The organism is Shewanella cutis (assembly GCF_022410515.1).
Classification (GTDB): Bacteria; Pseudomonadota; Gammaproteobacteria; order Enterobacterales; family Shewanellaceae; genus Shewanella; species Shewanella cutis.
Genome location: NZ_JACSDI010000001.1, coordinates 457,889 through 1,185,539, shown reverse-complemented (window position 1 = coordinate 1,185,539; position 727,651 = coordinate 457,889). Strand labels below are relative to the sequence as shown.

The 727,651-nt window shown below is 46.2% G+C and carries 598 protein-coding genes, 16 tRNA genes, 5 pseudogenes and 2 riboswitches (1 of these 621 only partly in view); of the genes and pseudogenes, 361 read left to right on the top strand and 258 right to left on the bottom strand.

The features are described 5' to 3' along the window. Positions 1-41: 41 nt before the first annotated feature. The 3 genes from H9J30_RS05275 to H9J30_RS05265 form a co-directional block, all read right to left on the bottom strand. Positions 42-314: an HU family DNA-binding protein gene (locus H9J30_RS05275; RefSeq protein WP_011070888.1), complete on the bottom strand. Its 273-nt coding sequence runs from the start codon at positions 312-314 to the stop codon at positions 42-44. Between the two features lie 146 nt (positions 315-460). Then, positions 461-1,258, bottom strand: coding sequence for a response regulator (locus H9J30_RS05270; RefSeq protein ID WP_240130031.1), 798 nt, complete (start codon positions 1,256-1,258; stop codon positions 461-463). Between the two features lie 73 nt (positions 1,259-1,331). After that, positions 1,332-1,715 (bottom strand): hypothetical protein, encoded by a 384-nt coding sequence (locus tag H9J30_RS05265; RefSeq protein WP_240130030.1) that lies wholly within the window; start codon positions 1,713-1,715, stop codon positions 1,332-1,334. 125 nt (positions 1,716-1,840) lie between these two features. On the opposite strand from H9J30_RS05265, the gene H9J30_RS05260 reads away from it, so the two are divergent. Beyond that, the gene (locus tag H9J30_RS05260; RefSeq protein ID WP_240130029.1) at positions 1,841-2,350 is read left to right on the top strand and encodes a DUF4240 domain-containing protein; all 510 of its coding nucleotides are present in this window, start codon (positions 1,841-1,843) and stop codon (positions 2,348-2,350) included. Between the two features lie 6 nt (positions 2,351-2,356). Here H9J30_RS05260 and H9J30_RS05255 read toward each other — a convergent pair whose 3' ends face one another. Then, complete coding sequence (locus tag H9J30_RS05255; RefSeq protein WP_240130028.1) at positions 2,357-2,671, bottom strand: hypothetical protein; 315 nt, start codon at positions 2,669-2,671, stop codon at positions 2,357-2,359. A 151-nt stretch (positions 2,672-2,822) separates the two neighbouring features. Then, positions 2,823-3,131 (bottom strand): hypothetical protein, encoded by a 309-nt coding sequence (locus tag H9J30_RS05250; protein ID WP_240130027.1) that lies wholly within the window; start codon positions 3,129-3,131, stop codon positions 2,823-2,825. Positions 3,132-3,399: 268 nt separating this feature from the next. On the opposite strand from H9J30_RS05250, the gene H9J30_RS05245 reads away from it, so the two are divergent. Further along, on the top strand, positions 3,400-3,924 hold the full coding sequence (locus tag H9J30_RS05245) for a DUF3016 domain-containing protein (RefSeq protein ID WP_240130026.1): 525 nt from the start codon (positions 3,400-3,402) through the stop codon (positions 3,922-3,924). Positions 3,925-3,932: 8 nt separating this feature from the next. Here H9J30_RS05245 and H9J30_RS05240 read toward each other — a convergent pair whose 3' ends face one another. Both H9J30_RS05240 and H9J30_RS05235 read right to left on the bottom strand, forming a co-directional pair. Continuing rightward, positions 3,933-5,687 carry a GGDEF domain-containing protein gene (locus H9J30_RS05240; RefSeq protein ID WP_240130025.1) on the bottom strand — a complete coding sequence of 585 codons (1,755 nt, stop codon included), beginning with the start codon at positions 5,685-5,687 and terminating at the stop codon, positions 3,933-3,935. A gap of 139 nt (positions 5,688-5,826) precedes the next feature. Next, positions 5,827-6,135 (bottom strand): hypothetical protein, encoded by a 309-nt coding sequence (locus H9J30_RS05235; RefSeq protein WP_011070896.1) that lies wholly within the window; start codon positions 6,133-6,135, stop codon positions 5,827-5,829. Between the two features lie 48 nt (positions 6,136-6,183). On the opposite strand from H9J30_RS05235, the gene H9J30_RS05230 reads away from it, so the two are divergent. Beyond that, positions 6,184-7,080: a TraB/GumN family protein gene (locus tag H9J30_RS05230; RefSeq protein ID WP_240130024.1), complete on the top strand. Its 897-nt coding sequence runs from the start codon at positions 6,184-6,186 to the stop codon at positions 7,078-7,080. Between the two features lie 151 nt (positions 7,081-7,231). Here the strand turns inward: H9J30_RS05230 and H9J30_RS05225 are convergent, their stop codons facing one another. Next, positions 7,232-8,014, bottom strand: a complete 783-nt coding sequence (locus tag H9J30_RS05225; RefSeq protein WP_240130023.1) for a methyltransferase domain-containing protein — start codon at positions 8,012-8,014, stop codon at positions 7,232-7,234. Between the two features lie 395 nt (positions 8,015-8,409). On the opposite strand from H9J30_RS05225, the gene H9J30_RS05220 reads away from it, so the two are divergent. Together H9J30_RS05220 and H9J30_RS05215 are read left to right on the top strand one after the other, a co-directional pair. Next, entirely contained in the window at positions 8,410-9,240 is an 831-nt protein-coding gene (locus tag H9J30_RS05220) for a MaoC/PaaZ C-terminal domain-containing protein (protein ID WP_240130077.1), read from the top strand. 427 nt (positions 9,241-9,667) lie between these two features. Next, positions 9,668-11,380, top strand: coding sequence for a formate--tetrahydrofolate ligase (locus H9J30_RS05215; protein WP_240130022.1), 1,713 nt, complete (start codon positions 9,668-9,670; stop codon positions 11,378-11,380). A gap of 72 nt (positions 11,381-11,452) precedes the next feature. Here H9J30_RS05215 and H9J30_RS05210 read toward each other — a convergent pair whose 3' ends face one another. Continuing rightward, complete coding sequence (locus tag H9J30_RS05210; RefSeq protein ID WP_240130021.1) at positions 11,453-13,105, bottom strand: mechanosensitive ion channel family protein; 1,653 nt, start codon at positions 13,103-13,105, stop codon at positions 11,453-11,455. A gap of 221 nt (positions 13,106-13,326) precedes the next feature. On the opposite strand from H9J30_RS05210, the gene H9J30_RS05205 reads away from it, so the two are divergent. From H9J30_RS05205 to rraB, 7 genes are all read left to right on the top strand, one after another. After that, the gene (locus H9J30_RS05205; protein WP_011070901.1) at positions 13,327-13,656 is read left to right on the top strand and encodes a membrane protein; all 330 of its coding nucleotides are present in this window, start codon (positions 13,327-13,329) and stop codon (positions 13,654-13,656) included. 483 nt (positions 13,657-14,139) lie between these two features. Then, positions 14,140-14,430 (top strand): ABC-type zinc uptake system zinc chaperone, encoded by a 291-nt coding sequence (locus H9J30_RS05200; RefSeq protein ID WP_240130020.1) that lies wholly within the window; start codon positions 14,140-14,142, stop codon positions 14,428-14,430. An 80-nt stretch (positions 14,431-14,510) separates the two neighbouring features. Beyond that, complete coding sequence (locus tag H9J30_RS05195) at positions 14,511-15,692, top strand: hypothetical protein (protein WP_240130019.1); 1,182 nt, start codon at positions 14,511-14,513, stop codon at positions 15,690-15,692. Continuing rightward, positions 15,676-16,584 carry a metal ABC transporter solute-binding protein, Zn/Mn family gene (locus H9J30_RS05190; RefSeq protein ID WP_240130018.1) on the top strand — a complete coding sequence of 303 codons (909 nt, stop codon included), beginning with the start codon at positions 15,676-15,678 and terminating at the stop codon, positions 16,582-16,584. The genes H9J30_RS05195 and H9J30_RS05190 overlap by 17 nt, the downstream gene beginning before the upstream one ends. Before the next feature lie 4 nt (positions 16,585-16,588). Next, positions 16,589-17,368: a metal ABC transporter permease gene (locus H9J30_RS05185; protein ID WP_240130017.1), complete on the top strand. Its 780-nt coding sequence runs from the start codon at positions 16,589-16,591 to the stop codon at positions 17,366-17,368. Between the two features lie 182 nt (positions 17,369-17,550). Further along, entirely contained in the window at positions 17,551-18,294 is a 744-nt protein-coding gene (locus H9J30_RS05180) for a 1-acylglycerol-3-phosphate O-acyltransferase (protein WP_240130016.1), read from the top strand. A gap of 42 nt (positions 18,295-18,336) precedes the next feature. Next, the gene (rraB, locus tag H9J30_RS05175; protein WP_011070908.1) at positions 18,337-18,741 is read left to right on the top strand and encodes a ribonuclease E inhibitor RraB; all 405 of its coding nucleotides are present in this window, start codon (positions 18,337-18,339) and stop codon (positions 18,739-18,741) included. A gap of 56 nt (positions 18,742-18,797) precedes the next feature. Here the strand turns inward: rraB and H9J30_RS05170 are convergent, their stop codons facing one another. After that, a complete protein-coding gene (locus H9J30_RS05170) occupies positions 18,798-19,772 on the bottom strand; it encodes a GGDEF domain-containing protein (RefSeq protein WP_011070909.1) in 975 nt (324 codons plus the stop codon). A gap of 18 nt (positions 19,773-19,790) precedes the next feature. Beyond that, positions 19,791-20,786, bottom strand: coding sequence for a response regulator (locus tag H9J30_RS05165; RefSeq protein WP_011070910.1), 996 nt, complete (start codon positions 20,784-20,786; stop codon positions 19,791-19,793). A gap of 573 nt (positions 20,787-21,359) precedes the next feature. On the opposite strand from H9J30_RS05165, the gene H9J30_RS05160 reads away from it, so the two are divergent. Then, the gene (locus tag H9J30_RS05160) at positions 21,360-22,166 is read left to right on the top strand and encodes a crotonase/enoyl-CoA hydratase family protein (RefSeq protein ID WP_240130015.1); all 807 of its coding nucleotides are present in this window, start codon (positions 21,360-21,362) and stop codon (positions 22,164-22,166) included. 123 nt (positions 22,167-22,289) lie between these two features. On the opposite strand, the gene H9J30_RS05155 is transcribed toward H9J30_RS05160, so the two are convergent. Then, the gene (locus H9J30_RS05155; RefSeq protein ID WP_240130014.1) at positions 22,290-23,219 is read right to left on the bottom strand and encodes a DUF3530 family protein; all 930 of its coding nucleotides are present in this window, start codon (positions 23,217-23,219) and stop codon (positions 22,290-22,292) included. A gap of 229 nt (positions 23,220-23,448) precedes the next feature. After that, positions 23,449-26,355 (bottom strand): RNA polymerase-associated protein RapA, encoded by a 2,907-nt coding sequence (rapA, locus tag H9J30_RS05150; RefSeq protein WP_240130013.1) that lies wholly within the window; start codon positions 26,353-26,355, stop codon positions 23,449-23,451. A gap of 388 nt (positions 26,356-26,743) precedes the next feature. On the opposite strand from rapA, the gene H9J30_RS05145 reads away from it, so the two are divergent. The 3 genes from H9J30_RS05145 (at position 26,744) to H9J30_RS05135 (ending at position 34,643) form a co-directional block, all read left to right on the top strand. After that, positions 26,744-28,138, top strand: coding sequence for a PhoH family protein (locus H9J30_RS05145; protein WP_240130012.1), 1,395 nt, complete (start codon positions 26,744-26,746; stop codon positions 28,136-28,138). 265 nt (positions 28,139-28,403) lie between these two features. Further along, positions 28,404-32,114, top strand: a complete 3,711-nt coding sequence (locus tag H9J30_RS05140) for a response regulator (protein WP_240130011.1) — start codon at positions 28,404-28,406, stop codon at positions 32,112-32,114. 129 nt (positions 32,115-32,243) lie between these two features. Further along, positions 32,244-34,643, top strand: a complete 2,400-nt coding sequence (locus H9J30_RS05135) for a zinc-dependent metalloprotease (RefSeq protein ID WP_240130010.1) — start codon at positions 32,244-32,246, stop codon at positions 34,641-34,643. Between the two features lie 45 nt (positions 34,644-34,688). Here H9J30_RS05135 and H9J30_RS05130 read toward each other — a convergent pair whose 3' ends face one another. Beyond that, the gene (locus tag H9J30_RS05130) at positions 34,689-36,497 is read right to left on the bottom strand and encodes a protein kinase domain-containing protein (protein ID WP_240130009.1); all 1,809 of its coding nucleotides are present in this window, start codon (positions 36,495-36,497) and stop codon (positions 34,689-34,691) included. 240 nt (positions 36,498-36,737) lie between these two features. Here H9J30_RS05130 and H9J30_RS05125 point away from each other — a divergent pair, with 240 nt between their 5' ends. Together H9J30_RS05125 and H9J30_RS05120 are read left to right on the top strand one after the other, a co-directional pair. Next, positions 36,738-37,076 (top strand): hypothetical protein, encoded by a 339-nt coding sequence (locus H9J30_RS05125; RefSeq protein WP_240130008.1) that lies wholly within the window; start codon positions 36,738-36,740, stop codon positions 37,074-37,076. Positions 37,077-37,183: 107 nt separating this feature from the next. Continuing rightward, positions 37,184-37,840, top strand: coding sequence for a thiopurine S-methyltransferase (locus tag H9J30_RS05120; protein ID WP_240130007.1), 657 nt, complete (start codon positions 37,184-37,186; stop codon positions 37,838-37,840). 222 nt (positions 37,841-38,062) lie between these two features. Here H9J30_RS05120 and H9J30_RS05115 read toward each other — a convergent pair whose 3' ends face one another. Further along, positions 38,063-38,254 carry a bacterioferritin-associated ferredoxin gene (locus tag H9J30_RS05115; protein ID WP_240130006.1) on the bottom strand — a complete coding sequence of 64 codons (192 nt, stop codon included), beginning with the start codon at positions 38,252-38,254 and terminating at the stop codon, positions 38,063-38,065. Positions 38,255-38,485: 231 nt separating this feature from the next. Here H9J30_RS05115 and H9J30_RS05110 point away from each other — a divergent pair, with 231 nt between their 5' ends. Next, on the top strand, positions 38,486-40,060 hold the full coding sequence (locus H9J30_RS05110; RefSeq protein WP_240130005.1) for a methyl-accepting chemotaxis protein: 1,575 nt from the start codon (positions 38,486-38,488) through the stop codon (positions 40,058-40,060). A gap of 142 nt (positions 40,061-40,202) precedes the next feature. On the opposite strand, the gene H9J30_RS05105 is transcribed toward H9J30_RS05110, so the two are convergent. Further along, positions 40,203-41,138 carry a D-2-hydroxyacid dehydrogenase gene (locus H9J30_RS05105; protein WP_240130004.1) on the bottom strand — a complete coding sequence of 312 codons (936 nt, stop codon included), beginning with the start codon at positions 41,136-41,138 and terminating at the stop codon, positions 40,203-40,205. An 89-nt stretch (positions 41,139-41,227) separates the two neighbouring features. Between H9J30_RS05105 and H9J30_RS05100 the strand changes: the two genes are divergently transcribed. Next, positions 41,228-41,563 carry a DUF3392 domain-containing protein gene (locus H9J30_RS05100; RefSeq protein WP_240130003.1) on the top strand — a complete coding sequence of 112 codons (336 nt, stop codon included), beginning with the start codon at positions 41,228-41,230 and terminating at the stop codon, positions 41,561-41,563. 23 nt (positions 41,564-41,586) lie between these two features. Here H9J30_RS05100 and H9J30_RS05095 read toward each other — a convergent pair whose 3' ends face one another. From H9J30_RS05095 to rsgA, 5 genes are all read right to left on the bottom strand, one after another. Next, entirely contained in the window at positions 41,587-42,309 is a 723-nt protein-coding gene (locus tag H9J30_RS05095; RefSeq protein WP_240130002.1) for a glycerophosphodiester phosphodiesterase, read from the bottom strand. A 15-nt stretch (positions 42,310-42,324) separates the two neighbouring features. After that, entirely contained in the window at positions 42,325-45,528 is a 3,204-nt protein-coding gene (locus H9J30_RS05090; protein WP_240130076.1) for a mechanosensitive ion channel domain-containing protein, read from the bottom strand. A 68-nt stretch (positions 45,529-45,596) separates the two neighbouring features. Continuing rightward, positions 45,597-46,481 carry a DMT family transporter gene (locus H9J30_RS05085; RefSeq protein ID WP_275679495.1) on the bottom strand — a complete coding sequence of 295 codons (885 nt, stop codon included), beginning with the start codon at positions 46,479-46,481 and terminating at the stop codon, positions 45,597-45,599. A gap of 17 nt (positions 46,482-46,498) precedes the next feature. After that, positions 46,499-47,377, bottom strand: a complete 879-nt coding sequence (gene asd / locus H9J30_RS05080) for an archaetidylserine decarboxylase (RefSeq protein ID WP_240130001.1) — start codon at positions 47,375-47,377, stop codon at positions 46,499-46,501. A 72-nt stretch (positions 47,378-47,449) separates the two neighbouring features. Beyond that, on the bottom strand, positions 47,450-48,514 hold the full coding sequence (gene rsgA / locus H9J30_RS05075; RefSeq protein WP_240130000.1) for a small ribosomal subunit biogenesis GTPase RsgA: 1,065 nt from the start codon (positions 48,512-48,514) through the stop codon (positions 47,450-47,452). A gap of 112 nt (positions 48,515-48,626) precedes the next feature. On the opposite strand from rsgA, the gene orn reads away from it, so the two are divergent. The 28 genes from orn to H9J30_RS04935 all read left to right on the top strand — a co-directional run bounded on the left by orn (position 48,627) and on the right by H9J30_RS04935 (position 75,722). Then, entirely contained in the window at positions 48,627-49,172 is a 546-nt protein-coding gene (gene orn, locus H9J30_RS05070; RefSeq protein WP_240129999.1) for an oligoribonuclease, read from the top strand. Positions 49,173-49,281: 109 nt separating this feature from the next. Further along, positions 49,282-49,357 (top strand) — tRNA-Gly (locus H9J30_RS05065). Positions 49,358-49,401: 44 nt separating this feature from the next. Further along, positions 49,402-49,477, top strand: a tRNA-Gly gene (locus H9J30_RS05060). A 44-nt stretch (positions 49,478-49,521) separates the two neighbouring features. Then, positions 49,522-49,597 (top strand) — tRNA-Gly (locus H9J30_RS05055). Positions 49,598-49,629: 32 nt separating this feature from the next. Continuing rightward, a tRNA-Gly gene (locus H9J30_RS05050) sits at positions 49,630-49,705 on the top strand. 436 nt (positions 49,706-50,141) lie between these two features. Next, positions 50,142-50,597 carry a ferritin family protein gene (locus H9J30_RS05045; protein ID WP_240129998.1) on the top strand — a complete coding sequence of 152 codons (456 nt, stop codon included), beginning with the start codon at positions 50,142-50,144 and terminating at the stop codon, positions 50,595-50,597. A gap of 263 nt (positions 50,598-50,860) precedes the next feature. Further along, positions 50,861-52,360: an NAD(P)H-hydrate dehydratase gene (locus H9J30_RS05040; protein WP_240129997.1), complete on the top strand. Its 1,500-nt coding sequence runs from the start codon at positions 50,861-50,863 to the stop codon at positions 52,358-52,360. An 80-nt stretch (positions 52,361-52,440) separates the two neighbouring features. Further along, a complete protein-coding gene (gene tsaE / locus H9J30_RS05035) occupies positions 52,441-52,899 on the top strand; it encodes a tRNA (adenosine(37)-N6)-threonylcarbamoyltransferase complex ATPase subunit type 1 TsaE (protein ID WP_240129996.1) in 459 nt (152 codons plus the stop codon). Between the two features lie 8 nt (positions 52,900-52,907). Further along, on the top strand, positions 52,908-54,299 hold the full coding sequence (locus H9J30_RS05030; RefSeq protein WP_240129995.1) for an N-acetylmuramoyl-L-alanine amidase: 1,392 nt from the start codon (positions 52,908-52,910) through the stop codon (positions 54,297-54,299). Between the two features lie 4 nt (positions 54,300-54,303). After that, a complete protein-coding gene (gene mutL / locus H9J30_RS05025; RefSeq protein ID WP_427915894.1) occupies positions 54,304-56,208 on the top strand; it encodes a DNA mismatch repair endonuclease MutL in 1,905 nt (634 codons plus the stop codon). Further along, entirely contained in the window at positions 56,201-57,127 is a 927-nt protein-coding gene (gene miaA, locus H9J30_RS05020) for a tRNA (adenosine(37)-N6)-dimethylallyltransferase MiaA (RefSeq protein ID WP_240129993.1), read from the top strand. Before mutL ends, miaA begins: the two co-directional genes overlap by 8 nt. Before the next feature lie 92 nt (positions 57,128-57,219). Then, positions 57,220-57,492, top strand: a complete 273-nt coding sequence (gene hfq / locus H9J30_RS05015) for an RNA chaperone Hfq (RefSeq protein ID WP_011070934.1) — start codon at positions 57,220-57,222, stop codon at positions 57,490-57,492. 23 nt (positions 57,493-57,515) lie between these two features. Next, positions 57,516-58,823, top strand: coding sequence for a ribosome rescue GTPase HflX (gene hflX, locus H9J30_RS05010; protein ID WP_240129992.1), 1,308 nt, complete (start codon positions 57,516-57,518; stop codon positions 58,821-58,823). 36 nt (positions 58,824-58,859) lie between these two features. Further along, positions 58,860-60,005, top strand: a complete 1,146-nt coding sequence (gene hflK, locus H9J30_RS05005) for an FtsH protease activity modulator HflK (protein WP_240129991.1) — start codon at positions 58,860-58,862, stop codon at positions 60,003-60,005. Between the two features lie 3 nt (positions 60,006-60,008). After that, positions 60,009-60,902, top strand: coding sequence for a protease modulator HflC (hflC, locus tag H9J30_RS05000; protein WP_240129990.1), 894 nt, complete (start codon positions 60,009-60,011; stop codon positions 60,900-60,902). Between the two features lie 361 nt (positions 60,903-61,263). Continuing rightward, on the top strand, positions 61,264-61,854 hold the full coding sequence (gene petA / locus H9J30_RS04995; protein WP_011070938.1) for a ubiquinol-cytochrome c reductase iron-sulfur subunit: 591 nt from the start codon (positions 61,264-61,266) through the stop codon (positions 61,852-61,854). Next, positions 61,854-63,068, top strand: coding sequence for a cytochrome b (locus H9J30_RS04990; protein WP_011070939.1), 1,215 nt, complete (start codon positions 61,854-61,856; stop codon positions 63,066-63,068). Before petA ends, H9J30_RS04990 begins: the two co-directional genes overlap by 1 nt. Continuing rightward, the gene (locus H9J30_RS04985; protein ID WP_240129989.1) at positions 63,068-63,763 is read left to right on the top strand and encodes a cytochrome c1; all 696 of its coding nucleotides are present in this window, start codon (positions 63,068-63,070) and stop codon (positions 63,761-63,763) included. The genes H9J30_RS04990 and H9J30_RS04985 overlap by 1 nt, the downstream gene beginning before the upstream one ends. A 96-nt stretch (positions 63,764-63,859) precedes the next feature. Beyond that, positions 63,860-64,489 (top strand): stringent starvation protein SspA, encoded by a 630-nt coding sequence (gene sspA / locus H9J30_RS04980; RefSeq protein WP_240129988.1) that lies wholly within the window; start codon positions 63,860-63,862, stop codon positions 64,487-64,489. Beyond that, positions 64,489-64,926: a ClpXP protease specificity-enhancing factor gene (locus tag H9J30_RS04975; RefSeq protein ID WP_240129987.1), complete on the top strand. Its 438-nt coding sequence runs from the start codon at positions 64,489-64,491 to the stop codon at positions 64,924-64,926. Before sspA ends, H9J30_RS04975 begins: the two co-directional genes overlap by 1 nt. A 154-nt stretch (positions 64,927-65,080) precedes the next feature. Beyond that, the gene (locus H9J30_RS04970; protein WP_240129986.1) at positions 65,081-65,656 is read left to right on the top strand and encodes an anthranilate synthase component II; all 576 of its coding nucleotides are present in this window, start codon (positions 65,081-65,083) and stop codon (positions 65,654-65,656) included. A 172-nt stretch (positions 65,657-65,828) separates the two neighbouring features. Continuing rightward, positions 65,829-68,309 carry a S9 family peptidase gene (locus H9J30_RS04965; protein ID WP_240129985.1) on the top strand — a complete coding sequence of 827 codons (2,481 nt, stop codon included), beginning with the start codon at positions 65,829-65,831 and terminating at the stop codon, positions 68,307-68,309. Positions 68,310-68,496: 187 nt separating this feature from the next. After that, positions 68,497-69,642, top strand: coding sequence for an HDOD domain-containing protein (locus tag H9J30_RS04960; RefSeq protein ID WP_240129984.1), 1,146 nt, complete (start codon positions 68,497-68,499; stop codon positions 69,640-69,642). 55 nt (positions 69,643-69,697) lie between these two features. Then, on the top strand, positions 69,698-70,609 hold the full coding sequence (locus H9J30_RS04955) for an alpha/beta hydrolase (RefSeq protein WP_240129983.1): 912 nt from the start codon (positions 69,698-69,700) through the stop codon (positions 70,607-70,609). A 308-nt stretch (positions 70,610-70,917) separates the two neighbouring features. Beyond that, the gene (locus H9J30_RS04950) at positions 70,918-72,135 is read left to right on the top strand and encodes an aspartate aminotransferase family protein (RefSeq protein ID WP_240129982.1); all 1,218 of its coding nucleotides are present in this window, start codon (positions 70,918-70,920) and stop codon (positions 72,133-72,135) included. Positions 72,136-72,261: 126 nt separating this feature from the next. Continuing rightward, positions 72,262-73,281, top strand: coding sequence for an arginine N-succinyltransferase (astA, locus tag H9J30_RS04945; RefSeq protein WP_240129981.1), 1,020 nt, complete (start codon positions 72,262-72,264; stop codon positions 73,279-73,281). Between the two features lie 9 nt (positions 73,282-73,290). After that, positions 73,291-74,754: a succinylglutamate-semialdehyde dehydrogenase gene (astD, locus tag H9J30_RS04940; RefSeq protein ID WP_240129980.1), complete on the top strand. Its 1,464-nt coding sequence runs from the start codon at positions 73,291-73,293 to the stop codon at positions 74,752-74,754. Positions 74,755-74,918: 164 nt separating this feature from the next. Then, entirely contained in the window at positions 74,919-75,722 is an 804-nt protein-coding gene (locus H9J30_RS04935; RefSeq protein WP_240129979.1) for a DUF1338 domain-containing protein, read from the top strand. Between the two features lie 89 nt (positions 75,723-75,811). Here H9J30_RS04935 and H9J30_RS04930 read toward each other — a convergent pair whose 3' ends face one another. The 4 genes from H9J30_RS04930 to crp form a co-directional block, all read right to left on the bottom strand. Continuing rightward, entirely contained in the window at positions 75,812-77,140 is a 1,329-nt protein-coding gene (locus tag H9J30_RS04930; RefSeq protein ID WP_240129978.1) for an ATP-binding protein, read from the bottom strand. After that, entirely contained in the window at positions 77,137-77,811 is a 675-nt protein-coding gene (locus H9J30_RS04925) for a response regulator transcription factor (RefSeq protein WP_240129977.1), read from the bottom strand. Before H9J30_RS04925 ends, H9J30_RS04930 begins: the two co-directional genes overlap by 4 nt. Further along, positions 77,792-78,139 carry a PepSY domain-containing protein gene (locus tag H9J30_RS04920; RefSeq protein WP_011070953.1) on the bottom strand — a complete coding sequence of 116 codons (348 nt, stop codon included), beginning with the start codon at positions 78,137-78,139 and terminating at the stop codon, positions 77,792-77,794. Before H9J30_RS04920 ends, H9J30_RS04925 begins: the two co-directional genes overlap by 20 nt. Positions 78,140-78,221: 82 nt before the next feature. Next, positions 78,222-78,857, bottom strand: coding sequence for a cAMP-activated global transcriptional regulator CRP (gene crp / locus H9J30_RS04915; RefSeq protein WP_011070954.1), 636 nt, complete (start codon positions 78,855-78,857; stop codon positions 78,222-78,224). Between the two features lie 419 nt (positions 78,858-79,276). Between crp and H9J30_RS04910 the strand changes: the two genes are divergently transcribed. Then, on the top strand, positions 79,277-80,056 hold the full coding sequence (locus H9J30_RS04910) for a tetratricopeptide repeat protein (RefSeq protein ID WP_240129976.1): 780 nt from the start codon (positions 79,277-79,279) through the stop codon (positions 80,054-80,056). A gap of 158 nt (positions 80,057-80,214) precedes the next feature. Here H9J30_RS04910 and thpR read toward each other — a convergent pair whose 3' ends face one another. Next, positions 80,215-80,769, bottom strand: a complete 555-nt coding sequence (thpR, locus tag H9J30_RS04905; protein WP_240129975.1) for an RNA 2',3'-cyclic phosphodiesterase — start codon at positions 80,767-80,769, stop codon at positions 80,215-80,217. 171 nt (positions 80,770-80,940) lie between these two features. On the opposite strand from thpR, the gene H9J30_RS04900 reads away from it, so the two are divergent. The 8 genes and pseudogenes from H9J30_RS04900 to H9J30_RS04865 all read left to right on the top strand — a co-directional run. Then, positions 80,941-83,127: a putative bifunctional diguanylate cyclase/phosphodiesterase gene (locus H9J30_RS04900; protein ID WP_240129974.1), complete on the top strand. Its 2,187-nt coding sequence runs from the start codon at positions 80,941-80,943 to the stop codon at positions 83,125-83,127. 206 nt (positions 83,128-83,333) lie between these two features. Continuing rightward, the gene (locus H9J30_RS04895; protein WP_240129973.1) at positions 83,334-85,340 is read left to right on the top strand and encodes a TonB-dependent copper receptor; all 2,007 of its coding nucleotides are present in this window, start codon (positions 83,334-83,336) and stop codon (positions 85,338-85,340) included. 127 nt (positions 85,341-85,467) lie between these two features. After that, positions 85,468-88,017, top strand: coding sequence for an ATP-dependent helicase HrpB (gene hrpB, locus H9J30_RS04890; protein ID WP_240129972.1), 2,550 nt, complete (start codon positions 85,468-85,470; stop codon positions 88,015-88,017). Between the two features lie 77 nt (positions 88,018-88,094). Continuing rightward, entirely contained in the window at positions 88,095-90,401 is a 2,307-nt protein-coding gene (gene mrcB, locus H9J30_RS04885; protein ID WP_240129971.1) for a penicillin-binding protein 1B, read from the top strand. 77 nt (positions 90,402-90,478) lie between these two features. Beyond that, positions 90,479-90,757, top strand: coding sequence for a peptidylprolyl isomerase (locus tag H9J30_RS04880; protein WP_011070961.1), 279 nt, complete (start codon positions 90,479-90,481; stop codon positions 90,755-90,757). 661 nt (positions 90,758-91,418) lie between these two features. Then, positions 91,419-91,700 carry a hypothetical protein gene (locus H9J30_RS04875; protein WP_240129970.1) on the top strand — a complete coding sequence of 94 codons (282 nt, stop codon included), beginning with the start codon at positions 91,419-91,421 and terminating at the stop codon, positions 91,698-91,700. A 242-nt stretch (positions 91,701-91,942) separates the two neighbouring features. After that, positions 91,943-92,920 carry a transposase gene (locus H9J30_RS04870; RefSeq protein ID WP_240129969.1) on the top strand — a complete coding sequence of 326 codons (978 nt, stop codon included), beginning with the start codon at positions 91,943-91,945 and terminating at the stop codon, positions 92,918-92,920. Positions 92,921-93,152: 232 nt separating this feature from the next. After that, positions 93,153-93,320, top strand: a pseudogene (locus H9J30_RS04865) (transposase); the annotation flags it as partial. A gap of 1,610 nt (positions 93,321-94,930) precedes the next feature. On the opposite strand, the gene H9J30_RS04860 reads toward H9J30_RS04865, so the two are convergent. After that, a complete protein-coding gene (locus H9J30_RS04860) occupies positions 94,931-98,044 on the bottom strand; it encodes a M9 family metallopeptidase (protein WP_240129968.1) in 3,114 nt (1,037 codons plus the stop codon). Positions 98,045-98,495: 451 nt separating this feature from the next. Between H9J30_RS04860 and H9J30_RS04855 the strand changes: the two genes are divergently transcribed. Beyond that, positions 98,496-99,494, top strand: a complete 999-nt coding sequence (locus H9J30_RS04855; RefSeq protein ID WP_240129967.1) for an NAD(P)H-quinone oxidoreductase — start codon at positions 98,496-98,498, stop codon at positions 99,492-99,494. 320 nt (positions 99,495-99,814) lie between these two features. Further along, positions 99,815-100,219: a hypothetical protein gene (locus tag H9J30_RS04850; RefSeq protein WP_240129966.1), complete on the top strand. Its 405-nt coding sequence runs from the start codon at positions 99,815-99,817 to the stop codon at positions 100,217-100,219. Between the two features lie 100 nt (positions 100,220-100,319). Here the strand turns inward: H9J30_RS04850 and H9J30_RS04845 are convergent, their stop codons facing one another. The 5 genes from H9J30_RS04845 to cutA form a co-directional block, all read right to left on the bottom strand. Next, positions 100,320-101,351 (bottom strand): aldose epimerase family protein, encoded by a 1,032-nt coding sequence (locus H9J30_RS04845; protein WP_240129965.1) that lies wholly within the window; start codon positions 101,349-101,351, stop codon positions 100,320-100,322. A gap of 122 nt (positions 101,352-101,473) precedes the next feature. Next, positions 101,474-102,619, bottom strand: a complete 1,146-nt coding sequence (gene galK, locus H9J30_RS04840; RefSeq protein ID WP_240129964.1) for a galactokinase — start codon at positions 102,617-102,619, stop codon at positions 101,474-101,476. A 338-nt stretch (positions 102,620-102,957) separates the two neighbouring features. Then, on the bottom strand, positions 102,958-104,559 hold the full coding sequence (locus H9J30_RS04835) for a cation:proton antiporter family protein (RefSeq protein ID WP_240129963.1): 1,602 nt from the start codon (positions 104,557-104,559) through the stop codon (positions 102,958-102,960). Between the two features lie 152 nt (positions 104,560-104,711). Further along, complete coding sequence (locus tag H9J30_RS04830; RefSeq protein ID WP_240129962.1) at positions 104,712-106,553, bottom strand: protein-disulfide reductase DsbD; 1,842 nt, start codon at positions 106,551-106,553, stop codon at positions 104,712-104,714. Then, on the bottom strand, positions 106,550-106,873 hold the full coding sequence (gene cutA, locus H9J30_RS04825; RefSeq protein ID WP_240129961.1) for a divalent-cation tolerance protein CutA: 324 nt from the start codon (positions 106,871-106,873) through the stop codon (positions 106,550-106,552). Before cutA ends, H9J30_RS04830 begins: the two co-directional genes overlap by 4 nt. 222 nt (positions 106,874-107,095) lie before the next feature. On the opposite strand from cutA, the gene H9J30_RS04820 reads away from it, so the two are divergent. Both H9J30_RS04820 and H9J30_RS04815 read left to right on the top strand, forming a co-directional pair. Next, complete coding sequence (locus tag H9J30_RS04820; RefSeq protein ID WP_240129960.1) at positions 107,096-107,686, top strand: FxsA family protein; 591 nt, start codon at positions 107,096-107,098, stop codon at positions 107,684-107,686. Between the two features lie 317 nt (positions 107,687-108,003). Beyond that, positions 108,004-108,993 (top strand): LysR family transcriptional regulator, encoded by a 990-nt coding sequence (locus H9J30_RS04815; RefSeq protein ID WP_240129959.1) that lies wholly within the window; start codon positions 108,004-108,006, stop codon positions 108,991-108,993. Here the strand turns inward: H9J30_RS04815 and H9J30_RS04810 are convergent. Further along, positions 108,990-110,348 (bottom strand): MATE family efflux transporter, encoded by a 1,359-nt coding sequence (locus tag H9J30_RS04810; protein ID WP_240129958.1) that lies wholly within the window; start codon positions 110,346-110,348, stop codon positions 108,990-108,992. The two genes, H9J30_RS04815 and H9J30_RS04810, sit on opposite strands and share 4 nt — an antisense overlap. Before the next feature lie 227 nt (positions 110,349-110,575). Between H9J30_RS04810 and H9J30_RS04805 the strand changes: the two genes are divergently transcribed. The 4 genes from H9J30_RS04805 to hipA all read left to right on the top strand — a co-directional run bounded on the left by H9J30_RS04805 (position 110,576) and on the right by hipA (position 114,531). Beyond that, on the top strand, positions 110,576-110,866 hold the full coding sequence (locus H9J30_RS04805; protein WP_011071021.1) for a co-chaperone GroES: 291 nt from the start codon (positions 110,576-110,578) through the stop codon (positions 110,864-110,866). A gap of 58 nt (positions 110,867-110,924) precedes the next feature. Next, a complete protein-coding gene (gene groL, locus H9J30_RS04800) occupies positions 110,925-112,562 on the top strand; it encodes a chaperonin GroEL (protein WP_037414230.1) in 1,638 nt (545 codons plus the stop codon). A gap of 427 nt (positions 112,563-112,989) precedes the next feature. Beyond that, positions 112,990-113,226 (top strand): type II toxin-antitoxin system antitoxin HipB, encoded by a 237-nt coding sequence (gene hipB / locus H9J30_RS04795; RefSeq protein WP_105253052.1) that lies wholly within the window; start codon positions 112,990-112,992, stop codon positions 113,224-113,226. 3 nt (positions 113,227-113,229) lie between these two features. Continuing rightward, a complete protein-coding gene (gene hipA / locus H9J30_RS04790; protein WP_240129957.1) occupies positions 113,230-114,531 on the top strand; it encodes a type II toxin-antitoxin system toxin serine/threonine-protein kinase HipA in 1,302 nt (433 codons plus the stop codon). Positions 114,532-114,960: 429 nt separating this feature from the next. On the opposite strand, the gene H9J30_RS04785 is transcribed toward hipA, so the two are convergent. The 4 genes from H9J30_RS04785 to H9J30_RS04770 all read right to left on the bottom strand — a co-directional run bounded on the left by H9J30_RS04785 (position 114,961) and on the right by H9J30_RS04770 (position 120,418). Then, a complete protein-coding gene (locus H9J30_RS04785) occupies positions 114,961-115,254 on the bottom strand; it encodes a type II toxin-antitoxin system HicB family antitoxin (protein WP_240129956.1) in 294 nt (97 codons plus the stop codon). Between the two features lie 73 nt (positions 115,255-115,327). After that, positions 115,328-117,151 (bottom strand): ATP-dependent nuclease, encoded by a 1,824-nt coding sequence (locus H9J30_RS04780; RefSeq protein WP_240129955.1) that lies wholly within the window; start codon positions 117,149-117,151, stop codon positions 115,328-115,330. 332 nt (positions 117,152-117,483) lie between these two features. Then, complete coding sequence (locus H9J30_RS04775) at positions 117,484-118,290, bottom strand: NYN domain-containing protein (RefSeq protein WP_240129954.1); 807 nt, start codon at positions 118,288-118,290, stop codon at positions 117,484-117,486. Positions 118,291-119,314: 1,024 nt separating this feature from the next. Further along, on the bottom strand, positions 119,315-120,418 hold the full coding sequence (locus H9J30_RS04770) for a phosphoribosylaminoimidazolesuccinocarboxamide synthase (protein WP_240129953.1): 1,104 nt from the start codon (positions 120,416-120,418) through the stop codon (positions 119,315-119,317). Between the two features lie 618 nt (positions 120,419-121,036). On the opposite strand from H9J30_RS04770, the gene H9J30_RS04765 reads away from it, so the two are divergent. From H9J30_RS04765 to nrfD (H9J30_RS04750), 4 genes are all read left to right on the top strand, one after another. Beyond that, positions 121,037-121,693 (top strand): pentapeptide repeat-containing protein, encoded by a 657-nt coding sequence (locus H9J30_RS04765; RefSeq protein ID WP_240129952.1) that lies wholly within the window; start codon positions 121,037-121,039, stop codon positions 121,691-121,693. A gap of 502 nt (positions 121,694-122,195) precedes the next feature. Then, positions 122,196-124,478 (top strand): thiosulfate reductase PhsA, encoded by a 2,283-nt coding sequence (gene phsA / locus H9J30_RS04760; protein WP_240129951.1) that lies wholly within the window; start codon positions 122,196-122,198, stop codon positions 124,476-124,478. A 12-nt stretch (positions 124,479-124,490) separates the two neighbouring features. Next, positions 124,491-125,057 carry a 4Fe-4S dicluster domain-containing protein gene (locus H9J30_RS04755; protein WP_011073773.1) on the top strand — a complete coding sequence of 189 codons (567 nt, stop codon included), beginning with the start codon at positions 124,491-124,493 and terminating at the stop codon, positions 125,055-125,057. 2 nt (positions 125,058-125,059) lie between these two features. After that, a complete protein-coding gene (nrfD, locus tag H9J30_RS04750) occupies positions 125,060-126,004 on the top strand; it encodes an NrfD/PsrC family molybdoenzyme membrane anchor subunit (protein WP_188869326.1) in 945 nt (314 codons plus the stop codon). Between the two features lie 131 nt (positions 126,005-126,135). Here nrfD (H9J30_RS04750) and H9J30_RS04745 read toward each other — a convergent pair whose 3' ends face one another. Further along, on the bottom strand, positions 126,136-126,879 hold the full coding sequence (locus tag H9J30_RS04745; protein WP_240129950.1) for a sulfite exporter TauE/SafE family protein: 744 nt from the start codon (positions 126,877-126,879) through the stop codon (positions 126,136-126,138). 107 nt (positions 126,880-126,986) lie between these two features. Then, positions 126,987-127,301 (bottom strand): met regulon transcriptional regulator MetJ, encoded by a 315-nt coding sequence (gene metJ, locus H9J30_RS04740; RefSeq protein ID WP_011073770.1) that lies wholly within the window; start codon positions 127,299-127,301, stop codon positions 126,987-126,989. 222 nt (positions 127,302-127,523) lie between these two features. Between metJ and metB the strand changes: the two genes are divergently transcribed. The 3 genes from metB to metF all read left to right on the top strand — a co-directional run bounded on the left by metB (position 127,524) and on the right by metF (position 132,276). Next, entirely contained in the window at positions 127,524-128,687 is a 1,164-nt protein-coding gene (metB, locus tag H9J30_RS04735; RefSeq protein WP_240130074.1) for a cystathionine gamma-synthase, read from the top strand. Between the two features lie 11 nt (positions 128,688-128,698). Beyond that, positions 128,699-131,092, top strand: coding sequence for a bifunctional aspartate kinase/homoserine dehydrogenase II (locus tag H9J30_RS04730; RefSeq protein WP_240129949.1), 2,394 nt, complete (start codon positions 128,699-128,701; stop codon positions 131,090-131,092). A 290-nt stretch (positions 131,093-131,382) separates the two neighbouring features. After that, positions 131,383-132,276, top strand: a complete 894-nt coding sequence (metF, locus tag H9J30_RS04725; RefSeq protein ID WP_037422525.1) for a methylenetetrahydrofolate reductase — start codon at positions 131,383-131,385, stop codon at positions 132,274-132,276. A gap of 69 nt (positions 132,277-132,345) precedes the next feature. Here metF and H9J30_RS04720 read toward each other — a convergent pair whose 3' ends face one another. Beyond that, a complete protein-coding gene (locus tag H9J30_RS04720) occupies positions 132,346-134,250 on the bottom strand; it encodes a methyl-accepting chemotaxis protein (protein WP_240129948.1) in 1,905 nt (634 codons plus the stop codon). A 219-nt stretch (positions 134,251-134,469) separates the two neighbouring features. Between H9J30_RS04720 and slyA the strand changes: the two genes are divergently transcribed. The 8 genes from slyA to H9J30_RS04680 all read left to right on the top strand — a co-directional run bounded on the left by slyA (position 134,470) and on the right by H9J30_RS04680 (position 141,991). Beyond that, positions 134,470-134,943 carry a transcriptional regulator SlyA gene (gene slyA / locus H9J30_RS04715; RefSeq protein ID WP_240129947.1) on the top strand — a complete coding sequence of 158 codons (474 nt, stop codon included), beginning with the start codon at positions 134,470-134,472 and terminating at the stop codon, positions 134,941-134,943. Between the two features lie 8 nt (positions 134,944-134,951). Then, positions 134,952-136,025 carry an HlyD family secretion protein gene (locus H9J30_RS04710; RefSeq protein WP_037422534.1) on the top strand — a complete coding sequence of 358 codons (1,074 nt, stop codon included), beginning with the start codon at positions 134,952-134,954 and terminating at the stop codon, positions 136,023-136,025. 16 nt (positions 136,026-136,041) lie between these two features. Next, positions 136,042-137,070, top strand: a complete 1,029-nt coding sequence (locus tag H9J30_RS04705) for a DUF2955 domain-containing protein (protein WP_240129946.1) — start codon at positions 136,042-136,044, stop codon at positions 137,068-137,070. Positions 137,071-137,260: 190 nt separating this feature from the next. Beyond that, positions 137,261-137,887: a c-type cytochrome gene (locus H9J30_RS04700; RefSeq protein WP_240129945.1), complete on the top strand. Its 627-nt coding sequence runs from the start codon at positions 137,261-137,263 to the stop codon at positions 137,885-137,887. Between the two features lie 10 nt (positions 137,888-137,897). Beyond that, positions 137,898-138,953 carry a c-type cytochrome gene (locus H9J30_RS04695; protein WP_240129944.1) on the top strand — a complete coding sequence of 352 codons (1,056 nt, stop codon included), beginning with the start codon at positions 137,898-137,900 and terminating at the stop codon, positions 138,951-138,953. Positions 138,954-140,196: 1,243 nt separating this feature from the next. After that, positions 140,197-140,685, top strand: a complete 489-nt coding sequence (locus tag H9J30_RS04690) for a hypothetical protein (RefSeq protein ID WP_032481653.1) — start codon at positions 140,197-140,199, stop codon at positions 140,683-140,685. A gap of 146 nt (positions 140,686-140,831) precedes the next feature. After that, positions 140,832-141,032 (top strand): toll/interleukin-1 receptor domain-containing protein, encoded by a 201-nt coding sequence (locus H9J30_RS04685; RefSeq protein ID WP_240129943.1) that lies wholly within the window; start codon positions 140,832-140,834, stop codon positions 141,030-141,032. Positions 141,033-141,631: 599 nt separating this feature from the next. Continuing rightward, the gene (locus H9J30_RS04680; protein ID WP_240129942.1) at positions 141,632-141,991 is read left to right on the top strand and encodes a cysteine-rich CWC family protein; all 360 of its coding nucleotides are present in this window, start codon (positions 141,632-141,634) and stop codon (positions 141,989-141,991) included. A 4-nt stretch (positions 141,992-141,995) separates the two neighbouring features. Here the strand turns inward: H9J30_RS04680 and H9J30_RS04675 are convergent, their stop codons facing one another. After that, a complete protein-coding gene (locus H9J30_RS04675) occupies positions 141,996-143,111 on the bottom strand; it encodes an energy transducer TonB (protein WP_240129941.1) in 1,116 nt (371 codons plus the stop codon). A gap of 424 nt (positions 143,112-143,535) precedes the next feature. Beyond that, on the bottom strand, positions 143,536-144,360 hold the full coding sequence (locus tag H9J30_RS04670; protein WP_240129940.1) for a hydratase: 825 nt from the start codon (positions 144,358-144,360) through the stop codon (positions 143,536-143,538). A 319-nt stretch (positions 144,361-144,679) separates the two neighbouring features. Here H9J30_RS04670 and H9J30_RS04665 point away from each other — a divergent pair, with 319 nt between their 5' ends. Both H9J30_RS04665 and H9J30_RS04660 read left to right on the top strand, forming a co-directional pair. Beyond that, positions 144,680-145,654 carry a DMT family transporter gene (locus H9J30_RS04665; RefSeq protein ID WP_240130073.1) on the top strand — a complete coding sequence of 325 codons (975 nt, stop codon included), beginning with the start codon at positions 144,680-144,682 and terminating at the stop codon, positions 145,652-145,654. Positions 145,655-145,677: 23 nt separating this feature from the next. Continuing rightward, positions 145,678-146,286, top strand: a complete 609-nt coding sequence (locus H9J30_RS04660; RefSeq protein ID WP_240129939.1) for an HAD family hydrolase — start codon at positions 145,678-145,680, stop codon at positions 146,284-146,286. Between the two features lie 56 nt (positions 146,287-146,342). Here H9J30_RS04660 and H9J30_RS04655 read toward each other — a convergent pair whose 3' ends face one another. From H9J30_RS04655 to uvrA, 6 genes are all read right to left on the bottom strand, one after another. Further along, positions 146,343-146,867, bottom strand: a complete 525-nt coding sequence (locus H9J30_RS04655) for a hypothetical protein (RefSeq protein WP_240129938.1) — start codon at positions 146,865-146,867, stop codon at positions 146,343-146,345. 129 nt (positions 146,868-146,996) lie between these two features. Further along, the gene (locus H9J30_RS04650) at positions 146,997-147,365 is read right to left on the bottom strand and encodes a hypothetical protein (RefSeq protein ID WP_240129937.1); all 369 of its coding nucleotides are present in this window, start codon (positions 147,363-147,365) and stop codon (positions 146,997-146,999) included. Between the two features lie 199 nt (positions 147,366-147,564). Further along, positions 147,565-149,415, bottom strand: coding sequence for a DEAD/DEAH box helicase (locus tag H9J30_RS04645; RefSeq protein ID WP_240129936.1), 1,851 nt, complete (start codon positions 149,413-149,415; stop codon positions 147,565-147,567). Positions 149,416-149,611: 196 nt separating this feature from the next. Further along, a complete protein-coding gene (locus tag H9J30_RS04640) occupies positions 149,612-150,655 on the bottom strand; it encodes a M28 family peptidase (protein ID WP_240129935.1) in 1,044 nt (347 codons plus the stop codon). Positions 150,656-150,728: 73 nt separating this feature from the next. Further along, positions 150,729-151,070, bottom strand: a complete 342-nt coding sequence (locus H9J30_RS04635) for a hypothetical protein (protein ID WP_240129934.1) — start codon at positions 151,068-151,070, stop codon at positions 150,729-150,731. Between the two features lie 75 nt (positions 151,071-151,145). Continuing rightward, on the bottom strand, positions 151,146-153,998 hold the full coding sequence (gene uvrA / locus H9J30_RS04630) for an excinuclease ABC subunit UvrA (protein WP_240129933.1): 2,853 nt from the start codon (positions 153,996-153,998) through the stop codon (positions 151,146-151,148). 391 nt (positions 153,999-154,389) lie between these two features. Here uvrA and H9J30_RS04625 point away from each other — a divergent pair, with 391 nt between their 5' ends. Both H9J30_RS04625 and ssb read left to right on the top strand, forming a co-directional pair. After that, positions 154,390-155,757 (top strand): MFS transporter, encoded by a 1,368-nt coding sequence (locus H9J30_RS04625; protein WP_240129932.1) that lies wholly within the window; start codon positions 154,390-154,392, stop codon positions 155,755-155,757. A 108-nt stretch (positions 155,758-155,865) separates the two neighbouring features. Continuing rightward, complete coding sequence (ssb, locus tag H9J30_RS04620) at positions 155,866-156,570, top strand: single-stranded DNA-binding protein (RefSeq protein WP_240129931.1); 705 nt, start codon at positions 155,866-155,868, stop codon at positions 156,568-156,570. Here the strand turns inward: ssb and H9J30_RS04615 are convergent. Beyond that, positions 156,567-156,798, bottom strand: a pseudogene (locus H9J30_RS04615) (hypothetical protein). The gene ssb and the pseudogene H9J30_RS04615 overlap by 4 nt on opposite strands. Positions 156,799-156,966: 168 nt before the next feature. Here H9J30_RS04615 and H9J30_RS04610 point away from each other — a divergent pair. Continuing rightward, on the top strand, positions 156,967-157,206 hold the full coding sequence (locus H9J30_RS04610; protein ID WP_240129930.1) for a hypothetical protein: 240 nt from the start codon (positions 156,967-156,969) through the stop codon (positions 157,204-157,206). Between the two features lie 12 nt (positions 157,207-157,218). Continuing rightward, positions 157,219-157,506, top strand: a complete 288-nt coding sequence (locus H9J30_RS21735; RefSeq protein WP_427915898.1) for a hypothetical protein — start codon at positions 157,219-157,221, stop codon at positions 157,504-157,506. A 59-nt stretch (positions 157,507-157,565) separates the two neighbouring features. Here the strand turns inward: H9J30_RS21735 and H9J30_RS04605 are convergent, their stop codons facing one another. Beyond that, a complete protein-coding gene (locus H9J30_RS04605) occupies positions 157,566-162,014 on the bottom strand; it encodes a thrombospondin type 3 repeat-containing protein (protein WP_240129929.1) in 4,449 nt (1,482 codons plus the stop codon). Between the two features lie 1,003 nt (positions 162,015-163,017). On the opposite strand from H9J30_RS04605, the pseudogene H9J30_RS04600 reads away from it, so the two are divergent. The 5 genes and pseudogenes from H9J30_RS04600 to H9J30_RS04580 form a co-directional block, all read left to right on the top strand. Further along, positions 163,018-163,293: pseudogene (locus H9J30_RS04600) on the top strand (hypothetical protein); the annotation flags it as partial. Positions 163,294-163,493: 200 nt separating this feature from the next. Continuing rightward, a complete protein-coding gene (locus tag H9J30_RS04595; RefSeq protein WP_240129928.1) occupies positions 163,494-164,684 on the top strand; it encodes an MFS transporter in 1,191 nt (396 codons plus the stop codon). Continuing rightward, positions 164,659-165,624, top strand: coding sequence for an HTH-type transcriptional regulator YidZ (yidZ, locus tag H9J30_RS04590; RefSeq protein ID WP_240129927.1), 966 nt, complete (start codon positions 164,659-164,661; stop codon positions 165,622-165,624). Before H9J30_RS04595 ends, yidZ begins: the two co-directional genes overlap by 26 nt. A gap of 246 nt (positions 165,625-165,870) precedes the next feature. After that, positions 165,871-166,314: a hypothetical protein gene (locus H9J30_RS04585; RefSeq protein WP_240129926.1), complete on the top strand. Its 444-nt coding sequence runs from the start codon at positions 165,871-165,873 to the stop codon at positions 166,312-166,314. Between the two features lie 57 nt (positions 166,315-166,371). Continuing rightward, positions 166,372-166,713: an immunity protein Imm33 domain-containing protein gene (locus H9J30_RS04580; RefSeq protein ID WP_240129925.1), complete on the top strand. Its 342-nt coding sequence runs from the start codon at positions 166,372-166,374 to the stop codon at positions 166,711-166,713. Positions 166,714-166,759: 46 nt separating this feature from the next. Here the strand turns inward: H9J30_RS04580 and H9J30_RS04575 are convergent, their stop codons facing one another. Beyond that, the gene (locus H9J30_RS04575) at positions 166,760-169,495 is read right to left on the bottom strand and encodes a DEAD/DEAH box helicase (RefSeq protein ID WP_240129924.1); all 2,736 of its coding nucleotides are present in this window, start codon (positions 169,493-169,495) and stop codon (positions 166,760-166,762) included. Positions 169,496-169,865: 370 nt separating this feature from the next. Here H9J30_RS04575 and H9J30_RS04570 point away from each other — a divergent pair, with 370 nt between their 5' ends. Next, positions 169,866-171,236, top strand: a complete 1,371-nt coding sequence (locus H9J30_RS04570) for a DUF4397 domain-containing protein (RefSeq protein WP_240129923.1) — start codon at positions 169,866-169,868, stop codon at positions 171,234-171,236. Positions 171,237-171,477: 241 nt separating this feature from the next. On the opposite strand, the gene H9J30_RS04565 is transcribed toward H9J30_RS04570, so the two are convergent. Next, the gene (locus H9J30_RS04565) at positions 171,478-172,911 is read right to left on the bottom strand and encodes a LysM peptidoglycan-binding domain-containing protein (RefSeq protein ID WP_240129922.1); all 1,434 of its coding nucleotides are present in this window, start codon (positions 172,909-172,911) and stop codon (positions 171,478-171,480) included. A 347-nt stretch (positions 172,912-173,258) separates the two neighbouring features. Here H9J30_RS04565 and H9J30_RS04560 point away from each other — a divergent pair, with 347 nt between their 5' ends. From H9J30_RS04560 to H9J30_RS04540, 5 genes are all read left to right on the top strand, one after another. Beyond that, positions 173,259-174,611 carry a protein kinase gene (locus H9J30_RS04560; protein WP_240129921.1) on the top strand — a complete coding sequence of 451 codons (1,353 nt, stop codon included), beginning with the start codon at positions 173,259-173,261 and terminating at the stop codon, positions 174,609-174,611. Positions 174,612-174,882: 271 nt separating this feature from the next. Then, positions 174,883-176,190, top strand: coding sequence for an efflux RND transporter periplasmic adaptor subunit (locus tag H9J30_RS04555; protein WP_240129920.1), 1,308 nt, complete (start codon positions 174,883-174,885; stop codon positions 176,188-176,190). After that, entirely contained in the window at positions 176,190-179,261 is a 3,072-nt protein-coding gene (locus H9J30_RS04550; RefSeq protein ID WP_240129919.1) for an efflux RND transporter permease subunit, read from the top strand. The genes H9J30_RS04555 and H9J30_RS04550 overlap by 1 nt, the downstream gene beginning before the upstream one ends. A gap of 165 nt (positions 179,262-179,426) precedes the next feature. Then, positions 179,427-181,190 carry a tetratricopeptide repeat protein gene (locus H9J30_RS04545; protein ID WP_240129918.1) on the top strand — a complete coding sequence of 588 codons (1,764 nt, stop codon included), beginning with the start codon at positions 179,427-179,429 and terminating at the stop codon, positions 181,188-181,190. Positions 181,191-181,308: 118 nt separating this feature from the next. Continuing rightward, entirely contained in the window at positions 181,309-181,539 is a 231-nt protein-coding gene (locus H9J30_RS04540; RefSeq protein WP_240129916.1) for a hypothetical protein, read from the top strand. A 78-nt stretch (positions 181,540-181,617) separates the two neighbouring features. Here the strand turns inward: H9J30_RS04540 and H9J30_RS04535 are convergent, their stop codons facing one another. Beyond that, positions 181,618-183,801: a TonB-dependent receptor family protein gene (locus tag H9J30_RS04535; RefSeq protein WP_240129914.1), complete on the bottom strand. Its 2,184-nt coding sequence runs from the start codon at positions 183,799-183,801 to the stop codon at positions 181,618-181,620. Between the two features lie 246 nt (positions 183,802-184,047). Here H9J30_RS04535 and H9J30_RS04530 point away from each other — a divergent pair, with 246 nt between their 5' ends. After that, positions 184,048-184,749, top strand: a complete 702-nt coding sequence (locus H9J30_RS04530; RefSeq protein ID WP_240129912.1) for a DUF3581 domain-containing protein — start codon at positions 184,048-184,050, stop codon at positions 184,747-184,749. A gap of 85 nt (positions 184,750-184,834) precedes the next feature. Here H9J30_RS04530 and H9J30_RS21580 read toward each other — a convergent pair whose 3' ends face one another. The 4 genes from H9J30_RS21580 to dsrO all read right to left on the bottom strand — a co-directional run bounded on the left by H9J30_RS21580 (position 184,835) and on the right by dsrO (position 191,405). Then, positions 184,835-186,145: a methyl-accepting chemotaxis protein gene (locus H9J30_RS21580; protein WP_345795733.1), complete on the bottom strand. Its 1,311-nt coding sequence runs from the start codon at positions 186,143-186,145 to the stop codon at positions 184,835-184,837. Between the two features lie 237 nt (positions 186,146-186,382). Further along, positions 186,383-189,490, bottom strand: a complete 3,108-nt coding sequence (locus H9J30_RS04515; RefSeq protein WP_240129911.1) for a tetrathionate reductase subunit A — start codon at positions 189,488-189,490, stop codon at positions 186,383-186,385. Positions 189,491-189,538: 48 nt separating this feature from the next. Continuing rightward, positions 189,539-190,633: an NrfD/PsrC family molybdoenzyme membrane anchor subunit gene (gene nrfD / locus H9J30_RS04510; protein ID WP_240129909.1), complete on the bottom strand. Its 1,095-nt coding sequence runs from the start codon at positions 190,631-190,633 to the stop codon at positions 189,539-189,541. Further along, positions 190,623-191,405: a sulfate reduction electron transfer complex DsrMKJOP subunit DsrO gene (gene dsrO / locus H9J30_RS04505; protein WP_240129908.1), complete on the bottom strand. Its 783-nt coding sequence runs from the start codon at positions 191,403-191,405 to the stop codon at positions 190,623-190,625. The genes nrfD (H9J30_RS04510) and dsrO overlap by 11 nt, the downstream gene beginning before the upstream one ends. A 254-nt stretch (positions 191,406-191,659) precedes the next feature. On the opposite strand from dsrO, the gene H9J30_RS04500 reads away from it, so the two are divergent. From H9J30_RS04500 to H9J30_RS04470, 7 genes are all read left to right on the top strand, one after another. Then, positions 191,660-193,648, top strand: coding sequence for a sensor histidine kinase (locus tag H9J30_RS04500; protein ID WP_240130071.1), 1,989 nt, complete (start codon positions 191,660-191,662; stop codon positions 193,646-193,648). Continuing rightward, the gene (locus tag H9J30_RS04495; protein WP_240129906.1) at positions 193,645-194,256 is read left to right on the top strand and encodes a response regulator transcription factor; all 612 of its coding nucleotides are present in this window, start codon (positions 193,645-193,647) and stop codon (positions 194,254-194,256) included. The genes H9J30_RS04500 and H9J30_RS04495 overlap by 4 nt, the downstream gene beginning before the upstream one ends. Before the next feature lie 226 nt (positions 194,257-194,482). Beyond that, complete coding sequence (locus H9J30_RS04490) at positions 194,483-198,154, top strand: ATP-binding protein (protein WP_240129904.1); 3,672 nt, start codon at positions 194,483-194,485, stop codon at positions 198,152-198,154. An 8-nt stretch (positions 198,155-198,162) separates the two neighbouring features. Next, positions 198,163-198,816: a condensin complex protein MksE gene (locus H9J30_RS04485; protein WP_037422308.1), complete on the top strand. Its 654-nt coding sequence runs from the start codon at positions 198,163-198,165 to the stop codon at positions 198,814-198,816. A 42-nt stretch (positions 198,817-198,858) separates the two neighbouring features. Next, complete coding sequence (locus tag H9J30_RS04480) at positions 198,859-200,079, top strand: hypothetical protein (RefSeq protein WP_011073729.1); 1,221 nt, start codon at positions 198,859-198,861, stop codon at positions 200,077-200,079. Beyond that, positions 200,067-200,966 (top strand): DUF7281 domain-containing protein, encoded by a 900-nt coding sequence (locus H9J30_RS04475; protein WP_240129903.1) that lies wholly within the window; start codon positions 200,067-200,069, stop codon positions 200,964-200,966. The genes H9J30_RS04480 and H9J30_RS04475 overlap by 13 nt, the downstream gene beginning before the upstream one ends. Before the next feature lie 362 nt (positions 200,967-201,328). Then, positions 201,329-202,555, top strand: coding sequence for a dicarboxylate/amino acid:cation symporter (locus H9J30_RS04470; protein WP_240129901.1), 1,227 nt, complete (start codon positions 201,329-201,331; stop codon positions 202,553-202,555). Between the two features lie 134 nt (positions 202,556-202,689). Here the strand turns inward: H9J30_RS04470 and H9J30_RS04465 are convergent, their stop codons facing one another. Then, positions 202,690-203,763 carry an HD domain-containing phosphohydrolase gene (locus tag H9J30_RS04465; protein ID WP_240129900.1) on the bottom strand — a complete coding sequence of 358 codons (1,074 nt, stop codon included), beginning with the start codon at positions 203,761-203,763 and terminating at the stop codon, positions 202,690-202,692. Positions 203,764-204,237: 474 nt separating this feature from the next. Here H9J30_RS04465 and H9J30_RS04460 point away from each other — a divergent pair, with 474 nt between their 5' ends. Further along, on the top strand, positions 204,238-209,046 hold the full coding sequence (locus H9J30_RS04460; RefSeq protein ID WP_240129899.1) for an ATP-binding protein: 4,809 nt from the start codon (positions 204,238-204,240) through the stop codon (positions 209,044-209,046). Between the two features lie 3 nt (positions 209,047-209,049). Next, positions 209,050-210,609, top strand: coding sequence for an ATP-binding response regulator (locus H9J30_RS04455; RefSeq protein WP_240129895.1), 1,560 nt, complete (start codon positions 209,050-209,052; stop codon positions 210,607-210,609). A gap of 130 nt (positions 210,610-210,739) precedes the next feature. Here H9J30_RS04455 and H9J30_RS04450 read toward each other — a convergent pair whose 3' ends face one another. Continuing rightward, positions 210,740-211,228, bottom strand: coding sequence for a TIGR00645 family protein (locus tag H9J30_RS04450; protein WP_188869379.1), 489 nt, complete (start codon positions 211,226-211,228; stop codon positions 210,740-210,742). Between the two features lie 707 nt (positions 211,229-211,935). Between H9J30_RS04450 and H9J30_RS04445 the strand changes: the two genes are divergently transcribed. Continuing rightward, a complete protein-coding gene (locus tag H9J30_RS04445) occupies positions 211,936-212,505 on the top strand; it encodes a DUF7010 family protein (protein ID WP_240129894.1) in 570 nt (189 codons plus the stop codon). Positions 212,506-213,132: 627 nt separating this feature from the next. Further along, positions 213,133-214,878 carry a caspase family protein gene (locus H9J30_RS04440; RefSeq protein WP_240129892.1) on the top strand — a complete coding sequence of 582 codons (1,746 nt, stop codon included), beginning with the start codon at positions 213,133-213,135 and terminating at the stop codon, positions 214,876-214,878. A 504-nt stretch (positions 214,879-215,382) separates the two neighbouring features. On the opposite strand, the gene H9J30_RS04435 is transcribed toward H9J30_RS04440, so the two are convergent. After that, the gene (locus H9J30_RS04435) at positions 215,383-216,360 is read right to left on the bottom strand and encodes a class 1 fructose-bisphosphatase (protein ID WP_240129890.1); all 978 of its coding nucleotides are present in this window, start codon (positions 216,358-216,360) and stop codon (positions 215,383-215,385) included. Between the two features lie 297 nt (positions 216,361-216,657). Here H9J30_RS04435 and H9J30_RS04430 point away from each other — a divergent pair, with 297 nt between their 5' ends. After that, on the top strand, positions 216,658-218,949 hold the full coding sequence (locus tag H9J30_RS04430; protein ID WP_240129889.1) for a S9 family peptidase: 2,292 nt from the start codon (positions 216,658-216,660) through the stop codon (positions 218,947-218,949). A 595-nt stretch (positions 218,950-219,544) separates the two neighbouring features. Here H9J30_RS04430 and arcA read toward each other — a convergent pair. Next, the gene (arcA, locus tag H9J30_RS04425) at positions 219,545-220,261 is read right to left on the bottom strand and encodes a two-component system response regulator ArcA (protein WP_007644695.1); all 717 of its coding nucleotides are present in this window, start codon (positions 220,259-220,261) and stop codon (positions 219,545-219,547) included. Between the two features lie 582 nt (positions 220,262-220,843). Here arcA and H9J30_RS04420 point away from each other — a divergent pair. From H9J30_RS04420 to H9J30_RS04410, 3 genes are all read left to right on the top strand, one after another. Further along, positions 220,844-221,278 carry a DUF3293 domain-containing protein gene (locus H9J30_RS04420; RefSeq protein ID WP_240129888.1) on the top strand — a complete coding sequence of 145 codons (435 nt, stop codon included), beginning with the start codon at positions 220,844-220,846 and terminating at the stop codon, positions 221,276-221,278. Positions 221,279-221,526: 248 nt separating this feature from the next. Next, positions 221,527-221,701, top strand: a riboswitch (Lysine riboswitch). A 143-nt stretch (positions 221,702-221,844) separates the two neighbouring features. Further along, complete coding sequence (gene lysC / locus H9J30_RS04415) at positions 221,845-223,200, top strand: lysine-sensitive aspartokinase 3 (RefSeq protein WP_240129887.1); 1,356 nt, start codon at positions 221,845-221,847, stop codon at positions 223,198-223,200. A gap of 1 nt (position 223,201) precedes the next feature. Beyond that, positions 223,202-224,317: a succinylglutamate desuccinylase/aspartoacylase family protein gene (locus H9J30_RS04410; protein WP_240129886.1), complete on the top strand. Its 1,116-nt coding sequence runs from the start codon at positions 223,202-223,204 to the stop codon at positions 224,315-224,317. 54 nt (positions 224,318-224,371) lie between these two features. Here the strand turns inward: H9J30_RS04410 and H9J30_RS04405 are convergent, their stop codons facing one another. Beyond that, on the bottom strand, positions 224,372-225,337 hold the full coding sequence (locus tag H9J30_RS04405; protein ID WP_240129884.1) for a zinc transporter ZntB: 966 nt from the start codon (positions 225,335-225,337) through the stop codon (positions 224,372-224,374). Between the two features lie 181 nt (positions 225,338-225,518). Here H9J30_RS04405 and H9J30_RS04400 point away from each other — a divergent pair, with 181 nt between their 5' ends. Then, positions 225,519-225,893 (top strand): YacL family protein, encoded by a 375-nt coding sequence (locus H9J30_RS04400; protein WP_240129882.1) that lies wholly within the window; start codon positions 225,519-225,521, stop codon positions 225,891-225,893. Between the two features lie 90 nt (positions 225,894-225,983). Here the strand turns inward: H9J30_RS04400 and H9J30_RS04395 are convergent, their stop codons facing one another. Further along, positions 225,984-226,613 carry a response regulator gene (locus H9J30_RS04395; protein ID WP_240129880.1) on the bottom strand — a complete coding sequence of 210 codons (630 nt, stop codon included), beginning with the start codon at positions 226,611-226,613 and terminating at the stop codon, positions 225,984-225,986. Beyond that, positions 226,606-228,402 carry a nitrate/nitrite two-component system sensor histidine kinase NarQ gene (gene narQ, locus H9J30_RS04390; RefSeq protein WP_240129878.1) on the bottom strand — a complete coding sequence of 599 codons (1,797 nt, stop codon included), beginning with the start codon at positions 228,400-228,402 and terminating at the stop codon, positions 226,606-226,608. The genes H9J30_RS04395 and narQ overlap by 8 nt, the downstream gene beginning before the upstream one ends. A gap of 238 nt (positions 228,403-228,640) precedes the next feature. Here narQ and nrfA point away from each other — a divergent pair, with 238 nt between their 5' ends. After that, positions 228,641-230,044 (top strand): ammonia-forming nitrite reductase cytochrome c552 subunit, encoded by a 1,404-nt coding sequence (nrfA, locus tag H9J30_RS04385; protein ID WP_240129876.1) that lies wholly within the window; start codon positions 228,641-228,643, stop codon positions 230,042-230,044. A gap of 334 nt (positions 230,045-230,378) precedes the next feature. Continuing rightward, positions 230,379-230,753, top strand: a pseudogene (locus H9J30_RS04380) (phosphatase PAP2 family protein); the annotation flags it as partial. A 29-nt stretch (positions 230,754-230,782) separates the two neighbouring features. Here the strand turns inward: H9J30_RS04380 and H9J30_RS04375 are convergent. After that, the gene (locus H9J30_RS04375; protein ID WP_240129874.1) at positions 230,783-231,331 is read right to left on the bottom strand and encodes a DUF2799 domain-containing protein; all 549 of its coding nucleotides are present in this window, start codon (positions 231,329-231,331) and stop codon (positions 230,783-230,785) included. 487 nt (positions 231,332-231,818) lie between these two features. Between H9J30_RS04375 and H9J30_RS04370 the strand changes: the two genes are divergently transcribed. Continuing rightward, positions 231,819-232,676 (top strand): PA4780 family RIO1-like protein kinase, encoded by an 858-nt coding sequence (locus tag H9J30_RS04370; RefSeq protein WP_240129873.1) that lies wholly within the window; start codon positions 231,819-231,821, stop codon positions 232,674-232,676. Between the two features lie 914 nt (positions 232,677-233,590). On the opposite strand, the gene H9J30_RS04365 is transcribed toward H9J30_RS04370, so the two are convergent. Next, on the bottom strand, positions 233,591-233,824 hold the full coding sequence (locus tag H9J30_RS04365; RefSeq protein WP_011073707.1) for a transposase: 234 nt from the start codon (positions 233,822-233,824) through the stop codon (positions 233,591-233,593). A 663-nt stretch (positions 233,825-234,487) separates the two neighbouring features. Here H9J30_RS04365 and H9J30_RS04360 point away from each other — a divergent pair. Then, positions 234,488-235,174: a YiaD family glycine zipper/OmpA-like lipoprotein gene (locus tag H9J30_RS04360; RefSeq protein WP_240129872.1), complete on the top strand. Its 687-nt coding sequence runs from the start codon at positions 234,488-234,490 to the stop codon at positions 235,172-235,174. 340 nt (positions 235,175-235,514) lie between these two features. Then, on the top strand, positions 235,515-236,345 hold the full coding sequence (locus H9J30_RS04355) for a molybdate ABC transporter substrate-binding protein (RefSeq protein WP_240129870.1): 831 nt from the start codon (positions 235,515-235,517) through the stop codon (positions 236,343-236,345). Positions 236,346-236,414: 69 nt separating this feature from the next. On the opposite strand, the gene mgtE (H9J30_RS04350) is transcribed toward H9J30_RS04355, so the two are convergent. The 11 genes from mgtE (H9J30_RS04350) to H9J30_RS04300 all read right to left on the bottom strand — a co-directional run bounded on the left by mgtE (H9J30_RS04350) (position 236,415) and on the right by H9J30_RS04300 (position 244,788). Beyond that, positions 236,415-237,779: a magnesium transporter gene (mgtE, locus tag H9J30_RS04350; RefSeq protein ID WP_240129868.1), complete on the bottom strand. Its 1,365-nt coding sequence runs from the start codon at positions 237,777-237,779 to the stop codon at positions 236,415-236,417. A 200-nt stretch (positions 237,780-237,979) separates the two neighbouring features. Next, complete coding sequence (locus H9J30_RS04345; RefSeq protein WP_011627201.1) at positions 237,980-238,255, bottom strand: HPr family phosphocarrier protein; 276 nt, start codon at positions 238,253-238,255, stop codon at positions 237,980-237,982. Further along, the gene (rapZ, locus tag H9J30_RS04340; RefSeq protein WP_023268683.1) at positions 238,242-239,096 is read right to left on the bottom strand and encodes an RNase adapter RapZ; all 855 of its coding nucleotides are present in this window, start codon (positions 239,094-239,096) and stop codon (positions 238,242-238,244) included. The genes H9J30_RS04345 and rapZ overlap by 14 nt, the downstream gene beginning before the upstream one ends. Beyond that, a complete protein-coding gene (gene ptsN, locus H9J30_RS04335) occupies positions 239,093-239,536 on the bottom strand; it encodes a PTS IIA-like nitrogen regulatory protein PtsN (RefSeq protein ID WP_240129867.1) in 444 nt (147 codons plus the stop codon). Before ptsN ends, rapZ begins: the two co-directional genes overlap by 4 nt. Before the next feature lie 2 nt (positions 239,537-239,538). Then, positions 239,539-239,826 carry a ribosome hibernation promoting factor gene (gene hpf, locus H9J30_RS04330; RefSeq protein WP_011073700.1) on the bottom strand — a complete coding sequence of 96 codons (288 nt, stop codon included), beginning with the start codon at positions 239,824-239,826 and terminating at the stop codon, positions 239,539-239,541. Between the two features lie 28 nt (positions 239,827-239,854). Then, positions 239,855-241,330, bottom strand: coding sequence for an RNA polymerase factor sigma-54 (locus tag H9J30_RS04325; RefSeq protein WP_240129866.1), 1,476 nt, complete (start codon positions 241,328-241,330; stop codon positions 239,855-239,857). Between the two features lie 106 nt (positions 241,331-241,436). After that, on the bottom strand, positions 241,437-242,168 hold the full coding sequence (gene lptB / locus H9J30_RS04320; RefSeq protein WP_240129865.1) for an LPS export ABC transporter ATP-binding protein: 732 nt from the start codon (positions 242,166-242,168) through the stop codon (positions 241,437-241,439). Continuing rightward, entirely contained in the window at positions 242,165-242,716 is a 552-nt protein-coding gene (gene lptA / locus H9J30_RS04315; protein WP_240129863.1) for a lipopolysaccharide transport periplasmic protein LptA, read from the bottom strand. The genes lptB and lptA overlap by 4 nt, the downstream gene beginning before the upstream one ends. Next, on the bottom strand, positions 242,703-243,263 hold the full coding sequence (gene lptC, locus H9J30_RS04310) for an LPS export ABC transporter periplasmic protein LptC (RefSeq protein WP_240129862.1): 561 nt from the start codon (positions 243,261-243,263) through the stop codon (positions 242,703-242,705). Before lptC ends, lptA begins: the two co-directional genes overlap by 14 nt. Then, positions 243,260-243,811 (bottom strand): 3-deoxy-manno-octulosonate-8-phosphatase KdsC, encoded by a 552-nt coding sequence (gene kdsC, locus H9J30_RS04305; RefSeq protein WP_240129860.1) that lies wholly within the window; start codon positions 243,809-243,811, stop codon positions 243,260-243,262. Before kdsC ends, lptC begins: the two co-directional genes overlap by 4 nt. Further along, a complete protein-coding gene (locus tag H9J30_RS04300) occupies positions 243,811-244,788 on the bottom strand; it encodes a KpsF/GutQ family sugar-phosphate isomerase (protein WP_240129858.1) in 978 nt (325 codons plus the stop codon). Before H9J30_RS04300 ends, kdsC begins: the two co-directional genes overlap by 1 nt. A gap of 581 nt (positions 244,789-245,369) precedes the next feature. Between H9J30_RS04300 and mlaF the strand changes: the two genes are divergently transcribed. From mlaF to H9J30_RS21575, 8 genes are all read left to right on the top strand, one after another. Continuing rightward, the gene (mlaF, locus tag H9J30_RS04295) at positions 245,370-246,188 is read left to right on the top strand and encodes a phospholipid ABC transporter ATP-binding protein MlaF (RefSeq protein WP_240129857.1); all 819 of its coding nucleotides are present in this window, start codon (positions 245,370-245,372) and stop codon (positions 246,186-246,188) included. Continuing rightward, positions 246,185-246,970 (top strand): lipid asymmetry maintenance ABC transporter permease subunit MlaE, encoded by a 786-nt coding sequence (gene mlaE / locus H9J30_RS04290; RefSeq protein ID WP_240129856.1) that lies wholly within the window; start codon positions 246,185-246,187, stop codon positions 246,968-246,970. The genes mlaF and mlaE overlap by 4 nt, the downstream gene beginning before the upstream one ends. A 56-nt stretch (positions 246,971-247,026) precedes the next feature. After that, positions 247,027-247,500, top strand: a complete 474-nt coding sequence (mlaD, locus tag H9J30_RS04285) for an outer membrane lipid asymmetry maintenance protein MlaD (RefSeq protein ID WP_011073691.1) — start codon at positions 247,027-247,029, stop codon at positions 247,498-247,500. Between the two features lie 11 nt (positions 247,501-247,511). Further along, positions 247,512-248,165, top strand: a complete 654-nt coding sequence (locus H9J30_RS04280) for an MlaC/ttg2D family ABC transporter substrate-binding protein (RefSeq protein WP_240129855.1) — start codon at positions 247,512-247,514, stop codon at positions 248,163-248,165. 5 nt (positions 248,166-248,170) lie between these two features. After that, positions 248,171-248,455, top strand: a complete 285-nt coding sequence (locus tag H9J30_RS04275; RefSeq protein ID WP_240129853.1) for an STAS domain-containing protein — start codon at positions 248,171-248,173, stop codon at positions 248,453-248,455. A gap of 16 nt (positions 248,456-248,471) precedes the next feature. Further along, positions 248,472-248,723, top strand: a complete 252-nt coding sequence (locus H9J30_RS04270) for a BolA family protein (protein ID WP_011621481.1) — start codon at positions 248,472-248,474, stop codon at positions 248,721-248,723. 12 nt (positions 248,724-248,735) lie between these two features. After that, positions 248,736-249,995, top strand: coding sequence for a UDP-N-acetylglucosamine 1-carboxyvinyltransferase (gene murA / locus H9J30_RS04265; protein WP_037422055.1), 1,260 nt, complete (start codon positions 248,736-248,738; stop codon positions 249,993-249,995). Positions 249,996-250,104: 109 nt separating this feature from the next. Further along, on the top strand, positions 250,105-250,233 hold the full coding sequence (locus tag H9J30_RS21575) for a hypothetical protein (protein ID WP_275679491.1): 129 nt from the start codon (positions 250,105-250,107) through the stop codon (positions 250,231-250,233). A 165-nt stretch (positions 250,234-250,398) separates the two neighbouring features. On the opposite strand, the gene H9J30_RS04260 is transcribed toward H9J30_RS21575, so the two are convergent. From H9J30_RS04260 to degQ, 5 genes are all read right to left on the bottom strand, one after another. Beyond that, positions 250,399-250,860, bottom strand: coding sequence for a hypothetical protein (locus H9J30_RS04260; RefSeq protein ID WP_240129851.1), 462 nt, complete (start codon positions 250,858-250,860; stop codon positions 250,399-250,401). Positions 250,861-250,884: 24 nt separating this feature from the next. After that, positions 250,885-251,505, bottom strand: a complete 621-nt coding sequence (locus tag H9J30_RS04255) for a hypothetical protein (protein ID WP_240129849.1) — start codon at positions 251,503-251,505, stop codon at positions 250,885-250,887. Between the two features lie 108 nt (positions 251,506-251,613). After that, positions 251,614-251,838, bottom strand: a complete 225-nt coding sequence (locus H9J30_RS04250; protein WP_240129848.1) for a hypothetical protein — start codon at positions 251,836-251,838, stop codon at positions 251,614-251,616. Between the two features lie 788 nt (positions 251,839-252,626). Next, entirely contained in the window at positions 252,627-253,709 is a 1,083-nt protein-coding gene (gene degS, locus H9J30_RS04245) for an outer membrane-stress sensor serine endopeptidase DegS (RefSeq protein ID WP_240129847.1), read from the bottom strand. Between the two features lie 125 nt (positions 253,710-253,834). Then, positions 253,835-255,187, bottom strand: a complete 1,353-nt coding sequence (gene degQ / locus H9J30_RS04240) for a Do family serine endopeptidase DegQ (protein WP_240129846.1) — start codon at positions 255,185-255,187, stop codon at positions 253,835-253,837. 448 nt (positions 255,188-255,635) lie between these two features. Between degQ and zapE (H9J30_RS04235) the strand changes: the two genes are divergently transcribed. From zapE (H9J30_RS04235) to rlmB, 8 genes are all read left to right on the top strand, one after another. Continuing rightward, a complete protein-coding gene (gene zapE, locus H9J30_RS04235) occupies positions 255,636-256,748 on the top strand; it encodes a cell division protein ZapE (RefSeq protein ID WP_240129845.1) in 1,113 nt (370 codons plus the stop codon). Between the two features lie 296 nt (positions 256,749-257,044). Then, positions 257,045-257,473: a 50S ribosomal protein L13 gene (gene rplM, locus H9J30_RS04230; protein WP_011073682.1), complete on the top strand. Its 429-nt coding sequence runs from the start codon at positions 257,045-257,047 to the stop codon at positions 257,471-257,473. Between the two features lie 14 nt (positions 257,474-257,487). Then, on the top strand, positions 257,488-257,880 hold the full coding sequence (gene rpsI, locus H9J30_RS04225) for a 30S ribosomal protein S9 (RefSeq protein ID WP_006083052.1): 393 nt from the start codon (positions 257,488-257,490) through the stop codon (positions 257,878-257,880). A 112-nt stretch (positions 257,881-257,992) separates the two neighbouring features. Beyond that, positions 257,993-258,181 (top strand): DUF2065 domain-containing protein, encoded by a 189-nt coding sequence (locus H9J30_RS04220; RefSeq protein WP_240129844.1) that lies wholly within the window; start codon positions 257,993-257,995, stop codon positions 258,179-258,181. 66 nt (positions 258,182-258,247) lie between these two features. After that, positions 258,248-259,543: an adenylosuccinate synthase gene (locus H9J30_RS04215; RefSeq protein ID WP_240129842.1), complete on the top strand. Its 1,296-nt coding sequence runs from the start codon at positions 258,248-258,250 to the stop codon at positions 259,541-259,543. A gap of 107 nt (positions 259,544-259,650) precedes the next feature. Then, positions 259,651-260,307 (top strand): tetratricopeptide repeat protein, encoded by a 657-nt coding sequence (motX, locus tag H9J30_RS04210; protein ID WP_240129841.1) that lies wholly within the window; start codon positions 259,651-259,653, stop codon positions 260,305-260,307. Positions 260,308-260,347: 40 nt separating this feature from the next. Further along, positions 260,348-262,774, top strand: coding sequence for a ribonuclease R (gene rnr, locus H9J30_RS04205; protein WP_240129836.1), 2,427 nt, complete (start codon positions 260,348-260,350; stop codon positions 262,772-262,774). Continuing rightward, a complete protein-coding gene (rlmB, locus tag H9J30_RS04200; protein WP_240129835.1) occupies positions 262,775-263,515 on the top strand; it encodes a 23S rRNA (guanosine(2251)-2'-O)-methyltransferase RlmB in 741 nt (246 codons plus the stop codon). Positions 263,516-263,586: 71 nt separating this feature from the next. On the opposite strand, the gene H9J30_RS04195 is transcribed toward rlmB, so the two are convergent. Continuing rightward, a complete protein-coding gene (locus H9J30_RS04195; protein ID WP_240129834.1) occupies positions 263,587-265,011 on the bottom strand; it encodes an MFS transporter in 1,425 nt (474 codons plus the stop codon). Between the two features lie 210 nt (positions 265,012-265,221). Continuing rightward, on the bottom strand, positions 265,222-265,965 hold the full coding sequence (locus H9J30_RS04190) for a DUF481 domain-containing protein (protein WP_240129832.1): 744 nt from the start codon (positions 265,963-265,965) through the stop codon (positions 265,222-265,224). Between the two features lie 212 nt (positions 265,966-266,177). Between H9J30_RS04190 and rpsF the strand changes: the two genes are divergently transcribed. From rpsF to rplI, 4 genes are read left to right on the top strand one after another with little or no spacing between them, the layout of a single operon-like run. Continuing rightward, positions 266,178-266,573 (top strand): 30S ribosomal protein S6, encoded by a 396-nt coding sequence (gene rpsF, locus H9J30_RS04185; RefSeq protein WP_011073674.1) that lies wholly within the window; start codon positions 266,178-266,180, stop codon positions 266,571-266,573. An 8-nt stretch (positions 266,574-266,581) separates the two neighbouring features. Further along, the gene (priB, locus tag H9J30_RS04180) at positions 266,582-266,887 is read left to right on the top strand and encodes a primosomal replication protein N (protein WP_011073673.1); all 306 of its coding nucleotides are present in this window, start codon (positions 266,582-266,584) and stop codon (positions 266,885-266,887) included. A gap of 11 nt (positions 266,888-266,898) precedes the next feature. Further along, positions 266,899-267,126: a 30S ribosomal protein S18 gene (gene rpsR, locus H9J30_RS04175; RefSeq protein WP_006083042.1), complete on the top strand. Its 228-nt coding sequence runs from the start codon at positions 266,899-266,901 to the stop codon at positions 267,124-267,126. A gap of 36 nt (positions 267,127-267,162) precedes the next feature. Further along, entirely contained in the window at positions 267,163-267,615 is a 453-nt protein-coding gene (gene rplI / locus H9J30_RS04170) for a 50S ribosomal protein L9 (RefSeq protein ID WP_037422085.1), read from the top strand. Between the two features lie 70 nt (positions 267,616-267,685). Here rplI and hydF read toward each other — a convergent pair whose 3' ends face one another. From hydF to H9J30_RS04130, 8 genes are all read right to left on the bottom strand, one after another. Beyond that, complete coding sequence (hydF, locus tag H9J30_RS04165; protein ID WP_240129831.1) at positions 267,686-268,921, bottom strand: [FeFe] hydrogenase H-cluster maturation GTPase HydF; 1,236 nt, start codon at positions 268,919-268,921, stop codon at positions 267,686-267,688. Continuing rightward, the gene (gene hydE / locus H9J30_RS04160) at positions 268,905-269,987 is read right to left on the bottom strand and encodes a [FeFe] hydrogenase H-cluster radical SAM maturase HydE (RefSeq protein ID WP_240129830.1); all 1,083 of its coding nucleotides are present in this window, start codon (positions 269,985-269,987) and stop codon (positions 268,905-268,907) included. Before hydE ends, hydF begins: the two co-directional genes overlap by 17 nt. Then, positions 269,984-270,625 (bottom strand): hypothetical protein, encoded by a 642-nt coding sequence (locus H9J30_RS04155; protein ID WP_240129829.1) that lies wholly within the window; start codon positions 270,623-270,625, stop codon positions 269,984-269,986. The genes hydE and H9J30_RS04155 overlap by 4 nt, the downstream gene beginning before the upstream one ends. After that, a complete protein-coding gene (gene hydG, locus H9J30_RS04150) occupies positions 270,626-272,065 on the bottom strand; it encodes a [FeFe] hydrogenase H-cluster radical SAM maturase HydG (protein ID WP_240129828.1) in 1,440 nt (479 codons plus the stop codon). A gap of 69 nt (positions 272,066-272,134) precedes the next feature. After that, a complete protein-coding gene (locus H9J30_RS04145; protein ID WP_240129826.1) occupies positions 272,135-272,818 on the bottom strand; it encodes a cytochrome b/b6 domain-containing protein in 684 nt (227 codons plus the stop codon). 13 nt (positions 272,819-272,831) lie between these two features. Then, a complete protein-coding gene (gene hydB / locus H9J30_RS04140) occupies positions 272,832-273,152 on the bottom strand; it encodes an iron hydrogenase small subunit HydB (protein WP_240129824.1) in 321 nt (106 codons plus the stop codon). Positions 273,153-273,164: 12 nt separating this feature from the next. Continuing rightward, positions 273,165-274,397 (bottom strand): iron hydrogenase large subunit HydA, encoded by a 1,233-nt coding sequence (gene hydA / locus H9J30_RS04135; protein WP_240129822.1) that lies wholly within the window; start codon positions 274,395-274,397, stop codon positions 273,165-273,167. A 639-nt stretch (positions 274,398-275,036) separates the two neighbouring features. Beyond that, complete coding sequence (locus H9J30_RS04130) at positions 275,037-277,235, bottom strand: S46 family peptidase (protein ID WP_240129818.1); 2,199 nt, start codon at positions 277,233-277,235, stop codon at positions 275,037-275,039. Between the two features lie 124 nt (positions 277,236-277,359). On the opposite strand from H9J30_RS04130, the gene dnaB reads away from it, so the two are divergent. Further along, a complete protein-coding gene (gene dnaB, locus H9J30_RS04125; RefSeq protein ID WP_011073663.1) occupies positions 277,360-278,766 on the top strand; it encodes a replicative DNA helicase in 1,407 nt (468 codons plus the stop codon). A gap of 76 nt (positions 278,767-278,842) precedes the next feature. Then, positions 278,843-279,919, top strand: coding sequence for an alanine racemase (alr, locus tag H9J30_RS04120; protein WP_240129817.1), 1,077 nt, complete (start codon positions 278,843-278,845; stop codon positions 279,917-279,919). A gap of 177 nt (positions 279,920-280,096) precedes the next feature. On the opposite strand, the gene H9J30_RS04115 is transcribed toward alr, so the two are convergent. Further along, the gene (locus H9J30_RS04115) at positions 280,097-280,561 is read right to left on the bottom strand and encodes a chemotaxis protein CheX (RefSeq protein ID WP_240129816.1); all 465 of its coding nucleotides are present in this window, start codon (positions 280,559-280,561) and stop codon (positions 280,097-280,099) included. A gap of 559 nt (positions 280,562-281,120) precedes the next feature. On the opposite strand from H9J30_RS04115, the gene H9J30_RS04110 reads away from it, so the two are divergent. From H9J30_RS04110 to H9J30_RS04090, 5 genes are all read left to right on the top strand, one after another. Next, entirely contained in the window at positions 281,121-283,313 is a 2,193-nt protein-coding gene (locus H9J30_RS04110; RefSeq protein WP_240129814.1) for a TonB-dependent receptor, read from the top strand. Positions 283,314-283,388: 75 nt separating this feature from the next. Further along, on the top strand, positions 283,389-284,063 hold the full coding sequence (locus tag H9J30_RS04105) for a Fe2+-dependent dioxygenase (RefSeq protein WP_240129812.1): 675 nt from the start codon (positions 283,389-283,391) through the stop codon (positions 284,061-284,063). A 228-nt stretch (positions 284,064-284,291) separates the two neighbouring features. Continuing rightward, positions 284,292-285,299, top strand: coding sequence for a tRNA dihydrouridine(20/20a) synthase DusA (dusA, locus tag H9J30_RS04100; protein WP_345795721.1), 1,008 nt, complete (start codon positions 284,292-284,294; stop codon positions 285,297-285,299). A 209-nt stretch (positions 285,300-285,508) separates the two neighbouring features. After that, positions 285,509-285,802 (top strand): hypothetical protein, encoded by a 294-nt coding sequence (locus H9J30_RS04095; protein ID WP_240129811.1) that lies wholly within the window; start codon positions 285,509-285,511, stop codon positions 285,800-285,802. A gap of 145 nt (positions 285,803-285,947) precedes the next feature. Next, the gene (locus H9J30_RS04090; protein ID WP_011623980.1) at positions 285,948-286,148 is read left to right on the top strand and encodes a PspC domain-containing protein; all 201 of its coding nucleotides are present in this window, start codon (positions 285,948-285,950) and stop codon (positions 286,146-286,148) included. Positions 286,149-286,285: 137 nt separating this feature from the next. Here H9J30_RS04090 and H9J30_RS04085 read toward each other — a convergent pair whose 3' ends face one another. Next, entirely contained in the window at positions 286,286-287,023 is a 738-nt protein-coding gene (locus H9J30_RS04085; RefSeq protein ID WP_011073654.1) for an enoyl-CoA hydratase, read from the bottom strand. 34 nt (positions 287,024-287,057) lie between these two features. Between H9J30_RS04085 and H9J30_RS04080 the strand changes: the two genes are divergently transcribed. From H9J30_RS04080 to H9J30_RS04070, 3 genes are read left to right on the top strand one after another with little or no spacing between them, the layout of a single operon-like run. Continuing rightward, positions 287,058-287,540 (top strand): copper chaperone PCu(A)C, encoded by a 483-nt coding sequence (locus H9J30_RS04080; RefSeq protein WP_011073653.1) that lies wholly within the window; start codon positions 287,058-287,060, stop codon positions 287,538-287,540. Between the two features lie 11 nt (positions 287,541-287,551). After that, on the top strand, positions 287,552-288,520 hold the full coding sequence (locus H9J30_RS04075) for a DUF2333 family protein (protein ID WP_240129809.1): 969 nt from the start codon (positions 287,552-287,554) through the stop codon (positions 288,518-288,520). A 2-nt stretch (positions 288,521-288,522) separates the two neighbouring features. After that, a complete protein-coding gene (locus tag H9J30_RS04070) occupies positions 288,523-289,260 on the top strand; it encodes a TIGR04219 family outer membrane beta-barrel protein (protein ID WP_240129807.1) in 738 nt (245 codons plus the stop codon). An 83-nt stretch (positions 289,261-289,343) separates the two neighbouring features. On the opposite strand, the gene tolC is transcribed toward H9J30_RS04070, so the two are convergent. Next, the gene (gene tolC, locus H9J30_RS04065; RefSeq protein ID WP_240129806.1) at positions 289,344-290,651 is read right to left on the bottom strand and encodes an outer membrane channel protein TolC; all 1,308 of its coding nucleotides are present in this window, start codon (positions 290,649-290,651) and stop codon (positions 289,344-289,346) included. Positions 290,652-290,892: 241 nt separating this feature from the next. Here tolC and nudF point away from each other — a divergent pair, with 241 nt between their 5' ends. Genes nudF through parC form a run of 7 tightly spaced genes read left to right on the top strand, consistent with a single transcriptional unit; the run spans position 290,893 to position 298,843 of the window. Next, positions 290,893-291,495 (top strand): ADP-ribose diphosphatase, encoded by a 603-nt coding sequence (gene nudF, locus H9J30_RS04060; protein ID WP_240129805.1) that lies wholly within the window; start codon positions 290,893-290,895, stop codon positions 291,493-291,495. 13 nt (positions 291,496-291,508) lie between these two features. Beyond that, positions 291,509-291,949: a DUF1249 domain-containing protein gene (locus tag H9J30_RS04055; RefSeq protein WP_240129804.1), complete on the top strand. Its 441-nt coding sequence runs from the start codon at positions 291,509-291,511 to the stop codon at positions 291,947-291,949. A gap of 15 nt (positions 291,950-291,964) precedes the next feature. Further along, entirely contained in the window at positions 291,965-292,801 is an 837-nt protein-coding gene (gene cpdA, locus H9J30_RS04050; RefSeq protein ID WP_240129803.1) for a 3',5'-cyclic-AMP phosphodiesterase, read from the top strand. A 26-nt stretch (positions 292,802-292,827) separates the two neighbouring features. Next, a complete protein-coding gene (locus H9J30_RS04045; protein ID WP_240129802.1) occupies positions 292,828-293,403 on the top strand; it encodes a YqiA/YcfP family alpha/beta fold hydrolase in 576 nt (191 codons plus the stop codon). 56 nt (positions 293,404-293,459) lie between these two features. Continuing rightward, a complete protein-coding gene (gene parE, locus H9J30_RS04040; protein WP_240129801.1) occupies positions 293,460-295,346 on the top strand; it encodes a DNA topoisomerase IV subunit B in 1,887 nt (628 codons plus the stop codon). A gap of 52 nt (positions 295,347-295,398) precedes the next feature. Further along, a complete protein-coding gene (locus H9J30_RS04035) occupies positions 295,399-296,574 on the top strand; it encodes a PQQ-dependent sugar dehydrogenase (RefSeq protein ID WP_240129800.1) in 1,176 nt (391 codons plus the stop codon). Next, positions 296,567-298,843 carry a DNA topoisomerase IV subunit A gene (gene parC, locus H9J30_RS04030; RefSeq protein ID WP_240129799.1) on the top strand — a complete coding sequence of 759 codons (2,277 nt, stop codon included), beginning with the start codon at positions 296,567-296,569 and terminating at the stop codon, positions 298,841-298,843. Before H9J30_RS04035 ends, parC begins: the two co-directional genes overlap by 8 nt. A 197-nt stretch (positions 298,844-299,040) precedes the next feature. On the opposite strand, the gene H9J30_RS04025 is transcribed toward parC, so the two are convergent. Then, positions 299,041-300,111 carry a porin gene (locus tag H9J30_RS04025; protein WP_240129798.1) on the bottom strand — a complete coding sequence of 357 codons (1,071 nt, stop codon included), beginning with the start codon at positions 300,109-300,111 and terminating at the stop codon, positions 299,041-299,043. A 1,047-nt stretch (positions 300,112-301,158) separates the two neighbouring features. On the opposite strand from H9J30_RS04025, the gene tcdA reads away from it, so the two are divergent. Continuing rightward, positions 301,159-301,962: a tRNA cyclic N6-threonylcarbamoyladenosine(37) synthase TcdA gene (tcdA, locus tag H9J30_RS04020; RefSeq protein WP_240129797.1), complete on the top strand. Its 804-nt coding sequence runs from the start codon at positions 301,159-301,161 to the stop codon at positions 301,960-301,962. 88 nt (positions 301,963-302,050) lie between these two features. Here tcdA and H9J30_RS04015 read toward each other — a convergent pair whose 3' ends face one another. Next, a complete protein-coding gene (locus tag H9J30_RS04015) occupies positions 302,051-303,682 on the bottom strand; it encodes an ATP-binding protein (protein WP_240129796.1) in 1,632 nt (543 codons plus the stop codon). Positions 303,683-303,851: 169 nt separating this feature from the next. Here H9J30_RS04015 and H9J30_RS04010 point away from each other — a divergent pair, with 169 nt between their 5' ends. After that, positions 303,852-304,463, top strand: coding sequence for a superinfection exclusion B family protein (locus H9J30_RS04010; RefSeq protein WP_240129795.1), 612 nt, complete (start codon positions 303,852-303,854; stop codon positions 304,461-304,463). Positions 304,464-304,582: 119 nt separating this feature from the next. Here H9J30_RS04010 and H9J30_RS04005 read toward each other — a convergent pair whose 3' ends face one another. Continuing rightward, a complete protein-coding gene (locus tag H9J30_RS04005) occupies positions 304,583-304,714 on the bottom strand; it encodes a DUF3149 domain-containing protein (protein ID WP_240129794.1) in 132 nt (43 codons plus the stop codon). 314 nt (positions 304,715-305,028) lie between these two features. Between H9J30_RS04005 and H9J30_RS04000 the strand changes: the two genes are divergently transcribed. Then, a complete protein-coding gene (locus H9J30_RS04000; RefSeq protein ID WP_240129792.1) occupies positions 305,029-306,618 on the top strand; it encodes a bacteriohemerythrin in 1,590 nt (529 codons plus the stop codon). Positions 306,619-306,809: 191 nt separating this feature from the next. Continuing rightward, positions 306,810-306,896 (top strand) — tRNA-Leu (locus H9J30_RS03995). Positions 306,897-307,050: 154 nt separating this feature from the next. Here the strand turns inward: H9J30_RS03995 and modC are convergent. From modC to modA, 3 genes are read right to left on the bottom strand one after another with little or no spacing between them, the layout of a single operon-like run. After that, positions 307,051-308,136, bottom strand: a complete 1,086-nt coding sequence (gene modC / locus H9J30_RS03990; protein ID WP_240129791.1) for a molybdenum ABC transporter ATP-binding protein ModC — start codon at positions 308,134-308,136, stop codon at positions 307,051-307,053. Beyond that, on the bottom strand, positions 308,130-308,867 hold the full coding sequence (gene modB / locus H9J30_RS03985; protein WP_240129790.1) for a molybdate ABC transporter permease subunit: 738 nt from the start codon (positions 308,865-308,867) through the stop codon (positions 308,130-308,132). The genes modC and modB overlap by 7 nt, the downstream gene beginning before the upstream one ends. Beyond that, a complete protein-coding gene (modA, locus tag H9J30_RS03980; RefSeq protein WP_240129785.1) occupies positions 308,867-309,652 on the bottom strand; it encodes a molybdate ABC transporter substrate-binding protein in 786 nt (261 codons plus the stop codon). Before modA ends, modB begins: the two co-directional genes overlap by 1 nt. A 202-nt stretch (positions 309,653-309,854) precedes the next feature. On the opposite strand from modA, the gene H9J30_RS03975 reads away from it, so the two are divergent. Continuing rightward, positions 309,855-310,634, top strand: coding sequence for a TOBE domain-containing protein (locus tag H9J30_RS03975; protein ID WP_240129784.1), 780 nt, complete (start codon positions 309,855-309,857; stop codon positions 310,632-310,634). A 17-nt stretch (positions 310,635-310,651) separates the two neighbouring features. On the opposite strand, the gene queG is transcribed toward H9J30_RS03975, so the two are convergent. After that, a complete protein-coding gene (gene queG, locus H9J30_RS03970; protein ID WP_240129783.1) occupies positions 310,652-311,833 on the bottom strand; it encodes a tRNA epoxyqueuosine(34) reductase QueG in 1,182 nt (393 codons plus the stop codon). A gap of 161 nt (positions 311,834-311,994) precedes the next feature. Between queG and H9J30_RS03965 the strand changes: the two genes are divergently transcribed. Beyond that, a complete protein-coding gene (locus H9J30_RS03965) occupies positions 311,995-312,795 on the top strand; it encodes a substrate-binding periplasmic protein (RefSeq protein ID WP_275679490.1) in 801 nt (266 codons plus the stop codon). Here H9J30_RS03965 and H9J30_RS03960 read toward each other — a convergent pair. Continuing rightward, positions 312,792-314,729 (bottom strand): GGDEF domain-containing protein, encoded by a 1,938-nt coding sequence (locus tag H9J30_RS03960; protein ID WP_240129782.1) that lies wholly within the window; start codon positions 314,727-314,729, stop codon positions 312,792-312,794. The two genes, H9J30_RS03965 and H9J30_RS03960, sit on opposite strands and share 4 nt — an antisense overlap. Before the next feature lie 114 nt (positions 314,730-314,843). On the opposite strand from H9J30_RS03960, the gene H9J30_RS03955 reads away from it, so the two are divergent. Beyond that, complete coding sequence (locus tag H9J30_RS03955; protein WP_240129781.1) at positions 314,844-315,371, top strand: phosphatase PAP2 family protein; 528 nt, start codon at positions 314,844-314,846, stop codon at positions 315,369-315,371. A gap of 23 nt (positions 315,372-315,394) precedes the next feature. Next, positions 315,395-315,829 (top strand): DUF3069 domain-containing protein, encoded by a 435-nt coding sequence (locus tag H9J30_RS03950; protein ID WP_240129780.1) that lies wholly within the window; start codon positions 315,395-315,397, stop codon positions 315,827-315,829. A gap of 72 nt (positions 315,830-315,901) precedes the next feature. Here H9J30_RS03950 and H9J30_RS03945 read toward each other — a convergent pair whose 3' ends face one another. Both H9J30_RS03945 and H9J30_RS03940 read right to left on the bottom strand, forming a co-directional pair. Then, the gene (locus H9J30_RS03945; RefSeq protein WP_023268525.1) at positions 315,902-317,590 is read right to left on the bottom strand and encodes an NAD-dependent malic enzyme; all 1,689 of its coding nucleotides are present in this window, start codon (positions 317,588-317,590) and stop codon (positions 315,902-315,904) included. A gap of 248 nt (positions 317,591-317,838) precedes the next feature. Then, on the bottom strand, positions 317,839-319,395 hold the full coding sequence (locus tag H9J30_RS03940) for a cyanophycinase (RefSeq protein WP_240129779.1): 1,557 nt from the start codon (positions 319,393-319,395) through the stop codon (positions 317,839-317,841). Between the two features lie 538 nt (positions 319,396-319,933). Between H9J30_RS03940 and H9J30_RS03935 the strand changes: the two genes are divergently transcribed. The 3 genes from H9J30_RS03935 (at position 319,934) to iadA (ending at position 325,224) form a co-directional block, all read left to right on the top strand. Then, positions 319,934-322,540, top strand: coding sequence for a TonB-dependent receptor (locus H9J30_RS03935; protein WP_240129777.1), 2,607 nt, complete (start codon positions 319,934-319,936; stop codon positions 322,538-322,540). Between the two features lie 69 nt (positions 322,541-322,609). Beyond that, positions 322,610-324,055 carry a putative basic amino acid antiporter YfcC gene (gene yfcC, locus H9J30_RS03930; protein ID WP_240129776.1) on the top strand — a complete coding sequence of 482 codons (1,446 nt, stop codon included), beginning with the start codon at positions 322,610-322,612 and terminating at the stop codon, positions 324,053-324,055. Beyond that, positions 324,055-325,224, top strand: a complete 1,170-nt coding sequence (gene iadA / locus H9J30_RS03925) for a beta-aspartyl-peptidase (RefSeq protein WP_240129774.1) — start codon at positions 324,055-324,057, stop codon at positions 325,222-325,224. Before yfcC ends, iadA begins: the two co-directional genes overlap by 1 nt. Positions 325,225-325,628: 404 nt before the next feature. Here iadA and H9J30_RS03920 read toward each other — a convergent pair whose 3' ends face one another. The 7 genes from H9J30_RS03920 to H9J30_RS03890 form a co-directional block, all read right to left on the bottom strand. After that, positions 325,629-326,093 carry a YehS family protein gene (locus H9J30_RS03920; RefSeq protein ID WP_037422212.1) on the bottom strand — a complete coding sequence of 155 codons (465 nt, stop codon included), beginning with the start codon at positions 326,091-326,093 and terminating at the stop codon, positions 325,629-325,631. A gap of 130 nt (positions 326,094-326,223) precedes the next feature. Continuing rightward, positions 326,224-327,507, bottom strand: a complete 1,284-nt coding sequence (locus tag H9J30_RS03915) for an Nramp family divalent metal transporter (protein ID WP_240129772.1) — start codon at positions 327,505-327,507, stop codon at positions 326,224-326,226. Positions 327,508-327,589: 82 nt separating this feature from the next. Continuing rightward, positions 327,590-328,132: a PH domain-containing protein gene (locus H9J30_RS03910; protein WP_240129771.1), complete on the bottom strand. Its 543-nt coding sequence runs from the start codon at positions 328,130-328,132 to the stop codon at positions 327,590-327,592. Between the two features lie 351 nt (positions 328,133-328,483). After that, positions 328,484-328,984, bottom strand: coding sequence for a DUF4447 family protein (locus tag H9J30_RS03905; protein WP_240129769.1), 501 nt, complete (start codon positions 328,982-328,984; stop codon positions 328,484-328,486). A gap of 30 nt (positions 328,985-329,014) precedes the next feature. Next, a complete protein-coding gene (locus tag H9J30_RS03900; RefSeq protein WP_011623923.1) occupies positions 329,015-329,422 on the bottom strand; it encodes an SMI1/KNR4 family protein in 408 nt (135 codons plus the stop codon). Positions 329,423-329,627: 205 nt separating this feature from the next. Further along, a complete protein-coding gene (locus tag H9J30_RS03895) occupies positions 329,628-330,413 on the bottom strand; it encodes a RelA/SpoT domain-containing protein (protein WP_240129768.1) in 786 nt (261 codons plus the stop codon). A gap of 476 nt (positions 330,414-330,889) precedes the next feature. Then, entirely contained in the window at positions 330,890-332,974 is a 2,085-nt protein-coding gene (locus H9J30_RS03890; protein ID WP_240129767.1) for a M13 family metallopeptidase, read from the bottom strand. Between the two features lie 345 nt (positions 332,975-333,319). Between H9J30_RS03890 and rsuA the strand changes: the two genes are divergently transcribed. Continuing rightward, on the top strand, positions 333,320-334,009 hold the full coding sequence (rsuA, locus tag H9J30_RS03885; protein ID WP_240129766.1) for a 16S rRNA pseudouridine(516) synthase RsuA: 690 nt from the start codon (positions 333,320-333,322) through the stop codon (positions 334,007-334,009). A gap of 71 nt (positions 334,010-334,080) precedes the next feature. Here the strand turns inward: rsuA and H9J30_RS03880 are convergent, their stop codons facing one another. Genes H9J30_RS03880 through H9J30_RS03870 form a run of 3 tightly spaced genes read right to left on the bottom strand, consistent with a single transcriptional unit; the run spans position 334,081 to position 336,151 of the window. Continuing rightward, on the bottom strand, positions 334,081-335,037 hold the full coding sequence (locus tag H9J30_RS03880; RefSeq protein WP_240129765.1) for a DUF4097 family beta strand repeat-containing protein: 957 nt from the start codon (positions 335,035-335,037) through the stop codon (positions 334,081-334,083). Beyond that, entirely contained in the window at positions 335,034-335,618 is a 585-nt protein-coding gene (locus H9J30_RS03875; RefSeq protein WP_240129764.1) for an anti-sigma factor, read from the bottom strand. The genes H9J30_RS03880 and H9J30_RS03875 overlap by 4 nt, the downstream gene beginning before the upstream one ends. After that, the gene (locus H9J30_RS03870; RefSeq protein WP_240129763.1) at positions 335,618-336,151 is read right to left on the bottom strand and encodes an RNA polymerase sigma factor; all 534 of its coding nucleotides are present in this window, start codon (positions 336,149-336,151) and stop codon (positions 335,618-335,620) included. The genes H9J30_RS03875 and H9J30_RS03870 overlap by 1 nt, the downstream gene beginning before the upstream one ends. Before the next feature lie 402 nt (positions 336,152-336,553). Between H9J30_RS03870 and H9J30_RS03865 the strand changes: the two genes are divergently transcribed. Then, positions 336,554-338,416, top strand: a complete 1,863-nt coding sequence (locus H9J30_RS03865; protein ID WP_240129762.1) for a methyl-accepting chemotaxis protein — start codon at positions 336,554-336,556, stop codon at positions 338,414-338,416. A gap of 72 nt (positions 338,417-338,488) precedes the next feature. Here the strand turns inward: H9J30_RS03865 and H9J30_RS03860 are convergent, their stop codons facing one another. The 3 genes from H9J30_RS03860 to lolB form a co-directional block, all read right to left on the bottom strand. After that, positions 338,489-339,436 carry a ribose-phosphate pyrophosphokinase gene (locus H9J30_RS03860; protein WP_240129761.1) on the bottom strand — a complete coding sequence of 316 codons (948 nt, stop codon included), beginning with the start codon at positions 339,434-339,436 and terminating at the stop codon, positions 338,489-338,491. Positions 339,437-339,548: 112 nt separating this feature from the next. Continuing rightward, entirely contained in the window at positions 339,549-340,403 is an 855-nt protein-coding gene (ispE, locus tag H9J30_RS03855) for a 4-(cytidine 5'-diphospho)-2-C-methyl-D-erythritol kinase (RefSeq protein ID WP_240129760.1), read from the bottom strand. Position 340,404: 1 nt separating this feature from the next. Continuing rightward, complete coding sequence (gene lolB / locus H9J30_RS03850) at positions 340,405-341,049, bottom strand: lipoprotein insertase outer membrane protein LolB (protein ID WP_240129759.1); 645 nt, start codon at positions 341,047-341,049, stop codon at positions 340,405-340,407. A gap of 255 nt (positions 341,050-341,304) precedes the next feature. Between lolB and hemA the strand changes: the two genes are divergently transcribed. The 3 genes from hemA to prmC are packed head-to-tail and all read left to right on the top strand — an operon-like array spanning position 341,305 to position 344,524. Continuing rightward, positions 341,305-342,555: a glutamyl-tRNA reductase gene (gene hemA, locus H9J30_RS03845; protein WP_011073598.1), complete on the top strand. Its 1,251-nt coding sequence runs from the start codon at positions 341,305-341,307 to the stop codon at positions 342,553-342,555. 14 nt (positions 342,556-342,569) lie between these two features. Further along, a complete protein-coding gene (gene prfA / locus H9J30_RS03840) occupies positions 342,570-343,661 on the top strand; it encodes a peptide chain release factor 1 (RefSeq protein ID WP_109287930.1) in 1,092 nt (363 codons plus the stop codon). A 2-nt stretch (positions 343,662-343,663) separates the two neighbouring features. After that, entirely contained in the window at positions 343,664-344,524 is an 861-nt protein-coding gene (prmC, locus tag H9J30_RS03835) for a peptide chain release factor N(5)-glutamine methyltransferase (protein ID WP_240129758.1), read from the top strand. Between the two features lie 144 nt (positions 344,525-344,668). On the opposite strand, the gene H9J30_RS03830 is transcribed toward prmC, so the two are convergent. Beyond that, positions 344,669-345,082 carry a GNAT family N-acetyltransferase gene (locus tag H9J30_RS03830; protein ID WP_240129757.1) on the bottom strand — a complete coding sequence of 138 codons (414 nt, stop codon included), beginning with the start codon at positions 345,080-345,082 and terminating at the stop codon, positions 344,669-344,671. Positions 345,083-345,200: 118 nt separating this feature from the next. Here H9J30_RS03830 and H9J30_RS03825 point away from each other — a divergent pair, with 118 nt between their 5' ends. The 4 genes from H9J30_RS03825 (at position 345,201) to kdsA (ending at position 348,686) form a co-directional block, all read left to right on the top strand. Then, complete coding sequence (locus H9J30_RS03825) at positions 345,201-345,596, top strand: SirB2 family protein (RefSeq protein ID WP_240129756.1); 396 nt, start codon at positions 345,201-345,203, stop codon at positions 345,594-345,596. Then, a complete protein-coding gene (locus tag H9J30_RS03820; RefSeq protein ID WP_240129754.1) occupies positions 345,596-346,384 on the top strand; it encodes a transglutaminase family protein in 789 nt (262 codons plus the stop codon). The genes H9J30_RS03825 and H9J30_RS03820 overlap by 1 nt, the downstream gene beginning before the upstream one ends. Positions 346,385-346,525: 141 nt before the next feature. Continuing rightward, on the top strand, positions 346,526-347,773 hold the full coding sequence (locus H9J30_RS03815) for a DUF819 family protein (protein WP_240129752.1): 1,248 nt from the start codon (positions 346,526-346,528) through the stop codon (positions 347,771-347,773). Between the two features lie 64 nt (positions 347,774-347,837). Next, positions 347,838-348,686 (top strand): 3-deoxy-8-phosphooctulonate synthase, encoded by an 849-nt coding sequence (gene kdsA, locus H9J30_RS03810; protein ID WP_240129750.1) that lies wholly within the window; start codon positions 347,838-347,840, stop codon positions 348,684-348,686. A gap of 253 nt (positions 348,687-348,939) precedes the next feature. On the opposite strand, the gene H9J30_RS03805 is transcribed toward kdsA, so the two are convergent. Beyond that, positions 348,940-350,709, bottom strand: a complete 1,770-nt coding sequence (locus tag H9J30_RS03805) for a flavocytochrome c (protein WP_240129748.1) — start codon at positions 350,707-350,709, stop codon at positions 348,940-348,942. A 228-nt stretch (positions 350,710-350,937) separates the two neighbouring features. Here H9J30_RS03805 and H9J30_RS03800 point away from each other — a divergent pair, with 228 nt between their 5' ends. The 5 genes from H9J30_RS03800 (at position 350,938) to H9J30_RS03780 (ending at position 356,906) form a co-directional block, all read left to right on the top strand. Further along, complete coding sequence (locus H9J30_RS03800) at positions 350,938-351,966, top strand: porin (protein WP_240129747.1); 1,029 nt, start codon at positions 350,938-350,940, stop codon at positions 351,964-351,966. A gap of 114 nt (positions 351,967-352,080) precedes the next feature. Then, positions 352,081-352,965 carry a LysR family transcriptional regulator gene (locus tag H9J30_RS03795; protein WP_240129745.1) on the top strand — a complete coding sequence of 295 codons (885 nt, stop codon included), beginning with the start codon at positions 352,081-352,083 and terminating at the stop codon, positions 352,963-352,965. Positions 352,966-352,981: 16 nt separating this feature from the next. Then, positions 352,982-354,205 carry a DUF819 family protein gene (locus H9J30_RS03790; protein ID WP_240129743.1) on the top strand — a complete coding sequence of 408 codons (1,224 nt, stop codon included), beginning with the start codon at positions 352,982-352,984 and terminating at the stop codon, positions 354,203-354,205. Positions 354,206-354,393: 188 nt separating this feature from the next. Next, complete coding sequence (locus H9J30_RS03785; protein ID WP_240129741.1) at positions 354,394-355,266, top strand: DMT family transporter; 873 nt, start codon at positions 354,394-354,396, stop codon at positions 355,264-355,266. A gap of 95 nt (positions 355,267-355,361) precedes the next feature. Continuing rightward, complete coding sequence (locus H9J30_RS03780) at positions 355,362-356,906, top strand: EAL domain-containing protein (protein WP_240129740.1); 1,545 nt, start codon at positions 355,362-355,364, stop codon at positions 356,904-356,906. 336 nt (positions 356,907-357,242) lie between these two features. Here H9J30_RS03780 and H9J30_RS03775 read toward each other — a convergent pair whose 3' ends face one another. From H9J30_RS03775 to H9J30_RS03760, 4 genes are all read right to left on the bottom strand, one after another. Next, the gene (locus H9J30_RS03775) at positions 357,243-358,559 is read right to left on the bottom strand and encodes an ammonium transporter (RefSeq protein WP_240129738.1); all 1,317 of its coding nucleotides are present in this window, start codon (positions 358,557-358,559) and stop codon (positions 357,243-357,245) included. Then, entirely contained in the window at positions 358,556-358,894 is a 339-nt protein-coding gene (locus tag H9J30_RS03770; protein WP_240129737.1) for a P-II family nitrogen regulator, read from the bottom strand. Before H9J30_RS03770 ends, H9J30_RS03775 begins: the two co-directional genes overlap by 4 nt. A 291-nt stretch (positions 358,895-359,185) precedes the next feature. Beyond that, a complete protein-coding gene (locus H9J30_RS03765; RefSeq protein WP_240129736.1) occupies positions 359,186-360,172 on the bottom strand; it encodes a ketopantoate reductase family protein in 987 nt (328 codons plus the stop codon). After that, complete coding sequence (locus H9J30_RS03760; protein ID WP_240129735.1) at positions 360,172-360,534, bottom strand: VanZ family protein; 363 nt, start codon at positions 360,532-360,534, stop codon at positions 360,172-360,174. The genes H9J30_RS03765 and H9J30_RS03760 overlap by 1 nt, the downstream gene beginning before the upstream one ends. A 162-nt stretch (positions 360,535-360,696) precedes the next feature. On the opposite strand from H9J30_RS03760, the gene H9J30_RS03755 reads away from it, so the two are divergent. After that, positions 360,697-361,182: a YajQ family cyclic di-GMP-binding protein gene (locus tag H9J30_RS03755; RefSeq protein WP_011073585.1), complete on the top strand. Its 486-nt coding sequence runs from the start codon at positions 360,697-360,699 to the stop codon at positions 361,180-361,182. A gap of 269 nt (positions 361,183-361,451) precedes the next feature. Here the strand turns inward: H9J30_RS03755 and H9J30_RS03750 are convergent, their stop codons facing one another. From H9J30_RS03750 to H9J30_RS03735, 4 genes are all read right to left on the bottom strand, one after another. Then, complete coding sequence (locus H9J30_RS03750) at positions 361,452-362,837, bottom strand: AmpG family muropeptide MFS transporter (RefSeq protein ID WP_240129734.1); 1,386 nt, start codon at positions 362,835-362,837, stop codon at positions 361,452-361,454. Positions 362,838-362,992: 155 nt separating this feature from the next. Further along, a complete protein-coding gene (locus tag H9J30_RS03745) occupies positions 362,993-363,313 on the bottom strand; it encodes a hypothetical protein (protein ID WP_240129733.1) in 321 nt (106 codons plus the stop codon). A gap of 66 nt (positions 363,314-363,379) precedes the next feature. After that, a complete protein-coding gene (locus tag H9J30_RS03740; protein WP_188869459.1) occupies positions 363,380-363,967 on the bottom strand; it encodes a peptidylprolyl isomerase in 588 nt (195 codons plus the stop codon). Between the two features lie 33 nt (positions 363,968-364,000). After that, positions 364,001-364,567: a YajG family lipoprotein gene (locus H9J30_RS03735; RefSeq protein ID WP_240129732.1), complete on the bottom strand. Its 567-nt coding sequence runs from the start codon at positions 364,565-364,567 to the stop codon at positions 364,001-364,003. Between the two features lie 136 nt (positions 364,568-364,703). Between H9J30_RS03735 and H9J30_RS03730 the strand changes: the two genes are divergently transcribed. From H9J30_RS03730 to H9J30_RS03695, 8 genes are all read left to right on the top strand, one after another. Beyond that, positions 364,704-365,267, top strand: a complete 564-nt coding sequence (locus H9J30_RS03730; RefSeq protein ID WP_240129731.1) for a porin family protein — start codon at positions 364,704-364,706, stop codon at positions 365,265-365,267. Between the two features lie 246 nt (positions 365,268-365,513). After that, positions 365,514-366,545 carry a DUF2804 domain-containing protein gene (locus H9J30_RS03725; RefSeq protein WP_240129730.1) on the top strand — a complete coding sequence of 344 codons (1,032 nt, stop codon included), beginning with the start codon at positions 365,514-365,516 and terminating at the stop codon, positions 366,543-366,545. Positions 366,546-366,599: 54 nt separating this feature from the next. After that, a complete protein-coding gene (locus tag H9J30_RS03720; RefSeq protein WP_240129728.1) occupies positions 366,600-367,463 on the top strand; it encodes a sterol desaturase family protein in 864 nt (287 codons plus the stop codon). Between the two features lie 310 nt (positions 367,464-367,773). After that, positions 367,774-369,171, top strand: coding sequence for a UDP-N-acetylmuramate:L-alanyl-gamma-D-glutamyl-meso-diaminopimelate ligase (gene mpl, locus H9J30_RS03715; protein ID WP_240129726.1), 1,398 nt, complete (start codon positions 367,774-367,776; stop codon positions 369,169-369,171). A gap of 1 nt (position 369,172) precedes the next feature. Next, the gene (locus H9J30_RS03710) at positions 369,173-369,832 is read left to right on the top strand and encodes a flavin prenyltransferase UbiX (RefSeq protein WP_240129724.1); all 660 of its coding nucleotides are present in this window, start codon (positions 369,173-369,175) and stop codon (positions 369,830-369,832) included. Between the two features lie 7 nt (positions 369,833-369,839). After that, complete coding sequence (gene hpt / locus H9J30_RS03705) at positions 369,840-370,370, top strand: hypoxanthine phosphoribosyltransferase (protein ID WP_240129722.1); 531 nt, start codon at positions 369,840-369,842, stop codon at positions 370,368-370,370. 244 nt (positions 370,371-370,614) lie between these two features. Further along, entirely contained in the window at positions 370,615-371,553 is a 939-nt protein-coding gene (locus H9J30_RS03700; RefSeq protein ID WP_240129721.1) for an ABC transporter ATP-binding protein, read from the top strand. Then, the gene (locus H9J30_RS03695) at positions 371,550-372,320 is read left to right on the top strand and encodes an ABC transporter permease (protein ID WP_240129720.1); all 771 of its coding nucleotides are present in this window, start codon (positions 371,550-371,552) and stop codon (positions 372,318-372,320) included. Before H9J30_RS03700 ends, H9J30_RS03695 begins: the two co-directional genes overlap by 4 nt. 105 nt (positions 372,321-372,425) lie before the next feature. On the opposite strand, the gene H9J30_RS03690 is transcribed toward H9J30_RS03695, so the two are convergent. The 3 genes from H9J30_RS03690 to rluA all read right to left on the bottom strand — a co-directional run bounded on the left by H9J30_RS03690 (position 372,426) and on the right by rluA (position 377,518). Beyond that, on the bottom strand, positions 372,426-376,076 hold the full coding sequence (locus tag H9J30_RS03690; protein ID WP_240129719.1) for a S8 family serine peptidase: 3,651 nt from the start codon (positions 376,074-376,076) through the stop codon (positions 372,426-372,428). A 207-nt stretch (positions 376,077-376,283) separates the two neighbouring features. Then, entirely contained in the window at positions 376,284-376,745 is a 462-nt protein-coding gene (asnC, locus tag H9J30_RS03685) for a transcriptional regulator AsnC (RefSeq protein ID WP_011073571.1), read from the bottom strand. 95 nt (positions 376,746-376,840) lie between these two features. Beyond that, complete coding sequence (gene rluA, locus H9J30_RS03680; protein WP_240129718.1) at positions 376,841-377,518, bottom strand: bifunctional tRNA pseudouridine(32) synthase/23S rRNA pseudouridine(746) synthase RluA; 678 nt, start codon at positions 377,516-377,518, stop codon at positions 376,841-376,843. 187 nt (positions 377,519-377,705) lie between these two features. Here rluA and H9J30_RS03675 point away from each other — a divergent pair, with 187 nt between their 5' ends. Beyond that, a complete protein-coding gene (locus H9J30_RS03675) occupies positions 377,706-379,622 on the top strand; it encodes a peptidase U32 family protein (protein WP_240129717.1) in 1,917 nt (638 codons plus the stop codon). A 142-nt stretch (positions 379,623-379,764) separates the two neighbouring features. Then, entirely contained in the window at positions 379,765-380,139 is a 375-nt protein-coding gene (locus tag H9J30_RS03670) for a PH domain-containing protein (RefSeq protein ID WP_240129716.1), read from the top strand. Positions 380,140-380,201: 62 nt separating this feature from the next. Here the strand turns inward: H9J30_RS03670 and H9J30_RS03665 are convergent, their stop codons facing one another. After that, complete coding sequence (locus tag H9J30_RS03665) at positions 380,202-382,472, bottom strand: toxin-antitoxin system YwqK family antitoxin (RefSeq protein WP_240129715.1); 2,271 nt, start codon at positions 382,470-382,472, stop codon at positions 380,202-380,204. 144 nt (positions 382,473-382,616) lie between these two features. Here H9J30_RS03665 and H9J30_RS03660 point away from each other — a divergent pair, with 144 nt between their 5' ends. Then, complete coding sequence (locus H9J30_RS03660) at positions 382,617-382,943, top strand: cupin domain-containing protein (protein ID WP_240129714.1); 327 nt, start codon at positions 382,617-382,619, stop codon at positions 382,941-382,943. Positions 382,944-382,987: 44 nt separating this feature from the next. Here H9J30_RS03660 and H9J30_RS03655 read toward each other — a convergent pair whose 3' ends face one another. The 3 genes from H9J30_RS03655 to H9J30_RS03645 all read right to left on the bottom strand — a co-directional run bounded on the left by H9J30_RS03655 (position 382,988) and on the right by H9J30_RS03645 (position 386,030). After that, positions 382,988-384,178, bottom strand: coding sequence for a membrane dipeptidase (locus H9J30_RS03655; protein ID WP_240129713.1), 1,191 nt, complete (start codon positions 384,176-384,178; stop codon positions 382,988-382,990). 109 nt (positions 384,179-384,287) lie between these two features. Continuing rightward, entirely contained in the window at positions 384,288-384,731 is a 444-nt protein-coding gene (locus tag H9J30_RS03650) for a SufE family protein (RefSeq protein WP_240129712.1), read from the bottom strand. A 51-nt stretch (positions 384,732-384,782) separates the two neighbouring features. Continuing rightward, positions 384,783-386,030, bottom strand: coding sequence for a cysteine desulfurase (locus H9J30_RS03645; protein ID WP_240129711.1), 1,248 nt, complete (start codon positions 386,028-386,030; stop codon positions 384,783-384,785). A 287-nt stretch (positions 386,031-386,317) separates the two neighbouring features. Here H9J30_RS03645 and H9J30_RS03640 point away from each other — a divergent pair, with 287 nt between their 5' ends. Then, positions 386,318-388,018 carry a methyl-accepting chemotaxis protein gene (locus H9J30_RS03640; protein ID WP_240129710.1) on the top strand — a complete coding sequence of 567 codons (1,701 nt, stop codon included), beginning with the start codon at positions 386,318-386,320 and terminating at the stop codon, positions 388,016-388,018. Between the two features lie 128 nt (positions 388,019-388,146). On the opposite strand, the gene H9J30_RS03635 is transcribed toward H9J30_RS03640, so the two are convergent. Next, entirely contained in the window at positions 388,147-389,733 is a 1,587-nt protein-coding gene (locus H9J30_RS03635) for a DEAD/DEAH box helicase (protein ID WP_240129709.1), read from the bottom strand. A 407-nt stretch (positions 389,734-390,140) separates the two neighbouring features. Between H9J30_RS03635 and H9J30_RS03630 the strand changes: the two genes are divergently transcribed. Further along, on the top strand, positions 390,141-391,190 hold the full coding sequence (locus tag H9J30_RS03630) for a DUF3626 domain-containing protein (RefSeq protein WP_240129708.1): 1,050 nt from the start codon (positions 390,141-390,143) through the stop codon (positions 391,188-391,190). 83 nt (positions 391,191-391,273) lie between these two features. Here H9J30_RS03630 and H9J30_RS03625 read toward each other — a convergent pair whose 3' ends face one another. Beyond that, complete coding sequence (locus H9J30_RS03625; protein WP_240129707.1) at positions 391,274-391,792, bottom strand: type II secretion system protein; 519 nt, start codon at positions 391,790-391,792, stop codon at positions 391,274-391,276. A 390-nt stretch (positions 391,793-392,182) separates the two neighbouring features. Here H9J30_RS03625 and cydD point away from each other — a divergent pair, with 390 nt between their 5' ends. From cydD to cyaB, 3 genes are read left to right on the top strand one after another with little or no spacing between them, the layout of a single operon-like run. Next, on the top strand, positions 392,183-394,123 hold the full coding sequence (gene cydD / locus H9J30_RS03620) for a heme ABC transporter permease/ATP-binding protein CydD (protein ID WP_240129706.1): 1,941 nt from the start codon (positions 392,183-392,185) through the stop codon (positions 394,121-394,123). After that, positions 394,120-395,871: a heme ABC transporter ATP-binding protein/permease CydC gene (gene cydC / locus H9J30_RS03615; RefSeq protein WP_240129705.1), complete on the top strand. Its 1,752-nt coding sequence runs from the start codon at positions 394,120-394,122 to the stop codon at positions 395,869-395,871. The genes cydD and cydC overlap by 4 nt, the downstream gene beginning before the upstream one ends. Before the next feature lie 29 nt (positions 395,872-395,900). Continuing rightward, on the top strand, positions 395,901-396,485 hold the full coding sequence (gene cyaB, locus H9J30_RS03610) for a class IV adenylate cyclase (RefSeq protein WP_240130068.1): 585 nt from the start codon (positions 395,901-395,903) through the stop codon (positions 396,483-396,485). Between the two features lie 66 nt (positions 396,486-396,551). Here cyaB and H9J30_RS03605 read toward each other — a convergent pair whose 3' ends face one another. From H9J30_RS03605 to H9J30_RS03575, 7 genes are all read right to left on the bottom strand, one after another. Beyond that, positions 396,552-396,731: a helix-turn-helix domain-containing protein gene (locus tag H9J30_RS03605; RefSeq protein WP_023268461.1), complete on the bottom strand. Its 180-nt coding sequence runs from the start codon at positions 396,729-396,731 to the stop codon at positions 396,552-396,554. A gap of 88 nt (positions 396,732-396,819) precedes the next feature. Continuing rightward, complete coding sequence (locus H9J30_RS03600) at positions 396,820-397,560, bottom strand: DUF599 domain-containing protein (protein ID WP_240129704.1); 741 nt, start codon at positions 397,558-397,560, stop codon at positions 396,820-396,822. 658 nt (positions 397,561-398,218) lie between these two features. After that, complete coding sequence (locus H9J30_RS03595) at positions 398,219-400,072, bottom strand: ATP-dependent nuclease (RefSeq protein WP_240129703.1); 1,854 nt, start codon at positions 400,070-400,072, stop codon at positions 398,219-398,221. 546 nt (positions 400,073-400,618) lie between these two features. Continuing rightward, entirely contained in the window at positions 400,619-403,813 is a 3,195-nt protein-coding gene (gene putA / locus H9J30_RS03590; RefSeq protein WP_240129702.1) for a bifunctional proline dehydrogenase/L-glutamate gamma-semialdehyde dehydrogenase PutA, read from the bottom strand. Between the two features lie 523 nt (positions 403,814-404,336). Then, the gene (locus H9J30_RS03585) at positions 404,337-404,885 is read right to left on the bottom strand and encodes a TIGR04211 family SH3 domain-containing protein (protein ID WP_240130067.1); all 549 of its coding nucleotides are present in this window, start codon (positions 404,883-404,885) and stop codon (positions 404,337-404,339) included. Between the two features lie 196 nt (positions 404,886-405,081). Beyond that, positions 405,082-406,371: an inorganic phosphate transporter gene (locus tag H9J30_RS03580; protein WP_240129701.1), complete on the bottom strand. Its 1,290-nt coding sequence runs from the start codon at positions 406,369-406,371 to the stop codon at positions 405,082-405,084. Between the two features lie 25 nt (positions 406,372-406,396). Further along, the gene (locus H9J30_RS03575; RefSeq protein ID WP_240129700.1) at positions 406,397-407,077 is read right to left on the bottom strand and encodes a TIGR00153 family protein; all 681 of its coding nucleotides are present in this window, start codon (positions 407,075-407,077) and stop codon (positions 406,397-406,399) included. A 232-nt stretch (positions 407,078-407,309) separates the two neighbouring features. On the opposite strand from H9J30_RS03575, the gene H9J30_RS03570 reads away from it, so the two are divergent. Beyond that, complete coding sequence (locus H9J30_RS03570) at positions 407,310-408,821, top strand: CYTH domain-containing protein (RefSeq protein ID WP_240129699.1); 1,512 nt, start codon at positions 407,310-407,312, stop codon at positions 408,819-408,821. Between the two features lie 37 nt (positions 408,822-408,858). Here H9J30_RS03570 and H9J30_RS03565 read toward each other — a convergent pair whose 3' ends face one another. The 8 genes from H9J30_RS03565 to H9J30_RS03530 all read right to left on the bottom strand — a co-directional run bounded on the left by H9J30_RS03565 (position 408,859) and on the right by H9J30_RS03530 (position 415,895). Continuing rightward, positions 408,859-409,683: an ion transporter gene (locus H9J30_RS03565; RefSeq protein ID WP_240129698.1), complete on the bottom strand. Its 825-nt coding sequence runs from the start codon at positions 409,681-409,683 to the stop codon at positions 408,859-408,861. A 147-nt stretch (positions 409,684-409,830) separates the two neighbouring features. Then, positions 409,831-410,160, bottom strand: a complete 330-nt coding sequence (locus tag H9J30_RS03560) for a hypothetical protein (protein ID WP_240129697.1) — start codon at positions 410,158-410,160, stop codon at positions 409,831-409,833. A 107-nt stretch (positions 410,161-410,267) separates the two neighbouring features. Continuing rightward, positions 410,268-410,921, bottom strand: a complete 654-nt coding sequence (locus H9J30_RS03555; RefSeq protein ID WP_240129696.1) for a DUF4178 domain-containing protein — start codon at positions 410,919-410,921, stop codon at positions 410,268-410,270. 147 nt (positions 410,922-411,068) lie between these two features. Beyond that, positions 411,069-411,758, bottom strand: coding sequence for a PspA/IM30 family protein (locus H9J30_RS03550; protein ID WP_240129695.1), 690 nt, complete (start codon positions 411,756-411,758; stop codon positions 411,069-411,071). 11 nt (positions 411,759-411,769) lie between these two features. Beyond that, the gene (locus tag H9J30_RS03545; protein ID WP_007645549.1) at positions 411,770-412,183 is read right to left on the bottom strand and encodes a YjfI family protein; all 414 of its coding nucleotides are present in this window, start codon (positions 412,181-412,183) and stop codon (positions 411,770-411,772) included. Between the two features lie 78 nt (positions 412,184-412,261). Continuing rightward, on the bottom strand, positions 412,262-413,986 hold the full coding sequence (locus H9J30_RS03540; protein ID WP_240129694.1) for a polyamine aminopropyltransferase: 1,725 nt from the start codon (positions 413,984-413,986) through the stop codon (positions 412,262-412,264). Between the two features lie 4 nt (positions 413,987-413,990). Then, positions 413,991-414,890, bottom strand: a complete 900-nt coding sequence (locus H9J30_RS03535) for a DUF350 domain-containing protein (RefSeq protein ID WP_218738038.1) — start codon at positions 414,888-414,890, stop codon at positions 413,991-413,993. Positions 414,891-414,905: 15 nt separating this feature from the next. After that, positions 414,906-415,895 carry a hypothetical protein gene (locus H9J30_RS03530; RefSeq protein WP_240129693.1) on the bottom strand — a complete coding sequence of 330 codons (990 nt, stop codon included), beginning with the start codon at positions 415,893-415,895 and terminating at the stop codon, positions 414,906-414,908. A 255-nt stretch (positions 415,896-416,150) separates the two neighbouring features. Between H9J30_RS03530 and glnE the strand changes: the two genes are divergently transcribed. Continuing rightward, positions 416,151-419,015: a bifunctional [glutamate--ammonia ligase]-adenylyl-L-tyrosine phosphorylase/[glutamate--ammonia-ligase] adenylyltransferase gene (glnE, locus tag H9J30_RS03525; protein WP_240129692.1), complete on the top strand. Its 2,865-nt coding sequence runs from the start codon at positions 416,151-416,153 to the stop codon at positions 419,013-419,015. A 60-nt stretch (positions 419,016-419,075) separates the two neighbouring features. Continuing rightward, a complete protein-coding gene (locus tag H9J30_RS03520) occupies positions 419,076-420,050 on the top strand; it encodes a GGDEF domain-containing protein (protein ID WP_240129691.1) in 975 nt (324 codons plus the stop codon). Positions 420,051-420,094: 44 nt separating this feature from the next. Here H9J30_RS03520 and H9J30_RS03515 read toward each other — a convergent pair whose 3' ends face one another. Further along, positions 420,095-421,054, bottom strand: a complete 960-nt coding sequence (locus H9J30_RS03515; protein ID WP_240129690.1) for a sodium-dependent bicarbonate transport family permease — start codon at positions 421,052-421,054, stop codon at positions 420,095-420,097. A gap of 136 nt (positions 421,055-421,190) precedes the next feature. On the opposite strand from H9J30_RS03515, the gene H9J30_RS03510 reads away from it, so the two are divergent. Further along, positions 421,191-422,183, top strand: coding sequence for a LysR family transcriptional regulator (locus H9J30_RS03510; RefSeq protein WP_240129689.1), 993 nt, complete (start codon positions 421,191-421,193; stop codon positions 422,181-422,183). Between the two features lie 51 nt (positions 422,184-422,234). Here H9J30_RS03510 and zapE (H9J30_RS03505) read toward each other — a convergent pair whose 3' ends face one another. The 3 genes from zapE (H9J30_RS03505) to H9J30_RS03495 all read right to left on the bottom strand — a co-directional run bounded on the left by zapE (H9J30_RS03505) (position 422,235) and on the right by H9J30_RS03495 (position 426,683). Further along, entirely contained in the window at positions 422,235-423,428 is a 1,194-nt protein-coding gene (gene zapE, locus H9J30_RS03505) for a cell division protein ZapE (RefSeq protein WP_240129688.1), read from the bottom strand. A gap of 334 nt (positions 423,429-423,762) precedes the next feature. Continuing rightward, entirely contained in the window at positions 423,763-425,271 is a 1,509-nt protein-coding gene (locus H9J30_RS03500) for a M16 family metallopeptidase (protein ID WP_427915893.1), read from the bottom strand. After that, positions 425,268-426,683, bottom strand: a complete 1,416-nt coding sequence (locus H9J30_RS03495; RefSeq protein ID WP_240129686.1) for a M16 family metallopeptidase — start codon at positions 426,681-426,683, stop codon at positions 425,268-425,270. Before H9J30_RS03495 ends, H9J30_RS03500 begins: the two co-directional genes overlap by 4 nt. 190 nt (positions 426,684-426,873) lie before the next feature. On the opposite strand from H9J30_RS03495, the gene H9J30_RS03490 reads away from it, so the two are divergent. Further along, the gene (locus H9J30_RS03490) at positions 426,874-427,701 is read left to right on the top strand and encodes an N-acetyl-ornithine deacetylase (protein ID WP_011073531.1); all 828 of its coding nucleotides are present in this window, start codon (positions 426,874-426,876) and stop codon (positions 427,699-427,701) included. Between the two features lie 88 nt (positions 427,702-427,789). Here the strand turns inward: H9J30_RS03490 and H9J30_RS03485 are convergent, their stop codons facing one another. Next, complete coding sequence (locus tag H9J30_RS03485) at positions 427,790-428,704, bottom strand: L,D-transpeptidase family protein (RefSeq protein ID WP_240129685.1); 915 nt, start codon at positions 428,702-428,704, stop codon at positions 427,790-427,792. Positions 428,705-429,475: 771 nt separating this feature from the next. Between H9J30_RS03485 and H9J30_RS03480 the strand changes: the two genes are divergently transcribed. Beyond that, complete coding sequence (locus H9J30_RS03480; RefSeq protein WP_240129684.1) at positions 429,476-431,200, top strand: potassium/proton antiporter; 1,725 nt, start codon at positions 429,476-429,478, stop codon at positions 431,198-431,200. A 174-nt stretch (positions 431,201-431,374) separates the two neighbouring features. Here the strand turns inward: H9J30_RS03480 and H9J30_RS03475 are convergent, their stop codons facing one another. Further along, positions 431,375-432,301, bottom strand: a complete 927-nt coding sequence (locus tag H9J30_RS03475; RefSeq protein ID WP_240129683.1) for an LpxL/LpxP family Kdo(2)-lipid IV(A) lauroyl/palmitoleoyl acyltransferase — start codon at positions 432,299-432,301, stop codon at positions 431,375-431,377. 102 nt (positions 432,302-432,403) lie between these two features. On the opposite strand from H9J30_RS03475, the gene hldE reads away from it, so the two are divergent. The 3 genes from hldE to H9J30_RS03460 all read left to right on the top strand — a co-directional run bounded on the left by hldE (position 432,404) and on the right by H9J30_RS03460 (position 435,291). Then, on the top strand, positions 432,404-433,834 hold the full coding sequence (gene hldE / locus H9J30_RS03470) for a bifunctional D-glycero-beta-D-manno-heptose-7-phosphate kinase/D-glycero-beta-D-manno-heptose 1-phosphate adenylyltransferase HldE (protein ID WP_240129682.1): 1,431 nt from the start codon (positions 432,404-432,406) through the stop codon (positions 433,832-433,834). Beyond that, the gene (locus H9J30_RS03465; RefSeq protein WP_240129681.1) at positions 433,831-434,658 is read left to right on the top strand and encodes a hypothetical protein; all 828 of its coding nucleotides are present in this window, start codon (positions 433,831-433,833) and stop codon (positions 434,656-434,658) included. Before hldE ends, H9J30_RS03465 begins: the two co-directional genes overlap by 4 nt. Positions 434,659-434,811: 153 nt before the next feature. Then, positions 434,812-435,291 carry a TetR family transcriptional regulator gene (locus H9J30_RS03460; protein WP_011073525.1) on the top strand — a complete coding sequence of 160 codons (480 nt, stop codon included), beginning with the start codon at positions 434,812-434,814 and terminating at the stop codon, positions 435,289-435,291. A 78-nt stretch (positions 435,292-435,369) separates the two neighbouring features. On the opposite strand, the gene H9J30_RS03455 is transcribed toward H9J30_RS03460, so the two are convergent. From H9J30_RS03455 to H9J30_RS03445, 3 genes are all read right to left on the bottom strand, one after another. Then, positions 435,370-435,759 (bottom strand): hypothetical protein, encoded by a 390-nt coding sequence (locus tag H9J30_RS03455; RefSeq protein ID WP_240129680.1) that lies wholly within the window; start codon positions 435,757-435,759, stop codon positions 435,370-435,372. 156 nt (positions 435,760-435,915) lie between these two features. Further along, the gene (pntB, locus tag H9J30_RS03450; RefSeq protein ID WP_240129679.1) at positions 435,916-437,400 is read right to left on the bottom strand and encodes a Re/Si-specific NAD(P)(+) transhydrogenase subunit beta; all 1,485 of its coding nucleotides are present in this window, start codon (positions 437,398-437,400) and stop codon (positions 435,916-435,918) included. Positions 437,401-437,411: 11 nt separating this feature from the next. Next, a complete protein-coding gene (locus H9J30_RS03445) occupies positions 437,412-438,938 on the bottom strand; it encodes a Re/Si-specific NAD(P)(+) transhydrogenase subunit alpha (RefSeq protein WP_240129678.1) in 1,527 nt (508 codons plus the stop codon). A 416-nt stretch (positions 438,939-439,354) separates the two neighbouring features. Between H9J30_RS03445 and H9J30_RS03440 the strand changes: the two genes are divergently transcribed. From H9J30_RS03440 to H9J30_RS03415, 6 genes are all read left to right on the top strand, one after another. Further along, the gene (locus H9J30_RS03440; protein WP_240129677.1) at positions 439,355-441,178 is read left to right on the top strand and encodes an assimilatory sulfite reductase (NADPH) flavoprotein subunit; all 1,824 of its coding nucleotides are present in this window, start codon (positions 439,355-439,357) and stop codon (positions 441,176-441,178) included. Between the two features lie 77 nt (positions 441,179-441,255). Continuing rightward, on the top strand, positions 441,256-442,953 hold the full coding sequence (cysI, locus tag H9J30_RS03435) for an assimilatory sulfite reductase (NADPH) hemoprotein subunit (protein WP_240129676.1): 1,698 nt from the start codon (positions 441,256-441,258) through the stop codon (positions 442,951-442,953). Further along, on the top strand, positions 442,946-443,743 hold the full coding sequence (locus tag H9J30_RS03430) for a phosphoadenylyl-sulfate reductase (protein WP_240129675.1): 798 nt from the start codon (positions 442,946-442,948) through the stop codon (positions 443,741-443,743). Before cysI ends, H9J30_RS03430 begins: the two co-directional genes overlap by 8 nt. 672 nt (positions 443,744-444,415) lie before the next feature. Continuing rightward, positions 444,416-445,192, top strand: a complete 777-nt coding sequence (gene mtgA, locus H9J30_RS03425; RefSeq protein ID WP_140906480.1) for a monofunctional biosynthetic peptidoglycan transglycosylase — start codon at positions 444,416-444,418, stop codon at positions 445,190-445,192. Positions 445,193-445,285: 93 nt separating this feature from the next. After that, positions 445,286-446,002, top strand: a complete 717-nt coding sequence (locus H9J30_RS03420) for a 2OG-Fe(II) oxygenase family protein (protein WP_240129674.1) — start codon at positions 445,286-445,288, stop codon at positions 446,000-446,002. A gap of 257 nt (positions 446,003-446,259) precedes the next feature. After that, positions 446,260-447,996: a hypothetical protein gene (locus H9J30_RS03415; protein WP_240129673.1), complete on the top strand. Its 1,737-nt coding sequence runs from the start codon at positions 446,260-446,262 to the stop codon at positions 447,994-447,996. A 48-nt stretch (positions 447,997-448,044) separates the two neighbouring features. On the opposite strand, the gene H9J30_RS03410 is transcribed toward H9J30_RS03415, so the two are convergent. Both H9J30_RS03410 and H9J30_RS03405 read right to left on the bottom strand, forming a co-directional pair. Then, on the bottom strand, positions 448,045-449,592 hold the full coding sequence (locus tag H9J30_RS03410; RefSeq protein WP_240129672.1) for a S41 family peptidase: 1,548 nt from the start codon (positions 449,590-449,592) through the stop codon (positions 448,045-448,047). 174 nt (positions 449,593-449,766) lie between these two features. Further along, positions 449,767-450,651, bottom strand: a complete 885-nt coding sequence (locus H9J30_RS03405; RefSeq protein ID WP_240129671.1) for a phospholipase A — start codon at positions 450,649-450,651, stop codon at positions 449,767-449,769. 619 nt (positions 450,652-451,270) lie between these two features. Here H9J30_RS03405 and cobA point away from each other — a divergent pair. From cobA to cysC, 5 genes are all read left to right on the top strand, one after another. Beyond that, a complete protein-coding gene (gene cobA / locus H9J30_RS03400) occupies positions 451,271-452,101 on the top strand; it encodes a uroporphyrinogen-III C-methyltransferase (protein ID WP_240129670.1) in 831 nt (276 codons plus the stop codon). A gap of 80 nt (positions 452,102-452,181) precedes the next feature. Continuing rightward, positions 452,182-453,090, top strand: coding sequence for a sulfate adenylyltransferase subunit CysD (gene cysD, locus H9J30_RS03395; RefSeq protein WP_240129669.1), 909 nt, complete (start codon positions 452,182-452,184; stop codon positions 453,088-453,090). 136 nt (positions 453,091-453,226) lie between these two features. Then, positions 453,227-454,669, top strand: a complete 1,443-nt coding sequence (cysN, locus tag H9J30_RS03390) for a sulfate adenylyltransferase subunit CysN (protein WP_240130066.1) — start codon at positions 453,227-453,229, stop codon at positions 454,667-454,669. A gap of 3 nt (positions 454,670-454,672) precedes the next feature. Further along, on the top strand, positions 454,673-456,397 hold the full coding sequence (locus tag H9J30_RS03385) for an SLC13 family permease (RefSeq protein WP_240129668.1): 1,725 nt from the start codon (positions 454,673-454,675) through the stop codon (positions 456,395-456,397). 44 nt (positions 456,398-456,441) lie between these two features. Next, positions 456,442-457,059 carry an adenylyl-sulfate kinase gene (gene cysC / locus H9J30_RS03380; RefSeq protein WP_240129667.1) on the top strand — a complete coding sequence of 206 codons (618 nt, stop codon included), beginning with the start codon at positions 456,442-456,444 and terminating at the stop codon, positions 457,057-457,059. Positions 457,060-457,079: 20 nt separating this feature from the next. On the opposite strand, the gene H9J30_RS03375 is transcribed toward cysC, so the two are convergent. Together H9J30_RS03375 and H9J30_RS03370 are read right to left on the bottom strand one after the other, a co-directional pair. Next, positions 457,080-457,919, bottom strand: coding sequence for a TIGR03899 family protein (locus H9J30_RS03375; RefSeq protein WP_240129666.1), 840 nt, complete (start codon positions 457,917-457,919; stop codon positions 457,080-457,082). Between the two features lie 144 nt (positions 457,920-458,063). Next, complete coding sequence (locus H9J30_RS03370; protein ID WP_240129665.1) at positions 458,064-459,269, bottom strand: MFS transporter; 1,206 nt, start codon at positions 459,267-459,269, stop codon at positions 458,064-458,066. A gap of 440 nt (positions 459,270-459,709) precedes the next feature. On the opposite strand from H9J30_RS03370, the gene hemG reads away from it, so the two are divergent. Beyond that, positions 459,710-460,231: a menaquinone-dependent protoporphyrinogen IX dehydrogenase gene (gene hemG, locus H9J30_RS03365; protein ID WP_011073509.1), complete on the top strand. Its 522-nt coding sequence runs from the start codon at positions 459,710-459,712 to the stop codon at positions 460,229-460,231. Positions 460,232-460,275: 44 nt separating this feature from the next. Then, positions 460,276-460,803 (top strand): cytochrome b/b6 domain-containing protein, encoded by a 528-nt coding sequence (locus tag H9J30_RS03360; RefSeq protein WP_240130065.1) that lies wholly within the window; start codon positions 460,276-460,278, stop codon positions 460,801-460,803. Positions 460,804-460,964: 161 nt separating this feature from the next. Here H9J30_RS03360 and H9J30_RS03355 read toward each other — a convergent pair whose 3' ends face one another. From H9J30_RS03355 to nfsB, 3 genes are all read right to left on the bottom strand, one after another. Continuing rightward, positions 460,965-461,717, bottom strand: a complete 753-nt coding sequence (locus H9J30_RS03355) for a thiol:disulfide interchange protein DsbA/DsbL (protein WP_240129664.1) — start codon at positions 461,715-461,717, stop codon at positions 460,965-460,967. A 251-nt stretch (positions 461,718-461,968) separates the two neighbouring features. Beyond that, entirely contained in the window at positions 461,969-462,613 is a 645-nt protein-coding gene (locus tag H9J30_RS03350; protein WP_240129663.1) for a DNA-J related domain-containing protein, read from the bottom strand. Positions 462,614-462,921: 308 nt separating this feature from the next. Then, complete coding sequence (gene nfsB, locus H9J30_RS03345; RefSeq protein ID WP_240129662.1) at positions 462,922-463,575, bottom strand: oxygen-insensitive NAD(P)H nitroreductase; 654 nt, start codon at positions 463,573-463,575, stop codon at positions 462,922-462,924. Between the two features lie 411 nt (positions 463,576-463,986). Between nfsB and H9J30_RS03340 the strand changes: the two are divergent. The 5 genes and pseudogenes from H9J30_RS03340 (at position 463,987) to H9J30_RS03320 (ending at position 467,694) form a co-directional block, all read left to right on the top strand. Beyond that, a pseudogene (locus tag H9J30_RS03340) lies at positions 463,987-464,996 on the top strand (sugar-binding protein). Positions 464,997-465,834: 838 nt separating this feature from the next. Then, the gene (locus H9J30_RS03335; RefSeq protein ID WP_240129661.1) at positions 465,835-466,344 is read left to right on the top strand and encodes a hypothetical protein; all 510 of its coding nucleotides are present in this window, start codon (positions 465,835-465,837) and stop codon (positions 466,342-466,344) included. A 90-nt stretch (positions 466,345-466,434) separates the two neighbouring features. Continuing rightward, positions 466,435-466,782, top strand: coding sequence for a hypothetical protein (locus tag H9J30_RS03330; RefSeq protein WP_240129660.1), 348 nt, complete (start codon positions 466,435-466,437; stop codon positions 466,780-466,782). A 113-nt stretch (positions 466,783-466,895) separates the two neighbouring features. Further along, on the top strand, positions 466,896-467,240 hold the full coding sequence (locus tag H9J30_RS03325) for a hypothetical protein (RefSeq protein ID WP_240129659.1): 345 nt from the start codon (positions 466,896-466,898) through the stop codon (positions 467,238-467,240). A 106-nt stretch (positions 467,241-467,346) separates the two neighbouring features. Beyond that, the gene (locus H9J30_RS03320) at positions 467,347-467,694 is read left to right on the top strand and encodes a hypothetical protein (RefSeq protein ID WP_240129658.1); all 348 of its coding nucleotides are present in this window, start codon (positions 467,347-467,349) and stop codon (positions 467,692-467,694) included. Between the two features lie 179 nt (positions 467,695-467,873). On the opposite strand, the gene H9J30_RS21570 is transcribed toward H9J30_RS03320, so the two are convergent. From H9J30_RS21570 to H9J30_RS03305, 4 genes are all read right to left on the bottom strand, one after another. After that, positions 467,874-468,005 carry a hypothetical protein gene (locus tag H9J30_RS21570; RefSeq protein WP_275679487.1) on the bottom strand — a complete coding sequence of 44 codons (132 nt, stop codon included), beginning with the start codon at positions 468,003-468,005 and terminating at the stop codon, positions 467,874-467,876. Positions 468,006-468,116: 111 nt separating this feature from the next. Continuing rightward, a complete protein-coding gene (locus H9J30_RS03315) occupies positions 468,117-468,842 on the bottom strand; it encodes an amino acid ABC transporter ATP-binding protein (protein ID WP_086902106.1) in 726 nt (241 codons plus the stop codon). Next, positions 468,835-469,515 (bottom strand): amino acid ABC transporter permease, encoded by a 681-nt coding sequence (locus H9J30_RS03310; protein WP_011625362.1) that lies wholly within the window; start codon positions 469,513-469,515, stop codon positions 468,835-468,837. Before H9J30_RS03310 ends, H9J30_RS03315 begins: the two co-directional genes overlap by 8 nt. A 5-nt stretch (positions 469,516-469,520) precedes the next feature. Continuing rightward, the gene (locus tag H9J30_RS03305; RefSeq protein WP_240129657.1) at positions 469,521-470,255 is read right to left on the bottom strand and encodes a basic amino acid ABC transporter substrate-binding protein; all 735 of its coding nucleotides are present in this window, start codon (positions 470,253-470,255) and stop codon (positions 469,521-469,523) included. A 368-nt stretch (positions 470,256-470,623) separates the two neighbouring features. Here H9J30_RS03305 and H9J30_RS03300 point away from each other — a divergent pair, with 368 nt between their 5' ends. Next, entirely contained in the window at positions 470,624-471,448 is an 825-nt protein-coding gene (locus tag H9J30_RS03300) for a hypothetical protein (protein ID WP_240129656.1), read from the top strand. 4 nt (positions 471,449-471,452) lie between these two features. Here the strand turns inward: H9J30_RS03300 and H9J30_RS03295 are convergent, their stop codons facing one another. Then, positions 471,453-472,343 carry a LysR family transcriptional regulator gene (locus H9J30_RS03295; protein WP_240129655.1) on the bottom strand — a complete coding sequence of 297 codons (891 nt, stop codon included), beginning with the start codon at positions 472,341-472,343 and terminating at the stop codon, positions 471,453-471,455. 121 nt (positions 472,344-472,464) lie between these two features. Between H9J30_RS03295 and H9J30_RS03290 the strand changes: the two genes are divergently transcribed. From H9J30_RS03290 to H9J30_RS03270, 5 genes are all read left to right on the top strand, one after another. Next, positions 472,465-472,899 (top strand): CidA/LrgA family protein, encoded by a 435-nt coding sequence (locus H9J30_RS03290; protein ID WP_240129654.1) that lies wholly within the window; start codon positions 472,465-472,467, stop codon positions 472,897-472,899. After that, positions 472,899-473,633 carry an LrgB family protein gene (locus H9J30_RS03285; RefSeq protein ID WP_240129653.1) on the top strand — a complete coding sequence of 245 codons (735 nt, stop codon included), beginning with the start codon at positions 472,899-472,901 and terminating at the stop codon, positions 473,631-473,633. The genes H9J30_RS03290 and H9J30_RS03285 overlap by 1 nt, the downstream gene beginning before the upstream one ends. A 345-nt stretch (positions 473,634-473,978) precedes the next feature. Next, positions 473,979-474,437, top strand: coding sequence for a GNAT family N-acetyltransferase (locus tag H9J30_RS03280; RefSeq protein WP_240129652.1), 459 nt, complete (start codon positions 473,979-473,981; stop codon positions 474,435-474,437). A gap of 564 nt (positions 474,438-475,001) precedes the next feature. Next, positions 475,002-476,678, top strand: coding sequence for an OpgD/OpgG family glucan biosynthesis protein (locus tag H9J30_RS03275; RefSeq protein WP_240129651.1), 1,677 nt, complete (start codon positions 475,002-475,004; stop codon positions 476,676-476,678). A 188-nt stretch (positions 476,679-476,866) separates the two neighbouring features. Then, positions 476,867-478,336 (top strand): inorganic phosphate transporter, encoded by a 1,470-nt coding sequence (locus tag H9J30_RS03270; RefSeq protein WP_240129650.1) that lies wholly within the window; start codon positions 476,867-476,869, stop codon positions 478,334-478,336. 24 nt (positions 478,337-478,360) lie between these two features. Here the strand turns inward: H9J30_RS03270 and H9J30_RS03265 are convergent, their stop codons facing one another. Then, entirely contained in the window at positions 478,361-479,314 is a 954-nt protein-coding gene (locus tag H9J30_RS03265) for a DUF72 domain-containing protein (protein WP_427915892.1), read from the bottom strand. Between the two features lie 350 nt (positions 479,315-479,664). On the opposite strand from H9J30_RS03265, the gene H9J30_RS03260 reads away from it, so the two are divergent. Then, a complete protein-coding gene (locus H9J30_RS03260; protein WP_240129649.1) occupies positions 479,665-481,053 on the top strand; it encodes a sensor domain-containing protein in 1,389 nt (462 codons plus the stop codon). A gap of 76 nt (positions 481,054-481,129) precedes the next feature. Here H9J30_RS03260 and H9J30_RS03255 read toward each other — a convergent pair whose 3' ends face one another. The 7 genes from H9J30_RS03255 to H9J30_RS03225 form a co-directional block, all read right to left on the bottom strand. Beyond that, positions 481,130-483,022, bottom strand: coding sequence for a methyl-accepting chemotaxis protein (locus H9J30_RS03255; protein WP_240129648.1), 1,893 nt, complete (start codon positions 483,020-483,022; stop codon positions 481,130-481,132). Positions 483,023-483,540: 518 nt separating this feature from the next. Further along, positions 483,541-486,174, bottom strand: coding sequence for an aminopeptidase N (pepN, locus tag H9J30_RS03250; RefSeq protein WP_240129647.1), 2,634 nt, complete (start codon positions 486,172-486,174; stop codon positions 483,541-483,543). A 241-nt stretch (positions 486,175-486,415) separates the two neighbouring features. After that, on the bottom strand, positions 486,416-487,009 hold the full coding sequence (lpoB, locus tag H9J30_RS03245; protein WP_240129646.1) for a penicillin-binding protein activator LpoB: 594 nt from the start codon (positions 487,007-487,009) through the stop codon (positions 486,416-486,418). A 67-nt stretch (positions 487,010-487,076) separates the two neighbouring features. Next, positions 487,077-488,477: a COG3014 family protein gene (locus tag H9J30_RS03240; RefSeq protein ID WP_240129645.1), complete on the bottom strand. Its 1,401-nt coding sequence runs from the start codon at positions 488,475-488,477 to the stop codon at positions 487,077-487,079. Then, positions 488,474-489,019, bottom strand: a complete 546-nt coding sequence (gene def / locus H9J30_RS03235) for a peptide deformylase (RefSeq protein WP_240129644.1) — start codon at positions 489,017-489,019, stop codon at positions 488,474-488,476. The genes H9J30_RS03240 and def overlap by 4 nt, the downstream gene beginning before the upstream one ends. Before the next feature lie 57 nt (positions 489,020-489,076). Further along, entirely contained in the window at positions 489,077-489,289 is a 213-nt protein-coding gene (locus tag H9J30_RS03230) for a SlyX family protein (protein ID WP_011071317.1), read from the bottom strand. A 9-nt stretch (positions 489,290-489,298) separates the two neighbouring features. Continuing rightward, positions 489,299-490,249 carry a WD40 repeat domain-containing protein gene (locus H9J30_RS03225; RefSeq protein ID WP_240129643.1) on the bottom strand — a complete coding sequence of 317 codons (951 nt, stop codon included), beginning with the start codon at positions 490,247-490,249 and terminating at the stop codon, positions 489,299-489,301. A 153-nt stretch (positions 490,250-490,402) separates the two neighbouring features. On the opposite strand from H9J30_RS03225, the gene fkpA reads away from it, so the two are divergent. The 6 genes from fkpA (at position 490,403) to katB (ending at position 497,654) form a co-directional block, all read left to right on the top strand. Further along, positions 490,403-491,170: an FKBP-type peptidyl-prolyl cis-trans isomerase gene (fkpA, locus tag H9J30_RS03220; protein WP_240129642.1), complete on the top strand. Its 768-nt coding sequence runs from the start codon at positions 490,403-490,405 to the stop codon at positions 491,168-491,170. A gap of 564 nt (positions 491,171-491,734) precedes the next feature. Beyond that, complete coding sequence (gene exeM, locus H9J30_RS03215) at positions 491,735-494,347, top strand: extracellular exonuclease ExeM (RefSeq protein WP_240129641.1); 2,613 nt, start codon at positions 491,735-491,737, stop codon at positions 494,345-494,347. A gap of 137 nt (positions 494,348-494,484) precedes the next feature. After that, entirely contained in the window at positions 494,485-494,940 is a 456-nt protein-coding gene (locus H9J30_RS03210; RefSeq protein ID WP_240129640.1) for a hypothetical protein, read from the top strand. A 108-nt stretch (positions 494,941-495,048) separates the two neighbouring features. Next, positions 495,049-495,486, top strand: a complete 438-nt coding sequence (locus H9J30_RS03205; RefSeq protein ID WP_240129639.1) for a PaaI family thioesterase — start codon at positions 495,049-495,051, stop codon at positions 495,484-495,486. Positions 495,487-495,539: 53 nt separating this feature from the next. After that, positions 495,540-495,776, top strand: coding sequence for a hypothetical protein (locus tag H9J30_RS03200; RefSeq protein WP_240129638.1), 237 nt, complete (start codon positions 495,540-495,542; stop codon positions 495,774-495,776). A gap of 417 nt (positions 495,777-496,193) precedes the next feature. After that, entirely contained in the window at positions 496,194-497,654 is a 1,461-nt protein-coding gene (gene katB, locus H9J30_RS03195; protein ID WP_240129637.1) for a catalase KatB, read from the top strand. 79 nt (positions 497,655-497,733) lie between these two features. Here the strand turns inward: katB and H9J30_RS03190 are convergent, their stop codons facing one another. Continuing rightward, complete coding sequence (locus H9J30_RS03190) at positions 497,734-498,288, bottom strand: TMEM165/GDT1 family protein (RefSeq protein ID WP_240129636.1); 555 nt, start codon at positions 498,286-498,288, stop codon at positions 497,734-497,736. 405 nt (positions 498,289-498,693) lie between these two features. After that, positions 498,694-498,787: riboswitch (cyclic di-GMP riboswitch) on the top strand. A gap of 127 nt (positions 498,788-498,914) precedes the next feature. On the opposite strand from H9J30_RS03190, the gene gbpA reads away from it, so the two are divergent. The 3 genes from gbpA to H9J30_RS03175 all read left to right on the top strand — a co-directional run bounded on the left by gbpA (position 498,915) and on the right by H9J30_RS03175 (position 504,719). After that, positions 498,915-500,390, top strand: a complete 1,476-nt coding sequence (gene gbpA, locus H9J30_RS03185) for an N-acetylglucosamine-binding protein GbpA (RefSeq protein ID WP_240129635.1) — start codon at positions 498,915-498,917, stop codon at positions 500,388-500,390. 778 nt (positions 500,391-501,168) lie between these two features. Beyond that, positions 501,169-502,344, top strand: a complete 1,176-nt coding sequence (locus tag H9J30_RS03180; protein ID WP_240130063.1) for an aromatic amino acid transport family protein — start codon at positions 501,169-501,171, stop codon at positions 502,342-502,344. A 218-nt stretch (positions 502,345-502,562) separates the two neighbouring features. After that, positions 502,563-504,719, top strand: coding sequence for a S46 family peptidase (locus H9J30_RS03175; protein ID WP_240129634.1), 2,157 nt, complete (start codon positions 502,563-502,565; stop codon positions 504,717-504,719). A 147-nt stretch (positions 504,720-504,866) separates the two neighbouring features. Here H9J30_RS03175 and H9J30_RS03170 read toward each other — a convergent pair whose 3' ends face one another. The 5 genes from H9J30_RS03170 to H9J30_RS03150 all read right to left on the bottom strand — a co-directional run bounded on the left by H9J30_RS03170 (position 504,867) and on the right by H9J30_RS03150 (position 510,900). Continuing rightward, positions 504,867-506,465: a methyl-accepting chemotaxis protein gene (locus tag H9J30_RS03170; protein WP_240129633.1), complete on the bottom strand. Its 1,599-nt coding sequence runs from the start codon at positions 506,463-506,465 to the stop codon at positions 504,867-504,869. A 73-nt stretch (positions 506,466-506,538) separates the two neighbouring features. After that, complete coding sequence (locus tag H9J30_RS03165) at positions 506,539-507,645, bottom strand: carbohydrate porin (RefSeq protein WP_240129632.1); 1,107 nt, start codon at positions 507,643-507,645, stop codon at positions 506,539-506,541. A gap of 264 nt (positions 507,646-507,909) precedes the next feature. Then, positions 507,910-508,653 (bottom strand): 23S rRNA pseudouridine(2604) synthase RluF, encoded by a 744-nt coding sequence (locus tag H9J30_RS03160; RefSeq protein ID WP_240129631.1) that lies wholly within the window; start codon positions 508,651-508,653, stop codon positions 507,910-507,912. A gap of 11 nt (positions 508,654-508,664) precedes the next feature. Further along, complete coding sequence (locus H9J30_RS03155) at positions 508,665-509,360, bottom strand: hypothetical protein (RefSeq protein WP_240129630.1); 696 nt, start codon at positions 509,358-509,360, stop codon at positions 508,665-508,667. Between the two features lie 202 nt (positions 509,361-509,562). Next, a complete protein-coding gene (locus tag H9J30_RS03150; RefSeq protein ID WP_240129629.1) occupies positions 509,563-510,900 on the bottom strand; it encodes a Na+/H+ antiporter NhaC family protein in 1,338 nt (445 codons plus the stop codon). An 807-nt stretch (positions 510,901-511,707) separates the two neighbouring features. Between H9J30_RS03150 and H9J30_RS03145 the strand changes: the two genes are divergently transcribed. Then, positions 511,708-512,547 (top strand): FAD:protein FMN transferase, encoded by an 840-nt coding sequence (locus H9J30_RS03145; RefSeq protein ID WP_240129628.1) that lies wholly within the window; start codon positions 511,708-511,710, stop codon positions 512,545-512,547. Between the two features lie 378 nt (positions 512,548-512,925). Here H9J30_RS03145 and H9J30_RS03140 read toward each other — a convergent pair whose 3' ends face one another. Further along, positions 512,926-513,816, bottom strand: coding sequence for a DMT family transporter (locus H9J30_RS03140; RefSeq protein WP_240129627.1), 891 nt, complete (start codon positions 513,814-513,816; stop codon positions 512,926-512,928). Positions 513,817-514,006: 190 nt separating this feature from the next. Here H9J30_RS03140 and H9J30_RS03135 point away from each other — a divergent pair, with 190 nt between their 5' ends. After that, entirely contained in the window at positions 514,007-514,786 is a 780-nt protein-coding gene (locus tag H9J30_RS03135) for an AraC family transcriptional regulator (RefSeq protein WP_240129626.1), read from the top strand. A gap of 551 nt (positions 514,787-515,337) precedes the next feature. On the opposite strand, the gene H9J30_RS03130 is transcribed toward H9J30_RS03135, so the two are convergent. Beyond that, a complete protein-coding gene (locus H9J30_RS03130; RefSeq protein WP_240129625.1) occupies positions 515,338-515,724 on the bottom strand; it encodes a GreA/GreB family elongation factor in 387 nt (128 codons plus the stop codon). A 587-nt stretch (positions 515,725-516,311) separates the two neighbouring features. Here H9J30_RS03130 and H9J30_RS03125 point away from each other — a divergent pair. Next, on the top strand, positions 516,312-517,604 hold the full coding sequence (locus tag H9J30_RS03125; RefSeq protein WP_240129624.1) for an O-acetylhomoserine aminocarboxypropyltransferase/cysteine synthase family protein: 1,293 nt from the start codon (positions 516,312-516,314) through the stop codon (positions 517,602-517,604). 86 nt (positions 517,605-517,690) lie between these two features. Here H9J30_RS03125 and H9J30_RS03120 read toward each other — a convergent pair whose 3' ends face one another. Beyond that, entirely contained in the window at positions 517,691-520,828 is a 3,138-nt protein-coding gene (locus H9J30_RS03120) for a DUF2339 domain-containing protein (protein ID WP_240129623.1), read from the bottom strand. Positions 520,829-521,038: 210 nt separating this feature from the next. Then, positions 521,039-522,172, bottom strand: coding sequence for a methyltransferase (locus tag H9J30_RS03115; RefSeq protein WP_240130062.1), 1,134 nt, complete (start codon positions 522,170-522,172; stop codon positions 521,039-521,041). A 262-nt stretch (positions 522,173-522,434) separates the two neighbouring features. Here H9J30_RS03115 and H9J30_RS03110 point away from each other — a divergent pair, with 262 nt between their 5' ends. From H9J30_RS03110 to dinB, 17 genes are all read left to right on the top strand, one after another. After that, the gene (locus H9J30_RS03110) at positions 522,435-523,088 is read left to right on the top strand and encodes an alpha-ketoglutarate-dependent dioxygenase AlkB family protein (protein ID WP_240129622.1); all 654 of its coding nucleotides are present in this window, start codon (positions 522,435-522,437) and stop codon (positions 523,086-523,088) included. Positions 523,089-523,222: 134 nt separating this feature from the next. After that, the gene (locus H9J30_RS03105; RefSeq protein ID WP_240129621.1) at positions 523,223-523,543 is read left to right on the top strand and encodes a BolA family protein; all 321 of its coding nucleotides are present in this window, start codon (positions 523,223-523,225) and stop codon (positions 523,541-523,543) included. Positions 523,544-523,757: 214 nt separating this feature from the next. Beyond that, entirely contained in the window at positions 523,758-524,873 is a 1,116-nt protein-coding gene (locus tag H9J30_RS03100) for a TRAP transporter substrate-binding protein (protein WP_240130061.1), read from the top strand. A gap of 164 nt (positions 524,874-525,037) precedes the next feature. Continuing rightward, on the top strand, positions 525,038-525,547 hold the full coding sequence (gene luxS, locus H9J30_RS03095; RefSeq protein WP_011071345.1) for an S-ribosylhomocysteine lyase: 510 nt from the start codon (positions 525,038-525,040) through the stop codon (positions 525,545-525,547). A 132-nt stretch (positions 525,548-525,679) separates the two neighbouring features. After that, positions 525,680-527,731 (top strand): TonB-dependent receptor domain-containing protein, encoded by a 2,052-nt coding sequence (locus tag H9J30_RS03090; RefSeq protein WP_240129620.1) that lies wholly within the window; start codon positions 525,680-525,682, stop codon positions 527,729-527,731. A 399-nt stretch (positions 527,732-528,130) separates the two neighbouring features. Next, positions 528,131-529,465, top strand: a complete 1,335-nt coding sequence (locus H9J30_RS03085) for a Na(+)-translocating NADH-quinone reductase subunit A (protein ID WP_240130060.1) — start codon at positions 528,131-528,133, stop codon at positions 529,463-529,465. After that, on the top strand, positions 529,465-530,664 hold the full coding sequence (locus H9J30_RS03080; RefSeq protein ID WP_240129619.1) for an NADH:ubiquinone reductase (Na(+)-transporting) subunit B: 1,200 nt from the start codon (positions 529,465-529,467) through the stop codon (positions 530,662-530,664). The genes H9J30_RS03085 and H9J30_RS03080 overlap by 1 nt, the downstream gene beginning before the upstream one ends. Beyond that, positions 530,657-531,445: a Na(+)-translocating NADH-quinone reductase subunit C gene (locus H9J30_RS03075; protein ID WP_240129618.1), complete on the top strand. Its 789-nt coding sequence runs from the start codon at positions 530,657-530,659 to the stop codon at positions 531,443-531,445. The genes H9J30_RS03080 and H9J30_RS03075 overlap by 8 nt, the downstream gene beginning before the upstream one ends. Further along, on the top strand, positions 531,445-532,077 hold the full coding sequence (locus H9J30_RS03070) for an NADH:ubiquinone reductase (Na(+)-transporting) subunit D (RefSeq protein ID WP_011071350.1): 633 nt from the start codon (positions 531,445-531,447) through the stop codon (positions 532,075-532,077). Before H9J30_RS03075 ends, H9J30_RS03070 begins: the two co-directional genes overlap by 1 nt. Before the next feature lie 5 nt (positions 532,078-532,082). Further along, on the top strand, positions 532,083-532,691 hold the full coding sequence (gene nqrE / locus H9J30_RS03065; RefSeq protein WP_011071351.1) for an NADH:ubiquinone reductase (Na(+)-transporting) subunit E: 609 nt from the start codon (positions 532,083-532,085) through the stop codon (positions 532,689-532,691). Between the two features lie 46 nt (positions 532,692-532,737). Beyond that, positions 532,738-533,994, top strand: a complete 1,257-nt coding sequence (gene nqrF, locus H9J30_RS03060) for an NADH:ubiquinone reductase (Na(+)-transporting) subunit F (RefSeq protein ID WP_240129617.1) — start codon at positions 532,738-532,740, stop codon at positions 533,992-533,994. A 99-nt stretch (positions 533,995-534,093) separates the two neighbouring features. After that, positions 534,094-535,137, top strand: coding sequence for an FAD:protein FMN transferase (locus H9J30_RS03055; protein WP_240130059.1), 1,044 nt, complete (start codon positions 534,094-534,096; stop codon positions 535,135-535,137). Positions 535,138-535,148: 11 nt separating this feature from the next. Next, the gene (gene nqrM / locus H9J30_RS03050) at positions 535,149-535,373 is read left to right on the top strand and encodes a (Na+)-NQR maturation NqrM (protein ID WP_011071354.1); all 225 of its coding nucleotides are present in this window, start codon (positions 535,149-535,151) and stop codon (positions 535,371-535,373) included. A gap of 238 nt (positions 535,374-535,611) precedes the next feature. Then, entirely contained in the window at positions 535,612-536,085 is a 474-nt protein-coding gene (gene bfr, locus H9J30_RS03045) for a bacterioferritin (protein ID WP_240129616.1), read from the top strand. Between the two features lie 9 nt (positions 536,086-536,094). Then, positions 536,095-536,562, top strand: coding sequence for a bacterioferritin (bfr, locus tag H9J30_RS03040; RefSeq protein ID WP_240129615.1), 468 nt, complete (start codon positions 536,095-536,097; stop codon positions 536,560-536,562). Positions 536,563-536,871: 309 nt separating this feature from the next. After that, complete coding sequence (locus tag H9J30_RS03035; protein ID WP_240130058.1) at positions 536,872-538,875, top strand: methyl-accepting chemotaxis protein; 2,004 nt, start codon at positions 536,872-536,874, stop codon at positions 538,873-538,875. A gap of 173 nt (positions 538,876-539,048) precedes the next feature. Further along, positions 539,049-540,122, top strand: coding sequence for a DNA polymerase IV (gene dinB, locus H9J30_RS03030; RefSeq protein WP_240129614.1), 1,074 nt, complete (start codon positions 539,049-539,051; stop codon positions 540,120-540,122). 96 nt (positions 540,123-540,218) lie between these two features. Here dinB and H9J30_RS03025 read toward each other — a convergent pair whose 3' ends face one another. Further along, positions 540,219-541,679 (bottom strand): aminoacyl-histidine dipeptidase, encoded by a 1,461-nt coding sequence (locus H9J30_RS03025; RefSeq protein WP_240129613.1) that lies wholly within the window; start codon positions 541,677-541,679, stop codon positions 540,219-540,221. A gap of 218 nt (positions 541,680-541,897) precedes the next feature. Between H9J30_RS03025 and H9J30_RS03020 the strand changes: the two genes are divergently transcribed. The 4 genes from H9J30_RS03020 (at position 541,898) to H9J30_RS03005 (ending at position 548,337) form a co-directional block, all read left to right on the top strand. Then, a complete protein-coding gene (locus H9J30_RS03020) occupies positions 541,898-543,451 on the top strand; it encodes a M17 family metallopeptidase (protein WP_240129612.1) in 1,554 nt (517 codons plus the stop codon). 1,011 nt (positions 543,452-544,462) lie between these two features. Then, complete coding sequence (locus H9J30_RS03015; RefSeq protein ID WP_240129611.1) at positions 544,463-545,752, top strand: NCS2 family permease; 1,290 nt, start codon at positions 544,463-544,465, stop codon at positions 545,750-545,752. Positions 545,753-545,928: 176 nt separating this feature from the next. Beyond that, positions 545,929-547,047 carry a glutamate 5-kinase gene (proB, locus tag H9J30_RS03010; protein WP_240129610.1) on the top strand — a complete coding sequence of 373 codons (1,119 nt, stop codon included), beginning with the start codon at positions 545,929-545,931 and terminating at the stop codon, positions 547,045-547,047. A gap of 12 nt (positions 547,048-547,059) precedes the next feature. Further along, a complete protein-coding gene (locus H9J30_RS03005; RefSeq protein ID WP_240129609.1) occupies positions 547,060-548,337 on the top strand; it encodes a glutamate-5-semialdehyde dehydrogenase in 1,278 nt (425 codons plus the stop codon). Between the two features lie 62 nt (positions 548,338-548,399). On the opposite strand, the gene H9J30_RS03000 is transcribed toward H9J30_RS03005, so the two are convergent. From H9J30_RS03000 to H9J30_RS02990, 3 genes are all read right to left on the bottom strand, one after another. Further along, positions 548,400-548,702 carry a hypothetical protein gene (locus H9J30_RS03000; RefSeq protein ID WP_240129608.1) on the bottom strand — a complete coding sequence of 101 codons (303 nt, stop codon included), beginning with the start codon at positions 548,700-548,702 and terminating at the stop codon, positions 548,400-548,402. Between the two features lie 110 nt (positions 548,703-548,812). Then, positions 548,813-549,289 carry a Cys-tRNA(Pro) deacylase gene (ybaK, locus tag H9J30_RS02995; protein WP_240129607.1) on the bottom strand — a complete coding sequence of 159 codons (477 nt, stop codon included), beginning with the start codon at positions 549,287-549,289 and terminating at the stop codon, positions 548,813-548,815. Between the two features lie 141 nt (positions 549,290-549,430). Beyond that, on the bottom strand, positions 549,431-550,351 hold the full coding sequence (locus tag H9J30_RS02990) for a DMT family transporter (RefSeq protein ID WP_240129606.1): 921 nt from the start codon (positions 550,349-550,351) through the stop codon (positions 549,431-549,433). 308 nt (positions 550,352-550,659) lie between these two features. Here H9J30_RS02990 and dnaK point away from each other — a divergent pair, with 308 nt between their 5' ends. From dnaK to carB, 9 genes are all read left to right on the top strand, one after another. Beyond that, positions 550,660-552,579: a molecular chaperone DnaK gene (gene dnaK, locus H9J30_RS02985; RefSeq protein WP_037414974.1), complete on the top strand. Its 1,920-nt coding sequence runs from the start codon at positions 550,660-550,662 to the stop codon at positions 552,577-552,579. Positions 552,580-552,689: 110 nt separating this feature from the next. Continuing rightward, the gene (gene dnaJ / locus H9J30_RS02980; protein ID WP_240129605.1) at positions 552,690-553,820 is read left to right on the top strand and encodes a molecular chaperone DnaJ; all 1,131 of its coding nucleotides are present in this window, start codon (positions 552,690-552,692) and stop codon (positions 553,818-553,820) included. 1,006 nt (positions 553,821-554,826) lie between these two features. Further along, positions 554,827-555,507: a DNA-methyltransferase gene (locus H9J30_RS02975; protein WP_240129604.1), complete on the top strand. Its 681-nt coding sequence runs from the start codon at positions 554,827-554,829 to the stop codon at positions 555,505-555,507. 566 nt (positions 555,508-556,073) lie between these two features. Further along, positions 556,074-557,414: a DEAD/DEAH box helicase gene (locus H9J30_RS02970; protein ID WP_240129603.1), complete on the top strand. Its 1,341-nt coding sequence runs from the start codon at positions 556,074-556,076 to the stop codon at positions 557,412-557,414. A gap of 201 nt (positions 557,415-557,615) precedes the next feature. Then, positions 557,616-558,425: a M48 family metallopeptidase gene (locus tag H9J30_RS02965; protein WP_240129602.1), complete on the top strand. Its 810-nt coding sequence runs from the start codon at positions 557,616-557,618 to the stop codon at positions 558,423-558,425. A gap of 177 nt (positions 558,426-558,602) precedes the next feature. Then, on the top strand, positions 558,603-559,220 hold the full coding sequence (bamJ, locus tag H9J30_RS02960) for a BamJ family beta-barrel-assembly machinery protein (RefSeq protein ID WP_240129601.1): 618 nt from the start codon (positions 558,603-558,605) through the stop codon (positions 559,218-559,220). 72 nt (positions 559,221-559,292) lie between these two features. Continuing rightward, a complete protein-coding gene (gene dapB / locus H9J30_RS02955; RefSeq protein ID WP_240129600.1) occupies positions 559,293-560,105 on the top strand; it encodes a 4-hydroxy-tetrahydrodipicolinate reductase in 813 nt (270 codons plus the stop codon). Between the two features lie 167 nt (positions 560,106-560,272). Then, positions 560,273-561,433, top strand: coding sequence for a glutamine-hydrolyzing carbamoyl-phosphate synthase small subunit (gene carA, locus H9J30_RS02950; RefSeq protein ID WP_240129599.1), 1,161 nt, complete (start codon positions 560,273-560,275; stop codon positions 561,431-561,433). Between the two features lie 27 nt (positions 561,434-561,460). Continuing rightward, entirely contained in the window at positions 561,461-564,685 is a 3,225-nt protein-coding gene (carB, locus tag H9J30_RS02945; RefSeq protein WP_240129598.1) for a carbamoyl-phosphate synthase large subunit, read from the top strand. Positions 564,686-564,767: 82 nt separating this feature from the next. Here the strand turns inward: carB and H9J30_RS02940 are convergent, their stop codons facing one another. From H9J30_RS02940 to H9J30_RS02925, 4 genes are all read right to left on the bottom strand, one after another. Beyond that, positions 564,768-565,535 carry a substrate-binding periplasmic protein gene (locus H9J30_RS02940; RefSeq protein ID WP_240129597.1) on the bottom strand — a complete coding sequence of 256 codons (768 nt, stop codon included), beginning with the start codon at positions 565,533-565,535 and terminating at the stop codon, positions 564,768-564,770. 297 nt (positions 565,536-565,832) lie between these two features. After that, on the bottom strand, positions 565,833-566,918 hold the full coding sequence (locus H9J30_RS02935) for a methyl-accepting chemotaxis protein (protein WP_240129596.1): 1,086 nt from the start codon (positions 566,916-566,918) through the stop codon (positions 565,833-565,835). Between the two features lie 603 nt (positions 566,919-567,521). After that, positions 567,522-568,892: a magnesium transporter gene (mgtE, locus tag H9J30_RS02930; protein WP_240129595.1), complete on the bottom strand. Its 1,371-nt coding sequence runs from the start codon at positions 568,890-568,892 to the stop codon at positions 567,522-567,524. Positions 568,893-568,914: 22 nt separating this feature from the next. Next, positions 568,915-569,637 carry a hypothetical protein gene (locus tag H9J30_RS02925; RefSeq protein ID WP_240129594.1) on the bottom strand — a complete coding sequence of 241 codons (723 nt, stop codon included), beginning with the start codon at positions 569,635-569,637 and terminating at the stop codon, positions 568,915-568,917. Between the two features lie 617 nt (positions 569,638-570,254). Between H9J30_RS02925 and H9J30_RS02920 the strand changes: the two genes are divergently transcribed. After that, positions 570,255-571,388, top strand: coding sequence for an endonuclease/exonuclease/phosphatase family protein (locus H9J30_RS02920; RefSeq protein WP_240129593.1), 1,134 nt, complete (start codon positions 570,255-570,257; stop codon positions 571,386-571,388). A gap of 320 nt (positions 571,389-571,708) precedes the next feature. After that, the gene (locus tag H9J30_RS02915; protein ID WP_240129592.1) at positions 571,709-572,899 is read left to right on the top strand and encodes a class I SAM-dependent rRNA methyltransferase; all 1,191 of its coding nucleotides are present in this window, start codon (positions 571,709-571,711) and stop codon (positions 572,897-572,899) included. An 85-nt stretch (positions 572,900-572,984) separates the two neighbouring features. On the opposite strand, the gene rpiA is transcribed toward H9J30_RS02915, so the two are convergent. Further along, positions 572,985-573,644 (bottom strand): ribose-5-phosphate isomerase RpiA, encoded by a 660-nt coding sequence (gene rpiA / locus H9J30_RS02910; protein WP_011071382.1) that lies wholly within the window; start codon positions 573,642-573,644, stop codon positions 572,985-572,987. A 267-nt stretch (positions 573,645-573,911) separates the two neighbouring features. Here rpiA and H9J30_RS02905 point away from each other — a divergent pair, with 267 nt between their 5' ends. The 7 genes from H9J30_RS02905 (at position 573,912) to H9J30_RS02875 (ending at position 581,088) form a co-directional block, all read left to right on the top strand. Then, complete coding sequence (locus tag H9J30_RS02905) at positions 573,912-574,838, top strand: DUF808 domain-containing protein (protein ID WP_240129591.1); 927 nt, start codon at positions 573,912-573,914, stop codon at positions 574,836-574,838. Positions 574,839-574,944: 106 nt separating this feature from the next. Next, positions 574,945-575,820: a 3'-5' exonuclease gene (locus H9J30_RS02900; protein WP_240129590.1), complete on the top strand. Its 876-nt coding sequence runs from the start codon at positions 574,945-574,947 to the stop codon at positions 575,818-575,820. A gap of 44 nt (positions 575,821-575,864) precedes the next feature. After that, the gene (locus tag H9J30_RS02895; protein WP_240129589.1) at positions 575,865-576,833 is read left to right on the top strand and encodes a hypothetical protein; all 969 of its coding nucleotides are present in this window, start codon (positions 575,865-575,867) and stop codon (positions 576,831-576,833) included. A gap of 297 nt (positions 576,834-577,130) precedes the next feature. Beyond that, a tRNA-Trp gene (locus H9J30_RS02890) sits at positions 577,131-577,207 on the top strand. A 162-nt stretch (positions 577,208-577,369) separates the two neighbouring features. Then, positions 577,370-577,660, top strand: coding sequence for a DUF2946 domain-containing protein (locus H9J30_RS02885; protein ID WP_240129588.1), 291 nt, complete (start codon positions 577,370-577,372; stop codon positions 577,658-577,660). 85 nt (positions 577,661-577,745) lie between these two features. Next, positions 577,746-579,893, top strand: a complete 2,148-nt coding sequence (locus tag H9J30_RS02880) for a TonB-dependent siderophore receptor (protein WP_240129587.1) — start codon at positions 577,746-577,748, stop codon at positions 579,891-579,893. Continuing rightward, positions 579,883-581,088: an acetyltransferase domain-containing protein gene (locus tag H9J30_RS02875; RefSeq protein WP_240129586.1), complete on the top strand. Its 1,206-nt coding sequence runs from the start codon at positions 579,883-579,885 to the stop codon at positions 581,086-581,088. The genes H9J30_RS02880 and H9J30_RS02875 overlap by 11 nt, the downstream gene beginning before the upstream one ends. A gap of 59 nt (positions 581,089-581,147) precedes the next feature. Here the strand turns inward: H9J30_RS02875 and dpsA are convergent, their stop codons facing one another. Then, positions 581,148-581,615, bottom strand: coding sequence for a Dps family protein (dpsA, locus tag H9J30_RS02870; RefSeq protein WP_240129585.1), 468 nt, complete (start codon positions 581,613-581,615; stop codon positions 581,148-581,150). A gap of 216 nt (positions 581,616-581,831) precedes the next feature. On the opposite strand from dpsA, the gene H9J30_RS02865 reads away from it, so the two are divergent. Next, positions 581,832-582,182 (top strand): DNA polymerase III subunit psi, encoded by a 351-nt coding sequence (locus tag H9J30_RS02865; RefSeq protein WP_240129584.1) that lies wholly within the window; start codon positions 581,832-581,834, stop codon positions 582,180-582,182. A 70-nt stretch (positions 582,183-582,252) separates the two neighbouring features. Then, positions 582,253-582,705 (top strand): ribosomal protein S18-alanine N-acetyltransferase, encoded by a 453-nt coding sequence (rimI, locus tag H9J30_RS02860; protein WP_427915897.1) that lies wholly within the window; start codon positions 582,253-582,255, stop codon positions 582,703-582,705. A 70-nt stretch (positions 582,706-582,775) separates the two neighbouring features. Here rimI and lipA read toward each other — a convergent pair whose 3' ends face one another. The 14 genes from lipA to leuS form a co-directional block, all read right to left on the bottom strand. After that, on the bottom strand, positions 582,776-583,741 hold the full coding sequence (gene lipA, locus H9J30_RS02855; RefSeq protein WP_240129583.1) for a lipoyl synthase: 966 nt from the start codon (positions 583,739-583,741) through the stop codon (positions 582,776-582,778). After that, positions 583,738-584,391, bottom strand: a complete 654-nt coding sequence (gene lipB / locus H9J30_RS02850; RefSeq protein WP_240129582.1) for a lipoyl(octanoyl) transferase LipB — start codon at positions 584,389-584,391, stop codon at positions 583,738-583,740. The genes lipA and lipB overlap by 4 nt, the downstream gene beginning before the upstream one ends. 92 nt (positions 584,392-584,483) lie before the next feature. Further along, the gene (ybeD, locus tag H9J30_RS02845; RefSeq protein ID WP_011071394.1) at positions 584,484-584,750 is read right to left on the bottom strand and encodes a DUF493 family protein YbeD; all 267 of its coding nucleotides are present in this window, start codon (positions 584,748-584,750) and stop codon (positions 584,484-584,486) included. A 121-nt stretch (positions 584,751-584,871) separates the two neighbouring features. Next, complete coding sequence (locus tag H9J30_RS02840) at positions 584,872-586,047, bottom strand: serine hydrolase (RefSeq protein WP_011071395.1); 1,176 nt, start codon at positions 586,045-586,047, stop codon at positions 584,872-584,874. A gap of 141 nt (positions 586,048-586,188) precedes the next feature. After that, positions 586,189-587,040, bottom strand: a complete 852-nt coding sequence (locus tag H9J30_RS02835) for a septal ring lytic transglycosylase RlpA family protein (protein ID WP_240129581.1) — start codon at positions 587,038-587,040, stop codon at positions 586,189-586,191. After that, on the bottom strand, positions 587,024-588,088 hold the full coding sequence (gene mltB, locus H9J30_RS02830) for a lytic murein transglycosylase B (RefSeq protein WP_240129580.1): 1,065 nt from the start codon (positions 588,086-588,088) through the stop codon (positions 587,024-587,026). The genes H9J30_RS02835 and mltB overlap by 17 nt, the downstream gene beginning before the upstream one ends. Positions 588,089-588,104: 16 nt before the next feature. Continuing rightward, on the bottom strand, positions 588,105-589,208 hold the full coding sequence (gene rodA, locus H9J30_RS02825; RefSeq protein ID WP_240129579.1) for a rod shape-determining protein RodA: 1,104 nt from the start codon (positions 589,206-589,208) through the stop codon (positions 588,105-588,107). Then, positions 589,205-591,061 (bottom strand): penicillin-binding protein 2, encoded by a 1,857-nt coding sequence (gene mrdA / locus H9J30_RS02820; RefSeq protein WP_240129578.1) that lies wholly within the window; start codon positions 591,059-591,061, stop codon positions 589,205-589,207. The genes rodA and mrdA overlap by 4 nt, the downstream gene beginning before the upstream one ends. Before the next feature lie 60 nt (positions 591,062-591,121). Then, positions 591,122-591,592, bottom strand: coding sequence for a 23S rRNA (pseudouridine(1915)-N(3))-methyltransferase RlmH (gene rlmH, locus H9J30_RS02815; protein ID WP_240129577.1), 471 nt, complete (start codon positions 591,590-591,592; stop codon positions 591,122-591,124). After that, positions 591,592-591,921: a ribosome silencing factor gene (gene rsfS / locus H9J30_RS02810; RefSeq protein WP_011071401.1), complete on the bottom strand. Its 330-nt coding sequence runs from the start codon at positions 591,919-591,921 to the stop codon at positions 591,592-591,594. Before rsfS ends, rlmH begins: the two co-directional genes overlap by 1 nt. 117 nt (positions 591,922-592,038) lie before the next feature. Continuing rightward, complete coding sequence (gene nadD, locus H9J30_RS02805; RefSeq protein WP_240129576.1) at positions 592,039-592,677, bottom strand: nicotinate-nucleotide adenylyltransferase; 639 nt, start codon at positions 592,675-592,677, stop codon at positions 592,039-592,041. A 12-nt stretch (positions 592,678-592,689) separates the two neighbouring features. Then, a complete protein-coding gene (gene holA, locus H9J30_RS02800) occupies positions 592,690-593,721 on the bottom strand; it encodes a DNA polymerase III subunit delta (protein ID WP_240129575.1) in 1,032 nt (343 codons plus the stop codon). Positions 593,722-593,773: 52 nt separating this feature from the next. Next, positions 593,774-594,268, bottom strand: coding sequence for an LPS-assembly lipoprotein LptE (locus tag H9J30_RS02795; protein WP_011621788.1), 495 nt, complete (start codon positions 594,266-594,268; stop codon positions 593,774-593,776). Positions 594,269-594,327: 59 nt separating this feature from the next. After that, a complete protein-coding gene (gene leuS, locus H9J30_RS02790; RefSeq protein WP_240129574.1) occupies positions 594,328-596,907 on the bottom strand; it encodes a leucine--tRNA ligase in 2,580 nt (859 codons plus the stop codon). 121 nt (positions 596,908-597,028) lie between these two features. Here leuS and H9J30_RS02785 point away from each other — a divergent pair, with 121 nt between their 5' ends. Beyond that, positions 597,029-597,529, top strand: a complete 501-nt coding sequence (locus H9J30_RS02785; protein WP_011071406.1) for a zinc ribbon-containing protein — start codon at positions 597,029-597,031, stop codon at positions 597,527-597,529. A 57-nt stretch (positions 597,530-597,586) separates the two neighbouring features. Here H9J30_RS02785 and H9J30_RS02780 read toward each other — a convergent pair whose 3' ends face one another. From H9J30_RS02780 to H9J30_RS02750, 7 genes are all read right to left on the bottom strand, one after another. Continuing rightward, positions 597,587-598,078 carry a type II secretion system protein gene (locus H9J30_RS02780; protein WP_240129573.1) on the bottom strand — a complete coding sequence of 164 codons (492 nt, stop codon included), beginning with the start codon at positions 598,076-598,078 and terminating at the stop codon, positions 597,587-597,589. Between the two features lie 11 nt (positions 598,079-598,089). Next, on the bottom strand, positions 598,090-599,646 hold the full coding sequence (gene lnt / locus H9J30_RS02775; RefSeq protein WP_240129572.1) for an apolipoprotein N-acyltransferase: 1,557 nt from the start codon (positions 599,644-599,646) through the stop codon (positions 598,090-598,092). Between the two features lie 42 nt (positions 599,647-599,688). Beyond that, on the bottom strand, positions 599,689-600,564 hold the full coding sequence (corC, locus tag H9J30_RS02770; protein ID WP_240129571.1) for a CNNM family magnesium/cobalt transport protein CorC: 876 nt from the start codon (positions 600,562-600,564) through the stop codon (positions 599,689-599,691). 39 nt (positions 600,565-600,603) lie between these two features. Further along, complete coding sequence (gene ybeY / locus H9J30_RS02765) at positions 600,604-601,065, bottom strand: rRNA maturation RNase YbeY (RefSeq protein WP_240129570.1); 462 nt, start codon at positions 601,063-601,065, stop codon at positions 600,604-600,606. Beyond that, positions 601,055-602,143, bottom strand: a complete 1,089-nt coding sequence (locus H9J30_RS02760; RefSeq protein ID WP_240129569.1) for a PhoH family protein — start codon at positions 602,141-602,143, stop codon at positions 601,055-601,057. Before H9J30_RS02760 ends, ybeY begins: the two co-directional genes overlap by 11 nt. Before the next feature lie 245 nt (positions 602,144-602,388). Then, on the bottom strand, positions 602,389-603,813 hold the full coding sequence (miaB, locus tag H9J30_RS02755) for a tRNA (N6-isopentenyl adenosine(37)-C2)-methylthiotransferase MiaB (RefSeq protein ID WP_240129568.1): 1,425 nt from the start codon (positions 603,811-603,813) through the stop codon (positions 602,389-602,391). Between the two features lie 139 nt (positions 603,814-603,952). Continuing rightward, on the bottom strand, positions 603,953-604,273 hold the full coding sequence (locus tag H9J30_RS02750; RefSeq protein WP_240129567.1) for a hypothetical protein: 321 nt from the start codon (positions 604,271-604,273) through the stop codon (positions 603,953-603,955). Positions 604,274-604,612: 339 nt separating this feature from the next. On the opposite strand from H9J30_RS02750, the gene H9J30_RS02745 reads away from it, so the two are divergent. The 10 genes from H9J30_RS02745 to H9J30_RS02700 all read left to right on the top strand — a co-directional run bounded on the left by H9J30_RS02745 (position 604,613) and on the right by H9J30_RS02700 (position 608,835). After that, complete coding sequence (locus H9J30_RS02745) at positions 604,613-605,839, top strand: FAD-dependent monooxygenase (RefSeq protein WP_240129566.1); 1,227 nt, start codon at positions 604,613-604,615, stop codon at positions 605,837-605,839. Between the two features lie 167 nt (positions 605,840-606,006). Beyond that, entirely contained in the window at positions 606,007-606,594 is a 588-nt protein-coding gene (gene pth / locus H9J30_RS02740; protein WP_240129565.1) for an aminoacyl-tRNA hydrolase, read from the top strand. A gap of 154 nt (positions 606,595-606,748) precedes the next feature. Beyond that, the gene (gene ychF, locus H9J30_RS02735) at positions 606,749-607,840 is read left to right on the top strand and encodes a redox-regulated ATPase YchF (RefSeq protein ID WP_240129564.1); all 1,092 of its coding nucleotides are present in this window, start codon (positions 606,749-606,751) and stop codon (positions 607,838-607,840) included. Positions 607,841-608,046: 206 nt separating this feature from the next. Beyond that, a tRNA-Met gene (locus tag H9J30_RS02730) sits at positions 608,047-608,123 on the top strand. A 54-nt stretch (positions 608,124-608,177) separates the two neighbouring features. Then, positions 608,178-608,262 (top strand) — tRNA-Leu (locus H9J30_RS02725). Between the two features lie 46 nt (positions 608,263-608,308). Continuing rightward, a tRNA-Gln gene (locus H9J30_RS02720) sits at positions 608,309-608,383 on the top strand. Between the two features lie 22 nt (positions 608,384-608,405). Further along, a tRNA-Gln gene (locus tag H9J30_RS02715) sits at positions 608,406-608,480 on the top strand. Position 608,481: 1 nt separating this feature from the next. Then, positions 608,482-608,558 (top strand) — tRNA-Met (locus H9J30_RS02710). 81 nt (positions 608,559-608,639) lie between these two features. After that, positions 608,640-608,724: transfer RNA gene (locus H9J30_RS02705), tRNA-Leu, on the top strand. 36 nt (positions 608,725-608,760) lie between these two features. Continuing rightward, positions 608,761-608,835 (top strand) — tRNA-Gln (locus H9J30_RS02700). Between the two features lie 534 nt (positions 608,836-609,369). On the opposite strand, the gene H9J30_RS02695 is transcribed toward H9J30_RS02700, so the two are convergent. Continuing rightward, positions 609,370-610,005, bottom strand: a complete 636-nt coding sequence (locus tag H9J30_RS02695) for a hypothetical protein (RefSeq protein WP_240130056.1) — start codon at positions 610,003-610,005, stop codon at positions 609,370-609,372. A gap of 410 nt (positions 610,006-610,415) precedes the next feature. Here H9J30_RS02695 and H9J30_RS02690 point away from each other — a divergent pair, with 410 nt between their 5' ends. From H9J30_RS02690 to secF, 7 genes are all read left to right on the top strand, one after another. After that, positions 610,416-611,012 (top strand): PepSY-associated TM helix domain-containing protein, encoded by a 597-nt coding sequence (locus tag H9J30_RS02690; protein ID WP_240129563.1) that lies wholly within the window; start codon positions 610,416-610,418, stop codon positions 611,010-611,012. A 16-nt stretch (positions 611,013-611,028) separates the two neighbouring features. Beyond that, positions 611,029-611,541, top strand: coding sequence for a DUF2271 domain-containing protein (locus tag H9J30_RS02685; protein WP_240130055.1), 513 nt, complete (start codon positions 611,029-611,031; stop codon positions 611,539-611,541). Between the two features lie 29 nt (positions 611,542-611,570). Continuing rightward, positions 611,571-612,389: a DUF4198 domain-containing protein gene (locus H9J30_RS02680; protein ID WP_240129562.1), complete on the top strand. Its 819-nt coding sequence runs from the start codon at positions 611,571-611,573 to the stop codon at positions 612,387-612,389. 264 nt (positions 612,390-612,653) lie between these two features. Beyond that, complete coding sequence (gene greA / locus H9J30_RS02675; protein WP_011071421.1) at positions 612,654-613,130, top strand: transcription elongation factor GreA; 477 nt, start codon at positions 612,654-612,656, stop codon at positions 613,128-613,130. 304 nt (positions 613,131-613,434) lie between these two features. Then, positions 613,435-614,007, top strand: a complete 573-nt coding sequence (locus H9J30_RS02670) for a hypothetical protein (RefSeq protein ID WP_427915891.1) — start codon at positions 613,435-613,437, stop codon at positions 614,005-614,007. A gap of 308 nt (positions 614,008-614,315) precedes the next feature. Then, entirely contained in the window at positions 614,316-616,172 is a 1,857-nt protein-coding gene (gene secD / locus H9J30_RS02665; protein ID WP_240129561.1) for a protein translocase subunit SecD, read from the top strand. Between the two features lie 2 nt (positions 616,173-616,174). Further along, entirely contained in the window at positions 616,175-617,059 is an 885-nt protein-coding gene (gene secF, locus H9J30_RS02660; RefSeq protein WP_240129560.1) for a protein translocase subunit SecF, read from the top strand. A gap of 57 nt (positions 617,060-617,116) precedes the next feature. Here the strand turns inward: secF and yhbY are convergent, their stop codons facing one another. Next, positions 617,117-617,416 (bottom strand): ribosome assembly RNA-binding protein YhbY, encoded by a 300-nt coding sequence (yhbY, locus tag H9J30_RS02655; RefSeq protein ID WP_011071425.1) that lies wholly within the window; start codon positions 617,414-617,416, stop codon positions 617,117-617,119. 90 nt (positions 617,417-617,506) lie between these two features. Between yhbY and rlmE the strand changes: the two genes are divergently transcribed. From rlmE to rpsO, 14 genes are all read left to right on the top strand, one after another. After that, positions 617,507-618,136, top strand: a complete 630-nt coding sequence (gene rlmE, locus H9J30_RS02650; protein ID WP_011071426.1) for a 23S rRNA (uridine(2552)-2'-O)-methyltransferase RlmE — start codon at positions 617,507-617,509, stop codon at positions 618,134-618,136. A 29-nt stretch (positions 618,137-618,165) separates the two neighbouring features. After that, complete coding sequence (ftsH, locus tag H9J30_RS02645) at positions 618,166-620,139, top strand: ATP-dependent zinc metalloprotease FtsH (RefSeq protein WP_240129559.1); 1,974 nt, start codon at positions 618,166-618,168, stop codon at positions 620,137-620,139. A 159-nt stretch (positions 620,140-620,298) separates the two neighbouring features. Beyond that, positions 620,299-621,132 (top strand): dihydropteroate synthase, encoded by an 834-nt coding sequence (gene folP / locus H9J30_RS02640; RefSeq protein ID WP_240129558.1) that lies wholly within the window; start codon positions 620,299-620,301, stop codon positions 621,130-621,132. A 71-nt stretch (positions 621,133-621,203) separates the two neighbouring features. Then, positions 621,204-622,541 (top strand): phosphoglucosamine mutase, encoded by a 1,338-nt coding sequence (gene glmM / locus H9J30_RS02635; RefSeq protein WP_240129557.1) that lies wholly within the window; start codon positions 621,204-621,206, stop codon positions 622,539-622,541. 193 nt (positions 622,542-622,734) lie between these two features. After that, positions 622,735-623,517 (top strand): triose-phosphate isomerase, encoded by a 783-nt coding sequence (gene tpiA, locus H9J30_RS02630; protein WP_011071430.1) that lies wholly within the window; start codon positions 622,735-622,737, stop codon positions 623,515-623,517. A gap of 1 nt (position 623,518) precedes the next feature. Beyond that, on the top strand, positions 623,519-623,854 hold the full coding sequence (gene secG / locus H9J30_RS02625) for a preprotein translocase subunit SecG (RefSeq protein WP_011071431.1): 336 nt from the start codon (positions 623,519-623,521) through the stop codon (positions 623,852-623,854). A gap of 9 nt (positions 623,855-623,863) precedes the next feature. Further along, positions 623,864-623,950 (top strand) — tRNA-Leu (locus H9J30_RS02620). Between the two features lie 83 nt (positions 623,951-624,033). After that, positions 624,034-624,110: transfer RNA gene (locus H9J30_RS02615), tRNA-Met, on the top strand. A gap of 168 nt (positions 624,111-624,278) precedes the next feature. Continuing rightward, on the top strand, positions 624,279-624,734 hold the full coding sequence (gene rimP / locus H9J30_RS02610) for a ribosome maturation factor RimP (RefSeq protein ID WP_011071432.1): 456 nt from the start codon (positions 624,279-624,281) through the stop codon (positions 624,732-624,734). Between the two features lie 29 nt (positions 624,735-624,763). After that, positions 624,764-626,263 carry a transcription termination factor NusA gene (gene nusA / locus H9J30_RS02605; RefSeq protein ID WP_240129556.1) on the top strand — a complete coding sequence of 500 codons (1,500 nt, stop codon included), beginning with the start codon at positions 624,764-624,766 and terminating at the stop codon, positions 626,261-626,263. Positions 626,264-626,288: 25 nt separating this feature from the next. Further along, positions 626,289-628,946 (top strand): translation initiation factor IF-2, encoded by a 2,658-nt coding sequence (gene infB, locus H9J30_RS02600; RefSeq protein ID WP_240129555.1) that lies wholly within the window; start codon positions 626,289-626,291, stop codon positions 628,944-628,946. A 63-nt stretch (positions 628,947-629,009) separates the two neighbouring features. After that, positions 629,010-629,453: a 30S ribosome-binding factor RbfA gene (gene rbfA, locus H9J30_RS02595; protein WP_240129554.1), complete on the top strand. Its 444-nt coding sequence runs from the start codon at positions 629,010-629,012 to the stop codon at positions 629,451-629,453. Then, entirely contained in the window at positions 629,453-630,406 is a 954-nt protein-coding gene (gene truB / locus H9J30_RS02590) for a tRNA pseudouridine(55) synthase TruB (RefSeq protein WP_240129553.1), read from the top strand. Before rbfA ends, truB begins: the two co-directional genes overlap by 1 nt. A gap of 127 nt (positions 630,407-630,533) precedes the next feature. Beyond that, positions 630,534-630,803 (top strand): 30S ribosomal protein S15, encoded by a 270-nt coding sequence (rpsO, locus tag H9J30_RS02585; RefSeq protein WP_011621820.1) that lies wholly within the window; start codon positions 630,534-630,536, stop codon positions 630,801-630,803. Between the two features lie 92 nt (positions 630,804-630,895). On the opposite strand, the gene H9J30_RS02580 is transcribed toward rpsO, so the two are convergent. After that, a complete protein-coding gene (locus tag H9J30_RS02580; protein WP_240129552.1) occupies positions 630,896-632,950 on the bottom strand; it encodes a putative bifunctional diguanylate cyclase/phosphodiesterase in 2,055 nt (684 codons plus the stop codon). A gap of 194 nt (positions 632,951-633,144) precedes the next feature. Between H9J30_RS02580 and pnp the strand changes: the two genes are divergently transcribed. The 11 genes from pnp to deoD all read left to right on the top strand — a co-directional run bounded on the left by pnp (position 633,145) and on the right by deoD (position 646,376). Then, on the top strand, positions 633,145-635,244 hold the full coding sequence (gene pnp, locus H9J30_RS02575) for a polyribonucleotide nucleotidyltransferase (protein ID WP_240129551.1): 2,100 nt from the start codon (positions 633,145-633,147) through the stop codon (positions 635,242-635,244). Positions 635,245-635,436: 192 nt separating this feature from the next. After that, a complete protein-coding gene (nlpI, locus tag H9J30_RS02570; protein ID WP_240129550.1) occupies positions 635,437-636,339 on the top strand; it encodes a lipoprotein NlpI in 903 nt (300 codons plus the stop codon). 99 nt (positions 636,340-636,438) lie between these two features. Beyond that, on the top strand, positions 636,439-638,019 hold the full coding sequence (gene prfC / locus H9J30_RS02565) for a peptide chain release factor 3 (RefSeq protein ID WP_240129549.1): 1,581 nt from the start codon (positions 636,439-636,441) through the stop codon (positions 638,017-638,019). Between the two features lie 75 nt (positions 638,020-638,094). Further along, on the top strand, positions 638,095-638,271 hold the full coding sequence (locus H9J30_RS02560) for a DUF5363 domain-containing protein (protein WP_240129548.1): 177 nt from the start codon (positions 638,095-638,097) through the stop codon (positions 638,269-638,271). Positions 638,272-638,280: 9 nt separating this feature from the next. Next, entirely contained in the window at positions 638,281-639,045 is a 765-nt protein-coding gene (locus tag H9J30_RS02555; RefSeq protein ID WP_240130053.1) for a TatD family hydrolase, read from the top strand. Between the two features lie 176 nt (positions 639,046-639,221). Continuing rightward, complete coding sequence (locus H9J30_RS02550) at positions 639,222-640,481, top strand: NupC/NupG family nucleoside CNT transporter (RefSeq protein WP_240129547.1); 1,260 nt, start codon at positions 639,222-639,224, stop codon at positions 640,479-640,481. Between the two features lie 350 nt (positions 640,482-640,831). Beyond that, positions 640,832-641,683, top strand: coding sequence for a nucleoside-specific channel-forming Tsx family protein (locus H9J30_RS02545; RefSeq protein ID WP_240130052.1), 852 nt, complete (start codon positions 640,832-640,834; stop codon positions 641,681-641,683). A 410-nt stretch (positions 641,684-642,093) separates the two neighbouring features. Further along, positions 642,094-642,864 (top strand): deoxyribose-phosphate aldolase, encoded by a 771-nt coding sequence (gene deoC, locus H9J30_RS02540; protein ID WP_240129546.1) that lies wholly within the window; start codon positions 642,094-642,096, stop codon positions 642,862-642,864. A 154-nt stretch (positions 642,865-643,018) separates the two neighbouring features. Further along, positions 643,019-644,350, top strand: coding sequence for a thymidine phosphorylase (deoA, locus tag H9J30_RS02535; protein ID WP_240129545.1), 1,332 nt, complete (start codon positions 643,019-643,021; stop codon positions 644,348-644,350). 9 nt (positions 644,351-644,359) lie between these two features. Further along, a complete protein-coding gene (locus H9J30_RS02530) occupies positions 644,360-645,574 on the top strand; it encodes a phosphopentomutase (protein ID WP_240129544.1) in 1,215 nt (404 codons plus the stop codon). Between the two features lie 91 nt (positions 645,575-645,665). Then, on the top strand, positions 645,666-646,376 hold the full coding sequence (gene deoD / locus H9J30_RS02525; RefSeq protein ID WP_240129543.1) for a purine-nucleoside phosphorylase: 711 nt from the start codon (positions 645,666-645,668) through the stop codon (positions 646,374-646,376). Between the two features lie 141 nt (positions 646,377-646,517). Here the strand turns inward: deoD and H9J30_RS02520 are convergent, their stop codons facing one another. Continuing rightward, a complete protein-coding gene (locus H9J30_RS02520; protein WP_345795749.1) occupies positions 646,518-647,678 on the bottom strand; it encodes a YtjB family periplasmic protein in 1,161 nt (386 codons plus the stop codon). A gap of 79 nt (positions 647,679-647,757) precedes the next feature. On the opposite strand from H9J30_RS02520, the gene serB reads away from it, so the two are divergent. Beyond that, positions 647,758-648,750 carry a phosphoserine phosphatase SerB gene (gene serB, locus H9J30_RS02515; protein WP_240129541.1) on the top strand — a complete coding sequence of 331 codons (993 nt, stop codon included), beginning with the start codon at positions 647,758-647,760 and terminating at the stop codon, positions 648,748-648,750. A gap of 82 nt (positions 648,751-648,832) precedes the next feature. Next, positions 648,833-649,834, top strand: a complete 1,002-nt coding sequence (locus H9J30_RS02510; protein ID WP_240129540.1) for an alpha/beta fold hydrolase — start codon at positions 648,833-648,835, stop codon at positions 649,832-649,834. Positions 649,835-649,846: 12 nt separating this feature from the next. On the opposite strand, the gene H9J30_RS02505 is transcribed toward H9J30_RS02510, so the two are convergent. Continuing rightward, positions 649,847-652,225, bottom strand: coding sequence for a PilZ domain-containing protein (locus H9J30_RS02505; protein WP_240129539.1), 2,379 nt, complete (start codon positions 652,223-652,225; stop codon positions 649,847-649,849). Positions 652,226-652,372: 147 nt separating this feature from the next. Here H9J30_RS02505 and radA point away from each other — a divergent pair, with 147 nt between their 5' ends. Continuing rightward, positions 652,373-653,737: a DNA repair protein RadA gene (gene radA / locus H9J30_RS02500; RefSeq protein ID WP_240129538.1), complete on the top strand. Its 1,365-nt coding sequence runs from the start codon at positions 652,373-652,375 to the stop codon at positions 653,735-653,737. 77 nt (positions 653,738-653,814) lie between these two features. Here the strand turns inward: radA and H9J30_RS02495 are convergent, their stop codons facing one another. Then, positions 653,815-654,186 (bottom strand): PilZ domain-containing protein, encoded by a 372-nt coding sequence (locus H9J30_RS02495; protein ID WP_240130051.1) that lies wholly within the window; start codon positions 654,184-654,186, stop codon positions 653,815-653,817. A 200-nt stretch (positions 654,187-654,386) separates the two neighbouring features. Between H9J30_RS02495 and torR the strand changes: the two genes are divergently transcribed. Further along, on the top strand, positions 654,387-655,097 hold the full coding sequence (gene torR / locus H9J30_RS02490) for a two-component system response regulator TorR (RefSeq protein WP_240129537.1): 711 nt from the start codon (positions 654,387-654,389) through the stop codon (positions 655,095-655,097). Here the strand turns inward: torR and torT are convergent. Further along, complete coding sequence (gene torT / locus H9J30_RS02485) at positions 655,094-656,173, bottom strand: TMAO reductase system periplasmic protein TorT (protein WP_240129536.1); 1,080 nt, start codon at positions 656,171-656,173, stop codon at positions 655,094-655,096. The two genes, torR and torT, sit on opposite strands and share 4 nt — an antisense overlap. A gap of 59 nt (positions 656,174-656,232) precedes the next feature. Between torT and torS the strand changes: the two genes are divergently transcribed. Further along, positions 656,233-659,235, top strand: a complete 3,003-nt coding sequence (torS, locus tag H9J30_RS02480; RefSeq protein WP_240129535.1) for a TMAO reductase system sensor histidine kinase/response regulator TorS — start codon at positions 656,233-656,235, stop codon at positions 659,233-659,235. Between the two features lie 470 nt (positions 659,236-659,705). On the opposite strand, the gene torD is transcribed toward torS, so the two are convergent. The 4 genes from torD to torE form a co-directional block, all read right to left on the bottom strand. After that, the gene (gene torD / locus H9J30_RS02475; protein ID WP_240129534.1) at positions 659,706-660,335 is read right to left on the bottom strand and encodes a molecular chaperone TorD; all 630 of its coding nucleotides are present in this window, start codon (positions 660,333-660,335) and stop codon (positions 659,706-659,708) included. Between the two features lie 93 nt (positions 660,336-660,428). Beyond that, positions 660,429-662,918 (bottom strand): trimethylamine-N-oxide reductase TorA, encoded by a 2,490-nt coding sequence (torA, locus tag H9J30_RS02470; protein ID WP_240129533.1) that lies wholly within the window; start codon positions 662,916-662,918, stop codon positions 660,429-660,431. A gap of 15 nt (positions 662,919-662,933) precedes the next feature. After that, positions 662,934-664,112, bottom strand: a complete 1,179-nt coding sequence (gene torC, locus H9J30_RS02465; RefSeq protein ID WP_240129532.1) for a pentaheme c-type cytochrome TorC — start codon at positions 664,110-664,112, stop codon at positions 662,934-662,936. A 27-nt stretch (positions 664,113-664,139) separates the two neighbouring features. Continuing rightward, positions 664,140-664,310, bottom strand: a complete 171-nt coding sequence (gene torE, locus H9J30_RS02460) for a trimethylamine N-oxide reductase system protein TorE (RefSeq protein WP_240129531.1) — start codon at positions 664,308-664,310, stop codon at positions 664,140-664,142. Positions 664,311-664,827: 517 nt separating this feature from the next. Here torE and H9J30_RS02455 point away from each other — a divergent pair. Then, complete coding sequence (locus H9J30_RS02455) at positions 664,828-666,180, top strand: NCS2 family permease (protein WP_240129530.1); 1,353 nt, start codon at positions 664,828-664,830, stop codon at positions 666,178-666,180. A 30-nt stretch (positions 666,181-666,210) separates the two neighbouring features. On the opposite strand, the gene H9J30_RS02450 is transcribed toward H9J30_RS02455, so the two are convergent. The 3 genes from H9J30_RS02450 to H9J30_RS02440 all read right to left on the bottom strand — a co-directional run bounded on the left by H9J30_RS02450 (position 666,211) and on the right by H9J30_RS02440 (position 669,704). Beyond that, positions 666,211-666,642 carry a CBS domain-containing protein gene (locus H9J30_RS02450; RefSeq protein ID WP_240129529.1) on the bottom strand — a complete coding sequence of 144 codons (432 nt, stop codon included), beginning with the start codon at positions 666,640-666,642 and terminating at the stop codon, positions 666,211-666,213. Between the two features lie 99 nt (positions 666,643-666,741). Further along, complete coding sequence (gene olsF, locus H9J30_RS02445; RefSeq protein WP_486669437.1) at positions 666,742-668,514, bottom strand: bifunctional ornithine lipid synthase OlsF; 1,773 nt, start codon at positions 668,512-668,514, stop codon at positions 666,742-666,744. A gap of 119 nt (positions 668,515-668,633) precedes the next feature. Further along, positions 668,634-669,704, bottom strand: a complete 1,071-nt coding sequence (locus tag H9J30_RS02440) for a UDP-2,3-diacylglucosamine diphosphatase (RefSeq protein WP_240129528.1) — start codon at positions 669,702-669,704, stop codon at positions 668,634-668,636. A gap of 362 nt (positions 669,705-670,066) precedes the next feature. Between H9J30_RS02440 and H9J30_RS02435 the strand changes: the two genes are divergently transcribed. Together H9J30_RS02435 and H9J30_RS02430 are read left to right on the top strand one after the other, a co-directional pair. After that, complete coding sequence (locus tag H9J30_RS02435) at positions 670,067-671,044, top strand: transposase (protein WP_240129527.1); 978 nt, start codon at positions 670,067-670,069, stop codon at positions 671,042-671,044. A gap of 894 nt (positions 671,045-671,938) precedes the next feature. Next, positions 671,939-672,400, top strand: a complete 462-nt coding sequence (locus tag H9J30_RS02430) for a DUF2947 family protein (protein ID WP_240129526.1) — start codon at positions 671,939-671,941, stop codon at positions 672,398-672,400. 610 nt (positions 672,401-673,010) lie between these two features. Here H9J30_RS02430 and H9J30_RS02425 read toward each other — a convergent pair. Then, positions 673,011-674,369 (bottom strand): YjiH family protein, encoded by a 1,359-nt coding sequence (locus H9J30_RS02425; RefSeq protein ID WP_240129525.1) that lies wholly within the window; start codon positions 674,367-674,369, stop codon positions 673,011-673,013. A 702-nt stretch (positions 674,370-675,071) separates the two neighbouring features. Here H9J30_RS02425 and H9J30_RS02420 point away from each other — a divergent pair. Next, complete coding sequence (locus H9J30_RS02420) at positions 675,072-675,779, top strand: DUF998 domain-containing protein (protein WP_240129524.1); 708 nt, start codon at positions 675,072-675,074, stop codon at positions 675,777-675,779. A gap of 33 nt (positions 675,780-675,812) precedes the next feature. Here the strand turns inward: H9J30_RS02420 and H9J30_RS02415 are convergent, their stop codons facing one another. Together H9J30_RS02415 and ubiU are read right to left on the bottom strand one after the other, a co-directional pair. Continuing rightward, on the bottom strand, positions 675,813-676,682 hold the full coding sequence (locus H9J30_RS02415) for a U32 family peptidase (protein ID WP_240129523.1): 870 nt from the start codon (positions 676,680-676,682) through the stop codon (positions 675,813-675,815). Positions 676,683-676,715: 33 nt separating this feature from the next. Continuing rightward, entirely contained in the window at positions 676,716-677,717 is a 1,002-nt protein-coding gene (gene ubiU, locus H9J30_RS02410) for a ubiquinone anaerobic biosynthesis protein UbiU (protein ID WP_240129522.1), read from the bottom strand. A 138-nt stretch (positions 677,718-677,855) separates the two neighbouring features. Here ubiU and ubiT point away from each other — a divergent pair, with 138 nt between their 5' ends. Next, a complete protein-coding gene (ubiT, locus tag H9J30_RS02405) occupies positions 677,856-678,386 on the top strand; it encodes a ubiquinone anaerobic biosynthesis accessory factor UbiT (protein ID WP_240129521.1) in 531 nt (176 codons plus the stop codon). A gap of 97 nt (positions 678,387-678,483) precedes the next feature. Here ubiT and H9J30_RS02400 read toward each other — a convergent pair whose 3' ends face one another. Together H9J30_RS02400 and trhP are read right to left on the bottom strand one after the other, a co-directional pair. After that, a complete protein-coding gene (locus H9J30_RS02400) occupies positions 678,484-678,738 on the bottom strand; it encodes a YfhL family 4Fe-4S dicluster ferredoxin (RefSeq protein WP_240129520.1) in 255 nt (84 codons plus the stop codon). A 3-nt stretch (positions 678,739-678,741) separates the two neighbouring features. Then, entirely contained in the window at positions 678,742-680,106 is a 1,365-nt protein-coding gene (gene trhP / locus H9J30_RS02395; protein WP_240129519.1) for a prephenate-dependent tRNA uridine(34) hydroxylase TrhP, read from the bottom strand. Between the two features lie 384 nt (positions 680,107-680,490). Between trhP and H9J30_RS02390 the strand changes: the two genes are divergently transcribed. Together H9J30_RS02390 and H9J30_RS02385 are read left to right on the top strand one after the other, a co-directional pair. Next, on the top strand, positions 680,491-681,330 hold the full coding sequence (locus tag H9J30_RS02390; RefSeq protein WP_240129518.1) for an HDOD domain-containing protein: 840 nt from the start codon (positions 680,491-680,493) through the stop codon (positions 681,328-681,330). 81 nt (positions 681,331-681,411) lie between these two features. Then, complete coding sequence (locus H9J30_RS02385; protein ID WP_240129517.1) at positions 681,412-682,941, top strand: putative bifunctional diguanylate cyclase/phosphodiesterase; 1,530 nt, start codon at positions 681,412-681,414, stop codon at positions 682,939-682,941. On the opposite strand, the gene H9J30_RS02380 is transcribed toward H9J30_RS02385, so the two are convergent. Further along, entirely contained in the window at positions 682,930-683,343 is a 414-nt protein-coding gene (locus tag H9J30_RS02380; RefSeq protein WP_240129516.1) for a thioesterase family protein, read from the bottom strand. The genes H9J30_RS02385 and H9J30_RS02380 overlap by 12 nt on opposite strands. A 440-nt stretch (positions 683,344-683,783) precedes the next feature. After that, a complete protein-coding gene (locus H9J30_RS02375) occupies positions 683,784-685,040 on the bottom strand; it encodes an adenylosuccinate synthase (RefSeq protein WP_240129515.1) in 1,257 nt (418 codons plus the stop codon). 135 nt (positions 685,041-685,175) lie between these two features. On the opposite strand from H9J30_RS02375, the gene H9J30_RS02370 reads away from it, so the two are divergent. Further along, positions 685,176-686,081 carry a LysR family transcriptional regulator gene (locus H9J30_RS02370; protein ID WP_240130049.1) on the top strand — a complete coding sequence of 302 codons (906 nt, stop codon included), beginning with the start codon at positions 685,176-685,178 and terminating at the stop codon, positions 686,079-686,081. Positions 686,082-686,101: 20 nt separating this feature from the next. Here H9J30_RS02370 and H9J30_RS02365 read toward each other — a convergent pair whose 3' ends face one another. Then, positions 686,102-686,923, bottom strand: a complete 822-nt coding sequence (locus tag H9J30_RS02365) for a substrate-binding periplasmic protein (RefSeq protein ID WP_240129514.1) — start codon at positions 686,921-686,923, stop codon at positions 686,102-686,104. A gap of 487 nt (positions 686,924-687,410) precedes the next feature. Here H9J30_RS02365 and H9J30_RS02360 point away from each other — a divergent pair, with 487 nt between their 5' ends. Both H9J30_RS02360 and H9J30_RS02355 read left to right on the top strand, forming a co-directional pair. After that, positions 687,411-688,268 (top strand): sulfurtransferase, encoded by an 858-nt coding sequence (locus H9J30_RS02360; RefSeq protein ID WP_240129513.1) that lies wholly within the window; start codon positions 687,411-687,413, stop codon positions 688,266-688,268. A 92-nt stretch (positions 688,269-688,360) separates the two neighbouring features. Further along, the gene (locus H9J30_RS02355) at positions 688,361-688,873 is read left to right on the top strand and encodes a DUF2937 family protein (protein WP_240129512.1); all 513 of its coding nucleotides are present in this window, start codon (positions 688,361-688,363) and stop codon (positions 688,871-688,873) included. Between the two features lie 70 nt (positions 688,874-688,943). Here the strand turns inward: H9J30_RS02355 and H9J30_RS02350 are convergent, their stop codons facing one another. Continuing rightward, the gene (locus tag H9J30_RS02350; protein WP_240129511.1) at positions 688,944-690,251 is read right to left on the bottom strand and encodes an NAD(P)/FAD-dependent oxidoreductase; all 1,308 of its coding nucleotides are present in this window, start codon (positions 690,249-690,251) and stop codon (positions 688,944-688,946) included. A gap of 234 nt (positions 690,252-690,485) precedes the next feature. On the opposite strand from H9J30_RS02350, the gene H9J30_RS02345 reads away from it, so the two are divergent. The 10 genes from H9J30_RS02345 (at position 690,486) to gabT (ending at position 702,654) form a co-directional block, all read left to right on the top strand. Then, the gene (locus H9J30_RS02345; protein WP_240129510.1) at positions 690,486-691,034 is read left to right on the top strand and encodes a cupin domain-containing protein; all 549 of its coding nucleotides are present in this window, start codon (positions 690,486-690,488) and stop codon (positions 691,032-691,034) included. 400 nt (positions 691,035-691,434) lie between these two features. Then, on the top strand, positions 691,435-692,196 hold the full coding sequence (locus H9J30_RS02340; protein ID WP_240129509.1) for a gamma-glutamyl-gamma-aminobutyrate hydrolase family protein: 762 nt from the start codon (positions 691,435-691,437) through the stop codon (positions 692,194-692,196). A gap of 1 nt (position 692,197) precedes the next feature. Beyond that, the gene (locus H9J30_RS02335) at positions 692,198-693,553 is read left to right on the top strand and encodes a glutamine synthetase family protein (protein ID WP_240129508.1); all 1,356 of its coding nucleotides are present in this window, start codon (positions 692,198-692,200) and stop codon (positions 693,551-693,553) included. Between the two features lie 621 nt (positions 693,554-694,174). Beyond that, entirely contained in the window at positions 694,175-695,278 is a 1,104-nt protein-coding gene (locus tag H9J30_RS02330; protein ID WP_240129507.1) for a polyamine ABC transporter substrate-binding protein, read from the top strand. Between the two features lie 159 nt (positions 695,279-695,437). Next, on the top strand, positions 695,438-696,574 hold the full coding sequence (gene potA / locus H9J30_RS02325) for a polyamine ABC transporter ATP-binding protein (protein ID WP_011071490.1): 1,137 nt from the start codon (positions 695,438-695,440) through the stop codon (positions 696,572-696,574). Further along, positions 696,571-697,476, top strand: a complete 906-nt coding sequence (locus tag H9J30_RS02320) for an ABC transporter permease subunit (protein ID WP_240129506.1) — start codon at positions 696,571-696,573, stop codon at positions 697,474-697,476. The genes potA and H9J30_RS02320 overlap by 4 nt, the downstream gene beginning before the upstream one ends. Then, positions 697,473-698,288, top strand: coding sequence for an ABC transporter permease subunit (locus H9J30_RS02315; protein ID WP_011071492.1), 816 nt, complete (start codon positions 697,473-697,475; stop codon positions 698,286-698,288). The genes H9J30_RS02320 and H9J30_RS02315 overlap by 4 nt, the downstream gene beginning before the upstream one ends. Positions 698,289-698,520: 232 nt before the next feature. After that, positions 698,521-699,807, top strand: a complete 1,287-nt coding sequence (locus tag H9J30_RS02310; RefSeq protein WP_240129505.1) for an NAD(P)/FAD-dependent oxidoreductase — start codon at positions 698,521-698,523, stop codon at positions 699,805-699,807. Positions 699,808-699,864: 57 nt separating this feature from the next. Then, on the top strand, positions 699,865-701,313 hold the full coding sequence (gabD, locus tag H9J30_RS02305) for an NADP-dependent succinate-semialdehyde dehydrogenase (RefSeq protein WP_240129504.1): 1,449 nt from the start codon (positions 699,865-699,867) through the stop codon (positions 701,311-701,313). A 63-nt stretch (positions 701,314-701,376) separates the two neighbouring features. Then, positions 701,377-702,654, top strand: a complete 1,278-nt coding sequence (gabT, locus tag H9J30_RS02300; protein WP_240129503.1) for a 4-aminobutyrate--2-oxoglutarate transaminase — start codon at positions 701,377-701,379, stop codon at positions 702,652-702,654. An 85-nt stretch (positions 702,655-702,739) separates the two neighbouring features. Here the strand turns inward: gabT and H9J30_RS02295 are convergent, their stop codons facing one another. Further along, positions 702,740-704,290, bottom strand: coding sequence for a peptide MFS transporter (locus H9J30_RS02295; RefSeq protein ID WP_240129502.1), 1,551 nt, complete (start codon positions 704,288-704,290; stop codon positions 702,740-702,742). Positions 704,291-704,759: 469 nt separating this feature from the next. Here H9J30_RS02295 and H9J30_RS02290 point away from each other — a divergent pair, with 469 nt between their 5' ends. Then, on the top strand, positions 704,760-706,880 hold the full coding sequence (locus H9J30_RS02290; RefSeq protein WP_240129501.1) for a methyl-accepting chemotaxis protein: 2,121 nt from the start codon (positions 704,760-704,762) through the stop codon (positions 706,878-706,880). 340 nt (positions 706,881-707,220) lie between these two features. On the opposite strand, the gene H9J30_RS02285 is transcribed toward H9J30_RS02290, so the two are convergent. The 5 genes from H9J30_RS02285 to rpsU all read right to left on the bottom strand — a co-directional run bounded on the left by H9J30_RS02285 (position 707,221) and on the right by rpsU (position 712,328). Continuing rightward, positions 707,221-707,297, bottom strand: a tRNA-Ile gene (locus H9J30_RS02285). Positions 707,298-707,868: 571 nt separating this feature from the next. After that, a complete protein-coding gene (gene rpoD / locus H9J30_RS02280) occupies positions 707,869-709,719 on the bottom strand; it encodes an RNA polymerase sigma factor RpoD (protein ID WP_240129500.1) in 1,851 nt (616 codons plus the stop codon). Between the two features lie 135 nt (positions 709,720-709,854). Continuing rightward, positions 709,855-711,579, bottom strand: a complete 1,725-nt coding sequence (gene dnaG, locus H9J30_RS02275) for a DNA primase (protein ID WP_240129499.1) — start codon at positions 711,577-711,579, stop codon at positions 709,855-709,857. A gap of 83 nt (positions 711,580-711,662) precedes the next feature. Beyond that, positions 711,663-712,106 (bottom strand): GatB/YqeY domain-containing protein, encoded by a 444-nt coding sequence (locus H9J30_RS02270; protein WP_011071501.1) that lies wholly within the window; start codon positions 712,104-712,106, stop codon positions 711,663-711,665. A gap of 6 nt (positions 712,107-712,112) precedes the next feature. Then, entirely contained in the window at positions 712,113-712,328 is a 216-nt protein-coding gene (gene rpsU / locus H9J30_RS02265) for a 30S ribosomal protein S21 (protein WP_006080725.1), read from the bottom strand. Between the two features lie 214 nt (positions 712,329-712,542). Between rpsU and tsaD the strand changes: the two genes are divergently transcribed. Next, positions 712,543-713,559, top strand: coding sequence for a tRNA (adenosine(37)-N6)-threonylcarbamoyltransferase complex transferase subunit TsaD (tsaD, locus tag H9J30_RS02260; protein ID WP_240129498.1), 1,017 nt, complete (start codon positions 712,543-712,545; stop codon positions 713,557-713,559). 78 nt (positions 713,560-713,637) lie between these two features. Here tsaD and plsY read toward each other — a convergent pair whose 3' ends face one another. Further along, a complete protein-coding gene (plsY, locus tag H9J30_RS02255) occupies positions 713,638-714,249 on the bottom strand; it encodes a glycerol-3-phosphate 1-O-acyltransferase PlsY (RefSeq protein WP_240129497.1) in 612 nt (203 codons plus the stop codon). Between the two features lie 261 nt (positions 714,250-714,510). Here plsY and folB point away from each other — a divergent pair, with 261 nt between their 5' ends. The 4 genes from folB to H9J30_RS02235 all read left to right on the top strand — a co-directional run bounded on the left by folB (position 714,511) and on the right by H9J30_RS02235 (position 717,138). Beyond that, entirely contained in the window at positions 714,511-714,861 is a 351-nt protein-coding gene (folB, locus tag H9J30_RS02250) for a dihydroneopterin aldolase (protein WP_240129496.1), read from the top strand. A gap of 42 nt (positions 714,862-714,903) precedes the next feature. Beyond that, positions 714,904-715,407, top strand: coding sequence for a 2-amino-4-hydroxy-6-hydroxymethyldihydropteridine diphosphokinase (folK, locus tag H9J30_RS02245; RefSeq protein ID WP_240129495.1), 504 nt, complete (start codon positions 714,904-714,906; stop codon positions 715,405-715,407). Between the two features lie 18 nt (positions 715,408-715,425). Beyond that, the gene (locus H9J30_RS02240) at positions 715,426-716,226 is read left to right on the top strand and encodes an undecaprenyl-diphosphate phosphatase (protein ID WP_240129494.1); all 801 of its coding nucleotides are present in this window, start codon (positions 715,426-715,428) and stop codon (positions 716,224-716,226) included. Positions 716,227-716,310: 84 nt separating this feature from the next. Next, on the top strand, positions 716,311-717,138 hold the full coding sequence (locus H9J30_RS02235; RefSeq protein WP_240129493.1) for a class I SAM-dependent methyltransferase: 828 nt from the start codon (positions 716,311-716,313) through the stop codon (positions 717,136-717,138). 360 nt (positions 717,139-717,498) lie between these two features. Here the strand turns inward: H9J30_RS02235 and H9J30_RS02230 are convergent, their stop codons facing one another. Then, entirely contained in the window at positions 717,499-717,765 is a 267-nt protein-coding gene (locus H9J30_RS02230) for an Lpp/OprI family alanine-zipper lipoprotein (protein ID WP_011071508.1), read from the bottom strand. 234 nt (positions 717,766-717,999) lie between these two features. After that, positions 718,000-719,250, bottom strand: coding sequence for a multifunctional CCA addition/repair protein (locus H9J30_RS02225; RefSeq protein WP_240129492.1), 1,251 nt, complete (start codon positions 719,248-719,250; stop codon positions 718,000-718,002). Positions 719,251-719,424: 174 nt separating this feature from the next. On the opposite strand from H9J30_RS02225, the gene H9J30_RS02220 reads away from it, so the two are divergent. Together H9J30_RS02220 and H9J30_RS02215 are read left to right on the top strand one after the other, a co-directional pair. Further along, positions 719,425-721,089: an ExeA family protein gene (locus H9J30_RS02220; protein ID WP_240129491.1), complete on the top strand. Its 1,665-nt coding sequence runs from the start codon at positions 719,425-719,427 to the stop codon at positions 721,087-721,089. Continuing rightward, positions 721,089-722,189 (top strand): general secretion pathway protein GspB, encoded by a 1,101-nt coding sequence (locus tag H9J30_RS02215; RefSeq protein ID WP_240129490.1) that lies wholly within the window; start codon positions 721,089-721,091, stop codon positions 722,187-722,189. Before H9J30_RS02220 ends, H9J30_RS02215 begins: the two co-directional genes overlap by 1 nt. Before the next feature lie 56 nt (positions 722,190-722,245). Here the strand turns inward: H9J30_RS02215 and nhaD are convergent, their stop codons facing one another. From nhaD to H9J30_RS02195, 4 genes are all read right to left on the bottom strand, one after another. After that, positions 722,246-723,493, bottom strand: a complete 1,248-nt coding sequence (nhaD, locus tag H9J30_RS02210; RefSeq protein WP_240129489.1) for a sodium:proton antiporter NhaD — start codon at positions 723,491-723,493, stop codon at positions 722,246-722,248. Positions 723,494-724,296: 803 nt separating this feature from the next. Beyond that, the gene (hemL, locus tag H9J30_RS02205) at positions 724,297-725,589 is read right to left on the bottom strand and encodes a glutamate-1-semialdehyde 2,1-aminomutase (protein WP_240129488.1); all 1,293 of its coding nucleotides are present in this window, start codon (positions 725,587-725,589) and stop codon (positions 724,297-724,299) included. 26 nt (positions 725,590-725,615) lie between these two features. Continuing rightward, complete coding sequence (locus H9J30_RS02200) at positions 725,616-726,635, bottom strand: aspartate carbamoyltransferase (protein WP_011717911.1); 1,020 nt, start codon at positions 726,633-726,635, stop codon at positions 725,616-725,618. A gap of 191 nt (positions 726,636-726,826) precedes the next feature. Beyond that, a protein-coding gene (locus H9J30_RS02195) for a chloride channel protein (protein WP_240129487.1) crosses the window boundary here: on the bottom strand, positions 726,827-727,651 show its 3' portion. Its footprint extends 900 nt past the window's final position; the window shows 825 of its 1,725 coding nt (coding positions 901-1,725); its start codon lies beyond the right edge, outside the window; it ends in the stop codon at positions 726,827-726,829.

Sequence of the window (727,651 nt, the reverse complement as noted above, 5' to 3'; positions counted from 1 at the left end):
TCACATAGGAGGCGTTTTCATTACAAAAGTGTTGAGCTGAATTAGTTCACACTGTCACGCAGGGTTTTGCCTGCTTTAAACTTAGGAACCGTCGCTTCCGCAATTTGAATTTCTTTACCCGTTTGCGGGTTACGGCCTGTACGCGCTGCACGAGTCGTTGTTTCAAAAGAGCCAAATCCGACGATAGAGATTTTGTCACCGTTTTTCATTGATTCAGTAATCGCCGCTTCGAAAGATTTCAATGCGCGAGTTGCTTGAGCTTTGGTGATATCGGCATTTTCGGCAATTTTGGCGATAAGTTCTGTTTTGTTCATTTTTATTGTCTCTTCTTTCCGTAGATTGATTAAGTCGGCGAGCCTAACATGCCACAAGGTTAAGGCGTTGGAAAGCCCTTTGCTGTGGGCTTGTATCATCTAAGTAACAAAATTAAAGGGTATTTGTTCTATTCGTGACTTAGGCTTTATTCTTCGAGCAGTTGATATAAGAGTTGCTTAACCAATTTGGGTTCGAAGGGCTTGTCGCATAGGGCATTCACCCCAGCTTGAGATACATTACTTAAATGTGCATCGTTAGCCTCAGACGATACCATTAAAATTGGCACATGTGATTGCTGGCTTTCACTACGGATAAATTGTGTTAATGCCAGTCCATCAACGCTGGGCATATTGTAATCGGTGATAATTAAATCAAACATATTATGACGCATTAACTCAATAGCTTGCGCACCATCTTCAGCTTCGGTAATCAGTTTTATCCCCAAATTACCAATCGTTCGTTTGATCACATTGCGTGCCATGCGGCTGTCATCAACCACAAGCACTCGTACATCGTGTACATCGAAGTGGCTTAAGTCGAGCTCATCGTGACTGAGTAAATCGATAGTTGCATTGAGTGCTTTGCCTAAATGCTCGACATTAAAGGGTTTTGGCAGGATAGCAACTACCCCCGATTGACGAAAACTCTCCAGTTGCTCGCGGCGACACTCACTCGAGACCAGCATAAATTGAATATCTTTATATTCGCTTTTACTGCGTAGGTAGCTTAAAAACTCCGTCGCGGTACCGTCCTCAAAGTGCATTGCGCTGGTGATGAGATCCGGTTTGTGCCGAGCAATGAGTCCCTTGGCTTCTGCAATATTGGCAGCATGTTCGATGCTAACAATGCCTTCTTGCTGTAAGCATTTGATGATAATTCGGCGCTGGGTTTCCGATGGTTCAACAATGAGCATCGATAATTCGCTAGGCGATAAGTGAGTCATAGTCACAAGCTATATGGTCTTTTTAGAAAGGTGCTAACTTAGGCGAGAAATAACTTCTTCGCAATCAATACACTCAAGCTTTTATTTTTGCGGTTAAATAATCATGGGTTACCCGTGAAAACGCGATCCAATACTGCACGAATAGCAGGGCAATGATGGATAACACCAGCGGTAACATGGGAATGTTATGGCCTTCGATCACCACTTTAACGTCTTGAGGTGTAATCTGGTAGGCAATAATGGCGGTAATACCCAGTGCCGATAGGCCTAAGGTTTGTAATCCAAGGTAAATTTTGAGCACTAAGCTTGACCAAGGCGCTTGGGTCAGTATGCCAACCAGCACGGGTAACACGCCTAAGGTGAACAAATCGAAGGAGGCCGTTGCGACTGCGCGTAACAGGGCGACAATGGCAAGCAGTGTATAAAGGGCTATCAATAGGATAAGGCGTTTCGGCATAGAATTGGGGTTGTTGGCTAATATGAAGTGGAGCAAGTGTAGGAAAAGCCCCGAACTGAGTCCAGCATAACCGTATTATCATGTAGAATACGCCTTTGCTTGGGCATTCAATATTAGGTTAAGTGATGACAGAAGTAGAATTTTGGGACTTAGTGACCCGCAGTGAAGCCGTGCAATCCCAGGAGTCATTGGCTGAGGCATTAAAGCAAAAATTGAGCAAACTGACTGATGAAGAGTTAAAAGCCTTCGATAAGCTCTTTGGCCAACAGATGCGCCGCAGTTATTTATGGTCTGTGTGGGGCGCGGCTTATATCATTACAGGCTGTGATTCTGATTATGCCTTTGCTGAATTTCGCGCTTTTCTGATTTCACTCGGGCAAGCACGTTATGAGGCAGTGATTGCTAACCCTGACACGTTAGCGCAGCTAACCGCATGGCCAGAAAAAGATGGCTATGCCTATCCTTTTATTGAAGATTACGATCTTATCGCAGGACAATTGTACGAAGATAGAACGGGTAAAGAGCTACCTTTTATGCCCTCTGGTAAAGCGACCCCTGTTGGGAAAAAATTTAGCACTAAACCCAAAGACTTAAGAAATCAATATCCTGAGCTTAGTGCACGTTTTCCGTTTTAATTTGCCCTAAGAGCGCAAACAAGCATTCTTGCTAATATCGAATGTCATGCCGTATTTGGGGCAAGTTTGGCGCATAAGTTGATGCTCTTCTTGCGCTAATTGGCGGGTAAACTCTTGATCGAGTTGCTCAGTCAGACGTTGCTCTGCAACTTGGTGTGACTGGGCAAGCTTATCAAAGTGTGATTTTACCACCCGTTGCTGTTCTGCCGTGAGTGTCGCAGCCTGGCTGGGGACGCTGATGACTGTGCCTAAGGTGAGTAATGTTAATAAGGCGAATTTCGTCATTGCAGTATGGGGGATATGTGCAGTTTTTAGGTTCATAGATAAACTCCAAATTTAAATTACCGGAACTTGGTAGGTCTTTAAATCCTCGTTTGGCTTTAAATCGTGCATCCATGACAAACAAAACCAAAGGTGTTGTTTAGAAATTAAGCATACCGAAGAAATCTTGAACATTTGCTGAACCGCAGAGTTATTGCTCGTTACGCATCTCTTGGCATTGAAATCCCTGTTTACGGGAGTCGAAACCACATTTTAGCCCACATTCCCAAGGCACGTTATCGTAGAAAGACGATTGCTCTTTGGCAAAGTCTCGACAGGCTTCATAGCTATCAAAATTATCTGTTTTCTTATACTTACCAGAGTCATAACCATGGGTGTAAATAAAGGATGTCCAGGTTTCTGGGCGCGAGTCTTTCTCCCCTGCAGAGATGCACCAAATCGCGCTGGCAAAGCAAGAAAGCAGAATTAACACAAATACAGGTACAACGGGGAATTTCATTTTTGATTCGTGGTCATAAAAGTGTGTGCGAAGGATAATACTTTTCAAAGTAATATGCGCGTTAAAAAATCACAAATTAATAACTTTATTCCTTATTAGGTATTTGATACAAAAAGATACGAGTACGCCTGAAGTTTTTTATTATATTTACTAATTAATACAGTAGGTTGCTAATTATATGCTGTTTATGGGTTATTTGTATTAAGCTTGAGTTCAGGTTAGATTTTGTACGGTATAACGCAGAAACAATTAGGCCGAGGAGGCAAATATGAAAGTCCAATTCCTATTACTCGCCAGTGTGTTGAATTGCAGTGCAGTATGGGCCGCCGACGAGGCGAAAACCGACCCAGTGACTGAAGACGGGGTGGTGAAGATTGTTTGGCAAAATCCAAAAGATTTCCGTGATATTAAATCCTCGGGCGAAATTCAATCCCGTTATGAAAAACGTTTATTCGATACCTTGACCACGAATATTAATAAAGAAGCGGCAAAAGTATTAAAACCAAACCAAAAGTTGGAAATGACGGTCACTGATGTCGACCTAGCGGGTGATATGCGTCCAACCTTTGGGGCAACAGCTGATGATTTACGGGTGGTAAAAGATCTTTATCCACCACGTATGAGTTTTAGTTATCAAGTGCTTGAAAATGATAAAGTGATTATTGCTGGGGATGAAAAACTCGCTGACATGGGCTTTATGTCAGGCATTCAATCCGTAAATGAAAAGCCATTTATGTATGAAACAAAAATGCTGAGCGATTGGTTGAAAAAGACTGTCGCGCCTAAGCTGTAAAAGCGAATCTAAGCACTCAATGCTTGCGGACTGATGTCCCTCTCTTCTAACAGGCAAAATCCGTTACTCGCGGATTTTGCCTGTTTTTTTGCTCTTGCACTTAAGGTAGACAAACTATGCTCATTGCAGTTGAAGGTATGTACTGGAGTGAGCACGCCGACACTTAGGCTGATCAATTTGTGATAACAAGCTTGTCCTTGCCTGTCGTCTGCGAGCATTTCTTGGGCTTGCCAATGCTCAGCACTATAGAAGAGCGGTTTATTGGCTTCAAACTCTGCCAATATATGTTGGCAACGATCAATGAGTCGCTCACAGGTACTGATTACTACAAAGTCATCGCCGCCCACATGGCCGATAAAGCAATTATCGGTTTTGTATTTCACTAACAGATCCGCGACTTCGCAGATCACTTCGTCACCACGGCAGAAACCATAGATATCGTTGTAGGGTTTAAAGTGACACAGGTCAAAATAGGCCAAATAGAACGGTTTTTGCTGGGTTCTGAGGCGCTTAAGCTCTTCTTGAATCGGCACATTACCCGGTAAATCCGTTAAGGGGTTAGCATGCCTGGCCATTTTTATTCTGTGTTCGGTGATCCGCTGTAACAAATCCTTAGTGTGGCCAATCCCGAGTAATTTCCCCCTGCGCAGGATGATAAATTGCTGAGCGACCGTATTGGCACTTTCTGATGTTAATAATTGGCTCACAATGGAGAGTGGCTCGTTGGCTTCAATCTGCAGCACTTGGGGATCCATCACTTCACTCACTGCATGATTTTCATGTAGCGCCCGACCATAGGGGGTGCTGAAGAGTTCGAGCAGAGTCGCTCGGCTAATGATCCCTAATGGGAGCTGGTCTTGCACCACAACCACGGCCTGTAAGGCTGGCTGGGAGCTAAAAGTATCGCTTAGGTGTTTAAGTTTGAGTGTGGGGACAACTGTTATGGCACTGGTACAGAGGCTTTCGGCGGATTCACTGTATCTGGGCTGAATTTGAGTATTGTTAGGGACTAAGGTCGCTTTCATGGCGCGACTCGGTTGCGCCTCGGGGCGACCAAGCAAATAACCTTGGCAATAAACGATTCCGAGCTGTTTAAGTACGGCAAGTTCTTCTTGGGTTTCAATCCCTTCGGCAATCACTTTACAGGTAAGGCTTTGACACAGTTCGACAATCGAGCGTACAAATTCTTGCTTTACTGGGGTTGAATCGATTTGATGGATAAAGTGCCTGTCGATTTTTACATAGTCAGGGGATAACTCTGACCAAAGCCTTAAACCCGAATAACCCGCACCTAAGTCATCGATGGCGGTCATAAACCCTTGGCTACGATAGTGATTCAGGCAAGACTTGAGTAAATCAATATCATCGGCTGGATATTGCTCCGATAACTCAATGACCACCTGTGAGGGAGAAATGCCGAGCTGTTGTAACAGTTGCAGTGTCATTCCTTTCGGATGGGTCGGATCGAGCAGGGCTTTAGGGGAAATATTGATAAACAATCGCCCTTGAAACTGGCGTAGCTTAAATTGTTCCAGTGAAATACGGCGGCACAGGGTTTCAAGTTCACTCAGCTTGCCGTGATATTCAGCGGTTTTAAATAAAGGAACCGGTGAATAGAGCGGGCTATGTTCTGGCCCACGACTGAGCGCCTCAAACCCGTGGATCTTATGTTCCAATATATTGAAAATGGGCTGAAAAAGCGGGCTGATTGCCCCCTTTATGATTATCTTATCAAGCTCTTTTGCCAGATCTAAACTCGTCATTACTTCAGCCCCCACGACAATGTTTGCGGAGTCTATGACTTAGAAATGACAAAATGATGACAGTTTTATTGGCTAAAAATGTGCCCTGTGGAAAATAAGGGGAAACGCTGAACTAAATGATATTTCAGCGTTTATTGAATTAGCTCTGCTTTTTAAAGGCGTGCAGTGTTTGTAACAGTGTCGCCAGTTGGCGCACTAAGGTTTCGAGTGCCACCGGATCAAGGCGAGTGTGTTGCTGCAGCTTAGTTAGGTCATCCACCAGTTCTTGCACATAGGGCAAAAAGCGATTGCTTGAAACCACAAATCCTTGCTCGGCGGTGAAGATATGAGTGAATTTCCCATGGCCTGCTTTTTTCAATTCATCTAACTTAGCGTCAGCATCGATGGCTTGGCGATAGGCGATTTGAAGATTTTCTTTCAGTTGCTCTATAACCTTTGTCTGTGGCATAACAGCGTCTCATTGCAAAATTTGCAGGAATTATAAGGGGCAAAGGATATGGCAACAAGTCGATGGCGACTATTACTGGCACTCTTAAGTGTCACTTTGTTTGCAAGTGGGACAACTTTAGCTGCACCTTCGGATAAACCGCCGTTTTATCGCGTGCAATGGCAGGATAAATCCGCTTATCTGTTGGGCTCTATCCATATTGGTCGTGCCGATTTTTATCCTATGCCCGCGCAAGTCGAAGCGGCGTTTACCCAATCCAAAGGGCTTGTCGTTGAAATCGATATGAATAAAGTCGATAGTCGTGCCTTACTGCAAAAATACGGCGGGGCAAATTCAGCACAAGGGCTTGATTGGCAAAGTAGAGATACACAAACGGTGGCGACAATGAGCCAATATTGTGAGGGTAAAGCGAGTTTATGTCAGTCGATTCAAGCCTTTGCACCTTGGTTGCAGGCCGCTCAACTTAATCTATTACGCTACAATGGTTTAGGTTTTAGCACTGACTATGGTGTCGATATGCAGTTGCTTAGCCGCGGGGGTAAACCGGTTTATGAGTTAGAGACGGCCGAGTCGCAGTTTAAATTGCTCGCTTCTTTCGACAGTCAAGTTCAGTGGGCTATGGTGCGCGAAGCCATTGAAGCATCGGATGCTGAATTACTCTCACTGGTTGATGCGTGGCGCTCTGGTAATGAAGCCGCACTAGATACCCTGATGCAAGAACAACTGGGTGGTGAGGGGGATCTCCTGATGCTGGATAAAATTCTGTGGCAGCGTAATAAAGTGATGGCCGATGGCATGATAAAGCTTATGGGGTCAGAAACCGCTAACGAGCCTTTATTTGTGGTGGTGGGGGCTGGCCATGTGGTTGGCGATAAGAGTGTGGTGCAACTCCTCAAGCAGCAGGGCGCGACAGTGACCGCTTGTTGGCAGACGCGCTGTGATTGAGTTTAAGGGCTAGTTTCAAGGCTTAGGTCCAGTTTGTGACTTAAATGTCTATTATTTCAATGGGTTATTTTTTTGCGTGCAGGGTTAAATGTAAAGGACGCTCGAGGGCGTCCTTTATTGATTGTTCATTATTGATTGCGAAGATAGGCGTTTATTCAGAGGGCGTTGCGGTATTTTGTCCCAGAAAATGCACATAACGGCCGAGTGAAATATAGGGCTCGCGTTGTGAATATTCGAGTTCCATACTGAGCAGTTTTTGATAGTCAAAATCCGCCGCTTGCTGTTTCTTCAAGTAATCGTGGATCACCCGTACACCTGATTCTCTCAGCAAAGCCATTTGCCACTGGGCAAACCACAGCTTAACTTCATGAATATACAGCGGATGTGTAGGTGTCAGTCGCACTTTTTTCTTCACTTTGAGATCTGCGGCAACATAGTCGAAATTACCCGACACTAAGGCATGGAACCGCATCGCTTCTTTATTGTAAAACATCAGCGAAAACAGCCCATTAGGTTTTAGCATTGTCAATAAGCCTTCCATAGTGGTTTTGGCATCGGCTAGCCATTCAACCACGGCATGGCAGAGGATGAGATCGAACATACCGTGCTCAGTAATCGATAGGGCTTGGATAGGCGCATGGACTAAGCGGATTGCTAATGGCATATCGCTGGCATCGATTTGCTCTTTCGCTTGGGCGAGCATCTCGGCAGAAATATCGCAGAGTACGACCTCATGGCCAAGACGTGCTAGCTTTTGGCTGAAGTAACCAAAACCGCCGCCGGCATCTAAAATCCGTAGCTTTTTATCGCCAAATTGTGCCAATGCGGGAGCCAGATCGCGCCAGAGTACGGCGGCACGGATTTCACCTTTAGGGGTGCCATAAATGTTCTTCGCAAATTTTTGCGCGAGTTTATCGAAATTTTTATCTTGCACGGGCTAACTAAGTTAAAGACTGGGGGCAATAGTGTGGCACAGGCGTCATATTTTCGCACTTTTCGCGTGTCAGTCATCATGGTTGCTGCCGATGATTTTTTAACGTATTGATTTTTAAAGATGTCAGAGAGCCAGCATTACTTAGGGATATCCAGAACTCAATCCTCTGGGGTATAATCGAGCTGTTTTCGATAAACCTGATTCTTTAGTTGTCCATTCGGAGAGTCAGCATCAGCCCTTTTTAGGCGCAGTTTTGCCTGTTTTACACTCGTGAGTTTTTTGATTTTCAAGATGTTATACATCTGTACGGGGTATTTCTGGTTATCCGTGCATAGGGATAGTTAATTAAAAGGTACTCAGACTTGAATAATGCATATTGTGTTGAATTGAACGCGATGCCGTCGCTGTTTTCTCTTTATCGCAAGATTTTCTTTGGTCATAAACCCGGTTGGGATCAACAGCCGCTGCCTTATATCAAGGTGACGGCGCCTAATGTGAAAGTGTCCGAGGCAAATGTTAGCCAATATGCTCAAGTGTGTGGCTTTGATTTCGATGGTAAATTGTTGCCGCCAACTTACCTGTATGTGATGGCGTTTCGCTTACATGCGGTGATTTTTACCCACGATGGTATTACTTTCCCACTGCTTGGAATGATCCATTTAAAGAACCGGATTCAAGTCTATCGTCCCGCAGCGGTGGATGAAGTTTTTTCCCTCGAATGTGCGTTAACCACCAGCCGTGAAACTGACTCTGGCTTAGAGTTTGAATTTGTTTCTAAAGCCTTTGTGGGTGAAGAGCTGGTGTGGGAGTCGCTCTCAACTTATTTGTATCGTATCGAAACCGCTGGCCGCCGAGTGCGTCCCCCGAAAGCACTCGAAATGGCGTGGGATTCACCGCAATCTTGGGAATTGGGAGAGGATTTAGGCCGTCGTTATGCTAAAGCATCTGGTGACTATAACCTGATCCACTTGCATCCTATGCTGTCGAAACGCTTCGGCTTTGACCGTGTGCTTGCCCATGGCATGTGGTCCAAAGCGCGCTGCTTAGCGGAATTAATGCCAGAAATTGGTGAGCGCCCATTTGTGGTTGATGTGGCTTTTAAGTTGCCGCTGCTAATGCCTGCAGAAGTGGGATTTGGTTATGAAAAAACCGAAGATAAATGGGTGTTTGAGCTTAGAGACAGCAAAGGCCGTAGACCGCATCTTAGCGGTGAAGTGCAGCTTTAAACTTTGATGACAAATAACGGCGCCTTAGGCGCCGTTATTGTTTGTGGGCTTTAGATTTGCAGTTCACTGTTAATGCGGACAAATATCAAACTATTGCAGTTTATCTTGTCGATGAGTTAAGAGGCGCTTGCTTTAAGCTTGTTGAAAGCGTTTAAGAAGCAAAAGGGCAATGCTGTTTCTCTTTAAGGAATCTGTATTCTTTTTTAGAAGATGTCCTTGACCGATTTATTTGATACAGATTAAGGAACCGCTCATTAACCTTTTTGATGGGTATATATCTTAAAGCGAATCACCTAATATCCGCCATATTCAATCAGTCATCGCTGATGCTAACTGTTTTCGTGAACCTGTTCCGTATACTCATTTCGTAAATCAACGTTTGTATACCAAAGCTCGTAAGCCAAAGAACCCGAGGGAGATATTACCCATGCTAACCGATATGGAGATTTCAAGCCGCGCGCCTCTAAAAGATATCGCACAACTTGGCGTCGAGTTTGGGTTGTTGCCCGAAGAGATGCAGCTATTTGGTAATACCAAGGCGAAGGTGGAGCTGCAAGTACAGCAGCGCTTAGCCGCGCAACCAAAGGGCAAATTGATTATTGTCACCGCTGTTACGCCAACGCCTCATGGTGAAGGTAAAACCGTGACGACCATTGGGTTAACGCAATCTCTCAAGGCGCTCGGCAATAAAGTGTGTGCTTGTATTCGCCAACCCAGTATGGGACCTGTATTTGGGGTAAAAGGTGGGGCTGCTGGGGGCGGTTATGCCCAAGTTGTGCCTATGCAGGAGCTGAATTTGCATCTAACGGGTGATATTCATGCTGTCAGTAGCGCTCATAATCTCGGGGCCGCGGCGATTGCATCTCGGCTTTACCATGAAATGCGTTTAGGCAAGGCTGAATTTGAGCGTCAATCTGGCTTAAGCTACTTAGATATCGATCCCAAGGGTATTCGCTGGCACCGGGTAGTTGATCATAACGATCGTTGTTTACGGGAGATAGAGGTGGGGCTGGGGGAAAACAATGGCCCTGCTTATACCTCAAAATTTGATATTACCGCCGCCTCTGAGTTAATGGCCATTTTGGCACTAAGCCGTAATCTGATGGATATGCGCGTACGTATTGGCAAGCTAGTGTTAGCCCTTAATCGGCAGGGGGAGGCGGTTAGCGCCGATGAACTCGGTGTAGCTGGAGCCATGACAGCGATTATGGCGGATGCGGTAAAACCTACGTTGATGCAAACCTTAAACGGCGCGCCTTGTCTTATCCATGCGGGACCCTTTGCGAATATCGCCCATGGTAACTCGTCAGTCATTGCCGATGATATCGCCTTAAAACTGGCCGATTTTGTGGTGACCGAAGGTGGGTTCGGCTCCGATATGGGTTTTGAAAAGTTCTGTAATATCAAAGCGCGGCAGTCGGGGTTAATTCCAAGTGCTGCAGTATTGGTGACGACCTTAAAGGCGCTTAAGGCCAATAGCGGTTTAGCGTCGGATGCAGATATTAATGCGCCTGACCAAGCACGTCTTGAAGCCGGTTTTGCCAATTTAAATTGGCATATCAAAAATGTGGCCCAATATGGTCTACCAGTTGTTGTTGCTATCAATCGCTTTGCCACCGATACGGACGCCGAGCTTAACTGGTTAATGGAAGCCGTGCGTGGTACAGCGGCATTTGGCTGCGAACTCAGTGAAGCTTTTAGTCAAGGTGAAGATGGAGCGATGGCTTTGGCGCAAACTGTAATACGCGCCTGTGAACAACCAAGTGAGTTTAAGTTGCTGTATCCCGATAATATGGGGTTGGAAGCTAAATTATCGACCTTAGCAGAATTAGGCTATGGCGCAGCAGGTATAAGTTTATCTGCTGTGGCAAAATTGCAATTACAGGAGCTGAGTGCGCTCGGTTATGCGCATTTACCCGTGTGTATGGCAAAGACCCCTTTATCGATCAGTCACGACCCCCAGCTTAAAGGTGTCCCTCAAGGTTTTATCGTGCCAGTGCGTGAATTAGTGTTAAATGCGGGCGCTGGATTTATCACGGCACTTGTGGGCAATGTGATGACAATGCCTGGGCTTGGATTAACCCCTGGCTATTTAAAAATAGATATCGATGTCGATGGTGAGATTATTGGACTCGGTTAACTTTATAGTTCATTGAAAAATGACAAAAGGCGCAATCTTGGATTACGCCTTTTGGTTTAGGCAAGCTTAGCGCTATTTGCTTGCTTGATAAATATGCACATCGCGCTGCGGGAAGGGAATGCTGATACCTTCGGCATCGAAGCGCATTTTTACCTCGCGGGTGATATCCCAATATACATCCCAGTAGTCTTCAGGTTTTGCCCAAGGACGGACGATAAAGTCGACCGAGGAGTCTCCTAACACGTGCAACTTAATGAGTGGAGCTGGCACTTTTTGCACTTTAGGGTGCGCCTCAACAATTGATGTCAGTACGGCTTCGGCCTGCTCAATATTATCGCCATAACCGATACTAAACGTCATATCGACTCGGCGTTGATGCTCAGCGGTAATATTGTTAATGGTGTCGCCCCAAATCTTATTGTTTGGAATGATAAGCCTTTGATTGTCTAGTGTTTTAATGGTGGTGGAGACTAAGCTCATATGACTAACGCGCCCCGACACGCCCGCCGCATTAATCAAATCGCCGACATCGTAGGGGCGATAGATTAAAATCATCATGCCTGAAGCAAAGTTGGAAAGGGTGTCTTGCAGGGCAAAACCGATGATCACACCGGCAATACCAAAACCTGCCAGCAGGGGGCCTAGTTCGATACCAAGCTGGGATAAAGCAATCAGCAAACCGATAGTAAATACAGCCTTACCCGAGAGTGATGTAAAAAAGTCTTGCAGTAACTTACTGAAATTTAACTTAGAATTGCTAACTGTATTACTCACTATCTTTTTCACCAGTTTACCCACAAGGTTAGCGACAAATAGGAGCAGACAGAAGATAAATAATTTAAAGACTAAGGTAGGTCCGTGGTTAATAGCTTGATCTTTAGCGGTATTTAGCCATTGCTCGATTAAGCTCGATGCCACATCAATGCTTAACACATCCTGCGTAATATCACCGGAGATGCTAAACAAGGTCTTTTTCAGCAGGGCGGTGTTTTGCCCTAGTGCATCAAGTAGCTCGATATCTATGCTGAGGCTAAGGCTGTTTTGCGCTAAACGGTCTTTTAGTTGTAGCACACGACTGGTTTGCGCTGAGGTAACATCTTTCCCCGCATTTGTGGCGTCATTCACCGCATTTTGTAATTGTTGCTGGGTATAAGTGACAAAGCTATCAAAGTTATCTGCACGGCTAAGCAGGATTTGGGTGAGCTGTGTTTTTTCTGCCGTCACATCTTGGCCAAGTTGACTCAGCCAGTCTAGGGTCTCAAGTCGTTGCTTGTAATTATTGTCTTTGTCGAGTTCACGCTTTGAGATCTCAAGTAAGGTTGCCTCATCATCCGGTGTACCGAGTTTCTTGGATAATTTGCTGACGATATCATTAAAGTAGTCGTTAATTTTCTGATTAAAAAGCAATTGCTCTTGAACGAGGGGCAATATTAAGGCTTTGTCGTAACTGTCATTGTCTAAAAGTGTTTTAATCTTATTGCGTAACTGTAAGGACTTATTTTGAATGCGATATTCAGCAATCGTGCGCAATTCACCTTGGTAGTGAGCTAAGCGCGCAATATCTTCTTTAATGGCAGTTTGTAGCGTCGTTAATTCAGCTTCAGTTTCGTTTGAAACCGAAGTGGTTTGAGTGGTCGTGACGGGGGCTGGATCTGCAGCGAATACTTTGGCATTTATCAGCAGTGGGAAGCTTAGGGCGAGTAGTAATATCAGTGAGCGGCGCATAGGCATTACCTTCAATTAAAAGAGGTAGTTATATGATAGGAGCCGAGCTAAACCCTGTAAAATATCAATCGTATAATAATCCATTTAAGTTTAAAGTTTGTGTGCTAGTTTGCAGCTTTAGGCCATAGACTCAGATTTTTAAACCGCAGGGCTAATTAGTTCGACTGAATGAGATTTGGATCTGATAGACTTAGCGCCCCATAGTTAGGAATGTACTTGAAATGCTGTGCTCCCATTGCCACCAGTCGATTAAAATTGCTGAAATTACCCAACAGCGCGGAAAAGGTTTTCACGCGCAAGTGCAATGTCCCCATTGTTTTGCTTGGCTAGGTCACAGTCCTAAATTATTGAAGTTAAAATTATTTGGCTTTTATGCGAGTGTGCTAACCGGGCTATACAGTTATTTCGATGCCTCAACGCGACATTTTTTGATCCCAGTGATGATCTTTTGTGTGATCTTGTTACTGGTAAGCCATTTTATGGATCAGCTACAGACGATTGAAGCGCCAGAGAAGGTGGATGATAGCGATCAAAGGCAAAAGTATCGCTAATGGAAAGAGATTGTGAGGTTGTAAGGCATGTCGAGCCACATTGGTTTGAACCTTGGTGATTTTAACCATTCTAGGCTCAACATGTTTATACAAGGGCTCGTGTTACTGAATGACCTGTTCTTGGCTCTCTAATGAGTGCTCAACGTAATATATACCGCCCAAAACTACTGCGCCGAAAATCACTATCCCTAAGATTAATCCAAAGTTTTCACGAAAGAATGCTAGCATTTTGGTTGCCTTTTGCTGGATTGAATAGATTAAATATTTGGCTTGGATAACACTGTGCATATCATAGTTTTACTGACTTAAGCTAATCTTAAATAACTCATTTTGGAATGTAGAGCCTACATTTAAAGGTACAAACTGTCCGAAGAGCGTTGCAATAGTAAATATCTTGTAACGCCTTGCTAAGGCATTACCTTATTGCAACTTACTAGTGGACTGACTTAAACTTGTGCCATTTTCAACGCTGAGGACGACTGAGTGAGACTGCATAGTCACATAAGACGCACAATTTCGATATGGCTTGCAGCCGTATTGGTATTGCTGTCTCTTGCTGCCTCAGCCCATAGTGTGACTCACCTTGATGATGGGGCAAAGACGCACTGTACTCTCTGCTTCCATCAACACCAGCTTAATAAAATTCTGTTAACCCATCCGCTTACGCTCAACTTAGCGATACAGCGGTTTGATGTTTGCGACTTTCCCTTACCTGTAATCTTGGTTAAACACGTTAGTGTTTACCTTAGCCGCGCTCCTCCTGCACAACTCTAAGTCAACTTTTACATTTTAACTTATTGTATTTCTTGATGACTTTATTTTTCATCGAGAGCTAGTTGTATTTTGGAGATATCATGACTGTTTTTAACAACCGAATTTCTTTGGTGGCTTTGGCGTGCGCATTTGCTTTACCGACCGTGTTTGCGGCCGATTCAAGTTTAACTAACCCGACGATCAGCGCAGTGCTTAATGGCTATTATCAAACGGCTGAACGTCCATTGGCTGAAACCGCTGAAGGGTTTGGCTTAGGTGAAACTGAACTTGCCATGAGCGCCAATATTGACGATATGTTTTACGGCAAATTAACCGCAGTTGTTGAGATGCATGACGGCGAAACCGAGCTTAATCTTGAAGAAGCGTTTATCCAAACCATGGCGATGCCAGCGGGTTTCTCCATCCGTGGTGGGCGCTTTCTATCTGACATTGGTTATTTGAATAACCAACATTTACACACGGATTCATTTACCGATCGCCCAATTGCTTATAGAGCGTTTTTCGGTGGCCACTACTTTGACGACGGTGTGCGCTTAAACTTTGTGGCTCCAACGGATTTGTATTGGACCATTGGTGCGGAAGCCTTTAAGGGCGATAGTATGCGGGCCGCTGATGAAGACGGTGAGCGTGAGTTTAAAAACGTGGGTGTGTACACCTTATATTCAAAAATTGGTGGCGATATTGGTGATAATAGTTCATGGCAGGCGGGATTAAGTTACTTACGTAACGAAAACGGCCAAGTAACTGCCCATGAAGAAGGTGAGGAGCACACTGACGAAGTTGCCGAGGAAGGGCATGACCATAGTCATGCAGCATCTTACACAGGGAAAAATACCTATAGTGTTGATTTTGTTTACAAATGGGCGCCTGATGGCAACTACAAATACCAAAATCTCACCTTGACCGGCGAGTACTACCGCGTGACAGACTTTGTGCCTGCGGATTTACATCCTGAGGATGCCCCGAGCAAGGATTATCATCAAGGTTGGTATTTAAGCAGTGTATATCAATTTACACCGAGTTGGTCCGCAGGTTTGCGTTACGGTGAAGTCGATACCCAAGAGCTCCATGGCGATCATTTCCATGGGCAGAAGTTAAAGGAATCTGAGGTGAGTCTAGCGTGGCACTCGAGCCATTTCTCGACGGTTCGTTTCCAGTACACCAATCAGAAGGGTACTAACTTCGATGGAATCGAAGACGACAATGTTTTCACTATTCAATACATTATGTCTCTGGGGGCTCACGGTGCGCATCAATTCTAATGTTATAAAAGTGACCGCTGCGGTTCTGTCGTTTGCTTGTTCAGGTTTTGCTCACGCTGAGCTCAATGTGTTTGCCTGCGAGCCTGAATATGCTGCATTGGTAAAAGAGTTAGCACCTAACGCCAGCATTTATTCAGCCACTACGGCCTTACAAGATCCGCATCAAGTGCAGGCCCGCCCAAGCTTGATCGCGAAAATGCGTCAAGCGGATCTGGTGGTCTGTGCGGGTGCCGATTTAGAAATCGGCTGGCTACCTATGCTACAGATGAAGTCCGCTAACGCTAAGGTGCATTCGACCGAGCAAGGCTTGTTTTTTGCCGCCGAGCAAATCGATACCTTAGACAAATTGGCGAGCGTAGATCGCAGTATGGGTGATGTGCATGCTAAGGGAAATCCACACATTCATTTCGATCCTAATCGGGTGTTAGCAGTGGCTAAAGCCTTAACTGCTAAGATGAGCCAGTTGGATCCGAGTGAAGCGGCTAATTATCAAAAGTCATTAGCGGACTTTACCTCACGTTGGCAAGCAGCCATCCCCCGTTGGGAAGAACAAGCCAAAGCGTTAAAAGGTAAAAAAGTGATCGCCTATCACACCAGTTTTAGATACCTATTTAACTGGTTGGGTATAGAACAAGTGGCTGATCTTGAACCTAAACCTGGTTTAGCACCCACCAGTGGCCATTTGGCGAGTTTGCTAAGCCGCGCCGAGCAAGGTGATATTTTTGCTGTAGTGGTGGCTTCTTATCAAGATGAGCGTGGTGCTAAGTGGTTGGGTGAAAAGGCGAATCTTCCCGTCGTGATGTTACCTATGTCTGTCGGCGGAAATGATAATAGTCAAGATCTCTTTAGCCTCTATGACAGTGCGATTTCCCTCTTAAATGGGGTGAAATAGTCCTATGTTTGATCTAGAACTGATGTCGATCCTGCTGCCTGCGCTGGCAGCGGGGATTTTGGTGTTATCTACGCATATTGTACTAGGTAAACAAGTGCTTAAGCGTGGGATCATCTTTATCGACTTAGCGATTGCTCAGGTGGCGGCATTGGGAGCCATTGTGGCGCATATGGATCACAGATTAGAAGAGATGCCATTTTCTCATGTGTTGATGCCAGCCTTATTTGCCCTTGCAGGGGCCGGATTTATCGCTTGGTTATCTAAGCGAATGGCGGGTGAGTTAGAAGCCATGATAGGCTGCTTTTACGTGCTATCGGCCGTGGCTGCCATGCTATTGTTGGCAAACGATCCCCATGGTGCCGAGTTGCTAAAGCAATTGATGTCAGGTCAGATCCTTTGGGTTAGTTGGTCACAATTAGTGTTACCCACAGTGGTGTATGCTCTGGTGTTAGCGGTGATTTTTGTACGACCACAGATATTAAATGGTGCGGGATTCTATCTCCTGTTTGCCCTAGTTATCACCTTATCTGTTGAGTTGGTGGGCGTCTATTTAGTGTTTAGTACATTGATTCTGCCAGCACTTGCCCTAAACAAGTACCAAGGTAAAAACGGCTTGTTTTACGCTTATCTTGTAGGCTTGATGGGCTACTTGCTCGGACTCGTATTATCGGCAACCATGGATTTGCCTAGTGGAGCGGCGATTGTCGCGACATTAGCCATTAGTGCGCTGGTATTCCGTTTAGGCTTAAGTAAAGCGGCAAGGGTGAGCCATAGCCAAAGCTAGGTCTTTAGCACAGGTTTTATGCTTAGATATTGATTTTAAAGCCCATCGATACGCTTGATTGCGAGAGTATCGATGGGCTTTTGTTTGGATTGTTAGCAACTCAGCTTACAGATGTAAACAATATATTGAGTCCCTAAGGATGGGTGGCTATACTGTCGCCACTTTCACCCTTGGAGTATGTCGTGCTATTAATTGTCAGATCTGTGTTGTTGGCGGTGTCATTGTTACTTGCATTTATTTTTGGTGGTCTGGTGTGCTTATTACGACCTCGTCACCGTGACAATGTACATATGTTCGCCAAGATCTTTTCATCCGCAGCCCCGATTTTAGGGCTTAAAGTTATAGTTCGTCGGCCTAAAGAGGTGCAGGATGGCCCCTACATTTTCCTAGGTAATCATCAAAATAACTTCGATCTGTTCACTCATACTAAAGCAGTACCTAAAGGCACGGTGAGTTTAGGGAAAAAGAGCTTAGTGTGGATCCCCTTGTTTGGCCAGATCTATTGGTTATCGGGCAATATTCTTATCGATAGAAAAAATCGCAATAGCGCTTTTGATACCATGGCGAAAACGGCTGAAAAAATTAAGCAGAATCGTCTTTCTGTGTGGATTTTCCCAGAGGGTACCCGTTCTCGGGGACGTGGGCTGTTACCCTTCAAAGCAGGGGCTTTTCACACCGCGATTGCCGCAGGCGTGCCAGTCGTACCTGTGTTGACTTCATGTCAAAGCCATATCAATTTGAACCGCTGGGATAATGGAGTAGTAATTATCGAGATGATGGCGCCGATCCCGACTGAAGGTTTAGATAAAGCTGATGCGAAAGCCTTTTCTGCACAGGTGCACGATATTATGTCTGCAAAATTTAACGAGATAAATCGCGAAGCGGCAACATTAATGGGTAAAACTATCCCAGCTGATGACGTATAATAACGCCAATTTGAGCCAGTTTTATCTTAACGGAGACACTCCATGTCTATTGAAAGTCAGTTAAAAGCCCAATTCGCCGAGAATCGCGACATAGTGCAAGCCCTGCTCGACGATGGCTCAGAGCCTGATGCTGAATACACCATTGAACACCATTTTTCATCGAGCAATTTTGAGCGCTTAGAGAAGGCAGCGGTTGATGCATTCAAACTTGGATTTGAAGTCAATGATGCCGAAGAAATGGAATTGGAAGATGGTTCGGTGATTTTCTGTTTCGACGCGATTGCTTACCACAAATTAGAAGTTCCATTATTAGATAAAGCCACCGAGCAGTTATTGCAACTCGCGGCCAAGCAAAAAGTGGATTACGACGGCTGGGGAACCTACTTTGTTGGCGATGAAATCGACGATGAAGAAGACGACGAACAAGACGACGGCTTCCCACATTAATGCGTTGTCATTGATTCGAATAAAGCAAAAAGCCCATCATTGATGGGCTTTTTGCTTTATTCTGCAGAGGTTGGTGCGCAATGCAGGACGGTACAGTTTCGACCCTTTTGTTTCGCCTCGTACAGAGCTTTGTCTGAGCAGGAAATCCAGCTTGAGCTACTGCTGATGTGTTTGCCTAGTTCACACACACCAAGGCTGACGGTCACTTTTATCTTTAGTCCCTCGTAAACGACGGTTGAACTTGCAATTTTTTCCCTCAAACGTTCGGTAAAGTTTAAGGCATCGGCGCCGCAGGTACTGGGCATGACTACTGCAAACTCTTCACCGCCATAACGACCTGCGCAGTCTGTTTCCCGTAAGGAATGGCTCAAGATATGAGCGATATGCTGGATCACCTTATCACCTGCGAGGTGGCCGTAGGTGTCATTGATATTTTTGAAATGATCGATATCGATCATCACCAAGCTCGCTATCCCCGAATAGCGGGCATAGAGATCATACTCATGCTCCAAGCATTGTTGCCAATGGCGACGATTATGCAGTTGCGTCAATCCATCGGTCTGACTGAGGCGCTCTAACTGCTCGTTGGCGGCCTTGAGCTGCAACTTATTTACCGCGATATCAGTGACATCATAAACAATCACACTGATATGGGTGATTTTACCGGTTAATGAGGCCAGTGGTAACAAGGTCACATTTTGGTACATAAAATCGGCGCGCCCAGTGATAGGGCGGTAGTTTTTAAATTGAAAAACGTAAGGTCTTTGTTCCCAGCTAATGAAAGCTCGATTTTTAAGCATAAAAACCGATTCCATTTTTTGTTTCAACCAAGTGGCTGGCAAATCAGGGAAGCGGCTAAACAGGTTTTGACCTTTAATGGAATTGGGCGAGACGCCGCTATGGTTTTCCATAAAGCCGTTCCACAGTTGGATATTATAATCGCGATCTAATACCACGAGACCCACTTCTATGGTTTGTACCATATCGATAAGCCAATGGAGTTCGTTCATTGCGCTTTGATCGTTTGACATAAGGTAAAGTCCAACTGATTAATCGAGTAAATAACCGAGTTTATAGCTCAGTGTCGGAATAGAGTCTTCGGTAAATAACAATAATAAATCGCATTGAATATTATGATTTTCAATACGATAGTTTATTTCCATGGCTAATGTTCTGTGCCATTTTTCCGAATTATCATGGATAAGATCATTCACTGTGCAGTGACGGCCTAACACCACAGGATGGGCTTGGCTGAATTTCATATCGAGTTGCTCTGATATCCCATTCAGGAATGCACCGATTAATACGTTTCCGGTGTCTATCAGTACTTCAATCTCGGTTTGCTTATCCTCTGGATTTGCAACGCCCATGAGTTTAGCCATATCTTGGAAGCTTGAATCATGGAATAGTAAGAGCGCTTCCCCCGCAACGCCAGCACCAATAAACCCTTGGCACAGTGCTGAAACTGTTGAGCTTTCCTCAGTTGCTTTCAGTGCCATTGTCAGCTCGCTGACTTCTAGCACATTGACATTTGGGATAGGCAAGAGGACGAATACATCGAGTAATTTGGCGAGCAAATCGGCAGCTCGCCCCATGGCAACGTTGGCGATCTCTTGGCAGGCATCCCGCATATCGACTTTGATCATAGGTGTGTCTTCAACCTGATCTTTCTGCGTTAGGGTGAGAATGCCGTACTCTTGGAGGATATTACTGATGGCGTCAGCACTGACGGGTTTTTGGATAAAGTCCAATGCACCCAATGCCTTAACTCGTTCGTGAGCTTTTATCTGTATATCACCCGACACTACAATGATAAGGGCGGGGAGATCGTTTTGTTGAACGGTTTGTAGTACTTCATAACCATCCATTACGGGCATGTTGAGATCGAGGAAGACCACTTCGCCTTTACCTGCGCGAATGGCATCTAATCCTTCGGCACCATTGGTCGCGTAGGTTATCTCGACATCCCATTCTTTGGGAAGGGTGCGAGCCATTTGTTTGCGCGCCATGGCGGAATCGTCACAGATGAGTACAGAGATTGTCATGCTGACTACTGATCCTTATTTGCCCATTTATTGAAGATAACACTAATTCTGAATGTTTGAATGACGAATTATGTGCTTCGGGCAAGTTTGATTTATATCATCTAAATGTAACTTATAGATTTTATTAGCTAATTTAATTATCTTTCCGTTAAATTCTAAGGGCTGAATGCGATTAAAATCTTGGATAGCTAAGTCAATTTTATTATTTATCGCAAAAAATACGTCGATCTTGCGAATATCTATATGCTTAATCCATCAAAAGATGCCTACAGTATCGATCCTCTATCATGCACAGATATACATGCTGTAGGTAAGCGGAGTTGCCAGAGATGCATTTTGTTCAAAATAGATGCTGATATGGGTGTTATCAGCATCCCTAATTAATTCTAACAGCTTCATAAATCGGCATTTGTTAGAGTTTAGATTGCAGCCTAACATAATCACACACTAATACTTAATGACGGCTGACAATATTTTGACTCAAGTCAAAATTTGTTCTCATGTTACATGCTTTGGTCAATCATTCCAAATATGTTAACATTTAATCTGAACTGACCAGTAACGGGATATTTCATGGGTGAGCGTTGTGTGCAAGTCACGGTTGAGAATGGCATCGCAAATGTCGTGCTTAATCGTCCAGAAAAGTTCAATGCAATTAATTATTTGATGTTTAGTGAGCTTGATAAAGCCATCAAAAGGATTAAATCAGATCCGCGTATTCGACTGGTTATTTTATCTGGGGCTGGAGGTCACTTTAGTTCTGGCTTGGATGTCAAAAGCGTAATGTCGGCGCCGATGCAGGCAGTTAAATTGCTGTTTAAAGGGTTGCCTGGTAATGCCAATTTGGCTCAACGGGTGTCTATTGGCTGGCAGCGTTTACCTGTACCCGTTATCGCGGTGTTAGAAGGCTGCTGTTATGGTGGTGGAATGCAAATCGCTTTAGGAGCGGATTTTAGGATTGCGAGCCCTGACAGTAAGTTATCCATTATGGAGGCCAAATGGGGGCTTGTGCCGGATATGGCAGGCTTAGTGGCATTGCGGCAAATTATGCCAAAGGATCAAGCGATGTTATTGAGTCTGACGGCAAAAGTGCTCTCAGGCGAAGAGGCTAAAGCCTTAGGATTAGTCACTCAGTTAAGTGATAACCCTATGTTAAGCGCGCAGCAATTGGCGGAAGAACTCCTCAATACCTCCCCAGATGCCGCAGCGGCAATTAAGTTGAGTATTAACCGTAGTTGGACTGCATCGGTCCGTTCTTTGCTTTGCCGCGAGTCATGGAGCCAAGTGAGATTGCTGCTAGGCAAAAATCGCACTATTGCGGCAGTTCGCCAGCTAAAAGATCCCACTAAACCTTACAAGGATCGCCAGTCTGGTTGGTAACTTGGCTGATGTACTTGCTAGAAAACTATGGCACAGACTTCCTTAATGTAGAGGTTGTATTGATGTGTCGAGATGGTATGTTGCTCTAGCAAGCTTTCTCGCGAAGGCATGAGTACTAAAACCTCAATGTGCGCCGCTCATTCGGGCGGCGAATCCTCTAATGGCCGTTAAACAATTCTGCCAAGCGCTCTCGTTATCCAGATTCAATACCAGCGTTGTTTGCCGATAATTGGGTGTCTCTAAGGTTACGGCCAGCGTTTTACGTTGTGCAGCTGTTTCTAACGAGGCAGGGTGACCATCGGGTGATTGAATATCGAGTATCGGCATGGTGAGTTTAGCGAGCTTCTCGGCAATGGCTTGATTGCGCGTTTCGTCTTCACTGTAGGGATTGATGACGATCAATACATCCGGATCGGCAATTTTCTTTTGACTTAATAGGCTTATCAATAATCCAGCACTTTGATCGGCGGTGATCAGCACTCGTTTGCCGGGAAAGTCTGCCCCTACGCTGTCGAGCTGTGACATGCTTTTAACGAGAAAGTCTTCTTGTTCAATAAGATGCTTATTACTGTCTTCAGGCTTTACCTTTTGGCTCGGTTTATTAGACGGGCTACTGAGCTGCGCAGACCCAGCGGTAGTCACCTCGGTCGCAGGGGTGGCAAAATTGGGGGCTGGCGGTTCTGTCGGCGGTGTGAGACTTAAACTCGCCCAACCTGCGGCATTAATATTACGTCTGACAAAGGCCATTAATCCGGGCGCATCGGCGGTGCCATTGGTGGCGGGTAAGATAATGGCTGCACCGAGTTTTTTCCGGCCTTCCCATGAGCGGACTAAGAGTTCAAGGGGCTGGTTATCAATGGTGATTTGTTTGATCTCATTGGCGGGTAAATAGCTGCTGGTGCGTTGGGGTTGTATGGGCGCGCTCGCCTGCGAGTCTGCTGGTGTGAGTTGGGGGCTTGTTTCTGGCGCTTGGGTGCTGGTGTCGGCAGCCCATAAGGTCAGGCTGGCTAGAGCAAACACGAGACTCAATACCGAAGGGAATAGACGCGCCATAGAATTGATAACCACCTGTGTAGTCTTATAAATTCAATTGGCTAGAGTATAACCTGAAGCGGGCTGGCTGAAACAATATTTGCGTGCCGCCGTGATAGCCATTACGTACTGATGCGCGCTGAGAAAACGGTGCCGAATCGACAAATAAAAACGCCCAGTAATTTTACTGGGCGTTTTTATTGTTAGCTTAACCGAGTCTTGTGTTGTTTCGTCTTTACTCGATCAAGGGTTATACATGGCTAACCAGCACCATACGAATCGCATCAAGCTGCAACTGACTTGCATCGAGGTAAGTGGTTAGCTCTTGCATTTGGTTGCGCAGGTATTCTAACTCTTCCTCACGGATATTGGGGTTAACCGCCTTGAGGGATTCTAAACGTTCGAGTTCGCCTGTGAGCTGGCTGGTCATTTTCTCGCGCGCCTGCGCCACTAACTCATTGACGGCCACTTGGGCATATTCTTCACCCTTAGCAAATAACGGATGCAGAATTGGCTGTGATGCGGTGACTAGCTTGCTACCAATATGGCGATTAACTGCGCTTAACTGTTTGTCAAAGCTGGTGTAATCCACCTTAGCTGACAAATCGTTGCCGTTTTTATCCAGCAGTACGCGGATAGGCGTCGGTGGCAGATAACGATATAACTGACTCGATTTAGGTGCAGAGGCATCCGCCATATAGATCAGTTCTAAAAACAGGGTGCCCGCAGGTAATGCTTTGTTTTTCAATATCGCAACACTTGTGGTGCCGGTATCAGAGCCAGTGATCAAATCGAGCCCGGTTTGCACCAGTGGATGCTCTTGGGTGATCAGGGCTATATCATCACGGGAGAGTGCGGTATCACGGTCGAAGGTGACGGTCACGCCATCCTCATGCAGGCCAGGATAAGTCGGGAACATCATATGTTCGCTCGGACGTAGGATGATCGAATTCTCGCCTTTATCTTCTTGATCAACACCGATAATGTCCCACAAACGGATCACTGAACCAATCAGCTTAGTGTCCTGATCGCTTTGGGCCAAACGCTCGACAATTGCTTTGGCCTTATCGCCGCCATGGGAGTTGATCTCTAGCAGCTTATCGCGGCCTTGTTCCATGGCGTGTTTCAGTTCTTTATAGCGGCTCTGGGTGTGATTGAGCAGATTGGTTAGCTCATCTTCATCACCGCCCACAAGGACATTTAACAATTCTTCGGCAAATTCACTGTAAAGTATATGGCCGCCAGGGCAGGTCAGCTCGAAGGCATTTAGACCTTGGTGGTACCATTGGAGTAAACGTTCCTGCGCCGTATCTTGCAGATAAGGCAAGTGAATTTGGATATCGTTCTTCTGCCCAATTCGGTCTAAACGGCCGATACGCTGCTCTAGTAAATCCGGATTTAATGGCAGATCGAACAGCACTAAGTGGCTGGCAAACTGGAAGTTACGACCTTCAGAACCGATTTCTGAACAGATTAACGCCTGAGCGCCGCCTTCTTCTTGGGCAAAGTAAGCACCCGCTTTATCGCGCTCGATGATCGACATGCCTTCGTGGAATACGGTCGCTTGAATGCCTTCGCGGGTGCGCAGGGCTTCTTCTAAGCTCAAGGCGGTATCGGCGCCACTGGCGATAATCAGCACTTTTTTGCTGCGGTGCGATTTTAGGAATTCGATTAACCAATCCACACGTGGATCGAATTTCCACCAACTTGCGCTGTTATCTTCAAATTCTTGATAGAGCTTTTCAGGGCTTAAGGCTTGTGCCGCTTTCGCTTCTAAGGTTTTACGGCCACCCATCATGTCGTTTACACGAGCCGCCGTGAGGTATTGCTCAGGCATCGCGTGGGGGTAAGCGTTGAAAATACGTTTCGGAAAACCTTTTACCGAGGCGCGGCTGTTACGGTAAAGCACGCGGCCAGTGCCGTGGCGATCGAGCAGTTCTTGCAGTAATTCGCTGCGCGCCGCTTGTTGTAACTCACTGTCGATCCCTTCGGCTTGAATTAACCGAATGCTCGGCGCTATGTCTTTTTCGCTGAGTAATTCGGTTAAGCTGTTGATAGCATCATCGGATAATTTGCTTTCGCCCGCTAAAGCTTCGGCGGCAATGGCGACGTCTTTGTAGCTATTTTCTTCAGCAAGGAAGGCGTCGTAGTCATAGAAACGATCTGGGTCGAGCAAACGCAGGCGCGCAAAATGACTCTGGTGACCGAGTTGATCCGGTGTTGCGGTCAGTAATAATACGCCAGGTACGACTTCGCTTAAGGCTTCAACCACTTGATAGGCGCGGCTTGGGGTTTCTTCGGTCCACTCTAAATGGTGTGCTTCATCAACCACTAACAGATCCCAATCGGCATCGAGTGCTTGATCGAGACGTTTCTTTTTACGCAGTAATTCGAGTGAACAAATCACTAACTGTTCGGTATAGAAAGGATTGTCATGGTCGGCAAAGGCTTCAACGCAGCGGTCCTCATCAAACACGGAGAAGCGCAGGTTAAAGCGGCGCAGCATCTCTACTAACCACTGGTGACGCAGGGTGTCAGGCACAATAATCAATACCCGCTCGGCACGGCCTGTCAGCAGTTGTTGGTGGATAATCAGACCCGCTTCGATGGTTTTACCTAAACCCACTTCGTCAGCCAGCAACACCCGCGGCGCATAACGGCGACCTACTTCATGGGCGATCCACATTTGATGGGGGATAAGGCCAACGCGCGGTCCTTGTAACCCCAGTAAATCCGAGGTGGCTAGTTGATGGCGCAGTAACTGGCATTGATAACGAATACCAAAGCGATCGAGGCGGTCAATCTGACCGGCAAATAGGCGATCCTGCGGCTTGTTAAAGCGAATATTGTGGTTTAATAGCGTCTCGCGCAGGCTGACTTTTTCGCCTGTCTCGCTGTGGATGCCGTGGTAGACGACGAGGCCGTCTTTTTCGGTTAGCTCTTCTACCGAGAGGCTCCAGCCTTCGTGGCTTTCAACCGTATCGCCTGGGTTGTATATGACGCGAGTCAGCGGGGCTTCGTTGCGAGAGAACATACGGTTCTCACCAGTCGCAGGGAATAACACTGTGACCATGCGGCCTTCAACTTGTACGACTGTTCCTAAACCAAGCTCTGACTCGGTATCACTTATCCAACGTTGTCCTAAGGCAAACGGCATCTTAAATTCTCATCTCTGGCGGACTCTAACAAAGGGCGCGTATGTTATATCAATACTAGGGATATTTGAATCGCCCTCGCACCCGTTAGAGACTAATTCTCCACACAGCAGATTACAAATTGAACAGTGAAGAAAATTCTCTGTTACCGCTCGAGGTTTTGTCATGCTTCTGTCATATCTAGGGACTTACACTGCTTTTGAGTCTCTGACTTTTGGTTGGCATTCAGTCAGAATGATGCCAATATTAGTGTAAGCCGCTAGCAACCTTTGTGAAGTAGAGGCTTGAACTTAAAGGTCATTCTTAACCTAACGCCAATCAGCTAAGGAGCCATATCCACTCACTGGAAACGAGAAGTAGCATAAAATAATCGAGCACTCTGGAGGCGCCATGGAACAAGACGACAGAAAGTTGTTTGTACTGGATACCAATGTGTTACTACATGAACCTTTGGCGATCTATTCGTTTAAAGAGCACGATGTAGTCATTCCTATGACTGTGCTAGAAGAGCTAGACCAGATTAAAGATCGAAAAAGTGATGTAAGTCGCGATGCGAGAGTTGCCATTCGGGCATTGGAAGATACCCTCGGCGGCGATACAACACCGGAACAAATTATTAATGGCGTCCCTTTGCCAAGTCGAGAAGGGCATGCTGATGCGATAGGCTCCCTTTCTATCTTCCCTGATCATCTTGTCGATTTTACCTTAGGCGCCCTGCCGGGGGATGGCAACGATAACCGCATTATCAATACCGCACTGCATCTACAAAACCTCCATCATCCGCGAACCGTAGTATTAGTCACTAAAGATATCAATATGCGCCTTAAGGCTAAAGGTGCGGGTATTCAATTGGTTGAGGATTATCGAACCGATCAATTGATCGATGATATTCGTTTCCTCAGTAAGGGGTTTTACCAATTTCAGGGTAACTTTTGGGAGCATTTAAACAAGGTGTCTACCGAGCGCCACGGTCGGCATACGATTCATGAAGTCCCTCTGAAAGATTTAGACAACGAACCCTTCTACATTAACCAGTATCTGATTGACACCGAATCTGATTTTTGTGGTCGCGTCACCGAGCGTAGCGATACTCATCTGCATATTTTGGATTTGGGCCGCGAGCGGTTAAAAAACCTCGAGGCGTGGGGCGTTAAACCTAAGAATGTTTATCAAGGCATGGCGCTGCAAGCCTTGCTCGATCCCGATATTGATCTGGTGATCTTAACGGGGCCAGCGGGTTGCGGTAAAACCTTACTGGCAATGGCGGCTGCGCTTGAACTGGTAGTTGAGCGCAATCGCTACGATAAGGTAATTGTGACCCGTAATACGCCAGAAATTGCCGAATCGATAGGTTTTTTACCTGGCACCGAAGAAGAAAAGATGATGCCATGGCTGGCGGCCATTACCGATACCTTAGAAGTGCTGCACAAGAATGATGTCAATCCGACCGGCAGTTTGAACTACATCATGGAGAAGGCGAATATCCAATTTAAGTCGATCAACTTTATGCGCGGCCGCTCGATCCAAAACTCCATTGTGCTTTTGGATGAATGTCAAAACTTAACGGCGTCGCAGATCAAAACCATGATCACTCGGATGGGAGAAGGTACAAAATTGATTTGTTGCGGTAACTTAGCGCAGATCGATTCGAATTATCTCACCGCAGTGACCTCGGGGTTAACCTATATCGTTGAGCGTTTTAAAGATTTCGAAGGCAGTGCAAACCTGTATCTGAATGGCGTTGTTCGTTCACGCTTGGCCGAATACGCCGAAGAACATCTATAGTGATAAGTGAATGCCTACGTTTCGAGATTAGATATTCGTTCTGCCGCAGTTAACTTTATTGTTACAAAAGGTCTCACTCGTGGGGCCTTTGTTTTTACGCATTTCTATGATTTTTCAATCAACTAATCATAGATTTTGACAACCATCATAAGGCAATTATTTGATGTGACACGGTGTTTCTTCCTGCTAGTATATGACCCATGTATGAATCCCGTAACTTTTGCCATCGATGGCTAAAATCAGGCGCTGCAATCAAGGGTAGTGGATGAAATCGACTGAGCCGGATCTCCAGCTAAAATCGCCGATCCAAAAGAATTATAACCGTGCCGTTTTTTATACCTACATCGGCGTGATTATCATGTCGTTGCTGACGGCCTGGATGTTTTTTGACCGCCAGAAAACCCAGCAGATGGAGCAGCGCGAAGAGCAAGTCGAGCGTCACGTACTGCAAATTGACTTATTACTGGAGTCGAGCATCCGCGCAGTGAAGAGTTTGCGAGATGTGGCTGTGGATCACCTGCGTTTAGGTGAGTTAGTGCGTAAGGATCGTTTACCACAGTACGGCAAATTTAACGAAAGTGGTCAGTACTTTACCTTAGAGCCTAATTACGCCAAGGGTGGCAAGCCGTTCACTAATATGGGGCGTATTACGGGCGCGGGTTCCCTCGATGGTCGCAGCGATAAGTTTTATCAAGAACTTGAAATGCTGTTCGAGCTATCACTGTCTTTCCCTGTCGCCAAAGAAGCCGCACCCAAAGCCTCGGCTATTTATTATTTGTCACGCCAGCGGATGATGTCCTATTTTCCTTGGACCAATAGCGATGAGCGCTTTAGGGATGAATTGCTCAACAAAAAACAATTCCAATACGCCACGCCGGCAATGAATCCACAACGCAGCGTGTTTTGGAGCGAAGCCTACGTCGACTCAACGGGTAAGGGATTACTGACGACCTTAGGTGTGCCCGTCTATCTCGACGATGAGTTTATGGGCTCGATTAACCTCGATATGACCTTGGCTTCACTGGCGCGGCAAATTCGGGTGTATTTTAAAATGCCGGGGACGGTGATCCTGCTCGATCAACAGAACAATATTTTGTCCCATAGTGATTTCGATGGCTCCGATATCAATCGGGTTTACCATATCAGCCAGCGTATTCCCTCAGAGCTGCATTCATTGCCCGAGTCTGAGTTGTTCGATGCCCACGAAGGGATTATTCGTAACGGTTACTATATCCACTCGGTCGCGCTGCATAATGCGCCTTGGCGCTTGTTGTATCTGCAAAATGAGGACGATCTGTTCCAAGATTCGGTCGAAAAACTGCAGCTGACTTTTATCTTGGTGGTTATTGCCCTGTCGGTATTGGTGACCATAGTGCACTGGCAAACGCGTCGCTCCTTCGTTAGCCCTGCATCACGTTTGTTATCGCATTTAGAGGGTTGTTCCCAAGAGCCGCGTAAACCGCCGGAAAAGATTACTCCTGGTTGGGAGCCTTGGTTCCTGCTGGTGAGCCGAATTTTTGAGGAAAACAAGCAATATACCCATCATCTGGCCGAGCAAAATAAGCGACTCGATAAACTGGTGGCGCGTCGCACTGAGCGGCTAAAAGATGCCACTGAGCGCCGCGAGCGTGAATATGCGCTATTGCGATCTCTGCTTGACTCCATTCCTGAAGCCATTGTCTTTAAAGATAAAGAAGGTAATTACCTCGGTTGTAACAAGGCTGCTGAGCGGATGCTGGGTTACACCGAAAGCGAAATGATCGGTCTTTCGTCAGAGGATTTAACCTCGCCAGAGATGGGCATTCGTATTCGTGCCGAAGATGCGCAGATTTTAAAAGATCGCACGCCGCTTCGTTATCAAGAAAAGGTCGAATTAGCGGGCAAGCCGGTGCTGCTCGATACCCTTAAATTGCCTTTCTATAATCGCCGTGGCGAGTTGCAAGGCTTGATTGCCGTATGGCGTGATGTGACGCGAGAGTACGAGTCTGCCGAGCAGTTACGCCTGTCGGAAGAGCGTTACCACTTAGCTATGGATGCGGTAGAGGACGGTCTATGGGATTGGTATCTGGATTCGGAGCATATTATTTGCAACCCGTCTTACTATTCGATGTTGGGTTATAAACCCAATGAGTTTCCTGCATTAGTGTCGGCGATCGACCAACTCACTCACCCTGACGATAGAATTCGGGTCGAAGAGTACCGTAATCAGTATCTTGAAAACCCAGTCGATGCTTACGAAATCGAGTTCCGAATCTTGGGCAAAAACGGCAGTTATCATTGGGTGCTTTCCCGTGGCCGTGTGGTTGAGTTTACCGCCGATGGTCAGCCTAAGCGTATGGTGGGTACCCATAAGGATATTACCCGTCATAAGAGTAACGAAGTGGCGCTGTTGGAGGCAAAACAGGACGCTGAACTGGCAAACCTGTACAAGAGTGAATTCTTGGCGAATATGAGCCATGAAATCCGCACGCCGATGAACGCTATTATCGGTATGTTGCAGTTAGCACAACGCACTTCATTGACGGCGCAGCAAAAGGATTACCTCGAGAAAGCCGGTTTCTCGGCGCAGTCATTGCTGCGAATTATTAACGATATTCTCGACTTCTCTAAGATTGAGGCCGGTAAATTGGAGCTGGAACGCGTACCGTTCCCGCTGGATAAGGTGCTCGATCATGCCCTCGATCTCAATGCGCTTAAGGCGCAGGAGCAAGGTGTTGAATTATTGCTATATGCGCCTGTAACTGCGGGATTAATTCTTAAGGGCGACCCGCTGCGTCTAGGGCAAGTGCTGATCAATCTGTTATCGAACGCGGTTAAGTTTACTCAATCCGGCGAGATTGAATTGGGCTGCGAAGATGTCGGCGAGCGAGATCATCGGATTACTTTAAAATTCTGGGTGCGTGATACCGGCATTGGGATCAGTAAAGATCAGCAGGAAAAGTTATTCGATGCCTTTGCCCAAGCCGATGGTTCAACCACCCGTAAATACGGCGGCACGGGATTAGGTTTATCGATCAGTAAGCATTTGGTCTCCATGATGGGTGGCAAGATGCAAGTGCAGAGTGAGTTAGGTGTGGGAAGTACCTTTAGCTTTACTATCAGCTTCGAAATTGCTGAAGAGGCGAAGGTTGAGCCTTTAATCGTACCCGAGAAACTCAATAACTTACGCACCTTAGTGGTGGATGATAACCCGACGGCACTGCAAATATATTCGGCACTGATGCGCGACTTCCACTTTGAGGTGGATACCGCAGCGAGTGGTGCTGAGGCATTGTACAAGTTGTCGCGGGATCCAATCGATTTATTATTACTCGATTGGATGATGCCTGAGATGGATGGTAGTGATGTGATCTGTGCCATCGATACTATGGTTGCAGAAGGTCGGATCGCGAAACGGCCGATCATTATTATGATGACAGCCTATGCGGCAGAGCCTTTGCTGCATGAAGTGGATAGCGCCAATGTATTTGCGGTATTACAAAAACCCTTTAAAGCTTCGAGCCTGTTCGATGAGATTATTGCTGCCTTTGCCGACGAACCAAGGCTCAATGTCGTACAGCCTATCGCTGAAGTGGCGGTAGAAGAAGGTGAGCACACAGGCTTAGTGCTCTTGGTGGAGGATAACTTTATTAACCAGCAAGTGGCGACTGAACTGCTAAAGAGTGCGGGCTACGAAGTGGTCGTGGCGGGGAATGGTCAAATTGCCCTCGATATTGTCGACTCGCGGCCTTTCGATGCGGTATTAATGGATATTCAGATGCCAGTGATGGACGGCTTAACCGCGGCGCGCGCACTGCGTGAACGTTATAGCGCCGATGTCTTGCCGATTATCGCCATGACGGCCCATGCGATGTCAGGTGATCGGGAAAAGAGTCTCGCCGCGGGGATGAATGCTCATATTACTAAGCCGATAGTGTTAACAGAGCTATTTGAAACCTTAACTCATTGGATTAAACACAAGCATAATCACCATTAATTGTTCGCCCGGGGCCAATGATGGCCCCGCGTGGTCATTTTTTAGATGAACACGTATACCCAACAATCTTAAGATGCTGAAACTTCTGTCTTAATGTTGCGAGGGTATATCGCCATTTCAGGAGGAAAGATGAAACCCCACAGTCTAGCACTCGCTATCCTGCTCTTAGGTTTGCCCACCCTTAGCGTTGCTGCTCTGCCGAGCACTCAAATAGTCAAACAGAGCCAAGTGGCAAAGGGATTTTTTAATTTTTACTATGAGCCAAGCGAAGGCGAGTTATACCTTGAGGTGAGCCGACTGAATCAGCCTTTTTTGTTGGTGACAAGCTTGCCAGAAGGTGTGGGTTCCAATGATATTGGCCTAGATCGTGGGCAATTAGGTCAAACCCGCATGGTGCAATTTGAGCGGCAAGGCCCTTATATCCAGCTTAAGCAGTTGAATACTCAGTATCGTGCTAATACCCAAGATGCCGCTGAAAAACGGGCAGTAGAGGAGGCTTTTGCCGATTCGGTATTGTGGCAGGGCAAAGTGCTTGAAGGTAAGCCGGATATGGTGGCGATCAGCGAGCTGGTGCTTAATGATTTACACGGTGTCTCAAACGTGTTGCAACAAACAGGGCAGGGCAATTATCGCCTTGATTTCACGCGTTCAGCCATCTTACCCGCTGGGGTGAAATCCTTTGAAAAAAACAGTGATGTGGATGTTCAGCTCACCTTTAAGGGCGATGTCGCGGGTGAGCAAGTCGCTAAGGTGACGCCTGACGGTACATTCATGTCGGTGCGGATGCGTTATTCTTTTGTCGAGCTGCCAGAGGATGGGTATCAACCTCGTGCTTATCATCCTATGAGCGGCTATCTATCCGATGAGTACCGCGACTATGCAACGAATTTTTCTGAGCCTCTAGTGCAGCGGTTTATTTTGCGCCATCGTCTACAAAAGGTGAACCCAGGCCCTGCCCCCAGTGAAGTGGTTAAACCTATCATCTATTACCTCGACCCTGGTGTACCTGAGCCCATTCGCTCGGCGTTGCTTGATGGAGCGCGCTGGTGGGAAAGTGCTTTTACCCAAGCTGGATTTATCAATGGCTTTAAGGTTGAATTGTTGCCGCCCGACGCCGATCCGCAGGATATCCGTTACAACATGATCCAGTGGGTCCACCGTGCGACGCGGGGCTGGTCCTATGGTGCTGCGCTCACCGATCCGCGTACTGGCGAAATCATAAAGGGTCAGGTCACCTTAGGGAGCTTGCGGGTGCGCCAAGATTATTTGATTGCCAAAGGACTCACTGCTGGGTGGCAGGATAGAGTCGCCGCAGAGAAGGCGGCTAATGAGCTGGCTTTAGCACGCATCCGCCAACTCGCTGCCCACGAGGTTGGCCATACCTTAGGGTTAGATCATAACTTTGCTGCCTCGACTAATCAGGATGCCTCTGTGATGGATTATCCCCATCCTAAAATCCTGCTTAAAGGTAAAGATATTGATATTTCTGCACCTTATGGCATTGGTGTCGGGCCGTGGGATAACTTTGTCATCGCCTACGGTTATAGCGATGAAGGAGACGTGACGGCTCAGCAGGCACTGCAAAATCAATTGCTGGCCGAAGTCGCGCGCAAGGGGCTACGTTACATCGGTGAAACCGACTCGCGTCAAAAGGATGCCAGCCAAGCCTATGCAAGCCTGTGGGATGGTGGTGATGATCCTATCGCACAATTGGTTGAACTCAATAAAATTCGCCTTAAGGCCATCGAAGGCTTTAGCCGAACAGCTTTGTTGCCAGGTGAGCCGCTCGGGGAATTGGCCGATGCTTTTGTGCCTATCTACTTACTCAACCGTTATCAAATCGAGGCTGTAGCCAAATTTATTGGTGGTACCGACTATAACTATCAGTCTATCGGTGACGGAAGTCGCTGGAGCTACATCGCGCCGCCATTACAATTGTCGGGACTCAATGCCCTATTAAGCACCTTAGATGCGGCCAGCTTAACGGTTCCGCCTGCATTATTGGAGACTTTAGTGCCTAAGGCGGGTAATTATCAGTTAACTCGGGAGTCCTTTGAGTCGGGGCTTGGCGTGGTTAACGATCCCCTCGGTATGGCAGAAGTGTCAGCTCGCCACACTGTAAGTTTACTGTTGATGCCAAAACGCTTAAATCGTGTGAGCCAAGCGTCGATGGTTGATAACGAGCAATTGTCGGTCGAGACGTTACTGAATAAGTTGTTTGCCGCGACGCTATATCAGGAAGATAAGCTTGGTTTGGTCGAAGGTGTATGGATGCGCGTCAATGCCGTGGTGATTGATGAACTGTTGTCGACCTATCATGATCCGCAGACCTCAGCGGAGGTGAAGGCTGCGCTCTTGGAGCGTGCTCAATTTGTGATAAAGCAGCTCAAAGCCAAAGCCAACCGCGCCAATGCTAAAGTGGCTGCCCACTATAATTGGCTGGAGCTGGGACTCAGTGTGGGGCTCTTGGATGCCAATAAAAAGCTTATCCCTAAGCCCTTAAGCTTACCGCCAGGCTCACCTATCTAGTCTAGGTTGGGCCGTCAGCATAATAGGCGCTAGCGAATAGAATCGTTAAGCGCCTATTTCTTTGGGATTTTTAGGATAAAAATACTCGGGCTTACGTTCAATATGGGTAAAGCGGCGGGTATTTTTATAGGGCAGTTTCATAAAGCCTGAAACGCCGTGCCCTTGAATTTTGCCAACATAATGCAGAATGCGGTCGAGGCTGGCACGAAATGCCGCCTGTTTACGCGGATTGAGCAATTTTAAGTAACTATGGATTTTTAAGTGGTTCGGCAAGGCTTCAAAAATGATGCAACCCGTATGGTGGATTTGGTTAATGCGCGCCAATTCCTCCATGATTTCACTCGGTAATTCAAGGTTTTCATCCGGGTCTTTGCCGTCTTCGAAGTAGGAGTGTAGCCGTGATTTATCCTCGAGTGTGGGCACATCGCCCACTTCAAAGGGCAGCTGTAAATCGGCACTAGCGACAAAAAGTTCGTGAATGTTTTCACGCTCGATATGTAGTGTGTCTCTGGCGTTAAAAAAGCAGGCTTTAAAGACGCCGATTCGTTTAATTCCCCGTGCTAGGGTCACCATATTATTGACGGCAATGATAAGGGCGCTTTTTTGTTTGGCGTCGTAAATGGCAAGATTGGAATCAATAAACACGCCAGTTTCTTGCCAATGGATTGCAAGCCCCCCAACTATGGGGTATTGACCGAGGCGACCCACGGCGGCGATAAAGCCTTTCTCGGTATCGCCCATTCCCGCTAAAAAGTTTCGGTAGTACTTTTCGAGTTGAATATCGTCCATCTTAGCGATGGGATCTTGGGCATTATGTTCTTTTAAGAATGATTTTCGCGAACTGTAACTGACGGTTTCGACATCTTTTTCACGGGATTGGACCCAGACGGGGATGTCCCCCATCAGCTCAGCTTTTGGCAATTCAGGTAAGTGCAATCTATGGCTGTGGCGCATGCTTTTTAAAAAATAATCCCCGGCCAGATTGCGCTGCACTGCATCGCTACTGAGCATTCCCTCTAGGGTGCGAGCTAATTCCATCGGTAAGCCGATGCTGGTGGGCGGGATCACCTGCGCGCCGAAACGACTCGCTTGCCCTGAGGCTAAGGCATATAAGGTCGCAGCGACGCCTTGCTCGTCAAAGCGAGGGCTTGATAGTGCGCCGTTTAACTGCTCTTCTCCAATAAAATACACATCTCCCATGCGGGCGTTGGTATGCTGTTGATCGCTCGACATCAGCGTCATGACATTATCTTCAACGGCCTTATTGTGCTCATTGCGTTGTGCAAACACGGCTGAGCCCCAGTCGATTAAGGATAAATGTTGGCTTTCAATATCATAAACAAGATTAGAGGGTTTAATATCGCCATGAACCAAGGGTTTACCAGTACGCAGATAGTAGAGAATATCGGCTAACTGGCGCGCAATACTCATCACCATGGCGGGGGGTAAGGCACCTAAGCGGCGGCAAAGCTGCTCCAGATCTTCGCCTTTGGCGCGCTCCATGACTAAAATCCCTTGCTTGCCGACCCGCTCAAATTTAATCGCCCCGGGGATATTGGGATGCTTGAGTAAGGAGAGCATAAAGGCTTCTTCTTCTAAGCGATCTTGAATGTGTTGCGGTAGATTAATTCTTGAAAATTTAAAAACATGGGCTTCATCGGCTTGGTTTATGCCCGCAAACACAAAGCCGTATGCGCCTTTACCAATAAACTCAATCTCTCGGTAGCCCAACTTACTTAGCTGTTGTTTACATAAGCGGATCCACGCCTTGTGCTTACGGGCATCGTTAGCTTTGAGCAAGTAAATCGATTGCTCTTCGGAAATGTAAAAATGTTGTAGTTGGGGTGTTTGCAATGCGAGGCTCCTTGTTTGGGTTATTTAAACAGCAAGCGGGTAAGTTAAGCAAATCGGAGCAGTGATTTATTTTATGGGGATAAAATGTGCGATGTTTGCGGCTTACCTATCCCATCATTTCGTCGCTGACTTTGATTTATATCAAGTTAAATCGTATCGAGTCTAGGTAATCTTAAGCACATTGGATTGGGATATATTTTGTTAAATTTCCCGTGGACAAAGTGGATTTAAGGATGGCATATGCCCGCCCCAGATAAGGCTTTATTGATCGAGCTATTAGAGTTTCCGCGTAAGCGAATTTTGCAGTCAATGGAAGTAACTCATTGTCCCCACGCGGTATTTTTTAATGATAGTGATGAGCAATGTCTCACTTGCCACCAAGGCATGGAATGTATCTGGATGAACCAGAATGATGAGCTGGTGGCTGTCGAACAAAAATCCGTCCCCGAACTAAAGCAGCAATTGCTGATTGCCGTCGATTTTATTGATTCTTCACTCAGCCCGCATCATCTCTCCCGTCGGCAATGCCAATGTGATAATTGTGTTTGGCTGCGCCGAGTGCAAGAAGCACTGTCTTAGTCATTAAGTGTTTACATCTCTATGATTAACTTGCGGTATCTAAGATTTTGCATCCACCCGTGAATGCCATTAGAGTAAGGATAACTTTAGTCTTTTGAGATATACCTATGGAACCTGGTTTTTGGCATGAGAAGTGGCAGCAACAACAGATTGGTTTTCACCAGCAAGAAATCAATCCCTTTCTCGTAATGTATTGGCATCAATTGGCACTTCCCGCTGATGCCAAGATCTTTGTGCCCTTGTGTGGTAAGTCTCTAGATATGTGCTTTTTAGCTGAGCAGGGGCATCAAGTGATTGGTTGCGAGTTAAATGAACTCGCCGTGCAGCAATTTTTTAGCGATAACCAACTACCGATGCAGCAAAGTGCAGAGGGGGAGCACCAGCATTACCAGACTGAGCAGATAAGTTTATATCAAGGGGATATCTTCACGTTACCTCACGCGATTACCGCTGAGGTGAGTGGTTTTTATGACCGCGCCGCCTTGATTGCTTGGCCTGAAAGCATGCGGGTGCAGTATGCAAAACAGTTAGCGTATTTATTACCGCAGGGCAGTGTCGGCTTGTTAGTGACACTCGATTACCCACAGGAGGCCTTAAGTGGTCCTCCTTTTGCGGTATCACCTACTTGGGTTGAGACACACTTAACTGAAGATTTTGAAATCCAGTCCTTGGCTTGCCAAGATGTATTGGCTGATAACCCGAGGTTTGTAAAAAAAGCAGTGCCTTGGCTCAATGAGGCTGTGTATTTATTAAAACGGCGATAATCACGACCGAATAACAGTATCAAAAAGCTGAGTGTTAGCGTTACATCCCATTGAACTCAAAGTGTTTATGATATTTGGGTTGCGTGGGATGTGTCATTAGGGAGTCATGTATTTGTCGTAAGATAGGCCTTGGGGTTGTTGCGGCAAACCTTATCGCTGTAAATGCATGTTAATCATGCACATTGGGTTGGAGTAAAAGTTAACAGGAGATGGGGCGAGACGTTAAGCGACTTCGTAGTATTTAGGTTCAATTTCCAGTTGATTCTGGATGATTTGTACAGCCATTCTCGCGCATTTACCGCATTGATTGGCAACGCCTAAACGCTTTTTAACGTCAGCAAGACTCGTGTCGCCTTGGCTTACCGCGTTTTTGATTTGCGTATCAGTGATGGCGTGACAAAGGCAAACATACATTTTTGAGAACTCCAACATAAGTTGGATTAATTCTAAATGAAAACGCTTATCAAATGCAATATTGTTGGTGGTCTTGTTTATTTAATTTTGTTATCTGTGGCACGTTTTTTGAGCTAATCTCAAAGTGTGTAAAGCAGGGCTAAGTGGTTACATGAAAATGGATGATCGGTATCTAGGAGGGGTAACTCATGGATGGCTGAATAGCATTCATCATAAAATCCAGGGGTTATTATGAGAAAAAATCTGCCAGTAACACAACGTGAATATGACTATCCTGCAGACTGGATTTTGCTGTCCACTACAGACACCCAAAGTCATATTACCTACGCGAATCAATCCTTCTGTACGGTTGCGGGATATACGCTTAATGACATGTTGGGGCAACCTCACAATATGGTGCGTCACCCCGATATGCCTCCTCAAGCGTTTGAAGACCTTTGGAAAACTATCCGTAAAGGTGAGCCTTGGAAAGGCATTGTTAAAAACCGTTGCGCCAATGGTGACCATTATTGGGTTGATGCCTATGTCTCCCCCATTATGATTAATGGCCAAGTGGCTGAGTTTCAATCTGTGCGAACCAAACCGAGCAGAGAGCAGGTTAGCAGGGCAGAAACCGCCTACGCCGAATTAAATAAAAGCGGCCAAGTAAAGGCATTAAAACGCAATTTTGATATGCCGACTAAGTTGGCTCTACTGGCCTTAATTGCGTTGCTGCCCATGTTGTATTTGGCGTTGCAGATGGGAGTTGTGGGATTTGTGGCGCTAGCCATCAGTGCTCTCGCGCTGTTTATCGGAGGCAATCTGATTTTAGGCCGCTATCGTGTTCTGGTGGCCAAGGCGAAGAAAATCTACAACAACCCTTTAATGGCGCATATCTATGCCGGGCAGTCAGATGATCTTGGCGCGATAGATCTTGCACTACAAATGCAAAACTCAGAGTTAAAATCTGTGTTAGGCCGCGCCCGTGATTCCTGCGATAAGGTGGCTCAAGAAGCTAAAATGTCAGCGGCAAAAGGCGAAGAAATTCAAAACACAAGCCAGTCACAGCTTTCTGAAATCGAGCAAGTGGCAACCGCAATGCAACAAATGACGGCAACGCTTGGGGATATGTCAGCTAATTGTGCCGATGCTGCGAGTGCTTCGCAGATGGCATCGGAGCAAACAATCAACGGCGATAAAACTGTAGTGAGTACTATTAAATCGATTCAGGCCATGTCGCAGCAGTTGCATGAAACATCGCAAGTGATCACTGAATTAGAAGGGCATAGCAGAGATATCGGCAGAGTGCTGGATGTCATTCAAAGCATTGCCGAGCAAACAAACTTATTGGCGTTGAATGCCGCCATTGAAGCGGCACGGGCGGGTGAGCAGGGGCGGGGCTTTGCGGTTGTTGCCGATGAGGTGCGGGCCCTCGCGAAACGCACTCACGATGCCACCAAAGAAATTCACAGTATGATTAATTTGTTACAGCAGGGCACGAATAAAGCCGTGCGCAGTATGCATGAAGGGGTTGAAGCTGCCTCTGAATGCATTACAACGGCAGATTTAGCCGGCGCGGCCCTGCGCACCATACGCGAGGCCATAGAGACTATTACCGATATGAACCATCATATTGCCAGTGCGGTAGAAGAACAATCCAGTGTGGCTAACGAGATGAACCGTAGTGTGGTGAATGTGTCGCAATTTACCCATGCTAGCCATCAACTCGGTTGTGAGATGGTCGGCCTTAATGATGGTGTGGTTGGTGAAATGGATTCCCATACTGTGTTAGTCGGACAGTTTTTAAAGCGCAGTTTTAAAGTTTAGTCTTGTCGTTATCCAACATATTGAATCAAAAGGCAATCAATCTTTGATTGCCTTTTCTTTTTGGCTTGAGAGTTTGAGCCTCGTTTCGCGAGCACGTGCTTGCCAGAACGAACAAAATCTAATCTCGAAATGTCAACACGCCCTAATAGCCCTGAGTAAAATCAACCTGATTTTGTAGCGGCTGTGCCGCGATATAGCGACGATAGTTATCACTAAAAATACGGACGATTTGCTCTGGGTGGCTTGGTGCCGAGATGTGGGGCGTGATGATGGCATTGTTTCTTTCCCAAATCGGATGAGTCGCAGGGAGCGGCTCCTGCATGAACACGTCAAGAATTGCCTGCTGCGCAGGATGGGCAATCAGCTGGGCGTTGAGGGCATCGAGATCGAGTACATCACCGCGGCCAACATTTACCAAAATAGCATCGGCTTTGAGCTTAGCGAGCATTGACTCATTCAACAGCTGGCGCGTTTCTGGTGTGCTTGGTAGTAAGTTAGTGACGACATCACTTTGGCCTAAGGCTAGGGCTAATTGCGACAGCGGCAAAATCACATCAAAGCCTTCGACCTCTCGGGCACCGCGGTTTACTCCAGTGACATGCATGCCAAAATGTTTAGCCGTCTTGGCAACATGTTGTGCGATGGAACCCGTCCCTAAGATCAAAAGCCACATTCCTTGTAAACTGGAATGGCGCATCGTACCTTGTACTTGCCAAGATTTTTGCTGTTGTTGCTGCTGGTAAAAATGATGCCCTCGCACATGGGCGAGCAGATAACCAAACAGATACTCACTCATTAAGGGGCCGAAAATCCCTTTGATGTTGGTGAGTTGATAATCTTTCCTCGCCCTTGGCCCCATGAGGGCATCAATCCCTGCAAAACTCGATTGCAGCCATTGCAGTTGCTTTGCATGGGGCAATAGTGGCGCGGCAAGTTTGGGCTCAGCAAGCCAGATATCGGCTTGACTAATATTGGCGGGGTTATCATCAAGCAACTCAAGCCCTGGCAGCTGCTGCGCCTCAATGAGTTGGCGATACTGCTCATTTACCTTCGTCAGTAAGAGTAACTTGTGCCCCATGTCGTCTCCCTTTATGCTTGGTTGTCTTTATTTTTCAATATGCTGCTGTCGTTTTTGGATTTTTGCAGCGCTATTTAGGTTGAGTTATTATGTTTGATGAGTTAGTCGCCATTATTAGCCATTTAGGCAATATGCTGCGCCCTTGGGCTTTCGACATCGCTACGGCCATGGTGGTGTGTTTGATTTTAGTGTTTTCAGCCGATGTGAATCGTATCATCAGGCGGCATTTACTTGGACACTCATTTATGCTGCGAACCTTGGTTTTTATTATTGTTAATGCCTTTGGCTACGGGCTGCTGATCGTTAAAGCCACGCCTTGGGTGGCAAGGCAAATCGTCGCCATGCCATCCCATTGGATGTTTTTGCTGATAGTGAGCATGTTTATTTTTATTGGCTATTGGGCGCAGCGAAATAGCCAAGCTTAAGGCGCTAAGTTCCTGCGATGTGGTTATTCGAAATAGCCCTGATAATCCGTATTGGTCGGTTGTGCTAGTGCCTGCATCGCACGGTCGGGGTAGTTGCTGAAGATGCCATCAACGCCGAGCTGCTGCAGAGCATGAATATCATCGCTGTGATCTACCGTATAAACATAGACCTTAGCGCCCCTTTGATGAGCATCGTCCACTAGGGCTTTGCTGATAAAACTCACATCTAAATGCAAAGAATATGCGTTTAGCTCGCTCACGACCGCCGCGCCATCGAGGGGAATACTGGCGAGCAAGGGCGCCACGAATGCCTGTGGCAGAGCCTGTTTGACTTGCTGTAAATAAGGGTGATTGAAGGAGGAAATCAGTAATTGCTCAGCACTGAACCCCAGCTCTGCAATAGCTTTGGGGTAAAGTTGGAGGAGTGGCGCTACTGTATTTACGCCTTTAAGTTCAATGTTTACCGTGGCGCGGCCAGCAACAAGCTCAAGCACTTGCCAAAGTGTGGGGATGGGTTCGCCTTTGACGGTGACATTGGCAAGATAGCCTTTGCTGACTAATTGGATTATTCCTGTGCCTGAGCTTTTACTGTCGAGTCTGCGGTCATGAAATACCACTAACTCACCTTCGACATTGTGCACATCCAGTTCAATGGCTTTGGCGCCTAATTCAATCGCTTTTGCCATAGCGGCTAAGGTATTTTCGGCTACATAACCGCTGGCACCGCGGTGAGCAAAAATAAGCATTTGTTTATCGTCCTATTAACTGCGAATTATGCCGACCTGATCGCGATTCTGGCCATTTTTAAGATGGATTTCCATTTGCGGATAGGCGAGTTCTAAGTTGTTTTCTTTGAGTTTTCGGGTAATACGTTTATGTAAGTCGTGGCGAAGTGGCCAACGCGCCGACATATCTTTGGCGTAGGCGCGGACTTCATAGTCTTGGGTATGTTTGCCAAAGCCTGCAAACCACACTTCAGGCTCTGGATTAGGCAACGCATCCTCGCATTCTTGCACCGCTTGATAAAGCGTGGCTTCTACTTTGGCGGGATCTGAATCACGGGCGACTGACACATGGACGATCACCCGAGTGATAGGATCCGACAGTGACCAGTTAATTAACTGCTCGGTAATAAAGGCCTTGTTTGGGATGATAATTTCCTTTCTATCCCAGTCGATAATCGTGGTGGCGCGGATCTGGATTTTACTGACAGTCCCCGTGAGATCGCGAATGGTGACGGTGTCGCCAATACGCACGGGTTTCTCGAACAGAATAATCAGACCCGAAATAAAGTTGGCAAAAATCTCCTGCAAACCAAAACCGAGACCCAGTGACAGCGCGGCAATCAGCCATTGTAGTTTTGACCATTCCATCCCAAGGTTCGAAAAGCCAATCAATAGACCTAAAAACACCACCAAATAACGGCTTACGGTTGTGATGGCAAAGCCAGTGCCGGGTGTTAGGTCGAGTCTTTGCAAGATCATCAGCTCAAGCAAACCGGGTAAATTGGTGGCGATCATCAGCGAAAAGCCAACGATGATTAAGCCAAATAACAGCGATTTCATCGTAATCGGAAGCTGCTGCTCAACCCCATTGATGCTGGTATTGGTGGTCCATAGGGTAATGCCATCAAGGAAGGAAAACAGCGCCGTATGGGTTTGCGTCCACAGGCCAATCAAACTGGCTAAAAAAGCTAACAGCAGTAAAGAGCGCACTAACCCGAGGGATTGACTCGAAATAGTTTCGAGATCGACCACAGGCTCTTCATAGGTGTCTAGGCCATCGTTTGAGGCATGGTGTGTTTCGCCTTTTTCACGTTGGGCTAAACGCTCTGCCCGTTTCGCTTTCGCCCGATCGAAGGCAATGCGGCGGCGCTCAATCAACATCCACCGCTTAATTAATTGATAGAGAAGTAAAAAACTTAACCCCAATACAATAGATAACTGTAGTTGCAGCAACATTTGGAAGGCGGTGAAGTAGTAGCCTCTAAACGCTAGCACCGCGCTCAGTAATGGGACTGAAATCAATAAGGCCCAAAGCATTTTTTGGATTAATCGCTTGTTTTTGCCGTCTTTTTTAGTATCGGTATTTTGCCGGCTCAGGAGCAAAATATCCTTGTATAACAAGAATAAAACGACACAAAAACAGATAAATGCACCGCGGCCAATGCTGTTACGGATAAGGGATGCATCGAGGATTTCAGTAAATCCCATAATGCCAAGTAAGGGGCTCGCGACAAAGACAAAGTGTTTTAGTCGCAGTTGACCCGCTTGGATAAGTTTTGAGGGGCGCTTGAAGTGGCCGACCAAGACGCCTTTATCGAGGGCAAGAATAAAAATTAAGCGATACAATAGGTAAACCAATCCTATTGCTAAAATTCCCATGCCAACGGCCTGCACAAAGTTACGCTCAGATTGATAAAATATCCATCCAGCCGCCACAATCGGTAACGGTTTGATTAAGGCGTAACCTAGGCTTAAGGCTAAGGATTTGAAGGTATAGATAAATTTATCCTGAGTAACATTCCCAACATAGGTGGCATAGTGACCAAGTAACCGATTGAATTTAGGTTTAATTAAATCTTGGATCACTAAACAAAGCACCAACAGAATGATCCACCATGACCAATAGTCGTTTTGCTCTTGCCAAGCTTTGCCAAGTTGCCCCCACTGTGCCTCTTGGATAAGCCACAGGGCGCTACGTTGAACGTCAGTTAGCCAAAGTTTGTTAATGCTCGCGGCATTAGGTACCCAAAAAAGATGCTCATTAAGCGTATTTTTTAGCGTGAGATGTTGTTGGCTAAGTTGCTGATAACTAACTTTTAGTTTGCCTAGTTCACTCAGATATTGGTCATAACTTTGCATTAACTGTGTGAGCAATGCTTGTTGTGAGAGCAGTAGCTTAATTTGCACCTCGCTGTAGCGATTGGTCTGCTCGAGTTCTTGTTCGTTTAGCGCCTGCTGTTGCTCTAGGTGATATCTATCTAGGCGAGCATCAGCGATCAGGGTTTGCAGTTTTTCATGGTTTGGTGGTTTGGGTAACGATTGCAACATTTGCAAGAAACGTTCACCAAAGGCGGAGTTCATTTTGACCCAAGTGATTTGCTCTTGAATATTGGCCAACTGCTTAGCTTGGGATTGATATTGCAGTTCAGCCTGTTCCTGTTGCTCAACCACATTATTGATTTGCAAGGTTAAGGTTTGGAGTTTTTGGCCATAGATCTGATTGGTGTCGGCGATATTGCGCGTAACTGGGTCGACGACTTTTGCAGTATCGACGAGATTTTTGGCCAAGGTTGCATCGGTTTGTCGCTGCCGCTGCTTATTTATCGCCTTATTGATGGTTTCAATAAAGGCTTCCTGTTGGCTCAGTTGTTGGCGCACCAGTTGTAACTGTAGTTGGGTGAGTTCGATGCGCTTTTGGCTGCTGGCGAGTTCAGCCTCATGGGTGGCAAGGCTTTGCTCGAAGAAAATCCGCTGCGTTTGCTGCAATTCACCCGTAGGGGTGTCGATAGGCGCCAATTCCGTTTTCTTATTTTGCAGCACATTTTGCCTAGCATTGGCAATGACGGAGGGCAGCAGGTTATGGCGCTGCAATAGCTCGTTGACTTGGTTACCAAGGGCGGTCTCGCTCTCTTTTAACTCAGACAAGCGCAAATAAGCCATTGAGGCTTGCTGGTTAAGAGCTGTGCCTTTATCCAGTTTAAGTTGGACTGCAGCCTCTTTGAGTCCTTGATTAATGACCTTTTTATTTTTTTCAAAATCAAGTTGAGCCTGCTGAAAGCTACTCGCATTCGCCGCCAGCCTATCAATGTTATTTTTAAGCTCAGTAATTTGATCGTCAATGCTGATATTTTGTTGCTGATTTTGGTTGTTTAAACCAAGGCGCTTATCCAACTGCAAGGGCGAATTGGCATGGAGAGAAAAAGAGAAAAAAGCAATAACGAACAATAAAATACGTGGCATATAGGCAAAAGCAATTAGGGGCGAAAGACGCACTCATCTTAGCCAACTTAGGCCAAGATTGGTATGTTTTAAACGTTCTTTTTTCGCCGCTGGGATTGGTGGGATTGATGGGTTTCAAAGATAGCGGTAGCAACGATGATAGTTCCGCCTATGAGGGTATTGAGATTTAGTGCTTCACCTAAGATCAATAATGCCAACATCGCACCGTAAAAGGGTTGTAGGCAGGACACTAATCCAACAGTTTTAGCGCTTAATTGCCTTAGGGCTGAGGTAAATAATGCATGGGGTGCAGCGGTAAACACCACCCCGAGCAACAGGATTAATCCCCAGGTTTCGCGGGAGATAGTGTGTAACTCTGTTTGATGCCAAGGCATAAGAAATACCGCTGCCACTAAGGTTTGGTAAAACATGGCGTGTGGGCCACTATATTGCGAAAAATAGCGTTTTTGCAGCAGGTTGCGAGCGGTAAATAACATCGCCGATAGGATACCGATTGCAATACCTAAGGTAGTGTCGTTACCGAGATTGGCTTCGGGGATTAATAGCACTACGCCTATCAGTACCAAGATACCGCTGATAATATCCATCAGCTTGATTTTATTGCCTGTTAATAACGGCTCGGCAATTACTGTCATGACGGGATAAGTAAAAAAGGCGATCATACCGATGGCAACCGAGGAGAGTTGCATCGCGGCAAAATACGTGACCCAATGCAAACTGACGATGACACCTAAACCGATAGCGACTAAGTAATCTTTTTTGCTCCCAAGACTTAAGTATTTACCACGAAATTTGACCAGCAGAGCCAGTACAAATGCGGCAACTACACATCTGAGGAATGTGATATCGAGTGCGCTTAAGGGAATTAACTTTGAGAACAAGGCCGTGCCACCAAACATCAGCACAGCCAAATGTAATTCGAGTAATCCCGAGGGTTTCGCCGTCTGGCTCAAATCAACCGCCCAAGCGCTTAGTCAGCAGATGGCAGGTCTTTGAGATTGGCAAAGGCTTGACCCATTCGCGTCACGGCTTCAGGTTCAACACCTTCCGCAAAGGTATCGATAGCCTCTTTTGCAAACAGCATCACAACGGTACTGCCAAGTTTAAAGCGGCCCATTTCTTCACCTTTATCTAAGGTGATGGCATCTGGCCCGACTGTTGGATAGTCCCAAGTGAACACTTGCTTACCCGTTGGCGGCGTCACTGTACCTGCCCAAACGGTTTCGATACTGGCTACTATAGTTGCACCGACTAATACCATGGCTAGCGGGCCTCGCTCGGTTTCAAAAATCGCCACTACACGTTCGTTACGAGCAAATAGTCCTGGGACGTGACGTGCGGTTAACGGGTTAACCGAAAACAACTCGCCCGGCACATAGGTCATCTTAGATAGAGTGCCCTTAATCGGCATATGGATGCGGTGATAATCCTTAGGAGCCAGATAAATAGTTGCAAAATCCCCCCCTTCGAAACGTTTGGCATCTTCAGCTTGATCGCCAAGCAGGGTGAGTGAAGAGTAGTGATGACCTTTTGCTTGGAAAATACGGCCATCCTTGATGGGGCCTAGCTGGCTCACTGCGCCATCAACCGGATGCACCATGATATTGGCCACGCTATTGATGGGGCGAATACCTGGCTTAAGTGCGCGGGTAAAAAAGTCGTTGAAGCTTTTATAAGCCTCAGGTTCGCTCTGAGCCGCTTCGCTCATATCAATTTTATATTGCTTGATAAACCATTTAATCGCGGCAGTCGTTAATGCGCCAGCTTCAGAAGCGGCAAGTTTACCGACTAAGCGAGATAACAGGTGCTTTGGCAGCATGTACTGCAGCGCAATTTTCACTTTATCCAATTTATGTTCCTTTCCGTTTGCGGCTCAACTTAGGTTGAGACTTATTTTAGGTTGATTTATTCGCTGTTCCGCTTATTCATCGCTTTGGGCGCGGAATTGCCGAGCGTGACGCTGTTCATCAAGGCTTGCGATAATACGATGGTAGTTATTAAAGCGATCTTCGCTAATCTTACCCGCATCGACGGCGGCTTTTAAGGCGCAGCCAGGATCGTCACCGTGCTTGCAGTCGCGGAATTTACAGCCACCTAAAAAGTCGCGAAATTCAATAAAACACCAACCAACACGCTGCGCAGGCAAATGCCAAAGGGCAAATTCGCGTACGCCGGGGGAATCAATTAAATCACCGCCACTGGGTAAATGCAGTAATTTAGCGGTAGTGGTGGTGTGTTGCCCAAGCCCGGAGTTGCCTGAGACATCACCGACGAGCAGTTCGGCTTCCGGCAGTAAGGCGTTGACCAGTGAAGACTTCCCCACACCTGACTGACCCGCAAACACACTCACTTTATCCTTGAGCAGGGCTTTGATGGTTTCCAGACCTTCGCCTAATTTACTGCTGACCTTATACACCGGATAGCCAATATCTTGATAACGCTTTAAGGCTTCCTCTATGGCGGGCGCATCTTCAGGTGTCAGCAAATCGATTTTATTCAAAATAATAATCGGCGGAATATCGGTGTCTTCAGCGGCGACTAAGTAACGGTCAATAATTTGGGTGGTAAAGCTAGGTAACACCGACGACACAATCAAAATTTGGTCGATATTCGAGGCGATAATTTTCACGCCATCATATAAATCGGGGCGTGAGAGTGAAGAGCGTCTTGGATGTACTGCTTCCACAATGCCTGCTATGCCACTATTAGCTTGGCTTTCAATGGCTAAGCGTACAATCACTTTATCGCCAGTGACTAAACTGCTAATGGTGCGGCGAATATTACAGCGCACAATCTGGCCGTCTTCAGTTTCAATATCGGCATGTTGGCCAAAGCGAGATATGACAGTACCGCTCAGTTCTGGGCCGAGTGAGCTATCCTGTAACTCAGGCGTATTTTTATCACCACTGTCACGATTGAGGCGTTTCTCGTGATTGGCGCGCATACGGCGTAATTGGCCTTGGCTTAGGGGTTTCTTTTTACTCACTGATTTATCTTCGTCAATTAGGTGATTTTTTGTGTTTCAAAAAAGCAGTATGATACACACTCTTGAATAAAAAAGCCTGAATTTAGGCTAACAGACATGATAAGGCGCAATTATGGCGGCAGACGCGAATAATCTCATTTGGATCGATCTCGAAATGACAGGGTTAGAACCCGATGTGGATAGAGTCATTGAAATTGCTACCTTAGTCACTGACCAAGAACTCAATATTATCGGTCAGGGACCTGTGATTGCGATTCACCAATCGGATGAAGTATTAGCGGCTATGGATGATTGGAACCAAAAACACCATGGTGAATCGGGACTGATTGAGAGAGTCCGCGCCAGCCAAGTAAACGAAGCAGAGGCTGTTGCTCAAACCATCGCATTTTTAGAGCAATACGTACCTAAGGGCGCCTCACCAATGTGCGGTAACAGCGTGGGCCAAGACCGTCGCTTTTTAAACCGCTACATGCGCGAGCTGGAGGATTACTTCCATTACCGCAACCTCGATGTAAGCACGGTTAAAGAGTTAGTGAAACGTTGGAGCCCTGAAACCATGTCGGGTTTCAAAAAGCAAAACACTCACCAAGCTTTGCAAGATATCCAAGAGTCGATAGCGGAATTGCAGTATTACCGTAGCAAAGTATTTAAAATTTGACCGATCAGCAGATAAATCTGCAAGAAGGGGTTGCAGCCGCATAAATTTTTCATATAATGCGGCCTCAACTTTTTGATGCGGGCATGATTGTCTAGTCAAATAAATAAAGGCGACATTAGCTCAGTTGGTAGAGCGATACCTTGCCAAGGTATAGGTCATCGGTTCGAACCCGATATGTCGCTCCAAATTACAAATTTAGTGATTTACCAAGTCATTAAATGCAGGATATGCGACATTAGCTCAGTTGGTAGAGCGATACCTTGCCAAGGTATAGGTCATCGGTTCGAACCCGATATGTCGCTCCAAATACAAATTTAGTGATTCACCAAGTCATTAAATACAAAATTATGCGACATTAGCTCAGTTGGTAGAGCGATACCTTGCCAAGGTATAGGTCATCGGTTCGAACCCGATATGTCGCTCCAATTTCAGACGGTTACAGTCTTAAAATGTAAATGCGACATTAGCTCAGTTGGTAGAGCGATACCTTGCCAAGGTATAGGTCATCGGTTCGAACCCGATATGTCGCTCCAATTTTTCTCAAAATTCCCCCATAAGCTTTCTTCATTTGAAACAGATAGTTTACAACTGAAATGGCGCAATTTTGCTCTTTTGTATGCTTAGCATGTTTGTTCCGTTGTTGATTGTTCCAAGCACTTTTTAGTACTTTCATAGCCGCAGCTTATTAACCTTTGTTTTCAAGGTTATTTTTAATGCTAATGCGGTTCAGTGCGGACAGTATTCATTGGCTCTGCGGCTGTTGCCGATGATGTTTTCTATTTTGTAAAAAATAAAACAGCAAGGTTAATGCGTGATCTGGGCCTTGCTTCTTTAAGATTTCCTAAATTAGATGGCACCATGAAGGGCAAATTATGATCTTGCTCAACTATTCACAACGTTTTTGCTTACATAATGAATCCAGACAAAAAAATAGCGCCAAGTTGTTGGCTTAACATTGGAGTGCATTATATGCGTATTCAACAATTACGTGATTTACTTGAGTATGTGGCGAACTGCCGCTTAGATATGGCGCAACTCTATGGCCGACTAAACAATCAGGCCGACTCAGCCCGCGTGAAGATGATGCTGGAGTATTTTGAATCTCATCAAAAACATGTCGCTGAAAAATTGCGTGATTATATGGATGAGGCACCCGTAAGAGTATTAGATACTTGGTATAAAGACTTTGTATTTGAAGATTTTACTAAGCGTTGTCAAGACACTATGTTGCCAGCGAACATGAGTGAAGATGATGTGTTGAATCTACACCTCGACTTAGAAAATCGTTTGATTGGGTTACTAGAAAAAACCGTTAACTCAACCACCGCAGAAGATGCACGCACAGCTTTAGAGGGGTTAATTCGCGTTGAGAAAATCCAGCAGCAACGTTTAGTGCACAGCACCATTCGGATGGATGATATCTAATTTATCGACATTTTAGTTGTGTTAGTGTGAATTATCCCAAAGCCAGCAACTCGCTGGCTTTGTTGTTTTTATGCATTGTCAACATTATCCAATTTTGCTGCTTTTTGCATGGCATCTGATTTACGTCATAACTTTTGTAGGTGGTTTTTGCTACTTTCTTGATCTCATTGGTTGATTTGGCCTTGAAACGTTTAGTGCTTTCCCATGTACATGCTGTCTTGGGTGGCAGCCCTTTTGTTATTTTGTCGCGCAGGAGATCCTCTATGGCACAAGATTTATCGAGTTTACCCACAGCGCTTTTTACTCAGGAGCAGGTGAGAGCAGCCGAACTGCTTGCAGTTTCAGAAGGTAAAACTACATTATATCAATTGGTTGAATGTGCTGGGCGTGCTGCGTTTGACTGTTTAACTACGCAGATAGCGCGTCAGCCTAGGCTTGAGTCTATGCCATTACTGGTACTCGCAGGCAGTGGAAATAATGGTGCCGATGCCTTAGTTTGTGCACGCCTTGCCTTAGAGGCCGGGCATAAGGTCATGGTTTTCTTACTCAAGACCAAAGGAACGCCTGAATTTGAACAAGCACTTTCGGCCTATCTAAATCAAGGCGGTATAGCCGACTCTCCCAATATCGATGCGATCTTGCAGGCGCCAATGCTTATCGATGGGTTGCTCGGGACGGGTGTTCATGGTGATGTGCGTGAGGAGGTTGCCGCACTTATCCAAGCGATTAATCAGAGCGATGCTTGGGTGCTTAGTTTAGATCTTCCCTCAGGGATCGTTGCCGATACAGGTGTTGTTGCTCAAGTTGCAGTGATGGCTGATCTGACCTTGTGCTTTGGCGGTTTGAAACAAGGCCTGCTGACCAGTAAGGCAAGGCATTATTGCGGTCATCTTGCCTTTGCCGATCTGGGATTGACGCCATTTTTTAAGACGCCAAATGCGACTCGAGTGGGCGGTGAGATTTTAAAAAGCTATTTTGCCGCCAGAGCAAGGGATAGCCACAAAGGTCAATCGGGTAAAGTGACGCTGATTGGTGGTGATTTTGGGATGGCAGGAGCGATTCGCCTTGCTAGTGAGGCGTGTTTGCGTGCGGGTGCTGGATTAGTCACAGTGATCAGCAGGCCAGAGCATCAACTTACCGTAAATGTGTCTCGCCCTGAGTTAATGTTTTGGGGCTGCGAGCTGGTCGATATGGAGGTGTATCTGCGCCTTGGTTGGGCTCAGGTGGTCGTGCTTGGCCCTGGTTTAGGTAAACATGATTGGGGCTATAACTTGTTTAAAGCTGCGGGGTTAAGTGATAAACCCTGCGTACTCGATGCTGATGCTTTGAATTTACTCAGCAATGAACCTCGCAGACAAACCAACTGGGTGCTTACGCCCCACCCTGGTGAAGCCGCGCGGCTGTTAGGATGCAATGTGGCCGAGATTGAACAGGACAGATTTGCTGCAGTACGTGCCTTACAGCAAAAATACGGTGGAGTAGTACTGCTTAAAGGCGCTGGCACAGTCATTTTTGATGGTAAGCAGATGGTCGTGGCGCCAGTTGGCAACCCCGGACTTGCGAGTGGTGGGTGCGGTGATGTGTTATCTGGTATTATAGGCGCACTGATGGCTCAGGGGATGGATAACATGCAGGCGACTGTGGTTGGAGTCGTTGTTCATGGTTGTGCTGCGGATCTTGCTGCGGTACAAGGTGAACGGGGGATGTTAGCCAGCGATTTGATGCCTTTTATTCGCCAATTAGTAAATAGTGATTTACTCTAGGCGCTGTGAGACTTAAGTGCGGCGATACTACCCCGCTTAAGTTGCTTCCTCCATCAATAACAGCAGTGATATAAGCGGAAATGACAGAGTTAACCTTTCAATTAAATAACGAAGACGAGACTATTGCAGTTGGGCAAAAATTGGCCCGCCATATTCAAGCGCCTTTGACTCTGTATTTGACGGGGGATTTAGGGGCAGGTAAAACCACTCTAAGTCGAGGGTTAATTCAAGGATTAGGGCATAAAGGTGCAGTAAAAAGTCCAACTTACACGCTAGTTGAACCTTATGAACTCGATGGTGTCCAAGTTTATCATTTTGATTTGTATCGGTTAAACGATCCAGAAGAACTTGAATTTATGGGGATTCGTGATTACTTCACCAACAGTAGCCTGTGCATCGTAGAATGGCCCGACAAAGGTGAAGGGTTGTTACCCGATGCCGATATTCACCTGCATTTAAATTATGTTTATCAAGGACGTGAAATCCACATTCGAGCCTTAACTGATTCAGGTAAAACGCTATTAGCCGCGATAAAATAAAAACAAAGATGACTAAAAATAAGCATTACTTTCAAGGTATTATTCTTTTACTGTGCACATTTTTTGCAGTGGTAGCCCAAGCGGCAAACCAGCTCGAAAGTGTGCGCATTTGGGCAGCTCCCGAGTCGACGCGAATCGTGTTCGATTTGAGCGAAGTACCCAATTACAGCTACTTTACCCTCGATGGACCTAATCGTTTAGTGGTCGACCTAAAAAAGGCATCGACGAAACTGAATCTGAAAAATGTTGATAACAACAGTAAGTTAGTTAAAGGGATTCGGGTCAGTAAATCCCCTACGAAAGGGGATTTGCGACTGGTTATCGATTTGGTTAAGCCATTAAATCCAAATTTGTTTTCGCTGCCCGTGACGGCACCCTATGGCAATCGTCTAGTGGTCGACTTAGAGGATAAAAGCGTCACAGCAGAGCTATCGGCCGTGAGTTCAACTCCAGTCAAAAAAAATGTCACTCAAAGCGTTCAAGCTTCTCGAGATATTGTGATTGCAATTGATGCTGGACATGGTGGTGACGATCCGGGGTCGATTGGGCCATCCGGTCTTTATGAGAAAAAAGTCGTATTTGAAATTTCAAAGCGCCTTGCCAGTAAAATTAACGACACCCCAGGAATGCGTGCCGTGATGATCCGCAGTGGTGACTACTTTGTTAATTTAAATCGGCGCTCTGAGCTTGCCCGCAATAGTAAGGCCGACCTACTGATTTCTATCCATGCGGATGCTTTCACATCGCCCAATCCTCGCGGGGCGTCCGTGTGGGTATTGTCGATGCGCCGTGCAAACAGTGAAATTGGTCGTTGGTTAGAGCAAAAAGAGAAACACTCAGAATTGCTGGGGGGTGCCGGGGAAATTATTCAAAATACTGATAATGAACAGTATCTTGCAATGACCTTACTCGATATGTCGATGAACAGCTCTATGGCCATTGGTCACTCGGTTGCTGGGGATATTTTAAAAGATTTAGGTGCTGTGACTGAGCTGCATAAGAGCCGCCCAGAATCGGCCAGTTTTGCCGTATTGAAATCCCCTGACATTCCTTCAATTTTAGTGGAAACAGGGTTTATCTCGAATCCGAAGGAAGAGCGTTTGCTGAGCAGTAGCCGTCATCAAGAAAGCATTGCCACTGCAATTTATAAGGGGGTTAATCGTTATTTCCAAAATAATCCGCCAGCAGATACACTTTTAGCGAAGAAAAACACTTCTGGTTCAACTGTTAAATCCAGCAGTAAATCAGCTGGTACCGTTAAACATAAGGTGAGCCGCGGTGAGTCGCTTTCTGCAATAGCCCAGCGTTATAAAGTCCCTATGGCCAGTATTATTCGCGCCAATGGCATGAAGACCGATGTTGTTCAGCTTGGGCAAACACTCGTGATTCCTGAGAGCTAATAGGATGAAGTCTATGGGGATCCAAATCCTTCCGCCGCAATTAGCGAACCAAATCGCCGCCGGTGAAGTTGTCGAAAGACCCGCCTCTGTGGTGAAAGAGCTCGTGGAGAACAGCTTAGATGCTGGAGCCAGCCGTATCGATATTGAAATCGATAAGGGCGGCAGTAAGCTGATTAAGATCCGTGACAATGGTTCAGGTATCTCCAAGGAGGAATTAGCATTAGCCTTGTCGCGCCATGCCACCTCGAAACTGCATTCCCTTGATGATCTTGAAGCCATCCTCAGTTTTGGTTTCCGCGGCGAGGCATTAGCGAGTATCAGCTCTGTCTCCCGTTTAACCTTGACATCACGCACAGCTGAGCAAAGCGAAGCTTGGCAAGCCTACGCTGAAGGCGTCGAGATGGCGGTTAAAGTCATGCCTGCGGCGCATCCGGTGGGATCAACCATTGAAGTCGTCGATCTATTTTTTAATACGCCAGCCCGCAGGCGTTTTTTAAAAAGCGATAAAACCGAATTTACCCATATCGATGAATGGTTAAAACGAATTGCTTTGGTTCGAGGGGATATCCATTTTACCCTTACACACAACGGCAAAACCGTGCGCAACTATCGCCCGGCGATGAATGAGTCGCAATATTTACAGCGATTGACTCAAGTCGCTGGTCGGCCGTTTGCAGATGAGGCGCTGCGGGTTGAATGCCAACACGATGATTTACGTTTGAGTGGTTATTTGCAATCGCCCTGGTCAACAGTGTTAACCGATACCCATTACTTTTATGTCAATGGCCGTTTAGTGCGCGATCGTTTAGTCAATCATGCGGTGCGCCAAGCATTTGCGCAAAAAGCCGAAGTAGAACAACCCGGCTATGTGCTGATGCTGGATATCGATCCCCACCAGGTGGATGTGAACGTGCATCCGGCGAAACATGAAGTGCGATTCCATCAAAGTCGTTATGTACATGATTATATTTTACAGGCGCTGCAATCCGCGTTAGAGGAAGCGGGTGAGCTCCGTTTTGAGCCACATTCACCACAGATTGATGACTCATCTCCTTATGTAAGGTCCGCGACAGAGTCTGCTGCTTTTGAACTTCAATCCACGGGATCTGACGCTAATTATCTAGGGACCGATACCACTGGAGAGCGTCAGGCTGAGGCGCGTGTTGTCGAATATCGCTCTAGCGACATGCCTAAAATGCGCACAGGTACTGCGGTTCAAAGCAACGCCTTTGGTAGTATGAGTGTGCCAAGGGAAACGCGCAGTGGTTCCGCAGGGGAGTCTCGTCAACGTACTGAATTACCTTCAAAGACTGCGATTGCCAGTTACGGCGCTTTACTGCAAACCCCATCTTACAGCGTACAGGACAAGGCTTATCAACCCGCTTTACCTATGCCATCGATACTCGATGGACAATTTTGGGTATTTACTGATGGGCCAAAATTAAGTTTATTACGTATTGAGTCGGTGGCATTAGCAACCCGCAGCCATGAAATTGAAACGAAACTGGCTACAGGGTTGATTGGGCAGCCTTTATTGATGCCAGTATCGGTAGCGGCTGATACTGATTGGTCATCGTTGCTTGACGAACATGCAACACTTATCCGCCAACTAGGATTAGAGCTAACAATTCGCTATCAGCAGTTGATTATTAAAAAAGTGCCCCCATATCTGAGGGACTGCCAGTTAGCGAGGGTAATACCTGAGTGGTTACAATCGCTACGTTTTGAAGCTCCTGCACCTAATGCTCTGGCAATATGGTTGGCTGAACAGAGTTTAACTGGATTTATCTCGGCCCCCGATATTTGGGTGGCCTATTGCCAGTTAACAGAAGAGAAAAGACAGCAAATAGCCAGTAAAGCAGTATCCTTACCTTGGCAATCGTGGCTAGAAGAGCAAGCAATTGAATAAAGAATTACAACCTAAAGTGGTTTTTTTGATGGGGCCAACGGCGTCAGGAAAAACGGCTTTAGCTCTCGAATTAGCCGAAAAGCATAATTGCGAAATTATTTCGGTTGATTCAGCATTAATCTATCGTGGTATGGATATCGGCAGTGCTAAGCCCTCGGCAGAGGAATTAGCTAGAGGTCCACACCGCCTGATTGATATTCGCGATCCAAGCGAAAGTTATTCGGCTGCCGATTTTAGAGCTGATGCGCTGCGCGAGATTGAACAGATTATCAGCATGGGAAAGACCCCTTTATTAGTGGGCGGAACCATGATGTATTTTAAGGCTCTGTTGGAGGGATTATCTCCGCTACCAAGTGCTGATGAGGCTATCCGCGCCGATATTCAAGCCGAGGCGGATGCAAACGGATGGGAAGCACTGCACGATCAATTAAGGGAGATAGATCCTGTATCGGCAGAAAGAATTCATCCTAATGATCCACAAAGGCTTTCAAGAGCGTTAGAAGTCTATAGAATAAGCGGTAAGAGCCTGACTGAGTTAACAATGACCAAGTCGGCTCCTTTACCCTATAATGTGGTGCAATTTGCCATTGCCCCCCGTGAGCGTAAAGTGCTGCATGAGTTAATCGGACAGCGCTTTCGCATAATGTTAGAGCAAGGCTTTATTGATGAGGTAGCCCAGCTTAAAGCGAGAGATGACTTACATTTAGATTTACCCTCAATGCGTTGCGTGGGATATCGACAATGTTGGCAATATCTCGATGGTGAATTTGACCATGATACTATGGTCGAAAAAGCCGTTGCCGCTACTAGGCAATTAGCTAAGCGTCAATTAACATGGTTGCGTAGTTGGCCAGAGTTGAATTGGCTGGAAAGTGGTGCTGAGGGGAATTTAGTTACACTTATGCGTCAATGCCGCTAGCTTATTAGCCCTTGCTGTATAATACTAAAACTAAACAAAAAACTTCACTGGTATCGATTTATTTTTATATAAATTAAAAAGGAAATAATAAAATGGCTAAGGGGCAATCTTTACAAGACCCATTTTTGAACGCACTACGTCGCGAGCGCGTTCCTGTATCAATTTACTTGGTAAACGGCATTAAACTCCAAGGACAGGTAGAGTCGTTTGATCAGTTTGTCATTCTGTTGAAAAACACTGTGAGCCAAATGGTTTACAAACACGCTATCTCTACTGTTGTTCCTGCTCGCCCATTTAACGTTGCTGGTCACCAAAATGCTCAGGGCGGATATGGTGCGCAAGACGATATGCCAAGTGGCGAATAAGGTTTAGTTAAGGAGTCTGCTTCTTGTTTGATCGTTATGAGGCGGGAGAAACAGCGGTTCTTGTCCATATCGACTTTTCCGATGAGGAACGCCGAGAAGACTTAGTCGAGTTACAGCTATTAGTCGAATCAGCTGGAGCGCGCTCAGTCGGGGTCATTACTGGAAGTCGACGTTCACCAGACCGTAAGTTTTTCATTGGTTCTGGTAAAGCCGAAGAGTTAGCCGCTTTAGTGGCTGCCACCGAGGCGAATGTGGTTATTTTCAATCACGCCTTGAGTCCCGCTCAGGAGCGAAACCTTGAACTGGTGTGTCAGTGCCGAGTATTGGACAGGACCTCTCTGATTTTGGATATTTTCGCCCAACGAGCTCGGACCCATGAAGGTAAGTTACAGGTGGAGCTAGCGCAATTGCGCCACATGTCGACTCGCCTAGTGCGTGGTTGGACTCACCTTGAGCGCCAAAAGGGTGGTATTGGTTTACGTGGTCCAGGGGAAACCCAGCTCGAAACCGATAGACGTTTGCTCAGGGGGCGCATTAAAAATATCAATAAGCGTTTAGAGCGTGTTGATAAACAACGTGAGCAGAGTCGCCGCGCCCGTAAGCGTAGTGATATGCCAACCGTCTCATTAGTGGGTTATACCAATGCCGGCAAGTCAACGCTGTTTAATGCCTTAACCTCATCAGATGTTTATGCAGCCGACCAGCTATTTGCCACACTTGATCCCACATTGAGAAAGTTAGATCTGCCCGACGGTGCCGTGATATTAGCGGACACTGTAGGTTTTATCCGCCATTTGCCGCATGATCTTGTCGCCGCATTTAAAGCGACATTACAAGAAACGCGTCAAGCAGAGTTGTTACTGCATATTGTTGATTGTGCAGATGAAAATATGGCGGATAATTTTGAGCAAGTGCAATCAGTGCTGAAAGACATCGATGCCGATGAAGTGATGCAACTGATTGTTTGTAATAAAATTGACTTGCTTGAAGATGTAACGCCGCGTATCGAATATGATGACCGCGGTAAGCCTGTACGAGTCTGGGTTTCGGCACATAAGCGTTTGGGATTTGATCTGCTCCTGAAGGCGATCACCGAGCTAATTGGTGAAGTTATTCATGAGTTTACACTTAGAATTCCGGCAACTGCTGGACATTATCTTGGCCAGTTTTATCGACTGGATGCGATACAGCAGAAAGAGTACGACGATCTGGGGAACTGTATTTTGTCTGTTCGTTTATCGGATGCCGATTGGCGCCGATTAGCTAAACAGAGTCAGGGTGAGTTAGAAACCTTTATCTTCGATCCGTCGATAGAAAAGGCTGTTTGTTAATAATCTAATTTATTTCATCCACTTATGGAGTGCTAAATGGCTTGGAACGAGCCCGGTAACAAGGGTAATGATCCTTGGGGAAATAAAGGTGGTAACGACAAAGGACCACCGGACCTTGATGAGGTTTTTCGTAATCTTTCAAAACGCTTTGGCGGCAACGGTAATGGCTCTTCAGGCCAGAACTTGAGTTCCTTTAGCTTAATCATCATTCTTGCCATCGCTTTTGTTGTTTGGGGACTTTCGGGTTTGTACACCATTAAAGAAGCTGAACGTGGCGTAGCGTTGCGTTTTGGTCAACATAATGGTGAGGTGGGACCGGGTCTTCACTGGAAACCAACGTTTATCGATGAAATTTATCCTGTTGACGTGCAATCAGTTCGCTCTGTGCCATCGTCTGGCAGCATGTTAACTTCCGATGAAAACGTCGTGAAGGTTGAGCTAGACGTGCAATATCGTATTTCTGATGCGTATGCCTATCTTTTTAGTGCGGTAGACGCCAATGCCAGTTTACGTGAAGCCACTGACAGTGCGCTGCGCTATGTCATTGGTCACAACAAGATGGACGATATTCTGACCACAGGCCGTGATGCTATTCGTCGCGATACTTGGAAAGAATTAGAACGCATTCTTGAGCCGTACAAGTTGGGCTTGGCTATTGTTGACGTTAACTTCTTGCCAGCGCGTCCGCCTGAAGAAGTGAAAGATGCATTCGACGATGCCATTTCAGCGCAAGAAGACGAACAACGCTTTATTCGTGAGGCTGAAGCCTATGCCCGTGAGATTGAACCGAAAGCACGTGGTGAGGTCGAGCGCATGGCGCAACAAGCTAATGCTTATAAAGAACGTGAAATTTTAGAGGCGCGCGGTAAAGTGGCTCGTTTCGAGTTGCTCTTACCTGAATACCAAGCTGCACCTGAAGTGACCCGTAAGCGTTTGTATCTCGATGCAATGCAACAGGTGATGACTGACACTAACAAAGTCATTATCGATGCTAAAAACAACGGCAATTTAATGTATTTGCCACTAGACAAGTTAATGAAAGAGAAGCCTGCGACTATGCCAGACGTTGAGCCTAAACCTCAACAGAATGTCAATTCTTCATCTATTTCAACGACACGCATTGGTGAGCCTTTGAGTGAACGCCCATCTCGCGAGGAACGTGCTCGCCAGGGGAGGGAGTAATTCATGGGTAGATTAAGTATTGTTCTGATCGCCGTTATATTAGGCATTGGTTTGTCATCTGTGATGGTGGTTAACGAAGGCGAACGTGCGATTGTGGCGCGCTTTGGCGAAATCGTTAAAGATAAAGTTGATGGCAAACAAGTAACACGTGTTTTCGGCCCAGGTTTACACTTTAAAGTACCTGTGATCGATAAAGTGAAGTTGCTTGATGCGCGTATCCAAACCTTAGATGGTGCTGCAGATCGTTTCGTCACCTCTGAGAAAAAAGACTTAATGGTCGACTCCTATGTGAAGTGGCGTATTTTTGATTTCGAAAAATACTACCTCTCTACTAATGGAGGGATTAAATCGAATGCTGAGACCTTGCTGCAACGTAAGATCAACAACGATTTACGTACCGAGTTTGGTCGTCGTACGATCAAAGAGATCGTTTCTGGGCAGCGTGATGAGTTACAAAATAACGCGTTAGCGAATGCTGCTGAGAGTGCTAAAGATTTAGGTATTGAAGTTGTTGACGTGCGTGTTAAGCAGATCAACCTACCCGCAAACGTGAGTAACAGTATTTACCAACGTATGCGCGCTGAGCGTCAAGCGGTGGCTAAAGAGCACCGTGCTCAAGGTAAAGAGCAATCTGAAATTATTCGCGCTACGATTGATGCCAATGTTACTGTTAAAATTGCGGAAGCAGAGCGTAAAGCCTTAACCATTCGTGGTGAAGGTGATGCATTAGCTGCAAAAATTTATTCGGATGCTTATAACAAAGATCCTGAATTTTTTAGCTTTTTGCGTAGTTTAGATGCTTATCGTGCGAGCTTCTCCGGAAGTTCAGACGTTATGGTGTTAGAGCCAGATAGCGAATTCTTCAAATACATGAAGAGCAGCGCTGCGAAAAAATAAGCGACTCGAAATCGCTCAGAATGGGTTCCTATAATAGGAACCCATTTTTTTATCCAAACAAAAAAACAGCAAGTGACAAAGTTAACGCTAAACTTATATTAGCAATACATGGTTTATGCGTATCTGACCGTCAATATGCTCCCAAAACAGATAAAATTGCTTAATAGCTGTGCTTTTTTTATCCACTTCTTAAAAAACACGCAATCTCCCTAACTTACTTGCGTGTTTTCACTATGATCTGCTTCTAATTTTTAGCTATAATGAGCCCCGCTTCAAACTTCGATTTTTGTCCATGGTGATAACTAAAGGGCAAAAAGTCTTTGAAATATAAAAATTCCAACACCCTCTGGGAGATAAGTGGATGAGCAATGCGCCAGTCGATACCGGACGTCGCAGATTCCTGACAGCCGCAACCGCCGTAGTAGGTGGTGCTGGTGCCGTCGCTGTAGCGGTTCCTTTCATCAAGTCGTGGAATCCGAGTGCCAAGGCGAAAGCTGCAGGTGCACCGGTCGAAGTAAATATCAGTAAAGTAGAGCCAGGTCAGCTGATCCGTGTTGAGTGGCGAGGAAAACCTGTATGGGTTGTTCGTCGCACTGAAGCCGTGATCAATGAACTGCCAACACACGATGCTCAATTAAGAGATCCAGCTTCTGCTGAAATGCAGCAGCCTGAATATGCAACTAATCCTCTGCGCTCAATTAAGCCAGAGTATTTTATTGCCGTCGGTATTTGTACCCACCTAGGATGTTCACCCACTTATTTGCCAGATTCATTTGCTGAGCAAGTTCAAGGTGTGACTTCTGGTTTCTTCTGCCCATGTCATGGTTCTAAGTTCGATATGGCGGGCCGCGTGTTCCAAGGCGTTCCAGCTCCATTGAACCTAGTTATCCCTCCACATCAATATGTTGATGATGGCACCGTTATCATCGGTGTAGATAAAGGAGTGGCGTAATGGTTAAGAATTTAATTAATTGGATCGATGCTCGCATCCCAATGACGGCGACTTATAACCGTCACGTGGGTCAGTATGCTACGCCAACTAACTTTAACTTTTGGTACTTTTTCGGTTCGCTAGCAATGTTGGTATTGGTTAACCAATTGCTGACAGGTATTTGGCTAACCATGAACTATGTACCAACAGCAGAAGGCGCTTTTGCTTCTGTTGAATACATCATGCGTGACGTAGAGTACGGCTGGTTGTTGCGTTATATGCACTCCACCGGCGCTTCTGCTTTCTTCGTGGTGATCTACTTACATATGTTCCGTGGTCTGATTTACGGTTCATATCAAAAGCCTAGAGAACTGCTGTGGTTATTCGGTATGTTGATTTTCCTCGTACTGATGGCTGAAGCCTTTATGGGCTACTTGCTGCCATGGGGACAAATGTCTTACTGGGGCGCACAGGTAATTATTTCTCTGTTCGGTGCAATCCCTGTTATTGGTGATGACTTAACCCTGTGGATCCGTGGTGACTACGTGATCTCTGGCGCAACGCTGAACCGTTTCTTTGCATTGCATGTTATCGCATTGCCATTAGTGTTAGTGGTATTAGTGTTCTTACACTTAATTGCTCTGCACGAAGTGGGTTCAAACAACCCAGACGGTATCGAAATCAAGAAGAACAAAGACGAAAATGGTTGGCCAGTTGATGGCATTCCATTCCACCCATATTACACCGTTAAAGATATTATGGGCGTTGCGGGCTTCCTGATTGTGTTCTGTTACGTACTGTTCTTCATCCCTGAAGGCGGTGGTTACTTCCTTGAGAAGCCAAACTTTGAAGCGGCTAACCCAATGAAGACACCAGAGCATATTGCGCCAGTATGGTACTTCACTCCTTTCTACGCCATCTTACGTGCTGTTCCGGATAAATTGGGTGGCGTAATTATGATGGGGCTGTCGATTGGCGTACTGTTTGTGTTGCCTTGGCTCGATCGCTGTAAAGTGAAGTCAGTTCGTTACCGTAGTACGCTGCATAAGTTAAATATTGCTCAATTTGCAGTGTCTTTCATTGTGTTAGGTTACTTAGGTGTCGTTCCTGCTTCACCAACACTGACGATAGTTGCGCAGGTATTTACTTTCACTTACTTTGGTTTCTTTGTGGCGCTGTGGGTATACAGCAAAAATGAGAAAACTAAACCTGTTCCAGCGAGGTTGACACACTAATGAAAAAATTATTCATTGCATTAGTTGCCTTGTTGCCGACCTTGGCAATTGCTGCTGGCGGACATGTCCATTTGGAAGATGCCAATGTTGATCTGCATGATAAGGCTTCTTTAGAACGTGGTTTGGATATGTTCCAACACTATTGTTCTGGTTGTCATAGCACGCAGTATCAACGCTATGAGCGAGTGGCGAATGATCTCGGTATTTCTGCCGATGATATGCGTAGCAAGTATATGTTCACCGATGCAAAAATTGGTGAATTGATGCAAAACGCAATCCCACCAAAAGATGCGGCTAAGTGGTTTGGTGCAACACCACCAGACTTAACCTTAGTCGCACGTGTTCGTGGCGAAGATTGGGTGTATTCATACCTAAAAGGCTTCTACAAAGACCCAAGCCGTCCATTCGGCGTAAACAATACTGTATTCCCATCTGTGGGTATGCCACACGTTCTTGAAGAACTGCAAGGCACACCTGTTAAGCAAGAAGATGGCACTATTGTGGTCTCTGGTGGTAAGTTAAATGCAGAAGAGTACGACCAAGCAGTTCGTGATATCACGGGCTTCTTAGTCTATTCGGCAGAACCCGTTAAGTTAGAGCGTCAAGCTTTAGGTTGGTGGGTGCTCGGATTCTTGTTTATCTTCTTTATTGTGGCCTACCTCTTGAAGAAAGAGTACTGGAAAGATGTACACTAGGCACCAATAACGGGTAAAATATAGTATCCGCATAGTGTAAACGGGGGGCTTTGCCCCTCGTTTACTTTTGTTTTATTTCGACTCTGGAGGGTATCAATGGCTGTTGCTGCCAACAAACGCTCTGTCATGACACTGTTTTCAGGTGCTGATGATCTTTATAGCCATCAAGTCCGTATCGTGTTAGCTGAGAAAGGGGTTACTGTTGATGTTTTACAGGTCGACCCAAATGAAATGCCTGAGGATTTACTCGAAGTAAATCCCTATAACTCAGTGCCTACCTTATTAGATCGTGAGCTCGTACTTTATGAGTCACGCATCATTATGGAATACTTGGATGAGCGTTTCCCTCATCCACCGCTGATGCCTGTTTACCCAGTATCTCGCGGTCAAAGCCGTTTGATGATGCATCGCATTGATACTGATTGGTATTCACTGGTTGCGCGTATTCGTAAAGGTGACCGCGTTGAAGCCGCCCGTAAAGAACTGACTGAAAGCTTACTGTCAATCGCGCCTGTATTTGGTGAAATGCCGTACTTTATGAGCGAAGAATTCGGTTTAGCGGATTGTTACCTCGGCCCACTATTATGGCGTTTACCTGTATTAGGTATCGAGTTAGACAGCCGTGTAGCGAAAGACATCAAAGCCTACATGACACGTATTTTCGAACGTGAATCATTTAAAGCTTCGTTGACTGAAGCTGAACGCGAAATGCGCATGGGAATGTAATGAAAGCGTTGACTCCAAATCGTCCTTATTTACTCAGGGCTTACTACGATTGGTTGATGGACAACCAATTAACGCCTCACGTTGTCGTTGATGCCTTTGTCAAAGGTACTCAAGTTCCACAGCAGTACGTGAAGGATGGCCAGATCGTATTAAATATCGCGGCCAGCGCAGTGGGCAATTTGCAAATTAGTAATGAATTTGTTGAGTTCAATGCGCGTTTTGGTGGTGTACCCCAGCAGGTATTATTGCCAATGGCCTCGATAGTGGCCATTTACGCCCGTGAAAATGGGGCAGGAACTGTCTTCGACATTGAAGATGCGTACTTAGTGGAAGAGGAAGCGGAATCGGCCTTGTCTGTTATCGAGACTGCCGAGAAGCCAACTGATCCCAAGGACGAGCCTCCAAAGCGTCGTAGCCATTTAACCTTAGTCAAATAAGTTATTTGAGCTCTGTTCGATACTATCAAAAGCCAGTCAATCGACTGGCTTTTTGTTTTTTTAATGCTTAATCACAAGCAAGTGCTGTGGTAGCATTTGCGCCGCATTTCATCCTGAATTGCACTGACCTACCCTTTGGGCCCATGGATTTTGTATGTTGCTGATGATCGACAATTACGACTCTTTTACCTTTAACCTAGTGCAGTATTTTCAGCAGTTAGGACAAGAGATTGTGGTTAAACGCAATGATGAAATCAGCCTTGAGGAGATCGAAGCGTTAGCGCCGAGTCATTTAGTCATCTCTCCAGGCCCTTGCTCGCCCAATGAAGCGGGTATTTCTCTTGCGGCCATTGAACATTTCGCCACGCGTTTACCGATTTTAGGTGTGTGTTTGGGGCATCAAGCTATGGCGCAGGTTTTTGGTGCTAAAGTGGTGCGAGCGCAGCGTGTGATGCATGGCAAAGTCAGTGCGATTAGCCATACGGGCGAGCGTCTGTTTAAAGGGTTAAATCAGCCATTAACCGTTACCCGTTACCATTCGCTGCTTGTCGATACTGTACCTGACGATTTTGTGCTGGACGCTTGGTTTGACGATCCGACCCATGGGCTCGAAATCATGGCCATGAGTCATAAGCAGTTGCCGCTCTTTGGTGTGCAATTTCACCCTGAGTCGATTTTGACTGAGCAAGGTCATGAATTATTAGCGAACTTTTTATCCCAATCGACTTAGATTGAATCCAAAAGAGCAATTCAGCTCTAATCTTTGTTACAAGATTTCTCCTCCTTTTAAGCAAATATGTCGCCTAACTGTGATATAACTGCCGCAAAACAACGCCCGTCTGCGAGTCTACAGGGGAGCCCTTGTACTCGTGCGGTTGCGATAACAATAAAAGGAAGGATTAATGAACAGCGTAATGCGACATTTGGGTTTAAGTGCGTTAGCCATTGCGGTATTAACGAGTTGCGCCGCCACCTCAACTGAAACGGCGACTCCCGCTGCGACTCTAACGGCTTATCAAGTCCCTTTGGCTCAACCTCCCCAAGTTTCACAACAACTTACCTTGAACCAAATCATGGCCAACCCCGATTGGATGGGGATTTTCGCCAAGGAAGCTTACTGGAGCGATGACAGCCAAAGTGTGTTTTTCGCTCGCCAACCCAGTGCATCAGCACTACGGAATTACTATCAGCAGGGGATTAATGACAGCCGCGCCGTTGAACTGGCTATCGATAAATTACACGCCGCCGATCAACAGTTTGGTGTATTAGATACCACTAAGACCAACAAGGCTTATCTCTACCAAGGAAACATTTTTGTAAAGCATTTAAGCTCGGGCAAAATTACCCAGCTTACTCGTCAGCGCAACGCCATCAGTGGTCTGCGTTACCTTAACAATGGCGATATCGCCTATTGGCAAGGGGATAATGTTTTCCAAATCCACCAAGACAGTGGATTAGTGGAGCAGTTGGCAGAAATTAAAATGGCTAAAGCGCCCGAAGGCGTTAAAGATCCAAGCAGTTATTTAGCCAAGCAACAACACCGACTCATCCAGTATGTGGCGTTGCAGCAAGAAAATGCTAAAGCCAAAGAACAGTTTAAGAATGATCTACAAAAGAGCGACCCAACCCTTGCTGCCAGTACTTGGTATTTAGGGGATGCCGAAGTCGTGTCGGAGATTAGCGTATCGCCAGATGGTCGCTATGTGTTTGTCGCTTTAACCGATAAGAATTACACCGGAAGCAGTGAGCACGACATCATGCCAAACTACCTCGGTAGCGAAGGCTATATCGACCCTGTGCCCGTGCGTGCCCGTGTAGCTGAAGATACACCACCAGGCCAACGTTTTGTGGTGCTCGATTTAAATACGCATAAACAGATCGATGTGACTATCGAAGGCTTAACCGGCTTCGATGAAGACGTTTTAGCTAAGGTTAAGAGTGAAAACGCTAAAGCAAAAGGTGAGTCATATCAAAGTACTAAGGCTCCACGTAAAATCCAGCTGATGCAGGATTGGGGCTGGACTCAAAGCGCGATTCAATGGCATGAGTCTGAGAACAAATTGGCGGTGATGGTCGAAGCGACCGATAACAAAGATCGCTGGATTGCCAGTGTCGATCTGGCAAAGGGCAAGTTTATCACCGAGCATCGCCTGCATGATGATGCTTGGGTGAACTACGACTATAACCAATTTGGTTGGTTACCCGGTACGGACAGTCTGTACTATCTCTCTGAAGAAACAGGCTATTCCCAGCTTTATCTTAAAGCCAGTGGCGAAAAGCCCCGCGCTTTGACTCAAGGTCAGTTTGTGGTGAGTGATATCACTTTATCGCCTGATGCTAATTATATTTACTACAAAGCAAACCAGAGCCGTCCGGGGATTTATAATGTTCACCGCGTGAATCTCACCTCTGGCAAGAACGAACAACTCACCCAATGGGACGGTAATTTAGATTACAGCTTGAGCCCTGATGGCGCTAAATTGCTGCTGAATGCTTCTCGTCGCACGCAACCGAATGAACTTTATATTCAGCCGATTGGCGGTGAGTTAAAACAACTGACTTCCTATACCAGCGATGCCTTTAAGCAATATCCATGGCAGGCGCCCGAAGTGATCGCTGTACCTTCAAACCATGGTGCCGGTCAGATTTATGCGCGTGTTTATTTGCCGCAGGGTTATGACAAATCCCGCGCCGAAAAATATCCCGCGGTTATCTTTAACCATGGTGCCGGTTACTTACAAAATGCCGATTATGGCTTTAGTGGCTACTTCCGTGAGTTTATGTTCCACAACCTATTGACTCAACAAGGTTATGTGGTGATGGATATGGATTACCGTGGTTCTAAAGGCTATGGCCGCGATTGGCGCACGGCGATTTATCGCAATATGGGGCATCCTGAAGTCGAAGACTTAAAAGATGGTGTGACGTGGATGGGCCAAAATGCCAATGTCGATATTAAGCGTGTCGGTACCTATGGCGGTTCTTACGGTGGCTTCTTAACCTTTATGTCTTTGTTTACAGAGCCTGAATTATTTCAAGCAGGTGCTGCACTGCGTCCGGTTGCGGATTGGGCACACTACAATGCGCCTTACACTTCAAATATTTTGAATACACCAGATGTTGATCCTATCGCCTATGAGCGCAGCTCGCCCATCGAGCACGCCCAAGGTCTGACTAAGCCATTGCTTATTATGAGTGGCGTGATGGATGATAACGTGTTCTTCCAAGATAGCGTGCGTCTGGTGCAGCGTTTAATTGAACTGGAAAAGCCGATGTTCGAAACGGCTATTTATCCAGTTGAGCCCCACGGTTTCCGCCAACCATCGAGTTGGTTGGACGAATATCGCCGTATTTACAAGTTGTTTGAACAAGAGCTTAAGTAAGTTAACTCTCAATATTAAGGCCTCGAATGAGGCCTTTTTGTTATCCTAAATTTGCTATGACTTTGCTAAATCTGCATGCGGTGTTTGCTTGTTGCGAAGATTTAACGTATATGCTGAAATTACAGTGATTTTAATGATATCTGCGTTTAAGCGCCACTTGGCAAGGGCGATATAGGAAAGATAGAGAGTGGCGATTTCGATAGCGGGTGGCGTTAGACCCGGTAAAATTTTAGAGATAGAACAGCGGCTCTATCAGCAACTTATCCTCGGTAAGCAAAAGGCCAGTCCTACACTATTGGATGATTTAGACCGAGAGCTTGAAGCCGATGCCAATAAACTCGACGTGGAGCGCGAGGCGGTATTGTCGCGTCTGCTCAAACAAATCAAAGCTCGAGAAGTATTTGAGGCGATTTCAAAGCAGCTTATTGATACCGTGAATAATGCTATTGAGCACCAATTAGCTTCACCTGAATTAGTGCTGGCAAAATCGGATATTAACGAATCACAAATCCTGTTACTTGAATTGCTACTGGCGAAAAATCTCGATGCCACAAGACTACGGCCTTTAATCAGTAATTTGGGCTGGTTATGCCGCGATTTAACTAATATGGTCAACAGTCCGGCATTTCGGGCGCGCCGCCCCCAAAGTTCTGATGTGCGTGTTACTGATATCAAATTAGTGATGAATTACATTGGAATCGAAAATCTACGCACCATCATTCCATATTTTTGCCTGCGTAATTGGTTACCTAGTGGTAATGCTAAGTTACTCTGGACCACGCGCAAACTTTGGCGTTATAGCATAGTGAGCGGGATCGCCGCCAATGCGTTGACGCAGCTTCATCATACTGACTCAGCCCTCGTCTACAGTGGTGCATTGTTGAATCAGTTGGGCACTTCAGTCGTGCTGAGCCTGAGTGCGAGTTTATTTGATAAAACCTGGGGAAACTGGATCCGCGAAGCGAGTTCTAGTCGGGATAAAGAAGTGTACGACGCAGTGATTGCCACCGAGTTTCCGGCCAAAGCCGTATTTGAACAAGTGCTCAGTCATGGGCACGTGCTCAATTGGCAATTACTCGAGCTACTTAAATTTGAAAATAGCCCATTAACCTTATTGTTAAAAGAGTTAGATCAAACCTTAACCTATCGGGAATTATCCCCTCCAGCAGCTTTAGTGGCACGGGCTAATTGTTATGCGAAGGTGCTGTTACTCGAAGAAATGCGTCAGATCGAGCCGCAGGAAAAGCGTTTGATGTTTGATTATTACGAGCTAACAGAACAAGAAGTGTTGCGCCTTAAAGCGCAAAACTATCGAAAGCTAGATTTGCTGTAATCCACGAGCCGCTCACATCGGCGTTGTGATACGGCACTGATGTGGAGGGCGTGAAATGCCAAGCTGGCAAGCTTCTGTATTAAATACCATTTTATCTTATGTCGCGCGGCCATCCTTAAGCCGTGGTAAGGCAAAGTTACCTTTGGCCCAAATGCGACAACGTTTATTAGCGCTCGATAAACGCTGGTTGCCGTGGCCAAACACACTCGTTAGCACCACGATTCCATTACAACATGCCAGCCTATTGCACTATGTTTTGTTAAATGATTCCCCGCGTTTGGGAAATTTGTTTTATATCCGCGGTGGTGGCTTTTGCTTTAAAACACCTCATGCCCATGCAAGGCTGATTGCTGATATTAGCGCGCGTTGTCAGCTTGATACTTTTATTCCCGATTACCGTTTAGCGCCAGAACACCCATTCCCTGCGCCCTGTGATGATGTACTTGAAGCTTATTTGCACTTAATTGAGCTTAAGGGCGACGATAATCTGATACTGATGGGCGATTCGGCGGGGGGAAACTTAGCCTTAAGCTTATTGCTTGAATTGAAAAGATTAAATCTGCCTTCCCCTAAGGCTTGTGTGCTGTTGTCACCAGCACTCGATTTAGCGATTACCGGTGATACTGAGCTAATTTTAGCGGCCGATGATCCCTTTTTTACCCTTGAATCCTTATTGCGATTGCGCGGGGCTTATCTTGCAGGGGTAAATCCTATGTCTGAAAGAGTTTCTCCTTTGCAAGGGAACTTGGCTGGCTTGCCACCGCTCTTAGTGATTGCCGGTACGCGCGAGTTGCTTTTGCAGGACTCAGAACGACTGGTTATGCAGGTAAATGCCTGTGGTGGCGAGGTTGAATCACGTTTTTATCGCAATATGCCCCATGTTTTTCCGTTGTTTGACCTATTGCCTGAAGCGATAGAAGCAAGGCAACAAATCGCGCATTTTGTACTTTCAAAGCTGATTCGTTAAAATTGTGTAGTTATTCATATTCAGTGAATAGCTAGCAAAAATAGGGGTAAATAACTTTTTTTCTGACTAAATATGCTAAATGCCTCTGGCTTAAGCGCTTGTATAGTTCTTAAACTGCAATCTTTATGCACTTTGACCTTAAGCATGGCGATTGTTGTTTGTGAAAAACTGGTATTTTGATCACAATTTCGCTAATAATGGCTATTAACAGACACAAGCACTCCCTGTATCACTAACTCAAGATAAAGATACGTAGGGGACTCAGACGGCTCCCGATGCCGTTACTTTTAAACAAAGGATGAAGAATAATGAGCGTTGATATGAAGTTGGATCGTGCCCAGTTTGATGTAGTAATGGTGCCTAACTATGCGCCTGCAGCAGTGATCCCTGTGCGTGGTGAAGGAAGCCGAGTATGGGATCAAGAGGGTAACGAATTTATCGATTTTGCTGGCGGTATTGCGGTAAATTGCTTAGGTCACTGTCATCCTGCCTTAGTAAATGCCTTAAAAACCCAAGGCGAAAAATTATGGCACCTCTCTAACGTAATGACCAACGAGCCAGCACTCGAACTGGCCACTAAGTTAGTCAATAGCACATTTGCTGAGCGTGTCTATTTTGCCAACTCTGGCGCCGAAGCCAACGAAGCTGCCCTCAAATTAGCCCGTCGCTACGCCTTAGAAAAGCATGGCGTTGAGAAAGATGAAATCATCGCCTTCGATAAAGCCTTCCACGGTCGTACATTCTTTACCGTGAGCGTTGGCGGTCAAGCTGCTTATTCAGATGGTTTTGGTCCAAAACCACAAAGCATTACTCACTTACCGTTTAACGATGTCGCGGCATTAGAAGCCGCCGTATCGGATAAAACCTGTGCAATTATGCTGGAGCCGCTGCAAGGTGAGGGCGGTATTATCGATGCAGATCCTACGTTCCTCAAAGCCGTGCGTGAACTGGCTAACAAGCACAATGCGCTGGTGATTTTCGATGAGGTGCAAACTGGTGTTGGCCGTACTGGTGAGCTCTACGCCTACATGGGAACCGACATTGTGCCGGATATTCTGACGACAGCTAAAGCGCTTGGCGGTGGTTTCCCGATTGCTGCTATGCTCACTACTACAGAAATTGCAGAGCATTTGAAAGTCGGTACTCACGGTTCAACCTATGGTGGTAATCCGCTGGCCTGCGCTATCGGTAATGCGGTATTAGACGTCGTCAACACCCCAGATGTGTTAAATGGTGTGAAGCATCGCGAGCAATTATTACGTGATGGCTTGAACAAGATTAATGAAAAATATCATGTTTTCTCTGAAATCCGCGGTAAAGGCTTGCTGTTAGGCGCTGTGCTTAATGAACAGTACCAAGGTCGTTCACGTGACTTTTTAGTGGCTTCTGTGGCTGAAGGTTTAATGAGCCTTATGGCGGGGGCGAATGTGGTACGTTTTGCGCCTTCACTGGTGATCCCTGAGGCAGATATCGCAGAGGGCCTAGCACGTTTTGAGCGTGCTGTGGCGAGTATCGCCGCTGCCTAAGCGACCAAAGGAGTGCTGAATTTCATTCGCACTCCTTTTTTGTCAGGGAATTCTTGCAGGCATGATACCTGTCTTTTGAAGATGGGCGCCTTGCTGTGCTGCAAGCTTAAGTGAGGAGACACTAAGATGTTAATCATACGTCCCATTCGGGCAGGCGATTTTGAATCTCTATACCAAATTGCCGAAGAGTCAGGCCATGGCTTTACCTCATTGCCAGTCAATGCCGATTTACTTCGGCATAAAATTGCCCGTGCCGAAGCCTCTTTTGTCAAAGTTGTCGATAAGCCCTTCGATGAAGGCTATTTGATGGTGCTTGAAGATACCGAAACCCGCGAAGTTGTTGGCACCTGCGCCATTGAGGCGGCTGTCGGTATGGAGGATGCCTTCTACCATTATCGCCTTGGCACCGAAGTGTACTATTCCGAACAAATTGAAGTGCGTAATGAGGTTGAAACCTTAACCCTTTGTCACGATTACACAGGTGCCGCTGAGCTTTGTACCCTGTTTTTACGGGAACCTTATCGTAAGGGGAATAATGGCCGCATGTTGTCCCGCAGCCGTTTTCTGTTTTTAGCTCAACATGCAAAGCGTTTTGGCGAGACTGTGATTGCTGAAATGCGTGGTGTGAGCGATGCCGATGGTCATTCCCCCTTCTATGGTTGGCTGCAAAAAAACTTCTTAGGTATTGATTTTGTTCAGGCGGACTACCTTTCTGGCTTAGGTAAAAAAGCCTTTATGGCGGAGATGATGCCCCGTAACCCTGTGTATGTTTGCCTGCTGCCAGAAGAAGCGCAAAAAGTGATCGGTGAAGTACACACTAATACGCGTCCGGCCCTAAGTTTGCTGCAGGCCGAAGGTTTTAGATGCCGCGGTTATGTGGATATTTTCGATGGTGGCCCAACGGTCGAATGCCGTTTAACCGATATTCGCGCCGTGCGTGAAAGCCGTCTACTGAGGGTCGAAATTGGTGATATGCCTGAATCCGATAAGCAATTTATTGTCTCTAACACTCAATTAGCCAATTACAGGGCGACTTCAGCTTATCTCTGCGTTGATGATAAAGCAGAGCAGGTGGTAATTAGCCCAGAACTCGCCGAAGGTTTGTTACTCGTAAAAGGCGATCAAATCCGTATTTTGGCAATGTAGGAATAGCAAATGACACATTTTATTAAAGGCCAGTGGCACGCTGGCAAGGGTCATGATGTGGCCTCGAGTAACCCTGCCAATGGCGAAATCATTTGGCGTGGCCAAACGGCGACAGCTGATCAAGTTAACGCCGCAGTCGATGCCGCCCGTGAGGCACAATTTGATTGGTTTATGTTGGGTTTTGATGCGCGTTTAAAGATTGTTGAAGCCTATCGTAGTCAACTCGAAGCCAATAAAGCTGAATTAGCCGAAACGATTGCGCAAGAAACCGGTAAACCCCAATGGGAAACGGCCACTGAAGTGGCTGCCATGATCGGTAAGATTGGATTATCTGCTAGTGCTTACAATAAGCGCACCGGCACTGAAGCCAATGATACTCCGGCTGGGCGCGCCGTGCTGCGCCATAAACCCCATGGCGTAGTTGCCGTGTTTGGGCCTTATAACTTCCCAGGGCATTTACCCAATGGCCATATCGTCCCTGCATTGCTTGCGGGCAATACTGTGGTGTTTAAACCCTCTGAATTAACGCCTAACGTGGCCGAATTGATGGTCTCCCTCTGGGAAAAAGCGGGTCTGCCCGCTGGCGTACTTAACCTAGTCCAGGGTGAGGTTGACACGGGTAAAGCGCTGGCGTCCCATTCACAACTTGACGGTCTTTTCTTTACTGGTAGCTCTCGCACGGGTCACCTGTTGCATCAGCAATATGCGGGTCATCCGGGTAAGATCCTCGCCTTAGAAATGGGCGGTAATAACCCGCTGATTATTAAAGGCGTCGCCGATATTAAAGCCGCGGTGCACGATATTTTGCAATCGGCTTATATTTCGTCTGGCCAACGTTGCACCTGCGCCCGCAGGCTCTATGTTGAGCAAGGCGAGCAGGGCGATGCCTTAGTTGCTAAGTTGGTTGAAGCGGTTAAGCAGATTAAAGTTGGACCTTGGAATGCACAGCCGCAGCCTTTTATGGGCTCAATGATTTCCGAAGCGGCAGCGAAAGGCATGGTGGCGGCGCAGGCTAACTTGCTCAGCTTAGGCGGTGTACCTTTAGTTGAGCTGACGTATTTACAAGCGGGAACAGGCTTAGTGTCGCCCGGGCTTATCGATGTGACAGCAGTTAGCGAGTTGCCCGATGAAGAATACTTCGGTCCACTGCTACAACTGGTGCGCTACAGTGATTTTGACCAGGCGATTAAGCTCGCTAATCAAACTCGCTATGGCCTATCGGCAGGTATTTTGGCCGATAGTCGTGAAGATTATGAGTATTTTCTCGCCCGTATTCGTGCTGGCATTGTTAACTGGAATAAGCAGATCACAGGTGCCTCGGGGGCCGCGCCCTTTGGTGGCGTAGGCGCTTCAGGTAACCACAGAGCGAGTGCGTTTTATGCCGCCGATTATTGTGCATATCCCGTTGCCTCCGTTGAGGCTGATGCGGTGAGTTTACCCGCAAGCTTAAGCCCAGGGTTAAGTTTAGAGTGACATCATTGAGGAAGAGCCTAGGTTCTTCCTTTTTCATAACAAGCAGTAACGTTACTTGGGCTGCTACTGAGCGCCGTTGTGCAGCAAGTGGCTAGGGTCGTTACATTGAGTGCGAGCGGCAAAACAATACGCACTATAGTCGCAGCACAATAAAAGGAGTTTTTATGCACACAGATATCAATGCGTTATTTGCCGCTTTGTGGCAAGACTATATTCAAATGACCCCATCTGCGGCCAAGGTGCACGAGCTGCTTGGGCACGGTAAGCCGATTATCAACGACCATATCGCCCTGCGTACTTTTAACATCGCTAAGGTTAATTTAGCCGTGTTAGCAGAGCATTTTACCTCTTTAGGTTATGTAGCCTGTGGTGATTATAAGTTTGAGCAGAAAAAACTGATTGCTAAGCATTTTGAACATCCAGATGCGACTCAGCCTAAGGTGTTTATTTCTGAGCTATTGGTCGAAGAGTTTAGCCCAGCACTGCAAAGCACTATCCAAGGTTTGATCGCTCAAGTGGATGAGCAAGCGACTAAAGCGGATAACTTTATCTATTCGGGTCGTCATTGGTCACTGGATGCTAAGACCTATGAAGCGCTGCTCGAAGAGAGCGAATATGCGGCTTGGGTTGCGGCCTTTGGTTACCGCGCCAATCATTTTACGGTATCTATCAACCACCTCGAGGGTTTTGATACCTTAGAGTCGGTAAACGATGCACTCAAGCAAGCGGGCTTTGTGCTCAACAGCTCAGGCGGTGAAATCAAAGGTTCGCCTGAGGTGTTATTGGAGCAATCATCCACCATGGCAGATAAAATCGCCGTAGAATTTAGCGATGCGACGGTTGAAATCCCAAGCTGCTTCTATGAGTTCGCCCTGCGTTATCCTAAGGCGAATGGTGAACTGTACACTGGCTTTGTGGCCGCATCAGCCGATAAGATTTTTGAGAGCACCAACGCGAAAAAAGCCTAATGAATTAAGTTTGTTGCTGAATTAATCTCAAATAAATGCGCCATCGATTGATGGCGTTTTTATTGGCGTAAATTAGCATTAAACACTCGTTAGCTAAATGCTAGTTCAATACTGAGGCCAGATAATTGGCTGCTGTGGGTAAACTTAAGCTCAATCCCATATTGCTCGGCGATTTCCTTCACTATCGATAAACCTAGGCCGTGGCCCATGACGGATTCATCGAGTCGAGTTCCCCTTTGGGTGAGTTTATCCAGTTCATCATCGGCAACGCCTGGGCCATCATCGTCTATGCTGAGGCAGAGTTTATTTTGCGCCTTCCAAAGTTTGACTGTGACTTGGCTATCCGCCCATTTAAAGGCGTTATCTAATAGATTACCTAAAAGCTCCATGCCATCTTCCCTATGGATGGGTAGACGCTGGATACTCGGGTCAAGCTCAAAGTTGCAGTTGATGTTTTTGCTTCTATGCACTTTGTTTAGGGTATTGGCGAGGCTGTGGAGATCCCTTGGCACCACTAACTGGGCGGCAGGTAACATATCGCCAGTGATCCGCGCTGCGGCGAGCTTACGTTCGACCATTTTATGGATCGCATCGAGCTGTTGTTGCAGCGCCATGGCGGTTTCGGGATCTTTAAGGCCTAAGGCTTCCACCTGTTGCTGCATAACGGCCAGTGGGGTTTTTAGGCCGTGGCTTAAATTGCCTAAGTTATTACGGCTGCGCTCAATTTGCTTGGCGGTGTATTCCAGTAATTCGTTATAGGTCTTGGCCAGCGGCTGAACTTCCGGCGGGATGTTACTTAACTCCAAGGCCCTAATCTCGCCTTCTTGTAGGCGTGATAGCGCATGTTGGATTTGTTTCACGGGCTTAAAGGATTGGCGCAGGATTAAGAAGATCCCCGCGATCATCGCCACTAACATTGCTAGGTTAATCCCAAGCTTAGTGCCGTAGACTTCACTAAATACCCGTCGACCGATACTCAAGTCCTGCGCCACGGTGAGTGTCGCGGTCACATTCGCGCTGCTGGAATTTAATCCTAGGGATAATAACTGCATGTCATTGTTTTTTGGTCCCTTTGCCTGCCAAACTCGGGTTTGACTTGGTGCTAAAGGCTCGATATCGAGCTGCATATCCCAAAGGGAGCGGGAGCGGATCACTTCATTGGGGAGGTTGAGCTGGAAATAACGCCCCGAATAGGCGGGGCGGTAAAAGCTCGAAAGTTGGCTTTGATCGATATGGATCTCCCCATTATTGAAATGGGTCGCCAGCATAATATGCTCTAAATCTTCTTCTAAGCGATTGATAATCGAGTCATGAAACGCTTGGCGCAGCATGGACTCAAATAAAATGAGTCCAATCACTGTGCCTAACACCAATAAGCCCGTTAACCATAAACTGAGCTTAGTGCGAATAGAGATCATGCAGCCACGCCGTGGAAGATATAACCTTGGCCGCGGCGGGTTTCTATTGCGGTTTTGCCAAGTTTTTTGCGCAGATGAGTCACGTAAACCTCAACCACATTACTCTCTTTTTCGTCATCAAACTGATAGAGCTTATCGGTTAATTGCGCCTTAGATAACAACTTCTTAGGTGACATGAGGAAGATTTTTAACAGTCTAAACTCCATTGCAGTCAATTCATATAACTGCTCGCCAACGCTGACGGTTTGCTCGGCTTCATCTAAGGTGACACCGCCATAGCTAAGTTGCTTGCTGGGATTATTTAACCGGCCGTGTGCGCGGTGGATAAGTGCCTGAATTCGTGCTAGCAATTCCTGCGCGTGGAAGGGCTTGCCTAAATAATCATCGGCGCCAGCATTAAAGCCTTCGACTTTTTCATGCCATTGGCTGCGGGCGGTTAGCATAATAACCGGTGTACTAATACCTTGATTTCGCCAGCCTTCGAGTAATTCCAGTCCATTACCATCGGGAAGGCCAATATCTAAAATCACACAGTCGTATTGGGTTTCTTTTACTAGGTAATCGGCTTCAAGAGCTTTGTCTGTAATATCAGTAACATAGCCAGCCTGTTTGAGTTGCTTCTCCAATTCGGAGACCAGCATGGGGTTATCTTCAACGAGTAGCAGTTTCATGTTTTCGACATTCGCTCGGTAGTGCGGTGGAGTGTTCAAGTTGACCATTGGTGGCATCAATACTCAGATTCACAATTTGGCCGCGTTGCACTTTGATTTGCAAATCATAGCGCCATTTATGATCTTCTTGATAGAGATGTGCGTCAATTAGTTCACCTTGGCAGAATTGATTGACCACGGCAAGGGTGCCATTGAGTGATAGAATTTGCCCAGAGTTGACTAACGCCTTGGCTTGATAATGTTCTAATTCAATCGGTTCGGCGTTAATTATTGTTGGATGCACCAGCGTAAACAGACTGAAAAAACCGATAAATAACAGCCGTTTCATTTATGCTCCCCCAATAAAAATGGCCTAGTTTTTATGCTAGGCCACTTTAATGATTCAGGCTTAAATCAAGCTGAAGTCTAACTTAACGGGTACCATATACCACAATGGTTTTACCGTGTGCTTGAATGAGATTTTGTTCTTCAAGCATCTTTAAGATACGACCCACAGTTTCGCGGGAACAACCGACGATCTGACCAATTTCTTGGCGAGTGATCTTAATTTGCATACCGTCTGGGTGTGTCATTGCATCGGGTTGTTTGGCTAAATGCAACAATGTTTGCGCAATACGGCCTGCCACATCGAGGAATGCTAAATTACCCACTTTCTGGCTAGTGCTCTGCAGGCGGTAGGCCATTTGAGCCGATAGCTTCATCAAAATTTCAGGGTTTACTTGGATTAATTGCTTGAACTTCTTATAAGAGATTTCCGCAATTTCACATGCTTGTTTTGCGCGAACCCAAGCGGTACGTTCAGCTTGTTCTTCGAACAGGCCTAACTCACCGATAAAGTCGCCTTGATTAAGATAAGATAGGATCATTTCCTTACCTTCTTCATCTTTAATCAATACCGCAACAGAACCTTTTACGATGTAATAAAGGGTGTCTGAGTCTTCACCAGCATGGATCAAGGTGCTTTTAGCGGGATACTTATGAATGTGACAGTGTGATAAAAACCATTCCAAAGTTGGGTCCGGTTTTGGCTTACCAATCAGAGCCATGTCGATGTTCCTCGATTGATTAAAACGAAAGTAAGAATATTCTAAATAAGCATTTTACGTCAATAACACCCATAAAAACGAGATGAATATCTTAGTTTAGAATGAGTGAATAAATGCAATTAACAACCTAAAATTAGAGCTTATTTTGCTACTTTAGTGATATTAGTCAACTAAATCGGTGTCAAACTCACTGGATTCACTTAACTCTGTAGAGTTAATCACATCTTGTATAACGTTTTAAGGTTTTTTGGCGAGGAAAATAATAGTAAACCTTAGTGACCTGATGTGAAGAGTAGATAAATTTAAAAATCAGCGGTGATATTTCCCTTTATTAAGGGCAATTAAGCCGATTTACACTCGACTTATGGGCGTATTTCAGGCTAACTTGAGGCGCGGTTGTTTTTCGAAGAGGTTACCAGGTGAAATACAGGCAATGGGTTTTAGGTGCAGGATTCACTTTATCCGTAGGATTAAGTCCTGTTGCACACGCATTTTCTATCCCGCAGCCAGCAAATGAAATTGCGGCGAGTAAATTTGTGCATATTCAAGTTCAGGCAGAGCAAGGTGATGCCGATGCGCAATTTTTACTAGGACTCATGTTTCTCTCTGGGCGTTATGTGCAGCAAGAGGTGCCATCTGGACTCCACTGGATAACCCTCGCTGCCGAGCAGCAACACGAAAAAGCGCAGCAAACCTTGGCGGATCTGTCTTTTGAAGGCCAGTTGATTAAACGTGACTTAGCCATTGCCGAGCGTTGGTATAAAGATATGGGTGAACGTGGCAACCGTTGGGCGCAGTTCCGTTTAGGTTTTATTTACGCTTCGGGTGGTGACGGTGTTAAGCGCAACTGTGGCAAAGCGGTCGAGCAATTTACCCGTGTTGGCGATGATATAGCCCTTGGCAATGTAGCTTGGATTCTCGCAACCTGTCCAGAAGCCGAATATCGTGATGGTAATAAAGCGCTTGAGTTATCTCTGCAACTCCTAAAGGTCAACGAAAACGATCCCACTAATCTCGACAACTTAGCTGCAGCTTATGCGGAAGTGGGTGATTTTGGCGCTGCGGTTTCGACACAGCAAAAAGCGATTGCTGCTTTGAAGATGACAGCTGAAACGACTAAAACCGATGAGTTTAAACAGCGTTTACACAGCTATGAGCAAAAACGGGCCTATCGTGAGACGCTGCGTTTACTTGAGTAGCCTACTTGTTTGCTGAAGTCTTAGTATCAGCCCGAGCCATGCTCGGGCTGATTATTTTGGGGCAAATTATTGCAGTGCTGATGATTTGGCTAAGTGCGTTGGGATAAGTCGCTGTTTTAATGGTGTTGCCTCATGCTGTTTTAGGCGCATTTCGGTTATTAGAGTGGCCAAGAATGTAAGATGTGATATTCCACACCGCTATCACTGCTTGAAGAAAGGTACAAATGAAGCTGTTCGGGAGCGAGCGTTAGTTCAGTTATCGTTGTATTCGCTAGATCTTTGAGGAGAAGTTCGTTATCAAAGGTGCTCAAAGACTTGGCTTTTCTAAACAAGCTGATATGCGGTCGAAATGGATGTTCGCTCTGATGCAATTGCAACTGCTGCGCTAAATCTTGCGCCTGCGATGCCAATAACGCCAACGCCGTGCTAACCCTATCTCCCTTTAAGCAGCATACCTGCGCCTTGGGCCACAGAGCGAGCTTATCCAGTTGTACAGTAAATCGTGGTCGATGCAGTTTATCAACAGATTCAATCAGTTGTGTCTTTTGAGTCTGATTAGCTAAGCCTAAAAACGCGAGGGTGAGATGAAAATTTGCCTTGCTCACGGGTTTAGCATGGAGCGTTAACTGCGGTGTCACGGATTGCTGCAACTGCAAAAGCTGCTGGCGCTGGGTGTCATTGGGGGCAAATCCAAGAAATAGTCGTTGTAACACTCTTTATCTCCGCTACCTGCTCTAACGCCAAACATGAGCTATGCTTTTGTTTGGAAATACAGAAAGTCCCGTTGTCGTTATTCATCATCGGTTTTCGGTGGTTTGAATTTATTTCTGGGAATTGCAGCAATAATACCTTAAATGGAATTGTAGGTAAGGAAATCCCTTTTCATGTCAGATGGTTTAGCAAATTCACTCCAACAGGCATTAGTGACGATTTTTAGCGAAACGCCGCTAGAAACCCTAGAGCAAAATGTTGATAGAGCCTTAGAAGCGATTACGCTCCAACTGCACTGTGATGGGGTGTTTGTGCTAACGGGGAGTTTATCCCTCGATCATTTACGCACCCGTAATCTTTACTTAAAACCACAATTTACCCAAGGCCAGCAGATCCGTGTGTGGCCACTTGCGCGTATGCCTTTTTTTCGCTCCCTTGTGAGAAGTCCAAAGCTACTGAATCTGCCCGATGTTAATACGTTACCGCCAGAAGCTCAGGCGGAACGAGCGCTGCTTCGGGACTGGGATGTTAAAAGTTTACTGGTATTGCCTCCAGTGGTGTTTGGGGAAACCCGTATTGCCCTTGGTGCGGTTAATTGCTCTGAATGTTGTGAGTGGAGCGAAGCGTTTATTCAAGAGTTTCAACATGCGGCGGTGATGATAGGTTCGGCGATGGAGCTGACCCGCATCGCCCACGATATGTTAGCGAGTGAAAACAAATACCGCGAAGTCTTTAACCAATTACCCTTGGCTTGCGCTCTGCTCGATAAACAAAATCAGCTGATGATGCTGAACAAAATCGCGCTGCAAACCTTACCTGTACAACATGGATACGATTTATTTAGCATGGTACGTGAAGAGGAGTATGCCATGCTTACCGATACGCTGCATATGGTGCGTGAAGGTGTATTGGGGCAAGCTTGGTGCGAATTACCGCTAAAATCTCAGTATCACTTAGATTGGCTTCGGCTCAGCTTTAGCCAGATCCACGGTGACAAAGATACGCTAGTGATGATTGCTGAAGATGTGAGTGAAAAATATCGACTCGCCGATGAACTCTCTTTTCAGGCCAATTATGATGCCTTGACCGGATTACCGAATCGGCTGCACTTTGAGGCCTTACTCGAAAATCTGCTGCATGCTAAGGATGATATTCCCACCTGTGTAGCCTTTATCGATGTCGATCAGTTTCAGGTGATCAATAACATCAGCGGCCATCAAGCGGGAGACAAGCTATTGTGCCAGTTGGCTTTACGGCTTAAACAACTGGTGCGTAAGGGCGATATCGTTGCTCGTCTAGGTGGCGATGAATTTGGTATTTTAATGCATTACTGCAATGTGGATTCGGCCCAGCATATCGCAAAACGGATTTGTACTCAGTTAGCAACCCATGAGTTTATTTGGGAAAATCGCTGCCATAACGTCAGTGTGAGCATGGGGATTGCTAAGTTCAATCGGTCGGCCTCCGACATTTATACCGTGATGAGTCATGCCGATGCCGCCTGCCGTCTCGCTAAGGACAAGGGGCGTAATGGCTGGCATTTATACAGTACAAAAGATCCTAAGATGACCCGCCTTTATACTGAAATGATGGCCTCGGTGGATATTGTTAGCGCCCTTGCGTTAAATCAATTTGAGCTTTATTTTCAAACGATTGCGCCATTAAATTGCGACGAGCCCGGATTGCATTTAGAGGTGCTACTTCGCATGGTGCAACCCAATGGCACCATCGTTTCGCCAGCCATCTTTCTGCCCGCCGCTGAGCGTTATAATTTGGCTGCTAAGATCGATTTATGGGTTATTGATAATCTGCTTAAATGGGGCAGTAATCATTTAGCCATATGGCAGCAATTAGGGCTGGTTTCAGTCAATCTTTCTGCGACGTCTTTGGGCGATAGCGAGTTTATGAATTGGCTCGAAATGCGGCTAATGACCGAACCAGAGTTGGTGGATAAACTTTGTATTGAGATCACAGAAACCGCCGCCGTAAGCCAATTAGATCAAGCCACTAAATTGATTGAGGTGCTTAGACCATTAAATTGCCAGCTCGCGCTGGATGACTTTGGGGCGGGATTTTCAAGCTTTGCTTACCTGAAACGTTTAAATGTGGATTACGTCAAAATCGATGGTCAGTTTGTCACTAATCTGTGTGAGGATGGCGCGGATCAAGCGATCGTCAAAGCCATTTGTCAGTTAGGGCAAGATATGGGCTTTGATGTTGTGGCTGAATTTGTTGAATCGACAGAAATCGGTTTGAAGTTAAAGAGTTTAGGTGTCGATTATGCCCAAGGCTATGCGATTAACAAACCAACCCCCTTGCTTACATTAACTTCGGGATTGGCCGAATCTTGGCTGCTGTAACGGCGGTTATTCAGTGATGGTGATTTTATAAATCTGCAACATTTAATTTATAAGTGATTAATTTATCAATATTTACCATATTGTGAACCCACGCTGTTTTAGCTGCGACAGATTGTCGCGCCAAGCAGAGTTTTGATTGCGCTTCCTTCTCTAGTCATAACAATACCCCCACAAAAATCATTAAAAACAATTTGTAGGGGAAATTCATGCCATATCAACCGATCAAATTAGCGCTTATGTTAGCAAGTATTTTAGGTACCACTGCACCTCAATTGGGGTGGTCCGCAGAGGCGACCGACTGTGGTGAAGACCAAAAATGTAAAGATTATCTGCTAGTTACCGCCGATGTAATGCGTCAACCCGTACACTTAGTTAGCGATCCCAAACAAAATCGTCTGCCATTACCCGCCTATGATGGTTCGGGATTTTTGCGCTCGATCCCAGGATTTAACATTACTCGCAAAGGCGGCTCCGGCGGCGATCCTATGTTTAGGGGATTGGGTGGCTCACGCTTAAACATAGTCGATGATGGCCAGCATGTTTACGGTGCCTGTGGTGGACGTATGGATCCGCCAACCAATTATATTTATCCCGAAACCTACGATCAGATAACGGTTATCAAAGGGCCGCAGACGGTGAAATACGGCCCTGTCGGCACCGCGGGCACAATTCTGTTTGAGAAAAATCGCCATCGCTTTAATCAAGCGGATCTCGAAGGGCGCGCCAGTGCAACCGGTGGCAGTTTCGATAGACGAGATGCCATGGTGGAGTTGAATGCAGGCGATAAAAATTACTACCTAGATTTTGATATTAATCAATCGAGTAGTGATCATTATCAGGACGGCAATGGCAATAAGGTGCAATCCAGTTATGACCGCCAAAACGCCAATCTTGCACTAGGTTGGACGCCAACTGAGCGCACCGTTGTGGAGTTAGCCTACGGTGAGTCGAGCGGTGAGGCTGAGTATGCCGACAGATTAAATAAGGCTCGCCAAATTGATAACCGTGATGCGGCGCTACTGATCCAACATGAGTTTGAGTCGAGCTGGTTGGCCGCAGTCGAGTTACAGGCCTTTAGTAACAAAAACGACCATATAATGGACCGATTTGATGAAGGGGTAAATTCTGGCTCGAATGTGCGCCGGATGACCGACGGTGGTCATCTTTGGTTTGATTTAACCCCGCTCGATGGCCTCGAATTAACACTGGGGCTGGATTATATGTCGAGTGTGCATGATGGCCGCAGTATGGCAACGGGGGATGTTGGCTTAGACGACTTACTCAATAAGCCGTTTAAGGAAGATATGCGCTATAAAAACTACGCGCTGTTTGCCGAATCCAGCTATGGCTTTGAACACCAAGGTTTAGGCAATAGTAGCTTGCACGCTGGATTGAGGGTCGATCGCTGGGATGGCGAATTGTTAATCGCCCAGCAGGGTGAGAGGGAGGATACCCTCTACAGCGGTTATGTGCGTTATGAATATCAACTCGATGCTCACCAATATTATGCAGGATTTGGCTCGGCGCAGCGCATGCCAGATTATTGGGAGATCATGAAGGCCAGTGCCGATAATCCTGCACAAAAAGCCTTTGATCTTAAGGCTGAAACGACCAATCAATTTGATATAGGCTGGATTTACCAAGGTCCGGTAGAAGCGTCAGTGTCACTCTTTTATGGTGAGATCAATGACTATATTCTGATTGATTCGACCAGCAACACCACGGTGGCGCGTAATATCGATGCCAGCTTATTTGGTGGCGAAGCAAGCCTAGACTATGCGTTTAATGAGCAGTGGTCGACTCAACTTACCTTAAGTTATACCCAGGGTGAAAACGATACCGACAAGGTCGCACTCGGGCAAATATCGCCGTTAGAGGCAAGATTAACCGTTAACTATCAATGGCAAGCTTGGACAATGGCGGCGCAGTGGCGGCTGGTTGCATCGCAGGATCGCTATACCTTAGGTCACGGCAATATTGTGGGCCAAGACTTAGGCCCAAGTAGCGGCTTTGGTACGCTGGCACTGAATGCATCTTGGTCATACAGCAAGGATTTATCCTTTATCTTTGGTGTCGAAAACCTGTTTGATGCGACCTACGCTGAGCATGTGAGTAAGGCCGGTACGGGTAATGATCTGCCGGGCAGTGAGGCCATGTTTAGGGTTAATGAGCCGGGGCGTAATCTCTGGGCTAAGCTGACTTACCAGTTCTAACTCTGCATCCTTGTTGAATTTGTCGCCCTAATAGCGAGTCTGGCTATTGGGGTGTGTTATTTTTAGCAAGCCAATGCCAAACTTCGACGTATCAAAGCCGAGGCTGCTGGGACACTGCCTAAGGCCTATGTTAAACTGCCGCATCATTTTCCCTGTTGACCCTGTAGCATTGAACAATCTACCTATTCATTCCTTACTGCCATCCCTGCGTGATGCCTTTGCAACGCACGCTCAAGTGATCCTCGAGGCACCCACAGGCGCGGGTAAATCCACCGCCTTGCCTTTAGCCATGTTGGATTGGGCTGAGATTTCTGGGCGGATTTTAATGCTGGAACCTCGGCGCGTAGCTGCCCGCAGTGTGGCGCAATTTATTGCCAGTTGTCGGCAACAGGCGGTGGGGCAAGAGGTGGGTTTTAGGGTGCGTGGCGAATCCAAAGTAAGTCGTGATACTCGGCTTGAGATCGTTACCGAAGGGATATTAACCCGAATGATCCAGCAAGATCCTGAATTGACCGGGATCGAGATGATCATTTTCGATGAGATCCACGAGCGGCATTTGACCACAGATCTTGGTTTAGCCCTCGCTCTCGAAGTGCAAAGCTCACTGCGGGATGACTTAAAAATCCTCGCCATGTCGGCAACCTTATCTGGCCTTGCGCTCAGCGAGTTAATGCCAAACGCAGCCCTGCTCAAGAGTGAGGGGCGCAGTTTTCCGGTTGAAATCATCTACCGTGCAGTCGCGGGCCAGCAGCATTGGCTCGATCATTTGAGCCGCGTTGTGCTCGATGCCGCGACATCCGAAGGTGATAACGGCCCGCAGGATATACTGGTGTTTTTACCCGGCAAGGTGGAAATCCTCAGGGTGGCGCAGTATTTGGCGGAGCGCCTCGATGGCAGCCGTGTGGCGATTTGCCCACTCTATGGCGAGTTGTCTGCGCAGGAACAGGATAGGGCGATTAAGGCAGACGATAGTGGCAGGCGCAAAATAGTGCTCTCCACCAACGTAGCCGAGTCGAGTCTCACCATTGAAGGCATTGGGCTGGTTATCGATAGTGGCTATAAACGCCAAGCGAGTTTTAACCCTAAAACGGGGGTTACGCGCTTAAGCCTTAAACGTATTAGCCAAGCCTCGGCAACCCAACGTGCTGGCCGTGCTGGCCGTTTAGCGGCGGGCGTGTGTATTCGATTATGGGGTCAAGAAGAGCATCAACGTTTGCTCAAGGCCGATGAGCCCGAAATCAGTCAAGCTGATTTGGTCTCAATGGCCCATGACTGCGCCTACTGGGGGGCTAAATCCTGCAGCGATTTGATGTTATTGACAGCGCCGCCGACGGTAAATGAGGCATTAGCTTGGCAATTACTGCAGCGTTTAGGCGTGGTCGATGGGCAAAACAAACTCACTGCGCATGGTAAAGCCGCCTATGAGCTGGGCTGTCATCCGCGCCTTGCGCATATGTTATTAGCCGCCAAATCCCATTCTACTGAACTTGCGGCCTTGGCCTGCCTGCTCGCGGGCATTTTAGAGGCGCGGGGATTACCGCGCAAAGGCGCTGATATCATGAATTACTTACACTTTGCCACCCAAGGCAGTGCGGGGCAGCAGGCAAAACAATGGCTGAGAAAGCTCGCCCTTGATAGCAAGTTCACCCAAGCTGATTTAGGCGCCATCGCCTCCCATGCGCATCATCAAGATGTCGGTTTGCTGTTGGCGCTGGCTTATCCCGATCGCATTGCCAAATCCCGCGGTGTCGAGGGCTATCAATTGGCCAATGGCACGGGCGTGGTGCTCAGCGCTGAAGATGCCTTAGCGCAAACCCCTTGGTTGGTGGTGGCTGATTTTCAAGAAACCGAAGGTAAAACTGCTGGGCGGGTCTATTTAGCTTGTCCGTTGCAACCGAGCCTATTTGATCATGAGTTGGCCGACTTAGTTGATACTCATGAGCAGTGCGGCTGGGATGAAACTAAAGGTCGCGCTGTTGCTGAGCGGCAAGCAAAAGTCGGGCAGATATTGCTGAAATCCGAGACGATTGCTAACCCCAATCGAGCGCAAATTTTGGCGGCATTGTTGAGTTACATTCGTCAGCAAGGGTTACAAATTCTTAATTGGAACGCTAACTTAGCGCAGTTTCAAGCGCGATTGCATTTAGCGCGAAGCTTAGATCCGGCTGCTGATTGGCCGGATATGACTGATACCGCGCTGCTGGCCGATCTTGAAACTTGGCTGGCGCCTTACCTTGAAAATGTGAATAATCTGCCGCAATTACAAAAACTCGATTGCTTTAGCTTAGTGATGAATCAATTGAGTTGGTCGCAGCAGCAGGCGCTCGATGCACTGTTGCCGACCTCATGGCCTTTGGCCACGGGTACCTTTGCGCCCATAGTGTACGAAACCTCGGGTCGCGCCTTACTGCGGGTTCGCTTGCAGGAAACCTTTGGCATGGCTGACAGCCCGCTATTGGCCCAAGGTAAGCTGAAGGTGACGATGGAGCTGCTGTCTCCAGCGCAGCGCCCTTTGGCACTGACGGCGGATCTCGCCAGTTTTTGGCAAGGCCCCTATGTTGAAGTGAAAAAAGAAATGCGTGGGCGTTACCCTAAACACCTGTGGCCGGACGACCCTGCTAATACGCTACCCACAAAATTTACCAAGAAGAAAACCTTAGGTTTATCTCAGTCATAGCCTTTAGACTGCTTTGATTTACAACCTCGTGTTGTGCCTATGACTGATGCCGTTAACGCATAAATGATGAAGTAGATATGACAACTCATACGACAAAAAAAGCGCCAGCCCAACGTAAAGCGAAGCGAAGCCGTGGCCTGTTTGGGCACATTTGGTCGCTCACTTGGAAGCTCGCCTTAATCGGCCTCGCCGTTGTGACCTTCTACGGTATTTACCTCGACCAAATTATCGCCCGTAAGTTTGAAGGGCAAAAATGGCATTTGCCTGCTCAAGTTTTTAGCCGCTCCATGGCGTTATACCCAGGAGCTGCGGTGAGTCATCCACAGTTGATGGCCGAGTTAAAGCTACTTGGCTATCGCAAAGTGGCGAACCCACGCGAGGTTGGCGAGTTTTCGGCATCGAGCACCAAAATCGAATTATGGCGTCGACCCTTTTTACATCCCGAAGGCGATCAGGTCGAACAGCGAGTGATGATCACCTTCGATAGCGAAGGCGTGAGCTCGATTGCGCGCATGGAAGATAAGCGACAGTTAGCGGTATTCCATTTAGAACCCGTCTTGCTCGACCGCATGATCACCGGTGACGGCGAAGACAGGCTCTTTGTCTCTACCGAAGATATGCCTAAACATATTGTGCAAGCGCTATTGCTGGTGGAAGACCGCAGTTTTTACGATCACCACGGGGTGAACCCGTTCGCGATTCTGCGTGCGGCTTTTGTAAATATCAGTGCGGGGCGTACCGTGCAGGGCGGCTCGACACTGACCCAGCAGTTGGCGAAAAACTTTTTCCTCTCGAGCGAGCGCTCATTGTTGCGTAAAGTTCGCGAAGCCTTAATGGCGGTAATTATCGATTTTCGTTACAGCAAGGAAGAAATTCTCGAAGCTTACCTTAACGAAGTGTATATGGGGCAAGATAAATCCCGTGCCGTGCATGGGATGGGCTTGGCTTCGCAATTCTATTTTGGTCGTCCCATCGGCGAGTTAACCACGGCGCAGCAAGCGTTTTTAGTAGCGGCGATTAAGGGGCCTTCCTATTACAACCCATGGCGTTACCCAGAGCGCAGCTTAGAGCGCCGCGATTTAGTGCTGCGGCTATTGATGGAGTCTGGCGATCTGAGCACAGCGCAATATAAGGTCGCGGTGGAATCGCCCTTAGGTTTGCGTAATGCCAATAAGCCAGTGCATCAAAAATTACCTTCGTTTTATGCCTTGGTAAAACAAGAGGTTAACGAACGCTACGGCGATGCGTTATTAAAACAATCTGGGGTGAAGATTTATACCACTCTTGATCCTATGGCGCAGGAAGCCGCCGAAATCGCCGTGACTCAAACCTTTAAAAGCTTAGATAAAGGCAATAAGTCGTTGCAGATAGGTATGGTGGTCACTGACAAATACACCGGCGGTATCGCGGCTATGGTGGGTGATAAAACGCCGGGCTTTGACGGTTATAACCGCGCAGTGGAGATCCGCAGACCGATAGGCTCGCTTATCAAGCCATTTGTGTATGCGACCGCCTTGGCGCCAAATAGTAAATTTACCTTGGCATCGCCACTAAAAGATCAGCCGATTACCCTAAAGAATGAACAGGGCAAAACCTGGTCACCGCAGAACTTTGACAAGACCTTTAGCGGCCAAGTTTCCTTGTTAACGGCGCTGAAAAAATCGATGAACGTGCCGACGGTAAATCTTGGGATTGCCGTTGGGGTCGATGCGGTGGTGACGACGTTAGCCAAATCGGGTTGGGAAGAACCGCTTAACGAATATCCGTCGATGCTACTGGGCGCGGTGAATGGTTCGCCCTTAATGGTGGCGCAGGTTTATCAAACCCTCGCCGATAGCGGCGCTTACCGTAAACTCACCACAGTCACCGCAGTGCTCGATAGTGATAATCAGCCTTTGCCCGTAACGCGTTCAGCCAAAGAGCAAGCGATTACGCCAGATACCGACTTTTTGGTGCAATATGCCATGCAGCAAGTCGTGCGCTCCGGTACGGCAACGCGCTTAGGCAATGCCTTCCCCGGTGTGGCGCTGGCGGGTAAAACTGGTACCAGTAACGATAGCCGCGATTCTTGGTTCGCCGGTTTTGATGAGCGTAACGTGGCGGCGATTTGGGTAGGACGCGATGATAACGGTAAGACCAGCCTCTACGGTAGCAGTGGCGCCATGGCGGTATATCAAGCCTTCTTGAAGGAACGACCACCCATTGGGCTGCGCTCGATTCCACCCAGTGGCGTGATCAAAGGTTATTTTGACCGTGACACCGGTGAAGCCAAGGAAGCGGGATGCAGCAATACCGAGGCATTACCCGCACTGAGAGGCACCTATAATCCAGCTAAAAACTGCGGCGAGCCGTTGCAGTGGTGGCAGAAGATTTTGGGTCAGTAATACTTATTTTTCATAGGCAAAGATATAACGGCGGTGCAACTTAATTGCACCGCTATTTTTGATAAAGAGAGTACAAGATGTTTAAAACCGCAGCCGCAGTGCATATCCTTGTTAAACACAAAGAGCAGGCGGAAGATATTATTAAGCAATTGAATAATGGTGCGAATTTTGGTGCCTTAGCCAAGCGCTATTCCTCATGCCCCTCAGCGAAAAAGGGCGGCGATCTCGGTGAGTTTAAGCGTGGGCAAATGGTACCGCAGTTCGATAAAGTCGCCTTTTCTGGTGAGTTATTAGTGCCGCATTTAGTGAAAACCAAATTTGGCTGGCATGTAGTTAAAGTGCTGTATCGCACTTAACTATTGAGCACACTTAGCTATTGATCGCACTTAACTATTGGCTACCGAGTGGCCGACCGAGCTTGGCAAGTTATTTTATGATCCAGTGGGAACCTGCAAGAGCTAATCGATTACTGCGAACATCTAGAAAGCTACAACGGACATTGCGTCAAGCTGCCGCGCAATTAAGAGTAGTTGTCCATGTTTTATCATTATTCTTGACCTTGCTAAACCCGAGGTGACCATATATGTCCATGTTTTATTCGGTCGATAAACTATCGCATTCGAGCATAGGCTTGTTAGGTTGCTTGCTCAGCGACACGCAGCAAGTCCATCCGTGGATGCTCGGCCGCCCGTCCATGAGGCGGACGGTCGCCTCGCCAATCACCCTAACTTGCCTTGTGATCAATAGTGTTGACTGTTGAGTTAAAGCTCACCGAGTATTAACAATGGGTAGCTCGATTTACTAATAATCAGTCGAAAGTGAGCGTAACAGAATAAAAAAGGCAAAACGATATCAAGTGATTACTCATCAAACAGTATAAAAAACCGCTACCGCAAAAAAGCAAATTCCTATAGCATCATTTATACCAATTGATATGGATGTGGCAACGGCCAGTCCAACAAGCGATTTATGCCCTGCAAACAGTGCAGCGCATAAATACTAAGACGTTAGGCCTTCATGTATAGATTCATCTTAGCCTGTTATGGAGTTCCTAAATCTTCCGGCGCTGAGGCAGCAATTGATATCACCACAGAATTCGTGGAGCACCATCCGTGGCACAGCAATGTCACCTGCATTTGGGACGGAGAGCGGCTCATACTTCAAGCCGACAATGACTTTGACTCTGATGGCCTTGCTCTAATAGATGAGTTTTCAGACAGCATTTCAGCATATATTGCAGAGCTGTTTGATGGAGATATCAAAATAGAATCAATAACAAATGTGCCAACGGAGGCCTAACAATGCGCTCAACTGTCGCTCACTTCGTTTGCTGGACTCGCAAAAGCTACGCTTTTGCTCACCCGTTAGCTTAATCGTTAGCTTATCAAGTAGCAAATCTGGACACCCATTCTTAATCGGGCAAAACTTGGACACCCAGCCTTAAGGACAAAACTAGCGACAAAACTAGGACACCCAGCCTTAATGGCGACGTAGCTAACCTCCGACTATGCTTTGGTTAAGCATTAAACATGGAGGTTTGTATGCCCCGTCCTCGCCGAACTCAAATAAGTCTTGAAGACACTCCCTATTACCATTGCTGTAGTCGCGTAGTGCGGCGTGCTTTTTTATGTGGTGATGATGCCTATTCGGGTAAAAACTATGACCATCGCCGTGGTTGGGTAGAATCGCTACTGTTTGAACTTGAAGCTGTTTTTGCTATTGATATCGCGGCCTTTGCGGTGATGTCGAATCATCTGCATGTGGTGCTGCGAGTCGATATCGACAGTGCCAATCGCTGGACTGACCGCGAAGTACTTGAGCAGTGGCATAGGTTGTTTAAAGGCGATGAATTAACGCAAAAATTCGCTAAAGGTGAGTTGGTTGAAGCGCATGAGGTGAGCAGATTAAAGCATTCAATTGCCATTTATCGCAGTCGTTTGTGTGATATTTCATGGTTTATGCGCTGTTTAAATGAACCGATTGCAAGACAAGCAAATCAAGAAGATAACTGCACTGGCAGGTTCTGGGAAGGCCGCTTTAAGTCACAGGCTCTACTCGATGAAGCCGCTGTGCTAGCTTGTATGACTTACGTCGATTTGAATCCCATCAGAGCGCAACTCGCTGATACACCAGAACAATCCGACCATACCAGTATTCAACTACGCATTCGGGCAGCATTAAAAGGTGAGCAGACCAGCAATCTCCTGCCTTTTATTGGTAACGAGTGCGACAAGCAACCCAAGGGCATTGCGTTTTCCTTAACGGATTACCTTCAATTGGTGGAAGATACCGGCCAAATTATTCGCAATGATAAACGGGGAGCCATCAGTGAAAATAGTGGTAAGTTACTGAGCAGATTAAATATCCCCCATGACAATTGGCTCAAGCTGACCACCGAGTTTGGCAAGCTATTTCATGGTCCCGTGGGAACCTTGCAAGAACTGACCGATTACTGCGAACATCTTGAAAAGCGACGAAGGCACTTTGCGTCAAGTTGCCAGCACTTTAACAGTAACTGACAACTGCTTATATCACTTCAAAAGCCCCCCTTCCAGAACATCTCCCAAGCAGTAAGGGACAATATACCTCGCCTGAAATACACCCTTTTTTAATGAATTAGCTCAATCTATTGCCTCAGATGTTGTCCCTGCGACTTTTGATGGCTCTTTTTTAAACAATGTTAACTTTTACAAGTTGTAGGTAAACGTAAAGTGCATTATGTTGTTGATCTAAAATGGATGGCCAGATTTTTCCCGATTAAATATCCCCCATGACAATTGGCTCAAGCTGACCACCGAGTTTGGCAAGCTATTTCATGGTCCCGTGGGAACCTTGCAAGAACTGACCGATTACTGCGAACATCTTGAAAAGCGACGAAGGCACTTTGCGTCAAGTTGCCAGCACTTTAACAGTAACTGACAACTGCTTATATCACTTCAAAAGCCCCCCTTCCAGAACATCTCCCAAGCAGTAAGGGACAATATACCTCGCCTGAAATACACCCTTTTTTAATGAATTAGCTCAATCTATTGCCTCAGATGTTGTCCCTGCGACTTTTGATGGCTCTTTTTTAAACAATGTTAACTTTTACAAGTTGTAGGTAAACGTAAAGTGCATTATGTTGTTGATCTAAAATGGATGGCCAGATTTTTGTAATGTTTTATTCCGAAAAGTGACGACGGCACTTTGCATCAAGCTGCCAGCACTTGCGCTGCAACTGACAACGACTTATATAACTTCGAAAATAACCCTTGCTGAGTATCTCCTAAGAGCTGGGATGATTTACCTCGTCTGAAATGCCCCATTTTTTAAGGGATTAGCGCAATTTATTGCCTCAGATGCTGTCCCTATGACTTTTGATGGTTCTTTTTTTAACAATGTTCACTTTTACAAGTTGTAGGCAAACTGAAAGTGCATTATGTTGTTGATTTAAAAATGGGTGGCCAGATTTATGTTTTCTGCAACTGACAACGACTTATATAACTTCGAAAATAATCACCGCCTAATATCTCTCAATCACTATGGGATGGCTTGCCATGCCTGAAATGCACCATTTTTGAAAGAATTAACTCAATTTATTGCCTCAGATACTGCCCCTGTGACTTTTGCTCTCTCTCATTTAGGCAATTTTCAGATCTTACAAGTTGTAGACAAACGTAAAGTACATTATGTTGTTGATTAAAAATGGGTGGCCAGATTTATGCTTAGATTTATGCTTTCCGCGCTAAATTTGGGCGTTATGACTACTGAGACCTGAAAAATGAATTGTCCATCGTGCTCAAAAAAAATCCATTGGAGTAGAATTACATTTTCTGCAATACCTGTGTGGATTACTTGTAAATCATGCAGCGCTAAGCTGGTTGGAAATAAACTTATAAAAATTCAGACTATCGCTGCAACAATCCTAGCATTATTTCTGGGCATAGGTGTTGCAAGCATGAGCATTGACCTAACTTACAAATACTTATTACTCACAATCGGCATTATTGTAATAGTAGTGCCAAATGTCATATTGACTGTAATTAAAGGGAAATATTACGTCAGGCCGTCATAATAAGCTGCTCAAATCGCTCACTTTATTCACGGAACGAGCAAGACCGCTCATTGCCTCGAGGGTCGTGCACGACGAACCAGTCATAACAACTGGTTCAATTCGCTCGCTGGGACGGGCTAAAGCTCGCCACTTAACCAAACGTTAGAGCCTTTGATGGGTGCACTTGAATATTCACAAGCAGCTTTGCGGATCTGCGGGGATGATTTGATACCTGAAGACATTTCAAACTTGCTTGGCGCTAAACCGACGAGCAAATCTGGACACCCACACTTAATGGCGTTGCCGTGGCTGTGTCAGATTACCCTCTGCTTTTAATCGCGGTTAACAATAGCTAGTTTACTCAGCAATTGGCCACGTAGCGCGTGAGTTTGAGGCAAGGCTAAAGCTGCCTTTGTGTGCTAACCGATTGAAATAATAAAAATCCCTGCCTAGCAGGGATTTTTGCTTTTAGCTTATACCGCTATAGTGCGGCTGATTAGCGTAAATCTACTTGAAGAGCTACACCTGCACTTTGGCCTTCACTTTGGAGCGTAATGTAATACCAGCCAGCACTGGGATTATTGACCTTGATTTGCTCCGTAGTGCTGCCAGCATTTGTTGAGGCGGCTTCATATTGCTGGGCATTGGCCCAGCTGCGACCCGAGTAAAGGCTGACATCTCCAGTTCCGTGGGCCGAGCGTACTTCTAGTTGGCTTGTTCCTTCGGGAACCCAAAGGTAATAGTCATTACGGCCATTGGCGCTACAGACGGCATCACCCGGCGTGAGTTGGGTATAGCTCACGGGTGATTTAGTCGCACAGGCATTGGCAATTTGATTAGGAACGCTACTGCCACCACCGGCTTTAAGGTTGAAGCTCACGCCACTAAATTCACTCGTAGTATCAACAGTGATATATCGCCAGCCACTGTTTGCCGTAAAGCTAAAGGACTCTTTGTTGCCTGGATTTACGCTGCTGACTTGGGCATTGCTCGCGCTTGCCCAAGTATTGGCATTAAAGTAAATATTGGCATCGCCTGTTCCCCCGGTTGTGCTAACACTAAATTGGCTGTTGTCAGCATCGACCCAGAAATAAAAGCTATTACGGCCACCGCTAAGGCATTCATCTTTTCCGAGGGTTAACTTGCCGTAATTGATGGTTGCGGCACCGCAATTGCTGGGTACTTCACCGCCAGTATCGCCGCCATCACCTAAGTCGGGATCGGTATCAGCAACTAACTCAGTGGTGCTGACCAGCATATCAACACCACCAAAATCCCCTTCTAGGGTGATATAGTGCCAATACTCATTCGGGTTTAGGCTCACTTTGATTACTTGGTAATTACCATTGCCGATGCCATAGCCCTGATTTTTTTCAGCACTTGCCCATCCCCTTGAATCGTAATAAATATCGGCATCACCCCAACCACCGCCAATTTTGATCCAAATATCCTGAGCCGAGCGGTCAGTATTGGCAAAGCTAAAGCTGGCTCGGCCTTGTTTGGCGTCAATACACTCCATGGGAACCTCAAGACTGAGGCTGGCAGACTCGCTGTAGCGGTATGCTTCGTTACTGACTTGGCAGGGCGAGTAATCCTTGCTGATGGTGCCAGTCGGGCCTTCCCAATTGCCTTCGCGACCACTGGCATTAGCCTGTTCATCACTTGGGCCTTTATCGACAATACCATTGTTGGTAGTGCTTAAACCGCTGGTGAGCCAGCCGCGCCATTCGTTGTCATAGCGGGTGCCAATGGAGTCCATAAATGCTTGATATTCAGCATATTGGTTATTACGCAGGAAGGTTAGGATCTGGCGAACATCATCACGGTGATTTTCAAACATGAAGCGTACGGCGAGGTAACCCCAACGGTAGATGCGGTCTTGGCCCGAGTCATAGGTGTTTTTAAAGATGGTTGAGAGCATAAACTCTCCGGTTTCACCCATGGCGATGGCAGCGGGGTTGGCATCTCGGTATGAAATATATTCCGCTAATCCTTCAATCCACCAAATTGTGTTGGCGGATACGCTGCGGCTGAAGTCGCCAAACAAGTTATAGCGGCCATCGAGGTAATGCACGTATTCATGCTGTAAGTTCCACACATGAAAATCTGGGCGACGCCATTCGGCCTCATAGGCTATAAAGCGCGCTTGGTTTTTAAGTCCTGCGGGAGAGCCTTCTAAATACATGCCGCCATTGTTGGTATTGATCCCAAAAATGCTGTTGGCAAGGGATTGATATTCTGACGAGCTGCCAAAAATCACCAGCTCTAAATCATCATTGTTATCCTGTGCGACCGCCTGCATTCCCGTTTCGAGTATCGTGTGGAAATGGCTTTCTTGCTGACTTAATACTCCGCATGCCCATTTGGCTTGATCTTGGTAAAGATCTTGGGCGCGGATCTTGAGACTGTCGGAGCATTTCCAATTGAACGGTAAGCTATCGGCGGCCAATTGCGCCTTGAAACCGCAGATCTGATAAGCATTACAATTGCTGCGATCGTAGTAATCTGCCATCTCGGCGGCTGCAAACCACAGCACTTTACTGGGATCATTTTTGCTGGTGCTGTTTAAGATATTTTTGACCAATTGGGTGACTTTTGGGCGCATAGCATCAATGTAGTAAAGTCTAGATAACTCTCTAACAGCATTGACTAAAACATATTCAGCATTGGTGCCGAGCAAGTCCCTATGGTTAAGTTGGAACTGGTTGAGCGCATCCAAAATGGCATGATCTCGGGCAAATAGTGCCTGCATGTCAGGATTCCACTGGGCGCGGAATAAGGTGGTAAACACGGTATTGGCGGCCGCATTCAGCGCAAAGCTGGCTTGCCATGTGCTGTTGTAGTCATTAAGCACTTTGAGGGTGACAAAGTTAAAATCAGCCCCCAGTTCAGCCGAATCAATCAGGATCAGTGCTTCTTTGAGCACGCTGGCATTGGCATCGGAGAGTGTCCAAATCGCGTTATTGGCAAAGAGAGCATTAAGCGCTGATTTTAAATTGTTTTTTACCGCGCTGCTGTAGGCGGGTACATCGCTAGGGTTGTAAAACTGCACATAAAGCGCGGCGCGCACAAAGTAAATATGTGACTCAATACCTTGGTTATCCACGCCAGTGTATTGGGGCGCCTTGGCCGCAATCGCATTAGCAACTGTGGATACATTCGCTTCACTAAATACGCTGCTTGCGTCACTTCCCTTGAGATTAAATAGCTTACCGACACACTGCGGTGTGGACTGCGTTAGCTCATCTAACAGGGCTTGGCCCGATTTACCAACAAAGTTACTACAGTCGGCATTGGCGGCAAAGCGGCTGGCTTTTGATCTCGGAGAGTTCTCGAGCAATGCTTGCTGTTGTGAAGAATGTGCATCGAGGTACTCAGAGTGTGTCGGCTCGTTAGGGGAGGCTATCAAGCTGTTACTGGGTAATAACGGCCGATGGCTGGCATCAAAATTGAGTGGCGCTGACGGTGAAGCTAACGGTGCTAGTGTACTCGGGATTGCTGTGTTTTTCGCTTCTACTGAATGGTTTGGGTCTTGTTGTGAATGGTTATGGGCGAGCGAGGGGGTTGCAATGGCTAAGCTAATAGCCGCGAAAAGTAGAGTCTGTTTCATGGTGTTTCCATAGTTATTGTTATCTGCAAAGCAGATCTTCCTTGGGCGTTATCCGATGTATTACAGCAATTAACCTCGGACCTCATTGGTCCAACTGAATTTAATGCTTGTCTAATTCAGTTAGCGCCGAAATATCATGAAATAAATTGCATAAAATATCCAATATAAATCGATAAAAATTTACAAATATTTTACATTGTTTTTATGGTTATGTTTTTGTTGTATTTTTTATTGAGTTTTCGTGCGGTTAATAAAAATTGGTAATCTAGACGGCAATTGTTTTAATGTGGCATCGTTTCATTCAAGTTGCTGGCGTCCCTTTGTTATCTCGCAAACGGTCAACAAAGTTCATTCCAACATTGTTTGGGTTGATGTGCTTTAACCTGAGCTATGGTGCCGTTATGCTTGCAGCGATAAGCCAAAAATCCCCAAGTTGTACAAGGAGTTAGCTATGTCAGATTTACCCAATGATTATGCCCATATTCATATTGAACAGCCCGGTGCGCCAGAGGTGATGCAACTTTCCCGCTCTCCCTTACCGGTTGTTGGGGCTGGACAAGTTCTTATCCGTGTAAGTGCGGCTGGGGTGAATGGGCCGGATCTTAAGCAAAGGGCGGGAGCCTACCCGCCACCGCCTGGAGCATCGTTAATTTTAGGGCTTGAAGTGGCTGGTGAGATTTGCGCCTTAGGTGAGGGAGTAACCCAATGGCAATTGGGGGATAAAGTCTGTGCTTTAGTCCCAGGTGGCGGTTATGGCGAATACACCTTGACCTATGCAGCTCATTGTTTGCCGATCCCAAAGGGATTTTCGATGGTGCAAGCAGCCGCGTTACCTGAAACCTTTTTTACCGTTTGGGGTAACTTATTTATGCGCGTCGGACTAAAGGCGGGCGAAACCGTTTTGATACACGGTGGCTCAGGTGGCATTGGCAGTACGGCGATTGCGCTTGCTAATCGTCTCGGTGCTAAGGTGATTGCGACTACAGGGCAAGATGAAAAGCGTGACTATTGCCTAGGGTTAGGCGCTGATTTGGTGGTGAACTACAACACCCAGAATTTTGTTGAAGAAGTGATGCTCTTTACCCAAGGTAAGGGTGTGAATGTGGTATTCGATATTGCAGGCGGCGATTTTATTAACCTCAACTTGCAAGCGCTCGCGTTGGATGGGCGTATGGTGTCGGTTTCGACCCAGCGTAGTCCTAAAGCCGAGGTGAATATTCTCCAATTGATGGCGAAGCGAATTGTCTGGACAGGCTCGACTCTCAGGCCTCAAATTGTTGAAGCAAAAGCTGAAATCGCAAGGCAATTACATGAACGTGTGTGGCCATTACTTGATAGCCAGCAAATTGTGCCACATATTTTTGCAACGTACCCATTGATCGATGCACCTAAGGCCCATAGATTAATGCAGTCGGGCGAACATCGGGGTAAAGTCGTATTAACATTGTGAGCTAACTAAGTTACATGCGGTAAACTCTATCGTCTCAATCATTTAATGGCGATGGTTACAGAATTAAAACTTGCCGTGATGTTTTTTTAGACTAAAGTCGTTAGTGACAAAATTTTTTAGAGACTTTGGCCGAAATTAATGCGTAATAAGTGAAAATTTCATGGTATGAGGCATTGATTATCGGAAATATTCTGTAAAAATACCCAGTTGAAAACGTCAGAGACTTTCCGGCGCTATTCGTGGATCAAAGCAAGCGACGCTTCGCTTATTCAGACTAAAAAACTCATAGTGTATGTGTTGATTTAAGGGTATTGGCATATATGTATAACACAGCAAAGAAACAGGTTTGGTATGGTGAGCTGAGAACATCGAAGGGCAACGCGATTGTCGTCCATGACAACCAGCTGCCAGAGGCTTCCCCTGGACGAATTTACCTCTACAATACCGACCGTGATACCATTGTTGAGTACGTAGAAGACATAGTTAAAGTAAACCTACATGATTTAGATGATGCAGCACTAAAAGCGGCTGAAGCTAAATATAGCGGTGCATGGAAAGCGGCTCGCGCTCAATTTATGAGTAAGCATCAAGCCCGTATTGACCTGAACAACGTTAAGGATTCTGGTCCTGTTCGTAAGGCTAAGCCTGAGGTTGAGCCTGAAATCGAAACAGATGCAATTGGTGCTGATTTCGATGAAGATTGGGGCGATGATTTCGACGATTAATATCCAATTGCTTCGGCAACATTGGATAAAGGTAAGGAATGAAACGACTTTATTCCTTACCAGCCTTTCTTTTTAATTCCTACAGATGCTCATTTCAATTTTAGTCAACAATATCAAATTGATATCGACTAATATGATGATAGATTTTCCCTGGTACTAACCAGGCATCATCACCCAATTGCGTTTGATTGGGCGAATCAGGCAGCTTTTGCGGTTCAATACACACGCCCTGATGTTGGTGCAAACTTTGTTGGTTTCGTCCAACGGTTCCCGCTAAAAAGTTAGCGCAGTAGAGTTGTACGCCAGGCTGATTGGTAAATACCGTCATGGCACGGCCGCTCACAGGACTGCTTAAACAACCAAAGCGGCGTAGTGAGCCATCGAGATTATCCATCAGATAACAATGATCATATCCTCGGGTGCTTGCTAATGTGGGGTCATGGAGTTTTTCGCCAAGGGTAACACCTTGAGTTAAATCGAAAATGCTGTCTTTAACCTCGGCAATTCCCGTAGGAATACCGACTTCGTTCATCGTCAAATAGTGTGTCGCATCGATTTGCATCTGGTGCTGATGATTATTGTGAGAGCCATCCAGATTAAAATAGCTGTGCTGAGTCAGGCTCACCGGACAAGGTTTATCGACACTGGCCAATATTTCCACATAGAGATTATTGGCGGCAAGGCGGTAGTCTAATTGCACAGTGCAATTACCGGGGAAGCCCATATCACCATCAGGGCTCACTAAAGATAATCTTACCCCATCGGGAAGTTGGCCTAAGTGCCAGTTCTTTCTGTTAAAACCTTCGCGGCCACCATGTAAGCAGTTGCTCGCTTGATTGATATCCAGTTGATAGGTTTGTCCTTGATATTGCAGCTTGCCAAGGGCGATACGATTAGCAAAGCGGCCTGCAATGGCGCCAAGGTGCGCATTTTGAGTTAGATAATCTTCGGCACTGTCGCAGCCTAGAACGATATTGGCGCGCTCACCCTGTTTATCGGGCGTCCAAAGCGCGCGAATAATGCCGCCTAAACTGAGCACTTCCAAGGCGATGATGCCATTGTCTATCCGCACGCGTTCAATTTCGCTGCCGCGGGGATCGGTCCAAGGATCTAATACACTGAAACGCACCATTTAGTTTCCCTCATGTGTCATTTAACCGTTTGATTTTGCCTCTTAAAAATGACAAATACCACACAATTCATGGTTGAATTCGTATGGTATTAGTGGCGGAGTTAGCTGGTGCGATTAAGTGTTTAGCTGTCGATACGGCCCGCGCCAGCACTCGCTGAACAGAGATAAACGGTTGCGTCTATCCCTGTTTGCTCAAAAAACGCCTGTTCGACCGCAGAAACTACCGCATCGGTAAGCTCATGATCGACTAATGCGACCACACAGCCATCGGTCATGCGTATGCCACCACGCTCGCCAATGACTTGGCTAACAATATCCACCAAAGTGTCAAATTCGGGCAGCGTTACCTCAAAATCATCCCGTAGCGATTGATGGGATTGAGCCATTAATAGACTGAATTTAGAAATATTATTTTGCTCTAGTGCCCGAGCAGCACTCTGAGTGCGTTTATTCTCGGTGACGACGTGTTTGGCGCGGCGATAAAGGGTTTCATCCAATTTATCCTTGGCACTTTCAAGCTGGCGCAAATCAAGGTGGCGCAGTGCATCTAAGCCAAAAAACTCGGCAGCTTGAGCGCATTCTTCACGTCGCTGCTGGCTAATCGTGGCCAATCGTTGTTTTTCAATATGGGCATCAATAATGATCAGGCTGAGGTTTTCAGGGATCGCAATCGCTTCGCTATCAAGGTCAAGGCAGTCGATGAGTAGCGCATGATCTGGCTCGCCCATCGCGCAAACCATATGATCCATAATGCTGCAAGCCGATGCGACATATCGATATTCGCCACGTTGGGCCAATTGTGCCACTGCCATCGGTGATAGATGCAATTGGCTGCTGTCACTAATGGCTGTGCCAAAGGCGACGACCAAGGCGCCAGAGGAAGATAATCCTGCGGCGAGCGGCACATCGCCCACCACGGCTAAATCTAAGCCCTTGGCAATAAGCCCGGTGTTGGCCATTGCTGCTGTGAAACCTTTTAAATAATTTACCCAACCATCTTCGGGATGGATTTCGGTTTCTTTGCCGAAGGTCCATTCTTTAATTTGCCCAGGAAAGGCGTCAGCAACGGCGCGAAACTTATTGTCTTCACGGCGTTTAACGGCAATAACCGTATGAAAATTAATGGCGGCAGGCAATACAAAGCCGTCGTTGTAATCCGTGTATTCGCCGATCAGATTCACTCGGCCAGGGGCTTGATATAAATCATCGGCTTTAGTGCCAAAGGTTTGGACAAATAACTTGGTGGCGCGCTGCGCAGGGTTCGACATGCTGAGAATACTTCCAAAAAAACTGGGCTAATTTTGTTCTTGTTTTCGATTTATATCACGACTAAGTCGGCGATGTAACTGAGATTTTCTATGGCAAAGACGATAAGCTTGTCAGGCAAAATCGATACTGAAGAATGTCGCAATGTTCGTGCGTATGTAAGTGAATTAAGGCGATTGATTTTTAGTGGTTTTGACAGATTTTGTCGGGTGAGAGAATGACTCAGGTAAATCCCTTTCCTGAGTCATTTATAGCCTAAATAGGATGAGTTTTATTCATGACAACACAATTTATCTGGCCTTAAACTATGGTCGAATTTTGTGTTGTCGACTTAGCTTGCTTAGGCGGCTGTCTTAGTTTCAGAGTCGGGTAATAACTCATGAACAACATGGTCGACAAAACCCGCACCCGCGGCTTCGTAGAGGTTGTAAACGCTATGCACGCCAGAGTTTCTTAGGGATGCGCCATCCTCACCGTATTGCACAATTGCGCTCAGTTTTCCTTGATAATTCAGCTTTTTAAGTTGTTCTACAGCGAATAAATTCCCCGCATGGTGTGGCATTGCCAGCAGCACTAACTCAAGATTGGGCGCCTTATCAAGTTTTTCCCAAAAGTCGGTATCGGAAGCGTCTCCTTGCACCACGTTGCGGCCTTTGGCACGGTGTAAATCGACCAGATCTTGTTTATGCTCAATTCCGAGGATTTCACCGTCGAATCGGGCGCGCAGCTCATCGTAGGCTCCACTACCAATACGACCCATACCCAAGATCAAAAAGCGTGGATTACCAATGGATATTGGCCTATCTTCAGGGTGCAGTGGGCGTTTTTCCAGTCTGACCAAACGTTGTTGGAAGCGTTGGTAAATACTTCCGACGGTGGCATTGAGCGGCGCCGCTAATAAAAAGCTAAAGCTTAAGGCCACGGCAATAATGACTAGCCAATGCGACGGTAACCAGCCTTTACTGGTGGCAACTGCCGCAACAATTAGACCAAACTCTGAGAAGTTACCTAGGTTAAAGGATCCTAACATTGAGGTGCGAGAACGTAATTTAAAGCGAGTTAAGATATAGACAAACAATAGAATTTTTAGCGGTACTAACAGTACTAATAATGCGGCAAGCACAATATCCGAAACTGTTGGTAAGCCATTGAGACCAATGGTTAAGAAGAAGGCGACAAGGAATAGTTCTTTAAAATAGAACAATGATTTCGCCAGTTCAGAGGCCTTTTTATGCCCTGCGAGCAAAATACCAATAACCAGTGCGCCGAGATCCGGTTTCAGGCCGAGGGATTCAAATAACCAAGCGCCGACAACCAGCGCCATGACTAATCCGAATAGCACTAATAATTCACCGTGGCCAACACGGTCAAAGGCTTTATAAATTAGCGGTTTTGCCAGTGGCAATAACAATAGTGCAAATGCCCACACCGAAGGCACATCGCCCTTTGAAATGGTTAAAAAGAGTACGGCAAAAATATCCTGCATAATCAGGATACCGATGGCTACACGGCCATACAGGGATTGCATATCCCCTTTATCTTCTAATACTTTTACGGCAAAAACGGTACTCGAGAAGCTTAATGCAAACGCCAGTAATGTTAACTGCTCAATCCCAAGACTGGTGAGCTGTGATAATCCTAATAATCCTAATATCTTGAGGACTGGGACAAATATCAGAATCGATAGCATCAAATGCACACTCGACCCTGCCCACACCTCGGCCTTAAATAGGCTGCGAATATCGAGTTTTAGACCAATCGCAAACAGCAGTAGCGTGACCCCTAGATTGGCGAGCTCTTGTAACAGTGGCATGCTTTCTTTTTCGATACCCATTACAAACAGTACAAAGCCCGCCACTAAGTAGCCTATGAGAGGGGGGAGTCCTATACGGCTAACGAGCATGCCGCAAATAAGGGTGATAATAAGGATGGCTGGTTCCATAATGCTCCAATTTAAAAAGTCCACGTTAAACAAGGATTGTATAAGAAATCGATGACAGTGCGATAAAAAAGCGGACTTTTAATGAAAAAAGTCCGCTTTTTGTTGGTTTTACGCTAAAACTCCCCGGAGGGAAATTGACGATTAAACTGAGATTATTTCACCAGATGATCTAAATGGGCGGCAAATTCCTTTGGTCCCATAAAGCCAGTTACCCTTAAATCTTCCCGCGGTTCCCCTTGCTCGTTAAACATTAGCAAAGTGGGTAAACCGAGGACATGGTATTTTTCCAGTAGCGCTACATCCACAGCATCACTCTTAGTGACATCCGCTTGCAGCAGCACAATTTTGTTCATGCGTGCTAATACCTCGGCATCTTTAAAGGTAATGGCTTCAAACTCTTTACAGGCCACACACCAGTCGGCGTAGAGATCTAACATCACTGGTTTACCTGCAGCCGTGGCAGCGGCGAGTTCACGGTCTAAATCTTCAATGGATTTGATGCGTTTAAAGCCATGTTCTGCTTCGGCTGTAGCTGTATTTCCTACTGGCGAATGGTTAAAGCCAAAGTGACCCATCACGGCTTGGAAACCGTAGGAGAAGCTTGCCAGCAGGGTTAACATCAGCAGCACGGAGCGTACGGTTTGTTTCCAGTTAAAGGCGCTGAGTTTATTTTGATGCATCAGGTAACCAGTGAAACTAATGCCCCAGAGCGACCAAAGCACATCGGAAACTACGCCCGTCCAAATACGCCCAAGCATCACAATCGAAACCGCAATCAGCAGGAAGCCAAACACGGTTTTAATGATATTCATCCAAGCGCCAGCGCGAGGCAGTAACTTACCACCCGAGGTGCCAATGATAAGTAGTGGCACGCCCATCCCCATACTGAGCACATACAGCGCGAGGAAGCCTTGTAATAAATCCCCGGTTTGCGCCACATACACTAAGGCGCCAGAAAGTGGAGCCGTGGTGCAAGGTGAGGCGACCAATCCTGAGATTACCCCCATCAAAAACACGCCAACTAAATTGCCGCCCTTTTGATTATTTGAAATAGAGTTCATCTTCTCCTGCCAGCTTGAAGGCAGCTTGAGATCGTATAAGCCAAACATAGATAAACTAAGTACAAAGAAGAGGATAGCTAATACCACGAGCACAGCAGGATGTTGCAGCGCCGCTTGGTATTTCATCCCCGCAGAGGCGACGACTAACCCTAAAATCGAATAGGTGATCGCCATCCCTTGCACATAAGCCATCGACAGGGTGAAGGCTTTGGCGGTAGACAGTTTTTGGCCTTGACCAACAATAATGCCCGATAAAATCGGATACATGGGGAATACGCAAGGGGTGAGCGCTAAACCAATCCCTAAGCCGAAGAAGATCACTAAGGTCCAGAGTAAACTGTCGTTAGACAACATCTGGCTTAGGCTATCCTGCTGAGTAATCGGCTTGGCAGGGGCGCTGCTTGCTTTGGCATCTGTGTCAGTGGCGGCAGGCTGGGTATTTTCGCCGCTGTCTGCGCTAGAGGCGATTTGTCCATCATTGGCGGCAACCGCTTTTAAGCTGACATCCCGCTTGGTCGGCGGATAACAGAGTTTACCCTCGGCGCAGCCCATAAAGGTGACGCTTAAGGTGCTGTTGTCATCCGCTTGCTTTAAGCCAACGGGAATGTCGATATAGGTGTAATAAACCTCTTGTTCACCGAAATACTCGTCGTTATGGGGCTTGCCCTTTGGTAGGTCGATGGTACCCAGTTCTGCGCCATTGACGCTAAATTTGAGTTTATCACGGTACATATAGTAGCCGTCGGCTATCACCCAATTGAGGGTAACCTTATTGCCTTCTTGTTTAAAATCGAAGGCAAAGGCTTGATCGACGGGCATTAGCTCTGGTTCGCTTTTTAGAAAACCAAAGTTATTCGCAAAGGCGTTGCCACTTAGGGTGAGAGGCGCGAGAAGCAATAATGCAGTGAAGGTAAGGCTAAGTAGTTTTTTCATGGCTGAGTGTTATCTTTTATCCAATCTAAGTAGGCTGGTAGCCCGTGAGTGACGGGTACGGCAATAATTTCAGGCACTTGATAAGGGTGAAGTTTAAGCACAAGCTGCTCTAACTCTGCATAGCGAGTTTGTAAACATTTAATGTGTAAGCTAATTTCTTGCTCTTCACAGATTTTTCCTTCCCATGCATACACGGAGCGGATGGGCGCCGAAATATGCACGCAAGCCGCGATACGCGCTTCCACTAACGCATGGGCGATGCGATTTGCATGAACGTCGTCAGGACAGCTAGTGCTGACCACTAAATACTGAGGTTGCATAGTGTGGGTATCGTCCCCTAACAATCTTAAACTTCGCTTAAGCCTATTAGGCTAAGCTACTTTACGTGTTTTTATGGTCTCATACATTAACGGCTTAACGAAAGAGTGAGCTAACTATCAGAAGTTTCACCGCTTTAGCGCAGTCTGCGCCCTAATGACTTGAATTAAGACCGGATTGCCCCCATTTAGTTTTCAAACGAGCGAGATAAATCTGAGGTCGGTATGTTTTTAATCCTATTTTTAATCTTTGTGCTGATCCCAGTTGTTGAGCTATCAGTGTTAATCCGCGTGGGCGAAATCCTCGGAACCTGGACCACCATTGGCTTAGTATTATTTACCGCTGTTTTGGGCGTATCCTTAGTGCGTAGCCAAGGGCTGAGTACGCTCATGCAAGTGCAACAAAAACTCGCCCGAGGCGAAGCGCCGGGGCAAGAAATTGTCGAAGGCATGATGTTAGCGATGGCGGGGGTATTGCTGGTTATCCCAGGCTTTGTGACAGATTTTATTGGTTTATTGTTGCTCACTCCTTTAACGCGTCGGCCGATAGCTGCGCTGGTTTTTAAGCGCATGCAATTGCGAGTGGTTTCGGGATTACAAGGCGGTATGCATGGTGGGTTTGGTGCGGGTCCCTTTGGTCCGCATTCGGGTTCGCAGTCAAATCCTTTTGGACAACCTCCCTTTGAGCAAGGTAAACATGGTGAAGGTAATGTTTACGAAGGTGACTTTGAACATAAGGCCGAGCCTAACGATAAACGTCTTGAGGGTCATCCGTTAGCCGATAAAGACGACCACCCCAAAGATCCAAGGGCGTAATCCGCTTTTCTGATCGACTTTCTCCCTTCTCTGCGAAACCTACGTTATCAGGTTTAGCCGCTATTCTTTGACATCCCAATTTAACAAGGCCGATCGATGCGCATTAACAGCATCGATCGGCCACGCCGGGAAGCGTTTAGGTGAGTGACGCGCGAGTTGTTACAGCGCCCGACACAGCATTTGGTTTCAATGTTGAGCTTAATATTGAAGTTAAAGGCGAGTTTTAGAGGCGCGAAGATAGCAGCTAAATTTGTTGCAATAAACGGGATACTTTGGGATTATCAATCCCACATAATGAGATCAAAATTAAGTTAGAGATGAAAACAGAGGACCTTGCGTTATTTCACCGAATCGCCGAAACCGGCAGTTTGATTGAAGCGGCTGATTTGCTTAACGTACCTAAATCGACCGTCAGTCGGCGTTTACAGGCATTGGAAGATGAGCTGAATATCAAGCTATTCCATCGCCAGAGTCGCTCGATGACGCTCACCTCCGCCGGAAGCCACTTTTACCAACGCTCACAGAACATCTTAGCGCAGCTCGATGAAACCCTGTTCGAAATGACCAATGATGATGCTGAGATCAGTGGCCATTTGCGCATTCAAATGTTTCCTATCCACAGTATGAATGTACTCATGCAAGCCATTTTCCGTTTTATGGATCTGCACCCAAAACTAACGGTAGAAGTGATTAGTAGCGCTGAATCTGTTGATATGGTTAAGAATAACCTCGATGTAGCCTTTGTGGTCGAACCCGCATTAGATACCTTAGATCTCGTGGTGCGGCCGATATTCACCACGGATCTGCGCTTTTATGCCAGCCCAACATATTTGGCCAAATACGGCACACCAAACACGCCAAAAGAGATTGAGTCCCATAATGTGTCGTTATTTCGACTCTCAAATGGCAAAATTTTCAATGAGTTATGGATAGGAGCTGAGCAGGAAGTCCGTGTACGTGGGAATTTTTGCTCCAACAGTATCGAAGTCGCTGTGGAATTTGCCCTACAAGGGCGCGGAATTGTCTATGCACCCGCAGAAGTCGTGACTGATCTTGTTGCATCAGGGCAGTTAATTACCCTGTTGCCCGATATCGCCCCCCATCCAGGTGAATGCTATTTGGCTTATCCCTCAAGACGCTATGTGAGTTTGGCCTGTAGACGCTTTATCGACTTTATCATCCAAGAACTCGCGCCTAATGGCGTGCCAACCAACCTCAATACCTTAGGTGCGCGCCGAGTCTGTAAAGCATCGGAGGAGCCATTCCCGCCTAATGATGTACGTTTTCGGTTGAAAAATACGCCTTAGGCTGCCTTAGCGGTGGTCGCTTTTACGGGTTCACAAATCCGCTGGGCTAGATAATAACAGGCAATCCCCATCAAGAGGTTAGTGATGGGGAGCGCGAGCAATAGGCCTTTCACGCCATCAATATAAGATCCCAGTGCCGCCAGTGGCAGCATCAATAGCACTAAGCGGCACAGGTTAATCACTAACGAGCTTATCGGCCTATGGTAAGCATTGAGCGCAGTGGCAAAGATAATCACTATCCCCAGCGGGCCATAGGCGCAGGGTAGCACCAGAATATAAAAGCTTAACCACTCTAGCACTTGTGGATCGGTACTGAATAAACTCGCGAGTGGCTGGGCAAAAAATGCCAGCGGAATATAGAGTAAGGTTTGGAATACTAAGATAAATTTAAGCGATAGCAGCAAAGCCTGCTTCGCCCTTTGGGGTTGGCCAGCACCGAGATTTTGCGCAATAAACGGCATGAGGCTTGATGATAATGCCATGACCACAATTAACAGCACCGATTCTAAGCGCGTACCCGCACCAAACGCTGCCACCGCGCTGTGATCTATATGCGCCAGCATCGCCATGATCACCGCATTCGCCAGTGGATTAATTAAATTCATCAAAGCCGCAGGCTGGGCAATATGGGCAAGTTTACTCCAGTTAGCACGCATTCTGTCGATATCAAATGCCGCCCGCTCAAGCATCCGCCGCTTAATAATCAGCAAATAACCCGAGAGCGACAACGCGACCAGCCAAGAGAACAGGGTGGCAATGGCCGCGCCTTGGATCTCTAAACGGGGAAAAGGTCCAATGCCGAAGATAAGTAAAGGATCGAGGATTAAGTTAATGATCGCCGCCAGCGTCATAATCATCGCCGGGGAGCGGGTGTCCCCCGTCGAGCGTAAACCTTGGTTGCCCACCATCAATAACACCAACAGCGGCGCGCCCACATACCAATACATCATATAGTCATGAATGAGCGGCAAACTGGTTTCATTGGCGCCAAGCAAACTAAACAGTGGCTCGATAAAAATACTGCCAAGGGCGGATAAACTGGCGATAAGGATAAAAGTGAGCAGCAGCGCATCGTGCAAAAACACCTTTGCCTGCGGGGCGTTACCTGAGCCAATCAGTCGTCCAAGATTGGTCGATACCCCAGCACCCACGCCAATGGCAATACTGGAAATAATCAAGGTTACCGGAAAGGTAAAACTGATCGCCGCTAAGGCTTCTGTCCCTAACTGGCTGATAAAAAAAGTGTCAGCAAGGCTAAACCCGAGAATGGTCATAATGCCAATCAAGTTGGGGAGGCTCATGTTGAGCAGTACACGACCAATTGGCGCGCTAAGCAGCCCGTGTCTGTCTTTCATGGGGAAAATAGTGCCTTGTTTGCGAGCGGAGGCCGAATTCTAGCAGGATTGTGCCCACTTGAAAAAACCGACATCAAAAATTTGAATTTTTTTTTGTAAAGGCACTTGGATCTGGCAGGGGTTAACCCCATATCACACACATCAAAGGGGAAGCTGGAAATGCCTCCTCTTTTTCATCACAAAATCGCCTCGATTGTTGGGCATTAAATCATTAGGAGAGTTCATAGATGAATATTCGTCCATTACATGACCGCGTAATCGTTAAGCGTTTAGAAGTTGAATCAACTTCTGCGGGTGGCATCGTATTAACCGGTAGCGCCGCCGAAAAATCGACTCGCGGAGAAGTGCTTGCAGTAGGTAACGGCCGTATTTTAGAAAACGGCACTGTAAGACCTCTGGATGTGAAAGTGGGTGATGTAGTGATCTTCAATGAAGGTTACGGTGTTAAGAAAGAAAAAATCGACGGTCAAGAAGTCTTGATCCTGTCAGAAGCTGACCTGATGGCCATCGTAGGTTAATCCACGGCATCAATTCGACATTCCAATTAATCATTAAAAATGTAAAGGATACTCAATTATGGCAGCTAAAGAAGTTGTATTTGGTAACGACGCACGCGTAAAAATGCTGGCTGGTGTAAACATTCTGGCGAACGCAGTTAAAGTGACCTTAGGCCCTAAAGGCCGTAACGTGGTATTAGACAAGAGCTTTGGCTCACCACTGATCACTAAAGACGGTGTGTCTGTTGCAAAAGAAATTGAATTAGAAGACAAATTCGAAAACATGGGCGCGCAAATGGTGAAAGAAGTTGCTTCTAAAGCCAACGACGCCGCCGGTGACGGTACCACTACTGCAACTGTTCTGGCACAAGCCATTGTCACTGAAGGCTTAAAAGCCGTTGCAGCGGGTATGAACCCAATGGACTTAAAGCGCGGTATCGATAAAGCCGTGATTGCCGCCGTTGCTGAACTGAAAAACCTTTCTCAAGATTGCGCTGACTCAAAAGCGATCGCTCAAGTTGGTACTATCTCTGCAAACTCTGACGAGTCAATCGGCCAAATCATTGCCACTGCAATGGAAAAAGTCGGTAAAGAAGGCGTGATCACCGTTGAAGAAGGTCAAGCACTGGAAAACGAACTGGACGTAGTAGAAGGTATGCAGTTCGACCGTGGTTACCTGTCTCCATACTTCATCAACAAGCCAGAAACCGGCAGCGTTGAATTAGATCACCCATTCGTACTGTTAGTAGACAAGAAAATCTCTAACATCCGCGAACTGTTACCAATCCTTGAAGGTCTGGCAAAAACCGGTAAGCCATTACTGATCGTTGCTGAAGATGTTGAAGGCGAAGCCTTAGCAACCTTAGTTGTGAACAACATGCGCGGTATCGTGAAAGTGGCTGCGGTTAAAGCTCCAGGCTTTGGTGACCGTCGTAAAGCCATGCTGCAAGACGTAGCGATTTTAACTGGCGGTACTGTAATCGCTGAAGAAATCGGCCTAGAGCTTGAAAAAGCAACCCTAGAAGATTTAGGTACTGCTAAGCGTGTTGTGATCACTAAAGACAACACCACCATCATCGATGGTAACGGTGAACAAGCGCAAATCGAAGCGCGCGTTAGCCAAATCAAGCAACAAATCGAAGAATCAACTTCAGACTACGACAAAGAAAAACTGCAAGAGCGTATGGCTAAATTAGCTGGCGGTGTTGCGGTAATTAAAGTCGGTGCAGCGACCGAAGTTGAAATGAAAGAGAAAAAAGCACGCGTAGAAGACGCACTGCACGCAACCCGTGCTGCGGTTGAAGAAGGCGTGGTACCTGGCGGCGGTGTAGCGCTGGTACGTGTTGCCTCTAAGATTGCTGACGTTGAAGTAGCTAACGAAGACCAAAAACACGGTGTGGTTATCGCCCTACGTGCAATGGAAGCGCCACTGCGTCAAATCGCAACCAACGCAGGCGAAGAAGCCTCTGTTGTAGCTAACAACGTGAAAAACGGCAGCGGTAACTACGGTTACAACGCGGGCAACGACACCTACGGTGACATGTTAGAAATGGGTATCCTTGACCCAACTAAAGTGACCCGTAGCGCACTGCAATTCGCAGCGTCTATTGCAGGCCTGATGATCACCACCGAAGCAATGGTAGCTGAGCTGCCAAAAGCTGATGCGCCAGATATGGGCGGTATGGGTGGTATGGGCGGAATGGGCGGCATGATGTAATTTTTGCTGGTCTAAATCGGTGATTACGGCGTTGCTGCTCGCTCACATACAAACAACGTATGCTACGCTCACAGCGCCTTGTACTAACACGATTTATCCTGCGCAAAAAGCATCTGTGGTCTTTAGCTTAATCGCTTAAAACCCAACTTCTTGTAAGAGAAAAATGAAAACCCCGACTCAGGTAACTGAGTCGGGGTTTTGTTTTTTTGATCTGGTAATTTGGGGAAGTGGCGATTTTCAAGTTAGGTGTACTTATCTACACTTTTTGGGAGTTAAGCACTAAAAATTGCTTTGAAAGTGTAACATTGTACACTTTTAGTTGGTTTATCATTATCAACAATCAAAAAGTGTACTTATATACACTTTTTGATTGAATGGGACTGATATAAAGACTAAAGTGTATGAAGTTACACTTTTGGAGACGATAATGGCATCACCGCTAAATCAACAATCCCTCGGCTTGTTAATTAAAGAACGCAGGAAAAGTGCTGCTCTTACTCAAGACGTGGCGGCCATGCTGTGCGGCGTAACCAAAAAAACGCTGATCCGAGTTGAAAAGGGTGAAGATGTTTATATCTCAACCGTATTCAAAATCCTTGATGGTCTTGGGATTGATATCGTTTCGGTTCAAACCAGCGACACCGAAACTAACGGCTGGTATTAACCCATGAGTACAGCTAAAACGCTTATGCTAGAGATGCACCTCGGTGATTTAATGATCGGGGAATTATCCTTTGATGCCACGACCGACACCTTTGCGGTGCATTACACCAAAGATTGGCAGCAAAGTGGATTTCCACTTTCACCAACGATTCCTTTAGATGGCACAGGAACGAGCAATCAAATATCAATGTTTTTGGTCAACTTATTGCCAGAAAACAAAGGATTAGATTATCTGATTGAATCGCTTAGCGTCTCTAAGGGGAATACCTTTGCCTTGATCCGCGCCATTGGTCTTGATACCGCAGGTGCCATCGCTTTTGTTCCTAAAGGGGCTTTACTGCCTGAAACACAATTGCGGCCAATTAAGGCTGAAGAAGTGATTCAACGCATTGAAGATCCCACAATGTGGCCGATGGAAATCTGGGACGGCAAACCAAGACTATCGGTAGCGGGTGTTCAACCTAAATTAAACCTGTTTTATAACGGGAAAGAATTTGCCTTTGCCGAAGGTACGCTGTCATCGACCCATATAGTTAAATTCGAAAAATATCATCATTTAGTGATCAATGAATTTATAACGATGCGCTTAGCCAAAGTGCTTGGGATGAATGTGGCGAATGTCGATATTGTTCATTTTGGCAGTTACAAAGCCCTTTGTGTTGAACGCTTTGACAGACGTTATATACCAAGCGAGCAAAGAGTGTTAAGAAGGCACATTGTTGATAGCTGCCAAGCACTAGGTTTTAGTGTAAGCAAAAAATATGAACGTAATTTTGGTTCGGGGCGCGATGTTAAGGATATTCGTGAAGGGGTAAGTTTTAACAGGCTATTTAGTCTTGCCGCAAAATGCCGCAATCCCGTGGCAGCTAAGCAGGATATGCTGCAATGGGCGCTATTCAATTTACTGACCGGCAATGCCGATGCACACGGTAAAAACTACTCATTTTTTATGACGCCAAGTGGAATGGAGCCAACTCCTTGGTACGATTTGGTCAGCGTGGCTATGTATGAGGATTTTGAACAACAGCTTGCGATGGCTATTGATGACGAATTTGATCCAAATAGCATTTACGCCTATCAATTAGCCGCATTTATGGATGGTTTGGGTTTACCAAGAAATTTATTAATCAGTAACTTAGCGAGAATGGCGCGAAGAATGCCGCAGGCAATAGCGGAGGTGATTTTAATGCTCCCGCCCCTTGATGAAGATGAAGCATCATTTGTGGCTCATTACAAAATCCAGTTACTGGCGAGATGTGAACGTTACCTTAGTTTTGCTGACGAGGTCAGGGATGTGGAAGTGTAGAACTCGCAACACGTTATCCCCTGCAACTTCGCAGAGGAGGGAGAGCTTCTCTAGCCTAAGCGTTGGCGGTTAAATTCAAAAGAGTTGTGGATGTCCCATCTTTCGACTGGTGGCTGTGGTTAGCCAGTCCTATCCTTCCGGATTGCTTCTAAAAGCAAAATCAAAGTCGTGGGTCTTCAACCCACACCCGACCAAAAGGGGAAAAGCGCCTGTTCCCCTTTTGGATATCCCCCGGCGTCCCCAACGGAGTTGAAAGCCCCTTGGGCATTTAGCGTCCTTATGCTATCGCGTCAGACGCTCGTCCCTGATTCGACTGACGCTATCTCGGCATCCATGCCTCGCTCACGCAACGAACGCAAATGCCCTGCGGCAACTCCGAGGGGGGGTGAACTTCTGTAGCCTTGGTGCCGGCTGTTAAACTCAAAAGAGTTATGCCTGTCCCATTTTTCGCTTGTGTAAGTAGGGCTCCAAGTCAACGTCGATGATCTCCCAAGCCCAGCCTTGGTACTCTTTATTCTTTTGCAAGGTAGCCAGATCACTAGCCTTTGGTGGTAACTCCTCACGCTCGGCCAATTCTTCTAAGTACATTTCAACGGCTTCCTTTGCGTTTGATAACGCCTCTTCTAAAGTATCGCCTGCCGAAAAACAGTTAGGTATATCAGGAAACACCACTCCGTAAGCGTGTTTACTGTCGCCAGTCTCAATTGCAATTGGATATAACATTCTTATCACCTTCATTGTGGGTAAGTGATTGTAAAAAGAGTTATGGATGTCCCATCTTTCGTTCATTTTTCTTTTAAGTTGGGATAACAGGTATTACTTCAGGATTCGCTCTCGCAAATGTGTCAAATCTGTCTGAAATTAGTTCAAGCCGCTCCCACTTAATAACATTTTCTGGCAGTGTTGCTTCATTGCCATCTATTATGGATAGCAGTAGATTTTTGACAATCAAATAAATTTCTGGATTTTTTAACATATTGATGGCATTTTCTGGTTTACCACCGTCAATACCATGGTCAAAATAAGCGGTTTCAAAGTTTATGACGGAACCGTAAACAGTACTGTACTCACTCATTTGTTCTAAAATTTTTGAGTTGTTTGTCCAAGCTGGATTAGTTTCTATTTTGAGTACTTTTTCTTTTTTTCCTTCTATATTTTTAATCCATCTGTTTTTTAATATTTGTTTACAATCTATATCATGGAGAACGTAATAATGTTTCTTAAAGTGATTTAGAATTTTCATAAACATCGATACTTGGACTTTACCACCACAACGTACAATTAATAGGTCGTTTAATGATTTACATTCTTCTTTTTTAAGATCTCTTAAAATTTTACCAAATGCTGTATATTCAGTATCACCTTCAACTAATAAAACTCGACCGCCAAAGAAAAACTCCATAGAGTCTGGATTTAGCAAGTTTAATAGTTTTAATGATTCAATTTCATCATCACTAAATTTAACATCGTTAGGCTTAAATATTGTTGTGGCTATTATATTGTCCCCTTGGTTTTCAACTCTAATAATTTTTGTATGATCTCTAGTTAAGTCAATAAAACAAGGCGAATGAGTTGTTATCATTATCTGCCAATTATCATTCTTCTCTGCAACATCATATAGCATATCGCGAGTCTCCCTACATGCACTTGGATGCAAGCTCAATTCTGGTTCATCCAAAAGAAGCAAATGAGCTTTTATATCTCCAAGCTTTTTGAATTTTCCTTTATCTAGAGATTCAAAACCTAGGTCTGCAATTTTTTTAAGGACAGCCCATAAAAGTGTTCTTCTTGCCCCGCTACCATGATTTGATACCGGAAACATGTATTCACCTTTACCAAAATTGATATCAATTTCTTTTGCATCAAATAGTTTTAGGTTTGTATCTTCAATATCTACTTCCGATAGAGTAATTTCAAATTTATGTTCAGGTACAATTTTTGATGCGTATTCGGAAATTTCATTTGCGATAGTTGATATCTCATCTTTTGTAGATACCATAAACTCTCTTTTTAATTCATTAAATTGCTCATGTAATGTAGTAAAATTTGAAACTCTTTCTGATGGGACGAAACTTCTAATTTTTTCTTCAAGTAAAACGTCAACTAAGATTTTTTTTATTGAATCATTTTGGTGATCTGGATTGTCAAATGTGCCAATTAGGTGCGCTTTAGGTCTTTTTTTCCTTGACGCATTGTCACTGGCCCAAGGTCTGTGCGGAGCTGGATCCCTCTCAGGATCTGGATATTTATTGAGGTCCACTCTAAATCCTAGTCTCTTAGGTTGCTTATTAACTTCCTCCCATATGTATTGTTCTTTTACTCTGCATACTTCCCCATCAATGATTTCTCGAAAGTTTTCACTAGGTCGATCCACTCCATCACAAACCATATGTAACTCAATTGTTGGTCTTGCGTTAGGGTTGTTTATATCTTTATTGTGAAAATCATCAATAGTCATTTTTTCATTGTTTACAGCTTTATAGTAAGCATTCAATATAGTACTTTTACCGAAGTTATTACCACCTACTAGAATAACTATATCATCAAGGTCTATGGTGATAGGTTTTGCCCCGATGGAACGAAAGTTAGATATTACTAATTTTTCCAGTCTTACTGACATTGCTAATTCCTTTAAAAATATTACAATAATAAATTTTGTAAGTAATTAAATTTTATAGTTATCGTTAACTTATGATTTTTACTAATTGTTGTTTTTTGTTGTTGGATAATAATTTATTCTTATTAATATTTTAATTAGAGAATAAATAAATTTAACTAAATAGCCGTTCCGAATAGTAGGCTATTTCACTCGTAAAGCTTCTACGTCGGATACGTAGTACATTGTCACTTCAGGCTTTGCGCCATATGGATTTCGGAAAGATGTTGCACTATTAGGAGCAGTTATTTAGGAGCAGTTATTTAGGAGCAGTTATTTAAATTAAGGATATAAGTCTACCTCCCATTCTTCTTTGCGCGTTTGATATCTCTTACCCATAGGACTGAGCCGTGGGTTTTACGCATTTCGAAGAGATCGATTGCGGCAAAGAGATCGCTGAGTTTTTTAAATCCGTAGTTTCGTTGATCGAATGAGCTGTGATTTGAAATATGCGAACCGATGTGACCAAGTGGAGACCAGCCATCTTCCTCTTCGGTTGCTTCTATGGCTTGACGCAACATATTGAGTAGTTTGTTGTCACTTTTTAAATTACATTTTTGTGGTGTCGCGGTTTTGGGCTGAACTTGCTTGGTTTTACTGACTGAGTCTGGTGCCGTTGGTGGAGGCTGAGTGACTTCTGATATCACTTCAATTTCTTCTGCGACGACTACAGGTTCAGCGTCGAGGTAGAGGAAGCGAGAGCAGCTATTCACGAAAGCGGCTGGTGCTTTACGTTCACCGAAACCAAAAACGGTTTTACCGTCGGCTAAGGCTCTGGTTACAAGGGGAGTAAAGTCGCAATCCGAAGAAATTAAGCAAATGATGTCTATATCCTTTGTGTAAAGAATATCCATAACATCAATCACTAAAGCGATATCACTGGCATTTTTACCCTTAGTTAAATCGAATTGTTGAATAGGCTGAATGGCATATTCATGGAGGATATCTTCCCATGGCTTTAGGTTCGGGCTTTTCCAGTTACCATAGGCCTTTCGAATACTGATTAATCCGTGTTTTGCAAGCTCAGCGAGTACCACATCAAACTTTCTAGCTGGCGCATTATCGGCATCAATAAACACCGCAATTTTTTCTTTATTCTGCATGTGGGTTCCAACGAATGTGGTTGTTTTACTCATTCATAAGCACGCTACCGCCCATGGCACTTGCTACCAGACAGCACATAGATGATAAATTTTAATAAAAACAATAATAAAGCTATCAGCTTGTGGTTGGTGAAACCTTAAACTGAATCACAATTGGTACTGAGGGGGAGCATCTTTAAGGAGAGGTGTAGAGTGCTTGTCCTTGCCTTGTTCGCTTTGTCGAGCGGATCTTCCCTGACTCATTTTATCGCCATTTTAATCAACGAATTTATCGTTAACACTAAACCGGCATTGATTAAGTAACAGCTTAAGCATTGTTTATTAATCAAAATTTCACTTAGCGTACAGCATATGATGAACAGCGGCAATAGTGCTGCGTTGCCAAGGAAAAGTTATTTCTTTTGAAATTAACTGTTAACACTAAAGCGACGGATGTTTATCCATCCCTAGCTATAAAGGTGAGATATGTATATCTTTTTCAGTCAATCGCAGGCAACACCAATGCTACAGAAGTTCACCTCCCCTCGGAGTTGCCACAGGGCATTTGCGGTCTTTGCGTGAGCGAGGCATCGGTAAAGATGGGACATGCATATCTTTTTCAGTAGACCGCAGACAACACCAAAGCCTCAGAAGTACACCTTCCCCTGCGAAGTTGCCGCGGGGCGTTGGAATAAATTGCGTGAGTCCGGTCATGGATGACCGGCTAGCTTTCGCAGGTGCAGGGACGCATCCTTCGGAAGCGATAGCAATTTATCCATAAGACCAAGGCCAGTCTCTAATGCATGTAACTTCGCTAGGGGCGGCAAGGGAGATCCAAGAGGGAATTGCTGTTGATCCCCTCTTGGTCGGGTGTGGGGTGAAGCCCCACGACTTTGACTTTGTTTTTCCTCAGATTTACATTTCAGAATTGAGTCAAATTGACTCATACAAATAAATCCAAACCCAAGTTTGAAAAACAAAAAGGCGCCTAAGCGCCTTTTTTACAGTTCAGTGATGGGCAAACTACCCAAAACCTCTGATTTGATTACACAATCAAATCATACTCTTCCCTGAGGATCTTAATAATATCTGCCTTAGGATTGGCTGGTAGCGGAATTGCCGCGCCAGTCACCTTCTCGGCGATGCCGGTGTAAGTGCGCGACACATTCATCATCGCCTCAAGTGGCAGGGCGTTATCGCGGGCGAGGGCTTCGCGCTCTGGCATTCTGTCTTTGTTAAGCAGAATATCCGGATCAGGGAAGTGGTTCAGCAGGAACTGACGGAAGCCTTCCTTAGAGTTTTCAAGGATCTTACCATCGCGGTAGGCGGCGCCGTCCCAAATGCGGGAGGAATCTGGCGTACCCACTTCATCCATGTAAATCAGCTTTGAGTTGCCGTTTTGATCGGTCACATAGCCAAACTCGAACTTGGTATCCACAAACACTTGGTCAAGGTCGGCCAGTGCCTTTGAAATCACCTTAAAGCCATCTTTTAACAGCTTTTCGTACAGGTCGATATCTTCTACCTTTTCAAAACCAAAGGCTTGGTAGTTGGCTTCGATATCGGCTCTGCTGATGTTCACATCATCCTGCGCGGGCACACCTGGGATACCAGTTAAAATACCTTTGGTTGAAGGGGTGATCAGTAACTCTGGCAGTTTTTGATCTTTCTCTAAGCCTTCTGGCAGGGTGATACCACAGAATACGCGCTCGCCCTTGGAGTAGGCGCGCCACATTGAGCCAGTAATGTATTGGCGGCAAATGGCTTCGACTTTAATTGGGCGGGCTTTTTGGACTATCCAAACGAAGGGATGCGGAATATCTAAAATGTGGCTGTCGGCTAAACCGTTTTCGGCAAATAGCTTAAACCAATGATTAGAAATGGCATTTAATGCCGCGCCTTTACCTGGAATGCCTTTTAAGCCGCCTTCACCGTGGAAGATGCAGTCGAAAGCAGAGATACGATCGCTAATCACCATAATGGCAAGTGGCGTATCTTCGGGCACATTGTAGCCCTTGGTCTTGATTAAACGGCGGCTGTCGGCGTCGGTTAGCCAGTAAACGCTACGTACCTTGCCGCTATGGACTGATTTGTCGGTGCGGATGGGTAAATCGTTGTTCACGGCTAATACGGAATCAGCAAGACTCATGACGAGTATTCCTTTGGATAAAGAGTGTAGGGACGAGTTTTTTATGTATTGCGGTGTGCTTAAGCGTGAGATGCTTAGTCACCTTTTTATTATTAACCAATAGCTTAGTGCTAAGTTTGCGTAAAGCTTTGGTGAAGGTTAAGCGTAAAGCGAATAATGGATTTTCGGGCGATGGGGAGAATAAAGCTTGTCGAGATAAGCGGGGAAAATGAAACGCAGAGCAAGGTTGGCGCCAGAGTAATACTGGTCTGCTCAAGCGGGGAAACCCCGTGCCATTTTGCTCGAAAAGGCTAACCATTAATCCCAGAGAACCTTGTTAGACAGCCGCGAAAAAGTGGCGACATTCTACCTTTTTTGACGAAATTTACCATGGCTATTTATTTCTATGTTGGTGATTTCTGTTCTGGTGCTGTGTAGGGTCACATTATTTTGCAATCCGTGTGGTTAGTGGTTTCATCTCCTTAAGAGTCAAGCCAAATCGCATGTGGGGCTGTGGTAACAGTATCCATTACAAGAGTGGGTTGCCAGTTTCTAGGTTTATTGAATATCCTTTGGGTTTAACCATACAGCAAGCCCATCACACCTTAACTCAAGGTTTGTGGGAGATATCGAGGACGTATGACGACCGACGCTAACACCAGTGCGGCTAACATCACAGCGCAAACCACCATAGCGCAACGGGTATCGTTGCAGGGACGGCATTTTTTTGCTCAGCAATTTATTGGCTTAGATGAAACGCAGGCACATTGGCAAGATCTCGAATTTGAAGAATGTGAGTTCCATGATTGTCAGTTTAGCGATAGCACATTTCGCCAATGTAAGTTTATCGATTGTCGCTTTGTGGGCTGTAATTTAAGTCTGGTTAAGGTGTCCTTAAGCCATTTTAATGGCGTCAGTTTTGAAGAATGTAAACTCGTGGGCGTTGATTGGACCCGTGCCTCATGGCCCCGCGTAGCCTTTGCGGCCCCTTTTACCTTTAAGGCGTGCATTTTGAACGACAGCTCGTTTATGGGGCTTAAGCTCGATGAAATGGTGCTCGAAGCCTGCAAAGTCCATGATGTGGATTTTCGGGAGGGGAGTTTTAATCGGGCTAACTTTACGTTTAGCGATTTTCGCCACAGCTTATTTGGTCGTACCGAGTTGTTGGAGGCGGATTTCTCCGAGGCAACCGATTACGATATTGATATTTTTAACAACAAAATTAAAGGCGCTAAGTTTAGTCGCGATGAAGCGATTCGGTTGTTAAATAGCTTAGATATTACCTTGGTAGACTAACCTCACACCAACCTCATGCTGACCTCATATCAGCACCTGTTCGAATAGGTGTTGATGAGGCGAGTATTAACCTCCTTTCAAGTCAGTGCTGCTTCAAATTATCCTATCGACGGCCACCTCGCTAACTTCTTAGTTTTGCGAGTGCTTTTAGGTTTTTTGATAACTTTTTAGCGTGATTCATACTATAAAAATACCTCAAGCGGTCGCTTAAATCCGCCGAACCGTTCTGTTGATCCTATTCACGATTTTTTAGAAAAATTTTAACTTTTAGTTGCCGCAGATCACACTCAACTTGCCTATGTGGTTTACCACAATATCCGCCTACCCCTTTAGGGATAACAATGACTTTGGAACAGCAAAATGCCAGCGCGTCTAAGGGCATTGGCATTAATAACTAAAAACCTGTGAGCAAATTTAGTGTTTCACCGCAGTGGTGACCCAAAGCCTAAGTTTGCGTGTGCCAATTGGTGCATAAGGGTGGATGAGTGTGATGGAGGTAACCATGATTGAGCTTAATAGGCGAACCTTTTTAAAGGGCGCAGGGGCCAGCGGTGCAACGTGTGCATTAGCCAGCTTATTGCCGGGCAGCTTAGCGGCATTAGAGAGCAAGCAGCTAAAGGGCATGGGCAAAGAAATTGCCAGTATCTGTGAGATGTGTTCAACCCGTTGCCCGATTTCAGCGCGGGTGATTGAAGGCAAAAACGTCTTTATCAGCGGTAACAAGGCAGCTAAATCCTTTGGCGGTAAAGTCTGTGCCCGCGGCGGTGCTGGCCATAGTTTGCTGTACGATCCACAGCGGATTGTGAAACCCCTTAAGCGGGTTGGTGAGCGCGGCGAGGGTAAGTGGGCGGAGATCTCTTGGGATGAAGCCTATCAACTAATTGCCGATAACCTCAATAAAATCAAGCAAGCTCACGGCCCAGAGGCGGTGGCGTTTTCCTCTAAATCTGGTTCGCAAGAAAAACACTTATTCCATCTCGCCACAGCGTTTGGTAGCCCAAATACTTTTACCCATGCGTCTACTTGCCCAGGTGGTTATGAAATTGCCGCCAAGGCCATGTTTGGCACTAAGGTAAAGCGCGATTTAAGTAACTCAAAATACATCATTAACTTCGGCCATAACCTGTACGAAGGCATCAACATGTCCGAAACCCGTGGCATGATGGCGGCGCAAATGGATAAAGGCGCTAAGCTGGTGGTGTTTGAACCAAGATTCTCTATCGTCGCCGATAAAGCCGATGAATGGTACGCGATTCGTCCCGGTACCGACGTGGCCGTGGCTTTAGCGTTATGCCATGTATTGATTGAAGAAAACCTTTACGACAAGGCCTTTGTTGAGCGTTATGTTGAAGGCTTTGACGCCTTCGCCGCCGAAGTAAAAGCCTATACCCCAGAGTGGGCCGAAACCATCTCCGATGTGCCCGCCAAAGATATTCGCCGTATTGCCCGCGAATATGCGGCTAAAGCACCCCATGCTGTGGTGGATTTTGGTCACCGAGCCACCTTTACCACCGAAGAGTTTGAAATGCGCCGTGCCTTGTACGCTGCCAACATCTTGATTGGTAATATCGAGCGTAAGGGCGGTATCTACCTTGGTCAAAAGCCTGGTGATTATAACAAGCTTGCGGGTGAAGATGTGGCTCCTGTGCTGGGTAAGCCCGGCGTAAAAGATATGCCAAAGCCTGCGGCAAAACGTATCGACCAAGTGGAAGAGCAGTACGCCATGATGTGGTCATCGGGCGGGATTTATCAAACTATCCTCGATGCGACCTTAAGCGCGGTGCCTTATCAGTTACATGGCTGGGTGATGTCCCGCACTAACCCTATGCAAACCATGACCGATAGAGCGCGCGTGGTTGAAGCTTTGAAAAAGCTCGACTTTGTGGCGGTGTGCGATGTGTATATCAGTGAAACCGCGGCCTATGCCGACGTGATTTTACCTGAGTCTACCTACCTTGAGCGCGATGAGGAAATCGCTGACAAGTCTGGTAAAAACCCTGCCTACTATGTGCGCCAACGGGTAGTCGAAACCTTAGGTGATACTCGTCCTTCATGGCAAATCTTTAAAGATATCGGCCATAAGCTAGGGTTGAGTGAATTCTATCCATGGGAAAACATGGAGACCCTGCAACTGTTGCAGGTAAACCGCGACACAGAGCTGCTGCGCCGGATCAAAGACGAAGGTTTTGTCAGCTTCGGTAAGCCGATTATGTTGCGTGAACCTAAAATGGTCGCCGAATTTACCAAGGCCTATGCCAATGCCAAACCCGTGGATGAAGACGGCACCTACGGCAGTTTACTCAGCTTTAAAACCCCAAGCGGCAAGATTGAATTGACCTCCGCCAAGGTTGAAGCCATGGCGCCAGGACGTGGGGTGATTAAGTTCCGCGAAGTGCAGCTTAAAAAGCCAAATGAACTCTACTTTATCCAAGGTAAAGTTGCGGTGCATACCAATGGCGCGACCCACAATGTGCCCATGCTGGCGAATTTGATGTCGGATAACGCCGTGTGGGTGCATCCCGTCACTGCAGGCAAATTAGGCATCAGCAATGGCGATCCTATCCGCTTAACCAGCAGTGTTGGTACAGAGGAAGGTCACGCGTTAGTCACCCCGGGCATTCGCCCCGATACCGTGTTTGCCTATATGGGCTTTGGTTCTAAAAACAAAGAGTTGGTTAGAGCGACAGGCAAAGGTATCCACTGCGGCAACTTACTGCCCCACGTTACCGCACCTGTGTGTGGCATGACGGTACACACCACTGGCGTCACGCTGGCAAAACGCTAATTGGAGGCTCAAATGACGAAAAGATATGTGATGGTGCACGATGAGAACAAGTGCATCGGCTGCCAAGCCTGTAACGTGGCTTGCCGCAGTGAAAACGGCGTACCAGAAGGGGTGACCCGTTTGCAGGTGAGAGTCGAAGGGCCTTATGGCGAAATGCCCAATCTGCACTTTAAGTACCACAGGGTGTCTTGCCAGCAGTGTGAAGATGCGCCTTGTGTGAAGGTGTGTCCAACGGGCGCGGCCTACGTGGGCGAAGATGGCATTGTCTCCATCCACGGCGACAAGTGTGTGGGTTGTATGTACTGCGTGGCGGCGTGTCCCTACAAAGTGCGTTTTATGAATCCCGAAACCAAAGTGGCTGACAAGTGTAATTTCTGTAAAGACACGCGTTTGGCCCGGGGTGAAGAGCCTGCCTGTGTGACTGTATGTCCGACCGATGCCTTGGTGTTTGGCGATGCTAACGATCCACAAAGTGAAGTGGCCACACTGCTCAACACTAAGATCACTTACCAAGATAAGACCCATTTAGGCACTAAACCTAGGGTATATCGCGTTCCTACCAAAAGAGGAGGGATTTGATTATGAACAATACTTGGGGCGATATGGCGCAATATGATCCCGTCACTTGGCACTGGGTCATCGCCGTGTATCTGTTTATGGCGGGTTTATCCGCCGGAAGTTTGCTGATTGGCATTGGTTTGCGTTGGTTCAATCAAGAACAAACACAAGTTGAGAGCAATATCCTCAAGGCCGCGGCGATTATTGGCCCTGTGGCCATCAGCTTAGGCTTGGCTTGTTTAGTGTTTGATTTAACTAAGCCTTTCCACTTCTGGTTGATTTTAATTAACTACAACTTCCAATCCGTTATGGCGATTGGGGTATTAGCGCTGCTGGCTTACTCACCCTTGGCATTTGCCTACGCGATTTTAGTACTGCGTGACGATTTGCCAAAGTGGGGCTTAGGTTTCTTAGTGCCTATCGCTAAGCTGCTGATGCCCTTTAGAAAGCTGATTGAAGTGCTGTTGTTTGTCCTTGCCATTGGTGTGGGTGCTTACACTGGCTTCTTAATCTCGGCGATGAATGCCTATCCGATGCTAAACACTGCGGTATTGCCTGCACTGTTTTTGGTATCTGGTTTATCAGCGGGTGCGGCGGCCAATGCGGTGCTGGCGCTGGTGATGTTCAAAACCGATAGTCACGACAAGACCTTAGCCAAAATGCATGGCTTAGAGCTGCCAGTGATGGCAATCGAAATCATGTTCCTGTTTATGTTGTTCTGCGCCTTGTACTTTAAGGGCGGTGCGGCTGCTGCTGCGCTGGCATCACTTACCTCTGGCGTGTGGGCAAGCGTATTCTGGATTGGTGTCGTGGGGATTGGCTTTGGTGTGCCATTGCTGTTTATGCTGCTACCCGCTGCGACTCGCCACACTAAGGGCGCAATGATTATGGTGGCCTGTGCCAGCTTAACCGGTGTGCTCGCGCTAAGACACTTTATTGTGTATGCGGGCCAAAGTTACTTAAGCTAACGTATTGATGCTAGAGCAATAAGCATCACTTAAATGCGATTAAGTGATGCTCGAGTGGATGACAACTCGTATCCACAGCAACAAAAAGCACCGTTAAACGGTGCTTTTTTATGGCTGCGATTGGAAGGGGGTTATTGCGGTAATAACTCAATCACTGATTTAACCGTGAGCACTAAGGCGCTGATAGCGCAGAGGGCTAAGGTCGCCATCTTGGTTTTATGTTTATCCACATTCCCCACCAGTTTGCCCGCCACGAGATAGCCTAAAAAGACCGAGGGCAATAGCATTAGCGACAGCCATAAGTGCTTGATTTCGAGTAGGCCCGTCACCCCAAGAATCGCCAAGGCAATGGTCGAACTAAAAATAAAGAAGGCCGACAGCGCCGCGCGAAACTGCGAAGCATCCTTACCCGCCAATAAAATCGCCATCGGTGGGCCACCAATGGCGGCGATATTGCCAAAGATCCCCGAGATAACGCCAGCCCCAAAGAGCGTGGTTTTGTTCACGGGCAAGCTAAATTTGTACAAACTGAGCACTACGGCAATCGTCACAATCGCAGCAATCGCTAGGCCTAGAACAGGCTGCGGCGCAAACAGTAATAGGCTGGCACCGATAAAGCCACCGGGTACTCGACCAATAAGCGCATATTGCAAGCCATTGAATTCTAAATGGCCGCGTTCACGCAATAGGGTGAGTAGCGCGATGGAAAATCCCATCACAATCACCGGGGCAGGCACTAATTGGGGATCGACGATATACAGTAGCGGACTGGCGACCACGGCTAAGCCAAACCCAATCAGACTCTGGGTGAGGGCACCTAAAAACACAATCACAGACGCAATGGCGAGTGTTTGTGGATCGATCAAGGAGAACATAGGATTCCATCAAAACAAAATAGGGATCGTTACTTTAGCCCACCACGCCGGATGAGCATTAACGATCCCTAATAATTAGTTACGGCAGGATTATGGACGCGTAAGCGTTATTCCATGTCTTCCCACTCGATCCCCATTTCGTCCATCAACCGCTTGGCTTCGGCGGGGATGCTATCTGGGCACTCTTTTGACAGATCGGCATCATCAGGCAGAGGCTGGCCGGTGTAGGCATGCAAAAATGCTTCGCACAACAGTTCGCTATTGGTCGCATGGCGCAGGTTGTTGACCTGACGACGCGTGCGTTCATCCGTGAGGACTTTTAGCACTTTGAGCGGAATAGACACAGTAATTTTCTTTACTTGTTCATTCTTCTTGCCATGTTCAGCATAGGGGCTGATGTATTCCCCATTCCATTCAGTCATTGACTCACCTGTTATAACGCTAAATTCGGGGCAGATTTTAAACCCTTACAGATTACAGTCAAATTATTGCTACTATTTCTGAGCGATTGCAAACAGATTTCTTTATGTTTAGACGTCTAAACGTCTTAACGCCTATTGACGATACCACTGGGCTTAGGTACATTTAGACGTCCAGACATCTCTTTGCGAACTTAGGAGTTCCCGATGACCGCAGGCAAATTAGTGACCGAACGTCAATTAGCCACATTGGCAGTGCGTCAGGGTATCGAAAGCGATACTCAATATGGCGCCGTGGTGCCGCCAATTTACCTGTCGACGAATTACGCCTTCGATGGTCATAAAAATCCGCGCGAATTTGATTACAGCCGTTCCGGCAATCCTACCCGCAGCATCTTAGGCGATGCCTTAGCTAAGCTGGAAAAGGGCGCAACCGGTGTGGTGACCTGCACTGGCATGGCCGCCATTACCTTAGTCACCACGTTGCTTGGTCCAGATGATTTACTGGTGGTGCCCCACGACTGTTATGGCGGTTCTTACCGTTTATTCACTAACTTGGCTAAAAAGGGCCAATTTAAACTGCTGGTGGTCGATCAAACCGACAGCCAAGCACTTGCGCAGGCCATCGCTCAGCAACCTAAAATGGTGTGGATTGAAACCCCATCCAACCCATTACTGCGGGTGGTTGATATTGAGGCTATCGCCAAGGCGAGCCACGGTGTGGGTGCGTTAGTGGTAGTGGACAACACTTTCCTATCGCCGATTTTGCAGCAACCGCTATTGCTTGGCGCCGATATCGTTATCCACTCCACCACGAAATACATTAATGGCCATAGCGATGTGGTGGGCGGCGCGGTGATCGCCAAAGATCCCCAAATTGGTGAGACCTTACATTGGTGGTCGAACACCTTAGGCTTAACCGGTAGCGCGTTTGATAGTTATCAAACCCTGCGCGGCCTGCGTACTTTAGCCGTGCGCATTCGCGAGCACCAAAACAATGCCCAGCGTATTGTGGACGTACTGACTAGCAGCCCAGTGGTGAGCAAAGTGTATTACCCAGGCCTTGTGGATCATCCCGGCCATGCCATTGCCGCCAAGCAACAAAAAGGCTTTGGCGCTATGCTGAGTTTTGAGCTTAAGGGCGGCGAGGCCGAAGTGGTCGCCTTTTTAGATGCCTTAAGTTTATTCAGCGTGGCTGAGAGTTTAGGCGGCGTCGAGAGTCTCGTAGCCGTGCCTGCAACCATGACTCACAGGGCGATGGAGCCGCAGGCGCGTTTTGAAGCTGGCATTAAAGACACCCTATTACGTTTGTCGGTTGGTATTGAAGATGCCGACGACTTAGTTGCAGATATTCAAGCAGGATTGGCCGCCGTAGCGGCTTGTCAGTAGAGGAATAATAGATGGCACGTTGTCACTTACATAAATTTGGTGGTTCCAGCTTAGCCGATGCCGATTGTTACCGCCGAGTCGCCCATATTCTGTTAACCCATGGCCACAGTGATGATCTGGTGGTGGTGTCTGCCGCGGGTAAAACCACTAACTTTTTATATAAGTTGTTGTCGCTGCGCGATAGCAACCAATTATGGCAAGAAGAATTACAAGTCCTCATCAGCTATCAGCAAGGCTTGATTGAGCAGCTGTTATCTAACGAGCAAGCGCGGGATTTACGTGAGCGTTTAACGACGGATAAAGCCCAGTTAATCAGTTTGTTATCTTTAGATTCCCGTAACGATTATCAAATTAGCCATGTAGTGAGCTTTGGTGAGCGTTGGTCAGCGCGCCTGATGGCGGCGCTGCTGCGCGAATCGGGCGTGGCCGCAAGCCATGTGGATGCCTGCTCGATTCTTGTGGCCGACGAGGCCGCCGTGCCACAAATCCGTGTGCAAGAATCTCGCGCCAAAGTACAAGCCTTACTGGCCGCACATCCTAACGAGCGTTTAGTGATCACCGGTTTTATCTGCGCCAACGAGCGCGGCGATACCTTGCTATTGGGTCGAAATGGTTCTGACTTTAGCGCTAGCTTGATAGCAAGCCTTGCCGACATTGAGCGTGTGACCATTTGGACCGACGTTGAAGGGGTATTTAACGCTGATCCGAATAAGATCAACGATGCGAAATTACTCAAGAGCATGTCCCTCGCCGAAGCCGATCGCTTGGCGCGTTTAGGCTCGCCCGTGTTGCATTCACGCACTTTGCAGCCGCTGTTTAACACTGAGGTGAGCTTGGCTGTGCGTTCAAGCTACGCCTCCCACACCGACTTTACCCTGATTGCACCGCACAGCTCCTCAGCGAGCGCGCCTGTGGTGACCAATCTAAATGCCGTGGTGTTATTTGGCTTTAAGATCGCGGGTGATGTGGCCAGTCTGCTTGAGCAATTAGGCGAAGCAGGATTAACGCCGCTGGCGCATTGGGTATCGGCGCATCAACGGCTTGAGCTTGCCTATACCGCTGAAAATCAAAAACAAGTACAGAAATTATTGGATGCGCAGGCTGAAGCCCTCGGCATTAAAGATCTGCAAATTAATACCGAACTCGGTTTAGTGGCGCTGGTGAGTGCCGATGCCGAGCATTATCGCCGCAGCTTTGCCCGCTTATTGAGCCGCGATGCTAAGCCCTTGTTCAGTGGTGATTTAAGTCTGGTGACCTTAGTGCCACAATCGCAGGTTAATCTGCTGACCCAAAAAGTGCATCGCCGCTGTGCGGGCCCGCGTAAACGCATTGGCGTATTGCTGCTGGGTGTTGGCAATATTGGCGAGGCGTGGGTAAAGCTGTTTAAGTCAGTTTCTCCCTCGTTAAATCAAGAGCTTGAAGCGCAAGTCGAGTTAGTCGGTCTGGTTACTTCCAGTAAAGCCCTGATTAAGTCCACGGGGGTGGATCTACAAAGCTGGCAGCAAGAATTCGATAACGAAGCCACTCCTTGGCAGTACGAGCATCTATTTGAACAATTAGAACAACTTAACTGTGATGAACTGATTGCATTAGATATCAGTGCCAGCGCCAGCTTAACCCTACAATACCCAGAGTTTTTCGAGCGCGGCATCCATATGGTCAGCGCGAACAAACTGGCGGGTTCTGGCCCGCTGCCTTTTTATCGGGAATTGAAGGAACAACTCGGTTATCGCCGTTTATTCTGGCGCTATAACGCCAGCTGCGGCGCGGGTTTACCTATTCAGCATGCCTTAAACGATCTGCGTAACAGTGGTGATAGTGTTGAGGCCGTGGGTGGGATTTTCTCTGGCACCCTGTGTTGGTTATTTGAGAAATACGATACCAGCAAACCCTTCTCGGAATTAGTGATTGAAGCGCGTGGTTTAGGGATTACCGAACCCGATCCTCGCGACGATCTTTCTGGCCGCGATATGCAGCGCAAGTTGCTGATTTTAGCCCGTGAAATCGGCCTAGAAATCGAGCTTGAGGATATTGAGCTGCGCTCCCTAGTGCCCGCCCATTTAGCGGATATTCCGTTGGAGCAATTCCTTGCCCGCATCGGTGAGTTAGATGATGAATTATTGCAACAATATGGCGCGGCGGCGGAACAAAACAAGGTGCTGAGATATGTCGCTTCCTTGGATAATAGCGGCGCAGTCCTCAAAGCCGAGGTGGGATTACAGTGGATTGATGCGAGCCACCCCTACGCCAATTTAACGCCTGGGGACAATGTGTTTGTGATCCGCTCAGCCTTCTATCAAGGTAATCCTTTGATCATTCGTGGGCCGGGTGCGGGCCGCGAAGTGACCGCGGCAGCTGTACAATCGGATCTAACACAGATCTGCCGCGATCTGCTGCAAGAGTAGTCATAAACCCAGACACTTGAAGAGACTAAACCCCGTATCTTCAAGTTGATTTTGCCTATATTCATAAACTTAAAGGACTCATTCGAGTCCTTTTTTATTGTCTAGAATAAATAGACTCATCTATGGGGCAGAAATTACCACAAATGGGGATTTTTTGGCTTGACTTAACCGTCAGTTTCTCTAGTATATGGACATATAGACGTCCAAACGTCCATATGGATTAAATTACTGCATTTATAAGTCGTACCAGTCGCGATAAGTGTCGCACTCGGGCGGTTGAGGAAATACACATGGCTTTTCATCACGCACAACATTCACATTCGCTAAACCAAAGTTTGTCTGAACTTAATGGCGATATTAATGTTTCTTTTGAGTTTTTCCCGCCATCAACCCCCGAAATGGAACAGATCCTGTGGAACTCTATCCGCCGTTTAGAGCCGCTGAATCCTAAATTTGTGTCTGTGACCTATGGGGCAAACTCGGGTGTGCGTGACCGTACCCACGGCGTGATTGAGCGTATTCAACAAGAAACCAACCTAGTCGCTGCGCCGCACTTAACCTTAGTGGATGCCAGTGATGAAGAGCTGTTAGATCTGGCAAAGCATTACTGGAAATCGGGTATTCGCGACATAGTGGCGCTGCGTGGCGACTTGCCTGCGGGTAGCCCAAAACCGACTCGCTTTGCGGTGGATTTAGTGCGCCTGCTGCGCTCAGTGGCCGACTTTGATATTTCGGTCGCCGCTTACCCAGAAGTGCACCCAGATGCGGCTAACGCTCAGGCGGATTTGATTAACCTCAAGCGTAAAATCGATGCCGGTGCGAGCCGTGCAATTACCCAGTTTTTCTTTGATGTGGAATCTTACCTGCGTTTCCGTGACCGCTGCGTTGCGGCGGGGATTGATGTCGAAATCGTTCCCGGCATTCTGCCCGTGACTAATTTTACCCAGTTAAAGCGTTTTGCGGGTATGACCAATGTGAGCTTACCAAGCTGGTTACATAAGCAGTTTGATGGCCTTGAAAATGATGCCGGAACCCGTCAGCTGGTGGGCGCAAACGTGGCGATCGATATGGTGAAAGTGTTGTCCCGCGAAGGGGTAAAGGATTTCCACTTCTACACCTTAAACCGTGCGGAATTGACCTATGCGATTTGCCATACCTTAGGGGTGCGCCCAAAGGCGGTATAACGTTAACAGTATAAAAAACGCCGCTAGTTTAGCGGCGTTTTGTTTTGCTTAAATCCTAAATCCTAAATCCTAAATCCTAAACTGAGCGAGAAGTGTGGTTAAGCGCATCGACAACTGTGCTAACTCGTCTCCTGCCCGCGCCGTTTGCTCGGCACTCTCGGTGGCATTGGTCGTAATATCATTAATATTATTGACGTTTTTATTGATTTCCGCCGACACAGCACATTGCTCGTTGGCAGCGCTAGCTATTTGAATGTTCATTTGACTAATGGTGGATACGGCTTGGGTAATGGCTTCGAGCGCTTCCCCCGCCTCGTGCACCAACGAAACACAGTTTTGCGTGGTGGCGGTACTGGTATTCATGGTACTGACGGTGGATTTGGCACTCTGTTGCAAGGCTTCAATCATCTGCTGAATTTCGCTGGTTGAAGCTTGAGTACGGCTGGCGAGCGTACGTACTTCATCTGCCACCACCGCAAAACCACGGCCTTGTTCACCCGCACGGGCGGCCTCAATGGCGGCATTGAGGGCGAGCAAATTGGTTTGATCGGCAATATTACGGATAACGACTAATACCGAGTCAATCTGCGCGGTATTACGCTCAAGTTCGTTGATGGCCGTGGCGGCATGGGCTATTTCATCCGCCAGCAGACTTATAGTCGAAATGACCTTTTCAACCAGCAACTTGCCATGCTCAGTTGACTCGCTGGCGTGGGTTGCTGCGTCGGCGGCATCAGTCGCATTGTGGGCAACTTCTTGTACTGTTGCCGCCATTTCATTCATGGCGGTGGCGACTTGTTCGGTCTCGAGGTGTTGCCGTTTTGCCATTTGCTGAGTTTCATGGGTAATGGCAGACATTTCTTCGGCCGATGTCGCCAGTAAGCTGGTAGAGTCAGAGACTTGAGCAACAGTCGCGTGGATCTTCTCAGCAAAGCGGTTAAAGGCGAGTGCAAGCTGCGCAATTTCGTCTTTACTCTTCACTTCAATCCGGCGGGTTAAATCGCCTTCACCCTCGGCAATGTCATTGAGCGCATTGGTTGTTTCGGCAATTGGGCGGGTAATGCTCTTGGCGATAAACCAGGCAATCGCGGTGCCAATTAGGAAGGCGATAAAGCCTATCATGATGAGTTTAAAGCGAATATCGGACATCGCTTGCTCAGAATGGCTTCTGTCCAGTGCAATATCGAGCACACCAAAGGTTTTGCCAGAGTAGTCTTTCATCCCATGGCGATACAGGGCGTAACTCTTGCCGTCTAAATCGATGGTGCGAATCACTTCAGTACCTTGCATTACCTTGTTGAGTTCGCTGGAGGCGCTGGTGTCGGTGGTAAAGGTGCCACCAAAGGGGACAAAGTTGCCATCCTTAGGCAGCAAAAGAGTTATCTCTGCTTGGTAGGCATTTTTAAAATTGTCGAAGAAGGGCTGGCCAAATGACATACCAAACTCCACCGAGCCCGTATGTTGTCCTTGGTAATTCATCGGCACGAGACCGCGGATACCTAAGCCTTCAACTCCGTATTCTAAGCCGCTGAGGGGCTGCTTTTGAGTGTTGGTTTCGACAATGGTTTTACGGATTGCGGTGAGGTCATCACCAAATTTTTCAGGGCGATGCAGGCGTAAAAACGAGGTCGCGGGTGGGGTGTGAAACTGAAATTGCTGCACGGCAAAATCTTGTTTAAGGCGCGTAAATAGCGGTTGGGTGCGTTGAAGTAGTGCTTCACGGTCGCGCTCGGCAAAGTTACTTTGGATCTCAGGTGTGAGTGAGATTAAGGTTGCCATCGCCTGCGCTCTTTGTCCCGATGAGACGATATTTGCCACCGCGGTTTCGTATAACTTATGTAATTCCCGTTGCTCAGACTCCCTTATTTGGCGACTGAATTCCGATAGCACCAGCGGCATGATAAAGCTCATCACCGCAAATAGCAGTAGGCTGATGCCTAACACTATCCGAGTGCTAATGTTTAAATTCTTCACAGTAAACCTCCCAGTATTCGTATGCCTGTCTAAATATCTTTTTGAATATTATAGAGATACTGCTTTTTATATTTGCGAGCGGGTGAACCTTTTTCAGTTGTTTTTCGGTTTTTTGCGGATTTCGTGGCTGCGTGCACAGATCTTTTCTGAGCAGAAAATATTTACTTAGCCTGCTAACTAAGTATAATGCTTAGCAGGCTAAGTAAATGGGTAAGCATCATGTATAAAGAACTCGAGCGCTTAAAGGAGTTATCCCTCGCGGAACATTTAGGTCGCCTGCACCGCTTATGGCGTACCGTGGCGGATGTGGAATTAGCACCACTTGGGTTAACCCATCCTCGTTGGACCGCATTGTGGAAGTTATTGCGTCTAGGTGACAACATGAGCCAAAAGGTGTTGGCGGATGCGCTAGAAATTGAATTGGCTTCATTAATGCGTACCTTAGGGCAGCTTGAGGAGCAAGGTTTAGTCGAGCGTCATTGCTGCACTAAAGATAAGCGCGCCCGAATCGTGTCGCTAACACCCGCTGGTAAAGACGTATTAAAGCAAGTAGAAGCGCGGATTATCCATGTGCGCGGTGAATTATTAGCGGGCATTAGCGCCGCTGAGCTTGGCGAGTTTGAACGCATCATTAGCCTAATTAGTGAAAACGCCTTAGCCAAGTTGGCTAAGAGCACAGATATTCTTGAGTGAGAAATAAGATGACACCGGATCAACAATTTGCCCGTCTTGTCAAAATCGCTATGCTCGGTTTTGTGGCCGTGTTTGGCTATTTTATGTTTGCCGACACTATGATGCCATTAACCCCACAGGCTATGGCAACCCGTGTAGTGACTAAGGTGACTCCACAGATCAGCGGCAAGATTCAAACGATTAATGTGAAAAATAACCAAGTGGTCGCCAAAGGCGATTTACTGTTTCAAGTCGATCCTGCACCCTTTGAGTTGGCTGTGTCACATGCCAAATTGGCCCTAGAACAAGTGCGTCAGGATAATGCCGAACTTGATGCTGCACTCTTAGCCGCTAAAGCAGAAGTGAATGCGAGTGCGACGACTGCACAACAAAAACGCCGCGAGGCCAAACGTTTAGATGCACTTTATGCGACCCATGGGGTTTCGCAGCAGTTGCGTGATCAAGCCGATAGTGATGCGGCGGCCGCCGAGGCGAATGTGTTAGCCGCTAATGCTCGCCTCGATAAACTCAAAGTGAGCCGTGGTCTCTATGGCGAAGATAACCTTAGAGTTCGCCAAGCGATGAATGCGTTAGAGCAAGCTGAGCTGAATCTGTCTTACACCCAAATCCGTGCCGACCAAGATGGGGTGGTGACCAACCTGCAACTTGAAGTGGGCAGTTTTGCCGCTGTGGGCCAACCACTACTCGCCTTAGTCTCTGATAAATTGGATATTATTGCCGATTTTCGCGAAAAAACCTTACGAGGTGTGAATGCTGCTTATCCCGCATTAATTGCCTTTGACGGTGAGCCTGGTCGTTTGTATCACGCCCAAGTGAGCAGTGTCGATGCAGGGGTGAGTGCGGGGCAGTTTGATGCCAATGGTCGTTTAGCCGCGCCGCAGGAGTCAGACCGTTGGGTGCGTGATGCGCAGCGCTTAAGACTGCATTTAGTCTTAGATGACAGTGTGTCAGACAACAGTGCAATGAATAACCTACCCGCAGGGGCGCGCGCCACAGTGCAATTGCTGCCCGACAATACGCTATTTAGCCTGCTAGCCAAGGTGCAGATTAAGGTCATTAGCCTGCTCCATTACATCTATTAATATCAAGGCAATTTGCATGTTGTTACGCCACAGCCCATTAACCGCCAATGATTTACGCCAGTGCTTGCGCATTGCCACTGGCGGTACCATTGGTTTTACCCTGTGTAAGCTCTTTGGTTGGAGTAATGGGGTGTTTTTTACTGTAACCCCAATGTTATTACTGGGTTTAGTCCCTGTGATAAGTGGCCATGCGGTAAGGCAATTATTGGCATCATCTGCCATTGCGGGGCTTGAAGTCGGCCTGCTCGGAGGCTTCTTCGGTAGCCACCCAGGCATGATGACACCGATTGTCTTTCTGCTGTTTTTGTATCGTTTTGCGGCGATGTCCCGCGGTAGCCTGTTTCTGTTTGGTGCCAATGGCGTGCTGAGTTTAAGCATTATGCTGCACTTTGCTAGCTATCCGGGCACAGATCTGAATGATCTGATTTTTAGTAACTTTTGGGCGACAGGGCTATCAGTCATCATCGCCTATTTAATGACTGCACTTTGGCCGGATGTTGAACCTCGCGCCGCCTATCAACCCGGCCCTAAGGCGCCGCATCGGATGCGCCATGAGGCGTTGCTCGGTGCCAGCATTGCCACGCTCTCTTTCTTAGTGTTTCAGATTTTCGATCTGCGTGATTCGATGTCGGCGCAGGCAACCACCTTGCTACTTTTATTCCCCATGCATTGGAACGGGGCGTTGGATTATGCCCGTAAACGTGCCATTGGCACCTTGCTTGGGGTGTCTTTTGGGGTGATGGTGCAACTCTTTCTCTACGATTGGTCAGGATTGTTGATCCTGATTGTGCCGCTGCTGTGGCTTGGCTTAATGTTGTTTGCGCAGGCCCATGTAAAAGAGGCGAGCGGCTCAGGTGTGGGGTTTGGTGCTATGACGACGTTAGGGATTTTGTTTGGCCAATACTTAACCCCAGGTAACGACTTAATTTTTAGTGCCCTGTATCGGGTGAGCAGCATTTTTGTGGCGATAGTGGCGACCTTATTCCTCTGTTATCTGCTGCATAAGTTATTGAATAGCTTTGAAGCGACCCGATTTGGTTACTAAAGTGTTAATATTAGATTTTTTTAATGCTTGTTCCGCTTCCGTGCAAGGAGTATGGTGTTTTGATGCGTTTAGTGTGGGCTAAACGTAGAACGCACCACTCAATTATCTCTTTTTTAACGACCTTGTTTTAGCCGTTAACGCGGTTTTTCAAGCGTTTTCGTGTGACTCAAGGTTTGTTCAAGGATAGAAAATGAATAATAAAATTAAAACATTAGCAAAAGGCATCGCGCTCATTAGCGGCTGTGCCTTGACCTCTGTCGCCATCGCTAACACGGCAACAATCCAGCCAGCGGGACAAATCTGCGTGACCTGCCACGGCGTCGAAGGTGAGGGCATTGAGCCACTTGGCCCTCGCTTGGCCGGACTCTCTAAAGAATATATCACCACCCAATTACAACATTTTCAGGCAGGTGTGCGCCAAAATGCGACCATGATGCCGATGGCGATGACACTGCAAGGTGATGGCATTGAGCAAGTGGCGAGTTATTTCTCCGCCAAATCTCCTAAGACTGAGGTTAAACCAGTGATCCGTGGTGAGCAGGTGACCTTTAGCGACGATACTGCGCGCTTAGCCTATCAAGGTGATTGGTCTCGCGGCTTACCAGCCTGTGTCACATGCCATGGCCCCTCTGGATTAGGTGGCGGTTTGTTCCCGCGTTTAGCGGGTCAGCAGGCCAGCTATATCAAGACGCAACTGTTGGCGTGGCAAGCTGGCACACGTAAGGGAGATGTGGACGGCATGATGGCCAATGTGGCTAACAAGCTGACCGCCGCCGAGGTGGATGCCTTAGCGAACTACTTTGCGAATTTGAAATAAGGAGCCGGCCATGAAATCTTCTGCCATCTTACTATTGGCCGCCATGGGCGTGCTGACAACTCAAGTGCAAGCGGCGCAAGAGTTACCTGATAAACAGGCGCCATTGCCCTCAGTCCCTAAAAATCCTGATCAAACCTATCTTACGCCTAGACCCTTAAGCGCGATTCCCGAAGGTGCCTTTGGCGATAAAGTACGCTTGGGTTATCAGTTATTTGTGAATACCCAGCAGTTAAGAGATAAGTATGTGGGTAACGAACTTAACTGCGCCAACTGCCATATGGATGCGGGCCGTAAGGCGAATGCGTCACCGGTATGGGGCGCCTATTTTGCCTATCCCGCGTATCGTAAAAAAGACGATAAAGTAAATACCTTTCAAGAGCGGATACAAGGCTGCTTTAACTATTCGATGAATGGTAAAGCCCCCGCTGCGGGCAGCCCCGAACTGGTTGCGCTATCGGCCTATGCCTACTGGTTAGGGATGAGTGGTTTAATGGATGCGGCGAACCTCGATGGTCCAGTGCCAGAACTTAGCGATGCCGAATTGGTAAAAGGCGCCAAACGTGAGGATTTCTCGCTGCCAGACGCCCTAGCCAAAGCCATGACAGTGGAGCAACGCGCGAATTTACCAGGTCGTGGTTATCCTGAGATCCCAAAACCAGAACTTGCGTTCTCACCCGAGCGCGGCAAAGCCGTGTATACCGCCCACTGCCAAGCGTGCCATGGCGCCGATGGTCAAGGCCAAGCAATTGCTGGTGTTTACTCTCTGCCACCATTATGGGGCCCAATGAGTTACAACTGGGGCGCGGGGATGCACAGGGTCAATACTGCTGCATTTTTCATTTATGAAAATATGCCTTTCGGTAAGAGTATGCAGTTGACTAACCAACAAGCTTGGGACGTTGCCGCTTACATCAACTCCCATGAACGGCCACAGGACCCCCGCAATAAGGGCGATGTGAAACAAGCGCAGGAAAAATACCATAACGACAATGATTACTACGGTGTCGACATCGATGGCAAAGTGCTTGGCACCGCCTCTTATCCAGTGTTTCCGAAAAAGTCTTAGTTGAGTCGCTCTCATTCAGTGCTCGCGTTATTAAGTAAGGTGAGTAACTGGCTGGGAGGCTTATTAAATCGCCTTTTGGTGTTTGAATTGCCAATGTTATCGCTGTGAATATGTGAGTCATAGCGGCCTTACGGCCGAAGTGAATCAAAGTCGTGGGGCTTCACCCCACACCCGACCAAGGAGGACTGCTCGTCCTATCCTCCTTGGATTCTCCAAGACGCCCCTAGCGAAGTTACATGCATTGATTACTAGCCTTGGTCTTATGGATAAATTGCTATCGCTTCCGAAGGCAACGTCCCTGTACCTACGAAAGCTAGCCGGACATCCATGTCCGGAGTCACGCAATTTATTCCAACGCCCCGCGGCAACTTCGCAGGGGATGGTGAACTTCTGTTGCCTTGGTGCTAGCTGTTAGTCCTAAAGATTTGTGCCTGTCCCATCTTTCCTGCCCCATATTTCTAAATTGGCAAGGTTATCGCTGTAGGTATATGAGTTATTGCGGCCTAACGACCGAAGTGGATCAAAGTCGTGGGGCTTCACCCCCTGATTTTTTAATAAAGAGTCGACCAAGGAGGACTGCTCGTCCTATCAAAAACGTCCATGTTAAACTGCCAGCTCGATATCCCTATCTCGCGCTCAAAACGGCCGCTGGCCTTCGCCCTTGGATTCTCCAAGACGCCCCTAGCGAAGTTACATGCATTGATTACTAGCCTTGGTCTTATGGATAAATTGCTATCGCTTCCGAAGGCTCGCTTTACATCCATGTAAAGCACTCCAGTTCGGCAGTCCCTGCCTCTCGCTCATAAGCTCGAAAATCACCGACTTTCATTCGCCCCTGTACCTACGAAAGCTAGCCGGACATCCATGTCCGGACTCACGCAATTTATTCCAACGCCCCGCGGCAACTTCGCAGGGGAAGGTGAACTTCTGTTGCCTTAGTGTTAGCTGTTAGTCCTAAAGATTTGTGCCTGTCCCATCTTTCATATTTGCTTGGATGTTTATGCAATTAACTGAAATTATTACTCTTTCACTTTGCCTAATACTATTTACCGCGCCAAAATGCTTCTCGGTAAATAAGGTCGCGATTTTTTTGGATGAAAAATGTTGATAGCCCACTGAAACTGATGCTAACTTATTGTCATAATTAACTTATTTACTCGTTTATTCCCATGTCTAACCCTATTCGTGTTGGGGTTTATTAGAAGAGCAGGTAATACACTGTTATGTTTCATTAGGAGTGATCATGAGTTCTCATACTACAGTTATTGTTGATTGGCGTGGCCCCTTTTCTTATGAAGAGATAGAAAGTAATCCTGACTGGGAAAACGGCCTTTATCTTGCTACAGGGAAATTGAAATATGAACGAGAAGCAACGATTCAATATTGCGGTATTACTGAGGGAACTTTCATTGGTAGGTTGAAAAATCACCACAAAGTTCATGAAATTAACCGAGACAAGGAGTTTTGGATTGGAGAGGTTAAATATCCTGATGAAGTTTCTAGATATTTTTTAGAAATGGCAGAATCCATAATAATTTACTTCTGGCAGCCAGAATTAAATGAGAGAAAAAAATTATCTTTACCAAAGCCAATAACCTTAATTAATAGATGGTATAAGAAAGATTATTCTCCTCGTTACCGTCAGCACCCTATGTGTAAATATCTCGATGATGTACTTTCTTGGGACGGTGAGTTATGGCGTAGTGGTAACTTACAAGTTTGGGAAGATTGAAACATAACAAACGCCTCAAGAGGGACTGTCAACGCGTTGTGTTTCCAGTCCCAATGAGCCGCGGTGGTTACGGTTGTCGCGTTTGAGTTTAATGGTAATGCGTTGCCAGCCCCTTAGGCGGGCGTTAGACAGTAAGGAAAAAAATCATGCAACCAAGTGTATTCCTAAGTCACAATCATAAAGACAAAGCTTTCGTTAGAAAGCTCGCCAGGGATATAGATGCTCACGGTATCAAAGTCTGGATAGACGAAGCGGAAATGAAAATCGGTGATTCTTTAGTCCAGAAAATCAGTGGAAAAGTCGGGACAGGCACAGATTTTTGGGTGAGAAAGATCGGACAGGAATAACTCTTTCCGGGTTTACTGCCAGCACAGCAGTAATAGGAGTTCACCATCCCCTCGGAGTTGCCGCAGGGCATTTGCGTTCGTTGCGTGAGCGAGGCATGGATGCCGAGATAGCGTCAGTCGAATCAGGGACGAGCGTCTGACGCGATAGCATAAGGACGCTTAATGCCCAAGGGGCTTTCAACTCCGTTAGGGGCGTCTTGGCTGATGTGAAAACAATAGGCAAGGAGGATAGGACGAGCAGTCCTCCTTGGTCGGGTGTGGGTTGAAGACCCACGACTTTGACTTATCTCGACCAAAGGCCGCAATGATTCACATACTTACAGCGATAACCTTGCCAATTAAAACGCTAAACAAACCAGCATTATTATCGGGTGTGGGGTAAAGCCCCACGACTTTGATTCACCTCGGCCGTAAGGCCGCAATCAATATTGCATTGTGCTAAACAGCATCGATATTGAAGCCCTACGACTTTTCAACTAAAGCATTCAAACGTAGTTTGGAAAGCTATAAAGTCTAACCTTGGTGCAAATCAACTCAGCTTGAGTTGCAAAAAACCATTATTATTTCTGCGTTATCACTCCGATGCCATAAGGATTACCGTGCCTCAGCCCTTACCCGAACCTCAGTTCAATGCCGCGCAGCTTTGCCCTTTATGCCAAGGGGCGAATCAGTGTGCCATGACTCTTGGGGCAGATATCAGTGACTGTTGGTGTGCTAAGCAGGCGTTTCCTAAGCTGACTCAATTACTATCTGGCGATTTGGTGGTGGGGTTATCGACAGGCGATGCAGTAGGGCTAAGTGCTGATAAGTTAGCGCAACTATTATCGCAACCAGCGACGGCTTGTATATGTGAAGCTTGTTTAAGCCGGATAAAGCGCGAGCTAACTGCTTCAGTTGCTTCAGAAGATAAAAACAGCCCATCGGGATTAGGCGATGGGCTGGGATATGAGGTGAAGTAACTGATTAAGACTTATCAGTGAAATAGTCTATACGCACAGTCGTTTGTGCTGCCACGGGCTTGCCATGTTCAAACTTAGGGGCATAGCGCCATTCTTCGATCATTTTCAGTGTGGATTTTTCAAATAGCACACCGCCTTTGGATTCGAGCACTTCAGGATTTTTCACAAATCCCATCTCATCAACAGTGAAGTTAAGGGTCACATAGCCGCTTTTACGTTGTATGAGGTAGGACTTAGGATATTTGGGTTCCGTACGAAACAGCGGTTGCTGTTCCTGTGTGTCGGCCCAAGGGCGCATTTTGCCGATGGCGATACAGTGGGCGGTGGACTCGTCACGCTTTCCTTGGCGCTCATACAGTTCGACTAGATAAGCATGGGCGCTTAAGGCATAGGGATGGCTAAAGTTAAGGGCATCAAATTGCTTAACCACTTCTAAAAGCAACGGAATCGCGTTGTCATCATGCTTTTCGGCATATTCAACTGCACCCACTACATAGGTGGCTTTGACTCTGTCGAGGGCATTTTCGGGCAGGATTTCTTTGTAAGTTTCATAGGCCTCGAAGGCATAGTCTCTTACCTTAGCAGTGTACAATTCTGTGTTGCTGAGGCGAGCAAAGGCTGCCATTTTTATATTCGCCAACAGCTTTTTATTTGCTGTTTTTTCAGCAATTTCAATAGCATCTTCAAAAAGCCCTTTCGCCACAGCCAGCTTAGGCGCGGTTTCTGCTGCGCCGAGTAGCGGGTCGATAAGCTCAGCTGCATGTTCGCCGTAATGCTTTTTATAATTGCTTAATGCGAGTTGATATAACTCATTCGCCTTAGCTGTTTTTGGCAAATTCTTTTCTTCAAATGGGTAAGGGGCGACTTGCTTCTCTATTGCACCAGCCCAGTTCATGGCGAGGTTCGCTAAGTCGACACTGTCCTTGGCATATTTAGCTTCACCTAGTTCGAAGGCCCTTTTGGCACTGGCTTCTATTTGGGCGTTATCACCTTGTTTGAGTGCGGCTTGGTAGTCACTGTAGGCTTGGGAAAAGCTGTTTTCCGAGGCATTTAAGGGTAACGATGTGCTTAAAGTTAAGGCCAATAGACTGGCTAGAGGTAATATTTTTCCATATAACATCTTGTATATCCTTATATTTAGTTCTCTTGGATAGTACAAATGTTTCCGCCATGATACAAGTTTGTTTTCGGCTATGGCTCACTTGGCTGGTGTTATACCAATCGTATTAAATATCTGTTCATTCAGCGGGAGTTAAACGGGCTTTAGACAAGGCGAAGGCTTGAAGGCATAGTGGCGCTCTGTCGAAAGCCTTAAACGCAGTATAAAGCACGTTCAATCCCGCCCTTCGGGAGCCTCACAGGCATCTCACTCCCGTGTTACATTGACTTAAAAGGAATAACCATTTCTTCGTCAATGCGCCTTGGATTGAGATGCCTGTGAGGCTCTGAACTGATTAGATATTTAATGTGATTGGTATTAGAGATAAGCCAAGAGAGGCTTATCTCTAAGCCGTCGATTGATTTAACAGGATTTATTGCGCGACTTATTTCATTACTTTCTCTACAAACCGCAAACCAAATTGGCCTAGCTCGCCGTAGTGGAACTGGCAGTGCTGATTGAGCGGCAGATCTAATACCCCAGCATAGGAGCCTGTGATCACATATTGTCCTCGGCTTAAGCCAATCCCTTGGGCGGATAAAAAGTTGACTAACCAGTAGAGTCCAGCCTTAGCGAAACCATTTGGATGAACCGCCGCTTTTTGCAGTGCTTCACCCTGTTGCTGGTCGTTATGGGCAATTGCAACGCTTAGGGCAAAATGGCTTGTTTCTATCTCGGCTGTTGCAAGCAGTTCGGGCCCTAACCATAAACCTTGATTGACCAAACCATCGGCGAGGGCGTCCAAATGATTAGCTTCGCTGGGGTTTTGGTAGCGACTTTTGATCAGTTCTAAGGCGAGGCGGGTTTTACCTAGGGCGGCGTCGATTTCGGCTTCTGAATAGGGTGTGGCTCGTGGCGGTAAATCGTTGCCGATTTCAAAGGCGAGCTCGGGTTCGACACGGGCAAGTCCTTTGCTTGAAGGATAAAGCGGACACTCGGCGGTTTGCAGATACACATCTTGTTGATAGATAGGGGCTACCACGGTTTTTTCTGCCGTGGGGAGAAGGCACTTCCAACCCGCAATCGGGTTGCCTTGGGCGCTAAACTGCTGGGCAATGGCTTGTTGTATGGCAAAGGCCTGAGGGAAATCCTTGGGCCTTAACGCTTCTTCTAACAGGGCGTCCGCTTCACCCTTGGCGCGACGTTGCGCGAGTGCTTGTGCCGCAGCGTTAATGGACTCAAGCTGTGCTTTAGTATCTATTGGTGACATTTTTTATCCTAACTGACTTATTTTTAAAGACTTATACAGAGTGGTTTATGCCGCAATAAATGTGCACATAAGGTATCAATTGACTCTATAAATCCAATCTGGGCCAAAAGAGAAATTGTGCTCAATATACCTTTTTGTATTTACAAAGGCTTGATAAAACTTGTCTCCAAAAACTTTACCTGTATCGCGGATGTGAACTCAGGCTTGTCAGCGAAAGTATCCAATCCAACTCAGGGTTAAATCGTTGCTTACGCTAGATCTTGGCGCGGTGCGGTGCCAGAATGGCTCTCCTTTCCTGCTGTATTACTGGAACTTACCCGTGAATCAAAGCCATTCAGGCCCCTTGGCAAATAACCATGCTCAATTGGGGTTATTGTTTATTTCTGTTGCCGTGCTGTTTTGGGGGATTTTACCTATAGCACTTAAGCTATCGGGGAGTTTTATCGACCCGGTGACGTTGACTTGGTTCCGGTTTTTGGTGGCGCTCATCGTCAGTATTTTGGTGCAGTGGAGCGCGGGCAGTTTAAAGCAGTTTACGGCGCTCGATGCCAAGGTTTGGCTCAGGCTTATCCTCGCCGGACTGTTTTTAATGCTTAACTATGTGTCATTCGTTTATTCCCTCGACTATTTAGCCCCGGGCGCGGCGCAGCTTAATTTTCAAACCTCGCCATTTTTCCTCGCCTTTGGTGGCGTGTTGTTTTTTAAAGAGCGCCTCAATGCGGTGCAGCTCAGTTGTTTTGCTAGCTTAGCTTTAGGGATGTTGATGTTTTTCCATCCCTATTTAGATTTTTCTGCCACCGATAACCATGAGATCTGGCTTGGGGTGATGATAGTGCAGTTTTCGGCATTGTCATGGACCACCTACGCACTGCTGCAAAAGTCACTGTTGAACCGTTTGTCCCCCGCCAACGTACTCTTGGTTATATATGCCTTAGGTATTTTGGCGATGGCGCCCTTTAGCGACTTTAGCCAATTTGCGCAAATGGATAGCTTTGACTGGCAAGTGGCGCTGTTTTGTGCCGCCAATACCTTGATTGCCTATGGCTGTTTTGGGCAATCGATGAAGTATTGGCCGACGGCGCAGGTGAGCGCCATGTTGGCGTTAACGCCAGTATTTAGCTTTAGCGCAACGGCGTTAGTGGTGAGTATCGGTTGGTGGCCTGACGTGTTTAAGGCCGATGAGTTAGATGCTTTATCGCTCTTTGGCATAGGTGTGATTATTGTCTCTGTGATGGTGGTGCAGTTGCTGCCCCTGTATCGCCAGCGCCGCGCGAGACGTTTACAACCCATTTAACTGGCAGCTGAATAGGTATCCTAGTGATCACACGCCTGACCGATATTGAATTAGAACAGATCCGCGGGGTTATCTTCGATCTCGACGGTACGCTTGCCCATTCAAACCCTGACTTTAAAGGCTTAAGAGCGGCATTAGGTATTGGATCGGGTACCGATATTCTCGAGCATATCCATAGCCTTGAGACCACTATGGCCAAGATGCAGGCGCTGGAAATTGTCCATGACTACGAGCTTGCCAGCTCGCGCCAAGCGAGCTGGATTGAAGGTGCGCAGGCGCTGATTGCGTTTTTAAAGGCAAGACAACTGCCGCTGGCGATTTTGACCCGCAATATGCCCGAGGCGGCCAAAATCACCATCGAAAAACTCGGTATTGATATCCCTTTAGTGCTGACCCGTTACGATGCCGAGCCTAAACCTCACCCGCAGGGGATCCACTTGATTTGCGAGCAATGGCAGTTGAATCCGGCAGATATCTTGTATGTGGGGGATTATCTATTCGATCTGCAAACCGCGCAAAATGCCGGTAGTCGCTGCGCCCTCTACTGCCCAGAAGAGGTGCCCGACTATGCCCAAGCGGCGGATTTACTGGTCTCTTGCTACCACAGCCTGATTAAGGCATGGCCTAAATAATTTATGCCTTGGCGGTTAACCTGTTTAGCCGCCTATATCTCAATTAATTCAAGTGACTATTTAGGTAATTGCTTACAAAGGTCATCAAATAGGGCAAAACTTTCTGTTAGCACCGTCTGTAATTGATCTTCGTTATAGCACCATGGCTGGTGTTGTGTACGCCAGTCGTTATCCCAGTCAATCTCTTCACCTCGTGCTAACCGCTCCGCCACGGCAATCTGTTGATAGGAGCCACCACCGATGCGCTTATCTTCACGCCATAGGTTAAAGTTAAACACTACCCACTGCAGCATCTCCATCATAAGCCTCATATGTGGGTAGGCGAACTTTTTCGCATTTAGCTTGTAATATCCCCCCTCACTTGTGTAAAAGCGGATCGGGTAAGGGAACTGGGCAACCAGCGCCTGTTGACGCTCGGACGGCACCTTAGGATTAAAATCGCCAGGGAGCTTAGGAAAGCGCGCTAACATGGAGGCATAGCGCTCGGCAAAATTAACCTCGCGGGCAATAGCAATCACGGGTTGTGACACTTCACTTAGGATAAAATTGTGTTGTTGCTCAGTTAACATATTATCACTCATCTTGACTGTTTATGGTGTTATTACCGCAGCCGTTAAAAGCGAATATCCAATATTTCAATTGATTAAAAATGTTCGGTCAATATCAACGTCGCTTTTATCGCTACGGCCTCGCTAAGAGTCAGAAGATATTTAGCGGTTGCTGTGTGTGTCCAGCTTATCTTGCTTATCTTGTTTAAGCCCAAGCCGAATACTGTCGGCTAATGCCACTAACCAGCAGAGTAAAAAGCCATAGAGCAGCTCATTGGCATTGGCAATTGTGGTCTGGGTTTGTTGGGTGATTTCGGCAGAAATCACGGCGATATCAAGCGGTAAGGTGCCGTTTTGAATATCTAAGGCGATCACTTGCGCCACTTGATAGATTTGCATGAGTAGCAGCACAAGGCTCACGACCGCTAAGCTAAAAAACACCAGTGCAGTACGTTTATGTTTTAGGTAAAAATGGCCGCTGCCAGGGGCGACAAAGGCGGATAACAGGCCAGCATTAAAGGCTTTTTTCATCGAAATATACTAATTGCATTGCTAAAGATTACGCCGACACTAATAGACATACTGGCTTAAGTGCAAGTTAATTTGGGCCAAGTATGAGTTAATTTGGAAAATATTGGATAACAAAAAAGGAGCCGAGGCTCCTTTTTTAATGAGATTGTTTTAATGCGATTGTTTTAATGCGCTTGACCTAAGGGTTTAGGTTTGCGGATTACTCTTCGCGTGGTTTGCGTGGTCTACGCTCGCCTGCAGGCTTGTCTGAACGTGGTTTGCGGTCAGCAAACGGCTTGTCACCAGACGCTGCACGTGGCTTGCGATCACCCACTGGGCGGTCGCTACGTGGACGACGGTCGCTACGGGCGCCACGGCCAGAGTCAACAAAGACTTGGTCGCCAGCTTCACGGATATTCAATGGCTTACCACACACGCGCACTTTCTTCAGGTGTTGTAGTACATCTTTTGGCATGCCGTCTGGCAGGTCAACAGTGGTCACTGAATCATAAAGTTGGATTGCACCGATATAACGGCTGTCGATATTGGCTTCGTTTGCGATAGCGCCAACGATATTGCCTACACCTACGCCATTTTCACGACCTACGTCAATCACATAACGGCACATTTTCAGGTCTGGATTGTCTTTTAACGCTTCAGCGCTGCCCAAGCTTGCTGGCATTGGACGTGATTCACGGCTACGGCGTTCACCACGGTCAGCGCCACGGTCGCTGCGCTCATCGCGAACACGCTCTTGAATCGCAGGTAATTGCAGTGGACGCTCTTGCTGTACTTGGTGCAGCAGGGCTGCGGCCAGCAGATCCGTATCTACTTCCAGTTGTTGGCATAACTGAGCAACTGCTTCGCGCATAAACTCGAGATCGTTGTTCATGGTTTGAGCGAGCTGCTCGCCTAAGCGTGACAAACGACGTTCTGCAACCGTCTCTGGGCTTGGCACTTTCATTGGTGAAATACGGCTGTTGGTTGCGCGCTCGATGGTGCGCAGCATGCGCATTTCACGGCTGGTGACGAACAGAATCGCCATACCAGTACGGCCAGCACGGCCAGTTCGACCAATACGGTGTACGTAAGCTTCAGTATCGTAAGGGATATCGTAGTTAACTACGTGGCCGATACGCTCAACGTCCAGACCACGGGCCGCAACGTCGGTCGCGATCAGAATGTCTAGCTTGCCGTTTTTCAGTTGTTCAACCGCGCGCTCACGGGCTTGCTGGTTCATATCACCGTGTAGTGGTGATGAGGCATAGCCACGGGCTTCAAGTTTTTCAGCTAATTCAACGCATGAGTTACGGGTACGAACGAAGATGATAATACCTTCAGTATTTTCAACTTCTAATACGCGTACTAAGGCTTCTAATTTATTGTGCTGTGACACCTGCACAAAACGTTGCTCGATTGAGTCAACGGTGGTGTGGCTTGCAGCGATGCTGATGTTAGTCGCATCTTTTAAATGCTTGTTAGCAACGCGCTTAATTTGCTCTGGCATGGTTGCCGAGAACAAAGCAAGTTGGCGTTGTGGTGGAGTGTGTTCCAGAATCCATTCGATATCATCGATAAAGCCCATTTTTAACATTTCGTCGGCTTCATCGAGAACGAGGGCTTGCAAGGTTTCCAGTTTCAGAGTGCCACGGCGCATATGGTCCATAACACGACCCGGTGTACCCACGATCACTTGCGGGCCACGCTTAAGGGCATTCAACTGTTGTTGCATGCTTTGACCGCCGTAAATTGGCAGTACATGGAAATTCTTCATAAATTTGGCATAGCTACTGAATGCTTCAGCAACCTGAACCGCTAGTTCACGCGTTGGTGCGAGTACTAAGATTTGCGGTGTTGTTTGGCTGGTGACTTTGTTTAGTAGCGGCAGCGCGAAGGCGCCAGTTTTACCTGTACCTGTTTGCGCTTGACCTAAAATATCTTTGCCAGCCATAAGTGGATCAATACTGGCTGATTGAATTGGCGTTGGTTTTTCGTAACCTAGCTCGTCAAGAGCACGCAACAAATTCTCGGATAGGCCGAGTTCACGGAAAGTTCTTTCATCGGATGACATTGGGTTGTAGCCTTGTGGATGCGCCCGGATTGGCGCTTAAGTTTCACAGACAGAAAATCAACCCCGTGTCGATTTCCCGCGCCGAAAACGCCAGATTATAACAGCATTTGAGCCACTTTACCAATCTGGATAAGGATAAATCCTCTGTTTTACGTGCATTTTTTGCCAAAACTGAGCAAGAAACGCGCCACTTCGGCTAGTTTTTCAAAAAGTTGCTATTGAGTTTAATGAGTTCAAAGGCAGATTCTGTTACCGCGGCGAGAAAAACATAGTCCAAGGTTTCTGGCGTATCCTCTGGCGTATGATATTGCGGATGGGTGGGGACGCCAAAATAAAGCCAAGGGATCTTAGCCTTATGGAAGGCGTAATGATCAGATGCTCTGAGCCAATCTGTGCGCTGGATGCTTCTGCCCACGGGTTTGGGGTGGCTGAGTTTAATACAAAGGCCATTGTGTTGGTTTAGCATTGGCCTAAATTGGGGAAATTGATAAAAGTAGCGGCTGCCCTCAAGGTAAATGGCGTAAGGGCGGTTTGGATGCCCGACCATATCCAGATTGAGCATCAGTTCAAATTCCGCTTCAGGCATTCGCTGCTTGAGTTGCTCCACTAAGGCTGTGCTGCCAAACAGTCCAGGCTCTTCGGCATCGGTCGCGACAAACATTAAGTTGATATTGGGGAGCGAGTTTGGGGCGGCAATTTGTTGTTCTTGCCAGTGGTTGGCGAGGGCGAGTAATGCAGCAACGCCGGAGGCATTGTCATCGGCGCCGAGGTAAATCTTGCTACCCGTCATACCGAGGTGATCATAGTGAGCGACTACAATGCGCCATTGATTACTTGGGGTGCGCGCAGGCGCTAGGGCGACCATATTGATCCCCGCTTCTTGGGTTAATAAGGTGGAATATTCGAAGGGAACCTCGAAGGTTGTTCCCCAAGGTTTAAGCCCAAGTTGCTGAAACTGGTGGTTCAAATAATCGCGCGCCTTGGCAGCCCCTTCCGTTTGGGTTTTACGCCCCATCAATTCTGCCGAGCTAAGTGTTTGTACTGTTTGCTCAAGTTCTGCTGGCGCGGCCCAATTCAGTCGAATCGACTCAGAAGAGCAAGTGTATTCAGCTTGTTGAGTGGCACAGGCCGTGAGTCCCACGCACATGCCCATCGCTAAAATGCGCAATAAGCTCCTGTGTATGCTTTGATAAACAGCTGTGACGAGCTGATGGGGAGGCGCTAGCGCTACATTGTCCATGGCTATCCTTAAGGCTGGCAGAAGGAATGATCAATCCTAAGCCTAACAGGGATTTAGCTTGGGCGCATAGGCCCTAATCTAAGATGTGGATCTCGGGGGAGAGCGTCGCCTCTTGATGGGGGCTTAAATTGAAATGCTCCAATCCCGAGACTAAATGCGTGCGCGAGCATATGGTTACCTGAGTATTTTTGGTGAGTCCACCTTGGTCAAGCGTAGTGACTCGGCCATCGGGTAATGCCAGTAGGCTATTTTCTGCCGTGCTATCTAACACGGTAACTTGTAAACGAGTGGGCTGACCGATAATTGGATCAATAGCCGCGATAGCGAGGGCTAATAGCATCAGTCCTAAACTGGTGATCAGCATAACATTGGTTCGGCTTAAGCTGGTTAAGTTGGGGTGATGTTTTGACAACATATCCTCCTCGATGGAGTGCGCCTTGGCTGTGTTTTTCCAAGGCGCTATTTTAGGTTGCGAGCCTTATCTTGTTCGCTACTGCAGTTTGGTTAGCTGTGCATCACGCTCCAGCAGCGGCTTTAAGAAGCGCGCGGTATGGGACGTCGGATGCTGCGCTACTTCTTCTGGCGTACCTGTGGCGAGGATAGTTCCGCCGCCACCGCCGCCCTCTGGGCCTAAGTCGATAATCCAGTCTGCGGTTTTAATCACGTCCAGATTATGCTCAATTACCACAATCGTGTTGCCGTGGGATTTGAGTCGATGCAGTACATCCAGTAGCAATTGGATATCGGCAAAGTGCAGGCCCGTGGTCGGTTCATCCAAGATATACAAGGTTTTACCTGTATCGCGTTTGGAGAGTTCCTTCGCCAGTTTTACCCTTTGCGCCTCACCGCCCGACAGCGTCGTCGCGCTCTGACCTAAACGCACGTAAGACAAACCCACATCCATCAGGGTTTGCAGTTTACGGGCAATCGCAGGTACGGCATCGAAAAATTCGCGCGCATCTTCCACCGTCATTTGCAGGACTTCGTGGATATTCTTGCCTTTATAACGCACTTCTAAGGTTTCGCGGTTATAACGTTTACCCTTACAGGCATCGCAGGGCACATACACATCGGGCAGGAAGTGCATTTCGACTTTAATTAAACCATCGCCTTGGCAGGCCTCGCAGCGGCCACCTTTGACGTTAAAGGAGAAGCGCCCGACCTGATAACCGCGAGTACGGGATTCCTGCGTTCCGGCAAAAATCTCCCGGATTGGGGTAAAGATGCCAGTATAGGTCGCGGGGTTAGAGCGCGGTGTGCGGCCAATCGGACTTTGGTCAATATCAACGACTTTATCGCATTGTTCCATGCCGACAATACGATCATAGGGTGCAGGTTCGTCAACGGTGGCACCGTTAAGTAGCTTATGGGCAATTCTAAAGAAGGTGTCGTTAATCAGGGTCGATTTGCCTGAGCCCGATACCCCAGTCACGCAGGTGAATAATCCCACTGGGATGGTTAAATCCACATTGCGTAGGTTATTACCACGGGCGCCATAGAGCTCAATCACCTGTTTGGGATCGAACGGCGTGCGTGGAGTGCTGATATGAATGTTGCGTTTACCCGAAATGTACTGCCCAGTGACGGACTCGTCACAGGCGATGATTTTCTCAATTGGGCCGTCACAAATCACTTCGCCGCCGTGCACGCCAGCGCCAGGGCCGATATCGATAATATGATCCGCCATGCGAATCGCATCTTCATCGTGCTCTACCACAATCACAGTGTTGCCCAAATCCCGCAGGTGGATCAGGGTTTGCAATAGCCGCTCGTTATCCCGCTGGTGCAAACCGATGGATGGCTCATCGAGTACATACATCACGCCGACAAGCCCAGCACCGATTTGACTGGCTAAGCGAATCCGCTGCGCTTCACCGCCCGAGAGGGTCTCGGCCGAGCGCGATAGGCTTAAATAGTTAAGGCCAACATTGACGAGGAAACCTAAACGGTCGCGCACTTCCTTGAGGATTTTTTCGGCAATTTGGGCTTTTTGGCCAGTGAACTCGAGTTTGTCAAAATAATCGAGGGCTTCACCAATCGACCAAACAGTCAGTTTCGGCAGGTTAAGATCGCCTATAAACACGTGGCGGGCTTCTTCTCGTAGACGCGAGCCGCCACAGCTTTGGCAAGCTTGGGTGTTGATAAACTTGGCTAACTCATCGCGCACCGCGTTACTTTCGGTCTCACGATAACGCCTGTCCATATTATTTAAGATGCCTTCAAAGGGATGATTGCGCACCACCACATCACCACGGTCATTAATGTATTTGAAGGCAATGCTGTCTTTGCCTGAACCGTAGAGGACGATTTTTCTGACTTTATCCGATAGCTGTTCGAAGGGGACTTCGACGTCGAACTTATAGTGGTCGGCCAGCGAACTTAACATCTGGAAGTAATAGAAGTTACGTCTATCCCAGCCGCGAATCGCGCCGCCAGCAAGGGATAACTCAGGGTTGGTGATCACTCTGTCGGGGTCGAAAAACTGTTGTACCCCTAAACCATCACAGGTTGGGCAAGCACCGGCTGGATTGTTAAAGGAGAAAATCCGTGGCTCAAGCTCGGCCATTGAGTAACCGCAGTGCGGGCAGGCGAAGTTGGCCGAGAAGATTAATTCTTCCGTTGCGCCTTCATCCATACTGGCGACCACGGCTATCCCGCCGGAGAGCTCGAGCGCGGTTTCAAAGGATTCGGCGAGGCGCTGCTGGATATCGCTGCGGACTTTAAAGCGATCGACCACCACTTCGATGGTGTGTTTAACGTGTAAATCGAGGGTTGGCGGATCAGTTAAGTCGCAGACTTCGCCGTCGATACGGGCGCGGATATAACCTTGAGCCGATAAGCCTTCGAGTAATTTAACGTGTTCACCCTTACGTCCGTTAACTACGGGGGCCAGAAGCATTAAGCGGCTATCTTCGGGCATTTCTAATACTTTATCGACCATCTGGCTTACGGTTTGAGCCGCTAAAGGCTGGCCGTGAGTAGGGCAGCGGGGTTCACCCACACGGGCAAACAGTAGTCGTAAATAGTCGTAAATCTCAGTGATTGTGCCCACGGTCGAGCGCGGGTTATGTGAAGTCGATTTTTGTTCGATGGAAATCGCAGGGCTTAAGCCTTCGATATGGTCGACATCAGGTTTTTCCATCAAGCTTAAGAATTGGCGGGCGTAAGCAGAAAGAGACTCAACATAACGTCGCTGGCCTTCGGCATATAAGGTATCAAATGCTAAGGAGGATTTGCCTGATCCCGATAATCCTGTGATAACGATTAACTTATCCCTTGGGATAGTCAGGTTGATATTTTTGAGATTGTGGGTTCGTGCACCGCGTATTTCAATCTTATCCATCTATCGCTCAAGTCTTATGCTTAAAAAAATGAGCCTCAGTATCGCATAGTTCGGCGGCTGAGTTTAGTCGATTCTGTGATCTCCGTTTCTCCGCCCGTGTACCTATCACTGTGACGGGGGGGAGCGTTGTGGATTAACTAAGATTAATCCGTGGAAGGGGAATCGCGTGGCTGAACCTGTAAGGTTCAAGTTAACTGTTTGTTGCTAATCGACTTTTAGATAAGTCTTTAAAACAAAGCCCTAAGGGTATTACAACGGCATTTTAACCGCGCTGCGATGGGGGAGTACCGCCAATTTAACATGAGTGCTTAGGGCGGTTTTTCCTTTTGAGCAAATGCTTTTGGGTGTGTTAACATGCGCCCCTTAAAAGACTTCAATCCAAGGCAAAATCATGGGTAACAACGGACTTTCAAGCACCGAGAAAAAAGTCGCGTTTTCTTTAGCCAGTGTATTTGGTTTACGCATGATGGGCTTGTTTATGATCATGCCCGTCTTTGCTCTTTATGGTCAGCATCTAGAAGGTTTTTCACCCCTTTGGGTGGGTATCGCCATCGGTGCCTATGGCTTAACTCAGGCCGTTTTGCAGATCCCCATGGGGATTTTATCCGATAAATATGGCCGTAAACCTGTCATTCTCGCGGGGTTAGTGGTGTTTGCCATCGGCAGTGTCATCGCCGCCAATGCTGAAACTATCTATGGAGTTGTATTTGGCCGAGCTGTACAAGGAATGGGCGCGATTGCCGCTGCTGTATTGGCCCTTGCCGCGGACTTAACGCGGGATGAGCAGCGTACCAAAGTCATGGCGATTATTGGCATGTGTATCGGGCTTTCTTTTGCTCTCTCATTGTTAATCGGACCTATTGTCGCGCAGCATCTTGGGCTGGCTGGGTTATTTTGGTTAACTGCGCTATTGGCAATTTTGGGAATGTTGCTGATCCAGTTTTTAGTGCCTAATCCAATTACCCAGGCACCCAAAGGGGATACTTTAGCGATTCCAGCTAAGCTCAAACGTATGTTTTTTGAGCCGCAATTATTTAGGCTTAATGCAGGCATTTTTATTCTGCACTTAGTGTTAACCGCAGTGTTTGTGGCCTTGCCACTCGATTTAGTCGATGCGGGCCTAGTTAAAGAAAAACACTGGATGCTGTATTTCCCCGCCTTTGTGGGCGCTTTCTTTTTGATGGTGCCGTTAATCATTATTGGGGTGAAGCGTAAAAACACTAAGGCGATGTTCCAAATTGCCTTAGTCATTATGATGTTTGCCCTTGCGGCGATGGCGATTTTTGCCAGTAACCTGTGGGTATTGAGTGCGGCCGTACTGCTATTTTTTACCGGTTTTAACTACCTTGAGGCCTCATTACCAAGCTTAATTGCCAAATTTTGCCCTGTCGGTGAAAAGGGCTCGGCAATGGGCGTTTATTCGACTAGCCAATTTTTAGGGGCTTTTTGTGGCGGCATGCTCGGTGGTGGTGCATTCCAATTAGTCGGTGCCGTTGGGGTGTTTATTGTCGCGCTGGTACTGATGGGCATTTGGTTATTGCTCACCTTAGGGATGAAAAATCCTGTACTGCTTAAGAGTTACACCCTTGAAGCGGCGGTAAAAGATAAAAACCAAGCCCGTGATATGGCGGCGCAATTGTCGCAATTAATGGGCGTGGTCGAAGCGATTGTCGTGTTGGACGAGAAAGTCGCTTATCTCAAGGTTGACGAGCATTTCGATTTAAGAGAAGCCCGAGCTGTGTTAGGCTCTGCTCAATAATAGGTGAGATTGCCTGTAGCATTTGGGGAAGCCGCTTTTCCCTTGCGGCAACAATTATAAACAACATACTGAATTAATAGATTATTTAAAGAATCGCAGGAGATTTCAATGGCCAGTCGTGGTGTTAACAAGGTAATTTTGGTTGGCAATTTGGGACAAGATCCAGAAGTACGTTACATGCCAAACGGTAACGCAGTCGCTAACATCACAGTGGCGACCAGCGAATCGTGGAAGGACCAACAAGGTCAACAGCAAGAACGTACTGAATGGCACCGTGTGGTTCTGTTTGGCAAATTGGCTGAAATTACGGGTGAGTATCTGCGTAAAGGTTCGCAGGTTTACCTCGAAGGTAAATTGCAAACCCGTAAGTGGAAAGACCAAAGTGGCCAAGACCGTTACTCAACGGAAGTGGTGATTGATCAAAGCGGTAGCATGCAAATGCTGGGCAGCCGTAACCAAGGTCAAGGCCAAGGTGCTCCTATGGGCGGAATGCCACAAAACATGGGTTACCAATCAGCCCCACAACAAGCTGCACCTGCGCAAAACCAATACGCGCCAGCACCGCAAGCAGCTCCGGCTTACCAAGCACCAGCGCCACAACCTCAATCTGGCTACAATCAGCAGCCAGCTCAACAAAGCTATGGTCAGCAACCGGCGCAGCCTCACGCTCAGCCACAGGGCGGTTATGCGCCTAAGCCAGCAGCTCCAGCGTATCAAGCGCCAGCGGCTCCTGCGCAGCGTCCAGCACCGCAGCCACAGCAAAACTTCACCCCAGATTTGGATGATGGTTGGGACGACGATATCCCGTTTTAATTCACTTTAGAATCAATTTGAGATTCAAAAACACAGCCCCGTTTACGGGGCTTTGTTTTTGACTCACTTTTTAAGGGCAACATAGTTGATTTAGGTGGACTTATACCAATCGTATTAAATATCTGTTCATTCAGCGGGAATTCAACGCGCTTTAGACAAGGCGAAGGCTTGAAGGCATAGTGGTGCTCTGTCAGAAAGCCTTAAACGCAGTATAAAGCGCGTTGCCATACAGTGAACATCAGCCGCCCTTTGGGAACCACACAGGCATCCCACTCCGGTGTTGCATTGACTTAAAAGGGAATAACCATTTCTGCGTCAATGCGCCTTGGATTGAAATGCCTGTGAGGCTCTGAACTGATTAGATATTTAATGTGATTGGTATTACAGGATGTAAAGATGGAACGATTTTACAAATTGCAGAGTTTTTACCATCGAGATGTGTATTTTGTGTATGGCGAGCGAAATGTACAGTCCTATGCTGATGCCTTGACTCAACCCTCGAATGGCGTTGGCACCTTTTACTATGAAGTAGATGTTCTTGATGATGAGATAACGCAATACGACATTTTACCCACCCTTGGACCTGAGCTGGTGAGTGCAGCATTTGTTGAGCAATTTCAAGATGTTATAGGTTAAGCGGTTCAATTTATTCCCGCCGAAATTTGTGATGCACAGGGGAATATCAATCGGCAGTTTTATGGGATGCAAGTGCTTAATCGTTATGCCTGTATGGATTTAACTCGATCGCAGATAAGCCATCGCACCAATGGACAACACCGCTTTTTGGCGATCCATTCCTTGGTGATTGATGCCAGTCAAGTGATAGAACCATCGATATTTTCCTTACAGGAAAAGTTGGGCTATATCCTAGTGAACCAAGCTCGATATCACTTGTGTCAGTCGCTGCGGGGCGTGGAGTGTGTTCCGTTGGGGTAGGAATCAATAAAAAAGCCCAGCAATAGTCAAATTGCTGGGCTTACATGAGTTAGCTTAATTTAAAAATCAAAGCCCACGGATAAAGCAACTACATCGGTATGATAACCATCCAAGCGGTAGCTGCGCAGTGCGAGGCCGATGGCCCAGTGTTCAGCGGGGAGATAATCAAGTCCCATACCGACATACAAATCGGTACCGTTTTGGCTTTGGTGTTGATAGCTAAAGGCACCCTCTTTGATTTTGAGTAGTGTGCTGTAATCACCTTCCCAAAAGAATGCACCCGCTCGGCCACTGAGTACTAACTTATCCATGAGTGGATAGAAGTAACTCGCACCAATACTGGCACCCGATGCACTATCAGGATGACTGAGGCTCACTTTATCCAAGTAAGATTCTACTTCGAGTTGATCGACTTGGCCTGTAAAACTCACCGAGACATTGCCAAGGTCGACATAGCCCAGCTCAATCCCCCAGTTAGGATGGATTTTGTAGCCTAGTTCGAACCAGTAACTCTTTGATGTGTCATCAAAGTCGGTCACCTTGATGGTATCAGAGATCTTGGTGAGTTCTGCTGCAATATCACTACGCTCGACACTGGAATGGCCTTGTCCGGCACCTAGCTGCAGATACAGGTTGTCAGCATTAAACTCTACCGCGTTAGCGCCAAAACTGAGTCCCAGTAATGCAAGTAAGCCAGTGATACGACGACCAAAGCGTCTTATGCCAGCCATGAATCCCATTAACAACACCATACCTAAGCCCATGCTACCACTGCCATTTGTTGTCACTTCAACCTCATGCATTATGGGTTGTCCAATACCACCTGGATCTTTGACCGTACCGTTCACTTTGCTATCGCTATCGTTCGGTCCACCATCTTTGATGGTGAGTTGTACGCACCAGTCACCTTCTTTTAAGCCTGGTTTAAAGGCGTCAGATCCTGGTGCCGGGCAGTAACCTGGTTCTCCTTTCGCGGAGCTTAAATGGTTATTGGTGTCTTCAACAAAGTTAAACCAACCTTTGCCTTCGACATATTTACGGTAAACCGCACGGCTTGGAATGGCTTCTCGCTGAGGCAGAACCACATTTACCGATTGACCCATTTCTGGAAGGTTACTGACGATAAAATCAAAATATCCTCCCTTATTCGGCACGTCATCCACAGTCAATTTTGAGATTTTAAAGTCATTTGGCGTGACTTCAGCACCGTCAAAGGCGCTGCTCATCGAGACTTGACCTAGGGTAAGTTTTACGCCGGCGTCAGCTTCAATGATATAGGCATTGGTGGATAAGCCACGCTCCGGCAGCAGATGGGTTTCGTCGATGTTATCCAAATAGTCTGGAATACCATCCTGATCCGTATCCGTTAAGCCTTCTTCGCGATCGCTTAAGCCATCACTGTCGGTATCGCGTTCCGCTAATTCGGGTGTTGTTGCTAACACCTTGAGCAGGATATTGATCTCAGCAGTTTGGGCGGGTGTGCCATTATCGGTCACTGTGGCAGACAGGCTAAGCATGTTTGTCTTTATCTGTGAAGGATCGAAGCTTAGCAGTTGTTTAGTTTCACTAATGTCCGCGGTGATGCCTTCTGGTAACAGCCAGCGAATATCGTGCTTGCTATTATCATCAAGGATGCCCAGTGCCAGTTCGACGAGGCCGGCATCTTTTGCAATACTGGTGACTTGCTGATGATTTTGCTTCGCGATAAGCGTCAGTTCTGGCGCAACATTGGTTTCGACGATGCGGGTCTTGTGGGTGTTTTTAACCCCCCAGTTTTGTTCACCGACAAAGCTCAGTTCTATTAGCTCTTCAGCTTCTTTTACCTGATCTGCCAGAATGCTAAAGGGCACCTGTGCTTCCACGCCAGACTCGATAATGACCGAACCACTGCTTAAATTGTGATCTTCACTATCAGCACTGCCGCCTACCGTGTAGTCAACGATAACCGGATAAGTGGGTGAATCGCCATTGAGCACTACCTTAAAGCGGCTGTCTCGACCTTCTGATACCGTGGCATCTTTACCGAACGAAATGGTGGGGTAAATATCCACAATTTGTTCAGCGCTACCTATGTTTCCTGCGGCATCCTGTGCTTTCCAAGTGATAATGTGACGTCCCGGACGTAGCATTAACCCCTCTTCAACCATGCCTACCGCGGTGACGGCACAACAAGCTTCATTGCCTGCATCGCTTGCAGTGACCTTTCCTTGAGTCTGTAACAGCTGAGCATCCACTTTGGTAAACAAGGTGCTGGCATTGATACTGACGTTAGCAGGGATATTCACTACTGGAGCGACATCGTCCTTTTGAGGATTGGTGTTTTGTAAAAACTCATCAAGGTTAGAACGGCCGTCTTGATCAAGATCCTTGTTCGCATCGGTTGCATCTAGAGGATTCAGGCCGTTTTCAAGCTCCCAAGCATCTGGCATACCATCATTATCATCATCGGCGTCGGCATTGTTACCGATACCGTCTTTGTCGGTATCAACAGACTCGTTAGGGTCAAGTGGGAAGGCATCCTGCGCATCATTGACACTATCACCGTCATCATCTGGATCAGCATTGTTACCGATACCATCTTTGTCAGTGTCGACCGTTTCATTTGGATCGAGTGGGAAGGCATCCTGTGCATCATTGACGCCGTCATTGTCATCATCAGGATCGGCATTGTTGCCGATACCGTCTTTGTCGGTATCAACAGATTCAGCCGGATCAAACGGGAAGGCATCCTGCGCATCATTGACACTATCACCGTCATCATCTGGATCGCCATTGTTACCGATACCGTCATTGTCAGTATCTACCCATTCAGTTGGGTCGAGTGGGAAGGTATCCTGTGCATCATTAAAGCCGTCATTGTCATCATCTGGATCAGCATTGTTACCGATACCGTCTTTGTCGGTATCAATAGATTCTGCTGGATCCAGTGGGAAGGCATCTTGTGCATCTTTGACGCCGTCATTGTCATCGTCAGGATCGGCATTATTACCGATGCCGTCGTTGTCTGTATCTACCCATTCAGTTGGATCGAGTGGGAAGATGTCCTGTGCATCATTGACACTATCTCCGTCATCATCAGGATCGGCATTGTTACCGATACCGTCTTTGTCGGTATCAACTGACTCGTTAGGGTCTAATGGGAAGGCATCTTGTGTGTCAATCACACCGTCGTTGTCATCGTCGGTGTCGGCATTATTACCGATGCCGTCGTTGTCTGTATCTACCCATTCACTTGGGTCGAGTGGGAACACATCCTGTGCATCATTGACACCATCACCATCGTCATCAGGGTCGACGTTGTTACCAATACCGTCGTTATCTGTATCCTCTTCAACGGTAATGTCCATAGAGGAAGGGGCATTGATGTAAGCATTGCCCACAAAGGCTTGCCAGCTAAAGCGGTCTTGGCCGAAGAAATCTGCATTAGGGGTATAGATTAAATTGTCAAAATCAGCACTGATAATTTCTTGGTTGACTGTGACTGCTGTGCCATTCAGCGTTAAGCTGCCATTTGTGGGCAATGATTCTATTTTTATTTTAGCAAGGGTAGTGCCATTAATGTCTACAAAATCAATATTTTGAAGCTGAATTGTGTTATTTTCTACTGTGATTTTGGTGATAGCAGCCGCTTGAGCAACATTTTTCGCTATATTGGCTAATTCAGAGGTTTTACCTGCGGCATAGTGCCAGGTGAAACTTTCACTCTGCCCAGGTCGTAGATCTGCCATTCGTACATAAAACGCGTAGGAGCCATCATTCGTTGCGTCGATTGCAGAAGTCGCAGGATTTTGATTGATTACATTTCCAAATTGACAACAGCCTTGTTGTACTACGTTTGCCTTTGTTGACGGGGAGAAAAACAACACTCCACTATTGCCGCCAATAATTTGCAGCGCCTTGCCTTTTTCAGAGGTGGTTGCTAATTGGGTAAAAACGCCATTGACTAAGTTACCGCGGGTTTTTGTTGGATTATCCAGAATCCCAACATAGTCATCCCGTGTACCAACCCACATACGTAGGTTGGTGGCATTCACCGATGAGCGGTTGGTGATTTGGGTGGTGATATTAATAAAGGCGGAATTTTGTGGCAGGGTATAGCTGGTTTTATATTCTAGCTCCAGCCCATCGATGCTAAATGTACCAACTGAGACAATCGTACCGTAACCCTTATCACCGTTATATTTAGTAAAGCCTGAGTAATCAAGCGTTTGGTTGGTTAAGGTTGGATTAGTTACTATGGTTCCAGCATTGTTCCATTCGTTTGTGCCGTCACCGCCGACGCCAATAGCGCTATCTAATGGATAGTTTGAAAACGTAAGTTTATACCATTGATTTGCGCTTTGATCGAAGTAGAAGGGTTGTTGTAGGTTACCATTAGTATTGACGGAGTTTTCAGCTCCAGTACCAAAACGGATTTGGCCGCTATCTAGCACTTCTGCGGCATAAATAGCAGGGGCTCCCAACACACAGCATCCTGCTATCGTTAAAGAAAGAAATTTATAACTCATTTATTGTCCTATTTACTTGATTTTCTGTTTGATCTTTGTTGCATAACACCCACCAAGTTCGTTTAAGTTAAACTGAAAATAACCTCCAAAATATTTATAAAAACTTTTCTATCTAGGCATCGTTTTAGTTAATGCTAAAAAACAACCCAAATTCAGATTAAAAATCTAAAATAGTGTAAATTTGCTATTTTCAGTGTTTTTTTAGCCAAAGTTGTTTTTGTAAGCCGTTTCAATTGCTGGCATTAAGTATTAAAGGTAATTTAATTGTCTATGATGTTAAATATATTAATCTTTTAATGTATAGGTAGATATGGTGATCTGATTTATTTTTTTTGCATTTATATGAAAATTTAGATGGTTTTTGTTGGTTTTTATTGGTATTGACTGTTGTTAAATTGGCTAATAATTGATTAGCAGTGTTTTTCGTATAAAAATGACAGTTTTTAAAATAAAATTAATAAAAAACAACTTATTAAATTAATTTTTTAAGTCTTATGCCATCATTTCATGAAGAAACTGCAATAGGTCGTTTTTTGAGGGGGATGGTTCAATTGTGGCTCCCTAGATTGCAGTCAACTGTCCGCAAATACACTCTCCCCCTCCCTTCTGCCATCCCCATTACTGGAAACCTTAGGTTTTATGCAAACCAAGCTATCTGTGCTTGTGTTAGTCGAGCTGACGGAGGAGTTTTCTCCCCTTGGGTTAATGCTTCTTACTCGATAAAAAAGTGATTGCCGTTGTTAAATTTTTTCTAAAGATATTTGCTAAATATCAAAGTGACAATTGCTTTTGGTGCGGTGTAAGGTATTGATTTTGTGGCTTAAAACATTTTAGTGGCTATAGTGAAAAGTCAATTTATCAATATTGAGGTAAGCATTTTCTCCGGTTTACGAACTGAATTTGGGGGAGAAAATAAACTTTTATGAATAATTTCAAACAAATCCTGTTTAAACGCCTGTGGCTATGGCTGCTCTTCATCAGTGTGGCATTACCCCTAAGGGCGGTTGAAGTGCCTTCGGGGATCAGTGAGGATTTGCTCAATCGTGCCCGCCAGCCAGTGCTGGAGTGGATGCAGATGGCGCCGCAAAGTAATAACTTCTGGTTAGATTTGGCCTCAACCGCCCAAAGCCAACCAGAGCGTTTTGCGACCTTTAACCAACGCTTGGCGTTGGTACAGCAGATCACGCCCGCCGAGTTAAGCCAATTGGCGCAGAAATACCTCAAGGATGATACGAGGTTAACTATCGAAACCTTACCCGCACCCGTCACGGCTCCGTGAGCCATTAAACCGCAATTTATCTGAAGACCTTCCTCCAGTGATACTTGTGTCACAGGAGGTTTGGTTTTTATTGGTGATTGAAATATTTGTCGGTCGCAATTGGAAATAACCGTTGTCGAAAATGCCACTCACGCTTAAGCGAAACCCGCATTAGGCTAAGCGCCATATTCTTGTAGAGTGGTGATATGAGTGGTGATGTGATGTTTCGATATCTTCTATGTAGTTTTGGCTTGGTCCTAATGTACCCGACGGGGATCGATATGTACTTAGTCGGGTTGCCGCAAATTGCGAGTCAACTTGGGGCGAGTGAGGCGCAGCTGCACATTGCTTTTTCTGTGTATCTTGCTGGCATGGCGACGACTATGCTGTTTGCGGGCAGTTTAGCCGATAGGATTGGGCGTAAACCCATTACACTTTTTGGCGCCTTACTGTTTGCACTAGCCTCCTACTTTGCAGCGGGCTCGCAGACCAGTGATCTGTTTTTAATCGCGCGCTTTGCGCAAGGTATTGGTGCGGGATGTTGTTATGTTGTCGCGTTTGCGATTTTGCGTGATGTCTTAGACGATAAACGCCGAGCCAAAGTGCTCTCAATGGTGAATGGCGTGACTTGTATAATCCCTGTGATCGCGCCTGTGATTGGCCATTTAATCATGCTTAAGTTTCCATGGCCTAGCTTGTTTTACACTATGGCGGCGATGGGATTACTGGTATTTGCTCTTTGTCTATTGGTATTGCGTGAAACCCATTCTAAAGCAGCATTTCACACGCAAGCTTTGCAAGGGGGACGTAGGGAGTCCTTTAGACAAGGCTTTTTTATCAGTCGCGTGGTCATAACGACCTTAGGTGTGACCACGATTTTAAGCTATGTGAATGTGTCTCCCATGCTGATTATGGGGCAGATGGGGTTTGACCGTGGCCAGTATTCCAATACCATGGCAATGATGGCATTGGTGAGTATGTTAGCCTCATTTTCGACGCCTTTTTTGCTTAACCAGTTTAAAGAAAAATCATTAATTTTGTTCTCCCAAGGGTTATTCATTGCGGCCGCCTTAGTGTTTATCTTGACTCAACTGGGCGGGGTTAGTCATTCATTTAACCTGTTAGGTTTTGCTTTTGTTTGTTCCGGTTTTTCAATTGGATTTGGAGTGACCATGAGTCAGGCGCTTAGCCCATTTGTGGCTCGGGCAGGAGTGGCCAGCTCATTACTGGGGATTGCCCAAGTGTGTACTTCAGCTTTGTATATTTGGGTGATGGGTCTGCTCGACGTGAGCGCGATTAATATATTATTAGCTATCCTCAGCGTTGGTGCGCTGGTAAGCATCACGCTAATGTTAGCGGTGCCTAAAATGTCGGAAATGGTAGTTAATGAGCAAATCCCTGAGTCGGCTTGACCTCAATCTGTTGTTTACTTTTCAACTGCTATCGCAGGAGCGAAGCGTGTCTAAGGCCGCCAAAAAGCTCAATGTGACGCCATCGACCGTGAGTAAATCCTTGGCGAAATTGCGCGATTGGTTTGACGACCCACTATTCATTAAAACGCCCCAGGGATTGCAGCTTACGCCATTAGCCCAAAGCATGGAGCATGACTTAGCCGATTGGTTGCAAATGGGCAAACAGCTTATGGGAAAGCGCGGGGACGATACGGCGAAAGGGCTCAGTTTTGAGCTGATGCTTGAGTCACCTTTGTCGCTCATTATGCTTAATCAATTAACGCAGGCGATTTACCAACACTACCCTGATGCAAAAGTGAAGGTGCGAAATTGGGATTATGATTCACTAGAGGCCATTATTCGCGGTGAGGCAGACATAGGTTTTACTGGCCGAGAAAGTCATCCTCGCTCCAAGGAGTCCCTTGATTTACTGCCGTATTTTATCGATTTTGAGGTTTTATTTACCGATCTTCCTCAGGTGTATTTACGCCGCGATCATCCCGCCTTGCAGGAGGAGTGGAATATAGACACCTTTCTTAAATATCCGCATATCAATATCTTGTGGGAAAAGAGCGAAACCTGGGCCTTAGATGATGTGCTTATTGAGCTTGGCCTGAGTCGTAATATTGTGCTGACCTTGGCCAGTTTTGAGCAGTCACTGTTTGTCGCGGCAGAGCCTCACCACAGTATGATGGCAATAGCACCGCAATATTGTGAGCAATATGCCCGCCAATTACACCCTGACTTAGTCACTCGCCCGATCCCGATAAGTGGCGAATATCTTAATAAACTCGCCATTCCTTTTACCTTGATTTGGCATAAGAGAAACAGCCACAACCCCAAAATCACTTGGCTGCGAAGCAAGATCAAAGCGATTTATCAGCCGCATGCGCATGATTAAGGCTGTTAACCATCATTGCCATACAACTACTTATCTATGCTCTGCTTTCAGTTACTCATACGAGTGGCTAGAACCGGATCGTTATACCCTAGTATTCAATCTTGCGTGATTTCCCGCATGGTGTATTTGATAAAAAGCTGATAAGTTTCTTTTATTACAAGTAATTAACTATGCTCGTTTTTGCTGGTCCAATAAGATAAACGAGCTGTACATAAATATTAAGACGTTAGCCGCTAAGGAAAGGGTGTGCAAAGTCCAATCTCAATCGGTTGTGAATGTGGTGGCCCAGAAGATGGCGGCATATCCCGTCTGAAAGTGGAGCTCTTCCACGCGTTAGAAAAGCATGTCACCTCTACGCATTGCGATTCGGTAGATCAGTACGCGTTGGTGCTGAGGGTAGATGGAGAATTTGCCAAATATGGTCTTGAGGGGGTTCATCGGGTACGCTTTGCCAAGAAAAGTCGATACCTTACTGCTGACATCCAAATTCCAGAGTCAGTTTGGCGTTTGGCGCGTGAGGAAGATCTCCGGCTATATCTTGGGTCTTCACTTCGCTCAGCCATAGAGATATTGGTTGCTAGGCTTAAGAAGGCAGGAATTGCGGTTGTAGAGATAAGTCTCTACACCGAGATGAATGTGGCGATCACAGAGTTCACACAACGCGCGTCGGCGGCTAACTATTCGCTGTAGGCGCGACGGCCCTGACTGGCCGCGGCGCGAGCTCAAACTTTATGCATCCGGAACATTATGATAATACAGCGCAAACAAACAATCTGTGAATGGGCGGGTGTTGAGCCGCAAAAGCCAGAGGCAGGAACAAAATTGGGTATCGCGCTTGGTACATTGGGCTGCGGACTAATTAATGGGCTCCGGCATATGCCCAAAAATGGAACGAACGGTTGGTATATCTGGTGTGGGGAATCCATGTCACAAGAGGATGAGTTCTTCTCACCACTTCACGTCGAGCACATCCAAGAATACTTGCCTGAGGTAAAAAAGTATCTCGATCTGCCTCCTGGTTACCGTTTTCTAATTGATGACAATAACTACGAAGATATCTGGTTTGAGGCTGAGCTACTAAATGCATAACAATCGCAGGCACAGCAACGGCTTTTCCGTTGCGGCTTCACCTTCACTAAAGAGCCGCGCGTGCTGCGGGCGTTATTCCCAATTGCTGGCAAATATATTGGATGCACAGTTCTCGCTGTTGGCACCATAGCCCGTAGCTGACGGGGATAAGTTTAATCCCCGCGCGCTGTAACAGTTTATACAGTTCAATCTCGAAAAAGTCCGCCCAAGGCCCTGGGTAACCGATTAAATCTATTGCTAAATATTGGTTACCATAGCGGCACAATATATCCAGTTCTAACCCCGCCATATGGTAGGCGCGCCACACTGTTATGCCTTTTGCTTCAATCGCCTGTGCCACCGACTGGCCGAAGCTATCGAGGACATCGATATAATTGTGCGCCGCTTGAAATTGGCCCGCCGATGCTAAGTAAGTTGCCAGTAAATTATTGTTGGGGAGCTCATGTGCTTGTACCGATAAAAATAGCCACTGCATTTGTTTAGCGCGGGTGATGGCGACATTGAACATATCGGCGCGATTTAAATACACGGCGGCGCGACTGTCGTTGGCCGTAATGCTAAACGACAGCAGCATTATATCGCGCTCTTCCCCTTGAAAACCAAAGGGAGTGGCAATCCGTAATTGGTGACGCTCTAGTTGTTGTGCGCTAAAGCGCGCGAGGATTTGCTGGGATAAATACTCCGTCTGATTACGAAAACAGGAGAGTACACCAATGCTGGCGGGCACTAATGCATTCTCTTGTTCATCAATCAGTTGAGACAGTTTTTGAATTAATGCCTCCGCTTCTATGGCGTTAATCCCCTTGCTATCACGGCTGCCAGTCACATGGATTCGGTGTAAGTGCCCAGAGCTTGTGCAGGGTCTGTGCTGCATAATCTTCAGCATACCTTGATAAAACTGCTGATTACTAAATTGGATTAGCTCAGGTTTACTCCGAAAATGCTCATTTAAAAACACCACTTGGGATTGGCTCGCGAGGGATTGCGATACTAAGTCGAGCATACTGGCATCACGGTAGCTCATTAGGCCGCGGCAATCCGCAGCAAGTCCGAGTTGCGTTTGGATTTGGATTTGCTTTGCGCGGGATAAAAACGAGAAATGGCGCAGCTGTTTGCTATCGCCCACCACCAGTGCCGCCTTTGCCCGCTGCAAGGCCGGTAAACAGGCGGCAATATTAGCTTGAGTAGCTTCATCAATAATGACTAAATCAAACATTTGCTGCTCCATGGGCAGCACTTTATGCAAGCTGGCAAGGCTAGATAACCAAATGGGAAAGGTTTGTTTTAAGGCATCAAAATCTGTCTTGTAGAAACCATCGAGTTGCTTAGCGGATTGCCGAGCGCGAAGTGCACTGGCAAAACTCACCAGCGTACTGCGCTTATGTTTGAGCAATTGGTTTAATCGATAGTGAGTGGCCAATTGTAAGTATTTGAGGCTTAAGTCTTCTTTTTGGGCGATGAGGGCCGTTAATTTATCGAGTTCATGCCATTGCTGAGCAAACTGTTTGATCCCGGCACGGTAAGCCCAGTTGTAAAATCCTAAGCGCCAGCGTGATTGTCCTTGTTGTAAGGTCGCCAGTTTTTGGCCGCGACGTATGGCGTGGCGGCAATGATGTATAAAGCCCGCTTCCATTTTGGTTTGCTGACGAGTAACAGTATTAAGTTGCTGTTTTGCATTGAGTAGCAACCTATCCGAGACGGCTTCATCAGATGCTGGGTGCTGACCATGGAGCATTTCATCTATCTGGTTTTTCAGAACTTTTATAAACTGCGGCGAGCCAGCTCGAATAAGGCTGCTCCCTAGTTGGAATTGCTGCTGTAACTTATCGGCAATCACATCAACAGCGACATCGGTATGGGCGACGATAAGTACCGATTTGCCCCTTAATACCTGCTCCGCCGCCACGGTGGCTATGGTGTAACTTTTACCCGTTCCCGGTGGGCCCGATATCTGCCCCAAAGTTTGATTGGCCGCAATCGTTAAGGCTTGAATTTGCGCGCGGCTTAATAGCCCAGGAAGATAAGCCTCTTGTGTCTCTACACTGGCGCTAATGTTATTGATGCCGGTTGGAGGCGTGTCCGCAAAGAGTGCTTGAAGCGGCGCTGAGAAGTCGAGGGTAGTGCTGAGTTTGTCCAGTTCGTGCAAAATGCCACGGCTCGCAATCGAACGCTCTGCAAGAATAATTTGGCTGCGACTAACCATAAACTGTCCACGTTTACGGCATAGCTGAGCAAATTCAGCCTCATCAATCAGCTTGGGAAAATGCAATAAATGACTGGTATCAACATTGGCTTGGCCTGCCCGCAGCCAAGCTATCCAGCCACTGATATCCGTTGGATTATCGCGTAGCTCTTGACTTAAGCTGTGTCCTTCAACGACTAATTTTTCTAATAGAGCTTCGTTGATGGTGAATGGTCCGCCGCCAGAGAAGCTGTGATTAGATTCGAGGTAAATGTTATCGCCATCGGCCTGTAACTGGCATTCACGGTACAGCAGTGGCGTGACGACTTTACGTTTTTCGCCATTAAGCTCGACAGTGCCACAGAAAAACAGGCAACAGTGCAATAATACTTTTTCACGCAGATACAAGGCACTACGTGCCATTAATGCTGAGGCGGGGGCAAATGGCACGGGTAAACGGGGGAGAAAGCCACTGCTTAACTCGTCATCACCTTGGAGTAATAGCTGATCTTGCTCAGCAAGCTGATGGCTAGCCCAGAGGTTAATTTCAGCGCTGTCCTGTTGAAAACAGAGTTTGTAGTAGTTAAGAATCCCTTGCAAATCCTATCCATCCCAGAGGTTTCATTGGCGATGCGAGAGTAACCTAATCGCATAAGGTGAACAAGGTTTGTACCGCATGAGGGTAATCTATCCATTGCGAGTAAAGCCTGAAAACTGCCGTTTAAAGTCCCAGCTTTTTTCACTGCTATAGAAAGCTTTGAATTGTAAGTAAACGTATCTTAAAAGGTATTTGTATCAATTCATCGCCCCCAAAATGTGATTTGTATCAATATTGACTTGGTTGCTGAAATGTTTGTTAAGTGTTTGAGTTTGTAAAATATTTGTTTTTGTTTTAGGTGGGAATTGCCGTTGTTGTCATTGTATAACTGCGTAGACTGAACTGAAATTTTGCCTGCAAATGAGGGATACAATGCTTAACAATAAACTCAAAGGATTCGCGGTGATGACTTTCGCCTGTTTAGGCGTTACCGCTTGTGGTGGTTCTGATAATAAAGATGAGGATACCTCTAAAACCGATACTTATGTGCAATTCTACAATGCCACCGCAGGCAGCACTGCTACCGCGCTGAAGATTGGCGATAAAACCTATGAAAGTGTGAGCTTCGCCGATGCGATGCCACGATTTACGTCGACTCCCGGTGTGAGTGCGGTAGAAGTGATGGGTAAGGATGCGGCAAATAAAGATATTTCGCTCTACAAAGAGAATATCGATTTAAAAACGGCAACCGACCATTTCTTTGTCTTGCATGGGGATTTTGCCTCACCAGCACTGCTCAATATCAATTACTCGCGCACCGAGCTTGATAAACAAAACGCCGAAGCAGACAAGAGCAAAATGCAGTTGTTGATTGCACATACAGCGACCAAGGCACCAGCTTACGATGCGTATATTGCCAAAGCGGATAAAGGCTTTGCCGATGCGGTGATGCTTGGTAGCGTTTCCTATGGCGAGGTTTCAACACCACAGATTTTGGATACCGGCGACTATAAAATTTATTTGACCGCGGCGGGTACGACCAATATCAGCTACACCACGGCGAGCATTAACTTTAAAACCAAGGTGCCCTATAAGTTGATTTTAAGGGAAAGCTTTGGCGCATCAGCGGCCAAAATCAGTTTAGACAGCGTCGACTCAACCACCAATGTGCGTAACCATGTCGCCCTCGAGAGCAGTGTTGATTTCAGGGTATTCAATGGTTTGGCTACACATAATGTTGATGTGAAAGTCGTGAGTAATAAACAAGAAGCGCTATTTAGCAATGTGGCTCCCTTTGGTGTAACGGCCTATAAAGGTGCTGAGTTTAATGATTTTGGTGTGAGCGTATTTGATCATACTAGCCAAGCTAAATTGCTCGATAATGTGCTGATCACCCTTAATCAAGATGATATTAAAACCATCTTTATCTACGAGCAGACCACAGCTCAGGGCAGCCAAGTGAAGGCGATGGAGATGAAACAAACTCAAACGCCAAGCCCCTACAGCTTTAAGTTCGATATCGTGAGTTTTGCCGATAAGAGTAACCTTACCTTGTACTTCTTAAAGGCGAACGACACTATTGATACGGCAACCTATAAAATCAGTGCGGTTAATCCAACGGTGCCGCAATCGTTAGTGGTGCCCAAAGGTGAGTATTCCATCAAGGTGATCGCGGTAGAAAATGGCTCTAAAACAGTGGTTTATGCATCTGATGTGATTGATTTTAATAATCAAGATAACGTCACTATGGTGCTGAACAAGGACGATTCAACCAGTTTTGGCTACAACTTGGTTAAGATCTAACTGTTAAGATGAGTGTCTCTAATACCACAGCGCTACTTAGGTAGCGCTTTTTTTGCTTGTCGTTGTGAGGTTCAAGTGGGCTAATTGGGAAAAATAGAGCCAGTAATTGCCACTTCGTTGTGATGTTGAGCGCCGTTAGCCGCAAGCAATACTTCACAAGCAAGGCGGGGATAAATTAAAGCCCAACATAGCGTTTTAAATTCGCGCTATGTTGGGCTTTTGGCTGTTCAAACGGCAAGCGTTATTCGCTGATTTTCAGTTCTTGACCCGGCTTGATGATGCTCTTGGCATTTAGCTGGTTCCACTTCATTAAATCGGCGAGCTTCACTTTATTTTTACGCGCAATTTTATCCAGTGAATCCCCTGATTTTACTTTGTAGGTTTTGGCTTTTGCCACTGGCTTATCGGTCGATTTTGAGGTGGCAGCTTTAGTGCTACTCGGATTCGCTTTGGTCGATGATTTGTCGGTATTAGCCTTGGCCTTTACAGGTTCTGGCTCATTATCATTGGCCGCCATTGGGGTTAACAGCGTAAGTTCTTGGCCGATTTTAAGGCGATCAGAGGTTAGATTATTTGCCTGTTTTAACTCTTTGACTGATAAATCAAATCTAGCTGCGATCGAACCTAAGCTATCACCGGATTTCACGATATAAGTTTGGCTGTCGTAACGTTTTTGAGCATAGAGCTTGTGCTGGTTTTCTTGATAGTGGCCAATGTTTTCAATCGGCAGGGCAATTTGGTATTTGCCTTTACTGGGGATCACGCTTTGGCGGTATCCTGGGTTATAGGTTTTGAACTCTGCTTTAGTGAGTCCCGCAGCATTGGCGATTTGGCTTATTTCAACGCCATTGGGAGCGGGTAAGCGTTCCAAAAATGGGCGATTGGCAATCGGCATTACTTTGAGATTGTAATGGCTTGGGGCGCGGATAATTTGGATAAACGCCAGCCACTTAGGCACGGTTTGTACTTGGCGAGCAGGAATATTAAGCGACCAGAAATCCGTAGGTTTGCCTTTAGCTTTGTTTCTATCGATAGCAGCTTTGATCACCAGTTCGCCACTGTTGTAACCCGCTACGGCGTTAATCCAGTCGTTACCTAAGGTGTCGTGTAAGTGCTGCAAATAGTCGAGTACCGCATCGGTTGAGGCCAGCGCATCTTTGCGACCATCGTAGGCTGAGTTGATGGTTAGGCCAAAGTTACGCCCAGTCGCGGGGATCATTTGCCAAAGCCCTGCGGGACCGTTTGCCTGAGCGAGCGGATTGTAACCACTCTCTACAATTGGCAGGAGTGCCAGTTCAAGCGGCATATTGCGAGCCTCAAGTTGGCTGACAATATAATATAAAAATGGCTCAGCGCGTTGGGTCACCTGAGTCATAAATTTTTGTTTATCATCGAAAAAGTTACGCTGTTTGCGTACTTCGGCATCGTCATGCACATCAATAGTGCGGGCGTGTTGGATTTTCTCCCACACATCGGCATAACGCTCGTCGATAACTTCTGCTTCAACTGATTGAGGCTCTGCTGATTCGCTATGATCTTCGGCTTCTGGCAAACCAGCACCCAATTCCGTGGGTGATGTTTGCGCTGAGGTTGTCGCACAGCCACTTAGCTGAACCGTCAACAAGGTGATAACCAGCGCAGCTAATACATGGGGTTGACGAAAGGTTTTCCGCATGATTGTCCTGTAATTTTTGATGACTTGGCGTTTTACCCAAACAAGCTAACTAGATGCAGGATCCTGCGTTAAGTCCACCGAAACGGCGTATTTGGGTACTACATTTACGTCTTGCAGCAATTCAAAATGTAGTCGACATTTCTCATTGATGCGCCTTAAACGAGAGCACTTTAGGTGCTCTGAAACCTACATTCTTAGGTTACTTGGGTAGAGATAATGTTGCACATGCTAATCTGTTTTGCGGTTTCTGGATAGCTTTGCTGATAATTTGACCGCCTAGGTCACATTTAGATTTACCCCTAAATAGGCTAACATAGCGGCGATTTTTCATCGTAGTGGGTTACAGAGTGCAGACGTTAGCGCAGTTAAAAGCAGGACAATTACAAGGGATTACCCGTTTACAATTGGTTGAAAACCTGACCGAATTTCCACGGGAGATCTTCGATTTAGCCGATACGCTCGAGATCCTCGATTTATCCAATAACCAGTTAAGCTCGTTGCCCGAAGATTTGCATCGCTTAACCCATTTGAAGATTTTGTTTGCGTCTAATAACCGTTTTGAAACCTTGCCAGAGGTGCTAGGTCAGTGCCCTAAACTGGAGATGATTGGGTTTAAGGCCAATCAAATTCGCACTGTGCCAGCGGCATCCTTGCCCGAGCAAACCCGTTGGTTGATTTTAACGGACAACCAAATCACTACCTTACCCGAGCGTATGGGGCAGTTGCAGCGTTTGCAAAAACTCGCATTAGCGGGCAACCGTTTAACGGCGTTGCCAGCGTCGATGGCCCATTGCCGCAATTTAGAATTAGTTCGTCTGTCGGCCAATCAGCTGCAAGCACTGCCAAGTTGGTTACTTCAACTACCTAAACTCACTTGGCTGGCTTTTGCGGGCAATCCTTTTAGCCATACCTTGGTTGATCCCCACGCCGATGTAGCCAGTGTGCCAAATGTGACATTAGCGGACATTGAACTGGGTAAAAAACTGGGTGAAGGGGCTTCTGGCATTATTTACCAAGGTCGTTGGTTAAATCCTGCAATGGTGGTTGCCACAGGGAGCGAGCATATTGCGGTTAAGTTATTTAAAGGTGAGGTGACCAGTGATGGTTATCCTGCTGACGAGTTAGATTGTTGCCTGACAACGGGCGATCACCCCAATCTTATTAAGGTGTTAGCGCATATCAGCCAAAAGGATCAACTTGGATTAGTGATGGCGTTAATTCCCGCTGGCTTTACTAACTTAGGCTTACCGCCATCCCTCGATACCTGTACCCGCGATACCTTTAAGCCTGGGACGCAGTTTAGCCTTGAGCAAGTCGCCACTATTGCCCATCAGTTAGCGGACACTCTGGCGCATATGCACGCTAAGCAGGTGAGCCACGGCGATGTTTATGCCCACAATATGATGGTTAATCAGCAGATGAATTTATTGTTTGGTGATTTTGGGGCGGCATCCAATTTAGGCAATCTCTCGACGCTTGAGCAATTGGCAATGGAGGCGATTGAGGTGCGCGCACTTGGCTGCTTGATTGAGGATTTGTTGGCCTATGTGGATGAATCGGTTAACGCTGAGCATTATGCCCAGTTGAGTGCGATTAAAGCGGCGTGCATGCAGTCGGATGTGGCTCTACGCCCTCGTTTGGTTGAAGTAAACCGGGCGATTGTGAGCCTGTTAATGATGCTTTGCTCAGCAGATGCCTGATGTTGGTTGCTTACTTGTTGCACTTTTATCCTGCATGTGTGATTTGAGAGTAACCTGTGGAATAGAGTGTTAACCCATTGTTTTGTTTAAATCTGCAACTGGATTTTTACTGGTGCAAACAGGGATTATGCCTATAGGCTGTATCTCCAAATAGCCTCAAATTGTTGAAACAGCATTTGAGGCGACTTAGGGATTCATCTTGGGTTCAATCCGGTTTGCTGTTGTCGGATAGGATGTCCGTTGAGTAGTAAAGACGATAGGTTTGCATACTATGTTTAAACAAAGAGTGACTAAACAAGCACGCAGCGCATGCGATATTTCATTTACAAGCCACCACTCTCATTTCTCCAAGGCGCCTTTATTCGCGCCTTTGCCATTTTTATGGGTGAGTCTTCTCGCGTTTACTGCTTTCTCTACGTTGGCGGCAGATAAGGTCGACATTATCCCTGTCACGGTGGAGGCCGTTAAAGAAGCCTCCTTTGCCGATGTTGTTAAAGAGGTCGGTAAAATTAACGCCATTGACTCGGCGATACTGAGTTTTAATGCCAGCGAAAAAATTAGCGCCATTCATTTTAGTAACGGCGACAAAGTGACCAAAGGCCAAGTGATTGCCGAACAAGACAACACTAAAGCCAAGGCCGATTTAGACAAGGCAAAAAGTACCTTAGCACTGGCGAAAACCAAGCTGGAGCGTATCGAAGACTTACTGATTAAAGAGCCGTTTGCTCTGGCTAAGCAAGATGTGGATGAGCTACGGGAAAATGTGAATCTGGCCGATGCCGATTTGCGTCAAAAACAAGCCACCATGAACGATTATCTGATCAAGGCGCCCTTTGATGGCCAGTTAACTAGCTTTAGTCAGTCTATCGGCAGTCAAATTGCAGCGGGTACGGCCTTAGTGACCCTCTATAGTTTAAATCCGGTTGAAGTCCGTTATGCCATCAGTCAAAACGATTTTGGTAAGGCACAAAAGGGCCAAGGGGTGAATGTTGCCGTTGAGGCTTACGCTAATAAGGTGTTTAAAGGGACAGTTAATTATGTGGCCCCAGCGGTGGATGAAAGCTCGGGTAGGGTTGAGGTACACGCCGCCCTCGACAACCCTGAGTTTAAGCTGGCTCCCGGAATGTTTGCCAACATCAAACAGTTTTATAGCCAAGGGGTTGCATGTTTAGTGGTGCCGCAAAATTCGATTATTGCCAATAACGATGAGCGTTTTGTCTGGTTAGTGCGCGGTAATCATGCCGTAAAACAAGTCATTAAACTCGCGCAAAACACCAACGACGGTTATACGGTGGTGACCGAAGGTTTAGCCAAGGGCGATCTTGTGGTTAAGACGGGCATGCAAAATCTTAAGTCCGATAGCCAAATTAACGTCATTTACGACAAAAGTACGCAGGATAAGCCTGTCACTTCAAACGCTGGCGCAAGTACCGACTCAAGCTCAGCGCCAAGCACCGATTCAACTTCATCGCCAAGCACTGACTCAAGTTCAGCGCCAAACACTGACTCAAGTTCAGCGCCAAACACTGATCAAAGCTCTTCGCCAAACTCTGCACCAAACGCCAAGGGAGCCCAATAATGCGCTTACCCGAAGTCTGTATTCGACATCCTATCTTTGCCTGCGTCCTTAGCATTATGGCTGTGTTACTGGGGTTGATTGCCTTTCAAAAACTCGATATCCAATATTTTCCTGAGCATACGACTCACTCGGCCTCAGTCAATGCGTCGATTGCAGGGGCGAGCGCGGACTTTATGTCGAGTAATGTGGCCGATAAGTTGATTGCGGCGGCTTCGGGCATAGATAAAGTCGATACCATGTCGACCGACTGTAGCGAGGGGCGCTGCTCATTAACGATTAAGTTCAATGACGACACCAGCGATATTGAATACACCAACTTAATGAACAAGTTGCGCAGTAGCATTGAAGGAATCAACGACTTTCCCCAGAGCATGATAGATAAGCCCACCGTGACCGATGATACCTCCGCTACCGATTCGGCCAGTAATATCATCACCTTTGTGAACACGGGCGGCATGGAAAAGCAGGCCATGTATGACTACATTAGCCAGCAGTTGGTGCCGCAACTCAAACAAGTGCAAGGCGTTGGTGCGGTTTGGGGGCCCTATGGCGGCTCACAAAAGGCGGTTAGAGTCTGGCTTAATCCTGAACAAATGAAGGCGTTAAATATTAAGGCCGCCGATGTGGTAGGGACGTTAGGTTCCTACAATGCCAGTTTTACCTCGGGGGCGATTAAAGGTAAATCACGGGACTTTTCGATTAATCCTTTGAATCAAGTTGAAACCCTTGAGGATGTGAAGGATCTGGTGATTAAGGTCAGCGAGGGCAAAATCATCCGCATCGCTGATGTTACTGAGGTGGTCATGGGTGAGGAAAGCCTATCACCCAGCATGTTGTCTATCGGTGGACATAGCGCAATGTCATTGCAGATTTTGCCACTCAGTAACGCCAATCCGGTGAAAGTGGCTTCAAACATTAAAGCCGAAATTGCGCGCATGCAAAAACACTTACCCCAAGGCTTAGAAATGCACTTGGCCTACAATCAGGCAGATTTTGTTGAAGCGGCCATCGATGAAGGATTTGCGGCCTTGATTGAGGCGGTGATCTTGGTCTCGTTGATTGTGGTGTTGTTTTTAGGGAGTTTGCGGGCGGCATCTATTCCCATTATCACCATTCCCGTGTGCGTGATTGGGGTGTTTGCTGTGATGTCGGCGCTCGGTTTTAGTATCAATGTGCTTACCATCTTGGCGATTATTTTGGCTATTGGACTAGTGGTCGACGATGCCATTGTGGTGGTCGAAAACTGCTATCGCCATATTGAAAACGGTGAAACCCCATTTAATGCGGCGATTAAGGGCTGTCAGGAGATCATCTTCCCGATTATTGCCATGACCTTAACGCTCGCCGCCGTTTATTTGCCTATTGGCTTAATGTCGGGCTTAACCGCCGATCTGTTTCGGCAATTCTCCTTTACCTTAGCTGCAGCCGTGATGATCTCCGGTGTGGTGGCGTTGACCTTATCGCCGATGATGAGTGCGTATCTTATCAATACCACAGAACAACATTCTCGCTGGTTTAGCCGAGTAGAGGCGCAACTTCAGCAGCTAAATCATTTGTATATTAATGAGCTGAATAAATGGTTTGTGCGTAAACGTTTGATGTTTGGCGTGGCAGTTGTGCTGATTTGCCTTGCAGGGATTGCCTATTGGCAGTTGCCGAAAATACTTTTGCCTGCGGAGGATTCTGGCTTTATCGATGTGACGGCCAATGGCCCAACGGGCGTGGGGCGGCAGTATCATTTGGACCATAATCGCGAGCTAAATAGTGTGATTGATGGCCATCCTGCGGTTGGGGCCAATCTATCTTATATCGAGGGAGAGCCAATCAACCATGTGCTGCTCAAGCCTTGGGGCGAGCGAAGTGAGGGAATTAATGAGGTGATTGAAGATTTGATCGCTAAATCGAAGCGGAGCGTCTCTGCTTATAATATGTCCTTTAGTATTCGATCAGCTGATAACCTTAATATTGCCAATAACTTACGTATAGAACTGACCACCTTAGATCGCAATAAGGATGAGCTGAGCCAAACTGCGGCTAAAGTGCAAAAATTACTCGAGGATTATCCCGGCCTGAGCAATGTGGGTAACTCAGTGCTGAGGGACCAACTGCGCTACGATCTGTCTATCGATCGCAATGCCATTATCCTTTCAGGTGTGAGTTATGGTGATGTGACTAATGCCCTGTCGACCTTCCTTGGTTCAGTGAAAGCGGCTGACTTACATGCTACCGATGGCTTTACTTATCCGATTCAAGTGCAGGTAAACTTAGATAAGCTCAGTGATTTTAGGGTAATGGATAAACTCTATGTTACCTCCGAATCTGGTCAGGCTCTGCCGTTATCGCAATTTGTGTCGATAAAGCAGACCACCGCCGAATCTAACATTAAGACCTTTATGGGGCTTGATAGCGCGGAGCTAACGGCAGATCTAATGCCCGGTTATTCCACCGATGAAATCAAAGCCTACCTAGACGAGCAACTGCCTAGCCTGTTAAATGATGCCCAAGGCTTTAAATATAATGGCGTGGTCAAAGAGTTAATGGATTCGCAGGCGGGTACTCAAGCATTATTTTTGCTGGCGTTGGTATTTATCTATTTGATTTTAGCCGCGCAGTTTGAAAGTTTTGTTGATCCCCTCATCATCTTACTCACCGTACCTTTGTGTATTGTTGGCGCACTGCTGACCTTAGCGGTATTTGGGCAAAGTATAAATATCTACTCCCAGATCGGCTTATTAACCTTAGTGGGGCTAGTGACTAAGCACGGTATCTTGCTGGTGGAGTTTGCCAATAAGCAGCAGGCTCAGGGGGTGAGTGCGATTGAGGCGGCGCTGAGTAGTGCCAAATCGCGGTTAAGACCGATCCTTATGACATCTTTGACCATGATTTTAAGTGCCATTCCGTTAGCGCTAGCGACTGGACCAGGCTCGTTAGGCTTAGCCAATATTGGTTTAGTGTTAGTCGGCGGTTTGCTCGTTGGCACCTTTTTTTCGTTATTTGTGGTACCAGTTGCCTATGTGGCAATGGCCGAGTTAAAGGCAAGGGATGTCGTCGCGCATTTGCGCTTGGCGTGATTGCAGTAGGGGCGTTTGCGGCCTTGTTTTGAATTGAGTCTGCACTTGTGTAGACTCCGCTAACTGTATGGCGTGAATCGCGCAAAGACTCATCAGCAAGGGAAGACTGGTTTTATGGGTGTCAGATTAGTACTTAGATTAGTACCCAGATTAGTAACGAGATTTATGCCACTAGGCTTGGGTATGGTAGCTCTTGGGTGCGCCTTAGTGGCGAGCTTTTATTCTCCTCGGTCCTTTGCCTCTATTTGGGATTTATTGACCAATAAGCGAGGAGTGAGCCAGGCAAGCGCCCCTAAGGACAGCCCTCGTATTGAGCTCGTTGGTACGCTTCCCGCGGATACTGAGCTAGAGCTTATCGGTTTTTATTATTCTTCGATTTGCACCGAAAAAGAGATGTATTTCCCAAGCGGAGATATTGCCAATCCCCAGTGGCGCACCAAGGGTACGACCTCTCAATTACGGCAAGTAGTCAACAGTTTGCACAATGCCGGTCATTTTACCCAATCCGTTGCGTTGCAGGGCGGAGGGGCATGTGAGTGGCAGCTGACTAACATTCAATTGAATATGTCACTTCTGCCGAGTCATCGCCTGTGGCAGGAAGCGCAATCCTTGAAAAAGCAATATTTGGCTGAGTTACCTGTCGCCAAGGTGAAAGATGAAGCCCTTGACAAAGATGCTTTTAAGCAGTCTTTTGACTTGATACCCACCGCAAAGGAGGCTGACGCGGATAGCAATGACGCCACTATTTCCTTTTCACCGATTTATTATCCTATTTACACTTATGCCCCTGAGGATAAGCAGCCCTTTGATGTGGGGCTGAAAAGTAGTTTGCAGCGCGAGGTTTCTGACCAATGGAGTTTACAACACTCGAGGCGTATCCATTTAGCCGATGAACGGGTAACACGGGTGAATTTTATCCCTCAGATTGCTGAAGATTATGCTGTGAATATCCATATCTTGGACAAAAAATCCAAGGTAAGTTATCCCGATGGCACCGAGTTTACCTACATTAAGGCTGGTTTACGGCTTTATCCTTACGGTTCTGCACAATCCCGCTTCAACAGCTTACAGCGCAGTGCGCGTCTTGAAGATAAAAGACAGTTAGCCAAGATTTACGATTCAGGCATTGAGCAGGTGTTTGAAGGGGATAAAGCCAAGGCTGAAGTCCTGTATCGCGAGTTGGGTGAGGCAGGGGATATGGAATCAATCAACTGGCTGCGAGAGCGGGCTAGTTGGGGCTACATTAAAGATGGGCAGTACTGGTTAGAGCGCGCTGCCAAGCTTGGCGATATCCAAGCCCAACTGGAGTTAATTAATCAACCCTTATCCGTCATTCCTATGGGTAAAGTGAATACTGGCCAAGCAAAAATCCGTGAGCAGCAAGCATGGCAAACGTTAACCGAACTAACCAAGCAGGGAATCCCTCAAGCCGTCAGCACCATGGCGTATTATCAAGTGTTTTCTTGCTCGCCCTATTTTGATACCACCGCAGCGCTGGATAATTATCGTAAAAGTGTTAAAGCTCAACCTGATTTAGCGCGAGATGCTGCCGAAACCTATTACTATTTTAAAGAGGATCTCGCCCAAGCTAGGGAGTTTTTTGAGATTGCAGCCGAGCGCGAGATAGATGTCGCCGCCGAATATGCGGGCATTTTATTGGCGGCTGAGCAGCGTGATCCTAAGCGGGCTCGATATTGGCTCGAAAAAGTCGTCACCGCCGGAGACAAACAATACATTCAGCGAGATGTACTTGGCTATGCGTATTTTCACTTAGCAAGCTTGCTTGATGCGGGTGAGGGAGGCGATGCCGATCCAAAGCGTGCTATCACCCTATACCAGCAAAGTATTGAATTGGGTGAGGGGTTTTCAAATGATTACCAAGCGAAGGCCAAGGAAAGACTGCAATCCCTACAGGAGCGTCATCTGTAGTCATACACTGGAGCGGTGAATCGATTGCCGCTTTCGAGATCATGACTTTTGTCACTGGTGGATTTAGGCTATGTTGCTCATACTGGAACCCAATAGATCGATTATAAAAGGACGCATTATGAATAGCTCAACGCTTGCTCTACTCATCCCCATCATTGCCATTGTGGGTGGATACACTCTCGCCATTATGAAAATGCGCCAGAAAAATTATTCGACCAGTAATGCTCAGCAGGCCGAAAATCAAGCGTTGCGGGCAGAGTTAGATAACCTGCGCAACAGGGTTGAAGTGCTTGAGCAGTTGGTCACCGATGATAGTTTTCAGTTAAAACGTGAATTTAAGCGGGTGTAATGACGGTCATTTGGTTAATATTTATGTTGGTTTACAAAAAGGGCAAACGGGGTTTGCCCTTTTTGTATTTGGTAGGGATTAGAACTTATAGCTGTAACCTAAGGTGACTGTCTGTGGTTTTCCGGCAAATATAGAGCCATGTACCCTAGTTGTCATATAGGTTTCATCGAAGAGATTATCGACATTCAGGTAAACCTCTTGGCTGTTGGTTAAGAAGTAACGCGCCGAAAGATCTACTAAGGTTTTTGCCTCGATCACTTCATTTGCCGGAATGGCTCCCGCGCCCGCTTTCGTTCTCATCTCATCGGTATAACGTGCTGCCGCAGTCACTTGCCAGCGCTGCGATTGGATACCCACTGAAATATAAACTTGGTTTTCAGGAAGGTAGGTCAATTTGTCACCTGCTGCGACTTTTTCCCAAGTTTCAAACTCAGATTCGAAACTATTGCCAAACTCGGCATCTGTATAGGTGTAGGCGAGTTTGACTGGGAAACTGATAGCCCCCTCATTGTTAAACGCGTGGGCTAGGCTAAGTTCAATGCCTTTTACCTCCACTTCGCCAGCGTTGTACTGATTGTCTAGTTTTGTGTCATCACACCCCTGCGCTGCCGTGCAGTTGCCGTGCATATTACTGTAATCACTGTAGAAGCCTATTAACTCTGAACTAAATGCGCCTTCGTTGAAGCGGACACCAGCTTCATAGTTCCAGCTTTGTTCTTCTTGCCCATCAGCATTGCCAGGTGCGGCAGGAGAGAAACCTTTTTGCACTCCAGCAAGAATTAAAATTTGCTCGTTAATCTGGTAAGTTGCCGATAAGGAAGGAAGTAAAGCACTGAATTGGCTTTCAACCTGTTTCTCTGGGCTACCATCACGGTTGGGATTCTTCTTACCCCAATCGCTGCGCTCGGTCTCGACATCTTCCCAGCGAAGACCAGCGGTAATGGTCAGTGCGTCTAGGCTGATTTTATCCTGCACATAGGCTGCGAGCGCAGTGGCACTATCGACACGATTAGAGTCTGTTCCGGGGACGCCGCTCTTAGTGCGCAACATGATACTGTTGGCGTCCATCGTATAGTTGTCAGCCCATTGGTATCTGTCCATTTCATCTTCATGGTAGCGTAAACCAAAGGAGAGGTCATGAGCGCCCAGTAACCAATTAAGTTCAGTCTGGACCCCTTGGGAGAGGTAGCTGCGATTATTCGCTTTTACATTCACGTCAAGGCTGGTTAATAAGCCCGCGTCAAAATCGGCCGCATTTTGGATCCCTTTACCGCTTAATGACTCGCCGCCGACTTTATCGGCTTTGTACCAATTACGATGAAAATCATTGTAATAACCAATGCTGCTAAGGCTGAGGGTGTCACTAAAATCGATAATATGGTTGAGTTGTATCTGCTTATGCTCAGTGGTCATCAAGTCTTTTTGCGAGGCAGAATAACGGCTTTGCGGGGATTTTTGGTAATCCGCATCGGTAAGCCCCATGTAGGTTTCATTGGAGGTCTCATCGGCAAACTTAAGCTTGAGCTCAAGAGCTTGCTGATAATTCGCCGTTTTGTCGGTGTTAATTCTCACCTTAGCTAATGCATCATTTTTAGTGAAACCAGTGTCGCCGCCGACGGTATTGATCTCTCTAAAACCATCAGCTTGATAGCGATAAACTTCGGCGACAGCACCAATGCGTTCACCCTGTCCACCCGCATAAGTGTGTAATTTGCCAAAGCCATCCTGTCCTAAAGCAAGATCAATTTTGCCCGCTAATGCCTCCTGTGGGATCTGGCGAGACAGCATGTTAATCACGCCACCAGTGGTACGCGGGCCATATTTTACCGTTGAGCTTCCCTTAAGGATTTCAACAGATTGCATTCTGCCTGAAGTGGGGAAGTAGTAGGCCGCAGGGGATGCATAGGGGGCGGGAGCTGCTAGGACGCCATCTTCCATCACGGTAATTTTTTCAGAACGATTTTGCCCTGTGCCACGCATACCTATATTTGGGCGCAGACCATAACCATCTTCTTCTTGAATATAAACGCCGGGCACGGAGGCTAAAGTGCGCATAATATCCGAATATTTAAAGGTTTCTAATTCGGCTTCAGTAATTTGATGGGCGCTACCTGGGGTGGTATCAAGGGGATTTTTACTACCAAAAATACTGATCTGCTCCATCTGCGCTGTTGCTTGAGTTTGCGAACTGGCTTGGGCATTGAAAACAGTGGCTAATGCGCAGGCTAATAAACTAAGGCGCATTGGACTAAGCTGGGTCATTACATTCTCCGAATTGACAAGGTGCTGTCTTTTTCAAACGGGAATTGTTCTCGTTTGCGGTCTCGGAGATTAGGTTTGTTAACTTAAAGGTAACTTAAATTTCTCAGTCTTTACAAATGTGACTGTAATGTTACTGTGTTTATCACCTAAAGGATAAGTCATCGGGTGAGTGAAATACCTAAACTAAGGTAAACTCGTGACACATTTGTTATTCGCCCTATCTGAGCCATTAAAGAACGAGTTAATATGTTTCTATCGCCTTATTTTTTTAAGCAAAATCAATCAATTTCTGTTTCTGCACAACAAGCTAGTGACTTCGCTAAAAAAATCGCTCAAGACTTTAATCCAATTCACGATGTTGGCGCGAAACGCTTCTGTGTACCTGGCGATTTGTTATTTGCCTTAGTCTTAACCCAGTATGGGCTAAGCCAAAGCATGAAGTTTAGCTTTGCGGGTATGGTAGGTGATGGGGTTGAGCTGCAATTTCCTGAGCAAGTGAACGACAGTTTTTCAATTTGTGATAACCGTGATAAAACCTATTTAAACGTGAGTCGTCGAGGCGATATTAGCCGCTGCGATGCGCAAACTGAATCCTTTATTCGCAATTATGTGGCATTCTCTGGTCATAATTTTATCGATATCTTGATGCCCTTGATGAAGCAACATCAAGTGATGATCAATCCCGAGCGTCCCTTAGTGATCTACGAAAGCATGTCATTCGACTTAACTACACTCAACTTTGTTGAAGTGAAGCTTTCTCTTGTAGAACAGGAGCTTAAGATTGATGGTAAACGCGGTGATGTGACACTGCATTTTGAGCTACACAGTGGTGATACCTTGGTGGGCACAGGGATTAAGACCCTCGTCATGAGTGGACTGCGCACCTATGATGAAGAGCAAGCGATGCAAATGTGTGCAACCTACGAAGGGCGAAAAACTGATTTTTAAATTAGGATTCGTTTAGGGCGTTAACAGCATGAGTGGGATAACGATTGTATCAGCTTGAGCAATCGTTACCCCAAATCCGATTCTGTTAAGAATGCTGCTCATCGATCGATAGCTGGGACACGGTATTGGCGACATTTTCCGCACCAGTACGGATGTTGCTCATCACAGTTGTCACTTCAATTAGTTGCTGTTTACCTTGTTCAGCGATTCGCTCCACCTCGTTCATCATGCTGGTGGCACTGGCGGTGAGCTGGCTATTTTTATCAACAACGGTGGCAATTTCACTGGTGGATTTGCTGGTTCTGGCGGCGAGCTGACGCACCTCATCGGCCACTACGGCAAAGCCTCGTCCTTGTTCACCTGCTCTGGCAGCTTCGATCGCGGCATTAAGTGCGAGTAGGTTTGTCTGGTCGGCAATGGAGCTAATTGTTGCGACAATCGCTTGAATACTTTGGGATTGCTCATTAAGTTGAGTGATTGATTTGGTCGTTTTTAATGTCTGCTCCGCGATGGAGTTTGAGGTATTTACCGTCGCATCGAGGAGTTTAACGCCTTGAATGGCTTGTTCTACCGTGAGTTGCGATGTCTCAAGTGCGATATCCGCCGCTTGTCGCACGGCTTTGCTTTGCTCAATTCTTTTGGTGATATTACTAGCAAATTTAATGACTTTAACTACTTTGCCATTTTCATTCAACACAGGGTTATAAACGGCTTCTAACCAAACGGAATCTCCATAGGCATTCTTGCGTTCGAATAGCCCTTGTTTATACCTGCCGTGTTTTAGCTCATCCCAAAAGTGCGGATTTTGCTGGTAAAAGGCATCGAAACAGAATATTCGATGATGTTTTCCCACGATTTGCGCTGCTTGATAGCCCATGGTTTTAAGGAATTTTTCATTTACCTGCAAAATAGTGCCATCGGGTTTAAATTCAATGACAGCTTGAGCACGATCTAACGCAGTAAAAATCGCGATTTGATCATCAAGTTTATGTTTATCTTGAGTGATGTCCGAGGCGATTTTCATAATCTTAATGACCTTGCTATCCTTCTTGATAGGAAAGTAGGTTGCCCTTAACCAGACCTCTTCGCCATCTTTACGAATTCGTCGAAAATTACCTTCTTTAGGTTGCCCTGATTTTAAGCTTGACCAAAATTGTTGATAGCTTGGTGAATTGGCTAATTCTGCGGAGCAGAATATTCTATGGTGTTTGCCGACAATCTCATGCAGTGAATAGCCCACTTCTGTTAAAAAAATCGGATTGGCGTCGATGATTATTCCTTCAGGCGAGAATTCGATGGTCGCAATACAGTCTTTTATTGAGTCAATAGTGGCTTGCGCTTCTTGGCGTTTAGTTTCACTGATCTCGAGGCTTTTACGTAATGAAGAATTAAACACTGAAGTACTCCTAATGAGTTTTGGCAAACTCAAAAACGGCTATGTTGTGTCATGCCCAAGAATATGAGCAACAATATAGTGTTAAATATAGCGGTGATTTTTGTTGTTGATCGATCTAAAGGGGATTTTTAATAAGTTAAATACTAAAAATCCGCTAGGCGAGATCATTTTTCAGTGAAAACGTTGCAGAATAATATTGAGACCTAAGGTAACCTCCTTGTTACCTTGGCCTAGGGGTTAACCGATTTTCTCTATTTTGGCTGGGAGTCCTTGCCGCGCCGAGGCGCCGCTGGCCCAGTCGACCAACGGATAGCGACCATGTCGGCTTGGATCAAACAAGTTTAAGTCGTTCATATTGATCCCAACGCGGATCAGTGGATTGGCGGCGATCTTCACTTTATCTATCACGATTTCCCGCGCACCTAATTCTTTGTGGCCATATCCATGTTCGATAGCAATGCAGTCGGGATGTACGCCCGCCACACATTCCACTAAAGCCACTACGCTGCCATTGGGCGTACTGATTTTGACTGTGTCGCCAGTATTAATACCTAAGCGCGTGGCAGTTTGCTCATTGATGCGCACCGGATTATTAGGATGCACTTGGCGTAAACGGTCCGAACCAATACTCATTGAACTCATGGTATGCGACTTATAACTGCTGATGAGCAGTGGCCACTGCGATTTATCAAATGCCTGTTTTAATGGCGTACCGTCAGCGAGTGATGGTTGATAAAGGCGTGGGCAGCCACTCATGTATTCACCGCTCAAGCTGTTTCGGCGACTGCCGACCTCAGGGTTCCATAGCATTAAGGGTTTTGGCCAAACCTTGCAGGGGTTACCCGCTTCGTCACGGCCTGCTCTGATATTTTCAAAGCGGCCGCCACGGGCAAATAAGTAACTGACTTTTTTGACTTCTTCGGGTTTGAGTCTGGCATTGAGTTCCGCTTGAATGCGTCCAACACCACTGAAGTACATATCTTCGGCATTGATATCGGCCACAGGTTTACCTAGGTAAGCCACGTTTGCCGCGCCATAGAGCGAAAAGTCAGCCGCGCGAGTCAGCGGGTGTAGACTGCCATCGGCCGCCTTGACCGCATTGTCACCAAAGCCGGGCAGATTGAGCTTAATTGCCACTTGACTGAGGAAAGACTCCATACAAATCACATCGCCATTGGCGGTTTTGGCAACCCTTGGTTCAACAATTGGCCAACGTCCCGTGGCTTCTTTGGTGAGCGTGCCATGCCAAGCGGCACTCCAGCCCCAAGACTCATAGGTTAAGGTGTCGGGAATGATATAATCCGACAGTGCCGAGGTCTCATTGATAAAGCTGTCGATGCTGATAAATAGCGGTAATACTTTGGGATCTTTTAACTGTTCACCAATGGCTTCACCTAGCCCCGCCTGACCATAAATGGGGTTGCCCATATGGTTAATCCACGCCTTGAGTCGATAGGGATAACCATGCACCGCTGCGGTTAAATGCTCACCGAGTAGGGGCGATGAGATCGGGTACCAAGGTTCCTTCGAAGGATAGGGCGACTCACCCGCCTCGACTTTACGACGATACTCCGAGGTTTTCTCGTAGGGGAACTTAGAGCGGGAAAGAAATACCCCCTTGGGTTCGACCATGCCGTCAAAGTCTTGCAGATTGTACCTTGGACCTGCACCAAAGGCGGGAAACGTGCCGCCTTTAGCAATGGCGCCGCCCTTAAGATTAAGGTTACCTATCATGGCGTTAAGCATCATGATCGCCCATGCACTGTAAAAACCGTTAGCACTCATGGTGCCGCCGTGGGAAATCACCGCCGCCTTTGTGCCATGGCTAGTAAACTTGTGGGCGAGGGCGGCAATTTGCGCTTCGCTGATATCGCACTCCTTGGCGTAGTCTGCCATCTCGACGCTGCGAGCGGCTTCACTGAGCAGTTGAAAGCTGGATTTCACGCTCAGCTTACCCTTGGGCGTATTCACGCTTTGCTCAACCTCAAGTTGCGCCTTGGCGCATTGTCCAGCCGGTAGAATCTGCCCTGTAGCGGCATCGACAACCAGTGGCGAGTCTTGCTCACCATAGGCTTTGCCTTCGAAGGGCAGACCGAGATCGCTGGCATACAGATATTGGCCGTATCTGGGGTGATGAGGCGTGTTGATGATTAAGAAGCTGGCATTGCTAAAACCTCGGAATCCCGCTGCTTTCGCCGCCTCTGCATTGGGCGCAGTCAAAAACGCACTGGCGTAACGTTTATTATCAATAATCCAGCGCAGCATACCCATGGCGAGTGCAGAGTCGGTTGCTGGGCGGATTGGCAGCCAAGTATTGTTGCCTGCACAGGGTTGGTTTGAGGTATTGGGCAGCATGGGCGACACCACCACATAACTGAATTCCCGCCCATCGACCCGAGCGTTAGCCAGTTGTCTTGATTGACGCTTAAAGGGATTTCCCGACTGCTGTGGCGAGGTGCCGATAAACAGCAGAAACTCGCTATTGTCCCAGTCGGGCTTAAGGTGGGCGTATTTCTTTAAGTCGTCCAATAGGGCACCCGCACCAGCGCGATAGGTAAAGCCACAATAGGCACCATGGTTGGCAAAGTTGCGCGTGCCGAAACTATTGAAGGTAAAGCGTTTAATGATGACATCGCGGCCTTCATCCGAGGCGTTTGATACTAATAACTGGTTCGCTTTGGGGCCGTATTCAGGGTTATTGGCATCAAGCGGGGTGCTGATGTCGCGGATCGCTCTTAACCCTTCGACCTCGCCTTCACCAAATAAATCACCGCCATCGACGACCTCGGTCAGCAGTTGCTCGAAACTAATGCTTTGCCATTGCCCACTGCCGCGCGGCCCAACACGTTTAAGGCATTGAGTGACGCGGTGTGGACTATCTAATTGCTCTAACATGGCATTACCACGGGCACAGGCGGTGGAGCGCCCTTGTAAGCCCTGTTCTTGATAGGCGCTTAAGCCGACTAAGGCCGTTTTGATGGGCGTATCGAAGTCGATATGCTCCCGTGCCGAGAGTGGGTGATAGGGATTACCGCTGATGCGGATAATCTTATCTGTCTTTTGATCGATGCGTGCACGTACGCCACACTTGGTCCAACAGCCGAGGCACATGGTATTGGCGATGCGTTGCTCATCGTTGCCAATTAGCTGGCCTGTTTGTAAATCCACTTTATATTCAGGGGCTAATGAATTGCCATGGATTGGATCTTGGGTGATCTTGCCTGAACTGCCATTGACCACACCTTTGCCTATTTGTCCTAGGGTGTGGCTGTATCCAGCGGCAAATAATCCTACGCCACCCGTCACTGCAGCGCCTTTGATAAAACGACGTTTACTTTTATCCATTACGGACTCCTTAATGCGGTAACTTCTTTATATGGAAGGTGCTGTGGCTCACAAGGCCTCACGGGCTGAGTGAGGTTGATGGCGGATTAATTCGGACACTAACACCATCAGTGCGATCCAGAGACCAAAGGTGCCCGCAATACCCAATAGGCCCTCTGGCCCCCAGGGCAGTTGATAGAAATAGGTACCTGCGCCGTATTTAGGGTCGGTTTGCGCTTGGATAAGTACAATCCAGCGAAATCCCCATGCAAGATGCACCGCGGTGAGGCTAACGAGGATCACCAGCGTTTGTGGTAAATTGCGTAGAGCCAATACCAATGCCAGCAGGGCGAGGGTGACTAAAACCCAAATGGCGGCCAGTTGCCAGCTCGGGCTGGTGTCTAATAGCAGCGCCGCTTCAGTCGCCGAGCCATTGTCAAATAAGGCCCAACCGATAAGGCATAGGGCAAATAAACTAAAACTGGCTCGAATCCACAGCAGCAGGTTGTCTTGGGTGTATTGCTCATAGCCTTTTAGCAGGCGATTAAGCACGGCTAGGGTGCCACAGGCGGCAAGCAGGGCGCTTGTGGCCATCAGCGGTGGTAGCCAATAGGTGTGCCAAAGTGGCCGCGCCTTAATAGCCATGGTTTCCATCCCGGTATAAAGCGCAATACTGCAGGCGCTTAGGCTGGCAATCAGTGCGATTGGCTTGATCCATTTATCGCTATCCCAGTCTCCTAGGCGGATAAGTTGGGCAATACGACTCACCCAATCTAGGGGCGATTCACTTTGGGCTGAGGCTTTTGTTGGCAAGTATTGGCGCAGTAACAGCCAAGCAAAAAGAGCACTCGCACCGGAAAAGATTGGTAATAACAAGGCGCCAAACCACATCCAAGAATCGGGGCGGATCTGAGCGTAAAAATGCCATGCTCTAAGGGGTTGGTGTAAGTCAGCCATAAGCGCGATAGGGGCGACAATCCCCGCAGTTAGCATTAAAAACGCGCAGAGTTTTAATAGTCTTTCATCTCGTTTGCCGTGACTAAACAAATGGATTGTCGCCACCCAAATGCTGGCATAGGCCAAACCCATCATAAAAAAGTATTGCACCGCCCATGGCAGCCAAGTGATAGCGATATCGGGGGTAAAGATTTCTTTAATGACCATGGTGGATTTCCTCGCCGGTGTCAGTCAGTAGGGTGCGCACAGGAGCTTGGCCGTTGATCCGATCTTCAAAGGCGCGGTTCATGCCGATATAAAATACTCTGGGAGCAGTATTCGCATCAGGTTTGAGTACCTTGATATCTGCTTGATTGGCCTTGAGCAACTGGCTGATTTGACTGTTAGGATCGTTAAGATCGCCTATCACCCTTGCTTCGCCAACGCAGGTTTCGACACAGGCTGGCAGTAGTCCAGCTTCTAGCCTATGGGCGCAGAAGGTGCATTTATCTGCACTCTTGGTCTCATGGTTGATAAAACGCGCATCGTAGGGGCAGGCATGTACGCAGTAGCCACAACCCACACACCATTCGTTATTCACCACCACAATGCCATCCTTGCGTTGGAAGGTGGCACCCGTGGGACAAATCGAAATGCATGGTGGATTTTCGCAGTGATTACAAAGCCTTGGTAACATTAAAAACGCGGGTGGCGTGCTGGCATCCTGCTGCGACACTTCGTACTGTTGTACCGTGGTACGAAATTGTCCAAGGGGCGGTTGATTTTCAATGGTGCATGCGACCGTGCAGGCTTGGCAGCCAACGCAGCGGCGCAAATCGATGACCATACCGTAGCGCTTGCCCGCTTGGCCATCGCTGACATTGTTGCTGGTGTTGCCTAGGGATTGTCCTTGGGCAGACACTTGCACTACAGGGATCAGTGCCGCGCCAACGCTCACACTGGCCATTTTGCCGAGAAACTGACGTTTACTCTTGTCCATAGGGATTTCCTTCACTCTTACAGAAAGCTCACTTCATGCCCATAGATATCAGCGGCTAAGACTAAGGGCAGGGTTTAAGGGCATTCTGGTAAAGTGAAGGGGGGATAACTATAGTGGTTTTCCACATAGCGGCAGAGGGTTTGATCTAGCGCAACAATTATTCGCTACAATAGCGCATTCTGCTGTGAGTGTTTTTCGTAGGTTGTGGGGGAAAAGTATTGTACAGGACGTTATTTAGCATACTCCAAACAGCGATGAGCGTTGGCTTTTGTGCCGCTCTATGGCGTACTAACACGCCTATCATCTTATTGATATTATTAGTGTGTAGCCCTGCTGCCATGTCAAGCACGGGGGGAAATCCGGCCGCAGTTAACGTGCTTGGGGAGCAAGTGTCCACCACAGAATCACCCGCATCGCTCACCTTAGCCGCCCTCGATGCAAATAATGCCTCGATTAACGAGCGTCTTTCATCTTTGTCTCCCGAGGCGGGTTATCAAGTGGTCGATGTGGGCGTATTGGCGATTCGGGGATATAGGGCGACTATTAACCGTTGGCAGCCTTTGATGGGCTGGCTTGAGTCGCAAATCCCTAACAGTTACTTTAGGTTGCATCCCCTGAGCCTAGAAGAATTGGCCAAAGGCGTTGAAACCGAAGCATTGGACTTTGTCGTCACTAACCCTGGTCAGTCGGTAATGTTGGCGCGGCAATTTTCCCTTTCTTGGATAGCCACTCTTCGAAGCCCAATCAATAATGGCGCCGCGATGCAGGTGGGGTCTGCGCTGGTGGTCAGAGCCGATTCGCCCTATCGCACCTTAAGGGATCTTAAAGATCGGCGCCTTGGAATTGTCTCTAAAAATGCCTTCGGCGGTTATCTTACTTTGGTCTACGAGGCACAACTTCAGGGCATAGATTTACCTGATTTTGTGGGGGAGATTATCCCCTTAGGCTTTCCCCTCGATAATTTGCTGTACCAGCTCGGCAGTGCCGACACGCCCTCCGTGAGCGGTGCAAGTTTAGACGCTGCGGTCGTGCCCGTATGTCAGCTTGAGCAAATGCAGGCCGAAGGTTTGATCAAGCTGAAAGATTATCGTGTGTTAGATAACCAGGCGCCAGCGGGGTTCCAGTGTCAAGTGTCGACCCGCCTCTACCCAAACTGGTCGATGGCAAAAACGAGTCGGGCCACTCAATCGATGGCAAAAAGCGTCACTTTGGCGCTACTGGACTTACCCGAGGATCATCCTGCCGCTAAGGCTGCTGATTCTGCGGGGTGGACAACCGCTGTTAGCCAATTAGCGATAGATCAACTCCTTAAAGATCTCGATATGCACCCCCTGCAAGCCCCTTGGTGGCAGCGGGCATGGCAATGGATCCAGCATCATCAACAGTGGGCATGGTTTGCGTTAACCATATTGGTATTGCTCAATGTGTACCACTTCTGGCTGGAATATCGCTTTAGCCGCCGTGGTCGTGAGCTAATCAATACCCAAAGGCAGCTCAATGAAAACCGCGCTCTATTGGAGCATGCCCAACGTATTGCGATTGCCGGAGAGTTAGGGGCGAGTTTATCCCATGAACTCAATCAACCTTTGGCGGCGATTGGCCATTATTGCCATGGCGCTGAGGTACGTTTGCAGCGTGGGACGAGTCCCGAGGAGTTGCAATCGGTACTAAACCTTATCCAGCAGGAGGTCAGTCGTGCCGATAGCATTATTAGTCGTTTGCGCAACTTATTGAAAAAGCGCCCTGTGTCTAAGCAGCCTCTCTATTTGCACCAGCTAGTGAATGACACCGCGCCGCTGCTCGCCTATGAGCTTGAACAACACCATATCCAGCTTTCGACCAATATCAGCGGCGAACCCTATCAATTGCCTTTAGATGAAGTGGGCGTGCAGCAACTATTGCTCAACCTTTTGAAAAATGCCGCCGATGCCTGTGTGCAACGCCAGCAGAGCGAGGTCGATGCATCGAAACCCTATCAGCCCACGATTGATATCGACCTGCGTTACCAAGAACACAAACTACTACTTACAGTCACTGACAATGGCACCGGGCTGACTGAAGATGCCAATCTGCTGATGCAAGCCTTTTATTCGACTAAGTCTGAAGGATTAGGGCTAGGACTGGTGATTTGTCGTGATATTGTCGAGAGTCATGGTGGCCGCTTTAACTTAGAAACCGCCCTAAGTGGCGGCTGCCAAGCGCAGGTGTCCTTACCCCGTAAGTTTGATGGAGCACAAGCATGAGCCATAAATTGCCGGTATATTTAATCGATGACGATGAGTCGGTGCGCCGCTCGCTGCGGTTTATGCTCGAAAGCTATGGCCTGAATATCCGCGACTTTGATAGCGCCGAGGCATTTTTTGCCGCTATCGATTTAAGCCAGCCGGGCTGCGCCTTAGTTGATGTGCGTATGCCGGGCCTTAGTGGTCCGCAGTTGCATACACAATTACTGCAGCACAATAGTCCGCTGGCGGTGATTTATTTGACTGGCCATGGTGATGTGCCCATGGCGGTGGAGGCGCTAAAACGCGGGGCGGTGGATTTTTTCCAAAAGCCCGCTGATGGCGCTAAGCTCGCGGATGCCGTGGTAAAAGCCTTGGCGAGTGCTAAGGAACATTATCAAAATAATCAATATCTTCAGACTTATCAGTCGCTCACACCGCGGGAGCGGGAAATCCTCACTCTGATCGCCAAAGGCTATAAAAATCAGGAGATCGCCGATACGCTGTGCATCGCCATGCGCACGGTCGAAATTCACCGTGCGAACTTAATGAAGGGCATGCAGGTCGGCTCGCTCGCCGAGATGATGTTAATCTACGGCCGGATTGCCGATCGCCTTCCCCCCGCATAAAACTCCCCTTTGTTGGGGCGAATTGGCGTATCCTTGGTCGTTTGATGTGAGCTAACGCATTCAGCCCTTGGTGCTTAATTGCCAAGGCTCGACGATTGCCTTATTTTAGGGGCTTACTTTTAAGGCCAAGACTTTTAACATCACGTTTTTTGAAGTCGAATGCCGCTTTGGGATGACCTTGTTGTTTGTTTTTACAGAAGGAGCTCCCGTTTGGATAAGGAAAGAAATGCCAAGCTTGATTCGTATTGTGCTGATTGATACGCACCTACCGGGCGTTGTGGAACTCGCCCTCAATGGCCATACCAATATTTGTGGTACTAACGCTTCGGGTAAAACCACGCTGCAACGTTTAGTGCCAGTATTTTATGGCGAATATCCTAGCCGCGTGGTGCCTTCAACCCGCGATAGTTTCGAGCGTTGGTACTTGCCACACGATTCAAGCTACATCATTTACGAATACCAAAAGGCCGATGGCTTGCTCTATCAGGCCGTGCTCGCCTCGGCGGGCGATGGCAAAGGCGTGAACTACCGCTTTATCGCCAAAGGTTTTGAGTTAAGTGATTATATTAAATCGCAAAATGGCGATACTATTCTCTGCCACACCATGGCGGAACTGGGCCGCGATTTAAAACGTCAAGGTATTGCCACCACCAACTTGCTCAACACCCGCGAATACCGCGCCATTATCCAAAACGATCGCACCCTGTTAAGCACCGGCAGCAACCGCAGCGAACTGCGAGCTTATGCGCGCCAATTTGCCCTGTGTGAAGGTGAGCATTCACTGCGCCATATCGAAAAACTCGCTAAAGCGGTGCACTCCAAAGAAGGCAAAATGGAAACGGTCAAATCCATGATCGCCGCCATTTTGGAAGAAGACGGGGTGAATCCACCTAGCTCCCGCTTAAACCCACAGCGCGTTGAGGCGTGGATCCGCGAAAGCCAGTTAATCCAAGGCTTTGAAGTCATTCGTCCCGAGTTTGAAAAGCTCGAGCAGGAATTTAACCAACTGCTCAGCGCCGAGATGCGTCTCTCGAGCCTGTCCCGTGGCTATCGCAATGACGAAACCTTAGAGGCCGACCGTTTAGAGATCCAACAAACTCTATCTAAGGAGCTGAATTTAAAGCTTCGAATGTTGGACGACGAATGGAAAGAAGTGCGCGATGAGTTAAACCTCGACCTATCCGCCGCCAAGGGTGACGTGGCTAAGTGCGAGTATGAGTTAGATGCCATTGAAGATCAGCACGGCGCCTTTTTAGATGCCAATATCGAGCAAGCCAAGGCCGACTTGGACATGCTGCCAAATTGGCGCGCTGACATGGAAAACCTAAGCGAGCGCCATAAGTTACAAACCGAAAAACACCAAGATATCGAAGCGGCTTACAATGCTCGCCGCAGCAAAATTGGCGAGCAGTTAAACCGCGAGCTTGAAGGTTTGCACGCCGAACAGGACAAGCAACGCGAAGCGCGCGACAAGCAGCGTGAAGTGGCTAGAGCCGATCTCGATGCCCTCGAAGCCCAATGGCGCAGCCAAATGGATGCAGGCAAGGCGAGCTTTAGTGAGCAGGAATACCAATTCAAACTCAATGCCGCCGAGCTTAAGTTACGTGTCGATGGCGTAACTTACACCGAGGAAGAAAAGTTAAGCCTTGCGATTTTCGACGAGCGGATTCACCGCGCCGACGAAGAGCAAGAAAGCTGCAATGCCAAGGTTGAGCGCTTAACGGGCGAGGAGCGTAAGCTGCGCGCCAAACGCGACCAAGCCAACGAAGCGCTGCGTATCGCCAGCCTGCGGGTTAACGAGCGGCAAACCGCGCTCGATGAACTGCACCATATGTTGTTCCCACAATCCCATACCTTGCTCGAGTTCCTGCGTAAGGAAGCCCAAGGCTGGGAGCAGAGTCTGGGTAAAGTGATTGCCCCCGAGTTGCTGCATCGCACCGATTTACACCCAACGGTCACGGGCGAGAGCGACACTGTGTTTGGGGTGCATTTAGATCTTAAAGCCATTGATGTACCTGAATATGCCGCTTCCGAGCAGGAGCTACGTATTCGCTTGAGCAAGGCCGAAGAAGCGCTGCAAAGCGCGCAGGAATTACAGGCCGAGGCCGAATCACAGCTGGTGGCGATTAACGGTGAGCTGGATAAACTCAGCCGCGAACTCACCTTTGCCCGCACAGCTTACAAGAATAGTCGCGATGATTTACGTCGTCTGTTCGATGAAAAACGCAGTGAGCAGGACAAGATCAACAAGGCGCTGGCCGAGCGTAAAGCCTTTGCCCAGCAGCGCTTAACTCAACTCGATGGCGAGCTAAAGCAGCTTAAGCATCAACATCAGCTCTGGCTCGAAGAGCAAAAAGAGCAGGCGCTCGAAGCGCGGATGGAAAAACAAGCCTACTGGCAGGAAGTGATTGGCGCGCTCGACAATCAACTCGGGCAAATCAAGGCGACTATCGATGCCCGCCGCGAAAGTGCTAAGGCCGAGCAAAAAGCCTGTGAAACCTGGTACAAAAACGAGCTTAAATCCCGTGGTGTGGATGAGGATAATATCCTTAAACTCAAGCAACAAATCCGCGAACTTGAAACCAAGATCAGTCGCGCCGAACAGCGTCGCAGCGAGGTATTGCGCTTTGACGATTGGTATCAACACACTTGGCTTATCCGTAAGCCCAAGCTGCAAACCCAGTTAAGTGACGTTAAACGCGCCGCCTCGGAAATCGATCAGCAGCTTAAAGCCAAGACTCAAGAAGTGAAGACTCGCCGCCAACAACTCGAGACCGAGCGTAAGGCCTCGGATGCGGCCCAGATTGAAGCCTCTGAAAACTTAACTAAATTGCGCGCTGTGATGCGTAAGTTGGCCGAGCTGAAACTGCCCGCCAACAATGAAGAAGCCCAAGGTAGCCTCGGCGAGCGTTTGCGTCAGGGCGAAGATTTACTGCTAAAACGCGATTATTTGATGGGCTCGGTTAAGCAATATGTGGAGCATTTCGACTCTGTGATTGCCAGCAAGTCAGGTTCAGGCTTAGCCGAAACTTGGGAGCGTGCCCGCGAAGAATCGAGCTTTATCAACGACAAAGGTATTCGCCTGCTGGATTACCGCAAGCTTGTACCGCAGCTTGAACAGCTACTCAATGTAATTGTGCCGCAATCGATTATGGCACTGCGTGAGCAGGGGCGGATCTTCGGTGTCGACTTAACCGCCTTCTACGATGTGCTGGCCGATATCGACCGTCGCATCGCCTCGCAGAGTGCGCGCATTACCCGCGAAGTGGGCGAGGAGTTATTCCTCGATGGCGTATCGGAATCTGCGGTCCGCATTCGCTCTAAGATCAGCGAATTAGAGTTTTGGCCCGAGCTTGAGCAGTTTGTTAAAGCCTTCAAAAATTGGAAAGCCGACGGCTTTAATGGCCTGCCCGATGAGGAATACACCAACAGCATGCGCCGCGCCTTGGATATTATTGGCCGCGCGGCCTTAACTGGCGGCATTTCAAAGCTGCTCGAAATTGAGCTGCGCCTCAAAGAGGGCAATAGCGATTTGATTATTCGCACCGACAGACAGCTGAACGAATCCTCCAGCCACGGTATGGCTTACCTGATTTTATGTAAGTTCCTGTTGGCATTCACGCGCTTGCTACGTGGCCGCGCCGACGTCACCATTCACTGGCCGATTGACGAGCTGGGCACGCTGCACCACACCAACGTGAAGAAGATTTTCGATGCCTGTGGTAACAACAATATCAGCGTGTTAGGCGCCTTCCCGAACCCAGAGTCAGAAGTGCTGAACCTGTTTGAGCACCGTTACATTATTAATAAACAAACTAAGAAGTTGCAGGTAGTGAAGCCCAAAGCCAATCCGATTGCCGATTTGTTGAGTAAACGCCTGAGCAAGGAGGCCATTTAATGAGTGCCATGAACGAATCTAACCAAACCGTCTTAGTTGGCACGGGCGCCATTATCGAACTCTTGCTCAAGGGCGAATTTATTTGCCGCACCACCAATGAAGATGGCTGGCGTGCATTGAAAAATAACAGCACTCGCGAGCGGGTTGAAGCCTATCTGAACCAAATCAACCGCACCGTGGCCTCGGCCGCCGAGGGTGATGTGTTTTTCTGCGGTTATTTGCAGTTAGGCGAGAGCGAGCGCAAGGTGATTTCATCGCAGTTTAAGGATATTTGTCAGGCACTTATCCCTATGGTGGAGTGGCTGGTATTAGTGCAGGAAGCCAGCGGCCAAGATGCGCCCTTAAGCGAAGGTGCGCCAGTACGGTTAACCGAGCTGCAAAGCCGAATTGAAGATACCCCTGCGTTTCGTGAGCAGTTAGCCAAACTCAGCCAATATCGTTTATTTGGCTCAACCAGTACCAATAGTGATGCGCAAATTAAGTTAGTGTTCAAACGCTTAGTAGAGCTTGGTTATCTGGTGCGCCCCAACGTTGAAAAGCAAATTTATATCGCGACGGGCAAGCTGGATTATCTGTACGAAGTGATCCGTTTTATTGACGAAACCGAAGGCTTAAGCCTTGAGGCGCAGGCGGAAACGGCGACCCAGCGGGATTTACTATGATGCTTTGGACAATCATCCGCGGTGTAAACCAAGGAGGCCTTGATGAGCAGTAACTTACATCAGGCTGGGGTTAAGCTACTCAAGCAGTTAGGTCGCCATGCTGACATCATTATGGACGCTTATTTAGCGGGCTCACTCAATGAAGATGCCCATGATCCCGCCGTGGTTGAAAAACTCAAACAGGCGGGGATTTTATGGCGCCCAGAGCCAGATCAAGAGCTGCGCCTTAAACGCTCGGTACGCGCCTTGCTCGAAGAAGGCTTAAGTGATGAGCGCAATCGCCAAATTGACTCCAACGTCGGCTCGGCGCTCGCCACCATTAAAACCTTGGCGGACCATTATAAAGAGGCGCGCCATAGCTCAGACTACAGTGCTGCCGAGGCGTATCTGTCTGATTTAAGTGAGCATGTGTATAGCTTTGCCGACAGTTTGCGCTATTCCATCCGCGTGTTGTGGGGGCGGATCAATAACGAGTTCGGTTATGTCGGCACCATTAACGCTAAGATCCGCGAAAACGAATTAGCTCAAAGCCAAGTATCTGAATTGCTGAATGGTTTGGAGATGTTCCAGTTTAGCGAATTAGGCGAAATCGCCGGTGATATCCGTGAGCTGCGTAAGCTGCTAGTGACCACCTTGCAGGAAACCATGAGCGAGTGCGCCCAGGAACTCAGTGTGGTGCAGGGTAGGTTGCTGGAACTCCTTGGCCGCTTTAGGCAAATTCGCGGTCGTACGCGCTTGCTTAAGGGCTGGTTGCTATACACCGACTTGCATCCGGATTATCGCCCTGCGGACCATGTGTCCCACAAGGAAATCCCAAGCCTTTTCAATCGCGCTGAAGTGCTGTTAGCGCCAGCTTCTGTGGATGTGCATAACGCCAGCCAAGAGCTTGAGCTGATGAATATTGTCGCCCATATCAAGGCGATTAGTCGTCAGGGCGTGATAGAAACTGTGCGTGAGCAGGATGTGAGCGTGTCGCTTACTCAGAGTGAAGACTTTGATATTCCTGATAATCCACTCAAGCAAGCCGTAGATGCCTATTTTGTTGATGTGATTGAGTCTGGCTTACGTCAGTCGGCGCTCGACTACTTAGCCGAAAAAGCGCTGCCATGGGATGCTGAAAGCTGGATTTATCAAGTGATTGGCGGCTATGACGGCTTACCCGATGAGCATAAAGCCTACTTCGAGTTAGAACCTTTAGGCGAACCCCATCCCATCTACAGCGGTAACTTTATTATCCGCGATGTGGAATTATGGCTCGCCTAGGTCGGCAGCAGTTGCAACTCTTGGAGGGCGTTTACCTTAATCGCTCTCCAAGGGTAAAACTCAATGCTAACTGGCGAACGATTTACCGCGAGTTAGAAGTGGGCGAGCTTGATGGTGCAGAAAAATATTTGTGTTTTGCGCCACGGGATTTTGAGTTGCTGCGCCAAGGCGTATTGGCAAAAGAGGGCGTCGATTTACAGGCGCTGGATTTTAATCTAGACCGTATCGCCATGTCTGCCCAAAGCCAGAATGAAAAGCTGGCGAGTATTCGCCCCGAAGCTGAGTATGTTTTGTTGAAGTATCTCGGGTTTGAATCACCCCCCATGGGGATGTCTACGCGTTCTTCGTTACGTATTCCCTTAGATGAAGCAGAGCAGCTTTGCCATGAGCTTAAAGTTAACGCCATCTTAGTGGTTGAAAACCTAGATATATTCGATGCAATCACTCAAGCGCGCTTACCTGAAGAACTTAGCCGCATTATGGTGATTTACCGAGGTAGCGGCCACCATTCCCCCATTGGTGTGCGGCAGTTTTTGAAGGCGATGGCGGGTAAAATGCCGATCATTGCCTTTACCGATCTCGACCCCGCAGGGCTGCAAATTGCCCATACCTTAACGGGCATGACCCATTGTATCGTACCGCAGTTAGCGCTTTTTGCGCCCAACGAGTTACTCGTTATCCCACAAATTAATTCCGCTGATGATTTTGCCAAACAAGCGTCTCAGACTAAATATTTACAGTCAGCCGATTTAAAAAATTGGCGGCAATTAAGCCTTTGGTTAACTCAGCAACGAATTAGCATTAAACAGCAGCACCTGCTGGCGCATCGACTTGAATTAGTGCTACTGGCATATGATGAGTCGTCATCCTTATTTATCTCTCTTTAAATGCTGCGGCGTGTAGTTTTAAATTCTGATTAAAATGTTTATTTAGTTTTAAAATCTGGCCTTATTCAGCCTTACTCGATAATTTGTATTTATTTTGTTTAATTACTGTTTGGGTTTTGATTTTTTAACTTGTGCGTTAGTAGAGTGATTATTGATCGATGATTTTATTTTTAATAAAAATCAGTTGAATACAGAATTTTTGTGATGTGCTTAGCTTAATTGAAAATCAAATAAGCAAATTTATTCATTGAATTTGCAGCCAGCATGTTTCACTATCCCCGCCTAAATCAAAAGGGAATGCCGAAGTTGCTCATTACGGAAGATGAATAACAAAAGATGAGTTATTTGGGGAAACCACAAGCATGATGAAATCACTTTCGACACGGATCTTTATCGGTCTATTTGCGGGACTTATTCTTGGCACCTTAGTGCAGTATTTTTTAAACGATATAGGCTTCTTTTCTGGCAATTTAGTCGAACTGGCTGGCGGTGTCGGCACTATGTTCGTCAATATGATTATGATGTTGGTCGTACCGCTGGTGTTTGTCAGTATCGTTTGCGGCGTGTGTGAGCTGCAGGACTTAAAAAGCTTTGGGCGCCTTGGCGGCAAAACCTTCGGCTTTTACATAGTGAATACCGTAGTGGCTATTTCTACCGCTCTGTTAGTGGTGCTATTGCTCGACCCTGGTAAAGGTGTCGATATGAGTAGCACCGATGGTGTCGCCATTACCGCGACTGAACTCCCCAGCTTAATGGCGCTGCTGATTGATATAGTGCCGCGCAACCCAGTAGCGGCATTTATGTCGGGCAATATGCTGCAAGTGATCTTTATGGCACTGATGCTCGGTGGAGTGATGAAATCCCTCGGTGAGCACGTGGCTGGTGCGGTTCAGGGCTTTCAAACCGCGAATAAAATCATGATGAAACTGATTTCTGTGGTCATGAGTCTCGCGCCTTACGGGGTGTTTGCGCTGATGTTTAAGTTGGGTGCAACCTTAGATGCAGCGGTATTTATGAGTGTGCTCGAATACCTAGTGCTGATTTTAGCGTTGTTATTACTGTGGATTTTTGTGGTGTATCCGTTGGCCGTTGGTATGTTTACACCGATTTCAGCCAAGACCTTTCGGGCGAAGACGCAGGAGCAAGTGCTGTTTTCACTGTCTACCGCCAGCTCCAATGCCACGATTCCTGTGACTATGCGTACGCTAACCGAAAAGCTCGGGGTTAACTGCTCTGTGGCTGGCTTTGGTGTGCCGCTCGGGGCGACCATGAATATGGGTGGCGTGGCGATTTATATCACCATTGCGATTTTCTTTGTCGCCAATGCCTTTGGTATGCCAATCACCAGCGAGCAATTGCCTTCGCTGCTATTTAGTATCTTTTTATTATCGGTTGGCGCCGGTGGTGTGCCCGGTGGCGGTATGGTGATGATTGGCGTATTAATCCATCAAATGGGCTTGCCGATTGAAGCCTTTGCGATAGTGGCCGCGCTGGATCGCATCATCGATATGGTGCTGACCTCTTGCAACGTGGTGGGTGACACCGCGGTATTGACCATCGTCGATCAAACCGAAAAGGCGATTAAATAGCCTGATGGCGCGATAATAGACTCTGACCTAACAGCCTGAAGGAGCACAAACTGCTCTCTTTAGGTTGTTTGGCGATAATCAATGCGATCCCAGATCTTTGATGGTTCGAGTATGAGAGTGACTCACTAACTAAATCAATCAGTTAATTCGACTTCCACAACTGTAGAATGCTCTGACGTTGGTTCTGCGAATTGGGTGCAAATATCGGTAATTTCCGCTTTGCATTCGAGGAATGCACTAACCAGAAATGGATCAAACTGCGAGCCTGCGCCATCGCGCAAATAGTTAAATGCATCGTCGATACTCCAAGCGGCTTTATAAGGGCGTGAAGTCGTTAAGGCATCAAACACATCTGCGATCGTGGCGATACGGGCACAAAGTGGGATTTGCTTTTGACTGAGCTTACAAGGGTAGCCTGTGCCATCCCAGCGTTCATGGTGATAAAGCGCAATCTCTTTGGCCATATGCAATAGTGGATCGTCATCTTCGCCTATTATTTCAGCACCGATTTCCGGGTGTTTTTGAATTATTTGATATTCTTCAAGGGTTAACTTTCCGGGTTTTAGTAAAATTGCATCGGGTATACCGATTTTTCCGATATCATGCATTGGCGCTGCATTTAGCAGTAATTGGCACCAATAGGCAGGTTGTCCAATTTGTTGTGCTAACAAAAAACTATACTGGCTCATTCTGATAATATGTAAGCCAGTTTCATTATCCCTAAATTCAGCGGCACGGCCGAGTTTGTTGATAATTTTTTGCCTTGCAGATTCAAGCTCTAGAGTGCGTTGTTGTACAAGGTCTTCGAGCAGGTTAGTTCTCGACGCTAATTTTAAATGTGTCTGTATTCGAGCTTCCAGAATGGCAGGATTTATGGGCTTAGAAATATAGTCGACAGCACCTAATTCAAAACCTGTGCGCTCATCTAGGGTGTCTGTTTTTGCTGTGACAAAGATAATTGGAATGTGGCGAGTGACAGGATTTAATTTTAGGCGGCTACAGGATTGGAATCCATCCATCTCAGGCATCATCACGTCTAATAGAATGAGATCCGGAATAGGGTCAAGACTGGCTAAGGCGAGGGCTTTCGCGCCGGATGTGGCTGCGCGAATACTATATTTATCACACAGTAAGCCATTCATAATTTGAATATTATCCGCTGAATCATCAACGATTAAAATGATGGGTTTAGCCGGCATCTGCGTCATAATAGTCCCTTATTTATCCTATGCATTACATCTCCTCCACATCGTCAATGTGTGAGTAGTCCGTAAATCACTCTGTGCTATGTTAGCATGTAGCTTTCAATTTTTACCATGTTTAAGAGTCTGTTGAGTTGATTGAATGTGCGTGGTGCGGTGTGTCACCTTATCTTGTTTAGGAATAAAAAATCTATGATACAAGGCACGAATGGAAATAAATTTGCGCTATACGATAGCTTAAGTTATCGGTTCAGCTGGTTGGCGATATTGAGTGTCATTTGTAAGTCTGCAAGCACATTAAAACAATCGTTTTTAATCTTACTTTCCTATGGTCGTGCGTCATTGCGCTTATATTGCCTGTTGTTCGCTGGTCTCTTTATTTGTCTGAATGTAAGTGCCGCACCATCTCAATCAATTTCTAATGCTGTTGAGTTTGCTCAAGAGCCATTTTCCTCTTTACATGTCAGCATGATTTTGTCCATGGATACGCCTTTTAATCGACAAGTTGGCTTGATGGCGCAAGCTGCTGCTGCGGATTTAAATATTCGCTTAACTGTATCCTACAGCGATGGCACGCAAGACAGTCTGATGGCGTTAGGGCGCGAGGCGCTCAATTTGGGGACTGATGGTCTGATATTTGTTCCCATCGCTGATTTTGGTCGGGAATTAATCCTTGAGTCGCTAAAGCATCATACAGCCGTTGTGACATTAAGGTCTGAGCTCGACATGCTCAGTCCTACTACCTTAGCTGAACTGCCCAATTTGATTGCCAGTGTGAATCTCAATGATCACAAATCTGGCCAGCTATTGATGCACAATTTATTAGCGATAAATCGGCTTAACCATGATCAACCAGCCGTATTGTTAATTGCAGGCCCTCAGGGTAATTCGAATGTTGAACGAGGAGTTGAAGATGTACAGCATTTTATGAATTCTTTGCCAACCAAGGGAACGCTGAAAGTCGCATATACCGATTGGAGTATCGAGCAAGCCTTGGCAGAATTTGACAGTGCTATCGCTGCGCAACCAGCATTAACTACCATAGTCACTATGAATGCGGCTGCAGCCGTTGCTATAGCAGAAAAAGTCCACCAACCCGAGGGCGAAAATGTGCCAGCTATAGGCTCAATGCTATGGTCAAAGACGTTGGGGCAGGCGATGGCACAAGATAAAATTCAGGCTGCAATTGCGGGAAGTGAGTTTTCAGGGGCTATTGCTTTATCGATTTTATTTGATCATTTAACTGCTAGCGGTAGGGCGTGGAGTAAAGGCAGTTTTGTTTCTCCCTTGGTGGTTATTACCCCGAATAATTATTACGACTATAAATCAATACTGGATTTTGACCCCTTGTATCTCGATTTTAAGCGCATAACTCGCAATTTTAATCCTGCACTCTCATTCAACGAGTTACGCCTTGCTGACCTATTACCTACTCAGACTCAGGTGCAGTTTTTAAATACATTAACGCCACCAGAGCGGGAATTTTTACGGCAACATCCATTAATCCGCGTGGGGATTGAGCCCGATGGTGCACCGTTAGATTACTTTGACCAAGCAGGCAAGCATGCGGGGCTAATGGCTAGCTATTTATCCGAGCTAGCTAAATTGCTCCCTATTAATTTAGAGGTTCAACCCACTGCATCTTGGCAGCAAACCATGGCGGATTTTGATGTAGGCAAACTTGATATGATTTCGCTCATTTCAGTTAGCCAAAAACGCCAAGATCGTTTTCTGTACACCGATGATATCGGCAATTTCCCCGCAGTAATTGTGATGCGAAAAGACGCCGCAGTCGTTAAGGGTATAAAAGGATTATTCGGTAAAAAAGTGGCAGTTACCCGCAGTGATATCACTGATGAATATTTAACCGAACATTACCCGCAATTAAACCTATTTCGATTCAATCGATTAGAAGATGTGTTGGCCGCAACGTTAACGGCAGAGGTGGATGCTGCGATTGTTTTATTACCCAAGGCGGTAAAATCGCTCAAATCTCCAGAATATAAACAGTTAGAGCTGGTTACCCCGCTGGATTATGAGTTTAAAAATGCCATCGGAGTTCGCCAGGATTGGCCAGAATTTCAGAGTATTTTAAATAAAGCGTTGGCCGCAATCCCTGTAAATACGCGTGCCGAGTTAGATGACCGTTGGTTTAAGGTATTGTATACAAAAGGTATTGATCCCCAGGTGATTAAGCGTTGGGTGAGTGTGTCTGTTGCGGTGCTATTAGTGTTATTTATGGTGTTTATGATATGGCGCCATATGCTCAAGCGCGAGATGATGTTACGTCAAGCCTATGCGCTAGAGCTTAAATCCAGCTTACAAAAGTTCCACGCGTTATTTGATTCTGTTGATAGTGCCTGTGTGATTATCGACAATCAAGGAACGATTAAGGAGTGTAATGCGGCACTGCAAAGCTTGCTGCAGGTTGAAGATAAGGCATTGTTAGTTGGCACTTCACTAACACAATTTCATCTTGCAGATACCTTTATGGGCTCGGTTTCTCAAATAGCGCAGAGTGTTGAAGAGGTACTCAAACAAGGGGGGCTTAAATTTGAGGCGGAGATTACCAACCGTCTTGGGCAAGCGATTTCCGTTGAGGTGACGCTTAAATTTATTGAGTTAAATGCTGAGCCGTTTGTGCTCGCTACTTACCACAATTTGGCCGAGCGCCGCTTGGTGGACAGCCTTATTCGCCATGAGCGTAATCTGCTCAAAAACGTGCTGGGGATGAGCCCGATTGGAGTCTGGGTTTGCGTTAATGGTATTTGCCGTTATGTGAATGCGCAAATGACACAGATGACTGGACTAGACGTTGAGCATGCTGTGGCTGATATTTTTCTCCAACCTAAGGATTATCAGCATTACATTCGTGGACTTGCGCCCGAGCAGGAATATGTCGTATTTGAGTCTAAGCTCAAGGGGACTCATGGCCAGTTACTTGATGTATCGTTTACCGCCTATCCCACATTCCATGATGGCCAGCATGCTAATTTATGTTGGGCCTTAGATATTACTCAAGATAAGGCCATTCAAGCTGAGCTGGCGAGCGCTAAGGTGCAGGCGGATGCGGCCAATCGCGCAAAGTCAGACTTTTTAGCGAATATGTCCCACGAAATACGCACACCAATGAATGCCATTATCGGTATGTCTTATCTGGCATTGCAAACGGATTTAGCCGAAAAAAGAAAGGATTATATTGCTAAGGTGCATCAGGCCGCTGGCTCATTGCTCAATATCATTAACGATATTTTGGATTTTTCAAAAATCGAAGCCAATAAACTCACGGTAGAGCACATCGAGTTTGACCTTGATGAGGTGTTGACTCAGTTGAGCAATGTGATTGGTTTTAAGGTTGAAGAAAATAGCATGCGCTTGATTTACGACATCGCTACCGATTGTCCACGCTATTTTCTTGGTGATCCGCTGCGCCTAGGGCAGATTTTACTGAACTACTGCAACAATGCGGTGAAATTCTCTCCCAAGGGCAGTGATATTTTACTCAGTTGCCAAGCTGAGCTTGATAAGCAAGGCGCTACGCTGACTTTTTGTGTGGCAGATGATGGCATCGGTATTCCCTTAGATAAACAGGCACGACTATTCCACTCGTTTGAACAAGTCGATACATCGACTTCCCGCAAATACGGTGGAACGGGTTTAGGGTTAGCAATCTGTAAACGCCTGAGTGAATTAATGCAAGGGGAGGTATGGTGTGAAAGTGAGTTAGGGCAAGGATCGCGTTTTTATTTGCGTCTGCATTTGCCCTTGGTCAAGCCCTATGATTTGTCGACACAATTTGCCGCGCTTCAAGGACAAAGCCTTTCAATCGTTGGATTTGCGCCAGATTTGAGCGCGATGTATAGCCGCTTTGCTGCTCGCATCGGTATGCAGGTGCGCACGCTAGAGATGCATATGGCGTTGACCGAGTTAAGCGCCTGTACAAGTCAGCATCTGATTATGTGTGACACTAGCGCATTTGAGCCAGAATTATTGAGTGTGGTACTAGCCAACGACAAGCTTGGTTTATTGTTAATCGGTAATGGTTGTGAGCCTGTGACCATATCATCTCTAGTGGACAAGCACCCACAAATCATTGTGAAACAGCATCCGCTATTGCTGCGCGCCATAGGCGAATCGTTATTATTGTTGCTCAACAGGGATAGCTCTCCTTTTGGGCAACACCTTGAGCATCAATCTATTGCAAGCTTAAAAAATCAATTAGCGGGCGTAGAATTGTTGCTCGTTGAAGATAATTATCTGAATCAAGAATTAGCCGTTGAGTTATTGCGTCAAGCTGGAGCGCGAGTCACCGTCGCCCAGCACGGTCAAGAAGCGTTAGCACTGCTGGCTCAGCAATCCTTCGATTGTGTGTTGATGGATGGACAAATGCCCGTAATGGATGGTTATGAAGCAACACGGCTTATTCGTGCGCAGCCACAGTTTGCCGATTTGCCCATTATAGCCATGACAGCCAATGCGATGGACTCTGATAGGGAAAGAGCCTTGGCGGCAGGTATGAATGCCCAGATTAATAAACCTTTCCAAGTGCAAGAATTGTATTCCATCATTGCACAGCATGTATCGGTGTATAGTGTGCAAGCCTTAGCTCTAACTCCCGAGGTCCATGATCTTGATAAGGCACAGCTTAAACAGGGTTTACCCTTGGTTGAAGAGCTTGATATTGATGTTGGGTTGGCGCTGTGTAACTACAACGCTGATTTGTATCGGCATTTATTAACTTTATTTGTGCAGACTGGCGCTAAACTTCTGCAGAATCAGCAAGATGAATTTTCACAGGATAATCTTTCAGGCTTGAGATTAAGTCTACATACTCTCAAAGGAGTGGCGGGCAATATTGGTGCCGTGTCGCTCAAAGATGACTCGGGCCGATTAGAAGCAAGTCTTAACGATATCAGCAGCCTGCAGCAGCTTGATGCAGATACCCAGAAAACCGTGAGCCATGCTATCCACTTGCTGCATGCCAAGCTCCAGCAGCTATTAGCCTTATTGACCGAGTGGCAGGCGGTAAATCAACCCGATGAGGCGTCGCAGTCTATTTCTACGACAGAATTGATGCAGTTATTTGCCCAATTAACTCAAAACCTTAAAGAATATAATACCGACGCATTACCTTTAGTTGAACGGTTAAGTCAATTAACGGTATTGCAGCCACAACGACAACTCATTGCCGAATTAAAGCAAGCCACGGGACAATTCGATTTTTCCCTAGGGCTTGAGCTCGCGATTCAACTCCAAGAGTGGGCGCAGCAGCAGTTGGCGAAGGAATAACCTATGTTATTAAGACAGCAACAGGCTCTTATCGTTGAAGACATGGACGTTATGCGCAAAATTTTAGTCGAGCAATTGCGCAAAATGGGTTTTGGCCAAGTTTATCAAGCAGAAAATGGTCGCCGCGCCCTCGAGTTGTTAGAAGAGGTGTCTATCGATATTGTGCTGATGGACTGGAGTATGCCCCATGGCGGCGGTGCCGATTTACTCAAGGCCATACGTTTGCAGGCAAAATGGCAATATTTGCCAGTGATACTAGTGACCGCCAACACCCACAGAAACATGATCCAAGAAGCCATCAAGTATGGTGTTGTCGACATTATTGCCAAACCCTTCACCACTAAAACCTTGCAAGACCGAGTGTTACAAGCGTTGCAGGTCGAACCGCAAATTGAAAGCTTCGCAACCCTAGAATCGCCAACCGCAACCAGTATGACTGAACTGAGTATTGAGGCGTCCAATGAGCCCATCAAAAACACGGTATTAATTGTTGATGACGCTGTAGATAATTTAGCGGTGATGGTGGGTTTGTTGAAAGACACTTATAAAATATTAGTGGCAAAGGATGGCCAAACGGCGCTTAATCTCTGTCAGTCAGCCAATGCGCCAGATATAGTGCTACTCGACATTATGATGCCAGAGATGGATGGCTACCAAGTACTCAATGCACTGCGGGAGCATCCGCAGTCGCAGTCAATACCGGTTATTTTTGTCAGCGCATTACATGAAACCGCAAATCAGATCCAAGGCCTGCAGGGTGGGGCCATTGATTATTTAGTCAAACCCGTACAGCCTGATATTTTAAAACTTCGGCTGGCTAACCTATTGGCAACGGTCAATTTACAACGCGATTTACAAGCTAACTATGACAATATGTTAGCGCTATCGCGCTTAAGAGACAGTGTCGATGAATTAATTCACCATGATCTGAAAAGCCCCTTGGCGGCGATCAGCGCGATGCTAAAGCGTTTGTCACAGGATAAAAGTTGTCCTAAAGATTGGCGTGCAAAGCTAATGGCAATTGATGATCTCACCATGCAATCGATTAACACAGTCAACTTGTCCTCGGAGATATTTAAAATTGAAACGGGGCGATTTATCCTCAAACCTGCGCGATTTTCTGCCCACGGACTGGTCAAGCAAGTATTGCACTCGATGCATGTGACCTTTCATCACAAACAATTGATTGCCTTTCAATTTCCGGATGAAGATCCCAATGGTCAGTTTGATGTGTTAGCGGATGCAACCTTAACTTATTCATTACTGCTAAACCTAATTAAAAATGCCTTCGAAGCCTCAACCCTGCGCACTAAAGTGGCGATCCATTTATCGATCGAGCAAGGCAATGTAGTGATCCAGATAGAGAATTCGGGTGTGGTGCCGGAACAGATTCGTCCGCGGTTTTGGGATAAATATGTGACGAGTCAAAAAGTGGAGGGCGTGGGTTTAGGGACGTATTCTGCACGCTTATTAGCTAAGGCCCAGGGCGGTATGACTCAATTACAAGTTGATGATTTACAAAATAAAACTATAGTCACAGTGTCTTTGCCCGCAGCAAATTAAGCCCGTGAGCTTAGCGGTTTAGATGCGGAACGCTCTCGTTTTAGGTGTGTCAGTGTGAAGCCAGCAGTATGACTGCTGGCAAGTGGCAAATCGAGTTGTTGATTTGCAATAGTTATTGCAGGCCTAGTGATTATTTGCGGGTCATTTTATCTAAATAGCCCATGGCAAAGGCGGATAACACAAAGGTGATGTGAATTAACAGATACCACATGATTTTGTCGTTATCGATATTCTTCACATCCATAAAGATTTTCAGTAAATGAATAGACGAAATCGCCACAATCGAGGCGGCCACTTTGTTTTTCAGTGAGCCTGAATCTAATTTACCCAACCAGCTGAGCTTTTCACTGTCTTCGCCCACATCCAGCTGCGAGACAAAATTCTCATAGCCAGAAAACATCACCATCACAATCAAGCCACCGACAAGGGTGATATCAATCAAGGACAGGGTGACCAGCACTAAATCCACTTCACTCATCTCAAAAATGATCGGCAGAATATGGAAGATTTCTTGGAAGAATTTAATGCCTAAGCCCAATAGCACTAGACTCAGCCCCAAGTAGATGGGCGCCATAATCCAGCGCGATGCATACATGAGTCTTTCAAATATTTTTTCCATTTGGAGTAAACCCTTAGTGGTTAAAGCACAAAAATCGAATCTATGATGCTAAAACAATAACATACTGAGTTAAAGCGGCGCTATCGGTGGGTTGTTTTTCAATTCCATTATGCGATGTAAGTCTTTATGCGGCCTTACGGCCGAGGTGGGTTAAAGTCGTGGGGCTTCACCCCACACCCGACCAAGGAGGACTGCTCGTCCTATCCTCCTTGCCTATTGCTTTCACATCAGCCAAGACGCCCCTAGCGAAGTTACATGCATTGGTTACTAGCCTCGGTCTTATGGATAAATTGCTATCGCTTCCGAAGGCTCCACTTTACATCCATGTAAAGCCCTCCAGTTCGGCAGTCCCTGCCTCTCGCTCATAAGCGCGAAAATCACCGATTTTCATTCGCCCCTGTACCTGCGAAAGCTAGCCGGTCATCTGATAGGCAGGATGCCTGAATGTCGTGAAGTGCATGGATGCACGAGAACGACCATGTCCGGACTCACGCAATTTATTCCAACGCCCTGCGGCAACTTCGCAGGGGAGGGTGAACTTCTTTTGCCTTGGTGTTAGCTGTTAGTCCTAAAGAGTTATGCCTGCCCATCTTTCCCCTCTCCTGTTTTTTGAATGACATTTGTCATCCGTAATTGCTGACAACTCACACTGCCGTGATTTAGCGGATGCAGGGATACTTAAGCCATACTAACAAGGAGGCTTAATCATGCAACATCAATCACTTGATCAACAACTTATCGAATACCGCCAAAAACGTGCTTTAGCTATGCCTGTATCAGGCATGATGGTATGGACGCTATTGTTTATCTTGAGTTTTATTTTGCCAGCATCGCAAATGGTGATGGCAACATTTATCGGCGCGGGTTCTATTGTCTATCTTGCTATGGGAGTCTCGCGTCTTACCGGTGAAAATATCTCCTTCAAGAAAAGCACTGATCGTAATTGGTTTGAGACTGTGTTTTTGGCTGCGATGGGGATGAGTTTTTTAACCTTTAGCATCAGTATTCCCTTTTTTATGGAAAACTATTTAGCCTTGCCCTTCGCCCTTGCCGTGCAAACAGGATTAATGTGGTTGGTTTTCGGCGTGTTAGCGGCGCAAAAGGTGGCGATTGTACATGCGATTGTGCGCACAGTGGCTTGCGTGGCTGCCTTTATGTTGTGGCCTGAGTTGAGTTTTCAGCTTCAACCTTTGATTGTGGTGGTATGTTATGGGTTTTCGATTCCACTCATGGAACGTCGTTGGAAGATTCAGCAAAATCTTTGTGTTGCAAGTTAGTCTTGCGGCCTTACGGCCGAGGTAGGTCAAAGTTGTGGGGGAAATCCCACACTTGTTTATGTGGATGTAAAGTCATTGCGGCCTTACGGCCGAGGTAAATCAAAGTCGTGGGGCTTCACCCCACACCCGACCAAGGAGGACTGCTCGTCCTATCCTCCTTGGATTCTCCAAGACGCCCCTAGCGAAGTTACATGCATTAGTTAGTGGCTTCGTGCTTATTCGAAAATCGCTAACGCTTCCGATGGTACATCCTGTACCCCGAAAGCTAGCGAGGCATCCATGCCTCGCTCACGCGATTTTCTTCAACGCCCTTCAGCAACTTCGCAGGGGAAGGTGAACTTCTGTTGCCTTGGTGTTAGCCGTTAGTCTTAAAGAGTTGCACCTGTCCGATCTTTCCCTCTTTCCGGCAACCATCAGAGAATTAAGGCGTTTTTGGTGTATTTGAGGGCATTGTTTTTTGAGTAAATCGTGTAATATGCCAATATCACGCATGATGTTGGAACTAGTAGATTTTTGGCGAAATTGAATAGGTCAACAGTATCATACGTGTCTACTTATTTGAATCTCATCGAATTTATCTGGGGATTCACTAGAAGCGGGCGTTGGAGCACAAAAGGAATAAATTCAGTGCGTGATTTGAAATTTATACTTCAGCAGAAGTATGAGACCAGCAGAGCATTGGTCATAGGGATAAACCGATACGCAAATGCTTCGCCCTTAGAGTATGCAGTGAGTGATGCTCATGAAGTGCGAAACATACTAATAAATGAGCTTGGTTTTGAAGAGCAGGATGTTTCGTACCTTGCCGATCAAGATGCGACAAAATCTAATATCCTCAAATCATTTCTACGCTTTACCAATGACGACGTTAAAGTAGATGACCGTTTATTTGTCTTCTTTGCTGGTCACGGCCATACAAAATCAGGAATAAAAGGCGATGTCGGCTATCTAGTTCCTTATGATGCAGACATGAGTGACTACTCGACTTTCATCCGTTGGGACGAGCTAACACGAAACGCTGAATTGATTAGAGCCAAGCATATACTTTTTGTAATGGACGCTTGTTATGGAGGGCTTGCTGTTCATCGAGACCTAAGACCAGGTAGCAGTAGATTTCTTAGAGACATGTACCAAAGGTTTTCTAGGCAAGTAATTACCGCTGGTAAGGCTAACGAAGTCGTAGCAGATGCAGGTGGCCCTTTGCCTCATCATTCCATTTTTACCGGTCACTTTATTGAAGGGCTCAGGGGAAAGGCTGCGAATGAATATGGAGTTATCACTGCTAGTGGTTTAATGAGTTATGTTTACTCAAAAGTAGCGAATGACATTAATTCTGAGCAAACACCACATTATGGTCAGTTTGATGGTGATGGTGACTTTATCGTATCAATACCTGTTAACAAAAATGCACAAGATGATACTAAGAATACAGATGAACTTATTACAATACCCTATGTAGATGAAATAAGGACTTCAAAAACAACAGATGAAAAAGTCGAATATACCAAGGAATTGATATCTTCAAATAACTCTCAGATTAAACTTCATGATTTTGCGATCGAAGAAGTTCGCCGATTCCTATCTGCAACAAGCGAAGATAGCTTTGCTACCAGTGGAAATTTTTCTAATGAGGAGTTGCTTGAGCGTATTTCATCATATGAACTTTACACAAAAGATCTTTCAATGATTGTGGCGTGCTTGTCTTATTGGGCAAGTGAAGAACAGTTGGGTTCACTTACGAAGATCATCTCAAGGTCTTGTGATCGCTTGATTGAGAATCGCGGCGGATTAGTCGTATGGGTAAACCTTAGATGGTACCCCCTTCTTTTAGTGATGTACCATGCGGGAATCGCGGCTTTAGAAGGAAAAAACTATAAGAGTCTTGCGTCAATTTTTTACACTAAACTGGGCTCCTCTGATTACGATAACGGCGATCCATTTTTCGCTCTTAGAGTTGCTAACGCTGTAAGTGAATTAGTTAACGTTTTCAAAAGAATTCCTGACCACGAACGAAATTACACGCCAATTAGTGAGTATCTATATAAGCTGATTCAACCAGAACTGGATGACTTACTTTTTCTTGGCAAGGGGTACGAGGAGCTCTTTGATGAGTTCGAAATATTGTTTGCGTTAGCTGTGGCTGATCTTAATAAGCAAGCAGATAAACGCTTATGGGGACCCGTAGGGCGATTTGGATGGAAAAATCGTAGGCATGGAACCTCTCCATTTGAAAAATTGAGAAAAGAGGCTGCTCATAGCAAAAACAATTGGGGGCCAATTCAAGCAGGTATGTTCGGCGGGAAGTATGAAAGATTCGAAGAAGTAGCCGAACAATATCAAAACGAAATATTGGCGCAATTGCGTTGGTTCTAAGTTCTAACGGATTACCTAACGGATTTCACTTGCCACCCATTGTTAAATTTTCTAAAGGAGATGGTAGGTATTGCTTTGGTTGTTTTTCATGGCGTGCAGACAACTCCAAAGCCTCAGGAGTTCTCCTTCCCCTGCGAAGTTGCCGCAGGGCGTTGGAATAAATTGCGTGAGTCCGGTCATGGATGACCGGCTAGCTTTCGCAGGTGCAGGGACGCATCCTTCGGAAGCGACAGCAATTTATCCATAAGGCCTAGGCCAGTCTCTAATGCATGTAACTTCGCTAGGGGCGTCTTGGAGCATCCAAGGAGGATAGGACGAGCAGTCCTCCTTGGTCGGGTGTGGGTTGAAGACCCACGACTTTGATTCACTTCGGCCGTTAGGCCGCATTTTAAAATGAATGTCGCATTCCGCGACAACAAAAAAGCCACTGTGGTCAGTGGCTTTTATCATAAAAATCAAAATCTAAGCGATTCGGCTTAGTCTAAATCAGGTTCTTCGCGCTCTTTATTTACGAGAATCCAAACCATGGTAGCTTAGGCAAGCGTCCACTTCATTGGCGCTACCAAGGATAACCGCAACGCGTTGGTGAATTTGTGTTGGTTGAATATCCAGAATGGTTTCATAACCAGTAGAGGCCTTACCGCCAGCTTGCTCGACTAACAAGGCCATTGGGTTGGCTTCGTACATTAAACGCAGCTTGTATGGCTTTTTCGGATCTTTATTGTCGGTTGGGTAAGTAAAAATACCGCCGCGAGAAAGTACGCGGTGCACGTCGCCCACCATGGCGGCAATCCAGCGCATGTTGAAGGATTTTTCGCGCGGGCCAATTTTACCGAGCAGTAAATCGGCTATATAGGTCTGCATTGGCGCTTCCCAAAAACGTTGGTTCGACATGTTAATGGCGAACTCTTGGGTGTCTGGGCTGATGCTCATGGCTGCGTTGGTCAGTAAAAATTCGTTGGTTTCTGGGTGCAGGGTAAAGAGTTGCACGCCTTGGCCTGTGGTGAGCGCGAGCATAGTTGATGGGCCGTAGAGCACATAACCTGCGGCTAACTGATTGCGGCCCGATTGTAAAAAGCTCGTTTCAGTTAGCTCGCCAGCAGGGGCGGGCAGGACAGAGAAAATCGTGCCGACCAGCGAGTTGATATCGATATTCGATGAACCATCTAAAGGGTCGAAACACACTAGATATTGACCATTGGCGCTGACTTCCACTACATGATCTTCTTCCTCAGAGGCGAGGCCGCGCACTGTTCCGTCGGCTTTTAATGCATCTTTGAGCATATCGTTGGTGATGATATCCAGTTTCTTCTGGGTTTCACCTTGCACGTTTTCCTGTTCGGTCGCGCCTAACACGCCAGCTAAGGCACCGTGGCGTACGGCATGGCTGATGGCTTTTGAGGTGTCGGCTAAGGTCAAAATCAGTTGCGCGAGGGATTCGTTCAGTGCCTTTGAGGTTAAGTGTTGGGCAAGAGTCTGCATGTTAGGTCCTTTAGGGGTTCAACATTGAGGTCAATTTCATTATTTGCCGCGAATAATAACTCAGTTAGTCGACAATTTCAGCGATGTTGCTGTGGGTTTTAATCAATTTAAGCCAAGAGGGCTATCCCTTTGTGTCAGGCTGAGTGGGTTACCTTGAAAATTAAGCTAAGTAATGGAGTTTGCCAGCTAATTTGTATCTGTATATTGCCTGTGCTTTTTATTTAGGCTTGGCCTCTGGCACAATGGCGGCAGTTTTTTAATCGCCACCTAAGGCGAATATGCTTCCAAGGAATAATAATGACTAAAAATGGGTTAGCTTCTTCCCTGCGCGCCGTGAAGTTGGGCGCTTCATCCCTATTGATTGCGAGTCAACTGGCCATGATTTCTAGCCTTACCACAGCTTCTGCCTATGCGCTTGAGGGCGGCATGACGCCACTCACTATCGAGCGGATGAATGCTTCACCCGCCTTGGCGGGCACCAGTCCCCGTGGATTAAAGTTATCCCCCGATGGCCAAAGGGTGACCTATCTTGCGGGTCGTAAAGATAACCAAAACTTTTACGATCTCTGGCAAATGGATGTTAAAACAGGAAAATCGAGCCTGTTGCTGAATGCCGATAAGTTGGCGAGCAATGAATTGTCCGATGAAGAAAAGGCCCGCCGCGAACGCCAACGGATTTATGGCGAAGGCATTATGGAATATTTCTGGGCCGACGATAGTAAGGCACTGTTGATCCCCGCCGCGGGCAATTTGTATTACTTCTCCTTGGCGGATAACAGCGTTAGCTTACTGCCGATTGGCGAAGGCTTTGCTACCGATGCTCGTCTATCGCCCAAGGGCAACTTTGTATCTTTCGTGCGTGATCAAAATCTGTATGTATTAGATCTGGCGACTAAAAAGCTTGAGGCCATGACCACAGATGGTGGCGGTGCGATTAAAAATGCCATGGCAGAATTTGTGGCGCAGGAAGAAATGGATCGTATGACGGGTTACTGGTGGGCGCCCGATGAGTCGGCCATTGCCTTTACCCGCATCGATGAATCGGGCGTTGAGTTAGTCACCCGCAATGAAATCTATGCCGATGGCATTAAGCTTACCGAGCAGCGTTATCCGGCCGCGGGTAAAAACAATGTCGAGATCCAACTCGGTGTAGTAACGCTTAATAATAAAGCCATCAATTGGGTAACCTTAAGCGATGATAAAAATAAGGATATTTACCTGCCACGGGTTGATTGGTTGCCGGATAGCAAGCATTTATCCTTCCAGTGGCAGAGCCGCGATCAGCAAAAATTAGACTTACAACTGGTGGCACTCGATGCGCTGACCAAGCCGAAAACCTTAGTCAAAGAGCGCAGCGAGGCTTGGGTGAATCTTAACAATGACTTGCACTTCTTAAAGCAACAATCGGCTTTTATTTGGGCCTCGGAGCGTGATGGCTTTAATCATCTCTATCTTTTTGACCTAAAAGGTAAGCTTAAGGCGCAATTGACCGAGGGCAATTGGGCGGTCGATCAGCTGGAATATATTGATGAAACCGCAGGTTGGGTGTATTTCACCGGCCGCAAAGATACCCCAATCGAAAAACACCTTTACCGTGTGCCGTTAGCGGGCGGCAAGGTTGAGCGCGTGAGCAGCGAGGCGGGGATGCACGATCCGGTATTTGCCGATAATCAAAGCGTGTATCTAGATTATTTCAATAGCTTATCTCAGCCCCCACAGATCAGTTTACACGGCGATAAGGGCCAGCATTTGGCCTGGGTTGAGCAAAACCAAGTCAAGGCCGGTCATCCTTTGTATGACTATGCTGGCCTTTGGCAACAGCCTGAGTTTAAAGAACTTAAGGCGGAAGATGGGCAAGTCTTGCAAACGCGTCTCTTTAAACCTGTGCCCTTCGATGCGAACAAAAAATACCCCGTAGTCGTGCGCGTGTATGGCGGCCCACATGCGCAGTTGGTGACCAATAGTTGGAGTGAGCAGGATTACTTTACCCAATACTTAGTTCAGCAAGGTTATGTGGTATTTCAACTGGATAACCGCGGCAGTGCCCACAGAGGCACTCAGTTTGAGCAAGTGATTTATCGTCACTTGGGCGAAGCGGAAGTCAATGACCAAAAGGTTGGCGTCGATTATCTGCGCAGCTTGCCCTTTGTCGATAGCAATAATGTGGCTATCTATGGCCACAGCTACGGCGGTTATATGGCTTTGATGAGTTTATTTAAGGCGCCGGATTACTTTAAAGCGGCGATTTCGGGCGCGCCCGTCACCGATTGGCGCTTGTACGACACCCATTACACCGAGCGTTATTTAGCCCATCCCGCAAGCAATGAGCAAGGTTACGAAGCCAGTAGCGTGTTCCCCTATGTGAAAAACTATCAGTCGGGGCTATTGATGTACCATGGCATGGCCGATGATAACGTGTTGTTTGAAAACAGTACTCGCGTCTATAAGGCGTTGCAGGACGAAGGCAAGTTGTTTCAAATGATTGATTATCCAGGTTCTAAGCATTCAATGCGTGGCGAAAAGGTGCGTAACCACTTATATCGCTCGCTGGCGGATTTCCTCGATAGACAGCTTAAAAACGGCAAATAACATCGCGTTAGGTTGGCATTTATATAGACTGGTATTTATACCAATCACATTAAATATCTAATCAGTTCAGAGCCTCACAGGCATCTCAATCCAAGGCGCATTGACGAAGAAATGGTGATTCCCTTTTAAGTCAATGTAACACGGGAGTGAGATGCCTGTGAGGCTCCCGAAGGGCGGGATTGAACGTGCTTTATACTGCGTTTAAGGCTTTCGACAGAGCGCCACTATGCCTTCAAGCCTTCACCTTGTCTAAAGCCCGTTTAACTCCCGCTGAATGAACAGATATTTAATACGATTGGTATTGTAAAGGGTGATGTTTTTAAAGGAGTGGGGCAACGTTCTCACTCTTTTTATTTTGGATGGTTTTTTTAGTTAAGCGCACTTATTTAACCGCACTTTTTAACCGTATTCATTAAACCGTACAGAGTTAAGTTAATTGCTAAACACTCGAGATTTATCTGACACACGATATCTAGCGGTAATTTGAGTTTTCAAGTTTGCTTTATTTAGCGGTGATAAAACCTATTTAGCAGAGATAAAAAAACCAGATCCTAGGATCTGGTTTTTTTATAACGTTCAAACAGTAAGTTGAAGATTAGTCTTCTAAGTTACCGCAGAAACGGTAGCCTTCACCGTGAATGGTGGCGATGATTTCTGGCGTATCTGGCAAGCTTTCGAAGTGCTTACGAATACGACGGATAGTCACGTCAACAGTACGGTCGTGTGGCTTTAACTCACGGCCAGTCATCTTCATCAGTAGATCGGCACGAGTTAAGATTTTGCCTGGGTTTTCAACAAAGTGCAGCATAGCGCGGAATTCGCTACGTGGCAGTTTGTAAGATTCACCCTGTGGGCTCACCAGAGAACGGCTGTTGATCTCTAAGCTCCAATCGTTGAAACGATAGTATTCGACAGAGCTCTTTTCTTCGACTTCGTTACCAGCGCTATTCACACGAGTCAGAAGGTTGCGAGCACGAATCGTCAATTCACGTGGGTTGAACGGCTTGGTAATATAATCGTCCGCGCCAATTTCAAGTCCAAGGATTTTGTCGACTTCGTTGTCACGGCCTGTCAGGAAGATCAGACCGATGTTGTTGATTTCACGTAATTCACGTGCCAACAACAGACCGTTTTTACCTGGTAGGTTAATGTCCATAACCACGAGGTTAATTTTGTTTTCCTGCATAGCCTTATGCATTTCTGCGCCATCATTGGCCTCAGTTACCACATACCCTTCTGCCTCGAAAATACTTCTTAGCGTGTTACGGGTAACGGCTTCATCTTCAACGATCAGAATGTGCGGATTTTGCATATTAATTACCTAAATTTTAACCAATATTCTAACCATAAGAATCACTTACATCGGATTCTTATATTCATAAAATGTTGATACTTCCACTCACTGCTCAGTGCTTCAAAGGGAAGATCTTCACGGCTACACGTCAGGATGTATATAAGTGAACGTTTAAAGTGTAATACGATAAAACGTAACCAGTATCAACTTCGATAAGCAATAGTTAAAAATAGTTCCTTAACTATTGTTTTTTTTAAAATGTTTAAATGATAAATCAAATGTAGAACACATTTTAAAAGATGTCCGGCCAGCATAAGGTGATTTCGCCGAGGAATCTAACAAACCCTTGTCAAGATTAAGCAAACTTAATGTTATCTGCTTAACTGGCCAATGACGACATTGTACTCGTTTTAGGCATTTGTTAACAAATGAAATGTTAACAAATTTCTGGCCTAGGTGTGGATTTTCCATGATATTTACTTTAGTTATTGATTAGTATAACTAATGTATTTCTAATTCTTGTGAGCGAGTTCACGCCTCTTTGGATTTTTGAGATGCTCTGCTAAACTACGTCGGGTTCATTTTTCGACTAGACAACCAATGGACAACATGACTCAAGATTTGTGGCAGCATTATCAAACGCCGTTGTTTTTGCTTACTCAAGCATTATCCTGTAATTTTTCTTTTGCTGTAATTACCGCCCATAATCCCGCTTCAACCCTCCTTAGTTCCAGCCAAAACCGTTTACTCGACCGTCAACTACTTCGTGAAATTGAATTATTAGGCTGTCCCTATCGCGCACTTATCGGTGCATCGCCTGATTTATCCCATATGGAGAAGAGTTGGGCCGTTTTTATTGACAGAAACATGGCATTACAATTAGGGAAAAAGTTTAATCAATATGCCATCTACATGGTGGAAAAGGGCGAGGTGAGTTTAGTGCCTTGCACTTTAGCCGGATATAACGAAGTGTGTTTAGGCAGATTTAACGATTATGTCCGCTTAGTTTATGAGCTGCCAGACTTGGTCACCTAACTTCAGCTTACTCTTTTTTAGCTATTTTTTCTGACTAGGCTTTGCTCCCTCACAGCAAGGCTTGGTGAGTTTTTTTCAATCTATTGCATTCCACATCAAGCCTATACTGTTTCCTCGTTTCTTTTTGCTTTTGTCCATAAATCCCCATTGTTTTTAAAAGCGTTTATTGAATTTGTTTATCAGGTGTGAAATTAGCATTGACTTCATTAGGGGTTTATTGCTACTTTTTTCGTCCCTTTCCGGCGGAAAGGAACAGAAGAGGAGCGTTAACTAGGTAGTCAATCAGAGGAGCACAAACTCCAGCGATGATTGATGAGGGAGATTAACGCCGAGGCATAGATGTGGTTGCTGCATGTTTATGTCGGTCGCTTAGGCTGAATCCTAACGATTGTCACCTGTAATTGGTGGAGAGCTTCTGGTGACGATTGCTGTTTCCCTTCTTTTGGGGTGCGTATCATTGAGCACCAGGCTCTTCGAACGAAGTTAGTTCGGAGCGTAATCATGTTAGTTAATCAATCTGTTATTCAAGTTTGTGCCGTATCTCTTGCTTTTGCGGAGGTGCGTTAATGTCTCTTGTTGTCGCTAAATTTGGTGGAACCTCAGTTGCCGATTACGGCGCAATGAATCGCTGTGCCGATATCGTACTGGGTAATCCCGATTGCCGTTTAGTGGTGGTTAGCGCCTCCAGTGGCGTGACTAACCTTTTGGTTGAGCTCACCCAAGAGTCGATTAACGACGATGGTCGTTTGCAGCGCTTAAAACAAATCGCGCAAATTCAATACGCAATCTTAGATAAACTCGGTCGCCCCAACGATGTTGCCGCGGCATTAGATAAGCTGTTAAGCCGTATGGCGGTATTGAGCGAAGCGCTGGCATCTCAGCGCAGCAAGGCTACCATGGATGAGTTATTGTCCCTTGGGGAGCAGTGTTCGTCGGCATTATTTGCGGCGGTATTACGGGAAAAAGGCGCTAATTCAAGTGCCTTCGATGTACGCAGAGTGCTTCGCACCGACAGCCATTTTGGCCGCGCCGAGCCACAGGTTGAGCAAATTGCCATTCTCTCACGTGAGCATTTACTGCCGCTGTTATCAGAACAAGTGATTGTGACTCAAGGCTTTATTGGTTCGGATGAGGCTGGACAAACCACCACGCTTGGCCGTGGCGGTAGCGACTATTCTGCGGCACTGTTAGCCGAAGCCTTAACAGCCTCCGCGGTTGAGATTTGGACCGATGTGGCGGGGATTTACACGACTGATCCACGGCTTGCACCAAACGCCCATCCAATTGCCGAAATCAGCTTTAACGAAGCAGCTGAAATGGCAACCTTTGGTGCTAAAGTGCTGCATCCTGCGACGATTCTTCCTGCAGTGCGTCAACAAATTCAAGTGTTTGTGGGGTCAAGCAAGGAGCCAGAAAAAGGCGGGACTTGGATCCGCCATCAGGTTGAAGATGCGCCAGTGTTTCGTGCGGTTGCACTGCGCCGTGATCAAACCCTGCTGAATTTACACAGCCTGCAAATGTTGCATGCACAGGGCTTTTTGGCCGAGACCTTTGCGACCTTAGCAAGACATAAGATCAGTGTGGATTTAATTACCACCTCCGAAGTTAACGTATCCCTGACCCTAGATAAAACTGGCTCTGATTCGAGCGGCCAAGGGTTGTTGAGCGAAGCGCTGCTGCAAGAATTATCACAACATTGCCGTGTACGTGTTGAAGATGGTTTAGCACTGGTTGCCATTATCGGTAACCGCATAGCCACCACTGCTGGCATTTGTCGCCGAGTGTTTGAAGTGCTCGAACCCCACAATGTGCGCATGATCTGCCAAGGCGCTAGCCCGCATAACTTGTGCGTATTAGTGGCCGAATCCGAAGCCGCGCAAGTGGTTAAAGCGTTGCACGAAAATCTGTTTGAAGGCGTTTAGTATGTTGCCGACAACATCGTCTCTGCAAATTGGGGAGCTTGCCGCTGGGCAAGCACTCACCCTGCCGATTTACCACTTTAAGCCAAATGGTCATGCCTCTGGACCTAAAGTGTATATTCAAGCCAATGTCCATGGCGCTGAGGTGCAAGGTAATGCGGTGATCTATCAATTGATGAAGCAGCTTGAGCGCTGTGGCATCTTAGGGGAAATCACCTTAGTGCCCTTAGCGAATCCGCTGGGGATTAATCAAAAGAGTGGCGAGTTTACGCTAGGGCGTTTTGACCCTATTACAGGGGCAAACTGGAACCGCGAGTACTTAAATCACGCGATAGATTTACCCGCTTGGTACCGTGAGCATGCTGAGCTGAGCGATAGCGAACTTATTCAAGCTTATCGCAGCACCCTAGTCGAGGCGTGTCAGCAGCGTTTACGCAATGAGTGGGGCGTGACCACGGGTCACAGATTAGCGGTTAACCTGCAGGCCATGGCCCACGAGGCGGATATAGTATTGGATCTGCATACCGGGCCTAAATCCTGTAAACATTTGTATTGCCCAGAATATGAAATTGCGGCGGCGCAGTTTTTCTCGATTCCTTACACCTTAGTGATCCCCAATAGTTTTGGCGGGGCTATGGATGAAGCGGCATTTTGTCCTTGGTGGCAATTGAGTGAAGTGGCGAAAGCGCAGGGGCGAGAGCTCGAGATTGCCGTTTCGGCCTTTACCTTAGAACTTGCGAGTCAAGAACGCATTTGCCTTGAGGATGCTTTAGTCGATGCCATGGGGATTTTGGCCTACTTGAGTCATCGTGGGGTGATCGCCGAGCGAGTCGCGCCCGCAAAGATGCCGCGTTTTGGCTGTTATCTTAAGGACTATAAAAAGTACCATGCGCCGATGGCGGGCTTGGTGGAATATGTGGCGCCCGTGGGAGAGCCACTGGCGGCGGGTGAGACCTTAGTCAATCTGCTGCGGCTTGATTTATATGGCAGTGAACAGGAGCTAACGGTGCTAAGTTTGCCGCAGGACTGTGTACCTATTTTGCACTTTGCCTCGGCGTCGGTACATCAAGGTACTGAGTTATATAAAGTCATGACCAATCTGTTTGAGTTGCCACAGTAATGGCAATGGGTAAAACAAAACGCCAATGATGAGATTGGCGTTTTTTATTCCAGTCTATAACCACTTAAAGCGATAGAAGAGTGCCATTTGCAGGGCGACCAGCGAGATAAGAATGCCGCAAAAGGTGGCAAAGGCCCAAGTGTTATCCGCACCGGGAATGCCACCAATATTCACCCCAAGTAGGCCGGTTAAAAAGCTCAGCGGCAAGAAAATGGCCGAGACTAAGGATAAGAAATACAAGCGCTTGTTTAGCTGCTCCGATTGTTGGCTGAGTAATTCTTCCTGGGTCACATTGGCCCTATCGCGCAGGGCGTCTAAGTCTTCAATGGTGCGAATCAGCTTATCCGTGGTTTCGCGCATCTTCAGTCTTTCTGGCTCGTTAAAGAGCACAAATTGCTCCGACAGCATCTTAGCGAATGCTTCTTTTTGTGGCCCTAAATAGCGGCGTAGCGCCACGGTTTGTCTGCGTAGCTCGGCGATATCTGTGCGTAAATCTTTCACATTGCCAGAGACAACTTGTTCTTCTAATTCTAAAAGCTGTTCCTCAAGTGTATCGATAAAATCCACTTTGCGGGTGGTTAGCCTTTCGCAAACTGCAAGGATAAAGTCCCCTGTGGTGGTGGGACCTGCACCTTCCATAATGAGTTCGGCAACATCTTTGACTGAGAGCAGTTCACGATCGCAGGTGGAGATGATTCGCTGGTTATCTGCATAAATACGGACGGCCACCATGTCTTCTGGGGCTGAATTGGGGTTTAAGTTCACCCCGCGCAGGGCCAGCAAAACACCTTCGCCAGCCAGCACGGCCCGCGGGCGAGTATCCTGAGCGAGTAGGGCATCGATTTCGACTTTATTCAAGCCGCTGTTTAGCACCCAGTGGCGGGCTTTTTTATGGCGATAACGTAGGTGAATCCAGAGCAGTCCATCTTTAGGAACCCAGTTTTCAAGTTCTTCTGGGGTTAAGGTTGACCCTGCGCGCGCGCCGCTAAGTACTAAGCTGTAGATAAATCCATCGTGCATTAGGCATTCCATATCTTACTAAATCATGGGGTCAAGCTAACTGATTTTGTTGTTAAAATGAAGTCTAGACGATGCTTGTGTTGATAATAGCTACTGAGGGTTGAGGGTAAATTGCTGGCCAAGCGAGTTAGGATGAAATACATTAAAATTAGGCTTAGTTGTCATGTATTGAGAAGAAAAAATGGAATACGAATTTCGGCGTAACAGTTTGACGGGCACGTATTTAGCCAGCTTTAGTATGGACCATGAAGTGCTGGGCCAATGGTTTTCAGAAGAGTTAGGTCCAGAGTTAGCCAAAATTCAACAAGTGCTCGATATTATCAAAGAAATTCAATCGGGTAAGCGTGATTCTTGGCGGTTAATTGGCGGCGATCTCTCCCTTGACCTGGATGAAGAACAGGCACGTATTTATGCCAATGCTTTAGGGTTTGAGCAAGAGTATGAACTCGAGGAATCGATGTCCCTCTACGATGCGGAATCGGAAGCCTATTGTGGCCTAGAGGATTTAGAGGAAGCCCTGTTAAGTTGGTATCAATTTGTGCAAACGGGGCGATAGCTCTGCTTTCAATTTCGGTAGTTAATAAAGGCAATCGATTGATTGCCTTTATTCTTTGGATCTTAGTGCTGAATCACTAAATTTGAAGCGTTAGTTGTTCAGATACCTGACCGCCATTTCGGTTCTCGACTTGGCATTGGCCTTACGCAGCAGGTTTTTGACATGCACTTTCACTGTGCCTTCACTGATGTGTAAGTGTTCTGAAATCATTCGATTGCTTAAGCCTTCTGCCAGTTGTTGCAGGATTTGCAACTCCCTTGGTGTCAAGCTTGAAACCCATTCTTGCTCATCGGCGGTATTTTTAAGCTCGTACAGATACTCTTCGACTTCTTCGCTGATCACCCTGTGGCCTGACATGGCATTTTTGAGTTTATCAAGAAGGAGATCCGGTTCGGTATCTTTAAGTAAATAACCGTCGGCTCCTGCACGTAAAAGGCGAATAACATCTTGTTTTGCATCCGAAACTGTAAGGATGACAATCCGTGAAGTCACGCCTTCTTGACGCATGGCATTGAGGGTATCGAGGCCCGTCATTCCCTTCATATTCAGATCGAGTAACACGATGTCTGGCTCGTCGGTTGCAACGCTGCTTAAGGCATCTAAACCGTTGCCTACTTCACCGAAGAGGCTAAAGTCGGGGTCTGAGGTGATTAGTTGGCAAATACCTTTACGAAGGAGTGGGTGGTCATCCACCACCAGAACTGAATAAGGTTTACCCATGTGTATGCTCCTGTTGGGAAGGGAAGATTAAAGTGACTATGGTTCCCTGTGATAAATTTGCTGTGTTGTGGGACTCAAGGGGCGAGTCTGGATTTTCTTGATGATGCAGTGCAGTCGTGGCAGTGCTATTAGTGTGAGTATCATTGCTACTAAATACAACCTCACCGTCTAATTTGCTGGCACGTTCATGCATGATGCCGATACCAAAGTGTTGATCCCGCTCTTTAATATGACCAATGCCGACACCATTATCACTCACGCTGATATTAACCATGCCACTGTCATCCTTGTAACAGCGGATATTGATATGGCTTGCATTGGCATGCTTGATGGCATTGAGGGTTGCTTCACGGGTGATCTGCAAAATATGGATATGCTGTTTTGCCTCAAGCCATTGTGGAGATAGCTTATAATCGAGATGGATCTTGATATCAGTATTTGCCCTAAGTTGCTCAAGCATTGCTTCCATCGCATGCTTCAGATTGGGTTCCTTGATGGTTAATCTAAAGGTGGATAACAACTCCCTCAGCTGTACATAGGCGGTGCTGACACCTTCATTGATTTCGGTGAGTTGCACCTCAACCGCAGGGCTGCGGCAACTATCATCTAAGTTTTTGCGCAATAAACTAATTTGAATTTTGAGGAAGGAAAGTACTTGTCCGAGCGAGTCATGTAATTCCCTTGCGATGACGCCACGCTCTTCCATTAGGGCTAACTGCTGTCTTTGCTCGGTGGCGTTATGGATCACGATGGAGCGAGTTAACATGATGGCAAAGTTCTTAAACAGCGGAGTATTGATATCCAGCGCAGAGATAAGTTCTAAATAACCTAAATCAGCCTGTTCAAATTGCAGCGGAAAACGTGTGCTGTTGTCAGGGCTTTCTGGCCAGCCACCATTAGCCTCAATCATTTCGAGTTCCTGTTCTGGATACTGGATAATCAGCCTTAAATAGTCGATAGACTCATAATCTTTCAGCTGATTTAACGCCGCTTTGAGTGCTTTATAGTCCAACTTCTTGGCATTGAGTGTTAACAAGGTATCGTATAAAAATGCTAACTCATTATTGGCCCGAGTTAGTGCTAAGGTTTTTTCAGCCACTTGGGATTCTAAGTTGCCATAGAGTGTGGCGAGTTCACGCGCCGTTTTTTGCAGCGCATCGGTCAGTGCGGTGAGTTCTATGTATTCGGTTTCGGGCATTTCGATCTCAAAGTTGCCCTTAGAAATCGTATTGGCAGACTCCATTAATTGTTGCAAGGGCACAACCACTTTACGTTTGGTAAAGCGTACCGCTAAAAAGGCAATGGCGAGCATAAGCCCAAGCCCAAAAATTTGGCTCGCAGCGAGAAGTCGCAACTTAAAAGCGGCGTGGTGCTCCATTTCCAATACCAATAAATCAATGGTATCGACAAAGTCCTTGAGCGAGGCGGCGTAGTCGCGGGAGTTTTCTTGCTCTATGTAGTACTTCATCACCAGCCATTTATCGATAACAAGCTGATATTGTTCGGCTATTTTTTTAGGGCTTAACCAACTCGTGGAGGGTTGTAGTGCTTCAGAATGCAGCGTGTTTTCAAACTCGGTGATTTTTTCTTGGGCGGCTTCACTACCAGAATTGGCGTAAAACATCAGCCGATAGCTTTGCATCCGCAGTGAACCCGAAGCGTTAATGGCTTTCGCATCGCCTAAGCTGTATGACAAATTGATGATTGCGAAAATCGCTAGGCTGCTAGAAAGCAAAATCAGTACTAACATTAAACCCAGAATTTTTGAGGTAAGACTGCCTCGTTTCATATGTCGAATACCTTGTGGCGCTTGAGCTAATGGTACTTTAGCCGTGTTTTTACATTAGAAAATAATGTATTACATTAACAAAAGCATAGAAATGTGAACAACAACACTATTACATTTTGATCTAGCGCAAACTTCGTTTCAGATACCCCCTTAGAGGTATATTTTTAGCGGTATTTAGCTACTAACTTTGGCGCTGGAGATGTCGTGTTTTACAACAAAAATACAACGCGGAGATGAGATGATGAAGAAGATGACAGGTAAGACCTTTGCATTAAGTGCATTGGTTGCCGCCAGCTTTATGGCTGCGGGGGCTATGGCAAGTGATAAAACTGAGCCACGCAACGAAGTTTATAAAGATAAATTTAAAAATCAATACAATAGCTGGCATGACACCGCAAAGAGTGAAGAGCTTGTTGATGCGCTAGAGCAGGACCCTAATATGGTGATCCTGTGGGCAGGCTATGCATTTGCCAAAGATTATAAAGCCCCTCGTGGCCACATGTATGCCGTGACTGACGTACGTAATACCTTGCGTACTGGCGCGCCAAAAAATGCGGAAGATGGTCCATTACCTATGGCCTGCTGGAGCTGTAAAAGTCCTGATGTCCCTCGTTTAATTGAAGAGCAAGGTGAAGACGGTTACTTCAAAGGTAAGTGGGCGAAAGGTGGCCCAGAAGTGACTAACACTATTGGTTGTAGCGATTGTCACGAAAAAGGTTCACCAAAGTTACGTATTTCTCGTCCTTATGTTGATCGCGCATTAGACGCAATTGGTACGCCATTTAGCAAAGCTTCTAAGCAAGATAAAGAATCAATGGTATGCGCCCAGTGTCACGTTGAATACTATTTTGAGAAAAAAGACGACAAAAAAGGCTGGGTCAAATTCCCTTGGGATATGGGCGTAACAGTTGATCAAATGGAAGTTTACTATGATGGCATTGAGTTCTCTGATTGGACTCACGCACTGTCTAAAACGCCAATGTTAAAAGCCCAGCATCCCGAGTATGAAACTTGGAAACTCGGTATTCATGGTAAAAATAATGTCAGCTGTGTTGACTGTCATATGCCTAAAGTGACTAGCCCTGAAGGTAAGAAGTTTACTGACCATAAAGTCGGTAACCCATTTGACCGTTTCGAAGAAACCTGTGCCACTTGCCACAGCCAAACCAAAGAGTTTTTAGTTGGCGTCACTAATGAGCGCAAAGCTAAAGTGAAAGAAATGAAACTCAAAGCGGAAGAGCAATTAGTGAAAGCGCACTTCGAAGCGGCTAAAGCATGGGAGTTAGGTGCTACTGAAGCTGAAATGAAGCCGATTCTGACAGATATCCGTCACGCTCAATGGCGCTGGGATTTGGCGATTGCTTCCCACGGTGTTGCAGCTCACGCTCCTGAAGAAGCACTGCGCGTATTAGGTACTTCTGTTAATAAAGCGGCCGATGCTCGAGTTAAGTTGGCACAGTTGTTAGCGAAAAAAGGCTTAACAGATCCTGTTGCTATCCCTGATATTTCGACTAAAGCTAAGGCTCAAGCAGTACTCGGAATGGACATGGAAAAGATGAATGCAGAGAAAGAAGCATTCAAGAAAGACATGTTACCTAAGTGGGATGCTGAAGCGAAAAAACGCGAAGCGACTTACAAGTAATCATCCTTGAAGATGAGCTAACCCCTCATTGCAAAACCCCCGCAATTTAGGTTGCGGGGGCTTTTTATTGCAGATTGAATTAGAGAAATGATCTCTATGAATCACACAGTTCATGTGAAACTCACATGATTAAAACCATTTTGTTTTGTTGAACTACTTTGGCGCGAGATTGATAAAGTCCCGCTCGAACTGTTCTAGGGTAACCGGTTTGCCATACAGGTTGCCTTGGCCGTAATTGCAGTCCTCATTGCAGATAAAGGCATCCTTATAGGGTTTTTCTACCCCCTCAGCTATCACCTTAAGTTTGAGCTTTTTTCCTATCGCAATATGTAGTGGTCGTATGATTCACTCCTCTCTGTTTGCACACTTGCCTGACGGGGCGGAGTTTGGGCAGTGTTTTCCTGGCGGACATTCGAGCGGAGGCTTTGCTTGGGTGGCGAGTTATTATGTGCTCAAGCAATATCATCGCCCTTATGCAAAGTTTGGTTTACTCTTTGGGATTGGTTTAGGTGCGATTTTTGGGTTAGCTCAAGAGCTGCGTGGTGCACATTTCATCAGTCATGATTTATGGAGTTTGGCGATTGCTTGGACGTTGGCAAGTCTACTTTACTATGGTTTTTTCTTTTATGTATCTAAGGTTAAAAGAATCAGTGTAGTGAATAAAGTGAGTATTATTAATGCCAATGTTTGCGATAAAGCTATCTATTAAGCTGTGAGATAGCTTCAGCATTGTATGGATTAGAACCTAAACTCAAAGCGGAAATCGCCACGGCGCAGACGCAAACTTTCGTCTAGAAGATGATTCTTCTCATTTAGCAGGATATTTTTTTGCCTTAGTAATTCGGCTTTGTCGCTGAGATTGTTTAGTTTGTTGTTGATGCTGCTAATTTCAATATCAATAGCATTTAAGCGGTCAGCGATTTCAGCTAACCGTTTATTGACAAGATATTGCTCGTGACCTTGGTTATAGCGTTCAACAAACTGATTATTGCTACATACGCCATAGTAGCTTTCCCCTGTTAAACCTATACGGTAGCCATTTTCAGGCAAACAATAGCTGATTAATCCTTGCTGATATCCCTGTTGCCATTGGGCTACATTCACCTTGAGATTAAATTCTCGGCAGTCCTGCTGATATTGGTTAAGCTTGCTCGCAGTGGTACCGCGGTTACCATCGGCCAAGCCTGTAGCGTACCAGTCATTATCACGGCATTCTTCGAGTGAAAGACTCGTGCATTGAGTAAGGGAAAGAGCGGTCAGTGCTAACGCAAAATTAAGATATCGCATTTAATCATCAAAAAAGTCACCAAAGAGGCGTCAGCATAAAGCTTAGAACATGGGAGATCTAGCGGTATATTTCGCCCTTTGTGCGGTTATTTGAGTTGCTCAAAGGTGGATAAGTTATTTTCAGTGGAACGAACCAAATGTAATCTCGAAACATCAACACGCCCTAGTGCATCGATTTTTAAAATTTTGATTTTTAAATATTTTGTTTTTTTAAGTCATGGTGTGACAGATTTACGATGTTGCTTATGAGGCGATTAAATCGTTATTTAGGGGCGATAAAGGAGATAAGGGTTAATTTTCAGCAAGTTTACTGACTTTAAATCCTGCAGTTTTTGCTATTGTGTTCCTACGCTTGGTGCTTTAGTTTTTACTGAACTCGGGTATTCTTACTGTTGTTTTGTTATTCATCATTGGTAGAAGGCTGCTTTATATATGAAGATTTGCCCCGCACATTCCATCTTAAGCCTAACTAAGGTATAAGGTCGGTATGAAAACTCCTAAACGAATCCAACCTCTGGTTGATGAAGGACTGGTTGACGAAGTCATTAGCCAGTTAATGAGCGGTAAAGAAGCTACTGTGTACGTCGTGCGCTGTGGTGAAGATATTCGCTGCGCTAAAGTTTACAAGGAAGCGGACAAACGTAGTTTCAAGCAGGCAGTGGTTTACCAAGAGGGCCGCAAAGTCCGAAATAGTCGTCGTGCTCGGGCTATGGAGAAAGGCTCTAAGTTTGGCCGTGAACAAATGGAAGAGGTCTGGCAAAACGCTGAGGTGGATGCACTGTTTCGTTTGGCTGATGCCGGAGTGCGAGTTCCGACGCCTTACGGCTGCTACGATGGAGTGTTACTAATGGAGTTAGTCACAGATAGTGAAGGTCATGTTGCTCCTCGCCTCAATGATGTGAGCCTTAGCGCCGAGAAAGCTATCCATGATCACGCCTTAGTGATGACCTATGTCAAACGTATGCTCTGTGCTGGCCTAGTTCATGGTGATTTGTCTGAATTTAACGTCTTAGTCGATGACAATGGTCCAGTCATTATTGATTTACCCCAAGCCGTCGATGCCGCAGCCAATAATCACGCTAAATGGATGCTAGAGCGGGATGTGAATAATATGACTGAATATTATGGTCAGTACGCCCCTGAGCTACTTAAGACGCAATATGCCAAAGAAATGTGGGCCTTATTTGAGTCGGGCCAGCTAAAGCCCGATACCCTATTAACGGGCAACTTTACCGAAATATTAGCCGATGCCGATGTCAACTCGGTATTGGATGAAATTCAAGCCGCCTATGAAGAGGCGCAGGAGCGCAAACAGCGACTTCAAGAAGCAAATGAAGGTTATTAATTAACATTCATGCCATAAAAACTGACGCTCGATGGGCGTCTTTTTTATGGGGCGATTATGTAATACCAATCACATTAAATATCTAATCAGTTCAGAGCCTCACAGGCATCTCAATCCAAGGCGCATTGACGAAGAAATGGTTATTCCCTTTTAAGTCAATGTAACACAGGAGTGAGATGCCTGTGAGGCTCCCGAAGGGCGGGGTTGAACGTGCTTTATACTGCGTTTAAGGCTTTCGACAGAGCACCACTATGCCTTCAAGCCTTCGCCTTGTCTAAAGCCCGTTTAACTCCCGCTGAATGAACAGATATTTAATACGATTGGTATAACTAACTAATTTTTTATCCCAATCCATCGTGTAGGCATCATTGCTCGTTCCTCATCATTGTGATAATCAATCATGCCAGGTCATAAGCTGTACTACCGCCATGGCGCACTACCCGTGTAGCAGCGAGATCGTCACTGAACTGTGAATAAAAGGACAAGACCCCAGAGGGCAATATGTTGGTGACTTGGGGGAGTACAATTCACATATTTGATCTTTGGGGGAGATGACTCCCTCTAAAGTCTTGCCAAAATCTTCCTCGAACCCTTCGTTAACCAGAGGGATACAAAGTGACAGAGCCGGATAGTCAATTGCACAGTTATTATTGTTATTTGTACGATTTTTATCTTAGGTCGTTGGGGAGCGATAATAGATACCCATCCGACTCTGTCTAAACTGCTACATTTCCCCTGAATCCTGCATCTTCATGGTGTTTGGGGATATGCCTAATTTCAATCAATTTGATGACAAGGCCGGACATAAAAGGGCGCTGTTATTATCGTTATTTGCACATCTCTCATGGCGCTTGCAGACCTCAAGACGCTATGTGTTGGCGTCCGACCTTGTCAAACCGTGCACTTAGGGTGGTCTAGCCTATAGTGCGTAATTCATGATTAAGTTGCTTAATGCGCTTTTGTAGCTGCGCAATTTCACTCATTAATGCACATTCCCGCTGCGAAGGTTGCTGTTCGCTTTCTCTGACCCATTGGTAGACGGATTTAGCTGAAAGACCATACTGTCGAGCAACATCAGAGAGTAATCTGCCTTTGACTTTTACTTCAAAAATAACGTCAGGTTTTAGACTATGATTGGCGATTCCCATGGATTATTCCTCTTCAGTCATTGTTATCAGTATTGGTTTCTCTTGGTTCCTTTAAGGTTGCTTCGTGCGTTAGTGGCGCTGTTCAATATCCCACTGACTGTGTCCTACATGGCGTAAGATCAATAACTCGTGGCGACAATGGGTAATTAATTTCATCAGATGTTTCATCTTTTCCTCCTCAATCCCATTTGGGGATTGTGCTTCGATTTACATGCCGAGTAACGGGCATTCAGATTAACGTCCTTCAGTGTCAAACAGTTTGCATTAGGCAGTGAGTTGTACGACTTGGTCGACCTAGCTCGCCTACCTATTTATTAGTATGTAAAAATCATGCCAATATTTTAATTTTGACATTTTCATTAATAATCAGTTTCTTATTAAAATGTTTTAAACGGATTGCATTTTTATTGGTGTCTGAAACGGTGCAGGCTGCACTATTTCAGTGCTTTTACTCTAAATGTTAACGGAATGGTTTGAAGATGTATTGAGTTGGTATTGTTTTGGCCTACATCACAGATAAACGATGCTTCGCGACGATTAAAGATTGTCTCGAAAAAGAATGCTTATATACTGCGATTTTTTCATGGTGTCTTCTGGCGACTTACCACGCCCTTTGCCTTTTCGTAGGTAAATAGCATCATCAATCATGTTATGAGGTCATAAATGATGAAGCCTTCTATCAAATCATTGCCAGCATCTAAGCTTGCGATAGTCGTGATCACCAGCGCCTTGATTGCGTCTGGCTGTACAACCGTCAATCCCTATACCAATGAACAACAAACTGCGAAAGCGACCACGGGGGCACTAATTGGTGCCGTTGCTGGGGCTGCCGTTGGTGTGGCGTCGTCAAGCAAGAGTGACCGCGGTAAAGGGGCCTTAATTGGTGCCGCCTCTGGAGCAGCCTTGGGTGGCGGTATTGGTTACTATATGGATGTTCAAGAAACCAAATTACGCCAACAGCTGGCATCAACAGGCGTAAGTGTGACTCGCAATGGTGATAATATTATTCTCAACATGCCAAATGAAGTGACTTTTGGTGTGGATCAAACCGAGCTAAGCGATGGTGCAAAGCGCGTACTTAACTCTGTTGCGCTGGTGGCGAAGGAATACAGCAAGACCCAACTGAATGTATTAGGTTACACCGATAGCAGCGGATCTGATTCTTATAACTTACGTTTGTCGCAGGTTCGTGCCAGTGAAGTCGGCAACTACTTGATGAGTAAAGGTGTAGCTTCCGCTCGCGTTAAGTCTAAGGGCATGGGGGAGGCGAGTCCTATCGCATCTAATGCCAATGCCGAGGGGCGTGCCCAAAATCGTCGTGTGGAAATCGTGTTAACCCCAACGGGTTAGTAACAAACCTGAGATCGAGATAAGCTGAGCCGCTGAATAGACATCTTTTGGGGCCTCTTTGCGTTGCTCTGTCTAACTTAAATTTGGGTTTTTCGACACTCGTTACTCCGAGTTCAGGTTAATAAGCCATCACGATTAAAGTCGCCTGCGGGCGACTTTTTACTTTATCGTAAGAGACAAATTGTCCTTAAGTAGTTATATCTTCAGTGATCTTGTCCGCAATCATCTCTATTAGATCTTACCTTAAGGTTGTTCTACTTGATCCTGCTGGTGTTTTCCAGTTTTGTATGTAGTTACTTGAATTAGGATAACTATTTTGCAGAGTCAAAGGAGATACAGCATGGCAAAACAGGGCTTAGTACTGGCATTCAGTTTAGGAGCTACATTGATGGCGGGTATGGTTCAAGGGGCCCCAACACACTCGGAGGCGACAACAGTCCCCATAGAGCTAAGGGCTGCGGGCAGTTTAAAAGCCGCAATGAACGATATTATTGCTGCTTATCAAGTGAAATCCCAAGCCAATGTGGCGGCGCAGTATGCGCCTTCTGGTTTATTGCTTAAGCGGATCCAAGAGGGGGAGCGAGTCGATATTTTTGCCTCGGCAAACATGAAACATCCGCAGGCATTAGTGGATGCTGAAGCGGGTGAAAAGGTGCAAATGTTTGCCCGTAACCAGCTCTGCGCGATTGCTCAAGATGATGTACCACTAACCAGTGCCAATTTATTAGACACCCTGCTCGCACCGCAAACTAAACTCGGGACTTCGACGCCCAAAGCCGATCCCGCTGGCGATTACGCTTGGGCAGTATTTGCTAAAGCTGAGGCAATAAAGACCAATGCCAAATCGATACTCGAGGCTAAAGCATTACAGCTGACGGGGGGTCCTGAGAGTGCTAAACCGCCTAAGGATCGCAATCCCTATGGTTGGGTGATGGAAAACAAACAGGCAGACGTATTCTTAACCTATTGCACCAATGCGGTACTGGCTCAAAAAGAAGTGTCTAGCCTTAAGATTGTGGCGTTACCACCAGAGTTAGCTGTTGGTGCAGACTATGGCTTATTGGTATTAAAGGATGCCAATCGCGCTACTAAAGCGTTAGCCGAGTTTATTTTGTCCCCAGAGGGACAAGCCATCTTAACGGATTATGGTTTTCAACCCCCTAAAAAATAATGGCTAAACGACGCTTAAAAATGGCGCTCAATTGCGCCATTTTTGTTGCTCGCTTGAGCAAATTTGGGGTTAGTGCATTAAATACAGGGTCGCTAATCCTAGGAAGGCAAATAAGCCAATCACATCGGTGACTGTGGTGAGCACCATACCGCCTGCTAACGCAGGATCTACTTTTAAGCGTTTTAAAATCAATGGAATACTTGCACCAGCCAGCCCCGCGACCGTCATATTGATGAGCATTGCACCACCTATCAGGCTGGCAAGGGCAATATCATCTTTCCACACCAAGACCGCGATAAAGACTAAAATCGACCACATGAGGCCGTTTAAAAAGCCAATGGCAAGTTCTTTGCCTATCAGCCAGCGAGCATTGCTCTGGCCAATATGGCCTAAGGCAATCCCGCGGATCACTAGGGCCAAGGTTTGATTACCTGCGACCCCGCCCATGCTCGGGACAATTGTCATTAAAATCGCAATCGTAGCAAATTGCTCGATTGTACCTTCAAACATATTACTGACAGAGGCCGCTAGCAGTGCGGCAAACAGGTTAATCGTCAGCCAGAGTGAACGGCGGAAAGTACTCTTCAGCACAGGGGCGAAGGTGTCTTCATCATCGTCCATCCCCGCCATTCCCATCATGGAGTGTTCGGCGTCTTCACGTATAACATCCACCACATCGTCGATGGTGATCCGGCCGAGTAATTTGCCCTCACTGTCGACCACGGGTGCGGATATCCAATCATGGCGCTCGAACAGCTGCGCTACTTCACTGTCGGACATGCCCACGGGGATGCTCTCGATATCGGTATCGATAATGCTGCTGATATGAGTATTGGGATCGCAGGTGAGCAGATCGGCAAGTTTGACCCCGCCGAGCACGCGATCGTGCTTATCCACCACGTATAAGGTGTCAGTGGTGTCGGGCAGGTTGCCCCGTTGGCGCAAATAACGCAGTACCACATCGATATTGACATCGGGCCTTAAGGTCACAGTATCTGTGTTCATTAAGCTGCCCGCGGTTTCATCGGGATAGGAGAGTGCTTGCTCAACCCGTTGGCGGTTCTGCAGGCTCATGGACTGCAATACTTGTTTATACACTGCGTCAGGTAGGCTTCGCAGAATATAAGCCAGATCATCCGTATCCATACTGGCGGTGGCCTTGGCGACCCGCTCAGGGCTCATGGCGCTGATCAGCGGGTCTTTTAGCTCTTCACTGAGCTCATCGAGAATATCCCCGAGCTGATCTTGATCAACGAGTTGCCATAATACTTGCCGTGCCTTAGGGGGCGAGGATTCTAAAATCAATGCGATATCCGATGCCGCCATGTTTTGCAGCATTTGCCTGACATGCACAAACATACCGCTATTGAGGGCATGGCTCAGTTGGTCGAGACGATGTTCGACTTGCAAGCTGTCTGAGGCTTCTACAGGCATGTTTCCTCCAAGGTGGCGATGGTGGATAGGTGGGCGTTTAGCCATTGAGGACTTAAGCCAAAGCGCAGCAGCATATTGTAATTGAGTGCACGGGAGGGCGTCGAGTCACAAATGTGTTTTACTGGTATAAGGTGCTGAAATCAAAACCAAACAGGGTACTGAATAACGGTAGGGAACATCGAGATTAGATGCCGATGCGATTAACAGGCTTCGTCGAACTTAGCGTCGATAAGCGCGCAAATGGCGTTAAGGGCTGGCTCAGCATCTGGGCCTTCGGCAATCAGGGTAATGGTTTTGCCCATACCCGTTTCCAGCATAAGTAGTCCTAAAACACTGGCGGCAGAAGCCTGTTTTTCACCTTGGATCAGCGTAATGCTGGCATCAAACTCAGAAGCAAGCACCACGAGCTTAGTGGCGGCGCGGGCATGCAAGCCGAGTTTATTGCAGATGGTAACTTGGCGCTCAAGCTTTGGCATGGCTTAACTCTCGGTGGCGGGCATTCACTTTGTGTTTACCGTTGCTAAAGCGTTTAGCCAGTTGCTCGGCCACATAAACCGATCTGTGTTGACCGCCAGTACAGCCGATGGCGATGGTCAGATAGCTGCGGTTATTACGTTCTAAGTGGGGCAACCAAGTTTCGAGTAAATTCTCAATTTGCCAGATGAACTTATTCACCAGTGGCTGGCGATTTAAAAACTCCGCCACGGGTTCATCTAGGCCTGTTAGTGGACGCAGTTCAAGTTCCCAATGGGGATTGGGTAAAAAGCGCACATCAAACATAAAGTCGGCTTCGGTGGGCATACCATGCTTAAAACCGAAGGACTCAAAGTTAATCACCAGTTCCTTATCGACACTGCCGAGCAAAATTTGCCGCACTTGGTCACTGAGTTCATAGATATTCAAATTCGAGGTATCTATGTAGTGATCCATTTGTTGTGACAGCGGCTCGAGCAATTTGCCTTCAAGCTTAATGGCTTCTTGCAGCGAAACACGGCTCTTAGATAAGGGATGTAAGCGCCGAGTCTCGCTGTAGCGTTTGAGCAGCACTTTATCGCTGGAGTTTAAGAAGAAGCTAGTAAGTTCAGTGCCCGCAGGCAGGCTAGCGAGCTGTTTGACGAGTACCTTGTCTTGCTCCGGCAGGTTACGCACGTCAACACTGATGGCGACGAGATCGTTACTGCCTTTGAGCTGTTCAAGCAAACTGCCGATTAACGGCAAAGGCAAATTATCGACACAATAGTAGCCGAGATCTTCAAGCACTCTAAGTGCGACCGATTTGCCTGAGCCTGAACGCCCTGACACTATGACCAGTTTCATCCAATGATTACCTGATAGAGTTCCGTTTCATCATGCGTTTTACGCAATTGTTTCAATACTTGCTTGTCGCTCAGCTTTTCAGCCATGCATGACAAGGTGCTTAAGTGCTGCTGACATTGATCGGCAGGCACGAGCAGCGCAAATAAAATATCGACAGGCTGTTTATCGATAGCATCAAAGGCTATCGGCTCCTCACATTTTATCAATATCGCTATGGGCTGTGTTATATCGGTTAATCGACCATGTGGAATGGCGATACCGTTACCTATACCTGTGCTACCCATCTTTTCGCGCGCCACAAGGCTTTCGAAGATCGCTTGAGATGATAGGGTGGGGTACTGGGCAGCGGCTAAGTCGCTGATAAGTTCCAGTACCTTTTTCTTACTGCCTGGAGTGGCGCAGGTTGTGCACTCCGGCCGCAGTATGGTACGAAGTTCCATTGCTAGTGTTTTGTTAACTTCTCTTTGTGTTTAATAACCTGACGATCAAGTTTATCAATCAGGACGTCTATGGCAGCATACATATCGGCATGCTCTGAAGTCGCGAAGACTTCACCACCGGTGAGGTTGATTCTCGCTTCGGCAATTTGTTGCATTTTTTCAACATTGAGCACAACGTGCACATTATTGATCTGTTCGAAATGACGTTCAAGTTTTGAAAACTTTTCCTCAACATATGCCCGTAACGATTCAGTAATCTCGATATGGTGTCCACTTAGGTGTATTTGCATAGAAACGTCCTCCGATATCCATAATAGGCTATAAACTTTTACGCTGATTGGAAGGGGGAATAAGCATCGCTTCTCGATACTTCGCAATGGTTCTGCGCGCAACGTTAATTCCCTGTTCTGCCAGAAGTTGAGCCATCTTGCTGTCGCTCAATGGTTTTTTCTGGTTTTCCGCTGCAACCAGTTTCTTAATGAAAGCCCTGATTGCCGTGGATGAGCACTCACCGCCATCATCTGTCCCGACGTGGCTTGAGAAGAAGTATTTTAGTTCAAAAAGTCCTTTAGGGGTATGCATGTATTTTTGAGTGGTCACCCGTGAAATGGTGGACTCATGCATTTCTACCGCTTCGGCGATATCGTTTAGAACCATGGGTTTCATGGCTTCTTCACCGTATTCGAAGAAACCTTGTTGGTATTGCACTATGCAGTTTGCCACTTTGAGCAGTGTTTCGTTGCGGCTTTCAAGGCTTTTGATAAACCATTTGGCTTCCTGCAAATGACCACGAATAAATTGGCTATCTGCTTGATTTTTTGAGCTACGAGCCATTGCTGCATATTGCTGATTGACATTGATTTTGGGCATGCAATCGGGGTTCAGCTCAACGACCCAGCGGCCATTTTTTTTCGAAACTGAGACATCTGGGACCACATATTCTTCATCGACTGCAGTGATGAGTAAGCCAGGACGAGGATTCAAGGTTTGGATAAGCGCAATGCTATCCCTTAACTCGTCTTCTTTGAGTTTGGTCTTACGCATTAACAGTCTAAAGTCGCGGGCGGCGATCAGATCTAGATGATCTTTGATCAGCATGCGGGCATTTTCGAGATGCGGAGTATCAGGAGAAAAATGGGATAGCTGGATCAGTAAACATTCGCTTAAATCCCTTGCCGCAACGCCAACGGGATCAAAGTGTTGAATACGTTTAAGTACCGCTTCAACTTCATCCAGTTCTATTTCCGGATTGCCCATGGCTTCAAGAATATCTTCAGTGCTTTGAGTGAGATAGCCTTGATCATCTATGGCATCAATAATGGCTGTGGCGATGGCTAAGTCAGTTTCTGAGAATGGCGTGAGGTTTTTTTGCCATTCTAAATGTTCGTACAGGCCTTCACTGGTTTCCCCTTGGAACGGCATATCATCTTCACGGCTGGCGCCAGAACCTGAGTTTGGCGATGCGGTAAAGACTTCATCCCAAGTAGTGTCCATGGGGAGCTCTTCGGGCAGGGATTCTTTGGTCAGTGACTCGGCAATATCCACGGTGGAGTTGTCTTGCTCCTGTGGCTGGGCGCTGGTTTCACTAAAATCGGTATCAGCGATATCTTGTTTACGTTCGCTAGGCGCGTCAAATTGCTCCTCTTCCAGCTCGAGAAGAGGATTAGAGTCTAAGGCTTGCTGGATCTCTTGCTGCAGTTCTAATGACGACAATTGCAACAGACGAATGGCCTGCTGTAGTTGTGGCGTCATGGTTAACTGTTGACCCAGTTTGAGCTGGAGTGACGCTTTCATGTTACCGCTGATCCCTACGTTATTATTGTGAGTTTAGGTCGCTTGATATCATATTGATGGCGCTCTGCGCTGCCAAATTCAAGGCTGATTCGCTCAGTTTTAGTAACTATAGCCTGAATTGTTCACCTAAGTACACAGCTCTAACTTGCTGATTGTCTAAGATCTCTGCAGGAGTTCCTTCGGCGATAAGGCTACCGTGACTGACAATATAAGCATGTTCACAGACATCTAAGGTCTCGCGCACATTGTGGTCAGTAATCAATACTCCAAGACCTCGACTCTTGAGTTGTTCGATAATTTTCTTGATATCGATAACCGAGATCGGATCAACGCCTGCAAAGGGCTCATCGAGCAAAATAAACTTTGGGTTAGCCGCTAATGCACGGGCAATTTCGACACGACGACGTTCACCGCCCGATAAGGACATGCCTTGGCTGTCGCGTATATGGGTGATATGGAACTCTTCTAATAGCTGCTCTAGTGCTTCTTCGCGCTGGTCGCTATTGAGTTCTTTACGGGTTTGCAGCACTGCCATGATATTGTCGTGCACAGTTAATTTGCGAAAGATACTGGCTTCCTGTGGCAGGTAACCAATACCTTTGCGAGCACGCAGATGCATTGGGTCGGCAGTTAAATCATCATCGTCGATAAAGATATGACCTTTATCGCTTTTTACTAAGCCCACGACCATGTAAAAGGTGGTGGTTTTGCCTGCACCGTTTGGGCCAAGCAGGCCAACGACTTGCCCCGTTTTAACCGTCAGACTGACATCTTTAACAACCTGACGGCTTTTATAACTCTTGGCCAGATTCTGTGCTTTTAAGGTGTTTTGGGTCATTTAGAATCCTGTTTTTTCACAGGTTTATCTTCAGGTGCGTTTTTCAGTTCTTCCTGATAGTTATCAGGTTGAATGATGGTAATCACACGATCGTCACCATTGCCGGTACTTTCTGCGATCAGTTTTTGCTGAATAATATTGTAACGAATTAAATTGCCTGTAACTTGGCTACCCGCTTGGTCAAGGGTGGCGGTGCCTGTTAGCGTCAAGGTACGTGTGGCCATTTCATAGCGAATTTCTTTGGCGCTAGCAGATGCTGGGCGGCCATCGTCGAGGATTTGGCTATAAGTGGCTGGGTTACCGGTAGCCACTAAAATCTTGCTGTTTTCGCCTTCGGCTGAAAATGCACGTAGTTGATCCGCGTTGATTTTGATTGAACCTTGCACGACTTCAACTGGGCCGAAGAAAATGATCTGATTGTTTTTAATATCAGCAGTTTGGCTGACGGCTTTAATCTTAACTTCTTGCTGTAAGTCACCGACCTTGGCGAAGGCACTCATGCTTGTCATGAGCATTAGGCTGGCAAGTAATATATTATTTTGCTTCATAGGTTCCTACTACCTGACTGGTCAATTGCACTTCCTGCGCGTTAAGGTCGGCATAAAGGCCTTGCCCTTGAATATTAAAATCTTTCCCTGTGACGTAAATGATGCGGTCAGAGGTCATTATCATAGTGTTGAGATCGAGTTCTAAAAAACTGGTGGACAAGGTTTGTATGGGTTCACCTGGGTTGATGGCATCGATAATAACATTATTTTCTAATACAACCTTGCCAGTTTCTTTGTTGAGTCGACCCAGATCTGCTCTGATCTGCCATTTTGCTTTACCTTGGTCGGGATAAACAAGATAGACTGGCTGAGTAAAGTCAGTTTGATTTTTCAGCTCATAGTGTTCCATGTGCTTTGCCGTCACCCGACTATTGACTTGCCCTTGCTCGTTAAATTCGATACTACGCAGATCTTCGACAATGTAATCGGGCCTGTCAGAGTTGTTCAAGCTGTCATCCGTATCGCCACCGCGTTTTTGCTGCACTTGCCAATACAGCACCAGCGCAGTACCAAAAAAGGCGATAATGGCGAGGGTCACACGACTCATATGCTCATCCCATGGGCCGAGGTAAATTTGTTTTGACTCAGTAACAGCAGATCAGTGAGCTCCCTGAGTGCGCCATGACCGCCATTTAGGTTTGTGACAAAATGGGCATGTTGGCGAACATAGGGATGACCATCGGCGACGCAGACGGCTAGGCCAACAACGTTCATAACGGGCAGATCGACAATATCGTCACCGATATAGGCGACTTCTTCCGCGGTGACATTGTAGATCGATAGCAGTTCTTCATAGGGAACAAATTTATTATCCACGCCCTGGTAAATATGGCTGACCCCAAGGGCGGTCATGCGGTTTTCAACAATTCTAGACTGGCGGCCAGTAATCACGGCCAGATGAAAACCGCTGGTCAATAGTGAACGCACGCCATAACCATCACGGGTGTGGAAGGCTTTGAGTTCTTCCCCTGCATTACTTAAATAAATGCGGCCGTCAGAGAACACGCCGTCCACATCGCAGATCAGCAGTTTAATTTTTTGCGCCCTTTGCCAGACGTCATCGCTGATGGGGCCGTAAAATCCTTGTTGTGGCATTAAATGACTCCCGCTTTAACCATATCGAGCATATTGAGTGCACCGACAGGATGATTTTCTTTATCTATCACTATTAACCCGTTGATATTTCTAGAGTCCATCACTTGCAGCGCCTGCGCTGCTAAGACGTTTTCAGTAATAGTGACACAGTTTCGCGTCATCACATCTGCGATCGGTGTGGTGCGCAGGTTGACTTGGGCATCGATGACGCGGCGTAAGTCGCCATCGGTAAAAATACCCACAAGTTTGTTTTGCTCATCGATAACTGCAGTCATGCCGAGGCCTTTTTTGGAGATCTCATACAGGGCATCGGTAATGCAGATATCGTGTTTGACCAGCGGTAAGTCATCGCCACAGTGCATCACATTACTGACTTTTAACAGTAGTTTACGACCCAAAGCGCCGCCTGGGTGAGACATAGCGAAATCGTCTCGAGTAAAGCCTTTAGCTTGCAGCAGCGCAATCGCCATCGCATCTCCCATCACTAAGGTTGCGGTGGTGCTGGAAGTGGGGGCGAGCCCGAGCGGACAGGCTTCTTCTGGTACTTCAATGCATAAATGAATTTTGGCCAAACGTGCCATAGTGGACTCAGGTTTGCCCGTCATGGCGATCACCGGAATGGCTTTACGCTGGATAACGGGCATCAGTGCGAGGATTTCACTTGATTCGCCCGAGTTTGAGATGGCGAGAATAATATCGTTGTCAGAGAGTACGCCTAAGTCGCCATGGCTGGCTTCGCCTGGATGCACGAAGAAGGCCGGAGTGCCTGTACTGGCGAGGGTGGCAGAGATTTTATTGCCAATATGGCCGGATTTCCCCATCCCCATCACGATGACTTTGCCGCTACAGTTGAGAATTAATTCACAGGCTTGGGCGAATTCAACGGAATCGACGTACTGATAAAGATTGTCGAGGGCCGATTTTTCAATATCGATGACTTTACAGCCCCACTGGCGCAATTGTGATTGGTCTACCATGTCTATCTCTCTTCTTGCATTGTCTTTGTCGCCCCGTCTGGGATTGGAATAGCACAATTTGGTACGCGATAAAGATGATAAAATTAACGGCTTCTTTCTCTGAGTCGCATTTTTTTGTTAAAACTCAGTGCTCATAAGCTGCCAAAGCAAAAGGGCAGATTAACTTGTTTAGCCTTTGAATGCTTTGAGCAATATCATTGTCTTTGTTGTTACACCCTGTTGCCACTCGTATTGAGCATGGCAACTCTGATGCTCACTTTGACGTTTAATGCTGGCACTCGATAGTGCTTTTGACTTAAGTGGTAGTCGCGTTATGTCAGTGTACATTCACTTATGCTATGACTGTTAAGCAAACAATTTTGCTTATCTGCCAACATAGACGAAAACATTAAGTAACACTTTAGCTTCACTGAGCGGAAACTTAGGGCGCATTCTCGCTGGAAATGAGGCAAATTGAAAGTATCGCAGGACGATAGTGTCGATTCTGTTGTAGGTTAAAGCGCAATTACGTACAATTTGCGGCTCTTCGATTGGTCTAGGCTGGAAGCGTAGGCCACCTCTTTCAAATATCGGAATCAAACATGACTCAAGAACAAACGCCGTTGGTTGAGATCCGTCATTTGGGCTTTAGCCGTGGTCAGCGTGTCATATACGAAGATATTAGCCTGTCTATTCCTAGGGGCAAAGTTACCGCTATTATGGGGCCTAGTGGGATAGGTAAAACCACCTTGCTGAAGCTTATCGGTGGACAATTAACACCCGACAGCGGCCAAGTGTTGTTTGATGGACAGGATGTGCATGGTGCGAGTCGTAGCCAATTATTCGAACTGCGTAAACGCATGAGCATGTTGTTTCAAAGTGGCGCCTTGTTCACCGATATCAACGTCTTCGATAACGTTGCCTTTGCGCTACGTGAACATTCAGGCCTGCCCGAAGAGATTATTCGCACTATCGTGCTGATGAAACTTGAGGCCGTTGGCCTGCGGGGCGCCGCGCAGATGATGCCCAGCGAATTATCCGGAGGGATGCAGCGCCGTGCAGCGTTGGCTCGGGCGATAGCCCTTGAGCCTGAAATGGTGATGTACGATGAGCCCTTTGCCGGACAAGACCCGATTTCCATGGGCGTGCTGGTTAAGCTTATCCGCGAACTTTCCGATGCACTTAATTTAACCTCGGTTGTGGTGTCCCACGATGTGGATGAAGTGCTCGGGATTGCAGATTATGTGTATGTGGTTGCAGATAAAAAAGTTATTGCCCATGGCACGCCTGAGGAATTAAAGCATGCGGATAATCCGCAGCTCAAGCAGTTTATTCAAGGTGCGCCAGATGGTCCTGTGCCGTTCCATTATCCGGCAAAGGATTATCAGCAAGAATTATTGGCAAAAGGAGTTGGCAAGTGAAGTTATTAGATAGTATTGCCGACCTTGGCCGCAGCGCTATCGAGTTAGTGCTCGGTTTTGGCCGTGCAGGCCTGATGCTCTGGGGCGCGATTGTTCGTTGGCCTCGGGTGCGTAAAGGTTTTCCATTATTATTGCGCCAAATCTATGTGGTCGGCGTACAATCTATGGTCATTATTGTGGTCTCCGGCCTGTTTATCGGCATGGTGTTGGCGCTGCAGGGCTACAACATCTTAGTCGGGTTTGGTACGGAGGAGAGCTTAGGCCCGATGGTGGCCTTAAGTTTACTGCGTGAACTTGGCCCCGTGGTCACTGCATTGTTATTTGCTGGCCGCGCAGGTTCGGCACTCACCGCCGAAATCGGTCTGATGAAGAGCACTGAGCAGTTATCCAGCTTAGAGATGATGGCGATTGACCCACTCAGACAAATCATTGCGCCACGATTTTGGGCAGGGGTGATCAGCATGCCTTTATTGGCGTTGATGTTTACCGCGGTTGGGATTTATGGCGGCCATTTAGTGGGCGTTGAGTGGAAGGGGATCGATAGCGGTGCCTTCTGGTCAATTCTGCAAGCCTCGGTAGAATGGCGCCAAGACATTGTTAACTGCCTGATTAAGAGCGGTGTCTTTGCCGTGGTGGTGACTTGGATTGCCCTCTACCGTGGTTATCAAGTGATCCCTAACCCAGAGGGGATCAGCCGTGCAACCACCTCAACTGTGGTGCAATCAAGCCTCGCCGTATTGGCATTAGACTTTTTACTGACAGCCCTGATGTTTGGCCGCTAATGGATTGCAGCGCCAAGGATACAGATAAAGACGGATTAACAGAGTGGTAACTGAGCATGTTGACACGAAAAATTGAATTATTAGTGGGTGTGTTTCTCTTAACTGGCCTAGCAGCCTTTTTGGTATTGGTGTTTAAAGTTGCCAACATCGAAGTGCAAACCAGCGATAGCAGCTATACCCTCAGCGCCAACTTTACCAATATTGGTGGCCTTAAAGTGCGCTCTCCCGTCAAAGTGGGCGGTGTGGTGGTAGGCCGAGTGAGCAAGATTGACTTAGACCCAGTAAAACTGGTGGCTGTAGTCACGATAGTGATGGATAAACGTTACGATAAATTCCCTGAAACCAGTAGCTTAGCTATTTTAACTTCAGGTTTGCTCGGTGAGCAGTTCCTCGGATTAACACCGGGCTTTGTCGATGATGACGTGAGTATGCTTAAGGATGGCGACAAAATTGACGATACTCGCTCAGCATTAGTGTTAGAAGATCTGATTGGTCAGTTCTTATATAGTATGGGTTCAAAGGACAAATAGGGGTTACCGCTATGTTTAAACGCTTATCGCGCTTATTACTGCCGTTAGTATGGATGTTTACCGCAACGACCGCACTGGCGGATGACGCTCAGGTTAACACTATGGATCCTTATGTCATGGTGAAATCTGTTGCCAATAAAACCTTCGATCGGTTCCACAAAGATAAGGCTCTGATTGATGCCGATGCGGATCATCTCAAGGTGATCGTACGTGAAGAGCTGATGCCTTATATCGACTATAAATATGCCTCTTACAAAGTCTTGGGTCAGTATTTGAAAGACTCGACAGAAGATCAGCGCAATCGTTTCGTTGATGCCTTTGAAGGCTATTTAGTGTCTACCTATGCCCAAGCGTTTACCGAATACACTAACCAAAAAGTGGAGTTTTCTCCCGGTAGTGATTTCAGCAATGAGAAGATTGTCGATGTAAACGTACAGATTATCGAAGCGGGTCGTCCGCCGATTAAGCTGTTGTTTAAAGTTCGTCGCCTCAAGGATGACTCTTGGAAGGCGTTTGACCTAGTGGCTGAAGGCGTGAGTTTGCTGTCCTCTAAGCAATCTGAAATCTCGAATCTTATCCGCCAACAGGGGATTGATTCAGTGATTAAGATGTTGGAAGAGCGCACCAAAGACAAAGTGACTAAAAAGCCTAAAGCAGGGAAGTAAGCGCCGTGGTTGAATTTGTGCAACAGGGTAACATTTGCCACCTAAAAGGGCGTTTATCACAGGAGCAAGTGGTCGTGTTATGGCCGCAAAGGCAAAGCCTGTTAAGCCAAGATACCCAAATGTTGTCGCTCGCCGAGCTTGAGTACAGCGACAGTGCTGGTGTGGCATTTTTGCTGGCGTTAGTGCGCCAGCATGCTACGCCACTGCAGCTGTGCTCAGCGTCAGTACAGTTAAAAAAATTAATCGATTTATATGATTTACAGTCCTTCTTCAGTGAAGAAGCGAATTGAAAAGGTACCGAATTTCATGGAATGCAGCTTAATAGAACAGATTTTACGTGACGCGTTAGCACTCGATGAAGTGCACGCCAGCTCCGATGGCAGCCACTACAAAGTGATTGCCGTCGGTGAATGTTTTGACGGCATGAGCCGTGTAAAACAACAACAAGCCATTTATGCACCGCTGATGAGTTATATCGCCAGCGGTGAGTTACATGCATTAACGATTAAAACTTTCACGCCGACTCAATGGAAACGCGAGAAAATTTTCAACAGCTAGTAGTGAGGAAAAGTGGATAAATTAGCGATTCAAGCAAGCCCTCCGCTTGCTGGTGATGTGATTATTTCCGGCGCTAAAAACGCTGCGCTGCCGATTCTAATGGCAGGCGTGTTAGCCGAGACTGATTTTATTGTGTCGAATGTCCCCAATTTGCGCGATGTGAGCACCAGCTGTAAATTGCTGCGCTGCCTAGGCGCCGATGTGGATGAATTAGGCAATGGTCAAATCCGTATTTCGACCAAGAACCTTAACGAGTTCTGCGCCCCTTACGACCTCGTTAAGACCATGCGTGCCTCGATTCTGATCCTTGGCCCGTTATTAGCGCGTTATGGCACCGCAGACGTGTCATTACCCGGAGGCTGCGCCATCGGTGCTCGTCCAGTAAACCTTCACTTACATGGCCTCGAAATGATGGGCGCCAAGATTGAAGTGAAAGAAGGTTATATCAAGGCCCGTGTCGATGGTCGCTTAAAGGGCGCCCATATTTTCATGGACATGGTGAGCGTAGGCGCGACCGAAAACCTATTGATGGCCGCGGCACTTGCCGATGGCGAAACCGTGATTGAAAACGCGGCCCGTGAACCAGAAGTGATCGACTTGGCGAACTGCTTGATTGCCATGGGCGCAAAGATCACTGGTGTTGGCAGTGCCACACTGCGTATTCAAGGGGTTGAGCGTCTACAGGGCTGTGAGTACCGCGTGATGCCAGACCGTATCGAAACCGGTTCATTCCTCGTTGCTGCGGCAGTGACCCGTGGTCGTATCCGTTGCTTAAAGGCCGATCCTGCTTCGTTAGAATCTGTTATCGCGAAACTTGAAGATGCGGGTGCCAAGATCACTACAGGTGAAGATTGGATTGAGCTCGACATGGAAGGCAAGCGTCCAAAAGCGGTAAATATCAAGACGGCACCATATCCTGGTTTTCCAACCGATATGCAGGCGCAGTTTTGTGTGCTCAACGTATTAGCGCAGGGCACGGCGACCATTACCGAAACCATCTTCGAAAACCGCTTTATGCACGTGCCAGAACTTATCCGTATGGGCGCGACCATGGAGCTTGAAGGCAATACCTGCATTATTCAAGGCATTGAGTCTTTGAGTGGTGCGCAGGTGATGGCGACCGATTTACGTGCTTCGGCAAGTCTAGTGATCGCAGGCTTAGTTGCCGATGGTAAAACCATCGTCGATCGCATCTATCACTTAGACCGCGGCTACGAGCATATTGAGCAGAAATTCCAAGGATTGGGCGCACATGTAGAGCGTGTGCAATAACATTTGCTTAGGATTAGCTCCCAAAAAAACCAGCCAAGTGCTGGTTTTTTATTGCGCGCAATTTATTTAGGTAAAAAGGAAAGAGACATCTAAATGCTGGATCTGATTGATGGATGAGTCATGGCATTTGCTCGACGACTCGCAGCGAGTCCTTCCTTGGATGCTCGACCGCCCCATCCATGGGGCGGACGGTCGTCTCGCTAATCACCATGGCTCACCACTTTTAGCATCGGTGTAGTCTGCAGGTTTTAAAGAAACACACAGCATGCTTTGGGACAAAAATGAGTTAGGTTATTAACTCTAACTCGTCATTTTCGGATGAAAATCTCTATGGGCTAACGATCAACTAAGCGACGTCCGGCGGAACGAAGTGGAGCAAACTGAAGTGTTTTGTTATGCATTTTTATTGACCGTCATATTCGCACTCTGGAGGCCATTTTCCAGTTTTGACCTTTTCGAAACATCCAGATGGCATACTAGCCATAGGGATGTTCATTGGAAGTTCGGAATCGCACTGGCCAACTGAATTAACGAGTTTTGCATTTTTATAAGTGCAGGAAAAAGAAATTTTCCCTTGCTCGTTTTCAAAACCGGTGAATTTCGTAGGTTTACCATTAAAAAACTCAACTTCAGATACTTTAATTGGTTTACCGTTGATGGCAAACCAAAGAGTTTGGCAGCCGGAGTAATTGGGCGACAGCTCTGATGTTCTAGGGCTTATCAGCATTAATTGACCATGATTGGCTTCTTCGCCAGATTTTGGTAATGGCGCGGATAATGAGCAATTTTTCATCGCCGTATTATCGGCTGCGTTAGCAGTGCTAGATAAAGAAATAAATAACGCCAGAAATAATGTGAATCGCATGAAGCTGCCTATGATGCATAACGTCTAATTATTTGTTTTTTCGATTATATTCCAAAGTTGAAGACCTAAATTACACTCTTCAAATTTGACGGGAAAGAAGCCATTATTTGCAACCTTTGCTTCGTATGTTCTGCTAAGAAGACCTAGATTAGCTAGTTCTTCAGGATGATCACCATCAAAGCAGAATGCATAGGCTTGCCCGTTACTTAAATCTCTCTTTAAATACCACACGTCTAGGGTGCTTTTTAAAGTAGGACTAAATCTTTCGATGACATAGACCAGTCTTTCAAAGGTGTCTAAGTCATAACGTTTTTCGACTAATCCGATTACTGCTTCAGCTATCCATTTTGCTTTATCAATATTCGATGCTCTTTCCAGTATAAAAACAAGATCAACTCCTATTTTTTGAAGTTGCTCTTTATCTGCAATTTCTGCATCGAAGTCCTCAATCTCTCCTTTTTTTAGCTGAGATATAAATGCCTCAATCTTTTTTGCAAAAAGGTAGTTTGTTACATCTCCCTTTAACCGAAGAGCACCAACAATACTTCCCCAAAATGGGATATCTTTTAGCAAACCATTTTCTAATAAAGAGTCGAAAACCACTTCAGCATTGTTTGTAATAAGATCTATTGCTTTCGTTTTCATGCAGCCTCAGATGTTGAAGTATGGTAGATACATAACGTTCGGTTCAACCGCCGCTTACAAACTGTCGAGCGTAAGCGCGAAGCGCTGGAGCGGGGTTGCAACCGCTTGTTATGGGTGGTGAATCTCATTTTCCCTGACCTCAATGTCCCCATTTTTTTCTGTTTCTACAACGTAAGGCGGGTTAGGCTCAAACTTAATTACAGATACAACAGACCCAGATAGACCGGAGTGGCGTCCAGATGAAATCACGACATAGTCATTCATTAAAAATTTCACACCTGCAATCTGTTCGCCACCAAGCCATCTATTATGAAGATCACGTGCTACGTTCATGTATTACTCCATAACATTTTATTCGTGCGCATGCGCGTTTATCTCGTTGGACTAGTGAAAACGCGCACGGTTAACTATCTGTATGCAAAGAACTTATCAGCTTTGTGCCTAATATACCATCTAGAAAAACGCGCATGCGCGTTTTCCAAACCTATTAACTAAAATTCAGTTACTATATTCACCTGATTTTATAGAGTTTTATTTATTTCGGATGGAATTAGTGCGCACTAATTTTGTCTAAAAATCATACCAAAACACCTAAATTTAAATATGACTGTATACCCATACATTGTTAGTCGATTTCTGGTAAGGCCAAACATAGGCAAATAGATAAAAATTTGTATAGCAGCAGAAGTGGGAATTTTCGATTGAGCTAACGAGCCGAAAATCGGAATGGGGCAAATAGCTTTTTTAGCTGAATGAAAAGCGAATGGGTTAGTGAGGATTGTCATTGTTGCAACTGTGACCGTTGGCGGCATGGCCGCTCTTTCACATCCATGTGAACGCGGCATTTACACTTCCATGTGTTGCAGATACCGCCGTCGAGCCTATAGGGACACTGCTTTTTAAACAAAGAGCACGGCGTGTCACTGGGGAAACAATGACAATTCATCCTACACACCTGACGACAAACTTATCTCGTTTTGGGGCAAAAGTAAGTGAAAAATTGCAGTGCAAGATAAATAGCTCTGCCATTTGAGGGATGAGGTAATAGGTGATTTGGCGATGATTCAGAATGAGGTTTTATACATGCCTCATTCTGAGGTTAACAAGGTCAGCTACTAAGCTTAATTATCGACGACGACCTTTTCATCGATAATCACGGGGAGTTGCTGCTGTTTACCTTGGCGGATAACCGTCATCATGATTTTCTTGCCGGGAGTAGTCTCGGCAATTCTATCCATTAGCATTTCGACCCCTGGCACATCTTCACCATCGTATTTGATGATTACATCCCTTGGTTGTAGCTGCGCCCGCGCTGCGGGGCCATTGGGATCGACCCCCGTGACTAATACGCCACGCAAATCGGGCAGATTGAGGATTTGCGCCACAACAGGGTTAATCGGTTCGCCTGAGATCCCTAAGGCGCCACGGATCACCCGACCATTTTTGATCAGTTTGCCCATAATGCTGTGGGCGAGTTTAATCGGGATCGCGAAGTTAATGCCGTGGCCACCACCTTCACCGCCTACTTGGAAGGCGGCGGTGTTGATGCCAATCAGGCTACCGTTAGTGTCAATTAATGCACCACCGGAGTTACCGGCGTTAATCGCAGCATCTGTCTGTAAAAAGTCTAAATAACCAGAACTTAAGCCGTTACGACCCGTAGCGCTGATAATGCCTTGGGTAATGGTTTGACCGAGGTTATAGGGGTTACCAATGGCTAATACCACATCGCCAACCTGGGGGGGGCTGTCGAGATTGACTGGCACTGTAGGAAGATTATCGCCTTCAATCTTTAGCACTGAAAGATCGGTTTCGGGATCAAAACCTACGACTTCCGAGGTGAATTTGCGGCCATCCTGCAGGGCCACCACAATCTCATCGGCTTTTTTAATGACATGATAATTAGTGAGAATATAGCCTTCTTTACTCATGATCACCCCAGATCCTAAACCTTGGAGTGAGCCAGAATTCAATGGACGGCTCTGATCGATACTTAAGCTATAAATATTGACGACGGCAGGCGCGGCGCGGCGTACGGCCTTAGCAAAGGAGAGCTCGACCGTATTATTACCACGGTTTTGCAGTAACGAGCTGCCGAGATTTTTATTGTTGAAGTAGTGCGTAACTAACAAAAACATGGCCGCCATGATAAGGCCGAAAAGCACGGCTTTACCGAGATATAACAGGGTTTCTTTTATTGTCATGGCAGGCTAAGTATTGAAAAAGGTGAGTTAGATTAACATGTTTAACAAGTTAAAGCATAGGGAACCCGCGTTCCCTATGCTGATTAGCGCCTGATAATTGGAGCAAGATCAGATTCGCCAATTGATTAACGAAGCACTAAGTAAAGCATGCTCTTACCACGGACAATCTTTAGGGCTACAGCACCCTCTTGATCTTTGAGCAGCTCTTTGAGCGATTTAAGATCTTTAACCGCAGTACGGTTGATACCGACAATCAAATCGCCTTTTTGCAGGCCACTCATTGCCGCTGGAGATCCTTGTGCAACATCGGTAATTTCGACCCCTTTAGAGGCATTTTCTAATGAGGCACCTTGTAGCATAGGGTGCACTGCACCAGCTGCTTTTTCTGTCGTTTGGTTTGCTTCACCTAAGGTGACGTTAACCGTTTTCTTATCGCCATCACGGATAAGGCCGAGTTCGACTTTAGCGCCAGCGCCCATGGTCGCGACTTTAGCGCGTAGCTCTTGGAACGACTTGATCGCACGGCCATCGACGCTAACGATAATATCACCTGCCTTAATGCCGGCTTTTTCAGCGGCACTGCCCGCGCTAACTTCATTCACAAAGCCACCGTGTTGAGTGTCTAAACCAAAGCCTTGGGCAAGTTGGCTATCTAAATCACGGCCAGCAATCCCCAGTACGCCGCGGCGAACTTCACCATGCTCGGCAATCTGTGCCACGAGGTTTTTCACCATATTTGCTGGAATCGCAAAACCGATACCCACGTTACCGCCGTTAGGCGCGACGATAGCAGTGTTAATACCGATCAGTTCACCTTTAAGGTTAACCAGAGCGCCGCCCGAGTTACCACTGTTGATGGCTGCGTCGGTTTGGATAAAGTTTTCAAGCATTTCAATGCCTAAACCGCTACGCCCTAGGGCGCTGACAATTCCTGATGTTACGGTTTGTCCTAGACCGAAGGGGTTACCGATAGCAACCGCAAAGTCACCGACGCGCAGCTCATCAGAATCAGAGGTTTTAATCGCGACCAGATTTTTAGCCTCGATTTGCAATAACGCAATGTCGGATTCGGCGTCGGTACCAATCAATTTGGCTTTGACTTCACGGCCATCGTGCAGACCGACTTGGATATCATCTGCACCATCGATCACATGGTTGTTGGTGACGATATAGCCCTTATCTGCATCGATAATCACACCTGAGCCTAAGCCTCTAAATGGACGCTCTTGCACCTGTTCTTGGGGCGCATTAGGGCCAAAGAAATAACGGAACACATCGGGAACGCGTTGTTTAGAAACATGGGTGCCAGAAACCGCCACAGAAACCACGGCGGGAGTCGTACGCTCTAACATGGGCGCAAGACTGGGTATTGATTGTCCCTCAACAGATTGCGGAATAGCGGCCTGTGAGACAGCGGGCATCATTGTCAGGGTTGCGGCTAACATTGCGGCTGAAAGTACAGATAATTTCGTTTTCATCTATTCATAACTCCAAATAAGGGATCAAGGATCTGGATGTAATACGTCTTAAGTTTTGTCCGCACCAGATCAAATCTGTATCGGTACCGGCTATTTGCCTAGGTAACCACTCGGACACGCACCTCATTGAAAAAGTTCATTAATATTAACAAAGGTTAATTTCTTAACGGTTATTTTATCAGCATTTAACTGAGTGTAACTTGTGGGCTTTGAAGGACTTTTTCAAGTGTCAAATGATCCAAACCGTTCAGTTTAATTAGCTAACAGCATAGTCCTTTATAAATCAGTTTTAATCATTTCATACACGGTTTTAGTGGTGTTGCAGTCCTTATTACTAGGTGATTTGAAAATGCAGAATTCAGGTCGCTTGGGTATAAATATATGCTGCGTCATCTTGGTCGTGCTAATATCGACGCAGTTTCAATAAAGGATATAAGAGAATTATAACGTGCCCCAGTTAAGCCCTTGGCAGCATTACCAAAAAGATCTTACTCGTGATGGTTTTTCCCATGATCCTGCGCAGGAAATGGCGGTTAAGGCGCTGCAACGGGTTTATGAGGACTTAACCGCAGCCGAAGAGCCTAACTCTTTGTTTGGTAAATTATTTACCTCTTTGGGGTTGACATCTGCGCCCGCGCCTACAAAAGGACTTTATCTTTGGGGGGGCGTTGGCCGCGGCAAAACCTATCTGATGGACACCTTTTTTGATACCTTGCCAGGCAATCAAAAATTAAGGGCGCATTTTCATCGTTTTATGCATCAACTGCATTTAGACTTAGATGCGCTTAAAGGTACGCGAGATCCATTATTAGTCATTGCAAAACATATGGCCGCGAAATATAGAGTCATTTGTTTTGATGAATTTTTTGTCTCGGATATCACCGACGCCATGTTACTTGGCACCTTATTCCAAGCCCTCTTTAAAGAAGGCGTGGTTTTAGTCGCCACCTCAAACATTATTCCCGATGATTTATATAAAAACGGGCTGCAACGGGCGCGCTTTTTACCTGCCATTGCACTAATTAATCAACATTGTGAAGTACTTAATGTGGATTCGGGGATCGACTATCGTTTACGGACGTTAGAGCAGGCAGAGATTTATCACCATCCACTCGATGAACAGGCCGACACTAACCTGCTGCGTTATTTCCGCCAGTTAGCACCTGAGGCTGAAATCTCAACCGAAGCGATCGAAATTGAAGGGCGCGCAATTTCAATACGTCAACAGGCGCAAGGCGTCTTACTGGCGGATTTTAGAGCCTTATGCGATGGACCCCGAAGCCAGCGGGATTATATGGAATTAGCGCGGATTTATCATACCGTGTTGGTCAGTGGTATTGAGCAAATGGGCGCGTTTTTAACCGGTGATGATATCGCCAGACGTTTTTTGGCGATGGTGGATGAGTTTTACGAACGAAACGTTAAATTGATCGTGTCCGCGCAGGTGCCGTTAGAAGACATTTATGCCGACGGCTTATTGAGTTTTGAATTCAGACGTTGTCGTTCCCGCTTGATTGAAATGCAATCTCATGATTACTTAAAATCAGAGCATTTACCTTAAGTCCTAGACTGTTGCTGGGGGACTGCGAAGATTTTTTTCGACAAATCTGCCTAGGCTCATTCGTCATCGAGGGAATGAGCCACATCGATCGAATTTTTATGATTTTTGTCAAAATATCAGGTGATTTTTAACTCACGTTTGTCTATAATCCGCCACCTGCCCACGTTACTCCACCAAACTAGGTGGAAGTTGTACGCCGAGTTAAGTACTCGAAGGGGTACTGAAAGGCAATTTTGTGTTGTTTGCCATTGCAAGCAGCATGTGAGACAGAAAATTAACTTTGGGTTTTTGTAATAATGAAGACTTTTACTGCTACACCAGAAACTGTAACTCGTGACTGGTTCGTCGTTGATGCAGACGGCAAAACTTTAGGTCGTATCGCTACCGAAATCGCTCTGCGTTTACGCGGTAAGCACAAGCCTGAATACACTCCTCACGTTGACACTGGTGATTACATCATCGTTATCAACGCTGAGAAAGTTACTGTTACTGGTAACAAAGCGCAAGGCAAGACGTACTACTCGCACTCAGGCTTCCCTGGTGGCATTAAGCAAATCAGCTTTGAAAAGCTGCAAGCTCATAAGCCAGAAATGATCATCGAGAAAGCAGTTAAGGGTATGTTACCAAAAGGTCCACTGGGCCGTGCCATGTTCCGTAAACTGAAAGTTTACGCTGGCGCAGAACATAACCACGCTGCACAACAACCTCAAGTTCTTGATATCTAAACGGGATTAAGCAAATGGCTGCAACTCAGTACTACGGCACTGGCCGTCGCAAAACCTCTACAGCACGCGTATTCGCTAAAGCTGGTAGTGGCAACATCGTTGTAAATCAACGTCCTTTGGACCAATACTTTGGTCGTGAAACTGCTCGTATGGTTGTTCGTCAACCATTAGAGTTAGTTGAAATGACTGACAAGCTGGACATCTATGTAACTGTTAAAGGCGGTGGTATCACTGGCCAAGCAGGTGCAATCCGTCACGGTATCACTCGTGCTCTGATGCAATTAGATGAAGCTCTGCGTCCATCATTACGTTCTGCTGGTTTCGTTACCCGTGACGCTCGTAAAGTTGAGCGTAAGAAAGTGGGTCTACGTAAAGCACGTCGTAAGCCACAATTCTCTAAGCGTTAATACGTTTTGGAATATCAAAAAACCCAGCTTATGCTGGGTTTTTTATTGCCTAAAATTGGTTATGCTCGCGTTAATGAAAGTGTTTTTGCTGACAGTTCGAAGAGAGGGGAAAATGACCTTACAGTTATTTATGCTGGCCGTGGCACTGGTGCTGATTTTGGAAGGTGTAGGGCCATTGTTATTCCCTAATAAATGGCGTCGTTACTTGAACGAACTTTCCAATCAAAATCAGCAAGTTTTACGCCAAATCGGTGGTTCATTGGTCACCGCAGGCCTAGTCATTTTGATTATTTTTTCATAAATGCCTTACCACTTGCGGTTTAAAATCTGTTAGAATTCTTTTTTAACCACAACCTTGCAGCAAACAATGGGCAAAAACGTAGTTGTTCTCGGCACCCAATGGGGTGACGAAGGAAAAGGTAAGATTGTCGACCTTCTAACAGAACAGGCAAAATATGTAGTTCGCTACCAAGGCGGTCATAACGCAGGTCACACCTTAGTGATCAATGGCGATAAAACCGTACTTCATCTGATCCCATCTGGCATCTTACGCGAAAATGTTAAATGCATTATCGGTAACGGTGTAGTGCTTGCACCCGACGCGCTGATGAAAGAGATCAACATGCTCAAAGAGCGCGGCATTCCTGTTGAGGAACGCTTGTTGATCTCTGAAGCATGTCCGCTGATCCTGCCATTCCATAGTGCCTTAGACATCGCCCGCGAAAAAGCGCGCGGTAACAAAGCTATTGGTACGACTGGTCGTGGTATTGGTCCTGCGTATGAAGACAAGATTTCCCGTCGCGGTCTGCGTGTGGGCGATCTGTTCAATGCTGAACTCTTTGCTGAAAAGCTGAAAGAAGTTATGGCATATCATAACTTTATGCTGACAGAGTACTACAAAGTTGACGCAGTCGATTATGAGCAAACGCTCAGCGATGCGTTAGCCTTGGCTGACTACCTTAAGAGCATGTGTGTTGACGTAACCGAACTGCTGGATAACGCGCGTAAAGCGGGTGAGCCAATTCTGTTTGAAGGTGCTCAAGGTACACTGCTAGACATTGACCACGGTACTTATCCGTTTGTGACTTCGTCAAACACAACCGCAGGTGGTGTAGCAACGGGTAGTGGTTTTGGTCCACGTCACTTAGACTATGTATTAGGTATCATGAAGGCTTACACCACGCGAGTGGGTGCAGGTCCTTTCCCGACAGAACTCTTATGTGAAGTGGGTGATCATTTAGGTACTAAAGGTCATGAGTTTGGTGCGACTACTGGTCGTAAGCGTCGTCCTGGTTGGTTAGATGCTGTGGCAATGCGCCGCGCAGTACAGATCAACAGTGTAAGTGGCTTCTGCTTAACGAAGTTAGACGTACTTGACGGTCTGAAAGAAGTGAAGATCTGTGTGGGCTACCAACATCCAGATGGCACAATTTCTAAGGTTACTCCGTTAGCGGCTGAAGGTTATGAGCAGGTCACTCCTGTTTATGAAACAATGCCTGGTTGGAGCGAGTCAACTTTCGGTGCGACCTCTTTTGATCAGTTACCGCAAGCGGCTATCAACTACATCAAACGTATTGAAGAGTTGTTAGAAACGCCGATTGACATCATCTCTACCGGTCCAGACCGTAACGAGACGATGATTTTAGTTAGCCCGTTTAACTAAGATTGTAAAGGCCGTGTTTCACGGCCTTTTCTTCCTGTGCTGTTCCTTCCTGTTTGCTTTCGTGGTTAGAAATTCGGCTTGAGCTCAAGAAATAGGTTATACTGCCGATGCAAGTATTCATCCTATTGTCATTGAGAGTCATTATGCTACGTACTGCATTATTTGCGCTGCTGCCCTTAGTATCTTCAATGTGCTTTGCCGAGACACAAGCAGTAGATATTTATTCTCAAGATCAATTACTTGAAATGATCCGTAGTGAACAATATTTGGCAAAAGTCAAACAGGATGAGTGCCAATTAGTACAAGATATTGAAGCGCGTGCAGAAGTCTTAAAGCAGCCCCTATATCAGTTTTTGTGGGGGGAAATGCTCAATCACGGAACCTGCGTAAAAGCCAATGCTGTCAAAGGGATGGGGTTACTGCGTGAAGCGGCTGAGCAGGGGAGTCCTGAGGCAATGGTAAAACTTGCCGAGTATTATCAAACGGGTAAGTTTGTTATTCGCAATAAGGACCGCGCAGTCAATTATTTATTGCCAGCAGCAGCGAGCGGTAGTTTAGCTGCTCGAATGATGCTTGTACGTTTGTACGGTGAAGGTTATGGTAGTCCAAGGGATTACGAAATGGCCTATAACTGGTTATATAACAATGTATTTACCGATGAGGCGACGAAGAAAAAAGCCTTATCATTACTGCAGGTGTTAGCAGCTAAAATGCCCGCCAGTGCAGTGGCGCGGGCCCAGCAAGAGCACTTGCGAACCCGTTGAGATGTCTCCAATCGTTGAGACAGAAATTTTTGGATATTGAATGATAAAAGACCCTCATTTTGAGCGTGAACAGGATAAGTACGAAAACCCTATCCCAAGTCGTGAGTATATTATCGAGTACTTACGTTCTCAAAAATCACCTATTACCCGTGACAGCATTGCTGCGGCATTACAGATCCATGATGAAGAGCAGTTAGAAGCTTTGCGTCGTCGTTTGCGGGCGATGGAGCGCGATGGTGAACTGGTGTTTACTCGCGGTCAAAGCTACGGCTTACCTGAAAAAATGGATCTGATTTCTGGCACTGTGCTGGGTCATAAAGAAGGCTATGGCTTCTTTAAACCTGACGAAGGTGGCGACGATTTATTTATATCCAACCGTGATATGCTGATGTATTTCCACGGCGATAAAGTATTGGCGCAGAAGGCCGGAATGGATCGTAAAGGTCGTCGTGAAGCCCGTATCGTGCGACTTATTCAGCCTCGAAGTGCTGCAATTGTTGGCCGATTCCATGTCGATAGCGGCATGGCATTTGTGATTGCCGATGATAAACGCATTACCCAAGAAATCTTAATTGCAAGCGAAGATCGCAATGGCGCCCGTCAAGGCGATGTCGTGGTGGTGGAATTAACTCGCCGTCCCGGTCGATTCGTTAAAGCCGCAGGTAAAGTGACCGAGGTGCTCGGCAAACAAATGGCGCCTGGAATGGAAATCGAAATTGCCCTGCGTAATTACGATCTTCCCCATACGTGGTCTGCCGCAATTGAGAAGAAACTGCGCCGTATTCCCGATGAAGTGACTGAGTCTGATAAAGTCGGCCGTGTCGATCTGCGTGATCTGCCCTTAGTGACGATTGATGGTGAAGATGCCCGCGACTTTGACGATGCGGTATATGCCGAAGTCAAACCTAGTGGTGGCTGGCGTCTGTGGGTTGCGATTGCGGATGTGAGTTACTACGTGCGTACCGATTCGGCCTTAGATACCGAAGCCCGTGCCCGTGGTAACTCGGTATATTTCCCGTCGCAAGTGATCCCTATGCTGCCGGAGAAGATCTCAAACGGCCTGTGCTCGCTCAATCCCCATGTCGATCGCCTGTGTATGGTCGCAGAGATGACGATTTCGGCCCGCGGTAAGCTATCGGGTTATAAGTTTTATCCGGCGGTGATGCATTCACATGCGCGCTTCACTTACACCCAAGTCGCAGCGATGCTCGAAGGCGGACCGATTGCGCCTGAGCATGAAGCACTATTCCCGCATTTGCAATGTTTGCAGTCGCTCTATTTAGCGCTAGATGAACAGCGCGCTGAGCGTGGGGCGATTGCTTTTGAGACCCTAGAAACACAGTTTATTTTTAACGACCAGCGCAAGATCGATAAGATTGTGCCAAGAGCTCGAAATCAAGCTCATAAAATCATTGAAGAATGTATGATTTTGGCCAACGTATCGGCTGCTAAGTTTGTCAAAAAGCATAAGGGTGAAATCCTTTATCGAGTGCATGAGTCGCCCTCAGAGCAAAAGCTGGCTAACTTTAAAGAGTTTTTGGCCGAGCGCGGCTTAAGTATGGGCGGTGGACTTGAGCCAACGCCGGCGGATTACCAAAATGTGATGTTGCAGATTGCCGATCGCCCCGATGCTGAACTCATTCAAGTGATGTTGCTGCGTTCAATGCGCCAAGCTATCTACACGCCTGATAATGAAGGCCATTTTGGTTTAGCACTCGAGGAATATGCGCACTTTACCTCGCCAATTCGCCGTTATCCTGACTTAGTGCTGCACCGGGTGATCCGCTATTTGTTGGCGAAGGAAAAGGGCGAAGCCAATGAGAAATGGACTCCCGATGGGGGTTACCACTATCAACTCGATGAGTTAGACCAATTAGGTGAAGAATGTTCTACGACTGAGCGCCGCGCCGACGAGGCTACGCGTGATGTAAGTGACTGGCTGAAATGTGAATTTATGCAGGACCATGTGGGTGACACCTTTGAGGCCGTTATTGCCTCTGTCACTAACTTTGGTTTATTCGTTCGCTTAAATGACTTATTTATCGATGGTTTAGTGCATATTTCTAGCCTTGGCAGCGATTATTATCAATTTGATCCTATGCGTCAGCGTTTGATTGGCGAGCATACCGGACAAGTCTATCAGGTGGGCGACCCCGTCACGGTCAAAGTGGCCGCGGTAAACTTAGATGATAGACAGATAGACTTAATGATGCTTGGCGATAGTGGTAAAGGCGGTCGCCGCAAGGCTGCGCCGAGTCGTGATAAACCTATGACGGCCCGTGAGCGTGTTAATCGCGAAGGTGCGAAAATGGCCAAAGCGGCTAAATCGTCTGGGGCTAAGTCTAAAGCGGGTTCAGGAAAAGCGGCGAGTAAGTCCAAGTCTAAAGCGGGCACTAAGCCTAAGAAAAGCGTAAAAGATACGGCGAAAAAGCCAAAGGCCGCGAAGCGGAGCACGAGAAAGAAGTAAATGAAAAAACAAGATATTATTTTTGGGATCCACGCAGTTGAAGCCCTATTAAAGCATAGCCCTGAGCGCATTATTGAACTTTGGCTGTTGCAGGGCCGTGAGGATGAGCGTTTAACCCCGCTGATCCGCCAAGCGAAAGCCTTTGGCACGAGCATTCAAGTGACTTCACGCAAAGTGTTGGACGAGAAAGCCGAAAGTACTCAGCACCAAGGCATTGTTGCCCGTGTGAAAGCGGCTAAAATCTTGGCTGAGCATGACTTAGATGAGCTGTTAGCTAAAACTGACTTACCGTTTTTATTGATTTTAGATGGTGTGACTGATCCGCACAATCTAGGTGCTTGCTTACGTAACGCCGATGCGGTGGGCGTGCAGGGCATTATTGTGCCAAAGGATAACTCCGTTGGCTTAACAGCTGTGGTCAGTAAGGTGGCTTGTGGCGCCGCTGAAACCGTGCCGTTATTCCAAGTGACTAACCTTGCGCGTACTATGCGCCATCTGCAGGAAAAGGGCGTGTGGATTGTCGGCACGGCAGGTGAGGCGGATTGTGAATTGTATCAAGCCGATCTTAAAGGGCCGTTAGCCATTGCGATGGGCGCTGAAGGCAAAGGTTTACGCCGCTTAAGTCGTGAATGTTGCGATACTTTAGTCTCTATTCCAATGGCGGGGAGCGTCTCTAGCTTAAACGTGTCGGTGGCGACGGGGATTTGTTTGTTTGAGGCCATGCGTCAGCGCCGTAGTTAAACAAGAACATGTGCAAAAAAGACGGGCTCGCCCGTCTTTTTTATTGCGTAAAAATCTGTCCACTCAATTTGTTAGCTGGTTTTCACTGTATCAAGATTGTGCGCTGTGATTTGGTTTTCAACCTCAGGGATGAAAGCTGGCTCGGGGTCAAATTGAAACTCGAATGTGAGTTGGTGCTCGTTGTCATTTTCAGCATCTTCATTGGTTTCGGTGCCTAAGTCTTCTTGATATTCCTGCGGTGTCGGTGTCATGTGTTCCTGAACCGATTCTACATCTACCCTCGGATCGAGCGCTGCGGCCAGTGGTGATGAGACTAAGTCACCGGTTGCCATCATATAATCTTGGGTGACATTCGTTTCGGCCTTTTGCTGCGAGTGAACATAACGTAGTCGTAAAAACAGGATTACAGTACAGGCTGACATAAAACCGTAGAGCATACTGTTACCAAACCATTGCATCAGGGTCGAGGCGATAAGCGGGCCGATACTGGCGCCCATGCCAAAAGTGAGCAAAATGGTTGCCGACAGTCCAACCCTTTCACTTTGCTCGACACGGGAGTTTGCCAGTGCGGTTGCTAAGGGGTAAAAGGTAAAGCCTAGGATACCGAATAGAAACGTCATCACCAGTGAGACTGTTGGATGATATGGAGTGAGGGCGATGCCTAAGGCTAAGATCCCAAGCAGCACGCAGTTAATACGGATAAGCCGACTGCGGGACATAATGTCGGATAATTTTCCCATCGGCCATTGGGCAAGTAGACCGGCTAAAATCGTTGCGGTCATGTAGGTAGCGACTTTTTCTGGGGGCAGACCGAGATTGCTCGCATAGGCGGGTGCGAGACCGTAAAAAGATCCGACAATCATGCTGCCGATGGCGATAGTGGTCAGTGCTTGTGGAGCTTTTTGCCAATAGTGAGCGATTTTTAAGGGCGCTGGCACCAGTGGCGCGGGGTGAATTCGCCGCGTTAAAGAAATCGGGACTATGCATAGGGCGAAGCAAATGGCTATCAGTAATAGCGGCTCTAGACCTAATTCGGGATACAGGCTGATGGCACCTTGGCCTAATATCAAGCCGAAGTACGAGACGATCATGTAGCTGGCAAACACTGTACCGCGTTGGCTACTTTCTGCCTGCTCATTGAGCCAACTTTCGAGCACCATGTATTGGCACATCATGCCCATGCCGACAATCAGTCTTAATAGGAGCCAAACCGCTAATTGATCCACGAGTGCGTGGCCAAGCGCGCAGGCGGCGACAATCCCTGCACTGGCGACAAAGGCGCGGATATGGCCCACTTGTGCTATTAGTCGATGGCCTATCTTAGAACCTGCAACAAGGCCGACATAGTACGCTGACATCATGCCGCCAATCCATAGCTGTGGAACATGTATCACAGAGAGACGCAGACCTAAGTAGGTGGTCAGTAAGCCACCCGCGAGCACAGTCAAAAGGGTCGTACTATATAAAGAGGCAAAAGTGCGCAGCTGATTAGCCATCTACAACTCCAGAATACAAACACATCCACGTACATAAAAATGTTCATATTATATCAGCAGTTGATGTCTAAACTGTGTTGCAAATTGTTGGTAAAGGTAGATTAATTTTTCATTTTTGTGTCTGAGTCACTTAATCAAAAACCTCAGTGCAACATCATGGCTCTATGTCACCCTTATCGTTTGCTAACGCAGTTTTGGTGACGTTGTGGGTTATCTAAAGGTATAGAGTAAATTAAAGGTCGTGATTGTGTCGGTATGCTTGCTGTCCTCAGGTACTTCTTCTGTATATTTAATGTTAACGCCGATTTTGAAAGCCCAGTCTTGAAAGACAAGATTTTTATAGTTCATGTCTAAGGTTAAGGTATTGTTCTTATCGCCCACTTCGGCAGTCAAATCGGCATTGATACTGGTGTATTCCTGAAGTTTTTGGGATACCTTCGCCGCAGTACGTAAAATGACGTCTTTTTCAGCCTCAGGATCAGATTGTATTGGTGATTCAGATGGTAGGTTATAACGATAACCAGGACCGACTTCGAGGCTCAGTTTCGTTCGGTAACTATTGATGGCATTAAAACCATAACCAATAGAAAATGTTGATATTTTCGTGTAGCTACCGAACTGATCCCACGTAAAATCTCCCCGAGCAAAAATATAACCTCGATCGAGTTTATAGTTACTTTGTAACTGCAATTCATATTTTTCTGAAGTGGTTTGATTTTTTTCGGATGCAAAATAAGCCTTTAGTACAGCTTCCTGCTTTGTTTGCTTGGTATCAAAAATCAGTTGGGTTCGACCATTAAAACTGCTGGATTCGGTATTCCCTTTATTCAACTGTAACCCCGCTTCTACTTCAGCTGTAAAATCATTCGCAGGTTCCTGATAATCAGGAGGGACAAGAGCAACAGATTGAAATGAAATAAGAAAAAGGCTGCTTGGTGCGATAAATTTTAGCATTGTCTGGTATTCTTGCTTGGCTGGTGTCTGGTATCCGAAAAGGTGCGAGTCGTCATCTTACCCGTATTGAAGGTGGAGGCAAAGTTATTGCTTGAGTTTCACGTTTGCTTTCTGTACTATCTCGCGCTCAAATCAGTCACTATTTTCGTTCCTTGCCTCCATTTGGTCTGACTGAGCCAATAACGAGGCTACATAACCGTAAGGAGCAATAAATGCGTCATTACGAAATCGTATTTATGGTTCACCCAGATCAAAGTGAACAAGTACCAGGTATGATTGAGCGTTACACCGGTGCAATCACCGAAGCTAACGGCAAAATCCACCGTTTAGAAGATTGGGGCCGTCGTCAACTGGCTTACCCAATCCAAGACCTGCACAAAGCTCACTACGTTCTGATGAACGTTGAAGCACCAGCAGAGACGATTGAAGAGCTAGAAACTGCTTTCCGTTTCAACGACGCAGTTCTGCGTAACATGGTAATGCGTACTAAAGGTGCCATCACCGAAGCATCTCCAATGGCGAAAGCTAAAGATGAGCGCGATTCACGTCGTGGCCCAGCTGGCGACCGCTCATATGATGAAGCTAACGCTGAAGAAATCGCTGAGTAAGTTTATCTGTGACCACCAATAACTTGGTGTTGTCAGGAACCATAACCCGTTCCAGACGCTTTAAAAGCCCGGCAGGCATCGCACATAGTGTGATAATGCTAGAACACAAATCGCAGCGTTATGAAGCAGATATGCTCCGCAACGTCTACGTACAAATACAAGTGATATTGAGTGGCCCACGCTTTGAAAGTGTGGCAGACAATCTGAAAGCAGGTGTGGAAGTACAAGTTCAAGGTTTTATGACGCTTCAACAGGGGCGAAATGGCCAAAATCGCTTAGTCATCCATGCCGAAAATGTCGAATTGAAAACTTAGGAGACTGTCAAATGGCACGTTATTTCCGTCGTCGCAAGTTCTGCCGTTTCACCGCTGAAGGTGTTGCAGAAATTGATTACAAAGATATCGTTACTTTAAAGAACTACATCACTGAAAGCGGCAAAATCGTTCCAAGCCGTATCACTGGTACTAGTGCTAAATATCAGCGTCAACTAGCTCGCGCTATCAAGCGTGCTCGTTATCTTTCTCTACTGCCATACACTGATTTACATCAGTAATTGCAGTATTCCTAATCGAATATAGAGGATTTGATAATGAACGTTATTCTGCTTGATAAAATCGCTAACCTGGGTAACCTGGGTGACCAAGTTGCAGTTAAAGCTGGTTACGCTCGTAACTACCTGCTGCCACAAGGTAAAGCTGTTGTTGCTAACGAAAGCAACGTTAAAGTATTTGAAGCTCGTCGCGCTGAATTAGAAGCAAAAATTGCTGCTGATCTGGCTGCTGCTAACCAACGTGCTGAGAAAATCGCTGCTCTGGAAGCTGTTGTTATCGCTTCTAAAGCGGGTGATGAAGGCAAACTGTTTGGTTCAGTTGGCAACCGTGACATCGCTGATGCAGTAACTGCTGCTGGCGTTGAACTGGCTAAATCAGAAGTTCGTTTACCATTAGGCGCTCTGCGTACTACTGGCGACTTCGAAGTTGAAGTTCAGTTACACACTGAAGTTAAAGCTGTTGTTAAAGTTTCTATCGTTGCAGAAGCTTAATTACACACTGCTTTAAACTAAAAAAACACCGCTTCGGCGGTGTTTTTTTATGGGCGCTATTTGGTTTCATTTAGAGCAGATGTGTTAAGGGCGCGAGCACTCGCGGTAGCACGCTCTGCAATTTAGAAATTGCTACACCATAGTTAGTGATGGGCACTTGTCGGCGTTGGCACTCGCGGATGCGGCGGAGCATTTCATTGCGGTTAAACATACAAGCGCCGCAGTGGATGACTAGGGCATATTGCTCTAAATCATCGGGAAAGTCGTGCCCAGATGTGACTGCAAACTCGAGTTGTTTGCCTGTGTAACTGTTGATCCAGCGGGGGAGTTTAACTCGGCCAATATCGTCCTCCTGCACATTGTGGCTGCAGGCTTCACTGATTAGCACTTTGTCGCCATCTTGCAGGGTATCTAAGGCATCGGCTCCAGTGGCGAGTGCAGCTAAATCGCCTTTAAATCGGGCAAATAAAGTTGAGAAGGTCGTGAGAGGGATGGCGTCTGGCACGATGGCGGCGACTTGTTTAATCGCTTGAGCGTCAGAAATCACCAGTTTAGGCGTAACGACAGATAATGCCTGCGCGAGTTCAGTTTCTTTAACGACCATAGCGATCGCGCTGCGATCAAGCGCCTCACGCAGTATCTGCACCTGTGGCAAGATCAAACGCCCTTTAGGTGCGGCCATATCGATAGGGACGACGCAGAGGATAACGTCCCCCGCTTGATAAAGATCGCCCGCTAGGAGCGGCTCCTGCTTATACTCCGCGGGTGCTAATTCGACCATCAACTGCTTAAGCTGTTTACCCGCGAGACCTGTGGCGGCAGAAACGACAATAAAGGGTAAGGATTGAGTCTGGCAAAAGGCAATATCCTCAGCTTTGGGTGTGCAGATATCGGCCTTATTGAATACCACAAGTATTGGCATCTGCAATTGGCGTATTTCGTCAATTAATGTCATGTCTGAGGGACACAGTCCCTGCTCATCAACGACTAAGAGTGCCATATCAGAGCGAAACAACACCCTACGAGTGGCGCTCACTCGCATCATTCCTAATGTTCCTTCATCGTCTATGCCCGCGGTGTCGTAAAAGGTCACAGGCCCCAGGGGCTGTAACTCATAGGCCTTGGCTACGGCATCTGTTGTCGTGCCTTTAATATCGGATACGATTGAGATTTGCTGCCCTGCAAGCATATTGAGTAAAGAGGATTTCCCCGAATTACGCCGACCTACTAAGGCGATATGGTAACGCATCCCTCTTGGTGCCGATTGGGAGTGGGAATGTTCTTGTGGATTAATGCCTTGACACATATTGGTTCCTTTTTGAATCACCACGGCTAAAGGATGGCAGGAGCCCGTGGCGTTGAATTTGCTGGCAGACTTGGCTAAGTCGCTCTGCTGCTGGGTGTTGTTGCTGGTTTTTTCCCGGATAGATGCTGTAATCGCCTCTGACCTTTGTTGGTGTAAAGGAAGGCATAAGCACATTACATCCGCGTTTGAGAGCCTGCTCCCTTGCGCCTTTTTCAAGGGCGTCGAGTGAACTGGTGGCGGGAATATTCGCCCCCGGATTCATCAATCGCAGAATAGCGCTCACCCTGTGACTCTTAAGTGCAATGCCATTGGGTGACGCCGCAAACGGCGTTTGGTGATGGGCGATAAAGGGGCCGCAGGCCAGCATATCGAGCTGTAGTTCGGTTAATAGCTGAATATCACGGGCTAAGATTGCATCCGTCATTCCCGGTAAATCGACAATAATTCCTGAGCCAGTTTGATATCCCAGTGACTTAAGATAATTGAGCCTTGCAATGCGCTCGTCAAAATTGGCTTTAGGGCGACACCGAGCAAAGAGGGCACGGTCGAAGGTTTCCATTTTGAGTAAATAGCGATCTGCGCCCGCTTCGCGCCATTTTTCCAGCTCTTGATGTTTGCGATCACCCAGTGACAGAGTGATTGCTAGATTGTGGCGCTGCTTAATTTCAGTAATAAGGGCACTGATACGATTGCCGCTGTAGTTAAAGTCATCCCCCGATTGCAGCACCACAGTACCTAGTCCCAGCTCGGCAATGCTATCGACTGCGTGAAGGATTTCTTCGTTCGAGAGCCGATAGCGTGTTACCAGCCGATTTTCGGTGCGTAAACCACAGTAATGGCAGTGGTTACGACAGTGATTCGAAAACTCGACAATGCCGCGTAAATACACCTGTTGATTAAATTGCAATTCAGTGGCGAGCTGGGCGCGACTAAACAACCATTCATCGTCTTGTCCCTGAAGTAGCGAAAGGATTTCGGCATAGGAAAACGCTGTGGGCTTAAGCAGCGTCGGGTTAACGGATGTTGGCTGAGTGACTGGTACTGGCGGGCTAGGGCGAGTGTTCATCTGTTACGCCCTTTATCTAGCTCAATCAAGCTCTGATACCAAAGATCGCCCACTGCGCGGCGGCATTCCTCAACATAACGGCCAAGTGCTACTATCACCGCTGAGTTTTGCTCACTGGGGACGCCAGTATCAAACCAATCGATTAAGCTGTTTGGTGCAAGGCCTAAAGCAAGGATATCAAACTCCAGCCAAAGTCCTTGAGCCGAGGTGTAATTGCTGTGGGCGTAGTGGCCGACAAAGAGTCTATCGCCAATCAGCAATATAGGTTGCAGTGGTAGCGCTTGGGTTGAGACTAAATTGATGGCTTCAGGAAACTGCGTTTTAAGCTCGGCGCACCAGTGGCGGGAAATATCATACAGCTGCTCTACGTCCTGCAGCGGCATCTCTGGCCTTAGGATGGTGGCAAACTCATCCCGCCATAGACGAGTGGGCTCAAGTTTTATCAGGGTGAGTTGCTTTAAGCTGGCGTTTTGTAGCCGCTGTAATAACAGTTGCCCCACGGCATTATCGGCAAAATTACTGTAAATCGCCGCGTGCAGCACGATTGCATCAGCGCGTTCTATCGCATTCAGTAAGGCGCTAGTGTTAAGGCCAAAATGCAACTGTACGCCGGGCTCTGAGAATAGATAAGATGTCATTTACAGATAGATATCCCGTTCACCCGCATCGGTTTTTTGCAAACAGCCGCGCACATTGCGCGCCCGTGACGGGCTCATTTTAGCCAGCTCTCGCTCTATCAGGGCGTTACCTGCCTCGCGGGTTTTATCGCTGGCGTAGTCGTTCAAATATTCCTTAAATGTGATCAATGCATTGGGCTGGCAAAATTTGCCAATAAACTGCTGTTTGGCCAATCCCATAAAATGATCGCCAGTTCGCCCTTTGCGATAGCAACCCGTGCAGAAGGAGGGGATGGCATCCGAGTCGGTGACTAATTCATAGATGATTTCGTCCATTTCACGGTGGTCACCAAGGCTGAATTGCTCAGCATCATGTTGATTTTGTTTGCTGTTTTGATATCCGCCGGGCGCAGTACGCGAGCCTGCGCTGATTTGTGAAACCCCGAGTTCTAACAATTCTTTACGCAATGCCGCGCTCTCCCTCGTGCTCATAATCAGCCCGGTATAAGGCACGGCAAGGCGAGTGATGGCAACAATGCGCTTAAAGCAGTCATCATCGACCTCATAGGGCGGCTTTTCACTGATAGCCGAACCATGGGCGGGTTCAATCCGCGGGAAGGAGATGGTATGTGGGCCTACGCCACAGTCTTTTTCGAGTTGCTGAACATGGGTGAGCATGGCAAGCAGCTCAAATCTATGATCATACAGGCCAAAGAGGGCGCCAATGCCGACATCGTCAATTCCTGCTTCCATGGCCCTGTGCATGGCGTAGAGGCGGTATAAAAAGTCGGTTTTTTTACCTTTAAGATGGACTTGGCTGTAGGTGTCTTGATGATAGGTTTCTTGGAAGCATTGATAAGTGCCTATCGCCGCAGTTTTAAGTTGCTTAAAGTCTTTCACACTCATTGGCGCGCAGTTGACGTTGATACGACGAATTTCTCCGCCCTTGCCCTGCTTAACGCTGTACATGGTTTGAATACTTTCAACAATGGCTTGCACATTGTTGCGTGGATGCTCGCCATAGACCGCAAGGATCCGCTTGTGGCCCATTTCTTCGAGGATCGCGACTTCTTGGCGGATCTCATCCTGTTTTAACGTCTTACGTTTCAGTTCATGGTTATCGGCGTTAAAGCCGCAGTAGCTACAACTGTTGGCGCAATGATTCGAGACATAGAGCGGTGCAAACATCACAATACGATTGCCGTAAATGGTGTTTTTAATCTCACGGGCGACGGTAAAGAGTGCTTCATCCAAGGCTTTATCTTGGTTTTGCAGCAGGAGGGCGGTTTCTTGAATGCTTAAGCCTTCGCATTGGCGCGCCTTGTCGAGAATGGCTTGTATTTGCTCGCGACTTGGATTGCTGGCGTCTTCAATGGCTTGCCAAATCGCCTTATCGTCGATAAAGCTGACGTTGGGATTGTAGTCCGAAATGGTAATGGAATGATGCTCGTGTGTGCTCATGGTTATCTATGCCCTTGAGTGTGAATGCGAAAATGCGGCAGTCGTGTGCAACTGCCGCAGAAGACTTAGCTATTTGCTGGTCAGTTGTTCACCGTTAGTGGCGACGGGGGCAATTTCATTTTTAACCCACAAAGGGGTGTACTCGGCGGCATCATGGTAAGGCACATTACCGTGGATCATCATGGCCTTGAAATCATCAAAGCGGTACACCGCAAGGAATAAATGCACGGGCAAGAAGGCGGTTAACACTAAGCCTGACACTAGATGGGCCTGACCTAAAAACCACACTATATCCCGCGGCGCAGCGTGGGGAATGAGCCACAGCACTAAACCGGAGAGGATAAGCACGGTGCCGCCAATCAGTACGCAGGCACCAAATAGCTTTTGGCCAGAGTTGTATTTGTTCATTGGTGGAATAGGCACTTTTTTACCCAGTAAGAATTTCTGAGGGTAGCCGCCTAACACCATAAACCATTTCACATCACGCCCTGAGAAGCTAAACACGCGGGCGATAAACTGTACCACTCGATCGAATGCCATGATGGTAAATGCCACGGCATCGAGGGCCATAACAATCCCTGCAATGATGTGCACATCATAGGTTAGCTGCATACCTTCCTGGGAAAGCGGTTTAAAAAACAATAACAAACCTGTTGCGGCTAACGGCAAAAAGCTGAGCAGCAGGATGTAGTGGAAGATCCTGACGTTTAGCGGATGTTTTAAAATAGGTCTCATATCATGTTCTTGATGCATTTATCATCTCCAATCAAGAGTTTAATTTGGTGCGATCGACAAAGTGGGTGTGCAGTAGCTCGTGGGACATATGTCCTAATGGCTCGCCACCGAATTCTTTGTAGTATTTTTCTACCGCGGGGTTAGCATGGCTGACGCGGGTTTTTGCTAGGCTGTCGTCCTTGTATAGCCCTTGGCTTCTGGCCTTAATGTACTCATTACGGCGTTCAAGCTTGCAGGTAAACCAGCCGATGGGGATCGCAAGCGCAGCCACAAACGCAGCGCCGACAGCCATAAATTTACGGCGTGACAGAAAGAAACTGTCCTCGGCAAATAGGTGTTTTTTCTTGTTCATTTCTGTTTCCCGTTAAATGTTACCCAGCCAAGAAGAGCCTTTACCTTCAATAGGTTGGCCTCCGCCGTTGACGCAACCGCCAGCGCAGTTCATCACCTCGATAAAGTGATAGGGCGAAGTGCCCGCCATCACATCGCGCAGCACGGGTTCGATGTTGTTACCCATGTCGTGCACTACGGCGACATTGACGGTCACATCTTGGTTAAGCTCTGTATCAAACAGACTGACAGAGGCTGATTTGACGCCTTTTAGCCCGCGTACGGGTTCAAATTCCAGCTTAGCCATTTCAGTTCCTGTAAGTACCTTATGGGCGGTACGCAGCGCCGCTTCCATCACCCCGCCGGTTGTTCCAAAAATTGTGCCCGCGCCAGTGTATTCAGAGAACAAACTATCGCCTTGATATTCCTCGGTATTCGCGAGATCGATATCGAGCATTTTGAGCAATTGAGCCATTTCCCTTGTGGTCAGCACAGCATCAATATCTTGGTACGAAGGCGAGTTCCCCCCATGTTCCTGATGGTATTGCCAAGCCGAGTTAAATTCAGGGCGTGAGGCTTCGAGTTTTTTCGAGGTACAAGGCATCACAGAGACAGTGAAAATATTCTCTGGCTGCATTTGATATACCTTGGCGCCGTAGGTTTTGGCGACAGCGCCAGCCATTTGCTGGGGTGATTTAGCTGTCGATAGGTTGGGTAAAAGTGCAGGGTAGCGGGTTTCAAGGTAACGCACCCAGCCTGGGCAGCAGGAGGTAAATTGCGGCAATGGGCCTGCGTTTGCTTCACCTTTCACATTGGCATGCAGGCGATGAATAAACTCACTGCCTTCTTCCATAATGGTTAAATCGGCGGCGAAGTTACAGTCAAAAATCTTAAAGCCTGCTTGATTCATGGCACCGTAAAGCTTACCTGTCACGAGTTCGCCCGTGCCTAAACCAAATTCTTCACCAATCGCTACTCGCACCGCAGGCGCGATAATCCCGACCACAGTGGTATTTTTATCGGCAAGCTTTTTAATCACGGTTTCAAGGGCGCTGTGGGTTTCCTCAATAGCGCTAAAGGGGCAGTTGATTAAACACTGTCCGCAGCTTAAGCATTTATCTTCATCGATAGAGTGTACTGCACCCGAAGCGCCATGAATGGCATGGGTTGGGCAGAACTGTTTACAGGCATCACATCCCTTACATTTGGATGCATTAATCTTGATCAGCCCTTGGATTTCTCCCGGTTGATAAGTTGTCGTTGTCATAGGATTTTGCGTTCCTCATTTTCAACCTGAATTAAGTGTTCAGTGTTATTTAATGTATTTATTAAGCAGCTTATGTTGGCAACAAAAGCTTATTTTTGAATTTTTAGACGGCGGGATGATAGGAAATTGAAAGTGGTAAAAACATGATGGCGATCAAGTTTCATTATTTTTGATAAAGCAGGCGTTTTTAATGGTTTTATTAGCGGTTTTTTAGGTTTTTTTAGAAGTGAAAATAATATTTTTTTTGATGGTTTTACATTGGTTTATTATATTTTTATTGTTTTAATTCAGTATTTTGATTGATTTCTATTGGTTTCCTATCACTATTTTTTGTATTTAAAAGGCTTAAGTTGAAATTTGTTGGTTAATGTGGGGTTTATCACTGGTTTTTAATTTTAGGTTAGACAAATTGTCCATGTTTAGCCTTGCTTTAAATAATGCTAATTAAGATGATTTGGTTAAGTCTATGGTGACTTGATAATGCGGTACATCACAAATTGATAAATTACCTTAAATAAAAAACCGTCCAAGGAGTATTCCTTGAACGGTTTTGAAAGATGCTTAATTTATACTGATTAAATAAAATGGTTTAATCTTGGGTAATTCCATTATCATTTATCAAAAAATACTAATCAGTAATTAGTTCCTCACTAAATCCAGTTCTTTAATCAGATTATCGGCATGGTCAACTTCATCCATCATCCATAGGATATAACGGATATCCACATGAACTGCGCGAGTTATGGTTGGATTGAAGAACCAATCTTTGGTAATCGCTTCATAGGTAGAGTCGAAGTTAAGACCAACGAGTTCTCCTTTACCGTTGAAGACTGGCGAACCTGAGTTGCCCCCCGTGGTATCGACACTCGATAAGAAGTTAACCGGCACTGAGTTAAATTCTTCTGGTTTATCTAAGCAAGAGAACAGACGGCAAATCCAACCACGGGGATCTTGATACACTGATTTAACTAAGTGATCGCCAAAACGTTGCTCGTGAATTGCATCGAGCAATTTTTTCGGGGCATTATAGGGCTCAACGCCAGTGTGCTTGGCTACAATACCATCGAGGCGAGTAAATGGCTGTTTATAGAGCGCATCGCGGGACTGATAACCATCGACCATACCGTAGCTGATGCGCAGCGTACCGTTAGCATCGGGATACACTGGCCAGTTGTTGGCTTTGTAGTAGTCGATAACGGCAGCCATATAGGCCGGGCGAGCGGTAGACAATTTACCCGCAAGGATTTTTTCTGCCTTTTCCTGGGCCATATTGGTGTCGTATAGCGCGACTGCAAGGCGGATAAACGGATCGCTGCTGGTTTCGAAGGCTTTAGCATCGGCGTCCATCCAGGCCAAACGTTGCGCTTGGTCTGTCAGAGTGGTCAGCGAATATAAACCATCGAGTTTCGCTTCTAGGCTAACGTTTTTATCGTCCAAATTCAGCATATTGTCTAAGGCTGTAACGCGATTTGGCTGTGATAAATAAGCATTTAAATCTTGTAACCACAGGGTTTTATCGACTTTAACATCAAAACTAGAATCGATACGTTTTAAGCGTGAGCTGAACATGGCTAAGTCGCGCTCTTGGTAACCGATTTCACGCTCAGCATCGCTCTTTTGCTTTTCTTTGGCTAGGCGATAGAGGTTGTTGGCCGCGGTGAGTAGCGTGCTCGATTGAGCATTGGTGAAATAATAATTGGTTTGAGTTTGCAGTTGCTGCTCGGCCAGTAACACTTCTAGTTCGCTGATGAGATTCTGGTTAAGGTTTGGGTTTTTGGTTAACCATGCCAGAAAGTCATTTTCACGTTGCTGCTTAATGCCCACGATATCCGTGGCTTTAAAACCGGCAAGTAGACCGTTGAGCTTTTTCATGCGGTTCGCCATTGACGCCATATTGCCCGCATATTTAATGGCGATGTCGGCATCTTTCTGCCCCATGGCTTCAATGGTATCAATCTGTAATTGATAACGTTTTGCCTGTGTTGGATACAGCCAGTCGCTAGCAAATTTAAGCTCACTGGTGAGGTTGTAACGGTTGGTCGTGCCAGGATAGCCTGCCACAAACACACCATCGCCCGCTTTCACGCCATCAGCATTCACTTTTAAATAGCTTTTGGGCGTATAAGGAATGTTATCCTCCGCGTAAGCTGCGGGCTTGCCATCTTTACCCACATAAGCCCGTAGGAAGGCAAAATCACCCGAGTGGCGTGGGTATTCGTAGTTATCAATATCACCACCATAACCGCCAACACTTTCAGGTGGCGCGTATACTAGGCGCACATCGCGGATCATCAATTGTTTGATCAGATAATATTCCAAGCCATTGTGGAAGCTACGAACATTACAGCGGTAGTTATCATCGGCCTCACAGCTTTTGATTAAGGCTTTACTGTGATTCTCAATTTCTTCATAACGTTTTAGTGGATCTGGGCTTAAGTCTTTTGTCACCTCGCTGGTGACATCCGTCACGGCTTCAGTGATGTATAAACGCTCATTGGGGCCAGCCGAAGGTTCTTTATCCATTGAGGTGGCTAAAAAGCCTTGTTCGAGATAGTTATGCTCTTTCTTAGTGTTATATTGTATCGCCTTGTAGGCACAATGATGGTTTGTCACAACTAGCCCTTGGGGCGAGACAAAACTGGCGGTACAATAGCCCAGCCCGACAACGGCGTTCATTGGGTAACTGGTGAGATCGGCCAGCTTGTCTGCGGGAATATCAATTCCACGCGCGCTGAGTTTGTCTGCAATAGAAGGCATTTGATAAGGTTGCCATTGCCCTTCATCGGCAGTTGTTATGCCAGAGGTCAGTACTAAGGCTGCAACCAATGCAATACGCATGTTCTTTCCTTATTTTTAGTTAGTGTGTCCGTTGGGAGAGATAACAGGTTTGTGTAAACAACCTGTTTGCTTGACGCGGGTTTTATATCATATTTTGTTAAGTTGTTGGAAATCGGGAGTGTTAATGTCACAACAAGGTGCTTTTAAGCCTAAGAGTAAGCCAAGGGATTTGCAGGTCGATAGCCTCAAGCTGCCGCCGCATTCAATTGAGGCTGAACAATCGGTATTAGGTGGCCTCATGTTAGACGCCGACGCTTGGGATAAAGTGGCTGAAACGGTAGTTAAAGAGGATTTTTATTCTCGCTCGCACCGGATGATTTTTGCCGCCATGCACCGTTTAGTCGAAACTGGCCAACCCATCGACTTAATTACGGTTTCCGAACAACTTGAACTTGAAAACCAACTCGAAGAAGCGGGCGGCTTTGCCTACTTGGGTGAGATTGCCAAAAACACCCCGAGCGCGGGTAACATTGTTTCCTATGCTGAAATTGTCCGTGAGCGCGCCGTAGTACGCGAGATGATCCGCGTCGCCCATGAGATTGCTGATGCGGGTTATAATCCCGAAGGCCGTGATTCCAGCGCTTTACTCGATTTAGCCGAGAGTAAAGTCTTTAAGATTGCCGAGCAGCGCACCAATGCCAACGAAGGTCCCGAAGGCATTAAAACCATTCTTGAAAAGACCGTCGATAAAATTGAGCAGCTCTACAATAACCCGCACAACGGTGTGACAGGGGTATCGAGTGGTTTTAGCGATCTCGATAAAATGACGGCTGGCTTCCAATCTGGCGACTTGATTATCGTCGCCGCGCGTCCGTCGATGGGTAAAACCACCTTTGCGATGAACCTGTGTGAACAGGCGGCGATGAATGAAGACAAGCCCGTGCTTATTTTCAGCCTCGAGATGCCCTCAGAACAGATCATGATGCGTATGTTGGCCTCTTTAGGGCGTGTTGACCAAACCAAAATCCGTACTGGACAACTCGATGATGAGGATTGGGCGCGGGTATCCTCAACCATGGGTATTATGCTTGAGCAGGGCAAGATGTATATCGATGATGGTTCGGGCTTAACGCCCACTGAAGTACGCAGCCGAGCCCGCCGTATTGCCCGCGAACATGGCGGGTTATCGATGATCATGGTCGACTACTTGCAGCTGATGCAAGTACCTGCATTATCGGACAACCGTACCCTTGAAATTGCTGAGATCTCTCGTTCTCTCAAAGCATTAGCAAAAGAGTTGGAGATCCCTGTTATCGCACTTTCCCAGCTTAACCGCTCGCTCGAACAACGTGCCGATAAGCGCCCTGTTAACTCTGACTTACGTGAATCAGGCTCTATTGAGCAGGATGCGGATCTCATCATGTTTATTTACCGTGATGAGGTGTATAACAACGACTCTCCGGATAAGGGCACGGCAGAAATCATTATCGGTAAACAGCGTAACGGCCCGATTGGACGAGTGCGTTTAACATTCCAAGGTCAGTTTTCCCGTTTTGATAACTATGCAGGTCCTCAGTTTGAAGAAGATTAATTCCCGGTGTTAGAAGATAAGCGTGGCTTATGTATTCTTTGTATTTCCTGACTTTTCCAAATAGACAAGGCAAATTTTGAAACCTTTTCCCCGAGCAGAAATTAGCAGTAGTGCACTGCAAAACAACCTCGCCGTTTTACGCCAGCAGGCGAGCAGCAGTCAAGTCATGGCTGTGGTGAAAGCCAATGGTTATGGTCATGGATTATTAAATGTCGCCAAATGCTTAAACAATGCCGATGGTTTCGGCTTAGCCCGTTTGGAAGAGGCATTAGAGCTGCGCGCAGGCGGTATTAAGGCGCGCTTATTATTGCTTGAGGGCTTTTTTCGCAGCACAGACTTACCTTTGCTGGTGGAGCACGATATTGATACTGTGGTGCATCACGAATCGCAAATCGAGATGTTAGAACAGGCACACTTAACGAAACCTGTCACAGTGTGGCTAAAAGTCGATTCGGGGATGCATCGTTTAGGGGTCACGCCTGAACAGTTCTCAGCGGTTTATTCGCGTTTGATGGCCTGTGAAAATGTCGCCAAGCCTATCCATCTGATGACTCACTTTGCCTGTGCCGACGAGCCCGACAATCATTATACCCAAGTGCAAATGCACACTTTTAACCAGTTAACTGCGGATTTACCTGGGTTTAGAACCTTAGCCAACTCTGCGGGTGCGCTTTATTGGCCGAAGAGCCAAGGTGATTGGATCCGTCCAGGCATTGCGATGTATGGTGTGTCACCCGTTACTGGAGATTGCGGCGCAAATCATGGTTTGATCCCTGCAATGAACTTGGTTTCACGTTTGATAGCGGTGCGCGAGCACAAAGCGAATCAACCCGTAGGTTATGGTTGTTACTGGACAGCCAAACAAGATACTCGTCTTGGCGTTGTCGCGATTGGTTATGGTGATGGCTATCCACGTAATGCACCGGAAGGCACGCCTGTATGGATAAATGGCCGCAGAGTGCCGATTGTTGGCCGTGTGTCTATGGATATGTTAACAGTGGATTTAGGCCATGATGCAACAGATCAGGTAGGTGATGATGTTTTGCTTTGGGGTCAGGCTTTACCTGTTGAAGAAGTCGCTGAGCATATTGGCACTATCGCCTATGAGCTAGTGACTAAGCTGACTCCGAGAGTCGCTGTTTGCTTAGCATAGCCTGATGCTATAAGAATAACAAAACGGCGCAAATGCGCCGTTTTTCTTTATTTAGCATAAGGTTAATTGATTTGCACCGCTATAGTTTAGGCAAACATTATTAATAAACGTTACCCAACACGCGAGGTTTTAGTACAACATAAACCCAATGTTATGACTTGGCGTTGCACGCTCTCATTAACTTTCGAAGCAAACTTCGATATATGCGGTTCCGTACGAGCTGGTAAATGGCATGATGATTTTGGTGCCGTTGGCTTTATGGGAAATAGTATGCCCTTGGCCTGACACTACCATTGGAGTTGCCATTTCGAATTCGTAACCCTTTTGTCCTAAAAGATTTTTTGCGCCGCCCGTAACCATATTAGTGATTTCACCCACCAAATCAGTCACTTCTTCATTTATTTTGCCGGGGTTCTCACCCAGCATATTTTGCATGATTTGCAGTACGAGTTTTTGCTCAAACGTAATTGAAAGTGAGCCTTTGGTTTGCGGCCCAACCATACCAATTAAACCTGATACATCGCCTTTGGCTAAGTTGTCAGTTTTTATTTGTGGTTTACCTGGCGTGAGCTCTAGGCTGGCCATGGTCGAAATAACATTGAGCAGCGACTGCAAAAAAGGATTAATAAAATTGACGTTCATGCTCCAGTGTGTCCTCTTATGAACTTAAGCCTTATGGTCACCACGTAATTAAGGGTAGTCGAAAAGTGGCTTGACCACAGCAATCTTAATCACACTCTATCAGCTTAGATGACACAAATAGAAATGTGAGGTTAATTTCACGATTTTCTTGTTATTTATCGTAAAAGTCATTTCAACAAAGTAAACCCTGATGGGATAAAAGCGGATCACATTTCTGCATACTTCCCCATTTTAGTGCGATCGCGAGTTTCCATCTAAAGTTTGACGATATGAAATGCTGTTCTGCAAATCTCCTTTTCCGAAAATTTCGCCATAGATTTAAGGTTTTAATGATAAATATCCATCATTTTCACTGTTTATGTCATTGATTCCATAAGTTTAGTGAAAGTATTGCTTTAATTCCTAACAGCAATTAACCACTTAAATTGTGACTTGCATTAAATTATAGTGCAAATGATAATAATTATTGATCACAAGAAATATTTTACATATATTAGCGGGCGATTAACAGGTGGGGGACATCTGTTACAGGGTATAGTCCGCAACAGGAATGTTTTTAATGAAATTTGCAAAACGCCGTAATGGTCGGGTCACGCTTGGTGCCCATGTTTTAGGTTCGTTAACCATAGGTATGGCAGCCTCTGCAATCCCTACTATGGCAGCTGAGCAGGCACAAGTCGTTGATAAAAAAGTTGAACATATTGAAGTGAACGGTGAGTACTTAGGTTATAACACCCGTAAAGTACAATCGGGTAAATTTACCGAAGACCTACTCAATACCGCGAAAACCGTTACCGTTATTAATCAAGATCTAATCAAGGATATGGGCGCCCAGAGTTTTACTGATGCGCTGCGGGCGACGCCTGGTATTACCTTAGGTACAGGTGAAGGTGGCAATCCCTATGGCGATAGACCTTTTATCCGTGGTTACGATGCCCAATCTTCAACCTTTATCAATGGTATGCGTAATGTGGGTTCACAAAGCCGTGAAACCTTTAACATTGAACAAATTGAAGTCCTGAAAGGCCCAAGCTCAGTCTACAACGGCCGTGGCGCAGTTGGTGGTAGCATCAACATTGTGACCAAAAAAGCACAGGCTGAAGATTTTATTAACGCCGACGTTGCAGTGGGGACTGATGCCCTCAAACGTGCCAATGTTGATATCAACCATGTCATTACCGATGAAGCTGCGGTCCGTATTAACATGATGGCTCACGATGCCGATACTCCTGGGCGCGATGAGGTTACTGGTAATCGTTGGGGTGTTGCACCGTCAGTCACTTTTGGGTTAACGACGCCGACTAAAGTGACCCTTGAATATTATCATTTTGAAAACCATGATATTCCTGATTATGGTATTCCCTACGATCAGGCGACAGGAAAACCTGCCGATGTCGATCCCGACAATTTCTATGGCTTATTATCGCGGGATTTTCGTGACACGATGGACGATACGGCATCAGTGTTGATTAGCCACGATTTTAACAATGACATGCAGTTTACTTCGACGTCCATCTATAGTCGCAACAGCAATTACTATATTGTGACCAACCCTGACGACACCACGGGTAACGTCGCGAAGGGGTATGTATGGCGAAACACTAAGTCGCGCCATTCGGTCACAAAGACCTTAGCGACTCAATTGCAACTCTCGGGTGAAGCAAAACTTGCGGGAATGACTAACCGTTTTGCCGTCGGTACTGAACTCAGTAACGAACGTACCAGCAATTTGAGTTACACCGTCGATACGGGCAATGGCCGCAACGCGGGTTGTAATCAGGCAATGCTAGATAACTACAACTGTACGCTGCTGGATAATCCAAATCCGCATGATCCTTGGGTTGGGAAGATCACACTCGGCACTGATGCGACAGTCACAGAAACCGACACTCGCTCGCTTTATGCCTTTAACACCATTGAGTTAACCGAAGCATGGATGGTGAATGCGGGGATCCGTTGGGACGATTACAGCACTAGTGCTGAAAATTCGACCTCTCAATTCAGTAATGATACTGACTTCTTTAACTATCAATTATCGGTTCTTTATAAGCCTGCTGAAAATGGCAGTATTTATGCCGCTTGGGGTACTTCTTCTAACCCCCCAGGGACCTCAAATGGTGATGGCGCTGATCGCCTAGGCAGTACCAACGCCGATTTAGAACCAGAAGATACCGAAAGCTACGAGTTAGGCACTAAATGGGACCTTTGGGAGGGGCGTTTATCTCTGAATGGCTCTGTATTCCAAATCGAGAAAAACAATGCTCGAGTAGCGACCTCTGGCGATCGTAACGCGCCGCAGGAAAACGTCGGTGAGCAAAGAGTGAAAGGTTTTGAAATCGGCTTCTCAGGTGACTTTACTGAGCATTGGCATGGTTTTGGTGGGTATACCTATTTGGATGCGACGCTGGAAAGCAATGGTTATAACGCAGCGCTTAATGGTAACCGTTTCCCTAATACCGCTAAAAATAGCTTAAGTTTATTCACGACTTACGACGTGACTGAGGATTTTACAGTCGGTACGGGCGCGTACTATATGGGTAAAGTTTATGGTAATACGGCTAATACGCTGTCGATTCCATCCTACTGGCGTTTTGACTTGACCTCATCTTATAAGATGAGCGAATTCATGACATTACGCCTGAACGTGCAGAATCTGACGGATGAGCGTTATTATGATAAAGCGTACACCGCTCATTTTGCCAATATGGCGCCTGGACGCTTAGTGATGTTAAGTGCCGATATGCGCTTCTAAGCAGCATTAATCGAGATCTGAATGGCAGCCCTAGAGCTGCCTTTGATGTTTATGCTATTCCAATAGGATTCTGAAATGCTTATTGAAATTCCAAATGTTTTTTCTAAACAAGAAGTCAATCAGCTAAGGGAGCAGCTCGATGCCCGCACTTGGATTGATGGCAATCAGACCTCAGGCGTGATGGCGAGTACCCGCAAACGTAATCAGCAGTTAGACAAAGATGATCCTGTAGCACTTCAAATCGGTGAGCTGATCATGGCGCGCCTCTTGGCCCATCCTTTATTTGTGTCGGCGGCGCTGCCGTTACAGTTTTATCCTCCCTTGTTTAATCGTTATCAAGGCGGAGAAACCTTTGGCTATCATATCGATAATGCGATTCGCTCGACTAGCGATGGTATGGTGCGTACCGATCTATCAGCCACCTTATTTTTAAGCGAACCAGACACTTATCAAGGTGGTGAGCTGGTGATCCAAGATACCTATGGGCAGCAGAGTATTAAGCTGGCGGCGGGATCTTTAGTGTTATATCCGTCAACCAGTTTGCATCAGGTTACTCCAGTCACATCCGGTGAACGTACCAGCGCGTTTATGTGGTTACAGAGTATGGTGCGTGATGAGGGGCAGCGCCGCTTGTTATTTCAACTCGATCAATCGATTCAAGCGTTGACTGCCCAGGCTGCGCCTGAACAAGAGTTGTTTAATCTGACAGGGGTTTACCATAACTTACTCAGATGTTGGAGCGAGTTGTAGTGATTCTAAGCTAAGCTTCTCTCCTCGCTTCATCTCCCCAAAGTGGGCGGTTTAGGGTATAATCCCGCTAGCTCTGAAGGGCAATAAAACAGCAAACTTTAGCTCGTTTGCTGTTTTTCTATTTTTAAGCTTGGTGTTCATTGGGCATGCTTGGCCTTAATTTGGGGCGCTTTATCCCTTAAAACAACAATTAGTTAGCAAATTTTAATTACTTGAGTTGATAGTCACGTGTTGAAAAATAATCTTAATGATAGCAAAACGTTCGATCGCACCTTTTCCATTGCACCGATGTTGGATCTAACAGACCGTCATTACCGTTATTTTGCTCGCTTAATGTCGGCCAATGCCTTGTTGTATACCGAGATGGTGACCACTGGCGCGATATTACATGGCCGTGGTGATTATCTTGCCTATAACCAAGAAGAGCATCCTCTTGCATTGCAGTTGGGGGGCTCGAATCCTGCTGAACTTGCTCGCTGCGCCAAACTGGCCGCTGAGCGCGGTTATGATGAAGTGAATCTCAATGTGGGCTGTCCTTCCGATCGGGTGCAAAACGGTCGCTTTGGTGCCTGTTTGATGGCCGAACCTGAGCTGGTGGCTGAGTGTGTCGATGCCATGAAGCAAGTAGTTGATATTCCTGTTACGGTAAAAACACGTATCGGCATTGACGAGCAGGATAGCTATGAGTTTTTGACTCACTTTATTGATACTGTTATGGCTAAAGGGTGTGGTGAGTTTATTATTCATGCGCGCAAGGCTTGGTTGCAAGGTTTAAGCCCGAAAGAGAATCGTGAGATCCCGCCCTTAGACTACGACCGCGTGTATCAGCTCAAGCGTGATTATCCGATGCTCAATATCAGCATTAACGGTGGCATAACGAGCCTTGAACAAGCTAAAACTCACTTGCAGCACTTAGATGGTGTGATGGTGGGACGTGAGGCTTACCAAAATACTTACATGTTGGCGCAGGTTGACCAAATCCTCTGCGGCAGCCAGAAGGCGGTGATTAGCCGTGAAGCCGTGATTGAGGCGATGTTGCCTTATATCGAAGCTCATTTGCAGGCGGGCGGGCGCTTAAATCATATCACTCGGCATATGATTGGTTTATTCCAAGGCTTACCCGGTGCGCGCACTTGGCGTCGTTATTTGAGCGAAAATGCCCATAAAAATGGCGCTGGTATTGAGGTAGTTAAATTGGCCTATCAGAGCGTGCAAACCGATTTGGTTGCGCAATAATTATTCGATTTGAAAAGTGGTGAGATTGACTAATGCTTGTAGTATTTTTCACCACTTAACATTTCTTGAACAATATCCTTTACATCAGGTTATCAAAATTAAATATATTAAATCTCTGAAAATAAACAATTTAAATTGTTTTTGATAAGTTGGCACGTCCTTTGTAATAGTCCCTATGTCAAGTTAATTAATCGGAAAGGGACGACATCATGTTTACTTCAAACGTTAAAAAATCAGTTCAAGTGAGTGTGTTATTCGGTGCATTAATGGCAAGTGTTACGGCGCATGCAGAGGCGGCTCCGGTATCAGATGTTATGAGCGCCATTGAGCAAACACTCAGTACCCAAGCACAGGAGTTGCTAGTCAACACTAAGCATGAACTGGTGTTATCACTGCAAACACAATTAGCTGAAAGCATCTATGACTTCAACAGTCAGATAATACTCAGTGCGGATACTCAAGACGAGTCTTCAGCAACAGGCGAATATAGCGCAAATAAGTAAGGAGTTGCCTATGTGGTTTGTAGCACCTCTTATGACTCTGCTACTGCTACCAGTGATTAGCCTCGCGTTGTTTTCAGGAATTATCTGCTGGTTTCAGTGGCACAGTGTCAGCGATAAGTAAGTCATGAATATATTGGAGTTAAAAATGAAACGAGCACAAATGCGAATGGATAATTCAGAACGTTTGGTTTGTGGTGTTGCCTCTGGTATGGCGTGGCAATTTGGTTGGTCCTGCTTTTGGACTCGTGTGGTGTGGGCGGGTGCAATTCTGTTTATGCCGGGTGTGAGTCTGTTAGTGTATTTTGTACTGGCTTTACTTGTCGACCAATGGAAAAGACCGATTTAATCCTAATTTTGCTCTCTCGATCAGGGAGGTGAATGGGGTTGCCGATATGAGTTTATGGACACAGCCTTTAGCGGGATGCTATCAACAAGAGGGCACATCGACCCTCATGCCAATAGTGAATACTTTCTCAGTGAGTATCACTTTTTAAGAAAAGCTTGAAATCTTGCTTTGGCTTCATCACTTTTAAGTCTCGCGCCAAATTGCTCTAACTCTTGATGCATTTGGTGTTGTACGCGGTTTTTATGTGGACGCATTAATTGACGGGTAATTTGCAGCGCCTGTGGTGGCTGATTTGCCAGTTTTTTCGCTTGGTTAAAGGCATAAGCTAATAACTCTTCTTGGGCGATAACATCATTAATGATATTCAGCCTATGAGCAGTATTGGCATCAAAACTTTCTCCGAGCAGCAAAAGTTCAGCCGCTTTTTGATAACCCACTAACTCGGGTAACAGTAGACTCGCACCCGCTTCGGGGACTAAGGCTAAATTGACAAAGGGCAGTTGAAACTTTGCCGAATTATCGGCATAGACTAAATCACAGTGCAGTAGCACAGTGGTGCCAATGCCTACCGCGGCACCAGAGACGGCAGCAACCAGCGGTTTTTTGAGTTCCAATAGGCAAAATAAAAAGCGTACAGCGGGGTGATTTGGACCTAAGTCACTATTTTTTAAAAAGTCCGCAACATCATTGCCCGAGGTGAAACAATTATCTTCGCCATGGAGCATAAAGGCACGAATGTCGTTGTCTGCTTCACCTTCGATCAGGTATTCTGTCAGCTGTTTATACATATTAAGATCAAGTGCATTACGTTTATCTGGGCGATTAAAGCTGATAATGCGAACGCCCTGATCATCCCGAACCTGTATATGACTCATGGGTTGTTTTCCTTTACGACGACATTGGGTAGACATGGAGTTTAAGACATTGAAACCGATATTCAAACAGATGTTTAATTGTGTTGCCTTATCTTGTGCATCATTTTCTGTTTTCGCCAGTGTAGTGATGACCGAAGGTCATGTACGTGCAATGCCTGATACAGTACCTAATACCGCAGCTTATTTTACGCTCGAAAATCATAGCGACAAGGCCGTTCGTTTGATCGGAGTGACTACTGATGTGGCGAACGAAGCGCAATTACATACCATGATTCAAGAGCAAGGTATGGTAAAAATGCGCCATGTTGAAGGCTTTGATATCCCATCCCATGGAACATTAACCCTCATGCCGTCAGGGGAGCATGTCATGTTAATTGGGCTGAAAGCGCCATTAGCCTTAGATCAGCAAGTTAAGCTGCAATTACAGTTTAACGATGGCGAAAATATGACGATTACATTGCCTGTCGCTAAGCAGGCTGAGAATGCTGCCGAACACGAGCATCATCACCATCATTAAGGAGTCGCTTGATGCAAATAACATGGAAGAAAGTCACCGGAGTTGCTTTATTTGTTGTGTTAGTTGGTTACGTTGTAAGTGTGTGGTGGAGTATTGAACCTGATACTTTGACACCCCAGGAACTGACGGCCACAGAGAAGAATGTCGTCGGTTATGCGACTACAACCTCTTTGATCCTCACGGTCGAAACGCTGCTGGATAAACAAGGAGGCTGGTTATCGAACGATGTGACGCCACCCTCAATTTTTATGGATAACATGCCTGCCTTTGAGTATGGGGCTTTAGAGCAAGCCCGTGATTTGGCGCTGATTATGCGTAAAGAGTTTAGCCGCTCACAATCTCAATCTACTGCGGATAAGGATTTGAGTGAAGCACAGGCTAAGTTAAACATCGACCATACCAGTTGGTTAGTACCCAGTGCAGAAAGCGAATACCGCGATGGTGTTAAGCTGCTTAAGCTGTACCGTGCGCGCATGATGGATCCGAACAATCAGGATGCACAGTTTTATGCCCGTGCTGACAACCTTAATGAGTGGTTGAAAGAAGTGCAAAAACGTTTAGGCAGTATGTCGCAACGGTTATCGGCAAGTGTCGGGCAAGAACGTCTTAACACCGATTTAGCGGGGGATAATGCCGCACGTCAATCAACCCCTAATTTAGCCAGCCATCAGGTGAAAACCAGCTGGTGGAAAATTGATGATGTCTTCTATGAGAGCCGTGGTGCATCATGGGCGTTATTGAATTTTATGCGTGCGGTGGAAGTCGATTTTGCTGACGTATTGAAAAAGAAAAATGCTGAAGTGAGCTTAAGACAGATCATTCGTGAACTGGAAGCAACTCAGCAAACGGTTTGGAGCCCTGTCGTACTTAATGGCAGTGGTTTCGGTCTAGTCGCTAATCATTCATTGGTTATGGCTAACTATGTGTCCCGTGCGAATGCCGCGGTGATTGATTTAACGAACTTGCTTTCTCAAGGTTAATTATGAAAAAAACATTCCTCGCTAGTGCGGTATTAGGATGCTTAATGGCCACTTCAGCCCACGCGGCAACAGTGGTTGGTTTTAAAATTGGTGGTGATTACTGGCGTGCTGATACCAGCGGTACCTTTTCTGATAAAGGTCAGCCACAACAAGGTTTTGACTACAGCTCATCTGCGCAAGGTAGCTATTGGTTTGCCGTTGAGCATCCACTGCCTTTTGTGCCAAATCTTAAAATCCGTGAAAACAGCCTTGATCAAAAAGGTAGTTTGGCGAATGCTGATTTCAGCTTCAATGGCCACGATTTTAAAGGTAATGTGACCAGTTATACCGATCTGAGCAACACCGATTTTGTGTTGTATTACGAGCTGCTGGATAACGATATTTTATCTTTTGATCTGGGCGCAGCTTATAAACTGATGAACGGCTCACTGCGTGTGCAAGATCCCGGTCACCCCGAAGAGAAAGATGTGGATGGTGGCATTGTAATGGCGTATGCCAGCACCCATCTAAGTATGCCGGGTTTAGGCTTATTTGGCTTTGCAGATTTAATGCTTGGAGCGAATGAGTCTAATGTACATGATTATGCAATCGGTTTAGGCTGGCAGTTTGATGGCGCAGCAGTTGATACCCGTGTGCGCGTGGGTTATCGGGAGTTTGCCTTTGATGTGAATAATTTCTCAGGCATTAGTGCTGATACTAAGTTTGATGGCTATTTCGCCGGTGTTGAAATTGATTTCTAAGCTGTAACTGTGACCAATAAAAAACCGCCAACTAAGGCGGTTTTTTTATTGGAGATTATCGCTTAACCTCTGTCTTGCTTAACTTATTCAGCTTTTAGGCCGTTGTTGATGGCAATAACATCATCTTCGTTTAATGTACCAGCGGCTTGTTTCAGCGCTACAATCGAGTTGATGTAGCTGTAACGCGCGTCTGATAATTTACGCTTTGAGTCGTACAAGTCGCGTGTACGGTTCAATACATCAACGATGGTACGGGTACCAACTTCAAAGCCTGCTTGGGTCGCTTTTAAGGCACTTTCGGATGAAATCACTGACTGCTCGTAAGCACGGATAGAGCTGATTGACGCACCTACGTTGTTGTAGTTATTACGAACGTTTTTCACTACACCACGGTAGGTTTGCTCTAATCTTTGGCTTGCTTCCACATATTGGAATTGCGCTTCCTTGACTTGAGAAGACACTTTAAAGCCCTCAAAAATCGGCACGCTTAAATTGATGCCAACGCTCATGTTGTCAAAATCAGGTTCACTTGCATCACCTAATTTTTGCTCTAAACCTTTAGCATAACCTGCATTTAAGCTTAGTGATGGCATGTGGCCTGCTTTATAAAGGCTAATGGTCTCTTGAGCGATATCTTTACCTATGCGTTGAGTCATCAGATCGACACTATTGGTTTCAGCAATTTTTAACCAATCAGTTGATGAACTCGGTGCGGGTGTAACGGCAGAGAAACGGTTTGTGTCGAGCACGTTTAAGGCTTTGTGATCGATACCAGTGATTTCGCGCAGCGCTTCATAGCTATTTGCGAGGGTATTTTCAGCCAGAATTTCAGAGGCGGAGGCCAAGTCATATTGTGCTTGTGCCTCATGAACGTCAGTAATCGCAGTTAAACCAACGGCAAAACGTTGTTTAGTTTGCTCAAGTTGACGCTCAATCGCGCGTTTTTCTGCACCTTGGAACTCGTAGTTATCTTTGGCTGTTAATACATCAAAGTAGGCTTTGGTCACTCGGGAGATTAAATTTTGCAGTGCCGATGCATAGGTAGAATCAGCTTGAGAGGCCGCTTTCTCGGCAAGGCTTAAACCTACCCAAGCACTATGATCATAGATGACTTGATTTAGCTTTAGGCTACCAGTCAGTCCGCTGCTATCGTCCCGAGGGTCATTCCATGCCTTGTCATAACCCACGTTTGCACTGATAGTCGGTAACAGTGGGGCACGGTTTTGTTCAATTTTCTCAAACAAAGCGTTACGTTGCGCTTGCGCTTGCAACACCAGAGGGTCATTCGTCAGTGCTTGTTGATAAATTTGCAGTAAATCATCTGCTTGAACCGCATGAGCGGAAGCGGCTAGAGTTAATGCTGCGCATAGAGAACGGATCTTAAATTTCATTTGCTGTCCTTATTAGACAAAATCTCCAAAAGGAGAAATTTATAACTTCGTTTAGACTAAGTAATGCCTTTACCAAGGCGGTTTGCGCTTCCCGACGCTTCCCGATACAGCTAAAACTTAATGACGTAGAGTCTAAAAACTCCCACACGTTCAAGTCAACTGCGAAGTGTAACAGATTTTATTTAAAAACGAGCCAAATTGCCTTGATAATAGGCGAAAATTTAACTGTAAAGGATAAGATATGAAGCCTCAGGTTTTTTCGCAAACAGATATTGAAATCCTCGAAAAAAAATCACTATATCAAGGCTTTTTTGCCTTAGAGCAATTTACCTTCAAACATAAGCTTTTTGCCGGAGGCTGGAGTCAGCCTGTCACTCGTGAGGTCTTTGAGCGTGGCCATGCGGTCGTTGTGCTACCCTATGATCTCAAGCGCGATAAAATTGTGTTGATTGAGCAAGTTCGTTTTCCAGCATTAGCAACCACTAAATCCCCTTGGCTTATGGAGTTAGTCGCGGGTATGATTGCGCCTGACGAAATGCCAATGGATGTCGCGCACCGTGAATTGTTTGAAGAAACTGGCTTGACCGCTCGCAACATCCATTTTGTGAATAGTTACCTTGCAAGCCCTGGTGGCAGTACTGAACGTTTCTACTTTTATTGGGCCGATGTGGATTCATCACAGGCGCAAGGTTTGCACGGATTAGCTGACGAACACGAAGATATTCGATTGCATGTTGTGGACCGTGAGGCTGCCTATAACGGGGTCGTTACGGGCGAAATAGACAATGCATCGACCGTCATTGGATTGCAGTGGTTGCAATTAAACTATCAGCAACTGGTTTAGGTTGGAAAGAGGTTTGACTCATTCAACATCACATCAAAAACCGCGTTATCAACCCAACGTGAGCGAATTTTTAGCGCTATGCGGGCGTAACTATGGCTATATGCAAAAGTGGTTACCACTCGATATTGCCGTGGGGCAGTCTTGGCAGCTTGAAGGTGAAGTAGGTGTATTAGTCATCCGTATTTTAGAAAATACCAAATATACTCAATTAGTTGAAATCTCACGCCCACTACAAATCATGGAGTTTGTTAATATTCCCAAGGTGTTAGTGAGAATTTATCATGATGCTAAATTAGCAGAAGTGTTAACTGGTCAACAGATTTACCAATTGCGCCCAGTGTATGATTATCCCAATTTACGTATGTATCATAGTGATGAGAAGTACCAGGTAAATGCATTCCTGGGCGAATTATTGAAGATTGGCAGTCAACAACGTTTGGTTTGCCAGTCTTAGAATTGGGTATTCAATGTGCTGAAAGAGGCTATCTCTTACTCTATAGCTGATGAAAGTGTGCGCATAGTGCAAGTCACCGACCCGCACCTTTTTGCCGATCCTGAAGCTCAGTTACTGGGAGTCAATACCAGCAAGAGTTTGGCCGCGGTACTCAACACGATTCGCGCGGTTAATTATCCTGCACATCTTATGCTCGCCACAGGCGACTTAAGTCAAGATTATTCTCCTGAGTCATATCGCCAATTTGTGTCTGCTGTTGCCCCGCTCAATTTACCTTGCCATTATCTTCCGGGTAACCATGACGATCCGCGGATCATGTTTCTTCATATGCAGGGCGAGCGTGTTTTTGGCCAGCAGCGAATCTTAGTTGGCAAATGGCAAATTTTGATGCTGGATTCGACCGTGAGAGGAAAACCCGGTGGGCATATGGGGGAGAGTCAGTTTGAACTCATTGAGCAAGCGATTGCTGCTCACCCTGAACATCATACGTTGCTAGTGATGCACCATAATCCGATCCTAGTTAATTGTGCCTGGTTAGACCAACACTGCATGGATAATGGTGCGGAGTTTTTAAGGCGTGTAGCTCAATATCCACAGGTTAAAGGTTTGCTCTGGGGGCATGTGCATCAACAGTTGGATACCCATTACGATGGTCCTCACCGTGCGCTGCAGTTAATGGCAACGCCTTCAACCTGCATTCAGTTTAAACCGCAATCCCCTTATTTTGCGCTTGATGGACTGCAACCAGGTTATCGTTTGCTGGAGCTTAAGGCCGATGGTAGCATCAGCACTAATGTGTATCGCGTGCCGGGAAATCTGTTTTCCCCCGATAAAGATTCCAGCGGTTATTAACGCGAGTGACCGCAGCTTGAGGAACTATGCTGCTCTATATTCACGGATTCAACAGTTCTCCTTTCTCTGATAAAGCGGTGATAACGGCAAGATATATGGCCGAGTATCACCCATTCCTCACTTTTCATCAGCCACAGTTACCCAATACACCCAAAGCCGCGATGGCCTTGCTGCAAAGCTATGTTGAAGAGGCACAGCAAGCGAACGAGTCCTTTAATTATATTGGTTCGTCCTTGGGGGGCTACTTTGCCAGTTATTTAACTGAGCGTTATGGTGGCAGAGCTGTGTTGGTAAACCCGGCCGTAAAGCCTTTTGAATTGTTTGATGAATTTATGGGGCCGCAATTTAACCCCTATACCCAAGAGCATTATCAGGTTTTGCCAGAACATAAGGCGGAAGTCGCTGAATTTAATACCGCAGTTATCCGCAATCCGGAGCGTTTTTTGGTACTATTGCAAACGGGCGATGAAGTGCTGGATTATCGTGAAGCACTGCATAAGTATCACCATTGTCAATTACGGATAGAATCTGGTGGTGATCACAGTTTTGTGGGTTATGAGCGATATCTGCAAACCGTAAGCCAATTTTTACACTTACCTTGACAAATAGTCATCCAGAGCCGCAACATGGCCGGATATAACAACTTATAGCGTACACTATGACGAATCAATACACCTCTGACGCCATTGAAGTTCTTAACGGACTTGACCCAGTAAAACGCCGTCCAGGTATGTATACCGATACCACCCGACCTAACCATTTAGGCCAAGAGGTCATAGATAACAGTGTCGATGAAGCCTTAGCAGGTCATGCTACTAAAATCGAAGTTGTGCTATACACCGATAACTCACTGGAAGTCACTGACGATGGTCGTGGTATGCCAGTAGATATTCATCCCGAGGAAGGCATTCCTGGGGTTGAATTGATCCTCACTAAACTGCATGCCGGCGGTAAGTTTTCAAATAAAAATTACCAATTTTCCGGTGGTTTGCACGGTGTGGGGATTTCAGTTGTTAACGCCCTGTCTCGCAGAGTCGAAGTCACAGTGCGCCGTGATGGCCAAGTGTATGATATTGCATTTGAAAATGGCTTTAAAGTTGAAGAGCTAAAAGTCACTGGTACCTGTGGTCGGCGCAATACTGGTACTCGAGTGCATTTTTGGCCCGACGCCAGCTATTTTGATTCGGCGAATTTCTCCAATTCAAAACTCATCTATTTACTGCGTGCTAAGGCGGTATTGTGTCCGGGCCTTAGGATCAAGTTTACTAATAAGCACACTAACGAAGTACATGAGTGGTACTACGAGAGTGGACTAACCGATTATCTTAAAACTGCGGTTGGCGATAATGTAATGTTGCCGGAAGAGCCTTTTATCGGCAGTTTTAAGGGGCAAATTGAGGCGGCTGATTGGGCTATTACCTGGTTGCCTGAGGGCGGGGAGTCGATTAACGAAAGTTATGTCAACCTGATCCCAACTCCCCTCGGTGGTACCCATGTCAATGGTTTCCGTCAAGGTTTGCTGGAATCAATGCGCGAGTTTTGTGAGTTTCGCAATCTGATCCCCCGTGGGATAAAGCTCTCTCCTGAGGATATTTGGGATCGTGCGGCGTTTATTCTGTCGGTGAAGATGCAAGACCCGCAGTTTGCAGGGCAAACTAAAGAGAAGCTTTCTAGCCGTCAAAGTTCGGCCTTTGTTTCTGGCATTGTCCGCGATGCGTTTTCACTTTGGTTAAATTCGAATACCGAATTGGCCGAATCATTGGCTGAGATGTGTATCAATAACGCGCAAAAGCGTTTAAAAGCAGCGAAAAAAGTCGCCCGTAAAAAGGTTACTTCAGGCCCTGCATTGCCAGGTAAACTGACCGATTGTAGTGGACAAGATCCGATGCGCGGTGAGTTGTTCCTCGTGGAAGGTGACTCGGCAGGAGGCAGTGCTAAACAGGCGCGGGATCGTGAGTTTCAAGCTATTATGCCGCTGCGTGGAAAAATCTTAAATACCTGGGAAGTGGATGCTTCGCAGGTATTGGCCTCGCAGGAAGTGCATGACATTTCTGTGGCTATTGGTTGCGACCCCGATAGCAATGATATTTCTGAGTTAAGGTATGGCAAAATCTGTATTCTCGCAGATGCCGACTCCGATGGATTGCATATTGCAACTTTACTCTGTGCGCTGTTTTTGAAGCATTACCGAGTGTTGGTGGAACAGGGCCATGTTTATATTGCCATGCCGCCACTGTTCCGTATTGATATAGGTAAAGATGTCTATTACGCCTTAGATGAGGCCGAGAAAGAAGGTGTTCTTGATCGTATCAACGCTGAGAATAAAAAAGGGAAGGTTCAGGTAACACGCTTCAAAGGGTTGGGTGAAATGAATCCCCTCCAATTGCGTGAAACAACAATGGATCCAAACACTCGGCGTTTAGTCCAGTTAACCATTGATGATGCGGAAGAAACCGATTCCCTGATGGATATGCTGCTGGCTAAAAAGCGTTCACCCGATCGTAAAAACTGGCTCGAAGATAAGGGTGACATGGCGGTACTTTAATGTTGTGCACTATTGCCGATAACAATAACACTTAGGCATAAAGAAAATTACCATGTTGTATATAAAAACGAATAATTATAAATATCTAACAGTGTTCTCTGCCTATTGGACCCTACTGGTAAGTCTGGCGTTGTTACCCTTTCAGACGGCTATTGCAGGGTCCCAGTCAATCATGATCACCGTCTCAAAGGGGTTTGGTTTATCGCTTTACGCCTCCGATCTTGGAGATGCCAAACAAATTGCAATGGGTTCAAACGGCACGTTATTTGTCGGTTCCAATAAAAGTGGCACAGTGCATGCGCTTGTTGATAGTAACCAAGATGGTCGTGTTGATAAGCGTTATGTTATCGCCAAAGGGCTTGAATCACCCGATGCGATAGCGTTTCATCATGGCGACCTGTTTGTTGCAACTGAAAATCGAATCGTGCGTTTTATTGATATCGAGCAGCGTTTGCGTCGTCCTAGCCGGCCTAAAGAGATTTATAGCGATCTACCCGAGTCAGACAAAAAAAGTGCGCGAGCGATGAAGTTTGGCCCTGATGGTCGGCTCTATGTCTCTATCGGCGCACCTTGTAACGTGTGTGAAGCAAGCGCGCCCCATAGCAGCATTATTGCGATCAATGTCGATACTGGCGCAAGCGAACAAATTGCCTTGGGCATCCGAAATGTGACTGGATTTGACTGGTCTCCACAGGATGGCAAATTATGGTTTGCCGATCAGGGGCGGGATTGGATGGGTGATAACTTGCCACCCGATGAGATTAACCGTGTAGATGTGATGGGCAGCCACTATGGTTTCCCCTATCTGCATGCATCGTCCGTGGTGGAGCCCGCCTACGAAAAACCCCAAAATTTAAAAATTAGCGTACCTGTATATGAACTGCCTGCCCATGTTGCACCAACGGGATTGGCGTTTTACCGTGGTAAGCAATTCCCACAAATCTATCATAACCAATTGTTTGTTGCTGAAAATGGTTCTTGGAACCGTTCAAGCAAAGTCGGTTATCAAATCGTCATGTTGAAGCTTGAAAATCAGCAGGTGGTCAGTCGCGAAACTGTGGTGAGTTTTCTCGATGGTGAGTTTCCGGTTGCCCGTCCCTATGCATTGTTGTCGGGTGGCGATGGGGCTATGTACATTTCGGATGATTTGAAAGGTAACCTGTATCGGCTGTTCTATAGGAATGGCGATAATACTGAAGAACCACAGGAACTAGAAGAAAATGAGTGACGCAATCAAGTTAAGCTTGGATGGCGTAGAGCAGATGCCATTGCGGCGCTTTACCGAAGAAGCTTATCTGAATTATTCCATGTACGTCATCATGGACCGTGCCTTACCCCATATCGGTGATGGTCTTAAACCGGTGCAGCGCCGGATTATTTATGCCATGAGCGAGCTCGGTTTATCCGCGCAATCTAAGCATAAAAAATCGGCCCGCACTGTGGGTGACGTATTAGGTAAGTACCACCCCCATGGCGATAGCGCCTGTTATGAGGCGATGGTACTGATGGCGCAGCCATTTTCCTATCGCTATCCGCTAGTTGATGGTCAAGGAAACTGGGGGGCGCCAGACGATCCTAAGTCATTCGCTGCAATGCGTTATACCGAAGCTCGCCTGTCGAAATTTTCTGAGGTGTTATTATCTGAGCTAGGACAAGGTACAGTTGAATGGGGCGCGAACTTCGATGGCACTCTAAAAGAACCCAAAGTACTGCCGGCACGCTTACCCCATATTCTACTCAATGGTATTACAGGCATTGCGGTGGGGATGGCGACGGATATTCCGCCACATAATGCCAGAGAGTTGGTGAATGCCTGCGTCGCGCTTTTAGAAGAGCCTAAACTCGACCTTGAACAGTTGATGGCCTACGTGCCGGGGCCTGATTATCCTACTGAAGCTGAGATTATTACTCCCGCTGCCGATATTGCCAAAATCTATGAAACGGGGCGGGGCTCCTTAAAAGCCCGTGCCGTTTACAGTGTGGAGGCGGGGGAGGTTGTCATCACTGCACTGCCGCATCAGGCGAGTAGTGGTAAGATTTTAGAGCAGATTGCTGCGCAAATGCAGGCGAAAAAATTGCCTATGGTTGCTGACTTGCGTGATGAGTCTGACCATGAAAATCCTGTTCGCTTAGTGATTGTTCCACGCTCTAACCGTGTTGATTGCGATCAACTCATGGCTCACTTATTTGCGACCACCGATCTTGAGAAAAGCTTTAGGGTAAACCTTAACGTGCTTGGTCTTGATGGTCGTCCACGAGTAAAAGGCTTAAAAGACCTACTCACCGAATGGTTAGAATTCCGTGTCGATACCGTAAGACGTCGCCTCGAATATCGTTTAGATAAAGTGCTGGCGCGCTTACATATTCTTGAAGCATTAATGATCGCTTTCCTCAATATCGACGAAGTGATTGAGATCATTCGCTTTCACGATGAGCCTAAAGCGGAGTTGATGGCGCGTTTTAATCTAACGGATAAACAAGCTGAGGCCATACTCGAGTTAAAATTACGCCATTTAGCTAAGTTAGAAGAATTTAAGATTAAGGCCGAGCAGGATGAGCTTGAAGCTGAACGTGAAAAGTTAGAGCAATTATTAGGCTCTGAGCGCCGCTTAAAAACCTTAATTAAGAAAGAGTTAATCCAAGATGGTGAGACCTATGGCGATGAGCGTCGTTCTCCTATCGTCGAGCGTCATGAGTCTAAAGCCTTAACTGAGCAAGAGCTGACACCGAGTGAGCCTGTGACAGTGGTGTTATCCGATAAAGGCTGGGTGCGTTGTGCTAAAGGTCATGATATTGATGCGGAGTCTTTATCCTATAAGGCGGGCGATCAATATCTCTGTAGTGCCATGGGGCGTAGTAATCAGGCGGCGGTGTTTATTGACTCATCCGGGCGCGCTTTTGCGACCGATAGTCATAGTCTGCCATCGGCTCGAAGCCAAGGTGAGCCAATTACTACCCGCTTTAATATGGCGCCTGGTGAGACCATGCAGCATGTTATTTTGGGTGAAGATGAGCAATGCTTCCTCTTAGCAACCGATGCGGGCTATGGCTTTATTTGTACTTTCAATGACATGGTATCTCGTAATAAGGCGGGTAAAGCCCTATTGAGCTTACCGACGAATGCCAAATCTTTACCGCCTAAACCGATTGACCGTAATCGGGAGATGTCTATCTTGGCCATCACCAATGAAGGTCGTATGTTATTGTTTTCATTGGAAGCATTACCACAATTATCCAAGGGTAAAGGTAATAAGATTATCGGTATTCCAAGCGAACGTGCTAAAAACCGTGAAGAGTTAATGACACATTTACAACTTGTTCCTGCCGATACCGCCGTCACCCTGTGGGCGGGTAAACGTAAACTTACGCTAAAACCCAGTGATTTAGAGCATTATCGTGGTGAACGTGGCCGCCGTGGTGCCAAGTTGCCGCGCGGATTACAGCGCGTCGATAGCGTGGAATTAGGCGAAGGTGCTGAGGTTTTGCCTAGCATTTAATGCTTACTTATTGCGTGAGTGTTTGCTCTTGATATAGGCAAACTAGCTAATAAAGAAGCCACTCGAGTTTGTTTCTCTTGAGTGGCTTTTTTATTTCAAGGATTTTTATTTCCTAGAGGGTGGCGAATATTAAATGCAAGGCATAAAAAAACCTACCGCAAGCGGTAGGTTTTTATTAGCACATATCCAAAAGGATATTAGAAGTCGTAACGTACACCAACAGAGAATACGTTGTCGTCTTGTAGGTCTACTTTGTTACCTGCTACAACATGGTCACCGCTGTACATTGAATATTGGCCGTAAACCATAGTTGATTTAGAGAAGCGGTAGTCAGCACCTACGTTGAAGTTTTGTACGCTGATGTCTGCGCCTTTTAACAGGTTTGTACCAGTGGTAACGTTTTTGTAGTAGTTACCAAAGCCTGTTTCATCAAAGCCGTATTCGGCTTTCAGGTTAACACCGTTTAAAGTGTAAACAACGTTTACAAAGTAAGTGTTACCATCTACTGAGCTATCAGTTACGCTTTCAGAGTTTTGGAATAAACCACCCACTTTGAAATCGCCAAATTTAACTTGTGCTACACCACGGTATGCATCAATACCCGCAATACCTTTGTTATAGGCAACCGCTAAGTAGTAGTTTTGATCTTTGAACTTGCTATCACCCAGAGTTGCACTCAGAGCGTATAAGCTTTCGTTGGTTTTTGCAGTGGTGTCGTTATCATCGAACAGATAAGTTGCGTTTAAGGTCACTAAATCGGCGATTTTTGGTGAGTAGTACCATACGCCATCTGCGCTACGGGTTTGTGCGCCAACTAAACGGTCGATATCCGCGTTGGTGTTACCAAATACGTCTACGTTACCTTCAGCTTGTTTAAATACAGTGTCATTACGACCCACTAATACAGTACCTGCATTAGTTTTTAAACCGAGGAAAGTGTTACGTGCTTTGAACACATCACCAGAACCTGAAGTGTTTTCAACTTGGAATTCCATTTGATAAACAACATCATAACCGTTGGCAATCTTTTCAGAACCTTTAACTCCTAACAGAGAGAAGTTATTTTCTAAATAAGTGCCGCCATTGTTTTCATCAGCATAGTTTTTAGTATCAACACCGTTAGTGCCAGATTGTAGAGTTGCACCTGTTTCAGTATTGGTTAATGCAAGCTCTAAACGACCGTAGAAGCTTGGGCCTTCGGCTAGCGCACCGAATGAGGCCAGTGCTAATACTGATGCGACTGATGCAGAGATGAATGTCTTTTTCATGTTTTGTGCTCCCTCGAACCTAAGTTCTTATCCATTTTTCATGGTTTTTGTGTGGTTTAACACATTTGTTACAGAAATCAGTAACAAAGTTGCTGCCGATTCTTACAGTTTTGCGACCTGCAGGCTGTGTCGCAGATCATGTTTTTGGCTCTCCTTGCCCGTATTCGGGGTTTTTTAGGAAATTTCCCTATAGCTTGATCGTAAATCGACGTGAAAGTCATAAAACTGTATTTTTCACATACCACTAAAGGGATAGGTGAAGTGCCATGGCACAAATGAGCCGGCGGGGCTAACTGTAGCATATGCTAATGCTGTCGCAAGCTTGTCATAAACGGGGATGTTGTTGATATTTAGTATGCAGTACAATTAAAAAACCGTTCCAAGTTGCTTTTTTAGCGAAAATCACCCCTTAAGTTTGTTTGTTTAATTATTTAAAATCAATGATTTATTTTGGTGCGGTGTTTCTGCCATTTAGATATTGTCGCTTTCCTATGCTTATCAGCTCACTTGCACTGGTCATAGACCATAGTATTAGGGCGTGTTGACGTTTCGAGATTAAATTTTGTTCGTTCTGACAAGCTAGTGCTCGCGAAACGAGGAATGATGTGTCGTTATTCTACTCAAATGACGAGCGGCTCTTATGACAGAAAGTAAGCGCAAGGGCTTGCCAGACGACCCCTTCGGGCTGCATTTGGCTGACGTTTCTGCTGCGTTATCGTCCGTTTATGTAGAATAACTACACAGTACGGACTTTGCCTTGCATAAACGGTGAGCCAAATTGCTGCAAAAAATAACCCTGAAACGTCAACACGCCCTAGTCATAAGGCGATAATTTATTCAGTTTTGCAGGGCTGTTAGCTGTTTATCTCTCTCACTTGGTTAAGATTATATTGTCCAAATACGCAGCGTGTTGACGGTGATTTCGGTTTTCGGCTTAAATCGTTTAGAATCCGCGACAGATTTTTATTGCATTATGCTGCCGCTGATGAGGAAGTTTCTAAGCCTTTCAGGAACAGCGATGTTAGCCAGATATTAAGGTAAGTATTGATGACTGAAGCCTATCAAAATCGCTTTGGTGGCATAGGCCGCTTGTACGGGCAAAAGGCGCTCGCAAAATTTGCCGTCTCTCATGTCGTGGTTATTGGTATTGGTGGTGTGGGGACGTGGGCGGCAGAGGCCTTAGCTCGAAGTGGCATTGGTCAAATAACGCTCATTGATTTAGATGATATCTGTGTGACCAATACCAATCGGCAGATTCACGCCCTGGCCTCAACCATTGGCGATTCCAAAGTGGCTGTGATGTCTAAGCGGATCCGCGAGATCAATCCGGATTGCCAAGTTAATGAGGTCGAAGATTTTATTACGGTTGACAATCTTGGTGAGTATTTACTCGGCGCTCAGGCTGGGGGCAATATTGATTATGTTGTTGATTGTATTGATGCTGTTAAACAAAAAGCGGCACTTATTGCTTGGTGTAAACGTCAAAAAATCAAAATCGTGACAGTAGGCGGTGCGGGGGGGCAGGTCGATCCCACTCAGATCCAACTGACTGATTTAGCTAAGACATATCAAGATCCTTTGCTGGCAAAAGTGCGCAACATTCTGCGCCGTGAATATAATTTCTCTAAGAATGTTCAGCGCCGCTTTGCCGTAGATGCGGTGTTTTCCAGTGAGCAGCTCGTCTATCCACAGGCCGATGGCTCCGTTTGTAGCAGTAAAGCCTCTGCCGATGGCACTATGCGGATGGATTGTGCCTCGGGTTTTGGTGCAGTCACCATGGTCACTGGCACGTTTGGATTTGTGGCGGCGAGCCGTGTCCTTGCCCGGTTGGCTCAATTGGCGAATGAATAGCCGATTAGCCCGAGTTTTTTAGCGTTTAAAAACTTAATCCACAGCCAATGCTGTGGATTGTTGTTTTAGGTTCAGCTGCACCTGCACCTCAAATAGTGAAGTCGTGGTGTGTGCCAATCTTTGGTAAATAGCATCGATTTAGGGGGATACGGACATTAAACTGAGCACCACCCAATTTGGAGTCTGCTTGATAGCTCATCGTGCCTTTTAACAGGGTTGCCGCATTAAAGGCGGCGGATAAGCCTAATCCTGTGCCTCCTTTACTTCTGTTGGTGGTAAAGAATGGTTCAAACATATGTTCAGCAATCTCTGGTGGAATTGCGATACCATTATTCTGAATGCTGATATTTACAACCTCTTGCTCAATACTGGTGCTGATCAGTATCTGATTATCTTCCCTATTTTGAAACGCATGCGTATAAGCGTTGGACAATATATTACTGACGATTTGGTTTAATAGGCTCGCATTAGTTTGAATGTTTAAGCTAGGGTCAACGTGCAGTTGCGTCTGTGCTTTGAGTGTTGGATGCATGAGCAAGCTAGACTCTACAATCTGTTTCAGTTGGGTCTGCAGATTGATGCACTGATGTTCTTCGTGACTGCGATCGATAGCAATCGTTTTGAATTTTTGAATTAAACTGCTGGCTTTAGTGATATTACGGACGATAAGTTCACAACTTTGTTGATACTCATCCAAAATCGCATTGATTTCGTCAAGCGTTGCTTGCTCGCTGTGGATAAGCTCAATCAGCTCTTCTATATGACTTAATTGTGCGCTGGCGGCGGTTAAACAAATGCCAATGGGGGTGTTGATTTCATGTGCGACACCTGACACTAACCCACCTAACGCCGCCATTTTTTCCTGCTCAACTAACACCTGCTGCGCATGCTTCAAGGCTGCTAAAGATTGCTCTAATTCCTGCGTTCTTTCTTTAACTTGTCTTGCGAGTTCTTCCTTATAACTGCGTTCGAGTTTCAGTAATCGCTCTCTATCCTCTAACGCTGTCTGTAACTCCGCTTTAGAACTTTTAAGCGCCTCGAATGAGTGACGAAGTTGCCCTTGCATGCTGTTAATCGCATCAGCAACTTGCTTGAATTCATCGGCTTTCTCTTTACGCTCAAATTGAAGCGGCTCGAAGTCAGCGTCTAAGTTAATCCGTTTGCAGTAATTACTGAGTTTATCGAGATGTTTCGTGATGTTGTACCAAACTAAAAATAGAATAAATCCAGCCACTAAGAAGGTTTTGATACCATTGGAAAGTAGAATGAGTATGGCTTTATCGTAAAGGCGTTGGTAAATGGCATCCATATCCACTTGAACTTCTAAGGTGCCAACATTGATGTTATCGGTAGGCGATTTATATACCAAAGGAAAGATTTTATTTAAAGTATGAGTTGGTTTTGATTTACCTGCATTCCACGACTGACCACTATCATCTTTTATTGAAATATGATTTATATCAGGTAGTTGGATAAGTCCGTTCAGTTGAGTGTTAATCAGTCTTTCATCAATTACCCAAATACTTGCGGCTAATACATCAAGGTTAGCTTTCTCTATGTTAGAAAACACTCTGTCAATCCGGCTCACATCGCCACGATAATCGCTAATCAGTTGGTAGACCGTGGTTATTAGCGTGATTAAGGAGCTGAATAGTACAATCGACAAGGTGAGATGCCTGCCAATCGGACTTTTTATAAATTGACTAAAGAAGGTCAGCATCTTAAATAATCTTTATCTGATAGCGAGTTGGATGCTTATAAGCATAGACTCAAGCCCAAATAATTTCGCATATTACCCCTGTGAAAAATCCCTCAATATTGAAGAATATAATGGCATCAAACTTGCTTTATGCTGGCTAAGTTCAATTTTTTGTCGCTGGGATAACACTATGATTAAATTCAAATTCGATTCCGTGAAGCTGTTTAGCCCTAAGAAGATGATGTTTCGGGTGATGTTGTGGCTAATGGTGAGCTGTGGCGTTTTATTGGCGATTCCATCAAACATCCTTGCAATGCTTGCGCTTGATAAGTTTGTCCCCGAACATGCGCATTTTGTCGGGCTGGGTCTTATTATTTCAATCGCTTATTTTTTAACTCAATTATTGAACTTGGGGTTAGATGAGTCGATTCGTCATTTAAGTGACAAGCGCATCATCGAGACCATTGAGGCTAAGGTTAATCTACTCGATCGTGCCGAGCGGGCGTTATTGCGAGAGTTCTTTTTACAGGGCGCCACCATTTTGACATTGCCGCAAAATGAACCTGCGGTAAAAAGTTTGCTTAATGCCTGTATTTTGGAATGTTTAGGTAATGAACGCCATTATGCCATCCAAGGACCTACGGCGGATTATAAGATTTCGATGAAAGCGCGTATGTACTTAAATCGCGGTGTTTTACGTTTACCTGCAGGGGAGCCAAGTCAAGAGGAAATGCAGCATCTTATTAAAGCGCGCCCGCAGTTTCTTAATGGTTTAGTACAAAACCGTAAACATGCTGCTTAAGTTTGGTGTCGGATAAACATTAAATTACAAGCATAAAAAATGGGGGTTATTGGAACCCCCATAACAACGTGCAATTTTTACAAAGTACAATGAACAGAATAACAATTTGGAAGCAAAAACTACGATTGTGGCGCTGACTTCACGATGAACAACCAAGTGATATAAGAAATTATCCCTATAGTGCTAAAGATAACGATCATTGAAAGTAAACCAATTGGGTTACCGAACATTAAATCTAACCAGAATGCCATGATTGAAATCCTCTTTCTTGTGAAGTCCTCCTTACACTAGCGCCCTTGGCGTTTGCAAATACTGATCCTGATCAATAAAAATTCGACATCCTAAAACAATATTGTAACCAGAGATTAACCATGTGATCTGGTTCAAATTTAGTGCTTGATAAAATATTACTAAACTCAATCCTTTGGGCTTTGTTTCTTACTTAATTAGAGACTAGGCTTATGGGGAGCACCATGAAAAATCATTAAATGATACGGAGAGTTAAGTATTAACTAATCTGTTTCGCATCCATTAAAGTTAGACTGCATTTTTGAAGGAGCCAAAAATGGCCAGCACTACTGTCAAAAAGGGCACAATGGGAAATGGTATTATCTTTGCCCCCATGCTGTTACTTTTATATCCACTCTACGGTTTAGTCACCAGCGGATACTTGCTTGCAACGCTGTGCTTAATTGCGCTAGCAGTCATTCTTTTTTTTAACATTAACAAACTGATCCGTCATTTGAGACAACTCGAACGTGCAGCCCATCACTTAGGCGAGGGTGATTTGAGTTATCAGCTTGACGAAAAAGATGCTGGCGTCTTTAACAGCGTCGTACATAGCATCAATCGAATGGGCGAAGATGTAAGCCGTACGATTTTGTCCTTAATCGATACCAGCGAATGGATGAAGAAAGTCGCGACGGATATTAAAACGATCAGTGAGCAGGCCAAACAAGGCGTACTTGAGCAGGAACGCCAGACTGAGCTTGCTGCAACGGCGATGACGCAGATGGTTTCAACCGTACAAGAAGTCTCGCATAATGCCGCCAGTACCGCGCAAGCCGCCGATATCGCTCAAAATTCTGCGAAGCATGGCGATGAAATAATGGGACATATCGTAAATAAAATTAACGATATGACCACACAAATCCATCAAACAAAGTCGGTTATTGAGCATCTTGCCGCTGATACCAATAGCATTAGCAGCATTATTGAAACCATTTCCCAAGTGGCAGAGCAAACTAACCTGCTCGCGCTCAATGCGGCGATTGAGAGCGCCAGAGCGGGTGAGCATGGTCGTGGATTTGCTGTCGTTGCTGATGAGGTCCGAAATTTGGCGAAACGCACCTCAGAGGCAACCGCCGAAATTCAACAGCAGATAACGGCATTGCAAAAGGGCGCCCAACAAGGGGTGGAGGTGATGTTAAAAAACGTCACTATCGCCGATGAAACCGCCTTGATGGTAGAGCAAGCCCATAAATCTCTGGGTGAAATTGTCACTCACGTTGAAAGCATTACGGATATGTCCCATCAGATCGCCACCGCATCGGAAGAACAGCATGCCGTTGCTGAGGAAATTAACAAAAACATCAGCGTGATGGCCGAACTGGCATTGAAGAATGCTCATCATACGAATCTAACCAATTTATCCAGTCTCAAGGTTTACAATATGTCTCAGGAGATTGGCTCGCTGCTGCATCGTTTCCATGTGGATAAACAGCTGTTTACCTCTAGCCAAGCCCAAAATAAATTGTTTGTGAAATGGGGGCCAGAGCTCGATATTGGAATGTCTGAGATTAACCGTCAGCATCAACGTTTAGTTTCCTTGGTTAACGAATTGCACCGTACCTTAAGCGAAGCCTATGGCCTTGAGGCGATCAAACGAATTGTTCAAGGACTTGTGGATTACACCGCGAATCATTTTTCCTATGAAGAAGAGCTTTTTGCTCGTTTTGGTTATCCACAAACCAATGGACATAAAGAAAAGCATGCTCAGCTTGTTGGTCAAGTTCTTGATTTTCAAAAGCGGGTTGCCAGAGGTGAAGATGTAGCCGATGAGTTAATGGCATTCTTAAAATCTTGGTTAGTGAACCATATTCAAAAAAGTGATAAGGAATATGCCCAATTTTTACTTGCCCATGGTGCAGAGTAGATTTAGCTGCCGTTATTATGACTATGGTGTATCCTCGCAGAGGACATGTGACTAGAAGACGGATTTTTGAGCGGTTAAATCTAATTTGTCTACAAGCCTTTGAAAAGGGCTTGCCATTGTCTTCGGCAAAGGTATAATTCCCACCACTTAGAGCCAGCTGATTGTTTTTGTTAGCTCTAACAACTCATAATGCCAGAGTGGTGAAATCGGTAGACACAGCGGATTCAAAATCCGCCGCCCTTAAAAGCGTGACGGTTCGAGTCCGTCCTCTGGTACCATCCCTATTAAAGGGACTAAAACCGACCTTGAGTCGGTTTTTTTGTACCTCCAATTCAGTAAAATAATCTGCGTGAGCTTGATGCTATATTCGTATAGTCATCATTTTGATGAGTAGTATGGGTATCGAGACGCAATTTTGCCTTTGCTGATAATTTAGTGGGATTGGGCAATATCCATCTGCGTCATGGTCACGCCTTTTATCTGAGCGTAAATCTCTTTTCCTGCCACAAGTTGTAACTCGTCACAGGCCCATAGGGTGATGTTGGCCCAGAGCTCGTCGTTGCCTAAGGCGATTTTGAGCTGGACTTGCTCGCCATTATCACTTGGATAAAGTTCTTTTATCTTCCCTTTGAGTACGTTACGAATGCTCGACCTTTTAGGTTCCGCAGTACAAACCGAGACATGGTTTGCTTGGATCCGCACTTTTACCTGTTTGTGGTTTTGTGGCGACAGACCGCTGACCCAGAGCTGATTGCCATCATCCATCACCAGTCTGGTCATTGGATAATCGGGATGGCTGTCGGCGATTCTGGCGCAAATAAGTGAACTTAATTCCTGCAGTGGCACCCAAGGGCGCATTTGTTCGCTATTCCACACGTCAGTCAGTGGCCCTTGGGCAATGATCTGACCTTGATGCAATACCAGCATATGGTCGGCAAGTTGTAGGATTTCATCCAAGCTGTGGCTGACATAGATAATCGGCAGCTTCAATTCCTGCGCGAGGGTTTGTAGATAGGGCAGTAATTCCCGTTTCCGTGGCAAATCGAGGGAGGCTAATGGTTCATCCATCAATAACATTTGCGGCGAGGTGAGCAGTGCCCGGCCAATCGCAACCCGTTGTTTTTCACCGCCAGAGAGTGTGCTGGGATAGCGGCTTAAGAGTTTTTCTATACCCAGTAGCGAGACCACTTTGTCGAACAATTCAGGTGCTTTATGGCGCATCCCATAGGTGAGATTACCTTTCACACTGTAATGGGGAAATAATCTCGCTTCTTGAAAGACATAGCCAATTCGGCGTTTTTCAGGGGGGAGATTAACGGTTTTATGTCTAAACAACAGCGTATCGCCAAGGCTAATTTCGCCTTTGTCCGGCGTGGTTAATCCGCCAAGTAAATTCACTAAGGAGGTTTTGCCTGCTCCCGATCGGCCGAATACGGCGGTGACGCCCTGTAACGGCAATTGGGTGTTCACCTTAAGTTGCAGTTGGCCGAGTTGTTTTTCAATATTGATGTTTAACATACACTTGCCGTTCTTTTGAGGGCCTTTTTAGTGAGCCATTGGGAGGCGAGTAAGGAGGCCAGCGCTATCACTATCGAGATGATACATAGGCGCATTGCCTCATATTCTGCTCCTGGCGTTTCGATAAAGGAATACATGGCTAGCGGAATCGTGCGAGTTTCACCGGGAATATTGGAGACGAAGGTGATGGTTGAGCCAAATTCACCTAGGCTGCGGGCAAAGGCGATGATCATCCCTGAGACGATACCGGGCGAGGTGAGCGGCAATGTGATGGTTAGGAATACCCGCCAGCGACTGCTTCCCAAGGTGCGCGCCGCCTGTTCTAGGCGAATATCGACGGTTTCGAAGGATTGACGTATGGCTCTGACCATTAAAGGAAAGGAGACCACTGCAGCGGCGAGTGCCGCGCCGCGCCAACTAAAGCTAAAACTTAATCCAAACCAGTTATAAAGCCATTGTCCGATAATGCCTTGACGCCCCATGCTGATAAGCAGCAGGTAACCCACAACCACAGGTGGTAACACTAGGGGGAGATGCAGGAGACTGTCGAAGATAGCCTTACCGTGGAACTCTACGCGTGCTAACAACCAAGCGCATAAAATGCCTAAGGGTAAACTGGCGAGCACCGCAACCGCCGAGACTTTGAGGCTCAGTAGCAGCGCGGCGGTTTCGTATTCGCTGAGCAGTGGCTCGCTAAACAGCGAACCACTTAAGATAAAATCACTCAGCACTAATTCACTCCAAAGCCATATTTTTCAAACACTACTTTTGCGCTAGGGCCTTGCAGATATTGATTAAACGCTTTCGCGCTGTCAGTTGATTGCTGCTGAGTTAAGGCGCTGGGATATTCAATTGGGCTATAGCTGCTGGCTGGGAAGGTTGCCACAATTTTAATCTTTTGCGCCACTTTGGCATCGGTTGAATAGACGATACCGAGCGGTGCTTCGCCCTGTTCTACCAATGCTAAAGCTGCGCGCACATTGTTTGCTCTTGCCAGCAGTGGCTCGGTGATTTTCCAAAGATTTAGGTTTTCAAGCGCTTGCTTGGCGTATTGTCCAGCTGGGACATGGTCAGGGTCGCCCACCGCTAAACGGCTGCCATTGACCGCGGCCTTAATATCCCAATCGCTGTTTAGGATGACTTGGTCTACTGGGCTATTCTTTTCGGCAATCAGCACTAAGGTATTTTTTAACAGGGTAATACGGCTATCGGCATTGACCGCCTTGGCCTCGACGAGGTAATCCATCCATTTTTGGTTGGCGGAGATAAACAGATCGGCAGGTGCACCATTGGCAATTTGTTTCGCTAAGGTTGAAGACGAGGCAAAGGAGAAAATCACTTTTGTTTGATGTTCCTTTTCGTACTGCTGGCCAATCTCATTAAGCGCATTGGTGAGTGATGCGGCAGCAAAAACAGTTACTTGTTCTTTGTCAGAGGCAAAACTGACGCTGCAACTGAGAGCTAAGCCAATGACTGAGGCTGTGGTAAAGCGCAAAAAGTGTTTGAGCGAGCTCATGGTGTTCCTCCGTGATAAAAAGTGATCGATATATACCAATCTATATATCGAGTATTCAAGCCCCGATGCATAAATTAGTGATCTCGGCTCGATTTATCTGTGAAAGCAGCAATACCTAGGCTGATAATTCTGAGTGTACATATTGGTATCTCAAGATTGATCGGGGACAATAACATTCACTTAAGTTAAGGCGCGCAGGAACATGGACTTACACGCACTACTGACATTGTCATTGGGGGATAAATCTTTCGCCAATACGCGGCGGATAGCTTTACTACGCCAAGTGGCCAATACGGGATCGATAAGCCAAGGCGCCAAGTTGGCGGGGATTAGCTATAAGGCCGCGTGGGATGCGATAAACGAGATGAATACCACTATGCCCGAGCCCGTCGTCAGCAGCGAAAAGGGCGGTAAAGGCGGCGGTGGCGCCAAACTGACCGAGTTTGGTGAGCGTTTACTTAAGGTGTACTCCATTACCTCGCAGGTGCAGGAAATGGCGCTGTCGGCGCTGCTGGATGATTCAGTCGATATGCACAGTCTGTTAGATGTGATGGCGCATTTCTCCCTTAAAACCAGCGCCCGCAACCAGTTAACCGCTCGTATCCATAGCATTGAGCCGCTCGGCTTGAATGACAGCCTGAAGGTGACATTGGCGGGGGGGCAACAGATCCAAATCTCAGTGACCCATGCCAGTTTTGAGCGTCTGCAGTTAGCGCTTAATCAATCGATTTTATTGTTGTTTAAGGCGCCCGCAGTGATTGCCAGTCGTTATGTCTGCCAGAGCGAGGGGCAAAATTGCGTCAGTGGGCACTTACTGAGTGTGACAGAATTGGCCGATAAGGCTGAATTAGCCATCAATATCGGTGGCAAGGATGTGATCTACTCAGTGATGCCGTTGGCAGACACCCAAACGCTAGTACTAGGTCAGCCGTGTTTTGCCTGTTTTGATGCCACACAAGTGATTGTTGCCAGTATGAATTAAAGCATGCAGCGAGGATGCTAGGCATCTCGTGGCAGGCCTTTTTGAATGACCCTAACCAGTCGCTCCGTTTTACGGTTATTGGCTTGTGAGCCGCCCGCATGTTGCCGCGATAGGGCCCAGTCGATATGTTCTTTCACCATATCATCGATATCCGCTTGGGCTTTACGTTGCTCAAGGGCGGTGATGATTTGTGGCGAACTCGGCGCATTGCCTAGGGCGACGGCGATATTGCGTAGCCAGCGCTGATGACCAATACGGCGAATGGCACTGCCTTCGGTTTGCTTTAAAAATTCTGTTTCACTCCAAGCAAATAGCGTGAGTAGTTCGGGCTGCTTGAGTTTGGGGCGAATATGGAAATCACTCTCTTGCGTTAGCGGCGCCGCACGATTGACTGGACACACTAACTGACAATCATCGCAGCCATAAATGCGATTACCCATTAACGGACGAAATTCCTCTGGAATGGCTCCCTGCAATTCGATTGTTAGATAAGAAATACAGCGCCGTGCATCCACGGTATAAGGCTCGACGATAGCGCCCGTAGGGCAAGAGGTGATACAGGCCACGCAGGTGTTGCAGTCTTCCTGGATCGGAATATCTACGGGTAAGGGCAAGTTGATCAGCAATTCCCCGAGGAAGAACCAGCTACCTGCATCGTGGTTAAGAATAAGTGAGTGCTTACCAGTCCAACCTATCCCGGCTTTTTCGGCTAATGGACGTTCTAGTACAGGGGCTGAATCGACAAATGGTCTAAAGTCAGCGGCATCGAACCCCAAGGTGACAAGCTCGCTACTGATTTGATCGCCAAGCTTTTTTAGGCGAGCGCGAATGAGTTTGTGATAATCCCTACCGCCTGCGTAGCGGGAGATATAGCCCATATTCGGCGAGGCTAAGTTAGTGGCAAAACCCGCCTCAGGGGGCAAATAATCCATTCGGGCTGATATCACTCGTACTGTGCCTGGATGCAATTCGTGGGGGCGAGCGCGCATCATGCCATGGGTGGCCATATAGGCCATTTCCCCGTGATATCCTTTATCTAACCACGTTTCCAACTTAGCTTCTTCCGCGGTTAAATCGGTGTCGCAAATCCCTATTTGGGCAAATCCGAGGGCCTTTCCCCAAGTCTTGATTTGCATGGCAAGACGACTAAGTGTTGCGGCGTCGGGAATATTGGCGGGAGAGGTGGCTGTGATCGACATTGAAACGGCATTGAACTTGATAAGATGGCTCTATGATAGCAGTTTTAAGCTGTAGCGGACGAGTTTAGTGTTTAGGGGATAAGCCAAATTATAATTGTTGCTTTCTTCTGTGCGTAAATTAGCACTATGATTAAGATTAACTTTCCCCTTCGGCCTTGCTCATGTTGCCTACCTTTAGTAAACACTGCTATCACCTATTGTTTTGCGCGGGTCTATTGGTTTATGCCGGCGGGAGTTTTGCAGTAACTGAACCTGTTCGTTTAGTTACAGAGTCTTGGCCGCCCATGAGTTTTGAGCAAGATGGCGTGCCAACAGGTTTTGGTGTTGAGCTGGTTAATATATTGCAGGCACGAATGGGTCAGCAGGAAAAAATTGAAGTTTTACCTTGGGCTAGGGCTTACGCGATAGCCAACTCCGCGCCAAATGTATTGTTGTTTGCCACTTCTATTAGCGATGAGCGGGAAGCCCATTTCGATTTTATCGGCCCCATTGCGACCAGCAAAATCACCCTCTACGCTAGAGCTGATGATCCTATCAGTATTAAGCAGTTGGCAGATGTCAGTGCGGCGGGAATTGTCGGTGTTTATCGTGAGTCAGTAGGCGCACAGCTATTACAGCAGCAAGGTGTAACCTCTTTATTAGTGGCGAGTTTCCCGCAGCAATCGGCTAAACAACTATTGTTTTCACGAGTGCGTTTTTGGTGTCAGGCTGATTTGGCGGTGAAACATATACTTGAGGAGGTAGGGACGAGACTTATAGATATTCGAGCAGTTTATGTGGTCTCTGAGGTTAATCTTTACCTTGCTTTCTCTAAGGGCACGTCTGCGGATATGGTTCAACGCTGGCAAGCTGAGCTAGAAAAGCTTAAAGAGTCGGGGGATTTTACTCGACTCTATCAAAAATGGTTTGGCGCATTACCGCCACCTCTTCAACATCAAATCTTTTGGCATAAAGATAATTAAGCTATCGCTTCAGCAGCTTTAACGCAGTTTCTTCCGGCATTTTTGGCTTCGTACAGGGCATTGTCAGCTCGTTTCAACAAACGGGCAAAGCTTTCATCTTGCTTGCCTAATTCCATATTTAAAGTAGCTACTCCAGCACTTACGGTTAGCTTTAACTCTACAGGTAAATTAATCGCACCATAACGGGTGATTAAGGTTTGTAATTCATGTGCTAGCTCCCAAACTCGTTTTGCATCAGTATTGGGCAGTAAAATTAAAAACTCTTCTCCGCCGATACGGCCAATCAAGTTGCGATCCGCCGTTAAAGCTTGGCTGGCTTCGGCTATGGTTAACAGGGCTTGGTCGCCAATTTCATGGCCGAAACTATCGTTAATCATTTTAAAATGATCCGCATCGAAAATAATCACTGATAACGGGGTTTGTTGCTTTAGCGCCTGTTGAAAATACAGGTCCGCTTGGGCATAGATGTGCCTGCGGTTGGGCAATTGGGTCAGATAGTCGGTTAGGGCTATGGTTTGTAAATGCCTATTTCTTTGTACTTGTTTATAGGCAAACAGCGACACTATTGCCAAGATACAGCCCGTTAGCAGCAGGATGATAAGTTGCAGAGATTTGTTTTTTTCAAGCAGCGCTAACTCTTGCTCCTTCGATTTTTGATTATCAATCAATCGCTTATTTTCTGACTCGATCCAACTCGTATCAAACTTTATTTTTAATTCTGTCGTCTGATGCGCTGAGGAGTTATCATCCACTTTCTTGGTAAGGACAACAAATTGTTGAAGTGTATTATAAGCTTGCGGCAAATCGCCAAGAGATGCATAGACGTCGCTTTTTAGTTGTAAAAGCTGGATCAGCCCACGGTCATTGTGCATCAGTCTAAATGCATTTTCTGATGCAGAGAGTTCATCTAGCGCTTCTTGATCGCGCCCCTGTTGAAAACGAATTTTCCCCAAAAATAGCTTTAAAAAACTATAAGCAGCTGGTTCATGTTCGGTTATTTCCAGTGCGGCTTCCTTTAAATAGGTTTCGGCTTCATTGAGGCGATTTAACTGAATTAGGCTATAGGCAATATTTGTCGCGTTGATTGCAGCAATAAGATTGAGATTATGTTCTTTATAATATTGATAGCTAGAGCGGAAGTTCTCAATTGCTTTCTCATGCTCACCCATTTCGTCTAATGCTATGCCTATATCAGAAGTCACATTCGCAACTTGCTCTTTATTTCCATTCTTTAAATATAATTCTTTGAGTTTACTATAGTATTTTATAGCGCTCTCGGGATCACCGTAACGCCTAAAACTCGTGGCTATATCGCTAAGATTTACATTCGCCCATCCGGTAAGATTTAAAGATTCATACAGTCCTTGAGCTGTCACCAGATCATCCAATGCTTCAGAAAAGTTGCCTATATAAGAGTGCAGAGCACCTCGCAGGCTGCGAGCATCTGCAATAAGTTTAATGTCCTCATGCTCGTACGCACTTTTGAGGCTCTTAGTGTAGCCCTGCATGGCTCCACTGATATCGCCTGTTAATTGTAGAAACCAAGAGTAGCAAAGGGTGATATCTATTATGTAATGAGTTGAAGCTGTCGCTGGTATATTTGCAACTGATTGTTTTGCATAGTTTAATGCGTTGGCAATTTCTTTTTCGGTGTCAGACACTTGGTTCCAGCACTTCAGCAGATTAAGCTTCTCTATACGCTTAGAATCATCGCTTGATATTAACTTTTCTAATAGTGCTAGATTTTGTTCGATAGTTTCACGCGGGACTGCTTCGCCACTATCAAATAATGCGAATATTTGATCAACCTGCGTTTTCTCTTCTGCTGCAAGCTTTAGTGGCGCAATAAGCAACAAAATGAGTATGGTTAAATATCGTTGGCAATCTTGCAAGGGAGGTATTTCCTGTTCGCACTGAAACAGATAGCTAATCATTATCTTAGCATAAGTTTTTCACCTATTGGTTACATTGTCTATTGGGAATTTTTGCATTCATTCCGCTATCAAGGTATAAACGTCGCTTTGGATTTCACCCTATAAGGAAGCCCTTTGAAAAAAGTACTCAGTACCATCCTTTTGCTATTTACTGGAGCGAGTTGGGCAAGCTCGGATGATATCGAAACTTCGGGTGATGTGGTGCACCTGCTCTTACCTGCAACCGCCTTGGGGGCAACTTTATTTTATGAAGAGGGTAATGAGGGCAGTTGGCAGTTACTCAAGGCTGCAGTCTCAAGTCGAGTCATCGTCGAAGGGCTTAAACTGGGTGTCAGTAAGGATAGACCCGATGGTAGTGGTGATGATTCTTTTCCGTCAGGACACACTTCGGACAGCTTTATGGCGGCCACGTTTATTCAGCAGCGCTATGGCTGGCAATATGGTCTGCCTGCCTATCTCGCTGCTTCATATGTGGGCTATACCCGAGTCGAGAGCGATAAGCATTATCTAGAAGATGTACTCGCCGGAGCTGCTATTGGTATGCTGGCGGGTTGGTATTTTACGGAGCCCTATAAAGGGATCACAGTGACACCGTTAGCCCATAATGGGGTTTATGGTTTATATCTTAGCGGCCAATTTTAAGTCGTTTACGAAAGAGAGTAATTATGGCTGAAGTATCAGTTGAATATCGTGAAACCGCCGAGCGGATTTCCCACAATGTGGCCAATAAAGTGTTACCTATGGCAAAAATGCCTGAGAGCCTATTAGAGGCTTATAAAGGTCTATGCGCTGAGTTGTTACTCGATCGCGAAGGCAAATTTGCCGCGGCTTGGGAGGCATTGCCTGCCAGCGCTCGTAACTTGATGCCACAGGCTGAGTTCCACGGTTTTTATATCGCCAACGCTTGGCTGCAATTAAGCCGAGTGGCCCAAGAGATTTCTGAGCAGGCTGATACCGATGAAGCGATCAATGAACAGGAATATAACGGCATTTTTACTCGTTTAGCCGACGAGTCATTAAAGGAGTGCGTGCGCAAATTAAAGAAAGCGCGCACCGACCGTTCAATGCTCAATAGCTTTAAGCAAGTGATGGCGCCATAAGGCATAAACGTCTTGAGCTAGATAGCAAATGCCCGTCGATTGACGGGCTTTTTATTGGAATAATGTCTGAAATTAGAACGAAGTACGCTTATAACGGCGATACTCTGGTTTCCAGAAATTATCTTCGATAGATTGCATCAGCAGCTCATCACTCGCGGGTAAGGATAAACCCTGTTCAATCGCCACTTTACCGACGGCGAAGGCAATATGCTTACTCACTGAGTGAATATCTTCCAGTTTTGGTAGGAGTGGCCCTGAGCCATTAATCGCCAAAGGCGAGCATTCGGCGAGCGCACGGCTCGATGCCATTAACATCGCATCGGATACATGGCGAGCACCCGAGGCGAGTACACCTAAACCAATACCAGGGAAGATAAAGCTGTTGTTACATTGCGCGATTTCATAGGTCTCGCCATCGACAACTACAGGTTCGAACGGGCTACCCGTTGCAACTAAAGCTTGGCCAGACGTCCAGTGCAGAATGTCTTTCGGCGTCGCTTCAACACGACTGGTCGGGTTCGACAGTGGGAAGATAATTGGGCGTTCGCAGTGGCTATGCATTGCACGCACAATTTCTTCAGTAAATAGACCCGGTGCGCCCGATACGCCAATCAGAACCGTTGGTTTAGCGTTATTCACCACATCGAGCAGTGAAATATTATCGCTGAAGTTATTCCAGTTGCTGATATCAGCACATTTTTGAGCCAATTTTTGTTGGAATGGCAACAGGTTAGGCATGTTGTCGAGCAGCAGGCCCCAACGGTCAACCATACAAACTTGGCTGCGGGCTTGCTCATCGCTGATCCCTTCAGACACCATTTGCGCAACGATAGCTTCGGCAATACCGCAGCCAGCGCTACCGGCACCTAAGAAGGCGACACGCTGTTTGTTAAGCTCAGTACCCGCGGCTTTACAGGCGGCGAGTAACGAGCCCACAGTCACAGCGGCAGTACCTTGAATATCATCGTTAAAGCAGCAGTAGCGATCCTTATAACGCTCAAGAATTGGCATCGCATTCTTTTGGGCAAAGTCTTCGAATTGGATCAGTGTATCTGGCCAACGTACATGCACTGCTTGCATAAAGGCTTCGATAAATTCGGCATATTCTTCGCCGCCAATACGCGGATGGCGCCAACCCATGTACATAGGATCTTCCAGCAATTGTGGATTATCGGTACCTACGTCTAAGGTAATTGGCAGTGTGTACGCGGGGCTGATCCCACCACAGCTAGTGTAGAGTGACAGTTTACCAATCGGGATCCCCATGCCGCCAATACCTTGGTCGCCTAAGCCTAAGATGCGCTCTCCGTCGGTCACAACGATGATTTTTACTTTTTGGCGAGTCGAGTTATTGAGGATGTCGTCGATTCTGTCCTTATTTGGGTAGGAGATGAACAGGCCTCGGTTACGGCGATAGTTTTTCGAGAAGCGCTCACAGGCCAAACCCACCGTTGGAGTGTAGATAATTGGCATCATTTCGCTGATGTGATTTTGCACTAAACGATAAAACAGCGTCTCGTTGGTGTCTTGAATGTTGCGCAGATAAATGTGTTTATCGAGATCGTTATTGAAACTTCTGAATTGATCGTAGGCGCGCGAAGCCTGTTCTTCAATTGTTTCAATTGCGTAGGGTACTAAGCCTTCGAGGTTAAAGAAAATTCGCTCTTCTTCCGAAAATGCACTGCCCTTGTTAATCAATGGCGCTTCAAGAATGGCAGGTCCTGCAAACGGAAGATAGAGGGGGCGTTTATTATCGTCCATGGGTAACCTTTGAGTTATTGTTTAAGTGGTTCGGTACGTGCTTGAGACGTGCTATAGGTCACGTAAGGTTATCACGAAATGTGATCTTTGTTGCCTGTGTCGTGCGCTATTTGTGGCTTTTTTTGCAGCACAGGCAATTATTGCTGTTTAAAACACGCATCTGTTAATTGATTGTAAATGGTTTAGCCAGATAAAAGGTTGTTTAACCAACTTAAAAGCCACAACGCAGCCTAGGCTGCGTACCGGTATTACCGGATTTCGAGCAACAAAGTGATGGATTCATATCCCTTAGCGCCTTGGGCGAGGTGGCAGCTATTATTCAGTATTGGCTTAATCGTTAATTTGGCCTGATTGAGCAACACTTGGCTTTTTTCACCATGTAAGCAGGCGCTGTTGACCCACTGTGCAAAATGTTCTTCCGTTGGCGTCGTTACTTTGGATGAGTTTGAGGGGGGCGCAATTGCGGTTTTCGCTATGGTTAATTCCGCCATTTTTTTGCCATTTTTAGCTATTCTGAGACTGGAACCCGCTGTCAGGTAATGGGATACAGCCTTAATTTGATTGCGAAGACTGCGCTCGGTTTTCTGCTGAACTTGTTCAATGACCCACACACCCTGTTGGCCTGCAACCGATAGTTTTTGTGCCTCAATATCAACCAGTAGAGCGGTATTTTCATCAACGCCAAATGCCATGCTCTCACCAGTATTTGCGGCCAACGTCAGCAAGCGTAAATGGCGATCGCGTTCAGTAAAGTGAGTATCGAGAATGCCAAACGGGAAAAAGCCTAAGCCACCCTCTGGGCGATAAGTCACTGCTGTAGCAGGAATTTCACCATCACAATTATTGAGTTCACAGCGTTCACTCGGCGCCTTTGCGGCATACGTGCCGAAGGTGAGCGCTCCTTCGCTGGTGCCGCCAGTGATCATATTATGTTGGGTCATTACCGCGGTGCCAGCACTGGTGCCGCCGATAATGATTTGTTGCTGAGCAAAGCGCTGTTTAACCAGTGTTAAGGCGTCACTGGGTTGACCCTCAGGCGTTAGCCAGGCCTTTAGCGTTAAACTTTGATCGCCTCCATTGAGGAATAATCCATCCATTTGCTCAAGTAAGGTGTAGAGGGTGTTTGGATTATCGCAGTAATCATGTTGACGTTGAGTTTCAGAGGGATAAAGCCTTTTTTTATCAATGTTTCCTTGCAGTTGCTGACGGAACAATGGCAGCATTTTACATTCACCAGTGGCAATTCCCTTTTGCAGAGCGGCATCAATGGGTAGCCAAATTACCTCTGCGCCCGATTGCTCAAACACACTTAAATAAAAATGTGCACTCTCAAAGGGATCTCTGGCCGATGCAGTAACGATAGCAATCAGTGGACGCTGTGCCGTCGGTTGTCGTTGTTGACGCTTTTTTAAGGCTTGCTGAACAAACAATCGGTAGAGTTCAATGGCATGTGAACTACGGCTGGCATCAAGTATGACTTGCTCTTGTTTTATTAAACCATCCGCTTGCTGCTGTGCTTCGAGTAAATCGAGTAGGGCAAAATACGTTTTATCATCCAAGGTGTTGAATAACGCTGGGTCGAATTTTCCAACATTTTGTTTTAATTCGGTTAAGGAAAGAAGCGAAGCATGCTTTGCCGCGGCTAAGCTGGCATTACGTAGGCTGACCTGCTGTGCTTGAGTGAGCATCTCAAGGCTTGGGTGAGCCAAAGCCCGCTCTAGCCATAATGGACTGAAATCATAGCGAATTTCACGTTTAGCGGCTGGCGAAAATGTGCTGTTGGTTTTGCAATTTTCAGGTGACATTGAGCTACAAGTTTTTATTCCTCCACCAACAAGCATCAGGTCAAATGCAGGCTGTGTTGGCACTTGTTTTGGCGGCTGTAAAATGGGTAACGCACTGAGCGTTGATGAAAAAAACAGGTAAACAAGACAGCAAAAAGCGATCAACTTATTGAATGTAAAAAATAAGTATTTTGATGATGGATGGTTCATGGTGGCACTCAATAAAAAAGTGTGCGCCATGTATTGACTCGGAGCTTATGTTACGGATAGCCTTTTAACAGGTCAATAACAATAGACTTCTTTTTATTACATGAACTCCGCAGCAACTCTTTTCCAACGATATCACTACCGCACGTGGTATCTGTCCGAATGGTGGGACGAATAACCTACTGAACACGCTTGTGTTTAGTGGAGTTTTGTTCTGCTGTCTAACTCCCCTATCAATGATTTGATAGACGATGGGCTTTCTGTAAAACATTAACTAATGCCATGCGTATTGACTCACGCACAGCAAAGCCACGTCTCAAAATTCTAATAAAATGATTTTCGGGAGCTTACCATGAGAAGTTCAGTACTTTTATGCACCATTTTTGGCTTGGCGTTGTCACCTATCGCAGTTGCAGTTGCAAATGAATTAGAAAAAAGTTCGCCAAATCAACCCTCGGCAGAACCTGAGGTTGAACGAGTTGCCGTCACTGGTTCTCGTCTTAAGGGCGTGGATATGGAAGGGGCGAATCCCCTGCAAAGCTTTAGTCAGGATGAAATCACTAAACGCGGTTATGCATCGGTCAGTGAGTTTCTCAAGGATTTACCTCAAGCTTCGAGTGCGGGAACCTTCTCCGAAACCGGCGGTGTAGGCGGTGCAGATGGCGCTCCTGCGGGAGCCTCCGGTGTGAGTTTACGGGGATTAGGTTCGAGCTCGACCTTAGTGCTCGTCAATGGTCGACGGGTTGCTGTGGATTCATTTTCAAATGGATCGGACTCCTTTGTTAACGTCAACGCAATTCCCTTATCTGCGATTGAGCGCATTGATGTATTAACCGATGGCGCCTCATCCATTTATGGTTCAGATGCGATTGCAGGTGTGATTAACTTTATCTTACGTAAGGATTTTGTTGGGCATGAGCTGACCGCTCAATATGGTGACGATACCTCGGATCATGATGCTAGCCGTAAAAATCTGACCTATGCTGGCGGCTTTGCCACGGAGAAAAGTAATACCACTGTCGTATTAGATTACGCCACCCGTAACCCGATTTTTAACAGTGATAGACCAGTCAATGTCACGTTTGAATCGAGCACACGGATGACGATTGACGGCAGCGATTATGCCGAAACCTGGTGTGGTAACGACACCCAAAAGGCGGGCAGCCGTTGTAATTACGACTATGTGATCCAGCGGGCTATTCAGCCTGATTACGAAAATGCGGGGGCGACCTTTAATCATATTTATCGATTGGATAATGGATTAGAGCTGTTTGCTGAGGGCATGTATCAAAAAAATACCGGATCAGCCTACGAGGCCCCAGCCGCTTTCACCGTAGATGTTGCTGGTGATGCGGCCTTTATTCCGCAATATGTGAAGGATATTGATCTTAAAGATGGCAGTGTCAGTGATTTTATAATGGTGAGAACCCGCTTCCCCGAGCGCCGAGTGCAGGAATACGATACACAAAGCTACCGTTTACTGGCGGGCCTGCGTGGTGAATTGGCGGACTGGAGTTGGGAAAGTGCGCTGAGCTATGGTAAGTCTACAAATGAAATCAAAAACATATCTGGTTATATGAATGCGAATTTATTGGACGAAGCCGTGGCGATGGGGAAATTTAATCCCTTCAATTTAGGTCGTGATAATGCAGAAGCCGAGCTTGCCGCACTAAGAGATCCCGGAATTAGACAGGGTGAGTCTGAGGTGCTTTCAGTCGATTTTAATATCAGTGGCGAGTTATTCAATTTACCCGCAGGTACTGTGAGTTCAGTATTTGGTGGTGAATTTCGTAAAGAGGACATATTCGATAAACCGTCGGCCAATGCGGTTAATAACGAGATTATTGGCCTAGGGGCAAGTGATGCCGCAGCAGACCGCACCCAATTTGCCGGCTATGGAGAGTTTAATTTTCCGATCACTGAGGCTTTAGATCTGATCGCGGCGTTGCGTTACGACCATTACAGTGATTTTGGTGGCGATGTGAATCCTAAGGTATCGCTGCGTTATCGGCCAATAGATGAACTGGTGCTGAGGGCTTCATGGAGTACAGGTTTTAGGGCGCCATCGCTTTCGCAACTAGGGGCGGGGACGTCCCTCGGTAGCCAATACATTAATTGCGGTGCGGGTGAGCCTTACAATAGTTTATGTGGTGTTGCTGGGGCGGAGTTTGGTGAATTAGAGTTTGACCAGGAAACGGTTGGTAACAAAGGCTTAGAGGCTGAAAAATCTGAGGCATTGAATATAGGAATGTCTTGGAATGCGACGGATAATCTGCAATTTACCGTTGATTACTGGCGTTATGATCACGATGATATTGTCGATATTGATGCGAATACTACCTTGGATGCCTGTATTAATAATCCCGCGAATATTGTCGATAGTATCGCCGCACTAGGGGACAACTTTGGCTGCGTGGTTGATAGCCAGGGAGACATTAGCTTCTTACGGACCGGTTACTTCAACGTCGGTAACCAATCGACCGATGGTTTAGATTACAAAGTGGACTATCGTCTTGAAACCGATGCGGCAGGCGAGTTTAGTTTTTATCTCGCGGGTACCGAAACCTTCTCCTTCGAGCGGCAGTTGACCCCTTCAACACCGAAGGAAGATTTACTCGGTCGTTTAAGTGGCGCCGCTGAAATTGCTCGCCCAGAGAGCGTGATTGATCTCGGTACGGACTGGCAGCTCAATGATTTGAGTGTGAGTGTGGCTGGGCACTATATCAGCTCATTAGGGGATGGTGACTTTAAGTTTGATAATGAAACCGTGGATAGCTGGCTGACGTTTAGCGCTAGCGTGGGATATGAGTTAGGCGAGCACCATAGTTTATTGTTATCAGTGCGTAACTTAACCGATGAAGAGCCGCCTTATGCTTCGTCTCCTACGAATGGTTATGCCAGCTCAGTGCATGATTGGCTCGGTCGTCGCTGGAATATGAGTTACACCTTCAAGTTTTAATTAGTTTGTGGGCTGGCTTAATCGCGATTAGGTCAGCCCTTTGTCATCCTATTGATGAAGGTATCCTCAATGAAATCACCCCAAGCGCGGCAAATGCCCGACGCCTTTGTTATCTTATTTTTTATTGTGTTACTCGCAGCAATCAGCAGCTACCTTGTCCCCTCGGGGTGGTTCGCGATGACGGAGGTCATAGACTCTGCGGGAAATACTGTTAAGCGAATAGATCCACAACAATTTTTTATTGCTCAAGATACAGCCCACCATGTGAGTTTGTTTTCCTCAACCGATAAAACGGGATTAGTTAACTTTGCCTTTGATGGTATGACATCGGGCGACAGAATGGGCTCGGCCGTTGGGGTCGTTGCCTTTATTCTTATTGTAGGCGGCGCCTTTGGGGTGGTAATGGATACCGGGGCGATTACCGCCTGTATTATGGCCGTGATCCGCCAATTGCAACGTAGTCAAATGTTGCTGATCCCGTTGCTGTTTGTGATTTTTTCACTCAGTGGTGCTGTCTACGGGATGAGTGAAGAAGCGATTGCGTTTTGTATTGTTCTATTACCCTTATTTAACGCTTTGGGTTACAACGCGGCAACGGTTGTGATGGTGACTTATCTGTCGACCCAAATTGGTTTTGCCACCTCTTGGATGAATCCCTTTAGTGTGGCAATCGCCCAGGGGATTGCCGATGTGCCGTTAATGTCTGGCGCGGGTCTGCGAATGGCCATTTGGTGTTTGTTTACTGCCGTTGGACTGGCCTTTACCCTGCATTATGCCAACAAACACCGTAATCCTTTGCCTGATAAAACCGAACAACTTGAGCAGAGTTCCCTAAATACTCAATGCACTTCCTTTGATATCATAGTGTTGCTCTGTTTACTTGGAGTGATCCTTTGGGTTATTTGGGGAGTCGTGGCTAAGGGGTATTATATTCCCCAAATTGCCAGCCAATTTTTTACCTTAGCTTTACTGGTTGGATTCATTAGCGTTTTATGGCGCAAACGCAGTTTGAACCAAATTTCTATAGCGTTCCAACGGGGGGCAAGCGAGTTGCTCCCCGCTGCTATGATAGTCGGATTTGCCAAAGGGGTGGTGTTACTGCTGGGGGGGGATGATCCGCAGCAGCCTTCCATTTTGAATACTGTGCTGCATTATGCGGGATTATGGTTGGCGTCTTTACCGGATGCTATTTCTGCACTGCTGATGTATCTCTTTCAATCTGTAATGAATTTTTTTGTGGCTTCAGGTTCTGGACAGGCTGCACTGACTATGCCGATTATGGCGCCGCTGGCAGATATTGCCGGGATTAGTCGTCAAGTGGCGGTATTATGTTTTCAATTAGGGGATGGGTTAACCAATTTAGTCATCCCAACGTCTGCCTCACTCATGGGCTGTTTAGGTGTCGCTAAACTGTCCTATGGCCAATGGCTCGCACTGATTTGGCGCTTTCAGCTCTTGTTGACGCTTATGGCGAGTGTCGTTGTTTTATTTGCTATTTTTACAGGATATCACTGATGTTAACTTTAATTCGTAATGCCTTGGTCTACTCGCCGCAATTACTGGGGCTTCAGGATGTCTTATTTTGTGGACCGAACGTACTGCAAATCGCTAAAGGGATTAAAGTTCCGGACGCGGCTTGGGTAAAAGAAGTTGATGCCAATGGTTGTATTTTAATCCCCGGTTTAGTCGATCCTTTAGTGCATATTACCGGGGGTGGCGGAGAGGGCGGCTATCATACGCGTACGCCCGAAATGCAACTCACAGATGCCACACTTGCTGGCGTCACCACCTTAGTGGCCGCGCTTGGGACGGATGCGGTGAGTCGCAGTTTAAATGAGTTAGTGATTAAGGCACGAGCGTTAACCTATGAAGGCTTAAGCGTTTTTTGTTACACCGGCTCCTACGAGTTTCCCGTTAAAACCATTACAGGCGATATCACTCAAGATTTAATGATGATTGATAATGTGATTGGGGTTGGCGAGATCGCCATTGCTGATCACCGCGGTTCACAGCTTACTGCCGCAGAGCTTGCGCGGGTGGCGGCGCAGAGTCGAGTGGGGGGAATGCTCAGTGGTAAAGCGGGCATTGTATTTGTCCATGTAGGGGACGGCGCATCTGGGCTGCAATTATTACATCAGGTTGCCAAGCAATCGGATATTCCTTTGACTCAGTTTTATCCGACACATATCAATCGCTCACAACCGCTTTTAGAGCAAGGGGTTGAATTTGCTAAAAAAGGTGGGGTCATTGATTTTACCACATCGACCAACCAACATTTCTTAAATGAAGGCGAAGTGTCAGTCACCGCAGCGGTTAAATTTGCACTGGAGCAAGGTGTTGATTCGAGTCGAATAAGCTTAAGCTCTGACGGTAATGCTAGCCTGCCCGTATTTGATCATGCTGGGGATTGTATTGGGGTTGAGGTGGGGCAGGTCAGCAGCTTGTTTTATGCCATGTTGGCACTGGTTAAAAGTGGTTTTTCACTAGAGCAAATCCTCCCATTAGTGACATCCAATGCGGCACGTACTCTCAAATTAAAGCGTAAAGGGGGGATTGCCCTCGATAAAGATGCTGATTTTGTTTTATTAAACAATGATCTTGCTATTAATAAAGTTTGGGGCAAGGGACAACTGTTAGTGGATAATGGGATCGCCGTTAAATTAGGTACCTTTGAGGTTTGCTAGGGTGTGTTGGCGTTTCAGGGTTATTTTTGCAGCAATTTGGCTGGCGTTTATGTAAGGCAAAGTCCGTGCTGTGTAGTTATTCTACATAAACGGACGATAACGCGGCAGAAACGTCAGCCAAATGCTGCCCGAAGGGTTCGTCTGGCAAGCCCTTGCTCTTACTTTCTGTCATAAGAGAGCCGCTCGTTATTTGAGTAAACTACACATCATTCCTCGTTTCGCGAGCACATGCTTGCCAGAACGAACAAAATCTAATCTCGAAACGTCAACACGCTCTTGGACGTGTTGAGATGATTCTTTGAGTCAGATTGATGCTTTAGAAGGAAAAAATCCGAATATCATCGCTATTCGGATTTTTAATTTTCAGGCTAATCTTAGCAAGATTTGCATTGATGCTAGCAGGATTAGACGCCGCGATATTTCAGTGAGAGGCCACGGATAAAATTGCGCAGGATCTGATCGCCACAGGCCTTAAAGTTTTTATGATCTGGATTGCGAAATAGCGCGCTAAGCTCAGATTTTGACATTTGCACTTCAGCGAGCGCTAGGGTGGCCACAATATCTTCTTCACGCATTTCGAGGGCAACACGTAATTTTTTGAAGATTAAGTTGTTGTTTAATTTTGATACTGGTTTAGGGATTTCAGCACCTTCACGCAGACCACGTTTTTCGATGATTAGACCATCTAAAAACTGACACAGGGTCGTATCGTTACAGGCTTTATAACCTTCTTCCTCTTCTTTGCGCAGTAGGTTAATCATCTCTTCGGTGGAGACTTCTCTTCCAACTTTGGCAAAAATCTTAATCATTTTGGCATTGCTGAAATCGAATACGAAGCGCAAACGGCGCAAAATATCATTGTTTATCATGGTCATCTCTAGGCGCGGCTGCGCAGTCTGGTTTAAGAGCAGATAGTATATACCCAAACCACTTGAAGAGGCAGGATTCCGCGGTATTTGTGGTGTTAATCATTAATATCACGCTTATGTTCAAGATGTTCTAGGTCTTCACCCAATACCAGTAAATAAAAAGTACGGCAAAAATAAGTAAATAGCTTAAGCCAATCCAAGAGAGGTATTTCATTTTTGTGCCGTAACGGTCAGCTTCTGGGAGTTGGCTGCTGGTCATTAAGCGATAATTTAACCATGCAAAGACCACTGTGGTCATAAAGGCCAAGATCATCACAAACTCCAGCAATGGCAGCAGCGCGCCCTTAAAAAACAGGATTAACAACAATCCTAACGCACTGACACTGAGCATGATGCCTGTCAGGCGTTTATCCGATTGTGCTTCAGTCACTGCAGACTTAGAGAGTAGTTGCCAGCCCATGTTTAGGGTGCGGCTATAGCCATCGATAACAGTCACTGTGGTGCTGAAAATACATAAAAACGCTACGATACCAATCAAATAGCGGCTTTCACCACCCATGACTTGGCTATATAAGTTGATTAACTGATTTGCAAATTGGGCACCCGATTCAGAGAAATGTTCGCCGCTGCCATGCATTACAAGGGCGCCTAATGCCAGAAAGACCACCGCCAGCAGGGCAGTGACGATATAGCCTAAGTTAAAATCGAGCAGAGCTTGCGATGGTGTTACTGGCGAAGTCTTTTGTTTTTCCAGTAACCACAAGGAATTCCACGCGCTGACTTCAATCGGTGCTGGCATCCATCCCATCATGGCGACTAAAAATCCCACATGGGCCCACTGCCAAGGTGAGGGAGACACAAACTGACTTTCCAGTGGTTTCATATGATCAAATGCCAGCGCGACCGCAATTAAAGTGGTGAGCGTCAGGGCAAAAATAATAATTTTGGTCAGTTTATCGAGCAGAGAATAATGCCCTAAAATCAATAACAACAGTGAGCTTATTAGCACCAACAGCGCCAACACATCAATAGGTAAGGGGATAAACTGGGTGAGCATGGCGGCAGTTAACATGCAAACTCCCGCGGTACTGGCGATGGAGGCTATCACATTGAGGCCTGTGAATAGCCACAGATAACCCCGGCCTTGCTTAAGATATCCATGCAGTAAACTTTCGCCCGTTGCTGCGGTGTAACGTGCCCCTGCGGCAAAGAACGGATATTTCAGCAAGTTCACGCCAAGAATGACCCAAGCCAATTGCCAACCAAATTCTGCGCCAGCGCGTGTGGATGACACTAAATGCGAAGCTCCAATCGCGGCGGCCGCCATTAACACGCCGGGGCCCATTGCTTGTATGCCAAGGGCGAGCTGTGCAGTCCAATTTATGGAGAGTGGTTTAACTTGATAACTAGCCATAGGTGCTGCGTGTTTCCTTATCCATTGGAAATGATCTTGTTGATACTGAGCTATCTGAATACTTAAGTCGCGGTATTATCTGTTAAGAGTTGTATTTAGAGGCGAGTAAGCCTTCGATACGTTTTAAACTTGCGGTCATTTCTACCAGTTGAGCGAGTAGCGCATTATCGTTTGTAGCGGGTAATGCTTCAGGTTGTGGGGGGAGGCCACTCAAGCGCTCTTTTTGCTCCAAAATCTGTGCTCTAAAACCTGGTGCATCGACTATGCCCACTAGGCTGATTAAGGAACCCGTTCCCGATTGCCCCGCCGTTTCGACGGTGAGTTTATGTAAGCCCATGAGTCTCATAATCGGACCTTGAATTAAGGCAATATCGGTGATCTTATCTAAGGGAACCGTGTTTTCGGTGCGCGTTAATATGCCCCTACGCACGATAAGTTTTTTGCTGGTGAGACGCGCGCTCATATTGTTGATATAGCGGCGCGTTCCCCATAAGCCGAGAGGAAACCAGAGTAATAATAATGGGATACCAATAATACTTAGGCTGAAATAAGCCGCTCCAGAGAGTAACCAATATAGGCCTAAATTGGCTTCAAATTCCGCTTCATGAATGGTGTTATCTTGCATTTTTACCCTAAGCCCTGTGTCCTGTTTGGGTTATCTTGAGAAAATACATTGTTTTTGTTATTAACAAAATAGCAACGTCAGTGAAGTAGAGATTTTTGTATCTGACATTATTTGTAGCGAGGTTTTTTGTCGTTATTTTATACAACCAGACACTTACGCAGCAGAAACGCGAACTCAACGCTACCTAAAGGGATTATTCTGGTGAGAGTATTTGTCACATTCCCATAATCCAATCAATCGGTATTAGCAAAAATGGAAGCCGTCTTTGCAGTAGCGCTATTTGGGGCGGGTCAATTAAAAACAAAAGGGCAGAAGTAAAACTTCTGCCCTTCTTATTAAGTCGTTTAGCGTTTATAGCTGAGTCGCCGCCCATTTAGCGCGACTTTCACGGCTCTCACTTAGCCCATTTTGTTCGCGGTAAGCTTTATAGGCTTCTACGTTCAAATTGATTAGGCTAACATCCACTTCGAGCACGAGTTTGCATTCTTTTTTAATGCGCCATGCCGCGGTGTTGTAAAGCTCTGTCAGTGGCAGAGAGCTTAAAAATTCCGGGTTATATTGGGTGTAAACGGCTTGGGTTGGATACACCACAAAGGCTAAATGACGCTTAGGCTCTTTCTTAAATAAGGCTTCGATGCCGTCTGTGGTATTGAGCACTTGCATCTCGATAATATCATCGAGATCTAATAGTTTTTTTTGCGCCAGTTCAGGGGCCTGTGTCTCAGCATTTTCCCATGCTAATACGTCGGCTTCGCTGTGGTTGGTCAGTTGGCCTACTTGAGCCGCACTGAGGCTGAGTGATTGGCGTAAGTAGCTCATTTCGATGGCGTTTAAGCCAATATTTTTAGACATAATGCGGTTCTCAAGTTGATAAAAATAAAATCAGTATTTGTTTTTAAGCCAAATATCTTCGACCCATTCCCAGAAGGATTCCCAATAGGTATCGGTAAAGTCACCGTTTTGCCAAAAATGGACTTGGCCATCTTGGTCAATACAATAAAAGTCATCGCCTAGTTGGCAGATGGCAATTAAGTCCCTTGGCAGGCCGATTGACCAAGCATAGCAGGTGACTTCAGGCAAATAGGTGTGTGAATAGGGATCGGCCGCGGTGACAGGCTCAATCGCGCCATAAATCACATCACTGGCATGGAGTAGGTATTCCTTTAATTCCCTCGGCAGTGGGATGAGTATTTGCTCCTCCACTTCCACTAATTGCTCGAATGTGGGTAACTCGAGTGGCACAGGTACGGTTTCGCTGCGTTCTTGGAGTTGCTCAATAATGTCGTGCATGGAATGTCCTTAAGGGTCGCCTTATGGCGCGGGATTATATAGGTAAACGGGGTGGGATGCGAGGGACGGGCTGTGGGCGCTTAAGTGGTGTTAGCCGAGATTAATCGCTTGGATATGTCGCTTGTTGGCAATTATTGTTAATTCAGTAAAAAAAAGCGCTGGTATCTTTACAGAAAACCAGCGCAAAAGTGGAAGAGGGGATGTGTTAAGCGACTGAGCTGTTTAGCAGGGTTCCTTCTGCAATGCGTTTATAGTTCAGCCATGCTTTGTGATACAGCTTATGGGACTCTTGGCGCAGTTTGGCAATTTGTGCGGTTTCAAATTCACTTAACTGGCGTTGTTGTTTAAGGGCATTGGCTTCAATTTGCTGCACTTGTTCGTAGACCTTATGCTCAGGGCCGCTTTTGATGTCGGCAATTTCCTTAAGGTGTAATTGCACTTCGGCAATCATGCCGCTTTCAGGTAAACGTACCAGCAGGTTGAGATCGCGGTAACCCGAGGCTTTGGGTTCGGCGAAACGGTTCTTTAGTTTCACGACCTGCGTTTGCTCACTTAGGGCGTAATAGGCTTGCATTAACTCTGAAATACTATCAGCCACAATACTGGCACGGGCGAGATCGGTTATCTGACTCGCATCACCGTTAAATTTGCTAGCGACTTTTTCAGCAGCGCGTTGGTAACTTTTCACTTCAGGCAATATTACGTGCGTCTGTGAGTGAGTGGTGATTTTTTGCAGTAAATTTCCGAGTTCATACTGTGCAGCGTGAGCACCTAAATATAAGTTATCTAAGCAATTTGATGATTGGCGTGGTGTGTCGAAGGTTTGACTGCTTAGCGCGTATAATCCATGTAGGTCATGGCTTTGTGCCTGTCTTGCGCTATAACTGCCACGTTCGGCGCTACTGTCATTGATGACTAATGGATTGGCTACGCCAGTGCGGGTCGATAATAAGAGTAGAAAGATAAAAAAGGTACGAAATAACTTATTCATAACGGCCTACTTCCTTATGGGAGTGATACACATCACAGGGACACCATAGGCTGAAATGGCTTAATTAAAGCTGAATCAACGATGAAGACTTGTTCATGTTCGGCCCACATTAGGGCGTGTTGACATTTCGAGATTAAATTTTGTTCGCTCTGGCAAGCTCGTGATCGCGAAACGAGGAGTGACGTGTAGTTATTCTACTCAAATGACGAGTGACAAAGAGCAAGAGCTTGTCAGACGAACCCTTCGGGCAGCGTTTGGCTGGCATTTCTGCTGCGTTATCGCCCGTTTATGTAGACTAACTACACTGCACGGGCTTTACCTTGCATAAAAGCCAGCCAACTCGCTGCAAAAATAACCCTGAAACGTCAACACGTCCTAGACTTTGCCAATAAAAATGGCGCCGCTAAAAAGTAGCGGCGCCATTATGTTGGTCAACTATTGCGTTGAGCTAACTATTGTCTTGAATTAATTTGGCATTACCAAATTTTTACGCGTTTCTCTGGCGCGATATACATCGCATCACCTGGTTTTACATCATAGGTGGTGTAGAACTCTGGCATGTTAGACAGTGCGCCCAGCGCGCGGAATTCCGCAGGTGAATGTGGATCTGTTGCTACGCGGTTACGCAGGGCTTCTTCTTTGGCTTTTGCACGCCAAATTTGGGTAAAACCGATGAAGAAACGTTGATCGCCAGTCAGACCGTCGATAACCGGTGCTTCTTTACCATTGAGTGATTTTTTGTAAGCGCGGTAAGCGATAGTCACACCTGATAAGTCACCGATGTTTTCACCTAAGGTCAGGCTGCCGTTGACATGCAGATCGTCAAACACATAGTAGCCATCGTACTGAGCGATCAGTGCTTTACCACGGGCAGAGAACTCTTCTAAGTCTTTTGCTGTCCACCAGTCACGCATATTGCCTTCGCCGTCGAACTTAGCACCTTGGTCGTCGAAACCATGGCCCATTTCGTGACCGATAACCGCACCGATACCACCGTAGTTCACGGCGTCATCTGCTGCCATATTAAAGAATGGTGGTTGCAGAATCGCGGCAGGGAACACGATTTCGTTCATGGTTGGGTTGTAGTAGGCGTTAACCGTTTGTGGCGTCATGTGCCATTCGTCTTTATCAATTGGAGCGCCTAATTTAGCCAGTGATTTTGCGTGTTCAACTTCGCTTGCGCGTACCGCGTTACCCATTAAATCATCGGCTTTGATGGTCAGCTTGCTGTAATCTTCCCACTTGTTTGGGTAACCAATTTTCGGATTGAATTTCGCTAACTTTTCCGCCGCAGCTTGTTTAGTCGTCTCGCTCATCCAAGTGAGATCTTTGATACTGTCGCCGTAAGCACCGCGCAGGTTTTCAACCAGAGCTTGCATACGTTCTTTGGCCTCTGGAGCGAAGTGACGTTTCACATACACTTTACCAACCACTTCACCTAAAACACCGTTGACTGCAGCTACACCGCGCTTCCAACGTGGCTCTTGTTCTTCTTGACCATTGAGGGTTTTAGAGAAGAAGGCAAAGTTTTCGTTGTCAAACTCTTCACTCAAGTTGCTTGCCGCATGGGTCAGCACTTGCCATTGCATGTAGGTTTTCCAAGTTGCTAGATCGGTGGTTTTAAGCACTTCGTTCAGGCCTTGGATATAGCTTGGTTGGTTAACGATAATATCGGTTTGTTTGTCAGCACCTAATGCCGCTAAGTAGCCGGTCCAGTTGATATCTGGCGCTAAGCTTGGCAGATCTTTAACTTGATAAAGGTTATAGGATTTAGTGCTATCGCGGGTTTCAACCACATCCCAATGTTTTGCGGCAATGGCGGTTTCAAGGGAGAGGATAGACTCTGCGCTAGCTTTGGGATTGGCAAGGCCCGCTAGCGTGAACATTTTTTCGATATGAGCTACGTAAGCTTTGCGGATATTAACGAAACGCTCTGACTCGTTAAAGTAATAGTCTTTTTCAGGCAGGCTTAGGCCGTATTGATACAGGTGAGTCGCGTAACGGCTAGAGTTTTTCGCATCGATATCGATGTAGAACGCCATTGGCGTACCCGCACCCATGATTTGGCTATGGGCGAAGTATTTAACTAGTTCGTTTTTATCTTTTAAGGCGTTGATGGCATCAAACTCGCCTTTGAGTGGCGTGACACCTAATTTGTTTAATGTGGCAGTGTCCATAAATGAACGATAAAGATCGGCCACTTTTTGCTCGTCGGTGCCTTCAGCCAGGTTTGGCGTTGCAGCGACTTCTTCGATAATGGCTTTGACATCGTCACGTGATTTTTCACGCAGATCGTAGAAAGCACCAATGCTAGTGCGATCGGCAGGGATTTCGGACTTTTTCAACCAAGCGCCGTTAACATATTGATAGAAATCATCCTGCGGACGAACTGATTTGTCGAAGTTTTCAAATTCGATACCAGAACCCAATGCTTTAGTGACAGCGGCAGCAGTGGCGGTTTTCGCGGTTTCGGGAGCGTTAACTTCTGCTGTTTTGTCATTACAGGCAGTAAGGCCTGCGATGAGTGAGGCACACAGTCCCCCAATGAGTACTTTTCTCATGTCGTTTCCTTCGAGTTTGTTATTGTGCCCATATCAGGGGCTATTTGGGTTCTAAATGGGATTGCTTCAGGCGCAATGCAATGTATGTTAATGCTTTACTGGGAATCTAAACAAGGTAGTTACACTTTTTAGGGCGGATTTATTATCTAGCAGTTGTAACTAAAAATTACCATAACGTTAATTGCTCTAAAAAGCGGCAAACATACCGTATGCAAGCTTTACCAAGTTAGTAGGTACTTAGTTTCTATATAACAATAGGATGACGTCGTTTTAGTTTGGGCTTTGTCCTTTTATTGATTGGGTCCATAATACGTCAGTTTTCATTTATTGAAGTTGAGTTATCCTGTGCGTTTAGACAAATTTATTTGCGAAAGTACCTCGCTGACACGTTCCTTGGCTAAAAAAGCGATGCACCGTGGCGATATCACCTGTGATGGTATTGTGATTAAAGACGCTGGCTTTAAAGTGCTGGAAGGCATGCAAGTATGCCTCGACGGTGAACCTATTTCTCTCGTTGGCGAGCGTTACCTTATGTTGAACAAACCTGTGGACACCATTTGCTCGACCATAGATGAAGTCTACCCTTCAGTATTGAGCCTGCTGGATATTGAAAAGCCTGAAACATTACATATTGCCGGCCGTTTAGATGCTGATACGACAGGTTTAGTGCTGATCACCAGCGATGGCAAGTGGTCGCATCGGATCACTTCTCCTAAAAAAGATTGTGGCAAGGGGTATTTAGTGACGTTGGCAGAACCTGTAGATGAGAGTTTAATTGCCATTTTTGCCGCTGGGGTGGCACTGAAAAATGAAGATGGCCTCACGAAACCTGCGATGCTTCAAATCATTGAGCCACAATTGGTGCGTTTAACCATTACCGAAGGGAAGTATCATCAAGTGAAGCGCATGTTTGCCGCAGTGGGGAATCATGTGGTTGGCTTACATCGTGAAAGTATTGGAAAAATTGAACTTGACTCAGACCTTGCCTTAGGTGAGTGGCGTTATCTGACGACTGAGGAAATCGCTTCAATTTAATGCTATGTGTGCAAAAAATGCCGCTTAATGAGAGCGGCATTTTTGTATTGGATGTTTACGATAGCGAATGACTATTGCTTTTTGAGGATCAGATTACCGCTAATAGTGTCCATTTTTACGCTGGCGCTACCTGAGCCGGTTTGGAAGCTTAGAGATTCATTTTGCACGTATTTTTGTTTTTGTGGCACATCTTGACTTAAGCCATTTTTGATTTTGCCACCTGGGCCGCCATTGAGCTCGAAGCTGGCATCGGGCGTATCTGTAAAGCTCACCATCATATCGCCACTCACGCTTTCAAGATTGGCTTTAGCAAACGTTTTTGCTAGCGACACTTGGGTATCGCCGCTGACGGTACGTACATTAACCTCTTTGGCGGTTTTAAAGTCGCCTTTCACTTCCCCTGAAACCTGCTCAACCTTGACTTTGTCGGCTAAGGTTTGGCTGTTGAGATCGCCGCTCACTAAGCGATATTTGATTTCACCTTTACTTTCAGCATCTTTAATCTCGCCAGACACAGTATCTAACATCACTTTGCCTGTTAATCCTTTAGTGATGATATTGCCTGAGACAGTGTGCAGCGTTGGGCTGCCTCCCAGATTGTCAGCAGTAATATTGCCGCTGACAGTATTGAGCTCAAGTTCGCCCTGAGTCTGACTCATTTGCAGATTGGCAGAAACCGTGTCAGCACTGAGCTTAACGGTCTTAGGCACCTTAATGGTGAGTTTTGAGCCGTTGTTGTCACTGCCGTTATAGTGGCGGGGCATTTTATCTTCAATATTTAGATTGTTACCTTTTTGCTCGAAAACAAAACCTTCACTCAGCTCATCAAGCGTCCCTGTGACGCTGACTTCATTTTTATCCCAGCTCTGGATTTGTACTTCGCCCCGTTGGACTTTGATCTGTAATAGGGTATCTGTGCCAATGCTCATTTGCTTATCCACACTTTCAGCGGCGAATGCATTGCCCATTAAGCCAAGATAAAGCGTTGATACTAAGAGACTGGTTTTCTTGAGGGTAAAATGACTCATATGCTATTTCCTTGTGTTGAGTTTTGAATCGAAAGTTTTTGGCTTTGTTGGAGTAAATCGAGTTCTCGTTGCTGCACCCAAAGCCAGAGTTGCCATAGTTGTTTATCTGTCGGATTGGCCTGAAGTGCTTGAAAAATCTGCTCGCCAGCCTGACGTAATTCCACTAATCCTTGTTCTAATGGCGCACTAAAACGGCTGGTTTGCCAGACGACTGTCGCAGGTGTTTGCGTTAAGTTAGCAACTTGAGTCTGATGGGTTTGTGCGATTTGACTGAGCAAGGTTTGGAGTGCGTGTTCATCACCCGTCTGTTGGCTAGCGATTTGCTCTGGGCCACTCAATAACGCTTTTTCTGGATTGAGATGATTGAAACCGAAAAACATTGCTAGCAAGACTGTCGCAGCAATTGCCCATTGCGCACCTTGCTTTGGCCTTGCTTGGGCTGGAGCAAAAGTAAACTGCAATGGCTTATCCATACGTTTTTCAATGCCTTGCCAAAGGTCCTGCTCCGGCGCTAATTCTTTGGGGGCATTAGCAATCAATAGCTGGAGCGTTGTTTCGCGGGGATCGGATGATAAGGACATTACAGCATCTCCTGTAGTAATTGCTTGGCTCTGTGGTATTGGGTCTTACTGGTACCTACGGCAATACCGAGCAATTGGGCAATTTCTTCGTGTTGATAACCTTCAATGGCACAGAGCACAAACACAATGCGTGCCCGCTCTGGCAGTTTGAGGATCAATTTGTCTAGCCCTTGATAGTTTTCGTCTGAGCTTGGGTGTTCAGCATCGCTTTCCATAGGAATAAAGCGCGCCCAAAAGGATTTTTGCTTACGCATAAAACTCAGTGCTTGGTTTACACAAAGCGTGTGTAGCCAAGTAGAAAACTGACTTTCTCCCTTAAATTGCGGTAATTTTTGCCAGACCAAAATAAAGCACTCTTGGGTAATTTCTTCCGCCTGCGAGGCTTGGCCGCAAAGCCGCAACGATAAGGCATACACCTTTTTATGATGGGTTAAATACAGTTGTTTAAATGCGGCTCGATTACCTTGGCTTGCTAAGGTGACGAGATCGAATTCTGACATCGCATCATCGAGTGGGAGTCTCCCTGCCGTCACTGTATTTTCCTGTCATTGGGTGAAGTACTGATTAGACGCGTTGAAAGGCTAAAAAGGTTTGTATCGAATAAAAAAATATTATTTACAGCGAAAGATATTGAGTCAATCATCACAAGATTGTAGTAAAATTAATGATGGCTATTACTGCTAAGTTTATGAACTTATTAATTTTATACCAAGTGGTATTCTGTGAGATAACTCACTTAGCGTGAAATCGCAGACTATACTTTGAGGGCTTGACTCGTTATGGGTACTCAACGGAAATAGGCGAATTTAGGAGTATTGAGTAGCGTATAAACAATAAAATGAAAAGATGAACTTTTTATGTCAAGGCAATATTTACGGTAAAAGACGTTACTCCCAACTATCTTTTTAAGAGACGTTATTTATTAGGGGCTTTTTATGTTAATCCGCTCGAAATTGTTACTCAGTGCTGCCGTATCCGTAACGGCTGTGATTGCCATGTTTGGATTGCAACTTTATACAAATTCGGTTGAGTCGGAACTCTCCCATGCGGCGCAAACCGTGCTTGAACTCGAGCGTGATGTGTTGTTGCTGCGTAAAAATGAAAAGGATTTTTTTGGTCGCAAAGATATTCAATATGTTGAAAAGCATAAACAAACTCATGATCAAATAGATGGCATGATCCCGAGGCTTGAGAGTATTTTTAAAAAATACGATGTACCTGTTGCCTCCCTCGAAGGTTTTGATCGTAATCTCAACCAATACCAACTGGCATTTAATGAAGTTGTTCAACTACAGCAAGAAATTGGCTTAACGCCTAAAACAGGTCTTTATGGCACCCTAAGAACCGCGGTGCACAATATCGAATCCATGCTTAAGGAATATGACCAATTATCCTTACAAGTTGCCATGCTACAGCTCAGACGCAATGAAAAAGATTTTATGTTGCGTCGCGAAATGAGCTACGTAGAGACTTTTGACAGTAATATTGTGGTGTTTAATACCAGTCTAAGATCGTCAAGTTTAGATTTCGATACGCAAAATAAAATTGCCGCCTTGATAGACCAATATCAAAAGGATTTTAAAAGCCTTGTCAGTAAAGAGCAGCAACTGGGTTTGGATGAAAAACAAGGCACGATGGCGCAATTAGTCGCAGCCAATCGATTAACTGAATCCAGCGCCGACGAACTGCATAACCTTGCGTTGAAAGCAATTGATGAGACTGAGAAGAGCAGCAGGAATATTGGAGTCGCTGTCTTTCTGATGATTGCATTAATCCTCGGCATAATTACATATCTAATAATCCGTAGCATTATTAATCCCGTTGCGCGTATTACACAGGTCATTTCACGCATCGAAGTGAGCAAAAACTTAACCCTAAGATGCGATGCATCTACTCAGGATGAATTAGGTGAAATCGCACAGCATTTCAATAGCATGGTGGGCAGTTTCCAGCAGCTTATCGAGCAGGTGATTGACTCTGCCTCTACTATCAACACCTCAAGCAAGAGTGTTTCCGAAAATGCGATGCTTACCTCAGAAGGTGTTGCGCAGCAGCTCAATGAAACCGATATGGTGGCGACTGCAATTACCGAAATGGGAGCAACTATTGATGAAATTGCTAAAACCACGGAACTTGCGGCCCATAAAGCGGGTAAAACCCATGATAATGCCCAGATGGGGCAAACTGAAGTTGAACAGACAATTGTTAAGATCAGGCAGTTATCAGAACAAATCAATACAAGTGCATCTGTGGTTGATGAGCTAGAACGCGATAGCGAAACCATTGGTAGTGTGCTGGATGTGATCCGTGGCATTGCAGAGCAAACCAATCTGCTGGCGCTCAATGCTGCGATTGAAGCGGCGCGCGCAGGCGAACAAGGACGAGGCTTTGCGGTAGTGGCTGATGAGGTACGTAGTCTTGCTATGCGCACTCAGTCATCAACCCAGGAAATTGCCAATATTATTCAGACATTACAAAGCCGAACTCGCGCGATTGTGCAGTTAATGGATGCGAGCCAAAAACAAGGAGCAGAAAGCGCTGAGCAGGCTGCCGCAGCTGGGGAGTTACTAAAACTTATCAATAATGACGTGCGTAATATTATGGATATGAGCACTCAGATTGCCGCTGCGATTGAAGAGCAAAGTATGGTGGCTGCTGAAGTGAATAAGAACGTCGTTGTTATCCGTGATATTGCAGAGGATTCGTCTCGAGCGGCAGATGCCAATGCTTCAGCATCGGATGAATTAAGAACTCGCGCCGAATATCTTGTCAGCGCAGTAAGCCACTTTAAAATCTAATATTTGCGCTAACAACAATCAGCTCCAACAAAAAACGCACCTTAAGGTGCGTTTTTTATGCAAGCGCCAAAATTAGTGGCTGAACATTGCAGAGATAGATTCTTCGTTGCTGACGCGGCGAATGGCTTCAGCCAATACCGCCGACATAGTCAGTTGAGTCACTTTTGCGACTTGTAGCATTTCAGGGCTTAAAGGTACAGTGTCAGTGACGATCACTTCATCGATTACTGAGTTGGTGATATTTTCAGCTGCTTTGCCAGAGAATACTGGGTGCGTTGCGTAAGCAAATACGCGGTTTGCACCATGCTCTTTCAAGGCTTCAGCCGCTTTACACAGAGTGCCACCTGTGTCGATCATATCGTCAACGATAATGCAGTCACGACCTTGTACGTCACCGATAATGTGCATGACTTGCGCAACGTTTGCCTGTGGACGACGTTTGTCGATAATCGCTAAATCAGAATCGTCTAACAGTTTTGCCACTGCGCGAGCACGTACCACACCACCGATATCAGGAGAGACAACCACAGGGTTATCTAACTTCTTCGCTAACATGTCTTCTAACAGTACTGGGCTGCCGAACACGTTGTCTACAGGAACGTCGAAGAAGCCTTGAATTTGCTCAGCATGTAAATCACAGGTCAAAACGCGGTCAACACCGACGCTAGACAGGAAGTCAGCAACCACTTTCGCAGTAATAGGTACACGTGCGCTACGGACGCGACGGTCTTGACGAGCATAACCAAAATAAGGAATAACAGCAGTGATACGACCCGCTGAAGCGCGGCGTAGCGCATCAACCATCACGATCAGTTCCATTAGGTTATCGTTGGTCGGCGCGCAGGTGGATTGGATGATAAACACATCGGCACCACGTACATTTTCGTTAATCTGGACACTGATTTCACCATCGCTGAAACGACCAACTACTGCGTCTCCAAGTTTACAAAATAGACGATCGGCTATCTTCTTAGCGAGACTGGGGGTGGCGTTCCCAGCAAAGAGCTTGATGTCGGGCACTGTATGAACCTCAGGCGTTTGCTTTATATTTTAGTGGCTAGAGCAACGACGATGCGGGGACAGGAGCGAACCCGTGGGCTATCGTGAAAAAGTTGCTCTAGAAGAAAGTAGTTTATGGACGATTGAGTCGCACTATAAGCGGCGAAATATTCATCCCTTTTGCAACAAATCCTTGCATATCAGACGGTAATTTCGCCAAGGCTGCGAGAGCTTGCTGCTGCGACGAAAACTCCCCAAACACGCATGCGCCCGTTCCGGTCATTCTCGACGGCGCATATTCTAGCAGCCAGCCTAAGGCCTTGGCAACTTGAGGGTATTTAGAAACCACCAGTTCTTGGCAATCATTTGCCCAAGGTTGGCTCAATAACGTGTCAATGCCAAGCTTAGGTGTATTACGGGGTAGTAGTGGATCTTGGAACACGGCTGCGGTGGAAACATGGGCATCAGGCGCAATGACTAAATACCATAATTCAGCAGGATTAACCGCCTGTAAACGCTCACCCACCCCCTGTGCAAATGCGGCGAAACCATGAATAAAAACAGGGATATCGGCACCGAGTTTTAATCCAATCGCCGCTAGTTCATCATGGGATAATTGGGTGTTCCATAACCGATTTAAGGCCACGAGCGTGGTGGCCGCATCCGATGAGCCACCGCCTAAACCCCCACCCATGGGGAGACGTTTATCGAGCCAGATTTCAGCGCCACCGTTAAAGCCAGTGGCTTGTTGCAGTGATTTTGCGGCTCGCAGAATTAAGTTATCGTTATCCGCGACAACCGCCGACATCGTCGAATGCAAAATGAGTTCAGGCGTATCAGTTACGCGAAATTCGAGTTGATCGCAACAATCAACAAACTGAAACAGGGTTTGCAATTCATGGTAACCGTCGGCACGGCGTCCGTTGATATGCAAAAACAGATTGAGCTTGGCGGGCGCAGGCCAATTACGTGAAATCTCTTGGGACATGCTAAGGTTTTTCTCCGAGCAGTATTGAGGGTTTACCTAAGGCTTGCCATTGATTAAGTTGCAGCTTGAGCTGTAAATCACCGCGTTCGAGTGTTAACTGATAAGGCACCTTGGCACCACTTTGGGATTGCCAGCTTAAAAATGTGACTAACCAAGGCGGTGGTGTTTGCACATTTTGCAGCTGCTTAGCTTGACCTGCACTGTCAACGGCAATGACGCGATCTAAACTGCCAACTTGCCCTGTGATCCACAGGGGTAAATCGTTAATCGGGATGGACCAGCCACTGACGCGCTCAAGCAAGGCTTGAGCGTTAGTATCGCGAAAATCTTTGCCATCAATATGCAGGTGAGCCGAGTGAGGCGTCGCCTCTAGAGTTAATACTGTGGTACCTAACATCGTGGTGAGCGTAAGTTCGTCGCGCTCCTCACTGTGGCGCCAATAGAGATTGGCACTGAGCTTATCTTCAGGAGTACGGATGGCAAGCTTGCCCTGTAACTCCCACGCCTTGGCTTGGGCTGCATTATCGACCGTAATCGGGCTGAGATCGGTCATTGGCGGCAGTGTTTCACAGCCGCCTAAAAACAATAGGCCGCTCAAGGCGATACAAGAGAAAATGGATTTTGTGAAGCGCTTCAAATTATTCATCTATAACTGATATACCAAAGTCCTTATGATACGAGGGCTTGAAAAGAATACCAATGCCATTTGTAAAATTTCCATTGGCAGTCACTTGGGATAACTTCAGCCGTGCTAATCGGTAATTGTCTATCATTGATAGAAAATTTAGGTAAGAAGTTAGACCTTTATTCGGTTTTGTTAAGCGTATTCTGTTTTTAGTTGGGCCAATTCAGTAGAATGCCCTTATTAAGTAGAGACGCCAAGAATCTAGAAAAGAGTCAGATGAGCCTTGTAGCAATCGGTATTAACCATAAAACAGCCACGGTAGACCTGCGTGAGAAAGTCGCCTTCTCTCCGGACAAAATTCATGATGCCATGAAGAGTCTGGCCAGTCGTACACGCTCGGGTGAAGCCGTTATCGTCTCGACCTGTAATCGCACTGAATTGTATTGTAACAATGGCGATGAGACCGATATCATTGAATGGCTTGAAGAATATCATGGCCTAGAACATCAAGATGTCGCGCCTTGCCTCTACAATTATCATGGGCAAGAGGCGGTAAGGCATTTGATGCGCGTCGCTTCAGGTCTTGACTCGTTGATCCTCGGTGAGCCGCAGATTCTTGGTCAAGTTAAACAAGCCTTTGTCAAAGCCAAAGAAGCCGGCACTGTTGCCTTAACTATTGACCGCTTGTTCCAAAATACCTTCTCAGTTGCAAAAAAAGTGCGTACCGAAACCGAAATCGGTGCCGCAGCTGTATCGGTCGCCTTTGCGGCTGTTAGCATGGCAAAACATATCTTCTCTTCACTGTCGACAACCAAGGTACTGTTAATTGGTGCGGGTGAAACAATTGAGCTAGTGGCAAAGCATCTAAAAGATAACGGCGTTGCTTCAATGGTGGTGGCAAACCGTACTTTAGAACGTGCCCAAAGTATGTGTGAAGAGTTTAATGCCACGGCAATTACACTGGCACAGATACCAGATTTTCTCCCTAAAGCCGATATCGTGATATCCTCTACCGCCAGCCCGCTGCCAATTCTTGGTAAAGGCATGGTAGAAAAAGCGCTAAAGCAGCGTCGCCATCAACCTATGTTATTGGTTGATATAGCAGTTCCTCGGGATATTGAGCCAGAAGTCGCCGATTTGGACGATGCGTTTCTGTATACAGTGGACGACCTGCATAGCATTATTGAACAGAATAAGGCTTCCCGTAAGGAGGCCGCCGAGCAAGCTGAATTAATTACTGAAGAACAATCTCATCTATTTATGGAGTGGGTGCGTTCTTTAGAGTCGGTCGACAGTATTCGCGAGTATCGCAGCCAGAGCATGGCGATAAAGGATGAGTTGGTGGAACGTGCCCTGAATAAATTAGCGCAGGGGGGCGACACTGAGCAGGTATTGGTTGAATTAGCCAATCGCCTGACCAATAGACTCATTCACGCACCCACCCAAGCCCTCACGGTGGCCAGCCGTCAGGGGGATTTGAATACATTAGGTCAGTTAAGAACAGCGCTCGGATTAGATAAAAACTAAGGTTAGCGAGTTAAATGAAGGAATCCGTTATCCGCAAGCTGGAAGGCTTGCTCGAGCGCAACGAAGAAGTCTTAGCTTTGCTTGGCGATGCGTCGGTTATCGCCGATCAGGATCGTTTTCGTGCGTTATCCAAAGAATATTCTCAGTTAGAAGAAGTGGTTGCAGGCTTTAAAGCCTACCAGCAAGCGCAGGCTGATCTCGAGTCTGCCAAGGAAATGCTGGAAGAAGATGACGCCGAAATGCGCGAAATGGCGCAGGAAGAAATCAAGGCCGCTAAAGCTGAACTTGAGCGTCTCGAAGCCGAGCTGCAAATTCTGTTACTGCCAAAAGATCCTAACGACGACACCAACGCCTTTATCGAAATTCGTGCCGGTGCGGGTGGCGACGAAGCGGCGATCTTTGCCGGTGACTTATTCCGTATGTATAGCCGTTATGCTGAAGCCAACCGTTGGCAGCTCGAGATTATGAGTTCAAACGAAGGTGAACACGGCGGCTTTAAAGAAATCATTGTTAAAGTCAGTGGTGAAGGTGCTTACGGTAAACTCAAATTTGAATCCGGTGGTCACCGTGTTCAACGTGTGCCTGAAACTGAATCCCAAGGTCGTGTACACACCTCAGCCGTGACTGTGGTAGTGATGCATGAAGTACCTGAAGCGGAAGCGATTTCAATCAACCCAGCCGATCTGAAGGTCGATACTTTCCGCTCATCGGGCGCGGGTGGCCAGCACGTTAACAAAACTGATTCTGCGATTCGTATTACCCATATTCCGACAGGGATTGTGGTGGAATGCCAAGATCAACGCTCGCAACATAAAAACCGCGCCCAAGCGATGAGCGTGTTAGCGGCGCGTATCCAAGCCGTTGAAGATGAAAAGCGCCGCAGCGCCGAAGAGTCGACTCGCCGTAGTCTGGTCGCCAGTGGTGACCGCTCCGAGCGGGTGCGTACCTACAACTTCCCGCAGGGCCGCGTGAGTGAACACCGTATCAACTTAACCTTATATCGCTTAAACGAAGTGATGGAAGGCGACTTAGACGCGATTTTAGGACCGCTGATGCAAGAGCATCAGGCCGACCTATTAGCCGCTCTGGCTGATGAGCAGGGGTAATTTTGGCTGATCAATCTTGTATCGCCGAGGCCCTGCAATGGGCCTATGTTCAGTTAGCGCCCACCTCTGAATCCGCACATCTGGATGCAGAGGTTTTATTATTGTATTGCCTCAATAAAAACCGTGCTTACCTGTACACTTGGCCAGAAAAAGCCTTGACGGTGGAGCAATGGAAACGCTTCCAGCAAATGGTGCAACGTCGCCAACAGGGCGTACCCGTGGCTCACATTGTTGGCGAGCGTGAGTTTTGGTCACTGCCCTTTATTGTGAATGACACGACCCTGATCCCACGGCCAGATACCGAGATCTTAGTCGAATCTGCTTTAAACTTACCCCTTGAGAGCAATGCAAAAGTGCTCGACTTGGGTACAGGAACGGGCGCAATTGCACTGGCGTTGGCTTCTGAGCGTGCGAGTTGGCAAATTACTGCGGTCGATAAAGTGGAAGATGCGGTTGCGCTGGCCAAAGCGAACCGTACTAACCTGAAACTTGAACAGGTTGAGATACTGCAGAGCGATTGGTTTAGCGCAATTACGTCCCATGACTTTGATTTAATTGTTTCCAATCCTCCCTATATCGATGAGGCCGATGAGCATTTGCATCAAGGTGATGTACGTTTTGAGCCACAAAGTGCGCTTACCGCGGCCGATGAAGGCTTTGCCGATCTTTACTATATCGCTAAAACCGCTCGGGATTATTTAAAGCCTAACGGTTATATTCTGCTTGAACACGGTTTTGAGCAGGCGGTAAAACTGAGGGCAAAACTCATCGAACTTGGTTATCAGAATGTCGCCACGGTGCGGGATTTTGGCAGTAATGACAGATGCACTATGGGTAAGTGGATGGGATTAATTGGAATTTAATATCTAATCCAATCCTGCTGAGTGTTAAAAACGCCATTGATTATCCGTCAATGGCGTTTTTGTTTATGCATCTGCTGAGATTGATAGCCTTTGCTTAGTCCACAACGAAACGTCTTAAACACCGCATTCAACCTTCGCCAGAAGTTAGAGCGCCTTCACCATAAAGAATTTACTGCCGATTTCTGGGTAGGCTTGCTGCACCCATTGCACCTGATAACCATGGCGTTCATAAAAAGGTTTGGCCTGAAAATCTAAGGTGTCGAGTAGGGCAAATTGGCAGCCGCGTTGTTTGGCCTTGCTTTCGGCCTCGCGTAATAAGCGTGAGCCGATGTGTTGTTGGCGTAATGCTTCATCCACCCACAAATAGTCGATCAATAGCCAATTGCCAAAGGTTTTGCCGCTTAAGCCCGCGAGCAAGTTACCGTCATCATCCTGTAATTTTAAACCAAGATTTTGGCGTTTCAGCGTTTGCCAATGTGCCTGATTAAATTCGATGATTTTTTGTTTTACCGTGTCGGCAAATTCGGTGGACTCATCGGCAATTATCATTAAATTCATTGTGGTTTCCTGCAAAGTGCGGGGAGATGTTCCGCCAGCGAATCTCGCGCGTTAGGCATTGGTCTAGCGTTATGATTAGGGTAAACTAGCGCCTTTGTCACTGGCCATAAGTATCACAATGGAAACTTTTTACAGTCTTTATCCTGCTGTTAAGCACTTGCACTTAACCTTAATTGCCGTGAGTGTGCTGTTTTTTGTCGTTCGGTTTGTGTTGCATTTACGTCAGTCAGCACTGATGGGCAAGAAGGTATTTAAAGTCGCGCCCCACGTGATTGACACTTTCTTGCTAGTTTCAGGATTAGTGCTGTGCTTTATGATCAAGCAATATCCCTTTGTGGATCCTTGGTTGACCGAAAAGATCGGTGCTGTCGTTGCCTATATTGCCTTGGGTGTCATTGCGATAAAAGCCAACAGAAACAAACTGTTCAAAGTATTCGCCTTCCTCGGCGCTATAGGTTGGTTGGTTTACGCGGCTAAATTGGCGCATTTTAAACAAGCGGTATTATTGGGTTAATGGGTAAATACAATCTGCAAGATGGCATTTCATTGCCCGAGTCGGCATTGGATGTAGGTGCTCACCTTGGATTTTCAAACCTCGAAGCGGCGAAATGGGCTTGGTTTGAATTGGCGGGAGCCGTATTAAGTCATTATCTGGTGGATCAACAACAACGCTTAACGGCGTTGTTTCGTTGGTTTTATCAAGATTTGGGGTTCTGTGTTCGCGAAAATTACTTCAGTACCGAAGCGGCGGACTTAGGCACTTGTCTTATCACTAAACAAGGCAATAGCACCACACTGTCGACGGTTTTGATATTATTGGCTAAGCAGCTTGATTTAGAGCTTGAAGCGCTTTTGTTACCGGGTAATACCGTGCTTCGCAGTAAAATTGCCGGTGTTGTGCGTTATCACGATCCATTGACAGGAAAGGAACTGACTAAGCATCAGCTTCATGTGTTAGTGCGCGGTGAGCTGGGTAACGCGGCGCAACTTAAGCCGAGCTACTTAAAAGCGGCGTCGGTGAAGAAGCTGATTTCGCGTATGTTACACGAGCTTAAGGCGGGATGTATTGTTTCCCATCAATTTGAGGCTGCGATGGAATGTTGTAACTTGTTACTGCAGTGGCATCCCGATGATGTGCACTTAAATCGTGAACGTGCCTTTATCGCTCAGCAGCTTGGATGCATTAATGTTGCAGCGGCCGATCTGCAACATTTTGTCGATAACAGCCCACACGATCCTGTTATCGAAATCGTTAAGATGCAGCTTAAAGAACTGAGTGAACACGCTGAAATCTATCATTAACCTTTAAAGGAGAGCCTATCTGGCTCTCCTTGTTTATCATAAAAATAACCATAAATGGCGAATGGACATTTGCCCATTAACTGCAAAATGCAGATATCAACATAAATACAATAACAACTGTACCAAACAGGGAGAACACACATGGCAAGCACGGCATTAGTCACCAATGACGCGGTGGCGCTGGGGATTTTAGCGACAATTCTGGGATTTGTGTTTTATACCAGTAGTAGCAGTCATCCATTTTGGCAAAAGTTTTACCGCTTTATTCCTGCGTTATTACTCTGCTATTTCTTGCCTTCGTTGTTAAACACCTTTGGGGTGATCGATGGCCACACATCACAGCTTTACTCTGTAGCATCACGCTATTTATTACCCGCCTGTTTGGTATTGCTGATTTTAAGTGTGGATTTAAAAGCGATTTTAGGGCTTGGACCTAAAGCCGTGATCATGTTTTTAACTGGAACCATCGGCATTGTGATTGGCGGCCCAATTGCGCTGCTGACCGTGTCATTTATCGAGCCATCGTTGATAGGTGTTGACGGCCCTGATGCGGTGTGGCGCGGCATGACAACGCTTGCGGGCAGCTGGATTGGCGGTGGTGCCAACCAAGCAGCGATGAAAGAAATTTATGAAGTCGGTGGCAATATCTTCTCCGTCATGGTGACAGTCGATGTGATTGTGGCCAATATTTGGATGGCGGTGTTGTTGTTTTTGGCGTCTAAAGCCAAAGAAATTGATGCAAAAACAGGTGCAGATACAACAGCTATCGATACCTTAAAGAATAAAGTGGAGCAGTATCACGCTGAAAATGCACGCATTCCGAGTTTACGTGACCTGATGTTGATCGTAGCTGTTGGCTTTGGTATCACAGGCGTAGCTCATATTGCTGCCGATTTTCTCGGCCCGTATTTTGAAGCCAACTATCCTTGGACTGAGGATTACAGTTTTACCTCGAAGTTCTTTTGGTTAGTGGTGATAGTGACGACCATAGGTTTAGCGATGTCGTTCAGCCCTATGCGCCATTTAGAAGCAGCGGGCGCATCTAAGGTTGCATCAGCGTTCTTATACATTCTAGTGGCAACCATAGGTTTACATATGGATGTAAGTAAAGTCCTTGATACGCCGATATATTTTTTAGTGGGTATCATTTGGATGATAGTACACGCTAGCTTTATGTTATTGATTGCTAAGTTAATTAAAGCGCCATTGTTTTATATGGCCGTAGGCAGTCAGGCCAACGTTGGCGGCGCTGCATCAGCGCCCGTTGTGGCAGCGGCATTCCACCCTGCATTGGCTCCGGTCGGGGTGTTGTTGGCTGTATTTGGTTATGTGTTAGGAACGTATATGGCTTGGATTTGTGGCCAAATTTTACAGCTAGTTGCGGTATAGCCGCTCTAGTGCCAATATTCAGTTTTCCGCTGGACAGAGTCTAGCATTTGAGAGAGATGTTGCGATGAGTAATAAAATCATAAACTTAGGTTCAATCGAAATTGCAAACGATAAACCTTTTGTGCTATTCGGTGGCATGAATGTGCTTGAGTCTCGCGATCTCGCTATGTCGATTGCTGAAACCTATGCTGAGGTGACTCAAAAACTAGGCATCCCCTATGTTTTCAAAGCGTCGTTCGATAAGGCTAATCGCTCTTCAGTTAATTCTTACCGTGGCCCAGGCATGGAAGAAGGTTTGAAGATTTTTGAAGAAATCAAAAAGACCTTTAACTTGCCTTTAATTACCGACGTACATGAAGTACACCAATGTGCACCTGTAGCTGAAGTGGTTGATATTATTCAATTGCCAGCTTTTTTAGCTCGTCAAACAGACTTAGTTGTCGCTATGGCGAAAACCGGCGCTATCATCAATGTGAAAAAACCGCAGTTTTTAGCGCCCCACGAAATGCGTCATATTATCACCAAATTTAACGAAGCGGGTAATGATAAGATTATCCTCTGTGAACGTGGTTCATGCTTTGGTTACAATAACTTAGTCGTGGATATGTTGGGTATGGATGAAATGAAACAATCGGGTTATCCGGTTATTTTCGATGCCACCCACGCATTGCAACGTCCAGGTGGCCGTGCCGATTCAGCGGGCGGTCGTCGAGCTCAAGCGACTGAACTAGCCCGTAGTGGTATGGCGTTAGGTTTAGCGGGTCTATTTATTGAGGCTCACCCCGATCCTGACAATGCTAAGTGTGACGGTCCCTGCGCATTACCACTTCACCAATTAGAGAACTATCTCAAGCAGATGAAGGCAATTGATGATTTAGTTAAATCTTTCGAGCCCATTGATACCAGCAAATAAAAAAGAGAGGTTAAATTAACCTCTCAAAATAGCAGGGGAGCTTTTGAAGTCAGGCAATAAATTTATCGCCAATATATGATGAATAAAGCTTGATATACAGTGAGAGGCAATATCATAACCTCTCACTGGTCTTACATTACTTAATCTCAATTCGGGTTAAGTGATGAATGCCATCAACACTGTAAAATTTAAGTTATATCTCTCAAACTTTCGCTTGTGCTGTTGGATATGCATTGATTATCCCGAGCTGAGCCTACTTAGTTTCCAAAGCATGTTTCGCCGCATTAGTACCTGCAATTTTTCCAAAAATCACGGTGTCTGCAACGGCATTGCCACCTAAGCGATTATACCCATGCACACCACCTGTGACTTCGCCTGCTGCAAACAAGCCGACCAATGGTTTACTTTGAATATCGAGCACTTCTGCTTTGGTATCAATTGCGACACCACCCATAGTATGGTGAATACCTGGAGCCACTTTTACGGCATAAAAAGGCGCCTTTTCTAGTGGCAATGGCATTTGTTCACGAGCAAAATCTTCATCTTTACCTTGTTTAAAATAACGATTGTAGTTTGAAATCGTTTTTTCTAATGCGTTATCTTTCATACCTGTAATTTTGGCAAGTTCAGCAATCGTATTTGCTTTTTCAAGCATATCTAGATGGTCATATCCCTGTACCATTTTAGCTTTTTTATAAAGCTCATTATCAAAGACTAACCAAGCATATTGTTCAGGCTGTTTAAGAATGGCATCGGATGCTTTATCACGAGTCGTTAATTCACTGACAAAACGATTACCATCTTTATTGACCATAATAGCACCCACACCTCGAACAGTTTCGGAGATTAAAATGCGGCTATCTTTTCCTACTGTCGGATGAGCTTGTACCCAGTCAATATCGGTCATACTCGCTCCAATTGCTTTGGCAAGTTCAATACCATCACCTGTGGAAGTAATGTTATTAGAGCTGGTCATCCCTTTAAATGTCGGGCGATAAAATGCAACCATTTCTTTATTAAAACCATATCCACCGGTTGCAAGAACAACTGATTTAGCCGCAATCATATAGTGGTCAGAATGTTTTCCATGGACGACTACACCGACAATTTTCTGGTCTTCATCAACCACAAGTTTGACAACTTTAGAATTAAGCCGAGTGTCGATTCCTTCTTTTACCGAGGCTTTTCTCAATACATCAATGATATGTGGGCCAACGCTTAAACCTCCAGTTGGTCTATGTGTGCGGTCAACCCTTGCGCCTCCTGAGCGTTTTAAGTCATCCATGTTTGCACCTAAAGATTCTAACCATTTAATACCTTCAGCTGATTGCTCAGCTAATATTTGTACTAACTTTGGATCATTGGCATAGCGCCCACCTTTCATGGTGTCTTCAACAAACCATTCGATTTTATCATCCACTTTATGTTCTTTTTGCTGAGTAGTTCCCACAGCATTGTAACCGCCTGCAGCAAGCATAGAGTTACCACCGCTAAATGGGCCTTTTTCGAGTAATACTACTTGCGCTCCTGCTTTTTTCGCTGCAATAGCGGCATTAAACCCTGCGCTCCCGGCTCCGACAACAATGACATCTGTCGTTTCTTTTGGACCTGCAGCAATCGCCTTGCTGATTGCATCATTGTCCCAACCTTTATCCCATGGTTCCTTGGTTTTTGCGCTATTAAAAGGCATCTCAAGCCCTTTAAATGAGTGGCATTCATTACAATATAATTTTGGTTTTTCATGACCTTTATGGCAGCTTGTACAGTTAATGTCACCTAAATGAGATGCGTGGGGATCTAGCTTTAGTTTTGGATTAGCCAAAGCACTGTATTCACCATGACATGATTTACATTGTTGATTTTCATAGGTTTCACTGTCAGATACCTTGCCTGGTTGAGTGTGGCAGCTTTTGCATCCTCCCATTTCTTTATGAAAAGAGGCCAAATCATTTTTGTCATTTGCAGCCCAAGTTGCTGTAGAAAAAATTGAGCACAAGACAATACTTAAAAGTGTTAACTTCATATAATTCTCCAATTATAGTTTTATTAAGGTAATCTTCACGTATGATATTTTTTTATTTATTGTTAAATGGTGATGTCGCGCAAAAAATTATCTTGGTTAAATAAAACTTAAATTGTTTTAAATAATTCTTAAATAATCGTTTTTTTACTGGAGGTGTGATTAAAGTTCAAACGGATTTTTTAACATAGAATTAGCATGCTTACGGTTTTATGTTAAAGGATAAAAATTATGAAATATACAAATTGTTTTGTACCTATTGCTTTATTGCTTTGTTCTAATCAAGGGTTTTCTGAGCCTTTAGATTTTTATGGGAGATTGTGGCTAGGAGTATCCAATTCTAGTAATGGTATTTCCGGTAATGAAAAGGTAAATGGCTTTTCACTTGAGAATTATGCATCATACGTTGGGATTAAAGGTGATTATAATGTGCATGAAGATTTTGGTTTGATATATAAATTTGAAGCTGGAGTTGAAAGTTTTGATAATGATGATGCAAATATTTTTAAACCGAGAAACTCATATTTAGGTTTCAAGGTTAAATATGGTAGTGTCGTATTTGGACGAAATGATACTGTATTTAAAACGTCAGAGGGTAAAGTTGATCTATTCAATATCACATCAAGTGATATGAATATGATTATTGCAGGTAATGACCGATTAGGAGATTTAATCACTATCAATAGTGCAAAAGTTGCAGGAGTGTCTCTTGGCGTTACATATGCATTTGATGATGATTTTAATCAAAAAAATCCAACGCTTGCTGATAATCAAAACAATTATGCAGTTAGTGTAGTGTATGGAGATCCTTCTTTTAAAAAAGGAAATAGCTATTTTTCTCTAGCCTATGCAGATGGACTAAATTCGTTAGAGGCAACAAGGATTGTTGCTGGTGTTGCTATTTCATCTGTAAAAGTGGGTGCGATATATCAGCATTCTCAATCAAGTATTTATAACAATGTAAAAGGAAATTCATATTTATTAAGTATGAGTATTCCTGTTAATAAATATGATTTTAAATTTCAGTACCTTAAAGATGATGCTGGTTTGGGTAAGATTACCAAAAATGCTGGTGCAGATCTTAAAACATTAAATAATAGTGACTCAAATCAATATTCATTTGGTGTGGATTATAATCTGATGAAGGAATTAACCTTTGGTGCAGCAGTAAGCTACTTTGAAGGCGAGTACTCAGATTCAAAAGGTAATAATGAGTTTGATGATACGTTGGTTGTTTTTTCAACGAGATACCTTTTTTAGAAGGTGTTAAATAAAGCGGCCGAATAGGCCGCTTTATTAAAGTTAGATATCAGTCATGTTAAAAAATGTATCTTTCATTTATCTTATTATAACTGGAGTTTATTGGGGATGTAGATGCGCATTACGTTAAGGCAGTTAATGATTTTTAAGGCTATCTGTACTGAGAGACAAATCTCAAAAGCGGCAAAACTGATGCATATGTCAACCCCGGCAGTGAGTATGGCTCTAAAAGAGTTAGAGAGCTCGCTAGGATGCCGCCTGTTTGAAAGGGCGGGTGGTGGATTGGATCTAAATGCCCATGGGAAAATTATTCTGCCTTATGCTAATGAAATGCTTAGTAAGGGAAATGAGTTAGAAAAGCTTTTTAATTTTTCCGAAGATGGTGTTAAAGGTTGCTTAGTGATTGGTAGTAGCAAAACGGTCGGTAACTATGTTTTATCCAGAAAGATTCCTTTGTTTAAAGATAAATATCCAGATGTAAAAATCAAACTCATAATTGAGAATAGTTTGGTGATTGAAAAAATGGTGTCTGAAAAAGAAATCGACTTAGGTTTCATTGATGCCAAACCAGCAAGCAGAAATCTAATATGTGAGCAATGGATGCAAGATAAGCTTTGCATTGTAAGTGGATGCTCACATCCTGCAGCAGCGCAAGAGTGTTCTAATCATTTTTTAAGTGAACAATTGTGGATTTTTGACCACGAGTCCTCCCTGTCACATATCAGAGCTGTTCAATTATTAAAAAGTTTAAACGTTTATGTAAGAAATGACATTTGTATGTCTACGATTGGCGCAATTAAGCGTGCAATTGGAACTGGTACAGGTTTGAGTGTTTTACCCTATGTGGCTATAAAAGAAGAGTTAGAACGGGGGGAGTTATGTTTGATCGATTTGAAGGGATGGGATTATAAACGCACTTACTGGTCAATCCAACGAGAGTCTGATCAACTTTCATTACAGTCTAGTAGTTTTTTAAAATTTTTAAATAATGCTAGTTAAACAGTGAGTGGGATAATTGATTTCTTCAGAGTGTGGAATAGTTATATTTTTAATCTCACTTCTTGCAGTGGTATTATATTCAAACTCTTTACCTTGTCGGTTTTTTAAGCTGTTTTATAGTGTTTTTCCTGTCATGTTCATTTGCTATACCTTACCTGCTGTATTCAGTTTTTTTAATGTGGTAGATGCAAGTAGGTCAGGTGTTGATGACTATTTTAAGGCGCATTTAATTCCATGTAGTTTATTTTTGCTAATTGTGAATACGGATTTTGCTACATTAAAGTCAGTCGGTGGAAAGATTTTATTGATGTTTTTTATTGGCGCTATTGGTGTTTGTATTGGAGGGCCAATTAGTTTATGGATTGGCTCTAAATTATTTCCAGAAGAGCTTTTATGGCAAGGTAGTGATGCAGCATGGCGCGGTATGGCAACACTCATGGCTAACTGGTTGGGCGGTACAGCCAACCAACTTGTAGTGAAAGAAATTCATCAAGTTGGCGAGGCTATTTTTGCTGTAATGGTGACGATAAATGTGTTTTTTTCCGGCATATGGATGGCTATCTTGCTGTTTTTGGCTAAAAAACAAAAAACGATTGATAAATTTTTTAATGCTGATTTGAACAATTTACCTGTTTTTATTGAGAGTGATATAACTACGTTAGATGGCAAAAAGCATTTCACTGGCTGTATTTTGCTCATTATTTCATCATTGTTTATTTTTTTGTTTTGTCATTCATTCTCAGAGTTTTTATCCATAACAGTAATCAACCGTTTTCCTTATTTATTGTATTATAACCTAGGGTCAAGTTTCTTTTGGTCGATGATTTTGTCAACACTTTTAGGTATTTTACTCTCAATGACCTATGCAAGACATGTGTTTGTTAAGCAAGTAAAGTTTGTTTCATTTTTTTTGCTGTACTTTATGATTATGAATATTGGGTTAAATGTTGAGTTTGCTTCATTTCAATCTATTTTCTATTATTTTATTATAGGATTAATTTGGTTTGTTATTCATATAATTATTCTGCTGTTGTTTTCCTTATATTTTAAACTTCCCATATTGTATTTTGCTATTGCGAGTCAGTGTAATATTGGCGGCGCCGCTTCAGCGCCTGTTGTTGCGAGTGCTTTCCATCCTAAATTAGCGTCTATAGCGATTTTAATGGCTGTGTTAGGTTATACATGGGCATCATTAATCGCATCAATTATTGGTTCTTTCATGCAATTTATACATCCATAGTTATTATTTAAATTATTGTTTTGTATATTTGTTGCTCGATTTTTGTAGCGGTTATTTAATGGCTAGCGTATGATCTTAAAGGTATTTATCAGTCTTTGTGTCGTGTCTAATGTTTCCATGTGGGATATGATGCTTGTCTTATCTTTTGTGTCTAAAGCAAGAGAGTATGCTTTGGTGGAAATAGGTTTATGTGGATTTTATTTACAATATTAGCTGCATTTATGCAGGCATGGCGTAATGCCTTTCAAAGCCAACTGAGCAAAGAGGTAAAGGTTGCTGGGGTGACTTTAGCTCGGTTTATTTGGGCTAGCCCCATTGCGGCATTGTATCTTGTGCTCTTGTATTTATGGGACAATGTTGGATGGCCGCAATTTACTGGGGAGTTTATCGGTTTTATTGTGGGCGCTTCTATGATGCAGATCCTTGCTACTGGCTTGATGGTGAAGCTGTTCCAGCAGCAAAATTTTGCGATTGGCGCTGGGCTTGCTAAGAGTGAAGCAATCGTCGCGGCAATCTTAGGCACATTATTCTTTGGTACTCATCTATCAGTTCTCGGTTGGGTCGGGGTTATCTTGGGTGGGATAGCGGTATTTTTGCTGAGTGCTAAGCAGGGGGTGCGGCATTTATCCCTCAGTACAGTCATACTGGGGATTGCCAGTGGCAGTGCCTTTGCGCTGACCTCGCTTTGGGTGCGAGAAGCTAGCTTGAGGTTAGATGTCGGTTTTCCCCATAGTGCGGCTTGGGTATTGCTGTTGGTGATTAGTCTGCAAACTATTGTGTTAGTCAGTTATTTGGTTTTAAAGGATAAAGCAACGTTAATCGACTTGTTACAACGACCTAAGTTAACCTTATTAACCAGCACTGCGAGCTGCTTTGGCTCTATCGGTTGGTTTAGTGCGATGTCACTACAGGCTGTGCCCTATGTTAAAACCTTAGGCCAAGTGGAAATTTTCTTTATGATGCTGATTTCTGCATTCTGGCTCAAAGAGCAAGTCAAAATTAAAGAAATGCTTGGTCTAGTGTTGATTGCGGTCGCTGCAATACTGGTGATGTGGGAGTGAGTACTTACGCTGTTTGTATTTGACATGCGTAGTACTGGATATTTCCACTGATATTAATGGCTATCGCGCCATCGAATATGGATTAAGAATTAAGAATGCCAAAACGCTTAAATAGCCTTTCGCCGCTTTTACGATTATTTATTTCCCAATACGATCTTTCTCGCAAGCATTTATTCATCATGCTGTTTATGCCTATCGTCTTGGCAATGGCATCAAGTTATGTGGTAACAAATTATTTGGTTGATAAGAAGGCACAAGAGGTTGGGGAGTTTAATCTCAAGCGGCTTGAGCATTTGTTAAGGCAGTCTGAGACGATTGGGGAGTATGCTACTACCCTTAGTGAGGGCGACTGCAGTGCCCTGAATGAATATATGCAGTTTAAGCCCTATTATCGCGGTGTGTTACTTTTTAACGCCCATGGTTTTCACTGTTCATCTACAATGGGGGTGATTGATTATCCGCTTAATTCACTCTTGCCTGAAGCTACCCTCAAAAAGCCAGCTTATTTTATTGTTCCTGAAACACCTGCGCGCTCAGGTGTTCCTGCCATTTTGGTTATCTCTACTCAGGATAATTTAACGCGTGGTGCAGTAGTTATCATTGAAGGACAATATTTAATCGACAGTTTTATTCAACCTGAGGTGTTTCCTCGTCCTGTTAACCATGTGGTGTTGGGATTAAAGGGGGCGACGTTACCTACTGTCCCACAATTTGGTGATGGGAAAGTGGTTGCAGTAAGGGCTGAGCACTCCGAGTTTGTGATCCTGCTTGAGGTTTCACAGGCGTTTTTTTGGCACTTTTTCTGGATATGTTTTGGCATAACACTGCCGTTTTTACTGGCGTTTGTTGGGTTGGTCGGTCTACAGATTTGGCGTAAAAAAAGCCGGTCTTCATTGGCTGATGACATTAAAAGCGGCATCGAGAATCAAGAGTTTTTTCTGGTATATCAACCTATTGTTAGTAGTGTTGATGGTAAGGCTAAAGGCGTTGAAGCATTAGTACGGTGGCAGCATCCCCAAATGGGCTTAGTGCGGCCCGATTTATTTATACCTATTGCTGAGCAGAGCCAATTAATCGTCCCGTTAACCAATTATATTTTTGAACGAGCCTTGGCCGATTTTAGCCAATTGCCCGTGGATTCGGGGTTTAGGATTGGTTTTAACGTAGCACCAGAGCATTTTATTCAAAGTGATATAGAGGCTAAATTTCGCTATCTAAAAGATGCCTTTGCGCGTATTGGCGTGCAACCTTTAATTGAAATCACCGAGCGGCAGTTATTAACCGCGGATATGTGCGAACGAATTACGGCATTGCGTGAGCTTGATATTTTAGTGGCAATTGATGATTTTGGTACAGGGCAGACGACCTTGTCGCTGCTGCAAACCTTTACCTTAGACTATCTTAAAATTGATAAATGTTTTATCGATACCATAGGCCAAGATTCAGTCACTTCCCATGTGCTGGATACCATTATCGAGCTCTGCCATAAAATGAATTATGTAGCGGTGGCTGAAGGGGTTGAAACCCAACAACAAGCAGATTATTTAATCAGTCGTGATGTGCATTTTTTGCAGGGATATTTATTTGCTAAACCGATGAAATTAGATGAGCTTTCCCATTGGCTTGAGGCGCATAGCTAGGGCGTGTTGACGTTTCAGGGTTATTTTTGCAGCAATTTGGCTGGCGTTTATGCAAGGCAAAGTCCGTGCTGTGTAGTTATTCTACATAAACGGACGATAACGCGGCAGAAAAGCCAGCCAAATGCTGCCCGAAGGGGTCGTCTGGCAAGCCCTTGGTCTTACTTTCTGTCATAAGAGCCGCTCGTCATTTGAGTAAACTACACATCATTCCTCGTTTCGCGAGCACGTGCTTGCCAGAACGAACAAAATCTAATCTCGAAACGTCAACACGCCCTAATAAAATGGCTATCAGGATAGCTATCCTGATAGCCATGTTGGCAGAGCAGACTGAAGTGCTTACAGGCTGTACCCTGTTTCTTCATGCTCTGAAAGATCGAGTCCATTGACTTCTTGCTCTGTGCTAACGCGCAGCCCTCCTAGGAGTTTGCTAATGACGACAAACAATAGCCAAGTCACCACCGCGGTATAGGTGAAGGTGGCAACGACGCCAATAATTTGTACGCCGAGCTGATCAATCATAGTAGGGTTGACAGCGGCAAACCCATAGCCGCTGAAGATCCCAAGCTGAGTTGAACTAAAAACGCCTGCCAGTAAAGTGCCGAGAATACCGCCGACACCGTGGACGGGAAACACATCGAGGGAATCGTCTATCTTCAGTTTTTGTTTAATGTAAACGGTTGAAAAGAAACAAACCATGCCACCAAGAAAGCCAATCACTAAGGCGCCTGCTGGGCCAACATAACCCGATGCTGGCGTGATTGTCCCTAAGCCTGCCACCATACCTGTGACGATACCTAGTGCACTGGCTTTACCGAATTTATACCATTCGATAGCCGCCCAAGTGATGGCGCCCATCGACGCAGCCAAATGGGTGGCGAGTATGGCCATTGCCGCCGTGCCATTGGCACCTAAGGCACTACCGCCATTAAAGCCAAACCAGCCAACCCAAAGCATGCCCGCACCAGTCACGGTCATGGTCAAGTTGTGGGGCATAATAGCCGAGTTTAAAAATCCCCTACGCGGGCCGAGTACTTTAGCGGCAACCAATGCGGCCACGCCAGCGGTAATATGTACCACGGTCCCCCCCGCAAAGTCATAGAGTCCAAGTTTGGCTAACCAGCCGCCGCCCCATACCCAGTGGGTGATAGGTGCATAGACTAACAGCAGCCATGCACTTGAAAATATCAGTACTGCGAAAAATTTCATCCGCTCAGCAAAGCCGCCGATAATCAGCGCGGGGGTGATAATCGCAAACGTCATTTGGAACAGCATAAATAAAGGTTCGGGAATATCTCCGCTGACACTCTCGCGGCCAATACTGGCTAAAAATGCTTTACTGAGGCCGCCGATAAAGCCATTGCCAGTATCAAAGGCGATGGAGTAACCAATCACAAACCAAAGTATCGAGGCGATAGCAGCGATCGAAAAACACTGCATTAAAATGGAAAGTACGTTTTTGCTTCGTACCAGTCCGCCGTAAAACAACGCTAGGCCTGGAAGAGTCATCAGTAAGACTAAGGCGGATGAGCTTAAAATCCAGGCGGTATTAGCACCATTTAACTGCGTTGCATCGGCCCATGCTGTGCTGGTAAAGCTGCTCGCGGCGAGGACAAGTAACGCTTGATAACTGAGCTTGGATTTTTGATAGCTCATATGGCATCAACCCCTTCTTCTGCGGTGCGGACGCGGATCACTTGTTCGAGTGGGGTGACAAAAATCTTTCCGTCACCGACTTTACCTGTGTGGGCGGCTTGGATAATGGCTTCGATAACTGCTTCTTCAAGTTCGGAGTGGATCGCGATTTCAAGCTTCATTTTGGGGAGAAAGTCGACAGCATATTCGGCGCCGCGATAGAGCTCTGTGTGTCCCTTTTGACGACCAAAGCCACGAACTTCAGTGACTGTCATGCCGTGGACCCCCAGTTGAGTTAGCGCTTCACGAACATCATCAATTTTGAAGGGTTTAATAATTGCGGTGATGAGTTTCAACTTTATTCTCCAACGAACCTCTGGCTTAAGTTCGCGGAACAAAGCAGGAATCAGGCCATAACAATAATGGTTTTATTATCATTATGTTAACAATGTGGCGCACTTAAATGAACCTTACTTTTGCTGCAAAATAGTGCAAAAACAGATGATTACGCCCTGATTTGGTGCGCTGTTGTGGTGCAAATGGCGTGAAAATATCAACGATGGGGCATTTTAAGACAATGAAATATCAACGAGTTTGATTTATCTCAGATGATTACTATTAAATCTATTTAAAATCAATTAAATGTATTAATTAGATCTAGGCTTTGTCGCCGAGAGCTGTTTAATGGCCTGGCACATTTGGGCATTGATGGGTGCACTTAAACCGTGCGCGCGGGCACGGTTGGAGATATAACCATTAATTTGCTCAATCTCAGTGAGTCTATGGTGTGCTACATCTTGGTGCATCGATGAGAAGTTCGCGGCCGTGAGTTCAATCACTCGATAGACGCGCTCCTCTAAGAAGTGCCTGTTGAGCTCAATCCCATCATATGCGGCAACCTCGACCAGTTCATCTAAGATATTGGCAATAGTCGTTGAAAATTGTGCTTGAGCTAGGGTGCCATTGGGACATTGATGCAGGGCTGTAAGAGGGTTGATCGCGGCATTGACCGCCAGTTTTTGCCAAAGGCTGGGGATAATCGCTTCAACCCACTCGCTGTTCGGAATGGCATGTAATAGCCTTTCCCGCAGAGTTTGGGGTAACTCTGGGCCGGTAAAATGGCCAAACTGAGTTAAGCCTTGTCCGGTTTGCTTAACTTGCCAAGATGACTGACGTAATACGCCCTGTGAAGTCGTTCCTAGACTTAGGCCGCGACCATCGAGTCGTGGCGCAAGTGCAAGGTGTGGTCCCATACCATTATGCAATAACAGAATATGGCATTGTGGCGATAATTTATCGAGTAAAGGGCTAATCGCATCAAGTACTTGATACGCTTTTACGCACACGATCAAAAGTTTGATTTGCTGCGCACTTTTACTTTCTATATCAAGTTTGGGGACGCGGTAGGTGACTGATTCGGTATTGGTGTTATGTCGCGACAAAGGGCTAAATACTAAATCTTGCCAATGAGTCGCTTCTATGTGTGATGCAAATGATTCACGCGCCATCAAGCCTACCGCTAACCCTGCCGAATGCAGTTGATGGCAAATCAATTGCCCGACGGCACCAGCGCCTAAAATAGCGATTTCGCTAGCTTGTGGTGCTATGGCGGCGATTTTACTCTGGCCAGGCATTATTGTTCCTTGAGATGGGCGGCACTAAAATATTTTCGATAGGCCCAAAGACAAAAATAAAACAAGGCAATACCGGCAAAATCTGCCAACACATCACCTATGGAGGCGCTGCGGTAGGGTAAGCGTGACTGCACAACCTCAATCAACATTGCGTAAGTCGCGAGTACCAGTGAGAGCCAATACCACTTAGGGCGAAAGGCGAGATAGGTAAGATACGAGAGACAGAAAAAGCTCCCAAGATGGCCTACCTTATCGATATGAGGAATACCTTGCGAATAGGTTGGTCTGGAAAACACCAGATAACTGATCACGACAAAGGCTACGGCTAAAGCCAGTTTGAATAGGGTGTGTTTAGTTATCACAAATACAATTTGATTATCTTAGCGTGCCGCCATAATAGGAAAATGCGCAACCAAAGTCATCCCTAAGGCGAGTTTTATCTTGCTTGGGTAAAGTTAACCTTCAACTTGATGGAGTGAGTCGGTAAACTATGGGCATTTACAATCACCTAAGGGGCGGCAAATATGCCTTCATTTGATATTGTGTCTGAAGTTGACGAAGTAGAGTTACGTAACGCGGTTGAAAACTCCCGCCGTGAACTCAGCGGCCGATTTGATTTTCGTGGTAAAGATGCCAGCATCGACTACAAAGATCATGTGGTGACGCTCACCGCAGAAGACGATTTCCAGTGCAAACAGTTAGTGGATATTTTGCGTACGCAATTGAGCAAGCGTAATGTAGAGCCATCAACCATGGATGTCGACGAGAAGTCGGTTCATAGCGGCAAAACCTTTTCCCTTAAAGTGCGCTTTAAGCAGGGGATTGAAACGGATATCGCCAAGAAAATCGTTAAGATGGTCAAAGATAGCAAGATTAAAGTGCAATCGCAGATCCAAGGCGATACAGTGCGTGTAACGGGAAAAGCCCGTGACGACTTACAAGCCGTGATGGCGTTAGTGCGTCAAGCGGACCTTGGCCAGCCTTTCCAGTTCAATAACTTCCGCGATTAATCGTTAAAACTTGCATAGCTTGCGCTCGCATTAGACGAACCCATGCATCAATCGCTAATACAATAAGCCCCAAAGGATTAACGGTTTGGGGCTTTTTTATATCTAATTAACCTGAACTCGGGATAACGAGTGTCGAAAAAATCTAATTTAACAAACTAAATCAATGGTATATGTAATTTTAAAAAGAAGAATCTTTTTCTGACTGAATGCGCAGATAGGCTCGAAAAGATGCCTATTCAGCGGCGCTACTTATCCCTAGCTCAGGTTGATTATTCTTGGTCTGGTTTGACGCTGACGTGGGGCGCGTATTTATTCACTAAATGAATGAGTAACAGCACAGGAAAGCCAATCACGCTGGCGGCGACAAAGAAATTCACATAACCAAATGCGTCGACATAGGCGCCCGAGAAACCCGCAATAAATTTAGGAAACAGCAACATAATCGAGGAAAGCAGGGCGTATTGGGTTGCACTATAACCGCTGCTGGTGAGGCTTGAGAGGTAAGCGATAAAGGCGGCGGTGGCTATCCCTGCGCTAAAATTATCGACCGAAATGGCAAAGGTTAAAAAGCTGACGTTATAACCGATGACCGCTTGCCAGGCAAAGAGCAAATTAGTGACAGCAACCAACAGTGCACCAAGAAATAATATCCTCATAGTACCGAAGCGTGCTAACAGTACACCGCCAAAGGCTGCGCCAACTAAAGTCATGATAAGGCCATAGATTTTGCTTAAATAGGCAATTTCTTCCTTAGTGAATCCCATGTCCACATAAAACACGTTGGCCATAATCCCCATCACAATATCCGAGATGCGATAGCAGGAAATCAGCAATAAAATCAAAATTGCGCTGCGGCCATAACGTTTAAAAAAGTCGATAAAGGGCAGTACACTGGCGGTATAAATCCATGAAAGACTCGCCGCAATAGGTTTGGGATAACGCGCGCTTAAACGCTGTTTAACTGCCAATTCGGTTTCATCGGCAGCGCGGGTATCGACCTTAGGCTCACGGCTAAAAAGCGTAGTTAGTACGCCAATAAACATCAGTCCAGCCATCACTAAGTAAGAGGTTTGCCAAGCGATTAAGTTATATTCGGTATTGCCGGGCTCGACCCAAGCGGCAATAGTCAGCGCACCAGCGGTCGCTACAATCATGGCGCTGCGATACCCCACTTGATAGGCGGCGGCAAGCGCAGCCTGCATTTTTTCGGGTGCAGATTCGATACGAAAGGCATCAATGACAATATCTTGGGTGGCAGATGCAAAGGCAACCATTAATGCAAACAAAGCCAAGCGTTCGAGATCTTTAACTGGATCGCTAAAAGACATTCCTAAAATGGCGCTAACCAAGAGTAACTGAGCAAACAGCATCCAACTGCGTCGCCGTCCTAAAAAGCGCGTCAGTATGGGGATTGATAATCTATCGACTAACGGCGACCAGGCCCATTTGAAGGCATAGGCGAGGGCTATCCAACTGAAATAACCGATAGAGGTGCGATCCACTCCCGCTTCCCGTAACCAAAAAGACAGGGTTGAAAAGACCAACATTAATGGTAAGCCGGCAGAAAAGCCAAGTAATAGCAGGATCAAAACGCGCTTATGGTAATAAACGCTCAAGGAGTCTAAGGTGCGACGAGTAAAACCGGTTACGAACATAAGCATTTGCCGAGGAGTCGAATCCGCCTAGCTTACGGGTAAGATACGGTTAGGTTCAAGGACTAATACTTATCCTTTTGATGACTGATGAGTTTGAGTTCGCAGAAGGTAAAATAAAAAGACCCAGCGAGCTGGGTCTTTAGCATGTGTTTTACTTAAGGTCTAATGCCGATACAACCCGAGGGCATTTGTCCTCCCAAACAGAGGAAATCACAGCAAGCATCTAACTGCTGATACAGATAGTGATTGCCGCGTATCATCCAGTCGGGCCACTTGTTAAAGCTATGGAGCAAGTGCCAAAACACAGTTTCCGTTTCCGTTTGCGCTTCACTTGTCGGAATGAGTTGCTGCCATTCCTCGAGTGTGTCCCATAAATAGAGCTGAACTTCTTGGAAATCGAGTTCATCACTCAAAAACGCTTTTCCATATACAGCAAGTTGGGGCGCTTTATTATCGATAAATTCTTCAATCGTCACCCTTGCCTCCTTTCGTTAAGCTTTTACAGTATAGAGGCAGGATTAGCGTTGTTGCTAAATTTTTAATTATTTTTTCGGGAGCAACTTAGCTGTTTTCAATATGATAGGAGTGACAGGTACATCGGGCCAATTCAGTTTGGCATTCGTAGTGGTTTCTACTACAGCCATGGCTTCGAGAACTTGCTTACCTTCAATCACTTCACCAAATACCGCATAACCCCAACGACGTTTTGAGGGGTCAAGCTTAGTGTTGTCTGCAACGTTAAAGTAAAACTGGCGGGTGGCCGTGTGGGGGTCATTGTCGCGCGCCATGGCAATGGTGCCCATGCTATTGGATAAACCATTGCCCGACTCGTTGACTATCGGCTTGCCCGCTGGCAGCTCTTCTAATTGCGGATTCAGTCCACCGCCTTGCACTACAAAGTCACTGATCACCCGATGGAAAATCGTGTTGTTGTACTCACCTTTGACCACATAGGTGAGGAAGTTATCGACTGTAATGGGAGCGCGGGTTCTATCGAGTTCGACGACTATCTTACCTAAACTCGTATCAAACTCGACTTGGGGATACAAACTATCGGGTTGAATGTCGATTGCCGCCCAGCTGCTATAGCTTGCACAGAGAACTAAAAGTGCAGATATCCAACGAAACATTATGATTTCCTTATTAATTATCGATTGGTATTTTTATTTTTGTAGGAACTGGTTTAACTCTGGGTCATTTAATATTTCCCCAGTGAGCTGGCCGAGGAGCTTATTCATATCCATTTCTAAGGTGGCAAAGTCTGGGGTTAATGGGCCTTTTAATACGCCCTTTGCTTTATAACGTTTGACCAATTCTTGGCTTGAATTACGCGCTTGGACAGCAATACGTACACTGTGTTTAGCCTCGTAACCAAAGGTTTTTTTGGTGACATCCATCTGCAACTCTTCTAATTGAACTTGAATAGAGTTAGTTGCACTAGGATCAATTTGGTATCCCGCTTGGGTGAAACCATTACGAAAGACTTCATCGAGTAATAACTTAGGAGGTTCGCTTGGGCCGACTAAACGGGTCTTGGTGCCTTCTTCCATAAATCGCGCAACATATTCAGCGTTACGCGAATCGATAGTATCCAATGAGATCTGCACGGGTCTTGAAGTCTGTTGGCTGATATCGGGAACCTGAGGGCTAAATGCCATGTGAGTCGGATTTTGGCTCGCACAGCCCACAAAGAGTAGGGGGAAAGTCAGCGTCAATAGTAACCGTTTCATGGAGAATCTCATGCTAGTAAAAAGTGGCTACAGCATACCAGAAATCCCCCTTGTTGCCACAAGGTACTCGGGTTCAGTTTTTGTACAGGTGTAAAGGTTATCATGTGCCTACATATCATTACTGAATTTAAACAATATGAAATACTTAACAATTAAAACTTGGCTTTTATCGTTATCAGTATGTGCTTTTTTAGTTGGAGCGAATGCTAATGCGGTTGAGTCATCGCATGTGTTAGGCGGCAGCATAGGCTATGGGACCCAAGAATTTGAAACTAAGAGTGGTAAATATGATGCAGGAGATACAATCACTGGCGATTTGTATTATCGCTATATGCTCAACGAGCATTTTGGGCTTGAAGCGGGTTATTTAGTGGGTTCTGGTGGCGTGGCGAGCGCCCTTGTTAGTGCAATCAGTGATATAAAAGACTTAGGTTACCAAGGAGTTAGAACCACTGCCTACGGTGAGTATGCATTGTCTCGCGGGAACAGTCTGTATGCCAAACTCGGTGCTGCCTATACCAAAGTGAGTTATGAGTTTGAAAAGCAGGAGATGGATGCAGACGATGTGGGCTTTTACGGCGCAGTTGGTTGGCAATATCGTTTTCGCTCTGGTTTTGGTCTTAATCTTGAGTACCAATATGTGCCGATGAAAGAACTAGAGTTACAAAGGATAAACTTTGGCATGAGCTACCGCTTCTAATGAGCAAATAGTCCAGTGCCCGAATTATCATCAGGGTTTGGTAATCAGTCAGCCTTAATCAAGCGCCTTTGGGCGCTTTTTAATGTTATTTCTACGTCATTAAACCGAATTATTGCCAGCAACAAAATCACAACAATTTGTGCTTGCACTCTTTTAATGCAATGAATCACAGGTTAGAGTAAAAATTCAATATTTAATAAGAGAGCATAAATGCTCCTTCGACCGCAAAAATGCAAAGGCGAGTTTATGTTTAGGATTAACACTCAAATTGCCCCTGAAAGCTTGATTAACGCTAAAGGCCAGCCGCAGTTTGGCCATTTCGACGGTATTGTTAGTCGCTTAGGTTTAGCCGATTTCACCTATTTCAATACCATGGATAAGCCCGCATCGGCTTGGGCAAAACGTGTTGATTATAAGCAGTTTCAATTTGTTTCTATTGTCACGCCTCGCTACATGATTGGTGTTGCGCTCGCGGATATCGCCTATCTTGGTAGTGCATTTTGTTATTTATATGACATTAAAAACAATAGGTTAATTCAGCATGATTGGTTAAAGCCCTTTAGGCTTGGCTATCGGATGTCGCCATCCCCCGCCAATAGCACGGCGACGATTGGCGGCAAAGGCAAGCGCATAACCTTTGAGATCCAAGAGGGTAATTGGCATTTGCTGATTGATACCAAAAACATTCAAGCCGATTTAACCCTGCATTGTTTACCTTTAAGTTTACCCATGGCCATGTGTAGCCCTACGGGATATAACGGTTGGACCTATACTCAAAAACACAACGGTTTAGCACTAAAGGGAACCTTAACCATTGACCATGAGCCGCAGCCGTTAAATTTTGCCCTCGCGGGTTATGATTTTTCAGCGGGATTTATGCGCCGAGATACCAGTTGGCGTTGGGCATCCTTAAGTGCGCAAATTGATGAAGGGGTTATCGGCTTAAATCTTGCTGCGGGTGTTAATGAAACCGGCAGTAATGAAAATGTGTTTTGGATTAATGGTGAGCGGCATTTGCTCGGGCCGATTCAATTTGAATTTGATCGCTATATACAGCAGGGCACTCAAATATGGCGCATTTATAGTCACGATGGTCGAGTTGATTTAGAGTTTACGGCGCGAAATTGCCGCAGTGAAAAACGTAATTTTATTTTGCTGAAGAGTAACTTCCGTCAGTATCTAGGCTTCTTTAGCGGCTCAATTATCGATAATCAGGGGCGCAGCTATCAACTCAATAACGTATTGGGATTGACTGAAGATCATTACGCCCGTTGGTAAGCTTGGGGCGGTTTAGGCTTAAATAAAACAATAATAACAATAGGATAAAGGTATATGGATATCGCTGAATTAATCAATCACCCTGAATTGCTGCTACTGGTGCTTGCCCCGTTATTTTTTGTGTGCATTTTGCTCGAGTGGTACTTAGGCGACAGAAGGCAAAAGCTCCCTGTCAGCGCCCGTTACCATGCTAAGGAAGTGCTGTGTAATTTTAGCCTCGCGGCCATGCATCAGGGCGCAGATATCTTGGCCGGCTTACTGATTGCTAAGCTGTATCTCGCGGTATTTGGTTGGAAATTATTCGATATCCAAATGGGGCCATTCACCTTTGTGCTACTCATGGTGGCACAGGATTTTTGCTATTACTGGTTTCACCGTGCGAGTCATAGAATACGTTGGATGTGGGCGGCCCATGTGGTGCACCACAGCTCTGAGAATATGAACTTTAGCACCGCGTTTCGGCAGAGCTTGATGTATCCCTTTGCGGGAATGTGGGTGTTTTGGTTACCGCTGGTGATCTTGGGTTTTGATCCTAATTGGGTGGTATTTGTGGTGCTGCTGAATTTGGGATTACAGTTTTTTGTGCATACTCAAGCAGTAAGAAAGCTTGGTCCATTAGAATGGCTGTTTAATACACCATCCCATCACAGGGTCCATCATGGACGTAATCCCCAATATATCGATAAAAATTATGCAGGTATTTTAATCATTTGGGACAAACTTTTTGGCACCTTTGTGCCCGAGGATGAGACGGTGATTTACGGGATCACTAAACCCGTCAACAGTTTTAATCCGTTAAAAGTCACCTTTAGTGAATGGCGCGATATGTTTAGTGATGTCACGACTAAGGGGTTGAGTTTATCGAAGCGACTTGGGATCTTATTTGCACCTCCCGCCAGCCATCAAAAAGATGATTGATTTAATTCAATATTTGAGTCTGTCACCTTCTAATAGTGCAAACGGCGAAAATTCACTATCGCCAGACTTTAGCCTTGCGCCAGTTATCTTCAATCGCCACATAGGGCAACACGCGAAGCTTTACGACAACTTGTCTGGATAAAGCAGAGTTGTGACACAATTTTGTTAGGTAAATTTCAGCGAATTGTAAAAATTCCTTTCTCTATCAGGATCTTTGCAGATCAAGTGGCTTTTCCGAGATCCTAACCTGCCAATCTGCGGTTCTATGGATTAGAATAGCCTTGAATTCAAAAACATCAGAGCGAGCGGTATGCACGTACATATTTTAGGAATTTGTGGAACCTTCATGGGCGGTCTTGCACTCTTGGCTAGGGCAAAAGGGCACAGAGTGACAGGCTCGGATGCCAACGTCTATCCACCAATGAGTACGCAGCTTGAAGAGCAAGGTATTGAACTCATTCAAGGTTTTGACCCAAGCCAATTAGGTGACGCAGGCAGTTATCCCGATCTCGTGGTGATTGGTAATGCCATGAGCCGTGGTAATCCTTGTGTTGAGGCCGTATTAAATCTTGGGATACCTTACACCTCTGGCCCCCAATTTTTAGCCGATCATATTCTGCCTGAGCGTTGGGTATTAGCCGTATCTGGCACCCATGGAAAAACCTCCACCTCCAGTATGCTCGCTTGGATTTTAGAGGATTGTGGTTATCAGCCCGGTTTCTTGATTGGCGGTGTGCCGCAAAACTTTGGGGTGTCGGCCCGCTTAGGAGAATCGGCATTTTTTGTGGTTGAAGCCGATGAATACGATAGCGCCTTCTTCGATAAGCGTTCTAAATTTGTGCATTATCATCCCCGTACGCTGGTGATTAATAACCTCGAGTTTGATCATGCCGATATTTTTGCGGATTTAGCGGCGATTCAAAAACAGTTCCACCACCTTATTCGTACTGTCCCTGGCCAAGGCAAAGTGATTTGGCCTGCCGACTCCCACGCGGTAAAGCAAACCATTGATATGGGCTGCTGGAGCGAGCTGGAGACTTACCACTCATCAGAGGTGACCAATGGCTGGCATGCTAAGACGCTAAGTGACGATTGCCATGAGTTTGAAGTGTTTTTCGATGGCCAGTCACAAGGTGTGCTCGATTGGGCACTGATTGGTCAGCACAATATTGAAAACGCTGTGATGGCGATGGCAGCGGCGCGCCATGTTGGGGTTGCGCCGAGCGCGGCGATCGATGCGTTGGCGCGATTCGTACCACCGAAACGTCGCCTAGAGTTATTGGGTACAGTCAATGGCGTGAGTGTTTACGATGATTTTGCCCATCACCCTACAGCGATTGCGACCACGATCAAAGGCATGCGTGCCAAAGTCGGGCAGACCAAAATCACTATCGTATTAGAGCCGCGCTCAAACACCATGAAGAGTGGTGTACACAAGGACACGCTGGCCCATTCAATGTTGCAAGCGGACGAAGCCTTTTTATATCAAGCCGATACTATCGATTGGAATATGAAAGAGGCGATGGAAGCTGCTGTTATCCCCGTTACGGTATTGCATCAAATTGATGATGTTGTGGCTAAGGTCGCCGCATCGGCAAAGCCGGGTGACACTATCGTGGTGATGAGTAACGGTGGCTTTGGCGGCTTACATAAAAAACTGTTGGCGGCATTAGAAGTCAGCCCACAGCTTGTAGAGCAGGCACACTGATATGGCCTATGCCAAATCATCAAAAGCCATTAGCTTAGCCTGGACAGGAGCCTCGGGCGCGCCCTATGGTTTGAAATTATTAGAATGCTTATTAGCCTCGGGCTACCAAGTATTTTTAATGATCTCCAGTGCCGCTCGGGTGGTGCTGGCAACTGAACATGGCTTGCAGCTCAGTGCTAATAGCGATAAAGCCAAGGCACAATTACTTGATGTGCTGGCACAGAAGAATATCCCCTTATCTGGTGAGCTAGTGGTATTAGGCAAGGATGAGTGGTTTTCACCGCCAGCTTCAGGCAGTGCAGCGCCTAAACAAATGGTGATTTGCCCTTGCTCGACGGGGACGCTTGCTGCCGTCGCGACGGGAATGAGCAATAATTTGCTTGAGCGTGCGGCGGATGTGGTATTAAAAGAGCGCGGTCAGCTTATCCTTGTTCCGCGGGAAACCCCATTTAACGCCATACACTTAGAGCATATGCTCAACCTATCGCGCCTAGGGGTCACTATTATGCCGGCGGCGCCAGGCTTTTATCACAATCCCAAATCGGTTGAAGATCTGGTAGACTTCATGGTCGCTCGAATCCTCGATCATTTGGGCGTTGACCATGCATTAACGAGTCGTTGGGGTTATGACAAACACTCCTCCAATGACATCGACAATTGAGACTGATATGAAACACACCACCGAAGTGATGATCTCCGCCGAAGAGATCAGCCAAAAATTGGATCAACTGGCCGAGCAAATCAATGCCCACTATGCCAACAGCGAGCGTTTGCTGATGGTGGGATTATTAAAAGGCTCTGTCGTATTTATGGCTGATCTGTGCCGCCGTATTAAAGGCCATGTTGAAATCGATTTTATGTCGGTTTCAAGTTATGGCAATGCTATGACCAGCTCACGGGATGTGAAAGTGCTGAAAGATGTGCAATCGGATATCGCAGATCGCGATGTGCTGATTGTGGAAGACTTAATTGACTCGGGCAACACCTTAAACAAGGTGCGCGAAATGCTACTATTACGTGAGCCTAAGAGTTTAGCTTTATGTACTCTGCTGGATAAACCTGAGCGCCGCGAAGTGGATGTTAAAGTCGACTTTATTGGTTTTACCATTCCAGACGAGTTTATTGTGGGTTACGGCATCGATTATGCTGAGCAATACCGCAACTTGCCTTATATCGCCAAAGTTGTGCCACTCGAATAATTCAGTTGTTTTTGATGATTCAAACTCCCGCCAAGGCGGGAGTTTTGTTTTGTGCGTTATCTTTAATGCTACGCTGTTTTGTTGATAACTCGAGTGTTGTTTATTAGCCATTTTTAATAAATTAATCACCATAGATTCAATCAACTAGAGTCATACTTCGTTTTTATACAATCTAGCGTGTTGCATTTGCTGTTTTCGACACCATCTTATTATTTTGTTCATTCTTTCAGGATCAGGTAGCACTATGGCCAATCATGCCCATGCTCTCGTAATCGAGGGGCTTAAAAAAACCTACAAAGGCGGCGTTGAGGCGGTAAAGGGGATTAGCCTTACCGTTGAACAGGGAGACTTTTTCGCCCTGTTAGGTCCTAACGGCGCAGGTAAGTCGACCACTATCGGTATTATCAGCTCCTTGGTGCAGAAAACCGCTGGCTCAGTCAAAGTGTTTGATTTTGATATCGATAAGCAGCTCGAAGAAGCCAAGCTGTGTATTGGCTTAGTGCCGCAGGAGTTTAACTTCAACCAGTTTGAAACTGTGCTGCAAATTGTGGTGAATCAGGCGGGCTATTATGGCGTCCCTAAAGCTGTAGCCCTCGAGCGTGCGCAAAAATACTTAACTCAGTTGGATTTGTGGGATAAGCGTAACAGTCAGTCTCGCACCTTGTCGGGTGGGATGAAGCGGCGGTTAATGATTGCCCGCGCACTGATGCACGAACCTAAATTATTGATCTTAGATGAGCCAACGGCAGGTGTGGATATTGAGCTGCGCCGCTCAATGTGGGAGTTTCTCAAGCAGATTAATCAGCAAGGGGTGACGATTATCCTGACCACTCACTACCTTGAAGAAGCTGAAATGCTGTGCCGCAATATCGGTATTATTGATAAAGGTGTGCTGGTGGAGTGCACTAGCATGAAGGCCTTGCTGGGCAAGCTGAATCTTGAAACCTTTATTCTTGACCTGCGCCGCGATATTAGTGTCGCGCCAACACTCGATGGCATGGAGTGCCGTTTAACCGATCCGCATACTTTGGAGGTGGATGTGGCGAAGGACCACAACCTCAATGATGTATTTACGCAGTTAACCGCCGCTAAGGTGGAGGTCCTGTCTATGCGTAACAAATCCAATCGTTTAGAAGAACTCTTCGTCGAGTTAGTGAAGAAAACCCAAGGAGCTAAGGCATGAAACAACTGTATTTTATTGCCTTTAAGAGCATATTAACCAAGGAAATTAATCGTTTTACACGGATTTGGATCCAAACCTTGGTGCCGCCAGCAATCACTATGACCTTGTATTTTCTGATTTTTGGTAACTTGGTTGGCAGTCGCATTGGGGAAATGGGCGGTGTGTCCTATATGGAGTTTATCGCACCGGGTCTTATCATGATGTCGGTGATTACTAACTCCTATTCGAATGTCGCGAGTTCTTTTTATAGTGCCAAATTTCAGCGCAATCTTGAGGAGTTAATGGTTGCACCCGTACCTCACTATGTGATGATCGCAGGCTACGTGGGCGGTGGTGTCGCGCGGGGCTTGTGCGTTGGGTTAATCGTGACATTGGTCGCCATGTTCTTTGTCGATATCAGCTTGCACCACGCGGGCCTTGTGATCATGACGGTATTTTTAACCTCAGTGTTATTCTCCTTAGGTGGATTAATTAACGCGGTATTTGCCAAGAGTTTTGATGATATCAGTATCATCCCGACGTTTGTGCTTACGCCATTAACCTACCTTGGCGGGGTATTTTATTCTCTGTCTTTATTGCCGGCTTTTTGGCAAGGCGTTTCGGCACTGAACCCTGTGGTCTATATGATCAACGTCTTCCGCTATGGTTTTTTAGGCTTTGCCGATATCAGTGTGCCCCTTTCAATTGGAATTATGGTGGGTTTTTGTGCCGTACTTTGGGGAGTTGCATATTACCTGATATCCAGAGGCATAGGGCTGCGCTCGTAGTTGTTTAAACGCTTTTTAAGTCGAAGCTAGATTTACTGAGAGATACAATTACTATCATAAAAAAGGGAGTCATTTAGACTCCCTTTTATTAATTAAATCAAATTATTACTTCATGCGACGACGTAATGCCGCCAGAGGTAATAACAATGCAGTTAACCAGCCTAACGCGCCACCAGATGTGCCGCCACCGTTGTTAGACTTCGCTGTTTTTACTGTGACAGTAGATGTGCCAACATTACTATTATCAACCCCATCAGAGGCGACAACGGTAAAGGTGTAAACGCTTTCACCAGCCGGAGCGGTAAATCCGATTCTATCTTTGCCGTTGACAAAACTAACTGAAGGACCGGATGTTTGCGTCCATGTGTAAGTGAGTTCATCACCATCAACATCTTTACCATTTGCAAGTAATGCGACATATGAATTTTCGGTCGCATTTGCATTGGTTGGTGTAACCGATGGCTTAGTATTATTAATCAACACAGTGACTTTCGCAGGAGTTGATGCGTTGCCCATGGTGTCGAGTGCAATCACTTCAACTTCCATTGTTTTGCTTTGTTGATTGATTACCGCATTATCACTTAAGCGGACAGTTCCATCTTTAGCGATAACGACCATACTGCTGTTAGAGCTGAGTGTCACAAACTCAGAGAATGGGCTCGTTAACATATCTGGGTCTGTCGCCTTGAGTTGACCGAGTACGCTTCCTGCTGCCGTTCCTTTATTCACTGACAGTGTTAAATTTTCTACCGTTGGTGCAGAGTTACCTTCATCTGTAGTATTTGCTACGACAGACATAGAGCCTGAGTCAGACAAGAACATAAAGCCTTTGGCATTACTACCAACTTTAGTTTCTAAAATCGCGCTTTCACCAGGCTTGAGTTCACTGACTTCATTACCTTTCGCATCCAGCAACATTGCAGACGTTCCTGAACCATCAAGTAAAAGCGAAGCTACCACACTGTCTTCATCACCTGAGGGGATTGGTGCCCAATCACTATCTTCAACACGGTAACGAACTTTAATGGTTTTACCTAAGTCAGCTTCAGCTAAACCAATATCTTCTAAACACACTTTGCTGGTGAGGAAATCATTACCTGTAACGTGGAAAACAGGTTCTAAAGTCCCTGATGAGGTGCCGTATTTAGCCACTAAGCCATAGAGGGATCTTGGTAAAGGATTGTCACGTGTGCTAAACCAGTCTAAGTTTACCGTTGCGGCAGTGTAGTCCCAAACACCGTCATTGTTGAGGTCATAGTCAACGTCGTAACTTGCCACTAATGCATGAACAATAGGATCACGCATTTGCAAGGTGTTATAGATTGCAATGCCAGTATCACATGAGCTGCTAAGTAATAGCTCACTAGAAGCATTTAACAGGTCGTGACGTTTAGATTGATCTACAGGACTTGTAGCGATTAATGGGGCTGTAAATGGATCGGTAATTGACGTCGCACCAACGTTAGTGAGCGTTCTTACCAAGCCGTCTTCGGTGACTTCAGTTTCGACTGAAATTGCCGCAGCCGCTTTAGGCAGTACGTGATACACCAAATGGAGCGCTTTTACGTCACCCTCCATAAATTGGATGGCACCATCATATTCAGAAAGTGTCAGCGCCGCAGATGCATCCGCTGCCGTTCCATTGAGTTCATAGGATGATGTTAGCGACCACTCTGGTAATTTTGTCGGGTCAATCGTTGCCGTCACATCAAAATTGATCGTTTGTCCTGCAGGAATAGTGACACTGGCTGGTAATGCAAAACTTAAGGCGCCTGAATCAAGATCGTTTTGGAAACGTTGCTCAACTTTTAAGGTGTAAGTTTTTTCAGTTGCAGAGAAGTTTTTAACGGTGACAGTTTTGGTGATTGATGTGGTTTTGTTGAGCGCTAATAAGCCAAATGCTAACGCAGCTTGTTTGGTGTCTTTATTCCAAGCAGCAACGGGCAGATTAATGGCTTTTTCTACGTCCACTAAACCAGAACCGATATAGCTAATCGGTGCTAGCTCTGTATCTGGGTTAATCTCTTTTGGCTCAAGCGTCACATCAAGGTTTGCAGCGTTCATGATGGTCGCTTTTACCTCAAATGCATTGCGATGAGGTAATGCTTCACGAATGATACTTACCGCACCAGCCGTAATTGGGCTTGAGAAGGATGTTCCGCTGATTGGGGTTAAGCCTTCACCTAATCCTGGGTGTGCGGTGAGGATATCAGTACCAGGGGCGGTAATCTCAGGTTTCAAGGTTCCGCCAATCGATGGGCCTCTTGACGTAAAGGTCGCAATGGCTCCAGCAGTACCCAATTCAGTCGATGCAATACTAAATGGAACATCACCCGAGGCGAGTGCAGTTTTGATTGCATCGCCATCTTCCTTAGAAACCATTACCGAAGGAATGGTGATCTTGTCGTCAGTTCCGCCCATCACAAACGCGCCAGCTTTAGCAGCGTTGTTAGCCACAATAACAAATGCGGCTCCTTTTAACTGAGCATTCAGAACTTTAACTACGAATCCACAAGTTCCACGATCGATTAAAACGGTTTTGCCCGTTAAATCTTCTGTGTAAGCCGCGCAGCCATTTTTATTGGTAGCGGGGTAGACGATCGGCGCAACGGTATTCGTGAAGCTATATGTATTGGATTTATTAAATCCTGCCGCAATTGCCGTTACTGTATTACCCGCAATGGATGCTTCAATTTTACCAATTTTGTTGGTCGGGTGCGTCATTGCGCCAACGGAAAGAGCACTATTTGTGGTGCTTGGGCCACCGACCACAAAAGGTGTTGGACCATCGTTACCTGCGGAGATGATAAGGTTGACGCCCAGTTGCACCATTTCATTGATCATCACTTGCACGGCGCCATCTTCAACATCACCAAAGTCGCCACCTAATGACATGTTAACTGTGTCGACGCGATCGCTGATGTCTCCATCACCGTTTGGATCCATTGAGGCTTCAAGTGCGTTTAATTGAGCGATACCAGGACAACTCAAGTCAGTGCAAACGGAGTAAGCTAATAGTTCAACATCAGGCGCCGTCCCAACCACTGAGTGGCTCACATGAGTGCCGTGGTTTGTGGTAACGTCAATTGGGTTAGGATCATTATTGACAAAGTCCCAGCCGCCAATGACTTTACCTTGGGGCCAGTTTGGCATTTCGCTTTTTGCGGCGACGGCAGCTTTGTAGTCAGCAACTAATCCTGAACCACCTAAGGCTTTGTGAGTATAGTCAACGCCAGTATCTAATACGGCAACTCGTTGACCTTTACCAGAGGCAATACCCGCATCAATAACCGCTTTTGCTTTGATATATTCAGCACTGGCTGCTACATCAAGCTTGTAGTCATAGATAGGCAGAATAGCAGCTACTTCAGCGTTGTTAATAAGGGATGCAATTTGCTTATGATTACCTTCCACAACAATCGAGTTGACTAATTTTGAGGTAGTGGCAACGATTTTTAAATCAGCATCCATGCTGGTAATTGCATTTTTTACCTTGGTTTGAGAGCTCTCTATTTGGCTCATTACTGATTGTTTATTAAATCCTTTTAGCTGGCTTTGCTGCGCAAGAGAAGGTGCTTTTAGTTTTACCATCCAAGCTACAGCTTGTTTTTGCTCGTTACTATCATTTTTAGTAACGCTTAAGCCTGCATACTTGTCAGTCGTTTGATTGGTTGTATTGTACTGAGCTGTTGTACCTGCAACAGCAGCACTCGTAAACAGTGCTGCGGAGATAGCGAGAGATAGTTTTGTCTTCACAACTTCATTCCTTGTCAATTAATGCTTGTAGTGCCAAATCAATCGCACTTGTAGCTAAATTGTTATTGTTATGCTGGCAATTTATTGCTAGCAATGGAGTTGTAACACAAAAGTATCGTGCGGTTAACACTTTTGATGGAAAAAAGACTTAAGTCATACTTTTGCAATATAACGTTCTGTTTGTTTGGTTTTTAGTCAGTTGATGACTTAAGGCTTTACCGCCCTTGTTATTGGGTTTTGTAAGCTGATTAGGGTTTCAGTCGATTGAATTTCATCAATAGATTGAATGCGGTTAATGAGGACATGTTGCAGGCCATCAATGGATTGGCACATGACTTTGACAAAAATGCTGTAGTTGCCAGTGGTGTAGTAGGCTTCAACCACTTCTTCGAGGGCGTTCAGTTTAGCGATGGCCGCTGGGTAGTCGCCGGCACTTTTGAGGTTGATACCGATAAAGCAGCAGACATCGTAACCCAGCGCCTTGGGGTTGATGGTGATTTGGGCACCGGTAATAATCCCTGCCTGTTTCATTTTCTCGACGCGCACATGAATGGTACCCGCACTCACACCGAAACGCTTGGCAAGCTCGGCAAAGGGGGTGCGCGCGTCTTGCATTAAGGCTTCGAGGATATGGTTATCTAGCTGATCACGCTGAAATGCGGTTTCCATAAATAAACTCTCTATAACATAATGAATTGTCATAAAGTTACGTTTTTTTATGGAGAATGGCTACTGCTTTCGCGCTTTTTAATTATTGTTAGTGATCATTGCTCACCTTCAGGTTCGCAAAAGGGGGCGTCAGCGCTGAATGTCATAGGCTCTCCTGTATAAGGGTGCTTAATCGTAAGCTCGGCGGCGTGCAGTAATAATCGTGGTGCTAAGGATTTTGCTAGTGGATCGGCGTAAAAGCCATCGCCGAGGATCGGGTGGCCGAGTGCCATCATATGTACCCTGAGTTGGTGTGAGCGTCCAGTAATCGGCTTTAGCTTTACCAGTGTCGAGCGTTTGGCGCGACTTAATACTTCAAAATGAGTCAATGATGGCTTGCCAATGTCGTGGTCAACCTTCTGTTTTGGGCGATTGGGCCAGTCACAGATCAGCGGATAATCCACGCTACCCGTGGCATTTTTAACGTGTCCCGCGACTCTGGCGAGATAGGTTTTGCTGGTTTCTCTATCGTGAAATTGGCGTTTTAACTCGCGCTCAGCGCTGCGAATGAGCGCAACTACCATCACGCCTGAGGTTGCCATATCGAGGCGATGGACGATTTGACAATGGGGGTGCTCGGTTTTTACACGGGCATAAACACTGTCGAAGTGGGCGGGATCACGACCAGGCACAGATAACAATCCCGAAGGCTTGTTGACGACGATAATGTCTTTATCTTGGTAAAGCACATCGAGCCAGGGAGTTGTCGGTGGTTGGTAAATAAAATCAGTCATAATCGTGCCTATTCAATAATGCGCGGCAAAGATACTCCGCTAGGCTCTGGGGCGCAAGTTTGTTGTCTCTTCTTCCTATAGCAGCCTGGGTTAATCGGTTGATGAGTGATTTGCTGATAGAGCTAGATTTGAGTTTTTGTTATACTCGTCACCTTTTTCGTTATTGTTCATTTTGAGCCTGTGAAGTATGAGCCAGCCAGAGATTTACACTCCTGAGAAACTTTCTCACGTTAATAACCGCTTAGAGTTATTGGCGCCTGCAAAAAATGCCGATTATGGTATTGAAGCTATTCGCCATGGTGCCGATGCGGTTTATATCGGAGGTCCTGCATTTGGGGCGCGTGCGACGGCAGGTAACAGTGTGGAGGATATCGCGCGCCTGTGTACTTTTGCTCATAAGTACCATGCTCAGGTGTTTGTCGCCCTTAATACCATTTTGATGGATGATGAACTGGCGGTAGCTGAAAAACTGATTTGGGATGTGTATAACGCCGGTGCCGATGCACTGATTGTGCAGGACATGGGGGTATTGCAGCTTAACCTGCCGCCGATTGCACTGCACGCTAGTACGCAAATGGATAACCGTAATCCCGAGAAAGTCGCCTTTTTGGAGCAAGTGGGATTCTCACAAGTGGTATTGGCACGCGAGCTTGGTTTAAGCCAAATTCGAGAGGTTGCGGCTCACACCAACATGCAGATTGAGTTCTTTATCCACGGCGCCCTGTGTGTGGCCTACAGTGGATTATGTAACTTAAGTCATGCCTTCAGTAACCGCAGTGCAAACCGCGGTGAATGTTCGCAAATGTGCCGTTTACCAGGCAATCTAAAGACTCGCCAAGGGGATGTGTTGGCGCAAAACGAACATTTACTCTCATTAAAAGACAATAACCAAACCGATAACCTTGAAGCCCTGATCGATGCTGGCGTGCGCTCCTTTAAAATTGAGGGACGTTTAAAAGATTTAAGTTACGTGAAGAACGTGACTGCCCATTATCGCCAAAAACTCGATGCCATTATGGCGCGTCGCCCTGAATTTGTGGCGTCATCCCACGGCCGTACTGAACATACCTTTACCCCAGATCCCGAAAAAACCTTTAACCGTGGCAGTACCGACTACTTTGTCCATGAGCGTAGCCAGGGGATTAAAGACTTCCGCTCGCCCAAATATATTGGCCAAGATGTGGGTAAAGTGGTCGCTATTGGTAAGGACTTTATTCAAGTCAGTTCGACCCACGAATTTAATAACGGCGATGGTTTAGCGTATTTTCCGCCTAACTATGCGATGGCAAAGCAGTCCGACGACAAGCTACAAGGTTTACGGGTAAACCGCGCTGAAGGCCATAAGCTGCATGTGTTGCAAGTACCAAAGGATTTACGTGTTGGTATGACCTTATACCGAAACCATAACCAAGCCTTCGAAGCCTTATTGGCGAAGGAGTCCGCCAAGCGTATTATTGCTGTGGACATGCGTTTAACCGATACCGCAAAGGGGGTGGCGCTGACCTTAACGGATATTTATGGCCTCAGCGCAACGGTTGAATTGGAAGTCGAAAAGACACCCGCCACCGACGCTGAAAAAACCTTGCAGACAATTCGTACACAACTGTCAAAATTGGGCAGCACTGATTTTGTTGCTCGCCAAATCAGCATTGAAACTGCCGAGCCTTGGTTCCTGCCTGCCTCAATGCTCAACGGTCTACGCCGTGATGCGGTAGCGGCATTAGAGCTTGCCCGTGTTGAAGCTTACCAGCGGCCAAAACCTTGGAAATATAATCAAGATGCCGTGTATCCATTCAAACACTTAAGTTACTTAGGTAACGTGGCAAACGAAAAGGCCAAAGAGTTTTATCAACGCCATGGCGTCATTGAAATTCAGGACACCTACGAGAAAAACGGCGTGACCGAAGACGTGCCGTTAATGATCACTAAGCACTGCCTGAGATTTAACTTTAATCTTTGTCCTAAGGAAGTGCCGGGAATTAAGGCCGATCCTATGGTGCTTGAGATTGGTAATGATGTATTGAAGTTGGTCTTCGACTGTCCAAAATGCGAGATGATGGTCGTCGGTGAAAACCGTCAGGTTCGCGGTCAAAAAGCTGTTTAATTTAGGCTTGAATGATGTGCAAGGGAGTATTGAGCATTCAATGCTCCCTTTATGCTTTTAAGGCTGTTGAATTTCTCTTTGTTGCCACTTGGTTAACAAAAGGATATTTTATTGAAAAATTTCAATAATAAAGGATGTCAACATGGGATTGTTAGATGGGTTACTGGGGAATGCCTCGGAGGTTGATTTACAGGAACTGGCCGAAGAACTGCGCCCAATTATGGGCATTCAGGAAGAATTAAAGCTGGCCTATAAAGTGATTCGCGATCTGTTTGTATTTACCAATAAGCGCTTGATCTTAATTGATAAGCAAGGGATCACTGGTAAGAAAACCACCTATCACTCAGTGCCTTATAAATCCATTACCCATTTTGCGGTGGAAACCACTGGTCATTTTGATATGGATGCCGAACTTAAAATTTGGATTTCAGGCCAAAGCGAACCGCTGGTTAAAGAACTCAAGCGCGGCACCGATGTGGTAGGGATCCAAAAGACCATAGCGACATTCGCGCTCTAATTCCTTGTTTTAGTGATTGAGTTATCAGCAGGTCATCGCCGAATTGACTTGCTGATATTCAATCAATTCAAAACTCTATGGTTTGATCCGCTGGACTGTTCTATCGGTTCCCCACTCATAGTATAGGTTTCAGATAATTCGAGCCGGCCTTGTTTGTCGTACTGATTGTGGATTCCCACCCAAAAATGTTCTTGCCCCTGAAAAACTAAGTTGCCTTCTTCGGCGATTTTGCGATTGGGATGATAGCGTTTCATGGCGTAAAGTTGGCTATCTGGGTCAAATTTTAAATGGTAGCTGAGGATAAGCGTCGACGATTGAGGCTCCTTAGTATCATTGCTCCTAGCCATTGCCTCGACAATGAGCTTATTGTCATCGACCTTGGTTTCAGCTGCTATCGTCTGTTCCTGCTCGGCAGCATCAAAATAGTGGCGGGTTTCTTTGAGCTCGCCATCGTCACTGAGCCAAGCTTCGCGCTGTAGCTGGCCTTGTTGAGTAAAACGTTGCCAATGGCCGACATCCTGATAATCGTTATCTATCACTTTCACAAAGCCTGACTCGAGGAGTCCGCCTTGTTTTAAAAAGGTTTTTGAGCTGAATAGGTTTTCTTCTAAGCGAGTGAGCAACCAACGGATAGCCCCATCCTCATAGTATTCGATGCGGGTATCGGGGTGACCTATTTGATAATATTCCCGTTGATTATCCTCAAGATGATAGCCGCAACGGGTGTTGGAATGGTTCTCAAAGCATTCGAGAACACCTTGTTTGTTATAGGAGGATCTTTCCTTGAGGTAACCTTGGCCATCGCGGACAACATATTCAGCAATCGTCTTGATGGTGCCATCTTCATAAAACCAGCGTGCAGTGCCATCGCGATTGCCTTGAGTATGGGGCAAATACATTTGGATTTGTTGGTTTTCATAGTATTCAATAAAGGGCGCGATCGAGAGATTATGTTGATATTGGCCTTCTGCAGATAGGACACCGCTTTCATAGTAACTGCGAAATAATCCTTCTCTTAAGCCCTTTTCAAGGTAGATTTCAAGGGCGAGTTGGCCATTTTCATGGTACCAAGTGGCAAGGCCCTGCTCATGGCCATTTTCGAAGGGAATGCACTGTTCTAACTGTCCATTGGGATACCATTGTTCACTGTTGCCATGGGCTATGCCGTTACTAAAATTGAGCTGCTTGGCAAGCACGCCATTGGGGTGCCATTCTTGACGTAGGCCTTCATTTACCCCCTGTGAATTGAGTTGTACTCGCCACGCGAGTTGGCCATCTTCATAGTAAGTTTCGATGCGTTTGCCCACCTGATTGAAGTGGACCTCTTGCTTCAGATTACCATTGGGGTGATACCAAAGTTCGTTAACAGGCTTACCCATATCATGGGTTAATTCGGCTTGCAGCTTGCCATCTTCATAGTACATATACTCAATTCCGTGGATGTGATTTGCCACCATTGGGCGCGTCAGCCACAGATTTCCAGATTCATAATAGCGTTTTAACTGATTGATATAATTGCCTTCGCTATCCTTTTCTGCAGTTTCCTTTATCTGACCGTTACTATGGTAGTAGGTGAGTAACATACCATCGAGCTGACGTTCTTCGACTTGGTTGATTTTTCCTTCATGGTCATACCAAGTTTGGCGGCCAAGTTGTTGATCATTAATAAAATTACCTTCAAATTGCAGTACACCTAAGGCATTGAATTGGCGTGTTATACCGTTACGCTCACCAAAGTAATTGCTATCGACGGCTTGAGTGATATTGGGGGATTGGGTGACAATTCTCAGTAGGTTCTGACCTTGCTCTGTCTCAATCTGATGGAATGTCCGTTGCAGTTTGCCCGTGAGACTGCCGAAGTCCTGCATATCACCCTGTACTCTGTAGTCTTCATCGACATAAAAACGGCAAATAACTAATTCCTGAAGGTTTACCAGTGCCACTTGCCAGCGGGCTTGAGACGTATCCGCATCAGCATCCTGCTCTAGGCTACAGCTCTTATCCTGACCAAGGTAAAAATATTGCACTGGGCCGTGTATCTCGATGCGGTCAAATTGGGTATCGTGGAAGATGCAGGATTCATGCTCTTGTTCCCAACCGAGCAGCTCGATCGTTTGCGGGCTGTCGAAGTAGTAACGAGTGCAATTATCATTGGTTTCCGAATGAGAGGCTTGCGCCGGAGTTGCTTGAATGGCAAGACTAAAATAGGGTTTGAACGTACTGGATGGGAGTGTGGCGGGATTGGGGGAGCTTTGAAGAGGTATGTCTTGATGGGCGCAGCTATTTTCTTTGGCATTAAATAACTTCGCTTTAAATGCGCGAAACAACGACATAAGTTAACTTCTCCATATCCATATGATCCAACGATCTTTTTTGTAATTTCATCAGGCGCCAAGCCCAAGAGCGCCTATGATAACGGTTTATACTTTGGTTTCTCAATAGATTATCTTGCCCTCGAGCCATGATAAGGATTCAAGATGCTGAAAAATTTTTATCAGTCACTCCCCGATGATTTGTCACAAGAAGTATTCGAAACCCTTGCTGGCAATGGCAAGGTGAAGATCGAGCGCATTATCTCGCAAGGTCATTCGACCCCAGAGGGGGAGTGGTACGATCAAACACAATATGAATGGGTGATGTTGCTTAAAGGGGAGGCACAACTCGAATTTGAACAAGGCAGGTTGTTAACACTTAAACCTGGGGATTATCTCACCATCGCGCCCCATGAAAAACACCGCGTCGCTTCGACTTGTTTAGAGGGCGAAACCCTGTGGCTCGCGGTATTTTATGATGCCTTAGTATGAGTGATTTTTTCTTTAGAGCGATAGCACTGCATAATCAATAGGGTTTAGATTAATACTTGATTTAACACTCGTTGCCAGTTTCCGCCCATAAAGCGGTCGCGGTCGGTCGACTTAAAGCGGGCCTTGGCTAGGGCGTCATCAATCCGACTCATGCGTTCGATATGGTTTAACTCTGGGATCACCACATGCCTTGGCTCGGCATCAAAGCCTAATACTTTTTTGGCCCTTAGGCTGTACCACCAATCCTGATATTCCTTAACACCTTGAGTATTGTCGTTATTGAGGGCTAATAAGTTCTCTTGGCCTCGCAGCGGAAAATCGTTGGCGATGGCAACACACTCGACCCCGCCAATGCGCGCAACATATTCCAACTGGCGAATATAGTCATTGATCGTTGGGACGGCCTTATTGGTGAGCCAAAAGCTCATCATAAAGACACCAAAAACACCGCCTGAATTAGCGATGGCACGGATCACTTCATCTGGGCTACAACGGGCATGTTTGACGATTCCGCGCGCCGCGCCATGGCTTTGAACGATGGGCGCGCGGCTCAGTTTAGCCACATCTAACGCGGTCTGGGCGCTTGAGTGGCTAACATCAATTAATATATTGGCTTGGTTGAGTTTTGCGATAAGCGCTCGGCCATGATTAGACAGTGGTTTATTGAGTCCGCCATTGGCATCGTTATCTAGTGCGCCGCCCGCAAAGGTATTGCCATAATGGTGGGTGAGCTGCAGTGCGCGTAGGCCTTGGCGGTGAAACGCATCAACGCGCGCCCATTGGTTAGCATCGCTATCTTCTTCAACGCAATCGGCACCTTGAATTTGAAAGAAAACCGCAGTGCGATTGCTCTCCCTAGCAAGCTGTATATCGCGTCCTGTTAAGCCTTGTAAGAGGATATCGGGATGCTCGCTCACCCTTTTTGCTGCTTGCTGGATGCTGTCCAGGCAGGCTTTGTAGGTTCGCTTGTAGTTTAAGGTGCCGTCGGCTTGTTCAATGGTCTCAATGGCGGAGATATCACACAGAAAGGCATCAAGACCTGAGGCGCGAACATCGGCTAAATTATCGGGCAAAAAGGATAATCCATCGATATATAAGCGCCGTGCACGTGGCGGGAGCGGCGCAGCAAGGCTAGAGAAACTGGCAAATGGGCTTAATACACTGGCAGCGCTCAATCCAGTAACTGCACTGAGTCCTTTAAGCAGCGTTCGACGATGGTGATTGATAGCCTTCATTGACGTGCACCCTCCACTTGATTAAGCTCATTTTTACTTCTTTATACCCTGTTAAAGCGTAGAAGTCTTTGATTAAATCCCTCTTTTACAGTTTGCCATATCGCAGGTTTTAAGGTTTTACAGCGTCAATCATCGCCTTAGCTAAGGCATGCAGACCATTGGTGCGCGAAGGACTTAGTTGCCCTTCAAGCCCCAAGTGTTTGAAGTACATTGCAGGGTCGAAGGCGAGTATCTGGTCTTGTGTTTTACCATGGCAGGCGCTGAGCAGTAAGCCGATTAAGCCTTTAACAATGCGTGTATCGCTGTCGGCCAGATAATAATGCTTACCGTCTTGCTCAATATGGTACAGCCAAGCATCACTCTCGCAGCCTTTCACTTGGGCTGACTCAAGGCGAAGCTCATTGGTTAAGCAAGGTAATTCTTTGCCTAACAACATGATTTGGCGATATCTTTCCTGCCAGTTTGGTGTCTGCTCAAACCGTGCTAATAATGTCGCTGCATCCTCAACCTGATAAGCAAAATCGGCTGCGCGGGGCATGATTGGCAATGTCATGGGGAACTATCCTCTTTTTATCTGTTTTGCTGATGGCTTTAAGGATAAACCTTAGAGTAGCAATTCTTTAACTGAGGCCAAGGCGGCAATAAAGTGGTCGATGTCGGTTTTATTGGTGTAGATACCAATCGAGGCGCGGCAACAGCCTTTAAGGTTAAGGGTTTGCATTAAGGGCATGGCGCAGTGATGGCCGCAGCGAACTGCAACGCCTTGTTGATCTAATAAAATGCCCACATCCTGATGATGTTCATCGGCAAGGTTAAAAGCGACTGCGCCGATATTATCGTGATGGGCACCATACAGATGCACATCGCCAAGGGCGCGCAGTTGGTTTTGCAAATACTGAAGCAATTCTGCTTCATGGGCCTTAACCTCGGGAGTTAGGCTTAGTTGTAAAAAGTCGATTGCGGCACCAAGGCCAATCACTGCACTGATCGGCGGTGTGCCAGCCTCTAAGCGATTAGGCAAACTGCCAAATTCGGTGCCATCAAAACTGACGCGTTTGATCATTTCGCCGCCCGTAAGCAGCGGGGTGAGAGTATCTAATATCTCGAAACGGCCATAAAGCACGCCAATGCCTGTTGGGCCGTACATCTTGTGGCCAGAAAACACATAAAAATCACAATCGATGGCGGCCATATCAACGCTTAAATGTGCCACGGCCTGCGCGCCATCGACTAAGGTGATCGCACCCTGTGCTTTGGCTTGCTGCACTAACTCGATAACTGGATTCACTGTACCTAAGGCATTGGACACATGGCACAGGGCGACAACTTTGGGCTTTAGGGCAAGCAAGGTTTGGTAGGCATTCAGATCAAGTCGGCAATCTTGAGTCAGCGGAATCGGTTTAATGATAGCGCCCGTGCGTTTTGCCAATTCCTGCCACGGAACAATGTTGGCGTGGTGGGCGGCGCTGTCGATCAAAATCAGATCGCCAGATTTAAGTTGTGGCGTTAAGCCAAACGCGACTAAGTTGATAGACTCAGTGGTACCGTGGGTGAAAATGATTTCTTCGCGGCGTTTAGCATTGATAAATACCTGCAATTGATCGCGCACCTTTTCATAACTTGAGGTGGCACGCGCCGACAACTGGTGCGCCGCGCGGTGCACATTGGCATTGTCCTGTAGGTAATACTGCGCCATTGCATCCAACACGCACTGCGGCTTTTGACTGGTGGCCGCAGTATCGAGATAACACAGGGGATAATCGCCCAACATTTGGGTTAATGTCGGAAATTGTGAACGGATTTGGCTATGGCTATCGGGCAATGCTGAGTCGGTCGAGGCTAAGTGTGTCATCTGGTGCTTTACGCAATAAAAAGGCTTTTGGATCTTCTGTTATCTCCTCGGCGAATGCAAGTTTTCACGGGATATGAGTTAGCGTGACAGTGCAAAGCTATTGCTACTAATGTTGAACTCAATTTTTATGATGGCAGTATACTGTTTATTTTTAATTTATAATTAATAAGTTATTTTAAATGTTGATTTTTTTATTTAAGCGAAGCGTGCTCATTGCGGCAAAGCTAAAAACTCCATCTATGCTATATAGAGACAAATAAGACATTGGCTGCTGGAGTGACATCCCTATGCTTAGCTTCTTAAAAGATTTACAGATCAAATATAAGATGGGCAGCTTGATAGCCATCATGCTGTTTCTGATCCTGTTATTAGCCGGATTTAGCTTGCTGAAAATGAAGCGGGTTGCCGATGAAATTCATGCAATCGCGGTTGAAAACCTACCGTTAGTTAAATTATCAAATGAAGTTACCATCTTGCAGCTTCAAAGTTCGATAAGCCTTGAGAAGGCTTTTAGGGCTTCAGAGATCCCCGTTTTGGCGCAGGAGCGATTAATTGACGGTTTTATTGGTGAAATTCTTCAACATAAAGAGCGGATTAATAATGAGCTAATGTCGACCCAGGCTCTGCTTAACAACGCGCTAAAACACCCTCAACCACCAGAGTTACGGGACAAAACTCAGCAGCTTAGTCAAGAAATCGCCAACATTATTCGAGTTTATCGCGACTATGACGCAAAGCTTGCCACTGTGGTAGAAGCGATACAACAACACATTAATCCTACGGCATTAGTGCAGCAGGTTAATGAACTTGAGCAAATCCAGACCGAATTTAATACTCAGCTAAGTCAATTTGCACTGCGTTTAGAGCAAATGACCGAAACGGCAGTATCTATCACTGAGGATGAAGAGTTGCACGCCATTTATGGTTTAGTGGTGATTTCTGCTATCGCATTGATTTTGGGATTAGTTATAGGAATTGCCTTTAGCCAGTACATAGTGCGTTCAATCATGCGCTTACGTAACGCTGCAGCCATGATGGAATCGGGAGATTTTAGCCGAGAATTAAAAGTTGAATCGAAAGATGAACTTGGTGAACTGACCGTCAGTATGAATCAAATGGCCCTAACCCTCAGTAAAACGGTAGGGCAAGTCATTGGTCGCAGTGAAGAAATCGCTTCTATGGTCACAGAGCTTAACGCTGTTGCGGAAAATAACCGTAAAGCGATACTTAGCCAGCAGGAAGATACAGATCAAGTTGCCGCATCTATGACGCAAATGGCGGCAACGATTACAGAAGTCGCTAGCAGTGCCGAGAGTGCATCTTACTCCTCTGGACAAGCGGAAAACCGAGTGAAAGAAAGTTGTGCCGTTGTGGAAGCAAGTGAGAAAATTACTCAGCAATTGGTTGTTAGCGCTCAGCAGTCCAGTCAGCTTATTCAGCAGTTACAGGCAAGTACCGGTAAAATCTTAAACTTTGTGTCTGTAGTTGATGCAATAGCAGGGCAGACAAATTTGCTCGCCTTAAATGCCTCCATTGAGGCGGCAAGGGCGGGAGAGCAAGGGCGAGGATTTGCCGTGGTTGCTGATGAGGTTCGTGCATTGGCAACTCGCAGCCAAACAGCCACCCAGGAGATCAGCGAGCTTATTCAAACCTTAGTGCTTGATGCTAAGTCAGCTGTGGATTCATTTGGTAAAAATGAATTACAAATCAAGGATTCATCTCTATTAGTCAATCAAATCAAACAAAACTTGTTCGAAATTTCGGATGCGTTAACTCAGTTATCACAGGCTAATGCGCAAGTCGCAACGGCGAGCGAAGAGCAGTCTGTCACGGCTGAGGATATTAGTGAAAGGATCAATACCATACGGGATTCTGGCGAGTCGGTGCTTAATAGCGCCTTTGAAACGGCAAAAGCCAGTGAGTCACTCTCTTTGCAGGCCAATTCATTACGTGAAGCGATGCTGCAATTTAAGGTGCGCACAGTCTAGGGATTTAGCACTATCGCTATCAATTTGTTTAGCAAAATAAAAATGCCCAGCACTTAGGCTCTGGGCATTTTTATTTTGCATTTTAGGATAACTGACCGATGCTTAACGGCGACTGTGAATTAACGCGACTATGACTTAACGCGATTCGGGCGGTTATCTGCGCGATCTGAGTGCTGTTTCGGCTCATTCGAAGCGAGTTTTGCGCTTTGGGGATGGCGGCCTTTGGGGGGCACTTGGCGGCGTCCATCTTGGTTTGTTTTTTGGCTTCGCTCAGCATGGCTACGTTGCTGTGCACCTGAATGCGGTTTCGCTTCACTGTTAGCTGTGCCACCATCGCGCTGAGGATGTTTCCCCTTTGGTTTAGGCGAGCGCGCAAGTGCTGCATCAGTATTATTGTGCTCACTGCTTTTGCGAGATGGCGTGCTGTTCTGCCTCTGGTTGTTTTCTCGATTGCCTTGCGTATCACGGCCAGAACCAGACCGTGGTGCAGGTTTTCCTGCGCTGCGGTGCTTACGATGATTTGCCACGGCTTTTACTTTGATATCTTTGCCTTGGGGACTGAGTGTTGTCTCTGGCAACGCATGTACAGGGCTAAAACCTGCAACTTCTTGCCGCTCGAGCACGCGGTTAATTAATCGCTCAATATCTTTAAGCAGTTTAATTTCTTCGCTGCTGACTAAGGAAACGGCTTGGCCTGTGGCGCCTGCACGCCCGGTGCGGCCAATCCGATGCACATAATCTTCAGGCACGTTAGGTAAATCGAAGTTTACGACCTGCGGTAATTGATCGATATCTAAACCGCGAGCGGCAATATCGGTCGCAACCAATACGCGAACTTCACCGCTCTTAAAGTCGGCGAGGGCTTTAGTGCGGGCACCTTGGCTTTTATTACCATGGATTGCTGCAGCACTGATCTCGGCTTGGATAAGACTCTTAGCGAGCCGATTCGCGCCATGTTTGGTGCGTGAAAACACTAACACTTGCTGCCAATTTTCCTGCTTGATGAGTTGGATCAGTAGGGCAGATTTTTGCGTTTTATCAACGGGGCAAATCCATTGCTTAACCGTGGTCGCGGCGGCATTGCGCGGCGTGACGGAAATCTCAACCGGATGGTTAACTAATCCCTTTGCAAGCTCACGGATCTCATCGGAGAAGGTGGCAGAAAACATCAGGTTTTGTCGCTTTGCGGGCAAGAGTGCAAGGATCTTTTTGATATCGCGGATAAAGCCCATATCTAACATACGGTCCGCTTCGTCGAGCACTAAGATTTCGAGTTGATTAAACTTCACCGCATTTTGCTGCACAAGATCTAATAGTCGCCCTGGTGTGGCAACTAACACATCAACACCATGGCGTAATTTACTGATTTGCGGGTTGATAGGCACGCCACCAAAGACCACCGCGGAACGCAGCGGTAGATATTTACCATAGGTCTCAACACTTTCACCGACTTGCGCGGCCAGCTCCCTCGTAGGCGTTAAGACTAAGGCGCGGGTTTGTCCTGACTTGGCTTTTTGGCCTTTAGCGAGCAATTCCAGTAATGGCAGGGTAAAACCTGCAGTTTTTCCTGTCCCAGTTTGGGCCGCTGCCATGACGTCTTTGCCCGTTAGCACTGCTGGAATAGCCTGAGCTTGGATTGGAGATGGTGTGTCATAGCCCTGTTCGGAAACGGCTTTTTGGAGTGGAGTGGATAAACCTAAGGCGGAAAAACTCATTAATGGATCTCTTGTGGCAACATCGCATCGTTGCTTTGGTATAGCCTGATCGGCGGGCGTGCAGCTTACAGTAACAGGGGCCTCAGTGCTACGACTGAAAGCATTTTGTTGTACAAAGGCTTAAAAAGCCTATGTCGCTGTGGCTAATTTATCGACCTATCAGTATCTTGTTCAGTATTTGGCGAAAGATCACGCTTATGTTAATTTGATTGCTTCTAAGTAATTTCACTTGGAGTAAAATTAACAAGTTTCCTCAATAGGTTGCTAAAGTGTTGGCCAGACATGCGCCTAAACGGAATAAGTGAAGACATCGCGTGATGTTTTCCCGTTTGTAGGTTGAATTCTGCACCATTGAATTCTTAGGCTGGTTCTTCTTGGGAATATTAACGCCTCATGACAGGTGGATTATGACAGCAATACAGCATATTGAACGCCTAGCTCGTGGGCGAAGTGAGCAGGCCGTGGCTGTGATTAAAAACGTGCAGCAGATGTCGAATATCCCCATGCAGGAGATGCAGTTAGCACTCAGGCAATTATTTCAGTGTGGCCGTGTAGCGCTGCATTTTCATCCCGATAGAATCGACAGCAGAGGCCTAACGGTGGCCGAAGGGTTGCTGCGTGATGGCCAATACCGTAGTCAATTTGAGACCCACATTTCCAATGGCCAGTTATCACCTGAGCTAGGTGGACCAAGGGATCATTGGGAAAATCAGCTATTTGGCGATGTGTATAAAGGAACCAAATCCCGTCCTAAGTATGGCGCCTTAGATTTAGGTATGTGGCAGGATGGCCCAGCTCCCCGCTTTGGTAGTTGTTATCTGCTCACCCACTCACAATTGCTTACGCGTACGACCTTTACTTACCTTGATTCGTACCGCAATCCCAAGGAAAGGGGCACATTATCCTGTTTTGATGATGTGTTAGCAGCACTGCTTACCGAGAGTTTTGAACGTCACTATGCTTTAGGTAAGGCAGAATTTAAGCCATTAAATGTGATCCATTATTTGGCGCATCAACTTAATTCGTCATTGCTTACCCGCTTTGAACGCCCGATGTCGGCCAATCTTGATCATTATATCGAAGCGCAAATCCACGGTGACGTTTCACTCGATGAAGATATTGCTATGCTGGTGGCCGATCCGAGCTTTAAAGGGACTGAAATCGGTGCGACCTTAAGTAAACTCTGCGATCGCTACGATATTGAGCTGCAATATCATAATGGTTTTTGCTTACATACGGCACAGATCCCCAGTGATTTCCGTGGACCCACCATGCCCTCGCTGGCCGAGCGTATTGCGATTGACGACAGTGTCGATGCCTATGCCATTGGGGTTGCTGCACGGGATTTATATCATTCACCCCAGCATTGGCGGGATCGAGGTAATCGTGCTCAAGTGGCCCATGAACTCAAGCTACTTTGGCATGTGTTGGTAAAGTATGGTGGGCTCCAGCCTTAGGCTTTGAGAGCCGATTTTTAAATCGTGCAGTTTGATAAACAGGCTGATGTTTTGAGCTTTATGCAAAACATCAGCCTTTCTTTTTAGCAGCCTGTGTCAACCTTTGTATAGGTAGGTATGCCAGCCGTTTCCCATTTATAGTCGATATAACAGTTGGTTGCAGCAACTTCGGCTTGAGTTGGGGTCGCAAGATTTAACTTTTGCTTTGGGGTTGCTATAACTTGATAGGTGCCGTTGGATGTATAAATACGGTAGGACCAATCATTAACGTTTAAGCCTGCGGCCTTAAATATTTCAGGGGGTGTTGTGTAGCCCGCACTGGGTGCTGTACCGCTACTGCTTGCAGCCCATGGCTGGTAATTCTCGCCCCGAATACCATCAAAAACCACACGATTTGCGGTGCCCGTATTGGCAACTTCTGATTTTGCCTTGAATAAGGTGACGGCAGATTTCATTGAGGCCAAGGCGCCTGATAACTGACTTTTATAGGCATCTGATTGTAAATTAATAAATTTGGGGGCAGCAATGACAGCTAAAATCCCTAAAATAATAATTACCACTACAAGTTCAATTAAGGTAAAACCCGCATTTTTATTTGTCATTAGTATCTAACTCCTTGAAAAATAATTCTATGCTATCTAAATCAACGCACAATGGCTAGGGCGGTTATGTTCTGGGTTAACTAAGGGGGAAGGTCCTGTAACGATCCGAATATTGATTGTCAGCGTATAAGTTACAAGACAGGCTTACCGTTAAGCGGCACTCAGTGCTAGCAGTATTTATTGGCGAGCTAAATCAGAATTTATTGATCAGCATCGCATTTTTGTGAATCTTTTGGCAAAAGATACGTCCAAGGTTTCATCTGCTTGGGATGCCTGCGATACTGCGTCCCTATCGAACCTTTTCGTTTGTTGCAAGTCTTTCATATAGGATTTGTTTGCGTTAAGCCTATTTCTACAATCTACTGCTTTGCTGGTTTTTGTTGGAGCACCATGGATAAGTCGTTAGAAAAGTCCCTTCTCGTTTGGCTCAAGTCTCAAAAAAAGGCCTGTGGCTGGTTTCTTAAACTCTCGGTATGGTGTGGAATATTAAGTGCTATTGCATTGATCGTGCAGGCTTATTTAATTGCCACTCTTCTCGATGGTGTGATTATTGGTAATGGATTGCTCGGATCCGGCGCCAATAGCCCTCAGTCGACTATTGGCGCAAGTGATTATCTGCCACATCTTATGGCCCTGATAGGCCTAATGTTACTGCGTGCTGGGCTTGCCTATGCCCGTGAGCGCGCCAGCTTTGAAGCGGGGCGGCGTTTGCGCCAACATATTCGCAGTGCAGTAATGGATAAGCTGACTCGCCTCGGCCCTGCGTTTATTAAAGGCAAACCCGCTGGCAGTTGGGCAAGTATAGTGTTAGAGCAAGTTGAAGATTTACAAGACTTTTATGCTCGCTATCTTCCGCAAATGACGTTGGCGGGCGTGATCCCATTACTGATTTTGCTCGCTGTTTTTCCTATCAACTGGGCGGCGGGATTAATTTTACTGTTAACTGCCCCGTTAATTCCGCTGTTTATGATTTTAGTGGGTATGGGCGCCGCTGATGCCAATCGCAAAAACTTCAATGCCTTAGCTCGATTAAGCGGCCATTTTATGGACAGATTAAAAGGGCTTGCGACCTTAAAGCTATTCAATCGAGGCGATGCAGAGCTGAAGGTGATCGAAAAGGCATCGGAGGAGTTTCGTAGCCGAACCATGTCGGTGCTGCGGATGGCCTTTTTAAGTTCGGCGGTGCTGGAGTTTTTTGCCGCAGTATCGATTGCCGTATTAGCGGTTTACTTTGGTTTTAGTTACTTAGGTCACCTCGATTTTGGCTACTATGGCACGCACGCCCATATAGGGCCCAATGCCAATGAAGGATTACCCTTTAGCCTGTTTGTCGGTTTGTTTATCCTCATTTTAGCGCCGGAGTTTTATCAGCCGTTAAGGGATATGGGCACTCACTACCACGCAAAAGCGCAGGCGATTGGCGCCGCGCAGGCCTTGATGACGCTGCTTGAGCATCCCGAACCTCAGCCAACAGAGTCAGTTGCGAGCGATACTAGGCTCGATAAGATTGAAAGCCTGATAGCTGAAGAACTTGAGGTCTTTAGCGTCGATGGCACCCGCTTATTAGGACCCATCAGTTTTGAGTTGAAACAGGAAGAGCATTTAGCCTTAGTCGGCCCAAGTGGCGCAGGTAAAACCAGTTTACTCAACGCGCTTTTAGGATTTTTACCCTATCAAGGCAAGTTACTCATTAATGGTGTTGAACTCTCAAGCATCGATCTTGCCCATTGGCGGCGCCAGTTAGCGTGGCTTGGACAGGAGCCACAGTTATTCCATGGCACAGTGCGGGAAAACGTGGCCCTAGCCAATCCTAATATCACAGATGAGCAAGTGTGGCACTTGCTAGAGCAAGCCAATATCCATGAATTTGTGCGCACGCAACCCCTTGGTTTAGCGACACCAATTGGTGAACAGTCATCGACCTTATCGGTCGGGCAGGCACAACGTATTGCACTGGCGCGGGCATTAGCGCAGGCGTCGCAGGTGTTTATCCTTGATGAACCCTCTGCGAGTTTAGACAGTGTTAGTGAACAGCTCCTCACACTCACCTTGAACCGTGCGATGGCGGGCAAGATGTGCATTATGGTGACCCACAGATTAGATCAGCTCGATCGCATGCAGTCGATCTTAGTCTTGGATAAGGGGTTGATTGTCCAGCGAGGTGATTTTGCGAGCCTTTCTGTGCAGGCAGGATTATTCCAAACCATGTTGCATGAAAATATCGAATCGGTGGCAGATATTGAGTTAGCCGCTGTTGAGCCGCAGAGCCGTGTTGATACCCAGATTGACTTAATAGCAACATCCAATTCAACCGAAGGAGCGGCGCAATGAAAGTGTTAATTCCTTTTATTAGACTGTTCTCGCACCAATGGGTGATGATGGCCGTGGGGTTAATCCTCACGCTCACCACGCTTATGGCGGGGATTGGGCTGTTGTCGCTTTCCGGCTGGTTTTTATCGGCTACGGCAGTGGCCGGTTTGACTCTTGTTAGCGCCCAAGTCTTCAACTTTTTTACGCCAGCGGGGGGCGTGCGATTTTTATCTATTGCCCGTACAGCCAGTCGTTACGGTGAGCGCCTAGCAACCCATGAGGCGACCTTTAAATTATTAACTGAACTACGGGTGTGGGCATGGCGAAAACTCTTTCCTTTAAGTGCTAAAAATCTGCAAGGGCTGCGCCGCGCCGATATGTTAAACCGCCTTGTGGCGGATATTGATACGCTCGATCATTTGTATTTAAGGCTGCTCACACCGATGGCGGCATCTTTACTGATGACAGGGCTTTTGTATCTCTTTCTCGCTTGGTTTGATGCCAAACTCGCCTTAAGTTTGTGTCTATTTTTGATCCTTGTTTGGTTGTTATTACCACTGCTGTTTTATCGTCTCGGGCATCAACCTAGCCGCAATATGCTGGAGACCAAACGCCAATATCGGGTGCAGTTACTCGATATATTACAAGGCCAAGCGGAGCTGAGTTTATTTGGTGCCAATGCTAGATATAGGCAAAAACTTGATGACGCCGAGCAAGCGTTATTTGCCAGCCAAACGGCGATGGCGAATATTACCGCCTTAAGCCAAGCGATGTTGATTATTGCAACGGGCTCCGCGCTTATCATGATGTTGTTTTTAGCCGCCAATGGCGTTGGGGACGCCGTGCCTCCCGGCCCGATGTTCGCTTTGATGGTATTTGCCACTATGGCCTGCGTCGAAATGATGATGCCGATTGCCGGCGCCTTTCAACATTTGTCTGGTTGTGTGCTGGCGGCGACGCGTATTAACGAAATTACTGAGCAACAAAGTGATATTCGTTTTAGTGCAGATACCGATCTTAAGGCCACCTCTGGCGGACTGCTGATCCACGATATTTACTTTGGCTATCACGAAAACCAGCGTGTGCTGCAGGGCTTATCCCTCGAGATAAAACCGGGGCAGAAGGTGGCTTTATTAGGTGCAACAGGCTGTGGTAAATCCAGTTTATTGTCCTTAATTACCCGAGAGTGGCAGGCGCAAAGCGGTCAGATTTACCTCGATGGTCATCAACTGAGTGACTATAGCGAGGCCGCCTTAAGATCGGCGATGACAGTAGTGAGCCAGCGGATTTATCTGTATGCAGGCACGTTGCGGGAGAACCTCGCCATTGCCTTACCTGTGCAAGTAGGGCAAAAGCGCACCGCTAATGACGAGCGTTTTATCGACGTCTTACAGCAAGTTGGCTTAGGCGATTTACTCAAGGGGGATAAACCCTTAGATATGTGGATTGGTGAGGGCGGACGGCAATTATCGGGCGGCGAGCAGCGCCGTATCGGGGTGGCGAGAGCACTGCTGAGGGATGCGCCATTATTATTGTTAGATGAACCCACCGAAGGCTTAGATAAGCGTACCGAGCGTGAAATCTTAAGCTTATTATTTGAATTTTCTAAAGATAAAACCCTACTCATGATTAGCCACCGCTTAACGGCGATGGCCAAGATGGATCAAATCCACCTTATGGCTGAGGGTAAAATCGTTGCTTCAGGTAATCATCAAAGCCTGCTCAAGGAGTGCGCTGCGTATCAGGCACTCTATCGCAGGCTAGGTTGATAGGTCTTGTTATCAGAGTGAATAATGTGATGAATAACCTAATGCCCGCAGCGCTTGCGCCGCAAATTAACGCCCATTTTAACGGTAAGTTTGAGGTGGAGCTTAAGTATCGGCTCGCAGATCGTGAGGCCTTTTGGGCACGCCTAAGCGCCAAATCCCCCGAGGTGATGCTTGAGGATAACCTTGAGCATGACTGCTATTTTGATTCGCCCTCGGCGTCGTTAGCGGCGCAGCATAAAAGCCTGTGCATTCGTGAGATGCAGCCTTCAGGGATCCGGCTTTGGATCGTCAAAGGCCCCGAGAAGGATCGCTGTGAAGCGGTCAATATCACGGATGCCAATAAAGCCAAAAGTATGCTCCGTACTTTAGGTTATCAATGTGTGCTTGAGATTAAAAAGCGGCGCAGCGTGTATTTTTTAGGGCAATTTCACTTAACCTTAGACAGGCTTGAAGGATTGGGTGACTTTGCTGAACTGGCGATAATGACCGATGATGAGGCCATGCTGCCGGTGTATGAGGCACAGCTCGTCGCTTTAGCGGCGGAACTTGGCCTCAATGAGTCGCAGCGGGAGTTTTTATCCTACAAGCAATTACAGCAGGCTTTGCAACAATAATCGCTCTGAGGGGGATGCATCCCAAGTCCATTTGGGGATGAATCATGAAAACCTGTTTATGATGGCTTATTTTCCTAAGCGCTGAGAAAAGGCTAAATAACGTTTAACCTCTTCTTCGGGGAATCGTAATTCTTCACCGTCTTTCACGCTGCTAAGCAGATTTTCCCGCGCATAGCGTTTAATAGTCGCCGGGCTCTTATCCAGCAACTTGCACACTTCATCCACTGTTAACAGATTATCACTCATGGCTCACTCCAATTGTTGATTGGTCATAAACCCAATGAGTATAGAACAAGAATTAGACTGCGCTTTATTGGCGCAGTCATAGGCTAAATCACGACGACTTGGATTGGCGCTGGGGTTCTCGCGCTTGGTACTCTGTGCCTAAATGCCCCTTAGCTGCGGTAATGGCCAAGACTGCGCGGGATTTAAATTCGCGGCGATAGAGCGTGACCACCACAAATAAACTCGCCAAAATAAACAGTATCGGGTGCACAAACCAACAGAGTACGGCCATCGAAAAGTAGTAAGCCCGCAGGCCATAATTATAGGAGTGGGCGGCTTGGTCTTGCACCGTCGCCATTTGTCTTGCGTAGGCTTTGAGGTTGTCATTGGCGCCTTCGCTATCCATTGGGCCCGCGCCTATCATCACGTTTACAAAGCCATATTGGCGCATCGACCAGGTAAATTGAAAAAATGCCATCACAAAAATGACCACCAATAATGCTAATTTAACTTGTACCAATGAATGATTTGGTGGCGTCGCATAGGGAATAGTGGCGATTACGGCTTCGAGGCGTTCGACCTGTGCAAATAAGGTTAATACCCCCGCGAGCACGAACAGCGTAGTCGAGGCAAAAAAGGCAATATTACGCTCAAGGTTCGCTAATAACGCCGCATCGCCGACGCGCACGCCTCGGGTCATCAACTCAAGCATCCAGTAGATCCTGTGCTTATGCAAACCTCGGGCAATACAGTCAGTGTCCTTCGCTTTGCGCCGAGCAAAGGCGGTATAGCCAGCCCAAGAAACGATAAACCACGTCAATGCAGAAATATCCAATAGCGAAAATGTCATAGCAACCTTGAGAAAGTGACCTTGGGAACGTGAAAAATTGATTGAATGGCGATTATGAAGGTTTTTATCTTCTAGGCGCAATCCCCTCATATCGCTTTCAAATCTCGGCTATTCACATTTTGAAGCCGCTCACATTGGGTTTGAAACCGCTTGCTTGGTGAGACTCAATTTTGAGGAAATTCATTTCAGGTAAGTGGTTAGAAAATGAGTTAAGGTCATACCTCGGAGCGGGGTATTTGGGGATTAAGTGTTCTTAATGCTATTGCTTTAGATGCTTGGCTCTGACCGTAGATGTTCCATCTTTAGATGGCGGCCTTTGGGCCGAGGTGAATCAACGTCGTGGGGCTTCACCCCACACCTGACCAAAAGGGGAAAAACGCCTGTTCCCCTTTTGGAAATCCCCCGGCGTCCCTAGCGAAGTTACATGCATTGATTAGTGGCTTCGTACTTATGCGAAAATCGCTAACGCTTCCGATGGTACATCCCCTTGATGTTAAACAGAGAGTCCGAAAGCTAACTCGGCATCCATGCCTCGCTCACGCGATTTTCTTCAACGCCCTTCAGCAACTTCGCAGGGGAAGGTGAACTGCTGTTGCTATTGTGTGAACTATTAATCCCAAAAGAGTTATGTCTGTCCTATTTCTGTCAATTTTTCTGTTTATAATTTGAGCGCTTTAATTATTAAATTAATTACAGGAGTAAATGCACTTACAAGACCAAACTTTTCAAGTTCATCGTCAGTCATTCTTCCGATATGCAGACTTACACGGCGCTTACCGTCATGCGTAAAAGAGTAATCCACAATGAATTTCTGGTAATCTGTTAAATCAGTTTTGTAAGTTAATGGGCTAATTTCATGGTTAAATAGCTCTTTACGTTTACAGTCTGTAAATTTTTGCTCTTCGTCAGCAATAAATTCAATCCAAGATTGTTGAAAAGCATACTGCCAAATGGACTCTGGGTATAAATGCTCCAATTCAACCTTCCAAATATATCCTTTTTTAATCAATATCTTGGGTATATCAGATGGAGGATAAGTCGCAGCCTGCACCATTGAAGTTTGTCCGGCAAAGAAATCAGTAAAATTCCTCGTTGCACTTTTCCCTGCTTCATCATCATCTAATAATAGGAGTCCCTGAATTTTTTCTTTTGCATGCTTTTGCAACAAGTGGAAAGCTTTTGCTCTATCACTTGCAGAATTTGCAGAATTGTTATCTTCATCAGAAGTATCTATGTAAACGTCGTTATTTTTTCCAAAATATTCAAGCATACGATTTATTACGGCCTTATCACTAAGTCCTTCAAGGAATATCCGAGGCTTAGATGAAAGAGACAATTGGGAAGATAAGGAATCAACAGTAGCCTTATATTTTGCTTCTTGCTCTGTCCATATTTTCCGCTTTTCTTCGATTAACGGAGTTACTAAATTTAAGAAACCTATGTTACCGTGCAGCTCATCTTCACTACATGAACGAATTTTGGTATCGACACCCTGCTTATCAACATAATAGCTGACGCTCTTAATACCACTGGGTAATGCATCTTTAAAAGACAAAGAATATATAGCTGGGGAATGCGTAGTGATAAATATTTGGGTATATTTTTTAACAGCATTTATTAGTTGGTTATTCAGTTCAAAACAAGTAGAAAATTCAACGTTATTTTCAGGTTCTTCGAATCCCCAAATTTGAGGCCTGATCGCTACTCTGGTACCTATACTCTGCTGCTTTAATGCAATAAATGAAAGCATCATTGGTATGTGTCGTATTTTTATCCCATCACCTCGACGCGATAGAGGAATATTGTCCGCATTAAACTCTAATGCACCAAAGATATTTCTTAAGTTTTGGGGTAACCTTACCTCATTGTTACTATTGGCAAAAGTACTGTCGATTTCCCCCATTAACTCACTTATGTGCTCATTAATTTCCGCCTCAAAACTCTTCGCTGAAGTGTGCAATCCTTGTTCCGAAGCTGCAGCTAACACATCATACAATTGGCCTTGGAGATCCCTGAAAAAATTCGCGTCTTTTATTGCTGGGATATAAATATAATTTATACACTTAAGCAAATATGGAATTTTACTTCTTGCAGGGAAATCGGATTTGCTAATAATTCTTCCATCTTTTAACTCGCAAAGCTTTTGCTCTTCAGCGTGAAAACCCTCAGCTCGCCATACTTTACTCCAATACACGGTATCTGGACTGTTGGGTTTGCGGTAGCTTTGGGGCAACTTTAAAACTAACTCAACTTTGACTTCTTTTGCTTTTCGTTTATGCACGATTGCATTGATGTTGAAATCAGACTCAAAATTGTAGTTTGTGTCTGAATCAGTTTTGCCATTGAAGAATAAATTCAGAGCTCTCAGCAAATTTGACTTACCAGCATCATTCCGCCCAACAAGAGTTGTAATCTCTTCTGACGAAATAGTTTCTTTTCGAATAGAGCGAAAATTGGTTATGGTTATTTGTCGAATCATAGTTTTAGACGTCGAAGTAATTTTTTCAAACATTCTATGGTATGCACCTAATTTGTCTATGTTTTTTAATTTTAAGCATTGATTTTTAAGACAAATGAATATGGAATATACATTTTTACTAAATAACAGAAAACTTCAAAACTAAAGGAGTACGCCATACCCCTCGGAGTTGCCGAAGGGCATTGGTGTTCGTTGCGTGGGCGAGGCATGGATGCCGAGGCAGCGTCAGTCGAATCAGGGACGAGCGTCTGACGCGATAGCATAAGAACAGCGAATGCCCGAGGGGTTTTCAACTCCGAAGGGGCGTCTTGGAGCATCCAAGGAGGATAGGACGAGCAGTCCTCCTTGGTCGGGTGTGGGGTGAAGCCCCACGACTTTGATTTTTTATTGATGAACTCAAATGGAAAATGCGAAGACTCCCATAATGCTCATATATCTAAAACTATTCCTAAAATGATAAAAAGTAATTGATTAATATGATTATTTATAGATTTATATTTAGCTGTAAGCATTCATTACCCAATAAAAAAGCCAGACAGAGTCTGGCTTTTCGTTAATAACTAAGGCTTAGATTTAAGCTTAGGCGTCGCTATCACCCAGTGACAACAGGGTCGCGTTACCACCGATGGCGGTGATGTTGTTAGTGCGAGTTTTTTCTGTCACGAAGCGAGTTAAGTAGTGTGGACCACCGGCTTTTGGACCTGTGCCAGATAGACCTTGACCGCCGAAAGGTTGTACGCCAACCACAGCGCCGATTTGGTTGCGGTTGATGTAAACGTTACCGACATTCACTTTATCCGCCACTTCAAGGGCATGGCCTTCGTTACGGCTGTGGATACCTAAGGTTAAGCCAAAGCCTGTGCTGTTGATTTCATCGATTACATGGGCAAGTTCAGATGCCTTGTAACGGATTACGTGCAGGATTGGGCCAAAGTGTTCTTTTTCAAGCACTTTGATTGAATCAATTTCAACGGCGGTTGGTGACACAAAGTGGCCATTCTCAGTGCCAGCAGGCAATGGCATTTGCTTGATCAGCTTGCCAACTTGCTTAATGTGGTCGATATGGGCATCAAGGTTGGCTTTGGCTGTGGCATCAATCACTGGACCTACGTCAGTTTTGATTGAACTTGGGTTGCCAATCACTAGCTCATCCATTGCACCTTGCAGCACATCGATCACGCGGTCTGCAATATCTTCCTGCAGGAAGAGTACGCGCAGCGCCGAGCAGCGTTGACCCGCGCTGGTGAAGGAAGACGAAACCACATCGTTAACCACTTGTTCTGGTTGAGAAGTAGAGTCTACCACCATGGCGTTTTGGCCACCGGTTTCGGCGATTAACGGAATGATCGCGCCTTCACGGTTTGCCAGCGTGCGGTTAATCAGTTTGGCCGTGCCTGTTGAACCGGTAAAGCATACGCCGCCGATACGCTCGTCAGCCGTCAGTGCGTTACCAACGGTGGCGCCTGTACCTGGCAGATATTGCAGCACGTCCGTTGGAATACCCGCTTGATGTGCTAACTGCACTGCGCGGTAACCAATGATTGACGTCTGCTCCGCAGGTTTAGCAACTACAGTGTTACCCGCTGCTAGGGCTGCTGATACTTGGCCCAAGAAGATAGCCAATGGGAAGTTCCATGGGCTGATACACACAAATACACCGCGACCTTGGAGGAAGAGTTCGTTTAACTCTCCTGTTGGGCCTGGGAGCAGTTCAGGTTTTGACATCAGCTTCTTGGCTTGTACTGCGTAGTAACGGCAGAAGTCTACGGCTTCACGAACTTCGTCGATACCGTCTTGAATGCTCTTGCCCGCTTCACGGGTACAGAGGGCAATCAGTTCTTCGCGGTTTTCTTCTAACAGATCCGCCAGCTTTTGCAGTGCCGAGGCGCGCACTTCCACTGGCGTACGAGTCCAAGAGCCGAAAGCCGCATGGGCAGAGGCAACAGCTTGTTCGATAGCTGCTTTGTCGGCAAAGGCCACTTGACCCACAGTTTGAGTGGTATCGAATGGGCTAACCACGGTTTTGTGCTCACCAGTTAAGGTTTGACCATTAACCAGAGGGCCAGCTTGCCACTGCGTCGATTTGAATTTGTCTAAGGCCGCGAAGAATGGCTCTGCTTCAGAAATGATGTTCATATTGAGTCCCTTGGAATTTTTGCGATCGCTACCGAAGATGTCGGTAGGTAAAACGATTTTGTTGTTAGCCAGGGTTTTGTAGCCGGTCAATGTCTTTAACGGATGAACCACTAAAGACTCAATAGGCGTTTTCGGGTCGACCAGTTTGTGCACGAACGAGGTGTTGGCACCGTTTTCTAGCAGGCGACGCACTAAGTAGGGCAGCAGATCCTTATGGGCACCGATTGGAGCGTAGATACGTACCGCTTTCGCGCCCGCTTCCGACAGAATAGTGTCGTACAGCTCTTGTCCCATGCCGTGTAGACGTTGGAATTCGTGGTTACGATCGCCCGCCATATCGGAAATTGCCGCAACGGTTTGTGCGTTGTGGCTAGCAAATTGGGGATAAATCGCGCCGCGAGTGGCCTCGGATAACAGGTAACGCGCACAGGCTAAGTAAGAAACGTCGGTACCAGCTTTGCGGGTGTAGAGTGGGTAAGCGGCTTCGCCTGCCTGCTGCGCCCATTTAAGCTCGCTGTCCCAGTAAGCGCCTTTCACTAAGCGAACCGGGATTTCATCGCCTTGCTCTTTCGCCAAGCGAGTTAACCATACCAGCACCGGCAGGGCGCGCTTAGAGTAAGCTTGCACCACGATACCCAGTAATCCCCAGCCCTTAGTGGCTTCAGAATTAAACAGTTTTTGGAACAGTTTTAATGATAGTTCGAGACGGTCAACTTCTTCGGCGTCGATAGAAATACCGATATTTAACCCGCGCGCGAGTTTAATCAGGCGAATAACGGTGTCATACAGCTCGGTCAGTACACGGTCTTCGTTAGCGACTTCGTAACGTGGGTGCAATGCCGACAACTTAATTGAAATCGTTGGGCGTGGAGATTCACTTTCGTTATAGCTTTGGGCGCCTAACTCGGTAATCGCATTGGCATAATCGGTAAAGTATTTTTCGGCATCTTTACGCGTCAGCGCGGCTTCACCCAGCATATCGTAGGAGTGGGTGTAACCTAATTTACGCTTGTCTTCGCTGTTCTTGAGCGCTTCTTTCATGGTGCGGCCGAGAACGAACTGTTTACCCATGATTTTCATCGCGGCCATCATGGCTTGGCGGATCACGGGCTCGCCTAAACGATTGACTAAACGGCCTAATAGGTTACTTGGCGTACCGTCGATTTTTTTATCTAAGTTAACAATTTTACCGGTGAGCATCAGGCCCCAAGTGGAGGCGTTAACCAGCACCGAATCGCTCTTGCTCAAATGTTCATCCCACTTAGCACCTGAAAGTTTGTCTTCAATCAGGGCGTCGGCGGTGGCCGCATCGGGAATACGCAGCAGGGCTTCGGCTAAACACATCAGGATGATACCTTCCTGAGTTTCTAAGCTGTATTGCTGTAGGAAGGCATCGATGCCAACCATTAAGCCTTTTTTCTCAAATTGACGAACTTTGTTGACCAGTTCGTGGGCACGACGAGTGACGCGCTCGATGGCTTCATCACTGGAGGGGACTAGTTTGATTAGCTCTGACAAGTATTGTTCTTCATCGACAATGTAGTTGTCGGTGACAGCTTTGAACAGTTCGTCGAGATTGGCAGAATCGTAGCGGCCTGCCAGCACTTCACTCGCTTTGAACATAGTAATCGCTTCCATCTTGGCCAGTTGTTTTCGGCTCTATTGTTGAAACAAAAATGGGGGGCGCGAAACGCATTTGATATTTTGTATACAATATGAAGCTTTGCGCGCGCAGATTATACAACCAAAATGTGACCGACAACACTATAGCGCGAAAGAATGTGAAGATTGTTTGATTAGCTTGTTATACCAATCGTATTAAATATCTGTTCATTCAGCGGGAGTTAAACGGGCTTTAGACAAGGCGAAGGCTTGAAGGCATAGTGGTGCTCTGTTGAAAGCCTTAAACGCAGTATAAAGCCCGTTCAACCCCGCCCTTCGGGAGCATCATAGGCATCTCACTCCCGTGTTACATTGACTTAAAAGGGAATAACCATTTCTTCGTCAATGCGCCTTGGATTGAGATGCCTGTGAGGCTCTGAACTGATTAGATATTTAATGTGATTGGTATTAATAGCTAGATGTAACGCTTGATTGACAAAAAAGCCAGTGTTTGAATACACTGGCTTTTGCGTTTATTTAGAGGCCGTTAGCGTAAAAATTACATCCAACGCTTTTTATTGCGGCGCTGTGGTCTTGGCAGATAAACCAAGATCACCCCGACGACTAAACCTGCAGCGGCAATAATCCCACCTTCACGCCATAGGGCAAATTGTGCTTCCTGGGCGCTATGATCAACCGCTATTTTGAGGTTTTCACGCTCTTGATTGGCTTTAGCAAGCATGGTTTGTGCTTCTGCTAACTGAGCTTTAAGTTCAGCAACCTCATCGGTTTGGTTACCCGTCGAATTTAACACTTCAGCCAGTTTTGCTTTCGCTTCGTTTAGCTCATTTGTCAATGTTGATACTTGCTCACGAAAACTCGGGGTTGAACTGATTAAATTGGTCGGCACCCAACCTTCGCGACCTTTATGATCGACTATTTTTGAGTAATCGCCTTGGGTTTCACCCTGAAGCGTAATGGGTTGCCCTGCCTCAATCGAACCCAAAATACGGTAATCAGTACCTGGGCCATTAAGAAGATAAAGAAACACGTTATCCGAGATATAGCGGGATTGGCCTTCGGCCAGCAGGTTGGGGGAGAGTAGCATTATTCCCACCAGAGTCAGCATTCTTAACACTTTTGTATTCTCATCAACGAAATAGTGACCACATGCTATGGATTTGAGGCGTGCAATGCAAGAGGGAAGTCATAGACTTCCCTCAACTTTGCCGCATCCATGCTAGCGATTCCTCTGGGTTTAGCGTGTTTCTACAGCAAGATTGCCATAGCCGTTTTGTGCTTCTTTAGTTAAAGATTCCTTTAATCATAAAGAAGAAGATGATTGATAGACCGGCACCGGCAGGTAAAGTCACCACCCAAGATACAACAATATTACGCACAACACCGATATTGATTGCTGCAATACCTCGGGCCATACCCACACCTAATACCGCGCCCACTAAGGTTTGGGTTGTAGAGATAGGTAAACCTGTACTTGATGCAATCACAACGGTTGTTGCCGCTGCTAATTCAGCTGCAAAGCCGCGACTTGGAGTTAAGTGAGTGATGTTTTTACCAATGGTTTGCATCACGCGCTGACCAAAAATAGCTAGACCCATCACGATACCGATGGCACCTAAAGGCAGGATCCACCAAACTAATGGCGATTTGGAGGCGATTTCACCGCCACTGTTCACGACCGATACAACCGCAGCTAATGGGCCAATCGCGTTAGCCACATCGTTTGAACCATGGGCGAAAGCCATACAACAGGCGGTCAATACCATTAAAATTGCAAACACTTTCTCAACGTTAGCGAACATCGTTTGGCGGTTAGCCTTGTCGCTCATTTTTAAACGTGAAATTGCAATTTTACCTACGATACCAACAACGGCTGCAATAACAGCAGCAAGTAAATAGGATTCTGTAACAGAGAAATGCAGACCCACATGGGAAAGACCTTTAAGTATGGTCATCAACGCCATAATGAATCCGGCAAATGCCATGTAGAAAGGCACATAGCGTTTGGCGTTAGCAAGTGGATCATCAGTGTTGAAAATCAACTTTTGAGTACTTTGGAACAAAATAAAAGCCATAAAGCCAGAAATTGCAGGGGTGATGACCCAAGAGCCAACAATACCGCCAACCTTTTCCCAAGCAACAGCATCTGTACCCACACCAACAGCAGCAAAACCAATAATCGCGCCCACAATAGAATGTGTCGTTGATACTGGCCAGCCTAATGCTGATGCGACGACTAACCAAATACCTGCGGCTAACAGCGAGCCAATCATGCCATACACTAGCAATTCAGGTGTTTCAGTAAAATAGCTCGAGTCAACAATACCGCTTCGAATGGTATTAGTAACTTCTCCCCCTGCTAAAAACGCACCTGAGAATTCAAAGATCATCGCGATAATAATCGCTTGCTTAATCGTAATAGCGTTAGAACCTACAGAGGTTCCCATCGCATTGGCGACGTCATTAGCGCCAATACCCCACGCCATAAGAAAACCAAACGCGGCCGCAATGGCAATAAGCCATTGCCCATTAGTGGCTAAAACGTTAGCCACCTCCATACCTGCATCAACCATATTGATACCTTGATAACCTTATTTATTAAACGCGAGCCAGCATAAGCTCAAGACGCGAACCGACTCGTTCGGCAAGATCTGCAAGACCACCGACCCATTCAATCGTTTTATAGAGGAACATCACATCGACAGGATTCAATTCTGATTCCAACGCAAATAATTGACGACGCAGCTGAATTTGTAAGTCGTCAGTATCTTCTTCGATGATATCGAGTTCGTTGATCATTTTGGCCACAAAATCGACTTCACGACCACGGAAACCTGCTTCGAGCAAATCATCGAGCTCGTTAATGACTTGTTGTGCAAGACCTACAGCGTCGATACAACGTTGTAAATACGCAATAAAGGGGACTTGCAAAGCCTGAGGGATTAGCAGTTGACGGCCAATAACACGGCCAGAGATATCTTTAGCTTTGTTAGCGATTTTGTCTTGTTGTGTTAAAAGTTCCAATAGATCAGTACGTTCAACAGGCATAAATAAACCGCTAGGCAGCGTGAGGCGAATTTCACGTTTGAGTGAGTCACCTTGCTTTTCTGCTAAGCTGATTTGCTTACGAATTTGAACTGCGCCATCCCAGTTACCTGTGATGGTGGCTTCGAAAAAGGGGACCAGTAACGATGCGCAATCGTAGACTTTGTCCATGTGCTCTTGCAGGGGCTTGATTGGCGATTTTGCAAACACGCCCAAAATAGAGTTTACTGGCATTGCCGTTTACCTATTTAGATTGTTCCATTATTGGAAAAAGCGGGCGCATGTTAACCCATGCGTCCGCATATTGAAACTGTGTTTTTTTGACAAAAAACCACAGGTTTATTCTAACGGGTTCTATACCAACTTCAAAACCAAATCCTACGAGTTTTTTATGACAGATTTGTGACATTATGAATTAAAAATGACACATCAATGAATGTTTGATGACAAAATGAGCGGTGTAGTAATGAATGCTGAGATTGAATTAAAACTGTTTTTCTTACCTAAATTTCAAGAATCCCTGATAAATAAGTTAGATAGCTTAGATGGCGCCATACCGCAAGGGAAACGTCGTTTAACCAATGGTTATTTTGACACGCCCACATTGCAATTACGTCAATGGGACATGGGATTGCGGGTGCGCGGTTTCGATGGACATAAAGAACAAACCATCAAAACGGCGGGGCAAGTCGTTGGAGGTATCCATTCTCGCCCCGAATATAATGTCACCATTCAAGCCGATAGCCCTGATTTAAGCCTGTTCCCCACGAGCATTTGGCCCTTAAATGCCGATTTAACCGCCGTACAAGCCGAGCTTGGCTGCGTGTTTCATACTGATTTTTATCGCCGTGCTTGGCATGTGACAGTAGGAGACAGTGTCGTTGAAGTTGCCTTAGACATTGGCGAGATAAGTGCAAATGGCCAACATGAGGCGCTCTGTGAACTGGAATTTGAACTGTTAAGTGGTGATGCCAGTGCGCTATTAGTGCTCGCTACTCAGGTTGCGAGCACGATTCCGGTGCGTTTAGGTAAAGCCAGTAAGGCGCAGCGAGGCTATCGACTCGCTGGGCAATCTACGCCATTAACCTTAAGTGCCCTCGAGTTTTTGCCGCTTCTTGTGCCAGTAGATCTCAATCTGCATCAACCCCATCAACAGGATTTAACGGCTACCTGCCAAGTGCTGCTGGAAACCGCGCTCGAACGTTGGCAGTTGCTCGAAGCTATGATTGCCGAAGAACAAGATAATGAAGCTAAGATTGCCCTTTGGTGGCGGATGCGTGCTTGTATTCGTTTACTGCGCATGACCTTAAGTCAGTTTGGTCTTGCTAACGCTGAGCTAATTCAGCAATTTAGCCTGATTGAATCGCAACTTGAATTTATCGAAGATGCACAGGCGCTAGCCGCGTTACTCGGAGGTCAAAAAGGCTTGTTTAGTCGACTCGATTCCCATCAAGCCTTGATGCAACGATTGCAGCAACAGTTTGATGCGCTAGGTGTGGCGGCGCGTTTAACTTCGCTCTGGCAACAAGTGGAATACGGTCAATTACAGTTGGCTATCGTTGCAATCTTATTGGATATCAGCGCAGGGGAAATAGCATTACCTGTGGAACTTGGGTTGATGATACATGCCGATAATGCGCAGGAAGCATCATGGCGAGCAATACTCGCAGCTATGCCCAGCGATAAGGCAATGACTGCTGAGGATTATTTACTGTGTGCGGTTTTGCTCGATGAAAGCATTCAAGTCGGGCAGGCGTATGGGCTCTTATATGAGGCTAAATCTCGCGATGCCTTTAGGGCTCCATGGCAGGATCTGGTGCTAGGAATTCGAACCTTGGCCTGCTATCAACAATTAACACTTGCGGCCAAATCGCTTGGGATTGATTTAGCCGACTGGCTGGAGGATAAGCAGCAAAGCTTGTTATTTGCGATGGAAGCCTCAAGACAAAACGCCATTCAACAAATCACTTATTGGTAATCATCGAGCGGAATTAGGTTAGGAGTTCGGTGAGCTCCTAACCTTTTTTATCTTCGAGTGCTTGTTTTAATTCAGCTATTTTGGCCAGCATCTGTGCCTGATTGAGCTCCATTTGCCGCTGGTTTTCTTCCATTCTTGCAAGGGCAAGCTCGAGTTCTGACTTTATTTCGGCCTTATGGGCATCTTGGCGCTCTTGGCGTTCGCTTTCGTCCGGTGCGACAAACACGGAAGCCATATACCCCGAAATCACCCCGAAAAAGCTCACTCCGCTGACAATCACGATTCCACCCACAATATGACCCGCGGTGCTGACTGGGTAGAAATCGCCATAACCTACGGTTGAAATGGTGACTAATGCCCACCAAATGGCTTGCTCAGCGGTTTGGATATTGGCCCCTTCAGTGCCGCTTTCAATAATCAAAATGATGATAGAAGCGAAGGTTAAAATTGTCACCATCGCGACCAATAAGCTCGCGAGCGTGGCTTGTTTACGCTGTTTTATCAAGGGAATAAGGAAAGAGCGGCTCATGCGGATTAAACGGATAACCCGCAGAATTTGGAATACCCGTGCAATTCGCAGTGCCTCAATGGCGGGAATACTGGCGATAAAATCGATCCAATGGTGACGCAGGTAAAAGAGTTTGTCCCGCGCTCGGAATAGGCCAGCAAAAAAATTGACCATAAAAATCATGCAAATCGTGGTATCAATAAAAAACAGCAAGCGGTAGGTTTCTTTATCGAGGCGCCCAAAGGTCATTACTAGCACTATGATGACCGAGAGCAGCGATAGCAACATCATAGCGATTTCAATGGGAGAGGGGTTACCTACAGAGCGGAGTGACCAAGGGGTTTTATCTGTCATGCCTAACATGATCCCTGTGTTTTAAGGCGAATGTCTAAGGTAAAAGAGTTTACGCTATGAGTAAATTAACTTTGTGATAAATCGCTCGACTTAAAATGCTCGAACCACTGAATCCCGATTTCAATGCGGAATGACACCAATAAAAAATTAATCCTCAGCAACAAAACGCACGAGATCTTCAAGGACTCGACGCTTAATTTCAAGCTGGGCATCGGCACTTAAGCCGTATTTTTCGGCAAGTTGAACATAGTCATCGGCGTTAAGTGACACGGTTAAACGGGGGCGTGTGGGACGTTTTGAAACACTCAATCCCAAAATGGTACGGATCTGATCTGAGGGGCTTACACCCGCATCAAGCGCGGCTTTACGAATAGAATATTGAAACTTTTCATCGAGATCGAAGGCCACTTGAGTTGCCTTTGCGGCTTCTTGGTTCTTCTGCCATTGCTCTGGGAGAGGGTGTTTCGTTTTACTCATTAGGTTTTACCTGTTGCTATCAACCGCACAAATCGAGCGAATTCTATTGGGATTGTAATGGCTTAAAAGATAAAGTGCGAGTCGCGCACTTTATCTTATGTCAAACTTTATTGACCAGGCCAGTAATCGCGAATATCCGTAAGTGGGCGGTATAAGGTAAGTACTACATCCGTATCGCCGCCTTCATACACTTCAACTTCTACAGCGCGACTTTCGTCCTCATCGAGCAGTAAATAATATTCGAAGGGCTCACCGGTTGCACCATTAGCATCCTGCGGCGGTTTTAGTCCTCGATAATCTTCACGGTGGAAGTATCCAAAGAGGGCAAAACTCACTTGGTGGTATTGCTTACCTAACCATTGCTCGAGTTGTTCCGCTAACGCTGGCGATAACTCTTGTGTGGTCAGTTCGGCGTGGCCGGGTTCGTCAAACAGGGTACTAAATTGCTCTAGGTCGAATATCTGCTCAACCTGGGCGCGGGTAATTTTAAGGGAAAAAGCGAGGTAAGTTTCATCGTCTTCTTCGATGCTTAAAAACAAGGTGTCACTACCATGCCCTTTAAGTACCCATTCAGTTTGTTGATTGCGTTCAAACTCATAGGTATTGACGGCTTCAACTTTGAGTTGCTGCCCGCGCAACTGTGGCGGTAATGCAAAGCTATTATCGATGGAGATCATATCGCCCACTTTGAGCGCAGAGGGATGATTGAGTTCACGCGCTGGCGGCGTTTTTTTGCCAAAAATACTGTTAAAAAATCCCATATTCGCTCCTAAGCAGTGCGCCAATGTCCTGAACTAACCCATGAGTTAGTCTGGATTGATGTGAATGTTGGTGTACCTAAAATAAAAAAGCCGAGCACAATAGGGGGTGATGGTCCCATTGGTACTCGGCGTTTGGTCAATCATAAATTAGCTTTTACGTGCCTTGATACGCTCAAGCACAGCGTTAGCATTCGATTTTTGCTCACCGATACCCGCTTCGGCTAACTTAGCCTGCAATGATTTATCACTACCTTCTTCGGCTAAGGTTTCAGCGGCTTTCAGTCTGTCGTCAAACTGTTGCTGACGAGCCTTAATACGCTCTAATGAATCTTTCGCATTCAGCAGTTTAGAGTTGCTTGAGGCAAAAGAATCGGTAATCGTCGCTGTGGCTTTTTGCACGCTTTCGGTGGTTTTAACCATGCTTAACTGACGTTGATAATCAGACAGTTGACGCTCGGTTTTCTTCACTAAATCTTTTAGGCGCACTGCATGGGCGCTGAAGCTATCATTTGCGGTTTGTTGCTCAGCCAGTTCTTGCTCTAATTGAGCAATTTTTTCTGCAACTTCAATCGCTAAAGCTTCATTGCCTTTATCTAAAGCTTGGGCGACATAACCTTCGTGCTCTGTAATCGAACGCTTTAGGCGGTCAACTTCACGGCTGGCTTGCATTTCTTTCGCCATTACATCGGTCAGTTCGCGTTTAGCGTTGGTTAGGTGCTTCTCGGCGTCACGGATTTCCTGTTCGAAAATACGAGTTGAGTTTGCGTCTACGATGCTTTGGCCAACTTCGGTGGCACCACCGCGAAACGCTGTTAAAATTTTATTCAGAATGCCCATGTTGTGGCTCCTTATTTCAGATAGTCGACCATTTCATCGATAACTTCTAAACAGTTATCGGATAATACTGCTAGCTCTTGCTCGATTTCGAGCATGCTAGATTGCAGAGACAGCGCGCCGTAAACCACATATTTGTCATCAATCTTGGCAAAGGCTGACAGCGGCATTGGAATGTTTAATTCGAGCATAGTTTCAAACATTTCACTGCGACGTTCTTGGTTTACTTCGTTTTCACCCCACAGGTAGCTGATGCAGAGAATTTGGTTGTCCGTAACCGATACAAATACCGGGATTTCTTCACGGCCGACCACATTCACTTGCAACACTTCGACTTCACCATCAATTGGATAGCAATCGAATTGGAAGCCGGTTTGGCTATTATTGCCAAGGCTGTTGAGGTGATTAGCAAGAGTATGGATATTCATATTTGTCCTTATTGACATATTATGTCTGTGTTCAAAGATAGCACTGAGACATAATATGTCAAGCACTATCTTTATCCGTTAAAAAAGATCCAGTCCTTGGGTTTCGGACCAAGCCTGTTGATGATAATGGTACAACTGTAATGACCCCAGTTCATTGGGCTTAATATTGGTCGCATCCTGATAAAAATTGGCAGGGAATTCAAACGCGCCTTTAACTAAACCTAAGGTTAACCAGTCATCCACTATCGGTAGTGTGGTCAGCTCGCCTAGACGATGCTGAGCATCCTTTCCAGATAGAGTGGCAATACTCCAACCCCATTCGCCAAAACTAGGGACATTGTGGTGATATTGTTTTACATCAAATCCCGCCAATGCCAAGGTTCTTGCTACTGAAATAAAGGCTTTTTGCGCATGATAGGGTGACGTTGACTGTACTGTCAGAGCGCCATCACTGCTGATTAGTTCCTTCAGTTTGCGATAGAAATAATCCGAGTAGAGCTTATTTAGATCCGGATGGCTGGGATCGGGTAAATCCACAATAATCGCATCATATTTATTCCCTTTCGCAATTAGCTTATCGACCCCGTTAAAGGCATCATCGTGGATTACCGTTACACGAGGATCGTTAAACGCATTGCCATTAAGTGATAGCAGGGCTTGGCTTAAACGCGCAGGCATATCAGGATCGGGGGATTTAAACAGTTGCACCAGCGCTGCATCAAGATCGAGTAGGGTTACTTGCTCAGGTTCCCAGCGTAGTACTTGTTTTAGGCCCAGTCCATCACCGCCGCCAATGATTAATACCTTGTTATGACGAGCGCTAGCCGCAAGGGTTGGATGAACTAAAAATGCATGGTAAATGTGTTCATCGCTACTCGAAAACTGTAAACGACCATTGATATACAAGGCGTAAACTGGGGATAGGCCATTACCGCGTAGGCGCTCGGTAAAGGTGAGTTGTTGAAAGCGCGTGGCCTTAGCGTAAACCACGTTGTCTTTATAGAGCAGATTGTTGAACTGCTGTTCCCAGCTTGGCCCTTGAATGGCGAGCAAAAATAATACGCCCGTGACCACAAAATGCCCCGTGAGCAATAATCTTGCTCTTTGGATCTTGGGCCAAAAGCGCCAGATAAACACAAACCCTGCTAGCAAGTTAAAGCTGGCGGTTAGCGCGGCAGCGAGTTGAATATCGATAGCTAGCATAAAGCCGACCCAAATGGCCGCGCCAATACCTGCGCCTATATAGTCTGCGCCGTAAATTGTGCCTGCATTATGGAGTAAGTGTTCATCTGAAAGGGATTGTCTTACCCTGGCGATAAGTGGGATCTCCATCCCAATCATCAAGCCCAGTAGCACGCCCCAAAAATAAGGTAGATATTCGCTAAGCTTTTGTAGCGAGCCAATCATGCCACCTTCGGGCAGTTGATCCGGCGGCAAGCCCAAGGTGCTGGCGATGATCATCGGTAGTTGTTGGCCAAAACCTATCACGGCAGCGGTGATCAAAATCGCGAGTGAGCCACACAGCGCGACGGTGAGTTCGAGCACCACAAAGCCGGAAAACGCATCCTTAATTTTGCGCGCGGCAAAGGCACCAAGCCCCATTGATACGATCATCAGACCGATCATGGTATAGATGGCAGCCTCAAGTGCGCCTAAGATCCGGCCTGCGTAGTGGGATAACAGGTATTCGTAGATAAGACCGCACCCAGCGAGCACGGCCATTATGCCCAGTAATAGGGCATCATCGAACCAACCTAGGCGGCTAGGTTTAGCCGCCGAAGTGGTTAATTGTGACTCGTGCATGCGTTTATGCCATTAGGGCCGTGAGGATAAGTGCGATTGCAATACTGATGGCCATTTCCACGGCAGCGATACCAATATTGTGCTGTCTTTCGACTTCATCCGCTAAATTGATCCGTGCCAGTACCAGTTTTTTGATCACAAACAGCAGTAGCGTCAGCACGACCAGCATGATGATGGAGAATACTAACCAGCCAATAATGTTAGTCACATAGGCGGTTGGATTGAACAGGATAAAATGACTCGCGGCATTAAAGCTGAGTGCCATGGCGATCATAAATCCGGCGTGGCGAATAGCAACAGCGGTATGGCCTTGAGCGAGTGCCTGCTGCATTGATGAGTCTTGGTTACGACTTGCGAAACGTTTTTCACGTAAGCGGGTGAGAAGCACCAGCATGAGTTGTGAAATCGCAAAGGCACTAAAGATGGCAATAAAAGTGTCGATTGTTAAATCTTCAGCCCATAACAGCACTGCCCGAATAATGATTGCGGTGGCGATAGCAACACTGGCATCCACAATGGCGACAGACACGTTACCTTTAACAATTTGCTGATTTTTATCGAGTTCATTTAACGCGATTTTATCGTGTAGAAAACGCCCGAATTTAATCAGTATTAAACCAAATAAACCATAGGCACTCATGCCTATCGCTTCAGTTAAATAGGAGGGCGCTGCGGCACCTGTGATGGCGCCTGTGAGCACAATGCCTAACGCGGCAACAGCGCCAGCAGTGCTGATACCAAAGGCAAAGTTATCGCGTTCAGCCAGTTCTTTGCTGCTGTTGACGCTAACGCTCCATCCTTGTAAATAACGCATTAATGTCAATAGGATAACCGCAATCGTGAGGTCGATTGCGAGTATAGTGATTAGCTCTGGTGTGATACCGAAATCCTGAAATAGTGTCATGGGAGATCCTTTACGTTACTTGCCTCGGCGCACACTGCGGGTAGTGCGATTGCTGGAATTACGGAAACTGCTGTCTTTAGAATAGTTTGAGCGGAATTTACTGTCAGATTGCGCGCTCGACTTATTCGCTGAGCTCGAACTTGCAGTATTCGCTTTTGGCGCGCTAGTGCTCTCGCGGGAGAGAGCGGTTGAACCTGTGCGCGATTTTGCATAGGGGCTATCGAAGCGTTTTCCTTGCGAATCGAAACGTTTTTTAGTCTGTTCGAAGGTTTTTTCCTGCGCTTGTGCTTGTTTTGGCGAAGTGTAGCGGTAACGACCTACGTCGTTGTAATAGCTATAGCCACGATTACCGGACCAGCGGTCATAATAAATGGGGCGCTGGAAAATATTGGAAAACATCGAATACATGCCGTACCAAGCCCAGAAAGACATGCCACTAGAGTCAGTCTGCCAACTTCCATAGGCTGGGTTACCCACCAGTTGGCTACCAGGACCAAAATCTTCGGCGTTATTGGCAAGGGCCGCCGCTTCACGGCTGATGGCATTGACGCGGGCGAGTTTGCCTTCTGACATATCCGCTATCACGTTCACGGGATCGGATAGCATGTCGTTATACAGGCTAGGATCGGCAGCTTGATAGAGATTTTCTACCTCGGCTAATTGTTGATCGAGATCGGTAAAGTTGGCCGAATTTTGGGCATCACCTAAGCGGCGTTTGAGCGAAGAAAACATGGGCCCTTCGGCGGTTGCATCCTTGGCTAATTCATCCACTAATGGCGCTAAATCGGGCTTTTGCTGTTTTAGCAAGCTGCTGTATTGCTTGAGCAGATTGGCATTACGGATTTGGCCATCATCGAGCATTGTATTGAGTGTTGTGAGACGCTGCTCCGTGAGTTGTTGATACTTCTCAATTTTCTCCGGCCGATCATCGCCACAACCCGTCAGCGATAAGACCGCGGCCAAAATGAGCATCGACGTGAGAACACGCATTAGCATTCCTGCCATGTTTTCTCCAAAAGTGCTGAAATAAAACCCAAATATTGGCGGACAATAATAATCAACTTGCCCAATATGTTTGCCTCACAGGTTATAGTACCCTAAATAGTCAAGAAAGAGGGGTTGCTTTCTTGCGGGTAAGCTCAGTTTTGCCATTTGCAGACACACGCATTAAGGCATGGCAATTATGTTAAACCTGATGCGATTTCATTCTATATCATTTGCGACATAATATGTCGATATTTAAATTTGTTAGGGATTATTATGGCCGTGCAAAAAGACAGTAATAAGTCATTGTCTCCCCTCATTACTCAAGCCTCTGAGCGTCATTGGGCACGCCTTGCTGAAGTATGGTCAGAAGGACTGGCAAATTTAACTGCTGCCCAGCAGCAAGAATTGAAAACGGTTTTGGGACTAAGCGATTATATCGCAACCCAATTAACCCGCTCTCCAGAGTGGATTAACGCCTTGTTTGCCGATGATTTGCAGCAAGTTGAACGAAAACGGTTTGATGGACAGTTACGTGAGCAATTAGCCAGTGCCATTAATGAAGATATGGCAAAACGCCTACTGCGCCGATTTCGCAATTATCAAATGGTGCGTTTAGCGTGGCGAGACTTTTTAGATTACGCCAGCTTAGAGGAATCTTTGCTCGATCTTTCTGCGCTCGCTGAGGCGCTAGTGATAGGCGCAAGAGATTGGCTTTACAAGGAGATGTGTGTTCAATACGGTACGCCAATGGATAAGGCGGGTAATCCCCAACCGCTGCTAATTTTGGGCATGGGGAAACTCGGTGGCCGTGAGCTGAACTTTTCCTCCGATATCGACCTGATTTTTACTTTCCCAGAACATGGTGAAACCGTTGGCGGTCGTCGTAGCCTTGATAATCAACAGTTTTTCATCCGCATGGGGCAGAGGCTCGTCAATCTACTCGACCAAATTACCGTTGATGGTTTTGTATTCCGTGTTGATATGCGCCTGCGTCCTTATGGTGAGAGCGGTCCTTTAGTGGTGAGTTTTAGTGGTCTTGAGGACTATTACCAAGAGCAGGGGCGTGATTGGGAGCGTTATGCCATGGTGAAAGCCCGTTCACTCGGGCCTTGGAACCATTTTTCCGACGAGTTACACAGTCTGCTGCGTCCCTTTGTTTATCGCCGCTATATCGACTTTTCGGCCATTGAATCCCTGCGCAAAATGAAGCAGCTCATCGCTCAAGAAGTTCGCCGCCGTCAGTTGACCGATAATATTAAACTTGGCGCGGGCGGCATCCGCGAAGTGGAATTCGTGGTGCAAAGCTTCCAGTTGATCCGTGGTGGTCGTGAGCCCGCGCTGCGCCAGCAAAGCCTGTTTGGTGCCATGGATACCCTTTATAGCCTTGGGCAGTTTGAATATCTCGCAGTCGATGAGCTTAAGCACAGTTATTTATTGCTACGTCGCGTCGAGAACCTCTTGCAAGCGATTGATGATAAACAGACGCAAACCTTGCCGAATAATGCGCTCGATTGGGCTAGGCTCTGCTACGTGCTCGATATGACCAATGAAATTGACCTTCGTACCCATATTGAGGCGGCGATGGCGAAAATTCATCGTCACTTTAAGGCAACGGTCGGTGGCGAAGAGGGGGAGGAGAAAGCCGAGCATTGGACAGCGCAGCTGTGGAACGTGCAGCAAGATGATCACGCAATTAACTTGTTAGCTGAGCAACAGGTTGATGACGATAAACTCTGGCCTTTACTGAGTCGTTGGCGTGAAACCGTGACTAAACGCTCGATTGGCCCACGTGGACGTGAAACCCTCGATAAATTAATGCCAAGGTTACTCGACGAGCTGCTCAATCAACCAAGCCCGTCGGCGGCTTTTGAGCCCGTATCTAAAGTGCTAGAGCAAATTTTAACACGCACTACTTATCTTGAGTTGCTATGCGAAAATCCCGGCGCCCGCCAGCAACTGGTGAGCCTGTGCTGTGCCAGCCCTTGGATTGCGGCGCAGCTCGCTAAGTTTCCTATGTTGCTCGATGAGCTTATCGATCCGGCGCATCTGTACGATACAACTTCGCTTGATGATTATCCCAGTGAGCTGCGCCAGTATCTGCTGCGGGTGCCTGAGGATGATATGGAACAGCAAATGGAGGCGCTGCGCCAGTTTAAGCTGTCGCAACAACTGAAAATCGCCGCCGCCGATGTCACCGGAGTATTACCTGTGATGCAGGTGAGTGACCATTTGACCTTTTTAGCCGAAGCCATTATCGAACAAGTGGTGATGCAGGCATGGCAGCAAGTGGCAGTACGCCATGGTGTGCCAAGCTATCTTGACGATAACAGCGACACCGGTTTTGCGGTGATTGGTTATGGCAAGTTAGGTGGGATTGAGCTGGGTTATGGTTCGGATCTGGATTTGGTCTTTCTGTATGAAGCGCCAGAAAATATGGCCAATAGCTTGACCAATGGTGAGAGACCCATCGAAGTGGGCCATTTTTACCTCAAACTTGCCCAACGTATTTTGCATTTATTCTCGACGCGAACCACTTCGGGTGAGCTTTATGAAGTGGATATGCGCCTGCGTCCGTCTGGCTCATCGGGTTTAATGGTGAGTGAGATTGCGCGCTTTGGCGAGTATCAAACGCAGGAGGCTTGGACCTGGGAGCATCAAGCCTTAGTTAGGTCACGTTTTGTTTTTGGTGATAATAGTTTGGCTGTCAAATTCAGCCAGATCCGCGCTTGTGTTTTAGAGCAATCACGGGATAAAGACGAGCTTAAAAAAGCGGTACGTGAGATGCGTCAGAAGATGCGTGACCATTTACTTAAAGTCAGTGAAGGCGAGTTTGACTTAAAACAAAGCCCCGGTGGGATCACGGATATTGAGTTTATCGCCCAATACCTGGTGCTCGCTAATGCCCATGAATACCCTGAGTTATCAATTTGGTCTGATAATGTGCGTATTTTTGGTGTGCTGGCCGAGCTTGAGCTCCTGCCTTTGATGAGCGCGCAACATCTTACCCAAAGCTATTGCTGGTTAAGGGATGAAAATCATCGCCTCACTTTGCAGCAAAAATCCGGTAAGTTGCCCTACGCCGATGTTGCTGCCCATGCGGAGCGGATACTCGCCATTTATCAGGCCATACTTGAGTAAGTAAAACATGACTCAAGTTGTTGGTCTACGCTTGATAGTAAGCCATTTGCGGAGCGATCTATGCAATTACCTCCCATCCCTGATAATGAGTTGCAACGTTTATCCACCTTAAAGGCATTGAATATACTTGATACCGATGCCGAAGAAAGGTTTGACCGTATAACGCGGCTAACTCGGCGTATTTTTGCGCTACCTATATGTGTGGTGACGTTGGTGGATGCCAGTCGGCAATGGTTTAAATCCTGTCAAGGATTGGAGGTGACTGAGACATCAAGGGATATTTCCTTTTGTGGCCATGCTATTAATCATGATGGAATTTTTATTGTTAACGATGCCCAAATGGATCCTCGTTTTCACGATAACCCTTTAGTCACTCAGTCTCCCCATATTCGTTTTTATGCAGGTTATCCTTTGACGATTCGTGGTGAATATCGGGTCGGAACTTTGTGCTTAATCGGCAATGAGCCTCGGGAATTTAGCACCGATGATATCGAAACTCTCACTGATCTTGGGCAGATGGTTGAGGCTGAGTTGTTGGCTATTTCGCTAAATACCTTAGATCCCTTAACGATGATTTCTAATCGACGTGGATTTGAACAGCTTGCTTTTCAATCCCTTGCTAGTTGTCGACGAATAAATTCTCAGGCTGCGTTAGTGTTTTTTGACCTCGATTTTTTTAAGGAACTCAATGATTCTTTTGGTCACCGTAAAGGCGATCAAGTGCTCTATGATTTTGCCCATCTGTTGATGGCGGCATTTCGGGAATCCGATGTGATTGCAAGGCTGGGGGGCGATGAATTTGTGGTACTGCTCAGTTTTGTGAAGATAGATGCAGTGCATGTTGCGATTGAGCGTTTTCAATCATTACTAGAGCAATATAATCAACAGCATCCACAGCAACCTACCTTAGTGAGCAGTATAGGTGTAGCCCATTGGTCGCCTGAATTGGATATCAATCTTGAGGATTTGCTCGATGCCGCCGACAGGGCAATGTATCAAGATAAAGCCGAGCATCACTCAAATAAACCTGAATGATGGGATATACAAAGGGATACCTCGGTCTCCCTCGTGCAATAGCATTATCCCGTTATTTGCATAATCCAGTGTTGGTACAAGGGTAAACCGATTAACACGTTCACCGGAAAGGTAATCCCAAGGGATGCCAGCATGGCGAGGCCGATATTCGCTTCGGGAATGGCGGCGCGTATGGCTGCAGGTGCAGCAATATAAGAGGCGCTGGCACTCAAGCCTGCAAGCACCAAGATACTTCCTGGTGGTAACTCGAGCCATAACCCGACACCAATACCGCACCATGCCAAGGCAAAAGGTGTGACGGCGGCAAACACTAATAAGCGCCATTGCTGCAGTGGTAGAGGTAAGCAGACTTTTGCTGTGACTAATCCCATCTCCAGTAAAAACAGAGCCAGTAGGGTTTTAAACCCTCCTAGTAGTACAGGGCTAATGGCCGCAAGTCCTGTCGGACCATAAAGCCAACCAATGACCACTCCACCGACAAGGAGCACTACGCCGCGGCTAGTTAAAGCCTCATGCACTATGCTCGATTGCTGAGTATTGGGCGTTGTAGCTTGTAGCGGCTGTTTAGCGCTTAAATACCGGTGTAACCAGAGCATAACCACAATCGCTGGTAGCTCGAGTAGCACCAAATATAAAGTGGTTTCGGGTCTTAATGTCATCCCTGATTTTTCCACCATGGCAATAACAACGGCAAAAGTCCCCGCGCTGACCGATCCATAATGGGCGGCGATACTAATGGCATCGGTGCGCCCAAGTCTAACTAAGCGGGTGAGCACAGGGTAAAGTGCCAATGGGATCAGCAAACCCAATCCGACAACAGCAACGAGTTCAGTGATCACTAAGTGTTGAGTGTGACCGTGCAGCGCCATGCCGCCCTTTAATCCTAAGGTAAGCATTAACAATATCGATAGGGTTTCATAAATTGCGGGTGGCACTTTAAGGTCGGATTTGACTAAGCCTGCGAGCAAACCTAAGGCGAAAAATGCAATGACAATATCTGGCATAAGTCTCTCATTAATAGCGTTATTAATACTGTTTTGGTCCCCGTTTATTTAAGGACCATTGATGACTGGAGATTCTGGACTCAATTCGCTATATTGAAAAATAAATTGTTTACTGGTTAGGTATAGATATTTATCTATGGATAAGCGATCGCAAAGCCCGTTTAAGCTACGGCATCTCAGTTTTCGGCTACTTGAGGTGTATGTGCAAGTGGTTCGGCTGGGCAATATTTCGGCGGCAGCTCGCACCCTGCACCTTACTCAGCCTACCGTGTCGCTGCAACTTAAAAAGTTAGCGGATATTTTGGGCGAACCCTTGTTACACAGTACTGATGGCCGTATGTCGCCAACCTTAGTTGGACAAGAGCTATACCGAGCCGCCTGCGATACCCTAAGTCGCTTTGAAGATGTCGATGCCTATATCCAGCAGGCCAGAGGCGGCAGCGTTGGTCATATCAATATTGGTGTCGTGACCACGGCAAAATATGTGGTACCACGGATTTTAGGGGCGTTTTATCGGCAATTTCCGCAGGTAAAAGTGACCTTAAATATCGGCAACCGCGCGCATATTTTGGGGCGATTCGAGCGTCAAGAAGATGATTTATATCTCTTTAGTCACCCACCCAGTGGTGAGCAAGTGTTATCGGCAAGGATCATCAAAAATCCGCTGCAGCTTATTGCGCCTAAGGATCATTGGGCGGTTGGCCGTCAGCAGATACGCTTTAGCGAGTTGAAGCAAGAGCGATTTATTATGCGCGAACCCGGTTCTGCAACCCGCTTAATGTTTGAATCTTGGTGTAGCGCCCAAGGGATTGCCTTGAGTGACACGATGCAAATTGAGAGTAACGAAGCGATACGCTTGAGCGTGGCGTCAGGCTTAGGCTTGTCAGTGATTTCAGCCCATACGCTACAGGAAGGGCGCGAGAAACCGGCGGTATTGTCCGTAAGCGGATTTCCATTGGAGAGTAACTGGTATCTGGTGGGCCGCCGGGACCGACGTTTGCCTTACGCCGCCATGCAGCTAGTGGAATTTATGGCGACTCACCTTGCCGAGTGTCTTGAGCCAGAATGGGTTGCCGCAGATATTCAGCAGTTAAGTACCATTTTTGCACCTGCGAGTTTGTCTCGGTAAAGGGTTGCGGCAGTGGTTAACCGCTGCCGCTTCTTCGGGCGTGTTGACGGCTCAGAGTTGTTTTGTGCTGTGGCTCATTTCTATTAGCCGACTATAGGTGCGGCGAAATTCAAAACTAAGGGCGCCACCTTGATAGAGCTCTGTGAGTGGAACGTCGCAGCTTAAATATAAGCTGACGTCTTGATCATATAACTCATCAATAAGGCTGATAAAACGCCGAGCAGGATCATCGTTGGCGGCATAGGAGAGTTGCCGCTCACCAGTGGTTGCAGCTTGGTTGTCGCCAGTACCATCTTCCGTGCCACGGGCGCGGATCCAGCCTTTTACTTCGCCCCCGAGTCTTGGCACATTGCTTAGCATTAACACCTTAAATCGGCTCGCTATTTCAATGTAATCTAGCTGTGAGCGCGGACCATCACACAGGGCATTAAAATCAAACCAAGCGACTGAGGGGAGTTGATTTTCGGTTGTCGCGCGTATAACCGAGATCTCACGCTGGCAGACTCGCAGTTTGCCGTCTTTAATGCTAGGCGAATTTTGAGTGAGTGCAGCGAAAATCCCATTGAAATCCAGTGTTCCAGTCAACCCAATACTATGTGCCGTCGCCGCGAGCGCCTGTGCCGATGGTTTTGCACTCAATGCATGCAGTCTATGATCCTGCTTCCCATTAAGATGCAGCATTTGGGTATGGGTTTGAAGCAGAGCGATGCAGGGTAAAAATCTGTGCCTTGCAAGGCCATTTTCATATAAGCGTTCGATGGGAATATTAGAGGTCGCGACCAGTACCACACCTTGGGCAAACAAGGTTTCAAACAAACCGGCGAGGATCATCGCATCGCCAATATCTGAGACAAAAAACTCATCGAAACAGAGTACCTTACACTCCTGTGCTAAATTTTTTGCAATCAATTTTAGGGGATCGCGCTGCCCCACATGTTCCTTTAATGCTTGATGCACCCACGCCATAAAGCGGTGAAAGTGCAATCTAAGTTTTCCTTGCTGTGGCAGGGCATCAAAGAACAAATCCATCAGAAAGGTTTTACCGCGACCGACATCGCCCCACAGATACAAACCTTTAGGGGGCGTGGAGCCTGAATGGGTGCAGAGCTGCTGATGCAGTGTATCCAAGGCGAGCACCGCCTGTCGCTGAGCGGGGTCCTCAATCAGTTCGACGCCAATTTTGGCCTGATAAATAGCCTGTAATGATAGGTTGTGAGTCGCGGGTAACAAAGGATCAAAGGCCATGGGATTTGTTATAAATTAAGTTAGTTTTAGGGACGTTTGGGATGCCGTATTAGTTTTATCATTGCTTAAATCGTTATTGAGAACAAGAAGCTGTCGGTGTGTTGGTACACATGCCGTTGATTACAGAGCCTCATTACGCTTGGTGAAACCACCTGAGTCTTAGCAAATATTTAGATTATGCCGTCATCGCCAGTAATGGATTAGGCTCTAGCACTCATGCTTGTATCGAGTCAGGCGCGGCTATGTAAGATTGAGCACAAATGGCACAAAGCCATGCCCCTATGCTTAAACTCAGCACGGCGAGAGATGTTCCTACGGGCAAACTATAATCATATTATTCATTTACCTTCACCACCTCGAGTTTCCAGTCAGGCAGCTTAGCGGCGAGATCCGCCGATATCTTAGCGACATCTCCCCGTAAAATGATTAGAGGTTCACCATAAAACGCTTGTTGTGTTAGTTGCATTAGCTGACTGGGCGCTAGCACCTGCAGTTTAAGGTTTATGGCTTTTATCGATTGCAAATCTAATCCAAGCACCTGCTGATGAATAAATTGGGTTTCGCTCAGGCTAGGATTATCTTGCGTTAATAAGGCATCGCCAATCAGATAGGTTTTTAGGGCGACTAATTCCCCTTCGCTCGCAGGCGTTGAAGCCAGCAGTTTCAGATGATCCAAGATCCCCACCACAAAGGCGCCCGTATGTTCTATGGCTGTACTGCCATAAAATTTGATGCTGCTGGACAGCGGTGCATTGGCGCACTGACCATAGATCCCGTAGGTTAAACCGCGTTTTTCCCGCAAATCGTAATAGAGTCGCCCCGAAAAACTGCGCCCAAGGAGAGCAGCTAAACTGCGGCAACTGAGAGTGATATCCTCTGGTGTCAATTGATTTGAGTCGAGGGCATAACCTATTCGCACCTGTGTTTGTACACTGCCTGGTGCGTCAATCAGATAAAGTGTGCGAGATTGTGGTGGTTTCTGAGTGTTGATGATGTGTGATGGTGAGTCTGTATGTATGCGAGTGGGCCAATGGCTGAGGCTCTGCTTAATATCAAACTCGGTTTGCGCATGATTAGGTAAATATAACTGCCAGTTTGCTTGAGCAAAGGTGCGCTGCTGTAACTGCGACAGTTCGTTTAGGCTTAGGGAGTCGAACAAGGCATCATTGTTGATGCTCTTGTTGTAGGGATGTGTTGTACCAAGGAGTTTGTCGCGCCAGACTTTATCGATTTCGGCGCCACTAAAGGCATTTAAGTGCTTATTAAGCTTCAATTGGCGGCGGATATTATCGATATCGATTGTCACAGATTCACTAAATGCATCGTGCTGCCAAAACTGTATCAGTAACTGGTAGAGATGATTCGCTGATGCGGGGCACGTTAAGCTGATATTAATGCTATGCAGCGTGACGCGAGTTTCAAATGTTTCAAGGCAAGCATCGGCTTGTGCCAGTGCTAGGCCGCGGGCTTTCTCCTGAAAGGCAACTTGTAAAATATCTGGATTATCAAAGGGTATCGTGGGGCTAATTGCCACTAGGCTCACTCTATTACTGAGGTTTTTAGTCGTGCTAGTCGTACGCTGCAACTGGTAAGGGATCGCTATTCCATCAGGGGTGACATCAATAAAAGGTTGCTCATTGGGAAGATAAATATTCTCGACTTGAGGTAGATTGGGTTGGGTATCAAAGTCTGCCAAAGTGGGCGCTTGCGTAGGGGTAAAGCTAAGCGGTGTTTGCTGACAGGCGCCAAGTATGACTGCTATAAGACTAATACTCATGGTTTGCAGTGCCTGAGAGAATCTTAGTGATAGAGCTAAGTTTATGTATTTGAATATTTCCATCATAGCGCTGCATCTTCTAAATCGTCGCTAACACCTGCCGGTAACCATTCGAGTAAGGTTTTTCCTAAGCGGATATACCAAGGTGGCAACAGATCAACCCTAACCATATTGGGGGTAAAGTAGTGCTTAGCCACCCGTTGAAAATCGTCGGCCGTGACAGCATTAATCCTTTCCCATTGTGCGGTTAACGGATGGGCTTGATCTTGTTTACTGGTGGCGGAAAGCAAGGTGGCAAGGGACTGAGTGCTGTCGAGCTCTGCCAAGCGCTGGTTTAGCCAAGTTTGCTTGAGTTGACAAAGTGCGGCATCACTCATGCGAGTCTGTTGCGCCTGCTTAATTAATGCTAAGACCATGTCGGTTAGCGCATTAAGGGAGGTTTTTGCCCTTGGCACTAACACTAGATTCGTTATCCCATGATTCTCAAGCTCAAAGGGCAAAGAGTAACTCAGCATTTGCGCAGGATCATGCTGGCTGATTGTCGCTAAGGCGCTTTGAGTATTTTGGAATAGGTCTGCTTCGAGCAATCTAATCGCGCTGGCATCGGGATGATTTTTACCTACCGTATGCCACGCAAGCAGTAAACCGGGCCAAGGGCCACGTTCATCGATAAGCTGCGCCATTACGTGCTGGGGCGGTATCTTTAGTTGGTTAAATTCGATTATTGGCTGATTGGGGGCGGTCCATTTGGCAAAGTGCTGCTCAATCAGTGTTTTTACCTCAGGGGAAAGCTTGCCGACGAGGGATAACTGCATGGCATCGGGACGATAATGGGCGCGGTGGAAGGCGGTTAGACTTTCAGGGCTTGCCTGAGTGATATCCTCACGCGTGCCGATAATGCCATGGCCGTAGGGGGTATCTTTGACCTGTGCAAGCAGAAACTCCATTGTACTGCGCACATAGGGTTGGTTATCTATGGTTTGCGCCATCTCTTGGAGCACGGTTTCTTGCTGATTTTTCACTGTGGTTTCGGTCAATTGGGGACGAATAAAACGGTCCGCCTCAAGAAAAAGCCCTAAACTGAGGGCTTGGCTCGGCAGAGTGACAAAATAATTAGTGTAATCAAAGTGGGTGCTGGCATTAAAGCGGGCCCCTAAAGCGCTTAGCTGCTGTGCATAGGTGTCGCCGGGTGCCTGTTCACTGCCCTTAAATAACATATGTTCGAACAAATGCGCGTACCCCGTTTGCCCCTTAGCTTCGTTGCGCGCCCCCACATTAAATTGGCTGGCAATGGTGAGGGTATGTTTATCCTCAAGGGGCAATAAGTGTACGGTAAGGCCATTGGCCAGAGAGTATGTCTCGATGCGTGATTCTAATTGATAAAGCGCCGCTGTTCCTTCGATTTGACATTGTGCCTTGAGTGCTGGGCTGAGTAGTGTCATCAGCAGGGTAAGGCCAAGGCGGGTGTATGTTCTCATTTTTAGCTTTCCTCTCCATGATTTGGCGTCCATTTCCATTACCAACCGTGGCTCAATGTCGAAGTTGTGCTGCCATTGTACTGATACGTCAGACACTCGTCGGATTTCATCTAAATCACTTGAATAGCATTCAGTTTTTAAAAAGAACTGCTATGATGGCACAGTTCTTTTTCTGGCATAAGTACAAGATATGGTAAGCAGATCTCCGTTCGAATCCTTTCAGTGGAAAAGCGATATTTTTAACTGTGAAAGCACTGATATCGATAATTTTTATCTACAGCTTGAGCAGGAAATGTCCCGTTTGGGGATGGTTGAGAAAAAACTGGGTGAAGTGGGTAAATACAGTGTCAGTCTGTATCAGTCTCCCGCGGCGAAGTCAGGCTTACCTTCGTTATTGATCTGCGCCGGATTTCACGGTGAAGAGTCAGCAGGCCCATGGGGATTACTGCACTTTTTAAGTGAAGCATCAGTCGAATTATTCGAACGGGTCAACCTAAGTATTTTGCCTTTGGTGAATCCAACTGGGTTTAAACGTGGCCATCGATTTAATAAATTTGGCGAAAACCCAAATCGAGGCTTCGAATTCGAAAACGGTAAACCTAAAGCGAATGAGGGCACCTCAGTTGAAGGTAAACTACTGTTAGAGCATGCACAATTACTGATTGCGGCGAGTCGTGATGGTATTTTAACCTGCCATGAAGACGTATTAAGTCACGATGCTTATGTGTATTCTTTCGAGCCAAGCCAAGTGCCTGGTCGTTTTAGTCTTGATTTACGCGATACGTTGGCAGGATATTTCCCCATTGCTGTCGATGGTGAAATAGACGGTTGTCCTGTTAAAGATGGCTTGATTTTCAATCACTTTGATACCTCATTTGAGGCATGTTTGGTACGTAGTGGTGCGCGTGTTGGTGCTTGTACCGAAACGCCTGCGTTGCAAAACTTCGATCAACGGGTGTTGGCAAATAGCGCGGCAATGACGCACTTTTTGGCGCTGTGCGCACCGTTATGTGATTGATTGTAAAGTTTGATTACAATCAATATAAAAATACCCGCCTAAGCGGGTATTTTTATTGGGCTAGCGGGACCACTGATTTACAAGACGATTACTGATTAATAATCGCTGGTACGCCAGTGCGCTCATCCAGTAGCTTTTTAATTTTGCTGGAGTCGGTGTCAGCTTTTGCAATAAACTTTGCGATATCTTTCGGTAAAGATAGTGCAACTGGCTCATTAGACTCAAACTCAGCAATGGTGCGTGATAGCGGCTGATGTACGGCTAGGTAACGCTTACCATCTGGCTCTTCGGTCGCCTTGATCGGTTGGTTTACAAATTGTACTCGGGTCCCTACAGGTACAGTTTTGAACAAGTGTTCAATATCATCGTGACGTAAACGGACACAGCCTTGGCTTACGCGTAAACCAATACCGAAGCTGGCGTTGGTGCCATGGATGGCATACAAGTTACCAATGTAGAGTGCATAGAGTCCCATTGGATTATCAGGACCTGCTGGCCATACCGCAGGTAGAATTTCTCCCCTTGCCGCATATTCTTTGCGAATACGTGGCGTAGGAGTCCAAGTGGGGTTTGCACGCTTACGTTGAACGCTGGTTACCCAGTTTTCTGGTGTATCTTTACCGATTTGGCCAATACCAATGGGTAGCACTTCAACCGTCTTTTTTCCCTTTGGATAGTAATACAGACGCATTTCGGCAACGTTGATCACTATGCCTTCGCGAGGTGCATTTGGTAGGATTAATTGTTTTGGAATTAATAGCTTACTGCCTGGCTTAGGTAGAAACGGATCGACGCCAGGATTAGCTTCCAGCAAGTTGCTTAGACCGAGTTGGAACTGAGCAGCAATATCTTCGAGGGTATGTTTACCCTCTGGCACTGTGTAATACAGGTTCTCGCCAACTAACCGACTCTTAGGAGACGGTAAAGGGTATTCCGTTGCTAAAGCGGAGAGACTTGGGAAAACCAAAGTCAATAATAAAGCTGTGGTGCGGAGCATACTCATAAGCGGATACTACGATTCCTGTTAATAAAATAACCTGTTTAACGCGGCGCTTTCTCTCCCCCCAAATAGGGCGGCAATTAATCGGGCAAAGTACCCTCGCGCGCGAAGCTCGCATCCTTCCTTATTTTGGCCATTATTTCAACTGAAATATGGTTCATTAAGCGTATTTATTAGTTATTTTTGCTTTATGTCTTTTGGTTGTCGAGCTGGAGGTGGGGCTTTCCGACGATTCGTAGCCTTTTACTTGGAGGATGTTTGTCTTTTTGAGTTGCATGCAGAGGAGGAAGCTTAACTCGAAACTCTCAGTCGTTTGTTGGATTTCCCCTTAAGTGAAGGCACAAGGTTTTGGAATGTTAAAGGGGGAACCTGCTTTAGGTTTGGCGATCTATTAGGTTTTTATTTGAATTATCATATTTTTGCCTGGTGTTAGTTAATTGATAGTGGTTTATTGGACTATTCAATCTAAAAGAAGATTACTTCTAGTATGGTGATGTTTTTTAATTTATTGATATTTAGTGTCTTTTAATCTTAAATTTAGGGTAGGAGTGGCTTCGAGGTAATTCAGTGATTGGCTGTAGGTTTAGTCTATATTTGGTTGTTAGCAGCAGTTTGAAGCTAATTGATGTAGATGATTGAAAGTTAATATTTAAAAATCCAATGTTTTGCGTTTTTTATGCTAAAATAAAAAAAGAAAAATTTAAACTGAGTCATTTTTAATCTAGGTGATTTCGCTATCGTTTGACTGAACAAGCAGTATTTAAGGAGGCATGTGTGGATGCAGATTCCATCAATAGTTTTTTTCTGATCGGTGCCTTACTTACTGCCGTGAGTGTTTTGCTTAGTCCCATGTCATCCCGTCTTGGGATTCCTATCTTATTAATTTTCCTCGCGGTAGGTATTCTTGCCGGTGAAGATGGTCCCGGCGGAATTCTGTTTGATGACTACTCTACCGCATATCTTGTTAGTAACTTAGCCTTAGCCATTATTTTGCTCGATGGCGGTATGCGCACACGGGTCGCCAGTTTTAGAGTGGCCTTGTGGCCAGCCTTGTCATTGGCAACCTTTGGGGTGGCGATCACGACCAGTATTACCGGGGTTATGGCAGCGTGGTTATTTGACCTTCATTGGCTACAAGGCTTGCTCGTGGGGGCAATTGTGGGCTCGACTGATGCGGCGGCGGTATTCTCGCTATTAAAGGGGCGCAGCCTTAACGAGCGGGTTGGTGCAACGCTTGAAATCGAATCTGGGAGTAACGATCCTATGGCAGTGTTTTTAACTGTCACTTTGATTGCCATCCTTGCTAATGTCGGCGCTGAATTATCCGCCAGTTTTATGTTGATTAGTTTTATTAAGCAATTTGGTTTTGGGGTTTTATTAGGTCTTGGTGGTGGTTGGCTGCTGTGGAAATTGGTAAATATAAGCAAGCTTGCAGAAGGTCTATATTCGATTCTCGTGCTTAGTGGTGGCCTAATGATCTATGCCGCTTCGAATAAGTTAGGTGGTAGTGGCATTCTATCGATTTACCTAGTTGGCCTATTCCTCGGTAATAAACCCACCCGTGGACGCCATGCGATATTAAACGTATTGGATGGAATGACTTGGGTGAGTCAAATCGGTATGTTCCTCGTATTGGGGTTGTTGCTGACACCGTCGGATTTATTGGATATTTGGCTACCAGGTTTAGCTTTGGCCTTTGGGATGATCCTGTTTGCGAGACCACTGGCGGTATGGTTAAGCTTATTACCCTTTAAGAGTTTTGGGAGCCGCGATCGCTGGTTTATCTCTTGGGTAGGACTTCGTGGGGCTGTGCCGATTATTTTAGCGGTATTCCCTATGATGGCGGGGCTTCCTGGGGCTCAGCTGTACTTTAATCTAGCCTTTTTTGTGGTGATCGTTTCACTCTTAGTGCAGGGGGCATCACTCACTACTGCTGCGCGGTTAGCAAAGGTGGAACTGCCCCCAAAGCCGTTACCTATTTCGCGTTCGGGAGTCGAAATTTACCCAAGAAGCGAATGGGAAGTGTTTGTCTACTGTTTGAGTGAAAGTAAGTGGTGTATAGGTGAGCCGCTAAAACGCTTAGCGATGCCTGATGGAACTCGAATTGCGGCAGTATTTCGCAATAACACGCTATTACATCCCTCGGGCAGTACGTGCTTAGAAGCGGGTGATATTCTGTGTGTACTCGGTCAGGAAAAGAGCCTAGAGGCATTAAGTAACCTCTTTAGCCAAGCCCCTGAAACGGATGAAGTATCACGATTCTTTGGCGACTTCTTTATCGATACAGAGGTCAAACTGGCTGATCTTGCACCTATCTATGGCTTAACCTTAGATGATGAAACTGGTGCGATGACAGTGGCTGATTTAGTCGCGTTAGAGCTTGGGGCACACCCTGTACTTGGGGACCAGTTCCTGTGGCAGTCACTCCATTGGGTGGTCGCAGGGCTTTATGAAGGCAAAGTCACCAATGTGGGGATTCGCTTACCCGCGGATGCTTAAGTTAACCCGTGTTTAAGTGTCTCTTGTTTTAGGGCTTAACGAGCTGATTTTCTGCGTTCAACCCAAGCATCTAAAGATGCTCTACAAAACAAAAGATATAAATAAAATGCCAAGCGATTGCTTGGCATTTTTTATTCATTTAAAGCGCGTATCTTGAACAGCCGGAACGAAAACTTACTTGTATAAGGACTTATCCGTTGGATCGGGACGAGTTTTAAAGCGGCGGTGTAACCACATATATTGGGCGCGATTTCTGTCGATAATTTCTTCAATAATTTTGTTACCGCGGATGGCATCGGCGACTTCATCTTCACCTGGAAAGTTATCCAAAGGTGGCATGATTTCAATCCGGTAGCCTGTATCTCCTTCGGTGCGCTCAACAAAGAAGGGTAATACCTTGGCCTTACCTAACTTCGCCAGTGTGGTTGCGCCAGTAATCGTGGCGGCATCGGGCACGGCATAAAAGGGAATAAACACTGCACTTGAGCGGCCAAAGTCTTGGTCAGCCGTATACCAAATCACATCGGGGTTACGTAAACAACGCACCATCTGGCGTAGGTCTCGTTTAGGCACTAAGGCTTTATTTGAACGTAAGCGACCTTTTACCTGCAGGTATTCCATCACCGGGTTATTGTGAGGACGGTACACGCCGACGCCAGGTTGAAATTGACCAAAAATACGCGCGCCCATTTCGAGCGGCAGGCAGTGCACTGCAAACAGGATGACGCCATGACCAGCATTCAATGTGTCTTGAACGTATTCTTTACCAGTTATCTGCATGTGCTGTTGGATTTTTTCATCGGACCACCACCAAGCATTAATGGTATCGAAGATCGCTTTGCCCGTTTCTTCAAAGTTACGGGTGAGGAGCGCTTCTCGCTCAGCCTTTGGCATGTCGGGAAAACAAAGGGCTAAATTACAGCGGGCGGTATGGGTGCGACTGGCCGCAAGCGCCTTGACTAATCGGCCCATGCCTTTACCTAATTTCATCTGCCAAGATAACGGCAACACTTGGGTGATTCGCATCATTAACACCCCAAACCACATGGGCCAATGCTTCGGATGATATAAAGATGATGAAAACTCAGCTTTCTCGACCACAAAAATACTCACTACTTTTGAAAATTACTGCTTATTCTAACTCATATTTTGCTGAAAATTAGGTACAATCACGGTTTAATTTCTGCAACTGATAAGAGCGCTATGAAGGTTTCTCTGCCAGCATTTGAAAAAGCCAAAGTGTTAGTCGTCGGCGATGTGATGTTAGATCGCTATTGGGTTGGACCTACGGGACGTATTTCCCCCGAGGCGCCGGTGCCTGTAGTAAAGATTAACCAAGTCGAGGACAGACCGGGCGGGGCGGCTAACGTGGCGCTAAATATTGCGACTTTAGGTGGCCAAGTACAATTGGCGGGCTTGGTCGGTGAGGATGATACGGCTAAGGCGTTAACGCTTGGCGTTCAAGCTCTTGGGGTTGAACCACAATGGTTGAATATTGCTGACAAACCCACTATTACCAAGCTTAGGGTGTTATCGCGCAATCAACAGCTTATTCGCCTCGACTTTGAAGAATCCTTCGATAAGCAGGATAGCGCCCGCTTACTTAAGCAGTCCGAAGCCTTACTCGATACGGTCGATGTGGTGGTGCTGTCGGATTATGCGAAAGGCGCCATTGATAATCCTCGTGATTTTATCGCGCTTGCCCGTTCCAAAGGCGTAAAAGTGCTGGTTGACCCTAAAGGCTCTGACTTTAGCCGTTACCATGGCGCATCACTTATTACACCAAATATGAGTGAATTTGAGGCTGTGGTTGGTGCGGTAACCTCTGAAGCAGATCTACTCGAAAAGGCTCGCGGATTACTGAACAAGTACCAGTTCGATGCAATCTTGGTCACTCGCTCTGAAAAAGGTATGACCTTAGTGACTAGCAATGCGCCAGAGCTACATATCCCAACGGTGGCCCGTGAGGTTTATGATGTAACTGGGGCTGGGGATACAGTGATTTCGGCCTTAGCAACCTCTTTGGCTGCGGGCGCTGAATTGGCGCAGGCCTGTGCGATTGCCAATACAGCCGCTGGCGTTGTGGTGGGTAAATTGGGGACTTCTACGGTGTCTCGTATTGAGCTGATTGAAGCGCTTGCGCTGCACCATGGTGAATCTGGTTTTGGGGTGGTGAGTGAAGATCAACTTGCCTATGCCCTAGAGCAAGCCAAATTACGTGGTGAGCGAGTGGTAATGACTAACGGTTGCTTCGACATTTTGCATGCTGGACATGTCAGTTACCTCAAGCAAGCCAAAGCTTTAGGTGATAGATTGATTGTAGCTGTGAATGACGATGCCTCTGTTAAACGCTTAAAAGGGGAAGGACGTCCAGTCAATCAAGTTGATAGACGTATGGCTGTTTTAGCAGGACTCGCCTCTGTCGATTGGGTAGTGCCTTTTAGTGAGGATACACCTCAGCGGATCATTGCTAGATTACTCCCTGATTTGTTAGTTAAAGGTGGCGATTATAAGGTTGAGGATATTGCTGGCGGCGCTGAAGTGATTGCCGCGGGTGGCCAAGTTCAAGTGTTAGGATTTGAAGACGGTATTTCTACCACGGCCATTATCCAAAATATTATGGCAAAACAGTGAGTTTAATTGCACTGACACTGATCTCAAGCCTAACTTGGGTGCCTGTTGCTGACAAACAGGCATTAATTTGCCCGTTAGCGCAATTGAGTCAGTGTCTGGCAATATTTCCAACTCAGGTTCGTGAACAGTTTCCCTATAGCGAGGCCCAGTTTAAAACAGAGCTTGGGCTTCGCAGTGCTATGGTGTTACCCGTCGAGGATAGTCATTTCTCCGGTCTAATACTCGTCAATGAGCAAGAAACACCAGAGATCCAACTGGCCAATATTGATGGCATTACCTATCAATTAGCACTTAAAGAACAGACGCAATTAACCCTGTGGCATGAGTTAGGGCACCTTGAAAACTTGGCGTTGCAGGGGAGTTTATTACCTGAAGAATTAACGCCTTATCAGCATGAATGGTTAGCTGATCTGTATCTCGTCTGGCGTATTGCTAATGCAAAAGATAATCTCGATTTAGCGTGGCAGCAGTATCACAGACGTAACCTGGCTGCGTTAACAAGTTCGCGATATATGTCTCACTGGACCAGCCCGATGATGATACAAGTGTTGAATAAGTATCAAGCTGCGCAGATTGCACAATATGCCAAATATCGTGATTTTTTAGCCGATTTTTATCCAAAAATGGTGCAAATTGAGCCGCAGGTGTTACGAGAATATTCGAGTTTAATGCAACGTACTTTTGGTGATACAGTGCTACAACCCCTGCCAAAATACCTGTTTTGGCGTAAACCTGAACTCGGGCGTTATTTAATGCCAACCCTCATATTGTTAATGGGGGAGCCAAAAGCACACGACTGGTTAGTACAACATTCAATGTTGTAAAAATGTAAATAAAACCGGTAAAACCCTCTGTTTAAAACTGAACCTTAGCTGAACAAAAGCGAAATATACTTGTTTCGCGTTCCTTAACAGCAGTAATCCCTGAAAGGCTTTGGTAAGCTCTCTCCCACAAAAAGAACATGGGGAGACTTTACTATGGCTAAGCGCTCGCGAGTACAGACTGAGCAGACCATCAATCAGATTATGGATGAAGCGTTAAGACAAATTTTGACTATTGGCTTTGAGACGATGTCTTATACCACGTTATCTGAAGCAACGGGGATTAGCCGCACAGGTATTAGTCATCACTTTCCGCGTAAGAACGACTTTTTAATTCGCTTAGATAGCCGTATTGGCAATCTTTTTGTTGCGGCACTCAATTTCTCTAGCCAAGAAGCGCTAGAAGCCTCTTGGATGCAAGCTATGCAAGAAGAGCAATACCGTGCGGTGTTGAGATTATTCTTTAGTCTTTGTGGCGGCACCAATAATGAAATCACCCTCTTTAGGGCGGTAAGCACAGCTCGTCAGCAAGCCATTGCTGAACTAGGATTGGTTGGCGATCGTACCATCAACCACTTACTTGGCCGGACTGCGGTTATGTTGCTGTCAAATTTTGATGTTGCTAAAGCAGCATAGTCAAAAATAAATCGCTATCAGAAGGAGCCTTTGGGCTCCTTTTGGTTTTTAAGGGCCAGACTTTTGGCTTTTAAGGGGTCAGTTAAGAAGCGAAGGTGAAGCCGTATCCGCTAGCTTTAGCTTTTGCTGGGTAAGGTAAACGCCAATTGCCATAAAGGTAAGGGCGGCTGCAATGAGTGCGCAGAGTGCATGATGGAATACCAAATGACTGATTAAAAAGGCTGGAATATCCTCTAGGCTATCGATCAGGAAGAGTTTTACGATAAGGCCGAGATACAGCAGCAGATGCAATATCGCCCCACTGATAAAAAGCCGTCTAAACTTTTTGATCAGTAGGTCCGCAAGATTAAGGTGGTAAAAACGGCAAAAAAGATAACCCCCAACGCCGATACCAATCGATATCCAACCCAACCCTAATAACGACGTTTTGATTAATATTGCCGACAGAATAAATAATCCAAGCAGCATAATGGTCTCCGTTTACCTGAAACGATAAATTGCGCTGAGACTAACTGAACAGGCTTAAAAGTATGTGAAAACATAACGTAATCAAGCTGCTAAAAAACTAAGGGAGCCAATGGCTCCCTTTATGATTTGTATCGAGCGATTAAGCTCACAAGCGTATTACAGCGCCTTTAAAATCGCTTCTACGCTGGCCTTAGCATCGCCGAACAACATTTGGGTATTGTCTTTGAAGAACAGAGGGTTTTGTACACCCGCATAACCCGTATTCATTGAGCGTTTAAAGCCAATCACGTTTTGTGCTTTCCATACTTCGAGTACTGGCATACCCGCAATTGGGCTACCCGGATCTTCCATCGCCGCAGGGTTTACTGTGTCGTTCGCGCCAATGACCAGCACCACATCGGTATCGCTAAAGTCTTCGTTGATTTCGTCCATTTCGAGCACGATATCGTAGGGAACTTTGGCTTCGGCCAATAGTACGTTCATATGGCCTGGTAAGCGACCCGCAACCGGATGAATACCAAAGCGTACTTTCACACCGCGATCACGCAGCTTTTGGGTGATTTCAGCGACAGGATATTGTGCCTGTGCCACCGCCATGCCATAGCCAGGGGTGATGATAACTGACGTTGCGTTTTTCAGCATGTCCGCAACATCTTCGGCGTTGGTCTCACGGTATTCGCCCATTTCTTGATCGCCAGATGAGGCCACGCCATCGGTACCAAATCCGCCTGCAATCACCGAAATAAATGAGCGGTTCATTGCCTTACACATAATGTAGGACAAAATCGCACCCGACGAGCCCACCAGAGCGCCTGTCACGATCAACAGATCGTTGGATAGCATAAAACCTGCCGCCGCAGCTGCCCAACCTGAGTAGGAGTTCAGCATTGACACCACAACCGGCATATCCGCACCACCGATTGAAGCCACTAAATGCCAGCCAAAGGCGAAGGCAATTAAGGTCATCAGCAGCAGCGCCGGCATAGTGCCGCCTGTTTGCACGAAGTACACTAACAGGCCAAGCGATACTAATACCGCAATGAGGTTGAGTTTATGGCGGTGTGGCAACATCAACGGTTTAGATGAAATTAATCCGCGTAATTTACCAAATGCGACGATAGAACCAGTAAAGGTTACCGCGCCGATAAAGATCCCGAGGAAGACTTCCACTAAGTGAATGTTGAGCATCGCGCCAGTCATATGCGCGTTTTCAGCCGCTTTTGCCGCTTCGCTAAGCGCATTCTGCACGGCTGCGAGAGTGGAATTCATATCCCCGCCCACGGCCACAACCACTTGTGATACTTGTTCTGGATGTAAGTCGATAAAGCTGTTAAAACCCACTAACACTGCGGCCATACCCACAAAACTGTGGAGCACCGCGACGAGTTCAGGCATTTCCGTCATTTCGACTTTAAGTGCTAAACGCACGCCGATGGCACCACCAATCACCATGGCGACAATAATCCACGCGACACCGCTGGTGTCTGGATTAAAAATGGTCGCCAGTAGGGCGATAGCCATACCTGTGATACCAAATAAATTGCCGTGTTTGGCCGTTTCTTGTTTCGACAATCCAGCGAGACTGAAGATAAAGAGCACGGCGGCAATGATGTAAGCTGCTGTTACCAGTCCTTGAGACACGTTATACCCCCTTAATCCTTACGGAACATCTTCAGCATGCGCTGAGTGACGGTAAAACCGCCGAAGATGTTAATACTGGCGATCAGCACGGCGATAAACGCCAGCACAGTGACCAAGGTTGAGCCTTGACCAATTTGCAGCAAAGCGCCGACCACGATAATGCCTGAAATTGCGTTAGTCACAGACATCAAAGGCGTATGCAGTGAGTGGGACACGTTCCACACCACGTAATAGCCCACCACGCAGGACAGGATAAATACCGTAAAGTGGGATAAAAACTCGGCGGGTGCGACTGAGGCTACGGCGGCAAAGCCGGCGGCGCCAAGGGCGGCGAGAATATACTTGAGTTTTGAAGGCGCTTTGGCTTGCGCGGATTTCACTTCTACCTTAGCCGCAGGTTTAGCGGGCGCTGCCGACACCGAAATCGCCGGTGGCGGGAAGGTGACTTGGCCTTCTTTCACAACAGTCATATTGCGCATGACCACATCATCGAAGGTGATGCTGGCAATACCGTTTTTCTCTTTACACATTAACTTCATCAGGTTGACTAAGTTAGTGCCGTAAAGCTGTGACGATTGCGCGGGCAAGCGGCCGGGAAGATCGGTAAAGCCGATGACTTTTACGCCATTCTCGGTGACAAAGAGTTCGCCAGGCTGGGTGTACTCACAGTTACCGCCCGCTTGTGCTGCCATATCGACAATCACAGAGCCGCTCTTCATGCTATCGACCATGGCTTTGGTGATGAGCTTAGGTGCAGGACGGCCAGGGATCAGCGCGGTGGTGATGATGATATCGACTTCTTTGGCTTGTTCGGCAAACAATGCCATTTCAGCGGCGATAAACTCATCTGACATGGTTTTTGCGTAACCGTCCGATGAGCTGCCATCTTCATTAGTGAAATCCAGTTTGAGGAACTGGCCACCCATGGATTCGATTTGTTCGGCCACTTCTAAGCGTGTGTCGAAGGCGCGAACGATGGCACCTAAAGAACCTGCGGTACCAATGGCCGCAAGACCGGCTACACCGGCACCAATCACCAGCACTTTGGCGGGTGGGACTTTACCCGCGGCGGTAATTTGCCCAGTAAAGAAACGGCCAAAGTGGTGCGCGGCTTCAACAACGGCGCGATAACCGCCGATATTGGCCATAGAGGAGAGAGCATCGAGGGATTGGGCACGGGAAATACGTGGCACCATGTCCATCGCCATCACATTGATGTTGCGTTTAGACAGTTTCTCGACCAACTCAGCATTTTGAGCGGGCCAGATAAAGCTGATTAAGGTCGCGCCTTCTTTAATTTGCGCAATTTCAGCATCGGTCGGTGCATTGACTTTAAAAATCAGATCCGCTTGCCAAACCTCTGTCGTGATCTTCGCGCCTGCGGCTTCAAAAGCGGCATCGTCGAAGCTAGACAGTAAGCCAGCATTGGCCTCAACAACAACTTCAAAGCCGAGCTTTTTAAGCTGTTCGACGGTGGCAGGGGTCGCGGCGACCCGAGTCTCACCGACGAGACTCTCTCTCGGTATTCCAATCTGCATGATTACTCCCTGGTGGTTTATATAATCGTTCCGCCTGAGTGCTTCCTCTGAGCTAAACCTAGGTAGGGCTAGGTCGCGTAAGAATGAACTCGTGTATTCAATTTTGGCAGTTAGCGCATTCAATCTTGGTATGAAATTTGTGCATTAAAACAAACTTCTTAGCGAGCAACAAAGGTCACTGTACAGCAGGCTCCTCACCATTGTGGCAATACTTTGGTTTGACACAAGCGCATATTGCTCAAGCTAGTGGTTTCTGCACTGGTCGTATCAAAAAGTTTTAACCAGTGCACACTTTTGTAGCTTAATTTTTGCACTTTGTATATTCCAAAATGGAATTAAAAATCAAATATTATTCTTTTTTGCTTTTCTAAAACCACGTTACTCTGCTGAGCATTACACTGTCATAGGGCCGTTTCATGTTGTTAAAAGAACTTTCATCACTGGCTTCACCCCTGTCGCAATCACAGGTCGATAAGCTGAAACAACTCACCGCTGAATTAAATTCCGTGCAACTTGCTTGGGTGAGCGGCTATTTAGCTGCAACGGCCAATGCGAGTGGGAGCGCTATCCAAGTCGCCGCATCCGTGACCGAGGCCCAAGCAGCGCAAACGGTGACCATTCTCTATGGCAGTCAAACGGGTAATGGCCGCGGTATCGCCAAAGCCTTAGCCGAAAAGGCCAAAACCCAAGGTTATAGCGTCAATTTAGCCTCCATGGGTGAATACAATGTGCGCCAGCTTAAGCAAGAAACCTTATTGTTGCTGGTGGTGAGTACCCATGGTGAAGGTGAAGCGCCGGATGATGCGATTGAATTACATAAGTTTTTAGCATCAAAGCGTGCGCCTCAATTAAACAACTTACATTATTCAGTGTTGGCACTGGGCGATTCGAGTTATGAGTTTTTCTGCCAAACTGGTAAAGACTTTGATGCACGGCTTTCAGCATTAGGCGCTAAAGCGTTATTGCCGTTGGTTGAATGTGATGTGGACTATGAGGCTGCGGCCGGACAGTGGCACGCTGATGTTCTAACAGCGGTTAAGCCACTGATCCAAACAACGGCTAATGCGGTGGCGCTGAATGAAATTAATTCAAGTTCGGCGCAAGTTGCCAGCGAGAGCGAATTTACTAAGCAAAACCCTTACAGTGCCGAAGTGTTGGTGAGCCAAAAGATCACGGGGCGTGATTCAGACAGAGATGTGCGCCATGTTGAAATTGATTTAGGTGAGTCAGGCTTACGCTATGAGGTCGGTGATGCTCTGGGTGTGTGGTTCAGCAATAGCGAAATCTTAGTCGAGGAGATTTTAGCGGGCCTAGGGTTAGCGGCCGATGCAAAAGTGACTGTAGGTAGTGAGTCAATCAGCCTAAAGCAAGCCTTAATCGACAAGAAAGAGCTGACGCAGTTATATCCTGGTTTAGTCAAAGCTTGGGCCGAGTTGTCCGCAGATCCCGAGCTGCTTGCTATTAGCGAAGATAAAGAGCAGGTTCGTCAGTTTATCTTACATCATCAGTTTGCTGATTTAGTGGCTAACTACAAGCTGACGACAGACGCAAATCTGGATGCGAGTAAGTTAGTTGAGCTATTGCGCCCGTTAACGCCAAGGCTCTACTCAATTGCCTCGAGCCAGACTGAAGTCGATACCGAAGTGCATCTCACCGTGGCCTTGGTGGAAGATGAGCATCAAGGGCAAACGCGTTTTGGCGGTGCTTCTCACTTCTTAGCCTCGGCGCAGGAAGGCGCTGAAGTAAAAGTGTATGTGGAGCCTAACAAGCACTTCCGTTTACCCGAAGATCCACAAACACCGGTCATCATGATTGGCCCTGGCACCGGGGTTGCGCCGTTTCGCGCCTTTATGCAGGAGCGCGTGGCACAAGGCGCGAAGGGCGATAGTTGGTTATTCTTCGGCAACCCGCATTTTGAGCAGGACTTCCTGTATCAAACCGAGTGGCAACAGTATCTGAAAAACGGCGATTTGACCCGTATCGATGTGGCATTTTCGCGGGATCAGGCCCATAAGATTTACGTGCAGCACCGTATTAAAGAGCAGGGGCAAACCCTGTGGCAATGGCTACAAAATGGCGCACATCTCTATATCTGCGGTGATGCCGAGCGTATGGCTAAAGACGTGCACCAAGCATTATTAGCGGTTGCTGTGGAGTTTGGCGGATTGTCGACAGAGGCGGCCGAAGACTACTTCGAGACCTTACGCAGTGATAAACGTTATCAAAAAGACGTGTACTAATTAGTCAATCCCAAAGATTAGAGAGAGCAGTATCCACTGAGATACTGCCGCCAACCGAATTTTAAGAGGCAGTTGCCATGAGTGAGCAAAAGTTAGCATTAAACGAATACTTAAAGACCGACAGTGATTATCTGCGTGGCACCATTAAAGAGGGATTAGATTCCTCGGTGACGGGCAGTTTTAGCGATGGCGATCAGCAATTGATCAAATTCCACGGTTTCTATCAGCAGGATGACCGCGATTTACGTAACGAGCGTAAAGAGCAAAAACTCGAGCCTTTATATAGCTTTATGCTACGTGCCCGCGTGCCAGGCGGGGTATGTACGCCTAAGCAATGGTTAGGCGTGGATGAAATTGCCTCGACGCTCACCAGCTCTAACAGTATTCGTTTAACGACGCGTCAGACATTCCAATACCACGGTATTCCAAAGCGTAACCTCAAGACCATTATTCAAGGCTTGGACCGTGAGGCGCTCGATTCGATCGCTGCCTGTGGTGACGTTAACCGTAACGTGATGTGTAACCCCAATCCGGTGGAATCTAAGCTGCATGCACAGGCCTATGAGGTCGCCAAAAAGCTGTCGGATCACCTGCTGCCGCACACTCGCGCCTACGCCGAGATTTGGTTAGACGAAGAGAAATTACTGACCACAGAAGATGAAACGGTAGAACCGGTATACGGCAAAACCTACTTACCACGTAAGTTTAAAATGGCCGTTGCCGTACCGCCGGATAACGATGTTGATGTATACACTAACGATTTAGGCTTTATTGCCGTGGCTGAAAATGGCGAATTAGTCGGTTTTAACCTGACCGCCGGTGGCGGCATGGGCTCCACCCACGGAGAGGTAGAAACCTTCCCACGCTTAGCCGATGACTTTGGTTTTATTAAAACCGAAGATGTGATGAAGTTTGCCGAAGCTGTGATGACAGTGCAGCGTGACTGGGGTAATCGTACCAACCGTAAGCGTTCACGCCTGAAATACACCATCGTCGACCATGGCTATGAAAAGTTTAAAGCCGAAGTGGAGGCCCGTGCCGGCGTTAAATTTGAGCCTAAGCGCGATGTCGTGATTGGCGATCGAGGCGATCGTTACGGCTGGGTCGAAGGTGTGGATGGTAAATGGCATTTAACCCTGTTTATCGAAAGCGGCCGTATTAAAGATATGCCTGGCAAAAGTTTACAAACTGGTATGCGTGAAATCGCTAAGATCCACAAGGGTGATTTCCGTATGACCTCAAACCAGAATATGATTATCGCGGGTGTGGCGCCTGAGGATAAAGCGACCATCGAAGGGCTTGCCCGTAAACACGGTTTACTCGGCCAAGTGCTGACTCAAACCCGCGGTCATTCGATTGCCTGTGTGGCCTTACCAACTTGTCCATTGGCTATGGCGGAAGCTGAGCGTTATTTCCCAGAGTTTATCGACCATATTGATGCGCTGCAGGCAAAGAATGGCATTAGCGATCAAGCCATTGTGGTGCGTATGACAGGCTGTCCAAATGGTTGTGCCCGCCCATTTGCCGCCGAAATCGGTCTTGTGGGTAAGGCGCCGGGTCGCTATAACCTGTATCTCGGGGCGAATTTTGAAGGCACTCGCCTGAATAAGATGTACAGAGAGAATATCCAAGAGGCTGAAATTCTTGCTGAATTGGATGGATTATTTGCCCGCTACGCGATTGAGCGAAATGCAGGCGAAACCTTTGGTAACTTCACCGTCCGTGTGGGCGTGGTGAAGGCGGTTATTGATGCCGCTAAGGATTTTCATGGTTGATCGTAACGCTGAACAGACTGGTTCTAGTATCTCGAACGCGTTGCAGAGCGTGGTAAGTAGTAGCGAACTGAAGGCACTACTAACTGCGCCTAAGAGCGATCAGCAAGCGGAACTGGAGCGCATTAATCGTTTCTTAGCTGGCTTGACGGCTCAAGAGCGAGTGCTTTGGGGCTTAGCCTATTTGCCCGGTAATCACGCGCTGTCATCCAGTTTTGGGATCCAGGCGGCGGTGATGCTGCATATGGTGAGTCAGGTGCAATCGGATATTCCGGTGATCTTAACGGATACTGGCTATTTATTTCCCGAAACGTATCAGTTTATTGACCAGTTGACCGAGCGTTTATCCTTAAATCTTAAGGTCTACCAAGCTTTGATGACGGCGGCATGGCAGGAGGCGCGTTTTGGCCAATTGTGGGAACAAGGGGTTGAGGGTCTTGAACGTTATAATCGCCTGAATAAGGTGGAGCCAATGCAGCGCGCCTTGGCCGAGCTTGAAGTCGGAACTTGGTTCGCAGGATTACGTCGCAGCCAGTCGAGTACTCGTGAAGAATTGCCGATATTGGCTATCCATGGCACCCGCTACAAGCTGCTGCCGATTATCGAATGGTCGAACAAAGATGTGCATCTTTATCTGACGCAATTTGACTTGCCTTATCATCCTTTATGGGAGCAAGGTTATGTTTCTGTTGGGGATACCCATTCGAGTAAACCCTTAGAATTAGGGATGACTGAGGAAGAAACGCGCTTTAATGGCTTGAAACGCGAATGCGGCTTACACTTCGAAATATAGCTATCTAATTGATTAAATAAGTAAATGCCACAGCTTTGACTGTGGCATTTTTTATTTTACGCCCAGACCATTCATTTTGCTTAATTTTGAAGCGATTTAGCTATTAATATTTTTGAGTGTCATTCTGGCGTCATTAAAATCAGATAAATTTGATTATCAGATGGTTAGCGATTGTGACTTTGTGATAGCTAAAAAATTGTACATTTTTACTCACAGGGTTATGCACATTAGGATGTTCTGAGCTATATTTCAAAGTTCCCGTAGATGGTTTTGAGGATGTTTACTGCGCAGATACAGATTAGTCGGTATTTTGCCAAGTTAAGTTGTTGAATATCGTTATTTATGGGCTTAGTTTGCTGTGTAACGATATAACGAGACCCAAAACAGTAGATATTCCAAAAGACCTTGCTCGCAGCCGCGAGTATCCAGCAGTTTGATTGACTTGCTAGCGCTTGTTAATCAGTCATTTTCACCTCGGTCAGCTGTAGTCAAAGCTGCCGAGGTTGAGCAAAATTTGTGACATCATTAATTTATCTCCCTAAATCAATTCAGCTCGGTTTTTTGCGGTTTATGACTTACTATCATCGACTTACACTTTGCTATTCTACTGTAAGCAAAAAATCTCTTAGACTAACAGTCAGTTTGGATGGCTTGATTGATGAGGATAATTAAATGACCGCCCCTTTGTATGCCATGCGCGATCATGTCAATCGTCCCCAAGTTAATCTTCCTGCTCCAAAGCCTAAGATGCGTGGTGTAAAGCGTGTATTCACTTGGTTAGCCAAATTGGTTTTGGGTTTATTTTTTGCCTCTATTTTAAGTGTTGTATTACTTCGTTTTATTGATCCTCCGATGTGGAGTTGGCGAATGGAGCGGGCGATATTTCCGCCAGCGCCGATTACTGAAGTGAGGCATCAGTGGCGCTCGCTTGAGCAAATCTCCCCTGAGCTGCAATTAGCCGTAATTGCCGCAGAAGATCAAAAGTTTGCTGGTCACAGTGGTTTTGATTTAGACGCGATTAGTTCGGCAATCGAATACAATCAGAAAGGTAAAAAGGTTCGTGGAGCCAGTACCTTAAGCCAGCAAGCCGCAAAAAACCTCTTTATGTGGTCGAGCCGTAGTTTTATCCGTAAGGGAATCGAGGCTTGGTTTACCCTGTTAATGGAATTGATTTGGGACAAGGCGCGCATTCTCGAGGTGTATCTCAACATCGTGGAATTTGGCCCAGGGATATATGGCGCAGAAGCAGCATCTAAACATTATTTTGGTAAGAGTGCCGCCAAACTCACCCGTTATGAAGCCTCATTACTTGCAGCTGTTTTACCGAATCCTTGGCGTTATAAAGTCTCGCCCCCTTCACCTTATGTTGAGCAGCGCTCCGCTTGGATCCGCAAGCAAATGCGCCAGTTAGGTGAGGTGACGCTCAAAAAAGTCAACGAGGCACAATGAACTGGCGATTGTGATTTTGTTGTTAAATTGTAATTATGGTCTTTCTAATTAGTGGGATGAGCTTAAGTGCTTGGATGAACCAAGGAATAAACGATGTTTCAGTTTAATTTTGAGCGAGATATGGCTTCACTGCGTGAAGAATATGCTAAAGATGCAAAAATCAATATTCAACACGTCTGGCAGAATAAAACCGCAGCTGTCATTGCTAAAGCACTTGCTACTGAAGTCAGTTTTGATAATGCAATGTTTGTTGAAAATAAACCAATGAGGATCTCGGACCAACAAATACGTCAATTACCCGTTGAAGCTCAGAAAGATTTACAACAAAAAATATTACAAAATGCTGCCAATGGAATTGGTTTTTTATATGGAAGTCATCTCGTGGGGGGCTTAGATGGAAAGCCGTCACCGGAATTACTCACATCGCTACATCGTTTTATTAACAGCCCTGACATGTTTAAATTTATTCAATCCATTACAGGTATTGAAGACATTTGCTATGCCTCGCTGCAGGCGAGTCGTTATATTCAGGGGAATTTCTTAACAAGACATAATGATGTTGTGGAAAGTGAGGGTCGTAAAGTTGCATTTGTTTTTGGCTTTACGCCAGAATGGCATCCTGATTGGGGTGGTCTGCTGCAGTTTTATACTCCTAAAGGCGTGCTGACTGATACCTGGGTGCCCACATTTAATAATTTGGCATTATTCGATGTTCACCATCCTCACTCTGTTTCATTTGTCGCGCCGTTTGCAAAACGCCCACGCTTTTCCGTAACAGGATGGTTTCGAACAATTGCGCCGAGTAAATAGGAAGCTTCTGACACATGTCGCGATTAGCGCCAAAGAGGTTTTAATGGTAGATTATCGCGGATTTTTGCAAATTAATGAGTTCTTATTCGCTATTAGTGATTTCTTAGCTTATCCGTTCTCAAGATTAGTTGTAATAAGCTTTTGATTTTGCAATGTTGATGTAATAAGGAATGACAATAGGTCAGTATTTAAATGCCGAAGGTAAGTGCTTTCGGTATTATTTTTGTCACTTTGACGGTAATTAAATGGAGTTTTAAATGAAAAAGATAGTTATTGCTGCGGCAATTATTGCAGCGGGGGCGGGTGCTTATTGGTACACTCAACACGGAAGTAGCTCGAGTGCTTCAGCCAATCCTTTGCTAGATTATATTCCAGCCGATACCCCTGTGTTTACTGGCCAGTTAAAGCCGTTCCCACTGAAAAACTACATACAATCCATTTCTGGCAATTACCAGCAATACTCAACTGATTCCTTAGCTCAGTTAGGCGATTTAGATAGCCCAATGGCTAAGTTTTTTGTGAGTATTTACAAGCAATATATGGATGGAATGAAAGATCCTACCGCATTGCTTAAGACTTTCGGTTTACCGAATGAGATCAAGCCTTATTTCTATACATTAGGTGTAGTACCTGTATTTAAAACAGATATTAGTCAAATTGATGCATTTTGGGCCGTATTGGATAAAGCCGAGCAAGAAAGTGGTTATACCCACGAAAAGCGTACTTTAGCAGGGATTGACTACCGTGCTTATTCGTTTGCCGAAGAAGGCTCTACTGATAAAGCTGACCTTTTATTTGCCCATAAAGATGGCATTTTAACGGTCACATTCTCGGCTTCCTCTATCGAGCCTGAAGTATTGGAAATGGCTTTAGGATTGAAAAAACCAACCCAATCTTTAGCCGCTTCTGGCATGTTGCAAGAGATCATTAAAACCCATGGTTTTATGGAGGATAGCATCAGCTTTATCAACCACGTTGAGATTGTTAAAGCGATAACCTCTCCAGATGGCAATATGTTAGCTAAACAGCTCACTAAGTTCATGGCAGAAGAAGGCCAAGGCGAAGATCCGTTAGCGGAAATCCGCACCCCTGAATGTAAAACTGAGCTAACCGCGATTGCAGCTAACTGGCCGCGCACAGTGGCTGGCTTAACTGCATTTACATCGACCGAAAAAGAAAGCCATATGGCGGCCTCTTTTGTGGTTGAAAGCAAAAATCAGGCAATCTTAACCGCATTGCAAAAAATGCGCGGCTACATTCCAACCCACTTAGCCGATATTAACAGCACTATCTTCTCGATGGGGCTGGGGATTGATGTTAACGAAGTTGCGCCTTCACTGACGGCGATTTGGGACGATCTGCAAAAGCCGCAGTTAACCTGTGCACCTCTGGCCGAGCTACAGGCTGAATTAAGCCAACAGAGCCCTGCGATGTTAGGTATGTTTACTGGCATGGCTAACGGCGTTAAAGGTGTGAGTCTGTCATTGCTCGATTATAAGATGAGCACACAGGATCAAGAGCCAAAGCTTGAAAGCTTAGATGCTTTAGTGAGTTTAAGCGCTGATAATCCTTCAATGTTATTGAATATGGTCAAACCGTTTGCGCCAATGCTGGCTGAGTTGCAAGTAGCGGATAATGGCGAGCCTACTGATTTATCGCCACTATTAATGTTGCCGCCAGAACTCAATATCAAACCAATGTTGGCGATTAAGGGACAACATTTAGTGGTTTACGCGGGGGAGAAAGGTTTAGCGTTAGCCAATAAACTGGCGAGTGAAAAACCATCGGCAAATGGTCTTTACAGCATGTCAGCGGACTACGGTAAGATGTTTACCCCAGTATTGACCTTGTTAGAAATGACTGGCGAACCCGTCCCTGAAGAGCTGCAAGCGTTGAAAGACTATAACATGCGCGTGCAAATGAGCTTTGATGTAAACAAACAAGGCTTAGTTTTGGGTTCGGTGATGAATTCAAAGGCAAGCGATAAAAAGTAAGCTTTTACATCCAACGCATTTTAAAGCCAGCAAATTGCTGGCTTTTTGCTAATGAGATTGGGCTAGTTTGGTTTGTGGATTAATAGATGGATCTAAGGCTTTGGGTGGGGCGGTTTTCACTAAGCTTACCAGTCCTTGCCATTCGAGATCATTGTTTTGCGGTAGCCATATATCAGGCTCAGTGCCTTTTCCTGAAAGCAGTTCGCCAGTGGCATCATAGGTCAGTGAGCTGCTAAAACGAACCTCTAAGTCACTATTGGGTAAAGTGAATTGGTATTGTCTGGCAAAATCCCCTGAGGTTTTTTCGCCGATAAGATTCACTCTGGACCACGCTTTAGCCCGGTAGGCTATCCACTCGCATTCTTGCTTACATAAGGGGCTGACAAGTAACGCAAGGCGGTTATTGCCCTCGGCGATGACTTCGGATTTGGTACGTACAAACCAAGGGCTAAATCGGTTCTCATCGATAGTTGGCAGTCGCTGTGTTAAGGCGTTAAGTCGGGGCGAGCTGAGTTCGAGTACATCTAGTGGCTTAAAATTCAATGGTTTTAAATAATCATTCCTAAGCTCAGGTGAGCGTCGATAATGGGCAAATCCCATGATTTTTTCGACTGTCGAGTGAGATGGCGAGCCTCGCTGTGGCATGTCCTGATAACGCGAAAGCATGGTCAGTAATTTAGGACTAAATCCCTTTGCTTGCCTAAGATCGACAATCAGTAACGGCTGCTCCATACCTTTACGTAAGGCTTCCTGCTGCATTTTATCGAGTTCAAAAACATGGAGATCATTTATTTTGAGTCGAGCCGTTGTTGGGTTTATCTGTTCCAATAAATAGTCTGGTTTTGTGGGCGCTGTAGGGGCCAATTCATCGAGTTGAGTTAGCAGGTTTTCGAGGCTGAGTTCTGTTTCGTCCTCAAGGGGTTGAACTATGGTTTTCGATGCTTGTGATAGGGCGATAGTGACTTGTGTTGTCTGTAAATTATCATTTATTAAACTGATAAGTACGTAAGGTTTGATATTTAAGCCTAAATCTTCCCGCAATAGATTGAGTCGCTTAAGCCAAATAAGCTGCATTTCTTGGCTATTTTTCGCGGGCTCAGAGAGATAAGCTTGGCTGGCAGAAATCCATTTACTTAAAGGAATGCCATCGATATGGGTAACAAAGGGATACTCCGAGCTAATGGGATTATTTTTACTATCTAAGGCAAGCCATTGCTCGTTAACGGGTCTGAGGCTGAAGGGGAGCTCCCCACTGCTATTATCTACTTTAGCGACCTGAGTCCCAGGATCTTTTAGGGTATTGAGCAGTTTTGTCAGTTCAGCAGCGAATCGTTCTTTAGGAACAAGATCTTGATATTGCTCTGTCATCAGCCCAGCAAGTCTTTTTAGTTGTCTGTCATTGAGTTGTGGATCCAATGCATAAAATGCGGAGTGTTGCTCTATTTGGCTGAGCAGGATATAGAGATCTTGCCGAATATCCTTTGTCGTTAACGTGGGTTGTTCTTTTTCAGGAATAGCGAAAAACGCGAGCTTGATAAGGCTCGCGCAAATAATGATGCTAAGCAATGTGACTACAGTACGATAGCTAAAACTCATATTCCTCCATGACGACCTTTACGGCTAAAAGGTGTGCGACTATCGATGTAAATGCCGCTGTTGGCAATAAAATTCATCATTAAGTCCCTTTTACTTGCTCGCAGTTGAGCAATTTACCCGCAGTTTTGCCGCGTCAGCATAGAATTATGGCTGTTTTTTGTGCTGTGTCACGTCCTAGAGAATATCGTTAAGTGAAACCCCAATTCCAATTCGCTGATTATGGTGATTGTAGTCGATAAGGCTTTCACCATATCCATTAAAGTATTGAGTATAAAGGCGTAAATTACCCATGATCGGGTAGCTCCAAGTGAGTTCCGCTGAGCCGCGGTCAATATCGTTAAAGTTAGTTTTGACGGTGAGAGTAAATCTATGAGCATCAATCCCATATACCCCGATAAATTCGGCATTGCCAATATAGTCATCAATATTAGGATTATCGTCGCCACGGGCTTGGTGGATGTCTGTTTTTTCATCCTCAGGAATGCGCCACCACACCTTAGTTGAAAACGCCAGTGGGCCAGCATCAAAGATCATCGTGCCATAGATGCGGTTCCAACTACGGGATAATAAACCCGCTTTCCCATTGGATTGATGAACTGCACCTAATCCCCAAAACGAGTTTGTCACACTGCCAATTTTCCAATCATTATTGAATAGCATAAAGATTTCGGGTTCGTGATTGGTTTCACGAAAGGGTGAAGATATTTCCTTATTGTATACCTGCCAATAGGATTGATTGGTATAGGCAAAAAATAGGTGGCCATTATCGCCGAAGATATTGTACCAAATAGGAAACTTAAAACTTATCTGAAACTTAGCTTCCATTTCATCGATTTCATAATTACTTCCCGCAGCCTCTCCTGCATAGGGGGCCATATTGGGGTCGGGGTTATAGGTGACGGGTAACATGTAATTCACTTTATGTGGCGTAATCACAAATGGGCGCTCGGAAGTCGCCAGTTCATCCTTAACACGATCTTTGATTAAAGATTCCTCTGCTGCTAACCCCGTACAAGTTAGCAGTCCGATTAATGCAATACCTTGATAAAATGGGGACATCGACTCTCCTTGATCTGTCTGTTTGCTCTACGCTTTGTATTTTTTGTATCCAGCTTAACATTCGTTTATGAATTTATGCAGAAGAAATCCCCCAATCGCTCTCGATAAAGACGGTGATTGCATGCTGATCACTAGGGCGTGTTGACGTTTCGAGATGAGATTTTGTTCGTTCTGGCAAGCTTGTGCTCGCGAAACGAGGAATGATGTGTCGTTATTTTACTCAAATGACGAGCGGCTCTTATGACAGAAAGTAAGAGCAAGGGCTTGCCAGAAACCCTCCTGGCCGCATTTGGCTGTAAAAATAACCCTTAAGCGTCAACACCCCTTAGCTGATGACCCGTTTCAGTAGAATTTTTAGCAATAACTTAGTGCTGTTATGTGAGCTGATGGATGTTTGGATTGTCGGGTTATTTTCCCTTTTTTTATATTTTATTTAAATTTCAATATCTTAAATGATTTTTACATTTGTGGTTTTTCTATCGTCCTCAATAATGATTCAGCAGTAGGTTGTAATCCTTCTTGTTATTTCTTTTTGATATAATAATTAATGATTTTATATTTATTATGGAATATAACAGGCGCTATATTGCTACGCATTGAACTCATATCGGGGAATGTGATGGAAATTTTATCGTTACCGGGCCAAAGTGCGAAGGGTAAAGTCTGGCTAGTTGGCGCGGGCCCCGGAGATGTTGAGCTATTAACTCTCAAGGCATGGCGTATCCTAAAGTCTGCCGATGCGGTGTTGTATGATGCACTCGTCAGCCAAGATATCCTCGATCTAATCCCCAAGGATGCTGAAAAAATTGCCGTCGGTAAGCGTGCTGGCAAGCATAGCGCGGCGCAAGATGAGATAAATCAGTTATTGGTCACTAAAGCCTATACCCGTAAAAGTGTCGTGCGCTTAAAGGGCGGTGATCCCTTTATTTTTGGTCGCGGCGGTGAAGAGCTGCAAACCTTAGTTGAGGCGGGCGTCGAATTTGAAGTGGTACCCGGCATCACTGCGGCGAGTGGCACAGCAGCCTATACAGGCATTCCATTAACCCATCGGGATTATGCCCAAGGAGTGACGTTTATTACTGGCCATTGTCAGTTAGAAAGCCGTCCACTGGATTGGCAGGGTTATGCTAATCCAAACAATACGTTGGTCGTATATATGGGAATTTTGAACGCGGGTGTGATCCGAGCTGGATTAATCAACGCAGGTCGTAGCCCACAAACACCAGTGGCAATTATCTCGAAGGCGACGACTCAGGCGCAGCAACGTTTTATTGGACAATTAGATTCACTCGAACAGCTCGCCGCTGATCCGCAGTTGCAGATGCCCGCCTTAATGATTATTGGCGAAGTGGTGGGGTTGTCTGAAACCTTAAATTGGTTTCAACCTAAGGCCGAAGGCTCGCAGTCGCTTGAAGCGTTAAACGCTCCCAAGATTGCTGCAAAAATTTAGTTAAATTAGATAGTGTTACATAAATAGTTAAGCTAACCCCGCTGCCTATCGCAGCACATATTAGGTAAACGGAGAAGAGTATGGCCGGGCGTGAATTAAGCCACTTACAACAATTGGAAGCCGAAAGCATTCAGATCATTCGCGAAGTCGCAGCCGAATTCGACAATCCAGTCATGTTGTATTCCATCGGAAAAGATTCTTCGGTGATGCTGCACTTAGCGCGTAAAGCCTTTTATCCCGGCAAGATCCCATTCCCCTTGCTGCATGTCGATACCGGCTGGAAATTTAAAGAGATGATCGCATTTCGTGATGCGCAGGCCAAAAAATTCGGCTTTGAATTATTAACTCATACTAACCCAGAGGGCGTTGCCCAAGGGATTAACCCCTTTGATCACGGCAGTGCAAAACACACTGACATCATGAAAACTCAAGGCTTAAAGCAAGCATTAAACCAATATGGTTTCGACGCCGCTTTTGGTGGCGCCCGCCGTGATGAAGAAAAATCCCGCGCTAAGGAACGGGTATATTCGTTCCGTGATCGTCACCATAGATGGGACCCTAAAAATCAACGCCCAGAATTATGGCGTACCTATAACGGCGCGGTGAATAAGGGTGAAAGTATTCGTGTCTTCCCATTATCGAATTGGACCGAACTCGATATTTGGCAATATATCTATCAAGAAAACATTGAATTAGTGCCCCTGTATTTTGCAGCTGAGCGCCCTGTGGTTGAACGTGGTGGCCAGTTAATTATGGCTGACGACGAGCGCATGAAGCTCGAGGAAGGCGAAGCGATTAAGTATGAGGTGGTGCGTTTTAGAACCTTAGGCTGTTATCCATTGACTGCTGCCATGCATTCCCAGGCTGATAATCTCGAAAAAATCATCGAAGAAATGCTGTTAACCCGTTCGAGTGAACGTCAAGGTCGGTTAATTGACTCAGATCAGAGTGCGTCGATGGAGCAAAAGAAACGCCAAGGTTATTTCTAAACCTCGGTATTTCTAAAGCTAAGTTGAGAGACAGATTAAATCGATTTCGTGATAGTCCATATTAAGGCTTTTAGATTAAACAATGAATAATCAGCCAGCTTCACGAACAGTTGAGCAAGATAAGAGTGAGATTAAGATGGATAAAGCAGTCAGTAAAACCAATCGCATGGCGGCTGAAATCAGCCAGCACGGGGTTAAGGAATATCTAGCCCAGCAGCAACATAAAGGTTTGCTGCGCTTTTTAACCTGCGGCAGCGTAGACGATGGTAAAAGCACCTTGATTGGCCGTTTATTGCATGACAGCGCGCAGATCTATGAAGATCAATTGGCCAGCTTAAAAAATGATAGTGCTAAGATGGGCACAACGGGCGAAGCAATAGACTTAGCGTTGCTGGTGGATGGTCTGCAAGCTGAGCGCGAGCAGGGCATTACTATCGATGTAGCTTATCGTTATTTTTCAAGCGATAAACGTAAGTTTATCATCGCCGACACCCCAGGCCATGAGCAATACACTCGCAATATGGCGACTGGCGCCTCAACCTGTGACTTAGCGGTGATTTTAGTGGATGCGCGTTACGGTGTACAAACGCAAACCAAACGTCATGCTTTTATTGCTTCATTACTGGGGATCCGTCACTTTGTTGTGGCGATCAACAAAATGGACTTACTTGGGTTTGATGAACAGGTATTCAACCGTATCCGTAATGATTTTAGTGAATTCGTTAAGGACTTTGGTGAGCTAGATAGTCATTTTGTTCCCTTATCTGCGCTAAATGGCGACAACGTGGTCGAGCCAAGTTTACATACCCCTTGGTATCAGGGCGGTACGCTACTGGAATTGTTAGAAACCATTGATACCCAACGTGAACTCAGCGCCTTACCGGCTCGATTCCCAGTACAATACGTGTCGCGTCCAAATCTCGATTTTCGTGGTTTTGCCGGTACTTTAGCCTCTGGTGTCATCAAGGTGGGTGATGAAGTGGTAGCGCTGCCTTCGGGTAAACGCAGCAAGGTTGAGCGTATCGTGACCTTCGATGGCGATTTGGCCGAGGCAACGGCGGGGCAAGCCGTCACTCTCACCTTAGAAGATGAAATCGATATTTCCCGTGGTGATTTACTGGCTCTGCCAGAAAGTGCGCCACAGGTTGCCAACCAAATCGTGGCTGACCTCGTGTGGATGGATGAAAAACCACTACAACTCGGCCAGTTATATGACATCAAGGTTGCGGGTAAAAAGACTCAAGCCTCAGTCTCGACCATAGAATATGTGGTTGATGTGAACACACTTGCGCGCAGCAGCGCCGACACACTAGGGCTCAATGCAATCGCTCGCGTGACCTTAGAGCTGACCGAAGATATCGTCTTCGATGCCTATTCTCTGGTACGTGATACTGGCGGCATGATCCTGATTGACCGTTTATCCAATGCCACTGTGGCGGCGGTGATGGTTGTGTCAGGTCAACATGTGAGCAAGCAAGTGTCTTCACAATTTAGTGCCTTTGAAATTGAGTTTAATGCGCTCGTACGTAAACACTTCCCGCACTGGCAAGCGATTGATATTTCAAAGCTTGGAGCCTAATGGATGAGTGACTTGTGGCTATTGGCGATAGTGTTGTTTGGGTTATTGGCTGGCTTAATCGCTGGCCGCATAAACCCTGCGGTGTTGTTTTTATTTGCTTTTTTACTTTGTTACCTCTTAGGGATGGTAACGCTCGACACTGCTCTCACTAGCTTTACCAATACCGGGTTAGTCACATTAGTGTTATTGGTACTCGCGGCGACGGCACTAGAAAAGACCTCATTGCTGGGGAAGTTAAGCCAAGTGATTGGCAATAATTCCCTCGCGGTGACGATGGCAAAACTGGGGTTTTCTACGGCGCTGCTGTCATCTTTTACTAATAACACTGCAGTTGTGGCATCTTTGATTGGGGTTGTGCGCCGTAATCAGGCCCATGCGCCCGCTAAGTTATTACTGCCACTTAATTATGCGACGATTCTTGGGGGAACGCTCACACTGATTGGTACCTCCACTAACCTTATCGTTAATTCGTTTGTGGATAATGCTGGCCTACCTGCGCTCGGTTTCTTTGAATTTACCCCAGTCGCAGCGCTGATTGTGCTGTTAGGCATTGCCCTGCTGATTATGCTGGCTAATACCTTACCCGATAGACGAGATGAAACGACAGAAGAAGCACTGCCCTACTTGCTTGAGGCCCATGTGGCTAAAGGCTCGTCTTTAGTCGGTCGCAGTGTGGTGGACAACAAGCTCAGAGCCCTAAAAAAGCTGTATTTAGTCGAGCTTGAGCGCAGCGGTATTTGTATTTGTCCGGTTCCTCCACAGTTAGTATTGCAAGCGGACGATGTATTGAGGTTCAGTGGCGCGGTGGAGTCTGTGGAGCTTTTACACCAATTTGATGGACTTGATTGGTTTGGTAAGCATCAGGCCAAGGGCCAAAATCTAGTCGAAGCGGTATTGGCACCTTCGTCGAGCTTAGTGGGCAGCACCTTAAAAGAGTCCCGCTTTCGCGAGCAGTTTGATGCGGCGGTGATGGCGATTCGTCGTGGCCATCATCCGTTAAAGGGTGGTTTGGGCGATATCGTATTACAGCCGGGCGATGTGTTACTGCTGACGCCTGGAGATGGTTTTAGTGCAAACCCTAAGATGAGTACTGAATTCGCCGCGGTGAGTGGGCTTGATTTAAATGTGCGTTTAGATAGCCGTCGAAGCCGTATTGTGCTGGCTGGCTTTGTGTTGACCATCGGTTTGAGTTTGGCTGGCATCCTACCGTTAGCGAAGGGGCTGGTGCTGTTACTGCTGAGTTATTTTGCGATTGGTGCGGTGACGCTGTCAGAGCTTAAGCGCCGTTTTCCGCTTGAGTTGGTGGTGATTGTGGGCAGTGCCTTAGGGCTGGCTAATCTGATGATGAGCACAGGGCTTGCTGATGGTTTAGCGCAAGGACTTCTCGGCGCAATCAATGGTTATGGGGTGTTTGGGGCGTTTGTGGGGGTTTATTTAGTCACATTATTGCTCACGGAACTGGTCACCAATAATGCCGCAGCAGCTTTGGCTTTTCCTATCGCCTATGCGGTCGCACTGAATTATGGTGCTGATACTCGGCCCTTTATTATGGCGGTAGTGTTTGGTGCGAGTGCTAGCTTTATTTCACCCTATGGTTATCAAACCAATTTGATGGTGTTCAATGCGGGGAACTATCGTTTTAGTGATTTTGTGCGTTTGGGGCTACCGTTATCTCTGCTGTATTCGTTGATTGTGATTTTTATGGTGCCGATCATCTTTCCGTTTTAACTATGCCTTTAATCGCCTGTTTATTAAAGGTTTGAGGAGTGTTTATGAGCAATATAGTGTGGCATCAACATAGTGTCGACCAAGCAGCCAGAGCCAAACTCAAAGGGCAGAATCCGGTATTGCTTTGGTTTACCGGGCTTTCTGGCGCAGGTAAGTCGACCCTAGCAGGTGCGCTTGAGCGTGCATTATTTGAAGCGGGCTTTCACACCTATCTGCTCGATGGCGATAATGTGCGCCACGGTCTATGTAAAGATTTGGGCTTTAGCGTGGCCGACAGGGATGAAAACCTGCGCCGCGTTGGCGAGGTGGCAAAGCTTATGGTCGATGCAGGCTTAGTGGTGTTATCAGCCTTTATATCCCCCACCCGTGAGGAGCGCGATAGCATACGGGCAAGATTCCCCGCTGGACAATTTATTGAAGTGCATGTATCGACGCCACTTAGCGTGTGTGAACTGCGCGATCCCAAGGGATTGTACGTTAAAGCTCGCAAGGGCGAAATCGCGCATTTTACAGGGATTTCATCTCCCTATGAGGCTCCTCTCTCGGCTGAGTTAACTATTGATACCAGCAAAGGGGATTTATCTTCCCAAGTCAGTGCATTGATTGATTATTTAACGGCGATAGGGGTTATCAATTCCAGTCGGTTAACCGCTTCGGCTTAGTCGTTAGCTTCTTCGCATTATTACTCAATCTTGAAATCCTTGGAAAACAAGGCTTGGAGCGCCTTGAGGTACTCTTGGTCCTGTTTTGGCAAAACGAGTTGCGCCAGCTCATCGCCAATCGGGGTTAATCGATAGTAACTAAACAGTAAGTTACCGCTCTTAGGTGTGAGCTTCATTTGGATGCCGGGCATAGTGAGTTGGATGGGGGTTTTACTATTGAGTAAACCCGTTTCAAACTCACTGCTGTGGAGGATCCCCGCATCAACTAGGGTGAGAATACTGGAGTAGGGAAGACCAAACTGAGAGAGACCTAAGGTGATGTTGGTATGTTTGCGAAAATATTGACCAAGTCCACCCGTGAGCCGATAGCCGCTAATGAGTTTTAAGCGCTGCTCATTATTCACTTTTGCTGCCATGCCTAGGGCTTTTTCAAGGATTTGCGCTTCTCTGTGGGTTAATTGCTTAAGTAGCGCTAAGGTGCGCAGGCTAAAGTTACCCGGGTTGATGATTTCGCTGGAGAGAATGCGTGCCCATAAGTCCTGCATTCTTCGATTATGGATTTGTTCCGCCATCAGAAAAAATTGATGGCTCCAGTCGGGATCGAGATCCACCCCTGTCATATCGGAAGAGGTATAACTCAAGGCGAGGGCGAATATGGTTTCTACATTCGCCTGATACTGGCTGGCGAGTTTGCGCTCCCGATGCTGGGCGCGTTCAGCAATGGAGGCGTTTGCTGGACGATATTCTTCTTCACTGGCTAGCCCGAGTTGACGTCCGAGCAAAAGTGCCTTTTTACGTGCAGAGACTTCGGCTGCGGGAGGTGCTTCATCCGCGAGCATTAAAATATCTGAATCTTTCATGCCTTAACCCTATATTGCTTGTATGCCTATTTACATTGCGTAGCGCTTTCAGAAGAAGGCTCGCTCTGCGAAACGTGTCCAGCTTAGTCGATTATGATCTTTAAGTCTCTGCACTCGCTTGCTTTTTACTCCGCATTAGCCCGTTCAACTGTCGAGACTGGGTTTCTCAATCGATTTTGCTGACCATGCCCATTGGGTTTCGTTACCGAGTGAAGGATGGCGCGGTACATTGAGGGCTAACATCAAAGAGCATAAGGCAAATCCAGCACCAATATAGAAGACTAGCGCCGGGTCGCTCAGCCACATTAAACCTAAGAGAACAGGAATGAACACCGCTGCAATGTGGTTAATGGTGAAGCTCACCGACATAGTGGCGGCAATATCTTTACTGTCGGCAATCTTTTGAAAATAGGTCTTCATGGCAATTGCCATCGCAAATAGTAGGTGGTCAATCACATAGAGGGCGGCGGCCATATGGGCTTGTTCAACGAGGGCATAACTCACAAATACAAAAAACAGCCCAATATATTCCACTATGAGCGCATTACGCTCGCCAATACGGCTAATAAAGCGGCCAATTGCTGGGGCGAAAAGCAGATTAACCACATAGTTGATAAGGAACAAGGCGGTGATTTCACTAACGCTATAGCCGAATTTCTCGACCATGATAAAGCCTGCAAACACCATAAAAATTTGCCGGCGGGCGCCGGAGAAGAAGGTCAGTAAGTAATATAACCAGTAGCGTTTACGCAGGATCACCTTTTTATGTTGCACTTCATGGGTATCAAACTGTGGGTAATACAGGCTCATACTGATCACCATCAGCAAACCTAATGCGCCAATAATCAAATACATATGCCAGTAGTCTAGCTTTAGCCAAGTCATCACTAGCCAAATACTGCCGTAACCTACTAAGGCTGCCGCCGAGCGCCACGCCAGTGCTTTACCCATAAAGCTTGCCGTGTCTTGTTTATCGACCCACTGCAGCGTGAGAGACTGGTTTATGGTTTCAAAATAATGGAACCCAACTGACATCAGAATTGTGGTCAGATATAACCCCAACACCTGCGGGAAAAAGCCGGTAATGGCGACGCCGATACACAATAGTGCTAATGACAGCAGCGCAAAAGCTTGTTCGCGCACTAACAGCAATACAAAAATGGCGCTAAAGGCTAAGAAGCCGGGGATTTCCCGCAGGCTTTGCAGCATACCGATTTCGGCGCCAGTAAATTGCGCTTTTTCAATCACGAAGTTATTCAGCAAGGCTTGCCACACGGCGAAGACGAGGGACATCACAAAAGTCATCCACAGCAGTAATGCTTTGGGACTTGAGGGGGGCGTTGATTTCATGGGTAGGGTACTCAGGCGATAACTGAACAAATGCTAATGCTTTTGCCTTGTATTAGCTACCCGAAAGCGTTGGACCGAATTTTTGATTTTGTAACATTTTGATCACCACACTGTGGATTTTTATTTTTGTGAGCAAGCTAAAATTACCGTGTATCCAGCGTTTATTTGGCGCTAAGCCCGTGATCTATTTCATGTAAATTGATGACTAAATCACCTAGTATGCGATATCGTAATAGGCAGTTTGCTTTTTGCGTGATAAACCTTAATGCCGTTATCTGAGTTGTTCCTAATACAGGCGCATTGTGTATATCGTCGTTATCTTCTGTATTGCGAGGGATTAAGTCCCGCATTTAACGGTATGTTGAGGTCAACATAAAGCCGCCGTCTTGTCTTTTTTCTGGCCGCTTTTTCTTATTTTTATTGAGATAATCGAGGCTTAAGTGAAAAAAATTCTGATCATCTTTTCTAGTGTTCATGGCCACACTCGTAAAATCACCAATCAGTTAGCGCAGCAACTCAAAGAGTTGGGTAATTCGGTGGTGATTGCGGATATTAAGGCTGTCCCTGCGATGGAGTCTTTCGATAAGATCATTATTGGCGCGAGTATTCGTCACGGAAAACATAATCCTGCGTTGTACGAATTTATCCAAAAGCATCAACAGATCCTCACGCAAAAGGTCAGTGGCTTTTTCTCCGTCAGTTTAGTGGCTCGTAAACCCGAGAAAAATACTCCAGAAACCAACCCGTACATGCAAGCATTTTTAAGCAAAACGACTTGGCGCCCTAAGTTGCTACAAGTGTTTGGCGGTAATCTGAATTACCAAGGTTATAATGCTTTCGATAGAAATATTATTCGTTTTATCATGTGGTTAACTAAGGGGCCAACGGATCCTGTCACCAATGTTGAATACACAGACTGGCAAAAAGTGCAAGAGTTTGGTTTACAAATCCATCAAGCCTAAGCGGGCGGATGAGGCTAATGCCGATTATCGAGGGTAAATCCTATATGTCGAACAAATTAACCCAGGTATTCGATTTTTTGTTGGCGCGTTTGCACGTCTGGATAGTGCTGTCCTCTGGCATACTCGTCTGCACCAGTCCGTGGATTTTTATCGGTAGAAGCCTACGCACTAATGCTGGCGTTTGGGATTATCTGCATGTTTACCTAGGATTGGTGTGTGCAGCGTTAGGGATTTTATTTTTGTTGCGTAATAGCCTCCAAGGCAAATGGCACCAGTATTTTGCTTGGTTGGTGGGGGATTGGGGGCAACTGGCGCAGGATATTAAAGGCCTTTTTAAAGGCAAACTACCCGTAGCAGGTGGCAAAGGTTTATTTAGTACGATTGAAGGGATGGGCATGTTACTGCTGGTGGCTACAGGTTTGACTGGCGTCGTATGGTTTATTTATCAAGGTAGCCCACTGGCGATGACTTGGCGTGGTTATCATCAAATTTGTGCCGATGCTTTTATTGGCTTTTTAGTCTTACATCTTGTGTTGGCAGCAACACATATCATTGAGTTTATTCGGCAATAACTTCCGTTACCGCTTGAGCTTTTAGGTTCAACTTGAGGGAGTTTATCTGGCACTAAATAACGGCGTGGACTGACAAGTATCGATTTATTTTTAATTGAGACTTGTCAGTCCGCTAACGCATCTATTCGTAAAAAAAACAGAGGCTTATATTGGTTAAGCTGTTAGCTCAAACGTGTTTGACGGCTAAGGGCGAAGGCGGCAGCAAAGGCTAAGAATAACCAGTTTAGGCTACCACCAGAACTTTTTGCTGGCTGCGGATCTTTTTCCACGGCAAGGTAGTTAATTAAACTAATTAGCTCATCTAAGGTTCTGATACTACTTAGGTTAACCGCGTATTTGTCGTTAACAATAAAGGCTGGGACGCTTTCAATACGAAATTGATTCTGCTGGGCACGCCACAGGGCTAGCTTTTCCTCGGTGCTCTTGCTGTCGGCAAGTTTGTCGTATTTAGCTGCGTCGATACCAAACTTAGCAAAGACTTGTTTAATGTCGTCTCGGCTGTTGATTTGTGACTCGTGTTTGTGCCCTGGTGCGCTGTGGTCATGGCCATTAGCGCCTTCTTCCCCTTGAATGGCTGCAAACATTGCATGGGTTAGTGCATCTTTATTATCGAGATCTTGAATGACGGCCAGCGAGCGCATGACTTCAGTCCCTAAGGCACTGTTCATAAAGTCGACATGCTTGCTATCAAATGCAATGCTTTTGTTTAAGTTAGCTTTGATATCAGGCAGATAATTGGTTTCCATATTGAAGCAGTTATGGCAATAGAAGGAGAAAAACTCGGTGAGTTTAGGCTCACTACTCGGCGCTTTGTCAGAAATTTGAGTGTAGTGAGTGCCTTCAACAAAGTTTGCGGCAAAGGTGCTAAATGGTGCAACGATTAAGGCGACAGCCAAGGCGATTGGTTTGATCATAGAACCCTCAAAGTCGGTTAGATTGAATTCAGTGCATGGATATGCGTTGTGCCTTAGATTGTGGGCAAGCTGATCCAGTCTTGAAATTACGCTCGCTTTATACCAGCGTGAAGATGGTTTTAGGTTAGTTTGGGATGCTTAATTATCGCTGAATTAGGCGGCAGATATCAGACTAAATCTGTGATCCCGCGGGAGTTTAGGTATAGAAGTTTGCAAGACTGCAAAGGGGATCACAGATATATCAGTATTAGCTAAGCAATATCCCGCAGGGATTGCCAAGCTTCACAGACTTCTCTAAATCGCGCAGCATCTCCCTCTGGTCTATCGGGGTGCCATTTAAGAGCTAAACGGCGCCATTGTTTGCGGATGTCCCTTGGTGTGGCGCTTTCATCTAACTCGAATACCCTTAGGGCATGGCCCTTATGCATTAAATTTACATTGAGACCAATATAGCTCTTATAACTGCTCCAGAAGGCCTCTAATAACTCACGCACAACGTTTTCACTGGTGTCGTAGTTATTCCAGTCAAGATAGTATTCCCGTAGGGAAATATCTTCCATTATCAATAAGTTAACGTTAGAAGGTACTAGGCGGAAAATTTGGATTTCCATCGCTTTGACTTGTAACCATTGCTTAGGTAGCAGAATTTCTTGCAACTCGAACAGGGCATTCATCAGTAAAAAATTACGCTTAAACAAATCATTACCCGGATTTTCATCTAACGGATGGATAAGCCCTCTGTTTTGCAATTCGGTGGCGAGGTGGTGGATTTTCCAGCTTTGATTGGATGCTTGTAACACCGATAGCACGGGCCAGATTAACGGATTATCACCCTTAGTGGTCGAAAGTCTTGCCGATTGAGTTTCTGCGCTGAGTGAAGGTTTAGCGAGTAGCATACTGACAGTCCCATCCTAAGTTGTTATCAAGCAAGTGTGGCGAAAAGTAAGATGTACTTCTATCTATAAGATTATTAATGCTTTTATCTTATATTTTCGCTATGTTTAGCGAGCTATAGGTACACTATGCCATAGTGCAAAGTGTAGGCAAAGATGGATTTTAGAGCAATTTAGCCCGAGAACACTCCTACCTTGGTTGGTTTTAACGACGTCAATTCCTTATGATGAGTGTTTGGGATTAATAATAAAAATGCCCTTGTTTGCTGTGCAAACAAGGGCATTTACAGTGTTAGTTTAGGCGTAACTGCTTAAATTTCTGTAAAAATCACTTCTTGTGCTAAACGCGACTTAGGTAACTTAGCGTTAAAGTCTTCTTCTGAGCGGTAACCTAAAGCTACAACCACAGAAGCGCACAAGCCTTTTTCTCTTAAGCCTAGGACTTGATTGAGTTTCGTGGCATCGAAACCTTCGATTGGGCAGGCATCAATATCGAGTACACTTGCACCTAGCATCAGCGTACCGAGCGCTAAATAGACTTGTTTTTCCATCCAATGCTGGGCGTCTTTTAGCTCAAATTTATGCATATTAGCAAAGAATGAGCGGCCATTATGCTGACCTTGTTTGGCTTCTTCATTGGCAAAACGACCATCTTTTGCTTCTTGTTCAAGCACTTGTAATAAGTGTGCTTCATCGAGTTGAGTACGAGTACAAAGTACCACTACGTGGGAAGCATCAAGAATTTTTTGGGTATTAAATGCATAATGTTCAGTCGCTTGGGCGATCAGCGCTTTGCCTTCAGCTGTGCCTGCCAGCACAAAGTGCCACGGCTGCGAGTTAGTCGATGATGGGCTGAACTGTAATAAGGTCTTGATGTCGGCAATCTTATCGGCAGGAATTTTCTTGGTCGGATCAAAGGCCTTAGTGGTGTAACGCTTTTTAGCGAGAAAACTTAAATCACTCATGTAACGGCTCCAAATCATCTGGGAATACAAATTCAACGACAGCATTTTAAGCGGGTTTAGGTAAAACACAATGTGATCAAAACGGTTATCAGTTTCAAAATATTTTTGAAACCGAGTGTTGGTTCAACTTTGAAAACGATTGCAAGTGCAAAATAGCTTAATCAACAGATCGGAGTCATTCTGAGAACCCGAAATAAGCTGGTGTAATATCGGTTTATGTTTATTTATCACATTGTTTTTAAATGGTATTTGTCTTTGTTAACTGTTAATGAGTTAGCATGATTGATGAGGATGACTGATTTAGATCAATCTTACGCGAGAACATCGCAGCAGCACATGTCTTTAAATTCATTCCTTTGCTACATTTTGTTGTGAAGCTTAAATCGCTATCTCATTATTTTTGGGGGATATATGGTGAGATTACTGATGTTGATTATTGCATTGGGTCTATTACCGATATCTTCTGTCTATGGAAAAGAATTAAAATTAGCCTTAGTGCCTAAATTTTATAGCGTTTTTTTGATCAAAGCAAAAATGGCTGTATCGATGCAGCGGCTCAAATCGAAGGGGTTGAATGTATATATCGAGGACCTGAAATAAGCAGTGTTAGATTGCAAGATCAGGTTATAAATCAACTCATTGATGAAGGTGTTGATGGTATTGCTGTTGCCGTTACCCAATCTAAATACCTTGTTGAAAATAGCCTTAAACGGGCTAAAGAAGCCGGTATCCCAATTGTTACCTATGACTCTGACTTTGATGCTTCAATCAACGGCGATCCTAAGAATTTTCGCTTAGCCTATATCGGCACTGACAATTTTGAACTGGGTAAGTCATTAGGTGAAGAGTTAAAAAAATTACGGCCTAATGGAGGCATGCTTATCATGCAGTCTGGGCGCCCTGATTCCCCAAATTTGAATTTAAGACTGATGGGCGTTCGCTCTGCTTTGTCGGGAAAAAAATACGATATTCCTCCTGGGAAATTACTTAATAACGAGCAGGGCTGGACTGAGGTGAGAGAACCTTTGTTTAATTTTGACCAACTTAGTCAAGCCGTTAAGCAAATGGAGTCTGTTATGAAAGGCAAGCCGGTGAAAGCAGACTCGTTTATTGCGGTTGGTGGTTGGGCGCAAAATGATGCAGCGCTCTACCGTGACATGATTGCCCCATTTCAAGGAAAAATTAATGATAAGGAGGTCGTGATTATTATGACTGACACCTCTCCTGAGCAATTGACGATGTTGAAAGATAATCTTGCGCATATCAATGTAGGTCAAAATCCCTATGAAATGGGCAGGCAGGCAATTTTGACCTTATATAAAATTGTCACCAAACAAAAGTATCAAGAAATAATTTATACACCGGTAACATTTTGCTCTCCACAGAACTTCAATACCTGTGAAAAGCGTGCAGGAATGTAATTCCCGCTGGCCTATGTTCCTTTAGAGTGTGCAGTCCCAAAGACGTCACAAATAGATGTTTGTACAGTCTTTTATATCCATCTTTTATATCCATAAGTTGGTGATAAAAGATCATTGGTCATCTGTTGCGGTATTAATTTGGAATTACCCTATCAATATTCAAACGTGACAGTGGATCAGATTTATCTAGTCTGGTTACGTGCGGCTCTTACTATTTTGAGTTGGCTTCTAGCGAACGCGCTTTTGCCCCAAAACAGGAGTGCTGAATCGGATATTGTGTTATATGCATTGCCACTGTTTCCCCAGTGACACGCCGTAAATATATCCCTATAGGCTCGACGGCGGCATTCATGCCGCCAACGGTCACAGTAGCAACAATGACAATCTTAAGTATCTCTCTAACTATTCGTGTCGTGCAGCTAAAAGCTTTTGCCCCTTTCCGAGTTTCGGCTCTTTAGCTCAACCGAAAATTCCCACACCTGCAGCCATAAATATTCTTATCTATTTGCCTATGTTTGGCCTTACCAGAAATAGACTAACAATGTATAGGTATACAGTCGTATTTAAATTTAGATGCTTTTGAGTGTTTTTACACTCATTAGTTTGCGCGTTTATCCAGCCTAAAATTTATAAAACCCTTAAAAATCATCCGCATAAACTTTCCCAAAATTAGTTAATAGGTTTGGAAAACGCGCATGCGCGTTTTTCCGGATGGTGTATTAGATAAAAAGCTGATAAGTTCTTTGCAATACAAACAGTTAATGATGCGCGTTTTTACTGGTCTAATGAGGTAAACGCGCATGCGCACTAATAAAATGTTATACACCAAGGAAGAATTGTGCATAGACCCAAAATTATTGCGTTTATCTGTACCATATTCATTTCAATTGCAGCTAACGCAGATACTCTGCTTAAACTTGATAAGAAAATGATCGATGCGATTAACGATCATATTTCTGATGCTTCAAGTCGGTGTGATTTTAAAGAGTCCACAAAATACTATTTTGGACAAACAAAATTCTTTAATCACAGCGTTGTTGATGGCAACGAGGTTGTGCAAGAGCAGAGTTATGATGAAGCAATGTCTGTTTTTAAGGATGCGATGGATGCATGCTATGTGACTCTCGCCAAAGAGAAGACAATATCTGAAGTTATTGAAATATCTGAAGCTGGCCAAGATGCTGTTTTCAAGTCTGAGGCGATTCATTATTTAAAATCGACAGATGGAAGACTCTTTGAAAGCCATAACAAAGGCAAAGTTATTTTCAGTGTTGTTGGTGGCGAGGTTAAGATAATTGAATCTCATTACTTTGGGTTAGCCTTTCAAGAAATTGAGAAGTTGCCGTAAGTGTATAACAAACGCCTTAAACATCGCGGCCTGCGGCCGCTGGACTCGCAACAAGTTGCTCGCCGTTTAGGCGGTAGTTAGGTATATGACGTGAGCTTTGAGAATTATTCAAATTTAAAGGTTCGTTATCATGTTTACGGAACCCTGTTTACTTGCTTAGCTATAGTGATTTCAAGCATACCAACGTATTACATTAGTAATTGGGTTGCCGATTTTTTAGGAGTGGACATGGACGCTCCCGGTACTCCAGGTGCAAGTTTGGACTCATTTGATTATTTACTCTTATCTATCATGTTCTTGGATTTTATTTTTAGTTTGTGTTTTGTAATTTATTTGATTTGCCTTTATAAAAAATGGTCCTTCAAGCAAGGAGTTAGCTTGTTAATTTTGGGTAAAAATATACCTAGTCATTGGTTTGACAAGCCGAATGATACCTAACAAGTTGCTTAATTTCGTTCCGGCCACAAAAAGCCGTGGCCTCCACTGGACTGCCTACGCTGCGCTGCGGCAGCCCATTAGCAAAGCGTTATGCAAAAAAGAAGATCGAGTACATGATTAAAAAATCAATAATATTGATTGGTGTAATTTTCCTATATGCCTGTGGCACATTGGATAGTAAAACGATCAACATCAATGTCGGCGACTCAAAAGAAAAAGTCTTGGGTATCATGGGTGTACCGCAAGACCGCCAACTCAAAGACAACCAAGAAGCTTGGCAATACTGTGTATCGGGTGCAGGCTTCGGATACAACGATCACAAAATAATTTGGTTCAATTCAGGTCAGGTAACTGGTATCACCTCGTATAGATCATCCCGCAGTGGCTGCACTGGAGCAATTGAAACTATCCGCTGGGAGGAGGCTCCCGACTTCATCCTAGAAACTTGGCAAAGGTAAATGCATAACAAGCCGCTCAAATTCGTTCCGGCCACAAAAAGCGTGGCCTCCATCGGACTGCCTACGCGTTGCTTCGGCAGCCGTTTACGGCGGCGTTAGGTTGCAAATGGACGATGTAACTCACCAATTCAGATTATCGCGAACAGACCTAGTTGAATTTATTGCTTCAGAAACGAAGCAAAGGGACTTTGCCAAAGATGTGGCCTACGCAAATTATGCTGACGAATTTTACGAGTGGTGGTTTGAAGATTGGCACCCAGAGAGCCCAATATTTAGGAAAGCTTTTACCTCAATAGAGATTGAGATCCTCGAGATTTTTACCAAGACTTGGCAAACATTTGACGCTGAGCTAGGTGAAAATCTGTCTATTGATGATCTTCTTGCAAATACAACGTGGGCTCAAATTATGGGGAAAGCCATGTTAACATTGAGTGCTCTTAACAATGCAACCTAACCAGTTGCTCAAGTTTACTTCGCCAGCTAAAGCTGGCTCCGTGGCGCCAGCCCCTTAGCAAAGCGTTAAATCCTTAAAAAATTTTAGTCCGAATCTGAAGAGTTAGAGCAACGGCTCTATCACGCTTTTGTCCCAAAGCGTGCTGAGTAAGATTATTAAGTCTACCTACTACGACAATGCTAAACAGGAGAGTCATGGTGATTAGCGAGACGACCGTCCGCCCCAAGGATGGGGCGGTCGAGCATCCACGGATGGACTCGCTGCGTGTCGTTGAGCAAATACCATGGTTCGCCCTTAAATATGGTCTGCATTCAATAACCAAGCAATGATATTCGTCTTCCAATTTTTAACGCTTTTCTGTCTCAAAGCATGCTGCATGTCATCAAGCAAATACCATTGTTTCAATGTTGTATAAGTCTCAATTAACGCAGCACTTTACTTAAAAAGCTTTGGGTTCTGGCTTCTTTGGGGCGGGTGAATAATTCCTCGGGGATATTGGACTCCACCACATAGCCGCCATCCATAAAGATGACTCTGTCGGAAACATCGCGCGCAAAGCCCATTTCGTGGGTCACAATCACCATGGTCATGCCTTTTTGCGCTAAGTCCTTCATCACATCTAGTACATCGCCGACCATTTCAGGATCGAGTGCCGAGGTGGGCTCATCGAATAACATCAGATCTGGCTCCATCGCTAGTGCGCGGGCAATGGCAACCCGTTGTTTTTGTCCACCCGAGAGACTTGAAGGATAGGCATTGGCTTTATCCTGTAAGCCCACTTGAGTGAGCAGCGTCAGCGCCTTGTTATCGGCTTCGGCTTGAGTCATTAACTTTAGGCTCACTGGCGCTAAGGTAATGTTTTGCAATACGGTTTTATGGGGGAATAGGTTAAAGTTTTGAAACACCATGCCCACTTTTTGCCGCAATTTATCGACACAGGCATCCTTGGCGGTAATGGATTGCCCTTCGATTTCAATATCCCCTTGGGTGGGTTTCTCTAATAGGTTGATGCAACGTAAAAAGGTGCTTTTACCGCTGCCGCTGGGGCCGATAACACTCACCACTTCGCCTTGGCGAATATGTTCGTTAATGCCTTTAAGGACTGCATTATCGCCATAACTTTTATGTAGGTTGGTTATGTTAATCACTTTGCTTCAACCTCTTTTCGAATTTCGACAGCATAAATGTGAAGCTGTAGGTCAGGAACAGGTAAATCAGCGCGCAGGTAAAGAGTGGAATACTGTCTTCAAAGGTGCGGCTACGGATAATCTCGCCCGCCCGCATCAAATCAACGCCGCCAATAAAGCCAATTACGGCGGTTTCCTTGAGTAGCACGATAAACTCATTGCCTAACGCGGGCAGAATATTCTTAATCGCCTGCGGCAGAATAATCAGCTTCATGGTCATCGCTTGTGACAGGCCGAGTGAGCGCGCGGCTTCGGTTTGGCCTTTATCGACGGCTTGAATGCCAGCACGAATAATCTCAGAGATATAAGCGCCGCTGTTTAAGCCAAAGGCGATAATGGCAGCGGTGATTTTATCGACATCGAGCGCAGCGAGCACGATGAAGTAAAGGATCACTAACTGCACCACCACAGGAGTGCCGCGGATCACGCCCACATAAAGTTCGGCGGGGAAGCGGATATACCACTTAGATGACATCTTCATCAGTGTGGTGCCCACGCCTAATACTGCGCCTAATAACATGGCGAAGAAGGTCACAATCAAGGTGACTTTTAAGCCGTTTAAGATCAGCAGTATGCCTATCATGCCGTCGTCGCCGATGGGGCTAAACAGCGAAGTATTGATTGCTTCTAGCATAGGGATCACTTGATATGGGCTGAAACAAGTGCCTGATACTGGCCGCTTTCTTTCAGTTTTTTTAGCGTATGATTAATGCTATTGAGGAGTTCAGGTTGCTGTTTTGAGACGGCAAAACCATAAAACTCGGGAGGAAAATCCAGCTTAATCAGTTTGAGATCGGGGTTTTTCGCCAGATAGTTCGCCGCAGGTTCGCTGTCGAATAGCACTAAGTCGACTTTGCCATTCTTCAGCTCCATGATGGCTTCAAAACCGGTATTAAACGCCGTGACATTTTGGGTGTACTTTTTAGACATCATATCGGCGGTTGAACCGAGCTGCACCGCAAAGTGTTTATCTTTAATGTCATCAAGGGTATGAATTGTGTCGTTATCTTTATTGACGAGCAGTACTTGAGTCGCCTCGTAATAGGGCTCTGAAAAGTTAACACTTGCCTGCCGCTCGGGGGTGATAGTCATGCCCGAGGCAATAAAATCAATCTTGCCTGAGTTTAGCGCCACGATCAGTGAATCGAATTTCATGTTTTCGACTTTAAGAGTTTTGCCGGCATCTTTAGCGATTTGCTTGGCAAGTTCAATGTCGAAGCCTTTGATTTCGTCGCCACTTTGTCCGCCAACGTATTCAAAGGGCGGGAAGGCCGCATTGGTGCCAACCACTAAAACATCATTACTTTTTCCACATCCAGCTAACAACAAGGTGGCTGTGAGGGTTAGGCCGCCTAATAACATGGATTTTTTCATTTCAGACTCTCTTTTGGATAACTAGCAATGTGGCGACTATAGGAGGATAGCGTTCCTGTGTCAATAATTATGCTTTATTTGTGATTAAAAATTCATTTGAAATGTGACCCATTAAATAATGGGCATAATGTTTAATATGATTATGGTGTTTGATATCAATAGTTTTTTAAAAGGTTGTGAAATTGTTTAGGGTGACCGTGAATAGCAATTCCATGGTTTTAAACGATGAGATATGCAAATTTTTATTCACTTTAGCGAAAGGATGGATTTTTATGAACTATCTCAGTTACAAATGGTAAAAATTTCATTAAATTATGCTTAAATTGTTTAATCTTAATTTAGTTTAAAAACCTTTTATGGAGCTCAATGTGAGATACCTAATTTTGGCACCTACGGCGCTGTTTTTAGGCCTAGCAACGCCAGTTTGTGCAGAAGAATCAACCCAATGGCATTACACCATGGGGATTCATGATTTTATTGTGGAGCAAGAGAATTCGCATACCTTTGGGGCCAACGGTAACATCATTATTGAACATACCACTGCATCGGATATTTATCTGTCTGCAGTGCTGGATATGTTTATCGATATTGATACGGATAAGCTGGATCCTGACCATATCCCGATGTGGTTCAAATCGGAATATGCCGCTCTTGGGGAGCTTTACCGTTTTTCCCCTGAGTTGTCCTTAGGGTGGCAAGTGGATTTACAGGGCAAGCGTAATACCGTGAGTTCAGTGGAGAAGCAGGCGAAGCTTTTTCCTGGGCTAACAGCCAATTATCACGGTCAGCAAACTCAAGCACAGCTTAAAGCTGGCGCGGGCTATTACTTTTTAGAGATCGACGATGATGTGCCCCGCACCCGAGGTTACGATAGAGGCGATTTTGGCAATAGTGAGTTTGCCTACACAGTTATGGGGAGTTTTGGTTTTGATTTGACGCCAAAAATTAACCTGAACTTAGCTGCTCAAACTTGGAACGATGGTGACCAATGGCTTGAAAATCAGTATCGTTTTACCATGAGCTATGATACCGATTACTGGGAAAAGGGCAGTCAGTGGTTACTGTATGTTGAACATACTGAATATAACTTGGACCCCTATGCTAAGGTGAGCGTAAATTCGCCCAATTACTTACCAATCCTACCTTGGGATAACGATACCTTAGTGCGATTTAGCTTAGTCGTGCCTTGGTAGAAGGTTATTTTTGGGTTAAGTGCTTTTTAACTAACGCAATCATCGCTTGCGCCGCAAAGGACAATACCTGTTCTTTACGCCAAAAGAGGGATAACTCCCAGCGTAGTTCATCACTCGCTAAGGGAATATTAATTACCCCTGATACGCTATAACGCCGCGCAATAGAGCGCGGCAGTATCATCACACCTGTTCCCGCCGCCACCAGTGCGATACCAAAGTCAGCTTGGCTGACTCGGGTGATATTTTGAGGTGAGAATCCCGCATGCTGACAGGCATTTAGCACCAATTGATGCAAGGTGTATTCAGTCTCGAACATGACTTGTGGCTCATCGATTAAGTCATGGATTGAGAGCATTTCCCTTGCAGTGAGGGGATTTTCCTTAGGCAGCACTACCACCATAGGATCGTTAAACACTCGAATGCCGTCATAGCCATCGTCAAGGTTGATGATGCCAGTCGCTAGTTCGATTTCGCCCTTTTGAATTGCGAGCGTTTGTTCAACGCCACCGCGGACTAATAAGTGCATCTCTATTTGTGGATACTGCTGGCGATACTTGGCAATGATCGGGGCAAAAATCTCAGCACTGCCGAGCGGCGCGAGGCCAAGCCTTAATTCGCCTGTGGTTAAACTGCGCTGGGCACTGAGTTCGGCTAACATGCGTTGACGCCCAGCCAATAGCTCTTTGCCATGGCGATAAACGACTTCACCTGCTTGGGTGAGTTTGACCTGAGTGCCGCGTTTGCCACGCTCAAGCAGCACCAAATCGAGCTCTTCCTCAAGCTGACGTAGTGCCTTAGAGAGTGCGGGTTGGGTGAGATGAACCTTTTCGCTGGCTTTACCAAAACCACCGGCATCGATAATCTCGATAAAATAACGCAACACTTTAAGATCCATTTTCGCCTCGATAATACATTCTTAAAATTCATGGATTGCATTCTTAATATTCATTTTTTTTATTAAATAGGCAAGCCTAAAATTATGTCATCGCAACCTTCTGTGTAAATCGAGAAACCACATGCCTTACCTACAAGCCGCAATACGTCGATGCCGTCATGGGGCTTTATTGTTAACCCAAATTGCTCTTTTTTGTTTATTGTCTTTTGCCTGCCATTGGTTTGCGACATGGGCGCACTCGCCTGTGCCTGGCAGTGTGTTAGGTTTAGGTATTTTATTGATTTTATTAGCGACTAAGTTGATCCCTGAAAATGCCGTGCAGCTTGGCGCGGCTTGGCTTATCGGTGAGTTACTGCTGTTTTTTATTCCGCCAGTGATTTCGGTGATTAAGTATGAAGGCCTGTTTGAGCAGTATGGGGTGAACATCCTCTTCACCTTAGTGATGGGTAGTGTGTGCGTGATGGTGGGCACGGGATTTGTGGTTGACAGAGTGTTTCGCTTTGAGCGTCAACTCAATATCAAAAAGCATGCTCGTCGTCATGCTAAGGCTGCCTAATGTCGAGCGTTAACTTAAGCCCTGTGGTGTTAACGGAGTGGCTGTTCTCACAAACTGGATTGGCGCTTATCAGCTTATTATTAACGCTGTTTTGTTATTTTGCGGCGAAGCGCTTGTATAAACGCCACCGTGTTTGGTGGTTGGCGCCGATTGTATTCGCGCCCGTAGTGATAACGCTATTGGTGTTTAATCTCGATATTCCATTGCCGACTTATTTTGAATACACCCATTGGTTAATGGCGATGTTGGCTCCGGCAACGATTGCATTTGCTTTGCCTATTTATCGGGAGCGTAAACTCATTCGCCAATATCCGCTGACCATTGCCTTTGGCGTGATTGCAGGGTTGTTGTTGGGCATGATCTCAAGCTGGCTATTAGTCAAGTTTGTGCCGCTGCCAGTGGAGCTGTCGAAGAGTTTGTTGGTGCGCTCCGTCTCGACGCCCTTTGCGATGGAGGCCACAAGCGCCTTTGGCGGTGTGCCAGAACTTACCGCCATGATGGTACTCATCACCGGCATTATCGGCATGTTAGTGTGCGAGCCACTTTTTAAGCTGATGCATATTCGCACCTCCTTAGGTAAAGGCGTGGCCTTGGGGGCATCGGCCCATGGTGCGGGCGCAGCAAAAGCCAGCGAGTTAGGTCAGCAAGAAGGCGTAATTGCAAGTTTAACCATGATTTTTATCGGAATTGCGATGGTGTTAGGCGCCCCTTTTTTTGCGCTGATTTTTAGTTAACCTGAACTCGATGTAACGAGTGTCGAAAAATCTAAATTTAACAAACTAAATTAATGTCATAAATGATTATTTTGAAAGAGAAATCTATTTTCTGACAGAGCAACGCAGAGAAGCCCGAAAAGATGTCTATTCAGCGGCTCTACTTATTCTTAGTTCAGGTTAGTTTGAGTTAAGCATCTTTACGTGAGTATGACTTTGTTACCTTGAAATGATTTTTTTTTGCCTCTTAGGGCGCTAACCTCTGCTTGGGTTATGCGCCCATTTTTTTAGCTGGCGCATCACGCTGACTTCTATTGATGACACAACTGAATCGAGTAGGGACTAATGATGGACAAGTAGGAAAACGTGTTGAATGTGAGTTTACGGCCGATTACCCAAAGCGATCTCGAGCTGATTTTTGCTCATCAAATCGATTCCGTCGCTTGCCAATTAGCCCAATTCCCACCACGGGAACGAGAGGCTTTTTACCGACATTGGCAGCAGAATATCCTCGGTCAGGAGGCTGTACTAGCACGGGGAATTGAAGTCGAAGGCCAGCTTGTGGGCAATATCTGTCATTGGCATGCAGATGGGCTGGCGCTGATTGGTTATTGGATTGATCGTGCCCATTGGGGGCGCGGCATTGCCACGCTGACTTTGAGTGTATTTTTACCCTTAGTCAGGTCAAGACCGCTCTGGGCCCATGTAGCTCAGCATAATGTTGCATCTCAACGAGTGTTGCTGCGCCATGGGTTTGTAAAAACAGGTAATGTAATTCAAGAAGAGGCTGATACGGCATCATTGATTGAGCTGGTGCTGCGCTAATGCCTAAAAGGGGGGCAAAATAAATGGGCAGTGCGGGTTATATGTCTTCTCAAACATACTGTTATCGGCAAGTTTGCTCTGGTTCGTGACTCAGTATCTGTTTGATAGTGGCAGTTTCTATCGGGCTGTGAGTCTCGCTGCGATTGCCACTACCTGTGTCACTGTATCTTATATTGTCGCGGTTAGGATTGATTTAGGATGACCTCAAGCCATGGCTAATATGTGAGTATCGCTGTAGGAGGACGTATTTCGTTGCTTAGATTTTTGCTGGCAACAAACAAGAAACAGTAATCGATACAAATTGATAACCAGATTGGGTTTGTGACAATTAGGGGCTGAATTTTGCAGCCTTTTTTAATACTATTTTCATAAACTGGCGTCAGTATTGAATATTGTCACTGTGACGTATTCCATTGCGTCGAAATTATGTTAGATTCTGGCGAACTGATGAAGATAGAGGTATGTTTATCACTGTCATCAACAGTTCTCCACAGGGCAGTCACTGCAATAATGCTTACTTTTGCAGAGAAATGTCAGGAAGTTACACCAATTCAGAGTCTGCTTATGCAACCCAATTTATTTCCCGAACAAAGACATTTAAATCGTGAGCCGATGGTGATGCCGTCGGTAGAAGCTCAGCCTACCCGAAGCCGTTTACAACGCATGGTGGGCAGTGTGCTGCTCACTTGCAGTGTGTTGTTAAGCTTATCTGCTTGTGCAGCGGGTAAAGCGAGTGCGCCGCAGGAAGAAGAGTTTAGCTACGCTTGGTTGAAAGGCTATGCTCATACGCTGGCTACTGAGTCCTATGTAAGCCATAAGGGTGAGTTGCCAAAAAGTTTACAGGGCATGAGCTGGGATGATTACCAGCAATTCCATTTCAAGAAAAAAGCCGCACTGTGGCGTGAAGACGATTCAGAGTTTCGCGCCGAGTTATTTCACTTAGGCCTGTATTTCGATACGCCTGTCCATATTTATCAATTAGAAAATGGCAAGGCTAAGCGGATTGAATATTCTCCTTCTATGTTCGATTACGGTAAGTCGAAGGTAAAGGGCAGCCAGCTTCCTAAAGATTTAGGTTTTGCTGGCTTTAGAATGCAGTTCAACACTGATTGGCAACGTGATGTGGTCGCCTTCTTAGGGGCCAGCTATTTCCGCGCCGTAGGTCAGGAAATGCAGTATGGTCTTTCTGCCCGTGGTCTAGCGGTGGACACTGCGCTGCCTAAGCCTGAAGAATTCCCCATGTTCACCCGTTTTTGGTTAGAGAAACCACAGCCGGGCTCAAATATTGCGACTGTCTATGCACTGCTAGACTCGCCAAGCGTCACTGGTGCTTATCGTTTCGATATCGAGCCGGGTGAGCGTTTGAAAATGAAGGTCGATGCAGCCATATATCCGCGTAAAGCCATCGAACGTTTGGGGGTTGCGCCGCTGACCAGTATGTTTATGGTGGGTGAAAACGATCGCCGCACTGGTTACGACTGGCGTCAAGAGATCCACGATTCAGACGGTCTAGCCATGCACACTGGTAACGGTGAATGGATTTGGCGCCCGCTAGGTAACCCAAGTAATCTGCGATTCAACGCCTATAGCGATGAGAATCCTAAGGGATTTGGTTTATTGCAGCGCGATCGTAATTTCGACCATTACCAAGATGATGGTGTGTTTTACGAGAAGCGTCCAAGTCTGTGGATTGAGCCAACGGGCAATTGGGGTAAAGGCTCAGTTCAGTTAGTTGAAATTCCAACACTGGACGAAACCTTCGACAATATCGTGGCTTTCTGGAATCCTGCTGAGCCTATTCAACCTGGCCAAGAGCTACTGTACAGCTACAACATGTACTGGGGTGGCATTCCACCTGAACAGTCTCCACGCGCTCGCGTAGTGGATACCTTTACCGGTATTGGTGGCGTGGTAGGTCAAAAGCGTAAGTACTATAGTAAGCGCTTTGTAATTGATTTTGCTGGTGGTTCTTTACCTATGCTGGGTAAAGATACCCAAGTGAAAGCGGTGATTTCAACATCTCAAGGTCGCGTAGAAATCGAATCTGCTCGTCCACAGCATGCAATCAATGGTTACCGCGCTATGTTCGACATTGTGCCACCAGAGGATAGTGTAGAGCCGATTAACCTAAGAGTTTACTTAGAAGTGGACGGCCAGCCATTAACGGAAACGTGGATGTACCAGTGGACCCCACCGCCAATGAACGAGCGTGAGCTACACAACGCCGGTCATCTGCAGTAAGCGATACTGATAAACAAATACGCCAGCCTTAGTGCTGGCGTTTTTGTATCAAGCCATTTGTTAATTGCAAGTCGCATTCAGAGTTATTGAGTACTAATTCACTTTTTGAAAATCTAAATAATTTTTCACTGTCAAATGCCCCTGTCTTAGGCGTAATCTGTGGTGTCCTTGTTATAGGTTAGCGATTTATGTTTGAGATATTTACTTCTATCGGTCTTGGTTGGTCGGTAGCTTTAGTGCTTGCCGTGTTATTTGTGCTGGCCTACGAGTTTATCAATGGCTTCCACGATACCGCCAACGCAGTCGCAACAGTTATCTACACTAAGGCGATGCCTGCGAATTTAGCTGTGGTTTCTTCAGCACTTTTTAACTTTGCTGGCGTGCTACTCGGTGGGCTTGGTGTCGCTTATGCCATCGTGCATCTACTTCCCGTTGACTCCTTGTTGGGGATGGACTCTACCCAAGGGCTGTTGATGGTGTTTTCGCTATTATTTTCCGCGATTATTTGGAATTTAGGTACCTGGTACTTTGGCATTCCTGCCTCTAGCTCCCATACCTTAATTGGTTCAATTATGGGCGTTGGCGGTGCATTCGCTTGGATACATAATCAGCCCATTTTGCATGGTATTAACCTCACTAAAGCCACGCAGATTATGTTATCCCTGATTATTTCGCCCACGCTTGGTTTTGTGTTGGCGGGGATATTTTTATTGCTGATGAAGTTTATTTGGGCAAAGCATAAGATCCATCGCACCCCTGATGAGCAGTTTCAGATTAATGGTAAAAGGCATCCGCCTTTCTGGGCGCGAGTGAGTTTGATTGCTTCTGCCATGGGGGTTAGTTTTGCCCATGGTTCTAACGATGGACAGAAAGGCATTGGCTTAGTGATGCTCGTGCTTATTTGTATGGCCCCTGCGTATTTTGCCCTCGATATGAGCACGCAATCCTATGATTTAGCACGAACACAGGATGCAAACCGTCGCATCATGGCTATCTACAGCCGTAATCAAGCGGCGATTAGCGATTTAGTGGATGTAAAAGCAAAGGTTGATGCTAGTGATACACTGCTAAGTCATTGCTCAGCACAAACCGTATTGCCTGCAATGTCGTCACTTGATCGTCGTTTAGAGCAGGTCAATAGTTTTCAGGATATGACTATAGAAGAGCGCCGTGAAGTGCGACGTTTGTTACTGTGTATTGATGACACTGCGCGCAAGGTGGCTAAAGTAGACTTACCCGCTAAGGAATTAAGTTCTCTCGCTAAGTGGCGTAAAGACCTGACTAAACCGACAGAATACGCGCCCCTTTGGGTGATTGTGGCGATTGCGACCGCGTTAGGTTGTGGCACGCTCGTGGGCTGGCGGCGAATTGTGTATACCGTAGGAGAAAAAATTGGCTCCTCGGGAATGACCTATAGCCAAGGTATTGCCGCGCAGGTAACTGCTGCTGTTTCGATTGGCATCGCGAGCGTTACTGGGATGCCAGTATCAACCACGCATATTTTATCATCGGCGGTGGCGGGGACTATGGTAGCCAATCGCTCTGGACTACAAAGTCAAACCATTAAGCAAATTCTACTGGCTTGGGTGCTAACTCTCCCTATTACTATGCTCTTGTCTGCACTGGTCTTTATTCTAGCGAATGCTATTTGGGGTTAAGATGAATAAGGGGGGAGTTCCCCCTTACCAAGTGAGTTGCATTTGCGCGGTTGGGGCAGCTAACGGTGGATCAAGCAACTTTATCATTGGCAAGCTAACTTCTGCGGCGATTTGTCGCTGTAATTGCTGATATAAACGAATGGCGAGCTCTGGGGCAGTTTGATTGTCGGGCGTATGGATAAAAAGATAGGGTTCACGACCTTCTTTAATCCAAGCGGGTAACTGCTGTAACCAGTTCTTGAAAAAACTATCGTTATTTTTCACTTGCAGCCTATCGTTGCTCGCCGCTAATGCTTCAATCGTGCCGTCAGTTTGGCCAATAAACCGCACCACGGGTGTATTGGCGGTCGCTATAGCGTGAACGGGCACTTGCGGTTTTTTCTTATGGGCATCGATAATCTCCTCGTTAGCGGGCGGCAGAGCAAATAAGGGGCGACTGTCCATAATGATGCGGTTCACCTGTTTATCCATCAACAAGCGGTTTAGCGCTCGCTCAGCCTCTCCCTTGGCAAAAAACGCGGCATGCCTGACTTCGACGCCATAGGTTAACCCTTGTGGGACTTGATTGAGAAATTGCGCTAACGCAGGCAAGTTTTCTGGGCCGAAATGGGCGGGAAGTTGGATCTTCCATAGCCCGGTTTTTTCAGCCAAGGGCGACATGACTTGAAAGAATTGCAGAAGCTCTTGCTGACAATGCTGTAGTTGCTTTTGATGGGTGATCGTCTGCGGTAGCTTAAAGGTAAAGCGAAAGTCATCTGGGGTAGCGCTGAGCCAGTTCATCACAGTTTGTGCATTTGGCGTAGCGTAAAAACTGGTATTCCCTTCTACCGTGTTAAAAATGGTTGCATAACGGGCAAGGCGCTCGGCTTGTTTGGTTGTTGAACCATAAACACTGTCTTGCCAATGGTTATGTGACCACATGGCAAGCCCAAGACGCAAATGCTTGGTTTGGCGTGGCGGTGACTTAAGTGACTCCAAACTGACTCCTAAGAAATATGAATCCATTTAATTCGTTATAGTGGCTTTCTCTGCCTTGGGAGACATTCAGCATCGCTATTGTGCTCAAATGATTTTATTTGAGTCAAATAGGCTGAACGTTTGGGAACCCCTGAGTGACTGACCTCAACTTGGCCTTCATTTATCCGTATTAAAGAGATTTTTGTGCTCTTGAGACTGTCACGGTAATTAACCTACTTTAATAGTATGATATTCTCTGCGTTTAGCGTTAATGATCAAGTGTTCGCGCGTTGGTTTATACAGGGATGGAGAGGTTAGCTGCGGAGTGTTAACTATTCTCGTGTTATCTTAGGGTGTGGTGGGAGAGCAGTGTGAAAAACGATGGTTATACTTCACTTGGTCGCTTTATTGATTTGTTATTAGATGCCATCTGTGTGGTGGATAAATCTGGGCGATTTGAATTTGTGAGTGCTGGTGCTGAACGTATTTTTGGCTACACATCCGATGAAATGATTGGGATGCAGATGTTGGATTTAGTTCTGCCAGAAGATCGTGAACGCACACTTGCTGCTGCCGAAGAAATTATGGCGGGCCGATACCAACTCGATTTTGAAAATCGTTATATTCGCAAAGATGGTAGCATTGTGGATATTCGCTGGTCTGCCCGTTGGTCTGAGGAATATCAGCAGCGCGTTGCTGTGGCTCGTGACATCACTAAGCATAAACTTGCGGAGCGTCGACAAGCGGCCTTATATGAGATATCCGAAGCAGTTCATGTAGCCGAGGATTTGCTATCACTCTACAGCCATATTCATCAGATAATTGCAAAGCTGTTACCTGCGGAAAATTTTTCCATCGCGCTCTATGACCAAGATGTAAATCACTTAGATTTTCCCTATAGTGTGTCGGTGACCGACAAAACTAGCGTTCACGTTGGCAATATTAGTTATTTTGCTGAGCAGATTATTCAAACGGGTGAATCCTTACTCTTTTGCCCGATGTCAAACACGCTTTCTTCGCCAGTAAATTCAACCGTTAAAGATTCCCATATCAGTTGGCTCGGTGTTCCTCTGAAGTTACATAAGGGTGTCATTGGCGCCTTGATTATGCTTAGCACGCCAGGTTCGAGGACCTATACCTCACAGGATTGCGAGCTAGTTGAGTTTGTCTCATCTCAAATCGCTTTTGCCATTGAACGTCGTCAAATTTTGGCGCGCTTAGAGCAAATCGCGCTCTACGACCAATTGACTCATTTGCCCAATAGAGAGTTATTTTACGATAGATTTCAAAAGGCTTTATCTCGTTCGCATCGAGAGTCGAGTTATTTCTCCTTGTTGTATTTAGACTTAGATAAGTTTAAATGGGTTAACGACACTTATGGACATGGCGTGGGGGATTTGTTGTTACAGATTACTGCACAAAGGCTTCTCGGTTGTGTGAGAGCGTCAGATACGGTCGCACGTTTTGGTGGTGATGAGTTTGTGATTTTGCTTGAGCGAGTTGACTCTGCACACAACACTTTGCTCGTCGCCCATAAAGTACTGGAAGCATTAAACCAGCCTTTTGAGCTCGCAGAGCAACAACTATATGTTTTTCCTAGTATTGGCGTAGCTCTGTATCCTGAGCATGGCAAAGATGAACAACAACTCATATCCTGTGCTGATGCTGCGATGTATAAGGCAAAAAAGAATGGTGGTAATCGTATTGAGTTGGGATATCACGGGGTGAGGGGGAGGCACGTAGAGGTGTTTTCATCCTAATCGATGAATCGATGAATCGATAAAATCCCCCAATAATGAGTCGCTATTGGGGGCGGTATCAATGGCAATGCACTTCTTATAGTTTAAAACGTGAGACTTCCTGTTGCAGCGAGGCAGCTAAGTGAGCAAGCTCCTGCGACTGTACCATCGCGCTTTGGGCCTCAATAGAGAGATTTTCAGAGACTTCACGAATTGATTCGGTATTACGGTTAATTTCGCTGGTGACAGAGGTTTGCTCCTCTGCGGCGGTAGCGATTTGGCTGGCCATATCCGAAATTTCATTAATGGCTTTACTGATTTGCAGCAGGCTTTCGCTGGCAGAGTTTGCATCAGACACACTGGTTTCTGCCATAGCATGACTTTGAGTCATGGATTTTACCGCCTTGCCTGCCGTTTGTTGCAAGGTTTCAATCATGGCTTGAATTTCTTGGGTTGAAGAATGGGTGCGTTGTGACAATACGCGAACTTCATCGGCAACGACGGCGAAACCACGGCCTTGTTCACCCGCTCGGGCGGCTTCAATGGCGGCGTTTAACGCCAGTAAGTTTGTTTGCTCTGCAATTCCACTGATCGTTAATAGAATGCTATTAATTTTTTGTGAGTGTTCATTCAGCTCACTGATAATACGCCCTGCGGTATCGACCTCATTCGCTAAGTTGCGAATAGATTGCTGACTTTGCATCACTTGTTTTTGGCCATGATTTGAAAGGCTTACTGCATTTTGCGCCGTTTGTGCTGTATGCTCTGCATTGCTGGCAATCTCTTCGGTGGCACTGGCCATTTCGGTAACGGCGGTTGCAACCATGGTCACTTCATCCTGTTGAACCTCAATGCGTTGACTATTATCTGCCGCAGAAGCACTGCTGCCCTTGGCTTGATATTCAAGTTGGCCCGCAATATTGTGCATTCTTGAAATCATGCCATGTAGGCGTTCGACAAAGCGGTTAAAACCTGAAGCCAATATGCCAATTTCATCATGGCTGTTTGCGGTATGGATTCTAACGGTCAGATCGCCATCTCCTTCGGCTATATCATTGAGTGCTAAAGCAACACGCTCTAAGTCTTTAAATTGCATTTTGAAAATTGCGACCAAGACCAAACCAAATATCAACAGTAAGCCCACGCCCACGGCTGACATCCACCAAGCAAGCGATGTGGCTTGTGACATGATTTCTTGCTTATTCATCACAAATATTAATGCCCAATCAGTAGAGGGGACGGCTGCTACATAGACTAATTGAGTCCCACCATCTAGCTCGCGCTCTTCCATGGTATTGGCGTTGGCGCGTTGGGATAGCCAACTGGGGGTGAAATGACTATCAATTTTGGTAAGTTGTTGGTTATTGAGCTGAGTGTTGGGGTGGCTAATGATAAGTCCTGCGGTATCTACCATCAGAGTGTAGCCCTTGCCTGGCACTTCGAGTCGTTGCACCGCATCGGTGAGTTGATCTATGGTCAGGTTTGCGGCGGCTACGCCGAAGAGTCGACCTGAGACCATCACTGGTTCTGCGATAGTCACGACTTGTTTTTTAAGCGTGGCGCTAACATAGGGGGCCGTCATTACCATGGCATTGGCAGCTTTAGCATCCATATACCAAGGGCGTTCGCGTGGGTCATAGTTTGCGGTATTGAGCGCGGGGTCTTGGCGGTACATGTTGCCTTGCTCGTCACCAAAATACGTGAGTGCAAATCCCATCGCATTGTGGGCCTGTAATAAATAAGGGGTAATTTGCACATTGGGATCAGCCTCAACGGTCTTTTTAAGGCTAGTGATGGCTGTTTTTCTATCTTGCATCCACAGACCAATACCTTCTGCAAAAGTGTTAGCGAGTTGATCAATCTCACCTTGGGTATTACCTATTGCATGATTTCTAATGACATAACTTGAAATACTTACCAGCACTGCGACGGTAATGAATACTGCAAAGAGACTACTAAAAAGTAGGCGAGTTTTAAGTGTTGAACGCATATTTAATTCCTTTAAATTCCGTTAGCAGCCTAACGTTAATAGAGTATAGCGGCTGAAATGGCTAAAGTATTAATAGTTCATGGCTTATCATTAACGATTTGATAAAGTTGTGGACTGAACCTTATTTCATTTTTAAGTCGAGATCGGCAAATTGCGTAATCTGATATAGCAGGTTTCATTTACCGCGCAATATAGGGATTATTATAAATGTAGTATTTTCAAAGAGTAATGAATAATTGCATCTTGAACACGCCCTTAAGAGGGCTAGCTGTATAATATGAAATGGAATTTACCACGCTGGTGTTTTAATCCTTGGCTACATATCCGCCTTATATTTTTTGCCAAGACAATTGGTGGGTGTAATTCAATCTTGGATTACAGCATAAAGTGTTGAATAAACAATTGCTCAGGATTTTGATGGCATGGCGCTTAGTTTTGCACATGGTTTGGATGATACTTAAAAATTGGATGGTGCTAAAAAATGAGGCTCGTCAGAGCCTCATTTTTGTGAGCTATTATCAATGGGTCATTTTATTTTTAATTAGTACGCAGCGCTGCTCGGCTTGGCGCGTTTCTAATAAACTACGACGGCTAAGATTAGATAAGCCTGTTTGGCTGTCTAATACTTTATCTAAGGCAGCAATACTGTTGTAGTTACAATCGGTTGGAATAAGGCTGCGGCTGTAGCTACGCATAAACACTGGGCCTTTTTTATCCATGTCTGCTAAGTTTGCGAGGCGCTCTTCGGCGGTGGCGGCACTTAAGAGCTTTTGCTCAGCAGGATAGAGGTTTTCCATGATAATGCGCTGTTTTGCAAAGGGTAGTGCATCGGTATGTACCTTACTTAGCCAGCGACGCTTAGCCGCGGCTTCAGGGCGGATGACCTGTGCCGCTAATGCTGCCTTTTCACCCGAATCTGAGTTATCGCGTGCAATTTCCCGTGTGATACGTTGCTGCGCATTGGGGAAGTCGTAGCGATTTAGCTGAGTGATGATAGCCCAGCGCAGATCTTGATCTAAGGTTAACCCTTTGATTTTGGTTGTGCCATCTAGTAATTGTGCTAAGTGTCGTAAACTGTCGCGATCGCCCGCTAATTGAATATAAGCATTAAACCAGCGGCGCTGGAAATCATTGTTGCCTCTACTCTCCATCGTTTTTCGAAGGCTCATCTGTGCTAAGCCTTTTACCGCATTTTCAGCATAGTTTTGCTGGATTGGTGCGATTTGCGCAAGGTACGCTTTACTGCGTAGCAGGCTTGAAATAATTTGGCCGACAACTGTGTAGTCATTTTCTGCTGGTGCATTAATAAACACTGTGCTCAGGTATTGGTCCAAACTCAGGTTACCCTCACGCACACTGTCCCACAAGCTTTGCCATAACATTGAACGCAGAAGCGGGTCTGTCACCTTACTTAACTGTTCCTTGGCGGTATCAAAGGATTTGTCATCGAGTTGTACCTTCACAAAACCCCAGTCATCGTAGTTAGGGTAAACCAGATCTGGACAACGCTCACCGACTAATTGCTTCACTTCCGTGCGCTCACCTTTGTAGGTGACGGGTACTGTGGTCTCATGTCGTAAATCGAAACGTCCTTTTGTGAAGAGCGCGATTTGTACTTTTTGCTCCCTAAGTGTTGGCAGTTCGCTGCTGGCAGGATATTGCAGTAGACTAAATTCGCTGATGCGGTTACCGTCGCAGCGGTACTCTGCCTTGATCGTATTTACCCCTGCACTGTATAGCCATTCCTGCGTCCATGCGCTTAAGTCTCGATTTGAGGCTTTGGCGAGGCTATTGATGAAGTCATCTAGCTCGGCATTTTGATAACTATATTGTTTGAGGTAGTTGCTCACGCCGCGGCGAAACACCACATCACCGAGTAAATGGCGTAGCTGTTTGAGGGTGGAGGCGCCTTTTTGATAGGTAATGGCATCGATGTTATCGAAGGCATTTTGGGTTGTTGCCACGGGAACTTCAATGGGATGAGTGGTCACTAAGCTGTCTTGCTCATAGGCACGTTGTTTGCCTTGAGCATAAAAACTGCGCCATGCATTGGTAAATTCGGTCGCTTCTTGGGTCGCAAGCGTACCCATAAAAGACGCAAAACTTTCGTTTAACCACAGGCCGTTCCACCACTTCATGGTCACGAGATCGCCAAACCATTGGTGGGCCATTTCGTGCATAATTACGCCCGCTAAGTTTTGTTTTTGCTCGGCGGTCATGTCCGCTTTGTGGAGGAAGTGATCTTCGGCGAAGGTCACGGCTCCTGCGTTTTCCATCGCGCCGTAGAGAAAATCAGGCACGAGGATCTGATCATATTTTTTAAAGGGGTAAGGAATACCAAAGTAGGCGTCAAAGAAGGTTAACCCTTGTTTGGTGTAGGTAAACCAGTCCTGTGGATTCACTTGGCTGGCAACGGATTGCCGTGCGAATAAGCGCATCGGATAACGGCCAGAATTATCCTGCCACATATAGTATGGGCCCGCATGCATAGAGAAGTTATAAGGGCTTAACTTAGGCGTTTCAGGAAACTCCCAACGATTAAAGGCGCCCGCTGGAGTGACGGTTGTTTCACGGGTCGTACTGATAACTTGCCAATCCCTAGGTGCAGTTACGCTGATTTTATAATTGGCCTTCAAGTCGGGTTGATCAAATACCGCAAACATTTGTTGGGCTGCAGCAGGTTCAAAATGGGAGTAAAGGTAAACCTTGCCATCAACTGGGTCTTGGAACCGGTGCAAACCTTCACCATTGGTACTGTGTGCTCGGGTAAATTGCACTTCAATCGTGTTTTCCCCTGAAGTCAGTAAGCGAGTGTTGAGGCTAATATAGGCGCCATTATAATTTGGATAAACGGCGGTGCCGTTGATCAAAAAGCGCTTAATTTGTGCTTTGTTGAGATCTAAGCTCAGTTGTTTGGGCACTTCGCTTAAATTGAAGTTCACTTTCGTCGTCGCACTGAATTCGGTATCGCCAGTCAGTTGAAAATCTAATTCATAATGTACATCCGATATCACCTGTGAACGCAAGCTGGCCTGATACTGGCTGATATAGGAACTCGTATCCCTTGGTCCTGTATTTAAAGGATTTTGGACGGCGCACGACATTAATGCTGAGCAGGTGAGGGCGACTAGGCTAGCTTTAAACAAATTCACTACTTCAATCCTTCAACGATGTACTTTATTTATGGCTTTGATGCGGCTTAGGAGTGCGAGTGAAGCCCTCGCTGAGCGGCAAACTCATCCCCGTTTGAAGGCGGCATCATTGCTGAGTGTTTTGGGCGAGTACACTACCTTATTTAGCATGGATAACCAATGTTAAAAATGTAAAAAAGCCAGCAAAAATGCTGGCTTTTTTTTGGCGTATTTCGGCGTTAGCCGATGAAGCTGTAATGAATTACATGCCCAAGAAAGACTTAGACTTAGTCTTACGGATTTCTTTTTCGTCAGACCATTCGATAAGACCTGTTTCTAAATCCATCAGGCGCATTGTCATCTTGTAGTAAACGTCTTTGGTGCTGCCATCTTGCTTCACAATGCTAGATAGATTGCCATAGAGCATGTATTGAGCACCGATTTGGCGGCCAAATTTGATTGCGGTTGATGGGTCAACCATACCGGTATTGTTTTGATAATCCAGTTGTTTACGTACTGAATCGACTTTAGTCATATCGATAAAACGGAACTTGCCAGAACGGAGTAACTTATTGCTGATCGAGTCGGTCACTGACTCAGTATCAATATGCTCTGAGGTTTTGTTTTTGATGCTATCAACAAACAAAATTGGGCGGTCATTCGCTGTTATCGCTACGATAGGTGGGAATGTCATCATGCTATCTACCATCTTAGCGGCAATGGCTTGCAGATCCGTTGAACCAAAGTTTTCGTTAACGGTTTCAACTTCTGTGGCATCGCCATACTCGACTTTCGATTGACATGCAGCCAGACCCATCACGGCAGCCAGCACAAAAATCAGTTTAAATTGTTTCATAGTCAGTTCCATTTTGTGATTGTAAAAACTTAATGACACTCGTTTTATTCAAACATTCACCGCTTGGTTAAATGATTATTGAATAAATTCGGGTGTAATTACCAGTATCAATTGCCCAGACCAAGGTGGTCTTGCCTGCAGCAACGTCAATTTTTGCCGGTGGGGCTTTATCCAATTGCAGGGTATATTCACCCGGATTGAGATAACGTCTACCGATTTGCGCTTGTTTTGGCAGTGTCAACCAACTGCGTCGATCCGCCTGTTCGGTGACAACGTTAAAAATCTGCATGGCGATACTGCCAATATCGGCAGCATTATTGCCGGGCTTACCGCTTTTTTCGACCTGATAAGCCATCTCCGATTTAGCATATACCCGCGCCACTTGGCGGACTAAGGTGCCGGGTAAATCTTCCTTCAAGGCGGTAATCGCTAAGGCATCAATATTGGCGATAGGTTCCGTTTTGAGCACTGTACCTAAGCCTTGTACCTGCGTCTCTGGCACATAGCTATTGTTGGGTCCATAGGTGGCAAGAGACACGGTTTGCCAGTTGCCATGAATGGTAAAGGGGACAGTGAGCGCTTGTTTTTCAGGTACAAAGCCTTTTTCGACCATTAAAATCACTTGGCCTTCACCCGCTTTTGGGAGTTTGGCGTCGCCCCAGCGTTTTTTAAATTCATCGTATTGTGGCATGCCGAGTTGTTTGGCAAGGCGCACTAAATCCTGTTGCAGATAAGTGTTATCTGGGGTGATTTGCGCCGCTTTACGATAATCAATAAAGGCGTCGTTTGGCTCACCAAGCACTTCGTGAAGTACGCCCGTTGTGTAATAACTATAGGCGTTTAGGAAGGAACTGGTCACAGTGCCAGCCGCTTGACCGAGCCGATTGACCTCTGCATCGATTGTGCCATTGGCCATAGCTTGTACTGATTTTTGCGACTTTTGGTAGCGTTCCTGCTCTGAGCTTTGCAGTTCGTTACTGCGACGAACTTCCACCAATGCGCCTTGATAGTCACCGCTGAAGAGGTAATTTAGCGCCTGATATTGGTGTAGCATAATCCGCTCGTAGCCTGGGCCGCGATAAGGTATGGCATTATCGTTTAACACTAAGCTGGTGGCCGTTGCGCCGATATCGCTGGCACTAATTTTTGCTTTGTCATCAAAGGCCGTATAGGCCGCAACCGCTTGCTGGTAGTACTTTTTACTGCTGGCAAAATCCCCCGCAACTTGGGCCACGCGCCCCGCCTCTTGGGCGTAGAGTAAACCGTCATTACCTTGGATATTACTGGCTAATTTATCGAGCTCAGCCATGGGCTTAGCAGTATTGAGTTCTTGTTTTACTGGCGCAATTTGTGCCGGGTAATTAATAAAAATACTGTTATAAGCACAACCACTCGAGCCTAAGATGGCGGCGAGCATCAGCGTGCTGATTGTGGGTCTGATAAAAGAATGAATGAAGGTGGTTTTCATGCCTGTGGTTTACCTTCTTGCGCCATTAGTTTTTGCTCTGGCATTTGTGAACGCTCAAGCAAAGTGATCCCTTGAAGATGATCAAATTCATGTTGGAAAATGCGTGCGATAAAACCTGTTAACTCAGAGTGTTGCCACTGTCCTGCGAGGTTTTGATAGCGCACAACAATTGTCTGATGGCGCCAAATGGTAAACCGTTGCCCAGGGACAGATAAACAACCTTCCTCCCCCTTCTCAAGTTGCAAAGATCTCAACACGATCTGTGGGTTTACCACCACAAGTGGTTCCATTAAGGGGGCGTCGGGATAACGCTCGTTTGGTCTTGAGGCCATGATAAACAGGGCGAGTGGACTATGGACTTGAGGAGCGGCAATGCCGACGCCTTTTGCCTCCTCCATGCTTGCCGCCATTTGCGATGCTAACTGATTGAGTGTGTCATCAAAGTCACGTACTTCAATCGCCTGTTGTTTTAAAATGGCTTCCCCCACCACGGCTATCGGCAGTGGCTTATTGGGTGTTTGTCGCATTTCATCTTTAAACATCGCATTCCCTGGATATTTAGTGGCCATCACTTGGTTTACAGTTTTAGTTCGTTATTACTAATAATGGGGTGGTGGTGTCTCTTCGGCTTGGGTCGCCATATTACTCGGTTCTATCGCCTGCAACTTTCCAATTAATAGCTGGATTTGATGTTGCTGGTGGGCCACGAGTTGGTTCAATTTAATCACTTCTTGGTTCAACTCTTCGACCGTGAGCTCTTGAAAAGCTAATTTAGTTTGCAGCTCTTCAATCTGTTCTTGTACGCCTTGCATGACTAACCTCTATTGTTGCCAAGTCTCGACTAAGCCTTGGCTACTGATACTAACGACTTTATTGGTATCTCGAATTGCCACAGAGTATACAACGGCTCCACGGTTTTGGCTGTGTTTCGTCAGCGCAATTTGCCACTGGGCAATAGGTTTACCCGTATTGCGTTGCCAGAGTATGACTTCGCGGGCGGGGGTACCGGTTAATAACTGCTTGTCTTGCTGTGTAAATCGTACCGCTGAAAAAGTCATTTGGCGACGATTAATCTCTAATTGATTTAAAAGCTTACCGCTTGCATTGTCCCATATTTTTGCTTCGTTAGTACTGCCATTGGTAAAACTTAAACTGCCACTGTCGTTCAGTGCGACTTTAGTCACTCTACTGCCAAGATCCCAAGTGTGGATAGGCTGCCCGCTCTGCGCTTGCCATAAAATGGCCTGCATATCATTTGAACCCGTAAGCGCTATGCGCCCATCTGCTGAAATGGCAACCGTATTGACGCGTTCTTTATGACCTAAAAACTTGATCAGTGCCGTTTTAGCCGCATTGAGGGACATAACGCTGCCATCGTTTAAGCCGATAAGTAAAGCTCCATTGTTGGCCACCGCAACACTTTCCCCCGATGATGGCAGTGACCACCAACCGAGGGATTTTCCATCGGCAATTGTCCACAACACAACTGAATCGCGGCTTAACGATGCAACAAACTCACCATTAGGCGAAATGGCTGTGCTGGTCACGCCTGTATTGAGGTCACCATGCACCCATTGGTATTTTAGGGTGTGATGGATTAAGTCCCAACACTGCACTCCCTGACTCTGTGTGGCGATAATGGCAAGCGTGCCATCATTTGAGAGGCTGGCACTGTAAGAAGGCTCTTTTGAGAGCTCGCGAATATCGTCGGCTCTGGGGTGGCATGCAGTTAAAAACATCGTGCAAATTACCAGCAGTAGGGTTTTCTTCATGAACTTGCTCCTAAAGTTGGTGTCTCTAGTTCGGTAGAGTGAAATTAATCACAGTTAACCCATAAAGAATCTAGTTGGTATAACCCAGATAAGTAGTATAAAGTTGTCGCGCTTAGGTTATTGTAACCGCTTGAGGATGCTGAGGAAGCTTTAATGAAATCGATTTATAAATTATCGTTAGTTGCATTGGCTGTTATTGGCCTATCTGCTTGTAATCAAGAAGAAAAAGCAACAAATACAAGCACAAATGTTGAATTAACGACTGAAGCACAGAAAGAAGCCTACAGTGTTGGCGCTTCAATCGGTCGTTATATGTCTGGCCACATTAAAGAGCAAGAAGAATTAGGCCTGCCGGTTGACCGCACTTTGATCGTGACTGGTTTCACTAACGGTTTAAATGATCAACTGAAATTAACTGAAGAAGAAATGCAAACCATTCTTCAAAGTTTAGATAAGAAGTTAAACGACAAACGTCAAGAACAAGCTAAAGCCATTGCGGCGAAAAATCTCGAGGATGGCAAAAAATTCCTTGATGAAAACAAAGCTAAGCCAGGCGTAGTCACCACTGAATCTGGTCTGCAATACGAAGTATTAACTCCAGGTTCAGGTGAGAAGCCAGCTGCTGAAGACACTGTAGAAGTGGATTACGTGGGCACACTGATTGACGGTAAAGAGTTTGATAGCTCGTACAAACGTGGTGAGTCGCTTAAGTTCCCGTTGAATCGTGTTATTCCTGGTTGGACCGAAGGCGTACAATTGATGCCAGTTGGCGCTAAGTACAAGTTTGTTATTCCTGCAAACTTAGCTTACGGTGATCGCGATAATGGTACTATTCCACCTAACTCAACGCTGATTTTTGAAGTTGAACTGAAATCAATTGAGAAAGCAGCTGCTCCTGCAGCAGAGCCTGCTAAGAAGTAATGTTTAGCAGCCGTTCGCTTTTATAAAAATACCGCCCTAGGGCGGTATTTTTTTATGCGATTGAATCCCTCAGTTGTTTTAATTTATCAGTAAACCTAGTCATATTAAGGGACTTGGCTTTATTGTTGTTTAAATTTTTTATTTGGAAACGTGATTATTTGGGATTAAAAGAGCAATTATTTCAAAATAATCAAAGACTGATTAAGGGTTAAATTAACCACGTATATTGAATATGGGAAGTTTAATGCGTTTATTCAGAATGGTATGTTAAAAAATATCATTAAAATATCACATTTATTTTTGCGGTTATTATTTACTCATCGGGCTTGATTGGGCCTGTTAGATGTCTTTTTCTTACTTATTGTTTTGTCATTATTTAACACTTTTGCCTTATGCCACTGTTCTGAATATAAGACAATTTAACCCGTAAAATTTCATTTCCATCAATATCTTATGCGTGCATAGTGAGATCTTGCCCCCTTTTTTTAGCCCTGCAACTCTGGAATAATCCGCTCGCACGTTAATAAAAATTAGCGGCAATATTATAATAATGGGGTTGTTGATATGGAAAATGTTAATAAGTTAACAGCTATTTCTTTAGCTGTAGCCGCGGCTTTGCCTATGATGGCAAACGCTAATGTAATGATCACTGAGTATGTTGAAGGTAGCTCAAATAACAAAGCGATTGAATTATATAACAGTGGCAATACAGCAATAGATCTTACTGGTTATAAACTCGTTCGTTATAAAGATGGCGCCACCGATGCGGCAGATATGCAAGTGTTAGATGGACAAAGCATCGCAGCTAAAGCCACTAAAGTCATTCTCAATTCAAGTGGTGTTATTACTCTGCCTCAAGGCGTTGATAGTTTTTCTGGTACCTTAAGTTTTAACGGTGGCGATGCGGTTGCCTTAGTTAAAGATGGTGCGGTTGTCGATATTATTGGTGACGTGCCAACTCCTGTGGGTTGGGGGCTTGATGTTACCCTTAAGCGCAAGCTTGACTCATTAGTGGCAAATACTGTCTTCAATCCTGGCCAGTGGGAACAATTACCTAAAGATACTTTCACAGGTCTTGGCTCACTGGATACCCCAACTAAGCCTGAAACACCTGCATTTAGCTGCAGCGGTGCAAAAATTGTCCCAATTTACCAAGTTCAAGGTGCGGGAGAGTCTAGCCCTTATGTGCCAGCTGGCGCATTCGAGTCTGAAAGCGAAGTCACCGTTCGCGGTGTCGTCACTGCCCGTGGTGAGAATTTATTTAAAGGTTTTTATCTGCAAGAAGTGAAGGGTGATAACTCGCCATACACTTCCGATGGCGTATTTGTGTTTTTAGGTGAAACGCCACCCGCAGCGATTCAGCCTGGGGTTGAAATTTGTGTTCAGGGTAAGGTGAAGGAATACTTCGGCTTGACTCAAATTGATATCAAAACCGATAAGAAATTTGAAGTTGGCACTAAGGGCGAAATCCCTGTCGCCGCACCTTTCTATGTAGCAGAAGGTGAAACTTTGGCTCAGGCATTAGAGCGTTTTGAAGGGATGAATGTACTATTGGATGCGGGCAGCGATTTGAAGATCAGTCGTACCTTTAGCTACGACTACGCGGGTAAGCGCAATAACATGTTGGTGTCATACAAAGCACCCCTGATGAAGCCGACCCAGTTATATCCAGCGCTTTCTGCCGAGGCGACGGCATTAGCTAAATCAAACCGCGAGAATCAGCTGTTTATTGAATCCGATTACAAGCCTGCGGATGGCGTTATTCCTTACTTCCCTGATTTTAACGCCGAAACAGGTTATATCCGCGTGGGCGATCAACTAACAAATCTGCAAGGTGTGGTTGGCTACAGCTACGGTGCTTACCGTTTAGTGGCAACTAATACTATTACTGCAGGCGATTTTATCCGTGGCGATGATAGAACCGATGAACCCAGCGTGGCCACCAAAGGCGATATTCGTGTGGCCAGTTTTAACGTGCTTAACTTCTTCAACGATGTTGTAGGCGGCGATACTAACCCATCAGGTGGTAATCGCGGCGCATTGACCGAAGAAGAAATGCTACTACAACGCACAAAAATCGTCAGTGCGATTACCGCCATGAATGCCGATATCGTTGGCTTGATGGAAATTGCTAACAACGGTTTTGGCGAAAAGAGCGCGATTAAGAACTTGGTCGATGCCTTAAACGAGAAGCAAACCACAGAAAACGCTTACAGCTATATTCAAATCGACGACAAAGATAAATACGACGGTAAGTACTTTGGTAGCGATGCCATTACCGTTGGTATGCTTTATCGTGCTGGTAAAGTAAGCCTTGCGGGGGCGGCTCGTACTATTGAAACCCCAGAGCAACATGCGAGTGCGGGCAGTGTGACTCGTATTAAAGATGGCAAGACTGAGACTAACCCTGGCAATGATGCTTACCAACGTCATAGCTTAGCGCAAACCTTTAATATCCATGATCAAAGCTTAACCGTTGTTGTTAACCATCTTAAATCAAAAGGCTCAGGCTGTTTGGAGGATTGGGTTAACTTCGAAGAGTCTGTTGATCCTGCTGATCAACAGGGTAAGTGTAATGCTTTCCGCGTGTCAGCAGCGAAAGTGTTAGGTGAAGCATTAAAAGACGTGAAAGGCGATTTACTGGTTATAGGCGATATGAATGCCTACGGCATGGAAGATCCTCTGCGCGTATTGACTGACTTCGATGCCAGCAAGTCTGATCGCGCTATCAAGACAGCCTCTTGGACCACCTTAAATGGCAAAGTGTTTGAACGCCAAGGCAGCAAGATTGAAAAAGGTTATGGTCTTATCAATCTCAATACTAAAGCTCACGGTACTGGCACTTACTCATACAGCTACAATGGTGAGTTAGGCAACCTCGACCATGCCTTGGCAAACACTAGTCTTGCCAAGCGTTTAGTGGATATCGAAGATTGGCATATCAACTCGGTAGAATCTAGCCTGTTCGAATACGGCAAAAAATTCACAGGCAATCTTGCCAAATCTGAGAATGCGTTTTCTGCTTCAGACCATGACCCTGTGATTGTGGCGTTAAGTTATCCAGCACCTGTGGTGCCACCAAAACCGCAGCCGACGCCAAAGGATGATGGTGGTACGCTAGGTTATTTAGGCTTAGCCTTGTTATCGCTATTTGGATTACAGCGTCGTCGCCGTTAATGGACAGTTCGGACTTTCACGACTAAGTTTGTGAGCTAAACTCAAAGCTAAGGGATGGTTTGCCATCCCTCTTTTATGGTGCTGGTTTAGTTGAGCTTTCATAGTGTTTGATGGGTGTGAGTCCAACGGAGAAAAAGATGACAGCGAATGGGATTAATCATACAACCGGTGCAGTTAAGGCACCATTGTGGTTTTATTTTGTCGCAGTAGTTAGCTTAATTTGGAATATCACGGGGTTGTTGGCCTTTGTGCTCGAAATGAGCATGACACCAGACACGATGGCGCAAATGAGTCCTGAGCAGATAAAACTCTACGAATCTACCCCGACATGGCTCAACCTTGTGTTTGGATTTGCGGTGGTTTCTGGGGTTATAGGTTGTTTGTTAATCCTTATTAAAAAAGCTTTTTCTTATAAAGTCTTACTTGCTTCCTTTGTTGCAGTAATAGTGCAAATGGGTTACGTGTTTGGTATTCAACAGGCTGTATCAGTATTAGGTAGCGACGCTTTGGTGATGCCAAGTGTGGTGATCCTTTGGGGTATTTTCTTGGTCTGGCTGAGTCGTTTTGCAGTTACAAAACACTGGCTAACTTAGGTGTAGCGTCTTCTTGGCATCGGTGACAGATTAAGCGACTGCTTATGTGTTGAACTTCAGTCACTTCTTAGTAAACTGCTAGCTGGTTTTCTTTACTAGGATGTTGAAATGAGTATTTGGTTTAGACCGGTAAGCTTAGAAGATTGTGCGCGTTTAGATGCTGGAATGGGCGGCAAAGGCACCTTGATGCAGACCCTAGGGATTGAGATCTGCGAGATTGGCGATGACTATATGAAGGCCACAATGCCTGCAACCCCTGCGGTGCATAATCCTTTGGGCATTGTACACGGTGGTGCGAATGTGGCATTAGCCGAAACTGTGGCCAGTTATGCCGCGAATTTTGCGGTGGATTTTGAGCAATACTATTGTGTAGGACAAGAGATTAACGCCAACCATTTGCGTGCTTCACGTAATGGCGTGCTAACCGCAACGGCCAAACCCATTCATTTGGGTAAGCGTAGCTCGGTATGGGAAATCTTAATCCATAACAGTGCAGGGGAGTTGACCTGTATTTCACGGATGACGGCAGCGGTAGTCAAACGCTAGTGTGGATTAACCAACCTGTTTCACTGGAATAAATCAATAAAGAAGGTTGTGATATGGATAGTGCAATGATTTGGGAATGGGTTGGTTATTTGGCGTCGGTGGTAGTGGCTATCTCTTTGATGATGTCTGACATCAAAAAATTACGTTGGTTGAATTTGTTTGGAGCGATGCTTTTTGTTGCCTATGGGATGGCGATACAGGCTTATCCCGTTGCTGCAGTTAACTTTTTTATTGTACTGATTGATTTGTACTACTTGATAAAAATTTATCGAGAATCCTCTTCATCGTAATAACCCTATTGATTGAGTTTTGTACGCTAGTGGCATGCTAGTATGAGGCCACTAGCGCACCTGAGTCGCTTTATGAAAAGTATCCTGAGTGTTAAGTACTCGAACTAAATTGATTACAACTTTATAAATTTCTTTTGTATCAAAGTTTTACATTTACAGCGTTAGGTCTCAATTACTAAAGTTGCCTGTGTGATTTTGCTCACGCCCTGATTATAGTCCTGCCTTGTGCCATATCGAGCGGTTTTAATCTTTAAAGTAGATTGTAAGAATCTAGTTTAATCGTTTTATAAGATTTTCTTATTCCCTTATGCTTTATTCATCGACAACAGGTCGTCAGCCAAGGGAGACCAACCATGGCCACTCTTCATGATTTAATTGAACTCTGGTTAGCGAATAACCAGAAATAAGGAGCAGGATATGAGTCAACAGTATTTAACCAGCCAGAGCGGTTCCCCCATTGCAGACGATCAAAACTCGTTGTCTGCGGGAGAACGTGGTCCTTTACTCCTCCAAGATTGGCATTTAATTGAAAAGCTAGCTCATTTTAACCGTGAGCGCATTCCTGAGCGTGTGGTACATGCTAAAGGGACAGGGGTTTACGGGACTTTTACTCTGACCAAAGACTTAAGCGAATACACCATTGCCGATCACTTCAATGGTGTGGGTAAGCAAACTGAAACTTTCGTGCGTTTCTCCACCGTTGGCGGTGAAATGGGCTCTGCCGATGCCGAGCGTGATCCACGTGGTTTTGGTCTGCGCTTCTATACCGCTCGTGGTAATCACGACATCGTAGGTAACAACACGCCGACCTTCTTCCTGCGTGATGGTATCAAGTTCCCAGACTTTATCCATACCCAAAAGCGTAACCCATTGACTAACCTTAAAGATCCACAAGCAATGTGGGACTTTTGGTCGCTCAACCCTGAAGCTATGCATCAGGTGACAATTTTGATGTCAGACCGAGGTATTCCGGCAAACTATCGCCAAATGCACGGTTATGGTTCGCATACTTTCTCTTTTTGGAATGCTAAAGGCGAGCGTTTCTGGGTGAAGTTTCACTTTAAATCGCTGCAAGGCGTAGTGAACTTAACCAACGAGCAAGCCGATAAGTTAAAGGGTATCGACCCTGATTCATCCCAGCGCGATATGGTAGTGGCTGTGACCGACGGTAATTTCCCACGTTGGACGGTGAATGTGCAGATCATGCCTGAGGCCGATGCTAATACTTACCATATCAATCCGTTTGATTTAACTAAGGTTTGGCCACATGGCGATTATCCGTTAATTGAGATTGGTGTATTAGAACTGAACCGTTTACCGCAAAACTACTTTGCGGAAGTGGAGCAAGTGGCCTTAGCACCGAGCAACTTAGTACCTGGTGTGGGTGCATCGCCAGATAAGATGTTACAAGCGCGTCTGTTTGCCTATGCCGATGCGCAGCGTTATCGTATTGGCGCGAACTACAACCAATTGCCAGTTAACTGCCCACATGCGGCTAGAGCTAACCATCATCAACGTGCTGGCGCTATGGCGGGAACTCAATGCCCTTACAATGGCAGCCAAACAGGTGGCGATGCTTCTGCCAACTATGGCCCCAATAGCACGGCGGGTGCTTTGGTAGAACCGACAAACTTTGCCGAGCCACCACTGCGTTTAGAGGGCGAGGCGGCACGTTACAGCCGTTACAGTCAGGATGATTACACCCAAGCGGGTAATTTGTACCGCATTTTCAGCGAAGATGAAAAAGAGCGCTTAGTGGCAACCATCTCAGGTTCGTTGCGTCAGGCAAGCATGGATGTACAGCAACGTATGCTGGCACATTTCCAAAAAGCTGATGCAGATTACGGCAAACGGATCAAAACGGCGCTGGGGTTATAATTTAAGCGGTTAATCCAATCAAAAAGGCCTGTCAAATCACAGGCCTTTTAATTTATTTAAATTCAATCAATTGGTTGAATTAATAGATTAAGGTTGCGACCCCGAGTAGGGCAAACAAAATTGCGCAGCCCCTGTGGATCCACTTCATCGGTAATTTTTCGGCGCTAAAGTGCCCAGCAATAACTATAGGGACGTTCGCCAGTAACATACCTAAGGTAGTACCTGCCACCACCATGGCTAATGCATCGTATTTTGCTGATAACACTACTGTGGCAATTTGGGTTTTGTCGCCCATTTCGGCAATAAAGAACAGAATAAAGGTCGCGACAAAAGGCCCCATCTTATAAAACCGACTTTCTTCAGCATCGACTTTATCGGGGATTAACACCCAAAGGGCAATCGCGAAGAAGGAGGCGGCCACTAAATAACGTGCAACATCAGGGGTGACCCAGTTTATCGCCCATTGGCCAAGCCAAGCGGCGGCAAAATGGTTAAACAGGGTTGACAGGAAAATACCTAAAATAATCGCGGTTTTATTTTTAAATCTTGCGGCAAGTAATAGGGCAAGTAGTTGAGTTTTATCGCCAATCTCGGCAATAGCAACCGTAAAGGTTGAGGCGAGTAACGCTTCCAAGTGTGATCCTTTTAGGGGTGGTATTTGACATAAGCACAATAGACCGTCCACCCCTAGGTGCGGTTATTGTGCTCAGGTCTTGCAAGACAAATCAATGATTTGCTGTGAACACCATGGCATGCGGCCAAGTATGTTGACGTTCACCCTAGAGATCGATGGCTCGAAATCCAGTTAGCTACTCCCCCGAAGCGAGACGGGCATTATACCCAAGTAGCGTTCCGTTTCAAGATTAAACTTAGCAAGCGTTAAAGCATAAAATCTGACAGGTGCCAAAAAAATACCGCTGAACATTCTGTAATTAATTGAATTGTAATGATTTATTTTTTGACAACGTTGTCTTTTGTTGTTAGGTTAGCCGGGTCTCAGTATTTGAGTTACATCCTGTTAACTTAATCAATTGAGATATACCGTATTGGGCAAACTAATTGAAAAATTAGGACGCAAAGCCTCCGGTCTAAGGTTGTAAAGGGATGTTAACTAAGATAGCGGGGTTGCTTTAGGATTCATTGAATATATTGAATTCTATGAAAAATAAATAGCTTTGCTAAACGCTGTTTTGCCTAAATACCACTTTTATACCAATGCCAATCTTGTATCTAAATAGGCACCCTACGGAGTACATTAAAGTGGAACATTTAACTGTTTTTTCTCAATCAATTATCCCAAAACTCACCTTCTCTAAACTCTCTCAGTTAAGCCTAGTAACCTTGGCTTTAGCTGCTGGCAGTACGTTGGTGAGCCAAACGGCATCGGCCCATGGTTATGTCGTATCGCCAGAGTCTCGCTCTTACGCCTGTAAAACGGGCAGTAATGTCAACTGTGGCGCGGTTCAGTGGGAGCCGCAAAGTGTTGAAGGTCCTTCTGGATTCCCTGAATCTGGCCCAGCAGACGGTAAAATTGCCAGTGCGGCGAATGGGGCGTTTTCTCCTTTGGATGAACAGAGTCCAAGTCGTTGGTCTAAGCGCGATATCAAATCGGGCTGGAATGACTTTAGCTGGCAGTTTACTGCCAACCATGTGACCCGTAATTGGCGCTACTATTTAACTCGCCAAGGTTGGGATCAAAATCAAGCTCTGAGCCGCGCCAGCTTTGACTTGGCACCATTTTGTGTGATCGATGGTGGCATGGTGCAACCGCCGAAGTTAGTGACGCATAATTGCTATGTCCCAGAAGGCAGAAGTGGTTATCACGTGATTTTGGCAGTGTGGGAAGTGGGTGATACTACCAACAGCTTTTACAATGCGATTGACGTGAACTTTAGCTCTGGCGCTGTTGTGCCCGGAGAATGGACCGATATTGGTGATATCAATCCATCCCTCGATCTTAAGGCGGGTGATAAGGTGATGACGCGGGTGTTTGATGCCAATGGTGAGCAAAGCGCCAAGCAAACCCAAATTACGATTGCCGATGCCACCCAAGGCGCTAAGCAAAATTGGCCATTCCTATTAGCCAGCGCCATTAATGCTCAGCAACCCCAACTTAAAGCGGGGCAGAAGAATGCGGCTGGCGTGATTTCACCTGTGTATGGCAAAAATGAAATTTTTGCTGCACCTAAGTCGGGCTTAGAACGGGTGGAGGTGAGCTTTGATATAGCGCCAGCACCGGGTAATCAGCTTAATGTCACCTCCTTAGCCGATGATTACACCATTGTTGATGGCGCGGCGCAGGTCAGCTTTGATGTTAGCACGAATGCAGATATGCAGGTTTCGGCCTACCTGTTTAGCCACGATGGCACTGCGGCAGGCTACGTGACTCAGGCAGTAAATAATACCAGCGCGAGTTTAGTGCTTGATGTTGTTGCACCTAAGGCGGGGCATTATCACTTGCAAGTAAAAGCAGAGCCGAAACAAGGTGAAGTTATCCAGCAAAACTTTGATCTTTTCCTTAAAGAGCAAACCACCGCTCCGGATGCTGATTTTATCTTCCCTGAGGGGATCAAAAGCTATGTTGCGGGCACTAAAGTACTACAACCTAAAACGGGTAAGGTCTATCAGTGCAAACCTTGGCCCTACAATGGTTATTGTGTGCAATGGTCGCAAACTGCTACCGGATTCGAACCTGGCGTAGGTAGCTCTTGGACCATGGCTTGGACTGAGCTGTAATTTAATATCTGATTGTTAAATTCATCAGATTGGGCTTAAACATATGGATTGTGTTTAAGCCCATCATCGGATTGCCCTTGTGTCGCAAAGGCTAATGTTATCTTGAGGTGATTTATATAACTTCGGCTCGGGATAATAAATGTATATCTAACTGCTCGTTGCACCGCTTACAGCGTTGAATTAACTTGCAATAGGCTCGCTATTATGACGCTAAATTCGCTTTGTTATCACCGCAAAATGGAAGTTTGAAGGTAACAACTTGAATTTTTACTGTGTTGATTGCAATTATTCATTTCTTAACCTGAGTAGAGGTTACATAGTGCATTTGGCGTATTTTTCACAAAGGTAGCGATTTTGTTGGCTTGTGTGTTTTCGTTTATCACTGCGCTATTGAGTTGTTACCATTTGGCGCACCTTCTATCTTTGTTCACAACTGGCTTGCCCGCTGGGATTGGCTCTGTTAATGTCCCTAGCTATCTTCTATCACGCGCGTTGTCGCTGTTTTGCTAAGGCAATCACGGTTGAAATTAATGTCACTTTTTTGCAAACGATTTAGTTAGCCTCAATGGCGACTGGGTTGAAATATTCAAAAGCTATTGGGGCCAATTGATCTGCTCTTTGAGATCGGATTGGATGCTTTAAGTTTAGTGACGCTTTTCGTTTGAGAATGCAGTTAGCTTAATCACAGAGTGCGCAAGGCTTTATCCTTCAAATCTACTCAAAAAACCTTAAAAAATAATAATTAATACTTGAACAGGATAATTGTGTGAATTCAAAAATGTTAGGCTCGATAGCCATTGTTGCAGGGACCGCTATTGGCGCGGGAATGTTAGCCTTACCGCTCGCTACGGCGGCCTTAGGTATGGTACCTGCTATTTTGTTGATGGTAGTGATTTGGGGGCTGTCAGCCTATACCTCATTGTTAATGCTTGAGATTAATCTTCGTTCTGGCGTGGGCGATAATGTCCATGCGATTACGGGCAAATTACTCGGCAAGAAAGGCCAGATAGTGCAGGGGGCATCATTTTTGAGCCTGCTGGTTGCTTTAACAGCTGCTTATCTAACCGGGGGCTCGTCCCTATTGGTGCTTAAAGCCCAAAATATGTTCGACATAGTGTTAGATAACCAAGTTGCGGTGGTGTTATTTACCTTAGTGCTCGGCGGTTTTGCTGCGTTAGGGGTGGCTTGGGTTGATAAAGTGTCACGTTTTTTATTTTCGTTGATGATTCTATTGCTCATTGTCGTGGTGCTGTTTCTATTACCTGAAGTGAGTATCGCCAGTATGGCAACCAGTGCAGTGGCGCAATCCTTGACCAGTAGTTGGATGGCGGCTATCCCTGTGGTATTTACTTCCTTTGGCTTTCATGTCTGTATCGCGACCTTAGTACGTTATTTAGATGGCGATACCGTGTCTCTGCGCAAGGTGTTATTGATTGGCTCGACCATTCCGCTAGCCTGTTATATCTTCTGGTTATTGGTGACCTTAGGTACGGTAGGCGGTAGCGAAATTAATGGCTTCAATGGTTCTTTACCTGCGCTTATCAGTGCTTTACAAGAGATTGCCCACACGCCTTTGATCAGCAAATGTATTTCTCTGTTTGCTGATTTAGCCTTAATCACTTCTTTCCTTGGCGTTACCTTAAGCCTATACGATTTTGTGGCTGAGTTAACTCGTGCCAAGAAGACCTTCGTCGGTCGGGCGCAAACCTGGTTATTAACCTTTGTGCCACCGCTGTTATGCGCACTTTATGTGCCAGAAGGCTTTGTTGCCGTATTAGGTTTTGCCGCTGTGCCATTGGTGGTGATGATTATCTTCTTGCCAATTGCGATGGCCCTGCGTCAGCGTCAAATACAGCCTCAAGGATATCAGGTTGTAGGCGGCACATTTGCGCTCGGTCTTGCCGGGATCTTGGGGGCTATTATTATTGGTGCTCAGTTATTTGTCGCACTCTAAATGAGAGTAATTTAGCGTACTTAAGTAGGTAAATGATGATTAATGTATTTGCTTTGTAAGCGAATTTTTCTGAGTCTGTTATAAAGTGCGTGCGATATGCTAAAGTCAGGCCCTGTGCCTGACTTTTTACTTTCTGGGTGTCGGGTAATAGATCCACATAATACTTAGAAATGGCCTCGCAAGCGCTCGGCTTTCTTCACCAAAACGGACTTAACACAATGAAAAAATGGTTACTCTCAGTTGCCGTGGCTGCAAGTTTTGCTTCCCATGCCGACGAAGGCATGTGGCAGCCCCATCAGTTGCCAGCCATGGCTGACGTACTCAAAGCGAAAGGCTTAGAAATTGATGCTAAATCAATTTCTAAGCTCACCGAATTCCCGATGAATGCCGTGATTAGTCTCGGTGGCTGTACGGCATCTTTTGTATCGCCAAAAGGCTTAGTGGTGACGAACCATCACTGTGCCTATGGTTCGATTCAATACAATTCTACTCCTGAGAAAAACCTCCTTCAGGACGGTTTTTTAGCTAAAACCTTTGCCGATGAATTGCCCGCAGCCCCAGGCTCACGCGTGTATGTGACTGAAGATGTCACCAATGTTACTGAGCGCGTTAAAGCTGGGCTAGAAAACAAAACCGGCCGTGAGTTTTATCAAGGGATTGAAAACCAAGAGAAAGCCCTTGTTGCCGAGTGTGAAAAAGACGAAGGCTATCGTTGCCAGGTGTATAGCTTCCACGGTGGCTTGGAATACTATCTGGTTAAACAGCTAGAAATCCGCGACGTGCGTTTAGTCTACAATCCAGCGGGCAGTGTGGGTAAATACGGTGGCGATATCGATAACTGGATGTGGCCACGTCATACGGGCGACTATTCTTTCTATCGCGCTTATGTGTCTAAAAATGGTAAACCTGCAGAATTTAGCGCTGACAACGTGCCCTACGAGCCAAAGAGTTTCTTAAAAGTCTCTGCCAAAGGCGTGAGCGAAGGTGACTTTGTGATGGTGGCGGGTTACCCCGGCCGTACTAATCGCTATCGCACCGCGACTGAAGTTCAAAATGAGTTTGAGTGGGCTTATCCCGAAGGCAAAATGCTGCGTGAACGCTTTATTGAAATCATTAAAGAAACTGCGACAGAGGGCAGTGACGAGCGGATTAAGTATGAGAGTCAAATTGCAGGTCTGGCCAATTATGCTAAAAACTTCACTTCGATGATCGAGTTTTACGGTAAATCGACCATGTTGGCCGACCGTAAAGCCCTTGAAGCGAAACTTGCTGAGTGGATCGCTAAAGACAGCAGCCGTGAGGCGAAATACGGTAAAACCTTAGCCGAATTAGATGCCTTGATTGCCAAGAGCAAAGCCCATCAAGAGCGGGATATGATTTTAAGCTACATCAGTAGCACCACTATGCTACCAACGGCGACGAATCTGTACCGTTTAGCCCATGAGAAGCAGCTGCCAGATATGCAGCGCGAACCCGGCTTCCAAGACCGTGATATGACTCGCTTTAAAGCAAGTATGGAACGTATTGACCGCCGTTATGCCGCGAGCGTCGATAAGGCCGTACTCTTAGATATGCTCAAACGTTATGCCGCGTTACCTGAAGCGCAGCGTTTACCTGCGATGGATAAAGCGTTTGGTATCGATAATAAGGTTAACGAAGCTAAGCTTGCTAAAACCTTAGATAAAATGTACGCCAAAACCGAACTTGGCAATAAAGATGTGCGTTTAGCTTGGATGGAAAAATCCGTCGACGACTTTAAAGCCTCTAAGGATCCTTTTATTCAATTCGCGGTAGCCATGTATGACACCAATATGAGCGAAGAGAAGAAAGAAAAAGAATTAGACGGCGAGCTGATGAAAGTGCGTCCGCAATATATGGATGCCATCATTGCCTATAACCTTGAGCAAGGTAAACCCGTTTACGCCGATGCGAACTCTAGCCTGCGTGTCACTGTCGGCCACGTAAAAGGTTATTCGCCAAAAGATGGCTTAGTGGCTGTGCCATTCACTCGCCTTGAAGGCATAGTGCAAAAGGACACGGGTATTGATCCATTTGATGCGCCGAAACAACAGCTAGAGCTTATTAAGCAGAAGCAATACGGTGATTTTTATATGAAATCCATTGATTCTGTGCCAGTTAACTTCCTGTCGACCTTAGATACAACGGGCGGTAACTCTGGTTCACCTACCTTAAACGGTCGCGCCGAATTAGTCGGTTTGCTGTTCGATGGTGTGTATGAAAGCATTATCGGCGGTTGGGCATTTGATAACGAGATTAACCGCTCGATTCATGTCGATAGCCGTTATATGTTGTGGGTGATGAAATATTTGGATGGTGCCGACAATCTATTAGCTGAGATGGAAATCGTTAACTAATCCATCACGTCGTCGTGAATACTGTGGCTTAGAATGATTTAGATGAACCACATTTAAATTCAATTAGCACGTGGGAATTACAAGACAATAAAATAGCGATAGACTCATAATGGTTATCGCTATTTTTATTCCCAGAGCGCTGTAATTTTAGGTTCTAAATTGTTTTAGTAACCCCTCAATCATCTCCACTTGTTCTTCCAGATGTTGCTGTGATGTTTGTGCTAACTCTCCGGCTTGCTGATTTATTTTGGCTTGTTTTAAAATATTTGAAATGCTGTAAGTTATATGTGCCATCTCTTGTTTTTCATCTTCTGAAGCGCGGGCAATATCTCCATTCATGATTTTTATTTGATCAACAACGCGGATGATATCTGCAAACGCATCCGAAGTTTCTCCGATCCGTTCTTTTATCATTAACGCTTGCTGCTGTGCACTATTCATTACATCTACAGCTTTAGCTGAACCGGAAGATAAATTCGTGATGATGATTTCAATGGATTTGGTGGATTCCTGTGTCCTCGATGCAAGGTTGCGAACTTCGTCCGCGACCACCGCAAAACCGCGCCCAGTTTCCCCTGCACGCGCGGCTTCAATAGCCGCATTGAGTGCTAGCAAGTTGGTTTGCTCTGCGATACTTCGAATAACATCTAACATGGCGCTGATATTTTGACTGTCGGCAACCAAACTAGAAATAACTTGTGAGGCTTTATCAACCTCACTGGCCACGAGAGCGACTCCCTGTTGCGCCAAAACGACAATCTGATTACCTGTATAAGTGCTTGATACTGCTTGTTCAGAGGCTTTATTTGCACCCTCGGCGGAGTCACCTACTTGATTGAGGGAGTGAGAAATTTTTTCTACTGCATCTGCAACTTGCGTTATTTCTTGTAACTGTGCGCCAGCAACCTGCGAGCTAGTGGTAATGGACTGGCTTATTTGCGTGTTAGCGGCGATGAGAGAGTGATTACTGAGTTGGACTTTACTAATCAAGGCTTGTAATTTTTGTACAAACCCATTAAATGCGTCAGCTAAGCGTCCAACTTCAGTTTGTGCATTGGCATTAGGTAATCGTACTGTTAAATCACCAGACCCGATGCTTAAATCAGCCAACTTATCCGTTACTACCGCAATCGGGGTGAGTATTAATTTAATCGCCATGAAATACACAAATACAGCGACAAGCAAAGAGACGATAAAACCTAATATCAACATCATGTTCGCATTAGTTACTATGGTATCAATTTGGCTTGATTCACCCTCAACTTTACTATCTGCGGTTTCCTCTAAACTGGTGATAAATGCTAATAATTCACTTATTTGTTGATTAAATTGTTTAATATCGTTTTCTGATGCGTCTCCTGTTTTCAAGGCTGAAAATATGACTTCGCGGATATGATTAAAACTCTCTAAACGATGATTTAATGAGTTAACTTGCTGAGGCTCTATTAAGTTTTGTGATTTCATTCGATCTAAGGCTTCATTTGCGCCTTCAATAGCAGCGTTCAATTCTTGACGAGCACTGGCGAGATCAATTTGTTTTTGTTGTAAACGGTTAATAACAATAATTTGTTTTTCAAGTTCTATCTGCCCCTCCATGGCACCATCGGCCGTATTCCAAGCCGGACCTGTGATGTAGGTTAACATATTCGACATTTTTAATGTTGCAGAGTAGCCTATGTAGGTATTAATACCGATTGATATTAAAAATGCCACTAATCCTGCGATAATTGATTGTTTAATATTCATATGCTATCCCTAAAATCCTTAATAGATCCACAAACTTTAATTTCACAGCGTCATCTACGATTAATTTATTAGCTCAAAATTCAATATAGGCTCGTAATCCTACGGCGAATGCGTCATCTAGCTCTGATGACATACTGGGATTATCTATAGCGTACAAACTGGCTTGCATACTCACTGAAGATGTGACTGGACATAAATAACTCAGCTCTAAAATATTTTCATGGGAGAGTAAATCAGTATTTACGCTTAAGAATGGCGAACTATTTTGAGCAGAAGCATAGGCTAAACCAATGGTATCTTCTTCAAACCAAATATTATTTAGAGTGAACCCGATACCTAGATAGGATGCTAACTGATTTTTACTGGCATCAGCTCGTCCATATTGGAAAAATGCGGTTAATCTATTATTAATATTTTTTTCGCCAATAAAATAAAAACCGCTATTTGAATCACTGATATTGCCGTCAACGGGATTTTCTACTTCTGCAGAATGGTGCCATGCACCGATGGCAAATTTATAGGAATGTTCATTTTTTATTCCCCATTCAATGGCATTAAATAACCCATCAGATTGTTTAAATTTAATATGAGTGCCATGCGGATGCTCAGGATCGCCGGGAATGCCATCGTATGTCGCAAGTAAGAGATATTGATGTTCACCAACAAGTGTTAGTTGAACTCCTACCGCGGTTGTCGCAAAAATGGAAGGGCCTACTTGAGCGACTTCTGGACCAATACCAAAAGATGACGTTGTGAATAGTCCCGCAGATTCAAGTGTATAAAAGGTTGAGTTGTAATCATGCAGGCCTGCCAATAAATTAACCGCGCCATTTGCAAAACTATGCTCATACCACAATTCATAGAGTTTAAGATGATTATCGGTTTGAATATTCGAAATAGTTTGTAAGTCGCCAGTCAAATCAGAGGGCGCCTTTCCATAATTACCTAAGATATAAATAAAGATGTTGCCATTATTCGACCAATTGGTGGCTTGCGTATCGATCGCTAAGGTTAAATCCAAATTTGCGAGATTGCGTGTTCCCTCTGTGATCCCTCCTTTAAGATTGGTGACAGACTCGAGTGTAAGGGCATTCGACCAAGTATACGGGGAGTTTTCTTCCGCCATCGCATTCACAATCGTCAACTGCAACATTATGGTAAAAAAGCACTTTTTCAGCATAAGGCAAATCCATTCGCTTCATATGAATTAAAAGTATAGGTTGGATTGTAGAATATGCTGAAAAATGAGAAGGATGCTTATAAGCCTCGACTCGGTGTAATAAATGTCTATCAAACAGCTTGTTGCATCGCTTCCGGTGCTGAATTGATTTGTAATAGCCTTGCTATTGACGCGTAAATTTGCCTCGTCATCCGCGCAAAGTGCAAGTTTGAAGGCAATGAGTGTGTTTTCTTTGACTCCGCTAGAGGGCGGTAGACAAACTGCTTATATTATTGCTAAGGCGGCTTTTAGGGTTGTAATTTCTTCTCGTGTGAGTGGCCGCATATCTCCCTCTGTTAATGCTGCTTCAGTACAAGAGTATTCCGCCCCTCCTGCTAACCTTAGTGTCATTAACGCGATGCGTTGTAAGTCGATAACCTTATACCCTAAAGCGCTGGCCATACGCCGAATTTGCCGATTTAAGCCTTGGGTAAGTACGATTTCGAATTTGTCTTCACTGAGCCTGCAAACTTGGCAGGGAAGAGTGTGCACCTCTTTGTACTGTACGCCACTGGCCATTTGCGCGATAAACTCATCCGTGAAGGGTCTATCGAGCAAAACATGGTAGGTTTTACTGTGGGCAAAGCTGGGGTGCATCAGTTTATGGGTGAGTTCGCCATCGTTGGTGAGCAGTAATAACCCACGGGAATCCTTATCTAATCTGCCGACAGGGTAAAGTCTTGGTGTAGGCGGCAGAAGATGGAGCAAGCTGGATTTATCGCCTTCGAGCAAACGGCAATCGGTGCCGACGGCCTTATTTAATAGCCAATAGGCGAGCGCTTCAGTGCCTAGAATGGGTTCTTCGTCTAATAAAATACGATCAAGACATCGACCATCAGCATCAAGTAGGACTGGGTCGGTGTGTTTAGCAATCTTGCCATTAAGCGTGATGCGCCCAGCTTCAATCAAACGGCAGGCTTCACGGCGTGAACTGAGGCCACATTGGGCAAGGTACTTGGCTAAGCGCATATCTAGCTCAATTAAAACAGGCGGTGAATTTGGGCTCGATAATACAGGATTTTTGATAATCGTCGCATGGCAAATGCGAGGCTTAGGCACCATATAATATTGAGGTTGGTTTGTAGCCACATATTGGCACTGACTAAACAAAAGTGACTATTGGTTTCACAGGCTGGAAAATCCAGCTGGCGCCAATCCAGTTGTAAGCTCAGGCTAACTGCGCTGATAAAACTTAATAAGCTTAAGTAAAACAATGGTCTTGGACAAATCAGTTTAGGGACTATCCCTGCAATAATCACCAGCGCGTGTAAAGTGAGCGTGCCCAAGAGATAGCTGGTGGAAACCAGCCTGTGCATGGTTAAAAAGTTAATCGGGAAGATGCCCATCAAAATCACCGAGGTGCCAACCCAAGCCCCCGTTAGGGCAATATATTGGCTAAAGGTATCGAGTTTAAGTAAATGCAGCCCAGCCATGGAAAGCAATATGCAAATGCCTGCAGCTAATAATCCTAAATTAAACACATAGGCGAGGGGGGAGTGGATATAGTTCCCTAAAAAATCGGCGCGGATAAATAGGGCGCTAAGGCCTGTGGTCTGGTATTGCGCATAGAGGGCAACTATTACTCCTATAGCACTGAGCAGGGCAGCTCCCACAATCAACCAAGTGATTAGGCGATGTAAATCGTAAAAGTTGGGCTCATGCTGTCTTGGATTCATGTTGCTTTTAATGAATAGTGGTGTGGATTAAGGGCGCTATGGGGTAAAGCAAGGTCGAATAATCGGATGTAACTTGCCTGAATCCCAGCATGAAGGCAAGGATCCTATCGGGAGGGAAATTTAAAACCTGTAACACAAAGGGAGCCAAGGGCTCCCTTTGTGTTATGATGTTAGCAATAACACCTTGAGATGTTTACGTAAATTAGTGGCGCTTACGGAAAATCACAATCGCAATGGCTACAGCTGCGAGGATCATGCAATACCAAGCATGGGATACGGCCGCCAGCGGTGTGATGCTAAAGGTTGAAGCGATTAACAACGCTTGGGCTCCATAAGGAATTAACCCTTGGATAATACAAGCAAAAATATCAAGCACACTGGCCGCGCGCTTAGGGCTAACACCGTGTTTTTCCGCCAGATCTTTTGCAATATCACCAGTGACAACAATTGACACTGTATTGTTAGCCACGCAGCTATTGGTTACCGCCACAATCCCTGCCATGCCTAACTCTGCAGCGCGGCAAGAGGCTTCGCCTTGGGCTTTTGAGAAGCGAGTGATGAGCTTTTCAATCTGCTTGCTCACGAAGGCTAAACCGCCTTGTTGTTGCATGAGCGCCGCTAAACCACCCACTAACATCGACAGGATAAAAATCTCCTGCATATTGCTAAAGCCGGCGTAGATATCCTTACCAAATTGGATAACACCATAGTCCATGGTGATAAAGCCCGTCGCACCAGCAAGCAATATGCCTAAGGTTAAGACGACAAACACATTTAAGCCCGCGACCGCTAATACGAGGATCGTCAGATAAGGAATGACTTTGATAAAGTCGATTTTCTGAGCGGCTAACTCAGCTTGGCCTTGGCCTGCAATCACAAAAGCGACAAAGGTCAGCAGAGATGCGGGAATGGCAAAAATCAGATTCTCACGAAATTTATCTTTCATCTCACAGCCTTGGGTGCGAGTGGCTGCAATTGTGGTGTCCGAGATAATCGAAAGATTATCACCAAAAAGCGCACCTGACATTACGGCACCGGCCATCAGGGCGTAATCGATTTGCGCTTGGTCGGCTACCCCTAAGGCAATCGGCGCGACGGCTGCGATGGTGCCCATTGAGGTACCCATTGCTGTTGCGATAAAGGCTGCAATGACAAAAAAGCCGGGCAGCAATAAATTTGAGGGAATTAACGATAACCCTAGGGCTACGGTCGCATCAACACCGCCAGTGGCTTTCGCGACGGCAGCAAAGCCGCCTGCTAGTAAGTAAATCAAACACATGGCAATAATATTGCTGTGGCCAATGCCACCAATAAAGGTATCAATGGCTTGATTTAATTTCTGCTTTGATAGCACCAACGCCAGAATAATCGCTGGCATAATGGCAATCACACTCGGTAATTGATAGAAGGCAAAGTCCACACCTTGGCTTTGGAAATACACACCTGCGCCAATAAACAGACTTAAAAAAACAAATAATGGCAGCAGGGCAACAAATGACGCTGGGTTATTGGGTGCAGTGGTTTGGGCTGATTGACTCAATGTAATCTCTCTTTTACTCGGCGGTTTGCCTGCGTAATCCTTAGCAGTCAAACTCGCTTAAAATCTATGCCGCTTTGGCATCATGTCCTAGCAACTTGGTACCAAGCATATTGGATTGCCAATTTACTGTCAATCTAGACGTCTAGATGTTTTTACTTCCATTGTGATCTGTTCGTTAATAGGAGGTTTAAATCGTGGTTTGTGTAAAATTTTAGTTTTTAAAAACAGTCTATTATCACTAGGGGTGTTGACGTTTTAGGGGGATTTTTACAGCAATTTGGCTGGCTTTTATGCAAGGCAAAGTCCGTGCTGTGTAGTTATTCTACATAAACGGACGATAACGCAGCAGAAACGCCAGCCCAATACTGCCCGAAGGGTTCGTCTTGCAAGCCTTTGCTCTTACTTTCTGTCATAAGAGCCGCTCGTCATTTGAGTGGAATCACTACACATCATTCCTCGTTTCGCGAGCACAAGCTTGCCAGAACGAACAAAATTTAATCTCGAAACGTCAACACGCCCTAATGGTTTTACTGTTAGCCAATGTGCTCGCACGGACACATGAGTCATCTAGCTATATTTAATTATTTCTCTATCTGCTGCATATACAACTTAGCGCATCTTAATCAGGTGACTCAGTCGCCTTTTGCGTAGCGCTAACTGCTGATTAAGAGATGTCTGCCAGTTTTTCACGCTTTAACCTTGCGGAAATCCCTCGCGAGACAGACTCTGGCGACTATTGCTGTTAGATGTGATATACGGTAAAACGGTGATCTTTCATCCATATCCATTTAATAGTCAGCAATCAGAGTGATACGTAGAGCTAAGCCATTATTGGGCACATTAATAGAAATTGCCGTCGAATCCGTTGTTGAAGCATCCTCACCGTCAGCACTCGATGAGGAAGCTGCTCAAGCTGCAATTACCGCGGCTTTTTCTCGCATTACCCAAATTGGGCGTTTATTAAGTTTTCATCAGCAAGACAGTGAGTTAAATCTTTTAAACCGTCAGCCAGGTCAGTGGATCACCTTAAGCCAAGATAGCCTAAGAGTGTTCAAGTTAGCCAAATATTTCGGTAAAGCCAGTGACAACTTATTTAATTGCACCATTGGTGGCGAAATGATGTCTCGCGGGGCGTTACCTTGCTACCTTGGCATGCCGCTGCTTTTGCAGGGCGATTGGCAGGATATTGAAATTAGAGGTAACCAAGCACGGTTAGCTCGGCCATTAGTGGTGACTTTTGACGGTATAGCTAAAGGCTATGCAGTTGATATGGCAGTCAGAGAGTTACGTCGTGCGGGGGTGTCGGGTGGTTGGGTCAATGCGGGAGGGGACTTGAAGGTATTTGGTTCAGCTTCCTTAGATGTGCTTTGTCGAGGCTCGAATGGATTAAGCCAAAAGGTGACTGTGCGTAATATGGCACTGGCAAGCTCACGGGTTTCACAGCAATTGAGCTTAGGCTGCCCTGCATTACTATTACCGACTGGTAATGTCGATATCATTAGCTTTGATGCGTCTAATGAGCGGGTTGTCAGTGTTCAAGCGCCGTTTGCATGGCGAGCTGATGCACTCACTAAGGTGGCGGGTTATCTTTCTGCCGAAGCCGCTAAAGATAAAATCCAGCAACTCGGTGGCCAGTTAGTCTGCTAACCGTGATGTTTAAACGTGCCTTGTGTGCAGAGGTTTGTAACTCGCACTCCTATCGGCTTGTTTCATTTGAACTATTGTCTTAAATAAAAACGGGCTAACCTTTTTGGGTTTAGCCCGTTTGTCTATTTCAGCTTGAATAATTAGGGCGTAATGACGTTTCAGGGGTATTTTGCAGCCAAATGCCGCCCGAAGGGGTCGCCTGGCAAGCCATTGCTCTTACTTTCTGTCTTAAGAGCTGCTCGTCATTTGAGTGGAATCACTACACATCATCCCTCGTTTCGCGAGCTCGAGCTTGCCAGAACGAACAAAATTTAATCTCGAAACGTCAACACGCCCTAGTGGTAACTCATAGGATTAAGTCACCACCCAGTGTTTGATTTATTCGGCACAGGTGATTACGGGCGATGTTTTAGGTTTGGGTTTTATCTGCACTAACATTACGCCCAAGATGACCATAGTGCCGCCAAGGTAGTGATAAATGGCTAAGGTCTCATTCAAGATTATCGCCGCGAATATAGCTGCCAGAATCGGCATTAGATTGAAGAAAATGCTGGTACGCTCGGCGCCTAACTTGCTAATGCCATTAATCCATGCCCAAGGTGCGATGAGTGACGCGCCAAGGGCTGCGTAGATAATAAGCGGTATAGCTTGACTGCTTATGGCAATACTTGGCGCGCTAAACAGCAGCGGGGTTAACATCAACACGGCGATTATGCCCTGAATATAAACTGACTCCCACGTCGATATCGGTAGCTGCCAGCGTTTTAACAGTACCCCATAGAGTGCGTACACAAAGGCACTGATAAGTAATAATAAATCCCCCTCAGTAACACCAATCGCCAGATTAGTCATATCCCCGTGGCTGAGCATAAACACTAATCCCAACAGCGAGATTACGCTGCCACCTAAAACTAAGGGCGAGAGCCTTTGCTTGAGTAAAGGTACCGCTAAAAACAGGCTTATCATAGGTACTAACGAGTTGATTAATGCCATATTGGTGGCGGTTGTCGTCGCGGCGGCAAAGTAAGCAAGGCTCTGGTTTAATACCATTCCTAAGGAGGCTAAGGTCGCTAATTTCGGTAGCAGAGGAATGATCCTTCTACGATTTTTCCAGACGGGTTTGAGCATAAAAGGCGTAAGTATGAGCATGGCAAAAAACCAGCGGTAAAAGGCAATTGCTTCAGGGGCGATAATCCCAAAGGAAAGCTTGTTAACAATAGCGTTGCCAGCCCAAATCACAACGGCGAGCAGTGGAAATAAATACAGCATAGGTCAGTCTTCATTGGAGGATAAGAGAGTAGATGACAATTGGCATAAACGCGGTGTCATAGATTGTTGCTATTATCGCCGGTCTTTTATGATATAAATATTGCTTAAAGGACAATGTCAGTTCCTGGGCAGACATCCACTGCGTCTGTCGATACCACGAACTGAGCTGGGTTGAATTATCGGAGTACAGATGCGCCCTGTTTATCATCCACTTAGCTCAGATCAACTGCCAGTAGCTGATGTTTTCTTTAACTATGAAGCCTTTCTGCCTAATACCATTACGCCAAAACATCGCCACACTTGGGGGCAATTACAGCTGATCAGCGGTGGCATTATGGAGTTGCATGCCTCGGGACAACGATTTTTGTCGCCATCCCAATACGCGATTTGGGTGCCTGCAGGCGTAGAGCATGAGAGTTACACCCGCCGCAGTATCCATTATTGCTCATTGAATATTGTTGCCACTCTGGCGCAGGTTTTTCCTGATGAAACTTGTTTACTTGCGGTGACGCCGATAGTGCTGGCAATTGTGAATGATCTCCGCCAGAGACAGGTTCGGGTTGCACAGACTGATGCGGATAAACGTTTGGTTGAAGTGTTAATCGATCAGCTGATTTTAGGCCAAGCACAGCCCCAATTTTTACCATCAAGTACCGATAAACTGTTGCAACCTATTTTGCAGCAACTTGAACTCGAGCCTGCCGGTCAAAAGAGTCTTAAAAGCTGGGCGAGTGAATTACATACCACAGAGCGCACGCTTGCTCGGCGTTGCCAAAACTGCCTTGGGATGAGTTTTACTGAATTGCGTCAGCGGCATAAGTTTATTTATTCGTTGCAACTACTGCGTGAAGGCTTATCGATAAAAGAGGTGGCGTTGACGCTGGGTTACAATCAAACATCACCTTATATCGTGATGTTTAAAAAGTATGCCCAATACTCACCCGAGCAGTATCGGCGACAATTGACCTAAAAATAGAGTGCGGTTATTGCCGCACCCTATTGTAAATAAAGAGAGGATTTAAGGGATTTTTATAACAGGCATTAATCGGAGGCTTTTTGGCGATTCCGCTTATCCTGTCGCTTCTCTTTTAACGTTTTCATCGGCGGTTTTTTCGCTTTTTCTTTACTCATGGAAAATGCTCCTAACTAAAGTGATACGAAATAAAATCAAACTATCGAGTGTAGCGCCGCATTCTCACTGATAGTTGCTTCAAATATATCTGTCGATAAATTTAAATAATTTACATCACTATGATCTAAATAAATTTTACCACTTGCTCCTCTTACGGGTTTCACATAAGCGCTGCCATACTTAGTAAATGTTCAAGAGGATTTGGTGTTAGCTCATAGCGATTAATGCGTTTCGCGGCCAGTAAAAAACTTCAAAGTCGTATCCTCCAATATATCCTTATGCCTATGCTAGATGCCGCCGCAAATAGCGACCTAAAAGCATGCTGCCACTGAAATTTGAACATGCTTTATTTTATATAGTGTCGTTTTAGGTGTTATTCATTTAGGTTATTATTTTTTGCTAAGGGCAATATCCTTCACCATAAAAAGCACTGGTTTGCCTAAAATATTTACCTCAGCATATTCACCTTTAGAGCGCCCAAGTAAGCTCACTCCTAGATCGGAAATTACAGAGTAGCGCCCAGCCCTAGGCTTGTGTCTCGGCGGGTAAACCAACTCAACGCGGTATTCCTGCTGATCCTGTTGATTTACCAGTACAACTTCTCGCCCTACTGTAACTTTTTCTACAATATCATCACTTTTTAGTTGATCCAGTTTCGCAATCACGGCTGCTAACGAGGTTGGACGCAGTGAGGCATTAAAACTATTTTGTAAGTAATAGGTTTCAGTTTTTAATATAAAAGACTGAAATAGATTATTAAAAAAAGAATAAAACATGGTAACCCCAGTTTTAACTAGAATACAGCTATAGCATTAAACACAGGTTCGATGCTAAAAATTTATAAAAATAAAGGGTGTGGGTTGCCGAGTGCGATTGGCACTCGGCTTAAACTGGAAATTTAAGTGAGAGGCGCACAACGCTGGCTAAATAACGAGAAACATTTAGCATGAAAGAGGTTGACTTAAATGTGAGTGATGAAAATGCATTTTTTAACACAGTGCTACATCTCCATATCAGATTAAGATTAAATTAATCATCGGTGGACTGATGACTAATCACTAATTAATTTCCCATACCATAGGCCAACTAAAAAAATAAAGCAAGCCTAGAAGTGATTCCTCATTAATAAAAGAAAAATAGAAATTTAAAGCCATAAAAACTTATTTTTCTGTCGAGGGGGCGTTACGTATAGCTGTTTTTCCTCCGGAAATGCTGGCCATAAAAAACTCTTAGACTTCCAGATGGCCATCTGTTAGCTTGAGCGCAGGGCACAATTATTGTGCGGTTTTAGTATCCATCTGCACAAGGCTAAACCTATATTGCATTTATCGCGATTGTTGAGGAATTAACAGGGGAAGAAAAGATGAAACTTGAATCACTGGCGTTACACCACGGATATGAATCAGAGGCGACGACGAAGGCAGCAGCCGTACCAATTTATCAAACCACTTCTTACACCTTCGATGATACTCAACATGGTGCCGATCTATTTGATTTAAAAGTCGCTGGCAATATTTATACACGGATTATGAACCCAACCACTAGCGTATTAGAGCAACGACTCGCCGCCATTGAAGGTGGTATAGGCGCGCTTGCTGTAGCTTCGGGAATGGCGGCTATCACCTATGCGATTCAAGCGTTAACCCAAGTCGGGGATAATATTGTTAGTACCAGCCAGCTTTATGGCGGCACTTACAATCTGTTTGCCCATACGCTGCCACGCCAAGGTGTGGAAGTGCGCATGGCGGCCTTTGATGATTTTGAAGAGCTCGAAGCCCTAATCGATGCCAAGACTAAGGCCTTATTTTGTGAGTCAATCGGCAACCCCGCTGGCAATATCGTCGACCTTAAACGTTTAGCCGATATTGCCCATAAACATGGGGTGCCGCTGATTGTGGATAATACCGTGGCGACCCCTGTGTTGTGCCGTCCCTTTGAGCATGGTGCCGATATCGTTATTCACTCTCTGACTAAATACATTGGTGGCCATGGTACAACCATAGGCGGGATCATTATCGATTCGGGTAAATTCGATTGGGTGGCGAATAAAGAACGTTTTTCGCTGCTAAATCAAGCCGATCCTTCCTACCATGGCGTGGTCTACACCGAAGCCTTTGGCCCAGCGGCCTTTATTGGACGTTGTCGTGTGGTGCCGCTGCGTAATACGGGGGCAGCACTTTCACCCCATAGTGCATTCCTGTTGTTACAAGGACTTGAAACGCTAAGTCTGCGTATGGAACGTCACTGTGCTAATGCGCTCGCGTTAGCCGAGTATTTGATACTGCATCCTTCGGTAAGTTGGGTTAATTATGGCGCGCTACCAAGTAGCCCTTTCCGTGAGAATTGCGAAAAAATCACTGGCGGTAAAGCGTCTGGGATCATCAGTTTTGGCATTAAAGCTGCTACACCTGAGGAAGGGAAAATTGCTGGTGGCAAGTTTATCGACGCCCTGAAGATGATTTTGCGTTTAGTGAACATCGGTGATGCTAAATCGCTAGCTTGTCATCCTGCTAGCACCACCCACAGACAGCTCGATGCGAATGAACTTGCTAGAGCTGGGGTGTCTGAAGATCTGATCCGTATTTCCGTCGGCATTGAACATATCGACGATATCATCGCCGATGTGTCGCAGGCGCTGGAAAAAGCCTTGGTGTAAGCGTTTTATCCTCTTTGTAATCATCACTTGTGCATGAAAAGGCCGCTAACATGAGCGGCCTTTTGCGTGTGAACGATAAACATCACTCACGAAGTTGCTTGTTGTTGGCGATTACGCGCCTTTTGATAAAAGTAAGATACGGTCAGTAAAATGACTCCAATTAACATAAAGGCGATCACTTTTTGCACCAGTTCGAAGGACGCCATATCCAGTAATAACACCTTGAGCGTGGCTAAGGTAAAGAGCCCTGCGGCGAGTCGGATCATATCCGCATGTTGGGGTTTTAAGCTGATAAACATCAATACACTGCCATGCACCACTAATAAAATCGCACTGAGCGGCGCGGCAATCATGTTATCAAATACATAACTCCAGGTGAGATAGCTGAGCGCAAGTAACCCATGCCAACCCCATTTCAACCATTGCAGCGGTAAGAAGCGTCGATGTAAACGGATAGCAACGCCGCGGCGTAATATCAGCGTGGCAAGCAATGCTAAGGCGGTAAATTCGCAGAGGATCAGTAACGCGTTATTCAAATCTACTCTCAGCGATATCTCAAAATGCAGCAGGATAGGTAGCAGAGCCAAGCCAAGACAAAGACCGTAGGCAAGACTGTAGCTTGGTCGAATAGCAGCTTGAATCTCGTTGGCAATGTGGGCTAGTAAGCCCGTTTGGGGGCCAGTATGTTTAGCCTGTCTTTGGATCAATAGTGCAAAGTAGCCGCTGAGGGCTAAAGCTGTCATCGACCAAGCCACTACATCAATGTGATTTAATCCATACACAAGAACGGCTAATACCAGCGCAAAATAATAGGGGCTAAGTTGCCATTGAAGCGTTAACAGCTGGCGCCATTCCTCTGGGAGTTTGCGATATCGGATGAGCACAAATCCCATAACAAGTGTTCCAATCAGCAGCGCGATAAGCCCTTGCCAGATTTCAAACAGGCATAAGCTCGCTGTGGTGAGTACGGCAAGCCAAGTTAGAATTTTAGCTTCAATCTTAAGGGCTTTATGTTTGATCACATAGGCTAAGCCAAGGCTAAACAAGCCACTAAACCAGAGTGCAGCTGCGGTAAACTCCCAGTAATTGCGGATGACTTTTGGCAATAAAAGCAGTGGTAAAAGAAGATAGCAGCCAATTTGTATCTGCTTGGCAGCTTGGGCAAATAGGGATGTGGGATAGTATTTGCGATACCAATAATGGGTTAATAATAGGGCGGCGAATAGTTCAATTCGTGCCAGTTTGGCCATCATCGGCTGCGCTCTAAAACTCATACTGCCGGAGAGAGTAATGCCTTCGATTACGGCAAATAACAATGGCAGCAGCAATAGCCAAGCTGCAAACTCACTGGCCATTAGTTTGTCTTTGCTACTTAAATACAAGAGTAACAGGCTAAGGAGTGGCACAATGGCGAGGTAGTAATCGCTGCTGATAAGATAAGCCGCAACCAATAGGGTCGCGACATAAAAGCCACTCAAGATTTCTTTTAGTAGATAGCTGAGTTGTCCTTCTAACTTGGAAAGTATTAATTCATTATTTGTTAGTTGATTGATCGTAAAGAACAATCCGCCAGCACTTAAGGCTAATGCGATAAGGGGGAAGCCAAGGGCCCCCACAGGGGATAAAGTGGCCTGTTCGAGTAACGTTAAGCCCGAGAGCAGGCCATAAACATTGAGCGCCAGTCCCATCACTAGCAAGACATAGGCTTCTGCCCGTACTGAAATCAGTTTTTCTTTGAGGCCAATCCACAACAGTAATATTGCCTCGAGTAGCAATACTAATCCTAAGAAATCATGGCTTAACAGATAAAGTGCCGCAAAGGCAGCAAAGCTTGCGCCAAACATCAGTAAGAGGCTACTTTGGGATTTATCGAGTCGATTTTTTAGCTTGAGGTATAGTCCTGCGCACACCAGCGCATTGACGATAAATATTTCTCCTGCAAACTCAGTAAATTGCGTGAGTTCAAACAGCACAAAAGCCAATAACGCAATCGGCAGTGCCAACGCCCTATGGCTGAGTGTTGTTGATGAGCTAAAGATAAGTCCAACTATTCCATAGAGATAAAATAGGGCGTTAATACTGACAACGGCGAGCACTGCAGTACTGTCCCATTGATGGAGTGGTAAATCGACAAAATAGCTGAAGGCTTCAATACAAGCGATATGTAATAAGGCGGTCATTTCAAGCAGTATTGGCCACTGCAATTTGCGGCTTTGGGCCAATGCCCCAGTACCTATCAGCAGTAAATAGGGGATATATAATAGCGGCGCATAGCTTTGGGATAACAGCATCATAGGTGCTGTTGAACCACCGATTAAGGCGATGATAGCAATGACTTTGGCATCGAGACGCATCGATAGGCCGTAGCCCGCTAAGGTTATCAATTGCAATAGAATGAAGCTGGCGCTGTTGGGGATAATCTCAAAATAGGGGCCAATAAAATAGGCGCACAGGTAATTTAAGATCAGCCCTAATCCGACGATACCTGAGCCAAAATCGGCCATGCCTTGGCGTTTTTGACGGATAAAAATGCCGCCAGCGATTATCGCATTAGCACAGCCAAAACCGAGTAATGCTTTACCGAGTTCGGAAAACCAATGATTGATGGAATATTGCAGTAGATAACCAAAACCTAGAGTGAGGGTAATTATGCCGGCGACAGTCATTAAAAACACTGGACCCAAGCCTTTGGCTTGATAGTGTTGATAGAAGCCTTTTACCTGTTCCTTAATGGCTACAAATGGAGCCATTATTGCGGCAACGCCTTGGGATAAAAAGGCTTCCACTTGCGCTTCTACTTGGTTTGTTGCTTGAGCGCCTAGTTCCGCCCGCACCTGCTTTGTTAGCTCATGGTCAGTCGCTTGCTGTGAGTCGGCATTGGAATGTTGCTCACTGGGGCGCAGCCAAGGATCATCCTGCCAAGGGGAGGTTACTTGTGGCTGAATAGAATGTGAAACCGCTTCTGACTGCTTGGCGACATCACTCTCCATCGTGCGATGGTCAACTGAGATCGCAATGGGGGATGGCTCAACTGCGGCAATTTCCATTGCAATATTCGTTGGATTTGCGCCGTTATCTTGCTGTTCAAGCCTTATGCTTAAAGTATCGAGTTTGGCTGAAAATTCAGCCAGTTGGCGGCTAAATGACGTTTGCTGCGAGAGGTGCTGCAACGTTAATTGTGCCAATTCCGCTTTGAGTTGGTCTACGTCATCCTTTAACGGCATATCTGTATCCTAAATACGCTATCCATAATGCATTGGGGGCATAAAAATCTAAGCTGCTAAATTCTATGCATTTGCTGTAGCGGATTGTACTGACAACTTGTGGTGTCGGCTAGTTAAAAGCCGATGTTCGGAAAATTCTGATGATGGGCATATGGGACCGTTCGCAAAAAAGCGCTATTCGCTAGCGCTAGTTTCGCAATGTATAAAGGGTTATTTTTGAGCTTGCAGGATGACAAATTTGCCATTAGAGGCAATGGTGGTGCAGTTTTTAAATAAGCGTTGTAATTTCACATGGTAAGCCAAGTGGCGATTGCCCACTATATGTAAAATCCCGCCATTTTTTAACCGACGACGGGCGTCTAAAAACATTTGCCAAGCAATATGATCGGTAATGGCCTCACCTTGGTGGAAGGGGGGATTACACAGCACTAAATCAGGCTCTACATTATCAGGAAAGTGGCTCATGCAATCATCCCAATGAAAATGTCCCTTACCTTCGGGGAGTTGATTGGTTGTCCAATTGGCTTTTGCCGAGGCAACAGCCATTTCGGAGTCATCGATAAAATGGATATCGGCATTGGGATATAATTGGGCGGCACGAAGCCCAAGCACGCCATTGCCACAGCCAAGGTCGACAATCGTGTTAAATTCACCTTTTGGCAGATTATCGAGCATAATTCGTGCGCCGATATCGAGCTTATTAGCGGCAAAGACATTGCTTAAATTACTGATTTGGAGTTTGAATTCGGGAATATCCCAAATGATTTCATTTGGCAGTGTTCTTGGCTTTCCATCACTAATACAAGTGATCACACGGGTCTTCTTCCAAGCAAGGCTGGCGCTCGCAGGCCCTAAGTGTTTAGCAAATAATGCTAGTAAACTCGCGTTGATTGACTTAGCTTTTGCGCCAACTAAGACACGACAGCCAGCGGGTAATACCTGTGACAGACGCATTAGCTGGTGGGCAAAGTAGGTGAGATTTTTCGGTAATTTCATCAACACTAAAGCGACATCTTTAGGCAAGGTATCGCGACTGGTAAACCATTGTAGGTTATTCATGGGTAACTGATTACGAAGATGATTTTGCTCTGTACCTAAAAAGCTGGTTCTGGCATCGGTTTCAACCCGAAGTGGCCAGTTGGGATTGATACGGGAGAGGGCGCAACTTAAGGCGCCAAAACTATCGTTAATAATGGCTGTTGGCACAGCGATTTGCCCACCTTCAATTAGACTATTGATTAAATGCTCGTCTGCGGCATCCCACGCTTGAAGATTAGATTCCTGCGAAGCGGGATAGCGAAATAGTTCGAGCTCTATTCCTGCTACTGAAAATTGTGTCGTCATGTTGTGTTGTGCCAATAAAAACGGTGTCAATAAAATAAGGCGCTGATTATCGCAGATTTCATGGCTGCTTGCGATGTTTGCCTTTGCGAGTGTAGGTTTGTGCATGCCGTTGATCTAATGTTGTGGCGGTTAAGTTTACAGGCCGAATTTGAATCCTTGGACTGAGACTGGGTACACTGGCGCTGTGCAAACCCAAGCGAAAAACAAAAATCAGTTTCGTTTGGCGACTAGGGGAAAGACTTGTGGTGTGCAAGGTTGGCGTATGAAACAAGCAGATTTTGGATTCGAACTTGAGGCTCATCCTTTGGATACCCCTGATGAGACGCATATCATTGAGAGTCAAGATATTAGGCCGCCCATCACCTTAGTGCGGGGGTATCTGGGCAAGGCGCAACAAAATGCGTTGATTAACGAGGCGCAATCTTACCCATTTACTCGCCCGCAAATTCAAGTGTTTGGTCGATATCATGCTATCCCTCGGCAGCAGGTATGGTATGGCGACCTAGGATGTGACTATTTATATTCAGGGTTATTTATTCGTGCCTTACCTTGGCCTAAGTATTTGCAAAAATTACGCGATAAATTACAACGGGATTTTGAACTGGGTAGCAATGGCGTGTTAGTTAACCGTTACGCTGATGGTCAAGATTGTATGGGCGCTCACAGCGATGATGAGCCTGAAATTGCTCACGGCAGTGATATTGCCTCAATCAGCTTAGGCGCGACTCGTGATTTTGTGATTAAACATAAACATAGCAAGCAGAAATACAGCATTAGTTTACATAGTGGTGACTTGGTAATTATGCACTGGCCAATGCAACGAGACTGGTTGCACAGTGTGCCGAAGCGCCTAAAGGTCACAGAGCCCCGTTGGAACTACACATTTAGGCAACTTATCGTTAATTATCATGGGTAGTTGAAAGGTTATTGAGTTCAAAATGTTGTCGGATTTGTTGGGTTTTGAGTTGCAAAACAGGTGCTGAAATTTGATCTTTTATACTTGAAGCAGTACTCTGCGGCCACTGGATTTACCCATGTCGAGATTTGAATATGTCCAATACCCAAGAGCAGGGCACAGTGGCTGAGACCATAAATCAAAAATTAACTGAGAGCTTCTCACCAACGCATTTAGAAGTGCTGAATGAAAGCCATCGTCATCATGTTCCTCCTAATTCAGAGACTCACTTTAAAGTTGTAGTGGTCAGCGATGAATTTGAGGGGCTTCGCTTGCTTGCTCGTCATCGCTTGGTGAACAACTGTTTAGCTAATGAGTTAGCTAATGGCGTACATGCGCTATCTATTCATACCTTTACACAAAGTGAGTGGGCAGCGGACGTCGAAGTGCCTAAAACACCTAATTGCCGCGGTTAATTAACGCGATTTAGGACGGGTCAGAGTTAAAACAAAAAGCCACTTTAACAGAGTGGCTTTTTTGTTTTAACTCAAATTGAAGGCATTCTTGGGTTTCCCTACCGAATATTCTGTGTTAACAATATGTTCTATTTGCACGATTAAGCGCCTATTAATCTATAAAAAGAGTGCGAATTTCATGCGGTTAACTGTTTATTTATCAGGGGAGTGGGTGATGCGTTATTTGGGGGGGCTATTATTTGCGGTATTGTTTTTTGGTGCGACAGGCTGTAATCCCTCGTTCCAGCATGTTGAACCTATTTCTAAAGCGTCCATTACTGATGCTCCTCCCGTTAAGCAAGTGATTGAATGGCGTTTAGCCACCTCTTGGCCGAAAAATTTCCCCGGTTTAGGTATGGCACCAGAGCGTTTTGCAACGCTGGTTAATGATATGTCCCATGGTCGATTGCGCATTACCGTGCACGGCGCGGGGGAATTAATGCCTGCCTTTGCGGTATTCGACGGAGTTAGCCAAGGTAAAATTCAGATGGCCCACGCAGCTTCCTATTATTGGAAGGGCAAAGCTCCAGCCTCACAGTTTTTTTCTTCGATTCCATTTGGAATGACTGCACAGGAAATGAACGGCTGGTTGCATTATGGCGGCGGCATGGCGCTGTGGGAGGAGGTTTATCGCCCCTTTGGTATTATTCCCTTAGCAGGGGGAAATACAGGCATGCAAATGGGCGGCTGGTTTAATAAACCCATCAATACGATTGCCGACTTTAAAGGGCTGAAGATCCGCATGCCAGGGCTGGGCGGAGAGGTACTTAAGCGTGTTGGCGCCGTGCCTGTTAATATGGCTGGCAGAGAACTGTTTAGTGCGCTACAAACAGGCTCGCTTGACGCCGCCGAATGGGTTGGGCCAGTTAACGATCTCGCCTTTGGTTTGCATAAAGTCGCGAAATATTATTACTATCCCGGTTGGCATGAACCTGGTTCCAATATGGAATTTTTGATCAACAAAGCCGCCTTTGAGAGTCTCCCCGAAGATTTGCAAACTGTCGTCAAAACAGCGGCCCGTGCTATCAATCAAGATATGTTGGATGAATACACTACGAGCAATGTCACCGCCCTCGAAACCCTCGTTAAAGAAGAAGGTGTCGAGCTTAGGGCTTTTCCGCTTGCGGTGTTAACTGAACTTGAGCGGATCTCACATCAGGTGATTGGAGAACAAGCGGAACAAGATCCGATGATGGGCAAGGTGTACCGTGCTTATCATGCTTATGAACAGGGAGTGCGTGAATACCATAAGATTTCTGAGGACGCATATAGCCAGCAACGGCAGCATTAATGCCGTTTATTTACACAAAATGTTTATATTAGCATCTGACTGGTATGAGATGATTTCATCTTAAGTTATCTTGTTATCGGTCCAAATCCATTTGATGTTATGCTTGCACCTATAAACAGATAGCGACAGTGGCGTTGTATCGCCCTGATAATTTGGAGATCTCTATGCCATTACTTGATAGCTTTACCGTTGACCATACTCGGATGAATGCACCTGCCGTACGTGTTGCCAAACATATGACGACCCCAAAAGGCGATGCGATTACCGTATTCGATCTGCGTTTTTGCGCACCAAATAAAGATATCCTGAGCGAGCGTGGCATCCACACTTTGGAACATCTGTTTGCGGGCTTTATGCGCGACCATTTAAATGGTGATGATGTGGAAATTATTGATATTTCTCCAATGGGCTGTCGCACCGGCTTTTATATGAGTCTGATTGGTGTGCCTACTGAACGTCAAGTTGCGGATGCGTGGCTTGCTTCAATGGAAGATGTGCTAAAAGTTGTTGAACAATCTGAAATTCCTGAGCTTAACGAATATCAATGTGGCACCTATGAGATGCACTCTTTAGAGCAAGCGCAGGACATTGCGCGTAATATTATCGCAGCTGGCGTGAGTGTTAACCGCAACGATGACTTAAAACTCAGTGATGAGATTCTAGGTAAACTCTAGGCCGCGAATATCTGGCTTAACACTAATGGGTAGAGAAAGCGACAATAGTCGCTTTTTTTTTCTTGCAAATTCAGTTATTTTACAAAATAACAACAAACGCCGTACGCTAACAAAAAGTTTTGGGAGCTTGGTATGTCAAGTCGCTATTTTGTCATGTCGCTGACCGCGCTGGCGGTTTCCTGTGTTTACGCAAATTCACTTAATGCAAATCCCCTCTATTCTCAAACTCTCGATTTAGCAAAGCTCAACGATCAGTACCACTCCATTGATGATGCAATGCAGTTAAGCAGTCTCAATAGCTTAACTTTGCTTCGGGCTGACCATAGTGGCAATTCCGCTAATATCAGTATGCGCTCAGCCAGCCAAGGTGTTGCTGTGATGCAAGATAGGGTGTATTTCTCACCTGCGCCCTATTCGGCACCACAACTGCAACTATTACCCCATCTTTTATTGCAGCAAAGTGTGACGACTACGCCACTGGCAAATATGGCTGTTGGTGGTCAGGGAGCATTTGGTGTGGTGGATTACCAAAGCCTTCACATTATTGAACGGCCACAATCTGGCAGTGTTCAAATCGAAGGGACGACGGATTCAGATGTGAATGCGGGTATGCGTTGGGGTGTTAACCAAAAAGAATACGGTGCCTTATTTGCGGCTAATTATATTAAAGAACAAGGTGATGCGATTTTTTTAAACGGCAGCGATGCTGACAGAAAAAAAACGGATATCTTATTTAAGGTCAACGCCACGAGCTTGCTTGGTGCTCGCAGTCCGCAGCAAACGGAATTTACCTACCAATTTATCGACGATGATAGTTACCGCTCATTGCTTGGGAGCACTGCCGTTGACTGGCAGCAGGATCCTTTGTTGCTGTATTCCGCTACCGCACAAGATAAACATCAAGGACGGCAACACAAATACCAGTTATCACACCAAGTCAACTTAGGTGATAGCAAAGTGATTAGCGACTTTTACTATCAATCCTATTCACAACGACTGGATCAGCTTGGTGCGTTTAATGGGCGAAATATTGAGTTGGGAACGCTTTATGATATCGCCGCCTTCGATCGTAATCCCAGTGCGAATGGCGCCGATTTAAATATGTTGGTGCAAGACAATGATTACAGTGCGTTTGGTGCCCAGACTCAGTCGATAAACCAATACGGCGAACATCAAATTACCTACAGTGCTCGTTATCATACCGATAAAGCAGAGATGCGTTTTGGTGATCAAGCTGCATTATGGCAAGCCGACAGAAGTATCGTCCGTGATGAGTCTAATGCGGTGTTAGCCTACACCGATGATGCCACGGCGCTGACGTCGGCAATCGACTCTTTATGGCGTTGGCAGGGCATGCAAATCAAGTTAGGCCTTACTTACGAGCATGTTAGTGTTAATCGTGAAGTGAGCTTAGCTTTTGCTGGGCTTGAGGAAGCGGACTTTTATGATAGCGATTGGATGCCACAACTTGGTGTGCTTTATGATGCTGGTGATTGGCGTTTTAGTACCGATATACGCCGGGCGTGGACGGCGGCGAGTGCGGGCAATCTTTCCCAAGAAGCACAGGAGTCGCTTCATTATCAAGTCAGTGCCCAATATGCGAGTGATGGCGTTCAGGCCGATCTGCGTGCCTATGTACAAGAATTTGATAATTTGCATGTTGATTGCGATAGCTACTCCATGTGCGTCGATTCTCGTCTGCTAATTCAAGAAAATATACCCGATGTGCTTACCTATGGGATTGAACTCGGCCTTGGCTATCGCTGGATGCTAGGTGAGTTTGAATTGCCTTTGGGGCTAAATTATCAATATCTTAGCGCTGAATATCAGACTAATACTTGCATTGATATCCAAGGGTGTGTCTTGGAGGGGGATAAACTGGCTTGGTTACCCGAGCATCAACTGCAATTAAGTGCGGGGCTAAAATACGCCGATTATCAATTAAATCTTGCTACGGCTTATCAAGCTGAACGTGATTTAATTCAGTATGGTAGTGAGTTGCAACGCGTTGACAGTCAATGGCGTGTCGATTTAGCGGCGAACTACGATATTGATATGCATCACAGGGTGTATTTTCGCCTTGAAAACCTACTCGATGAATCTTTAGTGACAACAGCATCAAATAGTGGAATTCGAGTCGAGAATGGACGGATCAGCTATTTAGGCTATCAATGGCGTTTCTAAACTGAGTTAAATGTTGTTTAAAGTGATTAGGAATAAAGCGAAAAGGCATTTAGATTTCTAGATATCGCAGGTTATCGACCTTTTGCTAAATTAATTCTTTAAAAATTAATGTTATAGTATTTGACGACCGTAATACTCTCTTTCTGAACCCTTATTCGGTCGGAAGGCGAACGCTGTAGCGCGTGATTCTTTTAAATCCTTATTTTAGGTTTGAAAACACCTATAATTTTCGTGGCGATGGCACGGTAATTGGGGTAAAATGCGCGCGACCAGCGTGATTGCGATCGCATTTCTGTGATAAATCTGCGCTAGCTCAATGCAGTAGGTTTTGTTTAAAACCTTCGTATTTAGCAGGAACGCGGCGCATTGTCTTTCCTTCAAAACGTAGTGCTTGTGGATATGATTACAATTAAGAAAGGATTGGAACTGCCTATAGCAGGCGGACCAGAGCAAGTTATCCATAATGGCCCAGCCATTAAACATGTAGCTACTTTGGGTGAAGAGTATATTGGCTTACGTCCAACGATGAAGATCAAAGTGGGCGATAAAGTACAAAAAGGTCAGGTGATTTTCGAAGATAAGAAAAATCCTGGCGTAAAATATACGGCTTTAGCCAGTGGTACTATATTAGACATTAACCGGGGCGCCCAGCGTGTGCTGCAGTCTGTTGTTATTCAAGTGGAAGGTAACGAAAGCGTTTCCTTTGCTAAGTATGACGCCACTGCTCTTGATACGCTTGACTCGCAACTGGTCCGTGACAACCTGATTGAGTCAGGTTTATGGACTGCATTGCGTACACGTCCTTTCAGCAAAGTGCCAGCGGTAGATTCTTCTGCTGCGGGTATTTTTGTAACCGCCATTGATACGCAACCCCATGCAGCCGATCCTGTCGTAGTGATCCGTGAGCATAAAGAAGATTTTGCTAATGGTCTTAAAGTGTTAGCAAGACTTACTGAAGGTAAAGTTTACCTTTGTAAAGCGCCTGGCGCCGATATTCCTGCCGCTAATGCCCAAGTTGAAGAATTTGCCGGTATTCACCCAGCGGGTCTTGTTGGTACTCATATCCATTTCCTACTTCCAGCCTCTGCAAAACGTACTGTTTGGCATGTCGGTTACCAAGATGTAATAGCCATTGGTCAGCTATTTACGACAGGCCAACTGAATACCGAACGTGTAGTTGCGATTGCTGGTCCTAAAGCGGCTAAGCCAAGATTGGTTCGCACTGTTTTAGGTGCAAGCATGACTGAACTAACTGCGGGCGAAACCCTCGCGGGTAACGTGCGCTTTATTTCAGGCTCTGTGCTCAATGGTCGTACAGCGGTAGGTCCTCAAGGGTATTTAGGCCGTTACCATATGCAGGTAAGTCTGCTTGAAGAAGGCACAGAAAAAGAATTTTTGGGTTGGGTATTACCTGGCGCGAACAAATTCTCTATCACTCGTGCATTCCTTGGTCACTTAAGTTCTTCTCGTTTGTTCAATATGACAACGAGCACAGGTGGTTCTGACCGCGCTATGGTACCTATTGGTAACTATGAGCGTGTAATGCCTCTGGATATTCTTCCTACAATGTTACTGCGTGACCTGATTTCGGGTGACTTTGACGGTGCAGCTACATTAGGCGCGTTAGAGTTGGATGAAGAAGATCTCGCACTGTGTACTTTCGTATGTCCAGGCAAATATGACTATGGTTCATATCTGCGTGATTGTTTAGATACGATCGTGAGGGAAGGCTAATGAGCTTGAAAGATTTTTTCGAACGTATTGAACCCGACTTTGAAAAAGGCGGTAAATACGAAAAGTTTTATGCCCTCTTCGAAGCGGCATACACCATTTTTTATACCCCGGGTAAAGTGAATAAGGGCAAGACCCACGTTCGCGATAACCTTGACCTAAAACGTATGATGATTACGGTTTGGGCCTGTGCTTTCCCTGCGATGTTTGTGGGGATGTACAACGTAGGTTTACAAGCTCAAATAGCTTTAGTGGCTGGTTTTGCGACCCCTGATGTATGGCAAGTGAGCTTGTTTAGCATGTTCGGTACTGAACTGACTGCAAACTCTGGTTGGCCTGCGCTGATGTGGTATGGCGCCTGTTTCTTCCTACCTATCTATGCTGTGACGTTTGCCGTCGGCGGTATTTGGGAAGTGCTGTTTGCTGCTATCCGTGGTCATGAAGTTAACGAAGGTTTCTTCGTCACCTCTATCCTGTTCGCTTTAACACTGCCAGCAACTATCCCATTGTGGATGGTAGCTATGGGTATCACCTTCGGTGTGGTGGTAGCCAAAGAAGTGTTCGGTGGTACAGGGCGTAACTTCTTAAACCCTGCTCTTGCTGGTCGTGCCTTCCTGTTTTTCGCTTATCCGCTAAACATGTCTGGTGACACTACTTGGGTTGTGGCTGACGGTTACTCAGGTGCAACAGCACTGAGTCAAGCGGCATCTGGCACCTTAGATTATGCCTTCAACCAAAACTGGTGGGATGCGTTCTTCGGTTTCATTCCAGGCTCTGTGGGTGAAGTATCGACGTTGGCGATTCTGTTAGGTGGTCTGGTCATCATCTATACCCGTATTGCTTCATGGCGCATTGTTGGCGGTGTGATGGTGGGTATGATTGCCATTTCTACTCTGCTTAACTTTGTTGGTAGTGACACAAACCCAATGTTTGCAATGCCTTGGTACTGGCACTTAGTGTTAGGTGGTTTTGCATTTGGCATGATGTTTATGGCGACTGACCCAGTGTCTGCGTCATTTACTAACCAAGCTAAATGGGCATACGGTATCTTGATTGGTGCAATGGCTGTGTTCATCCGCGTGATTAACCCTGCGTTCCCAGAAGGCATGATGTTAGCGATTCTGTTTGCTAACTTGTTCGCGCCATTGTTCGACCACTTCGTGGTTCAGGCAAATATCAAGCGGAGGATTGCTCGTGGCTAGTAATAAAGATTCGTTCGGCAGAACGTTATTTATCGTCGTTGGCTTATGTCTAATTTGTGCGATATTTGTGTCGACTGCGGCAGTATTACTGCGCCCAACTCAGGCAGAAAACAAACTGCTTGATAAGCAAAAGTACATTCTGGAAGCTGCGGGTCTGATTGACACTAAAGCCGGTAAAGTGACCAAAGCGCAAATTTTGGAAACTTACGGTAAGCATATCGAAGCTAAGTTAGTTAACTTAAAAACCGGTGATTGGGTTGAAGGTGTTGACGCCAATACATTTGACCAACGCAAAGCGGCTCGTGATGTGAAGACCTCATTTGTCCCCGAAAACGACATTGCTTCTGTTAAGCGTGTTTCAGAGGACGCTGTGGTTTATCTCGTTCGCGACGATCAAGGTAAGTTAACCAGCGTGATCCTGCCAGTTCATGGTTATGGTTTGTGGTCAACTATGTACGCTTTCTTGGCGTTAGATGCTGATCTCAACACGATTCAAAGCCTAGTTTACTACGAGCACGGTGAAACCCCTGGTCTTGGTGGTGAAGTCCAAAATGCTCAGTGGAAAGCCAAGTGGCATGGTAAAAAGTTATTTGATGAGCAAGGTAATATTGCAATCAGCGTAACTAAAAACCCTGCAGTGGCTAGCACTGAATACGGTGTAGATGCATTATCCGGCGCGACTCTGACCAGTAACGGTGTTCAACACTCTCTGACATTCTGGTTAGGTAAAGAAGGTTTTGCGAGTTTCATTGAAAAAGCACGCAATGGAGGTCTCAGCTAATGTCTGACGCTAAAGAACTGAAACAGGTTCTGACTGGACCTATCGTCAACAACAACCCGATTGCATTACAAGTTCTTGGTGTATGTAGTGCGTTAGCGGTAACGAGTAAGCTCGAAACTGCATTGGTGATGGCGTTGGCATTAACTGCGGTAACAGCGTTTTCTAACCTGTTTATCTCAATGATCCGTAATCATATTCCTAGCAGCGTACGTATTATCGTACAGATGACCATTATTGCCTCTCTGGTAATCGTGGTTGACCAATTGCTGCAGGCTTATGCTTATCAGATTTCTAAGCAATTATCGGTATTCGTTGGCCTTATTATTACGAACTGTATCGTAATGGGGCGTGCTGAAGCCTATGCGATGAAAACACCGCCAATGATGAGCTTTATGGATGGTATCGGTAACGGTTTAGGTTACGGTGCGATTCTATTAGCTGTTGGCTTTGTGCGTGAACTGTTTGGTAACGGTTCTCTGTTCGGTGTTCAAATCCTGCACAAGATCTCTGATGGTGGCTGGTATCAACCAAACGGTCTGCTATTACTGCCGCCAAGTGCGTTCTTCCTGATCGGTATGCTGATTTGGATTATTCGTACCTATAAGCCAGAGCAAGTTGAAGCAAAAGGGTAATTGAGATGGAACATTATATTAGCCTGTTAATTCGCTCTGTTTTCATTGAAAACATGGCACTGGCCTTCTTCCTTGGTATGTGTACTTTCTTAGCGGTATCGAAGAAAGTGACCACTGCGATGGGCCTAGGGATTGCGGTAGTTGTAGTGTTAACTATCTCTGTTCCTGCTAACCAAGTTATTTACCAAGGGCTGTTAGCACCTGGCGCACTGGCTTGGGCCGGCGCACCTGAAGCTGACCTAAGCTTCTTGAAATTCATTACCTTTATCGGTGTGATCGCGGCTTTAGTTCAAATTCTGGAAATGGCACTGGATAAGTACTTTCCTCCTTTGTACAACGCGTTAGGTATCTTCTTACCTCTGATCACTGTGAACTGTGCGATTTTCGGTGCGGTATCATTTATGGTTGAGCGTGACTATAAACTGGGTGAAAGTCTGGTGTTTGGTTTCGGCTCTGGAGTAGGTTGGGCATTAGCTATCGTATTGATGGCCGGTATCCGTGAGAAGCTGAAGTATGCCGATGTGCCTAATGGCCTGCGTGGTTTGGGTATTACCTTTATTACTGCTGGTTTAATGGCCTTAGGTTTCATGTCGTTTTCTGGTGTGTCTCTATAAGAGACACCAAACGGCTTCTTGAATTGGACCTTCTAAGGATAAGTTAATGGATATTCTTGGTATTTTTAAATCTACTCCGCTTGAGGTTTACCTCGGTGTGAGTATGTTTACTGCTATCGTCCTAGTGTTAGTGTTAGTGATTTTATTCGCTAAATCTAAGCTAGTGTCTAGCGGTGACATCACGATCGGCATCAACGACGATCCTGAAAAAGCGATTACAACCGGTGCGGGTGGCAAGCTGTTAGGCGTGCTGGCGAACAACGGTATCTTCGTATCGAGCGCCTGTGGTGGCGGTGGTTCTTGTGGCCAATGTCGCGTGGTGGTTAAGTCTGGCGGTGGTGATATCCTGCCAACAGAATTAGACCACATCAGCAAGGGGGACGCCCGTAAAGGCTGTCGTCTGTCTTGTCAGGTGAACGTTAAGAACGATATGGAAATTGAGCTTGACGAAGAAATCTTTGGTATTAAGAAGTGGGAATGTACTGTTATCTCTAACGATAACAAGGCGACCTTCATTAAAGAACTGAAGCTGCAAATTCCTGATGGTGAGTCTGTTCCGTTCCGTGCGGGTGGTTACATCCAGATCGAAGCGCCTGCACACCATGTTAAATATGCTGATTTCGACGTACCAGCAAAATACCGTGGCGACTGGGAACACTTTGGTTTCTTCAAGTTAGAATCCAAAGTTGACGAAGAAACTATCCGTGCTTACTCGATGGCTAACTACCCTGAAGAGTTTGGCATCATCATGTTGAACGTGCGTATCGCGACGCCACCACCACGTAATTTGACACTGCCTTGCGGTAAGATGTCATCTTATATTTGGAGCTTAAAAGCGGGCGATAAAGTGACAATTTCTGGTCCATTCGGTGAATTCTTCGCGAAAGATACCGATGCAGAAATGGTGTTTATCGGCGGTGGTGCCGGTATGGCGCCAATGCGTTCACATATTTTCGACCAACTGAAGCGTCTGAAGTCTAAGCGTAAGATGAGCTTCTGGTACGGTGCACGTTCTAAGCGTGAAATGTTCTACGTGGAAGATTTTGACGGCTTAGCGGCTGAAAACGACAACTTTGTATGGCATGTTGCACTGTCCGATCCTCAACCTGAGGATAATTGGGATGGTTACACAGGTTTCATTCATAACGTACTGTATGAAAACTACCTGAAAAATCACGATGCTCCAGAAGATTGTGAGTTCTATATGTGTGGACCTCCAATGATGAACGCAGCCGTGATCGGTATGTTGAAAAATCTTGGTGTCGAAGACGAAAACATCCTGTTGGATGACTTCGGCGGCTAATGTGAATTAGCCCAAGGAAAAATGAGTTGCAGATGTGGAGTAGAGCTCTCATCTGCAACTTTTGCATTAAAGGGCATACATAAAGAGTTGTTAGTCACTATGTTTAAAACCCTAGCGTTAAAAACCTCAATGTTTAAGCATTCAGTTAGCTGGCTGGTCCTTGTAGGTCTGGCCTTTTTTATTTCAGCCTGTAGCAAACAGGATGAAGTTATTTCCCTTGCGGGCAGCACAATGGGAACGACTTACCACATTAAAGTGGTTCCCAATGAGCAAATGCCGTCAGCCCAACTATTGCAGGCTGAAATTGACTTAGCCTTAGAGCAAGTCAATAACCAAATGTCGACCTATCGTCCTAATTCCGAGCTTTCACGTTTCAATCAATTACCGCTAGAGCAGAGTGTGGAAGTCTCTCCCGATACCATTAAGGTAGTTAGAGAAGGTATGCGTTTATATGACGTTACCGATAAAGCGTTAGATATTACCTTAGGTCCTTTAGTTAATCTGTGGGGTTTTGGACCTGATAAGCGCCCGACAAAAGTACCGAGTCAAGCCGAGATTGATGCAGCTAAGGCCAAAACGGGTATTCGTGAATTGTCTATCGAAGGCAATCGTTTAAGTAAACATAATACACACTTGTATGTGGATTTATCGTCAATCGCTAAGGGTTTTGGTGTTGATAAAGTCGCCTCTATTTTAGATAAGTACCAAGCAACGGGTTACTTAGTTGAAATTGGTGGCGAGCTGAGCATTAAAGGCACAAAGGGCGATGGTAGCTCATGGCGTGTGGCAATAGAGAAGCCGACCGATGAAGGTATCGCTGTGCAGCAGGTGATTGAACCTGGCACTATGTCTATGGCAACGTCCGGAGATTATCGCAATTATTATGAGGAAGAAGGCCAACGTTTTACGCATATAATTGATCCGCGTACCGGTTTGCCAATCAATCATAAGCTAGCATCTGTCACCGTTTTGCATAAAGAATGTATGACGGCAGATGGTTTTGCGACGGCAATGATGGTTCTGGGTACAGAAGCATCATTGGAGCTTGCTAAGAAGGAACACTTGGCGATAATGCTAATAGAAAAGCAAGGTGAAGGATTTAAAGTCTACTACAGTGACGCCTTCAAGCCTTTCCTTAAATAGTTGGAGTTTACATGAGCACTTTTATCGCAGCATTTGTGATTTTATTACTGTTCTTTTTGCTTATGTCGATAGGTTATCTCATCAAGCGCAAAGCCGTAGAAGGAAGCTGTGGCGGTTTAGGTGTATTAGGGATTGAAAAAGCCTGCGATTGTGATGATCCCTGCGACAAGCGTAAACGTCGCATGGCGGCCGAAGAAGCCCGCCGTGCAAAGTTAACCAAAGACAGGATCATTTAGTTATCCGCTTCAACTGAAATAGCCTCCTCTGGGGGCTATTTTTTTACCCTGATTTTGGGATTGTTAAGATTAATCCTTGATTTATGAGGAGGATAGCAGGCTAATCTAAGCGATAATGAGAATGCTTTTAATTATTAACATTTTGAAAAATAAAGAAAATTTGAAATTGAGTAAAAACTATACTAGGCTGGAAGCTTGATTTAGATCAATCTTTCACTCATTTCAAGGATCGTAACTTATGAAAGGTCATCCAAAAGTGGTGGGACAACTCAATCGGGTGCTTACCTGTGAGTTAACGGCTATTAACCAATATTTTCTCCACGCCAGAATGTTTAAGCATTGGGGTTTTGAAAAGCTTAATCACGTCGAATACAAAAAATCCATCCAAGATATGAAACACGCCGATAAGCTTATTGAGCGGGTATTATTTTTAGAGGGATTACCGAATCTGCAACAGCTCGAAAAGCTTCGTATTGGTGAGCATTCTCAAGAGATGCTCGATTGTGACTTCGCCATGGTACAGGAGCAACTCACACTGCTACGGGACGCTATTACCCTATGTGAAACCGAGCAGGATTATGTGAGTCGTGATCTGCTGGAAGACATCCTTGAAGATGAAGAAGAGCATTTAGATTGGCTGGAATCACAGCAAGAGTTGATTGGCCTAACGGGCATTCAAAACTATCTACAATCGCAAATTAGTGAGTCATAGGAGCGGAATATGAAAGGTGATAAAGACGTCATCGATGCGTTAAATCGACTCCTAACGGGAGAGTTATCGGCTATGGATCAGTATTTTGTGCATGCCCATATGTACGAAGACTGGGGACTTAACGAACTTTATGAACGCATTGCCCACGAGTCAGATGACGAGAAAGGCCATGCGGCAAAACTGGTACAACGTATTTTATTCCTCGAAGGAGTTCCCAATGTTGCAGCCAGGGAAGCGCTCAACATTGGCTCAAACGTTGAAGAGATGCTACGTAACGATCTCGCCTATGAATACAAAGTTGCCGATGATTTACGCAAAGTCATTGCGCTGTGTGAGTCGAAGAAAGATTACCAAACCCGTGAGATCTTAGAAGTCTTACTCGATGATACCGAATCCGATCATATGTATTGGTTAGAAAAACAACTCGGTTTGATTGACCGAATTGGTTTAGCAAATTACCTGCAAACAAAGATGTAACTGAGTCAGCTACCTCTTTTACTACCAAGGCCAGCCATTCTCGATGACTGGCCTTTGTTCTAAAACAAGATATCGATTTTGAGTATTTGGTCTATCACTCGGTAAAACAGCCCGCCAGCAAAGCAATCTTCTAATTGCTACTTATAGTTTAGTCATTCCTGTTATTAAGTTAATCTTCATTCTTTACAAACACTTGTTTACGCTTTTTCTCGCATTTTAATCTGTTGTTGACTGGTAAAAATTGTTACCGTGTAAAACTGTTTTTGCATGCATTTTTGTTAAGTTATTAGTCAGCTAGACGGGAAGATGATGAGGTATATAAAACGTTCTCTTAGTATGCAGTTAGTGGTGACTATCGTCGGAGCCTTAGCTGTACTTCTTACTTTAGTAGCCGCTTTGCTCGTGAATAAAGAAAGTAATAACACACGTAGGCAGGTGGATGCAGACATTTCGGCACTTGTTGCTTTAAAAGCCAATGAGATCAGTGGCTATTTTATTGCCAAGGGACAAGTGATCCACTCGGTATTTGCTGAGCCTAGGCTTATCAACTGGTTTAGTCAGTACCATGCCCGAGGTAGCAATCTTGCGGGTGATCAGCAATATCAAGATATTATTCGTTATTTTCGTTCATTCTCTGACCGTGATAGCGATGTCAAATCGGTATTCTTTGGTTCGGCAAACACCTTCGAATATTTTGATCTCAATGGTCGCTTCGATGGCGATGCTGATTATTACACCAATAAGCGTCCTTGGTGGCAGGAGGCGATTGATCAGCGTGGCCTGTTTGTCGGCGATCCGGCAGTTGATGCCAACGATGGATCTATTTCGGCGACGGTTAAAACCCCTGTTTATGGTGCTAATGGCGAACTTATTGGCATTGGTGGTATGGATATTTTGATCGATACCATTGGAAAGAACCTGTTAGCGCCAATTAAATATCGCTACTATGGCCAAGCCTTTTTGATGACGGATGAAGGCAAACTGGTATATTTCCCTGGATTTTCAGACAAATTTCCTCCTGGATCGCTTGCGAATCAAATTGATAGCCAATTTAAAGATACTTCGGGTTTTTCTGCATTAATGCAACAAATGCAGCGCGAGCCTCAGGGTTTTACCGAAGTCACCTTTAATGGCGTATCACAGCGAGTGACCTTTGTGACCGTAGGCGGGGATTATCCAAAGCAGAAATGGCACCTAGCCTTTATGTTGCCCCATGAGGTGATCGAAGCACCAGTGACCGAAGCCTTTTGGAATGCCTGTTTTGTTGCCTTAGGAATTATGCTGTTAGTGGGTATCACAGTATGGTTGATGTTGTTGCCCTTTAGACGCCAGCTTGGCAAATTGCTGGATGCTATGGAAGACATTGCCGAGGGCGATAGCGATTTATCACAACGTATTTTGATGGAGCGGGAAGATGAATTAGGTAAGCTGGGTGATGCATTTAACCGCTTTGCTGAAAAGGTTCAGCAAATGTTATTGCATACTCGCAGCTTGACTCAAGAGGTGGGAACTGGCGTGCTTGATGCTCGGCAAGTGTGTGATTTAGCAGTGTCTTCTGTGTCATCGCAAAAACAACAAATTGATTCTGTGGCTACAGCAGCAACGCAAATGGCACTGACCAGCCAAGAAATGGCGATAAGTGCGCAGCGAGCGAATGATTTTGCCGAAAAGGCCCAATCACAGGCCCACGATGGTACGCAAATTGTCTCGCGGGCGACCGAAGGAATGAAGGCACTATCGATTCAAGTGATTGAGGCGGCTAAGGTCATCAAGGAGTTGCGTAGCAGCTCTGAGCAAATTGGTGAAGTCTTGAGTGTGATCCGCAACATTGCCGACCAAACCAACTTGTTGGCGCTCAATGCGGCCATTGAGGCGGCGCGGGCGGGTGAGCAAGGTCGAGGTTTTGCCGTGGTGGCCGATGAAGTTCGTACTCTCGCATCCCGCACCCAAGATTCTACGGCCAACATTCAAGGGATTATTCAAACACTGCAACAAAGTGCGCTTCAGGCTGAGCAGGTGATGGAATCAGGGGTTGAGCAGGCGAGAGTGGGGCAAGATTTGACCACTCAAGTCGAACAAGCCCTAAGCGATATCGCCATAGCTATTACATCTATCCAGCAGCAAACCGTTGAAATTACAGTGGCGATTGGTCAGCAGGCGGTCGTTGCCGATGAAGTCGCACAAAACGTGGTGAGCGTGCGTGGTTTATCCGATCAATCCCTATTATCAAGCCAAGATCTCTCCCTAAGTCTACAAGGATTTGAGCAAGCAACTCGAGAACTGACACGTAATATTGGGCAATTCAAAATTTAAACACTGTTGTTATTAAAATCGAAGGAGTTTTAGTGCTCCTTTGTTTTTTGGGGATTTCATGCTTGGATAAGGATAGGTAGGCCGATAGGTGAGCTCCGCGGTCGCGTAAATATGCCGCAGACACTTGATAACTGTTTTTATATACAGTATTTTGAGTGCCGGAGGAACTTTACGTGCGAAAAATCATTCATGTCGATATGGATTGCTACTTTGCTGCGGTTGAAATGCGGGATTTTCCTGAATACCGTGGTAAACCGCTGGCCGTTGGTGGTAGTCGTGAACGGCGAGGGGTTATCAGCACCTGTAATTACGAGGCGCGCCGATTTGGTGTACGCTCAGCTATGGCGACAGCTTATGCGCTGAAGTTGTGTCCTGATTTAATTCTTGTTCCCGGTCGAATGCAGGTCTATAAAGACGTCTCATTACAAATACGTGGCATATTTTCTCGCTATACGGAACTGATAGAGCCTCTGTCTTTAGACGAAGCTTATTTAGATGTCAGCGATTGTAAGCAGTATAAAGGCTCTGCAACTTTGATTGCTGAAGCGATTCGACGCGATATTTTAGCTGAAACTGGACTTACTGCATCGGCTGGCATTGCGCCCGTAAAATTCCTCGCTAAGGTGGCCTCGGACTTAAATAAGCCCAATGGTCAGTATGTGATTCCGCCCGATAAAGTTTCTGAGTTTATTAAAACCTTATCCCTACGCAAGATCCCTGGTGTGGGGAAAGTCACTGCGGAAAAACTGTCCTCTTTAGGTTTAAATACCTGTGGCGATGTACAAACTTTTCCAAAACAAGAGCTTATTTCCCGCTTTGGAAAATTTGGCGCTGTATTAATTGAAAGATCTCAGGGGATTGATGATCGAGGCTTGTCTGTGAGTCGCGAGCGTAAATCTGTCGGCGTTGAGACTACACTGGCGCAGGATATTTACACGCTGGAGCAGTGCCAGCAAGTGATGCCGGGGTTAATTCAAGAGTTATCAACCCGTTTAAGTCGTAGCGCCAAGGATAGACAAATCCATAAGCAGGTGGTGAAACTTAAATTCAGTGACTTTAAACAAACGACCATTGAACATCGCAGTAATGATGTGTCTGTGATGATGTTTTATGAATTATTGGCGCAAGCAATGGCAAGGCAAGAAGGCAGGGGAATTCGACTACTCGGCGTAGCTGTCGGGCTTAATGATCAATCACTGATTGCTGAGGTTGATCCATTGCAAACTCAACTGGCGTTATTAATTTAATGCATTGTTAAAATGACGCTTGAATTCTAATCAGCTTTGGCTAATGCAATAAAAAAACCGCGCTAATCAGCGCGGTTTACTGAGGTTTACACTGAGTTAGGCTTTAGCCGGAATGCGCTCGAGCACTGCTATGAGTAGATCCCAATACTGACCAACTGTGGTGATATTGACCATTTCATCAGGGCCGTGCGGATAACGGATGGTCGGGCCAATCGAGACCATATCCATTTCTGGATAGGGTTTTTTAAACAGTCCACATTCAAGGCCGGCATGGATCACCATGATCACCGGTTCTTTATGATAAATAGACTCGTAGGTTTCACGCACAATTGCCATAACTGGCGAAGTATTATCCGGCTTCCAACCAGGATAAGCACCGCTAAATTCAATGTCTGCACCTGCTAAGTTGGTTAACGCATTTAGCATACCTTCTACTTGGCTGCGGCCTGAGTCAATCAAAGAGCGGATTAAGCACAGAATGCTGACTTCTTCATCGTTAGTGCTGATCACGCCAACGTTGAGTGAGGTTTCAGTTACGCCCGCGACTTCATCGCTCATACGCATCACGCCATTAGGGCAAACATGCAGCAGGTCGATCAGCGTGTTTTGGCTGTTTTCGCTCATCACGCGTTTGGGCGTTGGGATTTCGCTCAACACTAAGCGCATGTCTGGGTCTGCAATCGCCAGCTCGGCGCGGACTAAGTCTTCAAAAGTACGCACTTTTTCATTCAGTGCTTCGACATTTTCAGCAGGTAACATAAAGCTGATATTGGCTTCACGTGGGATGGCGTTGCGCAGTGAACCGCCTGTAAATTGAGTTAACTCTAGGGCTAACTCATCGGCATTTTCAAACAGGAAGCGTGCCAAAATCTTGTTGGCATTACCACGACCTAAATGAATGTTTACCCCAGAGTGGCCACCTTTTAAGCCTGATAAATGCAGGCTAAATGAAGCATAACTTTGTTCTGAAGCTTGCCATACCATCGGTAAGGTGATTTGGGCATCGACGCCGCCAGCGCAACCCATATAGATTTCACCTTCTTGCTCTGAGTCGGTGTTGATCAGGATCTCGGCATTGAGCATACCTGCCTGCAGGCCGAAAGCGCCAGTCATACCTGCTTCTTCATCAATAGTGAGCAGTACTTCGAGCGGACCATGCTTGATATCGTCTGAGCCTAAAATCGCTAAGGCTGAGGCCATACCAATACCGTTGTCGGCGCCTAAGGTGGTGCCTTTAGCTTTAACCCAGTCACCATCGACATGGGCTTCGATAGGGTCTTTGGTAAAGTCATGCACTTTATCGGCGTTCTTTTGTGGCACCATATCGATATGGGCTTGGATCACGACGACTTTGCGATCTTCCATTCCCGCAGTTGCGGGTTTGCGAATGATTAAGTTGCCAACGGCATCTTCTACTACATCGAGTTGTTTGCTCTTAGCCCAAGCTTGGATGTGTTGGCTGAGTGCTTGTTCATGTTTGGAAGGGTGGGGAATCGCACAGATTTGTTCGAACCATTGCCATAAAGGTTGTGGGTATAACTGACTTAACGCTGTCACAGAAGGTCCCTCATCAGGTCTTGTGGGTATGGGGCAAATTTGGGCTAATCCTAACACATTCTGCTCAGGCGATTAATCTTCTCGATACAGGCTTGCGTGCTTGTGGCAGCGAAAGTTGCCACCCTCTGTATTTTCGATAGTATCAAAGCAATTTTTTGATTGGTAATTAAGCGTTATAGCGGGAATAATGCTGGCACAATAATGAAAAAGGATGGGTCATGTTTCAAGTTAACTTTATTGATGTACAAGCAGAAAATGCCATTTTTGATGGTGAAGGCTGGGATGCGGTCGTTGTGATTACGCCCGATCTCCAATCAATTAAAATGGATGAAATTAGTTTATTGGCCGAGCATGGTGCCCACGTCGACAAAAGGGTGGGTAAGAGCCCGACCTTGCTGTTTGCGCCGGGGTTAGCGGGTGGGCGTCTAATTATTGCGCCCGTTACTCAAGTGGCTGATGATTATGCTGATGTGCGTGTGTATGGTGACGCGGCAAGAGCTGCGATTGCGATCGCTAAAGAAGCGGGGGCTAAACGTCCGTTGTTATATGTTGTGCCATCGAAGGATCTGCGTTTTGGTTTTGCGAGTGAAGTCGCGGCGCTCGCCTGTGGCCAAGAATTATGGCAAACCTTAGAATTGCGCGAGGCAACGGGCTTAACGCCAGCCTTTGAAGCAATAGGTTTATTGTCTTTATCGGCCGACACTTCATCAGCCGATAAGAGTCACTTACTCAATGCATTAGAAGCAGGCCGCGTATTAGCGCGGGATTTATGTGGCACAGAGCCTGAGCGTATGTCTGCCAAAGCCTTTGCAGATTACTGCCTGCAATCTTTTAAAGGCAGTGTGATAAAAACCGTAGTAGTAGAAGACAGAGATATTTTAGAGCGTGACTACCCACTGCTGAGTGCGGTGGCGCGCTCCTCCTTTGCTGTGGGCCGTCATCAACCACGGGTCGTAAAACTCGAGTATCTGCCAGAGGGTGAAATCACCCGCACCTTTTTATTTGCGGGTAAAGGTGTGGTTTATGATACGGGCGGCGCCGATCTGAAAGTGGGCGGCGCGATGGCGGGCATGAGCCGCGATAAAGGCGGTGCTTCTGCGGTTGCCGGGTTATTTAAAACCCTGTCAATGCTTAAACCTAAGGGAATTCGCGTGATTGCCGAGTTAGGTTTAGTGCGTAACAACATAGGCAGCGAAGCCTTTGTCACCGATGAAATTATCAGTAGCCATGCAGGCGTTAGGGTTCGAATTGGTAATACCGATGCTGAAGGTCGTTTAGTGCTGGCTGATTTACTCAGTCATCTGCGTATAAAAGCGGTAACTGCTGTTAAGCCGGAGCTGTTTTCAGTGGCGACCTTAACAGGCCACGTGGTGCGTTGTTATGGTGCTTATCCTGCTGCGATTGAAAATGCGGTAGCTAATGCCACAAATTGCGCGCTGACATTGCAGCAACAAGCAAGCCAATGGGGTGAACCCTTTGAAGTTTCAACGCTGCGACGTGAGGATTTTGCCAAGATCCGCGAGGTGTCGGGGGCGGCGGATATTTTATCTTCTAATAATGCGCCTTCTTCTGTGACGGCGCGTGGTCATCAATATCCTGCGGCGTTTTTATTGAAGGCATCAGGCCTGTTTGAACACGGAGTCAATGCCGCTATTCCTTTAGCTTACACACACTTAGATATCGCTGGCAGTGCAACTGAAGGTGATCCGCTCTACGGTAAACCCACAGCGAGTCCCTTGGTCGGTCTGTATCAATATCTGATCAATCGTTAACAATTTTACGTAGTAAATAGAAATAATTCTGTAATATCTTATTTGTTAGGTGGTTACAGGATTATTTCTGTTTTTCTGTGAAACAGATCGCCATTAACCTCACTATATTCGTGTAATTTAATTACATTAAAAAGCCTTAATCAAAAAAAATACAAATAAAGCTTGTAATAAAACTACATAAATCTATAATAGCTTTCGTGGACAGGGCAATAGGCCTTTCCCCTCTAGTCTATCCAGGATGGATACCCTTCTCCAAGGACCCGAGTGACAAGTCGTCTCAACGGATTTGAGAATCTCTAGTTCCAAGGAACCGAGCCAAGCTTTACTAGAGTACTTAATCTCAACTTTACTTAGGAGTAATTGACTATGTCTTATACAGGCAACAACCATTTTTATTGGCAGAACACTTGGTTAAATTCAGATGTTTTGCGTGGCGGTTTATTCGCTATGAGCTTTAAGGGCTAACTATCCCTTTAAACCTAGTTTCCATCATCCATCAACCTTTGTATCGCCTTTTTGGGCGTGTTTAGACTCAAGTAGCATATCGGTGTTTTTGCATGGGTATGCCAGGTTTTTCCCGCTAGCGCGGTAATGTACTTCCCCGAAAGGGACGCTTGAAACATGTCTTGCCTGCTCATTGAGCAGGCTTTTTTTTAGCTATTTTTTATCTCGCGAGAGAAATTTATCAATTTCAGCTATCACATTGTTGTCTTGTGACTGCATTATTCATCTAGATTATTTCGCTTAAAAAACAATATGCTTTTAACTTTAGGTCGATGCTGTCCCTTCCTGTCCAGCTAACTCGCTTATTAACCTTTTCCATAGCAGTTTTGAAAGGTGATTGCTTGCGGTGTTTTTTTGTTCTGTTTAGCGATTTATATCAATAATGCTGCTCTCAATTTTCTGGCCTGACCAGCACAAACTCCCTATAATCGCCTGCGAACAACACATTGCTACATAGTGTTTACATGGTTAGACCCTACCTACTTAAAATAAAAGGAACCCAGTTCCATGTTAGAAAAGCTGTTCAAACTGAAACAAAATCAAACGAGCCTCAAGCAGGAAGCGATGGCAGGTTTGACAACATTTATGACGATGGCCTACATCATTTTTGTTAATCCAATGATGTTAGCCGATGCGGGTATGGATCATGGCGCCGTGTTTGTGGCTACCTGTTTAGCGGCGGCCGTGGGGTGTATCGTGATGGGCTTAATGGCGAACTATCCTATCGCGCTTGCCCCTGGTATGGGGCTGAATGCCTTTTTTACCTATACAGTTGTTGGTGAAATGGGTTACAGCTGGGAAACTGCGCTTGGTGCGGTGTTCTTATCGGGCATTTGTTTTTTAATTTTATCCTTAGTACGTATTCGCGAGTGGATTGTTAACAGTATTCCCATGTCGCTGCGTATTGGCATTGCTGCGGGTATTGGCTTGTTCTTGGCGCTGATCGGTCTCAAAAGTGCGGGTATTGTGGTGGCAAGTCCTGCTACTTTAGTGACGATGGGCGATATCACTGCGTTCCCCGCTGTGATGGCCGTATTAGGTTTCTTCTTAATCATTGCCATGGTGCAACGTGGTATGAAGTCAGCGGTGATTTTAAGCATTTTGATTATCACTGGGCTTGGATTGCTGTTTGGCGATGTGCAATACAACGGCATTGTGTCCATGCCACCTTCGATAGCACCCACTTTTATGCAGATGGATTTATCCCAAGTATTTGAAGTGACAATGCTGTCTGTGGTGTTTGCCTTCCTATTTGTGGATTTATTTGATACCTCTGGCACTTTAGTTGCGGTGGCACAGCGCGGTGGCTTCCTTGATGAAAATAACCGTTTACCTCGATTAAATCGTGCCTTAACTGCCGATAGTTTAGCGACAATTGCTGGTGCTGCCTTGGGAACCTCGACAACCACAAGTTATATCGAGAGTACGGCAGGTGTGAGCGCTGGTGGCCGTACGGGTTTAACGGCTGTAGTGGTTGGCTTGCTGTTTATTTTGGCATTATTTGTATCGCCTTTAGCAGGAATGATCCCTGCCTATGCGACGGCAGGTACGCTGTTTTATGTCGCCATTCTGATGATGTCTGGGCTGGTTCATGTGGAATGGGAAGACTTAACTGAAGCCGCTCCTGTCGTTATTGTTTGTATTTTAATGCCGCTGACTTTCTCTATTGCCACTGGGATTGCGCTGGGGATTATTTCCTATGCTGCCATTAAGCTATTAACGGGGCGTTTTAGTGATTTAAATATCGGTGTGTTGGTGTTAGCTGCAATGTTTGTTGCGAAATTTATTTACGCTTGATATTCAGTGGTCACCACTCAGGTAAACCATTTGTTGAGGGTCATCTAATTGATGGCCCTTTTTAATGCGCGATCCCAAGCAGAATTGAAAATTTCTACCAACATCCTGCCCACTTACTACCAATTACCTAGCGGATTAGGTATAAGGATTGTCCGGTTATTTTCTACAAATGAATAATGAATTTAAGTGAGATTGCGTATCGCCGCGTGGTAGTGAAGTTGGGGACGAGTGTGCTGACTTCTGGCAGTAAACAGCTAGATAAAGCCCATATGGTTGAGCTTGCTCGTCAAATGGCCGCACTGATGAGATCAGGGGTCGAAGTCGTATTATGTACTTCTGGGGCAATTGCCGCAGGACGCGAACATCTCCAATACCCGGTATTGCCCGACACTATGGCCAATAAGCAATTGTTAGCCGCTGTCGGGCAAAGCCAGCTTATTCTCGCTTGGTCGCAACTCTTTAGTATCTACGGTTTGCATGTGGGGCAATTGCTGCTGACCCGCGCCGATTTACACGATAGAGAGCGGTATTTGAATGCCCGCGATACGCTTAATGCGTTACTGGCACACAATATTATCCCCATCATCAATGAAAACGATGCGGTTGCGACTAACGAAATCAAAGTGGGCGACAACGATAATTTGTCAGCGCGTGCGGCGTTGCTATGTGATGCTGATCTATTGATCCTACTGACGGATCAAAAGGGCTTATTCGATGCCGATCCGCGTACCCACCCAAATGCCAAACTGATTTCTCAGGTCGAGAAAATTGATGATAGCCTGCGCCTGTTAGCGGGTGGTTCGGTTTCTGGGTTAGGAACGGGCGGCATGTCGACTAAGCTCGAAGCGGCCGATATTGCTCGCCGCGCGGGAATTGAGGTGGTGATTGCCTCGGGTCATCATCCTGATGTGATTAAGAAAGTTGTTGCCAAAGAATCCATTGGCACCCATTTTAGCGCCATCGAAAACCCATTAGAAAGCCGCAAACAGTGGATTTTAGCGGGGCCTGCGGCCCAAGGTTCACTGGTACTCGATGCTGGGGCGGTTAAAGCCGTCACTGAAAAAGGTCGCAGCTTGTTATCGAAGGGCATTATTGGCGTCAAAGGAGAGTTTGAACGGGGTGCAACTCTGCAATTAGTTGACCAAAATGGCAAAATTATTGCCAGAGGCATAACCCGTTACTGTGGTGAGGCGCTAGGGTTGATTGCGGGTAAACATTCCGACGAAATCGAGTCTGTGCTCGGTTACGATTATGGTGACGCAATTGTCCACCGTAACGATATGGTCGTCTTATAAGCGAGGTCTGTTTTGAGTCAAATTAATCAAGCGCAATATTTACAACAACTTGGTCATAATGCCAAACAGGCGAGTTATGCCTTGGCCAACCTAACAGCGAGCCAAAAGGCCGATTTGCTTGACGCGATTGCCGATGCGCTGACGGAAAACACCCAGGCAATCCTCGCGGCCAATGCCAAGGATGTGGTGGCGGCGAAAGCCGAGGGCTTGAATGACGCCATGATCGATCGCCTGTTGCTAAACGAGTCACGTCTGGCGGGAATCATCGGCGATATCAGCGATGTGGTTCGTCTTGCCGATCCCGTTGGCGAAGAGTTTGGTAGCCGCGTATTAGAGAACGGCTTAAGGCTCACGCGCCGCCGCGTACCGCTAGGGGTGATAGGAGTCATTTACGAAGCGCGCCCGAATGTGACCGTCGATATTGCGGTGCTGGCACTCAAAACCGGTAACGCGGTGATTTTACGTGGTGGCAAAGAAACCCTCGAATCCAACAAACTGATAAGCGAAGTGATCCGTGGCGCTATCGCGAGCCAAGGTCTGCCTGTTGATGCGGTGCAATTGATTGATTCTCCGGATAGGGCGCTAGTGACAGGCCTGCTCAAGCTCGATCAATATGTTGATATGATCGTCCCCCGTGGCGGGCAAGCCCTGCAGCGCCTTTGCGCCGAGCAAGCCACTATTCCGGTGATCTTAGGTGGTATTGGTATTTGCCATTTATATGTGGATAAAGCCGCTAATCTTGAGCGGGCGCTTGAGGTGATTGCTAACGCTAAAGTGCAACGTCCGACTGTGTGTAATGCGCTGGATACCTTGTTGGTGGATAAAACCATTGCCGCGAATTTTGTGCCGCAAATTGTCGAATACTTACACTGTTTAGGCGTGCGTTTTTCCGTCTGTGAACAGAGCCATGCGCTACTCGATGGGCTGGGATTTGATATTGATCTGGCAACCGAGCAAAGCTTTGCGACCGAATGGTTATCTTTGACCTTAGGCATTAAAGTGGTGAGCGATATGGATGCGGCGATTGCCCATATTCGCCGCTATTCTAGCGGGCATTCCGAGGCGATTTTGACCGATGATATCCATGCCGCAACGCATTTTATGAATGAGGTGAATTCGGCAGCTGTGTATGTGAATGCGAGTACCCGCTTTACCGATGGCGGCCAATTTGGCCTTGGTGCCGAGGTGGCGGTCAGCACGCAAAAACTCCATGCCCGTGGTCCAATGGGGCTAGAGGCACTCACCACTTACAAGTGGCTGGCATGGGGTGATTATACGAGTCGTGCATAGTGTGATTGGTGTACTAAAAAGCCGCTGAAATAGCGGCTTTTTTATGGGTAAGTTTTTTTATCTTAATGGATAAGCGGGGTATAAGTAGCAATCAACCATAAACATACAAAAGCGACTGACATCACCGTAGTAAATGTGCGAAAGGGCCTGATATATTCCAAGGTATAGAGAAAATACTTCTCTTGTACTTTGCGGGTCAGTAAAACCGAGGGGAGTAAAAAGCTGCAATAAAGCATCACCACCATGGTGGTAAAACCATTCCCCCAAAAATGCTCGTAGATAAAAAGTGCGATACACACTAGCATGGCAACCCAACTGATAGGGCTGATGCCATCTTCTTGATTCCAATGGGTTGATTTTTGCATATGACTGTCCTTAGTCACTCAATTTATTGTTTAATTTATAGACGTTTAAGACATGTTTTTCAATGACTTTTATGGTTAGTGTTTAAAAGAATTTGACTGACCTTTGTAGGCTAAAGCGTTTTAATATCCGCAAATGAGCCGCGGCACAATTTCGCTAAGTTATTTGCTGCGAGACATATCTCAAGCCCACGGCGGCCTGCGCTGACATAGATTTTGTCAAATTGCTTTGCACTTTCATCAATGATCGTTGGCAGCAGCTTTTTTTGCGCTAATGGGCTGATCCCTCCCACTAAATAGCCTGAAGATTTTTGAGCTAAATCAGCGTCGGCCATCTGCAGTTTTTTCTGGCCTAAACATTTGGCAACGGCTTTTAAATTGAGTTGATGATCAACGGGAACGAGCGCAACCGCAAGGGGGGCATGGGCTTTATCGGTTGCGACCAGTAAAGTTTTAAAGACCTGCGTAGGAGCAAGCCCCAAAGCATTGGCGGCTTCTTCGCCATAAGCGGCACAGTGTGGATCGTGACTGTATTCTAAAATTTCAAAGGGGATTTTGGCTTTCTTTGCCATTTGTACGGCTGGTGTCATGCTCTTATCCTCGCGCCCCAATTAGGTGCAATAAAAGTCTAGGGGCAATAAAAGTCTGCCATAATAGCCCTTTACTCAGTTTTAAAATGTTAGCTTGCGCTTAAAATTATCGATACTCGTTTTGATACTCGGTATCTGTGACTAATTCGTAAGCTTGGCATTCGGTTTGGTTTTTCGTTCCAAATAGCGCGGTAATAACTGCTGTAACATCATCCCTGACAAAATAAAACCTAGGCCAATGTAGGTTGCTGTCGCGATGGTCTCTTGCAAAATCCAAGCGATAAAACCAATCGACATTACTGGCGATAAAAATACTAAGGTACTGATATTGGCCGTGCGAGTCGCGGTTTTAAGCGCCATCAACCAGAGTACAAAGGTAATCCCCATTTCAAATAAGCCGACATACATGCCTGCCATCATGGCCTTAATACTAAAGCTAGGGAGCGCATCGGTCAGTAACAGCGTGATGCTAATAAAGGGTAAACCGATTAAAAAGCTTAATAGCAGGCTGACGACGGGGTCGCCTTGATCTTTGGTGTTCACAATCCAATATAGGCACCAGAGCAAGGTGCTAGTTAATGCAAGAGCAATTCCGAGTGGACTATCGAAGCGAAAACCGCTGACATCGCCGCCGGTGGCGATAATAAATACCCCTGAATAGGCGATAAGAGCTGCAATCATATCGCTCTTACGTAAATGTTGTTTCAGCAGCGGCGCCGCCAACAATGGCAGCAATACTGCCCAAGTGTAATTAAGCGAGAGTGCCTGCTGCGCGGGCAAGAGTGAATAAGCTTTAAACAGCACAACATAATAGAGAAACGGATTAATCAGCCCTGTGACCAGATAAAAAGTCGGACGGCGTAACAGTTGTACTTTAAGTAGAGGAAGTTTTTTTTGCCAAGCGAGGATGGTGCCAAGGGCAACGATAGAGGTGAGTACTGCTACAAACACCAGTTGTAGCGGTGTGTAAAATCCAAGGGCAATCTTAAATGCAGTTGCCACCGTCGACCAGAGAAATACTGCAGCCATACCGAACACATACGCCAAATTCGAAGATTTCACACTATTACCTTATACGCTTAAACATCCACTTATTGAGCGCAGATTGAATAACAGCTATTACTGATAATCAAGCGGATTTTGTTATTTTGCATATTTTATACATTTTGGTGTGCAGGCAGGATAAATCAGAAAATTTTTTGATTGGCCCTTGTAATTAAATTCCCTGTCCCAATATAGGTGTTAAGGCAAAGAAAGTGGCCAGCGGTGATGATAGTTAATAGGCACCGTGGACTTGAAAAAAATGCGTCCGGCCCCATATCTAAACCAACTTATTAATTTAGTTTGACAGAAATTTTTCGGAGGACCTCATGGGTAAAATTATTGGTATCGACTTAGGCACAACAAACTCTTGTGTAGCTGTCCTCGATGGTGGCAAAGCTCGCGTATTAGAGAATGCTGAAGGCGATCGTACTACACCGTCTATCATCGCCTACACCGACGATGAGACCATCGTGGGTCAGCCTGCAAAACGCCAAGCTGTAACAAACCCAAATAACACATTCTTTGCGATCAAGCGTTTGATCGGTCGTCGCTTCAAAGATGACGAAGTTCAACGTGACGTGAACATCATGCCATTCAAAATTATCCAAGCTGACAACGGTGATGCTTGGGTTGAATCACGTGGCAACAAAATGGCTCCACCACAGGTTTCTGCTGAAATCTTGAAAAAGATGAAGAAAACAGCAGAAGACTTCTTAGGTGAAGAAGTGACAGAAGCGGTAATTACCGTTCCTGCATACTTTAACGATTCACAACGTCAAGCCACTAAAGATGCGGGTCGCATCGCGGGTCTTGAAGTTAAACGTATTATCAACGAACCAACGGCTGCAGCACTAGCTTATGGTATCGACAAGAAGCAAGGCGACAACATCGTTGCAGTGTACGACTTAGGTGGTGGTACATTCGATATCTCTATCATCGAAATCGACAGCAACGACGGCGACCAAACCTTCGAAGTATTAGCGACTAACGGTGACACCCACTTAGGTGGTGAAGACTTTGACAACCGTTTAATCAACTACTTAGCTGACGAATTCAAGAAAGAGCAAGGCTTAGATCTGCGTAAAGATCCATTAGCAATGCAACGTCTGAAAGAAGCGGCTGAAAAGGCGAAGATTGAGCTTTCAAGCACTAACCAAACTGAAGTTAACCTGCCATACATCACGGCAGATGCGACAGGTCCTAAGCACTTAGTGGTAAAAATCACCCGTGCTAAGTTAGAGTCACTGGTTGAAGACTTAATCATTCGTACTTTAGAGCCATTAAAAGTGGCTCTGGCTGACGCTGACTTATCAGTATCAGACATTAACGAAGTGATTTTAGTGGGCGGTCAAACCCGTATGCCTAAGGTTCAAGAAGCAGTGACTAACTTCTTCGGTAAAGAACCTCGTAAAGACGTAAACCCAGACGAAGCGGTAGCCGTAGGTGCTGCGATTCAAGCGGGCGTACTGTCAGGCGACGTGAAAGACGTTCTGCTGTTAGACGTAACACCACTGTCTCTGGGTATCGAAACCATGGGCAGCGTAATGACCAAGCTGATTGAGAAAAACACCACTATTCCGACTAAGGCACAGCAAGTGTTCTCAACAGCCGATGACAACCAAAGTGCAGTAACTATTCACGTACTGCAAGGTGAGCGTAAGCAAGCAAGCGCGAACAAGTCATTAGGTCAATTTAACTTAGATGGTATTGAGCCTGCACCACGTGGCATGCCACAAATTGAAGTGATGTTCGATATCGACGCTGACGGTATTCTGCATGTTTCTGCAACCGATAAGAAAACCGGTAAGAAACAAAACATCACCATCAAAGCATCTTCTGGCTTAAGCGAAGAAGAAGTGGCGCAAATGGTACGTGACGCTGAAGCTCATGCTGAAGAAGACAAGAAGTTTGAAGAGCTAGTGCAATCTCGCAACCAAGCTGACGGCTTAGTTCACGCAACTAAGAAACAAGTTGAAGAAGCGGGCGATGCACTGCCAAGCGAAGACAAAGCGAAGATTGAAGCGGCAATGAGCGCGGTTGAAACTGCCGTAAAAGGCAATGACAAAGAAGCCATTGAAAAAGCGACTCAAGCGCTGATTGAAGCGTCTGCTAAGCTGATGGAAATCGCTCAGGCTAAAGCTCAAACTCAAGGCGGCGCACAAGAAGGTGCTGCTAAACAGTCTAACGCGACTGCCGATGACGTTGTCGATGCTGAATTTGAAGAAGTGAAAGACGACAAGAAATAACCATTTGTTTTCAATCAAATCAATTGATTTCAAATAGTTAATTTCTAGGCGGGCGTTACGGGGAAACCCTAACGCCCGTTCGTTCAACTTAAGCTGAGAAGCATGAGATTATGTCAAAGCGAGATTATTACGAAGTATTAGGCGTTGGCCGTGACGCCAGCGAGCGTGAAATTAAAAAAGCCTACAAGCGTTTGGCGATGAAGTTTCACCCCGATCGCAACCCTGGCGATAAAGCTGCCGAAGCGAGCTTCAAAGAAGTCAAAGAAGCCTACGAAATCCTAACTGATGCCAACAAGAAAGCGGCCTATGACCAATTTGGTCATGCGGGTGTGGATCCTAATCGCGGCGGCGGTGGCTATGGTGGCGCGGGAGATTTCGGTGATATTTTCGGTGATGTCTTTGGCGATATTTTCGGCGGTGGACGTCGTGGCGGTCAACGCCAAGCGACCCGCGGCTCAGATTTACGTTACAACCTAGAGTTATCACTGGAAGAAGCCGTAAAAGGCCTCACCAAAGAACTGCGTATTCCAACCTTAGCCAGCTGTGATGTGTGTGACGGCAGCGGTGCGAAAAAAGGCACTTCGGCGACCACTTGTACAACCTGTCATGGTCAAGGCCAAGTGCAAATGCGCCAAGGTTTCTTTACCGTGCAGCAACCTTGTCCAACCTGTCATGGTCGCGGCAAGATCATTAAAGATCCTTGCACTAAGTGCCATGGCGATGGCCGTGTCGAGAAAACGAAGACACTGTCAGTTAAGATCCCTGCGGGTGTCGACACTGGCGACCGTATTCGTTTAGCGGGCGAAGGTGAAGCGGGTGAGTTTGGTGCGCCAGCGGGTGATTTATACGTTCAGGTCAGTGTGCGTGAACATGCTATCTTTGTTCGCGATGGCAACAACCTCTACTGCGAAGTGCCAATTTCATTCAGTAAAGCGGCGCTCGGCGGCGAGATTGAAGTGCCAACACTGGACGGCAAAGTGAGCCTGAAGATCCCCGCCGAAACGCAAACGGGCCGTATGTTCCGTCTGCGTGGCAAAGGGGTTAAATCGGTTCGCAGCCATGCCGTGGGCGACTTGCTCTGCAAAGTGGTGATGGAAACACCGGTGAACCTTAACGAGCATCAAAAAGAGCTATTACGCGAGTTTGAAGCGACCTTAACCGGTGAATCAAAGAAGCACAGCCCAAAGGCTGAAGGCTTTTTCGATGGCGTGAAAAAGTTCTTCCAAGACCTAAATAGCTAACTTGGTTTCATGTGCTGCTACGGTAGCAGCGCACTAGATAAATAAAGCCCCGCAGTGTTTAACACTAGCGGGGCTTTTTTATATCTCAAATCGAGTTTGAGATTTCGATGGTTTTTAAAAGCAAAGTCAAAGTCGTGGGGCTTCACCCCACACCCGACCAAAAGGGGAAAAGCGCCTGTTCCCCTTTTGGATATCCCTCGGCGTCCCCAACGGAGTTGAAAGCCCCTTGGGCATTAAGCGTCCTTATGCTATCGCGTCAGACGCTCGTCCCTGATTCGACTGACGCTATCTCGGCATCCATGCCTCGCTCACGCAACGAACGCAAATGCCCTGCGGCAACTCCGAGGGGAGGTGAACTTCAGTGGCTTCGACGTTAGCTGTTAATCCCGAAAGAGTTATGCATGTTCCATTACCCATCCTTTTTTAGAAGATGAATATCATACTAATTGTTTATTTATTGTCAAAAATATGGACTAAAACATACGGGTTAATATATTGTAATGCTTAAAATAAATACAATATGGGTGAGCCTAAGATATTTCAATTTTGATGAGGAATACTTGCATTAGAATAACTTGGCAAGTTATGAGCAATATGTTTATTAGAATAATATTACATACATCATCCAGAGAGCGAATGTCTTTTTAATACAGAATAAGCCCAATGTATTTTTAATATTTTAGTGAGTTCTACTTTTGTATTCTTTATGGAGATTTATATGGCTTGTAACTGCTGTGGAAAAAGATTAAATAGTGGAATGATACATAAAAAAGATTCTCAGACAGGTAAGAAATATAAATCCTGTCCTCATTGTTCTGACGCTAATGGTGGTCTCCATGTGTTTCATCCTTATCCTTCGTCATTTGGGAATACTCCTGCTCGTGTAACAGCTAGAAATCCTGATGGAGATCAGAGCTATTGCATTGATTGCCGTGGGTTAGATAAAGGTGTACCTTCACAGATTTATTTGAATGGTCGAACCTGCAACAGTTTTATCTGAGGTTAAATGCATATTTATCAAAGTGATGCCGTGAGTTGGCTTTCAACACTCGCTGATGCGAGTGTTGATCTATTAGTCACCGATCCCCCTTATGAATCCCTAGAAAAACACCGTAACATTGGAACTACGACCAGGCTAAAGATTAGCAAATCATCTAGTAATCAATGGTTTAATGTGTTTCCTAATGAACGTTTTGAGGATTTGTTAAAAGAGATATATAGAGTTTTAAAAAAGAACTCACACTTCTATTTATTTTGTGATCAAGAAACCATGTTTGAGATCAAACCGATAGCTGAGAGAGTTGGTTTCAAATTTTGGAAACCAATTATTTGGGACAAGATCACAATAGGAATGGGGTATCACTATAGATGTCGTCATGAGTACATTCTTTTTTTTGAAAAAGGAAAGAGGAAGCTCAATGATTTGGCTGTGCCTGATATACTGGAATGCAAGAGGGTTTATAGAGGTTATCCCACAGAAAAACCAGTGAACCTACTTGAAATTTTGATTTCTCAAAGCAGTGTCGTCGGGGATTTAGTGGTTGATCCATTTTTTGGCTCTGGCTCGACATTGATAGCTGCAAAAAATTTAAATAGAGCTTACCTAGGTTGCGATATTTCAGATTTGGCTCATGAGTATTTTATGAAACGAGTCACAGTACCTTCTTGCCAAGCAGTGCATGCATAGAGTCGGACTGATTAGTAATTTCCTTTACTTAGCACATCACAAATTATCCCAGAATACACCTTCCCCTGCGAAGTTGCCGCGGGGCGTTGGAATAAATTGCGTGAGTCCGGTCATGGATGACCGGCTAGCTTTCGGGGAAGGGGCGAATGAAAATCGGTGATTTTCGCACTTATGAGCGAGAGGCAGGGACTGCCGAACTGGAGAGCTTTACATGGATGTAAAGCTGTACCATCGGAAGCGATAGCAATTTATCCATAAGACCAAGGCTACTAACCAATGCATGTAACTTCGCTAGGGGCGGCAAGGGAGATCCAAGAGGGAATTGCTGTTGATCCCCTCTTGGTCGGGTGTGGGGTGAAGCCCCACGACTTTGACTTTGATTTTGATTTGAAAATCCAAACAAATTTTGGACATCAAATTATTCTCAGTCATCAGAGAGTAAACCTTTGCTCAAATGCGAATAACGTAAACAACTACCCCAAGGCTTTAGTCAAAGCCGAAACAAGATTGGTATTAACAGCCAACTCTGCGTAAACTTTCGCTCCCATGTTTTTATCGGTGTTGTGATGACCATTCCTAAGCCTTCTACTTCCCCTGAGCCTTCTCCTGAGTCGTTAACCTTTGCCGAGCTTGGGTTAAATGCCGCATTACGTAAGGCCTTGCCTACAAGGCTTAAACATCCGACACGGGTGCAGCAATTAGCGATTCCGGCGATTATTGCGGGGCGAGATGTGCTAGCGCTATCGCAAACAGGGAGTGGTAAAACCTTTGCCTTTGGTTTGCCCTTGCTGCAAATCCTCTGGCAACAAATTGCTGCGCAAACGACGGCTAAATCTATGCCAGCTGCTAAGCCACTGGGATTAGTGTTGGTGCCAACGCGTGAGTTAGCACTGCAGGTAACGACAGCGCTGCACGCGCTGGCGAGTGAGTTATCCGCTTCTTTGAAGATTCAGCTCCTCTGTGGCGGCATCGCGCAGGAAGACCAATTAGCCGAACTTGCCGCTAACCCCCAGCTTGTGGTGGCAACCCCTGGGCGGTTATTGGATTTATGCACACAGCCCCATATTAGCCTCGACTCGATAAAATACTTTGTGCTAGACGAAGCCGACCGCTTACTGGAAATGGGTTTTTGGCCCGATATGCAAAAGCTGATGGCAATGATGCCAAAGCGTAAGCAAACCTTATTGTTTTCAGCCACCTTGCCAGAAGCTTTGGATGCCTTGGCGGGTAAATTGCTGAGCAATAATCCCCTTCGGGTTGAGGCCTGTACACGCAATGCTGTGGTTGGCGACATCGAAGAGCGACTGTATTTAGTCAATAAGGGCAGCAAGGCGCAGGCATTGATTGCGTTACTCAAACAATATCAATGGCCCCAGGTGTTAGTGTTTATCAGTGCCCGCGACGATGCGGATGCGATTGCGAAACGGCTCGTTAAGGCGGGGATAAATGCTGCTGCGCTGCACGGTGAAAAAGATCAAACCGTGCGTAGCCAAACCTTGGCCGACTTTAAAGCCGAACGCATTCAAGTATTAGTGGCGACAGATTTGATGGCCCGCGGCATTCATGTTGATGCCTTACCTGTGGTGATTAACGTAGATTTACCCACCAATGCGCCTGTGTATGTGCACCGTATTGGCCGCACCGCGAGGGCGGGCGCCAAAGGGCTAGCCATCTCTTTAGTGTGCCATGGTGAAATGCCAAGCTTAACCGCGATCCGCAATTTGACGGCGCGTGAGTTACCGTTAGCATCATTGGCGGATTTTCCGGTGACCGATAAGCCGAGCGAAAGAGTCAGAGAGGAGGGGGCCGAGAATAAGGTTGCACCTAAGCGCCCACCGCGGGATAAACAGGCAAATCGTCGCAGTATCAATAAGCACAGTATCAAAGCGTTTAAAGGCAAGCGTTGATATCGTCAATATTACCTAAGATAAGCTGTTACGCTGGATCTCATTTGCCACTTAATCAACTATTTGATCGATATTTGAAGGTGATTGAGCATAGTTTTCTGAATCGACATTGGCTTCGGGTAAAGTAAAATACTGTGATTAGCCAAGCCCTCAAATGCTCATCTTCTGTTCGAGCAATCAAAGGATAACAGGGAGTTTTACATGAAATCAAAGCGATTAAGCTTAGTGTTGATGACTGCTGCGCTCGGATTAACCGCCTGTGCAACTACACAGTCGCCCACTGGACGTAGCCAAACCTTGCTTTATTCATCCTCGCAGATGCAGCAAATGGGCGATGCGTCTTTTGCAGAGATGAAAAAGCAGCAGAAAATCAGTGGCAATAAAAAACTCACACAATATGTGAATTGTGTCGCCAATCGCGTGACGGCCGTGTTGCCCGATCAAACCCAGAAATGGGATGTGGTGCTGTTTGATTCTGAACAAGTTAACGCCTTTGCGTTGCCAGGCGGACATATTGGGGTATATACCGGATTATTAAAAGTCGCGAGTACGCCGGATCAACTGGCGACCGTGTTAGGGCATGAAGTGGCCCACGTATTAGCTCAGCATGGCAATGAACAAGTGTCGCGGTCGCAGATGACGGGCATGGGGATGCAAATCGCCGATGCGGCGTTGGGGGCGGGGGGCGTTTCTAACCGTGACTTATATATGTCGGCCTTAGGGCTGGGCGCGCAGGTCGGGGTGATTTTACCCTTTGGCCGCGCCCAAGAGAGTGAGGCCGATATTATGGGGCTGGAGTTGATGGCGCGGGCGGGCTTTGATCCGGCGCAGAGTGTAGCGCTATGGCAGAATATGTCGAAGGCGGGTGGTGGACAAGGGCCAGAGCTGTTATCGACTCACCCTTCAAACAGCAATCGTATTGCCCAGCTTGAGCAATTACAGGGGCAAATGCAGCCTTTGTATCAGAGCGCAAAGGCGAATATAAAAAACCAATGTGCCGCGCCTAAATAGCTTTTGAGGGTAAGGTTTCGTTTATCTTGCTGTTATTAGGCGCTATAACTAGATAAATATGCACGGGTTACGTAAAATCGCCGCAAAGTTAAATAAGCAGTCAGTATATCAGCATAGGGCGTGGAACTATGTTAAACTGGCGCGCAAAATTCCATTGAACATTGAGAGTCATTAATTATGTCTGATAAATTCAGTACTGTTGAACAGCAAGCAAGCTATGGTGTAGGCCGTCAAATGGGTGAGCAACTGGCTGCAAATTCTTTTGAAGGTGTGGATATTGCTGCCGTTCAAGCAGGTTTAGCCGATGCATTTGCTGGCGTTGAAAGCGCTGTGTCTATGCAGGAACTGCAAGTGGCATTCACTGAAATTAGCCGTCGCATTCAAGCTGCTCAAGAGCAAGCTGCTGCTGAGGCTTCTGCTGAAGGCGAAGCGTTTTTAGCGCAAAACGCTAATCGTGAAGGCGTAATTGTGACTGACTCTGGTCTGCAATACGAAGTATTAGTTCAAGGTAGCGGTGCAAAACCAACCTACGAAGATACTGTTCGCACTCACTACCACGGTTCTTTCATCAATGGTGATGTGTTCGACAGCTCTGTTGTACGTGGTCAACCTGCTGAGTTCCCAGTATCTGGCGTTATCGCTGGTTGGACTGAAGCACTGCAACTGATGCCAGTAGGTACGAAGTTAAAATTATATGTGCCACATCACTTAGCTTACGGTGAGCGTGGCGCGGGCGCTTCTATTCCTCCGTATTCAACCTTAGTGTTTGAAGTCGAGTTATTAGACATCGTCTAATGTCAATGAAACGCCTAAGCCTGTCTTAGGCGTTTTTGTATGGAAGAGCTGAACAACATTGAGGAGATTGAAATGAGTGGACAAGTGAGAGTTGCCATTGTCGGCGCGGGCGGACGCATGGGACGGACTCTTATTGAATCGGCTTATCATCAAGAGCATATTCGCTTAGGCGCTGCTATTGAGCGTCCGGGTTCAAGCTTAGTGGGCGTGGATGCGGGTGAGCTTGCTGGCGTGGGTAAGTTAAATATCATGATCATGGACTCGCTCGACTATGCGACCGATGATTTTGATGTGTTGATTGATTTCACTGCGCCTGAGGCCAGTATTGTCCATTTAGACTGGTGTGTGCGCCATAAGAAAGCCATGGTGATCGGCACAACGGGTTTCAATCATGCTCAAAAAGAACAGATCAATGCCTTTGCTGAGCAAACGCCGGTAGTGATGGCGCCGAATATGTCAGTTGGTGTGAACCTGATGTGGAAATTACTCGAACTGGCCGCTGAGGTCATGGGTAATTACACCGATATCGAAATTATCGAAGGTCACCACCGATATAAAAAAGATGCGCCATCTGGCACGGCGCTAAAAATGGGTGAAGTAATAGCTAAAACCTTAGGTCGCGATCTTGAAAAATGCGCCGTCTATGGCCGTGAAGGGATCACTGGCGAGCGAGACCGTGAAACCATTGGTTTTGCTACAGTACGTGCTGGCGACTTAGTCGGTGAGCATACCGCTATGTTTGCTGATATCGGTGAGCGTTTAGAGATCACCCACAAAGCCTCGAGTCGTATGACCTTCGCCAATGGTGCCATGCGTGCCGCCCATTGGTTAGTGGAGCAAAAGCCGGGTCTGTATGATATGCAGCAGGTATTAGGTTTGAATTAAGATAAAAAACGCCATTTGGCGTTTTTTTTTGCACTTAGATGCCAATGCGTAGACGAGTTTGAATTTATCCTGTAAACTCGCTGGAATTTGTCAAAATTTCGTAAATAAGCGGAAATTGGTATCTTAACACAACATAAAAACATTATATTTCAGTGGCTTGGCTCTTTATGGAGGTCGCGTTGACAAAGTCTGCCTTACTCGTACTCGAAGATGGAACCGTATTCACTGGCACAGCGATAGGTGCCGATGGTCTCTCAGTTGGTGAAGTTGTTTTTAACACTTCGATGACGGGATACCAAGAAATTTTAACTGATCCCTCTTATTCACGCCAAATAGTAACTTTAACCTACCCCCACATTGGTAATACTGGTACCAATAATGAAGATGTCGAATCCAATGGGGTTCATGCTTGTGGTTTAATCATTCGCGATCTTCCGCTCATAGCAAGTAGTTTCCGTAATCAACAAACCCTTAGCGATTATCTCAAAGCAAACAATGTTGTTGGCATCGCAGATATCGATACTCGTAAATTAACTCGAATCCTCCGTGAAAAAGGTGCCCAAGCGGGTTGTATCATGGCGGGTGCTGACTTAGATGAAGCCAAAGCGCTTGCAGCTGCTAAAGCCTTCCCAGGTTTAAAGGGCATGGATTTAGCGAAAGAAGTCACGACTGACAAAGCCTACCCATGGCGCAAGGGTAGCTGGCGTTTAGTGGGCGGCTTGCCTGAAGATACGCCAGCCGAAGCGCTTAAATATAAAGTGGTTGCCTACGACTACGGCGTGAAGCAAAACATTCTGCGCATGTTGGTTGACCGTGGCTGTGATGTAACGGTTGTTCCTGCAAAAACATCGGCTGCTGAAGTGTTAGCGATGAACCCAGATGGAGTGTTCCTCTCTAACGGCCCTGGTGACCCAGAGCCTTGTGATTACGCGATTGAAGCGATTCAACAAATCCTGAAAACCGATACGCCAATTTTCGGTATCTGTTTAGGCCATCAGTTACTGGCATTGGCATCAGGCGCGAAAACTTTAAAGATGAAGTTTGGCCACCACGGTGCTAACCACCCTGTGAGCAATATCGAAAAAGGTAACGTGATGATCACCAGCCAAAACCACGGTTTTGCTGCCGATGAAGCCACATTACCAGCCAATATCAAAGTGACTCACAAGTCACTGTTCGATGGTTCATTGCAAGGTATCCATCTGACGGACAAACCTGCGTTCAGCTTCCAAGGTCACCCTGAAGCGAGCCCAGGTCCGAACGATGCGGCCCCATTATTCGATCACTTTATCGAGCTTATTGAACACTATCGTCAAAACGCTAAGTAATACGCAAGCTAGGAGAAGAGAGAAGCAATGCCAAAACGTACAGATATAAAGAGTATTCTTATCCTAGGTGCAGGCCCAATTGTGATTGGTCAGGCGTGTGAATTTGACTATTCAGGCGCTCAAGCCTGTAAAGCCCTGCGTGAAGAAGGTTACCGCGTCATTCTGGTGAACTCTAACCCTGCCACCATTATGACCGACCCTGAAATGGCCGATGCCACTTACATCGAGCCAATCCAATGGGAAGTGGTACGTAACATTATCGCCAAAGAACGCCCAGATGCGATTCTGCCAACCATGGGCGGTCAAACCGCGCTGAACTGCGCCCTTGAGCTTGAAGCCAAAGGCGTACTGGCTGAATTCAACGTTGAAATGATCGGTGCAACCGCCGATGCGATTGATAAAGCAGAAGACCGTAGCCGCTTCGACAAAGCCATGAAGAGCATTGGCTTAGAATGTCCACGCGCGGGCATCGCCCACAGTATGGAAGAAGCCTATGGTGTACTCGACCTCGTTGGTTTCCCTTGTATTATCCGTCCATCATTCACTATGGGTGGTTCAGGTGGCGGTATCGCCTATAACAAGGAAGAGTTCGAAGAAATCTGTTCTCAAGGTTTAGATTTATCGCCAACCAAAGAGCTACTCATCGACGAGAGCTTAATCGGTTGGAAAGAATACGAGATGGAAGTGGTTCGTGACCGTAACGACAACTGCATCATCGTCTGTTCTATCGAAAACTTCGACCCAATGGGCGTGCACACCGGTGACTCTATTACCGTAGCACCCGCACAAACCCTGACTGACAAAGAATACCAACTGATGCGTAACGCCTCTATGGCAGTACTGCGTGAGATTGGTGTTGAAACCGGTGGTTCGAACGTACAGTTTGGTATCAACCCGAAAGATGGCCGTATGGTTATCATCGAGATGAACCCACGGGTATCGCGTTCATCGGCACTGGCATCTAAAGCAACGGGCTTCCCGATTGCGAAAATCGCGGCCAAGTTAGCGGTGGGTTTCACCCTCGATGAGCTGATGAACGACATTACTGGTGGTCGCACGCCAGCCTCGTTTGAACCTGCAATCGATTACGTTGTGACTAAAGTCCCTCGCTTTAACTTTGAAAAGTTTGCCGGTTCTAACGATCGCTTAACCACGCAGATGAAGTCAGTGGGTGAAGTGATGGCAATTGGCCGTACTTTCCAAGAGTCACTGCAAAAGGCATTACGTGGTTTAGAAGTGAATCGTCACGGTTTAGACCCTATTACTGACATGTCTAAGCCAGAAGCAATGGCCCGTATTCGCCTCGAGCTGAAAGAGCCTGGTTGTGACCGCATTTGGTATATCGCCGATGCGATGCGTGCGGGTTTAACCCTAGATGAAATCTTCCGTTTAACCAATATCGACCCTTGGTTCTTGGTACAAATTGAAGAGTTAATCAAGCTTGAAGGTCAAGTGGCTGAAGGTGGTTTAGCCGGTCTTAACGAAGAACTGCTGCGTAAGCTTAAGCGTAAAGGCTTTGCCGATGCGCGTTTGGCTGCGGTTCTTGGTGTAAACGAGACTGAAGTCCGTAAACTGCGTGACCGTTTCGACATCCACCCCGTTTACAAGCGCGTGGATACCTGCGCGGCTGAATTTGCCACCGACACCGCTTACATGTACTCAACCTATGAGGAAGAGTGTGAAGCGAACCCGTCTGACCGTGAAAAAATCATGGTGTTAGGTGGTGGTCCAAACCGTATCGGTCAAGGTATCGAATTCGATTACTGCTGTGTGCACGCGGCATTAGCACTGCGTGAAGACGGTTATGAAACCATCATGGTGAACTGTAACCCTGAAACCGTTTCAACCGACTACGACACGTCAGACCGTCTGTATTTCGAGCCTGTTACTTTAGAAGACGTGTTAGAAATCGTCCGTATCGAGAAGCCAAAGGGCGTTATCGTACAGTACGGTGGTCAAACTCCGCTAAAACTGGCTCGCGCCCTTGAGGCTGCGGGTGTGCCCATTATTGGTACTAGCCCAGATGCGATTGATCGCGCCGAAGACCGTGAGCGTTTCCAACAGGCGATTCAACGCTTGGAAATGAAGCAACCTGAAAATGATACCGTGACCACGGTAGAAGGTGCTGTAATTGCCGCCGAGCGTATCGGTTATCCATTAGTCGTTCGTCCATCCTATGTACTGGGCGGCCGCGCGATGGAAATCGTTTACGACCAACAGGACTTACTACGTTATTTCAACGAAGCGGTGAGCGTATCTAACGCTTCGCCAGTACTGTTAGATCACTTCTTAGACGATGCTATCGAAGTGGATATCGACGCAGTGTGTGACGGTGAAACCGTGGTTATCGGCGCGATTATGGAGCATATCGAGCAGGCGGGTGTTCACTCAGGTGACTCTGGTTGTTCTCTACCTCCATACACCTTAAGCCAAGCTATCCAAGACGAGATGCGCGTACAAGTGCGTAAGCTTGCGATGGAGCTGGGGGTTGTCGGTCTGATGAACGTACAGTTTGCCGTGAAGAATAACGAAATCTACATGATTGAAGTAAACCCACGTGCAGCGCGTACCGTGCCATTCGTATCGAAAGCCACAGGTGTGCCGTTAGCTAAAATTGCCGCCCGTGTGATGGCGGGTCAAAGCTTGAAGGCACAAAACTTCACTCAAGAAGTCATCCCACCTTTCTACTCAGTGAAAGAAGTGGTACTGCCATTTAACAAGTTCCCTGGCGTTGACCCACTGTTAGGCCCAGAAATGCGCTCAACGGGTGAGGTGATGGGCGTGGGCGATACCTTCGCCGAAGCCTATGCTAAGGCGCAGTTAGGTGCGACTTCAGAAGTGCCTAAGTCTGGCCGTGCACTGCTATCTGTGCGTAACAGCGATAAGAAACGTGTTGCCGACTTAGCAGCTAAGCTGATTGAGCTGGGTTATCAAATCGATGCTACCCACGGTACAGCGATTATCCTTGGTGAAGCAGGGATTAACCCTCGCTTAGTAAACAAGGTACACGAAGGCCGTCCTCACATTCTTGACCGCATCAAGAACGGTGAGTACACCTACATAGTGAACACCACCGAAGGCCGTCAAGCGATTGAAGACTCTCGTCAATTACGCCGCGGTGCACTGCGCTACAAAGTGAACTACACCACGACCATGAACGCCGCATTTGCCACTTGTATGGCGCACGCTGCAGACGACCGCACTAATGTGACCTCAGTACAAGAGTTGCACCAGCGCATATTAGCTAAATAAGCCATAAGCCTCTGCAATCAAAAGGCCGGATAATGTTGTTATCCGGCCTTTCTTTTTGTACTCAAAATCTTACGCTCAAGATTTATTGCCCAATACGCTCGGTTTCCATTGGCGGCGTATCATTGGGCAGCCAGCGATGATAGATTTGTGCAAAGGTGCCATCAGCCTTGATGCTGATAAGCGCATCTTTCCATTTATCAACTTCCTCACTTGGTGTCCCCTGAGAAAACGCAATATAGAGATGATTTGCGCTGATCGTGTAGAGGGATTTGACGTCATCCATGCTGGCACCCGCTTCGGCCAAAATGCTTGGCGCTGTGAGATTAGCATTACACCATAAATCAATGCGTTGCTTCACCAATTGCTTAGCGCTCAGCAGCGGGGTTGAAGAGGGCGCGATATTGGTAAAGCCACGCTCGAGTAATAATTGCTCTTCGACCGAGGATCGGTAAACCCCGATAGCTTTAGCTTGCTTGGCATCCTCAACAGAGTTGAGCTTAAGATTGCTATTTTTTAGGGCATAAAAGTTTGTTGTGCCAACCGCCACGGGTCCAATCAAACTAAACATGCGCTCTCGCTCAGCGGTTCGCGTCATGGTAAAGAGCACGGTATTAGGTTGTTCGGTGATAATTTTCCAGCCTCGGGCCCAAGGCACGACTTTGATCGGATCTTGGTTATCGATACGCTTTTGGATCTCTTGTACGACTTGCACGGCTAATCCGTCGGGTTTTCCATCAACAGAAAAGCTAATAGGAGCCCATTCCTCGGTATAAATATTGAGCGTTGCCTGTGCAGTGAGTGGGATACTGCTGAGAAAAACACCTATTACTAAGTGGGTAAAAAATTTCATTAATAACCCTAAAAATTAGAATGTTATATGTGAGTCTTACAGCGTGCTTATAATGAATTAAAGATGACAAGTCTTAAGCTCGCAAGCGACTTTTAGGTTATTTTGTTATCTGTCAATTGGGGCATGAAAATATGATGGCTGAACAATATTGATGAATTGAGACAGGGTAAAAATGTTTACTTTGCCGCAAAAAACATGCCGAATAATCTCGGCTAGGTTAGGTCGTAATATTGTGGGTATTTTACTGATAATAGAGCGCCCAAAAGTCGCTCTATTCATTGATATATGTTGTCGTTACTAGCGATAAACATCTCGTAGTAGATTATCGAGGCAATTAACGACTCGCATACTTGAGTCTTCCATTAAACGTAATTGTCTGACCATTTCGGGTAAATTGCCTTGTTGCCTTGCCGCTAGTGCTGCTTTACCTGCATCGTGCACCGCTTTATGGGGAGCATCCAACGCTTTAAAGTTGCTTAAATGCTGATAATTTTCAGCGCCAAAGCCTTTGAAATACCATTGGCCTAAGCGGCACTCAGTATGGGAATTTACGCCATGATTGTGCTGATTTTTTTCAATGAGTTGGTACACATTACTCTTCCAAACAGCGTGGTCGAGTTTAGTGGTATTTAAAAATGATGCGGTCGCAGCATTATGAATCACCTGCTGCATATTATTAGAGCGTTGCAACACATCTTCAACCACTTGGCCGATTTGGGTGGAAGAGGAGGCGACATCGAGGGCACTGTTTTGATTATTATTAACAATCTCTTTAATATTAGAGGCTTGCGTTACAATCTGTTTAACCAGTTTCTCGATTTGGTTACTGGCCTCATGTGCTTTACTGGCTAATTGCCTGACTTCATCGGCAACAACAGCAAAGCCACGACCTGCTTCACCCGCCCGAGCGGCTTCAATTGCAGCGTTGAGAGCAAGTAGGTTGGTTTGCTCTGAGATACCTTGAATGGCGGCAACAAATTGGTTAATAGATGAGGTGGTACTGTTGAGCTCCGTCACCGCTTGCATGCTACTGGTGGCTTGCTCATTAATATAGGTCGCTCGATTGCCTAAATTAACAATGGCTACCCGCGTTTGATCAAAAATCTTATCTAATTCAGATAATGATTCTTTTTCTTCAGTGAGTAACTCGGCGCTGCTCGCGAGTCCTTCTCTCACCGCATTTAACATCTCGCCACCTTGGTTTTGGCAGGCAATAACTTCACTATAAAGATCGGTATTTTGACGGGACTGCAGTTGCATGGCTTCGTTTTCACGGGCCATATTTTTTAGCTCTTCAATTTCAACTTCGTATCTGTGTTGTTGCTCAAGGAGCTTTTGTTTCAGAGCTTCGTTTTCTGCTTTGAGTCTGGAATTAAACCACATAAAAAACCTCTAAACTTTTTGCTATTGTTATGGCTGCTTTTTGACGTTTATGCTGCAATCCATGTCAGTGTTTACATTGGATAAAATAGTTAATGGTGTTAAATGGTATAGTATCCCATTATGCTTATCTTTTTATTAATTGACTGTAGATTTATGAGCCTTTGCAACAAAATATTTCCATTATGATTAGGGCGTGTTGACGTTTCGAGATTAGATTTTGTTCGTTCTGGCAAACGTGCTCGCGAAACGAGGAATGACGTGTCGTTATTCTACTCATATGACGAGCGGCTCTTATGACTGAAAGTAAGCGCAAGGGCTTGCCAGACGAACCCTTCGGGCAGCATTTGGCTGGCTTTTCTGCTGCGGTTATCGTCCGTTTATGCAGAATAACTACACAGCACGGACGTTGCCTTGCATAAAAGCTAGCCAAATTGCTGCAAAAATAACCCTGAAACGTCAACACGCCCTAGGGAATACAAGCTGAAGATATTTGTCTTGCCTTGTATTCCCTAAACTAATAGTCAGCTTAGTCGAGGTTTTCAGGTGCCTTGCTTATACTTTTTACGCAGCAGAATGAGTAAATATACTCAAAACATCAATATGTTAAGCAGGTAAGTCTAAAGTCATTGTGGCAATACTAAAGTAAACGAGCACGCCAATGATATCGGCTATTGAGGTGATAAGGGGGGCACTTGCCGATGCAGGATCCATTTTTAACTTGCTGAGTAAAAAGGGCAGTGACATGCCGATAAGGCTGCCAATAATCACCACGATCTGCATGGTTAATGCGACCACAAGGGCGATTTCAGGGCCACCGCGCCAAAAACCGAGTAGCGATACCGCTAAGGCCATGCTGGCACCGAGTAACCCTGCAACCCCTAGCTCACGCCACAGCAGCGATAGCCAATCCTTAAGTATGACTTCACCCGTGGCTAAGGCTCGCACCATTAAGGTAGCTGATTGCGAACCCGCATTACCGCCGCTGTCGATGAGTAGAGGAAGAAAGAACACCAAAGAAACATAACTGGCAATAGTATCTTCAAAGAACGCGATGCCAGCCCCTGAAAAAATATTGCCAAATACCAAAATAACTAGCCAAGTTACCCGTTTACGGTAAAGCAAGCCAATGCTGGCGGTTTTTAGATTGTGTTCGATATTGCCGATGGCCGCAGTTTTAGTGAATTCAACATCAACCTGTGAGCTGGCAATGTCCATCGCATCGTCATAGGTGACTATGCCGACTAACTGCCCCTTACCATTAATGATCGGCAGGGCTAGCAAATCGTAGTGAGCAATCATCTGCACTGCTTCTTGGCAAAGGGCGTTGGCATCAAGGGCGATAGGGTTTGGCTTCATAAAATCAACCACTCGTTCTTCCGGCTGCGCCAAAAGTAATTGTCGAAGTGATACAGTCCCGATTAAACGACCTAACATATCAACAACATAAGCTTGATAGATGGTTTCTTTATCGGCGGTTTCCGTGCGTAGCATTTCAATCGCTTGTGCGGCAGTATGGCGGCTATTGAGCAGGGTATAATCTGAGGTCATCGCAGCACCGACTTTGCTTTTGTCATAGGCCGCTAAGGTGCGCAGATCTTCCCGTTTAGCCTGCGCTAACACGGGCAAGAAGAGTTTTTGCTGCTCAGGTTCGAGCAGATTGTAGAGATCGGCGCGTTCATCCGCCGCCATCGTTAGCAAGAGCGACGATAATGTTGCTTTATCAAGCTGTTGCACTAACGCGGCTTGCTGATCATCGCTTAAATAGCGCAGTAAATCGGCGGCAACTTTTGCCGGTGATAGTTGCAAAAACACTAATTGCTGCGCCTGACTAAAGGTACTGAGCGCGGCGGCAATGTCCGCGGGATGGCGCTCTTTGGCCAAGGCGACCATGCCAGCGCTGTCGCGCTGCTCTAGGATGATTTGCAGGGCTAAGATAATTTGCTTAGTGTTTTTTTGGTTGTTGTTCATGTTCATAGGTCATTCTCCCAACGAGCTATTATTTAAAGAAAAAAGTGATATCTGCACCGAATTGCAGGGCGCTTCCCTTAAGGTCGTTGCCTAGACTGAATTCGAGTTGGAACCGTCTTTTGAGTAACCATTGATAGGCAAGCCGGTAGGTGTGTGCTTCGGATGCCTTGCGATAAATTTCGCCGACCCATTGCTGATCTTCACTCGGCGCTAAGGCAATGGCGACGCCCGCGATCAGTTGCGGCGACTGAGCCGCATGTTGATAAAAGCCCAAATTGCTATAGAGGCGTAAATCCTGCTCCGCCATTTGATATCCCATAATACCGAGCACTTCTGCGGCAATGGGGTGATTGTCTTGATGATGGTGTTGCAGATTAATGGCCAGGGCGCTCTGCCAAGGGCCCGTGTCGACATGTAAGGGCAACTTAATGCCCAGCTCGGTTTGCTGTTCGTTATTGCTGCTGTCTCTTTGATTTTCAAAAGCTAAGAGTTGATTTTCAACGCCTAGGTGTTGATGTTCAAAACCTAAGTGCCATTCCCATCGCCCTTGGTTGCAGGTTCCGCTAGTATTTATCTGCTTTGTGTTGTGATCGGATCTTGGCTGTTGCCAACCTAGCTGTAGTTCGCAGTGCTCAGCAACGGTGGGATCATCCACATCGAGTTGGGAGGCATTTGTTGCGACGCTAATGCACAGCCCAAAGAATGCCCAAGGCTGAAGAGAAAAGGTGAATGGTTTGTTTGTGTACGCCATGGTTAAACTCCCTAAGTTTTGGGAGCCAACTGGGGCAAAATAGGCGTGAAGATGTATTCAATGGGCAGCACTTGTCCTCCAGCTTAATGCCGGAAAAAAAACCAATAGGCGAGCGTTAGCGCTGGCGTGACTGGCTAATATCAAGGTCTGAAATTGAATGTGTGGGAGTGGAGTGAGAGATGTCACGCTACTACCCTGCTTAGCAGGTAGCAGCAAAATATTGCGGGCTAGTGCTAGGCGTTTAATCCTGTCTTTTGGACAGGGCATCTACTGTCGCTTATGTGTGTGCCCACAGTGGGTCTCCTAATGATAAAATCGGCTAGATTCTAAACCGCTGACGATGAAAGTCAACCCAATAGGCAATTGCCTATATTTATGTTTGAATTTAGTTTTTATTTTTGTGTTGATTGTTGTTTTGGTTTTTTATTTTGCTGCATTTTGGTTTTTAAAAGGTTGGCTTGGAGTGAGTGTGCGATATTTTGATGAATGTTGAGGTTTTTCGAGCGTTGTTGTGCAGCATCGGTAAATGGACGGATTTAATGATAAAATCTATTCATCGCAATCTGTTAAAAGGCGCATTTAGTTAGCGCGACGGTTTGGCTAAAGAGGAATCACCTGTGACATTTGCTTCCCAACAGCAGTCCATTTTGGCTGAAAACAGCCACTCGAATATTCGTATTGCGACTATCAATCTCTTTAATTTTATTGAACCACCTTTAGCTTTTTACGATTTTGAAAATATCTATAGCCATGGTCAATGGCAAAAAAAGTGTCAGTGGTTTAGCGAGCTGTTAAACCAATATCATCCTGATATTGTCGGATTTCAGGAAGTGTTTAGCCCTGAGCCATTAAAGCAACTCACGGCGCAGCAAGGGTTAACACATTTTGCCATAGTCGATAGCGCCACTTTGGTCAGTGATTACATTTATGAAAGTCCAGTGGTTGCACTTGCGTCTCGCTTTCCAATCCTAGAGGTACACGCTATCGAACCAGAGGTGCACTTAGTGGCGGCGATGGGTCTGTCGAGCGAATTTAGCTTTAGCCGTAAAGTGTTACGGGCGACGGTGGCGGTGCCGCAGATTGGCCCCTGTGATTGTTATGTGGTGCATTTTAAATCTAAGCGGCCGGGATTAGCTCTTGAGCCGCATCCTTTGGGTTTGTCGTTAAATGCACCGTCGGATCTTAAGTTACACGCCGAGACTAAGTTATTAACCGAACAGGCCCTCGGGCGCTGGGCCTCGACCATGCAGCGGGGCGCCGAGGCGGCATTGCTGTTCCATGCCATACTCGCCAGAAGACAGAGCGCGAAATATCCGGTGATCCTGATGGGTGATTTTAACGATAGTTTATCTATGGGAGCGTTGGATGCATTAACGCTCCAAGGCGAGCATCTTCACAGCAACGATATCAAGGCGGCGGGGCTGGGGCATTTGTCCGATGCGGCGTTAGCACAAGTGTTTGGCCACTATCGATTACAAGATGCCTATAAGCTGTTTATCGAAGCCAATGTAGCCGATAACGCTAGCCACTACAGTGAGCATAGGGCGCCCACCCATTACTATGGCCCTAAAGGATCTGTGCTGGATTATGTGTTGCTCTCCAATGAGTTTGATGCCAGTGATAGCCGCAGTTTGGCTCAGGTGGTGGATTATCAAACCTGCGATAGGCACCTCGTGCGGCCCGAATATGAGCGCGATGCCTACAGTACCGACCATGCCCCAGTATGGGTGGAATTGGCACTGCGGCGTTAGCAGGTAAAAAACACTTGGCTATGATGTTGATTGGATTTATTTATCACTTAACCTCAGTTGCGATAACGTCGGGCTGTATGCCAGAACAAACTCTAATCTCGAACGTTTACAGCTCTATTAGCAAGGTTTTAGCTGTGAAACTAGGCTATGATCGCAGACCATGCGTATGGGAATGTGGTGTTTTGGGTGGATAGCTCGCACTGGAACCATATTAGGTATATTATCCGCTTCCATTTTAGAGGGCGGCGCCTAGTGTTCGAGCGGTACTATTGATTACGGCGGTACAAAACACAGGCGGTACAATTATCAAAGGCGGTACTATGGCTATCAGAATCAAACTTAAACCCGGTCGCGAAAAGTCCCTTGAGCGTCGTCATCCTTGGGTCTTTTCCAATGGGATCCACAACGTTAAAGGTAAACCTGAAGCGGGCGAGACCGTCGATGTGGTTGCCCATGATGGCCATTGGTTGGGCCGTGGTGCTTGGTCTCCTGAGTCTCAAATCCAAGTACGGATTTGGACTTTCGATCGCGAAGAACAAATTGACCGTGAGTTTTTTAAGCGCCGTATCCTGCGTGCTCAAGCTGGCCGCGATGATTTGATCCGTGAACAAGGCTTAACAGGTTACCGTTTAATTGCCGCTGAGTCCGACGGCTTACCCGGTATCACCATTGATAAATATGCCAATGTATTGGTGTGTCAATTGCTGAGCATGGGCGCCGATGTATGGCGTGACACCATTGTTGATGTGCTTGCCGAACTCTATCCAGATTGCGCGATTTACGAGCGCTCGGATGTCGATTCCCGTAAAAAAGAAGGCTTAGCTGCGACTATGGGATTGCTCCACGGCACACTACCTGAGATGCCAGTCATTATTGAAGAAAACGGCATCAAAATCGCCGTCGATGTGACTAAGGGCCATAAAACTGGTTTCTACCTCGACCAGCGGGATAACCGTGCCATCGCCGCCCGTTTTGTGAAGGGTAAATCGGTACTAAACTGCTTTTGCTACACGGGTACCTTTGGCCTCTATGCCGCTAAAGCGGGCGCGGCCAGTATTGAAAACGTGGACGTATCGGCCCTTGCCCTCGATACTGCGCGTTTGAACATGCGAGTCAATGGCTTAAGTGATGACAATGTGCATTACAACGAAGCCGATGTGTTCAAGTTGCTACGCCAGTACCGCGATGAAGGTAAAACCTTCGATGTGATCGTACTCGACCCACCAAAGTTTGCTGATAACAAATCACAGCTCAACGGTGCCTGTCGTGGTTATAAAGATATCAATATGATTGCGCTGCAATTATTAAATCCAGGCGGCGTGCTGTTGACCTTCTCTTGCTCGGGATTAATGCCAGCGGATCTGTTCCAAAAAATCGTTGCCGATGCAGCTTTGGATGCCAAACGTGAGATCCAATTTATTGAGCGTTTAAGCCAGGCGAGCGATCACCCGATTGGTAGTGCCTTCCCCGAAGGGTTTTACCTCAAGGGCTTAGTTGCGCGAGTGTGGTAATCGTTTGATTGTGTAAACGTTATAAAAAATGCCGATGCAATTGCATCGGCATTTTGTTTCTCGCATTGGTCTCTTTCGACTCACCTCAAGCGGTAAAGGTTTTCACGCCTTCAGGAGTACCAACCAGTAACACATCGGCGCCGCGTTTTGCGAACAGACCATTAGTGACCACGCCCACAATGGCGTTGATCTTATCTTCTAATTCTTTCGGATTGAGGATCTTAAGATTGTAAACATCGAGGATCACATTACCGTTATCTGTGATAACGCCTTCGCGGTAAACAGGATCACCCCCCAGTTTTACCAACTGGCGAGCCACGTAAGAGCGCGCCATCGGGATCACTTCAACAGGCAGTGGGAATTCACCCAGGATATCAACTTGCTTAGTGTTATCCACGATACAGACAAACTTTTCCGCCACGGCTGCAACGATTTTTTCGCGGGTTAATGCCGCGCCACCACCTTTGATCATGTCCATGTGGCCGTTGATTTCATCGGCACCATCGACATACACAGATAATTTATCGACGCTGTTTAAGTCATAAACCGGGATGCCAAGGGCCTTCATTTTTTGAGTTGAAGCTTCAGAGCTTGATACTGCGCCTTCAATATCAGCCTTCATGGTCGCCAAAGCATCGATAAAGTGGTTAACGGTTGAGCCTGTGCCCACACCCACAATGCTGTCCTTCTCAACGTATTTGAGGGCAGCCCAGCCTGCGGCTTTTTTCATTTCATCTTGAGTCATGTTGACATCCTGTAATGGCAAATGAGTAAAAAATTCTGGGCTTAGTATACTCTTTTCAGCCAAACAATGTGGTGCAATTGCATTGTGGCTGTGATCCCGCTAGCAGCGCTCACTTATTTCATCTAAATACAGCTTGAGCACTAAAGTTCAGCCCTTAGATGAAATACATTTCACTATTGACGATTCTCTATACGGGCTTAATCTAACTAAGTTACTATTGCCAAAGCAGAATCGGAAAAACAAAACCATTGGTTTAAGGGAGTATGTATGGCAGGGGCGAGTTTATTAACCTTACTCGACGATATTGCATCCATTTTGGATGATGTGGCACTGATGAGTAAGGTTGCGGCCAAGAAAACCGCAGGGGTATTGGGCGACGATTTAGCCTTGAATGCGCAGCAGGTGACAGGCGTGAGTGCCGACCGTGAATTACCGGTTGTCTGGGCGGTGGCCTTAGGCTCGTTTCGCAATAAATTGATTTTAGTGCCAGCGGCCATGTTGATCAGTGCCTTTATCCCTTGGGCGGTGACACCATTATTGATGTTTGGTGGCTTGTTTTTATGTTTTGAAGGCTTTGAAAAATTACATCACAGTTATAGCCACCGAAAAGATAAACATTCAGCGCAGGCTGAACCTGATGTGCCAGAGATTAGTGATTTAGCGGCCTATGAAAAGGAAAAAGTAAAGGGCGCAATCCGTACCGACTTTGTGCTCTCGGCGGAGATTATCGCCATTACTTTAGGCATAGTTGCAGATAAGTCACTCTCGACCCAGTTTTTTACCCTCGCCGTTATCGGTATTGTCATGACGGTTGGCGTTTATGGATTAGTGGCGGCCATTGTAAAAATGGATGATGCGGGGTTGTACCTCAGCCAGCGTGAGGGCGAATCAAGTTTCACACGCTTTAATCGTAAAGTGGGCTTTGGTTTACTCAGCGCTGCGCCCCTATTGATGAAGAGTTTAACCATTATTGGTACGGCAGCCATGTTTATGGTGGGCGGCGGGATTCTAACCCATGGCCTGCATTGGGTGAGCGAGCAAATTCACCATGCCGAGCAATTTGTGGAAACTATTGCCCTAGTTGGCCCTGTGCTTGGTTTATTGACGCCGAGTGTGCTTAACGCACTCTTTGGTATTGCGGCGGGCGCTGTGGCAGTACTGCTGATGACAGGATTCCAAAAACTGCGTAGCTGATCCGTTGTCATCCTTTCATAGCTGGCGATTATAGCGTCAGCTAATCCGAGTTGTGCGAGCGCGAAGGTGCTCGCCGCTATTATTTCCAGCACTCAAGGTCGATACAATGCAATTAATGCGTAATTGCCTTTCTCCCAATAAGTTGGCTTGGCTGCGACAGGAATTAGGCGAACACGCCGACGAGCTTATTGCGGCGATGGATACGGCGGGGAATCAATATCTGGCTGGTTTGCTTGAGTCCCAAGCGGGAGACTTAGCAGCGCCCGAATCGCAACTCAAGTTTGCATGGTTTCAGCAGAAACTTGCCTTAACCACGCGTTTAACCGATGCCGAGCTTACTTTGCTACCGGTTTTATCGCTACAGAGCAGGCATGTTGAGTGGGTCACGCCCGAGTATTTGGCAACCGCCTTACAGCAACTTAGCCGTGAATCTGTATTAGGATTTGATACCGAAACGCGGGCAAGCTTTGAGCCGGGCGTTCAACATCCCTTGAGCTTAGTGCAATTGGCGACCTCCGATACCTGCTATTTATTTCAGCAGGCGGTATTGGGTGAGAGGCTCGCCGAGCTTAAACCTTTGCTCGAAAATGAGCAGATCCTCAAAGTGGGGATTGGATTAAGGGGCGATGGCCAAGCCCTTAAGCGAGACTGGAACATTCTCGTCTCGCCCAGACTCGATCTTAATTGGGCGATGGCGCAACTCGGCGCGGGGAAGGAAATGGGCACGCGGCAATTGGTGGCGGTATTGCTGCACCAGCGTATCGACAAACCTAAAAAAATTACCCTTTCGAATTGGCAGCAAGTGCCTTTATCCCCAGCGCAAATTCAGTACGCCGCCCTCGATGCATTGGCGGCGAACCTGTGTTTTTGGCAGTTAATCGACAAGCTGCAAGGTTTTTATGGCAAAACAACGGTCGGTAATAAACCCTTATTGCCGCCGAGTTTAGCCGCACGATTAGCGAGTTATTTTCATCCTGCTTAAGACTTAAGATAAGGTCGCGAAGATTAGTATTAGGGAGACGAGCGATGTTGGATGCGATTTGCGTACTCACAACCGAGGCTGCGGCAGAGCACGCTTCGTCGCCACTACGACTTAATCCTAATGCTCAGACCGGTGTCACTTACAGTGTGTTCAAGTTTCAGCTGTTACCCGAGGCTGAAATTGAGCATTTACGCCAGCATTTATATTGCCCCGCCTGCTACGGCAAAGCCTATTTTCGTAAAGCATCTAAGGATGGTAAGGCAGCCTGTTTTGGCTCCCGTTACCATGAGCACGATTGCATTGAATTTAATCCGTCTGCGCAAAAATCCCGAGAAGAACAAGATGCCCTCGAAGTGCAGCAACAACTGCTCGACGCCGATGCCTTAGTGATCGATTTTTCGCTCAATCCCAGTAATAAGAGACCCTCTAACTCAGCGCTCAACGTCAATGCTCGCCAAGAGCAAGAGGTTGGAGCCAAAAATAAAACGGCACATGATACCGAGCCATTAGAGTCAGTACAGGAGCCTAAAGCTGATTATCAGGTCGCGGTCGATAAGCCTGAAATAGCCATCATGGCAAAGCGTACTCCAAGCCAAGGGTTAGAAAAGTTACTCCATAGCCTACTGCGTGGCTCCGACCTCGCTAAATCTGATCTGTGGGTTTACACCGATGATGAGCGTAAGTACCGCTGGCGGGCGAAGAATCTGTTTGTGAATTTCGCCGATGCCGATCCGACGGATAATAAACCCCATCTGTATTGGGGCACCTTGTCCCATTGCGATCCTTTGATGACTTGGCTAAATCCGGCAGATAGCAAGGATATCGGTATTCCTATTGAGGTGGTCAAAACCAAATTGTTTAAGCAGTTTAACATTACGGATAAACGTGACTTAGAAGGTGCAGGGATTATCTTGTTTGGTAAGTGTTTTTGGAACAAGGATAAAACGCGCAAAATTATTCAACTTTGGGACAATGATTTACGGCGGATTTTTATCTCAACCCTTGAAGATTAAGGTGAACTCCTTAGCCATCATGCCAAATTGTTAGGTCGTAATGTAATGCTTTCATGGGGGCAAGCCATGCCAAGCATAGCGTTTTTGGCATCTTTGGGGATTTAGTCATGCGCTTTAGTACTCAAAACTGGAATTTATGATAGCGATTGACAGGGTGAGATGCTGACTTTTTCAGCTTTATGCCAATTAAATCAACAGTAGATATCAAACTTGTTTGAAAAAACCTCAGTTAATTAAGTTTGTCATAAAAAGTCCTTTACCTTTGAGAGTGCTTTTAGCATAATGCCCCACGTCAACAGGGGTGTAGTTCCAATTGGTAGAACAGCGGTCTCCAAAACCGATGGTTGCGGGTTCGAGTCCTGCCACCCCTGCCAAATAAAACAACGGCTTGCATAGAAATATGCGAGCCGTTTTATTTTGTCCGTAAATTATATTTTTCCTTGGTGCATTTGCTTACATTTGTTAACTAAAGGTGTTTGCAACTTTCGTCGTGTCTAACATACAATCGCAAGCCCTTTGGTTTGAGGATGTATGGCTTGAATTCTGTGATGCAACCAAGACGCACATTGGCACTATGGCTTGCTGCCATCTTAGTGCTGTTGTCTGTTGCGCTTGCGGCCCACAGCGTTGCCCATGCCAGTGATGATGCCAAGGCCGATTGTGTGCTGTGTCTGCATCAGCACCCGTTACAGCATGCCATTTCTTATTCATCCTTTGATTTTCAGCTCGCGAAACAGACCTATATTTCAGTTGAGTTTCGTGTCGTTTCCTTTAAGACGCCATTTTGGCGACACTTCAATAGCCGTGCTCCTCCAGTAACAGCCTAACTTACTATTTCAAAAACTATTTAAATTAATTTGAGCGCCTTGGCTTAACCAAGGCGCGTAATGCTGTTTATATTTTGGAGTTAACATGGCTGCTTACTTTATTAGCAATCGCGCAGCGCTGCTGGGCGTGGTGTTATTTGTGTTTGATTCGAGTCTAACTGTGTTAGCGGTAGAGGATGCCCTTCACAATACGGCGATACGAGATAGCGATATCGAGCGTTTAAGTATTCATTATCGTCAGGCCTATCGTGGCAATGTGCCTGCAACTGAGCTTCCCCAAGCCATTAGCGTGCTGGATGAGCAACTGATTAAAGACTCAGGGCTGACACGTTTCCAAGATTTGCTGGATTATTCCGCCAGTGTCGCGCGGCAAAACAATGGCGGCGTTTTGTGGGATAGCTTTTCCCTACGCGGGTTTCCAGGTAATGAAAATATGCCGTCGGGCTATTTAATCAATGGCTTTAATGGTGGCCGAGGTTTTAGTGGCCACAGGGACTTATCGAATGTGGCCTATGTGGAAATCCTCAAAGGCCCAGGCTCGGCGCTTTATGGACGCTCGGAGCCGGGCGGTACTGTGAATATTGTGACTAAAAAGCCGCAGTACGAGGCGCAGGGCTATTTAAAAGCCTCCGCGGGGAGTTTTGATCAATATCGGTTAGAAGGGGATTTTACTTCGGGGCTGACCGATACCTTGGCCTTTCGGATCAATGGCGCTTGGCAGGAGCATGACAGTTTTCGCGATCATGTATTTAGCGATAAAAAGATCGTCACGCCATCGCTACGCTGGCAACTGTCGGATAAGTCATCGCTCCTGTATGAGGTTGAATATCTTAAACAAGAACAGCTATTTGACCGTGGTTTTGTGGTACTCAATAACGACTTTAATACCGTGCCCCGTTCGCGTTATTTGGGTGAACCCAATGATGGTGCAACAAGGGTCGATGCCACAGGGCATCAGTTAACCAATGAGTATGAGTTGAGCGATGATTGGTCGCTTACCGCTGGTTACAACTACCGCGATTCGAGTTTGAATGGCTATTCTTCAGATGCGGAATTAGCCAAGGGACGCCAATCCTTATATGACGATGGGCGAACGTTAACCAGACAACATCGTTATCGGGATTACGCCTCAGAGGATCATTCTGTGCGGGGGGAATTAAGTGGTCAGTTCGATACTGGCGGGCTTAGACACAATCTGCTTTTGGGGGCTGATGCCTATCATTACCGACTTAAAACAGGGCTTTACCGCTATCGCGGCCAAAAGGGAGCCTATGCCATCGATATTTTTGTGCCGCAGTATGGCGCGGCTCAGCCTGATGTCAGTTTGCTGTACGAAAATCGTGAGACGCAAAATGCCTGGGGTGCCTATTTACAAGATCAGTTGGATTTGACCGAGCACTGGAAATTGCATCTTGGCTTAAGGTTTGATCGTTATCGTCAGGAAATCGCTGAGCAGGTAAAAGACAGCTTGTCTGACCAAACCGACCAAAGAGTCAGCCCTAAGGTGGGGTTAGTCTATCAATGGTCTGAGGCGTTAAGCTTTTACGGCTCCTATTCGGAAGGTTTTTTGCCGCTTTCAGGCACTGACTATGCGGGGAATCCTTTCGAACCCGAAGAAAGTCAATCAGTTGAGCTAGGTATTAAATTCAATAGCACTGGGTTTGAGTTGCTGCCAATCAATGGCAGTCTGGCGTGGTTTGATGCGCAAAAGAGCAATATCTTGACCTCAGATCCGGTGAATGTGGGCTTTTCGGCGACCTTAGGCGAAGCCAAAAGTACCGGTCTTGAGTTGGATTTAGCGGCAGAGCTGACCGAGAGCTTAGAGGCTAAATTATCCTATGCCTATCTTAATACCCGCACCGCAAACGATAGTCTCAATCTGGACTGGGGCGTGCTTATTCCTGCCGGAAGTCCGCTAGTCAATGTGCCTAAACATACTGGCAGTTTAGTGCTTAAGCAGGACTTAAATGATTTTTCGATTGATGGTCATTTGGGCGTAACTTGGCGTTATGTGGATTCTCGCTTGGGGGATTCGGCCGATCCGAGTTTTCAATTACCGAGTTATCAGCTGCTTGGTGTGTTTTTCGCTACTCACCTTGGCGAAAGCGTAAGTCTGGCGCTCAATGTCGATAACTTGTTGGATGAGCACTATATTGCCAGCAGTTATTCGGCGCTGTGGGCCGTACCGGGTGAGCCACGTAATGTTAAAGTGAGTGTGCGTTATGAGTTCTAATTCACCGGTATCAAGTGGGATTGAGCCGGTGGAACCGCAATCCCACGGGCGAAGTCGCATTAACAGTATCGATATGATGCGCGGCTTAGTGATGCTTATCATGTTGCTCGACCATGTGCGCGAGCGGTTTTTCCTGCATATGCAGGTGAGCGATCCTATGGATTTGAGCACGACAACTTGGGGTCTCTTTGTCAGTCGCTTTGCCGCGCACTTTTGTGCGCCTGTTTTTGTTTTTTTAACCGGAGTATCCGCGTGGCTCTATGCAAATCGCGGTCATGGCGAGCCTCGCTCAGTACGTGTTTTTTTACTCAAAAGGGGAGTTTTTTTGATCGCCCTTGAAGTGCTGGTGATTAATTTTTCATGGATGGGAAATTACCACACTCTCTGGTTACAGGTGATTTGGGTGATAGGGCTTAGTATGTTGGCCTTAGCTGCTCTCATCAAGTTGCCAAGGTTGTGGATGGCACTCTTGGGATTAGTGATCGTCTTTGGACATAACCTGTTGTCGCCCATTCATTTTGAACCCGATACTTGGGGTTATAGTCTATGGACGATTCTGCATGATAGAGGTTACTTAATTGCCGAGGGCGACCTTAAGCTGAAAGTTAGTTATCCGCTGCTGCCTTGGATAGGCGTGATTTTACTCGGGTATGTGGCTGGGCCATTATTCAGTCGCAAGTTCGAGGCTTGGCAGCGTCAGCAAAGATTAATGCTGTTGGGAATGGGTTGTTTTGCGCTTTTTTGTCTGCTGCGTGGCTTTAATCTCTATGGTGAGACGCTCCCTTGGCAGGTTGGAGAGAGTATCGGTCAAACCTTAATGTCAGTGTTTAATCTGACTAAGTACCCGCCATCGCTGAGCTTTTTGTTGGTGACCTTAGGGGGCATGTTTTGTGGTCTAGTGTTGTTTGAGCGTTATTTCGCTGCAGGTAGCCTATTTAGTTGGATTGGGCAGACGTTAGCTGTGTTTGGCTCAGTGCCTATGTTCTTCTATATCCTGCACTTGTATGTGTTGCTGTTGCTGTACTCGGTCGCGAAGGGGTTATTTGGTGCAAACCATGGTGAGCTATTTGGCGTTGCGCATATGGGGTGGGTGTGGTTGATTAGCTTAGTTTTGATCCCTTTATTCTATTATCCGGTGAGCTGGTTTAGTCGCTACAAAAACCAAAGCCAGCAAGCTTGGTTGAAGTATCTGTAAATAAAAATGGCCGAGCATCTGTTGCTCGGCCATTTTGCTTAGGGATGATGAAAGGGAAATTATTCGCTTAATAAGCTACGTAGCATCCAAGCATTTTTTTCATGGATTTGGATACGCTGAGTGAGTAAATCCGCAGTGGCCTCATCATTAGCTTGGCTGACTGAGGGATAAAGGGCACGGGCATTTCTAATCACTACTTCTTGGTCGCTTAACAGTTCACGGATCATGGTTTCAGCTTTAGTGACACCTTGATCTTCACTGATTTCAGTCAACTTGGCATAGGCCGAATAGGAGCCTAATGCCCTTGCGCCTAATGCTCGTACTCGTTCGGCGATTAAATCTACCGCTAAGGCCAGTTCGGTATATTGTTGTTCAAACAATAAGTGCAAGCTGGTGAACATGGGACCTGTGACGTTCCAGTGGAAGCTGTGGGTTTTAAGGTAAAGGCTGTAGCTGTCGGCCAATAACTGATTTAACCCTGCAGCGATTTCTTCTCTATGAGCTTGGTTGATGCCGATGTTAATCATGGAATTCTCCTCCTATTGTCCTACTCAATGGCGTTAGATTACCAGAATAATTAAATGTAAAAAGCGGTTAAAATAGATTTCTTTAATCGGTTATTTAGATTTTAGTCCAATTTGGAGAGTGATTTATTGAAGGATTAACTTGGTGGCATAACATTAATAGCCTATAGCTGGTATCCTTTAGCTCATGTCTGTTTTGAGTGAAAACCCTTTTAACCCATGAATAAATCAGCCTATTTAGCTGCGATGGATATCACATTTTGGCGACTTCGAGATACCAAAGTGCGACCTTATCAAGTGGTTTGGGATGCAGATAATATCCTTCCAGCCGCCGAGCCACTGATTGATACTGTCCTTGGCTTAATTGGGATCAGTAAGGATGACTGTGAGTTCAACACTGAGCCACATAAGGGCAAAACCATAGTTTGGGATTTACGCTGCCATAGGGTTAGACCGAGAGTGGCTTGGTTAGTGTCGGATCCCTTAGCTGAATTACTAACTAGCAGTGAGGCAAAGCGTGCCTTGTGGGAACAGATTTGCCAGTGGCGTGAGCAGCAATTAACGGCCTAATCATCGTGAGTTACCTTTTAATTTGGATTGTCCCGTGAGTCATCAAGTCCTTAAAACCCATAGTGAATCGTTGCAAATTGTGCTTCTGACGCCAACGGATGTGAGTCAAATGGCACGCATTGAAGCGAGTGCCCATTCCCATCCTATGAGTGAGAATAATCTTGCTGATTGTTTTGGGCATTTGTACCGCGTTATAGGATTAATGCAAAGCGATGGCGAGTTACTCGGCTTCGCGATTGTGCAGCAGATTGTCGATGAGGCAACGCTGCTGGATATTTGTTTGCCGCCAGAACAACAAGGGCGAGGGTATGGGCATCTGCTACTCTCGGCGGTTATCGACTGCACTAAGGCTACCAAGGCCGTGGTACTGATGCTAGAGGTTCGCGAATCAAACCTTGCGGCGCGCGCGCTCTATCGGAAGTTGGGCTTTGTCGAAACCGGACGTCGCAAAGGCTATTATCCTTTGGCTGAGGGCAAAGAAGATGCGATTTTGATGGATTTAGCCTTAAGCGAAACGGCATAAGGTTTTCGAAGTAGATGTAAAAAAAAACAGCGCATTAGCGCTGTTTTTTATGGCGTTAATAAAGCGAATGTTACTTCACTTCTTTACCTTGAGCTTGTAGGTCTGCATGGTAGCTTGAGCGCACTAATGGACCACAGGCGGCGTGAGTAAAGCCAAGCTTATCGGCAAGGGCTTTAAGCTCATCGAACTCTGCGGGTGACACGTAACGCTCAACCGGTAGATGGAACTTAGACGGCTGCAGATATTGGCCTAAGGTCAACATTTCGACCTTGTGCTCACGTAAGTCGCGCAGCACTTGAGCGATTTCATCGTTGGTTTCGCCTAGCCCCATCATCAGTCCCGATTTTGTCGGTACATTTGGGTGACGCTCTTTAAAGCGTTTCAGTAGGTCGAGTGACCATTGATAGTTCGCCCCTGGACGCGCCTTGCGGTAATGCATTGGTGCGGTTTCGAGGTTGTGGTTGAACACATCAGGCGGCTCGGTCGACAGAATGTCGAGGGCGGCGTCGATACGGCCACGGAAATCGGGAACTAAGATCTCAATCTTAATTTCGGGATTGAGTTTGCGGATCTCGCGGATACAGTCGGCAAAGTGCTGGGCACCGCCATCACGCAGGTCATCGCGGTCAACCGAGGTAATAACCACGTATTTCAGCTTCATATCGCGAATGGTTTGTGCCAGTTTAACGGGTTCCTGCTCATCAGGCTTGAGTGGACGACCGTGGGCCACATCGCAGAATGGGCAGCGGCGAGTACAAATTGCGCCCAAAATCATAAAGGTCGCGGTGCCGTGGTTAAAACATTCTGCCAAGTTAGGACAGGAAGCTTCTTCACAGACCGAGTGCAGGCCGTTGGCGCGTAACGCTTGCTTAATATCGAGAATGCGTTGGTTTGAAGCGGGCAGTTTAACCCTTAACCAATCGGGTTTGCGTAACATGGTTTCGCGCTCAGAGGGCACGATTTTAACCGGAATGCGCGAGACTTTATCTGCATCTCTTAATTTGACTCCGGGTTGTAAACGTTCAGGCCTATTCATGACGCTGCTAATCCTTGATGATGAACGAGATGTTGGTAGCCCAATAGTTGGCTAAGGGTAATAATGAGTTGGTCGCCGGCTTCTATCACGGTTTGTGGGCCGCCCAGTTCCCTGCATTGCACCATTTCAAGGCCTGCATAACCACAGGGGTTAATACGGCGAAACGGCGCCAAATCCATATCGACATTCAGTGCTAGGCCATGGAATGAGCAGCCTTTACGGATCCTAAGACCTAAAGAAGCCACTTTGCGCTCATCCACATACACACCTGGTGCATCGGCCTTGGCGTAGGCATTGATAGCGTATTTGGCGAGCATATCGATGATGCTTTGCTCGATATACGTCACGAGCTGACGTACACCAATCTTACTGCGTTTAATATCGAGGAGTGGGTAGACAACTAATTGTCCCGGCCCGTGATAAGTCACTTGGCCGCCACGATCTACTTGGATCACGGGAATATCGCCCGGATTCAAAATATGTTCGCTTTTACCGGCTTGGCCTTGGGTAAACACAGGTGGATGTTCAACGATCCACAGCTCGTCTGGGCTATCGTTGTTACGAGTGTCAGTGTAATGCTGCATCGCATGCCACACTGACTCGTAATCCTGTTGTCCCAGATGCCGAATATGCAAAGTGGTGTCTTGCAAGGGCAACCTCTCCCCTAGAATTGAGTGGCGCTATTATACGCCTCTTGGCCATAAATGTAAGATAGATCACACTTTGTGGCGCTGAGGAATATTTATAGTACGCGGCGTACGCCTTCAATATTGGCAAGCTCTGTGTACAGCGTTTCGATATGATCTTTACTGGTCACAGTGACGCGGATAGTGACTGAATAGTAGCTACCTTTGCTCGAGGCTTTAACTGTTGGTGAATAGTCGCCCGGTGCGTGTTTTTGCACTACCGCAACCACTCTGTCCGTTAAGGTTTCATGGGCATCACCAACCACTTTGAAGGGAAAGGCGCAGGGGAACTCCATCAGTTCATCAAATTTCGTGTTTAACATCGTTGTGCTCTATAACCAGTTTAATAGGAACTATATGGTGGCGATTATACCCGATTCAAGGGTGATACTCCCCCAAAAACAACAAAGCCACCCGAAGGTGGCTTAGTTTTTGTGAGCCGGATTAGCTAAACCAACCAGAAAACAGTTGCTTAAAGTAATCGACTAATTTACTGAACCAGCTGCCTTCGTTGACTTCTTGTAAGGTGACCAGTGGGAATTGCGCAATATCTTTACCATCTAACTGGAAGTATAAGCGGCCCACGGTTTCGCCTTTTTTCAGCGGCGCATCGAGTGGCTTAGTCAGCTCGAAGTTTGCTTTCAAGTCTTTTGCGCGGCCACGGCTGACGGTGATTGGTGTATCGGTAGCGACACCTAAATCCACTGTGCTTTTATCGCCGTACCAAATTTGTTGGGTAACGAAGCTGTCACCAGCCTTGTATGGAGTAACCGTTTCGAAGAAGCGGAAACCATAGGTGAGCAGTTTTTTACTTTCTGCTTTACGGGCGGCTTCACTTTGAGTACCCATAACAACCGAAATTAAACGCATACCGTCTTTTGTGGCTGACGCGACTAAGTTATAACCCGCGCCAGAGGTGTGACCGGTTTTGATACCGTCCACATTCATGCTGTTATCCCACAAAAGGCCGTTGCGGTTATATTGCTTGATACCATTGAAGGTATAGTATTTTTCGCTGTAGATACGATATTCTTCAGGTACGTCGCGGATCAGTGCCGCACCTAAAAGCGCCATATCATAGGCGGTCGTTTTGTGGTTTTCTGAATCAAGTCCGTGGGAGTTTTCAAAATAGCTATCACGCATTCCTAGCTGTTTTGACCATGAGTTCATCATGTCGACGAAAGCGCCTTCGGTGCCTGCGATATGTTCCGCCATCGCCACACAGGCATCGTTACCTGATTGGATGATGATGCCGCGGTTTAAATCGGATACTTTTACGGTTTTACCCACTTCGATGAACATTTTTGATGAGTCAGAGAAGTTTTTTGACCAAGCATTTTTACTGATGGTGACATCATCATCGGGGGAGACATTACCGGCTTTGATTTCCTGACCAATGACATAACTGGTCATCATTTTGGTTAAGCTAGCAGGGTTTAAGCTTTCGTAGGCATTTTCTTCGGCAATGATTTGGCCTGAATAATAATCCATCAAGACGTAAGCCTTGGCGGCAACGGTTGGTGCATCAGGGGTAACAATCGGCTGCGCAGCATAAACAGGAAGAGAAACACTCGAAATTAGCAGCAATGTCTTAATGGGACTTTTTACAAAATTCATCATTAACTTAGCACGTCTTTTTGGTTGTATTGAAAGAAAAGGCAAAATAGTTTCGCGAGTATATCACTCTTCGACAAAGGTTTTCAGTGAAGGTTCCTTCATCTGTGGTATTTTTAAGCTAAATCGACATCATAATGTGAGCGGTCACTTCTCCGAAACGATATAACCTGCGGGGTAACCGTCTTGCTTCACTTTAATCAGTAATCTATCGGCAAGCTCTGCTTGACCGATTGGACCGAGCTGTAGTCTAAACATATTGTTTGCCGGTTGTACACGGGTCTTGACCTGATATTTCTTTTCTAGATCTTTAGCCATTTTATGGAGTCGCTGTTTATCCTTAGAGGCCACTAACTGGATGTAGTGGTTGCCTGAGGATTGAACACTGGCAATAGCTGACTGGGTTGCCGCTTTACTGCCTATATAGATGACATCCAATTTAATCCGAGCCGTTCCGGTGCCTAACATACCGAGTTTGTAAGCTGCAGCATAGGACAAGTCTAATATCCGCTCCGAATGGAAGGGGCCGCGATCGTTAATGCGGATAATCACTTGCTTATTGTTATCTAAGTTGGTGACTCGGGCATAGCTTGGTAGTGGTAAGGTTTTATGGGCTCCAGACATGCCGTACATATCGTAGGGCTCACCATTGGACGTCTCATAGCCATGAAATTTCTCACCGTACCATGAGGCTCGGCCTGTTTCGGAGAATCCTTCGCCTGAATTTAATACCGTATAGGACTCACCATAAACCGTATAGGGCTTATTACCGCGGCGGCTATAGGGTTCATATTTGGGCGTCGCATTCGGTACATGATCCACATTGGGTGGATTAAGGGGCATCTTATCGTTTTTAAGTGAATAGCGACCCTTGTTAGGTTCCATGTTCTTATTCTTATTACTGGCAGATGCAGAGGCTGAATTAGAACTCGAGCAGGCCGCTAATACAAAACAGCAACTGAGCATCAAGAGCGGTAAAATATTATTTTTTAGCGTCATGTTGTTGCTTCAGTTGTTGGCTAAATTGATATACAGCCATTGAATACAAAGGACTACGGTTGTAACGGGTGATCACATAAAAGTTATTTAACCCTAGCCAGTAATCTTTACTACCCACTTGTTCAAGTTCGATAAGCATGGCTTTTTGTGAGGCATCTAAATCTCGCGCTTTTGCCAAGGCTAAGCTGGGGGAGAGGATATTTGAGACCTTGTAGTGTAACTTTTCACCTGCCCATACTTTCACTTTAGGAGCCGTTGGGCTGCTATTGACTAAAGGTAAGGCTACTGGCGCATGCAACTGCCAACCATGTTCATGGAAGTAATTGGCAACACTGCCAATGGCATCTTCAGGGCTTTTGAGTAAATCACGGTTACCGCTGCCATCAAAATCTACGGCATAGTGGCGGTAGCTTGACGGAATAAACTGCCCGAAACCCATTGCGCCCGCATAGGAGCCTTTGAGGCTATCGATATCTAAATGTTCCTCTTTAACCAGTTTCATTAACTCGCCAAATTCCTTGCGGAAAAAGGTGGCTCTCGGCTCGTAATAAAACCCTAAGGTATAGAGTGCATCAATAACTGGGTAGTTACCTGTGTATTGCCCATAAAAAGTTTCAATACCGATAATGGCGACAATAATTTGCGGCTCAACTTGGTACTTTGACGCGGCTTTTGCGATTGCTTTTTCGTGTTTTTTCCAGAAGGCCAGTCCCGCGTCGAGACGTTTTTCAGTTAAGAAAATCGGGTAATACTTATGCCAAGGTTTGGCTTCCCAAGGGCGAGAAATCGCATCAATTACCGCTTGATTGTATTTGGCTTTGGCAAGAAAGGTTTCGACTTCTGCCTTCGTAAAGCCTTGTGCCATTTGCGTTTTGATAAACTCAGCCTTTAAGGCTTCGGGTAACACGGGCGTTGGTGCTGGTGTTGTCACGGCGACACTTGTTGGCTGCGTAGTGTTAACGGGTTCGTTGGCCGTTGAACAGCCAATAAGGTATGAACTGAGGCAAAACACTGCCAATGGAGCTAAATAAGCTCGGAGAATAGGCATTAAAAAGTCCCTAAAATTATCTATCTACAAAACGTCTATGGGTATGAATGCTCATCAGAATGCCAAATCCTGTCATCAATGTCAGCATCGAGGTACCACCATAACTGACAAGGGGCAAAGGTACACCCACCACAGGCAGAATACCTGAAACCATACCAATGTTCACAAAAACATAAACGAAGAAAGTCAATGTGATACTGCCTGCAAGGAGTCTGGCAAAGCTGGTTTGTGCGCGAGAGGCGATGACTAAGCCGCGTCCGATGATGTAAAGATACATGATAAGCAGGATAATGCTGCCAATCAGGCCGAACTCTTCGCCGATCACCGCAAAGATAAAGTCGGTATGACGCTCGGGGATAAATTCTAACTGGGATTGGGTGCCATCGAGCCATCCTTTACCCCAAAGGCCGCCTGAGCCAATGGCGATTTTTGACTGGATAATATGATAACCCGCACCGAGGGGATCTTGCTCTGGATCGAGTAGGGTTAACACTCGAGTTCTTTGGTAATCGTGCATCAAGAAGTACCAGAGAATGGGCAAAAATGCCAATACGGCGGCAATAAAACCGCCGACAATCGCCCAGCTCATCCCTGATAAAAACAGCACGAAAATCCCCGATGCCGCAACCAAAATTGAGGTGCCGAGATCGGGTTGTTTAGCAATTAACAGTGTGGGTATCAGCAGAATAACGCCTGCGCCCGCTAGATAACGCTTTTTAGGTGGCAGAGGGAACTTACTGATATACCAAGCCATAGTGATGGGGAAGGCGAGTTTAATTAGCTCAGATGGCTGAAACTCCATAAAACCTAAGTTTAACCAGCGCTGTGCACCTTTATTGATTTCCCCAAAAAAGTGTACCGCCAGCAGAAGGACTACCCCAGCAAGGTAAATCGGCAGTGCCCAACGTTTTAGTGCTTCAGGATTGATCTGCGCCATCGTAAACATGACGCATAGGGATAAAAATAACCTGAACATTTGGCGTTCCATCATGCCAAGGTCTTCACCACTGGCGGAATAGATGACGAAGAGGCCAAAGCCCATGACGGCAAGGAGGCCGAGCAGTAAAGGCAAGTCGATATGTAATCGTTGCCAGATATTTTGACGTTGATGGGCACTCATGGTGTTGGTTTCCAAGTGTCTCTGAGCATGTATTCATCGAGCATGGCTCGAGCGACAGGGCCTGCGTTTGCCCCACCCCAGCCAGCGTTTTCCATGACGACTGCCAGCACGATTTTAGGATTTTCAAAGGGCGCATAGGCGACAACGAGGGCGTTATCGCGGAAATGCTCGGCAATTTTGTTAGCATCGTATTTGGTGTTTTCTGCGACCCCAATTACCTGCGCCGTACCGGTTTTCATCGCCGCCGTGTAGCTTGCATCGGTGAAGCGGGATTTATGGGCGGTTTGGCGCATGGCTTCGTTGATGATTTTCCAGTTACGCGGATTTTTAAGCTCAATTGGCGGTAACTCGTTAATTGGCGAATCAATTTTGGCCGTATTGTCTTTAATGGATTTCAACAGATGTGGTGGAAAACGACGGCCATTATTGGCGAGAATGGCTGTTGCACTGGCAAGTTGCAATGGTGTTGCTGTCCAGTAACCTTGGCCAATACCGACTGAAATCGTGTCGCCAATATACCAAGCCTGATTGTATTTTAAGCGTTTCCATTCCTTTGAAGGCATGTTTCCCGCCGACTCTTCGAAAATGTCGACACCGGTATTTTGGCCAAAGCCGAATTGCTCCATAAAACGAGCGATAGGGTCGACACCGATTTTGTAGGCCAATTCATAGAAGTAGGTATCGCAGGATTCTACGATAGCACTGTAGACGTTTACCCAGCCATGGCCCCAACGTTTCCAGTCGCGGTATTTACGCTCAACCCCTGGAATTTGCCAAAAGCCAGGATCCCAAATGCGGGTGTGTTCAGTGACGGCTTTTTCATCCAGTCCAAGTAGGGCAATAATGGGTTTGACCGTTGATGCGGGCGCATATTGGCCTTGGGTGGCGCGGTTAATCAGCGGCCGCGATTTATCGTTTAGTAAATCGCTGTAATCTTTGCTGTTAATCCCTTGAACAAACTGATTGGGATCGTAACTAGGGCTGGATACTAAAGCTAAAATCCCGCCATCCCTTGGATCGATAGCAACAATAGAACCTTTATGGCCTTGGAGTAATTCCACGGCTTTTTGCTGCAATTGCAAATCGAGGGTGAGGTAAATATCTTGTCCCGGCTCTGGTGGCACAATTTTAAGGGTGCGGATAGTTCGGCCGCGGTTGTTCACTTCTTCCTCTAAGTGGCCAGGCGTACCGTGCAAGAGTGATTCATAGAACTTTTCAATGCCTTGCTTACCAATATCTTTAGTAGCGGCATAGTTTTTCCACTGATCGTTGCGCTCTAATTGGGCGCGATCTCGGGTGTTGATTTTGCCCACATAACCCAACACATGGGTGAGCTGACTGACATAGGGATAGTTACGTTTTAAACCCGCTTCGACGGTGATCCCAGGAAAACGATGTTGGTTCACGCTAAAAATAGCGACCTGTTCTTCGGTCAGCTGATTTTTTAGGGTTAAGGGCTTAAAGCGGCGGTGAAACTTTAATGCTTCGGTAAAGTTTTCGCGCTCGTCGGGGCTGATCTCAATTAACTTAGCCAATTCGTCCAAGGTTTCAGACATATTGGCAATTTTCTCAGGCACCAAATCGAGGGAATAAAAGGGTTGGTTCTCGGCGAGCAGCACGCCGTTTCTATCATAAATCAAGCCACGGCTAGGGGCGATGGGGACGACCCGAATACGGTTGTCATTCGATCGTGTTGCATAATCTTTATAGGATTCAACCTGAAGATGATAAAGATTAGTCACCAACACGCTAAGGAGGGCGACAACACAACAAAAAGTGAACAGCGCACGGCGCTTAAACAGTGACGCCTCTGCGGCGTGGTCGTGCATGGTTATCCGCTTTTTTGGCGACACTTAGGCTATCTCCAGCTGATCCCATCCGGGTGGTTGACACTCGTTAACATCAAGATCCCGCTATTCTCTGTGATAAGGGTGATTGGTGTTCACGCTCCACGCGCGGTATAAGCTTTCGGCGACCACAATCCGCACGAGCGGGTGGGGCAGGGTCAATGCCGAGAGACACCAACTCTGATGGGCGGCTTCTTTACAAGCGGGGGCTAAACCTTCGGGGCCGCCAACTAGCAAGCTCACATCACGGCCATCGAGTTGCCACTTATTCATGGCGCTCGCGAGTTCTGGGGTTGTCCAGTTTTTGCCGGGAAGATCTAAGGTGACAATGTGATTGCCCTTAGGGATCACCGCTAACATTTGCTCGCCTTCCTTTTGTAGGATGCGCACTATGTCAGCATTTTTTCCGCGTTTGCCTGCAGGGATTTCGATAAGTTCCAGCGCCATATCCCGAGGAAAGCGGCGTTGGTACTCTTCAAAACCGCGGGTGACCCAATCGGGCATCCGTGTCCCCACTGCGATAAGTTGCAACTTCATTAGGCTTGCTTTTCTGACCAGAGCTTTTCAAGCTGGTAGAAATCACGGGTTTGATCTTGCATAACATGCAGGATCACGTTGCCCATATCCACCAATACCCATTCGCTGCTGTCGCGGCCTTCGATACCGATTGGCGGAATGCCTGCGGCTTTCGCTTCGATCACGAGGTTTTCGGCGATAGCTTTAACATGGGTTTTAGATGTACCAGAGCAAATCACCATATAGTCGGTGATGTTAGATTGGTTGCTGACATCGATTACCACGACGTCACGGGCTTTTAAATCGTCGATTTTATCGACAACAAACTGTTTTAATTCGGCGCTCTGCACGCTGATGTACCTCATTCATTTTAAATAGCGCGCTAGTATATCAGTCTTAAGCGGGGGAATACATTCTCTTAGCGATCTTAGCGGCTGAGTTTGTACTCTTAGCGCTTAATTTTCGGCCTAAGAAAAATAAAGCCGTTGTTTTTGAATGTAATTTAAAGTGACAGGCAGGAGGGCATCCCGTGGAATTTCTCCTAAGGCCAATTGTGAGCGGATTTGGGTGGACGAAATATCCTGTGGGCTGATATCGACGGTAAAGATGCGCCCATGTTGTGGCTCGCTTGAATGACTTAACGCATCAAGCGTTGCGTGACGAGCGCTTAGCTCATGCTGCATTGGATGCCCTTCGGCTAAATGCCAGCCTGGGCGCTGACATACCACAATATTGGCTAATTCAAATAGTTGTTGCCATTTATGCCAGCTTTGCAGCTGAATAAAGGAATCCATGCCCATGATAAAAAACAGTTCGTCATCGGGATAAAGCCGACTTAACTGTTTAAGGGTGACGACGGTATAGGATGGGCTGTCGCGTTTAGCTTCGATATCACACAGCTCAAAGCCCGTTAATGCCTCACATACCTGCGCGACCATTTCGAGCCGCTGCGCTGTGGTCGAGTGGGTGGTGTTTTTGTGCGGCGGAATATGATTGGGCATCAGCAGGATTTTATCCAGCTTGAGACTGGCTTTGACTTCCATCGCTGGACGGATATGGCCGTAATGTATGGGATCAAAGGTGCCGCCTAAAATTCCGATACGCATTCAGTCAGTGCCTTAATCTAAGCTGATATGGGCTAGATGACTGTGGGCTTTAGGATCGAATAATAAGCACAGGTGGCTGAGCCCTGTCCAATCTTCATGGCCTAATTGCTTTAAGTTCAATTCCAGCTTGGACGCAAAAGCGAGCATATGTTCGATTTGGGTGAGGCTTAAGCGCTGCAACGCGGTCTGGTACAGCGGTTTACGTTTATCCCAAATCCGATGTTTGCCAAAGAGGCTATTTAAAGGCACGCCTTGGGTCTGTTCACTCTTGAGGCTGAGCAGCAACTGCAGCTCTTTAAACAAAGCCCAGAGTAAAATGGGCATGGCCGTACCCTCACCATTGAGCTGGGCCAGCATATGCTGAGCACTGTCTTGGCGATTATTCAGCAGTGCATCGGTGAGCTGAAACACGGTAAAGCGAGACTGATCTTCAAAGTAATGGCTTAACTCGTCAGCACCGATAGGTTTGCTTGGGCTTAACAGTTGTAGTAACTGCATGGCCTGATTGGCGGCGAGTAAATTCCCTTCGTAGAGGGTGTACAACATAGCGCGCGCATCGGGTTGTAAATTAAGCTTAAAGTGCGCAATGCGTGAGTCGAGCCAACGTCTGAATTGGTCGCCCTCTGGCGTAGTGCAGGGCAAATAAACCCCTAAACCATCCAAGGTTTTGAACCACTTGCTATTGGTCTGCTCGCTGGCGAGTTTTGGGCCTTCGAGGATCAGCAACACATCAGGATTCGGCGTTTGCAGTAACGCTTGTAGCGCCGCTGAACCATCTGCACCGGGTTTTGCGTTGGGGAGTGTTAGCTCAATGATGCGCCGGCTAGAAAACAGGCTCATGGACTGCCATTCCTGGGTCAAGTCACCCCAGTTAAAGCCTGTTTCTTGAATTAACTGAACGCGCTCTTCAAACCCTTGGCGTTTGGCGGCTTGGCGGATCTGATCCTTGGAGGTTTCGAGCAACCAAGGATCATCACCAAAAATCAGGTAACAAGCGTGAAGCGGATTGAGATGGCGTGAGAGTTGATCAGGATAAACACGCATTTAAACCACTCTCCACATTTTATTGCAGTGCCACATTAATTTGGACCCTGCATTAATTTACCTCTGTGCTGGCCATGGATTGCAAAATCCTATCGGCCGCTTGAATACGCATTTCTTTGACTAACAGTTCCATCTCACGGCTTTTCGCCAGTGCGGTGCGAGGGTCGTCTAAGTAATCGCGGCGAATTTCAATCTTGAAAGGCTGTGCCTCTTTGCCCGGCAAGGCCACGGCAAACTCGACGAAATAGATAAGCTCATACTCGGCCACATTGCCCGTAGGGTAAAGTGACAGGGTCGAACGCTCTAAGGAGTCGGTGATGAGCCTTAACACTGGCACATCATTGGCGGCATCGACAATCTTGACGTTGTTCAAACGTAACCGCTCACGCACCAAACGGGTGAGTTCGCTGTATTCGTCCGAGCTGCTCAAACTGAGTTGATTGAGCTGCTCGGGGATTTGGTAGCTACGTTGAAGCTTAAAGCCGCAACCTGCGCTGGTCATAATGACCAGCGCCATGATTGCGAAAGCTAAGCGTTTAATTAGCATAAGTTTTCGCGGTTTCCTGTTTGTCGTGTGGACAGCATCTGTTTATCACATCAACGATGTTAGTTGGCTACGATGCTGAGCAATTTACCGGGTACATAGATAACTTTACGAACCGTAACACCATCTAAGTACTTGATGACTTGCTCGTCCGCCATACCCAGGGCTTCAACTGATGCTTGGTCGGCATCGGCAGCGACTGTGATCTTAGCGCGCACTTTACCGTTCACTTGCACCACGATGAGTTTGCTATCTTCAACCAGTGCAGATTCATCAACAACTGGCCATTGGCTATCTTCGATGCTGTTGGTATTGCCAAGCTCATTCCACAGAGTAAAGCTCACGTGTGGAATGATTGGGTACAGCAAACGCACTACCGCAGATAAGGCTTCGCCGATGATGGCTCGGTCTTGACCTGTAGTTTGTGGGGCTTTTTGCAAGTGGTTCATCAGTTCCATCACCGCGGCAACCGCAGTGTTGAACATCTGACGACGGCCGATATCATCGGTCACTTTAGCAATGGTTTTGTGAACTTCACGGCGCAGCGCTTTTTGCTCGCTTGTTAACTTGCTAACGTCTAACGCTTCGCTGTTGTCTTGAGCCACATATTCACTGGCCAGTTTCCACAGACGTTTGATAAAACGGTGCGCGCCTTCAACGCCAGACTCTTGCCATTCTAGGGTTAATTCTGGTGGTGAGGCGAACATCATAAACAGACGAACTGTGTCGGCACCGTATTTCTCAACCATCACTTGTGGGTCGATACCGTTGTTTTTCGACTTAGACATTTTGCACATACCGGTGTAAACCAGCTCGTTGCCGTCTTTGTCGATAGCCTTAGTAATACGGCCCTTGTCGTCTTTTTCGGTGGTCGCTACATCAAGCGGAGACACCCACACACGGGCACCTTTGTCGTTGGTGTAGTAGAAGGCATCGGCCAACACCATACCCTGAGTCAGCAGTTGTTTGGCTGGCTCATTGGTATTGACTAGACCTGCATCGCGTAACAACTTGTGGAAGAAACGGAAGTAAAGCAAGTGCATACAGGCATGTTCAATACCACCAATATACTGATCCACCGGCAACCAGTAGTTAGCCTTAGTTGGATCCAACATTTGATCAGCCTGTGGACTGCAGTAACGGGCATAATACCAAGAAGATTCCATAAAGGTATCGAAGGTATCGGTTTCGCGTAGCGCGTCTTGACCGTTAACTTGAGTTTTCGCCCATTCTTTATCGGCCTTGATTGGGCTTTGGATACCATCCATCACCACATCTTCTGGCAGAATGACTGGTAGTTGATCTTCTGGCGTTGGGATCACAGTGCCGTCGGCTAAGGTCACCATAGGAATTGGCGCGCCCCAGTAACGCTGACGTGATACACCCCAGTCGCGCAGACGGTAGTTCACTTGGCGTTTGCCTTTACCTTCAGCAACCAATTTGTTGGCGATGGCATTAAAGGCGCCGTCAAAGTCTAAACCATCGAACTCGCCAGAGTTAAACAGAATGCCTTTTTCGGTATAAGCCGCTTCACTGATGTCGACTTCACCATCAACTGGCTTGATTACCGCTTCGATTGGCAGATGGTACTTTTTCGCAAATTCGTAATCGCGTTGGTCGTGACCAGGAACTGACATCACAGCGCCAGTGCCGTAGTTCATTAACACAAAGTTAGCCGCCCAAATGGGCACTTGTTTGCCAGTAATGGGGTGAATGGCGTATAGACCAGTCGCGACACCACGCTTTTCCATGGTCGCGAGTTCGGCTTCTGATGTTGTGCTGTTTTTGCACTCATCGATAAAGGCGGCAAGCTCTGGATTGGTTTGCGCGGCGATTTCAGCTAATGGATGACCTGCGGCAATCGCTACATAGGTTACGCCCATTAACGTATCAGGACGGGTGGTATAAATATCGAATGACTTATCGCTACCAGCAACACCGAAGGTCATTTCGACGCCTTCGCTGCGACCAATCCAGTTGCGCTGCATAGTCTTAACTTGCTCAGGCCAGCCGTCTAAGGTGTCGATATCGTTTAACAGTTCTTCAGCGTAGGCGGTGATTTTAATAAACCACTGTGGGATTTCTTTTTGTTCCACAGGGGTATCACAACGCCAGCAGCAACCGTCTTGTACCTGCTCGTTAGCCAGTACAGTTTCATCGTTAGGACACCAGTTAACAGAAGCTGTCTTCTTATAAACTAAGCCTTTTTCGTAAAGTTTTGTGAAGAACCATTGTTCCCAGCGATAGTATTCTGGGGTGCAAGTGGCGATTTCACGGCTCCAGTCATAGCCAAAACCTAATAGTTTAAGCTGGTTTTTCATGTACTCAATATTTTGATAAGTCCATGGTGCTGGTGCGGTTTTGTTGTTAATGGCGGCGTTTTCTGCAGGCAAACCGAAAGAGTCCCAACCGATAGGTTGCAGCACGTTTTTGCCTTGAAGACGCTGGAAGCGGGCAACGACATCACCTATGGTATAGTTGCGAACGTGTCCCATGTGGAGTCGTCCTGAAGGATACGGGAACATCGAAAGGCAATAAAACTTTTCTTTGTTCGGATCTTCAGTGACTTCAAAGGTTTTGGTGTCGTGCCAGTGCTTTTGCACTAAGGCTTCAATTTCTGAGGGATTATATTGCTCTTGCATCACGCTATTTCCGGCAGTGCCGCCTATTTATTTGATCTAACGCCATATCGACGCGAATAAGATCTGCATAGAATAAACTAGAAGCGATGCATTAAAAAGGTTCTATGAAGGAGTATTGGTTATGAATGATAGAAGTAGTGCGCTACTAGGACTGTATCAAGCCTTAATTAACGAAGTGAAAGCGCAATTTGCGGAAGATAACTCACTGACTGCAAAGAATTTATTTAAGTCTGTCACTCAAGGGAAGGAGTTTTTACGCCTTAAAGAACAAGCAGGAGAAGATGAACTCGCCTTAGTGGAACAATTTTTAAAGCGAGATATTGTCAGTTTTCTACGAGAGCAAAATGCCGATAGCTTAAGCCATAGCCCCACCTTGATTACCCTGGAGAATACGCTCTGGCATTGGCTCAGTGAAATCACTGACCGTAGCCAAGTGGAGTGGCACGAGTTGACGCAAGATTTTAAACACCATGGCTATTATCAGAGTGGTGATATCGTCAGCCAAGGGATTATGGTGTGCACCAATTGCGGCCATGAAATGAGCATTGAGTTTCCCGGTGTCATCCCAGATTGCCCCGAATGTGACCATGAGGAATTTACCCGTGAGGCATTGACGCCTTAATCTTGGGTTTGCGCCAGAGATAAAAAACGACGCTAAGCGTCGTTTTTTATCGGCATATCAACAACCTTGAGCATTGATATCGTAACGTGGTGGTGTATTTGCGTCCGATGCTTGGGTATAGCGAAAATAACATTGGTCATCGTTGACTAGGGTATTGCCATTCAAATCGTAGCCAATATACGTAATATCAATCCCTTGATACTGGATCTTAAGTTTATCGTCTTTGGCGATCCATTTTTCGATATCGGTATTATCTAAATAACCCCATTTGAGGCGGGTTTCGGCAACATTATCACCATCGAGGTCGACGTCAATAATATCATCTCGCCCTGCGACAGCTTGGCTCTGTAAGCTGGGCATTTGGGTTTTGGAATAGGCTAAGGTGTTGGCTGTTTTTACACTGGTTTGGAGTTGCTGCAGACTTTTTTCCCGAGCCTCTTTACTCATACCGATAAATTTAGGTGCCGCAATAACGGCTAAAATTCCCAGCACGATGATAACTATCACGAGTTCGATTAAGGTAAAACCTTGAGTCTGTTTGTTATTCATTTACTTAAACTCTATTGCTGTTTTTGGCGGCGGATAAAACCGACGAGCAGCAAAGCACCGCATAGAATTAACAGCGGAGTTTGGCCTATTTTAGCAAACCATGTTTGGCCAGTGACCAACGGAATAGTGGCACTCAGCACGCCCGTTTCAAATTGAGGCAGTGCAGCTGTGATATTGCCATGCTCATCGACGACCGCGGTGACGCCATTATTGGTGGCGCGCACCAGAGGGCGACCTAACTCAATGGCGCGCATTTGGGCGATCTCCATATGTTGCAAGGGACCATTTGAGGTACCAAACCAAGCATCATTAGAGACAGTTAACAGTAAATCTGTACCGAGATTGACGCTGTCTCGTAGCTGCTCAGGAAAGGCGATTTCATAGCAAATAGCGGGTGCAACTTTATGTCCAAGGGCACTTAGGTTGGGCTGCTGGTAATCACCACGCGCAAAGGAGGACATGGGCAGATTAAAGAATGGCGCAATCGGCCGCAGCAGTGCTTGGAAGGGCACAAATTCGCCAATCGGCAACAGATGGTGTTTCTTAAATTGGTTACTGCCATCGCTTTCATAATCTGGGCTATCTTGTTGTTTCTGGTTATGGTTACCTAGAACAATCAGTGAATTATAAAAGTCTTCCTGTTGACGGCTAATAATCCCAGTAATGATGGAGGTGTGGTTAAGGTTGGCCACTTTATTGGCATTATCCAAAAAGTCTTGCACCATGGATTCTGGTGCAGGAATCGCGGCTTCCGGCCAGACAATAATGTCAGCATCAAAGTGTTCACGGGATAAATCCATGTATTTCAATAGGGTTGGCCAGAGCGCCTCGGGTTCCCATTTCATACTTTGCGGAATATTGCCTTGCACAAGCGCGACTTTTACCGACTCACCTGTATGCTGGATTTGTGACAGCTTTGGGGCAACCCAAGCAGCAACTGCGGTAATAGGCAGTAAAATCAACAGACTTTTGTAGCGCTTGCTAAAACACAAGGCTAATGCGCCAGCGATCATGGCGATGATGAAACTTAATCCTAATGCGCCAATGATACTTGCGAGGGCTTTTAGTGGGCCTTCAGTTTGGGAATAACCTGCCCAAATCCAAGGGAAACCTGTCAGCACCCAGCCTCTGGCCCATTCGCTTAAGGTCCAAAGTGCGGGGAAGAGTAATAGATTACGCCATAACGAGTGGCTATTCGTGCGGGTAAACCACGCTAAGCCTAAACCCGTTAACGCAGGATAAAGCGCTAAATAGAGTGCCAGCAGCGCCATTAACGCGACAGAGGCGGGTAGTGGCAGCCCGCCAAAGGTATCCATACTGACATGCACCCAACTGATCCCAACGGCAAAACAGCCAAAACCAAAGCTTAACCAATGGAAGAAGCTGGCTTTAGGGTTTAAGGATTCACTCTGCCAAAGGGCTAACGCCATGGCGATAGGATAGATAATCCACAGTGAATATGGCGCAAAGGAAAGCGCCGTACTGGCGCCTAAAATAAATGCCAGTACGAGGCGTAACGCACTCAGTCGGGACTTTTGTTGGGCAAAAGCCCGAATGTTAGTTAGCACGGATAATTCTTCTTACACGGAGAGTTATTCTTACGCAGAAAGTTATTCTACGTCTTCACCGATATTGGGATCGGGGAGTTTAACTCTAAGTTGGATTAAGCGTCTGGTATCGGCGTTGATAACTTTAAATTCAATACCTTCGATCATGATGCTCTCATTACGCTCTGGCAAATGGCCAAAGGCATGTGACACCAAGCCACCAACGGTATCAAACTCTTCATCGCTGAAGTGGGTATTGAATTCTTCGTTAAAATCTTCAATAGGCGTAAGTGCCTTCACCATATAGACGGTATTACCGACTTTACGGATTTCGGTGTCTTCAGGGCTATCGTGATCGAATTCGTCTTCAATTTCACCGACGATTTCTTCGAGAATATCTTCAATGGTCACCAGACCGGATACGCCACCGTATTCATCGACGACAATCGCCATGTGGTAACGCTGGGAGCGGAATTCTTTGAGTAACACATCGACGCGTTTGCTCTCTGGCACAACGACAGCCGGGCGGATCACGCGATCAAGGGAGAAAGGTTCTTCACTGTTTGAGAAACCATAAGGGATCAAATCTTTAGCCAGTAAAATGCCTTCGATATGATCTTTGTCTTCGTTAACAACAGGGAAGCGAGAATGGCCTGAACCGATAACGGTTCTCAGCAGTTCTTCAACAGTATTGTCGATTTGAATCGCGACAATCTGAGCTCGTGGGATCATAATGTCCCGAACACGCATATCAGAAACTTCCAATACACCTTTAATCATTTCGCGGGTGTCTTCTGAGATCAGTTCGCGCTGTTCTGCGCCATCAATCACATCGACTAGGTCTTCGCGATTTTGAGGTTCGCCCTGAAACAACTGACTTACTCTGTCAAACCAGCTTTTCTTTTGGGCGTTCGTACTCGGGGGGATATCGTCACTCATAGTTTTCTCATTAACTTTGATGAATGGCATCTTAGTTAATTATTGTTCCTTATATGGGTCAGTAAAACCTAAGCTTTCAATGAGTTGAGTCTCTAATGACTCCATCTCTTCGGCTTCTTCGTCTTCAATGTGATCATAACCTAGCAGATGCAGGCAACCATGTACAACCATGTGTGCCCAATGGGCTTCTAGGGATTTATCTTGTTCACGCGCTTCATTTTCAACGACTGAGGCACAAATGACAAGATCTCCGAGCAGTGGAAGTTCAATTTCTGGCGGCGCTTCAAAGGGAAACGACAATACATTGGTGGGTTTGTCCTTGCCCCTGTAGGTGCTGTTAAGCATTTGGCTTTCACGCGCATCGACGATGCGAATGGTCAGTTCCGCTTGCTCCATACTGTTGCCAATGGCGGTTTTTACCCAGAGAGTTAACTGCTCTTCGCTGGGCAGATAGTCGCTCGTCGTGGCGAATTGCACATCTAAGGCTAAATCAAGACTCATGCTTTAAGGCTTCCTGCTGGATTTGGGGCTGTAGCTGTGATGATGGTTGCGACGCGTTGTGCTGATAGTCGCGGCGCTCTTTCTCGGCCTTTAATGCTTGCTCTTTACGATCAAAAGCTTCATAGGCTTCAACGATGCGAGCGACCACGGGATGACGTACCACATCCTGCGACACAAAAAAGTTAAAGCTGATTTCTTCTACTTGGCTTAATACTTCAATGGCGTGGCGCAGACCGGATTTTATATGCTTTGGTAAGTCGGTCTGGGTGATGTCACCTGTGATGACCGCGCGCGAGTTAAAGCCAATACGGGTTAAGAACATCTTCATCTGTTCAACCGTAGTATTTTGGCTCTCATCCAGAATTATAAAGGCATCGTTTAGTGTGCGACCGCGCATGTAAGCTAGGGGCGCCACTTCGATAACGTTTTTCTCGATTAAGCGTTCGACCTTTTCAAAGCCGAGCATTTCAAACAGCGCATCATAGAGCGGACGCAGATAGGGATCGACCTTCTGGCTTAAATCGCCCGGTAAGAAGCCGAGTTTTTCCCCCGCTTCAACGGCGGGACGAGTGAGCAGAATACGGCGCACTTCTTGACGCTCTAGTGCATCAACTGCGGCGGCAACGGCCAAATAGGTTTTACCCGTGCCCGCAGGACCAATACCAAAGGTGATATCGTGGCGTGTGATATTGGCCACATAGGTACTTTGGTTGGGGTTACGCGGTTTAATGATGCCACGGCGGGTTTTGATAAATAAGGCTTTATCATCACCGCTGTCGTCTTGCTCTAGGGCGATGGCTTCTTGAATAGCCAAATGCACTTGTTCAGGGTCAAGATCGGGCGTACTGCCTTTAACCGTTTGGGTTTCAATATACAGCTGCTTAAGTAAGTTATTGGCACTTAAACAGTGACGTGGTAGTCCGGTAATTTGAAAATGGTTGTTCTTACGGACAATCTCGACGCCAACGCGACGCTCAATCTGTTTGATATTGTCATCGAAGGGACCGCACAGTGAAGCCAAACGGCGGGTTTCTGCGGGTTCGAGATACAGATTCATAGTGGTTAATTTACTGGACAAACAGTACTCCTATTGTCAAATAACAAGCAAATTGTCAAATACCAAGCAAAGTGCTGAGTGAAAAGCCAAGTGCGATGTCAGTTTGCTATCGCAGCCTCTTATCAGAAGATAATCTCAGTGTACGAGCCATCCATCATAATTGCTAACGGAAAATCACCAATTGCAGGTGGTTGTTATGGCCATAAAATAAGAGGGCGACACAGTCGCCCTCTTTATATAGGTGCACGAACCGAAGATTTAAACCCCTAAGGTTTAAATTGAGTTACACCAAGATCATCATCTTGCTTATGCTTCGCCAGAATATCCGATGGGCGCAGGTTACGGCGCAGATCCATTTCGTCTTCACCGCGGATAAATTTACCGCGTAGCGAGTTAGTGTAAACGTCGACAATCTCAACATCCACAAAGGTGCCAATGTGCTTTGGTAAGCCTTCAAAGTTCACCACACGGTTGTTTTCAGTGCGGCCGCGCAGCTCCATGGGGTTTTTCACCGACGGGCCTTCAACCAAAATGCGCTGCACTGTGCCCATCATATGGCGGCTGTAACGCATGGCTTGCTGAGTGATGCGGTCTTGCAGAATCGCCAGACGTTGTTTTTTCTCTTCCATATCAACGTCGTCAGGTAAATCTGCCGCAGGTGTACCTGGGCGTGCGCTATAAATGAAGCTGAAACTGTGGTCGAATGCTACATCTTCAATCAGCTTCATGGTATCAGCGAAGTCTTCTTTGGTTTCACCAGGGAAGCCAATGATAAAGTCGGAGCTGATTTGGATATCTGGGCGAGCTTTACGCAGACGGCGGATGATAGATTTGTACTCAATCGCCATATGGCCGCGTTTCATCGCCGTGAGAATGCGGTCTGAACCTGACTGCACAGGTAAGTGCAAGAAACTCACTAATTCAGGCGTATCTTCGTAAACGTCGATAATATCCTGTGTAAATTCAATTGGATGACTGGTGGTGAAGCGGATGCGATCAATGCCATCAATAGCGGCAACATAGCGTAATAGCTCGGCGAAGGTACAGATACCGCCATCGTGGGTTGCACCACGGTAAGCATTAACGTTTTGACCGAGCAGGTTAACTTCACGTACGCCTTGTTCTGCCAGTTGAGCAATTTCGAGGATGATGTCATCCGATGGACGGCTGACTTCTTCGCCACGGGTGTAAGGCACTACGCAAAACGAACAGTATTTACTACAACCTTCCATGATTGACACAAACGCCGTTGGGCCTTCGGCGCGCGGTTCGGGAAGACGGTCAAATTTTTCGATCTCAGGGAAACTCACGTCGATCACGGCTTTTTCGCCGCGGCGCACTTGTTCGATCATCTCTGGCAGACGGTGAAGTGTTTGTGGGCCAAAAATGATGTCGACACATTGAGCGCGGTCTTTAATCGCTTTGCCTTCTTGGGATGCAACACAACCACCCACACCAATAATCAGGTCGGGATTTTTATCTTTGAGTGTCTTCCAGCGACCTAACTGATGGAACACTTTTTCCTGTGCCTTTTCACGGATAGAACAAGTGTTTAGCAGCAGAATATCTGCTTCTTCTGCTTCTTCAGTTAAGGTGTAACCTTGGTATTCGCCTAACAGATCCGCCATCTTGGATGAGTCGTACTCATTCATTTGACAGCCCCAAGTTTTAATATGGAGTTTTTTGCTCATCAGTTGTGTTGCCCTAAGCCGCCCTGTAAAAAGAGTCCCAAGCTGCCGTTGTCCTGTTAAAAGACAAACTGACTGCCCAGTCAAAATAGCGCGACATTTTACCCGCAGTTATGGCTGCTGACCAGCTTTGTCCACATTTTTACTCGCTAATCCCATCAGATTGTGATACCCACAAAGAAGCTAGGTTTATCTCGGCTGACGGGTTTTGTGCGAGTGATGGTTGGCTATATTGAACGGTATTTGCCATTTCCAACAAGCTATTACGGGCTTGAATGCTAATGTCTTCACGGATTTGGAGTCGAAATTCGCTCAACATTTCCGTGGTGTGGAGATATAAGGCATAATCGAGCGGATCGCGGTAACTGACGGTAATGGTTTCCATCGTTGGCGCGGCATTTACTGGCATAACACTGCAAATCAGTAGGCTAGTGGCGATATGTAATTGGATAAGTGTTTTCATGACATCCTCACTATCTCTATTTCAAGATGGATTCACTGGTCACCCATACGTACAGCGAGGGCTGGCTAAGTGAGAAGCAAATGGGCTTTTTATACCGCAGACAGCCTCAAATTCCCGCGGTGTTATCTTGAGTGTAGTGGGATTGCCTAAAGGGAAAGTGTGTCTTTGTAAGCAACTGTGAGCAAATGGGCATCTAGCAACATTTGCTCACCTTTGAACTGAAATTGACATGCTTTTGCTACAATCCGGCGATGGTGTGATGCGCTTTAAACTTGAGCTTTAGGTAAGAGTAAAGTGCCTCAGATAACGTCGAAAGAACAAAAAAGAGTGATAATTAAGATGAGCCGAACAATGAGCCAAACACAGCAACCCGTATCGATAACATCAGAGACTCAATCCTTTGATGTGATTTTAGTCGGCGGCGGTATGGTGGGCGCGGCAACGGCGATTGGTCTTGCAAAGCAAGGACTTCACATTGCAGTGATTGAGTCCTTTGCGCCCGAGGCTTATTCCCCCGAGCAGGCATTAGATGTACGTGTTTCGGCGATAAGCGTTGCCTCTGAACAGTTACTCGAGCAGTTAGGCGCGTTAGACAGCCTCCTTAAGATGCGTAATGTGCCTTATCTGGGTTTAGAGACTTGGGAGCTTGATGGTTGCATTACTCAATTCCACAGCTCCCAAATCGGTGCTAGCCATTTAGGCCATATCGTTGAAAACCGTTTAGTGCAGCTAGCCCTTTGGGAGCAAATGCAACAATCGGAAAATATTAGGCTCTTTTGCCCTGAGCGCGTTGCCCACTTTGCTCGCGGGGTTGATACGGTAAGCGTGCACTTACAATCTGGTTGTTCTCTTGAGGCTAAATTGCTGGTGGGTGCCGATGGCGCGAACTCACATGTGCGCCAATGGGCGGGCATTGGGATTTCGGGTTGGGACTATGCGCAATCGGCGATGCTGATTAATATCCAAACCGCCCAAGGTCAGCAAGATGTGACTTGGCAACAATTTACCCCTAGCGGCCCGCGTTCCTTATTACCGTTACCCGGCAATCATGCCTCGTTAGTGTGGTATGATGATGCCAATCGCATCAAACAGTTAATGCAACTGAACAATAAGCAGTTGGCCGACCAAATTCGCCAGCATTTTCCCGCTCGGTTAGATAGCGACTTTACCGTCGAAGCCAAAGGCAGTTTTACGCTCACGCGCCGCCACGCGAAAACCTATTTTAAGCCGAATGTGGTGATTTTAGGGGATGCGGCGCACACCATTAACCCGCTTGCGGGCCAAGGGGTTAACCTTGGATTTAAAGATGTTGAAGCCTTGCTTTCGGTCATCAAGGCGGCATTAACCGAGGATAAACCTTGGTGGTCAACCGAGTTATTAAGGAAATATCAGGCAAAACGTTACCTTGATAATCAGCTGATGATGACCACCATGGATGTGTTTTACGCAGGCTTTAGTAACGATATCTTACCGCTAAAATTACTCCGCAACGGCGCATTAAAGCTGGCTAATATCAATTCTCCCATTAAACAAACTGTACTTAAGTATGCCATGGGGCTCAATTAGTTCCTCGTGGTGAGCACTTGCTCACTCGGTATTTGTTGACTTACGCATTGAGTGCTAAAATGCCGCGTTTTTAACGAGTATAAGCGGCATTATTAGCTCAATATGGTCGACCTGTGTGCTTTGCCATCGACCAATTAACGCAGTATTGAGTGCCATTAGTGAGTGTCATGAGCGAAATTAAATTAATCGTAGGCCTTGCCAATCCGGGCGCTGAATATGCCCAGACTCGCCATAATGCGGGCGCTTGGTATGTGGAAGAATTGGCCCGTATTTGTGGTGTGAGCCTCGTCGCCGATAGCAAGTATTTTGGTCTTACTGCCAGAGCGGTGTTGCACGGCAAAGATGTGCGTTTGCTGATCCCAACTACCTACATGAACTTAAGCGGTAAATCCGTGGGGGCCTTAGCGAATTTCTTCCGTATTACGCCTGAAGAAATTCTGGTGGCCCACGATGAGCTGGATATGCCGCCGGGCGTGGCTAAATTTAAGTTAGGTGGTGGCCATGGTGGTCATAATGGCTTAAAAGACATTATTGCTAAATTAGCCAATGATAAAAACTTCTATCGTTTACGGATTGGGATTGGTCATCCTGGCGACAAGAATAAAGTCAGTGGTTACGTACTGGGTAAGGCGCCGGCGAAAGAGCAAGAGCTGATCAATGCTGCCGTGGACGAAGCCGTGCGCTCAACTGAAATTTTATTTAAAGAGGACATGGTGAAAGCCATGACTCGATTACACTCCTTTAAAGCGGAGTAAGGTTTGTGTCAGCGACCTTGTAACTTGTTAGACGTTACCAAGTTCACTATGCAAATACCGAAATGATTTATCAATGTACTGCCTAAGGGCAGGGCGACTAAAACTTGCTGGTGAGTGCGACTTGCCAGCCAAACATCGAGAGAAAGGTAAGAATATGGGTTTTAAATGCGGCATTGTTGGTCTTCCTAACGTAGGTAAATCAACGCTTTTTAATGCGTTAACTAAGGCTGGCATCGAAGCGGCAAACTTCCCGTTTTGTACCATCGAGCCAAACACTGGCGTTGTACCTGTGCCGGATCCACGCTTAGACGCGTTGGCGGCGATTGTTAATCCTCAGCGTGTACTGCCTACCACCATGGAGTTCGTGGATATCGCAGGCCTTGTTGCTGGCGCTTCTAAAGGTGAAGGTTTAGGTAACAAGTTCCTCGCTAACATCCGTGAGACGGATGCGATTGGTCACGTGGTACGTTGTTTTGACGATGACAACATTGTTCACGTCGCAAACAAAGTTGATCCTGCTCGTGATATCGAAGTGATCAACACTGAACTGGCTCTCGCCGACTTAGATAGCTTAGAGCGCGCCGTTATTCGTCAGCAAAAACGTGCTAAGGGTGGCGATAAAGACGCTAAGTTTGAGGTAGAAGTCCTTGAGAAAATGCGTCCAGTGCTCGATGAAGCCAAAATGCTGCGCTCGATGGATCTCTCTAAGGAAGAATTAGAAGCCGTTGCTTACTTAAACTTCTTAACCTTAAAGCCAACCATGTACATTGCTAACGTGGCCGAGGATGGTTTCGACAATAACCCACACTTAGATGCCGTGCGTGCTATTGCTGAAAAAGAAAATGCCATTGTGGTTTCAGTGTGCGCCGCGATTGAATCAGAATTGGCTGAAATGGACGCTGAAGAACGCGATGAGTTTATGGCAGACCTCGGGTTGGAAGAGCCAGGTTTAGATCGCGTGATCCGTGCGGGTTATCAGTTATTGAACCTGCAAACTTACTTCACCGCGGGTGTAAAAGAAGTGCGTGCTTGGACTGTCTCTGTCGGTGCAACAGCGCCACAGGCGGCGGGCGTTATCCATACTGACTTCGAACGTGGCTTTATTCGTGCGCAAGTGGTGGCATTTGACGACTTTATTGCCTATAAAGGTGAAGCAGGCGCTAAAGAGGCGGGTAAATTACGTGTTGAAGGCAAGACTTATATCGTTCAAGACGGCGATGTCATGCACTTCTTGTTTAACGTATAAGCCAATTGATATTGGGCTAAGCTTTAGAAAGTAAGGCAAAATACGAGCAACAGAGGTTGATTTAGCGCATCTGTTGCTCAGTTTGGTGAAGTAATAGCCGAACGGTTTGCCTCAAGGAAAATAGCGAAAAAAAGCTGTTGACCTCGATACCTCGAATAAGCATAATACGCCCCGTTCCTCGCTACGAGGGGCGGCAATAACGAAGTGGCAATGTAGCTCAGCTGGTTAGAGCACAGCACTCATAATGCTGGGGTCGCAGGTTCAAGTCCCGCCATTGCTACCATTTCGTTATACTAGCATTTGCTAGCATCTCTTCAGGATGTCAACTTGAAGCTGTGCGGGAATGGTGAAATTGGTAGACACGCCAGATTTAGGTTCTGGTGCCGCAAGGTGTGAGAGTTCAAGTCTCTCTTCCCGTACCATTATTTTAAACATCTGCGTTAGCGGGTGGGTGAAACAAGTTTTAGTTGGGGTATCGCCAAGCGGTAAGGCACCGGGTTTTGATCCCGGCATACCTAGGTTCGAATCCTAGTACCCCAGCCATCATTTTTAGTTTCTCAGTTTTTGGGGTATCGCCAAGCGGTAAGGCACCGGGTTTTGATCCCGGCATACCTAGGTTCGAATCCTAGTACCCCAGCCATGGCAATGTAGCTCAGCTGGTTAGAGCACAGCACTCATAATGCTGGGGTCGCAGGTTCAAGTCCCGCCATTGCTACCATATTTAAATCCACGTAAATCAATTGGTTTATCTGGTAGAAATCCAGAGATGTTTGTATGAGCAAATCTGGTACATTTTGATGCGGGAATGGTGAAATTGGTAGACACGCCAGATTTAGGTTCTGGTGCCGCGAGGTGTGAGAGTTCAAGTCTCTCTTCCCGTACCATCAAAATGCAACCGTAAAGGTTGAAGACAAGTTAATTGGGGTATCGCCAAGCGGTAAGGCACCGGGTTTTGATCCCGGCATACCTAGGTTCGAATCCTAGTACCCCAGCCATAGTTAAAAAGCCCGTCCTATGACGGGCTTTTTGCTTTCTATTTTCTGCTATTTATGTTGTTCGTTATCTTTCCGTCTCTTTCATTGTTTAGGTTCAACGTACCTTTAATACCTATCACATTAAATATCTAATCAGTTCAGAGCCTCACTGGCATCTCAATCCAAGACGCATTGACGCAGAAATGGTTATTGCTTTTTAAGTCAATGTAACACGGGAGTTGGAAGCCTGTAAGGCTCTCGAAGGGCGCTGATTCACTGCATGGCAACGAGCTTTATACTGCGTTTAAGGCTTAGGCAGAGCACCACTATGCCTTCAAGCCTTCGCTAAAGCGCGTTGAACTCCAGCTGAATAAACAGATATTTAATATGATGGGTATAACAACAGAAGGGATGGAACTTTGAGCCGCATAGGCTAGGTGCGTATTTCAGCAAAATAAAAAAGCCACAGTGTTTTATCAACACAGTGGCTTAAGTTGCTTGTACGTTTTACCGTGACGGATAAGAAGCACGCTCGCCCTAGCAGGAGGTTAGTTATTATTGGGCGGGTTTGACTTCTTTGACTGGTGTGGGAACCGTGATTTCGCTTGCTGCCTTTTCAAGTACAGCTTCCTGCGTGGCTTTGACATCACCCGTTGCAACCGCTTTTAGGGGCGCCGCTGCTGGGATTTGTTCTTGCAGTTTTTCTGCCCCTGCTTCAATCGCTTTTTGCTGCAGTTTTTGCGGATCGGTATAGTCTGCCAGTTCTTTTGGCCAACTTGGTACGAGTTTCTCGGCCTGATCCGTAAACTGCTCAGAGATAATTTTGGGTGAGCCACCCGTTAACAACATGACTGCCATTTGGTTGGTTTCCGAATTCCATACAAATCCGGCTTTTTCGGCCATTTCAGGCACGGGAGTATAAGTCGACACCATATAAAATAAGGGGCCTTCCTGTTGAATTTTGTCGGCAGTTTTAAGCAGAGACATGGTGGTCTCATAGTTGTCACCGAGTAGCGACTTCATACGATCTTTAATCAGTGGCTGTTCGAATAGCCCGACATCATTGGGATTTAATCCAACGAGCGGTTTGAGCAACGCCCACATCAATTGACCTTGGGGTGACATTAACAGTAGCGGAGCAACACAGGCATTTAGCATTAATGCGAGCCAGATAATATGCAGGCAACGCATTTTTTTGAGCAAAGTTGTACTCAAGATGATATTTCCTTTGGAAGTACCAGCAAGTCGCCGGCGGCGGATTGTAGCTGATTGCGATTCTGTAAACGAGAGGGAAAAACAGGTAAATTTTAGGTGTGATTTTTAGTTGGAATGTTGATTTTTATCTGTTTGAATTGCTGAGTGTTTTTCAATTGTTGCTATGTGTCATTTGCCCATGGTATGCGCCCCTTGCTAACCAACCGCTATCGCCATTCTTCTGCGCTACCGTACTAAATGTGTAAAGATTGTAAACATGATACTTTTTGATAATAAATATCATTTACTATCAGCCATTCGTTTTATTTCATACAGGCACTAACTTCTGCTGAGTTTTGGCGATTTTAGGTAGCTATTCCTGAAATGCCTTTTTTGAGAGTCAGTCATTGAAATTAAAAGTCAGTAAATCATCCCTTTCCTATGCACGCATTATCCATGTCTACGTTTCAATGGCGTTGCTTTTATTAATGCTATTTTTTGCGATTACGGGGATCACTTTAAATCATCCCAATTGGTTTTCATCGGCGGATCAAGAACCGCTGCGTGAGCAGTTTGATATTCCAAGCTATTTGATTCCGACTGCGCCGCAGGAGTCCGAGTGGCGCTTGGCGGCTGGACATTGGCTTAAAAGTCAGTGGGATATGGATATTAGCACTGCGGATATTGATGAAGATGAAATTAGCTTGGTAAGTAAAGGGCCTGGTACCTATCGCACAGTCACTTTAGATTTGCTCGACGGCAAAGCCTATGTCGAGACCTTAGATTATGGCGTTGTCGCAGTGCTTAATGATCTGCACAAGGGCCGTAATACTGGAATAGTGTGGGCTTGGGTGCTCGATCTCTGTGCGTTGTTGATTATTTTGTTCTCGCTCACGGGCGCATATTTACTGTTACCACAAACCAAAAGATTTAAAAAATCGTTGTTTTATATGGTGATCGTTAGCACTGGCTGCGCACTTGTTTATGTTTATTTTGTTCCATAGGGAGAGCCGATTGATGATGCGTCATCTTATTCGCACCACCGCTATCGGTGCGTTATTTGTGAGTTCTGTGGTATTTGCCACGCCTAAAATGACGGTTGATTTGACCTTGCCAGAAATTACCGAGGGCCAGTATCACCGACCTTATGTGGCTGTATGGGTTGAGGATGCCAAGGGCCAAACGGTTAAAACCTTAAGTCTATGGGTATGGGATGAAGGTCATAAATGGCTTAAGGATATTCGTCGTTGGTGGCGTAAAGCCGGACGAGAAGATATGAGCTTTGTTGATGGTATCGCCTCGGCAACACGTCCTGCGGGCCACTACAAAATTGATTGGGACTTAAAAGATGATGCTGGCAAACCTTTAGTCCCCGCCTCTTACACTGTGTTTATCGAAGTGGTACGTGAGCATGGTGGTCGTGATTTAGTCAGACAAACTTTTGATTTAGCGGCAGGGGATTTTTCCGCCCAATTACCTGCCACCACTGAAACTGGCGTCATTGATATTCGCTTAAGCGGCATGACTCGCTAAGCCCTGTATTTAACGAAAAGGATATGAAGATGAAACTACGTTTAGTCGCCCTCGTTAGCGCACTTTGCATCAGCCCATTTGCCAGCAGCCATGATCGCTGGATCTTACCTAGCCACTACAATGTGTCGGCAGAAAGTAATGAGGCCGTTTGGATTACCTCTGATGTTTCAGCGAGTAATCAAGTGTTTATGGTTGATAAGCCTGTAACAGCTAGTGATGTGAAAGTGTATTTACCCGATGGCAAGCCGAGTTCACCGAGTTCGAGCTACACTGGCGGCCGTAAATCGGTTTTCGATGTGCAGCTTTTACAAGACGGAACCTATAAGTTCGAGAAAGAAGTTACGCCTCGGTATTTTTCGGTTTATAAAGTCAAAGGCAAGGAAGAGGTAGTGCGTAGTCGCCTTGATAAAAAAGCGACCGCAGCTGTGATGCCAAAGGATGCCTATGAGCTTAAAGGCTCATTGACAGTTGCTAGGGTTGAAACCTATGTGACTCGTAATAAACCAACCGATAAGGTGCTGGCACCTAAAGGTGAATACTTAGAGTTAGTACCTATCACGCATCCTGCTGATATTGTTGAGAATGAACCTGCAACGTTGCAATTTGTCTATGATGGAAAACCCGTTGAAGGCGTAAGCGTAGCCATTATGAAGGACGGCAGCCTATACCGTAACAAGCCAGAAGAAATCAGCTTAACCTCTGATAAAGAAGGTAAAGTGGCGATGACGTTACCTGCAGCTGGCCGTTATTTATTGCATGCCTCTATCGAGCGCCCAAGTCCTGATAAATCTCTTGCCGATAAAACAGTGAGCGAAATCTTTTTGACCTTCGAGGCTGGGCTTGAATAAGCTAAGACTTTATAACTAAAGTGATTAATGCCCACAGACGTGTTTGTGGGCATTTTTGTTTTTAGCTCTTGTCGTAATTAAGATCGCACTATCATTCTTTGCTACTAGCATCTGCGCGCTAGCTTCAGTAAGCTGCAAGAATGCACAGTTCTTGATGCATCCCAAGCGCATAACGATTAGAATAGCGCAATTCCACCCTGATTTTACTGTGTTGACCTTAGCGTCGACACGGGTTGCTTTTGTTTAAAGGAGACGAAAGAAGTTATGACTAAGGTTCCTATGACAGTTGTCGGTGCAGAACAGCTGCGTAAAGAGTTAGATATGCTCAAGTTTGAACGTCGCCCTAAAATCACTGAAGCGATTGCCTCAGCGAGAGAATTAGGCGATCTGAAGGAAAACGCTGAATACCATGCCGCCCGTGAAGAGCAAGGTATTTGTGAAGCGCGTATCCGTGATATCGAAGGCAAACTTTCTAACGCGCAGATCATCGATGTGACTAAAATGGTGAACAACGGTCGGATTATTTTTGGCGCGACTGTCACTATCTTAAATCTCGATACCGATGCAGAAGTCACTTACCGAATCGTGGGTGACGATGAAGCCAACATCAAAGAAAATTTGATTTCAGTCAACTCTCCGATTGCCCGCGGTTTAGTGGGTAAAAACGAAGGGGATGAAGTGTCTATCACGACCCCAGGTGGTTTGACCGACTACGAAATTATTTCGGTACAATATATTTAAGGCCCAGCGTTAGTAAGCTAATGAAGCCGCCTTGAGCGGCTTTTTTATGTCTTCAATAAGCTTGGCATTGGGCTATTTAACCTGAACTCGGGGTAACGAGGCCCGAAAAGATGCCTATTCAGCTGCTCTACTTATCCCTAGCTCAGGCTATTTAAGTGCTAAACATGTTAAAGATGGACAAAGTTTAATTTGTTTCTTAAGCGTGGGTTACCTAAGATTAATACTTGGCATTTTATGTACCGTGCCAAAATTTTATTTCTCCATGTAAATTCATCTTGAGTTATTACCTAAGTAGGATGTGAGTTTGATTCAGCAGTTGCACCGCGCATTAATGTTACTTTGCATGTCGATCATGTTGATCGCACATGTGGGTGGCTATGTGTCGCGCAACATCGCATCACATCAACTGCATTTGCCATCCACTACGGTTGTGAATAGTGCGCAAATCAGCGAACTTAAGGTGGATACACAGAAATTTGCTTCGCAAGACACTGTATCGCTTAATTCTTCTGCAGATTTTTCACAGGATTCTCACTCTCAGCCTAAAGCTAATGAGACGTCCATCTGTAAAACCCTTGATAAGGTTACTGCTGGTGATTGCTCTGAGTCTGAATTAGTCAGTCACTCCGATGATTTTAATTTTGCCCCTGTAAACTCCCAGCGATTTATCAATCTTGTCCAGCATGATTTGCGTGAAGTTAAACCTAATTACCTCTTAGCCTTTGAGTTCACTCCTGGATCCGAACCTGCGCTTGGGGAAAATATTCGCCTCGATGATCGTCCAGATTGGACGCTCTTGGCTGAGTCATCGCCAGCACGGATCTCCGGCTGGAAAGTATCAAACCTCCAATATCGGTTTAGTCAACAAGCCGCTTAACTCAATCTCAGCCGTTAATGCAAGTTAACAACAGCAACGCATTCCACATAGGAGTGTCTCATCTGGCGATGAGGATGTTGTTAATGCTGCATTTTACTTCGCTCGAAACCTGTTTTTGTTCGCATTTAGCTCGTTGGAACTCTAGGCATTTTGCTTCGATAACCCATGATTCCACCGCGAGTTTATGGCCATATGCTCAACGAACTGGTTTCACCGTAATACTATTATTGCCAGTTTGACAGGCCACTTTAGGGTGTATTTATGCCGCGCCATGGTCCTTGTTAGGCAATAGAATGTGAGTGATTTTTATGGATAACATTCAGAGTAAAAAGCTGCTAAATCATTATTCAGCTTGGAAATATATTGTACTAATCGTCACTATTATTGTGATGTTATTTAGCGCATTACCCACCTGGTATGGCGAAAATGCTGCAGTGCAAGTTGGCGCCAAAGCTGGACTTAATCTCACGCCCATTGAACTGCGGGATAAGTTAACAGCTCAAGGGATAGAGGTTAAGCGTATTGAGGTTAAGCAACATGGTGAGGATAAAGGGCAAACTCTGATCGTGCTCAATGATGACAGTGAGCAAACCTTAGTAAAAACCTTAGTGTCATCTATGGTCACTGAGCCAAAGGAACTCACGCTGGCATTGGTGAGTGCGGCGCCGAGTTGGCTACAAAATCTCGGTTTTGAGCCAATTAAGCTAGGGCTCGATTTACGTGGTGGCGTGCAATTTTTACTTGATGTGGATGTGCAGCCCGTCTATCAAGCCCAAGCCGATGCCTTAGTCGAATCCTTAAGACAGTTTTTGCGCGAACAGCAAATTCGTGGTGCCAGCGTACGTATCGATAACACTCGTGATGATGCGGCGTTACAAATCGCGATTGCATTGACTGATGCTGCGCAAGCAGACAATAGCGCCCGCGCCACCGTACGTCAGTTTATCCAGCAAAGCTACCCGACTTGGCAATTAACTAATGCGGATAATGGCTTAGTTATCAAACTCAGCCAAGATGAGCAGAGCAAACTCCGTAATTTAACTGTGCAGCAAAACCTGCAAATTATGCGTAGTCGTATTGAAGAACTGGGGATTACTGAAGCCTTGGTTCAGCGTCAGGGTGAACACCGCATTCGTATCGAGTTACCCGGAGTTCAAGATCCCGCTGCCGCTAAAAACGTGATTGGTGCGACCGCAAGCTTGGCCTTTTTTGAGGTCAAAGAGTCAGGTTCTGTGAATGCACAGGTTCTGAAGGATAAGTCAGGAAATCCCGTTTACGTTGCTCGTTCACCAGTGCTTGGCGGCGACCATATTGTTGATGCCCGTGCCAATATTGGCGAAATGGGCATGGCCGAGGTTAACATTCACCTTGACCGTATTGGTGGGCAGAAAATGTCGGAATTCTCCCGCGCCAATATCGGTAAACCTATGGCAACATCCTACAGCGAATATAGCCGTGATGAGCAAGGTAAAGCCAAGCAAACCCAAGAGATCATTAGCGTTGCGACCATTCAATCTCAACTTGGCGATCGTTTTCGCATCACTGGTGCTGGGACCTATCAAGAAGCCCAGCAATTAGCGCTGTTGCTGCGTGCAGGTTCAATGACGGCGCCTGTAACTATCGTTGAAGAACGTACTATTGGCCCAACCCTTGGCGCCGAAAACATTCAAAACGGCTTTGCCGCACTCGGCTTAGGTATGGGGATTACACTGCTGTTTATGGCGCTGTGGTACCGCCGTCTTGGTTGGGTGGCAAACGTTGCACTGATTTCTAACATGGTGATCCTGTTTGGCTTATTAGCACTTATTCCTGGTGCCGTACTGACCTTACCCGGCATTGCCGGTCTGGTATTAACGGTTGGTATGGCGGTCGATACCAACGTACTGATCTTTGAGCGGATTAAAGACAAGTTGAAGGAAGGCCGAAGCTTCGCCCTTGCTATCGACACTGGCTTTGACAGTGCATTTTCAACCATTTTCGACGCTAACTTCACCACTATGATCACTGCGGTTGTGCTCTATTCCATCGGTAATGGTCCCATCCAAGGCTTTGCCTTGACCTTAGGTTTAGGCCTGTTGACCAGTATGTTTACCGGTATTTTTGCCTCAAGAGCCTTAATCAACCTAGTTTACGGGCGTGATGCGCGCCGCCATGTGAGGGTATAAGTATGAAGAATATCAATCTGACTAAATGGCGCTATATTTCGAGCGCTATCTCTATCTTTTTAATGCTGGCATCGTTAACTATTGTCTGCGTGAAGGGTTTTAACTGGGGCTTAGATTTTACGGGAGGGGTGGTTACCGAAGTACAACTTGATAGAAAAATCACCAGTAGTGAATTGCAGCCATTATTGAATGCTGCCTATCAGCAAGACGTCAGCGTTATTTCGGCTAGTGAGCCGGGGCGATGGGTCTTGCGTTACGCAGATACGGCCCAAAGTCATGTTGATATTGCGCAAACCTTAGCGCCACTTGGCGAAGTACAAGTGTTAAATACCAGTGTTGTCGGTCCGCAGGTGGGTAAAGAACTGGCAGAGCAGGGCGGTCTTGCACTGTTAGTTGCTATGTTAGCGATCTTAGGTTATTTGAGTTACCGTTTTGAATGGCGTCTTGCTTCTGGTGCATTATTTGCGCTGGTACACGACGTGATATTTGTGCTTGCCTTTTTCTCGCTGACACAGATGGAATTTAATTTAACGGTACTGGCTGCTGTGTTGGCAATTTTAGGTTACTCGCTCAATGACTCGATCATTATTGCCGATCGTATTCGTGAGCTATTGATTGCAAAACCTAAACTTGCGATTCAAGAGATTAACAACCAAGCCATTGTGGCAACCTTTTCCCGAACTATGGTGACCTCTGGAACTACGTTAATGACGGTTGGTGCGCTATGGATAATGGGTGGTGGGCCGTTAGAAGGATTTTCCATCGCCATGTTTATCGGCATCTTGACTGGCACCTTCTCATCAATTTCTGTTGGTACTTCATTGCCCGAGTTTTTAGGATTAAACTCTGAACATTATAAAGTGCAAGTCATCACGGACACGCCTTAAGTGCTAAAAGCAAAACGGCCACTCGCTTGAGTGGCCGTTTTGTTTAAGGCTGGAAAATTACTTCGCTCTTGGCAAGGCAATTTTCATTTCAGGTGATTGACGATAAATCACCAGAATATGACCAATAAGTTGCACTTTTGCAGATTGAGTTTCACGTACTATGGCATCAACGATGGCATTTTTAAGCTCTCTGTCAGCAGAGGCTACTTTCACTTTTATCAATTCATGATAAGCGAGTGCGCTTTCAATTTCAGCGAGTACACCTTCAGTCAATCCATTGGCACCAAGCAGCACCACTGGCTTTAAATTGTGCGCCAGACCTTTTAAATGCTGTTTTTGTTTGGTTGTTAAGTTCATTTCTACCAACTTTTGCTGAGTTACTGTTGAAAAACCGCTATTCTACCCTTATATAGCCTTTGTGTAACTCTCAATTGTTGCGGATTTTAAATGTCAGGTAAAAAACGTACGGCCAGTTCCAATCGCTGGATGCTGGAACACTTTGATGATCATTATGTCAAACTAGCACAGAAACGGGGATTGCGTTCTCGCGCTGCGTTTAAGCTTGAAGAACTTCAGCAAAAGGATCAGTTGATCCGCCCAGGTATGACGGTTGTTGACCTCGGGGCCGCTCCTGGTGGGTGGTCTCAGGTAGCCGTTAAGCTAGTGGGAGACAAAGGTAAAGTCATCGCCTGTGATATTTTACCAATGGATCCCATCGTCGGTGTGGATTTCTTGCAAGGGGACTTTCGTGAAGAGAAAGTGCTTGAAGCATTGCTAACTCGCGTCGGTGCGGATAAGGTTGACGTTGTATTGTCTGATATGGCGCCCAACATGAGTGGTTCAGACGGTGTCGATCAGCCGCGCGCCATGTATTTAGTCGAGTTGGCGTTAGATATGTGTCATCAAGTTTTGGCACCTAACGGTAGCTTTGCGGTCAAAGTCTTTCAGGGGGAGGGGTTTGACGAATATATGAAGGCGGTTAAAGAGGCATTCAAAGTCGTAAAAACACGTAAACCGGACTCATCGCGGGCACGTTCCCGTGAGGTCTATCTTGTGGCGACAGGGTACAAGTTGTAGTACCCTAGCGTTAATCATCGCAAGACTTTATGAGGTCTAGTAATTTGAGTGACATGGCAAAAAATCTAATACTCTGGGTTGTCATCGCCGTTGTGCTGATGTCAGTGTTTCAGGGTTACTCCCCCTCTTCTTCGTCATCGCAGAAGATGGATTATTCTACTTTCCTAGATAATGTTCGTGATGGACAAGTCGCTACCGTTGAAGTGAAAAGTGACCAACGTACTATCGAAGGTTCTAAGCGTACGGGCGAAAAATTCACGACCATCATGCCATTATATGATCAAGATTTGATTAATGATCTTGACCGTAAAGGCATCACCATGAAAGGCCAAGAAGCCGAAGAATCAGGGTTCTTAACCCAGATCTTTATTTCTTGGTTCCCAATGTTACTGCTGATTGGTGTGTGGATTTTCTTTATGCGCCAAATGCAAGGCGGCGGTGGCAAAGGCGCAATGTCCTTTGGCAAGAGTAAAGCCAAACTGATGAGCGAAGACCAAATCAAGACTACTTTTGCTGACGTTGCTGGCTGTGATGAAGCCAAAGAGGAAGTGAAAGAACTTGTTGATTATCTGCGCGATCCAACCAAATTCCAAAAATTGGGTGGCCGTATTCCAACGGGCGTGCTCATGGTGGGTCCTCCAGGTACAGGTAAAACCTTACTGGCGAAAGCGATTGCGGGTGAGTCAAAAGTGCCTTTCTTTACGATTTCAGGTTCTGACTTCGTGGAAATGTTTGTCGGTGTCGGTGCATCTCGCGTACGCGATATGTTCGAACAGGCGAAAAAATCTGCACCTTGTATCATCTTTATCGACGAAATCGATGCCGTAGGTCGCCAACGTGGTGCAGGTTTAGGTGGTGGTCACGACGAGCGTGAGCAAACCCTTAACCAAATGCTGGTTGAGATGGATGGCTTCGAAGGTAACGAAGGCATTATCGTCATTGCAGCGACAAACCGTCCTGACGTACTTGATTCTGCTCTGCTGCGTCCTGGCCGTTTTGACCGTCAAGTGGTTGTTGGCCTGCCAGACGTTCGCGGTCGCGAGCAAATCCTTAAAGTGCATATGCGTAAAGTGCCGCTTTCTGAAGATGTCAAAGCAAGCGTTATTGCCCGTGGTACGCCAGGTTTCTCTGGCGCAGATTTAGCCAACTTAGTTAACGAAGCAGCATTGTTTGCAGCGCGCGGTAACCGTCGTGTCGTTGGTATGGAAGAGTTTGAGCGTGCAAAAGACAAGATCATGATGGGTGCTGAGCGCCGTTCTATGGTGATGTCTGAAGCTGAGAAAGAGATGACCGCATACCATGAAGCGGGTCATGCGATTGTGGGTTGTTTAGTGCCTGAGCACGATCCTGTTCACAAGGTAACGATTATCCCCCGTGGCCGTGCATTAGGTGTGACCTTCTTCTTGCCTGAGGCTGATGCGATTAGTCAGAGCCGCCGTAAGTTAGAAAGCCAAATTTCAGTTGCCTACGGTGGTCGTTTAGCCGAAGAGTTGATCTACGGCAGTGAGAAAGTCTCTACTGGTGCTTCGCAGGACATCAAGTATGCTACTTCGATTGCGCGTAATATGGTGACCCAATGGGGCTTCTCCGACAAATTGGGCCCATTACTTTACGCGGAAGAAGAAGGTGAAGTCTTCTTAGGTCGTAGCATGGGTAAAGCTAAGGCGATGTCCGATGAAACCGCTACGCTTATCGATACTGAAGTGAAGGCGTTTATCGACAAAAACTACAGTCGGGCTAAGCAAATCCTTCAGGATAACGTCGATATTCTGCATTCGATGAAAGACGCGTTGATGAAGTATGAAACCATCGACTCACTGCAGATTGACGATCTAATGAATCGCCGTGAAGTACGTCAGCCCGCCGATTGGCAAGCCGATGAAAACGCTTCAAATGATAAAGGCAATGGCAAAGGTGAGCCAGCTGTTAAAGTTGACGAAGTCGTCAAATCGGCTCCTGCAGAGACTGAGCTTAAAGATGCCGACGAGTCACCCGTTAAGTAATGGTTGTTAATTGGAAGAGAACCCCGTTAAGGGGTTTTCTTGTTTTATCTTGCTAGAAAATTGACTGCGCTGTCATTCGCTCTTTAATGAGTCAAACCAGCGAAATGCGCAGAAAACGGATGAAACGCGCTAGCAAGCAGTCCCAAATGGAGTCAATGCGTGTTTGAATTAATTTCTGGAACTAAACGCTTATCCTTAGCTTCGCCCGTAGTGATGGGCATTCTGAATGTTACTCCCGATTCTTTTTCCGACGGTGGAAAGTTCTCTTCCTTTGAATTAGCTTGCCAGCATGCCGATGACATGGTCGCTCAAGGAGCGCTCATCATTGATATCGGCGGCGAGTCAACAAGGCCTGGGGCGGCTGATGTTAGCCTTGAGGATGAGCTCGCTCGAGTGATCCCGCTGGTAGAGTATGTTGCCAAACACCATGATGTGTGGATTTCGGTCGATACCAGTAAGCCAGAAGTGATGCGACAGGCGGTGAATGCCGGTGCCCATTTAATTAATGATGTTCGCGCGTTATTGGAGCCTGGTGCATTAGAGACTGCGGCGCAGCTGAATGTACCTATATGTTTGATGCACATGCAGGGCGCGCCACGCACTATGCAAACGGCGCCAGAGTATCTAGAAGTAGTCGCCGATGTATCTGAGTTTCTGACTAAACGTATTCAAGCTTGCTTGGATGCAGGGATTCCGCGGCAGCGCTTATTAATTGACCCTGGGTTCGGCTTTGGTAAAACCTTAGCGCATAACTATGAACTGCTGGCAAAGTTAGAGGCTTTAGCGCAGTTTGAACTGCCAATATTGGTAGGTTTATCGCGTAAGAGCATGATAGGAAATCTCCTTGCTAGGCCGGCCTCAGAGCGCTTAGCTGGGAGCCTTGCTGGCGCTATGATAGCGGCCCAGAAAGGGGCACATATCATTCGTGTCCATGATGTCCCTGAAACAGTCGATATGCTCAAAGTGTTACAAGCAACACAGGCATATCTATAAAGGCTATTTTTAAGTATTTCATTAATATTATGATCCCGAACGAAGGGACACATAGAAGTTTGTGGGGCGATATGAGCGAACGTAAATTTTTTGGAACAGATGGTATTCGTGGCAAAGTGGGTTCAGGGCAAATGACGCCTGAACTGGCATTAAAGTTGGGCTGGGCTGCAGGACGGGTGTTATCTCGCAGTGGCACTAAAAAAGTGATTATTGGTAAAGATACCCGTATTTCCGGTTATATGTTTGAGTCAGCGTTAGAGGCTGGTCTTTCTGCTGCAGGGCTTAATGTGATGTTAATGGGGCCAATGCCGACACCTGCGGTGGCTTACCTCACCCGCACTTTCCGCGCCGAAGCGGGCGTGGTGATCAGTGCATCCCACAACCCTTACTATGATAATGGTATTAAATTTTTCTCCACCGATGGCAGTAAACTTGACGATAATCTAGAGCTAGAAATTGAAGCCGAGTTAGAAAAGCCCTTAGAGTGCGTTGAGTCACACCTATTGGGTAAAGTATCACGTATTGAAGATGCCAGAGGCCGTTATATTGAATACTGCAAAGGTAACTTTCCGGCAGATCAAACCTTAACGGGGCTAAAAATTGTGGTGGACTGTGCTCATGGTGCAACTTATCACATTGCTCCAGCGGTATTTAGAGAGTTAGGTGCTGAAGTAATTGCCATTGGTGATAAACCAAACGGAGTTAACATCAATGACAAAGTGGGCGCAACGTCCATGGCGAAGATTTGCGAAACTGTTTTGGCTGAAAATGCTGATTTAGGGATTGCGCTCGATGGCGACGGTGACCGTATCATGATGGTCAACAGCAAAGGTGAAGTGATCGATGGCGATCAAATTCTTTATATCCTAGCCTGTGATGCTAAAGCCCGTGGTGTGTTACGCGGTGGAGTGGTGGGGACACTTATGTCTAACCTGGGCCTTGATTTAGCCCTGCAAGCGTTAGATATTCCCTTTGCCCGTTCAAAAGTGGGCGACCGTTATGTGATGGAGTTACTGAAAGAACTCGATTGGCGCATCGGGGGTGAAAATTCGGGTCATATTCTTAACCTTGACCATGGTACGACGGGCGATGGGATTGTCGCAGGTATTTTGGTGCTGGCAGCCATGCGTCGTCAAAACGCAACGTTAGAGCAATTAACCGCGCCTATGGAAATGTTGCCGCAAGTGTTGGTGAATGTGCGTTTTGAAGGCGAACATGATCCCTTAAGTTCAGATAAAGTCAAAGCAGCACAAGCCCAAGTTGAGTCAGAGCTTGGTATTCGTGGCCGAGTATTACTACGTAAATCAGGCACAGAACCATTAATCCGCGTTATGGTCGAAGGCGATGATCACAATACGGTGTTAGCGCACGCTAATCTGATCGCAGATGCGGTAAAATCGGCGAGCTAATCAAGTGAATCTTTAGTCGAGTGCAGCTGATACCGATTAAAAAAGAAGGTGTTAGCTGCATAAATGAGCAATAACTGATTTTGGCGTGTAAAAAGTAAGCATTCCAACCTAATATCTGAAAAATTTCGAATTTAGCTATTGTAACTTAATAAGTGGTTCGCTATTATTCACGCCGCTTTCAGAGGAGACAGTGATGGCACTCAGACGTCCTATGGTAGCTGGCAATTGGAAGATGAACGGCAGTGCGGCATTAGCCCAAGAGTTGTTCAAGAAATTTGCCTCAAAGCTCCAAAATGATTCAGCTGAAGTGGTTTTATGCCCGCCTTCTATCTATCTAGAAAGCGTCAGGCAACTGCTAGAAGCAAACAAGGAAGCGTTAGACGGTTCACTTGTTAGGATGGGCGCACAGAATTTAAGTCAGCATGACTTTGGCGCTTATACCGGAGAAGTTTCGGGTCAGATGCTTAAAGATTGCGGATGTCGATATGTGATTATCGGACATTCAGAACGTCGCCGTATGTACGGAGAGACGAGTAATATTGTAGCGGAGAAATTCGCCGCTGCACAAAAGCACGGTCTAACCCCAATATTATGTGTGGGTGAGTCGGGTCCAGCACGTGAAGCAAGACGCACCTTCGAGGTGATTGCAGAAGAGTTGGATATAGTGATCCAGAAAAATGGCACTATGGCTTTTGATAACGCCATTATCGCTTACGAGCCATTATGGGCAGTAGGAACTGGTAAGAGCGCTACACCAGAGCAGGCGCAAGAAGTTCATGCGTTTATTCGCAAACGCCTCTCTGAAGTGTCTCCATTTATTGGGGAAAATATCAGGATTCTCTACGGTGGTAGTGTAACACCGAGTAACGCGGCAGATTTATTTGCCCAACCTGATGTTGATGGTGGACTGATTGGCGGTGCCAGTTTAAACTCTACCGAGTTTTTAAGTCTGTGTACCATAGCGATGAGCGCATAATATGTATGAAGTTTTAGTGGTTGTTTACTTGTTGGTTGCATTAGGTTTAATTGGCCTGATCTTAATCCAGCAGGGTAAAGGAGCTGACATGGGGGCCTCATTTGGCGCCGGTGCATCAGGTACCTTATTTGGTTCAAGTGGTTCAGGTAACTTCCTGACACGCACAACGGCAATTCTAGCCATTGCGTTTTTTACCTTAAGTTTGCTAATTGGCAACTTAAGTGCAAACCACGCAAAAAATGAAGATGCATGGAAAAATTTAGGTTCAGACACTGAACAGGTTACCCAACCTGTTGAGCAAGGAACCGAAAAGTCAGAAACAAAAATTCCTGACTAAAAAGGTGTCGCCGAGGTGGTGAAATTGGTAGACGCGCAGCCTTGAGGTGGCTGTGTCCTAACGGACGTGCGGGTTCAAGTCCCGCTCTCGGCACCATAATTAAACTAAGTCAGTATCGATAAGAACAGACTTAGTTATTGCAAGCAAAGACGTTAGTCAATATACTTGCACACAGTTGACGCGGGGTGGAGCAGCTTGGTAGCTCGTCGGGCTCATAACCCGAAGGTCGTCGGTTCAAATCCGGCCCCCGCAACCAGCTCCTAGTAATGAATGTTGTTTAATTCATTATGGTTTACAGGTTCTTGAAGCTAATAACCTCGTCATTACGGGGTTTTTTGTTGTCTGGGACTTTTAAATTTGTCGTATCCTATACGACGTTTTACTAGGGCTATTAAGCCCTTTTTTGTTTTTTCGGGGGTCAATTTTGGCAACATTAGAATCCAGACTGGCAGACATGCTCAAAGTGCCTGTGGAAGCATTAGGCTTTCAACTTTGGGGTATTGAATATGTACAAGCCGGTAAACATTCCATACTGCGCGTGTTCATTGATGGTGAGAATGGCATCAATATCGAAGATTGTGCCAACGTAAGTCGCCAAGTCAGTGCTGTGCTCGATGTTGAAGACCCTATTTCTACTGAATATACCTTAGAGGTTTCTTCGCCTGGTGTAGATAGACCGCTGTTCACTGCTGAACAATACGCGGCCTATGTCGGCGAGGATGTCAAACTTCAACTGACTATGCCTGTCGCGGGCAGTCGTAATTTAAAAGGCGCCATCACTCAGGTTGACGGTCAAATGCTGTCGGTGAATGTGAATGGTAAAGAGCTGGTTGTCGCCTTGGATAATATCCGTAAAGGCAACATCATCGCAAAGTTTTGATGGTTTCAAGGTGAACGAGGCAAGACAAAATGAATAAAGAGATTCTGCTAGTCGCTGAAGCGGTTTCAAATGAAAAGGCCGTTCCACGCGAGAAAATTTTTGAAGCGCTAGAGACTGCGCTGGCTACCGCTACCAAGAAAAAATACGAAGGTGATATCGACGTTCGTGTTGCTATCGACCGTAAAACTGGCGCTTATGAAACTTTCCGCCGTTGGATGGTGATCGATGACAACGGTGTGGCGTTAGAAAACCCATACCGTGAGATCACACTGGAAGCGGCACGTTTCGAAGATCCAGAGATCCAACCTGGCGAATATATTGAAGACCAAATTGAATCAGTGGCCTTTGACCGTATTACCACCCAAACCGCTAAGCAAGTCATTGTACAAAAAGTGCGTGAAGCTGAGCGTGCACAAGTGGTTGAGCAGTTCCAAGATAAAGAAGGTGAGCTGATCACCGGTGTTGTTAAGAAAGCAACCCGCGAAAGTGTGGTTGTGGACTTAGGTAACAATGCTGACGGCGTATTATTCCGTGAAGACTTGATTTCACGCGAATCTTTCCGTCCTGGTGACCGTGTTCGTGCACTGCTTTACTCCGTTCGTCCTGAAGCGCGTGGCGCGCAGTTATTTTTAACTCGCACTAAGCCAGACATGCTGATTGAGCTGTTCCGCGTTGAAGTACCGGAAATTGCCGATGAACTGATCGAAGTGATGGGCGCAGCGCGCGACCCAGGTGCGCGAGCTAAGATTGCCGTGAAATCAAACGACCGTCGTATCGACCCAATCGGTGCTTGTGTGGGTATGCGTGGTGCGCGTGTTCAAGCCATATCGAATGAACTCGGTGGTGAGCGTGTTGATATCGTGCTGTGGGATGATAATCCAGCGCAATATGTGATCAACGCCATGGCGCCAGCTGATGTGGCTTCTATCATCGTAGATGAAGACAACCACTCAATGGATATCGCCGTTGAAGCAGAAAGTTTGGCTCAGGCCATTGGTCGCAATGGCCAAAACGTCCGTTTAGCGACTCAGCTGACTGGCTGGGAACTAAACGTGATGACAGTGGAAGACATGAATAAGAAACACCAAGCCGAAAGCGCTAAGGTGAAGAGCTTATTTATGAAATCTCTGGATGTAGATGAAGATTTTGCACAAGTACTGGCTGACGAGGGTTTTACTTCGCTCGAAGAAGTGGCTTATGTGCCTGTGTCTGAATTATTAGCAATTGATGGTTTCGATGAGGATCTCGTCGAAGCATTACGTGAACGTGCAAAGGCTGCGATCTCTACTCGAGCGCTCGCATCTGAAGAAGCACTAGATGGTGTGGAGCCAAGTGAAGAGTTATTAGCACTTGAAGGTGTTGAAAGACACTTAGCCTATGTTTTAGCAAGCAAAGGTATTGTGACTCTAGAAGATTTGGCTGAACAAGGCATTGATGATTTGATCGAAATTGAAGAATTGACAGAAGAAAAAGCAGGTGAGCTGATCATGGCTGCCCGCAACATCTGTTGGTTTGGCGAAGAAGCATAAGTCGATCAACAGGGGGATTTAACTGATGGCAGATACTACCGTAGAGAAATTGGCCACGGAAGTGGGTAAAAGTGTTGAACGTCTGATTGAGCAATTCTCTCAGGCCGGAATTAAGAAAGGCCAAGCTGATAATGTATCTGAAGCTGAGAAGCAGCAGTTACTTGATTATCTGAAGAAACAGCATGGTGGCGATAATGCGCCGACCAAAATGACGTTGCAACGTAAAACCGTATCGACCCTGAGTGTGGCTGGTAATGGTGGTCAATCTAAAGACGTTAAAGTTGAAGTGCGTAAAACGCGTACTTTTGTTAAACGTGATGTGAGCGACGCGGGGCTTAAAGCGGAAGAAGAAGCTAAAGCCAAGGCTGAAGCCGAAGCGAAGGCTAAAGCAGAAGCTGAAGCGAAAGCTAAGGCAGAAGCCGAGGCGAAGGCTAAAGTGGAAGCAGAGGCGAAAGCTAAGGCAGAAGCAGAAGCGAAAGCAAAAGCGAAAGCCACAGCTGAAGTCAAAGTGACTAAAGACACGTCGCCAGAAGCGGAAGCTGCACGTATAGAAGCTGAGCGTTTAAAAGCGGCACAAGAAGCAGCAACTAAGCGTAAGCAAGCTGAAGAAGCGGCGAAAGCGGCTGAAAAAGCGCGCCTATTAGCAGAAGAAAACTCTAAGCGTTGGGCCGAAGAAGAGCGTCAACGTTTAGAAGCTGAACGCTATAGCGATCACCATATCACTACCTCTAAAGTGGCTCGTGCTGCTGAAGATTCATCGGATATGGATGAAGAAAAACGTGGCCGTCGTGCGCGCAACAAAAACACCGCCAAAACCAAACGTGGTGGTAAAGATGCCCGTGACGGCCGTGAAAAACACATGCGTAACCGCAGCACCGCGCCAGAATCAATGGCCCATGGCTTTAATAAGCCCGTTGCTGCTGTTAACCGTGATGTGCGTATCGGTGAAACCGTTACTGTTGCAGAACTGGCTCACTTAATGGCGGTTAAAGCGACTGAAATCATCAAGCAAATGATGAAGATGGGCTCAATGGTGACGATCAACCAAGTGTTAGATCAAGAAACCGCCCAGTTAGTTGCTGAAGAAATGGGTCATAAAGTTGTACTGATCCGTGAAAACGAATTAGAGCAACAAGTTCTGTCTGAGCGTGATGAAGAAGGCGGCGTTAAGCTTGAGCCTCGTGCTCCTGTTGTGACCATCATGGGTCACGTTGACCACGGTAAAACCTCACTTCTTGACTATATCCGCCGCGCGAAAGTGGCTGCGGGTGAGGCCGGTGGTATTACTCAGCATATCGGTGCATACCATGTTGAGACAGAAAACGGCATGATCACCTTCTTAGACACCCCTGGCCACGCCGCGTTTACCGCAATGCGTGCCCGTGGTGCTAAGGCGACGGACATCGTTGTTCTGGTTGTGGCTGCCGATGACGGTGTTATGCCGCAAACCATCGAAGCGATTCAACACGCTAAAGCGGGTAACGTGCCATTGATCGTGGCAGTGAACAAGATGGACAAGCCTGAAGCGGATATTGACCGCGTGAAGAGTGAATTATCTCAGCACGGCGTGATGTCTGAAGATTGGGGCGGTGACAACATGTTCGCCTTTGTATCTGCTAAGACTGGTGCGGGTGTTGACGATTTGCTCGAAGGCATTCTGCTGCAAGCTGAAGTACTTGAACTTAAAGCAGTTCGTGACGGTATGGCAGCGGGTGTTGTTATCGAATCACAACTGGACAAAGGTCGTGGCCCTGTAGCAACGATTCTGGTTCAAGAAGGTACACTGCGCCAAGGTGACATCGTTCTATGTGGTTTAGAGTACGGTAAAATCCGTGCGATGAAAGACGAGAACGGCCGTTCAATCACTGAAGCTGGCCCATCAATCCCTGTTGAGATTTTAGGTCTGTCAGGTGTGCCATCAGCCGGTGATGAAGCAACCGTTGTGCGTGACGAGCGTAAAGCCCGTGAAGTCGCGCTGTACCGTCAAGGCAAGTTCCGTGATGTGAAATTAGCGCGTCAGCAGAAGTCTAAGCTGGAAAACATGTTCGCGAACATGACCGAAGGCGAAGTGAAAGAACTGAACATCGTTCTGAAGGCAGACGTTCAAGGTTCACTCGAAGCGATTACCGACTCCTTAATGGGTCTGTCTACCGACGAAGTGAAAGTCAACATCATCGCTCGTGGTGTAGGTGCTCTGACCGAAACCGACGCGACTTTAGCTGCGGCTTCTAACGCGATTATGGTTGGCTTTAACGTGCGTGCCGATGCGCAAGCGCGTAAGACTATCGAAAACGAAAGTGTTGACTTACGTTACTACAGCGTTATCTATAATCTGATTGATGAAGTGAAAGCGGCGATGACAGGTATGCTGTCACCTGAGTTCAAACAACAGATTATCGGTCTGGCAGAAGTTCGTGACGTATTCAAATCACCAAAACTGGGCGCTATCGCTGGTTGTATGGTGACTGAAGGCACCATCAAGCGTAGCGCACCAATCCGTGTTCTGCGTGATAACGTGGTGATCTTCGAAGGTGAGCTCGAATCGCTGCGTCGCTTTAAAGATGACGTTAACGAAGTTCGCAATGGCATGGAATGTGGTATCGGTGTTAAGAATTACAACGATGTCCGCGTGGGTGACCAAATCGAAGTATTTGAAACCGTCGAAGTGGCACGTACACTGTAACGATAAAGAGGGCGGCATTAGCCGCCCTTTCAATTTAATGACATTAGCTATGGTAACTCTATTATGGCAAAAGAATTCAGTCGTACACGTCGTATAGGCCAACAGTTACAGCAGGAGCTGGCTGTTGTCCTACAGCGCGACATGAAAGATCCCCGTATTGGTTTTGTGACCGTCAATGACGTTGATGTTTCTCGCGATTTAAGTTACGCCAAAGTCTTTGTCACCTTCTTTGAAGAAGATAAAGATGTGGTGCAAGAAAAGCTTAACGCGTTGATTGCTGCTGCGCCTTACATCCGCACCTTAGTGGCTGGCCGTATGAAGCTGCGTGTGATGCCAGAAATTCGTTTCGTTTATGACAGTTCATTGGTTGAAGGTATGCGTATGTCTAACCTCGTCAGCCAAGTCATCAACAGCGATAAAGCGAAACAACAGCAGTTTGGTAGCGCTGACGATGATGTTATTGAGAATGCCATCGAAGAGAGCGATGACACCGAAGGTAAAGTGTAATGGCAAGACGTTCAAAGGGCCGCTTTATCGATGGTATTGTATTGTTGGACAAAGCCACTGGCATGAGCTCCAACTTTGCATTACAGCGGGTAAAGCGCTTTTTTAATGCAAACAAAGCAGGCCATACTGGTGCGCTCGATCCTCTGGCGACGGGCATGCTGCCAATCTGTTTAGGCGAAGCGACTAAGTTTTCGCAGCATTTGCTGGATTCAGATAAACGTTATCTGGTGACGGCAAAACTGGGACAACGCACCGATACCAGCGACTCTGACGGCGAAGTGGTGCAGACGCGCCCACTTGAGTTTACTCAAGACCAGCTGATGTCGGCTCTAGCGCATTTTCGTGGCGATACTTTGCAAGTGCCTTCGATGTATTCGGCGCTCAAATATCAAGGCCAGCCTTTGTATAAGTATGCCCGCGAAGGCATTGAAGTGCCCCGTGAGGCACGCCCTATCACCGTATTTGAGCTGAACTTTATCAGTTTAGAAGGTGATGAGCTGACCTTAGACATTCATTGCTCTAAGGGGACTTATATCCGTACTATCATTGACGATTTAGGTGAAATGCTCGGCTGTGGTGCTCACGTCATCATGCTGCGTCGCACTCAAGTCGCGCATTATCCCTACGATAAAATGGTCTCCCTTGAGCAGCTAGAAGCCTTGGTTGTAAAGGCGCAAAAACAACAGCTTGATCCAAGTAGTTTGTTGGATGCTCTACTGCTGCCAATGGATACAGCGGTTGCAGACTTTCCAGAGGTGAATGTGCCAGAGGTCAGCGCTGCGTATTTAATGCAAGGGCAGGCTGTGCGAGTGGCGGGCTTAGAGGCTGACAAACTTGTAAGGATTACATTAGGTGCTGAACATCGCTTCGTTGGCATAGGTTCGATGAATGAGGATGGTTTGCTTGCGCCTAAGCGACTTATCGTGATCCACGATGAGCCTAAAGCATCTTAGTTAAAGCTAATGCTTGATTAATCCACCTGCTTTTATTGCGCGCGCCTCAGATTATCGGTAGAATAGCGCGCCCTCTGGCTGAGTTAGTGATCGGCTGGAGATTATCATTTTATATTTGGAGAGACACATGTCACTAAGTACTGAAGCGAAAGCAAAAATCCTGGCTGAATTTGGCCGTGGCGCAAATGACACTGGTTCAACTGAAGTTCAAGTTGCGCTGTTAACTGCTCAAATCAACCATTTGCAAGATCACTTCAAAGAGCACATCCACGATCACCACTCACGCCGTGGTCTGTTACGTATGGTTAGCGCTCGTCGTAAGTTATTAGCTTACCTGAAGCGTACTGAAGCTGCACGTTACAATGAGCTGATCCAAAAGTTAGGCTTACGTCGTTAATCACACGTCGGCTAACGTAAAAAAGGAGGCTTAGCCTCCTTTTTTATTGCCCAAAATTGAGTAGATTCAAGCCATTCGTTCTTATCAATGTACTAAGCCCCGCGTAGCCCATCCAAATTGCTGATAGTCGCTGTTTGGCTGGCAATATAGAGCGCCTCAAAGTCAGCTTGTGGCAAAGGCTGGCTAAAATAAAAGCCTTGTCCTATCTGGCACTCATTACTCTTAAGCCAATCTAGTTGCAGCTCATTTTCAATCCCTTCGGCCACAATAGTCAGATTTAATTGTTTACCTAACATCAAAATTGTTGATGCGATTGCGCTGTCTCCAGGCAGATCAGAAACGAAGCAGCGATCGATTTTCATGGTTGTTATTGGCAGATGGCGAAGGTAAGAAAGGGAAGAATAACCTGTACCAAAATCATCGACGGCGATACCAAATCCTGCCGATTTGAGTTGCTCTAATTTGTTGATAGCAAGTTCAATATCATTCATTAACGAGGTTTCAGTAATCTCAATTTCTAATAGCTCTGGTTGGATTTGATAACGCAACGCCATTTGTTTGATATCTGATACTAGACTTGCATCGGCAAACTGCTGTGAGGCGACGTTCATTGCGATAGGGATGGCATAGTTATATTTTTTCTGCCATTCCCGCAGCACACGGCAACTTTGCTCTATCACCCAACGACCAATCGGAATGATAATCCCCGTCTCTTCTGCCACTGGAATAAAAGACATGGGGCTAATCAATCGGCCGTCTTTTTGCCAACGAATTAAGGCTTCACAACCGGTTATTTTGCCTGTTTGTAGGTCTAATTTAGGTTGGAAATACAGCAAAAACTCGTTATTTTTTAATGCATCATGCAGTGATGCTTCAGTACGAAGCCTGACAGCAGCCCGTTCGGTCATTTGCTGTTTGAAGAAAGCCCATTGATTTGAACCCGCCGCTTTTGCGCTGTACATCGCGATGTCGGCATGGCGGATAAGATCTTCAGCGCTACTTCCATCCTCTGGATAGATAGAAATCCCAATCGATGCAGCGGGGTGAATCGCGTGTTCATTCAATTGGATGGGCACATTGAGTTGCACCAAGAGTTTATCGACAAAGTCTGCCGCTTGATCTGGGGAATGAACAGAGTCGGCTAAAATAACGAACTCATCACCACCTAAGCGTGAAACAGAGCCTTTGTCGCCCACAACGCGCTCTAGAATGCGGGCAATACGTGCGAGAAATTGATCGCCTAGTGCATGTCCTAGGGAGTCATTGATATTCTTAAAACGATCTAAATCGATAAACATCAAGGCAAAGCTACGCTTATGAACCCGCGAGCGTTGGATAGTCACGGCAATCGTTTCGAGCAGTAAAGTGCGATTAGGCAATCCTGTGAGTGGGTCTCGGGTTGCCATTTTTCGAAGTTTGGACTGCGTCTGGCTGAACTGAATTAATATCTGGTTAAATTTTGACGTCACTAATCCCAATTCATCATCCTTATGGGCATTGGACATGGGGAGTAGATTTTCATCGGGCGAATCGGGCTCGATTTTATCTATCGCTTCACTGATCCTCGCTATCGGCTGAGTTAAAAATCGGTGAAACACAACCGTTAATACTAAGGTGAGCAAAAGTGCGCGGGCTAACGTGGCAAAAAAGCTAAATCTGAGTTGACTAAAGAGTGTGTTGGTCAGTTCTTGAGTGTCGTAAAAAATGGTTAATGTGCCGATAAGCTGCTGTTTTTGCGTACCTTCAAAGTAAAATGGCCGGTAGAGAGGGCGAGAAATTTCTTTCAGATCATCAAACAGTTGATTGCTAAGACTAATGAAGGTTTGTGAGTTGTTTGCCCGATTATTACTTACTGAAACGAACATTGAACCGTCATCAAGCTCTATTACCGCAGAGCCAACATGTTCAACTTTTATCGCGCCTTCTAGAGTTTGTCTGGCAAGATTATCATCTAATGCCCAAACAGCATTTGCGGCGGGTTGTTCGACGGAATCGAGTAATTCCTGTTGAGTCGTAGTGAGTTGCTGTTTAGTGGATACAACGACAAGGGCAATTTCAACAATAAAAATAGCGATGGCAAAAAATAACGCAGTAAAAACGACGAGGTTAGTCTGTTTCCAAGTTAGGGATTTAAAGCGACCCGTCATTCCACTCTTCCTTTTATTGTTGTTTTTCACCAGAGGGTATTGTCTATATCACTATAGAACATAACTCTTTGTTGATTTAACCACTTTAGTGAAAAGATAGCGCTTTGTCATCATTATCTGCTCTTTATCTATGGTTCGTAATTGCAGTATACTTACGCGCGTAATTCAAGGTCATTAATTAAGGAATGGGTCACGTGAATCCAATTGTAAAGAGTTTTGAGTATGGTCAACATACAGTCACCCTGGAAACAGGTGTCATTGCACGTCAAGCAGACGCAGCCGTTTTAGCCAGCATGGGTGACACGACAGTGTTAGTCACTGTTGTAGGTAAAAAAGAAGCCGAAGCTGGCCGTGACTTCTTTCCTCTGACTGTTAACTATCAAGAAAAGACTTACGCAGCAGGTAAGATCCCTGGCGGTTTCTTTAAGCGTGAAGGCCGTCCTTCTGAAGAGGAAACGTTAATCGCTCGTTTGATTGACCGTCCAATTCGCCCTCTTTTCCCTAATGGCTTCAAAAATGAAGTTCAAGTTATCATCACTGTGGTATCTGTCGATCCAGAAATCGAGCCGGATATCATCTCTATGATCGGTACTTCTGCTGCATTAGCGATTTCAGGTATTCCATTCAACGGCCCATTAGGTGCTGCTCGTGTGGGTTATATTAATGGCGAATATGTATTAAACCCAACTGTGAAACAAATCGAAGCTAGCCAACTTAACTTAGTGGTAGCGGGTACTGAAAGCGCAGTATTAATGGTTGAATCTGAAGCACAAGCCTTGCCCGAAGAAGTCATGTTAGGCTCTGTGGTTTATGGTCATGACCAACAACAAGTTGTTATCAAAGCGATTGCTGAATTTAAAGCTGAAGCTGGTAAACCTACTTGGGATTGGACTGCGCCTGTTGAAGATGAGGCGTTAGTCGCTCAAATTAAAGCGCTAGCTGAAGCAGGCTTTATTGAAGCATACCAAATTCAAGTGAAACAAGAGCGTTACGCTCAAGTGGCTGTGGTAAAAGCTGCTGCTAAAGAAGCATTACTGGCCGCTAATCCTGATGTTGATCTGCGTGAAGTAGACAACTTATTAAGTAGCTTAGAGAAGAAGGTTGTGCGTGGACGCATCCTACGTGGTATGCCACGTATCGATGGTCGTGAACCCGATATGATTCGTGCATTAAGCGTGTTAGCGGGCGTATTGCCACGTACCCATGGTAGTGCATTGTTCACTCGCGGCGAAACACAAGCGTTAGTGACTTGTACTTTAGGTACTGAACGTGATGCTCAGAAGATTGATAGCATCATGGGTGAGCGCACAAACCGCTTTATGCTGCACTACAATTTCCCTCCTTACTCTGTTGGTGAAACAGGGATGGTCGGTTCACCTAAGCGCCGTGAAATCGGCCATGGAAAGCTCGCATGGCGTGGTATCAATGCCGTTATGCCATCTGCAGAGGAGTTCCCATACAGTGTTCGTGTGGTTTCTGAGATTACTGAATCAAACGGTTCAAGCTCAATGGCGTCAGTATGTGGTACTTCGTTAGCGCTGATGGATGCGGGTGTACCTATTAAGACTTCTGTAGCGGGTATCGCTATGGGTCTAGTGAAGGAAGGCGATGACTTCGTTGTTCTTTCTGACATCTTAGGTGATGAAGACCACTTAGGTGATATGGACTTTAAAGTGGCGGGTACCCGTGATGGTGTAACTGCACTGCAAATGGATATCAAAATCGAAGGTATCACCAAAGAAATTATGGAAATCGCACTGCAGCAAGCCTATGGCGCACGTGTGCATATCCTTAACGTGATGGACCAAGCCATTGGTTCACACCGTGCTGATATCTCTGATCATGCTCCACGTATTACCACCATCAAGATTAACCCAGAGAAAATCCGTGATGTTATCGGTAAAGGCGGCGCAGTGATCCGTGCACTGACCGAAGAAACCGGCACTACGATTGAACTGGAAGATGACGGTACTGTGAAGATTGCTTCTTCAAATGGTGAAGCAACCAAAGAAGCGATTCGTCGTATTGAAGAAATCACTTCAGAAGTTGAAGTCGGTCGCATCTACAATGGTAAAGTGATTCGTATTGTTGATTTCGGCGCTTTTGTTAACATTCTGCCTGGTAAGGATGGTTTAGTGCACATTTCGCAAATCAGCGATGAGCGTGTGGCTAACGTATCTGACCACCTTGAACTAAACCAAGAAGTCACCGTTAAAGTGATGGAAGTGGATCGTCAAGGTCGTGTAAGACTGTCAATTAAAGAAGCACAGACGAAAGAACCTGCTGCTGAATAATTGCCTTTAGAAGACATTATCGGTGTCAGTTTTGATATGACGTGACTAAAAGGAGATCAATTGATCTCCTTTTTGTTTGTTTTGGTTTAATAAAGTTGTGTTTAATGCTATTCCTCAATAGCAGTCCTGAAGTTGGATTGCTATCATGAACATTCTTCCGCATGAGTTGGGAATCAAAAAAGGTAGAAATGGATGAGTCTTAAAATTAGAACCGCTGTTGTTGCTGTGCTGGCGGGTGCCAGCTTGATGTTGGCTGGATGTGCGACCACTCAATCTCCCTTAGACAACCAAAATGACGTTGAAGGTAAGTTGGTTATCGCTCCGGTGATGACCGATTATAAAGTCGAGGTAACACTTGCCAAACTTAACGAAATCTTATCAGCAGTTGAGTTAACCAATGAACAACGTGCGCGCTTTCATTATGACCGCGGTGTGATTTACGATAGCGTAGGTTTACGCTTGATGGCACGTATTGATTTTATGCAAGCGCTTAAACTGCAACCCGATTTAGCCGACGCCTATAATTTTCTTGGTATTTATTATACCCAAGAAGGTGAATACGATAGTGCTTATGAAGCCTTCGATGGCGTGTTAGAGCTAGCACCAAACTACGATTATGCCTACTTAAATCGTGGTATTGCGCTTTATTACGGTGACCGAAATGATCTTGCATTGAAGGATATGCAAGCGTTTTATGCCGCTGATGATAAAGATGGCTACCGCGCCCTGTGGTTATACTTGATCCAATCAAAGAATGATGCTGCTGAGGCTAAACGTCAGTTACAGGAGCAGCGTAAGGGACTTGAAGCGGATGCGTGGTCAACTGTGATTGTTGATTATTACTTGGGTGTTAAGAGCCGCGACCAAGTATTTGCCGATGCCAAGTTAGGCCTTACCCACCCTAAAGAATATGCCGAACGCCTCTGTGAGGCCTATTTCTATCTCGCTAAAATGGCCATTGCTAACAAGCAATATCAAGAAGCTGCAAACTATTTCCGCCTTGCCCTTGCAACCAATATTTATGACTTTGTTGAGCATAGATATGCTCGGATTGAACTGGCAAAAGTTAAAGGTTTGCTCGAAGGTACAAAATAAGCGTTATCGCCCGAGGTACATCTTGGGCTTTACCTAGCCAAGTTCGCACTGAGGCGCTATAATTTGCGCCTTTTTTAGCGATACGAGTGCATAGGTTAAATGTCAGACAATAAAGTAGAGGTCGATAAACGTCGCACCTTCGCGATTATATCGCACCCCGACGCGGGTAAAACCACCATCACCGAAAAAGTGCTGTTATTCGGAAACGCGCTGCAGAAAGCGGGTACCGTTAAGGGCAAAAAGTCGGGTCAGCACGCTAAGTCTGACTGGATGGAAATGGAAAAAGACCGTGGTATTTCAATTACAACGTCTGTGATGCAGTTTCCCTATGGTGGCGCGCTCGTTAACCTACTCGACACTCCCGGCCACGAAGACTTCTCGGAAGATACGTATCGTACGTTGACCGCGGTCGACTCCTGCTTGATGGTCATAGATTCGGCAAAAGGGGTTGAGGATCGTACCATCAAATTGATGGAAGTAACCCGTCTGCGTGATACGCCAATCGTCACTTTTATGAACAAACTCGACCGTGATATTCGCGATCCCATCGAATTGATGGATGAAGTTGAGAATGTGCTTAATATCGCTTGTGCGCCAATCACTTGGCCTATTGGCAGCGGCAAAGAGTTTAAAGGCGTTTACCATATTCTGCGTGATGAAGTTGTGTTATATCAGAGCGGTATGGGGCACACAATCCAAGAGCGTCGTGTCATTGAAGGCATTGATAACCCTGAGCTGGATAAAGCGATTGGTAGTTATGCAGCGGATTTACGCGATGAAATGGAGTTAGTTCGCGGTGCATCCAACGAGTTTGATCACCAAGCCTTCTTAAAGGGGGAGTTAACCCCAGTATTTTTCGGTACTGCATTAGGTAACTTCGGTGTTGACCATATCCTCGATGGTATCGTGGAATGGGCTCCAAAACCGTTGCCCCGTGAAAGTGATGTACGCATGATCATGCCAGATGAAGAAAAGTTCACTGGTTTTGTGTTTAAAATTCAAGCCAATATGGATCCAAAACATCGTGACCGTGTTGCCTTTATGCGTGTGTGCTCAGGCCGTTACGAGCAAGGCATGAAGATGCATCATGTGCGTATAGGTAAAGATGTTAACGTAAGTGATGCCTTAACCTTTATGGCGGGTGACCGTGAGCGCGCCGAAGTGGCGTATCCTGGTGATATTATTGGTTTACATAACCACGGGACCATTCGTATCGGCGATACTTTCACCCAAGGTGAAAAGTTTCGTTTTACTGGTGTGCCTAACTTCGCCCCTGAAATGTTCCGCCGAATTCGTTTGCGCGACCCGCTTAAGCAAAAACAATTGCTTAAGGGCTTAGTGCAATTGTCTGAAGAAGGTGCGGTGCAGGTTTTCCGTCCATTAGACACCAATGATTTGATCGTGGGTGCGGTGGGGGTACTGCAGTTTGAAGTCGTTGTCGGCCGTTTGAAGAGTGAGTACAACGTAGAGGCGATTTACGAAGGTATTAGCGTCTCAACTGCGCGCTGGGTATATTGTAAAGATGAGCGTAAGCTTGAAGAATTCCGCCGCAAGTGTAGCCAAAACTTGGCGCTAGACGGTGGTGATAACTTAACTTACATTGCGCCGACTATGGTTAACTTAAATCTTTCGATGGAAAGATACCCTGATATCGAGTTCGCTAAAACGCGCGAACACTAGCTGGTTAAGTGACTAAGTTTAAAGGCGGTGATTCACCGCCTTTTTTGTATCTCAAATTAGTGGAGGCGATTTTTAATGAATTGGATAATGCGAGCTTGGCAGGCTTATATCCGTTGGTGTGACAAGATGGGACTGACGCCCGAAAATCGCCGCTGTTGTATGCCTCGATTGGAAGATCCACCATTAATCCGTGCTAAAGCTGATTGCCAAGCACAGGCTCAATCATCAAACGGAGACACAAAAACGGAGTGACAATTGATGATGCTAGATACCCATGCGCATTTGGATTTTTCTGAATTTGACGCAGACCGCGATGACGTGGTGCAACGTATGCGGCAAGTGGGCATAGATAATCTGATTATTCCCGGTGTTTCTCCCGAGCATTGGCCAAAGCAGCTGCTGATTGCCAAGCAATATCAAAGTTATTTTGCCTTAGGTATTCATCCTTGGTTTTGTCCAGCAAACGTGGATGAAACGATTTCAGCATTAACATTGCTTGTTTCTCAGTTACGAGAATGTCCCCGTTTTGTTGCGATTGGTGAATGCGGTTTAGATAAACTTTATCCTGACAATTGGAGTCAGCAGCTACTGTTTTTTGAAGCGCAACTTGCATTGGCCCATGACGTCAATCTGCCAGTGATTATTCATGCTGTAAAAGCGCATCAAGAAATTCTGTCCTATTTAAAGCGCCATAAACTGCCCCGAGGGGGCGTTATCCATGCCTTCTCGGGCAGTAGTGATATCGCCCTCGAATACACGAAGCTTGGTTTTAAGCTCGGGATTGGTGGTTTAATTATGAATCCAAATGCGAAAAAACTGCTCAAAACCGTCAGTGAATTGCCCTTAGAAAGTTTCCTACTTGAGACGGATTCTCCAGCCATGACTCCGCTCAATGTTACAGAAAAACGCAACCAGCCCGCTAATGCTGTACTTTTTATAGACAAAATTGCAACTTTGCAAAAAAAATCTAGTGTTCTAATATCAGAACACTTGGTGTCGAATGCAATGCAACTGTTTGACCTTTAGTTGTTTTTGGTTAAACAGGTGTATGTCGCAATAGCATTTTGCTCTAAGCGATTGAAATTAAACTCCAAAATTTTGATCAAAACGACGATTTTCGACTTTCTCTCGGGTATAATCTGACTCGGAAATAGGTTGATTAACAACATAATTAAAAAGTGTTAACAATAGGGTGATGGTTAATGAATATATTGATGAGCTTAGTAGGGGTGGTCGTCCTACTTGCGATAGGTTTCCTCCTATCGAATAACAAAAAAGCAATTAATTTACGTACAGTGGGTGGAGCATTAGCCATCCAGGCCGCCTTCGGTGGTTTTGTACTGTACGTTCCTGTCGGTAAAGACATTCTGAAAGGTATGTCTGACGCTGTTTCTAGCGTTATCGGTTATGCGCAAAACGGTATCGGCTTCCTGTTTGGTGATTTAGCTAACTTCAAACTTGGCTTTATCTTCGCAGTAAACGTGTTACCCGTTATTGTGTTCTTCTCTTCTTTAATCGCCGTACTGTACTACTTAGGCGTAATGCAGTGGATCATCCGTATCATCGGTGGTGGTCTGCAAAAAGCATTAGGCACAAGCCGTACTGAATCTATGTCTGCGACAGCTAACATCTTCGTTGGTCAAACTGAAGCGCCGTTAGTGGTTCGTCCATTCATTCCTACTATGACTCAATCAGAACTGTTTGCGATCATGGTCGGTGGTCTAGCTTCTATTGCAGGTTCTGTACTTGCTGGTTACGCGCAAATGGGCGTGCCTATTGAGTACTTAGTTGCTGCATCTTTCATGGCGGCACCAGGTGGTCTATTAATGGCTAAGCTGATGCACCCAGAAACTGAAGTTGCTAAAAACGATATGGATGAGTTACCAGAAGATCCTGATAAGCCAGCGAACGTATTAGACGCTGCTGCTGCGGGTGCTTCATCAGGTATGCACTTAGCGTTAAACGTGGGTGCAATGCTGTTAGCCTTCGTTGGTTTGATCGCGATGATCAACGGTATCATCGGTGGTGTAGGTGGTTGGTTTGGTGTTGAAGGTTTAACACTGGAACTGATCCTTGGCTATGTATTTATGCCTTTGGCATTCCTTATCGGTGTGCCTTGGAACGAAGCGTTAGTCGCAGGTTCTTTCATTGGTCAAAAGATCATTGTTAACGAATTCGTCGCTTACCTGAACTTCGCTCCATACTTAAAAGACATTGCTGATGGCGGTATGGTGGTTGCTGAAACAGGTTTAGCGATGACTGACAGAACCAAAGCGATTGTTTCGTTTGCACTGTGTGGTTTCGCAAACTTGTCTTCTATCGCGATTCTGCTGGGTGGTTTAGGTGCAATGGCACCAAACCGTCGCCATGATTTAGCTAAGATGGGTATCCGTGCGGTTATCGCTGGCTCTTTAGCTAACTTAATGAGTGCAACTATTGCGGGTCTGTTCTTAGCTATCTAAGCATAGAAACGTAGGGGAGATTCTCCCCGATAACTAGGTCCTGGCCATACAGGACAGGACCTAAGTTAATTCAACCATTTTCCAGTAGTGATTCCTGTAGTGAATAGTTTCTCCGATTGTCTCGGACAGATTGCAACTAAACTTATGTTGTGATGCTGCCTTAATAGTCGTGATGTACGGTTAAGTTAATTTGTCGTAAACAATAAGTCGCGACTTTGTTCACAATTAAGAATTTTGTGTTCGTGATTTTACGCTAGATTATTGAGATTTTTTTTAATCGAGGTAGAATGCGAACGCCACAAAAAGAACGCTACCCAAGACGGTAGCAACCAAAAATAATGGGGTTGATGATGAAAAACGTTAAAACTTTAGCTTTAGCTGCTACTGCCGTAGCAGCAATCTCTGGTAACGCATTTGCTGCTGATCGTTCTGACCTACGTGCAGGCGATTACAGCTGGATGCAGTTTAACGCTATGTATGCAGTAAACGAACTGCCTCGTGATGGCTCTACTGATAACGGTCACGATTACCTAGAGATGGAATTTGGTGGACGCGCTGGTGTTGTTGATTTATACGGTTATGTTGATGTGTTCAACGTAACTAACCGTGATTACGGTGATAAAGCTGCTGGTAGTGGTAAAAGCAAAATTTTCATGAAATTTGCTCCACGTTTCTCACTTGATGCTATCACTGGCATGGATCTTTCTGTTGGTCCTATTCAAGAAGTATATTTTTCAACTTTGTTTAACTGGGATGACAGAATTGGTGAGGGTGTAAACTCTACATTCTGGGGTCTAGGTGCTGACGTTATGGTTCCATGGCTAGGTAAAACTGGCATGAACTTATACGCTTACTACGATCTGAATGGTAAAGATTGGAACGGTTATCAATTTTCTATGAACTGGTTCAAACCAGTTGTTAACTTTGATAATGGCAGTTTTATCGCTTTCCAAGGCTATGTTGATTATCAGTTCGGTGCTGATGAAGTTAACGCTTATGATGCCAATGGTCAGTACGTAAACACTACATTTACTTCTAATGGTGGTGCTGCATACTTCGGTCTGCACTGGCATTCAGATAACTATGCGCTTGGTTATGGCCTGAAAGCCTATAGCGATGTTTATTTGCTGAAGGATGAAGGAACATTTGGTTTAGAAACTAAAGGTTTCGCTCACTACTTCACTGCAACTTACAAGTTCTAATTTCTTGTAAGACTAATGGAGCCGCGATGGTGGCTCCATTTTTATGTGTCATGAATCTTTATCTAAACACATTTATAATTTGAGCAGTGCGTTTATATAAAGGTTTGTGTTTTTCTCGCGCTAAAACGGATTTTTCGCGGAAAAGTAGGAACAAGATATTATTCGTCTCCTCTCTTCCGGTCTTCAAGGATTCAAGTCGTGATCACTTATAGTTAATTTAAGTGTCAGGATGCGTATGTATTATGCATAGGCAAGATTGAATACCTAATAATCATGTAATTTGCCCTACACAAATTACTCGGCATAGCCTGAAGGCCCGGCCATATAAAAATAATCAAAACAAAGCCACCTCTAAGCGTTGCTTATAAGCGACTGATTTCTTTTATTTGTTTTTATTTTGGAGAGCTATAATGACTGATTTAAAAAAAGCAGCACAACGCGCCATCGAACTTATGGATTTAACTACCCTAAACGATGACGATACCGATCAGAAAGTGATCGATCTGTGTCACAAAGCGGTGACGCCTGCAGGCAACACCGCTGCTATCTGTATTTATCCTCGCTTTATTCCTATCGCACGTAAAACCCTTGATGAACTGGGTGCTGAAGATATTCAAATCGCCACTGTTACTAACTTCCCACACGGTAACGATGATATTGCTATCGCCGTATTAGAAACCCGTGCAGCCGTTGCCTATGGCGCCGATGAAGTGGATGTAGTGTTCCCATACCGCGCGCTGATGGAAGGTAATGAAACTGTCGGCTACGAGCTAGTTAAAGCCTGTAAGGAAGCCTGTGATGAAGTATTACTTAAAGTGATTATTGAATCGGGCGTGTTAGCTGATCCTGCACTTATCCGCCGCGCCTCTGAACTTTCTATCGAAGCGGGTGCTGACTTTATTAAGACTTCAACAGGTAAAGTGCCTGTGAATGCGACCTTGGAAGCGGCTGAAATTATGCTCACAGTGATCAGTGAAAAGAACACTAACGTCGGCTTTAAGCCTGCCGGTGGTGTACGTGATGCTGCTCAAGCTGCTGAGTTTTTAGGTGTGGCTGAGCGTATTCTGGGGGCTGATTGGGTGTCTCCACGCACCTTTAGATTTGGTGCTTCAAGCTTGCTTAACAGCTTGCTACACACACTAGAATTAGCCGATGCGCCTAAGCCGACTCAAGGCTATTAATCGTATATCGAAACTAATTAAGTGTGACCTAAATCTAGTTGGGAACATCAAAACTTCGATAGCATGTAATTGTAATATTGCTACAGTTTTGATGTTTCATTGCAAAGCTAAATAACAGATATGTTGTATTAGTATTTAGCTTGGAGGCAGTATCATGTTTCTAGCTCAAGAAATTATACGTAAGAAACGCAATGGGTTAGTCTTAAGTGCCGAAGAGATACAGTTCTTCGTTAAGGGCATAACCACCAATGCAGTGTCGGAAGGACAAATCGCTGCATTAGGCATGGCGGTGTACTTTAATGACATGAATATGGATGAAAGAATCGCTTTGACCACGGCAATGCGCGATTCTGGCACTGTACTCAATTGGCAATCACTCAATCTTAATGGCCCTGTTATCGATAAACACAGCACAGGTGGTGTCGGTGATGTGATTAGTCTTATGCTCGGCCCCATGGCGGCTGCTTGTGGTGGCTATGTACCGATGATTTCGGGGCGCGGACTCGGACACACAGGCGGTACGCTCGATAAGTTTGATGCAATTCCCGGTTACCAAACTGAACCTTCGAGTGAATTGTTCCGCAAAGTGGTAAAAGATGTCGGTGTGGCGATTATTGGCCAAACAGGCGATCTGGTTCCCGCTGATAAACGCTTCTACTCCATCCGTGACAACACTGCTACCGTCGAATCTATTTCCCTCATTACTGCCTCTATTCTCTCTAAGAAATTAGCCTGTAGTCTCGATGCATTAGCTATGGACGTTAAAGTCGGTAGCGGTGCATTTATGCCGACTTACGAAGCCTCTGAAGAGCTAGCGCGCAGTATCGCTGCGGTAGCCAATGGCGCTGGTACTAAAACCACGGCATTACTTACCGACATGAACCAAGTGTTAGCCTCATGTGCAGGTAATGCACTTGAAGTGAAAGAAGCCATTGATTTCTTAACCGGTGCTTACCGTAATCCTCGTCTTTACGCTGTGACGATGGGGCTTTGTGCCGAGATGTTACTCCTTGGTGGCCTCGCGACCGATGAAGCGGATGCCCGTGCTAAGTTAAACCGTGTATTAGATAACGGCCGTGCTGCCGAAATCTTCGGCAAGATGGTTTCAGGCCTCGGTGGCCCTGTCGATTTTGTTGAAAACTACAGTAAGTACTTACCGCAATCGCAAATTATTCGCCCTGTCTTTGCGGATACTCAAGGTTATGCCCACAGTATGGACACCCGCGAACTTGGTTTAGCTGTGGTGACCTTAGGTGGTGGCCGCCGTAAACCTGGTGATGCGCTAGACTACAGTGTTGGTCTGACTCAAGTCTGTGCCCTTGGCGATAAGATTGATGCTTCTACGCCGATTGCTGTTATCCACGCGCAATCCGAAGAAGCCTTTGCACAGGCCGAAGACGCGGTGAAAAAAGCGATTCATATCGATGAAGTCGCTCCAGAAAAAACACCTGAGATCTATGCTTATATCCGAGCAACGGATCTTTAAGGAAGAATTATGAAACGTACAGTTATAATGATGTTGGATTCCTTTGGCGTGGGCGCTGCTGGCGATGCCGCCAAGTTTGGCGATATCGGTTCTGACACTTTTGGTCATATCGCCAAAGCCTGTGCTGAAGGTAAAGCCGATATCGGTCGTGAAGGTCCGTTAAAACTGCCTAACTTAGCGCGTTTAGGTTTAGCCCATGCGGCGATGGAAAGTACTGGCGCGTTTGCTCCTGGCTTTGCCGACAATGTTGACTTGATTGGTGCCTATGGACATGCTCAGGAATTGAGCTCGGGCAAAGATACCCCGAGCGGCCACTGGGAAATGGCGGGCGTACCCGTGTTATTCGAATGGGGCTATTTTAGTGAGCACCAAAATTCATTCCCGAAAGAACTGACGGATAAGATTTTAGTCCGCGCGGGTCTTGATGGCTTTTTAGGTAACTGCCATGCTTCTGGTACTACTATTCTGGAAGAATTAGGCGAAGAGCATATGCGCTCTGGCAAGCCAATTTTTTACACCTCGGCAGATTCTGTATTCCAGATTGCCTGCCATGAAGGCACATTTGGCTTAGAAAATTTATATCGTCTTTGCGAAATCGCTCGTGAAGAGTTAGAACCTTATAACATTGGCCGTGTGATTGCGCGTCCATTCGATGGCACTGGCCCAAGCGACTTTGCTCGTACTGGTAACCGTAAGGATTACTCCCTCGAGCCGCCAGCGAAGACAGTGTTAGATAAGTTAAAAGCCGCCGGTGGTGAAGTGGTGAGTGTGGGCAAGATTGCCGACATTTACGCTTACTGTGGCATTACCAAAAAGGTGAAGGCAAACGGTTTAGAAGCGTTATTTGATGCAACGTTAGCCGAAGTGAAATCAGCGGGTGAAAATACTATCGTATTCACTAACTTTGTTGATTTTGACTCCCACTATGGCCACCGCCGTGATGTAGCAGGTTATGCGAAAGGGCTGGAGTATTTCGACTCGCGTTTACCTGAAATGCTGGCGCTGCTGGATGAGGACGATCTGTTAATCCTCACCGCTGACCATGGTTGCGACCCAACATGGCAAGGTACGGACCATACTCGTGAATATGTGCCTGTATTGGCCTATGGCGCAGGACTGAAAGCCGGCTCACTCGGTCGCCGTAACAGTTTCGCCGATATCGGCCAATCTATCGCTAGCTACTTCAAGCTTGAGCCGATGGAATACGGTGAGTCGTTTATCTAAGTAAACGTGCAAGATCTCGATTTGGTGGCCAACATTGGGCCGCCAGTAAACAAAGACTTAAGTCTTAATAAAATAAACAGGGGTTATTTCGATGGCAACACCACACATTAATGCTGTAGAGGGCGCATTCGCTGAGACAGTTCTGTTTCCAGGCGATCCATTACGTGCAAAATATATCGCTGAAACATTCTTAGAAAATGTTGAGCAAGTGACTGACGTTCGAAACATGCTAGGTTTTACTGGTAATTACAAAGGTAAACGTATTTCTGTTATGGGTTCAGGCATGGGTATTCCTTCATGCTCAATCTATGCAACCGAATTAATTAAAGACTACGGCGTTAAGAACCTGATCCGCGTGGGTACTTGTGGCGCGATCAGCACTGACGTTAAAGTGCGCGATGTGATCATCGGCATGGGTGCTTGTACCGATTCTCAAGTCAACCGCTTACGTTTCAAAGGCCAAGATTTCGCGGCTATCGCGAACTACGAGCTGATGAATGCCGTGATCGAATCTGCCAAAGTTAAAGGTACTAAGATCCGTGTTGGTAACGTTTTCTCTGCCGATCTGTTCTACACTCCTGATCCACAAATGTTTGACGTGATGGAAAAAATGGGCGTGTTAGGCGTAGAGATGGAAGCCGCTGGTTTATACGGTGTTGCCCATGAATTCGGTGCCCGTGCATTGTGTGTGGTAACGGTATCTGACCATATCCGTACTGGCGAAAAAACCACTTCTGAAGAGCGTCAAACCACGTTCAACGATATGATCGTGATGACATTAGACGCTGCAATTACGCTGTAATGTGTTGCTAATGCAGTCATAAGAAAAGGGTTCGCATTGCGAACCCTTTTTATTGCCTGTCTTTTTTAGATTAGTCAGCTTAACTGTAGCTGTAATGCGGAGCAGACCAAAGACGCTTCAATTTGGCCTAGTACGCTTACATTAACCCGTTGAGTCTGTGTCTAAATCGCTCGGTTGAACAGGGGCTTTTTCTGCGGTGGATTTTGCCGTATTGGTCTTCACTCGGCGTACCGCTTTTACCTTAGGTTTACTCGAGGTGAGCACCAAGGTTTGTCGCTCAGTTGTTGAAGTGACTTCGCCAGCATGTGCTTTGGACTGAGTTTCAGGTTGAGGCGATGTCTGAGATGACTCATCCTGGGGATCCACCTCAGACGCTTGTTCTGGCGTGGGCTCTGATAGTTGCTCTGGCTCATGGGGCGTTTTTGTCTCAGTTATTGCTTTAGCTTTCTTCAATTTAGGTTGAATGCTGGCTTGATTGTTATCTTCATTCGGTGATTTACTGACTGCAGCTTTCTCCAAAGGCTGATTGTCTTGGTTTTCTTTATTTTGTTCTGCCTCTTTGTTTTCTGTCGGCTTTTGAGCGGCTTCTTCGTCACTCGCGATAACTTTATCCTGCTGTGTATCTTGATTCTCTGCAAGGTTAGGTTCATCTGCCGCTTCGGTTGTTTTTATGGCTTTATGCTTCTTGGGGTTTTTACGCAATTTGGCTCGGGTGCGGCGACGGTCGAAATCGGCACGCTTAAAAGATAAGGCGCGAGATAGCAACATACCAATTAGACCCGCAACCAGCAGCATTATTTGTTGCTGCTCCATATTCAGGTTATGAGCCTCTTTGATTTCATTAAAGAATAATTTGGTATCGAGTCTAACCTCGACATAGCCTAAATTTTTGCCATCCTGAATAACGGGTTCCACATAGGGGGGATATTTACTCAGTAGTAAGCTCATTTCTTCGGATTCGGGATCTAACGCCTCGTTAGTCAGGCTTTGAGCGAAAGCTAAGCGTATACCTTGGTCGCTGAATATTGCTGCGGACATCACCTTAGGATCTTCAACTAGAGCGCTGGCGAGCCATTGGAGCTGTTCATCATTTTGCAATTGCAGGGCGGGTGCTGCACTGTAGGCCGTTTGTTGTACGAGTAATCTGGCCATCTTTTGCGTTTGGGACTTTAGAAGCAACTGACCTTGTAGTAGGCTTGTCTGCCACAATTGCACTAAGCCCACCATCAAGGTCAGAGCTATGGCGATTTGGAGCAGTCTACTGATTTTATGGCTTTTCTTTAGCCCTTTAAGATATAACACTTTGACCCTTAATAATGAGAGCGCTTGCCTAATCATAATTGATTCTGCGTGAGCCCGATAGCTGGAGAACACGAGTCCTATGGAAAGCTTGAACCAAAATCCGCTGTTTGTATGGTTAGCTGCTAGCCCTTCACCTCGTTTTGAATATCAGGGGCTTGGTTTCGAGGTTTATCAAGAGTCGTCTAGGCGGCCATCCCATAGTCAATTTGCTATGCGTTTGATTTACGAAGATTTAAGCCTTGAAGACTCATTAGCGGCTTGGATTATTTCTCTAGCTAAAAGCCTCAAATTAACCTCGCTCTCCATCGCACCAGTACGTCGTCAAGTCACGCTGCATTGTGTTGAGTTGGCACTTCCTGTAGAACCCTCTGCCGAGTTTTTAGCTACGTTTCCCTCGCAGGCAGAGTTACACCTTATTCGCGGCCCATTACCTCAACTGAGTAAACCTGGCTTGTTGGTGATGGATATGGATTCTACAGCGATTCAAATTGAATGTATTGACGAACTTGCAGCGATGGCAGGTGTGGGCGATCAAGTGGCGGCGATAACTGAGCGCGCCATGCAGGGCGAGCTGGATTTTGAGCAGAGTCTGCGCCAAAGGGTTGCCCAGCTTAAAGGTGCCGATGCCAAGATTATTCAAACCCTGTGTGAGAGCTTGCCATTAATGCCCGGGTTAGCAGCAATGCTGGCAGAGCTTAAGTCTCATCATTGGCGCTTAGTGGTCGCATCAGGTGGCTTTACGCCATTTGTTGGGCATTTAAAACAACTACTCAATTTAGATGCAGCCTTTGCCAATGAGTTAGTGATTACAGACGGCAAGCTGGCGGGAGCCGTCACCGGAAAAGTCGTCGATGCCCAGTTTAAGGCCGATGTGGTCAACCGTTGTAGCCAAGAATGGCAAATCCCAGTGGGGCAACGTGTTGCGATAGGCGATGGCGCCAACGATATCCCTATGGTGCAGGCGGCGGACTTTGGGATTGCCTTCCATGCAAAACCCAAACTTGCAGCCGCGGCTGATGCGCGGATCCGCAGTTTAGATCTGCGCGTATTGCCTTATCTGCTGCAGTTTTAACTTATCCTCTGTATCAGAGTCGTTAACATTAGAGTAATGACTCTTGTTTTTTGACGCTTAGCTGGTAGTTTAGTGTTTATGAATGGACTACCAGCGACTGCCTTTGACTTCCCCTGCATCCCAACACTCGGCGCCGACGCCCGCACAAACTTCCCTCTATATTCCGTACCGAGATGGACAGCTGCATCTGCGCCAGTTGTTGCCTGCTAATGCGGATTTTTCGAAGCCACCGATCCTGATGTTACATGGCGCTATGTCCAATGGCCGGGTATTTTACAGCCAGAGTGGCCGAGGCTTAGGATGCTTTCTCGCTCAGGCGGGCTTTGTAGTTTATGTGCTCGATACTGCCGGCCGAGGATTAAGCCTGCCAAAAATCAGTAGAGATTTTACCTTAGGACAAGGTGAGGTGATCCGCGAGCAACTGCCATTAGTTCTGCAGTATGTTTTGGCAATCCATAAACAAGCCTGTGAGGAACTGGGAAAGCCATCTCCATCTCAAGTGCATTGGTGTGCGCATTCATGGGGCGGCGTGTTGATGGCGAGCGCATTGGCGCGTTACCCAGAGCTTCAGCAAAGTGTGCGTTCACTACTGACCTTCGGCAGTAAACGTACTATCCGGGTTAAATCCTTCAAAAAATGGTTAATGGTCGATGTGTTTTGGAACCGACTGGCCCCCAGTTTAGCGGTAGGACAGGGTTATTTGGCTGCCGATAAACTGCGTGTAGGTATGGATAACGAGAGCCGGGCCTCATTGAATCAAAGCATCGATTGGGTGCGAGGTGAGTGGCGCGACCATGACGACGGTTTTGATTATGCTAAGGCGGCTAACACTGCGAAATGGCCAACGGCTTGGTTTATTGCTGGTCAAAATGACACTGTGCTGGGGCACCCCGAAGATGTCGCCGATATGATCAATGAGTGTGGTTTTAGCCAAGTGAAATACACTTTGCTCTCAAAGGCGAACGGCTTTAAACACGACTATGGTCATGCGGATATGCTGACCCATCTTGATGCGATGAGTGACCATTTTCCGCTGATCCGCGATTGGTATTTAGGTTTTGAACTAGCTGTATTGAAGGACTAGGGGGTAGCAACTCTAGGGGAGTTTTTGCAGCGCCGGGTATCTTAATTCCACCTCTTGGGTGATATCGAGTAATTCCCCCACGCCGATAATGCGCCATAGTTGTTCTTCAAGCTGTTTTGCCCTGTGATTTGCATGGATATTGATATATTCCAATTCGCGGCGCAGATACCCCATATCTGGTTTCTCGGTCGCTCCACGGTAAATTCGCAGTGCCATAAAGCGTCCCGCCAGTTTGCTTTGGTTGATAAAGGCGATTTTGGCCTGCGCATCCCCAAGTTCGGTGGTAGGAACACATTTTAAATGGAATTGACCGCGGGACTGTCGGGTCAATTGGATAAACACCTCAATAAAATCCATATCCTGCTGTGGCTTCATTTGGCGGATAGGATCGAGAATATCCCGTTTACAGAAGCCATCCTTAAGCAGCGGTGCAAGATTATATTGCAGCGTATCTGACGAACCCGCGGCAAAAATACTGCTGATTTCATCATGTTCAGTGCTGACACCTAAGCAGGCGACTTGGGCTGATTTTGTTGTTTTTTCAACAAAGTAGGGCACAGAATGGAGTTCACGTAATAGAATATTTTTAAGACCATCAGCAAGCTCGTTTGCTTCACTGTTATTTTCAGTGAGTTGCTCTAATTTTTCTTTATTGTGGGCGATCAGTTTATTTAAAAACTCAACGCCAACATGGGGGGTATGTCCCATGACCGCGGCTAAATGAAGAGTCACACCATTTTTACGGGTACGTACTAGGCGGTAGGGTAAATTATCGAGCTGAGTTTTGCCGGCAATGGTTTGCAGTTTGGGTAAACAGATCATCAAGGGTTTGTTGACGACAAACTCGGTGGGATTATCGAGTGTGAGCTGCATGCCTCGACCCGAGATATCCAAGGTAATCCCTGTTGCTTTAAGGTTACCCTGTGAGACATTGACTAAGGTCTTAAAGGCGAAGCGTGCTTCCTGCCGCCGTTCACTAAATTGCATTGCAATCGGTTTGATTTGATGGGCGGTGAGCCGTTGCTGACCGAAGGCTTTTAGCGCATTGGCATTGCTATCATCCTGCCACGCCTTGTAGGTTGCCCTTTCATCCTCATTTGTTAAATCAAGGAGTTGTAACAAATGGCTGAACTGCGATAACTGTTGTTCCACCAGCGGGCTGTATTGGGTTTCATCCCCCGGCAACGTGGCTCGCCGATAACCTTTGGCATGGTAAATTTTATCTGAGACCAGTTTAAAAATACGCCAACTTGGTTTGGTTGAAGCAAAACCTAAAAACAATGGCACCAGATCTTTAGCTTTTAATTCGGCTAAGGTGGCCGAATAAAAATACAAGCAGCCCTGAGCATTATAGGTAAACGTAAAAAATAGGCTGTAGTCAGGATTTTCCGGGTGGCGGAGTAGCGCAGAGAGCCGTGCGGGTGTCAGCATTGCGGGTAACTGGCTGATATCATTTTCATCTTGAAAATAATGGACTATCTGCTGATTGTCGCGGCTTAGCAGCATATGGCTAATCGATTGCGTTTGTTGATTAAAAAACAAAGGCAAATGCGGCAAATGTGGTAGATAGTGGCGTTCAAAGCCTAGACCTGATGCCGTCACCAAAACATCGTTCACATCGAGTTTGTAGCGGAGTTTGTAGCCTCTAATCAAATTACCTAGCATTTCACCTAGGGCGTCAGTGCCACTAATTCGCTTTAACCTTAGCCAAATAAACTCACCGTTGGCTTGACTGTCGACAATTTGATAATCCACCCCGAGTTGCAGATCGGGATAGTAATATTCCTCGCTCAGCTCGAGCAGTTTGACCTTGAGAGGCTTGTCGAGATCGAAGGGATGATTCGCCCCCAAGCGAATACGCGCACCACCAATGGATAAGTCCACGGTGATCCCCGGCATTTCGGTTCGTCCAGGTTGCGAAACCGCGATGCGGATACTGTAATTCATTCGCTCTTCGGCGCGATTAAAATAACTGCCGAGCACCACACCGGGAGCCATAAAAGGTTCGGGTTCAACACCGTCCGTTTGTTGTGTCACCTGACGTAGCTTTTGTCGCCTGAGTTGATGGGCAGCGATGACGTACTCATACACGCCCAGCGTATATTTATTACGATATAAGGACATCGCTTCTTGCAGGCTGTGTTTGGCTGGCTCATCCAGAAAATGACGTTGTTGGCCCAGCATGATTTCACTGCAGGGCAACTCAGACTTGTCCCTAAGATCGATAATCCGCGTGCAGGGCGAGGCTAAACGATTCAACTCCATTTTCAACAGAAAACGGGTCGAATTGTTTTCATCGGCAGTCAGCTGCTGAAAAATCTCTTGGAAGTTGGGTTCCATGAGTAGTGGCTTGAGCTGTTCTATGAGCGCATTATGGTTATCTAAACTCATGTAGGGATCTTTTCTAATGCTTATTTCACCTAAAGCTAAGTGATACTCAGGTCTTCAGATGGTTTGGTTATATGTTGTGCTGTGTTAGTCTTATGTCGGCAGTATTCATAGTTACTTAAATTGATTTTATACAGATTTTAATAAGTTATGGCAAAGAATAAAACCGCGTACGTGTGCAATGAGTGTGGACAAGATTTTCCACGTTGGCAAGGACAGTGCAGTGCTTGCCATGAGTGGAATACGATAACCGAAGTGCGCTTGGGTGCCGCCTCGCCCGGAAGGGGAACGAAGTTTGCGGGTTATGCCGGTGCTGGCAGCAGCGAAGTTAAAACCTTAGATCAAATTGATCTTAATGCTTTACCCCGTATTGTGAGCCATTTTGGTGAGCTCGACCGTGTACTCGGTGGGGGGATTGTCCCTGGCTCGGCGATTCTGATTGGCGGTCATCCAGGTGCGGGCAAGAGTACGTTGTTGCTTCAAACCCTATGCCATTTAGCGGAGCAAATGCCTGCATTGTATGTGACGGGGGAGGAATCCTTACAGCAGGTTGCCATGCGAGCCCATCGCCTTGGTTTGCCCACCAATAAACTGCGGATGTTATCCGAGACCAGTGTGGAGCAGATTTGCGAAATCGCCCTGCAAGAATCCCCGAAAGTGATTGTTGTCGACTCCATCCAAGTCATGCACATGAGCGATGTGGCGTCGAGTCCGGGCAGTGTGTCGCAGGTGCGAGAGTCGGCCTCCTATTTAACTCGCTTTGCCAAGCAAAACGGCATTGCCGTGATTATGGTAGGGCATGTAACCAAAGACGGTAGCCTCGCTGGGCCTAAAGTGCTCGAGCACTGTATCGATTGCTCAGTCATGTTTGAAGGGGATAGCGACAGCCGTTATCGCACCCTGCGCTCCCATAAAAATCGGTTTGGGGCGATCAATGAACTTGGGGTGTTTGCCATGACAGAGCGCGGCCTAAAGGAGGTTGCTAATCCTTCGGCCATCTTCCTCTCCCGTGGCGAGGAGGAATCCTCGGGATCTTTGGTCATGGTGGTATGGGAGGGTACGCGTCCGCTACTAGTTGAATTGCAAGTGCTGGTGGATAATTCGGCGATGTCGAACCCGCGCCGCGTGGCAGTGGGGATGGATGCAAACCGTTTAGCCATGTTGCTTGCAGTGATGCATCGCCACGGTGGTTTGCAAATGTCGGATCAGGACGTGTTTGTGAACGTGGTGGGCGGGGTTAAAGTGACTGAAACCAGTGCCGACTTAACCTTGCTGCTGGCCATGGTATCGAGTTTTCGTGGGGATATTTTACCGAGCGATTTAGTGGTGTTTGGTGAAGTAGGCTTATCTGGCGAAATTCGCCCCGTGCCAAATGGGCAAGAACGTTTAGTTGAAGCCGCCAAACATGGTTTTAAGCGGGCGATTGTCCCCCGTGCGAACGTGCCGAAAAAACCGCCTGCGGGAATGGAAGTGGTGGGCGTTTCCAAACTATCAGAAGCCCTCGAAGCCATCTAATCTAAAAACAAACAGCGCATTGAGCGCTGTTTGTTTTTCTGTTGGCGGGATGCAAGTCTGCCCCCAATCCGGAGTGTTTAATCGGCAGAATGATGTTTTTCGACAAACAGTGCTAATTCACGATTCAGTATCGAGGCATCGCCTAAGTTAAGCTCAACGATACGTTTGAGGTGGCTGATGCTGTCAACATCGATAATGTTACATTTAAGCCCAAGTTGATGATTACGTTGATGCACCAACTCAGTCTCCATTTGCAGCTCAATATCCGATCCCTGTATGGTAAAGCTTAGGGTGATAGGTTCCCCTGTGTGGCTAAATCCAACGGGTTCTTCCACTAAGGCGCCATTTAGGCTGAGATCCAATATTGTGGTTTGCCATTGGTTTTCGCCTTGGTGTATTGACGCACTGGCGGCAAAGAGGATCCGTGAAAAATGTCGTCTTTCATCAATCACTAATTCATTATCTTTCATAGTTTGTTAGCGTCCACCCTAATCAATATGCCTAAGCATATGCCATATTGATGTGACTGTAAAAGCTCCACCGATTTTTGTGCAATTAAGTAATGCAGATCGCATATTTTACCTTTTTCTCATATGCAAATATGAAAAAGTATGAATAATTCAGTTAAGCAAAATAAGAGAAACAGAACATGGCCTATAGTGTGCTGGTTGTTGATGACGAAGCGATTATTCGTGCCCGATTGAAGGGATATTTTGAAAAGGAAGGTTATCGCGTGGTTGAGGCTGCAGATGGCGAGCGAATGTGGTACGAGTTTAATCGTCAGCATATCGATTTGATCATGCTAGATATCAATTTACCGGGTGTTGATGGTTTGAGCTTAACTCGCGAGTTACGCAGCCGCTCCCATGTGGGGATTATCTTGGTCTCGGGCCGTGATGAATCCATTGACAAAATTGTTGGCCTCGAGATGGGCGCCGATGATTATGTGACTAAACCCTTTGAACTACGAGAGCTGTTGGTTAGGGTTAAAAATTTACTGTGGCGGATTTCTTTGGTAAAACAAGCCGAGCAAGCGTTGGTGCAGGAGTTATCACAGCCGGATGATTTGATAAGTTTTGAAGGTTATCAACTTGAATTAAACAGCCGAAAATTGCGCCAAGGGGAGGAGCTTATCAAGCTCACTAAGGCTGAATTTGAGTTATTAACCGCCTTTGTCTTACATCCACAACAGGTGCTTTCCCGCGAACGTTTAATGCAGCAAACCAGTCATCGTAATCAGGATGTCAATGACAGAACAATAGATGTCATCATCCGCCGTTTGCGTAATAAGCTCCATGCCGAACTTTTTGTTACTGTTCATGGTGAGGGGTATTTATTTGCCGCGAAGGTGGATGACTAGGGTAAAGATAGCGGCCGTACTTGATATAGAGGATAAAAATCCGCTTCGGCAAGGCTAAAACTAAGCTCAGACTGGGTGTTTGTCGACATTGTGCGTCCGACAATAGCGGGACCAATATCGCCAAATGGCGTGGCGCCTTCGAGCTGTTTCACGGCGACATCAATCGCCAGTTTCCCCTGTAACACCACAAGGTCATCATTGCTGTAGAGTACTTTTTGCCGCTTTAGTCCTCGCAGAATTGCAGGGGATAAGTAACTGCTGACGAGTTTGATATCCTGTGTCATGTGCTTTTGCTTTAGGGTGCTAACGGCCGCTTCAATTGCAACTGCACTGCCGAGAATATAGTTGGGCTGCTGCGCTTTTAGCAGTATCTGTAATTGATCGCGGTAGAGATTCCGGTTGTTATCTGCATGCTGAATGGCACTGATGCTGACATTGCTGCCTTCAAGGGCATGACGAATCCCTTGTTCGACCAAATCGGTACCGCCTACATTTTCTGGTCCAGCGAAGAGCGCCAAGGTTGTGGGTTGTGTCGGGGTGTGAACCTTGGCATCCGCTTTAATAAATTGGCCTGCCCGCAGCCCCATTTGATACCAGTTAACACCAATATGGGTTAGCACTAGGTCTGAATTGAGCTTATTTACGAGGGCGATTATGGGTTTGCTCAGTGGCAGAGGAAAATGCTCGAGTAGATTGGGACTCACGGCTCCGAGTAAAATAGCATCGTAGTCACCATTCATGCAGGCGCCTAATTGCGCGAGTTGTTTATCTTGATGGTAATAACTGCCCGCTTCGAACAGATCCAGAGATACGCCAAGGTGTTTAGCGTGTTGAATTAGGCCATAATCGATGCCAATCCAATAAGCGTCTTTTAGATGAGGGACCAGGACACACAGACGCCAAGCTTGTTGCGCTTTCGTCAGGGGAAGATAATCAAGTGCTTGTGACTGCTGGATTTTGGCATTAAAAGGACTACGTTGCTCTAATGGCCAGCTTTGGGGATTCGCTTTGGCAACCGGTGAGCATAAGAGGCTAATAGTGGTGAGTGTGAGCAAAGCTTGCCAAAATTTTTCCATTGTCCCATATCATCCACAGTGATTCTTTGGAATGCATTGTAACAGTTTAAGGAACAAGCGTGGCTCCTTTATCTTTATCGCGACGTAGTTTAACCGGCAGACTGATGCTCGCCTTTAGCGTGCTTGGGCTTTTGCTATTGCTGTTGGTGAGTCTTGGTAGCTTGAGTTTACATTGGCTTAAACAAGCCGATCGTTACCTGTATGAAGAATCCTTGCCCGCCTCTCAAGCTGCGCGCCAATTGGTGCAGGCCTCAAATGCGTTATCCGATGGCGTGACTCAGTTAGGCCAGGTTGAAGATGAGCGGCAGCGGGAATTTATCGGCCGTAAATTAAAAATTGAAAGTGCCACAATGTTAAATAGTATCAAAGTGTTGGCACTCGACGTGAATGAGGATAATCATTTACCTGTTCTAGCAGGGCAAATTATTGAACAACTTACCTTGCTTGGTCAAAGTGTTGGCCAGCGGATTACCCTTGGCGATGAGTTACAGCGCAGGGCCCGTGAATTATCGGTTGCCGCGGCCCATGCTTCTGAGTTACTGCAATCTGAGTTAGCGGTTGTCGATTCGGCAATTTTAGCCAAACTGAGTCAAGCTTATCCCGATATGGCGGGGGATAAACGCAGTGGGCAACTGCTTGATGATGTGATTGAGCGTGAGCTCGATATCCAAGAACAGCTTAATCGCGCGCTCAAATTAGTGCATCAAATTGCGCTGCTCAGTCAGTTATTTGAGGTATCGGAGTTGCAGTCTGAGCTGCAATTGAGTGTCCCACGTTTATTGGCAACCTTTGCCAGCACATTACCCTCGCATCCTGTAGCGCACATTAATCAGCAAAAAGGGAGTGCAATCGAGCAAGCATCGGAAGCTGTAACTGAGTTGTTGGCGCCAGAGGTTGGTATCGATTTAATGGCACTAACGACCGTTTCTGAGCTGATACGCGATCCCGGTCGTCTCAACGCCTTAAAGGCCGAGTTGGTTACCCTTAAACACACGCCAAAGATCATTAAGTTACAGCGAGACCTGAGCCAAAGTTTGCAGCGGCAACAGCGCCAGCAGCAGGCATTAGCGGAAAAACTTTATAGTCTTAATACGTTGGTGGATAGTGCGCTCAATCAACAACAGCAGAGGGCTGAGTTGGCGCGAAGTGATTATTTAATGCAGCTGTCCTACGCTCGGTTCGGCTTGTTGGCCACGGGTATGTTGATGTTTGTGATCATGGGGTGGGTCATTTATCGTGTGATTTATCGTGGCATTGCTTTAAGGTTAAATCAGGCAACGCAGGCCATGTCGCGTTTAAGTTTAGGCGCTACCAATGTGAGTCTTGATGCCCGAGGCGATGATGAATTAACTGCGATGGCGAATGCAATTGAGGCATTTAAGCGAAAAACTGCCCATAACCTTAAATTACAGGCGGATTTACGTCAGGTCGCTGATGAGTTGACCGAGCATAAAAAAGCCCTTGAACAAACTGTAGCTACGCGGACTCAGGAATTAGCCGAGACAAATCTTCGCCTCGATGCTGAGGCTAAAGGCCATGCTAAGGCAAGGGTCGTTGCCGAGGAGGCGAGTCAGGCCAAATCGCAATTCCTTGCAACGATGAGCCATGAAATCCGCACCCCACTCAATGGGTTGTTGGGGACGTTAACCTTGCTAGGACAGAGTCAGTTACCGCCCGCGCAGCAACAGATGCTCGCCCTGTCGCAGTACAGCGGCACGTTATTGCAAACTGTGCTCAACGATATTCTTGATTTCTCCCGCCTTGAGCAGGGTAGTTTAACCAATGAGCCAAGGCCTACTGATATCAACGCCCTACTCGATGAAGTGCTGGCTATCATGGTAGCGGGCGCTAATCTGGCGGGATTGAGTTTAAGGCTGAACCGTCCCCAATTACCCGCTTGTATTAATATCGATGGCCCTAAGCTGCGGCAAGTGTTGTTTAACCTTATCGGTAATGGCATTAAGTTTACCTCCGAAGGCAGTGTCAGCCTGAATGTCAGCCTGCAGGGAGATAGATTAGCCTTTGTGGTGGCTGATACAGGTGTGGGCATTGCCCCCAAGGTGCGTGAACAGTTATTTATTCCCTACAGTACATTGCCAAATCAGGGGCGAAGCCGCGGGACAGGCTTAGGGCTGGCGATTTGTAAGCAGTTAGTTGAGCTGATGGATGCAAATGGTCGTGGTATTTGGGTCAAAAGTGAGCCTGGCAAGGGCAGTGAGTTTGGTTTTGAACTCTGCTTTACGCAATGCGATAAAGCCCAAGATGCCCAAAAACAGATCCATAAGCAAGTGCATACTCAGCGCGTGTTAGTGGTTGAGGATAACAAGGTCAATGCTATGGTCGCGCAGGGATTTTTGGCGCATTTAGGCCACAGTTCGACCTTGGCGTCAAGCTGCCAACTCGCACTGGAGTGTGTGAGTGCTGATAAGGCATTCGATGCCGTGATGTTAGATATTCAGTTGAGTGATGGTTCTGGCGTGGCGTTATTACCGCAGTTAAAGGCGTTATTTGGGGCAAAAAATGTTAAGTTTGCCGCTTTTACTGCGCAGATGCAGGCCGAAGATCTTAGCCTCTATCGTGAGGTGGGGTTTGATACCGTGTTAGCCAAACCCTTGAGCCTGCAAACACTGACAGAATGGTTAGGTGTTGCTTCGTTGCCAGCGAGTCCTTCCTTAACCTTCGCATCTGCGGAACCATTGGCGCAATCGGCTGAAACCTTGTTAGATCTTAACCAGTTACAGCAAGATATTGAGGTCTTAGGCGTGAAAGCTGTGAGTGATATGTTGACGCTCTATCGAACATCCAGTACTGAGCAAATTGAGCGACTCTCGGCGCTAAGCTCTGTGGCGCATTTCAGCGAGGGCGCAAAGCTATTGCACGCGCTTAAGGGCAGTAGTGCCAGTATGGGGCTAAAAGCACTGACCCAGTGTTGTCAGCAGTGGGAAAAAACACTCAACACTACAGGGAAAAATGTATTAGATAGCAGGGCAGTTACTGAATTGACTGCTTGCTGGCAGGCGTCGATAACAGCGCTTGAGCATTGGCTTGCAACAAAGAGCTAGCAACACAGGATTAGCAGCAAAAGGTTTAGCGACAAGATGTTAGCACTAGGCGTGAGTCGTCCTGAGTAGTACATAAGCAGCACTTATTTCTGCCTAATCAATGCCAATCGAGAAATAATACCAATCACATTAAATATCTAATCAGTTCAGAGCCTCACAGGCATCTCAATCCAAGGCGCATTGACGAAGAAATGGTTATTCCCTTTTAAGTCAATGTAACACGGGAGTGAGATGCCAGTGAGGCTCCCGAAGGGCGGGGTTGAACGGGCTTTATACTGCGTTTAAGGCTTTCGACAGAGCGCCACTATGCCTTCAAGCCTTCGCCTTGTCTAAAGCCCGTTTAACTCCCGCTGAATGAACAGATATTTAATACGATTGGTATAAAAAGCGGCTCCCATGGGAGCCGCATTTGGTTAATTTGTGTCAAAACTTTGAGTCTTAATGCGACTCAGGCTTTATGCTTATAGCGATCAATGCATTGCCTGTTCTAACTGCTGCTTATCTTGCTGCACCCAAGCCAGCGTCAGCGTGGCAAGAGCGCTGTAAAAGCCATTGCTGTGCTTGCTATCGCACTCAACAACTTTTACCACAAACTTAGCTAACCAAGAGTCGAGGCAAGCATCGAGGAAATTTAACTGGGCAGCATCTTCACTGTGGCAGGCTAAATGTCCCATATAAGCGAGCATTACGGCTAAGTGATCGGCAGGCTCAGGGAAGTGACTCTGCACTTGCAGTTTGCTCTGGTGCAAAAATTCACTCATTTGCTGATGCTGCTGCCCAAACAGTAAGGGCTCATCCTCACTGTTTAAGTATAAGCTGGCATAAGGCGAGGCGCTGTGCCGAGTACCCACGAGGAATAAACCGCAATAATCAGCCGCGAGTTCGAGCAAGGCGTCATTGCGCTGTAAATCATTCAGTACCTTCTGCATGGTCGCGACAGGAGCGCTAAACTCTGGCTCATGGCCCAGTTGTGTCCAGAATTGCTGCGCCGCATCACTGGTGAGTTCCTGCAGACGTTGTGCATTAACTTCCCGGGCAAACAGAGAAGATAACAGCTGATACACTAAGGCTCTGGCATGATTAATATCGACGTTGCTCATCGCATTTTCCTCAAAATTAACAGTTGAATGCGCCTAGAAAATTAGGCGCATCGCCTAAGACTTATCGCTCAGGACGGGGTCTCAGCATTTAGCTTAGATTTCAACTTCGATAGGACCATCGAAGGAGCTAACCTTAGGCACTTTACCTTGGTATTTTTCAAACTCAACCAGACATGTATAGGCTGAGCAAGCTTGAGCCAACTTAGAGGTACCAATGTCTAAGGTTAGGGTATTAGGGTCACCATAGCTGCACAGGGCACCGATTTCGGCGCCGCCTTCGACGCTGCCATCTTTACCCACTGGGCCATACCATGCGCCTTCATGAATTCGTACTACACCTTTAGGGAAACGATCCGATACCACTGCCCCAGCTAACAGTTGACCACGGTCGTTAAAGACTCGCACGATATCGCCATCTTTAATGCCACGGTTTTTTGCATCTTCAGGGCTAATATATACAGGTTCGCGACCATTAACTGTGTAGGTTTCGCGGTATTCCTTTGACTCACACATTTGTGAGTGTAAGCGGTGATCCGGATGGCAAGATTGCAACCACATGGGATATTTATTCGAACCTGGACCACCATGGCTGCGTTCAGCTTTTTCCATCCACATAGGATGGCCTTGGCAGTCATCATAGCCAAACTGTTCAATCTTACGACTGAAGATTTCAATCAAACCGGAAGGCGTGCCTAATGGATTGATTTCAGGATCGTTTCTAAAGTCAGCGTGGCGCGTCCATAATTCGCCTTCACCAAAGTGTACATAACCTTGCTTCCAGAAGGTGGCAAAGTCAGGCATCTCATACTTACCGGCGTTAGCGGCTTTACACTCGTTATAGAGGGTTTCTATCCACTCCATTTCGCTCATATTGCGGGTGTATTCTTTCTCTTTACCCAGCAGCGCGGCAAAACGAGTAAAGATCTCAAAGTCAGACAAACTTTCAAACAAAGGCTCGACCATTTTCTGCATTGCCAGAATACCGCGGTTGGCATAAGCACCGTACACGTCGATATCGTTACGCTCATAGGTGGTGCAGGCGGGCAATACTATGTCGGAGAAACGACAAGTGGCAGTCCAGTTCACATCAATTGAGACCACACATTCAAGCTTTTGGAAGGCTTGCTTCATGCGGTTACGGTCTTGATGGTGGTTCCATGGGTTATTACCCGAGAAAATCATCATTTTAATATCGGGGTACACCACTTTAGAACCGTTGGCATCAATGGTTTTGCCGGGTTCTAGAATCGCATCAATCCAGCGGGCAACGGGAATCGTGCTGCTTGCACCTTTAAAGTCTGTGCTATCAAACAGCGGTTTTTGATTCTCGTCTAAGTTACGTGGGAAAGCGCCTGGAGCTGCGGCTGTGGTCGCTGGCACACCAATACTGGAGTAGTGATGACCATAGCTAATACCGCCGCCGGGTAAGCCGATTTGGCCTATCATGGTCGCGAGTACCGCGGCCATCCAGTAAGGCTGTTCACCGTGTTGTTGGCGCTGAATACACCAACCCATCATGATTTGGGTGCGGCCCTTAACTAAGGTTTTTGCCAGATCGCGGATAATGTGTGGTTCAACACCGCAGATAGGCGCCGCCCACTCAGGAGTTTTGGCGATACCATCTTTAGTGCCCATCACGTAAGGTACAAACTCTTCAAAGCCTAAGCTGTAACCTTGGATGAATTTCTCATCGTGTAGCTTTTGGGTGATCATCTCATGGGCGATCGCCAGCATCAGGGTTACGTCAGTCTGTGGGTTGACATATAACTGCTCACAGCCAAGGTAAACCTGGGTTTTGGTCACCACAGGGTCGATACTGATCACGCGGATTTTACCCTGTTTGACCTTCTCTTTTAATTGCGCGAGGTACGCGAAGGCCTCATGGGTTTCTGCGTTCCAGCCCACTTGCAGGTTTTTGTAAGGATCGTTTGACCACAGCACAATCGTGTTGCTGTTTTTTAAGATCAGTGGCCAAGAGGTGCCTTGGGCATACACTTCGGTTGAGCCTAATACATAGGGCAGAATGGTTTGGCCGGCACCGGTGGAGTAGTCACCGATTTTCTTCACAAAATTACCGTGCATCCCCACCGCGCGCTGCATATGGCTGGTGCTGGAATGCAGTTGCCCCGTGGCGCGCCAACCAGTTTGTCCTGCGTGTAAGCCCGATGGACCGTACTTGGTTTGGACCTCATCGAGTGAGTGTTTAAACAGCTTTAATGCTTTATCCCAGGTCACACGAACAAAGCGGAAATCCCCCCGCTGCTGGGTATTACTCTTATGGCCTTTTAGTAAAAAGTCTAAGCGAACCATAGGGTAACGCACGCGGGATGGGTTATAGACCATACCGCGGATACCGTTAATCATATCCGTTGGATATTTATCTAAATCGAAGGCTTTGACCTCGGCAATCATGCCGTTTTTACGCTTGATTTTAAAGGCACCGAAGTGGGAGCCTGTGGTCAGCCATTCGTCTTCATTTAGCCCTGTGCTGGCCAGCGCATTTAAGGGCGCTAGTACTGAGCTGCCACCTAAAGCAACGAAAGAGGTTGAGGCTAAGCCTTTTAAAAAGTCTCTTCTGTTCATGGTATTACTCCCGAATTAGTGCTCTTTTTTCACGAAGGTTGACGAATGTTCTTGCAGGTATTTTTGCACCAGTGCTTGGGTGTCCTGATCCATGTTCACGAAGGCCAACATGCCTTGGAACATACCTGGCCAGGTATTGGCGTCAAAATGCGCTTCATCTGGCTGGGTGTGGCACACACTACAGCTTGAGCGGAAGGTATCGCGGGCATAGCCCCAGAGCGGTTGCAGTTCAGTGAGCAGGTAATCTTTATCGGTCCAGATTTGGGCTTCTACGCGTTGCCATTTTAGGCCTGTCATTGGATCTTCTTTCTCTTCAAAGGTTTGGACAACACCTTCGGTTTCAGCAGCATCTTTGCTTAACTGTGCCGATAAAATGTTCACGCCAAAGTCCATGTAGATCACGCGGCCTGCACCGATCTTTTTACGCCAGCCATCGATACCAATTTTGATGCGCTTACCTTTAGTTTCGAGCACTTTCACCTGAGTGGCGACGTTTAAGGTGCCAGCTTCGACATCACCTTTTTCACTAAAGAACAGTGGCTTAGTCAGGGCGCTGTAGTAGGTTTGGTTGGTATCAACTGAGCTGACACCCGCACCCACTTCTGCAATCAGTTCGGGGGCGCGGGCTGTGCCCATTTCAGGTAAATGGTGAGCAATGCCTTTGTGGCAATCGATACAGCTTTGGTCGATTTCGGCGGCGCGTTTCATTTGTTTTTGCGCCAGCGGTGACATGCTTTCCCACTTCATTGAGTTGTAGTTATGGCAGTTTTTACAGGCCAGAGAGTTGTCGCGATCAAAACGCTTCCACTCACGGCTTGCCATTTCGAGGCGTTTAGCTTCAAATTTTTCAGGGGTGTTTACCGTATTGAGTAGCCAGCCCCACATATCGTGGGAGGCTTCCATCTTACGGGCAATTTTACGGCTCCAGTTATGGGGCACGTGACAGTCAGGGCAGGTGGCGCGCACACCTGAGTGATTCGACCAATGCACTGTTTCCTGCAGCTCTTGATAGGGTTTGCTCTCCATACTGTGGCAACTGATGCAGAAGGCTTCGGTGTTGGTAGCTTCCAATGCGGTGTTAAATCCACCCCAGAAGATGATGCCCATGATAAAAGCACTGATGCTGACAGCGCCTAAGGTCAGCGCTTTGGTGGGTTTATTTAGCGTGCGCCAGAGGTTGATTAACCACTTCATAATAGCGTCCTCAAAAGTTACAGTGAATTAGTGGCCAACAACGCCGCCGAAGGCTTGGATCATCCAAATGATGAAACCGTAGAGACTGATCCCCGCGATAGTCAGTGCGGGGAAGAGTAAGAAAATGATGAATCCCAGCGCCTTTAACTCATTGCTGCGTGTGGACTTATCCGATATTTGCATAGTGGGCTTTGTCATTGGGAAGAGCTCCTTTCGAAAGCGATTTTTGATGGCATCACTATAAAGTGGAGATGTGAACGGGCTTACGAGCTGGGATGAATGGGCTTTGACAAAATATGAAAAATTATGAAAATTTTAGAAAGCCGATGAGTTTTGATTTTACTGACAGAGCGTTAATCTAATTTCTGTGATCGAGTTCGGTGGTTTGTTGTTCGGTGTAGGTGTTTTTTTAAACACTGATTTTGACTTTTTTGGCTAATTATTTACTGAAGTGCAGGCGAGGTCTTAGCTATCTGGCGGCGTTTACAGTATTATCCGCGGCCAACAAAGGCTGCGTTTGCATGGTTGAAGATAGTTTAACTGGGCAAAGCATCACTGCTTGCAGATCATGGATTTTTCCCGATGTAGGAAAATGATGTGGATCTCTCACCCAACTCCTTGGATTTGGGGCTCTAATCTGCCGCAGCCGGCGTCGCCAATGGTTAAGCCAATTGGTATCGACCCTATTTTAAGAGATCACAAGGTATAACAAGATATGTCTGAGCAATTGAGTTCAACTGCCGTACCCTCTGGTTCGTTCCTGAACCGTTTTTTTTCAATTCAACAACGTGGTAGCACAGTTCGCCAAGAAGTGATTGCAGGGTTAACCACCTTCCTCGCGATGGTGTACTCAGTGATTGTGGTACCCAATATGTTAGGCAAAGCGGGATTCGACCCCGGTGCCGTGTTTGTCGCTACCTGCTTAATTGCCGCCTTTGGCTCACTGCTGATGGGCTTGTGGGCAAACTTACCCATGGCAATTGGCTGCGCGATTTCACTTACGGCCTTTACTGCGTTTGGCTTAGTGTTAGGTCAGGGCATGAGTATCCCTGTCACTTTAGGCGCCATTTTTTGGATGGGGGTGATTTTTACCCTCGTGAGTGTCACTGGCGTGCGTCAATGGGTGCTGGCTAACCTACCTAAGGGGATCGCCCATGGTACAGGTATTGGTATTGGCTTGTTTTTACTGTTAATTGCCACGAACAGCGTGCAGTTGATTGTGGCCAATGATGCTGGCCTGCCAGTGAAGCTAGGTGATATTAACAGCCTGCCCGTTATCGCCACCGTCCTAGGTTTAGCGGCGACTATTGGTTTAGAGCGCCGCGGTGTACCTGGTGGTATCTTGCTGGTGATTATCGGCCTCTCCCTGTTCGGTTTAGTGTTTGATCCTAGCGTGAAATTCCAAGGTTTATTCGCCGTGCCTGATTTTACCTCTGAGCACTCGCTAATTGGCCAAATGGATATTATGGGCGCTTTAAATCCTGTGGTATTACCGATTGTGCTGGCGCTGGTGATGACGGCGATTTTTGATGCCACGGGCACCATTCGCGCGGTAGCGGGTCAAGCCAATCTTCTGGATAAAGACGATAATATCGTCGGCGGTGGCAAGGCATTAACGTCAGATTCTGTCAGCAGCATGTTTGCGGGTATCGTCGGCGGCGCGCCAGCGGCCGTGTATATCGAATCGGCGGCAGGGACTGCGGCGGGCGGTAAGACGGGCTTAACCGCGACCATAGTGGGCGGATTATTCCTGCTGATGGTGTTTTTAGCGCCGCTCAGCTATTTGGTGCCAGCCTATGCAACTGCACCTGCGCTGATGTATGTGGGGCTATTGATGCTCAGCAATGTGACTAAGCTGGACTTTAACGACAAGGTCGATGCGATGGCGGGCTTAACCTGCGCCGTATTCATCATCCTTAGCTGTAACATTGTGACTGGTATTATGCTCGGCTTTGTAACCTTAGTGGTTGGCCGTATTTTTAGCGGCGAATGGCGTCAACTTAAGTTAGGTGTGTTAGCCATTACCTTGGGCCTTGTGGCCTTCTATATGGGCGGCTGGGCAATCTAGATTACTCTATAAAGTCGGAAGCGAGTGCAGCTAGCACTCGCTTTCATTAACCTCATTGTGTTCACAATAGGCACGCAGTAAATCCTTCCAAGTCACTATCCCGACCAGAGCGCCATTATCGAGCACAGGCAAACAGCCAATATTGTGTTGTAGCAGGGTGTGAGTCGCGGCATCGAGCGACACATGGGGCGCAACGGTAACCGGATTACGGGTCATCACCTGATGGACGCGTTTCTGGAGGGTTTCGAGATCCTTTGAGGTTTCAGCGCTGCTACCTAAATTAGGGCTAATGGCACGCAACAAGTCGCGCTCAGACAATACACCTTCGAGTTTATATTCATCCACCACCAGCAGATGGTGGAAGTTTGCCTGCTCGAAAATCTCCTTCGCCACGGTTAAACGATCGTCCATTTCGACCGTAACGACTCGGGTACGCATAATATCGGCGATGATGATCGGCATAATAAACCCTACCTCGGACTTGTATCGTTAATGCACTGCATTACAGATACTTATAACAGACCGATGTTTATTTAGCCAATATCTTAGTCAGGATTATGCCTAATCCTGCTCGTCGGTTTCGTCCTCCGTCATCAAGGGGTTTCTTAAGTCTGCGGGCAAATGGGCGCCGATGTAGCGTTGATACCTTTTACCCTTGAGTTTATGGGTATCGACCAGTACCAAACCATCGACGCAGTCGCCAAAATCGGCATCAATCCCAAAGGCGAGAAACTTCACCCCATCCTGCTTACAGAGCTCGCCATATTGCTTATATAGTGTCGGCACCGCAGCGCCCATACTCGCGAGCATTTGTTTTAGCTGCTTAAAGTGGCTTTGGTAATCTTCGCCCGAATAGAGTTCATCCAACTGCAGTTTGCGCTGCTTGGATAAACCAAAGGGCGACATAGATACCGCGAGCGGCTCTGCTGGCGCAAACTCCTTGGAGTAGAAATGCACTAACATCTCTCGCGCGCTGCCAGGCAGTTGATTACTGATGGAAACAGGGCCAAACAGGTAGCGGTATTCGGGATGTTTAGCGAGGAAGGCGCCAATGCCGAACCAGAGATAGTCGAGACTACGTTTGCCCCAATATTTGGGCTGCACAAAGCTGCGGCCAAGTTCTAAGCCTTGTTTGACGAAGGGCATAAAATCGTCGGCATATTGGAATAGTGACTGGCTGTAGAGGGCGTTATCACCGTAGCGGTTTAGCACTTGCTCGCCGCTGGCAAACCGATAGGCGCCAACTATTTCAAACTGTTCCTTATCCCACAGTACTAAGTGCTGGTAGTAAGAATCGTATTTATCGATATCGCGGCGCTTGCCCGTGCCTTCACCGACGGCACGAAACGCGATTTCCCGCAGGCGGCCAATTTCGCGCATGATGGGGTTGCTGTCTTGATGCTGATACAAATAAATCAGCTTGTTGTCTTGGGTTTCACCAAGCAGTTCACATTGTTGCAGCGCGGCCTGTAGTTCTCGGCGCGACTCGGGGTGCGCGATGGCGCTTTGGGTGATAAACAGCGGATCTTTATCTTTGCCGATGCGATATAGATGATTTTTCAGCAGTTTTATCTTGGTCTTTAAGGGAAAATCCATCGAGCGTATGGCTTCATTAGGAATGAGCTCGCCGATGCGGATAGGCATATTGCGCTTGGCCTGTTTAAACATTTCCTTGACCAGTAGCAGTGTGGCTAAGGGTTTGTAAATCATCGAGGCACCGTAGAAGGTGGCGGAGTTTTTAGCATCTAAAAAGATCGGCAGCAGCGGCGCATTGCAGGAAATCGCCATCTTTAAAAAGCCCGAGTGCCACTGGGTATCGCGCACGCCATTGGGACGTAGGCGAGAGACTTCCCCCGACGGGAAAATCAGTACCGCGCCTTCATTACGTAAATGCTGGTGGATTTTTTCTAAGTGCTGCTTAGGTGTGCCGCCGGTCATATTACGTACTGGCAGCAAAATGGAATGTAAAGGCTTAAGTGCCATCAATAGCTCGTTGGCGACGACTTTAATATCGGGGCGGATCTCACTAATCAGTTTTATCAATGCGAGGCCATCGAGAGAGCCAATTGGATGATTGGCGAAGATCACCACTCGACCTTCACAGGGAATATTTTCGACCTCGTTGGCGGGTACGGTAAAACTAAAATCAAAGCTGGCAAGCACTTGCTCGACAAAGTCGACCCCTTGGAGATAAGCAAATTGATTGGCTATCTCGTTACATTGTTTTTCATTCAACAGGTAGCGCAGCATGGCCTTAGTCGGCTTGGCTAACCAAGGTTTGTCCTTGAGGGCGGGCAGGTTTTGCTCCACCACATTATCGACGGTAAAGATCATCGAGCTGTCTTTAAAAGCTGGTTGTGGCATTGCTGTAGATTCGATAGCCGTGCCTTGGTTTAATGCGTTGGGATTTAATGGCTCGGCGTTTGGCGCATGAGTAGTTAATTGATTCATAATTAGGCGACATCCCTTGGTTGGATTTCTGCTTGTATGGGGCTGTGTGTGGCCGTTTGTGGAGCTGGTCTTGAGGCCTGAGCTGGCATTGGAATGGGCGAGTTAGGCGGCGTTTGTACTAACATAATACTTCTCAGAATATCGAGGCTTAAGCTTTGCTCATTCCAGCGGCAGAGCTGTAATTCACCGCTTAAGGTTTCTGTGATCAGGCTGCAGTTTTCGACCCAGTCGCCATCATTTGCGTAGATGATTTGGCGCTTATCCGGTGTGGTGTATTGGTTATCCCTTGGCTGGATTGATAACTCAGGTTGATGAATATGGCCGCAGACCACGCCATCCACATCATAGTGCTGTGCATATTGCACAACGGCTTGGCGGTAGCGTGAAATCGCTGTTTGAGCCTTGCCAACGCGGGATTTGATATAGCTGGCGAGTGACCAGTACGGGTAGCCTAAGCGTTCGCGCAGACGGTGGAGATTGCGGTTGAGGAACAGCAACAAGTCGTAGAGATGATCGCCTAAGATGGCGTAGAAGCGCCCAACGCAAACATCGGCATCGAACTGATCGCCATGCAGCATTAACAGTTTGTGGCCGCCAATGCCCTGATGAATATGCTGGCGAGCAATTTTGATATTCAGCAGTGTCAGTTCGGCATAGGGCTTGATTAACTCATCGTGGTTACCCGGTAGATACATCACCTGAGTGCCGTTTTGCGCCAGTTCAATCAGCTTTTGCAATACCTTGTTGTGGCTCTCGGGCCAGTGCAGGCGGCGTTTGAGCGCCCACAAATCCACAATATCGCCGACCAGATACAAGTGCTGGCAACGCACGGTATTTAATAGGTTTAACAGATAGTCGGCTTTGCAATCCTTACAACCTAGATGGATATCCGATAGCCAGAGGGCGTTGACTGTGGTGGTGTGGCTGTTTGCTGCGTTGCTGGCGTTGGCAAAATGTGGCGTGGAGAAGAAAGTGGCGTTAACACTGGATGGAGCATTGTCGGAAGAGTTGCGGGGGGCGTTGAGTGCGTTGATAAGCGTGCGTTCAAATCCCCTGTAATTAGCACCAGTCATCTCATATTCACCCTATGCGGCTGTTGACTGCCTTAGAGATTAGGGACGAGCTTTGACTGAATGATGAAGCTTAAGTGACATGCAGATGACAACAAGTGGATTAGGCTGGAGTTAACCCGTCAAGATTTAGATCTGGATGCAATGAGAACTGGCTGGAGAATTTAACTTACTTTTGCCTAAAGCTAGATTGTATTATCGCTAGGTGTGCAGGATGAATTGTCATTGTTTCCACTGTGACATGCTTCCGAAATTGCACTTCCGAAATTGGATTCCGCGCATTCCGAAATTGGACACCCAGCATTAATCGCGCGGTAGTTAACCTTCGACTATGCTTTGGTTAAGCATTGAACAAGGAGGTTTGTATGCCGCGCCCTCGCCGAACTCAAGTAAGCCTTGAAGACACGCCCTATTACCATTGCTGTAGCCGCGTGGTACGGCGTGCATTTTTATGTGGTGATGATACCTATTCGGGTAAAAACTATGACCATCGCCGTGGTTGGGTAGAATCGCTACTGTTTGAACTTGAAGCTGTTTTTGCTATTGATGTGGCAGCATTTGCGGTGATGTCGAATCATCTGCATGTGGTGCTGCGGATGGACATCGAGACGGCAAATCGTTGGACAGACCGCGAAGTGCTTGAGCAGTGGCATAAGTTGTTTAAAGGCGATGAATTAACGCAAAAATTCGCTAAAGGTGAGTTAGTTGAAGCCCATGAGGTGAGCAGATTAAAGCATTCAATTGCCCTTTATCGCAGTCGATTATGCGACATTAGCTGGTTTATGCGCTGCCTCAATGAACCTATCGCAAGGCAAGCAAATCAAGAAGATAACTGTACAGGTCGTTTCTGGGAAGGCCGGTTTAAATCGCAGGCCTTACTGGATGAAGCCGCTGTGTTAGCCTGTATGACTTACGTCGATTTAAATCCTATCAGAGCCCAACTGGCTGATACACCAGAACAATCCGACCATACCAGTATTCAGCTACGTATTCGTGCTGCATTAAAAGGTGAGCAGCCGAGCAATCTCCTGCCTTTTATCGGTAACGAGTACGACAACCAACCCAATGGCATTGCGTTTGCCTTAACGGATTACCTTCAATTGGTGGATGATACCGGCCGAATCATTCGCAATGATAAACGTGGATACATCAGTGAAAGTAGTGCCAAGATACTGAACAGATTAAATATCCCCCATGACAATTGGCTCAAGCTGACAACCAAGTTTGGCAAGCTATTTCATGGTCCGGTGGGCACGCTGCAAGAGCTGACCGACTACTGCGAACATCTTGAAAAACGACGACGGCACTTTGCGGCAAGCTGTCAGTACTTTAACAGTAACTGACAACTGCTTATATCACTTCGAAAGTAACCTTTGCAGAACACCTCCCAAGCACTATGGGATGACTTACCTCGTCTGAAATACACCATTTTTGAACGAATTAGCGCAATTTATTGCCTCAGATGCTGTCCCTGCGACTTTTGATGGCTCTTTTTTAAACAATGTTAACTTTTACAAGTTGTAGGCAAACTGAAAGTGCATTATGTTGTTGATTTAAAATGGGTGGCCAGATTTACTGTAACTGACAACTGCTTATATCACTTCGAAAGTAACCTTTGCAGAACACCTCCCAAGCACTATGGGATGACTTACCTCGTCTGAAATACACCATTTTTGAACGAATTAGCGCAATTTATTGCCTCAGATGCTGTCCCTGCGACTTTTGATGGCTCTTTTTTAAACAATGTTAACTTTTACAAGTTGTAGGCAAACTGAAAGTGCATTATGTTGTTGATTTAAAATGGGTGGCCAGATTTACTATTCAAATCATTTGAGCTAGAGCTGGTTGCAGGCAAACGAAAAGTGCATTAAGTTATTGATTTATACTGGGTGGCCAGATTTATTACTAATTTTTGCCTCAGAAGCTGCCCCTACGGTTTTTGATGGTTCTTTTTTAAATAATGTTAACTTTTACAAGTTGTAGGCAAACTGAAAGTCCGTTATGTTGTTGATTTATATTGGGTGGCCAGATTTATTTTAAAGTGCATTATGTTATTGATTTATATTGGGTGGCCAGATTTATTTCCCGTTGATAGTTACAAGAAAGGATATGAAACTCATAACGTTCAAAATCAACGCGAGTTAGGAGCAGGAAATGACCTTCAACACGTTAAATGGAAGGATGGTAAGTCTGGTGGTCACATTTATTATGACAAAGCTAATTAGAGGGCAATTCAAATGAGTGAAAACCTTAGCCCTGTTGAATCTACTCAACATAAAGATTTCTTTGATGATGTACCCGCTAACACAGTCTTTGTTTATGAAAGAAGTTGCGGAGAAGCTCTTTGGGAAGATGTGATAGGAAAGAAGTCTACTTCTTATTTCAGCCTGCCTGATGACAACTGGGTCGTTTCAAAAGAATCCAGAAAAATTGGAGAGTGGATTGAAGCATACAATAACGATGAAAATAAAATAGTTGGTGATATTCTTCAAAGAGAACTGGATTGGGGATTTGATACAAAAGTTAGATTTTTTGGGAAAAAAAGTGTAGTGCTTGAAACCAGCTGGAAAAGCTTTCTCCTACATTGGGATGGCTTCTTGGCATTAGAAGATGACTGTCCGATATTAGTTAAAGATGGTGACATTGAAACAGGGATATTGTTTACAGGAACAGGTGATATTCTTGTAATAAATAACTAAATGGATTTACAAAAAGAGACAGGAGCAAAAAGAGACAGGACAGGCATAACTCTTATTATCAATCAGCCCCATTTCCTTGGGGCTTTTTCTTGCTTGAAACTGGGCAATTTGACCAGCGGCTTGAGCAGCCGTGACCAGTAGAAGAGTTCAGTCTCCAACAGCCGTGTGCGCGATTTGGTGCAGTGCCGTTAGCTGGCGGCACTGGCGCAATTGATATTATCTACTGCTTTAAACAGCAGTCAGAAAGTTAGAGAAAAAGGTTGCCATATTTTTGGTAATCCGAAATGACAAAATTAGAGTAAAGGGTCTATCACGTTTATGTCCCTTAGCTTTTTGCGTACATACAGCAAATGGGTAGTTAAAATTGGCATTGGGGCACCAGTGACCGTTGGCGACATGGATGTCGCCGTCGAGCCTATAGGGATATATTCACGGCGTGTCACTGGGGAAACAATGGCAATAAATTCGTGAAGCAGATCAAATGGCTATTTTGCTTTTATTCTTAAACTGAGTTGTGTGGTTACGAGTGGAGTTTGTACAGTATAAAAACAGTATAAAAAAGGGGAGTCAGTTAATCTGACTCCCCTTGATATTTAAGATGATGTTGCGCTTAGAACAGCAAATGAGCCACGCCAGCAATCACTGGTAGAGTCACTAAAGTACGCAGAATAAACACCACGAAGAGCTCAACAAAGTTCACCGGAATTTTACTGCCGATCAGCAGCGCGCCTACTTCGCTCATATAAATCAGCTGCGTTACGGATAGCGCGGCAATGACAAAGCGGGTCATATCTGACTCGATAGAGCTGGCTAAAATCGATGGAATAAACATATCGGCAAAGCCTACCACGATGGTTTTAGAGGCTTCGGTCGCTTCAGGGATGTGCAGCAGTTCCAGTAATGGAATAAACGGCATACCTAAGTAATTGAAGATGGACGTATGCTCGGCGATGATCAGTGCCGTGGTACCAATGGCCATTACTACAGGGAGAATGCCAAATATCATATCGATAACGTTTTTAATCCCTTCATGTAAGACGGCTTTGATACCTCCAGCACTGGCCGCTTTCTCGAGCGCTTTATCAAAGCCCCAAGAGAGTGCGCCGTGTCCTGCGGGGATCATCTCATCATCGGGTTGACGTGGCGTATCGTCGATATAGTCATCTTTTTTCCACGAGAGTGGTGGCAGCTTAGGCACAATCACGGCCGCAGCAAAACCCGCTAAACACACGGTCAGGTAAAAGGGCACAAACATTTGCTCCAACTTCACCTGTGAGATCACCACTAAGCTGAAGGTAATTGACACCGCCGAGAAGGTAGTACCGATAACAGCGGCTTCCCTCTGGGTGTAAAAACGCGCTTCGTATTGCTTGCTGGTTAGCAAAATCCCAACGCTACCATCACCTAACCAAGAGGCCATACAGTCGATGGCGCTGCGACCTGGCAGGTTAAACACGGGGCGCATTACTTTGGTTAGTAGGGTGCCAAATAGCTCTAATAGACCGAAGTTTAACAGCAGCGGTAGTAACATACCGGCGAAGATAAACACCGAGAAGAGTACTGGCAACAGGTCATTCAGTACTAAGGCGCCGGTACTTGAGGAGTTAATGACTTCGGGACCAATGCCCAAATAGGTCAGTACGATAAAAATTGCACCAACCACACGCGTCGCAAGCCATAGTGGGCTGATGTTGAGCAAACCATTGAGGAAGTGGTTGTTTAGCACAAACTTAGGTTTGAGTAACTTAGTCAGCACTGAGGCAAAGGCCATGGCGACAACAATCACAGTCACGATTAAGGTTAATACATCGCTTAACACGCTTTGCAGTGCTTTAGAGATGACTGCGATGGGAATCGTAATCGCATCGTTGTAGCTGATAGGAGTCATAAATAGCAGCAGACCGATCAGCGAAGGGACGATAAAGGTGAGTATCGTCTTAATGTTGCGGTTTTTATGTTCAGTAGCCAATGGTGTACACCTTAAAGTACGAGTCGCACAAATAAACTTGAATAAATTGCCCCTCAAAGCCGCATGCTAGGCGGGTGTAAGCTGCATTTTCATTCAACTCAAAATCGAGAAGTGGGAAGATTACTCGCTTAGCGCCGCCATGTAAAACGATTCGGGAATTTGTTTGATATAAGCAGCAAAATAGCATAGTTATTTAGGCTGTTTCTAATGGATGATTTTTGATGTTGTCTACTTTTCTAGTTGTTTAAATTTAATTTAATCATGGTTTTACGTTGTGTTGTTGCGGGTTGTTTATCGGGTTGTTTTATTCTTGATGCTGTTCACTTCTTGGCGATGTTTTGTTGAAAACTTTCCCAGTGGATCTTCACTAAATACGCTTTTAGATGATTTTTTACCCATTAATGGTAACAGGGCTTCAAACGTCGCGAACCTAATGTGAGCGGGATAACAGTGGCTGTAACGGTGAGGTTGTCTTCTGTAACAAAACAGAATGAGCTGAATTGTTTGTGAGTATTTATTCAGTTTTGACTGCAGATTTGCATATGTTTTATTGAATAATGACTTAGCACGGGATTTTCATATGATGACTAAAAAATCGTTAATAGTGATGAAATAAAATTTTACGCTAAAGAGGATTCGTGCCGCTTTAATTCTTTTTAATTCCATGTAAGTTAGTAGTACTTTAGTTTGGCTAAATTATCCATGACTGTTATAAAAATGAATCTCGCAACAAGGGGCTCGGCACTTGCCACCAAGTTTGGTTTTATTGGTATTTTGGGATTAATGCTGGGGATCGGTGTGGCGGTGTTGGGGTTTGATTATTCTGAGACGCGTTCATTCAACTTTTTAAATCATACTTTGAGTGAATTGGGGACTTATGGCCATTCGGCCTTTGCGGTTGTTCTCAATGGCGGTTTGTTTTTTGGCAGTTTAAGTATTGTTTTTTATTGTCTTTCCTCCCTTCAGACGGTAAACGGCTTTTGGGGATATCCCTTCTTTTGTGCGCTGGCACTGACATTTTTAGCCTTAGCCTGTGTTGGGTTATTTCCGGTCAATGTATATCACTTACATATCCTTGCCCTTAAGTGGTTTTTCTACTTCGGTAGCCTGAGCGCAATCTGTTATTTAGCGTGGGTTGGATTTAGCTCATTAAGTCTGCTGCGTTGGACGGTATTATTAGCGCTGTTGGTATTGGTGAGCATGATGACCTTTCTCTATGCACCGCAGTTTGAGTTGGGTCTAACGGCAGGCGGTAGGCCATTTTATCAAGAAATGGTGCTCCAACTCCCAAGACCTGATTTATGGTGGCCTGCATTACTCGAATGGATTGGACTTGGCAGCCTCTTAAGTTGGACTGTGGCGCTACTGTTAACGCCACAACCATGTCATCAGCCATTCACTCAGGAGTAAACGGCTGAGAGATATGACGGCTAAAATCAGTTTTTAGGCTATGGATGCTAGTCCTGCTTCACCAAACCAATAGCCATTACAGTGCTCATCGCTAAGAGGATGCTGAGTGTCCATTGCTCCGCTATTTAACCCCTCGACCAGCGCATCGGCCTTCGCTATGCACGCCAAACTGCTAGGAGACACGCGAAACACATCCACGCCAATCTTTATCATTTCATTGATTTCACTGCGTAAATCGACACAACTGGCGGATTGGGTTTGAATGCCATTTAACCTCAGTAGAGGTTGTGCTTCTTGGGTTTGTGCCAGCAAGCCTTTACTGTATTGACGGCAAACGGTTTCACAGCTGTCCTTGGCAAGTTGGCTATGTCTTGCGGTAAAACAGCGCGCTGAGTGAGCGAGCGGTAAGTAGCCATGGCCGAGCACTTCCACTTCGAAGGAGGGCTTGTTATCGACCACTTGGCTCAGCCAAGTCTTAGAAAGCTCCACAGGCATTACAAAACGTTGCATTCCTAAACGCTGCAAAATATCTAGGCTAGCGCGATTGTAGTTGTTGATGCTAGCACCGCAGACAAAGGGCAGTTTGTGCTCTTTGGCAAGATATACCGCCGCCATATCATTGGCTTCAATCATAAATTCGCCATTGTCGACCTGACGTTTAAGCTCAGTGTATTCCGATGGCGCTTCGATAAGGGCTAGGGTTGAAAGCACCACATCTTTGCCCGCAGATTTCAGTATTTGGGCAAGTTCAAGATAGTCGCCCCATTTGAGCTCGCGCCGGCGGCTGCAGACGGCTTCGCCCAAATAAACCAAGGGGATCTGACTGTTGGCAACCTGCTGATAAAAGTCGATGACCTGCTGTTTTTCCCAGCAATAGAGCAGTGGGCCGAGGGATATTTTCATAATCGTTTCTTCTTACATGGATTATCGCGAAGGCTATTGCCAGTTACGCTCGTAGGCACCAAGGGTGGTAATTTGCCCTTCAGACACTTTGGCAAGGGCTTGCTCCCAATGGACTTGCGTCTGGAATTTATCCGGATGATTAAGATAAGTATCAATCGCTTGACGCCAAACCTTAGTCACTTGCTCCACATAGGCTGGGCTGCGCTGCCGGCCTTCAATCTTGAGTGACACAATGCCCGCCTTAGCAAGCTCAGGCAGTAAGCTGAGGGTATTTAAGCTCGTGGGTGATTCGAGCAAATATTGCGGCTTATCGTCCTCTTGGGTGAGATAGCGCCCTTTACACACGACGGGATAGCCCATTTGTTCATCCAGCCCTGACTTATCGATCAAGACCTCATTGAGGCGAGTCAATCGGTCTTGGCCCTGCTCTTGCCAGCGTACGTGCTTTGCTGGTGAGCAAGAGCCACCTGTATTGGGTGATTGACCGGTGACATAGGAGGATAAGTGACAGCGACCTTCGGCCATAATGCACAGGCTGCCAAAGGCGAAGACCTCTAAATCGACCGGGCTGACCTTGGCTAGGTCACGCACTTGCTTCATCGACAGCACTCTGGGTAACACCACTCGAGAAACATTAAAGGACTCTTTATAAAAGCTCAGCGCGCCCAAATTGGTGGCGCTCGCCTGTACCGATAAATGCAGCGGAATATGTGGATATTGCCGATGGGCATAATCAAGCAATGACAGATCTGCAACGATTAAGGCATCGACGCCAATTTTTGCGGCTAAGTCAATCGCCTGATACCAGCGATGCTCCTCATTAGGCTTAGGGAAGGTATTTAAGGTGAGGAAAATTTTCTTGCCCCGCTGATGGGTCAGCTCGGCCGCTTCTTGTAACTTTGCGGGGGTGAAGTTTAAGCCCGCGAATGAGCGTGCATTAGTATCATCCTTTAACCCGAGGTAGACAGCATCGGCTCCTGCCTGTAGCGCCGACTTTAGCGAAGCCAGATTTCCTGCTGGACACAACAACTCCATAATGGTGCTCCCTATAAAATAACAGGGGCAGAGTGTAGGGAAGATTGAATGGCGGTGAATTGATTTAAAACAGGTTTAAGATCATAAAATCTCGGTAAACTGGGCGTTATCCTGTTTTTTATCCGTAGGTAACTTGTTATGTCCGCTGTTTTTTCGGCTAATCTTGCAAAACAATTGTTAGAGCTCACCCCAAAACTGATCCGTTTGCCACTCTCGAAAGTGCCCTTTAGCCTAAAGGCCAAGGTGCTGAGCCAATTATTGGAACAACTGCTTGCGCCGCAGGCCGAAGATGGGGAATTGGATTTTCTCGCGGACAAGTGGGTTGCTATCCGTGTGGAAGATTTGCAACTGTACTTTGAGGTGAGTTTTAATGGCCGCTGGCAGGTACGTGAACTCACCGATGCCCAAGTGACCTTTAGTGCCAAGTCAGCCGAATTATTGCTAGTTGCGGCGGCGAAAGAAGATCCTGATACGCTGTTTTTCCAACGCAAACTCAGCATCGAGGGTGATACCGAGTTAGGGCTTGAGGTGAAAAATCTGCTGCTTAGTATCGAATTTGCCAGCTTACCTGCGCCGATCCGCTTAAGCGTTGAAAAGCTTGCTGATGCGATTGTGCGTTTACAACTTGAGGCAAAGCCGACGGTTATCCTAGCAAAATCTCCCGCTTAGTTAACCTTAGCTAGGGTTAGAGACAACTTAAACCCCGCCATGTTTGGCGGGGTTTTTAGTTGGGTGAGTATCCTGCGGTATTTTTATCTAATTGTTATTAATCAAATTTTTGCGTGAGTATAGCAAATTTGACCAATAGCTCATCGTGGGACTCGATACGGTTTGGATCGGGGTCAATACAATCAATCGGACAGACGGATACGCAGGTCGGCTTATCATAGTGGCCTACGCATTCGGTGCAGCGTTCTGGGTCGATTTCATAGATTTCTTCACCCATAGTGATGGCCTGGTTTGGGCATTCAGGCTCACACATATCGCAGTTGATGCAGCTGTCGTCGATCAATAATGCCATGCTTTAGCCTACTTCGTGTGGATTACGGGTATCCTGACCTTGGGGCAGGTTACGCAGTAAAATACCGTGGTTGAGGTCAACTTCCTTCGGCACGGGTAAGTACACAGTATGACCTGAACCTAAACCTGCCTCAACCGCTTCGGCTTTGCGGTTTTCGAGTTGTTCGATGGTCAAACTGATATTACCCTGCGGCGTCATTAACTCAACGCTATCGCCTACAGAAAATTTATTCTTCACTTCGATTTCAGCAAGACCGGCCAGATTACGTTTACCGGTTAATTCACCGACAAATTGTTGGGTATCGCTGACTGAGTAGCCATAGTCGTAGTTTTGGTATTCATCATGCACATGGCGGCGTAAGAAGCCTTCGGTATAACCGCGGTGTGCTAAACCTTCGAGTTGGTTCATCAGGCTGCGATCGAAACTCTTACCCGATGCGGCATCGTCGATGGCTTGGCGGTATAACTGCGCGGTACGGGCCACATAGTAGAAAGATTTAGTACGGCCTTCAATCTTAAGCGAATCGATACCCATCTTGGCCAAACGCTCAACATGTTGGATTGCGCGTAAGTCTTTAGAGTTCATGATATAAGTGCCATGCTCATCTTCAAACGCTGGCATATATTCGCCGGGGCGATTGGCTTCCTGTAGCAGGAAGATTTGATCCGTTGGCGCGCCAGCACCTAAGGTCGGCGTCTCAATTTGTACCGCATTTGGGGTGGCAATGATATCGCCCGAGTCGGTTTGCTGCGCTTCATGCACGTCGTATTTCCAACGACAGGCGTTGGTGCAAGTGCCTTGGTTTGGATCGCGTTTATTGATATAACCCGACAGCAAACAACGGCCGGAGTAGGCCATACATAGGGCGCCGTGAACAAACACTTCTAACTCGATGTCGGGGCAGCGTTGGCGGATTTCTTCAATTTCATCCAAGGATAATTCACGGGATAAAATCACTCGTTTAATGCCTTGGGTTTGCCAAAATTTTACCGACGCCCAGTTAATGGCGTTGGCTTGTACCGATAAATGCACTACCTGCTCAGGGAACGCCTCACGCACCATCATAATTAAACCTGGGTCGGACATGATCAGCGCATCGGGCTTCATCGCCACTACGGGTTCCATATCTTTGATATAGGTTTTAAGCTTAGCGTTGTGGGGGGCAATGTTACTCACCACATAAAGCTTTTTACCAAGCGCATGGGCTTCTTCGATACCCGTGGCAAGGTTTTCCATCTTAAAGTCATTATTACGCACCCTTAGGCTGTATCTTGGCTGGCCGGCATACACGGCATCTGCACCATAGGCAAAGGCGTAACGCATGTTTTTCAGCGTCCCAGCGGGAGATAGCAACTCTGGTTTAAACATAATGACTCTCGAATTGGTTGGTATATAGAGGCGCAGTGCGCGGGGGCGGCATTTTACACAATCGAAGTAGGGTTATGCAAATCGTCACGCCCAAGATTAGGTATAGTTCGCGTTTTGCGAATATACCTAGAAGCCTTATGATGGTGCTGGCTTTCGCATCGAAGTTGATGAGTCATTAACAGTATCCAGCTTTGCTCATTTTTAGTTTTTTCAATCGACTATAACTGAAATGCTAACGGCTAAGCTTAGGGTTATTTGGATGAAATTGATAACAGAGTCATACAAATAATTAACTTCTGTCGCTTTTTTCTACCCATCAAATGATAGCCAACTGGTATACTCCAATTATTGTGGATTTATGTTTGCAGATTGATGGGAGATAAGATGTCTACTGAACATCTACTGTTAGTCGGATTACTTAAAAAATTAAAAGATGATGCCTTAGTATTGCCGACCTTGCCTGAAGTGGCCATGCGAGTGCAGGAAGTGGTGAGCCGCTCAGATGCAAGCCTTAAGCAAGTGGCGGATGTGATTGGCCAAGATGCAGCAATCTCGGCGCGTATTATTAAAGTAGCCAACAGCGCCTTATATAGCCGTGGTATTCCTGCTGAAAGCATTAATAATGCGGTGGCTCGCATTGGTTTGATTCAAATTAAGAGTATTGCAACCTCAGTTGCCATGGAGCAGCTGTTTATCTCCACCAATGAGATGGTGTGGGAAGTGATGGATGAGGTTTGGCGTACTTCTATCGACGTAACCGCGGCGGCCTGTGCCATGTTGCAGATGTATAATAAGCGTCGTCCTAGTCAGTTAAATTTAGACACTTTAACCCTTGCAGGTTTAGTCCATAATATTGGTGCATTGCCTGTGCTGACCGAGGCAGAAGCCCATCCCGAGTTATTTACCAGTATTGAGCAATTGCGTTCTTTAGTTCGTAAAATGCAAGGTCCTTTAGGTCGTGCTGTATTAAAGAGTTGGGATTTTGCACCAGAGGTGATGGAAGTGGTTGAGCGTTGGGCTGATTTACCCTATTTACCCGACCATGTCACCTACTTAGATTTTATCCGTGCCGCCGCATTCTACACCGGTGAGTTACGCGCAGGGGCTGATTTTGAGCAGCGGATGGATGTGTTTGTCGGCCGAGGGCTGCCCGTGTCGGCGAATGATTTAGCAAGCGATGAATTCATGGATAAATTCCATTCAATCAAAGAAAGTTACCAGTAATTGCAGAGCCTTTAGGTCATCCGATTTGATTCCAAAGGAGCTATTGGTTATTAGCTTATGTGGTAAGGTTGAGGCGTAAATATGGTTATTCTGGAGTTTATCGGTGTCGTGCTGGCTATCGCCTTGATTGCCGTGCTGTCTCTTTTACGCAGAAAATCCAAAGCGTTGCGCCAACAGCAGCAATTCTTAGCGCAATTGTACCCTCAACTTGAAAGGCAAAAAACGGATCGTAGCCCGCTAAATATTCCAGTGGTGCCACAGGAGTTTGCACGCCTTTATCATTCTTTAAATGAGATGTTAGTCGCTTTACCTGCGGGAATGGGCAAGGATAAGCTCACGGGGTTAATTAATCGTGTTGGACTTAAAAGGACTCTCGCTTCGTTAATGCCAATGACTCAAGGCACTTTGGTGCTGATTGATATTTATCGTTTTCGCTATGTGAATGATCTTTTTGGGTTTGTGTTTGGTGATATTCTGCTAAAACAGTTTGCCGAACGTTTAATGAGCCTAAGTCTTAAACCTAAACTGATTGCGCGCCTAAACGGTGATGAGTTTTTTCTCTATTATGAGCAAAGTTTGTCTCAGGAGCAGTTACTGCATTTACGCGGGCGTTTACAGGTCCCCTTTAATATTAAAGACACACCGGTCAGTGTGCGTCTGCAAATTGGTTGCTTACAATTAGCACTGCACCATGCTGATGTGAGTAATATGCTCAGAAGGCTTGATTTAGCGGTTAAAAAAGCCCGCAATACTCGGATTGCGATTGCCTGTTACAGTGAAAATGACGACATTCGCCAACTGCGGGAATTGAAGATTATTGATAGCTTGCCCAATGGCTTACAACGCAATCATTTGTACCTGGTGTATCAACCTAAGCAGGATGTGATTTCAGGGGGGTGCACTCAGGTAGAGGCATTAATTCGCTGGGAACATGAAGAGCTAGGATTGGTTTCTCCTGGGGAATTTATCCCACTTGCCGAATGCGCGGGTATGATTGATTTAGTGAGCCATTGGGCGTTAGAACAAGTTTTACAGCAGCAGGTAAAATGGCGACTGGCGGGAATTTCTGTTTGTGTCGCCTTGAATTTATCTACTCGCGATCTTGATAGTGAAACCTTACCCCATGAACTCGATGCGCGCCTAAAGCATTATCAGTTACCGCCAGAATGCTTAATGATTGAAATTACAGAGAGCACTTTGATGGCGGATTTAAATAAAGCCGTCGACACCTTAGCGCAAATTCGTAGCCTTGGGATAAAACTGGCAATTGATGATTTTGGCACTGGCCATTCTTCTTTAGCGTATTTGAAACATTTACCCGCAAACGAAGTGAAGATAGATAAAGCGTTTCTTTTGGATCTAAAACCGAACCAACCCTCAGAATATATCCTTGAGGCCAGCGTCAATATTGCTAAAAAACTCGGATATGAGGTGACGGTCGAAGGGGTTGAAACTCAAGAGGTGCGCGATCTGTTAGTCAAGATGGGGGTCGATCGTATTCAAGGTCTATGTTATGCCAAGCCTATGCGGGCGGTAGAACTTGAAATGCATTGGCATCGACTGCGCCCAGCGCCCAAAATGCTCAGCGCCAATTTGGGCTCACATCCCTAAGCTTAATTGGGCGATAAACTCTGCAGGCATGGGGGCGAGTTGTCTCGCTTGGTTCATACAGACCATTTCAATGGTGGCCGTGACTGCCGGTTTTTTGCCGTTGGGTCGCCAGATTTCTTGATGCCATACGGTGCGATATTTGCTTTCAAAGTAGAACTTGGTGCGAATATCAATAATATCGGCAAACTCCACGCCTTCATGGCACAACATATCGCTGCGATAAACTGCAAAACCTAATTGCTGCTGTTGCCAGAGGTTGCGTAACTGCTCAGCGCCAATGACATGCTCACGGGCGCGCTCGAAGTATTTCAAAAAATTCGGGTGATATACCACGCCTGAAAAATCGGTATCTTCGTAGTAGATTTGCACAGGAAAAGAATAACTCGGGCTAAATTGCGGCATAAAATCATCGTTATGGGATTACTTATTTAAGCGCAGTCTAGCGGTTTATAGTGTGAAACAAAACCCAGGATAGCGGCTAATACCAATCACATTAAATATCTAATCAGTTCAGAGCCTCACAGGCATCTCAATCCAAGGCGCATTGACGAAGAAATGGTATTCCCTTTTAAGTCAATGTAACACGGGAGTGAGATGCCTGTGAGGCTCCCGAAGGGCGGGGTTGAACGGGCTTTATACTGCGTTTAAGGCTTTCGACAGAGCGCCACTATGCCTTCAAGCCTTCGCCTTGTCTAAAGCCCGTTTAACTCCCGCTGAATGAACAGATATTTAATACGATTGGTATAAATCCGCTTGTGATTGGGTAAGCGGCGTGAAAAGTGAAACGTAAAAAGCCATATTCGCCGAAACGAATATGGCTTTTTTGTAGGGTAATCGATTCGTTAGCGAATGATCATTTGATCGCGTTCTGGTCCCACTGACACCATGCTGACGCGTACACCCATTAAGGCTTCGATGCGTTCAACATAATGTTGTGCAGCCTTTGGTAGGCTTTCGAAGGTGCGGCAAGTGGTGATGTCTTCACTCCAGCTTTCCATCTGCTCGTACACAGGGCTTAATGCCGCCGTTTGCGGCCAAATTGGGTTTTCAGTGTGCTCGCCTTCATAGGCGATACAGATTTTAAGATCTTTCATGCCGGTCAAACAGTCAATCTTAGTCAGGGCAATTTCAGTCGCCGCTTGTAGCTCTACACCGTTGCGGGTTGCGACTGCATCGAAGTAACCCATATCACGTGGGCGACCTGTGGTTGCACCAAACTCGTTAGCGTTTTTACGGAAATCATCTTGCTCTTCCATTGCAGTGACTAGCGTGCCAGTACCCACTGATGAGCTAAAGGCTTTAGCGACGGCAATCACGCGCTCTGGACGCAGTGCGGGTAAACCACTGCCTAGACCTGCGAAAGCTGCAGTCACGTTGGAAGAAGTCGTGTACGGATATTCACCGTAAATCAAGTCGCGTCCTGCGCCTAATTGCGCTTCGAACAGTAAGTTAGCATCTTGTTTTTGCAATGCCTTTAATGGTTCAGTGACGTTGCAGATAAAGGGACGCCATGACGCTGTCACATCCAATAACCACTGGGTCATTTCGGCGGCAGTTTGGCTAAAATCACAGCTTGGATAGAGCGCCTTTAACTGTGGCAATTTCCAGTCAAGCATAAATTGAATACGCTCTTGTAGCACTTCGGGTTGCTTTAACCAACCAACTAAGATGCCTTTTTTCATCACGCGATCACCATAGGCTGGAGCGATACCTTGACGGGTTGAACCGTAGGCGAGATCGCCTAGACGTTGTTCTTCTAAGGTATCTTCTAACGCATGAATAGGTAAACACAGGGTGGCGCGGTCAGAAATACACAATTTGACCTCAATGCCTGCCGCTTCGACTTCAGCAATTTCCACACTGAGTTTTTCTGGGCTGATCACCATGCCTGGGCCTAATACCGCAACGCAATTTGGATTGAAAATACCGCTGGGTAACTGGTGTAATTTAAAGGTGCCATAGTCGTTAACGACCGTATGGCCTGCGTTGTTACCGCCTTGAAAGCGAACACTCGCAGCAGCATCAGCTGCTAAATAATCTACGATGCGGCCTTTGCCTTCATCACCCCAATTTGCACCCACAACCACGATAGACGGCATAACATCATCTCCACATTGATTAAGCGGCTATGCTAGACCTCACTATTGAATAAGAGAAATTAATTATAGTTATTACATCGATAAGAGATTCATATATCATGATACTGTCGGGAATGATGGATGGGGATAAAAGCAATGCTCGAACTTCATTGGTTAAAAACCTTTGTGACCTTAGCCGAGTGCAAACACTTTGGTAAGGCAGCAGCGGCGCTGCATATGACGCAGCCCAATGTGAGTCTGCATATCAAGCAACTTGAACAAAACACGCGGGTGAAGTTGATTGAACGCAATCCGTTTAGGTTAACTCAGGCTGGGTTTCGTTTGCTTGAAAGCAGCCAGAAGACCTTGATGGAATTGCAAGTGTGTCAGGCGGATCTCAATGCCATTAATGATCTCAGTCAAGGCACCTTAACCATAGCGGCCAGTGATATCATTTCACGCTTGTTGTTAATTCAACCTTTTCAGTTGTTTAAGGCTGAATTCCCCGGAATTGATTTCTCGTTACTGAACACCACCTCATTCCAAGCTTCTGAACTGGTGACCAATGCCGAAGCCGATTTAGGCTTTGTGATCGCTCAGAAGGAAAGTCAGCCGCTACATTTTACTGAGTTGCAGCAAATTAAATGGTGCGCGCTTGGGAATAATTTAGCACTCTGGCAGCAGAGTCAGGGGCGTGATGACATGCCGTTAGCAGAGCAGCCTACCTTGATTTTACTTGGGCACGATACTCGTACCCGCGAGTTGCTCGATCCCGCTTTACCTAGCTTAAATTTGCCTCGCTATCGAATTATGGAAGTCGGCAGTGTTGATGCGCAAATTGATTGGGCTGAGGCCGGTTTTGGTGTAGCGATTGTGCCTGAGTTTTCTATTTACACTAAGACAAACTTGAAGAGTAAAATTACGCCGTTGCCGCAATTTCCAAGCACTAGCTTAGGCTATATTGTGCGCCAAAATCAGATTTTATCTAAGGCGATTAAGCAGTTATTGCACTGGGTCAATCAAGAGATTATCCGTATTCAAGGGCAAAGTGTTGGCATTTAATCCCTGTGTGGGAGAGGTGATTAGTTCACCTTTAGTAATTGCTGGTATTGCCCATTTTCCTTAAGCATTGATAAGCCTTGATCAAGGGCTTTGGCTAATAATGTGGCTTTTGGGTTTTCCTTCGAGAACGCTAAGTAAATCAGACTGATATGATTATCAAAGGCGGCGAACACTTCATCACTTACGCCCATTGTTTGCAGGTTTTCTTGTGCGACGAGATCAAACATCACTGCGGCATCGATTCGGCCAATCAGCAGTAAATTGATTAGCTGCTGTTGGGTTGCGACAGTGACGAGATTTAATTGCCGTTGTTTGACTAATTCAGGAAATTCATCACCATATTCATAGCTTTTTATCACGCCAATCATACTGCCTTTAGGGATTTGCCATTTGTTTTCTGCAATTAAAGGACGTTTTTTTCGTTGATAGAAAGAGGCTTTTGCTGCAAATAAAGGTGTTTCGCCAAATATAAACCGCTGCTCGGTGCTGGCTTCTCGGGTGACATTAAATACTCCATCGACAGCGCCTTTTTCGGCCATCATCAAGGCTCGGCTATAGGGCACAACGAGGCTATTTACCTCTATGTGGGTTTGCTTAAAAGCGGCTTCGATAAGCTGATGAGAAATGCCTTGACCAAATTGATTGGCAAAGGGGGGCCAGCTGTCTTCTGCAGCTAAGGTTATTGTTTGAAAGGGTGACCTTTGCGGAACATGTTGACTTTCTTCAGCTTTAGCATGATGACCGAGCGATAAAAAAAGTAATAGCGAGGTACTAAGTAAAAAAAACAGCGTCCAAAAGCTTCGCTGCTCAATTCTATCCTTAGTCTCACTATAAACACGCATTTTATGTCCATATCAGCCTATTCCGAATGGGGTAACTTATAACATAAGTCTTTATTATGAGGCCAATTATTTTGAACATTGAACAAGCAATTGTGAACGCTACTGACCGATTGATATTGCGCTAACCGCAGCCTTGTGACCACGGACAGTTAAGGTGTATATCGATAGATAGCAAGACGGGATGAAGATGGGGCTAGAACCTGTCTCGAATGACCTTTATACAGCACAATAATGAAAACATTTTATATTAATTATTCAATGAATTGGTTTTCTTGTTTGCTGGAACACTATTTTGGAACATCTAAATAGAGGTCGTTTGCTGCTGACGTTTTGGGGAGCACTTATTGTTGCTTGTTTTTATAATAGATGTTTTAGTTAGGGCGCGTAAAAATCCAAGTTCAGGTATCAACAAAGTCTAATCGTTTGTCTTTTGGAATAAGACGTTGTTTAGGTAGTTAGATAAATCAATAAAGCATAAGGGCAGCCAATGGAATATCCTCTCGTTAGTACGCAATGGCTCGAAGAGCAGCTCACTTCACCCGAATTGGTATTACTCGATGCCAGTATGGCTGTGGTGTTGGGTAAAGAACCTATTCTGTATCACGAGCCCGTTTGTATTCCACGTTCGCGCCGTTTTGATGTTGAAGAGGATTTTTGCGATAAAACCTCTACTCAAATCCATGCTTTACCAAGGTTTGAGCAGTTTGTAGAAGGCATCGCCAAGCTCGGTATTAATCCGCAAAGTGTGGTTGTTATCTATGATAACCAAGGCATTTATTCATCTCCCCGTGCGTGGTGGATCTTCAAGGTGATGGGGTTTAAGCGAGTGTATGTGCTTGATGGTGGTTTACCCCAATGGATTGCTGAAGACCGAGTGACTTCGTCGCGGTATCAGGAAGAGGGTATCGATTATGGGGCGACCGATTGTGGTCAATTGACGGCAGTACTTGAGTATCAATCTGAAAAAGTGATGGATGCTGAGGCCGTATTAACAAAGCTTGATGATAGTGAAAGTGCGATTATTGATGCGCGGGGACAGGCACGCTTTTTAGGCCAAGTGAGTGAGCCGCGAGCAGGTGTGCGCAGTGGTCATATTCCCTATTCAGTGAATCTTCCCTTTGGTGAGGTACTTGATGGCTACAAAATCAAACGCGCAGAAGAGTTACAAACGCTTTTTCAAGCACTTGTCGGTGATAAAGCCTTAAGGATTTTTAGCTGCGGGTCAGGCATTACCGCCTGTATTTTAATCTTGGCTTCGGTGGCAGCAGGACATGGCGATGCAGTGTTATACGATGGTTCTTGGGCCGACTGGGGCAGCCGTATAGATTTACCGATTGAGCGCTGATTGACAACGCTCGAGGGCTGTAAAGTTGAACGGATAAGGTTGCGGTATCCTCTTTCCTGTTCGATGTCCTTTGCATTATCAAGGAGTTCGTCATGATAGCGAGATTGTTCGATAAACTGATCTTTGGGTTTATCTTAGTGATTGCGCTGCAGTTACCCCAATTAGCGGAACATTACCAGCAGTTTTTGGCGGGGCTTTATACCTCGACTCAATGGCAAGTTGAGGGCTATGAAGCAACGGCTAAGGAGCATCATTACGAAGATGTTGATGACATGATTGCTCGCCATCTCCAAAACGAGGAGCCGAATGTGCGCTCTGATGCGCTGCAGAAGCGTCAAACGCTATTGCTTTATAAAGAATTACAGCATGGAATGGAGATTTTTGAGCACGGAAATCTATTTGAAAAAACTGCCTATATGTTTAATTCGACTCGGTTTGATTATTTAGAAAAAACCATCACCCACTTTACGCCGGGTATCCCTTTAACTGCTAGTGGTATTGGTTTTGGTGTGCTGGTGGCGTTAGTGGTGCACTATCTTGGCTCAATTCCCTTTTTCCTATGGGCAAGGCGACGCAAGCGCCTTAAATTAAGTCAGAGTTATTAGAGCTTTCTTTCTGAACCAGATGATGGATGCTCAAGCCATAAGGCATCCATCGATTGTTCCTCTATGAAGATTAGAATAAATCCTTAAATCGATGGTACAGCATACCCGCAGCGAGCATTGGGGAGCGGAATGTCGGACCACCAGGGAAGGTCATATGCTTAATCTTAGCGAATACATCGAAATGTCCAGCTTGCTGACAAATCGCTTCGGCTAAGAGTTTTGCTGCCATATGAGTAGCGTTGACGCCGTGCCCCGCATAGGCTTGGGCGAAAAAAATATTACTCGCATCGGGTAGGCGACCAATTTGCGGCATACGGTTGGCGCCAATGCCTATCATGCCGCCCCATTCGTAATCGATGCGGATGCCTTTTAATTGTGGGAATACCTTTTCAAGATTAGGTCTTAGGGCTGCCTCGATATCCTTGGGATCTTTGCCTGAATAGGTACAAAGTCCACCAAAAAGTAAACGTCTATCTGCCGATAAGTGGAAGTAATCTAAAGCAATTCGCATATCGGCAAAGGCCATATTTTGCGGAATAATGTTATTACACTGTTGTTGCGTTAATTGCTCTGTTGCAAGCAGGTAGCTACCCGCTGGCAATACTTTTCCACCAATGTAACTATTGAGTTTATGGCCGATATAAGCGTTGCCCGCCAAAACTAAATATTGGCACGTTACTTCTCCTTTGGCCGTGAGGACTTTTGGTTTCGTGCCCTGAATAATTTTTTCGGCGGCACTGTATTCAAATAATTGCGCGCTCAAATCGCGGGCGACACGAGCTTCTCCCAACGCTAAATTAAGTGGATGTAAATGGCCGCTGCCCATATCGACTAAAGCGCCTTGGTAGAAATCAGAGCCTATGACCTCACCGAGTTGAGATTGAGTTAATAATTTGATTTCATGCTTATATCCAAGGCTTTTAAGGCTTTCATATTCCTCTTGTAATTCAATCGCATGCCGAGGTTTTACCGCCAGATCGCAATAGCCCATTTGCAAATCGCAATCAATTTGGTGGGTTTGGATGCGGTTTCGGACTATGTCTACCGCTTCAAAGCCCATTTGCTGAATCGCACTTACGCCTTCTTGGCCAATTTCGTTTATGAATTGTGCTGGATCATGGCCAATACCGCGGATCAGCTCGCCGCCATTGCGGCCCGACGCACCCCAGCCCACTCGTTTAGCCTCGAGCAGTACTACACTTAAGCCGCGTTGTCTTAGTTCTATCGCAGTATTGATGCCACTAAATCCGCCGCCTACAATGCAAACATCTGCTGTTATGCTGCCTTCAAGTTGAGGGTGATCATAAATTTCTTTAGCGGTATCAAGATAATAAGAGTGAGGATATTGCTCACTGTGTACTGGAGGTTTAGTGGCCATTATGGCTCCAAAAAATTGTTTTTATTGTAAATTGGGCTTGTCTCAGTATACTCATCACACTTTTGTGATACCGCTAAAAAGTGTTCGTTTTATTTAACACACTTTTTAGCTAGAATACAACGGAAGCGATTTAACTCGCGCTTTTAGGGCCAAAATGTGTTTGGGATGGTGTTTATCCTGAACAACCTGTTCTTCATCTATCGGGGCAACCGATCCTTTGGGGAGATGCGAAATTTGGATATTGGAGCCAGTCTCAGAACTGTTCGTAAAATGAAAGGCCTATCCCAGCGTGAGCTGGCTAAGCGTGCTGGTGTGACTAACAGTACCATTTCAATGATCGAAAAAAACAGTGTTAGCCCATCCGTCAGTTCTTTGAAAAAAGTATTGTCGGGTATCCCTATGTCTTTAGTCGATTTTTTTTCAATTGAAGCATCAAGTGAGTGCGAGCAAAAAGTGGTTTATCGCTCTGATGAACTCCTCAATATAGGTACTGGGCCATTAGAATTTAAATTGATTGGTCGCGATTACCCTAATCGCGCCATGTCGGTGATGAGCGAAACCTATCCTCCGGGTTCTGATACCGGCGAGGAAATGCTGAAGCACGAGGGGGAAGAAGCTGCCATGGTCATTGAAGGTAAGTTTGAGCTTACCGTAGGTGATGAGGTATATATTTTAGAAGCGGGCGATAGTTACTACTTTAACAGTGAGTTACCCCATCGATTTCGCAATCCTTTCGATGAGCCTTGTCGTCTGATCAGTGCTACAACCCCCGCTAATTTCTAACTGCGCTACGCTGTCCTAGAGCTACGCTGTCCTAGAGTGTCTAGGATAGCGTTATCTTTGAGTACCCCCGCCTGTTGTTTACCACATTGAACTGGCTTTTGATTGCAATATTTTATTCAAAGTGTAAATAATATTTTTCAAATAGACCTCGATTCTCTCTCTTTATCTTTGGCTGGTTTTCATCCAGACAATACTGTCAACAATTGCTTTATCAGCATAAAAAAACATTTTTTAGCTTAACACACTGTATTAAATCTAAAAATTACTCATGAAAATCAAACTATGGTTAACAAGTGTTTAACCTCTTGCCTGAGGTTAAATTTCCGTGTACTGTGTGAAAAAATGAACATTAAAATTAACTTGTTCATTGTACTAATGATTAAATGCGTAAAGGTGAGTTATGGCTGCCCTGTTACCCCTTATTGGTGTTATTGCGTGTAACAAACAATTGGGTTTACACCCCTTTAATATTGTTGGAGAAAAATACCTGTTAGGTGTCGTTCATGGCGCTAAGGGGTGGCCGCTTGTGATCCCATCATTAGGTGCGGATCAACCTATCGAAGCGATTCTTGCAAGACTTGACGGCATTCTCTTTACTGGCTCGCCCTCTAACGTAGAGCCACACCTTTATGCTGGTGCACCGAGTGAAGCAGGCACGCACCATGATCCTATGCGTGACGCGACTACATTACCGCTCATTCGAGCCGCCATCGCAGCCGGTGTGCCTGTCCTTGGGATTTGTCGAGGTTTTCAGGAAATGAATGTGGCTTTTGGTGGCAGTTTGCATCAAAAACTGCATGAAGTCGGTCATTTTATTGAACATAGAGAAGATAAAGATGCCTCCTTAGAGGAGCAATATGGGCCATCCCACAGTATCACTGTGGAGCCTGGGGGGGTCATTTACGAGGCTTGGGGCCGTAACTCTGCAGAGGTTAACTCTGTGCATACTCAAGGCGTGGAGCGTCTTGGGATTGGGTTACGGCCAGAAGCTTGTGCTCCTGATGGTCTTGTTGAGGCCTTCTCCGTGATAGATGCCACTGAATTTGCCCTCGGCGTGCAATGGCATCCTGAATGGAAGGTGAGTAACAATCCATTTTACCTCTCTATATTCAATGCCTTTGGCGATGCTTGTCGTCGTCGGGCTACCACTCGAGTGAAATAAAATGAATAAGCTAATCGCTTTTTTAAAAGAACGAAAAATCACGGAAGTCGAATGTGTTATCTGCGATATGACAGGTATCGCCCGTGGAAAAATAGCACCAGTTGATAAGTTTCTCGACGAAAAAGGCATGCGCTTACCCGAAAGTGTTTTGCTACAAACCGTTACCGGTGACTTTGTCGACGATGATATTTACTACAGTTTGCTTGATGATGCGGATATTGATTTTGTCTGTGTTCCCGATGAAAACGCGGTATTTATGCTGCCTTGGACGATTGAAGCTACGGCGCAGGTGATCCACGATTGCTATGACAGAATGGGTAATCCCATTGAGTTATCACCTCGTAACGTCTTGAAAAAAGTGTTGTCTCTTTACGATGAAAAAGGTTGGGAGCCCGTTATTGCGCCAGAAATGGAGTTTTACCTGACGAGCCGAAGTGATGACCATGATTTACCTCTTAAACCGCCAATTGGTCGTTCAGGCAGGCCAGAGGCGGGACGTCAGTCCTTCTCAATTGATGCCGCCAACGAATACGATCCTCTGTTTGAAGACATGTACGACTGGTGCGAAATTCAAGGTTTAGATATTGATACGCTTATCCATGAAGACGGCCCTGCGCAGATGGAGATTAACTTCAGCCACGGTAACCCGTTATCACTTGCTGATCAGGTGTTTGTATTTAAGCGTACCCTGCGTGAGGCGGCATTAAAGCATAATGTTTGTGCCACTTTTATGGCGAAACCTGTGACCGATGAGCCGGGCAGCGCCATGCATATTCATCAAAGTGTGATTAACAAAGAAACAGGTAAAAATATTTTTACCAATGAAGATGGCACCCAAAGCGCGTTATTTTTGAGCTATATCGCAGGACTACAGAAATATATTCCTGAGTTCTTGCCACTTATGGCGCCAAACGCTAACTCGTTCCGTCGTTTTTTACCCGGAACCTCAGCGCCAGTGAACTTGGAATGGGGCATAGAGAATCGAACTTGCGGATTACGCATTCCTGAATCTTCACCACAAAACCGCCGTATTGAAAACCGAATTCCAGGAGCCGATGCTAACTGCTATTTAGCTTTTGCGGCAGGTTTACTCTGTGGTTATATCGGCATGGTCGAAGGATTAAAACCATCGACACCCGTTCAAGGTAAAGCGAACGAAAGCCGAAGCAACAATCCACATTGTTTGCCGTTAACCTTGGAGGAAGCCTTAGCCGCGATGGAGGAAAGTGACGCCTGTAAGGAATACTTAGGTGAATCCTTTACTACGGGGTTTGTGGCCGTAAAACAGGCTGAACTTGAAAATTTCCGCAGGGTCGTGAGTTCGTGGGAGCGGGAGTTCCTATTACTCAGCGTATAAGCTTTGCGATGTATGTTGCACTATTTTTGTTCAATGTGATTGTGGCGTGAATGGATCTTAGATCCTGATTATGAGCATATTCGAACAATGATTGAAAATGCTCTGCACCATTTTGGGTGGCGTGCTCAATTTTGGTGCGGAGTGTTTTTAAACTTGAGTGCTGACTTTTAGCGACTAGGGGAATGAATCGCTCCTTTAAGCGTGCATTGATTTGTTTTTTAGCTTTGGTGTGCTTATGCCTTCATCTCAAAGAGATAAAGTGTAGTATAAGGTATTTCATTTAACATATTGTAAGTTAATATTTTTATTGAATAGTTTTAGCTGTTTCTTTAGGTGCTTGAGGCATTTGCTTTAATGTTGCAAGATGTAGAGTGTCGCAATAACTAAGCTGTTTTTTTGCTTGTTAATGCAAGAGTGTAAATAGATAAATTTGGCATGAAATCTGATACTCCATAAATTGCAGTGACCTAGAGATGAAGGCATTATGGTGCTGTAGAGACTGCCGATGCGGTTTTTAAGGTGTAGCATTGGTCGAGAATAACAACAATAACCGAGCAGATGATCGGTGACACAATTTCAGAATTGTTAAAGGCAATTCTGCTACCCGAGAAAGGAGAAAGCATGAAGCTATTTAATAAGATGACGACTTTGGCTTTAGTTACCGCAGGAACACTTGCCAGCGTTGTTGCTCAGGCTGAAGAAGTCGTGCGTGTATATAACTGGTCTGATTATATCGCTGAAGACACCTTAGAAAACTTCAAGAAAGAAACTGGGATCCGGGTGATTTACGATGTATTTGACAGCAACGAAGTGGTCGAAGCTAAGTTATTATCTGGTCGCAGCGGCTATGACATCGTCGTCCCATCCAACCATTTCCTCGCTAAACAGATTAAGGCGGGTGCATTTAAGCCGCTAGACCGCTCTAAACTCACCAATTTTAAAAACCTCAATGCAGATCTGATGAAGCTGTTAGAAAAGGCCGATCCAGGTAACCAGTATGCAGTTCCTTACCTTTGGGGAACGAACGGTATTGGTTATAACATCGATAAGGTCAAAGCGGCTGTGGGTGAAGATGCTCCACCATTCAACTCTATGGAGCTGATCTTTAACCCAAAATACGCTGAAAAAATATCGAAGTGTGGTTTTGCGATGTTAGATTCGGCCGATGATATGGTGCCACAGGCAATGATTTATCTTGGACTCGATCCCAACAGTTCTAAAGCTGAAGATTACGAAAAAGCGGGTGAGTTACTCGAAAAAATCCGTCCCTATGTGACGTATTTCCATTCATCACGTTATATCTCCGATCTCGCTAATGGCGATATTTGTGTGGCTTATGGTTTCTCTGGTGACGTGTTCCAGGCTGCCGCTCGCGCTGATGAAGCGGGTAATGGCAACAAGATTGGTTACTCGATCCCTAAAGAAGGCGCCAACCTGTGGTTTGATATGTTAGCCATCCCAGCAGACGCCACTAACGTGGAAAATGCCCATAAGTTGATCAACTACTTACTGCGTCCAGAAGTGATAGCACCTATCTCTAACTATGTGGCTTATGCCAATCCGAATGATTTAGCACAACCATTAGTTAATGAAGCCATTCGCAATGACCCAGCGATTTATCCACCAAAAGAAGTATTGGATAAATTGTATATTGGCGAAATCCGTCCATTGAAAATCCAACGTGTATTAACTCGCGTCTGGACCAAAGTGAAATCTGGCCAATAATCGATATCGGGCAAGCACTGCTTGCCCCTTTTGGTCACCACGACAATGGCTGCTCTTTTGAGCATTTAGCCGCAACACTCAATCTCTATTCATTAATTCACTGTGTAAATCTCAAGTGTTGAATGTGTTGTTACATCAATACTCGGGTGGAGAAGTACTATGGCAAGCACCTCGGGCGTCACCAATAAACCCACAACAAAGACGCAAGAAAAAGTCCTGCTTAAGATTGAGCGGGTGAGTAAGTTATTTGACGATGTGCGTGCGGTTGACGACGTATCATTGACGATCAATAAAGGTGAGATTTTTGCTTTACTCGGGGGCTCTGGCTCGGGTAAGTCGACCTTATTACGCATGCTCGCTGGATTTGAAAGACCAACAAGTGGCCGGATTTATCTTGATGGCGAAGATATTACCGATCTGCCGCCTTACGAGCGCCCTATCAACATGATGTTCCAATCCTATGCACTGTTTCCCCATATGACAGTGGCACAAAATATTGCCTTCGGATTAAAGCAAGATAAGTTGCCTAAAGCTGAAATTGAGCAGCGCGTTCAGGAAATGCTCAAGCTGGTGCATATGGAGCAATACGGAAAACGAAAACCCCATCAACTTTCTGGCGGTCAGCGCCAACGGGTCGCCTTGGCACGCTCTTTGGCAAAACGCCCCAAATTATTATTGCTCGACGAGCCAATGGGCGCGCTCGATAAAAAACTGCGTACCCAGATGCAGCTAGAAGTGGTTGAAATCCTTGAGCGCGTTGGTGTGACATGTGTGATGGTGACCCACGATCAAGAAGAAGCTATGACCATGGCGGGGCGGATTTCGATTATGAGTGATGGCTGGATAGCCCAAACTGGCTCTCCTATGGATATCTACGAGAGTCCAAATAGCCGCATGATTGCTGAATTTATTGGTTCAGTGAACCTCTTTAGCGGTGAGATTGAAGTGGATGAAGTCGACCATCTCATCATTAAGCCTAATGATTTAGCGCGATCTTTCTATGTAGGTTACGGTGTGACCACCAGCCTTGAAGATAAACGTGTATGGCTAGCAGTGCGTCCTGAAAAAACCATTATTAGTCGTGAGCAACCTGAAGGTGAATACAACTGGGCCAAAGGTATAGTGCATGATATTGCTTATTTAGGCGGGATTTCGGTGTACTACATTCGCCTTGAAAATGGGCAGATTGTACAGTGCAGTATGACAAACCGTGAACGCCGTGCTGATCATGCAACCTGGGATGATGAAGTGTTCATCAGTTGGGAGGACACCAGTGGCGTGGTGTTAAGATCATGAAGATAAAATCCAAACTCAAATGGCTCAAGGGACGCTTTTGGACGATTAGTTTTCCTTATGCTTGGCTATTGCTGTTTTTTGCCTTGCCCTTTGCGATCGTCCTTAAGATCAGTTTGTCTACGGCGGCGATTGCTATCCCACCCTATGAGGCGACCTTTCAATACGCAGATGATGTGTTAAATATCTTTCTGCACTTAGGTAACTATTTAATGTTGCTCGATGATCCGTTGTACTACACAGCGTATCTGAGTTCATTAAAAATGGCTTTAGTATCAACTATTGGTTGTTTGATCATTGGCTATCCGATGGCTTATGCCATTGCCCGCGCGCCAGCCAGATGGCAGACCGTTTTGCTGCTGTTGGTGATGCTACCTTCGTGGACCTCATTTTTAATCCGAGTTTACGCGTGGATGGGGATCTTAAGTAATACGGGCATTATTAATAACGCATTAATATGGCTTGGGATTATTTCTGAGCCATTGCAAATATTAAACACCAATACTGCCGTGTATATTGGGATTATTTATGCCTATTTACCCTTTATGATCCTGCCGCTATACGCGACTTTAGTGAAGTTGGACATGAGTTTAATTGAGGCTGCATCGGATCTTGGCTCAAGCCGTATCAACACCTTCTGGAAAATCACTTTCCCGTTATCTAAGAGTGGGGTGATTGCAGGTTCTATGCTGGTGTTTATTCCGGCGGTAGGTGAGTTTGTGATCCCTGAACTACTCGGCGGCCCAGATTCCTTAATGATAGGTAAAGTATTGTGGCAGGAGTTCTTCAATAACCGTGATTGGCCGGTAGCCTCATCACTGGCAATTGTGATGTTAGTACTACTGATTATTCCTATTACCTTATTCCATCGCTATCAAGCGCGTAGTTTGGAGAAAGACCTATGAAAAAGCTGAGTTTTTCTTCCGTAATGCTGTGGTTCGGACTGTTATTTTTGTATGCCCCTATGTTGATTTTGGTCATTTATTCTTTTAACGAGTCCAAGCTCGTGACGGTATGGGGTGGTTTTTCACCTAAGTGGTACGGTGAACTATTTAAAGATCAACAAATCCTCGATGCGGTATGGACCAGCTTGCGGATTGCCTTCTACAGCTCAACGATGGCGGTAATTATTGGCACTATGGCTGCGTTTGTTATGACGCGCTTTAAGCGTTCATGGGCTAAGTTAACCCTGTCGAATATGATTACCGCTCCCTTGGTTATGCCTGAGGTGATAACGGGTTTGTCATTGCTACTGCTGTTTGTGCATATGGCGGATCTCCTCGGTTGGCCAAAAGAGCGCGGTATGGTGACAGTATGGATTGCCCATTCGACCTTCTGCGCGGCTTATGTGGCTGTGGTTGTGTCCTCAAGATTGCGTGAGTTAGATAGGTCAATCGAAGAGGCTGCAATGGATTTAGGCGCGACACCGCTCAAGACTTTCTTCCTCATTACAGTACCGATGATTTCACCAGCGCTAGTGGCGGGATGGTTATTATCCTTTAGCTTGTCACTGGATGACTTGGTGATCTCAAGCTTTGCCTCAGGACCTGGTGCGACCACCTTACCTATGGTGGTGTTCTCTTCGGTTCGTCTTGGGGTATCGCCTAAAATTAACGCCTTAGCGACTCTGATTATTCTCTGCGTATCGTTAATTGCTTTCCTTTCTTGGTATATGGCAAGACGTGCAGAAAAACGTGAGCGGATGCCGCTTAATTAATAATTTTGTAAATCAATGGCCTTGTATCGCAAGGCCATTGCGTTTTTGTCCTGTTAGCGTTTTCCTGCATCTCTTTAGTAAGCCCTTGCCATGCTAAGCCGCTTATTACGCTTTGTTTGAAATATCAAACGAAGTGTAAATTATTGTGTGTTTATGGCTAGTGTTTGCCGATTTGAAGGTGTAGGATGTGACAGTTGTTTAAAATAACGAACATAAAAATCAAGGGAACATCATGTCTGCCATACCTCACACTGGATCATATTATGCGGCATCGGCTAACGATAAGGTTGAGCGTGCGCGTTTACAGGAATCGATTGAAGCCGATGTTTGCGTGATAGGAGCGGGCTATACTGGCCTCTCTGCGGCGTTACATTTACTTGAGTTGGGCTTTAGTGTGGTGGTACTCGACGCGGCCAGAATTGGTTGGGGTGCATCGGGACGTAATGGCGGTCAAATCGTCAATAGTTATAGCCGAGATATTGATACTATTGAAAAAACGGTAGGTAAAGAACAGGCAAAACTCTTCGGGAAAATGGCCTTTGAAGGCGGGCGTATCATCCGCGAACGTATCGCTAAGTACAATATTTCATGCGACCTTAAGGATGGTGGCGTATTTGCGGCGATGAACGAAAAGCAAATGGGCCATTTACGTCATCAAAAACAATTATGGGAAAGCCACGGTCATGTGGGGCAGCTTGAGTTACTTGATGGCAAGGGGATTCGCTCTGTGGTAAATACTGAGCGTTATGTTGGCGGTATGTTGGACAAGAGTGGCGGCCATATTCACCCGCTCAATCTCGCCTTAGGTGAAGCTCGCGCCGTTGAATCCCTTGGCGGCAAGATTTTTGAAGACTCTGCGGTATTACGGGTTGATGAGGGCGATAATCCCGTAGTGCATACCGCAACTGGCAGCGTAAAAGCCAAGTTTGTCGTGGTGGCGGGTAATGCCTACCTTGGTAAATTAATGCCTGAATTACAAGCCAAATCAATGCCCTGTGGCACACAAGTGATTACCACCGAACCACTAGACGAAGACTTGGCGGCAAGTTTATTACCGCAGGATTACTGCGTTGAGGATTGTAACTATTTACTCGATTATTTTAGGCTCTCCGGCGATAAGCGGATGATCTATGGTGGCGGAGTGGTGTATGGCGCGCGCGATCCCGCGGATATCGAATCTTTAATTATTCCCAACATGCTCAAAACCTTCCCACAGTTAAAAGGCGTGAAGGTTGATTATGCGTGGACGGGTAACTTTTTACTCACATTATCACGTCTGCCACAGGTTGGTCGTATCGGTAAAAATATCTATTATTCACAGGGTTGTAGTGGACATGGCGTCACTTACACTCATTTAGCTGGCAAATTAATTGCTGAAATGCTTAATGGTCAAGCGACGCGTTTTGATGCCTTTGCCGCATTACCACATTATCCCTTCCCCGGTGGTCATGCTTTACGTGTGCCTTTTAGCGCGCTGGGTGCTTGGTATTACAGTTTAAGAGATAAATTAGGCGTTTAGTCCGTCTTATTTTTTCAGCTGAGGCAATGTATTGCCTCGAAGGAAGAGGAAATTCTTGTGTTGCTTAATGATCCGAGTCTGCTACGTCAGCAATGTTATATCAATGGTCAGTGGTGCAATGCCCATTCTAAGGAAACCGTTGCGATTACTAATCCGGCAACGGGCGCAGTGATCGCCTGTGTCCCTGTGATGGGGCAAGCCGAAACTCAAGCGGCGATTGCGGCTGCTGAGGCGGCATTACCCGCATGGCGAGCATTAACCGCCAAAGATCGCGGTGCCAAGCTGCGCCGTTGGTTCGAATTATTGAATGAAAACAGTGATGATTTAGCACTGCTGATGACTACTGAGCAGGGCAAGCCACTGACTGAAGCTAAAGGTGAAGTGACCTACGCGGCATCTTTTATCGAATGGTTTGCCGAAGAGGCTAAGCGCATCTACGGTGATACCATTCCGGGGCATCAAGGCGATAAACGCATTATGGTGATCAAGCAGCCCGTGGGCGTGACTGCGGCGATTACGCCGTGGAACTTTCCTGCAGCGATGATCACCCGTAAAGCCGCGCCAGCTCTCGCTGCAGGTTGTACTATGGTGGTTAAACCTGCGCCGCAAACGCCCTTGACCGCATTAGCATTAGCCGTATTGGCTGAGCGCGCAGGTATTCCGGCTGGGGTTTTTAGTGTGATCACCGGTGATGCTATCGCCATCGGGAATGAGATGTGCAATAACCCTGTTGTACGTAAGCTGTCTTTCACTGGTTCGACCAATGTTGGGATTAAGTTGATGGCGCAGTGCGCGCCGACGCTGAAAAAATTATCTTTAGAATTAGGTGGCAATGCGCCTTTTATTGTATTCGATGATGCCAATATTGATGCGGCCGTTGAAGGAGCCATGATTGCTAAATATCGCAATGCGGGCCAAACCTGCGTTTGCGCTAACCGCATTTATGTGCAGGCGGGCGTGTATGACGAATTTGCCGAAAAGCTCAGTATGGCCGTGGCTAAGTTAAAGGTCGGTGAGGGGATTACGGCGGGCGTGACAACCGGACCACTGATCAATACTGCAGCGGTTGAAAAAGTGCAAAGTCATCTTGAAGATGCCATCAATAAAGGCGCGACAGTGCTTGCCGGTGGGAAAGCTCACGAACTTGGCGGTAATTTCTTCGAGCCAACCGTACTAACCAATGTTGATAAAAGCATGCGTGTTGCCCGTGAAGAAACGTTTGGTCCGCTCGCACCGCTGTTTAAGTTTACCGATGTCGATGATGTAATCAAACAAGCCAATGATACCGAGTTTGGCTTAGCTGCCTATTTCTATGGCCGTGATGTTTCCTTGGTGTGGAAAGTCGCCGAGGCGCTCGAATACGGCATGGTGGGGGTGAATACTGGCTTGATTTCCACCGAAGTGGCGCCCTTTGGCGGAATGAAGTCTTCAGGGCTGGGCCGTGAAGGTTCTAAGTACGGCATCGAAGAATATTTAGAAATCAAATATATCTGTATGTCTGTTTAAGTGGCTGACGCTAAATCGGCAATGAGACATCTGCAAATTGGGAATGCGAGCAAGGAACACGACATGAGCACAACGAATGATTCATTAATGGCACGTCGCCAAGCCGCCGTCGCGGCTGGTGTAGGTCAAATTCACCCGATTTTTACTGCCCGAGCCGAAAACGCGAGCGTGTGGGATGTCGAAGGCCGTGAGTTTATCGATTTTGCCGGAGGCATTGCCGTGCTCAATACTGGGCATTTACATCCTAAGGTAAAAGCCGCTGTAGCGGCGCAGCTTGAGGATTTCTCCCACACTTGCTTTATGGTGCTTGGCTATGAGAGTTACATCCAAGTCTGCGAAAAACTCAATCAATTAGTCCCCGGTGATTTTGCTAAAAAAACCGCCTTGTTTACCAGCGGTTCAGAAGCGGTTGAAAACGCAGTAAAAGTAGCTCGAGCTTACACTAAGCGTGCCGGAGTGATTGCGTTTACCTCGGGTTACCATGGCCGCACGATGGCAGCACTTGCGTTAACCGGTAAAGTGGCGCCCTACAGTAAAGGCATGGGGTTAATGTCAGCCAACGTGTTTCGCGCCGAATTCCCCTGTGCACTGCACGGCGTATCCGATGATGATGCTATGGCTTCAATTGAACGCATCTTTAAAAACGATGCGGAGCCAAGTGATATTGCCGCAATTATTCTCGAACCTGTGCAAGGTGAGGGCGGATTTTATGCCGTATCCCCCGCATTTATGCAGCGTTTACGGGCGCTCTGCGACCGTGAAGGCATAATGCTGATCGCCGATGAGGTGCAAACGGGGGCGGGTCGCACGGGGACGTTTTTCGCGATGGAGCAAATGGGCGTAAGCGCTGATATTACAACCTTTGCCAAATCCATTGCTGGTGGTTTTCCACTGTCAGGGATTACTGGACGCGCGCAGGTCATGGATGCCATTGGCCCTGGTGGCTTAGGTGGCACCTACGGCGGTAATCCGCTCGCCTGCGCTGCGGCGCTTGCTGTGCTTGAGGTGTTTGAAGAAGAAAAGCTGCTTGAGCGCGCCAATGCCATTGGTGAGCGGATTAAGTCGGCGTTGAATACTATGCAAGTAGAGCATTCGCAAATTGCTGATGTGCGCGGCTTAGGGGCCATGATCGCCATTGAGTTGATGGAGGATGGCAAACCCGCGCCTCAGTATTGCGCGCAAATCTTAGCAGAGGCGAGAAACCGTGGGTTAATCTTGTTGTCTTGCGGCACATATGGCAATGTGCTGCGAATTTTGGTGCCGTTAACCGTGTCGGATACCCAGTTAGATGCGGGGCTGGGTATTTTGAAAACGAGCTTCAATGCTGTGTTAAAAGGTTAGTTTCACAATCGATATAAAAAACTGCCGAAAGCTAAGCTTATCGGCAGTTTTTTGTTTATGTGAGTAACAGTTCGCTGAGTAAAAGTTATTGCTCAGCTTTTACATCGCGCAAGGAGGCTGCTGCATTATTTTCAATACTGCTATGGGCATGATGGCTTTCTGTCAAACGGCGCATCAGCGGCAATACGGCGAGAGCGATAATGGTACAAACCACGGCCGCAACCCCTAATTTATTGAATAGATTGGTATAAACGGGTAGCGTTTGCAGCGGATCGACTAAGTCCTGTGGCACGCTAGCAAAGTTGGCCACAACGCCGCCTAAGTACTGGGAAATGCCCGATGCCACGAAATACGCGCCCATCATAAAGCCGCCCATACGTGCAGGTACGTAGCGAGCAATCATCGCTAAACCAAGGCCACTGACCAGTAATTCACCCAAAGAGTAAGAGGCATAACCCCAAATCATTACCCAAGAAGAGGTTTTACCGTTTACGGCAAATTGGCCTGCAAAACCGTAGATAAAGAAACCAATCGCCACCACGGCAAAGCCCAAGGCAAATTTGGCTGCTATCGAAAAGTCCTTATTATTGCGGCCAGCCCAGGAATAACTCCATGCCAGAACTGGGCTTAATACCATGATCCAGATTGGGTTAAGTGCTTGGAACTGCGCAGGTGACCAAGTCCATAAATGGGTGCCAAAGACTTGGAAATCCCAATCGACGTTACGCAGTGCAAACAGAGCCAGCGAAGTCGACATTTGCTGATAGAAGATAAAGAAGAATACCGTTTGTACGGTGAGAATAAGCGCCGCGATAAGTCCGGCACGCTCACTTGGCTCACTTGTGCGAATCAAATGGAAGAAAATGCCCAATACTGCAACACCAGCAGCGTAAACGAATACACGGGCAACATCTTCATATTCTAGAATAATCGCCGAAGCAACCACTGACAGTGCCGCTAATCCTAATACAATAGCAAGGCTCTTCTTGTTGACTGGACGCGTATCTGGCTCAGAACCATAGTTCGCGAGGCTTTTATGCATCAGAGCATAGTTGCCTAAACCGACAAGAATACCCACACAGCACACGGCAAAGGCGGCATGCCAGCCAAATTCATTACCGTATTGAGCGTTAACATAGTCCTTTATCCAAGGGGTTAACAGCATAGAGAAGGTCGAACCTACGTTTACCGCCATATAATAGATGGTAAAAGCACTGTCGATTTTAGAGTCATCGCCTTCGTAGATCTTGCGGACTAAGTTACCGGCATTGGGTTTGAATAGGCCGTTACCGACCACAATCACCCCAAGGGCGGAGAACATAAACCAAGTGTTTTCGGTTGGCACCGTCATGAGTGCATAACCGACAGATAAAATCCCCGCACCGAGCAACATTGTGCGTTTGGTGCCAAGAATTTTATCCCCGACCCAGCCCCCAATTGCGGGTGATACGTAAATCAACGCCGCACAGGCGCTCCACACCAAGTTTGCACGTGAGTCATCAAAGCCAAGACGCTGCACCATAAAGTATACGATCAGCGCCTGCATGCCGTAATAACCAAAACGTTCCCATAATTCGATAAGTGACACCGTCATAAACGAATGTGTCTTGCTTACCTGATTGGTACCAAGAGTCATAAAGCTTGCTTCCATTATTGTTGTTTTGTGTTTAGGGCCAAGAGTATAAGGCGATAGACTGCGCAAACCAATGGTACAACGCCACAGAATAGACTTTGTTACAAATGAATTTAGGTTTTTTAATCTAGAGTTAATGTTAATGAATTTGCTAAAACCTATCTTAATCTTCCTTCATTGTGAGTTGGGTCATATTTGTAAAATGACATTAGCGGTAAACGTATACCTAAGTCATCTAAATACTGTCTCTTCAGATCGTTTGGCTATATTTATTAGATTTCGTTAATGGGAGCGTCATCACACTCAAATTGTTGAAATAGCTCCATCAAAAGTTTTACTTATACGCAACAATTCACTATCTTAAAAGCTGGTAATCTTGATAGAGAGTGCTACTTTTTAAGTTAGTAAGTAAAAATAAAATGAACTAGATCAAAATAATTAGGCTTTTGACCTTCTATTTGGAGTTTACTCGATGAAGCATTTGTCCATCAGTACTAAGTTGTTGTGGATCACTTCCGCTTTATTTTTATCGATTGTCGCCATTCTCTCCATCAGCCTTTGGTGGACCCTCTCTGAGCAAAATGTTGAACTCTCTCATCAGGTGCAGGAAACTTTGCAGATTGAGACCCACGATAAGCTCGCAGCTCGTGCAGGGGAATACGGTGAAATGGTGGCGGGGTTTATCAACGAAGCCTATCGGATCCCATACTCTTTTGCTGGCATAGTCGAAAGCACTGCTGAAGAGCAACCACTAAAGCGTGATCGTTTAGAGTTGGCGATTGCGGCGGTGTTAAAGAAAAACATTCAAGTCTCCTCCATGTATGCTCAGTTTGAAGCTAACGGTTACGATGGACTCGATAGCGAATTTTTAAACGTGAATGTGAGTCACAGTGTCGCTTCATCGGGCGTATTGGAGATATATTACACTCGCAATGATGACGGTACGGTTGAACACCATCAAGTTGATGATTCCTCAGAAAAATATAAAGAATCTCTTAATGAGTTTGGCATCCGTGAATCCGAATGGTACCTCTGTGCCAAGGAAACCTTAAAGCCTTGTTTAATGGAGCCGTACCTCTACGAAATCACCCCAGGTGATACTGCGCTAATGACGTCGTTAACTGTTCCTGCTGTTAAGAATAAGCAGTTTATAGGCGTGGTTGGGGTGGATGTTAACTTACCCGTATTCCAAGTGTTAATTGATAAACTGTCTAAAAGTCTATATGACGGTCAGGCAAAAGTGACCTTACTCAGTACTCGAGGTTTGGTGGTTGCCGCGAGTCATTACAGCAAAAAGGCCCGCCCATTAGCAGAATCTATCGATCCTAAACTTGCCTCTCAGATAATCGCTTTACACAAAAACGGCGGTTATATGCTGAACGATAATGAAATCATCGTAGCCTATCCAATCAATATTCCCTTAGCTAAAGCTGAGTGGTCGCTAGCAATACAAGTGCCTAAATCCATGGCGCTTAAGAGCTCTATTGAGTTGAATGACAAAATGGATGAAATGGCTACATCCCTTGGCAGCATATTGTTGATTGTAGGATTAGCTGTTTCGATACTTGCCGTTGTAACCATTAGCATTGTGATCCGCAGTGTGATTGCACCGCTTAGACTTATCCAAGGACGCGTTGAGAATTTAGCAAGTGCCGATGGCGATTTGACCCAATCGATTGAAGTCGATTCACACGCAGAACTCATCGCTCTAGGTAAAGGATTTAACTCGTTCATCCATAAACTTAAAGATTTAATCTCTGAACTCAAAGCGCTTGCAGGTCAAACACAGGAAGAAAGTCTGTCCTCTGCCAAAATTGCAGAGTTAACTCGCGACAGTGTACATCGCCAATATGGCGAAATTGAGAGTGTGGTGACAGCGGTTAATGAAATGAGTGCTACAGCACTTGAGGTCGCAAAAGCCTCAGAACAAACCGCAGCAGAAACTGAAGCTATGTCTCGCAATGTGCGCCTCAGTGAAGATAGCCTAACGAAAGCGATGGATTATGTGACCACCATGTCGCAGGAGTCTATGCAGGCTAAAGTTGCCGTGAGTAAAGTGGCTGAAAGTAGCACTAATATTAGTCGAATCCTCGAAGTGATTAGCTCGATTGCCGCACAAACTAACTTACTTGCCTTAAACGCAGCCATTGAAGCCGCTCGTGCTGGTGAGCAAGGGCGAGGATTTGCGGTAGTTGCTGATGAAGTCAGGGCCCTTGCCTCTAAAACCCAAAGCTCAACCGATGATATCAGTGTGTTGATTGATGCGCTTCAAAAAGAGGTTCACAGTGCATCTGCGATTATTGATAAAGGTGCAGAGCGTGCGCAAATGGCTGTTTCGCAAACGGAACAAGCATTGACGTCACTCAACTCCATGGTGAGTCAAATTGAAGAGATCTCAGCGCAAGTGACGCATATCGCCGCTGCGGCAGAAGAACAAAGTGCTGTAACAGAAGAAGTTAATCGGAATATTACGGGTATTTCCGACTCCGCATCTGAACTTGCACGCCTTGCTGGCGAAGCGCAACAAAGCAGCGTAGTCCTCGCCGACTTAGTGAAGCAACAACATCAGCAATTAGGTAAGCTAAAAACCTAATAACCAATATCAGTCGATTGGTAAAAAATGTAATAGGCGCTGATTAAATGTCCGCGCCTATTTTTATGTCAATTTCATTCCACTAGATCTATCCCTTTAACCCTATAGTCATTAACTCATCATGTTAATTACAGAGAATTCCGTTGCGGTATAGATGAAGGGGGCAAGCTAGCTAGATTTTTTGGTTATACAGCAAAATTGCGGGAATAGGCTGGCGTATTAATGTCTGCTGGGGGGATTGCCCATCCATCGACAATATTGAAGACCATCAATCGACATAGTGAATTCCGTTAAATGAAAAAGGCGTAGCAGTGATTAACCTGCTACGCCTTATCGGAATTGGTGGCCCCTCACGGACTTGAACCGTGGACCTAACGATTATGAGTCGTGTGCTCTAACCAACTGAGCTAAGGGGCCGACTAAAGGTAATCGTCATCACCTAAAGCGAGTGGCAGTATACTAAGCTTGTTTGCGCTTGTCACCCGTGTTTTTTGATGAAATTCACCGAATTGATTCAAGTGGTTATCTGTTAATCAACTGCCGCTTTTGCTTAGGGCGTTATAACAGTCGGCATGGGGGCGAGGTTTTTAACCTTTTGATTTTTAAAAAGAGGTTAATACCAATCGTATTAAATATCTGTTCATTCAGCGGGAGTTAAACGGGCTTTAGACAAGGCGAAGGCTTGAAGGCATAGTGGCGCTCTGTCGAAAGCCTTAAACGCAGTATAAAGCCCGTTCAACCCCGCCCTTCGGGAGCCTCACAGGCATCTCACTCCCGTGTTAAATTGACTTAAAAGGGAATAACCATTTCTTCGTCAATGCGCCTTGGATTGAGATGCCTGTGAGGCTCTGAACTGATTAGATATTTAATGTGATTGGTATAACAGTAGATATTCTGCGGAAATTTTATGGGGATGTTTATTGGGGCAATAAAAAGCCCCGCAGTGCGGGGCTTAAGCTGAATGTTTCACTCTTATCTATTCGTCTATCTATTCGTCTAAGAAGGACTTTAAGATTTCCGAGCGTGAAGGGTGGCGCAGTTTACGTAGCGCTTTTGCTTCAATTTGACGAATACGTTCACGGGTCACGTCAAATTGCTTACCCACTTCTTCAAGTGTGTGGTCGGTATTCATATCGATACCAAAACGCATACGCAGTACTTTTGCTTCACGGGCTGTTAAGCCAGCTAATACCTCATGGGTGGCGCTCTTCAGGCTTTCGCTGGTGGCGCTGTCCAGTGGTAATTCGAGGGTAGTATCCTCGATAAAATCGCCTAAGTGCGAATCTTCATCGTCACCGATTGGGGTTTCCATGGAGATAGGTTCTTTAGCGATTTTTAGTACTTTACGGATCTTATCTTCCGGCATCATCATACGCTCAGCCAGTTCTTCAGGGGAGGGTTCACGGCCCATTTCCTGTAGCATTTGACGAGAGATACGGTTCAGCTTGTTGATTGTTTCGATCATGTGTACTGGAATTCGGATCGTACGGGCTTGGTCCGCGATTGAGCGGGTGATTGCCTGACGGATCCACCAAGTCGCATAGGTCGAGAATTTGTAACCACGGCGATATTCAAATTTATCAACAGCCTTCATCAGACCGATGTTACCTTCTTGGATTAAGTCCAAGAATTGCAGGCCACGGTTGGTGTATTTCTTGGCGATAGAAATAACCAAACGTAAGTTTGCCTCAACCATTTCTTTCTTCGCACGGCGAGCTTTAGCCTCACCGATTGACATGCGGCGGTTAATATCTTTAATCGCGGCAATGACTAAACCGGTTTCTTCTTCGATGGCGGCCAGCTTGCTACGGCAACGCTGTACGTCTTCCTCAACCATTCTTAAGCCTTCGGCATAAGGTTTGTTTGAGGTTTTTTCGGCTTCGAACCAATCGAGGTTGGTCTCATTACCTGTGAAGAACTTAACAAAGTTTTTCTTCGGCATTTTGGCCTGTTCGACGCAAAGCTTCATCAGAAGACGCTCTTGTACGCGAACACGGTCCATCATAGAACGCATGCTTTTCACTAAGCGATCGAACTGTTTAGGTACTAAGCGGAACTCTTTGAAAATCTCGCCGATTTCAAACAGTGCTTGAATCGACTCTGGATGTTCACGGCCTTTGGCGTCAATAATTTTAAGTGCGCTTTCGTAGGCAGTTCTTAGTTGGCTAAAACGCTCACGAGCCTCTTCAGGATCGGGGCCTTTATTGCCATCATCATCACCGTCGCCATCACCGTCTTCATCTTCTTCGTCTTCATCGTCATCTTCATCTTCAAGATCTTCTTCTGATAATTCAGAACCGATGTGGGTGGCGGTTGGACCAAGGTCTTCTTCGTCAGGGTTAACAAATCCAGAGATAATATCAGACAGGCGCAGTTCGTCGGCTTCGTACTGGTCGTACTGTTCAAGGATCATGGCGATCGCTTGTGGGTACTCGGCGACAGAGCTTTGAACTGTGTTAATGCCTTCTTCGATGCGCTTAGCGATAACAATTTCGCCTTCGCGAGTCAGCAGTTCAACGGTACCCATTTCGCGCATGTACATACGCACAGGGTCTGTGGTGCGGCCAAGCTCACTTTCTACCGTGGCAAGAGCGGCTGCGGCTTCTTCTGCTGCATCTTCGTCTGTGTTGTCTTCCGACATCATCATGTCATCGGCATCGGGAGCCTCTTCGAATACCCGAATACCCATGTCATTTATCATCTGGATAATATCTTCGATCTGGTCAGAATCGACCATGTCTGCAGGTAAGTGGTCGTTCACTTCTGCATAGGTTAAGTAACCTTGCTCTTTACCTTTGGCAAGCAACAGCTTGAGTTGCGACTGCGGAGTATGATCCATAGATATCATCCAAGTTGGGAAACTGTTACAACGACGGACAGTTAGCTTATGCTAAGTGCCGCGCAAATCGTCAATTATAGCCATGTGCACTTACCTGTGCTAGTCACTGGGATACAGAATGAGGACATTTTTGCCTCAGTTTAGTCCTTTCATGACTGAGATCAGCTTCTGCAGCTGGATCTTCTCTTCCTTAGTATGGGTCTGCTTTAGACTCAATTCCTGATATCGTTGTTCAATATATTGATTGTTCAACCAAACCAGGGTTTGTTTAAACTTTTCGAGCTGGTTTTCTTCCGCCACTTGATGGTCCCATTGGGCTAATTTATGCAGCGTCCCGCTGTGGGGGCTGTCTCTGAATTGCTCAAGTAGTTGTGCGCTGTTTAACCTATGCTCTCGAGTTAACTCCAACAGCAATGGCAGCAAGTCGATGCCTGGCATTTGCAGATGGTTCAATGCGGGTTGTGGAGATAATCCCACGCCCAGTTCGGGATGCTGTACTAACAAGGCGATGGCAAGTCGCAATGGTGTACCCCGTCCTTTCAGTCCCGTTGATGCTGTAGGTTTAGGTTGTTTGACCGTAAAACCCAGTTTTTTCTTCATATCATCTGAGCTGTTCATCCCTAACTTATGAGCTAAGTTCTCAAGTAGGAGGTTTTGCAGCACAGTATCTTGTATTTTTTCAATTAAGCCAAAGGCTTGTTTGGCTAAGTTACCTTTATCGGTACCGAATTTAGTCGCTAATGTGTCAAACAAAAATTCGGGCAAGGTGATGGCACTTTCCATCAATTGCTCGAAGGCGTCTTTACCAATCTTACGTACCATAGAATCAGGATCTTCTGATTGCGGTAAAAACATAAAACGTACTTTGTCCCCAGGTTTTAACAGGGGTAAGGCGGTTTCTAATGCGCGCCATGCGGCTTCATTGCCGGCTCTGTCACCGTCGTAACAGCAGATGACTTCTTTAGCACTACGCAGCAACAATTGAAATTGTTCAGCCGTCGTTGAGGTGCCAAGGGAGGCGACCGCGTAATCCACTCCATATTGGGCGAGGGCGACCACGTCCATATAGCCTTCGACAATCAGTACTTTGTCTGGATCACGGTGCCGCTGCTTTAGCTCGTATAAGCCATAAAGTTCATTGCCCTTATGAAATATGGGCGTTTCTGGTGAATTCAAGTACTTGGGTGTACCATCTCCCAAGACTCGGCCACCAAATCCAATCACACGACCGCGGCGGTCGCGGATTGGAAACATCAGCCGGTCACGAAATCTATCGTATCTTTTGCCGCTGTCATTACTGATAAGCATGCCAGCTGTCAGCAGTTTATCCTGCGCATCTTGATTTTGACGGTAGCGGCTTAATAGGCCATCCCAACCGTCTGGCGCAAAACCAATACCAAAATGTTCAACAATATCATCGGATAAACCGCGATAGGCGAGGTAGTTGATGACTTTTTGTTTGTCTTGGTGTTGTCTTAACTGAGTTTGAAAAAAGCGGCTGGCTTCTTCCATTAATTGGTATAGATCACGGCTTAGGCCATCATCTTGGCGCTTACCTGTGCCTTGTTCTCTGGGTACTTCTAAACCCAATTGTCCGGCAAGATCTTCAATCGCATCGACAAAATCGAGTCTGTCGTACTCCATCACAAAATCGATGGCATTGCCGTGGGCACCGCAGCCAAAACAATGATAAAACTGTTTATCACGACTAACGGTAAACGAAGGTGATTTTTCGCTATGAAAAGGACAACAGGCCGAGTAGTTTTTACCCGCCTTTTTCAAGGGCACCTTTCGATCGATTAGTTCGACGATGTCGGTGCGAGCGATTAGCTCATTGATAAAATCACGAGGTATTGCCATTGAGTGCTTAAAATCTCGCCTTGCGCGAATTTAAACAAACAAGCCGCGCATAGGCACGGCTTGTTCATACATTGAAGCGCTAATTATTGCAATTTTGCACGGATCATAGCGCCAATAGCGCCCATGTCTGCACGTCCTTGAACTTTAGGTTTCAATGCTCCCATTACTTTGCCCATATCCGCCATGGAGGATGCACCTATTTCAACAATAGCGGCATCAATGAATGCAGCGATCTCCGCCTCAGAGAGGGGGGTAGGCAGGAAAGTTTCAATTACTTGAATCTCTTCTGCTTCTGCTGCAGCCAATTCGCTGCGACCCGCTGCTTCATATTGAGCAATTGAATCGCGGCGTTGTTTTACCATTTTGGTTAAGACAGCTATAACCTGCTCATCGTTCAGACTTTCGCGGGTATCCACTTCAATCTGTTTGATGGCTGCAAGTGCCATACGAATAGTGCTCAATCTCGCCTTCTCTTTGGCGATCATGGCCTGTTTCATATGGTCTTTTAGCTGATCAATTAGGCTCATAACAGATTAGTATAAACGTACGCGACGTGCGTTTTCGCGAGAAAGCTTTTTAGCTAAACGTTTAACTGCAGCTGCTTTTGCGCGCTTACGTGCAGTAGTTGGCTTCTCGTAGAATTCACGAGCACGCACGTCGGCTAAAATACCAGCTTTTTCACAAGAGCGCTTGAAACGACGCAGAGCTACGTCGAATGGTTCGTTTTCACGTACTTTAATAATTGGCATACGCCATCACCCCTTAGGTGTAGGTTGTGTGGTTCAATTGCTCGAACCAAGTGTATTTAAAATGGTGCGGAATTTTATACCGAGACAGCTAGGCTTGTAAAGCCCTAATCATTTGTGATGGGGTTGGATAGTGGTATAGGGTGATTGTCGGCTGGAGTAATTGCCATCATACAGGTAGAATTAGCGCCCTTTGAAGATTTTGATTTGAGGCACCATGCGGGTTCTAGGTATTGAGACATCCTGTGATGAGACAGGTATTGCCGTTTATGACGATAAGCAGGGTTTGCTTTCCCATGCTTTATATAGTCAGGTTAAGTTGCATGCAGATTATGGTGGTGTGGTGCCTGAACTTGCCTCCCGCGACCATGTGCGCAAAATTATCCCCTTGATCCGCCAAGCGTTGAAAAACGCCAATACTGACATTGCAGACATCGACGGTATCGCTTACACCAAAGGCCCTGGGTTAATTGGGGCTTTATTAGTGGGCGCTTGTGTTGGTCGCTCGCTTGCCTTTGCATGGAACAAACCTGCCATTGGTGTGCACCATATGGAAGGGCATTTGCTTGCGCCTATGCTGGAAGAGGATGCGCCGGAGTTTCCTTTTGTTGCACTGTTGGTGTCAGGCGGTCATTCCATGTTGGTCAAAGTCGATGGTATCGGGCTTTATGAAGTCTTGGGTGAATCAGTTGATGATGCTGCTGGTGAAGCCTTTGATAAAACGGCCAAGTTAATGGGGCTTGATTATCCAGGTGGTCCACGTTTAGCTAAACTTGCCGCAAAAGGTGAACCTGCAGGTTATCAATTTCCGCGTCCAATGACCGACAGACCTGGGCTTGATTTCAGCTTTTCAGGCCTTAAAACTTTCACCGCTAATACCATTGCAGCTGAACCTGATGATGAGCAAACCCGTGCCAATATCGCCAGAGCTTTTGAAGAAGCGGTTGTTGATACTTTAGCGATTAAATGTCGCCGTGCCTTAAAACAGACGGGTTATAACCGTTTAGTGATTGCCGGTGGTGTGAGTGCCAATACCCGCTTACGGGAAACGCTGGCAGAGATGATGAGCTCCATTGGTGGCCGCGTTTATTATCCCCGCGGCGAGTTTTGCACAGATAATGGCGCCATGATCGCCTTTGCTGGATTACAACGCTTAAAAGCGGGACAACAGGAAGACTTAGCGGTAAAAGGCCAACCAAGATGGCCGCTTGATACTTTGCCGCCATTGGCTTGATTTTTGGTAGCTTAATCCGAATAAAAACAGCGCATTAAGCGCTGTTTTTATTTATATCCTGTAAAGGTTAATCGTGGCTTAGGGGATTTTAGGGCGCTTTTTACGAGACACCTTAGATTCTTCCCCTTTGAGAAGTCGCTTAATATTATCTTTATGGCGAATGATAATTAGTGTCGAAAGCATCGCGACTGGAATGGTAAATCTATCGTCTAGCCACCAAGTATAAAGTGGTGCAAGCAGTGCGGTAATAATGGCTGCAAGTGAGGAGTAGCGGCTAATCAAGACTAATACAACCCAAGATGCCATTAAACAAATTGCTAAGTCATCTCCAATAGGCGCCATCGCTCCAAACGCTGTTGCAACGCCTTTGCCACCTTTAAAACCAAAAAAGACAGGATAAATATGGCCAAGACAAGCGGCTATTGCAATCAAGCCTAAAGAGATGGCGTCGATACCCATCAGATAGGCAAGATAAGTTGGCAGGGCGCCTTTGAGCATATCGAAAAACAACACCATGGCAGCCGAGCTTGCGCCGCCAATGCGCAGCACATTTGTTGCCCCTGGGTTACCAGAGCCTTGAGATCTTGGATCGGGCAGGCCTCTCATCCTACACACTAGCACAGCACTTGAGACAGAACCGGCTAAATAAGCGGCCACAATCATCAAAAGTGTCAGTGATAATTGACTCACATTGGTTTCCTTACACGTCTTAAGGTATTATCGCGCCACAATTTAACAGCCTCTTGGCAAGCATTCAGTCATAAGCGGTGGTGATAACGCAACTTATCAGGTTGCGACAGTTTCTGAATGAATAAATCCATTTGGGCGTTATCCTACTTCGGATTGGTCCGAGTAGAAAGTAAATTAGTTATTCTATAGAGCGGCGGATTATACAGACTCTATTGTGTTTAGCTTATCAGACCTCATTGGCATGAGTGAGTAGGAATTAGTATGGATAAAGTGCTTATTCGACAATTACGTATTGATACTGTGATTGGCGTCTACGAATGGGAAAAGAACATCCACCAAAGCCTGTTTTTAGATCTTGATATGGCTTGGGATAATCGGCCTGCTGCCGCGACCGATAACTATCAATATGCCCTTTGCTATGAGACGGTGTCCAATCGCTTGACGAAGCTTGTCACTGAAAAGCCGATTGAGTTAATTGAGACAGTTGCAGAACGGGTTGCTGAGTGTTTATTGAGTGAGTTTAGGGTGAGCTGGGTAAAAGTGGTGGTGATGAAGCCCGGTGCAGTACCTTCTGCCTCATCTGTTGGGGTTGAGATTGAGCGCTCACGTTAATTGAAGCTTTAGATTTAGTTGAAAGATGGTTCGGACATTTGCATGGCACGTATATACATTAGTTTAGGCAGTAATATAGAACCCACTCACTACCTCAAGGCGGGTTTACAATCTTTACGCACATACTTAGGTCCTCTGCAACTTTCCTCTATGTATGAGAGTGAAGCGGTCGGATTTAACGGCACCAATTTTTTAAATATGGTGGTCTGTGCCCAAACCGAGCTGAATATTGCCGAGGTAGTTGCGCAGTTTAAGCAAATCGAGCAAAATCACGGCCGGCTGATGGGGGCTAAAAAGTTCAGTCCAAGAACGCTAGATATTGATCTACTGCTTTACGATGATGTTGTTTGTCAAACCCCTGTGATACTGCCACGAGCCGAAATCGTCAGTAATGCTTTTGTGTTGTGGCCTTTATCTGAAATTGCGCCGGATTTGATTCACCCATTGCAGCAGAAAACCTATGCCGCGATGTGGGATGAATATGATAAAACGTCACAAAAGCTTTGGCCTGTGACCTTTGAGTGGCCTTATGGGCTGACTTTTTAATTGATTGATAGGATTGTCATGGATACGTTTCAGGTAATTATTTTAGCGCTAATTCAAGGGTTAACAGAATTTCTTCCTATTTCCAGCTCGGCTCACCTTATCTTACCTGCGCAGCTTTTAGGTTGGGAAGATCAGGGGTTATCCTTCGACGTAGCGGTGAATACGGGCTCGTTATTCGCCGTGGTGATTTATTTTAGACATGAGCTCTGGGCTATGTTTAAGGCGTGGATTGCCAGCATAGTGAAAGGTCAGCATTCCGACGATAGTAAGCTAGCGTGGTGGATCATTCTTGCTACTTTACCTGCGGTCTTTTTTGGCTTTATGGCGAAAGACTTTATCGCCACTCATTTGCGTAATACTGGTGTGATAGCCGTTACCACTGTGGTGTTTGGTTTGTTGCTTTGGTGGGCGGATAAAATGTCACGTCACGATTTAACCATTTATCAAACAGGTTGGCGTAAGGCGTTATTAATTGGTTTTGCTCAGGCGCTGGCGCTAATTCCTGGCACTTCACGCTCAGGCGCGACGATGACTGCTGCGCTTATGTTAGGCCTTAGTCGTGATGCGGCGGCGCGTTTTTCCTTTTTGATGTCTGTGCCTGTGAGTTTAGGTGCGGCAATTTTAGTTGGTAAAGATTTGGCTGAGAGCCCGCTTCCCATTGATTATCAAGCGCTGACCCTCGGAACTGTGATTTCCTTTGTTGCCGCTTATCTATGTATCCATTATTTCTTGAAAATTATTAGCCGCATGGGTATGACGCCTTTCGTGATTTATCGTCTGGCCCTTGGTGCCGTGTTGTGTGGATTTATCTTCTTATAATGCACAGGCTCTTTTGCCAAAAAATCGGGTCTAGCGCCCGATTTTTGTGTTTTTAGGCATGAGTTTTTGTTTCCGGAGTTGTTTATGAGCCTTCTATTTCAATGCCCGACCTGTGGTTTGGCGCTGATGCAACATCAGGCATCCCAAGGTTTTTATTGTGCTAACAAGCACCATTTTGATAAGAATGCAGCAGGATATTGGGTATTCACAAAGCCCGCCCGTCAAAAGCCAACTGGGGATAGTCGTCAACAGGTAAGAGCTAAACATTTCTTGCTTGAGTCGGGAGTTTTTACGCCCTTGATCGACAAAATGGGCGAGATGATCGCGGCATATTTACAGCCGAATGATTGCCTGTTGGATTACGAGTGTGCTGAAGGTTTCTATTTACGCGCGTTATCTTCGACGCTGTCTAAACTGACCAATGGAATAGATGTCCAGTACACTGGTGTTGCAGACGCGGAAAATACCATTTTTGCTGCCGCTAAAGCGCAAACGCCTGCAGTGCTCTGTTTAAGCACATCGAAAGTGTTACCTTTTGCGGATAATTGTGTCGATTTTATCACGGTGGTAGATCGACCGTTGAAAGGCAAAGAATGTGTCCGAGTACTTAAAGAGCAGGGGGTTATGTTGCAGGTGATCCCCGGCGCTCGACATCTGTGGCAAATTAAAGCCCTCATTTATCCCGAACTCGCTGAAAAATCCGTCCAAGTAAACCTGCCTTCAGGGTTAACAGTGAAAGAACAGCAGCGATTACAATTCAATTTGTCAGTGACGGGTGAGCAAGCGTTAGTATTGCTCGATATGACCCCCTACGCATGGCGCGCATCGGATAAAGTAAAACACCTTATTCGGAGCCAAGCATTCGATAAGCTAGAAATCGATTTTACTTTAGTCCTCGCGCAAAAGTTATAATTATGTTTTAACTCGCCCTAGGCAAATGGTCTGATAAAAATTTACCTTTTTAGAGAAATCAGCAGAAGTAATAGAAAACACAACGGTTGATTTTACGGGTGGTATCAAAAGTAAAACTGATGAGGAGTTTACCTGCTATGAGGTTTAACTAAGACGAGAAAGCTAGGGAAGTATTAAATTGACTGCGCTAATTAGAGGAAGTAGAAAACAGATACTTTTTACTTGATAAAAAAGAGGGAAGAGCACTATCAGCAGTTAAATATTGGCCATAAAAAAAGGCTTGAGATAGGTGTGCTATTCGCTTTCATCTTTCTCAAGCCTTTGATCTCAACCTGATAATTACAGGTTAATCACTTATCATTACTTCTTGTAACGAGAAGCAACGTTGTCTAGACGGTCGTTAGCGCGTTTAGCTTCTGCTTGTGCGTCCATAGCTGCTGCTTTAGCATCTTTAACGTCTGCAGACAGTTTGCCTTGCTCTGATTTCAGAGAGCTAACATCAGCTGACAATTGATCAACTTTGTTGCCCAGAGTTGCAACGCTTTCTTCCAGAGCAGTAGTGTTTGCACAACCACCTAGTAGGGCAGTCATTGCTAAACCAGCAATCATCAGTACTTTTTTGTTCATTGTAAAAAATCCCTTAAAATAGGTTGGATTTGAATGTTTCGTCACTTGGGAATCGAAACTGCCTAATTATGACATAGCTATTTTAATTTGCTACGAATATTAATGGGTTTAACCACTATAGACAGATAAATTTTTTTGAAAAGTGTTTTTTCTAGGCTGTATCCCCATTTTTTATCGATAAACAGGGCGGCATTTACCAGAAATTGCGCATATTTTTACAAAGTAGTTACAAATTTATTGCGTTTGTTTAGTTTGTCGTCTCGACCAATTGGCTTTTATTTGCTCAACGATTTCAATTCGCTTCGAATAGAGAGCTTGTTTTATCTGTGCCCCCTGCAATCCTGTCTCTATGATGGTTTTTACATTTACATTATTTGCGGCTAAAAAACACGCATTAAGGTAGTCACTCTGTGGATAGGTTTGGTGTTCGAATCCTGTTCGACCTCGCATATCGGCAATACAAGCCAACAATAGTTGATTGAGTCTTTCAGGCTTGCGCCAAAAATCGGCTTTATCGAAGATCTTTATAATGGTTTCAGCCCTTAACTCAAACGCTTGGTGAACGTTTTGGTGCTGATCACTAACCAATAGGGCGAGATCGCGATACTCGTTAGGAACACGAAGCCGCTCGCACAATGCTTTTATGAGCGGTAGTCCTTTTTGCCCGTGTCCATGGTGCTTGGGTAAGTCTTCTTTAGGACTTACTGCCTTACCTAGATCGTGAACTAAGGCTGCAAAGCGCACTACTTTTTCCTGCGTAAGTAATGCTGCTTGAGCCAATACCATCAGAGTATGAAGGCCTGTATCTATCTCTGGGTGCCATTTTTCGGGTTGTGGGACACCAAAGAGGGCATCAATCTCGGGAAAGAGAATTTTCAATGCGCCACATTGACGCAGCACTTGGAAAAAGACTTCTGGATTTGGCCCGCCGAGACTTTTATCGACTTCTTGCCAGACGCGCTCAGGCGTAAGCGCCGTTAACTCTTCGGTTTTGCTCATATGCTGCATTAGGGCTAGTGTTTCGTTTGCAATTTCAAAACCTAAATCATGAAAACGGGCGGCAAAGCGGGCTACTCTCAGGACCCTTAGCGGATCTTCTGCAAAGGCAGCTGAAACATGTCGCAGTTGGCGTGCTTTTATATCTGCAATACCTTGATAGGGATCGTATAAATTGCCTTCTTCATCCTTAGCAATGGCATTAATGGTTAAATCCCGTCTAAGTAAATCCTGCTCTAGGGTAACATCAGGACTGGCATAACAGCTAAAGCCACCATAGCCTAAACCCACTTTGCGCTCCGTTCGTGCCAATGCATATTCTTGCTGGGTTTTAGGATGTAAAAAGACAGGGAAGTCTTTACCCACTTGTCGATAGCCTAGTTGCTGCATTTGCTCTGGAGTGGCACCAACAACCATATAATCTTTATCTTTTATCGGGAGATTAAGCAGGCTGTCTCGAACAGCACCGCCAACTAAGTAAATTTTCACAGGAATATTTTAGCTAGTGTGTCATAAAGGTAGCTTAACATGATGAAGCCATGGCGAGGTGAATTGGAGTGGAGATATTTATTAGAATGTCACATCCATGTTGCTGATGCTTTGACAATATCCTTAGGACGTTTTAACGTGGTGCGTTATTTTTAGCTTAGGATGATTGGTGGTATGTACAAGGCCTTTTATGGACTCAGTGATAACCCTTTTTCGATCGCACCCAATCCTCATTATTTATTCTTGAGTGACAGACACAGAGAAGCCTTAGCCCATTTAACCTATGGACTAGGGGAAACAGGTGGCTTTGTGTTATTAACGGGGGAGGTAGGTACCGGGAAGACAACTGTATCTCGTTGTTTGCTTGGGCAATTGCCCGATAATACCGATACCGCATTTATTTTAAATCCTTCGCTGACTGAGTTGGAGTTACTCGCCACATTGTGTGATGAGTTGAAGATTAGCTATGGCGAAAATCCAACGCTTAAGCAACTTACCGACCATCTGAGCCGTTTTTTACTGGCCAATCATGAGAAGGGCCGCAATACCGTACTCATAATCGATGAAGCGCAGCATTTACGCGCTGAAGTGTTAGAGCAATTAAGGTTGCTGACTAATCTTGAGACCGATACTAAAAAACTGCTGCAAGTTATTTTGATTGGTCAACCTGAACTGCAACTGTTACTTAAACGGCAAGAGCTCCGCCAGTTAGCCCAGCGGATCACTGCTCGTTATCATTTATTACCCTTAAATGAAGACGAAATAGCCCTTTACGTATTGCACCGTTTGCAGGTTGCTGGTCGTTTTGAACCATTATTTACCCGAAAAGCTATTAAGGTGTTGCATAAATACAGTGGTGGTATCCCTCGCCTAATCAACTTGTTGTGCGAGCGAGCGCTGATGGCGGGCTATGCGCAATCTAAAGTGCCTATCGATCATCATATGGTGAGGCAAGCGGCGGCAGAAGTATTAGGAGAGGAAGAACCTTCGCAGAATAAGTTCCTGTGGCCGAGTGCGATTGCTGCCACCCTTGTTCTCGCTTTTGGTGTGTCTTACTGGTTGTTTACGGATCATGCTGTCGTTGCCACTGTGGCGAACGAGAACGTGACTCAACCTAAACAAACTATTATTGCTGATAATTCCGTACAGCAAAGCCAACCGGCATTAACGAATACTGTGCCAGAGAGCATTCAGGCTCAAACGCTTGTGGCACCGGATCCGAACTTGCGCGTGCTGCAGGAGGCTATAAAGCAGAGTCGACAAATTGATACAGCCTTTGCAGGCCTCTTTAATGTGTGGGGCAAAGTCCCCTTTAAAGGCTTAACCGCCTGTCAGTCTGCATTTGAGCAGGGACTGGCATGTTATCAACAGCAGGGAAATTGGATGTCTCTCACGCGGCTAAATTATCCTGCAGTTGTATATTTAGTTGATGAGAATCAACAAGATTTTTATGGTACCGTGATTGCTGTTGATGGTGACCAATTGCTAATGCAGTTAGGCGAGCAACAATTGTGGGTGGAAAGGGCTTGGTTTAATCAACATTTTAGTGGCACGTTTGAAATACTGTGGCAAGCGCCCAATCTGCCTATGATGGAAATTAGCCAGAAATCGAGCCCTGGACAACTACAGTGGTTGGAAAACGCACTTGCCCATGTGGCGAATCGACCTTCGCGCCGAGTCAGCCAATTTGATCTTAAGTTGGAGAATGATCTTAAAGCCTTTCAAAGCCAACATGGTTTGAAGGCTGATGGTATCGCAGGTAATCAAACTTTAGTGAGACTGAATTTGTATTTAAGTGATCAAGGGCCGCGCCTAACCGATAATGGAGCGCAGAGTTAATGTCCATTTTACTCGACGCGGTAACCCGTAATAAACAGCAGCAATCTTCAGCTTTACCTGATGCGGTATTAACGCCAAGGGCGAGTTATCCTACGCCACGAAAGGCTGCGTTTCCTGTTGCTAAATTGTCGTTGCTCGCTGTCGCGATTGCTCTCGGTGTGGGGGGAGCATGGGGGATTGCGAATTGGCAACAGTCAAGTTCAATGGCTGTTTTGAAGGCCAATGATGCTCATAAGAGCAATACGTATCAGGGGGCCGTGATAGCTGCACACGCTTCAAAGACGGGCTCTGATGCAGTAGTTAATCAGACTAACAGAGAGCTATCGACAAGTGCGACTTCTGAGCCAGAGGTTTCACCTGATACACACCCTCAAGATGCAAGAGGAACTGCTGGATTTCGATTAGCAGGAAAAGTCGCTTTACCCAGGGAGCAGGTTTTAAATGAGCAGCCGTTAAGCATGCAAGGCTATGTTAACTCAAACATAAGTTCGGCTCAGACGTTGTCAGCGAATCCTGCTACTACGGATCCTAGTTACGATGATTATCTCGCCACCTCGGTGGCTTTGGATGAGACAGTTCGTCAACAATCATCAATGGAAAATATGATTGAACCTCAAGAGGCCGCCGAACCAGAGCCAATCATGTTAGGAGCTAACGCGAATGGTCAAGGTTTAGCGACACTTGAGGCGCTACGTCAACAAGTTAATGCGGCAGCCGTTGATGTGGGATTAAATACGGCGCAGAGTCGTCAAGATGATGAACTGGTTGCGACTTTCCAAGATGCACTTAAAGATGTTGAATATGGCAAAGCAGCAAAAGTACCCGTTACTGAGCCTAAGCTTGACCCTATCCCTAAAACCGAAAACGACGATATTCCCAAATACGGGCAACTGCCGGCTGGACTGCAGTTACAAGTGCCTGAATTTAATATTGTAGCCCACGTTTATTCAACCGATGCGAGCCAACGTTGGCTGAACGTTGATGGCGCAGAGTTACAGGAAGGCGATATGATCGCTGCCAAATTGAAGATTATTGCTATTCGCCCGAGGGATGTCGTTTTAGACATTCAAGGAACGCAATTTAGGGTTCCGGCGATTTAGACCATGTACTTAATGACAAAAGGCGCCAGGTGGCGCCTTTTATTTATCTTTAAAGATTAAGCGAAGAAGTTATAAGCGAGGAGTAAGGTTAAGCCATAACCTACGCAATAACACAGGAATAGGGCTGGCACATATTTTAGGTAGCTTACAAAGGTTAGCTCTTTTACTTTGCTCATGGCCACGATACCCGCAGCTGAACCAATGACTAATAATGAACCACCGACACCCACGCTATAGGTTAAGCCTAACCATTCTGGTGTGCTGAGTACTGGCTCTGCTTTTAACAGGGCTGCAGTTAGCGGCACGTTATCGATAAGGGCTGAACCTAAACCAGTGACAAAGTTAGAAATATTTGGATTAAATTGGGCATATGCTGTGGTTAGCATATCTAAGGTGCCGATTTCTTTAAGCATACCAACCAGTAGTAAAATTCCTAAGAAGAACAACAGGGTGTCGTATTCTACCTGGCGGATGTACTCAAGGATCTTGATTTCTTCTTTATCACTACGGATGGTGTGGCCGATCAAGAACATAATTGATAGACCCGTTAAGAAGGTCAGTACGGGTGGGATCCCGAACAAAATGTTCAGCAGCATGGTCATTAAAATCGTGCAGAAGAACACGAGGGCAATTAATAGATCAACCGTTTGATAACTATGTTTAATTGGGGTTGTTGAGACTATGCCTTCAGCTTTTAGGGAAAAGAGTGATGCTAATAAAATAACACTCACTGCCGAGGGGATAAATAACATCAATAGCTCAGAGATATGTACGTGACCAGCTAAAAAGATCATCAGGGTGGTTACGTCCCCCGTGATTAATGCAACACCACCAGAGTTCACCGCGAAAATAATCAATACTGCCATTCTGCGGCGCATTTGTTTATCGAGTTTGAAGGTAGTTAGCAAGCCTAAAGAAACCAGAGTTGCGGTGACGTTATCACAAAATGCTGAGAGTACGAGTGAAAACAGGCCGACTTGGAGCATTAAAATTCGCACAGAAACCTGCTGTGGAAACAGCTTCTGTACCATAATTTGGATCATACCTTTAGCGTTAAGATAAGCCACAAAGGTCATGGTCGACATTAAAAACAACCATAGTGTAGCAATTTCAAGCAAGTTCTCATTGAGTTGATGCCCAACTAATTCCTCATGACTAGGATCACCAGCAGCCATAAACAGCGCTACCCATGAAATACAGCCAAAGAATAAGGTGGTTTTTGCTTTATTAAGGTGGGTAACTTCTTCGAAAATAATACTGAGCAATGCGAGCACCGCCAGTATGATCAGAAAGGTATATAACATAACTGCAATTCCAACTGCTGTTTTAATGTTGTGGCAGGCCCAAAGGCGAGCTATTGAGTGGCGTTATCAAGGCTAAATTAAGCTTGCCGTGTTAGCGCGTGCGGATCAGAACATAATGGCGAGAATAACGCAACTGTTAGCTGTAACTCAGTTTTCTGTCGCTTTGTGATGCAGATCTCGAGATTGGTTGGCTTGTGTTGGTGTAAAATGCTGAATTTTTGTGTTTGTTTGAATTTTTATGTTGATTCAGCCTGTTCGGAGGGCGACTGTAAAGTAAAATCTACGATTAAAGTCTAAGCAGTGATTTTATCGATCCTGCAATTAATTTTCCCTTATCGAGAAAATACAGCAAAAATCAAAGGCACAAATAGAATGCTAGAGTAATTAGTTAATTACCGTTACCAATATGGATTATGCTCTCATGCCACCGACTTGGCTAAGTCAAAATATAGAGCGAGTGCATAGTGAACAGTATTTTGCTTCTCTTAAATGGTTTAGACACTGGATGTTGTATTTTGAGGATAACGCAAAATGACTTTTGTGTTCCGGACTCTCTTACTTTTAGGCTGATTAGTTTGGTGGATATTCAGTGATAAACAGTTGATCACTTTGGGTATTGAACAATTCGAGCGTAGTTGTTGAGCATATCACCTTAACCTTACCAGCATTTTAGTCGTGCCGATTTGATTTAAGTCCAGTTGTAGGTTTGGAACAATCCGATAGTTATCGACCGCGCGAAACACGTCAAATAGGCAACTAAATAAAAAGGGACGCTAATGCGTCCCTTGATTTTAATGAAATACTTAGTTTGCCGCTTTCATGCGAGCGAAGACACGGTCGGCAGCTTCAAGTGTAAGGCGCAGTTCTTCTTCACCATGGGCCATCGACAGGAAGCCTGCTTCATAGGCACTTGGTGCTAAGTAAACACCTTCATCTAACATGCCGTGGTAGAAAGTACGGAAGTGCTCAATATTGCACTTAGTCACTTGGTCGAAGCGCGTGATGTGCTCTTGCTCGGTAAAGAAGAAGCCGAACATACCGCCAACATAGTTGATTGCCATTGGGATGCCGTGCTTATCCGCCGCCGCTTTAAAGCCTTCAGCGATGCGCTTAGTTTTAGCACTCAGCGCTTCGTACAGACCTTCTTCACACAGGGCTTCCATTTGTGCTAGACCCGCTGACATTGCAATTGGGTTACCTGAAAGCGTGCCTGCTTGGTATACAGGACCTGTTGGTGCGATAAACTGCATCACATCTTTACGACCACCAAATGCACCTACTGGCATCCCGCCACCGATAACTTTACCGAGAGTGGTTAAGTCAGGTGTAACGCCATAATGACCTTGAGCGCCGCTTTTTGAAACACGGAAACCAGTCATCACTTCATCGATAATCAGCAGCGCACCAAACTCATCACACAGGCTACGCAGACCTTCGAGGAAGCCTGGGATAGGTGGGATGCAGTTCATGTTACCTGCAACGGGTTCGATGATGATGCAAGAAATCTCAGTTGGATATTGCTCGAATAGGTTACGTACAGAATCCAGATCGTTATACACGGCAGTTAAGGTGTGCTTTGCGAAATCTTCAGGGATACCAGGAGAGCTTGGTTGGCCTAAGGTTAATGCGCCAGAACCCGCTTTAACTAATAGGCAGTCAGCGTGACCATGGTAGCAACCTTCAAACTTTAAGATCTTGTCACGATTAGTAAAACCGCGCGCTAAGCGAATCGCACTCATGGTCGCTTCAGTGCCTGAGCTGACCATGCGGACTTGCTCGATAGAAGGAACCATGGCAATGACTTTTTCGGCCATTTGTACTTCAAGCTCAGTTGGCGCGCCAAAAGACAGGCCATTGTGTACCGCAGCTAACACGGCTTCACGGATCTTTGGATGGTTGTGGCCGAGGATCATTGGGCCCCAAGAACCGACATAGTCGATATAAGCTTTGCCATCGGCATCGTAGATATAAGCGCCATCGGCTTTTTCAATAAACAGCGGCGAACCACCTACACCGTTAAATGCACGAACCGGAGAGTTAACACCGCCGGGGATGGTTTTTTTAGCCTGTTCAAATAGCGCTTCGGAACGGGTCATGTTAAGTCCTTAAAGTATGTCGCCGATTAACGATCGGCTTTACGTGAATACCAATTAACGGGACACTCATATTTTTCGAGTTGCGAGTCAACCCCGAGTGTCAATGCAAACAGTGCCATACGAATTAGCAGTCCATTGTCCGCCTGTCTGAAGATAGCGAGATTAGGATGGCTGTTCAAATCATTATCTAACTCATTAGCTTGCGCACGCGAATCCCGTGGTAGCGGGTGCATGATCACAGTGTTAGATTTGCAATGTTGGGTATAAATACTGCGATTCAAACGGAATTTACCGCGGTATTTGTTAGCCTCTTCCTGGGATGGGAAGCGCTCTTCTTGAATGCGGGTCAGATAAAGAATATCGGCTTTATCTAAGTGGCCTTCAAGCTGGTCTGTTATTTTGATGCTATGGCCAGCATTTTCAATGTCAGAGATCACATAGTCAGGCATTGCTAATTCAGTTGGCGAAATCAGCGTGAAGCTGATGTTCTTGTACATGCACAGCAAGCGCGACAATGAATGCACTGTACGACCAAATTTTAAGTCACCGACCATCGCGATATGCATGCCATCGATACCGCGGCCAGCGTGGCCTAACTCTTTTTGAATGGTGAATAAATCAAGCAGGGCTTGAGTCGGGTGCTCGTTCGAACCATCACCACCGTTGATTACTGGCACGCGGCTACCTTCAGCAAACTCTTTTACCGAATAAGAGTCGGGGTGGCGCATCGCTATGACATCGGAATAGGTCGAGAGTACGCGGGCGGTATCGTACAGGGATTCGCCCTTTGATAAGGACGATGAGGCCATACCTGTGGTTTCACGCACATGGCCGCCGAGTAAGTTAAAGGCACAGCCAAAACTGACGCGGGTACGGGTACTTGGCTCGAAAAACAGGTTACCTAAAATGGCGCCTTCGAGCACTTTTGTGCGCTTCTCACGTAGTGCATAGGGCATCATACGGTGGGCGACATTAAAAATAGTTTGGATTGAATCAAGATCTAACTGGTTTACGGAGAGGATATGGGATCCTTCGAACTGGTTCATCAGCCTGTTTTCCAATTGCTAGGGGGCGTAAAAGTGCAATGTCGCGCTTTGTGCCCTGGTGTATATGTAGGGTGGCTGAGGCGCGATTGTAACAGATGCACAGGGGCTGCGAAATAGCCGCCGTGGCCTTGCATGGATTTTTTAGATAGCTAATACAAGATTTTGTGAATCTAAGCCCATCTTTGCAGGGCTTAGACTTGGCCCGAGCGAATTTCCTGTTGTAGGTTCGACCAACTGACCACACCCACCACATTGTCTGGAGTGTCTTGGTAGATAAATACTTCACCGCTGCGCTTGGGCAACAACAAGTTATACACCTCATCGAGGGTTTTAGTGTCACTCAGCCCCGGCATCGGATGGCGCGAGAGGGTGACGTTGTCATCAAAGGATTGCATCTCGAGGCTGAGCATTTCAATCACTCCATCGGCGTTACGCACTAACACAGGGCGACCTTCGGCGCGTTTTAACACTTCGAGCAGCAGCTCGTCGTTGTTGTTGACGATAACAAAACGCTTATCCATCAAGGCGCGCACACCTTTTTTCTGTAGCGCTAAATTCACAGGGGCGACTTTATAACCTAAACCCATAATCTCTAGCTGCTTGAAGAAGATGGAGTTAGTTTTAAACCCTTGATAGGCAATCAAGAAGGCAGGAATAGTCACAAACATCGCTGGTAGAATAATACTGGCATCGTTAGTCATTTCGAGCAGCGCAACTAATGCCGCGAGCGGCGCACTAAGGCAAACGCCCATCATGGCGGTCATGCCGATCACTGTATAGAGACCAACGTAAGGCGCAATCGAAGGGAATAACATCGCGCTGACTAAGGCTAAGATGGCACCGATTAAGGCGCCTATACCATAGAGCGGGCCAATCAATCCTCCGGGTATCCCTAAACCTATTGCGGCAATAGTCGCGACAATTTTGGCAGCGAGCAGGGCAATTAACAGTAATAAACTGGGGTGCTCACTTATGGCTTCGCTAATCGCTAAATCTCCAGTGCCCAGCGCCTGCGG

Excerpts from the sequence above, each read along its gene's own strand:
- hflC (WP_240129990.1), top strand. The coding sequence starts at position 60,009 with ATGGGTAGATTAAGTATTGTTCTGATCGCCGTTATATTAGGCATTGGT.
- H9J30_RS03755 (WP_011073585.1), top strand. The coding sequence starts at position 360,697 with ATGCCTTCATTTGATATTGTGTCTGAAGTTGACGAAGTAGAGTTACGT.
- H9J30_RS03055 (WP_240130059.1), top strand. The coding sequence starts at position 534,094 with ATGTTTAAAACCCTAGCGTTAAAAACCTCAATGTTTAAGCATTCAGTT.
- deoA (WP_240129545.1), top strand. The coding sequence starts at position 643,019 with ATGTTTCTAGCTCAAGAAATTATACGTAAGAAACGCAATGGGTTAGTC.
- H9J30_RS03960 (WP_240129782.1), bottom strand. The coding sequence starts at position 314,729 with ATGATTAGCTATCTGTTTCAGTGCGAACAGGAAATACCTCCCTTGCAA.
- rluA (WP_240129718.1), bottom strand. The coding sequence starts at position 377,518 with ATGACTGATTTTATTTACCAACCACCGACAACTCCCTGGCTCGATGTG.
- H9J30_RS03135 (WP_240129626.1), top strand. The coding sequence starts at position 514,007 with ATGCGCCCTGTTTATCATCCACTTAGCTCAGATCAACTGCCAGTAGCT.
- H9J30_RS04190 (WP_240129832.1), bottom strand. The coding sequence starts at position 265,965 with ATGCTAAAATTTATCGCACCAAGCAGCCTTTTTCTTATTTCATTTCAA.
- secD (WP_240129561.1), top strand. The coding sequence starts at position 614,316 with ATGGATAACATTCAGAGTAAAAAGCTGCTAAATCATTATTCAGCTTGG.
- rpsI (WP_006083052.1), top strand. The coding sequence starts at position 257,488 with ATGGCTGCAACTCAGTACTACGGCACTGGCCGTCGCAAAACCTCTACA.
- H9J30_RS04250 (WP_240129848.1), bottom strand. The coding sequence starts at position 251,838 with ATGAACGTAGCACGTGATCTTCATAATAGATGGCTTGGTGGCGAACAG.
- H9J30_RS04345 (WP_011627201.1), bottom strand. The coding sequence starts at position 238,255 with ATGCCAAAGCTTGAGCGCCAAGTTACCATCTGCAATAAACTCGGCTTG.
- H9J30_RS04670 (WP_240129940.1), bottom strand. The coding sequence starts at position 144,360 with ATGTCACCAATAGATACTAAAGCACAGCTTGAGTCCATTAACGCTGCG.
- kdsC (WP_240129860.1), bottom strand. The coding sequence starts at position 243,811 with ATGCCACAACAAGGATTTTACGGCCCCATCAGCGATGACGTCTGGCAA.
- infB (WP_240129555.1), top strand. The coding sequence starts at position 626,289 with ATGGCAGATACTACCGTAGAGAAATTGGCCACGGAAGTGGGTAAAAGT.
- secG (WP_011071431.1), top strand. The coding sequence starts at position 623,519 with ATGTATGAAGTTTTAGTGGTTGTTTACTTGTTGGTTGCATTAGGTTTA.
- H9J30_RS04655 (WP_240129938.1), bottom strand. The coding sequence starts at position 146,867 with ATGAGTGATAATATGTTAACTGAGCAACAACACAATTTTATCCTAAGT.
- ptsN (WP_240129867.1), bottom strand. The coding sequence starts at position 239,536 with ATGGAACTTCGTACCATACTGCGGCCGGAGTGCACAACCTGCGCCACT.
- H9J30_RS03710 (WP_240129724.1), top strand. The coding sequence starts at position 369,173 with ATGGCCTATGCCAAATCATCAAAAGCCATTAGCTTAGCCTGGACAGGA.
- H9J30_RS03735 (WP_240129732.1), bottom strand. The coding sequence starts at position 364,567 with ATGAAACGGTTACTATTGACGCTGACTTTCCCCCTACTCTTTGTGGGC.
- H9J30_RS02290 (WP_240129501.1), top strand. The coding sequence starts at position 704,760 with ATGAAGCATTTGTCCATCAGTACTAAGTTGTTGTGGATCACTTCCGCT.
- asnC (WP_011073571.1), bottom strand. The coding sequence starts at position 376,745 with ATGGAAACCGCATTTCAGCGTGATCAGCTAGATAACCATATCCTCGAA.
- modC (WP_240129791.1), bottom strand. The coding sequence starts at position 308,136 with ATGTTAAACATCAATATTGAAAAACAACTCGGCCAACTGCAACTTAAG.
- H9J30_RS04090 (WP_011623980.1), top strand. The coding sequence starts at position 285,948 with ATGAAACGAGCACAAATGCGAATGGATAATTCAGAACGTTTGGTTTGT.
- H9J30_RS03120 (WP_240129623.1), bottom strand. The coding sequence starts at position 520,828 with ATGCCGTTAAAGGATGACGTAGACCAACTCAAAGCGGAATTGGCACAA.
- H9J30_RS03230 (WP_011071317.1), bottom strand. The coding sequence starts at position 489,289 with ATGCAAGGCGTACAAGAACAGATTGAAGAGCTGCAAACTAAATTAGCT.
- astA (WP_240129981.1), top strand. The coding sequence starts at position 72,262 with ATGTTAATCATACGTCCCATTCGGGCAGGCGATTTTGAATCTCTATAC.
- H9J30_RS03155 (WP_240129630.1), bottom strand. The coding sequence starts at position 509,360 with ATGAATCCAAGACAGCATGAGCCCAACTTTTACGATTTACATCGCCTA.
- H9J30_RS04770 (WP_240129953.1), bottom strand. The coding sequence starts at position 120,418 with ATGAGTCTTGCTGATTCCGTATTAGCCGTGAACAACGATTTACCCATC.
- lptB (WP_240129865.1), bottom strand. The coding sequence starts at position 242,168 with ATGACCCAAAACACCTTAAAAGCACAGAATCTGGCCAAGAGTTATAAA.
- H9J30_RS04470 (WP_240129901.1), top strand. The coding sequence starts at position 201,329 with ATGATGAAATCACTTTCGACACGGATCTTTATCGGTCTATTTGCGGGA.
- H9J30_RS04580 (WP_240129925.1), top strand. The coding sequence starts at position 166,372 with ATGATAATACAGCGCAAACAAACAATCTGTGAATGGGCGGGTGTTGAG.
- rpsR (WP_006083042.1), top strand. The coding sequence starts at position 266,899 with ATGGCACGTTATTTCCGTCGTCGCAAGTTCTGCCGTTTCACCGCTGAA.
- H9J30_RS02335 (WP_240129508.1), top strand. The coding sequence starts at position 692,198 with ATGAATAAGCTAATCGCTTTTTTAAAAGAACGAAAAATCACGGAAGTC.
- trhP (WP_240129519.1), bottom strand. The coding sequence starts at position 680,106 with ATGTTTAAACCAGAGTTGCTATCTCCCGCTGGGACGCTGAAAAACATG.
- H9J30_RS03975 (WP_240129784.1), top strand. The coding sequence starts at position 309,855 with ATGGACTTACACGCACTACTGACATTGTCATTGGGGGATAAATCTTTC.
- H9J30_RS04375 (WP_240129874.1), bottom strand. The coding sequence starts at position 231,331 with ATGCGATATCTTAATTTTGCGTTAGCACTGACCGCTCTTTCCCTTACT.
- H9J30_RS03500 (WP_427915893.1), bottom strand. The coding sequence starts at position 425,271 with ATGATGGAAATATTCAAATACATAAACTTAGCTCTATCACTAAGATTC.
- H9J30_RS02240 (WP_240129494.1), top strand. The coding sequence starts at position 715,426 with ATGGATACGTTTCAGGTAATTATTTTAGCGCTAATTCAAGGGTTAACA.
- H9J30_RS04495 (WP_240129906.1), top strand. The coding sequence starts at position 193,645 with ATGAGCCATAAATTGCCGGTATATTTAATCGATGACGATGAGTCGGTG.
- H9J30_RS04530 (WP_240129912.1), top strand. The coding sequence starts at position 184,048 with ATGTTTCTATCGCCTTATTTTTTTAAGCAAAATCAATCAATTTCTGTT.
- H9J30_RS03515 (WP_240129690.1), bottom strand. The coding sequence starts at position 421,054 with ATGCCAGATATTGTCATTGCATTTTTCGCCTTAGGTTTGCTCGCAGGC.
- rplI (WP_037422085.1), top strand. The coding sequence starts at position 267,163 with ATGAACGTTATTCTGCTTGATAAAATCGCTAACCTGGGTAACCTGGGT.
- H9J30_RS03965 (WP_275679490.1), top strand. The coding sequence starts at position 311,995 with ATGTTGCCTACCTTTAGTAAACACTGCTATCACCTATTGTTTTGCGCG.
- H9J30_RS04215 (WP_240129842.1), top strand. The coding sequence starts at position 258,248 with ATGGGCAAAAACGTAGTTGTTCTCGGCACCCAATGGGGTGACGAAGGA.
- H9J30_RS05265 (WP_240130030.1), bottom strand. The coding sequence starts at position 1,715 with ATGCCGAAACGCCTTATCCTATTGATAGCCCTTTATACACTGCTTGCC.
- rodA (WP_240129579.1), bottom strand. The coding sequence starts at position 589,208 with ATGAGTGCCCATCAACGTCAAAATATCTGGCAACGATTACATATCGAC.
- H9J30_RS02880 (WP_240129587.1), top strand. The coding sequence starts at position 577,746 with ATGGCTGCTTACTTTATTAGCAATCGCGCAGCGCTGCTGGGCGTGGTG.
- uvrA (WP_240129933.1), bottom strand. The coding sequence starts at position 153,998 with ATGGATAAGATTGAAATACGCGGTGCACGAACCCACAATCTCAAAAAT.
- H9J30_RS03750 (WP_240129734.1), bottom strand. The coding sequence starts at position 362,837 with ATGTTCGTAACCGGTTTTACTCGTCGCACCTTAGACTCCTTGAGCGTT.
- orn (WP_240129999.1), top strand. The coding sequence starts at position 48,627 with ATGGCGGCAGACGCGAATAATCTCATTTGGATCGATCTCGAAATGACA.
- ispE (WP_240129760.1), bottom strand. The coding sequence starts at position 340,403 with ATGTCCCAAGAGATTTCACGTAATTGGCCTGCGCCCGCCAAGCTCAAT.
- hydA (WP_240129822.1), bottom strand. The coding sequence starts at position 274,397 with ATGACAACGACAACTTATCAACCGGGAGAAATCCAAGGGCTGATCAAG.
- H9J30_RS02295 (WP_240129502.1), bottom strand. The coding sequence starts at position 704,290 with ATGACTCTTGGTACCAATCAGGTAAGCAAGACACATTCGTTTATGACG.
- hfq (WP_011070934.1), top strand. The coding sequence starts at position 57,220 with ATGGCTAAGGGGCAATCTTTACAAGACCCATTTTTGAACGCACTACGT.
- hipB (WP_105253052.1), top strand. The coding sequence starts at position 112,990 with ATGGCATCACCGCTAAATCAACAATCCCTCGGCTTGTTAATTAAAGAA.
- H9J30_RS04540 (WP_240129916.1), top strand. The coding sequence starts at position 181,309 with ATGAATAGCTCAACGCTTGCTCTACTCATCCCCATCATTGCCATTGTG.
- dpsA (WP_240129585.1), bottom strand. The coding sequence starts at position 581,615 with ATGATTAACATCGGCATCAACCAAGCTCATAGAGAAGAAATCGCTGCA.
- dnaK (WP_037414974.1), top strand. The coding sequence starts at position 550,660 with ATGGGTAAAATTATTGGTATCGACTTAGGCACAACAAACTCTTGTGTA.
- H9J30_RS04640 (WP_240129935.1), bottom strand. The coding sequence starts at position 150,655 with ATGGACAATGTAGCGCTAGCGCCTCCCCATCAGCTCGTCACAGCTGTT.
- H9J30_RS03800 (WP_240129747.1), top strand. The coding sequence starts at position 350,938 with ATGAAATATACAAATTGTTTTGTACCTATTGCTTTATTGCTTTGTTCT.
- folB (WP_240129496.1), top strand. The coding sequence starts at position 714,511 with ATGGATAAAGTGCTTATTCGACAATTACGTATTGATACTGTGATTGGC.
- rpsF (WP_011073674.1), top strand. The coding sequence starts at position 266,178 with ATGCGTCATTACGAAATCGTATTTATGGTTCACCCAGATCAAAGTGAA.
- bfr (WP_240129616.1), top strand. The coding sequence starts at position 535,612 with ATGAAAGGTCATCCAAAAGTGGTGGGACAACTCAATCGGGTGCTTACC.
- torT (WP_240129536.1), bottom strand. The coding sequence starts at position 656,173 with ATGGAAAAATTTTGGCAAGCTTTGCTCACACTCACCACTATTAGCCTC.
- hldE (WP_240129682.1), top strand. The coding sequence starts at position 432,404 with ATGAAGGTTTCTCTGCCAGCATTTGAAAAAGCCAAAGTGTTAGTCGTC.
- H9J30_RS03310 (WP_011625362.1), bottom strand. The coding sequence starts at position 469,515 with ATGCTAGAAGCAATCAATACTTCGCTGTTTAGCCCCATCGGCGACGAC.
- H9J30_RS03210 (WP_240129640.1), top strand. The coding sequence starts at position 494,485 with ATGACAGCGAATGGGATTAATCATACAACCGGTGCAGTTAAGGCACCA.
- H9J30_RS02420 (WP_240129524.1), top strand. The coding sequence starts at position 675,072 with ATGACTGTTATAAAAATGAATCTCGCAACAAGGGGCTCGGCACTTGCC.
- luxS (WP_011071345.1), top strand. The coding sequence starts at position 525,038 with ATGCCATTACTTGATAGCTTTACCGTTGACCATACTCGGATGAATGCA.
- H9J30_RS05045 (WP_240129998.1), top strand. The coding sequence starts at position 50,142 with ATGCGTATTCAACAATTACGTGATTTACTTGAGTATGTGGCGAACTGC.
- H9J30_RS03430 (WP_240129675.1), top strand. The coding sequence starts at position 442,946 with ATGGTTGATCGTAACGCTGAACAGACTGGTTCTAGTATCTCGAACGCG.
- H9J30_RS03160 (WP_240129631.1), bottom strand. The coding sequence starts at position 508,653 with ATGCGCTTAGCCAAGTACCTTGCCCAATGTGGCCTCAGTTCACGCCGT.
- H9J30_RS04810 (WP_240129958.1), bottom strand. The coding sequence starts at position 110,348 with ATGAAAGACAGACACGGGCTGCTTAGCGCGCCAATTGGTCGTGTACTG.
- ubiU (WP_240129522.1), bottom strand. The coding sequence starts at position 677,717 with ATGGAGTTGTTGTGTCCAGCAGGAAATCTGGCTTCGCTAAAGTCGGCG.
- rpoD (WP_240129500.1), bottom strand. The coding sequence starts at position 709,719 with ATGGATCATACTCCGCAGTCGCAACTCAAGCTGTTGCTTGCCAAAGGT.
- H9J30_RS04025 (WP_240129798.1), bottom strand. The coding sequence starts at position 300,111 with ATGAAAAAGACATTCATCTCTGCATCAGTCGCATCAGTATTAGCACTG.
- hydE (WP_240129830.1), bottom strand. The coding sequence starts at position 269,987 with ATGAACACTCGCCCTAGCCCGCCAGTACCAGTCACTCAGCCAACATCC.
- H9J30_RS04485 (WP_037422308.1), top strand. The coding sequence starts at position 198,163 with ATGAACGAATCTAACCAAACCGTCTTAGTTGGCACGGGCGCCATTATC.
- parE (WP_240129801.1), top strand. The coding sequence starts at position 293,460 with ATGACGAATCAATACACCTCTGACGCCATTGAAGTTCTTAACGGACTT.
- H9J30_RS03375 (WP_240129666.1), bottom strand. The coding sequence starts at position 457,919 with ATGAAAGATTCAGATATTTTAATGCTCGCGGATGAAGCACCTCCCGCA.
- gabT (WP_240129503.1), top strand. The coding sequence starts at position 701,377 with ATGAGCACAACGAATGATTCATTAATGGCACGTCGCCAAGCCGCCGTC.
- H9J30_RS02435 (WP_240129527.1), top strand. The coding sequence starts at position 670,067 with ATGCCGCGCCCTCGCCGAACTCAAGTAAGCCTTGAAGACACGCCCTAT.
- H9J30_RS04000 (WP_240129792.1), top strand. The coding sequence starts at position 305,029 with ATGGCCAGCACTACTGTCAAAAAGGGCACAATGGGAAATGGTATTATC.
- dnaG (WP_240129499.1), bottom strand. The coding sequence starts at position 711,579 with ATGGCAATACCTCGTGATTTTATCAATGAGCTAATCGCTCGCACCGAC.
- H9J30_RS03920 (WP_037422212.1), bottom strand. The coding sequence starts at position 326,093 with ATGATAAACAATGATATTTTGCGCCGTTTGCGCTTCGTATTCGATTTC.
- H9J30_RS02795 (WP_011621788.1), bottom strand. The coding sequence starts at position 594,268 with ATGCTAATTAAACGCTTAGCTTTCGCAATCATGGCGCTGGTCATTATG.
- H9J30_RS05235 (WP_011070896.1), bottom strand. The coding sequence starts at position 6,135 with ATGCCACAGACAAAGGTTATAGAGCAACTGAAAGAAAATCTTCAAATC.
- prfA (WP_109287930.1), top strand. The coding sequence starts at position 342,570 with ATGAAGGAATCCGTTATCCGCAAGCTGGAAGGCTTGCTCGAGCGCAAC.
- H9J30_RS03420 (WP_240129674.1), top strand. The coding sequence starts at position 445,286 with ATGTTTCAGTTTAATTTTGAGCGAGATATGGCTTCACTGCGTGAAGAA.
- rlmE (WP_011071426.1), top strand. The coding sequence starts at position 617,507 with ATGTCAGGTAAAAAACGTACGGCCAGTTCCAATCGCTGGATGCTGGAA.
- H9J30_RS03240 (WP_240129645.1), bottom strand. The coding sequence starts at position 488,477 with ATGAAAACCACCTTCATTCATTCTTTTATCAGACCCACAATCAGCACG.
- H9J30_RS03445 (WP_240129678.1), bottom strand. The coding sequence starts at position 438,938 with ATGCAGATTGGAATACCGAGAGAGAGTCTCGTCGGTGAGACTCGGGTC.
- crp (WP_011070954.1), bottom strand. The coding sequence starts at position 78,857 with ATGGCTCTGATTGGTAAGCCAAAACCGGACCCAACTTTGGAATGGTTT.
- H9J30_RS05030 (WP_240129995.1), top strand. The coding sequence starts at position 52,908 with ATGACTAAAAATAAGCATTACTTTCAAGGTATTATTCTTTTACTGTGC.
- H9J30_RS03015 (WP_240129611.1), top strand. The coding sequence starts at position 544,463 with ATGTTAGAAAAGCTGTTCAAACTGAAACAAAATCAAACGAGCCTCAAG.
- motX (WP_240129841.1), top strand. The coding sequence starts at position 259,651 with ATGCAAGTATTCATCCTATTGTCATTGAGAGTCATTATGCTACGTACT.
- cydD (WP_240129706.1), top strand. The coding sequence starts at position 392,183 with ATGGATAAGTCGTTAGAAAAGTCCCTTCTCGTTTGGCTCAAGTCTCAA.
- hydG (WP_240129828.1), bottom strand. The coding sequence starts at position 272,065 with ATGAGCACACACGAGCATCATTCCATTACCATTTCGGACTACAATCCC.
- metF (WP_037422525.1), top strand. The coding sequence starts at position 131,383 with ATGGCTTTTCATCACGCACAACATTCACATTCGCTAAACCAAAGTTTG.
- H9J30_RS03785 (WP_240129741.1), top strand. The coding sequence starts at position 354,394 with ATGTGGATTTTATTTACAATATTAGCTGCATTTATGCAGGCATGGCGT.
- truB (WP_240129553.1), top strand. The coding sequence starts at position 629,453 with ATGGCAAGACGTTCAAAGGGCCGCTTTATCGATGGTATTGTATTGTTG.
- mlaD (WP_011073691.1), top strand. The coding sequence starts at position 247,027 with ATGTTGACACGAAAAATTGAATTATTAGTGGGTGTGTTTCTCTTAACT.
- H9J30_RS05170 (WP_011070909.1), bottom strand. The coding sequence starts at position 19,772 with ATGTCAAACGATCAAAGCGCAATGAACGAACTCCATTGGCTTATCGAT.
- H9J30_RS03935 (WP_240129777.1), top strand. The coding sequence starts at position 319,934 with ATGAGAAGTTCAGTACTTTTATGCACCATTTTTGGCTTGGCGTTGTCA.
- H9J30_RS02975 (WP_240129604.1), top strand. The coding sequence starts at position 554,827 with ATGCATATTTATCAAAGTGATGCCGTGAGTTGGCTTTCAACACTCGCT.
- H9J30_RS03900 (WP_011623923.1), bottom strand. The coding sequence starts at position 329,422 with ATGCACGACATTATTGAGCAACTCCAAGAACGCAGCGAAACCGTACCT.
- H9J30_RS03180 (WP_240130063.1), top strand. The coding sequence starts at position 501,169 with ATGTTAGGCTCGATAGCCATTGTTGCAGGGACCGCTATTGGCGCGGGA.
- H9J30_RS03070 (WP_011071350.1), top strand. The coding sequence starts at position 531,445 with ATGTCTGACGCTAAAGAACTGAAACAGGTTCTGACTGGACCTATCGTC.
- leuS (WP_240129574.1), bottom strand. The coding sequence starts at position 596,907 with ATGCAAGAGCAATATAATCCCTCAGAAATTGAAGCCTTAGTGCAAAAG.
- ybeY (WP_240129570.1), bottom strand. The coding sequence starts at position 601,065 with ATGAGTCTTGATTTAGCCTTAGATGTGCAATTCGCCACGACGAGCGAC.
- H9J30_RS02220 (WP_240129491.1), top strand. The coding sequence starts at position 719,425 with ATGTACAAGGCCTTTTATGGACTCAGTGATAACCCTTTTTCGATCGCA.
- carA (WP_240129599.1), top strand. The coding sequence starts at position 560,273 with ATGGAGGTCGCGTTGACAAAGTCTGCCTTACTCGTACTCGAAGATGGA.
- H9J30_RS03910 (WP_240129771.1), bottom strand. The coding sequence starts at position 328,132 with ATGCAAGATAACACCATTCATGAAGCGGAATTTGAAGCCAATTTAGGC.
- H9J30_RS02365 (WP_240129514.1), bottom strand. The coding sequence starts at position 686,923 with ATGCGTGTTTATAGTGAGACTAAGGATAGAATTGAGCAGCGAAGCTTT.
- iadA (WP_240129774.1), top strand. The coding sequence starts at position 324,055 with ATGTTAACTTTAATTCGTAATGCCTTGGTCTACTCGCCGCAATTACTG.
- H9J30_RS02505 (WP_240129539.1), bottom strand. The coding sequence starts at position 652,225 with ATGAGTTTAGATAACCATAATGCGCTCATAGAACAGCTCAAGCCACTA.
- H9J30_RS03495 (WP_240129686.1), bottom strand. The coding sequence starts at position 426,683 with ATGAGAACATACACCCGCCTTGGCCTTACCCTGCTGATGACACTACTC.
- H9J30_RS02375 (WP_240129515.1), bottom strand. The coding sequence starts at position 685,040 with ATGCCGTCTATCGTGGTTGTGGGTGCAAATTGGGGTGATGAAGGCAAA.
- ychF (WP_240129564.1), top strand. The coding sequence starts at position 606,749 with ATGGGTTTTAAATGCGGCATTGTTGGTCTTCCTAACGTAGGTAAATCA.
- H9J30_RS03740 (WP_188869459.1), bottom strand. The coding sequence starts at position 363,967 with ATGTTTCGTTGGATATCTGCACTTTTAGTTCTCTGTGCAAGCTATAGC.
- H9J30_RS03805 (WP_240129748.1), bottom strand. The coding sequence starts at position 350,709 with ATGAAGTTAACACTTTTAAGTATTGTCTTGTGCTCAATTTTTTCTACA.
- H9J30_RS04975 (WP_240129987.1), top strand. The coding sequence starts at position 64,489 with ATGAAAGCGTTGACTCCAAATCGTCCTTATTTACTCAGGGCTTACTAC.
- H9J30_RS04145 (WP_240129826.1), bottom strand. The coding sequence starts at position 272,818 with ATGCATCAAGAACATGATATGAGACCTATTTTAAAACATCCGCTAAAC.
- H9J30_RS03775 (WP_240129738.1), bottom strand. The coding sequence starts at position 358,559 with ATGAGCTATCAAAAATCCAAGCTCAGTTATCAAGCGTTACTTGTCCTC.
- H9J30_RS02310 (WP_240129505.1), top strand. The coding sequence starts at position 698,521 with ATGTCTGCCATACCTCACACTGGATCATATTATGCGGCATCGGCTAAC.
- H9J30_RS04785 (WP_240129956.1), bottom strand. The coding sequence starts at position 115,254 with ATGTTATATCCAATTGCAATTGAGACTGGCGACAGTAAACACGCTTAC.
- H9J30_RS02330 (WP_240129507.1), top strand. The coding sequence starts at position 694,175 with ATGAAGCTATTTAATAAGATGACGACTTTGGCTTTAGTTACCGCAGGA.
- hemA (WP_011073598.1), top strand. The coding sequence starts at position 341,305 with ATGAGCCTTGTAGCAATCGGTATTAACCATAAAACAGCCACGGTAGAC.
- H9J30_RS04920 (WP_011070953.1), bottom strand. The coding sequence starts at position 78,139 with ATGAAACGGCTGTTATTTATCGGTTTTTTCAGTCTGTTTACGCTGGTG.
- holA (WP_240129575.1), bottom strand. The coding sequence starts at position 593,721 with ATGCGTGTTTATCCTGATCAACTCTCACGCCATCTCAATCCGCTTCAC.
- H9J30_RS03530 (WP_240129693.1), bottom strand. The coding sequence starts at position 415,895 with ATGGCAGGAATGCTAATGCGTGTTCTCACGTCGATGCTCATTTTGGCC.
- H9J30_RS03085 (WP_240130060.1), top strand. The coding sequence starts at position 528,131 with ATGATTACAATTAAGAAAGGATTGGAACTGCCTATAGCAGGCGGACCA.
- H9J30_RS03485 (WP_240129685.1), bottom strand. The coding sequence starts at position 428,704 with ATGAGTATGCTCCGCACCACAGCTTTATTATTGACTTTGGTTTTCCCA.
- H9J30_RS04570 (WP_240129923.1), top strand. The coding sequence starts at position 169,866 with ATGCTTAACAATAAACTCAAAGGATTCGCGGTGATGACTTTCGCCTGT.
- H9J30_RS04635 (WP_240129934.1), bottom strand. The coding sequence starts at position 151,070 with ATGTTGTCAAAACATCACCCCAACTTAACCAGCTTAAGCCGAACCAAT.
- H9J30_RS03565 (WP_240129698.1), bottom strand. The coding sequence starts at position 409,683 with ATGACAGATAAAACCCCTTGGTCACTCCGCTCTGTAGGTAACCCCTCT.
- ssb (WP_240129931.1), top strand. The coding sequence starts at position 155,866 with ATGGCCAGTCGTGGTGTTAACAAGGTAATTTTGGTTGGCAATTTGGGA.
- H9J30_RS04455 (WP_240129895.1), top strand. The coding sequence starts at position 209,050 with ATGTTATTAAGACAGCAACAGGCTCTTATCGTTGAAGACATGGACGTT.
- secF (WP_240129560.1), top strand. The coding sequence starts at position 616,175 with ATGAAGAATATCAATCTGACTAAATGGCGCTATATTTCGAGCGCTATC.
- H9J30_RS04900 (WP_240129974.1), top strand. The coding sequence starts at position 80,941 with ATGTCAGATGGTTTAGCAAATTCACTCCAACAGGCATTAGTGACGATT.
- H9J30_RS02545 (WP_240130052.1), top strand. The coding sequence starts at position 640,832 with ATGAAAAACGTTAAAACTTTAGCTTTAGCTGCTACTGCCGTAGCAGCA.
- H9J30_RS04555 (WP_240129920.1), top strand. The coding sequence starts at position 174,883 with ATGTTTAAACAAAGAGTGACTAAACAAGCACGCAGCGCATGCGATATT.
- H9J30_RS04970 (WP_240129986.1), top strand. The coding sequence starts at position 65,081 with ATGTTGCTGATGATCGACAATTACGACTCTTTTACCTTTAACCTAGTG.
- H9J30_RS04260 (WP_240129851.1), bottom strand. The coding sequence starts at position 250,860 with ATGCGATTCACATTATTTCTGGCGTTATTTATTTCTTTATCTAGCACT.
- mtgA (WP_140906480.1), top strand. The coding sequence starts at position 444,416 with ATGACCGCCCCTTTGTATGCCATGCGCGATCATGTCAATCGTCCCCAA.
- phsA (WP_240129951.1), top strand. The coding sequence starts at position 122,196 with ATGATTGAGCTTAATAGGCGAACCTTTTTAAAGGGCGCAGGGGCCAGC.
- H9J30_RS04405 (WP_240129884.1), bottom strand. The coding sequence starts at position 225,337 with ATGCACGATGGATTTATCTACAGCTTAGTACTTAGCGGCGCGCGCGCA.
- H9J30_RS04005 (WP_240129794.1), bottom strand. The coding sequence starts at position 304,714 with ATGGCATTCTGGTTAGATTTAATGTTCGGTAACCCAATTGGTTTACTT.
- H9J30_RS02835 (WP_240129581.1), bottom strand. The coding sequence starts at position 587,040 with ATGACGCTAAAAAATAATATTTTACCGCTCTTGATGCTCAGTTGCTGT.
- H9J30_RS04500 (WP_240130071.1), top strand. The coding sequence starts at position 191,660 with ATGAGCGTTGGCTTTTGTGCCGCTCTATGGCGTACTAACACGCCTATC.
- H9J30_RS03540 (WP_240129694.1), bottom strand. The coding sequence starts at position 413,986 with ATGCACGAGTCACAATTAACCACTTCGGCGGCTAAACCTAGCCGCCTA.
- H9J30_RS03820 (WP_240129754.1), top strand. The coding sequence starts at position 345,596 with ATGGGTAAATACAATCTGCAAGATGGCATTTCATTGCCCGAGTCGGCA.
- H9J30_RS04565 (WP_240129922.1), bottom strand. The coding sequence starts at position 172,911 with ATGCGGAAAACCTTTCGTCAACCCCATGTATTAGCTGCGCTGGTTATC.
- H9J30_RS03550 (WP_240129695.1), bottom strand. The coding sequence starts at position 411,758 with ATGGGCATTCTGAATAAAATTTTAACAGCGTTTCGCGGTGGTGCCACC.
- torD (WP_240129534.1), bottom strand. The coding sequence starts at position 660,335 with ATGAGCAACGTCGATATTAATCATGCCAGAGCCTTAGTGTATCAGCTG.
- H9J30_RS03765 (WP_240129736.1), bottom strand. The coding sequence starts at position 360,172 with ATGCCTGGCCAGAGTAAAATCGCCGCCATAGCACCACAAGCTAGCGAA.
- H9J30_RS03520 (WP_240129691.1), top strand. The coding sequence starts at position 419,076 with ATGCAATTACCTCCCATCCCTGATAATGAGTTGCAACGTTTATCCACC.
- H9J30_RS04460 (WP_240129899.1), top strand. The coding sequence starts at position 204,238 with ATGGATACGCCTTTTAATCGACAAGTTGGCTTGATGGCGCAAGCTGCT.
- H9J30_RS03725 (WP_240129730.1), top strand. The coding sequence starts at position 365,514 with ATGTTTAGGATTAACACTCAAATTGCCCCTGAAAGCTTGATTAACGCT.
- hydB (WP_240129824.1), bottom strand. The coding sequence starts at position 273,152 with ATGAACAAGAAAAAACACCTATTTGCCGAGGACAGTTTCTTTCTGTCA.
- H9J30_RS02430 (WP_240129526.1), top strand. The coding sequence starts at position 671,939 with ATGAGTGAAAACCTTAGCCCTGTTGAATCTACTCAACATAAAGATTTC.
- hflK (WP_240129991.1), top strand. The coding sequence starts at position 58,860 with ATGGCTTGGAACGAGCCCGGTAACAAGGGTAATGATCCTTGGGGAAAT.
- H9J30_RS04115 (WP_240129816.1), bottom strand. The coding sequence starts at position 280,561 with ATGAACGTCAATTTTATTAATCCTTTTTTGCAGTCGCTGCTCAATGTT.
- H9J30_RS05140 (WP_240130011.1), top strand. The coding sequence starts at position 28,404 with ATGAAATCGACTGAGCCGGATCTCCAGCTAAAATCGCCGATCCAAAAG.
- H9J30_RS03510 (WP_240129689.1), top strand. The coding sequence starts at position 421,191 with ATGGATAAGCGATCGCAAAGCCCGTTTAAGCTACGGCATCTCAGTTTT.
- rbfA (WP_240129554.1), top strand. The coding sequence starts at position 629,010 with ATGGCAAAAGAATTCAGTCGTACACGTCGTATAGGCCAACAGTTACAG.
- H9J30_RS02320 (WP_240129506.1), top strand. The coding sequence starts at position 696,571 with ATGAAGATAAAATCCAAACTCAAATGGCTCAAGGGACGCTTTTGGACG.
- H9J30_RS05270 (WP_240130031.1), bottom strand. The coding sequence starts at position 1,258 with ATGACTCACTTATCGCCTAGCGAATTATCGATGCTCATTGTTGAACCA.
- H9J30_RS02555 (WP_240130053.1), top strand. The coding sequence starts at position 638,281 with ATGCTAGATACCCATGCGCATTTGGATTTTTCTGAATTTGACGCAGAC.
- H9J30_RS02380 (WP_240129516.1), bottom strand. The coding sequence starts at position 683,343 with ATGCCGCAATTTAGCCCGAGTTATTCTTTTCCTGTGCAAATCTACTAC.
- H9J30_RS04445 (WP_240129894.1), top strand. The coding sequence starts at position 211,936 with ATGCAACATCAATCACTTGATCAACAACTTATCGAATACCGCCAAAAA.
- greA (WP_011071421.1), top strand. The coding sequence starts at position 612,654 with ATGACTAAGGTTCCTATGACAGTTGTCGGTGCAGAACAGCTGCGTAAA.
- H9J30_RS03200 (WP_240129638.1), top strand. The coding sequence starts at position 495,540 with ATGGATAGTGCAATGATTTGGGAATGGGTTGGTTATTTGGCGTCGGTG.
- nudF (WP_240129805.1), top strand. The coding sequence starts at position 290,893 with ATGAAGCCTCAGGTTTTTTCGCAAACAGATATTGAAATCCTCGAAAAA.
- H9J30_RS03545 (WP_007645549.1), bottom strand. The coding sequence starts at position 412,183 with ATGAATATCCATACTCTTGCTAATCACCTCAACAGCCTTGGCAATAAT.
- H9J30_RS05105 (WP_240130004.1), bottom strand. The coding sequence starts at position 41,138 with ATGGGGCACAAGTTACTCTTACTGACGAAGGTAAATGAGCAGTATCGC.
- H9J30_RS04155 (WP_240129829.1), bottom strand. The coding sequence starts at position 270,625 with ATGACATCTTATCTATTCTCAGAGCCCGGCGTACAGTTGCATTTTGGC.
- H9J30_RS03350 (WP_240129663.1), bottom strand. The coding sequence starts at position 462,613 with ATGCTACTCGCTAAACCTTCACTCAGCGCAGAAACTCAATCGGCAAGA.
- H9J30_RS02455 (WP_240129530.1), top strand. The coding sequence starts at position 664,828 with ATGTCTGAGCAATTGAGTTCAACTGCCGTACCCTCTGGTTCGTTCCTG.
- H9J30_RS03225 (WP_240129643.1), bottom strand. The coding sequence starts at position 490,249 with ATGAAGAAAACCCTACTGCTGGTAATTTGCACGATGTTTTTAACTGCA.
- H9J30_RS04690 (WP_032481653.1), top strand. The coding sequence starts at position 140,197 with ATGAGTTCTCATACTACAGTTATTGTTGATTGGCGTGGCCCCTTTTCT.
- H9J30_RS04420 (WP_240129888.1), top strand. The coding sequence starts at position 220,844 with ATGGACAACATGACTCAAGATTTGTGGCAGCATTATCAAACGCCGTTG.
- H9J30_RS04075 (WP_240129809.1), top strand. The coding sequence starts at position 287,552 with ATGCAAATAACATGGAAGAAAGTCACCGGAGTTGCTTTATTTGTTGTG.
- zapE (WP_240129688.1), bottom strand. The coding sequence starts at position 423,428 with ATGGCCTTTGATCCTTTGTTACCCGCGACTCACAACCTATCATTACAG.
- prfC (WP_240129549.1), top strand. The coding sequence starts at position 636,439 with ATGTCAGACAATAAAGTAGAGGTCGATAAACGTCGCACCTTCGCGATT.
- H9J30_RS02200 (WP_011717911.1), bottom strand. The coding sequence starts at position 726,635 with ATGAACCAGTTCGAAGGATCCCATATCCTCTCCGTAAACCAGTTAGAT.
- H9J30_RS03255 (WP_240129648.1), bottom strand. The coding sequence starts at position 483,022 with ATGCGTTCAACACTTAAAACTCGCCTACTTTTTAGTAGTCTCTTTGCA.
- H9J30_RS04950 (WP_240129982.1), top strand. The coding sequence starts at position 70,918 with ATGAGCGTTGATATGAAGTTGGATCGTGCCCAGTTTGATGTAGTAATG.
- H9J30_RS04270 (WP_011621481.1), top strand. The coding sequence starts at position 248,472 with ATGGAATGCAGCTTAATAGAACAGATTTTACGTGACGCGTTAGCACTC.
- H9J30_RS02780 (WP_240129573.1), bottom strand. The coding sequence starts at position 598,078 with ATGAATAACAAACAGACTCAAGGTTTTACCTTAATCGAACTCGTGATA.
- H9J30_RS03695 (WP_240129720.1), top strand. The coding sequence starts at position 371,550 with ATGAAACAACTGTATTTTATTGCCTTTAAGAGCATATTAACCAAGGAA.
- H9J30_RS04105 (WP_240129812.1), top strand. The coding sequence starts at position 283,389 with ATGCTTATTGAAATTCCAAATGTTTTTTCTAAACAAGAAGTCAATCAG.
- H9J30_RS03880 (WP_240129765.1), bottom strand. The coding sequence starts at position 335,037 with ATGAGTCATTTTACCCTCAAGAAAACCAGTCTCTTAGTATCAACGCTT.
- nqrM (WP_011071354.1), top strand. The coding sequence starts at position 535,149 with ATGAGCACTTTTATCGCAGCATTTGTGATTTTATTACTGTTCTTTTTG.
- H9J30_RS03890 (WP_240129767.1), bottom strand. The coding sequence starts at position 332,974 with ATGAGAAAAGTACTCATTGGGGGACTGTGTGCCTCACTCATCGCAGGC.
- H9J30_RS04765 (WP_240129952.1), top strand. The coding sequence starts at position 121,037 with ATGACGACCGACGCTAACACCAGTGCGGCTAACATCACAGCGCAAACC.
- potA (WP_011071490.1), top strand. The coding sequence starts at position 695,438 with ATGGCAAGCACCTCGGGCGTCACCAATAAACCCACAACAAAGACGCAA.
- H9J30_RS04775 (WP_240129954.1), bottom strand. The coding sequence starts at position 118,290 with ATGCAGAATAAAGAAAAAATTGCGGTGTTTATTGATGCCGATAATGCG.
- cysI (WP_240129676.1), top strand. The coding sequence starts at position 441,256 with ATGAGTGAGCAAAAGTTAGCATTAAACGAATACTTAAAGACCGACAGT.
- H9J30_RS02355 (WP_240129512.1), top strand. The coding sequence starts at position 688,361 with ATGATAGCGAGATTGTTCGATAAACTGATCTTTGGGTTTATCTTAGTG.
- H9J30_RS03020 (WP_240129612.1), top strand. The coding sequence starts at position 541,898 with ATGTTTCAAGTTAACTTTATTGATGTACAAGCAGAAAATGCCATTTTT.
- H9J30_RS02215 (WP_240129490.1), top strand. The coding sequence starts at position 721,089 with ATGTCCATTTTACTCGACGCGGTAACCCGTAATAAACAGCAGCAATCT.
- H9J30_RS04685 (WP_240129943.1), top strand. The coding sequence starts at position 140,832 with ATGCAACCAAGTGTATTCCTAAGTCACAATCATAAAGACAAAGCTTTC.
- ftsH (WP_240129559.1), top strand. The coding sequence starts at position 618,166 with ATGAGGTCTAGTAATTTGAGTGACATGGCAAAAAATCTAATACTCTGG.
- ybaK (WP_240129607.1), bottom strand. The coding sequence starts at position 549,289 with ATGACACCAGCCGTACAAATGGCAAAGAAAGCCAAAATCCCCTTTGAA.
- torA (WP_240129533.1), bottom strand. The coding sequence starts at position 662,918 with ATGAACAGAAGAGACTTTTTAAAAGGCTTAGCCTCAACCTCTTTCGTT.
- H9J30_RS02940 (WP_240129597.1), bottom strand. The coding sequence starts at position 565,535 with ATGAAATTTTTTACCCACTTAGTAATAGGTGTTTTTCTCAGCAGTATC.
- H9J30_RS02840 (WP_011071395.1), bottom strand. The coding sequence starts at position 586,047 with ATGATGAATTTTGTAAAAAGTCCCATTAAGACATTGCTGCTAATTTCG.
- H9J30_RS04480 (WP_011073729.1), top strand. The coding sequence starts at position 198,859 with ATGAGCAGTAACTTACATCAGGCTGGGGTTAAGCTACTCAAGCAGTTA.
- hpt (WP_240129722.1), top strand. The coding sequence starts at position 369,840 with ATGAAACACACCACCGAAGTGATGATCTCCGCCGAAGAGATCAGCCAA.
- H9J30_RS03305 (WP_240129657.1), bottom strand. The coding sequence starts at position 470,255 with ATGAAAAAATCCATGTTATTAGGCGGCCTAACCCTCACAGCCACCTTG.
- H9J30_RS02270 (WP_011071501.1), bottom strand. The coding sequence starts at position 712,106 with ATGAGCCTAATTGATCAGCTAAAAGACCATATGAAACAGGCCATGATC.
- mgtE (WP_240129868.1), bottom strand. The coding sequence starts at position 237,779 with ATGCCTGTAGAAGCCTCAGACAGCTTGCAAGTCGAACATCGTCTCGAC.
- H9J30_RS03440 (WP_240129677.1), top strand. The coding sequence starts at position 439,355 with ATGTTGTTAAAAGAACTTTCATCACTGGCTTCACCCCTGTCGCAATCA.
- miaB (WP_240129568.1), bottom strand. The coding sequence starts at position 603,813 with ATGAGCAAAAAACTCCATATTAAAACTTGGGGCTGTCAAATGAATGAG.
- H9J30_RS02390 (WP_240129518.1), top strand. The coding sequence starts at position 680,491 with ATGTCTACTGAACATCTACTGTTAGTCGGATTACTTAAAAAATTAAAA.
- H9J30_RS03035 (WP_240130058.1), top strand. The coding sequence starts at position 536,872 with ATGAGGTATATAAAACGTTCTCTTAGTATGCAGTTAGTGGTGACTATC.
- rpiA (WP_011071382.1), bottom strand. The coding sequence starts at position 573,644 with ATGACTCAAGATGAAATGAAAAAAGCCGCAGGCTGGGCTGCCCTCAAA.
- hpf (WP_011073700.1), bottom strand. The coding sequence starts at position 239,826 with ATGCAAATACACCTAAGTGGACACCATATCGAGATTACTGAATCGTTA.
- H9J30_RS03370 (WP_240129665.1), bottom strand. The coding sequence starts at position 459,269 with ATGAAATCAACGCCCCCCTCAAGTCCCAAAGCATTACTGCTGTGGATG.
- H9J30_RS03460 (WP_011073525.1), top strand. The coding sequence starts at position 434,812 with ATGGCTAAGCGCTCGCGAGTACAGACTGAGCAGACCATCAATCAGATT.
- H9J30_RS02400 (WP_240129520.1), bottom strand. The coding sequence starts at position 678,738 with ATGGCATTATTGATCGACGACAGCTGCATCAACTGCGATATGTGTGAG.
- H9J30_RS05120 (WP_240130007.1), top strand. The coding sequence starts at position 37,184 with ATGGAACCTGGTTTTTGGCATGAGAAGTGGCAGCAACAACAGATTGGT.
- astD (WP_240129980.1), top strand. The coding sequence starts at position 73,291 with ATGACACATTTTATTAAAGGCCAGTGGCACGCTGGCAAGGGTCATGAT.
- dapB (WP_240129600.1), top strand. The coding sequence starts at position 559,293 with ATGAGTGGACAAGTGAGAGTTGCCATTGTCGGCGCGGGCGGACGCATG.
- tsaD (WP_240129498.1), top strand. The coding sequence starts at position 712,543 with ATGCGGGTTCTAGGTATTGAGACATCCTGTGATGAGACAGGTATTGCC.
- H9J30_RS03490 (WP_011073531.1), top strand. The coding sequence starts at position 426,874 with ATGGTAAGCAGATCTCCGTTCGAATCCTTTCAGTGGAAAAGCGATATT.
- H9J30_RS03630 (WP_240129708.1), top strand. The coding sequence starts at position 390,141 with ATGACAGCAATACAGCATATTGAACGCCTAGCTCGTGGGCGAAGTGAG.
- degQ (WP_240129846.1), bottom strand. The coding sequence starts at position 255,187 with ATGAAAACGAAATTATCTGTACTTTCAGCCGCAATGTTAGCCGCAACC.
- H9J30_RS03660 (WP_240129714.1), top strand. The coding sequence starts at position 382,617 with ATGCTGAAAAATTTTTATCAGTCACTCCCCGATGATTTGTCACAAGAA.
- H9J30_RS04355 (WP_240129870.1), top strand. The coding sequence starts at position 235,515 with ATGGCAAAACAGGGCTTAGTACTGGCATTCAGTTTAGGAGCTACATTG.
- H9J30_RS04365 (WP_011073707.1), bottom strand. The coding sequence starts at position 233,824 with ATGGGAATCGCCAATCATAGTCTAAAACCTGACGTTATTTTTGAAGTA.
- H9J30_RS04195 (WP_240129834.1), bottom strand. The coding sequence starts at position 265,011 with ATGGCTAATCAGCTGCGCACTTTTGCCTCTTTATATAGTACGACCCTT.
- H9J30_RS02685 (WP_240130055.1), top strand. The coding sequence starts at position 611,029 with ATGCGTCATCTTATTCGCACCACCGCTATCGGTGCGTTATTTGTGAGT.
- rplM (WP_011073682.1), top strand. The coding sequence starts at position 257,045 with ATGAAGACTTTTACTGCTACACCAGAAACTGTAACTCGTGACTGGTTC.
- nlpI (WP_240129550.1), top strand. The coding sequence starts at position 635,437 with ATGAGTCTTAAAATTAGAACCGCTGTTGTTGCTGTGCTGGCGGGTGCC.
- H9J30_RS04830 (WP_240129962.1), bottom strand. The coding sequence starts at position 106,553 with ATGAAAAAACTACTTAGCCTTACCTTCACTGCATTATTGCTTCTCGCG.
- H9J30_RS04700 (WP_240129945.1), top strand. The coding sequence starts at position 137,261 with ATGAATAATAAAATTAAAACATTAGCAAAAGGCATCGCGCTCATTAGC.
- nrfD (WP_240129909.1), bottom strand. The coding sequence starts at position 190,633 with ATGGTCATTAAAGAAATCTTTACCCCCGATATCGCTATCACTTGGCTG.
- H9J30_RS02915 (WP_240129592.1), top strand. The coding sequence starts at position 571,709 with ATGGCTATCAGAATCAAACTTAAACCCGGTCGCGAAAAGTCCCTTGAG.
- H9J30_RS03605 (WP_023268461.1), bottom strand. The coding sequence starts at position 396,731 with ATGAGTGATAATCTGTTAACAGTGGATGAAGTGTGCAAGTTGCTGGAT.
- H9J30_RS03595 (WP_240129703.1), bottom strand. The coding sequence starts at position 400,072 with ATGTTTGAAAAAATTACTTCGACGTCTAAAACTATGATTCGACAAATA.
- H9J30_RS02905 (WP_240129591.1), top strand. The coding sequence starts at position 573,912 with ATGGCAGGGGCGAGTTTATTAACCTTACTCGACGATATTGCATCCATT.
- H9J30_RS03720 (WP_240129728.1), top strand. The coding sequence starts at position 366,600 with ATGGATATCGCTGAATTAATCAATCACCCTGAATTGCTGCTACTGGTG.
- dsrO (WP_240129908.1), bottom strand. The coding sequence starts at position 191,405 with ATGGACAAGAGTAAACGTCAGTTTCTCGGCAAAATGGCCAGTGTGAGC.
- H9J30_RS04370 (WP_240129873.1), top strand. The coding sequence starts at position 231,819 with ATGAAAACTCCTAAACGAATCCAACCTCTGGTTGATGAAGGACTGGTT.
- H9J30_RS05275 (WP_011070888.1), bottom strand. The coding sequence starts at position 314 with ATGAACAAAACAGAACTTATCGCCAAAATTGCCGAAAATGCCGATATC.
- H9J30_RS05240 (WP_240130025.1), bottom strand. The coding sequence starts at position 5,687 with ATGACGAGTTTAGATCTGGCAAAAGAGCTTGATAAGATAATCATAAAG.
- H9J30_RS03600 (WP_240129704.1), bottom strand. The coding sequence starts at position 397,560 with ATGACATTTTCGCTATTGGATATTTCTGCATTGACGTGGTTTATCGTT.
- H9J30_RS02550 (WP_240129547.1), top strand. The coding sequence starts at position 639,222 with ATGAATATATTGATGAGCTTAGTAGGGGTGGTCGTCCTACTTGCGATA.
- mltB (WP_240129580.1), bottom strand. The coding sequence starts at position 588,088 with ATGCCTATTCTCCGAGCTTATTTAGCTCCATTGGCAGTGTTTTGCCTC.
- rraB (WP_011070908.1), top strand. The coding sequence starts at position 18,337 with ATGTCTATTGAAAGTCAGTTAAAAGCCCAATTCGCCGAGAATCGCGAC.
- H9J30_RS03165 (WP_240129632.1), bottom strand. The coding sequence starts at position 507,645 with ATGCTGAAAAAGTGCTTTTTTACCATAATGTTGCAGTTGACGATTGTG.
- yfcC (WP_240129776.1), top strand. The coding sequence starts at position 322,610 with ATGAAATCACCCCAAGCGCGGCAAATGCCCGACGCCTTTGTTATCTTA.
- H9J30_RS04815 (WP_240129959.1), top strand. The coding sequence starts at position 108,004 with ATGAAAACAGAGGACCTTGCGTTATTTCACCGAATCGCCGAAACCGGC.
- H9J30_RS03915 (WP_240129772.1), bottom strand. The coding sequence starts at position 327,507 with ATGGCTAGTTATCAAGTTAAACCACTCTCCATAAATTGGACTGCACAG.
- putA (WP_240129702.1), bottom strand. The coding sequence starts at position 403,813 with ATGGAAGCGATTACTATGTTCAAAGCGAGTGAAGTGCTGGCAGGCCGC.
- tolC (WP_240129806.1), bottom strand. The coding sequence starts at position 290,651 with ATGAAATTTAAGATCCGTTCTCTATGCGCAGCATTAACTCTAGCCGCT.
- tsaE (WP_240129996.1), top strand. The coding sequence starts at position 52,441 with ATGACAGAGTTAACCTTTCAATTAAATAACGAAGACGAGACTATTGCA.
- H9J30_RS03675 (WP_240129717.1), top strand. The coding sequence starts at position 377,706 with ATGAGCCAGCCAGAGATTTACACTCCTGAGAAACTTTCTCACGTTAAT.
- cysC (WP_240129667.1), top strand. The coding sequence starts at position 456,442 with ATGAGCAATATAGTGTGGCATCAACATAGTGTCGACCAAGCAGCCAGA.
- H9J30_RS03385 (WP_240129668.1), top strand. The coding sequence starts at position 454,673 with ATGAGTGACTTGTGGCTATTGGCGATAGTGTTGTTTGGGTTATTGGCT.
- hrpB (WP_240129972.1), top strand. The coding sequence starts at position 85,468 with ATGTTAAACTGCCGCATCATTTTCCCTGTTGACCCTGTAGCATTGAAC.
- sspA (WP_240129988.1), top strand. The coding sequence starts at position 63,860 with ATGGCTGTTGCTGCCAACAAACGCTCTGTCATGACACTGTTTTCAGGT.
- H9J30_RS04880 (WP_011070961.1), top strand. The coding sequence starts at position 90,479 with ATGTTTAAAACCGCAGCCGCAGTGCATATCCTTGTTAAACACAAAGAG.
- torE (WP_240129531.1), bottom strand. The coding sequence starts at position 664,310 with ATGACAAAGCCCACTATGCAAATATCGGATAAGTCCACACGCAGCAAT.
- H9J30_RS05155 (WP_240130014.1), bottom strand. The coding sequence starts at position 23,219 with ATGGCGCGTCTATTCCCTTCGGTATTGAGTCTCGTGTTTGCTCTAGCC.
- H9J30_RS03140 (WP_240129627.1), bottom strand. The coding sequence starts at position 513,816 with ATGCTGTATTTATTTCCACTGCTCGCCGTTGTGATTTGGGCTGGCAAC.
- rpsO (WP_011621820.1), top strand. The coding sequence starts at position 630,534 with ATGTCACTAAGTACTGAAGCGAAAGCAAAAATCCTGGCTGAATTTGGC.
- def (WP_240129644.1), bottom strand. The coding sequence starts at position 489,019 with ATGTTTAAAGATGAAATGCGACAAACACCCAATAAGCCACTGCCGATA.
- H9J30_RS02230 (WP_011071508.1), bottom strand. The coding sequence starts at position 717,765 with ATGAACAAAAAAGTACTGATGATTGCTGGTTTAGCAATGACTGCCCTA.
- modA (WP_240129785.1), bottom strand. The coding sequence starts at position 309,652 with ATGAGCTCGCTCAAACACTTTTTGCGCTTTACCACAGCCTCAGTCATT.
- mpl (WP_240129726.1), top strand. The coding sequence starts at position 367,774 with ATGCACGTACATATTTTAGGAATTTGTGGAACCTTCATGGGCGGTCTT.
- H9J30_RS03170 (WP_240129633.1), bottom strand. The coding sequence starts at position 506,465 with ATGAATATTAAACAATCAATTATCGCAGGATTAGTGGCATTTTTAATA.
- H9J30_RS03555 (WP_240129696.1), bottom strand. The coding sequence starts at position 410,921 with ATGGGATTTTTTAACAGTATTTTTGGCAAAAAAACGCCGCCAGCGCGT.
- H9J30_RS04045 (WP_240129802.1), top strand. The coding sequence starts at position 292,828 with ATGCTGCTCTATATTCACGGATTCAACAGTTCTCCTTTCTCTGATAAA.
- H9J30_RS03320 (WP_240129658.1), top strand. The coding sequence starts at position 467,347 with ATGGACGATGTAACTCACCAATTCAGATTATCGCGAACAGACCTAGTT.
- H9J30_RS03830 (WP_240129757.1), bottom strand. The coding sequence starts at position 345,082 with ATGAATTTAATGATAATTGCCGATGAGTCCACCGAATTTGCCGACACG.
- H9J30_RS03700 (WP_240129721.1), top strand. The coding sequence starts at position 370,615 with ATGGCCAATCATGCCCATGCTCTCGTAATCGAGGGGCTTAAAAAAACC.
- H9J30_RS04220 (WP_240129844.1), top strand. The coding sequence starts at position 257,993 with ATGACCTTACAGTTATTTATGCTGGCCGTGGCACTGGTGCTGATTTTG.
- fkpA (WP_240129642.1), top strand. The coding sequence starts at position 490,403 with ATGAAATCGATTTATAAATTATCGTTAGTTGCATTGGCTGTTATTGGC.
- H9J30_RS03285 (WP_240129653.1), top strand. The coding sequence starts at position 472,899 with ATGTCGAGCGTTAACTTAAGCCCTGTGGTGTTAACGGAGTGGCTGTTC.
- H9J30_RS03105 (WP_240129621.1), top strand. The coding sequence starts at position 523,223 with ATGTCCAATACCCAAGAGCAGGGCACAGTGGCTGAGACCATAAATCAA.
- H9J30_RS03905 (WP_240129769.1), bottom strand. The coding sequence starts at position 328,984 with ATGTCTAAAAATATTGGCTTAAACGCCATCGAAATGAGCTACTTACGC.
- H9J30_RS03875 (WP_240129764.1), bottom strand. The coding sequence starts at position 335,618 with ATGTCCTTATCATCCGATCCCCGCGAAACAACGCTCCAGCTATTGATT.
- tcdA (WP_240129797.1), top strand. The coding sequence starts at position 301,159 with ATGACTGAAGCCTATCAAAATCGCTTTGGTGGCATAGGCCGCTTGTAC.
- H9J30_RS04855 (WP_240129967.1), top strand. The coding sequence starts at position 98,496 with ATGTCAGATTTACCCAATGATTATGCCCATATTCATATTGAACAGCCC.
- ybeD (WP_011071394.1), bottom strand. The coding sequence starts at position 584,750 with ATGTTAAACACGAAATTTGATGAACTGATGGAGTTCCCCTGCGCCTTT.
- H9J30_RS04395 (WP_240129880.1), bottom strand. The coding sequence starts at position 226,613 with ATGGGTAAACCTTATTCAGTTCTGGTGGTGGATGACCACCCACTCCTT.
- H9J30_RS02875 (WP_240129586.1), top strand. The coding sequence starts at position 579,883 with ATGAGTTCTAATTCACCGGTATCAAGTGGGATTGAGCCGGTGGAACCG.
- H9J30_RS02560 (WP_240129548.1), top strand. The coding sequence starts at position 638,095 with ATGAATTGGATAATGCGAGCTTGGCAGGCTTATATCCGTTGGTGTGAC.
- cysN (WP_240130066.1), top strand. The coding sequence starts at position 453,227 with ATGGATAAAGCAGTCAGTAAAACCAATCGCATGGCGGCTGAAATCAGC.
- H9J30_RS04860 (WP_240129968.1), bottom strand. The coding sequence starts at position 98,044 with ATGAAACAGACTCTACTTTTCGCGGCTATTAGCTTAGCCATTGCAACC.
- cydC (WP_240129705.1), top strand. The coding sequence starts at position 394,120 with ATGAAAGTGTTAATTCCTTTTATTAGACTGTTCTCGCACCAATGGGTG.
- H9J30_RS03405 (WP_240129671.1), bottom strand. The coding sequence starts at position 450,651 with ATGTCCCCATTTTATCAAGGTATTGCATTAATCGGACTGCTAACTTGT.
- H9J30_RS03780 (WP_240129740.1), top strand. The coding sequence starts at position 355,362 with ATGCCAAAACGCTTAAATAGCCTTTCGCCGCTTTTACGATTATTTATT.
- H9J30_RS03940 (WP_240129779.1), bottom strand. The coding sequence starts at position 319,395 with ATGTCACCTGAAAATTGCAAAACCAACAGCACATTTTCGCCAGCCGCT.
- glmM (WP_240129557.1), top strand. The coding sequence starts at position 621,204 with ATGAGCGAACGTAAATTTTTTGGAACAGATGGTATTCGTGGCAAAGTG.
- mgtE (WP_240129595.1), bottom strand. The coding sequence starts at position 568,892 with ATGAACATGAACAACAACCAAAAAAACACTAAGCAAATTATCTTAGCC.
- nrfD (WP_188869326.1), top strand. The coding sequence starts at position 125,060 with ATGAACAATACTTGGGGCGATATGGCGCAATATGATCCCGTCACTTGG.
- nadD (WP_240129576.1), bottom strand. The coding sequence starts at position 592,677 with ATGCGTATCGGAATTTTAGGCGGCACCTTTGATCCCATACATTACGGC.
- H9J30_RS04605 (WP_240129929.1), bottom strand. The coding sequence starts at position 162,014 with ATGAGTTATAAATTTCTTTCTTTAACGATAGCAGGATGCTGTGTGTTG.
- H9J30_RS05195 (WP_240130019.1), top strand. The coding sequence starts at position 14,511 with ATGACTGTTTTTAACAACCGAATTTCTTTGGTGGCTTTGGCGTGCGCA.
- H9J30_RS05095 (WP_240130002.1), bottom strand. The coding sequence starts at position 42,309 with ATGCTTATTTTTGCTCACCGCGGTGCCAGCGGTTATGTAGCCGAAAAT.
- degS (WP_240129847.1), bottom strand. The coding sequence starts at position 253,709 with ATGACAATAAAAGAAACCCTGTTATATCTCGGTAAAGCCGTGCTTTTC.
- proB (WP_240129610.1), top strand. The coding sequence starts at position 545,929 with ATGAATTTAAGTGAGATTGCGTATCGCCGCGTGGTAGTGAAGTTGGGG.
- H9J30_RS02370 (WP_240130049.1), top strand. The coding sequence starts at position 685,176 with ATGCTCGAACTTCATTGGTTAAAAACCTTTGTGACCTTAGCCGAGTGC.
- H9J30_RS03360 (WP_240130065.1), top strand. The coding sequence starts at position 460,276 with ATGTCGAACAAATTAACCCAGGTATTCGATTTTTTGTTGGCGCGTTTG.
- pth (WP_240129565.1), top strand. The coding sequence starts at position 606,007 with ATGAGCGAAATTAAATTAATCGTAGGCCTTGCCAATCCGGGCGCTGAA.
- deoD (WP_240129543.1), top strand. The coding sequence starts at position 645,666 with ATGGCAACACCACACATTAATGCTGTAGAGGGCGCATTCGCTGAGACA.
- H9J30_RS03290 (WP_240129654.1), top strand. The coding sequence starts at position 472,465 with ATGCCTTACCTACAAGCCGCAATACGTCGATGCCGTCATGGGGCTTTA.
- torR (WP_240129537.1), top strand. The coding sequence starts at position 654,387 with ATGGCCTATAGTGTGCTGGTTGTTGATGACGAAGCGATTATTCGTGCC.
- H9J30_RS05090 (WP_240130076.1), bottom strand. The coding sequence starts at position 45,528 with ATGCCACGTATTTTATTGTTCGTTATTGCTTTTTTCTCTTTTTCTCTC.
- kdsA (WP_240129750.1), top strand. The coding sequence starts at position 347,838 with ATGAGTAATAAAATCATAAACTTAGGTTCAATCGAAATTGCAAACGAT.
- rapA (WP_240130013.1), bottom strand. The coding sequence starts at position 26,355 with ATGCCGTTTGCCTTAGGACAACGTTGGATAAGTGATACCGAGTCAGAG.
- H9J30_RS03205 (WP_240129639.1), top strand. The coding sequence starts at position 495,049 with ATGAGTATTTGGTTTAGACCGGTAAGCTTAGAAGATTGTGCGCGTTTA.
- H9J30_RS04515 (WP_240129911.1), bottom strand. The coding sequence starts at position 189,490 with ATGGATAAAAGTAAACGTCGTTTTATCAAAGGCGCTGCAGTGACGGGT.
- carB (WP_240129598.1), top strand. The coding sequence starts at position 561,461 with ATGCCAAAACGTACAGATATAAAGAGTATTCTTATCCTAGGTGCAGGC.
- nhaD (WP_240129489.1), bottom strand. The coding sequence starts at position 723,493 with ATGTTATATACCTTTCTGATCATACTGGCGGTGCTCGCATTGCTCAGT.
- exeM (WP_240129641.1), top strand. The coding sequence starts at position 491,735 with ATGGAAAATGTTAATAAGTTAACAGCTATTTCTTTAGCTGTAGCCGCG.
- H9J30_RS04895 (WP_240129973.1), top strand. The coding sequence starts at position 83,334 with ATGCCATATCAACCGATCAAATTAGCGCTTATGTTAGCAAGTATTTTA.
- H9J30_RS02745 (WP_240129566.1), top strand. The coding sequence starts at position 604,613 with ATGAGCCGAACAATGAGCCAAACACAGCAACCCGTATCGATAACATCA.
- H9J30_RS04850 (WP_240129966.1), top strand. The coding sequence starts at position 99,815 with ATGTATAACACAGCAAAGAAACAGGTTTGGTATGGTGAGCTGAGAACA.
- H9J30_RS04545 (WP_240129918.1), top strand. The coding sequence starts at position 179,427 with ATGCCACTAGGCTTGGGTATGGTAGCTCTTGGGTGCGCCTTAGTGGCG.
- H9J30_RS03950 (WP_240129780.1), top strand. The coding sequence starts at position 315,395 with ATGGCTGAAGTATCAGTTGAATATCGTGAAACCGCCGAGCGGATTTCC.
- H9J30_RS02415 (WP_240129523.1), bottom strand. The coding sequence starts at position 676,682 with ATGAAAATATCCCTCGGCCCACTGCTCTATTGCTGGGAAAAACAGCAG.
- H9J30_RS04280 (WP_240129855.1), top strand. The coding sequence starts at position 247,512 with ATGTTTAAACGCTTATCGCGCTTATTACTGCCGTTAGTATGGATGTTT.
- H9J30_RS02935 (WP_240129596.1), bottom strand. The coding sequence starts at position 566,918 with ATGTGGTTTAATTCCAGACTCAAAGCAGAAAACGAAGCTCTGAAACAA.
- H9J30_RS03640 (WP_240129710.1), top strand. The coding sequence starts at position 386,318 with ATGCTTAGCTTCTTAAAAGATTTACAGATCAAATATAAGATGGGCAGC.
- lolB (WP_240129759.1), bottom strand. The coding sequence starts at position 341,049 with ATGAATAATTTGAAGCGCTTCACAAAATCCATTTTCTCTTGTATCGCC.
- H9J30_RS02530 (WP_240129544.1), top strand. The coding sequence starts at position 644,360 with ATGAAACGTACAGTTATAATGATGTTGGATTCCTTTGGCGTGGGCGCT.
- H9J30_RS03115 (WP_240130062.1), bottom strand. The coding sequence starts at position 522,172 with ATGACGACACAATTTTCAGTAGCAGGAATAGAGCTCGAACTATTTCGC.
- H9J30_RS02865 (WP_240129584.1), top strand. The coding sequence starts at position 581,832 with ATGAATAAATCAGCCTATTTAGCTGCGATGGATATCACATTTTGGCGA.
- H9J30_RS03730 (WP_240129731.1), top strand. The coding sequence starts at position 364,704 with ATGAAATACTTAACAATTAAAACTTGGCTTTTATCGTTATCAGTATGT.
- bamJ (WP_240129601.1), top strand. The coding sequence starts at position 558,603 with ATGTCTGATAAATTCAGTACTGTTGAACAGCAAGCAAGCTATGGTGTA.
- cutA (WP_240129961.1), bottom strand. The coding sequence starts at position 106,873 with ATGCAACCTCAGTATTTAGTGGTCAGCACTAGCTGTCCTGACGACGTT.
- H9J30_RS02900 (WP_240129590.1), top strand. The coding sequence starts at position 574,945 with ATGCAATTAATGCGTAATTGCCTTTCTCCCAATAAGTTGGCTTGGCTG.
- H9J30_RS04835 (WP_240129963.1), bottom strand. The coding sequence starts at position 104,559 with ATGGAACCAGCCATCCTTATTATCACCCTTATTTGCGGCATGCTCGTT.
- corC (WP_240129571.1), bottom strand. The coding sequence starts at position 600,564 with ATGAGTGACGATATCCCCCCGAGTACGAACGCCCAAAAGAAAAGCTGG.
- mutL (WP_427915894.1), top strand. The coding sequence starts at position 54,304 with ATGAAGTCTATGGGGATCCAAATCCTTCCGCCGCAATTAGCGAACCAA.
- rnr (WP_240129836.1), top strand. The coding sequence starts at position 260,348 with ATGATAAAAGACCCTCATTTTGAGCGTGAACAGGATAAGTACGAAAAC.
- H9J30_RS05125 (WP_240130008.1), top strand. The coding sequence starts at position 36,738 with ATGCCCGCCCCAGATAAGGCTTTATTGATCGAGCTATTAGAGTTTCCG.
- nqrF (WP_240129617.1), top strand. The coding sequence starts at position 532,738 with ATGGATATTCTTGGTATTTTTAAATCTACTCCGCTTGAGGTTTACCTC.
- H9J30_RS04535 (WP_240129914.1), bottom strand. The coding sequence starts at position 183,801 with ATGACCCAGCTTAGTCCAATGCGCCTTAGTTTATTAGCCTGCGCATTA.
- H9J30_RS04695 (WP_240129944.1), top strand. The coding sequence starts at position 137,898 with ATGAAATCTTCTGCCATCTTACTATTGGCCGCCATGGGCGTGCTGACA.
- H9J30_RS04845 (WP_240129965.1), bottom strand. The coding sequence starts at position 101,351 with ATGGTGCGTTTCAGTGTATTAGATCCTTGGACCGATCCCCGCGGCAGC.
- H9J30_RS04325 (WP_240129866.1), bottom strand. The coding sequence starts at position 241,330 with ATGAAAGCGTCACTCCAGCTCAAACTGGGTCAACAGTTAACCATGACG.
- H9J30_RS05040 (WP_240129997.1), top strand. The coding sequence starts at position 50,861 with ATGGCACAAGATTTATCGAGTTTACCCACAGCGCTTTTTACTCAGGAG.
- H9J30_RS02510 (WP_240129540.1), top strand. The coding sequence starts at position 648,833 with ATGGACTACCAGCGACTGCCTTTGACTTCCCCTGCATCCCAACACTCG.
- queG (WP_240129783.1), bottom strand. The coding sequence starts at position 311,833 with ATGTCGATCACAGCCACCTCTCCCGCCAATATTCCCGACGCCGCAACA.
- H9J30_RS04935 (WP_240129979.1), top strand. The coding sequence starts at position 74,919 with ATGCACACAGATATCAATGCGTTATTTGCCGCTTTGTGGCAAGACTAT.
- H9J30_RS03670 (WP_240129716.1), top strand. The coding sequence starts at position 379,765 with ATGGGATTGTTAGATGGGTTACTGGGGAATGCCTCGGAGGTTGATTTA.
- H9J30_RS04820 (WP_240129960.1), top strand. The coding sequence starts at position 107,096 with ATGTTTTTAATCCTATTTTTAATCTTTGTGCTGATCCCAGTTGTTGAG.
- dnaJ (WP_240129605.1), top strand. The coding sequence starts at position 552,690 with ATGTCAAAGCGAGATTATTACGAAGTATTAGGCGTTGGCCGTGACGCC.
- cobA (WP_240129670.1), top strand. The coding sequence starts at position 451,271 with ATGGAAATTTTATCGTTACCGGGCCAAAGTGCGAAGGGTAAAGTCTGG.
- H9J30_RS03570 (WP_240129699.1), top strand. The coding sequence starts at position 407,310 with ATGAATGCTGAGATTGAATTAAAACTGTTTTTCTTACCTAAATTTCAA.
- H9J30_RS05100 (WP_240130003.1), top strand. The coding sequence starts at position 41,228 with ATGTTTGATGAGTTAGTCGCCATTATTAGCCATTTAGGCAATATGCTG.
- lpoB (WP_240129646.1), bottom strand. The coding sequence starts at position 487,009 with ATGAAACAATTTAAACTGATTTTTGTGCTGGCTGCCGTGATGGGTCTG.
- hipA (WP_240129957.1), top strand. The coding sequence starts at position 113,230 with ATGAGTACAGCTAAAACGCTTATGCTAGAGATGCACCTCGGTGATTTA.
- H9J30_RS05210 (WP_240130021.1), bottom strand. The coding sequence starts at position 13,105 with ATGCGCCGCTCACTGATATTACTACTCGCCCTAAGCTTCCCACTGCTG.
- H9J30_RS04475 (WP_240129903.1), top strand. The coding sequence starts at position 200,067 with ATGGCTCGCCTAGGTCGGCAGCAGTTGCAACTCTTGGAGGGCGTTTAC.
- H9J30_RS04360 (WP_240129872.1), top strand. The coding sequence starts at position 234,488 with ATGATGAAGCCTTCTATCAAATCATTGCCAGCATCTAAGCTTGCGATA.
- lptC (WP_240129862.1), bottom strand. The coding sequence starts at position 243,263 with ATGAGTCGTGTGACCCTCGCCATTATCGCCTTTTTTGGTACTGCGCTG.
- nqrE (WP_011071351.1), top strand. The coding sequence starts at position 532,083 with ATGGAACATTATATTAGCCTGTTAATTCGCTCTGTTTTCATTGAAAAC.
- tpiA (WP_011071430.1), top strand. The coding sequence starts at position 622,735 with ATGGCACTCAGACGTCCTATGGTAGCTGGCAATTGGAAGATGAACGGC.
- H9J30_RS04410 (WP_240129886.1), top strand. The coding sequence starts at position 223,202 with ATGTTGCCGACAACATCGTCTCTGCAAATTGGGGAGCTTGCCGCTGGG.
- radA (WP_240129538.1), top strand. The coding sequence starts at position 652,373 with ATGGCAAAGAATAAAACCGCGTACGTGTGCAATGAGTGTGGACAAGAT.
- H9J30_RS03100 (WP_240130061.1), top strand. The coding sequence starts at position 523,758 with ATGCGTTATTTGGGGGGGCTATTATTTGCGGTATTGTTTTTTGGTGCG.
- H9J30_RS05145 (WP_240130012.1), top strand. The coding sequence starts at position 26,744 with ATGGAACAAGACGACAGAAAGTTGTTTGTACTGGATACCAATGTGTTA.
- H9J30_RS02895 (WP_240129589.1), top strand. The coding sequence starts at position 575,865 with ATGTTGGATGCGATTTGCGTACTCACAACCGAGGCTGCGGCAGAGCAC.
- H9J30_RS02450 (WP_240129529.1), bottom strand. The coding sequence starts at position 666,642 with ATGCCGATCATCATCGCCGATATTATGCGTACCCGAGTCGTTACGGTC.
- H9J30_RS04730 (WP_240129949.1), top strand. The coding sequence starts at position 128,699 with ATGGCACGTTGTCACTTACATAAATTTGGTGGTTCCAGCTTAGCCGAT.
- H9J30_RS02440 (WP_240129528.1), bottom strand. The coding sequence starts at position 669,704 with ATGACTGGTGCTAATTACAGGGGATTTGAACGCACGCTTATCAACGCA.
- H9J30_RS05250 (WP_240130027.1), bottom strand. The coding sequence starts at position 3,131 with ATGAAATTCCCCGTTGTACCTGTATTTGTGTTAATTCTGCTTTCTTGC.
- olsF (WP_486669437.1), bottom strand. The coding sequence starts at position 668,514 with ATGATCTTTACCGTCGATAATGTGGTGGAGCAAAACCTGCCCGCCCTC.
- H9J30_RS21570 (WP_275679487.1), bottom strand. The coding sequence starts at position 468,005 with ATGCAGACCATATTTAAGGGCGAACCATGGTATTTGCTCAACGACACG.
- lipA (WP_240129583.1), bottom strand. The coding sequence starts at position 583,741 with ATGAATAGGCCTGAACGTTTACAACCCGGAGTCAAATTAAGAGATGCA.
- H9J30_RS04745 (WP_240129950.1), bottom strand. The coding sequence starts at position 126,879 with ATGTTCTCCTTGATCGATCCACAAACACTCGCCATTGCGTCTGTGATT.
- H9J30_RS03865 (WP_240129762.1), top strand. The coding sequence starts at position 336,554 with ATGTTAATCCGCTCGAAATTGTTACTCAGTGCTGCCGTATCCGTAACG.
- H9J30_RS04465 (WP_240129900.1), bottom strand. The coding sequence starts at position 203,763 with ATGACGCAGATGCCGGCTAAACCCATCATTTTAATCGTTGATGATTCA.
- H9J30_RS05115 (WP_240130006.1), bottom strand. The coding sequence starts at position 38,254 with ATGTATGTTTGCCTTTGTCACGCCATCACTGATACGCAAATCAAAAAC.
- H9J30_RS03455 (WP_240129680.1), bottom strand. The coding sequence starts at position 435,759 with ATGCTGCTTGGATTATTTATTCTGTCGGCAATATTAATCAAAACGTCG.
- H9J30_RS02925 (WP_240129594.1), bottom strand. The coding sequence starts at position 569,637 with ATGGCGTACACAAACAAACCATTCACCTTTTCTCTTCAGCCTTGGGCA.
- H9J30_RS04490 (WP_240129904.1), top strand. The coding sequence starts at position 194,483 with ATGCCAAGCTTGATTCGTATTGTGCTGATTGATACGCACCTACCGGGC.
- H9J30_RS04255 (WP_240129849.1), bottom strand. The coding sequence starts at position 251,505 with ATGAAAACGAAAGCAATAGATCTTATTACAAACAATGCTGAAGTGGTT.
- cysD (WP_240129669.1), top strand. The coding sequence starts at position 452,182 with ATGGCCGGGCGTGAATTAAGCCACTTACAACAATTGGAAGCCGAAAGC.
- H9J30_RS03175 (WP_240129634.1), top strand. The coding sequence starts at position 502,563 with ATGAAAAAATGGTTACTCTCAGTTGCCGTGGCTGCAAGTTTTGCTTCC.
- rlmB (WP_240129835.1), top strand. The coding sequence starts at position 262,775 with ATGAAAAAACAAGATATTATTTTTGGGATCCACGCAGTTGAAGCCCTA.
- serB (WP_240129541.1), top strand. The coding sequence starts at position 647,758 with ATGGAAAGCTTGAACCAAAATCCGCTGTTTGTATGGTTAGCTGCTAGC.
- H9J30_RS05135 (WP_240130010.1), top strand. The coding sequence starts at position 32,244 with ATGAAACCCCACAGTCTAGCACTCGCTATCCTGCTCTTAGGTTTGCCC.
- bfr (WP_240129615.1), top strand. The coding sequence starts at position 536,095 with ATGAAAGGTGATAAAGACGTCATCGATGCGTTAAATCGACTCCTAACG.
- H9J30_RS05165 (WP_011070910.1), bottom strand. The coding sequence starts at position 20,786 with ATGACAATCTCTGTACTCATCTGTGACGATTCCGCCATGGCGCGCAAA.
- nrfA (WP_240129876.1), top strand. The coding sequence starts at position 228,641 with ATGATGAAGAAGATGACAGGTAAGACCTTTGCATTAAGTGCATTGGTT.
- H9J30_RS04705 (WP_240129946.1), top strand. The coding sequence starts at position 136,042 with ATGTTGTTACGCCACAGCCCATTAACCGCCAATGATTTACGCCAGTGC.
- H9J30_RS04430 (WP_240129889.1), top strand. The coding sequence starts at position 216,658 with ATGACTAAAAATGGGTTAGCTTCTTCCCTGCGCGCCGTGAAGTTGGGC.
- H9J30_RS02965 (WP_240129602.1), top strand. The coding sequence starts at position 557,616 with ATGAAATCAAAGCGATTAAGCTTAGTGTTGATGACTGCTGCGCTCGGA.
- H9J30_RS05220 (WP_240130077.1), top strand. The coding sequence starts at position 8,410 with ATGCCGTCGCTGTTTTCTCTTTATCGCAAGATTTTCTTTGGTCATAAA.
- H9J30_RS03415 (WP_240129673.1), top strand. The coding sequence starts at position 446,260 with ATGAAAAAGATAGTTATTGCTGCGGCAATTATTGCAGCGGGGGCGGGT.
- H9J30_RS21575 (WP_275679491.1), top strand. The coding sequence starts at position 250,105 with ATGGATGAGTCATGGCATTTGCTCGACGACTCGCAGCGAGTCCTTCCT.
- H9J30_RS03580 (WP_240129701.1), bottom strand. The coding sequence starts at position 406,371 with ATGGTTGATGCAGGTATGGAGGTGGCTAACGTTTTAGCCACTAATGGG.
- H9J30_RS05215 (WP_240130022.1), top strand. The coding sequence starts at position 9,668 with ATGCTAACCGATATGGAGATTTCAAGCCGCGCGCCTCTAAAAGATATC.
- H9J30_RS03110 (WP_240129622.1), top strand. The coding sequence starts at position 522,435 with ATGAAACAAGCAGATTTTGGATTCGAACTTGAGGCTCATCCTTTGGAT.
- nusA (WP_240129556.1), top strand. The coding sequence starts at position 624,764 with ATGAATAAAGAGATTCTGCTAGTCGCTGAAGCGGTTTCAAATGAAAAG.
- H9J30_RS04400 (WP_240129882.1), top strand. The coding sequence starts at position 225,519 with ATGGAATACGAATTTCGGCGTAACAGTTTGACGGGCACGTATTTAGCC.
- H9J30_RS02750 (WP_240129567.1), bottom strand. The coding sequence starts at position 604,273 with ATGAAAACACTTATCCAATTACATATCGCCACTAGCCTACTGATTTGC.
- H9J30_RS03825 (WP_240129756.1), top strand. The coding sequence starts at position 345,201 with ATGGAAACTTTTTACAGTCTTTATCCTGCTGTTAAGCACTTGCACTTA.
- H9J30_RS04710 (WP_037422534.1), top strand. The coding sequence starts at position 134,952 with ATGACACCGGATCAACAATTTGCCCGTCTTGTCAAAATCGCTATGCTC.
- H9J30_RS04965 (WP_240129985.1), top strand. The coding sequence starts at position 65,829 with ATGAACAGCGTAATGCGACATTTGGGTTTAAGTGCGTTAGCCATTGCG.
- H9J30_RS03585 (WP_240130067.1), bottom strand. The coding sequence starts at position 404,885 with ATGCTACTCTCCCCCAACCTGCTGGCCGAAGGCCAATCCCGCTATATC.
- H9J30_RS04650 (WP_240129937.1), bottom strand. The coding sequence starts at position 147,365 with ATGAAAAAAGCCTTTAATGCTGGCCTGTTATCCGCCTTTGTCGCCCCT.
- H9J30_RS02315 (WP_011071492.1), top strand. The coding sequence starts at position 697,473 with ATGAAAAAGCTGAGTTTTTCTTCCGTAATGCTGTGGTTCGGACTGTTA.
- H9J30_RS04095 (WP_240129811.1), top strand. The coding sequence starts at position 285,509 with ATGTTTACTTCAAACGTTAAAAAATCAGTTCAAGTGAGTGTGTTATTC.
- nfsB (WP_240129662.1), bottom strand. The coding sequence starts at position 463,575 with ATGAGTGATTTAAGTTTTCTCGCTAAAAAGCGTTACACCACTAAGGCC.
- H9J30_RS04780 (WP_240129955.1), bottom strand. The coding sequence starts at position 117,151 with ATGTCAGTAAGACTGGAAAAATTAGTAATATCTAACTTTCGTTCCATC.
- H9J30_RS03275 (WP_240129651.1), top strand. The coding sequence starts at position 475,002 with ATGCAACCCAATTTATTTCCCGAACAAAGACATTTAAATCGTGAGCCG.
- ubiT (WP_240129521.1), top strand. The coding sequence starts at position 677,856 with ATGTCCGCTGTTTTTTCGGCTAATCTTGCAAAACAATTGTTAGAGCTC.
- H9J30_RS04870 (WP_240129969.1), top strand. The coding sequence starts at position 91,943 with ATGCCCCGTCCTCGCCGAACTCAAATAAGTCTTGAAGACACTCCCTAT.
- H9J30_RS02695 (WP_240130056.1), bottom strand. The coding sequence starts at position 610,005 with ATGCGTTGCCTGCATATTATCTGGCTCGCATTAATGCTAAATGCCTGT.
- H9J30_RS05255 (WP_240130028.1), bottom strand. The coding sequence starts at position 2,671 with ATGAACCTAAAAACTGCACATATCCCCCATACTGCAATGACGAAATTC.
- H9J30_RS05230 (WP_240130024.1), top strand. The coding sequence starts at position 6,184 with ATGGCAACAAGTCGATGGCGACTATTACTGGCACTCTTAAGTGTCACT.
- H9J30_RS04645 (WP_240129936.1), bottom strand. The coding sequence starts at position 149,415 with ATGTCATCCGATGAAAGAACTTTCCGTGAACTCGGCCTATCCGAGAAT.
- H9J30_RS02580 (WP_240129552.1), bottom strand. The coding sequence starts at position 632,950 with ATGACGGGTCGCTTTAAATCCCTAACTTGGAAACAGACTAACCTCGTC.
- H9J30_RS04595 (WP_240129928.1), top strand. The coding sequence starts at position 163,494 with ATGTTTCGATATCTTCTATGTAGTTTTGGCTTGGTCCTAATGTACCCG.
- H9J30_RS03080 (WP_240129619.1), top strand. The coding sequence starts at position 529,465 with ATGAGCTTGAAAGATTTTTTCGAACGTATTGAACCCGACTTTGAAAAA.
- petA (WP_011070938.1), top strand. The coding sequence starts at position 61,264 with ATGAGCAATGCGCCAGTCGATACCGGACGTCGCAGATTCCTGACAGCC.
- rlmH (WP_240129577.1), bottom strand. The coding sequence starts at position 591,592 with ATGAAGTTGCAACTTATCGCAGTGGGGACACGGATGCCCGATTGGGTC.
- H9J30_RS04550 (WP_240129919.1), top strand. The coding sequence starts at position 176,190 with ATGCGCTTACCCGAAGTCTGTATTCGACATCCTATCTTTGCCTGCGTC.
- metJ (WP_011073770.1), bottom strand. The coding sequence starts at position 127,301 with ATGACTGAATGGAATGGGGAATACATCAGCCCCTATGCTGAACATGGC.
- lysC (WP_240129887.1), top strand. The coding sequence starts at position 221,845 with ATGTCTCTTGTTGTCGCTAAATTTGGTGGAACCTCAGTTGCCGATTAC.
- H9J30_RS04755 (WP_011073773.1), top strand. The coding sequence starts at position 124,491 with ATGACGAAAAGATATGTGATGGTGCACGATGAGAACAAGTGCATCGGC.
- H9J30_RS05260 (WP_240130029.1), top strand. The coding sequence starts at position 1,841 with ATGACAGAAGTAGAATTTTGGGACTTAGTGACCCGCAGTGAAGCCGTG.
- H9J30_RS02970 (WP_240129603.1), top strand. The coding sequence starts at position 556,074 with ATGACCATTCCTAAGCCTTCTACTTCCCCTGAGCCTTCTCCTGAGTCG.
- lptA (WP_240129863.1), bottom strand. The coding sequence starts at position 242,716 with ATGAAGCAAAATAATATATTACTTGCCAGCCTAATGCTCATGACAAGC.
- H9J30_RS02360 (WP_240129513.1), top strand. The coding sequence starts at position 687,411 with ATGGAATATCCTCTCGTTAGTACGCAATGGCTCGAAGAGCAGCTCACT.
- H9J30_RS04625 (WP_240129932.1), top strand. The coding sequence starts at position 154,390 with ATGGGTAACAACGGACTTTCAAGCACCGAGAAAAAAGTCGCGTTTTCT.
- folK (WP_240129495.1), top strand. The coding sequence starts at position 714,904 with ATGGCACGTATATACATTAGTTTAGGCAGTAATATAGAACCCACTCAC.
- katB (WP_240129637.1), top strand. The coding sequence starts at position 496,194 with ATGAGTCAACAGTATTTAACCAGCCAGAGCGGTTCCCCCATTGCAGAC.
- H9J30_RS03635 (WP_240129709.1), bottom strand. The coding sequence starts at position 389,733 with ATGAGTTTTTCCGCCTTAGGTTTATCCACTCCACTCCAAAAAGCCGTT.
- H9J30_RS03560 (WP_240129697.1), bottom strand. The coding sequence starts at position 410,160 with ATGAGTAAAACGAAACACCCTCTCCCAGAGCAATGGCAGAAGAACCAA.
- glnE (WP_240129692.1), top strand. The coding sequence starts at position 416,151 with ATGGCCGTGCAAAAAGACAGTAATAAGTCATTGTCTCCCCTCATTACT.
- H9J30_RS02385 (WP_240129517.1), top strand. The coding sequence starts at position 681,412 with ATGGTTATTCTGGAGTTTATCGGTGTCGTGCTGGCTATCGCCTTGATT.
- narQ (WP_240129878.1), bottom strand. The coding sequence starts at position 228,402 with ATGAAACGAGGCAGTCTTACCTCAAAAATTCTGGGTTTAATGTTAGTA.
- torC (WP_240129532.1), bottom strand. The coding sequence starts at position 664,112 with ATGAAGTGGTTAATCAACCTCTGGCGCACGCTAAATAAACCCACCAAA.
- H9J30_RS05245 (WP_240130026.1), top strand. The coding sequence starts at position 3,400 with ATGAAAGTCCAATTCCTATTACTCGCCAGTGTGTTGAATTGCAGTGCA.
- parC (WP_240129799.1), top strand. The coding sequence starts at position 296,567 with ATGAGTGACGCAATCAAGTTAAGCTTGGATGGCGTAGAGCAGATGCCA.
- H9J30_RS03645 (WP_240129711.1), bottom strand. The coding sequence starts at position 386,030 with ATGACACACTTAGCCTCGACCGACTCAGCATTGCCCGATAGCCATAGC.
- H9J30_RS04130 (WP_240129818.1), bottom strand. The coding sequence starts at position 277,235 with ATGCGTATTGCATTGGTTGCAGCCTTAGTACTGACCTCTGGCATAACA.
- H9J30_RS03125 (WP_240129624.1), top strand. The coding sequence starts at position 516,312 with ATGAAACTTGAATCACTGGCGTTACACCACGGATATGAATCAGAGGCG.
- H9J30_RS03575 (WP_240129700.1), bottom strand. The coding sequence starts at position 407,077 with ATGCCAGTAAACTCTATTTTGGGCGTGTTTGCAAAATCGCCAATCAAG.
- mrcB (WP_240129971.1), top strand. The coding sequence starts at position 88,095 with ATGACAACTCATACGACAAAAAAAGCGCCAGCCCAACGTAAAGCGAAG.
- H9J30_RS03270 (WP_240129650.1), top strand. The coding sequence starts at position 476,867 with ATGTTTGAGATATTTACTTCTATCGGTCTTGGTTGGTCGGTAGCTTTA.
- galK (WP_240129964.1), bottom strand. The coding sequence starts at position 102,619 with ATGTCGAACCCTGCGCAGCGCGCCACCAAGTTATTTGTCCAAACCTTT.
- H9J30_RS03535 (WP_218738038.1), bottom strand. The coding sequence starts at position 414,890 with ATGACACTATTTCAGGATTTCGGTATCACACCAGAGCTAATCACTATA.
- H9J30_RS04675 (WP_240129941.1), bottom strand. The coding sequence starts at position 143,111 with ATGTTATATGGAAAAATATTACCTCTAGCCAGTCTATTGGCCTTAACT.
- H9J30_RS04450 (WP_188869379.1), bottom strand. The coding sequence starts at position 211,228 with ATGGAAAAAATATTTGAAAGACTCATGTATGCATCGCGCTGGATTATG.
- H9J30_RS03090 (WP_240129620.1), top strand. The coding sequence starts at position 525,680 with ATGTCAAGTCGCTATTTTGTCATGTCGCTGACCGCGCTGGCGGTTTCC.
- H9J30_RS02350 (WP_240129511.1), bottom strand. The coding sequence starts at position 690,251 with ATGGCCACTAAACCTCCAGTACACAGTGAGCAATATCCTCACTCTTAT.
- H9J30_RS03895 (WP_240129768.1), bottom strand. The coding sequence starts at position 330,413 with ATGAATAAGTTATTTCGTACCTTTTTTATCTTTCTACTCTTATTATCG.
- H9J30_RS04610 (WP_240129930.1), top strand. The coding sequence starts at position 156,967 with ATGGAACGATTTTACAAATTGCAGAGTTTTTACCATCGAGATGTGTAT.
- H9J30_RS03130 (WP_240129625.1), bottom strand. The coding sequence starts at position 515,724 with ATGTTTTATTCTTTTTTTAATAATCTATTTCAGTCTTTTATATTAAAA.
- slyA (WP_240129947.1), top strand. The coding sequence starts at position 134,470 with ATGTATAAAGAACTCGAGCGCTTAAAGGAGTTATCCCTCGCGGAACAT.
- H9J30_RS04085 (WP_011073654.1), bottom strand. The coding sequence starts at position 287,023 with ATGAGTCATATACAGGTTCGGGATGATCAGGGCGTTCGCATTATCAGC.
- H9J30_RS04985 (WP_240129989.1), top strand. The coding sequence starts at position 63,068 with ATGAAAAAATTATTCATTGCATTAGTTGCCTTGTTGCCGACCTTGGCA.
- H9J30_RS02235 (WP_240129493.1), top strand. The coding sequence starts at position 716,311 with ATGAGCCTTCTATTTCAATGCCCGACCTGTGGTTTGGCGCTGATGCAA.
- H9J30_RS04435 (WP_240129890.1), bottom strand. The coding sequence starts at position 216,360 with ATGCAGACTCTTGCCCAACACTTAACCTCAAAGGCACTGAACGAATCC.
- dnaB (WP_011073663.1), top strand. The coding sequence starts at position 277,360 with ATGTCACAACAAGGTGCTTTTAAGCCTAAGAGTAAGCCAAGGGATTTG.
- H9J30_RS02785 (WP_011071406.1), top strand. The coding sequence starts at position 597,029 with ATGAATGATAGAAGTAGTGCGCTACTAGGACTGTATCAAGCCTTAATT.
- H9J30_RS04955 (WP_240129983.1), top strand. The coding sequence starts at position 69,698 with ATGCCAAGCTGGCAAGCTTCTGTATTAAATACCATTTTATCTTATGTC.
- H9J30_RS04035 (WP_240129800.1), top strand. The coding sequence starts at position 295,399 with ATGTTGTATATAAAAACGAATAATTATAAATATCTAACAGTGTTCTCT.
- hydF (WP_240129831.1), bottom strand. The coding sequence starts at position 268,921 with ATGTGTCAAGGCATTAATCCACAAGAACATTCCCACTCCCAATCGGCA.
- H9J30_RS04925 (WP_240129977.1), bottom strand. The coding sequence starts at position 77,811 with ATGAAACTGCTACTCGTTGAAGATAACCCCATGCTGGTCTCCGAATTG.
- H9J30_RS03945 (WP_023268525.1), bottom strand. The coding sequence starts at position 317,590 with ATGGACGATAATAAACGCCCCCTCTATCTTCCGTTTGCAGGACCTGCC.
- H9J30_RS04875 (WP_240129970.1), top strand. The coding sequence starts at position 91,419 with ATGTATAGATTCATCTTAGCCTGTTATGGAGTTCCTAAATCTTCCGGC.
- arcA (WP_007644695.1), bottom strand. The coding sequence starts at position 220,261 with ATGCAAAATCCGCACATTCTGATCGTTGAAGATGAAGCCGTTACCCGT.
- H9J30_RS04110 (WP_240129814.1), top strand. The coding sequence starts at position 281,121 with ATGAAATTTGCAAAACGCCGTAATGGTCGGGTCACGCTTGGTGCCCAT.
- H9J30_RS05160 (WP_240130015.1), top strand. The coding sequence starts at position 21,360 with ATGGGTGAGCGTTGTGTGCAAGTCACGGTTGAGAATGGCATCGCAAAT.
- H9J30_RS03295 (WP_240129655.1), bottom strand. The coding sequence starts at position 472,343 with ATGGATCTTAAAGTGTTGCGTTATTTTATCGAGATTATCGATGCCGGT.
- yidZ (WP_240129927.1), top strand. The coding sequence starts at position 164,659 with ATGAGCAAATCCCTGAGTCGGCTTGACCTCAATCTGTTGTTTACTTTT.
- H9J30_RS03665 (WP_240129715.1), bottom strand. The coding sequence starts at position 382,472 with ATGTCGTTGTTTCGCGCATTTAAAGCGAAGTTATTTAATGCCAAAGAA.
- H9J30_RS03795 (WP_240129745.1), top strand. The coding sequence starts at position 352,081 with ATGCGCATTACGTTAAGGCAGTTAATGATTTTTAAGGCTATCTGTACT.
- cyaB (WP_240130068.1), top strand. The coding sequence starts at position 395,901 with ATGAATAACCTAATGCCCGCAGCGCTTGCGCCGCAAATTAACGCCCAT.
- hemL (WP_240129488.1), bottom strand. The coding sequence starts at position 725,589 with ATGACCCGTTCCGAAGCGCTATTTGAACAGGCTAAAAAAACCATCCCC.
- H9J30_RS04300 (WP_240129858.1), bottom strand. The coding sequence starts at position 244,788 with ATGGTAGACCAATCACAATTGCGCCAGTGGGGCTGTAAAGTCATCGAT.
- H9J30_RS04010 (WP_240129795.1), top strand. The coding sequence starts at position 303,852 with ATGATTAAATTCAAATTCGATTCCGTGAAGCTGTTTAGCCCTAAGAAG.
- H9J30_RS05110 (WP_240130005.1), top strand. The coding sequence starts at position 38,486 with ATGAGAAAAAATCTGCCAGTAACACAACGTGAATATGACTATCCTGCA.
- H9J30_RS03000 (WP_240129608.1), bottom strand. The coding sequence starts at position 548,702 with ATGCAAAAATCAACCCATTGGAATCAAGAAGATGGCATCAGCCCTATC.
- groL (WP_037414230.1), top strand. The coding sequence starts at position 110,925 with ATGGCAGCTAAAGAAGTTGTATTTGGTAACGACGCACGCGTAAAAATG.
- H9J30_RS03625 (WP_240129707.1), bottom strand. The coding sequence starts at position 391,792 with ATGACAAATAAAAATGCGGGTTTTACCTTAATTGAACTTGTAGTGGTA.
- H9J30_RS03410 (WP_240129672.1), bottom strand. The coding sequence starts at position 449,592 with ATGAGTTTTAGCTATCGTACTGTAGTCACATTGCTTAGCATCATTATT.
- deoC (WP_240129546.1), top strand. The coding sequence starts at position 642,094 with ATGACTGATTTAAAAAAAGCAGCACAACGCGCCATCGAACTTATGGAT.
- H9J30_RS05205 (WP_011070901.1), top strand. The coding sequence starts at position 13,327 with ATGCTGTGCTCCCATTGCCACCAGTCGATTAAAATTGCTGAAATTACC.
- H9J30_RS02680 (WP_240129562.1), top strand. The coding sequence starts at position 611,571 with ATGAAACTACGTTTAGTCGCCCTCGTTAGCGCACTTTGCATCAGCCCA.
- H9J30_RS05185 (WP_240130017.1), top strand. The coding sequence starts at position 16,589 with ATGTTTGATCTAGAACTGATGTCGATCCTGCTGCCTGCGCTGGCAGCG.
- H9J30_RS04930 (WP_240129978.1), bottom strand. The coding sequence starts at position 77,140 with ATGATCTCTATTCGCACTAAGCTCAGTTTATGGTTAACGGGCTTATTG.
- H9J30_RS03355 (WP_240129664.1), bottom strand. The coding sequence starts at position 461,717 with ATGATCAAACCAATCGCCTTGGCTGTCGCCTTAATCGTTGCACCATTT.
- H9J30_RS03650 (WP_240129712.1), bottom strand. The coding sequence starts at position 384,731 with ATGACATTGCCAATCATGCCCCGCGCAGCCGATTTTGCTTATCAGGTT.
- H9J30_RS03325 (WP_240129659.1), top strand. The coding sequence starts at position 466,896 with ATGATTAAAAAATCAATAATATTGATTGGTGTAATTTTCCTATATGCC.
- yhbY (WP_011071425.1), bottom strand. The coding sequence starts at position 617,416 with ATGAACTTAACAACCAAACAAAAACAGCATTTAAAAGGTCTGGCGCAC.
- H9J30_RS04990 (WP_011070939.1), top strand. The coding sequence starts at position 61,854 with ATGGTTAAGAATTTAATTAATTGGATCGATGCTCGCATCCCAATGACG.
- H9J30_RS04805 (WP_011071021.1), top strand. The coding sequence starts at position 110,576 with ATGAATATTCGTCCATTACATGACCGCGTAATCGTTAAGCGTTTAGAA.
- H9J30_RS02340 (WP_240129509.1), top strand. The coding sequence starts at position 691,435 with ATGGCTGCCCTGTTACCCCTTATTGGTGTTATTGCGTGTAACAAACAA.
- H9J30_RS04015 (WP_240129796.1), bottom strand. The coding sequence starts at position 303,682 with ATGCTGACCTTCTTTAGTCAATTTATAAAAAGTCCGATTGGCAGGCAT.
- H9J30_RS03815 (WP_240129752.1), top strand. The coding sequence starts at position 346,526 with ATGGCAAGCACGGCATTAGTCACCAATGACGCGGTGGCGCTGGGGATT.
- H9J30_RS04080 (WP_011073653.1), top strand. The coding sequence starts at position 287,058 with ATGGAGTTTAAGACATTGAAACCGATATTCAAACAGATGTTTAATTGT.
- mlaF (WP_240129857.1), top strand. The coding sequence starts at position 245,370 with ATGACTCAAGAACAAACGCCGTTGGTTGAGATCCGTCATTTGGGCTTT.
- H9J30_RS04070 (WP_240129807.1), top strand. The coding sequence starts at position 288,523 with ATGAAAAAAACATTCCTCGCTAGTGCGGTATTAGGATGCTTAATGGCC.
- rapZ (WP_023268683.1), bottom strand. The coding sequence starts at position 239,096 with ATGAAACTGGTCATAGTGTCAGGGCGTTCAGGCTCAGGCAAATCGGTC.
- rpsU (WP_006080725.1), bottom strand. The coding sequence starts at position 712,328 with ATGCCAATTATTAAAGTACGTGAAAACGAACCATTCGACGTAGCTCTG.
- H9J30_RS03655 (WP_240129713.1), bottom strand. The coding sequence starts at position 384,178 with ATGAAGGCTATCAATCACCATCGTCGAACGCTGCTTAAAGGACTCAGT.